At 63.5% G+C, this 922,746-nt stretch carries 778 protein-coding genes, 1 tRNA gene, 1 other RNA gene and 5 pseudogenes (2 of these 785 cut by a window edge); 390 read left to right on the top strand and 395 right to left on the bottom strand.

Translation table 11 applies throughout. The features are described from left to right. The 3 genes in view from OVA24_RS19160 to OVA24_RS19150 are tightly spaced (at most 23 nt apart) and all read right to left on the bottom strand, a layout consistent with a single transcriptional unit that may run on beyond the window. Window positions 1-1,613, bottom strand: the 5' portion of a protein-coding gene (locus OVA24_RS19160; protein ID WP_267671741.1) for an ArnT family glycosyltransferase. 190 nt of this gene lie to the left of the window's left edge; only the first 1,613 of its 1,803 coding nucleotides appear in the window; it begins with the start codon at window positions 1,611-1,613; its stop codon lies beyond the left edge, outside the window. 23 nt (window positions 1,614-1,636) lie between these two features. Further along, the gene (locus OVA24_RS19155) at window positions 1,637-3,004 is read right to left on the bottom strand and encodes a sigma-54-dependent transcriptional regulator (RefSeq protein WP_267671740.1); all 1,368 of its coding nucleotides are present in this window, start codon (window positions 3,002-3,004) and stop codon (window positions 1,637-1,639) included. 3 nt (window positions 3,005-3,007) lie between these two features. Beyond that, the gene (locus OVA24_RS19150; RefSeq protein ID WP_267671739.1) at window positions 3,008-4,165 is read right to left on the bottom strand and encodes a sensor histidine kinase; all 1,158 of its coding nucleotides are present in this window, start codon (window positions 4,163-4,165) and stop codon (window positions 3,008-3,010) included. Window positions 4,166-4,200: 35 nt separating this feature from the next. On the opposite strand from OVA24_RS19150, the gene cutA reads away from it, so the two are divergent. After that, complete coding sequence (cutA, locus tag OVA24_RS19145) at window positions 4,201-4,518, top strand: divalent-cation tolerance protein CutA (RefSeq protein ID WP_267671738.1); 318 nt, start codon at window positions 4,201-4,203, stop codon at window positions 4,516-4,518. Window positions 4,519-4,529: 11 nt separating this feature from the next. Here cutA and OVA24_RS19140 read toward each other — a convergent pair whose 3' ends face one another. The 5 genes from OVA24_RS19140 to OVA24_RS19120 form a co-directional block, all read right to left on the bottom strand. Then, window positions 4,530-7,175, bottom strand: a complete 2,646-nt coding sequence (locus OVA24_RS19140) for a hypothetical protein (protein ID WP_267671737.1) — start codon at window positions 7,173-7,175, stop codon at window positions 4,530-4,532. A 98-nt stretch (window positions 7,176-7,273) separates the two neighbouring features. After that, window positions 7,274-8,869: an FAD-dependent oxidoreductase gene (locus tag OVA24_RS19135; RefSeq protein WP_267671736.1), complete on the bottom strand. Its 1,596-nt coding sequence runs from the start codon at window positions 8,867-8,869 to the stop codon at window positions 7,274-7,276. 29 nt (window positions 8,870-8,898) lie between these two features. After that, on the bottom strand, window positions 8,899-9,249 hold the full coding sequence (locus OVA24_RS19130; protein WP_267671735.1) for a rhodanese-like domain-containing protein: 351 nt from the start codon (window positions 9,247-9,249) through the stop codon (window positions 8,899-8,901). Between the two features lie 63 nt (window positions 9,250-9,312). After that, on the bottom strand, window positions 9,313-9,882 hold the full coding sequence (locus tag OVA24_RS19125) for a hypothetical protein (RefSeq protein ID WP_267671734.1): 570 nt from the start codon (window positions 9,880-9,882) through the stop codon (window positions 9,313-9,315). A 192-nt stretch (window positions 9,883-10,074) separates the two neighbouring features. After that, window positions 10,075-10,692, bottom strand: coding sequence for a L,D-transpeptidase family protein (locus OVA24_RS19120; protein ID WP_267671733.1), 618 nt, complete (start codon window positions 10,690-10,692; stop codon window positions 10,075-10,077). Window positions 10,693-10,819: 127 nt separating this feature from the next. On the opposite strand from OVA24_RS19120, the gene OVA24_RS19115 reads away from it, so the two are divergent. The 3 genes from OVA24_RS19115 to OVA24_RS19105 are packed head-to-tail and all read left to right on the top strand — an operon-like array spanning window position 10,820 to window position 13,247. Further along, window positions 10,820-11,110 carry an FmdB family zinc ribbon protein gene (locus OVA24_RS19115; RefSeq protein WP_267671732.1) on the top strand — a complete coding sequence of 97 codons (291 nt, stop codon included), beginning with the start codon at window positions 10,820-10,822 and terminating at the stop codon, window positions 11,108-11,110. 44 nt (window positions 11,111-11,154) lie between these two features. Further along, on the top strand, window positions 11,155-11,841 hold the full coding sequence (locus tag OVA24_RS19110) for a hypothetical protein (RefSeq protein WP_267671731.1): 687 nt from the start codon (window positions 11,155-11,157) through the stop codon (window positions 11,839-11,841). Beyond that, the gene (locus tag OVA24_RS19105) at window positions 11,841-13,247 is read left to right on the top strand and encodes a hypothetical protein (protein WP_267671730.1); all 1,407 of its coding nucleotides are present in this window, start codon (window positions 11,841-11,843) and stop codon (window positions 13,245-13,247) included. The genes OVA24_RS19110 and OVA24_RS19105 overlap by 1 nt, the downstream gene beginning before the upstream one ends. 37 nt (window positions 13,248-13,284) lie before the next feature. Here the strand turns inward: OVA24_RS19105 and OVA24_RS19100 are convergent, their stop codons facing one another. After that, entirely contained in the window at window positions 13,285-14,004 is a 720-nt protein-coding gene (locus OVA24_RS19100) for a hypothetical protein (RefSeq protein WP_267671729.1), read from the bottom strand. A gap of 132 nt (window positions 14,005-14,136) precedes the next feature. On the opposite strand from OVA24_RS19100, the gene hemL reads away from it, so the two are divergent. Further along, complete coding sequence (gene hemL, locus OVA24_RS19095) at window positions 14,137-15,420, top strand: glutamate-1-semialdehyde 2,1-aminomutase (RefSeq protein WP_267671728.1); 1,284 nt, start codon at window positions 14,137-14,139, stop codon at window positions 15,418-15,420. 9 nt (window positions 15,421-15,429) lie between these two features. Continuing rightward, on the top strand, window positions 15,430-15,714 hold the full coding sequence (locus OVA24_RS19090) for a hypothetical protein (RefSeq protein ID WP_267671727.1): 285 nt from the start codon (window positions 15,430-15,432) through the stop codon (window positions 15,712-15,714). Between the two features lie 224 nt (window positions 15,715-15,938). On the opposite strand, the gene OVA24_RS19085 is transcribed toward OVA24_RS19090, so the two are convergent. Both OVA24_RS19085 and OVA24_RS19080 read right to left on the bottom strand, forming a co-directional pair. Further along, window positions 15,939-16,274 (bottom strand): hypothetical protein, encoded by a 336-nt coding sequence (locus OVA24_RS19085; RefSeq protein ID WP_267671726.1) that lies wholly within the window; start codon window positions 16,272-16,274, stop codon window positions 15,939-15,941. Between the two features lie 84 nt (window positions 16,275-16,358). Next, window positions 16,359-16,577: a hypothetical protein gene (locus OVA24_RS19080; protein ID WP_267671724.1), complete on the bottom strand. Its 219-nt coding sequence runs from the start codon at window positions 16,575-16,577 to the stop codon at window positions 16,359-16,361. 307 nt (window positions 16,578-16,884) lie between these two features. Between OVA24_RS19080 and OVA24_RS19075 the strand changes: the two genes are divergently transcribed. From OVA24_RS19075 to OVA24_RS19065, 3 genes are read left to right on the top strand one after another with little or no spacing between them, the layout of a single operon-like run. Further along, on the top strand, window positions 16,885-17,376 hold the full coding sequence (locus OVA24_RS19075; protein ID WP_267671722.1) for a TspO/MBR family protein: 492 nt from the start codon (window positions 16,885-16,887) through the stop codon (window positions 17,374-17,376). A 38-nt stretch (window positions 17,377-17,414) separates the two neighbouring features. Continuing rightward, on the top strand, window positions 17,415-17,753 hold the full coding sequence (locus tag OVA24_RS19070) for a DMT family protein (protein WP_345783449.1): 339 nt from the start codon (window positions 17,415-17,417) through the stop codon (window positions 17,751-17,753). Window positions 17,754-17,763: 10 nt separating this feature from the next. Next, the gene (locus OVA24_RS19065) at window positions 17,764-18,336 is read left to right on the top strand and encodes a pseudouridine synthase (RefSeq protein WP_267671720.1); all 573 of its coding nucleotides are present in this window, start codon (window positions 17,764-17,766) and stop codon (window positions 18,334-18,336) included. Window positions 18,337-18,340: 4 nt separating this feature from the next. Here OVA24_RS19065 and OVA24_RS19060 read toward each other — a convergent pair whose 3' ends face one another. The 6 genes from OVA24_RS19060 to OVA24_RS19035 form a co-directional block, all read right to left on the bottom strand. Continuing rightward, window positions 18,341-18,769, bottom strand: coding sequence for a type II secretion system protein (locus OVA24_RS19060; RefSeq protein ID WP_267671719.1), 429 nt, complete (start codon window positions 18,767-18,769; stop codon window positions 18,341-18,343). Window positions 18,770-18,897: 128 nt separating this feature from the next. Next, on the bottom strand, window positions 18,898-20,820 hold the full coding sequence (locus OVA24_RS19055) for a hypothetical protein (RefSeq protein ID WP_267671718.1): 1,923 nt from the start codon (window positions 20,818-20,820) through the stop codon (window positions 18,898-18,900). 56 nt (window positions 20,821-20,876) lie between these two features. Beyond that, on the bottom strand, window positions 20,877-21,983 hold the full coding sequence (locus OVA24_RS19050; RefSeq protein ID WP_267671717.1) for a metal-dependent hydrolase: 1,107 nt from the start codon (window positions 21,981-21,983) through the stop codon (window positions 20,877-20,879). A gap of 69 nt (window positions 21,984-22,052) precedes the next feature. Beyond that, the gene (locus OVA24_RS19045; protein ID WP_267671716.1) at window positions 22,053-22,505 is read right to left on the bottom strand and encodes an anti-sigma factor; all 453 of its coding nucleotides are present in this window, start codon (window positions 22,503-22,505) and stop codon (window positions 22,053-22,055) included. Further along, window positions 22,502-23,074 (bottom strand): RNA polymerase sigma factor, encoded by a 573-nt coding sequence (locus tag OVA24_RS19040; protein WP_267671715.1) that lies wholly within the window; start codon window positions 23,072-23,074, stop codon window positions 22,502-22,504. Before OVA24_RS19040 ends, OVA24_RS19045 begins: the two co-directional genes overlap by 4 nt. A gap of 7 nt (window positions 23,075-23,081) precedes the next feature. Then, complete coding sequence (locus OVA24_RS19035) at window positions 23,082-23,909, bottom strand: hypothetical protein (protein ID WP_267671714.1); 828 nt, start codon at window positions 23,907-23,909, stop codon at window positions 23,082-23,084. Between the two features lie 124 nt (window positions 23,910-24,033). Between OVA24_RS19035 and ilvD (OVA24_RS19030) the strand changes: the two genes are divergently transcribed. After that, window positions 24,034-25,734 carry a dihydroxy-acid dehydratase gene (gene ilvD / locus OVA24_RS19030; RefSeq protein ID WP_267671712.1) on the top strand — a complete coding sequence of 567 codons (1,701 nt, stop codon included), beginning with the start codon at window positions 24,034-24,036 and terminating at the stop codon, window positions 25,732-25,734. 63 nt (window positions 25,735-25,797) lie between these two features. Here the strand turns inward: ilvD (OVA24_RS19030) and OVA24_RS19025 are convergent, their stop codons facing one another. Both OVA24_RS19025 and OVA24_RS19020 read right to left on the bottom strand, forming a co-directional pair. Continuing rightward, complete coding sequence (locus OVA24_RS19025) at window positions 25,798-27,303, bottom strand: DUF7133 domain-containing protein (RefSeq protein WP_267671711.1); 1,506 nt, start codon at window positions 27,301-27,303, stop codon at window positions 25,798-25,800. Next, window positions 27,297-30,809, bottom strand: a complete 3,513-nt coding sequence (locus OVA24_RS19020) for a 3-keto-alpha-glucoside-1,2-lyase-like domain-containing protein (protein ID WP_267671710.1) — start codon at window positions 30,807-30,809, stop codon at window positions 27,297-27,299. Before OVA24_RS19020 ends, OVA24_RS19025 begins: the two co-directional genes overlap by 7 nt. 271 nt (window positions 30,810-31,080) lie before the next feature. Here OVA24_RS19020 and OVA24_RS19015 point away from each other — a divergent pair, with 271 nt between their 5' ends. Both OVA24_RS19015 and OVA24_RS21360 read left to right on the top strand, forming a co-directional pair. Further along, entirely contained in the window at window positions 31,081-31,797 is a 717-nt protein-coding gene (locus OVA24_RS19015) for a hypothetical protein (protein WP_267671709.1), read from the top strand. Between the two features lie 63 nt (window positions 31,798-31,860). Further along, window positions 31,861-32,391: a DUF5362 family protein gene (locus tag OVA24_RS21360; RefSeq protein ID WP_324287872.1), complete on the top strand. Its 531-nt coding sequence runs from the start codon at window positions 31,861-31,863 to the stop codon at window positions 32,389-32,391. A 24-nt stretch (window positions 32,392-32,415) separates the two neighbouring features. Here the strand turns inward: OVA24_RS21360 and OVA24_RS19005 are convergent, their stop codons facing one another. The 17 genes from OVA24_RS19005 to hisI form a co-directional block, all read right to left on the bottom strand. Next, window positions 32,416-33,696 (bottom strand): dihydroorotase, encoded by a 1,281-nt coding sequence (locus OVA24_RS19005; RefSeq protein ID WP_267671708.1) that lies wholly within the window; start codon window positions 33,694-33,696, stop codon window positions 32,416-32,418. Between the two features lie 24 nt (window positions 33,697-33,720). Next, window positions 33,721-34,092, bottom strand: a complete 372-nt coding sequence (locus tag OVA24_RS19000) for a type II toxin-antitoxin system VapC family toxin (RefSeq protein ID WP_267671707.1) — start codon at window positions 34,090-34,092, stop codon at window positions 33,721-33,723. Beyond that, the gene (locus OVA24_RS18995; RefSeq protein ID WP_267671706.1) at window positions 34,089-34,358 is read right to left on the bottom strand and encodes a ribbon-helix-helix domain-containing protein; all 270 of its coding nucleotides are present in this window, start codon (window positions 34,356-34,358) and stop codon (window positions 34,089-34,091) included. Before OVA24_RS18995 ends, OVA24_RS19000 begins: the two co-directional genes overlap by 4 nt. A gap of 103 nt (window positions 34,359-34,461) precedes the next feature. After that, window positions 34,462-35,382: an aspartate carbamoyltransferase catalytic subunit gene (locus OVA24_RS18990; protein ID WP_267671705.1), complete on the bottom strand. Its 921-nt coding sequence runs from the start codon at window positions 35,380-35,382 to the stop codon at window positions 34,462-34,464. Next, the gene (locus OVA24_RS18985; protein WP_267671704.1) at window positions 35,372-36,076 is read right to left on the bottom strand and encodes a hypothetical protein; all 705 of its coding nucleotides are present in this window, start codon (window positions 36,074-36,076) and stop codon (window positions 35,372-35,374) included. Before OVA24_RS18985 ends, OVA24_RS18990 begins: the two co-directional genes overlap by 11 nt. Continuing rightward, window positions 36,073-36,603 (bottom strand): bifunctional pyr operon transcriptional regulator/uracil phosphoribosyltransferase PyrR, encoded by a 531-nt coding sequence (gene pyrR / locus OVA24_RS18980; RefSeq protein WP_267671703.1) that lies wholly within the window; start codon window positions 36,601-36,603, stop codon window positions 36,073-36,075. The genes OVA24_RS18985 and pyrR overlap by 4 nt, the downstream gene beginning before the upstream one ends. Window positions 36,604-36,621: 18 nt before the next feature. Continuing rightward, the gene (locus tag OVA24_RS18975) at window positions 36,622-37,149 is read right to left on the bottom strand and encodes a hypothetical protein (RefSeq protein ID WP_267671702.1); all 528 of its coding nucleotides are present in this window, start codon (window positions 37,147-37,149) and stop codon (window positions 36,622-36,624) included. A 23-nt stretch (window positions 37,150-37,172) separates the two neighbouring features. After that, the gene (purD, locus tag OVA24_RS18970) at window positions 37,173-38,420 is read right to left on the bottom strand and encodes a phosphoribosylamine--glycine ligase (RefSeq protein WP_267671701.1); all 1,248 of its coding nucleotides are present in this window, start codon (window positions 38,418-38,420) and stop codon (window positions 37,173-37,175) included. A 71-nt stretch (window positions 38,421-38,491) separates the two neighbouring features. Beyond that, entirely contained in the window at window positions 38,492-39,244 is a 753-nt protein-coding gene (locus OVA24_RS18965) for a phosphodiester glycosidase family protein (RefSeq protein ID WP_267671700.1), read from the bottom strand. Window positions 39,245-39,275: 31 nt separating this feature from the next. Then, the gene (locus tag OVA24_RS21380) at window positions 39,276-39,578 is read right to left on the bottom strand and encodes a type II toxin-antitoxin system RelE/ParE family toxin (protein WP_345783389.1); all 303 of its coding nucleotides are present in this window, start codon (window positions 39,576-39,578) and stop codon (window positions 39,276-39,278) included. A gap of 3 nt (window positions 39,579-39,581) precedes the next feature. After that, window positions 39,582-39,785, bottom strand: coding sequence for an addiction module protein (locus tag OVA24_RS18960; protein WP_267671699.1), 204 nt, complete (start codon window positions 39,783-39,785; stop codon window positions 39,582-39,584). Between the two features lie 67 nt (window positions 39,786-39,852). Continuing rightward, window positions 39,853-40,902 (bottom strand): DNA glycosylase AlkZ-like family protein, encoded by a 1,050-nt coding sequence (locus OVA24_RS18955; protein WP_267671698.1) that lies wholly within the window; start codon window positions 40,900-40,902, stop codon window positions 39,853-39,855. A gap of 71 nt (window positions 40,903-40,973) precedes the next feature. Continuing rightward, a complete protein-coding gene (locus OVA24_RS18950) occupies window positions 40,974-42,137 on the bottom strand; it encodes a prenyltransferase/squalene oxidase repeat-containing protein (RefSeq protein ID WP_267671697.1) in 1,164 nt (387 codons plus the stop codon). Further along, on the bottom strand, window positions 42,134-42,871 hold the full coding sequence (locus OVA24_RS18945) for a YdjY domain-containing protein (RefSeq protein WP_267671696.1): 738 nt from the start codon (window positions 42,869-42,871) through the stop codon (window positions 42,134-42,136). Before OVA24_RS18945 ends, OVA24_RS18950 begins: the two co-directional genes overlap by 4 nt. 9 nt (window positions 42,872-42,880) lie before the next feature. Next, the gene (locus OVA24_RS18940; protein WP_267671695.1) at window positions 42,881-43,813 is read right to left on the bottom strand and encodes a hypothetical protein; all 933 of its coding nucleotides are present in this window, start codon (window positions 43,811-43,813) and stop codon (window positions 42,881-42,883) included. 121 nt (window positions 43,814-43,934) lie between these two features. After that, a complete protein-coding gene (rplS, locus tag OVA24_RS18935) occupies window positions 43,935-44,282 on the bottom strand; it encodes a 50S ribosomal protein L19 (protein ID WP_267671693.1) in 348 nt (115 codons plus the stop codon). A 135-nt stretch (window positions 44,283-44,417) separates the two neighbouring features. Next, on the bottom strand, window positions 44,418-44,867 hold the full coding sequence (hisI, locus tag OVA24_RS18930; protein ID WP_267671692.1) for a phosphoribosyl-AMP cyclohydrolase: 450 nt from the start codon (window positions 44,865-44,867) through the stop codon (window positions 44,418-44,420). Window positions 44,868-45,008: 141 nt separating this feature from the next. On the opposite strand from hisI, the gene OVA24_RS18925 reads away from it, so the two are divergent. Continuing rightward, window positions 45,009-46,025: a DNA polymerase III subunit delta' gene (locus OVA24_RS18925; protein ID WP_267671691.1), complete on the top strand. Its 1,017-nt coding sequence runs from the start codon at window positions 45,009-45,011 to the stop codon at window positions 46,023-46,025. 7 nt (window positions 46,026-46,032) lie between these two features. Here OVA24_RS18925 and OVA24_RS18920 read toward each other — a convergent pair whose 3' ends face one another. After that, window positions 46,033-46,530: a TPM domain-containing protein gene (locus OVA24_RS18920; RefSeq protein WP_267671690.1), complete on the bottom strand. Its 498-nt coding sequence runs from the start codon at window positions 46,528-46,530 to the stop codon at window positions 46,033-46,035. A gap of 153 nt (window positions 46,531-46,683) precedes the next feature. On the opposite strand from OVA24_RS18920, the gene OVA24_RS18915 reads away from it, so the two are divergent. Continuing rightward, window positions 46,684-47,040, top strand: a complete 357-nt coding sequence (locus OVA24_RS18915) for a cupin domain-containing protein (RefSeq protein ID WP_267671688.1) — start codon at window positions 46,684-46,686, stop codon at window positions 47,038-47,040. 137 nt (window positions 47,041-47,177) lie between these two features. Here the strand turns inward: OVA24_RS18915 and OVA24_RS18910 are convergent, their stop codons facing one another. From OVA24_RS18910 to OVA24_RS18895, 4 genes are read right to left on the bottom strand one after another with little or no spacing between them, the layout of a single operon-like run. Continuing rightward, the gene (locus tag OVA24_RS18910; RefSeq protein WP_267671687.1) at window positions 47,178-47,603 is read right to left on the bottom strand and encodes a Fur family transcriptional regulator; all 426 of its coding nucleotides are present in this window, start codon (window positions 47,601-47,603) and stop codon (window positions 47,178-47,180) included. Window positions 47,604-47,646: 43 nt separating this feature from the next. Next, entirely contained in the window at window positions 47,647-48,678 is a 1,032-nt protein-coding gene (gene ruvB, locus OVA24_RS18905; protein ID WP_267671686.1) for a Holliday junction branch migration DNA helicase RuvB, read from the bottom strand. Window positions 48,679-48,734: 56 nt separating this feature from the next. Continuing rightward, a complete protein-coding gene (locus OVA24_RS18900) occupies window positions 48,735-49,814 on the bottom strand; it encodes a hypothetical protein (RefSeq protein WP_267671685.1) in 1,080 nt (359 codons plus the stop codon). Window positions 49,815-49,822: 8 nt separating this feature from the next. After that, window positions 49,823-50,722 (bottom strand): DUF2167 domain-containing protein, encoded by a 900-nt coding sequence (locus OVA24_RS18895; protein WP_267671684.1) that lies wholly within the window; start codon window positions 50,720-50,722, stop codon window positions 49,823-49,825. A gap of 110 nt (window positions 50,723-50,832) precedes the next feature. Between OVA24_RS18895 and OVA24_RS18890 the strand changes: the two genes are divergently transcribed. Next, entirely contained in the window at window positions 50,833-52,167 is a 1,335-nt protein-coding gene (locus OVA24_RS18890; RefSeq protein WP_267671683.1) for an SGNH/GDSL hydrolase family protein, read from the top strand. A 9-nt stretch (window positions 52,168-52,176) separates the two neighbouring features. Here the strand turns inward: OVA24_RS18890 and OVA24_RS18885 are convergent, their stop codons facing one another. The 4 genes from OVA24_RS18885 to OVA24_RS18870 form a co-directional block, all read right to left on the bottom strand. Continuing rightward, a complete protein-coding gene (locus OVA24_RS18885) occupies window positions 52,177-52,530 on the bottom strand; it encodes a hypothetical protein (protein WP_267671682.1) in 354 nt (117 codons plus the stop codon). Between the two features lie 72 nt (window positions 52,531-52,602). Beyond that, window positions 52,603-53,457, bottom strand: a complete 855-nt coding sequence (locus tag OVA24_RS18880; protein WP_267671681.1) for a carboxylesterase family protein — start codon at window positions 53,455-53,457, stop codon at window positions 52,603-52,605. A 219-nt stretch (window positions 53,458-53,676) separates the two neighbouring features. After that, window positions 53,677-55,905, bottom strand: a complete 2,229-nt coding sequence (locus OVA24_RS18875; protein ID WP_267671680.1) for an NADP-dependent isocitrate dehydrogenase — start codon at window positions 55,903-55,905, stop codon at window positions 53,677-53,679. Window positions 55,906-55,990: 85 nt separating this feature from the next. Beyond that, window positions 55,991-57,301 (bottom strand): leucine-rich repeat-containing protein kinase family protein, encoded by a 1,311-nt coding sequence (locus OVA24_RS18870; protein WP_267671678.1) that lies wholly within the window; start codon window positions 57,299-57,301, stop codon window positions 55,991-55,993. Between the two features lie 78 nt (window positions 57,302-57,379). Here OVA24_RS18870 and OVA24_RS18865 point away from each other — a divergent pair, with 78 nt between their 5' ends. Further along, window positions 57,380-57,643, top strand: coding sequence for a DUF167 domain-containing protein (locus tag OVA24_RS18865; protein ID WP_345783448.1), 264 nt, complete (start codon window positions 57,380-57,382; stop codon window positions 57,641-57,643). Between the two features lie 13 nt (window positions 57,644-57,656). Here the strand turns inward: OVA24_RS18865 and OVA24_RS18860 are convergent, their stop codons facing one another. Genes OVA24_RS18860 through OVA24_RS18850 form a run of 3 tightly spaced genes read right to left on the bottom strand, consistent with a single transcriptional unit; the run spans window position 57,657 to window position 60,251 of the window. Next, window positions 57,657-58,769 (bottom strand): DEAD/DEAH box helicase, encoded by a 1,113-nt coding sequence (locus OVA24_RS18860; RefSeq protein ID WP_267671675.1) that lies wholly within the window; start codon window positions 58,767-58,769, stop codon window positions 57,657-57,659. Next, window positions 58,766-59,473, bottom strand: coding sequence for an HAD family hydrolase (locus tag OVA24_RS18855; protein ID WP_267671674.1), 708 nt, complete (start codon window positions 59,471-59,473; stop codon window positions 58,766-58,768). Before OVA24_RS18855 ends, OVA24_RS18860 begins: the two co-directional genes overlap by 4 nt. Before the next feature lie 37 nt (window positions 59,474-59,510). Then, window positions 59,511-60,251, bottom strand: a complete 741-nt coding sequence (locus tag OVA24_RS18850) for a class I SAM-dependent methyltransferase (protein WP_267671673.1) — start codon at window positions 60,249-60,251, stop codon at window positions 59,511-59,513. Between the two features lie 256 nt (window positions 60,252-60,507). Here OVA24_RS18850 and OVA24_RS18845 point away from each other — a divergent pair, with 256 nt between their 5' ends. Continuing rightward, window positions 60,508-60,927 (top strand): DUF5069 domain-containing protein, encoded by a 420-nt coding sequence (locus OVA24_RS18845; RefSeq protein WP_267671672.1) that lies wholly within the window; start codon window positions 60,508-60,510, stop codon window positions 60,925-60,927. Here OVA24_RS18845 and OVA24_RS18840 read toward each other — a convergent pair. Together OVA24_RS18840 and OVA24_RS18835 are read right to left on the bottom strand one after the other, a co-directional pair. Beyond that, window positions 60,924-61,394 carry a hypothetical protein gene (locus OVA24_RS18840; RefSeq protein ID WP_267671671.1) on the bottom strand — a complete coding sequence of 157 codons (471 nt, stop codon included), beginning with the start codon at window positions 61,392-61,394 and terminating at the stop codon, window positions 60,924-60,926. The two genes, OVA24_RS18845 and OVA24_RS18840, sit on opposite strands and share 4 nt — an antisense overlap. A 157-nt stretch (window positions 61,395-61,551) precedes the next feature. Continuing rightward, the gene (locus OVA24_RS18835) at window positions 61,552-62,508 is read right to left on the bottom strand and encodes an AEC family transporter (protein ID WP_267671670.1); all 957 of its coding nucleotides are present in this window, start codon (window positions 62,506-62,508) and stop codon (window positions 61,552-61,554) included. A gap of 152 nt (window positions 62,509-62,660) precedes the next feature. On the opposite strand from OVA24_RS18835, the gene OVA24_RS18830 reads away from it, so the two are divergent. Beyond that, a complete protein-coding gene (locus tag OVA24_RS18830) occupies window positions 62,661-63,071 on the top strand; it encodes a hypothetical protein (protein ID WP_267671669.1) in 411 nt (136 codons plus the stop codon). 85 nt (window positions 63,072-63,156) lie between these two features. Here OVA24_RS18830 and OVA24_RS18825 read toward each other — a convergent pair whose 3' ends face one another. The 5 genes from OVA24_RS18825 to OVA24_RS18805 form a co-directional block, all read right to left on the bottom strand. Beyond that, window positions 63,157-63,354: a hypothetical protein gene (locus OVA24_RS18825; protein WP_267671668.1), complete on the bottom strand. Its 198-nt coding sequence runs from the start codon at window positions 63,352-63,354 to the stop codon at window positions 63,157-63,159. A gap of 16 nt (window positions 63,355-63,370) precedes the next feature. After that, window positions 63,371-63,526, bottom strand: a complete 156-nt coding sequence (locus tag OVA24_RS18820) for a DUF3309 family protein (RefSeq protein ID WP_267671667.1) — start codon at window positions 63,524-63,526, stop codon at window positions 63,371-63,373. A gap of 39 nt (window positions 63,527-63,565) precedes the next feature. Continuing rightward, window positions 63,566-63,757, bottom strand: coding sequence for a CsbD family protein (locus tag OVA24_RS18815; protein ID WP_267671666.1), 192 nt, complete (start codon window positions 63,755-63,757; stop codon window positions 63,566-63,568). A gap of 214 nt (window positions 63,758-63,971) precedes the next feature. Further along, on the bottom strand, window positions 63,972-65,378 hold the full coding sequence (locus tag OVA24_RS18810; RefSeq protein WP_267671665.1) for an MATE family efflux transporter: 1,407 nt from the start codon (window positions 65,376-65,378) through the stop codon (window positions 63,972-63,974). Window positions 65,379-65,452: 74 nt separating this feature from the next. Continuing rightward, on the bottom strand, window positions 65,453-66,166 hold the full coding sequence (locus tag OVA24_RS18805) for an MgtC/SapB family protein (protein WP_267671664.1): 714 nt from the start codon (window positions 66,164-66,166) through the stop codon (window positions 65,453-65,455). 86 nt (window positions 66,167-66,252) lie between these two features. Here OVA24_RS18805 and OVA24_RS18800 point away from each other — a divergent pair, with 86 nt between their 5' ends. After that, window positions 66,253-68,061, top strand: coding sequence for an N-acetylmuramic acid 6-phosphate etherase (locus OVA24_RS18800; RefSeq protein ID WP_267671663.1), 1,809 nt, complete (start codon window positions 66,253-66,255; stop codon window positions 68,059-68,061). Between the two features lie 95 nt (window positions 68,062-68,156). Beyond that, window positions 68,157-69,353 carry a hypothetical protein gene (locus OVA24_RS18795; RefSeq protein ID WP_267671662.1) on the top strand — a complete coding sequence of 399 codons (1,197 nt, stop codon included), beginning with the start codon at window positions 68,157-68,159 and terminating at the stop codon, window positions 69,351-69,353. Window positions 69,354-69,426: 73 nt separating this feature from the next. Here the strand turns inward: OVA24_RS18795 and OVA24_RS18790 are convergent, their stop codons facing one another. The 4 genes from OVA24_RS18790 to OVA24_RS18775 form a co-directional block, all read right to left on the bottom strand. Beyond that, window positions 69,427-70,167, bottom strand: coding sequence for a hypothetical protein (locus OVA24_RS18790; protein WP_267671661.1), 741 nt, complete (start codon window positions 70,165-70,167; stop codon window positions 69,427-69,429). A 261-nt stretch (window positions 70,168-70,428) separates the two neighbouring features. Beyond that, window positions 70,429-70,917 carry a hypothetical protein gene (locus OVA24_RS18785; RefSeq protein ID WP_267671660.1) on the bottom strand — a complete coding sequence of 163 codons (489 nt, stop codon included), beginning with the start codon at window positions 70,915-70,917 and terminating at the stop codon, window positions 70,429-70,431. Between the two features lie 111 nt (window positions 70,918-71,028). Further along, on the bottom strand, window positions 71,029-71,682 hold the full coding sequence (locus tag OVA24_RS18780) for a gluconate 2-dehydrogenase subunit 3 family protein (RefSeq protein ID WP_267671659.1): 654 nt from the start codon (window positions 71,680-71,682) through the stop codon (window positions 71,029-71,031). 38 nt (window positions 71,683-71,720) lie between these two features. After that, window positions 71,721-73,505, bottom strand: a complete 1,785-nt coding sequence (locus tag OVA24_RS18775) for a GMC family oxidoreductase (protein WP_267671658.1) — start codon at window positions 73,503-73,505, stop codon at window positions 71,721-71,723. A gap of 124 nt (window positions 73,506-73,629) precedes the next feature. Here OVA24_RS18775 and OVA24_RS18770 point away from each other — a divergent pair, with 124 nt between their 5' ends. The 10 genes from OVA24_RS18770 (at window position 73,630) to OVA24_RS18725 (ending at window position 84,814) form a co-directional block, all read left to right on the top strand. Beyond that, entirely contained in the window at window positions 73,630-74,160 is a 531-nt protein-coding gene (locus OVA24_RS18770; RefSeq protein ID WP_267671657.1) for a sigma-70 family RNA polymerase sigma factor, read from the top strand. Then, the gene (locus OVA24_RS18765) at window positions 74,157-75,485 is read left to right on the top strand and encodes a discoidin domain-containing protein (RefSeq protein WP_267671656.1); all 1,329 of its coding nucleotides are present in this window, start codon (window positions 74,157-74,159) and stop codon (window positions 75,483-75,485) included. The genes OVA24_RS18770 and OVA24_RS18765 overlap by 4 nt, the downstream gene beginning before the upstream one ends. A gap of 63 nt (window positions 75,486-75,548) precedes the next feature. Then, on the top strand, window positions 75,549-77,153 hold the full coding sequence (locus OVA24_RS18760) for an FAD-dependent oxidoreductase (RefSeq protein ID WP_267671655.1): 1,605 nt from the start codon (window positions 75,549-75,551) through the stop codon (window positions 77,151-77,153). 261 nt (window positions 77,154-77,414) lie between these two features. After that, window positions 77,415-78,425 (top strand): type II secretion system F family protein, encoded by a 1,011-nt coding sequence (locus OVA24_RS18755; protein ID WP_267671654.1) that lies wholly within the window; start codon window positions 77,415-77,417, stop codon window positions 78,423-78,425. Window positions 78,426-78,463: 38 nt separating this feature from the next. Then, window positions 78,464-79,870 (top strand): DEAD/DEAH box helicase, encoded by a 1,407-nt coding sequence (locus tag OVA24_RS18750; RefSeq protein ID WP_267671653.1) that lies wholly within the window; start codon window positions 78,464-78,466, stop codon window positions 79,868-79,870. 111 nt (window positions 79,871-79,981) lie between these two features. After that, complete coding sequence (locus tag OVA24_RS18745; protein ID WP_267671652.1) at window positions 79,982-80,278, top strand: PEP-CTERM sorting domain-containing protein; 297 nt, start codon at window positions 79,982-79,984, stop codon at window positions 80,276-80,278. A 178-nt stretch (window positions 80,279-80,456) separates the two neighbouring features. Beyond that, complete coding sequence (locus tag OVA24_RS18740) at window positions 80,457-82,667, top strand: glycoside hydrolase family 5 protein (RefSeq protein ID WP_267671651.1); 2,211 nt, start codon at window positions 80,457-80,459, stop codon at window positions 82,665-82,667. A gap of 259 nt (window positions 82,668-82,926) precedes the next feature. Beyond that, window positions 82,927-83,370: a hypothetical protein gene (locus tag OVA24_RS18735; protein ID WP_267671650.1), complete on the top strand. Its 444-nt coding sequence runs from the start codon at window positions 82,927-82,929 to the stop codon at window positions 83,368-83,370. 52 nt (window positions 83,371-83,422) lie between these two features. Next, window positions 83,423-84,496, top strand: coding sequence for an SAM-dependent methyltransferase (locus OVA24_RS18730; protein ID WP_267671649.1), 1,074 nt, complete (start codon window positions 83,423-83,425; stop codon window positions 84,494-84,496). A gap of 69 nt (window positions 84,497-84,565) precedes the next feature. After that, the gene (locus OVA24_RS18725; protein ID WP_267671648.1) at window positions 84,566-84,814 is read left to right on the top strand and encodes a hypothetical protein; all 249 of its coding nucleotides are present in this window, start codon (window positions 84,566-84,568) and stop codon (window positions 84,812-84,814) included. A gap of 328 nt (window positions 84,815-85,142) precedes the next feature. Here OVA24_RS18725 and OVA24_RS18720 read toward each other — a convergent pair whose 3' ends face one another. From OVA24_RS18720 to OVA24_RS18710, 3 genes are all read right to left on the bottom strand, one after another. After that, a complete protein-coding gene (locus OVA24_RS18720) occupies window positions 85,143-86,321 on the bottom strand; it encodes a DUF6607 family protein (protein ID WP_267671647.1) in 1,179 nt (392 codons plus the stop codon). A gap of 106 nt (window positions 86,322-86,427) precedes the next feature. Next, a complete protein-coding gene (locus OVA24_RS18715) occupies window positions 86,428-86,835 on the bottom strand; it encodes a hypothetical protein (protein WP_267671646.1) in 408 nt (135 codons plus the stop codon). A gap of 22 nt (window positions 86,836-86,857) precedes the next feature. After that, window positions 86,858-88,273, bottom strand: a complete 1,416-nt coding sequence (locus tag OVA24_RS18710; protein ID WP_267671645.1) for a glycoside hydrolase family 10-like protein — start codon at window positions 88,271-88,273, stop codon at window positions 86,858-86,860. A gap of 216 nt (window positions 88,274-88,489) precedes the next feature. Between OVA24_RS18710 and OVA24_RS18705 the strand changes: the two genes are divergently transcribed. The 30 genes from OVA24_RS18705 to gntK all read left to right on the top strand — a co-directional run bounded on the left by OVA24_RS18705 (window position 88,490) and on the right by gntK (window position 118,291). Beyond that, a complete protein-coding gene (locus tag OVA24_RS18705; RefSeq protein WP_267671644.1) occupies window positions 88,490-89,506 on the top strand; it encodes a ThuA domain-containing protein in 1,017 nt (338 codons plus the stop codon). 69 nt (window positions 89,507-89,575) lie between these two features. Beyond that, window positions 89,576-89,872 carry a hypothetical protein gene (locus OVA24_RS18700; protein WP_267671643.1) on the top strand — a complete coding sequence of 99 codons (297 nt, stop codon included), beginning with the start codon at window positions 89,576-89,578 and terminating at the stop codon, window positions 89,870-89,872. 58 nt (window positions 89,873-89,930) lie between these two features. Beyond that, entirely contained in the window at window positions 89,931-91,292 is a 1,362-nt protein-coding gene (gene xseA / locus OVA24_RS18695) for an exodeoxyribonuclease VII large subunit (protein ID WP_267671642.1), read from the top strand. Window positions 91,293-91,309: 17 nt separating this feature from the next. Further along, complete coding sequence (locus tag OVA24_RS18690; protein WP_267671640.1) at window positions 91,310-92,077, top strand: glutaminyl-peptide cyclotransferase; 768 nt, start codon at window positions 91,310-91,312, stop codon at window positions 92,075-92,077. Window positions 92,078-92,085: 8 nt separating this feature from the next. Continuing rightward, window positions 92,086-93,063 carry a 3-oxoacyl-[acyl-carrier-protein] synthase III C-terminal domain-containing protein gene (locus tag OVA24_RS18685; RefSeq protein WP_267671639.1) on the top strand — a complete coding sequence of 326 codons (978 nt, stop codon included), beginning with the start codon at window positions 92,086-92,088 and terminating at the stop codon, window positions 93,061-93,063. A gap of 1 nt (window position 93,064) precedes the next feature. Then, on the top strand, window positions 93,065-93,919 hold the full coding sequence (locus OVA24_RS18680) for an MBL fold metallo-hydrolase (RefSeq protein WP_267671638.1): 855 nt from the start codon (window positions 93,065-93,067) through the stop codon (window positions 93,917-93,919). Then, window positions 93,912-95,210 carry a F390 synthetase-related protein gene (locus OVA24_RS18675; protein ID WP_267671637.1) on the top strand — a complete coding sequence of 433 codons (1,299 nt, stop codon included), beginning with the start codon at window positions 93,912-93,914 and terminating at the stop codon, window positions 95,208-95,210. Before OVA24_RS18680 ends, OVA24_RS18675 begins: the two co-directional genes overlap by 8 nt. Further along, window positions 95,207-96,160, top strand: a complete 954-nt coding sequence (locus OVA24_RS18670; protein WP_267671636.1) for an NAD-dependent epimerase/dehydratase family protein — start codon at window positions 95,207-95,209, stop codon at window positions 96,158-96,160. The genes OVA24_RS18675 and OVA24_RS18670 overlap by 4 nt, the downstream gene beginning before the upstream one ends. A gap of 3 nt (window positions 96,161-96,163) precedes the next feature. Then, window positions 96,164-97,312: a glycosyltransferase family 2 protein gene (locus tag OVA24_RS18665; protein ID WP_267671635.1), complete on the top strand. Its 1,149-nt coding sequence runs from the start codon at window positions 96,164-96,166 to the stop codon at window positions 97,310-97,312. Continuing rightward, a complete protein-coding gene (locus OVA24_RS18660; RefSeq protein WP_267671634.1) occupies window positions 97,305-97,877 on the top strand; it encodes a hypothetical protein in 573 nt (190 codons plus the stop codon). The genes OVA24_RS18665 and OVA24_RS18660 overlap by 8 nt, the downstream gene beginning before the upstream one ends. Then, window positions 97,874-99,115, top strand: coding sequence for a nucleotide disphospho-sugar-binding domain-containing protein (locus tag OVA24_RS18655; protein ID WP_267671633.1), 1,242 nt, complete (start codon window positions 97,874-97,876; stop codon window positions 99,113-99,115). The genes OVA24_RS18660 and OVA24_RS18655 overlap by 4 nt, the downstream gene beginning before the upstream one ends. Before the next feature lie 67 nt (window positions 99,116-99,182). Then, on the top strand, window positions 99,183-99,500 hold the full coding sequence (locus tag OVA24_RS18650) for a hypothetical protein (RefSeq protein WP_267671632.1): 318 nt from the start codon (window positions 99,183-99,185) through the stop codon (window positions 99,498-99,500). A 193-nt stretch (window positions 99,501-99,693) separates the two neighbouring features. Beyond that, a complete protein-coding gene (locus tag OVA24_RS18645) occupies window positions 99,694-100,395 on the top strand; it encodes a cytochrome c3 family protein (protein ID WP_267671631.1) in 702 nt (233 codons plus the stop codon). A 55-nt stretch (window positions 100,396-100,450) separates the two neighbouring features. Further along, the gene (locus tag OVA24_RS18640; protein ID WP_267671630.1) at window positions 100,451-103,819 is read left to right on the top strand and encodes a TAT-variant-translocated molybdopterin oxidoreductase; all 3,369 of its coding nucleotides are present in this window, start codon (window positions 100,451-100,453) and stop codon (window positions 103,817-103,819) included. Window positions 103,820-103,861: 42 nt separating this feature from the next. Next, complete coding sequence (nrfD, locus tag OVA24_RS18635) at window positions 103,862-105,337, top strand: NrfD/PsrC family molybdoenzyme membrane anchor subunit (RefSeq protein ID WP_267671629.1); 1,476 nt, start codon at window positions 103,862-103,864, stop codon at window positions 105,335-105,337. 28 nt (window positions 105,338-105,365) lie between these two features. After that, window positions 105,366-105,923, top strand: coding sequence for a DUF3341 domain-containing protein (locus OVA24_RS18630; protein WP_267671628.1), 558 nt, complete (start codon window positions 105,366-105,368; stop codon window positions 105,921-105,923). Window positions 105,924-105,959: 36 nt separating this feature from the next. Beyond that, a complete protein-coding gene (locus tag OVA24_RS18625; protein ID WP_267671627.1) occupies window positions 105,960-106,613 on the top strand; it encodes a c-type cytochrome in 654 nt (217 codons plus the stop codon). Between the two features lie 18 nt (window positions 106,614-106,631). Next, window positions 106,632-107,939 (top strand): hypothetical protein, encoded by a 1,308-nt coding sequence (locus OVA24_RS18620; protein WP_267671626.1) that lies wholly within the window; start codon window positions 106,632-106,634, stop codon window positions 107,937-107,939. Window positions 107,940-107,976: 37 nt separating this feature from the next. After that, window positions 107,977-108,753, top strand: coding sequence for a c-type cytochrome (locus OVA24_RS18615; RefSeq protein WP_267671625.1), 777 nt, complete (start codon window positions 107,977-107,979; stop codon window positions 108,751-108,753). Between the two features lie 25 nt (window positions 108,754-108,778). Then, window positions 108,779-110,284 (top strand): cbb3-type cytochrome c oxidase subunit I, encoded by a 1,506-nt coding sequence (locus OVA24_RS18610; RefSeq protein WP_267671624.1) that lies wholly within the window; start codon window positions 108,779-108,781, stop codon window positions 110,282-110,284. 27 nt (window positions 110,285-110,311) lie between these two features. Further along, on the top strand, window positions 110,312-111,025 hold the full coding sequence (locus OVA24_RS18605; protein ID WP_267671623.1) for a cbb3-type cytochrome c oxidase subunit II: 714 nt from the start codon (window positions 110,312-110,314) through the stop codon (window positions 111,023-111,025). 30 nt (window positions 111,026-111,055) lie between these two features. Next, window positions 111,056-111,823 carry a c-type cytochrome gene (locus OVA24_RS18600; RefSeq protein WP_267671622.1) on the top strand — a complete coding sequence of 256 codons (768 nt, stop codon included), beginning with the start codon at window positions 111,056-111,058 and terminating at the stop codon, window positions 111,821-111,823. A gap of 76 nt (window positions 111,824-111,899) precedes the next feature. Beyond that, the gene (locus OVA24_RS18595; protein WP_267671621.1) at window positions 111,900-113,816 is read left to right on the top strand and encodes a cytochrome c oxidase subunit I; all 1,917 of its coding nucleotides are present in this window, start codon (window positions 111,900-111,902) and stop codon (window positions 113,814-113,816) included. A 62-nt stretch (window positions 113,817-113,878) separates the two neighbouring features. Then, window positions 113,879-115,519, top strand: a complete 1,641-nt coding sequence (locus OVA24_RS18590) for a cytochrome c oxidase subunit 3 (RefSeq protein ID WP_267671620.1) — start codon at window positions 113,879-113,881, stop codon at window positions 115,517-115,519. A 36-nt stretch (window positions 115,520-115,555) separates the two neighbouring features. Further along, window positions 115,556-115,894 (top strand): cytochrome C oxidase subunit IV family protein, encoded by a 339-nt coding sequence (locus OVA24_RS18585; RefSeq protein ID WP_267671618.1) that lies wholly within the window; start codon window positions 115,556-115,558, stop codon window positions 115,892-115,894. Between the two features lie 21 nt (window positions 115,895-115,915). Continuing rightward, window positions 115,916-116,116 (top strand): hypothetical protein, encoded by a 201-nt coding sequence (locus tag OVA24_RS18580; RefSeq protein ID WP_267671617.1) that lies wholly within the window; start codon window positions 115,916-115,918, stop codon window positions 116,114-116,116. Between the two features lie 13 nt (window positions 116,117-116,129). After that, on the top strand, window positions 116,130-116,354 hold the full coding sequence (locus tag OVA24_RS18575) for a hypothetical protein (protein ID WP_267671616.1): 225 nt from the start codon (window positions 116,130-116,132) through the stop codon (window positions 116,352-116,354). A gap of 27 nt (window positions 116,355-116,381) precedes the next feature. Further along, window positions 116,382-117,260 (top strand): cytochrome c oxidase subunit II, encoded by an 879-nt coding sequence (locus OVA24_RS18570; RefSeq protein WP_267671615.1) that lies wholly within the window; start codon window positions 116,382-116,384, stop codon window positions 117,258-117,260. Between the two features lie 25 nt (window positions 117,261-117,285). Beyond that, window positions 117,286-117,600 (top strand): putative quorum-sensing-regulated virulence factor, encoded by a 315-nt coding sequence (locus OVA24_RS18565; RefSeq protein ID WP_267671614.1) that lies wholly within the window; start codon window positions 117,286-117,288, stop codon window positions 117,598-117,600. A gap of 172 nt (window positions 117,601-117,772) precedes the next feature. After that, entirely contained in the window at window positions 117,773-118,291 is a 519-nt protein-coding gene (gntK, locus tag OVA24_RS18560) for a gluconokinase (RefSeq protein ID WP_267671613.1), read from the top strand. On the opposite strand, the gene gluQRS is transcribed toward gntK, so the two are convergent. Both gluQRS and lepB read right to left on the bottom strand, forming a co-directional pair. Further along, window positions 118,234-119,106, bottom strand: coding sequence for a tRNA glutamyl-Q(34) synthetase GluQRS (gene gluQRS, locus OVA24_RS18555; RefSeq protein ID WP_267671612.1), 873 nt, complete (start codon window positions 119,104-119,106; stop codon window positions 118,234-118,236). The genes gntK and gluQRS overlap by 58 nt on opposite strands. Then, the gene (gene lepB / locus OVA24_RS18550) at window positions 119,103-119,669 is read right to left on the bottom strand and encodes a signal peptidase I (protein ID WP_267671611.1); all 567 of its coding nucleotides are present in this window, start codon (window positions 119,667-119,669) and stop codon (window positions 119,103-119,105) included. Before lepB ends, gluQRS begins: the two co-directional genes overlap by 4 nt. A 137-nt stretch (window positions 119,670-119,806) precedes the next feature. On the opposite strand from lepB, the gene nuoB reads away from it, so the two are divergent. From nuoB to OVA24_RS18535, 3 genes are read left to right on the top strand one after another with little or no spacing between them, the layout of a single operon-like run. Further along, a complete protein-coding gene (gene nuoB / locus OVA24_RS18545; RefSeq protein ID WP_267671610.1) occupies window positions 119,807-120,343 on the top strand; it encodes an NADH-quinone oxidoreductase subunit NuoB in 537 nt (178 codons plus the stop codon). A 30-nt stretch (window positions 120,344-120,373) separates the two neighbouring features. Continuing rightward, the gene (locus tag OVA24_RS18540) at window positions 120,374-120,943 is read left to right on the top strand and encodes an NADH-quinone oxidoreductase subunit C (protein WP_267671609.1); all 570 of its coding nucleotides are present in this window, start codon (window positions 120,374-120,376) and stop codon (window positions 120,941-120,943) included. Between the two features lie 45 nt (window positions 120,944-120,988). Next, window positions 120,989-121,741: a rhomboid family intramembrane serine protease gene (locus OVA24_RS18535; protein ID WP_267671608.1), complete on the top strand. Its 753-nt coding sequence runs from the start codon at window positions 120,989-120,991 to the stop codon at window positions 121,739-121,741. Window positions 121,742-121,753: 12 nt separating this feature from the next. Here OVA24_RS18535 and OVA24_RS18530 read toward each other — a convergent pair whose 3' ends face one another. Then, complete coding sequence (locus OVA24_RS18530) at window positions 121,754-122,710, bottom strand: hypothetical protein (RefSeq protein ID WP_267671607.1); 957 nt, start codon at window positions 122,708-122,710, stop codon at window positions 121,754-121,756. Window positions 122,711-122,973: 263 nt separating this feature from the next. Between OVA24_RS18530 and OVA24_RS18525 the strand changes: the two genes are divergently transcribed. The 3 genes from OVA24_RS18525 to OVA24_RS18515 are packed head-to-tail and all read left to right on the top strand — an operon-like array spanning window position 122,974 to window position 125,371. Then, window positions 122,974-123,663, top strand: a complete 690-nt coding sequence (locus OVA24_RS18525) for a pilus assembly FimT family protein (protein WP_267671606.1) — start codon at window positions 122,974-122,976, stop codon at window positions 123,661-123,663. 8 nt (window positions 123,664-123,671) lie between these two features. Beyond that, window positions 123,672-124,391 carry a type IV pilus modification PilV family protein gene (locus OVA24_RS18520; protein WP_267671605.1) on the top strand — a complete coding sequence of 240 codons (720 nt, stop codon included), beginning with the start codon at window positions 123,672-123,674 and terminating at the stop codon, window positions 124,389-124,391. Between the two features lie 20 nt (window positions 124,392-124,411). Beyond that, the gene (locus tag OVA24_RS18515; protein ID WP_267671604.1) at window positions 124,412-125,371 is read left to right on the top strand and encodes a PulJ/GspJ family protein; all 960 of its coding nucleotides are present in this window, start codon (window positions 124,412-124,414) and stop codon (window positions 125,369-125,371) included. 119 nt (window positions 125,372-125,490) lie between these two features. Here OVA24_RS18515 and rnpB read toward each other — a convergent pair. Together rnpB and OVA24_RS18505 are read right to left on the bottom strand one after the other, a co-directional pair. Beyond that, window positions 125,491-125,878: RNase P RNA component class A (gene rnpB, locus OVA24_RS18510), an RNA gene on the bottom strand. 53 nt (window positions 125,879-125,931) lie between these two features. Next, complete coding sequence (locus OVA24_RS18505) at window positions 125,932-126,468, bottom strand: DUF456 domain-containing protein (protein WP_267671603.1); 537 nt, start codon at window positions 126,466-126,468, stop codon at window positions 125,932-125,934. Window positions 126,469-126,577: 109 nt separating this feature from the next. Here OVA24_RS18505 and OVA24_RS18500 point away from each other — a divergent pair, with 109 nt between their 5' ends. The 5 genes from OVA24_RS18500 to OVA24_RS18480 all read left to right on the top strand — a co-directional run bounded on the left by OVA24_RS18500 (window position 126,578) and on the right by OVA24_RS18480 (window position 130,829). After that, the gene (locus tag OVA24_RS18500) at window positions 126,578-127,531 is read left to right on the top strand and encodes a D-alanyl-D-alanine carboxypeptidase family protein (protein ID WP_267671602.1); all 954 of its coding nucleotides are present in this window, start codon (window positions 126,578-126,580) and stop codon (window positions 127,529-127,531) included. 60 nt (window positions 127,532-127,591) lie between these two features. Next, window positions 127,592-128,665 (top strand): 6-phosphofructokinase, encoded by a 1,074-nt coding sequence (locus OVA24_RS18495; RefSeq protein WP_267671601.1) that lies wholly within the window; start codon window positions 127,592-127,594, stop codon window positions 128,663-128,665. A gap of 115 nt (window positions 128,666-128,780) precedes the next feature. Further along, the gene (locus tag OVA24_RS18490; protein ID WP_267671600.1) at window positions 128,781-129,266 is read left to right on the top strand and encodes an Lrp/AsnC family transcriptional regulator; all 486 of its coding nucleotides are present in this window, start codon (window positions 128,781-128,783) and stop codon (window positions 129,264-129,266) included. A gap of 82 nt (window positions 129,267-129,348) precedes the next feature. After that, window positions 129,349-129,750: a DMP19 family protein gene (locus tag OVA24_RS18485; RefSeq protein WP_267671599.1), complete on the top strand. Its 402-nt coding sequence runs from the start codon at window positions 129,349-129,351 to the stop codon at window positions 129,748-129,750. 56 nt (window positions 129,751-129,806) lie between these two features. After that, a complete protein-coding gene (locus tag OVA24_RS18480; protein ID WP_267671598.1) occupies window positions 129,807-130,829 on the top strand; it encodes an LLM class flavin-dependent oxidoreductase in 1,023 nt (340 codons plus the stop codon). Between the two features lie 9 nt (window positions 130,830-130,838). Here OVA24_RS18480 and OVA24_RS18475 read toward each other — a convergent pair whose 3' ends face one another. Further along, the gene (locus tag OVA24_RS18475; RefSeq protein WP_267671597.1) at window positions 130,839-131,798 is read right to left on the bottom strand and encodes a bile acid:sodium symporter family protein; all 960 of its coding nucleotides are present in this window, start codon (window positions 131,796-131,798) and stop codon (window positions 130,839-130,841) included. A 75-nt stretch (window positions 131,799-131,873) separates the two neighbouring features. Between OVA24_RS18475 and OVA24_RS18470 the strand changes: the two genes are divergently transcribed. Then, the gene (locus OVA24_RS18470; RefSeq protein ID WP_267671596.1) at window positions 131,874-133,139 is read left to right on the top strand and encodes a Gfo/Idh/MocA family oxidoreductase; all 1,266 of its coding nucleotides are present in this window, start codon (window positions 131,874-131,876) and stop codon (window positions 133,137-133,139) included. 172 nt (window positions 133,140-133,311) lie between these two features. Beyond that, entirely contained in the window at window positions 133,312-136,452 is a 3,141-nt protein-coding gene (locus OVA24_RS18465; RefSeq protein ID WP_267671595.1) for a PVC-type heme-binding CxxCH protein, read from the top strand. Between the two features lie 259 nt (window positions 136,453-136,711). Here OVA24_RS18465 and OVA24_RS18460 read toward each other — a convergent pair whose 3' ends face one another. Further along, window positions 136,712-136,888: a hypothetical protein gene (locus tag OVA24_RS18460; protein WP_267671594.1), complete on the bottom strand. Its 177-nt coding sequence runs from the start codon at window positions 136,886-136,888 to the stop codon at window positions 136,712-136,714. Between the two features lie 172 nt (window positions 136,889-137,060). On the opposite strand from OVA24_RS18460, the gene OVA24_RS18455 reads away from it, so the two are divergent. From OVA24_RS18455 to OVA24_RS18435, 5 genes are read left to right on the top strand one after another with little or no spacing between them, the layout of a single operon-like run. Further along, on the top strand, window positions 137,061-137,717 hold the full coding sequence (locus tag OVA24_RS18455) for an RNA polymerase sigma factor (RefSeq protein WP_267671593.1): 657 nt from the start codon (window positions 137,061-137,063) through the stop codon (window positions 137,715-137,717). After that, window positions 137,698-138,294, top strand: a complete 597-nt coding sequence (locus OVA24_RS18450; protein WP_267671592.1) for an anti-sigma factor family protein — start codon at window positions 137,698-137,700, stop codon at window positions 138,292-138,294. The genes OVA24_RS18455 and OVA24_RS18450 overlap by 20 nt, the downstream gene beginning before the upstream one ends. Further along, the gene (locus OVA24_RS18445) at window positions 138,291-138,785 is read left to right on the top strand and encodes a nucleoside/nucleotide kinase family protein (protein WP_267671591.1); all 495 of its coding nucleotides are present in this window, start codon (window positions 138,291-138,293) and stop codon (window positions 138,783-138,785) included. The genes OVA24_RS18450 and OVA24_RS18445 overlap by 4 nt, the downstream gene beginning before the upstream one ends. Before the next feature lie 25 nt (window positions 138,786-138,810). Then, the gene (locus tag OVA24_RS18440) at window positions 138,811-139,485 is read left to right on the top strand and encodes a DUF1573 domain-containing protein (RefSeq protein WP_267671590.1); all 675 of its coding nucleotides are present in this window, start codon (window positions 138,811-138,813) and stop codon (window positions 139,483-139,485) included. Continuing rightward, window positions 139,482-139,937: a rhodanese-like domain-containing protein gene (locus OVA24_RS18435; protein WP_267671589.1), complete on the top strand. Its 456-nt coding sequence runs from the start codon at window positions 139,482-139,484 to the stop codon at window positions 139,935-139,937. The genes OVA24_RS18440 and OVA24_RS18435 overlap by 4 nt, the downstream gene beginning before the upstream one ends. Here the strand turns inward: OVA24_RS18435 and OVA24_RS18430 are convergent. Continuing rightward, window positions 139,912-141,438 carry a hypothetical protein gene (locus OVA24_RS18430; RefSeq protein WP_267671588.1) on the bottom strand — a complete coding sequence of 509 codons (1,527 nt, stop codon included), beginning with the start codon at window positions 141,436-141,438 and terminating at the stop codon, window positions 139,912-139,914. The genes OVA24_RS18435 and OVA24_RS18430 overlap by 26 nt on opposite strands. Before the next feature lie 57 nt (window positions 141,439-141,495). Next, complete coding sequence (gene lexA, locus OVA24_RS18425) at window positions 141,496-142,110, bottom strand: transcriptional repressor LexA (RefSeq protein WP_267671587.1); 615 nt, start codon at window positions 142,108-142,110, stop codon at window positions 141,496-141,498. Window positions 142,111-142,255: 145 nt separating this feature from the next. Here lexA and OVA24_RS18420 point away from each other — a divergent pair, with 145 nt between their 5' ends. Further along, window positions 142,256-143,488 (top strand): MFS transporter, encoded by a 1,233-nt coding sequence (locus tag OVA24_RS18420; protein WP_324287871.1) that lies wholly within the window; start codon window positions 142,256-142,258, stop codon window positions 143,486-143,488. 10 nt (window positions 143,489-143,498) lie between these two features. Here OVA24_RS18420 and pdxA read toward each other — a convergent pair whose 3' ends face one another. After that, a complete protein-coding gene (gene pdxA, locus OVA24_RS18415; protein ID WP_267671586.1) occupies window positions 143,499-144,356 on the bottom strand; it encodes a 4-hydroxythreonine-4-phosphate dehydrogenase PdxA in 858 nt (285 codons plus the stop codon). A gap of 104 nt (window positions 144,357-144,460) precedes the next feature. Between pdxA and OVA24_RS18410 the strand changes: the two genes are divergently transcribed. Further along, entirely contained in the window at window positions 144,461-144,967 is a 507-nt protein-coding gene (locus OVA24_RS18410) for a hypothetical protein (protein ID WP_267671585.1), read from the top strand. A gap of 30 nt (window positions 144,968-144,997) precedes the next feature. Further along, window positions 144,998-146,038 (top strand): hypothetical protein, encoded by a 1,041-nt coding sequence (locus OVA24_RS18405; RefSeq protein ID WP_267671584.1) that lies wholly within the window; start codon window positions 144,998-145,000, stop codon window positions 146,036-146,038. 97 nt (window positions 146,039-146,135) lie between these two features. Here OVA24_RS18405 and OVA24_RS18400 read toward each other — a convergent pair whose 3' ends face one another. Beyond that, window positions 146,136-147,518, bottom strand: a complete 1,383-nt coding sequence (locus OVA24_RS18400) for a tetratricopeptide repeat protein (protein ID WP_267671583.1) — start codon at window positions 147,516-147,518, stop codon at window positions 146,136-146,138. A gap of 250 nt (window positions 147,519-147,768) precedes the next feature. Between OVA24_RS18400 and infA the strand changes: the two genes are divergently transcribed. Then, complete coding sequence (gene infA / locus OVA24_RS18395) at window positions 147,769-148,065, top strand: translation initiation factor IF-1 (RefSeq protein ID WP_345783388.1); 297 nt, start codon at window positions 147,769-147,771, stop codon at window positions 148,063-148,065. A gap of 50 nt (window positions 148,066-148,115) precedes the next feature. On the opposite strand, the gene OVA24_RS18390 is transcribed toward infA, so the two are convergent. Next, entirely contained in the window at window positions 148,116-148,895 is a 780-nt protein-coding gene (locus OVA24_RS18390; protein ID WP_267671582.1) for a segregation and condensation protein A, read from the bottom strand. 107 nt (window positions 148,896-149,002) lie between these two features. On the opposite strand from OVA24_RS18390, the gene OVA24_RS18385 reads away from it, so the two are divergent. Next, window positions 149,003-150,622: a hypothetical protein gene (locus tag OVA24_RS18385; RefSeq protein ID WP_267671581.1), complete on the top strand. Its 1,620-nt coding sequence runs from the start codon at window positions 149,003-149,005 to the stop codon at window positions 150,620-150,622. On the opposite strand, the gene metF (OVA24_RS18380) is transcribed toward OVA24_RS18385, so the two are convergent. Further along, on the bottom strand, window positions 150,619-151,530 hold the full coding sequence (gene metF, locus OVA24_RS18380) for a methylenetetrahydrofolate reductase [NAD(P)H] (protein ID WP_267671580.1): 912 nt from the start codon (window positions 151,528-151,530) through the stop codon (window positions 150,619-150,621). The two genes, OVA24_RS18385 and metF (OVA24_RS18380), sit on opposite strands and share 4 nt — an antisense overlap. Window positions 151,531-151,641: 111 nt before the next feature. On the opposite strand from metF (OVA24_RS18380), the gene OVA24_RS18375 reads away from it, so the two are divergent. After that, window positions 151,642-152,508 (top strand): EF-hand domain-containing protein, encoded by an 867-nt coding sequence (locus OVA24_RS18375; RefSeq protein ID WP_267671579.1) that lies wholly within the window; start codon window positions 151,642-151,644, stop codon window positions 152,506-152,508. 216 nt (window positions 152,509-152,724) lie between these two features. Here the strand turns inward: OVA24_RS18375 and secD are convergent, their stop codons facing one another. From secD to tgt, 3 genes are all read right to left on the bottom strand, one after another. Next, complete coding sequence (secD, locus tag OVA24_RS18370) at window positions 152,725-155,214, bottom strand: protein translocase subunit SecD (RefSeq protein WP_267671578.1); 2,490 nt, start codon at window positions 155,212-155,214, stop codon at window positions 152,725-152,727. Window positions 155,215-155,281: 67 nt separating this feature from the next. Further along, on the bottom strand, window positions 155,282-155,617 hold the full coding sequence (yajC, locus tag OVA24_RS18365) for a preprotein translocase subunit YajC (RefSeq protein WP_267671577.1): 336 nt from the start codon (window positions 155,615-155,617) through the stop codon (window positions 155,282-155,284). Then, window positions 155,614-156,747, bottom strand: a complete 1,134-nt coding sequence (gene tgt, locus OVA24_RS18360) for a tRNA guanosine(34) transglycosylase Tgt (RefSeq protein ID WP_267671576.1) — start codon at window positions 156,745-156,747, stop codon at window positions 155,614-155,616. The genes yajC and tgt overlap by 4 nt, the downstream gene beginning before the upstream one ends. Window positions 156,748-156,936: 189 nt before the next feature. Between tgt and OVA24_RS18355 the strand changes: the two genes are divergently transcribed. From OVA24_RS18355 to OVA24_RS18340, 4 genes are all read left to right on the top strand, one after another. Then, on the top strand, window positions 156,937-157,395 hold the full coding sequence (locus OVA24_RS18355) for a hypothetical protein (RefSeq protein ID WP_267671575.1): 459 nt from the start codon (window positions 156,937-156,939) through the stop codon (window positions 157,393-157,395). A gap of 101 nt (window positions 157,396-157,496) precedes the next feature. After that, a complete protein-coding gene (locus OVA24_RS18350; protein WP_267671574.1) occupies window positions 157,497-157,919 on the top strand; it encodes a (deoxy)nucleoside triphosphate pyrophosphohydrolase in 423 nt (140 codons plus the stop codon). 78 nt (window positions 157,920-157,997) lie between these two features. Beyond that, on the top strand, window positions 157,998-159,926 hold the full coding sequence (locus OVA24_RS18345) for a DUF1549 domain-containing protein (protein ID WP_267671573.1): 1,929 nt from the start codon (window positions 157,998-158,000) through the stop codon (window positions 159,924-159,926). Between the two features lie 46 nt (window positions 159,927-159,972). After that, entirely contained in the window at window positions 159,973-161,283 is a 1,311-nt protein-coding gene (locus OVA24_RS18340; RefSeq protein ID WP_267671572.1) for a DUF1501 domain-containing protein, read from the top strand. A 502-nt stretch (window positions 161,284-161,785) separates the two neighbouring features. On the opposite strand, the gene OVA24_RS18335 is transcribed toward OVA24_RS18340, so the two are convergent. The 4 genes from OVA24_RS18335 to cimA are packed head-to-tail and all read right to left on the bottom strand — an operon-like array spanning window position 161,786 to window position 165,427. Beyond that, the gene (locus OVA24_RS18335; RefSeq protein WP_267671571.1) at window positions 161,786-162,469 is read right to left on the bottom strand and encodes a hypothetical protein; all 684 of its coding nucleotides are present in this window, start codon (window positions 162,467-162,469) and stop codon (window positions 161,786-161,788) included. Next, window positions 162,466-163,155, bottom strand: a complete 690-nt coding sequence (locus OVA24_RS18330; RefSeq protein WP_267671570.1) for a hypothetical protein — start codon at window positions 163,153-163,155, stop codon at window positions 162,466-162,468. The genes OVA24_RS18335 and OVA24_RS18330 overlap by 4 nt, the downstream gene beginning before the upstream one ends. Then, window positions 163,152-163,841 (bottom strand): hypothetical protein, encoded by a 690-nt coding sequence (locus OVA24_RS18325; protein WP_267671569.1) that lies wholly within the window; start codon window positions 163,839-163,841, stop codon window positions 163,152-163,154. Before OVA24_RS18325 ends, OVA24_RS18330 begins: the two co-directional genes overlap by 4 nt. 8 nt (window positions 163,842-163,849) lie before the next feature. Then, entirely contained in the window at window positions 163,850-165,427 is a 1,578-nt protein-coding gene (gene cimA, locus OVA24_RS18320) for a citramalate synthase (protein ID WP_267671568.1), read from the bottom strand. A 234-nt stretch (window positions 165,428-165,661) separates the two neighbouring features. On the opposite strand from cimA, the gene OVA24_RS18315 reads away from it, so the two are divergent. Beyond that, window positions 165,662-165,826 carry a zinc ribbon domain-containing protein gene (locus OVA24_RS18315; RefSeq protein WP_267671567.1) on the top strand — a complete coding sequence of 55 codons (165 nt, stop codon included), beginning with the start codon at window positions 165,662-165,664 and terminating at the stop codon, window positions 165,824-165,826. 200 nt (window positions 165,827-166,026) lie between these two features. On the opposite strand, the gene OVA24_RS18310 is transcribed toward OVA24_RS18315, so the two are convergent. Next, on the bottom strand, window positions 166,027-169,263 hold the full coding sequence (locus OVA24_RS18310) for a PVC-type heme-binding CxxCH protein (protein WP_267671566.1): 3,237 nt from the start codon (window positions 169,261-169,263) through the stop codon (window positions 166,027-166,029). A 171-nt stretch (window positions 169,264-169,434) separates the two neighbouring features. Between OVA24_RS18310 and OVA24_RS18305 the strand changes: the two genes are divergently transcribed. After that, on the top strand, window positions 169,435-169,827 hold the full coding sequence (locus OVA24_RS18305) for a hypothetical protein (RefSeq protein WP_267671565.1): 393 nt from the start codon (window positions 169,435-169,437) through the stop codon (window positions 169,825-169,827). A gap of 15 nt (window positions 169,828-169,842) precedes the next feature. Here the strand turns inward: OVA24_RS18305 and OVA24_RS18300 are convergent, their stop codons facing one another. Both OVA24_RS18300 and OVA24_RS18295 read right to left on the bottom strand, forming a co-directional pair. Further along, the gene (locus OVA24_RS18300) at window positions 169,843-170,037 is read right to left on the bottom strand and encodes a hypothetical protein (protein ID WP_267671564.1); all 195 of its coding nucleotides are present in this window, start codon (window positions 170,035-170,037) and stop codon (window positions 169,843-169,845) included. Window positions 170,038-170,187: 150 nt separating this feature from the next. After that, window positions 170,188-171,120 (bottom strand): ABC transporter ATP-binding protein, encoded by a 933-nt coding sequence (locus OVA24_RS18295; RefSeq protein WP_267671563.1) that lies wholly within the window; start codon window positions 171,118-171,120, stop codon window positions 170,188-170,190. Between the two features lie 143 nt (window positions 171,121-171,263). Here OVA24_RS18295 and OVA24_RS18290 point away from each other — a divergent pair, with 143 nt between their 5' ends. The 5 genes from OVA24_RS18290 to OVA24_RS18270 all read left to right on the top strand — a co-directional run bounded on the left by OVA24_RS18290 (window position 171,264) and on the right by OVA24_RS18270 (window position 183,317). Next, window positions 171,264-174,035, top strand: coding sequence for a 2-oxoglutarate dehydrogenase E1 component (locus OVA24_RS18290; protein ID WP_267671562.1), 2,772 nt, complete (start codon window positions 171,264-171,266; stop codon window positions 174,033-174,035). Between the two features lie 39 nt (window positions 174,036-174,074). Further along, window positions 174,075-175,556, top strand: a complete 1,482-nt coding sequence (gene sucB / locus OVA24_RS18285; RefSeq protein WP_267671561.1) for a dihydrolipoyllysine-residue succinyltransferase — start codon at window positions 174,075-174,077, stop codon at window positions 175,554-175,556. A 56-nt stretch (window positions 175,557-175,612) separates the two neighbouring features. Continuing rightward, a complete protein-coding gene (locus tag OVA24_RS18280; RefSeq protein WP_267671560.1) occupies window positions 175,613-176,107 on the top strand; it encodes a hypothetical protein in 495 nt (164 codons plus the stop codon). A 583-nt stretch (window positions 176,108-176,690) separates the two neighbouring features. Continuing rightward, window positions 176,691-182,378, top strand: a complete 5,688-nt coding sequence (locus OVA24_RS18275; RefSeq protein WP_267671559.1) for an nSTAND1 domain-containing NTPase — start codon at window positions 176,691-176,693, stop codon at window positions 182,376-182,378. A 9-nt stretch (window positions 182,379-182,387) separates the two neighbouring features. Next, window positions 182,388-183,317 (top strand): sugar phosphate isomerase/epimerase family protein, encoded by a 930-nt coding sequence (locus OVA24_RS18270; protein WP_267671558.1) that lies wholly within the window; start codon window positions 182,388-182,390, stop codon window positions 183,315-183,317. A 158-nt stretch (window positions 183,318-183,475) separates the two neighbouring features. Here OVA24_RS18270 and OVA24_RS18265 read toward each other — a convergent pair whose 3' ends face one another. Both OVA24_RS18265 and OVA24_RS18260 read right to left on the bottom strand, forming a co-directional pair. Further along, window positions 183,476-183,817, bottom strand: a complete 342-nt coding sequence (locus OVA24_RS18265; RefSeq protein ID WP_267671557.1) for a hypothetical protein — start codon at window positions 183,815-183,817, stop codon at window positions 183,476-183,478. A gap of 194 nt (window positions 183,818-184,011) precedes the next feature. Next, a complete protein-coding gene (locus OVA24_RS18260; RefSeq protein ID WP_267671556.1) occupies window positions 184,012-185,145 on the bottom strand; it encodes a dienelactone hydrolase family protein in 1,134 nt (377 codons plus the stop codon). A gap of 82 nt (window positions 185,146-185,227) precedes the next feature. On the opposite strand from OVA24_RS18260, the gene panC reads away from it, so the two are divergent. Together panC and OVA24_RS18250 are read left to right on the top strand one after the other, a co-directional pair. Further along, the gene (panC, locus tag OVA24_RS18255) at window positions 185,228-186,073 is read left to right on the top strand and encodes a pantoate--beta-alanine ligase (RefSeq protein ID WP_267671555.1); all 846 of its coding nucleotides are present in this window, start codon (window positions 185,228-185,230) and stop codon (window positions 186,071-186,073) included. Between the two features lie 73 nt (window positions 186,074-186,146). After that, window positions 186,147-187,067 carry a vWA domain-containing protein gene (locus OVA24_RS18250; protein ID WP_267671554.1) on the top strand — a complete coding sequence of 307 codons (921 nt, stop codon included), beginning with the start codon at window positions 186,147-186,149 and terminating at the stop codon, window positions 187,065-187,067. Window positions 187,068-187,094: 27 nt separating this feature from the next. Here OVA24_RS18250 and OVA24_RS18245 read toward each other — a convergent pair whose 3' ends face one another. Continuing rightward, complete coding sequence (locus tag OVA24_RS18245) at window positions 187,095-187,658, bottom strand: hypothetical protein (protein ID WP_267671553.1); 564 nt, start codon at window positions 187,656-187,658, stop codon at window positions 187,095-187,097. Between the two features lie 109 nt (window positions 187,659-187,767). Here OVA24_RS18245 and OVA24_RS18240 point away from each other — a divergent pair, with 109 nt between their 5' ends. The 3 genes from OVA24_RS18240 (at window position 187,768) to OVA24_RS18230 (ending at window position 190,628) form a co-directional block, all read left to right on the top strand. Further along, window positions 187,768-188,340: an acyloxyacyl hydrolase gene (locus OVA24_RS18240; protein WP_267671552.1), complete on the top strand. Its 573-nt coding sequence runs from the start codon at window positions 187,768-187,770 to the stop codon at window positions 188,338-188,340. A 177-nt stretch (window positions 188,341-188,517) separates the two neighbouring features. After that, window positions 188,518-189,255: a spermidine synthase gene (locus tag OVA24_RS18235; protein WP_267671551.1), complete on the top strand. Its 738-nt coding sequence runs from the start codon at window positions 188,518-188,520 to the stop codon at window positions 189,253-189,255. 5 nt (window positions 189,256-189,260) lie between these two features. Next, window positions 189,261-190,628: a methyltransferase domain-containing protein gene (locus OVA24_RS18230; RefSeq protein WP_267671550.1), complete on the top strand. Its 1,368-nt coding sequence runs from the start codon at window positions 189,261-189,263 to the stop codon at window positions 190,626-190,628. 259 nt (window positions 190,629-190,887) lie between these two features. On the opposite strand, the gene OVA24_RS18225 is transcribed toward OVA24_RS18230, so the two are convergent. The 3 genes from OVA24_RS18225 to OVA24_RS18215 all read right to left on the bottom strand — a co-directional run bounded on the left by OVA24_RS18225 (window position 190,888) and on the right by OVA24_RS18215 (window position 196,849). After that, window positions 190,888-191,715 (bottom strand): tetratricopeptide repeat protein, encoded by an 828-nt coding sequence (locus OVA24_RS18225; protein WP_267671549.1) that lies wholly within the window; start codon window positions 191,713-191,715, stop codon window positions 190,888-190,890. Then, entirely contained in the window at window positions 191,712-195,947 is a 4,236-nt protein-coding gene (locus tag OVA24_RS18220) for an Ig-like domain-containing protein (RefSeq protein ID WP_267671548.1), read from the bottom strand. The genes OVA24_RS18225 and OVA24_RS18220 overlap by 4 nt, the downstream gene beginning before the upstream one ends. A gap of 101 nt (window positions 195,948-196,048) precedes the next feature. Continuing rightward, window positions 196,049-196,849, bottom strand: a complete 801-nt coding sequence (locus tag OVA24_RS18215; protein ID WP_267671547.1) for a hypothetical protein — start codon at window positions 196,847-196,849, stop codon at window positions 196,049-196,051. A gap of 219 nt (window positions 196,850-197,068) precedes the next feature. On the opposite strand from OVA24_RS18215, the gene OVA24_RS18210 reads away from it, so the two are divergent. Together OVA24_RS18210 and OVA24_RS18205 are read left to right on the top strand one after the other, a co-directional pair. Next, entirely contained in the window at window positions 197,069-202,549 is a 5,481-nt protein-coding gene (locus OVA24_RS18210) for a DNRLRE domain-containing protein (protein ID WP_267671546.1), read from the top strand. Between the two features lie 97 nt (window positions 202,550-202,646). Next, the gene (locus tag OVA24_RS18205) at window positions 202,647-206,279 is read left to right on the top strand and encodes a hypothetical protein (protein ID WP_267671545.1); all 3,633 of its coding nucleotides are present in this window, start codon (window positions 202,647-202,649) and stop codon (window positions 206,277-206,279) included. A gap of 86 nt (window positions 206,280-206,365) precedes the next feature. Here the strand turns inward: OVA24_RS18205 and OVA24_RS18200 are convergent, their stop codons facing one another. The 4 genes from OVA24_RS18200 to OVA24_RS18185 form a co-directional block, all read right to left on the bottom strand. Then, a complete protein-coding gene (locus OVA24_RS18200) occupies window positions 206,366-207,247 on the bottom strand; it encodes a sugar phosphate isomerase/epimerase family protein (RefSeq protein ID WP_267671544.1) in 882 nt (293 codons plus the stop codon). Between the two features lie 111 nt (window positions 207,248-207,358). Continuing rightward, window positions 207,359-207,541 (bottom strand): DUF4177 domain-containing protein, encoded by a 183-nt coding sequence (locus OVA24_RS18195; protein ID WP_267671543.1) that lies wholly within the window; start codon window positions 207,539-207,541, stop codon window positions 207,359-207,361. Between the two features lie 466 nt (window positions 207,542-208,007). Continuing rightward, the gene (locus OVA24_RS18190; protein WP_267671542.1) at window positions 208,008-209,051 is read right to left on the bottom strand and encodes a Gfo/Idh/MocA family protein; all 1,044 of its coding nucleotides are present in this window, start codon (window positions 209,049-209,051) and stop codon (window positions 208,008-208,010) included. A 115-nt stretch (window positions 209,052-209,166) separates the two neighbouring features. After that, complete coding sequence (locus OVA24_RS18185) at window positions 209,167-209,499, bottom strand: hypothetical protein (RefSeq protein ID WP_267671541.1); 333 nt, start codon at window positions 209,497-209,499, stop codon at window positions 209,167-209,169. A 133-nt stretch (window positions 209,500-209,632) separates the two neighbouring features. On the opposite strand from OVA24_RS18185, the gene OVA24_RS18180 reads away from it, so the two are divergent. From OVA24_RS18180 to OVA24_RS18160, 5 genes are all read left to right on the top strand, one after another. Beyond that, window positions 209,633-209,878: a hypothetical protein gene (locus OVA24_RS18180; protein WP_267671540.1), complete on the top strand. Its 246-nt coding sequence runs from the start codon at window positions 209,633-209,635 to the stop codon at window positions 209,876-209,878. 56 nt (window positions 209,879-209,934) lie between these two features. Continuing rightward, entirely contained in the window at window positions 209,935-211,794 is a 1,860-nt protein-coding gene (locus OVA24_RS18175) for a c-type cytochrome domain-containing protein (protein ID WP_267671539.1), read from the top strand. Beyond that, window positions 211,791-212,537, top strand: coding sequence for a GDSL-type esterase/lipase family protein (locus OVA24_RS18170; protein ID WP_267671538.1), 747 nt, complete (start codon window positions 211,791-211,793; stop codon window positions 212,535-212,537). Before OVA24_RS18175 ends, OVA24_RS18170 begins: the two co-directional genes overlap by 4 nt. A gap of 185 nt (window positions 212,538-212,722) precedes the next feature. Further along, a complete protein-coding gene (locus OVA24_RS18165; protein WP_267671537.1) occupies window positions 212,723-213,535 on the top strand; it encodes a hypothetical protein in 813 nt (270 codons plus the stop codon). A gap of 24 nt (window positions 213,536-213,559) precedes the next feature. Further along, window positions 213,560-214,036: a hypothetical protein gene (locus OVA24_RS18160; RefSeq protein ID WP_267671536.1), complete on the top strand. Its 477-nt coding sequence runs from the start codon at window positions 213,560-213,562 to the stop codon at window positions 214,034-214,036. Between the two features lie 281 nt (window positions 214,037-214,317). On the opposite strand, the gene OVA24_RS18155 is transcribed toward OVA24_RS18160, so the two are convergent. The 6 genes from OVA24_RS18155 to OVA24_RS18130 all read right to left on the bottom strand — a co-directional run bounded on the left by OVA24_RS18155 (window position 214,318) and on the right by OVA24_RS18130 (window position 224,029). Next, on the bottom strand, window positions 214,318-216,945 hold the full coding sequence (locus tag OVA24_RS18155) for a DUF1588 domain-containing protein (RefSeq protein WP_267671535.1): 2,628 nt from the start codon (window positions 216,943-216,945) through the stop codon (window positions 214,318-214,320). A 14-nt stretch (window positions 216,946-216,959) separates the two neighbouring features. After that, window positions 216,960-218,234: a DUF1552 domain-containing protein gene (locus tag OVA24_RS18150; protein WP_267671534.1), complete on the bottom strand. Its 1,275-nt coding sequence runs from the start codon at window positions 218,232-218,234 to the stop codon at window positions 216,960-216,962. Between the two features lie 199 nt (window positions 218,235-218,433). Further along, a complete protein-coding gene (locus tag OVA24_RS18145) occupies window positions 218,434-220,917 on the bottom strand; it encodes a TonB-dependent hemoglobin/transferrin/lactoferrin family receptor (RefSeq protein ID WP_267671533.1) in 2,484 nt (827 codons plus the stop codon). Window positions 220,918-220,944: 27 nt separating this feature from the next. Next, window positions 220,945-222,033, bottom strand: coding sequence for a hypothetical protein (locus tag OVA24_RS18140; protein WP_267671532.1), 1,089 nt, complete (start codon window positions 222,031-222,033; stop codon window positions 220,945-220,947). 95 nt (window positions 222,034-222,128) lie between these two features. Then, entirely contained in the window at window positions 222,129-222,920 is a 792-nt protein-coding gene (locus tag OVA24_RS18135; RefSeq protein ID WP_267671531.1) for a hypothetical protein, read from the bottom strand. A 194-nt stretch (window positions 222,921-223,114) separates the two neighbouring features. Next, window positions 223,115-224,029: a DUF6607 family protein gene (locus OVA24_RS18130; protein WP_267671530.1), complete on the bottom strand. Its 915-nt coding sequence runs from the start codon at window positions 224,027-224,029 to the stop codon at window positions 223,115-223,117. A 306-nt stretch (window positions 224,030-224,335) separates the two neighbouring features. Between OVA24_RS18130 and OVA24_RS18125 the strand changes: the two genes are divergently transcribed. From OVA24_RS18125 to OVA24_RS18090, 8 genes are all read left to right on the top strand, one after another. Beyond that, a complete protein-coding gene (locus OVA24_RS18125; RefSeq protein WP_267671529.1) occupies window positions 224,336-227,992 on the top strand; it encodes a beta strand repeat-containing protein in 3,657 nt (1,218 codons plus the stop codon). A gap of 137 nt (window positions 227,993-228,129) precedes the next feature. Continuing rightward, on the top strand, window positions 228,130-229,206 hold the full coding sequence (locus OVA24_RS18120) for a Gfo/Idh/MocA family protein (RefSeq protein WP_267671528.1): 1,077 nt from the start codon (window positions 228,130-228,132) through the stop codon (window positions 229,204-229,206). A gap of 106 nt (window positions 229,207-229,312) precedes the next feature. Further along, window positions 229,313-230,182, top strand: a complete 870-nt coding sequence (locus OVA24_RS18115) for a helix-turn-helix domain-containing protein (RefSeq protein ID WP_267671526.1) — start codon at window positions 229,313-229,315, stop codon at window positions 230,180-230,182. 51 nt (window positions 230,183-230,233) lie between these two features. After that, complete coding sequence (nagB, locus tag OVA24_RS18110; protein WP_324287869.1) at window positions 230,234-231,040, top strand: glucosamine-6-phosphate deaminase; 807 nt, start codon at window positions 230,234-230,236, stop codon at window positions 231,038-231,040. An 87-nt stretch (window positions 231,041-231,127) separates the two neighbouring features. Then, window positions 231,128-232,414, top strand: coding sequence for a Gfo/Idh/MocA family protein (locus OVA24_RS18105; RefSeq protein WP_267671524.1), 1,287 nt, complete (start codon window positions 231,128-231,130; stop codon window positions 232,412-232,414). Window positions 232,415-232,479: 65 nt separating this feature from the next. Next, the gene (locus OVA24_RS18100; protein WP_267671523.1) at window positions 232,480-233,325 is read left to right on the top strand and encodes a PIG-L deacetylase family protein; all 846 of its coding nucleotides are present in this window, start codon (window positions 232,480-232,482) and stop codon (window positions 233,323-233,325) included. 228 nt (window positions 233,326-233,553) lie between these two features. Continuing rightward, on the top strand, window positions 233,554-233,820 hold the full coding sequence (locus OVA24_RS18095; RefSeq protein WP_267671522.1) for a hypothetical protein: 267 nt from the start codon (window positions 233,554-233,556) through the stop codon (window positions 233,818-233,820). 102 nt (window positions 233,821-233,922) lie between these two features. Continuing rightward, on the top strand, window positions 233,923-234,978 hold the full coding sequence (locus OVA24_RS18090) for a formylglycine-generating enzyme family protein (RefSeq protein ID WP_267675294.1): 1,056 nt from the start codon (window positions 233,923-233,925) through the stop codon (window positions 234,976-234,978). Window positions 234,979-235,054: 76 nt separating this feature from the next. On the opposite strand, the gene OVA24_RS18085 is transcribed toward OVA24_RS18090, so the two are convergent. The 9 genes from OVA24_RS18085 to OVA24_RS18045 all read right to left on the bottom strand — a co-directional run bounded on the left by OVA24_RS18085 (window position 235,055) and on the right by OVA24_RS18045 (window position 249,698). Beyond that, window positions 235,055-235,507 (bottom strand): host attachment protein, encoded by a 453-nt coding sequence (locus OVA24_RS18085; protein ID WP_267671521.1) that lies wholly within the window; start codon window positions 235,505-235,507, stop codon window positions 235,055-235,057. Window positions 235,508-235,687: 180 nt separating this feature from the next. Beyond that, complete coding sequence (locus OVA24_RS18080; protein WP_345783447.1) at window positions 235,688-237,214, bottom strand: sulfatase family protein; 1,527 nt, start codon at window positions 237,212-237,214, stop codon at window positions 235,688-235,690. Between the two features lie 263 nt (window positions 237,215-237,477). Beyond that, window positions 237,478-238,119, bottom strand: coding sequence for a TVP38/TMEM64 family protein (locus OVA24_RS18075; RefSeq protein ID WP_267671519.1), 642 nt, complete (start codon window positions 238,117-238,119; stop codon window positions 237,478-237,480). Beyond that, window positions 238,116-240,482 (bottom strand): endonuclease/exonuclease/phosphatase family protein, encoded by a 2,367-nt coding sequence (locus tag OVA24_RS18070; RefSeq protein WP_267671518.1) that lies wholly within the window; start codon window positions 240,480-240,482, stop codon window positions 238,116-238,118. The genes OVA24_RS18075 and OVA24_RS18070 overlap by 4 nt, the downstream gene beginning before the upstream one ends. 25 nt (window positions 240,483-240,507) lie before the next feature. Continuing rightward, a complete protein-coding gene (locus tag OVA24_RS18065; protein WP_267671517.1) occupies window positions 240,508-241,782 on the bottom strand; it encodes a glycosyltransferase in 1,275 nt (424 codons plus the stop codon). Then, complete coding sequence (locus OVA24_RS18060; protein WP_267671516.1) at window positions 241,779-244,037, bottom strand: hypothetical protein; 2,259 nt, start codon at window positions 244,035-244,037, stop codon at window positions 241,779-241,781. Before OVA24_RS18060 ends, OVA24_RS18065 begins: the two co-directional genes overlap by 4 nt. A 224-nt stretch (window positions 244,038-244,261) precedes the next feature. Next, window positions 244,262-245,704 (bottom strand): UdgX family uracil-DNA binding protein, encoded by a 1,443-nt coding sequence (locus OVA24_RS18055; protein WP_267671515.1) that lies wholly within the window; start codon window positions 245,702-245,704, stop codon window positions 244,262-244,264. Continuing rightward, window positions 245,701-246,930, bottom strand: coding sequence for a putative DNA modification/repair radical SAM protein (locus tag OVA24_RS18050; protein WP_267671514.1), 1,230 nt, complete (start codon window positions 246,928-246,930; stop codon window positions 245,701-245,703). Before OVA24_RS18050 ends, OVA24_RS18055 begins: the two co-directional genes overlap by 4 nt. Window positions 246,931-247,103: 173 nt before the next feature. Beyond that, window positions 247,104-249,698 (bottom strand): choice-of-anchor D domain-containing protein, encoded by a 2,595-nt coding sequence (locus tag OVA24_RS18045; RefSeq protein ID WP_267671513.1) that lies wholly within the window; start codon window positions 249,696-249,698, stop codon window positions 247,104-247,106. Between the two features lie 214 nt (window positions 249,699-249,912). Between OVA24_RS18045 and OVA24_RS18040 the strand changes: the two genes are divergently transcribed. From OVA24_RS18040 to OVA24_RS18025, 4 genes are all read left to right on the top strand, one after another. Next, window positions 249,913-251,457, top strand: coding sequence for a hypothetical protein (locus tag OVA24_RS18040; protein ID WP_267671512.1), 1,545 nt, complete (start codon window positions 249,913-249,915; stop codon window positions 251,455-251,457). Window positions 251,458-251,462: 5 nt separating this feature from the next. Continuing rightward, window positions 251,463-252,767 carry a hypothetical protein gene (locus OVA24_RS18035; RefSeq protein WP_267671511.1) on the top strand — a complete coding sequence of 435 codons (1,305 nt, stop codon included), beginning with the start codon at window positions 251,463-251,465 and terminating at the stop codon, window positions 252,765-252,767. 170 nt (window positions 252,768-252,937) lie between these two features. Beyond that, complete coding sequence (locus OVA24_RS18030; protein WP_267671510.1) at window positions 252,938-253,861, top strand: alpha/beta hydrolase; 924 nt, start codon at window positions 252,938-252,940, stop codon at window positions 253,859-253,861. A gap of 3 nt (window positions 253,862-253,864) precedes the next feature. Then, window positions 253,865-254,494, top strand: a complete 630-nt coding sequence (locus OVA24_RS18025; protein ID WP_267671509.1) for a LysE family translocator — start codon at window positions 253,865-253,867, stop codon at window positions 254,492-254,494. Here the strand turns inward: OVA24_RS18025 and OVA24_RS18020 are convergent, their stop codons facing one another. The 5 genes from OVA24_RS18020 to OVA24_RS18000 all read right to left on the bottom strand — a co-directional run bounded on the left by OVA24_RS18020 (window position 254,495) and on the right by OVA24_RS18000 (window position 262,206). After that, entirely contained in the window at window positions 254,495-255,127 is a 633-nt protein-coding gene (locus OVA24_RS18020; protein ID WP_267671508.1) for a Rossmann-fold NAD(P)-binding domain-containing protein, read from the bottom strand. A 290-nt stretch (window positions 255,128-255,417) separates the two neighbouring features. Then, window positions 255,418-256,863 (bottom strand): DUF1501 domain-containing protein, encoded by a 1,446-nt coding sequence (locus OVA24_RS18015; RefSeq protein ID WP_267671507.1) that lies wholly within the window; start codon window positions 256,861-256,863, stop codon window positions 255,418-255,420. Window positions 256,864-256,877: 14 nt separating this feature from the next. Continuing rightward, complete coding sequence (locus tag OVA24_RS18010; protein ID WP_267671506.1) at window positions 256,878-259,385, bottom strand: PSD1 and planctomycete cytochrome C domain-containing protein; 2,508 nt, start codon at window positions 259,383-259,385, stop codon at window positions 256,878-256,880. A gap of 218 nt (window positions 259,386-259,603) precedes the next feature. Further along, on the bottom strand, window positions 259,604-260,239 hold the full coding sequence (locus OVA24_RS18005; RefSeq protein ID WP_267671505.1) for a response regulator transcription factor: 636 nt from the start codon (window positions 260,237-260,239) through the stop codon (window positions 259,604-259,606). Continuing rightward, entirely contained in the window at window positions 260,239-262,206 is a 1,968-nt protein-coding gene (locus OVA24_RS18000) for an ATP-binding protein (RefSeq protein ID WP_267671504.1), read from the bottom strand. The genes OVA24_RS18005 and OVA24_RS18000 overlap by 1 nt, the downstream gene beginning before the upstream one ends. A 577-nt stretch (window positions 262,207-262,783) precedes the next feature. Between OVA24_RS18000 and OVA24_RS17995 the strand changes: the two genes are divergently transcribed. Together OVA24_RS17995 and OVA24_RS17990 are read left to right on the top strand one after the other, a co-directional pair. Continuing rightward, complete coding sequence (locus tag OVA24_RS17995) at window positions 262,784-263,929, top strand: sensor histidine kinase (protein WP_267671503.1); 1,146 nt, start codon at window positions 262,784-262,786, stop codon at window positions 263,927-263,929. Further along, complete coding sequence (locus tag OVA24_RS17990) at window positions 263,926-264,681, top strand: LytR/AlgR family response regulator transcription factor (RefSeq protein WP_267671502.1); 756 nt, start codon at window positions 263,926-263,928, stop codon at window positions 264,679-264,681. The genes OVA24_RS17995 and OVA24_RS17990 overlap by 4 nt, the downstream gene beginning before the upstream one ends. Window positions 264,682-264,709: 28 nt before the next feature. Here the strand turns inward: OVA24_RS17990 and OVA24_RS17985 are convergent, their stop codons facing one another. The 3 genes from OVA24_RS17985 to OVA24_RS17975 all read right to left on the bottom strand — a co-directional run bounded on the left by OVA24_RS17985 (window position 264,710) and on the right by OVA24_RS17975 (window position 266,759). Continuing rightward, entirely contained in the window at window positions 264,710-265,498 is a 789-nt protein-coding gene (locus OVA24_RS17985) for a PEP-CTERM sorting domain-containing protein (RefSeq protein WP_267671501.1), read from the bottom strand. Window positions 265,499-265,746: 248 nt separating this feature from the next. Continuing rightward, the gene (locus OVA24_RS17980) at window positions 265,747-266,367 is read right to left on the bottom strand and encodes a hypothetical protein (protein ID WP_267671500.1); all 621 of its coding nucleotides are present in this window, start codon (window positions 266,365-266,367) and stop codon (window positions 265,747-265,749) included. Between the two features lie 35 nt (window positions 266,368-266,402). Then, window positions 266,403-266,759, bottom strand: coding sequence for a ferredoxin (locus OVA24_RS17975; RefSeq protein ID WP_267671499.1), 357 nt, complete (start codon window positions 266,757-266,759; stop codon window positions 266,403-266,405). Between the two features lie 528 nt (window positions 266,760-267,287). Here OVA24_RS17975 and OVA24_RS17970 point away from each other — a divergent pair. Then, window positions 267,288-268,349: a hypothetical protein gene (locus OVA24_RS17970; protein ID WP_267671498.1), complete on the top strand. Its 1,062-nt coding sequence runs from the start codon at window positions 267,288-267,290 to the stop codon at window positions 268,347-268,349. A gap of 361 nt (window positions 268,350-268,710) precedes the next feature. Here the strand turns inward: OVA24_RS17970 and OVA24_RS17965 are convergent, their stop codons facing one another. Then, a complete protein-coding gene (locus tag OVA24_RS17965) occupies window positions 268,711-270,690 on the bottom strand; it encodes an FAD-dependent oxidoreductase (protein ID WP_267671497.1) in 1,980 nt (659 codons plus the stop codon). Window positions 270,691-270,843: 153 nt separating this feature from the next. On the opposite strand from OVA24_RS17965, the gene OVA24_RS17960 reads away from it, so the two are divergent. Next, on the top strand, window positions 270,844-271,233 hold the full coding sequence (locus tag OVA24_RS17960; RefSeq protein ID WP_267671496.1) for a hypothetical protein: 390 nt from the start codon (window positions 270,844-270,846) through the stop codon (window positions 271,231-271,233). A 16-nt stretch (window positions 271,234-271,249) separates the two neighbouring features. On the opposite strand, the gene OVA24_RS17955 is transcribed toward OVA24_RS17960, so the two are convergent. Next, complete coding sequence (locus tag OVA24_RS17955; protein WP_267671495.1) at window positions 271,250-273,301, bottom strand: beta strand repeat-containing protein; 2,052 nt, start codon at window positions 273,299-273,301, stop codon at window positions 271,250-271,252. A gap of 264 nt (window positions 273,302-273,565) precedes the next feature. Between OVA24_RS17955 and OVA24_RS17950 the strand changes: the two genes are divergently transcribed. Further along, a complete protein-coding gene (locus tag OVA24_RS17950; RefSeq protein WP_267671494.1) occupies window positions 273,566-274,870 on the top strand; it encodes an alpha-amylase family protein in 1,305 nt (434 codons plus the stop codon). 257 nt (window positions 274,871-275,127) lie between these two features. Here the strand turns inward: OVA24_RS17950 and OVA24_RS17945 are convergent, their stop codons facing one another. From OVA24_RS17945 to OVA24_RS17920, 6 genes are all read right to left on the bottom strand, one after another. Next, window positions 275,128-275,805, bottom strand: coding sequence for a hypothetical protein (locus OVA24_RS17945; RefSeq protein ID WP_267671493.1), 678 nt, complete (start codon window positions 275,803-275,805; stop codon window positions 275,128-275,130). Window positions 275,806-275,876: 71 nt separating this feature from the next. After that, a complete protein-coding gene (locus OVA24_RS17940) occupies window positions 275,877-276,410 on the bottom strand; it encodes a hypothetical protein (protein ID WP_267671492.1) in 534 nt (177 codons plus the stop codon). After that, the gene (locus OVA24_RS17935) at window positions 276,410-284,590 is read right to left on the bottom strand and encodes a hypothetical protein (protein ID WP_267671491.1); all 8,181 of its coding nucleotides are present in this window, start codon (window positions 284,588-284,590) and stop codon (window positions 276,410-276,412) included. The genes OVA24_RS17940 and OVA24_RS17935 overlap by 1 nt, the downstream gene beginning before the upstream one ends. Before the next feature lie 32 nt (window positions 284,591-284,622). Further along, window positions 284,623-285,975 (bottom strand): tail fiber protein, encoded by a 1,353-nt coding sequence (locus tag OVA24_RS17930; RefSeq protein WP_267671490.1) that lies wholly within the window; start codon window positions 285,973-285,975, stop codon window positions 284,623-284,625. 55 nt (window positions 285,976-286,030) lie between these two features. Further along, entirely contained in the window at window positions 286,031-287,701 is a 1,671-nt protein-coding gene (locus OVA24_RS17925) for a hypothetical protein (RefSeq protein WP_267671489.1), read from the bottom strand. Continuing rightward, complete coding sequence (locus OVA24_RS17920; RefSeq protein WP_267671488.1) at window positions 287,698-288,651, bottom strand: hypothetical protein; 954 nt, start codon at window positions 288,649-288,651, stop codon at window positions 287,698-287,700. Before OVA24_RS17920 ends, OVA24_RS17925 begins: the two co-directional genes overlap by 4 nt. An 873-nt stretch (window positions 288,652-289,524) precedes the next feature. On the opposite strand from OVA24_RS17920, the gene OVA24_RS17915 reads away from it, so the two are divergent. After that, window positions 289,525-290,472: a hypothetical protein gene (locus OVA24_RS17915; protein WP_267671487.1), complete on the top strand. Its 948-nt coding sequence runs from the start codon at window positions 289,525-289,527 to the stop codon at window positions 290,470-290,472. Between the two features lie 363 nt (window positions 290,473-290,835). On the opposite strand, the gene alr is transcribed toward OVA24_RS17915, so the two are convergent. From alr to OVA24_RS17890, 5 genes are all read right to left on the bottom strand, one after another. Then, window positions 290,836-291,927, bottom strand: a complete 1,092-nt coding sequence (alr, locus tag OVA24_RS17910; protein WP_267671486.1) for an alanine racemase — start codon at window positions 291,925-291,927, stop codon at window positions 290,836-290,838. A 29-nt stretch (window positions 291,928-291,956) separates the two neighbouring features. Beyond that, complete coding sequence (locus OVA24_RS17905; protein ID WP_267671485.1) at window positions 291,957-293,804, bottom strand: putative Ig domain-containing protein; 1,848 nt, start codon at window positions 293,802-293,804, stop codon at window positions 291,957-291,959. A 29-nt stretch (window positions 293,805-293,833) separates the two neighbouring features. Then, window positions 293,834-294,655, bottom strand: a complete 822-nt coding sequence (locus OVA24_RS17900; RefSeq protein WP_267671484.1) for a hypothetical protein — start codon at window positions 294,653-294,655, stop codon at window positions 293,834-293,836. Between the two features lie 72 nt (window positions 294,656-294,727). Then, window positions 294,728-295,786, bottom strand: coding sequence for a dihydrodipicolinate synthase family protein (locus tag OVA24_RS17895; RefSeq protein WP_345783446.1), 1,059 nt, complete (start codon window positions 295,784-295,786; stop codon window positions 294,728-294,730). After that, on the bottom strand, window positions 295,783-296,826 hold the full coding sequence (locus OVA24_RS17890; RefSeq protein ID WP_267671482.1) for an NAD-dependent epimerase/dehydratase family protein: 1,044 nt from the start codon (window positions 296,824-296,826) through the stop codon (window positions 295,783-295,785). Before OVA24_RS17890 ends, OVA24_RS17895 begins: the two co-directional genes overlap by 4 nt. 52 nt (window positions 296,827-296,878) lie before the next feature. Between OVA24_RS17890 and OVA24_RS17885 the strand changes: the two genes are divergently transcribed. Both OVA24_RS17885 and OVA24_RS17880 read left to right on the top strand, forming a co-directional pair. After that, window positions 296,879-297,601, top strand: coding sequence for a TetR/AcrR family transcriptional regulator (locus OVA24_RS17885; protein WP_267671481.1), 723 nt, complete (start codon window positions 296,879-296,881; stop codon window positions 297,599-297,601). A 96-nt stretch (window positions 297,602-297,697) separates the two neighbouring features. Further along, window positions 297,698-299,776, top strand: coding sequence for a cellulase family glycosylhydrolase (locus tag OVA24_RS17880; protein WP_267671480.1), 2,079 nt, complete (start codon window positions 297,698-297,700; stop codon window positions 299,774-299,776). A 280-nt stretch (window positions 299,777-300,056) separates the two neighbouring features. Here the strand turns inward: OVA24_RS17880 and OVA24_RS17875 are convergent, their stop codons facing one another. From OVA24_RS17875 to OVA24_RS17855, 5 genes are all read right to left on the bottom strand, one after another. After that, complete coding sequence (locus tag OVA24_RS17875) at window positions 300,057-304,370, bottom strand: alpha/beta fold hydrolase (RefSeq protein WP_267671479.1); 4,314 nt, start codon at window positions 304,368-304,370, stop codon at window positions 300,057-300,059. A 97-nt stretch (window positions 304,371-304,467) separates the two neighbouring features. Then, a complete protein-coding gene (locus tag OVA24_RS17870; RefSeq protein ID WP_267671478.1) occupies window positions 304,468-305,418 on the bottom strand; it encodes an alpha/beta hydrolase in 951 nt (316 codons plus the stop codon). Between the two features lie 81 nt (window positions 305,419-305,499). Next, window positions 305,500-306,438, bottom strand: a complete 939-nt coding sequence (locus OVA24_RS17865) for an alpha/beta hydrolase (protein WP_267671477.1) — start codon at window positions 306,436-306,438, stop codon at window positions 305,500-305,502. An 81-nt stretch (window positions 306,439-306,519) separates the two neighbouring features. Further along, the gene (locus OVA24_RS17860) at window positions 306,520-308,760 is read right to left on the bottom strand and encodes a TonB-dependent siderophore receptor (protein ID WP_267671476.1); all 2,241 of its coding nucleotides are present in this window, start codon (window positions 308,758-308,760) and stop codon (window positions 306,520-306,522) included. 233 nt (window positions 308,761-308,993) lie between these two features. Further along, window positions 308,994-309,206 (bottom strand): hypothetical protein, encoded by a 213-nt coding sequence (locus tag OVA24_RS17855; protein ID WP_267671475.1) that lies wholly within the window; start codon window positions 309,204-309,206, stop codon window positions 308,994-308,996. Between the two features lie 162 nt (window positions 309,207-309,368). On the opposite strand from OVA24_RS17855, the gene OVA24_RS17850 reads away from it, so the two are divergent. After that, complete coding sequence (locus OVA24_RS17850) at window positions 309,369-311,714, top strand: glycoside hydrolase family 20 protein (RefSeq protein WP_267671474.1); 2,346 nt, start codon at window positions 309,369-309,371, stop codon at window positions 311,712-311,714. A gap of 196 nt (window positions 311,715-311,910) precedes the next feature. On the opposite strand, the gene OVA24_RS17845 is transcribed toward OVA24_RS17850, so the two are convergent. From OVA24_RS17845 to OVA24_RS17835, 3 genes are all read right to left on the bottom strand, one after another. Continuing rightward, on the bottom strand, window positions 311,911-313,872 hold the full coding sequence (locus OVA24_RS17845) for an FAD-dependent oxidoreductase (protein WP_267671473.1): 1,962 nt from the start codon (window positions 313,870-313,872) through the stop codon (window positions 311,911-311,913). 119 nt (window positions 313,873-313,991) lie between these two features. Beyond that, window positions 313,992-316,517 (bottom strand): ATP-binding protein, encoded by a 2,526-nt coding sequence (locus OVA24_RS17840; protein ID WP_267671472.1) that lies wholly within the window; start codon window positions 316,515-316,517, stop codon window positions 313,992-313,994. Window positions 316,518-316,623: 106 nt separating this feature from the next. Continuing rightward, on the bottom strand, window positions 316,624-318,405 hold the full coding sequence (locus tag OVA24_RS17835; protein ID WP_267671471.1) for an SLC13 family permease: 1,782 nt from the start codon (window positions 318,403-318,405) through the stop codon (window positions 316,624-316,626). A 217-nt stretch (window positions 318,406-318,622) separates the two neighbouring features. Between OVA24_RS17835 and OVA24_RS17830 the strand changes: the two genes are divergently transcribed. Beyond that, window positions 318,623-319,474, top strand: coding sequence for a PEP-CTERM sorting domain-containing protein (locus tag OVA24_RS17830; RefSeq protein WP_267671470.1), 852 nt, complete (start codon window positions 318,623-318,625; stop codon window positions 319,472-319,474). A gap of 45 nt (window positions 319,475-319,519) precedes the next feature. On the opposite strand, the gene OVA24_RS17825 is transcribed toward OVA24_RS17830, so the two are convergent. Continuing rightward, window positions 319,520-324,415, bottom strand: a complete 4,896-nt coding sequence (locus OVA24_RS17825; RefSeq protein ID WP_267671469.1) for a hypothetical protein — start codon at window positions 324,413-324,415, stop codon at window positions 319,520-319,522. Between the two features lie 364 nt (window positions 324,416-324,779). On the opposite strand from OVA24_RS17825, the gene OVA24_RS17820 reads away from it, so the two are divergent. Further along, window positions 324,780-325,892: an efflux RND transporter periplasmic adaptor subunit gene (locus OVA24_RS17820; protein ID WP_267671468.1), complete on the top strand. Its 1,113-nt coding sequence runs from the start codon at window positions 324,780-324,782 to the stop codon at window positions 325,890-325,892. Beyond that, window positions 325,889-329,047 carry an efflux RND transporter permease subunit gene (locus tag OVA24_RS17815; protein WP_267671467.1) on the top strand — a complete coding sequence of 1,053 codons (3,159 nt, stop codon included), beginning with the start codon at window positions 325,889-325,891 and terminating at the stop codon, window positions 329,045-329,047. Before OVA24_RS17820 ends, OVA24_RS17815 begins: the two co-directional genes overlap by 4 nt. An 834-nt stretch (window positions 329,048-329,881) precedes the next feature. Here the strand turns inward: OVA24_RS17815 and OVA24_RS17810 are convergent. Then, complete coding sequence (locus OVA24_RS17810) at window positions 329,882-331,768, bottom strand: hypothetical protein (RefSeq protein WP_267671466.1); 1,887 nt, start codon at window positions 331,766-331,768, stop codon at window positions 329,882-329,884. 641 nt (window positions 331,769-332,409) lie between these two features. On the opposite strand from OVA24_RS17810, the gene OVA24_RS17805 reads away from it, so the two are divergent. Together OVA24_RS17805 and OVA24_RS17800 are read left to right on the top strand one after the other, a co-directional pair. Continuing rightward, on the top strand, window positions 332,410-332,568 hold the full coding sequence (locus tag OVA24_RS17805; protein ID WP_267671465.1) for a hypothetical protein: 159 nt from the start codon (window positions 332,410-332,412) through the stop codon (window positions 332,566-332,568). Then, window positions 332,565-333,839, top strand: coding sequence for a phospholipase D-like domain-containing protein (locus OVA24_RS17800; RefSeq protein ID WP_267671464.1), 1,275 nt, complete (start codon window positions 332,565-332,567; stop codon window positions 333,837-333,839). Before OVA24_RS17805 ends, OVA24_RS17800 begins: the two co-directional genes overlap by 4 nt. A gap of 110 nt (window positions 333,840-333,949) precedes the next feature. Here the strand turns inward: OVA24_RS17800 and mprA are convergent, their stop codons facing one another. The 5 genes from mprA to OVA24_RS17775 form a co-directional block, all read right to left on the bottom strand. After that, the gene (gene mprA / locus OVA24_RS17795) at window positions 333,950-334,618 is read right to left on the bottom strand and encodes a PEP-CTERM sorting domain-containing protein (protein WP_267671463.1); all 669 of its coding nucleotides are present in this window, start codon (window positions 334,616-334,618) and stop codon (window positions 333,950-333,952) included. A 282-nt stretch (window positions 334,619-334,900) separates the two neighbouring features. Then, complete coding sequence (locus OVA24_RS17790; RefSeq protein WP_267671462.1) at window positions 334,901-335,959, bottom strand: fatty acid desaturase; 1,059 nt, start codon at window positions 335,957-335,959, stop codon at window positions 334,901-334,903. Window positions 335,960-336,377: 418 nt separating this feature from the next. Next, complete coding sequence (locus OVA24_RS17785; RefSeq protein WP_267671461.1) at window positions 336,378-336,710, bottom strand: RNA recognition motif domain-containing protein; 333 nt, start codon at window positions 336,708-336,710, stop codon at window positions 336,378-336,380. Window positions 336,711-336,954: 244 nt separating this feature from the next. Beyond that, on the bottom strand, window positions 336,955-337,803 hold the full coding sequence (locus tag OVA24_RS17780; RefSeq protein ID WP_267671460.1) for a transglutaminase-like domain-containing protein: 849 nt from the start codon (window positions 337,801-337,803) through the stop codon (window positions 336,955-336,957). 379 nt (window positions 337,804-338,182) lie between these two features. Then, entirely contained in the window at window positions 338,183-338,725 is a 543-nt protein-coding gene (locus OVA24_RS17775; protein WP_267675293.1) for a magnesium chelatase subunit ChlI family protein, read from the bottom strand. A gap of 259 nt (window positions 338,726-338,984) precedes the next feature. Here OVA24_RS17775 and OVA24_RS17770 point away from each other — a divergent pair, with 259 nt between their 5' ends. Further along, complete coding sequence (locus tag OVA24_RS17770) at window positions 338,985-339,212, top strand: transposase domain-containing protein (RefSeq protein WP_267671459.1); 228 nt, start codon at window positions 338,985-338,987, stop codon at window positions 339,210-339,212. Between the two features lie 867 nt (window positions 339,213-340,079). On the opposite strand, the gene OVA24_RS17765 is transcribed toward OVA24_RS17770, so the two are convergent. The 4 genes from OVA24_RS17765 to OVA24_RS17750 all read right to left on the bottom strand — a co-directional run bounded on the left by OVA24_RS17765 (window position 340,080) and on the right by OVA24_RS17750 (window position 343,652). Beyond that, window positions 340,080-340,298 (bottom strand): hypothetical protein, encoded by a 219-nt coding sequence (locus tag OVA24_RS17765; protein WP_267671458.1) that lies wholly within the window; start codon window positions 340,296-340,298, stop codon window positions 340,080-340,082. Window positions 340,299-340,361: 63 nt separating this feature from the next. Further along, a complete protein-coding gene (locus OVA24_RS17760) occupies window positions 340,362-340,787 on the bottom strand; it encodes a hypothetical protein (RefSeq protein WP_267671457.1) in 426 nt (141 codons plus the stop codon). A gap of 2 nt (window positions 340,788-340,789) precedes the next feature. Beyond that, window positions 340,790-342,886 (bottom strand): catalase, encoded by a 2,097-nt coding sequence (locus OVA24_RS17755; RefSeq protein ID WP_267671456.1) that lies wholly within the window; start codon window positions 342,884-342,886, stop codon window positions 340,790-340,792. 256 nt (window positions 342,887-343,142) lie between these two features. Then, the gene (locus tag OVA24_RS17750; RefSeq protein WP_267671455.1) at window positions 343,143-343,652 is read right to left on the bottom strand and encodes a ferritin-like domain-containing protein; all 510 of its coding nucleotides are present in this window, start codon (window positions 343,650-343,652) and stop codon (window positions 343,143-343,145) included. Between the two features lie 409 nt (window positions 343,653-344,061). On the opposite strand from OVA24_RS17750, the gene OVA24_RS17745 reads away from it, so the two are divergent. From OVA24_RS17745 to OVA24_RS17720, 6 genes are all read left to right on the top strand, one after another. Then, entirely contained in the window at window positions 344,062-344,559 is a 498-nt protein-coding gene (locus OVA24_RS17745; RefSeq protein ID WP_267671454.1) for a YciE/YciF ferroxidase family protein, read from the top strand. A gap of 72 nt (window positions 344,560-344,631) precedes the next feature. Next, window positions 344,632-345,423, top strand: coding sequence for an SDR family oxidoreductase (locus OVA24_RS17740; protein ID WP_267671453.1), 792 nt, complete (start codon window positions 344,632-344,634; stop codon window positions 345,421-345,423). A gap of 12 nt (window positions 345,424-345,435) precedes the next feature. Next, window positions 345,436-345,933 carry a DUF892 family protein gene (locus tag OVA24_RS17735; RefSeq protein ID WP_267671452.1) on the top strand — a complete coding sequence of 166 codons (498 nt, stop codon included), beginning with the start codon at window positions 345,436-345,438 and terminating at the stop codon, window positions 345,931-345,933. Next, complete coding sequence (locus tag OVA24_RS17730; protein WP_267671451.1) at window positions 345,930-346,556, top strand: DUF6766 family protein; 627 nt, start codon at window positions 345,930-345,932, stop codon at window positions 346,554-346,556. The genes OVA24_RS17735 and OVA24_RS17730 overlap by 4 nt, the downstream gene beginning before the upstream one ends. Window positions 346,557-346,585: 29 nt before the next feature. Further along, a complete protein-coding gene (locus OVA24_RS17725) occupies window positions 346,586-347,122 on the top strand; it encodes a hypothetical protein (protein ID WP_267671450.1) in 537 nt (178 codons plus the stop codon). Beyond that, window positions 347,119-348,948: an alpha-amylase family glycosyl hydrolase gene (locus OVA24_RS17720; protein ID WP_267671449.1), complete on the top strand. Its 1,830-nt coding sequence runs from the start codon at window positions 347,119-347,121 to the stop codon at window positions 348,946-348,948. Before OVA24_RS17725 ends, OVA24_RS17720 begins: the two co-directional genes overlap by 4 nt. A gap of 91 nt (window positions 348,949-349,039) precedes the next feature. Here OVA24_RS17720 and OVA24_RS17715 read toward each other — a convergent pair whose 3' ends face one another. Together OVA24_RS17715 and OVA24_RS17710 are read right to left on the bottom strand one after the other, a co-directional pair. Next, window positions 349,040-350,749 (bottom strand): 4-alpha-glucanotransferase, encoded by a 1,710-nt coding sequence (locus tag OVA24_RS17715; RefSeq protein ID WP_267671448.1) that lies wholly within the window; start codon window positions 350,747-350,749, stop codon window positions 349,040-349,042. A 62-nt stretch (window positions 350,750-350,811) separates the two neighbouring features. Beyond that, a complete protein-coding gene (locus tag OVA24_RS17710; protein WP_267671447.1) occupies window positions 350,812-351,363 on the bottom strand; it encodes a cysteine hydrolase family protein in 552 nt (183 codons plus the stop codon). Between the two features lie 192 nt (window positions 351,364-351,555). Between OVA24_RS17710 and OVA24_RS17705 the strand changes: the two genes are divergently transcribed. The 4 genes from OVA24_RS17705 to OVA24_RS17690 all read left to right on the top strand — a co-directional run bounded on the left by OVA24_RS17705 (window position 351,556) and on the right by OVA24_RS17690 (window position 354,777). Continuing rightward, window positions 351,556-352,338, top strand: a complete 783-nt coding sequence (locus OVA24_RS17705) for an alpha/beta hydrolase (RefSeq protein ID WP_267671446.1) — start codon at window positions 351,556-351,558, stop codon at window positions 352,336-352,338. A 23-nt stretch (window positions 352,339-352,361) separates the two neighbouring features. Continuing rightward, window positions 352,362-353,624, top strand: a complete 1,263-nt coding sequence (locus tag OVA24_RS17700) for a zinc-dependent alcohol dehydrogenase (protein WP_267671445.1) — start codon at window positions 352,362-352,364, stop codon at window positions 353,622-353,624. Between the two features lie 31 nt (window positions 353,625-353,655). Continuing rightward, window positions 353,656-354,507, top strand: a complete 852-nt coding sequence (locus OVA24_RS17695; RefSeq protein ID WP_267671444.1) for an SDR family NAD(P)-dependent oxidoreductase — start codon at window positions 353,656-353,658, stop codon at window positions 354,505-354,507. A gap of 78 nt (window positions 354,508-354,585) precedes the next feature. After that, entirely contained in the window at window positions 354,586-354,777 is a 192-nt protein-coding gene (locus tag OVA24_RS17690; protein WP_267671443.1) for a hypothetical protein, read from the top strand. Between the two features lie 36 nt (window positions 354,778-354,813). On the opposite strand, the gene OVA24_RS17685 is transcribed toward OVA24_RS17690, so the two are convergent. Next, window positions 354,814-356,559 carry an FAD/NAD(P)-binding protein gene (locus OVA24_RS17685; RefSeq protein ID WP_267671442.1) on the bottom strand — a complete coding sequence of 582 codons (1,746 nt, stop codon included), beginning with the start codon at window positions 356,557-356,559 and terminating at the stop codon, window positions 354,814-354,816. A gap of 109 nt (window positions 356,560-356,668) precedes the next feature. Here OVA24_RS17685 and OVA24_RS17680 point away from each other — a divergent pair, with 109 nt between their 5' ends. The 3 genes and pseudogenes from OVA24_RS17680 to OVA24_RS17670 form a co-directional block, all read left to right on the top strand. Next, window positions 356,669-357,175, top strand: coding sequence for an MOSC domain-containing protein (locus OVA24_RS17680; RefSeq protein WP_324287903.1), 507 nt, complete (start codon window positions 356,669-356,671; stop codon window positions 357,173-357,175). Window positions 357,176-357,784: 609 nt separating this feature from the next. Beyond that, window positions 357,785-359,002, top strand: a complete 1,218-nt coding sequence (locus OVA24_RS17675) for a PQQ-dependent sugar dehydrogenase (RefSeq protein WP_267671440.1) — start codon at window positions 357,785-357,787, stop codon at window positions 359,000-359,002. Between the two features lie 216 nt (window positions 359,003-359,218). Then, window positions 359,219-359,614: pseudogene (locus OVA24_RS17670) on the top strand (manganese catalase family protein); the annotation flags it as partial. Window positions 359,615-359,936: 322 nt separating this feature from the next. On the opposite strand, the gene OVA24_RS17665 reads toward OVA24_RS17670, so the two are convergent. Then, window positions 359,937-360,245, bottom strand: a complete 309-nt coding sequence (locus OVA24_RS17665) for a hypothetical protein (protein WP_267671439.1) — start codon at window positions 360,243-360,245, stop codon at window positions 359,937-359,939. 171 nt (window positions 360,246-360,416) lie between these two features. On the opposite strand from OVA24_RS17665, the gene OVA24_RS17660 reads away from it, so the two are divergent. After that, complete coding sequence (locus OVA24_RS17660; protein WP_267671438.1) at window positions 360,417-360,947, top strand: ferritin-like domain-containing protein; 531 nt, start codon at window positions 360,417-360,419, stop codon at window positions 360,945-360,947. Window positions 360,948-361,156: 209 nt separating this feature from the next. On the opposite strand, the gene OVA24_RS17655 is transcribed toward OVA24_RS17660, so the two are convergent. Further along, window positions 361,157-364,312 carry an error-prone DNA polymerase gene (locus OVA24_RS17655; protein ID WP_267671437.1) on the bottom strand — a complete coding sequence of 1,052 codons (3,156 nt, stop codon included), beginning with the start codon at window positions 364,310-364,312 and terminating at the stop codon, window positions 361,157-361,159. A 1,176-nt stretch (window positions 364,313-365,488) separates the two neighbouring features. Between OVA24_RS17655 and OVA24_RS17650 the strand changes: the two genes are divergently transcribed. The 5 genes from OVA24_RS17650 to OVA24_RS17630 all read left to right on the top strand — a co-directional run bounded on the left by OVA24_RS17650 (window position 365,489) and on the right by OVA24_RS17630 (window position 370,481). After that, window positions 365,489-366,064, top strand: a complete 576-nt coding sequence (locus OVA24_RS17650; protein WP_267671436.1) for a hypothetical protein — start codon at window positions 365,489-365,491, stop codon at window positions 366,062-366,064. 502 nt (window positions 366,065-366,566) lie between these two features. Then, window positions 366,567-367,034: an Hsp20/alpha crystallin family protein gene (locus tag OVA24_RS17645; RefSeq protein WP_267671435.1), complete on the top strand. Its 468-nt coding sequence runs from the start codon at window positions 366,567-366,569 to the stop codon at window positions 367,032-367,034. Window positions 367,035-367,118: 84 nt separating this feature from the next. Beyond that, window positions 367,119-368,618, top strand: a complete 1,500-nt coding sequence (locus OVA24_RS17640; RefSeq protein WP_267671434.1) for a DegQ family serine endoprotease — start codon at window positions 367,119-367,121, stop codon at window positions 368,616-368,618. A 75-nt stretch (window positions 368,619-368,693) separates the two neighbouring features. Then, entirely contained in the window at window positions 368,694-369,020 is a 327-nt protein-coding gene (locus tag OVA24_RS17635; RefSeq protein WP_267671433.1) for a hypothetical protein, read from the top strand. A gap of 477 nt (window positions 369,021-369,497) precedes the next feature. Continuing rightward, complete coding sequence (locus OVA24_RS17630; protein WP_267671432.1) at window positions 369,498-370,481, top strand: hypothetical protein; 984 nt, start codon at window positions 369,498-369,500, stop codon at window positions 370,479-370,481. Window positions 370,482-370,492: 11 nt separating this feature from the next. Here the strand turns inward: OVA24_RS17630 and OVA24_RS17625 are convergent, their stop codons facing one another. Then, entirely contained in the window at window positions 370,493-371,014 is a 522-nt protein-coding gene (locus tag OVA24_RS17625) for a hypothetical protein (protein WP_267671431.1), read from the bottom strand. A 44-nt stretch (window positions 371,015-371,058) separates the two neighbouring features. Between OVA24_RS17625 and OVA24_RS17620 the strand changes: the two genes are divergently transcribed. Further along, complete coding sequence (locus tag OVA24_RS17620; protein WP_267671430.1) at window positions 371,059-372,483, top strand: delta-60 repeat-containing protein; 1,425 nt, start codon at window positions 371,059-371,061, stop codon at window positions 372,481-372,483. A gap of 334 nt (window positions 372,484-372,817) precedes the next feature. Here the strand turns inward: OVA24_RS17620 and OVA24_RS17615 are convergent, their stop codons facing one another. From OVA24_RS17615 to OVA24_RS17590, 6 genes are all read right to left on the bottom strand, one after another. Beyond that, entirely contained in the window at window positions 372,818-374,047 is a 1,230-nt protein-coding gene (locus tag OVA24_RS17615) for a hypothetical protein (RefSeq protein WP_267671429.1), read from the bottom strand. A gap of 1,225 nt (window positions 374,048-375,272) precedes the next feature. Further along, window positions 375,273-375,401 carry a hypothetical protein gene (locus OVA24_RS17610; protein ID WP_267671428.1) on the bottom strand — a complete coding sequence of 43 codons (129 nt, stop codon included), beginning with the start codon at window positions 375,399-375,401 and terminating at the stop codon, window positions 375,273-375,275. Window positions 375,402-375,484: 83 nt separating this feature from the next. Further along, entirely contained in the window at window positions 375,485-378,112 is a 2,628-nt protein-coding gene (locus OVA24_RS17605; RefSeq protein WP_267671427.1) for a TnsA endonuclease N-terminal domain-containing protein, read from the bottom strand. After that, window positions 378,099-379,955, bottom strand: a complete 1,857-nt coding sequence (locus OVA24_RS17600; RefSeq protein ID WP_267671426.1) for a site-specific DNA-methyltransferase — start codon at window positions 379,953-379,955, stop codon at window positions 378,099-378,101. Before OVA24_RS17600 ends, OVA24_RS17605 begins: the two co-directional genes overlap by 14 nt. Next, window positions 379,952-382,852, bottom strand: coding sequence for a UvrD-helicase domain-containing protein (locus OVA24_RS17595; RefSeq protein ID WP_267671425.1), 2,901 nt, complete (start codon window positions 382,850-382,852; stop codon window positions 379,952-379,954). Before OVA24_RS17595 ends, OVA24_RS17600 begins: the two co-directional genes overlap by 4 nt. Window positions 382,853-383,987: 1,135 nt before the next feature. Next, complete coding sequence (locus OVA24_RS17590) at window positions 383,988-384,548, bottom strand: prolyl oligopeptidase family serine peptidase (RefSeq protein ID WP_267671424.1); 561 nt, start codon at window positions 384,546-384,548, stop codon at window positions 383,988-383,990. A 53-nt stretch (window positions 384,549-384,601) separates the two neighbouring features. On the opposite strand from OVA24_RS17590, the gene OVA24_RS17585 reads away from it, so the two are divergent. The 5 genes from OVA24_RS17585 to OVA24_RS17565 all read left to right on the top strand — a co-directional run bounded on the left by OVA24_RS17585 (window position 384,602) and on the right by OVA24_RS17565 (window position 388,098). Next, window positions 384,602-384,913, top strand: coding sequence for a sensor histidine kinase (locus OVA24_RS17585; protein ID WP_267671423.1), 312 nt, complete (start codon window positions 384,602-384,604; stop codon window positions 384,911-384,913). 101 nt (window positions 384,914-385,014) lie between these two features. Beyond that, entirely contained in the window at window positions 385,015-385,860 is an 846-nt protein-coding gene (locus tag OVA24_RS17580) for a transglutaminase-like domain-containing protein (RefSeq protein WP_324287868.1), read from the top strand. A gap of 394 nt (window positions 385,861-386,254) precedes the next feature. Beyond that, on the top strand, window positions 386,255-386,605 hold the full coding sequence (locus OVA24_RS17575) for an RNA recognition motif domain-containing protein (RefSeq protein WP_267671421.1): 351 nt from the start codon (window positions 386,255-386,257) through the stop codon (window positions 386,603-386,605). 142 nt (window positions 386,606-386,747) lie between these two features. Next, entirely contained in the window at window positions 386,748-387,194 is a 447-nt protein-coding gene (locus OVA24_RS17570; RefSeq protein WP_267671420.1) for a sirohydrochlorin chelatase family protein, read from the top strand. 391 nt (window positions 387,195-387,585) lie between these two features. After that, window positions 387,586-388,098 (top strand): YciE/YciF ferroxidase family protein, encoded by a 513-nt coding sequence (locus OVA24_RS17565; RefSeq protein ID WP_267671419.1) that lies wholly within the window; start codon window positions 387,586-387,588, stop codon window positions 388,096-388,098. 380 nt (window positions 388,099-388,478) lie between these two features. Here OVA24_RS17565 and OVA24_RS17560 read toward each other — a convergent pair whose 3' ends face one another. Continuing rightward, window positions 388,479-388,847, bottom strand: coding sequence for a hypothetical protein (locus OVA24_RS17560; RefSeq protein WP_267671418.1), 369 nt, complete (start codon window positions 388,845-388,847; stop codon window positions 388,479-388,481). A gap of 193 nt (window positions 388,848-389,040) precedes the next feature. Between OVA24_RS17560 and OVA24_RS17555 the strand changes: the two genes are divergently transcribed. Beyond that, a complete protein-coding gene (locus tag OVA24_RS17555) occupies window positions 389,041-391,383 on the top strand; it encodes a glycosyltransferase family 4 protein (RefSeq protein WP_267671417.1) in 2,343 nt (780 codons plus the stop codon). Further along, complete coding sequence (locus OVA24_RS17550; RefSeq protein ID WP_267671416.1) at window positions 391,380-392,852, top strand: glycoside hydrolase family 130 protein; 1,473 nt, start codon at window positions 391,380-391,382, stop codon at window positions 392,850-392,852. Before OVA24_RS17555 ends, OVA24_RS17550 begins: the two co-directional genes overlap by 4 nt. 378 nt (window positions 392,853-393,230) lie before the next feature. On the opposite strand, the gene OVA24_RS17545 is transcribed toward OVA24_RS17550, so the two are convergent. Beyond that, window positions 393,231-393,635: a hypothetical protein gene (locus OVA24_RS17545; RefSeq protein ID WP_267671415.1), complete on the bottom strand. Its 405-nt coding sequence runs from the start codon at window positions 393,633-393,635 to the stop codon at window positions 393,231-393,233. A 202-nt stretch (window positions 393,636-393,837) separates the two neighbouring features. On the opposite strand from OVA24_RS17545, the gene OVA24_RS17540 reads away from it, so the two are divergent. Further along, window positions 393,838-394,110, top strand: coding sequence for a hypothetical protein (locus tag OVA24_RS17540; protein WP_267671414.1), 273 nt, complete (start codon window positions 393,838-393,840; stop codon window positions 394,108-394,110). Window positions 394,111-395,261: 1,151 nt separating this feature from the next. Beyond that, window positions 395,262-395,726 carry a tetratricopeptide repeat protein gene (locus tag OVA24_RS17535; protein WP_267671413.1) on the top strand — a complete coding sequence of 155 codons (465 nt, stop codon included), beginning with the start codon at window positions 395,262-395,264 and terminating at the stop codon, window positions 395,724-395,726. On the opposite strand, the gene OVA24_RS17530 is transcribed toward OVA24_RS17535, so the two are convergent. From OVA24_RS17530 to OVA24_RS17510, 5 genes and pseudogenes are all read right to left on the bottom strand, one after another. Next, window positions 395,721-395,796 (bottom strand) — tRNA-Ile (locus tag OVA24_RS17530). The genes OVA24_RS17535 and OVA24_RS17530 overlap by 6 nt on opposite strands. Window positions 395,797-396,646: 850 nt before the next feature. Continuing rightward, on the bottom strand, window positions 396,647-397,114 hold the full coding sequence (locus OVA24_RS17525; protein ID WP_267671412.1) for a JAB domain-containing protein: 468 nt from the start codon (window positions 397,112-397,114) through the stop codon (window positions 396,647-396,649). 56 nt (window positions 397,115-397,170) lie between these two features. Further along, window positions 397,171-397,353: pseudogene (locus tag OVA24_RS17520) on the bottom strand (helix-turn-helix domain-containing protein); the annotation flags it as partial. Next, window positions 397,327-397,797, bottom strand: a pseudogene (locus OVA24_RS17515) (DUF2637 domain-containing protein); the annotation flags it as partial. The pseudogenes OVA24_RS17515 and OVA24_RS17520, both read right to left, overlap by 27 nt. A 66-nt stretch (window positions 397,798-397,863) precedes the next feature. Further along, a complete protein-coding gene (locus OVA24_RS17510) occupies window positions 397,864-398,121 on the bottom strand; it encodes a helix-turn-helix domain-containing protein (protein WP_267671411.1) in 258 nt (85 codons plus the stop codon). 152 nt (window positions 398,122-398,273) lie between these two features. On the opposite strand from OVA24_RS17510, the gene OVA24_RS17505 reads away from it, so the two are divergent. The 4 genes from OVA24_RS17505 (at window position 398,274) to OVA24_RS17490 (ending at window position 401,151) form a co-directional block, all read left to right on the top strand. Further along, a complete protein-coding gene (locus OVA24_RS17505; RefSeq protein WP_267671410.1) occupies window positions 398,274-399,326 on the top strand; it encodes a hypothetical protein in 1,053 nt (350 codons plus the stop codon). Between the two features lie 322 nt (window positions 399,327-399,648). Next, window positions 399,649-400,146, top strand: coding sequence for a hypothetical protein (locus tag OVA24_RS17500; RefSeq protein ID WP_267671409.1), 498 nt, complete (start codon window positions 399,649-399,651; stop codon window positions 400,144-400,146). Beyond that, a complete protein-coding gene (locus OVA24_RS17495; protein WP_267671408.1) occupies window positions 400,143-400,643 on the top strand; it encodes a hypothetical protein in 501 nt (166 codons plus the stop codon). Before OVA24_RS17500 ends, OVA24_RS17495 begins: the two co-directional genes overlap by 4 nt. A 28-nt stretch (window positions 400,644-400,671) precedes the next feature. Further along, a complete protein-coding gene (locus tag OVA24_RS17490; protein WP_267671407.1) occupies window positions 400,672-401,151 on the top strand; it encodes a hypothetical protein in 480 nt (159 codons plus the stop codon). A 74-nt stretch (window positions 401,152-401,225) separates the two neighbouring features. On the opposite strand, the gene OVA24_RS17485 is transcribed toward OVA24_RS17490, so the two are convergent. The 4 genes from OVA24_RS17485 to OVA24_RS17470 all read right to left on the bottom strand — a co-directional run bounded on the left by OVA24_RS17485 (window position 401,226) and on the right by OVA24_RS17470 (window position 406,881). After that, on the bottom strand, window positions 401,226-401,717 hold the full coding sequence (locus tag OVA24_RS17485; RefSeq protein ID WP_267671406.1) for a hypothetical protein: 492 nt from the start codon (window positions 401,715-401,717) through the stop codon (window positions 401,226-401,228). A 61-nt stretch (window positions 401,718-401,778) separates the two neighbouring features. Next, a complete protein-coding gene (locus OVA24_RS17480; protein WP_267671405.1) occupies window positions 401,779-402,441 on the bottom strand; it encodes a recombinase family protein in 663 nt (220 codons plus the stop codon). A 662-nt stretch (window positions 402,442-403,103) separates the two neighbouring features. Further along, window positions 403,104-404,930, bottom strand: a complete 1,827-nt coding sequence (locus OVA24_RS17475; protein WP_267671404.1) for a recombinase family protein — start codon at window positions 404,928-404,930, stop codon at window positions 403,104-403,106. 943 nt (window positions 404,931-405,873) lie between these two features. Beyond that, window positions 405,874-406,881: a hypothetical protein gene (locus tag OVA24_RS17470; RefSeq protein WP_267671403.1), complete on the bottom strand. Its 1,008-nt coding sequence runs from the start codon at window positions 406,879-406,881 to the stop codon at window positions 405,874-405,876. 360 nt (window positions 406,882-407,241) lie between these two features. On the opposite strand from OVA24_RS17470, the gene OVA24_RS17465 reads away from it, so the two are divergent. The 3 genes from OVA24_RS17465 (at window position 407,242) to OVA24_RS17455 (ending at window position 410,829) form a co-directional block, all read left to right on the top strand. Further along, the gene (locus OVA24_RS17465; protein ID WP_267671402.1) at window positions 407,242-409,821 is read left to right on the top strand and encodes a DNA polymerase type-B family protein; all 2,580 of its coding nucleotides are present in this window, start codon (window positions 407,242-407,244) and stop codon (window positions 409,819-409,821) included. 124 nt (window positions 409,822-409,945) lie between these two features. After that, window positions 409,946-410,431, top strand: a complete 486-nt coding sequence (locus tag OVA24_RS17460; protein ID WP_267671401.1) for a hypothetical protein — start codon at window positions 409,946-409,948, stop codon at window positions 410,429-410,431. A gap of 176 nt (window positions 410,432-410,607) precedes the next feature. Next, window positions 410,608-410,829, top strand: coding sequence for a hypothetical protein (locus OVA24_RS17455; RefSeq protein WP_267671400.1), 222 nt, complete (start codon window positions 410,608-410,610; stop codon window positions 410,827-410,829). Window positions 410,830-411,112: 283 nt separating this feature from the next. On the opposite strand, the gene OVA24_RS17450 is transcribed toward OVA24_RS17455, so the two are convergent. Next, window positions 411,113-411,946 carry a thermonuclease family protein gene (locus OVA24_RS17450; RefSeq protein WP_267671399.1) on the bottom strand — a complete coding sequence of 278 codons (834 nt, stop codon included), beginning with the start codon at window positions 411,944-411,946 and terminating at the stop codon, window positions 411,113-411,115. Between the two features lie 1,311 nt (window positions 411,947-413,257). Here OVA24_RS17450 and OVA24_RS17445 point away from each other — a divergent pair. Genes OVA24_RS17445 through OVA24_RS17425 form a run of 5 tightly spaced genes read left to right on the top strand, consistent with a single transcriptional unit; the run spans window position 413,258 to window position 416,737 of the window. After that, window positions 413,258-414,130 (top strand): AAA family ATPase, encoded by an 873-nt coding sequence (locus OVA24_RS17445; protein WP_267671398.1) that lies wholly within the window; start codon window positions 413,258-413,260, stop codon window positions 414,128-414,130. Continuing rightward, window positions 414,127-414,609: a CBASS system Cap8 protein gene (locus OVA24_RS17440; protein ID WP_267671397.1), complete on the top strand. Its 483-nt coding sequence runs from the start codon at window positions 414,127-414,129 to the stop codon at window positions 414,607-414,609. Before OVA24_RS17445 ends, OVA24_RS17440 begins: the two co-directional genes overlap by 4 nt. Continuing rightward, entirely contained in the window at window positions 414,606-415,106 is a 501-nt protein-coding gene (locus tag OVA24_RS17435) for a hypothetical protein (RefSeq protein ID WP_267671396.1), read from the top strand. The genes OVA24_RS17440 and OVA24_RS17435 overlap by 4 nt, the downstream gene beginning before the upstream one ends. Continuing rightward, window positions 415,106-415,984 (top strand): CBASS oligonucleotide cyclase, encoded by an 879-nt coding sequence (locus tag OVA24_RS17430; protein ID WP_267671395.1) that lies wholly within the window; start codon window positions 415,106-415,108, stop codon window positions 415,982-415,984. The genes OVA24_RS17435 and OVA24_RS17430 overlap by 1 nt, the downstream gene beginning before the upstream one ends. A 3-nt stretch (window positions 415,985-415,987) precedes the next feature. Next, window positions 415,988-416,737: a DUF6602 domain-containing protein gene (locus OVA24_RS17425; protein ID WP_267671394.1), complete on the top strand. Its 750-nt coding sequence runs from the start codon at window positions 415,988-415,990 to the stop codon at window positions 416,735-416,737. Between the two features lie 166 nt (window positions 416,738-416,903). Here OVA24_RS17425 and OVA24_RS17420 read toward each other — a convergent pair whose 3' ends face one another. The 5 genes from OVA24_RS17420 to OVA24_RS17400 all read right to left on the bottom strand — a co-directional run bounded on the left by OVA24_RS17420 (window position 416,904) and on the right by OVA24_RS17400 (window position 422,200). Beyond that, complete coding sequence (locus tag OVA24_RS17420; protein WP_267671393.1) at window positions 416,904-417,419, bottom strand: hypothetical protein; 516 nt, start codon at window positions 417,417-417,419, stop codon at window positions 416,904-416,906. 138 nt (window positions 417,420-417,557) lie between these two features. Next, on the bottom strand, window positions 417,558-418,307 hold the full coding sequence (locus OVA24_RS17415) for an ImmA/IrrE family metallo-endopeptidase (RefSeq protein WP_267671392.1): 750 nt from the start codon (window positions 418,305-418,307) through the stop codon (window positions 417,558-417,560). Between the two features lie 37 nt (window positions 418,308-418,344). Beyond that, window positions 418,345-419,496 carry a YifB family Mg chelatase-like AAA ATPase gene (locus tag OVA24_RS17410; protein ID WP_267671391.1) on the bottom strand — a complete coding sequence of 384 codons (1,152 nt, stop codon included), beginning with the start codon at window positions 419,494-419,496 and terminating at the stop codon, window positions 418,345-418,347. A 182-nt stretch (window positions 419,497-419,678) separates the two neighbouring features. After that, entirely contained in the window at window positions 419,679-420,932 is a 1,254-nt protein-coding gene (locus OVA24_RS17405) for a hypothetical protein (RefSeq protein ID WP_267671390.1), read from the bottom strand. Beyond that, complete coding sequence (locus tag OVA24_RS17400) at window positions 420,929-422,200, bottom strand: hypothetical protein (protein WP_267671389.1); 1,272 nt, start codon at window positions 422,198-422,200, stop codon at window positions 420,929-420,931. Before OVA24_RS17400 ends, OVA24_RS17405 begins: the two co-directional genes overlap by 4 nt. A 201-nt stretch (window positions 422,201-422,401) precedes the next feature. Here OVA24_RS17400 and OVA24_RS17395 point away from each other — a divergent pair, with 201 nt between their 5' ends. Then, complete coding sequence (locus tag OVA24_RS17395) at window positions 422,402-423,322, top strand: PhzF family protein (RefSeq protein WP_267671388.1); 921 nt, start codon at window positions 422,402-422,404, stop codon at window positions 423,320-423,322. A gap of 26 nt (window positions 423,323-423,348) precedes the next feature. Here the strand turns inward: OVA24_RS17395 and OVA24_RS17390 are convergent, their stop codons facing one another. After that, on the bottom strand, window positions 423,349-423,921 hold the full coding sequence (locus tag OVA24_RS17390) for a lipocalin family protein (protein ID WP_267671387.1): 573 nt from the start codon (window positions 423,919-423,921) through the stop codon (window positions 423,349-423,351). Window positions 423,922-423,943: 22 nt separating this feature from the next. On the opposite strand from OVA24_RS17390, the gene OVA24_RS17385 reads away from it, so the two are divergent. Both OVA24_RS17385 and OVA24_RS17380 read left to right on the top strand, forming a co-directional pair. Beyond that, window positions 423,944-425,452, top strand: a complete 1,509-nt coding sequence (locus OVA24_RS17385) for a right-handed parallel beta-helix repeat-containing protein (RefSeq protein ID WP_267671386.1) — start codon at window positions 423,944-423,946, stop codon at window positions 425,450-425,452. A gap of 5 nt (window positions 425,453-425,457) precedes the next feature. Continuing rightward, the gene (locus tag OVA24_RS17380; protein WP_267671385.1) at window positions 425,458-425,718 is read left to right on the top strand and encodes a hypothetical protein; all 261 of its coding nucleotides are present in this window, start codon (window positions 425,458-425,460) and stop codon (window positions 425,716-425,718) included. Here the strand turns inward: OVA24_RS17380 and OVA24_RS17375 are convergent. From OVA24_RS17375 to OVA24_RS17360, 4 genes are all read right to left on the bottom strand, one after another. Further along, window positions 425,688-428,918: a beta strand repeat-containing protein gene (locus OVA24_RS17375; RefSeq protein ID WP_267671384.1), complete on the bottom strand. Its 3,231-nt coding sequence runs from the start codon at window positions 428,916-428,918 to the stop codon at window positions 425,688-425,690. The two genes, OVA24_RS17380 and OVA24_RS17375, sit on opposite strands and share 31 nt — an antisense overlap. 170 nt (window positions 428,919-429,088) lie before the next feature. Further along, window positions 429,089-430,048 (bottom strand): hypothetical protein, encoded by a 960-nt coding sequence (locus OVA24_RS17370; protein ID WP_267671383.1) that lies wholly within the window; start codon window positions 430,046-430,048, stop codon window positions 429,089-429,091. Between the two features lie 231 nt (window positions 430,049-430,279). Beyond that, window positions 430,280-431,107 carry a PEP-CTERM sorting domain-containing protein gene (locus OVA24_RS17365; RefSeq protein ID WP_267671382.1) on the bottom strand — a complete coding sequence of 276 codons (828 nt, stop codon included), beginning with the start codon at window positions 431,105-431,107 and terminating at the stop codon, window positions 430,280-430,282. A gap of 516 nt (window positions 431,108-431,623) precedes the next feature. Further along, window positions 431,624-432,595 carry an alpha/beta hydrolase gene (locus OVA24_RS17360; RefSeq protein ID WP_267671381.1) on the bottom strand — a complete coding sequence of 324 codons (972 nt, stop codon included), beginning with the start codon at window positions 432,593-432,595 and terminating at the stop codon, window positions 431,624-431,626. Between the two features lie 103 nt (window positions 432,596-432,698). Between OVA24_RS17360 and OVA24_RS17355 the strand changes: the two genes are divergently transcribed. After that, window positions 432,699-434,915, top strand: coding sequence for a glycoside hydrolase family 32 protein (locus OVA24_RS17355; protein WP_267671379.1), 2,217 nt, complete (start codon window positions 432,699-432,701; stop codon window positions 434,913-434,915). Between the two features lie 165 nt (window positions 434,916-435,080). Beyond that, window positions 435,081-435,266: a hypothetical protein gene (locus OVA24_RS17350; RefSeq protein WP_267671378.1), complete on the top strand. Its 186-nt coding sequence runs from the start codon at window positions 435,081-435,083 to the stop codon at window positions 435,264-435,266. Here OVA24_RS17350 and OVA24_RS17345 read toward each other — a convergent pair whose 3' ends face one another. Further along, window positions 435,267-438,395, bottom strand: coding sequence for a multidrug efflux RND transporter permease subunit (locus OVA24_RS17345; RefSeq protein WP_267671377.1), 3,129 nt, complete (start codon window positions 438,393-438,395; stop codon window positions 435,267-435,269). Continuing rightward, window positions 438,392-439,528, bottom strand: a complete 1,137-nt coding sequence (locus tag OVA24_RS17340) for an efflux RND transporter periplasmic adaptor subunit (protein WP_267671376.1) — start codon at window positions 439,526-439,528, stop codon at window positions 438,392-438,394. The genes OVA24_RS17345 and OVA24_RS17340 overlap by 4 nt, the downstream gene beginning before the upstream one ends. Window positions 439,529-439,745: 217 nt before the next feature. Here OVA24_RS17340 and OVA24_RS17335 point away from each other — a divergent pair, with 217 nt between their 5' ends. The 3 genes from OVA24_RS17335 (at window position 439,746) to OVA24_RS17325 (ending at window position 442,906) form a co-directional block, all read left to right on the top strand. Further along, entirely contained in the window at window positions 439,746-440,459 is a 714-nt protein-coding gene (locus OVA24_RS17335) for a response regulator (RefSeq protein WP_345783387.1), read from the top strand. An 11-nt stretch (window positions 440,460-440,470) separates the two neighbouring features. Beyond that, window positions 440,471-441,814: an ATP-binding protein gene (locus tag OVA24_RS17330; protein WP_267671374.1), complete on the top strand. Its 1,344-nt coding sequence runs from the start codon at window positions 440,471-440,473 to the stop codon at window positions 441,812-441,814. Between the two features lie 660 nt (window positions 441,815-442,474). Beyond that, entirely contained in the window at window positions 442,475-442,906 is a 432-nt protein-coding gene (locus OVA24_RS17325; protein ID WP_267671373.1) for a hypothetical protein, read from the top strand. A gap of 342 nt (window positions 442,907-443,248) precedes the next feature. On the opposite strand, the gene OVA24_RS17320 is transcribed toward OVA24_RS17325, so the two are convergent. Together OVA24_RS17320 and dctA are read right to left on the bottom strand one after the other, a co-directional pair. Continuing rightward, a complete protein-coding gene (locus tag OVA24_RS17320; protein WP_267671372.1) occupies window positions 443,249-444,013 on the bottom strand; it encodes a GDSL-type esterase/lipase family protein in 765 nt (254 codons plus the stop codon). A 22-nt stretch (window positions 444,014-444,035) separates the two neighbouring features. Further along, on the bottom strand, window positions 444,036-445,328 hold the full coding sequence (gene dctA, locus OVA24_RS17315; RefSeq protein ID WP_267671371.1) for a C4-dicarboxylate transporter DctA: 1,293 nt from the start codon (window positions 445,326-445,328) through the stop codon (window positions 444,036-444,038). 440 nt (window positions 445,329-445,768) lie between these two features. Here dctA and OVA24_RS17310 point away from each other — a divergent pair, with 440 nt between their 5' ends. The 5 genes from OVA24_RS17310 (at window position 445,769) to OVA24_RS17290 (ending at window position 451,819) form a co-directional block, all read left to right on the top strand. Next, a complete protein-coding gene (locus OVA24_RS17310) occupies window positions 445,769-447,397 on the top strand; it encodes a GspE/PulE family protein (RefSeq protein WP_267671370.1) in 1,629 nt (542 codons plus the stop codon). Window positions 447,398-447,418: 21 nt separating this feature from the next. Next, entirely contained in the window at window positions 447,419-449,080 is a 1,662-nt protein-coding gene (locus OVA24_RS17305; RefSeq protein WP_267671369.1) for a GspE/PulE family protein, read from the top strand. Window positions 449,081-449,182: 102 nt separating this feature from the next. Beyond that, window positions 449,183-450,472 carry a type II secretion system F family protein gene (locus tag OVA24_RS17300; protein WP_267671368.1) on the top strand — a complete coding sequence of 430 codons (1,290 nt, stop codon included), beginning with the start codon at window positions 449,183-449,185 and terminating at the stop codon, window positions 450,470-450,472. Window positions 450,473-450,506: 34 nt separating this feature from the next. Further along, entirely contained in the window at window positions 450,507-451,070 is a 564-nt protein-coding gene (locus OVA24_RS17295; RefSeq protein WP_267671367.1) for a type II secretion system protein GspG, read from the top strand. 77 nt (window positions 451,071-451,147) lie between these two features. Next, on the top strand, window positions 451,148-451,819 hold the full coding sequence (locus OVA24_RS17290) for a hypothetical protein (RefSeq protein WP_267671366.1): 672 nt from the start codon (window positions 451,148-451,150) through the stop codon (window positions 451,817-451,819). Between the two features lie 667 nt (window positions 451,820-452,486). On the opposite strand, the gene OVA24_RS17285 is transcribed toward OVA24_RS17290, so the two are convergent. The 5 genes from OVA24_RS17285 to OVA24_RS17265 all read right to left on the bottom strand — a co-directional run bounded on the left by OVA24_RS17285 (window position 452,487) and on the right by OVA24_RS17265 (window position 455,905). Beyond that, window positions 452,487-452,858: a hypothetical protein gene (locus OVA24_RS17285; protein WP_267671365.1), complete on the bottom strand. Its 372-nt coding sequence runs from the start codon at window positions 452,856-452,858 to the stop codon at window positions 452,487-452,489. Between the two features lie 36 nt (window positions 452,859-452,894). Continuing rightward, complete coding sequence (locus tag OVA24_RS17280) at window positions 452,895-454,625, bottom strand: sulfite reductase subunit alpha (RefSeq protein ID WP_267671364.1); 1,731 nt, start codon at window positions 454,623-454,625, stop codon at window positions 452,895-452,897. Between the two features lie 145 nt (window positions 454,626-454,770). Beyond that, window positions 454,771-455,088 (bottom strand): Dabb family protein, encoded by a 318-nt coding sequence (locus OVA24_RS17275; RefSeq protein WP_267671363.1) that lies wholly within the window; start codon window positions 455,086-455,088, stop codon window positions 454,771-454,773. Window positions 455,089-455,110: 22 nt separating this feature from the next. After that, window positions 455,111-455,482, bottom strand: a complete 372-nt coding sequence (locus OVA24_RS17270) for an NADH-quinone oxidoreductase subunit A (RefSeq protein WP_267671362.1) — start codon at window positions 455,480-455,482, stop codon at window positions 455,111-455,113. A 108-nt stretch (window positions 455,483-455,590) separates the two neighbouring features. Then, window positions 455,591-455,905: a hypothetical protein gene (locus OVA24_RS17265; protein WP_267671361.1), complete on the bottom strand. Its 315-nt coding sequence runs from the start codon at window positions 455,903-455,905 to the stop codon at window positions 455,591-455,593. 218 nt (window positions 455,906-456,123) lie between these two features. On the opposite strand from OVA24_RS17265, the gene OVA24_RS17260 reads away from it, so the two are divergent. The 4 genes from OVA24_RS17260 (at window position 456,124) to OVA24_RS17245 (ending at window position 458,905) form a co-directional block, all read left to right on the top strand. Next, window positions 456,124-456,393 carry a type B 50S ribosomal protein L31 gene (locus OVA24_RS17260; RefSeq protein ID WP_267671360.1) on the top strand — a complete coding sequence of 90 codons (270 nt, stop codon included), beginning with the start codon at window positions 456,124-456,126 and terminating at the stop codon, window positions 456,391-456,393. A gap of 241 nt (window positions 456,394-456,634) precedes the next feature. Then, window positions 456,635-457,033, top strand: coding sequence for a hypothetical protein (locus OVA24_RS17255; RefSeq protein ID WP_267671359.1), 399 nt, complete (start codon window positions 456,635-456,637; stop codon window positions 457,031-457,033). 73 nt (window positions 457,034-457,106) lie between these two features. Next, the gene (gene hisF / locus OVA24_RS17250; RefSeq protein WP_267671358.1) at window positions 457,107-457,874 is read left to right on the top strand and encodes an imidazole glycerol phosphate synthase subunit HisF; all 768 of its coding nucleotides are present in this window, start codon (window positions 457,107-457,109) and stop codon (window positions 457,872-457,874) included. Between the two features lie 566 nt (window positions 457,875-458,440). Then, window positions 458,441-458,905, top strand: coding sequence for a hypothetical protein (locus tag OVA24_RS17245; protein WP_267671357.1), 465 nt, complete (start codon window positions 458,441-458,443; stop codon window positions 458,903-458,905). A gap of 346 nt (window positions 458,906-459,251) precedes the next feature. Here the strand turns inward: OVA24_RS17245 and OVA24_RS17240 are convergent, their stop codons facing one another. The 4 genes and pseudogenes from OVA24_RS17240 to OVA24_RS17225 all read right to left on the bottom strand — a co-directional run bounded on the left by OVA24_RS17240 (window position 459,252) and on the right by OVA24_RS17225 (window position 465,020). Further along, window positions 459,252-460,391 carry a 3'-5' exonuclease gene (locus tag OVA24_RS17240; protein ID WP_267675292.1) on the bottom strand — a complete coding sequence of 380 codons (1,140 nt, stop codon included), beginning with the start codon at window positions 460,389-460,391 and terminating at the stop codon, window positions 459,252-459,254. A 591-nt stretch (window positions 460,392-460,982) separates the two neighbouring features. Next, window positions 460,983-462,269: pseudogene (locus OVA24_RS17235) on the bottom strand (UvrD-helicase domain-containing protein); the annotation flags it as partial. A gap of 103 nt (window positions 462,270-462,372) precedes the next feature. Then, a complete protein-coding gene (locus tag OVA24_RS17230) occupies window positions 462,373-463,719 on the bottom strand; it encodes a cytochrome-c peroxidase (RefSeq protein ID WP_267671356.1) in 1,347 nt (448 codons plus the stop codon). 335 nt (window positions 463,720-464,054) lie between these two features. Next, entirely contained in the window at window positions 464,055-465,020 is a 966-nt protein-coding gene (locus OVA24_RS17225; protein WP_267671355.1) for a MerR family transcriptional regulator, read from the bottom strand. A 157-nt stretch (window positions 465,021-465,177) separates the two neighbouring features. Here OVA24_RS17225 and OVA24_RS17220 point away from each other — a divergent pair, with 157 nt between their 5' ends. Beyond that, window positions 465,178-465,654, top strand: coding sequence for a fasciclin domain-containing protein (locus OVA24_RS17220; RefSeq protein ID WP_267671354.1), 477 nt, complete (start codon window positions 465,178-465,180; stop codon window positions 465,652-465,654). Between the two features lie 160 nt (window positions 465,655-465,814). Here the strand turns inward: OVA24_RS17220 and OVA24_RS17215 are convergent, their stop codons facing one another. The 3 genes from OVA24_RS17215 to OVA24_RS17205 form a co-directional block, all read right to left on the bottom strand. Then, window positions 465,815-467,266 (bottom strand): sensor histidine kinase, encoded by a 1,452-nt coding sequence (locus OVA24_RS17215; protein ID WP_267671353.1) that lies wholly within the window; start codon window positions 467,264-467,266, stop codon window positions 465,815-465,817. Further along, window positions 467,263-467,913 (bottom strand): response regulator transcription factor, encoded by a 651-nt coding sequence (locus tag OVA24_RS17210; protein ID WP_267671352.1) that lies wholly within the window; start codon window positions 467,911-467,913, stop codon window positions 467,263-467,265. Before OVA24_RS17210 ends, OVA24_RS17215 begins: the two co-directional genes overlap by 4 nt. A gap of 211 nt (window positions 467,914-468,124) precedes the next feature. Beyond that, on the bottom strand, window positions 468,125-468,346 hold the full coding sequence (locus OVA24_RS17205) for a hypothetical protein (protein WP_267671351.1): 222 nt from the start codon (window positions 468,344-468,346) through the stop codon (window positions 468,125-468,127). Between OVA24_RS17205 and OVA24_RS17200 the strand changes: the two genes are divergently transcribed. The 3 genes from OVA24_RS17200 (at window position 468,345) to OVA24_RS17190 (ending at window position 470,179) form a co-directional block, all read left to right on the top strand. After that, on the top strand, window positions 468,345-468,728 hold the full coding sequence (locus OVA24_RS17200) for a hypothetical protein (RefSeq protein WP_267671350.1): 384 nt from the start codon (window positions 468,345-468,347) through the stop codon (window positions 468,726-468,728). The two genes, OVA24_RS17205 and OVA24_RS17200, sit on opposite strands and share 2 nt — an antisense overlap. A gap of 303 nt (window positions 468,729-469,031) precedes the next feature. After that, window positions 469,032-469,328, top strand: a complete 297-nt coding sequence (locus tag OVA24_RS17195; protein WP_267670354.1) for a transposase — start codon at window positions 469,032-469,034, stop codon at window positions 469,326-469,328. Continuing rightward, complete coding sequence (locus tag OVA24_RS17190) at window positions 469,325-470,179, top strand: IS3 family transposase (protein ID WP_324287898.1); 855 nt, start codon at window positions 469,325-469,327, stop codon at window positions 470,177-470,179. Before OVA24_RS17195 ends, OVA24_RS17190 begins: the two co-directional genes overlap by 4 nt. A gap of 32 nt (window positions 470,180-470,211) precedes the next feature. Here the strand turns inward: OVA24_RS17190 and OVA24_RS17185 are convergent, their stop codons facing one another. Then, window positions 470,212-472,953, bottom strand: coding sequence for a PD-(D/E)XK nuclease family protein (locus OVA24_RS17185; RefSeq protein WP_267671349.1), 2,742 nt, complete (start codon window positions 472,951-472,953; stop codon window positions 470,212-470,214). A gap of 342 nt (window positions 472,954-473,295) precedes the next feature. Here OVA24_RS17185 and OVA24_RS17180 point away from each other — a divergent pair, with 342 nt between their 5' ends. Continuing rightward, on the top strand, window positions 473,296-473,715 hold the full coding sequence (locus tag OVA24_RS17180) for a hypothetical protein (RefSeq protein WP_267671348.1): 420 nt from the start codon (window positions 473,296-473,298) through the stop codon (window positions 473,713-473,715). A 375-nt stretch (window positions 473,716-474,090) separates the two neighbouring features. On the opposite strand, the gene rpsU is transcribed toward OVA24_RS17180, so the two are convergent. After that, window positions 474,091-474,318, bottom strand: a complete 228-nt coding sequence (gene rpsU / locus OVA24_RS17175) for a 30S ribosomal protein S21 (RefSeq protein WP_267671347.1) — start codon at window positions 474,316-474,318, stop codon at window positions 474,091-474,093. A 126-nt stretch (window positions 474,319-474,444) separates the two neighbouring features. Continuing rightward, on the bottom strand, window positions 474,445-475,335 hold the full coding sequence (locus OVA24_RS17170) for a LysR family transcriptional regulator (RefSeq protein WP_267671346.1): 891 nt from the start codon (window positions 475,333-475,335) through the stop codon (window positions 474,445-474,447). Between the two features lie 388 nt (window positions 475,336-475,723). Here OVA24_RS17170 and OVA24_RS17165 point away from each other — a divergent pair, with 388 nt between their 5' ends. The 5 genes from OVA24_RS17165 to OVA24_RS17145 all read left to right on the top strand — a co-directional run bounded on the left by OVA24_RS17165 (window position 475,724) and on the right by OVA24_RS17145 (window position 480,158). Continuing rightward, the gene (locus OVA24_RS17165) at window positions 475,724-476,191 is read left to right on the top strand and encodes a hypothetical protein (RefSeq protein WP_267671344.1); all 468 of its coding nucleotides are present in this window, start codon (window positions 475,724-475,726) and stop codon (window positions 476,189-476,191) included. A 5-nt stretch (window positions 476,192-476,196) separates the two neighbouring features. After that, window positions 476,197-476,595, top strand: coding sequence for a hypothetical protein (locus OVA24_RS17160; RefSeq protein ID WP_267671343.1), 399 nt, complete (start codon window positions 476,197-476,199; stop codon window positions 476,593-476,595). Window positions 476,596-476,980: 385 nt separating this feature from the next. Then, a complete protein-coding gene (locus OVA24_RS17155; RefSeq protein ID WP_267671342.1) occupies window positions 476,981-478,204 on the top strand; it encodes a lysophospholipid acyltransferase family protein in 1,224 nt (407 codons plus the stop codon). Continuing rightward, window positions 478,201-478,830 (top strand): phosphatase PAP2-related protein, encoded by a 630-nt coding sequence (locus tag OVA24_RS17150; RefSeq protein WP_267671341.1) that lies wholly within the window; start codon window positions 478,201-478,203, stop codon window positions 478,828-478,830. Before OVA24_RS17155 ends, OVA24_RS17150 begins: the two co-directional genes overlap by 4 nt. Window positions 478,831-478,985: 155 nt before the next feature. After that, a complete protein-coding gene (locus OVA24_RS17145) occupies window positions 478,986-480,158 on the top strand; it encodes an acyl-CoA desaturase (protein ID WP_267671339.1) in 1,173 nt (390 codons plus the stop codon). 1,192 nt (window positions 480,159-481,350) lie between these two features. Here OVA24_RS17145 and OVA24_RS17140 read toward each other — a convergent pair. Together OVA24_RS17140 and OVA24_RS17135 are read right to left on the bottom strand one after the other, a co-directional pair. Further along, complete coding sequence (locus OVA24_RS17140) at window positions 481,351-482,658, bottom strand: hypothetical protein (RefSeq protein WP_267671336.1); 1,308 nt, start codon at window positions 482,656-482,658, stop codon at window positions 481,351-481,353. Beyond that, window positions 482,655-483,860: a hypothetical protein gene (locus OVA24_RS17135; RefSeq protein ID WP_267671334.1), complete on the bottom strand. Its 1,206-nt coding sequence runs from the start codon at window positions 483,858-483,860 to the stop codon at window positions 482,655-482,657. Before OVA24_RS17135 ends, OVA24_RS17140 begins: the two co-directional genes overlap by 4 nt. Before the next feature lie 237 nt (window positions 483,861-484,097). Here OVA24_RS17135 and OVA24_RS17130 point away from each other — a divergent pair, with 237 nt between their 5' ends. Next, window positions 484,098-485,243, top strand: coding sequence for a glycosyltransferase (locus OVA24_RS17130; RefSeq protein ID WP_267671331.1), 1,146 nt, complete (start codon window positions 484,098-484,100; stop codon window positions 485,241-485,243). 25 nt (window positions 485,244-485,268) lie between these two features. On the opposite strand, the gene OVA24_RS17125 is transcribed toward OVA24_RS17130, so the two are convergent. Beyond that, window positions 485,269-485,745, bottom strand: coding sequence for a hypothetical protein (locus tag OVA24_RS17125; protein ID WP_267671329.1), 477 nt, complete (start codon window positions 485,743-485,745; stop codon window positions 485,269-485,271). Between the two features lie 122 nt (window positions 485,746-485,867). Between OVA24_RS17125 and OVA24_RS17120 the strand changes: the two genes are divergently transcribed. The 3 genes from OVA24_RS17120 to OVA24_RS17110 all read left to right on the top strand — a co-directional run bounded on the left by OVA24_RS17120 (window position 485,868) and on the right by OVA24_RS17110 (window position 488,803). Further along, window positions 485,868-486,983: a prepilin peptidase gene (locus OVA24_RS17120; RefSeq protein ID WP_267671327.1), complete on the top strand. Its 1,116-nt coding sequence runs from the start codon at window positions 485,868-485,870 to the stop codon at window positions 486,981-486,983. A gap of 437 nt (window positions 486,984-487,420) precedes the next feature. Further along, entirely contained in the window at window positions 487,421-487,894 is a 474-nt protein-coding gene (locus OVA24_RS17115; protein WP_267671326.1) for a nucleoside deaminase, read from the top strand. Between the two features lie 78 nt (window positions 487,895-487,972). Continuing rightward, window positions 487,973-488,803, top strand: coding sequence for a hypothetical protein (locus OVA24_RS17110; protein WP_267671325.1), 831 nt, complete (start codon window positions 487,973-487,975; stop codon window positions 488,801-488,803). Between the two features lie 12 nt (window positions 488,804-488,815). On the opposite strand, the gene OVA24_RS17105 is transcribed toward OVA24_RS17110, so the two are convergent. Then, on the bottom strand, window positions 488,816-489,133 hold the full coding sequence (locus OVA24_RS17105) for a cupin domain-containing protein (RefSeq protein ID WP_267671324.1): 318 nt from the start codon (window positions 489,131-489,133) through the stop codon (window positions 488,816-488,818). Window positions 489,134-489,502: 369 nt separating this feature from the next. Between OVA24_RS17105 and OVA24_RS17100 the strand changes: the two genes are divergently transcribed. Together OVA24_RS17100 and OVA24_RS17095 are read left to right on the top strand one after the other, a co-directional pair. Continuing rightward, entirely contained in the window at window positions 489,503-490,003 is a 501-nt protein-coding gene (locus tag OVA24_RS17100) for a GNAT family N-acetyltransferase (RefSeq protein WP_267671322.1), read from the top strand. A 326-nt stretch (window positions 490,004-490,329) separates the two neighbouring features. Next, the gene (locus tag OVA24_RS17095; RefSeq protein WP_267671320.1) at window positions 490,330-490,581 is read left to right on the top strand and encodes a hypothetical protein; all 252 of its coding nucleotides are present in this window, start codon (window positions 490,330-490,332) and stop codon (window positions 490,579-490,581) included. A 271-nt stretch (window positions 490,582-490,852) separates the two neighbouring features. Here OVA24_RS17095 and yidC read toward each other — a convergent pair whose 3' ends face one another. Genes yidC through rpmH form a run of 4 tightly spaced genes read right to left on the bottom strand, consistent with a single transcriptional unit; the run spans window position 490,853 to window position 493,677 of the window. Continuing rightward, window positions 490,853-492,751, bottom strand: coding sequence for a membrane protein insertase YidC (yidC, locus tag OVA24_RS17090; RefSeq protein ID WP_267671318.1), 1,899 nt, complete (start codon window positions 492,749-492,751; stop codon window positions 490,853-490,855). Between the two features lie 18 nt (window positions 492,752-492,769). Then, window positions 492,770-493,078 (bottom strand): membrane protein insertion efficiency factor YidD, encoded by a 309-nt coding sequence (gene yidD, locus OVA24_RS17085; RefSeq protein WP_267671316.1) that lies wholly within the window; start codon window positions 493,076-493,078, stop codon window positions 492,770-492,772. Further along, window positions 493,075-493,449, bottom strand: a complete 375-nt coding sequence (gene rnpA, locus OVA24_RS17080; protein ID WP_267671315.1) for a ribonuclease P protein component — start codon at window positions 493,447-493,449, stop codon at window positions 493,075-493,077. The genes yidD and rnpA overlap by 4 nt, the downstream gene beginning before the upstream one ends. Window positions 493,450-493,494: 45 nt before the next feature. Beyond that, complete coding sequence (gene rpmH, locus OVA24_RS17075) at window positions 493,495-493,677, bottom strand: 50S ribosomal protein L34 (RefSeq protein ID WP_324287867.1); 183 nt, start codon at window positions 493,675-493,677, stop codon at window positions 493,495-493,497. A 565-nt stretch (window positions 493,678-494,242) separates the two neighbouring features. Here rpmH and OVA24_RS17070 point away from each other — a divergent pair. Both OVA24_RS17070 and OVA24_RS17065 read left to right on the top strand, forming a co-directional pair. Then, on the top strand, window positions 494,243-497,068 hold the full coding sequence (locus OVA24_RS17070; protein ID WP_267671313.1) for a PSD1 and planctomycete cytochrome C domain-containing protein: 2,826 nt from the start codon (window positions 494,243-494,245) through the stop codon (window positions 497,066-497,068). An 11-nt stretch (window positions 497,069-497,079) separates the two neighbouring features. Continuing rightward, the gene (locus OVA24_RS17065; protein WP_267671311.1) at window positions 497,080-498,372 is read left to right on the top strand and encodes an acetylxylan esterase; all 1,293 of its coding nucleotides are present in this window, start codon (window positions 497,080-497,082) and stop codon (window positions 498,370-498,372) included. A 518-nt stretch (window positions 498,373-498,890) separates the two neighbouring features. Here the strand turns inward: OVA24_RS17065 and OVA24_RS17060 are convergent. Together OVA24_RS17060 and OVA24_RS17055 are read right to left on the bottom strand one after the other, a co-directional pair. Beyond that, window positions 498,891-499,223, bottom strand: a complete 333-nt coding sequence (locus OVA24_RS17060) for a hypothetical protein (protein WP_267671309.1) — start codon at window positions 499,221-499,223, stop codon at window positions 498,891-498,893. A gap of 206 nt (window positions 499,224-499,429) precedes the next feature. Beyond that, window positions 499,430-499,681: a hypothetical protein gene (locus OVA24_RS17055; protein WP_267671308.1), complete on the bottom strand. Its 252-nt coding sequence runs from the start codon at window positions 499,679-499,681 to the stop codon at window positions 499,430-499,432. Window positions 499,682-499,939: 258 nt separating this feature from the next. Here OVA24_RS17055 and OVA24_RS17050 point away from each other — a divergent pair, with 258 nt between their 5' ends. Then, window positions 499,940-501,034 carry a hypothetical protein gene (locus OVA24_RS17050; RefSeq protein ID WP_267671307.1) on the top strand — a complete coding sequence of 365 codons (1,095 nt, stop codon included), beginning with the start codon at window positions 499,940-499,942 and terminating at the stop codon, window positions 501,032-501,034. A 61-nt stretch (window positions 501,035-501,095) separates the two neighbouring features. On the opposite strand, the gene OVA24_RS17045 is transcribed toward OVA24_RS17050, so the two are convergent. The 9 genes from OVA24_RS17045 to OVA24_RS17005 form a co-directional block, all read right to left on the bottom strand. Continuing rightward, a complete protein-coding gene (locus tag OVA24_RS17045; protein WP_267671305.1) occupies window positions 501,096-501,434 on the bottom strand; it encodes a hypothetical protein in 339 nt (112 codons plus the stop codon). Window positions 501,435-501,449: 15 nt separating this feature from the next. Continuing rightward, a complete protein-coding gene (locus OVA24_RS17040; protein WP_267671304.1) occupies window positions 501,450-502,148 on the bottom strand; it encodes a DUF8812 domain-containing protein in 699 nt (232 codons plus the stop codon). Window positions 502,149-502,251: 103 nt separating this feature from the next. Next, entirely contained in the window at window positions 502,252-502,599 is a 348-nt protein-coding gene (locus OVA24_RS17035; protein WP_267671303.1) for a hypothetical protein, read from the bottom strand. A gap of 31 nt (window positions 502,600-502,630) precedes the next feature. Then, complete coding sequence (locus OVA24_RS17030; RefSeq protein WP_267671301.1) at window positions 502,631-503,263, bottom strand: hypothetical protein; 633 nt, start codon at window positions 503,261-503,263, stop codon at window positions 502,631-502,633. Then, complete coding sequence (locus OVA24_RS17025) at window positions 503,260-504,354, bottom strand: hypothetical protein (protein ID WP_267671299.1); 1,095 nt, start codon at window positions 504,352-504,354, stop codon at window positions 503,260-503,262. Before OVA24_RS17025 ends, OVA24_RS17030 begins: the two co-directional genes overlap by 4 nt. Window positions 504,355-504,409: 55 nt before the next feature. Continuing rightward, window positions 504,410-504,697 carry a hypothetical protein gene (locus tag OVA24_RS17020; protein ID WP_267671297.1) on the bottom strand — a complete coding sequence of 96 codons (288 nt, stop codon included), beginning with the start codon at window positions 504,695-504,697 and terminating at the stop codon, window positions 504,410-504,412. 144 nt (window positions 504,698-504,841) lie between these two features. Beyond that, on the bottom strand, window positions 504,842-506,221 hold the full coding sequence (locus OVA24_RS17015) for a hypothetical protein (protein WP_267671296.1): 1,380 nt from the start codon (window positions 506,219-506,221) through the stop codon (window positions 504,842-504,844). A 95-nt stretch (window positions 506,222-506,316) separates the two neighbouring features. Beyond that, window positions 506,317-508,200 carry a hypothetical protein gene (locus OVA24_RS17010; RefSeq protein ID WP_267671295.1) on the bottom strand — a complete coding sequence of 628 codons (1,884 nt, stop codon included), beginning with the start codon at window positions 508,198-508,200 and terminating at the stop codon, window positions 506,317-506,319. 134 nt (window positions 508,201-508,334) lie between these two features. After that, window positions 508,335-510,086: a hypothetical protein gene (locus OVA24_RS17005; RefSeq protein ID WP_267671294.1), complete on the bottom strand. Its 1,752-nt coding sequence runs from the start codon at window positions 510,084-510,086 to the stop codon at window positions 508,335-508,337. A gap of 132 nt (window positions 510,087-510,218) precedes the next feature. Here OVA24_RS17005 and OVA24_RS17000 point away from each other — a divergent pair, with 132 nt between their 5' ends. Further along, window positions 510,219-510,446 (top strand): hypothetical protein, encoded by a 228-nt coding sequence (locus tag OVA24_RS17000; RefSeq protein WP_267671293.1) that lies wholly within the window; start codon window positions 510,219-510,221, stop codon window positions 510,444-510,446. Between the two features lie 10 nt (window positions 510,447-510,456). Here OVA24_RS17000 and OVA24_RS16995 read toward each other — a convergent pair whose 3' ends face one another. Together OVA24_RS16995 and OVA24_RS16990 are read right to left on the bottom strand one after the other, a co-directional pair. After that, window positions 510,457-511,554: a hypothetical protein gene (locus OVA24_RS16995; protein WP_267671291.1), complete on the bottom strand. Its 1,098-nt coding sequence runs from the start codon at window positions 511,552-511,554 to the stop codon at window positions 510,457-510,459. Next, a complete protein-coding gene (locus OVA24_RS16990; protein WP_267671288.1) occupies window positions 511,526-512,134 on the bottom strand; it encodes a hypothetical protein in 609 nt (202 codons plus the stop codon). The genes OVA24_RS16995 and OVA24_RS16990 overlap by 29 nt, the downstream gene beginning before the upstream one ends. Before the next feature lie 231 nt (window positions 512,135-512,365). Here OVA24_RS16990 and OVA24_RS16985 point away from each other — a divergent pair, with 231 nt between their 5' ends. From OVA24_RS16985 to OVA24_RS16975, 3 genes are all read left to right on the top strand, one after another. Next, window positions 512,366-512,641, top strand: coding sequence for a hypothetical protein (locus OVA24_RS16985; protein WP_267671285.1), 276 nt, complete (start codon window positions 512,366-512,368; stop codon window positions 512,639-512,641). Then, the gene (locus OVA24_RS16980) at window positions 512,638-512,811 is read left to right on the top strand and encodes a hypothetical protein (RefSeq protein ID WP_267671283.1); all 174 of its coding nucleotides are present in this window, start codon (window positions 512,638-512,640) and stop codon (window positions 512,809-512,811) included. The genes OVA24_RS16985 and OVA24_RS16980 overlap by 4 nt, the downstream gene beginning before the upstream one ends. A gap of 109 nt (window positions 512,812-512,920) precedes the next feature. Beyond that, a complete protein-coding gene (locus tag OVA24_RS16975) occupies window positions 512,921-513,382 on the top strand; it encodes a tetratricopeptide repeat protein (protein ID WP_267671281.1) in 462 nt (153 codons plus the stop codon). A 189-nt stretch (window positions 513,383-513,571) separates the two neighbouring features. Here OVA24_RS16975 and OVA24_RS16970 read toward each other — a convergent pair whose 3' ends face one another. Both OVA24_RS16970 and OVA24_RS16965 read right to left on the bottom strand, forming a co-directional pair. Next, entirely contained in the window at window positions 513,572-513,946 is a 375-nt protein-coding gene (locus OVA24_RS16970; RefSeq protein WP_267671279.1) for a hypothetical protein, read from the bottom strand. A 95-nt stretch (window positions 513,947-514,041) separates the two neighbouring features. Beyond that, a complete protein-coding gene (locus OVA24_RS16965; protein WP_267671278.1) occupies window positions 514,042-516,126 on the bottom strand; it encodes a hypothetical protein in 2,085 nt (694 codons plus the stop codon). Between the two features lie 265 nt (window positions 516,127-516,391). Here OVA24_RS16965 and OVA24_RS16960 point away from each other — a divergent pair, with 265 nt between their 5' ends. Next, the gene (locus OVA24_RS16960; RefSeq protein WP_267671277.1) at window positions 516,392-516,730 is read left to right on the top strand and encodes a hypothetical protein; all 339 of its coding nucleotides are present in this window, start codon (window positions 516,392-516,394) and stop codon (window positions 516,728-516,730) included. A gap of 93 nt (window positions 516,731-516,823) precedes the next feature. Here the strand turns inward: OVA24_RS16960 and OVA24_RS16955 are convergent, their stop codons facing one another. The 6 genes from OVA24_RS16955 to OVA24_RS16930 form a co-directional block, all read right to left on the bottom strand. After that, window positions 516,824-517,087, bottom strand: coding sequence for a hypothetical protein (locus OVA24_RS16955; RefSeq protein WP_267671275.1), 264 nt, complete (start codon window positions 517,085-517,087; stop codon window positions 516,824-516,826). 22 nt (window positions 517,088-517,109) lie between these two features. After that, on the bottom strand, window positions 517,110-520,229 hold the full coding sequence (locus OVA24_RS16950) for a hypothetical protein (protein WP_267671273.1): 3,120 nt from the start codon (window positions 520,227-520,229) through the stop codon (window positions 517,110-517,112). A 943-nt stretch (window positions 520,230-521,172) separates the two neighbouring features. Next, entirely contained in the window at window positions 521,173-521,982 is an 810-nt protein-coding gene (locus tag OVA24_RS16945; protein WP_267671271.1) for a hypothetical protein, read from the bottom strand. Window positions 521,983-522,118: 136 nt separating this feature from the next. After that, window positions 522,119-522,421 carry a Bbp19 family protein gene (locus tag OVA24_RS16940; RefSeq protein ID WP_267671270.1) on the bottom strand — a complete coding sequence of 101 codons (303 nt, stop codon included), beginning with the start codon at window positions 522,419-522,421 and terminating at the stop codon, window positions 522,119-522,121. A gap of 575 nt (window positions 522,422-522,996) precedes the next feature. Further along, window positions 522,997-524,673, bottom strand: coding sequence for a portal protein (locus OVA24_RS16935; protein ID WP_267671267.1), 1,677 nt, complete (start codon window positions 524,671-524,673; stop codon window positions 522,997-522,999). 171 nt (window positions 524,674-524,844) lie between these two features. Continuing rightward, window positions 524,845-524,994: a hypothetical protein gene (locus OVA24_RS16930; RefSeq protein WP_267671264.1), complete on the bottom strand. Its 150-nt coding sequence runs from the start codon at window positions 524,992-524,994 to the stop codon at window positions 524,845-524,847. 1,090 nt (window positions 524,995-526,084) lie between these two features. Between OVA24_RS16930 and OVA24_RS16925 the strand changes: the two genes are divergently transcribed. Genes OVA24_RS16925 through OVA24_RS16910 form a run of 4 tightly spaced genes read left to right on the top strand, consistent with a single transcriptional unit; the run spans window position 526,085 to window position 528,197 of the window. After that, entirely contained in the window at window positions 526,085-526,579 is a 495-nt protein-coding gene (locus OVA24_RS16925; RefSeq protein WP_267671262.1) for a hypothetical protein, read from the top strand. 36 nt (window positions 526,580-526,615) lie between these two features. Further along, the gene (locus tag OVA24_RS16920) at window positions 526,616-527,098 is read left to right on the top strand and encodes a hypothetical protein (RefSeq protein WP_267671259.1); all 483 of its coding nucleotides are present in this window, start codon (window positions 526,616-526,618) and stop codon (window positions 527,096-527,098) included. 42 nt (window positions 527,099-527,140) lie between these two features. Beyond that, window positions 527,141-527,632, top strand: a complete 492-nt coding sequence (locus tag OVA24_RS16915) for a hypothetical protein (protein ID WP_267671256.1) — start codon at window positions 527,141-527,143, stop codon at window positions 527,630-527,632. A 52-nt stretch (window positions 527,633-527,684) separates the two neighbouring features. Further along, entirely contained in the window at window positions 527,685-528,197 is a 513-nt protein-coding gene (locus OVA24_RS16910; protein WP_267671253.1) for a hypothetical protein, read from the top strand. 10 nt (window positions 528,198-528,207) lie between these two features. Here the strand turns inward: OVA24_RS16910 and OVA24_RS16905 are convergent, their stop codons facing one another. Both OVA24_RS16905 and OVA24_RS16900 read right to left on the bottom strand, forming a co-directional pair. Beyond that, window positions 528,208-528,681, bottom strand: coding sequence for a hypothetical protein (locus OVA24_RS16905; protein ID WP_267671250.1), 474 nt, complete (start codon window positions 528,679-528,681; stop codon window positions 528,208-528,210). A 232-nt stretch (window positions 528,682-528,913) separates the two neighbouring features. Next, complete coding sequence (locus OVA24_RS16900; protein ID WP_267671248.1) at window positions 528,914-529,783, bottom strand: alpha/beta hydrolase; 870 nt, start codon at window positions 529,781-529,783, stop codon at window positions 528,914-528,916. A gap of 638 nt (window positions 529,784-530,421) precedes the next feature. Here OVA24_RS16900 and OVA24_RS16895 point away from each other — a divergent pair. Continuing rightward, window positions 530,422-531,174, top strand: a complete 753-nt coding sequence (locus OVA24_RS16895; RefSeq protein ID WP_267671244.1) for a hypothetical protein — start codon at window positions 530,422-530,424, stop codon at window positions 531,172-531,174. A 563-nt stretch (window positions 531,175-531,737) separates the two neighbouring features. After that, window positions 531,738-532,226, top strand: coding sequence for a hypothetical protein (locus tag OVA24_RS16890; RefSeq protein WP_267671243.1), 489 nt, complete (start codon window positions 531,738-531,740; stop codon window positions 532,224-532,226). A 295-nt stretch (window positions 532,227-532,521) separates the two neighbouring features. On the opposite strand, the gene OVA24_RS16885 is transcribed toward OVA24_RS16890, so the two are convergent. Next, on the bottom strand, window positions 532,522-533,883 hold the full coding sequence (locus tag OVA24_RS16885) for a Gfo/Idh/MocA family protein (RefSeq protein WP_267671240.1): 1,362 nt from the start codon (window positions 533,881-533,883) through the stop codon (window positions 532,522-532,524). 417 nt (window positions 533,884-534,300) lie between these two features. Here OVA24_RS16885 and OVA24_RS16880 point away from each other — a divergent pair, with 417 nt between their 5' ends. Then, window positions 534,301-536,544: a DUF1549 domain-containing protein gene (locus OVA24_RS16880; RefSeq protein WP_267671237.1), complete on the top strand. Its 2,244-nt coding sequence runs from the start codon at window positions 534,301-534,303 to the stop codon at window positions 536,542-536,544. A 150-nt stretch (window positions 536,545-536,694) separates the two neighbouring features. Next, on the top strand, window positions 536,695-538,014 hold the full coding sequence (locus OVA24_RS16875; protein ID WP_267671234.1) for a DUF1501 domain-containing protein: 1,320 nt from the start codon (window positions 536,695-536,697) through the stop codon (window positions 538,012-538,014). A 946-nt stretch (window positions 538,015-538,960) separates the two neighbouring features. On the opposite strand, the gene OVA24_RS16870 is transcribed toward OVA24_RS16875, so the two are convergent. Further along, on the bottom strand, window positions 538,961-540,949 hold the full coding sequence (locus tag OVA24_RS16870; protein WP_267671232.1) for an FAD-dependent oxidoreductase: 1,989 nt from the start codon (window positions 540,947-540,949) through the stop codon (window positions 538,961-538,963). A gap of 222 nt (window positions 540,950-541,171) precedes the next feature. Here OVA24_RS16870 and OVA24_RS16865 point away from each other — a divergent pair, with 222 nt between their 5' ends. The 12 genes from OVA24_RS16865 to OVA24_RS16810 all read left to right on the top strand — a co-directional run bounded on the left by OVA24_RS16865 (window position 541,172) and on the right by OVA24_RS16810 (window position 547,269). Continuing rightward, window positions 541,172-541,606, top strand: coding sequence for a hypothetical protein (locus OVA24_RS16865; RefSeq protein ID WP_267671229.1), 435 nt, complete (start codon window positions 541,172-541,174; stop codon window positions 541,604-541,606). Window positions 541,607-541,728: 122 nt separating this feature from the next. Beyond that, the gene (locus OVA24_RS16860) at window positions 541,729-541,998 is read left to right on the top strand and encodes a zinc ribbon domain-containing protein (RefSeq protein ID WP_267671227.1); all 270 of its coding nucleotides are present in this window, start codon (window positions 541,729-541,731) and stop codon (window positions 541,996-541,998) included. 479 nt (window positions 541,999-542,477) lie between these two features. Then, window positions 542,478-542,819 (top strand): hypothetical protein, encoded by a 342-nt coding sequence (locus OVA24_RS16855; RefSeq protein ID WP_267671225.1) that lies wholly within the window; start codon window positions 542,478-542,480, stop codon window positions 542,817-542,819. 59 nt (window positions 542,820-542,878) lie between these two features. Next, window positions 542,879-543,271, top strand: a complete 393-nt coding sequence (locus tag OVA24_RS16850) for a hypothetical protein (protein WP_267671222.1) — start codon at window positions 542,879-542,881, stop codon at window positions 543,269-543,271. Between the two features lie 325 nt (window positions 543,272-543,596). Continuing rightward, window positions 543,597-543,893, top strand: a complete 297-nt coding sequence (locus OVA24_RS16845; RefSeq protein WP_267671218.1) for a hypothetical protein — start codon at window positions 543,597-543,599, stop codon at window positions 543,891-543,893. Window positions 543,894-544,005: 112 nt separating this feature from the next. Beyond that, complete coding sequence (locus OVA24_RS16840) at window positions 544,006-544,299, top strand: hypothetical protein (protein WP_267671216.1); 294 nt, start codon at window positions 544,006-544,008, stop codon at window positions 544,297-544,299. A 163-nt stretch (window positions 544,300-544,462) separates the two neighbouring features. Next, complete coding sequence (locus OVA24_RS16835) at window positions 544,463-544,768, top strand: hypothetical protein (protein WP_267671214.1); 306 nt, start codon at window positions 544,463-544,465, stop codon at window positions 544,766-544,768. An 81-nt stretch (window positions 544,769-544,849) separates the two neighbouring features. Further along, on the top strand, window positions 544,850-545,191 hold the full coding sequence (locus OVA24_RS16830; RefSeq protein WP_267671212.1) for a DUF7660 family protein: 342 nt from the start codon (window positions 544,850-544,852) through the stop codon (window positions 545,189-545,191). Window positions 545,192-545,244: 53 nt separating this feature from the next. After that, window positions 545,245-545,589, top strand: coding sequence for an immunity protein TriTu family protein (locus OVA24_RS16825; protein WP_267671209.1), 345 nt, complete (start codon window positions 545,245-545,247; stop codon window positions 545,587-545,589). A gap of 124 nt (window positions 545,590-545,713) precedes the next feature. Continuing rightward, window positions 545,714-546,235 carry a hypothetical protein gene (locus OVA24_RS16820; RefSeq protein WP_267671207.1) on the top strand — a complete coding sequence of 174 codons (522 nt, stop codon included), beginning with the start codon at window positions 545,714-545,716 and terminating at the stop codon, window positions 546,233-546,235. A 105-nt stretch (window positions 546,236-546,340) separates the two neighbouring features. After that, on the top strand, window positions 546,341-546,643 hold the full coding sequence (locus OVA24_RS16815) for a hypothetical protein (RefSeq protein WP_267671205.1): 303 nt from the start codon (window positions 546,341-546,343) through the stop codon (window positions 546,641-546,643). 101 nt (window positions 546,644-546,744) lie between these two features. Continuing rightward, window positions 546,745-547,269, top strand: a complete 525-nt coding sequence (locus tag OVA24_RS16810) for a DUF6985 domain-containing protein (protein WP_267671203.1) — start codon at window positions 546,745-546,747, stop codon at window positions 547,267-547,269. Window positions 547,270-547,547: 278 nt separating this feature from the next. Here OVA24_RS16810 and OVA24_RS16805 read toward each other — a convergent pair whose 3' ends face one another. From OVA24_RS16805 to OVA24_RS16665, 29 genes are all read right to left on the bottom strand, one after another. Then, window positions 547,548-548,390: a hypothetical protein gene (locus OVA24_RS16805; RefSeq protein WP_267671200.1), complete on the bottom strand. Its 843-nt coding sequence runs from the start codon at window positions 548,388-548,390 to the stop codon at window positions 547,548-547,550. Window positions 548,391-548,711: 321 nt separating this feature from the next. Continuing rightward, the gene (locus OVA24_RS16800) at window positions 548,712-549,371 is read right to left on the bottom strand and encodes a hypothetical protein (RefSeq protein WP_267671198.1); all 660 of its coding nucleotides are present in this window, start codon (window positions 549,369-549,371) and stop codon (window positions 548,712-548,714) included. 720 nt (window positions 549,372-550,091) lie between these two features. Next, entirely contained in the window at window positions 550,092-551,915 is a 1,824-nt protein-coding gene (locus tag OVA24_RS16795; protein WP_267671197.1) for a hypothetical protein, read from the bottom strand. Beyond that, the gene (locus OVA24_RS16790; protein WP_267671196.1) at window positions 551,912-553,651 is read right to left on the bottom strand and encodes a coiled-coil domain-containing protein; all 1,740 of its coding nucleotides are present in this window, start codon (window positions 553,649-553,651) and stop codon (window positions 551,912-551,914) included. The genes OVA24_RS16795 and OVA24_RS16790 overlap by 4 nt, the downstream gene beginning before the upstream one ends. A gap of 12 nt (window positions 553,652-553,663) precedes the next feature. Further along, a complete protein-coding gene (locus OVA24_RS16785; protein WP_267671194.1) occupies window positions 553,664-554,500 on the bottom strand; it encodes a hypothetical protein in 837 nt (278 codons plus the stop codon). After that, window positions 554,500-556,632: a sialate O-acetylesterase gene (locus OVA24_RS16780; protein WP_267671191.1), complete on the bottom strand. Its 2,133-nt coding sequence runs from the start codon at window positions 556,630-556,632 to the stop codon at window positions 554,500-554,502. Before OVA24_RS16780 ends, OVA24_RS16785 begins: the two co-directional genes overlap by 1 nt. A 36-nt stretch (window positions 556,633-556,668) precedes the next feature. Then, entirely contained in the window at window positions 556,669-557,232 is a 564-nt protein-coding gene (locus tag OVA24_RS16775; RefSeq protein ID WP_267671189.1) for a hypothetical protein, read from the bottom strand. Window positions 557,233-557,263: 31 nt separating this feature from the next. Further along, on the bottom strand, window positions 557,264-557,476 hold the full coding sequence (locus OVA24_RS16770) for a hypothetical protein (protein WP_267671186.1): 213 nt from the start codon (window positions 557,474-557,476) through the stop codon (window positions 557,264-557,266). A 3-nt stretch (window positions 557,477-557,479) separates the two neighbouring features. Continuing rightward, window positions 557,480-557,944 carry a hypothetical protein gene (locus tag OVA24_RS16765; protein WP_267671183.1) on the bottom strand — a complete coding sequence of 155 codons (465 nt, stop codon included), beginning with the start codon at window positions 557,942-557,944 and terminating at the stop codon, window positions 557,480-557,482. Then, entirely contained in the window at window positions 557,941-558,618 is a 678-nt protein-coding gene (locus OVA24_RS16760) for a hypothetical protein (protein ID WP_267671180.1), read from the bottom strand. The genes OVA24_RS16765 and OVA24_RS16760 overlap by 4 nt, the downstream gene beginning before the upstream one ends. Then, on the bottom strand, window positions 558,615-560,042 hold the full coding sequence (locus tag OVA24_RS16755; protein ID WP_267671174.1) for a hypothetical protein: 1,428 nt from the start codon (window positions 560,040-560,042) through the stop codon (window positions 558,615-558,617). Before OVA24_RS16755 ends, OVA24_RS16760 begins: the two co-directional genes overlap by 4 nt. After that, window positions 560,039-560,356 carry a hypothetical protein gene (locus OVA24_RS16750; protein WP_267671173.1) on the bottom strand — a complete coding sequence of 106 codons (318 nt, stop codon included), beginning with the start codon at window positions 560,354-560,356 and terminating at the stop codon, window positions 560,039-560,041. The genes OVA24_RS16755 and OVA24_RS16750 overlap by 4 nt, the downstream gene beginning before the upstream one ends. A gap of 4 nt (window positions 560,357-560,360) precedes the next feature. Then, entirely contained in the window at window positions 560,361-560,663 is a 303-nt protein-coding gene (locus OVA24_RS16745) for a hypothetical protein (protein ID WP_267671171.1), read from the bottom strand. A gap of 4 nt (window positions 560,664-560,667) precedes the next feature. Further along, entirely contained in the window at window positions 560,668-561,129 is a 462-nt protein-coding gene (locus OVA24_RS16740) for a hypothetical protein (protein ID WP_267671170.1), read from the bottom strand. 33 nt (window positions 561,130-561,162) lie between these two features. Continuing rightward, window positions 561,163-561,453, bottom strand: coding sequence for a hypothetical protein (locus OVA24_RS16735; protein WP_267671169.1), 291 nt, complete (start codon window positions 561,451-561,453; stop codon window positions 561,163-561,165). A gap of 103 nt (window positions 561,454-561,556) precedes the next feature. Further along, on the bottom strand, window positions 561,557-562,564 hold the full coding sequence (locus tag OVA24_RS16730) for a hypothetical protein (protein WP_267671167.1): 1,008 nt from the start codon (window positions 562,562-562,564) through the stop codon (window positions 561,557-561,559). A 47-nt stretch (window positions 562,565-562,611) separates the two neighbouring features. After that, window positions 562,612-563,094, bottom strand: coding sequence for a capsid cement protein (locus OVA24_RS16725; RefSeq protein WP_267671166.1), 483 nt, complete (start codon window positions 563,092-563,094; stop codon window positions 562,612-562,614). A gap of 45 nt (window positions 563,095-563,139) precedes the next feature. Continuing rightward, window positions 563,140-564,321, bottom strand: a complete 1,182-nt coding sequence (locus OVA24_RS16720; protein WP_267671165.1) for a phage protease — start codon at window positions 564,319-564,321, stop codon at window positions 563,140-563,142. A 5-nt stretch (window positions 564,322-564,326) separates the two neighbouring features. Next, on the bottom strand, window positions 564,327-565,925 hold the full coding sequence (locus OVA24_RS16715; protein ID WP_267671164.1) for a phage portal protein family protein: 1,599 nt from the start codon (window positions 565,923-565,925) through the stop codon (window positions 564,327-564,329). Between the two features lie 130 nt (window positions 565,926-566,055). Next, window positions 566,056-567,501 (bottom strand): phage terminase large subunit family protein, encoded by a 1,446-nt coding sequence (locus OVA24_RS16710; protein ID WP_267671162.1) that lies wholly within the window; start codon window positions 567,499-567,501, stop codon window positions 566,056-566,058. Beyond that, window positions 567,498-568,067, bottom strand: coding sequence for a hypothetical protein (locus tag OVA24_RS16705; protein WP_267671161.1), 570 nt, complete (start codon window positions 568,065-568,067; stop codon window positions 567,498-567,500). Before OVA24_RS16705 ends, OVA24_RS16710 begins: the two co-directional genes overlap by 4 nt. Before the next feature lie 14 nt (window positions 568,068-568,081). Further along, window positions 568,082-568,345 (bottom strand): hypothetical protein, encoded by a 264-nt coding sequence (locus OVA24_RS16700; RefSeq protein ID WP_267671160.1) that lies wholly within the window; start codon window positions 568,343-568,345, stop codon window positions 568,082-568,084. Between the two features lie 2 nt (window positions 568,346-568,347). After that, complete coding sequence (locus OVA24_RS16695) at window positions 568,348-568,809, bottom strand: hypothetical protein (protein ID WP_267671159.1); 462 nt, start codon at window positions 568,807-568,809, stop codon at window positions 568,348-568,350. Next, window positions 568,806-569,012, bottom strand: coding sequence for a hypothetical protein (locus OVA24_RS16690; RefSeq protein WP_267671158.1), 207 nt, complete (start codon window positions 569,010-569,012; stop codon window positions 568,806-568,808). Before OVA24_RS16690 ends, OVA24_RS16695 begins: the two co-directional genes overlap by 4 nt. Then, window positions 569,009-569,644 (bottom strand): M15 family metallopeptidase, encoded by a 636-nt coding sequence (locus OVA24_RS16685; protein WP_267671156.1) that lies wholly within the window; start codon window positions 569,642-569,644, stop codon window positions 569,009-569,011. Before OVA24_RS16685 ends, OVA24_RS16690 begins: the two co-directional genes overlap by 4 nt. A gap of 165 nt (window positions 569,645-569,809) precedes the next feature. After that, window positions 569,810-570,325: a hypothetical protein gene (locus OVA24_RS16680; protein ID WP_267671154.1), complete on the bottom strand. Its 516-nt coding sequence runs from the start codon at window positions 570,323-570,325 to the stop codon at window positions 569,810-569,812. A gap of 99 nt (window positions 570,326-570,424) precedes the next feature. Beyond that, on the bottom strand, window positions 570,425-570,715 hold the full coding sequence (locus OVA24_RS16675) for a hypothetical protein (RefSeq protein ID WP_267671151.1): 291 nt from the start codon (window positions 570,713-570,715) through the stop codon (window positions 570,425-570,427). 34 nt (window positions 570,716-570,749) lie between these two features. Further along, window positions 570,750-571,256 carry a hypothetical protein gene (locus tag OVA24_RS16670; protein ID WP_267671150.1) on the bottom strand — a complete coding sequence of 169 codons (507 nt, stop codon included), beginning with the start codon at window positions 571,254-571,256 and terminating at the stop codon, window positions 570,750-570,752. Beyond that, the gene (locus tag OVA24_RS16665) at window positions 571,253-571,945 is read right to left on the bottom strand and encodes a S24 family peptidase (RefSeq protein ID WP_267671149.1); all 693 of its coding nucleotides are present in this window, start codon (window positions 571,943-571,945) and stop codon (window positions 571,253-571,255) included. Before OVA24_RS16665 ends, OVA24_RS16670 begins: the two co-directional genes overlap by 4 nt. A 283-nt stretch (window positions 571,946-572,228) precedes the next feature. Between OVA24_RS16665 and OVA24_RS16660 the strand changes: the two genes are divergently transcribed. The 5 genes from OVA24_RS16660 to OVA24_RS16640 are packed head-to-tail and all read left to right on the top strand — an operon-like array spanning window position 572,229 to window position 573,394. Continuing rightward, complete coding sequence (locus tag OVA24_RS16660) at window positions 572,229-572,435, top strand: hypothetical protein (RefSeq protein WP_267671147.1); 207 nt, start codon at window positions 572,229-572,231, stop codon at window positions 572,433-572,435. Window positions 572,436-572,467: 32 nt separating this feature from the next. After that, window positions 572,468-572,719 carry a hypothetical protein gene (locus tag OVA24_RS16655; RefSeq protein ID WP_267671145.1) on the top strand — a complete coding sequence of 84 codons (252 nt, stop codon included), beginning with the start codon at window positions 572,468-572,470 and terminating at the stop codon, window positions 572,717-572,719. Between the two features lie 27 nt (window positions 572,720-572,746). Next, window positions 572,747-573,013 (top strand): hypothetical protein, encoded by a 267-nt coding sequence (locus OVA24_RS16650; protein ID WP_267671144.1) that lies wholly within the window; start codon window positions 572,747-572,749, stop codon window positions 573,011-573,013. Next, window positions 573,010-573,201 carry a hypothetical protein gene (locus OVA24_RS16645; protein WP_267671142.1) on the top strand — a complete coding sequence of 64 codons (192 nt, stop codon included), beginning with the start codon at window positions 573,010-573,012 and terminating at the stop codon, window positions 573,199-573,201. The genes OVA24_RS16650 and OVA24_RS16645 overlap by 4 nt, the downstream gene beginning before the upstream one ends. 19 nt (window positions 573,202-573,220) lie before the next feature. Then, on the top strand, window positions 573,221-573,394 hold the full coding sequence (locus tag OVA24_RS16640) for a hypothetical protein (protein ID WP_267671140.1): 174 nt from the start codon (window positions 573,221-573,223) through the stop codon (window positions 573,392-573,394). Between the two features lie 77 nt (window positions 573,395-573,471). Here OVA24_RS16640 and OVA24_RS16635 read toward each other — a convergent pair whose 3' ends face one another. Then, on the bottom strand, window positions 573,472-573,858 hold the full coding sequence (locus OVA24_RS16635) for a hypothetical protein (RefSeq protein ID WP_267671138.1): 387 nt from the start codon (window positions 573,856-573,858) through the stop codon (window positions 573,472-573,474). A gap of 206 nt (window positions 573,859-574,064) precedes the next feature. On the opposite strand from OVA24_RS16635, the gene OVA24_RS16630 reads away from it, so the two are divergent. The 18 genes from OVA24_RS16630 (at window position 574,065) to OVA24_RS16545 (ending at window position 587,881) form a co-directional block, all read left to right on the top strand. Further along, window positions 574,065-574,877: a hypothetical protein gene (locus OVA24_RS16630; RefSeq protein WP_267671137.1), complete on the top strand. Its 813-nt coding sequence runs from the start codon at window positions 574,065-574,067 to the stop codon at window positions 574,875-574,877. 5 nt (window positions 574,878-574,882) lie between these two features. Continuing rightward, on the top strand, window positions 574,883-575,203 hold the full coding sequence (locus tag OVA24_RS16625) for a hypothetical protein (protein ID WP_267671135.1): 321 nt from the start codon (window positions 574,883-574,885) through the stop codon (window positions 575,201-575,203). A gap of 32 nt (window positions 575,204-575,235) precedes the next feature. Beyond that, on the top strand, window positions 575,236-577,341 hold the full coding sequence (locus OVA24_RS16620) for a hypothetical protein (protein ID WP_267671134.1): 2,106 nt from the start codon (window positions 575,236-575,238) through the stop codon (window positions 577,339-577,341). Between the two features lie 32 nt (window positions 577,342-577,373). Continuing rightward, window positions 577,374-578,321: an AAA family ATPase gene (locus OVA24_RS16615; RefSeq protein WP_267671133.1), complete on the top strand. Its 948-nt coding sequence runs from the start codon at window positions 577,374-577,376 to the stop codon at window positions 578,319-578,321. Between the two features lie 37 nt (window positions 578,322-578,358). Next, window positions 578,359-578,559, top strand: coding sequence for a hypothetical protein (locus OVA24_RS16610; protein WP_267671132.1), 201 nt, complete (start codon window positions 578,359-578,361; stop codon window positions 578,557-578,559). Between the two features lie 2 nt (window positions 578,560-578,561). Beyond that, window positions 578,562-578,765, top strand: coding sequence for a hypothetical protein (locus tag OVA24_RS16605; RefSeq protein ID WP_267671130.1), 204 nt, complete (start codon window positions 578,562-578,564; stop codon window positions 578,763-578,765). Beyond that, window positions 578,762-579,061 carry a hypothetical protein gene (locus OVA24_RS16600; RefSeq protein WP_267671128.1) on the top strand — a complete coding sequence of 100 codons (300 nt, stop codon included), beginning with the start codon at window positions 578,762-578,764 and terminating at the stop codon, window positions 579,059-579,061. The genes OVA24_RS16605 and OVA24_RS16600 overlap by 4 nt, the downstream gene beginning before the upstream one ends. A 140-nt stretch (window positions 579,062-579,201) precedes the next feature. Further along, complete coding sequence (locus OVA24_RS16595; protein WP_267671127.1) at window positions 579,202-579,747, top strand: host-nuclease inhibitor Gam family protein; 546 nt, start codon at window positions 579,202-579,204, stop codon at window positions 579,745-579,747. 4 nt (window positions 579,748-579,751) lie between these two features. After that, the gene (locus OVA24_RS16590) at window positions 579,752-580,126 is read left to right on the top strand and encodes an ASCH domain-containing protein (protein ID WP_267671126.1); all 375 of its coding nucleotides are present in this window, start codon (window positions 579,752-579,754) and stop codon (window positions 580,124-580,126) included. A gap of 43 nt (window positions 580,127-580,169) precedes the next feature. After that, entirely contained in the window at window positions 580,170-580,856 is a 687-nt protein-coding gene (locus tag OVA24_RS16585) for a hypothetical protein (RefSeq protein ID WP_267671125.1), read from the top strand. A gap of 82 nt (window positions 580,857-580,938) precedes the next feature. Further along, the gene (locus OVA24_RS16580) at window positions 580,939-581,169 is read left to right on the top strand and encodes a hypothetical protein (protein WP_267671124.1); all 231 of its coding nucleotides are present in this window, start codon (window positions 580,939-580,941) and stop codon (window positions 581,167-581,169) included. A gap of 5 nt (window positions 581,170-581,174) precedes the next feature. Beyond that, window positions 581,175-581,474, top strand: coding sequence for a hypothetical protein (locus tag OVA24_RS16575; protein ID WP_267671122.1), 300 nt, complete (start codon window positions 581,175-581,177; stop codon window positions 581,472-581,474). Window positions 581,475-581,502: 28 nt separating this feature from the next. Continuing rightward, window positions 581,503-582,000 carry a hypothetical protein gene (locus OVA24_RS16570; RefSeq protein WP_267671121.1) on the top strand — a complete coding sequence of 166 codons (498 nt, stop codon included), beginning with the start codon at window positions 581,503-581,505 and terminating at the stop codon, window positions 581,998-582,000. Then, the gene (locus OVA24_RS16565) at window positions 581,997-582,506 is read left to right on the top strand and encodes a class I SAM-dependent methyltransferase (protein WP_267671120.1); all 510 of its coding nucleotides are present in this window, start codon (window positions 581,997-581,999) and stop codon (window positions 582,504-582,506) included. Before OVA24_RS16570 ends, OVA24_RS16565 begins: the two co-directional genes overlap by 4 nt. Continuing rightward, a complete protein-coding gene (locus OVA24_RS16560) occupies window positions 582,503-582,784 on the top strand; it encodes a hypothetical protein (protein WP_267671118.1) in 282 nt (93 codons plus the stop codon). The genes OVA24_RS16565 and OVA24_RS16560 overlap by 4 nt, the downstream gene beginning before the upstream one ends. A 331-nt stretch (window positions 582,785-583,115) precedes the next feature. After that, window positions 583,116-583,964 (top strand): hypothetical protein, encoded by an 849-nt coding sequence (locus OVA24_RS16555; protein ID WP_267671117.1) that lies wholly within the window; start codon window positions 583,116-583,118, stop codon window positions 583,962-583,964. 859 nt (window positions 583,965-584,823) lie between these two features. Beyond that, window positions 584,824-585,696 (top strand): PEP-CTERM sorting domain-containing protein, encoded by an 873-nt coding sequence (locus tag OVA24_RS16550; protein ID WP_267671116.1) that lies wholly within the window; start codon window positions 584,824-584,826, stop codon window positions 585,694-585,696. Window positions 585,697-586,075: 379 nt separating this feature from the next. Beyond that, window positions 586,076-587,881: a TolB-like translocation protein gene (locus OVA24_RS16545; RefSeq protein ID WP_267671114.1), complete on the top strand. Its 1,806-nt coding sequence runs from the start codon at window positions 586,076-586,078 to the stop codon at window positions 587,879-587,881. Window positions 587,882-588,064: 183 nt separating this feature from the next. Here OVA24_RS16545 and OVA24_RS16540 read toward each other — a convergent pair whose 3' ends face one another. Continuing rightward, window positions 588,065-588,883: a PEP-CTERM sorting domain-containing protein gene (locus tag OVA24_RS16540; RefSeq protein WP_267671112.1), complete on the bottom strand. Its 819-nt coding sequence runs from the start codon at window positions 588,881-588,883 to the stop codon at window positions 588,065-588,067. A 513-nt stretch (window positions 588,884-589,396) separates the two neighbouring features. On the opposite strand from OVA24_RS16540, the gene OVA24_RS16535 reads away from it, so the two are divergent. From OVA24_RS16535 to OVA24_RS16515, 5 genes are all read left to right on the top strand, one after another. Then, on the top strand, window positions 589,397-590,347 hold the full coding sequence (locus tag OVA24_RS16535; protein ID WP_267671110.1) for a phage capsid protein: 951 nt from the start codon (window positions 589,397-589,399) through the stop codon (window positions 590,345-590,347). Window positions 590,348-590,417: 70 nt separating this feature from the next. Further along, the gene (locus OVA24_RS16530) at window positions 590,418-590,906 is read left to right on the top strand and encodes a hypothetical protein (protein ID WP_267671108.1); all 489 of its coding nucleotides are present in this window, start codon (window positions 590,418-590,420) and stop codon (window positions 590,904-590,906) included. Window positions 590,907-591,059: 153 nt separating this feature from the next. Continuing rightward, a complete protein-coding gene (locus OVA24_RS16525; RefSeq protein WP_267671107.1) occupies window positions 591,060-591,701 on the top strand; it encodes a phage connector family protein in 642 nt (213 codons plus the stop codon). Window positions 591,702-591,814: 113 nt separating this feature from the next. Then, window positions 591,815-594,358, top strand: coding sequence for a phage tail protein (locus OVA24_RS16520; RefSeq protein ID WP_267671105.1), 2,544 nt, complete (start codon window positions 591,815-591,817; stop codon window positions 594,356-594,358). 104 nt (window positions 594,359-594,462) lie between these two features. Then, window positions 594,463-594,912: a GNAT family N-acetyltransferase gene (locus tag OVA24_RS16515; RefSeq protein WP_267671104.1), complete on the top strand. Its 450-nt coding sequence runs from the start codon at window positions 594,463-594,465 to the stop codon at window positions 594,910-594,912. A gap of 76 nt (window positions 594,913-594,988) precedes the next feature. Here OVA24_RS16515 and OVA24_RS16510 read toward each other — a convergent pair whose 3' ends face one another. After that, window positions 594,989-595,813 carry a hypothetical protein gene (locus tag OVA24_RS16510; RefSeq protein ID WP_267671103.1) on the bottom strand — a complete coding sequence of 275 codons (825 nt, stop codon included), beginning with the start codon at window positions 595,811-595,813 and terminating at the stop codon, window positions 594,989-594,991. 210 nt (window positions 595,814-596,023) lie between these two features. On the opposite strand from OVA24_RS16510, the gene OVA24_RS16505 reads away from it, so the two are divergent. Next, window positions 596,024-596,821, top strand: coding sequence for a PEP-CTERM sorting domain-containing protein (locus tag OVA24_RS16505; RefSeq protein WP_267671102.1), 798 nt, complete (start codon window positions 596,024-596,026; stop codon window positions 596,819-596,821). Window positions 596,822-597,311: 490 nt separating this feature from the next. Here the strand turns inward: OVA24_RS16505 and OVA24_RS16500 are convergent, their stop codons facing one another. Then, window positions 597,312-598,115, bottom strand: coding sequence for a lamin tail domain-containing protein (locus OVA24_RS16500; RefSeq protein WP_267671101.1), 804 nt, complete (start codon window positions 598,113-598,115; stop codon window positions 597,312-597,314). 350 nt (window positions 598,116-598,465) lie between these two features. Here OVA24_RS16500 and OVA24_RS16495 point away from each other — a divergent pair, with 350 nt between their 5' ends. The 4 genes from OVA24_RS16495 (at window position 598,466) to OVA24_RS16480 (ending at window position 608,611) form a co-directional block, all read left to right on the top strand. Next, window positions 598,466-598,984 (top strand): virion core protein, T7 gp14 family, encoded by a 519-nt coding sequence (locus OVA24_RS16495; protein ID WP_267671099.1) that lies wholly within the window; start codon window positions 598,466-598,468, stop codon window positions 598,982-598,984. A gap of 66 nt (window positions 598,985-599,050) precedes the next feature. Next, window positions 599,051-601,036, top strand: coding sequence for a lysozyme (locus OVA24_RS16490; protein ID WP_267671097.1), 1,986 nt, complete (start codon window positions 599,051-599,053; stop codon window positions 601,034-601,036). Then, the gene (locus tag OVA24_RS16485; protein ID WP_267671096.1) at window positions 601,036-605,973 is read left to right on the top strand and encodes a MuF-C-terminal domain-containing protein; all 4,938 of its coding nucleotides are present in this window, start codon (window positions 601,036-601,038) and stop codon (window positions 605,971-605,973) included. The genes OVA24_RS16490 and OVA24_RS16485 overlap by 1 nt, the downstream gene beginning before the upstream one ends. Window positions 605,974-606,046: 73 nt before the next feature. Continuing rightward, window positions 606,047-608,611 (top strand): MuF-C-terminal domain-containing protein, encoded by a 2,565-nt coding sequence (locus tag OVA24_RS16480; RefSeq protein ID WP_267671095.1) that lies wholly within the window; start codon window positions 606,047-606,049, stop codon window positions 608,609-608,611. A gap of 65 nt (window positions 608,612-608,676) precedes the next feature. Here the strand turns inward: OVA24_RS16480 and OVA24_RS16475 are convergent, their stop codons facing one another. Then, window positions 608,677-609,591, bottom strand: a complete 915-nt coding sequence (locus OVA24_RS16475) for a hypothetical protein (RefSeq protein WP_267671093.1) — start codon at window positions 609,589-609,591, stop codon at window positions 608,677-608,679. 273 nt (window positions 609,592-609,864) lie between these two features. On the opposite strand from OVA24_RS16475, the gene OVA24_RS16470 reads away from it, so the two are divergent. Beyond that, entirely contained in the window at window positions 609,865-611,754 is a 1,890-nt protein-coding gene (locus OVA24_RS16470; protein WP_267671091.1) for a hypothetical protein, read from the top strand. Between the two features lie 75 nt (window positions 611,755-611,829). Here OVA24_RS16470 and OVA24_RS16465 read toward each other — a convergent pair whose 3' ends face one another. Both OVA24_RS16465 and OVA24_RS16460 read right to left on the bottom strand, forming a co-directional pair. Further along, window positions 611,830-612,930 (bottom strand): hypothetical protein, encoded by a 1,101-nt coding sequence (locus tag OVA24_RS16465; RefSeq protein ID WP_267671090.1) that lies wholly within the window; start codon window positions 612,928-612,930, stop codon window positions 611,830-611,832. 288 nt (window positions 612,931-613,218) lie between these two features. Then, window positions 613,219-616,899 (bottom strand): lamin tail domain-containing protein, encoded by a 3,681-nt coding sequence (locus OVA24_RS16460; protein WP_267671088.1) that lies wholly within the window; start codon window positions 616,897-616,899, stop codon window positions 613,219-613,221. A 294-nt stretch (window positions 616,900-617,193) separates the two neighbouring features. Here OVA24_RS16460 and OVA24_RS16455 point away from each other — a divergent pair, with 294 nt between their 5' ends. The 6 genes from OVA24_RS16455 (at window position 617,194) to OVA24_RS16430 (ending at window position 624,657) form a co-directional block, all read left to right on the top strand. Further along, window positions 617,194-617,985, top strand: coding sequence for a hypothetical protein (locus tag OVA24_RS16455; protein ID WP_267671087.1), 792 nt, complete (start codon window positions 617,194-617,196; stop codon window positions 617,983-617,985). A gap of 151 nt (window positions 617,986-618,136) precedes the next feature. Continuing rightward, complete coding sequence (locus OVA24_RS16450; RefSeq protein ID WP_267671085.1) at window positions 618,137-618,952, top strand: PEP-CTERM sorting domain-containing protein; 816 nt, start codon at window positions 618,137-618,139, stop codon at window positions 618,950-618,952. Between the two features lie 42 nt (window positions 618,953-618,994). Continuing rightward, window positions 618,995-621,310 (top strand): glycoside hydrolase domain-containing protein, encoded by a 2,316-nt coding sequence (locus OVA24_RS16445; protein WP_267671084.1) that lies wholly within the window; start codon window positions 618,995-618,997, stop codon window positions 621,308-621,310. A gap of 37 nt (window positions 621,311-621,347) precedes the next feature. After that, entirely contained in the window at window positions 621,348-622,202 is an 855-nt protein-coding gene (locus tag OVA24_RS16440) for a PIG-L deacetylase family protein (protein WP_267671083.1), read from the top strand. A 506-nt stretch (window positions 622,203-622,708) separates the two neighbouring features. Then, the gene (locus OVA24_RS16435) at window positions 622,709-623,635 is read left to right on the top strand and encodes an AraC family transcriptional regulator (protein WP_267671082.1); all 927 of its coding nucleotides are present in this window, start codon (window positions 622,709-622,711) and stop codon (window positions 623,633-623,635) included. Beyond that, the gene (locus OVA24_RS16430) at window positions 623,632-624,657 is read left to right on the top strand and encodes a Gfo/Idh/MocA family protein (protein WP_267671081.1); all 1,026 of its coding nucleotides are present in this window, start codon (window positions 623,632-623,634) and stop codon (window positions 624,655-624,657) included. The genes OVA24_RS16435 and OVA24_RS16430 overlap by 4 nt, the downstream gene beginning before the upstream one ends. A gap of 220 nt (window positions 624,658-624,877) precedes the next feature. Here the strand turns inward: OVA24_RS16430 and OVA24_RS16425 are convergent, their stop codons facing one another. The 5 genes from OVA24_RS16425 to OVA24_RS16405 form a co-directional block, all read right to left on the bottom strand. Then, a complete protein-coding gene (locus OVA24_RS16425; RefSeq protein ID WP_267671080.1) occupies window positions 624,878-625,654 on the bottom strand; it encodes a hypothetical protein in 777 nt (258 codons plus the stop codon). 575 nt (window positions 625,655-626,229) lie between these two features. Continuing rightward, complete coding sequence (locus tag OVA24_RS16420; protein ID WP_267671078.1) at window positions 626,230-626,802, bottom strand: hypothetical protein; 573 nt, start codon at window positions 626,800-626,802, stop codon at window positions 626,230-626,232. 612 nt (window positions 626,803-627,414) lie between these two features. Continuing rightward, complete coding sequence (locus OVA24_RS16415) at window positions 627,415-629,007, bottom strand: hypothetical protein (RefSeq protein ID WP_267671077.1); 1,593 nt, start codon at window positions 629,005-629,007, stop codon at window positions 627,415-627,417. 336 nt (window positions 629,008-629,343) lie between these two features. After that, window positions 629,344-629,838, bottom strand: a complete 495-nt coding sequence (locus OVA24_RS16410) for a terminase small subunit (protein WP_267671076.1) — start codon at window positions 629,836-629,838, stop codon at window positions 629,344-629,346. A 25-nt stretch (window positions 629,839-629,863) separates the two neighbouring features. Next, the gene (locus tag OVA24_RS16405) at window positions 629,864-630,202 is read right to left on the bottom strand and encodes a hypothetical protein (RefSeq protein WP_267671075.1); all 339 of its coding nucleotides are present in this window, start codon (window positions 630,200-630,202) and stop codon (window positions 629,864-629,866) included. 616 nt (window positions 630,203-630,818) lie between these two features. Here OVA24_RS16405 and OVA24_RS16400 point away from each other — a divergent pair. Beyond that, window positions 630,819-631,139 (top strand): hypothetical protein, encoded by a 321-nt coding sequence (locus OVA24_RS16400; protein ID WP_267671074.1) that lies wholly within the window; start codon window positions 630,819-630,821, stop codon window positions 631,137-631,139. A gap of 311 nt (window positions 631,140-631,450) precedes the next feature. On the opposite strand, the gene OVA24_RS16395 is transcribed toward OVA24_RS16400, so the two are convergent. Then, window positions 631,451-632,326: a PEP-CTERM sorting domain-containing protein gene (locus OVA24_RS16395; RefSeq protein ID WP_267671071.1), complete on the bottom strand. Its 876-nt coding sequence runs from the start codon at window positions 632,324-632,326 to the stop codon at window positions 631,451-631,453. 508 nt (window positions 632,327-632,834) lie between these two features. Between OVA24_RS16395 and OVA24_RS16390 the strand changes: the two genes are divergently transcribed. Continuing rightward, complete coding sequence (locus OVA24_RS16390) at window positions 632,835-634,163, top strand: hypothetical protein (RefSeq protein ID WP_267671070.1); 1,329 nt, start codon at window positions 632,835-632,837, stop codon at window positions 634,161-634,163. Next, entirely contained in the window at window positions 634,160-635,347 is a 1,188-nt protein-coding gene (locus OVA24_RS16385) for a hypothetical protein (RefSeq protein WP_267671069.1), read from the top strand. Before OVA24_RS16390 ends, OVA24_RS16385 begins: the two co-directional genes overlap by 4 nt. A gap of 206 nt (window positions 635,348-635,553) precedes the next feature. On the opposite strand, the gene OVA24_RS16380 is transcribed toward OVA24_RS16385, so the two are convergent. From OVA24_RS16380 to OVA24_RS16360, 5 genes are all read right to left on the bottom strand, one after another. Further along, window positions 635,554-636,279, bottom strand: a complete 726-nt coding sequence (locus OVA24_RS16380; RefSeq protein ID WP_267671068.1) for a P-loop NTPase family protein — start codon at window positions 636,277-636,279, stop codon at window positions 635,554-635,556. Between the two features lie 36 nt (window positions 636,280-636,315). Next, the gene (locus tag OVA24_RS16375) at window positions 636,316-637,302 is read right to left on the bottom strand and encodes a hypothetical protein (RefSeq protein ID WP_267671067.1); all 987 of its coding nucleotides are present in this window, start codon (window positions 637,300-637,302) and stop codon (window positions 636,316-636,318) included. 321 nt (window positions 637,303-637,623) lie between these two features. Further along, window positions 637,624-638,208 (bottom strand): 3'-5' exonuclease, encoded by a 585-nt coding sequence (locus tag OVA24_RS16370; RefSeq protein WP_267671065.1) that lies wholly within the window; start codon window positions 638,206-638,208, stop codon window positions 637,624-637,626. A 345-nt stretch (window positions 638,209-638,553) separates the two neighbouring features. Beyond that, complete coding sequence (locus tag OVA24_RS16365; RefSeq protein ID WP_267671063.1) at window positions 638,554-639,012, bottom strand: hypothetical protein; 459 nt, start codon at window positions 639,010-639,012, stop codon at window positions 638,554-638,556. A 399-nt stretch (window positions 639,013-639,411) separates the two neighbouring features. Continuing rightward, window positions 639,412-639,684, bottom strand: a complete 273-nt coding sequence (locus OVA24_RS16360; RefSeq protein ID WP_267671062.1) for a hypothetical protein — start codon at window positions 639,682-639,684, stop codon at window positions 639,412-639,414. A gap of 190 nt (window positions 639,685-639,874) precedes the next feature. Here OVA24_RS16360 and OVA24_RS16355 point away from each other — a divergent pair, with 190 nt between their 5' ends. Beyond that, window positions 639,875-640,225 carry a ribbon-helix-helix protein, CopG family gene (locus OVA24_RS16355; RefSeq protein ID WP_267671060.1) on the top strand — a complete coding sequence of 117 codons (351 nt, stop codon included), beginning with the start codon at window positions 639,875-639,877 and terminating at the stop codon, window positions 640,223-640,225. 258 nt (window positions 640,226-640,483) lie between these two features. On the opposite strand, the gene OVA24_RS16350 is transcribed toward OVA24_RS16355, so the two are convergent. Further along, entirely contained in the window at window positions 640,484-640,927 is a 444-nt protein-coding gene (locus OVA24_RS16350) for a hypothetical protein (RefSeq protein ID WP_267671059.1), read from the bottom strand. A gap of 216 nt (window positions 640,928-641,143) precedes the next feature. On the opposite strand from OVA24_RS16350, the gene OVA24_RS16345 reads away from it, so the two are divergent. From OVA24_RS16345 to OVA24_RS16335, 3 genes are read left to right on the top strand one after another with little or no spacing between them, the layout of a single operon-like run. Next, entirely contained in the window at window positions 641,144-642,634 is a 1,491-nt protein-coding gene (locus tag OVA24_RS16345; protein WP_267671057.1) for a protein adenylyltransferase SelO, read from the top strand. A gap of 43 nt (window positions 642,635-642,677) precedes the next feature. Further along, entirely contained in the window at window positions 642,678-642,923 is a 246-nt protein-coding gene (locus OVA24_RS16340) for a hypothetical protein (protein WP_267671055.1), read from the top strand. 27 nt (window positions 642,924-642,950) lie between these two features. Continuing rightward, window positions 642,951-643,211, top strand: a complete 261-nt coding sequence (locus OVA24_RS16335) for a DUF3601 domain-containing protein (protein WP_267671053.1) — start codon at window positions 642,951-642,953, stop codon at window positions 643,209-643,211. A gap of 505 nt (window positions 643,212-643,716) precedes the next feature. On the opposite strand, the gene OVA24_RS16330 is transcribed toward OVA24_RS16335, so the two are convergent. From OVA24_RS16330 to OVA24_RS16305, 6 genes are all read right to left on the bottom strand, one after another. Further along, the gene (locus OVA24_RS16330; protein ID WP_267671052.1) at window positions 643,717-644,994 is read right to left on the bottom strand and encodes a hypothetical protein; all 1,278 of its coding nucleotides are present in this window, start codon (window positions 644,992-644,994) and stop codon (window positions 643,717-643,719) included. After that, entirely contained in the window at window positions 644,991-646,499 is a 1,509-nt protein-coding gene (locus OVA24_RS16325; protein WP_267671050.1) for a hypothetical protein, read from the bottom strand. The genes OVA24_RS16330 and OVA24_RS16325 overlap by 4 nt, the downstream gene beginning before the upstream one ends. Window positions 646,500-646,666: 167 nt before the next feature. Further along, entirely contained in the window at window positions 646,667-648,382 is a 1,716-nt protein-coding gene (locus OVA24_RS16320; RefSeq protein WP_267671049.1) for an FAD-dependent oxidoreductase, read from the bottom strand. Between the two features lie 60 nt (window positions 648,383-648,442). After that, window positions 648,443-652,372, bottom strand: a complete 3,930-nt coding sequence (locus tag OVA24_RS16315; RefSeq protein ID WP_267671048.1) for a DUF7133 domain-containing protein — start codon at window positions 652,370-652,372, stop codon at window positions 648,443-648,445. A gap of 30 nt (window positions 652,373-652,402) precedes the next feature. After that, the gene (locus tag OVA24_RS16310) at window positions 652,403-653,206 is read right to left on the bottom strand and encodes a hypothetical protein (protein ID WP_267671046.1); all 804 of its coding nucleotides are present in this window, start codon (window positions 653,204-653,206) and stop codon (window positions 652,403-652,405) included. 135 nt (window positions 653,207-653,341) lie between these two features. Next, entirely contained in the window at window positions 653,342-654,754 is a 1,413-nt protein-coding gene (locus OVA24_RS16305) for a Gfo/Idh/MocA family protein (RefSeq protein WP_267671045.1), read from the bottom strand. Window positions 654,755-654,903: 149 nt separating this feature from the next. On the opposite strand from OVA24_RS16305, the gene OVA24_RS16300 reads away from it, so the two are divergent. Continuing rightward, window positions 654,904-655,428 carry a hypothetical protein gene (locus OVA24_RS16300; RefSeq protein ID WP_267671044.1) on the top strand — a complete coding sequence of 175 codons (525 nt, stop codon included), beginning with the start codon at window positions 654,904-654,906 and terminating at the stop codon, window positions 655,426-655,428. Further along, window positions 655,425-658,109 carry a toll/interleukin-1 receptor domain-containing protein gene (locus OVA24_RS16295; RefSeq protein ID WP_267671043.1) on the top strand — a complete coding sequence of 895 codons (2,685 nt, stop codon included), beginning with the start codon at window positions 655,425-655,427 and terminating at the stop codon, window positions 658,107-658,109. The genes OVA24_RS16300 and OVA24_RS16295 overlap by 4 nt, the downstream gene beginning before the upstream one ends. A 12-nt stretch (window positions 658,110-658,121) precedes the next feature. Here the strand turns inward: OVA24_RS16295 and OVA24_RS16290 are convergent, their stop codons facing one another. From OVA24_RS16290 to OVA24_RS16255, 8 genes are all read right to left on the bottom strand, one after another. Beyond that, window positions 658,122-658,607 carry a hypothetical protein gene (locus OVA24_RS16290; RefSeq protein WP_267671042.1) on the bottom strand — a complete coding sequence of 162 codons (486 nt, stop codon included), beginning with the start codon at window positions 658,605-658,607 and terminating at the stop codon, window positions 658,122-658,124. Between the two features lie 53 nt (window positions 658,608-658,660). Beyond that, window positions 658,661-661,657 (bottom strand): ELWxxDGT repeat protein, encoded by a 2,997-nt coding sequence (locus OVA24_RS16285; protein ID WP_267671041.1) that lies wholly within the window; start codon window positions 661,655-661,657, stop codon window positions 658,661-658,663. Window positions 661,658-661,835: 178 nt separating this feature from the next. Further along, the gene (locus OVA24_RS16280) at window positions 661,836-662,264 is read right to left on the bottom strand and encodes a hypothetical protein (RefSeq protein WP_267671039.1); all 429 of its coding nucleotides are present in this window, start codon (window positions 662,262-662,264) and stop codon (window positions 661,836-661,838) included. Between the two features lie 95 nt (window positions 662,265-662,359). Further along, on the bottom strand, window positions 662,360-662,764 hold the full coding sequence (locus OVA24_RS16275; RefSeq protein WP_267671037.1) for a hypothetical protein: 405 nt from the start codon (window positions 662,762-662,764) through the stop codon (window positions 662,360-662,362). A gap of 62 nt (window positions 662,765-662,826) precedes the next feature. After that, window positions 662,827-663,558, bottom strand: a complete 732-nt coding sequence (locus OVA24_RS16270; protein WP_267671036.1) for a hypothetical protein — start codon at window positions 663,556-663,558, stop codon at window positions 662,827-662,829. Window positions 663,559-663,620: 62 nt separating this feature from the next. Then, entirely contained in the window at window positions 663,621-664,226 is a 606-nt protein-coding gene (locus OVA24_RS16265) for a hypothetical protein (RefSeq protein ID WP_267671035.1), read from the bottom strand. Between the two features lie 60 nt (window positions 664,227-664,286). Then, entirely contained in the window at window positions 664,287-664,745 is a 459-nt protein-coding gene (locus tag OVA24_RS16260) for a GNAT family N-acetyltransferase (protein WP_267671034.1), read from the bottom strand. Between the two features lie 68 nt (window positions 664,746-664,813). Then, window positions 664,814-665,347, bottom strand: a complete 534-nt coding sequence (locus OVA24_RS16255) for a hypothetical protein (protein ID WP_267671032.1) — start codon at window positions 665,345-665,347, stop codon at window positions 664,814-664,816. 175 nt (window positions 665,348-665,522) lie between these two features. Between OVA24_RS16255 and OVA24_RS16250 the strand changes: the two genes are divergently transcribed. Continuing rightward, window positions 665,523-665,876 (top strand): hypothetical protein, encoded by a 354-nt coding sequence (locus tag OVA24_RS16250; RefSeq protein ID WP_267671031.1) that lies wholly within the window; start codon window positions 665,523-665,525, stop codon window positions 665,874-665,876. Between the two features lie 435 nt (window positions 665,877-666,311). On the opposite strand, the gene OVA24_RS16245 is transcribed toward OVA24_RS16250, so the two are convergent. The 3 genes from OVA24_RS16245 to OVA24_RS16235 form a co-directional block, all read right to left on the bottom strand. After that, complete coding sequence (locus tag OVA24_RS16245; RefSeq protein ID WP_267671028.1) at window positions 666,312-666,617, bottom strand: hypothetical protein; 306 nt, start codon at window positions 666,615-666,617, stop codon at window positions 666,312-666,314. Between the two features lie 509 nt (window positions 666,618-667,126). Continuing rightward, window positions 667,127-669,073, bottom strand: a complete 1,947-nt coding sequence (gene rho / locus OVA24_RS16240; RefSeq protein ID WP_267671026.1) for a transcription termination factor Rho — start codon at window positions 669,071-669,073, stop codon at window positions 667,127-667,129. A gap of 33 nt (window positions 669,074-669,106) precedes the next feature. Then, complete coding sequence (locus OVA24_RS16235) at window positions 669,107-669,859, bottom strand: YebC/PmpR family DNA-binding transcriptional regulator (protein WP_267671023.1); 753 nt, start codon at window positions 669,857-669,859, stop codon at window positions 669,107-669,109. Between the two features lie 759 nt (window positions 669,860-670,618). Here OVA24_RS16235 and OVA24_RS16230 point away from each other — a divergent pair. The 6 genes from OVA24_RS16230 to recF all read left to right on the top strand — a co-directional run bounded on the left by OVA24_RS16230 (window position 670,619) and on the right by recF (window position 678,599). Beyond that, window positions 670,619-670,882, top strand: coding sequence for a hypothetical protein (locus OVA24_RS16230; RefSeq protein ID WP_267671021.1), 264 nt, complete (start codon window positions 670,619-670,621; stop codon window positions 670,880-670,882). 31 nt (window positions 670,883-670,913) lie between these two features. Continuing rightward, complete coding sequence (locus OVA24_RS16225; protein WP_267671020.1) at window positions 670,914-672,719, top strand: alpha-amylase family glycosyl hydrolase; 1,806 nt, start codon at window positions 670,914-670,916, stop codon at window positions 672,717-672,719. Window positions 672,720-673,308: 589 nt separating this feature from the next. After that, window positions 673,309-674,079: an ABC transporter permease gene (locus tag OVA24_RS16220; RefSeq protein ID WP_267671019.1), complete on the top strand. Its 771-nt coding sequence runs from the start codon at window positions 673,309-673,311 to the stop codon at window positions 674,077-674,079. A 12-nt stretch (window positions 674,080-674,091) separates the two neighbouring features. Then, window positions 674,092-675,645: a DUF7088 domain-containing protein gene (locus OVA24_RS16215; protein WP_267671018.1), complete on the top strand. Its 1,554-nt coding sequence runs from the start codon at window positions 674,092-674,094 to the stop codon at window positions 675,643-675,645. A gap of 9 nt (window positions 675,646-675,654) precedes the next feature. Beyond that, a complete protein-coding gene (locus tag OVA24_RS16210; protein WP_267671016.1) occupies window positions 675,655-677,547 on the top strand; it encodes a DUF4340 domain-containing protein in 1,893 nt (630 codons plus the stop codon). Then, window positions 677,544-678,599: a DNA replication/repair protein RecF gene (gene recF, locus OVA24_RS16205; RefSeq protein ID WP_267671014.1), complete on the top strand. Its 1,056-nt coding sequence runs from the start codon at window positions 677,544-677,546 to the stop codon at window positions 678,597-678,599. Before OVA24_RS16210 ends, recF begins: the two co-directional genes overlap by 4 nt. A gap of 248 nt (window positions 678,600-678,847) precedes the next feature. Here the strand turns inward: recF and OVA24_RS16200 are convergent, their stop codons facing one another. The 3 genes from OVA24_RS16200 to dtd form a co-directional block, all read right to left on the bottom strand. Then, the gene (locus OVA24_RS16200) at window positions 678,848-679,402 is read right to left on the bottom strand and encodes a hypothetical protein (protein ID WP_267671013.1); all 555 of its coding nucleotides are present in this window, start codon (window positions 679,400-679,402) and stop codon (window positions 678,848-678,850) included. A 315-nt stretch (window positions 679,403-679,717) separates the two neighbouring features. Then, on the bottom strand, window positions 679,718-680,185 hold the full coding sequence (locus OVA24_RS16195; RefSeq protein ID WP_267671012.1) for a hypothetical protein: 468 nt from the start codon (window positions 680,183-680,185) through the stop codon (window positions 679,718-679,720). 63 nt (window positions 680,186-680,248) lie between these two features. Further along, the gene (gene dtd / locus OVA24_RS16190) at window positions 680,249-680,701 is read right to left on the bottom strand and encodes a D-aminoacyl-tRNA deacylase (RefSeq protein WP_267671011.1); all 453 of its coding nucleotides are present in this window, start codon (window positions 680,699-680,701) and stop codon (window positions 680,249-680,251) included. A 428-nt stretch (window positions 680,702-681,129) separates the two neighbouring features. Here dtd and dnaB point away from each other — a divergent pair, with 428 nt between their 5' ends. Next, window positions 681,130-682,572, top strand: a complete 1,443-nt coding sequence (gene dnaB / locus OVA24_RS16185) for a replicative DNA helicase (RefSeq protein WP_267671010.1) — start codon at window positions 681,130-681,132, stop codon at window positions 682,570-682,572. Between the two features lie 172 nt (window positions 682,573-682,744). Beyond that, window positions 682,745-683,623 carry an SMP-30/gluconolactonase/LRE family protein gene (locus tag OVA24_RS16180; RefSeq protein ID WP_267671009.1) on the top strand — a complete coding sequence of 293 codons (879 nt, stop codon included), beginning with the start codon at window positions 682,745-682,747 and terminating at the stop codon, window positions 683,621-683,623. A 363-nt stretch (window positions 683,624-683,986) separates the two neighbouring features. On the opposite strand, the gene OVA24_RS16175 is transcribed toward OVA24_RS16180, so the two are convergent. Beyond that, window positions 683,987-687,595 carry a beta strand repeat-containing protein gene (locus OVA24_RS16175; protein ID WP_267671008.1) on the bottom strand — a complete coding sequence of 1,203 codons (3,609 nt, stop codon included), beginning with the start codon at window positions 687,593-687,595 and terminating at the stop codon, window positions 683,987-683,989. Window positions 687,596-688,046: 451 nt separating this feature from the next. Between OVA24_RS16175 and OVA24_RS16170 the strand changes: the two genes are divergently transcribed. After that, a complete protein-coding gene (locus OVA24_RS16170; RefSeq protein WP_267671006.1) occupies window positions 688,047-688,376 on the top strand; it encodes a hypothetical protein in 330 nt (109 codons plus the stop codon). 255 nt (window positions 688,377-688,631) lie between these two features. Here OVA24_RS16170 and OVA24_RS16165 read toward each other — a convergent pair whose 3' ends face one another. Beyond that, on the bottom strand, window positions 688,632-691,997 hold the full coding sequence (locus tag OVA24_RS16165; RefSeq protein ID WP_267671004.1) for a beta strand repeat-containing protein: 3,366 nt from the start codon (window positions 691,995-691,997) through the stop codon (window positions 688,632-688,634). Between the two features lie 462 nt (window positions 691,998-692,459). Between OVA24_RS16165 and OVA24_RS16160 the strand changes: the two genes are divergently transcribed. Both OVA24_RS16160 and OVA24_RS16155 read left to right on the top strand, forming a co-directional pair. Continuing rightward, window positions 692,460-692,957, top strand: a complete 498-nt coding sequence (locus tag OVA24_RS16160) for a YciE/YciF ferroxidase family protein (protein WP_267671002.1) — start codon at window positions 692,460-692,462, stop codon at window positions 692,955-692,957. A gap of 62 nt (window positions 692,958-693,019) precedes the next feature. Next, the gene (locus OVA24_RS16155) at window positions 693,020-693,211 is read left to right on the top strand and encodes a hypothetical protein (RefSeq protein ID WP_267671000.1); all 192 of its coding nucleotides are present in this window, start codon (window positions 693,020-693,022) and stop codon (window positions 693,209-693,211) included. Between the two features lie 36 nt (window positions 693,212-693,247). Here OVA24_RS16155 and OVA24_RS16150 read toward each other — a convergent pair whose 3' ends face one another. Then, the gene (locus OVA24_RS16150; RefSeq protein WP_267670998.1) at window positions 693,248-694,993 is read right to left on the bottom strand and encodes an FAD/NAD(P)-binding protein; all 1,746 of its coding nucleotides are present in this window, start codon (window positions 694,991-694,993) and stop codon (window positions 693,248-693,250) included. A 109-nt stretch (window positions 694,994-695,102) separates the two neighbouring features. Here OVA24_RS16150 and OVA24_RS16145 point away from each other — a divergent pair, with 109 nt between their 5' ends. The 8 genes from OVA24_RS16145 to OVA24_RS16110 all read left to right on the top strand — a co-directional run bounded on the left by OVA24_RS16145 (window position 695,103) and on the right by OVA24_RS16110 (window position 704,894). Beyond that, window positions 695,103-695,609, top strand: coding sequence for an MOSC domain-containing protein (locus OVA24_RS16145; RefSeq protein WP_324287901.1), 507 nt, complete (start codon window positions 695,103-695,105; stop codon window positions 695,607-695,609). Between the two features lie 233 nt (window positions 695,610-695,842). Then, complete coding sequence (locus OVA24_RS16140) at window positions 695,843-696,091, top strand: hypothetical protein (RefSeq protein ID WP_267670995.1); 249 nt, start codon at window positions 695,843-695,845, stop codon at window positions 696,089-696,091. 182 nt (window positions 696,092-696,273) lie between these two features. After that, window positions 696,274-697,911, top strand: a complete 1,638-nt coding sequence (locus OVA24_RS16135) for an ABC1 kinase family protein (RefSeq protein WP_267670994.1) — start codon at window positions 696,274-696,276, stop codon at window positions 697,909-697,911. A 211-nt stretch (window positions 697,912-698,122) separates the two neighbouring features. Then, a complete protein-coding gene (locus OVA24_RS16130) occupies window positions 698,123-699,898 on the top strand; it encodes an assimilatory sulfite reductase (NADPH) flavoprotein subunit (RefSeq protein ID WP_267670993.1) in 1,776 nt (591 codons plus the stop codon). Between the two features lie 20 nt (window positions 699,899-699,918). Then, window positions 699,919-701,667, top strand: a complete 1,749-nt coding sequence (locus OVA24_RS16125; protein ID WP_324287900.1) for an NADPH-dependent assimilatory sulfite reductase hemoprotein subunit — start codon at window positions 699,919-699,921, stop codon at window positions 701,665-701,667. Between the two features lie 149 nt (window positions 701,668-701,816). Next, on the top strand, window positions 701,817-702,560 hold the full coding sequence (locus OVA24_RS16120; RefSeq protein WP_267670989.1) for a phosphoadenylyl-sulfate reductase: 744 nt from the start codon (window positions 701,817-701,819) through the stop codon (window positions 702,558-702,560). A gap of 36 nt (window positions 702,561-702,596) precedes the next feature. Further along, window positions 702,597-703,559: a cysteine synthase A gene (gene cysK, locus OVA24_RS16115; RefSeq protein ID WP_267670988.1), complete on the top strand. Its 963-nt coding sequence runs from the start codon at window positions 702,597-702,599 to the stop codon at window positions 703,557-703,559. 129 nt (window positions 703,560-703,688) lie between these two features. After that, window positions 703,689-704,894, top strand: coding sequence for a hypothetical protein (locus OVA24_RS16110; protein ID WP_267670987.1), 1,206 nt, complete (start codon window positions 703,689-703,691; stop codon window positions 704,892-704,894). A 22-nt stretch (window positions 704,895-704,916) separates the two neighbouring features. On the opposite strand, the gene OVA24_RS16105 is transcribed toward OVA24_RS16110, so the two are convergent. After that, on the bottom strand, window positions 704,917-705,393 hold the full coding sequence (locus OVA24_RS16105) for a hypothetical protein (RefSeq protein WP_267670986.1): 477 nt from the start codon (window positions 705,391-705,393) through the stop codon (window positions 704,917-704,919). Between the two features lie 494 nt (window positions 705,394-705,887). On the opposite strand from OVA24_RS16105, the gene OVA24_RS16100 reads away from it, so the two are divergent. The 9 genes from OVA24_RS16100 (at window position 705,888) to OVA24_RS16060 (ending at window position 714,888) form a co-directional block, all read left to right on the top strand. Continuing rightward, complete coding sequence (locus tag OVA24_RS16100; RefSeq protein WP_267670985.1) at window positions 705,888-706,874, top strand: malate dehydrogenase; 987 nt, start codon at window positions 705,888-705,890, stop codon at window positions 706,872-706,874. Between the two features lie 246 nt (window positions 706,875-707,120). Next, complete coding sequence (locus OVA24_RS16095; RefSeq protein WP_267670984.1) at window positions 707,121-708,113, top strand: AAA family ATPase; 993 nt, start codon at window positions 707,121-707,123, stop codon at window positions 708,111-708,113. Between the two features lie 38 nt (window positions 708,114-708,151). After that, complete coding sequence (locus OVA24_RS16090) at window positions 708,152-708,412, top strand: hypothetical protein (protein ID WP_267670983.1); 261 nt, start codon at window positions 708,152-708,154, stop codon at window positions 708,410-708,412. 10 nt (window positions 708,413-708,422) lie between these two features. After that, entirely contained in the window at window positions 708,423-709,304 is an 882-nt protein-coding gene (locus tag OVA24_RS16085) for a DUF58 domain-containing protein (RefSeq protein WP_267670982.1), read from the top strand. Further along, window positions 709,301-709,954: a DUF4381 domain-containing protein gene (locus OVA24_RS16080; RefSeq protein WP_267670981.1), complete on the top strand. Its 654-nt coding sequence runs from the start codon at window positions 709,301-709,303 to the stop codon at window positions 709,952-709,954. The genes OVA24_RS16085 and OVA24_RS16080 overlap by 4 nt, the downstream gene beginning before the upstream one ends. Beyond that, a complete protein-coding gene (locus tag OVA24_RS16075) occupies window positions 709,951-710,907 on the top strand; it encodes a VWA domain-containing protein (protein WP_267670979.1) in 957 nt (318 codons plus the stop codon). The genes OVA24_RS16080 and OVA24_RS16075 overlap by 4 nt, the downstream gene beginning before the upstream one ends. Next, a complete protein-coding gene (locus OVA24_RS16070; protein WP_267670977.1) occupies window positions 710,904-713,726 on the top strand; it encodes a vWA domain-containing protein in 2,823 nt (940 codons plus the stop codon). Before OVA24_RS16075 ends, OVA24_RS16070 begins: the two co-directional genes overlap by 4 nt. Before the next feature lie 275 nt (window positions 713,727-714,001). After that, window positions 714,002-714,550 (top strand): RDD family protein, encoded by a 549-nt coding sequence (locus tag OVA24_RS16065; protein WP_267670976.1) that lies wholly within the window; start codon window positions 714,002-714,004, stop codon window positions 714,548-714,550. A 53-nt stretch (window positions 714,551-714,603) separates the two neighbouring features. Further along, on the top strand, window positions 714,604-714,888 hold the full coding sequence (locus OVA24_RS16060; RefSeq protein WP_267670975.1) for a hypothetical protein: 285 nt from the start codon (window positions 714,604-714,606) through the stop codon (window positions 714,886-714,888). Between the two features lie 148 nt (window positions 714,889-715,036). On the opposite strand, the gene OVA24_RS16055 is transcribed toward OVA24_RS16060, so the two are convergent. The 6 genes from OVA24_RS16055 to OVA24_RS16030 all read right to left on the bottom strand — a co-directional run bounded on the left by OVA24_RS16055 (window position 715,037) and on the right by OVA24_RS16030 (window position 721,840). Then, window positions 715,037-715,735, bottom strand: coding sequence for a 3-keto-disaccharide hydrolase (locus OVA24_RS16055; protein ID WP_267670974.1), 699 nt, complete (start codon window positions 715,733-715,735; stop codon window positions 715,037-715,039). Window positions 715,736-715,794: 59 nt separating this feature from the next. Further along, window positions 715,795-717,345 (bottom strand): putative Na+/H+ antiporter, encoded by a 1,551-nt coding sequence (locus tag OVA24_RS16050; RefSeq protein ID WP_267670973.1) that lies wholly within the window; start codon window positions 717,343-717,345, stop codon window positions 715,795-715,797. Window positions 717,346-717,405: 60 nt separating this feature from the next. After that, a complete protein-coding gene (gene miaA / locus OVA24_RS16045; RefSeq protein ID WP_267670972.1) occupies window positions 717,406-718,314 on the bottom strand; it encodes a tRNA (adenosine(37)-N6)-dimethylallyltransferase MiaA in 909 nt (302 codons plus the stop codon). A gap of 31 nt (window positions 718,315-718,345) precedes the next feature. Beyond that, the gene (locus tag OVA24_RS16040; RefSeq protein WP_267670971.1) at window positions 718,346-718,948 is read right to left on the bottom strand and encodes a transposase; all 603 of its coding nucleotides are present in this window, start codon (window positions 718,946-718,948) and stop codon (window positions 718,346-718,348) included. Window positions 718,949-719,137: 189 nt separating this feature from the next. Continuing rightward, window positions 719,138-720,529, bottom strand: coding sequence for a signal recognition particle protein (ffh, locus tag OVA24_RS16035; protein ID WP_267670970.1), 1,392 nt, complete (start codon window positions 720,527-720,529; stop codon window positions 719,138-719,140). A 42-nt stretch (window positions 720,530-720,571) separates the two neighbouring features. Continuing rightward, window positions 720,572-721,840, bottom strand: a complete 1,269-nt coding sequence (locus OVA24_RS16030; protein WP_267670969.1) for a polysaccharide deacetylase family protein — start codon at window positions 721,838-721,840, stop codon at window positions 720,572-720,574. 100 nt (window positions 721,841-721,940) lie between these two features. Here OVA24_RS16030 and OVA24_RS16025 point away from each other — a divergent pair, with 100 nt between their 5' ends. Together OVA24_RS16025 and OVA24_RS16020 are read left to right on the top strand one after the other, a co-directional pair. After that, entirely contained in the window at window positions 721,941-722,612 is a 672-nt protein-coding gene (locus OVA24_RS16025) for an ABC transporter ATP-binding protein (RefSeq protein ID WP_267670968.1), read from the top strand. A gap of 109 nt (window positions 722,613-722,721) precedes the next feature. Beyond that, entirely contained in the window at window positions 722,722-723,420 is a 699-nt protein-coding gene (locus tag OVA24_RS16020) for a TetR/AcrR family transcriptional regulator (protein WP_267670967.1), read from the top strand. 229 nt (window positions 723,421-723,649) lie between these two features. Here OVA24_RS16020 and ychF read toward each other — a convergent pair whose 3' ends face one another. Then, window positions 723,650-724,765 carry a redox-regulated ATPase YchF gene (ychF, locus tag OVA24_RS16015; RefSeq protein WP_267670966.1) on the bottom strand — a complete coding sequence of 372 codons (1,116 nt, stop codon included), beginning with the start codon at window positions 724,763-724,765 and terminating at the stop codon, window positions 723,650-723,652. 197 nt (window positions 724,766-724,962) lie between these two features. Between ychF and OVA24_RS16010 the strand changes: the two genes are divergently transcribed. Genes OVA24_RS16010 through OVA24_RS15990 form a run of 5 tightly spaced genes read left to right on the top strand, consistent with a single transcriptional unit; the run spans window position 724,963 to window position 731,333 of the window. Then, a complete protein-coding gene (locus tag OVA24_RS16010) occupies window positions 724,963-726,306 on the top strand; it encodes an alkaline phosphatase D family protein (RefSeq protein WP_267670965.1) in 1,344 nt (447 codons plus the stop codon). Window positions 726,307-726,313: 7 nt separating this feature from the next. Then, a complete protein-coding gene (gene phnA / locus OVA24_RS16005) occupies window positions 726,314-727,555 on the top strand; it encodes a phosphonoacetate hydrolase (protein ID WP_267670962.1) in 1,242 nt (413 codons plus the stop codon). A gap of 3 nt (window positions 727,556-727,558) precedes the next feature. Then, window positions 727,559-728,833 carry an MFS transporter gene (locus OVA24_RS16000; RefSeq protein WP_267670961.1) on the top strand — a complete coding sequence of 425 codons (1,275 nt, stop codon included), beginning with the start codon at window positions 727,559-727,561 and terminating at the stop codon, window positions 728,831-728,833. Between the two features lie 14 nt (window positions 728,834-728,847). Then, a complete protein-coding gene (locus OVA24_RS15995) occupies window positions 728,848-729,900 on the top strand; it encodes a zinc-binding dehydrogenase (protein ID WP_267670960.1) in 1,053 nt (350 codons plus the stop codon). A gap of 14 nt (window positions 729,901-729,914) precedes the next feature. Then, entirely contained in the window at window positions 729,915-731,333 is a 1,419-nt protein-coding gene (locus OVA24_RS15990) for an aldehyde dehydrogenase family protein (protein WP_267670959.1), read from the top strand. Window positions 731,334-731,336: 3 nt separating this feature from the next. On the opposite strand, the gene OVA24_RS15985 is transcribed toward OVA24_RS15990, so the two are convergent. Then, entirely contained in the window at window positions 731,337-732,194 is an 858-nt protein-coding gene (locus OVA24_RS15985; protein WP_267670958.1) for a PEP-CTERM sorting domain-containing protein, read from the bottom strand. A 150-nt stretch (window positions 732,195-732,344) separates the two neighbouring features. Further along, window positions 732,345-733,511: a pyridoxal phosphate-dependent aminotransferase gene (locus OVA24_RS15980; RefSeq protein ID WP_267670956.1), complete on the bottom strand. Its 1,167-nt coding sequence runs from the start codon at window positions 733,509-733,511 to the stop codon at window positions 732,345-732,347. 299 nt (window positions 733,512-733,810) lie between these two features. On the opposite strand from OVA24_RS15980, the gene OVA24_RS15975 reads away from it, so the two are divergent. The 14 genes from OVA24_RS15975 (at window position 733,811) to pqiB (ending at window position 753,549) form a co-directional block, all read left to right on the top strand. After that, the gene (locus OVA24_RS15975; protein ID WP_267670955.1) at window positions 733,811-734,329 is read left to right on the top strand and encodes an SMI1/KNR4 family protein; all 519 of its coding nucleotides are present in this window, start codon (window positions 733,811-733,813) and stop codon (window positions 734,327-734,329) included. A gap of 184 nt (window positions 734,330-734,513) precedes the next feature. Continuing rightward, window positions 734,514-736,979: a tetratricopeptide repeat protein gene (locus OVA24_RS15970; RefSeq protein WP_267670954.1), complete on the top strand. Its 2,466-nt coding sequence runs from the start codon at window positions 734,514-734,516 to the stop codon at window positions 736,977-736,979. Between the two features lie 6 nt (window positions 736,980-736,985). Beyond that, window positions 736,986-737,750: a DUF4159 domain-containing protein gene (locus OVA24_RS15965; RefSeq protein WP_267670953.1), complete on the top strand. Its 765-nt coding sequence runs from the start codon at window positions 736,986-736,988 to the stop codon at window positions 737,748-737,750. Window positions 737,751-737,758: 8 nt separating this feature from the next. Then, the gene (locus tag OVA24_RS15960) at window positions 737,759-738,763 is read left to right on the top strand and encodes an AAA family ATPase (protein WP_267670951.1); all 1,005 of its coding nucleotides are present in this window, start codon (window positions 737,759-737,761) and stop codon (window positions 738,761-738,763) included. A gap of 3 nt (window positions 738,764-738,766) precedes the next feature. Next, a complete protein-coding gene (locus OVA24_RS15955) occupies window positions 738,767-739,696 on the top strand; it encodes a DUF58 domain-containing protein (protein ID WP_267670949.1) in 930 nt (309 codons plus the stop codon). Window positions 739,697-739,902: 206 nt separating this feature from the next. Continuing rightward, window positions 739,903-741,888, top strand: coding sequence for an N-terminal double-transmembrane domain-containing protein (locus OVA24_RS15950; RefSeq protein ID WP_267670948.1), 1,986 nt, complete (start codon window positions 739,903-739,905; stop codon window positions 741,886-741,888). Continuing rightward, complete coding sequence (locus OVA24_RS15945) at window positions 741,885-745,631, top strand: hypothetical protein (RefSeq protein WP_267670946.1); 3,747 nt, start codon at window positions 741,885-741,887, stop codon at window positions 745,629-745,631. Before OVA24_RS15950 ends, OVA24_RS15945 begins: the two co-directional genes overlap by 4 nt. Further along, window positions 745,628-747,928, top strand: a complete 2,301-nt coding sequence (locus OVA24_RS15940; protein WP_267670945.1) for a hypothetical protein — start codon at window positions 745,628-745,630, stop codon at window positions 747,926-747,928. The genes OVA24_RS15945 and OVA24_RS15940 overlap by 4 nt, the downstream gene beginning before the upstream one ends. A gap of 197 nt (window positions 747,929-748,125) precedes the next feature. Next, a complete protein-coding gene (locus tag OVA24_RS15935; RefSeq protein WP_267670943.1) occupies window positions 748,126-748,992 on the top strand; it encodes a hypothetical protein in 867 nt (288 codons plus the stop codon). Between the two features lie 300 nt (window positions 748,993-749,292). Continuing rightward, the gene (gene queD / locus OVA24_RS15930; protein ID WP_267670942.1) at window positions 749,293-749,658 is read left to right on the top strand and encodes a 6-carboxytetrahydropterin synthase QueD; all 366 of its coding nucleotides are present in this window, start codon (window positions 749,293-749,295) and stop codon (window positions 749,656-749,658) included. Window positions 749,659-749,722: 64 nt separating this feature from the next. Then, entirely contained in the window at window positions 749,723-750,577 is an 855-nt protein-coding gene (locus tag OVA24_RS15925; protein ID WP_267670941.1) for a fumarylacetoacetate hydrolase family protein, read from the top strand. A 7-nt stretch (window positions 750,578-750,584) separates the two neighbouring features. Next, window positions 750,585-751,241: a paraquat-inducible protein A gene (locus tag OVA24_RS15920; protein WP_267670940.1), complete on the top strand. Its 657-nt coding sequence runs from the start codon at window positions 750,585-750,587 to the stop codon at window positions 751,239-751,241. Next, entirely contained in the window at window positions 751,238-751,879 is a 642-nt protein-coding gene (locus tag OVA24_RS15915; protein WP_267670939.1) for a paraquat-inducible protein A, read from the top strand. Before OVA24_RS15920 ends, OVA24_RS15915 begins: the two co-directional genes overlap by 4 nt. Beyond that, the gene (gene pqiB / locus OVA24_RS15910; protein ID WP_267670938.1) at window positions 751,876-753,549 is read left to right on the top strand and encodes an intermembrane transport protein PqiB; all 1,674 of its coding nucleotides are present in this window, start codon (window positions 751,876-751,878) and stop codon (window positions 753,547-753,549) included. Before OVA24_RS15915 ends, pqiB begins: the two co-directional genes overlap by 4 nt. A gap of 141 nt (window positions 753,550-753,690) precedes the next feature. Here the strand turns inward: pqiB and hemW are convergent, their stop codons facing one another. From hemW to OVA24_RS15895, 3 genes are all read right to left on the bottom strand, one after another. Continuing rightward, window positions 753,691-754,785: a radical SAM family heme chaperone HemW gene (gene hemW / locus OVA24_RS15905; protein ID WP_267675291.1), complete on the bottom strand. Its 1,095-nt coding sequence runs from the start codon at window positions 754,783-754,785 to the stop codon at window positions 753,691-753,693. 80 nt (window positions 754,786-754,865) lie between these two features. Then, complete coding sequence (gene panB / locus OVA24_RS15900) at window positions 754,866-755,633, bottom strand: 3-methyl-2-oxobutanoate hydroxymethyltransferase (RefSeq protein WP_267670936.1); 768 nt, start codon at window positions 755,631-755,633, stop codon at window positions 754,866-754,868. Between the two features lie 207 nt (window positions 755,634-755,840). Further along, complete coding sequence (locus tag OVA24_RS15895; RefSeq protein ID WP_267670935.1) at window positions 755,841-756,776, bottom strand: type I phosphomannose isomerase catalytic subunit; 936 nt, start codon at window positions 756,774-756,776, stop codon at window positions 755,841-755,843. Between the two features lie 123 nt (window positions 756,777-756,899). Here OVA24_RS15895 and OVA24_RS15890 point away from each other — a divergent pair, with 123 nt between their 5' ends. Together OVA24_RS15890 and OVA24_RS15885 are read left to right on the top strand one after the other, a co-directional pair. Continuing rightward, complete coding sequence (locus tag OVA24_RS15890; protein ID WP_267670934.1) at window positions 756,900-760,340, top strand: translocation/assembly module TamB domain-containing protein; 3,441 nt, start codon at window positions 756,900-756,902, stop codon at window positions 760,338-760,340. Continuing rightward, window positions 760,340-762,337 carry a BamA/OMP85 family outer membrane protein gene (locus tag OVA24_RS15885; protein ID WP_267670932.1) on the top strand — a complete coding sequence of 666 codons (1,998 nt, stop codon included), beginning with the start codon at window positions 760,340-760,342 and terminating at the stop codon, window positions 762,335-762,337. Before OVA24_RS15890 ends, OVA24_RS15885 begins: the two co-directional genes overlap by 1 nt. 57 nt (window positions 762,338-762,394) lie before the next feature. Here the strand turns inward: OVA24_RS15885 and OVA24_RS15880 are convergent, their stop codons facing one another. Beyond that, on the bottom strand, window positions 762,395-762,721 hold the full coding sequence (locus OVA24_RS15880; protein WP_267670931.1) for a hypothetical protein: 327 nt from the start codon (window positions 762,719-762,721) through the stop codon (window positions 762,395-762,397). Between the two features lie 2 nt (window positions 762,722-762,723). After that, the gene (locus tag OVA24_RS15875; RefSeq protein WP_267670930.1) at window positions 762,724-763,638 is read right to left on the bottom strand and encodes a LysR family transcriptional regulator; all 915 of its coding nucleotides are present in this window, start codon (window positions 763,636-763,638) and stop codon (window positions 762,724-762,726) included. A gap of 92 nt (window positions 763,639-763,730) precedes the next feature. Here OVA24_RS15875 and metE point away from each other — a divergent pair, with 92 nt between their 5' ends. Then, complete coding sequence (gene metE / locus OVA24_RS15870; RefSeq protein ID WP_267670928.1) at window positions 763,731-766,073, top strand: 5-methyltetrahydropteroyltriglutamate--homocysteine S-methyltransferase; 2,343 nt, start codon at window positions 763,731-763,733, stop codon at window positions 766,071-766,073. Between the two features lie 22 nt (window positions 766,074-766,095). Next, window positions 766,096-766,989 (top strand): methylenetetrahydrofolate reductase [NAD(P)H], encoded by an 894-nt coding sequence (gene metF / locus OVA24_RS15865; RefSeq protein ID WP_267670926.1) that lies wholly within the window; start codon window positions 766,096-766,098, stop codon window positions 766,987-766,989. Between the two features lie 6 nt (window positions 766,990-766,995). Here the strand turns inward: metF (OVA24_RS15865) and OVA24_RS15860 are convergent, their stop codons facing one another. From OVA24_RS15860 to OVA24_RS15840, 5 genes are all read right to left on the bottom strand, one after another. Beyond that, complete coding sequence (locus tag OVA24_RS15860; RefSeq protein ID WP_267670925.1) at window positions 766,996-767,847, bottom strand: outer membrane protein OmpK; 852 nt, start codon at window positions 767,845-767,847, stop codon at window positions 766,996-766,998. 77 nt (window positions 767,848-767,924) lie between these two features. Further along, window positions 767,925-768,746 carry a hypothetical protein gene (locus OVA24_RS15855; protein ID WP_267670924.1) on the bottom strand — a complete coding sequence of 274 codons (822 nt, stop codon included), beginning with the start codon at window positions 768,744-768,746 and terminating at the stop codon, window positions 767,925-767,927. Further along, window positions 768,743-769,675 (bottom strand): hypothetical protein, encoded by a 933-nt coding sequence (locus tag OVA24_RS15850; RefSeq protein WP_267670923.1) that lies wholly within the window; start codon window positions 769,673-769,675, stop codon window positions 768,743-768,745. Before OVA24_RS15850 ends, OVA24_RS15855 begins: the two co-directional genes overlap by 4 nt. A gap of 486 nt (window positions 769,676-770,161) precedes the next feature. Beyond that, entirely contained in the window at window positions 770,162-770,800 is a 639-nt protein-coding gene (pdeM, locus tag OVA24_RS15845; protein WP_267670921.1) for a ligase-associated DNA damage response endonuclease PdeM, read from the bottom strand. A gap of 98 nt (window positions 770,801-770,898) precedes the next feature. Then, window positions 770,899-773,385: a ligase-associated DNA damage response DEXH box helicase gene (locus OVA24_RS15840; protein ID WP_267670919.1), complete on the bottom strand. Its 2,487-nt coding sequence runs from the start codon at window positions 773,383-773,385 to the stop codon at window positions 770,899-770,901. Between the two features lie 80 nt (window positions 773,386-773,465). Here OVA24_RS15840 and OVA24_RS15835 point away from each other — a divergent pair, with 80 nt between their 5' ends. From OVA24_RS15835 to OVA24_RS15825, 3 genes are all read left to right on the top strand, one after another. Continuing rightward, entirely contained in the window at window positions 773,466-773,816 is a 351-nt protein-coding gene (locus tag OVA24_RS15835) for a hypothetical protein (protein WP_267670918.1), read from the top strand. 98 nt (window positions 773,817-773,914) lie between these two features. Beyond that, window positions 773,915-775,030, top strand: coding sequence for an aldo/keto reductase (locus OVA24_RS15830; RefSeq protein ID WP_267670916.1), 1,116 nt, complete (start codon window positions 773,915-773,917; stop codon window positions 775,028-775,030). A 174-nt stretch (window positions 775,031-775,204) separates the two neighbouring features. Then, window positions 775,205-775,792, top strand: coding sequence for a hypothetical protein (locus OVA24_RS15825; protein ID WP_267670915.1), 588 nt, complete (start codon window positions 775,205-775,207; stop codon window positions 775,790-775,792). 80 nt (window positions 775,793-775,872) lie between these two features. Here OVA24_RS15825 and OVA24_RS15820 read toward each other — a convergent pair whose 3' ends face one another. From OVA24_RS15820 to scpB, 4 genes are read right to left on the bottom strand one after another with little or no spacing between them, the layout of a single operon-like run. Beyond that, entirely contained in the window at window positions 775,873-776,169 is a 297-nt protein-coding gene (locus OVA24_RS15820; RefSeq protein ID WP_267670914.1) for a hypothetical protein, read from the bottom strand. Continuing rightward, the gene (locus tag OVA24_RS15815; RefSeq protein ID WP_267670913.1) at window positions 776,159-776,371 is read right to left on the bottom strand and encodes an addiction module protein; all 213 of its coding nucleotides are present in this window, start codon (window positions 776,369-776,371) and stop codon (window positions 776,159-776,161) included. Before OVA24_RS15815 ends, OVA24_RS15820 begins: the two co-directional genes overlap by 11 nt. Before the next feature lie 57 nt (window positions 776,372-776,428). Continuing rightward, a complete protein-coding gene (pheA, locus tag OVA24_RS15810) occupies window positions 776,429-777,499 on the bottom strand; it encodes a prephenate dehydratase (protein WP_267670912.1) in 1,071 nt (356 codons plus the stop codon). 23 nt (window positions 777,500-777,522) lie between these two features. Beyond that, window positions 777,523-778,251, bottom strand: coding sequence for an SMC-Scp complex subunit ScpB (scpB, locus tag OVA24_RS15805; protein WP_267670911.1), 729 nt, complete (start codon window positions 778,249-778,251; stop codon window positions 777,523-777,525). A 204-nt stretch (window positions 778,252-778,455) separates the two neighbouring features. Here scpB and OVA24_RS15800 point away from each other — a divergent pair, with 204 nt between their 5' ends. From OVA24_RS15800 to OVA24_RS15735, 14 genes are all read left to right on the top strand, one after another. Beyond that, window positions 778,456-779,586 carry a TraR/DksA family transcriptional regulator gene (locus tag OVA24_RS15800; protein WP_267670910.1) on the top strand — a complete coding sequence of 377 codons (1,131 nt, stop codon included), beginning with the start codon at window positions 778,456-778,458 and terminating at the stop codon, window positions 779,584-779,586. Window positions 779,587-779,615: 29 nt separating this feature from the next. Then, the gene (gene rpmG, locus OVA24_RS15795; protein ID WP_267670909.1) at window positions 779,616-779,789 is read left to right on the top strand and encodes a 50S ribosomal protein L33; all 174 of its coding nucleotides are present in this window, start codon (window positions 779,616-779,618) and stop codon (window positions 779,787-779,789) included. 4 nt (window positions 779,790-779,793) lie between these two features. After that, window positions 779,794-780,036 carry a 30S ribosomal protein S18 gene (rpsR, locus tag OVA24_RS15790; protein WP_324287866.1) on the top strand — a complete coding sequence of 81 codons (243 nt, stop codon included), beginning with the start codon at window positions 779,794-779,796 and terminating at the stop codon, window positions 780,034-780,036. 72 nt (window positions 780,037-780,108) lie between these two features. Next, window positions 780,109-780,894 (top strand): GTP cyclohydrolase FolE2, encoded by a 786-nt coding sequence (folE2, locus tag OVA24_RS15785; RefSeq protein ID WP_267670907.1) that lies wholly within the window; start codon window positions 780,109-780,111, stop codon window positions 780,892-780,894. 176 nt (window positions 780,895-781,070) lie between these two features. Further along, window positions 781,071-781,436: a coiled-coil domain-containing protein gene (locus OVA24_RS15780; RefSeq protein WP_267670905.1), complete on the top strand. Its 366-nt coding sequence runs from the start codon at window positions 781,071-781,073 to the stop codon at window positions 781,434-781,436. Window positions 781,437-781,950: 514 nt separating this feature from the next. Further along, window positions 781,951-783,000: a type I glyceraldehyde-3-phosphate dehydrogenase gene (gene gap / locus OVA24_RS15775; RefSeq protein WP_267670904.1), complete on the top strand. Its 1,050-nt coding sequence runs from the start codon at window positions 781,951-781,953 to the stop codon at window positions 782,998-783,000. Between the two features lie 230 nt (window positions 783,001-783,230). Next, a complete protein-coding gene (locus OVA24_RS15770; RefSeq protein WP_267670903.1) occupies window positions 783,231-785,264 on the top strand; it encodes an HAD-IIB family hydrolase in 2,034 nt (677 codons plus the stop codon). 10 nt (window positions 785,265-785,274) lie between these two features. Continuing rightward, window positions 785,275-787,443 carry an HAD family hydrolase gene (locus OVA24_RS15765; protein WP_267670901.1) on the top strand — a complete coding sequence of 723 codons (2,169 nt, stop codon included), beginning with the start codon at window positions 785,275-785,277 and terminating at the stop codon, window positions 787,441-787,443. Between the two features lie 106 nt (window positions 787,444-787,549). Next, window positions 787,550-789,406, top strand: a complete 1,857-nt coding sequence (locus OVA24_RS15760; protein WP_267670900.1) for a DNA topoisomerase IV subunit B — start codon at window positions 787,550-787,552, stop codon at window positions 789,404-789,406. Window positions 789,407-790,140: 734 nt separating this feature from the next. Then, on the top strand, window positions 790,141-790,758 hold the full coding sequence (locus OVA24_RS15755) for a TetR/AcrR family transcriptional regulator (RefSeq protein ID WP_267670899.1): 618 nt from the start codon (window positions 790,141-790,143) through the stop codon (window positions 790,756-790,758). A gap of 69 nt (window positions 790,759-790,827) precedes the next feature. Continuing rightward, entirely contained in the window at window positions 790,828-791,943 is a 1,116-nt protein-coding gene (locus OVA24_RS15750; protein WP_267670898.1) for an efflux RND transporter periplasmic adaptor subunit, read from the top strand. Between the two features lie 31 nt (window positions 791,944-791,974). Then, window positions 791,975-795,061, top strand: a complete 3,087-nt coding sequence (locus tag OVA24_RS15745) for an efflux RND transporter permease subunit (protein ID WP_267670897.1) — start codon at window positions 791,975-791,977, stop codon at window positions 795,059-795,061. An 80-nt stretch (window positions 795,062-795,141) separates the two neighbouring features. Beyond that, window positions 795,142-796,602 carry a CSLREA domain-containing protein gene (locus tag OVA24_RS15740; RefSeq protein ID WP_267670896.1) on the top strand — a complete coding sequence of 487 codons (1,461 nt, stop codon included), beginning with the start codon at window positions 795,142-795,144 and terminating at the stop codon, window positions 796,600-796,602. Window positions 796,603-796,879: 277 nt separating this feature from the next. Then, window positions 796,880-797,611, top strand: coding sequence for a LytR/AlgR family response regulator transcription factor (locus tag OVA24_RS15735; RefSeq protein WP_267670895.1), 732 nt, complete (start codon window positions 796,880-796,882; stop codon window positions 797,609-797,611). A gap of 19 nt (window positions 797,612-797,630) precedes the next feature. Here the strand turns inward: OVA24_RS15735 and OVA24_RS15730 are convergent, their stop codons facing one another. The 3 genes from OVA24_RS15730 to OVA24_RS15720 form a co-directional block, all read right to left on the bottom strand. Continuing rightward, window positions 797,631-799,388, bottom strand: coding sequence for an ABC transporter substrate-binding protein (locus OVA24_RS15730; RefSeq protein WP_267670894.1), 1,758 nt, complete (start codon window positions 799,386-799,388; stop codon window positions 797,631-797,633). Between the two features lie 102 nt (window positions 799,389-799,490). Beyond that, window positions 799,491-800,708, bottom strand: a complete 1,218-nt coding sequence (locus OVA24_RS15725; RefSeq protein ID WP_267670893.1) for an FAD-dependent oxidoreductase — start codon at window positions 800,706-800,708, stop codon at window positions 799,491-799,493. After that, window positions 800,705-800,944: an acyl carrier protein gene (locus tag OVA24_RS15720; RefSeq protein ID WP_267670892.1), complete on the bottom strand. Its 240-nt coding sequence runs from the start codon at window positions 800,942-800,944 to the stop codon at window positions 800,705-800,707. The genes OVA24_RS15725 and OVA24_RS15720 overlap by 4 nt, the downstream gene beginning before the upstream one ends. 121 nt (window positions 800,945-801,065) lie before the next feature. Between OVA24_RS15720 and OVA24_RS15715 the strand changes: the two genes are divergently transcribed. Beyond that, a complete protein-coding gene (locus OVA24_RS15715) occupies window positions 801,066-802,295 on the top strand; it encodes an MFS transporter (RefSeq protein WP_267670891.1) in 1,230 nt (409 codons plus the stop codon). Between the two features lie 15 nt (window positions 802,296-802,310). Here the strand turns inward: OVA24_RS15715 and OVA24_RS15710 are convergent, their stop codons facing one another. Beyond that, window positions 802,311-803,714, bottom strand: a complete 1,404-nt coding sequence (locus OVA24_RS15710; RefSeq protein WP_267670890.1) for an MBL fold metallo-hydrolase RNA specificity domain-containing protein — start codon at window positions 803,712-803,714, stop codon at window positions 802,311-802,313. A gap of 266 nt (window positions 803,715-803,980) precedes the next feature. Beyond that, window positions 803,981-805,063 (bottom strand): GNAT family N-acetyltransferase, encoded by a 1,083-nt coding sequence (locus tag OVA24_RS15705; protein WP_267670888.1) that lies wholly within the window; start codon window positions 805,061-805,063, stop codon window positions 803,981-803,983. 346 nt (window positions 805,064-805,409) lie between these two features. Here OVA24_RS15705 and galK point away from each other — a divergent pair, with 346 nt between their 5' ends. Together galK and OVA24_RS15695 are read left to right on the top strand one after the other, a co-directional pair. Then, window positions 805,410-806,588, top strand: a complete 1,179-nt coding sequence (galK, locus tag OVA24_RS15700; protein WP_267670886.1) for a galactokinase — start codon at window positions 805,410-805,412, stop codon at window positions 806,586-806,588. A 121-nt stretch (window positions 806,589-806,709) separates the two neighbouring features. Continuing rightward, window positions 806,710-807,573 (top strand): hypothetical protein, encoded by an 864-nt coding sequence (locus tag OVA24_RS15695; RefSeq protein WP_267670885.1) that lies wholly within the window; start codon window positions 806,710-806,712, stop codon window positions 807,571-807,573. Here the strand turns inward: OVA24_RS15695 and OVA24_RS15690 are convergent. Continuing rightward, window positions 807,548-808,306 carry an alpha/beta fold hydrolase gene (locus OVA24_RS15690; RefSeq protein WP_267670884.1) on the bottom strand — a complete coding sequence of 253 codons (759 nt, stop codon included), beginning with the start codon at window positions 808,304-808,306 and terminating at the stop codon, window positions 807,548-807,550. The two genes, OVA24_RS15695 and OVA24_RS15690, sit on opposite strands and share 26 nt — an antisense overlap. A gap of 172 nt (window positions 808,307-808,478) precedes the next feature. Between OVA24_RS15690 and rplI the strand changes: the two genes are divergently transcribed. Further along, window positions 808,479-808,952 carry a 50S ribosomal protein L9 gene (gene rplI, locus OVA24_RS15685; RefSeq protein WP_267670883.1) on the top strand — a complete coding sequence of 158 codons (474 nt, stop codon included), beginning with the start codon at window positions 808,479-808,481 and terminating at the stop codon, window positions 808,950-808,952. A 165-nt stretch (window positions 808,953-809,117) separates the two neighbouring features. Here rplI and OVA24_RS15680 read toward each other — a convergent pair whose 3' ends face one another. The 11 genes from OVA24_RS15680 to OVA24_RS15630 all read right to left on the bottom strand — a co-directional run bounded on the left by OVA24_RS15680 (window position 809,118) and on the right by OVA24_RS15630 (window position 822,312). Next, window positions 809,118-809,771, bottom strand: a complete 654-nt coding sequence (locus OVA24_RS15680) for a response regulator (RefSeq protein ID WP_267670881.1) — start codon at window positions 809,769-809,771, stop codon at window positions 809,118-809,120. Beyond that, on the bottom strand, window positions 809,768-811,780 hold the full coding sequence (locus OVA24_RS15675; protein WP_267670879.1) for a histidine kinase: 2,013 nt from the start codon (window positions 811,778-811,780) through the stop codon (window positions 809,768-809,770). The genes OVA24_RS15680 and OVA24_RS15675 overlap by 4 nt, the downstream gene beginning before the upstream one ends. A 132-nt stretch (window positions 811,781-811,912) precedes the next feature. Continuing rightward, entirely contained in the window at window positions 811,913-812,953 is a 1,041-nt protein-coding gene (locus tag OVA24_RS15670; protein ID WP_267670878.1) for a chorismate-binding protein, read from the bottom strand. A 23-nt stretch (window positions 812,954-812,976) separates the two neighbouring features. Beyond that, window positions 812,977-813,357, bottom strand: coding sequence for a YraN family protein (locus OVA24_RS15665; protein WP_267670876.1), 381 nt, complete (start codon window positions 813,355-813,357; stop codon window positions 812,977-812,979). Beyond that, window positions 813,344-813,967, bottom strand: a complete 624-nt coding sequence (locus OVA24_RS15660; protein ID WP_267670874.1) for a ribonuclease HII — start codon at window positions 813,965-813,967, stop codon at window positions 813,344-813,346. Before OVA24_RS15660 ends, OVA24_RS15665 begins: the two co-directional genes overlap by 14 nt. 45 nt (window positions 813,968-814,012) lie before the next feature. Next, window positions 814,013-815,788 carry a tetratricopeptide repeat protein gene (locus tag OVA24_RS15655; protein ID WP_267670873.1) on the bottom strand — a complete coding sequence of 592 codons (1,776 nt, stop codon included), beginning with the start codon at window positions 815,786-815,788 and terminating at the stop codon, window positions 814,013-814,015. Window positions 815,789-815,912: 124 nt separating this feature from the next. After that, window positions 815,913-817,175, bottom strand: a complete 1,263-nt coding sequence (locus OVA24_RS15650) for an ABC transporter permease (RefSeq protein ID WP_267670872.1) — start codon at window positions 817,173-817,175, stop codon at window positions 815,913-815,915. An 83-nt stretch (window positions 817,176-817,258) separates the two neighbouring features. Further along, entirely contained in the window at window positions 817,259-817,987 is a 729-nt protein-coding gene (locus OVA24_RS15645; RefSeq protein ID WP_267670871.1) for an ABC transporter ATP-binding protein, read from the bottom strand. A gap of 30 nt (window positions 817,988-818,017) precedes the next feature. After that, window positions 818,018-819,616, bottom strand: coding sequence for an efflux RND transporter periplasmic adaptor subunit (locus OVA24_RS15640; RefSeq protein WP_267670870.1), 1,599 nt, complete (start codon window positions 819,614-819,616; stop codon window positions 818,018-818,020). After that, complete coding sequence (locus OVA24_RS15635) at window positions 819,616-821,391, bottom strand: TolC family protein (protein ID WP_267670869.1); 1,776 nt, start codon at window positions 821,389-821,391, stop codon at window positions 819,616-819,618. The genes OVA24_RS15640 and OVA24_RS15635 overlap by 1 nt, the downstream gene beginning before the upstream one ends. A gap of 42 nt (window positions 821,392-821,433) precedes the next feature. Continuing rightward, window positions 821,434-822,312, bottom strand: a complete 879-nt coding sequence (locus tag OVA24_RS15630; protein WP_267670868.1) for a LysR substrate-binding domain-containing protein — start codon at window positions 822,310-822,312, stop codon at window positions 821,434-821,436. Between the two features lie 42 nt (window positions 822,313-822,354). Here OVA24_RS15630 and ilvD (OVA24_RS15625) point away from each other — a divergent pair, with 42 nt between their 5' ends. Beyond that, window positions 822,355-824,064 carry a dihydroxy-acid dehydratase gene (gene ilvD / locus OVA24_RS15625; RefSeq protein ID WP_324287865.1) on the top strand — a complete coding sequence of 570 codons (1,710 nt, stop codon included), beginning with the start codon at window positions 822,355-822,357 and terminating at the stop codon, window positions 824,062-824,064. 72 nt (window positions 824,065-824,136) lie between these two features. Here ilvD (OVA24_RS15625) and OVA24_RS15620 read toward each other — a convergent pair whose 3' ends face one another. The 7 genes from OVA24_RS15620 to OVA24_RS15585 form a co-directional block, all read right to left on the bottom strand. After that, window positions 824,137-825,678: a S1C family serine protease gene (locus OVA24_RS15620; protein ID WP_267670867.1), complete on the bottom strand. Its 1,542-nt coding sequence runs from the start codon at window positions 825,676-825,678 to the stop codon at window positions 824,137-824,139. A 20-nt stretch (window positions 825,679-825,698) separates the two neighbouring features. Further along, the gene (gene dapB, locus OVA24_RS15615; RefSeq protein ID WP_267670866.1) at window positions 825,699-826,448 is read right to left on the bottom strand and encodes a 4-hydroxy-tetrahydrodipicolinate reductase; all 750 of its coding nucleotides are present in this window, start codon (window positions 826,446-826,448) and stop codon (window positions 825,699-825,701) included. Between the two features lie 68 nt (window positions 826,449-826,516). Next, window positions 826,517-829,108 (bottom strand): tetratricopeptide repeat protein, encoded by a 2,592-nt coding sequence (locus tag OVA24_RS15610; RefSeq protein WP_267670865.1) that lies wholly within the window; start codon window positions 829,106-829,108, stop codon window positions 826,517-826,519. A 107-nt stretch (window positions 829,109-829,215) separates the two neighbouring features. After that, window positions 829,216-830,625, bottom strand: a complete 1,410-nt coding sequence (locus OVA24_RS21355; protein ID WP_324287864.1) for a sigma-54-dependent transcriptional regulator — start codon at window positions 830,623-830,625, stop codon at window positions 829,216-829,218. 1,121 nt (window positions 830,626-831,746) lie between these two features. Continuing rightward, window positions 831,747-833,090 carry a hypothetical protein gene (locus OVA24_RS15595; RefSeq protein ID WP_267670864.1) on the bottom strand — a complete coding sequence of 448 codons (1,344 nt, stop codon included), beginning with the start codon at window positions 833,088-833,090 and terminating at the stop codon, window positions 831,747-831,749. A gap of 279 nt (window positions 833,091-833,369) precedes the next feature. Continuing rightward, window positions 833,370-836,399 (bottom strand): PVC-type heme-binding CxxCH protein, encoded by a 3,030-nt coding sequence (locus OVA24_RS15590; protein WP_267670863.1) that lies wholly within the window; start codon window positions 836,397-836,399, stop codon window positions 833,370-833,372. Window positions 836,400-836,442: 43 nt separating this feature from the next. Further along, entirely contained in the window at window positions 836,443-836,604 is a 162-nt protein-coding gene (locus OVA24_RS15585; protein ID WP_267670862.1) for a hypothetical protein, read from the bottom strand. A gap of 115 nt (window positions 836,605-836,719) precedes the next feature. On the opposite strand from OVA24_RS15585, the gene OVA24_RS15580 reads away from it, so the two are divergent. Together OVA24_RS15580 and OVA24_RS15575 are read left to right on the top strand one after the other, a co-directional pair. Next, entirely contained in the window at window positions 836,720-840,328 is a 3,609-nt protein-coding gene (locus OVA24_RS15580; protein WP_267670861.1) for a hypothetical protein, read from the top strand. 11 nt (window positions 840,329-840,339) lie between these two features. Further along, window positions 840,340-841,062, top strand: coding sequence for a hypothetical protein (locus tag OVA24_RS15575; RefSeq protein ID WP_267670860.1), 723 nt, complete (start codon window positions 840,340-840,342; stop codon window positions 841,060-841,062). Between the two features lie 105 nt (window positions 841,063-841,167). Here the strand turns inward: OVA24_RS15575 and OVA24_RS15570 are convergent, their stop codons facing one another. From OVA24_RS15570 to thrS, 9 genes are all read right to left on the bottom strand, one after another. Further along, window positions 841,168-841,830, bottom strand: coding sequence for an HAD family hydrolase (locus OVA24_RS15570; RefSeq protein ID WP_267670859.1), 663 nt, complete (start codon window positions 841,828-841,830; stop codon window positions 841,168-841,170). A gap of 17 nt (window positions 841,831-841,847) precedes the next feature. Then, a complete protein-coding gene (gene infC / locus OVA24_RS15565; RefSeq protein ID WP_267670858.1) occupies window positions 841,848-842,507 on the bottom strand; it encodes a translation initiation factor IF-3 in 660 nt (219 codons plus the stop codon). A 635-nt stretch (window positions 842,508-843,142) separates the two neighbouring features. Next, a complete protein-coding gene (locus tag OVA24_RS15560) occupies window positions 843,143-843,523 on the bottom strand; it encodes a hypothetical protein (RefSeq protein WP_267670856.1) in 381 nt (126 codons plus the stop codon). Window positions 843,524-843,651: 128 nt separating this feature from the next. Beyond that, window positions 843,652-844,128, bottom strand: a complete 477-nt coding sequence (locus tag OVA24_RS15555) for a VOC family protein (RefSeq protein ID WP_267670855.1) — start codon at window positions 844,126-844,128, stop codon at window positions 843,652-843,654. Between the two features lie 34 nt (window positions 844,129-844,162). Further along, entirely contained in the window at window positions 844,163-844,648 is a 486-nt protein-coding gene (locus OVA24_RS15550; RefSeq protein WP_267670854.1) for a hypothetical protein, read from the bottom strand. Between the two features lies 1 nt (window position 844,649). Then, window positions 844,650-845,180, bottom strand: a complete 531-nt coding sequence (locus OVA24_RS15545) for a hypothetical protein (protein ID WP_267670853.1) — start codon at window positions 845,178-845,180, stop codon at window positions 844,650-844,652. 491 nt (window positions 845,181-845,671) lie between these two features. Continuing rightward, window positions 845,672-846,184: a hypothetical protein gene (locus OVA24_RS15540; protein WP_267670852.1), complete on the bottom strand. Its 513-nt coding sequence runs from the start codon at window positions 846,182-846,184 to the stop codon at window positions 845,672-845,674. A gap of 54 nt (window positions 846,185-846,238) precedes the next feature. Then, window positions 846,239-846,484, bottom strand: a complete 246-nt coding sequence (locus OVA24_RS15535; protein WP_267670851.1) for a hypothetical protein — start codon at window positions 846,482-846,484, stop codon at window positions 846,239-846,241. A gap of 265 nt (window positions 846,485-846,749) precedes the next feature. Beyond that, window positions 846,750-848,624: a threonine--tRNA ligase gene (thrS, locus tag OVA24_RS15530; RefSeq protein ID WP_267670850.1), complete on the bottom strand. Its 1,875-nt coding sequence runs from the start codon at window positions 848,622-848,624 to the stop codon at window positions 846,750-846,752. 126 nt (window positions 848,625-848,750) lie between these two features. On the opposite strand from thrS, the gene OVA24_RS15525 reads away from it, so the two are divergent. Then, window positions 848,751-849,485: a hypothetical protein gene (locus OVA24_RS15525; RefSeq protein ID WP_267670849.1), complete on the top strand. Its 735-nt coding sequence runs from the start codon at window positions 848,751-848,753 to the stop codon at window positions 849,483-849,485. 73 nt (window positions 849,486-849,558) lie between these two features. Here OVA24_RS15525 and dapF read toward each other — a convergent pair whose 3' ends face one another. From dapF to OVA24_RS15475, 10 genes are all read right to left on the bottom strand, one after another. Continuing rightward, entirely contained in the window at window positions 849,559-850,371 is an 813-nt protein-coding gene (gene dapF, locus OVA24_RS15520; protein ID WP_267670848.1) for a diaminopimelate epimerase, read from the bottom strand. Window positions 850,372-850,393: 22 nt separating this feature from the next. Beyond that, window positions 850,394-850,786, bottom strand: coding sequence for a type II toxin-antitoxin system VapC family toxin (locus OVA24_RS15515; RefSeq protein ID WP_267670847.1), 393 nt, complete (start codon window positions 850,784-850,786; stop codon window positions 850,394-850,396). After that, window positions 850,783-851,031, bottom strand: coding sequence for a FitA-like ribbon-helix-helix domain-containing protein (locus tag OVA24_RS15510; protein ID WP_267670846.1), 249 nt, complete (start codon window positions 851,029-851,031; stop codon window positions 850,783-850,785). The genes OVA24_RS15515 and OVA24_RS15510 overlap by 4 nt, the downstream gene beginning before the upstream one ends. Window positions 851,032-851,076: 45 nt before the next feature. Further along, the gene (gene trpA, locus OVA24_RS15505) at window positions 851,077-851,874 is read right to left on the bottom strand and encodes a tryptophan synthase subunit alpha (RefSeq protein ID WP_267670845.1); all 798 of its coding nucleotides are present in this window, start codon (window positions 851,872-851,874) and stop codon (window positions 851,077-851,079) included. A gap of 66 nt (window positions 851,875-851,940) precedes the next feature. Then, window positions 851,941-852,501, bottom strand: coding sequence for a type II secretion system protein GspG (locus OVA24_RS15500; protein WP_267670843.1), 561 nt, complete (start codon window positions 852,499-852,501; stop codon window positions 851,941-851,943). After that, window positions 852,501-853,934: a DUF1501 domain-containing protein gene (locus OVA24_RS15495; RefSeq protein ID WP_267670841.1), complete on the bottom strand. Its 1,434-nt coding sequence runs from the start codon at window positions 853,932-853,934 to the stop codon at window positions 852,501-852,503. The genes OVA24_RS15500 and OVA24_RS15495 overlap by 1 nt, the downstream gene beginning before the upstream one ends. Next, window positions 853,931-857,413, bottom strand: a complete 3,483-nt coding sequence (locus tag OVA24_RS15490) for a DUF1800 family protein (RefSeq protein ID WP_267670839.1) — start codon at window positions 857,411-857,413, stop codon at window positions 853,931-853,933. Before OVA24_RS15490 ends, OVA24_RS15495 begins: the two co-directional genes overlap by 4 nt. Window positions 857,414-857,516: 103 nt before the next feature. Further along, the gene (locus OVA24_RS15485; protein WP_267670837.1) at window positions 857,517-859,658 is read right to left on the bottom strand and encodes an AMP-binding protein; all 2,142 of its coding nucleotides are present in this window, start codon (window positions 859,656-859,658) and stop codon (window positions 857,517-857,519) included. 112 nt (window positions 859,659-859,770) lie between these two features. Further along, a complete protein-coding gene (locus OVA24_RS15480) occupies window positions 859,771-863,244 on the bottom strand; it encodes a hypothetical protein (protein ID WP_267670836.1) in 3,474 nt (1,157 codons plus the stop codon). 40 nt (window positions 863,245-863,284) lie between these two features. Then, a complete protein-coding gene (locus OVA24_RS15475; RefSeq protein WP_267670835.1) occupies window positions 863,285-864,007 on the bottom strand; it encodes a Crp/Fnr family transcriptional regulator in 723 nt (240 codons plus the stop codon). An 89-nt stretch (window positions 864,008-864,096) separates the two neighbouring features. On the opposite strand from OVA24_RS15475, the gene hmpA reads away from it, so the two are divergent. Beyond that, window positions 864,097-865,311: an NO-inducible flavohemoprotein gene (gene hmpA / locus OVA24_RS15470; RefSeq protein WP_267670834.1), complete on the top strand. Its 1,215-nt coding sequence runs from the start codon at window positions 864,097-864,099 to the stop codon at window positions 865,309-865,311. Window positions 865,312-865,321: 10 nt separating this feature from the next. Here the strand turns inward: hmpA and lipB are convergent, their stop codons facing one another. Both lipB and ruvC read right to left on the bottom strand, forming a co-directional pair. After that, a complete protein-coding gene (lipB, locus tag OVA24_RS15465) occupies window positions 865,322-865,942 on the bottom strand; it encodes a lipoyl(octanoyl) transferase LipB (RefSeq protein ID WP_267670833.1) in 621 nt (206 codons plus the stop codon). Window position 865,943: 1 nt separating this feature from the next. Further along, on the bottom strand, window positions 865,944-866,447 hold the full coding sequence (gene ruvC / locus OVA24_RS15460) for a crossover junction endodeoxyribonuclease RuvC (RefSeq protein ID WP_267670832.1): 504 nt from the start codon (window positions 866,445-866,447) through the stop codon (window positions 865,944-865,946). A gap of 138 nt (window positions 866,448-866,585) precedes the next feature. Here ruvC and OVA24_RS15455 point away from each other — a divergent pair, with 138 nt between their 5' ends. After that, entirely contained in the window at window positions 866,586-866,924 is a 339-nt protein-coding gene (locus tag OVA24_RS15455; protein ID WP_267670831.1) for a hypothetical protein, read from the top strand. 116 nt (window positions 866,925-867,040) lie between these two features. On the opposite strand, the gene OVA24_RS15450 is transcribed toward OVA24_RS15455, so the two are convergent. The 3 genes from OVA24_RS15450 to OVA24_RS15440 all read right to left on the bottom strand — a co-directional run bounded on the left by OVA24_RS15450 (window position 867,041) and on the right by OVA24_RS15440 (window position 870,011). Next, a complete protein-coding gene (locus tag OVA24_RS15450; protein ID WP_267670830.1) occupies window positions 867,041-868,234 on the bottom strand; it encodes a DEAD/DEAH box helicase in 1,194 nt (397 codons plus the stop codon). A 47-nt stretch (window positions 868,235-868,281) separates the two neighbouring features. Beyond that, on the bottom strand, window positions 868,282-869,232 hold the full coding sequence (locus OVA24_RS15445) for a hypothetical protein (RefSeq protein ID WP_267670829.1): 951 nt from the start codon (window positions 869,230-869,232) through the stop codon (window positions 868,282-868,284). Between the two features lie 158 nt (window positions 869,233-869,390). Then, the gene (locus OVA24_RS15440) at window positions 869,391-870,011 is read right to left on the bottom strand and encodes a calponin homology domain-containing protein (protein WP_267670827.1); all 621 of its coding nucleotides are present in this window, start codon (window positions 870,009-870,011) and stop codon (window positions 869,391-869,393) included. A gap of 231 nt (window positions 870,012-870,242) precedes the next feature. On the opposite strand from OVA24_RS15440, the gene OVA24_RS15435 reads away from it, so the two are divergent. From OVA24_RS15435 to OVA24_RS15425, 3 genes are read left to right on the top strand one after another with little or no spacing between them, the layout of a single operon-like run. After that, complete coding sequence (locus OVA24_RS15435; protein ID WP_267670826.1) at window positions 870,243-870,908, top strand: RNA polymerase sigma factor; 666 nt, start codon at window positions 870,243-870,245, stop codon at window positions 870,906-870,908. Then, on the top strand, window positions 870,898-873,690 hold the full coding sequence (locus OVA24_RS15430; RefSeq protein ID WP_267670825.1) for an SUMF1/EgtB/PvdO family nonheme iron enzyme: 2,793 nt from the start codon (window positions 870,898-870,900) through the stop codon (window positions 873,688-873,690). The genes OVA24_RS15435 and OVA24_RS15430 overlap by 11 nt, the downstream gene beginning before the upstream one ends. A gap of 5 nt (window positions 873,691-873,695) precedes the next feature. After that, window positions 873,696-874,103, top strand: coding sequence for an OsmC family protein (locus OVA24_RS15425; protein ID WP_267670824.1), 408 nt, complete (start codon window positions 873,696-873,698; stop codon window positions 874,101-874,103). Window positions 874,104-874,127: 24 nt separating this feature from the next. Here the strand turns inward: OVA24_RS15425 and fdhD are convergent, their stop codons facing one another. Beyond that, window positions 874,128-874,886, bottom strand: coding sequence for a formate dehydrogenase accessory sulfurtransferase FdhD (gene fdhD, locus OVA24_RS15420; protein ID WP_267670823.1), 759 nt, complete (start codon window positions 874,884-874,886; stop codon window positions 874,128-874,130). 170 nt (window positions 874,887-875,056) lie between these two features. On the opposite strand from fdhD, the gene lysA reads away from it, so the two are divergent. The 6 genes from lysA (at window position 875,057) to OVA24_RS15390 (ending at window position 887,084) form a co-directional block, all read left to right on the top strand. Next, entirely contained in the window at window positions 875,057-876,355 is a 1,299-nt protein-coding gene (lysA, locus tag OVA24_RS15415; RefSeq protein WP_267670822.1) for a diaminopimelate decarboxylase, read from the top strand. Between the two features lie 463 nt (window positions 876,356-876,818). Beyond that, window positions 876,819-884,375: an nSTAND1 domain-containing NTPase gene (locus OVA24_RS15410; protein WP_267670821.1), complete on the top strand. Its 7,557-nt coding sequence runs from the start codon at window positions 876,819-876,821 to the stop codon at window positions 884,373-884,375. Window positions 884,376-884,424: 49 nt separating this feature from the next. Beyond that, entirely contained in the window at window positions 884,425-885,609 is a 1,185-nt protein-coding gene (locus tag OVA24_RS15405; protein ID WP_267670820.1) for an alginate lyase family protein, read from the top strand. 22 nt (window positions 885,610-885,631) lie between these two features. Next, window positions 885,632-885,787 (top strand): hypothetical protein, encoded by a 156-nt coding sequence (locus tag OVA24_RS15400; protein WP_267670819.1) that lies wholly within the window; start codon window positions 885,632-885,634, stop codon window positions 885,785-885,787. A 282-nt stretch (window positions 885,788-886,069) separates the two neighbouring features. After that, a complete protein-coding gene (locus OVA24_RS15395) occupies window positions 886,070-886,474 on the top strand; it encodes a DoxX family membrane protein (RefSeq protein ID WP_267670818.1) in 405 nt (134 codons plus the stop codon). 4 nt (window positions 886,475-886,478) lie between these two features. After that, on the top strand, window positions 886,479-887,084 hold the full coding sequence (locus OVA24_RS15390) for a flavin reductase family protein (RefSeq protein WP_267670817.1): 606 nt from the start codon (window positions 886,479-886,481) through the stop codon (window positions 887,082-887,084). 58 nt (window positions 887,085-887,142) lie between these two features. On the opposite strand, the gene OVA24_RS15385 is transcribed toward OVA24_RS15390, so the two are convergent. The 5 genes from OVA24_RS15385 to pssA form a co-directional block, all read right to left on the bottom strand. Then, window positions 887,143-890,847, bottom strand: coding sequence for a phosphoribosylformylglycinamidine synthase (locus OVA24_RS15385; protein ID WP_267670816.1), 3,705 nt, complete (start codon window positions 890,845-890,847; stop codon window positions 887,143-887,145). An 89-nt stretch (window positions 890,848-890,936) separates the two neighbouring features. Further along, window positions 890,937-892,133: a KamA family radical SAM protein gene (locus OVA24_RS15380; protein WP_267670815.1), complete on the bottom strand. Its 1,197-nt coding sequence runs from the start codon at window positions 892,131-892,133 to the stop codon at window positions 890,937-890,939. A 146-nt stretch (window positions 892,134-892,279) separates the two neighbouring features. Further along, window positions 892,280-892,876 (bottom strand): tetratricopeptide repeat protein, encoded by a 597-nt coding sequence (locus tag OVA24_RS15375; protein WP_267670813.1) that lies wholly within the window; start codon window positions 892,874-892,876, stop codon window positions 892,280-892,282. 12 nt (window positions 892,877-892,888) lie between these two features. Beyond that, window positions 892,889-893,803, bottom strand: a complete 915-nt coding sequence (locus tag OVA24_RS15370) for a M28 family peptidase (RefSeq protein WP_267670811.1) — start codon at window positions 893,801-893,803, stop codon at window positions 892,889-892,891. After that, window positions 893,800-894,747: a CDP-diacylglycerol--serine O-phosphatidyltransferase gene (gene pssA, locus OVA24_RS15365; protein ID WP_267670810.1), complete on the bottom strand. Its 948-nt coding sequence runs from the start codon at window positions 894,745-894,747 to the stop codon at window positions 893,800-893,802. Before pssA ends, OVA24_RS15370 begins: the two co-directional genes overlap by 4 nt. Window positions 894,748-894,949: 202 nt before the next feature. Between pssA and OVA24_RS15360 the strand changes: the two genes are divergently transcribed. Next, complete coding sequence (locus tag OVA24_RS15360; RefSeq protein WP_267670809.1) at window positions 894,950-895,495, top strand: rhodanese-like domain-containing protein; 546 nt, start codon at window positions 894,950-894,952, stop codon at window positions 895,493-895,495. Window positions 895,496-895,614: 119 nt separating this feature from the next. On the opposite strand, the gene gnd is transcribed toward OVA24_RS15360, so the two are convergent. Beyond that, window positions 895,615-897,033 (bottom strand): decarboxylating NADP(+)-dependent phosphogluconate dehydrogenase, encoded by a 1,419-nt coding sequence (gene gnd, locus OVA24_RS15355; RefSeq protein ID WP_267670807.1) that lies wholly within the window; start codon window positions 897,031-897,033, stop codon window positions 895,615-895,617. Between the two features lie 182 nt (window positions 897,034-897,215). On the opposite strand from gnd, the gene pgsA reads away from it, so the two are divergent. After that, window positions 897,216-897,812 (top strand): CDP-diacylglycerol--glycerol-3-phosphate 3-phosphatidyltransferase, encoded by a 597-nt coding sequence (gene pgsA / locus OVA24_RS15350; RefSeq protein ID WP_267670806.1) that lies wholly within the window; start codon window positions 897,216-897,218, stop codon window positions 897,810-897,812. Window positions 897,813-898,112: 300 nt separating this feature from the next. On the opposite strand, the gene OVA24_RS15345 is transcribed toward pgsA, so the two are convergent. After that, window positions 898,113-899,036, bottom strand: a complete 924-nt coding sequence (locus tag OVA24_RS15345; RefSeq protein ID WP_267670805.1) for a hypothetical protein — start codon at window positions 899,034-899,036, stop codon at window positions 898,113-898,115. A gap of 302 nt (window positions 899,037-899,338) precedes the next feature. On the opposite strand from OVA24_RS15345, the gene OVA24_RS15340 reads away from it, so the two are divergent. Beyond that, window positions 899,339-899,809, top strand: a complete 471-nt coding sequence (locus tag OVA24_RS15340; protein WP_267670803.1) for a hypothetical protein — start codon at window positions 899,339-899,341, stop codon at window positions 899,807-899,809. Here OVA24_RS15340 and OVA24_RS15335 read toward each other — a convergent pair. Beyond that, entirely contained in the window at window positions 899,806-900,252 is a 447-nt protein-coding gene (locus OVA24_RS15335) for an NUDIX domain-containing protein (RefSeq protein WP_267670802.1), read from the bottom strand. The two genes, OVA24_RS15340 and OVA24_RS15335, sit on opposite strands and share 4 nt — an antisense overlap. 7 nt (window positions 900,253-900,259) lie before the next feature. Then, a complete protein-coding gene (locus OVA24_RS15330) occupies window positions 900,260-900,949 on the bottom strand; it encodes an HAD family hydrolase (protein WP_267670801.1) in 690 nt (229 codons plus the stop codon). Between the two features lie 255 nt (window positions 900,950-901,204). Between OVA24_RS15330 and OVA24_RS15325 the strand changes: the two genes are divergently transcribed. The 5 genes from OVA24_RS15325 (at window position 901,205) to OVA24_RS15305 (ending at window position 908,446) form a co-directional block, all read left to right on the top strand. Next, window positions 901,205-904,660, top strand: a complete 3,456-nt coding sequence (locus OVA24_RS15325; protein WP_267670799.1) for a response regulator — start codon at window positions 901,205-901,207, stop codon at window positions 904,658-904,660. Continuing rightward, window positions 904,657-905,493 (top strand): CheR family methyltransferase, encoded by an 837-nt coding sequence (locus tag OVA24_RS15320; protein ID WP_267670798.1) that lies wholly within the window; start codon window positions 904,657-904,659, stop codon window positions 905,491-905,493. The genes OVA24_RS15325 and OVA24_RS15320 overlap by 4 nt, the downstream gene beginning before the upstream one ends. Next, entirely contained in the window at window positions 905,490-906,095 is a 606-nt protein-coding gene (locus OVA24_RS15315) for a chemotaxis protein CheB (protein WP_267670797.1), read from the top strand. Before OVA24_RS15320 ends, OVA24_RS15315 begins: the two co-directional genes overlap by 4 nt. Window position 906,096: 1 nt before the next feature. After that, window positions 906,097-907,659 (top strand): response regulator, encoded by a 1,563-nt coding sequence (locus OVA24_RS15310; RefSeq protein WP_267670796.1) that lies wholly within the window; start codon window positions 906,097-906,099, stop codon window positions 907,657-907,659. A 256-nt stretch (window positions 907,660-907,915) separates the two neighbouring features. Beyond that, the gene (locus OVA24_RS15305) at window positions 907,916-908,446 is read left to right on the top strand and encodes a c-type heme family protein (protein WP_267670795.1); all 531 of its coding nucleotides are present in this window, start codon (window positions 907,916-907,918) and stop codon (window positions 908,444-908,446) included. A 30-nt stretch (window positions 908,447-908,476) separates the two neighbouring features. Here the strand turns inward: OVA24_RS15305 and OVA24_RS15300 are convergent, their stop codons facing one another. Continuing rightward, entirely contained in the window at window positions 908,477-908,722 is a 246-nt protein-coding gene (locus OVA24_RS15300) for a hypothetical protein (protein WP_267670794.1), read from the bottom strand. A 286-nt stretch (window positions 908,723-909,008) separates the two neighbouring features. Between OVA24_RS15300 and OVA24_RS15295 the strand changes: the two genes are divergently transcribed. Continuing rightward, complete coding sequence (locus OVA24_RS15295; protein ID WP_267670793.1) at window positions 909,009-910,382, top strand: UTP--glucose-1-phosphate uridylyltransferase; 1,374 nt, start codon at window positions 909,009-909,011, stop codon at window positions 910,380-910,382. Between the two features lie 24 nt (window positions 910,383-910,406). On the opposite strand, the gene OVA24_RS15290 is transcribed toward OVA24_RS15295, so the two are convergent. Then, window positions 910,407-912,926: a phosphatidylglycerol lysyltransferase domain-containing protein gene (locus OVA24_RS15290; protein ID WP_267670792.1), complete on the bottom strand. Its 2,520-nt coding sequence runs from the start codon at window positions 912,924-912,926 to the stop codon at window positions 910,407-910,409. Between the two features lie 208 nt (window positions 912,927-913,134). Here OVA24_RS15290 and OVA24_RS15285 point away from each other — a divergent pair, with 208 nt between their 5' ends. The 4 genes from OVA24_RS15285 to OVA24_RS15270 all read left to right on the top strand — a co-directional run bounded on the left by OVA24_RS15285 (window position 913,135) and on the right by OVA24_RS15270 (window position 918,017). Continuing rightward, window positions 913,135-913,704 (top strand): HAD family hydrolase, encoded by a 570-nt coding sequence (locus OVA24_RS15285; protein ID WP_267670791.1) that lies wholly within the window; start codon window positions 913,135-913,137, stop codon window positions 913,702-913,704. Window positions 913,705-913,876: 172 nt separating this feature from the next. Beyond that, window positions 913,877-915,331, top strand: a complete 1,455-nt coding sequence (guaB, locus tag OVA24_RS15280; protein ID WP_267670789.1) for an IMP dehydrogenase — start codon at window positions 913,877-913,879, stop codon at window positions 915,329-915,331. 11 nt (window positions 915,332-915,342) lie between these two features. Continuing rightward, entirely contained in the window at window positions 915,343-916,866 is a 1,524-nt protein-coding gene (gene guaA / locus OVA24_RS15275) for a glutamine-hydrolyzing GMP synthase (RefSeq protein ID WP_267670788.1), read from the top strand. Next, window positions 916,863-918,017, top strand: coding sequence for a polysaccharide deacetylase family protein (locus tag OVA24_RS15270; protein ID WP_267670787.1), 1,155 nt, complete (start codon window positions 916,863-916,865; stop codon window positions 918,015-918,017). Before guaA ends, OVA24_RS15270 begins: the two co-directional genes overlap by 4 nt. 216 nt (window positions 918,018-918,233) lie before the next feature. On the opposite strand, the pseudogene OVA24_RS15265 reads toward OVA24_RS15270, so the two are convergent. Beyond that, a pseudogene (locus OVA24_RS15265) lies at window positions 918,234-918,362 on the bottom strand (bifunctional 3,4-dihydroxy-2-butanone-4-phosphate synthase/GTP cyclohydrolase II); the annotation flags it as partial. Between the two features lie 23 nt (window positions 918,363-918,385). Here OVA24_RS15265 and OVA24_RS15260 point away from each other — a divergent pair. Next, the gene (locus OVA24_RS15260) at window positions 918,386-919,093 is read left to right on the top strand and encodes a type II secretion system protein (RefSeq protein WP_267670783.1); all 708 of its coding nucleotides are present in this window, start codon (window positions 918,386-918,388) and stop codon (window positions 919,091-919,093) included. A 9-nt stretch (window positions 919,094-919,102) separates the two neighbouring features. Here OVA24_RS15260 and OVA24_RS15255 read toward each other — a convergent pair whose 3' ends face one another. Next, the gene (locus OVA24_RS15255) at window positions 919,103-920,308 is read right to left on the bottom strand and encodes a bifunctional 3,4-dihydroxy-2-butanone-4-phosphate synthase/GTP cyclohydrolase II (RefSeq protein ID WP_267670782.1); all 1,206 of its coding nucleotides are present in this window, start codon (window positions 920,306-920,308) and stop codon (window positions 919,103-919,105) included. Window positions 920,309-920,335: 27 nt separating this feature from the next. After that, a complete protein-coding gene (locus OVA24_RS15250; RefSeq protein ID WP_267670781.1) occupies window positions 920,336-920,896 on the bottom strand; it encodes a YqgE/AlgH family protein in 561 nt (186 codons plus the stop codon). Window positions 920,897-921,169: 273 nt separating this feature from the next. Between OVA24_RS15250 and OVA24_RS15245 the strand changes: the two genes are divergently transcribed. Beyond that, window positions 921,170-922,588, top strand: a complete 1,419-nt coding sequence (locus OVA24_RS15245) for an MATE family efflux transporter (protein WP_267670780.1) — start codon at window positions 921,170-921,172, stop codon at window positions 922,586-922,588. 3 nt (window positions 922,589-922,591) lie between these two features. On the opposite strand, the gene OVA24_RS15240 is transcribed toward OVA24_RS15245, so the two are convergent. Further along, window positions 922,592-922,746 carry the final stretch of a LamG domain-containing protein gene (locus OVA24_RS15240; protein ID WP_267670779.1) on the bottom strand. The gene runs 3,076 nt beyond the window's last position, so only the last 155 of its 3,231 coding nucleotides appear in the window; its start codon lies beyond the right edge, outside the window; the stop codon is at window positions 922,592-922,594.

Below are 922,746 nucleotides of genomic sequence, written 5' to 3'. Positions count from 1 at the left end.
TACTGCTGGTAGATCTCCGCAATGGAGCCGTGCTGGTTGGAGACCGGGGAAATCAGGATGCCGGTCAACGGTGTCTGGGAATCCGCCGCGATGGTCTCGAACTTCTCGAAACCCCTCCGCGTCGTGGGCAGCCACAGGCTGACCCGGTCCGCATACCACGCCACCGCCCATGGCTGGTCCGCCACGACGATCTCGTTTTCCTTCACCACCTTCTTCAGGCCGATGTTGAGCGCCGGCGCGTAGTAGGGCGGCCAATGGGGCAGGCCGCCGCTGTCGCGCATGTTCATACCATTGATGACCTGCCGCGGCAGGATGATCATCATGGGCATCGCGCACACGAGGACGATCACGTAAAGATGCGTGTTCCTCATGAATGGCGTGGTGTTCACCACGGTGAGGCGTGACCAGAGGATCGACACGAAGGCGATCCCGTAGGCCGCCATGATGGGGGCGAACAGCAGGTGGAGCTGGTTCGGGTCCAGCCCTTTGCTGGAGACTCCATAAAACGACAGGCCGACCGCGGTGGTCACCCACATCAGCAGGAGCACCCAGCGGAAGTTGGCGATCGGCGCGCGCTTGAAGGGATGCAGCAGGGAAAGGAAGAACAACGGGGCCACCACGATGCCCGCAAGCAGCGGGATGATGTCCATGGTCTGGAGAAGCGTGGTGCGGACGATCTTCATGACCAGGCCGTCCGTCACCGCCGCCGCTTCCGTCAGGTCGTGCCCGCGCATCACCGCTTCCTCCGTGCCCATGCCCACGCCGTTGTAGAGGCTGAGGAACGCGGCACCGAACGGCGAATCCGTGACCCGGTAGGCGCGCAGCATCGGGCCGACCGCGGCGAGGATAATGAGCACGATGACCGCCGCGCCGATGACACCCCGGGGGCGGAACGCCAGCGCGGCATAGATGACGTAGCCCAGCGCGATCCACACCGTCATCCAGTGCGTGAGGGCGAGCAGGGTGAAGAAAACCCCTGCGATGAGGGCCGGGACAAAGGGGAGGCGTCCTTCCGCCTGGGCCTCAACCGCCCGGTAGACGAAGTAGAGGCCGGAGGTGAACAGCAGCAGCATCAGCATCTGCGGCAGTCCGCTGAGCGAAAAGTCCCAGAACGTCTGGCAGAACAGCATGATGATGGCCGTGACGGCGGCGATCTTCGGGTCGAATATCCTCGTCACCAGCAGGTAGGTGACCGCGATGGACATCAGGAAAAACAGCGTCGAGATGGCCGCGATGACCCGGTCCAGGGGAAACACCATCTCCTTTTCCTTCATCGGCCAGGCGTCGGCTTCGTTCGCGCCGATCAGACGCAGCACCACGGAGTTGACCAGGGGGTTGAGCGGCGCGTGGTAGGTGTCCTTGAAGTCTTTGAGGGCCACGGTCTCGGAAAAACCCTTGGAGGCCATGTCATAGGCGGCGGGGCTGATCATCTTCGTGGAGAATCCGTTGCCCCGTGCGATTTCACGGGCGATCTGTGCCTGCTCCATCCCCTTGGGGGCGTTCAGTCCTTTGAACAGCGCGAACAGGTTGGCGAAGGTGAGGATGATCAGGACCAGGATGAAAACCGTGCGGCGGATCAGAGTGCCTTTTTCCAGGACAGGGCGTTGGCTCATAGGTGGAGTTGGAATGGGGGTCGTCAGAAATTGAATTCCTTCAATTTGCGTTGAAGTGTGCGGCGGCTGATTCCCAGCAGTTCGGCGGCGCGGGTCCGGTTGTCACCCGCCGCGGCGAGGGCACCGCGGATCGCGTTGCTTTCAAGCGCATGCAAGTTGAAATCGGCAGGCGCGACAAGCGGGTTTTTGAGGAGCAACGGCGCGTCGATCTTCGGAATTGGCGCGGAATGAAGGAATTGGGGCAGATGACGGACATCGATGACGGGATCGTTGCTCATCACCACCCCGTGCTCGATGGCCGTGCGCAGCTCCCGGACGTTGCCCGGCCATGGGTAGGACAGCAGCAACTGCATGGCCCCGTCCGTCAGGGGCTTCTTAGGGCGGTCGTTCTCCTTGGCGAACTCGCCCAGGAAGCTGTTGGCCAGCAGGACGATGTCTTCGCGCCGGGTTCTCAGCGGAGGCATCTCCAGCTTGACCACATTCAGGCGGAAATAGAGGTCCTCCCGGAACGTTCCCTGCTCCACCAGTGACAGCAGGTTCTTGTTGGTCGCGGTGATGACCCGGACATCCACCTTGATCGGGGTGTTGGATCCCACCCGCTCGATCGTCCGTTCGGACAGCATCCGCAGCAGCTTCACCTGGGTGGGCGCGTCGATTTCCCCGATCTCATCCAGGAACAGCGTGCCGCCGTCTGCCTGTTCGAACCTGCCGATGCGCTTCTGCGCCGCGCCGGTGAACGCGCCTTTCTCATGGCCGAACAGCTCGCTCTCCAGCAACTGCGGGGAAAGGGCGGCGCAGTTCACCGTGACCATCTTTCCAACAGGCCGCCCGGAGAGATGGTGCAGGGTGTTCGCCACCACCTCCTTGCCGGTGCCGGACTCACCCTCGATGAGGATGGTGGCGCGGGTGGGCGCCACCTGGCGGATCAGGTCGAACACCCGGTTCATCGCCGGGGATTTGCCGATCAGTTTGTCGATCTTGTGCGCCTGCTTGACCTGGGTGACGAGCTGGCGGTTCTCCGTCTCCAGCGTCCGCCCGCGCAGCGCACGCTTCAGCAGCATCTCCACCTCGTCGAGGTTGAGCGGCTTCGTAACGAAGTGCCAGGCCCCGCGCCGCATGGCCTCCACCGCGGTGTCCACGGAGCCGTAGGCGGTCATGATCAGGGAAACGGGCGGCTCCGGCAGCTTCTGCGCCATCTCCAGCAGGTCCATCCCGGAGTCCCCGCCCAGCCGCAGGTCGGTCAGCAGGAGCTGGATCGGCTCGGACTTCAGGATCGTCAGCGCCTCCTCCACCCCGGAAGCGGTATAGACGTCGAACTCCTCCTCCAGCGCGCTGCGGAGGCCTTCGCGCGTGGCGCGTTCGTCATCGACGATGAGGAGGGTGGGGAGCATGGGTCAGAGGTCGATGGTGGGTGAAGCGAGCAACCGCGGGCTGCGGTCGCCGCGCGGCAGGTGGATGTGGATGCGGGTGCCGGAGTTCTCCTTGCTGTCGATCTCGATCTCCCCGCCGTGTTCGCGGATGATCCGGCGCACGATGAGCAGGCCCAGCCCGGAGCCGGAGGACTTCGTGGTGCGGTAGGGCTCGAACAAGGCCCCCATGTGCTCCGGGGAAATGCCGGTGCCGTTATCCTCGATGGTGATGACGAACTCGTATTCGGTGAACCGGGTGCGGATGCTGATGCGGCCGTTCTGCCCTGGCAGCGCCTGGTAGGCATTCCGGATCAGGTTGTAGAAAACCTGCTGGAACTGGCCGCCATCGACATTGGCGGGGGGCAGGAACTCCGCCAGGTCCAGCTCCACGGCGATGTTGCGGGACGCCAGCTCCGGTTCCAGCAGCTTCAGCGTTTCCTTCAGCAGGAAATGCAGGTCGCACCGCTCGCGGGTCGGCTTCGTCGGCCGGACGGCGTGGAGGAACTGCTTGAGGATGGTGTCCAGCCGCTGGATCTCCTGGCGGGCGGTCTTCAGATTTTCCTCCAGCGGACCACGGTCCCCGGCGGCCAGCTTGCGCAGCTTCCGCCCCATCAACTGGAGGTGGATGTCCAGCGAGTTGAGTGGATTCCCGATTTCATGGGCCACCCCGGCCGCCAGCAGGGTCAGCGCGTTGAGCCGTTCCGTCTCCAGCGTTTCCTCCGCCTCCGCCCGGGTGGTTGTCAGGTCGCGCACCAGCATCACGTGGCCCAGCGGCGCGCCGGAGTCCTCGATCGGAGCGAGGTAGAAATTCAGATAGCGGTGGTCCGGGTAGAACACCTCCAGATCCCGGGACACGGCATGCCCGGGCCGGGCGAGGCTTTCCCAGTCCAGCCCGCGGATCTGGCTGGCGATCAGTTCCCCGGTTGCCCGCTTCGGGTCCAGTCCGAAAAATTGGCAGGCGGCCGTGTTCATGAAGTCCACCCGGCTTTCCGGGTCCAGGATGATGACCCCCTCCCGCAGTGCCTCGAACACCTTCGTCAGCGTGCCCTTTTCCCGGATCAGGCGGGTCACCAGTTGGTGCACCTCCCCCGGGTCCACGCTGTCCAGCCGGGAAACGAGTTTGTCGAGGAAGCCGGGTTTCACCTTTCTGGAAGTTCGGTTATCGGTTAAGCAGGGGAATGGATCTCTTGCTGGTCATCTCGACATTTCCTGATGAGGAAAAGGCGCGACAGATTGGCACGCTGCTGGTGGAAAAGCAACTGGCTGCGTGCGTGAATCTTCTGCCCGGCCTCACTTCCATCTACCGCTGGCAGGGCAAGATCGAAACGGCCGGCGAAGTCATGGCCATCTTCAAGACCACCGCGGCGGGCTTCCCAGCCTTCCGCGACGAATTGCTCGCCCTCCACCCCTATGACGTGCCGGAGGTCGTGGCCCTCCGCACGGCGGATGTCTCGGCGGCTTATGGCCGGTGGATCATGGAGCAGGTGGGGGTGTGAGAGAGTCACCTTCATTCAGGTGATTCCGAACGCCTTCGTGATTTCCTCAGAAACCACCACCCACAGATCGACGACGCGAGGAGAACACCGCTCGTCCATCGCAGAGGGGTGGTGTTCCCCTGGATCTGTCCGGAGATCCTGTCAGTCCAATACCCGACAGCCGGGATGGGTGGCTCCAACCCGGGCGAGGGTTTCAGCTCAATCTCGGTTACGATGCCTTCAGGGACCGGTAGTTTCCCGATGCGGAGGAGATTTTTCGCCTCAGATCGCAAGGGAAAGAAGACAACGGGATATCCTCTGGCTGCTGATTGATAGGAGGCCGGATGATCCAGGGCGGACTGGAGCAGCGCCAGATCTTCGTCGGCCCCCAGTTCCACCAGAAATCTCAGTCCTGTTGCCAACCGGTGGGCTGGGATGGGCTGGTGCTCGTTGGGGCGGATGATGGGGCCATCCGTTTTCCAGCGGGTCCTTCCTTTTCCCGAGATTTCCGTCCGGAGGAATGTGCGCAGATCCTCCACGCAGTTTGGGGGGAATCTGTGATGAGGCAGGCGATCCCGATGTAATCCGAGGATCGCGATCGTACCAAGGGGATCGCGGTGGAAAAGATGCGGCATCATTTTCTCTTCGGACTCAGTCCAGTCAGTTCTTTTCCCGTAACTTGCCGCGCGGAAGCAGGCGAGAATGTCGAGATCGTCGCGCATCACGTTTTCGACAAGCCAGCGGATGCTTTCCTGCTTCTGTCCCCTCAATGAAAGGCCTCCTAGGCCGTGCGGGGCCAGTTGCGGTTGTTCGAGGAAAGCACGGAAGGTGTCCAGTGGTATGCCCAGGTCGAATGCCTGTGTGTACGCTGCCATCCGGGCGGCGATCTCGCGCTCCGCCATGTCGTGGGAATCCAGAGCGAGCTTGGTTTGGACGCCCAGTCTCCGGATGCTCTCCGGTGAGAAGGTGGCCCGGAGTGTGGGCGGGAGGTGGGATTGGTAGTTCATCACCTCGAAAAGATACCTCCACGTCGCCACCCGGCACCTTTCAGGGGTGCCGAAAGCTTTCCTGCCCTCATGCCCGAGGGCGCCCAGGCATCGTTCGAGGAGCGTTTGGAGGTTGCCGTCCGGCTCGGAAGGTCGTGCCAGCACTTCTTCCATCCTACGGTAGGTTGATATTTCCTCCGGGGTGCTTTCGGGAGCGCGCTGGCGATCCGCCAGCCATCGTTGGAATCCGAGACGATCCGCAGGGGCGAAGCCGCATAAGGATCGCTTCAGTTCCAGTATCGCCATGAATTCCTCCGGGTTGGAGGCGGCTTGGCCCTTGCTCCAATTGTTTTCCACGGTGCCTCCATGTCTCCATGGGCCGTGGATAGTCGCAAGGGTGCGTGCCTCCATCTTTTCGACCTGTTTGAGGTTGTAGCGGCCATCCTGTGGTTCGGAGAGAAATTTTCCGAGGCGGTAGCGGATCCTGCCGCCGATGTCTCCTGCCACGGGAGACCTTCCCAATATTGCGGTGGCGTGGCCGGCGGGAAGATCCCGGGGACGGATTCCTGTCCCGCAGATTCCTTTGATTTCTTCCCGGGATTGCCATCTCCCGCGCAGCCACACCTCGCTCGTGATCAGATCGTAACCTCCTACGATCCCTTTCACGGGTTCACCAGTGCGGTTCACCAGATAGATGATGACATCCCTGCCCCTATTGTCTTCATCATCGACCACCAACGACAGCGGGCTGGTCGCGCGTTCCAGCACCCGCCGCGGAATTTGATCGAATCTCAACGCCCTGCCGAGGGATATCCCTGTGGAAACGGGATCGTTCACGACGGCGTCCCCACCTTTCAGGAACCATCTCGCGTTGTCGTGGGATGGGTCGCGGGGGAATGCTTCCAAGGTTCCATCGGGCATGAAGCGATAGCCGCTCGTGTCTCCCATGAATGCCAGCGTGCGGCTTCCGGACCGCAGTTCCTTCATCCATTCCGCCCAAAGATAAAACACGTGTTCCATTCTTCTGGGACAAGGTGGATCCATGAGGGGAAATCTCCTGACTTTCTCCGCGGCACTCTCTTCCAGACGGAGAAAGAGGAAGCCGCCGTTGTTGCCGTCATCTTCAACGGGGGTTGCATATATCTGCGGGCCGTCCAGGAGCGAGCACAGCTCCCGGACGGCGGACGGATCCAGCAACAGGCCCAACACGTCGATCGCCACGGTGAATGACTTCCATCGTGCCGTGTCCATCTCCCATGCGCCTTTCGGTCCGATGGGCTTGCCGGTCTTCAGATCCCAGCGCGGCTCGACAGCGTGTTCCCTCGCCTCCCGGATGGCACGTGAGAAGTGTTCCACCGCCTTCCCTTGGGTCATGAGGAGTTCGTGTCGCGCAAGAAAGCCCGTATTGAAAAGCGATCCATCGGGATCCGGAAACGAGATGTCCGGCAGTCCGGTCAGGAACTCTCCGACTGCCTGGATGCGCGTGGAGAGGGTGTCATGGTCCTTGGCCGCTTCCAGCTTCGCGGTCCACACGCTGACCTTGGTTTCTCCGTCGTATGCGGGTTGTGCCCCCACCGGCTCCAAAAGTAATGTCATCGCGATCCCCAGCCGAACCACGGCCTCCATGGAAATCTTCAGATTCTTGCAGTGGGTGCGCAGACAGACCAGCAAGACAAAGGGCTGGTGGGACATGCTGCGTGGGGCTGCCTGGAAAATGCCGGAACCGTCCGGTGCCTGCAAGCAAATGATGGATGCGGGTGGCCAACCATTGCCTGTCAGGGAGAACGTTCTCAACGCGCCGCTCCCGGCACCAGCCTCACGCCGCCCTTCAGGAGTTCGAGCATGCGGCCGCGGAAGATGATGGCGTCGGAGCTCTCCACGGCGGTGAGGTTGCGTTTCCACAGGCCGTTCTCGGTTTCCGCCTGGTCGATGATGCTGCCGGGGCCGTAGTGGCGGTCTTCCTCTCCGGGGGCTGTGGCGGTGATGAGACCGGACCGGACCATGAGGTAGGCGCGGCAGACGTCGCCTTTTTCAATGAACGTCTCGCCGGCCTCGAAGTGGACGGAGGGCATGGGGTCCGGGGTTGCGGCGACGGGCAGGGCGAGATCCCTCGGGAAAAGGAGCTCGAAGGTCCAGTCGAAGATGACGCGCAGCTTCCGCGCGGTGCCGGGGAGCTTTGCCAGGTAGATGGTGCGCCACATCCACCACGCGATGAAGCCGCTGAAGCGGTAGCCCATGACTTCCGCGACCGCCTCCCGCGTGCCGACGGTGGCGAGCTGTCCCATGTAGCGGTAGGTGAAGGGGGCTGCCTTTTCCCCTTTGAGGACGGCGGCGATGTTGCGGCCGATGCGGGTGCCTTGGCGGAGGGCGAACTGGGCGGTGGGCGGGGAGGTCTTCATCTCCCCCTCGTCGTCCCACGGTACGGCGGCGCAGTCGCCCGCCGCCCACAGGGTGGGATGCCCGGCGACCTGCATGGTGGGTAGGGTGGGGATCCGGCCCTTCTCCGGTTCGATGCCGAGCTGCCGGCAGAGATCCATGACGGCGGGGTTCGGCGCGTTACCGATGCTGGAGATGATGGTGTGCGTTCCGATGGAGTTCGTCTGGTTGTAGGTGATCCTGCCTGAGGTCGCCTCATTGACGCGGGAGTTGAGAATGATCTCCATGCCCCGCCTTTCGAGCACGCGCTGGGCGTGGTCGCCCAGTTCCGGGCCGATCTCCTCGAGCAGATGCGCGCGGCTGTGGATGAGGACCACCCGTGCGGGCGTGTTGTTGAGGTTGGCGTAGAATTCCTTCGCTCCTTTCACCAGGTCGAGGATCTGGCCGGCGGTTTCCACACCGGTGTAGCCGCCACCGACGATGGTGAAAGTGAGGAGGCGTTTCCGCACCTCCTCATCACTGGCAAGGTTCGCTTCCTCCAGCCGATTGATGATGGCGGAACGAATGCGGAGGGCGTCGGTCACGGACTTCATCGGCATCCCGTGCTCGGTCATGCCTGGCACCCGGCTCAGGTCGGTGATGCTGCCCAGGGTGACGACCAGATGCTCGAAATGGATGGTCTGGTTGCGGGTGAAGCGGCCGCCATCGACGATGACTTTCTTCCCCTGCCAGTCGATGTGCTGCACCTTTGCCTGGAGGACGTCCACGTTGCGGCAGAACTGCCGGAGCGGGTGGACCACATCCTGCGGGGCCAGCGCGGAACCAGCGACTTCCGCCAGCATCGGGTGGAACACCATCGCGTTCCGTTCCGCGACCAGCGCCACCTCATCGACCGCCTTCGGACCGAGGAGTTTTCCCAGTGCCTTCGCGCAGTAAGCTCCGGCGAAGCCGCCGCCGAGAATCAGGACCTTGTAACGGAGTGGCGGGTTGGCTTCCACGGCATCTGGCATCCCGCAGCCTAACAGGGAAATGCGTTTGCTCAATAGCGGGGAACTTCCGGATCCACCGCCAGACTCCACAGCTCGATCCCGCCGTGCATGGAAAAGGCGTTGGAGAATCCCCGGGAGCGCAGGAAAAGCGCGGCCCGCAGGGACCTCATGCCGTGGTGGCAATAGACCACCACGCCGCGCGCCGGATCATCCGTCAGTGCGCCCACCCGCTCGGGAAACTCACCGAGCGGCACCCACTCATTGCCCGGGATCTGGCAGATCGCCAGTTCCTCCGCCTCGCGGCAGTCAATCAGGCGTGGCCGTTCGCCTTCCGGCAGGTTGATCCAGGCGGCGACGGATTCCGGGGAAACCTCTGCGGTGGCTGCGGGGTCGGGAAGCATGGCGGAGATGAAATGCCGGGAAGATGGACGCAGGCAATGAGCGTATTGCCCTTGGCCCGATGGCTATTTCATCGCGCCTTCGATGATTTTGATAATCTTGGAATTATGATCGGAAAGCTGGCGTTCGTAAATCGCTCCGTAAAAGACGCCGGAGTATTTGCCGTTTTCATCGATTCGTTCCACCAAGGTTGCGATGCTGTCTTCCCCTCCTGAGGGGAGGATGATTTTTCGGTTGGCCTTATAATATCCCAGGATGGCATCGACATCGAACTCTTTCCGGAATTGATCGCTGTCCTTAGGAGGAAGGAATTTTTGGGACATCACGACCCGAACCTTGTCATCCTGCCATTTCTTCTCCCAATGGAATATCTGCTTTGGTGCCAACCCTTTGAAGGCAACTACGATCACGTGTGAATCCCATCCGCCCAGTGCGCAGATTCTGAGGAAGCTGTCGAAGTCACCGAACTGGCTGAATATGCTCAGTGGAGGGATGGCCATCCCGCGCAGTCGATTCACATACTCCTGGTCTGAAATCGAATAAATGCCGGATGGATCATTGATTTCAGCCGGGTTCGAACGCGCGCCTTCAGACAGGAATACACCTAGACATGCAGCTATCATCAATCGCATCATTGGTTGAAGGGTATGGAAGCGTTCTTGGGGAAGGGAAGTCAGCGCGCCACCTGCGGTGGCTCCACATAGTGGGCCACTATCATGGTCTGGATCCTCATTTCAACCCAAGTCTTCCAGGAATGAAGTCACCGCTCCACAGTCCTCCCGCCTTTCAGCCAGCGACGGTGATAGGCCGGTACCACTAAAATGGCATCACTCCACGATCACCGGGGTGCCCACCTGGACGTTCTCGAAGAACTTGGTGGACATGTGGTGGGGCATCCGCACGCAGCCGTGGGAGGCGGCGTAGCCGGGGAGGTAGCCGGTGTGCATGCCGACGCCGCCGTTGAAGCGCATGAAATTCGGCATCGGCGCGCGGACGAAGGTCGCTCCGGCGGGGATCTTCTTCAGGCGGATGTCCACATCGTCATCGACGGTGTTACCGGCGGCGTCCTTGAACACGCCATAGAGGGAGGAGCGGTGGTCCTTGCTTTTTTCGGTGATCTTGTAAGCGCCGGGAGGGGTGCCGTGGTCTTCGTCACCGCTGGAAATCTTGGAGACACCGACCAACTGGCCGCCCTTGTAGAAGAACGCCTTCTGCTGCGCGCGGTTGATCTTGATCATTGGGGATCCCATGACCCCGTCACCGTCCCAGTAGGAGATGTCGTCCGGGATCGCCGGGGGCTTGTGGTGCGGGCCGCCGGAGGTCTGGCGGTGGATGGATCCGCCGATGCCGGCCATGTAGTCCGAGCCGGGAGGTGCCCCGCCACCACAGGAGGTGAAGGCGAGGGCAGCGAGACAGGAAGTGGAGAGTAAGGAGAGAAACTTCATGGCGGATCGGTTTTCCGCGCGGACCATGGTCCGGACGGGGTGCTAGGTCAAGTGAACAGTCTTCCCGGGGCACTCAGGCCGGGGTTGCGCCATGGGAGGGAAATGGTAAGGATCTTATTTCAAATTTATGCCGAATTACGATTACCAATGCGGGAAGTGCGGGCACACGTTCGAGGTGTTCCAGAGCATGAAGGACGCCAAGCTGGAGGATTGCCCGCAGGAGGGATGTGACGGGAAGGTGAAGCGCCTGCTCGGCACCGGCGCGGGCCTCATCTTCAAGGGAGGCGGCTTCTACCAGACCGACTACCGCTCCGCATCGTACCAGGCCGGCGCGAAGGCGGACAGCGGCGCGGCCCCCGCCGCGAAATCCGAAGCCGCCCCGGCTCCGGCGCCTGCCGCTCCGAAATCCGGCGACTGACCCTCCGGCTCCCCGTTTTCCGTTTCCTCCAGAAAAACCCACCCATGGCCGAAGAATCGAACACCAAGCCCCGCGGCTGCTTCTCGCGTCTCTTCTCATCCTTCCTGTTCCTGGTCGCCCTCGGCCTCGCGGCGGCGCTGTACTTTGCGACGCAGCCGCAGGACCTGTCGGACGTGAAGGGCTATGGCGGGATCTCCGGCACCCCGCCTCGGGATCTCGGACAGGCGCTCCACAATGCGGTGGAGCGCGGCTACGACCTCCGCCTTTCCGAGGAGGATATGAACCGCTGGCTGGCGGCCACGCTGGCCATGGAACAGGGCGGCGTGCTGGGGGGCAGCGTGAAACTGGAAGGGGTCGCCATCCGCCTGGAGCAGGACGTTGCGGAAGTGGTGATGGTGCGGTCCGCGTTCGACCGTCCGTTCACGGTTTCCATGTTCCTGAGGATCGAGCAGACGGAGTCTCCCGATGGTGTTTCGACCGCCCTCCACCGCGACGGAGGTGCCTTCATGGACAGTTTCCCGAACCTGAAGAAAGGCGGGCGCTTTGGAAAGCTGGTCGTGCCGCAGGGGCTGCTGCTGCTGGTGATGCCGGCGTTTTCCGAGTTGAAAGACCAGTTCAAGGATGAGATCTCCAACGGACTGGAGAAGATGGCGCGGGTGAAGATCGAGGAAGGGAACCTCGTCCTGGATCCGCGTGGCAGCACCTCCCCTGAAACGATCAATCCCTTCTGATGAAGTTCGCGCCGGTCATCGTGTCCATCGCCCTCCTGCCACTGGTCGTGGCGCAGGAGCCGCCGCGTGCGAACCTGGTGGTGGAGGACAACGGAGCCTCGCCGGGTGAGGCGGTCAGCCGGTCCGGGCTGTTCCGGGTGACCGGAGGTGACGGTGGCGCGCGCGGGACCATGGCGTTGCTGGCGGACCAGACCCGTGAGGAACTCCGGGCCCTCACCGAGGAGAAGGGGGAGGAACAGGTGGTGATGCCCATCCGCATCCTGCTTTCCGGAAATCCGGGGGAACCCGCGCCGCCCCGCCCGGTGGTGATGGAGCTGTTTTTCAATGACCAGGCCTTCGACCTGCGGGTCCGCGCCCACATGGGCCGTGGTGTCGGGCGGGAGCAGTTCGCCTCCGTGCTGACATCCGCGCTGATCTATGAGCGCACCCTGCGCACCCGGAAGCCGAACGAGTCCGAAAAGGAATTCAACGTGCCGCCGTGGTTGGTGGAAGGCCTGCGGGAGGCCACCGCATGGAGATTGAAGCAGGCGGACCGCCGCCACTATGAATCACTCTTCCGGCGGGGGGGCATCTACAAGATGGACCAGTTGTTCTCCGTCACCGGACCCGCGGAGGAGCAGATGGACACCGCGATGAAGCTCGCGTTCCGCGTTTCCTCCGGTGCGCTGGTGATGGCGCTGCTGGAACAGCCGATGGGCAAGGAGGGATTCCGCGCCTTCCTCACGGAGGTGGCGGGCTACCAGGGGGAAATGCCGGTGCTCCTCAGGAAGCACTTCCCGGAACTGAACCTTTCCGAAAACAGCCTCGAAAAGTGGTGGGCGCTGCAGATGGCGAACAAGGGCGCGGCCCCGTTGTCCGACAGTCTCTCCATCGCGGAGACGGAGGCGGGGCTGGAGGAGGCGCTGCGCTTCCATTTCCGCAGCCCGGAGGGAGTCGTGACGGAGAAGCCCATCTCGGCGTGGCAGGAACTGTCCGACCTCCAGCCGAAGGAACGGATCGACGCGATCAAGCCGGCCCAGGATGCCATCTGGCGGCTCAGCTACCGCAGCTTTCCCTCCTACCGTCCGCTGTTGGTGGAGTATCAGGAGGTGCTCACCTCCATGGAGCGCTGGGAGACGGAAAAGGTGCCGGAACGGCTGGCGTCCCTCGAACAATCCCGGGAGCTGATGCGTGCGAAGGGGGAGCGGGCGGTGGATTTCCTCGACTGGTTCGAAATCACGCGGGCGCGCAATCCCAGCGGCGTGTTTGATGACTACCTGCGGCTGAAGGAGCGCCTGCAGGAGCGGAAGCACGTCCGGACGGATCCCATGTCGGAGTACCTCGACCGCATGGATGAGCTTTTCAGCCGCGGCCAGGAAGAGAGGCCCGTGAGATCCGCCCAACAGCCGTTGATGCTGCCGGAGTGAGGCATGGGGTGGGCCACCCTGCCGCGTGAACCGCTTCTCACCATCTGAAAATGAGGGGCGGCACGATGATGCGCACGTTCCCTCCCTGACGGTTCTCGCTTTCCGTCACCGCGGTGACCAGACCGTTCTCGAACTCGACGGCCGTCTTGCTCTTTTCCTCCTGCGTGACGTGGGAGAGCTGGCGGAAGATCCCTCCGGTCACCGGGTCGATGCGGGTGACGTAGTGCTTCACCTCCTCGTAGTCGATGAACTCCCAGCTCCCCGCCTCGCCGGTGCTGGTCCGGCGCATGGAGGTCTTCGTCGGCTTGCCCAGGGACAGGGTGACTTCATCCGTGGTCATGCCCACCGCCACCGCCTTCGCGGCGATGAGGTTCTGCACCTCGATCTGGCGCACGTAGAGTTTCTTGAGATTTTCCACGAAGTCCGGGTCCTTCGCTGAGAAGGCCCACGGCCCGACCCAGCCGGAGATTCCCCCGCTGCGGCCCTGTCCGCGCACCCGGTAGACCTTGTCCGTGATGGCCTCCAGTTTCACCCGCTGGTTCGCCCGCAGGTAGCCCAGCCGGTGGCTGCCCGTCTTGTCGGAAAAGACGGGCGCTTCCTTGATGACGTCCAGCTCGATGGGCTGTTTCAGCGTTTCCTCCAGATAGACCACGTCCGGGTCGGAGTTCAGGAGGGAGGAGCGGTCCGCGCGTTTGATCTGGGCCCCTGCGGAGAGCGCGAGGCCGACGGAAACAAGCGCGATGAGCCACCGGTTCATTGGGTCAATCTACCGGCATCCGGGGAAAACGGAAGCCTGTTTCTTCTGTGACGTCCGGTGTGGTGGATTCATTCAAAGGGAATTTCACGGATTGCGGCCCCGGCATTTCCGGAAGAACATCCCCCCGCCACCATGTCCTCCTCGATCTCCTCCAAACTCTTCGCCACCGCCAAAACCCTGATCCCCGGAGGGGTGAACTCCCCCGTCCGCGCGTTCCGGAATGTCGGCGGGGAGCCATTCTTCGTCCGCCGGGCGAAGGGCAGCCGCATTGAGGACGTGGACGGGAAAACCTACATCGACTACATCGGCTCCTGGGGGCCGAACATTCTCGGTCACGCGCCCACCGTCATCACGAACACGATCCATGAGGTGGCGAAGGACGGCGTCTCCTTCGGCATCCCGAACCCGTATGAAGTTGAAATGGCGCGCACCATCGTCGAGTGGGTGCCATCCGTGGAAAAGGTCCGCATGTGCAGCTCCGGCACGGAGGCCACCATGTCCGCCATCCGCCTGGCCCGCGGCTACACGAAGCGGGACTACATCGTGAAGTTCGACGGCTGCTACCATGGCCACAGCGACTCCCTGCTGGTCGCCGCCGGTTCCGGCGCGCTCACCCACGGGGAGCCGGACTCCGCCGGTGTCCCCGCCGCTTTCGCGGAAAAGACCATCGTCCTGCCCTACAATGACGTTGAGGCGCTGGAGAACCTCTTCGCCGCGCAGGGCGAGCTCATCGCCGCCATCATCGTGGAGTCCTATCCCGCGAACGCCGGCCTCGTCCTGCCGAAGCCCGGTTACCTCGACCTCCTTTCCTCGATCACGAAAAAATACGGCGCGCTGCTGATCTTCGACGAAGTCATGACCGGCTTCCGCCTGGGCAAGGCGGGGGTGCAGGGACTGGAGAACCTCACCCCGGACCTGAGCTGCTTCGGCAAGGTCATCGGCGGCGGTCTGCCGGTCGGTGCGTTCGGCGGCCGGGCGGATGTGATGGACATGCTCGCCCCCATCGGCCCGGTTTATCAGGCGGGCACCCTTTCCGGGAACCCACTGGCGATGGCGGCGGGTCTCGCCCAGTTGAAGGAACTTTCCAAGCCCTCCGGCTTCGCCAGGCTCGACCAGCTCGGCGCGCATTTCGAGCAAGGCCTGCGCGGCGTGATGGATGAAAAAGGCATCCCGTACCGGATCAACCGCGTCGGTTCCATGTTCTGCCTGTTCTTCACCGACCGGGAGATCGTGAACGTGAACGACGTGATGAAGCAGGACCTCGAGCTGTTCCGGAAGTTCTTCTGGGGTTGCCTGGAGGAGGGCATCTACATCGCCCCGTCACCCTATGAGACCGGTTTCCTCTCGCTGGCCCACACCGAGGCGGATCTGGATGACACCCTCTCGGTGTTTGCCAAGGTGCTCTCCAATATCTAGATTCCGGTCGTGCCGCCTCCCCAGAAAGTCTTCAAGAACATCAACCACCGCGATACCATGTATCGCTGGATCATGCAGAACCGTACCGGCACCAACGAGCTGGTCATCGAGCTGGTGGCTGGTGTGAACGGCCAGCTCTTCATCGCGGAACTGCCGAAGGTGGTGAGCCATAACATGGTCACGCTGGGCATCGACTTCGGCCGCGCCAATGGCTGGAAGCCGGAGGAAGCGGGCGAGCCGTTCCGCTGCAGGTGGCTCCGCGGCACCTTCCACGTGAAGGCTCCGGACGCCTGAATCAGCAAATGTGGCTGGGCCATCTTGGCCCAGGCCGTTGCCGGAGCATCTTGCTCCGGTTCTTTCGTATGGGAAACCCATTCGGATAGTCTTCACGCCTTCGACGAATTCGCTCCGGAGAATCCTCTTGGAAGTGCCTGCTCATAGGTTGGGGGACAACAGATGGATGATCGGGGCGGGACGCCCCGGCAACGGCCTGGGGCAAGATGCCCCAGCCACAGGACTCAGCGGTTGCGGATCCGCTCAAGCTCCGTCGCCTGGGCGAGGTTCATCATTTCCAGTTCGCTGATCCGGTTTTGCAGATTGGAGAGTCTCATGGCGTGGAGAACGAAACCAATCGCAAACAGAAGTCCACCCAAGGCCGACAGGCCACCGAACATCAATACATTGAAGATGACGGTGTCACCTCCAAGAGAACGGAAAAGGAAAGCGCCGGCCACCTGCAGAAAAGGATTCAATGTGGCGAGGGCCGTGCCGGTGACCATGCACCACCAGTCGCCGCGGCGTCCGTGCTTCGAGAGCTTCACAACCCCGATCCATTGGGCGATGAGGATGGGCATGGTAAAAAGAAACGCAAAGCCGGAGAAATACGAGATCATGTCCCATGCTCGTGTCCGCTCCGGGGCAAAGTCAACTTCCCGGCGTCAATCGTAGCGTCCGTAGCGACGCTGGTGGGTGCGGTCCTCGTAGTTCTGCCGGGCCCGGTCGTAGTGGGTGTCCCGGATGACGTCACCGGCGGATGGTCCCCGCAGCGGGGCATTTCCTGAGCCGCGGCGATGACCGTCCCCTCCGTCGAAATGGCCCGGATCCCCGGCGCAGGATGAGAGGACGATGGCGGAGAGGGACATGAGGAGGTATTTCATGGGCGGTGGGACGGTCGGAGTATCGCAGCTATTCAGGATGGTTCAATCTTCCGTGACAGTTCCGCCGTTCCGGCTGGGAGCGAAGCACTGGGACCGCGGGATTCATCCCGCCCCGATTTGCTGGCAGCGCAGAACCGGTCGTTGCCTGGAAACGGATTCTCCGGGGCGGGATGAATCCCGCGGTCCCAGTCTCCATGCGGATGCCGGAGAAAGGGAGGAGGCATGTCCCAACCATCGCGGCGAAGCCACGACGCCACCCTGTGAGGCCGAAGTTGAAATTCCCGCCACCTCATACGAATTTTGTTCCATGACCGATGAAGAAGCACCTCCCGGAAAAGTCTCCGCATGGCTCTGGCCGATCGTCGGGGTCATCGTGTGTCTTGGAGCCGGGCTCGCCGTCGGGCTGACCATGGAGGGGGGAGGGGGTGCGTGGTACCAGGATCTGACGAAACCGCCGGGCAATCCTCCTCCGTGGGTGTTCGGTCCGGTATGGAGTATCCTTTATGTCCTGATGGGCATCGCCGCGGGGCGGCTGGTCCACCGCCGGGCCATGGGGACGGTCACCTTATTTGTCATCCAGTTCATCCTGAATCTCGCGTGGACTCCGGTCTTTTTCGGCGCACACGCCATCGGCTGGGCGCTGGCCGTCATCTTCTGCATCTGGGGATTCCTGGCGCTCACCATCCGCAGCGCGGAAAAGGTGGATCACCTTTCCGCGGTCCTGCTCCTGCCCTACCTGCTGTGGATCATGTATGCCACCTACCTGAACGCCGCCATCGGCTGGCTCAACCGGGCGTGAAGCTTGCGGCTGGCGCGGGCCACGGCTACACCTCCGGCATGATCGGCCTGAAAACCATCGTCCTTCTCACGATCTCCAACATTTTCATGACCTTCGCGTGGTACGCCCACCTGCGCGACCTGAAGGACAAGCCGTGGTGGATCGCCGCGTTCCTGTCGTGGGGCGTCGCGCTTTTCGAGTACCTGTTCCAGGTGCCGGCGAACCGCATCGGCCACCAGGCGTTCAGCGTTGCGCAGCTCAAGATCATGCAGGAGGTGATCACACTCACCGTGTTCGTCCCCTTCGCGATCTTCTTCATGAAGGAGAAGATCACATGGAACTATCTGGGCGCGGCGGTCTGCATGGCCGGTGCGGTGTTTTTCATCTTCAGGAAATAAAGCGGGTGTCATGCTGATCGCGTTCAACAAGCCGTATGGCGTGCTCTGCCAGTTCACGCCGGACCAACCGGGCCAGCGCACGCTGGCGGACTTCGGATTTCCGAAAGGGGTTTATCCCATAGGACGGCTGGACCTCGATTCCGAGGGACTGCTGCTACTGGGGGATGAGCCGGGGTTCAACCACCGGTTCCTCGATCCCGCGGCGGCCCACCCGCGGACGTATCAGGTGCAGGTGGAAGGTATACCGGGTGACGATGCCGTGAAGCGGCTGGCGGCCGGGGGGCTGGTCATCCAGGGGCACCGCACCCGGCCATGCCGTGCGCGGATACCTGATCCCGCGCCGGAGTTTCCCCCGAGGGATCCTCCGGTCAGGTTCCGGAAAGCGATCCCCACTTCCTGGATGGAGCTAACCCTCACGGAAGGGAAGAACCGCCAGGTGAGGCGCATGACGGCGGCCGTCGGGTTCCCCACCTTGAGGCTGTTGCGGGTGGCGATCGGAAAGCTGCCGTTGGGTGATCTTTCACCGGGGGCATGGCGTGTGCTGGATGGCGCGGAGATCGCTCTGATCCAAGCCCGCCGCTGAGTGCTCACCATTCGCCGTTCGGCGGGAGCGAGTGGCCGCGCGACTCGCTGTATGAGCATTCCAGATAGAGATGGCCCACCTGGGGGATGGCATCCTCGCCGGAGGCGCCTCCGAAGAAATATTCGCCGCCGCCTTTGCAGACTGGCATCACTTCGATGAATCCGCCGGGGGAGAAGATCTTGTCTTTCAGTCCGGTCACGGAGTCGCCGGGATTGTATCCATAGAGATTGGAGAAGCTCCTCAATGCCTTCTGGGTGACCTGGATGTTCATCACACACATCCCGCGGTCCGCGCCGCGCTTCCACGCCTGGGCGGCCACGAACAGGATGGAGATGAGTCCCATGAGGACGAAGATCACCACCGTCAGTTCAAGCAATGTCATCCCCTGTGCGCGGGAGCGCCGCGGGGCGGATGATATGGATCGGACGATCATGGTTGATGATGGGGGATGAATGATGCCGGCAGGCTGTCGGCATTGGATTTACGCCTCCATGAATATCAAAAAATATGAAGCATGCCATTACGCGAATGAGTAGATCATTCCGTATTTTTGCGTGGATCTCATCCGCCGGTTTTGTCGCGGAATCTGTCGAGCAGGCTCTTGAGTTCCTCGGCGGAACCCGGGGTGGTACAGGCCCTGATGCGTTCCAGGACCGTTTCATTCAGCTTGTTCCGACCGCTGGTGGAATCACCGAAAAGGTCCGACCCGATGAGGATCCGCGGGCCCTGGTGGGTGGTCACCACGAGGTAGAGGGGGAAGGTGGTGGTCATACCGGTCTGGGACTTCACTCCCACGACCGTCCAGGTGGAGCCTCGCTCGCTGTGGATGATGGAGGCTTTTCCTTCGTCACGCAGTGCGGCGGTGAACTCGAACCCGAGGTTGCGCAGCGTCCTTTCGGTTTCACCCTGCCGGTTGACGATGACGATGCTGCGGAGAGCGGCGGGAAAGTCCGCGGAGTGGGTTGCGGAAAGCCATTCCTCCACCAGCTTCCTCGCGTCATCCTCCGCCGGGGCGTTTCCTTCGGCAATTGGGTCGATGCGGGTGCATCCCTCCGCGAGCTTCGCCTGCCATCCGCCGCGCCAGGCCCTTTCACGGTCGGTCACCCAGTCCCTTACGGCGGATTGCTCCTTGCTGGGAGAGTTGGTCAGCTTCAATCCGGGAAACAGCAACCAGCCAGCGGCGGTCTTCTCCAGGTAAAATGACCTGAGGTCGAAGGTGCCCGGCTCCCTCGGGGAGAAAAACTGGAACGTGACGACACCGGCGCGGCCATTCTCATGGTAGCCGAGGAGCTGGGCAAGCCGGGGTGCCTGCGGGTTGTGGACCAGCCACCAGAGCCTCGCTCCCAGCGCGCAGCCACGGCTGGCGGTGCCAGGATCGCCCTCCAGATCCATCAACGAGATGAGCGGGTCCAGGGAATCCTTCCGAAGCGCATCGTCGAGCGACGCCGCCGCTTCCGCGATGGATGGCTGAGGCCGGGCGGAGATCTGCTTGCGGATCTCTCCGGGGAATTCGTCGAGCAGCGACTTGACGAAATCATCCTCGGACTCGTCCAGTTCCTCCCCTGGGGGCAGCAGGAATGCGGGTGGCAGGTCCACTTTCCACAGACCCTCTTCATCCCGGCTCAGCTCGATGTGCAGGATCTCCACCCGTGTGGACGTCTGCTTCATCCCGCTCCCGGCAGGATCGAGGCAGCCGAAGGAGAACAGGGAGCCATGGGTTTCCCCGCCGTCCTCCACCCGCACCCTCACCACCTCCGGAGCGATGAGCAGCCGCCACGGCCACCCGACTTTTCTTCCCGCCACCACCGCCGCGTCCGCGGAGCGCAGGCGTTCCGCCCAGTCGTCCGGGGGCGTGTCCTGCAGGCCGCCCAGAAATCCCAGCATGACAGGCAGGTCCCGCTTCCGGCAGGCGGCGAGGAACTGGTTGGTGACTTTCTCGGGGGATTCATCGCGGAGGATTTCCGGATCCATGGATGCCAGGATATCCTTCCGCATTCGCTCCCGGGACTGTTCACGGAGGGCGGTCAGTTGTTCGGCCTGCCCCCGCATCATCCAGGTCTCCAGTTGCCCGAGGCGCTGCCTGGCGGCGGCGACCAATCCCGTGCCGGTGTTCTCGAATGACGATGGCACCGGTGCCGGGAGCCAGGCGTCCTTCATCCTCACCAGGCCGATGGAAACCACCCGGATTTTCGAAGGGTCGAAGCCGCCGGTGTTTCTCACGATCACGGCGGCCAGGTTGTCATCCACCTTCACCTCCGCGGCTTCGAGGCTGCCTTTGCCAAGGTCATCCGCCAGACGGGAAAGGCGGCGTGAAATCTGTTCGCGCTTCTCCGTGGAGGTATGGGGGGAGAGCGCGGTGTCCGTCCCCAGATCCACCGTGCGCTGGCGCACCTTCTCCAGATACTCCAACACCGCCGCCGCAGGGTCTCCCGCCGCAGCGAAGGAAACGCCGGACAGCCCGAGCATCAGGAGCAGGATCTTCACTGGCGGAACCAATAACCCATTCACAGCCGGACGGAAACCAGATTTCCGCGGTTGATTCATTCCACTGCCCGCAGGGTTTCGGGCAAACTGCCGTGGACGCCCGCCAGCCTCGGCTGTGCCTCCCAAGCCGCCCGGTCCCCGGCGACCCGCTTCGCCAGCCGTTTCATCGTCTCCCCCGGATTCCTCGATTCCGGCATCACCTGGCGGAGTTTGTCGCCCTCCGCTTTCGGATGGAAGATCCATGAAAATGAAACGCGTGAATCCACGGCGTCTTTGCGCGCGTTCCACGTGCGGGTTTCCCCGAACCTCAGGTCGCCCATCCAGATGCCCTGCTTGTGCGGCCGGCAGATCCACCAGCCGTCGGAAAACCACGCCACCGTGTCCGCCTCCCGCATCGCGGAGTACGGGAAAAAGGCGTCGGTCCCCTTCGGATACACGGTCCAGCGGACGGGGGTGTCATGGAACTCGAAGATGCTCCGGTAGCCGACCCACAACTCATCCCCGCGGTCCACCACCGACCGCCAGAACAGGATGTTGAACGCGGTGGGGGCCTCCATCCGCCGGGAAAAGGTCACGCCGCGTTTCTGGAGATCCGCGTCAAATCCCGCCGATGCCGCCCACTTCGCCAGCAGGCTCAGCACCACGTAGCCGCTGCTCAGGCCAATTCCCCACCAGCAGAGCCTCCTCCTCTTCGGGAGCTGCTTCTTTGTCCGCAGGAATGCCAGCCAGACCAGCGTGACCACCAGGGGAATGGTGTAGAGAGGATCGATGATGAACAGGTTGTTGAAGGCGACCCTTTTCTCCGTGAACGGCCACAGGACCGAGGTGCCGTAGACCGTGAAACAGTCGAGCAGCACATGGGTGCTCCAGACGGCGAAAACAAAAAGCCCTGCCTGACCACGGCTGATCTTCTGTTTCTTCCACAGCTTGGCCAGCCAGTGGCCGAGCGCGATCGAGGCGACGATCATGACCGGCAGGGAGTGGCTGGGCCCGCGGTGCCAGATCAGGTTGTTCGTGGTGTCCAGGAAGAAGGAAACGAGGACGTCCAGATCCGGCAGCGTCCCGAACAAAAGGCCCCACAGCATCCCCCGGTTGCCCAGTTTTTTCCCGAGCATCGCTTCCCCCACCGCCGCTCCCAGCGCCGCCTGCGTGACCGAATCCATGCACAAACGGGACCGGGTCAGGGGAGGGCCAGTCAATCGTATTGTTCGCGCGGGGGCGATTTCCTGTCACTACGGCCGGGCCAGGCTGCTGAACACGGACAGGGGCTCCGCCAGATGGCCGAGGGCCTGGTCGAAGTCCTCCTTCAACGCGGCGATCTCCGTCGCATCTTCCGTCGTTGGATTCTGGACGACGGGCGCGGGCCGGGGAGTCTCAGGCACCGGTCGCGTGAGCCACCAGCCCGCGGCCAGCAGGATGCCCGCGGCGGCGGCCAAGGGAGCGATGGGGAGGCGCGGGCGCGCGGGACGGCCCGCCGGAAGTACCAGCACCCTCTGCCGGAGATCATCACCGGCGGACGGAAGGGGAGCGGAAAGCGCATCCAGGTCTCCATCGCAGATCCGGGCGAACGCGGCGCATTCCGGGCAGGAGGCGATGTGCCCGCTGAGCGCTTCCGGGAACGGGAGGCCGTCGTCGGTGAGCGCGCTGATCGTTTCCTGATGGCTGTCGCAGGGGCTTGGTTTCATGGCGTGGGGCAGGGTGTGGGTTGGTTCCAGAGCAGGGCGAGCTGCTGGCGGGCGCGGAAAAGGAGGACGCGGACGTTCTCGGGAGACTGGTCCATCATCGTGGCGATCTCGGAGATGGAATGACCGCCCTGGACCTTCAGCCACAGGGCGGTGGCCTGGTTTTCGGAAAGGAGCGCATGGACCTTGTTCCAGGCAGTGACGGCCTCGTCCTGTTCCTCGGAGACGCGGGCGGGGGAGCGATCCTCCATTCCCCCGTGATGGTCGGGATCGAACGGCTCCATCGGCCGCGTCCTGCGCCAGAGATCGATCGAACGGCGGCGGGCGATGGTGTAGAGCCAGCCCGTGAAGGATTGGCCGGGGGTGTAGCATTTGATTTTCTGGCAGACCTCCAGAAATACCTCCTGGCAGAGATCGTCGGCGTCCCCGGGATTCCCGCAGCGGGAAATCAGGAACCTCCGCACGGGATCGAGATGGCGGGCCACGATGGCTTCGTAGGCGCGGACGTCACCCTGCCTCCACCGGGTGGCGAGGGCGGCGTCGCTTTCAGGGTCTGTTTCCGCGGATTCCATGGAAGCGTTACTTCCCGCGGGTGGCTTTCAGGAGCTGGTGGATGCCCATCAGGCCTCTCTCGATCGTCGCTTCGGTGATGTTGAAGCGGAGGCGGATTTTCTCATCGGTCTGGGTGATGGTGATGTCCTTCGCCAGGTCCTCCAGCGAGACTTCCTCACCGGAAATCAGGGTGGCGGCGGCGGACAACTTTCGGGCCTTCTCGGCGGCCTTCGCCGCCATCTCCGGAGTGACGGATGCGGTGAACACCTCTGCGGAAATCTCACCCCCGTCCGCGTTGAGCGAGAAATCGATGCGATCAAGCAGGCGCAGGAGATCCGACTTCGGCAGCTCGTCCTTGATCGAAGAGATCGGGACCCCGCCGGACACCCACGATGCGGGCGTTTCCCTGATCTCCGGGATGCCGGAGTTCCGGTTCTCCGCCGGGTGGACGGCGCGGATCACATCGTCCGCAGAGGCCCAGAGGGCGTAGGTTTCGTTGCCCTTGGTCAGGAAAAGCGTGCCGTCCTCGATGCGGAAACCGCTGTATTTCGCGGCGTCCGCCACGAGCTGCCTGGCACCGGGCGCGCCGCGGAGTTCCGCGACCCAGTCCGCGCCGGGCGTGGCGGGATTCCGGAAGCCGGTGGCATGGAACGTCGCACCGTCCTCCAGCGGCACCGTGCGGGTCACTGGGGCCAGCAGGAGCCGCGTCATCTCCGCGAGGCGGGGACTCCCCCCGCCATCCGCCCGGAGGTGGATCTCCCACGTTTTTTCCGGCGGGGCCGGAACTTCCTGGGCGGAGAGGGACAGGGGTTGGAGAAGGACGGCGGCGAGCGGGAGAAGGGATGTGAGTTTCATGGTGTCACTGACTCATCGGAGGGCTTGCGGGAAATGTTACAGCGGACGGCGGGTGAATGGACAGGCCGGAGGGCCAAGGCTTCCCTTGACTGCCGGGGATTTCCCGAAAGATGCTGGCCGCCTGATGAACGACAACAAACGCCCGTTTTCCAGTCCCATGCTGGATGGTCCCGACCGTGCGCCCAGCCGTGCCATGCTTTACGCCGTAGGCTTCAAGAAAGAAGACTTCGCCAAAGTGCAGATCGGCATCGCCTCCACCTGGAGCCAGGTCACCCCCTGCAACGTCCACATCGACAAGCTGGCGATCGAGTCGTCCAACGGCGTGAACGCGGCCGGCGGCAAGGCCACCATTTTCAACACCATTACCATCTCCGATGGCATCTCCATGGGCACGGAGGGGATGAAATACTCCCTCGTTTCCCGTGAGGTCATCGCGGACTCCATCGAAACCGTCGTTGGCTGCGAAGGCATGGACGGCTACGTCGCCATCGGCGGCTGTGACAAGAACATGCCCGGTTGCGTGATGGCCATGGGCCGCATGAACCGCCCCGCCGTCTTCGTCTATGGCGGCACGATCATGCCCGGCTGCGCGAAAGTGAAGGGCGAGGAGAAGGACCTGGACGTCGTTTCCGTGTTCGAAGCCGTCGGCAAGCACGCCAACGGGGAGTTCACCGATGAGGATCTGGCCACGGTCGAGTCCTGCGCCATCCCCGGCCCGGGTTCCTGCGGTGGCATGTACACCGCGAACACCATGGCCAGCGCGATCGAGGCGCTCGGCATGTCGCTGCCGAACAGCTCCGCCCAGGCCGCCATTTCCGACGACAAGATGCGCGACTGCTTCGACGCCGGCGCCGCCGTCCTCAATCTGGTGAACCTCGGCATCAAGCCCCGCGACATCATGACGAAGGAAGCGTTCGAGAACGCCATCACCGTCCTCATCGCGCTCGGTGGTTCGACCAACGCCTGCCTCCACATCCCCGCCATGGCCCATGCCGCGGGCGTGGACATCACGCTCGATGACTTCGAGCGCATCGGCAAGCGCGTGCCCCTCCTGGCCGACCTCAAGCCATCCGGCAAATACGCCATGGCGGACCTCGTCCGCATCGGCGGCACCGTCCCGCTGATGAAGATGCTGCTGGATGCCGGCCTGCTCCACGGCGACTGCATGACCGTGACCGGCCGCACCATGCGGGAGAACCTGGAGAAAGCGAACGCCGTCTATCCGGAAGGCCAGCAGATCATCCGCCCGCTGGACAACCCCATCAAGAAGGACAGCCACCTCCGCATCCTCTACGGCAATCTCGCCGAAGGCGGCGCGGTGGCGAAGATCACCGGCAAGGAAGGAGAACTCTTCAAGGGCAGCGCCAAGGTCTTCAACTCCGAGCCTGAGGCCATGAAGGCCATCCTTGCGAAGGAGATCGTGAAGGGCGACATCATCGTCATCCGCTATGAAGGACCGAAGGGCGGCCCCGGCATGCGGGAGATGCTCGGACCGACCTCCGCCATCATGGGCCTCGGCCTCGGCAAGGATGTCGCGCTCATCACCGACGGCCGTTTCTCCGGCGGCAGCCACGGGTTCGTCGTCGGCCACATCACCCCGGAAGCATTCGAAGGTGGCGTCATCGGCCTGCTCAAGGACGGCGATGTCATCACCATCAACGCCGTGGACAACCGCCTCGACGTGGACATTTCCGCCGAGGAGATCGCGGAGCGCAAGGCAGCCTGGGTCCGCCCGGAGCCACGCTACACCCGCGGCGTCCTCGCCAAGTATGCGAAGCTCGTCAGCACCGCCAGCGAAGGCGCGGTGACGGACAAGTATCTGTAAGCACCAATCTGAAAACAGGGGCTCCCCGTCCTCCTTCCTTGGAAGGTGATGGGGGGCCTCATTTCATTTCGGGAGCTGGTTGAGCGTGTAGTAGGCCCGGGGATGGACAAGCGCTTCTCCCTTTGCGGAGCGCAGCCCCGGCAGGTGCAGCTCATGGAGATGCCCCTCAATCATTCCATTCACCTTGAGATGGATGCTCAGGCCGTCCGCGGTGACGTCCGCCCTTTCGACCACGGGTTTCGTGGTATCCACCTCCGGGCTGCCGTAGCTGCTCTGGTAGATGTAGGTGTAGGCGCTCATGGTGTAGGATGCGGGTGCCGCCGCGCTGGCCGGATCCACCGGTTCCGTGAAGGTGAGCGTGAAGCCATCTGGACGGGCGCGCATCTCATGGATCTCGAACGGGGTTTTACCCGTCCACACCAGCCGTTGGAGTGCGAACGGCTTTCCGCCGCGGGATCCCCAGCCGCGGCCGGTCTGGAAGACGAACAGCGAGCCATCCGCCCCCTGGTCCAGCGAGAGGCTGCCGGAGGCGAGGCCTTCGCGGAAGGGAAAGCACGCGCCCTGGTAGTTTTGCCCATCGGGCGTCTTCTCCAGGAACACCCGCATGACCAGTGACTGCGTTTGGTCGCCCACGAACAGTTGCCCGGAAAACGGCCCGAATTTTCCGCCGCTGCCGTCGGCGATGATGCCCGCCGCGGACTGGCCCATCTTGTCATAGGGGAACAGTACGGCGGGGGGCAGCAGTTCGGGGATACGTTTAGCCTCCCCGTGCATCCGGCTTCCACTTTCCGGCTCCGCCGGTTTCGTCAGGCCGGCGGCTTTCACCGCCTCGCGCGTGGCCGGATCATCGAACCACCGGAGTCCGGCGGGATGTCCGGCGAATGAGCCGGGCTTCAGCCACTGGAGCTTGCACGCGCCGTTCCACGGTCCCTGGTTCTCCGTGTAGAAGACATCCCCGTTGCCGTTGAAACCGATGCCACCGGGAGAGCGGATGCCCGTGTTCATGGGGATGGTTTTCCCATCCGGAGAGATGCGCAGCGCCCAGCCACGGTATCGGTTGTCACTGGTGAAGGAACCGGTGAGGCAGAGGGCCACCCAGAGGTTGCCGCCGGGGTCGAAGCGCGAACCGAAGGCATACTCGTGGTAGTTGCCGTCGATGCCCCAGGCATCCCCCACGGTCTCCACGATGTCCGCCCTGCCGTCGCCATCGGTATCCTTCATCCGGGTGACCTCGCCGCGCTGGGTGGCGAAAAGAGCGCCGTCCTTCTCCGCCAGGCCCAGCACTTCGTGCAGCCCGCGTTCAAAGAGCTTCCATTCCGGTTGTGCCGGGTCTCCCAGGATCTTGTCCGCGATCCAGATTTCGCCGATGCGGGTGGCGACGGCCAACCGGTCCGGTCCCATGAGGCAGAGCGCCCCCGCCTCGAACTGGACGCCGGGAGGCGTCGGCAGGTCGATGAGCCGGTAGGCCTCGCTTTCACGCAGCGCGGTCGGGCTGGGGCCCGGGGCAGGCTCCTGGGCGGAGCCCGCAGCCATCGCCAACGTGGTGGTAAGAAGGATGGATTTCACCATGTGTATTTCACGGTAAAAGTGGAGACTCCGTCGAGCGGGACGATCAGTTCGGCCTTTCCGCCGGAGCCGCGTGCAACAGGCCGCACATCGCCGGAAAGGGTGAGGCGCAGCTTTCCGTCCACCCGCCACGTGCCGCCGCCTTCGTCCTCGATGCGGCCGGTGGCCACGCGGAACCATGACTTTGCCAAGGGTGCGCCAGCAGGCAGCCGGATGGTGCGGAGAAAGCCGGAAGCGGTCTGCTCCGCCACCGGGGCGAAGTGATCCTCCACCGTTACATCGTTCCAGGAATAGCGCAGGGTGGGGCGGCGCTTTCCGTCGTAGGCATATCCATGGAACGCGGCGTCACCTTCCTTTGCGGTGGCAGGCCAGGCGGTGGTGGGCGTGTCCAGAACCGCGTAGGCGGGACCGGATGGCAGCTTCAGCACGGCGGTGCCCATGGGCGCTTCAAAGCCACCACCACGACCGGTACGGTGGCGGCCGGCGTCGATGAACGAGCCGTGCCACAGCAACGCCAGCCGCAGTTGCTCCGCATCGAATGCGAGGTTCACTTTTTCCGGGTAGCCGATGCCCATGGCGCGCGGCCCAGCATCCTCGATGAAGTTCCGATAGATGACCGGTTCCCCCTCCGCCACCACCTCCATCTTCGCCTGGATGACGCCCGGCGGTGGATCCGCCGCAGCACCGCCGGAGAGATAGTCCCAGATGGCATCGAGCTGGCGGTCCGTGTCTCCGCCGAGGATGTCGCGGTTCGCCGCGATGCCATGGGGCCAGAAGCTGGGCATGCGCGTGCCGGGGCGCAGCGACTGCGGATCGACAAGGTAGCGCCGGAACCAGTCCGGCCGCAGCCGCCCGGTCATCCCCGCCAGATCCAGCGCCGGAATCCCGAGCGAAGGATGTTTTCCAAACGAGTGGCACATCACGCAGCCCAGGCCACCGGTGCCCACCAGATCCCGTCCTGCCTTCACGGATTCCTCCGCCGGTTTCGCGGTGGGTTCCTCCGTCCGTGGAGTGCCGCCATCCACCACCGCCAGCAATTCGGAAAGCTCCGCGACGGACGTGCCGAACTGCGGCATCCGCGTGGCCATGTAGGGCCGCGAACCACCGCCCTGCAGCAGCACCTTTTTCATCCAGCCCTCTTCGAGTTTCGCACCCACCTTCGTCAGGTGCGGGGGCATGCGGCCCTCATCGCCGAGATCCGTCTCACCGATGTTCTGAACGTAATCCGCGCGCAGTCCATGCGGGCCGCCCGCACCATCGCGGGAATGGCAGGCCAGACAGTTGAGCTGGCCGAGCACCCGGGCGGCTTCCTTCTCCGGGGGCAGCGGTGACTTGAGCAGGGCGGGGTCCGCCAGGGTCCGGGAAATGGCGGCCTGCTGGTCCGCGGAAAGATGATACAGCGGAGCACCGGCGGCGGGTGTGGCGGAGAGGCAGCCGCCCGCGGCCTCCGGCTTTGCTTCCAGCAGATCGGTGAGTTTGAACGCGGACGCGCCGATCCCGGTGACGCCGGGGCTGTGGTGACAGCGCGCGCAGCCGAGCTGGCCGAAGAGTTCCTTTCCGCGCCCCGCCTTCGCTGCATCCACGGTGAATGGTTCTTCTCCTGTGGGCCGCATTGCGGGCGCGAGGTGGGAGACGTTCTGCGCCTTGATGGGCCGCTTGCGGATGCCCGGCCCGTCGAACAGCGCGGTGAGGGCGGCCTTCGTTTTCTCTCCCTGGAAGTAGGTGAGGACGAACGCGTGCGCGCCCGCCTTCAGATGCGCCACGCCGCTTTTCTCGGTGAGCTTGTGGCGTCCGTCATTCTCCACCACCTGGGTGCCGTCGATCCACAGGCGGGAGCCGTCCGTGGAGCGGGTGTAGAAGGTGTAGGCCCCGTCCACCGGCACCTCGAACGAGCCGCTGAAGCGCACCGCGAACGGGTGCCCCTCCTGTGCCCACTGCGCGATCTCGATGCCGCCGATGCTGCCGCTGGCGACGGGCGCCGCTTTCTCCAATGACGGCCCGCAGTCCTTGAACAGTCCGTCGAAAAGCTCGTAACGCAGCCCCGGTGTGCGGATGCCTTCTTCCTTCTTCATCACCCGCGTGGCGGACTCCACCTGCCCGCGCAGCAGATACATGGAAATGTCCGTGGCCTCCACGGCGGTGAGCTTCATCCCCGGCATGCGGCGCTCCGGTCGGAACTTCCCCGGCTTCAGCAGGAACTCGGAAAGTTGCGCCACGCTGTACTTTTTCTCCAGCGGTCCCAGCGGCACGGAGTCCGTCGCCAGCGTTCGCACTTCCTCCAGCGGGATGCCGGATCCCTGCGGTGCATCCACCGGAGCGTGGCACGCCACACATCCGGTCTGGTGGTAGAGCGAACGTCCACGGGCGATCCGTGTTTCATCTCCCGGCGTGGCGGCGGTGTCCTCCCGGCTCACGCTCATGAGGAAATGGGTCAATGCCTCAGCGGCGTCCTGTTTCCCGGCAGGGTCCATGCCGTGGAGCATGTCCGGCATGGTGGTCCCCGGCTTCTCGCGTTGCGGGTCCAGCAGATAGTCCGTGATGAAGCGGGGCGAAAGCCTCAGTCCCTCCGGTCCCAGCAGGGGAGCCTTTTTTCCGGGCAGACGGTTCTCCAAGGCGGCTCCCGCCGGGTGACATGAGGCGCAGTTCAGCGCGGCCATGAGGTGTTCCCCGCGGTCCGTGCCGGTGGATGGCGGGACGAACGGATGCCCGTGTGGCACCACGCTGGAGCAGGCGGGTTCCGGTGCGTTCTTCCTGAATGGTGCGGCGGCCTCCACGGCCGGAGATGCGGTGGCGTCGTCGAATTTCCGCATCCACACGTTGCGGAAGCGCACGGGGTTGAGGTGATCCTGCAGAGCGAAGGTGAAGACCTGCCGCACATTGTCCGGGATGGCCACCGCATCCTGGATCAGGATCCCATTGTGGATGACGGTCACCCGCGCGGGTTGCAGGATCTTTCCGGCGGCATCCAGCCGCGCGGTCTGGAGGGTGATGTCAAAGGTCTGCCACTCGCCCGGCTTCCGGCAGGCATTCACCAGTGGCGGATATTTCCCATACACGGCCCCCGCCTGGCCGTCCGGGTAGGTGGTGTTTCCAAAGGAATCCAGGATCTGGATCTCGCACAGCCCCTGGATGAGCACGCCGCTGTTCCCGCGCTTCTGGCCCGTGCCGTCGATCTTCACCGGCGTGGCCCACTCCACGTGGAGGTGGCAGTCGCCGAAGCGTTCCTTGCAGATGATGGTGCCGCCGTTCGGCACGGCCTCCATCACCCCGCCGGAGATCTTCCACTGCGGTGGCACCACTTTCCCCTTGTCCGGCCCCCGGCTCAGCTTCGCCGTCCAGTGGGAGAGGTCCGCGCCGTCGAACAGCTTGATGGCCTCCGGCGGTGCCGCCACCGGTGCCACCTCCGGCCCGGGGGCGACGATGGGGGGCTGCGGCCGGTCAGGATCATTCCTGCGCCAGGTTTCCGCCCCACCTGCTGTGGAAAGCAGCGCGGCCACCAATATGGCCATGCCGACACGCGGCGGGAAGGGTGGGACCGGTTGCGGAAATGCCATACGGGTGCGTCTGAGAGGTGGGTTCTTCAGTATCATTAGCCGTACGGCTGCAAATATGACGTGCTGGGCGGTTCATGTTCCGGAGCCACAAGGGGAGACCGCAAGGAACACGGGTGTTCGTGACGGAATGAAACGGAAGGGATATCGGATTCCCTTGGACGTGTTGAAGTGCCATACCGGTCCGCCCCGATGTCGCTTTGGCGAGGAGGCCTCGCTACCTTTCCAGATGAATGATTTCTCCCCGCCGCTGCCAGAGCTTCCGTGCATCCGCTATGTGGACAGCTTCGAGGAGTTGGTCTCCGCCAGGTTTTCCGGTCCGGTGAACGCACTGTGCTGGCCGCGGAAGCTGGAAGGGGACTTCGCGGAGATCGTGGAAAAGCTGAGGGTCGGGCGGGGGATCACGACCATTGATGAGGAGACGCTGGCAGCGCTGGAGCTGAGTCCGGCGGGAGAGGTTGCGAGAAAGAGCCTGCTGGAGGACCAAGCCATGATGGAAGCCTGCGGACTGCTTCCCGTGCTGGACTGCATCAACGGCTACGTGAACCTCCATGAGGACGACGGCCCGGTGTCCACCCACGTGCAGTCCTACCACGTGGACAGCGCGACGGATGAGGCGGACACGTATCTTTGCACCTACTTCGGTGCATCCTCCGAAGCCTTGCCGAATGACCAGGTCATTCCGAAGGCGGAGATCCCCGCGCTGCGGGCGGAACTGCTGGCGCTCCACGGTGGTGAGGATGACGAAGGGTTCGCGGAATTCCTGAACGAAAATTTCTACGACCTCCACTACGCGCCACTGCCCGGTGCCGAGCCATGGAGCTTCGGGGTCGGTAATCTATGGCGCATCGCCTGCGAGTATCCGGGCAGTCCCGTGCCGCCCTGTGTCCACCGTGCGCCGGACACCATCCCCGGCGCCCCGCCAAGGCTGCTGCTGATCGGTTAGAGGGGCATCTGACGGGGCTGGAATCTCCTTGTGGAGCCAAGCCCTTCCACCCAGTGTGGTGCCATGGAATACAATCCCTACCAACCCTCCTCCGCCTCCGTGTCCGGGGCCACAGATACCCCGCAAGGAGCATTGGGTTCCCAGTCGATCATCAGCCAATTGGTCCGCACCCGGCCATGGGTGAGGCTCCTGTCGGTGATGTCCTTTCTGGGAGCCGGCCTGATGTTGGTCATTGGGGTCGTCATGTTGGTGGCAGGGGGGGCCGGAATGGCATCCGGAATCGGAAGTTCTTCCTCATCCGGTGCGGCTGCATTGGGGGGTGGGATGATGATTGGAATGTCGATGTTCTACATTCTGATCGCCCTTCTCTATATCTATCCCGGACTGAAGCTGTGGAAGTATGCCAACCGGATTACGGGCTTCGCCTCGACCGGGGCCGAGGTTGACCTTGAGATGGCCCTCAATGAACAAAGGGCGTTCTGGAAATTCGCGGGAATCTCCATCATCGTCATGATCGCCCTGTACATCGTGGGCATTGTCGCGGTCGCCGTGACAGCCGGGGTGAGCGCGGCGAAAATGGGCGGCTCCTTCTGATGCCGGCTTCCCAGGTTCCTTCCCTCAGCGCTCCAGCAGGATCTCGTCGCCCAGCACCACCAGGTCCACGCTGCCCTTGAGCGTCTTGTCGAGGAACGGGGTGTTCTGTGACTTCGACTTCATGAAGTCCTTCGTGAAGGTGGTTTCCTTCTCCGTGTCAAACAGCAGGAGATCCGCGCGGCAGCCTTCGGTGATGGTAGGGACGTCCAGTCCCATCATCCGGCGCGGCTCGGCGGAGTAGCGTTTCACGACCAGATCCCAGCCGAATTTCCCGGTGGCGATGAAGTGGTGGTAAAGGGAGACGAGAGCGGTATCCAGGCCGGTGATGCCGTTCGGAGCACTGACGAAGTCCTGGGACTTTTCGAATGGGGTGTGTGGCGCGTGGTCCGTGGCGATGAGGTCGAACACGCCGTCGATGAGGCCCTGCAGCAGCGCCTCGTTGTCCGCCTTCGTCCGCAGCGGCGGGTTCATCTTGTAGTGCGTGTCGTAGTCGCCGATGTCCTCGTCGGTGAAAAGGAGGTGGTGCGGGGCGACCTCCGCGGTGACCTTCACATCGCCGCGGGATTTCCACCAGGCGATGGTTTCCATGCCGACCTTGCTGGAGACGTGCTGGATGTGGATGTGTGCCCCCGCCGCGTGGGCCAGGCGGATGTCACGGTCGATGATGATTTCCTCCGCGCAGGCGGGGGAACCCTTGATGCCCAGCTTGTAGCTCATGACGCCCTCGTTGAGCGCGCGCGGGCCTGCCAGCTCGGGTACCTCGCAGTGGCTGGCGAAAAACAGGCCGAACTCCGTGGCATACTGCATCGCCCGCAGCAGCACCGCCGCATCTCCGGTGGTGTCGCCGTCGTCGGTGAGCATCTTCACGCCCAGCGCGCGCATGCCGTCGATGCCCGCCAGTTCCTTGCCATGGCGGCCCTTCGTCACGCAGCCGGAGGTATAAATGGGGATGCGCGCGGTCCGCTTCCCGATCTCAAGCACCTGTCCGACCACGCTGGCGGAATCGATCGCCGGGTTCGTGTTCGGCATCATCACCACGCCGGTGATGCCGCCGTTGATGGCGGACTCCGCGCCGCTGGCGATGGTTTCCTTAGCCTCGAAGCCCGGCTCGCGGAAATGCACGTGCGCATCGAACATCGCGGGCATCAGGATGCGGTTTGCCGCGTCGATGACCTTGGCACCCGCAGGTGCGGCCAACCCCTTGCCGATGGACTTGATGATGCCGTCCTCGATGAGGACATCGGAAACAGGGAGATCCCCGGAGTTCTCCGAGGCGATGCGGGCGTTCTGGATGAGGATGGACATGGGAAGATGGGTGGAAGGTGGGGTTCAGATCCGGTAGGGGACTTGGACGTCGGGTGAATCGACGGGGAAATCCCGCGTGTTCCGCGTGATGAGACGACAACCGAAAAGGCGTGCCGATGCCAAAATGAGGGCATCCGGAAGTTTGAGCTTCGGGACGTGGTGGCGGCGGAGAGTGAGCGTGACCTCGGAGACTTCGGCGGTGACCTCGATGATTTCGAATTGGGCGAGAAACGTGCGGGCGATGTCTTCGCCGGGGGTGTCCTTCACTCCTGCGAGGACTTCCAACCAGGTGATCCGGCTGATGCAGCGGCGGCTGTAAGGAGCAGTGGCCACCTGGGCCTCCGGGACGCCGTTGACGAAGTCGATGAGGATGTTGGTATCGAAGAAGCCGGTCATTCCCATTCTTTGCGAAGTTCATCCTGCCAGGCCTGGCCGTCACCGTAGCAGCCTTTGAGCGCCCCAAAACCGGCGAGGGGTTTGATGGGGGCCGGGGCTTCTCCTTTGCGTGCCACGTATTCCGAAACGGCTTCGCGGAGGACCGCCGCCCTGGAAAGGGAGGCCTTTCCGGCGAGGTCGTCGAGGCGCTTCAAATCCTCGTCGGGAAGGTCGATGATGGTGCGCTTTTTCTTCGACACCCCATGATACAGGCCCTGCTTTTTCATGAAAAGACAGTGCCACGATTCCGAGGGATGTCAACATGCGGCATCATTTGATGTCAAAAATAGACATCATTTTGAGGCGCGGGGGAATCTGGTAATCCCTGATTCATTCACGCTCCGGCTTCAGGTAGTAGAGCACCGCCATCCGCACCGCGATGCCGTTCTCCACCTGGTCGTTGATGAGGCTGCGTTCGTAGTCCATGACGCCATCACAGAGTTCGACGCCGCGATTCACCGGGCCGGGGTGCATGATGTAGAGGCCACGGTCACGGATGTCCGCCAGCCGCTTTTCGGTCACGCCATAGAGCTTGTGGTACTCGCGGATGCTGGGGAAATACTGGACGTCCTGGCGCTCCATCTGGACGCGCAGGAGATAGACGAAATCCGGCCCCCACTTCATCGCTTCCTCATAGTTGGTGAAGCGGCGGATGTTCTCCGGCCCCTGCTTCGGCACCAGCGATCCGGGTCCGAGGTAGGCGACATCCACGCCGAGCTTCTTCAGGATGGTCGAGGTGGAGCGGGCGACGCGGGAGTGGAGGATATCACCGACGATGAGGACCTTTTTGCCGGTCGGATCAGAAAACTTTTCCTTGATGGTGAAGGCATCCAGCAGGCCCTGGGTGGGGTGGGCGTGTGCACCGTCCCCGGCGTTGATGACGGAGGCCTTCGTCAGCTTTGCGATGGTGCCGGGCAGGCCGGATGCCTTGTGGCGGACGATGATGAAGTCGGTCCGCATCGCCTGGAGCGTCTCCACCGTTTCGCGGACGGACTCGCCCTTGGTGATGGAGGACTGGGCGACGTCGAAGTTGGTGACGTCTGCGGAGAGGCGTTTGGCCGCCACCTCGAAGGAGGAGTGGGTGCGGGTGCTCGGCTCGTAGAAGAGCATCAGCACGGACTTGCCCTTCAATGCGGGGACCTTCTTCACGGAGCGGGTGAAGATTTCCTTGAACGGAGCCGCCTGGTCCAGGAGGAGGTCGATTTCCGAGCGGTCCAGCGAGGCGATGTCGAGCAGGTCTTTACGGGGCATTCCGGAGGTGGGGAAAGTAGTAGAGGGCACCGAAGATCAGGGTGAAAATGGCGATGGCGGAGATGAATCCGGCATGGTGCAGCGAGCGCTTTTTCTTCAGTAAGATGAACACGGAGATCGCCAATCCGGCGAGGCAGAGGGTGCCCGGGATGTAGCGGGAGATGTCCGTAAAGAAGTGGTCGATGAACGGCAGCACCGCGGCGACGAACACGCAGAGGTAGCCGAGTCCAGCCATGAACGGGTGGACAGCCTGCGGGATGAGGTGGCTGACCGGTGGCTGGACGGAGAACGCCTGGGTGCGGCGGAGCTGGTTGATCTCGAAATCCGTCCGCCGCTGGCTGGGAAGAACGGTCGCCGAGTCCGATGGGACGGGCTGCGCCCTGGCAGCGGGCGCGGGTCCGCGCTCCGACTTGCGGAGCGATCTGACCTGCTTCGGCTCGGCCGGTGTGCGGGGTTCCGCTGCCGGCATCTCCGGTGCTGGGTGGGATGCCGTCGGGAGGATGGGTTGGGGCGCGACGGCGGGAGGGGCTTGCGGTGGAGGAAGGTCCGCCGGGGCGGGTGGAGCGGGGGCGGCTGCCTCCGGAGCGGCGGGTGGAGGTGGGATCAACGGCGCGGGACCATCACAGAGGCCCATGCTTTCGCGGAGCTTCGCGATTTCCTCGGGGGTCTTCTTGCGCTTCGGGAGATTGCTCATGGCGATTCTTTCCGGACGATCCGAACTTGATCGTTTCCATCCGTTCCTTCCAGAGAAACCAGCACGTGGTCGAGACGATTTGTTTCCAGGGTGATCCCGACGTAATCCGGAGCGATGGGCAGCTCGCGGTGGCCGCGGTCGATCAGCACGGCCAGTTCGATCTTCGCCGGGCGTCCGTAGTCGAGCAGGGCGTCCAGGGCGGCGCGGATGGTGCGACCGGTGAAAAGCACGTCGTCCACCAGGATGATGTGGGCGTCATCCACGGGAAAGCCGATGTCGCTTTCCTGCAGCAGCGGGTTTTCCCGCAGGTGCTCGTAGTCGTCCCGGTAGAGGGAGATGTCGAGGATGCCGAAGTCCAGCTCCCGGTCGTCCTGGGAAAGGAGATTCAGCACCCGCTCCGCGACCTCGTCACCGCGGCTGCGGATCCCGACGAGGGCGATCTTTCTGTCGCCGGTTTTTTCACGGATCGCGGCGGCCAGCGTTTCCACGCCGGTGTTGATCTCTTCCTGGGTGAGGGTGCGTTCCATGGTGGGGGTGGGTGGCTGTCAGAGCTTTACCTTATGCTCGGAAACTTGGAATCCCATTTCGCGGATGTGGCGGGACAGATTTTTGAATGAACTGATGGAACTGAGGAACTTCCTCCGTTCCCCGTCCACGACGAGATTGAATTCGAAACGGTGATCGCCGTCGGAGAAATGCTCGGACGAGAAGGAAACCCGCTCCGAGGCGGGAGTGATTTTGGCCGGAGGATCGGAAACAAGCAAGGTGTCCGTGGACACATGATAGGAGAGAAGTGGTCCTTTCTTCACCGCGGCGGCGGCGTGGGCAACCATCACCACGGGGACCACGATGCCTGTGAGGATGATGATGCCGATGAGGCCCTCTTTCATTTTCACATCGGGTGGGAGATGGACGGCTGCCAGCACTGCGGCGATGCAACAGATGAGGAAGAGGAAGATCGCTCCCGTGACGATGGGCCTCGCATGATAGCGCAGGTATAGTTCCGCCCCGTCTGGTGAACGGTCCGGCTTCCATGAGCCGAGGTTCGAGTAGGATGTGTGCAGCGGTTTCATGGACCGGCGGAAATGGGTTCCGCTCAGAAATGGAGGATGCCGATGTCCGTGCGGCGTTGCAGGCCATCGAAGGAAATCCGGTCCGCGGCGGCGTGGGCGGCGGTCACCGCGCCTTCACGGTCGGCGGCACCGGCCACCACGGCCAGCACGCGGCCGCCGTTGGTCTGCCACTGGCCGCCCGTGAGCTTCGTGCCGGAGTGATAGACGCGGGCTTCCGTCACATCCTCGATGCCGGTGATGACATCCCCGTTGCGGGAGGACTCCGGATAGCCGGCGGAGGCCAGGATCACGCAGACGCTCCAGCCATCGTCAAAGGAGATCAGTTCCGGCTGCAGGTGGCCCTGTGCCCCGGCGAGGCAGAATGCGGCGAGGTCTCCCTTCACCAGTGGCATCACCGCCTGGCACTCCGGATCCCCGAAACGGCAGTTATACTCGATGACCTGTGGGCCGGTCGGGGTGAGCATGAGGCCGAAGTAGAGGAAGCCCCGGTAGGGCAGGTGGTCGTTCCGCAGTCCGTCCACCGTCGGCTGGACGATGTCCGTTTTGATGAGGTCCAGGAGATCCGGGGAGATGAGCTGGCGGCTGGCCACGGCGCCCATGCCACCGGTGTTCGGCCCCTGATCATCCTCCAGCGCGCGCTTGTAGTCGCGGGCGGGGGTGAAGATCAGGTAGCGGTCATCCACGATGGCGGCGAAGATGGAGACCTCCGGGCCGGTCAGGCATTGTTCCACCAGCACGCGGCCCTCGCCGAAGCGCTTTTCGGTGAAAACCTCGTTCAGGAACTCCATGGCGGAGGCCTCGTCCGGGCAGACGGCCACGCCCTTTCCGGCGGCCAGGCCGTCGAATTTCAGGACCGTCGGATATTCGCCATTGATGGCGCTGACGGCACCTTCCAGAGAGGAAACCGCGGTCGCGCGGGCGGTCGGGATGTTGTGGCGGAAGAGGAACTCCTTGGCGAACTCCTTGCTCGCCTCAAGCTGGGCGGACTGCTTCGGCGGTCCCCAGCAAGGGATCCCGGCGCGTTCGCAGAGGTTCGCCAGCCCCTCTTCCTTCACCAGATAGCTTTCCTCGCCCGCGACGCACAGGTCGATGCCATTGTCCTTCATCCACCCGATCAGCGAGTGCAGGTCCGTCGCGGTGGTCGGGGCGGCGATGCGGAAAATGGCCTCGCTCCCCGGGAAGGAGAACAGCTCCGGCTTCGAGGGCGACTCCGCCAGGGCGCGAACGAGGGCGTGCTCACGGCCACCTTTTCCAACGACTAAAATTTTCATCCGCAGAGGTTTTCGCGGAATCCCCCGGCGGACTCAACGCCGAAGAACGGAATTTTCCCAAAGAGGCCCGTTCACTCCGCCACCACGAAAATGGATGCGAAGCGATTGCTCACGACGGGTTTTTCCGGATTGACCGCCATCTGGGAAATGTCGCCGTCCAGGAACAGGGCGTCCTTGCAGCCGAGATGGAGGAACAGCCCGGCGAAGTCCCAGAAATTCACGTCCTGACCCCAGACGGTGATCGCGCAGACGAATTTGCCATCCGCATCGATGCCGATGCCATTGCGGTGCAGGCGGTTTTCGGAACCCTCCTTGAAAGCGGGATGGCGCTTGCCGCCGATCAGCAGCAAGGGGCCGGACTGGACGGCGAAGTTTGGTGCCCGGAGATCACGGGTGCGGCGGGAGAGATCGTAGCGGGCGGTCCAGCCTTCGATCGTCGAGATCTGTGGACCTCCATGGCCGCCGGTCCAGTAGGCCACCACGCCGTTCGGCTTGAGGAAGAAGTTGCCCTTGCCGTCCTTCGTATTCAGCGGCAGGACGACCTTCCAGTCCTGGGCGAGAAGCCCGCTGGGGATGCATCCGGGTTCGAAGATGCCGCCGTTCATCAGGAACCGGACCGTTTTGCCCTTCTTGGAAAAATCCTCCTGCACCTTGTCGAACGTGCCGAAGATCTCACCCGCGCTGTCTTTCCACGCGATCTTCAGATTTTTCGGTTCGATGCGGACAACACGGAAGTCCGCATTGGCATAACGGACTTTTTCCTCGCGGATCTCCGCAGCATGCGAGAGTGCCGGAAGCAGGAACAGGCAGAGCAGGGATTTCATCGCGGAGGCTTCAGGAGTTGAGGATGGCAGTTCAGTCACGCCGCTGCCTGCGCAGGCCGTAGCTGGGATGCCGCCTGTCGTGCCTCAGAACTGCGATCCAAATGCCGGAAGAATCGATTTCATAGAGGAAATGGTAGGGGAAGTTTTCCAGCGCCGCACGGCGGTAGCCGGAGTCCGAAAAGTGATTTGCTTCCGGGTACTCTTGGATCCTTGCGACACATTCCTCGATAGCCCGGAAAAAGCGGTCCCCGAGGATGGCTCCTCCCTCCGATTCATAATAGTCCAAGGCTCTGCGGAGATCCCTTGGTATCAACCGGTGGAATGCCACATCCATCGCTCAGCGTCCGATTTCCTTTTTCACCTGATCCCAGGTAAGTCGCGCGGACGGATCCGACCGCATCTCCGCCAAGCGACGGTCCGCTTCATCGGAGCCATCGTCAGGATCGGACAGGACGGCAGGAAGGGAGCCGATCAAATCCGCGAGCAGATGGAAGCGTTGATCTTCCGGGAGACCGAGTGCGCCGGATTTGAGTTCATCCACCGTCATGAGATGATGTTACACCTCCATGGGAGTCGGGGCGAGAGCAATTTCGGCTGCCTTGGAACCGCTACCTCAACCCCAGAAACCGCGCTAGGGATTTCACCGCCGGGGCGACGGCATGGCCCCGGCGCACCCTGCGGGATATGACGTTCAGGTTCCCGGCCTTTACGTCCGCCTTCGGATCGACGTGGCCGACGATTTCGTGGCCGGAGAGAACGGGCAGCGCATAGTAGCCGCGGACACGTTTTGCAGGGGGCGTATAGACCTCCCAGGTGTAGTCGAAGTCCCACAGGGCGAGGGTGGTCCGGCGGTCGTAGATCAGCGGATCCAGCGGGGCGAGCAGCAGCGGGGGAAAGGGAGCGCCGTTTTCCGGAGCTTCCCGGCTGGCCTCCAACAGCGGCAGATCCTCGCGCAGGATGTGGAGCAGGGGCGCATCCGCATCGCTGATCCTGACCGTTAAGACCTCATCCCGCGTGTGGGAAAGTTCGTTCCGTTTCAGCGGAGTGAGGCGGCGCTGGCGGAGCTTGGTCAACGCCAGCCAGCGGGCGGTTTCCTCCGGGCTTGGCAGGCTGGCGGCGAGCGTGGCCGGAGGCAGCACCCGTTCCGGGAGGTCGTAGAACCGGCGGGTGCCTTCGCGGCGGGCGATGAGCACGCGGCCGTGGAAATAAAGTTTCTGGAGCGTGGACTTCGCCAGGGTGGCGGATCCCCAGCCGCTCGGCCGGGAAGGCCCCGCGTCCTCGATCTGGCTGGAGGTCAGCGGACCTCGGCTTGCGATTTCCGCAAGGATGCGTTTGGCGAGCTTCCGTTCATCGGCGGAAAGGCGGCCGGACCAGGCGCCGTCGTGGAGCGTGCGCTCGCGCATTGCCTCCAGCAGGTGGGGCCAGGCGTCATGCGGCATGGCCACCAGGACGGAACTGCCGGGCAGGTGATGCTCGAAGGCGGTGCGTTCATGCGCGGAAAGCGTGGCACCATCGCCATGCAGGTGCCGCATCAGCCCGCCGGGCCGGTAGTTCTCCACCCGGTTCCTCAGGATGAGGTCCTGCATCCGCCCGCAGACGTTGATGGGATCGATCTGGACGTAGCCATAGCGGTCCAGCACCGCTCCGACATCCGGCACGGGGGCGTTCAGGCCGGTGGCCGCCCGGGCAAACCGGCGGGCGGCCGCGCGGGTGATGTGGATGGATGCCGTCAGGGGATGGAATCGTAGATGTGTTCCAGCGCCAGCACGGTGTAGGCGGTGACCAGCACCGGGTTGGACTCCATCCACTTGCCGTTGTCGTTGACCCATGATCCATCGCCTTTTTGCAGTGAAAGGAGCTTGTTCGCCAGATCGCTGCGCCAGTCGGCTTCCTTGCCATTCGCCAGCTTGAGGTTGTCGATCTCCGCCGCGCCGAGCGCCTTCGACATGGCCTGGTAGTAGTAGTAGAGGCCCTGCGCGCCCATGCCCGGGTTTTCCTCCACGGTGTAGTTCTTGCCCAGCCACTCTTTCACCGCCAGCACCCGCTCGTCATCCGGACCGAGCTTGGCATAGATCAGGGAAAGCAGTCCGGCATAGGAGATGGATCCGTAGGAACGGAGCGCCTTTTTGCCCTCGCCGAGATCGACCTCGCCCGCCTTCGACGAGGCCGGGTTGTAGATGAAGCCGCCCTTGTTCTGCGCGTCATCGGACGCCCATTTCTGGTCGTTGGTGGAGGTGAGGTTCTGGCAGCGGGAGAGGAAGGTGGTCGCCGCCTTCCAGTCCAGGTCCGGCTGATCGCCGAACTGGCCGTCATCGATCATCTTCTTCGAAAGGGCGAGCGCCTCGATGGTCAGATAGGTGTTGGAAAGGTCGTTGTGCGGGCGGTCGGTGCCGGCACCGTAGCCGATGCCGCCGTCGCCCGGGTCATCCGTCTTGCCCGGCTCACCCTTGTCCCACTGGTTGCCGATGAGGTGCTTGCGCGCCTTCACGATGGCCGGGCCGTATTCCGTGCGGTTGGCTGCGGCCAGAGCGGTGAGGGAGGTGGCGGTGTTGTAGGTGGAGAGGCCGCGGTTGTAGATGCCGCCGTCCTCCTTCTGCTGGGCCAGCAACCAGTCGAAACCCTTCCTCACATGATCCGGGTAGGGTGCGGAGCGGTCCACGTTGGGGTCGCGGACGGCGGCGTTGAGCGCCAGTGCGGTGAAGGCGGGGAGCTGGCCGTCGTCCCATTGGCCTTCCGGTTTCTGCTGCTGTTTCAGGTATTCGTTGCCGCGGGCAATGGCCTGGCTGAGTTCCTGGCGGAGGGATTCGTAGCGGTCGAGCTTTCCGTTCGGCGAGCGATCCGCAGCGGACGCGAATCCTGCCAGTGCGATGATGAAGGCGGTGGCGAGTTTCATGGTTTTCCGGGAAATGGGGTGATGATGACGGTGACGGGAGAATCGAGCGGCGGCACCCGCTTGGGATAGACAAACCACACGGTGTCATCCGTGTTGTCCTTGCCGGGGTAGTTGATGAGGGCGCTGCGTGAAAGGTAGATGGCGGCGATGTCCCCGGTGGCCTCCGCCTGGAACCTGCCGCCGGAAATTTCCGAGCCGCCATAGACCCACGGCCCGGCGGGCATGGTCCTGCCGGTGACGGCATGCTGCACCCATTCGTTGATGGGAACTTTGCGCGGCCTGTCGCCGTCCTGCCACTCCACCTCGATGTGGATGCGGGCGGCTTTCCTCACCCCGTCATCCACGGCGGGGAACTTCACCGCCGGGTCATCCGGGGCGGTGGGCTCCACATACAGTTCCGGTGATGGCTGGTAGCGCAGCAGGGTGAAGGCGACATTGAGGTCGGTCGCGGAAATGCCGGTCTTCAGGAGCGACTCGTGGACCTTCCCGTTGTTGTGGACGATGATGAATTCCAGCAGATCCTGCGTCATGTTGACCGCGGCGGGGAAGCGGATCTCACGGGTCCTGCTGTCGAAGGTGATGTCGCGGATGCGGTAGCGGGTCCCGTCCAGTTTCTCCACTTTCGCTTCCTTCGGCGGCTCCTTTCCGGTGGCCCCTTCCTGCGCCGGTGCGGGGAATTGGCCGGAGGCGGTGGCCGCGGCGACCAGGAAAAGGATCAGGTGGCGGCGAAGCATGGAGGTGGCCTACTCGTCGGGAGTGGCGGTGTTGAGGGATTGGCCGAACTCGCGCCATGACAGGCGGGTGATGTTCGATTTCAGCGCCTGCTGGTGGGTTTCCTCACCTGCGGGTTCCACCGGCGGGGTCAGGCGGGCGGTACGCTTCAGATGGCTGGCGATGAGCTGGAATGCCGTCTGATAGACTTCCTTCGTCAGGTCGTCCGTCGGCTCGACGGTGAAGGACAGGACGTCGGTGGAGGCGGAGTCCTTGGTGGGTCCGGAAAGCCAGAGTGCGGCGGGGATGGGGCCTTTCGGCGCATTCCGCTTGCCCACCGCCAGGTCCGCGGTCACCCGCAGGGTGCCGCCGGAGGCGAGGGTGAGTTCCCGGGCCGCTTCCTCCAGCACGGGCTTCAGGCCCGGCGCGAGCGAAGGGCCGGTTCCTGCGTGGAGGACGATGTGGGTCGCTGCGGCAGGGTCATTGTTCCAGTCGGGAAGCGTCGGGCGCAGTCTGCGGATGGCGGCGATGGCGGTGGCGGCCTGGGCCGTATCCGGCTTCGTCATGTCCAGCGAGCGTTCCCACGCCAGCAGGGCACGCTGGAATTCCCCTTCCTGTTCGAGGACTCCGGCCAGCTCAGCCAGCTTGGCGTGGCCGTCCAGCGCACGGTCACTGTAGGCTTCCAAGGTGGGCGGCGAGTCCAGATCACCCAGCTCGATCGCAGGTGGCTGCGGGGCGACGTCGGGGGCGGCCGCCTCCGGCAGCCCCGGTCTGAGCGTCGGCGGTTTCACCGGCTCGTTCATGCGTTCCGGCTGGGCGTTGGAAGCCTCCGCCTTTTCCTTGATCTCCGCGATCCGGGCGGCGGTCGGGGGAGTCATGAAGTCCATCCCTTTCGTGTTGGCCCACCACATTCCGCCGATGACGGAAAGGCAGAGCAGCAGCACCACTGGAACGGGAACACGCACGGCGGAAAGGGTAGGCAGGATGGGCGGCTTGACGAATGATTTTTTCCACCGTTCTCCCCATACGCAAAAAAGCCCCGCTGGAATCCAGCAGGGCCTTTTGGAAAGATTGCGGTCGCAGGGATCAGTTGGCGGCCTTCACGAGGAGAGCGCGCTTGCCCACGCGGCTGCGGAGGTAGTGCAGCTTGGCGCGGCGGACCTTGCCCTTGCTGGTCACTTCGATCTTGGAGATCCGCGGGGTGTGGACCGGGAAAACACGCTCCACGCCTTCGCCGTAGGAAATCTTGCGGACGGTGAACGCGGCGTTGATGCCCGTTCCGGCCTTGGCGATCACGAGACCGGCGAAGACCTGGACGCGCTCCTTGCCGCCTTCGATAACGCGGGTGTGGACCTTCACGGAGTCACCGACGTTGAACTCGGCGACGTCCTGCTTCATTTGCTCCTGCTCGATCTTCTTGATGATTGCGTTCATGGGCTCCTCTTTCTCGCGAAAATGTTGGTGGCTGACCGGCGTTTCTGGCGTTGGCCGGGTCGCGCGGGGCGGGAGAGCTAGCGGATGGAATTTACCATTGCAACCGCGAAATGCTCCCGGCCCCCAGATTTTTCCTCACTTCTTGCCGTAGATGGCTTCCGGGTCGAAGGCGCGGTCCGTGCTGTTGAAGGTCAGCTCCGCCCCGTTCTTCGTGACCACATTGCGGTAGAAGCAGGAGCCCCGGCCGGTGTGGCAGGCCCCCGCGCCGATCTGCTCCACATACACCACCAGCGCGTCCTGGTCGCAGTCCGTGCGGATCTCCACCACCTTCTGGATGTGGCCGGAGGTCTTGCCTTTGTGCCACAACTCCTTGCGGGAGCGCGAGTAATACACCGCCTCGCCGATCTCAAGGGTCAGCTTCAGGGATTCCTCGTTCATGTAGGCCAGCATCAGCGGCTCCTTGGTGATCGCGTCGATCGCCATGGCCGGGATCAGGCCATCCTTGTCGAATTTCGGGGAAAACCCCGTGCCTTCCTCGATCTCCGCTTTGCCGCCGCGTGGGGCGAAGGATTGGTTCGGACTCATGCGCGGGACCGTGGTAGGGGGCCGCCCCCGTGTCCAGCGAACATTATGGAGGAACATCGAACGCCGGACATCCAACATCGAACGCCGAAGTGGGGATTTCGGAATTGCCTGGAGGGCCATGCCTGAGACGATGGCGGCGCGATGGCATATACGGCGGACCGGGCATACGAACTGATTTCAGAGGCGCACCAGCGCGGGCGTCTGGCCCATGCCTTCCTCATCAGCGGCGCGCCCGGCAGCGGGAAGGAAAACCTGGCCGCCCGGATGATCCAACTGGTGAACGACGGTGGCGGCTCCGGCGGCGGTGGGTTCGATCTTTTCGGAGAGCCGGTGAAAGTGGAGACCCCTCCGCTGGATGAACTGGAGGGGGGCCATGTGCGCGTCATCCGCCCGCGGATGAAATCCCGCCGCGTCGGCGTGGAGGAGATCCGGGACCTGGAGCAGACGCTGCACCTCGCCGTCGGCAAGGGGGCCTGCAAGGTGGGTGTCATCGTCGAAGCGGACCGCATGAACGACCAGGCCGCCAACGCCTTCCTCAAGACCCTGGAAGAACCTCCGAAAAGCACCCTGCTGCTGCTGCTCACGGCGAATCCCCAGCGGCTCCTGCCGACCATCCTTTCCCGCTGCGTGCGCCTGCCGCTGCTGGGCGGGCGACCCCTTCTTGAAAATGGTGGTGCCGAGCTGGTCGCCTCGCTCAACCGGGCCGCGGGCCGGGGCTTCGGCACGCCGGTCGCCGCGCTCCACCTGAAGGCCGCCTTTTCCTCTTTCCTCGCCCACTACCGCAGTGAGGCGGATGACGCCGCGAAGGCCGCGGAAAAGGAAGAATCCGCCGCCTACCGGGATGCCACCGACGGTGCCTGGCTCAAGGAGCGGGAAGCCTTCCACAAGGCCGCCGCGGAGGCGGAGTATCTGGATGCCCGCTCCCGCCTGTTCGACGTGCTGATGGCGTGGATGGCGGACCTCCTCCGGATGAAGGTGAAGTCCACCGGGCTGGATTTCCCGGACACCGCCACCAGCCTCGCGGCCATCGTGGAGAAGGAAACGGAAACCGGGCTGCTCAAGCGCATGGAGGCGTTGGATTCACTGCGCCGCACGCTCGACACGAACGCCTTCGAGCCGCTCGCCATCGAGGTCGGTTTCCTCAAAGCGTTCGGCTGAGAGCCGGTCAGAACTCGCCGTTGATCGCGCCGGTTTCCTCCGGTGCGCCCACGCTTTCCAGAAGCTTCTCCAAGCCGGCGAGAACACGCTCGATCCCTTCCATCCACAACCCTGCTTCCCAAACCGGGCCGGCCAGGTCGAGGAGGTGCCCGAGGGCTTCCGGTTTCAGCAGGGGTTCCAGACCGTAGCCGGGGATCAGCGCGGACTCCTGTCGGGCGGGGTCGATCAGCAGGAGGATCGCGTGGTTGTTCGCGCCACGTCGTCCTTCACCGGCAAAGGCACCGGCGTTGAACAGCCAGAAGGCATAGAGGCTGAAAGGGTGGTCTTCCGGCATGGCACGCATGACCACCTGCAGCACCAGTTGCGGGAACCTCCGCTGGATCGCGGTCACCCGCTTGCGCAGCTTTCCGGTTTCACCGGACGTCAGTTTTCCGGTCGTGTCGGACACGCCGGGTGACAGACGCGGCATCGCTCCAAGCAGCGTGCTGGTCCGGGGGAAGTTCAACCGGCAGGACGGGCACTCGGTTGTCTGCGGATGCACCGGGGATTGGCAGTAGGGACACCGCATGTGCGGTAATGCTACGCATTTCCTAAACGAATGATGAAGCGAAAAAGCAGCTTGAAAGTTTCATGCAATTAATTACGTTATCCGGAAACCATGAGCACCACCGCCTCCGCCAACTACCTGTTCGCCCAACTGGATGAGATCGAGCCGAAGCGCTGCCCCTGCGGCTTCAGCCAGCGCGCCTTCGCCGTGCCGGAGAACCAGACCGCGACCATCCACCTGGTGGACATCCAGGAGGATGCCCAGACCCACTATCACAAGAAACTCACCGAGATCTATCTGATCTTCGAGGGCGAGGGCCACATGGAACTCGACGGCGAGCTCATCCCGGTGAAGCCGATGAGCACCATCCTCATCAAGCCCGGCTGCCGCCACCGCGCCATCGGAAAGCTCAAGATCGTCAACATCCCCGTCCCGGCCTTCGACCCGGAAGACGAGTGGTTCGATTGAGTAGGGAGGAGGGGCACTTCAAGTGTAGCGGAAGTCGTGAGACTTCCGGCTGGGGGGAAGGCCCTCGGGAACGGGAGCTGTTTTGTTCGGTGACGTCCACCCCCGCCGAAGCTCTCACGAGCTTCGCTACTCCCCCTTTACGCACACTTCGGACAGACGCCGAAGAACTCCAGTTCGTGGTAGAGGTTGCGGTAGCCGGTCTTTTCCCGGATCTCATCCTCGAGCGCATGAACGGGGCAGGGGGCCTTGATGGACTCGATGGTGCCGCAGCCGGTGCAGATGAGGTAGTCGCTGTGCTTGCCGGGGACCAGCAGGGTGAAATAGGCGGCCCGTTCATGCAGGCCCAGGCGGCGGATGATGCCATGTTCCGCGAGGCGCTGGAGCAGGCGGAAGACGGTGGCCTTGTCACACTGGTCGGCCAGGTGCTCCGAGGTGGCCAGCTCCGCCAAGGTCATCGGACGCCCGTTTTCGAGCAGGGTGCGGATGAGTTCCTCGAGCGCCTTGGTCCTGCGCAGGCCTGCGGCCCGGCAGCGCTCGATGGTGTCCTGGATCAAAGCTTTCATGGCGGGAATGTAGCGATGGATGGCGGGTTGGGAAATGCGGAAATCAGAACAGGCTGGCCTGCGGGTCGTCCGGCCGGGAGGGCGGCTGCGGCGCGCCGATCTTGGCGTACGCGGCACCCATGGCCGTGCGCCCGCGCGGGGTGCGCTGGATGAAGCCCTGCATGATGAGGAACGGCTCGTGGACTTCCTCGATGGTGGCCGCGTCCTCGCCCACGGCGACCGCCAGCGAATTCAGGCCGACGGGTCCGCCGCCGAACTTGTAGATCAGGGCTTCCAGCAGCCGCTTGTCCATTTCATCGAGGCCCTCGGAGTCGATCTCGATCATGGCCAGCGCGTCGTCCGCGACCGTGCCGTTGATGGTCCCGCCGCCGCGTACCTGCGCGTAGTCCCGCACCCAGCGGAGCAGTGCGTTGGCCACCCGCGGGGTGCCCCGCGAGCGTGAGGCGATCTCCAGCGCGCCAGCGCGCTCGATGGGCACGTCGAGCAGCCCCGCGGACCGCTCGATGATGTCGGCCAGCTCGTTATGGGTGTAGTAGTCCAGCCGGTTGATGAGGCCGAAGCGGGAGCGCAGCGGCGCGGTGAGCATGCCGGAGCGGGTGGTGGCGCCGACGAGGGTGAAGCGCGGCAGGTTGATCTGGATGGAGCGGGCGGAAGGGCCGGAGTCGATGATGATGTCCAGCCGGTAGTCCTCCATCGCCGGGTAGAGGTATTCCTCGATGGCCGGGTGCAGGCGGTGGATCTCATCGATGAAAAGGATGTCGCCTTTCTGGATGTTGGTGAGGATCCCGGCGAGGTCGCCCGCCTTTTCGATCTGCGGGCCGGAGGTGGTGTGGAGCTGGGTCCCGGCGGCGCGGGCGATGAGGTTGGCCAGCGTGGTCTTGCCCAGGCCGGGTGGGCCGGAGAGCAGCACGTGGTCCAGCACGTCACCGCGTTTCTTCGCCGCTTCCAGCATGAGGAGGATGCGGTCTTTCACCTTTTCCTGGCCGATGAACTCGGAGAACGCAGGGGGCCGCAGGGAAACGTCGAACGAAGTCGCCGGGGCGGTGGTGGTCTGCTGGTAGAAGTTCTCTGACATCGGGCGGCGGCCACCATTGGAGCCCATGGCGGGCCGGGAGAGAAGCGCGGAGTTGTTCAGGGAAAGGCTTTCAGGGGGACTCCCTTGCAATCGGTGCAGGAGTCCACGCCATCCGCGAAGACCGAGTGGCACCGCGGGCAGAACCGTGTGGCCGCCTCATCGCCGGAGTCGGAGGGGATGGTCCCGTACAGGGACAGGTCCCGGTTGTGGGGCAGCAGGGCTTTTTCCAGGAGAGGCCGGAGCAGGGCGGCGCGATCATCATCATGGGGCACATCCGGGCGCGGATGGAGCAGTTCGCGGGAAAACCTGCCCAGCCACGGGTTCTCCGTGTCTCCGGTGGACAGCAGCAGGGCGGCGGGGTGGGTGGTGGCCATGGCATGGACGGCGGCCACTTCCAGCGCACGCATGGCATGGAACGGCACCACGCAGCAAAGGAAGACATCCCCGCGCAGGGCGGCTTTCGCGGCCGGATAGACGCGGCGGGAGAGCCACCAGAGGCGGCAGCCGATGACCAGCATCAGCACCCACAGGAACAGGACCACCCCCAGCATGGGCAGCACGCCCGCATACAGGAATGTCACCGGCATTCCGATGAAAAATCCGGTCGTGAGCAGGAGGCAGAGCGGGGCGAGCGGGGAGGAAACCAGCCGCCAGCGCCGCCATTCCTTTGCCGCCCGGTGGGGTGACATCGCCTTTTTCCATGCGTCCGCGATGCCGTCGGCGGGGGGCAGCCCGCGCTTTTTCGCGCGGCGGAAAAGATCCACCATCCGGGGTGAGGAAACCCGTGCGGAAACCCCGCCCACCGTCAGCCTGCCGGCCTCCACCTTGATGTCCTCCCATGTGGGGGATCCGCACTCCACCAGGTCCGAAGCGGCGGTTTCCAGCAGCACCTTTCCCTCCGGGGTCACCAGCAGGGGAGGTGCCTGGCATGGGGCCAGGCCGGTATCCGGCACCGCCGGCAGCATCGCCACCAGCCCGAGTTCGCGGGTGGACATCCACTGCCCCGGACGGTGGACGCCCCAGCGCCCGGAAAAAGGCCGCTTCCTCAGGACGGCGGCACGCAGGGGCAGCCACAGCCCGGACTCCCAGAGGTAGATGGCCAGGGCGATGAGGAAAAATTCCGCGGCGGCAGACATGCCGGGCGTCAGACGGATTCTTTCTTCTTCTTGAAGCCGAACAGCTTCGCGATGCCGGCGAAGATCGCCGCCACACCGATGAGGATCGGCTTGAGGAACTGGCCGAGCTTCGACAGCAGGCCGGTCTTCGCCGCCGCGAGCAGTGTCCCGCCGACGATGAGGCCGGTCAGGCCGTATTCGGCGATCTTGTCACCTTTCTGGAAGGAGGCGTAGGATTCCTCCTTCTTGTAGGCGAATCCGCCGAGGAGTTTCTGGTATTCCGGCACCACGGTGGCGAGCTGGCTCTCATCACACACCAGCACCACATCCATCACGCCACGGCGTCCGAGGATCTTCGTGCGGTAGTTCACCACCTGTCCCTCGGTGCTGCTCAGGCGGATGGCCCACTCCAGGTTATTGGTTTCCGGGTTGTAGAATGGAGGCGTCTGCCAGCCCAGGATGGTGAGCGGTGACATCCCGCGGCGTGAGAGCTCCGCGTTCGCCTGTTCCTGCCCCTTGCGCATGTCCTCCAGGATCTTGTCCGCGTCCAGCTTGTCCTTCTCATCATCCTTCACGTAGCCCACATCGGAGAACGTGAAGACGGCGAACCAGGAAAAGTCCTCCGGGGTGAGATAACCCAACTCCTTCCCATTCGTGAGGTTGCCATAGAACTCCATCAGCTTCGATGAGCCGGGCTGGCCGGTGAAGCGGTAGCCTTCCGGCACCTTGATGGTCGCCTGGTGGCCGACCCCAGCCTCGCCGCTGGTCGTCCAGTTGAGGGATTCCACCAGTTGGACGAAGGGATTCGCTCCCTGCGGAGCGGCTTGTTCCTGGGCAGGAGCTTCCGGAGCCGCAGGCTGGGCGGTTCCCGGGATGGAAAGAGCCAGCGAGAAGATGCCGAACAAGGGCACGAGTTTGGAAAGGGACATGGTGTGATTTGGGATTACCCGCATCATCGGCTTATTCGTGCCCGTTTTGCAAGTCCCCATCCACGGCGAAGAAGCCATGGACAGCGGCGGCGGGTGGTTTAGAATGCGGCATGCTTCGAGAACTCGGCATGGTCGTGGGTTTCCTGTCCGTGATGGTGTTCCAGGAGGCGGTGGCCCAGCCGCTGAAGATCCTGACCATCGGTGACAGCCTCACGGAGGAGTATCGGTTCGAAGGGGTGTTCAGCGGTCCGAAGGTCGAGGGGGTGCCGGTCCCCGTCGCAAATACGAGGAACTGGGTGGAGATCGTCGCTGACCGTCGCGCCGACCGGATTTCCTTCGGATCATTCGACGCGAATTTCAACGCCTATTCCGACTTCCGGAACGGCGGCTATGCCCATAACTTCGGCGTGCCGAGTTTCACCACCACGGACTGGCTGGGCGTGATCAACTGGGAGAGCCTGCCCAACGACGGGCTGGCGTACAAATACGCCGCCTACCGCACCTACAGCAGGCTGGTGGAGCATCTGGAGGAAGAGGGTATCGGCGTGGTGGTGATCTTCCTCGGTGGGAATGATCTGAAGTCGGACTACTCCGGAACCTTCCATGATGATCCTCCTCCAGCGCTGCTCCAGAACGTGGTCACCAACCTGGGGCAGATCATCAGCTTCGTCCGCCAGCAGAACGCCACCGTGCCCATCGTGGTCTGCACGCTGCCGGACATCGGCGCCACGCCGGTGATCACGTCGAACAACAATTACGAAGACCTGGTGTTGCGGGCGCGCGCCAGGCAGCGCATCGCGGACACGAATGCGGCGGTGATGTCGCTGGCCGCCAGCAGGGGGGCGCACGTCGCACGGATCGATCTCATCACGACGAAGATCTTTGATGAACCGCAGTTCCATCTGAATGGCACCGTGTTCCAGTACCCACCGGACGACCTGAATCCTCCGGACCACATCTTCTGCCACGATGGGTTCCACCCATCCACGGTGGGGCAGGCGCTCATCGGCAACCTGGTCCTTGATGCGATCAACCGCGCCACCGGGGCGGCGGTGCCGCTGATGGGGAACCGTGAGATCCTCGGGGACGTGCTGGGCCTTGATCCGGACCAACCCTACCTCACCTGGGCCGGATCCGCAGGTGGCGCCACCGCCAATCCGGACGGCGATGGGTTCCCCAACCTGGTGGAGTACCTGCTGGGAGGCAGTCCGTCGATGGCGGACGATCCTTTCACCTTTGCCGTGGATGGCGGGTTGTCCTTCCGTCCGCTGGAGGTTCCATCCCGTTATGCGGACCTGGCGGTGCAGGAGTCCGGAACGCTCGGCAACGATTGGGCGGTGGTGCCGCAGTCACGCATCACCGTGCTGCCGGATGGCACGTGGCAGGTCGCCCCGACCGGCGGCTCGAAGAATTTCTACCGTCTGACCGCGACGCCGAAGCCGTGAGGCGGAGGCTTACGGGTAGAAATACTTCTCCAGCCGGCCGAGGAAGTACTTCTCGGTGGAGGTCAGGCCGTCCGCGGCCAGCACGCGGGTCAACCAGGTCAGGGCCTTCCCTTCGTCGCCATGGCGTTTGATGGTGTCCGCCCGTTCGGCGAAGAAGACCTGGGTTTTCTCCAGGCTGGTGAATGCCTCCCGCGATGAGGCGAAGGCGCGGAAGACAAAGCTTTCCCGCGGGGATTCGGATTCCCAGCCCAGCGCGTCGAGCGCCTCCGTCAGGACCTCATCCTCGGCCAGCGAAAGGTGGTCATCCATGTAGAGGGAGAGGAACAGCAGCTCGATGATGGCCTCGCGGGAGTTTTGGTTCATGGCAGCGGAATCTAACGGGCCGTGCGGAAAGCTCAATGTCATTCAGCCGCGGTGGAATCGGGTCTCCTGATTCTACCTGCGCTGTGAGAAAAGCCATGCGGCCACCTTCGGGTCGATCCATGCGTGGACGGAAATCTGGTGGCCGCCATCCTTGAACTCGGAATATCGGACCGGGCCGCCCGCCGCCGAGATCTGCGAGAACGCACGGCGGGATTCCTCCACCGGCACGATGCTGTCGTCCTCCCCGTGGAAGATCCACAGCGGCACTTCCTTCAGCTTCTCCGCTTGGCCTTCCGGCATGCCGCCGCAGATGGGGATGCCCGCCGCGAAGCGCTCCGGCTGGCGGACCAGCCAGTCGAAGGTGCCGTAGCCACCCATCGAGGCACCGACCAGATAGACCCGCTTCGGATCAATTTCTCCGGTCTTCAGCCGGTCATCGAGCAGGGCCATGAGGTCCGTGAGGGCGGGTGCCGGTTTTGGCGAAAGCGGATGGACGGGAGAGGTCCATGAAGCGGTGAGCGTCCACATCTCCCCCGGTGGGCATTGGGGGGCCATGACGAAACAGGCGTGGTCTTTCTGCCGTTCCGGTGTCGCCCATACCCCTGCACCCAGCGCGCCGGTGCCAGCCAGCAACTGGCTGCGGTTGTCGCTGCCCTTGCCGGAGCTGCCATGCAGGACGATGACCAGCGGTAGCGGCTTATCCGCCTTCTCCGGGGCGAACCAGCGGTAGCGGACGGTCCGTCCCTGATGCTCCAGCGTGCGAGCCTCGAAACGCTCCGGGTTTTCACGCAGCAGCCGCTCCCGCATCTTCTCCACCTCCGCGTCCTGGGCCTCATACTGCGCGGGCGGGATGATCTCCCGCTGTGGTTCCTTGGCCGAACAGCCCAGGGTGGTGAGGAGGAGAGGGAAGAGGAGGTGGGATTTCATCGGAACGGGAGTCTTCGTGGATAGCAACTCGAGCTTGCCGTGGTTCCAAGCAAAGGAACCGCGAATCTTACGAATCCAACGAATCTTTTCTTCATTCGCAGGATTCGTGAGATTCGTGGTCAATCTCCGGCGGTTGTAGCCCTGTTGATGGCTCAAAAAAAACCGACCTGCAGGAGCGGCCCCTGCAGGTCGGAAAGGTTCAGGCTGTTTTCAGCTCGATCAGATCGCGGCCAGGATGGCGTTGAATGTCTCGCTCGGGCGGAGGGCGGCGGAGGCCTTGGCATCGTCCGGCTGGAAGTAGCCGCCGATGTCGACCGACTTGCCCTGCACGGCCAGCAGTTCGGAAACGATGGTTTCCTCGTTGGCGGTGAGCTTTTCGGCGACCGGGGTGAAGATCTCCTTCAGCTCCGCGTCCTTGTCCTGTCCGGCGAGCGCCTGCGCCCAGTAGAGGGCGAGGTAGAAGTGGGAACCACGGTTGTCGATGGTGCCCAGCTTGCGGCCGGGGGAGCGGTCGTTTTCGAGGAACTTGCCGGTGGCGGCGTCCAGCGTGTCCGCCAGCACCTTTGCGCGGGCGAGGCCGAAGGTATCGGCGATGTGCTCGAAGGATGGTGCCAGGGCGAAGAACTCACCGAGGGAGTCCCAGCGCAGGTAGTTTTCCTGGACGAACTGCTCGACGTGTTTCGGTGCGGATCCACCGGCTCCGGTTTCGAAAAGACCGCCACCGTTCATGAGGGGAACGATGGAGAGCATCTTCGCGGAGGTGCCGACTTCCAGGATGGGGAAGAGGTCGGTGTTGTAGTCACGCAGTACGTTGCCGGTCACGGAGATGGTGTCCTTGCCCTGCACGATGCGCTCGAGCGAGTAGGTGCAGGCGTCCGCCGGGGCGAGAATCTTGATCTCCAGGCCGGAGGTGTCGTGGTCGCCGAGGTACTTCTCGACCTTGGCGATGAGCTGGGCGTCGTGGGCGCGGTTCTTGTCCAGCCAGAAGACGGCAGGGTCCCCGGTGGCGCGAGCGCGGTTCACGGCCAGCTTCACCCAGTCCTGGATCGGCGCATCCTTCGTCTGGCAGGCGCGCCAGATGTCACCTGCCTCCACTTCATGGGAGAGCAGCACGTCGCCGTTGCTGTCGGTGACCTTGATGGTGCCCTCGCCGGGGGCTTCGAAGGTCTTGTTGTGGGAGCCGTATTCCTCGGCGGCCTGCGCCATGAGGCCCACGTTCGGCACGGAGCCCATGGTCTTCGGGTCGAGAGCGCCGTTCTTTTTGCAGAAGTCGATCACCGCCTGATAGACGCCGGCGTAGGAGCTGTCCGGGATGACGGCGAGGGTGTCGCCGGTCTTGCCCTGGGCGTCCCACACCTTGCCACCGGCGCGGATCATCGCGGGCATGGAGGCGTCCACGATGACGTCGGAGGGCACGTGCAGGTTGGTGATGCCCTTGTCGCTGTTGACCATGGAGAGGGCCGGGCCGTTCGCATAGGCGGCCTGGATGTCCGCCTCGATCTCCGCCTTCTTGTCGGCGGGGAGCTTCGCGATCTTCGCGACGAGGTCGCCGAAGCCGTTGCGGAAATCGACGCCCAGTTCCTTGAGGGTGTCCGCGTGCTTGGCGATGAGGTCTTTGAAGAACACCTCCACCGCGTGGCCGAAGATGATCGGGTCGGAAACCTTCATCATCGTCGCCTTCATGTGCAGGGAGAACAGCACGCCGTCCTCTTTGGCCTTGGCGATCTGGGTGCCGAGGAACTCGACCAGAGCGGCCTTGCTCATGAACGTGCCGTCGAGGATCTCACCGGCCTTCAGCGGGGTGGAGTCCTTCAGCACCTTGGTGGTGCCGTCCGCGCCGACGAACTCGATCTTCACATCGGTCGCATCCGCCACAGTGACGGATTTTTCGTTGGAGAAGAAGTCGCCCTTGCCGTTCATGCTGCCGACGGAGGTCTTGGAATCGCCGGACCATTTGCCCATCGAGTGCGGGTGGGCCTTCGCGTAGTCCTTCACGGCCTTCGGCGCGCGGCGGTCGGAGTTGCCCTCGCGCAGGACCGGGTTCACGGCGGAGCCCATGACCTTCGCGTAGCGGGCCTTGATTTCCTTCTCGGTATCGGTGGCCGGACTTTCGGGATAGTCGGGCAGCTTGTAGCCCTTCGCCTGCAGCTCGGCGACGGCGGCCTTGAGCTGTGGCACGGAGGCGGAAATGTTCGGCAGCTTGATGATGTTGGCCTCCGGGGTGAGGGTCAGCGCCCCCAGCTCGGAAAGGGCGTCGCCGATCTTCTGGTCCTCCGTGAGGTATTCCGGGAAGTTCGCGATGATCCGGCCCGCCAGGGAGATGTCGCGCGTCTCAACGGCGATGCCGGAGTGCTTGGTGAATGCCTGGACGATCGGCAGGAAGGAGTAGGTGGCGAGGGCGGGCGCTTCGTCGGTCTTGGTGTAGATGATGGTGGGAGACGCGGACATGATGTTGGCTTTGGAAATTCCGGGAGACGTTTAGGCGTTGTGGGACACCGGGGCAAATCCAAAGAACCGCCCGGTTTCCCTCCATTCAGAGAAATCCGAAAAACGAGACGATCTGCCGGAAATCCGGCCGATGGACCGCATCCGGGCACAGGCAGTGGTCCTTGAGCGCCAGCAGTTCCTCGATCTGGGCTTCGCGGGACCTTTCCGGGATGATTCGGGAAACCAGCTCTCCCAGCAAGTGGCCGTAGGCGCGGACCTCGATTTTTTCCAATGCCGCCGCATGTTCCGCGGGCGCGCTCCACCCCGCGCCGAAGTCGCCTAACAGCCCTTCGCCCTGCGGGTTCCACAGGATGTTGTGGGCGTAGAGGTCGCCGTGGACGATGCGTCTGCCGTGGAGGTGGGCGGCGGCTTCCGCGATGCCCAGCGCGAGCTTCACCGCCACCGGATAGGGGAACTGGCGGTCCTCCGGATAGATGTCCTGGGTGCAGGTCTTCAGGTTCGGTGGCCCTGCCAGCGGTTGGAAATCCGGGCCGGCCAGGGGCATGACGAGTCCGTCCAGCCCCTCCGGGTGGCCGGTGATCCGTGCCCGCCCGCCCAGCAGCCCGGGGTGCTCTCCGGCGGCGAGGGTCGCGGAAATTTCGCTCTCCGGCAGGCCATCGCTCGTCATCCGGCCCTTGAAGAGCTTCACGGCGACCTTTTCCGCAGTGATGGAACCCGCTTGGCCGAAGTCCGCGTGGTGGATGGTCCCGGAGGCACCTTCGCCGAGTTTCCCGTGCAGGTGCAAGCGGTCCCAGCCGATCTCCGGAACCTCGGAGTCCTGCGCCACGGTGGCGCAGGGATTTCCACCGAGCGCCAGCCAGGCGAGGCGCGGCATTTCCAGCAGCACTTCCGGAAACGCCTCGAAGCGGTTCGCGGAAAGCCGCAGCAGTTCCAGGCCTTTCAACTCCGCGAGTTCATCCGGCAGGGAGGAGAGGCGGTTGCCCGCGAGCATGAGCTTCTGCAGCCGCTTGCAGGTCCCGATCTCCGGCGGCAGTGCCTCCAGCCGGTTGTCCGTCAGGACGATCCAGCGCAGGTTCGGCCCCAGCGCGGCGGCGGGGATCTCTGAGATTTCGTTCGAGCGGAAGCTGATCATTTCGAGCGCTGGGCACTGGCCGAGAATCTCAGGCAGGCGGGTGAAGCGGTTGCCGGAGCAGAAAAGGACGCGGAGTTTCTCCAGCCGCGGGAGATCCTGCGGGAGTTTGGAAAGCGCGTTGTCGGAGAGGTCGAGGATCTCGAGGCTGTCCGCGAGGTCGAAGATTTCCTCAGGAAAGGTCTCCAGGCCTGCGTTCAGGTCCAGCCGGTGGATGCCGTGGAGTTTTCCGGAACGGAGGAGGGTGAGGGTATCGTCGGGCGGCATCGCGCGCATCCTCCGGGACGGAGACCGCATTGGGAACCCCGGATTTGGAAATTGGCGGTGGATCCGCCCCGTGTTGCGATGCCGGTGGTGAAATTGACCGTCAGGGCCGTGCCGAACGCGAAGACCAGCGCCATCCTCGGCTGGGAGGAGGACCCGTTGGCCGGGCGCGTGCTGAAGGTCCGCATCGCCGCCCCGCCGGTGGATGGAAAGGCGAACGCCGCCCTCACCGCCTTCCTCGCGGAGACACTGGGGCTTTCACGGTCAAAGGTGACCTTGGAGAAAGGCGGAACCTCACGGCTCAAGCAGTTCACCATCCCGGACGGGACGGCGTTGCCGGAGTGAACGCCGCTAAGTGCTACCGCGCCTCGCTGAAGCGGATCTCCAGTTCGTCCTCCAGCTTCTTCAGCTTTCCGCGCTCCTTCGGGTGGATGAAGGCGATGGACAGTCCTTTCCTGCCCGCGCGGGCGGTCCGGCCGCTGCGGTGGGTGTAGTACTCCGTCTGGCCGGGGAGTTGGTGGTGGATGACGAAGGTCAGCCCCTCCACGTCGATGCCGCGTGCCGCCACGTCCGTGGCCACCAGGAGCTGGGTGCGTTCCTTCTTGAAGGAGCGCATGACCTTGTCCCGCTCCGACTGCATGAGGTCGCCGTGGATGGTGTCCACGCCGAAGCCTTCCGCCGTGAGTTTCTTGGAAAGGTGGATGGTGTCCTCCTTCGTCCGGCAGAAGATGACGCCGCGTTCGCCGCGCTGGCGGTGGAGGAAGTCGATCACCGCAGGCAGCTTCTCGTCGTTGGTGCAGACGACGTATTTGTGGATGATGTCGCGGTTCACCACGTGGGCCTTGTCGATCTTCAGCATCGGCGCGCTCTCCGCCATGCAGACCTTCGCCAGCGCCTGGATGGAGTCCGGGATGGTCGCGGAGAACAGCCAGGTGCTCTTCCGGCTGCGGGTGTGGGTGAAGATCTGCTGCAGCTCCTTCTTGAAGCCCATGCTCAGCATCTCGTCCGCCTCATCCAGCACCAGATGTTTCACGTGACCCAGGTCGAGTGCCTTCTTCTTCAGCAGGTCGATCAACCGGCCCGGCGTCACCACCACGATGTGCGTCGGACGCTGGAGCGCGGAGATCTGGCGCTCGATGGGATCACCGCCGCAGAGCACCTCCGTGAAGACGCGGTCCGTGTATTTCGTGAATCGGAAAAGCTGCTTGCCGATCTGCTTCGCCAGCTCCCGGGTCGGTGCCACCACCACGCCCTGGATGTGGGGGACGCCCGGCTTGATCGTTGCCAGCAGGGGCAGGCCGAAGGCCGCCGTCTTTCCGGTGCCCGTCTGCGCCTGGACGATGAGGTCCCCGCCGTCCTGCAGCAGATGCGGGATGACCTTGGCCTGTACTTCCGTCGGCTTGCGGATGTCGAGTTCTTCGAGGCCCTTGATGAATCCGGCGCTGATGCCGAGGTCTTGGAATGTTTTCACAGTGTCAGTTGGCGGATGATTTCCGGCAGGTCGCTCATTTGGCCGAGTTTGAAGAACCGGTCAAGGAACTCCACAGGTTCCTCCGCATGCTCGCCGATCCAGGTGATGTGGTAAGGAAGGTGCGCGCCCGCCCCGCCGATGGCCAGCACGGGCAGGATGTCCGACTTCAGCGAGTTCCCCACCATCAGGAAATTTTCCGGCGGGATGCCGTGGCGGTCGAGGATCTTGCCATAGGACGAGCTTTCCTTTTCCGAGACGACCTCGATGTGGCGGAAATACCCCGCCAGGCCGGACCGCTCCAGCTTCCGCTCCTGGTCGCGCAGGTCTCCCTTCGTGATGACGATCATGCGATGATCGGCGGCCAGTGTATCCAGGGTCTCCGCCACTCCGTCGAGCAGGTCGATGGGGTGCTCCAGCATGTCCCGCGCGGCGTCCAGGAGCTGGCGCAGCTCGCTGGAGCTGATGGCCCCGTTGGACAGGGTGATGGCGGTCTCGATGGCGGACAGGGTGAAGCCTTTGACGCCGTAGCCGTAGAGGGGGATGTTCCGCATCTCAGTGGCGACCAGCACCTCACCCGCCGGGAGCGGGTCATGGTAGCGGGCCAGCAGCTCGCGGAAGCGGTCGTAGGCGCGCTCGAAGATCGGCTGGTTGTGCCACAGCGTGTCGTCCGCGTCGAAGCCGATGATGAAATCCCGGGCGGGCATACGTCGCACCATAGACCCGGCACCGCCCCGGGTCGATTCAAAGACGCTCCCCGGCCTTCACCGCGGTGTATTCGCTGAAGACGTTGAAAATGGCGCGGCGTTTCACTTCCACGAAGCCGGCGGCCTCGAACGCCTGCATGATGTCTTTCGGGCGCACGCAGGTATCCATGGTCTCCCAGAAATAGACCATCATCTCCTCCGCTTTCTTGCTGCGGGTGAGCAGGCGGGAGAACCCCGGATAGATCTTTCCGAAGTAGAGGCGGAACAGGAAGGAGCCGAATTTCCCCTCAGGCCGCGTCGCTTCCAGGATCAGCACCTTGCCGCCCGGCTTCAGCACGCGGTTGAACTCGGTGAAGGTCTTCTTCAGGTCGGCGAAGTGGCGCATAGCGTAGCCCACGGTCAGGAAATCGAACTGGTCGTCCGGCAGCGGCATGTCCTCGCCGCCGCTCTGGACGAAGGTGGCGTGCAGCTTGGCCTTCGCCTCGCGGATCATGCCGTCGCTTGGCTCCACGCAAGTGATGTCCTTTTCGTAGCCCATCAGCTCGGCGGCGGCGACCGCCATCAGGCCGGTGCCGGAGGCCACGTCCAGCAGCTTCATGCCGGGGCGCAGGCCATGGCGGCGCTGGGCGTCCTTGCGGTAGAGGTTGCCGGTTCCGAAGAATCCCCACTCACAGATGGCGTCGTAGTGTTGCGCGCCCTCGTCGAAAAGCTGCTTCACATAGACCGGGCGTTCCTCAGGGCGGGTGTACCGGTTTTCCAGGACGGGATGCGGATTCATTCGGGGCGCGACCTTGCGGGATGGCCCGGAAAGGTCAATACCGGCGGCGGATTAGTTTGAAGCGGGCGTCTCGAGGTAGCGAACATCGTGAGAGATTCGGCGCGGCGTTGATCCCCTGGCAAACCGGCTCCAGTCCCCCAGCGGACTTCCCCCCAACCGAAGGTCTCACGACCTTCGCTACCAGGCTTGCGCGCCATTCCACCAAGCAGGAAATCCTCTTGCCCCCGCCGGACCTCCTTGGGAATCTCCACACGCCATGAGCTTTCCAATCCGCAGCGCAAGGGACCAAGTATCGGGGATCTATGTTTTCGGTCGGATCCTCGACAAGATCCGCCTCCACGCGGAAGGCAAATTGCCTCCCGCCTACCACCTCGGCGTCATCCCCGGCAACCGCACCTTCGACGACCGGGTGTGCAAGTTTCTGGGCGTGGACTACGCCGCCCTGCGTGACCGCGTGCTGGAAGGCGGAACTGATGAGGAGGTGATGGAGTGGTGCTTTGAGAACGGCACCCGGCCGACCGACGAGCAGATCGAGATCTGGAACGGCTTCATGTCCAAGCGCGGCTGGCGTGACAGCTCCGGCTTTGAAAAGGACAAGGCGGACGCCGGTTTCGGCGACCGCCCGGAGATCATGACTTATTTCGACCTCTTCGACGCGGAGGAAGGCCGGGCTTAATAATCCGCCGGATCCGCGCGGTTCAGCACGATCTGGTAGCCGTGGCGTTCCAACACGACGGAGTCACCCGCGTTGCGTGCCCGCCATTGGGCGACGGACACCGCCTGGCGGGAGCCTTCGCTAAACTGGTTGCCGAGGAACAGCTCATTGGTGCCGGGAAAGACCTGCCACACCATGATCCGGACTTTCACGTTCGGGTTCTGGCGGAGTGAGACGGCCACCTTGCCGCTGGCTTTTTCCGAGGTGATGCCGGAGTTGAAGTCCATGAACCACTCGCGGTTGGTGCCGGCGGGGAAGAATGGATCGTTGCTGGCGGCGACTTTGTACATGCCGCTGAGGGAGAGGGAGGAACGGCTGCCGTCGGGGACATCGGCACGGGTTTGGTGGACGAACGCAACCAAGAGCAGGGTGGCCAGATAGACGAAAAACTTCAGGCCATGGGATTTAGGTGCGGTAGAAGTATTCATAACACCTTTCCTCTAGCCAGACGCGTGCCGGGTTCGTCCCGCTAGATGGTCTTCATGGAAAATCAATGACTTATGATCCGGGGTGCACGGATTTGCCGCAATGCGGAATGCGTCTGGAGGGGCAGTCGGGCGGCGATGAATGCGTTTTGCCCGATGATCAGAGCCAGAGCTTCAGGATGTAGACCAGGAGGGTGGTAGTGAACATGCTGGCCAGCGTGCTGTAGTAGACGGCGGACGTTGAGAACGAGAGATCCCCGCCGAATTCGTGGGCCAGCAGGGCGGTGTTGACCGCGGTGGGTGCGGCGGCGGAAAGGATGAGGGAGGCGGCCACTTCCTTCGGGAAACCAAACAGCAGCGCCAGCGGTGCGGCGAGCGCGGGGGCGATGGCCAGCCGCAGGGCGATGGCGGACCACAGCGGCGCACGGAACGGGGCCGGGCGGGTTTGGGACATCTGCACTCCCAGCGTCACCAGCGCGAAGCCGATGAGGCCCGCCTGGATCAGGTCGAGCGGTTCCCACAGCCAAGTGATGCTTTTCACCGGGACCTCCAGGCTCTTGCACAGGACTCCCAGCAGCAGGGCGTAAAGGGTCGGCTGGCGCAGGACCTTCATCAACGCCTTGCGGTGGGAAACCTCCGCCTCGCCATGGGACTGCGCGAGGAAAAGACCCACGGTGTAGGTGGAGACGTTCATGGTCGCCAGCACGTAGATCTGGACCGCCGCCGCCTGGTGGCCGAAGGCCAGCGTCACCAGCGGCAGGCCGTAGTTGCCGGAGTTGTAGAACATCGTCGCCAGCGAGAGTGACTGGCGTTGCTTTTCAGGCATTTTGAACACGGCCCCGGCGAGCCTGCTGCCCACGAACATCAGGAAGACGATGCACAGTGTGAACGCCACGATCTTCAGCGCGTCCCCACCCGCCAGTTCCGTGGAAATGACCTTCGTGAAGATGAAGGCCGGCACCATCAGGTAGATGTTCAGCTTCACCATGCTTTCCAGGTGCAGCTTGAACTTCCGGTCCAGCAGCCAGCCCGCCCCCACGGTCAGGAAGATTGGCGCGCAGACGTTGAGGAAGATCTGGAAGAACACTTCGCCGCCGATCAAGGAGACGCCGGGCATTCCTGTCAATCATCCCCCCTTGACGCGGCCCACACGCGAGACGAGACGTTGGGGTGTTTTCCATTCTCTGTTAGATTGGATGATACAATGTATTGACAAAATACGCATTTGTTAGATTGCTCGTCTGTCCCAACCAAAGACCCCAAAACACCATGAAAACCAAACTCTGGATCTCCGCCCTCGCCCTTCCTTTCGTTCTCGTCGCCTGCGAGAAGAAAACGGAAACCGAACAGGCCGTGGACAAGGCGAAGGATGATCTCAAGGAAGCCGTGGAGAAAGCCGTCGACAGCGGCAACCTCACGGAGGAGCAGAAGCAGCAGCTCGAAGCCGCCCAGAAGGAAGCCCAGAAGCAGCTCGAAAACCTGACCCCGGAGCAGAAGCAGGCCGTCGCCGATGCCCAGAAGCAGTATGAGAACCTGACGCCGGAGCAGAAGAAGGCGATCGAAGACGCCCAGAAGCAGGCCGCCGAGGCGATCAAGAACGCGGGCAACAACGTCGAAGAAGCGCAGAAGGCCATCAAGGAAGCCCAGGAGAAAGCCGCGAAGGCCCTGGAAGGACAATAAGCCGGGAATCGGTTCACTCCGGACCGAAAAAAGCCCCGCACGGTGATCCGTGCGGGGCTTTCCTGTTATGGTTTTCCGGGTGGAATCAGTTGCCCAGAGCTTTGTCCACTTTTTCGCCGGCCTTCTCGACCGGGCCTTTGGGATCAACGGCGTCTTTGATATCCTCTCCGGCTTTGTCGATGCTCTCGCCGATTTTCTCCGCCGGTCCTTTTTCGCGGCAGGAGGTCATCATTGGAGCGATCGCACAGAAGGCGAGGGCGGACATCAGGATGGTGGTTTTCATAGGTTGGTGTGGGAGATCAGATTTTGCCCATGAGGACGAGAATGATCACGATGATCAGCACGAGGCCGAGGCCGCCCGTGGGGCCGTAGCCCCACTCACGGCTGTGACCCCATGTCGGAAGTGCTCCGATGAGCAGCAGGATGAGCAGTATCAACAGGATGGTTCCTAACATGGCGGCGGGTGGCTGAGGGTTTCAGTTGATGAGCGGAAATCAACGATCCGCGTCGCGCAGGGCCTGTTCGACCGCTTCGCGGGTTTCACCGGTGCGTTTCTGGATGCGGCCGACCAGCTCGTCGCCGAGTCCTTCGGTGTATTGGAGATCATCGTCGGTGAGCGACGCCCAGCGCTGCTTCAGTTTTCCTTTGGCAATGTTCCAGTCTCCTTTAAGTGTAAATTTGTTCATGGTTCTGTGGGTTGGGGTTATAGGGATTTATTATCAGGGATCGTGCCATCTGCTGGATTCCACTCATGCCATCGCCCGCAACTCCTGATGTACGTAGGGATACCCTACATCATCGGTATTTCCCCCGTGCAGGAAGGACACTCCCGGAATGAGTGCAACATGCATCATTCTGCAGGGAACTGGTGCAAAAGAGCGTGCCGCAGCTGATCTGGAATCAAACCACCTGGGTCTTCCAGCGCCCCTTGCGGAACAAGACCAGGCTCCAGATGGCGAGAACCGAGAACGAGATGGGGACGGCGACGAAGACGCCGACGGGACCGAATCCGAGCGGCTTCGCCAGGATCCATGCGAGTGGTACCTGGCCCGCCCAGAAGCAGAAGAAGTTCAGCCGGGTGGGCGTCCACGTGTCACCCGCTCCGTTGAATGCGCCCTCCATGCACATACCCGCCGCATAGAGCGGGAATGCCAGGCTGATGATCCACAGCGCCTGCGTGCCCTGCCGCGCGACCTCCGGATCCTGGGTGAAGATGCCGATGAGAGGCTTTGAGAAGACCACGAAGACCAGGCCCACCACGCCGAGGAACAGCATGTTGAAGCGGGTGGCGATCTTCACCGCCCTTTCCGCCCGGTCCGGTTGCTCCGCACCGAGGTTCTGGCCGACCAGCGTGGAACCCGCGTTGGCCAGACCCCACGCGGGCATCAACGCGAAGATGACGATGCGGATGGCGATGGTGTAGCCCGCCAACGTGGTGCTGCCGAACATCGCCAGGATCTTGAACAGCCCTACCCAGCTCGTCGTGCTGATGAGCAACTGGGCGACGCCGTTTTTCGCCAGCCGGACGATGGCGAGCAGGATGGCGGTGTCCGGCAGCAGATGGGAAAGACGGACCTTCAGCCTGCTGTGGTGGCCGGCCAGATGCCAGAGCTGGTAGAGCACACCCGTGCCCCGGCCGATGTTGGTGGCCACCGCCGCGCCGGTGAGGCCCATTTCCGGAAACGGCCCCCAGCCGAAGATGAAACACGGCCCCAGCACGATGTTCAGCGCGTTGGCCAGCCACAGCGTGCGCATGGCGATGACCGCGTCACCCGCGCCGCGGAAGGCGGCGTTGATCAGGAAGATCAGGAACACGGTGATGTTCCCGCCCAGCATGATCCGGGCGAAATCCGTGCCCATCCGGATGACGGAATCGGACGCCCCCATCAGCCCGAGGATCTCCCCTGCGAAAATGGCCAGCACGACGCCGAGCGCGGCCGATACCGTCGCACCCAGCAACAGGATCTGCCCGGCGGTCCGGGCCGCCTGTTCCGGATCCTGCTCACCGATCCGGCGCGAAACCATGGACGTCGCGGCGAAGGAGATACCGATGGCCACCGCATAGATGAGGGACATGACAGACTCCGTCAGGCCGACCACCGCGATGGCGTCACTGCCGAGGTGGGAGACCCAGAAAACATCCACCACCGCGAAGAGGGACTCCATGATCATCTCCAGCACCATCGGGACCGCGAGGAGCAGAACGGCGCGGTTCAGCGGAGCGGTGGTGAAGTCGTGGTGCTTTCCCTTGAGCGACTCAAGGATCACACGCCCCAGGGACATGTTTTCGGTGGAAGACGGTTCCATGCGGCGGACGCGGGATTTCGCCGATCCGCTGACGCGGCGCAAGATCAATCGTGTAGCAAGACTGCCGTTGCCCCTCAACCATGCCAATGGACGGTCTTCACATCCGGCAGCATGCGCAGGGCGGTGATGACGCGCGCAGGCAGGGTGAGCCGTTCGCCTTTCTTGTGCTTCACGTGGAAGGTGACGCGGCGGTCGTTGGCGGCCAGGTCCTCCTTCCAGTCGATGCCTTTGATCTTCAGGTTCATCGACTCCAGGAGCCTGGTTGTGTTGGTGATGTCGGAGTCGTTGCTGCCGAAGGAGACGCTGAGATCGGAGTACCAGTCGTTCTCCATCCGGTTTTCAAAACGCGGTACCAACCCGAGGATGATCAACGCCAGCACGGTGGAGACGATGCCGACCCCCAGAGATCCTGCACCGAGTGCCAAACCGATGATGGCGGCGAACCAGAGCGTCGCGGCGGTGGTGACGCCCTGCACGATGTGGTCCCGCTGGTGAACGATGACACCGGCGCCGAGGAAGCCCATGCCCGCCAGGATGCCCGCCGCCAGCCGTGCCGGGTCCGGGTGCCAGCTCGACGGGCCCTGCTGGGCGAAACTGTCCTGATAGAAGGCATCGGACACGATCATCGCCGCGGCGGAGGAAAGGGTGACCAGCAGGGTGGTGCGGAGACCGGCCGCACGCCCATGGGACTCCCGCTCGATGCCGATGACAAGACCCGCAACCAGGGCCAGACCCAGCCGCATGAGGATTTCCGCATCCAGGTCTCCGGCGAAGGTGTTCCAATCCATGATGGAGAACCTTTCACCAATCCGTGGAAAAAGAAAATGGGGAATCGTATCCCGGGTTTGAAAGGTATGGTATGGAGAAAGGCGGAATGACTGTCGCGGGGCATACTTATCTGGGGATCGAGACCGGGGCTACCCACACCACCGTGATGGTGGAGGACGGAGCCGGGCGGCAGGTGGATCGTTTCGAGCTGGGGCCGGCCAACGTGCTGCTTTCGACCGATGGGGAGCTGGAGCGGTTCTTTCTCGAGATCAAGGCACGGACGGGCGAAGTCTCCGCCATCGGTGCCGGCATGGCGGGCCTGCGGAACGAGCAGGACCGGCGGCGGGTGGATGCCATCGCGCGGGTGGTCTGGCCGGAAACCCCTTTCCAAGCGACGAACGACCTGGAGACGGCGCTGACCGCCGCCGGGGAATGGCCTGCGGGGGTGGACGCTCGTGTCCTGTTGCTGAGCGGCACGGGCTCCTGCGCGTATGGGCGTGATGCGGGGGAAAAGGTCGTGAAATTCGGCGGCAGGGGGCACATCCTCGGGGACCGTGGCAGCGCCTGCGACATCTCCTTGGGCGCGCTGCGGAACGTCGTCTATCAGTTCGATGTGGATGGGCGCTTTCCCGCGCTGGGGCACGCGGTGCTGGCCGCCCTGCAGCTCAACGAGCCGGACGATCTCATCCCGTGGATCCAGGAGGCGGAGAAGCATGAGATCGCCGCGCTGGCAGTGACGGTTTTCCGCAAGGCGGAGGAAGGCGATGCGCTGGCAAAGCAGGTGCTGCATGATGCCGCGGACAAGCTGGCGGACATGGCGGTGCATTGCGCGGAGCGTCTGTCACGGAAAGGAAAGCCGGTGCAGTTCGTCCTGGCGGGCAGTGTGTTGCTCAAGCAACCCGCCTTCGCCGCCGGAGTAGGACGACGGTTGGGTGAGCAATGGGAAGGCAGCCAGGTGGTGAAGCTGGTGGGCGAAGGTGTGCAGGGCGCGCTGGCGTTGGCCCGTGCGCTGCCCGTTCGGGAAAAGATTTCAACTCCGCCACTTGCACGGGAATCCGGTCCGTTGATCGCGCTTTCCCAGATGGCCTCCGCCCCGACGGAGTGGCGGAACCCGCGCACCATGGAGCTGGACTCCATGCCGCTGGCGGACGCGATCGGCCTGCTGATCGAGGAGAACGCGGCGGCGGTGGATGCGCTCAAGCCGCACGCGGCGGATCTGGAATGGATGATTTCCCACACGGTGGAGGCGTTCCGCGCGGGGCGTCGTCTGTTCTATGTCGGGGCCGGGACCAGCGGACGGCTGGGCGTGCTGGATGCCAGTGAATGCCCGCCCACTTTCCGAGTGCCGCCGGAGCTGGTGCAGGGCATCATGGCAGGGGGACGCCGCGCCCTATGGAGCGCGGTGGAAGGCGCGGAGGACCAGGAGGCGGAAGGCGCGGAGGCCGTGCGATTCCGCGGCGTGGGTCAGGGGGATGTCATTCTGGGCATCGCCGCCAGCGGGCGCACGCCATATGTATGGGGTGCGCTGGAGGAGGCGCGGCGTCTCGGCGCGGTGACGGCGCTGCTGGCATTCCATCCGGGGCTGCAGGTGCCGGACGCCCACCGGCCTGACCGTCTCATTTTGGTGAACACAGGGCCGGAACCGCTGACCGGCTCCACCCGCATGAAGGCGGGCACCGCCACGAAGGTTTTCCTCAACACCCTCACCACCCTGGCGATGGTCCGCACCGGAAAGGTCCGCGGCAACCTGATGATCGACCTCAACCCCAGCAACACGAAGCTCCGCGACCGCGCCGTGAGGCTGGTGACGGAACTCGTTTCCTGCGACGGGGAAACGGCGCGGCGTGCTTTGGAGGAAAGCGGCTGGGTCGTCCGGGACGCGGTGGAGCGGTTGGATAGTGGCAGATCTGATTGAGAGATTCGCTGGAGCGGAGTGCGACAGACATTTGGGGGCGGATTCTTGCCACGATGGCGAACGCTGGTAGGATGACCCGAATGAATTCACGATCCGTGGCCATCGTTCTGGCGGGCTGTGCTTTCAGCTATCTCGCAGGATGGGGCACACATTCACTGATGGTTGATGAAAGCAATGCTCCGAATAGCATCGCAAATGCCGGCAGCCCATCGAGAGACCGGCGGAGGGAAGACATCGATGAAACCGAAAAGTTGGTGGCCAGGTGGATGGACCGGCTGGATGGAGCCGGGCCGACTCAAGTTGCAGGCGAGATTCCGCCTGGAGAATTGCGGGTGGTGATCAACGGGGTGATGACCGGGGTATGGGGGGATCTGTCAGCCGCCGACCGGGCGAAATTGGAGGCTCTGATTGGTGAGTGGGCGCTTGATGATCCGGAGGCGGCCCTTTCATGGGCCAGAGGGCTCCGCCATCCCCAGCAAAGGGAAGTGGGGTTGACCTACATCGCCGCGGCCCTTGCTGATGGTGATCCCCACAGGGCCTTTGGTATCTACGCCGAACAGGAGAAGGTGACCCATACGCTCGCCGAAGGAAAGATCCTGGCCCTCATCACCAAACTTTGTGGCGAAGCGGTGGCCAACGGACCTCAGGCGTTGCTGGATCTGCAACGGCGGATTCCCCGTAACGAAACGAATGGAATCACGGGCGTGAATGTGGTTTATCCGGACGGTTTCGACTATGCCGCGATGTTGGACGGTCTGGCGGAGAGTGCGAAAAATGGACAGGGTGAGTGGCCCTATGAACTGAGCAGTCCATTGAGCCAATGGGCGGTGAAGGATCCCGATGCCGCGTTTTCATACATATCCTCAATGGTGGGTGATGGCCGTCGGTTCCAGTTCCATGACCTCACGGAGCGGTTGGTGGATCGATGGGGGGCCACCGCGACGAATGAATGGGTAGGGCGGAAAATCTCATCCCTGGCCCCGGCGGGAAGAAGGGCATTTCTGGAAATGTCCGGAATCATCAACAGTCCGGGAAGTCTGGTGAGCGTCATCAACGGAGTGACCGATACGGCCACGGCAAATGAACTTCGTTATGAAGCAATCCAAGCCACCGCTTCCACCACACCACGGAACTTCGAAGTATTGGCGGACCTGCCGACGGAGGAAAAAATAGCGATCATTTCCCGCCTGCGGGGACTGAAGCAGACGGATTACCTGAAGAGCATGATGACGAAGTGGGAGATACCCCCGGAAAAGATCGATCTTCTCCTCGATGCGGTCAGGATGCCATGATGGCATCCGGTTCCTGTGTCATGATGGATGGCGTCTGAAGCTATGCTGGATGTCAGATGCCCTTGGGTGATTCCTATTGTCCCGAGGGCGGCACGACCCTTGGGCGCGGCGCCCTTTCGGGATCGCCTGGGGGGATGCTGTTGGGAGAGGGGTCCTCCAGCCATTTGATCTGGATCTGCACCCAGTTCCTCGTCTCGTCCTGGGGGTTTCCTCCCAGGGTGAGGGTGACCCTGCCGCCGGGGACTTCCCCGGTGAGCTTCAGCGGACCGCCGTCCTTCCAGAATTCATTCTTGATCCAGATTTCCGCGCGTTCGGATGGAATCTTGAAATAGGCCAGCAGTGCGGGCACTTCGCCGCCGGGCAGGGAACCATTGATGTAGGCACCCTTGACCGGGGTCTCCGGCCCCACGGGGTGTGCCTCCGGATAATACTCGCCGCGGGGCGTGAGATCCACAGCCCGGAAGCTGATGCTGAACTGGGTGACGGAGACGGGAGGCGCTGCCTTGTCCTTCGAGGCAAACGTGAGGGCAAGCGGGCCGGCGCTTTCCAAGGACTTCGACCAACGCAGGTCCTGCTGTGGTTGGGGCAGGAGGAACTTCAGATCCGCGGCGGTGAAGGTGGAGAACTTCGGCGCTTCGTCCAGCACCAGCCGGATCGGCAGGGCCGTGCCCGGTTGCAGCACCTTTAACTGTTGGACGGCCGCTCCGGGGACCGGATTTGGTCGGGGCGGGGTGTCTGGTGCCGTGGACGTCTGCGCGAGGAGGACCGGCTGGAGCAGGCTGGCGGTGAGGAGCATGCGTGCGACGGTTTTCATGGCAACGTGATCAGACGCGGCAGGTGGTTCCGCTATTCAGGGGATTTTCAAGGGTAGCGGCGTGGATTCGTCAATTCTGGTAGCGGAAGTCGTGAGACTTTCGGCGGGGTGAATGGCATCCGCCTTTCCAGCTTCATCCGGGAATGGACGGCATCCATCCGCTGTGTCGTCGTGCGACTGATGGCGTCCTCCCCGCCGAATCTCTCACGGGATTCGCCGCGTGCACCGGGATGCCATCCGCGAATACCTGCATCTGATTGGTTATGATTTGGCTGGCGATATGGCCATCTCAGTCACGTGTTTGAATTCATTCGTGTTCTGACATGCTGAAATGATCAGGCTGGCTTTGCCGAGGCGTCCGTTGTTACGCCATGCGTCAATCAACCAAGTACGAATCAAATTCCATCCACTTGCATCCAGATAATCACGGAACTTTTTTCGATTGATGCTGACAATGGGGTAAACCGTGATCCGCCAATTCGGTTCGAGACGACTCTGTGCCGAATCGCAGTTGGACGTTGAATAGCTCGCCTGAACCCTCTGATATTCGATCCGCAAAATCGGAAAATCATCCTGATTCATGAGGAATTTTTGGCTCTTCTCTCCGTAAAATCCGATCTCAAGTTCATTGTATTGAGGCACTCCGGATAATTTGCTGGAAAGCAGTTCCGCTCCGGATGGATAGGACGTTCCTTTGGCAAGGGGGCCTTTGTAACGTGTCCTGATTAGAGGATCTGGAGTTGAGTCCATTGATTCGTGGGATGAGGGGTGGTGATTTGGAGGGTCGCGTTTTGGTGGGCATCAGGGAATGGATGGCGTCCTCCCAGCCGAATCTCTCACGAGATTCGCTACTCGCTGGACTCACCACCCGTCGGTCACGTCCTCCAGCCCCAGCAGCTTGATGACCTCGTCCGGCACGCCGGGGTAGGGTCCGGCGATGGGGACGTTGCCGACGTAGCCGAGGCTTTTCCACGTGCTACTGTGAGTGTAGTAACCGCCGAGGGTCAGCATTCGCAGGCGGCGGAAGAAACGCACGCCCGGAGCCAGTGCGGGAGCGGCTTTCGCCGGATCGCAGATGGTGTCGAGGATGCCGGTCTGCTGGGCCTCCGTGAGATCGTCGAAGCGCTTTCCGTGCAGCGCGTTGCTGTGGCTGTGGAGCCAGGCGAGGCCGCCGCGCAGGTTCTCGAAGTCATCGAGCGTGTCCTTGTAAGGAGCGCCGACCCATTCGTTGAGGAAGTCCGGCACGCCGATGGCGGATGGCATGGGCAGGTCCGCTCCATCACCGGGCAGGATGATGTCGCAGAGGATGGCGAGGGTGGCCAGCTCCGCCTCCGTCAGCGGCTTTTCCCAGGGGATGACCTTCTGGGAGTAGTCCGGGTCGGTGAGGGCGTCCTTCACGTTGCGGGTGAGCGGCAGCGGGGCCTGGGCCTTCGCTTCCTTCGGCATCATCGCGCCTGCGGCGGTTGCAGCGGCGAAGAGGCGGAAGACATCGCGGCGGGAAATCTGGGAAGACATGGTGGGAAAGTGTGGAGTGATCGGTGATCAGGAAGAGGTCAGATGTTTCCGCGCTTCATTTCCTGGGTGAGGTATTCGGAGGATCTCCACGCCAGCGCCATGACGGACAGGGTGAGGTTCTTGTCCGGGTTGGACGGGAGGATGGAGCCGTCCATGCAGAAGAGGTTCTTCACATCCCAGGTCTGGCCGAAGGAGTTGACGACGGAGCTTTTCGCGTCCGCGCCCATCATGCAGGTGCCCGCCTCATGGATGATCTCGCCCGGTTTTTTCAAGGCGATCTTGCCCGGCTGCGGGTTCGCCTTTCCGCCCATGGCGTCGATGATCTCGGCGAAGGTGTTCTGCATGTGGGTGGCCTGGTTGATCTCGTGGTCGGACCATTTCCAGTGGAATCGCGGGATGGGGATGCCCCACTGGTCCACGCGGTTCGGGTCCAGTTCCATGTAGCAATCCTTGTTCGGGATCATCTCTCCGCGACCGGCGAAGCCGATGTGGGAGCCGTAGTAGCGGCGGGCCTCGTCGTGCAGTTTCTTTCCATACACGCCGGGTGCCTTCGCATCCAGGGTGCCGAAGGAACCCATGTCCGGCATGCTCCGGCCACCGCCGATCTCGATGTGGTAGCCGCGGGCGAAGCCGAGCTTCTCATGCTCCCCGTAGAGCCACCACGGGCTATAGACGTGGTTCCCGCCCGCGCCGTCCTCGCTGTAGGGAGGGATGCTTTCCATGGCCGGGATCTGCGCGCCCAGATTGGTGCCCACGGTGTCCGTCAGGTTCCTGCCAACCTGCCCGCTGGAGTTGGCGATGCCGTTGGGGAAAAGTTCGGACTTCGAGTTCAGCAAAATGCGCGCCGTCTCGCAGGTGCTGGCGGAAATGATGACGACCTTCGCCTTGGCCACCGCGTCCTTGCGCGTCGGCTTGTCGATGTAGTGGACGCCGGTTGCCTTGCCGGAGGAATCGACCAGCACCTCGCGGACCATCGCATCCGTGATGATGTCCAGGTTGCCCGTGGCGAGGGCGGGTGGGATGAGGACGGTGGTGCTCTGGAAGTTCGCACGGATGGAGCAGCCGCGGACGCAGGGCGTGGCCCAGAAGCACGGCGCGCGCATCGACATGTCCGCGCCGACGATTTTCTGCGCCAGCGGGTTGTTCGGGAACATGCGCTTCGCACGGGCCGGGCCGTCGAGCGCCTCGCTCAGTACGGCGCGGTGGATGGGGACCACGGGCACGCCCGCCTTGCGCCCGCCCTTTTTCGCCAGCAGGTCGCCGTGGCGGGGCTTCGGCGGCGGTTGGAGGATGCCCGCCGGGGAGTCCGGAATGTTTTCCATCCCCGTGTTGGTACCGTAGATGCCGACGATGAGTTCCGTCTTGTCGTAGTAGGGCGCGAGATCCTCGTAGGAGATCGGCCAATCGTAGCCCAGGCCATCGCGGGACTTCGGTTTGAAATCGTAGGGTCCGAAGCGGAGGGAAATGCGGCCCCAGTGGTTCGTCCGGCCGCCCAGCATGCGGGGCCGCCACCACCAGAACTCCGCCTCCGTGCCCGGCTTGTCGGAGTAGGGTTCTCCCGGCACCTGCCAGCCGCCGCCCACCGTCGCGTCGTAGTGGCCGAACGGCCGGTCCGGCGTTCCCTTTCCGCGCAGCGGGGCCTGTTCCGGCGTGTTGAACATCGGGGTTTCCGTCACGGGATCGTAGTTCCGGCCTGCCTCCAGCATCAGGACCTTGAAGCCTTCCAGGGCCAGTTGCAGGGCCATCATGCCTCCGCCCGCGCCGGAGCCGACAATGAGGACATCGTAATCGCGGGACGTTTTGCGGTCGGTGAGAATAGCCATGGGTTACGGGATTGCCTTTCAGGCTAGCGGGCGGTGGCGGGATGGAAATGAGGAAATTCGTGTCCCCACTCCCCGAAAGATTTCCGGTAAGATTCCCGGCGGATGCGGTAAGAAAGGAGAATCCATGGCGGAAACCCCACAGACTCCGGAGGAAACGGTCATCTCGCTCATCACGCGGCACCAGCTCGCGCTGTACTCCTACATCCTGTCGCTGCTGCCGGACCGTTCCCTGGCGGACGACGTCCTGCAGGAGACGAACCTGGTCATCTGGAGGAAGGCGGGGGAATACGACGCGGGCAGGCCGTTCATGGCCTGGGCCTGCCGCATCGCGCATTTCCAGGTTCTCGCCGCGCGCAGGGATGCCGCCCGCGACCGCTGCGTTTTCCAGCCGGAACTGGTCGAGCTGCTCGCCACCGAGGACGAGCCGGATCTCGAATCGACCGATGCCATGAACCATGCGCTGCGCGACTGTCTGGAGGAACTGCCGGAGGAGAAGCGCGATCTTATCCTGAACCGCTACCACTCCGGAAGTTCTGTCGCCGGGATGGCGCAGGAGAAGAACCTCACTCCGGGAGCATTGTCCGTGCAGCTCCACCGGATCCGCCAGATGCTGGAAAGTTGTGTGAACGGAAAACTCAACCGCGGCACGCCATGAACATTCCGGACTATGATGCCCCACGTCTCGACCGGCTGATCGCGGATCTGCTGGACGGAACGCTGCCGGACGCGGAGCGGGGTGAGCTGGGGGAGATCCTTGCCGCCTCGCGCCAGGCGCGGGACCACTACCGCTCCAGCGTGCGCATCCATGCCGCGCTCATCCGCCACGCGCCGCCGCTTCCGGTCCGGGAAAGCAAGCCCGTGAGCCGTCCGCTGTGGCCCGTTGCCCTTGCCGCCGCGGCTTGTGTTGCCATCGCCGGATGGATTGCGTTTCCACGGACCGGGGTACCGGTTGCCGTGTTGTCCGGGACGAACGACGCGCAGTGGGGCGGGACAGAACCCGCGGGCGAACTGATGGGCGTGCCTCTGGAACTACGGCGCGGGTTCGCGGAGATCTCTTTCCGCAGTGGGGTCCGTGTCACCGTGGAGGGCCCCTGCCGCTTCAGGGTGAAGGATCTTTCCTCGCTGGAGTTCGGCCATGGCCGCGCGTCGGTGAAGGCTCCGGACAAAAAGCCCGCCGGGTTCGCGTTCCATCTCGATACCCCCGGCGGCAGGCTGACGGATCTGGGGACGGAGTTCGGCGTATCCGTCGGCACCGGTTCGCTGGGAGCGGTGGTGATGACGGAGGTTTTCCATGGCGAGATCGAGGTTCCCTCTGACCATGGTGCGCGCCGCCGGATGCTGGCCGGGGATGCCGCCGCCATCCTGAAGGAAACCGACGGCACGCGGCTGGTCACCACCGTCGGCGACTATCCGGTTGATCTCGGCGACGTCGCCCGGCGTCTGCCCGCCCCGGTGGTCAGGAGGGACTTTTCCGGAAACCTCGCACTCGGAAAGCCGGTCACCACGCCTGCTTATTTGTCGAAGGCCGGTGGCAGTGTCTTTCCTCCCGACAACCTGACCGATGGCCGGCTGAATGACACCGGTTCACCGGGTGATTGGTCTTTCTGGCTCGCGCCGGATGGCGAAACCGGGGAGGCCACCATCGACCTCCTCCAGCCGGAAACCATCGGCAGGGTGGTGTTGCAGAACACGCGCAACCGCAGGAACGGGGACCGTGGCATGAAGGAGTTCGTCATCCGCGTCTCGGAGGACGGTCAGGTTTTCCACGAAGTTCACCGGGGTGAAATGCGGCGCGTGGAGGATGAACCGTCACCTGGTGTGGACTTTCCGTTCGAGACCATTTCGTTCGCTCCGGTGCGTGCGCGCTACGTCATGATCCAGGGCATCAGCCACTATCGCAGCAAGGACCGCCAGCCCTCCCACCGTCACTACGGCTTGCATAGTGGCGGGTTGAACGAGGTCATGATTTTCGTCCCTTGATGGATTTTCGGTAAGATCGGCGGGCCGGGCGGTAATACTCCGGAACCACGAAACCGAAGATCCATGAAATCCATCCGCCATTCCCTTCTGCTCGCCGTGTCATTGGCGGGCGCGCTCCACGCCCAGCAGGCTCAAAAGCCTGCCGATCTCCGCTACTACTATCCTCCGGCCAGGATGGATTCCAAGGAAGTCATCGAGGTGGATGTCTGTGTCTATGGAGGCACGTCCGGCGGGGTCACTGCGGCCGTGCAGGCCGCGCGGATGGGGAAGAAGGCCGTGCTTGTGGAGCTGGGCCGTCATGTGGGCGGCATGACCGCCGGTGGCCTCAGCCATACGGACGGCGGCGGCCCCGCGATCACCGGCGGGCTGGCGAATGAGTTCTACAAGCGGATGGGCAAGCGCCGGAACTTCCGCCCGTCCGAGGCGGAGAACGCCTACCTGGCCCTGCTCAAGGAAGCCGGAGTGAAGGTGCTTTTCGAGCATCCGCTGAAGTCGGCGGAAAAGGATGGGAGCCGCATCACGGAGATCGTCATCGAGAGCGGAACCCGCATCCGGGCGAAGCAGTTCATCGACGCGACCTATGAGGGCGATCTGATGGCGGCGGCGGGGGTTTCCTACACCGTTGGCCGCGAGAGCAACTCGCAGTATGGCGAAACCATCAACGGCGTGATCTACGGGCCGAAGGACAACTTCGACAAACCGGTCGATCCCTACGTGAAACCCGGGGATCCTTCCAGCGGCCTTCTGCCGGGCATCACGGACGGGCCTCCCGGAAAGGTGGGGGAAGGGGACAAGCTCATGCAGGCTTACAATTTCCGCATGTGGCTGGAGCCTGCGGAAAATGCCATCCCGTGGCCGAAGCCCGCGGGCTATGACCCGGGCCGCTATGCCCTGCTCGTTCGTTATATCGCGGCGGGCTGCGACCACACCCGCCTGCACCAGGGGGACAACAACAACCACCATATGTTCAACGGTGCCTATTCCACGGACAACATCGGCATGAACCATCGGTGGCCGGAGGCGGGCCACGCGGAGCGGGAAAAGATCTTCCAGGACCATGTAATCTACCAGCAGGGGCTGATGTATTTCCTGGCGAACGACGAGCAGGTGCCCGCCGCCATCCGGGAGAAGGTGAAGGTGTGGGGGCTGCCGAAGGATGAGTTCACCGGCACCGGCGGCTGGCCGCACCAGCTCTATGTGCGGGAGGCGCGGCGGATGGTTTCCGACTATGTGATGACCCAGCACCACGGGCGCGGCGAGGTGGTCGCGGAGGACGGCATCGCCATCGCTTCCTACCAGATGGACTCGCACAACACCGCCCGCGTGGTGGTGGATGGCAAGGTCCAGAACGAAGGGCAGACCTACGAGGATGTCGCCCGCCCGCTGCCGCTTTCCTACCGCGCCATCACGCCGAAGGAGTCGGAGTGCACGAACCTGTCGGTCATCTTCTGTGTCTCCGCCTCCCACATCGGGCTGAGCACGCTGCGGATGGAGCCGGTGCTGATGATCACCGGCCAGTCCGCCGGAACCGCCGCCGCATTGGCAATCGACGAAGGATGCTCCCTCCAGAAGCTGCCCTATCCGAAACTGCGCGACCGCCTGCTCGCGGACGGCCAGATCCTGATCCCCCCGCCACCGAAGCCGAAGGAGGAGAAGAAGGCGAAATAAGCAGCGGGCTTCTGCTTTTCATAACCGCGAATGGACGCAAATGGACGCGAATGTTGTGATGGGATCGAGCTATCATCGCAGGTTGATTGGAGCGCGGACTTCGGTCCGCCCCGGAGAATCCGCTCTTTGCGAAGCCAAGCGGACTGAAGTCCGCGCTCCGTTAAGGCATGGGTTCATTCCCGTTCATTCGCGGTTGGAAAAATGAGGTCGCGATGACCCTGCTTGTTTCATGGGCGGTGGTGGCGTACGTTTCCGCAACCCATGAGCAGCAACCCCGCGCAGAAGCACCTCCTCCACCTTGAGCTGGCGAAGCTGCTGGAGGCCGGGTTCGGCATCCGCCAGGCCATCGCCACCATTCTCAGGACGAATCCACCGGGCGGCCAGGCGGCGTTGCTGACCGGGGTGGAGGCTTCCATCGCAGCGGGGAAATCCATCTCGGACGCGTTCTCCGCCAGCACCGGGGTGACGGACCTGGAGCGCAGCATCATCGGTGCAGGGGAGCGTGGCGGGCGCATGGCTCAGTCTTTCCGCCATCTGGCGGACTATTTTGAGATGCTGGCGCGGACGCGCAGGCAGGCGGCAAAGGCCATGATCCAGCCGCTGGTGCTCATCCACATGGGCGTGTTCCTCGCGGTGGTTCCCTTCGGACTGATCGCCGGAAAGGGCTGGGGGGAGATCCTGGTGTCCGGTGCCGTCGCACTGGGCTTGCTGTATGGCGGGCTGTTCGTCGCGTGGGTGCTGGTGCGTATGGCTTTGGCTGCGGCCCCCGGAAATGCGGCGGTGGATTCCCTCATCAACCGCATCCCCACCGTCGGCGCGGCCCGGCGGGCGATGGCGATGGCGCGCTTCGCCCGCGTCTATCACACCGGGCTGCTGGCCGGACTTTCCATGAGCGAGACGGTTTCCATCTCGCTGGACGCCACGCAGAGCGGCGTCCTGCGGGAGGCGGGCAGGGAGCTCCTCATCACGGCGGAGACGGGCGGACCGCTCGGCCCCGTGTTCGCCCGGCATGACGCCTTTCCGTCCGCGTTCGCCCGTTCGTATGAGACGGCGGAGGAGGCCGGCGGGCTGGACCATGATCTCGCCCGCTGGGCGAAATACTACCAGGAGGATGCCGTCCACCGCGTGGAGGTGGCCGCAGCCACCATCCCCAGGGTGCTCTACACCCTCATCCTGATCTTCGTCGCGTGGAAGATCATCAGCTTCTTCCTCAGCTACTACAACATGCTCGACCACATCGAGGACTACGGGTCGGACCCGTCCGCGGAGTGAAAGCTGGTGCTCCTCCCCCAGCCGCCTATGCTCCGGCCATGGCGTTCGGCGAATTTGGTCTCGATGCGGAAATCCTCCGCGGCATCCGGAAGGCGGGCTATACCCGGCCCACCCCCATCCAGGCCGCCGCCATCCCGCATGTGATGCGGGGGGATGACCTCACCGCCATCGCCCAGACAGGCACGGGAAAGACCGCCGCCTTCCTGCTGCCCATGCTCAACCGCTACCGGCTGCTGCATGTGGACGGGCAGCTCCGCGGGACGAAGGCGCTGATCCTCGCCCCGACCCGGGAGCTGGCCCTGCAGATCCACGCGAACATCCGCACCTTCAGCGAGCACCTGCCCATCCGCGCCGCAGCCATCTACGGCGGGGTGGAGGAGGAGGTCCAGCTCAGGGCGCTGCGGAGAGGGGTCCACATCGTCATCGCAACGCCCGGACGCCTGATGCACCTGGCGAAGGAGCTGCACCTGCATTTTTCCGAACTCGAGACCCTGGTGCTGGATGAGGCGGACCGCATGCTCGACATGGGGTTCCTCAAGGATATCGAGACCATCGTCTCCAACCTGCCGCCACGAAGGCAGACGCTCATGTTTTCCGCCACCTTCCCCAGGGAGATCGAGGGGCTTTCCCGGAGGTTCCAGCACCACCCGAAGATGGTCCGCATCGGCGACCAGTCGAACCCGGCTGATACCGTCAGGCAGTCCATCTATGAGGTGCCGAATCACCTGAAGGGACCGATGCTGCTGGAACTGCTGGAGCAGCCCGGCTTCACCAGGGTGCTGGTCTTCACCCGGATGAAGGACGGCGCGAACCGCGTTTTCGACCTGCTGCAGAAGGGGAGCGTCCAGGTGGCGAAGCTCCACTCCAGCCGCTCCCAGGAGCAGCGCATCAAGGCGCTCCAGGACTTCAAGGACGGAAAGGTCCGCGTGCTGGTGGCGACGGACATCGTCGGACGGGGCATCGACATCGAGGGCGTGACCCATGTGGTGAACCATGATTTCCCGGTGAACCCGGAGGACTACATCCACCGCATCGGCCGGACGGGGCGGGCGGAGATGACGGGGGAGGCCATCAGCTTCGTGCCGCCGGGGGATCTCAACCTCCTCCATATCCTGGAGATGGCCATCGGCATGAAGCTTCCGCGGAAGCGGTTGAAAAACTTCAACTACAACGCCCGCTCCCAGCCGCCCGCCGCCGGTGAAAAGCCCGCGAAGCGCGACTGGCGGAAGCGCACCCGCGACATGGAGGCGAAGAAGGCCGCCGCCGCGAAGCCCGGCCAGAGTGGTCCCGGCAAGTTCCGCAAGGAGGCCAAGCCCGGCCCACCGAAGGCCAAGCCTGATTTCTCGAAGACAACCTCACCCCGCAAGCCCCATGTGGATCCAGCGGCTCCGGAAAGAAAGCCGGGCGACGAACCCTTCGCGAAGTTCCGTAGGAAAAAGTCCTGAGCCCCCGGTGGATCATCAATCCGGGCGGTCTGTCCGGCTTCCCTGATCAATTTGGGAATTGCTTCGGTCCTGGAGATGGGTTAGTCACGTCGGCAGTAACTTCCCCCGGTTATGAAATACCCACTCGCCCTGCTGCTTGCCGCGGCATGTGTCACCCCGCTTGCGTTGCAGGCGCGGGATGACGTTCCGACCAATACCCGCCTGGACTCCCCGGCTGGTGGCTATCATGCGATCACCGCGCAGCCTGCGTTCGTGGAATTCCATGACGGTGGGAAGGTCCCCGCCGGTCCGGGCGGTGATGTCGGGGTGAATGTGAGGGAGGTGTCCGTGGCGGTGGTGCCGGAACCCGGCCTGGCGGGGTTGCTGGGAATCCTCGGGGCCATCCTCCTGCTGCGCCGTCGCGGTTGAGGAGGGGGATCAAGGGAGGGGAGCGGCCGGAACGCCCGGTTTTTCAGATCATGGATGGCCTTTCTGAGGAAAGCCGGGTAGGTTGCACTACCCAATCGGGTTGTTGCCAAGCGATATGGAGATCGGCACGTTTGGCCGGAAGGTGCCCGATCCGCACCCTCAGAACCGCTTCCAAGTTATGAAGAACCCATTTGGATTCCTGCCCGTTTTCGCCGCGACCGTCCTGCTCGGGACGCTCACCTGCGGCGCCAACCTCGTGACGAACGGGGATTTTGAAAAATCAGGTGAGGGGGATTGGCCGGCGGATTGGGCGAAGCCGAATGCGGGCGGCTCCTGGGGGAAGGAAGACGCGAACCGTTTCCTCCGTCTCGCCAGCCCCGCACCGGGGACCAACGTGATGATCTACCAGGAATACAAGATCCCGGAAGGGACCCGTGCCCTGGAGCTGAAATGGAAGCAGCGGGTGAGCGGTCTGAAGGTAGGCAAGCAGAAGTGGTTCGACGCGCGGATCATGATGGAATTTTCCAATGCGGAGCGCCTCAAGGTGGCAGGCACACCTCCCGCGCCCGCCACCAACCGTGATACCGACGGCTGGGTGGAGAAAAGCGTCTCCTTTCTCGTCCCGGAAGGTGCGGTGTATCTGAAGTTCATGCCGGCCCTGTTCCAGGCGGAGGCTGGTACGTTCGACCTGGACAACATCTCCATCGAAAAGACCGACCCCAAGCCGCTCGAGGAAGAGAAGAAAGCGAAGGACGAGGAAAAAGCCCGCAAGGCCGCCGAGACCGCCGCGAAGCGCCAGGCGAAGGCCGCGGAGGTGCTGGCCGCCACGGGCAACCTCATCACCAACGGAGACTTCCAGACGGAGTCGAAGGGCAAGTCGGGCGGCCCGGAGGGCTGGGGTGTGCTGAAGGGCGACAAGACGTGGGGCCAGGAAGGGGCGAACCGCTACGCCACGCTGAAATCCCCCGCTCCGGACAAGATGGTGTCCCTCTACCGCACCGTGGATGTGCCTGCGGGCGTGAAGGCGCTGGAGCTTTCCTGGAAACAGCGCATCACCGGCCTGAAGAAGGGCAAGATGCCGTGGTTCGACGCGCGGATCATGATGGACTGGCATGACGCCGGTGGAAAGAAACTGGGCGTCGCGTCGCCGGCGTTCACCCAGAAGGACACCGAGGGGTGGGTGGAGCGCAACAAGAGCTTTCTGGTGCCGGAGGGGGCAGTCACCCTCGTCATGATGCCGTCACTATTCCAGGTCACGACCGGAACCTTTGACATCGATGACATGGTCCTCAAGCCGACCGATCCCGAGATCCTTTACGCCCAGCAGCGTGCGAATGAGGAGGCGGAACGTATGCGCCACGTCGATTTCGAAGAACCGAAGAAGGACAAATGGCCGCTGCCGCTCAAGGTGGTGGGCAACCGCCTGCATGACCCGTCCGGAAAGGAAGTGTGGCTCCAGGGTGTGAACCCCGGTGGTCTGGAAACCCTGCCCCATGACAAGCAGGTGCTGAAAAGCACCGTGGTCGCACTCGACGAGTGGAAGGCCAACTGCCTCCGCCTGCCCATGAACGAGATGTTCTGGTTCGGCCGCAGCCCGATGCAGAAGGACGGCGGAAAGGAATACCGCGAGCGCATCGACCAGATCATCACACTGACCGCGAACCGTGGTGGCTACCTGGTGCTGGACCTGCACCGCTTCCGCGCGCCGAAGCAGGAGCACGCGGACTTCTGGAAGGATGCCGCGGAGCGCTACAAAAACCATCCGGCGGTGATCTTCGACCTGTTCAACGAGCCCTACGGCATCGACTGGAAAACGTGGCGGGATGGTGGCTTCGTCGCCAACCAGGGCAAGATCACGGATGAATCCGCCTTCCTTTCCGAGGAGGAGAAGAAGAAGAACCAGGGCTTCGAGTCCGTGGGCATGCAGGCGCTGTTGGACGCCGTCCGCAGCACCGGCGCGAAGAACCTCGTCGTCGTGGGCGGCCTCACATGGTCCAGCGACCTGCGCGGCATCACCGAGGGCTACGCCCTGGATGACCGCGGTGGCAACGGCATCATCTACGGCTGGCACATCTACAACTGGCACAAGGACTGGGAGAAACTGATGCTCGCTGCGGCGATGAAGCACCCGATCCTCATCGGTGAGACCGGCGCTGACACCAAGAAGCTCAACTTCATCCCCAAGGAAGCCCAGGAGGCTCCGGAAACCTGGGTGCCCGACATGCTCGGCTTCATCCAGAAGCACAAGCTGAACTGGACCGGCTGGTGCTTCCACCCCGGCGCCTCCCCGGTCATGATTTCCGACTGGAAATACACCCCGACCCCATGGGGTGCGATGGCCAAGGAGGCCCTCGCCGGCAAGCAATTCGAACTGAAGCGCACACGCTGAGTAACGGAGGGAGGAACGAGGCTGCCACGTTCCTCCCATTTCCCACCGAGGCAGTGGCGTGATCCGCACCGGAATTTAATCAGATTCCGGTGCGTTTTGCATTTGCCCTCTAGGTGGCAGGGATGGGGTCTCCAAATGCCCTTATATTTAAGGAAAATTAACCGTTTATTGAATAATTCTCATTATTTCGGATTTTTGTAAAATTTGACGCCATGATTGAACGAGTGCGCGGGCGAGGGTGTCTGAACCGCCGAGACCTATGAAATCACTCCTGACTTCCTGCGTTTCCCCCCACGCTTCCTGCCACTATCGCATCGAGTCCGAAAGGAACATGCACATCGAGGAATATACGGGAAAGGTGGGCCTGGACGACCTCAGGGGTCTGGCCTCCGTCATGGCGGAGGACCCGGAGTGCCAGGAGTCGAACAACCGCCTGGTGGACCTGAGCGGTGCGGATCTGGAGCTGAGCAGTGATGAAGTGCTGCGCTACGCCCTCATCATGCGGTCCGGAAAATCCCGCCCGGTGGGCTGGCATGCTTTCGCCGTGAAGGATGCCGCCGCATTCTCGCTGGTGCGGATGCTTTCCCATTGGGCGCGTGTGAGCGACCGCTGCCGCATCTTCTCCTCGCGGGATGAAGCGGAGCGCTGGCTGGAGGTGAACTCCCGCACTGCGGTTGCTTCCGTGCCCGCCGCCGTGGCTTGAGCGCGGTAAAAGGATCGACTTGGCTGCGGTCCTTCCTATCAGTGGGGGTCTGATGCATTCCCAAGAAGTCGCGCCACCGGCACCCCTGCTCCTCCGTATTCCGGAGGTCTTCGCGGATCTCGTTCCGGAGATCCTTGAAGGCTTGGATGTCCGCTCCATCAAGCGCCTGGGGTCGGAGTATTTCCTCGTGAATGCGGGGCGGGCGGACATCCGGGGTTCCGACTACGGGAAGTTCGTCAGATGGTATCTGCCGGTCGAGCACAGTTGGCCATGCAATCCTGAGAAAATGACCGGCTTCGTGGAGAAGGCCGCGCAGGGACTTTTGAAAAAATTCGGGGACCGGAAACCGCAGGCGGTTCTGATGGGCCAGCTCGACCCGAGCGCATCCGGCCGCTACTACAAGACGCTGGCATCGAACCTGCGCGGGCGGACGCTCCAGGTTTTTCCATCGATGGAGGTGGGTTCCGCGGAGGAACAGCATTCGGGCCGTGGGAGCCTCTTCTGTCTCGTCGGAAAAGAAGGGCTGTTCTGCGGTGTGATCCCGCCGAAGGCGGCGAACGGCTTCCATCCCGGTGGAACGAAGTACATCTCCCAGAATGCGGAGGACACCATCAGCCGTGCCGGTGCGAAGATCGCGGAGGCGCTGCACTACCTGCGCCTCCATCTGCCGGAACTCCCGGCGGGTGGGCGGTGGCTGGAGCTGGGTGCCAGCCCCGGGGGGATGACCTCGGAACTGTTGAAACGCGGCTTCCATGTGACCGCGGTGGACCGCGCGGTTCTGGATGCCCGTCTGGCGGATGCCAGGAACCTGCGGTTCCTCCGCGGGGACGTCGCCACTTTCGTTCCGGAGAAAGGCGCTTCCTATGATGCCATCTTGTCCGACATGAATGGCAAGCCGCGCGATGCCTTCCACCAGGTCGCCCGTCTGTCCGTTTTCCTGAAGCCCGGGGGACTCATCGTTTTCACCCTGAAAACGACCGCCGTGGAATCCGCCGCCGCGATCAACGAACTCCACCGCGCGGTCCTGAAAGATGCGGCGGAAGCAGGGCTGACCCCGGTGGCCTGCACCCATCTCACTTATAACAGGCAGGAATTCACCCTGTTCTTCCGCAGGGCGAATGCGTGATTTTTTTACAGCACGTTGAATAATCCGTGCGAACTTCCGTCATAGATGATGTAACCCTACTGAAAGGCCATGAAATCAATCATTCTCAAAACCGTCGCGGTTCTCACCGCCGTCATCGCCACCACTTCGTGCATGACGACCTATGACGCCTACGGACGCCCTGTGCAGTCCGTCGACCCAGCCGCCGCCACCGCCGGTGTCGTGGCTGCAGGGGTGCTTGGATACGCCGTCGCCAACAAGAGGAGCGACCGCCATCACCATCACCACTACGACCGCGGCTACTACCGTCCGCGCTACCGCGGCCACTATCACCACTGATCTTTCCTGATCGAAGGAAAACCCGGAGGAGTCCATCCTCCGGGTTTTTCCGTAAGGAGGGAGGACACTCCTGTCCTCCGGCTGCAACCGGAACCCATAGCAAAGGGATTCTAGGCGGAAATCAGCCCTTCTCAGCATCGGGCGATTGTCGTAGGGGGCAGAAGCGGGTTATCAATGAGGAGAGGCCCCCGCTTCTCGTTTCATGGAAATGGAAGAAAGACTGCGGGGAGAAGGGGGGGGAGGACCTTCCGCCGATTCTTTGCGACCTTCGCAGCGAATCTTTTGATGATTCGCCAATGCCGCCGGTGGACAAGAGTGTCCACCCTCCTTACTCAAGGAATTTCGAGATCGTTTCCTTGGCGTGCCTGAGGTTCGCGGCGGGGTCGTTTTTGCCGGACTTCTCCAGCTCTCCCGCGTATTCGAAGTGTTCGGCGTAGAGCTTGCCTCCGTCGTCGTCCTCGTCGCGGAGGGTGAAGGTGGCGCGGTCGGCCATGGTCTTCGTCCAGGTTTCCCGCACGTCCTTCCAGTAGTTGGCGGTCTTCTCCCAGTATTTGTCGAAGGCGGAGGCCAGTTCCGGTTTGGTGATCTCCTCGTAGCGGTTCACACCCAGTTCCGCGCCCAGGTAGGTGCGTTTGCCGTCCGGGTCCACCTGCAGCTTGCGGTTGTTCTGGAGGTGCACCCAGCCGTTCGGGGTGATGGTGATTTCGTGGAAGCCCTCCAGCACGTTGTAGTCCTTCCGCACGGAGTGTTCGCGGCGGGGCAGGGGACGCGGGCAGTTGTCGCTCTGCCAACTGTGGAGCACGCCGTCGTGCGTCCAGCCGCCCATCACCTCATAGCGGGGGGAGTCATCCACCTGGTAGACCGCCTGTGACCAGCGGCCTTCCGGGCGGGTGGCGGCGGCTTTTTTCCACGTCTTGTTGCCGGTGAACTCATGCAGTTCCTTGTCCTGCCAGGTCCAGTCCTGCCGCCAGTGCTTCATCACGTGCGGTCCCTGTTCCTTGCCGTCCTTGTCTTTGAAATACATCACCAGCGCGTGCTGGAGGCTGATGAACCCGCCCTTGTCCTCCAGCACCATCACGTGCTCCGTGGCCCAGGAGAAATACGGACGCATGGGCTTGAACTCCTCTTTGAAACCGAGCGATTCGATGAAGTCGAAGCCGACACGATAGCTGCCCGCCATGGCGAGGATGGCGCGGCGGTCCTGCTCGAATTTGGCGAGGCCCGGCTCGTTGAGTTTTTTCCACGCATCCTTCGCTCCGGGGGCGAGGGTGACGTCCGCGCCCTTGGACGTGCCGCCGCGCGGGATCATTTCCTTCCACTCCATGAACGGCCACGCGAAGACATGGCCGGTGGATTTCTCCTCTTTGGGCACCTTGGTCGCGGCTTCGTCGGTGGCGGCCTCTTCCGCCTTCTCCTTGGCGGTGGTTTCCTTTTCAGGGGCTTTTTCCGCATGGGCGGCGCCTTGGAGCACCAGCAGGGTGGAGAGGAGGATCGGGAGAGGTTTCATGGGCAGGGTTCCAGATTAGCGCACGGGCACCGTATCTCAACGGGATTCAGTGACGGGATCTTGCCGGAAAATGGCGGTGGGTTGCCCTGGCGGGGACGGTGGCGCCTCATTGCGGGGCAAGCACCAGCGGCTCCACCAGGATGCCGATCAGGAAGATGCCCATGATGACGAAAGACAGAAGGCACCCCGCGATGAAGAGTGCGGTCCGCAGCCATGGCTGCGGATTGCCTTTGAAAAGGAGCGCGCGCAGATAGAGCTCCGCCAGCGGACCGCCGAAAAAACCGGCGTTCGCAGCCAGACCGCACATGAGTCCGGCGGCGGTCAGAGTCGGCCATGGTGCGAATTCCCTTGCGACGCCGACGGCCAGCACGCCGATGCCGGGCAGGAGCATGACGCCGTTGTAAAGAAGCCGCCGCTTCTCCCAGCCTTTCACCAGTTCGCCAAGGGCGGAAACCGACGCCGGCTCGACGGCGGCGGCGGAAGCCGGGGTGGCGTAGGGGTTGGCGGGATTCATGGAGAGGGCGGCGTGAATCAAGTCACAGTCCCAGCACCTTCGGCGCGCTGGCATTTCCGTATCGGTCCAGCGCGGTGACGGCGACGACATCCGCCCGCTGGGTGGTGATGCCCTGGTGGCCGGCCGGGAAGATGCCCACCACGCGCCACTGACCACCACTGCGGGTCTGCACCAGCACCCTCGCCGTGCCATCCCCCGGCACCCAGCGGATGAACGTCCCTTTTCCACTCACGGAGGAGGCCACGCCCGGAGCCGGGGGCAGCTTGTTGTTGACCCATGGCATCGGCGGCACGGCGGCAGACTGGGTGTAGGTCCCGGAGAGCCGGGTGGCGATGCCGCCCTGGTTTTTCACCAGCGACTTCGCGCTCCAGTGGATGTGGCCGTTCCAGTTCCTGCCGATGCGGCGGCTGGTGTCGATCTGGTTGGTGATCTCCGACGCGGGGCGGCCGGGATCTTCCGAGGAGTTGATGCGCGAGGTGGCGATGCCCGGCCAGACCGGGCGGCTGCCCTGCTGCCGCCACCATGAAAGCAGGTGGGAGAAGCTCTGCTTGCGCGGCTGTTCACGCCAGTAGAGCTGTGGGGCCAGGTAGTCCACCCAGCCGTTCTTCAGCCACTTCCGGGAATCACCCGCGAGCTGCTCATAGGAGTCGATGCCCGCCTCGATGCCTTCCGGCACGCCGGGCCGCCAGATGCCGAACGGGCTGATGCCCACCCGCACCCACGGCTTCTGCCGCTTCACCGCCGAGTAAAGGTTGTTAACAAACCCATCCACGTAGCTGCGGCGCTCCGCCGGGGACTTCCCGTCGGGGAACCTCAATCCTCCCGATGGATAGGGATAGAAATAGTCGTCCAGGTGGACGCCGTCGATGTCGTAGCGCCGCACCACGTCCATGATCACGTTGAGCGCGCGGGCCCGTGTTTCCGGAAGCGCCGGATCACACCACACCATCGATCCGAACTTTTTGGTGATGTGCGGCGCGGAGCGGGTCACGTGGTTGCCGGAAACCGCCTGCGAGGTGCTGCTCAGCGCGCGGAAAGGGTTGAACCACGCATGCACCTCGATGCCCCTCGCATGGGCCTCGCGGATGGTGAAAGCCAGCGGATCGTAGCCGGGGTTCGCCCCCATCTTTCCGGTGAGGAAGGAGGACCACGGCTCGATGCTGGAGTGGTAGAGGGCGTCGCATTGGGGCCGCACCTGGAAGATGACGGCGTTGATCTTCATGCCGGCCAGGCGGTCGAGCATGCTCCGCATCTCCGCCTGCTGGGCGCCGGCGGACATGCCCTTGGTGCTGGGCCAGTCGATGTTGTGGACGGTGGCGATCCATGCCGCGCGGAATTCGCGGGGAAAGGGCGGTGGCTTCACATCCACCGGTGCGTAGTTCTGGGCGGGGGAAAGGGAGGCGAATGTGAGGAAAAGGAAAGCTGCCAGACGGAACATGGGCCGAGTATGGCCCCATTCGTCCCGCGGGGCAAGCTGCGGTGGCTCCACCCGCACGGTTCGGTCCGCTTCATCATCGCGGGAAAAATGTTGGATTCATCCGCAATGTGGACGGGTTCCCACATGGCGTTCCGGTGAACCCACGGTTATTGCCGCGCGCGGGGCCGGACGACCGAAAGATTGCTTGCGGCGGGGTGGTAGGGATACCCCAAGATCATGAAGATGAACCTCCTCTCCACGACCGCTTTCCTCTCGCTGGCCACGCTTTCCATCCTTCATGCCGAGTCCGGCCCCGGCTGGATCACCTATGAGCCGAAGGGCGATGTCAAAAAGGGCAAGGAAGTCGTGCTGCTCGCCGGTGATGAGGAATACCGCTCGGAGGAATCCCTGCCCATGCTGGCGAAGATCCTGAGCGAGCGCCATGGCATCAAGGCGACGGTCCTGTTCTCCTACAGCGGCGACGGCGTGATCGACCCGAATGCGGGTGGCTCGCTCGGCAAGCCGGAGGCCCTGGACTCCGCGGACGCCGTCGTGCTCGGCCTGCGCTTCCGCCACTGGCCGGATGATGCGATGAAGAAATTCGAGGGGGCGGTGAACCGTGGCGTGGGCATCGTCGCGCTGCGCACCAGCACGCATGCCTTCAATTTCCCGAAGGAGAGTCCGTGGACGTCGTGGTCATGGAACAACCAGGGTGGTTTCGGAAAGAAAGTGCTCGGTGAAACCTGGGTGACCCACTGGGGTTCCCACGGCAAGCAGGCCACCCGTGGTGTGGTCGAGCCGGGGGCGGAGAAAAACCCGCTGCTCAACGGCGTGTCCGATGTCTTCGGTGACACCGATGTTTATGAAGCCTATCCGCCGCAGGACGCCACCATCCTCCTCCGCGGTCTGGTGCTGGAGAGCATGGAAAAGGACGCGAAGGCGCTGGAGGGCGAGAAGGCCCGCGCCACGGACAAGCAGAAACAGCCCATCAATGATCCGGCCATGCCGGTCGCCTGGAGCCGCGAGGTGAAGAACGGGGCGGGCACCACCAACAAGGTCGTGACCACCACCATGGGTTCCGCCAGCGACCTGGTGAACGAGGGGCTCCGCCGCCTGGTCGTGAACTCCGTCCTCTGGGGCCTCGGTGAGACCGTGCCGGAGAAGGCGGATGTCGCCATCGTCGGCGGATTCACCCCGACCAAATATTCCTTCGACGGATTCAAGAAAGGCGTGAAAGCCGCGGATCTGAAATGATCTGCCGGGTCACGGTCCGGAGTTGCGGGCGGTGGTTGCTTTCCTAACAGGAGGTGCTATGGCGGGGGGGTGAAGTTCCTCCCCGGTTTGCTGGCCCTGCTTTTCCTCACCGGATGCTCCCTGAGGCATCCCATCACTGTCTCTGATGAAACGGATGAGATCCACGTCAACCGCCGGTCGAAGCTGTCGGTGGCCACGGTGCAGCAGATCGCCGATGCCCGTGGCGGCAAGGAAGACGGGGAAGTCTGGCATGTGGACCGCCTGAAGGGCGACGTCAGGATCCGCAAGTCCCGCGACGGCTCCAACCCGGACGATGACGTGGAACTGTGGTTCCGCGACGAGGACGGATCGTGGATGCAGCGGTAGGGACGCGCGGGGATTTTCCCCGCTGGATATTTCCTTTCGCGGAGGCATCCTTCCGGCCGTGGATCTGTTCTCCAAACCCCGTCCTGAACCGAAGGCGCTTTCCGTCACGCAGTTGCTGCGGCGGATGAAGAACGTGCTGGAGAGCGGCGTCGGCGAGGTGTGGGTGGAGGGGGAGATCTCGAACCTCAAGAAACAGGCGAGCGGGCACTGGTATTTCTCCCTGAAGGATGACGGGGCGCAGATCCAGTGCGCCATGTTCGGGGCCAGGCGGAAGCCGGGCGCGGAGGTGATGGAGGACGGGGTGAAGATCCGCGCCTTTGCGGAAGCCACCGTCTATGAGGCGCGTGGCACGCTCCAGATCATCGTCCAGAAAGTCGAAAAGTCCGGGGCGGGTGACCTCCAGGCGCGGTTCGAGGCGCTGAAGCGCAAGCTGGCGGAGGAAGGTCTGTTCGACGCCGCACGGAAAAAACCGATCCCGAAATTCCCCCGTGTGGTGGGGATCGTCACCTCGGACACGGGCGCGGCGATCCGTGACATCCTGAACGTGCTGGAACGGCGCGCGCCGTGGGTGCAGCCGGTTCTGTTCCCGGTGCGGGTGCAGGGGCGCGGAGCGGAGCGCGAGATCGCGGAGGCGATCCGGAAAATGGGCGAGCCGGAGAAATACGGCTACCCGCGCTGCGACGTGCTCATCGTCGGGCGGGGTGGTGGTTCGCTGGAGGACCTGTGGAATTTCAACGAGGAGGTGGTTGCCCGTGCCATTGCGGCGTGCCCGCTGCCGGTCATCTCCGCGGTGGGGCATGAGATTGACTTCACCATCGCGGACTTCGTGGCGGACCTGCGTGCGCCCACGCCCAGCGCGGCGGCGGAGCTGGCTGTGCCGGATGGCGCGGAGCTGGCAATGAAGCTGGCGCAGGCGCGGCGGCGACTTTCGAGGATCACGGCGGAGCGCCTGCTTTCCGCGGAGCGGTTCCTGGCGGGGCTGAAACGCGGCGCGCTGCGGCGCGATGGAGAGAGCCTGCTGCGTGAGCCGGTCATGCGGCTGGACGGGCTGCGGACGCGGTTGCGGTCGGCGGCGCTGCAGGGCCTGAGAACCGCGGCCATGCGCTACACGGAGGCGAAGAACACCCACCGCACGATCCATCCGGCGAAGGTGCTGGAACGGCGGCAGGAAAAGCTGGAGATGCTGCGCGCGAGGCTGGAGCGGCTGGGCGGGGACGGTGTCGCGCACCATTCGCGGCGGCTGGATGTCCTGCGCGGCCTGCTGCGGGCGCTGGGGCCTGAGTCCGCATTCCAGCGTGGCTTTTCCATCACGCTCGATGAAAAAGGCAAGGTGGTCCGCTCCGCGAAAGAGCTGGCGCCGGGTGATGTGCTGAGAACGAAGTTCGCGGATGGTGAGGTGGCCAGCCGCGTGGAGAAATGAATTTCCGAATGTCCGAGATGAGATCGCTTTTGAAATGGGGCGCGGCGGCGCTGGTGTTGGCGCTATCCGGCTGCGCAAAGAAGGACGTTGTTGCGGAAACCCTGTCCTATGAGGTCGTGTCCGTGGTGCCGCATGATGTGGATGCGTACACGCAGGGGCTCCAGCTCACCGGCGGCAGGCTGCTGGAGAGCACCGGCCATTATTCCAAATCCTCCGTCCGCGAAGTGGACCGGAAGACCGGCGCGGTGCTGAAACGCCGCAGCCTCCCTGCGGAGGTATTCGGTGAGGGGCTGACGATGATGAACGGGGAACTGTGGGTCCTCACTTGGAAGGAGAAGACGGCCTTCGTCCTGGATCCCGCGAGCTTCCGCACGCTGCGCACGCATACCTTCGACGGCGAGGGCTGGGGTCTCACCACGGATGGAAAGCATCTCATCATGAGCGATGGCAGCGCCACGCTGAAGTTCCGCGACCCGAAGGACATGGCGGTGAAGAAGACCGTCACGGTGACGGAACAGGGACGTCCGGTGAAGCTCCTCAACGAGCTGGAATACATCAAGGGATCCGTCTTCGCGAACGTCTACATGACCAACCGCATCGCGCGGATCGATCCGGATAGCGGACAGGTCACCGGGTGGCTGGACCTTTCCGCGCTGCGTTCCCAGCTTCCCACGCCCAACCGGGCGGAAGTGCTGAATGGTATCGCGTATGATGAGGAAACCGGCCACCTGCTGGTGACGGGCAAGTTCTGGCCGCGCATGTTCGAGATCAAGCTGAAGCCATGATCCGGCCGGTGAAAATCCTGTCCACTGCGGCGGCGGTGCCGCCGGGCCGCCTGACGGATGGGGATCTCGACCTCGCGCTGGGGCTGCGTGATGGCGCCAGCTTCAAGGCGACCGGCATCCGTTCGCGCCACATCTCCACCACGGAGACCGCGGCGTCGCTTGCGGCGGATGCCTGCCGTGCCGCGCTGGAGGCCGCGGGTCTCCGCTGGGATGATGTGGACGCGCTGGTGGCGGCCTCCGCGACCATGGACCAGGCGCTGCCCTACAATGCGGCGATGATCCACGCGGAGCTGGGTTTGGGCGGAAAGCGCACGACCACCTTCGACGTCGGCGCGAGCTGCATGTCGTTCATCGCCGCGCTGGATGTCTGTTCCGCACTCATCACCGTAGGGCGCTTCGGCCGGGTGATGGTCGTTTCGTCCGACGTCTCCACCTTCACCGCGGACCGGACGAACCTGAAGGTCGGCGGCCTGTTCGGGGATGGCGCGGCGGCCTGCCTTCTGGGGCCCGCGCAGGCGGGGGAGAGTTCGGCGATCCTGGCGACACGGAGCGTCACCCTGTCCGATGGGGTGGATTTCTGCCGCATCCCCAGTGGCGGCTCGCGCTTCCACCGCCGCACGCCGGACTCGGGGGCGGGCGCGTTTTTCGAGATGACTCCGAAGGCGCTCTATTCCCTGGTGGCGAGGGAGCTGCCGGGATTCGTGGACCGGCTGCTCGCGGAGGCGGGTGTCACCATGGAGGGGATCGACCTGGTGGTGCCGCACCAGGCCAGCCCACTGGCGCTGAAACACATCATCCGCACCCTGGGCATTGATGCGGGGAAGATGGTGGACATTTCCGCGGACCACGGGAACCAGGTGGGTGCTTCATTGCCAACGGCCCTGCACCATGGACTGGCGGGTGGACGCATCCAGCGCGGTGCGAAGATCCTGCTGCTGGGGTCCGGAGCGGGCGTGACCATCGGCGGAACCGTGATGATCTACTAGGATGACCGTGGAACCGATTTCCTTCGACTTGCTGAGGGTGGGCCACTGCACCCATCCGGAGTGCGTGGCGATGCGCGGCGGGCGCTTCAAGTCCATCGAGTTCCCCGCGCTGGTCGGGCTGCTGCGGCACCCCGCGCTAGGCTACGTGCTCTATGACACCGGCTACTCCCGCCATTTCTGGGAGGCCACACGCACCTTCCCGGAATGCCTCTACCGGATGATCACTCCGCCCGCGCTGCCGCCGGAGGAGGAACTGATCCACCAACTGGAGCAGCGGAACATCCGCCCGGATCAGATCGGCTCGATCATCATCTCCCACTTCCATGCGGACCACGTGGCGGGACTGCGGGACTTTCCGCAGGCGCGCTTCATCGCCACACGTGACGAGTTCCGGGAGATGCGGGGCAAAGGCCGCGTCGCCCGGCTGCGCGGCGCGTTCCTGACGAAGCTGCTGCCGGATGATTTCGAAAGCCGCGTCTCATGGGCGGAGGACCAGCCGGTGGTGGATCCGGGGTTGGCCGGTTTCGGCGAAGCCCACGATCTCGCGGGGGATGCCAGCCTGCTGGGCATTCCGCTGCCCGGTCATGCGCGGTCCCAGCTCGGCCTGCTGTTCCGCTCCGGGGAGACCAGGAAGTTCCTCATCGGAGATGCCTGCTGGCAGGTGGAGGCGCTGGAGCGCCGGAAGCTGCCATCACGCGTGACGAAGCTGCTGTTCGCGGACAACCGGCGCTACGCGGAGACCTTCTTCCGGCTGGCGGATCTCCACCGGTCGGACCCCTCGGTGACCATCATTCCGTCCCACTGTGCCACCACCTGGAAGCGGCATGGCAACTCCCGGCAGGTGGTGCATGCCTGAGACCCTTTCCATCCTCCGGCACTTCGTGGCCGCGCGCTGGTTGCGGCGTTTTTCCACCCGGGTTGCCCTGCTTTCATGGCAGCGCGAGCGGCTGGATGGCTTCCTGGTGCGGCTGGTGGAGGAGGTGCCCTTCTATCAGGGGCGGCCCCCCGCGCTGGAATCCCTGCCGGTGATCGGCAAGGCGGAGATGCGGCTGAACTTCTCCGCACTCAACCGGCACGGCATCCATCTGGAAGAGGCGGAGGCGGTCGCGCTCGAGGCGGAAACACGGCGGGAATTTTCGCCGGTGCTGCCGGGCGGGATGACGGTGGGACTTTCATCCGGAACGTCCGGGAAGCGGGGCGTGTTCCTCGTCAGTCCGGAGGAGCGGCAGAGGTGGGCGGGCATGGTCCTGGCGAAGATGCTCTCGCGGGAATCCCTCGTCAGGATCCTCAGCTTCTGGAGGTCGCCGCTCCGCATCGCATTCTTCCTGCGCGCCGACAGCAACCTCTACCGCACGGTGGCCAGCCGCCGCATTGATTTCCGGTTTTACGACCTGCTGCGCCCCTTGGGTGATCTCGCCCACGATTTGGAAATCCAGCGGCCCCACATCCTGATCGCCCCTGCGTCCGTTCTCGCGGAACTCGCCGGGATCGATCCCCTCGGCATCCAACCACGGCAGGTGATCTCCGTCGCGGAGGTGCTGGACGGGCGTGATGCGGAGGCCATCCGCGCACGCTTCCGGGTGGAGCCCGCGCAGATCTATCAGGCGACGGAGGGCTTCCTGGCCTGCACCTGCCGGGAAGGACGGCTGCATCTGAATGAGGAGGTGCTGCATGTGGAGCCGGAGTGGCTGGATGCGGGGCGGACGATGTTCCACCCGGTCATCACGGACTTTTCACGGCTGTCGCAGGCCTTCGTCCGCCACCGTCTGGACGATGTGCTGGTGCCGGACGGACGGGAATGTCCGTGCGGTAATCCCTCGATGGTGCTGGCCCGCGTGGAGGGCCGTGCGGATGAAGTCCTGCGCTTCCCGGAGCCGGTGTTTCCGGATGTGTTGCGGCAGGCACTCTACGCCATGCCGGATGCGCCGGACTTCTACCGCATCGAGCAGCACGGATGGGAGCTGAGGATCTTCCTCAAGGATCCATCCCCAGCCATGGCGGGCGAGGTGGGGAATGTCATGATACGGCTTTTCCAAAGGTTGGGCCTCGCCACTCCGCGGCTGGCCTTTCCGGAGTGGACGGACCAACCTCGCGGGGAAAAACGCCGTCGCATCCGCTGCGTCACCCCAATGCATACTTCCACATGAATATCCTCATCACAGGCGCGTCCGGCTTTGTAGGCGGTTCCTTCATGCGCTGGGCTTCACGGAACCCGTCCGTGTGCGTGCACGGCATCGGCCGCCGCAGGCTGCAAATGGCGAACTACACATCCTGGGACCTCACGAAGCCGCTGGAGATCGAGCAGACGCCGGACGTGGTGATCCATGCCGCGGCGAGGTCAGCTCCGTGGGGATCCCTTGAGGAGTTCCGCCGCCAGAACGTCACCGCCACGGAAAACGTGGTGGATTTCTGCGTGCGGAAGCGCGTGAAGCACCTCATCTACATTTCCTCCAGTTCGGTCTTCTACCGGGAGGCGGATCAGGAAGGCATGACGGAGGAGACGCCCATCGGTCCTGATTTCGTGAACCACTACGCCCGCACGAAATACGAGGGGGAACTGGCGGCACGGAAATTTCCCGGCCGGGTGGTGGTCCTCCGTCCGCGTGCGGTGTTCGGGGAAGGGGACACGGTCCTGTTCCCGCGCATCCTGGCAGCGGCCAGGGCCGGGAGGATGTACCGGTTCCTCCGTGAGGGTCCGCCGGTAAAAGGGGATCTCATCCACATCGGTTCACTGTGCGACTACATGCTGCGCGCCGCTCTGGACCCGGCGGTGGAGGGGGATTTCAACCTCACCAACGATGCCCCGGTCGAAATCGAGCCGTTTTTATGCGGGGTGTTCCAACGCCTCGGTATCCCGCTGCCGGACAAAACAATGTCGTCTGAGAAGGCGCTGAAGCTGGCGACCGCGATCGAATGGGTCTATAAAATCATCATGCCGTACAAGGAACCGCCCATCACCCGCTTCGGCATCGGTGTGCTGGCGTATTCGAAAACCTTTGATGCCTCGAAAACCCTGCGCGTTCTCGGGCCGCCCGCCGTCACTCTGGAGGATGGAGTGGAGGCGTTCGTCCGCTGGCAAAAACAACAGATGCGCTGATCCATGTTGGTGACCCTTTCCATCATCATGTGCTGCGGCCTCTACCTTCTCCTGCTGGGGATGAAGGGGGTGCTCGCCGTGCTGCAGGCGCGGAAAGACGCGCACGCGGAGGAACCTTTCGTGAAACTGCGGACCCTCACCGTCCTGCAGCCCATCCTCAGCGGGGATGAGAAGCTGGAGCGGATGCTGGAGAGCAACCTGCTGTCGCTGCCGGGGCAATGCTTCATCTGGCTGTGCGACTCGGAAGATGCGGAGGCCATCCGCGTGGCGGAAAAGCTGCGGGCCGCCCACCCGGGTCACCAGATCGCCATCGTCATCTGCCCGGACTGCCCGGACGGGGTGAACCCGAAGGTTTTCAAACTCATCCAGGCTTCGCCGATGGTGGAGACGCCGTATTTCGCGGTGCTGGATGATGACACCCACCTTCCCACCGCCACGGCGGCGGATCTGGTCATGCACGCTCAGGGTGCGATGGTCTCGACCGCGCTTCCCTCCTACCGGGAAAGCGGAGGGTTCTCCGGCACCCTGCTCGCGCAGTTCGTGAACAACAACTCGGCGATGACCTACCTGTCGCTGCTGCCTTTCTGCCCGCCCATCTCCCTCAACGGCATGTGCTACGTGATGAAGACGGGGGACATCGGTATCTTCATGGGCATCACCCGTCATCTGACGGATGACCTTGCGCTCGCCGGGGCGGTGAAGGCCGCCGGAGGGGTGATCCACCAGTCTTCCCTGCCGGTGTTCCTCACCACCCACGTGGATGGATTCCCCCACTACCTGCGGATGATGCACCGCTGGTACCTGTTCGCGCTGCTGCTGGTCCGGGGGCAATCTCCGGCCCGGCAGGTGGTGATCTTCGCGATGTATGGCTGGCACCAGCTCCTGCTGTGGGTGCCGCTGGTGTTCCTGGTGATCCGGCCTTCGTTGAGGCTGGCGGTGTTCACGGTGATTGTTTTCATCGTCCGCTCCTTCATCCTGCAACTGATGCAGGCGGGGGTGTTCGGAATGCCCATCCACCGGCCGTTCGCATCCCTCATTTCGGAACTGCTGCAACCGCTGCACATGATTCATGCGCTGGTGAACCGCAGGATCCGCTGGCGCAGCCGGAGGTACCGCGTCTTCGCCAGCGACCGCTTCCACAAAGATGAATGAGGAAAGGGTCACCGTCGCGTTCCTGACCGGCCAGAGTGATCCCCGGACCAGCGCCCTCAGTCCGGTGCAACAGAGATTCCTCGACCAATCGCCGGTGACTCCGGAACAGAGGTTGGATCTGAATTTCCCCTACCGGAACGCGGGACGGTGGAGTGAAACCAACCTGCTCCGCGCGAGTTTCAACAACGCGCGGCAATACCTCGCCTGCCGGCGTCCGTCGTTTGCGGAAACCCACCGTCCGTCGGTGGTGGGAGCCTTCGGTTCCACCGGAAAGGTGGTGATACTGGCTGGCAGTTGCGGGCTGGAGCTGCTGGTGAACCTGCGGTTGCCGGAGGGGGTCGTGCGGCGCCTGCACGTGTTTGCCTACGGGCCGGTTTCGCGCTCCCTTCCGCGCTGCGCTTCGCTGGTCACCGTGCGGGGGAACCGGGATCTGATTTCCAGGTGGTGGCACCCCCGGGTGGACCATGTCATTTCCTGCGGCCACATGGACTATCTGGAGAGGGAGGAGACCATGGCCCTCTTTTGCGCCTTCCATCAACGGGTGACCGGGGGAGGGGGGCGGTGAGAAAGCTCCGGATCTGCCTGTTGGCGCCTCCCTACGCCGGCCACCTGAATCCGCTGCTGGGGCTCGGCAGGGAACTCCTGCCGCTGGCGGAGGTGACGGTGCTCAGCACCCCCGGGGCGATGCGGTCCGTGGAGGCGGCGGGGCTGCACGGCCACGCCATCATCCGGGAGCATGAGCGGCTCATCCTTGAAATCGCCTCGCCCGGGCAATCGGTGAAAGGGAATCCCTTCCTCCTGTTCAGGCAGTTGAAGGCGAATGTCTCCCTGCAGACGGAGGTGCTGGAGGAAGTGGCGGCCGCCCTGGAGGAACTCCGGCCGGACCTGGTGATCGCGGACTTCACCCTGCCCGTCGCCGGGGTTGCGGCCGAGCGGCATGGCATCCCGTGGTGGAGCCACCTGCCCTCACCGTGCGTGTTCGAGGCTCCGGACGGCCCGCCCGCGTACTTCGGCGGACTCTTTCCGGCGGAGGCTCCTGCGGAACAGGCGCTCCATTTCCTGCTGCGGAAGACCACCCGGCTGTTCAAGCGGCTCATGTTCTGGATCTTCCGCCGCACGTTCAGGAACGTGGGCCTCCCGTCCGTCTATCGGGAGGACGGCTCGGAGCGTGCCTACTCCCCGGAGCGCATCCTGGTTTCCGCCGCCAGCGAGATCGAGTTTCCGCGGACCTATCCCCCGCATTTCCGGTTCATCGGCCCGCTGTTGTACACGCCCCCGGTCGAGCCGGCACCGCCTGTTTTTGCGGAGGGGCGGACGCACGTACTGGTGACTCTGGGCAGCCATCTCGGCCATCGGAAGGATGAGATCGCCACGGCCATCCGTGATCTTGCCGACCGGAATCCGGAATGGATCTTCCATTTCACGGACGGAGATCCGCAGGCGGGACGGCACGAGGGAGCGGGGAATTTCCAGCGCCACCCGTTCATTTCGTATGACCTCCATCTTCCGTGCTATGATCTGGTGATCCACCATGGTGGCAGCGGCATCCTCCACCACTGCCTGAAACACGGCATCCCCGCGGTGGTGATGCCGATGGATTTCGACCAGTTCGACAACGCGGCCCGTCTGGTGTGGGCGGGGACGGCGGTCCGGGCTGATTCTCCGGAGGAACTGGCGTCCGCTTTCCGTGAGGTGGTGGAAAATCCGGCGATCCGGGAGCAGTGCCGCCGTTTCGCGCACATCCTGGCGAACTACGAACCCGGGGCGCGGATCCGGCGGATGGTGGGGGAGAGGTTCTCCTGAAGGAGGAGGATTTCGCGCCTTCTCTTTCAACTTCTCATCGGAGCGGCCGTCGGCTCATAGTCCGCGCATGCCCGAGACGGAAATTTCCACGGTTGTCATCCTCATCGCCGCGTGTGCGGGGATCCTGTTCCTCATCCTCATCGGGGTGATGGTGATGGGGTCCCGTCTTGCCCGGATTGAGCGGCTGCTTGCGGTCCAGAGCGAAAATTCCCGGGAACAGGCGACGCAGAGGAGAACCGGTGAAGTCATCGAGACCCGTTCCGGAACCGCATTCGACAAATTCCTCGACGAGGAACCCTCCCGGAAGCTCCTTTCCAAGAAGGAGCAATCAGCCGCTTACCGCAAATGGCGGCAGGAACAAGGTATGAATTGGTCGAATTCATGATTCTAGCAGCCGGATAGAAAAGCCGTTCAATACGGAGTGATTGCGCCGAAATTTTTCGGTTTTTTCGCATTGCCAGCCGACCTCCCATTGGCATTCTCCCCGTGCCCGACCCGAGCCAATCGGGAAGAACTCGAAAACAGCTTGTGAAAAATTTCACAAGCTCCTAAAACAGTCGCACCGAACCGCCCTCCTCATGGCAAATTTTTTCCCACGCTGGTCGAACCTGCTTCCGCTGAAGATTGCCTTTTGTGCTGGCACGGCTCTGGCGGGTGTTGCCCTTGCTTTCGCCTATTACGCGACCCCAAAGGCGACGACCGTCGGATACCAGCCGGCCCAGCCGATCCCGTTCTCGCACAAGATCCACGTTGACCAGCTCGGTCTCGACTGCCGCTACTGCCACTCGTTCGTGGATGTTTCCGGCACTTCCAACGTCCCGACCGGGAATACCTGCTGGAACTGCCACCAGCACGTGCAGAAGGACAGTCCGAAGCTTGCTCCGCTTCACAAGTCCATGAACGTGAGCTATGAAGGCTACGACGGCAAACCCATCGAGTGGGTGCGCGTCCACAAGGCCCCTGACTACGTTTATTTCAACCACTCCGCCCACGTGAACCGGGGCATCTCCTGCCAGAGCTGCCACGGCGACGTGGACAAGATGGAAGTGGTCTTCCAGGCGGAAAGCCACTCGATGGCATGGTGCATCGACTGCCACAAGGCTCCGGAGAAGCACCTCCGCCCGCTTGAGGAGGTCTTCAATTTCTCCTACGGCGACAAGGACGTCGCGAAGTACGCGAAGGCGAACTCCGGCATCAAGACGACCGAAGACCTCGGCCTGAAGCTCAAGCAGCAGTTCGACATCAAGCCGAAGACCAGTTGCGCGACCTGCCACCACTGATCGCTCCCCGCCCTTTCCAATCATCCCCGATTTTTCCCGAAATTCTTAGCCTCACATGAGTAAGCGCATTTGGAACCACCCGGAAGCGGACGCTGGCAATGCCACCGTCGCTTGGCGCAGCCCGGGACAGCTTCAGGACTCACCGGAGTTCCGCACCTGGCTGGAGCGGGAGTTCCCGCAGGGAGCCGCGGAAATGGCGGATGGTGAGGACGCGGAGACGTCCCGTCGTTCCTTCCTGAAACTGATGGGGGCATCCACCGCGCTGGCTGGCTTCGGCATGGCCGCCTGCCGCCGTCCGGAATCCTACATCGTCCCCTACACCAAGGCCCCCGAGTGGGTGATCCCCGGCAAGGCGACCTATTACGCATCCTCCATGCCGCGTGCCGGTGGCGCGACGCCGCTGGTGGTGACCACCTTCGAGGGCCGTCCGACCAAGCTGGGCGCGAACACCCTGCACCCGGACAACGAGGGCACCGACGCCTTCGTCCAGGCTTCCGTCCTCGACCTCTACTCCGTCTCCCGTTCCCGCACCATCCTCAAGGAAGGCAAGAAGGCCTCCCGCAAGGAGCTGGACGAAATGGTGGCCGCACTGGCCAAGAACGCCGGTGGCAAGATCGGCTTCGTTTTCGGCGCCGATGACTGCCCGACCCGCAGCCGCCTGACCCGTGAGCTGGCCGCGAAGTTCTCCGCCGCGAAGTTCTACCAATACGAGCCCCTCTCCGGGGACTCCGTGCTGGGTGACGGTGTCACGACCGCCGTTGATTTCTCCAAGGCCGACCGCATTCTTTCCTTCGACTGCGATTTCACCGCGCTCGATTCCCAAGGTCCGATCCGTCCGTTCTACGACCGCCGCAAGCCGGAAGGCCGTTTCTACGACCAGAAGGCGGACGCCGCCGGCATGAACCGCCTCTACATGGTGGAGGCCGCGTTCTCCCTGACCGGCGGTATCGCGGATCACCGCCTGCGTGTCCCAGCCAGCCAGATCGTCACCATCGCCGCCCAGATCGCCCGTGGCCTCGGCGTGGATGCCGCATCCCTCACCGCCGCCGGTGAAGTGACCGACGCCAAGCACCTGCAGTGGATCGCCGCCTTGGTCGAGGACCTGAAGGCCAACGCCGGCAAGTCCGTCGTCCTCGCCGGATCCCGCCTGCCCGCCGCCATCCGCCAGCTCGCGTTCGAGATCAACAGCAAGCTCGGCAACATCGGTGAAGGCAAGCCGCTCGCCACCTACCGCACGGAAGTGACCGGCCTCGGCACCCTGGCGGACGTCAAGGCGGACATTGATTCCGGTGCGGTCGATACCCTGATCCTCCTCACCCCCGCCAACCCGCTCCACGACGCGCTCGCGGACCTCGGTTTCGCGGATTCCTTCAAGAAACTGAAGGCCAGCATCCATCTCGGCACCCGCACGGACGCCACGGCGCATGCCTCCACCTGGCACATTCCGGCCGCCCATTATCTGGAAACGTGGTCGGACGCCCGCAGCGTCCGCGGCACCTACACCATCGTCCAGCCGATGATCCTGCCGCTCTACGCGGACTGTGTTTCGGAGCTGGAACTCCTGCTCGCGCTGCTTTCGGAGGAAGGCAAGCTGATCAACGGCGAAGGTGAGGAAGGCGCGGCATCCCCTGCCTACACCGCCGTCCGCGCCACCTTCGCCGCAATCGGCGGGGAAGGGGACACCGTCTGGAAGCAGTTGCTCCGCGATGGCTTCCTGAAGGATTCCGGCTATCCCGCCACGGAAGTCAGCCTTCCGCAGAACGTCTGGTCCGGTCTCGGCTCCATCCGTCGCGAAGTGCCTTCCACCACCTCGCTGGATGTGATCTTCGCCACGGACGCCTCCGTCTATGACGGCCGCTGGATCGACAACGGCTGGCTCCAGGAAGCCCCCGATCCAGTGTCCAAGCTGACCTGGGACAACGCGGCGCTCATCGCCCCGCAGACCGCCAAGGATCTGGGCATCTACAAGGATCTCGTGCCGCTCAGCACCCGCTTCGCCGACCGTGCCCCGGAAGGGGACAACGAAGGCGAACACCGCACCGCGCCGATGATCAAGCTGACCGTCAACGGCGTCACCATCGAGATCGCCGTCCTCATTTCCTTCGGCCAGGCGGAGAACACCATCGTCATCCCGCTCGGCTACGGCCAAGGCTTCAATGAAGAGGATGAACTGGAGCGTGACACGAAGAAAGCCTCCCACGTCGGCCTCGTCGGTGTGAACCGCGGTTTCGATGCCTACGTCCTCCGCAAATCCGGCAGCGAATATTACGCCACCGGGGCCACGGCCGAGAAGATCGCCAAACGCTACCACGTGGCCCTCACCCAGGAGCACAACTCCATGTATGGCCGCGCGCTGGCCCGTGAGATCTCCACCATCGAAACCGATGAGCTGAAGGGTGACTTCGCCAAGCAGCTCGCCGGCGTCAAGAAGCAGGGCAACGACTCCCACGCCCCTGAGAACATCTCCCTCTACAAGCAGGAAGGCTCCTCCACCTGGGACCCCGGCAAGGACGGCAAGGCCAAGCCGCTCCTCAGCGACCCGCTGCACCAGTGGGCCATGGCCATCGACCTTTCCGCCTGCACCGGCTGCAACGCCTGCCTCATCGCCTGCCAGGCGGAGAACAACATCCCGATCGTCGGCAAGGAACAGGTCGCCCGCGGCCGTGAGATGCACTGGGTCCGGATGGACCGCTACTACGCCGTCCACAAGGACAACGACTTCGACCCGGGCAACCCGGAGATGATCACCCAGGGTGTCTCCTGCGTGCAGTGCGAAAGCGCCCCGTGCGAAACGGTCTGCCCGGTGAACGCCACCGTCCACACCGAGGACGGCCTCAACGCGATGGCCTACAACCGCTGCATCGGCACCCGCTACTGCGCGAACAACTGCCCGTACAAGGCCCGCCGCTTCAACTTCTTCGACTACAACAAGCGCAACCCGCTCATCGCCCACAACCTCAACAAGGGACCGTTCGGCGAGAAGCAGGTCGGCCAGGGGCCGCACCTCCAGCGCAACCCGAACGTCACCGTCCGCATGCGCGGTGTGATGGAGAAGTGCACCTACTGCGTGCAGCGCCTCAAGGACGCCGTCATCCGCCAGAAGCGCGCCCAGAAGCACGAAGTGCTCGCGGACGGCCGGAAGTCTCCGGAAGTCCAGGTCACCACCAACACCCTCCGCGTGCCGGTGGAAGCCCTCAAGGTGGCCTGCCAGGACGTCTGCGGTGCGGAAGCCATCAGCTTCGGCAACCTCCTCGACGGTGACAAGTCCACCATGGTCCGCGCGAAGAACAGCGAGCGGAACTACGACCTGCTCAACTACATCGGCACCCGCCCGCGCACCAGCTACCTGGCCCGGGTGAAGAACCCGAACCCGCAGATGCCGGACGCCAAGTTCGTCGGCAAGGCGACCATCGACATGGTCTGATCCGTTCACGCAATTCCCTCACCACCAGCCTTTCCACCACACATGGCATCCTCCACCCACACAGCTCCGGAGACGCACACGGGAGTGAAACTCCCGGTTCTTGAGCGTGAAAAGCTGATCCTCAACGGCCGGTCCTACCACTGGATCACCGAGCGGATCTGCGGCGTCGTCGAAAACAAGCAGCCGCTCCTCTGGTGGCTCCTGTTCATCCCGTCCGCGCTCATCGCCCTCATCGGCGTCGGCGGCGGCCTGACCTACCTCGTTTCCACGGGTGTCGGTGTCTGGGGGATGACCAACCGGGTCTTCTGGGGCTGGGACATCACCAACTTCGTGTTCTGGATCGGTATCGGCCACGCCGGAACGCTGATTTCGGCGGTGCTGTTCCTCACACGACAGAATTGGCGGACGTCCATCAACCGCGCGGCGGAGGCCATGACCATCTTCGCCGTGTGTTGCGCGGGTATCTTCCCGGCCTTCCACATCGGCCGTGTCTGGTTCGCCTGGTTCCTCGCCCCGGTGCCGAACGCGAACGGCATCTGGCAGAACTTCAAATCGCCCCTCCTCTGGGACGTGTTCGCGGTGTCCACCTACTTCACCGCCTCCCTCATCTTCTGGTACCTCGGCATGGTGCCGGACCTCGCCACCATCCGCGACCGGTGCAAGCCGGGCCTGCGCAAGCTCCTCTACGGGATCTTCTCCCTCGGCTGGCGCGGTGGCAACCGCCAGTGGAGCCACTATGAGATGGCCTACCTGCTGCTCGCCGCCCTCTCCACCCCGCTCGTGCTTTCCGTGCACTCGGTCGTGTCCTTCGACTTCGCCACCTCCGTCGTTCCGGGCTGGCACACCACCATCTTCCCGCCGTATTTCGTCGCAGGCGCCATCTTCGGTGGCTTCGCGATGGTGCTCACGATCATGATCCCGGCCCGTTTCATCTACGGCCTCCAGGACGTGATCACGATGAAGCACATCGACAACATGGCGAAGATCATCCTCCTGACCGGCACCATCGTCGGCTACGCCTACCTCATGGAGCTGTTCGTCGCCTTCTACTCCGGCGCGATCTACGAAATGGACGCCTTCAAGTTCCGGATCGCCGGTCCATACTGGTGGGCCTACTACGCGATGATGGGCTGCAACGTCATCTCCCCGCAGCTTTTCTGGTTCAAATGGTGCCGGGAAAACCTCTGGGTCATCATGATCGTCTCGATGTGCGTCAACGTCGGCATGTGGTTCGAGCGCTTCGTCATCATCGTGACCACCCTGGCGCGGATGTGGCTGCCGGGTGACTGGAAGACCTACTCCCCGTCCGGTGTGGAGATGATGACCTTCGTCGGCACCATCGGCATGTTCCTCGCCCTGTTCCTCCTCTTCCTGCGCTTCCTGCCCTGCATCAACATCGCCGAGGTGAAGTGGACCCTTCCGGAGTCCGACCCGCACTTCGACGACAACAACGAGCACGACGACCACGGCACGGTCTCCGAAGCCGCCTACCAGAAGGAGCTGGTCTCCTCCAAGTAATCCATTTCCAACCGACCTCCTCCACCACGTGAGCACCACCCGCAAACGCGTCTACGGCTACCTCGCCGAGTTCAAGAGCGCTTCCGCCCTCTACAAAGCCGCCGAGCAGATCCGCGACGCCGGCTTCCGGAAATGGGACTGCTATTCCCCGTATCCGATCCACGGCCTCGATGGGGCGATGGGAGTGAAGCGCTCCATCCTGCCCTGGTTCGTCTTCTGCGGCGGCATCACCGGCACGGCGACCGCCTTCGCGCTGGCCTACTCCACCCAGGTCGTCATCTACCCGACGGTGGTGCAGGCGAAGCCGACGAACATCTTCACGGTGCCGGCGTTCTTCCCGATCATGTTCGAGCTGACGATCCTGTTCTCCGTGCTGACCGTGCTCTTCGGCGTGCTCGCGCTGATGCAGCTCCCGCGCCTGAACCACCCGCTGTTCGCCAGCCGCCAGTTCCACCGTGCGACCGACGATGGCTTCTTCATCGCCATCGAAGCCCGCGATCCGAAGTTCAGCCCCAACGGCACCCGCGACCTCCTCTCCGAGATCGGCGGGGCGAACATCGAACTCGTCGAAGAAGAGGACAAATAACCCACGGCTGTCCGCACCCCTCAAACGATTTTCTCCATGCGCTACTTCTTCATCATCTACGCGATCATCGCGCTGCTCGTTGTCGGGATCTTCGGATTCCGCGGCCAGCATTCGTCCAAGCCACCGATCCGGATCTTCCCGGACATGGATGAGCAGGACAAGCTGCGGGCCCAGAAACCGGAGCCGTTCTTCGCGGACGGCCACGGTGGACGCCTGCCGGTCCATGACACCCAGCCGCGTGGCTTCAACGAGGAAGGCGTCCGCGTCATCGGTGGTATCCCGGAATACGAATTCGGCGGCCAGACCGGCTACTACTACACCGGCACGCTCGACGACTACTTCGGCACCGGCATGCCGGCCGAGCTGGAACTCACCGCGGACAATGCGGCGGCCCTCATCCGCCGCGGCCAGGAGCGTTACAACATCTATTGCTCCGCCTGCCACGGCACCTCCGGAGACGGCCAGGGCATCACCGCCAAGTATGGCGTGCCCGGCATCGCCAACCTGCACGGGGATCCGTTCAAGGCACCGGCCTACCCGGACGGGCGCATGTTCGACGTCATCACCAAAGGCAAGGGCATGATGGGTTCCTACGGCGCCAACATCCCCGTCCGCGACCGCTGGGCGATCATCGCCTACGTCCGCACGCTGCAAGCCGCCAAAGCAACTCCGGCTCCCGCCGCCCAATAATTTTCCTCACCGCCCAAGATGTCCCATCACGTCACATCCGCAGACATCGCCATCAACGGCGATCACCTGGATAAATCGAAGATCGCGAAGGTGAAAACCATCGCCGGTGCCGTTGCATTGATCGGCACGCTGGTCAGCATTTACCTGCTGTTCCTCGCGCCCGAAAAGATCCGCGGCAGCTACTCCTATTCCTGGGTCTTCGCCTTCTACCTGTTCCTCACGCTGTCCATCGGCGGCGTGTTCTGGACCCTGCTCCACAACGTCTCCAACTCCGGCTGGGGGACCTCCGTCCGCCGCACGTTCGAGAACCTCGGCTCCACCTACGGCTGGATGATGCTCTTCGCCATCCCGCTGCTCTTCCCGCAGGTCCAGCAGTACCTGTATGAGTGGATGAACACCCACCGCGGCGCGCACGGCAACGTGAAGGAGCACCTCCACCACGTGGACCACCTGCTCTACAACAAGCATTGGTACATGAACATCCCGTTCTGGTATGGCCGGGTTGCCTTCTACTTCATCGGCCTCACGCTGGTCATCTTCGGCCTGCGCAAGCTGTCCACCGACCAGGACACCGACCCGAACCCGGGCACCAAGCGCCTGTTCCGCGCCCGCTTCCACTCCACCTACACCCTGATCCTGTTCGCGCTGACGATCACCTTCACCGGTTTCGACTTCATGATGGGCCTGGACTACAAGTGGTTCTCCACCATGTGGGGTGTGTATCTCTTCGCCGGTTCCGCACTGAACTCGATGGCCGTCATCATCCTGGTGGTCACCTTCCTGAAGAGCCGCGGCCACCTTAAGCACGTCACCACCGGCGAGCACTTCCACATCATGGGCAAGCTGCTGTTCGCCTTCACGGTGTTCTGGGCCTACATCTCCTTCTCCCAGTTCTTCCTCATCTGGTACGCGAACATCACGGAGGAAACCTCCTACTTCCTCATCCGGAACACCGGCAACTGGAACACCGGCATGATCGTCCTGGTCTTCGGCCACTTCGTGGTGCCCTTCGTGGTCCTCCTCCAGTCCTGGCTGAAGCGCAGCCCGAAACTGCTCTCCATCGTCGCCGCCTACACCCTTGTGATGCACGTGCTCGACCACTACCTGATCTCCATCCCGGAGCGCGGTGTGTCCCTGGGCAACATCAAGCCGGACGTCTTCGGTGCCATCCAGACCTCCATCCCCGGTGCGTTCTGGGGTGACATCCTCGCCTTCGTCACCATCGGCGCCGGATTCCTCTTCTTCCTCCTCCGCGCCCTCGGCCAGCACTCGGTCTACCCGAACCGCGACCCGCGCATCCTCGAATCCGCCAACATGTCGAGCTGATCGAACCCCACGGAATACCTAGCTTTTCTCCTCTCACATGGACTCTTCCCGCGATAATCTCTTCACCCGCTTCACCACCTTCTGGTGGGCGCTCTTCGTGTTCGTCGGATTCGGCGTGCTGCTGGCGGTCATCTGGCTGTTCAACAACTCCGAGCCGAAGAACCTCGAGGATGTCGTCGCGGAGGCCCGCTACAAGAACAAGGAGGATGTGCTGAAGGCCCAGGCCGCCGCACTCCCCCAGGAAACCATCGACAAGGCGATCTCCACCGTCGCCACCCAGCTCGCTGCCTCCAAGCCGGCGGCCGTCTCCACCGACGCCCAGATCGTCCCGGGTTCCGCCCGTGCGAAGGCGAAGGAAGCGGGCGGTTCGGTTGACCCGACCGCGATCAACAAGGCGGCAGCCGAGTCCACCGATCCCGTCGATCCCGCCGTGGTCGAAAAGGGCAAGGCCAGCTACCTCCTCTGCGGCGCGTGCCACGGCCAGAACGGCGAAGGCGTGCCGATGGCCGGTCCTCCGCTGGCTGGCTCCGAGTGGGTCACCGGCCCGGTCTCCAACCTGGTGATCATCGGCTTCCGCGGCCTCACCGGCCCCATCACCGTGGCCGGCAAGGAGCACACGGAGTTCGTCGCGGGCATGGCCCCGATGGCCGCCGCCATGACCGACGAGGACTTCGCCGCCGTCCTCACCTACATCCGGAACAGCTTTGGAAACAAAGCCTCGCAAGTGAAACCGGAATGGGTCAAAGCCTTCCGTGGCGAGATCGGCAAGCCGCAACTCCCCACCTCCGAGCTGATCAAGCCCGAAGCCAAGTAACGGACCTACAATTTTCCCTCAGACGATGTCTTCCACAGCCCAATCCATCCAGGACGCGAAACTCCGCGCCGATATCGACCGCTCGCTGCGCCATCCCGTCATGTTCTTCATGACCAGCGGCGCGGCATGGCTTGCCGTTTCGATCATCCTCGGCCTCATTTCCTCCGCGAAGGTGCACAGCCCGGAGTTCCTCTCAAGCTGCGGTTGGCTCACTTACGGGCGCGTCTTCCCGGCCCACATCGCCGCCCTCGTCTATGGATGGGGCTTCCAGGCCGCCTTCGGCGTCATGATCTGGCTGATGGCCCGCCTTTCCCGCCAGGAGTGCAAGTCCGCCGGCGTCATCCTCGCCGCCGGCCACGTCTGGAACTTCGCCGTCAGCCTCGGCCTCATCGGCATCCTCGGTGGTGCCGGGACCGGTGTGCCATGGATGGAATTCCCGACCTTCGTCTGGCCGGTGCTGCTGGTGACCTACTTCGTCATCGTCGTCTGGTCCTTCATCCAGTTCCGCGTCAGGCCGTCCGGCTACGTCTATATCTCCCAGTGGTACATCATGGCCGCCATGATCTGGTTCCCATGGGTGTTCATCACCGCGAACCTGCTGGTCTTCACCTTCAAGGGCGGTCATCCGGTCATGGCCGCGGGCATCGCCGCCTGGTTCAAGTCCGGCCTGATCTTCCTCTTCTTCACCCCGGTCGCCCTGGCGGCCAGCTACTACCTCGCGCCGAAGGTCACCGGCCGCCCGGTCTTCAGCTACTCCCTGGCCAAGCTCGGCTTCTGGTCGCTGGCCATCATCGCCCCGTGGGCTGGCATGCAGAAGCTGACCGGCGCGCCGATCCCGTTCTTCCTGCCCTACCTCGGAGCCGCCGCCACCGCGCTGCTGTTCATCCCCGCGCTGGCCGCCGGTGTGAACATCCTCCGCACCACCCTGGCCAGCCCTGAAGCGATCGAGCAAAGCCCGTCCCTGCGCTTCTCGGTCGCCGGCATCATCGGCCTGCTGGTCTTCGGCTTCGCCGGTCTGTTCCTCAACCTTCCCGGCTCCAGCCTGAAGCTGACCCAGTTCTCCCTTTCCGGCTACGGCTTCGAGATCCTGGCCCTCTACGCCTTCTTCAGCTTCACCATGTTTGGCGCCATCTACTTCATCGTGCCGCGGATCACCCGCCGCGAGTGGTTGTCCCGCCGCCTGATCAACATGCACTTCTTCTTCTCCGTCTATGGCATCATCGCCGTCTCGGTGGTGGCCCTCTTCGGCGGCCTCATGCAGGGCATTGGCCAGGAGCAGTGGATGCAGCCGTGGATCAACGCCTCCACCCGCACCTATCCTTACGCGATCTTCATCACCATCGCCTGGGCGTTCATCCTCTTTTCCAATGTTTTCTTCTTCCTCCACCTCACGTTGATGTGGCTCCGTCTGGGCCGCCGCAGTTCTCACCCGACCTTGCTCGTCTCCCATCACGGTGGCGGCAGCCCGCACGGTGCGGAAGGTGACGTCGACAACGCCGGTCCCGGCTCCGCGGACGCCCACGCCCACTAAGCACAACCGGAAATTTTCACCGCACTCATGAGCCTCCGCCACTTCATCATCGGCCTCTCGGTCAGCTTCGGACTTGCCTGGCTGTCGGTCGTCGTCATTCCGTTCGTCAAGATGCGGAACCTCGCTCCCATCGCGCTCAATGCGGAGGAGCCGGATTCCGGCCCGTATTTCCCGAAACGCACCGGCCGCGTGGCCAACGGTGCGGAAGTCTATGCCGCCAACGGTTGCTACAACTGCCACACCCAGGTGGTCCGTCCGACCTATGCCGGCAACGACCTGTTCCGCGCCGACTGGGGTGGCCTGAAGTCCGATCCGGAGCGTGGCGACACCCGCCGGGAGACGAACGCCTACGATTTCCTCGGTGAGAGCTTCGCCCACATCGGCGTGAGCCGCGTGGGTCCGGACCTTTCGAACATCGGCCGCCGCGTTGAGGCCATCTACTCCCCGGAGAACCCGGCCCGCTGGCTCTACGCCCACCTTTTCAACCCGCGCTATGAAGCGGACCGTGAGAAGTCCACCTGCCCGTCCTTCCGCTACATGTTCGAGGAAAAGCAGGTTGGCGCCGCCCTCTCCGAGGATGCCGTGACCTTCTCCGACGGCCGTTCCCCGGGCTCCGACACCACCGAGTTCCTCCCCACCTCCGACGCGAAGGCCCTCGTTTCCTACCTCCTCGCCCTGAAAAAGGACCAGCCGGTGCCCGCTTCCATCGACTTCTCCCCGAAGAAGGCAGAAGAGAAATAATTTTCCCCACAACGCATTCCTTTTCCCACCATGTCCGTGCCGAATTCCAAGCCTGACCTCGATGAGTCGATCAACGTCGCCGAGGCACATGGCCGTATCATCCGCGAAGCCGCGGCCTCCGCGCGTGAGAAGCGCATCGCCGACAACGGCCATGAGCCGGTCGGCCTCTGGTTGCTCACGACCGGCCTCGTGGTGGGCGTGATCGCAGGTGGCATCCTCGGCCACGGCGGGGATTGGTTCGGTTACCAGACGCTTTTCAAGCCCGGCTACGTCCGCGATGCCGCCCCTGGCGGTGAGGACAGTGGTCCGAAGCCGAAGGACGCCATCGCCGCCTACAGCACCCGCGGCGCGAAGCTCTACTCCGCGAAGTGCGCGGGTTGCCACGGCCCGGACGCGAAGGGCGACGGCGCGAACTACCCGGCCCTCGCCGGATCCAAGCGCGTGCTCGGCAACACCGACGCGCTCGCCATGGTCATCCTCAACGGTCTCCAGGGACCGACCAGCTCCGGCAAGACCTACGGCGCGGGCATCATGCCTCCGCAGGGTGCGGGCATGGGCGCGGAAGACCTCGCCGGCCTGATGACCTACATCCGCAACGGCTTCGGCAACACCGCGGGTGACGTCGTCACCGTGGACATGGCGAAGGCCGCGCTCGACCTCTCCGGCAAGCGCGCCAAGGCCGGCCAGGCCGTCACCGACGCCGAAGTCATGGCGGAGCACGACAAGATGCTCCCCGGTGACGCCCTTGATCCGGCGACCATGCTGAACCCGGTCACCCTCCAACCGGCCACCGAATAATTTCAGAACAACCGGCGGATCCATTCCGCCTCCTTTCCCCAACTCCACCTTCGACCCCACCGCCGCAGCCGGACCTATGAGCGCCCACGCAGACTCCCACCACGGGCATGACGCCCATCATGACGATCACCATCATCACGATCCGGGATTCCTCCAGAAATACGTCTTCTCCACCGATCACAAGATGATCGGCATCCAGTACGGGATCACGGCCATGTGCTTCCTGGCCTTCGGATTCTATCTGATGATGGTCATGCGCTGGAGCATCGCCTTCCCGCATGAGCCGCTTCCGGAGTGGATGAGCTGGGTTTTCACCGATGGTTGGAAAGCCCGCTGGCTGTCCGATGGCAAGGTGACCGGTGAGACCTACAACATGTTCGGTGCCATGCACGGCACCATCATGGTGTTCCTCGGCATCGTGCCGCTCGGTTTCGGTGCCTTCGGCAACTACGTCACCCCGCTGCAGATCGGTGCGCCCGACATGGCGTTTCCGAAGCTGAACATGCTCAGCTACTGGCTCTACCTCGTCGGTGGTCTGGTGATGTGCCTTTCCTTCTTCATGGAGTCCGGTGCGGCCAAGTCCGGCTGGACGAACTACTCTCCGCTCGCGGGCTTCGCCGACGGACAGGTGGTGAACCAGTGGCTCGCGGGCCAGACCCAGTGGTTGGTCGGCCTCGTGCTGCTCATCACCTCGTCGCTCCTCGGTTCGGTGAACTTCATCACCACCATCATCAACCTGCGCGCCCGTGGCATGACCTGGATGCGCCTGCCGTTCCTGGTGTGGGCCATGCTTGTCACCGGTTTCCTGCTCCTGCTCGCGTTCCCTCCGCTTGAGGCCGCCGGCATCATGCAGTTGATGGACCGTGTCGCCCATTCCTCCTTCTTCATGCCCTCCGGCCTGTTCACGAAGTCGGAAGGTCTCGCGGATCTCTCCGGCGGTGGTTCCCCGCTGCTGTTCCAGCACCTTTTCTGGTTCCTCGGCCACCCGGAGGTGTACGTGCTCCTCCTGCCCGCCATCGCCTGCGTCGCGGAAATCATTCCGGTGAACACCCGCAAGCCGCTGTGGGGCTACAAGTCGATGGTCTATTCCGTCCTCGTCCTCGGCTTCCTCTCCTTCATCGTGTGGGCCCACCACATGTATATGACCGGCATGGGACCGATGGTCTCCACTTGGTTCCAGACCACCACCGTGCTCATCTCGGTGCCGTCGGTGATCCTCCTCACCGCCATGATCATCTCCCTGTGGGGCGGTTCCATCCGCTTCACCCCGCCGATGATGTGGGCCTGCGCCTTCCTGCCGATGTTCGGTATCGGCGGTCTGACCGGTCTGCCGCTGGCATTCAACCTCGCCGACCTCCACCTGCACGACACCTACTACGTGATCGGCCACTTCCACTACGTGGTGGCGCCCGGCATTCTCTTCGGCCTCTTCGCCGGTGTGTATCACTGGTATCCGAAGATCACCGGCCGCTTCATGAGCCGCAAGCTGGGCCACCTCCACTTCTGGCCGAGCCTGGTCTGCATGAACATCATCTTCTTCCCGATGCTCGTCCAGGGCATGGCAGGCTTCCACCGCCGCTGGTACAACGGTGGTGACGCCTACCTCGACAAGACCGCCCTCTCCCAGGGGGTGGACAGCGCCAACGTCTTCGCCAACACCGTCGCCCATCACATCGACCTGAACATCCTCATGTCATGGGGTGCCTGGGCACTGGCCGTCGCGCAGATCCCGTTCTTCATCAACCTCTTCGGTGCCTGGAAGTTCGGCCGCAAGATCCAGAGCGACAACCCGTGGGACGCCACCACCCTCGAGTGGGCGACCCCGACGCCTCCCGGCCACGGGAACTTCACCTTCGACATCGCCACCTACCGCGGTCCTTACGAATACAGCCGTCCGGACTGCAAGGAGGACTTCCTTCCGCAGTGGATCGAACCGAAACACGGCGCCGGAGACGCGGCGGGAACCCCGGCAAAGGCACCTTCCCACCACTGACCCAGAGCTCTCCGCCCGCGGCCCGTTGAGGGCCGCCATCGGAAACCAGACATCTCTCCAAAATGGAAATTCCCTACATCGTAACACCCCGCAAGGACACCGGGCTCTTCAACTCGAAGATCGCCATCTGGCTGTTCCTGGCCTCCGAGGTCATGCTTTTCGGTGGTTTCTTCTCCGCCTACGTCTTCCTCCGCATCGGGGCTGACTATCCATGGCCGGAGCGGACCCTTCCGGTGCTTCCCGGTCTGATCAACACCTTCGTCCTCATCGGTTCCTCCGTGACCGTCGTGTTCGCCTGGGCCGCGCTGAAGATGCGCGAGTGGCGGAAATTCCAGATCTACATGTGGATCACCATCCTCTGCGCCGGACTCTTCATGGTGCTCAAAGGCATCGAGTACAGCGTGAAGTTCGGCCACCAGGCCGTCCGCCTGAACGACTACTCCATCGTCGAAGGCCACCTCGGATACGAGAAGGAGAACGGCGAGTATGTCAAAGACTACAGGGGCAAGAAGATCGAGGAGAACCAGATCGTCATCGAAGGCACCAAGTTCAGCTTCAGCACCGTCCGCTACCACGGCGCATGGGTGAAGAGCATCGCCGACCAGGCGAAACACCATGGCGCGACCGTCACCCTCGCGGAAGACGTCAAGGCGGTCACCAAGGAAGGCCAGCCGGAGGAAGTCATCGCCAAGGCGGGTGAGCCCCTCACCACCGACCTCCTCTCCAAGATCCGCGACGCGCACCTGAAGGCCCGCAAGCACAACGGCGCGCTCCGCACCGCCGCCCTCCGCAAGGAGTGGAAGGACGCCAAGGCCGCCAATCCGGATGAGACCAGCGTCGCCCTGGCCCCCAACGTCAACGTGGATGCCGCCGCTCTCGCACCGAAGCTCCTGACCGAGATCCCGACCGCGGCCTTCAACGTCAGCAAGCCGGTCCATTTCCTCTTCGCCCCGCGTGACATCCGGGAGGCAGACGGCCAGTCCCGCCTGCGGGATGACACCGTCGTCGAAGGCAAGCTCCTTGCCAGTCCCATGGTGTTCCACTACGTGGACGCGATCGACTTCCAGCACCTCGCCATGAAGGCGAAGGAGAAGGGGATCGACCCGGAGATTGCCATCGACAACTCCTGGCTGATGAAGAACGACGCCTTCGTCCGGGAAATCTGGGAATGGCACCGTGGCGAAACCGCCAAGCTTGAGGAGCGCCTGCTGAAAGACTACGGCCTTGAGAAGGACGGCAAGACCCCGAAGCGCCACCCCACCTGGAAAGAGCGCTATCGCGTCGGATGGGACAAGATCGCCGAATACTCCGAGCAGAAGAACAACATCAAGATCGGCGGATTCGACAAGGGTAAGGAGCACTTCTTTGGTCCGAACTACACCGCCCGGAACCCCAACGGCGAAGATCTCACGAAACCACACACCTTCCCGCACCTTTCCGTGCCCCGCGGTGAGATCCGCTTCGCCTCGAAATTCACCCCGTCCTGGAACACCTACTACGCCATTTACTTCACCATCACCGGTCTCCACGGCCTCCACGTGGTGGGTGGCGCGATCGTTCTCGGCTACTACCTGTTCTGCGGCCGCAAGATGTATCTCTCCAATCCCGAGTGGCTTGCCAACCGGGTGGAGGTCGGCGGCCTCTTCTGGCACTTCGTGGACCTTGTCTGGATCTTCGTGTTCCCGGTCCTGTATTTGATGTAATCCCACCCAGCAGCGAACTTTTCATCTCCCATTTCCATGGCAAATTCCCCGGAAGAAATTCAAAAGGCAAAGAAGACCTACATCTGGATCTTCCTCGCGCTGCTCGTCTGCACCGTGGTGACCGTGCTGGTCGCCACCCAGGAGTGGCTCGACTTCGGCCGCCACGGCTTCGACCATGTGGACGCCATCGTCGGCCTGGCGATCGCCACCCTGAAGGCCAGCCTTGTCGGTGCGATCTTCATGCACCTCAACCACGAGAAGAAATCGATCTACTGGATCTTCTTCGGTGCCTTCGTGTTCGCGCTGGCATTGTTCGGTCTGACCGCATTCGCGGAGTTCGACCCGATCTTCGACCCGCACTTCTTCGGCAAATAATCCTCCAACCCGGCACTTCCCATGTCACTCAAAGGCTTCCACATCGTCTTCGTCACCGTGAGCACCCTGCTCTTCGTGTTCCTCGCGCTCTGGGCCTTCGTCTACATGCAGGAGGCCACCACGCTGACCCGTGTGCTCGGCGGCATCGGCATCGCCGGAGCCACCGTGATGCCGGTCTATGGCGTCCTGTTCTACCGTAAGGCCACCCGCCTCCACCTCTGACCCCATCACAGCCATGATGTTCCAATCTCCGCTCGCGTGCGCCACCTGCCAGGCCAACATGGCCGCCGGTGGTGGTGATGCCGCAGGGTATTCGATCTTCTTCCTGTTGATCGTGATTCTCGCCGTCCTCGGCGGCGTGATCTTCTTCATGGCGCGCATGATGCGGCGGGAACAGGCCAGCCTTGATCCGGCGCTGCAGGACGACTACGTCCGCCCCTCGTCCACGACCCATTCCTGATTTCTCCCATTCCGATTCGTCTTTTCCATGAGCCCTTCCAAGTTCCTCGGCATTCCAGAAAACTTCTCCCTCCACGGCGCGGACGTGGACCACATCATCGATGTCGTCCACTGGTTCATGATCGCGCTTGGTGTGGGCTGGACGATTTTCTTCCTGTTCTGCCTCTTCCGCTTCCGCCAGTCGCGCAACCCGAAGGCATCCTATGAAGGCGTCCGCAGCCACCTTTCCAGCCACCTTGAGATCGGCGTGATCATCATCGAGGCCGTGCTCCTCCTGGGCTTCGCCTTCCCGCTGTGGGCGGACCGCACCGACAAGTGGGACCACGTGCAGCGCCAGAACCCGAACCGCGTCCGCGTCGTCGGCTGGCAGTTCGGCTGGACCTACCACTATCCCGGCGCTGACGGCAAGTTCGGCCGCATCGACTCCGCCCTCATCAGCGGCACCAACCAGCTCGGCATCGACTACAGCGACCCGAACGCCCTGGACGACTTCACCGCGCCGCTGCTGAAGCTTCCTCTCAACCGTCCGTCCGTCCTCAACATCGGCAGCCTGGACGTCATCCACAACTACTCCATCATCCCGATGCGCATCCAGCAGGACGCCATCCCCGGGAAGGAGATCCCGATGTGGTTCACCCCCATCGCTCCGCTGGAAACCTTCGTCGTCTGCGGACAGCTCTGTGGTGAAGGTCACGGCAACATGACTGGCACCATGGAAGTGGTTCCCGCCGCCGACTTCGACAAGTGGGCGGAGGAGCAGACCAAGGCCGCGCTCGAGGCGAACCAGAAAGCCCAAGCCGCCAAGGCTCCCGCATCCCCTGCGGAACAGGCCGCTCCAGCCCCGGCCCCGCAGCCCGCTCCGGTCGAACCGCAACCGGCGGCTCCAGCTCCAGCCCCCGCGCAGTAAGCGGCTTTCCTCCCGGTCCTCCGCGATGGATCCCATCGACCTTGACCGCGAGGAGTTCCGGAACCTTCTGGCGGAGATCGGCCGCACCCGGATGCCCTTCGGGAAATTCGGGATCAGGGAATACCCGCCCGCCGGGGTTCCCATCATGGACCTGCCGCCGGAATATCTCGCGTGGTTCAAGGAACGTGGATTTCCCAAAGGCCGCCTGGGCGAGCTGATGGCCCAGGTGAACGTCATCAAGGAAGTCGGCATGGATGCCGTCTTCGATCCCATCCGCCAGGCGATGGGCGGCCGGTTCCCGCTGCGGCAGAAGCCACGCAGGTCGTTTGATTTCGAGTGAGGCGTGCGAGGGGTAGCGAATCTCGTGAGAGATTCGGCGGGGCGTCGATCTCCTGGCAAATCCGCTCCAGTCCCCCGCGGACTTCCCCCCAGCCGAAGGTCTCACGACCTTCGCTACCCCTCATGATTTGCCTACTTGCCTAACCGCGGACAAACGCGGACTTTCCTCCCCGATGGAATCGACGAACAGGGTCTTCGTGGTGATGGGGGTTTCCGGCAGCGGAAAATCCGTGGTGGCTTCCGAGGTGGCGCGGAAAACGGGCGGCGCGGTGCTCGACGGCGATTTCCTCCACCCGCGGGCGAACATCCTCAAGATGTCCTCCGGCCAGTCCCTCAACGACGACGACCGCGCGCCATGGCTCACCGCCCTGAATGACGCCGCCTTCGCCATGAAGCGCACGAACGCCTATTCGTTCATCGTCTGCTCCGCGCTGAAGGCACGCTACCGCGACCGCCTGCGGGAGGGGAATCCGGAGCTCACGTTCATCTACCTGAAGGGGAGCCATGACCTCATCCTCGGCCGCATGCAGGCGCGCGCGGGGCATTTCTTCAAGCCGCAGATGCTGGTCACCCAGTTCGAGGCACTGGAGGAACCCACGGAGAATGAGACGGACGTGATCGTCGTCCCGATCGATCAGACGCTGCCGGAGGTGGTGGACGCCGTGATCGCCCGGATCACCGCCGGATCCTGAATCCGCGGAAGGATTTCCTCCGGGGACACCCCGGCATCCCTCATCGCGGCGATGGCCAGCGCGTCATGGCGCTTCGCCAGCCGCTTGCCGCTTTCGTCCAGCACCAGCGGGTGGTGGAGATAGACCGGCTCCGGCAGTCCCAGCAGCTCCTGCAGCAGGCGGTGGACATGGGTGGAGTGGAGGAGATCCTCTCCGCGCGTCACATGGGTGATTTCTTGAAAGGCATCATCCACCACCACCGCGAGATGGTAGGCCGTGCCGATGTCCTTCCGCGCCAGCACCACATCCCCCAGCAAGTCCTCATCCACCACGGCCACGCCGTGCATCAGGTCATTGAAGGTGAGCCGCCGCCCCGCGCGGCACGCCGCCTTTCCGGCATCCAGCCGCCAGGCGTGGGAAAGGCCGGAGGAGAGCTTTTCATCGCGGATCTCCGCAGGCAGCTCCCGGCAGGTGCCCGGGTAGATGGGACCCTCCGGTCCTTGCGGGGCACCCATCTCATGGATCTCCCGCCGGGTGCAGAAGCATGGATAGACCACCTCCATGTCCTTCAGCCGCTCCAGCGCCGCATCATAGGCCGGGATACGTGCGGTCTGGCGCAGGGGAGCGCCCTGCCAGTCCAGCCCCAGCCACCGCAGGTCCTCCTCGATGCCGCCGTAGTATTCCTCCCGTACGCGGGTCAGGTCGATGTCCTCATGGCGCAGCAAGAAGACGCCGCCGTGCGCGTCCGCCAGCGCCTTCGCCACCCACGCGGCCATCGCGTGGCCGAGGTGCAGCTTTCCCGTCGGGCTGGGAGCGAAGCGGGTGCGGACGGTCATCGGTTTTTGGGATCGTTCTCGGGATGATAAACCACCCGTTGGTGGATCGCCCCAATGCGGATGGGACCCAGCGACCTGCTGTCCAGCACATTGCGCGGATTATCCCCCAGGATAAAAACGTGGTTGTCCGGTACCACCAGCGGAAACGTCACCCGTAGGGGATACGGATCCTTCACTGGAGGCGGCGGGCCTTTCGCGGGACCGCCTCCGGCATCATGTTTCACCCCGTTGATCCAGATCACGCCGTCCCGCACGCTCACCTTGTCGCCCGGCTTTGCGACGATCCTGCCCATCAGCCACTGGCTGGAATCATCCGGGATGTGGTCGAGGTGGGTGTATTTGACGATCCAACCCCTCTCGACGGAGTTGATGCCGCCGCTGAAATTGGTGGTGAGGATCAGGTCACCGTGCTGGATGGTGGGGTGCATTTCCCGGCTGCCATTCAGATGGCCTCCCCACCAGCCGGTTTCTCGGGTGATGTAGAGCACCATGCACAGCACTACCAGGAAGATCACCACGGCGGTGACAAGCGTCCTGCGGGGACGGGTGGGGGAGGGGTGCATACCCACATCCTGCGGAACGGGAGCCGCTACCCACAAGGGAAACCGGAACGACCGCCCATCGCAGCTTGTGAAAAATTTCACAATCCACTTGAGGCAACCGCCTGCCGTGGGCAGAGTGACCGCGATCCCGTCCCGCTATGGTTACCGACTCCTCCTCGATCGCTCATGCCGCCTATGATTCGAAGATCGAGGGCAACGTCATCTTCACCCAGTTGGATGCGGCGATGAACTGGATGCGGAAGAACTCGCTGTGGCCGATGCCGATGGGCCTGGCCTGCTGCGCCATCGAGCTGATGGCGACCGCCTCCAGCCGCTTTGACATCTCCCGCTTCGGCATGGAGGTCATGCGTTTTTCCCCGCGCCAGAGTGACGTGATGATCGTCGCCGGCACGGTGACCTACAAGATGGCGCTCGCCGTGAAGCGCGTCTGGGACCAGATGCCGGAGCCGAAGTGGTGCATCGCCATGGGTGCCTGCGCTTCCAGCGGCGGGATGTACCGCAGCTACGCGGTGCTCCAGGGCATCGACCAGCTCATCCCGGTGGACGTGTATATTTCGGGCTGCCCGCCGCGGCCGGAGGCCCTCATCGAAGGCATGATGCGCCTGCAACGGAAGATCGAGGGCGAAAGCGCCGTCGAGGACCAGAAGCGCTCGATGATCGAGGAGATGGCCTGATTTCCCCCGAACGAGAAACTTTCCAACGAAATGGCCAAAGGAGAAGACACCGCGAAGCTCAACGAAGTTTTCGGAGCGAAAGTCGCTGGAATCACCGAGTTCCGGGGCGAAACCACCCTCCATGTCGCATTGGCGGATCTCCACTCCGTCCTCGGGAAATGCCGGGATGACCTCGGTTATGAGCTGGTGCTGGACATTTCCAGCATCGACCACTTCGGTGACGATCCCCGTTTCGAGGTCGTCTATGAACTCGCCACCCTGGACGACGCCCGGCACCTGCGGGTAAAGGCGAAGGTCAGCGAGGACGAGGAAGTCCCCAGCGCCGTGGACATCTGGGCGGGTGCCGACTGGCATGAGCGCGAGGTGTGGGATATGATGGGCATCCGCTTTTCCGGGCACCCGAACATGAAGCGCATCCTCATGTGGGAGGGCTACCCGTTCTTCCCGCTGCGGAAGGATTTTCCGCTCGCTGGACGTCCGACGGACATGCCGGATGTGGCGTTCACCGGCGTGGCTCCGCTGGAGGGCGGGCCGTTCGTCACCAGCGCGGGCGCCGCGGATGTCATCCGCCGTGAGCCGCGTGCCCGCGTCATCGACTGATGCGGTTGTCCACGGAGCGATTCCTGTTTCCAACCCCACACCGAAATGCGATGCTGCGGTGTGTACTTTTCGGAACTGAGGCACCGGCTGAGATCGATCTTGTCGGCGCGTGCCTCATGGGGGGTGGTCTTTTTCCTGGTCGCCGTGCAGGTGCTGGTCTCCATCGCCGGTGGGCATGAGGGGCTGCCGTGGATCTTCCAGAAATTCGGGCTCAGCCGGAGCGGAGTCTCGGACGGAGAGGTGTGGCAGTTGTTGAGCTACGGGTTGTTCCATGGCGGCCTGCTGCACGTGGGGATCAACTGCCTGTGCATCGTGATGATCGGAGCGCGGGTGGAACACGTGCTGGGGAAGGGGAGGGTCGTGAAAACCCTGGCCGCCGGGGTCATCGGCGGCGGATTGGCGCACCTGATGATGGATGACGGCGGGCCGCTGGTGGGGATTTCCGGCGGCTGCGTGGCCCTTCTCATCCTGCTGACCACCCTGTCACCGGACTCGAAGATGTGGCCCATCCCGGTTTCCGCCCGGACGCTGGGCATCGGCGTCATGGTGGCGGAGCTCATTCTCGCCCTCGTGGATCTGAATCCTGACATTCCCGGATTCACGAAAGTGGTGCAGGTGTTCACTGACGCCGGGCTTGCCGGGCAGGGATACAGCATCGGCCACGCCTGTCACTTCGGTGGAGGCATGGCCGGGTTTTTCATGGGGCTTTGGCTGCTGCGGCCACCGGTGACCATCGCCACCCTCCGCCGTGAGCGGGAACGGAGGGAGGCGAGGAAGATCAAATCCGGGGGAGTATAGCCTGGCTCCCCGTCAGTCGCGGCGGAATCCACCGCTGCGTCCGCCGTCACCGCCGGATGGCGCCTGTTGGCGGCTTTCCCGCTGGAAACTGGGAGCTTGGCGCTGCGGAGGAGCGGGGCGGTCAGGTGCCAGCCTCACCGGGTTGTTGAATCCGGATGGGGTCGGGCGGCTGCTTTCACGGGATCTTTCGGAACGGAACTGGGGCCGCTCCGGTGCCTGCGGGCGGAACTGCGGGCGCTCCGGTGCCTGTTGGCGGATCTGGGGCCGGAACTGGGAACGGTCCGGGGCATCCGGGCGACGGAAACCGCCATCCCGGTCCGGACGTCCGAAGCCCGAGGAGTCCCGCTGTGGCGGGCGGACAAAGGGTGAGCTGTCCCGGCCCGGGCCGCGTCCACGGTCGTTGTCCGCTCCGGGGAACTGGCGCTGGACGGGGACGTTGCCACGTCCGAAGTCCCTGCGGTCATTGTCCGACCGGCTGCGGTCAAACCCGCCGGAGCGGCCGCGGCCATAGTCGGAACCGGGCTGGAACCTCGATCCCGAATCACGCTGCCTGACCTCGTTCGCCCACGAGAAGTTGCTGCGGCGGTAGAGGGACTCCCGGTTCTGGTAGCCGGAGAGCGTGTGGGTTCTCACCCGGCTCGGTGGCGGACAGTAACGGCTGCCCGGGCGCCAGCCGTGGGGGTGCGGCACCCCATAAACGATCGGTGGCCGGAATCCGACCGGGTAGTAGCCGTAGAGGAAGGGATCGTAATACGCCCGGCGGTGATAGTCGTAGTAGCTGTGGCAGTAGGGGTCATACCCCCAGCGCGGGTCGCCGGTGCTGATGAAGACGGAAGTGGAGTAGGATCCGCTGGAATAGCCACCGCCGTAGCCATCGGAGTAATAGGGATCGTAGGCGCAGGAACTGACGAGCACTGCGGCGGTGAGTCCGGCTGCGGCGGCAGCCAAGCGGCGAAGGGTTTGCTTCATGAGAATAAGACTCGCCGTTCCCGGCGGGTATTCGACGATTTTTTCAAAGAATTTTGATTGCCGTGCTCAGGCGCATTGACAGCCTTGGTTCGACTCGGGTTTCCTATGCGGACATGGAAGTGGATTTCATGGCTGCCGTACTCCGGCTGTCGTGCGTCCGTTCTCCGGAGTGCCATGGGTCGTGTATTATTATGTATTTACATTTGCCCTTGTAATTCCGCTTTCATCCGACCATATTCCGAGCAAAACCCTGCTAAAACCCCATGCAATTTGGATTCCCGAAAACCTCCCCGTCGTGCCGATCACGGGGATTCTCGCTCATCGAGCTCCTGGCGGTGATCGCCATCATTTCCATCCTGATGACCGTAGCTGCCATCGGCGTGGGTGGGGTTCTGGGGGGGAAAGGTACGGGGACCGGAGTGGCGACGGCGGAAGCCGTTTTTGATGAGGCCCGGGCCGCGGCGGTCAGCAAGCGGACCCGCTCGCGTGTTCTGATTGACGTTTCCGACCCGAAGAACCGCGACAACTACCTCCGCCGCATGTTCGTGGTTTATGAGGAGCTGGATGACAGCGGGCTGCCGGAGACGGATAACTGGGTGGTGGCCGGCCGGGCGCTGTTCCTGCCGGACCAGACATACTTCAGCCGCGCTTTCAGCACGAAGGATCATTCCGGTGCGGGTGGTACTCTGGAGCAGATGACCTTGAGCAATGTGAACCGCACGTTCCAAGGGGAGTACCTCTACTATGAATTCAACGGTGAAGGCATCTGCGCCACTCCCGGCGCCAGCTTCGTCATCGGCACCGGTGCCCGCAATCCGGGGGATCCCAAGCCGGTGGTCACCGCCTCCACCAAGCGCGACTTCGGAGGATTCGTGGTCTGGCGCAACGGGCGCACTTCCGTATTCCGCAGCCCGGAGCAGATGAATCTGCCCAGCGACGTCAAAAATTTCTGAATCTGTTCATGAAAACCCAACCTATGGCCAAAAAATCCGGCTTTACCCTGCTGGAAACCGTGATCGCGATCGGCGTGCTCGCCGTGCTGCTCACCGGCTTCATGTATGTCTTCGGTCCCGCCGCCACCGGTATCCGCAAGGCGATCAACGTGCAGGAGGCGGATCGTCTGGCATCCACGCTCGAGCGCGAGATGACCACCGTCCGCGACCGGGAATCCTCCAAATACGACAACGGATTTGAAAAGGGATACGACTGGATCGAGTCATCCTACAAGCCGGGGGAGGCGATCTTCGTCTACCAGTACCGTGGTGATCCGGCGGACCAACGGCCGGATGGCACCCTGAAAGCCATGGCGAAGGCTCAAGGCAGCCCGGGCAAGGACTATGTGGTCCAGCCGATGGCACGCCGTCTGAATGACCCCCTTTTCGCGGAAGACATCAAAGCGATCGAAGGTGGTCTGTTCATGGTGAAATGCCTCCAGCTCACCTACACCGGCTCAAGGGATGAACTGGAAGCGAAGGCGTCCTCGAAAGGCCGCATCACTTCTCCGGATGGATCCGGCGGAGGCAGCGTGGACAACTATCCCGACGCGGTGATCGCGTTTGCGGCGGAGTTTTACAGCATGCCCGCGAAGTCGATGGATTACCTGAAGAGCACGCCCTTCTCCAAGATCTTCGAGTCCGACTCCAATCCCATTTTCCGCCGGAACCTCGCCGTCCGCCGCTGAATCCCACTCTCCCCTGCGACATGAAAACCCTTCCAACAAACGCCCGCCGCAAGAAAGGCTTCACCCTCATCGAGCTGATGGTGGCGATGACGATCACCACCATGATCGTGACCGTCCTCGTCTCGATCACCGCCATCGCCCTCGACACCTGGACGCGCAGCCGCTCGGAGATCCGTGCGAACCGCCAGGCGAAGTCCATGCTGGACACCATGGCGCGCGACCTCGAGGCGCTGGTGAACCGCCGCGGTGCGAACACCGAGTGGCTTTCCGCGGTCACCGAGCCGGTTGAGGCAAAGGGAGCCATGCCGGCCATCGACAGCCCCAGCTCCTCCAGCCTCATTTTCTACACCTCGCCGACCGACCGCTACAATGGAGAGGTTTCCGAGGAGGAGAAAACCGTCGGTGATGTTTCCTGCGTCGGCTACCAGTTGAAATACCAGGACCCGATCCAGGCGAAAGGATCGAAGGAGATCCCGACGTTCGTGCTCTACCGGAACCTGGTGAATCCCGACGATACCTATGACAAGCTGCTTTCCAAGTCGAACCGGACCGCGACCAGCCTCCGCTCGATGTTCGATGAGGCGTTCGGCTCTGAAACCGATGACCCGAACAACTTCGTCTGCGAGAACATCTTCCAGTTCACCATCACGCTCAACGTGAAGGTGGAGCGTTCGTTCGCACGGGGTGCCTCAACCGTGGAGGTACCGATCACCCTTGGTGGCGCGAACGCGACCGCCACCGAGTTCCGCCTGGAGGCGGGGAACATCATCACCGACTTCAGCGCCCGTTCGACCGAAGTTTCGGACGAGGAACTCAAAGGCGGATCCCTCACCTCCGTGGAGGTGTCCATGTCGGTCCTGACGGACTTCGGGGTGGAGCAGATGCGGGTGCGTTCCTTCAAGACACCCACGGAGCAGGCGGAGTTCCTCACGAAGAACTCCTACCATTACTCCAAGCTGGTTCCAGTCGCCACTCCCTGAGCGGAGTGGTGGGGAAGGGGGAGCCCACGAACATCTCCTCCACAGATTGCCGCGCTCACGGGATTCCATGAGCGCGTCTTCTTTTGTGGAGGCCTCCGTCATCTTTCCCGGAAAAAAAGGGGGGCCGCTCCCCTGTAAGCCGGATTCTGTCCACCCTTGCGGGCTGGACGGCCATTTCTCTCACCCCGTTCTCACGGGGCGCTCCGCTCGCGCGGAGTGCGACTAATACCCGGGGATCGAACGGACGGGCAGCCCTTCCCCTGTTTTGTCTTGCACCACGCGGGGTTTGCCGTGCCACCTCGGTTGCCCTCGGCGCGGTGGGCTCTTACTCCACCGTTTCACCCTTACCTGTGTCCTTGCGGACCATCGGCGGTATGCTTTCTGTTGCACTTTCCGTCCGGGTCCCTCGCGGTTCCCGTCCCCCGTTTTCACGAGGCGCGTTGCCCTATGGTGTCCGGACTTTCCTCAACCATCCTTGCGGAGGATTGCGGCCGTCCGGGGAGCGGCGAGGGGGAAACTGCGGGTTCCCGGCCCGGAATCCAAGCAAAAGCTGCGGGATTTCACCCGATCCAGAACACATCCACCACGAACCAGAGGACCATCAACACGCCGCCGACGATTTTCACCGCCATCCCGGCGAGGGTTCCCACTACCGAGCCGACGCCGGAACTGGCCGCGAAAGTAGGCTTCTTCTTCGCGAACAGCATCTCCGCCGCGAATGCGCCGATCAGCGGGCCGAGCAGAAGCCCGAACGGGAGGAAAAAGATCCCCACGATGCTGCCGGCAAAGGCTCCCACAGCGCCCCACCGGGTGCCGCCGAACCAGCGGGTGCCCGCCGCACCGCTGGCGATCTCGAAGGCTTGGGAGGCAGCCAGCAGCAGCACCAGCACGAGGAAAGACCACCACTCCAGTCCCGATCCCTCCCGGCCGAGCATCACGCGGTGGGCCACCGCCCCGATGAGGATGATGAGATGGCCCGGCAGGACCGGCAGCACGCAGCCCACCAGTCCGGCCACCATGAGGCAAATGGTCACCACCCAGGCGACGCCGGCGCCCACTCCATTCCAGTAGTCCCAGCCGGAAATCGCATCCCACATGCGTCTGGATATAGCCTGCTTGATGTGGGTCCGCAACTTCACACGGCGTTTCCGGTTGAGTTGCGGACCGGGAGCCCGTACCCTCCGGCTCCACGAACCATTGATCCCTATGATCGTCCGTTTCCTTTCCCTGCTCGCTGTTTTCGTGCCCTTTTCCCTGTCCGCCCAGGCGCCGGAAAGCGTGATGGTGGTGGAAGCCTACTCCGGAAAAATCCTCGTCGCCTCGAACGCCGGCCAGAAACGGCCGGTCGCCAGCCTCAACAAGATCGCCACCGCAGTGGTTGCCATTGATTGGGCGACCGCTTCCGGCAGGGACATCGCCACGGTCATGATCACGGCACCGCAGACGGTTGCCCTCGTCGGCGGGCCGAATCCCATGAACCTGCAGCCGGGAGACCGGCTGTCGCTCCGGGACGCGCTTTATTCCGCGCTCCTCGGTTCGGACAATCTGGCCGCACTGACCATCGCGGACCACGTTGGGCGGGACCTCCTCGTCCGCCGTGGCCGGGATGGCGATCCGGTGGCGGCGTTCGTCGCGGAGATGGGGCGGCTCGGCCAGGCGGTGGGCATGACCCAGACGAACTTCGTGAATCCCCACGGGTTGGACATCCGGAACACCAAGGGCTACTCCACCGCGGCGGACATGGCGAAGCTTTCCGTCTATGCCATGCGGCGGAATGCGTTCACCTTCATCGTCCGCCAGCCGAACCGGAATGTGACGGTTTCCGGGCCTGGTGGAGACCGGAAGTACCTGGTCCGGAACACCAACCAACTCGTCGGTGAGCCGGGGATCCTGGGCATCAAGACAGGCACCACCAACGCGGCCGGCCAGTGCGTCGCCGTTTGCATGGACCGCGAGCCGCTCGTCCGGATGAAGGCGGACGGCAACAAGGGGGCCACCCCGCGCCGCCTGATCGTCGTCGTTCTCAACAATCCGCAGCGTTTCGACCGCGCCCGCTCGCTCATCCGGCAGGGTTGGTCGATCTATGATCCCTGGCTGGCTGCAGGCGCACCGGTGAATGACCCGAAGCGTGAAATCCTTGCGATTCCTCCGGCCCAGTGATGAGAATCCGCGCGTTCCGGAACGGCTGCTGCTGCTCGGGCAGTGAACAATAATTTACTCATGCGAATCGGTATTCTCAACAGCGGCGGCGACTGCCCCGGACTCAATGCGGTGATCCACGGTGTGGTGGGGGCTGCGGACCAGCTCGGCTGGGAAGTGATCGGTTTCCGTGACGGCTTCGAGGGATTGCTCCCACCGGGTGACTACAAGGTCCTCAAGCCGAAGGACACCATCGGCATCCTGAAGATGGGCGGAACCATTCTGGGAACCACCAACAAGGGGCACTTCGCCGCGAAGGTGGGGAAAGGGGATGTGGCGGAAGTTTCCGAAATGATCATCGCGAAGGCGAAGCGCACCATGGACCAGCTCGGCATCGAGGCGCTGGTCATCGTCGGTGGGGACGGCTCGCTCACCACCGGCCTGCAGCTTTACCGCGCCGGATGGCCCATCGTCGGGGTGCCGAAGACCATCGACAACGACCTCAGCGCCACCGCCATGACCTTCGGCTTTGACAGTGCCGTGACCACCGTGGTGGACGGGCTGGACCGCCTGCACACCACCGCGGAGAGCCACAAGCGGGTGATGGTGCTGGAGGTGATGGGCCGGCACGCCGGATGGATCGCCCTCTGGGGTGGCATCGCCGGTGGTGCGAACGTGATCCTCCTGCCGGAGGTTCCCTTCAGCCTGGAAAAAGTTTCGGATTTCATCAAACAACGGGATGCCCAGGGCCACCACAGCACCCTGGTGGTGGTGGCGGAGGGCGCGAAACTCCCGGACGGCGACCTGGTGACCCTGAGCGGGAACGCCGGCGGCGAGATCCGCCTCGGCGGCATCGGCGAGTGTGTCGCGAAGCGCCTGGAAGCACTGACCGGGAAAGACACCCGGGCCTGCACGCTCGGCCATCTCCAGCGCGGCGGTGCGCCCACCGCGCTCGACCGGATCCTCGGCGTGCGCTTCGGTGTCATGGCGGTGAAGCTCGCGCAGGAAGGCGCGTTCGGCCGCATGGTCAGCTATCAGGCGTACCACGTGGATTCCGTACCAATCGAGGAGGCGGTGAACAAGCTGCGCCTGGTGGAACCCGATGGTGAACTGGTGCAGGCGGCGAAGGCCGTCGGCATCTGCCTGGGAGACTGATGGGAGGTTGAAAGTTGATGGTTGAGTGTTGAGGGTGAAGAGTCAGAATCGGGGCGAGTCCTGATCGTCCGTCACTCTCAACACTCAACCTTCCACCCTCAACTTCTCCAAACCAATGTCTTCCGATCCGCTCCTCCAGGTTCTCCGCCACAAGGCCCGCTTCTCCGACCAGGAACTGGCGGACCTGCTTTCCCTGACGCCTGAGGCAGTCGCGTCGCAGATCGCCGGCTGGGAGAAGGACGGCACCATCCTCGGCTATCATGCCGTGGTCGATACGGAGCAGTCCGGCGATACCTCCGTCTCCGCGTTCATCGAGGTGAAGGTGACCCCGGAGCGTGGCGGCGGCTTCGACCGTCTGGCCCTGCGGATCTCCCGCTTCGACCAGGTGGTTTCCTGCTACCTGGCCAGCGGCGGTTATGACCTGATGGTCGTGGTGGACGGCGCGGACCTGCGCGAGGTCGCCCTCTTCGTGTCGGAGAAGCTCAGCACGCTGGACGGTGTGATCTCCACCGCCACCCATTTCCGCCTGAAGACCTACAAGGAAAACGGCTTCCTGTTCGAAAAGAACACCTCCGCCGAGCGGCTGGCTGTCAGTCCGTGAGGATGACCGGGCGCCCGGGGGCAGGGGAAAGGCCATCATTTCACTTGGCAAGTGTCGCGCGGCCGGTCTAACCCGGCGCGCGATGTTTTCCCATGAACCCATAGAGTGGCCGGATGAGGTGGAGGTGCTTGTCGATCGTCTCGAGACGGAGGCGGCGGAGCGGAAGCTGACCCGCGAGGAGCGGGCGCTGATGGATGTGTATGAGACCGTGGCCTTGGTGGATGGGGAGGACGGCCTCCACGCCTTTTGGCAGAGCGGGATGAACCACCAGCGGGTGATCAATTCATTCGAGCTGGTCGGTGCGACCACCTTGGTCGATCCGCTGAACGCGAGCCGCTGGTGTGAGACCCGCCCGGAGGACCGCTACGACTACAGCGAGACGGAGGAGGAGTATCTCTGCACCATCGAGGAGGAGTTTTTCGAGGGGATGGACGAGCTGGTGGACATCGTCCTCACCTACATGGAGGAAGAGCTGGGCGAGTGAGGTATTCTTGAGGGGGAGGGGCTGGATTTTCTGCGGATTCGTGTGAGGTTCCGCGCATGAAAAAGCTCGGGTTCCTTTCCTTCGGCCACTGGACGCCTTCACCGCACTCGGGCACCCGCTCGGCATCGGACGCGTTGTTGCAGTCCATCGACCTGGCGGTGGCGGCGGAGGAACTGGGGATGGATGGCGCTTATTTCCGGGTGCACCATTTCGCGCGGCAGTTGGCGTCGCCTTTCCCGTTGCTCTCGGCCATCGGCGCGCGGACGGAGCGGATCGAGATCGGCACGGGGGTGATCGACATGCGGTATGAGAATCCGCCCTACATGGTGGAGGATGCGGGAGCGGCGGACCTTATTTCGGGCGGGCGTCTCCAGCTCGGGATCAGCCGGGGTTCTCCGGAACAGGTCATCGATGGCTGGCGGCACTTCGGGATGGAGCCGGGTGAGAAGGAGACGGACCAGGACATGGCGAGGAAATCGACGGAGGCCTTCCTGAGACTCCTGTCCGGCAATGGCTTCGCGAAACCGCATCCGCGCCCGATGTTCCCGAACCCGCCGGGGTTGCTGCGGCTGGAGCCACACTCCGAAGGACTAAGGGAGCGCATCTGGTGGGGCTCCGCATCGAACGCGACGGCGGTGTGGGCTGCGGAGATGGGCATGAACCTGCAGAGCTCCACCTTGAAGTGGGATGAAACGGGGGAGCCGTTCCATGTGCAGCAGGCCAGGCAGATCCGTGCCTACCGGGAGGCATGGAAGGAAGCCGGGCATGCCCGTGAGCCGCGTGTCTCCGTCAGCCGGTCGATCTTCGCCCTGATGGATGACCGGGACCGCCACTACTTCGGCGCGGAGGGCAGCCGGGCGAAGGACGAGACCGGCGTGATCGATGAAACCACCGCCATCTTCGGACGTTCCTATGCCGCGGAGCCGGACCGGCTGGTGGATCTGCTGAAAGCCGATGAGGCCATCGCGGAGGCGGACACCCTGCTGCTGACGGTGCCGAACCAGTTGGGAGTGGACTACAACGTCCATGTGCTCCAGTCGTTGCTGGAACACGTGGCCCCGGGCATGGGCTGGCGTTGATGCGGGCGGTCAGTCGGCGCGCGGCTTCCTCCCGAAGATGGCGATCATGGCGGCGCCGGTGGCGAACATGAACAGTCCGTAGACGACGGATGGAATGGCGAGCCGCGGGCTTTCCAGGATGCCGAGCGCGATGGCGAGGGCAAGGGTGGCGTTCTGGATGCCGACTTCGATGGAAATGGTGACACGCTGAGCGCGGGGCAGGCCGAACCACACGGCGAGCCCGAAGCCGACGGCCATGCCGCCGAGGTTGAGTGCGGCGACGGCGGGCCCGGCGATGGCGATCTGCGCGCCGAGATCCTTCTCCTTCAGGACGGCGGCGATGATGATGACGGCGAGGAAGAAGATGGAGAACAGATTCACCGGGCGCGCCATGCGGCGGCTGAACCCGGGGAACCTGGCATGGACGGCCATGCCGATGATGATGGGCAGCAGCGTGACGGCGATGAGCTGGACGAAGGTCTTCAGGAACGGGAGCTGGATGACCGAGTGGCTGCCCATGAAATGGGTCATGGAAAGCTTCATCACCAGCGGGATGGTGAAGACGGTGACCACGCTGGAGATCGCGGTGAGGGTCACCGAAAGCGGGGTGTCACCACGGGAAAGATGGCTGATGACATTCGATGTGGGGCCGCCGGGACACGCGGCGATGAGCATCAACCCCACCGCGAGATCGGCGGGCAGCCGGAACACGGTCGCGATGGTGAAGGCGAGGACCGGCAGGGCGAGGAGCTGGGCGGTGATGCCGATGAGCTTTGCTTTCGGATACCGGATGACGCGCTTGAAATCCGCGGCGGTGAGACCGAGGCCCATGCCGAACATGATGAAGATGAGGCCGACGGGGAGGAGGACGGTTTTGAGGAAATCAGCGGGCATTGATGGGAGGATTCCCGGGAGGGAAAGGGTGGCCAATGAAAATCGGCGGACGATGTGGAAGTCGGAGAGCATGATGCTTTTCGATGGGATTGTCATGCTTTTGGGGATGTGTGGGGGCTGCGTGAAACATCCGGAGGGAAGTGCGCCGTTTCCGCATCAAAGACCCGCCCCATGAATCCCGACCGCCGCCAGTTTCTCAAAGGCCTCGCCGCCCTCGCCACCATCCAGATCGTTCCGGGCAGGGTGCTGGGGCTGAACGGGCAGACAGCGCCGTCCAACGAGATCACCCGCGCGATCCTCGGCTGTGGGGGCATCTCCGCATCCCACCTGAAGATGCCTGGAAAGCTGCTCGCCCTGTGCGATGTGGACCGCCTGCGGCTGGAGGGGAGGATGAAGGAGTCTGGTGCGGATGCGAACGGGATCAAGGGCTACCATGATTTCCGCGAGGTCATCGCCCGTGAGGACATCGACGTCATCCATGTGGCCACCCCGCCGCATTGGCATGGTCTGATGTCCGTCGCCGCGGCGAGGGCAGGGAAGGACGTGTGGTGCGAGAAGCCGATGACGCGCACCATCGGGGAAGGTCTGTCGGTGGTGAAGGCGGTGGAAAGCCATGGGCGGATCTTCCGGCTCAACACCTGGTTCCGCTTCAAGGACAGCTTCTATGGCATGGGCGTGCCGGTGAAGCAGCTCAGGAAGGCAGCCATGCACGGACTGCTCGGCTGGCCGCTGAAGGTCACCGTTTCCGGCGTCACGGGCTTCAACTGGAAATTCCAGTGGTCCGGAAAGACCGGGCTGGAGGAACAGCCGGTGCCGGAGCATTTCGACTATGACTTCTGGCTCGGCCCGGCGCCGAAGAAACCCTACAACGCGCACCGGACCCACGGCACGTTCCGCGGCTACTGGGACTATGACGGCGGCGGTCTCGGTGACATGGGCCAGCACTACCTTGATCCGGTCCAGTACATCTTGGGCAAGGACGACACCGGTCCGATCTCCGTCGAGATCGACGCGGATCCGCAGGATGCGGACGCCATCGGCAAGTGGCGGCGTATCGAGTTCACCTACGCCGACGGCTGCAAGATCGTGCTGGATGGAGAGAACAAGGACCAGTCGGCCGCCTACATCGAGGGACCGAAAGGAAAGATCTTCAGAGGCTTCAAATCCGACATCCCGGATCTGGAGGCGAAGCTGGCGGCCCTCCCGGATCCGGAGCCACAGGTCACGGACTTCCATGAGGCCATCCGGACGAGGAAAAAGTTCGCGCTCAATGAGAGCAATGGCTTTTGGTCCTGCACGGTGGTGAACATGGGGGTCATCGCCCATCGCCTGAACAAGAGCCTCAGGTTTGATCCGGTGAAGATGACCTTCGATGATGCCGCGGCGAACCAGCTCATCCACCAGCCGATGAGGGGGCCGTGGAAGATGGAGGCCTGAGCCGCTGGCGAAGCAAGAGGTGGATCCGTCGGTGTTGAAGCGGATGAGCGGTGGATATCCCTGTGGAATTATCAGCCTGGCTTTTGTTTATTTGGGTTTTTCTGGAAAAATCTTTGTTTTTTCCTGCGTATTGGTTTCCTAGCCCGCGCAACCCATCGGCTTCAACCGTTTCATGAAACTTCCTCTGCTTCCGTTATTCTGTTCCCTGGCCGCATCCTTGGCGACGGCAGGAGCCCAAACCGCACCGAAGGACGGTGAACGCATCGTCTTCATCGGCAATGGCCTGGGTGAGCGGATGAACGATCATCCCTACCTGGAGGCGGAACTGCAGCTCCGGTTCCCCGGAAAGAACCTGGTCATCCGCAACATGTGCTTCCCCGGGGATACACCGGGTTTCCGCCCGCATCCGTCGCGCAAGTCGCAGTGGGCCTTCCCCGGTGCGGAAAAGTTCCGCCCGCAGAACAAGGTGCACGCCGGCACCGGCCACTACATGACGCCGGACGAGTGGCTGACGCATCTGAAGGCGGACACGATCCTCGGCTTCTTCGGCTACAACGAATCTTTCGACGGCCCGGCCGGGCTGGAGAATTTCAAGGCGGAGCTGGACGCGTTCATCACCCATACGCTGGCGCAGAAATACAACGGCGGCGCCGCGCCGCGTCTGGTTCTCGTTTCGCCGGTCACCTATGAGGACCTCTCCGGTTCCCGCGACCTGCCGGACGGGAAAAAGGAGAACGAGAACCTCGCCCTCTATGCGGCGGCGATGACCGAGGTGGCCGCGAAGCACAAGGTGCAGTGCATCGATCTCCTTTCCGCCAGCGCGAAGCTCTACGCCGCTTCGGAAAAGCCGCTCACCCGGAATGGCTTCCTTCCGAATGACGAGGGCTACAAGCAGCTCGCGAAGCCCCTGGCCGACGCCATTGCCGGCGAATCCCCCCGCACCTCGAAGGCGAAGGAGAGCGCCGTGGTGGAGGCGCTGAAGGACAAGAACTGGTATTGGTTCAACGACTACCGGATGCTCAATGGCGTCCATGTGGACGGCCGCCGCTACAACCCCTTCGGCCCGGACAACTATCCGGCGGAATCCGCGAAGATGCGCGAGCTGACCGACATCCGCGACAAGGCGGTGTGGAACGTGGCGAACGGAGCGAAGTTCGATGTTGCGGCGTTGGACAAGGCCACCACCGTCCTTCCTGAAGTCAAAACCAACTACAAGTCGAAGGTCGAAGGCGCACCGGTTGAATACAAATACGGCGAGGACGCGGTGAAGTCCCTGACCGTCCCCGAGGGCTACAAGGTCGAGCTTTTCGCATCGGAAAAGGAGTTCCCCAACCTGGCGAACCCGATGCAGCTCAACTTCGACAACAAGGGCCGTCTGTGGGTGGCGACGATGCCGACCTATCCGCACTGGCGTCCCGGTGACCCACGCCCGGATGACAAGATCCTCATTTATGAGGACACCAACGGCGACGGTAAGGCGGACAAGGAAACCGTCTTCGCCGACAAGCTGCACCTGCCCATCGGCTTCGAGTTCGCGCCGGAGGGCGTCTATGTCTCACAGGAACCGCATCTGGTCCTTCTCCGTGACACGGACGGGGATGACAAAGCGGACTCCCGGGAGGTCATCCTCACCGGCTTCGACTCCCATGACACCCACCATGCCATCAGCGCGTTCCATGCCGACGGCTCCGGAGCGTTCATGATGTGCGAGGGCGTGTTCCTCCATTCCAATGTGGAGACGCCCTACGGGCCGGTTCGCGGGGTGGACGGCGGCTTCTACCGCTACAGCCCGCAGCGCGGAAAGCTGGAGCGCACGGCACAGCTCAGCATCCCGAATCCATGGGGCATCGCCTTCGACGACTGGGGCCAGGATTTCTTCCTCCACACCTCCGGACCGTCGATGAACTGGCTGATGCCGAGTTCGCTGAAGACGCCCTACGGCGCGAAGACCCCGCTGACGAAGGATCTCATCCCCGACGGCCAGAAGGTCCGCCCGACGTCCGGTCTGGAGTTCGTGTCCTCACGCCACTTCCCGGATGAGGTGCAGGGGGATTTCCTCCTCTGCAACAACATCGGCTTCCTCGGCATCAAGCAGCACTCCATCGCCGATGACGGCACGGGCTATAAGACGGCGTTCCGCCAGGAACTGCTGAAATCCTCCGACGGCAACTTCCGCCCCGCCGCGCTGCAGTTCGCCCCGGACGGCTCGTTGTTTGTCATCGACTGGCACAACGTCCTCATCGGCCACATGCAGCACAATGCGCGTGATCCGCTGCGCGACCACGTGCACGGCCGCATCTACCGCATCACCTATCCCTCCCGCCCGCTGGTGGAGCCCGCGAAGATCGCCGGAGCGCCCATTGCCACCCTGCTGGAGAATCTGAAACTCCCGGAGTACCGCAGCCGCTACCGCACCCGTGATGAGCTGCGCGGCCGTCCCGCCGCCGAGGTGCTCACCGCGCTCGCGAAATGGACCGCCGGTCTGGATGCCGCGGATCCCCGCCGTGAACACCACCTGCTGGAGGCCCTGTGGGTCACCTGGGGCCTCAACAAGCCGGATCAGGCCCTGCTGGAGAAGCTCCTGAAGTCGGACGACTACCACGTCCGCGCCGCCGCCGTCCGTGTGCTGCGCTACAACACGCACGTCATCGCCAACCACGGGGAGCTGCTTGCCGCCGCCGCGGCGGACGCCCATGGCCGGGTCCGTGCCGAAGCGGTCGTCGCCGCCTCCTGGCTCGACAACGCCGTCGGCAAAAAGGTCGTCAACATCGCGGCGGGCATGCCGCAGGACGACTGGATCGCCCCGGCCATCAAGACCGCCACCAGCCGGTTGGAAGGTATCACCGAGAAGGTGGTGGATGAGCATCCCGCGCCACCCGTTCCGGACCACCTGACGGGCGATGACAAGAAGCTCTTCCTCACCGGGCACGAGATCTACTTCCGCGAGGGCCACTGCGTCACCTGCCACCAACCGGACGGCAAGGGGCTGGATCCCGCGTTCCCTCCGCTCTACCGCAGCGAGTGGATCTCCGGCAACCCGGACCGCCTCATCAAGCTCACCCTGCACGGCCTCATGGGTCCGTTCGAACTCCACGGAAAGAAATATGACGGCCAGGTGCCCATGACCCCCTTCGGCGGACTGTTGAAGGATGAGGAAATCGCCGCCGTCCTCACCTACGCCCGCAACCGCTTCGACAACAAGGCCGACGCCATCCGCCCCGCGCAGGTGACGAAGGTGCGTGAGGCTACGAGCGCGCGGAAGAGCTTCTACATGGTGGAGGAACTGCTCAAGGAGCACCCGATGGAGAAGTGAACGGGAACAACGGAGCGCCGGCTTCAGCCGGCTTGGCTTCGCAAAGGATCCCACCGAATCTCCCTCGGGGTTCGTTGCGCCCGCCTTCGCCGTGCGAGGAAAGCGCCACCACCCGGCATCTTCCTGGTAGCGGGATGGCTGCGCCATCACGGCGGGGTGGAGCCACCATGTTCCCGGGATGCCGCATGTTCCTTGGGGGGCATCTGCCGGAGCGCGGAGCCGGAGGATGGCGGACATCCGCCCAGCCGTCGTGACGGAGTCACGCCGCTACTCCGGTTTCCGCCTCCGCCGTGCGAGGAAAGCGCCGCCACCCGGCGTCTTCCTGGTAGCGGGATGGCTTCGCCATCACGGCGGGGTGGAGCCACCATGTTCCCGGGGTGCCGCATGTTCCTTGGGGGGCATCTGCCGGAGCGCGGAGCCGGAGGATGGCGGACATCCGCCCCGCCGTCGTGGCGCAGCCACGACGCTACCTGCTGGAATCCTCAGGAGGTTCGCTACCAACCCCGGAGATTCTTGAATTGCGCATGACCCATTGTCGGCACAAGGTATGGGCCGTGACCGGCTGAACCTGAAGAGAAGGTGAAGGGGTGAAGATTTTTCCGTGAATCATGAATAATCCGGCAGGGGATCCGTCAAAGAATGCGAAGGAGCTGTCCGGCCCCGTCGATTCCGACCTGAACGACCCGGACGAGGACTTCCGGCTGGTCGCCAGAGCCCAGGGCGGCGACCTCAAGTCGTATGACGCCCTGATCACCCGCCACCGGGGGAAAATCTTCGCCATGATCCGCAACATGATCCACCAGGAAGCCGATGCGTGGGACCTCTCCCAGGAGGTCTTCATCAAGGCATGGCAGGCGCTGCCCCGCTTCGAGGCGAAGGCGCGCTTCTCCACCTGGCTCTACCGGATCGCCCACAACGTGGTCTATGACTTCACGCGGAAGCGGAAGATCGAGAGCGCCGGCGAGCTGAACGATGAGATTTTCAACCGCGACCGGATCGACCCGGCGGCGGTGGCGACACCCGGCGTGACCGAGGCTCCGGATGAGTCAATGGCCCATGGCGAGCTGCGCGCGAAGATCGAGGCCGCCCTCGGCAAAATATCCGCGGAACACCGGGAAGTCGTTATTTTGAAAGACGTCCAGGGACTTTCGTATAAAGAGATTGCGGACGCGATGGACTGCACTCTCGGGACGGTGATGAGCCGCCTTTTCTACGCCCGTCAAAAACTCCAAGCCCTCCTCAAAGATGAATACAACTCCCGATGAAGTGCTTTTGGCCCTGTGGCTGGACGACGAACTCCAAGGCGAGGAACTCGCCAAGGTGGAGTCGTGGGCGCTGACCCAGCCCGATCAGATCGCGGCGCGGGAGGAAATCCGCGCCTGGAGGAAGACCATGGCCACGGCGCTGCCCGCCGTGGAGGAGCCTCCGTATCCGGACTTTTTCAACAGCCGGATCACGAAGGAGATCCGCGCCATGCAGGCCACGCCGGAGCCATCCGCTCCGGCGGCCCGGCCATCCTTCTGGCGCTGGCTGTTCCCGGCCACGGCGTTCGCCGGCATGGCGCTGGCCTTCTGGGTGGGGACGAAGACCCACTCCACCGGTGGGTCCAACCTGGCGAAGGGCGGCGATGAAAGCTCCTCCCCGGTGTGGTACACTCCGGAACAGGGGGTGGACGCGCAGTGGGTGAAGGGAACGGGCGCCTCCACGGTCATCCTGCTGAACGGGGTGAGCGCCATTCCTGATTCGATGGATTTCACGGAAACCGCGATGATCCAGCAGCCGAAGGAGTCCGACTCCACCGCCGGTGCCGGAACTCCCGGGGCAACGAAAATTTCCCGATGAACCGCCGCCAAGGTCTCCGTCTCCTGCTGGGGCTGCTGCCGCTTTCCGCGGGCATGGCGGTCGCGCAGGATGATCCCGGCAAGGCGGCGATCGGGAAGGTGAACGTGAAGGTCTACTACGGGACCAATGGTGATCCTTCGGTGGCCGGCCCGCGGTTCAACGCCGTGGAGGGCGAGGTGGAGAAGCAACTGCGGGGTGCGCCGAACCTCGATTTCAGGCATTTCCTGTTGCTGGGCGGTGACCAGCAGCCGCTTTTCCGCAGCTATGAGAACTGGGCGCAGCCTCTCCGGCCGTCCGACGAGATCCTGGTGAGGTTCGAGGCGCGCAGCCGTCCGACGGCGGATTCCGCGCGGCTGGATCTGGAGATCTGGATTTCCCGGAAGAAGATCCTGAAGACGGACGCCCTGCTGGGTGGGGACACCCCGCTGTTCATCCTGGGACCGGAATGGCGCGGGGGACGGTTGATCATCGCAGTATCACTTGCGTCCTGAGAAAAGCCGCGCACATAGTATGCCCATGAGAAATACGATGGTGGTCTGGCTGGGCGTTGCGGGGATGGCTTTCGCCGGAAAGCTCACGTTCCCGGAGCCGGTCAAGGAGTTGAAGCCCGGGCCTGGGGAAACCAAGGTGAAGGTGGATTTCCCGTTCACGAACAACACGGACAAGACCGTGGTGGTGAAGGAAACCCTCGGTGACTGCTCCTGCACCTCGATTGAGATTTCAGGCGGAAAGACGGCTTATGAGCCGGGTGAATCCGGAGTGATCCGGTTGAACTTCGACATCGGCGCCGCGGTCGGCAAGGTCGAGAAGGGCGCCTCCATCTGGGTGGACTCCGACTCGAAGGAAGCACCGTCCCAGCGGCTCACGATGAAGGTGGACATCCCGATCCTCGTAGAGATGGAGCCGAAGACGTTGAAGTGGCAGGTCGGCCAGGAGATGGAATCGAAGACGATCAAGTTCCAGATGCACGGCGACAAGCCGATCCACATCAAATCCGTCACGCCTTCCACGGAGACTTTCAACCAGGAGCTGAAGACCATCGAGGATGGACGGAGCTACGAGCTGGTGGTGACGCCGAAAAACATCAACAGCAAGGCGCTGTCCGTCTTCCGGGTGGAGACGGACTGTGAGGTTCCCAACCACCGGACGCAGCAGGTCTTCGCCGTGGTGAGCGCTCCGGTCGCGAGATGAACGCCGCCGTCCAGATGATGGTCGTGGTGGGGGTGGCCGCCGCCGCCGCCGGAGGCACCTACCTGGTGAAAGGCCCGCCGGGCAAGGCGTTGGTGTGCGATCCCGCGACACTGAAGCCGGGGGAAATCTGTCTGGAGCAGGTGCAGGAGCCGGTTGTCTGGATCGACGCCCGGCCGAGGAAGGACTGGCAGGCCAATGGTCTGCCCGGCTCCATCCTGTGGAATCTGGATGGCGCGGAAGACGCCACCGCCTTCGAAGCGGAGGCGATGCAGAAACTTTTCGAGAACCCGAGGGCGGTCGTCTATTGCTCGAACGAGGACTGCGGCGTGAGCCAGCAGGTGGCGGAGAAGATCCGCAAGCTGGATCCGGACTTCGATGTGAAGGCGCTGCGCGGCGGTTGGCAGGCGCTGAAGGACGCCGGACGGATCAAGGATTCCAGCGGAACTCCTTGATGTCGGTCACTTCCAGATAGGGATTCGCGGGATCCTCTTCCTTGTTCCAGCGGAGGGTCACCCTGGCGGTGCGCGCCTGGCCGTAGCGGAAGCCGGAACCTTCGGTGATCAGCATCTGGCCGAGTTTCGAGCCTTTGGTGAAGTAGGCGCTGGTGATTTCCTTTTCGTTGTCGCGCGGCAGCAGCTTCAGGCGGAGCTTGTTCTCGTGGTCGGGCACGTTGCGGTCGGCGGTGGTCTGGGCGACGGCGGAGATGACTGACTGGAACGAGCGGATCTTGTCCGACGGCTGGCTTGCAAAGGCGGCCAGACGCCCTCCGAAGCTGTCGAGGAATGGATCGACGATGACTTTGGGTGATCCGCCTGCGGGAGTGTGGACCAGCAGCAGCTCCGGATGTGTCTTTCCGGCCGCATCCTTGAAATCCACCGCGTAGTAGAAATCCATCGAGTCGTCCGGATTTGTCTCCTGGACTTCCGGAGCCACGGTGGGATCGGGCGGGAAGGGCTTGGCCAGGATGGAATCCTGGAGATCAGCCGGCGGGGTCTGGGTGTCGATGAGGGGCAGGCGGGCGTCCAGATTCGAGGCGGCGAGGAACTTCTCCACCACCTCCATCGCGGCGGTTCCGGGGTGGGGTGGCTCAGGTGCGGGTGGTGTCCCAGGGGTGGGTGGGGTGGCCGGTGTGGCGGGACCTGGAGGGGTAGGGGCAGGTGCGGTGTTGCGGGCCGTTTCAGGGGCGCTGGAGGGCTCCGGATCAGGCTTGGTGGCACGGGGCTGGGATGGGGTCACCGGGGGGGCTGTCGCTTCCGGATCTTCCCGGGAGAGAAGGATCAATCCCGCGGATACCCCGACCATGAGCAGCAGGGCGGCTCCGCTGATGAGGAGCCGTGAAGTGATCCTCGACCGGGTTGGCAACGGGCGGTAGTCCCGGCCTTCAACTTGTGGCTGCCCGGCGCCCTGGCGTTCGCTGATGGGGCGTGCGACGATTTCCTGGTGCTCGGTGGAGCGCAGCCGGTTGCCCCGCGGTTCCACCTTGACGACCGAGGGGCCGGCGGAAGTGCTTCGCGGTGGCGGCAGCGTTCCCTGCTGGGGATGGGAGGAAGGCGGCGCATCCTGGGGTGGAGCGTAGGGAGGGGCGTGGTGATGTGGCGTCTGCTGTGCGGGGGGAGCGTACTGTTGGGGGGCTGGCTGTGCCGGTGGAACGTACTGCTGGGGCGCGGGCTGTGCGGGCGGCGCGTAGGGCTGTGCAGGCGGCGCGTAGGGCTGTGCGGGCGGCGCGTAGGGCTGTGCAGGCGGCGTGTAGTACGGTGGTGCCTGCTGGGCAGGCGGACCGTAGTGCTGTGGTGCCTGCTGGACGGCCTGTGTGGGTGCCGCGGACACCGGCGGCTGGGGAGCCTCGATGAAGCTGGAACAAATGGGGCATGGCCCGCGGACTCCGGCCATGCTGAGGGGCACGGTGAGCCGCGACTTGCAGGCGGGACAGAAGAACGTGAGGGAGGGAACCACGGTTTGCTTTGGTAGTCCTAACAAACCATTGAATGCGAGTCAACAACTGTGAAGCTCTCAGGCTGCGTGCCGGAGCAGCGCGACCATCACCCCCTGGATGATCAGTTCACGGGCGGGGATGAGGTCCGGGTAGTCCGGATTCTCCGCGTGCAGGAAGGGGCGGCCTTTGTCGATGACGTAGCGTTTCAACGTGGTCTCACCGTCGATGAGGGCCGCGACGATGTCGCCTTTCCGCGGTTCGCGGAACTCGAGGATGACGGTGTCACCGTGGCAGATGTGGGCGTCGATCATGGAGTCCCCGCGGACCTTGAGGGCGAAGGTCCGGGCGTGCCGCGGGATGCCGATGGAGGTGACGTCGATGGAAACGCAGCCTTCACGCTCCGGTTCCGCATCCTGGGACATGCCGGCGGCGATGCTGCCGTAGATGGGAATGTCGATGATCTCCGCGCGGTCCAGTTCCTCCGGAAAGATGACGGCACGGGCCTTTCCGGGCAGGCGCTGGATCACGCCCTTGCGCTCCAGCGCGCGGAGATGGCTCATGGCCGCGGTCTGGCTGGCAAACTGGAAGTAATGCTGGATCTCCCTGGTGGACGGCATCACGCCGGTCCGCCGTTGGGCATTGCGGAGATATTCCAGGATCTCTTGCTGGCGGGAGGTGAGTTGGTTCGTCATGGGAGTGTTTGAACAGTGTTCCAAAGAACAATGTAAAAACCACCGCTCTCCGCAAGCGCAAAAGAGCGGAATATTTCATGGGCTTCCCCGCCGGTTCCATGGAATCGGCTGGATATGCCTCCCTCCGGTGGATTGAGTTCGGGCCGTGGGGAAGGAGCAACTCGAACAGCGGATACCGGGCGGAGGGTCCTTCGCCGTGCTGTGGTTCGCTTTCTTTTTCCATGGGATGACGTCGGGGTTCTGGATCCCGTCGCTCACGAACATCTTCCGCGAACTGGGAATCTCCCAGTGGGTGGCGCTGGCGTTCATGGTGCCGCCGTTGTGCGCGCTGGTTTCCCCATTGATCGGCGGGGCGCTGGCGGACCAGAGGATGGCGGCGAACCGCCTGTTCGCGTGGAGCGGGATGGTCGGTGCGGTGTTCCTTTTCTCCGCGTTCCGGAGCCTGGACCTGGGCTGGAGTCCGTGGTGGTTCATCTTCCTGCTGGGGGCCTATTCGCTGTGTTCCGGGCCGATGTGGAGCCTGCTGGCGGTGATTTCCCTGAGCCACCTGAAACATGGGGAAAGGGATTACCCGTTGGTGCGGATGGCGGCGACCATCGGCTGGATGGCAGGGGGCGGGATCGGCAGCTACATCCTGCATGCGGACATGAGCGTGGAGGCCGGTTATGCGGCCACCGTGGCACGGATCGCCACCGCCATCGTCGGCTGCCTGCTGCCATTCACGCCACCGTTGGGGAAAGGCGTTTCGTGGAAGAGCCTGCTGGGGTTCGACGCGTTCGGCCTCCTGAAGCAGCGCGACCATCTGGTGTTCTTCGTGGTCACGACATTGTTCTCCATCCCGCTGGCGGCATTCTACATGTATGGCGCGGAGATGTTCCGCTGGCTGGGGGACCCGCGGCCCACCGCCACGATGACGATGGGGCAGGTGACGGAGTTGGTGGCCATGTTGTTCGTCGGCGTGCTGATGACCCGCTTCCGGATCAAGACCATCCTGCTGTGGGCGATGGGGCTTTCGGTGCTGAGGTACGGGATGAGCGCGTGGTCCGGCCACACGGGCGCATGGGCATGGCACCTGGCGGGGGTGGGTCTCCACGGGGTCTGCTATACCCTCTACTTCATCACCGCTCAGGTGTTCCTGGACCGCAGGGTGGATCCGGGCATGCGGGGGCAGGCGCAGGGGCTGCTCGCCTTTGTTTCCGGAGGCCTCGGGCCTTGTGTGGGTGCCTGGGTCTGCGGTGGCCTGCGGCGGATGCTGGTGGATGGTTCCGGGGACGGCTGGATGGATTTCTGGGGTATCCTGACGGCGATGATCGCGGTGTGCTTCGCCGGCTTCGCGGTCTTCTACCGCGGGGTGGCCCAGAAGCCGTCCGCAGGTTGAAGGCCGGGGCTCACCGTGCCAGTTCGCACGCCAGGCGGATGGCGGCGATCATCGAGGACGGATCCGCGATGTTTTTTCCGGCGATGCCATAGGCGGTGCCATGGTCCGGGCTGGTCCGCGGCTTCGGCAGGCCGAGCGTCACATTCACGGCGGTGTCGAAATCGAGGAGCTTCAGCGGGATGAGCCCCTGGTCATGGTACATGGCGATGACCGCATCCTGGGAGCCCAGCGTCGCTTCGCGGAAGATGGCGTCCGGGACGGCGGGGCCGGTGTATTCCGCGTCACCATCCGCGCGGAGGATGCCGAGCGCGGGGGAAATGATGGTCCGTTCCTCGTCGCCGAAGGCACCGTTCTCTCCGGCGTGGGGATTGAGTCCGGCCAGGGCGATGCGTGGGCGGGTGATGCCGCGGCGGCTGAGAAAGGCGGCGGTCAGCCGTGAGATGCGGATGATTTTCTCCGGGGTGAGGAGGGTGGGGATGGACTTCAGCGGCTCATGGATGGTGGCCAGGCCCACGGTCAGGCGCTCTCCGGTGAGCAGCATGCCGAAGTCCTCCACGCCGAAGGCATCCGCGAAGAACTCCGTCTGGCCGGGAAAGGTGAAGCCCACGGACTGGAGCGCCTCCTTTGAAACAGGGGCGGTCACCACCGCGTCCCCGGTGCCGTCCTTCAGCCGGGCGGCGGCTTCCTGCAGGCCGGCCAGGGCGGCTTCCGCGGAGCGGCGGTCCGGCTTTCCCGGGGTGCCCGCCGTGGTGTCACCGAGGATCTCGAAGTCGAACCCCGCCGGGAGTTTTCCGGAGGAGAGCGCCTTGCCGATCACTTCCGGGCCGATGCCGGCCGGATCTCCGGCGGTGATGAGGATGCGTGGCATGCCGGGACCTTCGGGCGTGGCGCGGCGGATGCCAAGAGATGAAATCGTAATCGCCACCGGTACGGGCTTGCGGGGGCGGAGGGGGGAGGGCTAGCCTGCGCCCCATGCTGAATCAGTTGATACGCGCTTTCGTGGTGGCGGCGGGATGTTTCGTCCTGACGCAGTGCGCCGGATCCGGCCGGATGGGCACGGGCAACATGGGTGGCCCGACGATGGAGGAGCGCAACGCCAAGGTCGCGAACGAAGCGACGGGGGATTTCTACTATGGCCGCCGTTACTACGTCGAGAAGACGCGTTTCTGGGGCTATCTGAAGAAGCCCCGCCAGCCGTGGAGCAAGGCGAAGCTCGTGATCTTCCGCGAGGACCGCATGAAAAGCCCGGACCGCCTGCCGGAGGCGGGGCCGCCGGGGCAGCGCTACGCCTTCGACAACAACTATGAGTACCGCATCCGCGGCCACTACACGGGCAATGAAGCCTATGACCCGAACAGCAACCAGTTCCTGCAGGAGTTCATGCTGACCGGGTATGAGGTGGTGGACCGGAACCCCGGCTGGTTGTTCCGTCCGGATGACCGGTATGAGAAGACCCGGATCACGGTGTATCCCCGCTGATCTGGTTTCCCGCCCCTCCAGCACGTTCCGATGAAAGACAAAGGCATATCCAGGGACGTCGGCTCCGGTGCCAGGCGTACGAGGGGGGAGGATCCTGGCTTGGGCGGTTTCCACAGGGCCTCCGGCCACCTTCCGGAAACGACCACCCATTCCGCGCCGTCCTCAAAGGGGGAGCGCCGCAGGCGGCGTGTCCCGGACGATGGCAGATACCCGGACGGGAAGGATGACAAGCGGACGAAGTCCGCGATGATGATCTGGACGATGCTTCTGGGCGCGGGTGGGATCGTGGTGATCACCATGGCGCTCTTCCTCTGGCTGAAGTCGGAGGGAGACGGCAGGAAAGATGCGGCTGCTGCTGGTGGAAAGGCCGCGGATTTGGTCCGCATCGACAAGCCCGTGGAAACGAAGAAATTGGGGGACGCGGATGCCGTGGCTCTCGCGACGGAGGCGCTGGCGGCCAGGACGGATGCGGAGATCCTGCAGGTGATCGACCCGGGGCCGGTGCCTGCGGCGGAGGTGGGGGAGTTCCTGAAGGTGCTGGAGGATCGGGAGGGTTCCATCACCGGTTATGATGTGATGGCGCGTCTGGACAGCCCGCGGGAGGATATGGCGGGAGTGGTGGTTTCCTCCGAAAAGGACGGGAAGAAGGGGAACCGCATCGCCTTGTTCACTCCGGATGGCACCGGGCGGTGGAAGATGGATTTCCCGGCATTCTCCAGGATGGCGGTTCCCTCATGGGGGGACCTGCTCTCCGGAAAGGCGGAGAGCGCCGTGGTCAGGGTGTACGTGGAGCGGGACCAGTATTTCAACGGTCCGTTCAGCGAAGCGGATGGCTGGACCTGCTATGGCGTGGCCTCCCCGGATGTGGACCGCCTGCTTTTCGGCTACTGCAAGAAGGGCGGCGACCAGGACCGCGCGATCCTCTCCCTGCTCGACATCCGGAAGATGGCCCGGGTGACCGTGGTGCTGGGGAGGGCGGAAGGAGCGGACGGCCGGCAGTTCGTGATCAAACGGGTGCTCGCCCACGACTGGTTGGTCGGGGATGAGCCGGCTGACGGAGCAGGCGGATGATCCGCCGCCGGTGGCCGCGGGTGTGGGCCGCGTGAAAAGGAAAAGGCATCCGCCACTCGCGTGGGGATGCCTTCCATGAATGGAACGGGGCGTGGGGTCAGTAGGACGACTCCACGCGGTGGGCGACGTCGCGGTAGCCGTAGTCCACTTCGTAGATCTGCTTGAAGGAATCGAGCGCGTTCTCCTTGTCGCCCATCTCGTCGTGGATCATGCCCTTTTCGTAGAGGACTTCCTTCTTGATGTTGTCCATGGCCACCATGTCGGCGAGGGCGTCGGCGAGTTGCTTGGCCGCCATGTCGAACATGCCCTTCGCCTTGAAGGTGCGTCCGAGCAGGAGGAGCACCTTCGACTGGATGTGCGGGTTCCGCTTCGCCTGCTGGAGCTGCGGGATGGCGCCGCTGTAGTCCCCTGCGTTGAAGAGGGCCTGGCCGAGTTCGAAGCGCAGGGTCGGGTCGGTCGGGTTCTGTTCGACACGACGTTTCGCTTCATCGACCTGCTCGCTGATGCGCTCCGCCTTGCGGGCTTCCAGGGATGCCTGGAGTTCCGGGTTGGAAGGATCCGCGGCGGCGGCTTCCTCGAGGGCCTTGAGGTCGGCCTCGGCGGCCTTGTCCTTCATGGTGGTGGCCTTCGTCGCTAGGGCGACGTCACCGTTGCTGAGGGTGTGGGCCCAGCCGTAGAAGGTGTGGGCGTTGTGCCAGTCCTCGAGCTGCTCATAGACGAAGGCGAGGTCCTTGACGGTGGCGAGGTTGTTGGAGTCCTCGTTGTAACGCTCGACGATGCGGTCGCGGCGTTCCTCGAGCTGCTCCTTGGTCAGACCGGTCCGGGATGCCTTTTCGAGCTCCTCGGTCTGGCCGGCGTTCTTCATGAGGGAGCGCATGTCCGCGTTCTCATCCCACTTCTGCTTCTGCATGGAAGCCTTCGCGGACGCATCCTTCGCGCCCTTGATGGCGGCGGAGTCGGTCGGGTGGTGCTTCACGATGTCGGTGTAGACTTCGGATGCCTGGAGCGGCTGGTCGCGGGAAAGGTAGTGGTCCGCGAGCTTGTGGAGCAGCTTGGCGTTCTCCGGGTGGCCCTTGCGGATGGTCTCGAGGGCGAATGCCGCCGTCTCATACATTTCCAGCTTCAGGCAGGTTTCGAAGAGGAGGTCGTTGGAGGCCTCGTTGTAGGGGTCTTCCTCGAGTTCCTTTTCGATGACGGGCAGTGCGGCGAGAGGGTCCTTCTTCGCCTGGCCGGCGGCTTTCGAGCCACCGCCGGTCTGCAGGCCGAACAGGCCCGCGGCCTTCTTTTTGACGCCGCCGGTGTGCTGGACCTCGATCTTGCGCAGGAGTTTCCGCCCTTCGATGAAACCGGGGGCGTCCTTGAGAATGGCTTGGAGAAGGCTGATCCCATAGGTCAGATTGGAGGTCTGGACGGCGGTAAGGGCTTTGAGCCACAAGGGTTTGAGAGTGGCTGAAAGGTCCTTTTCGGTGATCTCAGGCATGGTAGGAAACGGCTTCGGTTTTTTTTGAGTGGGCCACAACAGCGTGGCGGAACGACTGGAAAATGGCCCCAACCGGCAGGCTTGGCAAGCGTCCCGTTCATTCGTTGCAAGGAGCCGCCGGAGGGTGACGTATCCGCCCCTGAGGCACCGTCCACTTTGGGATTGTGCCGTGTCCCGGCATCCGGTAGGATCCCGCGCGTCGGCACGGGCAATCCGGTTTTCCCGTCCGTGCCATCCCCAATCCATCCATATGCCCCAGCGTCCACAGTCACGTCGTCCATCCCGCGGTCGCGGCCGTAGTTACGGTCCTCCGAAAAGATCCACCAAGGATGAGGAGGAAAAGGCAGTGGAGGTCGAGGGTGAGATTTCGTCGGTTCTCGCCGGCACCATGTTCCGGGTGAAGCTGGAGAGCGGTCATGAAGTCCTGGCCCACATCTCCGGGAAGATGCGCAAGCGTTTCATCCGCCTCGTCGTCGGTGACAAGGTGAAGATGGAGATGTCCCCCTATGACCTGTCGAAGGCGCGCATCGTCTTCCGCCTGAGCTGAGGGCTTGAACAAGACGCCGCTTCCCCGCAGGAAGCGGCTTTTTTGTGCCGTCATTCCGCGTCGGCGCCGGTCTCCGCGGCTTCCAGCGCGTTGGTGGCCTGCACGGTCCTGCGCTCGACGACGATCTCGCCCAGCAGCTCGCTCTGCCGGACCATGAACTGGTTCAGTTTCATGAGTTCCAGCACGGCGAGGAACATGACGATGACCTCCGCCTTGGTGGTGGCGGACGCGAAGAGGGTGTCGAAACGCTGCGCCTGTCCGGGCTGGAAGCGGTCCAGCAGGAACTCGATCTTGTCCGCGACGGTATAGCGGTCGTCGATGATGTCGCCGAAGTCATGGGACTCCTCGAAGCGCTTGAGGACGTTCTGGAAGGCGCGGATGAGGTCGAAGATGGACACCTCCGCGAGCGGGGCGGTGTCTTCCACCGGTTGTTCCGGCGCGTCCGGTTGGTGGGCGAAGCGGCCTTCCTGCTCGATCTCCCGCAGGCTGAGGAATCCGGCGGCGTCCTTGAATTTCTTGTACTCGATGAGCTGGCGGATGAGTTCCCAGCGTGGATCATCCTCTTCCGCGTCCTCTTCCGGCGGCTGGTCCACCCTGGGCAGGAGGGTCCGGCTTTTCAGATACATCAGGTTGGCGGCCATGACGATGAACTCGGACGCCAGGTCGATGTTGAGCAGCTTGAAGGTGTTGATGTAGTCCAGGTACTGGCGGGTGATCCGCTCGATGGAGATCGAGTGGATGTCGACTTCGTCCTTTTTGATCAGGTAGAGCAGGAGGTCCAGGGGACCTTCGAAGATTTCCAGCCGGACTTTGTAGTCGTTCGCTTCCACGGAGGGAGGGTTACGGGATGACCCCCCATGTGGGCGAGGGAAAATTGGCTCGCAAGATGACGGGGACCGGTTGAGTCTCACCCTCGTGTCCCTGAGGGGGTTTTTCTATGGAGTCCGACAGAGTACAGAATTTCAATGACCGGCTGAACCAGTGGATCGCGGGCCAGGGATTCTGGTTCCAGTTGAAATACTCCATGTCCGGGAAGAAAGGGCTGACGGGGGCGGGGGGGTATCACGTCCTGCGGCTGACGTTCCGCTCGCTGGTGTTCCTGGTGGTACTGGGGATTGTGGCTTGGGTGTATCTCATCCGCCTGCCGAACACGGAGGGTTTCGCGGAGAAAATGGAGTCTTCGATGAAGGAGACCCTGCGGGGGAAGGAAGTGATCCTGGACAGCTTTTCCAGGGATCAAGGGCGGATGAGCATCGTGCGGATGGCGGTGATCGGAAAGGAGAGCGCCTTTTTCACGGACTTCGCCGCGAAGAACATCACCTGCCGCATGGGTCTGCTGGATAGTGTGGCGGCACCGTGGCGGATGGATGGGATGTCGATGTCCGAGCTGGCGATCAACGTCCGCGCGGGCGCCGGGGACGCCGCCACGGCGGAGATGCTGGGAGCGACGCTTTTCACTTCATTTCCGGGATTCGCGCTGGACTCGATCGACTGTGAGGACACGACGGTGACCTGGGGGTTCACGGCGTTGTCAAAAGGCAGGATCGAAGGCAGCCACATGAAGGTGCGTCGCCGGGATGACGGCTGGTGGATCCAGTTCAAGGGCGGGACATTTTCCCAGAACTGGCTGAAGGGGCTGGAGATCGATGAACTGGCGGTGATCTGCACGCCGGATGGCGTGACGGTGGACAAGGGGCTTCTGCGGAAAGGATCCGGCACCGTGGACATCACCGGACTGACCATCCGCGGGGCGGAGCGGCCGGATGTGAATGGAATCGCCAAGCTCAGGAACATGCCGCTGGACGGGATGCTGCCGGAGTCCGCCGAATATCTGGTGGAGGGGGTGGTTTCGGGCGCGTTGAGGCTTTCCGGATCCACCAACTCGCAGGAAGGGATCGCCACGACCGGGCGGATTGAGCTGGGGGAAGGGGACTGGGTGGTGCTGCGCGAGCGGATCCCGCTCCTGCGGGCGCTGCGCATGGTGGATTCCTTCAACAACTACCGCCGGGTGCGCTTCCAGTCGGGCTCATTCGGCCTTAAGAGCGGGGGTGGACGTCTCGATCTCGAGGAGATCGACCTGGTTTCCGGGGATCTGATGACATTGAAGGGCGGATTGGTCGTGCGGCCGCCGACCAAGGAGGAGAAGGAAAAATCGATGGAGCATCCGACACCCGGATCCCCGCTGTCGGTGGAGGACGGCGGCAACAAGGCGGGTGGGGAAGATGGGTTCTCGCTCCGCCGCGCCGCGGCGCTGAGCCGCAAGAAACCAGCGGCCGGTGGCGGAGAGGAAAACCAGTGGCGGCGCTATGAGGCGACGGTGGAGGAACGCGCGTTCCAGTCGGAGATGGCGGCGAAGCTCGCGGAAAGCCTGCGCTACGAGGGGGAACTGGAGATCACCGTGCGTCCGGATGCCTTTGATCAAGCACCCTTGCTGAAGGCGGCCCATCCGGTGGATGAAGGAAGCGGCAGGATCCCCCTGCACGTGCCGGTTTCCGGAACGCTCGATCTGGTGACCTTCGCCCAGGCGGAGGAGATCTACGCGAAAGGGAAGCGTTAGCCCGCGTTCGCGGCGGCGAGCCCCAGGTTGGCGTAGATCTCGCGGGTGGCGTGGCTCTTGTTGAGCGTGTAGAAGTGGATGCCGTCCACACCGTGGTCCAGCAGGTGGGCGCACTGTTGCGCCGCGTAGTGAATGCCCACGCGTTCCACCGACTGGGGGTGTCCGCCGGCGCGGTCCAGCGCGCGCAGCAATTTCGCGGGGTAGCGGGCTCCGGCGGCCAGCTCCGCCATCCGCTTCATGCCCTGCAGGGAGCTGATGGGCATGATGCCGGCGAGGATGGGCACCTCGATGCCGGTGAAGCGGCAGCGGTCGCGGAAGTCCAGGAAGTCGTGGTTGTCGAAGAAGAGCTGGGTGCAGATGTAGTCCGCGCCCGCGTCCACCTTCGCCTTCAGATGGTCCAGTTCATCGACCCGGTTCGGGGTGGAGGGGTGGCCTTCCGGGAAGCCCGCGACGCCGATGCCGAAGCCGCGTGGATCCGGGTGGATGCCCTTTTCGTTGAAGCGCTTGATGAAGGCGACCAGGTCGGACGCGTGGCGGAAGTCCCCCTCCGACCAATCATAGTCCGGGCGGTCGCGCGGAGGATCCCCGCGCAGGGCGAGGATGTTGGATACGCCGGCGGCGGCGTAGCGGGTGAGGATGGCATCCACCTCCGCTTCGGTGTGGCCGACGCAGGTCAGGTGGGGGATGGGCGGGATGGAGGTGGTCTGCTTGATGCGGACCACCAGGTCATGCGTCATCTCCCGGGTGGTGCCGCCCGCTCCGTAGGTCACCGAGACGAAGGAGGGATTGAGCGGTTCCAGATCCCGGATGGTCTGGTAGAGTTCCTCCCAGGCCGCATTGGTCCGCGGAGGGAAGAACTCGAAGGACAGGGATGGCTTGGAATCGGCGAGGATGTCCCGGATGTGCATGATCGTCGGAGATGGGCGGAAAATTCACGGGGCGCGAAACTTTACGTCCCGCGCGGAGTTTTTCATGTATTCCGTTGTTTGCACAGTGACAACAGAAGCCTGCTGAAATTTATGAAACCGATATCCATTCCGATGATTCTGGCTGGCCTGGTGATCCCCGCCGCGATGGTGGGCGCGCAGCCGGAAGGGGGCGGTGAGCGCCGGCCTCCGGGCCGTCCCGGAATGGAGGGTGGCAAGGAAGGCGGCGGTGGCCGTGAGCGCCGCCCCGGCAGGGGGTGGAAAGAGGCGGACACGGACAACAACGGGATGGTGACCCGCGCGGAATTCGACAATCTCCCCCGCATCCAGAAGCTGCCGGAGGAAAAGCGGAGCAAGATTTTCTCCCGGTTCGACAAGGATCAGGACGGTATCCTCAGTGCGGATGAACTGAAGGTGATGATGCAGCGGCCGCCGTCCGGAGGGGCGCATGCCGCGATGATGAGATTCCGCGAACTGGACACCGACAAGAGCGGCGGCGTGAGCCTCGCGGAACTGAAGGCGGGTGAACTTTTCAAGAAGCTGCCGGTGGAGAAGCAGGAGGCCCTGTTCGCCAGGCTGGATACCGACGGTGATGGTGAGATCACGATCAAGGACCGGCCTCCCGGTCCGCGGGATGGTCCCGGTCGTCCGGACCGGGATGGCAGGCCCCGCCGGGACGGTGACGGAAGGCCGGACCGCGATGGCGAGGGAAAACCGAAACGCGAAGGTGGCCCGGATCGCGAAGGTGGTCCCGACCGTCCGCCGCGGGATCCGCGCAGGATCACCAAAGATCTCGATGAGAACGGGGACGGCTCGGTCAGTTTCGAGGAATTCAGGAAAGCGCCTCCGGTCCGGGATCTGGGAGAGGACCTCCAGGAAGACCGCTTCGAGGCGCTGGACAAGAACGGCGACAAGAAGCTGGATGAGACGGACTTTCCCACTCCCGCGAAGGAGGAGTGAAGGGTGTTGAAGCTTTCCTTGAGTCGATCGTCCGTAGCGTGATGGCTGGGCCATCACGGCGGGTGGACGGGGGTTCCATGCGGACCTTTGGGGATGGAACGGGTGTACCCAGCCGGAATGGCGCAGCCATTCCGCTACCTTTTCCTGTCCAAAAAGAAACCGCACCCTCCCGGAGAGGGAAGGTGCGGTGGATGAATCGGGATGCCGGTGGCCGGATCAGTTGGCTGGTTCCGGAAGGGCTTCGGCTTTCTTCTCCTTCACCACATAGCTGCGGAGGTTGCCGCCCTTGCGGTTGCCCCACCACAGCACGATGGGCGTGGCGATGTAGACCGAGGAGATGGTGCCGATGATGAGACCGACCAGGATGGTGAGGGCGAAGCCTTCCAGGGACGGACCGCCTCGGAAGTAGATGATGACCAGGGTGATGATCGTCGTTCCCGCGGTGAGGATCGTCCGCGCCAGGGTGGCGTTGATCGCCTCGTTCATGATGGACTCGATGGAGCCGGTCTCGTAGCGCAGGCGCTCGCGGATCCGGTCGTAGATGACGATGGTGTCGTTGAGGGAGTAACCGGCGACGGTGAGGATGGCGCCGACGTGGAGGAGCGACAACTCCGAGCCGAACAGGACGATGAGGCCGATGGTGAGGACGACGTCGTGGACGGTGGAGAGGAAGCCGCCGATGGCGAAGGCGAACTCGAAGCGGAAGGCGATGTAGAGGAAGATGCCGACCAGGCCGAGCCCGAGCGCGATGAGGGACTCCGTGATGTAGGTGCTGCCGGCGGAGGCGGAGACTTCCTGGGCGCTTTCGGCGATCTTGAACTCACCGGGCGTGCCGTCCTGGTTCGCTGGCAGGCGCTCACCCAGCACGGGGATGGACTCACGCAGCTTCGCGGAGATCTTTCCGGCGTCCTCCGTGGCGCAGCGCACGCTGAGCAGCACGCCGGTGGCGGCGCTGCTTTCCTCGGTGGCGTTCGCCTCCTTGGAGAGGGTGAGGCCGTCGAGGGCCTTGTTCACCTCGTCGATGGGGATGAACTGGTCCTGCGCGAGCTGGAACTGGATGACAGAGCCGCCGGTGAAGTCGATGCCGAGCGCGTCGTTCCGCTTGATGTAGAAGTTGGCCGCACAGACCACGATGAGCGCCACGGAGATGACGAAGGCGATTTTCCGCTTGCCGAGGAAGTCGATCTTCGTCGGCGGGATGAGGCTCATGAAGGAGAGCTTCTTCAGCACGCCCAGGTCGATGGACCAGCGGAACAGCACGCGGGTCACCAGGATGGCGGAGAACAGCGAGGCGAGGAGACCGATGGTGAGCGTGACGGCGAAGCCCTTGATGGTGCCGCTGGCCAGCCAGAAGAGGATGAGGGCGGTGATGAGGGAGGTGAAGTTCGAGTCGAAGATGGCGGTGAACGCCTTTTCGTAGGAGCTGCTGATGGCGGACTTCAGCGTCTTGCCGGCGGCCATTTCCTCGCGCAGGCGCTCATAGATGAGGACGTTCGCGTCAACCGCCATGCCGATGGTGAGGATCATCCCCGCGATGCCGGGAAGGGAGAACGGGAAGCCGAACATGGCCATGATCCCGAAGAGGATGACCCCGTTGACCAGCAGGCCGACGACGGCGACCAGACCGGCCGCACGGTAGTAGAGCAGCACGAAGAGGAAGGTGATGGCGAGGCCGACGACACCGGCCCAGATGGCCTGGGTGATGATGGCGGATCCGTAGGCGGCGGAGACCTTGTTCTGGGTCTCGACCACCAGCGGATTTTCCAGCGGGTTCATCAGCGCGTCGGAGAGCGCCTTCGGCTCGCCGGGATCATGAAGGCCGCTGATGACGAAATCCTTGCTCAGGACGGCATTGACGACCGGCGCGTTGAGCACCTCGCCGTCGAGCACCACGGCGATGCGATCCACTTTGAGGCGCATGTTCCTGGTGAGGTTGAACATCTTGTCCGCACCCTCCGAGCTGAGGGTGACGGCGACGGCGTCGTTCTGCTGCGGGGACGGGTAGGCGTTGACGATGTCCGATCCGCCGAGGGCGGTGCGGCGGTTGAGCAGGATGGGCTGCTCATACTCTTTTCCTTCCTCCGTCTTGCCCTTGAGCATGTAGGCGCGGTAGCCGGGGACGATCTCCAGCCCCTCATGGGCGCGCTGGGCGAGGGTCTTGCCCTCGATGACCTCGTCGTTCCGCGGGCTGACCTCGCGGAGTTCCAGCTTGGCGACTTTCTCGATCGCTTCGCGGATCTCCGCCGACTCCTGCTCGGAAACACCGGGCATCTGGACCTGGATCTGGTCTTCGCCCAAGCGGTTGATCTGGGCTTCATTGGTGCCCGCGGAGTCCAGACGGTTGCGCAGCACCACGATGGCCTGGTCGATCTGGGAGGCGGTGGGCGCCTCCATCTGGCCGTTCGCTCCCTCCCGCGGTTGCACGCGCAGGGTGAAGGCGGAGCCGCCGAGGATGTCGATGCCGCCTTTCAGACGCTCCCGCGGGGGGGTGGCGGCGAGGACGCATAGTCCGCAGATGCCGAGGATGAGGATGGTGCCGATGTTCCGCTTCCGGTTCTCGATGTCGGTGGCGAAGTACCAGAAGAACAGGATGAGCAGGGAAAGGGCGATGAAAAACAGGGTCAGCGGGTCCTCAAAGCCTGAACGGAGGTAGTCCAGCGCACTCATGGCGGCGGATGGATCTTTGGCGGCGGTTGCGGCGAGCATGGCGGGCTGGTCGGGTTTGCGCCCCGGGGGCGCGGGAGAGAGGAAACGTGGGGGAGGTGCGGCTCTATCAGGCTTCGCTGTCCTTTTTGCGGACGGAGGCGATGGCCGGCTTGTCGAACTCGATGAAGGTGCCTTCGGAGACCTTCACCATGACGGTGTTGTCCTTGATGCTGTGGACGATGCCGTGGATGCCTGCGGTGGTGGTCACCTTGTCACCGGTGGCCAGTGCGGCGATGCGGGCGGCCTGTTCCTTCCGCTGGCGCTGCTGCGGGCGGATGAGGAGGAAGTAGAACATGACGATCAGCAGGACCGGCATGACCGCCGGGTGACCGAAGATGCCCGCGGGGGCGTCACCGGCCTGGGCGAGCGGAAGGGAGGAGAAAATCGTCGGGATGGAGATCATGGGATGGTGGATCGGGTATAGCGTTGGATGAATGCGTGTTTGAAATCGGTGAAATTCCCTTCGCTGATGGCGTCCCGTGCCCGGGCGACGAGGGACAGGTAGAAATGCAGATTGTGGAAGGAAAGCAACCGCAAACCGAGGATTTCCCCCGCCCGGAAGAGGTGCCGGAGATAGGCCCGGGAGAAGCCCGCGACATGGGGGTGGGCGCTTTCGCAGATGGGGGAGGGATCCTTCGCGTGGATGAGGTTTTTGATGTTGATGGGGCCGTCCAGGGTGAAGGCCATGCCGTGGCGGGCGATGCGGGTGGGCATGACGCAGTCGAACATGTCCACGCCGCGGGAGATCATTTCCAGGATCTGCGGCGGGGTGCCCAGGCCCATGGCGTAGCGGGGCTTGTCCTGCGGGAGGAAGGGGACGGCATTGTCGATGGCGCGGAACATCTCATGCTCCGGCTCCCCGACGGAGACGCCGCCGACGGCGTAGCCGTCGAAATCCAGCTCCACCAACTCCCGGGCGGACTGCTCGCGCAGGTCCGCGTAGACGGACCCCTGGACGATGCCGAAGTGGTGCTGGCGGCCCTCGCCGGACTTCGGCCCGTTTTTGACGATCCAGTCCTTGCAGCGGCGCGCCCAGCGGGTGGTCAGCGCGAGGGAGTTGGCCGCGTATTTTTCATCGCAGGGGTAGGGCGGGCACTCGTCGAACAACATGGCGATGTCCGAGCCGAGACAGGCCTGGATGTCCATGCTCAGCTCCGGGGTGAGCATCATCTTCGAGCCGTCCAGATGGTTGTTGAAGCGGACGCCCTCCTCGGTGATCTTGCGGAGCTTTGCCAGCGACCAGACCTGGAAGCCGCCGGAGTCCGTGAGGATGGGCTTCCGCCAGGTGCTGAAACCGTGCAGGCCGCCGAGATCCCGCACCAGCTCATGGCCGGGCCGCAGCCAGAGGTGGTAGGTGTTCCCGAGGATGATCTGGGATCCCAGCTCCTCCAGCTCCCACGGGTGCAGGGTCTTCACCGTTCCCTGGGTGCCCACCGGCATGAAGATGGGGGTCTGGACGGTGCCGTGGGGCAGCACCAGCTCCCCCCGGCGGGCGGAACTCTGTGGGTCTGTGCTGAGAACGGTGAACGACACGGGCGGCGTGGATAGACGGGAATGCCCCCGCGGCCAAGCCCATAAAGAGGGTGGAATCCCTTCTTTCCAGCGGGCCGGGGCCGGTTCAAATCACCACTTGAAAATTTTCGGGAATATTTTTCACTGCCGGTGTTCAAACCGTAGCATCACGCGCAGCAACCCAAAAACCAACACACACCGACCAACCATATGAAACTCATTCTCACGACCCTGTTCGCCGCCGCCATCTGTTCCCCGCTCGCTTTCTCCAAGGACTGCGACAAGTGCAAGGACGGCGACAAGAAGGAAGAAAAAGGCACCGTGGCCGGCACCGACGGCGAGAAGTGCAAGGACGGCGAAAAGTGCAAGGACAAGGAGAAAGGCACCCTGATCGCCGGCAAGGACGGTGAAAAGTGCAAGGACGGCGATTGCAAGGATGGTGACAAGAAGGAAAAAGGCACCCTGATCGCCAAGGACTGCGACAAGTGCAAGGACGGCGACAAGAAGAAGGAAGAAAAAGGCACCCTGGCCGGCAACGACGGTGAGAAGTGCAAGGACGGCGAAAAGTGCAAGGACAAGGAGAAGGAAAAAGGCACCCTGATCGCCAAGGATTGCGACAAGTGCAAGGACGGTGACAAGAAGAAGGAAGACAAGGGCACCCTCGCCTGATTTCCGCGGATCTCCGGATCCGATATTTTTTAAAAAGCCACCGGGGTTCCGGTGGCTTTTTTCTTTGGACGGGGGTGGGCCCGCCGGGTCATGAAGGGTCCATGGACGGGACGGGAGAAAGCAGGCGGGAGATCCAGGTGGTCTGCGGTGTGATCGTGGACGGGGAGGGGCGTTGCCTGATGTGCCGCCGTCCGGATGGAAAGCATCTCGGGGGGCTGTGGGAGTTCCCGGGAGGGAAGGTGGATGAGGGCGAAATGCCCGATGTGGCGCTGGTCCGGGAACTGGAGGAGGAACTGGGCATCCGTGTGGGGGTGGGGGAACGGCTGGGGGATGTCCGCTGGGACTATGGCTCGGTGGTGGTCCGTTTGATGCCTTTTTTCTGTAAAACTCTGTCAGGAAATCCACTGCCGCTGGAGCACTCCGAGGTGCGCTGGGGAACCCTCGCGGAGGCCCGGGAACTGGAGTGGGCGCCCGCGGATGTCCCCATTCTGGAGGAGTTGGCGTTGAGGGAGTTTGCGACCTGAAAAAGATAAAAACATCCCGGGAATGGGGAGTTGACGGTTCCGGAAAATTTTGCGAGCGTAGTTGAACTTCCCAAACCCATGAAATGTCCCCGCTTTACTGTTGCCGCGATCATCTCGGTCGTTACGGCATTCATTCCAGTGGCTTCCGCCGCTCCGGCAAGGCCTCAGGATGACCCGGCTTTCCTGAAGAAGGCCGCTCTCCAGGTTGACCAACACATCGCGGCTTTCTACCGCCGCCAGAATCTTCCGGTGCCCGGCGTGACGGATGACGCCACGTTCCTGCGCCGCGCGTTCCTGGTCTCCATCGGCCGGATCCCCAGCGCTGAGGAGGCGATTGATTTCATGGAGATGGAAGACGCCACCAAGCGCGACGAACTGGTGGCCTACCTGCTTTCCTCCCCCGGCTACACCAGCCACATGACGAACTGGGCGTATGACCTCCTGCGCATCGTGGACCGCCGCGATGGTGTGGACGCGACCATCGCCCCGTACCGTTTCTGGGTCCGCAACGCGGTGGAGAAGAACATGCCGTGGAATGAGATGACCTCCCGCCTGCTGGCCTCCGAAGGCAACGGCTGGGATCCATCGACGGCAGCCGTCGGCTACTACACCCGTGACCGGGGTATGCCGCTCGACAACCTTTCGAACTCGATGCGCGTCTTCCTCGGCGCCCACATGGAGTGCGCCCAGTGCCACGACGATCCGTTCGGCAAGACCGAGCGCCACGATTTCTACCAGCTCGCCGCGTTCACCAACGGCCAGGGCGAGATCAACAAGGACGCCATGGGCCCGCTTTACCGCGAGCTGCAGGATGGTGAGAAGTACCAGACCGAGGAATACTACATCGCCGAGATCCTGTGGGACCAGGTCTATGGCAACTCCCTCTCCGGTGGTGGCAGGGGTGCCATCGCACTGCCCGCCGACTACCAGTACCGTGACGGCAAGCCGGGCGAGATGGTGGGTGCGAAGACCCCCTTCGGCAAGCCGGTGCGGATGTCCGAAAAGGGCGACAAGCACAACGGCCGCCAGGAATTCGCCGACTGGGTGGTCAACAAGACCGGCCCGCAGTTCCCGTCCCTCATCGCCAACCGCATGTGGAAGCGCGTGATGGGCAGCGGTGTCTATGAGCCGGTTGACGAGTACATCGAACCAGCCAAGACCCAGCACCCGGAGCTGATGAACTACCTGGGCAGCCTGATGGTGCAGCTCAACTACGACCTCAAGGCCTTCCAGCACGTGCTGCTGCTCACCCGGACCTTCCAGTTCGGCACCAACCCGAAGAACTCGATCGTCGAAACCGGGGATGACTTCCACGGCCGCAAGATCTCCCGCCTGTCCTCCGAGCAGATCTGGGACTCCCTCATCACCCTCGCCGGTGGCATCCCGGACGACCAGGCCCCACGGACGCTGGACAACCGCATCCACCTGCGCGGCAGGCCGGTTCTGGTCGGCAAGAAGACCATGATCGACCTTTCCAACGAGGTGCTCGCCATCAATTCCGACAAGGACATGCGCGCCTACTTCAACAACCTGGTGAAGGAGATCCGCAGCGACAAGAACTCCGAATCCCCCTCCAAGAAGGGTGACTCCATGATGTCGATGGGCAGCGAGGTCGTCAGCTACAACAAGGACGCCCGCGTGCGTGCCTCCGAGCTGCCATCTCCGGCGCCACGCGACCACTTCCTCTACCTCTTCGGCCAGTCCGACCGGATGGTGGTGGAAGGTGCCAGCAAGGAGCCGAACGTCGGCCAGGTGCTCTCCCTCATGAACGGCTTCGTCCAGCGCCAGTTGGTCAACAACTCCAGCGCCCACCTCTACAAGAGCCTGGAAGGCACGAAGTCCGACGCGGAGAAGATCCGCCGCCTCTACCTCGCCATCCTCAGCCGTCCGCCGTCCGAAGAGGAAATGGGCTGGATGCAGGAGGAAGTGAAGGCACAGGGTGAGGAAGGCTACCGCAACATCGTCTCCTCCCTCGTGATGTCCTCCGAGTTCCTGTTCCTCCAATAAAAATTCAGAAAAAAGCCCGAGCAACCCTGATCCCAGACCAAAAACCATGAATCCGTTCAACAAAGCAGACGAGCTGACCCGCCGCCACTTCATGGCGAACGCCGCCCGTGCCTACCTCGGCGTCCATCTTCTTCCGATGATGGGCAGCACGATCGCCACCGCCGCACCTGCCGGTGCGGGTGCCTCCGCTGCGAAAGCAAAGCATGTCATCTACCTCTACATGAGTGGTGGCATGAGCCACGTTGACACGTACGACGTGAAGGAGAAGAAGGACATCATGGGCAAGACCGAGGCCATCAAGACGAAGGCCGACGGTGTCCAGATCGGCAACTGGCTTCCGAAGACCGCGGAGGTCATGGACAAGGTCTGCGTCATCAACTCGATGAAGTCCACCCAGGGCGCGCACGAGCAGGGCACTTACGTGATGCACACGAGCTACAACATGCTCGGCACCATCCGCCACCCGTCCCTCGGTTCCTGGGTGACCCGCCTCGGCGGCCGCCTCCACCCGGAGCTTCCTCCGTTCGTGGCGATCAACGCCTCTCCGGAATACACCGGCGGTGGTTTCTTCGGCGCGAAGTATGCCGCCGCACCGATCGGCAGCCCGGACGCCGGCCTCCAGGACTCCCACCGCGCCAGCGGTGTGTCCGAAGAGGACTTCGCCCGCCGCCTGACGCTCGCGGACCGGATGAACAAGAAATTCCACGAGAAGTATCCGAACCAGGACGTGAAGGCCTATGAGGAACTCTACCGCGAGGCGATCAACCTGATGAACTCGAAGGACCTCAAAGCCTTCGACCTCAGCGAGGAATCCTCCGAAACCCGCGCCCTCTACGGCACCGGCCGCTTCGCCCAGGGTTGCCTTCTCGCACGCCGCCTGATCCAGCACGACGTCCGCTTCGTCGAAATCCAGCTCGGCGGCTGGGATACCCACTATGACAACTTCGCGGGTGTCGAAGGACGCTGCAAGGAGTTCGACCAAGCCTACGCGGCGCTCATCAAGGACCTGGAAGCCACCGGCAAGCTCAAGGACACGCTCGTCGTCGTCGCCACCGAGTTCGGCCGGACTCCCGAGATCAAGACGGAGCACCAGGGCGGACGCGACCACCACCCGGGCGCATTCACCTGCACGCTCGCGGGTGCCGGCGTCAAAGGCGGCATGAAGTACGGTTCCACCGACAAGGAAGGCAAGAAAGTCGCCGAACTGCCGGTTTCCCCGCAGGACTTCAACGCCACCATCGCCTACGCCCTCGGCCTGCCTCACGACCTCGTGCTCATGTCCCCGAGCAAGCGTCCGTTCCGCATCGCCGGTCCGGATGCCGCCAAGGCGACGCCGATCACCTCGATCTTCGCCTGATCCGGCACCGATTGATTCATGGCCCCCGTTCCGGTCCTCCGGAACGGGGGTTTTCTTTTGGGCGGGGAGTTGCGAATTTCGTGGGATGTGGCGAGCCATGGGATGTAGCGAAGGTCGTGAGACCTTCGGCTGGGCGACCTCTCCGTCGCCCCCGAAACTCCGCCGCTCTGATGCCCCCAAAGATCTTCCACCACGTCCCTCCGCAAACCATATCTGGGGATTTCACCCATCTGCTCCGCCGAAGTTCTCACGAGCTTCGCTACATAAAAAGCAAACCGGCAGAGTAGCGGGGGGACTTCTCTGCCGGTTGTCGCGTTCGGGGGGATCGCTTGTTTTGGGGGATGTTGTCGGCGTTTCCGGTGGGGGGCGTCCGTCGCGCTGACAGGAATACAATGGCACCAAATCGGACACATCGGCATTACGCGAATGCGTAGATCAGGTGTCAGTTCATGGAGCGAACGGGCGGATTCATGGCCATGGAATCCTTTTGCCGGTGATCCGTTCAGGCCGGCGGGAACTCAGGGGGCAATGGCCCGCGGTGCTTCTGGATTTCATCCAGCTTCGCAAGGGCGGCGGGATGTGCATCACCGATCCTCACCCAACCGGGCGCGCCGCCCGCTTCCCGGATCTCCAGTCCGCGGGTGGTGATTTCTTTCCGGTGTTTTGAAACCCCATGGGAACACAGGATGCACACGATGAAACCGGCCCATGACCATCCTTCCATTTCAATAAAGGCCAGTGAACCGATACCGGCGAGCAGGAGAAGCGCTTCCGCGACAAGCAGGATGGTCTTCCCTGCGGAGGCCCGCTTGGCTTCCGAAAGGCTGAAGAACGTGAAGTTCACCTGCGGGTGCTTCTTCCTGAATATCAGGTTGGTGAGGTAGGCGGTGCCTGACGCGGAGATGACCATCCAATGTTTCGGCAGATCTGCGGCGACAATTCCGGCGATGACTGCGATCATGAGAATCGTCTGCAGGTCCGGGAACTTTCCCTTGGTCAGGTTGACCCGATGAGTCACCGGGTGCAGATGGCCTCCTTCCTCCCCGGTGAGCAGATCGACCTCCGGCAGCACCGCTCCATTCTGCACGAAAATACCGCGCGCGGCGACATACCAAGGGAAGTCCCGTGGCTCCGCGGTTGGCTCCTCCACCGCAGGCGGGGTGTAGGGATTGGATTCGCCGTTCATGGGGTCTGAGGATGAGTGACTCTCCCGTCCTCCAGATGACGGAGGGCATCGGGGTGGATGCCTGCCAATTTCAACCAGCCGTCGGATCCGAGGGTCATGATGAGGGTCGGGCGTTCCTTGTATTGCCAGAGTGAGATCGCAATCATTCCGATGACGCTGAGAACGATCATGCAGGTGAGGGCCGTGGATTGGAAAGCCGTGGTGTCCTTGAACAGGAGATAAATGGATGAGATCAGGAGGACGAGGCTGAGGGGGTAGAGCGTTCCGCGGATGTTCTTGTTTCTCTTCCTGCGGGCTTCCTCAACGGGATGGGCGTAGGTGGTGAATGTCATCCGATGGCTGAGGGCGAGGAAGATCACCAGATAGACGGACAGCCACACCATCGCGATGACGGTCATGGAGATACCCACCGGAATGGCATCCCATTTTTTCAGATGCCTGGGGAGGATCAGGAACAACAGCGGACCGAGGCCCACGGAACCCATGGACCAGTGGGCTTTCACGAATTTCCGCTCCACTGGCTTCAGGGCTGGGTTCGTGCCGCCGGTTTCGAGATCGATGGCAGGCAGCACCGCCCCATCCTGCACGTGGATGCAGCCGGCTTCGACATGCCAGGCGGAATCTCTCCGCTCCGCTGCCGGTTCGTCAACCGCAGGTGGCGCGTAGGGATCGGTCCGGGCAGTCATGGGGCCTCCCGGTGTTCTTCCCTCCAGGCCTCCAACCGCCGGATGGCGCTGGAGTGGACACCTCCCAGCCTCAACCAGCCGTTGGACTCGAGGGTCATGTGGATCTTGGGCCGGGTCTGATATTGCCAGTACACGCACGCGATCACGCCGATCACGCCGATGATCAGGAGGATATTGGTATCCGGAAGCGCCGCTTGATCGGAATAAAGCAAGACCAGTGGTGAGATCATGAAGGCAATGCTGACGGAATAGATGACCCCGCGGATGTTCCTGTTCCTCTTCCGGCGTGCTTCCGCAGCGGGCTGGACGTAGGTGGTGAAGCGAACCCGGCGGCTGAGGGTGAGGTGGATCAGCAAATAAAGCCCCAGCCACACTCCGAAAAAGACGATCAGCGAGATCCAGAACCTATGCCCGTCCCAGCTTCGCAGCGGTTTGGGGATGAACTGGAACATCATAGCCAACAAACCCATGAACCCCATGGACCAGTGGGCTTTCACGAACTTCCGCCTCACTTCCACCAGGGATGGATCCTCGCTGCCGGACTCGAGGTCGATCTTCGGCAGCACCGCGCTATGGGCGACCAACAGACCGATGCCGTCGATCTGCCAGAGGTGGGATGGTCCGGTGGCCGGGGAGTTGATGGCCGATGGAGCGGCGTACGGATTGGTTGTCTCCGGCGCCGCCATGTTGGGGATCAGTTGGCGGCCTTGCGGCGTTGCAGGAAGAGGTCGATGCCGTCCACCAGGGCGAGCCAGCTCGCCTCGATGATGTTGTCGGAAACACCGACGGTGCCCCAGTTGCGGTGGCCGTCGGTGGAGACGATGAGCACGCGGGTCTTCGCGGCGGTGGCGTCATGGCCGTCCAGGATGCGGACCTTATAGTCCACCAGGGAGACTTCCGCGATTTCCGGGTAGAAGGGGAGGAGTGCCTTGCGCAGGGCAAGGTCCAGCGCGTTCACCACACCGTGGCCTTCCGCGACGGTGAGTTCCGGCGTGCCGTTGACGGCCAGCTTCACGGTCGCCTCGCAGACCGGCGGGTGGCCGTCGCGGTACTGGCGGAAGCTGGTGTGGTATTCCGTGAGGTCGAAGGGTTTCGTGTATTGGCCCAGCTCACGGCGGATGAGGATCTCCAGGGAGCCGCCGGCGGCCTCGAAGGAGTAGCCCTCATTCTCCAGTTCCTTGACGTTTTTCAGGATGGCGGATGCCTCCTTCGATCCCTTCTCCAGCGGGATGCCGAGGCGCTCCGCCTTCAGCAGAATGTTCGACTGGCCGCTGAGTTCGGACACCAGGATGTTGCGGGCGTTGCCGACGCTTTCCGGGACGATGTGCTCGTAGCTGCGTGCCAGCTTCTGAACGGCATTCACGTGCATGCCGCCCTTGTGCGCGAAGGCGGTGCGGCCGACGAACGGGGCGCGCGCGAAGTGCGGGTTGTTCGAGACGTCATCGACGAAGTAGGAAAGATCCTGCAGCTTGTCGAGCTGGGGGACGACCTCGATGCCCATCTTCAGTTGGAGGATGGGAATGACGGAGGTGAGGTTGCAGTTGCCGGTGCGTTCCCCGTAGCCGTTGATGGTGCCCTGGACCTGGGTGCCGCCCGCTTTCACGGCGGCGACGGCGTTGGCGACGGCCAGCTCGCAGTCGTTGTGGGTGTGGATGCCGAAAGGGGTGTTGGGGATGCGGGCCTTCACGGCGGCGCAGATTTCCTCCACCTCGGAGGGCAGGGTGCCACCGTTGGTGTCGCAGAGGACCAGGCAGGAGGCACCGCCCTGCGCGGCGGCCTCGATGGCGGCGAGCGCGTGCTCAGGGGAGTCCTTGTAGCCGTCGAAGAAATGCTCCGCATCATAGACCACCTCGCGGCCGTGCTTCACCAGGTAGGCGACGGTGTCGTGGATCATGGCGCGGTTTTCCTCCACGGTGGTTCGCAGCACCTCGGTGACCTGCATCTCCCAGCTCTTGCCGAAGATGGTGACGACGGGCGTCTCCGCCGCCAGCAGCAGGGCGACCTGCGGGTCTTCCTCCACTGGGGTGTTCGCGCGGCGGGTGGAGCCGAACGCGGCGAGCTTCGCGTGCTTCAGTTCCAGCTTCTTCGCCTCCTGGAAAAACTCGACGTCCTTCGGGTTGGAGCCCGGCCAGCCGCCTTCGATGTAGTCCACGCCGAATGCGTCCAGACGCTCGGCGATCCGGAGCTTGTCGAGTCCGGAAAGTTGGAAGCCTTCCCCCTGCGTGCCGTCACGGAGGGTGGTGTCATAGAGGAATACGGATTTGGCGCTCATCGGCTGGGGGCGGAGACCGTAGGGGCTGCGCGGGGAATGGGCAAGGGGGAAGCGCGGGGCGGAAAATGGGGCAATTTTTCGGGATGAGCGCGCCTACTGGGACCGCGGGATTCATCCCGCCCCGGAGAATCCCGCCAACATGCGAAGCCAAGCGGAATGAATTCCGCGGTCCCAGGCCGGATTTCCGTGCTTGTCCGCCGTCCCGGTTTCAGGTCCGGTGCTTGTGATATGGAAATGGCCGAAGTGACCTGCCCCACGTGTTTCGAGGTCTTCGAGGTCGCCGTCCCCTACCCGGACGAGATGCCGACGGAGGTGGACTATGACTGCGAAATCTGCTGCCGCCCGATGACCATCGTCTTCACGGAAGATGAGGTGTACGCCCGAGGGCTTGGAGAGTGAACATCGAACGTCCAACATCGAACGTCGAAGTGAAGAAGCGATGAGCCGAAGCGCTCCATTGGGCGTTGGAGAACTGCGGGCCTTTTTTAATCTGTGCTTAAAAAACACCCACTGATTCCCAAGGATACTCTCCCCCAGCGCAGTCACCGCACCTCTCTCTTCACTTCAATGTTCGATGTTGGACGTTCGATGTTGGACGTTCACTTCAGTGTGGAAAGGTATTCCACCACATCGCGGATCTCACGCGGGGTGAGGATGGCGCCCATGGGGGGCATGGTGCTGACCGGTGGGGTGCGGCTGGCAATTTCCGTAAGGGCGACTTTTTTCGCGGTGCCGTCCGGCAGGGTGAGGGAGAGGGAGTCAGGCGTTTCCTCCTTCAGGGCGCCGGCGAGGGCGGTGCCGTCCTTGAGGATGGCGGTCATCATGCCGAAGCCGGGGGCGAGCTTCGCGCCGGGATCGTGGAGGGACTCCAGCAGGTAGTCGCGGCCTTTCGTGCCGATATGGGTGAGTTCCGGGCCGACGTTGCTGCCCTCCGGGCCGATGCGGTGGCAGGCCAGGCACTGGGCGGCGAGGTGGCCGGTGAAGACTTTCTGCCCGGCGGCGGCGTCTCCACCTTCCAGCGAGGCGAGATGGGGGGCGGTCTTGTCGAGCTTCGCCCGCAGGGTGCGGCCCGCCTTCATCTTGAGCGCGTCCGCGACGTCCAGCAGCTCCAGCAGGATGGGACCGTCCGGCTTTTCAATGGATGCGGCGAGCAGGTCGGTGAGGTATTTCTTCGCCTTCGCGTCGTTCTTCACCAGCAGGAGCAGGCTCACGGCGTTCTGGCGCTCCGCGTTGTCCTTGGAGGTGGAGACGGCGGAGATGATGTATTCCACGACTTCATGAGGCCACTGCACGGCGAGCAGCTCGGCGGCGGCGGAGCGGAGGGCGGGTTCGTCGCTCTTGAGAAGACCGGAGGCGATCCCGCGGAAGGCTTTTTCATCGGCGTTGCGGAGCAGCTTGAGGGCGCGAACGCGGGCGGCGGGCTTTGCGGCGGTGTCGGTCGCTTCGGCTGCGAGTTCCTTCGGGTCCGCTGCGATGCCGAAGGCGGCGGCGACATCCGCGGCGGCCACGGCGATGGCGTCGGACGCGTCATGCTTCAGCGCGGCGATGGCGCGGGTGACGGCTTCCTTGGTGGCGGGTGTGTTGTCGCCGGGCTTGAACGGATCGTAGCGGCCATCGACCAGGTCGAGCTCCGGAGTCTTGTCCCAGGTGGCGAGCGCTTCCAGCGCGGCGACGCGGGTCGCCTCCGGTGCGTCCGCAGAGGCTGCCACTGCCAGCAGGCGCCCCGCGGATGCGGCGTCCGCCAGACGGCGGTTGGCGGCGATGGAACGGCGGGCGGCGGGTGCCTCCGCCTTCGGGTTTTCCTGGATGAGGGCGGCCAGCGCGGGCATCGCGGCGGAAATACCAGGAGCATCGTAGATGGAGCGGGCGGCCTCGCTGGTGACGGCGGCTTCCTTGTCCTTCAACAATGCGGCGGCGTGGGGTGAGGAGGTGCGGCGGAAGGCGACGGCGGCGGCCACCCGGACGGCGGCGGAAGCATGGGTGAGCGTCTTTGCCGCGACCTTGTCCGGCTCCATGCCGGAAAGCGCCATCACGCCGGCCTGGCGGAGATACACGTCACGTCCATCGTTTTCCGCGAGCATGGCGACCACGGCATCCAGCGCGGAGTCCATCTTCAGCTTGCCGATGGCATTGGCGGAAAAGGCGCGGACACGGGAGGAGGAATCCGTGAGCAGTTTTGTCAGAAGCGGCTGGGCTTCCCCGGCGGACTCACCCGCCCACTTCGCGGCCTGGGCGCGGAGTTCCGCATCCTTTCCTTCCGCGAGGGTTTTGAAAACGGCGGTGTCGAAGGTCTTTGTCTGCGCCAGCCCCCACAGCGCGTGGATGACGGCGATGCGCGGGGACTCCGCGCTGGTGGAGGCGGCTTTCAGTTCCGGGATCGCCTTGCGCTTCGCCAGTTCCCACTGGGCGTCCAGGCGCACGCGCTGGTCGGCATGGGAAAGGCGTTTCACCAGATCCGGCGTGGCGACGTCGGTTGGTCCCGCCTTGAGGAAGGCGGCGACTTCCTTGCGTACGGCGCTGTCCTTCACGGAGGTGTCATCCAGCTTCCAGACCGCGCCCTTTTCCTTGAGCGGATAACCGCCCGCCCAGTCCGCGCCATAGAGCGCGCCATCCGGGCCGAAGTTGATGCCGATGATCATGGGTCCCTTCACCACCGTGTGGGCGTCCGTCATGCGGAACGAGGCTCCGTTTTCCTCCACCTTGAACGCCTGGATCTCGCCCTTCGGGAATTCGCTGGTGAAGAAGGAGCCCTTGTAGCGGTCGCTGAGGGCGGTGCCGGGATTGTAGGCGAATCCGGCGGGGCCGTCGCCGTAGCTGGCGAGCGTGGGGGTGATGTAGGCGGGCTGGAACGGCCCGGTGGGGATGGAGATGGACTCCGCGAGCCATGGCTGGTACTCGCCGGATTTACGGTATTGGTAGTAGCAGCGCCAGCCGGTGTCGGAGCCTTCCGTGATGTAGACGAACCGCTCGCGCTCGCCCTTCATGTCCGCGTCATTGTCCACGCCGAACATGTTGCCGTAGTCGTCGAAGGCGAACTCCTGGCAGTTGCGCAGGCCCCGCGCGTAGATCTCGAACTCCGTGCCGTCCGGGTTGCAGCGCAGCACCGCGCCCTCATGCGGCGCGGACCAGAGTTTCCCTTCCTTTGACATCACGCTGGTGCCCTTGTCGCCGATGGACCAGTAGAGCTTCCCGTCGGGTCCCCACGTGAGGCCGTGCATGTCATGCCCGGCATAGGCGATATGCAGGCCGAAGCCGTGGGCGATGGATTCCCGCTTGTCCGCCTTTCCGTCGCCATCCGTGTCGCGGAGTTTCCACACATCCGGGGCGATGGTGCTGTATACATCCCCGCGCCAGGCGAACACGCCCGCCGCGATGCCGGTGACCTCCGTGTTGAAATCCTCCGCGAAAGTTTCGGATGAATCCATCACGCCATCGCCGTCCTTGTCGGTGAACTTGATGATCTTCTCACTTATGGCGGTGAGGTCCTTCACGTCCACCACGCCGTCCTTGTTGTGGTCCTTCAGCGACGGGTGGTCCTGGAAATTCTTTCCGTCGAGCTGCTTGCGGAAAAACGCCTGCTTCTGCTCCACGGAGGTGTGGGAAAGGTCATCCGTGATCCACTGGGTGAACTCGCGGATGTCCAGGTCCGCGGCCTTCCGGCGGGCGGTCTCCGTGACATAGACGGTGCCATCCACATCCACGGTGACGGACACCGGGTTTTTCAGCAACGGCTCCTTCGCGACGAGCGTGCGCGTCAGGCCATTGGCGGCGGGAAAGGTCTCCGGTGCGGCGAGGGCGATGCCGGGCAGGAACAGGATCAGGTGGCGCGGGGACATGGGCTTGATGGGGAACATTGAACATCGAACGTCCAACGTCGAACTTTGAAGGAGGGTATTCGGCCCCTGCGGCATGGTTCTTTCGTGGGATAACCGGATGGGGAGGGGGCAGGTAAGAACGCTGTTGCGGGATGTCGCGGAATTTCCGGAAATACGGGAATGCTGGAACTGATGAAGCGATCCCTGCCGTTGGTATTGCTGTTGGTGTTGCTTCCCGGTTGCTGGGTGAGGCTGCCAGTGGTGCCGGGAGATGGGGTCGAGGGCCGCGGCGGGGAGGTCCGGACGCTGGAGGAGGATATCAAGCTGGTCCGGAATCTCGGAAGACATTACGCCCGGAAGCTCCCCGATAAGTCGGACAAGGAGGGTGAAATCGTCAAGAAGGGCTCCCGCATCCGGGTAGGAAGGGCGGTGAAACGGATCGAGGAGCCGGGTATTGAATACTTCTACGTCTGCGTTGTGGAAGATACCGGCAGGAAGTTTGATCTGCCGTTTTCCTACAGGGAGACCATTGGCTTGCCTGTTTGGTCGAAGTGGATGAACCACGGTGGGGCCGGGCAGGACTGATCTTCAACTACCTGCTCAGGTATGATGGACACGGATGAAAAGCTCCGCCATGAATGCGCCGACACCCAGGGTCACCGCCAGCAGGACCTTCCAGCCCCGCATGCGGAAAATCCATAGCTGGAAAGTCACGAACATCAGGTAGAAGACCAGATGGTTGGAAACCGCGATTGCCAGAAACTTGTAGTTGGGTGAGGAGGCCTGCGAATGCACGGCGTTACGGTTAACCTCTGGTAGTTCGCCAATGCCGCCGGAGGACAGGAGTGTCCTCCCTCCTTACTCCAATGCCGTTGTTCTGCGCTCCTTTGCCGCCTTCGCGCCTTTGCGGTAGATCTTCTTGTTTCACGGATGAAGGCGTGGACCTCAATCCTTCCGCGTCAGTTCGACAAAGACATCCTCCAGAGTCGCTTCATGGCGGAAGAGGGAGCGGCAGGGCCAGCCGTGCTGGGCGACGAGGTTGTGGATGCGCTCGCGGGCGTCCGTACCGGAATCGACCCAGACGGTGAAGCGGGTCCAGCCGTCGTCGAGCGTCTCAGGACTGACCTTTTTCACCCGGTCGAGGCGGGAGATCGCTCCTCCCGCGACATCGGCGTCCGCCTGGAGTTCCAGTTGGACCCGGCCTGCGGCGCGCATCTGGCCGATGAGGTTCGCCGGGGTGTCCGCGGCCTTGATCCGCCCGCTGTCGATGATGATGACGCGGTTGCAGGTCATTTCGACCTCGGAGAGGATGTGGGTGGACACCAGGACGGTGTGGTTGTCGGCCAGGCGCTTGATGAGTTCGCGGATCTGGCGGATCTGGTTGGGGTCCAGGCCGTTGGTCGGCTCATCCAGGATGAGGAGTTCCGGCTGGTGGACCAAGGCGTCCGCGAGGCCCACGCGCTGGCGGTAGCCTTTGGAGAGGGTCTTGATCATCTTGCGGCGGACGCTCTCCAGGCCGCAGGTGTCCAGGACGTCGCCCACGCGGCGGCGGGCGTCGCCGCCTTTCAGGCCCTTGAGCTGGGCGCGGAAGCGCAGGTACTCCCGTACCCGCATGTCTTCATAGAGGGGGACGTTCTCCGGCATGTAGCCGATCTTCCGGCGGGCATCCAGCGACTGGCGGAAAATGTCGAACCCGGCGATGGTGGCGGAGCCGGAGGTGGGCGGGAGGTAGCCGGTCAGCATCCGGAGGGTGGTTGTTTTGCCCGCTCCGTTGGGCCCCAGGAAGCCGACGATTTCTCCCTTGGCGACTGAAAATGAGATGCCTTTGACGGCTTCGTGGCGGGCAAAGCGTTTGCTGAGCTGATGGACTTCGATCATGGGTGATTTTTGCCCTTAGGACGTGATGAAAATAACGGTTGTGCGGTTGACGAGGCGAGGCCGACCCCTTAACTAAGCGTTGCGCGTGGCGGGCCAAGCCGGAAATTTCCGCAGGCTTTCCGCCGATACCTGACCCATCGCTCATGAACTCATCGGTTTCGCCCCGCTTGAATGCGGATTTGTTGGATGAAAAGTACGCCCAATGGTGTGAGGATCCCCGCTCGGTAGAGCCCACCTGGTCCGCATTCTTCGAAGGTTTCGAACTGGGCGCCGCACAGGCGAAACGGCGTGAGGAGGCGGGTGCGTCCGCACCGGCCGCCGCACCCGGCAAGGCGAGCGATTCCGACCTGGCATTCTACGGCAAGGTCGTGAGCCTGGTGTACAACTACCGCACGCTGGGCCACACCCAGGCCCGCATCAATCCTCTCGACCCGCCGGAGGTCAACCCGCGTCTGAAACTGGACCAGTTCGGCTTCACGGAAGCGGACCTGGACCGGGAGGCGTCCACCCAGTGGTTCCGCCACGGGGATAAGATGAAGCTGCGCAACATGGTGTCCGCCCTGGATGCGACCTACTGCGGCCTCATCGGCTTCGAGTTCATGCACATCCACAACACGACCGTCCGCCACTGGCTGCGCGAACGGATCGAGCTGCATGCGACGACCGTTTCCGAATCCCAGGAGCGCAAGGTCAACTCCCTGCGCTGGGTGCTGGAGGCGGAGGCGTTTGAAAATTTCATCGGCAAGAAGTTCATCGGTGAGAAGCGCTTCTCGCTGGAAGGCGGCGAAGGCTCCATGGTGGTCCTCAACGCGATCCTGGAACACTGCCCGTCCCAGGGCGTGCTGGAGATCGAGATGGGCATGGCCCACCGCGGACGCCTCAACGTGCTGGCGAACTTCGTCCGCAAGTCGCTGACCACCATTCTCTATGAATTCACGCCGAATTACGTGCCGGACCTCGTGGCCGGTGACGGGGACGTGAAATACCACCTCGGCTACGAGAGCGTGCGCGAGCTGGCGGACGGAAATGTCCGCGTGAGCCTGGCCGCGAACCCGTCCCACCTGGAGGCGGTCAACGCCATCGTCGAGGGCAAGGCACGCGCCCGCCAGCGGGTGCTGGGTGATGACGGATCCGCCACCGACCGCAAGCAGGTGCTGCCGATCCTCATCCACGGGGACGCCGCCTTCGCCGGACAGGGTTCCGTCGCGGAGGTGCTGAACCTTTCCCAGCTCCCGGGCTACCGCACCGGCGGCACCATCCACCTCATCGTCAACAACCAGATCGGCTTCACCACCTCCCCGGCGGACGCCCGCTCGTCCTCCTACGCGACGGACGTGGCGAAGATGATCGACGCGCCGATCCTCCATGTGAACGGCGAGGAGCCGATGGAACTGTACTGGGCGGCCCGCTTCGCGCTGGAGTTCCGCCAGAAGTTCGGCCGCGACATCGTCATCGACATGTATTGCTACCGCCGCCAGGGCCACAACGAGGCGGACCAGGCGGCTTTCACCCAGCCGATCATCGCCAAGAAGATCGCCGAGCGCGAAACCTTCGGCGTCATTTACAAGAAGAAGCTCGTCGCGGAGGGTGTCCTCTCCCAGGCGGATGCGGACGCGCTGGAGCAGGCCATCTGGGCCCGCCTGGAGGCGGGCTACCAGAAGATGGTGCAACTGACCGAGGCGGGAGACCGCACCGTCTACAGCGGCTCCACCGCCATCGAGCAGGGACCGTATTCCCATGCCTCCGTCGCCACCGGCATCGACAAGGAGAAATTCCACCACATCGGCAAGGTGCTGACCAACGTACCGGAGGGCTTCACCCTTCACCCCACGCTGGCGAAACGCTTCGTCCCGCGCCGTGAGGAAGCGCTCCAGGGCGGCGGCCCCATCGACTGGGCCTTCGCGGAATCCCTCGCCTGGGGTTCCCTGCTGCTGGAAGGAAATCCGGTGCGCCTGTCCGGCCAGGACTGCCGCCGCGGCACCTTCTCCCAGCGCCACGCCGTGTTCTACGACTTCGAGGACCGGAACCGCTACATCCCGCTGGAGAACCTGAGCGAGAACCAGTCGAAGTTCTGCGTCTACAACTCCTTCCTTTCGGAGTTCGCCGTGCTCGGCTTCGACTACGGTTACTCCCTCGGCTACCCCAGCATGCTCACCATGTGGGAGGCCCAGTTCGGTGACTTCTCCAACGGCGCGCAGGTCATCATCGACCAGTTCATCGTCTCCGCGGAGTCGAAGTGGCAGACGCCCAGCGACCTGGTCATGCTGCTGCCGCACGGCTACGAAGGCATGGGTCCGGAACACTCCAGCGCCCGTCTGGAGCGTTTCCTCCAGCTCTGCGCGGCGGACAACATCATCGTCGGCAACTTCACCACCCCGGCGCAGTATTTCCACGCGCTGCGCCGCCAGAAGCGCCGGGAGTTCCGCAAGCCGCTCATCCTGATGACGCCGAAGAGCCTGCTCACGCGGCCGGAGGCGGTCTCCTCCGAGGCGGATTTCCTCGAGGGCACCTGCTTCCAGGAAGTGCTGCCGGACCTGAAGATCTTCAACAACCCGGCGGACGTGAACCGCGTGGTGTTCTGCACCGGGAAGGTCTTCTACGACCTGATGGCCTACCGCACGGAGCACAACATCGAGAACGCCGCCATCATCCGCATCGAGCAGCTCTACCCGTTCCACAAGGAAATGGTGGGGGCGATCATCGGCCAGTATCCGAACGCCACCGAGTTCATCTGGTGCCAGGAGGAGCCGCAGAACATGGGCGCGTGGTCGTTCATCTTCCCGCACCTGGAGGAGGTCGTCGGCAAGAAGGTCCGCTACGCAGGCCGCGTCACCGCCGCCAGCCCCGCCGCCGGATCGAAGACGATGCACTACCGCGAACAGAAGGCGCTGCTCGGCCGTGCCTTCGAGATCTGATCCCCGTCCGAATCCATCCGTTTCCCACACGTTTCACTCATGTCCCTCGACGTCAAAGTCCCCGCCGCCGGTGAGTCCATCACCTCCGCCAATGTCGCCCGCTGGCACAAGAAGAACGGCGACGCCGTACAGAAAGGCGATGTCCTCGTCACGCTGGAAACCGACAAGGTTTCCAACGAGCTGGAGGCGGATGCCGCGGGAACGCTGGCCATCCTGGTGAACGAGGGTGAGGAAGTCGCCATCGGCACCGTGATCGCCCGCATCGAGGAAGGTGCCGCCGCACCCGCCGCCCAGTCCGCACCGGCCGCCGCTCCTGCGGAAGCCGCCGCGAAGCCGGCCGCCGCTCCGTCTTCCGATGACACGAAACCGGGCATCGGCTCGTCCGCCGGTCTGGTGGTGGAAGTGAAAGTCCCCGCCGCCGGTGAGTCCATCACCTCCGCCAACGTCGCCGCCTGGCGCAAGAAGGATGGCGACATCGTCAACAAGGGCGAGATCCTCGTCACTCTGGAGACGGACAAGGTTTCCAACGAACTGGAGGCGGAAGTCTCCGGCCGCCTGAAGGTGCTGGTCGCCGAAGGTGAGGAAGTTTCCATCGGCACCGTGATCGCCACCATCGATCCGAACGCCGCGGAAGACGCCGCCGCCGCGAAGCCGGTGGCGACACCTGCCCCGGCCAAGGAAGCGCCAGCAGCCGCCGCAGCTCCTGCAGCGGCACCCGCCGCCGCGCCTGCCGCCGCCCAGGACGCCCCGCGCCTGAAGCCGGACCTGACCGTCCTTTCCGCCCCTGCCCAACGTGAGTCCGCCGCGGCGGAAACCAGCGATGGCCGCACCACCCGGAAGAAGATGTCCATGCTGCGCCGCAAGATCGCGACGCATCTGGTCAACGCCCAGCAGACCGCCGCCATCCTCACCACCTTCAACGAGGTGGACATGACCGCCGTCATGGACCTGCGGAAAGCGGTCCAGGATGACTTCGTGAAGAAGCACGGCGTGAAGCTCGGCTTCATGTCGTTCTTCATCAAAGCCGTCACCCAGGCGCTCAAGGACGTGCCCGCGCTCAACGGCCGCATCGAGGGCAACGACATCATCGAGAACCATTTCTACGACATCGGCGTCGCCATCGGCACCGACAAGGGCCTGGTCGTTCCCGTCCTGCGTGACGCGGACAAGAAGGGCTTCGCCCAGATCGAGAAGGACATCATCGGCTACGCCAACAAGGCGAAGGAAGGGAAGATCACCATCGAGGACCTGACCGGCGGTGTCTTCACCATCTCGAACGGCGGCACCTACGGTTCCCTGCTCAGCACGCCGATCCTCAACCCTCCGCAGAGCGGCATCCTCGGCATGCACACCATCCAGCAGCGTCCCGTCGCACTCAATGGCCAGGTCGTCATCCGCCCGATGATGTATCTCGCCATGAGCTACGACCACCGCCTGGTGGACGGCAAGGAGGCGGTGACCTTCCTCATCCGCATCAAGGACTGCCTTGAGAATCCGACGCGTCTCCTGCTGGAGATGTGAGGACCTGAAAAATCCACGGAAGGGCGGGAGTGATCCCGCCCTTTTCCTTTTCCCCAATGGACCTGCTCGTCAAAGGAGTGATCGCCCTGCTCCGCAAATGCGTCGCGGCGGAGGCGGAGGAGACGTTCCGGGGCAGGGAAGGCGGCATCGCGAAGGCGCTCCTCATCCTGCCGCTGATCCTGCTCGTCATCTTCGCGGGAGTGACCTGCTATGTCCTTTCTAAGCCCATGGATCCCGCGCGGGCGAATGACCCTGCGGAGGTGATCTCCGGCATCATCCTTGCCACCGTCATCCCCGGCCTCCTGCTCTGGATGTTGGTCCATTTCTTCACCTTCCGGGTATCCGTCGCGGAGAATGTCATGACCGTCTCCAGCCTCGTCACCCGGCGGAAGCAGGTCCGGCTGGATGAGCCGTTCGAATTCTTCCACGACGGGGAGAACGACAAATTCCGGATCACCCAGGACGGCACGGTTGTCCGGCTCGGCTGGATTGTGAATGGCTACGAGGAGTTCCTCAACCTGGTGTGGATGAAGTCCCGCCGCTGGTCGTAGCCCTCTGGTTTTCGTCGTTCCTTGGGACCTGCGGGCGTTTTTTGACCACGGATGGAAGGATTGAACGGATTGCGCGGATTCCGATTCTCCGCGGGGATTTCTTTTTCCCGGATTCATCCTCTCTCTCATCCGTGTATTCCGCGTCATCCTTCAAGCTGCGGCAGAAAAACGCCTCCTAAATCCTTGATCGCCTCTTTCATCACGCGATCGCGTAATGGGATGTTGTCCGGATTTGTGCCACCTTGCGGCCGTTCGAACGAAGTCCCCCCCCGCTTCCGGAGAGCACCCCCCCAAACAGCACGAACCCACCTGTGGCCGGTCCTCCCCCCCGATACCGCCCGCTGGTGGGTTTGCTCTTTCCGGGGGCTACGTGGATCCTCCAATCCCGGCAGGGTAGGTGCCGCCCGGTGCGCCGATGCCATCCATCCGTGGTTCCACTTCTCTCACTGATGCAGGGACGCTGACACTCCCAGCCTCCCGAATTGACACTCCCCTTCACGGAAGGGCATCCTGAGCCACGGATTTACGGGAAAATTTTTCCCCAAGCCGCAGGCCCCCTCCATCGTTTCCCTCCCACCATCACATGAGTTCACCCACTCAAGTCCGCATCTTCTTCAGTTCCCCGGGAGACGTGAAAATGGAGCGGGAGACGGCGAAGCGGATCGTGGACCGGCTTCAGGGCGAGGTGGGCGACCGCATGGCGATCGAGCCCTATTTCTGGGAGCATGAGGTGATGGTGGCGACGAAGGACTACCAGGAGAACATCCCGGAGATGGACGGCTTTGACATCGTCGTCTGCATGCTGTGGTCCCGGCTGGGGACGCCGCTCCACCCGAACCGCCACCCGCGGCCCGGCGGCGGCTTCTTCGAAAGCGGCACGGAGTATGAGTTCTTCACCGCCATGCAGGCGCACAACGTGCGCGGCACGCCGGACATCTTCGTCTTCCGCAACGCGACGGAACCCCGCCGCCCGAGCCGCCCGAAGGAGGCCCGCGAGCAGGTGGACCGGGAGATCGACCGGCTGGACCACTTCTTCGAGAAGTACTTCCAGGAGGAAAAATATTTCACCAGCGCCATCAACGTCTACAGCACCCTCGGCGAGTTCGAGGAAAAGCTGAGCCTGGCCCTGCGCTCGTTCCTGGAGGGACGGTTCCCGCTCATCAATGCGAGGAAGTCGCCGAAGGCCAGCTACCAGGGGCAGCCCTACCTCGGCCTTTCCGCCTTCGATTTCAAGGACGCACCCGTTTTCTTCGGCCGCACCGCGCAGGTCGGGGAGGTGGTGGAGGCGTTCCAGATGCAGGAGCTGGAAGCACAGGCAAACGGCGGGCAGGGAAAGCACTTCGTCCTCATCCTGGGGTCCAGCGGCAGCGGAAAATCCTCGCTCGCCCGCGCGGGCGTGCTGCCCATGCTGGTGCAGCCGGGCGTGGTGGAGGGCGCACAGGTCTGGCGCCGTGCGATCTTCAAGCCGGGTGATGGCGCGGGCGATCCCTTCGCCGCATTCGCCGCCGCGCTGCTGGCACCGGAGGCACTGCCGGAACTGGCTTCCGCCGGCACCACCTCCGCGGAGATCGCCACCATGCTGCGGTCCCCGGGGAACGGCGCGGAGATCCTTCTGCGCCAGGCATTCGCCCAAGCCGCCGCGCTGGCCCGCACGGAGGAGGAACACCGGCTCCAGGAAAACATCCGCCGCTTCGAGCAGGAGGCGCGCGAGGAGGACGCGAAGGCGTTGCGGGAGAAGCTGGCCAAACTCACCCCGCCCGCCGTGCGGCTGGCCGTGCTGGCGGACCAACTCGAGGAACTTTTCACCAGCGGCATGGCGGAGGACACGGTCGCGGCCTTCATCGGGAAGCTGGCCGCGTTGGCCACCAGCGGACGGGTGTTCGTGCTCGGCACGCTGCGCAGCGACTTCTATCCGGAATGCCTGAAGCATCCGAAGCTGGTCGAGCTGATGCGCGACCGCGGCACCTATCCGCTGCCCGCGCCCAGCGCCGGGGACATCGGCCAGATGATCCGCCAGCCCGCCGCCGCCGCGGGCCTGGTCTTCGAGGAAAACCGTTCCACTGGCGAAAACCTCGACGAACTGCTGCGGGACGCCGCCATCAAGGATCCTGCCGCACTGCCGCTGCTCAGCTACACGCTGGAACAACTCTACGAGCGCCGCACGCCGGAGGGTCTGCTGAGCCTCGCCGCCTACCATGACCTCGGCGGGCTGGAGGGGGCCATCGGCCGCCGGGCGGAATCCGTTTTCACCGCCCTGCCCGCGGGGGCGAAGGCCGCGTTCGACCAGGTGTGGCGGCAGCTTGTCACGTTGTCAGACGGCAGCCAGCCCGTCCGCCGCCGCGCGGGGTTCGACGCGCTCACCGCTTCCCCCGGCGCGCCGCAACTGGTGGACGCCCTGGTGGCCGCGCGCCTGCTCACCGTGGACCAGCCGCCGGAGGGGGAAAGGACGGTTTCCGTCGCTCATGAAGCGTTGCTCCGCCACTGGCCGCGCGTCGTCGACTGGGTGCGGGACAACCTCGATTTCCTCCGCGCCCGTTCGCGGATGGCCGCCCGCCTTTCCGAGTGGCTGGAACACCAATCGTCCGACCACTACCTCATCCCTCCCGGCCCGCCTTTGGCGGAGGCGGAGGGTATCCTGGCGAAGCATGCCTCTTCACTCGACACCCGGGAGATCGACTATGTCACCCGTTCATCCGCAAAGGCCCGCCACCGGGAGCAGGCCCGCCTGCGCCGTGCCCGCCTCATTGCTACGGGAGCCCTCGTACTCAGCGCGCTGGCCGTGGCCGGTGGTGCCTACGCCTTCGTCCAGAAAAAGGCGGCCGAGCGTGAACGCATCGCTGCGGTGAAGCAGAAGGAAATCGCGCAGGACCAGCGGCGGATCGCAGAAGGAGCCACCACCACGGCCCGGGAAAGCCAGGCCCGAACGGCCTATCTGCTGGGGAACGAGAACCTCGGCAACGGCAAGACGCGCGAGGGACTCGCCAGCCTGACCCACGCGCTGGCCATCGACCCGCAGCACCAGGGCGTCATCGACCGGCTCTATTCCTACCACCTCTACGGCCTGCCGAAGGCCATGCCCATCCTCTCCGCCTTCGGCCCGGCGGGTGTCCGGCAACGGATCTCCGGTGCCATCACCGGACCGGTGCAGCGCATCCTCTATCTGACGGAGCAAGGGAAGCCGGAGGTCTTCGACCTCGGCACGAGGAAGGTCGTCCCGGGCAAGTGGAGCGGGGAACCGGACTCCACGGCCTCCGTCATCATGGAGGACGGCACGCTGGTGCTCAACATCCGCAAGGATCTGGGCGCCCATTTCTGGGACGTGCGGGAGGACGGCTCCGCCGACGCGTTCCCACCCACCGTCCTTCCACCGAATTTCACCACCCTCAACTGCAGCCGTGACGGCCGCCACTTCCTCTACAGCACGCCGGACGGAAAGGCCCACGTGTTCAACGTCAGGGATGGTAAGCCCGCGGGCGGGTGGCAGCAGAAAGGCAAGACCCTCTCCTTTCATGAAACCATGGACGGTTCCGTGCTTTCGGCGTCCGGAGAGGATCTCATCCGTTACGACTACAGCGAGGGAAAGATCACCGGCACCCGGGCGGATCCGGACCACCTCATCATCACCGTGCAGGCCTCCCGCGAAGGGGATGTCGCCGCCGTCGTCCGTGAGAAAAAGCAGGAGGAAGGCGTCACCACCCGCTCCGGTGACATCATCTTCGTTGACACCACCACCTTGGAGACCGTCCCGAACTCCCGCGACTTCCACTGGTCCAACTATCCTCCGGACTTCCGGCTGAGCCCGTTCGGGGACTCGCTGGTCATCGCGACCAACCAGCATGCCGTCCGCCTCATCCACCAGACGGAGCCGGAAAAGGACCTTTCCTTCGACCTGCCGGTCAATCCGGTGTTCGTGAGGCTGTCCCCGGATGAACGCCTCATCATCTGCAACACGCCGGACGGCACGGTCCGCATCTTCGACACGAAAACGAAGAAGCTGGCCTTCGAGCCCATCAGCCATGACGGCACCATCGAGGACATCGACATTTCCTGGGACGGGCGGTATCTGCTCACCTCCACCGGAACGCGCGCGCTGGTATGGGACCTGTCCGTCGGTCCCGCCCTGTCCCTGCCCGTTGTGGTGGATGAGGAGATCCGTGCTTCCGCCATCTCCCCGGACGGCCACCTCGTCACCGGGCATGCCGGAGGCATCCGCCGGTGGGACCTGAAGGAACTCAAGGAAACCGGCAAAGCCACCCACACGGAACCGGAAGGCCTGGACTGCCTGATGGATGCCACCGGCACGCTCGCCGTCCAGTTCTTCGACAAGACGAAGCTGCGGTTCATCCGCACCGGAGAGACGGACATGGCATCGTTCCCCGTGTGGAACTCACCGGTTCCCGTGTCCTACTGGGGTTTTTCCCAGGATGGCACCCGCTTCTACGCCAGCGATGGGAAGACCATCCGTATCATCGACCCGAAGACCTGCCAACCCATCGGCGGACCTCTGGAACTGCCGGGTTCCTTTTACAACGCGTTCTTCATCCCGGGGTCGAACGATTTCGTGATGATCCACGGTGCGGACAGGAATGATTTCCTCTACAACACCATCAGGCTCCGCGCCGCGGACAACCTCTCCGACAGGAAATTCCGGATGCCGGACGCCAACGTCCAGCTCCTGGTGCTGGACAAAAAAGGCCGCTGGATGCTGGCCGGGTGTTCCTCCATCGGCGCGGTGGGAGCAGCCACGGAGTTCTACGCCCTGCTGTGGGATCTGGAGCATCCGGAGCAGGAACCCCGGAAGTTCGGTCACCCCGCCGCCATCTCCAGCATGGACATCAGTGATGATGGCGGCCTTTTCGCCATCGGTGGATTCGACCAAACGGTGAAAGTCTGGAGCACGGGAGACAAGCAGCCGCCCAACCGGGAACTGGCGGATCCGGGCGGATACATCAGCGCCGTGGAGTTCAGTCCGGACTCCACCCGTCTCGCCACCATCTCCGTCCGCGACGACCGTTCCTCCATCCGTGTGTGGGACTGGAGGGAAGGCTGCGTCGTCAACCAGCCGCTCGACTACCCCGTCGTCGCCGACCAGGTGCGGTTCATCGAAAATGGGAAGAAGATCCTCGTCGTCCGGCCCACCCCGCAGGGCGGCATGGAGCGCCAGCTCGTGGTCATCGAAGTACGCCCGCCCGCGGACCTGAAGATGGATTTCAAGATCCTCACCCAGGCGGTCATCGCCCAGGAGGTGGACAAGGACGGCCTGATCACCAGGACAGATCCCCACGGCCAATGGAACCTCGCCCGTGCATCCTCACCGGACTCCTGGTTCTTCCAGCCCCCGGCAAAGCGGACCATCTCCCCCGCCATCTCCGCGGACAGCGGCCGCTGGATGCTGGAGGACACCGCCGTCAGCATCGACGAGCTTTCCTTCGCCATGCCCGCCGTGGGGCTTTCCCGTGCGTCGATCGCCTACTGGTACCAGCTCAACGTGACCCGCAGGGAGAACGAACTGAAGAACCTGGCCCCGGACAGCCCGGAGCATGAGGAAAAGAAACGCGCCATCGATGGACTCCGCGACCAGATCCATACCCTTGTCGAATTCGGCAAACGGAACGCCCCCGGGGATGCGCCCGTCTGCTACTACCTCAGCATGTGGGCGCGCGCCGCGGATGAAAAGGCGGACGCGCTCGACTACATCCGGCGGGCGCTGGCACTGGAGCCGGACAACCTGAACTACCTGAACCACGCCGCCCTCGTCCTGCTGGACTCAGGTGATCTGGCGGAGGAACGGAAGACGCTGGAGCACATCCTCACGCTGAAGCCGGGTGATCCGCTCAACCAGATCCGCCTGGGCTACAACCTGTGGCGCACCGGAGAGCGGCCGAAGGCGAAGGAACTGTTCGCCGCCTCCATCGGCTGGCCGGACATCTCCATCCATGACAAGGCGGCCATCCTCTCCCACCTGGAGCGGAAGGAGGAATCCCTCGCCGCCTACCAGAAGATCGCGGACGACCTGAAGGAAGCCTCCCCGGACAAGCAGTACAACACGGACGCCTGCGTGTACCTCATCCTCGGAAACTTCCAGGCGGATAAGAAGGACGAGGCCATCGAATGGTTCCGTGCGCTGCTGAAACACGCACCCGCCGCGAATGAAGCGGACGTCATCGAAGGCAGCAACCTCATGGTGGAAACAAAGGAGGTGCTGAAAAAGGTGCTCGCCCTCACCCTTGCCCGTCATCCGGAGTTGGCACCAAGGGCTGAAGACGAGTAAGCTCCGCCCATGCTTTCCTTCTCCTCCTGCTGGAACAACAGCCGCCACTCCGACGGTGAGACCATGATCGGGGAGATCGTCGACCTCGGCTTCCGCAACATCGAGCTTTCGCACGGCATGACCGTCGCAAAGCTGCCCGGCATCCGGAAAGCCCATGCACAGGGCATGTTCACCTGCTCCGGCGTCCACAACTATTTCCCTTCCCCCGTGGAGGTCATGATCGACGCCCCGGACGCCTACGAATACACCTCCCATCGTCCGTTCGAGCGTCAGCGGGCCATGGACATGACCTTCCGCACGCTGGACATCGCCGCGGAGTTCAAGGCGCGTTACCTGGTCCTCCACATGGGGTCCGTCCCCATGCCGTCGAAGAAATGGACCAAGCCGCTCACCGCCATGGTCGCCGCCGGGGAGCAGAACACCCCGGCCTACGTGAAGGACAAGATCGCCTTCGTGAAGAAGCGCGAGAAGATCGCGCCGCTCTACTTCACCCGTGCGATCGAGGCGCTGGAGCAGATCGCGGAGAAGGCGAAGGAATACGGCGTGAAGCTGGCCGTGGAGTCCCGCTCACGCTTCGAGGACATGCCGAACGAGCGCGAGATGGTGAAGCTGCAGGAACATTTCAAGGACAACGAATGGGTCGGCTACTGGCATGACTTCGGCCATGTGCAGCTCAAGCACAACCTCGGCCTGCTGGACCACCACGAATGGCTGGAGAAGATGCGGCCCTACATCATCGGCGGCCACGTCCATGACGTGGAGTGGCCCGCCCGCGACCACCGCACGCCGTTCGCCGGCGCCACCATCGACTACCAGCCGCTGCTGGAATTCTTCCCCGCCGGCTGCCCGCTCATCTGGGAACTCAGCCCCACCCGCAAGGCGGAGGAGATCCGCCGCATGCTGGAGGTGTGGAAGGAGAGATTCCCGGAAAGGTGTTAGATTGAACCAACGGCGGGGCCGGCCCTGCCGGGTGGATGCCTGACAAAAAAAGCCGCCCGGTCAGGGGCGGCTTCTGAAAGTTCCGTAGCGTTCACCTCACTCGCTTCGCTGACGGCCCTCTATGGTTTTTGCGGAGGGCCGTCAGCGGAGCGGTTATGTCAGATGCGGAATTGCCATTGGGCGTTCGTCTCGGCCTCGCGCCATGCGGGGCGGCGGGCGATCGGATCCTGGAGTGTGCGGACGGCTTTGCGTCCACCGGTCGAAACGTGGCTTTCGGTTTCGAGTTCGATGACATCCAGGCCCATGTAGTAGGTGTCGTTGAGGGTCACGACGGATTCTTCTCCGAAGACCTGTGCGAGGTGTCCGGTGAGAAGCGCGGCTTCCTTCTTTCCAAGGAAAAGGAAGGCGGGCGTCTCATCGTGGTCGCACTTGGAACGGATCAGGGCGGAAATTGCCTCGGTATCCCAGGTATCGCCGAGGGCGAGCTCGGACGGGACCATGGATGGGTCGGGCAATCGGGGGCTAATACTTCGTATGTTCATTTGTCTTGTCGTTCGGGTGTTGGAGCATCAGATGCTCACGCTTTCTTAAGCATTCATCATGCCAGCACGGGGCTGGCGGGTGACGCGGCGGAAAGTGCCACACGCTCTGGGTCTTGCAACCCGGTGGCAGTGACAAGACTGTTACGGCAAGCCTAACGAAATCCTTTCAGGTCGGCGAAATCCATGAAGTTCTGCCAGTCCACGAGCTTCAGGTCGTGGTTCCCGGCGCGCACGTGATAGCCCACCTGGCCGGTGTGCAGCGGCGTGCCGATGGCGGGGAACTCCGCGGTGCCGGTGGTCTTCATGCCGTAGAGCGCATAGACGGGCGCGGCCTCCACGCAGGAGCGGAACTCCGACTTCGGATCCGCCCAGGTGTCTTCGATGGCGCTGGCAACATAGGCATGGCGCGGGGCGATGAGCGCGACGAGCTGGTGCTGGTCCACGGGCAGTTCATCCTCCTTGCCGCCGAATTTCTTGTAGTTCGTGTTGAACCAGTGGGGGAACAGCTCGTTGATCTTCTTCACGGACTCACCCACCTTGCCGCGGGAGATGGCGGCGCCGGTGCAGCCGGAATCGTTTGAAATGACGAGCGCGAACCGCGGGTCCTCCGCACCGGCCCAGAGGGCGGTCTTTCCACCGCGCGAGTGGCCGACCACGGCGACCTTCTTCGCGTCGATGCGAGGCTCACTCCCGATGTAGTCGAGCACGCGCGACGCACCCCACGCCCATGCGGCCACGCAGGCCCAGGCATCGTCAGCGGGTTTCTCCGGGTCATACTGGAAACGCACGCCGCCCTGGTAACCGTCCTTCTTGTCCACATCCACATCCCCATAGTGGAAGCCGACGGCGGCGTAGCCGCGTGCGACGATCTCGCGCACGGGGAAGAACCCGTTGGGATTGTCAGGGTCCAGCAGGTCCGGCTTGCGGTTGTTGATGAGGAGGAAGGCGGCGGTGGGTTTTTCCGCCTTGTTCGGCAGCACCACCACGGGGCGGATCTTCCGCTCGCCCTTCGGCGTGTTGAAGGAAATCTCGATGAACTTCACGGTGGCGGCTCCATCGAGCGCGTCCGGCACTTCCTTTGTCACCACGGCTTTGAAGCCCTCCGGCTTTCCGACGGGGGTGACGCCGTAGATGTTCTCGCGGAACTTCCGCAGCGTCTCCGCGCGCAGGGACTTCTCCCATTGTTCCTTGGTGGTGATCTTCGTGCCGTCGGCCTGCATGAGCGGGTCCGGCAGCCCGGCGAAACACCCTGCGGAAAGGAGCAATGAAATGATGAGCGGACGCATGATCCGGCCACGTTAGGGCTTGGCCATCAGAGGTCCACCAGAAAGAAGTGGACCGGGAGTGGGGCGATCCTAGATTCGCCGCATGGAAGTCATCGCGACGAAGGCGGAGGTCAGGCGGACGCTGCGTGCGGCGGGAAAGCCGGTGGTGCTGGTGCCCACCATGGGCGCGCTGCATGAGGGCCACCTCTCGCTCATCCGGCGGGCGCGGGAGATCGCGGGGCCGCAGGGCACGGTGGCGGTTTCCATTTTCGTGAACCCCATCCAGTTCGACCGTGCGTCCGACCTGGAGGCATACCCGCGCCCCATGGAGAGTGACCTGGCGGCCTGCCGTGCGGAGGGCGTGGACGTCGTCTTCGCCCCGGGGGCGGGGGAGATGTATGAGGCGGACCGCTCCGTGACGGTGACGGAAAGCGTGCTTTCAAAGGACCTCTGCGGCGCGGCGCGGCCCGGCCATTTCGACGGCGTGTGCACGGTCGTGCTGAAGCTTTTCCTCATCACCGGATGTGAGGCGGCGGTCTTCGGGGAAAAGGATTTCCAGCAGCTCGCGGTGATCCACCGGATGGTCCGGGACCTGGATGTGCCGGTGGAGATCATCGCCCATGAGACGGTGCGGGAGCAGGACGGGCTGGCGATGTCATCCCGCAACGTGCGGCTCACCCCGGAGCAACGGGCGGCGGCGCCGCGCATCCGCTTCGCCCTGGCGGCGGCGCGGAACTCTCACAGCCGGGATGCGCGGGAAATCATCGCCATTGCCCGGCGGGAAATCATGGCATCCCATCCGACCCACATCGACTACCTGGAACTGGTGGATGAGGAGAGCCTGCATCCGGTGGAGACGGTGGAGCGTCCGGCCACACTGGCGGCGGCTGTGTTTTTCGGGGATGTGAGGTTGATCGACCACATCCGGGTGGAGCCGCATGGAGCGTGACTCATCTGATGGAAGGCCGGATGGCGTTTCCTCATCCATTGACATCATCGGCGCGTTCGGATGATGTCATGGAATGATCAAGACCCGTGAACGCCTGGTGTGGGTGGTGGTGGTGCTGGCGGTGGTGGTGTGGGGGAGCCTCCGTGGTGGAGGGGATGGAGGGACGGACGGGAAGATTTCCGAAGGCGGGCGAAAACCGAATGTCGCGCCATCCGCCGGACGGGACCGTGGGGAGGATGGTGGCCTGCGTGGCGAGCGCCCGCCGCGCGATGAGGAGGGACTGCGCAAGTATGCGAACCACGCCCTTTCCGCGCCCTCCCGGACGGAGCGGTTCAAGCGCGTGATGATCATGGTGGACGAGGTGACGCCGGACAACTGGCAGACCATCTGGACGGAGTACATCCGCCAGTCGCTCGCGGAAGGCCGCTTCCATGAGGCGGAGTGGGGGCTTTTCATGAACCGGGTGGGCGAGGTGGCCGGACCGGATGCGATGGAGTATTTCACCCACAACGGACAGAACGAATACACCTTCAACCGCCGCGAGATCCTCGCCGGGTGGGCGGCGCAGGATCCGCAGGGAGCGTGGCGGTGGCTCCAGTCCCAGCCGGACGACAAGCGTCCGCCGGAGTTCTGGCAGTCCGTGCTGAACGGCGCGGCGGCGAAGGACCCGAAGATCGCGCTCGGCTGGCTGGCGGAGGCTCCGGCGGAGATCGCGGTGCGGGTGGCCCCCGCCATCGTGGGCAGCCAGATCCAGGCGGACGGCATGGCGGGTACCATCGCCTCGCTGGAGGAAATGGTGGCGGCCACCCCGCAGGGACAGCAGCCGGCGCCCTTTCTGGCCGCGTTCTACAAGGAACTCGCCAGCCGGGTGAGCCGCATGAAGTGGCTGGGTGCCGCGTATCCGGATGTTCCGGCGGCGGCTCTGGACCTGGGCAAGCTGGAGGCCGTCTTTGGCAGCGGCGCTCCGCAGCCGCCCGGCTCCGTGCAGCGGTGAAGGAGGTTCCCCCGGGGGGAAGGACGGTCAGCCTTTCCGGGCGATCTCCGCCATCAGCGCGTCGATCTTCTTCTGATCTTTCTCCAGGTCCACCTGCAGCGTGGAGACGCGCACTTTGATGAATTTCCCGTCCTTGATGCGGATGTAGGTGTCGGAGACGCGCAGTCCGGGATTCTTCGACTCATCCTCCACCACATGCTCGTAGGTATGGCGGCACCAGAGGAACGGCACGCCGGCATGGGTCTTCCGCCCGTTCTCCAGTTCCTTCACGTCCTTGTATCTGCCCAGCTCCTGCATCTTATCCAGGACGTGTGCCGCCGCCGCAATCTCCGCTTCGGCCTCCGGTGAGGCGATGCCGTCCTTCAGGTTCTTCATCCGCTTGTCATAGACGAAGACATCCGCCTTCAGCAGGCGGTCACCCTCATAGCGGTAGCTGCGGCCCAGTCCGCGTGTCTTCTCATCCCCCTCGAAGTCCTTCATGTCGATGAACTCCATTTCGCCCACTTTCTTCGGCAGGAACGCGGGCTCATCGGCGGCGATGCACAGCAGGGGGAAGCTGGCGAGGGCCAGCAGGAGGGCGCGAGTTTTCATGGGACGGGAATCAAAGACGGGATGCAGGGGAGTTTCCAGTGGAAATCCGGGAACCCCGCCGCCTTCCATCCTTGCGTCGGCCGCATGGTGTGGCGAGGATGCGGCATCCATGAAAGCTCTCCTCTTCCTCTCCGCCCCGCTGTTGCTGGCCACCACCGCCGCCGCCCATCCGGCGGACGAATGGGAGTTCGTGGTGGAGAGCGGCTACCTGTGGAACGTGGGGGACAACACCTCCATCGACTACGAGATCATCCCCACGCAGCTCACCTTCCGCAGCCCCACCATGTGGACCTGGTTCTCCGGAGATGACGGCTCCCGTCTGGTGGTGCGGAACCGCTTCGCGGCCATCTTTGAAACCGTCACCGTGGGGCCGGAGGACTACTACATCGGCCTCTCCGCCGCGCCTTCCATCGAATATTGGTTCCCGTCGGAGACGACCTCCATCTTCTTTTCCATCGGCGGAGGCGTCGGCCTGACCAACAGCACGGATGTCTTCGACGGGCAGGGCCAGGATTTCACCTTCAACTGGTTCAGCCAGCTCGGCGTGCGCCAGCAGATCACCAAGGACCTGTCGCTGCTGGGCGGCGCGTATTTCGTCCACCACTCCAACGGCGGCCAGACCAGCCCGAACCCGGGTATCGACGCGCTGGGCTTCACCATCGGCCTTGGGATGAAGTTCTGAGATGAAACGAAACGCGGAGACGCGGAGGTCGCAGAGAGGGGCGCGGAGAATTCATTGCGGTGTCTTGCCCGGCACAATCGAGATTCAACGCCCTCCGCGTTTCGTTTTACCCTGCATCCGTGTCCGGCGGCTGTGAATTTCCTTCCCATGGGGGAGGGTAGCGGCATCATCCGGAAAATGCGGCGCGCGGCCACGGTCAGGACATCCCACCAGGAACTCGAGATCTGGAAATCCGACGTGGCCACGGAGTTCCGCGTGGCCGGGGCCATCCATGCGTCCCACCACCGCCACCGGTTCATGACGGGGCTGGCGTGGGACATCATCGCGGCGTCCGCGTTGTTGCGGCCTGGCGGTCCGCCGAAGTCGCTGCTGATGCTGGGGCTGGCGGGCGGCACCTCCCTGCGTGCGCTGCGCCACCTGCTGCCGGATTGCGGGTTCACCGCGGTGGACATCGACGGTGAGATCGTCGAACTGGCGCGGGAGCACATGGATCTGGACGCCACGGGTGTCCGCGTCCACGTGGCGGATGCCTACCCGTGGCTGGCGGCCAACCGCCGGAAGTTCGACGTGGTTTTCGATGACATCTATCTGGCGGGAAAGACGGACGTCTTCCGCCCGCGGAGCTGGGATCCGGCGTTGATGGCGCACCTGAAACGGGCCGTCGCTCCCGGTGGTCTGCTGGCGGTGAACCTGGTCACGGGCAAGGGCCACCGGGCCATGCAGTCGCTCACCCGCCGGGCGTTGAAGGAAGGCTTTCCCGCCGTGCGCTCCCTGGTCACGCCGGGGAGCATGAACGAGGTGCTGGTGGCCGGGGATGCGGTGGCGCCCGCGTCCGTGCTGGAGGCTGCCACGGGCCGGTTCCCCAACTGGCGGGACCGCATGTGCTGGGACAGGATCAAACTACGATACATCTAGTGGATATGGGAAACGAAGCGGTCGGGGAACTTTACCAGTCACGCGGCTATCCGCCGATGAGCCATCCATCGACGGATCCGGCGGCGACGTCAGTCGCGGCGTGGTTCGCGGGGCTGCGGCCGCCGCACCCCGGCACCGCCCGTATTCTGGAGATCGGCTGCGCTTCCGGGCACAACCTGCTGCCGCTGGCGGCACGCTGGCCGGGTGCCATCTGCACCGGGGCGGACATCTCCGGGGAGGCCATCGCCCAGGCCCGCAGGCGGGCGGAGGAGGCGGGCATCCGGAACGTGACCTTCATCGCGGCGGATCTGCGGGAGCTGGATCTCTCCGGGCAGGAGTTCGACTTCATCATCGCGCACGGTGTTTTTTCCTGGGTGGCGGATGACGCGAAGAAAGCGCTGCTGGAACTGTGCGCACGGCATCTCAGCCCGTCCGGCACGGCGACCATCAGTTTCAACCTGTGGGCCGGGTGGGAGAAGCGCCTGCCGGTGGTGGCCGCCGCGCGCCGCGTCATGGAGGAGCATGGCGTGGATGTGGTGAAGGCGCTGGCCATCCTCCGCGAAGTGATGGCGGAGCACCCGGACATCATCGGCATTATTGACGACATGCTGGTGAAGGGCGGGGATATCCTGACCTTCGACGACTTCGCGCCCATGAACGACCCGTGGCCGCTGGATGACTTCGCCGCCGCCGCCGTGTCCTGTGGTCTGCGCTGGCTTGGCGATTCCAATCCAGCCGAAAACATCCCGTCGTCACTGGATGACGCCGCGCGGGAAGCGCTGGCCCCGCTGGTGGGCGACCCGCTGCGAATGCAGATGACGGCGGACGCCATGGCGGATCGTACGTTCCGCTCCGGCCTGCTCTGCCGGGCGGACGCGCCGCTTTCGCAAAGGATGACCACCGGCATGGCCATGGAGCTGGCCGTGCGCCCGCCGGAGGTGAGGCCGTCCGGCATCGCGCCGTCGCTCTCGGATTTCCTGGATGCGCTGGATTCTTTCCGCCCGGACAGCGTCCCGGTGGCGGAGGTGCTGGAGAAGATGGGCGTGAAGGATATTCCCGCTACCGCGAAGACGGTGTTCCAAGCCATCACCCGCGGCCACCTGCGGGCGCGGACGGAGCCGGTGAGGATCGCACGGGGAGCGGAGCGCCCCCGGCTCGATCCGTTCCGCCTGCTCTGTGCGCGGGAGCACATCCCGCTGGTGGACGCGTGGCACGCGCCCTGTCTCTTCACGGAAAAGATCTGGCCGCTGCTCGCGGAAATCGACGGCACGAAGACGGAGTCGGAGCTTTCGGAGGTCGCGCGGAAGCTCTGCCCGGACCTCGCGTTCCCGGTGTGGCTGCGACATCTGAAGGAGCGCGGGATGTTCCAGTAAGGAGGGAGGACATGGTGGCAGAGCCGCCATGTCAGCTTCGCTCCCATTCTTGTCCTCCGGCGGCATTGGCGAATCAGGAAAGATCTACCGCAAAGACGCGAAGGCCGCAAAGAAGCGCAAAGTGGAAATTGAGATCTTCAATCTCCAAAGGATTCATAGAGGGCCGTCGTCAGCCTCTTTTCTTCCTGACAACCGGACACTTACAACTTCACCTCCTTGATTCGCCAATGCCGCCGGAGGACAGGAGTGTCCTCCCTCCTTACCTGGCTTTCCGCAGATTCTCCTCTTTCCGGAGGAGAATCTTCCCCCGGATCGCCGCAAGCGGATCGTCCCCCTTCACTGCACTGGCATCCAGCATGGCGATGGCGGAGTCACAGGCCGCCGCTGCCTCAGCGTGACGGCCTGCGGCTTCGTGGATGTCCGCGCGGAGCAATGACGAGGATGCGGACGGGCCGTATTTCCTCACCAGCGCGGCCACGCGGGCGAGCGCCTGCTCGTGCCGGGAAAGGGAGATTTCCAAAGGGATGGCGGCCTGCTGGAGCGCGACGATGGGACCGAACACGCCGACCGCTTGATCGAGTACGGACAGCGCCAGCAGCGGGTCTCCCTCGTCGTTCCGTTCCCGGACCCAGGCGGCGGCGGTCAGGAAGTCGCCGGGATCCACGGCGTCCTTGAACGAAACATGGCGGAGCTTCGCGTCGATGGCACCATTCGCGTCCCCGCTTTCCTTCCGCAGGCGGGCGAGCCATTTCCAGGCCGGTGGGAATTCGGGAAAACGGCGTGTCGCTTCCTGTGCCTTCGCGAGCGCCTGTGGCAGTCGGCCTTCCGCATGGGCCAGCCGCACGGACACCAGAACGATCTCCGGATTGTCAGGGGATAGGGCGAGCGCGCGCACCACGGACGGGCGGGCGGTTTCCGGGTGGTTCCTCCTCAGCAGCAGCTCCGCGCGGCGGAGGTGGAGCATGGCGTCGTCCGGTGTCTCCGCCAGGTGGCGGTCCAGTTCCGCCAGGCTGTGGGCGGGGTCCGGATGGGCGGTGGCGGGTAGGACGGCCGCGGATGCGAACAGCAGGAAAAGGAGCGTCTTCATGGGCGGACTGCCAGGCGCAGGAAGATGGTGCCGGCGGGCGGTCCATCGGTGATGGTGAGCGTGGCCTCCACGGTCTCCGGATCCTCGTCCGGGCCGGAGACCGTGCGGGTGGTGATGCTGGCGGTGCGCGTGCCGTCCGTCTGTCCGGAGGCGTGCCACGTTTTCAGGTCGGACGACCATTGGACCTCCGCGCTCACATCCTCCGCGCCCTTCGCACGGGGGAAGGTGGCGGTGAACGTGCCGCCGGTGGAGGAGATGGCGCGGACACCGTAATTACTGCCTGTGTAGTAATCGATGAGATCCGGCGAGCCGTTGCCGTCCTGGTCTCCAGCGTGGCCCGTCCGTCCCCGGGCGTGGAGCCACGCGCCCAGCGGGCGGTCATGGATGGCCGCCTGGGCGGAGGACGGGGTGCCGGTGAGGTAGGCGGCGTTCGGGGACAGGGTGAGGATGAGGGTTTCCGGACCCTCCGCCACGTCGTCCGGCAGGATGGTGGTGGTGATGGCGGCATCCGCCTGTCCGGACGGGATGCGGACCACTCCCGGCAGCGCGGTGAAGTCCACCACGGGGGAGGCGGTGCCGGAAAGGGTGTAGCGTACGTCCAGATCTCCGGTGAGGGAGCCGGTTCGTGCCACCTGGAAGGCGAGCGAGCGGTCCGCGCCGAACTCACCCGCGTCACCGTCCGTGGTGGTGAGCGTCACGGTGGGGGCGGCGGTCACCTCGATCTCCACGGGCAGGGCGGCGGTCTCCAGTCCGCTGTTGTCCGTGGCCCTGGCGATGAGGGTGTGGATGCCCTGCGGCGCGTCACTCCAAATGAAGGTGAACGGCGGAACCGTCGCTTCGCCGACCTGGGTGGTGCCGGAGAAGTAGCGGACGCGCGCCACGGTGCCATCGCTGTCGGCGGCATTCACCTGCAGCGTGACCGGCGCGCCCTGCGCGAAGGAAGCGCCGTTGGCCGGGGCGGTGAAGGAGACGGTGGGCGGGAACTGCGTGCCGCCGGTGGTGAAGGTGCGCACGGGTGTGCGGGTCACGCCTTTCCCGTCGCTCACTTCCGCATACCACTCGTAGCGCGTCGCGGGGGCGCGGCCGGTCCAGGTGAAGGAAGTGGCGCCTGGGGCGGCGGTGCGGCTGCCCAGCTCAACAAAGGGCCTGCCGCGTCCGGAGAGATCCACGTCGAGGCTGAAGCGGCTGTCCCCGTCCGTCTCATAGCGGTTGAGCGTGGGGGAGTAGGTCTGGATGTCCACGCGGTTCTGCGCGGGGCGGAAGGTGAGGATGCGCAGCCAGCCGTCGCCACCCCTTTCGCGGCTCTGGTAGTCCGCCAACAGGGAGTGGACGGTGCGGCCCTGGTAGGTGTCCGAGCGGCGGCCCTCCCCGGCGATGTGGCCGCCGTGCATGAGGATGAGGTTCGGGTTGCCCTTCAGCGCTTCATAGATCTCCTGGCCCTGCGGGCTGAAGGAGGCCGGATTTCCGGTGCCCACCGTCCAGTGCGTGGTGATGATGCCGCAGTGGTTCGGGTGGGATCTCAGGAGTGCGTCCGCCCATGCCAGATCATCCTCATCCTGGGTGGTGTCGAACTCGAAGGTGATGACGATGAAATCCAGCCCGCCCGCGCTGAAGGTGATGTAGTTGTTGTCCGCGCTGTCCGGGACGGATGTCCCGCCGTAGTAGGGCCGGTTCCGGAAATGGTTCAGCCCGGTGGTGGGGTGGACGCCGAAAAAGCGGTTGTAGCCGGTGGTGGTGCCGTCCGCATTCCCGATGGGCGTCTGGTCATGGTTGCCCACCGCCATGGAGTAGGGGATGCCGTGGGGCAGCATGGTGGTCAGCGGGTTCTCCAGCCGGTACATGGCGGTGGAGGCGTTGTTCCATTGCTCCGTGGAGGTGGACGGATTGTCGCCGTTCTGCGTGATGTCCCCCAGGTGGAGCACGGCGGCGATTTTCAGCGCGTTGCGCTGCGCGACGATCCAGTCCGTCTGCGCGGAAAAGATCGCGGCCAGGTTCCCGCCTTCGTTTTCCGAATACCACTGCGTGTCCGGCAGGGCGACGACGGAGAAGTCGGAGAGCGGGCCGCCGTCCGTTTTCCTGCCGAACCAGCGCACGGTCAGGGAGCTGTTGTCAGCGTCCGAGGTGGTGACTGCCAGCGCGGGATCATGGATCACGCCGGCCTGCTGGTCGGTGGGTGCGGTGGGGGTGATGTCCGGCGGGACGTTGAGGTTGAAAGGCGCGCCCTGCGTCCGGAAGACGCCGTTGGTGAGGGTGCCGGCCACACCGGAGCCGCTGCCATCCGTGAGGGTGGTGCCGGAGGTTTCCGCCATGGAGTGGCGGGTCACCAGTCCGGTGGTGGACGGCGGCGCGCCGTTCATGCCGCTGCGGATCTCCGCCTCCGTCCGCGCGCGGTTCCAGACGCGCACCTCATCCATCATGCCGAGGAAATAGCCCGCGGGTGTGCCGGACGCGTTCATCGCGCTGCCGTAGGCGGTGTTGCGGTCGGCGTCCGGGGACGGCGCCTGGTTGCCGGTGTCGCCCTCCGCCTCCAGGTTGCCATTCAGGTAGAGCTTCCACGCGCTGCCGTCGAAGGAGGCCGCCGCATGGTACCACACGCCATGGGTGAGCGTGGTGGAGCCGATGAGCGGGTGGTTCTCCCCCACGGCGGCGTCCTTGAAATCCGCGGCCAGCTTTCCGCTGTCCTCGTCGATGCCGAGGAAAAAGTCGCTGCCCGTGCCGTCGGAGCGGCCCTTCGCGATCAGCGGTATCGCCTGCAGCCCGCCGCTGTTCACGGACACGCCGCCCGGCTCCCGGCGGAACCAGCACTCGATGGTGAATTTCGTGAGCTGGTGCGCGGTGGGTTTGCCCAGGTTCACATGATCGTTGTAGCCGTCGAAGAACAGGCCGCCCGTGCCCGGCGCCGGGGTGACGGAAAGGTTCGCGGTGGAGGACCGTGTGACCAGGCCCTGGTTGTCCGTGGCCCGTGCGTTGATCGAGTGGAAGCCGAGCGGTGGGTTGCCCCACACGAACTGGTAGGGGGCGGTGCGGTCCTCCGAGATGAGCTTCTCACCGTCGAAGAAGCGGACCATGGAAACGCCGCTGTCATCCGTGGCGGTGGCGGACAGCGTGACGGCGGTGCCCTGCTGGACGGTGGTGTTGTTGGCCGGCGCGGTGAGGGTGACGGACGGAGGTGTGCCCGCATTCGCGGTGGTTGAGAAAAAGGCGAAGCTGAACGCATCATCCGTGCCCGCGCTCATGTTCTGCAGCGGGAGCTCCGGCAGGTCCCTGCTTTCGACGATCCAGCGTCCGTTGTCGCCGTCCCACTCCACGGAGACGATGTTGTCCGCGTTGTTCCCCACGCCGCCTTCCGGGCTGACGATGAGCACGCCGGTGGTGGCGCTGTGGCCGGGGATGGTGATGTACCATTGGCCGGTGCCGCCCTTTGTCACGGTGAAGGTGCCGCCGGAGACGTCCGTGGTGGCGTTGCCGTTCACGCGGGCCATGGCCACCAGTCCATTGGTCCCGACGGCGGACGTCGGCAGGTAGCCGAAGGCGACGGGGTCGTTTTCATACTCGTCGCCGTTCACCCCGTTGTCATGGCAGTAGATGGTGAAGGTGCCGTCGCTGTTGGCCTTGGACAGCGCGAAGTTGTCCTCGTTCTTCGCGCCGGAGACCAGGAGGATGCCATTCTGGGACGCATCCGCCACCAGCGCGGAAAGCCGGAGCTGGTAGATGCCCTCGGTCGAGGTGGAGTCGATGAAATGCGTGCCGCGCACCAGGCCGGGGGAAGAGGTCAGCGTGGTGATGGGGCCGCCGTTTTCCGCGTTCTCCGCCACGCCGCCGAGCCACGTGTCATAGGGGAGGAAGACGAAGGATGCGTTGATGTTCGCCTCATCCCCCTCCGGCGAGCGGAAGGTGGGGATGTAGTAGCGCGTGCCGGATGTCTGCACCGCCGTGGTGGCGTGGTGTTGGCCCGCCGCCGGGCCGCCCACCGCGCTGTCATCCCGGATGGTCTGCGCCACGCTGGAGAGCAGGACGCCCGCGGCGGGATCATCCGTGTTTTTCAGATTCAGGTTGTAGTCCGCGCGGTTCCCTCCGGTGACCAGGTTGGACGATGATCCGCCCGGGGCCTGCGTCAGCGTGACGGATGACGATTCGTTCCCGCCGTTGTTCTGCCGCACCTGGATGGTGCCGAACTCGGTGGCCGCGTGCAGCGGCAGGGTGATGAAGGCGGAAAAAAGGAGGGGCCGCATCTGGCAGGGAGGGATCTGGGGGTCTTCATGAAGCGGCCCTTGCTCCGTTCATCCGGAAATGAACGGGGCAGGGGCCGTGAGGTGATTCGGGAGATGCCGTATCAGGGCGTCGCGGGTGCCATGTTGGCGGCGGCGACCTGGGCGGGCTTGGCGGGTTCCGGCGCGTTGCTCGGTTCCTCGAGCTGGAGCACCTTCACGGGATTGCGCGGGCGGTTGCCGTCGGCGGAGTAGATGACCAGGCGGCGGTAGCTGCCGCGGCACGGCTCCAGGGCGGCGGAGTGGCACAGGCGGTGGGTGCCGTCGGCAAGCAAGTACGATACCTGTAGTGGTGTCATCCGGTCGGATGGCAGCTTGCGGGTGTAGCTCATGCCTGGGTTCAGGCGGATCTTCTCCTTCTCGATCTCCAGGCCCACCGGGTAGGCGGAGACGTTGGAGAAATGGAGGTTGCCCTCGGCGCGCGCGGCGGCTCCGTCCGGCAGGATGATGGTGTTCGCGGCGGTCCATTTCGCGCCTTTCCGCCAGACGATGGCGAGGCTGGCGTCACCGGTGGAGAGCGGGATGTCCAGCCACTTGCCGCTGTGGTCGGAGTTCAGCGCGACGCGGCGGGTTTCCGGCGCGGGCATGACCAGCGGTGCGGATGGCTGGCCGAGGCGCAGGCGGAGCTGCATGTCCTGCTTCTGCTTTTCCTCACCCTGCTTCAGCGGGAATGGGATCAGCAGCGTGCGTGGTGGCACCATGTCCGCCGGAGGCGCGATCTCATAGCGCACGCCTTCACGGACTTCCTGTTTGAACGGGGGCTGGTCGCCCACGGCGAGTACCCGCAGGCGGTGCTGCGGAGCGTCCTGCGAAAAGGCGAAGCCACACATGCAGGACCAGAATGCGATGAAGGAATTTCTCAACATACGGAGGCAGCATACCCGCCCCTGGCCGCAACCGGGAAACCCCGCGTTGTGACAGCATCGCAACATTTCCGGGAAGCCATTGTGCCTGCGATGGCGGAGGCGGAAGCAACGGTTTCGTTGCAGTAATTCCATTTCGCCAGAGCGCGGATGGGCGTCATTTACGCCGCCGACGGGCAGAACCCGATTGCTCCCGCATTTCTCCTCAGAGCCTTCTTCATCATGAGATCATTTCCAAAAAACACATATCTTGCGCTGGCCGCCGCGATGGCGTTTCCGGCCATGGGCGCCGCCTCCGCGGCGCCGGTCCCGGTGCCGGTGACGGTTGCTTTCCAGAACGGCGTAAACGACTACTACGGTACCGTTGACCGCCGCATCGGCTACCAGCCGAACGATGGCTTCGCAACGTCGTGGTTCGCCGTCGATGGTGGCGACAAGGCCACGGACGATGCGAACAGCTCCAGCGTCCTGATGCGCTTCGAGGACATCGAGAACCAGATCCCCGCCGGTGCGAAGATCATCAAGGCGGAGATCATCCTCACCCAGGGAACGGGCGGGAATGACCACAGCGGTGACGCGTTCTCCATCTACCGCCTGATGCATGAGTTCACCAGCGACTCCGACATCGGGGAGGGCAAGGACTTCGGGGCGGACGGTCTCGTCGGTGATGTGGACATGATCGTCGGCAGTTTCAGCCCGCCGAACACCGCCTCCACCGCCTCCAAAGTCTCCGGGGACGTCACCCGCGCGGTGCAGTCATGGGTGGACGGCAGCCCGAACCACGGAATTGGCATCCGCTGCGACCGCGGCACCAACGCCTGGGTCTTCGGCACCGCCGGCGGCGCCCAGGGGAACCGCCCCAGGCTGGAGGTGACCTACATCCTCGGTGAGGACGTCCAGGCGCACTCCTTCCAAAAGGGATTGAACGGCTATGAGGACAGCTTCGACATCTACGTGAACCAGAGCGACGGGGAGGATGTTCCAACCTACTTCACCAAACCTGGCAAAGACTACCCTGCGATCTTCATCGACAGCATCGACCCTCCCAACCCGGATCCCGACAACCCCGGGATGATCAAGTTCGGGAATGTGGAGAACCTCATGGCAGGCCGCAGGATCGAGTCCGCGAAGCTGCGCATCGTGACCGGTTTCCTGAGCAGCGCTTCCGACAGTCCCGGCCCGTTCACCTTCCACCGCATGCTGGTTCCGTTCAGCGAGGCGTCCATCTATTCGGATTTCGCCGGTGACGCGGGGGCCATGCTCACCGCCGGCCAGATCGGGCCGTCGATGGGTTCCATCTCGACGATCGCCGACTGCGAGGTCGTGGACATCGATATTTCCGAAGCGGTGAAGGCATGGGCGGCGGGAGAGCCGAACCATGGCATCTACATCGGCGCGGGGACCAACAACGGCTGGCAGATCTTCACCACCGGTGTGAACCAGGTCTCCATCAACGGCGGTACGATGGACGGTGTTTCATTCCGTCCGGAGCTGCACGTTGTTTCGACCCTGCCGCTGCCGGTGAACCTGACGTTCCCGGAAACAAACACCCGCCACGTCATCGGAACCCCCATCACCTTCCAGGCCACCGCCGCGCCGAAAGCGCCGGCCACCGTCGCGAAGGTGGAGTTCCTCATCGACGGTGAAGTCATCGGCACGGATACCCAAGCTCCCTTCACCTTCAGCTATCCGGCGGACAAGCTGGGCAACTACGTGCTGACGGCACGCCTGACGGACAGCGCGGACGACGTCACCGACAGTGAGACGGTGGCATTCTCCGTCGTCCCTCCCGCCGGGATGGGCGGACTTTACTTCGATGGTCTCTCGGACCACGTGGCGCTGGGCGATCCCGCGGAGCTGAAGCTGGGCACCTTCACGGTGGAAACCTGGTTCAAGCGTGAGACGAAGGGCGTCACCACCACCACCGGAACCGGCGGTGTGACCGCCATCCCGCTCGTCGCGAAAGGCCGCAACCAGGCGGAGAACTCGACCCTCGACACCAACTGGTTCCTTGGCATCCGCGAATCCGACGGCACCCTGATGGGTGACTTCGAGTCCATCGCGGTTCCCTCCGCCGATCCTGCGATCGCCGCCGGAAAGAATGTTCCGATCACGGGCGTGACCCCTGTTGCCTACGGCGAGTGGAACCACGCGGCGATGACCTTCGACGGCACGTTCTTCCGCCTCTATCTGAACGGAAACCTGGAGCGCGAGATCGACGCGAAAGGTGCGGTGCCCCGCGCCGACAGCATCCAGCACGCGTCCATCGCCACCGCGATGAACTCGACCGGCCTGGGCGAAGGCGCCTTCGGCGGTTTCATGGATGAGGTCCGCATCTGGAACGTCGCCCGCACCCCGGAGCAGATCCGCCTCAAGCTGAACTCCGAAGTCACCTCCGAAACCGGCCTCGCCGCCCGCTGGGGGATGACGGAAGGATCCGGCACCACCATCACCAGCAGCGTCACCCCGGCGGTGACCGGTACCTTCGGCAGCACTCCGATCTGGAGTTCTGGAGCGCTGTTCAACGACAACGCGCTGCCGACGGTGAGCTTCACCGCGCCAGCCAACGGCGGAATTTATCCGGTCGGTCAGGTGGTCAACATCGAGGTCGCCGCAGCGGATCCCGATGGATCCGTAGCGAAGGTGGAATACTATGACAACGGCGCGCTGTCCCACACCGCGACCACGGCTCCGTTCTCCTATCCCTACAGCGTCCTTTCCGGCAACCGCCGCTTCACCGCGGTGATCACGGACACCCTGGGGGGAAGCACCACGACGGATGTCGGCCTGCTGCTCACCGGCACCGTGGCCCCTCCCACCGTGCAGGGTCTCACCGTCGGCATCATCGACGGTGGTGACCAGGAACTCGCGCTCGAGATCCCGCCGGTCGTCCCCGCCCCATGGGCGGTTGTCGCCGCGACGGCCGGGCCGCTGAGCTTCACCAACCCGGGCACCCTGTCCGGTGAGATCGACGTCCAGATCAACGGCTCCAACGTGCCGCTGGCCTCCGGTGTCCTCCTCACCACCAACGTGGTCCTGGACGGAAATACCTCCGCGCTGGACAACCACGCCGCCCCGTATGTGGAGAACGGCAACTACCGGGTGGTCAACTGGGACAACAACGGGCCTGGTGAGCTCCAGCCCGTCACCACCCGGGAGTCCTCCTCCTTCTCCATGGGCTTCTTCCCTTACAGCAAGGGCTGGATCGGCACCACCATCAATGCGGACGGAACCGTCCTGGAAGGCGCGGGCGCGCTCCCGGCCGGTGTGACCGTCACCAACACCGCCGCAGGCAGCTACCGCATCGCCGGTCTTCCGGTCACCGGCAACGTCATCGTCGTGTCCGCAGGAAAGGAATCGGACGACGTGGCGACGGTGAGGCGCAGCGGAACGGACTACTGGGAAGTCCTCACCCGTGACAACAACCAGAGCGCGGAGAACAGTGCCTTCACCTTCCTCTTCATTCCGGACGGAACCGGTGGCGTCCTCAGCGGACAGATCCAGAACGCGGCGGAAGTCGCGGGCCTGAACCGTGAGGCGGCCATGGTCGGCGTCCACACCCGCCAGAGCGTGCAGGGCTATGAGATCACCTTCGGTGACGGCAGCCTGATCAATCCGTCGAACACCGCTCTCTTCATCTCCGGTGACGGTGGTGTGGGCAACGGTGCGGACAACATCTACTCCTACTTCGCCAACGGGAATTCCTTCACGGTCTTCTCCCACGACCTGCCGGGTCTCAACGGCGTCTTCCAGGCCGGCGGCTTCCGCTTCCTGGCGGTGCCACTGGACCCCCGCGTTCCGGGCAATGATGAAGTGGCGGTCAGCGTGACCAAGGCCTTCGGCACGGAAGGTGCCGCCGATGACAACACGCTCGTCTTCACCGTCGGCCGTTCCGGCTCCACGGATGCCGCACTCCCGGTGAACTACACCCTCGGCGGCACCGCCACGGCGGGCAGCGACTACACGGCTCCGTCCGGCGTCGTCACTATTCCCGCCGGGCAGGCATCCGCACGCGTCACCCTCAACATCCTGGATGACCTCGTCCTGGAAACGGATGAAACGGTGGAAATGACCCTCACCGCGGGCGGCGGCTACTCGCTCAGCCCCTACATCAGCACCTTTGGCACCATCCGCAACGCGGCTTCCAATGTGGAAAGCACGACCGTCACCTTCCAGGACGGTCTGAACGGCTATGCCGGCACCTTCCAGCGTCGGATTTCCAGGGATCCGAAGAACACCACAGCTACGGATGCCGCGCTCAACGGCGGCATGAACCCGGGTTCCAGCACTCCACAGCAGAGCTACGGCATGGACGGCGGTATCCCGGACATCAATGACATGCTCCGCTTCGACAACATCATTGGCAGCGGCCCGGGCCAGATCCCGGCGGGCGCGCGGGTGCTGAAGGCGGAGATCTCCATGCTGACCATCGTCGCGGGCAACGCGCAGTCCGGCGGACCGTTCGCGGTCGGACGCCTCACGGAGCCGGTGACGTATGACACGACCTACTCGATGGTCCACGGCGGTGCCGGGGATACTGTCAGCGGCATCCGCGGCATCGTTGACCGTGACAAGCTGTCGGCCGGATTCGGTCAGGCGATCCAGGGAGAATGGTCTACGGCGGATGTGACCGCGGTCGTCCGCGAGTGGGTGGAGAATGGCCTTCCGAATCACGGCTTCGGCCTGTTCGCCAGCGGCACGGAGGATGCATGGAGCTACTGCACCATCGGCAACAACACCCCGGTCAACCGTCCGAAACTGATCATCACCTACACCACGGTGCCCACGGAGCGCTACGACCTCGTGGCCGACCGCAGCGCCGTGTTCAACTCCCGCCCGGACTCCGCCACCACCGACGGTGCCACCATCACCAACCAAGGCTACATCCGGACCGCGCCGAATGACACCCAGGAAGCGATGATCCGCTTCCCGCTGGTGTTCGACAACGACATCACCGGAGCCATCCCGCTCGACCGTGAGATCGTGAAGGCGGAGCTGATGATCCGCACCGGCGGCAACAATGACTCATGGACCTCCGGTGCCGCGGCCATCCACCAGGTCATCACGCCATGGACGACCACCACCAACTTCGGCCTGAATGGCGCGAGGATCGGCACCGACGTGGCGGCCAGCTCCACCGCGGTGCGCGGCATGGGACGCAACACCTACGCCTGGACGGATGTGACCTCCATCGTCCGCAACTGGCGGGCGGGTGCGGCCAACGAAGGCTTCAGCCTGAAGCTGAACAACGCCCAGAACTGGGGCTTCCACTTCCCCGGTGACCTGACGCCGGAGTTCGTGCCGGTCCTCCGCATCACCACCAACAGGGGCGCCGACGTCCCCGTGGAAACGCCATTCGAAGAATGGGCGCGTCTCGAAGGCAGCGCCGGCATCGCGATGGATGATGACAGCGACGGTGACGGCATCCTTGCCCTGGCCGAGTATGCGATGGGCTTCAACCCGAAGGCGCACAACCTGCTCCCCGGTGTGACCCGCAGCGGAGACAACGTCTCCATTTCCTTCCCGAAGGGAGCGCTCGCCGCCGCGGATGCGAAGGTCAGCTACCAGATCCTCAGCAGCATCAACCTCGTGGACTGGGAGGAGGAAACCGCGGCCGTCCAGACCGCCTCCGCCATCTCCCTGGCCAGAACCGACGGTGAAACGAAAAAATTCTACCGCCTGAAGGTCGTCCTCGCACCTTGATGTTCCACTCATGGCGTCCGGCCTGCCTTCGGGCGGGCCGGGCGTCCTCTTTGGTTTTCCCAAGACTGTTTCCGTTCCCGTTTTTCTGATTTCCGACATGCCAGCCTACAAAGGAAGAACCACCGGAGCACCGCTGACCGCGGCTCCACGAAAGTCCCGCCGTGCCCCCCGCAGGGGCAGGCCGGGATTCTCCCTCGTCGCCACCATGACGTGCATGGTGCTGCTGATGGTGATCGCGATGGGGATGATGAGCCTGTCCGCCATCACTGTCCGGAAGGCGGGCAGGGACCACGCCCGCCTGGAGGCGGAGGCGAACGCGCGCATGGCGCTGATGATGGCCATCGGTGAAATCCAGGAACACCTGGGGCCGGACCAACGGGTGTCCGGTGACGCGCGGATCACCGCGCAGGGGAAAGGCCGTCCCGTCAACCCCAACTGGGTGAGCGTCTGGCGCACGAACCAGAAGAACGGCGAGCCCTGGATCCGCCGCTACGGGGACAGGGGCGGGCTGATGGACCTGCGGGGCGAAAATCGCAATCCCCGCGGCGACCGGCTGGCCCTTCTGGTCAGCGGCAATGAAGCCTCCATCCGCCATGAGGATGATGAGACCCTCGATGATGAGAACTCCGCCATCCTCGCCGGGGAGAAATCCATCGGCACGGATGCCGAGGAAACCGAGATCGTCCGCGCGCCGCTGGTGTCGCTCAAGGGCACCGACGGGCAGGGGGGAAGGTATGCCTGGTGGGTGGGGGATCTCGGGACGAAGGCCAACGTGGCGACACGGGACGCCTCCGAGGATTCCTCCCCGGAACTGGCGATGATGCTGGCCCAGGATGCTTCCTGGCAGGCCTTCGGCAAGGATGACATCCCTTCGGAAGCCCGTGGCGGCCTGGTGAGCGACCGCCAGATCGCCCTGTTCGACAACAACCTGAAGGACCGGAATTTCCACGAACATACCGTTTGGTCCGCCGGTCTGCCCGTCAACGTGCGGGATGGTGGCTGGAAGCGTGATCTCACCGCCTATCTCGCCAGCAACGGGAATGTCCCGGACTACCGCGGAAAGGCGGGGCTGCCAGGACTGGATGACCGTGACAGCATCGTCGGCTCCGCGAACAGCCGCGTGGACAATGATTCGTGGGATCCGGGCCAGAGTTCCCGGATCACCCCCGTCGCGCCGAAGTTCGGCCTGCTCCGGCGCTGGGCCGCCCGTGCGGACACCACCCCGGCCGGGAACTACATCTCCGGCACGGAGACCGGGGACACGCTCAGCACCGCCTCCGCCCAAGGGGAGCTGAACGTGGGCAACAGCAACAAGGTCGCCGACTTCAAGACCCAGACCCAGAGCAAGCTGATGCCCATCCTCGCGGAGGGATCGCTCTACTATAACCTCAGTTTCTACCAGATCGTCCCCTCGGATCTGAGGAACCCCTACGGCCTGCGGGTCCACTACTACCCGCGGGTGGTGCTGTGGAACCCCTACAACTTCGAGCTGAGGGTGCCGGATTCCGCGATCCTCCTGTTCATCAATGGCAGCAAGTCCGTCGAGCTGTCGCTCACCGGCGGCATCAGGCGCACCTACCGGATGAACTGGGGCGGCGGCGGAGCCAGCCGGGGAGCCATGTATTTCAAAATGAGCGGCACCACCCTCGGGCCGGGGGAGTCGGGCGTCTGGTCTCCTGCCGCGAACCGGGTCTACAGCGAGTCGAACTTCGGCCAGAACCTGCTGTCCCCGTCCGTTTCGCCCAGCCCCACGCGGAGCTTTTACCAGGACCGCCGCGCGCTGGACGGGGAGCCGCTGTTCGAGCTGAAGAACAACACGGACGCATCCCTCAAGCTGGAGCACAACCGTACCTCCGCGCCACCCATCGACTGGCGGGAGGTGGTGCCGCCCACCAGCTCCACGAGCCTCCAGGCTGACATGTACACCCAGGCGGATGACTATTTCATGTCCTGGAAGCCGCTGTCCGCCTCCTCCTTCAACACGACGACCTTCAGGGACTTCCCGATGGGGCGCTTCATCTCCTGCGCCTACCAATACGGGGACGAGGATGAGATGCCGGTGGAGTGGACCTCGCTCGATCCGGTGCCATTCCCCGCCATGTCCGGAGCCACCGGCACGGTGAACGTCATCCCGGACCGCCGCACGCGGGATGGCTTCCGCTTCCGCTGGTCCCAGGAGACGGAGTCGAACATGATCGGCTCCGGCAGCCTCACCGGCTCCGCCCACCTGGAGGACTCTCCCATCGGCAACTGGAACGTCCGCGCGTCCTACTCCTTCCGCAGTCCGTTCGACAACGTGACGGATGTCGCCCCGAACTTCTTCGGAATCTACACCCGCGACCTCTTCGACACCGAGGTGGACTGGAACAACATGAACCCGCGCGCCCAGGACGGAAAGTTCCTGGGGGATCCGTTCGACCAGCCCGTCCGTGCCCCGCAGAAGCGCATCCTCTTCGACGTGCCGCGGAAAGGCACGGAGATCGCCTCGCTGGGTGCCTTCCAGCACGCGGCCCTTTCGGAAATGGTGTGGCACCCCACCTATGCGGTGGGGAACTCCCTGGTGGACCCGCGGGTGCCGCAGGACCGCACGGAGCCGGACCGTTCCCAGCCGATCCACCGGGACAAGGGCGGCTGGAACCAGGACTCCATCGGCTACTCCACGGCGGACGGCCGCTCGAACACCAACGGTGAGAACGCCACCACCAACGAGGACAACTGGGCGTTCCACGCACGGCGGTTGCTCCAGAACGCCGCCTTTGAGAACACCCTGATCTATGACCTCGCCTTCGAGGTGAACCACACGCTGTGGGACAGCTATTTCCTTTCCAGCGGCACCCCCAGGCAGAAAAAGGCATTTCTCGACAACCCGGTTGAAAACCCGCTGCCCAACGGACGCATCCTCCCCAACCGGATGGCCGGGGAGATCACCGAGGAGGATCTGACCGACTACCACCGTGCGGCGTCCCGCCTGGTGGTGGATGGTGCGTTCAACGTGAACTCCACCAGCGTGGAGGCATGGGAGTCCCTGCTGCTGTCCAACCTGGGCGTGAAATACAACGACAAGGTCGCCTTCCCGCGCTTCCCTGATCCCAAGGAAGGGACATGGAACGGCGGGGATGCCTCCAGCAACAACGCCTGGGCCGGACAGCGTGTCTTCAGCAAGGAGGAGATCCGCAGGCTGGCGGAACAGATCGTCAGGCAGGTGGAGCAGCGTGGCCCGTTCCTCAGCATGGGGGACTTCGTCAACCGCCGCCTCACCATGGATGAGTATGGCAAGAAGGGCGCGCTCCAGGCCGCCATCGACGACTCCGGCCTCAACCAGGCCTTCGAGCAGCAATGGCCGCTCAACAACCAGAACTCCCTGCCGGACTTCGAACACCCGGACCACATCCGCGATGCGACGAGCATGGAGCAGACTTCCAAGCCGGACACCACCGCCTGGGGCGCCCTCGGTTTCCTCACCCAGGGGGACCTGCTCCAGTTCCTCGGCCCGGCGCTGACGGTCCGCTCGGACACCTTCAAGGTCCGTGCCTACGGCGAAAGCCTCGACAAGTTCGGCAAGGTCACCGCCCGCGCCTGGTGTGAGGCCATCGTCCAGAGGACACCCGGCTATGTCGATCCGAAGGACGACATCATGTTGCTGCCGCAGGATCTGAATGAAACGAACCAGAAGTTCGGCCGCCGTTTCCGGATGATCTCGTTCCGCTGGCTGAAGCACGGCGAGATCTGAAGGCCGCGTCCGTATGTCCGCTCCGGACAAAAAAGGGGGAGCGGGGGATGTCACCCCGTCCCCCGTCATGTGAAAAGCGGATCCGCTCAGATTGCTTCCACCAGCTTCTGCATCTTGCGGCCGTATTCGACGTAGGAGTCGTAGCACTGCTGCCAGTCCACCAGCGTCGGGTCCGGGGCGTGGAAGACGGTGGCGACGTGCGGCTCGATGGCGATGTAGCCCTGGTAGCCGTTGGCGAGCGCGTCGGCGATGATCTCGCGCACCTTCGCCTTGCCCTCGCCGGGCATGGTGTACTCCGGCTCGATGTCATCGGAAACCGGGTTCATGCTGTCCTTCACGTGGATGTGGACCACATTGCCACGCACGGCTTTCCAGAACTCCAGCGGGTCCTGCCATGGATACGGCTCCGCCTTCGAGCGGTCCTTCTGGAACATCGGGTTGCCGGTGTCGAAGATCAGCTTCATGTCCGGGATCTCGTCCAGCAACCGGAGGGTGTGGCTTGCGGAGAAGCCGCCCCAGTTCATGCAGTTCTCATGGGCGGCGACGAGGCCTTCGCCCTCGAACCGCTTGACGATCTCCCGCAGTCGGCGGATGCGCTCCCGCTCCTGCTGGTCCTGGCCCCATGGCTCCTGGCCGTAGGACATGATGCGGACGATGCCGGTGCCCAGCCGCTTCATGCGCGGGATGCAGCGGTCGATCTCACCGATGGTGACGTTGAAGTCGCTGGAGATCTTCTTGCCCCAGCTCCCCAGCAGGGAGCCGAACTCCGGGATGTGGATGCCCGCTTCATCCAGGCGGTCCGCCACGCGGTTGAACTCGTCTTCCGGCAGGTCGTGGATGTTCGCGTTGCCCACCATGCGGGCGGAAATGTTGCTCCAGCCGATGTCCTTGGTGGCCTGGATCTGCTTGTCGAGGTCGCGGGAGGCTTCGTCCGCGAAGCCGGTGAATCGGTTGGTGGGGAAAGTCATGGTTTCTGGGTTCGTTGGGTTCTGGAAACCGCGGGTTTGGCGCGGAGACGGCCCATTGATCGGCTGATCCGGGAAAAACTTCAAACGCAATGTTGTTCACGGGAGGATCACTCACTCCTTCGGCCGCTTCATCAGGATGATGAACTCCTTCAGGTGGTGGTCGGCATCCGTTTTGAGAACGCCGGTCACTTCCCAGCACTGGTCTCCCAGGCGGTTGAGATAGTCCTGCAGGTCGGAGGGGGTGGAGATCCCGCCACCGCCGAATTTCACGGTGCGATATTCCCAGCGGATCATGTCAGGAATACGTTGCCACGGGCCCTTTTCTTGCTGATCCGCGGGACGTTGCTCCAGCCCGTATCCCGTTGAAAACCAAATCGGCAGATGACGCCGTGGGGGGAATCACCTGCCGATCACTTTTTTGGGGGGAAATCTGTCACCACTCCGGTCGGGGGGAGGCCTTCGTGGCTGACGGGTGGGACCATGTCACGAAACCGGCCATCGGGGTATTACGCGATCACGGAACATCTCCGGTTTGCATCCCCCGGTGAGCCGTGCCATTGTCTTCCCATAAGAACCGCAGCCGGTGTGCTGGCAGCGGGGCTGTTATCCGGGGGGAAGACAGTCCTGCGAGGCCACCGGCTGCGGCTTTTTATTGCCCGGAGCCTGCCTTGTTGCCCTGTCCGGCGCGCCCGTTCCCCAAAATAGAAGGCCGGGACTTTCGTCGCCGGCCTCCAGGTTCAGGAATGATGGGGAAGGAAGATCAGAGATAGACCTTCTTGCCGTCGTTCTGGGCGCTCTCATAGATGGCGCGGATGACGGCGACGGGCTTGCGCGCCTCGCTGGCGGAGACGGTCGGCTCGCGGCCTTCGCGGATGGCGTTGACCACTTCCTCGAAGTTGCGCTGGTGCTGGTAGTAGCTGATGGCGGACGGATCGTTCGCGCCCACGCCGATGCCCAGGCCCTTCATGTACTTCGAGCGCACCTCGGCGTCCTCCGGCCTTTCGTCGCGGAAGTCCCAGATTTCGAAGGATTCATCGGCCAGGAACACGGAGCCGTCCGTGCCGGAAAGCTGGACGCGGGCCGGGTGCCCGTCCTTCGACCAGGTGCACGTGGACGCCTCGATCACGCCGCGCGCGCCGTTCTCGAACTCGACGATGGCGACGATGATGTCCTCCACCTCGATGTCGGTGTGGGCCAGCAGGGCGGCGTTCGCCTGCACGGACTTGATGGGGCCGGCCAGATAGATCAGGGAGTCCACGGTGTGGATGGACTGGTTCATCAGCGCGCCGCCACCGTCCAGCGCCCAGGTGCCGCGCCATGCGGCGGAGTCATAGTAGGACTGCTCCCGCCACCATTTCACGTAGGCGGAGGCGCTGGTCAACTTGCCGAAGCGGCCTTCGTCGGCGGCTTTCTTGAAAGCGTCCATGCCGGGGTGGAAACGGCGGTTGAGGACGGCGGCCAGCGTGCGGTTGTTCGCCGCGGCGGCTGCCATCAGCTCGTCCACGCGTTCCACGGTCACCTCCAGCGGCTTCTCGCAGATGACGTGCTTGCCCGCGTTGAGCGAAGCCAGCGCCGGGTCCAGGTGCGCGCCGGACGGCGTGCCGATGGTCACGATCTCCAGTTCCGGGTCGGAAAGGAACTCATCGATGTTCGAGTAGGCCTTCGCGCCATATTCCGTGGCGAGCTTCTGCGCGCCCTCCGCGCGGAGGTCGAAGACGGAGTGGAGCGTGCCGCCGGTCATGGCGGTGATGGCCTTGGCATGGAAGTGGCCGATCATGCCGGCGCCGATGATTCCGAATTTCATGGAAGAGGATGGGAGTGGGGTTTGGGCTGCAGGGAAGGTATTACGTGACGGATGGAGAATCGGACGGACCGGCGGGTTTTTGCAAGAGTCCATTCGGGTGGGTCCCCGGCGCGCGTCAGAACGGCTTGGTGTAGCCCAGCCATGCGGCGTATCCGGCGGCGGCCAGGCTGAAGGCGAAGCCCATCCACGCGGGCAGGATGTTCCGCTTCACCAGGGCCGGTGCCGCGCCGATGAACAGCCAGATGCCCAGCTTCACCAACCACCAATACTGCCCCTCCGGCGGCTTCTTCAGGATCGCGAAGCCGATCAGCAGGATGAGGACCAGGGAGATGCCATGGAGCGCGCTCGCGCCCTTTTTCCCCGTTCCGCCGAGGAAGATCGCGCCGAGGGAACCGAAGAGGGCCAGCGCGCTGGCGACGTGGAGGGTGTGGAGGATGAATGGATTCATGGGTTGTGGGGAAACGGGATGCCGTGGAGCTTCTCCAGCCGCTCCGGCACGCGCAAGACTCTTCCTGCCGGGATGGAAACCGCGGCTGAAGTTGTAATGTGGCGCGGGGGAAACCGTGCTATCATACCCGGTCATGAAAAGGTTCGTCCTCTGGATCGTCGTGCTTGTTTCCGGCTTCTACGCCTTCCTGGCCGGGCCGTTCATCCCGGATCCGCTGCCGTTCCTGGATGAGGCGGTCGCGCTGGCCATCTTCCTGAAGGCCACCTCCGCGCTGGGTTATGACGTCCGCCGTTTCCTGCCCTTCCTGGGAAAAGCGAAAGCCGCGGGCGGGAAAAAGGCGGACCGGCCGCAGTCGAAGGACATGACAGTCGATGTTTGATTTTGCTCCCCGTCCATGGAAGATCCACGGCCTCCCGACCGTAAGATCGCATCCCCATGGACGAACCCATCCAAGAATCCGCCGCCGAACCCGCCCCCGCCCAGAAGAAACGCCCGTGGGCATTGACCCTGCTCGGGCTGGCCTCCATCGGCGGTCTTGTCGCGATGCCATTTCTCGCCGGTCCTCCGGATGGGGACAAGATGCCGGACATCGTGCGCTTCATCGGCCACTTCCACCCGGTGATGTTGCACCTGCCCATCGGCGTGTTCTCGCTCATCGCCCTGCAGGAAGCGGGCGCCATCTTCCTGAGAAAGCGCGGCGAACGCCGTGAGACGCCGCTTTTCCCGATGTTCTTCGGCGCGGTGACCTGCATCATCGCGGTCATCGCCGGATTCCTGCTCTATCATGGCGGCGGCTATGAGGGGAATGAGCTGGCGGAGCGCCACCTGTGGGGCGGCCTGGCCTTCGCCGTGGCCTCCGTGCTGGTCCTCATCGTGAAGGCATGGACCATCGCCTCCGTGGCGAACCAGGCGTTCTACCGCCTGCTGTTTTTCGCGAACATGGGCATCATGAGCTTCGCCAGCCATGACGGTGCCTCCATCACCCACGGCTCTGACTACCTCACCTCCTTCGCCCCGGACCCCATCCGCAAGCTGCTTGGCCTGCCGGAGCGCAAGAAGAAGGGCACCGGAGAGGGTGGTACGCCGGAGAAGGCCGTCTCTCCGCAGCAGAAGGTCGTCTATGACGACATCATCGCGCCGATCTTCGAGAACCGCTGCAACCAGTGCCACAAAGAGGAGAAGGCGAAGGGCAAGCTGCGGATGGACAACTACGAGATGCTCATCAAGGGCGGCAAGGAAGGTCCGTCCATCGAGCCTGGCTCCGCGGAAAAGAGCAACATCATCGTCCGCATGTCCCTGCCGCTCGACGAGGACGAGCACATGCCGCCGGATGGCAAGCCGGAGCCGGAACCGCATGAGGTCGTCCTCATCAAGTGGTGGCTCGACAGCGGCGCGGACCCGAAAAAGACCCTTGGCGAGATGGGTGAGATCCCAGCTCCGGTGAAAGAAGCGCTGGCCAAGCTGCCATCCAACCACGCCGCCGTCATGGAGGAAGTCGCCGCCAAGAAGGCCGCCGGTCCGACGGATGACCTGAAAGGCACCGTCATCCAGCTCCAGAAAGAGTATCCCGGCGCGGTCACCTTCGAGTCCCAGCAGTCCTCGAACATCACCTTCTCCGCCGTGTCCCTCCGGGGGAGCCTGGACGACGCTGGTTTCGCCAAGCTGGAGCCCATTTTCCCGAACCTCGTGGAAGTCGAGCTCTCCGCCACCAAGGTGACGGACGCCTCCGTGGCGAAGCTCTCCGCCGCTCCGAACCTGAAGAAGATCCGCCTTGCGGAAACCGACATCACGGACGCCGCATTCGATACGCTTGTGAAGCTCCAGGCCTTGGAGTCCCTCAACCTCTGGGGCACCAAGGTGACCAACGAGGGCGTAATGAAGCTGGCCGCGCTGCCGAATCTGAAGAGCCTCTACCTTTGGCAGACCGGCGTCTCTCCGGAAACCATCACCGCGCTGAAGGCGAAACTGCCGAACTGTGACATCTACACGGGCATCGGAGAGTCAACACCTGTCCCGGCACCAGCGCCCGCCCCGGCACCAGCGCCCGCCCCGGCACCAGCGCCCGCCCCGGCACCAGCGCCCGCCCCGGCACCAGCGCCCGCCCCGGCACCAGCGCCCGCCCCGGCACCAGCGCCCGCCCCGGCACCAGCGCCCGCCCCGGCACCAGCGCCCGCCCCGGCACCAGCGCCCGCCCCGGCACCAGCGCCCGCCCCGGCACCAGCGCCCGCCCCGGCTCCAGCGCCCGCCCCGGCTCCAGCACCTGCCCCGGCTCCAGCGCCCGCCCCGGCTCAATGAAAACCCTCCGCCACCTGCTGCCGGGAGTGCTCGGCCTCTCTCTTGCCGCTCTGAGTTTCGCTCAGGAACCCGCCGTTGCGCCGGACATGACCGCCGGTCCGGCTCCGGTAGGAAAACCGTGGGAACCCGGGTGGGGCTTCTGGCCGAAGGTGCCGCAGGCATGGCAGCAGACCCACCAAGGCATGCTCAAAAAGCGCGACAAGGGCGGCATCGACATCCTCTTCCTCGGTGACTCCATCACCGCGGGCTGGAGCGGCGCGGGCAAGGAAACCTGGGCCGCCGAGTTCGAACCGCTGAAAGCCGCCAACTTCGGCATCGGCGGAGACACCACCCGCCAGACCCTGTGGCGCATCGGCCAGGGGGAGCTGGACGGCCTCAAGCCGAAGACCGTCGTCCTGATGATCGGCGTGAACAACATCTTCCAGAACAACGGCACCGACGTGGAGATCGCCAAGGGCGTGGAAGAAGTCATCAAGCAGATCCAGGCGAAGACCCCGGACTCCACCATCATCCTCCAGTCCGTGCTGCCGCTGAAGGCGGAGGTCTTCGACAAGCGTGTGCAGGCCGTGAACCCGCTGATCCAGAAGCTGGCCGTGGGCAAGGTCCGGTGGCTCGACCTCACGCCGACCTTCCGCGGCGCGGATGGGAAAAGCATCCCCGACCTCTACACCGAGGACGGCACCCACCTCGGCCCGAAAGGCTACGAAGCCTGGGCCAAAGTGTTGGCTCCGGTGCTGAAGTAAGGAGCCGTAAGGAGGGAGGACACTCCTGTCCTCCGGCTGCAACCGGAACTCATAGCAAAAGCATTTCCGGATAGATCAACCTGTCATCTCATCCGCCAATGCCGCCGGAGGACAGGAGTGGGAGCGAATCGGACATAGCGGCGTAGCCGCAATGTCCTCCCTCCTTATTCGGATCCCATCCTTCCATGCTGGACGATGCGGACCATCCGCTCCAGCATGCCGGACACACGGATATGCCGGACCTCCATCACATGACCATCGCAGGCATTCCCGGTGGAGCCGTGCCGGTTGCCGTTGGTGTGGTGGTGATGGTCCTGCAGGCACTGGCCTTTTTCCGTGATCTGGATGAGCGGTGGACGTGGTGCTGCCTTGCCCTTTCTCCGGTGCCGCTGCTTCTCGGCATCACGGAGTTCGGCGCGGGATACCGCCAGACCGTTTCCTTCGAACCGGGTGTCGCCGGGGGGCAGCCTTTCCGGACAATCCTGATGGGACTGGAGGAGCTTCTGTTTCCGTTGGCCATTTCCGCACTTACCACGGTGCTGCTGGTGGCCGGGATGGTGATCCTGTATCTGCCGATCCGGCATCGCCGACCCGGAACGGTGGGCATCATCTGGACGGCGTCCGTGGCGATGGTTTTCCTCTGCTTTTCCGGAGAAGGGCTGCTCAACATCCGTGCCCACTCCAAGGCGGTCGCTTTCCATCCTGCCAGTCCGGGCGTCTATGAAACCGAGGGTCCGGTCACGGTGCTGCATTGGTTGCTGACCGGGCATATCGCGGGATGGTTCATTCCCTTTTGGCTGATCGTGGCCGCCGTGATATCCTGCCGCCTGCACCCCCGTTTCCGGCTGAGGCTGGCCTATGTGGTCTTCGGACTGACCATGCTGATTCTCATCACTTCTTGTCTGGTCATTTTCAAAGCCATCGTGGTCATCAATGCCACCCATCCCGCCATCTCCGGAAAAAGCTGGGTGGATGTCCTCAAGGTCCATTCGTGGTAACAACATCCGTCCGCACCCACCGATATGCCAGAGCCGACCCTGCTGGACCTCTACAAGGAAATGGGAACCTCCGGCCATGTCCTCCTGCTGCTTTTCCTGACGATCCTCGCGTTCGCCGGGGTGATCCATTTCCGGGCGCTGGATCATCGCTGGCGCCGGGCATTCCTTCTGTTGTGCGGCGTCCAGGGAGCTACAGGCCTGCTTTGTGGCATCTGGTCGATCTTCGTCGTGGTCAGCAGCAGTAGAAAGTGGAGTAACCTTCCCAATTTGGAAAGTCTGTTAGCCAGTCTGGGCGAAAGCATGGTTGTCATCCAGTTCGGCGCGTGGCTGACCGTTATTCTGCTGCTGGTCTCGGCGGTGCTTTTTGTGACCAGTAAGGAGGGAGGACGCTCCTGTCCTCCGACTGCAACCGGAACCGATAGCAAAAGCATTTCCGGATGGGTCTACCTTGTTCTTCATCCGCCAATGCCGCCGGAGGACAGGAGTGTCCTCCCTCCTTAATCGACTGCAACCGGAACTGATAGCAAAGGCATTTCCGAATAGATCCACCTTGTTCTTCATTCGCCAATGCCGCCGGAGGACAGGAGTGTCCTCCCTCCTTACTGCCCGCAAACCCTCATCTCCATCCCACCTGGCACGCCTCTTGCTATTCTGAAGATGTCGCGAGACACAGGCGGTTCGACTGATTGATCTTAGGGTTATGGGTTTTCCCCGGGGATGATCATTCGGACCGCCTTCTCGCTATGATAGGCCCTCGGCGGAGTGAAATCCACGCTCCTCCCTCACCTCGTCCGGAACGTCCTGCTCTCCATCAGCGCCAGGAACAGGTCGCGGAAGCCGCCTTTGTCCTGCTCCACCTTTGCGACGATGCCTTTCAACTCCTGCTTCTCCGCGTAGCTGGGGATCCTGCCGGTGGCGTAGATCATGAGCTTTTCCGAAAGGCACTCGGCGAAGAGGTTGATGTTGCCGGAGATCCACTGTTTCAGGTCGGTGTAGCCGGCGATGGGGGTGCCATCCGGCAGGACGCCCGACGGGTCGATCTTCACGTTGATGCCGGGCCAGTCCTCGCGCCATCCGCCGACGGGGTCGAAATTCTCCAGCACGAAGCCGATGGGGTCGATCTGGTTGTGGCAGCCCCGGCAGTCGGCGGATTTCGTATGGGCGCCCAGCAGGTCGCGCGGGGTCTTCGCGCCCTGGGTGTCCGGGGTCAGCGCGGGGACATTGCTGGGGACCGGAGGAAGGGGGACGCCCAGGATCTTTTCCAGCACCCATACGCCGCGCAGCACCGGCTGGGTGTCCACGCCGTTGGCGGTGGCCATCATGACGGCGGACTGTCCCAGCAGGCCGCCGCGTACCCCGCCGCGCGGGACGGGCAGGTGCTCGATCTTGCGCTGTTCCGTGATGTAGGCGCTGGCAGGGTTCACCCGCTTCTCGCCCTTCACCGTGTAGTCGTAGTTCTCCATCGCGAACCGCTTGGAGGTGGTGATGAAATCCGGATCGATGAAGTCGCGCAGCGGGCGGTTCTCATTGAGGATGGTGAAGAAAAAGTGCTCCACCTCCGCCTTGGCCAGCTCCACCTCATCGGTGGAGAAGCCGAATTTTTCGTCCGGCATGATCTCCGGCAGCAGGCGGGTATCCAGCCACTGCTCGGTGAAGTCCCGGATCATCGGGGAACCCGGGGAGCGGGGCATCAGGTTGGTGACGGCCTCACGGTAGACGGCCGGGTCGGACAGCTTTCCGGCGCGCGCCTGGATGACGATGTTTGCCGTCGGCGCGTTGCGGGTGAGGAAGTAGGCCACGCGGCTGGCCAGGTCGTGCTGGTCCATCTCGCCGGGGTTGATCTCGCGGTAGATGAAGCGCGGGGAGACGAGCGCGGCGCGCAGCATGAGGTGCATGCCCTCGTCGAAGGTGTGGCCCTGCGCCCAGTGGTTTTTCGCGATTTCCAGGTATTCGTTGCGGACGTCGTCGCCCACGGGACGGCGGAACAGGCGCGGCAGGAAAAGACGCAGCCCGCGGTCGGCGAAGGCGACGTCGCTTTCCCCGTTCCGGCGGTTGCTGAAGCTCCACTCCCGCCACTCCCGGCGGCGGATGTCCTGCGGGCCGTCCACGGTCTTGAACGGCCCCTCGATCTCCACGCCGTGGATCTGCAGCGACGGGCCGTTGTCATGGTAGTGGTAGGCCAGCGTGTCCGCCAGCGCGCGGGAGGTGCCGGACTCCTCCGCCATCTTCAGCGCGGCTTGCGTGTAGCGGTTGTCCGGGGTGGCGTCGGCCAGGTTCAGGTCCGGGTTGTTGTAGGCGCGGAGAAAGATGTCCCAGCCGTTGCGGCCGCGCAGCGGGGTGATGGAGACGCGCTTCCGCGGGTTCCCCGGGAAAAGCATCTCCTGCCATGCGGCGAGAAAGCGTTGTTCCTTGAACCGTTCCTCCAGCAGCGCGGTGAAGCCTTCCGGCTCATGGTCCAGCTCCGCGTTCAGCCAGCGGAAGGCGGGTGTCTGGCCTTCGTGAAGCTCCGCCTCGAAGGTGACGGTCTCCGGTGTTTCGCTGGTGACGGAGATTTCCTGCAGCAGGCGGAAATTCGTGATCCGCAGGCGGTCGCTGGCGGACAGGTCGCGGGCACGCACCTCCAGGATCATCGGGTCCTTGCCCTTCGGTTTGAAGGCGGAGGTGGACACGGTGATGCGGTAGATGCCGGAGTCCTTGATCTCGATCTTGCTCGGCCAGGTGCAGCTCCGCATCATGTCGGGGCTGCGGGAGGCCAGGCGCAGCGCGTCACCGTGCAGGGACGCCGCGGAAAAGCTCAGCACCAGGTCCTGGATGCCCGCCTTGCGCTTCGTCACCGGCGGCTTCGGCTTCGGCGGCGGGAAAAGTTCATCCGCGATCTGGCGGGCGACTTCATGATAGGACTCCAGCAGGGGAGGGGAAAGGACCAGCGCCTCCGCCACCGTGTCAAAGCCGTGGTCGCGCGTGTCGCGCGGGAACCCGGCGGGCAGGTCGAAGTCGTGCATCTGGAAGGTGGTCCGGATGGAGTTCCGGTATTCCAGGCGGTTCAGGCGGCGCGGCAGCGTGCCGCCGAACGGGGTGTGCTGTTTCAGCTCGCCATCCAGGAAGGAAAGCAGGGTCTTCTTCTCCTCCGCCGTCGGCTGTTCCTTGTCCAGCGGAGGCATCTGCTGGTGCGCCAGGACGTTGAACACCTTTTCCCAGTCCTTGCCCGCCTTTGCCTTGCTCCAGTCGATGTCCAGCCCGTCGAGGTTGATGCCGCCCTTGGCCTCCTCCTCGTTGTGGCATTTCACGCAGCGGCTCTCCAGCACGGCCACCACGTCATCCGGGATGGACGTGGTCTTCCCCGCCTCCGCCGCATGGACGGATGACACCGCGAAACCCGCCGCCCCCACCAGGAGGAGGCGGCCACCCATTCCAGCCCGGTGCATCATGAAAAGAGCTGGTTCATGTTCCTCGATGCGTTGGAGAAGTTGCCGGACTCCACGCCGAGGCGTTGTTTGATGGTGATGTAGAGGTCGCCCAGCAGCGGGGCGTCCTTCGCCTTGCTGTCGATGGCGATGTGCTGGCCGTGGCCGAAGCCGCCGCCCGCCACCAGGGTGGGCAGGTTCGCGTTGCTGTGGCGGCTGGCGTCGCCCATGCCGGTGCCCAGCAGGATGACGGTGTCATCCAGCAGCGACTTGCCTTCCGGGTTCTTCTTTTCCGAAAGCTGGGTCAGGAATCCGGAGAAGCACGCCATGTGCGCGCGCTCGATGGCGATGAGGTCGCGGATCATTTCCGGATCATTGCCATGGTGGGAAAGCGCGTGGTAACCGGCCTTCAGCACGGCGCCGTCGATGGCGAAGACCTGGCCGAGGCCATCCAGGAAGAGGGACATCACGTGCGTGGAACCGGTGTCCAGCGCCAGCGTCATGAGGTCATACATGATGGTGCCCGCCTCCATCTGGAGGTTCGGCGTGATGGGGTCGTAGCTCGGCAGCTTGTAGCCGGGGTCCGGCGCGGGCTGGTCCAGCGCGGCGAGCTGGCGGCCCATCTTGTTCTCCACGCTGCGGAAGGAGTCGAAGAACTCCTCCAGCTTGTCCTTGTCCCGCTGCGGCAGGTTCGCCTGCAGGCGCTTCGCGTCGTCCAGCACGCTGTCGATGGAGCTCTGGCCGCTCTTGAGCAGGTATTCGGTGCGCTCGCGGCTCGCCTTCGAGGCGAAAAGCTGGCGGTAGAGCACGCTGGGTCGCACGGTGGCGGGCAGGCCGATGCCCTGCTTCGTGTAGCTCATGGACTTCGCGCCCTCGCCCATGCCGGTGGCCAGCTCCACGGAGGCGAAGCGGGTCTTGCCGCCGACCGCATCCGCGATCTGCTGGTCCAGCGAGTAGGATCCGGGGGCGTTCCCGCACAGGAAGTTCGACCACGCCTTGTGGCCGTTGGGCGCGCGGTGGTCCAAGCCGGAAAAAATGGTGATTTGGTCCCGGTGCTTTTCCAGCGGGGTGAGGCTGGCGGGCATCGTATAGTCACGTCCGGCGGTCTTCGGGAAGAACGCGGGCTGGTGCCAGCCGAGGTACGAACCGATGGCGATGAAATTCTTCGCACGCTTCGCGGTGGCGGCGGTGGTGGCCGCGGCGGCGCGTGTTCCGCCAAACGCTTCGAGGGCGGGCAGGGCGATCAGCGCGGTGGCGCTGCGGAGGAACCGGCGTCTGGAAAAGGTGGGCTGCATGGTGGCGGGCAACAGGGATACGTGACCGATGACGCCGAGTTTTCCGGAAATCCGTCAACTGTGGACACTCTTCCGCAAAGGTCTGCCAAAAAGGGCAGGCCCGCAACCGGGACCGCGGGATTTATCCCGCCCCGGAGAATCCAGCCGGCATGCGAAGCCAAGCGGGATGAATCCCGCGGTCCCAGCGTGGCTCCGGCCTTCAGAACTGCCAGGTGGCGGAGAGAAAGAAATTCCGGCCCGGTGCCGTGGTCCGGTCATCGACCGCCGAAGTGTGGCCACCACCGACCCCCGCGAGGCCCAGATGCCCCCCGCCACGGCGGACGGTGGACCAGTTCCAGTACTGCTCGTCGAAGATGTTGTTGACCCCCGCGTTGAGGGTCAGGCCGCGGACCGGCTTCCACCATGCCAGCAGGTCGAGCGTGAACCAGGAGTCCGGGCGGAACATCTTGCCATTCATGGTCGTGTCATCCGTGCGTGTGACGGCTCCGGTGTAGGTGCCGATCATGCGCGCGCCGTATTTTCCGTCCGGATCCGCGTAGCCGATGAAGCCGATGGCCTTCCACGGCTCCACGGTGTTCACCGGCTCATCCTTCGTCAGGTTCCGGCCGATGGTGTAGCCCGCGCTGAGACCCAGCGAGACCCCCGTCAGCGCGGGTTTCCAGGATCCCGCGTCCCATTCGCCGCTGGCCTCGACGCCGTAGATCTCAGCCTCACCCTGGTTCAGCGTGGTGGTGATGACTTCGCCACCCGGCCGGACTTCCAGCACCTGGTTGTTCTCGATGAAATCCTGGTAGCGGGTGTAGAACAGCTCCAGCCCCACACGCCCGCGGTCATCCTCCGCCTTGTAGCCCAGCTTGAAGGCGTGGCTCGTTTCCTCCTTCAGGCCGGGGTTGGGGATGGTGGTCTGGGTACTGGCTCCCGTGGCGGGGTGGTCGAAAACCATGGTCAGTTCCTCCGCGGTCGGATTCCTGGTGCCCAGCGCGTAGCCCGCATAGACGCGCGAGTTCTCCGTCGGCAGGAAGCCCACGTCGAACCGCGGCGAGAGGGTGAAATTGTCATACCCGTCGCTCGCCTGCGGTGCGGTCGCGGCACCGCCCAGGGCGTCCTGCAAACGGTCGAGGAACTGTTGCGTCAGGTTCGTGTCGATCTGGTGGTAGTCCAGACGCAGTCCGGGGGAGAACTCCCACAGGGTTCCCAGCTTCACATCATCCTGGAATACCAGTCCCACACGGGTGGTCTCCGAAGGGGCGAAGGAAATGCGGTCGGTGTCCGTCGTGGTGACGATGGAGGTGATGATCGGGTTCAGTGGATCGGTCAGATCCCGGACCACCTGGCCCTGTGTCTCCGTCCGGTCGAACCTGTTCGATGACTTTTCCATCGAGGCATCGATGCCGAAGAGGAAATGATGCTCCTGGTCGTCGAATTCCACCGTCTTGTGGGCGAACGACGTGATGCCATAAAGCTCGGTTTCGAACTCGATCTCCTGGGTGCGGTTGCGCCCTTGCACCATCAGGTCCGGATTATTGGCGAGGAGCCAGGTGCGCCATGGGGCGGGGATGGCAGGCAGGTAGGGGGCCAAAGGGCCGCCCAGATCCACGGCGCGGACCGTCGGGTTCGTGCTGACGTTCCGGCTGCCGCTGGTGGCGCTCTGCCAGTAGGCCTGCGTCTCCACCTTGTCCACCCAACCCCCGATGGGTTGGTAGAGCCATTTCAGGCTCAGGCGGCTGCGTTCCACATCCTGCCAGTTGTCGATGCCCTCGCGGAAGATGGTGAAGATGCCCCCGGCGGGATCGATGGCGCTCCGCATGTCGGCGTGGAGATTCCGTTCGTAGTGTTCGAAGGTGAACTGGAACACATGGTCCCCGGCATCGTAGCCGACCTTCGCCAGCCACGCGGAGCTGTCGATGGACATCGGATCCGGGGGGATGCTGCCGTTGTTGGCCGTCTCGTTGGACTCGCGGCCCGCGTAGAGAAGGAGGTAGTCCAGTCCACCCGCGCGGCCACCCCCGCCGAGCTGCCAGGCCAGGCCCTCGTTGCGCGAGAAAAACTGGGTGCGGGCCAGTCCACCCCAGGTCTTGTCCGCGTAGAGATCCCGGGGATCGAGCGTCTTCATCGAGATCACCCCCCCCATGGAGTCGGAGCCATACTGCGCGCCGGCCCCGCCCTTGAGGATCTCCACCAGTTGGAACATCGACGGATCGAAATAGTCCCTCCCCATGCCACCGGCTCCGCTCTCCTGTCCGGCGTCGAACGAGGTCGAGATGTATTCCGGCGGCTGGCGGATGCCATCCACCTCGATACCCACCCGGTTGCCCTCGATCCCCCGGATGTTGAAGGACGCGGAACCGGACGAGGCATAACCCACGGAGCCGTCTCCCGTCGTGGAGTCGAAGGGTACGACCACCGTCGGGTCATATTTCACCATCGAACCCAGATCTTGGACGCCGTTCTCCGCCATGGTGCGGGAGTCGATGCGTGTGGTCGTTCCCCGGATGTTCAGGAAAGGGTCACGCGCGGCGGACACCACGATCTCCCCGAGCGTTTCCTCGGTGGCGGAGACGGGCTTGTCGTCCGCCGCCGTGGCTTCACCGGAGATCTCCTCCTCCACGGGGACATCCGCCTCGTCCACCTGCGCGTGGAGCGGAGCGGCGGCGATGAAGGGGAGGAGAAAGATGGATTTCATTGGCAGATGGCCAGGGGTTCGCGGATCTCAGTAGGAGATGCGCAGATGCATGAAGCGGCGGGCATTCCCGCTGACCGTCACCTCATCCTGGATGGTGAGGAGATCCCCGCCGGTGACGGCCTGGGAGGAGATGCCGTCCGGCCCGTCTCCGCTCCAGATCCACGGTGAGGATCCCGTCTTGCTGGCGATGACCTTCCAGTCCGCCAGATTCCCGCTTGAGCGGACCTGATAAGTCAGTTCCGCGGGAAGTGTGGTGGGGAGCCTGAAGGAAATGGATGGCCGTGGGCCCGCGGTGGAGAGGGCGGGGAGACGGGACGCTCCGTGATCCGCGTCCGCGGAGTCCGGGCGGGTGCCCAGCGCATACTCCACCAGGTTGGCGATGCCATCGCCGTCCGGGTCCGCGTCGTCCGCTGCATCCCCGCTGTTGTCCGCGGTCTGGAAATACCGGTCACGCCAGGTCTGGAGCGGCGTGGAGGCCGGGGCCGCCAGATCCCGGAACTGCGAGGCGACGTCCACGCGCGCGCCGGAGACGGAGGTGTGGTTGGCGTAGGGCGTGGTGATGGCCACGGACGTGATGTCCACTCCGATCTGGGACAGATCCCATTGCCACATGACCCCGCGGTAGGTGAACGGATCGGTTCCGGCTTCCCCGCCGGGCACGGTGTTTTCCTCGATGCGGCTCCCTCCGAGGATGACCGGCAGCGGCGCGAGATTCTGGGTTCCTCCGTTGTAGCTCAGGCGGGGGATGTTGGTTCCGGGATAGGGGTTGGCGGGATCCCAGAGGAGATCGAGCTGGAAGACGGCCTGCTTGATCGCGAAGCTGCTGGCCGTCTTGGTGGTGGTCGTCTCGTAGGCTCCGCCCCAACTGTAGAGCCCGGAGGTCGCGCCGTAACCGGGTGAATGGACGCGGAAGACCACGGAGGCGTCGGTGAAGTCATCCGGGGAGCATTCGTATTGCACCGGATTCGTCCCGGGAACCGCGACGGTGTTGGTCCCGGAAAGAAGGGACCACACCGCATTTTCGGTCGTGCCTTGGAGGGTAGGCGTGACCAGCAGCGACTGGCCCGCGGCGGGCAGCGTCAGCATCGCCGCCGCGAAGATGGACAGGAGTTTCAAGGTTCTCGGGATCGTTGCGTGTGGCGGGACGGGGAGGATGGCGGCCCGCCGTGTGGCGGACCGGCCATCACCGGAAGGTCCGGCGGGTTATCCACTCATTTCTTGCGGCGCAGCAGCAGCAATCCGCCCAGACCGCCGAGCAGGGCGAAGGATGGCTCCGGGATGAGGCTGCCGCCGGGGTTCTGGTCGAATTGTTCCAGCTTCATTCCATAGAGGCTGGAGTGCTGGACTCCGTTGAAGGTGATGTTGAAGCCGGTGATCGGCTCGGTGATCCCGCTCAGATCCCACTGGAATCCGTAGGTGTTGGTGTAGAGTGGCTCCGGACCGGTGCCGGGATCGAAGGTTCCGTTGTCGAATCTGCTGATCACCCCGCTGTAGGTGGCGGCCACGCTGGTTCCGCCCTGCGCTCCCGCGGTGAAGCTCAGCACCGGCTCGACGTTGTTGTAAAAGTCGTACCCCATCGCTTCTCCGAACTGGATCTGGAAAACGATGGTGGTCAGGCCGCTGACCGGTGTGCTGTCGTTCACACTGAGCTGCGCTCCGTTGGTGTTGGGTGTGAGGAGCGTCCCGCCGAAATAGATCGAGCCGCTGGCGGGATACGCCGCGCCGCTCACCTTCGTGAGGGAGGCGGAGTTGTCTCCCGCCCCTTGGGAGGAGATGGGCGATGGCCAGGCGCCGAAGCCGGGGAAGCCGCCATAGCCGGGCAGCGCGCTGGCATTGAGGTCATTCCAGGTCGAAGTTCCGGCGGCACCCGGAGAGGTCAGGAATGGATCACCCGTGACACCGGCGCCGACCAAGGTCGTGATCGCTTGTGAAGTGGCGGTGGCCAGGATCGTTGCAACGAATGCTCCGAGGACCGGGCGGGTAACTGGGGAAGTCAGGGTCATGGTATTCTTTCTGATTCGGTGGGATGTCCGCGCGTCAGGCCGGGAATCGGCCGGCCGTCGGCGCGTTGTGGGAGGGATGGTGGACGGTAAACTTCCTCCCTGCTCCCGGTGGGTTGCTCTAAAGTAGCGGTCAGTTGACCTTCCGGCGGCGTGAAGTCACCCCGGTGGATGACCCGGGGGATGGACAATCCTGATTACCGGGGAAGGGAGATATAGGGCGTCAGGCTCTCGGAGATCTTCGCCGCGTCCGGGGAGGACTTTTCCAGTTCCTTGAACTTGGCGGCCAGCGGCACACCACCCTGCTCGCTGCTGTAGGAAAACTGCGGGCCTTCCTTCTGGACGGCATCCAGCCAGAAGGCGCGGACGTTGTTCCAGAACGGGCTGCTCTTTTCCCACCAGGCGATGGCTTCCTGTGACAGCGGGCTGTCGGTTTTCACATACTGGTTGAGGCCGGTCTCGTAGGAGAGGACGACCTGTTTGCCCCCGCGGTCCACCACCTTGCGGTTGTCCTGGGTGTGGACCCAGCCGTTGGCGGTGATGGTGTGGCGGTTGGTGCCGAGGAGGTAGTCGTAGTCCTTCCGCTTGGTGTATTCCCGGCGGGGCAGCGGGCGGCGCGTCGGCCCGCTGGTCCAGGAGGACTCGCCGAAGCGGTGGGTCCATTTTCCGAGCGATTCGTACCGCGGCGTGTCGTCGATGCTGGTGACGAGCTGGGACCATTTGCCCGCGGCTTCCTCCTTGGAGACCACCTTGCGGGTCCACTTCGGAGCGTCCTCGCTGCCGGAGTAGTCCAGGATGTGGGTGTCCTCCCAGGTCCAGACCTGCGTCCAGTGCTTGATGACCTGCTTGCGGGGTCCCGCCTCCACGACGAGCAGGTGCTGGAGGGCGATGCGGTTGGGCGTGTCTTCCGCTACCACGACGGTTTCAAAGGCATCTTCGTGGTAGGGGATGCTGAGTGGCTTGTAGTCCGGGGCGATGGCGACGGTCTCGATGAATTCAAAGGAAACATCGAACTGGCCCGCCATGGCGAGGATGGCGCGGCGGTCTTCTTCAGGCGGTGCGCCGGCGGCGAGCAGCGTGCCCGCGAGCAACAGGAGTGAGGTCAATTTCATGCTGCCCGGAGGTTGCCGGGGGGCGGCGGTGGCTGCTAGCGGGTGGTTGCTTCAATTTAGCGGGGGAATGTCATTGTCCGGGTAGGGGGAATCCTGATGCACGGAGGTGGAAAATGGCGCCGTCGTTCGCCGGGTGATGGTGTCAGGCTAAGGTGGGTCCAAGCCGCCTGCCCGGGGGGATTTACCTCCTTCTTTGGGATGGTCGGAACCGGTTGATTTCCGGTCATCGGCCGAGTGGAAAATTTCCGCCGGGGGGTCCACGAAATCCACTTGATTCCGGCATGAAATCTGGGCGCATTATGCTCCGTGAAACCCAAATTCCCCTCGGTTGCCTTTCTCTCTTTCCTGGCATTCGCATTCGGAGGTGCGCCCCTGGTGATGGCGCAGTGGAACGGCACCGGTGTCACCACCGGGACGGGCTCAACGGACATCGCCTCCAGTGCCAACTGGACCAGCGGAACCATCAACGGGAACTTCACCACCATCAACACCGTGGGCGACCACAACCTGGTCCTGTCCGGGGACATCACGGTCGGCGCGCTGAACTTTGACACCGCGGTGAACACCAACACCGTGGCGCTGGGAACCACCACCCCTGGCTCCGGATACACCTCCACCCCGACGGTGACGGTCGCCACCACCGGCGCGGGTGCGGGCGCGACCGCCACCGCGACCCTGAGTGGCACCACGTTGTCGACCATCGCCATCAATGCCCACGGCTCTGGCTACTATGGCGCCACCTTGCCGACCTTCGAGGTGGGCGGTCCGGGAACCGGCGGGGGGCGGGTCATCAGCGGTGCCCTGCCGCAGGGGACGACCGCCATCACCATCAACAGTGACACGGTGGGCGTGGAACGGATCATCACTCTGGCGGGTGCCATCACCCCGCAGGACCGGTCCGACTCCAGCCTGACCTTCGGTGAGGATGTCACCCTCCAGCTTTCCGGGAACAGCACCATCGCCGCGGGCGGTGGCAACTTCAACGCCGCCACCACCATCTTTATCAACGGCGACGTGCTTTCCACCGCGGCGGGGACGCAGAGCCTGACGAAAAACCATGCCGGGGCCGTCACGTTCGGCTCGTCCGGCAGGGTCAATCTGGACGGCGGCTATTCGAACACCACCGGCACTTCCACTTTCAACGGCTTGGTGGAGGGTATCGGCGGGATCAGCGTGAGCGGCAGCGGTACCGTGACCCTGAACAACGCGGCGAACACCTTCACCGGTGCGGTTTCGACCACCGGCGGTACCATCAACACCGTTTCCATCGCGAGATCGGGGGAGGCGTCCGGCATCGGCGCGGGCGACACCATCACCCTCAACGGCACCGGCGTCCTGAACGTGACGGGCACCGGCAGCCAGACCACGAACCGGGCCATTTCCGGCAGCACCACCGTGACGCTGCGGAACAACGGCACCGGCACCGCGGCGCTGGATTTCACCGGCGGCACCTTCACCTCCACCAATACCGGACCGGCCACCCTGCGGCTGGGCGGCACCAACAACAGTTCCGTCAACATCTTCTCCTATGATGTGGGCAACGCTCCGGGCGGTGTTCAACGGCACCTCGCCATCGGTGCGGACACCGGGGACGTCGCGGTGTGGAGGGTGAGCGGGAACAACACCTTCACCGGCACCATGACCTTGTCCCGTGGCACCATGGAGTTCACCTCCGCGGCCAGCGTGGGGGCGGGTACCAGCGCCATCGTCCTTTCCAGCGCGGGCAGCACGAATTTCCGCTATGTCGGCACGGGTGACACGGACATCAGCCGGTCCTTCACCTACGCGACGAGCTCGTCCGCGAACACCACGACCATCACCGCGAACGGCATCGGCACGCTGACCCTCAGCGGGGACACCATGACGGCGTCCAACAACAACATCGGGAAAGCCCTCACTCTGACCGGATTCAACACCGGGGAGAACACCATCAGCGCGGACATCCTGCGCGGGAACGATGGCAGCGGTTCCACCACCACCGTGAACAAGACCGGCGCATCTACCTGGGTGCTCAGCGGGGCGAACACCGTGGGAGCGGCCGCCTCCGGTACCGCAGGCGCACTCAACATCAACAACGGCCGCCTGATCCTGGACCACGCCACCAACGACACCGTGTGGGGGGTGGCCAGCAACGTCACCATGACAGGCGGCACGCTGGAGATCCGCGGGCGTGCCGGTGCAGGCAACGCCAGCGGCACCACCCTCGGGAACCTGGTCTCGGCCACGAACTCCGGTCTGGCCACCGTGGTGGTGAACAGGAATGGGGGCGACTCCACCACGCTGACCATGGGTACCTTCACCCGCAACAGCGGCAGCGCCATTCTCTTCGACCTGTCGTCCGGCGGTCGTCTGGTCACTTCCGCCACCACCGCCACCAACGGCCTTTTCAGCTCCGGACAGCACTTGTTCGTCCGCACCGACAACACCGCCAGCGGCGTGGACTACGCCAGCAAGAACGGCACGACGAACGAAGTCATCGCGCTGGGCGCCACCACCGCGCTTCCGGCCACGGGCGGCAGCGGCAGCACGAACTACGCCCACACCGGCAGCCACACCCTCACGGGCAACACCTCCGTCAACGTCGCGCGGATCGACACCGGCGGCGGCGGCTCGTTTGAGATGGGCGCGTCGAACTTCGTTACGTCCAACGGCGCGCTGTTCGTCGGCAGCGGGGACTACGCGGTCAATGGCTCCGGCGTGTTCGGCTCCAGCGGCGGCACCACCATCATCAACCACTTCGGCACCGGCACGCTGACGCTGGGTGCGAAAATGGGTACCGGCACCCTGTTCCTGGTGAACGGTGGAGGCGGCCTCATTGATGTGACCGCCGCCGCCAACAGCACCGGTGCCTACCAGTTCATCGGCGGCACCGTCCGTGTCGGCGCCACCAGCTTGAACCACACCAACGACAGCACCGCTGGCGCTGTCGGCAACGATGTCATCCGGCTTTCCAGCGGTGCCGTCCTCGAACTGCAGGCGGACCTCACCCGTGACCTGGGCACCACCCGCGGCGACGTGGAAATGGTCGGCAGCGCCGGCTTCAGCGCCTTTGGCGGGAACCGCACCGTCTCCCTCACCACGGCCAACCCGGGGAATGCCATCAACTGGGGCAGCGGCAGCTTTGTCGCGGACGACCTGATCCTCGGCTCCGCCCATTCCAACTCCACCGTCACCCTCACCAACGACATCGCTTTCTCCACGCTTTCGCGCGTGGTGGATGTCAGGGCGGGCACGGTCGCCGGTGACATCGACGGCCGCCTCAGCGGTGTGCTCAGCAGCACCGGCGGCGGGCTGGTGAAGAAAGGCGCGGGCAACCTGCAGGTGACCGGAGCGAACACCTACACCGGTGACACCTGGGTGCTGGAGGGCGGCCTGTCCGTCAGCAACACCAGCGGTTCAGGCACGGGCACCGGCGGCGTCCGGCTTTCCTCCAGCACCACCCTTTCCGGCACCGGCTTCATCTCCGGCACGGTGAGCGGCAGTGGAACCATCGCTCCCGGAGCCAGCCCCGGCGTCCTCACCGTCGGTGCGGTGAATGCCAGCGAGGGCCTGTCCTTCCTCTTTGAAATGACCGCACTGGACCCCACCTACGGGGCTCCCACCGCCAGCGGCAACGATGTCCTGCACATCACATCCGCCACGCCGTTCGTGACCGCTCTCAGCGCCTCCAACATCATCACCGTGGACTTCACCTCCATGACGCTGAATGCCGGGGACGTCATCCTCGGCGCGTTCTATGCCGCGAACGACTTCACCGCAGCCATCCAGAATGCGACCTACAACTATCTGGGGGCCGATGGCTTCACGGTGAATGTCAGCGTCGTCCAGCAGGCCGCCGACTTCGGCGCGGGACTGGAGAACGGCTACGTCACCCGCTTTGACATCGTCCCGGAGCCTGCTTCCGCGCTCCTTGCCGCGCTCGGCGCCACGGGTCTCCTCATCCGCCGCAGGCGAAGCGCGTGACCGGCGGAATGTTCTGAATCGCGGCATCTTTTGCTGCTTTTCCATACCGTCCTCCACTATGCGGTTGCCAAGCGCCGGGGATTGTCGGAACGGATGGTGGATCAAAGGGAACTTCTCCCTCCATTTTTCTGAATCCCATGAATTCTCCTGTTCGTATCCTCTGTGTCGGCGCCGGTCATATGGGGCGCTCCCATGCGCTCGCCTATCACCGGATCGATGGTTTCGAGATCTGTGGCATCGTCACCCGCTCGGAGAAATCCGCGCAGGGTCTCAACGCGGAGCTGGGCGCATCCTACCCCACTTTCACGGATTTCGACGAGGCGCTGCGGACCCTGTCGCCGGACGCGGTTTCCATCTCCACCTACCCGGACACCCACGCGGCGTTCGCCGAAAAGGCGTTCGACGCCGGCTGCCATGTGTTCATCGAGAAGCCGCTCGCGGAAACGGTGGCGGACGCTGAGCGCATCGTCGCCAAGGCGCGTGAAAAGAACCGCAAGCTGGTGATCGGCTACATCCTGCGCCACCACCCGAGCTGGATCAAATTCATCGAGCTGGCGCAGACGCTGGGCAAGCCGCTGGTCATGCGCATGAACCTCAACCAGCAGTCCTACGGGGCGAACTGGAACACGCACAAGGCGCTCCTTTCCTCCATCTCTCCGGTGGTGGACTGCGGCGTCCACTACGTGGATGTCATGTGCCAGATGACGGGCGCGAAGCCGATCCGTGTGTCCGGCCTGGGCGCGCGCCTCACCGACGAGCTGCCGGAAGGAAAGATCAACTACGGCCACCTGCAGGTCACCTTCGACGACGGGTCCGTGGGCTGGTACGAGGCGGGCTGGGGCCCGATGATGAGCGAGGTGGCGTTCTTCGTGAAGGACGTCGTCGGGCCGAAGGGCTGCGTCTCCATCGTCGCGGACAAAGCCAGCTCCGAAGGCCAGAGCGCGAACGTGGACGCGCATTCCCAGACGCAGTCCCTCCGCCTGCACCACGGCGCGCTGGGGGAGGACGGAAACTTCACCCGCAAGGACGAGACCATCCACCTGGATGATGAGCCGGACCATGATGGCCTCTGCCACCGGGAGCAGGAGTATTTCCTCAAGGCCATCCATGAGGACCTGGACCTGGGTTCCCATATGGACGATGCCATCGCCTCCATGCGCATCGTCCTGGCGGCGGATGAGAGTTTCCGGACGGGGAAGACGGTGGATCTGTGAAAAGAGTAAGATTATCCGGAAAAACATCATAAGAAACCGGTGTCCCGTGCCGTAACCGGATCTCCGCGTGGGGGTGGAGCGACCCCGCCCCTGCCGGGATACGACCATGGGAAAACCGATCCAGGAACAACTCGCGCCGCACTCCGCGCCGGATGTCGTGGCATGCGCCCGCATCGAGGGGGACAACTTCGGCTGCCAGTGGCATTTCCACCCGGAGCTGGAGCTGACGCTGGTGCAGTCCGGAGGGACCCACCGCTGGATCGGTGACAAGATCACACCGCTGAAGAACGGCGACCTGACCTTCCTCGGTTCCAACCTGCCGCACGACTACCGCAACGAGGTCATCCCCGGAAAGCCGTTCCGGAAGGTGAAGGCGCTCAACGTCCAGTTCCACCCCCAGTTCCTCGGCAGGAACTGGCTCGCCCGCGCGGAGATGATCCCGATCAAGCGGCTGTTCGAGCAGGCGGAGAGTGGCATCCAGGTGACGGGGGCCACGCGGGACCGGGTGGCGGCGGCGATGGGGAAGATGATCCAGGCGCACGGGCTGAAGCGGCTCATCCTGCTGATGCAGATCCTGGATGACCTGGCGTCCTCGGATGATCTGGTGCGCATCTCCTCGCCCGGGTTCACGCCGGAGATCCACATTTCCGAAAGCGAGCGCATGGGGCTGGTGTCCGCCTACATCCAGGAGAACATCGCGAAGCCCATCTACCTCGCGGACGTGGCGAAGCACATCGGCGTGAGCGAGGTGACGTTCAGCCACTACTTCCGCTCCCGCACGGGGAAGACGTTCCCATCCTACCTCAACGAGCTGCGGATCGCGCGGGTGTGCCGCATGCTCGCGGAGACGGATGACACGGTCAGCCAGATCGCCTGGGCATGCGGGTTCGACTCGATGGCGAACTTCCTGAAACACTTCAAGCGCATCCATGGCTGCACGCCGCGGGAGTACCGCCAGCGGGTGTTCCGTCCATGACGGAAAAAGCAAGTATTACCACCGAAATAGCGAAGATTCCGCCGCCGGGTTGTGCTATGTTCCGGGGCTGTGAGATGTCAGATTTTCCCATCCCCGGAGAGTGCCTGCCGAGCCATCGCGCTTGAGATGAAGGCACTGGTCGAACGCCGTGCAGCGGAAGGCCGGATGGCCGTGCTGGGACTGGCGACGGGGAGGACGCCGCTGCCGCTCTACCGGGAGCTGGTGCGCCTGCACCGGGAGGAGGGCCTGTCATTTTCGAACGTGGTCGCGTTCAACCTGGATGAATACTTCGGCCTGCTGCCGTCCCACCCGCGGAGCTACCGGACCTTCATGCGGGAGCATCTTTTCGATCACATCGACATCCGGCCGGAGAACGCCCACATCCCGTCCGGAAACCTGGATCCGGGTGACATCGGCCCGCATTGCCGCGCGTATGAGGCGTTGATCGAGGCGTGCGGTGGCATCGACCTGCAGATCCTCGGCATCGGCCGGACCGGCCACATCGGCTTCAACGAGCCGGGGGCGGGCAGGGGATCGCGGACGTCGCTGGTACGGCTGGACCACATGACGCGGACGGACGCGGCCGGGGACTTCGGCGGGGCGGACAGGGTGCCGTCACACGCCATCACCATGGGTTGCGGCACCATCCTGGAGGCGCGCCGGATCATCCTGATGGCGTGGGGCGCGGCGAAGGCCGGCATCGTGTCGGAGGCGTTCGACAACCCCGTGGCCGATGAGGTTCCCGCCTCCTATCTCCAGGAACATCCGGATGCTTCCGTGTATCTGGACAAGGCCGCCGCGGCGGATCTCCGCGGGCACCTTTGTGTTGAAGAAAAGCAGCATGTTTTAAAGGATTAGGATGAACGGTGCCGGATGCCGCATCCGTTCTATCCTCCACCAGCCGCAGTCTCCCTGAACCTATCTCCGAACAACCCAACTACCCTGATGAATCCATCCGACCCATCCCGGCGCCAGTTCCTGACCGCCGCCGGCGCCACCGCCGCAGTGACCGCGTTCCCCGCCGTCCTCCGTGCCCAGAACGCGTCCAACAACGCCATCCTCAAGATCGGCCTCATCGGCTGCGGCGGCCGGGGGACCGGTGCCGCCAGCCAGGCGCTGTCCGCGGACCCGAACGTGAAGCTCTGGGCCATCGGCGACGCCTTCGCTTCCCAGATCACCGCTTCCCTGAACAACCTCTCGAAGTTCGGTGGCAAGGTGGAAGTCCCTGAGGCCCGGCAGTTCTCCGGTCTGGACGCCTACCAGAAAGTCATCGACAGCGGTGTGGACGTGGTGATCCTGACCGCTCCTCCCGGGTTCCGCCCACTGCACCTGCGTGCCGCGGTGGACGCCGGGAAGCATGCCTTCTGTGAAAAGCCGATGGCGGTGGACGTCGCGGGCGTGAAGTCCGTCGTGGAGTCCGCGAAGCTGGCGAAGCAGAAGGGCACCACCATCCAGCACGGCTTCTGCTGGCGCTTCTCCCCGAACACGCGTGAAGGCTACGGCAAGGTGACCTCCGGGGAGCTGGGCCGCGTCATCTCCGTCTATGGAACCTATCTGGCCTCCGTGCCGAAACCATCCACCGCGATCGACCAACGGAACCCGGAATGGGGTGACGTGGAGTGGCAGATCCGCAACTGGATGGGCCATGGCTGGCTGTCCGGCGGACCGCTGGTGGAGCAAGGCATCCACACCGTGGACAAGATCGCCTGGGCGATGGGTGACGTCGCCCCCATCGCGGCGCGTGGCTCCGGCGGCCGTGCCCAGCGGGATGACGACGGCAGCGTGTGGGACCACTATGACGTCGCGTTCGAGTATCCGGGCGGCGTGATCTGCCACATCGGCCAGCGCCAGTTCAAGGGTGCATTCAGCGAGGTGGTGGACCGCGTTTATTGCGAAAAAGGCACGCTGGAAGCCCCGAGCCGCGTTCTGACGAAGGACCCCGCCGGCAAGGTCACGTGGGCCTTCCGCGACCAGCCGGAGAACATGTACCAGGTGGAGCACAACGAGTGGTTCGCCGCCATCCGCGCGGGCAAGGAGCTCAACGCGGGCGAATACATGGCCAACAGCACCATGCTCGGCCTGCTGGCCCGTGAGGCCGCGCAGACCGGCCAGCGCATCACCTGGGAGGAGATGTGGCAGGCGAACCAGGACCTCGCTCCGGACAAGGTGAACTTCGGCGACAAACTCCCCGTGCCGCCGGTCCCCGTGCCGGGCGTCTACAAGCTCGTCTGAGGAAACTTCATCCCGGAGCCGCCGTGCCCGGCGGCTCCGGGAGCTTCATGAGCCTTCCTTTTTCCATGATGAACCGACCATCCGCCATCGCCATCGCGGCGCATCCCGATGACATCGAATTCAAGATGTGCGGCACGCTGCTGCTGCTGAAGCGCGCGGGCTGGGACATCCATTGCTTCAACCTGGCGACGGGCAGTGGCGGCAGCACGGTGCATGGCGCGGAGGAGACCTCCCGCATCCGCGCGCAGGAGGCGCGCAACGCGGCGGAACTCATCGGCGCGACCTGGCACCCGCCCATCGCGGATGACCTCGAGATTTTCTACAACGCGGAGTTGCTGCGGAAAGTCGCGGCGGTGATCCGCGAGGTGAAGCCCGCCATCGTCCTGACCCATCCGCTGGAGGACTACATGGAGGACCACATGATCACAGCGCGGCTGGCGGTGACGGCGACCTTCGCCCATTCCATCCCGAATTTCCGCTCCGATCCGGAGCGCCCCGCCTACACGGGGGATGCCACGGTCTATCACTGCATGCCCCACGGCGGCAGGGATCCGCTCCGCAGGCCCGTCACCGCCGGATCCTGGGTCAACACGACTGCGGTCCATGAGACCATCCGTGAAGCGCTGTCCGCCCATGAAAGCCAGCGCGGCTGGCTGGACGCCACGCAGGGCATGAGCAACTACATCAAGTCCCTGGACGACCATGCCCGGAAGATGGGTGTGGAGTCCGGGAAATTCGCCATGGCGGAGGGCTGGTCGCGGCATCTCCATCTGGGCTTTTCGCAGGAGGATGTGGATCCGCTCGCGGAAGTCCTCGGAACGGACTACCTCCTGAATCCTGAGTTCGAGAGGCTCATTTCCGCCGACGTTCCCGCCATCCGCGAAGTCCCGCACCTCCAGCGGGCGCAGTAGTGGGAAGGACTACTGGGACCGCGGAATTCATTCCGCTTGGCTTCGCATGATGGCTGGATTCTCCGGGGCGGAATGAATTGCCTCCGGCCATCCGGTTTGGCTGCGCAAGAAAGGAAGGCTCGCCACGCTCGCTCTGGATTCCGCGGTCCCAGTCTTCAACCTCCTCCGCCACCAAAATCGCCGCGCTGACTTGCATTTGGCACAGTTATCGCTTAGAGTGACAGGGTTATGCATCAGCATCCAATTTTCGTAGGAGGTTCCCGCAACGGAACCGCAGTGGAGGACCAGACGGACCGCCGTTCGTTCACCTTTGTCGATGGCTACCTGGTGGAGCCGGGGGACTGCCCCCTCAAGTTCCCGATCAACGCCACCATCGAGCTGTATCTGCTCGATCAGGTTGAAAGGGACGACGGTGAGTCGGTTGAGGCATACTTCCTTGCGGATCTGGACGAAAGGCAGCGCCGCGAGCGCATCTCCCTGCTGATGGCCGCCTGAGACGGTCAAAACGCCCCGCCGTGAAGATTTCCGGCGGGAACGGGCAACCATCCGATAAGATTGGAGTTCCATCCGGGCGGGCATACAGTCCCGCCGTCCGTGATGATGGTTTCCAAGAAAATACGTGCCGCAGGTGCCTGCGCGGTTTTGCTGCTCTCCGCGTGCCAGGGTGAGAAAAAGGAAGAGGCGGGGAATTTCCCCGTGAACGACGGCATGGCCGCGCTGCCGGGCGGCACTTACCAGATGGGATCGTCCGGATCGTTTGATACGCCGTATGGGTTGAAGGAATTCCCCGAAGAGGCTCCCGTCCGCACGATCACGGTAAAGCCGTTTTCCATCGATGTGACGGAGGTGACCAACGACCAGTTCGCCGCATTCGTGAAAGCGACCGGCTACGTCACCTTCGCGGAGCGCCCGGCGAAGCTGGAAGACTTCCCGCCGGAGGCCCGGGCCAGCCTGCCGCAGGGTGGCTTCAACCAGGGCAGCCTCGTCTTCAACAAGCCGGCTGAATCCGTCGGTGATCCGAACACCGCCGACGCGGGATCGTGGTGGCGGTGGGACCCGGAGGCGAACTGGCGGCACCCGTCGGGAAAGGCATCGTCCATCGAGGGCCGTGGCAACCATCCCGTGGTGTGCGTGAACCACGAGGACGCCGCGGCCTATGCGAAGTGGGCGGGCAAGCGGCTGCCGACGGAGGCGGAGTGGGAGTTCGCCGCGCGCGGCGGGCTTTCCGGAAAGACTTACACCTGGGGGGATGAGATGAAGCCCGGTGACAAGTGGATGGCCAATACCTTCCAAGGGGAGTTCCCCGCCGGGGATTCCGCCGCGGATGGATTCACCTCCACGGCCCCCGTGGGGACCTTTCCCGCGAACGGCTACGGCCTCCGCGACATGGCGGGCAACGTGTGGGAACTCTGCTCAGATTACTACGACCCCGCCTATCCGACGTATTGCACGAAGGACAATCCCGCCGGGCCGGAAACCTGGCTCAACCGCATGACCGGCGTGAAAAAGGCGGGTCCGCCGCATCACGTGACGAAAGGCGGCTCCTACCTCTGCCACGTTTCCTACTGCATGCGCTACCGCCCGGCCGCGCGGCATTCGCTGGAGGAGGACTCGCCCGCGAACCACACGGGCTTCCGGTGTGTGAGGGATTGATGGAGCGCGGACTTCAGTCCGCCCCGGAGCAATGGTCTTTGCGAAGCCAAGCGGACTGAAGTCCGCGCTCCGTTCGTCACACCACGTGCGTTTCCCGTGCGGCCTTGTTGAAGCTCTGGTAGACCTGCTCCTTCGGTGAGTTGGTCAGGTCGGACTTCAGGTTGATCGACACTTTGTCCCGGTACTGCGGTTTCAGGTGGTCGAGGATCGCGCCGTTGATCTCGCTGGGCGAGGCGAAGCCCCACCAGGGGATGTCCTCTTCGTCGAGGATTTTGCCGATCTTTTCCGCCACCTTGCGGAAGCTGCGGACCTCCAACTCCGCCACCAGCGGCAGGCTCTCATAGGATCCGGTGCCGGGTGTGCCGCTCATGGGAAACGCGCCCGCCTGGTCCGTGACGATGTCAGAGATGCTGGCGTTCCCTTCTTTGAAGGAAGCGTTGTCGATCGGCTGCAGCGAGTCGTTCCCGGTCTTGCGGTAGGCGACGAGATGGCCGCGGTTCGCGGCGATGATGATGGAAGGTGTGTTCATGGATTTCTGTGGATTGGGATGATCCACATTCTTTCGCAGGGTCCATGCCATCCCCGGAAACCACGGGGTTAGGGGGATCAGGGGCGGTGTCCTCCCGCCCGTCTTGCATTTCGCGTCCGCCGGGGGTTGCACGGTGCAAATCCCCGGCCTGACCGCCCGCAGGGGGGCTGCCATCCTCACCTATTTCCTCCGCCCACCGGAAAAGCCGGGCGGGTCCTGGGCGGGGACTTTCAGCTCGGTGCGGAGGCGGGCCACCTCGCGGTGGAGTTCGTCGCGGACGGCGGCCTGGGCGGGGTCGTCATAGACGCTGCGCAGTTCGTGCGGGTCCGTCTGGAGGTCGTAGAGTTCCCAGTAGTCCACATCCGGCGCGTAGAAGTGGACCAACTTGTGGCGGGCGGTCACCACGCCGTAGTGCGGGCGCACGCGATGAGGCATGGGATACTCGTAGTAGTGGTAGTAAAAGCTTTTCCGCCAGTCGTCCGGCGTGTTTCCGGAAAGGACGGGGACCAGGCTGCGGCCCTGGACGCCCTCGTGCGGGGCGACGCCCGCCGCTTCATAGAACGTCTGGGCGAAATCCAGGGTGGAGACGAGATCGTCGTTCACGGAGCCGGGCTTGGTGACGCCGGGCCATTTGACGAGCAGCGGCGTGCGGAGGGATTCCTCGAAGATCCAGCGCTTGTCGAACCATCCGTGCTCGCCGAGGAAGAAGCCTTGGTCGGATGAAAAGACGATAATGGTCTTGTCCGCGATGCCTTCCTTGTCCAGGTAGTCCAGCAGCCTGCCCACGCTTTCGTCCACGGACTTCACGGTGCCCAGGTAGTCGTGCAGGTAGCGGTTGTAGCGCCAGCGGACGAGGTCATTCCCCTGCAGGTTGGCTTCGTGGAAGGATTTGTTACGGGGTTCGTAGTAGGCGTCCCACTCCGTCCGCTGCTGCGGTGTCAGGCGGGGCTGGGCGTTGAGCTTCGCGTCGCGCGGGGTGAAGGTCTTCTCCAGCGTCATGTCCTGTTCGCGGACGGCCTGGCCCCGGCCGGCGTAGTCGTCGAAGAGGGTCGGCGGCTCGGGATACTTGCGGTCGTTGTCGTGGTTCAGGTGGCGCAGCGCGGGCGCCCATTCCCGGTGCGGTGCCTTGTGCTGGGCCATCAGCAGGAAGGGCCGCGACTTGTCCCGCTTTTCCAGCCAGCCGATGCTGTGGTCGGTGATGATGTCCGTGACGTAGCCGTCCTCGGTGACTTTCTCCCCGTTGCGGATGAAGTCCGGTTGGTAGTAAGCACCCTGTCCCGGCAGGATATCCCAGTGGTCGAAGCCGGTGGGATCGCTCATCAGGTGCCATTTTCCGACGATGGCGGTTTGGTAGCCGTTCGCCCGCAGCGTCTTCGGAAAGGTCGGTTGCGATCCGTCGAAGCGGCTGTTCGAGTTGTTCGGGAAGCCGTTGAGGTGGGAGTATTTCCCCGTCAGGACGGTGGCGCGGCTGGGGCCGCAGATGGAGTTCGGCACCAGAGCGCGGTTGAAGCGCATGCCCTCGCGCGCGATCCGGTCGAGGTTCGGCGTGTCCAGCAGCTTGCGGGATTCCCCGTAGGAACTGATCGCCTGGTAGGCGAGATCGTCGGTGAAGATGAAAAGGATGTTCGGGCGTTCCGTGGCGGCGCGGAGGCCGGGCACGAACAGGACCACGGAGGCGAGCAGAGCGGGCAGCTTTGGGAAATTCATCATGTGGGATTTGCGGGATGTTTGCAGGGAACCAGGGATGAATGCAAACCCCGGAACGTGGCGGAAGTTGCAGGTGATTGGACCACCGGGAGATCAAAGTCGATTTGGATGGAGCCGCTTTTTGAAACCACGGATTACACGGATTGAACGGATTCGGATTCTTCGTTCTTTTTCTGAATCCGTGTAATCCGTGTAATCCGTGGTCATCTGTCCCGTTCTCCATGACCACGGGTTTGATCGCGTGGGACAAAGTTCCATCCCCATCACTGGGTTGAGGCACCATCAGCGGCAGCCTGCTTCCGCTTCCTCAGCCATTTTCCGATCAGGACGCCCGCGGAGATCACGACGATGCCGACGTAGATCCACGTGACGTCCATGTGGACGGCGGCGGCCGCCGCACCGACGGGGATGATGCAGAACAGGATGTACACGGTGCCGCCCACCCAGCAGTAGATGCGGAACGGGACGCCGGTGAGGGCGAGCAGGTAGAGCTTGAACGCGTAGGGCGGTCCGTGGACGGAGGCGAACAGAATGGTATACCAGACGCGGTTCCCCTCATCGATCTCCGGCACCTTGTGGCCGCGCTTTTCCGCGAACCGGCGCAGGCGTTCGTCCAGGTAGCTATGGGAGATCCAGTAGCCGGCGAAGTGGTGGAAGTAGATGCAGGCGGTGGTGACGGCCATGCCCCAGCCGACGCCGAAGCGGATGCCCGCGAGGATGAGCAGGATGCTCAGCGGAAAGCCGATCAGCGGCAGCAGGAGGAAGGCGAGGATGAACCACGCGGCGGGCAGGCTTTTGCCGTAGGCGATGATGGATTCCTTAGTGAGAGATTCCCGGTTCGCATAAAGGAGCCAGCCGAGGAGCGCGGCGACCGCCACCCAGGCGATGATTTTCCACGCCTTCATCCCTGCGCCTCCATTTCCAGTTCCACGCACAGCGGCAGGTGGTCGGACGCGACGACCGCGCTGTGGCCGCCGGGGATGGTGATGCCGCGCACCTTGAAATGGCGGCTGATGAAAACGTGGTCCAGGCGGGTGAGCGGGCGCATGCTGGGAAAGGTGGGACGGGGACGGTGCTGCGGCAGGGAGAGCTGGGCGTCGCGGTAGCGCTCGCTGATGCGCTTCCACGCGACGGAGCGGCGGGTGGAGTTGAAATCACCGCAGAGGATGACCGGTTCATCTTCCGGGATGGAGCCGAGCCACTCCTTTCCCAGCAGGGCGGCGGCCTGGCGGTTGCGCTCATCCCGGCCGAGACCGAAGTGGGTGTTGATGAAGTGGACGTCCCGCCCGGTTTCCTCACGGCCCAGCTTCACCCAGATGGCCCCGCGCGCCTCCCGCAGGCGGGATGGCTCCGCCTTTGTCAGCAGGCCCGTCTTCACCGGCTCGAAGGGGAGGGGGGAAAACACGGCGATGCCATACTTCTCCTTTTCCTCCTCCAGCATGGAGTGGAAGACGTGGCGGAACTCCAGGTGCGCGGCGATGAGTTCCGCCTGGTCATGCTCCGCGCTGCGCAGGCGGTGCGCGTCCACCTCCTGCACGGCGATGATGTCCGGGTGGAAGCGGTTGATCACACGCGCCACCCGCTCCGGGCTGAGCTTTCCGTCGATGCCGATGCAACTGTGGATGTTGTAGGTCATGACGCGCAGGATGGTCTTTCCGCCGCGCACGGGGCGGACGGGCTTCGCCACCGGGCGCTTTCCGTCGAGGTATTCCCCGCCGAGCTGGTAGAGGTTTTCTCCACGGATGGGACCATGCTGCGGGTTCACCGCCGGTTCGTGCTCGAAATGTTCCGGCAGCAGCAGGAAGCCATGCGTTTCCTGGGAACCGGGGCCTCCGTGCGCGCCGTTCTCCGCCGGAAAGCTGATGGGCGATCCCGTGCGCCAGCCGCTGATAATGAGGTCACCTGCATCCGGGTGCGAACCCAGCGCGACCAGATCGTTGCCCGCATCCGCCAGGAACGGGTGATCTCCGCCCAGCAGGCGGTCCGCCTGTTCCGGCAGTTCCAGGACACCGGCTGGTGTGATGGCGGTGGCTTTTTCGGAATCATCGCTGTCCGGGATGAGAACGCAGGGAATATTTGCCTTCTCCACCAGCGCGGTGGCATAGCGCCGCAGTTCATCCGCAGGGAGAACCGCCGGCAGATAGACATGGCCGACTGGACCCATGGCGGCGACGATGATTTCCTTTCCATGGACCGGCTGCGGCCCGCTGGTGGCTCGGAGTTTTTTCCGCCGGTTGGTGGCGCCGACGACCTTCTGAGCGCCGCCCGCATCGACGACCGCGAACTCCGCCAGCGGCCCCCCGGCGAAGACCTCGCGCAGCGCTTCCTCCAGCGTCCTGCCATTCTCCGTCTCATACGGCGTGGTCCGTTCCTGGCCGTGGTCGGAGTAGATGATGAGCTCGAAATCCCGGTAGTCGGAACGGATGGCGGCGCGCTGGATGTCCCGGATGGCGTCATCGATGCCCTTCAGCGTCCAGTGGGCGAAGGCGGAGTCCGGCCCGCGGCGATGGGCCTGTTCATCGTAGCCCAGGAAGTTCGCGTGGATCACCCGCACGCCGCGCTCGATGTCCAGCAGCACCCGGAAGCGGATGAACTCCCGCAGCATGATGCAGATGCCCACCCGTGCCGGGATGAACAACAGCTCACGCAGGAGGTTCTGCCGCTCGAACAGCCCGCGTACGCAGTCGATGAACGCCAGGAAAAACTCGATCACCGCGAGCGAAAGGACGCGCAGGATCTTCACAATGTAGACCATGGAAAGCAGCAGCCATTTCAGCGGACGCGCCTTCCGCCACATCACGGCGGGTGAGAGATCCTGCGAGCAATACCACGATCCGGCGGACCCCGCCTGATAGATGTTCGAGTAGGTGTGGCCGCCCTCCAGCAGGGGCGGTCCGCCTTTTTGCCGGAGCCTGCCTTCGATCACTTCGGAAGACTTCGCGTCATACATGCGGAAGACCTCGCCGGACTCACGGTGGAGGAACTGGAAGGCCGGGACGGCGGCGCGCACGCCATAGAACAGCTCCCCCTGCACTGCGGGCGTGGTGGAGGGAACACCGGAGTAGAAGCTGTGGAGATGGAACTGCCGCCGCCGCAGCGCACGGGCGAGGTGCGGCAGGTTTTTGTCAGCCAGCGCCTTCTCGAACTGCGGTCGGGATAGCCCGTCGATCTGGATCATGATCAGTCCCGGGCTGGGGTTGTGCCCCTTTGGCACGGAGACGCCCAGCAGACGCGCCGCCCAGTGCGTCCGGCTCAGCTTGCGGCGCATCCACCGCATCCTCGCTCCGATCCTGCTAATCAATCTTCGCCTCCGTTGCTGGGGTTGCAGTGACGACCGCCGCCACCGCGGCGAGCTTCGCGACGGTGAGGTCCCACTCGACGCCGATGCCGTTGAGCACGCGGTCCCACAGGGTGAAATCCTCCGCCCGTTCGTGCGCCGCAGCGGCGACCAGTTCTTCGTAAAGCGAGATGATGCGGTCCGTGGTCACGTCGCGGTCATATTCGGCGGCGGTGGTGGAGGCCCCCTCCGCGCAGCGGCTGCGGAAATCATGGTCCGAAAGGATGCGGTGCAGCGCCTCCGCGTATTGCTCGACCGGCGCATCACCGGCCAGCATGGTGCCATTTTCCCCGTCCTTCATGATCTCCCGCACGCCCGGGCCGTCCAGTGCGACGACCGGCACGCCCGCCGCCATCGCCTCCGCCAGCACCATGCCCTGTGTCTCCGACTGCGAGGCAAAGACGAACACATCCATCGACGCGTAGGCGTTTGCCAGATCCGCGCCGTGCAGGGAGCCTGGCGCGACGATGCGGTCGCTGCCGATGAGGTCGATCATGGCCTGCTTTTCCGGGCCATCGCCGACGAGGACGAACCATGCCTCCGGATGCCGGGCGAGCGCGGCTTTCACCGCCTCCGTCAGGTAGCGCAGGTTCTTTTCCTCCGCCAGCCGTCCGACATGGCCGATGATGGCCGCGTCCTCCGGGATGCGGTGCAGCTCACGGAACGCCCCGCCATCCGCGGCGGCGAATGCGGCGGTGTCGATGCCGGTGGGGATGGCTTCGATGGGGGTGGTCACCCCGCGTTCCACCAGCAGATGGGCGACGCTGTCGCTCGGCGCGATGATCTTGCTGCACAGGTTGCAGTACTCGGTGGCGAGCTGGATGGCCACCCGCTTCAGCGCGTCTGAGTCCAGCGGGACATAGTGCGTGTAGCGCTCGTAGAGCGTGTGGTGGGTGAAGACGATGGGCATCCGGACCTTCCACGCCTCCCGCAATCCGGAGTCCCCCAGCAGGAACGGGTGGTGGCTGTGGATGATGTCCGGCTGGAACTCCTCCAGGAAATCACTGATGAGGTTCAGCGATGGCAGCCGCACGCTGAAGTCGCTGCCGTTGAAATTCTGGATCGCCGGGACGCGCAGCACGTCCGGGCATTCTTCCGCCATGTCGGACTCCGGGGCGATGACACAGACCTCGTGCCCGCGCTTGCGGCACTCGTCCTCCAGTGTCTTCACCGATCTGGCGACCCCGCCGACGTGCGGCAGGTAGGTGTTCGTGAACATCGCGATTCTCATGATGGGAAAGGTGTGAGGGGGTGCGGGGCATTGGCCGCCGCGTCCGGGATGGGCAGGTATCCCGGGATGGAGATCACAATCTGCGGAGGCGTGTCATTCCAGATGGCATCCACGCGGACCGCCTCATCCTTGATGCTCACGCTGACCTCACCCCACAGTGTGTGCGTCGGGCCGAAGCTGGCGGTGCCATCCTCATGCACCCACTCCGGGAGGATGCCGGAGCCGATGACGAGGGAGCGGGTGGACTCCTCCTCATAGACGAAGGCGTTGCGGATGACCATGATCCACTCACCCGCGGCCCAGCCGTGCTGGCCGTCGCCCATGCAGCCGCCCAGCGTGTTCGGGTGGATGGCCTCCGGCCACTGGCCGGTGGGCGAGGCGAGTTCCGCCACCGCACGCACCAACTTTCCATAGTTCGGGTCCCCGCCACGGAGGCAGGTCTGCGCGAGGTCCAGGGTGAGGTAGGCGTTGATCCCGGAGTGGATCATTTCCTGGAAGAATCCATCGTGGAAAGAACAGCGGTCCATGAGGTAGCGGGCGGTCGCCATCAGACGTTCCTCGCCGGGTGGGTAGAGTTGCAGCGGGTAGTCCGCGACCATGGAGCCGACGGCACCGGCGTCCATCCGGCGGGACGGCGCGGCGGGGATGGCCCCGCGCGAACGCTTCGCGGGGATGCGCGCCAGGCTTTTCTCCAGGCTGTCGGTGTATTCGGCCGCCAGCTTGTCCGCCTCCTCCGCGTGATCCTGCTCGCCGTATTTTTTCCAATAGTCCGCGATGGCCCGCAGTCCGCCGATGGCCCAGAAGTCATCCCAGTAGTAGAAATCGTTCGGCCCCAGATGCTCCGCGCTGAAGCCAGCCGGGAGCAGTCCGGCGGTGCCGTGCGGCGCATCCGCGGGGAGGCGTTTCTTCGAAAGCCAGCGGGTGCCTTTGATCAAGGCGTGTTCCATCGTGTCATCCAGCCGCTTGCCGGTGACGGCGGCGAACCTCGCGGCGATCCACAGCACCTGGCCGTTGGAGTCCCACTCGCCCTCCTGCGAGGAAAAGTAGCCGCCCAGCGTCTGGCGCGCGGGGAAGCGCGAGAGGATCCTTTCCGCGCGGGCGGTGAGGCCCATGGCAAGCATGGGGTTCAGCATCAGGCAGGCATCACGGAACCAGAAGCGGCGGTAGGTGTTCGGCCCGGGGACCAGCTCGTCCGCGGAGAGCAGGAGCAGGGTGCGCACCGCCGCGTCGTAGAGGAACTGGATCTTCGGATCCGCGACGGAAAGGCGGGCCGTGGGCTGGATGGCCTCGCTCCACGGGGTGGCGGCGGCTTCGGGGAGCTTCAGTCCGCGCAGTTCCATTTCCTCCGTCAGTGGGATGGAAACGGTGAGCTGCCTTTCCGCTCCGGCGGAGATGGGAAAGAGGGCGGCGGCGGTGGCCATGCCGGCGTCGCAGGTGATGGAGGACGTTTCTTCCAACGTTGCCAGGTCATTGTGGACGTCGCCCTCCTCATAGTGAGCCATGCGCAGGCCGGAGGGCGTTTCGCTGAAGCGGACGGTGGTCTTCTTGTTGATCTCCAGACCGTCGCCGGGACCGTTGACTTGGATGCTGTCGATGAACTGGATGCCCTCCGGGTTGTAGGGACGGATGGCGGCGATGAGCCAGCCGGCCTTGTCAGAGGTGGCGTTGACCTGGACTTCGACCGTAGGGGTGGTGCCATCCAGCACCATGGCTGCCTCACTGCGGATGCGGAAGCCGCTTTTCTCCGCCACGGTCTCCACCCGCAGGCCGGGCTCCAGGTGGAGCGTCTGGGTGACCTGGGATTCCTCCAGCTTTGACGGCAGGAGGCGTGCGCCATCCTTCGTCACGATCCAGAAGTCCACCGACCATCCATCATGCAGGGGCGTGACCAGCCCGCGCGGATCGACGATGGGATAGATGGGGATCTCCGGCAGGCCGACGGCGGTCCAGTTGCGGTGGGTGAGGTTGATGTGGCTGAAAGAGAACGCGCGCGGGACGAAGGAGGGATCGCCCGGCTTGAACTGGCGCTCCACCCAGAACGGCCACACCCAGTCCAGGTTGTGCTGGATCGCCTTCACGTTCACCAAGCCGCGCGCGTGGAAGACGATGCCTGCCCGGAGCAGCTCGATGGGTTCCTGAACCTCGGAAGGACGGGCGAAAGCCCGCAATCTCGCGAGCCAGGAAATCGGGTCCATCACCCCGTACCGTCGGGCGGCGAAGCGGATGATGAATCTCCATGGAAGAAAGCGCAGCATGTCTGCCCGTTCCTTTCGCAAGCGTCATGCCATAGCCAGAAGCTGGGTGCTGCAAGGGTTCCGTCCGGGCTGGGAGGGTGAGGTCCGCTATCTCCGCACGGTCGGGGTGCAGTTCGCAATTCCAAGCATGGAGCGCGGACTTCAGTCCGCTTGGCCTCGCAAAGACAGATTCTCTGGGGCGGACTGAAGTCCGCGCTCCGTTCAGATACGCGCGTGGCAGCCCCTCACACCCGTGCCAGCCGCAGATCCTCCACGAACCGCCGGTATTCACTCTCCCGCTTGCGGGCGTCGGGGAGGCGCAGAAGATACGACGGATGGACGGTCAGCACCACGCGCGGAGCGATGTTTGAGGGAAACAAGCCGCGGAACTTCATGACCGGCAGGCCTTTCCCGGTGACGGCGCGTGCGGCGGTGGAGCCGAGCAGCAGGAGCACCTCCGGCTTGATGTGGTGCAGCTCCCCCAGCAGCCATGGCCGGCAGGCGTCGATCTCAGTGGCGTCCGGTTTCTGGTGGAGGCGGATCTTTCCGTGAGGGGTCCATTTGAAATGCTTCACCGCATTCGTGACATACGCGGCCTGCCGGTCGAGGCCGGCCTCCGCCATGGCGCGGTCGAGCAGCTTTCCCGCTGGCCCGACAAAGGCCATCCCGGCGATGTCCTCCTTGTCCCCCGGTTGTTCGCCGACGATCATGATGCGCGCGTCCTCCGGTCCGTTGCCGAAGACGGTGCAGGTCGCATCCGCCCACAGCGGGCAGGCTCGGCAGTGGGAGGCCAGGCGGCGCAGCTCGGAAAGGGAGTCCGTCACCACCGGCACGTTCTCCACGGGGGGCACCGCGTCCAGGTCCCGCAGCTTCGCCAGATAGGGCAGTGCGGGCGCCTGCTTTTCCCGGCTGGGTTCCTTCTCCAGCATGTGATCGACCCGGGGGCGGCTGGCGGCGATGAGGCCGGGGATCTGCGCGGCTTCCGGCAGGTTCTTCCAGTAGCGCTTTGGCATCTCCGTCTGCATCATCTTTGTCTTCAGCCGCGCGGGGTTGAAGATGCTCCGGTAGTAGGTGCTCCACGCGGACTCCAGCGCGTCCGCATCCTCGATGGGATTCACCGGGATGCCGGAGGAGTGGGTGATCGTCCCTCCTATCCAGTGGACGGAGGCCTTCGGCGTGAAGATGCTCCAGTCCATGTTGGCGAAGCGTGCCCTGAAAAACGGCGCGGCCGCCTGAACCACGTGGTGCTCCGGCTCGAACCACGCGGCGTAGCGTTCGCGCCCCGTAGCATCATCCGTGGAGATCAGCTTGAAGCGGACGAAGGCGTGCATCTTGTGGATCTCCCGCCGCACGTTCTTTGCCATGGTCGCCGCGCGGACGACGTCCGGGTCACTGGGGATCTCCATGAGGTGCCGTTCCCCGCCGCGGGTGATCCTCCACAACAGGCGGTAGAGCAGCGCCCACCGTTCGTCATCCGCGTGGCAGGCAACCTCGGACGCCAGCTTCAGGAAAGCGGGTGGCACCTTCGCCGCGGGTGCGGGCGCGGCGGGCGGCAGGCCGTCCGGTCCACCGCCGAAGAGGGAATCCGCGTTCCACATCACATGCTCGGGAGGCACGCCTTTTTCCAGCAGGGATCTGGATGTTTCCCGCCATCCGCTGAAGCCGGCCACGGTGACGGAGGTCATCATCTGGAAAACAGATCGAGTTGCACGGGCTTCGGCGCGAAGCGGGAGCGCAGGGAGTCCGAGTCCAGCTCCAGCAGCGATGGCCGGTGATCCGCCAGCACCACGAACGGGCGCACTTTTTCCAGCGAAACCCGCAGCCGTGCGAGGTCCGCCAGCCGGATCCTGGCGAAGCGGCGGATCGACAGGATGCGGTCCACGTTCCTCACGCCCAGGCCGGGCACCCGCAGCAGCGATTCCCGGCTGGCGGTGTGGACGTCCAGCGGGAACTCATGGCGGTTGCGCAGCGCCCAGGAAAGCTTCGGGTCGATGTCCAGGTCGAGGTTCGGCCTCGCGGCATCGACGATCTCCCCGGTGCCGAAGCCATAGTGGCGCATGAGCCAGTCCGCCTGATAGAGCCGGTGTTCCCGCACCAGCGGCGGGGACTTCAGCGGCAGGATGCCGGAGGAGTCCGGGATGGGGCTGAAGGCGGAGTAATAGACGCGCTTCAGCCGGTAGGAACGGTAAAGCTCGTCCGAGCGGGAGAGGAAGTCGGAGTCCGTGGAGGCATCCGCGCCGACGATGACCTGGGTGCTCTGTCCGGTGGCGTGGCGCAGCTTCTTGTCCCCGTCCTTTTTCCGCTCCACCGCCTCCTCCAGCTTGTGGCGGATGCGTCCCATCGCCTGCTTCGTGCGGGCGAGGTTCTTTTCCGGTGCCAGTTGGTCCAGCGCCTCCTGCCGTGGCAGCTCCAGGTTGATGCTGATGCGGTCCGAGTAGCGCGCCGCTTCCTCGATGAGTCCGGGCGATGCCTCCGGGATGGTCTTCAGGTGGATGTAGCCGCGGAAGTCATGCACCTCCCGCAGCGTGCGGGCCACGGCCACCACCTGCTCCATGGTGTGGTCCGCGTCGCGGATGATGCCGGAGCTGAGGAACAGGCCCTCGATGTAGTTGCGCTTGTAGAAGTCGAGCGTGAGTTTCACCGCCTCCTCCACCGTGAACGCCGCCCGCCGGACGTTGCTCGACCTACGGTTGATGCAGTAGTGGCAGTCGTAGACGCAGCGGTTGGTCAGCAGGATCTTCAACAGGGAAATGCACCGCCCGTCCGGCGCGTAGCTGTGGCAGATGCCCGCGCCGCCGGTGGAACCGACCCCCTTTCCATCCAGCGAGTTCTTCTTCACCGCGCCGGAACTCGCGCAGGAGGCGTCGTATTTGGCGGCGTCCGCGAGGATGGCGAGTTTGGCTTCCAGTTTCATGTTCTTGTGAACACTAATTGGATCCGGGAAAAACGCCACCCCGATTTCCTGTCATGAGGATGGGAAAACAGGCGGCTGGACGCATGGGTCCGGCCGGGATCGTCACCCGCGGATGTCCCGCCTGCATCCGCCGCAGGCTGATCCTCCCCGGGGTGGCGGTTGTCAGGGTTTCCTCACTCCGTCACATCCACCACCCGGTAGAAGCGCGGTTGTGAGGTGGAGGGCGGAGTGCCTGTGGCGGAGCCATCGTCCGTCCAGGCAAGGGCCGTGGCACGGGAAAAGATGCTGGTACCAGCCCGCTGCCAGACTGTTAGGTTGTTGCTGTGCCACACTTCATAGACGCGGCCTGGCACGGCTCGCAATCCGATGGTGCTGCGGCCCTCTCCCGGACTCGCGGAGATGCTTTTCAACGCTTGCTGGAACGCCGGGTCCGCGGGTCCCGGCGGCTGCACCGGAGCCACCGCCACCGTGGGCGTGAAAGCGACCGGTGCGCCGGTGAATTCATACCTCACGACGATGTCCGCGCTGCCACCCGCGCCGATCACCGCGCTGTGGTCCACCAGCCAATAACCGCCCGCCGCCTTCGGCGTCCTGCCGCCGGAAGGGCTGCTGGAGCCGACGTAGGTGCCGCCCACCACGGTCACGCCATCCGGCACTCCATCGATGCGGAGCTGCAGGCCGCCCATTCCTGACGTGCCGGTATTGTTCACCGTGACGGTCTGCTCGGCGACGCCCGTGGAGGGATTCACCACTGGAGCGGCGGGTGGGAGGGGCTGCGTCACCGGATCTTCCGCCACGCCCGACAACATCACCCGGAAAGGGTTTTCATCCCCGTCATTGCTCCGGAGGAAAAGGACCGCCTCCTTCGCCCCGGAGGAGGATGGGGAGAATCTCACGGTGAAGGTCGTCGATCCTCCCGGGGTCACATTCGTCGCCGGGGCCTGCGCCACTGAGAAATCGTCCGCATGTGTGCCGTGGATGTCCGCCTCCAGATCCATCAGGTGCAGGGTGCCGGTGTTCCGCACCGTGAACACCAGATCCGCCCCGCCACCGAGAGCCACCGTGCCGAAGGCACGGCTCCATCCCGCGGAAAGGATGATATCGGATGGCTGTGAAACCGTGATCTCCGGTGCCGCCGGCAGCGAGGAAAGGGTGACCGCATTGCTCGTCACGCTGCCCGCGCCGTTCGTCACCCTCACGCGGTAGGTTCCGTAGTCATCCGCGGTGATGTCGTGGAGCGCCAGGCTGTTGCCCGTTTGGCCGTCCAGGCTCCAGCCATCCTGCTGCCACTGGTAGGTCGCGTTTCCGTCCGCAGCGGCCACCGTGAAGATCACGCTTCCGGCGTTCACCGTCTTCATGGTCACCGGCTCCGATATCACCGGCGGGGCGGTGGGCGTGTGGCTGTACGTCCTCATCGCGAAAGCGGTGTGGCTGCCCAGAATGACATACCCGAGCTTTCCGGCGAAAGGCCCCGTGCCGGAACTGGTGGTGGAGGCCAACCTCACATGCTCCACGGTCACCTGATAGGTTGTCCCCGGCTCCAGCCTGCCGGTGAAGTCGAACGAGGTCACGTCTCCCTGCATCGCATGCTCGTAGAGATATTCGTCTTCCTCACCCTCCTCCGCCACGGTGATGACCGTCACATCGGTGGCGGGGTTGTAGTTGTCAAACCGGGTCCACTCCAGCAGGTCTCCGCGGGAAAGTTGATAGATGCCGCCGCTCCAGGTGCCTCCGTTTCCGGTGACCGCCGGGGCATTCGCATACGCGGAACCGGAACCCGGGGGGAAGACCAGCGTCGCGGAGCCTCCCGGGCGCTGCACCACATGGTTCGTTCCATCCGGGAAACCCGCTGAACCTTCCAGAGCCGTCCGGGTGGGGAACTGCTGCTCGAAGTCATCGCCATCGAACGGCCGTGGCGGCTGGCTGCCGATGGTGAGGGTGCCGCCGCTGCCACTGATGCCATGCAAGTAGGCGGCCGCCCCGTATCCGTCAGCCAGCGGAGCCCCGGGGCTGTCCTGCGTGTGGAAGATGAACCGGTTCACCTCATAGTCGTTGTCGATCGACAGGCCCGGATTTGCCTGGATGCGCTGGAAGAGAAATTGATCCTGGACGAAATGTTGGTCCGGGCCTTCCAGCATCGCCATCCCGTTTCCGGAGATGCGCATCCGCACGTACGGCTGCTGGTCGCTCAGGCCGGTATACCCGTTCGTATCCACCACCGGGCTGCCGGTGAAGCTCTCCGTCGCCGTGTTCCAGGCGTAGGTCCCGCGCTCGATGCCATCGTGGCCGTCTGGCGCGTCGTTCATTTCCTGACAGTGGTAGTAGGTACCATCCGCCAGCAGGGTGAGCATGCATTTCTCCGCCGGGATGAACCATGAACCCACCTCCGGCCGGGTGGCGTGTGTCACCCGGGAAAAGGTGAAGGATCCCTCACCTACTACCGTGTAGGTCAGCGTGTCCCCGGTGATTGAGACACTGGCGGCGCCCGCCGGATGGGAGAGGCCCGCTTCCCCGTTGGTATCCAGCAGCACCTCCGCATGGAGCGCCCCCTCGTCCACGATGAAAAATCCGCGTTCCATCCCCGGTCGCGCTCCCTGGCCATCGACGAGATAAAAGGAGCCGTCGAAAAGGAATGTCACCACCAGCTCCGCGCCGTCCAGCTTCCATCCCCCCACGATCTCCGGCGGCACCACGAGGGGGTCCTGGGCGGCGGCCACCATCAGACTGGCGGCTGAGAAAAGGGAGAAGGGGAGCAGTGGGCGTATCATGTGGGGGATGGGGAACTGGGGGTATGGTGAAAGGCAGGCCGGTCCCGGGAGCCCGGGGGGATTTCCCATATAGGAGTGAAGACGGTTCTGTCCACTCCCCTAAATGGGGGGTTCCCCGCGTTATCCCGGAAAAGCAGGGCTGGCCCGGCCGGGGACTCCCTCTCCCGGATTTCCATTGCGGAGGGACGGAGGTTTTCGTAGCACCTCAGATCCAATGAAGAAGCGGATTTCCACCATGCTTTTCGTGGCGGGCCATCTCGCGGAGTTCGGTGTGGGGTGGTTGGCGTGGAAAGCGGGAGGCGGAAAGATCGCCGGCGGTCTGGAGATCGCGCGGCAGACACGGGATGCCAGGGAACACGAACGCCCACGGCGGACGAGGGGGGCAGCACATGACCCGGCGGAACGGCTGCTGGACCGTTTGATCGCGGAGGCACCGTTGGGGAACCAGTTCAAAGGATGGGGGCGCTGGGCGGAGGACAGCCGGGAACGCTACCGGAATCTGCTGGCCCAGGCGGAGGAGACTGCGGTGGCGGATGATCCCGCGGCGGCGGCGCTGGCCGCGATGGAAGGCCTGGCGACAAAGCCGGGGGACGCGACGCTGCGGAGCGAGGCGACGGTGCGGTTGATCCACTGGCTGAGGGTGGATCCTGCGGCAGCCATCAAGGCGTCCTTCAAGCAGGGTGGCGGTCCCATGAGGCTCGAGCTGCAGGATGCGGCGCTGGCCGTCGCCATGGAGAAGGGACCGGATGAAGTGGGCGGATGGCTCAAGAACGACGGCACGGGTTTCGGCACGATACTGGCTTCATCGCTGTCCCGGCAGATGGCAGCCTCCGGGGATCTGGCCGGGATCCGGCGGATGAAGGAACACCTCGACCCACAGGCATGGTCGGCGTTCAGGAGGATGGCTGCGGACGCCTGGCCGCTGGGCCGGGCGGATGAACTCATCGCGTTCTGCCGGGAAGAGGGGAGCATGGTCTTGATGGGAAATCTGGCCTCCGCCAACGGCGCGGATGGCGCGCTGTGGATCGGCAACCTGCTTGCATCCGGAAAGCTGGATGAGGCGGAACAGGAAGCCATCCGCAAGGGGCCCATGTATGCGGAGCTGATGAGGAAGAATCCCACCGTCGATATGGAGACGCGGCTGGAGGTTCTGACCGCCTACCGTCCGGGAATGAACCGGGAGGAGGTCGGCGCGGAGATCATGGGGCGTGACGTGTTCGACGCGCTGCGGAAAGAGAAGGACTACCGCTATGCCTTCCGCAACGGGGTGATGTCCGCGGACGAGGTGCTGGCGGAGGTTTCCAGGCAGCTTCCCCATATGGCGGCGGAGTCGCCTGACGCGCTCCGCGAAAATGTATTCCGGGGGCTGGTGAAGGACGACGGTGCGCGTGCTCTCCGCTTGCTCGATCATCTGCCCGGCCAGGAAAAATGGGACAAGGCGATGGCGGCGGCGTTCTCTTTCGATGAGGCGGATCCGCAGAGCCTCCACGACTATCTCCGCGCCGTCCCGGTGGATGCTTCTCCTGACCTGTGGCGGAAGCGGATGGATGTGTGGATGATGGCGGGCGCGGAAATCCATCTCCGTCTGGGCGCGGACTATCTGGCATGGGTGAAGCAATTGCCCGAGGGACTGGACAAGGACATGGCTTCATACGCGCTGGTCAGCTTGCTGGGTTCGGAGTCGGCGGGAATCGCTGCGGACCTTTCCTCCAACATCCGTGACCCGAAGATCCGTGGAATGCTCCCAACTCCTCCATGAATGCCATGCTGAAAAGAACCGGCACCTGCCTGCTGTCCGCCGCCGCGGGCATCTGCGCCTCCGCCTTTCTTGGGGGCGTCGCGAAACCCACCACGGATATCGCCACCGTCGCGAAGGATGAACGGGGCGGGCTGGCTGCCGAATCTATCCGTGAGAGGAGGGAAGGTGCGGCCACCACCACGCCGGGCCGGGCGGCGGGCGCGACCAAGGCCGCCGACTATCGCAAGGCATGGGATGCCATCGCCCACAGGAACCTCACGCCAGCCGAGCGGGTCGAGCTGCAGAAGCGACTGCTGGAGCAGTGGTCGCTGGTGGATCTGGAGGGGGCGATGGAAGCAGCGTTGGAAAATTCCTGGGAAGGGGAACTCGACAAACTGCTGACGGCATTTGGCGGAGCCTTCACGAAGAACCCCATCGAGGCCTGGCGGATCATCCAGTCCGGAACTCTGGGTCCGGGATCAGCGTGGTTCCGCTGGCAGTGGCTGGACTCGGTGTCGAAAGAGAATCCTCTGCTGGTGCTTTCCTATTTCCATGAACTTCCCACCGGACTCCGGAGAACCGGCTTGAGTCAGGTGATGAGGAAACATCCCGGAAATCCGGAGGTGATCTCCGCAGCCCGCCGGATGTTGGAGGGCATGCCCGCGGACTCGGTGACCAAGGGACTGGCCGCCGATTATTTCGACCTCGTTCCGCCGACGGAGACTCCCGCCGAACTCGGCGCGCGGTGGGCGGCGGCGACGACGGAGCGGGAGAAGCTCATCGCGCTGCAGGCATTGATCGGCTCGCTGCGGAAGAGTGACATGGCCACCATCCGGGCGGAGTGGATGAAGCTGCCGCCGGACGCGAGAAAGGACCTGACCAGCACGTTGCTCACCTCCCCGACCATGCTCCCGCCGACTGACCTGCTGGACCTGGTGATCGAGAACGGAAACTGGGAGATGTTCAAGGATCCGCGGATCTCCGGCATGGAAGGGGCGCTGGCGAAGCATGCGAGAACCGCCGAACCCATCGCCCTGGCGGAGTGGGGTCTGAGGCTGCCGGACCGTCCGGAGACGCTGGATGTTTTCCGCCGGGCCGTCAGCGGCTACATCGACAAGAACTACATGGAGGCCCGCGACTGGATCTTCTCCATTCCGGAAGGGGACTGGCGGCGTGAGCGGGCCTTGGCGGAGTATTCCCAGAACGCTCTGTGGGCGAAGAAAGATCCGGAAGGCTCCCAGTGGGCGATCGACAGGATCAAGGACCCGAAGATCAAGGGGACCGTCATCAACTGGCGCAAGGAATGGACGGAGCGGACGGGGCGGAAGTGATGAATGGCAGGGCTGGTCCGGCGCGAAGCGCACTGGGACCGCAGGATTCATCCCGCCCCGGAGAATCCAGCCACCATGCGAAGCCAAGCGGGATAAATCCCGCGGTCCCAGTCCGGAACATCGCCGCTTCATCATTGCCATCCGTCCGCGGCTTTGAGTTGCTGTCAGCGATGAAAAGCCTCCTGTGCGCCGCCGGTCTGATTTGGTCCTTCCTTTCCGCTGCCAGCGGCCAGGAACGAATCCGTGATGTGATCTACACGAAGCACGACGGCGTGGCGCTGACGATGGACATCTACAAGCCGGAGAAACCGAACGGCGCGGGCATCATCAAGATCATCAGCGGAGGGTGGAAATCGAACCACCTCCAGATCAACGACGGCGGCTGGCCCGCTGCGGGTTACACCACCTTCGTCGTGGTGCATGGGACGCAGCCGCGTTTCCATGTGGATAAGATCGTCGCGGACCTGAACCGCGCGGTGAGATTCGTCCGTGCGAACGCGGAAAAATATGGGGTGGATCCGCAGAAGCTGGGCGTGACCGGCAGCAGCGCGGGCGGACACCTCAGCCTGATGCTGGGGACGCGCGGCGGGCCGGGCGATCCGCAGGCGCATGACCCGGTGGAGCGGCAGAGCAGCGCGGTGAATGCGGTGGCATGCTTCCACCCGCCGACGGATTTCCTGAACTACCGGCAGATGGATGACAATGCGGCCGGCTCCGGCAGGCTGGCGGCGTATGCCGGGGCGTTCGGCCCGCGTGCGGAGACGCCGGAGGGCCGGGAAGTGCTGGGTCGGGAGCTTTCCCCCGCGCTGTGGGTGCGGAAAGACCAGCCGCCGGTCTTCATCGCCCATGGGGATGCGGATGACCTGGTGCCGCTGTTCCAGGGGAAGCGCTTTTTCGACCGCTCCACCGAAGCCGGAGCGAAGTGCGAGCTGTGGGTCCGCAACGGCGTGGGCCATGGCGGCTGGCAGGAGATGAAGGAGGACAACGTCCGCATGCGCGAGTGGTTCGACCTGCACCTGCTGGGCAAGCAACCGGCGGTGCCGTTCACCTTCGGGATCACCAACCATCCCGGCACGCCGTTGAAAAAACCCTGAGCGATGTGGGAGATCCCGGGCGTCCGTGAGTTTCCTGTGTTCCTCGTCTCAGCGACCATGCTCGCGCTGACGCCGGGGCAGGACACGCTGTATGTGATGGGTCGCGCGCTGGCCCAGGGGCGGAAGGCGGGCGTCATCTCCGTGGCGGGCATCCTTTCCGGCGCGCTGGTCCACCTGCTGGCCGGGGCGGGCGGACTGTCCGCGCTGCTGGCCGCGTCCCCGTCCGCCTTCACCGTGGTGAAGTGGGCGGGCGGTGCCTACCTCATCTACCTGGGTATCCGCATGCTGATGGGGAGCGGGAAAGCGGAGGTGGTGGAAAGTGCGCGCACCTCCAGCACCGCTGCGCTGTGGCGGCAGGGATTCATCACCAACGTGCTGAACCCGAAGGTCGCGCTGTTCTGCCTGGCGTTCATCCCGCAGTTCATCGTTCCGGGTTCGCCGCACACAGTGCCGGTGTTCCTCTTCCTGGGCATCTGCTTTTTCATCATCGGCGGCCTGTGGCTGCTGGTGATCGTTGCCTTCGCCGCCGCCATTGGAGGAAAGCTGCAAGGAGGATGGAATGCCGCGCTCAACCGGTTGGCGGGCGTGCTGTTCATCGGGCTGGGGTTGAGGCTGCTGTTCCAGCACCTGTGATCAACCGGCCAGCTTGTCCGCGGAGATGATCGTCACACCTGGCAGGGGGCTGACCGCGGCGTCCAGCAGGGAACGGGCGATCCGCTCGGCAGGGTTGATCCGCCATTTGCGCGGCAGCACCGGGTCGAGCGCATTCAGGATGAAAGCCGCGAACCTTTCCCCGGCGCGGAATTCTTCCCGCTTTCCTCCGATCAGCCCCGGACGGACAAGCGTGAGGGATTCGAATCCCTCTTGCCGGAGATGGGCTTCCAACTCGCCCTTCACCCGGTTGTAGAAGATGCCCGACGTGGCATCCGCGCCCATCGCGGAGTTGAGGGCGTAGGCTGACGTGCCGTGTTTCCGTGCGAGCCGTGCCACGGCCAGGGGGTAGTCATGGTCCACTCGGCGGAAGGCATCTTTCGATCCCGCCACGCGCAGGGTGGTGCCCAGCGTGCAGATGACCGCGTCCGCCCGCCACCAGTCCGCGTCATCCGGCAGGTGGTCGTAGTCCACCAGTGGCGCGTGCAGCTTCGGGTGGGCGGGTAGGGGCTTGCGCACCGGTGCGATGATTTCATCGACCCGCGGATCCGCCAGCGCGAGATCCATTACATAATGTCCGACAAGTCCGGTCGATCCGACGAGCAGCAATTTCATTTCCCGCATCCATACACGCGGGATGGATGGAGTGCAAAGACGAGGACAGTAAGGAGGGAGGACACTCCTGTCCTCCGACGGCATTGGCGAATGAGAAAAGATCTACCGCAAAGACGCGAAGGTAGCGAAGGATCGCAGAGGAGGACGAGAAGGATCTCTTCTGGATTCGTTCGATTCGCCAGATTCGCGGTCAGCCTTCTTTCTTTCCTGAAAACTGAACACTGAAAACTTCTCCTTCTTTGTTCGCCATTGCAGCCGGAGGACAGGAGTGTCCTCCCTCCTTACTCCCCCTACGCCAATATCCCCTTCACCACCTCTCCATGCACATCCGTCAGGCGGAACTGGCGGCCCTGGTAGCGGTAGGTGAGCTTCGTGTGGTCGATGCCCATCAGGTGGAGGATGGTCGCCTGGTGATCGTGGACGTGGACGGGATCTTTCGTGATGTTCCAGGCGAAGTCGTCCGTCTCGCCGTGGACGTGTCCGCCTTTCACGCCGCCGCCGGCCATCCAGAGGGAGAAGCCCTTGCCGAAGTGGTCGCGGCCCTTCGGATTCTTCGGGTCGCCCTGGCCGAAGGGGGTGCGTCCGAACTCACCGCCCCAGATGACGAGCGTGTCCTCCAGCAGGCCGCGCTGCTTCAGGTCCTTCACCAGCGCGGCGGATGCCTGGTCGGTGTCCTTGCACTGGATGGCGAGCTGGGTGTGCAGGTTGTTGTGTTGGTCCCAGCCCGCGTGCATGAGCTGGACGAAGCGCACGCCGCGCTCGATCAGGCGGCGGGCCATCAGGCAGTTGTTGGCGAAGCTGCCCTTCTCCAGGACGTCCGGTCCGTACATGTCGAGCACGTGCTTCGGCTCCGTGGAGAGGTCCTGCAGGCCAGGGACGCTGGTCTGCATCTTGTAGGCCATCTCGTATTGGGAAATGCGCGTGTCGATCTCCGGGTCGCCGTATTCCGCGAGGTGGGCCTGGTTGATGTCGCGGAGGTCATCCAGCATCGCGCGGCGGGCCGCCTGGCTCATCCCATTGGGATTGGTCAGGTAGGGGACGGGATCGCCGCTGCTGCGGAACCGGACGCCCTGGTGGCGGCTGGGGAGGAAGCCACTGCCCCAGTAGTAGTCGAAGAAAAGCTGGCCGCAGCTCTTCTGCCGGTCGGACGAGGTCATCACCACGAAGGCGGGCAGGTCGGACGATTCCGAGCCGAGGCCGTAGGTCGTCCATGCGCCCAGACTGGGGCGGCCGGGGATCTGGGAGCCGGTGAGGAAAAATGTGACGCCGGGCGCGTGGTTCACCGCCTCCGTGTGCATGGAGCGGATGACGCAGATGTCATCCGCGATGGACGCGGTGTGGGGCAGCAGGTCGCTGATCTCCGTGCCGCACGTGCCGCGCCGCTGGAACGGCTGCAACGCGGGGATGATGGGCCACGCCTTGTTGCCGGACGTCATGGTGGAGAGGCGCGTGTTCCCGCGCACGCTCTCCGGCAGGTCCTGCATGGCCATCTTCTGGAGGAGCGGCTTCGGGTCGAAGAGATCGACATGCGACGGCCCGCCACCCTGCCACAGGTAGATGACGCGCTTTGCCTTCGCCTTCTGGTTCGGGAATCCTGAGACACCGGCCCCGGTGGAGGAGGCGATGGCATTCCCGCCGAACAGCGAGGAAAGCGCGGCCAGCCCCAGGCCGTTCGCGGACTTGCCGAAGAACTGCCTGCGGGTGACCACGCGCTGGTTTTCGAGGAATGGGTCCATGGGGTCGTGGTGGGTTATTCCCGGGTGAGCGCGGGATCGAGGTTGAGGATGCCCAGTGCGGCGGCGGACCAGGTGGCGAGTTCCACCGCGTCGATGTCGGCGGGTGGCGGGGTCGCACCGTTGGCGAGGAATGCCTTCGCGGAGGCGGGGTCGGCGGTGAAGTGGGCGCGCTGGTTTTCCACCATCCTGCGCAGCAGCCCGGTCTGGGCGGCGGTGGGCGTCCGGGCGGTGACCAGCCGCATGGCGTGGGTGAGACGGGTGTCCGCATCCGGTGAATGGCGGATGGCTCGTATGGCCAGACCGCGCGCGGCCTCCACCCAGGTGGGATCATTCAGCGTGGTCAGCGCGTGGAGCGGCGTGTTCGTGAGGTTGGACTTCACGGAGCAGATCTGGCGGGACGCTGAGTCGAACATGTTGGCCGGAGCCACGGTGCGCCGCCAGAACGTGTAGAGGCTGCGGCGGTGGAGGTCCGCGCCGGATGACTGCGGGTAGCTGAAGTCGCGCTCCTTCGTGATGGCCAGCGTGTCCCAGATGCCCTCCGGCTGGTAGGGATAGACCGGCTTTCCCGCGAGCCGTCCGTCCAGCAACCCGCCGGCGGAGAGCGCGAGGTCGCGCAGCAACATGGACGGCAGGCGGAAGCGGGAGGCGCGCGCCATCAGCCGGTTGTCCGGATCCTTTTCCAGATGCACGGGCGTCACCCGGCTGGACTGGCGGTAGGCGCCGCTGGTGACGATGAGGCGGTGCATGTGCTTCACCTTCCAGCCGCTCTCGCGGAACTCCACGGCCAGCCAGTCCAGCAGTTCCTGGTGCTCCGGCACCTCGCTCTGCACGCCCAGGTCCTCCGAGGTCTTCACCACCCCGGTGCCGAAAAAGAGCTGCCACATCCGGTTCACCTGCACGCGGGCGGTCAGCGGGTGCTCCGGCAGGAACAGCCACCGCGCGATGCCCAGCCGGTTGCGCGGCAGGTCATCCGGCATGGGGGGGAGAAAGGCGGGCGTGCCGATGCTGACCTTCTCCTTCGGGGTGAGGTAGTCGCCGCGGTCCAGGATGTGGGTCTCGCGTGGCTTGGTGTCCGCCATCACCATCACCTTCAGCAGTTCCTCCCGGGAGAATTTTTCCTCCGCGCCCTTCGCGGAAATGATGGCCTTCAGATCATCGTTGCCCGGCATCTTCGGCAGGCGCGCGTTCTCGAACTCGCGGCCCAGGCGGCCCTTCGCGTAGTTGTTCGGCTTGTCCGGCGGGGCGTCCTTCACCGCCTTGATGAGGGTGGTCCAGGTGTTCTCCGCCGGGGCGTTCTCCGCCATCAGGCGATCCTCCCACTCCTGCTGCAGGGCGTCGCGGCGCTTTTCCCAATCCGGGGTCGCCACCATCAGCGTGCGGGTCTTTTCCTTCAGCTCCGCGAGCTGCGCTTCATACTCCGGCGTTTTCAGCTCCAGCAGCGGCGCGGCGGAGCGGATGCGTGATGGACCGCTGCCCGCGCCCCCTGTCTCCGGCACGTTGTTGAAGGCGGCCATCAGGCTGTAGTAGTCCCGTTGGGTGATGGGGTCGTATTTGTGGTCGTGGCACTGCGCGCACGCCACGGTCAGCCCCAGCCACGTCGTGCTGGTGACGTCCACCCGGTCGAACAGGATGACGTTGCGCTGTTCCTCCGCGATGGCGCCGCCCTCGCCGTTGATGAGGTGGTTCCGGTTGAAGGCGGTGGCGATCTTCTGGTCCTGTGTCGCGTCCGGCAGCAGGTCGCCCGCCAGTTGCTCGATGGAGAATTGGTCGAACGGCATGTCCGCGTTCAGCGCGCGCACCACCCAGTCCCGCCAGATCCACTGGTGCGTGTCGCCGTCCTGCTGGAAGCCGTTGCTGTCCGCGTAGCGCGCGGCGTCCAGCCACGGCAGCGCCATCCTTTCGCCGTAGTGGGGGGAGGCGAGAAGCCGGTCCACCACCTTTTCATAGGCGTCCGGGGACGTGTCCGCGACGAAGGCGTCGATCTCCTCCACCGATGGCGGCAGGCCGGTGAGGTCCAGGGTCACCCGGCGGAGCAAGGTGGGCCTGTCCGCCTCAGGCGACGCGGCCAGCCCGTGGGCCGCCAGCTTTCCCGCGACGAAGCGGTCGATGGGATTCCGGATGGGAAGGGCCGTCTTTCCCGGCTCCGGCGGAGCGGGGCGCTCCGGCGCGGTGAAGGACCAGTGCGACTCATAGTTCGCGCCCTGCCGGATCCACCGTTCGATCATCTCCTTCTGGTCCTGGCTCAGGGTCCGGTTGGAGTCCGGCGGCGGCATCACCTCGTCCGGATCGGTGGAAAGGATGTGGTCGAGCAGCAGGCTCTTCTCCGGCTTGCCGGGGACGATGATGCCGTCCGCGCGCTGGCCTTCCAGCGTGTTGAGCTGGAGGTCCGCCTTGCGCTTGTTTCCGTCCTGCCCGTGGCAGTAAAAGCAGTTCTCGGAAAGGATCGGCCGGATGTCCCGGTTGTAGGACAGCGCGGGGGCGGCACCCGCCATGCCCGCACAGAGCAGGATGACGGATGCCATGACGCACGTTGGGTTTTGCGCTTGCATCACACCTCTCATATACGGAGAGCGGAGGAGGATGTCATTTACGGAAGTTCGTAAGTCCGTGGCGGGTGGATCCCGGATGTAGCGGAGCTCATGAGAGCTTCGGCGGGGTGTGGTTCCCTCTGACCAATCAGCTCCGGTTCCGGATGGACTTCCCCACAACCGGAAGTCTCACGACTTCCGCTACCCTCCACTCACCGCTTCACGATGCCGTCCTTCATCGCCACGGAAATGGCGGAGGCCAGGCAGTTCACGTGGAGTTTCTTGTAGATGCAGCGCATCACATAGTCCGCGGTGTGCGGGTTGAGGGAAAGCTGGTCGGCGATCTGTTTCCGCGCGTAGCCATCGACCATGAGTTCCAGCACGGCTTTTTCCCGATCGTTGAGGTCATGGTCGGCGGCGGGCGGGGCGAAGCGGGTGAACATCTCCAGCACGCGGCGGGCGATGCGGGCGTTCATCGGGGAGCCACCGGCGAACGCCTCGCGGATGGCGGAGATGATGCGGGCCGTGGCCTCCGACTTCAGCAGGTAACCGGACGCGCCGGCGCAGATGGCGCGGAAGATTTTGTCATCATCCTCGAACACGGTGAGGATGAGGGCCGTCGCCTCCGGGGCGAGGCGCTTGAAGTGGGACAGCCCCTCGATGCCGTCCATGCCGGGCAGGCCGATGTCCAGCAGCACGACGTCCGGTGCCTCCCCGGGCAGCAGGGCGATGGCATCCTCACACCTGGGAAAGCTCCGCACGGGCACGAAATCCTCCTGCTGCCCCAGCATGCGCTCCAGTCCGCTGCGGAAAGCCTTGTTGTCTTCGATGATCCAGATGGAGGGCATCAGTGCGAGGATGATGGGGTTCCGGGAGATTGCAAGGGTGCCACGAGGATGAGGCGGGTGCCGTCCCCGGGGGCGGAGGTGAGGGTCAGCCGGCCGTGCAGGTTCCGCGCGCGTTCCTTCATGCCGTTGATGCCCATGCCGCCGGACGTCCGCTGGATGGTGAAGCCGCGGCCGTTGTCATGGATTTCCAACCGCAGGGAGTCCGCGCCGCACTCCAGGGAAAGGGTGACGCGGGTCGCGCCGGAGTGGCGGGAGATGTTGGCGAGCGCCTCCTTGAAGATGAGGAACACCTGCCGCCGGGATTCCCCCTGCCACGCATCCGGCAGGTGGTCGGGCAGCGCCGTCCACTCCACCTCCATGCCGGAAAGCAGGCGTCCCGCGGCACGCCGCAGCAGGGAGGTGAAGTCCGGGCCGGACTCCGCGCGCGCGCCCACCAGCCACAGCACCTCCCGCATGGAGTCGCTCGTTTCGCGGGCGATGCGGTTGATCTCCTGCCAATCCTCCTTCTGCCGCTCCCCGTCCTGGCCGGGCGCTGTTTCACTGATGATGGCGATGCCCGCGATGTTGCTGCCGATCTCATCGTGCAGGTCCTGGGCGATGCGGTTGCGGAGCAGGTGCAGCGACCTCACCCGCCTGCGCCGCTCCGTGACGGCCCAGGCGAGGCCGACTCCGGGCAGGATGAGGGCCAGCACGCCCCCCGCCACCCACGCCCTGCGCTGGGCGGATTCCAGCAGCCGGGCATGCGCTTCGGACAGGGAGCGGATCTCCACCTGCAACTGGTTCCGCCTTTCCCAGCGTTCCAGCCAGTCCGGCAGGGGAAGCAGGCGGCCGTAGCTGGTGTAGCCGTCCGTGATCAGGGAGGCTGGTCGCGCCTCCGGGCGGGTGAAGGTGTCCGGGCTGGAACTGACGGCGGCACCCCGCGCGACATTTTCCTCACCGGAGAAAACCTCGATCTCGGAAAGCCCGCACCGCCCGGTGGTGGACTCCAGCATGCGGATGCGCAGGTGGCGTCCGCGCACGGCCTCCGGCAGCGGGATGACCACCGGGTTGTTGCCGGGGTTCGGGTAACCCTCGGCGGAGGTGTCCATCAGGACGGTGGGTGAGGGGAAGTCCGGCGCATCGTCCAGTTCGACCACGAAGTGGGTGGGGAAGGAGAAGCCCGGTACATCCGCTCCCAGCCGCGCGTGGACCGGGTGCAGGCGGACTTCATCGATCTTCCGTTCCTCCGCCAGATCCACGGTGATGGTCCCCGGCACACCGGTGAAAAGGCCGTCATAGGGCAGGAAGTCCCGCAGGATCGGCGGGCCGAGCGGGGACCGCCCATCATTGAGGTTCTGCACGTGCAGGCGCGGCGGGATGTTGACCGTGTTCGACGCGGTGACCGTCCTCCGCAGGGCGATGTTGCGGACGCCCCGGATGACCATGATCTCACTCAGGGCGAAGGAATGGGTGGCGGTTTCCTCCGCCAGCTTCGTCACCGTCAGGCGGATGTACCGCCCGCGCAGGCCGCCCGCGCGGAAGACCGCCGGGGTCAGGCCGTGGGAGGGATAGTCCGCGTCCGTGAACAGGGCCACCGGCGTGAACCGGCCGAAGGCGGGGTCATCCGAGACGTCGATGCGGAACCTGCGGGGAAAGGCATACGGCTTCGACTCGCCCTGCTGCCAGTCCACCAGGGCGGGGACCAGCACGATCCAGTCGATGTCCTGCGGCGAGCCGAGATCCACCTGCACCCACGGCGGCACCGGTGGTGGTTCCGGCAGTTGCCGGTGCTGGTAGCCCAGCTCCTCCGTGGTCTGGCTCATGACCGCCACCCCCAGCCGGGTGAGTTCCTCCTGGTCTTCCTGGATCCGCTTTTCCGTACGGCCCAGCTCCCGGCTGAAAAGCCGCAGCCAGCCCGCGTCCTGCCCGGACGAGAGCGACGGCAGGAAGAGGAAGCAGAAAAGATATGGAAACGCGCGGCGGGGCATGGGCGGCGGGGCGTCCGGGTATTACTCCGGGTGCCGACCCTTGCTTACGCGCATCCTGGCGGTATGGCGATGCCGCGGAGCGTCAGCCCGTTCTTTTCACGGGATGAACGGTGGGGGTGGTTGCAGCAGCCTCCCGGAAGAATCCGGGGCCATAGGCGCCGACGGACTTCATGTGAGCCATCCTTGTCCATCGGTCCGGGGTATCCGGCGGAGATACACCCGGTGACATGCAACCGACCCGCACCGTTGCTTTTTCCCGGTCGCTCGGTGTCCTCGTCCGGGGGCGGGGAGAGGCCCCGGACGTGGTGCGCTGTCGCGGTGTTGGGAAAGACGTTGCCGTGAACAGGATCCAGCATTCCCGCGCCATGTGTGTTGGGCATGGTTATCCACCGGGGGGGCGGAGATGTTGGATATACGGTTCACGGAACAATCAAATCTTGTAAAATATCACCTGATGCACGCTGCGATTGATGAATCCGGCAGGATATTCCATGAATCGGGCGGAAGACGTTGGCTTGGGGCTTTCCGCGGCAGGCGGGGAGTGTAACTTCCGTGGAGCGGCCGCATCCGGAACGATGTGAGTTTTCTGGTGGCCGCCGGTTTCCAGGTCATGGTGCGGAGTGTGATGAAATCATTGGAACGCGGAGGGTATCCGGAGGAGACGGCGCGGAGGCGGCTGTTCTGGTTCCTCCAGACCAGCGGGTGGCTCGGCGTCGGGTTGATGGCGCTTTATCCCCTCGTCCAGATCTTCGACATCAGGACTATGGCGGTGGTGCTGGTGCTGAGGGTCAGCTCCGGTATCCTCGTGACGTTGGGCCTGAGGTGGCTGTACCGCAGGATGGGCTGGCGCGACTGGTCCTGGTGGGGGTTGGGAGCCGTGGTGATGATGCTGTGCGTGGCGATGGGAACCGTGGACTCGCTGGGCACACAGACGCTCTCAAGATTTCTCACCGGCAGTTCCGTACCGCAGGAGATCCACTCGTTCCTGCTGCTCACCGGCATCCTCCTGCGGACCTGCGTGCTGATGATCTGGAGCCTGCTCTACTTCGGCATCAAGCTGTGGATGGAGACGGCGGAGGTGAAGCTGCGCGCGGCGCAGAGCGAGGCCTCCGCGCGCACCAGCGAGCTGAAGCAGCTCCGCTCCCAGGTGAACCCGCATTTCCTGTTCAACGCGCTCAACTCCATCCTCGCGGAAAAGGATGACCCGGACGCCGTGGAGCGCATCACCCAGGAACTGGCGGGCTACCTGCGCTTCTCCCTGCGGCCGGCGGGGGACTGCCAGTTGCTGGGGGAGGAGATCGAGGCGCTGGAGCACTACCTGCGGGTGGAGAAGGCCCGCTTCGAAGAAAAGCTGGTTTATGAAATCCGGGTCTCGCCGGAGGCGGGCGCGCACCGCGTCCCGGTGGCGACCGTGCAACCGCTGCTGGAGAACGCCATGAAATATGGCCGCAAGACCAGCCCCACGCCGCTGCGCCTGCTCATCTCCGCGGATATCCTGCCCGCCTATGGGGTGCTGAAGGTGGCGGTGGCGAACACCGGGCGGTGGGTGGATGAGGACTCGGAACATTCCCACGGCATCGGCCTTTCCAATCTGCGGCGCAGGCTGGAGCTGCTGTTCGGCAGGGAGGCGCGCCTGACCCACACGGCGACGGATGACGGATGGGTGAAAGTGGAGGCCGTGATCCCGCTGGAGTCCATGGATGAAGGGAGGGCCGTCTCATGACACCGCCCCGCAGGGCCGTGATCGTGGATGACGAGCGCCTCGCCCGGAAGCGCCTGCGTGATCTCCTGAAAGTCCACCCCGGCATCACCGTGGTGGGGGAGGCGGACAGCGTGGAGACGGCCGTGCCGGTCATCGCGGAGCATCGTCCGGATGTCGTGTTCCTGGACGTGGAGATGCCGCCGGGCAACGGGTTCGACCTGCTGCCCCTGCTGCCGGATCCCCCCCACACTCCGGAGGTGGTGTTCGTGACGGCGTATGAGAATTTCGCGCTGCGCGCCTTCGAGGTGAGCGCCATCGACTACCTGCTCAAGCCCATCCACACGGAACGCCTGGCGCTGACCGTGCAGAGGCTCCTTTCCTCTCCGAGAAGGGAGGACACGGGGGATGATCCCGGGGAGGAAGCCTGGACCATGGAGTCCAGGGTCACGCTGAGCGACCGCCGGATCAAGTCGATGGTGGAGATCTCCGGCATCGTGGCCATCCAGGCGCTGGGGGCCTACTCACGGGTGAGCGTGGCGGGGCAGCCGCCGATGATCATCCTGCGCAGCATTTCCGAGTGGGAGCGCCGCCTGCCGTCCGCGGAGTTCCTGCGGGTGGACCGCTCGCTCATCATCCAGACAGGGCTGCTGCGGAAGATGAAGATGGTGTCGCGGGATGAGACGGAGATTTCCCTGGAAGGGATGCAGGGCATCCTGGCCATCGGCCGGGTGGCCACCTTGCGCCTGAAGAAGCACGTCAGGGACATGGGGTGAACGTGCGCCGCCAGCCGCTTCTTCCCCATCATGCCCGGCGGCGGCGGATGCCAGCCAGACCGAATGCCCCGAGCAGGGCCAAGGCTGCCGATGGCTCCGGGATGGCCTCCACCGTCACCGCCTGGATGGCCACGTGGGAGTTTTTGCCGGTGGTGCCGGAGCCGTTCGGCGTGTCCGTCGTCAGGATATAGCTGAGGTGGAGCAGATCCGTGGCGCTGTCCGGCTGGAACTCGATGGTGAAGAGGACGGGTGCCTTCGCATTGATGAAAGTCTGGGTGACGAGCGGCAGGGATGTCGCGCCATTGAGGGAAGCGGTGAGCGTGCCCTGGCCGTTGAAGCCCACCGCCCAGATGCTCACCCGGTAGAGTTGCGATGGATCACCGGTGACGGTGAACCCCATCCCTGTTCCCTCAAGATCGAGCGTCGAGCTGAACGCCGTGCCGATTTTCAACGGAGGGGACAGGGACCCCGGATCCGCTCCGTTGGAATAGGTGAAGAAAGTCGCGCCGAGCGTGCCGCTTCCCTGGAGATTTCCGGTGCCGCCTTCGGGTGAGATCCCGGTGAGCCCGCTGATGTAGCCGGCCGTCCCTGGAGCCACGGGTGTGCCGAGGGTGTTGGACGGAGCCCGCGTGGTCGCCGCGTCGGCGCCGGATTGGAAGTCCCAGATCGCCCAGTTCGTCGTGCCGGAGGCCGTCAGATCCACGGCGGTCCCGGAGGTCGTGTGTCCGGGTGCGGTGTCCACGGAACCGGAGAGGACAACTCCATGGGCGGCAGCCGGAAGGAGTGCGAGCGACAGGGGGAGGAGGATGGGTTTCATACCCCGCCAGCCTACCCATGCCCCGGCCTGCGGGGCAATGGGGACACCCCACATTCGGTTATCCAGGATGCACATGCGGTGGAGGCGATCACAAGGGTAGCGGAGCTCGTGGGAGCTTCGGCCAGGGTGGATCCCCCATCTCACTTTGCCTTGATCCGCAGATCCTCCAGCGGGATGATACCCGCGTCGCGCCGGGCGCGGAGGCCACTCCCTCCGTTTGTTTCCCGGTTGTGCGGGCGGGGATGCGGCTATGGGCGGTGGATGCCGGAGAGGTTTTTCAGTTCCGCGTTGGAAGGCAGGGCGCGGGAAAGGCAGGAAATGATGGCGGTCTTCCCTTCATGGGAGATGCCGGCTCCTCCGCGCTCCCCGGCTTTTCCGTCAACCACCGTCCAAGCCCGCATGTCCTTGCATGAAAAGCACCACAGCGTGTCCAGGTGCCTGCCCTCCCTGGAGAACCGGATGAGGACCAGCGGCTCGAACAAACATGCCGAGGGGTTCCGGTAGGTGCTGACGGAGCCGACGATGTGGAGGAGCGGTTGCCGCAGGTCGGCCGGCGGTTCCACCCCTTCTTTCCGGAAGGCGTGGGAGCCATGGAGCAGGTGGAGGTTGGGGTCCTGCTTTCCACGGAACCGTTCATGGAGGGTGATGGTATCCGGGGCTTCGAGGATCCATGGCGCCGTGTCGCCCATGAACACATCATCAATGGTGGTTCCGGGCTCCAGCAACCATTGTTCCGGAGTGTCCCGATGCAGGTAGCCGGGGGATGGTTCCCCTTTCTCCCGGCCCCTGCAAATGAACCACGTGATGGCCGATGCCAGGATGGCGGAGATCAGCGGCGGAACCATGGAACGGACGCGGAGCGGGATCATTTGGAGAGGGGAAGGGAGCTGCGGTGGGGGGCGGGTTACCAGAACCGCCACCACGGTCTTCTGTTTCCCCCGCAATGACGGCACACCGGCTTTTTGGCGAGGCCCGTCCGCCATGCGGGAAGGGGCTGGAGGTCCGTGTCCGGCCACTCAAACTCGTCGCCGTCCGCGAAGATGGCTTCGCAGGGGCAGCCTTCCATCGCCTCGTTGGCTTGGGCGAACTCCTCCGCCGTCTGTGGTTGCTTCATCACGAAGGAGTGCCCATTCGAGTCCTTCCGCCGGAAGACGGTGGGGGCGGTTTCCCGGCACAGGTCGCAGTCCAGGCACTGATCGTCCACGTAGTACTTCCCGGGAACGTTGTCGGGGAGCCGGTGATCGAAGTTTGCGGCGGGCATGAAAGGGGGATTCCAGCAACGTCGGGCGGTATCCGCAAGAAGCGAAGCAAGGAAAGGGCCGGTCAGGTTTGGGCCGATTCGCCCTGCCATGGGGTAAAAAGCAAACCGGCAGAGTAGCGGGGGGACTTCTCTGCCGGTTGTCGCGTCCGGGGGGATCGCTTGTTTTCGGGGGGATGTTGTCGGCGTTTCCGGTCGGGGGGCGTCCGTCGCGCTGACGAGAAGACCATGTCACAAAACCGGACGCATCGGCATTACGCGGTCGCGTAGGTGAGGTGTCAGTTCATGGACCGGACGGGCGGATTCGTGGGGAAAGGCTACGATGCGGGGCGCTGGGGGCGCCGGTCTCCAGACCGGCGTCTTCATCTTCACCCGGTCGTGGGTGGGCCACCGTCAGGCGGGCGGCCAATTTTGCGTTCCACCCCTTTACGCAATGCACGGCGCAATTTGTGGTGCGGGCGGTATGTGTGGAAAACCTTATGCTTGAAGGGATTTCCGGAACGGTATGCGTGATGCGACGGATACATCGTCATGAAAGCTCCAAACAGCAGAACCTTCCTTTCCGCCATCTTTGCCAGCTCGCTGGTGATCTCCGGTCTCATGGCACAGACCACGCCGCAGCGTCCGGCACCCACGCCGCCGACCAACCCTCCACCGGCCCCGGCGACTCCGGCCCCCACCCGCCCGGCTCCGCAAACGCCGAAGCCGACCCCGGCCACCCCGGCTCCAACGCGTCCGGCTCCGCAGACCCCGAGGCCGACGCCCGCACCTCCGGCACCCACGACTCCCCAGCCTCCGCCACCTGCTCCTGCCCCCGCACCGGCTCCGGGAACACCCGGCCAGCCGAACGGCCCCGCCCTTCCAGGACAGCCGACGACACCGGCACCCGGCCAGCCCGTGACTCCGCCCGCCCCCACCACGCCCGGCGCGCCGGATCGTGGAAATGGCAACGCGAATGGCGCGATGAATGGCAACGCGTCCGGCGGAAGCAACCAAGGCACCGGAAATGCCGGGACGCGAAATGTGCCGGCCGGCCCGGCCAATGATGGGGATCCCACCACCAACCCCACTCGCGGCAGCGGGCTGAACTCCACCGTTCCCGGAACGGCTGGCACTCCCAGCCGTGGTAATGCGAGGGGAAATGCCGACTACCGCGGCGGCAAGACCAACTCCGACACCAAGGGCACGCAAGGGACCGGCAGCCGCAACAGCGCGGGACCGAATGCCGGTGCCCAGGGAGCGGCGAACCGCAGGGCCTCCGGTGTCCAGCAAGGTTCCAGCTCCAACTCCAACACCCAGGGAACCGCCGGGGGCGCGAATTCCGGGAATCCGAACATGAGTGGTTCCAACGGCCAGAATGGCAACAATACGGGGAACCAAGGAGGTAACACCACGGGTGGCCAGAATGGCAGCAACGCCAATGGACAGAACGGCAACAACTCCGGTGGCGGCTCCGGTGGTGGCTCCGGTGGTGGCTCCGGTGGTGGCTCCGGTGGTGGCTCCGGTGGTGGCTCCGGTGGTGGCTCCGGTGGTGGCTCCGGTGGTGGCGGTGGCGGTGGCGGTGGCGGTGGCGGTGGCGGTGGCGGAAACTAGCCGACCGCTGGGAGCGCTGGTCTTCAGACCGGCGTCTTCATCCGGTGGCGAAGTAATTGCCCCACCAAACCGGTCCGCCTTTCAGCTACGGCGGATCGGGCCGATCCGCCCTGGGGGGATAAAAGCAAACCGGCAGAGTAGCGGGGGGACTTCTCTGCCGGTTGTCGCGTCCGGGGGGATCGCTTGTTTTCGGGGGGATGTTGTCGGCGTTTCCGGTCGGGGGGCGTCCGTCGCGCTGACGAGAAGACCATGTCACAAAACCGGACGTACCGGGATTACGCGGTCGCGTAGGTGAGGTGTTAGTTCGTGGAGTGAACGGGCGGATTCGTGGGCATTTCCCTCCCGCCACGGATCGCGCGTCTCATTTCGCTGGGGACCATCGCACCGCGTCCGCGATCACATGGCCGTTGGTGCCCTTGTTGGAGATGGTGAGGCTGGAGGTTTTTCCCGCCTTGAACGGACCGGAGTGGATCTTCACCCAGCCGCCTTTGTTGCGCTGGTCCACCTTCACGGAGACCTCGCCGTTGGCGCCGGTGATGGTCACCGGCACGTTGGTCGCGCGGTTGCCGGTCTTCCGCCAGGTCAGATAGACGTCGTAGTTGCCGTCCTTCGGAAGATCCGGGGTGTAGGTGATGGACTTGCTTCCCTTGTCCTTGTCCGCGTCGTGCAGGTAGTTGCCGGAGGTCGCTTCGTTCCACGTTCCGGTTTTCACGGCGGCGGTGTCATCCACCTCGATGCCGTCCGGCGCGGCGGCGGTCTCCTCCGCACTGAGCGGCGGTGCGTCCCACTTGAGGATCTGGCCGTCCTCCAGCAGGCGCCCGGCCAGCTTCGCGTAGTCCACCTTCTGGACGGAGGTGTTGCCGTCGATGGCGAGGGACGCCGCCGTCGCGGCGGACTGTCCCAGGATCATGAAGACCGGCTCCATGCGGATGGAGCCGTAGGCGATGTGGGAGGAGGAAAGGCAGACGCTGACCAGCAGGTTCGCGCACTCGCTTTCCTTCGGGACGATGCTGCGGTAGCTGATGGGGTAGGGACGGGGGACGCGGACCTGGACGTCCCCCTCGTTGCGCACCGCGCCGTCGATGACGACGCGCTGGCAGTTGTGGGAGTCCATGGTGTAGGCGGCCAGTCCGATGGAGTCCGGTACGACGTTCGCGCTGCGGCAATCATGCTCCGTCATCACATGCTCGGAGATCATGCGGCGGCCCTCGCGGACGTAGAGTTCGTGCGGGAAGCCGCCGGTCTCCGGAAACTCACCGGGCATCAGGCCGAACGCCTTCATCCGGTTGCGGACGCCTTCCGGGACCTCCGGATCGTTGGTGGCGAAGTAGGCCAGCCCCTTCTGGTAGTTCACGTGGTCCTGGAAGATCTTTTCCCGCGTCTGATAGTCCGCCTCCGGCCATGCGTAGTTCGCGCCGATGTGGTCGGTGGAAAAGCCGCCGACGTTGTTGCAGTCCCCGTTGCGGAGCCTGAACGGGGCGGGTGGCGTTTTGGTGGTCTTCAGGTAGCGCTCATACAGGGCGAAGCGGCCGCGGTCATAGCCGTCCGGCTTGGGGAAAGGCAGGCGGTCCGGTCCGTCCCAGAGCTGGAAGCGGAAGTTGTAGGCCTGGATCTTCTTGTCGCCCTCCCCGGCCTTTCCGGGATCGGCCGCGGAAATGCCGGGCAGCAGGCCGCTGGCGGGATCCCCCGGCTTCAGATACGGGTCCACCTTCACGTTGAAGTTGTGCGCGTTCCTGAACTGGATGCCGTTGATGGTTTCCCCGTAGGTCGCGTTCGATTCCCGGCCCACATGATAGGAGACACCGGCCTTCGCGAACAGATCCCCCTCATAGGTGGAGTCCACGAACATCTTCGCCTTCACGCTGTTGCCGTTTTCGAAGGAAATGGACGTGATCCGGTTCCCTTTCTTCACCACGTCCTTCAAACGGTGTTCATAGTAGATCTCCACACCGGCCTTCTCCAGGAAATGCAGGAAGGCGGACTCCGCCTGGGATGGCCGGAACCCCGCCGTCATGCCGATCTTCCCATACACCTCGTTGGCGAATCCGCCGACCGCCTTGCGGTTGCCGATGTCCGTGGCGGTGAGGCCGCCGGACGTCATCCCGCCGACGTGGCGGCGCATGACCACCAGCACCGCCTTCTTTCCCATGCGCGCGGCCTGGACCGCTGCGGAGACACCGCCCGGCGTTCCACCATAGACGCAGACGTCCGCCCCGATGACCTGCGCGGGGTTCGCGGCGGGCACGGGGTAGTAGTACTTCAGACCGGGGTTTGGTGTCCGGGGTGCGGCGGACAACGGGGCCGCCAGCATGGCGGTGCAGAGGATGAGAGGAAATTTCATGGATCGCAGGAAGTGGGCTTTTCGGGCATCGGCTCCATGGATGTATTAGCCGGAACCCGTGGGATCTGACGGGAGAATTTCCGGAAACCTCCTCGGGGGGGAAAGATACGCAAGCTTGCCGTACAGGCCGCGAGGGCGTCTCCTTCCCGTTCCATGAAACATCCGGTCAAGTGGCTCATTGCGCTGAACATCCTCACCCTCGTCATCACGCTGGTGATGTTCGCCGTGGGGTTCGCGGCAAATACCATGACATACAAGATGGAGAGAGATCTCCTCAATGCTTCTGTCACCGAGGTGAGTGCGAAAATGGAAAAGAGGATCGGGAAATCCTACACCGCGGACTTGCACGAGTCCGTAATCGCATTCATGGAATCGGGGGAGAAGGTGATGGTTTCGTCCGTCGGGACCATGAGATCCTTCACAACCGCAATGTTCCAAAGCGGCGCATGGATCTTCCTCATCAGCCTGACGAATCTCCTCCTGCTCTGGAAAACGAAGCGCGTCTATGATACGGCGGCGGCCCTCCGCCCGCCCGAGCCATGAATGACCGGCGGTCCGCTCACTTCCTGCGGCGGCGCAGGACGAGGGCGGCGCCACCGGCCAGCAGCAGTGCGGACGTGCCCGCCTCCGGAACGGCGGTGAGCGTAAGCACGCCGTCCGCTTCGTTGAAGCTCCACATCCTGCCCTGGTCATCCAGCGTCCATGTTCCGTCGGTGCGGGTGAAATCCCCGGCGGTGCTGGTGATGCGCAGGCCGTTCCAGTCGATGGAGCCGGTCGCATCCACGAGGGTCCATTCATTTCCAGCGGCGATGCCGGCGGCGGCGAGGTTCAGGTGGAGGATGCCGTTGAGGTTGACGGTGCCCTCGCCGGAGATCTGGTTGCTGTCACCGTTCGCGCCGACGTTGAAGAGATACGTGCCCAGCAGGCTGAAGGTGGCCCCGGAGGCGACGGTGGTGGAGCCGCCGCCATTCAGCGCGCCGCCGTCCGCGACGACGAAGGTTCCGGCATTCACGGCGGTGCTGCCGGTGTAGGTGTTCAGTCCGGTGAAGGTCACCGTGTTCGCGCCCAGCTTCTGGAAGTCTAGGTTGCCCGTCACCACGCCGGAGAAACTGCGGGCGGTGGTGCTTCCACCGGAGTTCAGGGTGAAGGTGCTGCGGGTGGCGGCGGTGTTGGTGATCTCATGGTTCGCGCTCGCCGTGCTGACGGCGACGGAAAGGTGGGAGACGGTTTCATTGAAACCGTTCAGGTCGAGCCGCTGGCGGAGCGAGCCGGACACACCGTGGCCGAACACCAGCCCGGCGGTATCCTGGATGCGTTCCGAAGCACCGAGTTTCACGACGCCTTGGAAAAGCCTCAGCTCCGCTCCGGTGTAGGCCCCCTGCAGGGTCACCACCGTATTGTCGAAGTCCGCGCCCACGGTGGTGTCGCTGCCTTCGTTGCGGATGCCCAGCGAGACCGCCGAGCCGTCGATGTCTCCGGAAAGGATCAGGTTGCCGCCCGTGCGTGCGCCGACCCGGGTATCACCGGAGCCATCACCGGTGGCGAGGGTGATGGCGCCCGCCCAGGTGACGGTGGTGTTGCCGGCGGCCTGCAGCGCGCCGTAGTTGCCTTCCCCGCCGGTGCCGATGATGCTGATGGATTCACCGGTCACGGTCACGCCGTTCGCCAGGACGACGCGCGCCTGGTTGGAGACGCGGGTGGTGTTGCCGGTGCCGGTGGCCCCGAGCGCGGTATTGTTGCTGACGACCAAGCCGCCCGCGGACACCTGGGTCAGGCCGGTGTAGCTGTTCGCGCCGCTGAGGGTGAAGTTGCCGGCGCTGGTCTTGTTGATCCCGCCCACGCCGGAGAGCGCCTCACCGAGGGTCACGCTGTGGGCGATGTTGAAGGTGGTCGTGTTCTGCAGCTCCCAGGTGACGTTGGTCCGGTCCGCCCAGTTCGCATTGAAGCGGGACGCCACCGTGCCGCCGTTGAGCAGCACGCGGTGGGTTCCGGAGGAGCTGGTCGAGTTGAAGTTGCCGACGGAGAGCGTGCCGCCGTTGAGTTGGATCGTCCCGTTGGCGGTGCCGGTGCCTGCGGCCTGGCTCTGAAAATTGATGGCGCTGACCTCGAACGCTCCGGAGTCGATGCGGAGGAGGGAGGTGCCGGTGTTGTACACCAGCTCGAAGTTGCCATCCACATTCCGGTAGCTGCCGCCGGTGATGTAGAGGTTTCCGCTGCCGCCGTTGACGGACATGCCATCGGTCGCGGCGGTGCCGATGAAGGTGCCGCCGCTGATCTCCATGTGGCCCTCCACGGAGTTGCCGATGAGGAGCGTGCGGTTGGAATTTCCGACGGTGAAGGTGGTGTCGCCCTGCGCGGCGGAGTAGATCAGACGGTTCGCGTAGGTGACCACGTTGCCGCTGGTGCCGATCTGGATGCGGGTGGAACCGCTGGCACCTCCGGTCGCCGGAGGTGTGCCTCCCACCCAGCTCGTTGCGGTCGTCCAGTCATTGCCGGGACCCTTCCAGGTGAACTCCGCGCCTTGCGCGAACATGGCGGTGGCCATGAAGGTGAGCGTCGGCGGCAGATGGCTCCACGGCCGGGATGGGGAGAAATGACGGAGTCCTTTCATGGGGAAAACGGATGGGGATTTTGAAGGGAGCGGACGGGTGGAGACGCGGCTCCACGCCATCGTGGCGGATCAAAGGGGGGACGGGGCTGGGGTTGGATTTTTGCGTGTCCCTGCGGGAGGATGGTGGCGGTGGCCGGATAAGTCCAGCGATTCCGGCCCACGGTCTGGCGGCGGAGGAGGGATCGGGGCCTGTATTCGGTGAATGTCGGCTGCTTTTCGGTCATTCCGGAAGCCGCAGGGCGGAGGCGGCGTATGGGGGCGGCGATGCCTCGTTTCACCCGCCTGTTGCTGCCTTTCCTCCCGTTGGTCACCTTGGTTCTTCCGTCGTCCGCGACCGTTCATGCGGAGGGTGCATCCGGAAAATGGAGCATCGGAAAGCCCATCACCACCTACTGGGGCGGGCCGGGCTATCCGGGCGGCGTGCCGCTGGATGATGCCACCGCCGGGAGGCTGGCGCAGGGTGGATGGAACCTGGTCTGGTGCCATGAGCGGGAGCTGGATGTCGCCCACCGCCACGGACTGCGGGCGCATCTCCACCACCCGGTGCTCATGCGGCTGGACGTGCTGGACAACCCGCAGGCAAAGGCGGAGCTGGACGCCCTCATCACCCGGGTGAAGGACCACCCCGCGCTGTATTCCTACCACCTGACCGATGAGCCGGACGCGGGCAAATTCCCCAGGCTCGGCAGGATCGTGGCGTATCTGAGGGAGCAGGATCCCGGCACGCTGGCCTACATCAACCTGCTGCCCACCTACGCCAGCAACGCGCAACTGGGGACGGAGGGGGACAAGGTCACCGCCTACCAGAAGCACCTCGACCAGTATGTGGACACGGTGAAGCCGGATCTCATCAGCTATGACCACTACCAGTTCACGCGCAGCGGGGATGCGGGCGACTATTTCCTCAACCTCGGGTTGATCCGGAGAAAGGCGCTGGCGGCGGGCGTCCCTTTCCTGAACATCGTCCAGTCCAGCTCCTGGGTGCCGGGGGAGGCGGCGTCCCCGCACTCACCACGGGTCCCCGGGCCGGATGAGCTGAGGTTCCTGGTGAACACCTCGCTGGCCTATGGCGCGCAGGGGATCTCCTACTACATCTACTCCCACCGCACGCACGAGGGCGGGATGGTGGACCAGCAGGGAAACACCACCGCGCTCCATGATGAGGCGTCCGTGGCGAACCCCGCGTTCATTTCCATCGCCGGGGAACTGCGGACGCTTTCCTCGCTGGGTGCGTATCATTGCGGCATGAAGCCCAACGGCACCGAGATGCTGGCGGCGGACGCGCCCTTCCGGCTGGATCCACCGCTGGCGGAAAAGGAAATGAAACCCGGGGAGCGGGCATGCGGCGTGGTGCTGGGCTTCTTCGGTGCGAAGGGGGCGCCCATCACGGAGGCGTCCCACGTCATGGTGGTGAACCTGGACTACCGGGAGGACATCTCCGTCACGCTCGCGGGGCCGGGTGCAATGGAGGTCTTCGATGGAACCTCGGGCAAATGGTCCGCTGCGGGTGGGAAAAGCCTGCCGTTGGATCTGAAGAAAGGCGGAGGAAAACTCCTGCGGGTGAGATGACACGGCGGCCTCCCCGCGCTGCCATGGGGGGATAAAAGCAAACCGGCAGAGTAGCGGGGGTACTTCTCTGCCGGTTGTCGCGTTCGGGGGGATCGCTTGGTTTCGGGGGGATGTTGTCGGCGTTTCCGGTCGGGGGGCGTCCGTCGCGCTGACGAGAAAACCATGTCACAAAACCGGACGCATCGGCATTACGCGGTCGCGTAGTCCGGGTGTCGGTTCATGGATCGAACGGGCGGATTCGTGGGCATTTCCCTCCCTCAAGGGGTGACCTGTCTCATTTCGCCGGGGACCAGCGCACGGCGGCGGTATGCGCCGAGGGTGAGCAATCCTCCGGCGATCAGCGCTGCGGACGGTTCCGGAACTGCGGCGGTGACGCCGAAGTTGTCGAGTTGTCCGCCGCTGCCACCGGAGAACTGGAACTGGATGGTCTGGCCATCCTCAAGCTGCAGCGCGGAGATGTCCCGAGAGAAATCCTGGTACGCCGTCGTCAGCGAAACAGCGGGGAGATCGGTGAAGCCACCGGTCGTTCCGAAGCGGTAGCTGATCACCAGCGTCGTCGCGCTGGGAAGCGACGCTCCGTCGAACAGCAGCTTGTCGAGCGCGACGGTGGAACCGGAGTTGTTGGCGAGTTCCATGATGGGATACCAGCCGGTGAAGGTGGAGACGTAGCCGTTGCCAACGCCGGGAGTGCTGACGTCCACGGTGATACCGCCATAGGTCTGGTCGGTGGAGCCGCCGGTCGCGGTCTTGTTGATGCCGGTGGTGGGATTGTAGAAACCGGAGAATCCCGGAGCCAGGTAGTTGCTGCCGGAGCCTCCATTCTGGACGGTCGTGTCGCCGGTGAAGCTGTGGAAGCCGATGAGCAGGGCGCCGGAGGCGGAGCCGCATGGAATGAGGGCGGAAATGGCGAGCAGTGGGAGCAACCGTTGGTTCATGGGTGGGTGATTCGTTTTGGGGTAGGGATGGAAAAAGTCTGTCGAAGGTCAGGGGGATGGATGGCGGAGCATCATTGGCCGTAGGCCTTTGAGAAGCCCCGGCCGTGGTCGGAGACGTAGAGGAGATTTCCGTCGGCGTGGTAGCGCAGGGTCATCCCCTGCACCGGATGCTGGAGGACCTCCCCTCCGGTGATCCGGAACCACGCAGGGGCGGAAATGTCCGCGGGAAGCTGGGGCTTCGGGCTGCCCGTCGGGATGAGTCCGAACCTCAAAGGATCCCGCAGATCCTGGAGCAGCGCGGCGCTGGGGTGGACCTTGATGAACCACGCCCAGCGGCTGACTCCATCGTCACCGGCGGACTCGACCCGCACCGCATCGACGATCCGGTCGTCGGCGGACGGGTGCCGCCAGAAGGCCTTGCTGAAGACGTCCTCCGCAGGCCAGTCCGCGCGTACGCTCTCACCGGGGCGCGGGACCAGGCTGCGGGTGGCCGGGTCTTTCTTCCCATCCCCTTGGCCGTCTTTCCGCGGATACAAGGCCAGCCCGGCACCGAGCACCGCCACGGCGGCGGTAATGCCCGCCAGGATCCTCAGGCCGGTCTTCATCAGTTGCCGGAGTGGGAGTAGGTGCGGAGGAACAACTGGAGGTCGGAGACGCTGCGGACGAATCGGTCGAGCGCGTCGTCCTCCTTGTTGAGCATGGTGTAGGCCGGGATGACGATCTTCCACTGGCTGTTCCACGCGCTGCGGCCAACCAACCTGCTGTTGGTGAACTCACCGGGGATGGAGCTGTAGAAGAAGGCCGGGTCGTTGACGGGGCGGAACGCCTGGTGCTTCCGTGTGATCCACAGCTTTTCATTGAGCGTGCCCTGCGGGGTGAAGAACTGGGTGGAGGCGAAGTCGTTCCGCCCGAGGTCGAACGGCAGCGGGATCGCCTGGTCCTTCACCGCCCATGAGCGTGCCTCCGCGGTGTCCCCCAGCGGCGGGGAGAGCATGGTGTCCACCCCGGCGGGGATGAGGTAGACATACGGCGTGGCGGCCAGCGCGTTGGGGTCGGAACTGGCCGGTCCTCCGGCGCCCGGAGTGCCGATGGCGAACGGGTCCATGCCGATGTAGCCCTTCATCACCACCCCGGCGGAGTAGATCTTCGTGGCGAAGTTCGACGCGGTGAAGGAGTGGTCGCCGGACGCCAGCGGGAAGCCGAAGAAGTTCTTGCCGTGGGCGATGGTGGTGCTGAACGGGATGACGATCCCCGGGACGGCGGATCCGTCCGGCTTGCGGATGTTGAGGCAGTATTCCGAGACGTCCGGGTCGTTGAGGACGTTGCTCATGATGTGCTGCTCCAGCACCTGGCGCCAGGTCTTGTCATCCTCCGTGGTGGCGGCGTCCGTGCGGATGCGGAAAAGTTCCTGCCGCAGGGAGAACAGCGTGCCGTTCTGGTCCGGGTTGTTGATGCCCAGGCGGGACTTCACGGCGGACCAGTCGCTCTGCAGGCGCGCCTGGAGGAAGGCCAGCCCGCCGTCGCCGGTGGTGCCTGTCGTGGCGATGGGCACGCCGAGCTTGAAGTCACCCAGCGAGCGGGTGCCGACCACGCCGTTGATGACGGACTTTCCTGCGTCCGTGCCGAGCAGGCCGGTCTCGTAGTCGTAGCTCTGGACGGTGAGGTAGGTGTACTGCGCGGCCAGGTCGAAGAGCGCCTGGTATTGCGACAGCTCCTCGTTGCGCAGGGCGCGGTAGGTCATGTCGCGGGTGCGGTAGCCCTGGATGACGGCGGCGGCACGCTGGCGGAAGATCTCGCGCTCGCCGAGGATCTGGTTCGACTTCGCGACGACGCGGGAGACTTCCTCCGTGGCCTTCTGCAGCTCGCCGATGCGGCGGGCCAGCTCGAAGCGCTGGGTGAGCACCCTGTTCAGCAGGCGCTCGAACTCCACGACGTGGCGCTTGTCCTCGTTGCTCCAGTCATACTGGGTGTAGAAGTCGTCGGCCTCCGCGGAGAGGTTTTCCGCGGCGGCCTCCAGGTAGCCGACGGTGTTTTCGAAGGCGAGGGCGGACAGTCCCTGCGCGTAGGCGGAGGTGGCCCCGGTGTAGATCGACAGGCTCCGTGCGACCGAGGTGGCGTCGAAGGAAAGCCCCGCCGTGGTGGGGAATGCCTCCGCCGTCGCGTCGGAGATGGCGGTGATGAACTCGGAGCTGAGCTCCAGCAGCGCCGCGGAGTTCGTCAGGCTGGAGGAAGCGGTCAGGTAGGCGGCCGCCTGGTCCAGCTTCTCCGCCGCACCTTCGTTGGCGTCGTCGTAGGCCGTGCGGAACTCGGTGAAGAGCTGGTAGTCGCGGTTGAACTGGCGCATCAGCGCGTCCAGCGTGTCCGCGGCCTCACGGGCGTTGACCTGTGCCTGATAGACGTCGAGCAACGCGCGCTGGACCGCCCCTGGCTGGCTGCGGGAGCCGTAGCCGGACGGAGCGAACTGCGTGATGCGGTCCGGCGCGAGCGTGTAGCTGCGCTCCGTGAACTGGAGCGGGTCGTTGATCTTGTCATAGACATTGTCGAGCGACCACTCCTTGAACGGGTTCATCTCCTTCGGCTCGCGGACGGTGATGGTGACCGTGCTGCCGGTGTCCACCAGGGTGGATGGCTGGTTGATGAAATGGTAGTGGTAGAGGTCCGGTCCGGCATAGCCCTGTTCATAGAGCTTGCCCGGGCCGACGTCCCCCGGATACGGCGTGCCGAACAGCTCGATGAGCTGGTATTCGTAGGCCCGCTCCTGGTTGTCCACCGCCGTGTTGTATTCGTCGAGCGACTTGCCCTGGTTGCGCAGCAGGCGGTTCATCACGCTGGCCTGGTCGAACGCGGCCTTCGCGTTGAGGCTGGCCTGCAGCGCGCGCTGGTAGACCTGCTCGTAGTGGGACTGTCCGGATTTCAGCGCGGCGGGGGAGATGTCGAAGGCGATGGCGCCCTTCGCCAGTCCCAGCGGGTTGAGGTGGGCGCACTGGGCGTCCAGCGTGGCCTGGATGGCACCGGCGCTGGAGACGATCTCGGAGATCTCCGGCACGGTGGTGCGGTCGATGATCTGGATGCCGGTGTGCTGCGGGTTGGTGTCCTTGTCCGGGAGCATCGCGTTGGCGTTGACCCAGTGGAAGTACGCTCCCTGGCCCGCCCTGGAGGCCCACTCATCGGTGCCCCAGTGGCGGTTGGCACCGGTGTTCGGGTTGTTCTTGCCGTCGCGCTGGTGCGCCCAGCCGTCGGCGGGGTCGTCATGGTAGCTGGCCCGCGCGGTCAGGTCGAGGATGCGCGCGCCGGTGCGGGCGACGTTCGCGGCGGCGGCGGCGAATTTCCGCTCGTCCTGGTAGTCCACCTGCACCGTCTGTCCCAGCACGTTCACCGACTCGCTGCGCGGGGTCCAGGTGAAGTTGGGGGAGGTCAGGAGCTTGTAGTAGCCGGTCAGTGCGGTGAGGTAGTGGCCGTAGGAGTCGCCGTGGCCCTGCGGGAACATGTGCTGCGCGTCCTCCGCGTCCAGCGTGCCGTCCGCGGTGGGGGAGCCGGACTTTTCGCGGATGTCATAGTTCACCGCGTAGATGGACTCCCCGGAGGCGATGCCGTTGATGTAGTTCCAGAAAAGCCGGTTGTAGGTGGGGGCGGAGCCCACGCCCGGGCTGAGGAAATCATCACGTCCCCTCAGCATGGCGAGTTCCTCCTCGATCAGCGAAGGAACCTGCCCTTCGAAGGAGAACCGCGAGCTGTTCATCTGGGAGGAACCCGCGTCGCCGTCGATGGCGATGGTCGGGTTGTCCGCGTCGTCGGACGCCTCGTTGCCCAGCGTGATGTAGAGGTCGTTGAGGTAACCGGCGGCGAGCAGCAGGGTGTCGTTGGTGGCCGGGTCGTCGTATCCGGCGTCGATGGAAAGGTTCTTCGCCCGGTTGAGGAGGGTCTCATAGATCTCGATGAGGCCGTAGTCGTTGATGTTCTCCATGTTCAGCGCGACGTCGCCTTCCCAGCGGGTGCCTGCCTGGGTGAGGATGGAGACATCCGTGGAGACCGGGTTGTTGAACAGGTCATCCGTCCGTTGGTTGAACGGGTTGATGCCGTCCAGCGCGCGCTTGATCCAGCTCTCGACCAGCTTCGGCGTCATCCAGCGGCTCCAGTTGGTGCCGGCGACGTTGGTGACGCCGGTCTTCGGGCGGTAGCGCACGGTGAAGTAGTTGTCGCTGAAGACCAGCAGCGGGTTGCCCAGCGGGGAGTCCGCGGAGCCACCGACGACCACCGTGTTGAGGAGCGTGCCGTTGGGCTTGGTCCATGGGGAGCCGGACGCCGTGACGTGGTCCGTCTCGACGGAGGCATCGAGGCGGAAGTTGACGGAGGAGGTGGCGTTCGCGTTCGCGGAGGTGAACAGCGCCACCTCGATGCGGTTCGTTCCGACGGAGAAAAACGAAGGATCGACATTGTATTGGAGCGTCAGCCCGCTGGAGGAAAGGCCGGTGCTGGGATCCACGGAGGACACTCCCGCGGGAGGGGCGGTGCCGGCGGGCAGGCGCGAGGCCAGCGCCGGGGTGCCGTTCACGTAGAGGATGAAACCATCGTGCGTTCCCAGCTCCGCGCTGAAGACCAGCTTGCCCGGGACGGTGCCGGAAAGGGTGACACCGGAGACGGACTTCGCCACCGTGGCCGGGTAGCCGGATGCCGCGTTGTAGGAGGAATCCCGGATCGCGAACGTGCGGGGGAATTCATACTGCGTGGCGGGATAGGTGGCTGGCAGCGGGGCGGAGGGATTCGCCGCCAGATACCAGGAGCGGGAGCTGGTGTCGCCCAGCACCGTGGACATGGAGTAGGTGTAGACCGGCGGCTGGACCCCGTCCTGCGGGGGAGCGTAGCGCCACTCGAACTCGTAGTTCGAGGGACTCGCGGCGAAGTCACCGCTGTGCTGGAGGGAGCTTTGTTCATCCAGCGGGTTCGATGCGGCCAGCGCCTTCAGGTCGCCCGTATAGAGCTGCGGGACGACACGGATGATGGAGACCGTGACGGGCTCGCCCTCCGGGGTGAAGGCCCGGCCGTTTCCGAACAGCAGGGAAACATAGCCGGAGCCTGCGCCGGTGGCGGTGAGGGCGTAGCTGTCCACCGCGGTTTCCGGGCTGGTGATGGCCGCCAGCGAGGTGCCGCCGACGGTGACCGTCTTCGAGGCATCCACGATGTAGGTGCCCGCCTTGGCCGGATCCTCCTTGAACGTCTCCACCTTCGTCGAAAGGTTGTCCACGGCGTTGTACCACGCCTGTGCGTCGCTGTCCGTGGCACTGACGAGCTTCTTGAGGGAGCTGACGTCTTCCGCGCTCAGCGTGTTCAGCAGCAGGTAGTCCTCGCCGGAGATTTCATCGACGAACTGTCCGTTCAGGACCAGCCCGCCGATGGTGCCGAGCGTGGGGTCGAAATAGAACCGCTGCTGGAGGTGGGGCGGCAGGAGCTGGAAGTAGGTCTTGCCCGAATTGGCGGTGGTGGCGATGGATGAAGGGATCTTCGTCAGGCCGACACCGGCGGCATCCAGCAGGACGGACTTCGCGCGGGTGGGGTCATGCAGCGTCACGCTGGTGGCGGTGGTTCCCGTCTGGGCGATCGAGCGCTGGTAGAGGACGTTCGCACTGGTCTGGCCGCGCACGGCCGGGAGGCCATGGTTGGGCAGGGTGAGCGTTTCACCCACACTCATGGTGGGGGCGTCATCCGGCCACTGCGGGCGGTAGTTCACGGTCAGGGAGGTGCCGGTCACGGCATCCCCGTCATAGCCGCCGCCCTGGTTCTTCGGGCGGAGATAGGGAAGCACGGTGCCCACGGCAGGCTGGGTGTTTTTTCCCGGGATGAAGAAACCGTCCCGCATGGTGTAGTACCACTGCATGCCCAGCGCGGGCGTCGGCTGGGAAAGACGGATCCAGTCGATCTCGAAGGTCCTGCCGGTGGCGGAGACAGGATCAACACGCAGGTCGGTGATCGTTTTGCCGGCCCAGCTAGCGGAGGTGGATAGCGGGAAGTTGAGAACCTGCCAGTCGCCATTTCCGGTGTAGTTCACACCGAAAACCTGGTTGTTGGAGCCGAAACCGACATGTTCGACGGTCGCCCAGAAGAGCTGGACACCGCCGTTGGTGGAGGCTTTGAAGCGGATCTGGATGTTCGGCACGCTGTTGCCAGGGAAGTGGGGGCCTCCGCTGCTCCAGAAGTAGGCGTCGCCATCGAGGGTGGCGGTTCCGCGGTAGCTGCCACCGCTCACGCTGGCGGAGCCGATGTCGTGGCTGCCGGTCCAGTAGCCCATCGAGCCGTTGTTGAACTCGGTGTTGAAGGCGGTGCCGCTGGCGGCGAGCCCGGAGGAACCGTAGTCCGTGTGCGGGCCGCGGTAGACCCAGTCGTAGCCCTTGCGGTCCTTGAAGGTGAACTTCGAGTAGTCCGCGGGAGAACCGTCGGCCGCCGCGTCCGGCGGATAGACGTCCGCGTCCGGGGTGACTTCGGTGTTGCGGGAGAGACCGGTGGAGGCATCCACCGGGAGCGGCAGGCGCGGCAGCGGCATCGGGGAGTTGATGATGGTGCCCGCGGTGATCGCGTAGTCGAAGGTATGCTCCGCGTCTTCCCGCACCACGTTCCACGCGGCGATGGACGGCCGGTTGTCGGTGGGGTCGGTGTATTCGATCAGGACCCGCGGCTGGGAGGTGAAGCCTGCGGTGGTGGTGACGTTCAGGTCGTCACGCATCGCGTAGGCGCGGCCGCCCAGCATCAGGGCGTGTTCCTCGTTCGGGTTGAAGCCCGGCTTGGTCGAGTCATTCTGGACGTAGATGAACCCGGAGTTCTGGGCCACGGAAAGGTCACCGGTGCCGGAGTTGGACGCGAGCACGATGGTCGGGTCGTCCGTCTTGTAGGCGACGTTGTATCTGCCGACCTTCGAGGGAGTGTAGAAGTCGGAGAACTGGGACGATGGCGCGGAGACTTTCTTGAACCACCAGACGGTGATCTGGTTCCCGGCGTCCGGCAGCGCGTTCACCGGGATGATCGCCCCGGTCTGCGCGGCGGAGATCCCGGCTGCGAACGGATCCTTGTAGGCGGATGGGGAATACGCCGCGCCTCCGGCGATGTAGCCGGCGGTGGTGTAGTCCGCGGATGGTGGATCGATCCGCTGGCCGACGTAGGCGGTGCCGGTGAGGGCCGCGCCGCCGTCGCCTTCCTGGAAGCCGGTGCGGGTTTCCGCCTGGGTCATCAGGCGGACATACCAGACCGCGCCGTTGTCGCCGGTGAACTTGAGCAGGGCGCGGTTGAGCTGGTCTCCGCCGAGTCCGACGAGGAGGCGCTGGCTGACCGCATCGATGGCGGCCTCATCCTGTTCCTCGTCATCCTGGAAGATCAGGGCGGGGATTTTCCCACCCTCGAACTTCAGGCCGGTGCCGTTGTCCAGCGAGCTGCCGCTGCCACCCACGGTATAGTGGGCGAAGGAGGAAACATCCGTTGGCCAGACCTGGATGTACTTGTGCAGGTACTTCGGCCAGTCCAGCAGGATGCCGGCGGAAGTCGCGGTGAGCGGAGGGATGGCGGCGTCCATGGACTCCAGCCAGTAGAAGACCACCCGGTCCTCGATGGTGTTCTCCCGCTCCGCGTAGTAGGCGAGTGAGCCGTCCGGACGGGTGGTGCTGCCGTAGCTGGAGGAATCGTTGCTGGAAACCGGCAGGGCGGTCAGCTTCTTGTCATCGAGCGCGGGGCGGATTTCCTCGCCGAGCTGGACCGTGAGCGTGGTCGCATTGGCCGCTTGCGAAACCTCGACGATGTCCGCGCCGAGAAACTCATGGGTACCATCCGGACCCACCGGCCCCAGATACTCCACGAAGATGCGTCCGGAGACGTTGTAGGCATGCAGCTCACCCACGCCGTTGTTTTTCTCGAACCACACGGTGCGGAGTTCGGCTGCGGGCGACGCGTTGGGGTCCGCAGGCGGGGAATCCCCCGGGACGGTATATTCGGTGGATACCGTGGGCGGGAAGACATTGCTGTACACCGGATTGACGGTGACCACCTTCCCGCCGGGAACGGTCACGCGCGGGCCGTTGAAACCTTTCTCCGTCCAGTAGAGCGTGCGGACGGGATTCGAGGTGGCGGAGGAAACGGCGAAGGTTTCCTTGATCAGCACGTAGTTGTTCGACGCATCCGGCAGGCGGGAGCGCCACCAGATCTGCACCTGGCCGGGCTGGTTGGCGAAGACCGCCTTCGCGTGCGGGCTGTAGTAGAAGGACTCCAGCACGCCCGTGTCGAGCGTGGGGACGATCACGCCACCCGTGTTCGGGATGGCGGCTCCGGAGGCATCCTTCAACGCCGCGCCGGAGGGATTGGTGATGATCTCACCCGGGCGCACCGGCTCCGCGCGCCAGAAGTCGGCCGCTGGCGTCACCATCGCGCCGCTCGATGAAACATAGGTGAGCGGAGCGATCATCTTGTCGCCCAGGAAATAGCGCGGCACGCCGGACGCGAAGGTCGTCCCGATGCTGGCGCGCTGGAGCACGATGGAAGATGTGGAGGGGTAGCGCGCCGTGAGCGTCGTTGAGTTCGACCGGGGTCCCGCGGAGCCGGAGGTCTCGACGACGTTGGAGAACTGCGGGGTGATGGCGGGGTTGCCCGTGGGAGTCCCCGCGTGGCCCACCGGAATGCCTCCGGAGCGCACGCTGAGTTCATTGTAGACGCCTCCCTTGATCTCATACTGGGCGTGAAGCGCGCCCGCACAGAGCAGCGGGAGCACGCCCAGGAGCGGCAGGTTGCGCAGGAAGCCGGAGTAACGGTTCATGACGGTTTGGGAAGGGGCCGATGACCGGGGCTTCAGAATTTGATGATGTAGTTGACGTTGGCGTTGATCGGCCGGGTTTCGTTTCCGCCCCGGGCGGCGGACGTACGGGTGATTTCATAGCCGCGGTTGTCACCGTCGGTGTCTCCGGAACCCCGGTTGCTTGGCAAGGTGACGGTGCCGTTGTATTCGGAGTGGTAGATGTCCTGGTAGTCGTGGGAGTGGAACAGGAATTCGTGACCCTGGACGGATCCCACGGCGTCACCGGCCGCGCCGCCGGGGTTCATCGCGGTCCGGGAACCGCGGTCGGGGTCACGAGCAGCGTTTCCGTCGCGGCCGCGCAGGAAGCGGCCGCGGAAGTCCGGCACGTTGAAGGTGGAACTGTTGTTGCCATAACCGAAGCGGTTGCCCACGACGCTGTAGAGGTCCGCGTAGCCGGAGCGGCTCACGGCGGCACCGTTGCACATCAGCCAGCCTGCGGGGGCGGTGTCACCCGCGTAGGCAATGATGGTGCCGGGTGGGCAGAGCGACTGTTTCACCGCATCGACCAGCTTGTTGAGATCAACGGAACCGGCGGCGATTTTGCCGTTGGAGATCGCGCCATCGGCGATGTCCTCGTTGAGAATGGAGGAGTCCGCGATCTTCACGGAGTTGACGGACTCATTGGCGATCTTGGCGTTGGTGACCTGGTTGTTGCCGATGTCCGCGGTGGCGATGGTGTTGTCCGCGATCTTGTCGGTGGTGACGGCGTTCGCGGCGATGCGGTCGTTGGTGATGGCACCGGTGGCGATCCTGTCCGTGGTGATGGCACCGGTGGCGATCTTTGCCGTGGTGATGTTAGAGTCCGCGATCTTCACCGTGGTCACCTGGTTGCTGCCGATCTTGTTGGTGGTGACGGAGGTGTCCGCCAGCATGTTGGTGGAGAGGGAGCCATCGACGACGGAATCCGCGACCGCGGCGCGGAAGGAGTAGGCGGCGGAGACGAGCTGCTGGCGCGGCGCGATTTCCGGATCCGCGGCGGCGGTCCCGTCATCGACGGTGACACCCAGGTAGATGTTGCCGTTCATGATCGAGGGAAGCGTGATGTAGGGTGTCACCGCGGGTGCGCTGGGTCCCCTGAAGGTGCTGACGCCCGTTCCGTTTCCGAGCAGCACGCTGAACTCGCCCGCGGAGATGGTCACCGTCTGCGCCTCCGCATAGACCGGGGTGCCACCGGTGCTGGTGGAGTAGAACTTGAAGGTCATCGTCCGGTTGACCGGTGCGGAGGAACCGATGAGGACCCCGGCGGCATCACTCACGCGGCCCTGGTAGCTCATGAGGATGGGCGTGTTGCCGAAGGAAAGGGCGGCGGTGGCGGCGAGGAAAAGGGAGGCAAAGGGAATTTTCATGAGGGTGGATGGGATGGGGAAGCAGGGATGCAGGCGGGAACGGGGCGGTGGGAGATCAGTTGAGGTCGATGTCGGCGATTTCGGAGACGCGGCGGAAGGTGAAGGTGCCGCCCACCGTGAGCGGGTTCTTGTTCACCCCGGAGATGGTTTCGGAATAGGTGCCGCCGTATATCGTGGTGCCCCAGCCGGTGATGGAGGAACCGTCCGGCGGGGAGGCGGTGAAGGTGAAGGTGATGTCGCGGGTGATGTCGTAGCTCTCCACTCCGGCATTGAGGCGTGCCATGCGCGCGTCCTTGTTGTCGTGGTCCGGGTGGTAGGAGTGGACGAAGGGGTTGGTGGCATCGTCATAGGGGATGGTGACGGTGTGCCGCAGGGTGGAGCCGGCGGCGAAGGAACCGGTGCCGGGGATGGCGCGGTCCAGCGGCATCTGGCTGGACACCAGCCGCAGCGCCTCCGCCTTGCGGTCGGCCTGCAGGGATGACTCGCGGATGCAGATGCCCGGCGCGTTCCCCGCCGATGCCAGCGGTCCGACGAATGCCTGCGACAGGAGGCGTGCGGTGCCGGAGGCGTCCACATGGACATTCATCCGCAGCGGGAACGGACGGGCCGTGGTGTTGCCGGGGCTGCCCGCCACGGTGCTGTTCACGGTGGAGACGTCCACCTGGCCGACCCACAGGCCGGCGGGGGACGCGGTCTGCGCGCTGACGGGCAGCAGCACGTCGCTCAGCCCCGCGGAGTCCTTCACCCGCAGGAACGAGGCGAAGTGGGAGTCCGGCGTGCCGTTGAGCTGGCTGCGGTCGATGCCGAAGTCCACATTGACCCGTCCGGAGGCGGGGACGGAGACGGTGAATGAACCGGATACCGGAGTGTCCGAGTAGCTCCCGGTCGTGCTGTCAAAGATCCTCCGGGTCAGCGGCACGCCGCCGGAGATGCCGGGCTGGCCGGACGGCGCGGACTCGGACGCCTCCGTGGAAAAGGTCAGGGTGAGCGCGTTGGTGGAGCGGTTCATCACCCCCAGGGTGATGACGTTCCCGGTGCGGCCGAAGGCGACACCATCCGTCCCCGGCAGCTCGTATTCCACCGGCGCGGTGAAATTTCCGACCGTCGCCGCCTCGAACCAGTAGGCGGTGTTGCGGTTCAGGCGCTCGGAGGATGCGGAGATCTGGAGCGGGTTGGCGCTGCCCAGGTCCCCGCCGATGTATTTGTAGATCTTCGACGGCGCGGTGGTCGCGGCGGGGAAGCTGGCGAAGTAGGAGGAAAGGACAGGCGGGGAGGAGGCATTGGCGGGGAAGCCCAGGAAGTTCGCCCCGGTGACCAGCCAGGTGGCGCTGGGCGGCAGGGGCCGCTGCGGGATGGAGACGGTGGTGGTGGTGGCCGCGTCACCGCTGCACCGCACCAGATAGGCGGACTGGCCGACCATGGCGGTCAGCTTCTGCTCCCCGCTGTCATTGCGGTTCCAGATGGTCCACTCACTGCTGGTGGCATACGGCTGGGACGGGGAGGTGGTGAACTCCACCGCGTCCGGGTTCGGGTTCCAGCGCCACACTTCCAGCACCGCGGGATACCCGGCGAACAACTGGGACGGCGTGGCGTGGGTGGCGTCGCCATGGAGGTAGATGGCGTTCCACCCGCCCTTGAGCGTGTAGGTTTCCGTCTTCCACTGGGCGTGCAGGGAGGCGGTGGAAAGGAGGCAGCCGGCGGCGGCGAGGACGGTGGGGCTTTTCATCGGACGCGGACGCGGTAGTAGGTGGATTTGGCGGAATCCGCCGGGGTGTAGATGTGGGTCAGATCGGAGCCGGTGGCACGCAGGCTGGTCTGGGCGGCGGGTGGGCTGTCGGGGCTGAAGGCGTCCGTCGGATACTCCGGGGCGTTTGATGTCTCCGGGTCGTCCGTCCCGCTGTCCATGTCGTGGTCCGGATTGCTCAGGTAGAGGGGGACGGCGGTCCAGGCCACAAGGTCCGTGGAGGACTCCAGCGTGTAGGTTTTTCCGTAAATGGAGTGGAACGACAGCCGCAGGCTGCGCGGGAACCGCGCGGTGATGCGCATGGTGAGGAAATCCGTCGGGTCCGCGGCATAGGTTCCGGCCAGGTATTCCTGCCAGTTGGAGAGACCGTCGCCGTCCAGGTCACCGTTGCGGTCGAGCTTGGAGAGGTCCCAGCCATCCTCGCCGGGCAGGTGCCCGCCGGCGTAGAGCTGGCTTTCCTCCCACGCGTCCGGGATGCCGTCGCCGTCCGCATCCACGCCCAGCGTCAGATCCAGCCGGATCCTTTCCCCCGGCTTCCCGACCGTGCGGGTGGTGGACATCTCCATGGGGTGATAGACGACGTCGTGCAGCACCACGCCGAGGGTGAAGACGTTCCCGGTGTTGTTGGCCAGGGAGGTGTAGCTCTGCGTGCCGTTGCGCAGCATGTCCATCCGCAGGCGGATCTGGTAGTTCTGGTCCGGCTGGTCCGTCTCCGTGATGGTCTCGCTGAGGAACTCCGTGCCGTTCTTGTAGAATACCACCCGCGCGCCATCCACCCGCAGCGTCTGCCCGTTCTCATCCCTCACCATCCCGTAGAGGGTGTGGAAGGGCGCCGGCGGAAACGCGGATGCGGCCGTGACGGTGGCGGCCAGAACAACAAGGGTCCGGCTGCGGATGCCGGAAACAAAGGAAAGGTTGGATATCAACGGCACAACCGATGTCGATATGCCCGGACAATCAGGAAAGGCACGCCGCCTTTGACGAAAGCGGCAGAACTTTTCATGAATGCGGCACCGTGCCGGAGTAATGCGGAGTTTCTGTTAGAGGGGGGAGCGTGAGAGGGCGGAGCGTAGGGGGCTGGAGATCGTGGCCGGAACTTACGGCGGCACTCCGGTTAGAGTTACGACGGGGGAGGGGCGGGAATTGAGGGATGGGTTGCATCTGATCGGACCTGAAACGGACAGTGGTCTGTTAATCTTGTTCTTAGTGGGCAGAGCAACCGCTGATTTGTAATCAGTAGGTCACTCGTTCGTATCGGGTAGAATTCTCTATTCATAATTGAAGGGTTATGAATGTAGGCGCTGGCCGCCGGAAAAATTGCGATCACTATTTACCCACCAAAACTCACAGAGGGGCGTCACACGGTGATTCGAGAACGCCCAGCATGTTTGAATCTGATTGTAGGCCTCACCACCTCTCCAATTCGAACGAATGTTCGTGATTAATTCGAATAATTGTGAGATCTCTCTAACAGAAAGATTGCATTTTCCGATCCCAAAAAGTAGCCACGTTTGCGCTTGAACTGAGCTTCAAATTTAAGATGTTGTTCATTCCTTTCCCTAGTACCCATGGCGCACGAAGTAAGTTTAGACATCGCAACGAAGTTTCTTCTACACAAGGACGTTACAATTGAAGTCAAGAAAGACGGAAAAAAACTTGGCTCCGTTTTAGTGAGCAAAGGAAATATCGAATGGCTTCCGTCTGGTAATTCTGTGAACAAGAAAAGACTCTCGTGGTCCAAATTCGCGGAACTGATGGAGACTGAGGGGAAAGACGTTAAAATAAGATAACTCTAAGACTTCTGAATGTCTGCGCAGCAAAAGCCGCCCGCCACAGTTCAAGCTGAGCCTGACTGCTTCGTGATTATGCCAATTGCTGACTGCGATGGGTATCCAAAGGGACATTTCCAGCACGTTTTCGACGGTATCATCAAGCCAGCCTGCAAGAAAGCAGGATTTAATGGATTTCGCGCGGATCAGGTGAAGCAGAGCAACCTCATCCACCTCGACATCCTCCAGAGACTTCTGGAAGCGCCAATGGCCGTGTGTGATCTTAGCTCCCGTAATCCCAATGTTCTATTTGAGCTGGCACTTCGGCAGGCATTTGATAAGCCTGTTTGCCTTATTCAGGAGGTTGGGACAGCTCCCATATTCGACATCTCGCCACTACGCTACATTGAATACAGACGCGAGCGAATCTATCATGAAGTTCTAGAAGATCAGACGAAGATCGCGGAATCGATTGAGGCTACTCATGCCGAACACGCGGCAGGGAAAGGAATAAATTCGATCGTCAAACTACTTGCCCTGAGCAAACCTGCTTCCCTGCCTGAAATCAGCGCGCCCGAAGCCTCTACCGAGTTCCAACAGTTGATTCTGCTAGAACTCAGTCAATTGAGGGACGAATTCCGCGTCATCAGGCGCGAAACCTCGAATCGGCGATCCGCACGCAATGAAATGACAGCGGAACGGGCAACTTTCCGCGATATGATGAGGCAGGCTGAGACGATGGTTGTGACTTCAATGAGCCACGACGATTTCAAAAGGGCTTTGATGTTCATCGACAATTGCCGTCATACCTGGGCGAACCTCTGCAAGTCCTTCTCGCCTGAAGACCGTGACTTTCTCATAGAATACGACTCTCAGATCGATTTCCTACGAGCACGCGCCACGGAGCATCTTGAGCGACTAAATTCGCAACGAGCGAGGGATGAGCGTTCAGGGAACTCAACTGATTCGAGAAGATCTGGGTAAGGATTCTGTTCATTTAGGGTGATCGGGCAAATCGGTGTTCCACGAACGATTTGGATGGAGAAATCGGGATTGTCTGCGTTACTTGTTGAGGTATATCCTACACTCCCGTCTGTCCTGTCAGCGCGCTCTTCACTGACACGGTGACGGATTCGCTATGGTCGAGGACCTGAAGATAACCGGGGCGCATCGTTTCCAAGGATTTGCGCGATATCGTTGAACTCATTGTCGGCGCGAAATTCCCATGACGGGAGGCAAGCGCTCCACGGGTGCCCGTGCTCCACGGCTTCGCTGTCTGCGTTCCCGCGTCCCTGCCGTGGGTGTTGCGCCGTGGTAAATTCGGTGGGGGACTCCCTGCCGGGCGCTTCAGCGGTATACCCGCTCCACCCACGGGGCGATGCCGGTCAGGATCTCCCAGGGGATTGTTCCCGCGTTCCCGGCGACTTCGGCGACGGGGACATGCTCCCCGAACAACTCGACCTCGTCTCCCTCCGTGATCAAGGGCCCGGTCGTGACATCCACGGTCAGGTGGTCGATCGCGATCCGTCCTGAGATGGGGAAGCGCTTCCCCTTGATCCAGACTTCGCCTCCGTTCCCGCCGGCCCGGGCGGGATACCCGTCCCCATAGCCCGCCCCCACCAACGCCAGCCTCCTGCGGGGGGCGTCGGTTCTTCCAGGGCGCCCGCCATCCGGCGGTGGTTCATGGACCAGGATCACCCGGGACTTCAGACTCATCGCCGCCGAAAGCTTTTCCTGGAACGCGGGCAACGGTGAAACGCCATACATCATCAGGCCCATCCGCAGCAGGTTGCATGGAGATCCATCATATCCGAGAAGTCCGGCGCTGTTCATGACATGCCGCCACCGGAACCGTTCGGGGCCGCCCAGCATGCCGATGGCTTCGCGGAAGCGCCCGAGTTGCCGTTCGGTGAACGCAGGGTCCGTATCCGCACATGCCAGATGGGAGCAGATCCCCCCGAACTCCAGGTTCCCCAGCTTTTCCAGGACGGGGAAGACGGAGGGGATTTCCTCCGGAAGAAACCCACCCCTTCCCATGCCCGTGTCCACCGCGAGGTGTACGTCCAGCATCCGTCCCTGGTGCCTGGCGGTGGTGTCATACGCGATGGCTTCGTCCACCGAGGAGATGCACGGGATCCAGCCGTTGGCGACGACTTCCTCACGCTCCCCGCTCCAGGTCGCCCCCAGCAGGAAGACGCGGGTTTGCACTCCGGCGGCACGGAGCCGTCGGGCCTCACCGACATTCGCCACGCCGAAGAAGCTGACGCCGGAGTGGCGGAGCATTTCCGCGACCGCCTCCAGTCCGTGTCCGTAGGCGTCCGCCTTCACGACGGCCATGATGTCCGCCCGGCCCGCCATGGAGCGTCCCACCTCCAGATTCCGGCGGACCGCACATCCGTCGATCTCCGCCCACACGCGCGGGGGTGATGGTGCGCTCATGGATCCTGCTTTCCCGGAACGCTTCCCGTTCAGCGCTTCACCGGCAGCGTTCCCGCGTCCCTGCCGTGGGTGCCGCGCCATGGTGAATCCGCGGGGAGCCTCCCCTCCGCATCGAGGGTGATCCGCGCGCGGGCTCCGTTGACGTCGATCCCGCAGGCCCTGAGGCCACCCCAGTCCATTTCGGTTTTCGTGTAGCCGGCTTTGATGCGGGCGCCTTCGTCCACCAGGTTGCGGTCGCACCAGACGAAGCGGAAGCGGTTGGCGAAGGCGGGGCCCGACGGCACACGGCTGGTGTAGGTGCCGGTCTCGCCGTGAGGTTTCTCCGGCAGGGCGAGGACATTGTTCCAGGCGAAAACGAGGCGTTCGGTGATGGGATGGTTCCTCACCAGCGTCTGGACTTCCGGATCCGCGGGGCCGTCGAGGGGACGTCCGGCGGGATCGATCTGGTCCGGGCCGAAGGTTCCGCCGCCCATCATCTGCAGCGCGCCGCGGACGGAGTTGTGGTGGAACCAGATGTTGCGGAGCCAACCGGGTTGCTTGCCGATGGTGACGTTCCCATCGAAGAAGTTGTGGTGGATGTCGATCGCATCGGCGGTGCCCTGGGCGGAGATGTTGAAGTCGCCCTTGAAGACGTTGTTGCGGTAGGTGTTCTCCCAGCCGTTGTCCTTGTCACTGATGGTCACGCCGTGGTCCATCGGGTTGAAACGGTTGTCCTCGATGAGGCTGCCCTGGGTGGTGTACCAGATGATGCCGCCGCCGTGGCCGGACTGGAAGCGGGTGTCATACCGGCGGTCGGAGAACGTGCATTCCTGGATGACGGTATTGAGGTAGGGTTCCGCCTGCGGACGCCTGCCGAAGGGATTGGCGGCTTCCGGGGATGCCTTTTCCATGCCGGGCGTGCGTTCATATTTGCGGGCCGCGGCGTAGCCGAAAATGAAGCCCGGATTCTCCCCGCCGTCGGCGTAGAGGTGGTGGAGGTTGCAGCGCCGCCAGGTGAGCCCGCGGAGCCTGCCGTTCCACATGACGAACATGTAGTAGTTGGCGTTGCGGATCTCCAGTCCGTCGAAGGTCAGGTGGTCGGTGCCGTCGGCGATGTAGATGCGGTGGCCCATGGAAATGGTGGTGGCCCTGGAGTATTTCTTCCGCGGCTCCAGGTCCTTCCTCGCGGGGTCGGCATCGGCCTGGGCGACCAGCTCACCGAGGGCGTGCTTCCATTTTTCCTCCGTCCAGCCGAGGTCGATGACAGGCTTCTCCCCCGGCCATGCGATCCACCGGCGGGGGGAGGTGTCGGAGATTTTCAGGACATTCAGGTCGTTCTTGCCCGGGGTGGCGGGCTTTTCGACAAGGTGGGTGCCGCCCCGGAGATAGAGGGTGGTGTGCGCGGGGTCCGCGACCGGCTGGGCGGCGCGGATGAGGGTCTTCCATGGCTTGGCGAAGGTGCCGGGGTTTGTGTCATCCCCGGTCGGACTGACGAAGTGGAAGCCTTCTTCACCGACTTTCACGGTGAAATCCTGCTCCGCGGTCCTGCCCGCCTGGTCCGCCAGTGCGATGGTGATCCGCGCCTCACCCGTGCTCTTGGGCGCCTGCCAGCGGATGGTCCCGGTCCGTCCGTCGATGGTCATCCCGGCTGGGGCTGCCTTCAGGGAAAACCGGTAGGGCCATGTCCCGCCGGTGACCGCGGGCCGCATGTCGAAGAGGGCGCCCGGATACGCGCGGGCGGGCGGCTGGGAGATGAACGCCGGCTTTGAGAATGCCGGACATTCCTCCGGGGTGGGATGGCGCTTTCCGTCCTGGCCGGAGGCGGTCGCGCCGAGAACGGACAGGACGACCATGGAGCGGGACAACCGGGCGAAGGTGCGGATGATGGGGAGGTGCATGGAGTGGATGGTGTGGGAGCGGATGATGGTCAGCGTCTGCGCCGCAGCAGCACGGCGGGTGCGGCGGCCATGAGGAGGATGGAGGACGGCTGCGGGATGGTCTCCACCATCACATTGTCCAGGGTGAACGAACCGTCCGCGCCGATGGGCGTGCCTCCGGCGAAGAATGCCAGGGAGTCGAAGGTGGTGGTGGACGGGCTGGTGTCCGTCCAGCTTTGGGAGGCACCGCCGAGGGTGGCGGTGATGGTGAGGGAGGAACCGTTGTTGAGGAGCCTGAACTCCCCCTGGTAGGTGGGGCCGTTGGTGAACGCGCCGGACGTGTAGGCGGCGGAGTTGCGGCTGGAGTTGACCGAGGTTCCGAAGAGGACCGGGTCACTGTCCGTGCGCTCGCGGATGTTGGTGGACTGCCCCGTCACATCGCCGTTGGGTGACCAGAAGCTGTATCCGTCCCAGTCGGTGAAGGCCGGGGACGCTCCGTTGGTGCCGCTGGAATCCCCGGTGGGGAAGTTTCCGCCGGAGTTGAACAACCCCATGCGGAAGGAGCCGGAGGAAGCGCTGCCGTTGAAGTTGAGCGTGACGGAGAACGAAAGGATGATCGATTCCCCGGCTGCGAGGGTGTGCCCGTTGAAGGCGGAGACGATGGCGAAGGTGGAGCTGGACGACTGGGAGACCAGCGCGCCGTCAACGACCGTGCTGCTGAGGGTCCCGCCCCCGGCCAGGATCCACCCGCCGCTGGACGGAAGGGCGGCGTTCGTGCGGTCGCCGTCGGAGAACGTGTCGTTGAAGAGCACGGTGGCGTTCGCGGAGGTGATCAGAAACAAAACAGGGAGGGCATTCGGGATCCATTTCATGGTTTTGATCATGGGCTTGTGGTTGGTCGGGGGACGTCGGGTTTGTCAGGCGGGAAAGGGGGGAGGCGGGTGTCAGCCGGAACGCCAGGATGCGAGATGCTCCGCGATGAACCCGTCATCCGTGAGGTGGGGGTAGGCCGCGCACACCCGGTCGAGTTCCTCCGCTTGTCCGGGTGACAGGACTTCGGACGGGTCCAAACAGAGGTTGGTGGGGACCAGCCCCTGCCTCCGCAGGACCTCCAGGATGCCGGGGATGCAGCCTGAGAAACCATGGGCGGGATCGAACAAGGCGGCGTTCATGTCGGTCACCTGGGCGGCGGTGGTCAGCAGCGAGGGATCGAGCGCGGATAGTCCGCGCTCCTTCATGATCCGTTGGAACAGGGCGACGGCGGCATGCGTCCAGACGCCCCAGTGGCCCAGCAGGCCGCCGGAAAACCACAGCCGCCGCGCTCCGTCCCCCGTACCGAAGGAGAACGGTGTCAGCAGATCGACGACGATGTTGTCGTCGTTGCCCGTGTAGAGCGCCACGTCCGTCCTGCCGGATCCGGCGAGCGCGCGGACCACGTCGAGGGTCTGGAAGCGGTTGAACGGCGCGACCTTGATGGCCACCAGATTGTCGATCCTGACGAACTGTTCCCAGAATGACACGGAGAACTCCCGCCCTCCGACGGCGGTCTGCAACTGGAAGCCGATGATGGGGATGATCTCCGCGACGCGGCGGCAATGGTCCAGGATCTCCGCTTCGCTTCCGGTCTTCCAGGCGGCCATGCTCACCAACGCAGCATGATAGCCGAGCGAGCGGCAGAGCCTGGCCTCCTCCAGCGCCTGGTTGGTATGGCCGCAGACCCCGGCGATTTTAACAAAGTTCCGGGGTGCCCGGAGCAGCGCTTCATCGATGGCCTCCGACGCCAGTTCCAGCACCGGACGCAGCAGGTTGTGTTCCGGGGAACGGATCGCGAACTGGGTGGAGTGGACCGCCGCGGCGATGCCGCTGCAGCCCGCCGCGACATAATAGCGGATGATGGCACGCTGGTGGTCCGGGGAAAGGCGGCGGCTGGAGTCCAGCGCCAGCGGGAGCGCGGGGATGACGCCGCCTTCCAGGAGATGTTGCCGCAGGTCCGTCATGGTCAGAATTTCCCGTCGCGGGTTTCGAACTTCGTCGGTTGTTCACGGGTCTCGCGGCCCTCCGCCAGCCATGCGGCGACCCTCCGGATCATCTCGTCCAGCGGGGTCTCCGGCGGGCCGAAGAGACGGTGGGCGCAGGAGGCGTCGCTCAGCCACGCATCCGCTTCCTCCCTGCCGGTGATGACGGGTTTCTTTCCGAACTGCCGCCCGAACCGCTCCGCGATCTCCCTGACGGAAATGACGGGCGTGCCCGCGACGTTGAGGATCCTCGCCGGGCTGGAGGCCACCGACCGCGCCCGCAGGATGTGCGCGACGGCATCTCGCTGCCAGATCACGTTGACGTATCCCATGGTGACATCCACCGGGCTTCCCGCGCGGACCTTCCGCGCGATGTCCAGCAGCACCCCGTAGCGGTACTCCACGGAGTAGTTCAGCCGGATGATGGCCGTCGGCGTGCCGTGGCGGGCGGCAACCGCGGCGAAGGCTTGCTCCCTGCCGTGGCAGGACTCCGCATAGGCGCCCTGTGGCTGGATGGCGTCACCCTCACGGCTGCCGCCCGTCTCCGGCCGGACGAACGGGTAGACGCAACCGGTCGAAAGCGCCACGATGGTCGCTTCCCGGTAACGCTCCGCAACCCGTGCCGGCATGTCGTGGTTGAAGGTCTTCAGCTCGTCCGCATCCCCGCCATGGCCGAATTTTTTCCCGGCGAGGAAGAACACGGAGCCGAAGCCGGGTAGCTCCCCCAGCGCGGCGGGGTCGATGAGATCCGCGGAAATGGTCCTCACCCCGCGGCTTTCGAAGTCGCCCCGCGTCCGTTGGTCGGGGAAGCGGGAGACGGCCACCACGGGCACGTCCCGGCGTCCCGCGAGGTCGAGCGCCCGCCGCATCATGAGCGCGACGTGCAGCCCCATCTTCCCCCCGGCGCCAAGGATCCCCACGGGCTCCCGGATGCCGGAGACCTCGCTGACAAGCTCCGGCGTGGGTGCGGAGAGAGACTCTTCGACCGATGCGGCGGAAGGGAGGAACGATGGACCGGAGATCGCCATTTCCATAAAGTAACCATCTGGTTACATATTGGGGATTGGGATGGCAAGTGAAATGATTCGCCACCGGGTGCGGGTGGTGGGACACTGGTGCATGCCGTCCGCGGAGCGCAAAGGACCAGAAGAACGGAAGGAAGGGGGAGGGAGGAAGCGGATCCCCGGAGGGGTCCAGGCCCGGCTGGTGGCGGAGGCGTCGCGCCTGTTCGCGGCACGCGGGTTCGACGGGGTGGCGGTGGATGAGATCGTGGCGGCGGCCGGGGTGAACAAGCGGATGGTCTACCACTACTTCGGCAACAAGGAGGGGATCTACCGGGCGGCGGTGAACCATGTGTTCGCGGATCTTCAGGTGCTGGAGAAAAGGATGATCGATTCCCACTCGGAGAAGGACGGCCCGGTGAAGGGGCTAAGGAAGGTGGTCTCCCTGTATTTCTCGTTCCACGGCACGTACCCGGAGTTCGTCCGCATCCTGCAGTGGGAGAACCTCAACGAGGGGCGCCACCTGGCGGTGGAGGAGAGCGGGATGAATAAAAACCCTATCCTGGAGCATCTGGAAAAACTGCTGAAGGAAGGGGCGGCGGCGGGTGTGTTCCGCAAGGGGCTGGACGCACGGCTGGTGCTGACGAGCCTCATCGGCCTGACGGGCATCTATTTCTCGAACCGCCACACGCTGTCCCGTTCGCTGGGTCTGGATTTCGGCAGGGAGGACGTGCTGGCCCGCGCGGCGGCACATGCGGAAAAGGTCCTGCTGGCGGGCCTGCGGGCGGATCCCCCCGCTTGAGCCGGCCCTGCCGCCGGTGAAAAAAACCGCCCTCCCGGCGCGTAGGGAAGGGGCCTGCGGGAAGCCTCCGCGGGTGCTTTCATTTCTCATAGTCATATGCTCAGGAAGACGAGGTTGTTGGGTTGGTTGGTGGGGGCGCTTTTGCTCCCGGCGGGTGGATTCGCGGCTGCGGATGTGACGCGGGCGTCCGGGGTGAACATCCACTTCACGGACGCGAGGCCGGGTGAACTGGAGATGCTGAAGGCCGCCGGGTTCCACCACATCCGCATGGACTTCGCGTGGGGTTCCACGGAGAAGGAGAAGGGCGTCTATGATTTTTCCGCCTTCGACCGGCTGACCGCCGCGCTGGAGAAGCACGGCCTGAAGGCGTACTACATCCTGGATTACTCGAACCGGCTCTATGAGAAGGAACAGTCCGTCCGCACTCCGGAGGGGCGGGAGGCGTTCACGAAATGGGCGCTCGCCGCGGTTTCCCATTTCAAGGGCAGGGGTGTCTGCTGGGAGATCTGGAACGAACCGAACGGCGGGTTCTGGAAGCCGACCGCGAACGTGCATGAGTACACCGCGATGGCGCTCCACACGTCGAAGGCGATCAAGGCCGCGCACCCCGCGGAGTACCTCAGCGGACCGGCGACGGCGGGCATGGACTTCGCCTTCCTGGAGGAATGCTTCAAGGCGGGCCTGCTGGAGTGGTGGGACGGTGTGACCGTCCACCCCTACCGTCACACGGGGCCGGAGTCCGTGGAGATCGACTACCATGAAGCCCGCAGGCTCATCGGCAAGTATGCGCCGAAAGGGAAGAAGATCGACCTGATCTCCGGCGAGTGGGGCTACTCCTCCGTCTGGACCGGCCATGACGCGGACACGCAGGGGATGATGCTGCCGCGCCAGTGGCTCATCAACGCGGCCAACGGCATCCCCATTTCCATCTGGTATGACTGGCATGACGACGGCCCGGACGCGACGGAAGCGGAGCACAACTTCGGCACGGTGCGGCACACCTACCATAAGGATCGTAGTCCGGTCTATGACCCGAAGCCTTCCTACCATGCCGCGCGGACCTTCAACAAGGTGCTGGCCGGTCACCGCTTCGTGAAGCGCCTGACGCTGGGCGACTCCGACCTCTACGCGCTGCTGTTCGAGAAGGACGGCGAAACGGTCGTCGCCGCCTGGTCTTCCCGTCCCATCACCCGGAAGGTCGGCCTGCCCGCCGATGACGGGGCGTTCAAGGTGGTGGACCACCTCGGGGAGCAGGGCGCGGATGCCGTCGCGTCCGCCGGGCGGCTGGAGTTCCAGATCACGGAGAAGCCGGTCTATTATGTTTTCCCGGGAACGAACGCGAAGCTGTCCGCCACGCCGGAGGCGCTGCGGGTGAAGCTGTCCGTCGTCCCCAGCTCCGGAAAGGAGATCATCCTGAAGGTGGAGAATCTTTCCGGTCGTGAGCTGGACTCGGTTGTCAGCCTGAAGGGGCTGAAAGGAGTGGAGGTGAAGGAAACCACGCGCGCGGTGAAGGTCCCCGCCGGACAGGCCGCCGTGGATGTCAGCTTCCCGCTGACCACCGCGCCGCAGGAGATCTATGAAATGGGCGCGACCCTCAGCGTCGGGGATGCCGTGGTCTCGGATGTCGGGCCGCTCGCTTTCCATCCCGTGGATGAGTCACCGCTGGACGGCGCGAAGGCCGGTGGCGAAGGAGATGCCAAGGTGGAGGGTGTCTTCACATTGAAGGAGGAAGCCGCGCCCGAACCCTCCCCGGGTGGTGCGGGCAAGGTCATGCGGCTGGACTACCGCTTTGGCGACGGTTGGAAATACGCCACCGTCTATCCGGGTGGCAAAGGCCCGCTGTTGAAAAGCCGCGACGGCTCCGACCGTGGCCGTGCCCAGTTCGGAATGTGGATCTACGGGAATGGTAGTGGACTGCACCCGCGCCTGCGCATCCAGGACGCGCTCGACCGAGTCTGGCAGCCATCCGGCAAGCCCGTCACGTGGAAGGGCTGGAACTACGTCCAGTTCCCGCTCGACGAAGGCACCGCCCACTGGGGCGGCAAGGATGACAAATCTTTCCGCGGCCCGAAGTTCCCCCTCCGCTACCAGACCGTCTTCCTCCTCGACAACGGCCCCCGGCTCAAGGCGGAGGGAACCGTGTGGTTCACCATGCCGGTGCTGATCCTGGAGTGAAGGGCGGATGTGGCTGCTGCGTCCCGCAGCATGCCGTGGCATCGGCGTCCCGCCGATGATCCATGTGGGCGCCGACACGTCTCGGTAGCGTAATGGCTGCGCCATTACGGTTGGGTGAATCCTCCTTCCTACCTGCGGGTCCGCATGGAGGCGATGTCATCCATGGAATGGCGTCCCTGCAAAGAATCAAAGGATGGCGTCCATCCCCTGTTGGAATCCGGAGATCGCATCCCATGCACCCAGCCGTAATGGCGCAGCCATTACGCTACCAAAGACACCCTCACCTCCTGACCGGACTGGCGATCAACCGATAAAACTTCCTCGGTCCTTCCCCTCCAAGCTGGATGGCTGCGGAGGAGGTCGCACCATCTCTGGCAGGCTTGAGATCGGAGCGGGTCCAGGTGCCATTGAGGTCGGTGGATTCCTGGAGGATGTAGCCGTCGGCGACGGGCCAGCGGAGTTTGAGCGAGCCGGGCTGGTCCTTTGAGATAGCCAGCGGCGGCTGGATGGCGGTCTCGATGACTCCGGAGAGGTTGCCGGCGGGGTCTTCCGCGAAGACGCGGACGCTGGCGGCCGTGCCGGCGGGGAAGGAGAGGGAACCGCTGAAGGTCTGCAACGCGCCGCCGTCGATGCTGTAGCGCAGGACGATGCCGCCTCCGTCATCGCTGCCGGAAAGCTGGAGCGTGATGTTTTCCCCGGAGCGGGAGAGCTGGAGGGTGACGTCCGGCGGGGTGAGGTCGATGCCCGGGCCGCTGTCGGTGTGGAGCGGGGCGACGCGTTCGCCGGGGGCGAAGGTGTGGTCGCCGTTCTGGTCCACATCCAGCGCCGGTGCGAGCGATGCGGGCACCGCCAGCCGCCACCCGCCGCCCTGTGGGTTGAAGCGGTAGCGCCAGAAGGCGATGGGGGTTCCGGCGGCATCGGTCTCGATGATCTCGATATCCACCGGGCCGTCGGTGGTGTCATCGGAAAGAATGAGATCCTTTCCGCTGTCGGTGTCGATGCTTACCCATGGCTCCTCACCGCCGTAGGTGACCTGCACGCCGGGGATCTTTCCGGCGGCGATGTCGCTCACGCGGGTGTTGATGATGCCGTTGCCATCGCGGATGCCGACGTAGCCCGCGCCCAGCACGTTGATCATGCGGCGGCCGAGCGGAGTGGATCCCGCGAGGCCGATCACGATCTCTCCCTGGTCGGGATCGTTGCTGGTGAAACGGAGCGAGGCGCTCTGGGATACCGTCCTGCCCGCCGGTGGCGTGTAGGTGACGGTGATCGTGGAGGTCGCCCCGGGGGCGAGCGTGGCGGGCAGCGTGCTGATCGAGAAGCTGGCCGCGTCATCCCCCTGCAGGGTGACTGCCACATCTTCCAGCGGGACATTCCCTTCGTTGGAGACCTGCAGTGTGGCCTGTGCGGATCCGCCGGGTGCCACGCGGCCGAAGCCAATGGTGGAGTAGTCATGGTTCAGGGGGGTGCCATCGGCCTCCGTGACCAGCATCGAGGGCACCGTGCGGACGTAGGTGGCCTCATCCAGCCAGACGCCTTGCTCCTCGGATGGCTCTGCATGGTTGATGTGGACGAGCGCGAGGTTGTGCGAGCCTTCCGGGATATCGAACTCGATCTGCTGCCAGTCCTGGTCTCCGAAGACGGCCACGCCTTCCATGTCTTCGTTGTTGAGCCGCACCTGGAAGATGTCTCCGCCGAAGCTGGAGCGGACCTTCACCCAGACGGAGAAGGTGCCGGGGCCCTCGACGGAGGTGGACAGGACGCTTTCCTGGCCGTTGCCGATGCCGGGTGCGCTGCCGGCGGCATCCACCCCGTCATGGGTGACGGTGGTCTGCCCGGCCCATGGGAACTCGAAACCGGGGTCCCACGAAAGGCCGGAGTTGTCCAGCGCCTCGGCCAGCGTGGGCGGGGGATCGTTGCGTGGGGCGTTTTTCTTCGCGGGCGCGGAAGGCGCGGGTGCCGGCGCGGCCTCCAGCGTGCCGGTTTGCAGGAATTCCGCGATCATGGTCAGCACCTGGCCGTTGGACATGAGGGCGGTGTGCTCCGCGGAGGTGCCGGGCGGCTGCGCGCCGGACTCCACCCCGGGCATCGGCTCGGAAATCTCGCGCATCAGTGCACCGGGGGGCAGGTATTGCGGCAGGCGGCGGGAGCTGAGAATGGGCACGGTGCCGTCGCCTTCTCCATAGACCTTGTTGAAGCGCAGCGTGGGGTGCGGGGTGATGAGGGCGTCCAGCCCGGTCATGATGGACCGCGTCTCCACCTCCACGCCGACGGTCGTCCGGTCCACCGCCTGCTTGCCCACGATGTGGAGGAATTTCACGGAACTGTCATCCGCCGACCAATCGTCCTGGCGGCCGTTCATGAAGGAGTGGAACTGGATGTTGCTGATGGATGGCGTGGCGAAGGGCGCCTCATGGTCCACCATGGAGCGGAACTGGCTGGTGTCATAGCCCTCGTCCGACAGGCCGTTGTTGTTGAAATCGACATTCCTTTCCTGGAACAGGGGGAAGCCCCAGTGCTGGTGGTAGAGTGAGGAGGGCAGCAGCTCATGGACGGCGGTCATGGTGGCGATGGCGTCCTTCATCACCTTGTTGTTGATGAAGTCCACCGGAGCGACGCCGAAGAAATTTCCCGTCAGCATGCGGTGGGACACCTCCGGCGCGCCGAGGATGGGGCTGCCGACGGTGACCACCTTGTCGATGTCCTCCGTGCCGTACTCCAGCAGGTAGCGCCGCATCACCAGCCCGCCCATGCTGTGGACGACGAGGCTGACCTTCTCTCCGCCGTGGAGCTGGCGGATGTTCTGGATGTATTGCCGCAGCGTCGCCATGTGGCTGGCGTTGGGCTTCCGCCAGTCATAGGGGAACACGAAAAACGTCGGCTTGCGCTCGAACGTGGTGCTCGCCATGTAGCCGGAGGTCAGGCGGCTGCGCTGGCCCTCCAACGGGAACTCCCGGTGGCCGATCCTCTTTTCCATGTAGCGGATGAACGGTCCGTAGAACTGCTCCACCTGCAGTCCGGCGCCGCCGACGTCATATTCGCGGACCACATCGACTGCCTCGGTGTCGGTCGGGCCGGTGTGCAGGTTCAGCGCGGCGACGTTGGTGGGCACCACCGTCGGCCAGATTTCATTTCCTCCGCTCCGCAGCACGCTGCCGGCCACGCCGTGGATGAAGATGACCGGCTTCGGAGCTTCCGAGTCAAAGAAAACGACCTCATCGGCAACGCCATGGCCGAGCAAGGTGTCCTTTCCATCGACCGCGATCGAAGTGCCGATGCCGGAGGTACGGAAACGCTCCGGCTTGACGTAGGCCTTCTGCGTCCATGCTCCGCCCGCCCCTTCGAAGGCATAGACCGCACCGCTGCCGACGTGGTCGTTGAGGGTTTCATCGCCATTGATGCCGTAGTCGGATCCCGCCTCATCCGGTGCTCCCACCCAGATGGTCCGGCCGCTGATGGCCACGCTGGCGCCGAACCTGTCCAGTGGATCCGCATTGCTGGCCTGGAGGCGTTTCATCATCGCCCAGCTCGGGCCGCCACCCCGATAGACGTAGGCCGCCCCGGACTGGAAAACACCTGTCGATGCCCTGGGGGCGCCGATCACCAGCGTGCCTCCGGACAGCGCCACGGAAGTGCCGAAGAGTTCACGGTCGGTGACATGGGCGTCCGGGGACATCAGCTTGGCGGCCTGCTTCCACTTCCCTCTCTGGTTGGTGAAAACGTAGGCCCCCCCCGCTTCATAGGACTTTGCGCTCAACTGGATCCCTTCCTTGACCTTCACCCCGCGGTCCATGCCGTAGGCCCCGACCACGATGGTCCCGCCCTCGATGGCCAGCGCCGCGCCGAAATTGCTATGCTCACGCTGGAAGCCGGCAACGTCATGCATGTTGTTCACCGTATCTGCCGCTTTCAGGTAGCCGGCCTCTGTCCAGCTTGTCCCATTGCGGGTGAAGACATAGGCCGCTCCGGTGTCCAGGATGCGGTCGTTCATCTCCCCGGGTTCATCCACCACCTTGCCGTTCAGGTCGTTGGTTCCGCCGTGATCCCCCGGTGCGCCCACCACGATGGTGTTGCCTTCGATCGCCACCTTCGAACCGAAGCGGGGGGCGAGCCATGGGTGCGATGGAGCGAGGATCGCCTGGAGATTCCAGACGGTACCTGTCCTCACATAGACATAGGCCGCACCTGAAATGTCGTGGAGTTCCTCTTCGAAAACCTTCGCATGGGGGGAACCGATCACCATGGTGTTGCCGTCGATGGCCACGGAACTGCCGAAGAAATCCTGGAATTTCCACACGCCCGGTTTCTTGATCCTCACCTGCTGTTCCCAGCCGCCCGGCTTCCTGACATAAACATACGCGGCTCCCGCACCGAACCCGCCTTCGTTGTCGCCCGGAGCGCCGATCACCGCGTAGTCCCCGGAGATGGCCACGGCATTGCCGAAATGATCCTGCACTTGGTCGCGCGGACTTTCCATCAACTGGGTCTGCCGGGTGAACTCATCCTCCGCCAGTCCGCATGTCAGACCGCAGCCAACCAGCAGCAGGAATTTCATCACGCCAATGACTCCGGACCTCTTGAGCAGGGAAACCATGCGTCCATTGAACCAGACGATGGAGTGTCCGCACAGATCGTATATCTCCGATTAAACGGAGGTGGCGGTTCCTACCCGCACAGCTCTATCCCCGCCGTCACTTCCCGGACGGCGGGAAGATATGTGGAAGCGCGTGGTTGAGGGAGAGGGGGATGACGGACTTGTGGCTTTCCCCGGGGAAGACGCGGAAGTCGGTCTCCAGTCCTTCCGGGGCCAGCGCCTCCAGCCGCCATGCCATTTCGCGCACGTTGTCCACCATCCTGCGGCGGGTGACCTTGAGCCGGTGTTCCTCACGCTCATCCGCGTCCGGCCATGAGATCTCCACGCGGGAGAGGGACTGCTCCATGTCGCCGACGGTGAGCACCAGCTTCGCGGAGAGATCCTTTCCTGACAGGCTTTTGGTGAAGGCGTTCTCCTCGGTGAGGATGTAGCCGTTGTTCCACCAGACCGACGGGCTGGCGGCGACATAGGTCTGGAAGGACGCGGGGCTGGTGAAAAGGACATGCAGGGCGAACAAGCCGCCGTAGCCGTTGCCCATGAGCGTCTGGCGGGAGGTGTCGATGGAGTGTTCCTTTTCGATGAGCGGCTTGAGTTCCTCCTGGATGAACTTGAAGAAGCCATCCGCGCCGCCGCCGGGACGGGCGGGGTAGGGCCTGCCGTCGCGGTAGGTTTCCGGAGGGCCTGCCGGTGACTGCGGCGTGTAGTCCAGGTCCCGCCGGGACGCATCCGGGTAGCCGATGCCAACGACGATGCCGGGCGTGATGCCGTTGTGCTTCGCCGCCTTTCCGGTACCCGCCTGGAGGCGGAGCAGGCTGGTGACCAGCGGGAAGAGATCATCGCCATCCAGCAGGTAGGTCACCGGGTGGCCGCCTGCGGGGGCCTTGCCTTCCGGCACGGACACCATGATGCGGTATTCCGCTCCGGAGGCGGACTTGATGATGCGGTCAGACGTGCCGGGGAGCTGATAGGGCGTCACTTTCTCATCCGCCGCATGGAGCGGACCGGCGATGGCGATGGAGCAGGCGGCGGCGAGGATGCGGAAGTTCATGGTGGAAAATGGGGTGGGTGGATTTGCCGGTCGGGCGGTAAGGTGGGACAGGTGCCGGTATTTTCAAGGCCGGGAGCCGCATCAACGGGCCGGGGCGGCGAAGGCGAAGCGGAGCGCCTGGTTGACGGCGCCAGTGCGGGCGGAGCCGTGATTCTCGTTCTCCAGCAGGAGGAACTCCACGTCCATGCCGGAGGTGCGGAGGTCTTTGGCGAGATCCCGCGAGTTGTCCACCTGACGGCGGTCGGTGACCTGTCCCGCGCGACCGCCCGCCTGGTGGGCGGGGGAGGGTGTCTGCTCGAGCGATCCGACGGTGAGCCGCAGCCGTGCGGCGGGTGTGGTGGCGTCCTTCGCTTTCAGGAAAGCATCCTTCTCCGTCAGGATGTGGCGTTGGTTCCACCAGATGGACGGGCTGGCCGCGAAGTAACCCTGGAAGGCGTGCGGCCGGGTGAACAGCGTGTGCAGGGTGAAGAGGCCGCCGTAGGAGTGGCCGAAAAGCGTCTGCCGCTTCGGGTCGATGTGGAAGTCCGCGGCGAGCCGGGGCTTGAGTTCCTTTTCGATGAAATCCAGGAAGCGGTCGGCTCCACCCTGCGGGTGGCCGGAGCCATCCCCCGTGGCGGACAGGTCCGCGGCTGGCGGCGTGTAGTCCTCCGTGCGGAAGGCGGGCGAAATCTTATCCTCCGATGGATAGCCGATGCCGACGATGATGCCGGGCGTGATGCCATGAGCGGCGGCCCGTTCCACCATACCGTCCTGCAACAGCGCGGCCAGCGGGTAGGTCACGTTTCCGTCCAGCAGGTAGAGGACGGGGAAGCCCTCCGCCGGAGCGGGGGTGGAGGGAACGTGGATGAAGATGCGGTGGGTGCGTCCGGTGTTTTCCGAACGGATGTCCAGTTGACGCGCGGGGATGCGGATCGGGACATCCGTCCAGCCTTCCTTCGGTTGTCCGGCAGCATCATCCGCGTGTGTCTGGCACATCGCGATGGAGAAAAGAATGAGGGAATGAATGAGCTTCCGCATCATGAGGTTGGTTGGAGGAAGAAAAGGGACGCCCGTATGGACGTCCCTCCGATGGCCGGAAAACACTACCCGGCGCACAACGGTTCACCAGCGATAGTTCAGCCCGAGGTTGACGAACCGGCCGGAGCCGTAGAACGCGGACGTGTTTCCGGTGGCGGTGGCAACGTAGCGTTTGTCGGCGAGGTTCGTCGCGCTCAGACGCACGGACATGCCCTCCAGGGCTGACGATGCCCTGCCCAGATCGTAGTTGATGGCGGCATCGAACAGCATGTAATGCGGGATTTCGATGCTGTTGGCGGCATCTCCATAGCTGCTTCCCACGTAGCGGACCCCGCCGCCCACGCTCAGCCCTTCCAGGAAGGTCTGCTGGAACGTGTAGGTCAGCCACAGGGACGCAAGGTGTTCCGGCACACCGGGCAAATCATTTCCTGCCTGCGCGGCGAGCAGCGCGCTGCTCCTGGTGATTTCAGTATCGAGATAGGTGTAGGTGGCGATCAGGTCCAGACCTTCGGCCATTTCCATGCGTCCTTCGAACTCGAATCCGCGGGTCTCGGATTCACCGACCTGCGCGTAGCGCGGAGGTCCCGCCTGCACCTGCACCTCACCATTTTCCTCGGTCAACTGGAAGAGTGAGGCTGTGAAGAGAGCCTTCTCCCATGGCTGGTATTTCAAGCCGATCTCGTATTGCTCGGATTCCACCGGTTCACGGAGAGGATCGCCGGCGAGATCGAGGTTGCTGTACGGCGCGGCCTCGAATGAGGTGGTGTAGCTGACGTACGGGGCGAGACCGTTGTCGAACAGATAGAGGAGTCCGCCCCGCCATGTTGTCGCGGACGGAGTGACTTTGAATTTTGTGGGTGCGCCCTCGATCCCATTCCCTTCGTGGTCCGAACCCGTCAGGTTCGCCTGGTCATAGTCAACCCGGTGCCAGTCATGGCGGATTCCGAGCGTGGCGTGCAACGGACCGAAAACCGCCTGCTCCTGCAGGTAGATCCCGAGCTGGCTTTCGGTGGCGTCCACATCCGGCCCGGCCCAGGCGGTGCTGGCCTTCAGGGTTTGATCAATGCCAGGAGTATACACCGGATCGTAGATATTGATCGGAGGGCCGACGGCGGCTGCCGAACTGTTGACCAACCGGAGGTGGCTCCAGTCCGAATAGACGTAATCCACTCCACCAACCAAGGTATGCTGGACAGGTCCGGTTTCGAATTTCGCCTCCAACAAGGTATCGACCGCGAGTCCATCGGAAATTCCATCCCCTACGATCGCCCGGCGGCCGAACGTGGTGGGGGTGCTGCCGGTCCCACCCACCATGGCATGATAGAGGTTGTCCACGTGGGTGTAGCGGAGATTCTGGCGGAACGTCAGATGGTCGTTGAACTGGTGCTGGAACTGGTAGCCGATGGCGAATTGCTCGCGGTCATAGACATTCCAATCCGGCTCGCCAAGAAAGGTCGAATTGTCGAGGTAGCCGAATGGACCGCGGGTCAGCGTCCCGACCGTCGGTAGGAACTGGAAAGTGGCCCCTCCTTCATCTTTCTGATACTGCGTCAGGATGGTCAGCGATGTGCGGTCGGTGATGTCCCACGTGAGGCTGGGCGCGATGAAGAAGCGGCTCAATTCGGTATGATCCACTTCGGAGTTTCCGTCGCGGTAAAGGCCTGCGATACGGTATCTGAGGCCCTCCATCCCGAGCCCGCCGCTGGTGTCGAAGGTTCCCTGGATCGTATCGTGGCTGCCATACTGGAGGCCGGCGGAACCGAATGGATCGTCGGTCGGGCGCTTGCTCACCGCATTGATCAGACCGCCCGGTGTGACGAGGCCGTAGGAAACTCCGGATGGACCTTTCACGACCTCCACCCGTTCCAACCCGAAGGTGTCGAATTGCCCCTTCGTCCACTGTCCGCCACTCGGGCCACGCAGTCCGTCCAGATAGAAGTTGCTGGTATCACTGCCCGCGCTGTAGCCCCGGATTCGCAGGCCATCCCAGCGGCTGTCCATCCCCTGATCCGCCGCCAGCACACCTGCGGTGTAGGAAACGGCTTCTGTCAGGCGCTGCACGCCGCGGGCGTCCAATTCCGCCCGGGTGATCGCGGAAATGGACTGCGGGGTGGAAATGATGGGGGTCTGGGTCCTTGTGCCGGTCGTGGTATGAGTGGCAACTTTCTGTGCGGTGATCTCCAGCTCCGGGAGGCTCCCGGAGTCCTGGGCTTCGTCGTCAGTGGGGGGCTTCTGAGGGGCGGCGGTCGCGGAGAGCGGCAGGACCGCCGAACTGATCGCGGCGAGGAGGGTGAATCTTCCGATGGAGGATGCTCGGTGTTTCATGGATGTGGATTTCGTGAGGATGGACCTTCGGTGGGGGGAAGAAGGCCCTTGGCTCTGAAGTTGCTCCAGATGTTGAGATGAGTCTCAATATCAACAATGAGCTGTCAACCGCGAATCCTCAAATGGAACTTCGGAAAAGCCTCCCCCCAAAACTTCGCGTTCGTCCACCTGGCAGGTGGAAATCCATCAGACAGGGAACGGGCGATCTCCACCCAACGGATCATCCGCTGCCATCACACGGCCACGTGGAAGCGCTCCTCCGTCAGGTCGATGAACTCGAACAAAAGCTCGGTGAGTTTATCCTCCACTTTGGCGCGCAGGCCCATCCGGTCGGTTCCATCCCCGGTGGCATCACCCGTCCCGCGCAGCAGTCCTTCAAGCTCCGACCGTGCCGTGCGGATGTTGCTCCAGAGGATCTCCAGGGCGTCTCTCTTTTCCGTTTTCATTGCCTGCAATATCGCCCGGATCCCGGTATCCGCAACCCGGTCGGGGGAGAAGCTTGTGCCCCTTTCCCTGCTCGCGCACTGTTGTCCGTTTTTTTCTCAAAGTCGTCCGCTTTGGGTCATCCTGCTTGCCGTGGCGTGGATCGGGCGGCTCGGTGGGGGGATATGACGAAGGAACGGACGGCCATGCGCGGGTGGCGGAGATGGGGCATCACGGCGGTGGTGGCCATGGCGGCATTGCTGGCGGCGGGGCGGGGTGGTGCGGATGAGGTGAAGCCCGGCGGGCTACAGTTGGCGGTGGATGGGAAGCCTGCCGTGGTGATCGGCTATGGGGCGGCGGATGGGCCGGTCAGCCGCCATGCGGCGAAGGAGCTGTCGGATCACCTGGCAGGTGTGGTGGGTGCGGAGTTCCGGCTGGTGGATGCGGCGGAGGTGGGCAAGGACCAGCCCGCGATCCTGGTGGGCGCGGCGGCGGATGGACTGCTGTCGGAGCTGGGTGTGGACCGTGGCAGCCTGGGCGAGGATGGCGTGGTGATCCGCACGCATGGCAACCGCCTGCTGGTGTCAGGAGGAGGGCCGCGCGGCGTCCTGTATGCGGCCTATGTTTTTCTGGAGGAGCACATCGGCTTCGAGTGGTTCACGTCGGACGCCGGTTTCGTTCCGAAGAAAAAGGATCTGTCCGTGCCTGCGCTGGATGTCCGCTACCGTCCGCCGCTGATGTACCGGGATCCGTTTTTCCGTGACTACGTGGACCATCCGGAGTTCGCGGTGAAGCGGAAGCGCAACGGACGGGTCATCGGCTACAAACCCATCCCGCAGGAACTGGGCGGGGATGTGGAGATTATCGGCTTCGTCCACACGTTCCACCGGCTGATCCCGCCGGACAGGTATTTCGCCAACCATCCGGAATGGTTCAGCGAGATCGACGGCAAGCGAACGGCGGAGAACTCCCAGCTCTGCCTCAGCAATCCGGAGCTGCGGAAGGAAGCCGCCGCGCGGACGGTGGCGATGGTCCGGGAGCATCCGGAATCCCGCATCATCTCCGTGAGCCAGAACGACAACATCCGGAAATGCGGATGCACCGCCTGCGGGGAGATCGAGGCGAAGCTGGGCGGGCCGTCCGGGCTGATGCTCGACTTCGTCAACGGCATCGCCGCGGAGGTGGCGAAGGTGAGGCCGGAGATGTTCGTGGAGACGCTGGCCTACCAGTACACGCGGGCCGCGCCGAAGGGCATCGTCCCGGCGGACAATGTGATGATCCGCCTGTGCCCGATCGAGGCGGACAGCAGCCATGAGCTGGACTCGCCGCGGAACGAGGCGTTCATGACGGACATGAGGGCGTGGGCGGCGATCTCGAAGCAACTGTTCATCTGGGACTACGCGGTCGATTTCCTCGATGCGGTGCGCCTGCATCCGAATGTCCATCCGTTGTCGGAGAACATCCCGCTTTTCGTCAAGATGGGCGCGGCGGGTGTGTTCGAGCAGGGCTATGAAAGCACGCACCAGTTCACGGATTTCATCGCGCTGAAAGGCTGGCTCTCCTCCCAGTTGCTGTGGGACCCGGAGCGGGATGCGGAGGCGCTGATCCAGCGGTTCCTCTCCGGCTACTACGGACCTGCCGCGCCGCATCTGGATGAATACCTGCGGTTGCTCGACCGGACGGTGCGCGCCAAGGGGACGGTGCCGGGGTATGGTGATCCGGATCTCTCCGGGTTCGATGGCGCGGTGCTGGCGGAGGCCGGGGCGTGTTTCGCGAAGGCGCTGGACGCCGTCAGGACGGAGCCGGAGTTCCACCGGCGGGTGAGGATCGAGGAGCTGGCCTACCGGTATCTGAAGATCCTCCGCTACCTGGATGGGATCCTGGCCGCGGGTGGGGAGGAAATTTTCCCCTCCGCGGAGGATGCGGCGGCGGAGTGTGATGCCTTCCTGCGGGACGCGGTGGAGCTTGGCATCGACCCGGCGTGGCGGATGACACCGACGCTGAGCCTGCGGCAGTTGATGGGCCTGCGGAGGAATGAGTGCCTGCCACCGACCGGCACCGCTCCGGAGGAGTGCAAGGGGCTGGAGCGGAAGGATTGGGTGGATGTCCAGGAGGTGCTGATGAACCTCCACGACCCGGAGGGTGAATTCACCTCGCTGGTCGATGATGCAGCCGCGTCGAACGGACGCGCGGTGAGGCTGAAGCTGGGCACCGCAAAGTGGCTGGTGCAGGCGAGGCCTCCACTGCGCAAGCGGACGAGAACGCTCGACGCCCATCTCGTGGTGCGCGTCGATGGGCCGGCAGCGGAGGGAGTGGCCTTCCGCTGCGGGATCTACGACAGCCGGAACAACCGGATGGTCGTGGAGAAGTCCGTGTCCTTCGCCGACCTCGCGGGAGGCGGCTACCGCACGATCCATCTCGGCGAGCATATCCTGGGACCGGAGCATTCATTCTGGCTGGCACCCACGGGCAAGGCGGACCCGGCCACCGCCATCCACGTGGACCGGATCTTCATGATCGGCAGGCCATAAGCGCAGCGGAACGGCTGAGGCGTTTCGGCCGGGTGAACTTCGTTCCTCCCCGGGGTCCGCAGGGGAGGGGATGTCGTCCCTGACTTCCATGGGTGAAGCTCCCTCCCGTGCGGATCATCAGGGAGGGAGGTGGATGCCCCCAACCGTAACGGCGCAGCCGTTCCGCTACCTGGAGTGATGCACTCCCAGCCCTACATCACTTCAACCTCGGCGCCCCGGGGACGCCTTCCGTCATGAGCTGCTTCAACTGCGGCAGATGATCGGTATAGACGTCCTTCGGCAGGCACTGGTGCTCCTTCATGATGGCATTTGCCATGCCGACGACTTCGCCCATCATGCCGGTGGTCCGCATGACGCGCACGGTGCCCAGCGCCACGTGGGTGACGCTGATGTTGCGCCCGGCCATCATCAGGTTCGGGACATTCCGCGAATAGAAGCAGCGGTAGGGGATGGGGTAGGGCTTGATGTTGAGGTGGTGGGCTTTCGACTGGAAGGCATCGCACGCGCACAGCGGCTTTTCCGGGTAGTGCAGATCGATGGTCCATGTGGTGGTCACGGAGGCATCCGGGTAGGGGATGGCTCCGACGATGTCCTGCTGCCTGAGGACGAACTCACCCATCAGTCTGCGCGACTCCCGCTTGCCGCCGATGTAGGCGACCCAGTTGAGCTTCCTGTTGGCGAATTTTTTCTGCCGCGCGGGGTCGGCGCTGTTTTTCAGCACGCTCCAGTTGCCGAAGACGACCCGCAGCGCGTAGTCGCGGATCTCCTCCATCTGCGTCGCGTTGTTCAGGTTGGCCCCGGTTTCCCAGTCCCAGTCGCCGCGGAAGGTTTCCACGCAGGTTTTCTCGGTGAAGCCGAGGCCCCAGGTGACTTTCGGGAAAGCGGAGGCACTTTCCTCCACGCGGGTGTTCCACTGGACGGAGGTGCCCATCACCAGATCATCCTCCACGGATGGGGCCAGCTCCTCGTCGGTGTGCGCCTTCGACTCGCGGCCGATGCGGTAGTCCGCCTTAGCGAGGTGGCCGAGGTTTCCGTCACCGGTGCAGTCGGCGAAGATCCTGCCGGCGACCTTCACCTTCTGTCCGCTGCGGGTGTGCTGCGCCAGCACGGAGGTGATTTTGCCGTCCTTCATCTCCACCGCGTTGGCGCGGGATTCCAGGAACAGGGTGATGTTCTTTTCCGCGAGGACGTACCGGAGCTTCTTGTCATCCTGGTAGTTCGAGGCTTCCCCGGCGTTGTGCTCCTTCTTCTCGGGGTGCTGCTTGATGACCGCGAGGATCTCCTTGCTGTATTCCAGCTCCGGCTGCCGGTTGGCCTCCCAGAGGTTCCAGTGGCCGACGGGTCCCAGTTGCTCGACCAGGTTCCCCAGCTCCGGGTAGGGTTTCTTGCGGATCAGTCCGGAAAGGCCGACGCGCACTTCCGAGCTGTTGTTGCCGCCCAGGATGGGGCGGTCATGGATCAGGGCCACCTTGCAGCCGTAGCGGGCCGCGCTGACGGCGGAGCAGATGCCCGCCATGCCGCCGCCGACCACCACCAGATCATAGCCTTCCTTTTCCTCCACCACCTGCTGCTGTGGCAGCAGACGCACGCGCAGCGCCTGGATCTCCGCGAGTGATGCGCCGGGCACGATGCCGGTGTCATCGCTGAGGAAGATGGCGTCGCAACGTCCGTTGAAGCCGGTCAGGTCACGCAGCGCGAGGTGGTGCTCCCCGGCGGCCAGCTCGATGGTCCCGCCGTCCTGCCAGTGCCACTCCGCGCCTTTCTCGCCGAAGAGGATCTCGAGCGGACGGTCGTTCACGACGAGGTTGAAAATACCCGGTGATCCGGTGGCCTTCATCGGCCCTTCGAACTCATCCGTCTTCCATTTCCCCACCCAGTCGCGGGTGCGCACCCACACGCGGTGTTTCCCGCCCTTGTTGATGCGGAAGGTGGTCCTGGCATCCGCGACCGGTTCCCCCAGACCGTGGGCCATGAGGTAGGGCGAACCCATCTGGTCCATCGACTGCTGGTCCACCACCCAGCCGCCCAGGTTGGGGAAGCTCTCCGCATCGATCAGCAGCTCATCGGCGCGTGCGGCCGAGAGGGACGCCGCGAGCGCGGCGAGGGTGAGGGATTTCCAGAAAGTGGCAACGGCATCGAAAGGTGAATGGGCTTTCATCGGTTTCCATGAAAACCCACACCACGTTGCACTCCTTTCACCGTTCCCCCAGATGACGGGGAAGCGGATGACTTCGGTCGGAAAACGTCATGCCGTCACACCGGGGGATTCACCGCGACCTAGGATGAAAGCTCCTTCAGGACGCGCCAGATGTCCGCAGGGGCGACGGGTTTCACCAGATGCCTGACAAAGCCGGAGGCGGCGGTGCGCTCGCGGTCCTCGCTGCGGCCCCAGCCGCTCACCGCCACCAGCAGGGTGTCCGGCCGTATCTCGCGGATGGCGCGCGCGGCTTCAAAGCCATCCATCCGCGGCATCCCGAGGTCGAGGAAAACGATCTCCGGTCCGGACTTGCGGACTTTATCCACGGCCTCCGCCCCATCGTAGGCGACATCGACGGCGAGCTGCGGGGAGTCCAGCAGCAGCTTGAGCATGTCGGCCGCGGCGCGTTCGTCATCCACCACCAGGATGTCCCGCTGCCGTGCCTCGGACTGGTTGTCCCAGGAGTCCGCGGTGACCGTCCGCGGCATGGGCGCGGAATTTCCCCGGGGCAACGAAACGCTCACCCGGGTGCCGAGGCCCTTTCCGTCGCTGTGGAGGGACACATCACCGCCGTGCAGTTGCGTCAGGTTCCGGACGAGCGTGAGACCGATGCCGAGGCCGTCCTGCCGGTCGGTGTCCTCCTGTTCGAACATCGAAAAGACCCGCTGCTGTGAGGATGGCTCGATGCCGATGCCGTTGTCGGAAACGACCATCCGGACCGTGTCGTCCTGACCTTCCACGGAGACATGGATCTCCCCCCCGTGCTGGGTGTATTTGATGGCGTTCCCCAGGAGGTTGGAGATGACCTGGGACACCCGGTGCGGGTCGCAGTCGATCTTCAGTGCCGAATTCGGACGGGAATAGATGATCTTCTGGTTCTTCTGCTCCGAGGCGGGTTCCGCGATGTCGATGGCATCCCGGATGATGGCGCAGATGTCATTCTGCGACCGACGGAGGACGATCTTGCCGGTGGAGATGCGGGAAAGCTCGAGCAGGTCGTCGATCAGATGGACCATCTGCCGGGTCTGGTCACGGATCATGCCGGACACCTTTTCGATCTTGCCGGGATCTCCTGATGACAGGCGGATGACCTCCAGTCCGGTGAGGATGGGGGAGATGGGGTTGCGCAGTTCATGCGCCAGCGTGGCCAGGAACTGGTCCTTCTTGCGGTCGGACTCCCGCAGGTCGTTGACCAGCCGCATCCGCACATAGGACGCGGTGACGTAGCGGGTGATGGTCTCGATGAACTGGGCCTCCTCCACGGAGAAGGACGACTTCGTGCGGCTGCCGAATGACAGGGTGCCGAGGATCTCTTCGCCCGCGATGAGCGGGTTGCAGATATACGCCTTCAGCCCCAGGCATTTCACCGCCTGGGTCTTCGGGTCGTCGCTGCGTTCGATCTTGCCGGCGATGATGGCGCGCCTGGTGAGCGCGACCGTGCCGCAGATCGCCTGGCCGAACTCCAGGGTTCTGAGGCTCTCCGCCTCCTCCTGGCCGATCCCGCGGAACGATGACAGCCGCAGCCTGTCGCCGTCATTCATGTAGTTGATGTAGACGTCCAGCCCCAGCGGGCCGCTGATGGCGTCGAAGATCTGCTGCAGCATGGACTCCGGGTCGTCCGAGGTCAGCAGGATCTGCGCGGCGTCCCACAGGATGCCCATCTTCTGGTTCTGGACCTCCAGTTTCTGCTTCGCCCGGAACCGCTCGACGACGGGTGAAAGGCAGGCCAGCACGTCCGCGATGATCCCCAGTTCCCGAGGGGTCCACACCCGCGGCGTGGCGGAGTTCACGGAGAGCAGGAGCACACGGTCACTGCCCACGGTTTCGGTTTGCGCCGCATAGGAACGGACGCCCATTTTCAGATACGCCTCCGCCTGGTTCCGCGTCTGCGCGTGGGTGGAGACATCCTCCACCGTATAGTCGCCCTTGGAATAAGCGTCCCACCACTCCATATCACCGAACTGGAAGAGTTCGTATTCCCCGCGGATGGAGGTGACGCCGTCCGCCACCCAGTCGCTCTCGATGACCACGCGGTTGTCATTCCGGTTCCCCTCGCCGAAGAGGCAGCGGGATCCATCCAGGAATTTCCCCAGCATCTCCACCGCCTCGTTCGCCGCATGGTCGCGGTCGGAGCACAGCGCCAGCTTCCGGCTCAGTTCGGAAAGGAATGCGGACTTCTCCTCCTCCTGCTTCCGCTCCGTGACATCGCGCGTGGTGCCGGCGACGGCGATGATCTTCCCGTCCGCGGACCTCACGGGGTTGAAGATGTAGTCGTAGATGCGCCTGCCCGCCTGCCCGTTGAACGGGACGTCCCCCCGGATGGGCTTTCCGGTCCTCACCACCTGCTCGATCTCCCGGTCATGCATCTCCGCATGCCATGGCTCATACCCCAGCTCCAGGCAGTTCTTTCCCTCCGCTTCCTCCCAGGTCTTCCCCCACATCGCCAGCAGCGCGGCGTTCGCGTAGATGAAGCGGTGGTCGAGATCGAAGATATAGGCCAGGTCCGGCGTGCTTCCGAGGATGGCTTCGAAAAGCTGCTCCTTGCTCACGCCGCGGAAGTTCCCGGAGGCGTCGGCGGGCGGATCTGGAACGGGAGGGGTGTTCATCGTTGGTCGGATTTTGCCAGTGGGTGACAAAGGTTGTTTCCCATACTGGTCGCCGGGATCCGGTCTGGAATCAAGATCCCAACAACAGCGGTTGGATGCCAGGCTTTCAAAGGGGCCAGAATGTGAGGATGAGGGGGACACCGGTGACGATGACCAGAATGGACAGCGGTACGCCCAGGCGGGCGTAGTCCCCGAAGCGGTAGCCGCCAGGACCCATCACCAGGGTGTTGCACTGGTGGCCGATGGGTGTGAGGAAATCACACCCCGCGCCCACGGCGACCGCCATGAGGAATGGCTCCGGGCGCATGCCCAGATCACCGGCGAAGGTCGCCGCGATGGGTCCCATGACCAGCACGGTGGCCGCGTTGTTCAGGAAAGGGGTCGCCGCCATCGCCGCGACGAGCAACATCCCGACCGCCGCCCATCCGGGGAGCCCGGAGGCGGCGCCCGACAGCCAGTCGGAGATGAGCTTGGTGCCGCCGCTGTCCTGCAAGGCCTGGCTGACCGGGATCAGCGCCCCCAGCATGACGAGGATGGGCCACTCGATGTGGTCGTATGCGGCCTTCACCGGAAGTGCCTTCGTCAGGATCACGGCGACAGCCGCGCCAAGGAAGGCGATGGCGGCCGGGATGAAGCCGAGGGCGGTGGCCGTCATGGCGATGCCCAGGATGGCCAGCGGAATGAGGCCGCGCCGCGCGCTGCCGAGGGCGATCTCACGTTGGGCCAGCGGCAGGCATCCCAGTGCCTTCAGCCGCTCCGGCAGGGTGTCGAGTTCTCCCTGGAGGACGATCACGTCACCGGCCTTCAGCCGGGTGTCCCGCAATCCCTCCGTCATCCGCCTCCCTGCCCGGGAAATCGCCAGCAGGTTCACGCCGTGGATTTCATGGAGGGCCAGCTTTCCGATGGATGATCTCACCAGGATCGATCTTTCCGCAACCACCGCCTCGATCACGCCGACTGAGTCCGGGGAGTTCTCCGTGACCACCGCCCGGTCCTGTCCTTCGAGAAGCAGCTCCCCGGTTGCGACCGCACGCTCGAGGGACTCCGGGTCTCCCTTCAGCAACAGGGTGTCGCCCGCTTCGATCACGGTCTGGACGCCCACCAGCTTCTCCCGCGCATCGTCGCTGCCTCTCAGAAGGGCGTTCACCCGGACCTCGCCGTCGTGGGCAAGCTGGAAGGCGGCGAGCGTCTTGCCGATCCATTTCGAATCCGGCGGCACGTCCGCGCTCGTCGTGTAGTCCCGGATGTCCAGCGCCTCTCCGAGCGATGGCGCGGCGCGCCTGTCGGCTGGAAGCAGCCGGTAGCCGAAGTGCAGGAATGCGAGCCCCACCAGCGTCAGTCCGAGGCCGACGGGGGCGTAGTCGAACATCCGGAACGGTTCGCCGGTGCTCTGTTCCCGCACCCTGGAGACGATGATGTTGGGGGAAGTGCCGATCAGCGTGATGAGTCCGCCCAGCAGCGATCCGAAAGACATGGGCATGAGAAAGGCGGATGGGGACACATCGGACTTCCGCGCCATCTTCATCGCGGCCGGCATCAGCATGGCGAGCGCCCCGATGTTTTTCACGAGGGCGGAGAAGATGGCCACGGACCCGACAAGGACGGTGAGCTGCCATTTGACCTTCCTGAGATGTGATGAGAGCAGTTGCAGGATCGACTCGACGATACCGGATCTCGCGACGGCCGCACTGATGACCAGGGCGCTGCCCACGATGATCACGATGTCGTCGCTGAATCCGGCGAAGGCTTTCTTCGGGTCCACGGTGCCACACGCCACGGAGACCAACAGTGCCAGCAGCGCGACGAGGTCGTAACGGATGCGCCCCCACAGGAAGAGCAGCATGGTCACACCGAGGATCGAGAAAGAGAGGATCTGGGGTTGGGTCATTGCCGGCGGGAGATTCCTTCGCAGGTGCCGTGCCTGCACCCAGTCGCCGGAAAGACTGGTGTTCCACGACACCCGGGGAATGCCGCTGGCTCAAATTGCATTCCCCATTGCGATTTGTAACAGATTGATGATGGGCGCTGACCGCGGGATCAGGGATCGATGGATGGGTGGAATTAACCGTTGAAAAACCGATATTCCGGTCGTACAGCGCAATGAAATGAAATTCACGCGCAACTTCCTCCCGCTCGCCCTCAGCAGCCTCTTCATGGCAGGTCAAGCCTCCGCCGTGTCGCTGCTGTTCGACTTCGGCACGGGTGGCGGGGCGCTGAGCGCGGACCAGCGGACCAACAGCCCCGGCCATGCCACCGGAGCCGTTCCGTCGACCGAGGTGAGCTGGAACACCGTGGGCAGTGCTGACATCGCCGCCGGTCCCACTTCCGGCCTTACCTATGGCGACGGCACCGCTGCCACCAACATCGCGCTGAACCTCGCGGTGGAGACCGCCATCGGCTCGAACATCCTCGACTACGCGGCCACCAACAACATCAACTCCGGATCCCTCACGGGCAGTGCGGTCAATCTGGGGGCGGTCTACGGTTCCGCCACGTCCAGCACTCCGGCAAAGGACGGAATCTTCCGTGGGGGCACCACCAGCAACTCCGACAACGCCGCCGTCGGCTTCCGCCTGGATGGCCTGGCGGCGGGTACCTACACGCTCTACTTCACCGGCCGGAACACCAACTCCGACTCCGTCCGGCCGGTGGGCTTCTACACGGCGGTCGGCGCGTCTTCGGACACGTTCAACTTCCTGGACCTCAGCCTCACCACCCTGGCCAATTCCTCCATATCAAACAACGGAGGAAATCCAACCTTCGTCGCCGGCAACAACTACAACAGCACCACCTTCACCATCGCGGAGGGCCAGTCCCTTTTCTTCGCCGCGGAAGGAACCACCTCCACCGAACGCCGCGGGTTCATCAACTCCGTCGAGATCGCCCTGGTCCCGGAGCCGTCGGCCATCGTCCTGTCGCTGGGCGGGGTGATGCTCGCGCTGCGCAGGAGGCGCTGAGGGGGGGACCATCGCCGTTGGCCCTGCGGACACAGCCTGCCCGCTTCATGGCGTTTCAGGCACCACCATCCTGACGCGGAAGAACCTCGCCGGATGCTCCGGGGTCACGGGGTAGGAGAATATTTCCGAGAACATCCAGGAGCGGGTTTTCGGAGAAGTGGTGTCGCTCACTTTCCTCCATGTTTTCAGATCACTGCTTTCCTCCAGCACGGATTCCACATGAGGCAGGGTATATTCCGCCGAGACGTAAAAGTGAAGCTGTCCGGGCGGGGTTCCCGTGCCGAGTATGTCATCCGGGGAAAGCCATGTCCACAGCCCCCAAGTCCCTGAGTAGCGATCCTGCGGATCCATTCCGTAGGCATACTCCATGAAGTTCGTCAGGCCGTCCCCGTCCGCATCATCATTGGGTCCGGAGTTCTCCCCGGTCAGGCCGTGGTTGTCCTTCCAGTTCCGGAAATGATCCGCCGGAGAGGTGGTCTGGAGATCCGTGATGCCAACGTCGTAGTCGAAGTCCTGCCAGACGGGGACCGCGGTTGTCTCTTGGGTGACGGGATCATACAGCTTCGCCACCAGACGCCATGATATCTCATGGTGGCCGGCTGGCAACAGGATCTCGGACAGGCTGCTGAAGTAGATCGGGAATTCCCTGAGCAATTCCCCGTCCATCTTCACCTCCAGCACATATTCCATGATGTTGCCCGCCCAGTCAGGCACGGTGGGGATTTGCCCGGAGATCAGGGGACGCCTCTGGCTCAACCACGGCCGGAAGGAAAGGATGCGCGGGCCTTCCACATCGAGCTTCAGCGCACCATCGCTGGTGTTGGTCCCCAGCGACTCGGTCGGGCCGTCCGGGATGTTCCGGTATCCGACGGACCATCCCGCACCAGCTTCCACCGGCAGTGCCGGAATGCCCGCGAGGGTCACGATCTCGCCGGGAGTTTTTGCGGGGACTGCTTCAATTTCGAGTGCATCCACCAAAGCCACCGAGGGATCGAAGCTGAAGTTGCCGAGGGAGAGATGGTGCCAGGAGATGACATGGCGTCCGGGCGGCACGTCCAGTTCCACCGCGGCCCACTCCGCCCCGGCGGGGGCGAGCGGCGCTTCCCGTCCATCGATCCCGGCGATCAGCTTTGTCATGGCATCGCATCTCCAGCGGAAGCGCACCTTGGCCGGGCCGTCGACCACGGTGGACATGCCGGAGCGGTCATCCGCAGGGGCCGGGGAAACGGCGGCATCTTCCGGGAAATCCTGCCTGTCGTCCCCGAGGAAAGAGAATCCGCGCCAGCCCGCGGGTTCCACCGTCCGTGGCAGGTCCAATGCCTCTTCCAACGGGGTCTCGCCAAGCGGCTGCGAGCGGAAGCGATCCACCAGCACCACATCGTTTCCGTCGATGGCGTCGTTCCAGAAAATGGCGGACCGGGGGGCGATGAACCTGGACCGGCGGAGAGGTGGCTTGCCCGGGCCTCCGTTGATGTCACTGGACGCCTGCATCCAGTCTGTGCCCGGATTGAGGAGATACAGCACGCTCTCCCTTCCGGGGGACCATTTGTCCTCCTGGTCATGGGAGTCGGCGGCGGACACATGGGTTCCCGCATCCATACCCGTGGAGAACCACAGCGCGTCCTGTTGGTCCAGTCCCTCCATCAGCGGTGAGACGCCGGGCGTGAAGGTCATCCCGCTGATGATCCAAATGGGCAGCTCCACCGTATCCGGATCATCCCCCGTGATCTCCGTCTCCAGCGAGAACCTGACCCGATGCGTGCCGGCCGGAATGTCCATGGAGGAGGACATCCAGATATCCGGATAATCGTAGACGAGCACGCCCACGTCCAGGCCGTCCACCTTCCTGCTCCAGGTGGTCAGTGTGCCTTCGCCCAACGTGCGGTTCTCCCGCCAGGACAGCCTGCCAGGTCCGGTGACCTCCCGTTCGATCCAGCGGTCCTCGCCGGATTTCGTCAGCAGGATGATGCCATCCGCTCCATTTTCCCCCAATGAGGGAAACACGGCGAGCGCCTCCGGCACGCTGGAGGACCAACCCTCGCCGGGGCTGATGGCCCCCTGTGGCACCCAGCGCACGTTGTCCACCGCCAGGGCCTTGGGGGTGGAGCCGCCCCCCCAGTAGGCGGAAAACTCGATCCGAATCGTGTGCGTTCCGTCGCCCATCACCAGCATGGGCTCCACCTTGCGCCAGGGTTGCTGGATCACCTTTCCATCGACCAGCACCCGTATGCCGATCCCGCTGTTCCAGGGATCCATCCCACCGGTCGCCGTCGAAGCAAGGACGGAGAAATCCAGCAGACCGGCTCCCTCGAAGGTTGTCTCCAGCCAAGTGCTCTTTCCGTCCGGGAGGCGCACGTTCGCCGCGGTGCCACCCACGGCTCCCGGCGTGTCCCGTCCGGTCACGGGGTGCTCCACGGAGGTGCTCCACGTGAGATCCCCCGCATCCAGCGATGCCGCCAGGGGCTTCTCCGGCCATGGCTTCCATGAAAAATCACCCAGCTCCAGCCATCCACCATAGTCCCAGTAGGTGGAGATCTCCCACTCCAGCGTCACCGGCCCATCCTGGTTGATGAAGGTGGTGACTTTCCGCCGGAGCTGGACGGAGTCGGGCGCCGTCGCGATGGTCTGTCCGTTCACCCGGAAGGTGCCGGTCGGCGTGCCCGCCACGAGCTTTTCCCACTCGAACGAAAACTCCCCCGGCGCAGTCAGGGTGATCTGCATCTTCCGCGGCGTCGTGCTGAGGGCGGCAGGGGACACCAGCACCGGCTTTGACGCTCCGGTCCTCAAGGTGCCCACCCACGGCTGGTCCGCCGGGCTGAACGTCGGGGAAACTCCTTCGATCCCGAGGACGTCCATCGCCGGCATCACCGGGTCCGCCTGGAACTCCAGTGCGCTGAGCGCCATGCGCGAGGTGTCTTCCAGCACGCCTCTGGCTTCCATGGTGAGGTGGTGGTTTCCAGGTGGCAGCCACAGGGAGTGGTTCTTCCATCCATGCCCGTCACTGCCGGACCGGACCACGGATGCCCTGGAACTGGAGGAAAAGGAAAGCTGGGCGCCGATGCCAGCGTTCGATGACGCCGTGGAGACGGGGAAATGGCTCCTGAACCGGACGGTTCCCGGGCCGGTGAAGGGGATCCGCAACCGTGGCTTTTCCCCGTAGTAATCCCACTTCGATGCAGGGACCAGTGCCTCCGCGGGGTCACCGCCCAGGCCGGTGACGCCGCTCCAGATTCCGTTGCGCCCGGAGATGACGGCCGCGCCGACGCTTTCCCCGATCACCCCGCCCTCCGGCAGTGGCACCACGCGGATGGCCGATACCCTCGCACTCACATCCCCGAAGTAAGGGGCGCTCCGTTTTGCCAGATAGCGGATGGTATGCGTCCCGGCCGGGACTTCGATGAGCGCGGTCGCCGCCTTGTTCGTCAGGTGCGACAGGCCGGAATCCCAGCAGGCTTTCCCATCCACCAGCACCTGCAGCGGGGCCGTGGAGTTCGAGTAACCACGGTAGTTGAAGGAAACCTCCGCCGGCCCCGTCACCTGGTGCTCGATCCAGCCTTCATCCGCCGCTCCGGTGAGGGAGAGGTAGGCCTCATAGTTCCCGGAATCGGACCGAGGCTCGATGGTCCACGGTGCGTCACCACCCACGGTGAAGCCGCCCTCCGGCAGTCCCAGCGCGTCCGCCAGCGATGTGACGTGCGGGACGATCTCGATGTAGTCCACCCGTGCCTCCGACATCGCACCCAGGGTGTAGGTGCCCGGTGACAGCAGGTAGCAGCGTGTGGTCCACTCGCCGTCCGGCAGCGTCTCGGAGGAAAGCACATCCGACTGGAGCGCCAGCGCCCAGGGATTCGAAAGGGCGCCTCCGCCGAAAAACCTCCCTCCACCCGTCTCCCGGATCTTTACCAGGGACCTCTCCGCCAACACGAAATCCACCCCTCTGCGATAGCCCACCACCACTCCGGAGCCGCCGCGCGTGCCCTCCATCTCCGCGCCAAAGGGGCGGCTGGTGTTGTTGGGAGTTTCCGTAAATGTCAGATGCGGGGCATCCAGCGCCGTCGCGAAATCCACCTCCGCCACCCGCCTCACATCACGGACGGCCACATCCGCCGGCACCCGCCGTGCATCCACCGGGCCGGAGGCCTCCCACTCGATGCTGTGGGGACCAGCCCCCCTCACGGGGATGAACCCGGTGGACCAACTGTCCTTGTAGGGGAGAGCCGCCCACGTACCTCCGTCCGTGCGCACGCGGGCCTCCTTTCCCCTGGCCAGATAGCGGAAGCGCACCACCCCGGCACCCTCCGTGTCACCCCTGAGGATTTTCGGCACGCTGGCACCGGCATTTGGCACCGCGTGCATCAGGCCGGACCACGTGGCGTTGCCACTCCCGTCAGGCCAACCGGACAGTCCCTGCCAGCCCGCGCCACCCAGCACCACACTGCCGTCCGCCTCCCCCGCAGCCAGGGGCAGCACCAGACCCGGTTGCCAGCGCCCCCTGCCGAATGTGGTCTCCGCATAGGAGCTGGCATCGCCCACGGTCATCATCCACGTCACCTCGTGCGTGCCCGGCGGAACATACACCCTGTCCGTGTGGTCACGGTTCGGGGCGATGCCGCCGTCCACGACGCCATCGATCATCACCGTGGTCGGGAAATTCAATGACGCCGCCCGGTCCAGCTCCAGGATGCCGGGGCCCTGCACGTGGCCGCTGAGGTAGTAGGAGTAGCCTTCCCCGGACGTGCGTCTCACGATCATCCGGTAGCCGGCTGGCCTCAGGTTGTAGTTGTCATAGGTCCTGCTCCATGCGTTTCCGGTTGGATTGACCACGGACCATGTCACCCCCGGGACGTTGCCCATCGCATCCTGCAGTTCCGCGTTGGAAATGGCACCCTGTGCAGCCTGGCATCCGGCCAGACCGGCCAGCAATCCCATGATAAGTTTCACGCCGCATTCCATATCTGACTTCACCCCACAACCGGAGGCGGAGAATCAACCGGAATGCTGGAAACTTCACAAGCCCGCCTTGCGACTTTCTGGACGCGAGATGTGGAAACGAGATGGCGTTTCCCATGCATGCCGTCCGTGCTGTTTCATACAGCCGCGCGGAAAAATTGCATACGGACACACTTCGTTGGAATATTCCTCCGCTTTTCCACTCGCATGCTTGCAACCCGGAGGATCTCGATCTTCCGGGGCTCTTTTCATTTTCAAGCAATCGGCACCATTCATGAATCGACTGAAACTCCGGAGTTTGTGGATCCCAGAGGGATCCACCTCCAATACGGCGTCCCCACGGTCCAGCCGGGCCTTGGCAACACTGGGCATCTGCTCAATCGCCCTGACTCTCGCCTCCTGCGGAAAGAAAGAAAAAGCAAAGGGACCGCCCCCTCCGGTCGAGGTCGAAGTCGCCCAACCGCTCAACAAGGAAGTCTTCGAGTTTGAGATCCTGCCGGGCCGGATCGAGGCGATCGACCAGGTGGAGATCAAGGCCCGCGTCAACGGCCTGCTGGAGAAGATCGAGTTCGCCGAAGGAACCCGGATCAACGCCGGCGACCCGTTGTTCCAGATCAACCCCCGGGAATACGAAGCCCGCCTCCAGGCCGCGAAGGCCGGCCTGGAACGGATGCAGGCGTCCATGGAGAAGGCGGACTCCGATTTCAAGCGCGCCACCATCCTCCGCCAGAGCAGCGCCATCTCCCAGGAGGAACTCGAAACCCGGCAGACGCAGCTCCTCGATACCCAGGGCAGCCATCGCGCCGCCCAGGCAGCGCTCGACAACGCGCAGCTCGATCTGGAGTACACCAGGATCACCTCTCCCATCGACGGAAAGGTCAGCAGCCTCGTCGTCACCCGCGGCAACCTCATCTCCATCGGCGACACCCTCACCTCCATCGTCCGCCAGGCTCCGGTCTATGTGACGTTCGAGGTGCCGGAGCGCTCCGTCCTCCGCTGGGACCGCATCATCCGTGAGAGTGGCGGCAAGAATTTCTCCGAAAGCATCATCGCCGAAGTCGGCCTGCTCAACGAGGAAGGCTATCCCCACAAGGCCCGCGTCGATTTCGTGGACAACGCCATCAAGACCGACACCGGCACGCTCCGTGTCCGCGCGATCCTGGAGAACAAGGACCTCGTCGCCCGCGTGGGCCTTTACGCCCGCGTCCGTCTCAGCCTGGAGAATCCCGTGAGGACGCTGCTGGTCCCCGAACGCGCCGTCGGCACGGACCAGGGCCAGCGCTTCGTCTTCGCGCTGAACGGCGGCAACACCGTCAGCTACCGGAACGTCAGGACCGGCCAGACCCATGACGGCCTCATCTCCATTTTCGAAGGTCTCTCACCGGATGATCGTGTCGTTACGGAAGGCCTCCTGACCCTCAGGGAGGGCACCAGGGTGAACCCGACGACCCCCACTCCGGCGCCATGAACAGCATCCCGCGCTTCTTCATCGACCGCCCGATCTTCGCGGCCGTCATCTCCATCCTGACCATCGTCATCGGTGCCATCGCCTGGAAGTTCCTTCCCGTCGCCCAGTATCCGAACATCACGCCGCCGACGGTCACGGTCTCCGCCAGCTATCCCGGCGCGAACGCGGAGACCATCGCCAACACCGTCGCCGCCCCGCTGGAGCAGCAGATCAACGGCGTGGACAACATGCTCTACATCTCGTCGTCCTCCACCTCGGACGGGCAGATGACCATCACCGTCACCTTCAAGCCGGGGACCGATCCGGACAGCGCGCAGGTGCTCGTGCAGAACCGCGTCCAGGCCGCGGTCCCGCGCCTGCCGGAAACCGTCCGCGACAACGGCGTGGTCGTCCGCAAGCGCTCCCCCGACTTCACGATGGCCGTCAGCATCATCTCCCCGGATGAAAGCCGCGACGACCTCTATCTGTCGAACTACGCGTACCTCCAGATCAGCGACTATCTCGCCCGGATCCCCGGTGTCGGTGACATCGTGTTCTTCGGCGCCCGCGAATACTCGATGCGGATCTGGCTCGATCCGGAGCGCATCGCCGCGCTCGGCATGACCCCCGGGGATGTCGTCGCCGCGCTCCGCGAGCAGAACGTCCAGATCCCCGCCGGGGCCGTCGGCGCGCAGCCCTCACCCTCCGGCCTGGATTTCCAGATGACCGTCACCACCCAGGGACGTCTGGAGACCGTCGAGGAGTTCGAGAAAGTCGTCATCAAAACCGGCGACAACGGCGAGGTCGTCACGGTCAAGGATGTCGCCCGCGTCGAGCTCGGGGCGAAGGACTACACGGTCGTCTCCCGGCTCGATGGAAAGCCCGCCATCAACATCGGCGTCTTCCAGGCCCCGGGGTCGAACGCCCTCGAGGTCTCGAAAGCCGTCCGCGCGGAAATGGACCGCCTTTCCGGGCGCTTCCCGCCGGGCGTCAAACACGCCGTCATCTATGACACCACCATGTTCGTCCAGGAGGCGATCAATTCGGTGATCCACACCATCGTCGAGGCCTTCATCCTGGTGCTCCTCGTCGTGATGATCTTCCTCCAGAGCTGGCGCTCGACGCTCATCCCCATCCTCGCGGTTCCCGTCTCCCTCATCGGTGCGCTGGCCATCCTCCTCGCCTTCGGGTTCTCGCTGAACCTCCTCACCCTCCTCGGCCTGGTGCTGGCGATCGGCATCGTGGTCGATGACGCCATCGTGGTGGTGGAGGCCGTGGAGCACCATCTGGAATCCGGAATGGGCCGCCGCGAGGCGACCATCAAGGCGATGGAGGAGGTGTCCGGCCCCATCGTCGCCATGTCCGTGGTGCTCATCGCCGTGTTCGTGCCCACGGCGTTCATCGCCGGCCTCACCGGTTCCTTCTACCGCCAGTTCGCCCTGACCATCGCGTTCTCCACCCTCCTTTCGATGGTGAATTCGCTCACCCTCAGTCCGGCCCTCTGCGCGCTGTTCCTCCAGGCACCGACCGAGAAAAAGGACTTCTTGGGCCGCACGATCAACTTCCTCTTCGGCTGGTTCTTCCGCCTGTTCAACAGATCCTTCGATGCGACGCGGTCCGGCTACCTGGCCGTCGTCCGCGGGGCCATCCGGTGGAAGTACGTCTCCCTCGCCGTCTATGCGGCGCTCATCGCGCTGACCTTCTTCATGTTCAAGAAGGTCCCGACCGGATTCATCCCGCAGACCGACCAGGGCGTGATGTTCGTCAACGTGGAGCTGCCGGAAGGAGCCTCCATCGAGCGCACCACCGCCGTGATGGACAAGGTGGAGGCCATCCTCAAAAAGACGCCGGGCATTTCCAACACCATCAACCGCATCGGCAGCTCCAGCGTGACCCAGGCCACCGCGCCGAACACCGGCACGGTGATCTGCATCTTCGAGCCTTTCGAAAAGCGCGACAATGATCCCGCCCGCTCGCTCGATGGCATCGTCGCCCACGTTTCCGCGGAGTTCACGAAGATCAAGGAAGCCCGCGTGCTGGCCTTCCCCGCGCCGGCCGTCCGCGGTCTCAGCACCACGGGTGGTGTGAAAATGATGATCCAGGACCGCGAAGGCGGCAGCCCGGTGGCACTCCAGGATGCCATCAGCGACCTCATCGCCAAGGGCGGCGGTGAGGAGGAGTGGAAGCGCGTCTTCAGCCTCTACCGTGCGAAGACCCCGCAGCTCTACGTGGACATCAACCGCACCCAGGCGAAGAGCATGGACGTGCCCATCCGCTCGATCTCGGAAACGCTGCAGATCTATCTCGGCTCGATCTACGTCAACGACCTCAACCTCTACGGCAAGCCCTTCCAGGTCACCGCCCAGGCGGAAGGATCACACCGCGCGCGCCCGGAAGACATCCTCGCGCTCCGCACCCGCAGTGAGAACGGCGACATGGTTCCGCTCGGATCACTGATGGAGGTCAGCCAGATCGCGGCGCCGTCCCGCGTCCTGCGCTACAACCTCTTCCCCGCCGCGGACATCAGTGCGGACCCCGCGCCCGGATTCAGTTCCGGCCAGACCATCGCCGCCCTGGAAAAGCTCGCCGGTGAGAATCTTCCCCGCTCCTACGGCTTCGAGTGGACGGAGACCGCCTTCCAGGAAATCGCCGCCGGCAACAGCGCCGCCTATGTTTTCCCCATCTGCCTCTTCTTCGTCTTCATGATCCTCGCCGCGCTTTACGAAAGCTGGGGTCTGCCGCTGGCGATCATCCTCATCGTCCCGCTCTGCGTCCTCTGTGCCCTCGCCGGCATCTCGCTCGCCGGGGGTGACAACAACATCTTCACCCAGATCGGCTTCGTCGTGCTCATCGGACTCGCGGCGAAGAACTCCATCCTCGTCGTGGAGTTCGCGAAGCTCGTCGAGGACCGCGACGGCGTCTCCCCGATGGAAGCCGCCATCGAGGCCAGCAAGCTCCGCCTCCGCCCGATCCTGATGACCGCCTTCGCCTTCATCCTCGGCGTCGTCCCGCTCGCCATCGCCACCGGCGCCGGCGCGGAACTCCGCCGCGCGCTCGGCGTCGCCGTCTTCTCCGGCATGCTCGGCGTCACCTTCGCCGGTCTGTTGCTGACCCCGGTGTTCTACGTCGTCATCCGGAACGTCACGCTGTGGATGCAGAGGAAGAGGACGGCTTGAGGCCGGTCAGGAGCCCCGGACCTGGGTGGACGGTGTGTCCCCCAACCGTAACGGCCAGTCGCTACGCCAGCCTTTGGAGCGGCTATGCTGAAAAGCGGACTCACCGATACCGGCTGGCCGGATCAACTGAAAAACTTCCTATCCAGCGCCGGCTATTGGATCGCCTTTAGCAGATCCTAGAGCCGGATGTTTTCCGCACCGCCGAGGTCTCGGCCAAGGCGCAGGCCACCTTCAGAATCCGGTCACGTGAGTTGCACTGCTGCGAACGGAAAGCTTCACCTCAGACATCAGTACGGACTCTCAATGGGTCAGCATGGATACCCGAAAGCTGATGGCATGAAGCCATCATACCGCCCCAATTCTCATGCGAGGACGTCGATGAGTGGCTGGCGGTTGATAGACAACGGTCCGGAGTTCACCGGCAAGGCTCTGGATCGCCGGGTCTCTTAACATCGTGTGAAGCTGGCCTTCATCCAGCTCGGCAAAGCGGTACAAAACGCGTCTGCGGAAAGTTTCAGCGTCACTTGCCGCGACGCATGCCTTACCGAGCATTGATTCGTCAGCCTCGGCGGTGCCCACCAGCTTCTCAAGCCTGGAAGACCGACTACAACGAGGAAGAGCCCCACAGTTTCCTCGGCGGGAGGGCACCGTCGAGTTTGCCAGAGAACTACCCCAACAAGCAACCTGCCAAGCATCGCATGCTCCCATTCATGGTGCTCAAGTCTTCGGGGGCGATTGGCCCGCTGGGCGACGAATCGTCGGATGAGAGTGTACGTGTTTGACGTGCCGTATGCCGGTGGATGCGTCAGATTGATCTAAATGTAGCCTCCGAGGTTATCTCTTCGTATAAATCTGGTTTACCGGCAGAGGGCCCGGACTGCCGTAACCGAAGGTTTTGAAACTCGTGAGTGGATAGGTCAGATGCTCCCGGGCCAGTCCATCGAAAGCGGGATGCCAGAATCCGGACATCTGCAGCTTGTATCCACAGGATGACCGCGCCAGCCACCATGAGATATAATAGGTTTTGCTACCCACCTTGTAAACTCCTGGATATTTCGTCCCCAACTGATAAGCTCCACTCCCACTAGGAAGCAGCTCGAAATTGTAGTTCGCCGTAATTCGATCGGGATCTGTGTCGTAGTTGCCGTAGTTGATCACGTTCCATTGCCCCACACAGGCAAGATGGAGGACATTGCCGAGATCCGCTTTAAGTGTGGCATCGAATTCGGATGGGGCTTCGAGAACCTCGCCGCTGAGGAAACTGGTTGAGATGTCCGAGATCCTCACCTGACATTTCTGCTCCGGAGTGGTCCTTGATCCCACCTTCCACCGTGCCGTCGCCGTGCCATCCTGTTCCGTAATCCATGTCGGATGCGTGGGCCCGATGGTTTCAAAGGATCCCCCCCCGGCCTTTGATTCCCACTGAGTGAGAACGAAATGAATAGGTTTTAGATTCTGGTCTACCACCTTGATCTTGAGATTTTTGGGGAGAAAGCTGTTCTCGCACTCGACGCCTTGTTTGTCGCCCTCGAGTTTGAGGATTTTCAAAGGCAGCTTCGTGGGAGTTTCCGGAGCAGTGCCTCCGACAGGATTTGCAGTCACCAGATCAATGGTGGCGCGGCCGTTTGGAACCTGCATCGCGTCCACATAAGGAGCGTTGCCGCTGTTGATGAGGGAATAGGTGGCAGCCGCCCCCTTGCTCATCTCCCTAGGCATCTCGTGTATAAGCCCCTGCGGAGGACTTTCGCGGGATGTGACCCACTCGCTTTTTGCCTCTTCCCAATCCTCAGAGAATCTCTCCCATTTTTCGGAAGCGGCCAAAAGGGCATCTTCCTTCTGCTTCTCGAGCCGGGTCTTCTTTTTCTGGATGGCGTCTGTGGCATCCTTTTTCGCGTTTTTCAACCAATCTATGAAGGGAATGAAAATGCCGGTCTGGAATTTCTCACAAGCCTCTTCCGCAAATTTGTCCAAGTCGAAATTTTCATCATCGTTGGTGGATCTGGTGTTCAACTTTCTCGCAGGATGCCGGGCGAGCAAAATGGAAGTCGGTACCCGGGACAAAGGAAGGATCGACGAGAATGTTCCATTGGTGGATCGCTCCATGAACTCGGTGGTGGTGAAGTCACCGTCCAAGCTGATTCGAAGCGCGTAGTTGGAAAGCTCAGCTCCACCCTGTGTATCGGGTCCGATCTCACAAATAATGATCGATGTAGATTCAGGATTTTCGATAATCGCGAAAGAGACACTTCCCTCAAAAATGGTGGTCGTTCCGAAGTTGCCGTTTTTGGATCTTACAAGGGAGATCCGGCTCTCACCGGTAGTGTAGGAATAGTCCACCGTATTTGGCGCATTCGCAGCAGATGAATAATATTCTTGATAACCATACTCGGCAATTGGGTCCGCCGGTGCGGTCATGAAAAATAGACGCTTCGGGGCTCCGCTGGCAGCACTTAGGTCCGTGGGAACCGTGACATTGCCTTTCCCGACGAAAGGCGTGTGGAAAGGCTTCCAAAGCTTCATGTCTTCACTCATGAGGAACCGACTCTGCTGGCTTGCTGGAGCATCCGCTTCGATGCGGTGTGTTTTCCCGTCCGCAGCCGGAATGATCCTCAACGCGGGCTGCGCCCGAGCAAGCGGAATGATCATGGAGATGATGACAGCCAGAAGATGACTGATTTTAATGATGTGTCCTGAATATAGGATTTGATATGGTGATGGCATGAGATGAGGGGAGATAAGGTGCCCGGAATTCTCCCGAATAGTTCACCCGGAATATCCTTGATGAGAAATCTTATCTCAAGCGCATCTCTTTGTAAATAGACCATTTATCATCAATTCGCTAATAATTTGACCGATATTTCCTGGAACGATTTGCGGCATGTGGTTCGATGGAGCATCGGCCGTTCTCTTCACCTTCCTGAGCGTGAAGCCTACTCGATTGGGAAGCTAAAGCTCGCGATGGATTGTGGTCCGGCTAGAGGATGGTTTCGAAGTCACTGATAATAAAATGAAAAACTTACCAGTGGCGTTTTTTCCGATGTCTATATATTGATCCTCGCAAAATGAAGTGACAAGGAAGTGGCGCGGGCATCCTGCCCGCAGGCCCTTGCCATGCGAAGGATACAGGCACCGGGCAGGATGCCCGGGCGCCGCATCCTTCCATGCGGCAACCAGGAAGCTGCTGAAGTCACTTTATTATGCGAGGATCAATAGTATGAATACATAAAGACGGGTTCTCTTTCAGGGGACGTTAAAAGTAGATTACTCCTGCGGATCCGGACAGCGGGTGCTCCAGGCGGGGAGCTGAGAGCCTTGCAGGACGGTTCGGACTCCCGCCGGATACCCTTACCCTCCCTCGCATCGTGGCCGATGACGCCATCGTGGTGCTGGAAGCCGTGGAGCACCATTTTGTATCCCGGATGGGCCGCCGCGAAGCGACCATCAGGGCGATGGAGGAAGTTTTCCCGATGGCCTTGATTTGTGGCCGTGATGGCTTCTCTTTCCAGATCCCCACGATATGAAGCTCCGCTCCTCCGATCTGCTGCTCGTCGCCTCGACTGCCGTCATCACCGCGGCTCTGACCATTTTCGGGCGGAATTTCATTTCAGGGGAGAAGAAGATCAAAAGGAAAATCAAACACTTCTATGGAGTGGATGACCCCCAGTTCGAGAGGGCGATGAGCCAACTGCTCGGGCCGCCGATCCTGCACGGAAACCACGTCGAGCCGCTTCACAATGGTGACGAGATCTTTCCCGCCATGCTGGCCGCCATCGAGGGGGCGAAGCGGACGATCACCTTTGAAACGTTCATCTACTGGGATGGGGAAATCGCGAACCGGTTCGCCTCCGCGCTGGCAAGGAAAGCGGCGGAGGGTGTCCAAGTGCATGTCCTGATCGACGGGGTCGGATGCAACTGCATCAACGCGGAATCCCTGCGGAGAATGAGGGACGCCGGGGTTGAGCTGGAGATCTATCACATCGCGAACATCGCGCGGGCAAATCATCGCACGCACAGGAAGTTGTTGGTAATCGACGGGACCGTTGGATTCACCGGTGGTGTCGGCATTGCCGACGAGTGGACCGGCGACGCGAGGAATGCGGACGAATGGCGCGATTCACACTACCGGGTTGAAGGTCCTGTCGTTGCCCAGATGCAGGCGGCCTTTCTGGACAACTGGATGAAAACCCGTGCCGTCGTGCTTCATGGCGATGATTATTTTCCGGAACTCAAGAAGGTGGGAAACCACCGATGCCAGATGTTCAAAAGCTCGCCGATGGAGGGGAGCGAGAGTGCCAGGCTCATGTTCCTCCTGTCCATCAACTCGGCGCAACGGAGCATCAAGATCGGGAACGCGTATTTCGTTCCGGATGATCTGACCACGGAGACCCTCATCGATGCCGCGCGTCGCGGAGTGGACGTGGAGATTCTCGTGCCGGGAGATGAAATCGATTCGCTCTTCGTGAAACATGCCACCCGCAACCGTCTGGGCAGGCTTTTGGAAAGTGGAGTCAGGGTGTACCGTTTCCAGCCCTCCATGTATCACTGCAAGTGCATGATCATTGACGGGCTCTGGACGTCCGTCGGCTCCGCCAATTTTGACAACCGTTCCTTCCGTCTCAATGATGAGGCGAACCTGAGCATCATCGACGGGAGCTTCGCCGCGTCCGCCGGCAAGGCGTTCGACGATGACGTATCGCGCTCGACCGAATACACGTTGAGTGACTGGGAGAACCGGACGGTATTCCAGAAGGCCGCGGACCTGAGTGCATCCCTGCTCAGATCACAGTTGTGATTTCCCGCGAGAGTGCGGATGTCTCCCGTGCTCCGGCGGTGGAGTGAGCAAGAGATCCCGGCAGTGGAGTCCAGGGAGTTTGGAAACACCGCCCGAAGGGTGACGGTCATTCACCCTCGCCTCCGCCGCAGCGCGAAGCCCATCCCTCCCGCCACCGCAAGCAGCGCGACCGATGGCTCCGGAACCGCCAACACATCCCCGTTCACCATCACGTTGTCGATTCGTGCACTGTTTCCGGAGCTGTTGGTTGCGTCCCGGACATGGATCTGGAAGGCGATGCCCTGGGTGAGATTGGAGAACTGCGCTCCGCTCAGATCGAAATTCGCGGTCAAAGCGCTTGTATCGAGCGCTGCGTCCGTCATGCCGACAACCACGAAACCTGAGGCGTCCGACAAATCATCATAGCGCAGCTCGAATCTGGCCGCCTGGCTGCCGTTGACATTGAACAAGAAAGTGAGGCTCGTCAGATCCAGCGTATATCCGCTGCCCGGGGTGAGCATGAACTGGTAGTAATCCGAGCCAAATGATGATGCGGTTTGATCCATGGTCACCGCGGCAGCCGGATTGCCGGTTCCCCCCGGTGGGTCGGTCAACGTATAGGCCACGTTGAAACCGGTCGTTGTCATCGTCGTTGGCGTCACGTTCGCCGGACCGCCGGCGGTGGGATCGAGGTTGTTGTCGAACGTGTATTCGGCCAGCACCGCCCCATGGGCCATGGCTCCCAGCAGGGGAATGACGGATACGCTGATGCGTGCAAGGTGGGGGAGCCGCGCTTTCATTCCCCTTCAATAGCGTCCGGCCACCACCGGGTCAAGGGAGGGGACGCCGCGAGCTCATGTCGATGGATACAGACCGGACGGATCAACTGAACAATTTCCGGTCCAGCGCCCGGTATTGAATCGCCTCCAGCACGTCCTGCGGGCGGATGTTTTCCGAACCGCCGAGGTCGGCGAGGCCGCATGTGCAGAGAGATCCGGGATGACATCAGCAGATCGACCATCTCCAGATCGATGGGAAGCTCATCCGCTGTCTCCAGCCCGACCATGGCGGCACCCGGACGATTATTTCTGGACCGGCCAAGCGGCGGCCCGACCGACGGCGGAAAATCCCACCAACCGACGATTCTTTTCGTCCCAGAGCTTCAGACGAGTGGTCTTCCAGCTCTCCCTCAGGGTCACAGGTGGCACCGACGAGAAAAAGGCATCCGACTCATGGCACGCCTGGAGATTGTAGTTCGGGATCTGCGGGCACAAATGATGGATGTGATGGAATCCGATGTTTCCGCTGATCCACTGGAGTATCCCGGGAAGCTTGTAGTAGGAGCTGCCCTGCATCGCGGCGGCCGCGAACTCCCATCCTTTTTTGCGTTCCCAGATGACATCCTCGAACTGATGCTGGACGTAAAACAACCATACCCCCACACCGCCTGCAATCATGGCAACGCTTGTGAGAATGATGAAAAATTCCCTCGGTCCGAAGAACCAGGCAGCCACCGCGTATATGAAGGAAATCGCCAGATTCATCAGCCATACGGAACACCGCTCACGTGCCTTGGCATTTCTGCCGGAGAACCTTTGGTAAATGAACAGTAAGAATACGGGCGCGACCGCGAACATAACGAAAGGGTTCCGGGAAATCCGGTAAAGGAAGCGTGTTCGTTTGCCGGAACCAACGTATTCTGCCAAGGTCATCGTCCAGATGTCACCCACACCGCGGCGGTCTAAATCCCCGGATGAAGCATGGTGCAGGGTATGTTCCCAACGCCAATGATAGTAGGGCGTGAACGTCAGGACTCCGCTGAGGAATCCCAGAACGTGGTTGGCTCTCCGCGATTCCAAGAATGATCCGTGACAGCAATCGTGGAAAATGATGAAAGTCCGGACGAGCAAAGATCCTGCCAGAAGAATAAATGGAACGACCAACCACCATGAAATCCGAAGAGCAAAATACATCATCACCCAGCTCACCAGGTAAGCACCAATTGTATTGATGATCTGGATGACAGCCTTCTGGTTGGAAGGTCGCCTGTACTTTGAAACAAGTTTTTTCCAATCCACCGGTGGTGCCGGACAGGAGTGTCGCGGATTAGATTCAGTGAGCATAAGTAGTTTGGGAACCATCTTGACCTGATCCCTGGAGGAAGTTTGGGATGGAGTGTTGTTCCGGGCAGATCGCAGTTAATCTTTGTGATGCCAGGAGGCATCAGTCACAGTGCCGACCGATGGAGCGGGGGCGCTGCGCCGCGTGACAAACCCTGCGGAGATCAACCGTCTCACAGGCACACCGGTATCCGGGTGGTGAGTTAGTTTCGGGTCATCCATCCGTTGTTGGATTTCGAAACGGACTGGAATCTCGCCACAGACCTCAGAAACGGTTTCGTAGATGTAGGTTGGCATAAGGTCGCTACCTGAGGAGCTGTCCAGCTCATCCGAACTGTTCGGAAGCAACTGGCATTGACCATCAACAATCGTCCTCTCCTGAGGACCGGTGGGAAAAACAGCCACCTCCCCCGGAGGGAGGCAGGCCAACCAAGCCATATCAATAGCCCGTGTTCCTCTTGTCGCGGCCACCGCCGTAGCCGCCGCCACCACCACTTTGGCGGCTAACATAGCCGCCGCCGGACGAAGTTGGCCTAGGCTCCGAAGGATTCACCTTCAGTGGCCGACCATGAAAGTTATGCCCATTGAGCGCCTGGACGGCATCACTGACACGGGATTGGTCCGCAAGAGTTACAAAACCGAAGCCCTTCGACCCCCCGGTTTCACGATCGGTGATAATTTTGGCCGTTTGGATCTCGCCGAATTCAGAAAATAGTTCACGAATGTCAGCCTCGGTAGCGGTGTAGGGCAGATTGCCCACGTAGATGTCCATTTTTTTGTATTCTGATAACGCGTGTATTCAAAAACCTTGGCGGGAATACTGCGTTATAGCACCGGACAAGCAGATCGAGCAGAAAGCTTGCGACCAGTGAAAATGTAAGCCTCTCTGGAAACGAAGCAAACTTTTATTTCTACAGTGCTGGACTTCCCTACCTGCCCCGAACAGGCAGGCCACCGTCGCTTCATGACTGAACCCCGCCCGATTCTCAGGCATACGGTGTGACCATCTAACGATCTCAAAGCAAAGAGACAGCCTTCCTGGCATCACGATCAAATTCATCCGGAGTTTCGACAAAGTCGTTGTCCCTGGCGTTGCAGATGACTTCAATGCCCACCAGCAACGGATTGCCGAACATGGTGCAAATGGAAGTGTCCGCGCCGTCCCTTCCGGTGGCAATCCGGACTATCCCCCTGAGTGGTGCGAGACGGGTTGGATCAAAAGCATACCACGTGCCACTGATGAGCACTTCAAAGATCGCGTGAAAATCGCTCGGCTGGAGAAGATGCGAATAACAGGAAACATAGCGGGCGGGCAGACTCATCGCCCTGCACAACGCAATGCCAAGATGGGCGAAGTCCCGGCAGACACCGGTCCGCTGTTCGAACGTATCGATCGCGGAAGATTGTTCGGTCGTTGTTCCGGGCTGATAATCGACATGATGGTAAATCCAGTCGCTCACTTTTTGGGCGATCGCATACTGTGAGGGAAGATGGCCGAAGAGATCCCATGCGTGGCTGCGGAATCGGTCGGATTGGCAATATCGGCTCGGGAACAGAAAGGGCATCGCATCCGGCGGGATGCTTTTCAATGTGCTGTCATGGATAGAGGAAGGGTCGGTCGATTGGTATTTCGTTTCCACGTCCGCCTGATATCGGACATGCAATGGACCTACCTGCGGGCATATTCTGGTGAAGCGGTTCATCCCGCAGGAGGAGTCGAAGTGGTCGGCCTCCGTCGGCGGATCGACATAAAAAAATTCATTTAAAATCCGTTGCCTGCGGGTACTGCCGGCCTTGATGGCAAACAGGAGAGTGGCGGGTTTCCTGAGATCGTAGTTTAAATCCGCACTCACCCTGAAAATCATCCTCCATCGTATCATGGACCGCCGCTAACGCCACAGGATACCGAAATTTCGTTGTTCGGTTTCCTGAGGCGAGTAGGCGACGAACGGGTGTGGCTTGCGAAGGGATTGGGGCATGGCCTCATTATGGAGACCAAACAGGATGGCATCGGTCTCAGAAAGCTCCGCAGAGCGGCGGGTGGATGGATTGAGAGGAGACGACGGAAATCATCGGATACCAGGCTATCTCATTGATCGTTGAGCGAAATATTCATGAGTGATGTTTGTTCTGATGGTCTGCGTGGTGCGAGCCCACAAGGACACGGGTTGAGCGCGGCGGCGAGGAGGAAGCGTGCGGGAAAGAGGAAGCGCCCCGCGGATCGGGGGGGGGATGCCGTCGCAATCAACTGAACAACTTCCGGTCCAGCGCCCGGTATTGGATCGCCTCCAGCACGTCCTGTGCGCGGATGTTTTCCGCACCGCCGAGGTCGGCCAGGGTGCGGGCGACCTTGAGGATGCGGTCATGCGCGCGGGCGGAGAAGCTCATCTGCTCCATGGCGTGCTCCAGGTAGCCGTTGCTTTCGGCGTCCAGCTTGCAGTGCTGGCGGACGAGGCGCGGGGTCATGGCGGCGTTGCTGGTGATGCCGGATTTGCCGAACCTCCCGAGCTGGATGTCCCGCGCGGCGACGACGCGCTCACGGATGACGGAGGATTTCTCGCCGCCGGGTGCCTGTGAGGAGAGTTCCTTGAAATCGACGAGCGGGACTTCGACATGGAGGTCGATGCGGTCGAGCAACGGGCCGGAGATGCGCTGGCGGTAGTTCTCGATCTGGCGCGGCGAGCAGCGGCACTCGCGCTTGATGTCACCGTAGTAGCCGCACGGGCAGGGGTTCGCCTTTGGGAGATCACGAAAGAAATTGAAAGTTAATTGCTGGTTTTCAGGGATTTAACGCGCTTTGCTGCTACCTTTGTTTCGAGTTGCACGCGAAGTATCGATACAAAATTGTTGCGGAGCGCCTCCCTGCCCGTGCTGGGCGCATCAGAATCTGCATGAGATCGGGAATCTCATGGCCCGTGAAACCCGGGAGCCGTCCCACCACGTAACAGCGGTGCTGAGGAGAATGCGCTGGAGACGCTAACCTTCCTCACCCATGAGGAGGTCGAAAACGACACCAACCTCACGGAGAACGCGACCTCCGACGGCGGTGGGTAAGAAATACTGGCTTTACGTGAGAGGCGAGGGCACCGGCCGAACCATCGCGATCATCTATACGCTGATCGAAAGCGCGAAGCGGCACGGTCACAAACCATACTCTCACGTTCGGGATGTGCTGGAACGGCTGTCTGCAATGAAGAGTTCGGAGATCGATCTTCTCCTGCCTTGGAACTGGAAGCCCGCCGTAGAACCGGCCATCCTGCCGCAAATGGCCTGAACACGTCCACGGGTGCTGCGCGGAGCGCTTGCAGATAAACTGGAGGGAGAGGCAGCCCTCGGTCCGGGCAGCACGAAGGCCTCCATGACAGTATTCGCAGTTCCGGGCATCTTCATCGTTCCACGCTCTTTCGAACAGTTCGCGGGCGATCCGCTTCATTTCGCCGGGTGCTGGAACGCCTCCTTCGTGGTGAGGGTGAGTGTTGATGTTCCATCCCGCCGCGATCCCCTTGGCGAAGTCAAATTGTGCCATCGTCGTCTCGATTGCCCTTGAACGGAGTTCTTGGGGAATCGGGATTCATGCCGCAGACGTGTACCATGAATTTTCCGCTTTCAACGATGGCGTTCTGCTGCGGAAAACTCAGAATGTGCTATGCTTGTGCTTAGCATGAAGTCCCTTACGCCGAAGCATCTCGTTCTCGCGGGAATCGCCCTTGCCGTGCCAGCACTCGCGGACCTTCTCGCGCGTAAAGCGGTCGGCCGGGGTTATCTTGCCTACACAGGAGAGGATCCTCCGCGCAACCCCGCGACAAGGAGTGTCTCGTGGTCCCAGGCGATTGTATGGACCGCGCTCGCTGGTGCGATCGGAGGCGTGGCTCGGATGGCGTCGCGCAAGGCGCTGACGGGAAAGGGCCTCCCGGCAGAGAAATGAGGCTCACTCGCTCCAATCACATTACTTCTGCGACAAACCGTGGGTGAGCGGGTCGGCCCTTCGGTTCTTTTCAATAGGCATGTGTCCGTCACGGATGAACCTGCTTTAGGTTGCAGGTTCCAGCCGGGCCGCTTGACATGCTGCCAGCCCGAACGTGCGGCCTTCCGAGCATTCCTTGATGCCGCTCAAAAGTTTCCGTGTCTCCGTTGCTGGCAATCAAGGAAGATAGCCCAGATGGTGGCGTGTAATTTCCTCGACCCGCTCCTTGTCCCTCGGGTTGGCGACCTTCAGCGCATTACCAATGGCGACTTCCAACTGTTCAGGGGTCGCATCCGGATATTCCCGCAGCAGCTTCTTCCTCAACCGCGCAACTTCCTTTTCCAGTGCCGGAATCTGGCTGTCCGAGTAAGGGGGCCTCTTAGGATGTTCTGCCATAGTGTGTTATACTAAACCAGCAATGCGTGGGAGGCAATCCATCTCCGGTCCCCAGGCCAAGCCTCAGTGCCCGTGAACCATCAAACTTTCCACAATCGATCTATCTGGTGGGGCTGACTTCCTGTCCCCAGCGTGCGGGGATACAAGCAACATCGTGCCATCAAGGGAACAGGCGATCATTTCCTGGTCGCAGTAGGCCCCCAGTGCTTTGACCAAGGAGAACAAATAGGAGGAGGAAGCCTGCCAAGCCTTCTCTCCGCAAAAGCATTCAATCACCAGGATGTCTTCGCGTTGTGAACCGAAGTGACCTGTAGCTGGGTACGTCGTCGCTCCTCCGAAGCGTTCGCTCAACATGCCTGCGATGCCGGACGCCAGCTGTTGGAGCCGGGGAATTTCAGCTCCGTCTTCTTTCCGGCTGGGAAGATAGATGACGAACCTCCGGTTGAGTGCCGGAGGACCGTCGAACCATTGGTGGGTGGCAGGGTTCAAGGTTACCCGATGCTTCTCAGTGAAGGTTCACGTTCCCAAAGTCGTCCATTCCTTGCGGCTTTGACATATGCGGCGAGGGATTTCTTGTCCGACACCGGGACGACTCCCGCATCCGGCACCACCGACGCTTCAAGGAGAAGGGGCTGCGCCGCGGGGACGTGACCGATCACCTTGAGATGGGCGAAAGCATCCCGGACCCAGTTGACGGCGGCGGCCTCGCCCAGCAGAGGTTTCATTCCTTCCGCGGAAGCGAGGATGAAAACCGAGTCAAAAAGAACGGAGGGTCCGCCGGAAAGAGCGAAGTCCGCCTCAAGGAGTGCTCCGTCATCCCCGGAGGCTCCCCCGATTTTCGGCGCGATGATTGCGACGGTTGCTTTTTCTTTGATCAGGGCTGCCTGGAGTTTTGGTAGAAGCCCGGCGTCGAAACCATCGGTGACAAGAATACCGACCTTCCTTCCTTTGAGGATGCCGGGATTCTTGGCGATGATGCTCAAAGCGGGAGATGGAGGCAGATCACGCGGTTCAACGGCAGGAGTGATCGCTTCCGCCTCGCCTGCCATGCCCAGCGCGTCCGCCACCGTATCATGCAGAGACTGCTCGATGTGCAGAAGATGGCCGAGCATTTTCCGGCGGATGCCTTTGAACTCGACCTTCGCCAGCTCGAACGCCAGAGCACTGGCGATGTGGTTCTGCTCGGGCGGAGTCATCGAGCGGAAAAACTGGCGTGCCTGGGAGTAGTGGTCCGCAAACGTTTCCGAGCGCTTGCGGAGCCTTTCGCCGGTCGTTTCAACAGGCGGGGTCCGGAAGCCATGCATCGGGCATTCGCGGGGAGCGGATGGTGCCAGGCTGTTTGGTTCATAGGCCACACGGCCTTTGGGCACGCTCATCTGATGAAGCCCGTCACGCTGGAAATTCCTCATCGGGCACCTCGGCGCGTTCACGGGGATTTGATGAAAGTTCGGCCCTCCCAGCCGGATGAGCTGGGTGTCCAGATAAGAGAATAGGCGTCCTTGGAGGAGGGGGTCATCGGAAAAGCCGATTCCCGGGACGATGTGGCTTGGGCAAAAGGCGACCTGTTCCGTCTCGGCAAAGTGGTTGTCCGGGTTCCGGTTCAGGATCATCTTTCCAAGCATCCGGAGTGGAATGACTTCTTCCGGAATCAACTTCGTGGGATCGAGGACATCGAAGTCCAACGTGGCGGCGGTGGCTTCGTCGAAAACCTGAACGCCCAGTTCCCATTCGGGGAAATCCCCCTTGTCGATGGCTTCCCAGAGATCGCGGCGGTGAAAATCGGGGTCCGCTCCACTAATCTTCATGGCTTCGTCCCATACGACCGCGGCGGTTCCCAGCAGAGGCCTCCAGTGGAACTTCACGAATTTCGATTCGCCCGTCGCATGGATGAAGCGGAAAGTGTGGACGCCGAAGCCTTCCATCATCCGGTAGGACCGCGGGATGGCGCGGTCCGACATGGCCCACATGATCATGTGCATGCTTTCCGGAGTGAGGGAGATGAAGTCCCAGAAAGTCGCGTGGGCCGATGCCGCCTGGGGAAACCCGCGGTCCGGTTCCATCTTCACGGCGTGAACCACATCCGGAAACTTCATCGCGTCCTGGATGAAAAAGACAGGGATGTTGTTGCCGACCAGATCGAAGTTTCCCTCGTCCGTGTAGAACTTGACTGCAAACCCCCTGACATCCCGGGGCAGGTCAATCGAACCCGCGCCTCCCGCGACGGTGGAAAACCGGACGAACACTTCGGTCTTTTTCCGTGGATCCTGCAGAAAGCCCGCCATGGTGATGTCGGCGGCGCTTTCGTAAGGTTGGAAGAATCCATGCGCTCCCGAGCCACGGGCGTGAACCACCCGTTCGGGAATCCGTTCATGGTCGAAATGGGTGATTTTCTCACGTAGAATGAAGTCTTCCAGAAGAACCGGCCCCCTCACACCTGCGGTGATGGAGTTCTGGTTGTCGGAAATGGGCAGCCCCTGGTTGGTGGTGAGGGCGAGGGATGATTCCGAAGCTGTTTGGTGGGTTTCGGCAGGGGTATTCACGGACTTGGCGACTTTGCCGGCCGGTGCTTTTTGTTTTTTCGAAGCCATGGGGATCGGAAGCTTTGCAGCATGTGTGCCTGCCGGCAATGCGCGAAAGGGGATGCTCCCACCAACGTGATGACGGGGATCAGGAATGGGATGGTCGCGCAGTTCGCCTCCCGCGGTTGGCGCAATGCAATCAAGATCAGCCGGCAAAGTGGCATGCCCGAAGGCCAAGAATCAGGATGGCGGTGCCGATCGCCGATATGAGCAACGAACCGAGGCAGCCAAGCCGGTTTGAGAAAAGTACCATCATGACGGTCGGTTACATGATCGGGTTCGATGCGGAAGGAGCACCCGCCACTGCCCTCGCGCCCAAGGCCATCAGAAGTTTCTCGGCTGATTTCTCTTCCTCTTCGGTGGTCTGGAGAAGCGCCACCACTTCAAGGTTGCCACAGGCTTCCGCGAGTTCCTTCGCCGCGCAATAGGACGCGATTTCATAATGCTCCACCTTGCGGGCGGCTCCGGTCAGCGCCAGGTCTTTCAATGGCGTGCCTACCTCCATGCGGAGGATCTCCCGTCCTTCGGCAATCAGACCTTCCATTCCCTTACAGGTCACGCCATGGGGCGAAGCGCCGAGCAGCTCCGCAGCCTGCTCAAGGCGGATCACGTGGGACTTGGTTTCCTTCAAATGGTTGGCAAAGGCGTCAGCCAGGGCCGGATCCGTGGGGGCCGCCGCCAGTTTGGGGAGAGCGTCCACCAACTGGGTTTCCGCGCTGTGGAGATCTTTGATGCAGTGAACGAGCAAATCCTCGAGAGTGATGATTTCAGGCATGTTGGCCACTCCGCAGATGCCAAGCCAGATTTCGGAACTGGCATCCCGCTCCATGGCATGGCCCCTGCAAAGAACCCTCCACTCTTATGATCGAGACCACTCCGTACTGGTTTGAGAAACGCGCCGCGTCGAGGTACGAAGCCCTTGCCGGAGACCTGTAAGTCGATGTGTTGGTCGTTCCGGACCATGATATGGTCGCTGGTGAGGCGGATGTCATGATGATTGCGAATTGCGATCCGCTGGTTGCACGAGAAAGGGCCGCCTCGTTCCGCATTCCGCATTTTAGCTCTGTTCGGGCCACAAAAAACGGCAAGATGCCGGTGATTGATGGATTCTCGGTCTTGGCATCTGGATTGCGAAGGCTTCCTCCGGATTCGATCCATCAACCAATCGACCAACCACCAACGCCATGTCCAAATTGAATACCCTCGGAGAGCTTCTCATCCACAACGTGAAGGACCTCTACAGCGCGGAAACCCAGCTCGTGAAGGCGCTGCCGAAAATGGCGAAAGCCGCGAACGATCCGGATCTCAAAAAGGGATTCGAAGGCCACCTGGAGGAAACCAAAGTCCACGTCACCCGCCTCGAGCAGGTCGCCGAATTGTTGGGTGCCAGCCCGCGCGGCCTGAGCTGCAAAGCGATGAAGGGACTGGTGGAGGAAGGGGAAGAAGCCATCAAGGAAGAGGCTGACGAACACATCAAGGACCTCGCACTCATCGCGGCCGCCCAGAAGGTGGAACACTATGAGATCTCCGGCTACGGAACGGCCCGCGCCCTTGCGGAAGCCATCGGAAACAAGGAAGTGGCGAAGTTGCTCAAGACAACGGAAGATGAGGAAGGCGCGACGGACAAGAAACTGACCACCGCGTCTGAAAAGATCATAGCCTCCGCACCTGTCGAAGATTGATGGATTCAGGGGAGCGGGGCGGGGATCCGATTCCGGCCCCGCCCGCGGTGTTCACCACAGAACGATCTTTTCATGGAACAATCACTCAAGGGCTCCCGCATCCTCGTGACCGGCGCTGGCTCCGGCATCGGACGGGCCGCGGCGGAACTGCTAGCCAGGGAAGGGGCGGATGTCGCCTTGCTCGGGCGAACGGAGGATGAACTCGCGGACGTGTTCTATTCGATCCGCGGAGGTGGGAGGGATCACCTGCTCATCACCGCGGATATTTCCGTGGAGGAGGACATGCGCCGCGCCGCCGGAATGATCGGTGAACGATGGGGACGCCTGAGTGGCGTGGTTGCCAATGCCGGCATCAACGGAGTGTGGGCTCCGCTCGAGGAGATCGGACTGGAGGAGTGGAACAAAACGCTCGCCATCAATTTGGGCGGGACGTTCCTCACGGTCCGTGAGACTTTGCCCCTCCTGAGAAAAGCCGGCGGCGGCTCCGTGGTGGTGGTGGCATCCATCAACGGAACGCGCATCTTCAGCAACTCCGGAGCTACGGCTTATGCGTGCTCGAAAGCAGCGCAGGTCGCCTTTTCCCGGATGCTGGCACTGGAGTGCGCCAAAGATCGGATCCGGTTCAACACGGTCTGCCCCGGCGCGATTGAAACGAACATTGACGACTCCACGAAGCGGCGGGATCTGGAGGGCCTGCATCTGCCGGTTGAGTTTCCGGATGGAGATGTGCCGCTTACGGGCGGAACTCCCGGTAATGCGGATCAGGTTGCCCAGGCGATCCGGTTTCTCCTGTCCGGAGCATCGAACCATATCTCAGGAACGGAAATCTATGTCGATGGAGCCCAATCGCTCCTCCAAGGCTGATGTATTCTTGCCATGACTGCTTCTGTCCATTCACCGGCAGACCTGTTCTTCGATCAGATGAAGGACCTGCGAAGCATGACATCCCAGCTGGGCGGCCATTTGCCGGATCTGGTGGTGGTCACCGCGGATGACGGGCTGCGGACACTGCTCACGGCCTGTTCGCAGGATGTGGTGCTCCATTATGAGGAGATCATGGATCTCTTCCGGCGCCATGGCAGGGAGCCGGGGAACGACAGGTGCAAGGCGATCGCCGGACTCATCGAAGGTGGGAATGCGCATATTGCTTCGGTGGAGGACCCTGGCACCAGGGACCTCATGATCATCGCCCATGTTCTGAGGATCGTGGCTTATTGGAATGCCGCTTGCGAGATCACCTCGCGTCTTGCCGGGCAGCTGGATCTCGTTGGGGATGCCGGGGTTATCCTTGATCTGCAGCTGGCCGCCCAACGCGTCGCGGAGGATCTGCTCGCACTGCAGCCCCATATTTTCCAATCCGCATCCGGCCCATGAAAAGGTTCTTCTTCAGGTACAACGGTCTGTCACTCGTGCTTGCGACGCTGTTTCTGGTGTTCTGGGCAGGGCAGGCGGTGAGTGGCTGGAAAGTCCATAACGAGGATGCGGCGCTCCACCAGCAACCACCCGCTGACTTGCCCGCCTACCTGCGGTCGGGACATTTCTGGCAGGCCACCGGGGAGAACTGGGAAAGTGAGTTTCTCCAGATGGGGGCTTACGTGGTGCTCACTTGTTTCCTTTTCCAGAAAGGCTGGGCGGAATCAAAGGATCCGGAGCGTTCAAACGAGGGCCGCCTGTCTGCCGCCGGACGGCAACAGTACAGCTGGATCTATAGAAATTCGTTGTCCCTGGCATTCCTGGCGTTGTTCCTTCTTTCATTTATCGTCCACGTCCTTGGGGGCTTGGCCGAGGAGAACGCGATGCGTGGCGAACATCGCCTGCCCGAACAATCACTGGCCGCCTTTCTTTCCAGTCCGGATTTCTGGTTCCAGTCTTTCCAGAACTGGCAGAGCGAGTTTCTGGCAGTATTCGCCATTGTGGTGCTCAGTATCTTTCTCCGGCAGGAAGGGTCCCCGGAAAGCAAGGAAGTGACGGCTCCGGAATCTGAAACGGGCGGCTGATCTCGCGCATGCTTTCATCGAAAATTGCCATGGACAAAGAACTGACACGTTACGTGAATGACCACCTTGCAGGCTCCTCAGGTGCTCTGCTGCTGGTCGAGGAAATCGCGGAGAATCATGACGATCCGGATGCCCGGCGTTTCTTCATCGAGCTGAAAGGAAAGATCGAGGAAGACCGATCAACGCTGGAAGGATTGCTGAAAAGGATCGAGGAAGAACCCAGCGCGCTGATGAAGGCGGCGGGCGGCATCGCCGCGCGGGTGGGAGGCTTGAAATTGATGTGGGAGAAAGTGGAGCCGGGCAAGCTGGGGATGTTCGAGGCGCTGGAGATGCTCGCGCTCGGAATCCAGGGCAAGCGGCTGCTGTGGATCATCATGCGCGAGATCCAGCCATGGTTCCCGGAATGGAAGGATTTCAACTTCCAGGATCTGGAGTTGGAGGCGATCCGCCAGCGGGATGAGGTCGAGGAGTGGCGCGTGAAGGCGGGGAAGGCCAGCATGGTCTCCGGGGAACGGGTGGTGGAAGGGGACGGGGTGAAGGCTGGAGCAACGCGAACACAACCATGAGTCCATCGGAAAAGCTGGAGCTGGAAACCTTGGCGGGATCCGACGTGGAGTTCCGGTCGGACACGATGTATTTCCTGGTGCTGGATCGGTTCGAATCCGGCATGCCTGAAAAGCCGCGTGAGGAGGGGGATGAGATGTATGACGCCTCCCACCAGGACTGGCGGAAGTATTGGGGAGGCGATCTCCAGGGGCTGATCAACCGAATTCCTTACCTGCGGTCATTCGGGATTTCCGCGGTTTGGACGACCCCGTTGTTCGAACAGATCCGCTCGATGACCCGGGGCGATGAGCAGCACGCACCGATCCATGGGTATTGGACGAGCGACTTCAAGCGGATCAATCCGCGGTGGGTGAACGATCCTTCCGAAAAGCGTCTCTTTACCCGTGACGACACCACCTTTGACCGCCTTCTGGCGGAACTGCACCGGCAGGGCATGAAATATGTGCTGGACATCGTCTGCAACCACAGCTCGCCGGACACGGAGGACGGCAAGGGGAAATTGTACGATGATGGGGAGTTGGTGGCGGATTTCGACAACGACAAGGATCATTGGTACCATCACTACGGCCCGACGCTGGACTGGACCGATGAATGGCAGGTGCAGAACGGGGAACTTGCAGGACTCGCCACGTTCAACGAAAACAACATCCTTTACCGCAACTACATCAAGGATGCCATCCGCCAGTGGGTCGGAAAAGGGGTGGACGCGCTCCGGATTGATACGGTGAAGCACATGCCGGTCTGGTTCTGGCAGGAATTCACGGCGGACATGGCGACCGCCAACCGCAACCTGTTCCGATTCGGCGAATGGATCTACAGCCATCCCGAGAACGATGCCTCGGTGGATTTCGCGAACCGCTCCGGCATGAGCATCCTCGATTTCGGCCTCTGCATGGCAATCCGGGAGTGTCTCAGCGGTCAGGATCCTTCGGGTTTCCATGCGCTCCAGAGGATCTTCGATCTTGACGGGAAATACCATGGAGCGACCGAACTGGTGACGTTCTTCGAAAATCACGACATGCCCCGCCTCCAATCACTTGGAGTGGCTGATGAAGGAATGAACCTCGCCCTGGTGCTGCTTCTGACGACACGGGGCATTCCCTGTCTGTATTACGGGTGCGAGCAATACCTCCACAATGACACGGACGGTGGTGATGATCCCTACAATCGCCCTATGATGGAAATGTGGGGCGAAACGGAAGCAACGCGGCTCATCGGGATCCTTGCGGAGGAGAGATCGCGCAACCGGGCCGTCCAGTGGGGTGGACAATGGCCGAAGTGGGTGGATGAGGAAACGTATGTCTTCGTCAGAAGGTACCGCGATTCGCGATGTCTGGTCATCCTCAACAAGGGTCCGCAACGCACGCTGACGATCGAAAATGTAGAATTTCCCGATGGCCATCACGAGTGCATCCTGACGGACAATCCCGTCGAGGTAAAAGACGATAGGATCGTGATCGATCTCCGTCCATGGCAGTGCGTGGTGCTTGTCCGCCGGGGGGAGGATGTCAGGGCCGCGACGGTGGCGGTGATCCAGTTGAACAACGCGCCCACAGAGCCGGGCGACCAGCTTGCGATCATCGGAGACTGTCCGGAACTTGGAGGGTGGGATTTGGAAAAGGCCTATTATATGGAGTGTGTGAACGCCAACACATGGTTCGCCGAACTTCCATTGAATGAATCAGTGCGCAAGGCCATCGCCTACAAATTCGTGATCTTCCGCGCACAGGGCGACCGTCCGCCGGAGCGCGAGATACGCACCGCCCGACGTCGTCTTGTGAGCCCCACGGGCTGGGTGAAATGGCGTGACCGGTGGGAAGCCTGAAGTTGAGGGGGAGGTGTGGAGATGACGGCCCGCAGTGATGATGGCGGCTCTCCGGCTCCCCATCCGGAGGCCAGCGTGGGAAAGATCTCAATCACCGGGCACCTCGCCCATGTTGGTCGATGAGAGTCTTGGCCACGGCGATCCGCTTTCCGTAGAGTGGATCGTTCGCCAGCTCATCCAGGCTCCAAGGCAGGCGGTGGGACCATGAACCCTCGCCATAGCTGCCGGGCAGGTTGAACCGCAGCGGGATTCCCAGCAGGTCGGAGCACATCAGCACCGCCAGCCGCGAAGAGGTTTGGAACAATCCCGAATGGAATTTGGCGAGCAATTCATCATTGATGTCGGCGGGAGCACTTCCGTCCCAGCCGACGAAGGAAAGCAATCTCCGGAGTTCGAGGGCATCCGGATTGGCAGGATCGGCCCCCGCGTGTTTGGCGAGCTGCGGATAAAGTTGGGCGAGTGGCGCGTTATCGTGGTTGGCGTAGCTGACCAGGGACAATTCCCGGAATTGGCCGGGGGCAATGATGTGTTCGCCGGCGGGATCGACCAGCAGTTGCGGAAAGGCGAGGTTGGCGAGCTTCCGTTCTTCCAGCGTGCGGGCCATGTATGCGGGCATCTCCCCCATGATCTCCGCGACGAGATCCATGTCGCCCGAGGCATCCGCCATCCGTGAAATCAGTTCATTGCCTTGGAGGTCGTTCATCCCGGCGGTGATTTCATCGTCGTCCGGGCCGGGGACGAACCGGGGCAGGAGCCCACCCGTCCTCTCGGCAGCCTGGATCTCGTCCAGCGCCGAGAATTCCACGTGGCGCGCCCCGCCGGCCCAAGGGAACATGTAAGCTCTGAAATAACCCCTCAGGTGATCTATCCGGCATCCATGGAAGAACCGTCTCATCCAGCGGAAGCGGTCGTCGAACCATTGGAAGCCCGATGACCGGTGGTTTTCCCAGCGGTAAGGAGGAAAGCCCCAATTCTGCCCCCAGCGTTCCGCGTCCTTGCTGGTGTCGAAATGGGCGAGCGGACGCGTGCCCATGCTCCAATCCGTATCGAAAAGCGCGGGTTCCGCCCAAACATCGCAACTGTCAGGAGCCATGCCAAAGGGCAGGTCTCCCACAAGACGGACTCCCCGGGCGTCGCAGTGGTTTTTCACTGATCTCCATTGGCGGTCTGCCACCCATTGTATGAATGCGAACTCATCCCGGCGTGTTGACAGGCTTTCGTGATCCGGCTGCATCTGCAACCAGTGGAGCGCCGCCGCATAGGTCCGGTGTTCCGGCCGCCAGTCCTTCCACCGGGTATCCCCGTGATACTTCCCGACCAGAACGCGGTACAGCGTGTAGGGTGAGAGCCAGGTTGCTTCCTCTTCCTTGAAGGTTGCGAACGCACGGTGCAGATCACCATCACCCTCCCTGATGAATTGCCGGTAGGCGGCAACAAGAATTTCGTTCTTCAGCGGCTGGATGACATGATAACTCACATCTCCCGACCGTAGCTCTTCCCGCCACACCGGAGGGCAGAGGTGATCGACCATTCCACGATCAAGACCAGGCACCGCTTCCGGAACAAGGGATAGGAGTGATGGTGAGAGCGCGTGGGAACTCACCGGGCTGTAGGGACTGGGATCCCCGATGGTTTCAAAGATCGGCAGAAGCTGGAGGACCGTGAAGCCATGGTCCGCGCAGAAATCGACCGCGTTCTTCACCGCAAGCGTATCGCCGATACCGAAATCATCCGAATGTCTGAGGGCATAAGCCGGGACGAGGAGGCCGGCACGCCGGCGGTCGAATATCGAAGTGTTCATTGGGAGTCGTGTTCGGGCAATCCGGTCGTCCGTCTTTCGCAGGGACCATGCCAGGGAATGGGTCAACGGATCGACGCCGAAGAACACACGCGGGCCTTTAGCAGGCCGTGCATGTGCTCCAAGGAACGCTTCCGTTTCGCTTCGGACTCCGCGGCAACGCAATCGGAAGGGACTATCAGCGAGAAATCCCGCATGTATGCGTCATTCGCCGTGTAGAGGACGCAGATGTCAGCCGCATATCCCGTGAGGATCAAAGTGTCCACCCCGAGGTAGGAGAGCAAGACATCCAACGAGGTGGAGTAAAATCCGGAGTGTTTGGGCTTCAGCACGAAATAGTCATCCGGTCCGGGAAGCAGCAGTTTCGCCACCTCCCGGCCTTTCGAATCTTCCGCCAGGCATCGCTGGATCTGCGCGTTGAAATCGCACTGCCAGTGCCCGAAATTATCATTCACATAAATGACGGGCACGCCTTTGGATGCCACCTTCTTCCGCAGTGCGGCGATACGGTGTGCAGCGGGTAGGGCTTGCCGCAGAAGGGCGGAAGCCTCGGGAAATTCCATGTCGTTGATCACATCAATAAGCAACAGAGCGGTGTTCTTCCAGATTATCGGCATGATATTGCGGATCTGGAAGACGCTCGCACAGGATCGTGCGGTCACAAGGGATCAGCTACGCTGGCCTTGAAATGCAAAATGCGGCTCTAACTAACGGATTCGCAACACGCCGCCCAACGAAACCGCGGTTGTCCGATGATGGGTCAAGCATTTCAGGCGTTGGCATGCTGGACGCAACAGGGTTCGGCACTCATGAAACCAAAGATCATTTTCATCCACGGCATGTTCCTGACCGCGAAATCCTGGGAACATTGGGTCGAACACTTTTCCGCATTGGGTTATCCGTGTGAGGCGGCTCCATGGCCCCTCCACGCCGCCGAACCGGCGGACCTGCGCGCGGATCCGCCGGAGGGGTTGGGTGAACTCAAGCTTTCGGACCTCCATGGATACTACCGGGACGTGCTCAGGGGAGAGGATCAGCCGCCCGTCGTCATCGGTCACTCGCTCGGAGGATTGCTTGCCCAGAAGCTGTTGGCCGACGGATTGGTTTCCGCGGCCATCGGGATCTGTTCGGTCGCTCCCAACCGGATGCTGGCCTTTGACTGGGGCTTCCTCCGCAACAGCGCGTCGATCACCAATCCGTTCGCGGGGGATGATCCGTATGAGATGACCCCGGAGGGCTTCCATCAGAACTTCGCGAACACGCTTTCCGAAGCCCAGAGCAACGCCGCATTCGGAGCATACGCGGTCCATGAGAGCCGCCAGGTGCTCCGGGACATCATGGGCGACGAAGGTCAGATCAATCTCAAGGCACCGCATGCCCCGCTTCTCCTGATCGGCGCGGAAAAGGACGAGATCATCCCTGCCTCACTGGTTCGGCGGAACGCCCACGCCTACGAGGACGAGCGCTCACACCATGAGTATGCCGAATTCACCGGCCGGGATCATTTCATCTGTGGCGCGCCCGGCTGGGAAGAAGTCGCGGCGAAAATCGAAAACTGGCTGGCGGGCCATCTTTCCGCCGTCCGCTCCTAACCAAACCTTCACTACCACTCAAAATGAAAGCTCTCTGCTGGCATGGCAAAGGCGACGTCCGCGTCGACAACGTACCCGATCCCACCATCCTCGATCCCAAGGACATCATCATCCAGGTGACCGCATCGGGAATCTGCGGTTCGGACCTCCACCTTTACGACGGCCTCATGCCGACCATGGAGGCCGGGGACATCATCGGCCACGAGCCGATGGGAATCGTGGTAGAGGTCGGATCGGAGGTGAAGAAGTTCCGGAAAGGGGACCGTGTGGTCGTTCCGTTCGTCATCGCCTGCGGTTGCTGCTTCTTCTGCCAGAAGCAACTGTACTCCGCGTGTGACACCACGAATCCGGGTGCCGATCTGGCGAAGGTGGCGAAGGTGGCGATGGGGCATGCCCCTGCCGGTCTTTTCGGTTACTCAGGACTGCTGGGCCGCTATCCTGGCGGCCAGGCCGAGTATCTCCGGGTGCCCCACGCGGATGTGGGGCCGATCAAGATCGAGTCCGGTCTTTCGGACGAGCAGGTGGTTTTCCTCTCCGACATCTTTCCCACCGGATACATGGCAGCGGAGAATGCGGGCATCGAACCCGGGGATACGGTCGCCATATGGGGATGCGGCCCGGTCGGACAATTCGCCATCCAGTGTGCCTGGATGTTTGGCGCCGGCCGGGTGATCGCGATCGACCGCGTTCCGGAGCGCCTTGAAATGGCCCGCACCCATGGACGCGCGGAGATCCTGAACTTCGAGGAGGATGAGATCCACGACCGTCTCATCGAGATGACCGGTGGCAGGGGGCCGGACCGCTGCATCGATGCGGTCGGTGCGGAGGCCCACGGCACGGGCTCACTGGATGCGGTGATCGACCGGGCGAAGCAGGCCATCAATCTGTCCATGGACCGGCCCCATGTTCTGCGTCAGGCGATCATGGCCTGCCGGAAGGCCGGCACCCTGTCGGTTCCTGGAGTGTATATCGGTCTGCTCGACAAGATTCCTTTCGGAGCTTTGGTCAACAAGGGGCTCACCGTGAAGACGGGCCAGACCCACGTGCAGCGCTATCTGCAGCCTTTGCTGGAGAAGATCGAGCGCGGCGAAATCGATCCATCGTTCGTCATCACCCACAGGATCGCCCTTGAGGATGCGCCGGATGCCTACGAGAAATTCCGCACGAAGTCGGATGGCTGCATCAAGGTCGTCATCAAGCCCGGACTGCCTCCGGAAAGGAATCTCTTGGCAGAGCAGGCCGTTCACGAAGAGCCGCAACTCGTTGCCGCCCCGGCTGGGGCCTGAATCCCAAACAACCCTACGTAGAATCCCAACGATGGATCCCCGGAATCAAGTCACCCTTATCACCGGTTGCAGCAGTGGCATCGGTATGTATTTGGCGCATCAGTTCGCGAAGCACGGCCATCCCCTGATCCTGGTCGCGCCCGTGGAACAGGAACTGCAGCAACTCCGGACCGAGCTGACCGCCATCTATGGAATCCCGGTCGAGATCATCGCCAAGGATCTCGAGAATTCTGGTGCCGCCCGGGAAATCTATGATGATCTCCATCAGCGGGGCACCCACGTGGACATCCTGGTGAACAATGCGGGCCACGGTTACCACGGGGCGTGGTGGCAGCAGTCGATTGACAAGGATCTGTCGATGGTGCGGCTCAACATTGATGCGGTCCTGCGGCTGTCGAAGCTGTTCGTGCCGAAAATGGTGGCCCGCGGTCGTGGCATTCTTTTCAATACGGCCTCGGTTGCCGGTTTTGAACCCGGTCCGACCATGGCGGTTTATCATGCGACGAAGGCATTCGTTCTGTCGTGGAGCGAGGCACTCTCCGTGGAACTGGAGAACACCGGTGTGCAGGTGACGGCGCTTTGCCCTGGAGCTACGGACACGGATTTCTTCCCAAAGGCCGGCATGGAAGAAGCAAGGATCTTCCAGGAAGGAAACCTCATGGCTCCGCAGGATGTCGCGGAAGCCGGTTACAAAGGAATGGTGAATGGGGATCTCATCATCATTCCCGGCGTCATCAACAAGGCCATGGTCCAGGGCCGCCGCATTCTGACTGAAAAAGCACAGGCCAACCTGAATGCGAAGATGTATGAGGAACTCCCGGCGGCTGATCACAAACGCAACCGCGGGGACATCGAGAACAAGGACGTTCAGCGAAAGCGGTGATGGCGGATGGCCGGCGTAAGCTGGGATTGAACGGCATTTCCGTTTGCGACCGGTCAGGTATGGGCGGACTTGATGATTATGAACCAAGACGATACAAAACATGGGGCTGAGGTCAGACCGCCTGCAGAGCCGGCAAAAGTGGAGGTGAAAGAGGTCAATGAGGACCTGTCCTATGACAAAGGCGCCAAGCTGGATTCCGCGGCCCTGCACCAGTCTGAGGTCAATGCACCCGGGCATTCCGAGGTGATCGAGCCAAAGGCTGACGATTGAGCGTCGGAGGACGGGTGGGGCCGCGGATTGGCGGCCTCACCCATGCCTCATCCAGCTCTCGATGAGGATGCGGGCCGTTTCATTGCACGCCTGGAGGCCATAGGAATACGGCCGTAGTCCGGTGGTCAGCGGAAAGGAGATGTCATGCAACCTGGGATCCGGCACGCCGTCCGCGCGGACGAGACGGTAGAAAGGATCGATGTCCAGGCCTCCGACACGGTAGGCCGGTCGCCCGTCTTCTCCGGTGCTTAGCTTGTCCCGCTTCTTTTCCGCCACCCGTGCCGCTTCCGCCGGATCGGCGAACGATGCGCGGGCCTCGCGGACATCTCCCGCCCGCACGAGCGATGGAAACGGATAATCGGAAAGCTCCAATGGCTTCTGGCCTCCGCAATCGATGAACATGCGGTAGTCGATGATGGTGTCCCTCTTCCCTCCTGACACGACGATCCGCGTGCTGTCCGCGTGCGGCTGCTCCTCCGCCAGCTCCACGCGGCCCTCCATCAACTCCAGTTTTCCGGCATCGTGGAGTGCCAGCAGGACCTCGCCGGACTCCAGCGGCATCGCGGCGACGACGTTCATCAGGAACGGCATGACCTCACTGGAGAGCCTGATGTGATCCTCCGCAGGCAGGAGCTCCGCGTGGAAGTTCAGGGTGTACATCAGGTCGTCCATGTATTCCTTCCAGTGGACGGGGCGGTCGTTCTCCACGGAGATTCTGGCCTCCTCCATCTCCTGGCGCATGCCCTCGAACGCATCCGCGTAGTCGTGTTCATCCGTCATCTTCTCCACGAAATCACGCAGCCGGAAATCCGGAGCCGAAAGCAGGTCCACCATCTCCGGCATGCCGTCCTTTTGGAAGGCGCGCAGCAATGCGGGCCGGCATACCCTGTCGAAGTATTGCTCCAGGCGCAGGTAGCCCTGCGCGTCCACCAGCGCGAGCAGCTCGTCCAGGCTCACGTGCCGGTAGATTTCCCGCATCGGCTCTTCCTGCGCGAACTGCAGGTGAGGAAGCAGCCCTTCCGCGGAGTGCATGACGATCCTGAAATCCTCCGTCCCCGGAGCGGCGGCGTAGGTCAGACCCCCATCGTCATTCCGTGAGAAGCTGCCGTTGAGATGGGCGAGCGTGTTCACCACATCGAAGGCACTGAGCGAGGCCCCAAGTGTGCCGATGGCGAAGTTGAGCACCCCGCCGTCTTCCGGCACCAGCTTGTGGATGGGCCATGGGGAGCTGTAGTAGCCTGCGGCTGGCTTGTCCTTGTTCGGCCAGTGGTGTCCGGTGGCGACCACCACGCGGTCCAACCGGTGTTCGGCACCTTCCCCGGTCACAAGGGTCACGCCACCGCCCGCATCCGCGCGGATGTCGGAGATCCTGCAGCCTGGGAACTCATGGACCTCCACACCCGCCTCCCGCAGCCTATCCACCAGCACGCGGTACTGTGCCTGGAAGTAACGCCCCAGGGCCAGCCGTGGATAAACCGCCTCCTCATCGACCGGGGGTTCCACGCCCAGTTCCTCGAGCGTGGAGGGTGGTTGGCACCGCAACCAATCCGCGAAAGACTGCGGAAGCTCGGGAAGTTCCTCCGAGGAAATGTTGGAGCGGCTGTGGATGTTGGTCGTCTCCGGACTGTAGGGCATGCCGGTGCCCATGATGTGGCTTTTCTCGAAGATCGAGATCCGCCGCGGAGGGCTCTCCATCTGATGGAGCCTATCCAGCAGGTTCTTGAGAAAAAAGAGGGCTGAAGGGCCGCTGCCGATGACGCCTGTCGATGATGTTCCGCTCATGGGGTGGATGCGCCTCCACATTCCGACGGATCGCGGGACGATCAAGTGGGCCCATCGATTTTGATCGGTTTTTTTCCGGGCCGATGATGTGCAGGCATTACATTGGGTGATGACGACCGCGGAGGAAGGACACGCCGGAGTGTGGGACCAGGTGAAGCTGGGGAAAATCTATATCTCCGGCGGGCATGACTACTGGGGCAGGCAGGGCGCGGGCCGCCTGCAGAACGGCATCCGTGATGTGGAGGAGGTGGAGTGCGTGGCGGGGAAGGGGCTGGTGGGGGACCGCTACTTCGGCTACCGGCAGGACTTCAAGGGACAGGTCACGTTTTTCGAGGAAGAGGTGGTGGAGGAAATACGCGCTCACTTCAAGCTGCCGAAGCTGCCCGCGTCAGTGTTCCGGCGGAACCTCATCGTTTCCGGCGTGCGGTTGGGGGAATGGTTGGGAAAGCGGTTCGTGTTCCAGGGCATCGAGTTCGAGGGCAGCCAGGAATGCAGGCCCTGCCACTGGATGGACCGCGTGGTGGAGGATGGGACGGAACGCTTCATGAAAGAGGGCTTCCGCGGAGGACTGCGCGCGAAGGTGATTTCAGGCGGGCTGCTGAGGGTCCGGGTATAGGCTAGCCAGGCAGTTCAGTTTTGGTTGAGAAAGGCTCCACTCGGCCACTGCACATGGCATTCTTATTGCAAAAGGGCAGGGCGTCCGCGCCAAGAGGCGTTGGACAACCATCTTACCTAATGAATATTCATCCCAAATCAATGCTTCCGCTTCTGGCGGTCATAGTCGCTTCCGTTGTATCCTGCGATCAGAAAGCTGCTTCTCCTCCTCCCACTCGCGCGGATGGAAATCCCGCCCCAGATATTCGGCGTGATAGCCGTGACGGCCCCGCCACCGCTCCCACCGGGGAGGGCTCAGGCACCAGATCCGACTATAAGCCGACCACAGGGCAAGGCGGGCGGCAGGAGACGGGGAGGTGATTGTTAGAAGAATTTCGGTGGGCGCGCCGTTCTCAGAAGGATTTTGTTCCAGGATGCATAACGCGATCCACGCATTGTTCTTTGCTCCCTTCAACTTGGAATCAGGTCCCGCTCAGGATCCCATTATCTTCAGACGATTTCTGGGCTAAGCTGGGCTGAAATCCCTGGGAACGAGAACATCAAGGAAAGATCCGGATTGAGAGCATTCGGTCATGAGCTAGCCAAAATTTCATAATACTACCAACACCAAATGAAAGTCACTGAGATCAATAAACTAGGGCAACCTTTGGCCGTGATGCTCCCCATGATAATGCTGGGAACTCTGTCGTGGGCCCAGGGTGAGCAGCCGAAGCCAACCATCGCAAAGATTGAGGGGAACATTTTTCGCCCCGCGAAGCTGCAACCCACTGATGCGATGATGGAAAATCTCAAAATCGCCGAGGGATTTGAAATCACTGCGGTTGCGGAGGGTTTGCAAGCACCTCGGATGCTTGCACTCGCACCCGGCGGTGGCATCTATGTCACCAGGCGCGCTCCTTTCAACGACGTGCATCTCATCCGCGACGCGGACGGCGATGGGGTGCTGGAAGTTAAGGACAGGCTGGTGACCTTGCCTGATGTGCACGGCATCGCGGTCAGGGACGGGAAGGTCTACCTTGCCGCCATCCGTGATCTTTACGTGGCCGACATTGCCGGTGATGGCACCTTCTCCGAGATGCGGAAGCTGTGTGATGACCTGCCAGACGCAGGCCAGCATCCGAACCGGACCATTGAGTTCAGCCCCGAGGGCGAGCTGTTTCTTTCTGTTGGCAGCACGTCCAACGACGCGCCTGAGCCGAACAAGGAAAGCGCGACCATGCTGAAGGTGAGTTTGGACGGAAAGAAACGGGAGATTTACGCGACCGGTTTGCGCAACACCATCGGTTTCGCCTGGCATCCCATAAACAAGCGTTTCTACGGTATGGACCATGGAATCGATTGGTTGGGCGATGACTCCCAGCGGGAGGAACTAAACGAACTGAAACCCGGGCTGAATTACGGCTGGCCTTTCGTGTTTGAGGATGGAAAGCATAATCCGTCGCGCGACCCCGCGGAAACGACTGGCAAGACCAGGGCAGAGTATGCAGCGGAGTGCGAAGCACCGGTCGGCACCTACACAGCCCACAGCGCTCCGATGGCGCTACTGTTTCCCACCGCAAAGTTCTTTGCCGACGAAGTGGCGGGTGACGGATTGGTGACCCTTCACGGCTCATGGAACCGGGGCACGGCGAGCGGATACGAAGTCGTCCGCGTTAGGCTGGGCAAGGACGGAGCGAGCGCCACATTCCACCCATTCATATCCGGATTCTTTCTGGAAAACGAGAAAGGTCAGTTCGGCCGGCCGTGTGACCTGATCGAAGACAGAGATGGATCGGTTCTCATGAGCGACGATAGCGGCGGTCGCGTCTATCGAATCAAAAGGAAATGAATTGCCTGGCTTCTGGTGCCGCCAGATTTCTGCTAGGAATCGACGGTAGAGTTCATAATCCTCGGCCTCCATCTAACAGATTCAAACTGCTGCCGTTGTGCCTAGTGTTACTGATCAAGCCATTCCCTGATTGGAGATCCGTTGAACCTGGAATCGAGGATCAGAAGCGCGGGTAGCGGAGGCCAAGGGTCACCGAAGAACTAGAACGATTAGCAGAGTGGCAACCCGTGGAGTGGCAGCTACGTCCACTGTAACGGCAATCTCGTTCTGGACCTGCTGGACAATCTCGGCCTGGAGTCGACCGGTAGGCTCCCAAAATGCCGGATCTATCAGATGTCCGAAAACAAGACCTTCCGTGCCACGGTGGCGTTCCTGATAGCGCGCGATGAAGCCCATGAAATGGCCTTCGCCAAAGCCTTGGAGACGCTCGGGGTTCACTGGAACAAGCTGCTCCCTATTCCGAAGTTCGACTCCTCCAAATATCCGGAAGTAAAGAAGCTGATTGATGCTGGGATCAACCGGGAGCAATACCATTTCCGCCTGGATGTGTCGCTGATGGATACGATTTTCAGCGGTCCTGCCCCGGCCAACGATGGCACGGAGCTGGTGACTTTGGCCGACCCAAGACGGACAAGCGGCCGGTTCTTTTTGATGATCCTCAGGGGAAGTGGCTTTGGGTGGCAGGAATTTGGGAAGATGATCCGGAGAACGGCCTGCGCTTTTCTGCACTGACCACCGAACCAAACGCGCAGATCGCGCCTTTACATGATCGTCTCCTACGCTTGCTGAGTCCGGACGAGATCGATCCATACCTGGACGGTGAGATGGTGAGCTTTGAGCCAACAAGCGTGGTGCTTCGCTTCAATCCCGCTGCCAACTTCCTTACCGGGGAGACCCAGCCGCGCCCCGAGCAAGGCGAGCTTTTCTGACACGCTCAGGATTGAGGCTCCCATTCGATGAAGACCCGCCAGCCATCCTTCTCCAGATCAGGATCGAAGTCCTCGTACGAGCCATCGAGGTCCATCGGCTCAGGGATGCCAACAGGAGTGATGCTCTGGTATTCAGAGTCGCGGTCAAGCAGGCGAATCGCTTCGACGCCGAGGTCGAAACCGTGAGTCAGCAGTTCCGCTTCGGGACGCTCCGGCGACAGATCGTCAGGTCGGATGACGAGAATCGAGGGGATCGCTGATGGCTCGGTCTTTCCCTTCAGAACGACGATGGCTTCGTATCGAATCGCAGGCATTTGAGGATCTAGCACAGATTGCACTCAATGGAAGTCAGTGGTGTCACGGACTGGGCGGGGGCACCGCCCGGTGGCTACACATTCCCCTGAACACCAATCGTGCAAATGACCGATTACGAGAGTGATCTGCATTTCACGGAGTGAGGCCCTTTGAACCGTTGCCCCATCCTCATGAGACCAACCCCCGGCAAATGGAGCAAAATTCCCATTCCGGAAAGGTGGAATAGCATCTGCGAAAGATGGCAGACTATGGAAACCAAAAACGTCATCGAGAACTTAAACGATCTTCTTACCAAAGCCTACGACGCTGAGGAAGGTTTCAAGAAGGCAGCGGAGCGTGCCGAGGGCCTTCCTGCACTCCAATCCTTTTTCCGCAACCAGAGCGACATGCGGTTGCAGTTTGGACATGAACTCAAGCAGGCGATCAGCCAATACGGGGGCACCCCCGACAAGGGCAGCAGCACTACCGCCAAACTTCATCAGGTATGGATTTCGGTTAAGGACGCTCTTACGCCAAATGACGATGGCGAGGCGATATTGGAGGAGTGCATCCGCGGAGAGGAAGCCGCCCTCGCTGATTACGAAGAGAAGCTTCAGCATGCCGATCTCCCATCAGACATCCAATCGCTTCTTTCCAACCAACGCACAGCGATTGCTTCTTCTCTCGCTACCGTGAGAGCGAAAGAAAAGACTGCGGACTGACCAAGAGCCGCGAACTGCTTGGTGCATCGCCAATTCATTTCATGCCATCTCAGAGCCTGGGGCCCGATCCCTACCTCGTAGGGCCGGGCGTCGTGGCTTCTGGTGTTTTCTAATTTCCTGAAGGAGCGGAAGGTTTGGTCTTCCCGTTCAGGATGACGATGGAGTCGTATCAGATCTAGGCATCCGGACATCTGGGAAGGACTTTGCGCTCAATGGAAGTCGTGGGATTTTGCGGCCTGCGTGCGGTCGCAACCCGGCAGCGGCTCCACCTTCGTCACGAACACAGTGGCCTGGTTGCCCTCGCCAACCTGCAGCCGCCCGGTCGCCAACAGGAATGGCTCCGTGGTGATCACCCTCCGGAACTGCATGAACGTCTCCGCTGGCACGAACAGGTTCGCGATCCCCGTTTCATCCTCCAGCGAGATGAAGCAGTGACCCTTCGCGGTGCCAGGGCGCTGGCGGCAGATGGCCATGCCGCCGATCCGGATCGGAAAGCCCCGCGGCAGGATCTGGAGATCCTTCGCCCGCAGAACGCCTTTCGCTCCGGGGTTCTCCCGCCACAGCTTCATGGTGTGCGGCCCCGCCGAGGCCCCGATGGTCGCGTAGTCCGCAGTCAGCCGCTCGGGCATCGACATTCCTGGCAGCAGCACCTCCTTCTCCGTTCCCCGGTTTGCGAACAGATCGTCGTGCAGCGGCAGCTCGACCTGCCACAGCGCATCCCGCCGGTGCTCCACCTCGGGCAGCCCGTTGAGCGCCCCGGACTCGGCCAGCTTCCGGCGTTCCTTGGCATTCGGCTTCGCTCTGCGCATGAATTCCTCCAGCGAACCGAAGGACGCCGCAGCCCGCGCTGTGAAAATCCGCTCCCTCAGTCCAACGCTCAGCCCCTTGATCAGGTGGAGGCCCAGCCGGATCGTCCGGTCATCGACCACGGTCGTTTCGTCGGTGCCTTCGGTCACGGAGACGGCCAGCACCCGGATGCCCCGCCGCTTCGCGTCCTGGATCAACGTGTTCACCGAGTAGAATCCCATCGGCTGGTTGTTGATGATGCCCACGTAGAACTCCGCCGGGTGGTGGACCTTGAGCCAGCAGGAGGCATACGCGATCAGCGCGAAGGAAATGGAATGCGACTCCGGGAATCCGTAGAGCGCGAAGCTCCCGATGGAGGCCACGATCTTTTCCTGCACTTCCGGCTCGATGCCCCGTTCTGTCATCCGTGCCCGGAGTTTCTCCGAAATGGCCGACATCCGTGCGTCACTCCGCTTGAAGGCCATCGCCCGCCGCAGTTCGTCGGCCTCGGCCCCGGTGAAGCCCGCCACATCCATAGCCATCCGCAGCACCTGCTCTTGGAAAAGCGGCACGCCCAGGGTCCGCTCCAGCGTCGGCTTGCAGGCAGGGTGGATGTAGTCGACCGGCTCCCGGCCGCAGCGGCGGTTCAGGTAGGGATGCACCAGATCGCCCACGATGGGGCCGGGGCGTATGATCGCCACTTCGATCGCGACATCATAGAAGCACCGTGGCCGCATGATCGGCAGCGTTGCCATCTGCGCACGGCTTTCCACCTGAAACGTCCCCACCGTGTCCGCCCTGCACATCAGGTCGAACACGGCCGGATCATCCTTGGGGATCTTCGCCAGATCGACCGGATGGCCCCGTCGTGCCCGGATCTGGATCGCATGTTCCATAGCCGCCAGCATCCCCAGGCCGAGCAGGTCGATCTTCACAATGCCCAGGTCCTCACAGTCGTCCTTGTCCCACTGGACCACCGTCCTGCCGGGCATGGTCGCGGGCTGGATGGGGACCACCTGATCCAGCCCGCGGTCGCAGATGATCATCCCTCCCGAGTGCTGTCCGAGATGCCGTGGCATCGCCAGCACCGAGTGGTAGAGGTGCTTCAGCGCGCCGAACCGTGGGTGCGACGGCGGGACCAGTGCGGACACTCTCTCGTCGAAGTCGTCCTGCCGCTGCTGTTCCTTGTGCTCGATGTATTCCTCTTCCGGCAGTTCCTTGCGGGAACCGGCGTCCCGGAAGGCTCCGGGTGCATTGGAGAAGCGGTCGGCCACCGATTCGGGGAACCCCAGCACCTTGCTCATCTCGCGAAAGGCGCTCCTGCTCTGGTAGGTGATCACGTTCGCCGTCATCGCAGCCCCCCGCGCGCCATACTTCCGGAACACATACTGGATCACCCGCTCCCGCTGGTCGCCGGAGGGAAAGTCGATGTCGATGTCCGGCCAGCTCCGCCGGTTCTCCGACAGGAAGCGCTCGAACAGCAGCCCGCCTCCGATTGGGTCCACCGCGGTGATCCCCAGCGAGTAGCACACCACGGAATTCGCCGCGGATCCCCGGCCTTGGCAGAGGATGCCGTTCCCGCGCGCGAACTCCACGATGTCGTGGACGATCAGGAAATACCCGGGAAATTCCAGCCGGTTGATCAGAGTCAGCTCATGCTCGAGCTGGGTCCGCACCTTCGGGTAAAGTTTGCCGTATCGCTTGGTCGCACCGGCATAAGCCAGCCTCCGGAGCAGCGTGCATTGCTCTGGGATGGACAGCGGCTGTCCGCGGCTGTCGGAGAAGTCGGGGAAGCGGTAGCCCAGATCCTCGAGCGTGAAGTCCAGCCGTTCATAGAGCCGCTTCTGGTTGACCAGCCCATCCCGGCAGGAGTCGGCGAAGATGTTCTTCGCCTCACGGCCGCAACGCAGCATCCGCTGCCCATTCGGTGCCAGCAACCGGCCCGCCTGGTCCAGCGCGGTGTGGTTTCGCAGGCAGGTGAAGGCATCCAGCAGCATCCGGTCTTTCGGGGTGGCCATCAACGGGGCATTGCTCACCAGCAGCGGCAGCCGGAGATGCGCGGCGAGATCCTTCAGGTGCCGCAGCACCCTTCCGTCCTCGCGTTGTTCGTGCTTCCAGGCCTCGACATAGACGTTCCGGTCGCCGAACCGGCGCATCATCGAGCGCACCGTCGATTCCGCGGCCTGCCGGTCGTCCCGCGCGAGTGCGCGGCCCACCGCCCCGTCGCGGTCGCCGGTCAGCGCGATGAGGTGATCCGTTCCATCCCACCCATAGGCCTCCGGCTCCGCGAGCAACAGGTTCTTGCTGGTGATGTCCCGGCACATCCGCCTGTAGCCTTCCCGGCTCGCGTACAGCACCGGCACCGCATTCCCTTCGTGGGGGATCGTCGCGCCCACCGAGGCGCGGATGCCCACTTCCTTCGCCATGTAGTGCGCCCGCGCGGATCCGTAGAACCCGCCCCGGTCCGTGATGGCGATTGCACGGTAGCCCAGCTCCGCCGCCCGGGCGACCATCGCCTCCGGCAACGACGCTCCCTCGAGGAAGGAAAACGCGGAACGGGCGTGGAACTCGGCGAACATTCCCTCCACCGATCCGGGGGAAATGGGGGTTGTTCAAGTGAGCAGTGGTAGTGTTTCGGTACTCCGTGGTAATCCCTACCGGAAAATGGCGAGGCCAGGATCCAGCGGAGAACACACGCTCGGTCCTGGCCTCTATCCTGGCAGGATGCTCATCAGCCCTCAGGTTGCGGTGATCTAACACCGGTTCTGATAGACGCAACCGATTGTTGGGAAACTGCGGGAAAATCCGGTATTCTTGGCTCTGCTACCAACTCCGGACGTAGATCTTAGGACCGCGGGCATTTCTGCAGCATGGCCAACGATACTCCCCCCCGTCACGCTTGAGCAGATCCTCCGGAAATACGAAGAGGAGAGGCGCGTTCAAAAGCCGGACTTATCTGACGAGGTTGTCCCATAGAGGGACGAGGCGAGCGGACTTCAGAAGAGAATAATCAGGATGGCCGCCAAGAGGAGTTGGACGCCCACGCAGAGCCAGAAAAGGGGTTCGCGTAAAACTCTCATGCCGCCTGCCGGAGGCTATTGGGACAGCCAGGCACGAATCCAGTCGTTTATCATGATGGCCGGTTTTGAGGTCGCAAAATTGCGGGGCGGATGCGTGAAATGAAATTTTTCGGTTAGAAAATTACGAATACCGAAGCTTTGATTTTCGATGACCAGTCATGTCAATTACGACACCCATGTCCTCTTACCCGTGGTTCCGCGATCCGGCCTTCTGGCTGTTCGTCATGGTGGCGACGGGTCTCGCCGCATTCTTCTCTTGGCTGCTCTGAGCGGTGACCGTTTGATTTCCTGTCAGATAATGGTAAAAATGGGATGCTATGAATCCGCTCTTTGCCAGCAACGAGGGAACCATTCGCCAATGGAGGCAGCCGAAAGGCTTGGAACTTCTACTCCGGAGCCTGAAGAAGCGCTTTCCGGAACGCTCGCCCAGGGAGATCCACGGAATCGTCGAGGATGTGCTTGAGGAAATGCATCCGTCCCGCGCGCGGACAATGCTGGAGCGAACCTCGATCCACCTTCTCAAACTGTGGAATCAACGGCAAAGCCGACCTCTGAAGCACGAGATCACCACTAACGTCGCCTCTCGAAGCTGAGCGCAAACTCGGCAGCATCTTCGGAGTGGCGAGGTCCAGCCCCAAGGGAAGCGCTTGCTTGTCTCGCTGTGGATTTAGCTGGATGGAAATCTTGGATCATTCAGTTTTGGGAATGCTCAGACTGCTCATTCCTCTCGTTCTGGTCGCCTCGTCAGTGCTTTCGCTATCCCATGAGATTGTCACGTTGAACCGCGGCACGCCCACGGTAGCGCTCAATCCCACGGACTTGGTGAAGATCATCGGAGGGAGCCAGGTCCGATCCTCCGCTGTCGGAATTTCCGGTGTCCCCCGTGGCTACATGACGATGGCTGGAAGCTCGGCGGAGTTGAACCTCTCCATCCACGGGATCGTTAACAGCTTGGTGGTCCCGTTCGATACCATGTCAGGTTTGACATCCATACGGTTGGGCAAATCTGCGGGTGACGGCGGTGCTTCATCAGATCTGCCAAATGCCGACGTTTTCCTCGTGCTCCAGATCACCAGGGCCGGACAGCACCTGTTCTCGGATTCGCTCGTCACACCAGGATCGGCGGACGCGAAGTATGATGTCGTGCTCGAAACCTCCACCGATATGGTGAACTGGTCGCCCGGAGCTCCCGGAGAGTACCTTGGCTCCACGGGTCAGCGATTTTTCCGCGTTCGGGCGACGGTGAAATAAAGTTCGCTGACCATCCAGCCGGTCCAGCCGGCGGCGCACGTCCTGAATCTGTCCGTATGCCGGATGACCTCCGCGTGGTTCGCTTTGGTATCCGCGGCCACCATTGCCAGAGTTTTTGAGGGCTTCCTTCTGGATCACCTGGCCGCGCATCAGATGGAAATTGTCGAAGGAGACCCCGCGTGCGTCTGAATTCCGTAGGCCTCTGTCCCCCATCCGACAAATGGCACGTATCGGCGTGAGGCCTGACTGGAGTGGGTCATTCTGTCTCGGGATGGAAAATCTGGCAGGAAAATTTGTCCCAGAACCATTTACCATTCTCTCGCAAGAGATTGATTTTACGTCCCTTTTATCCGGCACGCGATTTGCTGGGGCAAAATTCAGGTGCGTGCCAGCTACCCCATAGGTGGAAGGCAACCGAAACACCTTCCAGACGGTCCGCTAATCACGGCGGATGGAGGATCGGCTGGAAATACCAACCCGTCCGCCGTCTGAAAGGAAACCTATGAAAAATGCACTGAGTAGTTGGAACCCACTGCGGGAATTGGAAGACTTCCAGAACCGGATTCTCGGAGCCTTCAATCCCGCTTCAACCGTCCGTCACGGCAACAACGGACGGCAACAATCACTTGCGATGACCGAATGGGTGCCGCTTGTCGATATCACTGAAACCGATGAAGGCTACTTCATCACCGCGGAGCTGCCGCAGGTGAACAAGGAAGACGTCAAGGTGACGGTGGAGAACGGCATGCTCACGATCACAGGTGAGCGCAAATTCGAGAAGGATGAGGGCGACAGGAAGAAGTACCACCGCGTCGAACGCGCCTATGGCTGTTTCGCCCGCAGCTTCTCCCTGCCTGACGACAGCGACACCTCGAGCGTCGATGCGCAGTTCAAGGACGGCATGCTCGACATCCGCATCGCGAAGAGCGAGGCGGCCCGTCCGAAACAAATCGAGGTCAAAGTGAACTGACGCACCCTGCGCGAGCGGCGGGTTCCAGCGATCGCAACCGGAGCTCGCCGCTTGCTTTCCCTTCATCCCAACCCATGAGATTTCATGAAGACGAGTTCATTTCCCAAGCTTTCACGCCGCATCCTGCTTCTCGCACTGCTGGCGAGTCCTCTGGCGCTGACGTCGCTGATTGGCAAAGACCAGCCGGAGCTGAAGATCGATGACAGCCCGCTGGTCCAGGATGGGCGGCAAGCCAACAGTTTCGCTCCGGTGGTCAAACGTGTGACCCCGAGCGTCGTCAACATCTACACGGCGAAAACCATCCGCGACAATCCGGGCGTCTCGCCGCTGATGGATGATGAGATGCTCCGCCAATTCTTCTTCGGCGGCCGCCAGCCAGCCGTCCCGCAGGAGAGGCGGGAACAGAGCCTGGGCTCCGGGGTCATCGTCAGTGAGGATGGTTATGTCCTGACCAACAATCACGTGATCGAAAACGCCGAGGAGATCAAAGTCGCCCTTCCGGACAATGTCTCCATCTACGACGCCAAAGTTGTCGGCACCGATCCACAGACGGACATCGCCGTGCTAAAAGTCGATGCCGGATCGTTGCCCGCAATCACCGTGGCAGACAGCGACATGATCGAGGTTGGCGATGTGGTCCTTGCCATCGGCAATCCATTCGGCCTGGGCCAAACAGTGACCAGCGGCATTGTCAGCGCCAAGGGGCGGGGCGGCATGGGCATCATCGACTACGAGGATTTCATCCAGACCGATGCCTCGATCAATCCCGGCAACTCGGGCGGAGCGCTCGTGGATGCGGGAGGACGCCTGGTTGGTATCAACACGGCGATCCTCAGCCGAAGCGGAGGCAACCAGGGGGTGGGTTTCGCCGTCCCCATCAACCAAGCGCGCTTCGTGATGGAACGGCTGATCGCCGATGGCAAAGTCACGAGGGCTCACCTTGGAGTCATGATCCAGCCGGTGACTCCCGAACTGGCGGAGGAATTCAAGCTCCCTGGAAACACCGGCGCGTTGGTAGGGGATGTCACGGCGTCCTCGCCAGCGGAACGCGCCGGCATCAAGGCGGGGGACGTGATCATCAGTTTCGATGGGAAGAAAGTGCAGGACAGCCGCCATCTCCGTCTCCTTGTCGCCCAAACCTCTCCTGGCACATCCGTTACGCTGAAGATCCTCCGTGAGGGGGAGGAGCAGGATGTTTCCGTCGAACCAGAGCAACAACCACAAGGCGGCATGGCCAAGACTGAAGGAAGCGGCGGTATGAAACGCGGTTCGGACAACGATCCGCTGGCCGGAGTCAGCGTCGAGGACATAGATGCCCGGGCGCGACGCGAGCATGACATTCCTTCCCAGATCCGTTCCGGTGCCCTCATCGTGTCGGTCACCCCGGGCTCCCCGGCATCGCGGGCTGCCCTCAGACCGGGCGATGTGATCCTGGAAATCAACCGGCAACCGGTCAGCGGCGCGGATGACGCCATCGCCAGAAGCAGGAGTCTCAATGAAGAACGCGTGCTTCTCCGCATCTGGAGTCAGGGAGGCATACGGTATCTGATCATTGATGGAAACCCGGTCGAGCCTGCCCGGTAGGCGGCGGCTCATCGAAACCAACAAAGGGATGGCTGGCGGGATCTACCGCCCGCCATCCTCCAAACCACAAATCGAATGGAATCCGAACCAAGCAAAGTCCGCTCACTGGCGATCGAGAGCACCATGGCCCAATTTGATTTCGCCAAAGTGAGCGCCGCCGCTGCCGCGGTCGGCTGGAATGTCAGCACCCGCCCCAGTCATCCCGGAGCGGTCCCCACCATCGACGAAATGAAGCAAATCTCCCGGGAGCTTCTGGAAAAGGCCTGGGATGACGAAGAGGCACCGAGCTGTGAATACTGCCACGGAGGAATGCGGGCCAGCAGGACGGATGGCTGCCTCACACTTCAGTTTGTTCTGGAAGAGGCGTATTTTGTGGCTGCGATTGATGCAGTGGACAAATAGTACACCGGGAGGGCGTGCTGGTATGCATTGAGTTAATGAGGCGCTGGGCTTGAGCTTTACGGGCTACCTCGCTCGCTTGGGCCTTTCCAAGCACAACAAATGCCTTGGGAATCCCAAACCGAACTCCTAAAAGCCAGGGACATTCGGATGTAGGCATCAGAGGGGTTCCGGGTTGGGGTGACATCGCCTAAATGGCGAGGCCAGGACCCGGCGGGGGGGCGCTCGGTCCTAAGGCTAGGAGGCTTGAGCGGTTTCTTCTTAGTTCCGCCTTGAGCAGATGGGGCCGGAAATGAAGAGGGTGAGAAAATTAAACTTGTGGCGATTTCCGGCGAGTATCTCATATCCGGAAACTCCGTGGTTTGAGCTATGAAGACGTCGATATCAATCGTGGCGGCAATTCTAACCTGTATCTCTTGTGTAGGAAACGCGGGGGAGTTGTCCGCCACCTTCCGTGGAGTCCGGCTGCCCGTTGATATCGTGCGGAAGCTTCTACCCAACGGTCTATCCGCCGCGTCCTTGCCGGAAGGTGTGGTGGAGGAGTTGGACAAGGTGGTGCGCCAGCAGCGGGCGACGGAATTTTTCCGATGGCAGACACCACTCAAGATGGAATCTCCCGTCACGTTTGATGATCTGAAACTTCTTCCGGACCCGAAGGCTTACCCCGGCTACGCCCCAAATGCCCGGGGTTACGAGGTTGGGATGGGAGCGGCAGGCACCCTGCGGCTTCTGGGAACTGACGCGAACGGCTGGCACTCCATTGAGGCCTCCATCGAATGGACCGGGGAGGGCACTCTGGAAGGAGAGGAAGCGGCAACTTCCCGGAACAAGCTCGTCCCCCGTCGGAAGAAACTATCATCGACCGTAAAAGTCCGGCATTCCGTTCAAAATCTGTTGGGGACGTTGTCGGCTGCTCCGACTGAGGACCAGGAGCATCTTTCTCTCATCCTCCTCCAGATCATCGATTCGGCGAATCCTGCCGTTCAGCCAGCGCCGGAGCTGCCACCGAGAACCCTTGTTGCCGTGGAGGTCTTCAAGCTGGCTGGCAAGACAAACAACAATCCGGTAGCCGCGGACCTTGAACGCCTGCGGGGCGTGCCGCGGATGAAAGTCGGGGATCTGCGGATTCTTGGAACGAAGGGTGTGAGAAGCAGCGTGGAATCATCTTCCGAAGTGTCTTTCTGGTCGACAACATCCTCCCTCGAATTCAGGCCCTGTGGCCTGCAACTGGCGGTCACGGTGGATGACCAGGTCTCGCTCGATCTCACCCGGACTGGATTGGCGGGGGAATTCACCAGTGCGGATCTTGGCAGCAAGAGGATACCTGAATTCCACCTGCACCAGATCAAGTCCACCTTCGCAGCCGAAGCCGGGTCGCAGGTGGTCCGCCTTGAAGAACTGCCGGAAGGCAAGGAGGCCGATGCGCTCTATTTCGCCCTCATTTCAACCATGGTCGCCAAATAGGCAGGGATGACTCATTTGACGGCTTCAGCTTTGAAAAACAGAACCTCCAGCTTGTTGGGATCCACGCTGGGATAGGCCCCCGGACAAGATGGTTCGCCAACCTTCGCGCCAAGGGTTCCCCGTTGGGCGCGATCGGCCGTTTTCACAAGAATGTGGCCCACGACCCGCTCACCGTCTTTTCCCAGAATCGGGTCGATCCTGATCGAGACCCCGTTTTTCTCGGCCATCCCTGTCTGGCCGCTTGTCGTTTCCACGTCGGGAAGAACCACCATTGACGAGCCTCCCCGAGGGGCGGCGCTCTGATCGATAAGGGATTTGTAGAGCTCCGCCGGATCGCTGGCGGTGAACAGCGGCCCATCTTTCGAAACGGGAGCTTTTGCCGGTATCAGCTGCTTCTCAACCAGCGCCCTGTCCACCGTGAAAATGACGCCCTTGAACCGCATGGCGGTGCCGATTTGTGCGGCTGCCATCAATGGGGCCATTGATCCGAGTAAGGCGATCAATCGGGCTGGGAGGAGGCTGACGGGTTTCATCTGTCTATGAATAGTCATCAGTTCCCTCGGTCATCAAGCCTTTCGTGATCCGCGCGCGGGTCTCCCCATGGATTGACTACGGAGGGAATTTTACAGATTATGAGGCTTATCAAGTGATATTCAAAATCCTGTTGGTCGTCATCCTTCCGGCGCTGAACGTGATCCCCGCAGCCGCCGCCCCTGGAGATGTGGATCCGGACTTCCGAATGCCGCGCTTTTCCAAATCGGGGCCGGCTTATCTTGGGCTGGGGAGTCTCGCCATCGCACCGCAGGATAAGATTTATCTGGGAGGATCTTTCTTGGGTGTTGATGGGGTCGATTTACCCCGTCTGGCGCGGTTGAATGGTGACGGCAGCCTTGACCGGACTTTTATACCGTATGAAGGCTTCAGGACCTGGGCGGAAAGATTCACGGTGATCCGGGGTGGAAGGCTGCATGTTGCCTTCGGGGGCGGTATTCCGCTGGGAAGGAAGAAGGAGGAGGTTCTTCCGGTGGGGACATTGATCCGTCTGCGCTGGGATGGTACTCGCGAGCCGATTCCCGGTGGAGATTTCCGGGCCCCGCCGGCCTACGCCAGTCTCCTCGATCCGGGGGAGAACCTCTATGAGAAGGTTACCGCCGAAAACCTCTTTCCGACCGCCAATGTCGCTTCGCTGTCAAAAGTCCAGGTGCAGCAGGACGGACGGATCCTCGTCCGATCTTCGGCCTACGGGCCGCAGCCAGAGCCAACCTGGAATGCAATCCTGCGTTTTCACCCCGACGGGTCTGAGGATGAAGGCTTCAAGCCTGTGACAGGACAGGGAAGCAGAGGCGGATTCATCCTGTGCCCAGACGGTGCCATTCTGTACATGCACTACAAAGCAGGAGATAAAAGTGGGGTTCTACGTCGTGTCGGGCCCGATGGAAGAGGGGATACCCGGCTGGCGGGCCCAATCCGAGCGACCTCCAGTATCGCCCTCCAGGAGGATGGAAAGATCCTGCTTTGTGCCGTGGTTAACGGAGATGGGCATGTCACTCAGACCGATATTGCACTGTGTAGGCTCAACCCGGACGGGTCCGAGGATGTGACCTTCCCCAAGCGCAGCCTGAGGCGTTCCTTGTGCGGCGTCGCCCTCCAGGCTGATGGGAAGATCCTTTTATACGGGAGCAAAGCGATCGGCACCGGAAGAAGTGAACCGGTCATCTACCGCCTCCTGAATGACCCGCCCCAGGACGAGTTGGATATTTTGAAAGGGCGCATCAGTTGGCTGCGGGGAGGTGCAGCCCCGGCCGTCACCCAAGCCATCTTTGAACTCAGCACCGACGGGGGCGCGAACTGGCGGTGTCTGCCCCAACCGATGCGAAAGCAAGAAGGCTGGGTATTGGATGGTGTCGAACTGGGTGAGGAAGGAATCGTTCGTGCCCAGGGGCAGACTACCGCAGGGAATTCGTATGGATTGGTGTCCCAAGAGAAGCGATTCTCTTTTTGAGCGGTCGTTGCGTGCATTCTCCCAAACACGCGGCCAAGAGTCCTCGGGGGGCACAAGCTCACCACGGATGTTCCACTGGCTGAAATCTGCCGAGTGAGCTAATAACAATCCGTAAAACAGAGGGCGTATGGATTCAAGGGAGACGACGAAAATAACCTGCTGGGACGCTAAGTCACTGATTGTTAATCGGGATAGTCCGAAGCTATCTTTCTTTCAATAGTCTGTGTAGTGTGAACCCATAAGGGCAGGGGTTTGCTTTTAGGAGATCAGGAAAAGAAAGGCAGGATCGCTGCATTATTTATGAACTGAAGTAAGGAGTGCGCTGACGATTACCTTAGGGATTGTGATCCCATGTCGGTGGTTCTAGCTTCAAGTTCTCGATCACTCTTTTGAACGAGTCCTTCTCCCAAGGTGGCGATCCCTCAAGAGGATCGATTTGCGAGATCTTGCGCTCTATCCATTCTATCCAAATTTTCAGATTCTCTTCCGGTTCCTCCGAATCAATCTTACTCGCAAAGCGAGCCTTCATAGCATTCATATACTCCCGGGCGAGGCAAGCGGATCGGAAAGTGGTGGCATCCCCAAGGAACTCTTCAATAGCCTCCCGATCGAGTCTCTTTCGGTATTCTACGAATCGACGGAGCTCTTCTGCTCGCCGATAGCGTTCTTCTTCTCTAGCTCGCGCTTCCTTGGCTAGACGCATCGCATCGGCAATTTGAGGAACAGTAGCTATTATCAGAGGTATCTGATCCTCGATTTTCTGGGAGCTTCCATCCTTCCAGCTAGTGCGACCATTGTATGAGTAGCAATCGCCCACGCGGCATTCCAAAATTCCGGATGGAATATCCTCAAACGTTTTCCAAGGCCACTTTTCACTAGGCGGCTTGTAGCTTCGCCTGTTCTTCTCTTTTAGAACGAGAGTAACCCTTTCCCCACCTGCCTCGATCCAGCAAATTCCGGATTTGTGGTCATCGTAAGTTTGCTGATGCCTGAACCTATCGGGAAGGTGAGATCCTTTCTCGCTGTCGAGGTCACAGCGGAATTTGAATCCCATCGATTCGATTGCCTTCACCAGAATATCCAGAAAAAGAGATGCTCGGTCTAAGGTGCCTTCTGAAACCGTGGCGTTGAGCCGTCTGCGGTTCTTTCGTTTGTCCCAGGAAACTTTTCCGGAAAGCTCCCGGAGATGGGTCCGGGTGGCTTTCACCAATGAATGGAGATTTTCCAAATCGGTAGAAAGCTCGACAGTAGGCAGGGCTTCCAGCTTTTCTTTCGTTTCTGCATCCTTCTCGATACGTTGTTTCTGAACCTCACTATTCGCAGAATTGATTGTCCAAATAGTTTTTGTCTCCTTTATCGCCTGCGGCAACTTTGGGACCGCAATTTTTCTGCCTGCTTGGATCTTCGCCCAATAACCCGGCTGGGGAGTTGGGATGTCCATTGATTTGCAGATGCGCTTTAACGCACTACTTGAGATCCCAAGGTCATTGGCGATCTTGGTAGAAGCCCGCTTCCAAACTTCCTTGTAGAGCCAATCTCGCTCGATTGTCGTTTCCTTCGCCATAATAAAGAAGGTGATCCAATGGTGCTAGTGTGGCCGCCAGATTATTTTGAACTTTACCGGAAAGAAATCCGCTCGTCCATCAGGAGGGACCAGATTGAATCCGTGTTGCCGATACCAATCCGGAAGAAACGGACATTCCTTGAAACCTGCCTCCGTCACGTTTCCAAAGACTTCGCGAACGTGCGCCTTTCTACACCAGTCGAGAAATCTCGTTAGAAGTTCGGTGCCTATGCCGAGTTTTTGAGGATAAATTACCCCCCAATGGGGCCTCACTTTCCGGATCAGTCGGTCAATCCAATCGATCCGGATTTCGACCTTTGGGTAGACAACAATGTCAGAGAGTAGAACCGAATTGTCTGCATTAGTCACCGAAATAAGGTACCCAACTGCCCGACCGTTCCAGAGCGCTCGAAAGCATCCCTCCTCTTCGATGAATGAAACTTCCTCGAAGACAATCGGCCCGCAAACAGGGGGCGCAGAAATTGCGGGAATTGCAGCTGACGACGAACTCATGGCAAATGCATTTATGAGGCTTCTTCGACTGTGGCGAGTTTATCCAAGTAGTATGCGGAAAGAGTTTCACGTGAGACGATGGAGTGCAGGTCGCCGAACTTGTCCTTCAATTCGTGCCGTTCACATGTAAAGAGCGGTTTGAGATCGGCGAGGTTCCCTCTCGCAATGTGGAAAGCCTGAATCGTCTTGCTGTCGGTGATCAGAAAGAAATCGCACTGGGTCCAAAGACAGTAGCTTTTAGCTTGGTTATGGGCATTCAGAATCTCCTCCCGCTTTTTAAGACGGTTCTCCTTCTTGGCCTCGGCTAGCCGAATCGATCCAGCAGCGTACGGAGTTTCATCCGACGGGCACCTCCGGAGGAGGCCAGCACCGAGGCTTGAATCTTCTTTGCTGCAAGGGTTACTTCGGATGAGATCTCTATTGAACGAAATGGTGCGTGTTTGGAAAGCGCAGCGAGGCTAAGGATTGCCTCGCTCCGGATTCATGAGTTATTGGCAGGCTGGCGATTCGCTTGCAACTGTCGGGCTTTCGGCAGGTAGTGGAGGCTCTGGTAGTAGTCGGTAGCTTCTGCGTGCTCGTTGAACTCAAGAAGGTTTCCGAGCTTGAATTTGAGAACATCCCTCACCTTTGCAGGCGTGTGGACGTCGATGGCACTCCCCCTCTAGAAGATCTGCACCTGGTATGCCGTAGGTTCAAGCACGCAGGACGGCCTCTAACGGACCTTCAGCCTCTCCTCGTTCCAAAGCGTCGGTTCGGCGAGGGCGGTCTGGAGCAGCTGGAGCATCTGGCCTTCGTGGCGGGCGAGGGCTTCCGCATCCCACGCGCCGGTGTGATCCATCATGAACTGCTGCTTGAGGCTGTCCGCGGTGGTATGCCGAAAGTTTCTTGGTTCTGTGGTGCCTTCCTCTCATATTGCCTGGTGCTCTATCCAGCCAGAAGACCTTCCTTAGCTTTGGTGCCGGGGATCATTTGATAGGTAAAGCCGCTGCTTGCAGCCAGTTGCCGTGCGTAGGAATCCTTGGCCTGCACGATTAAGTCGTCGACTTTGTTGTCCCCTTTGACCTCGACGATCACGTAAGAGCCATCCGCCCGTTGAACGAGGAAGTCCGGGTAATAGCTGCGAACGGTGTTGGAGACCGGATCGATGTAGGTGATCACAAAGTCGCTCTGGCCGTGGGTGAGCATGCCGGTGAACCAGATCTTGCGGATTGCCCCATCTTGAAGGCATTTCCAGAAGAATTCCCGCTCAGGCGTCGAGTCGAAGCAGTAGTGGTCGAGGTGGAAGGACTTCGCCTTGTGTTGGGAGAATGGAGCTTTTTCGAAGTTTGCGATCAGGTCGGGTTTGGCCGAAACCACGTAGCAATCGGAATCGCCGGTGGGTTCCTTGACCAACTCGACTTCGTAGTCCTCCTCGGAAGTGTATTCCTTCAGGTCGTAAAACTCCCGGAAGAGCCGGGGGACGACGTGGTCATAAAGCACCTCGTTGAATTCGTTGACCGCCTCGAGCACTGCCGCGGTTCCATCTTTAGTCGAGGCTAGGACATTCCTGATCAGTGTCGGCGGCTTGTTAAGGTAGCGTGCGATTTCTGCGACGAGGGTAAGCTCCGAATAAGGGTGCTGTTCCCTGACGTAGGACAGGTCCGCCTTGGCACGAACCTTCGAGGTGTCCATGCCATCGTACTCCTTGTGGATGATCCGGTACCGGTCCGTGTCGACCTTGTCCAATTCAAGGTCGGCACCTTCGGCGACAAACTTCTCAATCAACTGATGGAGCTTGGAAACGCGTTTCAGCGTGATCTTCACTGGCGGGGGAACGGGGCGAACCTCGACCTTCACCTTGTCGGAGCCGGTCTTGTTCACTTCGTCGACCGTGAGGCGGAAGTTCGCCTCCAACTCGTTGTTCAGGATCTTGAGATTCTCGTCCGACAGGTAGACCCGGCCTGTTTGCTGGGCATTGGTGATGGCCCGAAGGCATCGCATGGTGGCCTGGAGCACAAAGACCTTGGACTTTGGTTCCCGATAAAGAGCTACTCCGAAGAGAGACCGGCAGTTCCACCCCTCCTTGCCTTTGCCAACGAGAAGGATGAACTGCTTCTCCGACCCAACGGTATCGAGGGCGTAGAACTCGCGAAGATCGTCGTTGGTTGTGACGGTGCTGTCTCCGACGTTGATGAGAATGGAATCCGTGGGAATGCCGAGGTCGATCAGGACAGATTCCAAGGCGGGTTTCACTTTCTCGGTGAGCTCTTCGATCGACCCGGCGAAGATCGCCATCTTCGGGAGCATTCCCTCGTAGGTCTTACCGCTGTGAATCTTCCAGAAATCACTGACAGCGATCTTGAGGAATTCCTTGTCGCGTGTGTTCGAGTAGCCGTCGATGTGGACGCGCTTGAGGAACTGGTTCGCGATTGCTTCCTTCAGTCCGTAGGCATAGACGATCTCGGGAAGGAGACGGGCTCCGACGTAGGGCGTTCCGGTGTAGTTATAGCAGGCCACGACCTGCGTCCCTGCTTCCTTGAGATGGGCGGCAAGTTCGTCCACGGTGGTGCGGAGGGATGTCTTGCTTGCCGTCCCCACGCCCATGTCTTTTGCGAGCTTGTCGCCGAAGGCGTGGTGGGCCTCGTCGATGTAGATGCCGAGCTGTTCCAGGCGGGTGAGCTTGGCGAAGCGTTGGTTGGAGAGGAGGTCGGCCTCGTCCTCAATGGAGGCGTCGAGGTCGTAGAGATCGTCGAAGCCATCGGTGATCTTCGACTTCTTCTCGTAGGTGTCCCCACCTGCGGCGAAAAGCTGATCAGCGGCGGACTTCGCCTTGTGCTGCTTCTTGAGGATGATCTTCTGGGTGTTCGAAATGATGATGTTGTATTTCGAACGGTCGATGACGTTGAGCGAGAGGCCGGTGTCGTCGAGAAAGTGGAACTGGAGGTGGGTGTCGAGCCAGTTCACGTATTCCGGCGGGACGACCTTAGACTTGTCGAAGGTCTGTATCTCCTTGAGCGAGTGAAGGACGGTCTTGTCCGGTGCGAAGACGAGGGCGTTGTGGCAGAAGCGGGCGTCCTTGGGAAACTTGTTCGCGAGGAGAAATTCGTAGAAGATGCAGGTCGCCATCAGGATCGTTTTCCCAAGACCCATGGTGAGGGCATAGATGTAGTTCGGGTAGGCTTGGCTCGCCTTTTTCAGCAGCCTGAAGACCTCATCATAACTCTGGACCGCCTGTTCCTCGAAGAGGCCGAACTGGCCTTTGGCGCCGATAGAGAAGCGCCCCCGTCCGTCAAAGCCGTTCTTTTCATCCGACCAATCCTTGAAGATCTTCCACAAGGGCTGGTTCTCGGTGAACTCCTTGAGGAAGACATACATCTCCAAGGCCTCGAACTGGGGGCGACGGAGAAACGCTCCCGAGCCGTGAGGCCCCGGGTCGTTGTAGTCGAGGAACTTGAGCGAGAGCTTCTTGTAGCGCCGTTTGATCGTCCCTTTGTTGCCCTCGTAGAAGTGATGCAGGTATTGATGAAAGGGGAAATCCTGCGCGGCGACCTGGGGCTTCTTAGCTATCGCCATTGGACACCTCCATTTCGAGCGACTCGGAAAGCAAGTCGGTGATCTTCACGCGGATCGTTCCGGAATCTCTGGGGACGACATATTCACCCTTCACCATTTCATTCTTCTCGGGGACGTCCACCTCCGTTGGTTCAAAGACGCCGCCATCGTAGTTCCAATCAATCATCACTGACTCGGTGAGTTCACGCCAATCGCAGATCTTCTCCTTCTGAAGCGAGAGTTTCTGAAGGAGATTCATCGGGTAAAATGCGGCGATCTTGAGCTTGCCTTTCTCTACAACAATCTCCGCTTCCGAGTCGCGCTTGAACTCGAGGTTCGCCCTGTCGCGGAGAATATCCACCACCTCAACGTCGAGTTCAAAGCCGTGGCATTCGCGTTTGAGGTGGGCGGCAAGGTCAGGCTCGTGGCCCATGCAGATGAGAAGAAGCGATTCGACTGGCTTGTTTGGCGTGGACTCCTTCTTCTTCTGGAAACTCTTGTAATCGAATCCCGTAATGAGCGAGTTGAGATCAGCCTTGGTGGCGATCCGGTTAACAGGCATGATCCTCACCATGCGACCGTCCTTTTCGCCGTCGTAGAGTGTGCTATTTGGTATCGGCTGTACCTCAAGTGCTTCCACAAGAATTTCTTTCGCCTCGATTGGATTTCGGAATAAATCATATTGATTCACATTAAGCACTGAGAAGCCAGGTGATCTATCCCCCTGAAGCTTCAAATCCGAGATTGTTTTCAGAATACGCTTAGTTGAAATCATAATCGAACCAAGATTGATATCAGCTCCTATAAATCGCCGACCGGCTTTTGCCGCCACTGCCTGTGTGGTTCCTGAACCCATGAAACAATCGAACACAAGATCTCCCTCATTTGATGCCGCCTGAATAATCCGATCTAAAAGTTCCTCCGGTTTTTGCGTTGGATATCCGGTTCTGGATGAGGCCATTGAGTTTGCCATGTGAATATCTGTCCACAACGACTCAAGCACCTTGCCCTTGGCATCTTTGAGATAGAATTTATAGCGCCAGCCCGACTCGGCTTTCTTGGGTGCTATTAGTGCTCCCTCTGCCTTCAATCGTTCGAAGGTCTCTGTAGAATATGTTTTTAAAGAGACGCTCTGCCAAGTGCCATTAGGATCATTGTCGGGATTTGTGAACCTTTGCAGATACTCTTCACTGTATGGAAGGCGAGGCTTATTGAAGACATATGTTTTCTTGCAATACCAAAATATAGTATTGTGATTTACTGGAAATTTATTTGCTATTGTTTTGCTGCTCCCGGTAAAGCTGGTGCTTTTCCAAATAATTTCATTAACAAATTGATTGGGGCCAAAAACCTCATCAAGAAGCATTCTAAGGTGATGAGATTTTCTATGATCGCAATGCACGAACACGCTTCCGTCTTCTGCTAGGAGCTCTCGCATCAAAATCAGGCGTTCATACATAAACTGCAAATACTCATCATTGATCCAGATGTCAGTATATTGCTTTTCTTCAAATCCTGAATGACTACTACTGGCTGTCTTGCCCCGCAGCTTGACCGCTAATTTGTAATCTGCATTCGAATCGTATGGCGGATCGATGTAGATCAATCGAACCTTCCCTCGGAACTCCTTTAGCAGATGTGACATCACTTGGAGGTTGTCGCCCCAGTAAAGCCGATTCATCCATCCATCAACCGGCTCGCCGTGATTCTCCTTGAGCTGTGCCGGGTAAAACTGAGTCGATGTGAACGGACGCTTCCCCTTCCAATGCAGCATGGGATAGCCCTTGATCGGCTCGAACTTGTAGGTCTCGACCGATTCCAGCTTTGATTCGTCGTTGATTTCCAATTGGGATTGGTCGCTCATGATTGATAAGGGTAAATCGGGTTGCAGTGAAGGTACATGTCGCAGTTCCCGCAGAGCTTTTCAGTTTTGACCGTGTTGCTCATGTCGTAGTCGCGGGCCTCGATATGGGACACGATCCGGTCGAAAGTTGCGATAGTCTTAGCGATATCTGCTCCGGCGCGGTCATATGAAATGGTCGGTATCCCGTTCTTTTCGGAGGTGTAGTAGAGGTGCATTCGGCTCACGATGAGACCTTCCCGCTCCTCAATCAGGTGGGCGTAGACTTCGAGTTGCCGACGGTAACGTTCAAGAACCGCTCGGTCCCCCGGGAAGTTTAGATCCGGCTTCTTGCCGGATTTGAAATCCACGATCTCGACGGTCCCGTCTGCGCCCTGTACTAGGTCGATGGTGCCGTGAAGGATGTAGTCCTCCTTCACGAGAGAGACATCCACTTCCGCCGCCTTGATGACTGACCAGTCGTGCTCCTGGCTGCTCTTGTAGCGGAGAACCTGTTCGAGGAGCGCGTTCAACTGTCCTGGCGCGAGGTAGGTTCGCTCAGAGCGGGAGAGCGATCGGTAGTTCGCTTCGAACCATTCTTCCACTTGTTCGTTCGTCACCCGGTGCTCTTCCCCCCGGAGGATGGCCTTGTGCATGTCCTCGATCGTCTGGTGAATGAGCGTGCCCGCCATTGGGCCAGATTGACGGACAGAGGCGAATTCAAGTTCTTTGAAGAACTTGTACTGAAGCGGGCAGTTTTCGTAGAGCAGTACGTGCGAGGTGAAGGAATACTGATGCTTGATGTTAGGCTCCTTGAGCTTCTCAAAATCGAGCAGCGACAGATCGACTGCGGAGCTTCGCCAATGAGGCAATCCGTCATAGACTGGCCGGAATTCCTTCCTGGGGATCTTGAGGCCGCCCTTCTTGTTCCGCTCCTCCAGGCCGATTAGACCGAGAAGGTTCTGAGGCCGGGAAAAAGCCGTGTAGTAGAGGCGCCAGAAGTCGAAGAACTTGGTGCGGTCGAGCGGTTCGAAAGGCGGCTTGTGGTAATACCGGGATTGCAGCGCCTCGTCGATGTCGTCGAACTGCTTCCGGGGCGATGCCTCCAGCGACCCCACCAGCACAATCGGAAACTCCAGTCCCTTCGACTGGTGGATGGTCATGAACGATACGCAGCCAGCTGGAGCAAGCTCTTCAAAGTCCTCATACTCCTCGATCCCGCCATCAATGAGGAAGCGGAGGAAGCGGTTGAAAAACGCCTGAAGGTCTTTCTGGAGCGAGTCGGGCGTGAAAACGATGATGTTGTGAAGATACTCGAACTTGGTGACGAGGCGGGAGAACAGCGCGAGGTTGTAGGTGGCACGCAGGTCGTATGACCTGCCGTTGAGGTCCGCTTCCAAAAAGCTCCGGAACATCGGGAACTGAAACAGCTCGTACATGAGCTGGGAGAACCGATAGTCGGTGGGTGCCGAAAGGCGGAGGTGGGCCTGGGCGTGAAGGTTGGCCCACTTCAAGAGCCCCTCATGCTTCTTCCGGTCAGCGCGGATCGCGTTGGCGAAGGTGGTTTTGCAGTCGAGGTAATAGCCCCATACCGGCAGCTCGATCTTTTCGTCCCACTTCAATAGATCGAAGAGGTTCGGGAAGATGAAGACGATAGCCCCAAGGATAAGCTTCACCTCCTCCCGATCAAAGAAGAGTGCGGACCGCGGGGAAAAGACCGGCACACCATTGGCTTCCAGGAAGTGGGCGAGCGCCGTTGCCTTGGGACTCTTGACCGAACGGAACAGAAACGCAATCTGGTTGAGGTCGTCCAGCTTCCCCGACTCCTGAAGGCGACGAATGAAGGATAGTACTTCGTTGTGGTAATCGTCTTGGGTCCCACCGGTAGTGACGCGAATCACCGTGGAGGTTTCAGGGAATTCCCCTTGGCGCGGCTTGATTTCCTTATCGAAGCGGAACTGGGAGCCATCATCCCCACGCCAGTTCAGATGCCGCATCCACTCGTTGTAGAAACCGATGATTCCCGGATGCGACCTGTAGTTGGTGGTGAGTCGGACACTCTTGCATGTTCCCGGTGGGAAATTGCTTGGGAACTCCAGGATGTTTCTGATCGTGGCTCCCCGAAAGCGGTAGAGACCTTGGTCGTCATCCCCGACAACGCAGAGGTTTGAATGTCCGGATGCCAGCTTTAGAAGGATCTTCTCCTGAACGGTGTTAGTGTCTTGATACTCGTCGATCATCAGGTATCGCAAACGCCCCTGGAGGGCGGCAAGAACCTGGGGATTTTGGGCGAGAAGGTGGAAGGCCTCGACCTGGATGGACGAGAAATCGAGAAGGTTTTCCTCGGCGGTCAGGCGCTGATAGGCATCGTAGAGATGGCCGATTGCGGCGATCGCCCCGTCCCCGTCCCGTTTTAGCGCGTCCGGATCAAGAAGCTCCTCGGACACCTTGTTGACGTAGGAAATGACGGTTTCGGCCTGGCTCCAGCCATTCGTGTTGGAAAGGTTGAGCAGATGGTGCGAGTGCGGAGACTCCCGGAACTGATTGATGCGGCGGTAGACGAAATACCGTTGGTCAAACTGGTCGAGAATGCGGTAGTTGCGCTTCAAGCGGGTAAACTCCCGGTGATCGTCGAGGATTCGGAGAAAGAGCGAGTGGAGGGTCCCCACCCACATCTCGTTCAGATTCACCCGGAGTTCCAGTTCCAGCAACCGGTTGGAAATGCGCGTCACCAGCTCGGAAGCGGCCTTTTCGGTGAATGTGGCGACCAGGATGGACGAGGGCGATTCCCCTCGCTGAATCAGACGAACCGTCCTTTCTACCAGAGTCCGGGTTTTTCCGGAACCTGGGCCAGCAATCACCAACAACGGGCCTTCCGTCGTTTCAATCGCTTCAAGTTTCTCGTCATCCAGTTGGGGCACTGGCGGCAGTGTAAAAGGGGAAATCCCCTTTTTGCAATGCTCATACACACCCCGAATCTTGGAAACGATGCCGTTTTTCCGGACGGAATGGTTAGACTTCGATCCTTTTCGGGCGAGATAGACTAAAATTCGGACGGCAAAACACCAGCCTTCTCCCGGACGGTCCGAAAATGTTTGTGCGGGTAGACGTCTGCGAACGAAAACTGATCGTCGTGATGCCGAAACCCTTCATTGATCGGTATGGTACGGCGCATGCCGACGAGGGTGAGTGCAGCGATGAAAAGGGTTGCCGAAGTGGGCTCGGGAATATTTGTCGTCACCCATCCGACGTCGCGGAGGGCCTGCAGGTCTTTGGACCAGGTCTCGTCGGATCGGATCTCTGACCCTGTCTTCTTACGACGGATCAAAGGTGACAGACATTGTGCACTTCCGGCTCACCAGCCTCGCATGACAGGATCTCGGGTGGCCGATCAGGAACCTCCGCAACTCCATTTCGAGGCGCTCTGCACGTCCAATGGCGCGACCTGCGAGTGCGGGACTATCTCCGCGGTGATCTTCCGGTCCATATGAACAGAAGAGCTGCGGGGGGGGGGCAGGCTTCGACTTGGGCATGCCGGTCGTGGATCAGCCTACAAGCGTTACTCGTCGATAGACCAAGGTGGTGAGGCTTAGACCGCCGCTCTCGGGCCCATCGGCTGATCTCGACAGGTCCTGAGGCGGGCAGGCAGCGGGAGAGTGTGACCCATGAGTGTAACTGGGCCAAGCCCCATTGGAGGACGAGGAATGTCAGCTGTGGAGGACTTCGGCGCGGAAAGATCCGCAAATCAGGGGTGTATGGATTGAGGAGAGATGACGAAAATAATCTTCTGGCGCGCTAAGTCGCTGATCGTCAGCTAAGATGGTCAGGGGTGATGATTCTTTTGATGGTCTGCGTACTGTGAACCCATAAGGGCAGGGATTTGCTTTCAGGAGATCACGAGTAGAGATGAAGTTTTGTTAGGCACGGCAGGAAGGCCTCGTTCATTGCGAACGAAAAGCTTGATCTCTGATAATGTTGTCGATTATCAACGGATTAGCGTTATTAGAATAGGACGGAAGACGTCCTAGTCCAACCGCTTTGCCCCGATGATTCAATCTAATTCATTGATGGTAAGAGAGTCAAATTGAGTCCGCTTGAGGCATCATCAGTCGTCTTGGGGCCTCCAGCCTGACCGGGAGCACCGAGTGCCTTGATCAGAAACCCAGCGCGCCGGAACTTTCCATAGGATGTCTCCGCCGCACCGTGCCCGGCATTCATGATCGGGACATAGTCGAAGTTCTTTCCGGCTTTCTCCAGCGCGTTGACCACCTGAGCCGTCGAAGCCGGGTAAACATTCTGGTCGATCTCACCAACTATCAGCATTAGGCGGCCATCCAACTTCGCGGCGTGGGTAACGTTCGAATTCCTCTCATAGCTCTCGTCCACCGGCCAGCCCATCCAAGCCTCGTTCCACCAGATCTTGTCCATTCGGTTATCATGGCACCCGCAATCCGCCACTCCGGCTTTGTAGAAATCCCCATGCTGCAGCAGACCTGCTAGGGCGCTTTGGCCGCCCGCACTTCCCCCGTAGTTGCCTACCCGTGCGAGGTCCATCCAGCGACGACTGGCGGCGGCGGCTTTGATCCATGGGATGCGATCAGGGAATCCGGAGTCCATCAGGTTTTTCCAACAGACGTCATGGAAGGCCTTCCCCCGCCAGTTCGAACCTATTGGCGAACGCGATCACCCATGGGTCAAGGGATCAGCCGATCACCGTCACCGGGGAGGTTCAAGAATCGGAGTTCGAGCTTGCCGTGGAGAACAGCGGGAACCGGATTCCGGATGATCTGGTGCCGATCCTCTTCCAGCCTTTCGCGCGCGAGAAGGCGAGCGCCAGCATGAACGGGCTTGGGCTCGGGCTTTATATCGCCTCCGAGATCGCAAGGACGCACGATGGATCGTTGACCGTGGATTCCTCGGCCGAGAAAACCTCCTTCAGATTGAGGATGCCGCTGTTGGCCGGGGAAAAACCGGGAATGTGAAACTGGCGTGCAGAGTGGAGCCACCATTGCCTGATTTCGACCCATAGACTATTTCGGCGAAGTTAGCTGGCAACCGGGGGCCCATCCGTGTATCTTGAAAAATGATTTTCCGGGTGAGTGTGAATCTGAATTATGATCTGGAGAACACGGCCACCCTGATCCTCGCCATCAAATGCGCCAAAGCCCCGGGCCAGCGGATCCTCGCCGAATCTTTCTACACTGAACCGTCACTGGAACTGCAGGACATGGAGCCGGCGGAGGGATCAAGCCGCCTGGTAAGGCTTTCCGCCGCGGGACCCAGCCTCCACATCCGGTATCAGGCGGACGTCATGACGGGATGGGTGTCCGTTCCACCATCGGAAATCCAGGACGGGGCATGGGGCAACCTCCCATCCGACTGCCTTCCATTTTTGTCTCCCAGCCGGTATTGCCAGTCCGATCGGTTCCGTGCGCATGCGATGGACCTTTTCGGCCACTGTGAATCCCAATATGCCATCGCATCGGCGATCTGCGGATGGATCTTCAATCATGTGGTTTACGAGCCGGGCAGCAGCAACGAGCGATCCTCGGCGGTGGACACTTTCGAGCAGAGGGTAGGAGTGTGCCGCGACTTCGCCCATCTCGGCATTGCTTTCTGCCGGGCGATGAGCGTGCCCGCGCGGTATGTTTCCTGCTATTCGCATCTCCTTCAGCCCAATGACTTCCACGCCCTGTTCGAGGTTTTCATCAATGGAAGATGGTATGCGTTCGATGCCACCCGCCGCGCTCCGGTCAATGGCACTGTCAGGATCGCTGTCGGCAGGGATGCGGCGGATGCCTCAACGTGCACCATGGTCGGAAATCCGAAGCTGACCAACATCGAGGTCATTTGTAACGCGAGGGATGGAGGTTTTATGTCCACCCTCCCCGGCTCACACGGCGTGGCTTGGACGATGGAAGGACGCTGACAGCAATGTTATCCAGGCGCACCTCCTGATTTGTCAGTCATCGGCGGTAAGCTAACGGCCCTTTGCGGGTATTTCACTCGTCCAATTCGCTGAAACCCACCTACCGCCGGTTTTCCTCATCCCACAATTTCAGTCTGATCGTTTTCAGGATTCCGCGCCACGTGACGGGCTGGATCGAGGAGAATTACTCGTGCGATTCATGGCAGCGTTGCAGATGGTAATTCGGAATCCGCTGGCTCCCTGCTTGGACCATACAGGTGTCGTTTCACCAAGTCCGGCTCGACAAATGGATTGCCATGAGCCCCATCCGTGGTACCAGTCAACTGATCGCAAGCCTGATGCCCGGTCCGCTTGACCGGTTCTGTAACGCAAAGCACCCGCCAGGTTCCTGAAAGTGCGTTACGGAAAAGAAAATATGGACATCTATGTAGGCAACTTGCCTTACACCGCCAACGAAGCCGATATTCGGGAAATATTCGCCGAATTCGGAGACATCCAGAGCGTTAAAGTCGTTCTCGACCGTGAAACCGGGCAATCAAAAGGCTTCGGCTTTGTAACTTTGGCGGATCAATCCCGTGTCAACGAAGCGGTGGGGGCACTTAACGGAAGAAACCTGAACGGGAGAGCGCTGAGGGTGAACGCGTCCGAACCCCGCCCTGCAACCGGCGGCTTCGGAAGCGGGAGCTACAGCGGCGGGGGGAGTAAGGACGGCGGCGGACGCAACAAGCGCAACACGGGCTGGTAAATAGCGGCCCTTATCGAAAGTGGCAGGTCCGCTCCGGAAGGGGCGGGCGGATCCTTTTCCCATGCGCGGAGTTGGAGCCAGACTATTCCTCTGGACAAGGGAACGAAGCATTCTCCCGGGTGATGGTAGCCAAATCGAATTTATGGATGAAGATTCTCCGGACCCCCACTCAGAGCGATTAAAGGAGGCTATGGACGAACCTTGCTGCATTCTAACTGACAACGGGTCCTATCAGTCGGAATCAACGATGAGCCTGCGTAATGTCGCCGAGCGTCTTGCCGAAAGGATTGGGCAAACAGTCCATCCAGTGTCCTTGCTGCACTCGACGAAAATCAACCCGGAAGAACTCGGCGGTGTATCAGCCGACATTTTCGAAAGCTTCATCCAGAAAAAGCGAACAGAGGGCTTGAACCGCTTTCTGATGATACCCCTTTTCTTCGGGCCTAGCGCGGCCATCAAAGAATACCTCCCGCAACGCGTGGCGGCGCTTAGGGAAGAAGGCTGGGGCGAACTGGAAGTAAAGGTGGCCCCCCGAATCGATTCCCACACGCCTGCGGTAGGGAAGGCGAAGCCCGCGACCGAATGTTGAATGAAAATTTTCGTTCGCCGCCCGCAGCGGAATGATGTGAAGCTTGTTCACGTCCCAGCTTTCCTCGTTCTGTCGCGGAACCTGCTTGAACGTGACGACGTACAACTGATCGGTGTACCCGAAAGTTGAAGCAACAGGGAGAAACCTGCGGAAGGTTGGGTCATTGACTCCGGCCGGGGGTACTGGGAAACGACCAAGAATCGTCGTCTTTCTCGTCTGCCGGGCCAGAGGGATTAAGGGCATCTTGCCTGATAAATTGCAGAAAAGAGATTTTGGTTCATCTTGCGCTCTATCATCTGAGCCATCGGATCCTTTATGGAGAGGGAGGTTGGAGGAATTATCGCGATTGGGTGTTCCAAATGCACAAGTGTGACACCGGCGAACTTTCGCCATGAACCATACAAAAGAAATGTCCAAACTTACTACCCTCCAGGATCTGCTGATTCATAGCGTAAAAGATCTCTACAGCGCCGAGACCCAACTTGTGAAAGCGTTGCCGAAAATGTCCAAAGCGGCATCCGATCCTGTTCTAAAAAAAGGATTTTTGACGCATTTGGAAGAAACCGAATTCCATGTCATTCGCCTTGAGCAAGTTGCAGCTCTATTGGATGCGAGTCCGCGGGGGCTCAGTTGCAAAGCAATGAAGGGGCTTATCGAGGAAGGAGGAGAGACGATTAAGGAAGAGGCCGAACCCGGCATCAAAGACCTTGCCCTCATAGCGGCAGCCCAGAAAATCGAACACTATGAAATCTCCGGTTACGGTTCCGCCCGCGCTCTTGCCAAAGCCATCGGAAACGATGAGATCGCCAGCTTGCTCCAAACCACGGAGGATGAGGAGGGGGCTACCGATAAGAAACTAACCACGGTCGCCGAGAAAATTGTTGCTGGCATTCCGCAATCATAACCATCCCCGATTCTCTTTTCGGGAAAGATCAACACCGATCGGAATCGACGATTCAGCCTGCCTTTCCAAGCTGGTATTCAGCCATCAGCCGATGACAATTTGGATATTCCTTCCGAAAGGTGCCGTAAGAGACGCTGATGCCCATCGTGTTCTACGTGAGCAAAGATAAGGAACTCCCGGAAACGTCGTTCGATCGCCTGAAGCGATCGGGCTCTGATTTTCGGATCGAGTTCCTTGCGTCTGCTCAGTTGTCTAAGATCATCAATAAGGGATAGCGCTTTTCTCCGGTGACCGGCTGATACGTTTCCTTTGTTGAGATCATACTCCTGAGCATAAGCCTCTAGTATCTCATCCGAGTCGTTGTTCATCTGTTTTGGCGTTCATCTGGACTCGGGATCCCTGGCGGACCACCAATTTTGCACCGCCACGGAAATCTCCCAGACAGCGCTGGAAGCTCCTTCCGCACGACCTCGGATCAGCGCCATCTCGATGGTTGATGTCACGTCCTCCCATTCAACCGATCGCTGATTTCGGAGAGCGTCAATGAGATCAATAGATCCTTCCCCGGAGGGGTCGGTAAAAATCGCATCACCCCGCGTGCATTCCTTGATGGTGGCCACTTCCCCCTCAACGAGAGCTTCATTCAATTCGATCAGATCACGAACCTTGGAAAAAGCGGATTCCAGTTCAAGAAGGAGTGAAGTCGAGTGATCTTTCATGGCGCGGATTTTTTCCAGCAATCGGATCATCTCAGGATCAAACCGCGTAATCTTCGGTTCACATCCCCTTTGGATCACACCCACCTTGGAAGGACGGCAGGCAATGTCGAGCTTAGTTAGAGTTTATTTATTCAAACCCTAAAAAGAGTATGAATCTGGTTTATCATTTTGAAATGAAGAAAAAACTTGGATAGGGTTTGACTTAATTTGAAACGCCACGACGGTGTGGTGTTTCGTTTGTGGTCATTCCGGCCGCTTGACGGCGCGGATCACGGCGCTGCTGCCATCATTGGCGCGAGATTTTCATCTCGCCATGCAACCTCATCAGTCGACGCGTCACATTGCATTCATTGGGAATTATCTGCCCCGACATTGTGGGATAGCCACGTTTACCACGGATATCTGCGAGGCGATCGCCGCCGAATTTCCTGCTGCCAGTTGCATCGCCGGGGCGATCAACGATAGGACGGAAGGATACGATTACCCTCCGCGCGTCCGTTTTGAGATCGATCAGAATGATCCAGAGTCTTATCTGAGGGCCGCGGACTTCCTTCATATCAACAATGTTGAGGTGATCTCCGTGCAGCATGAATTCGGAATCTATGGGGGGGCGGCGGGAGACCTGCTGCTGGATTTTCTGAAACACGTGAAGAAGCCGGTAATCGCGACGCTTCATACGGTTCTCCAGTGCCCCAATGCGGATCAATCGCGCGTGATGGGGGAGCTGGACCGGCTTTGTGCAAGATTCATCGTCATGGCTGAACGAGGACGACAACTGCTCATGGACGTCTACGGAGTGGATCCGGCCAAGATCGATCTGATCCCACATGGTGTGATCGACATGCCCTTCGTGGATTCGAACTTCTACAAGGATATTTTCGATGCGGAAGGGAAGACGGTGCTTTTGACCTTTGGGCTTCTTTCGGAAAACAAGGGAATTGAGACGGCGATCCGGGCTTTGCCGGCGATCCTGCGAGAAAATCCCGATCTCGTTTATATGATTGTGGGAGCGACCCATCCACATCTTATCGCACGGGAAGGGGAAATTTACCGGGACAGCCTGGTCGAACTCGCCGAAAGAATCGGTGTTTCGGAGCAGGTGGTTTTTCATAATCACTTCGTGACGCTGGAGGAGCTCAAAGAGTTTATTGGGGGCTGTGATGTGTATCTCACTCCTTACCGCAACGTCGAGCAGATCACTTCTGGAACCCTCGCCTATGCTTTCGGTGCGGGAAAAGCGATCGTTTCGACTCCTTATTGGCATGCGCTCGAACTGCTGGACGACGATCGTGGGATTACCGTTCCTTTTGAGGACGTGGAGGCGCTTTCGAAGGCGGTGAATGATCTGCTTGCCCATCCGACCCGCATGACCGCCATGAGGAAACGTGCGTGGAAGGAAGGCCGGAAAATGGTGTGGCCGGAAGTCGCGCGGCGTTACATGAAGAGTTTTGATCTCGCCCGCGCCACCCTCAGTCTTCCGATTCCGGCAACGGATGTTTTGGCGAAGGTTCCCGAAATCCTGCCAATCCCGCCTATGAATCTGGATCATTTGTATCGGATGACTGATCACACGGGGATCTTTCAGCACGCTATCTATCACATCCCTAACTACCATGAAGCGTATTGCACGGACGACAACGCGAGGGCCTTTATTCTCACTATTTTCCATCAGGAGGAACACGGTTCTGATGCCGGTGTCGACAGGCTGGCCTGTTCGTATCTCGCATTCCTCTGGTATGCGTTCGATGCGAACAGGAGACGTTTCCGCAACTTCATGAGCCACGACAGAAAATGGCTCGAAAGCATGGGTTCGGAAGACAGTCATGCGAGGGCGCTATGGGCCGCTGGAACGGCGCTCGGCAGGTCAGGGAACGAAGGTTTCCGAAGTCTATCTGCTCTTCTGTTCCAACGCGGGCTCGGTGTGGTCAGGCATTTCAGTTCGCCCCGCGCATGGGCTTTCACTTTGGTGGCGATCCATGAGTATCTCCGGGCGTTCTCAGGAGACCGGGCGGTCGCCGAAATGCGGGATCTGCTTGTATCCCGGTTGATGGATCTGTTCCGCGCTAATTCCTCGGATGCATGGCCGTGGTTCGAGCGGATCGCTACCTATGACAACGCGAAGCTGCCGCACGCGTTGATCCTTTCCGGGAATCCGGAAGCGGTGGAAACCGGATTGCTCTCGCTGTCGTGGCTGCTTGAACAACAAACCAGCAGCAGTGGGAATTTTTCTCCGATCGGTTGCCACGGTTTCTGGCCGGAGGGAATGGACAAGGCACGCTTCGACCAGCAGCCGGTCGAGGCTCATGCTACCATCTCGGCCTGCATGGCGGCCTTCCGGTTAACCGGGGACCGTGCTTGGGCCGACGACGCGCGGCGCTGCTTCGATTGGTTTCTCGGTCGCAATGATCTAGGCCTCGCTCTCTATGATCATGCAACCGGAGGCTGCAGGGACGCATTGCTCCATGATCACATCAACGAAAACCAAGGGGCTGAATCGACCCTCGCTTTCCATTTGTCCCGAGCTGAACTCAGCCTGCATGTCTCAACTACCCCACTCTGTTCATGACAACCCCTTCCATTGTGCCAACCGGGATCCATCTCCATCCGGATAATTCCCGTGTATTGGTGCGGACCTTTATCCCGTCGGACACCACCGCAGTCCTCCGTATCATTGAGCGTGCCCTCCTTACGGAGGAGCAGGAGGTGACCCTCCTTCTAACGGATCTTCACAAGCAATTCGGGGGAAGACACCAACGCATCGAAGCTGCATGGCGAAGATCCTACTCCGCGGTGAGATCTCATATTCGTCACGAAGAATCCCTTTCGGAACAGCGTCGCCTGTATATCGGAGCGCTTTTCAGTGGCGAATACGCCTTGGAATCCGCGGCTTTGTTCAATCCATCCATCGTTCCTCATCCTGATCAATCGGGGTTGGCTGAGGACGAACTAAGGTTTGTCATGAGCCTCCGCGCTACGGGTGAAGGTCATATTTCCTCCATCACCTTTCGCACGGGTGTGATTGGGGGCGATCATTCGATCCGGCTCGACGGACGTTCCTCCCACGTGTCCGCCCCCGAATTGCATCCAGATCCGGTGTTCTCGCGCGGTGTATTCTTCAGGAAACTGGCTGAAATGGAGTTCGACAACCATTGGACGCAGACGCTGAAGCAATCGTTGCCCGACCGTTTCACCCGTGGTGAACTCAACGCCGCGATGCTCACCGCCAAAGGTGCCACCCGCACGACGATGCGCGAATCCCGTCGAATGGATGAGTGTATCCGCTGGCTTGCGGAGGCCAATTACGAGGTTCGGTTCGACCATTCCATTCCCCTTTCCGAGCGGGTGATCTTCCCCGTTTCCCCCAACGAGAGCAACGGTATCGAGGATGCGAGGTTCGTGATGTTCCAAGAAGATGACGGAGCCATCAACTACTATGCCACCTACACGGCCTATAACGGACGCGCGGTGCTTCCACAGCTTCTTGAGACGTCGGATTTTGATGCTTTCCGCGCGGTCACATTGAACGGTTCTTCCGTCAGGAACAAAGGCATGGCACTTTTCCCCCGCCGTGTGGGAGGTAGATTCCTCATGGTGTCAAGACAGGATGATGAGAATCTCTACCTGATGGAGTCAGTGGATCTGCATGTATGGGAGGAAGCGCGTCTGCTGCGGAAACCCATGGAATCCTGGGAAGCGGTGAAGATCGGCAACTGTGGTTCGCCCATCGAGACAGCCGCTGGCTGGCTCCTGCTTACGCATGGAGTGGGACCGATGCGACGGTACTGCATCGGGGCGATTCTTCTGGACCTCGAAGATCCTTCAACGGTGCTCGGCCACCTAAGGATTCCGCTGCTGGAGCCGGATGAGCCGCTCAGAAATGGCTATGTCCCGAACGTAGTCTACACCTGCGGATCGATCATCCATCACGGGAAACTGATCCTTCCTTACGGTTTGAGTGATACCTCGGTGACGATGGCTGTCGTGGACCTTGCTGAACTTCTGGAGAATCTGGATCCCTTTCGTGAAAAGGAGTGAGGCCAGAAATTGGGCGAAGCGCTCACGATGCTAGCGGAGTCGCGGAGTATAATGCCTTCATCGGTTGTTGCGGTTATATGCTTCCGCTCCCGCTAGTTGCTGGGTTTATAAAAGTTACTTAAATTCGGTCGCCCAATGATTTGGTCAGAGGTTCATCGAGCGAACGGTTTCACTGTTTGATTGGCATCCTCTTCGGGCACAGTCACCGCACGAGGCTCGCCCTGCCACTCGTGTTCGACGTCAAAGATCTCTCCATCCCCATGCTGCCCTCCGTGCCGACAGCTTACAACTCTAATCCGGCGACTTCTGGATGCGGCTGTCGAGGCTTGTTGGCCAACATTGTGTAAACCATAACATGGGAGGTGCTCCGAAATCTGACTATTCGCAGAGATATGTCCTGCAGAGGATCTCCGATAGCTCCCAGCTATTGAACTGAGCTTGCGTTGAACGATTCACGCTTACTTCCCATTTCTCATCACTGCTCAGAATTCTTCCTTGGACAAAGGCATCTGCAGTCTTGCGGGTAGGGAATCCAAGGTCTCGGGAAGATCCATTCGTTGCCCAATAGATTCCAATCAGCCCATCGTCGTCGGAATCTACCGGACTAATGAGGTAATGTTTCCAACGGAGCAAATTAACCACATCACGCAGCCCTTCGACCGCGCTTTCACAGGTTACTGCGTAAGTCTCATCGTGGATAAATACAGACGTGACTTTGTCCTGCTCGTCCCTCTTCACCGCCACCTTGCGCCGGTCTACCTCAATTTCATTGGGGATTTGCATGGTGAGTCTCTACCACATCTTTGAGAGCCCAGCCACAATAAAGCAACGAGTCAACGCGGTTCTCCTTCTGTCCCTCAGGGCATGAGCAACCCCAAAGCCCTTCCCTTCTCTTCGCAAAACCGTGCTTTAGAGGTCCTCACAGGCAGTCTTCTCGCGCTTGCAATTTCAAGTGTCTGACCTATTTTGCAGAGTGGAGCCTTTCATGAATGAAGAACGTGTCCTTACCTGGGAAGTCTGGGCGAATTCCGGCCATGGATCGCTAGATGACTGCGGAGAGGAGCTTTGGGTGTTTTATTCGGAAGAAGAGGCTAAAGAAGCACTTCCAAGCCTTCGCCAGCGGAACGAAAAATTACACACGTGGCGGATCGAGCCTCACCGGCGCGAAAGGGAATTCATCGGCTCATTTCATCAGGTACTTTTGCCCGAGCCAGTTGGTGGAACAATTTCCGAAGAAATGTCTATAAGCGCTTCGTAGCCTCCCGTCGAAGGTTCAGGCTACTTTGTTCAGGATGCCCGGTTCCCCGGTTCCTTTCCAATTCTGGGGCAAGAAGATCAATCTCCGCATCTTCAACGCGGTCAGCCGGTCGAGAGCATTCCACAGGTAAAGGAGGCTAATCAAAAATGATTTCGGCCTTTTTGGGGCGGTTCTGCCTGAAGAGGGATTCGAAGATTTCCTCCAAGGAAGTGCGGCTAAGGGATGTCCGGCCGTGTGTTCGTCGGCAGTTCCTCGAAGAAGGGAAAGGCAGATCTCTCGGAAATGGGGAACCGCTGCCAGCGGATGACCTCCTCATCCAATCCGCGCAGCTGTCAGCAACGAGGATACTTGTCTTGAGGGACATCCTGTAGTCAGGGAGGTAGGAGACCGATGATAAGAACGAAATCTAGAGACCAGCCTTGCCGATCTGTCCGTCCCGCACCACTTTCGTCCGCTTCCAATTGGTGATGACCACGGACCCTTTCTTTTTGACGCGAGGCAGGCTCCAGATTTCCGAAGGAGACCTGCCCGCCGTCTACGTGGTAGAAATCGAACCTCTTCCGCAGGCCGATAATCGCCAGTTCTCCGCATCACACGATTTCCATTAGGGCGCTGGCTCCAGTGAGGAGTTTGACGGGAAGCTCCCGAAATGTTGGAATCTTCGAAACAATGAGTTTGGAAAAAGCCATCAAACACGGAAAGGAACACCGGAAATCCTATCGGGGAAGCAGGCTGGTTGATTCCAGTTGCCGAAACCACGGAAGCTGTTCCTGGTGTGCCGAAGGACGCCAGCATTCCTCCCGTCGCCGGAAACCGGCACCCGATGCCGAGAGCGAGAATTCCTGAGGAACCGCCTAGCTTGGCAGCCTGCCCATCCGTCTATTTGTCGGAATCTCGCTCAGCGTCTTCTCCATTCCGTTCTCACAATCTCCGGGGAATGACGAATGCGAGAAATACCCCGACCCTACATGCCGTCGAACTTCCAAGGGAAGAATCCTACCGTAGCGCCGGAACTGTGCAGCGGCGAGATTGACTGCCTGTTCATAGGCTTGGACTCGATCAATTGATGGCGTCATTCCTCATCCCATCACAGCCGTCAATATCTGGGGATCGCGATGGGATTCCGATCCCGTAGCGGTAGAATCCCACCAATGATGGGTGATGCGGAGAAGCGGTTGGAGGCTGGGTTGGGCTATTTGCAGCTCGGCATGTTCGAGGAGGCCAACGAGGAAATCGAACAATTGCTACCGGAGGAGAAGACTTCCCCCGGCGTGCTCCGGCTTCGAGCGGCGATCTATTCGGAGACGAAATCCTGGCTTCTGCTCCGGGAGGTCGCTGGATTCCTGGTGGATTCGCTGCCGGGTGATCCCCAGCATTGGATTTGGCTGGCACATGCGACCCGAAGAACCACCGACATTCCAGCGGCTGAGACAATCCTTCTTCGAGCACTGGAACTTCATCGGGGTGAGGCGATGATTCATTTCAACCTTGCCTGCTCTGCGGCCCAGACGGGGAAGATCGAGGAGGCGAAAGAGAGGCTCCGGGACGCCATTCGGTTGGTTCCGGAAACTCGGCTGTTGGCTCTCGATTACCCAGACTTGGAACCGCTTTGGTAGGGGCGGAGGGATTTGAACCCTCGACCCGGCCCTTATAAAGAACCCGCTCTTACCGCTGAGCTACACCCCCAAATGCAGTGGCATCGGGGTGGCATATTCGGAATTGGCCGATTGGCGCAGCGGTCACACAGGGATCAAAGCAAATGCTGAGTTTCGGGTCAAGCAGGCCCACTGGCGTTGCATTCTGGGCCTAGCTGGATGTTTCACAGTGAAGTGGCTAGGACCTTTCTCATCCTTGCGACTTGAAGCAGTTGATCTATTTTACGGAGTGGAACCTCTCATGGATGAAGGACGTGTTCTCACTTGGGAAGTCTGGGCCAATTCTGGCTATGGATCGCTGGACGATTGCGGAGAGGAACTGTGGGTATTCTATTCTCACCAGGAGGCATTGGAGGCGCTTCCGGGCCTCCGCGAGAGGAACGGGAAGTTGCATACCTGGCGGATTGAGCCCCACAGACGTGAAAGGGAATTTATCGGACCGTTTCATCAGGTGCTTCTGCCTGAGCCACCCAGCGGAACGATTTCCAGGGTGTAGAAATGGTTTCTTCCAGGGTAAGGCCTGGGAATTCGGTGCCAAAGCCCATTTGGATGTATGTAACCGAGGAATCGGGGCGAGAACGCAGGTTTCGGTGCAGGAGCGCCCCTGAGCAGAGATCAGGAGGCTCCTCCTGCACACATGGTGGCACGGTCGACACCGCCCCGCGTTTCGGGGGAGGGGAGAAGACCCGCCCGAGCGCATTTCCTTTGGCTCTTCGGAAGGAAGAAAGTGCACGGTCGCACGGTCGACATGGTCTGGTAGTTCCAGAAAGGGAAGAACAGGATGTCGTCGTTTCCGGGGCACTTCTTTTTTCTTCCGCCGAAGTAACAGGACCGTGTCGACCGTGCGACCGTGTTCTTTCTGGACGCTCGGGCTCTTGCCTCTACAGAAACCCGGTGTCCCGGAACGAGAAGTAGGGCGATCTTCCCTGCAAGGGTCTGCCGATGATGACATGATCGACCAGATCGATCTGGAAGATACTGGATGCTTCCCGGATTCTTTTGGTTACCGTTTCGTCGGCCCTACTGGGGCTCGGATCTCCGGAAGGATGGTTGTGGCAAAGGATGAAAGACGGAGCCGCCCTGACGATGATCGGGCGGAGAACCTCCCGTGGATGGCATGACGCTTCCGAAAAGCCTCCTGTCGAAACCAAGTGCCAGCCCATCAGGCGTCCACGGCTGTTCACGGCGAGGACGACCACATGTTCCTTTTCTGGTTCGTAGCCACGGTCCTTCTCCACGACCTCCTTGTAGAAGCGGTAGACTTCTTCGGGTTCGCGGAAATCGTGAAACGTGAGGAAAGGAGCCTCGTCCACGGAGACCGTCCGGAAATCCTGCACAATGAACCTCATGGGGCAAACCGGTTGGATAATGCTGCCAAGTCAGAAGTTTCGGATTCCGGTCGAGGCCGGAGGTAGCGGCTGACTGTTGCGGGAGAGACTCCCAGTTCCTTGGCGATCCTGCTTTTGGTCCATCCCTGATCCCGCAGGGATGCGGCGCGTTCCTTGTTTTCCAAGGTGGACGATGCTGTGGCAGCAATGGATGGAGACTTCACCGCTGGGCGTAGCTTCTTCTGAGCCTTCTCTCCCATAGGCTTCAGGGAGTCTTGAATCTGACGCATCAGAGACTCGAAGGCCATGAAGAGCAGCAGGGGAGGCATTCCGGCCATCACCGAGGACAGGATGCCACGGGTGGCGTGTGCGACGTTGAAGGCCACCGAGAGCAGCGTCACGACCACAACCAGGGTCATGTACCAGCGCCGGTCGCTGCCGGTCAGGGAGGCCCGGAGAGCGGCCAAGGAGAATACCACGACTCCTCCGTCCAGCAGCACCGGGAAAAGCCACGCTTGCTCCGGGTTGGGAATGGCTCCCGTCGTGATGGCCAAGTCCCGGAGTGCCTCGAAACTGAGGGCGAAGGCGGCGATGGCCAGAAGTCCGACGAGAATTGCGGTTGTTCGGCCAATCCAGCGGACAGCATGGGTTTCTCGGTTTTCGGGGCAAGGCGGAGAAAATGGGAGCGGTTCGGTGTCAATCATCGAACTTTCGATTACAACACAGGTGGCGCTCAGGCGCAATTATGGGGTCGAAGCCTGTCAATTGGCCTACTTGCGACCCTTTTTGAGAAAACCTTCCGCTGCGGATATAAGCTCGGAAAGCTCCCAATCCAGACCGGCTGCCACTTTAGCGAGGCCTTCCAGTGTCGGGCGGCGCATCTCCCGCTCGTAGTAGGAAATAGCCTGCTGGGATACACCGGACTTCTGAGAAAGCGCATAGATGGACATGTCGAGGGCAAGCCGCCGCTCTTTGATTGCTCGGCAGATTGCCGCAATCAAGGCATCGGGCCAGTCCTTTCGTCTCACGCCCAGTACCCCTATAGGGGTGCCCAACTTGACAAATACTTCACGGTTGTGATGTATTTTTCCCGATGCCCCTCATTCCCTCCTCCCCGACCGCAGGTCGCCCGCATTTTTCGCGAATCTCCGTTCTTCTCGCGACTGCTGGCCTCCTCGTGATGTCCTCTTGCGAAAAAGAGCGGACTTCCCCCGGCTCCGGCACGCCCCCAGGCAATAGGGATTCCGAAGAGATTCTGGAACTGGCGAATGGTCATCCATCGGACCTGACGATCCGCCGCGCCGCTTGGACGATGAACACCACATACATCGATATGCCCTTTAAACGCGGCCAGGTTTTGGAGGCATTGGGGGGCGGAGGGGTTCCGGTCGGAACCCTCCTGTATCCCATCAAGTTCGAGGACTTTCCCTATCCGATCTACCTCAGTCGCGATGAATTCGGAGATTGGCGCTTCAACATCGGGGAGAAGCCTACTCTGCATGCTGTTCGGACACCGCCCCCTCCGGAAACCGAAGACGCCAAGAGAGAGCGCGAGAAGCAGGAAAAAGCGGAGGCCAAGGATCACGAAGAGCGCATGGCGAACTCCGCGCGCTGGCAGAAAGAAGAGGCCGAGAAGGCCCGCCAAAAGGCAATGGAGAAGCGACAGGCCGAGGCCAAGATCGAAGAAGCGAAAGAGCGGAAGGCTGAGGAGCGGGTCCGGCAGGACGAGAAACGTCGGGAGAAGGAGCGGGCGGCACTGGCCGAGTCCAACCGCAGGGGCGCGGAGGAGCGCCTCAGGCAGCGAGAGGAACAGGAGCGTGCCATTGCTGCGGAGGCAGAGGAAACTCGTCGGAAGCTCGGGCAAGGAATCGAGCCGATAGAGAATGCGAGAACGGAAGAGGTGGTCCCGGATACGCCCATGAAGCCTTCGGAGAAGAAGAATCTGTCGGAAACAGTGCCTTCGCCTGATAAAGCCGTCCGCCTTGCAGAAGCAAAAGCAGAACTGGCGGCACTGGAATCAAACATCGCCACCGAGAGGCAGCGGTTCCAGCAGGCGACCGACACCATCAATCGGCTCACCAATTTCAAGAAGGTTCCCGTGAAGGAGGGATCAGCGGCCTATCACCAGTGCATGGATGCGTCGCGTGTCATCCAGAACGTCGAGAAGAAGGCTCCGGGGATGAACGCAGAGAAAGCCCGCTTGGTAACATTGGTCCAAGAGCTCGAAAACTGATGTCCAACGCGCCCCGATGTCCTACTTGCAAGAGGCCGGTTTCGTTGAATACCGACCGATGTCCTATGTGTGGCGAGGATCTGGAATCCTATCGGGAGAATCTCGCTTATCTTTTCCTTCTGCTCGGTGCATTTCTCTCTGTTCTCGCGCTCTTCCTCAGCCCGGCGATGTTTATCAATTGGCTCTTTGGGCGTTTCGACAATTTCATCACGGACACCTTCTTTGACTGGCCGTCTTATCTGATCTCCCTAGTTTGTTGGGGAGTAGGGGTCGGAGGTCTCTTTTATTTAAGCAGGAACAAACCCCACGCTTGATCTGATCTATGAAAACACACCTTACCATTTTGACCATGTTAGCTTCGGGCCTCACATGGGCCGGGGATCTCAACGCCTTGCGGGAATCTTACGAACGGGAGAAGACCCGTTTGGTGAAGCCTCTCGATGAGAAGCTGAAGAAGGATTTGGAAACCCTGAAGGTATCGCTGGTCAAAGAGTCGAAGCTCGAAGAAGCCGCCAAAGTTGATGCGGTTCTCAAGGAGCGGTTTCCGCAGCCGGGGATCGCATCCCCCAAGGAGCCCTACAAGTTTGGGCCTTCGGTCTGGGAGATTAAAGGTAGGCGAATCCAGTTCCGTGAGGATGGTCTGGTTTCCAACGCAGATTGGGATAAACGGGGAACTTGGCGTCCGCTTGATGACCGAAAGGTTGAAATCACCATGCCCAACGGAAAGAAGGCATGGTTCGAACTTTCAGAGTCCGGCGAGACCGCCAAGTGGAAGCAGCATAACTCTCTGGATAAAGTCGCATATCCCGTCCGCCGATGAATCAAAATCCAGTAATGATCAAAAGCGTCGTTGTCGGCCTTTCCTTGGTGCTTTCTGTAGCCGGACGTTCCCAGACCCTTGATTCGGTAATCGCAGACCACCAGCGGGCCAAGGAAGCCATCCTCCGGCCACTGGAAGACAAGTATGATGCTGAGCTGACGAAGTTGCTTCAGAAGCTCACCGCAGCAGGGAAGCTTGAGGAATCGCTCGAAGTGGAGCGACTTCTCAAATTCCGCACTCATGGGCGAGTCTCGGTGATTATCGGAAGATGGGCATGGGGGACGGATCGCGTCGTCACCATTCAGAGCGATGGTCGCTTCACCGTCAGCAAGGGGGACGGAGGAAAATGGAACTGGACCAACGCCGACCAAGGAGAGTTCACGATGATCTGGGACAGCGGGGGCTACGTGGACAAGCTGACCATCTCACCCGATGGAAACAACATCACGGGATCAAATAACAAAGGACACAAAGTCAATGTATTGCGCTCCAGATGACCATCTGCTCCGCCAATGCCCCCACTCCATGAAAACCACCGTAGCGCTGCTTTCGCTCTTCTTCGCCGTATCCGCCGTCTCCCAAACCTTGGATTCCGTTCTGGCGGAGCATGAGCGTCAGAAAGAAATCGTCATCCGCCCGCTGGAAGCCAAATACGATGCCGAGCTGTCCAGGCTACTCCAAAAACTAACAACCGCAGGCAAGTTGGAAGAATCGCTCGAAGTGGATAGGTTGATTAAGAATCGAAGCGGTGTCTCTTCCTCCCTTTCCGGAATTGTAACATGGGTCTGGCCAGACAACAAGAAATTGGTTCTCTCGTCTGACGGAAAAGCCACCTTCACCGCGTGGACGGGTCAAGGGACATGGAAGGAACTGGATGCCCAGACGGTCGAGGTGACCAATCCTGACGGGAAATCTGGAATCCTCAAGATGCTTCCGGAGGGCAGGGGAATCTATGCTTCCGGTGCGAACAACAAGGGCAGCTTCCCGGTCACCAAACAGAAATAATGAACGCATTTATCGCACTCCATGGCAGGAGATTTGACTCCAGCCATGGAAAGCGGATCTATGCAGCCGATTTCTTACGGCTCAGCCTTGATGATCTTGTAGGTACGGGGAGATGTGTTCAGTTCTTCGACAACAGAAACACGAATCCCCCTCTCCTCGGCACGGTTCACGAAGAACTTGAAATGGCTAACCTTCGTTTTTAGGACCACTTCGCCATTTGTCTCCAGTGAAACAAAGGCCTCCCTCATTGGTTCCAGGAGTGGGTTAGCGCGAACCAACTTTGCCATCGTGTGCCAAATCAGTCGCTGCTTGTCACAATTACCAAACAGCTTCCTAGGATCTTCGGGGAACAGCGTGATGTGCGCGTAGTGCCGGGAGCAATCGCATTCACGCGCGATTTTGGCGCTCAACCCACCGTGAGTGCCCTGCTGGGGCAGATACAGCATGCACCTGCGAGCTTCATACAAATCAGCTTTCTCTTCAGGAGAGCGTTTCTCCGCACAGGATTGGATGGATGGGCGTTCGGATTCGAGGCGGGAATCGGAGAGTGCTTCAATGAGGTTCATATTCGCCATCATAGCATCACAGATGTCAAGCCAGCTGCGAATTAGCCGGGGGAATTCGGGCTCAGGATGAATTCACGCCCTGTCTCAGCCGGGAAATGAGCTTGCTCGTGTTAGGAAGATGCCATTTCCCGCCACCGGGAGAAGGAATCTCCAAGAGATTCAGATGGTTCCGGATACCACGGACCGTAGTGATCCCCTGTAACCTCAGAGAATCGATGGTGTTACGGTAATCCTGTGCCCTGTCAATTGCCTCAGAGCGATACTTGACGGCAAGGGCCTTCGCGGTTGTACCGATCTCCACCCCTCTCGCTTTCGCAGCAGCGAGGGCTGCCTTCGTGCGCTCCGAAATCCGTCGTGCTTCCTCTTCCGCGAAGGCTGCTTGGATGTGGAGAATAAACCTGTCCTTGGATGGCGCATCCACGGCACGGAAGTCCACTCCGGCCTCCAGCAAGCCAGAGATGAAATGAACGTTCCGCGCCAAACGGTCCAGTTTCGCGATCACCAGCGTCGCCTTCGTCTTCCGGCAGAGCCTGAGGGCTTCGTCGAGCTGGGGGCGGCATACCTTCTTCCCTGACTCCACCTCCACGAACTCGGCGAGAAGGGCACCCCGCCCACGGAGGAAACCCTCCACTGCGGCCTGCTGCGCCTCCAGCCCCAGCCCGCTCTCCCCTTGTCTCACCGTCGAGACCCTGTAATAGGCCACCCATTTCCCTTCGTCGTTCATGGAAACATTACAACATGGGACACAATTTCTGTTACCGGGCGAACGGACATTCGTATGATAACAGCGGCAGCGCGTTCTGTTCAGTCGACCCACGCGAAGTGGCACCGGAGGTTATAATGAGCCCCGCTTCCCCCGGAACGCAGCCGCCGTGGCTTCATAGGCAGATATTGGAAGAGCATCAGACCCTCGGGGGTGGGAGGGGAAGCAGAGATCAAGATGACGGAGTTTCACAATTCCAGGACCGAGGGAGCGGTGCACCAATCGGCCTTGGCAAACTCCTGTATCATTCCCACGCAAGCGGCCACCTGTCCGGCGATGCCTCCAACACCTAAGCCTGGGGAACGCTCGATAAATGGGAGGTAGTGCTTGGGTTTCCCTTCGATGTTCGCTACCGGCAGACGCATGCACTTCCACCCAAGAGTCTCCGAAACGATCTCCGGACCGTCGCCGGACAGATCATGTCCAAGGTTAACAAGTGTTCGGTAGATCTCGGTACCGTCGACGTAGGGGGATCGGAGGCATCTGCGGAGATCGTCGTAGGCACTGCGGATCAGATCGGCAATTTCGGAGCGGCGGTCGGCTGTCGGGGTAGTTGAGGCGCTTGTTCGCATCCCCTGTAAGAATGCCAAACCCCATTTGTCCGTGCCTTTACCCCAAGGTCCCTAGCGTGGCTCCTTCTTCCTGAGGTAGCGCTTCTTCGAGATCTCTCCGAGGCAGGCCTTGCAGGACGACCGGTTCGCTTTGTAGAAGGATTCCAGTGGCAGAATCGAATCGCACCGTTTGCAGAGTCGCTCGTTCTCGCCGATTTCACGGTTGTCAGGAGGATTGCCGATCCGGAATGGCACCGCCAGCGTGACCGGGATCTCGGAAACCGCCGACCAAAGGTCGTCGCCTTTCGGAATCAAACCGGGAGCAAAGCGGAATCCCGAGATCACCAGACCCTGTTCCTTGCTGTGTTGAACGTACAGCTCTGCAAAGATTGTGGCGAGGAAGGCCTTCCGGTCAGGAGTGGTTTCCAGCGCAAGCCAGGCGTCCTTTCGGTCCATCAAGCGGGAGCTGACGGAATCCAGGTCGGTGTCCTTCTGGTTCTCCTTTTCCCGGAGTGCCCGGAGGATCGACTCGCGTTCCTCTGTCAGACGCGCTCGCGCCTGTTTGGCCTCCGGAATACTGAGGACTTCCGCCACGAGGGAATCGATGATCCGTTTGTCCTTTCGATCGATCTCACTCAGCCGGGAGCGAAGGTTGTCGTCGGAATCCGGCAGCCGGATCAGATCCCGGCGCTTCGACATGGCGTGTTCTAGGGTCTTCTGGATGAAGTCCTCGTCTCCCAGAAGAGCGCACGTGAATGCAGAAACGAGTTCTTCCGCCCTGTCCTTCACTGCCCAGCCAAACCCGCATGGCTGCACGCTGCCCTTATTGTGGTATGAATGGCTGAAGCACACGTAATGTCCACGAGCCTTGGTTTGTCCGTCTTTGCTGGTTCTGGAGGTGGTCGTCCCGTAGAGGCGGAGTCCGCAGCAGCCACACCTTCCGACTCCAGCGAGAAGATTGCCCCCTTTCTCCCGGGCGGACTGGATTCGGGCGTGAAAGTCTTTCAGTCCAGCGAGGATCTGCTGAACGCGGTCAAATTGCTCATCGGAGACTGCCTGCTTCTCCGGCGGGATGATGCGGACGCGGATAACTTCTTCAGGCCGCCGGGCTACTTTCGGCCGATCCCCCTGCCGGGCCCCTGCCTTCATGACCTTGACAGCCAAGTCCCTCTTCTGGGTGTATTCCCGGATCCCGATATAGGCTTTGTTACGGAGGATGTTTCTTAGCGTAGCCGGCTCGATGGCGACTCGGCGGGCAATTTCCGAGACGTTACGTAGGCCTGAGTCGCCGTCGATTAGCCGGAATGCCTCCTGCACCTTGGAGACCTCGCCGTTGTAGTGATAGGTGCTGGTCTTTCGATCATAGGATAGTCCAAGGGGAAGCGTGATGTCGGCGCTTGGATTTCTCCCGGCAGCACGAGCACTTTCTTTGCTCCTAGCAATTTTTTGCAGCAACTGTTTCCTCTCGAATCCACCGATGAGAGCTTGAAGCCCTCCTGCGAGGAATCCGGACGGATCGTCCACGTCGTGCACGGTTCCTCCCGCGTCGATGACCACTCCATTTCGGCGGAACTGATCGAGGAGAGCGAGGTTGCTCAAATCGTCGGGGCGGATCAACCGGCTCATTTCCGCCACTACGATCACATCGATCTCCCGACGTCCGGCCATCATGAGCATTTCCTGGATTTCCGGTGCGAAGGCCGTCGCCGTTCCGCTGACATCCACAAGCTCGACGGAGTGGACGATTCGATATCCTTTGTCGCGGACGATTCGAGCAGTCTCGACCCGTTGTCGATCCATTCCAGCCTTATCCTCCGAGGCCTGATCGGCAGTACTCACTCTGACAAGCGTCACTGCTCGAAGCGAGGATTCGTCGGGGGACTGGAGAGCAATGGCCAAACTGCCATTATACATGAGGACCTCCAGTCACACAAGTTTCTGATGGGATTAGCGTCGACGAACCAAGTGCCGCGAAGGCAGGATGTTTTCGGGAGGGGAATAGGAAGCTCATCGGATTAATAGAAATCCGAAATCGATTTGTCCTTGGGTTTGGAGGATCGGCGTCAAACCAGACTCGATGCGACGGGAAGTTTTAGGAGAGGCCGAGGAGGATGGCTTTCGCTTGCGCTGCCCCTTGCGGGGGCGGGCGCGCTGTGCGACGCCATCGGATGCCTCCAGAGGGCACTCGGAAGGCTTCACGCACAGGGAGGAATATCAGAGGAGCCACCGAGGAATCCGAATTGAGGAGAATACCAAGAACGGCTACAACTAACGAGAGTCCACCCATGGCATCTCCGAAGGATCGACGAGCCTGGTTCCGTAAGTATGGTTATTTGGTATACCAAATGAGAACCTTTACGGAATCCTTACGCTTCAAGGAATCGCGGCTCTTGAAGCCTACGATCAAAGGATCGCTTTCGTTCCAGAAGATGGAGTTTTCGCTGAACCGCTGAACCCAAATCTAATCCGAACCGGGCGCTCCCATCAGCCTTTCGACTCACTTGGGTCATCCTGCTGGCCTCCAGCCCGGCCCTACGCTTGCTGAAATCGAAGGGGGGGGCGGACACCAAGTGCGCCTCTTCCGTTCCCACCATTGGTTCGCATACCGGCGTTCTTTCTGTGCATCTCACTTCTCTTGGGTCCCGTAGCCATTGGGGGTCCCCGACGGCGTCGCAAAGCGCGCCCGCCCCCGCAAGGGGCAGCGCAAGCGAAAGCCGCCTTCGTTGGCATCCACAGATGCCCCCGGGGATTGGGAACCTACCCGGGAAGTAAAGGACCCCTAGAGGAGGAGAGAACAAGCCAGGCCTCATCAGCGGCGAAAAAAAAAATGGGCTCTCAAGTTTCACCGAATGTTTGGACTGGTTATTCCAAGTTCCTCCCACACTTTGACCAAGGCGTCCAAAAGGTAGATTTCCCGACACGGAACTGTGCTTCTGATCTCCTTGCCGGGGCCCCTTTTTAGAGCTGCAGCGAGAAATTCGTATTGGCGGCTCAAACCCGATGTTAGATTCCTGCGGAGTTCATCACCACCCTTGCCTAGAAAGCCACGGACATCCAGGTTGCCTGGGCCTGAGTAGAAGCTGTCGGACATTGACAAGATGATGTCCAGGGCATGGTTTCTGTATTCGGACATCTTCTCCATCTCTTGGGAATTAATGATCGTCAGGGCCTGAGTTCTGATCCCTTCGAGGTCTTTGTGTTTGAGATCCAACGTTATGAATGGAATTGGTATGAACGTGGATAGAGTTCCAAGATCATGATTAGGCGCCTTGGTCCTGTCCCGGAGGACTTTCTTGATGGTCTTCCCAAAGCGTTGAACGATATATTGTAAGTCCGCGGATTTCCAAAAAGCGGCCTCCTGTTCAAAAGATCCAGTATCCAGCACTGCCTCATCGCGGACGATGAGTTGGTCGAGACTTGCGGAAATCTGGGCATCAACACTCCTCACAACTCCACGCGAGCGGAGTATCCGTAACGCATCGATCATCCGAACAACGATCGTCCTGTATACCAGCGAGAACCCTTTTAGTGGATGGCCGTTGGTTGGACTCAGTTGATATCGATTCAAAACGTAGCACAAACGCTCAGGGGGGTCGTTTGCGCCGAACCTGTTCTCTGAGAAAGCGAGTTTCGCAAATTCGGAGAGTTGCCTTCGTGCCAGCGATATGAGGGTTTTCGGGTCCAATCCTTTGTAGGGATCCGCTAGTTCTATTCCGTAACCTCTATCGATGTTTTCTGCGAGATTGCCCGAGATCTCGCCCTCATCAATCGTTTGCCTGGTAATCAGAATCTCTGAAACTTCAATGTTATTTTGATCAGAATCGACGAGTCGTAACTCCTCGTTCATCATCCTCTGTTTGTCCGTGACGCGTTCGGTGAAGAACTCTGTGAGTTGGGAATAGATCAATCCATTGAAGCACGCACGCCGGAGACTCCAATCTGCTAGAGCATATTGGGAAAGTCTGTGAAGTGGAACTTTATCGTTCTGAACTTCGAAAGGCTGGGGGGCCAGAATTGCGCAAATTCGGGTCCGTGTGTCGTCATCGATTTCTGACGTGGCGGAATTGGTCATACTGGCATCAAGGAACAAAGACTGAGAAGTGAGGCGCGATAATCAGAAAAGTATTCAAACGTCAAGGGCACGCAAATTAAAAGAATATTTTTAGGCTGCCGTGGAGGGGTTCGGACGAACCGACCAGGGTGTTGGCACATGACAACTGCCAAACAAAACCGCCGCCCTCAGAAACAACTGCTGTCTCCCGACGAGATCCTCACGATTAGCTTGGACACCGAATACACGGCATTCCCGGCCCTCGAAGATTTCAAAGCAGGTCCCGGAGACGATCTGATTAAGTTCCTCGAACGCGCCTTCAGAAAGAACGATGTCGTGTCATATCAGGCCCACGTGGTGGCCGCCGGCGGACGCTACGACTGGATCGCCATGATGAAGAAAGGAAAACGTCTCACCCTTAAAACGGTGATCGAGAGCGTTGTTCAGAAAGGAATGGCTGAAGGGGTCCTCCAAAAGGTTCCGAAACGCATCCAGTTGGTTGCCCATTGGTCGATGCCGGAGCTTACCTCGCTGGCTGACTACGATAAGATCAAAGGACATTTCGATGGTGTCGGTCGCACCCAAGCCAGCCTCAAAGGCGGATATAAAGTCAATTTCTACGACAAATCCCGTAACAAGAAGACCGCCGTGGTGGAGCTTTTCGACACCACCCTGCTGGCTCCTGATAATGCACGGAAGCTCGCTAGCCTCGGCGAACTGCTTGGTATCCCCAAAGTCGAACTTCCTGAGGGGGCAATCGAAGACATGCGGTCCTTCTCCGAACAAGATCCGAAGAAGTTCGAGGAGTATGCTTTGGTTGATGCGCGGATTGCTGCCGAGTGGTTCCTGTTCTGCTGCACGTTCAGTCAGGAGCTTTTCGGCGAGAGTAAACCTCCATCCACACTGGGAGGCATCGCTTCCAAACTGACTCTCCAGCAATGGTTGCAAGAGGGGGTGGACCGGATGGACGTGCTGGGCAAGGAGTTGGAAGAGCATTCCGATGGCTTCACATATGAGCGGGTCAACGATGTCCGCTGGTATTATGACCACCTCGCTTCCGCCGCTTTCTACGGTGGACGTAACGAGACTTTTTACTTCGGTGCATCGCCGCGAGGGGAGTGGAACGATTTCGACCTCAGCGGAGCTTACGTCACTGCCATGAGCATGGTGGACACGCCCTTGTGGTCCGAAGCGCGGGAGGTTCGGAGTTTCGACGATCTTTCCCATGATGCCTACAGTGCTGCCAGCGTGGAGTTCTCCTTCCCTGAAGAGACCCGTTTCCCGTGCCTTCCGGTGAGGGCTGAGAATGCGCTGATCTTTCCCCTCCAAGGAAAGACTATCGCCAGTGGGACTGAGATCGCCTTGGCACGGAATTTGGGAGCCAGGATCAAGATCCTCAATGGTGTTGGTTATCACATTCCCAGGAAGTCTGGTAGTCGGCCTTTCGGACTGATCTCGAAATACATCACGGACAAACGCGCGCAACTTTCGGCTTTAGGTCTGAAGGGCTCTCCTCAGGAAATGCTGTATAAGACCATTGGGAACTCCATTTACGGGAAACTCTCGCAAGGAATCACTGACAAACGGCGCTTTGATCCGCGTTCCGGCCTGACGAAATCACTTGGAAAGTCGCCCATCTCGATGCCCTTCATCGCGACAGAGGTTACAGCGTTGATCAGGGCGGTTATCGCCGAGATCCTCAACAACCTGCCGCAGGCCTATATGGTGTTGTCGGTCACAACAGACGGTTTCATCACAAACGCGCCAAAGGAGGTGGTCGAAGCTGCGGCAGTGAAGGGAGTTCTTGGAAAGAAATTTCTTGAGGCGCGTCGGCAACTGGATCCGGCGGCTGCTTCGTTCTTGGAACTTAAGCATCAAGTGAACCAGGTGCTCGCGTGGAGGACCAGGGGACAGGCAACCATCGAGCCGGGGGACGGCATTGCAATTCCAGGGGTGCTGCTTGCAAAAGCGGGAATCTCGATTCCGAGTGCTCACTTTGGAGATCCCAACGAGTACATCATCCAAAAATTCATCAATCGCCACTCTGAAGATACCAAGGATTGGGTGGAACGGTTTCGGTCTTTGAGAGAAATCTTCGAGAGTGGTGGTCGGGTTGATCTCAACAAAAAGGTCATGTTGATCACCACGCGGATGGAGTTTGACTGGAAGCGACTCCGCTCCGGAGTGGCGGGTGAATTCGGAATGCGGTCGATCCGGAATGTCGATCACGTCTATTTCAACACCCGTCCCCTCCCTTCGCTTGAATCCTACAAATTCATCCGCGGAAAGTGGTTGGACTTCATCAAACGAAAAAATAGCAGGGATGCGGTCCTAATGACGATGGAGGATGTCGTGGCTTTCGAAAGCTATCTGGGGGTCAATCCATTGAGTGGTCTTAGCGTTGCAAGGAGCGGACTCCCGCAAGCAAGAACTCTCATCAAAATGTTCCTGAGGGCACACGTTCGTAACCTGCTTGGACTCACCAATAACCTCGGAAACCAAGCGCTCGCTAAAGCAATGCGGGAAGCTGGTGTTGATGTGAGCATCGCTGACGTGGAGAACGCAAAGCGTACCAAAAGCATTGTAACCTTCGAGTGCCTCTACCGGACGCCTGAGCTTGATGGGCTGTTGGCTAAACTGCAGGCACGATTCCCGGGATTCGATCCCGCCGCGCTGATCTGCTCTCAGGATAGTCCACTTGGGTATGACGTGAATTTGCACTCACGGCTCAGTGCGTGAGGTGAGCCCTAACTCGAGATACCCACCCGTTTAGGGTGCGTGCTCTTAGGGAGATAATTTCGGTCCAAAAGTTGGACCAGAAACGCCAGAGGTTCAGGCGAGTTGAACCACTAGATTAAATAATATGAAAATCAGTGAAGACTACAAGATGATCCGCTCCTTCCTGAAGGAGCAAAAAGTCAAGAACCACTACGTGCCGGACGTGGGTATCGTGACTGTCCCGAAGTACTCCAGCGACGAGACGTACACCTTCGAGGTCTACGATGATCCGGCCCTGCTGGTTTGCACTGCCCTCTTGCACCGTCGTGCAACGTCCGCAGAAATCCCGAAGATGACTGACTTCGCGAATCGCCTCAACGGTCACCTCGCGGCTGTTCGGGCTCACGTCGACGCGAAAAATGGAGAGTTCAAACTCAATCACAGCACCTACTTCTTGAAGGATGATCTCTCGCACGCCGACATCCGTCAGTGCTGGGATCACCTCCAATGGGTTATCAACGTGTACGGCCAATCATTCGATTTCGTCTACTCCGACGAGTGGACAGCGGAAGAGGAGGTCGCGAACATGGCGGAACTGCTTGCAGAAGGTTACGGCCAGTCGGCAGACTGATACAATTGGGCAATAATAATAGGAGCGCTTCCGAAAGGAAGTGCTCCTTTTTTGTTGGATTGCCTAATCCGAAAACTGTCAATTCTTACATCAACCCAACGTTACGGAGACTCCATTTTTCGGAGGAGATCTGCCTGCCACTCAGCCTCCGGCCATTCTTTGGCGTTTCTTAGACAATGCACCTGATCGAGGTGATCGATGATCTCTTCGGCGGGATGACCGAGCATGCGCAGAGCGGCTCCAATTACCGTCCCGGTTCGGCCGCGGCCGGCTGCACAATGCACCAGCACCCCTTCGCCTCGGTGAAGGCGTTCCACGACCCATTTGGCGACTTCTTTGATCCTCCTCGCTTCCTGGGCCGGTTCAAATGGGCGCGATCTCTCCGCCAGATCGTCTAGCTCCACTGCTATCGAGAGCTGAAGCGGGGAGGGATCATACTTTGGATTATGGCTGCAAAGGCAGACGACATGGCGGAATCCCTCATCGTAGAGGTTCTGCCAATTTGTAAAATTCATGGGTAGCTGCGAACCGGCAAGGGGTGCCACCCCGCCCCAAATGCGGTATAGCCTGATGGCCTTCGCCCAATTCTCGTGAGCATTGGCTTCGGGTGGAGAAACAATTGGTGGGGTAAGCACGGTGTGATTGAAGCAGGTGCGTCAAGGCCCTTCCCCGCCGGATCGCCTACCCTCCGCACTGCCCGCAAGCCCTGCCTTCATTCTTCCCGCCGTAGTGCCCCGACTTCGTCCTACCAAACCAGCGGCAGCCAGAATTGTGCCGAACTCCATTGGAATTGATCCAGTAGTCACGCGCTCCCGGGTTGGACTTCGCCTGAGAGGGCGGCTGCGGGAAAGAGCGACCTGAACTTTGCGCCGGTCTGGATGGTGCAGGAGGTGCAGCGGGAATCTCTGGAACGAGCCGGGTGACGCGGTCGGAGCCGAGGTCTCGGAATTCCCATGGTGGCATCGGTTCGTTCGGGGCTTTCCACAGTCCCTTCCGGTTTCGCTGGGCATCCCTCTGTAGCTGCGCGAGCTTTGTTTCCGAATTGTATTTGGTGAATTGCCACGCCCATCCGTCCGCCACCATCCGGCGGTTGACGTCGATGCCGTCCACTTCGATCCATCCGAGAGTTCGTCCGTATCGGTCCTTCCCGGTGGGGAAGACATCCACGATCTTGCTTGCGACGAGAGCGGAGAGTGCCAGCCGGGACGCTTCGCCGAACTCTTGGCTCTTTTCGGGGGCGTCGATTCCTTCCAGCCGGACCTTAACCCAATCCTTGTTCGGGGCCAGAACTGTGATGGTGTCACCATCCGCTACCTTGATCACCTTGCCAGTGAGGCTGGCGGTCCTGGCCGGCTTGGAAGATGCCGATTGGAGAAGCTCGACGGGATTCCCCGGGCCTGCCCTCGTCATGCCGGGAGGAAGTCCGTCTTCCTGGACCTGTACGGCGGGAGCGGTGCCCTGTGTTTCTTCGGAAGAATCGTCCGGCGGAGGCGACTGGCTGAGAGATCCGAGCACGATCGCCAGAAGCCCCAGAATCACGCAGACCGCAAAGCCGGGACGAATTCCCTTTTTCCGGCGGGAGCGTGGAAGTGGCGGAGGACGGCGAGCCATGCGAGAGATTCGGGGAACGCAAGATCTAGCAGATGCCAAATAATGTCGATCTTGGTTTTCCTTGAAGGAGGGTGGCGTCCCATGTGGATATTAGGGTGTGAAGTCGCTTCCCCTTATCTGTTCGCTGGCCTTTATCTTCCTTGGTTCATGTGCTCAGCAGGAAGGGAACAATTCTGGCCGACGATTGCAGGCGGATCAGCAAACCCGGAGAACGACGGTAGGTTCCAAAGGAAAAGAATCCCACAATGGTGATCATGTCCGCCTCCGAGGAGGTCAATTTGGCATGGGATCGTCGATGGACGAGGTGAAAGCGATCATGGGGGCTCCCGACGATCAGAGGGACGTATCCTACCGGGGAACAGTCGTTTGGAGCTACAAATTTTCATCCGTCACTTTTCGGAGCGGTAAGGTCATCGACTGGGTGGATGGATCTCGCAACCTGAAAGCCAAAAGGCGACCGGGGCAAGATGCCGAACCCGAGATGAGGGGCCATATGGCAGAGATGAGGCAGTTCGCGAAAGAACATGGAATCGAAGAGAGCGATTATGCGCCCCACGGCCTCACAATGGCACCTCGAAGCAGCACCTCAGGAAGCGGGCCTACCAACCCCAGTGTCGTACGGGTGGAAAGCTATATAACAAAAGGGGGAACGCGGGTCGGAGCGCACTATCGCACCCGGGGCGACACCTTAAGGGCGAACAATTTCAGCAGTCGCGGAAACGTGAATCCCTATTCAGGACGAAGAGGCTACCGCCGGTAATACGGAACTTACCATAACGGACATAATGCTGAATCCACGTGCCGGGGAGATGGAGGATCAAATGGCAACACCGTCGGCCTTGGCAGCCAACGAAAGCTCTTTACGAAATTCAGGATCTTGAGATTTTCGGTTTACCTCGGCTGAGTAACGTAGCGATCCGCAAAGTTCGGAAGTCCCAATTAGAGCGATCCTTGAAGGTCCCTAGATATAAAATGCCAATATTTAAACAAATGTTGCGCCGGGTATCGATTAACGTGCTGAAGGGACAAAGTAATCAGGGTTTGATCAAATGAGTCGAGGTGGCGCGCCAAAAGTGCTCCTTGCGCGTCATTTTGGCACACTTATATACAATGCGGGAGCTTGGGATGCCTGTTTGTCATTTTTGTATTTCCCTCATAAGCAGTATCTAATGGCATTCTAACTGAGAGAGGAACGTATCTTGCTAAACGCACGGAGTGAGTTCCCCCGCAATATCATCGTCCCATATCCTCCCTGCCGCGCCTTTTGAACGCCTCTACGATCATCTTCATTTCGATACGGATTTGAAGAAGCGTCTGGTGTCCCAAATCGTTCTGACCTTCCTACTCCGATCGAAATTTCGTCCCGGAGACCTGCCTGTTCACGGCATAATTCTTCTTCATGGCCCGCCCGGTACGGGAAAGACTTCGGTTGCGAAGGCCGTGGCGTCCAAAGCGGCCAGTATCATCACAGGGAAAAAGCCAATGCGGCTTCTTGAAATTGACCCGCATGCCTTGACCGGTTCCGCGCTCGGAAAAAGTCAGAAGGAAGTGATGAAGCTCTTCCGGGAAACAATTGTCGAAGAAGCAGCAAAAGGGCCGCTGATAGTGCTTCTCGACGAGGTGGAAACCATGGCTGCCAGTCGCCAGAAGGTCAGTATGGAGGCCAACCCACTCGATGTGCATAGGGCAACCGACGCTGTTCTTACAGGTCTCGACGCAATCGCGTCCACACATCCTGAGATCATATTCATCTGTACCAGTAACTTTCAACAGGCGCTTGATGAAGCGTTTGTCTCTCGTACGGACTTCATGACGTTCGTGGATGTTCCAGGGGACGCCGCTCGTCATCAAATTATCGACGATACACTGAAAACTTTGGGCTCCGTATGGAACGAGATCAATACCCTGCGGACTCAACCGAATCTGAAAAAGCTGGTCAAAGTGAGCAAAGGGATGGACGGCCGCGCTATTTGTAAACGGATCCTGCTAGCCCTCTCATTGGATACCTCGCTCGCGTCGAACCCTGGTTCACTGACCATCGGTCACCTGGAAACCGTATTTTCCGAAAATCCCCCCCAAAAATCATGAGTTCAGTAATTGCTCGCAGAATCCGTTCTGCTCCCCACCGGCCAGCAGGAGAAACATGGCAGGTAATTTCGGACCTACTGTGCCACAGAGACAAGGCTCTGCTTGAGGAACTTGGTGGAGTCGCCGGAATTGTTGCCTCAACAATCGTTGATAAGGTGCCAAAAGAGGCACCGATCATCGTCATCGGCAAGGGACCACGAATTCGTTTCTATTGCCTCTATGGCGATGAGGCCGTCACTGGTGACGACGCAAACGAAGATGCGCTTCCAGTAAAACCACTGGAGGGATCTTGGGAAATCCATGTCCCATTCCCAGCCGATGAATTGGATTGGGCGCAAGGCGCACTAAAGAAGAAGTCGACGAAGATCAAGGCCTACGACTCGAAAGCCGGCATCGAAAAATCGGGAAGTGAAGTAGCGGTCGAAGCAGCCTCCATCCCATCAACCTCAATCGATCTCGACGCCCTCAACCGCCTATGAGCACCACCGTTAAAGTTAACACCTACTCGCATAGTGTCACGCACGTGACTGACAATATTCTGTCAGGTCTCAAGAGGATCATTCTGCTGAGCGGCCTGTCACTCGATAAACTCACTTCCGATTGGAAGGTGCTGGAGGCCGGTATCGGCAAGTGGCTTGAGACCAGGCACCTTAATACCGTGACTCTGGAGATTTACACGGGGACTTCTTCATTGGTCGGACGTTGGGATTTTGACATCAGCTACACTTACACCACCGGGGACGATGGTGATCTGTGGGCGGATGTCGATGCCATCAAATTTGCCATTAAGAAGGCAGGAGCCATCCCATCCACCTGCAAATACCGCGTCATCGCCAACACGAAGGACGGTCGACCTGATGTCAGTGGTTGGTCTTCCGCTCTATACCTCTCAACCGACGGTTTCACCAAACGCCCAATTGGAACCACTATCGGCGCAACACATCTTGGGGCAGGAACCAGCTACTGGTCAAAATAATGACAATCGACGAAGCATTTCAGAAATTTAAGTCCCGTCTTGAACTTACCGACGGCGAGCAGAATGACGCCAGCAAGCGACAGAAGCGAGTTCGCGAGGTGATGTCGGAGAATTTTCACGTTGAGGACGACTTTCTCGCGGGTTCATACGCGAGGCATACGAAAACCAAGCCTCTCAAGGATGTGGATATTTTTGTGGTTCTCGGGAGCAAGGAACGTCACAGGCTCGATGAGCTCTCAAGGGATCTACTTGAGGCAGTGAGGGTTGCGCTGGTTCCAGAGTATGGAGAGGATAAAGTTTCCATCGGTCGCAGATGCGTTCAGGTCAGGTTTGGTGGTGATGAAGACGACGACAAGGTTATGAGCATCGATGTGGTTCCGGCCTTCACCGAAGGAGATAACTACAAGATTGCAGACCCTCAGAGCGAGGGCGATTGGGCCGTCACCAACCCTAAAATTCACTCGGCCAAAGCCACCGCCTGCAATAAGGATTTCGATCTCAAGTGGAAGCCTGTTGTCAAAATGGCCAAGAAGTGGAACGAGCACAAAGGCAAGCCGATCAAACCAAGTTTCCTCATCGAGGTGATGGCAATCGATCTCCTGAAAGGGCCATTTTCGGGCGGTTATCCCTATGAGCTGAAGGCGCTGTTTGCAGCGCTGGAAGCTAGGATCTCGGAAACCTGGAATGATCCTGCAGGATTGGGGCCACCTGTGTCGGATAGAATGGACGCCGCCGCTTGTAAGAACGCTCGAAAGGTGCTTGCTGAAACTGGGCAGTCGGTAGATCGGGCCATTTATCTCGCGAAGACAGGGAACGTGGGCGGAGCACTCCGGATTTGGCGTGACGAAGTTTTTGGAAGCCGATTCTCAATTTCCTGAAAAATGGCCAAGAAAAAGACTCAAAATCCACCTTCGCTCAGCGAGTTGTTCGAAGGCTATCAGAAGGGCCTGATCGCGAACCTCGGAATATCCCGTAAGCTGATCACCCATCCGGTTGCGAAAGGCGACGCCACGGAGCTCCGGTGGATAAAGATGCTAAGAACCTACTTGCCAACACGGTATCAGGTTGAACGCGCCTTCGTCATCGACTCGGACGGAACCCTCAGTCAGCAGCAGGATCTAGTAATCTTCGATAGACATTTTTCGCTTTTTATCTTCGAGCATGAAGGTATTGCCTACATCCCTGCGGAAAGCGTGTATGCCGTTTTCGAGGTGAAGCCAGAAATCACTCCGAAATACCTCGGTTACGCCGGTGACAAGGCCGAAAGTGTACGTAGGCTAAAGCGCACCTCTGGGCGAATTGTCCAAGCTGGTGGAGATATCCACACTCCCAAGCCTCCGCCTCCGATTCTGGCCGGTATACTCGCCTTGGATTGCAAATGGAAAGAACCCATGGGGGCGAAATTTAAAGGATATCTCCAGGGGCTGAGCGGAGACAGGGCCTTAAACTTGGGCTGTGTAGCCAGGCACGGAGCTTTCGAGATCACCAACGGCACACCCGCCTCCTTCAACTGGGATATCAGTCGCCCCGACACCGCGGTCATGTCGTTTGTGCTCACCCTCACCAGATTGCTCCAGCGAATGGGAACTGTGCCGGCAATTCAGATCGACGAATACGCGAAACATCTCTAAGAAGCTCTCCTGGAGCCATGTCAGCCACCCTGAATCTCGCCGCCTCACCGGAGCGAGTTTGTAAACTGGTGGCGATGAACGTGAATCCCAACTTCTCGGATTAGCACCATCTGACCGCTCAACCAAAACACGGTCCAAAAATCCGTCGCATCTTACTCTGCTTACTTCAATCGAGGACGTGCATTTCTGCAATGCGCTTCTTGATCATTGCTCCTGTCTTGTTGAAGGTTTCCATGGTTTGACGCCAGATCTCATGGGATTTATTCGATTTTGCTCTGATCGCAGAAGGGAGCGCATGGAAACTCCTTCCAATTTCGTCGGAAATAAATGGGCCCGCGCTTAGCAACAGCTGATCGAATGCGTTTGTAGCTTCAAGCAGATTACGGAGGTGCTCGACATTGTCGAATTCAGGGTGCCCGGATTCCCCATAGAGGGTGACCAAATGATGCCCTTCTATCCAAAGTTTCTGATAAAAGCCGAATTCCAAATCGAATTGCGCTTTGTGAACAGCATTTGCTCGAACATGTCTGGATTTCACGCCTTCAGGGATCTCGGTCATGCGCCTCAGATCGTCGATCGTCGCCAGATTTTCTGCGCGTTTCTTGAAGTATGAAGCCCAGACAATTGCGCCGAGAGTGATCACCCCTTGCGAGCAGAGAATAACAATTTCACCGAAAGTCATAGGAGAAGTGTTCCCAAGAAGTAGGCCCTGTTCGTAATCCTAACCGGCCACCAGTGCAACCATCCAGACTGCGCTAGGTGACTTTGGGCTGTGGGGTGCCTTGAGGACTGGCTCGCGGCGTTCGGCATCAGCAGGTCGTCAATCTAGAGATCGGACAAAATCTTGCAGGGTGCTCGTTACTTCGTCTCCAAGAGTTCCCTTTGCTCTTTTGGTCCGCTTGTCGTTGACGAGCCCCAGAGCGTTCATCCTGGCAAAGACGATCGGGAACTGGATCATGGTTTCCATTGCGATCGTCGCAAAAATGAAACCAGAGTCTGCCTGGGTGCATCCTTGATTGTCGATGTAGACTCGTCCGACATGCAGACCCAACTGTTTTTGAATTCGAGCCATCCGATACATCAAGCCCGTGCGCGGAAGCAATACGGAGGCCATAAACTCATTTGCCTGCCACTCGGCCCAATGCAGATCCGAGATACCAGCCCTTCTGCCATACCGAGCTAGCTCCTCGTCAGTCGCAATTTTCGGGGAGGACGAGATGAAAGTGGATTTGCTCAGAAATTTTCGGTGCAGGACGTAATGGCCGATCTCATGGCTCAGCGTTGCTTTGAAGCGCGCTCCTTTCGGATCTAAGCCACTGTGAATGAAGATTTTGTTGTGCGGAGAAACGGTGAACTCTCCGTATCGTTGGCGGCCAAATGGCGCGGGAAGTTCCTGATCATAAACAAACTCCACTAGCCGCCTTCTCTGGAGCTCCGTTGCTATTTCCTCCACCGGATATTCGAGGAGTGGAATTTCTCGCCTTGGGAACAAGTGATTCCACATTACTTCAATCCGCTTTTGAATCTGATTCCTATCCAGCCGGTCGGGAGAAACTGCTTCTGCGAGCATGGCAGAATTATGCTGCCGCTGTTCAAATGGTCAATACCTAGGTGTGCAGAACTCCGTTTCCGGGCTGGATATTAATTTTCGGCCATCTTCGGCCCTCGTCTTTTCGCGATCTCCTGAGAGCGAATCCGCACGGGCAGGGGTTGAGCGCGGCGACGAGGAGGAAGCGGGCGGGGAAGAGGAAGGACCCGGCGGCGCGGGAGATGGAGACGGTGCCGTCCTCCAGCGGCTGGCGGAGGACTTCCAGCGTCTGGCGGCGGAACTCGGGGAGCTCGTCGAGGAAAAGGATGCCGTGGTGGGCGAGGGAGACCTCGCCGGGGCCGGGATTGGTGCCACCGCCGAGCAGGCCCGCATCGGAAATGGTGTGGTGCGGGGAGCGGAACGGACGGGTGGTGAGGAAGGCGCGCTTCGGGTCCAGCAGTCCGGTGATGGAGTGGATCTTCGTCGTTTCGATCGCCTCGTCCTCCGTCATGTCCGGCATGATGGTGGGGACGCGTTTGGCGAGCATCGACTTGCCGGTGCCGGGCGGGCCGACCATCAGGAGATTGTGGTTGCCGGCGGCGGCCACTTCCAGGGCGCGCTTCACGTGGTGCTGGCCTTTCACCTCGTCGAAGTCGATGTCGTAGCTGCGGTGGGAGTCGAAGAACGCACGGCGGTCCAACTTGAACGGCGGGATGATGTGGTCCCCCTGGAGGAAGTCCCATGCCTGCCGCAGGTTGCGGATGGGGATGACGTCGATGCCATCGACGATGGCGGCTTCCGCGGCGTTCGCGTCCGGGACCAGCAGGCGTTTCCGTCCGCGGCGTTTCGCCTCCAGGGCGATGGAAAGCACGCCCTTCACCGGGCGCACGGTGCCGTCCAGCCCCAGCTCCCCGACGACGCAGCAGTCCTCCGCGTTGAACGGTTGCAGGACATTCGCGGCGGCCATGGCCAGGGCGATGGGCAGGTCAAAGGACGGACCCTCCTTCTTCACATCCGCGGGGGCCAGGTTCACGGTGTTCACCCCGTCCGCGTAGGAAAGGGCGGAGGCGGAGATGGCGGAGGTGACCCGCTGGGAGGACTCCTTCACGGAAGTGTCCGGCAGGCCGACGATGATGATCAGCGGCTTGTCAGCGCCGCGGGCGTTGACCTCCACCTCCACTTCCTGCGCATCGACTCCGCGCAGGGCGGCTGAGAAAAGACGGGTGATCATGTGAACAATGGAACCCTGCGGAACGGAACGATGGATGGCAAGGCGGAAGACGCTCTCCGCGGAAGGAGACGTTCCTAACAGGATTCATTGAACCGCAGATGAACGCGGATGTACGCAGATGAAGAGGATGGGGGATTTGATATTGGAGGCGGGGCTATTCCATGGCTTCCGGCGGCGTTGCCCTATTGGGCCGCCGTTTCTCCGTTGATGGTTTCCATCTCCGCGGAGGTGAGGTGGAAGCGCCGGCCCATATCGGCGAAGCTGCGTTCCCTCTGGGCGGCTCCGGTGGTGCTTCCGCCGCGTGTCATCTGCCGGACCTCCTGCAGTGTGCGGATGAGATCTTCCCTCGGCAGCGCGGCCAGGAAGGCACCGGTGGACGCGTGGCTGGGGCGGGAGAGCAGGGCGGACTTCGCGTTCCGGACGCGCGTCTCCGGGGTGAGCTTTCCGGAGATCACGCGGATGCCATCGGTGGAGAGGTTGCTGTTGACGATGATGCCGGCGAGGATCCGCTCGTGCCGCATGGCGTCCCGGTCCGAGATGGCGGAAAGCCGGTCCATCATCCACGCGACACCGGCATCCTCGCCATCCCTGACGAGCACGGCTTTCATCAACCCGTCGCCGATCTCCCGTTCCGGATTGCCCCTCATGGCGGCCATGCGCTGCTCCATGGCGGTCCATGCGGCATCCCGGTCACGGAGCGCCCAGCGGGTCAGGACGTTCGTCATTTCCACCTTCGCGCCCAATGCCTCGTTGAGCTTCGCGAAGTCGAAGTCCTCCGGGAAGATAGTGTCGCGGAGGGCATGGTAGCCACCGGCATCCGGAAAGGCGGCGTGGGCGCGGATAACGGCGTCCGCCCCGCGGCTGACCGCGCCCTTCATGGCGATGGTCTTGAACTCATCGTAGGTTCCGGCCTTTCCGTTCTCCGCATGGTACTTCGCCATCCATGGCAGTGCGGCTTCCACGTCCTCCTCCAGCGCGCGGCGCAGCAGGCTCTTCTGCATCATGGCGCGCGCCTTCGGCTCCTCCAGCGTCTCCGCCCACGCCAGAGCGGATGATTTCTCGCGGGCCCACAGCTCCTCCATGGCAGCCGTGTGGAGATCCTGGTGGGGCTGGCGGGCCTTTCCTCCCTCCGTCATCGCGGCCAGGATGTCGTACTGCTCCAGGACGATGGATTTCAAGGTGTCCGTCTTCACCCTCGCCAGTGCCCGGGCCAGATCCGCCGGTCCGGTTTCCCCGGCCTTCACGCGGGCGTGGAGCGTGGCGAGCGTGCGCCGCATCTCCGGCGCGGTGGGCCGATCCGGCCTGCTGGCGTGCGTTTCTTCCGAGGTGCCTGCGGTGGAAGCGTGTGCCGCTCCGGACGATGGGATGGCGCGCCCGGCCAGGATGCCGCCGCAGAGCAGGGCGAGAAAGAGGAGGTTGCGGGAAAGGGGTTTCATGGTTCCTGTGGATTCATTCTGCCGATGATGGCGTCAGCGCGTGCGGGATCCGCGCCCCACTGCTCCAGCTTCCCGCGCAGCATGGCGGCGGAGCTGGGGTCCGGCCGGCTGCGGTAGCCGGTGTGCTCCTGCACCAGTGTCTCCAGCCTGCGGATGCGCGCCTCTCCGTCCGGCAGGCCGTCCAGTGCCTTCAGGCCGCGCTCCATGAGGGTGGGGCCGCCGGAGAAAATGGCGCTCACCGCCACGTCGCGGAAGGACTCCCGCACCACCGGCTCACGGAGGGCTTCCAGCCAGAGCTGCGCGTGGCCCTCCCGGTGGTGGAGCGAATGACTGGTGGAGTCCAGGAATGTTTGCCACTCCTCCTGCGGCAGCGCCTCCAGCTTTCCCGCCATCCAGTTCACCTGCCCGGTGAGTTCCGCGTGGCTCCGCCGTATGTCCAGCAGGTTGCCCAGCCTGCCGGGGCCGTCTTTCTCCAGCACCCAGCGGAAGGCGGCGTCCCGCTCGTCCCGCACCCAGGCGTGGATCATGGAGTCCCTCAGCTTGTGGGAGGCCAGCGGTGCGAAGTCCGGTGAATCCAGCGCCGCCGCGAAGTCGAAGCCTTTTCCCACATCGTCCGGAAACTCCATGAAGGGGGCGGAGCCATCCTCCATCAACTGCCTCAACCGGGAGACGAACGCCGCCGCCCCCTGCCTCGCGGAGCCGGTCACCGCGGCCCGCACGACGTTGGTCGGCACCTTTCCATCAAAGAGGTCCGGGTGGGCCTTCGCCATTGCCAGGGCCTCGTCATACCTACCCGGGAGCAGCGCGGAGAGGACATGCCCGGCGAATTTCCGCCGCACCAGCAATGGCTGCTCCAGCGCCCACCGCATCGCCTTTTCCGGATCCCGTTTCGAGAATGAACGGAGCAGGTCACCCGCCATGCTGTCCTGCTCCAGCAGCAGGTCCGGCTCCCGTGCCGCCTGCTCCAGCGCTGCCACCACTTCCGCGTCCGTCCAGCCGGAAATGGTCTCGTCCAGTGTGGTCCTGCGGCTCTTTTTGGCGGGGGCGTCCGCCAGCCTCCGGGCCTCCGCCAGCAGTTGGTCCGGGGTCATCGGCGCGCCTGCCGCGCGGGCCTCCCGCATGCGCGGGGAAACGGGGATCTCGCGTGCGGCGGCACCGCCTGCATCTTTCCCGCCGCCAGCGTTGCCCGCCGGGGCGGTGGCCCAGCCGGCGAGCAGGCCGCCCGCAGGCAGGAGGAGATAGGGAAGGGCGTTCCGGAGCGGTCGCATCTTCCGCCCACAGTGTCATGTGCGCCTATCCCCTGTGAAAGATGCTGTTGTGACAGATCCGTCCTCCGCTGTCCGGTGAAGCTCCATGTACCACAGCCTGGAGCGCAGGGAACTGGTCATGCTGGAAAAAGCGCGACGTGCTTTTGACCGGTGGTGCCTGCCACGGTAGGATGGCGGCCAAACCCAACCGGCAACGGACGGATGAATCTGGAATTTCTGCAAGTGGATGCTTTTTCGCGGCGGGCCTTGTTCGGCAACCCGGCGGCGGTCGTGTTCGGCGCGGACGATGCGTTGCCACAGGTGACCATGCAGAGGATCGCCCGCGAGATGAACCTTTCGGAGACCGTTTTCCTGTTTCCTCCAACATCGCCGGCGGCGGACTACCGCGTGCGGATCTTCACGCCACGGAGCGAGCTGCCCTTTGCGGGGCATCCCACGCTCGCGGCGGCGCGGGCCGTGCAGCACCGCTTTCCGGAGTTGAGGTCGGCATTGTTGCTGAGGCAGGAGTGCGGCATCGGCATCGTGCCGGTGGAGGTGTCCGGCAGCGGAGAAAATGTGACCTACACCATGACCCAGGCCACCCCGGCCCACCGGCCGGTGGATCCCGGGCAGCAGGCCATTGCGGAGATGCTGGGCTGCGCTGCCGGGCAGCTCCCGCCATCGCCGCCGGAGGTCGTGTCAACCGGGGTCAACTGGCTGATCGTGGAGCTGGATGACTTCAGCACGGTCGCTTCGCTCAGGCCGGACTTCGGCCTCATCAGCGCGTCGTGCGCGTCGCTCGGTGCGGTGGGCATGACAGTGTTCGCGCGCGCGGGATCTTTCCCAGGGTTGCGGCTGAAGGTGCGGACCTTCGCCCCGGGGGAGGGGGTGATGGAAGACCCGGTGTGCGGATCCGGCAACGGATCGGTCGCCGCCTATCTCGCCAGGCACTGTTATCCGGAGGTGGACCACGCATCCTACCTCGCGCAACAAGGCCGGGAGATCGACAGGACAGGCGAGGTGGAGGTCTCCTGGACCCGCCGGGATGGTGAGGTGGCCGTGAAGGTGGGAGGTGCGACGGCGATCTCCGCATCCGGTGAAATCTTCTTCGACGCCGATCCTGTCCAGGAATCCTCCACCTGAAACATCCACGGCGCATCCGGCCACCATCAACGGGTGATGCGCGTGTGCTGGTCCACCACCAGTTTTCCGAGGTCGAATCCCTGTTCCGTGGCGATGGCCTTCATGCGGTCGAACCGTGCCTGCGGGATGGTGGGGGAGCGGGACAGGAACCAGAGGAACTGGCGGTCCGGTGTGCCGACGATGGCATGGCGGTAGTCCGGGGTGACGTCGATGATCCAGTAGTTCCCATCCTCCGGCACCGGAGCCAGGCGGGCGAAGAAGTTGCCGGGAAAGCGTACGCGCAGGCGGTTGTTGGACGCGTCCACCGGTTCCGCCACACCACTGACCGTGCGCTGGCTGCCGTCCGCGCGGAAGCAGGTGTTCAGCACGCCGATGGTGCCGTCCTTGTTCTGGGAGTAGTCCGCGGTGGCGGAGACGCAGCCTTTCTGGAACCATTGCGGGAAGTGGGCGACCTCATGCCATTTCCCCAGGTAGCGGTCGGTGGAGACCTTCGGCGCGGTCTTCAACGGCGGATGGGTCGCAGCGGAACGGTTGGTGCCGCAGGAGGTGAGGAGAGCGGCGGCGGACAGGGCGGTCAGCAGGATGAGGGAGCGGGACATGCATCATCTATCGCATGGATTCATGAATGTGATAGATGAAATCCTCCCCCGTGGCGTGGAGACGGGAGCCTTGCCCTCCACCCGGAGAATGTCCGACACTGTCGATGTGATGAAACGGAACTTCCTCAGTATGACGGGCAGCCTCCACTTCCTGATGATCCTCCTGATTTCAGCATGCGCCGGCATGACGGGCGGCGGCCTGCGTGCCGCGACCTATGAAGTGGGGCCGGGCATGGCGCTGGGCGAGCCGGGGGAGGTTCCGTGGGAGGCGCTGCAGGCGGGGGATGTCGTCCGCATCCACGCGCGGAAGGAACCTTACCGGGCGAAGTGGGTGCTGTGTGTCCGTGGTGAGGCGGACCGGCCCATCCGCGTGCAGGGCGTGCCGGACCAGCAGGGGGCGCTGCCGGTGATCGAGGGCAACGGCGCGGTGACCCGTGCGGAGCTGGATTTCTGGGGGGAGGAGCGTGCGGTCATCAAGGTCGGCGGTGCGAACAAACCCGCGGACATCGTGCCCGCGCACGTCATCATCGAGAACCTGCACATCCGCGGGGCGCGCCCGCCCCATACCTTCACCGGCCGTGGGGGAGTCCGGCCGTATCCGCGCATGGCGGCCGCCATCTATGTGGAGAATGGCGGGTACATCACCATCCGTGGCTGCGTAATGGAGGACTGCGGCAACGGCTTGATGACCTCACATCGGTCGAGGGAGATCCTTGTGGAGGGCTGCCACATCCATGGGAACGGCATCGAGAACAGCATCTCGGAGCACAACTCTTACACCGCGTCCCATGGCATCATCTTCCAGTACAACCGGTTCGGTCCGCTGCGGGCCGGGTGCCGCGGCAACAACCTGAAGGACCGCTCCGCCGGTCTGATCGTGCGCTGCAACTGGCTGGAAGGGGGGAGCAGGCAGCTCGACCTGGTGGACGGATCCGACCATGAAAGCATCCGCCAGGATCCCCGCTACCGTGTGACGGAAGTCCACGGCAACGTCCTCATCGAGCCGGAAGGTGACGGCAACAACCAGATCGTCCACTACGGTGGGGATAGTGGCAACGAGGAGTGGTATCGGGGTGGTACGCTCCGCTTCCACCACAACACCATCATCTCGCGGCGGGAGGGGCTCACCACGCTGTTCCGGCTGTCCTCCGCGGGGGAGTCGGTGGAATGTTTCCGCAATGTGGGTCATGTGGGCGGACGCCGCGCGCGGCTGCAGCTTCTGGGCGCTCCGGGGAAGCTGTCGGTGGCCCACTGCTGGCTGCCGGAGCGCTGCCATCTCAGTCCGGGCGTGGACGCGGTGGGGGACCGCGGGCTGGTGGGGGTGCGCTTCGGCGGGGATCCCGGGTTCATCAACCCTCGTGGACAGGATTTCCGGCCCCGTGCGGATTCACCGCTCACCGCGTTCGGCCCCGGTGATGGCGCGGGGAAAGATGGCGCTCCGGGGAATGAATACCTGCCCCACCAACAGGGGCGGGAACGGCCGGAGGCGGCCTGGGTGGTGCCCGGCGCGTTCGCCCCGGCAGGCCGCTGAATCCGTTGGACCTGACGGCCCTGAACCTGGACTACACCGCGAGCAATGATACCAGCGGCCGCAATTTCTTCGTCCGCTACGGCCACTCCGCGACGTCGAACAACTTCGGCGGGCCGAACCTGATGGGCGCGCAGCATGGCGGCGGGCTCAGCACCGGGGTATCCGGTGCGGGCGCCGCCGGCATCCTGGCCGCCGCGGGTGCGGTGGTGGCGCTGGGCAGGCGCAGGCGGGGTTGTCAGGCCACGCGGCGGCGGCGCAGGGCGTAGCCCGCCAGTCCGGTGAGGATCAGCATGGCGGAGCCGGGCTCCGGGACGTAGGAGAGGACGCCGGTGCCCTGGTCGAAGCTCCAGAGGCTGCCGCCGGTGTCCAGTGTCCAGATCCCGCCGTTGTCCTGGAAGTCACCGGAGGTGCTGGTGATGCGGACGCCGGTCCATGAGGTGGAGCCGGAGGTATCCACCACGTCCCACGAATTTCCTTCGGCGAGCGCGGCGGTGGTGAGGTCGAAGTGGACGATGCCGTTGAGGTTGGTGGTGCCCGCGCCGCTGATGGTGTTGTTGACGCCGTTGTCCCCGATCTTGAAGACGAAGGTGCCGGTGGAGGTGAGGTTGAAGGTGGCGCTGGTGGCGACGACCACGGAGCCGCCACCGGTGACCTGGCCGGAGACGTTGAAGGAACCGGCATCGACGGAGGTGGTGCCGGTGTAGGTGTTGGCGCCGGAGAAGGTCACCGTGTTCGACCCCATTTTCCGGACGGCCAGGTTCCCGGTGACGATGCCGGAGAAGCTCCGGTTGGTGCCGGAGTCCAGCGTCAGCGTGCTGAGGGTGGCGGAGCTGTTGGTCACTTCATGGGTGCTGCCCGCCGCGGACCCGCTGACGGCCAGTCCGGCGATGGTATCGTTGAAGCCGTTCAGGTCGAATCTCTGGCGGATGTTGGTGGAGGACGTGCCCATGGTGATGAGCGTGGTGTCCGAGATGCGGTCGGACGCGCCGAGCTTCAGCACGCCCTGGTAGAAGAAGATGTCACTGCCGGTGTAGGTCCCGCCGAAGGTGACGGCGGTGTTGTCAAAGTCCGCGCCTGAGGTGGATGCGTCGCCGTTGGTGCGGATGATGACACTGCGGGCGGAGGCGTCGATGTTGCCGTTGATGATAAGGTGGCCGCCGATCTGCGCGCCGATGCGTGCCTCCGGGCCGGTGGTGGTGACGGAGCCGTTCCAGGTGCCGGTGCTGTTGGCTGACGCCTGCAGCGCGCCGTTCGCCCCGCCCTGGCCGGTGATGGTGATGGCCTCACCGGTGACCACCACGCCGTCGGCGAGGGTGACGCGCGCGCCGTCGGATACCGTGGTACCGCCCGCCGTGGTGCCGAGCGCGGTGTTGTGGCCGACGACGAGGACGCCCGCGGACACGGTGGTGAGCCCGCTGTGGCTGTTGGCCCCGCTGAGGGTGAGGGTGCCGCTGCCGCCCTTCGTGAAGCTGAGGGAACCCGCTCCATCCGCCAGGGTGCCGCCGTAGTTTCCGGAGGCGGCCGTGACATTGAGGGTGGAGCTGGTGGCGGCCGCGCCGTTGGTGACGGCCCCGCCGGTGCCGGTCAGGTTCGTGATGGTCTGGCTGGTGCCGTTCAGGTCGAACTGGCCGCCGTTCATGGTGAGGGTTCCGGAGTTGATGACCCCCACTCCCGCGAGCCGCAGGATGCCGTCGTTCACCGTGGTGCTGCCGGTGTAGGTGTTCGCTCCGGACAGCGTCCAGGTGCCGGTGCCGGACTTGATGAGGCTGGTGGCGCTGGTGCTGTTGGAAATGATGCCTGCGAATTCGCCCTCGCCGCTGCCCTGGAGGGTGAGGGACTTGCTGCCGTTGCCGGTGGTGGTGAGGTTGCTGCTGAACTTCAGCAAGCCGGTGCCGTTCTGGGTGATGATGCCGCCGCCGGTGGTTCCGGAGAGGTTGATCACCCGGTCGGTCGTTTCCCCGGTGCCGGTGTAGAGCAGTTGTCCGGTGCTGCCGCTGCTGCCCAGGTAGATGGTGCCGTTGTCCACCGTGATGGGGGCGCCCAGGCTGCTGCTGGCGGTGCCGCCCGCCACGCTGTTGATGGAGGAAACGCTGAGGGTGCCGTTGGCGATAGTGGTCCTGCCGCTGTAGGTGTTCGCGCCGGACAGCGTCCACGTGCCGGAGCTGGCCTTGGTGACGCCGGTCGTGTTGGCGGCGGAGTTGTCGGAAATGACGCCGGAGATCTCCCCGTCACCCGCGCCCTGGAGGTTGAGGGTTTTGATGCCCGCGCCGGTGGCGGTGACGTTGCCGGTGAACTTCAGCAGGCCGCTGCCGCTGTTGTTGATGGTGCCGCCGCCGGTGGTCCCGGCGAGGTTGAGGCCGCGGTCGGTCGTTTCCCCGGCGCCGGTGTAGAGCAGTTGTCCGGTGTTCGTGCTGCCGCCCAGGTAGATGATGCCGTTGGCCGCGGTGGTGGGCGCGCCCAGGTTGCTGGTGGCGGTGCCGCCGGCCACGCTGTTGATGGAGGAAACGCTCGCGATGCCGTTGGCGATGGTGGTACGGCCCGTATAGTTGTTCGCCCCGGTGAGGATGAGGGTGCCGGTGTTGCCGCTGCCGCCGTTGATGGTCAGTGCGCGCGCGGTCGAGGTGGGCTGGAGGATGTTCCCGGAGATGGTCGCGGTGACGGTGTTGTTGAGCGTGCCGATGCTGGTGCTGCCAGCGAGCGTGATGTTGCCGGAAACACTGCCTCCATTGACGTCGAAGCGGAGGGCGCCCCTGCTTGATGAACCCGTGCCGTTGAGGGAGAAATTCGTGGTGAACGCATCCGCGGTGGCGAGGACCATGCCCGCGTTCGACCCCACGGTGACAGTGGTCAGGTTGTTCAGCGCGGCCCCGCTGTAGGCCTCGACGAAGAGTCCGGCCCCCTCCGCGGAGGTGAGTGTGAGATTTCCCGTCCAGGTGTTCGCGCCACGCAGTTGCAGCATGGCGAGGCCGGTGATGTCCTGCACCACGAGGCGTCTGAGGGTGATGTTGTTCCCGGTGATGACGGTGTCGAGCTGGTGGCGGCGGTTCAGATCGGTGGCCGGGCCGCCGGCGGCTTCGATGAAACCTCCGCTGCCCAGCGACAGGGAACCACCCGTCAGGATGTAACCGAAGCCGGAGGTGCTGGTGTTGAAGGAAACTCCGGCGGCGTTGACGTTGCCGTCGATGGTGACCGTCCGTGAGTCCTCCGCGGGACCCACGCCCGTGCTGGTGCCGAAGTGGGCGATGTTCGCCGGGTCCGCCGCATTGTCCCACGGCACGTTGGCCCCGCCGATCCACCAGGTGTTGCCGCCGTTGGTCCAGGTGCCGCTGGCCTGCTGGGGGTCGGCGGTGAGCGGATCCGCATCCCAATACCAGGTGGCTGCCAGTGCCGGAGTGGTGCCGGTGGTGGCGCATGCGGCCACCATCAGGGCACGACGGAGCCATGCGGGGAGACGGGAGGGTTTCATCTGTCCGGGATACCATCGGGAAATCCTCCCGAAGACAAATCAAAAAAAAGGGTGGGATCCGCCTGAATAAGCGCAGCGGACCATCACCGGGGCGCAGCCCCCCGACCGCGCCCCGGGCCGTCCCCACACCGGAAGAGTGGTGAGGGGCGGAAATGTTCCTCCGTCCGGACTCAGGGATTCACCGGGGTGACGGGTGGCGGATCAAAGGTCGGAGGATGGAAGGGCAGATGCGGGGCGATCCAGAGGATGCCGGGGTTGAGGAGATCTCCCTCGTCCTTTTTGGCGGGCGGCGGGGCAAGTTCCTTGGCGGCCTTCGCTCCGGAGGATTTCGAGGAATGCCCGCTTTCCCCGCTGCCGGGGTCCAGCCTGGCCAGCACGGCCTGCACTTCCGCGAGGGCCTCCGGCACGGTGGCGATGGCGCACTGGGCGGTGATGCGCATGGACTCCGGGGCGGCGGTCGCGGCCACCTCGACGATGCTGGCGGTGAGCGCGGCGTCCGCACCGGTGGCGGTGAGCGCGGCTTTCACCACCTCACAGGCGCAGTCGCCGTGGGCGGTGATCTCTTCCCGGACGATGGTGAGGACGTTCGCCGGGTCGAGTTTCACGCGCTGGCGGACGGAGAGCTCCACCGGAGCGCAGCCGGTGGTTCCACGGGTGCCTGCCGGTGCGCCGTAGGTGGCGGCCAGGAGGGCCAGCCCCATGGGCAGGTTGCTGGCGGATGCCTCCGTGCCGGAGATACCGGCGGAGACCGCGGCTTTCCTGAACGGCGACGGCTCCCGGAGTGTGGAGAAATCCACGACGTCCTCGACGCGGACCGGAGCCGCCTCGCTGATGCCGAGGGTGGCCAGGTTCTGGGACGCGTAGATCCCGTCCTCCCGCCTGAAATGCGGGGCGGCCTTCATGGCCGGGACCTCGTAGGTGCCGGGGACGGAGATCTCCGCGAAGCGGCGGGCGTCCCGGCCCCTGAGGTCATCGGAGGCCAGGGGGCGGACATCGGCGGGGCGGAGGTCTCTGGACAGCTCCTGGCCCGTGAGGGCGGCCGGGGCGGCGGTGATGCCGGCGGCCAGGCAGGTGACCCAGAGCCGGAAAGGGCGGGCGCTGGGAATGCCGGATGGGTGGGTGGTTTTCATGGCAGGGATGGCGTTGGGTTCCACATCCAGTGATGGGCGGGCGATCCGGGAGATGGCTTTTCCATGGAGCGCCTGACAAGTGGATGCATGACTTTCTGAGTTATGCTTTTGGATGAAGGCGAAGGGTGCCTGTCCCATCCGCGGGATATGCGGATGGGGTGATGTCTGGTCCGCCCGCCGGATGGTTCCCGGATGGAGGGGCGGGCGGAACCGGGTTGTCCGGAGCAGGGCCTAGCTGCGGCGCTTCCTGCGGATGAGCAGGGCGACCCCGGCCATGCCGCCGAGGGCGAGCGAGCTGGGTTCCGGGACGGGGACCACCTCGAAGCCGGAGAAGGTCAGCACGTTCTGGTTGCCTTCCGCGCCGCCGAGCAGCCCGAGGCTGACCGCGGAGGATGCGTCGAAGCTGAAGGTCAGCGAGCTGAGCGCGGCGCTGGAGGTGAACTGGAAGGCGTAGTCCCCGGTCGAGGACGCCGTTCCCAGGGTCAGCAGACCCAGCACGTCCAGGAGCTGGGAACCGCCTGCCGTCGCCCCGTCCACTTCCGGATTGGTGATCCCGAAGGTCAGGGAATCCAGCAGATCGACGGGAAGGTTGGTTCCGGAGGTGACATTGAAACGTGCCTCATAGACCTGGCCCGGGGCGATGGAGAGACCCGTCACCGTGGCCTGGGATGACCAGGTGGACAGGACGTTGGCCCCCACCACGGCGTCGATGGCGGGCTGCAGCAGCGCCAGCACTCCGTTGGCCACCAGTTCCCTGCCGAACACCAGGGTGTCTCCCGTCGTTTCGGTATACGCGGCCAGCTCGACACCGCCGACGACTGCGACGCCCGCCTCGGCGAAGCCTCCCGCGCCGTGGTTCCAGGTCACGTTCCCGCTGGTTTGTCCGGCCGGGGCGGGACGGTACAGGTTATTGTTCACCTGCACGGCGACGATGCCGCCGACGCCGGGGCGCCGCGCCTCATAGTCGGGGTTGAAGAACGCCGTGGAGTTGATGATGGACTGGCTGAACGCCAGCGTGGGGACTGCGAAAAGGGCGCAGCCTGCTGCTATCGTTTTCATGTATGTGTATGGGTGTGGGTCGCACATGCCGGCCGGGATCTCCGGCGACCCGTTGGGGTGGTGGTCGCCAGATATGCCGAAATATGCTTCCCGGGTGTTTGTTCACATGCTTCCGGATAAAACCGGAGAGACGTGAGATTGCATGAATCCCATAACTGTTAGAGCGAATCAAACCACGGTTGGTTGAATCCGTTTATGACCCTATAAGGGTGGAGGCCGACGGTTCCGCCGGATGTACGGCGGGTGTGCATGGCATCAGTTTCCCGCAGCCAGCATGGTTGCCGGGCAGCGGCACCTCCGTGCATCGGGGGCGGACGGACCCGGACCCGGCGTCCCAGGGAGGGATGGCGGCGGAATTTCCGGCCAATCCCCCACGTACACGGTGGAATCCTCCTTGGAGGGTCATCAGCACAAGTCCACCGATGACCCGCAAAAGTCGGTGGATTGTGGCCGGAACGGGAAAGTACCGGGAAAAAATCCGCCGGCCGCGGTGGTCGGAACCGCCTCCCGGGGAGGTCAGCGGGTGCCGGGATAGCCCTGCCAGAGCCATTCCAGGGCGGCGGGCAGGGTCTGGCGGGTCACCTTGCGGTCCACATGGCCCGCATTTGCGGCGAAGACGTAGCGGCAGGCATAGCCCTTCGCCTTCAGGGCGGCGGCCATGCGCTGGTTGGCCAGCACCCAGTTGTGGTGGGTCTTTTCCTCCTTGTCCCAGCCGTTGTCCTTTTCGCTGACTTCCAGCCAGACCCGGAGGGGTTTCCGTTCGGCGGCGGGGATGAGCTTTTCATGATACTCCCACGCGCCGTTGGGGGACTCCGGGTTCTCCGGGAACTGCTGGTCCACGTAGGTGCCGGAGTAGGTGAGGACGCGGCGGTAGAGTTCCGGGTGGAACCACGCCATGGTGAAGGCGGCGGCCCCGCCGGAACTGCCGCCCATGGTCGCGCGGCCTTCCGGGTTGGTGGTGAAGCGGATTTTGTGGTCCTTGCTGATCTTCGGCAGGACCTCCTGCTCGATGAAGCGGGTGTAGGTGCCGCTGACGGTGTCGTACTCCAGCCCGCGCTGGCTGCCCTTTGAATCGCCGCCGCCGGAGCTGATGAAGACGGCGACCATGGCGGGCAGCCGCTTTTCCGCGATCATGTTGTCGAGGACGCGCGTCATCAGGTCCTTGTAGCCCATGCCATCCTGGACGATGATGAAGGGCATCTCCTTGGTGGGGCGGTGGCCCGCCGGGACATAGACGGCGACTTTCCGCTGGTAGGGCACCACGCCGGGCTGCTTCTTCGCGATGCCGGGGTAGATGGCGCTGTCCTTCGATTCCATCACGAACTGGTGGACCTCCCCGGTGGGGACGCCGGGCCGGACCTTGGTCTCCGGGGCGTCCGTGTAGTCCGGGCCGATGGTGAAGTCCGTCTCCTCCGCGAGGGCCGGTGCCGCGGCGGCAAGCACCGAAAGGAAAAGAAACCGGCGGACAAAAGGGATGGGGCTTTTCACGGCAGCGACAACAATGGGGGCCAGCGCAGCCGTCAAGCCCGCCGGGCGGGGCCTGGCCCATTGCCAAAACGAACTTCCTGAATTCAACTCTTCTGAATTGCCCATGAAATCTCCCTCACTCCCGTTTTCCTTCCTTCTGCTCGCCTCCACCGTGCTCCATGCGGCGGATGACATTTCTTTGGCGGACTTCGAGGGGGACAGCTACGCGCCGTGGGTGGTGGAGGGAAAGGCGTTCGGGGGCGCACCCGCGCGTGGCACGCTGCCCGGCCAGATGAAGGTGGAGGGCTATGTGGGTGGGGGGCTGGCGAATTCCTTTGCCGGTGGGGACAGGGCGAAGGGGCGGCTGGTATCGCCGGAGTTCCAGGTCAGCCGGAAATACGTCCGCTTCCTCATCGGCGGTGGCGGGTGGAAGGAGCAGACGGTCATGCACCTGCGGGTGGACGGAAAGACGGTCCGCAGCGCCACGGGGCGGAACATCCGCAGCGGAGGGAGCGAGAAACTCTCCGCCGCGTGGTGGGACGTGGAGGAGTTCGCGGGACGGCGGGCCGTCATCGAGATCATTGACGACCGGGAGGGAACCTGGGGACACATCAACGTGGACCAGATCGTCCTCACGGATGACAAGGGGGATGCCTCCCCGGCGATCCATGGCGTGGAAATGCCGGGCGGCATCACCCGCAGGGTGAAGGTGGACGGGGACTTCCTGCAGCTCCCGGTGATGCGGAATCCGGACCGGGAGCGGCCGGATTTCCAGCGGCTGGAGCTTTCCGCCGGAGGCCGGGTGGTGCGCTACCTGCACGTGGTGATGCCGGCGGCGGGGCGGCAGCCGGACTTCTGGTATTCGCTCGATGTGCGCGCGTTCAAGGGGCGGGAGGTGGAGCTGCGCTACGCCTCCGCCGACAGCGGCGTGCTGGACCGGCTGGCGTTCGGCGACCGGGAAATCATCGACCCGGCGGCCTACGATGGGCCGCACCGTCCGCGGTTCCACTTCAGCCCTCGCATCGGCTGGATGAACGACATCAACGGCATCTATTATCAGGACGGCCTCTATCATTTGTTCTACCAATACAACCCGGTGGCCACGGCGTATGGCGCGGGCTTTGACATGCACTGGGGGCACTCCGTGAGCAGGGACCTGCTGCGCTGGGAGGAATGGCCGGTGGTGCTTTTCCCGGAGGCGACAGGGAAGGCCTACTCCGGCACCACCGTCATGCAGCACCAGCCCATCCCCGGCGTGAACGATGGGGTGAAACTGCCCGCTCCGGCGATGTTCTTCACTGCGACGGACCCGAACTCCCAGCACCTGGCGACTACCCGTGACGGCGGCCGGACGTGGCAGCGGCATCCGGGAAATCCGGTCGTCCCGCCGCTCGGCGACGGTGACCGCGACCCGAAGGTGGTCTGGCATGAAGCAAGCCAGCACTATGTGATGGTGCTCTACGTGGGCGAGGGAGGGGACACCTACCGTTTCCTGCGGTCGAAGGACCTGACGAAATGGGAGACCACCAGCGTGATCCCCGGGTGGTATGAGTGCCCGGAGTTTTTCCCGGTGAAGTCACCCACCACCGGCGAGGAGCTGATGCTGCTCTACGGTTGCTACCGTGGCACGCCACCGGGAGCGGAAAAGCCGGTGCGTTACGAATCCTGCTACCAGCTCGGGCGGTTCGACGGAAAGACCTTCACCCCGGTCACGGAGATCCGCCCCGCGCACCTGGGTCCGGCTTTTTATGGGGCGCTGGTCTTCATGAACGAGCCGCAGGGCCGCACGGTCATGATGGGCTGGGCGCGTGGCACCCGCTTCCCGGATGAGCCGTTCAACCAGTGCGCGACCGTCCCGCTGGAGATGAAGCTCAGGGCCATCGATGGCCGGGACACGCTCTGCTATGAGCCGGTGGCGGAGATCGCCGCGCTGCGCGGGACCCCGCTGCTCGCGGAAAAGAACCTCACCACCGCGCAGGCGAACGAAAAGCTGGCGGGCGTGCCGAAGGACGCCTCCCTGGATGTGGTGGTGCGCTTCCGCCAGTCTCCCGCGGCCTCCGTGGGGGTGAAGGTCCGCGGGGTCCACTTCCAGTATGATGCCGCGGCGAAGGAGATCTCCCTCAACGGGAAAAGCACCGCCGTGCATCCCAGCGGCACGCTGGACGCGAGGATCCTCATCGACCGCGGGATCATCGAGGCATTCTGGAACGGCGGGGAGGCGGCCCATGCCACCGGCTCCCTCCACACGGATGACGGACCGGCGTTGGCGTTCGGCGGGGAGGCGGAGATCGAGGAGATCACCGTCCATCCGATGAAGGACATCCGGAAGGGGAAGGAGTGATGGGGCGGGCATCAACCTGGCCGCAACCGGTGATGGTTGATTGTCAGATCCGCCTGAATATTTGAAATTGCGGACCGACGGCAGAACTGGCATGATCCATGCGCTGGATGGTGCCGACGGACGGATCGGCGCCCTCTCCGGCAGCACCCGTCCATCACCCGAGCCATGAAATCCCTCCTGCTGATCCCGCTGGCCGCGCTGGCCATGTTCTCGTCGTCCTGCCGGACGAACTGCCCGCTGGACCCGCTGACGATGCGGCCGGACTGCAGCCTCTGCAGGATCCCGGCGGACCCAAGCAACTGCTGCGGCCATCATCACCGGGAGACGGTCTACATCGAGCACGCGAAGTGATCAGGCGGGTTCCGCCTCCGGAGCGGGGAGCGCCTTGCGTTGCTCCCGCCCGGCTTTCTTCCGCTGCACCAGGCGGTCGAAGAACAGATAGACGACGGGGGTGGTGAAGAGGGTGAGCGCCTGGCTGAGGATGAGGCCGCCGACGATGGCGTAGCCCAGCGGTTGGCGCAGCTCCGAGCCGTCACCGTGGCCGAGGGCCAGCGGGATGCCGCCGATCATCGCGGCGATGGTGGTCATCATGATGGGGCGGAAGCGTTTGATGCAGGCTTCGAAGATGGCCTCGTCCGGGGGCATGCCGCGGTCCCGTTCCGCCTCGATGGCGAAGTCGATCATCATGATGGCGTTCTTTTTGACGATGCCGATGAGCAGGAGGATGCCGATGATGGCGATGACGCCGACGTCGTGGCCGAAGGCCCACAGGGTGAGGAGGGCGCCCAGACCCGCGGATGGCAGGGTGGAGAGGATGGTCAGCGGGTGGATGAAGCTCTCATAGAGCATGCCGAGGATGATGTAGATGGCGATGATGGCCGCCAGGATGAGGTAGGGCTGGGTGCGCAGGGAGGACTGGAATGCCTGCGCCGCCCCCTGGAAGGTGCCGGTGAGGCTGGGGGGGACCCCCATTTCCGCGGTGGCCCGCTCCACGGCGGTGACGGCATCCCCCAGGGCCTTGCCGGGAGCGAGGTTGAAGGAAATGGTGACCGCCGGGTACTGGCCGAGGTGGTTCACGGTGAGCGGCTTCGCGGAGTCCGTGTTGAACTTGATCAGGGATGAGAGGGGGACCTGGCCGTTGGTGACCGGGGACTTGACGAAGATCCTGTCGAAGGTGGAGGGGTCTTCCTGCAGCTCCGGCGGCACCTCGATGATGACCTTGTACTGGCTGACCTGGGTGTAGAACTGGGTGATCTGCCGTTCTCCGAAGGCATTGTAGAGCGTGTTGTTGATGTCGCGTGTCTCGATGCCGAAGCGGGATGCCGCCTCGCGGTCGATCTCGATGTCGAGCGCGGGGGCGGCCGCTTCCTGGTCGGAGGCGACGTCGCGGAGTTCCGGGACTTTTTTCAACTTCTCGAGGATGCGGGGCGCCCACGCGTTGAGTTCGTCCATGTTGGCGCTGCGCAGGGTGTATTGGTACTGGGTTTTCGAGAGCAGGCCGCCGACGTTCAGGTCCTGCCGGGCCTGATAGAACACGGTGACACCGGGGATGCGGGAGGTCTTCGCCCGCAGGCGGTCGATCACCTCCATGATGTTCTCACGCTCCCCGCGTGGCTTCAGGGTGACGAAGTAGCGGCTGCTGTTGTTCGCGCCGCCGCGGCCGCCGCCGATGCGGTTCTGGAATCCGGAGATCCCCGGGTCGGCCATGAGGATGCCGCCCACGTCCTGGGCGATGCCATACATCGCGTCGTAGGAGATGTCGGGCGGCGCCTCGACCGTCACCAGCATGAGGCCGATGTCCTGCTGCGGGAAGAATCCCTTGGGCATCTTGACGAACACCCAGCCGGTCACCGCGATGGTCAGGAGCAGCGAGAGGAGGGTCAGGCGGCCGTGGCGGAGGACGAAGCGCAGCATCCTCTCATAGGTCCGCTCCATGGCCTGGAAGAACCGTTCGAGCAGCCGCTCGAACTTGCCCCGCAGTGTCTTCGCGTCCGGCACCTGGTGGTGGCGGAGGAACTTCGCGCACATCATGGGGACGAAGGTCAGGGACACGAAGCCGGAGACCAGCACCGCGACGGTCACCGTGATGGCGAACTCCCGGAACAGACGCCCGACGATGCCCCCCATGAGCAGCACGGGGATGAAGACGGCGATGAGGGAGAGGGTGATGGAGATGATGGTGAAGCCGATCTCGCCCGCGCCTTTCAACGCCGCGTCCATGGGCTTCATGCCGTCCTCGATGTGGCGGTAGATGTTCTCCAGCATCACGATGGCGTCATCGATCACGAAGCCGACGGAGATGGTGAGGGCCATCAGCGAGAGGTTGTTCAGGCTGAAATCCAGGACATACATCACCGCGAAGGTCGTGATGATGGAAATGGGGACGACGGCGCTGGAAATGAGGGTGGCGCGGACGTCACGCAGGAAAAGGAACACGACCAGGGTGACGAGCGCCATGGTCAGGACCAGGTGGAGTTCCACCTCCTCCACCGACGAGCGGATGGAGCCGCTGCGGTCCGAGCTGATCTCGACCTTCATCGCGGGCGGGATGGCGGCCTGGAGGGAGGGGAGGATGTCCTGGATGCGCTGGATGGTTTCCAGCACGTTGGCGTCCGCCTGCTTGCGGACGATGAGGCCGACGCCGCGGCGGTTGTCCACCAGCGCCGCGGAGCGGGAATCTTCCGGTCCATCGACCGCGCGGCCCACATCCCGGACGCGGACCGGCGCGCCGTTGCGGTAGGCGAGGATCAGATCGTTGTAGGGTTCCGCCTTGAGGAGCTGGTCGTTCGCGTAGATGGAGTAGCTCTGGCGCGGGCCGTTGAGGCTCCCTTTGGGCGAGTTGACCGTGGAGGAGGCGATGACCCCGCGCACATCCTCCAGAGTGAGGCCGAGGGAGGCGAGCTTGCCGGGGTCCACCTGGACGCGGACGGCGGGCTTGCGTTCACCCATCACGTCCACCTGTGCCACGCCCTGGATCTGCGAAAGCTGCTGGGCGATGACGTTGTTCCCGTAGTCGCTGACCTCGGTGAGGGGGAGGACGTCGGAGGTGAGGTTGAGGATGAGGATGGGGGAGTCCGCCGGGTTCACCTTGCGGTAGCTGGGCGGGCTTGGCAGGTCCGTGGGAAGCTGGCCGCTGGCCGCGCTGATGGCGGACTGCACCTCCTGCGCGGCGGCGTCGATGTCCACGTCCAGGTCGAACTGGATGGTGACGGACACGCTGCCGAGGCCGCTGTTGGAGGTCATCTGGGTGATACCCGGGATCTTGGAGAACTGGTTTTCCAGCGGCGTGGCCACGGAGGAGGCCATCGTTTCCGGACTGGCCCCCGGCATGCTGGCGGAAACCTGGATGGTGGGGAACTCCACCTGCGGCAGGGGCGCCACGGAGAGGTTGGGGAACGCCACCAGGCCGACGAGGACCAGCGCCACGGTGAGCAGCGCGGTGGCGATGGGCCGGCGGATGAACGGGGTGGAGATGCTCATGGCGCTTTGGCTTCCTTGGGTGCCACTTTCATCCCCGGACTCAGCTTCGACTGGCCGGTGGTGACGATGGTGTCCCCCGCGATGAGGCCTTCCTCGATCACGGTGTCCTGTCCGTGGGAGATGCCGGCCTTCACCACGCGCGGCTCGACGGTGCCATCCTCCTTGACCACGTAGCAGAACCGTCCGTCGATGCCGGGCTGGATGGCCTCCGTGGGGACGAGGAGCACGTCCCGGCGGGTTTCGACCAGGATGCGCGCGGTCACGAACTGTCCGGGCCACAGCGCGAGATCCGCATTGGGAAAGCCCGCCTTGAGCTTGAGCGTGCCGGTGGTGGTGTCGATCTGGTTGTCGATGAGCTCGAGGGAGCCTTCTCCCAGCGTCTTCCCGTCATCGCCGACGGCCTCGACCCTGGGTTTCGGGGTGCCGCCTCGGGTGGCGGCGGAGAGGGCGGAGAGGTTTTTCTGGGGCAGGGTGAAGATGACGTTGATGGGCTGGACGGCGGTGATGACCACGAGGCCGGTCGTCTGGTTGGCGGTGACGAGGTTGCCCGCGTCCACCAGGCGGATGCCCGTGGTCCCGGTGATGGGGGCGCGGACCTTGGTGAATTCGAGGTCGAGCTTCGCGGCGTCGATGGCGGCGTCGTCCGCCTTCACCAGCGCCTCGAGCTGGGAGACGGCGGCGGCGGCCTGGTCCGCCTGCTGCTTGCTGACGGCGTCGTTCGCCAGGAGTCCGGCGAAGCGGGTTTCCTCCAGCCGTGCGTTGGCCAGCGTGGCCTCGTCCTGGACTTTCTTCGCCTCCGCCTGGGCGAGCGCGGCGGCATACGGCCGGGGGTCGATCTCGGCGATGACGTCGCCCTCCTTGACGAGGGCGCCTTCGGTGAAGTGGATCTTCTCCAGCGCGCCGCCGACGCGGGGCCTGACGGTGACGGTGTTGGAGGCCTGGACGTTGCCGATGCCGGTGAACCAGATGGGGACATCCCCGCGGCGGACCTTGCCCACGACCACGGCGGCGGCACGGGGCGCGGCCGGCTTTCCGGCGGCGGCCGTCCCTTTGGCCGGTGAGGATTTTTTCCACACGGCGGCGGCGGCGATGCCCGCCAAAAGAAGGAGAAGGATGATCCAGCGCTTTTTCATGGGAAGTGGTGCGGGTGCCCGCGTTCGCGGGCGGACCGGGAAAGGCGGCGCGGAGCGGGCAACGCAAGGACATCTAGCACGCGGAGGAAGGGAATGCTTGCCCGGGTGTGAAGTTTATTGTCGCAAAGTGTGTGGCCCGGCAGGGTGGTTGGCACACTTTGCGACAATATTCCGCGGGCCTGTGCGGGTGGTGGCTGCTAAGGTGCACGGACGCCGTATGGAAATGATCCCGCACATCGCCGTGGTGGATGACCACCAGGAGATCCGCGAGCTGGTGGCGCGCTATCTGGGGCAGCACGGCTACCGGGTGACCGTCGCGCCGAACGCGGCGGAGTTCCGCAGGCTGCTGGCGGAGGAGTCCTTCGACCTGGCGGTGCTGGACATCATGATGCCCGGTGAGGACGGGCTGTCGCTGTGCCGTGACCTGCGCGCGAACTCCAGGCTGCCGGTGATTTTCCTGACGGCGATGGCGGAGGACGCCGACCGCATCGTGGGGCTGGAGATCGGCGGGGATGACTATCTGGTGAAGCCGTTCAACCCGCGGGAACTGCTGGCGCGCATCCGCGCGGTGCTGCGGCGGTCGCAGGCGGAGCCGGGCGTGCTGGAGGGTGGGGGGAAGGTGCGCTTCGACGGCAAGGTGCTGGACCTTTCCCGGCAGGAGGTGACGGGGGAGGACGGGGTGGCGGTGCCGCTCAGCTCCGCGGAGTTCCGGCTGCTGAGCGTGTTTCTGGAACACCCGGGGAAGGTGCTGGGCCGTGACGAGCTGCTGGACCTGACCAGCGGCCGGGAGGCGGAGGTATGGGACCGCAGCATCGACAACCAGGTGAGCCGCCTGCGGAAGAAGATCGAGGATGATCCGAAGGCCCCCGGGCTGATCAAGACGCACTGGGGGGACGGCTACTGCTTCACGGGCAAGGTGGTGCGGCTATGAGACGGTTCTGGATGCGGAGCCTGACGGGCCAGTGGATCGCGCTGACGCTGGTGGCGCTGGCGGCCTCGCAGATCCTTTTCTACCATATCTATCGTGCGGAGCAGGCGCGGACGTTGCTGGAGCTGCGGCGGGATGAGTTCCTGGCGCGGGCGGCGGCGGTGGCGCGGCTGGTGGACACGGTGGAACCCGCGCTCCACCCGGAGATCCTGCGGGCGACGAACACGGGCGTGGTCAGGTTCTGGATGACGGGCAGCGGCCCGGGGGAGATGCTGGCGTGGCAGGCGGAGGCGGGAGCGCGGCTGCTGGAGTCCACCCGCCCGCCGGAGGCGTCCCTGCTGCCACCGCAGCCGCGCGCGCGGTGGGAGGTGCCCGCGGGGGAGAACCGCTTCGCCTCGCCGGAAGCGAGAATGACGGTGCTGAAGGCGTGGAACGGATTCGGACTGGTGGTGCCGGTGAAGGAAGGGGTGTGGCTCAACGCGGTGTATGCGAAGCCCGGCGCGGTGTCCGGCCCGCCGTGGTACCACTACCTTTCCCTGGCCATCACGGCGGTGATGCTGACGCTCGTCTCCGTGCTGCTGGTGCGCCGTCTGGCCCGGCCGCTGCGGCGGCTGGCGGACTCCGCGGAACGCGTGGGGCGCGGTGAGGAGGTGCCGCCGCTGCCGGAGGAGGGCGCGGATGACGTGCGGCACCTGACCGTCGCCTTCAACCGCATGCAGTCGCGCCTGCGCCGCTTCGTGGAGGACCGGACGCGCATGGTCGCGGCCATCAGCCATGACCTGCGCACGCCCATCACCTCCATGCGCCTGCGCGCGGAGTTCATCGATGACGAGGAGACGCGCACGAAGATGATCTCCACGCTGGACGAGATGAAGGCGATGGCGGAGTCCACCCTGGCCTTTGCCCGGGAGGAGGCGGTGACGGAGGAAACCCGCCCGACGGACATCAACGCGCTGCTGGGCAGCCTGTGCGCGGACCTTTCCGAGATCGGCTGGAAGGTGGAGTTCCGCGAGGGAGGGCGCACCGTCTGGCGCTGCCGCCCGGAGGCCCTGCGGCGCGCGTTCCGGAACGTGATCGAGAACGCGGTCCGCTACGGTGGATCGGCACGGGTGGGATTCGGCGTGTCGCCGGAAGGCCTGGAGATCACGGTGGAGGATGACGGCGCGGGCATCCCCGCGGACCAGCGGGAGCGCGTGTTCGATCCGTTCGTGCGGCTGGAGGATTCACGGAACCGCGGGACGGGTGGCGCGGGCCTGGGCCTCTCCATCGCGCGGTCCATCATCCGGAGCCATGGTGGGGAGATCACCCTGGTGGACGGCCCGCCGTTCCGGGTGGGGGTGACTTTGCCGAGGGATTGATGGGGGGCGAAGCCATGGGTAGCGGAAGTCGTGAGACTTCCGGTGGGGTGCATGGCATCTGACAAACCGGCTCCGGTCACCGAGCGAATGGCGTCGGTTTTTTGAGGGTGAGGAGTAGTAACTCCAAGGGTAGCGAAGCTCGTGAGAGCTTCGGCGGGGTGGATTCACCATGCACAAGCCGACTCCGGCCCCCGGGCGATGGGAGTCGAATTTTCGTGGACGTCCCCCCAGCCGGAAGTCTCACGACTTCCGCTACCCCTGCGAGGCGAACCCAAGGGTAGCGAAGCTCGTGAGAGCTTCGGCGGGGTGCATGGCATCTAACGAACCGACTCCGGTCCCCGGGAGAAAGGCGTCACTTCTTGGTGGACGTCCCCCCAGCCGGAAGTCTCACGACTTCCGCTACCCCATCGCTTCCGCCACTCCGGGGCACCATCTTCCTCCCACGGAAAAAATTTCCTTCCTCCGTCACTTCATCCTCGCAGCGATGAATGCGGCGAAAATAGTTGCTCCATGTCATTGTCCGACGAACCCCCGGGTGAGCTTCGCCGCCTTTCACGCGGATGGTATCAGAGCACCGCATGGGTCCATTGGACGATGTCCATCAGGGATCGTGGACGGGGGTGGCTCACCCCGTCCCACCACGCTGCCCTGCGGGAACTGATGATCCACGTCTGCACGCGTTATCATCTGATCTGCCCGGCATACTGCCTGATGCCGGACCACGGCCATTTTCTCCTTGTCGGCCTCGCTGATAGCTCGGATCAGAGGAATGGGATGAAGCTGTTCCGCAAGCACTGGAACCATCTGCTCTCGGCGACGGGTCATGAACTCCAGAGGCAGGCCTACGAGCACGTGCTGGATGAAAACGAAAGGAATCCCGACGCTTTCGAGGATACGATGCTCTACATCCTGAACAATCCCGTGAGCGCTGGCCTGGTCGGAGATTGGAGGGAATGGGAACATCTCGGAGCCATTGCCGCAGGATATCCTGAGTTCGATCCGCGCGGAGGATCATTGTCAGGTTTTCGCGAGCGATTCTGGAAAGTGCATCACAAGGAGCGGCGGAAATGGCAGGGGGATAGCCCTCCGTAGGAACGCCGGCATGATGCGGGGCGTAGCGGAGCTCGTGAGAGCTTCGGCGGAGTGCGTGGCATTTGACAAACCGGCTCCGGTCCCCGAGAGAAAGGCGTCGCTTCTTCGTGGACGTCTTCCCAGCCGGAAGTCTCACGACTTCCTCTACCCTTGTGGTTCCGCTTCAGGCGTAGCGAATCCAAGGCGTAGCGAAGCTCGTGAGAGCTTCGGCGGGGTGCGTGGCATCTGACAAACCGGCTCCGGTCCCCGAGAGAAAGGCGCCGCTTCTTGGTGGACGTCGCCCCAGCCGGAAGTCTCACGACTTCCGCTACCCTTGCGGGTCCGCTAGCCCACCTCCTTCGTTTACGGCAGATGCGGTTTCAGCGCCTCCGCCCAGATGGCGTAGCCCTTGGCGGACGGGTGGAGGAAATCACCCATGATCTCCTTCGACATGGAGCCGTCGGGATTGAGGAATTTCTTCGTGATGTCCAGGTAGGTGACGCCGGGTTGGCTGGCGTAGGTCTTCGCCAGGATGGCGTTGATCTCCGCGATCGTCGCGCGGATGGGGTGTTCCGCCTTCTCGCCGCGGGGGAAGACGCCCATGAGGACGATCTTCGTGTCCGGGCACTTCTTCTTCACGGCGGCGATGATGGCGTCGATGCCCTCCGCGACCTGCGCGGGCGTATTCGTCGGAGCGTTCTTCGAGGTGGAGAGGTTGTTGGTGCCGATGTGCAGCACGACGAGCTTCGGCTTCAGGCCGTCCAGCTCACCTTCCTGGATGCGGTACAGGACGTTCTGCGTGCGGTCCCAGCCGAAGCCGAGGTTGAGCACCTTCCTTCCGCCGAACAGGTCCTTCCAGGCCTCCTCACCGCGGTTGCCCTTCGGCTGGAACGGCTCCCCGCCCCAGAAGTGGGTGATGGAGTCACCGATGAGGACGATCTCCGGGTTGATGCGGTCCTTGATGGCGAGAATCTCCGCGTGCCGCTTGTCCCAGTCGTAGAAGTCCTTCTCCAGCTTGCCCACCGGGACGATGGCGCTGTTCTCCGCGGTGACGGCGGGCTGGGCGTGGAAGACCGCGGTGAGGGAAATGAGCGCCGCGAGCGACAGCAGGACGATGATGGGTTTCATGGGGCGGGTTGCGTTGATGGGGTCAGATCTTGATCTCGTGCGGGCCTTTGGTTTCCAGCACGGCTTTCGCCTGCTCACGGTTGAGCGCCTTCTCCCAGTTGGCGATGAAAAGGGTGGCGACGCCGTTGCCGATGAGGTTGGTGATGGCGCGGGCCTCCGACATGAAGCGGTCGATGCCGACGAGCAGCGGCAGGCCGGAAACAAGGTGGGTGTTCACCGTGTTCAGCGTGGCGGAAAGGGTGACGAAGCCGCCGCCGGTGACCGCCGCCGCGCCCTTTGAGGTCAGCAGCAGCACCAGCAGCATGCTGATCTGCTGCGGCAGGGTGAGCGGGGTGTTGGTCGCCTGGGCGACGAAGACGGCGGCCATGGTCAGGTAGATGGAGGTGCCGTCCAGGTTGAAGGAATAGCCGGTGGGCAGCACCAGGCCGACGACCGCCTTGTCACAGCCCAGGCGCTCCATTTTCTCCAGCATCGGCGGCAGCGCGGACTCGGACGAAGACGTGCCCAGCACCAGCAGCAGCTCCTCCCGGATGTAGCGGAGGAATTTCCACAGGCTGAAGCCGATGGATTTCATGATGAGCCCCAGGACGATGAAGACGAAGGCGATGCAGGTGACATAGACGCACCCCAGCAGGTAGAGCAGCTTCACCAGCGAGCCGACGCCGTGCTCCCCGATGGTGTAGGCCATGGCCCCGAACGCGGCGATGGGCGCCAGGTGCATGATCATGCCGATGATCTTCATGAACGCCGTGCCCGCGAGGTGGAGCAGATCGACCACCGGCTTGCCCTTTTCCCCCATCATGGAAAGGGCGATGCCGGAGAAGATGGCGATGAGCAGGACCTGCAGGATCTCCCCGGAGACAAAGGCGCTGACGAAGGTCTTCGGGATGATGTTCATCAGGAAGGCGGTGGTCGTGACCGGGGCGGCGGCGGCGGCCATGGGCTTCGCGTCGGCGATGTCGGTGCTGGAGAAGCCCTCGCCGGGCTTCAGCACGTTCACCACCACCAGGCCGATGATGAGGGCGACGGTGGTGACCACCTCGAAGTAGATGATGGCCTTCAGCCCCACGCGGCCGACCTTTTTCAGGTCGCCCAGCGCGCCGATGCCGGTGACTACGGTGCAGAAGATGATGGGGGCGATCATCATCTTCACCAGGTTGATGAAGGCGTCGCCCAGCGGCTTCAGCTTCGACCCCCAGCCGGGTTCCAGGATGCCGAGCAGGATCCCGAGGGTGATGCCGATGAGGACCTGGACATAGAGGCTGCGCAGCGCGCGGTTGAAACGGGAGGCGGTTGCGGGAGCGGGTGAGGACATTCGGGGTGGGAGGAGTGCATCCGGTTTTCCGCCCCGTGTCGAGTGGCCGGAATGTAATACGGCGGTCCCGGGGTAGCGGAAGTCGTGAGACTTCCGGCTGGGGGGATGTCCATGGAGGACCGGCGCGGATTTGTCCGGGGATCCACGCCCCGCCGAAGCTCTCACGAGCTTCGCTACCCCCGCGGGATCCGGTCCCCGTCATTCGTTTGTGCCTACTCTGGATTCGTTTGAAACGAAATCGTCATCGAATGGGTGGGTGACCCACGAATCATTTCCAAGAATCTTTCAACGTGTCCGGTTGACAACCCAAGCGATGGTTGACCAATCTGGAACACGCGGAAGAGGTATTTCCTTTGGAACCGCGTTAAAAAACCACCGCAAAGAGCCCAGTGTTTTCAAACGAAAATTATCTAGCCGAACTGCTCACCGAAGCCGGACTGGTGAGCGCCGATCAAGTGGCAAGCGCCCAGAACGCCCTCAGTGGGAACCAGAGCCTGATCGAGTATCTTCTTGCTCATACGAGCGTTACAGAGGACCAACTGGCGGAGACGCTGGCCGCCAACGCCGGCATCCCTTTCCTGAGGTTGGGCGACGTGGATTTCGATCCCTCCATCTCCTCCGCGATCCCGGGCGACGTGGCGAAGCGCTACAAGGTCGTCCCCGTCGTGGATGACGGCATGTACCTGAGCGTGGCGATCCAGGACCCGCTCGACTTCGAGATTCTGGACACCCTGCCGCACGTCCTGGGCCGGGAGCTGACCCTCTACTGCGCCGGGCCGAGCGACATCCGCAACCACCTGAAGCAGTTCTATGGCAGCGGCGACATGGCGGATGACAACCGCGGCGGCCTGACGGTCACCACCGGTGACTCCGAAGCCGGTGCCGACGGCGCGGACGCTCCGGTCATCAAGCTGGTCAACCAGCTCCTCACCGAGGCGTTCCGCCTGCGCGCATCCGACATCCACATCGAGCCGCTGGAGACCTCCGTCCGCATCCGCTACCGGATGGACGGAAAGCTGCACGAGGTGGACAACCATCCGAAGAAGCTCCTGCCCGCCGTCATCGCCCGTCTGAAGGTGATGAGCGGCTCCATGTCCATCGCGGAAAAGCGTCTGCCGCAGGACGGCCGGATCCAGCTCAAGATGGCCGGCGACAAGGAGATCGACCTGCGGGTTTCCGTGGTCCCTTCGAACCACGGTGAATCGATCGTCATGCGGATCCTGGACAAGACCGCGCTCATGCTCGGCCTGCCGGAGCTTGGCTTCTTCTCGGACGACCAGGCGCTTTTCAACAACCTGCTGGCCCTGCCGGACGGCATCCTGCTGGTGACCGGCCCGACCGGTTCCGGAAAGACGACCACGCTCTACGCCTGCCTCAACGTCATCAACCGCCCGGACAAGAAGATCATCACCGTGGAAGACCCGGTCGAGTATGAGCTGCCCGGCATCAACCAGGTCATGGTGAAGACGGACATCGGCATGACCTTCGCCGCCGCCCTGCGCGCGATGCTCCGCCAGGCGCCGAACATCATCATGATCGGGGAAATCCGGGACGCGGAGACGGCGAACATCGCCATCAACGCGTCGCTCACCGGTCACTTGGTGTTCTCCACCCTCCACACGAACGACGCGCCGTCCGCGGTCGCCCGTCTTTCGGACATCGGCGTGAAGCCGTTCCTCATCGCCTCCGCGGTGCGTGCGGTGCTGGCCCAGCGTCTGGTGCGGAAGCTCTGCCCCATCTGCAAAGGCCCGGCGGAGCTGACGGAAAAGGAAATGCGCGCGCTGTCCCTGGACCCCACCCGTGTCACGGAAGCGACCATTTTCGGCCCTGTGGGCTGTGAGAAGTGCCGCGGTGGCGGCTACAAGGGACGGATGGGCATCTTCGAGACCTTCCTCATCGATGACGAGGTGCGCCAGATGATCAACGGAAACCTCACCACCACCCAGCTCCGCCGGCGCGCCCGCGAGCTCGGCATGCGGACGCTCCGCGAGGACGGCATCCGCAAGGTGCTGTCCGGCCTGACTTCCGCCAGTGAAGTCGTCCACGCCACCATGTCCGACGCCGACTAAAACCCAACGCCTTTCCTGAAAATGGACAACAAACAGATTCTCGATCTTTTCCAATCCCGCGGCCTCATCGACCGCTCCCTCTCCCAGGACATCCTCGCCGAAGTGGACCACAGCGGCAAGGAGGTCTCCGAGATCCTCGCCGACTATCAGGTCATCCAGAACCGGGATGACGTCTGGCCCGTCATCGCCTCCGAGCTGGGCGCGGACCTGGTGGATCTCCGTGACTGGACGCCGCCGGCCCCGCTGCTGGCGCTGGTGCCCGCCGGAACCGCCCGCCTCCACGGCGCGCTGCCCGTCAACTTCGACGAAACCGGCCTCTACGTGGCGCTGGTGGACCCCATGAACCCGCAGACCATCGAGGACCTCCGGTTCGCGCTGGGCCGGGAGATCAACCTCGTCATCGCGCCGGACTACATCGTCGAGCAGAAGATCAACGAGTGCTACGGCGGCGAGGGCAAGGCCATGGAGGACATCCTCGGCCAGTTGGAGAACAGCAGCGTCAACCCCAACGATGACTCCGAGGCGAACTCCGCCCCCATCATCCGCTACGTGGATCTGGTGCTTTACCAGGCCATCAAGGAAAAGGCGTCCGACATCCACTTCGAGCCGTTCGAAAAGGACTTCAAGATCCGCTACCGGGTGGACGGCGCGCTGTATGAAATGGCGCCGCCGCCCATCCACCTCGCAGGCCCCATCCTTTCCCGGGTGAAGGTCATGGCGAACATGAACATCGCCGAAAAGCGGATCCCGCAGGACGGCCGGATCGTGAAGCAGGTGGGTGAGAAGCAGGTGGACATGCGGGTTTCCACGCTGCCCACCCACCACGGTGAGTCCGTCGTGCTGCGGGTGCTGGACCGTTCCTCCGTCAACCTCTCCCTGGAGAACATCGGCCTGCCGGACAACATCTACAACTACATCACCGAGACCATCGAGAAGCCCAACGGCATCTTCATCGTCACCGGCCCGACGGGTGCGGGAAAGACGACCACGCTCTACGCCGCGCTGCGCCGCATCAACACCATCGACGCGAAGCTGCTGACCGCGGAGGACCCGGTCGAGTATGACATCGACGGCATCATCCAGATCCCCATCCATGAGGGCATCGGCCTGGACTTCCCGCGTGTGCTGCGCGCCTTCCTCCGTCAGGATCCGGACCGGATCATGATCGGGGAGATGCGGGACAAGGACACCGCCCAGATCGCCATCCAGGCGGCGCTGACGGGACACCTTGTGCTTTCCACCCTCCACACCAACGACGCGCCCGGCGCGGTGACCCGTCTGGTGGACATGGGCTGCGAGCCGTTCCTGGTGTCCGCCTCGCTGGAGGGCATCCTCGCCCAGCGTCTGGTCCGGACCATCTGCAAGAACTGCCGCTCCCCGTACGAGCCGAACGAGGCGGTGCTGAGCCAGCTCGGCGTCTCCCCGCATGAGCTGGGGGACAAGCAGTTCTACACCGGCGCCGGCTGCGACGTCTGCGGCCAGTCCGGCTACAAGGGCCGCCGCGGCCTCTATGAGCTGCTCAACGTCAACGACCCCATCCGGGAGCTGATCACGGCGCGCGCCCCCACGGTGGTGCTCAAGCAGAAAGCCATCGAGCTGGGGATGAACACCCTCCGCGAGGACGGCCTGCGCAACATCTACCTGGGCACCACCACCATCGAAGAGGTCCTGAAATACACCTGATCTCTGTTACGAAACCGACTCCTTTTCCCTCGCCATCCGAACGGCTGTTCCTCTAGCTTGGCGGAAACTTTCCCCAAATCCTTTCAATAAAAGACCCCAACCATGCCTAACTTCCAATACAAAGCTCTCGACGCGAAAGGCGATGAGACCATCGGCAGCATCTCCGCCGCGAATGAGGCGGAAGCCGTCCAGCAGATCCGAGCATTGAACCTCCATCCCACCCAGATCGCGGAGGAAGGGAAAGGAAAGATCACCAAGAGCAAGACCCCCGCCGCCAAGGGCAAGGGTGGTGGCAAGGCAAAGGCCGTCAAAGGCACGACGGGCGGACGCATCAAGCCGAAGAACCTGATGATCTTCACCCGCCAGCTCGCCACGCTGATCGACTCCGGCCTGCCGTTGCTGCGCAGCCTCACCGTGCTGGCGAAGCAGGAGCCCAACCCGGTGCTGAAAGGCACGGTCAACTCTCTGGCGGAGTCCGTCCAGGGCGGTTCCACCTTCTCCGAGTCCCTCGCCCAGCACCCGAAGATCTTCAACAAGCTCTACGTGAACATGGTCAAGGCCGGTGAGCTTGGCGGTGTGCTCGAAATCGTCCTCAACCGTCTGGCGGAGTACCAGGAGAAGGCGCAGAAGCTGAAGAACAAGATCGTGTCCGCGATGGTCTATCCGGTCATCGTCATGTTCATCGCCGTGGCGATCCTGATCTTCCTGATGATCTTCATCGTTCCGAAGTTCAAGGAGATGTTCGCGGACATGCCCGGACAGCAGCTCCCGCTGATCTCCCGCGTCGTCTTCGGGGCGTCGGAGTTCATGCTGGCGCGTCCGTTCGTGGTGCCGAACGCCGTCTTCATCTTCATCTTCATCGGCTTCCTGATCTTCATGTTCAAGATGTGGAGCAACACGAAGGGCGGCCGCATCTCCGTGGACAAGGCGAAGCTGACCATGCCCATCATCGGTGACATCCAGCGCAAGAGCGCGGTGTCCCGTTTCGCCCGGACCCTGGGCACCCTGGTGACCTCCGGTGTGCCGATCCTCCAGGCGCTCAACATCACCCGCGACACCGCCGGCAACGTCATCATCTCCAAGGCGATCGACAAGGTGCATGAGGCGGTCAAGGAAGGTGAATCCATCGTCACCCCGCTGCAGGCCTCCGGCGTGTTCCCGGACATGGTCATCTCCATGGTGGACGTCGGTGAGGAAACCGGCCAGCTCCCGGAGATGCTGCTGAAGGTGGCGGACGTGTATGATGACGAGGTTGACAACGCCGTCACCGCGCTTACCTCCATCCTGGAGCCGATCATGATCGTGTTCCTGGCGTTGGTCGTCGGCTCGGTGGTGTTCGCGCTGTTCCTGCCGCTGATCCAGGTGATCTCCAACATGGGCCAGTCCACGTGATCCGGAGCCGGAAGAACCTCCAACGAAGACACGCATGAAAACCCAACCCATCTCCCGCAGCCGCGGCTTCAGCCTCATCGAGATGCTGGCGGTCATCACCATCCTGGTGATCCTGGCCGCCCTCGTCATCGGCGGCACCGGCTTCGTCAAGAACAAGCAGGCGGTCGAAACGGCCAAGGTGCAGATCCAGCTCCTTTCCCAGGCGCTGGAACAGTACAAGCTCGACAACGGCTCCTACCCCACCGGCGGCACCGCCGGCAAGCGGGACAGCAAGATCCTCTACCGCGCGCTCTACTGGGACTCCGACGACAACGGCGCCGGAGCCGACACCGACCGCGAGCAGAAAGTCTATCTCTCCGAGCTGGACCCGGACAACAACAAGCAGGGCTGGACGGACGGCACCCGCGCGGAGGTCATCCTGCTCGACCCATGGGGCAACGAATACCGCTTCCGCTCCGGCAAGATGAACGACGGCAAGGCGAACCCGGAGGCCATCAACCCGGACTTCGACATCTGGTCCGCCGGTCCTGACGGCAAGACGAACAACACCGGCGAGGGTGACGTCACCAAGGACGACATCCGCAACTGGGGGAGCTGAACAGGAAATTCCCCGGAATCGCGTTTCCACTGGACGCCCGCCATTCCGGCGGGCTTCTTTTTTCCCATCAACCACCCATGAGCGAAGACAAAGACACCGCCCCGGCATCCGCACCAGAATCCACGGAAGCCGCGGCACCACGCGTGCGCAGGATTTCCACCCCCCGCGTGAAGAAAACCGCGGACAAGGCAGCCGCGAAAAAAGAAGCGGAACCCATCGTGGTCGAGGCCCCGGCCGCACCGGCGAAAGCGGAGGCCGCACCTGCACCCGCACCCGCCCCTGCCGCCGTGGAAGACGGTGGAGGGTCCGACAGCCGCCAGGACTGGCCGGAAGCGGAGACCGTCTCCGAAGCCGGTGGCAAGACCGGCAACGACAAGCGCAAGCGCCGCCGCCGCAAGGGCAAGGGCGGAGGCGGGCAGAATTCCCAGCAGGGCGCACCGCCGGCCGAAGAGGTCGTGGCGCTTTCCGAAGTTCCAGCCGGCAACGGTGGCGGTGAGGCCGCCCCGGTCCAGGCGTCCGCCCCCGCGCAGGCACCCCGTCCGCCGCAGCAACAGCCACCCCAGCAGCAGCAGCACCGCCAGCCGGTGAACCCGGAAGTGCTGGCAAAGCGCGCCTGGAAGATCTTCCTCGCGGAAGTGAGCGAAGAAGGCGTTTCCCTCATCAATGACCAGGACGCCCGGGAGCTTTCCAAGCGCTGCTTCCGCCTCGCGGAAATCTTCCTCGACGAGCAGGCACGGCGGCTGAGGTAAGCCGTCAGGGTAGCGAAGGTCGTGAGACCTTCGGCTGGGAGGGCGTCCCTTGACCAACCAACGCCCTATTCCCCGGCGACCGGAGCCGCTCCGTCCATGGTGGATGCACCCCGCCGAATCTCTCACGAGATTCGCTACGCTGTGGATTCGTTACTCCGGGGTAGCGAAGGCCGTCAGGGTAGCGAAGGTCGTGAGACCTTCGGCTGGGAAGACGTCCTCCTATAGCCGACGTCTTATCTTTCGGGGACCGGAGCCGGTTTGTCCGTGGCGGGTCCACTCCGCCGAATCTCTCACGAGATTCGCTACGCTGTGGATTCGTTACTCCGGGGTAGCGGAGGTCGTCAGCGTAGCGAAGGTCGTAAGACCTTCGGCTGGGAGAACGTCCTCTTATTGGCCGACGTCTTATCTCTCGGGGACCGGAGCGGTTTCATCCGTGGCGGGTCCACTCCGCCGAATCTCTCACGAGATTCGCTACTCTTCGTGTTCGCCACCTCATGCAGCGAAAGTCACAGCGTAGCGAAGGTCGTGAGACCTTCGGCTGGGAGGGCGTCCTCTTATTGGCCGACGTCTTATCTCTCGGGGACCGGAGCGGTTTGTCCGTGGCGGGTCCACTCCGCCGAATCTCTCACGGGATTCGCTACACTTGGGGATTCGCTACCCAGCCGCCTTACTGGCCGCTGGCTTTGCGTTCGATGGTCTCGCCGGCGCGCTGGAGGAACCCTCCGGTTTTTTCGGCGGCCTTGCGCAGGCCTTCCTCGGTCTTGTCCCGGGCGGTTTCGAGGCCTTCTTCAGTCTTCTCGATGGCATTGTCGAGCCGCTGGCCGGGGGTGGGGGAGGGGGCGTCCGGGCTGCCGGGTTCTTCCTCGGCGACCTTGAAATCCTCCGGCTGCGTCACGGGGACGGCGGACGGTGGGGCCGGCTCGACGATCTCCGAGGCGGGCGGCGGGCTGCCTGCGGAGCCGGGTTCTTCCTTCCGGTCACAGGAGACGGCGGACAACGCGGCGAGCACGACGGCGGCGGAGCAAACGGAAGCTTTCATGCTTCCGTTAAACTCCCGCGCCGCGGCGAAGGCGAGTCAATAAACGTCGCGCAGGTAGCGCTTGTCCTTTTTCATGCCGGACACGTAGGCGGCGGCATCCTCCGCGCTGAGGCCACCGTGTTTGGCGACGACATCGTGCAGGGCCTGGTCAACGTCCTTGGCCATGCGGGAGGCGTCGCCGCAGACGTAGAAGGCGGCGCCTTCCTGCAGCCATGCCCAGAGTTCCGCGCCTTGTCCGACGATGAGGTTCTGGACGTAGATCTTCTCCTTCTGGTCACGGGACCAGGCGAGGTCCAGGCGGGAAAGGGTGCCGTCCTTGAGGTAGCCGGTGAGTTCCTCTTCGTAGAGGTAGTCGGTCTTGCGGTACGGGTTGCCGAAGAACAGCCAGTTGCGGCCGGTGGAGCCGGTGGCCTTGCGCTCCTCCAGGAACGCGCGGAACGGCGCGATGCCGGTGCCGGGGCCGACCATGATGACCGGGACCTCACCTTTTTCCGGGAGGCGGAACGCCTTGTTCGCGTGGACGAACACGCGCGGCTTCACGCCGCCCTCCAGGCGGTCCGCCAGATAGGTGGAGCAGATGCCGCCGCGCTTCCGGCCGTGGCTGTTGTAGCGGACGATGCCCACGCAGAGGTGGACCTCGCCGGGGTGGGCGCGCGGGCTGGAGGCGATCGAGTAAAGGCGTGGCTGGAGCTTTTTCAGCACGGTGACGAAGTCCTCCGCGTCCGTGAAGTCCGCCGGGTGGTCGATGACGAGGTCGATGAGGTCGCGGCCCCAGCAGAAGTCGTCGAAGGCTTTCTTGTCATCCGCCTCCACCAGGGAGCGCAGGAACGGGGAACCGCTGCGCTGCTGCCATTTCTGGATGACGGACTTGTTGATGGTGCCGATGTCGTAGTGGTGGATGAGGGCCTCGCGGAGGGGGGCCTCGCCACCGTCAGGGAGCGGCACGGCGCCGGCCTTGAACGGCAGGGCGGCGATGAGCTCGTCCACGGTTTCCGGGACGTTGGAAGGATAGACGCCGAGGGCGTCGCCGACTTCGTATTCCAGCTCGGAGCCTGCCAGGGAGAAGGCGATGTGGTTGGTCTGCTTCTCGCCCGGGCCGTTGAGGTTGAAGTTCGCGACGACGGTGGACGGGAAGGGGTTCTTCTTCGAGTAGCCGCTCTCCGCGGGCTCCGCGGAGGAAATACCGCCGGCAGGGGCGCTGGATGCGGCCGGGGCGATGACCGCCAGCGCGCCCGCGGACCACTCCGCGTAGGGGGCGTCCACGTCCACGTCACAGTCCACGCGCTTGAAGATGCGGGTGCCGCCGAGCGCCTCGAAACGGGTATCGAACTCGATGCCGCACTTGCAGAAGTCCGGGTAGGAGGAGTCGCCGAGGGCCAGCACGGAGAAGGAGACGCCGTCCATGCGCGGGGCGGCGTCGCCCATCAGCGCCTTGTGGAAATCCAGCGCGCTGTCCGGCGGTTCCCCGTCCCCGTAGGTGGAGGTGATGACGAGGAGGTTCTTTTCCTTCGGCAGGCGGGAGATGTCGTAGGCGGACAGGTCGTGGACCTCCGGCTCGTAGTTGCCCTTTTTGAGGGTCTTGAAGAGTTTCTTCGCGAGGCCTTCCGCGGTGCCGGTCTGGGAGCCGAAAAGAACGGTCACGGGGACGGCGGGGCCTTGGGCGGCGGGAGGTGCGCCGGACAGAAGCTGGGCCAGGAACCCGCCAAGCCAGGCGCGTTGTTCCGGTGTGAAAGGGGCGTCGTCAGGGATCGTAATCGGTGCAGCCATCGCGGTTGTAGGAAGCCCGGTCCGGGCCGGGGTGCGGAAGTTGCCTAGAGCGGCGCGAGGATTCAAGCCCGGATCGTGCCAAATCCATCACTTTTACGGATTCCCGGGCACATTTCCGCACGGGTGGATTCCCTCCGGGGAATCTTCAGGAGTATTTGAGGTTCTTGGAGGGATCCAGCTCGAAATCCATTGCGAAATGGGAGCTGGTGTTTGGTTTGAGGAACTTTTCCACCAGCTTCAGGTGGTGGGCGTTGTCCTGGGTGATGCGCAGCTTTTCGAGGGAGTCCACCTCGATGGCGATGAAGAACGGCCAGGGGGAGGACGGGTCGATGTTGCGGCCGGAGCGGACGTTGAGCACCTCCGGGATCTTCAGCAGGAGGCTGCGGCTGTTGCGGACCAGGGACTCCATCGTTTCCGCGTCCGCGTCCGGCTTGAGCTGGAAAAAGACCACGTGGTGGATCATCGGTCGTTCCTCCCGCGCACCCTCAGGATTTCCAGTTCAGCGCGCCTTTTTTCAGCGCATAGACGTAGGCGAAGACCAGGATGCCCGCAAATCCGGCCATGCTGACCAGCGCGGTGGGGCTCTGGCTCACCAGGTCCCGGAACTGGACGGCCCATGGATACATGAAGACCACCTCGATGTCGAAGATGACGAAGAGCATGGCGACCAGGTAGAACTTCACGGAAAAGCGCGGCGCGCCGTCGCCGATGGGGAGCATGCCGCACTCATAGGCGCTGTCCTTCGTCTTGTTCGTCTTCGCGGAGCGCCCGAACACCACGCTCAGGGTCAGGGTCGCGGCGGCGAAGCCGATGGCGATGAGGATCTGGAAAAGGACGGGAAGGTAGTCGGTGGGCATGCGCGGCGGGACTGGTGGATGGTGTACCCGCGAATGCCGGGTGTGGGTAGAAAAAAAACCCGCGCCGTGTGGAGCGGCGCGGGTTTGTCCAAAAGTTGGGGAGCGGCTTCAGCCTTCCTGGGCTTCCTGGGCGGCGGCATAGGCGCTGGAGGCCTCATGGACGCGGGAAGTTCCCTTGTATTCCTTGCCGATCTTTTCGACCAGACCGCGGGTCACCAGATTCTGAAGCTTTTCGTAGGCACGCAGGCGCAGCATCTCTTCGCCACCGCTGACCGCATTCCGAACCTTGAGGTTTTCGAAAACCCGTTCGAAAAGGTCGTTGAACCCGAATACTTTCTTCTCGGAAAGTACCGCCACCAGCTCATCGGTGACGTGATCGGGGAGGCGGCGTGAGAACCTTGTACGTTTCGTGGTGGTTGCCATAACGCCAACAGAGTAACACATCGGACCCGGAAAGCGACTCAAAAAATAAGCGTCCGTTTGATGGGTGAACGGATTTTCAGGAAAACGCACGATATCAACGCCTTTGGCATCTGCAATGCTATATTTTCCGCGTGATGCCTTGACAGAACCTCCAGTTTTCCTAATTTCCGCGCCCTCCCCGCCGCGTCGGCAACGTGACGGGACGATCCACCATCCCCATGAAAAAGGACCTCCATCCGAAATACAACCCGGTCGTCTTCGTTGACATGACCACCGGCACGCGCTTCGTGTCCCGCTCCACCAAGTCTTCCGACAAGAAGGAAGTCATTGATGGCGTCGAGCACAGCATCATCTCCATCGGCATCACCTCCGATTCCCACCCGTTCTTCACGGGCCAGAAGCAGTTCGTCGACACCGAGGGCCGGATCGACAAGTTCCAGAAGCGTTTCGGTGCGGTCCGCCGCGTCGGAAAGCCGAAGCTGGACTGATCCACGCTGCAAGCTTTCTTCCCAAAACGCCCGTCCGCTCCGCGCGGCCGGGCGTTTTGCTTTTTGTGGGGATGGAATGGGCGAATGTGGCTGGGCCATCCTGGCCCAGGCCGTTGCCGGAGCATCCTGCTCCGGTCTTCTTTGCCCATGGAGGGCAGGGATGGTCCGGACCTGCCGCATTTTCCCTCGGGAATGCCTTGGCCGCGTCCGGCATTTCCGGCAAGGATGCCCCTCGACTCAAATGACCCCGGAATCGGGAAGACGCCACATCGCCCACCTGGGCAGGATCCTGCGGAAGCGGAAGGCATTCACCTTCGGCCGGGGGGATACGGACCGGGCGTTCATCCGGCGCAGGATGGGACTGGTGGCCATGACGCTGGCCTACCTGGCATGGTGGATCTACCGCGGCTTAACGGGCTACTGGTTCCTCCCGGACGTGGGACTCATCGCCGGTTACCTGATCCCCGTCGCTGTCATCGGCTGGGCGCTGTGGCTCACCCGCTATCTGGTGAGGGCCCAGCTGGGTCTGAAGGTGCTGGCGCGCCACGGGGTGGAGAATGTCTACCAGCTCCCGGACAGTGTGACGGGAGTGGACGGGGAAGGGACCGCCGCGCAGGCCGCGGCCACGCCTCCCGCCTGAGAAAGCCGCGGCACCCGCGGGGTGGGCGGGCGTTTTGCTTGGCGGACGGCGTTTCCCGCGCTTTGTTCCTCCGGTGCTCGCGAAACGAATCATTCCCTGCCTCGATGTGACGGACGGCCGTGTGGTCAAAGGCGTCAACTTTGTCGATCTCATCGACGCCGGGGATCCGGTGGAGGCGGCCATCGCCTACAACGCGCAGCAGGCGGATGAGCTGGTGTTCCTGGACATCACCGCGTCATCGGACAACCGGAACACCATGGTGGACGTGGTGCGGCGCACGGCGGAGCAGTGTTTCATCCCGCTGACGGTGGGTGGCGGCATCCGCAGCGTGGAGAACATGCGGGAGATGCTGCTGGCCGGTGCGGACAAGGTGGGGGTGAACACCTCCGCCGTGACCAACCCCGGCCTGGTGGATGAGGGGGCGAAGATATTCGGCAGCCAGTGCATCGTCGTCGCCATCGACGCGAAGCGCGAGGGACCCGGAAAATGGGGCGTCTACACCCACGGCGGTCGCAAGCCGGTGGGGCTGGACGCCGTGGAGTGGGCGAAGGAAGTCTGGCGGCGCGGCGCGGGCGAGATCCTGCTCACCAGCATGGACTCCGACGGCACCCAGGCCGGCTATGACATCGAGCTGACGGCGGCGGTTTCCTCCGCGGTCGGCATCCCTGTCATCGCCAGCGGCGGCGCGGGGAACCTGGACCACATGGTGGACGTGCTGGAAGCGGGCAAGGCGGACGCCGTTCTGGCTGCGAGCATCTTCCACTTCGGCAAGCACACCGTCGCGGAAGCGAAGAAGCACTTCGCGGAGCGGGGTGTGCCGGTGCGGCCGTGGGTGGGGTGAGGGGAGCTGGGAGGGGCGCACGCCGATGCGCCCTCTTCATCGGCTGGGCGTCATCCGGCCTCACCACATGGGCGCAACGGCGTGCGCCCCTCCTGTCCGGACTGGGACCGCGGAATTCATTCCGCTTGGCTTCGCATGATGGCTGGATTCTCCGGGGCGGGATGAATCCCGCGGTCCCAGTAGGCCATCCATGCGTAGCGAACCTCGTGAGAGGTTCGGCGGGGTGGATGTCTGAAAAGGGAATGGCCCCGGCTTTTTTGGGGCTTCCCCCCAACCGAAGGTCTCACGACCTTCGCTACCCCTGCGGGTCGGCTTCACCGGCGTGGCGGATCTTTGGGGTAGCGAACCTCGTGAGAGGTTCGGCGGGGTGGACGTCTGCCAGGGAATGGCTCCGGCTTTTTTTGGGGGCTTCCCCCCAACCGAAGGTCTCACGACCTTCGCTACCCTTGTCAGCCACCACAGCCGGGATCATGGATCTGCTGAAATATCTGTTCGGAAGGAAGGGGTGATTGGAGACAGGCTTTCCGGCTGGACGGCCGGGTGGGGGATGACATGATCCACCTCCCATGAAATCCCTCCTGACCTTTTTCGTTGCCGTTGGTTTCTCCCTTCCGTTCGCCGCGGCCTATGAGGTCTCCGGCGCGAAGCCGATCGAGAAGCTGGATGAGGAAGTGGCGAAGGTGAAGGCGTCCAAAAAGCTGATCTGCATCGTCTATACAGGCAGCGACGAAAGCTGCCCGAACTGCGCGGAGGCTGCCGAAGCGGGTGTGAAGGCGGTGCGCGGCGTTGCGGAGTGCGTGGTGATCAAGGAGGTGCAGTTGAAGGATGCGGCCATCACCGGAAAGCTCACCCCGGCGGTGAACAAGGTGCTTTCCTCCCAGTCGCGGATGGCGTGGGTTTCGTTCTCCGTTTTCGATCCGGACATGAACACGCTGATCGCCACCATCGGCAGGATGGAACTCCAGAAGGACAAGAAGGCGGTCAAGGAGTTCACCGAAAAGATCAAGGCCGCGAAGGCCGAGCTGAAGTGATCCACGCGGTCCCAGTAGGCCTCCATGCGTAGCGAACCTCGTGAGAGGTTCGGCGGGGTGGATGTCTGTTAGAAAGAAGAGCTCCGGTTTTGATGGGGCTTCCCGTAAGCCTGCGCTCCTCCATTCGGACTGGGACCGCGGAATTCATTCCGCTTGGCTTCGCATGATGGCTGGATTCCCCGGGGCGGGATGAATCCCGCGGTCCCAGTGGGCCATCCATGCGTAGCGAACCTCGTGAGAGGTTCGGCGGGGTGGACGTCTGCCAGGGAAGAGGCTCCGGTTTTTTTGGAGAGCTTCCCCCCCAGCCGGAAGTCTCACGACTTCCGCTACCCTTGCGATGCGCCACCTACGCCGCGATGACCTCGCCCAGCGAAGCGGACACCAGCAGGCACTCCACGGTGGTGCCGGGGTAGGCATGTTCGATCATGAGGCGGTAGGTTTCCATCTGGCCGGCGTAGCGTTCACGCAGTTCATCCGCGCTGGTGACGGTGTCGGTCTTGAAGTCGATGACCTCGACCTTGACGGGCAGTCCGGCGGCGTCGGTGTGGACGTGCAGGCGGTCAACGGTGCCGCTGAGCCACTTTCCGTCGATGACGGCCTCGACGGGTTGCTCGCGGTAGAGGCGGATGTGGCGGCCGTCGCGGCGGAAGAGGTCGCGGAAGGCGGGGAGCTTCAGCAGGCTGGTGACACGCGCGGCGGCGTCGCTTTGCGGGGCGGGCGGGGCTTCCTCGTCGATCCAGCCGATGTGCTCGAAGGCGGCGTGGAAATCATTGCCGAAGCGCAGGGCACCGGCGGATGGCAGGGTGGTGGACGGCGGCTTGGTGCCGCTGGGGGTAGTGCGTTCGCGGCGCGGGACGGCGTCTCCCAGCGGCGGGCTGGCGGTGGCGGCGGCGCGTTCCCCCAGCAGGGGCACGGTCTCCACCCAGTCGGCGGTGCCCCAGTTGATCGTTTCTCCGATCTCCCCGCTGGCCCCGGCGGAGGTGGCCAGCCAGTTGGCGAGCGACGCCTTGTCCTCTGCGGCGTTTTTCGATGGCGGCTCCAGCAGGACGTAGAGGCCGCGCTTCGCCCGGGTGAGGGCGACGTAGAGCATGCACATGGCCTCGTAGCGTTGGTCGGCGGCCCAGCGTTCCTCCGCGGCGCGGATGGGCGGGAGCAGCTTGCGCGCCCATGAGGCGGGCGGTTGGCAGAGCCAGCCGGTGTCCTCCGCGATGCTGAAGTTCTGTGTCTTCGGCACGGGGTCTTTCGGGATGTCCGGCAGGATGACGACGTCGAAGCCGAGGCCCTTCGACTTGTGGATGGTCATGACCTGCACGGCGGCCACGCCCGGGCTCTGGGAAACCTTGAGCCGGTCGATCCAGTCCGCGGCATCCCGCGGGGTGGTGCCTCCGCCCGCGTCGAAGGCGGCCAGCGCGGCGATGACATCCCCGGCACGGCGGCGGCCGAAGGACGACCACGACTCCCAGCACGGCTCGATGATTTCCTCCATCATCGCGGCGAAGCCTTTCTTCGCGGCGAGAGCGAGCAGCCCTTCCCAGATGGCGTTCTCATGCTCGCGGAACCGCTCTTTCAGCACGGCGGCCAGCGGTGACATGACGATGATCTCCCACGAGAAAGGATCGGCCGGATTGGCCAGCCAGTTGAGCAGGGCGCCCATGGTCACGCCCACCGGGTTGTCCTTCGCGGGTTCGCGCTGGCCTTCCTCGATGACGTCGAAGCCGGCGGCGCGCAGTTCGTCGGCCACCTCGCGCACCTTCTCGTTGCTGCGGACCAGCACGCCGCAGGTCATGGCGCGGGTGCCCACGCCCAGCTCCTCCAGCAGCTCCGCGGTGCGGAGTTTCCGCGCGTCCCAGTCGCCAATCGTCTCGACACGGGACTCGCCGCGTTTCTCCGGGACGGCCAGGCGGGCGGCGGGGTAGTGGTCCTCCCACTGCCAGCGGGTGGCGGCTTCGCCGAAAAGCATCCGCATCGTGTCCGCGTCACCGCAGACCTGGTTCACCAGTGCCAGCACCTCCGGGCAGGAACGGTGGGACTCCGCCATGGTCTCGATGGTCAGGCCGTCACCGAAGCGGTCGATCACCTCGTCGAACAGGCCGACCTCACCGCCGCGCCAGCCGTAGATGGCCTGCTTCCGGTCACCGACGATGAAGAGGCTGTCCTGGTCGTCCGTGGCGGCCTCATCCACCAGCGGGAAAAGCCCGGCCCAGTCCGCGCCGCTGGTGTCCTGGAACTCATCCAGCAGCCAGTGTTCATAGCGGGCGTCCAGCCGGTAGTCCACGGCCTCCCGGCGCAGGCGGCCCTGCTCGCTGGAGGCCCACTGGCCCATGAGGATCTTCACGTCGTCGAAGTTGAGCAGCCCCCGGCGGCGCAGGCGTTCCTCGCACAGGCGGTCGAAGGCGGACACCACATCCCGGATGGCGCGGGTGCGGACCATGGCCGCCGCCATCTCGCACTGCGCGGCCAGCAGGATCATCTCCCGCAGGTCCTCCCCGGCGATGCCGCCGATGACGAACAGCTTGTTCGACTTCACCTCCAGCACGGAGGCCCCCTCCGCCATCGCCTCGCAGACGTTCTTGAAAAGGGTGTTCGCCTTGTTGAGCCCGCCGCCGGATATGGTGTGGCGCTCCAGGGAGTCGATCATGGCCTCCATGGCCTTCCGCTGGCTGCCGTGGGTGTAGTCGATGGAGTCCAGCCCGCGGCGGATCTTCGCGGCCAGGGTGGCCTTTTCCTTTTCCCATTGTTCATGGGAGGCGGCGGCGAGGATGGCGGGCGCCCACTCCCGGCGGGCGGCGGTGCGGTATTTCCCCTGCCACTCCTCCACCAGCTCCAGCAGGTTCCGCGCGACGCCGGCCTCCTCCCGGCCGATGGTGGCGCGGCGGAAAACATGGAGCAGCTCGTCCTTCGCGCCTTCCTCCAGCGGGCCGGCCAGGATCTCCTCCAGCATGCCGTCCCGCAGCGCCTCCGCGCGGGTGCCCTCCAGCAGCTCGAACTTGCCGCCCGTCAGGCCCAGCTCGTACTGGAACCCTCGTACTACTTTCGAGAAAAAGCTGTCCATGGTCCCCAGCGTGAACCGTGGCAGCGCGCGGACGGTCCGCCGCAGCGCGTCGCCGAAGTCGGCCGTGGGCAGGTCGATGTCATCGCGCAGGGCGTCCGCCACCGTTCCGTCGGAAGCGGCGGCGGCCAGCTTCATGAGGACGGAGTCCGCGAACTCCCCGGCGGCCTTCCGCGTGAAGGTGAGGGCGACGATCTTCTCCGGCTCATGCCCGCGTGCCACCAAACCGATGACGCGGTTCCCCAGTTGGTAGGTCTTTCCGGAACCGGCGGATGCCAGGATGAGCAGGTTTTTCTCGAGGATCTTCATCCGCCGCCACTGTGGGGGCTTGGCCCGCCGATGTCACGCTCCGGAGGGGCGGAGCGCTCTGTGGAGTGGGGGCCGTGGCGGCGGATGAATTTCTGCCATCCCCGACCGTTCAATCACCATAGTTGAACGGGTCGGAAAATCGGCTGTCGGTGGAAAGCGCGGTGTCGGTGAGGGTGTTGAGGAAGGCGACGAGCGCGGCCTTTTCCTGCGCGGTCAGATTCAGGCGGCGGGGCGGTCCGGCCGGCCCCCCGGCACGCAGCGGCGGGGAGAGGTTCGGGTGGGCGACGACGCCGGAATTGTAGAACTCCACCACCTCCTCCAGCGTGGCGAAGCGGCCGTCGTGCATGTAGGGCGCGGTGAGGGCGATGTTCCGCAGGGAGCCGACCTTGAAGAGCCCCTCGTCCTGCGGGCGGCCGGTGATGGCCCCCACGCCCTTGTCCGTGTAGGGATTCTCCAGGCCGTTGTTGTTGATGGCGGGGCCGGGCACGAAGTTGTCCGAGCCGTGGCAGGCGTTGCAGTTGCCCGCGCCGTTGAAGAGCTGGCGGCCCTGGTTTTCCTGGGCGGTGAAGTTGGTGAAGCCGTTCGCCGCGCCCGTGTCGAACTTCGTCCGGGTGGAGATGATGGAGCGGACGAACTGGGCGAGCGCGCGGGAGATCTTTCCGGAGGTGACCTCCGGGCTGCCGAAGGCGTCGTTGAACAGGGTGGCGTAGAACGGCTCCGCGGACAGGCGGGTGACCAGCGCGGGCAGGGTCATGCCCATTTCCACGGAGTTCTGGATGGGCTCCAGCACCTGGATCTCCAGCGTGGCGGAGCGTTCGTCCCAGAAAAACGCGCCGCGTTCATACCAGCGGGAGTTTGCCAGGCCCATGGAGTTGCGGTCGGTGTGGCCGCCGTTGAAGCCGGTGCTGAACCGCGCGGGGTCGGAGAAGCCGTGGGCCTGCTGGTGGCAGGAGGCGCAGGAGATCGTCTGGTTGAAGGAAAGCCGCTTGTCGTAGAACAGCACCCTGCCGAGCGTCGCGCCGGAGTCCGTCACGCCATTGTCCGCCGGGGTGTTGTCCTGGCCGACGATGGGCTGCACCAGGAACCGCGCGGGGAGCGTCTGGGCGGCATAGTTCCCGCGCGGGGTGGGGAGCAGCAGCGCGAGGGAGACGTCGTCCTTCGGTACCACGCGGGTGGGGTCATAGCTGGCGCGGTAGAACAGCGTGCCACCGGCCTGCAGCGGCAGGTTGCGGTTGAAGCTGCCGTTGTAGATCTTCCACGTGCCGACCTCGGACCATGTCTTCAGGTCCGGTGAACTCTGGATGAGGTAGGAGTGGTTCTCCGGATCGGAAAGCGCGAGCCGGACCGTGGATCCGGCATCGGGCCGGGTGAGGTGGAGGGATGCACCGGACGGCAGTTGTGCGGACGCCGCCGGGACCATGGCGGCCACGATGAGGAGGAGGCGGACGGGTTTCATCACCCCGCCAGAGTCCGACAGCGAACATTAAGGAAGTGTTAATGGGGGGAAAGATTTTGAGAACATCGAACATCGAACGTCCAACATCGAAGGATGAAAGGAAGAAGTGCAGGGAGAGGGTAAGGATGGATCACTGGGACCGCGGAATTCATTCCGCTTTGCTTCGCATGGCTGGATTCTCCGGGGCGGAATGAATTCCGCGGTCCCAGTCCGGAAAATTCGCTGCTCCACCGGCAGCGTCACCGCCAGCGACCCACCATGAGCATCGGTGATGGCCTGGCAGATGGCGGGACCGAGGCGGGCGCCGCCGGTTTTCCGGGATGCCGGGGCCACGGTCATTCTTCAAGATCGATGCCTTCGGATCTGATCAATGTCTCCAGGGCATCCTCGATCAGCCCGCGCGCCTGGCAGGAAACCCGGTGGAGATAAACGTGCATCTCCTTGTCATCCGGATTGCGGCTTTCACAGGACCGGCTGTATTCGGCGAATGCCTGGAGCGACGCCGCGAGTTCCGCCAGGTGCTTCGGGCATTCGCATTCGATCGAAGTCGAGAGCCGCGAGAATCGCGCCAGTTGTCGGGCGGTGAACCGGGGTTCCCTTATCCCGGGGTTTTCCTGACCGGCCTGGGGCGCGGCCGGGATGATCTCCCGGTTGGCCATGACCAATTTGTGGAAGTCAACCGGACCTTTGATCGGGATGATTCCGGAACCCGGGACCGAAACATTGGCGATGGTGCGCGATGCGGCGAAGCGATAGAACACCACGCATTTCGTTCCGGGGATGGGAGCCATGAGGGCCTTCAACCTTTCGATCGTATAGGGGAAGAGCGTCGGAAAGGAGAGGATCAGCAGATCGTAGTCCGGACCCGGTGGTTTGGCTTCCAGCTCTCCCAGGGATCCCCAGTGGAAATCCAGATCGTAGCCTTCGAGCTTCAGTTGTTGGCTTTGGCGCGCCAGGATCTCACCCACCTCAGCCCCCGCGACCGCTGTCCGGATCCGCTTCCTGCGGGAGGGGACCGGCTGGCCCCCGCTGGGGCGTCCATCGAGCAGTTCGATCCTCCGGACCAGTTCGTCCTCGCCCAGCGCTGCGATGACCGACAGGGCCTCCCCCGAATCCGCAAGCTTCTTGACCCTTTCGAGCCGCAGGAGATCCGAGGAGGAATAGAGCCGCCGGTTGCTTGATGCCCGGTGGGGCTTGACCAGACCGTAGCGGCGCTCCCACGCCCGGAGATTCGCGCTCGATACCCCGGTAAGCCGCGAAACGGCACGGATGTCAAACAGGTCTGTCTCGGTGGCGCTCATTTACTGTATGGTACATAAGTTGAACGAAAAGTGGTGTAAATTCTAAAGTTCGGCCCAAATTTCATTTTTTATCAAATTTCTTTGGACTTCCCGGGATTATGTTCAACTTGTGTTGTGAACATAAACTGTGTTCAAACAACCAAAACCGACAACTACCATGAAAACCATCACTCGCTCCGTTATCGCCCTTGCTTCCCTGACCTCCTTCGGCTTTGCCGCGGAAAAAACGGTCGTGGAAGTCGCTTCCTCCGATCCGCAGTTTTCAACGCTTGTGGCTGCCGTGAAGGCCGCAGGACTTGCCGAGACCCTCTCCGGCAAGGGACCGTTCACGGTCTTCGCCCCCACCAATGACGCATTCGCGAAGCTGCCCGCCGGGACCGTGGACAGCCTCCTGAAGCCTGAAAACAAGGAGAAGCTGACCGCCATCCTCACCTACCACGTCGTCCCCGGCAAAGTGATGGCGGCGGACGTCAAGGCCGGTGAGGTCAAGACCGTCAACGGCGATACCGCCACCATCTCCGCCTCAGGTGGCAAGGTCATGATCGACAAGGCAACGGTGACCAAGACGGACATCGCCGCCTCCAACGGCGTGATCCACGTCATCGACTCCGTGATCATGCCGGAAACCAAGTGAGCATCCACGCTGACCGCCCTTCCAAGTCCGGGCGGCGGACCCCTCGACGGGACGGCCCTTCTCCGGGCCGTCCCTTTTCTGCATCCCTCCGGGCGGTGCTGAGGTGCCGTCCGAGGCGGGCCCTGCCCGACACCAGGCTGTATCCATATCCCCGGCCTTGCTATTCCACCGGCAGCGTCACCGTGAACACCGTTCCCTCGCCGATGGTGCTGGCGACGGTGAGCGACCCGCCATGCGCATCCGTGATGGCCTTGCAGATGGCGAGACCGAGGCCGGTGCCGCCGGTTTTCCGGTTGCGGGATTCGTCGGCGCGGTAGAAGCGCTCGAAAAGATGGGGGAGATGCTTTTCCGGAATGCCGGGGCCGCGGTCGGTGACGGTGAGGATGGCGGCATCCGCGGTGGCGGCGGTGGCGACGGTGACAGGCGTGCCGCCGTGCTCGATGGCGTTGTTCAGCAGGTTGACGATGACGCGCAGCACGGCTTCGGAATCGGTCGGGCAGGGGGCGGGGGAAAGCTGGCGAATGAGGGTGACGCCGCGCTCCGCCGCATTTCCCGCGACGAGCGAGACGGCTTCCTCCGCCAGTTCCGCGAGATCGCACGGCGTGCGCGCGGTGGTGACGGCGCCGTTGTCCAGGCGGGCGAGTTCGAGCAGCGCCTGGGTGAGGGCCTGCATGCGTTTCGCGCCGCGGAGGCTGGCCTCGAACATCTCGCGGTACTCCGCCGGTTCGCGTTCGCCGCGCAGGGCCATCTGCGCCTGGGAGATGACCACGCTCAGCGGGGTGCGGAGTTCGTGCGCGGCGTCCGAGGTGAAGCGTGCCTGCCTGGCGAAGGAGGACTCCAGTTTTCCGAAAGTATCATCCAGCAGTGCGGCCAGCTCGCCCAGCTCGCTGCCGTCCTGCGGCAGGCCGATGCGCTGGTCCAGGCGGCCGGCGGAGATGTCCGTGGCGGTGGTGCGGATGGCGGCCAGCGGACGCAGCGCGCGGGAGGTCATCCACCAGCCCCCGGCCAGGCCGAGCAGGAGGATGCCGGACTCGATCCCCACGAGCATGAGGGCGTAGTGCCTGAGCGATGCCTGTTCCGCATCCAGCGGGCAGCCGACGAGCAGGCACTCGCCCTGCGGCATGAACATGAACCGCTCCCGGCGGTTGGCCACGGTGCGGGTGCCGGACGCCTCTGCGGTGGCGTCGCCACGGGAGGGAGGCTGGACGGTGGTGGGGGAGTTGTCGGAGCGGTCCAGCACGCGGCCTTCCGGATTGAAGGTGGTGAAGTAGTAGGCGTCCTTGAACAAGGCCCTGCCCGCATCGCTGAAGCGGAGTTCCGGCGGGCGGCCACCCCTGCGGTGGGGCGGAGGTCCGCGGCGGGGCGGGCGGTCCAGGTCACCGTCGCCGTCCACATCTCGCCGTGGTGGCGGACCACCGGGGCGGCCTCCCTCGCGGGGTGGCACGGAGTCGAACAGGACGGTCAGCCTGCGGCCTAGATCGCCGTCGATGCGCTGCATGCCCTTCTGCCGTTCGTAGTGCCACGCGGCGAAGCCCAGCCCGGCCAGCACCGCGGCGAGAAACGCGCCGTGCCAGAGCTGGATGCGCCACCGCAGTGAACGGGTGGGTTTCATTCGATGCAGTAGCCGTGGCCGCGGCGCGTGGTGATGAGTTCGTGGCCGAGTTTTTTCCGCAGGTTGGAAACGTGGACGTCGATGAGGTTGGAAAGCGTGTCGTCCGTCTCGTCGAAGACATGCTCGTAGAGTTCCGTGCGGGAGATGACGCGCCCGCGGTGCCTGCCCAGGAACTCCAGCACGGCATACTCCCGCGCCGTCAGGACGATCTCCGCGCCGCTCCGCGTGACCTTCCGCGCGACGGGGTCGATGCCGACCGCGCCGATGACGATGAATGGCGACGCGCGTCCGGCGGCGCGGCGGATGAGGGCGCGCAGGCGGGCAAGCAGTTCGTCCAGGTCGAAGGGCTTGCCGAGGTAGTCGTCCGCACCGCGGTCCAGCCCGGCGACGCGGTCCGGCGTCTCCGACCGCGCGGTGAGCATGAGCACCGGCGTTTCCTTTTTCTCCCGCAGGCGGCGCAGCACCTCCAGCCCGTCGATGAGAGGCAGCATGATGTCCAGGATGACGGCGTCGTAGTTCGTCTCCACCGCCTTGTAGAGCCCCTCCTCCCCGTCCTCCGCCAGATCGACGGAATAGCCTTCCTCCCGCAGCACCTTCGCAAGGCCGTGGAGGAGGTCGGGTTCGTCTTCGACGATCAGCACGCGCATGACGGTGGGAGCCTGCCGGGTTTCACATTAAGGGAAGATGAAGCAAGGAGGGAGTAAGGAGGGAGGACACTCCTGTCCTCCGGCGGCATTGGCGAAAAATAATGAGGTCACCGCCAAGACGCCAAGTTCGCCAAGGAAGAGAAGATAGTGGATATGGGGTTATTGGACATTGGGGGAAGGGAAGAAGAGTGTGCAATCGTTCATCAAAAATTCACCGCAAAGGCACAAAGGACGCAAGGTGAGGATATTGGATATGGCTCATAAGATGTTCGGAAAAGAAAGCGGGGCACAGATCCGCCGGCTTCCTGATGTCCCATTCACCGGGTCTCATTTTGTGAGGATCAAGAACGATGTTCCAGATATCAAAGCGCACGCCATTTTCCACGCGAAGATCCATTCTGCGGGTGATCGCATGGGTGGCGATTCTTTTCATGCTTGCCGCAGGATCGATCGTCCACACGCACCACTGGGCGAGGCTTAGTCTCTCGGATCCCGATGATCGTTATACCGCTGGAAAATCGATGGGCTTGGTGCCTGTATCCGGAGAGATCCATGCGGAGGGCGTCGGATTTGTTGACCAGACCCTGTTTTACAAGGCGGTGGTGACGCCCGATGAGGTTGCCTGGCTGGCGGAGGTGCCGGAAGTCGCTCCGTTTGATGCTCCCGGCCCTGCGCCTCGGTGGTGGAGCGTCTCACTGTGGTGGCATGGCTGGACCCCGGGCATGAAGTATTTCCGCACGAACGGGAAATGGCCGTGCCTGTTCGCCTACAGCAGGCGGAAGGGGGTGGTCTATGGTGTGGTTGAGATCGAGTGATGGTGTGTGAGGACGGAGGACATTGCGGCTGCGCCCCTATGTCCGCTGCGCTCCCATTCCTGTCCTCCGGCGGCATTGGCGAACGAAGGAGGAGAAGTTTTCAGTTTTTAGTTTTCAGGGAATAGAAGAAGACTGATGGCGAAGAATCTCGAAGAGCCCCATTCCTTTCTTCGCGAACTTTGCCCCTTGGCGGTGAATTTATTCTTCGTTTGCCATTGCAGTTGGAGGACAGGAGTGAGGTGAGTTAAATGGTTGGACCATTTGTCCCCGGAGAATAGAGGACAGTCGGAACCAACCATCCCCATGAGTGCCCAGTATAGTGATGAGTTCATGATCCGTGCCGTTGCCTTGATCGACGCCTGTGGATCGGTCACCGAGGTGTCCCGCCAGCTCGGCGTGGCGCGCAGCGCCCTCTACCGCTGGCGCGACAAGGCACGGAAGCCCGCCCCGCGTCCCACCTCCCCGCAAAAGGAAGCCGCCTTGGTTTCCGAGTTGCAGGCGGTCCGCCGCGAACTGGCCCGCCTCACCCAGGAGAACGACATTTTAAAAAAAGCCTCCGCGATCCTGGGCTCCTCTGTTCCACCCGATCCAGAACGCTGATCAAGGAGCTGCGGGAAAGCAGCGGGGCCAGCCTGCGCAGGATCTGCTCGGTGCTGGGTTTGCCGCGCAGCACCTATCACCACAAGCCTCGTCCTCCCGCGCAACCCTGGCCGGATCAGGAACTCGCCGCCCTCATCAGCACCATCTTCCACGCCAACCGCCGCTGCTACGGCTACCGCCGGATCGCCTGCGAATTGGCCAATCGTGGCGTCTCCTGCGGCTGGCAGCGGGCGCGCAGGATGATGCGCCGGCAAGGTCTCCACGCCATCCAGCGCCGGCGCTTCACCCCGAAGACCAGCGATGGCAAGGCCTCCCATCCCTGTGCCAACCTGCTTGCCAAACTGCCGCCACCCCAGGCTCCCGACCAGGTCTGGGCCGGGGACATCACCTTAATCCCGAGCCGTGAGGGTTGGCTCTACCTCGCCGTGGTCATCGACCTGTGGTCACGCCGGATCATCGGCTGGAGCCTGTCACGCTCCATCGACCGCGCGTTGGTCACCGATGCCCTGCGGCAGGCGCTCCAGAGCCGCAGGAAGATCGTTTCCACCATTTTCCACAGCGACCGGGGCAGCCAGTATTCGAGCACCGCGTTCAGGGCGATGCTTGCCGGATCAGGCCTGCGACAGAGCATGTCGCGGCTGGCCAATCCCTACGACAACGCCAGGACCGAATCCTTCATGGGTACCCTCAAAGCGGAAATGGCGGAGGAGGAAACCTTCAGGAATCTGGATGAGGCGCGGCAGAAGATCTTCAGCTACATCGATGCCTTCTACAATCCGAGGCGGCTCCATTCGTCGATCGGATACCTCAGTCCCAACCAATTCGAAGCCCGATTCCAGAGACAGAAATGAAGGACACCAGTGGTCCAATTTAGGGTTGCACCTCAGGAGTGTCCTCCCTCCTTACTGACCATCTCGCGGAGGTCCTTTCCGGCGGCGAGGATCTGGTAGTCATCATACGGGACCTTTTCCGCGGGGGGCCAGAAGACGGACTGGGTGATCTGCCCGGCGATCCACTCGGCGCAGGCTCCGGCGGCGGAGAGGTCGTCCATGGTGAAGTCGGACCATTCGTGCAGCTCGACGTCGGCTTCGGTGGAGCCGATGGTGAAGTAGCCGGGGATGGGCATGACGCCGTCGCTCTCCAGCAGGGCGGCGGCGTAGAGGGGGAGCTGGAGGTTGCTCCAGAGAAAGCGGGCGGATTTCCCTTTCTCCTCGCCGTCGTAGAAGGCGGGGCCGTCGGGGTCCAGGTGGGACGGCGGGGCGGATGAGGCGGTCATCTTCGTCCGGTGTTCCTTTTCCACGGTGGTGACCTTTCCGGTCTTGTAGTCCAGCACGCGCAGGCGTCCGTCGGCGTGGCGGTCGATGCGATCGATCTTCGCGCTGACGGGCATGCCGCCGATGGTGAGGATGACGGGGCGCTCCACGTCCATGACCTGCCAGCCTGCGGCGCGCTCGCATGCCTGCTTCCGCGCCAGCCAGGCTAGGCGGTTGCGGAGGGACTCCGTCTGGATGCGGATGGCCAGCGGGCTGCGGCGGCCGAACTGCTCCAGGATGATGCGGTCGAGCTGCGCGGAGAAGTAGGCCTCCAGCGCCTCCGTCTTGCTGTATTCCCGCGCCTCCGGATCGCGGCCCCAGGTTTCCAGGATGTCGTGGGCGATGTTGCCGAAGTCGCGCGCGCCCCACTCCGCCCGCTCCGGGTCCGGCTGCTGCATGCGGACGACGTGCTTCAGGTAGTAGCGGAACGGACACTTCAGGTAGTCGCGCAGGGAGGTGACGTGGAGCCGGGTCGGTGGGTCCAGCTTGCGCGGCTGCCACTTCCAGTCGGCGTGCCACTGCATGCCCGCCTCCGGTGGCTCGATGCCGCGGAAGAGGGTGCGGACGCGGGCGGGCAGCAGGTCCTGCTCCGCCGCGAGGAGGAAGCGGGACGGCAGCAATGCCTCGCCACCGGCGCCGGACTTCCCGCAGAAAAGATCGACCCGGCCGTCCTTCCGGCGCGCCTCGATCATGGCCTGGAAAAGGTAGGCGTCGCGCGCGCCACGCTCCGCGTCCGTGGTGAGGCCCAGTTTTTTCCGGATCGGCTCGCTGAGCCATGGCTCGCCACCGCCGCGGGCGGGGACGTGGCCTTCGTTGAGGCCGCAGAGGACCAGGTGCGGCCCCGGTTCGTGGAAAAGTTCCAGCCAGCCCTGGACGTCGATGACGCGGCCCGGCGGCGGCACCGGGGTGGGTGCGGGCAGGCCGGCGACCATGAGGTCGATCCAGTAGGTGGACGCGCGGTCGAGCCGGGAGATGAGGGGGGCGGCCTCATCCAACCAGGAGATCATGGACAGCGCCTGCTCCGCCGCCGTTTCCCCGGTCAGGGAGAGGGAGGTCAGCAGCCGCCGGAGGTGGGTGGGGAAATCCCCGCCGAGCAGGGAGTGGCGGAGGGTTTCCAGCTTGGCCGCCGCTTCCAGCAGCTCGTTGGCGGCTTCCTGCTGGTGTTCCTTGCGGAAGGTGGCCTCCGGGATGCGGCGCTTCAGGTCGGCGACGGTGGTGGACATCCACTCGTTGCGCAGGACGGCCAGGTTCTTCGCCTTCTGCGCGCGCTTTCCGCCGACGAGGATCGACGTTTCCGGCAGGGAAAGGAGGTCGGCCAGCACGGCCAGCTTCGGCTCGGCCAGCCACTCCCGCCAGACGCGGAACCAGCGGGCGAGGCCGGTGGGCACCCCGGCGGCCGCCGGGTGGAAGGCGATCCAGCCCGCGCGGGTGAAGGCGCGCAGCAGCTCCCCGCCGGTGTCCTGGTCCGCCGAGCCGAGCGCGATGTCCGATGACGGACGGCCACCACGGGCGACGGCGTCCAGTGCCTCCACCGCCTGCTGGCGGGGATCCGCGGTGAGGGTGACGGAGCCTTCATCCCCCTCCGGCCACGGCAGGGTGGCGGCATTCCATGGTTCCGCCAGCGGGCGGCCGATGGGTGAGAAATCCTCCGCACGGGTCTCCGGTGCGCCGATGAGGGCGATGACCTCCCCCGGCCATGCGGCGAGCGTGCGCTCCAGGCACGGCGCCATTTCCGGCACCCCGGCCAGGACGATGCGGGCCACATCCGGCAGCCTCAGGCCCTCCGCCAGCACGCGGCTGCGGCTCCTGCAGTTCCAGTTGGCAAGGCGGGCTTCGGTGAGTTTTTCCAGCCTGGCCAGCGCCTGCCAGCGCTCGCCCTCCGGGCTTTCCGCCAGCGCCCAGGCGGCGGTGTGGAGCATGAGGCTGCTTTCCTGCAGGGCGCGGCGCAGCGTGACCATCTCCGAGGCGAGGGAGGATGCCCAGCCGGTGCCGTCTCCCGGTGGCTCCGGAAAAAGGGCGGTGTAGGGCCGCCAGTCGTCGATGGACTCCAGCACCTCCGCCCACGCGACCTCCTCCAGCCAGTCCGGCGCGATGTCCTGCCCGTCCGGCTGCATGAGCGCACCGGGCGTGGATACCCGCGGCGCGAGGATGGAGCCGCCCGCTTCCGCCAACATCTCCCGCAGCCGCCGTCCGCTCTGCGCGGTGGGCACGACGACGAGCATCCCCACCAGATCGTGCTTCCGCTCCAGCAGCCAGGAGACAAGCGGGCGGAGGAAGGGTTCATCCCAGCCGAGGAAAACGCGGTTCAGCATCGCGGGGAGGTTAGCGGAGCGGGTGGGGGATTTTCCATCTTATCCGTAGGGGATGGGGAAATTCGGTGGGCTGCGGGGGTGGCGGATCACGAGGGGGTAGCGAATCTCGTGAGAGATTCGGCGGGGTGGAATCACCACGGACGAAAAGACTCCAGTCTCCGGAGGATCGGCATCGGCTTTTTTGGGGGACTTCCGCCCAGCCGAAGGTCTCACGACCTTCGCTACGACGCGTGATCCACGAAGAGGGCGCAATGCGCCCCTTCATCCCGAAGGTATGATGACTCCCTCAATGGCGATAAGGCTGGATCGGAATGCCGGCAGCCAGCTTAATCAGGGCACGGAATGAAGAAGAGAAGGCTGTGGTGGCGGTTGCTGGTGCCCGGGGTCGTCCTCGGGGCCTATCCTGCGTTCGTGCTCATCTACACATGGAGCTTCGTGTTCGCTTCCGATTTCCAAGGCGGCAGGCACGGACCGCTGGATGCCTACCGTCATGCCCTTGCCAGTTCCGTGGTGGCCCACACTTTGGGAAAGCCTGCGGTGGAGTTGGTCACGGCGTTGTTCGAGTCGAAGGGCAGGGATTCCAACGTCATGGACAGCCACAACAACCGGGTGGGCGCTGGCATCGGAGCGGGAAGCCGGTCGTTTTCAGAGCTGGAGCCCGCTGTCCGGAAGGCGGTTCTGGAGGGAGGGGAAGGGGTATCTGATCCAACACGCATCACCTGGCTGCCGGAGGAAAAATGGAGGAGCGGTCGGTTCTGGTGATCCGGAGGATGGGCGGGGTGGGGCGAAGGAGTGGCGGATCCGAGGAGTAGCGAATCTCGTGAGAGATTCGGCGGGGTGGATTCACCATGGGTAAAAGGTTCCGGTCTCCGGAGGATCGGCGTCGGTTTTTTGAGGTGAGTCGTCCCAGCCGAAGGTCTCACGACCTTCGCTACCCCTTGCGCATCCGTCCCGCGGGTAGCGGAAGTCGTGAGACTTCCGGTTGGGAGGAAGTCCACGGGAAACCGAAGCCGCTTTGGTCAGCAGGCATGCACCCAGCCGAAGGTCTCACGACCTTCGCTACACTCCGGACAAAACAAAAACGGCCACCTTTGTGGGGTGACCGTTCTCAGAACCTGACTTGCGGGACAGGAAAAATTATTCAGCGGACTCGGCAGGAGCGGCGGCAGGGGCGTTGGAATAGCGCCAGCGGACTTTGTTGCGCTTGGAAGCGGAGCGGAGTTTGCGCTGCTTGCGCTCGGTCGGAGTCTCGAATGCGCGGCGGCGGCGCATTTCTTCAAGGATGCCTTCGGTATCCAGCTTGGTCTTGAGGCGTTTCAGAGCACGATCGACCGGCTCGCCTTTTTTCACAACTACTCCACGCATGCGTCGTCTTGGTTGGTTATTGGTTTGTCCCGCAGGTTTGTCAGGGGCGCGGTTTTTAGCCGTGGGGCTCCCGGGTGTCAAGGTGGATCGCTGGATTTTGGGTGCCGGGAGGCCGGATTTCCGGGATCAGGGGGTGATTTTGCCGCTCCGGAGGCCGTCGATGACCTTTTCCGCCTCGCGGACGAAGACGGCGGCCATGTCGGTGGACGGCCCGGCGGTGATGGCGCTGAAGGTGACCTCCGGAAAGCCCTCCAGCGGCAGGGCCTTCAGGCCGGGCGGGAGCGGGGAGCCGGGGATGGCGAAAACGAGGCCCGCGCCGTAGCCCCCGGCGACGAACCGTTCGATGAGGTCCATGCCGGCGAGTTCCAGCATGGGGAACCACTCGATCTTCCGCCGCTGGAGCTCCTCCTGGAAGGCGAGGACGATGGGCTCCGCCTGCGGCAGGGTGATGAGCGGCACGTCGATGCGGTCGAGCGCGAGGATCTCCGCGGCGGTGGTCTGCGGGGCGCTGTCCGGCAGCAGGAGGACGGAGGGGATGCGGAGCAGCGGGTGGTAGTGCAGGTCCGGCTCGTCCGGGCCGTGGCTGGTGGCCAGGCCGAGGTCGATCTTTCCGGCGCGGAGCTGCGCCTTGATGTCGTCGATGCGGCCGGAGTGGAGGCTGAAATGGAAGTCCGGCAGGCGTTTCCGCACGGCGGTGAGCAGGGTGGGTAGGTAGTCCCGCTGGACGATCTCCGGGCAGGCGATGCGCAGGCCGTGGTCCGCGCCGCCGCGGATGCGGTCCGCCACGGCGGTGAGCTTCGAGAAAAACGGATCGATGAAGGCGAACAGCGTCTCCCCCTCCGGGGTGAGCTGGAAGGGCCGGCGGTGGAAGAGGGTTTTCCCCAGGGAGTTCTCCAGTTGCAGGATCTGCGCGCTGATGGCGGGCTGCTGGATGCCATAGGGCATTTGCCGTGCCGCCGCACTGACCCCGCCCGCACGGGCGACGTGGTGGAAGAGCTCCAGGTGGTGGATGTTCATGGGTGGGGATGTTGAACATCGGACATCGAACGTCCAACATTGAACGTCGAAGTGGAGAAAGGGTGGAGGGGCGCACGCCGATGCGCCCGTGTGGTGAGGCCGGACGGCGTGCCGCCAAACGAAGAGGGCGCAACGGCGTGCGCCCCTCCGGAAGATGTGCCGTGCAGGTGATGCGGATGCGCAGGGGTAGCGGAGGTCGTGAGATCTTCGGCTGGGGGGAAGTCCGTTGGGGACCGGAGCTTGTTTGCTGGGAGATCGACGCCCCGCCGAATCTCTCACGAGATTCGCTACACTTGGGATTCGCCGCCCGCCATCGACTCCGTCGATGGTCGCATTGAAACTATCGATTAACGCGATGGACGGCGGATCCGCTACAACGCGGGGAGTCATGAATGCCCCGACGCCATGCCGCACGCACGCCATCCCGCTGTGGATGCAGATCACCTGCGCCGCGTGCCTGGCGGTGATGTTCCCCGGGCAGTGGGGCAGCCTGTTGGGGGAAAAGCTGCCGGCCATCCTGCGCGGGCTTTCCTTTCTCCATGGCGGGCTGCCTTTCCTGGTGTTCTGGGCGATGAGGAAGCTGGGCTACGACCGCCGGGCGCTGGCGGGGTGGTTTGTCATCTGCGCCGGTCTGTGCGTGTGCTCCGCCTTCCTGCTGCCTCCGGCGGGCGCGCTGCTGGCGGACCCGCGCACGCCGCGGAACATCAACCAGGTCTTCGGCCTGGAGGACATGAAGCCCCGCCAGTGGGTGGACCCGGGGACCTACGTCTTCCTGTGGATGGCCGCGCTGGTGGTGGTGGTCGCCGTGCCCGCGCATTCCTTTCTGAACAACAACCGCAAAACCGCCACGGCCTGATGAAAATGAAACTGCTCCTCCTCGCCCTCGTTCCCGCCGTGCTGCCGCTCACCGGCTGCAGCATCATCAACATGGCCGCCGGTCCCGGTAACTATGAACGGCACTACGCGGCGGACACCGCGAAGTGGAGCATCGACGGCTCGATCCAGGATGAACTCCGCAAGGAGCCACCGGGCGGGTACAGGACGAAGCCGTATTCCCGCAGCCTGTGGGACCGCTATTGGAATAGCGTTTTATCCGGCTATCTCACCGAGGTGCCTCATCCCCAGTACCGGGGACCGTCGGGGGATCAGTTTGCCGCCTACATCATCCGGGAGCGGCAGAAGGCGGGGCTGCCCGCGATCCGCCTGACGCCGGAGAACCGGAAGAGGTTGAAGGCGGCGGGGATCCCGACGGGGGCGTGATGGGGGGCATCGAACATTGAACATTGAACATCGAAGGGATGAAAGGATGAGAGCGGCCGGGTGAGGGAAGTGGCAGGGAGGGAACTCTGAACGGAGCGCGGACTTCAGTCCGCTTGGCTTCGGATGTGCCTGGATTCTCCGGGGCGGACTGAAGTCCGCGCTCCCAGTCCGGAAGATGCGCCTTGGGGGAAGAGCGGATTCGCAAGGGGTAGCGGAGGTCGTGAGACCTTCGGCTGGGGGGAAGTCCGTTGGGGACTGGAGCTGGATTGTCGGGGGGATCTACGCCCCGCCGAACCTCTCACGAGGTTCGCTACGCCCGGGACTATCGACCGGGTCAATGGCCGCATTGAATCTATCGATTGGCGTTAGGATCGGGGAACAGGGTATGAAGGAGGCTGTGCAATCCCTCATCGTCACCCAGCCCTATGAGTTCATCCCGCCGCGCTACAGCGGGTTCTGGCACCGCGTCATCCGGTGGCTGCTGCCGCGGACGCTGCGGGGGACGTATGGGATCTCCGCGGTGGAGTGCGTGGGGGCGGAGAAGCTGCGGGCGTCCCTGGCCGCCGGGCATGGGGTGATGGTGGTGGCGAACCACTGCCGGCCGTGCGACCCGATGGTGATCGACACGCTGGCGGCGGAGGTGCGGCGCCCGTTCCATGTGATCGCGAGCTGGCATGTGTTCATGATGAGCCGGGTGCAGCGGTTCCTGCTGCCGCGGGTGGGGGGCTTCAGCGTGTACCGTGAGGGGATGGACCGGGAATCGCTGAAGTGCGCGGTGAACCTGGTGGCGGAGGGACGGCACCCGCTGGTGATTTTCCCGGAGGGGATCATCACGCGGAGCAATGACCGGCTGGTGCCCTTCATGGAGGGGACGTCGTTCATGGCGCGGGCGGCGGCGAAGCAGCGGAAGGAGCGCGGCAAGGTGGTGATCCACCCGGTGTTCATCCGCTACTTTTTCGAGGGGGACCTGGAGGCGTCCGTGCTGCCGGTGGTGGAGGAGATCGAGCGGCGGCTTTCCTGGCAACCGCAGGTGGGACTGCCGTTGATGGAGCGGATCGCGAAGGTGGGACGCGCCCTGCTGGGGCTGAAGGAAATGGAATATCTGGGGAAGGTACAGGAGGGCACGGTGAAGGAACGTCTGGAGCGGCTGGAGGATCTGCTGCTGTCGCCACTGGAGAACCGCTGGACGGGCGGGCGGCATGACGGGGACGCCATGGCGCGGGTGAAGCGGCTGCGCGCGGCCATCCTGCCGGAGATGCTGACGGGAAAGCTGACCACGCTGGAAAGGGAGGAACGCTGGCGGCACTTCGCGGAGCTGTATCTGGTGCAGCAGCTCCACTGCTACCCGGACGACTACTTCGATGATCCGTCGCCGGAGCGGATCCTGGAGACGGTGGAGCGGTTCGAGGAAGATCTGACGGACCGGGCGAGGCCGCATTTCCCCATCCGCGCGATCATCATGGTGGGGGATGCGGTGGAGGTGTCCGCGGAAAAGGACCGCTCGGCGGAGGGAGACGCGCTGACGGCGCTGGTGCGGGAGCGCATGGAGGGGATGCTGGAGGCGTCGAAGGCGTATCGCCGGAAAGCGGGTGGAAAGGACCGCGGATGAGCGAGGTGCTGGTGCGGACGGCGGTGGTGGTGGCGGCGCTGGGCCTGTGGTTCTGGAGCCAGCGCCTCATCGCGGCGAAGGCGGACGGCGGAAAGCGCATCGTGGACGGGGTCCACCGGCTGACGGCGTGGATGCACCGCTACTTTTACCGGAACCGGCGGTCGGCGGACCGGGTGCTGGTGGTCAGCTCCCTGTTCATCGACGTGATGGGCCTTTCGCTGATCGCGATGTCCTTGTTCGGGGAGAGCTTCCGGGCGTTCATCGGGCTGCTGATCGTGTTCGGCCTGCGGCAGGCGTCGCAGTTCTGCTGCACGCTGCCGCCGCCGCGGGGGATGATCTGGCGGCACCCGGGATTTCCCAGCGCGCTGGTGACCTACGGGGTGAGCAATGACCTTTTCTTCTCCGGACACACGGCGCTGGCGGTGCTGGCGGCCATCGAGATCTGCCAGGTGGCCCCGCCATGGGTGGGGGTGGCGGCGGTGCTGGTGGCGGCGGGTGAGGCTGCTACCGTGTTGATACTCAGGGCGCACTACACCATGGACGTGGTGGCGGGAGGGCTGGCGGCGTGGTTCGCGGCGGACCTGGCGGGGCGGTTGGCGCCGGTGGTTGACGGCTGGTTGCGCTGAGCTGGCGGACGGTTGCGGAGGGGCGCAAATCGCGGAAAGGCGGGCTTGCATCCCCCTCTGTGCGGGCCTATGTTGCGACGCCCGCAGCGAGCCGCCGGAGTTCATTTCCCGCGGCTCGTTTCCATACCGGTCCCTGCGGACGTGCTACCAAACCTATGCATCGCATTCCATTCGACCGAGTCAACTGGACCACCAGCAGTTTCCTCATCGGCACCGCGCTCATCGCGCTCATCGGCGTTCCCATCTACGTCTTCCACCATGGCATCGACCTGTTCCAGATCGCCATGTTCTTCGTCTACCTCTGCTTCACGATGATGAGCATCACCGTGGGCTACCACCGTCTTTTCTCCCACATCTCCTTCAAGGCGAAGTGGCCGGTGAAGCTGTTCACCCTGGTCTTCGGCGCGTGCGCGTTCGAGAACTCCTGCCTGGACTGGTCCTCCGACCACCGCCGCCACCACAAGCACGTGGACCACGATGATGATCCGTATGACATCTCGAAGGGCTTCTTCTGGGCGCACATCGGCTGGCTGCTGTTCAAGCTGAACCCGGAGCCGCCGATGGACAACGTGGCGGACCTGAAAAAGGACAAGCTGGTCATGTGGCAGCACAAGTATGTGCACTGGATCGGCCTGGTCGTCGGCCTGATCATCCCTCCGATCCTCGGCTACGCCTGGAACTCCTGGATGGGCCTCGATCCATGGACGGGTGCGCTGGGTGGCTTCCTCATCGCCGGCGTCGCCCGGGTGGTGGTGGCGCAGCACTGCACGTTCTTCATCAACTCCCTCTGCCACACCGTGGGCCGCCAGCCGTACTCCACGAAGCACAGCGCCCGTGACAGCGCCATCATGGCGTTCCTCACCTTCGGCGAGGGCTACCACAACTACCACCACGAGTTCCAGCACGACTACCGCAACGGCGTGAAGCCATGGCAGTGGGACCCGAGCAAGTGGACGATCTGGACGCTGTCCAAACTCGGCCTGGCCGACAACCTCCGCCGCGTGCCGGACGCGAAGATCCTGCTGTCCGAGATGCATGAGGCCCGCCGCCGCGCGAACCTCCGCATCCAGGAACTGCGCGCCACCCCGCTGCCGGACGGCCACGGTGTCGCCCAGATGGCAACGGACGCCGCTCACCGCGCCGCGGAAGCCGCCCACCGTGCCGCCGACGCGCTGCATGAGGTGGTGGAGAAGATTTCCAAGAACTACCACGAGCTGGAGGAAGCCGCCGCGAAGCGCGTGGAACTCTCCCGCGAAGTGATGCGTGACTGGCAGGCGGAAACCCGCGCGCTCATCCGCCAACTGCGGCAGACCCCGGCGCTGGCCTGATCTTTCTTTCCATCTTTTCCAAGAGCGGCGGTCGATATGACCGCCGCTTTTTTTTGGGGGGGGACATCGAACATTGAAGTGAAGAGAGGGTGGAGGGGGAGGTGATGGGAATGGGGCTGGATGGTGGGGTGACGGTTTTTTAAGCGCGGATTAAGAGGATTGATGGGGGATTCCGCAGATTGGGAGAAAGATTGGGAATGGATCACTGGGACCGCGGGATTCATCCCGCTTGGCTTCGCTGGCTGGATTCTCCGGGGCGGACTGAAGTCCGCGGTCCCAGGCTGGCGAAGAGGTGACCATCGGGTGGAGGGGCGCGCGCCGATTCGCCCATGCCGGGAGGCCAGGTGACGTCCTGCCCACGAAGAGGGCGCAACGGCGTGCGCCCCTCCGGAAAGATTAGCGAAGGGCTCCCGACTTTCAGGTTGGGGGGTGAACGGAGCGCGGACTTCAGTCCGCTTGGCTTCGTTGGCTGGATTCTCCGGGGCGGACTGAAGTCCGCGGTCCCAGGCTGGCGAAGATGCGCCGTGGGTGTGGGGCGGATGCGCAGGGGTAGCGAAGGTCGTGAGACCTTCGGCTGGAGGGAAGTCCGTTGGGGGGCGGAGCGGGTTTGCCGGGGGATCGACGCCCCGCCGAATCTCTCACGAGATTCGCTACCCTTGGAGCGCGGCCGCAGGGGTAGCGGAGGTCGTGAGACCTTCGGCTGGGGGGAAGTCCTCAGGGGGCCGGAGTTTGTTTGCGGGAAGAGAAGAAACCACGGATGAACGCGGATGGACACAGATGGGGGAGAGGCTAAGACAGCTTGCTGCATCATGGTGGGATCACTGGGACCGCGGGATTTATCCCGCTTGGCTTCGCTGGCTGGATTCTCCGGGGCGGACTGAAGTCCGCGGTCCCAGGCCGGAAGGCGTGCCGTGGAGGCGGGGCGGATACGCAGGGGTAGCGGAGGTCGTGAGACCTTCGGCTGGGGGGGAGTCCGTTGGGGACCGGAGCTTGTTTGCCGGGGGATCGACGCCCCGCCGAATCTCTCACGAGATTTGCTACCCTTGGAGCGCGGCCGCAGGGGTAGCGGAGGTCGTGAGACCTTCGGCTGGGGGGAAGTCCGTTGGGGGGCGGGTTTGTTTGGGGGATCGACGCCCCGCCGAATCTCTCACGAGATTCGCTACTCTTGGGATTTGCTACCCTTGGTGATACGTCACTTCACCGCGTCACGGTCCTTTTCCGGCAGGGTGGCCAGCCAGGCGGCGGAGGCGTCCTTTGACACTTCGTCCCAGTAGCGCTTGATGATCCTCATCTGGCGGACGCGGGCGGCGTCGTCCTGGATGGCCGCGGCGATCTTCGTGGCACCGGAAAAGTCATCCAGCCGGGCGTAGTGGGTGACGGCCTCTTCCTCAAAGGCGGATCTGACGGGACCATGGTCCAGGGACTGGATCATGTTGGCGGGGCCTTCCCGGTCCTTGAAATACCATTCCTTCATCGCGGTCACCAGGCCGGGGCGGGCGGCGGGTTCCTTGAGCGCGGCCCACCAGCGGAAGGCATCGGCGGGGTTTTTCTGCGCCCATGAGCCGATCAGGCGGTCCATCATCCGGTCCTTCGCGTCCTCGGAGAGGGTGGAGCTTTCGAGGAAATTGCCCGCCTCTTCCGGGGACTTTGTGGCCATGGCGGAGACGATGTCGCCGTAGCATTGCTCGCGGACTTTCTCGTTACCACGGGCGTCGATCATGGCGAGCAGTTTGGCGCGGCCTTCCGGGTCGTTGGCGACGCTGCGGCTCCAGTTGCGGAGCGCCAGGTCCTTGTCGGCCTCAGGCAGCTTGGCGATCATGGCTTCGGCTTCCGCCGGGTTTTCCTTCACCCGTTTGATCATCAGGGCGTGCAGGAGCCTTGCCTTGGCGGGATCGTTTCCGGGATTCCCCTCCATGAGCCATTTCTCCGCGGCGGCGGGATCACGCGTCATCCAGTCCGCGAAGACATCGGCCTTGGGAAAGCCTTTCGCCGTGCGCTCCGCAGTGGCGGCGGCGGCGGGATCTTTCAGTCCCCACTGGCGGAGGATTTCCCGCGAAAGGGCGGACTGCCAGGGCTCGAAGAAGGCCGGTGATTCGCCCCGCACATCCGATTCCCAGTGGAATATGGCCAGTTCCTCCGCGCTCATGGTGGCGAGCAGGGCGGCGGTCCGCGTGCGGAGGATGGAGTCCATCCATGGGTTGTGATGGCCGGAAAATTCGCGCCGCATTTTTTCCTTCAGCGCGGCCAGTTGTTCCGGCGTGCGGGACTGTGGGGTGATGGAGGCGGCGGATGGCCGTGGCGGCATCGACGGGTCCGTGGTGCCGCCCGCTCCGTTGGTGCGAGCTGTGGCATCGCGTGCTGCGGAGGAATCGCCACGGGAGGGCGCGGCGTGCGATGGGCCAGCGTGTGGCACTTTCAAAGCGAGGCCGTAGCCGACCAGCGCGGCGATCCCGCAGATGGCGCCCAGGGTGATGCCGGATCTGACGGCGCGGGCGTTCAAGGCGTGCCTCCTTTCCGCAGCATGGTGCTGATATCGGCGGGGGCGGTGTCCAGCCAGCGGGCGGCGGCCTCCGGATCCGCGGCGTGCCAGGTCTGCCAGTGACGGGTGAGCGCGTCCCTGGCAGCCCGAGCCTCCGGCGGAGAATCGAGGATACTGTTGGGGCGGTTGATTTCCGCGGAGAGGAACCCGGCGACGAGGTCGTTGCGGCCCGCTTCGATCCATTTCGGGGACTCGGTGGCGAACCACGCGCGCGCCTCTTCCGGGGCATTCATCAGCCAGAAGCCGTAACCTTTTTCCCACTGCGGGCCGTTGGGCACGTGGCCGTTGGCGGTGGCCCAGCGGAAGACTTTCGAGTTGTGCGTTCCTTCCAGGTTATCGTCCACCAGTTGCTTCTCCAGCCAGGGGATCTTCTCCTTGCTGGCGGCGTTCATCGCTGCCTCGAAGTCATTGTAGCCCCAGGCGCGGAAAAGGAGGGCATAGACCCAGGAGCGTTCCTTCAGGTCGGTGCGCTTGCGCAGCTCCTCCAGCATGATCTCGCGGCGGGCCCTGTCGCCGATGTGGCCGATGGCATACCAGCCGAGGAGGTCTCCGCGCTTGTCCGGGTAGCGGTCGGCGTTTTCGAAGATGTTCTCCGGTGTCCACAGTTGGACGATCATGTCGCGGGCGAGGTAGCCGCTTTGCTCGTCATCCTTCACAGCGCGGTAGGCGGCGTCCGGGTCCGTCCGCATCCAGGCGGTGAGCACGCCGCTGATGGCGGGGATCTTTTGATCGCGGCGCTGGGTGTAGGTCATGGCGTCCGCCAGCGCGGCGTGGGGGTCGATCTCCGCCCAGTGGAAATAGAGGGCGGCGGTGATCTCGCTCCATTCCTGCAACTGCATCCATTTCCCTTGGTCCAGTTGCTCGGCTTCGGCATGGTCGCGCAACAGGCGGGCGGCCTCCGGCATGCGGGCGGCGGGGATGCGGGAGATGATGGAGAGCAGGTCCACCTTCTGGGCTTTCCCGTGGAGGATGCGGGAGAGTTCCTGCACCGGGTCCTCGATCCTCCGCGGCCGGGGATCGTCCGATCCGCGCGGGGCGGCTTTCCATTTCAGGGTGCGCTGCGCGGAGGCGGCGGAATCCGCAGGTGACCCGGCGATGTAGCCCGCGACGCCGCAGGCCACGACCAGCAGCGCATGGAGGGTGAAGCGGGATGTGCGGATCATGGGGATAGGCGGATCACCATGGTCTGCACGGGATGGGGGGATGGGGCAAGGGGGAAGTGAGCATCGAACGTTGAAGGGGGGAGTAAGGAGGGAGGACATAGCGGCAAAGCCGCAATGTCCTCCCTCCTTACTGGCGCCGCTGCCGTTTTGGCTGGCTTCATTGTTTGCGGCTTTGGGGTGAATCTTTTGTTATTCGCCATTGCAGCCGGTGGACAAGAGTGTCCACCCTCCTTACTGATGAACCGCATCGCATTCTTTGCCCATGAACGCGGGGATGCGCGGGTGGTGAAACGGATCTCCGCGCTGCGGGACCAGGGGTGGGGTGTGGTGGGCTTCACGTTCCACCGGGACCGGGGGAAGCCGGATGCGCCGCCGGCGTGGGAGGACGTGGATCTGGGGACGACATACAACCGCCGCTACGTGCAGCGGCTTTTCACGCTGGGAAAAAGCCTGCTGACGCTGTGGCGGGAGCGGGACCGGCTGGGGGAGTGCGGGTTGATTTATGCGATCAATACGGACAATGCGGCGCTGGCGCTGTGCGGGCGGTTCCTGTCCGGGAGCCGTGCGCCGCTGGTGCTGGAGCTGGCGGACATCCAGCCGGCGATGACGGGGAGCGGCGTGGTTTCCAAGATGATGCGCGCGGTGGAGCGGTGGGTGCTGCGGCGCAGCGCGCTGCTGGTGACGACCTCGCCGGGGTTCGTGCGGCACTACTTCGGGCCGGTGCAGGGGTTCACCGGAGAAATTTTCCTGCTGGAGAACAAGGTGTATCCGTCCGCGGGTGTGCCGGTGGTGGCGGGGAAGGAGCGCCCGGCCCGTGGTGGTGCGCCGTGGGTGGTGGGCTATTCCGGAGCGTTCCGCTGCCGCAGGAGCATGGAGCTGGTGCGCGCGCTGGCGGAGCGGCTGCGGGGAAAGGTACACTTCGTCCTGCGTGGGTATGCTTCCGGGACCATCGCGGAGGATTTCACGGAGCTGCTGGGGGAGGTGCCGGGGATGGTGTTCGGCGGGCCGTATGCGTATCCGGATGATCTGCCGGGGATGTATGGGGCGGTGGATTTCAACTGGTGCTTCGACGAGTCCGACCCGGGTGGGAACTCGGCGTGGCTGCTGCCGAACCGGATCTATGAGGGCGGCCTGTTCCGGACGCCGGCGCTGGCGGCGGCGGGGACGGAGACGGGCCGCTGGGTGGCGGAGAACGGCTGCGGCTGGGAGATCCCGGAACCGCTGGAGGAAAGCCTGGCGGACTTTTTCACGACGATGACGGAGGAGAAATGGCGGGCCGCTGCGGCACGCTGCGCGGAGGTGCCGGACGACCTGCTGCGCGGGGAGGGGGACTACGATGATCTTTCTTCGGCGTTGGTTCGCTTGTCCACTGGTCACCCCTAGCCGGCGGCCGCCGCAGCGGATGGAGTCACACGGCTCCAGCGCTCGGGGATCCGGTGAAATGACGGACCGCTTTCCGGCTGCGGTAGAGGTAGAAATAGGCGGCAGGCAGCACCACCAATGCGAAAACCGAGATGAACGCGGCAGTGACGGCCAGTGGCGGCGCACCCGGTTCTTCGGTATCGAAGAGCGGAGCGATGATGGCGAGCAACAGCAGCCCCATGACGAGATGTCTCACCCACGGAAAGCCGCGATGGAGCAGCCAGGCGAAGAGGATCATCGCCGCTCCCATGCCCATGACTGTGGGTGCGACGCCAGCGGCCCACACTTCGGTGACGGGTACCTCACGCCCGTCTTTCTCCCAGCCGGGAAAGAGTGGGGCAATCACGCCTGTCGCCCCGAAGAAATAGAACAAGGGGACGATGAGCATCAGCAACCCCGGCATCTCCAGCCAGCGGCGGAAGGCGGTGCGGAGGCGATGGGCGGAGATCCCGGGGTGATTCATCGGATGATACATGGGGGGATAGGCAAAGCGCCGGCGGATATCCAGAGGTTTCTTGGGGCAGCGTTGCCAGCGGATCCTTCCGTGCTTTACTCAAGGAGGCTTGGGTATTGAATCGCTCCACCGTGTTTCCTCCGTTCGACCACTGGCTTTGGTATGTCCCTGCGATCTTCATCGGCGCGTGTGTCGGGTCTTTCCTGAACGTGGTCATCTACCGGGTGCCGCTGGGGCTTTCCGTGAACGAGCCGAAGCGCTCGTTCTGCCCGAAGTGCCGCAAGCCGATCCCGATGCACCGGAACATCCCGCTGCTGAGCTGGCTGCTGCTGCGCGGGAAGTGCGCGGACTGCGGCGCGCCGATCGCGTTCCGCTACTTTGCGGTGGAGCTGCTGACGGCGGTGGCGTTCGCGGCGGTGTGGTGGGTCTTCCCGCCGGTGGTGGTGCTGCCGCTGTGGGTGATGATGGCGCTGGTGATCTCCATCACGTTCATCGATGCGGAGCACCTCATCATCCCGACGGGGCTGACGTGGGCGGGGTCCGTGGCGGGTCTGGCGGGGTGCGTGCTGTGGCCGCAACTGCCGGTGATGGCGGGCTACGGCGGGGACTGGAAGACGGCGCTGGTGCAGGGCGGCATCGGCTGGGCGGTGGGTTTTTTCGGCCTGTGGGTGGTGGTGGAGCTGGGGAAGAAGGCGTTCGGCAAGAAGGCGATGAAGTTCGACCAGCCGGTGGAGTGGATGATCAAGGAGCCGGTGGGCGACCAGGATCCGATGCTGTTCGTCATCGACGGTGAGGAGATCCCGTGGTGGGACATTTTTTCCCGGAAGTCCGACCGCCTGATCGTGGAGGCGGGGGACATCCGCGTGAACGGCGGGTCGGTGGGCAAGGGCACGATGGTGATCCGTGAGATGGAGATCGAGCTGCCGGACGGGACGGTGAGGAAGCTGGAGGACGTGAAGTCCGTGGATGGGACGGCGCTGTCCGTGGTGATCCCGCGCGAGGCGATGGGGATGGGTGATGTGCACCTGCTGGGGATGATCGGCGCGTTCTTCGGATGGACGGGGGTGTTGTTCTCGCTGTTCGCGGCGTCGATCTTCGCGATCTTCGCGGCGATCATCGGCAGGATCGGTTTCGGGAGGCAACTGCCGTTCGGGCCGTTCCTGGTGATGGGCGCGGTGGCGTGGATGTTCGGCGGGTGGAAGCTGTGGCAGTGGTACATCAGCCTGCTGGGGCCGATGGGGTATTGAAGGGGGGTAGCGAATATGAGGCGTAGCGAATCTCGTGAGAGCTTCGGCGGGGTGGATCCACCATGAACAAAGCGGCTCTGGTCCCCGAGAGAAGGCGTCGGTTTTCTGTGGGCGTCCTCCCAGCCGGAAGTCTCACGACTTCCGCTACCCCTGCGAGGTGCATCCAAGGGTAGCGAAGCTCGTGAGAGCTTCGGCGGGGTGGATGGCACTTGGGAGGAGAGGAAATGAACCACGGATGGACGCGGATGAACACGGATAAGAATCTCCGGATGGATCCCTTCCATCTGAGTTCATCTGTGGTTTCTTCTCCCAAAGCGGCTCCGGTCCTGGACGGACTTCCCCACAGCCGGAAGTCTCACGACTTCCGCTACCCCTGCGGTTCGCTACCTCCCCTTGCTCCTTGACGCGGGCGGCGCGGGGTTCCGTGATGGGGGCCTATGAGTGATGTTTCACGATTCATGCTGCGGGCGATCGAGCTGGCGCGTGCGGGGATGACCCGCGGGGCGGGCGGGCCGTTCGGCGCGGTGGTGGTGAGGGACGGGGAGATCGTGGGGGAGGGGTGGAACCGCGTGCTGGAGACGAACGACCCGACGGCGCACGGGGAGGTGACGGCCATCCGCGACGCGTGCGCGAGGTTGGGGACGTTCTCCCTGGAGGGCTGTGAGATCCACACGACGGGGCAGCCGTGCCCGATGTGCCTGGGGGCGATCCACTGGGCGCGGGTGGGGCGGATCTACTATGGATTCCGTATCGAGGACGCGGCGGAGATCGGCTTCGATGACAGCGAGTTTTTCAGGCAGTTCGTGCTGCCGCCGGAGGAACGGTTGATCCCGTCGGGTGAGTCGTGCCGGGAGGAGGCGCTGGCGCTGGCGGCGGACTACCTGCGGATGCCGGGGCGGAGGATTTATTAGGACAAGAAGGTGCAATGCCCCAAAAGGGGGATGAACTTGGGGTTGCCTCATCATTCCGCGGGTCTTTAGGGTGCCCGCATGAAAACTCCCCGCATCCCTTTCCTGTGCCTGTCGCTGGCGGCGGCGTGGCTGCCTGTATCCGCCGCGACGATCGTCAGTGACTCGTTCACCGATGGTGACCGGACGGATGGCACGGACGCGCTGGACATCCCGTGGTTCACCAACAGTTCGAGCCAGACGCTGGCGGTGGAGGGGAACCAGCTCCGCATCACGCCGACCGCGGCGTCACAGGGTGTCGTCGGCAGCATCCCGTCCGGCATCACGCTGGCCATCGGGGACTATGTGGAGCTTTCCTTTTCCTTCCGCCATGGGACGAGCTCGCCCAACAGCTCGACGAACGGCTTCCGCTTCGGCCTCTACAATGCCCTGGGAGAGACGATGACCGCGGATGCGGCGAACCGGGATGATCCGAACGCGGGCATCAATTCGGTGGGCTACTACGGCAATGTCTCCACCGGCAGCCCGACGACGGTGACGAATGCGTTCTACCGCGAGTTCGGTGGCACGAACGGGATCCTGACGGGGGACGACCGGTCCAGCGCGGTGGGCAGCAACGCGGTGAACATGGGGCTGAATGACACGGACCTGCACACGGCCGTCATGCGCATCACCGCGACGGCGGCAGGGGTGACGCTGACCGGCAGCATCGACGGGACGACCTTTGCGACGGGGAACGCGAGCGCGCCGAACGCGGGCTACCTGACGTTCAACCAGATCGCCTTTGCCAGCAACGTGACGAACACGTCGCTGTTCATCGACGATGTCACGGTCACCTACGTGCCGGAGCCTGCCGCGGCCCTGCTGGGTGGTCTGGGAATGATGGTCCTCATCGGCCGCCGCCGCCGCTGAGCGAAGGGCCGGTCATGGCTGGTAGTGGAGGGCGAGCCACGTGGCGTCCGCGCTGGTGGCGGTGACGCGGTGCCTGGCGTGCGCGGGGATGGTGAGGTGGTCGCCTGCCCGGAGGTGGACGGTGCCGTCGCCGAACTCGATGGAGGCGGTGCCGGTGAGCAGGGCGACCCACTCCGGCTGGTCCTGGTCATACCAATGGCCGGGCGGGCTGGCATGGCCGAAGGAGGCGATGTGCTCCGCGCGGAAACTGCCACCGGTGAGGAAGGGGGTGATGATTTCCCCACCCGTGGATCCGGCGGACGGGTGGAGGGAGTGGATGGGTGGTGGCATTTTTGGGGACTTTGAACATCGAACATCGAACGTCCAACATTGAACGTTGAAATGAAGAGAGGTTGGGGGTGGATCGTGGGTGGACGGACGGAGCGCGGCCTTCAGTCCGCTTGGCTTCGCTGGCTGGATTCTCCGGGGCGGGATGAATCCCGCGGTCCCAGGCCGGAAGGTGTGCCGTGGGGGCGGTGCGGATCTGTGAGGGTAGCGAAGGTCGTGAGACCTTCGGCTGGGGGGAAGTCCGTTCGGGGGCTGGAGCTGGTTTGCAGGGGGAGCGACGCCCCGCCGAATCTCTCACGAGATTCGCTACACTTTGGGATCCGCTACTCCTTATGCTTTCCTCCGGGCGGGGGCGTGCGGCATGGTGGGGGGATGACGGGATTTCAGATCGTGACGGCGGGGGAGGAACATCATGCGGGGCTGCATGCGGTGACGGATGCGGTGGCGGGTGAGCGGAAGTATCTGGCGGGGGTGAAGGTGCCGCCGCTGGAGTCGTCGGTGGCCTACTACCGCAGCCTGGCGAAGGCGGGTTTCCCGCATCTGGTGGCGGTGGATGACGGGCGCGTGTTGGGTTGGTGTGATGTGACACCCGCATTCGGTGACGCGCGCGCGCATGTGGGCACGCTCGGCATGGGGCTGCTGCCGGCCTACCGGGGGAAAGTCCACGGGCGCAGGATGCTGGAGGAGGCGATCCGGAGATCATGGGACCGGGGCCTGACCCGGCTGGAACTGACGGTGCGCGTGGACAACGCGAATGCCATCGCGCTTTACGAAAGACTGGGCTTCGTGATGGAGGGAACGAAGCGCGCGGCCATCCGGATCGACGGGGTCTATCATGATGTGTTGATGATGGCGCTGGTGAGGGAGGAATGATTCCGTCCGTGAAACGAAACACGGAGGCGGGAGGCCCCCTGCGGGGGAGTGCCGAGTGATCAATGATCAGTGCCGGGACGATGAAACGGATGGTTTTCCGAAGATGAAACGAAACGCGGAGGCGGGGAGGTTGCGGAGAGGGCGAAGCTCCATGGAGGGTGGAGGATCCGGGGGGTAGCGAAGCTCGTGAGAGCTTCGGCGGGGTGGACGTCTGTCAGGGAAACGGCTCCGGCCCCCATGGACCTCCCCCCAACCGGAAGTCTCACGACTTCCGCTACGTTTGGTGTGGATGCCGCGGGCGGGGGTTGTTAGGTGTTCCTCCCTTTATGAGAACTCCCACGCTGATCGTCCGCCTCATCGGTCTCTACATGGTGCTGAAGTCGGTGCACGGCTTCGTGGTGGTGGCGGAAATGAGGAAGATCCGCCTGGAGATGGAGGCGATGATGGGATCGGCGGTGTCTCAGCCGTCGCCGAACGTGCTGCTGCTAGTGCTGATGCTGCTGGTGGGCATCCTGGTGACGTGGCACTCGGCCGCGTTGGTGAGGGTGCTGACCTTTGATGCGAAGGACGGGGAGTGAGGGAGTTGGCTTGGCGGGGGCAGCGAACCTCGTGATAGGTTCGGCAGGGTGGATGGCACCTGAAGGATAGGCGTTGGGCTTTCCGGGGGACTTCCCCCACAGCCGAAGGTCCCACGACCTTCGCTGCCACAGGGGAGCCGGTGGGGCTTGATCCCGGGATGGATGTCCGTGGGGATTATCGGCCCGAGAGCCAAGGCGCGCCCGGCGGTCGCGGTGCTGACGGGGAGGAACTGCGGCGGGACGCCACAGCTACGGTGAAAGGCAGCTACGCTCAGCCGCCGGTGCGGGGGCCGCGTGGCTTTTTCTTCTCCGGGGTGACGTCGCGCATGCCGGTGCCACCGCTGCCGCCGTGGCCGCCTTTTTCACGGGCTTTCTGGAGTTCCATCTGGCGCTCGGCCATGCGCTGGACCCAGCTCTTCTTGCCACCGTCGGCGCGGGCCTTGAGCTCGGGCTCGGGGATCTTGTTCATGAGCCAGGTCTGGCCAATGGAGAAGATGTTCTGGGTGGTCCAGTAGAGGGCGAGGGCGGAGGCGAAGTTGTAGCAGAAGAAGAAGAAGATCAGCGGCATGAACATGATGATGCGCTGCTGCATCTTGTCCCCGGTCTTCGGGGTCATGGCGATCTGGGCGAAGCTGGTGATGCCCATGACGATGGGCAGGATGTTGATGGGGACGCCCATGACGTGGGTGAGGGTGTCCGGCTGGGAAAGATCCTGGACCCAGAGGAAGCCCTGGCCGCGGAACTCCACGGCATACTGGAGCATGCGGAAGAAGCCGAAGAAGATGGGGATCTGCAGGAGCATGGGCAGGCAGCCGCCGAGCGGGTTGATGCCATACTTCTTGTAGAGGCCCATCATCTCGGTGTTGAGCTTGTTGGGATCGTCCGGGTATTTTTCCTTCAGCTTGGCCATCTCCGGCTGCAGCTTGCTCATCCGCTTCATGGTGCGGGTGGACTTCGCGTGGAGGGGCCAGATGGCACCGCGGACGATGATGGTGAGGAAGATGATGGCGAGGCCCCATGACCAGTGCTTGGCGACGTTGTCGAGGCCGGTGTGGAGCAGGTTGAGGATCCAGTTGAGGACGCGCGATACGGGGGAGAAGAAGCCGTACTGCATGACGTCACCCCAGCCGCTCTCGCGGTTGTCCATCTTCCGCAGCATGGTGTTGTCCTTCGGGCCGATGAAGAGGCGGTAGCCGAAGGTCTTCATCCCATCCGCCTTGTTCAGGTTGGTCTCCGGGAGGCGGAGGCCGGCGCGGATGGAGTGGAGGGTCTTTTCGCCGTCGATGAGCTGGTAGTTGGAGGAACGGCCCCAGACCTCGCCCGCGACGGGGTTCTTCGCGCGGAGGACGGTGGTGAAGAACTGGTTGGCGACGCCGCCGAACTCGATGACTTCGTCGTTCGGGCTGGTGATGAGGTTCTTCGGCTTGGAGAAGGTGATGCCGCCGCCGAGGAAGCCGGTGACTTCCTCGAAGTGCATGCTGCCGTTCTCCCGCCAGAAGAAGCCGGTCTGGTGCATGTCCTCCTTCTGGTAGAGCGGGGCGGCTTCACCGAGGAAGATGCTCCACTGGCCGAGGTTGAGGGCGCCTGCGCCTTCGTTCTGGACGCTGAGATCGAAGTCGAGGAGGTAGGGCGCGCCCGGCTCCGTGGGGTCGATGAGGGAGTAGGTCTTTTTGACGATGAGACCGGAGGGGAGGGTGGCGATGTAGCTGACCTTTTTGCCGGGGACGGGTGCCTCGTCCTTGGGGAAGGCGAAGACGGTTTTCTCAAAGGACTCGCCCTTGGAGTCGGCGAAGGCGCCGATGGCGGCGGCGGCCTTGTCGTTGACGATGACGTGGCGGGTCTTGCTGCCGACCTGGAACTGGTCCTTGAAGAGCGCCTGCTTGATGCCACCGCCGATGTTGGTGAAGGTGAAGGCGATCTTGTCGTTCTCCAGGACAAAGGTTTCCTCCTCGGTGGGTGGGAGGGCGGCCTCGTCACTGAGGGCGGCGGCGGGTGCGGCGGCAGGGTCCGTGGCGGCGGCGGCGTCGGCGGCCTTGGCGGCTTTCTGGGTCTGCTCGATGAATTGCTTCTTCTGGGCTTCCTCCGCGCGTTTCTGGCTGGAGAAGTGGAGGTTGACGGCCAACAGGATGGCACAGAGGGCGACGATCACCCAGGTTTTGCGGTCGTACATGGTGTGGGGAAAATCTCGTTAGTGGTGGTGGTGGCCTCCGCAGCCGCAGTGCTGTTTCCGCGGTTGGTCGGTTGGAGTGCCGGCCGGCGGGACGGGGTCATAACCGTAGCCCCCCCAGGGATGACAGCGGAAAATCCTGCAAATTCCCAACCAGCTCCCTTTGAGGGGGCCGTGGGTCTCCACCGCGCCGAGGAAGTAGTGGGAGCAGGTGGGGGTGTAGCGGCAGCCCGCGGCGGGTCCGGCGGCGGCTTTCAGCAGGGGATTGAGGAACCGCTGGTAGAAGCGGATGCCTGCCCGGATGAAGGCGGTGGCGGCGCGGGAGATCACGGCTGGGCGGAGGCGTCGGGTTTCGGGAAGAGGCCGAGGCGGCGTGCCTGGCGGACCCAATCTTCCTCAATTTCCTGGAATGTCGCCTGCGAAGCGCCGGGACGGGCGATGGTGACGAGGAAACGCCGGATTTCCGCGAATTGGGGGGCGTGCTTCTGCACCAGGGCGCGGAAGCGGCGGCGCATGAGGACGCGGTCGTGCGCGCGCTTCGCGGACCGCTTTGAGGTGATGAAGCCGGTGCGGATGGTGTCCAGCGCCGGATCCTGCAATGTGCTTAAAATGACGAACCGGCCAGCTTTCGCGTGACCGGTGGTCTTGACCCGCGCGAAGTCCGCGCGGTTCGTCATGCTGCACTTTCTCGGGAGACGCATGGCGGGCTGCTATTGGCAAGCACCTCGGCGCGACCCAAGCCCAGCTCAGTTGTGCTGGGTGGTGTGGCGGGCGTACTTGAGCTCGACACCCTTGGGGATGAGGCGCTTGCGGCCTTTCTGGCGGCGGCGGCGGAGAATGTCGCGACCGGCCTTGGTGGCCATGCGGGCGCGGAAACCGAATTGGGCTTTGCGGGTGCGCTTGGATGGCTGGTAAGTGCGTTTGCTCATGGCGGGACCTGGTATGAAATAAGTTTGGAACCGCTTTTCCAGCGGCGCGGGGGCCGGACTTTAGGAATGCGGAGGGAGTTGTCAACCCGGCAGTGGGAGAAAAGTGGATTTTTTGGGAACATCGAACATCGAACGTCCAACGTCGAACATTGAAGTTGGGAAAGGGTGGGTGGGGTGTTGGAGATAGGGGTGCCGGGGGTGGGTGGCTGTTTTTCAAGCGCAGATTAAGAGGATTGAAGAGGGATTCCGCGGATTTTTTGGGGGGTGAACATTGAACGTCCAACGCCGAACTTTGAAGAGGGGAAGGTAATTGGGGGATCTGGAGGTTGGGGGAAGGATTACCACTGATTCCACTGATTTACTGATTTGAAGAGGAGATCCGTTCGTGAGGCCGGGGCATCAGGTTCATTTTCTTCAATAATCAGTAAATCAGTGGAATCAGTGGTCATCTTATTCAATCCGTGAAATCCGTGTAATCCGTGGTTTGAAAAACACCCGTCGCGGGGCTGCGCAAAAATAATGAAGCGGAGTGTAAAGGAATGAGGGCGAGCCGCGTATGTTGGGGATGCACTGGAAGATCCCGCTTCTGACTTTGATCCCGGCTGTGGCAGGTGCCTTCGGCACGGATGCGCCGGCAGGCTATGGCCCGAAGACGCCGTTCGACGCGGCGCGCCATGTGCTGGAAAGCAAGTGCCTGGAGTGCCATACGAAAAAGGAGGCGAAGGGCGGGCTGGTGCTGGAGGTGCGGCAGGATTTCCTGACGGGCGGGGATTCCGGCGAATCGATCGTGCCGGGGAACCCGGGCGGGTCCGAGCTGGTGAAGCGGGTGCGGCTGGCGGCGGATGATGACGAGATCATGCCGCCGAAGAAGCACGGCCCGCCGCTTTCCCCGGCGGAGGTGACGGCGCTGGAGAAATGGATCGAGTCCGGAGCGGCGTGGGGTGACGCGTCCGTGGTGATGTCCCCGCGGTCGAAGACGGCGCTGCCGGGCTGGGATGCGCCGGCGGACCCGGAGATCGCGTCGATCGAGGCGTTCCCGAAGGCGGTGACGCTGGAGACGGCGGCGGATTTCCACCGGGTGGTGATCGTGGCGAGGTTCAAGGACGCGTCCACGCATGACATCACGAAGCAGTCGAAGATCACGCTGGCGGACGCCTCCCTGGCGAGCCTGGCGGGGACGACGCTGCGCCCGCAGAAGGACGGGACGACGAAGCTTTCCATCGAATACCGCGGCCTGAAGACGGAAGTGCCGGTGACGGTGAAGGACTCCGCGAAGCCGCGGCCGATCTCCTTCCAACTGGATGTGATGCCGGTGCTGACGGCGGCGGGCTGCAACACGGGCTCCTGCCACGGGTCCGCGCGCGGGCAGGATGGATTCCACCTGACGCTCTACGGCTTCGACCCGAAGGGGGACCATTTCCGGCTGACGCATGAGATGGCGGGCCGCCGGATCAACCTGGCGCTGCCGGAGGACTCCCTGCTGCTGACGAAGGCGGACGGGACGGTGCCGCACACGGGTGGCAAGCTGTTCGAGAAAGGCTCCCCGTTCCATGAGACGCTGGTGCAGTGGATCCGCGACGGGGCGGAGTATGACAAGGGGGAGATCCCGCAGCCGCTCTCCATCGAGGTGGAGCCGAAGCAGATGGTGCTGACGGGGCCTGACATCCAGGTGCCGCTGACGGTGCGCGCGACGTACTCCGACGGCACGGACCGGGATGTGAGTACGCTTTCGACCTACTCCACGTCCAACGACAACTCGGTGGCGATCCACAAGTCGGACGGGGTGGCGGTGTCGAAGAACCGCGGGGAGGCGTTCCTGCTGGCGCGGTTCGCGCTGTTCACGGAGGGCGCGCAGGCGATCGTGATCCCGAAGGATGTGAAGTACGCGCGGCCGGAGTTCCCGGCGGCGAACTACATCGACCCGCTGGTGGCGGAGAAGCTGCACAAGCTGCGCATCATCCCGTCCACGGTGGCGGAGGATGAGGTGTTCCTGCGGCGGGTGTTCCTGGACGTGGTGGGCGTGCCGCCGACGACGGAGGAACGGACGGCCTTCCTGGAGGACAAGCGTCCGAACAAGCGGGAGGTGCTGATCGACGACCTGATTTCCCGCAAGGAATTCACGGAGATGTGGGTGATGAAGTGGGCGGAGCTGATGCAGATCCGCACGTTCAACAACGGCGGGCAGTCGGTCTCCTACAAGGCGGCGCTGGGTTACTACAACTGGCTGCGCGAACGCATCGCCTCGAACATGCCGCTCAATGAGATGGTGGTGGAGCTGCTGTCGGCGAAGGGCGGGACGTTCTCCAGCCCGGCGACGAATTTCTTCCAGGTGGAGCAGGACGTGATGAAGCTGACGGAGAACGTGGCGCAGGTGTTCATGGGCACGCGCATCCAGTGCGCGCAGTGCCACAACCACCCGTTCGACCGGTGGACGATGGATGACTACTATGGCTTCGCGTCGTTCTTCGCGCAGGTGAAGCGGAAGCCGGCGGAGGACCCGCGTGAGCGCGTGGTGTATGACGAGGGCGGTGAGATCCCGCACCTGGTGACGAAGAAGCCGGTGCCGCCGAAGTTCCTGGGCGGGCCGAAGCCGGAGCTGCAGCCCGGGCAGTCCCGCCGGGAGTCCGTGGCGCAGTGGCTGGGGTCGAAGGACAATCCATGGTTCGCGCGCAACGTGGTGAACATCGTGTGGGCGCACTTCAACGGCGTGGGCATCGTGGAGCCTGTGGATGACGTCCGCGTGTCCAACCCGCCGTCGAACCCGGAGCTGCTGGATGAGCTGGCGGAGCGCTTCGTTTCCTACAACTTCGACCTGCGGAAGCTGGTGCGCGACATCTGCAACTCCCGCACGTACCAACTGTCCACCCGGACGAATGAGACGAACGTTGATGACAACCGGAACTTCTCCCACTCCATGGTGCGCCGGGTGCGGGCGGAGGTGCTGCTGGACTCCATCTCCGCGGTGACGAAGACGCCGAACAAGTTCAAGGGCCTGCCGCTGGGCGCGAAGGCGGTGCAGATCGCGGATGGCAACACGACGAACTATTTCCTCACGACCTTCGGCCGTGCGACGCGTGCGACGGTGTGTTCCTGCGAGGTGAAGATGGAGCCGAACCTTTCCCAGGCGCTCCACCTGCTGAACGGTGACAACACGCATGACCGCATCAAGCGCGGCAAGGTGGTGGCCGACCTGCTGGCGGCGAAGAAGGAGCCGAAGGAGATCATCGAGCAGATGTACCTGAAGGCGCTGAGCCGGAAGCCGACGGACATGGAGAGCGGGAAACTGCTGGCGGCCGTCGCGGAGGCGCAGAAGCCTGAGGAGGTGAGGGACACGCTGGAAGACGTGTTCTGGGCCTTGCTGAACTCGAAGGAGTTCATCTTCAACCATTGACCGACCCTTTCATGAAAAACCCGTTCCGAATCCTGGTCCCCGTGATGTGCGCGGGGATGATCTCCACCCTTTGTGCGAAAGAAGCCGGACCAGCGTGGACGGTCCGCGCGGACCATGAGAACGCGCTCTACCAGACCGGGGAGACGGCGACCTTCACGATCACGCTGGGCGCGGACTCCAAGGTGGCGCCGGACGCGGAGCTGCACTGGACGATGACGAAGGACGGGGTGGACCCGACGACGAAGGGGAAGGTGAAGCTGCAGGGCGGGAAGGCGACCATCACGGGAAAGCTGGATGAGCCGGGATTCCTGCTGTGCAAGGTGAGCGCGGAGCCGGACGGCAAGGGCGCCGCCGGATCCTGGGGCGTGGGTTACTCCCCGGACCGGATCGGCCGCAGCATGCCGTTCCCGCAGGAGTTCGACGCGTTCTGGAAGGACCAGCTGGAGAAGCTGGCGGCGGTGCCGCAGAACCCGGTGCTGAAGCCGGTGGAGAACAAGGAGAAGGAAGTGGAGAGCTTTGACACGCGGGTGGACTGCGTGGGGGCGAAGGTGTCCGGATATTTCGCCAGGCCGAAGGGCGCGAAGCCGAAGTCCCTGCCCATCATCCTGACGCTGCACGGCGCGGGCATCCGCAGCGCGAACCTGCCGGGGACGGCGGGCCTGGCGGCGCAGGGGATGCTGGCGATGGACATCAACGCGCACGGCATCGACAACGGCAAGGACGGCGCGTTCTATGACGCGCTGGGCAGGGCGGAGCTGAACAACTACCGGGCGATCGGCCGGGAGTCGCGGGAGAAGGGCTACTTTGTCGGGATGTTCCTGCGGTCGAAGCGGGCGCTGGATTTCCTCTGCAGCCAGCCGGAGTGGGACGGCAAGACGGTCGTCGTTTCCGGTGGCAGCCAGGGTGGGTTCCAGGCGTTCGCCGCGGCGGCGCTGGATGACCGGGTGACGGTGATGGTGGCGCACGTGCCCGCGGGCTGCGACCACAGCGGCATGCTGGCGAACCGCGTGGCGGGCTGGCCGAAGATGGTGCCGGTGACGGACGGCCGCCCGGACCCGGCGGTGCTGGAGGCGTCCCGCTATGTGGACAACGTGAACTTCGCGGCCCGCTGCAAGGCGAAGGTGGCCATCGTTTCCGCAGGCTTTGTCGATGGGGTCTGCCCGCCGACGAGCGTGTACGCGGCCTACAACGAGCTGCCGGTGAAGGACAAGGTGATGCTGGACATGCCGGGCGCGGGCCACTCCGTGCCGGACGGTGTGTCGAAGAAGGCACGGGAGATCTGGAAAGAGCGGATCGGGAAGTGATCCTGACAAGCGGCAGGGCCCGCGGGCACCGGGCGCGTGGGCGCTGGTCTTCAGACCGGCGTCTTTGCGTGTCGCGGGAGGATGTTGATTTTGAAACGAAACGCGGAGGCGGGGAGGTCGCGGAGAGAAGCGCGGAGCGGGCGAAGATGGGCGTGGCCTGTGGGGTAGCGAAGCTCGTGAGAGCTTCGGCGGGGTGGATGTCTGCCAGCGAATGGCGTTGGTTTTTTTTGAATGACTCCGTCCGGGAAAGAGAGGGGATGAACCACGGATGGACGCAGATGAACACGGATGGAAGAGGGTAGTTTCAGTGACTCTCATCCGCGTCCATCCGGGTGGATGTGCCTGCCGGATGGGTGGCGGTTTTTTGAAGGCTCCTCCCATCCGGGGAGCATCTTCCGTAGCGTGATGGCTGCGCCATCACGGCGGGGCGGATGTCATCTGACAGACCGGCTGTGGTCTTCGATGGGCGTCTTCCCAGCCGGAAGTCTCACGACTTCCGCTACCCCTTGCTGCTTCCGCTACCCTTGCGGCTGCTGCTGATCTCCGGGGGAGGTCCGATGGACTTTCCATCCATCCTTTTCAAAATCGGGGGCGGCGGCGGTGAGGTCGTGGCCGCCCAGGGGGATGAGGTCGCTGATGTTGTCGGTGCCGATCACGATGGGGCTGATCTCCGGAGCGAGGGCTTTGAGGGCGGCGACCGAGATCTCGAACACGGCCCTTTGGCGGTCGATGAAGTCGGCGGGCAGTGCGTCCGGTGGGGGGATGATCAGGAGGCCGACGGTGCGCTCGATGGGAAGCGCTTCGTCGCGCCGGAGATGGAACGTGCCAGTGAAGCCGTGTGTTTCCGTCATGGTGGGGACAACGCTATCATGGGTGGCAAGCGGAGCGGGAGGGGACGGGATGATCCAACAGCGCTGCCATCGGCGGGTCCCACGGTGTGATCGATGGCCATCTTTTCCGATGCGGAGCGGTGGGGAGGAGGGTGGGTTCGCCCAGCCGGAATGGCGCAGCCATTCCGCTACCCTTGTGCGGCCCGTCATCTCCGCACGCAGCTCGGTCAGGAGCCGGTGGTGGTGGTGCGGGTCACGCTTTCCACATAGGCGCGGCAGCGGGAACGCAGGAGGCGGATGAAGAGGAAACCGGGCAGGCCGGGAAGCAGCAGGCTGCCGAGCAGGGACAGGGTCTGCCAGTGGGGCTCATCCCGGTAACAACGGTAGGAGAGCCAGAGGGCGAGGCCGAACTGCACGAGCATCGCAATGAAGAAAATTTCCGATCCATTCACCAAACTGGATAGGGGGAGTTTGCTCATGCGGATGATGGTGGATTCACGACGCCTCCGTGGGGCGGCGAGGTGGGTGGATTTTGATAGAGACCCGGCAGGGCCGCCAAGCGCGAAATGAACTTTCCTCATTGTGAATATCTTTGTGAATGGATTGTTAATTCGCTGCTATGAAAAGGGTTGTGGATTGGGGGTGGAGTGGGGTCGGTACCTTGGTACCGGTGCGGAGCGGTTTGGAATCAGGATTGGCGTCGGGATGGAGGCGGTGTTATCCATCCCGATATGCGTATGAATGGCAGAAGGTTGATGGCCCTGGGGGCGGTGTCGCTGCTGGCCGTGATGGCGGCGCTGGTGGTCCTGAAGGCGAAGAAGGAGGCCTACCTGGCAACGGATGCCGGAGTGGAGGATGTGCCCCGGGAGGACGAGGAGCTGCTGAGGATGGAGCGTGAAGGCAGGGAGGCGGGTGTGCCGTTGGAGCCGGAGCGCGCGCGTGAAAAGATGCGGGAGGCGATGGCGGCGCCGGAGGAGAATGTGCGTGCGAGGATGGCGGGCGGCATCATCCGCGATCTGTGCCTGGCCGGGTATGTGGAGGATGCGTGGAAGATGGTGGATCCGGCGGAGGGACAGGTCCGTGACGTGGAACTGATGGCTTATTTCCGCTACGCGAAGCTGGACCCGGCGGAGCTGCTGGAGAAGGCGGGGGAACTGCGTGAGAAGGCTGAGGTGCGGCGGGCGCTGGATGGATACCTTTCCGGCGGGACGCTGGAGGATGTGGCCGGGGTGATGGCGCTGCCGGGATTTGCGGACAGGCTGAAGGAACTGGAGGCAGGGTATCCGCCGGACATGAAGCCGGTCATCACGGAGCTGGTGCGCGACCGGCTGCATGCGTCACGGTCGGATGTGGAGCGGGACGCGGTGGCGCGGTTCACGCGCCGGATGTTTGACCTGAAGGCGGTGGGGATCGACCTGTGGATGGAGGTGACGAAGCTCAATGACCTGCGCGATGCGTTCGAGCGCTGGGAGGAAATGCGCGCGCTGACGGAGGGGACGTTCCAGGAGGGTCATCCGCAGCGGTCCGGCATGCTGCAGAAGCTGGTGACGGAGGATGGACCGAAGGCGATGTCCGTGCTGGTGCCGCGGGATGACCGTCAGGGCCGGGCGGATCTGGTGGATGCGGTGCGGCTCTGGTATGAAAGGGACTGGCCGAACACGGGGAGATGGCTGGAGGAACATGCGGAGGAGATGAACCCGGAGCAGCGGGATGCGGTGTACGCCGGACTGGCGGAATACGAAGCCTCCGCCGGGGATGCGGCGAAGGCGCGGAAGTGGGCGGAGAAGGTGGCGGACGCGGGTGTGCGCGGGGGATTGCTACTGGATAAGTAGTAATACCGGCGGTCCCGGCCGGGGTGGTGCGGGTGTTCCGCCGCTCCGCGGGGAGTGGGGGTCATCGTGTTTCCAGACGGTCGAGGCGGTGGCGGATGTTCTGGATTTCCTGGTCGCGCGCGCGGTCGCCGGCGGTGCTGCTGGCGGAGTGGTGGTCGAACTCGCGGCGCAGGTCGCGGGATTCCCTGGCGACCTCCGCCAGGGTCTTGAGCGCCTCGGTCTGCACGGCCTGGGTGCGTTTCATTTCATGGACGTCGTTCTGGATGCGTTCCTGCGCGCCGGGAAGGGTCTTGAGCGGGGCGATGAACAGCACGGCGGTGGTGATGGCTCCGAGGAGGGAGATGGTGAGGAGCAGGGTGTTGAGGTTGACGCCGCGGTCGGTGAGGGATTTGACGGTCATTGGGGGGATGGATGATTATTGATGGGTGGTTGGAGGGTCCATCAGGAGTCCCTGTTCGATGAGCGCTGCCTCAGCCTCCCGGCGGCGGATGAGGCCGGTGAGGTTGGTGCTGGTCCAGAGTCGTTTCGACGAGCGGAACTGGGGTGGCAGGGCGGAGGGACGGGCGGGGATGGCGGAGCGGATGGCGCGCTTTTCCCGGTCCCTGCCGGAGGTGGGGTGGATGCCGGGCCCGCGGTTGAAGACCCAGGAGAGCAGGGCGGACTGGATGTGCGGGTGGAGGGTGTGGACACCGGGGTAGGCGGTGCGGGTGTCGGCGGCGAAGCGGGGGATGGTGCGCTGCCGGTAGACGCGCAGCGCGCTTTCCCACGGGATGAGGATGTGCCGCACGGCGGGCAGCCGCAGCCGGGCGGAGGCGCCGGTGATGCCGGCGCAGGCCTGGAGCTGGCGGAGGGTGGCGGGAGGAAGCGCGGACCAGTCGCGGGCGATGTCCCCGCGCGTGTTGTGGCCGAGGTCATAGCCGACGCCGATGGTGACACCGCTGGCCCCACCGGGCCACGTGGGGCGGATGAGGTGGCGGTTGTAGTAGGGGGCGCCGCCGCCGACCTCGTGGTCGAGGATGAGCTGCAGGCCTTCCGCGGAGAGGGTGAGGTGCTTTTCCCCCGCTGCCTGCGGGTGGAGGGGAAGCAGCGCCGCGAGGATGAGGAGGAATTTCATGGGGAGAAGGGATGCCGAACATCGAACGTCCAACATTGAACGTAGAAGTGAAGAGTAGCGAGCGGAGTTGAATGGTGGTGGGCGCTCTTCTCTGGATCTTGGATCACGCTCCGCTGAAGCAGATGGCCGCGGCGATGAGCTCGAGCGTGGCGACGGCGGTGAAGACGAAGAAGCGGGAGCGCACGTCGAGCGCGGCCCATCCTTCGCTGAAGCCTTCGTTGCTGTAGCGGTTGAGGGTGGGCCAGCCGATGGCAATGCCGATGAGCCATGCGCAGAGATTCGCGCCGACGAAGTTCGAGAAGCCGCGCAGCGCGCCGATGAGGTTCGCCAGACCGGGGACGTCACGCCCGCTGACGGAGAGGCGGCTGACGACATCCGCAAGGAAGGCGAAGAGGAGGGCGACGGCGAGGAAGGCGAGGATGTCTTTCCAGTTGGTGAGCAGTGTTTTCATGGAGGTATGTGGACGGGGGTGTGTGGGGCGTTCAGGCCAGGAGACGTGGCGGGAGGAGGAGCTTGGCGGCGACCCATGCGAGGGCGATGGCGACGCAGATGCCGAGGGCGATGCGGTGGAGGCGGATCTCCCCGGCGAGCTTGTCGGCCCGCGTGCGCTGGGCTTCGGCTGCCTTGTTGCTGGCGGTGATCTGTGTGGCGTAGTCCGCCACCGTGGAGGTGAGATGGGTGTGGGCGGCGCGGAGTTGGTCTGCCTCCGCATCTTTCGCGGCGGCATGTTGCTGGAGGGTGGCGGCCGTTTTCCGCGCATCGGTGAGGTTGGCTGCCAGGCGGGCGGTTTCGGTTTCGAGGAAGAGGTTCCTGGCCTCCATGGTCTGGAGGTCCTGCCAGAGCCGGGTGAGCTCGGCTTCCGTGGCGGTCTTCCGGTCCTTGAGTCGTTCGGCTTCCTCCCGCGCCCTGGTGGCCGCCAGGCGGGCTTCCTTCGCGCCGGAATCGATGGCCGTTGCCATCCTATCCGCCTCGGCGATGTGGTCGCGCAGCTTGCCCACCTCCGGCGCGACGGCGGTCGCCCTCGGCGGTGCGGGAGGCACGACGGATGTCGGCGCGGGTTTGGGGGCACAGGATGCGAGGACGGCGCAGCAGAAAATGGCGATGGCTTGGTTCATGGGGGGAGGAGGGTGTGGGTGTGGAGATCCACCATCGTCACCGGCACATCGCTTGGTTGGATGATGACAGATGTGATGCCGACGTCGCCGGGCAGGTCGGCGTCACCTGGAACAAAGATATCCATGTTGCCAATCGTCAGATCCCAGACTGATGGGAACGATTGTTGCATGCCTTGGACACTGCCCACAAACCACTCGTCGGTGGCGGTGGTGATGAGGGTGGTGGAACCATTTTTCCTCGCGGTTCCCGCGGTTCCCACTCCGCCACCTACCAATGCTGTGACATAGGCGTCGCCTGGTGAGCGGGGGGAGAACAACCAGAACGGGCCGTATGCCGCAGGGCCGGCGGCGATAAAGGGGTCCCAAATTCCGGGCCGCAAAGATTTGCGCTTGCCGCCTACACTTGCGGAGAAACTTCCACTCCATATTCCCGGGATGTGGAGCAGATCGTCGATGCCATCGAAATCCAGCCAAGGAATACCTCCGGTGAACCGGAGTGCCGGCTGTCTGGAAGTAATGCTCTGCACCGCCACCAGCCCGCTGCCGGAAAGCTCATCCCTCCAGGCGGCGATGGCGTCACCATCATGGGTCGCGGGGATCGTGCAGGCGGTGTCCTTGTAGAGGCCGAGCGGTTTGATGCGCGGAAATTCGAGGCGGGTCACGCTCGGGGCCGGTGAGGTTCCGGAGCCGTTGCCCCATCCGGAAACAGGGGGAAGGGGATTGTCTCCCTCCGAGAAATAGTCCTCCGTGCCGTCGGAGATCGTGATGCGCCATGCACCGGTCGCTCCATAGTCGGGCGCCCAGTAGAGGAAACTGCCGTTCGGCGCGTCATAGTGGGGTCTGCCATTCGTGACGCCGGTCGCGGAGTACCTCTGGTTCACACCGGCGGATCCAGCGCCGGTTGCCTGGAAATACCTGATCGTTCCATCCACCTCCCCCCGGTGCGACTGCAACCGCAGCGTGGTGGGGATGTCCGCCAGCGGATCTTCCCCATCATCGCGCGTGATGGCGCCGCTGCGTGCAAGCACGCGGGTGGTCCGTGTGATACCCCCGCGCCGGAGGAGGGGGTGGGGGGAAAGGATGCCTGTCATGGGAGGTCGGGAGGAAAGAGGTCGGGAGGAGGAAAATGGGGAGCCGCCGGCCTTGTCAGAGCACCGGCACCAGATTCACGCGGATGGGGGTGGTCGTGGACGTCACGTTGATGCGCAGCGTGCCGGACGGTGCGACCACGCGGGCCTCGGACGGATTCGCTCCCAGCATCGCGCCCGCCTGGACGGCGGAGAAGCTGCCGCTGGGACCGTCGTCAAAGGACAGGAACGCGCTGGCGGTGCCGCTGGTGCGCAGAGTCAGGAGATACTCCCGGCCCGGGATCAGGCGCGGGATGTCATAACTTCCGGTGGTGGTGATGGTGTTGTTGGAGGGCAGGTTGGCCATGGTGTGTGGGTTGGGGGTTGGGGTTTGAAAGTTGGATGTTGATTCGGGGTCGGCTGGATCGATGGGGTATGGTATATCTCCGGCACCCGCATGCCGGCGTTCCGCGGGGGCTTTTCTTTCCCCGCCGCTCTCCGACAACCCCGGCTATCCGACCGACGCCATCCGTGGCGGTTCCACCTTTCCGCTGCGCGCGGAGGTATCCTCATGCGTGGTGAAGGCGTGGTCCGTGCGGCAGTAGAGCTTCAGCCCCACGCTCTGCAGCGCCATGAGGAGGATGGACTCGTAGCAGAGGCCGAAGCCATTGCCGTGCGGGCCCACCTGGTTGGACGCGGTGATCTCCAGCGCGTTGGTCAGGAAAGATGTCTCCGCCAGCAGCGGCATGTTGTAGGCGACAGCCTGGCTTCCCCAGAAAGGCGGGAGCACCTCGTGCCAGCCAGCCGGTCCGGGCGCGTGGTGCGCCACATCCCCGCCCAGCAGCACCGCGCCGCAGTCGCCGGGCAGGGATGCCGTCCCCAGCCACGTTTCATAGGCGGCGGGCAGCACCTTCGCGTCGTCCTCCAGCACCAGCAGCGGGCTGTTCCCTCCGTGGAGGCGCAGCGCGCGCAGGTGGGAGAGGGAGCAACCGCGCACCGCCACATTCGCAGGCGCGCTTTCCCACAGTGGCGCCACCGCCTCCAGCATGCGGCAGTTCCCCACCGTTCGGAACAACTCCAGCACGCACGCCTTCCGGTCCTCCCGGCTGGACTGGTGGATGATGACCGCATGCGGAGCCGGCCCCGCATGCGTCTCCTCCGCGCGGTGCAGCGTCACGTTGCCATACCCGCGCAGCGACAGCTCGTACACTTCCGGGATCTTGTGGTCCGTGCCCGTGTAGAGATGCGTCTCGCGACCCAGCAACGCGCCGATGATGCCCACATGCAGCCGGTCCGTGTGGATGGTGCGGTATCCGGCGATCTGACGGATGAAATCGTGCGCCGCCTCCGTGCAGTTGTCCGGGGTCCATGTCCGGTGCGCCGCCAGGGAGACGTCATCATTGTCCGCCGGGCGGTGGTTCGTCGCGCTTTCCACATCCCCGCGGAAGCAGTTCAGCGTCCCCTCCGCCGGGAGATCCCGCCACGGCGTGCAGTCCGTGCGGAGCGCCAGGTCATGCTCCAGCGCGCAGGAGATGCCGCGGGATTCCGCCAGCGCCAGCGACACCGCGCCGCGGCAGAGAACATGCGCCCGGGGAAAGGTGGACAGGATCTCCGCGGACCTCACGTCCAGGGACGTCGGCGCCACCACCAGCCGCTTGTCCCGCGGCAGGCTGTCCAGCAGTTCGTGGAGATTCCGGTGGTGGCCCAGGCCGCCGCCTTTGAAGATGATCGTGTCCTCCTCCAGCCGCAGGGAGCGGATCCACGGCAGCGTCGCCAGCGTGATCACCGCGTCGCCCGCGTTGCCATGCGCGCCGATGAACGTGATCTCCGGGCCGGTGGCGGGCGGCGCTTCCGCGCCGGAAAGACGGGTGTCGGTGACCTGCTGGACCATGGGGGATAGGATGACCGATAACGGTCGCGGAGGTGGATTGAACAGATGGCCAATTTTTTTCCCGCAGCCACGGGAATTTCCGGCTTCTACTAGGGTTATGGTAGGTCCGCCGCCAGGCTGGCCGTGCGGATCACCCCGCCGGCATTCACGTGGATGCGCAGCGTGCCCCCGTCGCGGTGGATGGTGAGCATTCCGTCCGCCAGCGTGCCGCAGCGGTCCGCCGTCGTGTCCTGCGGCTCCGCGCCACGTTCCTTCGTGGTGGTTCCCGGTGGCAGCGCGGTCTCCGCATGGCCCAGGGACAGGCCATGGTGCGGATGGAGGAAAACGCGCGCGCCGGGAGCCACCGGCAGCCCCGGCGGAGTGTCCTCACCCAGACCCCGGGAGATGATCTCCACGCTTTTCGGCAGCGTCAGCCGCGACCGGTAGCCGAATCCCCCCGCACACCAGGCACCCGCCTCCACCACCCCGTGGGAAAGTGCGGTGGAACACACCGCCCGTGCCTCCGCCGCGTTGCCCAGCGCCACGCATCCCTCCGCCCCGGCCACCGCATCCGTCCCCAGCGCCACCGTCTGCGGCGCCGTGGTCGCCTCCGCGCGGGTTCCCGCCGCCACCGTCTCCCACGTGCGTGCCTCCGCTCCACGGCCCACCGCCAGTGCGGTGGCGTATGGTAGGGTACCCACCGGGGGGGGCCGGTGGGACTCATACGGCACCTTTGCCGTAGCTCCAGCTCCCAGGGCCAGCGTGCTGTAGCCGTGGGCCACCGCCCCGTGGCCGAAGGCACAGTTCTGCCTGCCATGCACCACCACCTGGGAACCCAGGATCACGTTGTCCCGTCCATGGCTCAGCGATCCGGCCCCCAACACCGCGGAGGCCGCGTGTCCGGTCCAGTCCGTTTCGAACTGGTCCCCGGCATCATCCGCGTTCGCCCTGCCGTTGATGGTGTGGCTTCCTATGGAGATGTTGTTGTAGCCATAGACCAGCGCGTAACTGCCCACCACACCCAGATACAGGTTCACGTCAGGCTCCTGCCGCGCCCCGGATCCCGCGCCGATCACCAGCGAATCCGTGGAAAACTCCACATTATCCCCGCCCTGGGCATACGCCCCGTGGCCGATGACCGTGGAGTGCGGGCTACGCACGTGCGCCGCCACCTCTTCCTCCATCTCCTGGCCCTCGCCCACACGTCCGTGCTGGATGGTGAGGCTGCCCGGCGCCGTCACCGTGGATGCCCCCTTGTAGCCGAAGGTCGTCCCATTCCTTCCGTTCACCACCGCCATCGCGATGTCATACCGGTAAGACGCCACCAAACCCTCCAACGCAGCCATTGTGTTCAGGATCTCGACATCCGCCTGTGACCAGCGATCAATGAGATACTCACCCTCCGCCAATCCGGCGATCTCCTCCAGCAACGGCTCCACCGGCGTATAGCCCACCCCTCCCGCCGGGGCATCCTCCGGCGCGGACTCCCCCGGGTCGGGCACCGGGTGGAAGGAGAGCACCGTGCCGCGGCGGTCCGTACCAGTGGCGGCCGGCTGGTGGGGTGGCAGGGTCGTCCCGCCGGGTTCCAGCGGGACGCCTGCGGGAAAGGTCAGCGCCAGCGTGGAGACACCCGCATCCGGACTCAGGTCCTGCACGGCCATCGCCACCCGGTCCAGCGCCCGCTCCACGTCCTCCGGTGCCAGCGGGGTCCCCTCCGCCGGGTGCAGCCGCTGCGTGCGCGGCGTCCGGCGGCGGATGCGGATCTGCATGTCCGCGCCCACCGGCTCCGCCGTGAACAACCGCCAGCCTCCATCCGCCATTTCTACGGTATATCCCGTACCCGGCTCCAGCGGCGTTTCCTGTCCGCCCTCCGTGCCGTCCTGCGGCCGCAGTGTTACCCGAAGCCACCCAGGCTCATCGAAGCGGAACGGAACCGGGTAGCCCACCGTCGTGGAGCCGTTCCCGGGGTGGAGGATCATGTTTGAGGTTTCCTGGATCATGGAGAAAGCAAGGAGGTGGATGGAGAGGCGGAAATGGCGGGCCTGGTTTCCTTCTGTTCAGCCCGCAAACACTCCTGTCCCACGTTTCATCAGTCATGGATCATGGATCATGGATCATGGATCATGCCGCCCGTTCAATCGAACGGCAGGGACACCGTCCGGATCACCGGGCCGCCCGGCTCTTCCACCGCCACGTCGATGTAAAGGTGCGTCTTCGCAGAGTTCACGCGGAACGCCAGCATCCGTTGCGGGATGTGGAACAGCTCGGGATCCGGCTCCGGTTCCTCCCCCCACGGATTCGCGCTCGCGGCGGGTGTCCGGTCCGTCAGCAGGTAGGACAGGTGCACCGCACCCGTGCGTCCGGATAGGAAAAGCCTGGGGCTTTCCCCGCCCGCCCGCACGTCCACGCTGTCCGGCACCTCCAGCGTCACCCCATGGCCCAGCGCCGTGGACCGTGCCGCCTCCGCCGCCACCATGTTCTGGTAGCCGAAGGCGCAGCCATCCGGTGCGGCCACGCTCGTGTACCAGCCCACCGCCGTGGACCTCGCCCCATGCGCCCCCGCGTCCACCCCCACCGCCGTCCCGCCCGCGCCCTCCGCCGTGCAGCGGATGCCCACCGCGCACGACTCCGCCGCCTTCGCCCTGCTGAACGCACCCAGTGACAACGCGCGGTCCGCGGGGTGCGACTCACTGCCCGCCCCATGCCCCACGGACGTCTGCCCGTCTCCCGCCGCCACCGCGCCCGTGCCCACCGCCAGGGAGGACCCACCCGTCGCCCGTGCCTCCATCCCCACCGCCGTGCCACCCGCGCCGCCCGCCTCCGTCATGAAACCCACCGCCACACACTGGTAGCCCGTCACCCCCGTCTGGACCGGCGTCCGCGCCCACGGACCCACCGCCACGGATCCATCCAGCTCCGCATACGCCGACCGCCCCACCGCCACCGCCTCACTCCCGCGCGCCACCGCGTCATGCCCCAGGCTCACCGCACTGCCACCCCACGTCTGTGACAGCGAGCCGATGCTCACCCCATGCGCCGCTTCCGCATGCGTCCCGTAGCCGATCGCGATGCTCCGCCACCCCTTCGCCCGGTGCATCGGCGTGTCCGTCCCCGGCTGGATCGTCATCGACTCCGCGCCCGGCGTGTGGTCCGGATCGTCCATCAGGTCCGTGTTCCCGATCTCGCCGAACTTCAGCCCGTCATTTCCATGCCGGTAGAAAAAATCGTCCGCCTCCGCCTCCGCCGCGTTCTGGAACCCGGCCGCCGCCTGCAGATGCAGCGCCTCCACCTGGCTCCGCAGATCCTGGAGCTGGGCGTTCGCCGCATTCACCGCGATCCCCGTCGTCGTCACCAGCTCCATCTCACCCGTCACCCTGTGGAACCCCAGCAACTTCCCCGCCCGTCCGGACGCCGTCGGCAACTGCGTCCGGAAGCCCGCCGGCTCCCCCGGCGGAAAGGTCAGCACGCTGCGCACCATCGTCCCGTTCTCCGCCTGCTGGTCCTGCAGCGCCATCGTCAGCCGGTCCAGCGCCCGCTCCAGCGCGCGTGCCGGCAGCGGCGCGTTCGGCGCCAGCTCCAGCGGCTGCTCCAGCGGCGTCACCCGGGAGATGCGCAGCCTCCGGCCCTCCGGCAGCGCTGGCAGCGTCACCACCCGTGGCGGCAGCGCCTCCCCGCCTTCCTCCGGATACCGCACGATGAATGAACCCTCCTGCTGCGCCACCTCAGTCCCGTCCGGGTCATGGTCCAGCGTCAGCACCACACCGCCGTCCGCCGCCAGAAACTCCACCTTCAGCCACCGTGGTTCATCGAAGCGGAACGGCACCGCCACACCTTCCCCAGGCACCTCATCATACACCTGCACCGGCTTCATCTCCTCCTCGATCATGCCTCCAGCATGAACCCTGCCCGCACCCCGCACACATTGAACAGTTGGCCAATTTTTTCCAGCCTCCCACCATGGACCAGGGATCTCCCATCTTCGATCTTGAATCCTGGCACTCCCGCGCGACTTTCCATCATGGGAACCAACCACATCCGGAAAGCGCCCCGTGCGCTTGACGAAGCCGCGGCCCGTGCCGAGCAGATGCCCTACGGTGCCGAGCGTGAAGCCGCCGGCCGTGAGCGTGGCGGGAAATGCACCCGCGTCCTGGACCACCTCATCCGCGCCGGCGTCCGCGAAGCCATCGCCATCCTCGAGGTGGAAGGGGAGTGGATGCGGAAATCCCGCGGCCGCCAGGAGCCGTAGCCGCCGCGCTTCAGGAGGAGATGAAGGCCGCCTCCTGGAAGTCCGCCTTCATCAGCGCCCCCAGGCGCGCCACATCCTCCAGCACCGCGTCCATCAGCCGCGTGCCCTTCATCCCCGTCTCCGCGGTCATCTCCGTCCGCAGGCCGGAACGCCACAACCATGGCGCCATCTCCTCCAGGAAATCCCGCTGCCGGATGGACGCCAGCGGGCCGGACACGTCATCCTCCCCGCCGGATTCCTCCAGCAGCATGATCATACGGCGGATGTAGTAGTAGACCCACGGCCACGCCACCCAGCGGGGCGGGGGACTCCCCTCCGGGAACCCCAGGAAGGCCATCCAGTCATGCGTCCGCAGGCGGAAATGCTTCTCCCTCCCGTGCCTTTCGGACAGGATCATGCCTGACTGCTCCATCTCATTGAGCGTCAGTTGGATTGACTTGGAGAAATAGCACGTGTCCCGCGCGATCTCCGCCGGGTGGCCGTGCCCGCGTGCCAGCAGCCACGCCAGGATCTCCGCCCGCGCGTTCACCCCCACAAAGGAGCGCAGCGTCAGCAACAGGTTTGCCGGGCGGTCCGGCGGCGGCGGCATCGAGGCTCCGCGCGGCTTCCACGGTGGACGCAGCAGCCCGTGCTTCGCGAAGCGCGGATCCACCTTCATCCCGGACAGCGGTATGGCCGCCGCATTTCCGGAGTGGAAAAGCGCCTCCTCCGGCCGGTCTTCCGCACCCACCGTTCCCTCCAGACCCTTCCACTTCCGCATCACCGCCTTTTCCGCCAGCACCTCCGCCAACGCCGCCAGCACCCTGTCATCCTCCATCGTTTCACCGGCGGTTCCCGGCATGGAGATGGCGGTCCGCAGGCCTTTCAACCGCTGCACGTTCATCCGCGCGCCCTCCTTGTGCAGCCAGTCCAGCGCCATGTCCAGCAGCCGGGCATCATGTCTGCCCAGGGAGGTCGTCACCAGCAGCAGCCCCTCCGGGTCCAGCATCGCGTCACCCGCATACAGGTGGTGGTGCGCCGGTACGCCCAGCGACGCCCACTGCCGCCACAGCAGATCCAGCGCCTGCGCCAGCAGCTCCTCACCCGATTTCTGCAATGATGTCTTCATGGCCCAAAATTCCCAGCACATGCGGCAACCGCTCCCGGTGTTCCAGCATCTCCATGTTCGCCAGCACCCACCGCACCGCCTCCAGCGTTTCCGCCCTGTCCGGCGCCAGCGCCAGCAGGTCCTCCACATCCCGCTCCTGCTCACGGTTCAGCACCGCGTAAGTCTTCAGGAAGATCTGCCCGCGCCGCGAAACATAGTCCACCGTCAGATCCATCCCATACGCCCGCCGTTCCACATCCAGCCAGAACCACTCCGGCAGGTCGCCCAGCCCAGGGAACACCCAGGATGCGTCTGCATTCAGCCAGTTCTCCTTCAATACCATCTCACCCGCCACATCCCGCGCCGCTTTCGACAGTTCGGCGGGCATCGGGCAGGGCAGGGGGGAGATCCTATATTCCCCCTCCACGTGGTTCACGTTCGCCAGCAGGTCCACGTCGATCGTTGACCGGGAAATCAACCCCCGTGCCACCAGCGCCGACCCGCCGCACACCACCAGATGGAACGGTCCCTGCCTCCGCTGTGTCAGCAGTCGCCCCACCAGTTTCAGTGCCGTCGTCACCCGTTCTGCGTCCAGATCCATCGTTGAAGTATCGCTATACTATCCAGTATGGATGTTTTAGCAATACTTTATTGCGGGCGATTCCTTCAAGACGTTGCGTTGACGCAAGGTTTCCCAATTTGCTCCTGTAGGTATTCGGATCCATAATAGATTCATAATCAATCCGTTTCGTGAGAATTTTTTGCTGGATTTCCTAATCGACAAAAAAACCGACCGATTCCCGATGATCCTCTGACCCACCGTTGGAATCTGATGTTCTTGAAAGTGAAGGAAGCGGTCTCTCTTTCGGAAGATCCCTCCCGCATGGAGAAACACCTCGCTGCCATGAAACGGGAGGACCTGGAGAGAAGGGTGGGGGCCATGCTCGACCTCATGGGCATCACGGAAGCGCCAGTCCCCCTCGCCGTGCGCCTGACCGCCAGGAAGAAGGCGTGCCAGGCATCCCCGGACACCCGGGTGGTATCCCTGCTCCAAGGAGTCCCCTACACCCATGTGTGCGCCGGTTGGCGCGTGGCCGTTCCATCATGAAACCGGATGAGCGCAAGGAATGGATCGACCGCAGCCTGGAGGAGATCCTGCAGGCGGTGGGATCGGACGTTGAACTGAAAAGCGCGCTCGTCTTCAAAGGCGCCCGCATCCCGCATCCCGCATCCCGCATCCCGCATCCCGCATCCCGCATCCTGAATCCTGAATCCTGAATCCTGAATCCTGAATCCTGAATCCTGAATCCTGAATCCTGAATCCTGATGCCCGAATGAAACTCCTTGAGCCGCCGCCATCCCCGGCTTTCTTGTGTTCCTGAAAGGCATGGAAGACGGAGAAAGAAACCTGCAGGCCGCCCTCGGCTACCTGCACCTGGGCATGGCGGAGGACGCGGCGGAAGAGCTGGACCTGCTCCCGCCCCACCGTGCCGGGGACCTGGTGGTCCTCCGCGTCCGCGCCCACATCCACTCGGAGCTGCACGCGTGGGACGCCCTGCGGGAAACCGCCGCCCGTCTCACCACCCATGCCCCGCAGGACAGCCAGCACTGGATCTGGCTCGCCTACGCCACCCGCCGCTGCCGCACCGTGCGGGAGGCGGAGGGCATCCTCCAGGACGCCCTCCGGTTCCATGAAAAGGAACCCCTCATCCACTTCAACCTCGCCTGCTACGCCGCCGTCACCGGCCGCACCGACCTCGCCCGCACCCGCCTCGCGGAGGCCATCCGCCTGGAACCCTCCATCACCGCCATGGCCGTGGAGGACCCGGACCTCGCCACCCTGTGGTAGCAGGGAGTAAGGAGGGCGGACATTGCGGCTGCGCCGCCATGTCCGCTTCGCTTCCATTCCTGTCCGCCGGCGGCATTGGCGGACAACGAAAGATTCACCGCAAAGGATGCGAAGGACGCGGGGGATGAAGCGAATAAAGCGGAGGGGTGGGCACACCGATGCACCCTCATTCCCATCACCGGCCCGCCCTCACCATGATTCCGGAGAGTTGCGCTCCCGGCCGTCCGTTTCATCCCCATCATCGTCCTCCCAATCATCATCATCATCCCCGGGTGCTGCGGTGGTGTCCATTTCGGTGCCATCACTTTCCATCCTTCCGGGGGTGGCCGGTGCCCACCCCAGCCTCCGGCGCTTCACGTATCCGGATGCTTTGTAAAACGCACATGCCGCCAGCAGGCAGAACAATGCCCGGATCAGGATCATCATTGCAGAAATCCCCGCATCCGTCACCGGGAGTCCGAAGGCCCCGAAGATCGGGAAGAAAAACACGACGCACAGGGTCGTGAAAAACACCATCAGCACAAACAGGACGGCTTGGGCGAAAAGCAAGGACGCATTCCTCATGGTGAGTTCATCTGTTTATGACAAAATGCTCATTCCGCAAGATATACCTTGTCCCTCGTGAGCCGGTCCATACAGGGCTGGGCGGATCCAACGGGCTACCTCTCCGATCCGTCATCCCGCTCCACAGGCTGGCCGGAACCCACGGTGTGCTCGAGCAGCCGCTTCCCATCCTCATTGGAGAACACCATCTTCAGCCGGATGCCATGAGTCCGGTAGAACGGCGTCCCGAAGATCTGGTAATTCTGTTCCAACCGTGTCCGTGTTTGGGATTGTTTGTCTTCGTCCGCGAACGACGGTTCCAGCCCGGGCGATACCACGAGATGGACCTCAAGGATTTTTCCCGGAAGGATCTTCACGGATGAGGTGCGGATCAATGCCCCGTTCGTCGGGGTGAATTCCGCCTCATACTGGTGGAGCAATTCCATGAGGCGCTTCTCCCTTTCCTCCGGGGTGCGCTTCATGATCTCGGAGGGCCTCATTTCATGGGTGCAGAACGTGCGTCCATCATCGGTTTTCATGGTCACACGCACCACCACATGGTTCTCCGGCTCGAAAAAGGCTGCGGCAAATCTGACATTTTTCCAGAATGCCGGTTGTTCCATCCCAGCCCGGAGAATCATCCTTGCCTCCGCGGCCAGACCATTGTCCGGCAGCGGGCCGGCCGTGTAGGTGCCCGTGTATTCCAGGACACCGGCACCAACGGCTTTCCCTTCACTCACGCGGAAGATCCCCGCCACTGTCAGCGGCACACCCACGAACAGCACCTCGGCGTGACGGCGGAGGATTTCATCGATTTTCGCATGCTCCGGCCCCGCCCCGGATCCCGTGAGCGTCACCTCGAAAAGCGGCAGCCCCTCCCTGTCCTTGTAAATGTGGATCATGGTCACGCCGGACACCCTGAAGTCATCATACTTCCATCGCGCCTTGAGTAAATACTCCCGCTCCTCCCGGAACGCCTCGATTTTTCTGTCTCCCCGGGATTGATGCATCAACTGGTATTCGTTGACGAATTTTTTTCCCGGTAGTGCTCTTGCAGCCGTCCAGCGCACGCCGAATCCCATGTTCAGTGGCAGCATCCCTTGCTGGAAGCGGGCGGCATCCTCCAGCCTTGCCTGGTCGAACACCCTGTCCAAATAAGGCATTCCGCGTTCCCCGGAGGAGGCGGCGGCTTTTACCCCCAGTTGTTCCGGTGTGATGTCGAAGTGAATCTCCTCAGGCTCACGCAAGGGCGTGCGGATCCTGATGCGGTTGGTGATCCCGGCGCTGATATAGAAATCACGGAATGGATCTTCCGCCGCCGCCGCCAGGTGCCGCCTCCTTGCATCCAGCCCTTCCACCAAGGTATAGGCCTCACTGTCGCCGGATTGATAGACCCATTGCAGGATCCTGCCGGGGAGCGCCTGTAGGGCCGGTATCCGCAAGCCCTTCCCTCCGTTGTTCGTGGAGAGGGTGGACATCCGGACGATCGCGTCCAGAGCGCGTGAAACCATTTCCTCCCTTTCGGCGGCATCCACCCGGTCACCTGTATGGGGCTTCCACCGCTCGGTTGAAAGCCTCAGCACCGGCGGCTTGATGGAGGCGTCCGCGCTGCGGAGCATGCAGCGGGCAGCCACCTTGTGTTTCGCGGAGACGCGGATGAAAGCCATCCTTGCGCCATCCATCCGGTAGTGGTCCTCCAGCGCGTAGCTCGTCATGCCCATCGCCACCGCCCAGTCATCCTCATTGGAAATCCCGAAGGGCACCGAACAGTGGAAGGATACCACCGGACTGCCATCCACGTTTTCCCAATCCACCGCATCCAGGGTGATGCCGTAGGCGACCGGGCGGGGGAGGGACGATCTTTCCCGGGCCATGGCGGCGTCCATCTCCCGCTTCATGGCTTCCATTCTTTCAGCAGCCGTCGGAGGGGGCGTGGATCTTCCGTATGCCAGCCATAGGGACGCCGCCACCGCTGAAAGCGCCACCAGCGCGATTGCCGCGATCATAGGCCATCGTCGCCCGCCTCCATTGCGGGTGGCGCTCATCGCCATCCGATGGACATCCCCCGCCGCCGCTTCCATGTCATGCGCGCGGCCCGGCGTTTTTGCCGGCAGTTCATCCTCCCATGCGGCGAAAAGCTCCCCCAGTTCCCTCGGAGCCTCCATCCCTTCCATCCAGTAATGATATCCTTCCGAAACCATCCATCCTCCCACAAGGATCTCAGTTCGCCTTCTTCCATCTCAATGGGCGGACCTGAAGGAGGATAAAGATGAATCATCATGGATTTGACGGGAGGAGGTGGTGCTGGTTTCGATCTATCTGGCTGTCCATGCCGCTCCGGGCATTCCTTGAGGAGGATCGATACATGTTCATTTGAGTATTTTTGTGAATTGTGTCAAGTTGCACCGCGCTGGAGGATTTGGAATACCAGCCTTGGGTTGATGCTTGTCCGCTGGCATTCGTCTGATGGATCCCGATGGAGGGAACGTGCCGAAACCCGCACGGTTCAGCGTCCCACCGATCAGGTTCGCGCCTTCCCGCCATACGCTGCTGGCCGAGTTCAGCAGGTTGCGCCGGAACTGTTCCCGTGCGGCGCCGCTGGCGATGGCCTCCAGGCCGCCTGCGTTCCCCATGCCGCCGAAGGCCATGGTGACGCCGCCCTCGATGAGCGCGGAGGTCCACGCGAGGCGCGTGGCTTCCTCCGTGGTCTTCCCCGCCGCGATGGCGTCATCATACGTGGAGAAGCCCTGGCGGATGGCGAAGATGACGGTGGCAGGCGCGATCTCGGCGGAGAGGAAATACTAACTATCTAGTGGAAATGCTAATCGAATCGAAAGACAAACGCCTCCCGGAATGGGAGGCGGCATGTAAAGGCAGGCCTTGTGAAAGCACGGAAAATCAACCTTCCTCCGCGGAGGATGGGGCGGCGTTGGCGTCCGTTCCGCCGTCCTGCTCCGGCTCTTTCTTGCTCGGCCAGAGTTTTTCAGAGAGAGCGGCTCTGCGTTCCCAGTAGCCTGGTTCCTGCTCCTGTTCGGTAAGCCATGCGTCAAGGTCCGGATCTTCGAAGGCCCCGCCAGCTTCAATGGCCAGCCTACGTCGGACTGCCAGTTCCTTCTCGAAGAGTTCATCCTCTGTTCCGCTGGTTGAATTCTTATGGATCATCTTGGTTGGAATATGCTGTATTTCATTCGGATTGCAATTCAGGAGGTGCGACTGGTTTCGATTTCCTCGACTGGCTCCTTCGGAAGCGGCGTGTCATTTGGTCTCGCAGATCCTCCAGAATAAGGCTCCCCGGTGTTGCATCAAAATGCACGTCTATTGAGTCGCCATGCTTTCTCCACAGCAGTTGCCCTTCCTTCGTGGAATTGAGCTTGATGAGGGAAGGTGCTCCGTTGCCGGTGTCCGCCAGTTCCCTCATCCGGGCCGTGTCTTGTTTCGGAATGCCCCGTTTCCCGATGATGCGGGCGAGATCGGCGGGATTTCTCGCCTCGAAGCCGAGTTTCGGCCACATGGCATAGCCGTTCATGTTCCGCGCGTCGTTCCTGGCCGCGTTGGCGGTGATGGCCATTCCCGGCATCTGCCGTGAATAGGCGAGCACGGTGACGAGGAAGTCGCTCCCCATGGAGTTGGAGCCAACCGTGTTCGCTTTCTTCCCTCTCGGGAACAGCCCGACGATGTGGATGCTTTTTCCTCTGACGATGCCTTCCAGCTTGGTGGATCTGCCGCCTTGTGTGGTGTTGATCGTGAAATTTCCAGAACCTATATCATAACTGGCGGAGTCATGGGGAATGCTCGCCATGATTTCAAGGAAGGGATAGTCCTTCACCGCTTCATCGTAGGTCAGTCCGGCGGATTCAGTGGGGCCGTTTCCGCCGCGGTTGGCATTGATGTGGGCGTGGACGATCTGGTCCTGCCTCCAGCCGTCACGTTGTTGTGCGTCGCGGAAGACCATGGAGCCACCTTCCGCATCCAGCCAGGCGCTGGCTGGTTTCGTCTTCCAGTCAGGACGGGGGGTGGCGTGGCCGTGGCGGCGGGCGTATTCCGCGCGGGCCTCCGCTTCCGTCGCGGCGGGGATGAATTCCTTCCGCACCTCGAACCCATCGACGGCCCGGTGGTCGCGGTCGAACTCCTCACGGAAAGGCGCGGCTTCTTCGGACGAAATGTCCAGGGGCACTCCTTTCCCGGCGGTCCGGGGGCGGAGGATGGTGATGTTCCTGTGGACCTTCTCGCTGTCCGGCACGCGGGCATCAGGATCGGCACCCGTGCGGGTGAAGGTGTCGAAAACGCCCGCGGATAGCATGGGGGCGGAGGTTCCTCCATTTTCGGCGGCGGTAACTGCGCCGGGAAGCGCTACGTCTTCCGTAGTAGGATTGGCGGTGTCAGCAGTGGATCCCGCCGCATCCGCCACAGCGGTGGCATTCTCCACGGTGGTGCCATCCATCCCGGGAGTATCGTTTGATCCGATGGTGCCTTGCATTCCTCCCGCCTCATCCATCCCCATCACCTCCTTCATCACCCTCCTGCCGTGGGCGGCGGAGAAGCCGCCGGAGCTCAGGCCGGTGACCACCGCCGTCTCCCGCAGGTGCTTGATCACATCCGCGGAGTTCATTCCGGGATGGACCTCCATCTGCACGAACGCGAGATCCAGCGCGCCGATGAACTGCTCCTCGGTCATTTCCCCGAGGAGGTTCACGCCGAAGGCCTTCGCGCCTTCCCGCCACGCGCTGCTGGCCGAACTCAAAAGGTTGCGCCGGAACTGTTCCCGCGCGGCGCCGCTGGCGATGGCCTCCAGGCCGCCGGCATTCCCTATGCCGCCGAAGGCCATGGTGACGCCGCCCTCGATGAGCGCGGAGGTCCACGCGAGGCGAGTGGCTTCCTCCGTGGTCTTCCCCGCCGCGATGGCGTCATCATACGTGGAGAAGCCCTGGCGGATGGCGAAGATGCCGGTGGCGGGCGCGATCTTTGCCATGCCCTTGAGCGCATTTGCCAACGGGCCGTAGCGGTCGAGGACGGCGACGGGGACCATGGGCGCGGTGGCGGCGATGAGCGCGTAGGATTCCGCCGCGTTGTAGATGCCCTGGCCGATGAGCGCGGTATTCACGCCGAGGAATGAGGTCTGCTCTTTGTAAAACAGATGCGACAGCGTGGTGGTCTGGTCCACTGCCTTTCCGTGGTCGCCTATTGCCTTCAGCGCGTCTTTCACGAAGTCCGGGCGCGGGTCCAGGCCGAGCCACCCGGCGACGGCCCCCTGCACCTGGTCGATGAACCGGACGGTCCCTCCCGCGGCGGCGATGGCACCGTCCGCACCCTGCGCCCATGCGTTGTCGTTGAGTGCCTCGGTGATCTTGTGGAAATCATCCACGGACCTGACGCCCAGCTCCGCGGCCAGTTCCGGCATCCTTTCCATGACGGTGGTGACGAGGCCCTGCTGGAACTCCCGGTAGCGTTCCGGCAGCCCGTGGAGCTGCAGTTGCTTTTCCAGCGGGGTGAGGGAGGATGCTTCCACCGCCTTCCGCATGGCGTCCACACCCTGGATGACGACGCCTTGCTTGAAGTGGATCTGCCCGAAGGCGTCCCGCGAAACGTCATCCTCCTGCATGTCCACTCGGTGGCGGATGACGTCATCTAGATCCTCCGGGGGGATGCCATACTGCATGGCGGCGGCGTCCCGGTGGGTGCGGTACATCTGCCACGCCCCCTCATCCCGCCAGTAGGAGTCGCGCTCGAAGATCCTGCCGAGGTAGGCCCATCTCTCCATCTCCTCCATGGTGGAGATGCCCCTGCCCAGTGCGTCCGGGCCGTAGATGCGGCGGGCCTTCATCATGCGGGTGACCAGTGCCGCCGCAGGGTCCGCGTCCGCCATGGTGGCGGAGGACGGCAGGAAGGCGGGCGGCTGAGCGTCCCGGGGCATGACCGTCCCCGGCAGGGCGGAGAGGCGGGCCGCGGTGGTGAGGCGGTCCCTCAGCCCGCCGCCGTGGAAGTAAATGGCATCATACGCCCCGGGGCCATGTGCGATGGGAGCGCCAGTGTCTTTCCGGATCTCCCGCAGGAAGGCGTCATCACTTTCCGCGCCGCGGCCGTTGAACATGAGGTGGGAGACCTGGAAGCGCAGGACATCCCGCAGCACCGGGTGGGAGGGTATTTCGCCACCGTTCAGGAACACGCGCAGGTAGGAGTCCACGACGGTGGTGCGGCGGGCCTGGCCGACCTCCACTCCAGCGGGCAGCCGGATGTGCGCCCAGTCGGCATCCCGGCCCTCCATGAGGCGGTGGATGTGGATGATCTCCTGGATGGCGTGGTCCACCCACGCATCCTGCTCTTTGCCTGCGCACGGACCTTTTCGCCCTCCGCCACCGGGACCACTCCGCGTGCCATGGCGGCGTCCACCTCCCGGTCGATCGCGCCGTCATCGTCACCCTCCACGGCCAGCGCCACCCGCTGCTGGAAGGCGGCCCTGCCCTGCGCGACGATGTGGCGGCTGGCTTGCTCCGCACCATGGATCCTCATGCCGTGGACCATGCGCTGCTGTTCCCCGTGCAGGCGGTCGCGCACCTCCGGCGGCACGCCAGGCGCCTCCAGCAGGGCGGAGGTTTCCTTTGAGAAGGCATCCACGCGCTGGAGAAATCCCGCGCCGCCGGGGTCATCCGCCATCTGTTTCCCCAACGCCGCCCGGCCCTCCGCCCATGCGGTGCGGATCCTCATTTCCGTGTCCGCGTTCTTCACATCCTGCAGCCGGTTGGCGATGTCCGCGAACGGCTTCGACACGGAGGCGATGTCCTTTGCCAGTCCCTCCAGCGCGACGCCGGGTGCACCCGCCACACGGGGGTCCATCATAGCTTGGTTCAGGCGGGTGGGCTGGAAATTGGGGACGTCTTCGATGCGGATGGGCATGGGGGGAAGAGTTGATGGTTGATAGTTGATGGACTTGCTGACCGATGACCGATGACCGATGACCGATGACCGATGACCGATGACCGATGACCGATGACCGATGACCGATGACCGATGACCGATGACCGATGACCGATGACCGATGACCGATGACCGATGACCGATGACCGATGACCGATGACCGATGACCGATGACCGATGACCGATGACCGATGACCGATGACCGATGACCGATGACCGATGACCGATGACCGATGACCGATGACCGATGACCGATGACCGATGACCGATGACCGATGACCGATGACCGGATGCGGAAGACGCCGGTCTGGAGACCAGCGCTCCCAGCGTACGGCTCACCTCCCTGCCAGGTTCAGCAGGCGCATGACTTCCTGGTAGGCGGCCTGCTTTTCCTCCGTGTTGCCCTCGGTGTACTGGCGGCCCCAGGTGGGGTCGCTGCCGGACATGATGGACTCCGCGCGCTGGCGGGGGGACTTCAGCTCGCTGAGGCCGTGCGGGGTGCGGGTGGGGTCCTCCCCGGTGCGGCGGGAGAACTCCAGGGCCATGAGGGCGAGCGCGGGGTTGTCGAACATCTCGCCCAGGTAGGGATCGTCCAGGTCGATGCCGGCGGACCCGGCGAGGGTGGAGATGACGTGGCGGGCGGTGGATTTGTTCGGCTCGAAGTCCGCGCCCCACCGGGAGATGAGGAGATCCTCCGCCTCCCGTGCGCGGGCAGCCATCTGTTCCTCATGCCCGCCGATGATCTCTCCCTGGATCTTCTGATACTCCCCGACGACGGCGGCAAGGCCGGGGCCGGAGACGTGGTGCTGGTGGGCGATGCGCGCGATGCGGTCGTAGATGCCTTTCTCCGTGTCGCTGATGTGCTCCGGGACGTTGATGCCGTAGGCCTTTGGCGTGGCCTCCCCGGGGACCTTCGCGAGGGAGTGGAAGCGGGCGATGTCCTCCGGCGCGGATTGCTCCCCCGGATAGACGGGGCCGCTGGCGCGGAGGTGGAGGTAGGACTTCGCCAGTCCGGCGACGTTCTTGAAGGTGCCGAGCTGCGCGGCGTGCGGCGCGAACTCCTCCCCGAGCTGGGTATGCCAGCCCGCGGAAAGCGAGCCGTCAGGGGAGATGGCGGAGGGTGGGGGTGGTGTGGTGTCGGTCATGGAGAAGTTTTCAGTGTTCAGGACGGGATGATGCCCCCTGCGGGGGAGTGCCGGGTGAGCAGTGATCAGTGAGCAGTGGGAGAGAAGAGAGGGAGCAGAGCGCGGAGAGCGGAGCGTTTCATCGTGCCGGCACTGATCACTGATCACGGATCACTCGGCACTTCTCCCCCCCTTCCTCCGGCTCGGCGAGGTAGCCGTGGATTTCCGCGAGGACGGATTTTCTTCCGTCGCGGATGGCGGCGGCGATGGGGTCGTAGGGCTTTCCGCCGGCGGCGGGGAGGAAACTAGGCTTCCCGTAGTTGACGGAGGCCTCCAGCAGGGCGAGCACACGCTTTCCATGGTCCGTCCCGAAGGTGCCCCGGAAGTCGGCCAGGATGGCGGCCCTTCGGGAAATGAGGGCGGCGTCACGATTCTCCAGTCCTTGGTCATGGTGTTTCATAAAAAGAGGGAACATCGAACATCGAACGCCCAACATCGAACGTTGAAGTGAGGAAGAAATGGGGGGGCACCCGCAGGGGTAGCGAAGGTCGTGAGACCTTCGGTTGGGTGGACTCACCCACGTCCCGCGATGCCGCATGGGGAAGGAAGGCATCGGATGCGTGGTGGACGGGGAGGGTTTCAGGCATCTTCCCCGCCGAATCTCTCACGGGATTCGCTACGCCTGGGCGGGACTCCCAGATGCCGGAGGGGATTTTTTGTTAGATGAGAATCGTCCCGCCACTGATAGCGGCAGAGGACTGCCGCACTCCATGACGCTGCCGCGTGGATGGGGGGGTGCCCGGGCATTGCGCCAGCTTATGGAGTGCGGCGGCCCTCCGCCGCTTTGGAGGTGGAGGGCGTAGCAGGAGAATCATGCGGGCTACGGGGCTGCGGATGGCATCTTCGGCTGGGGGAAATTCATACCCGCCACTGATAGCGGCAGAGGACTGCCGCACTCCATGACGCTGCCGCGACAGTGGAGATTCCGCCTTTCTTCACTTCAACGTTCGATGTTGGACGTTCGATGTTCGACGTTCACCCAACGAGTCCCGCAAGCTCCTGGATGCCCTGGGCGCCGCCGAGGTTTTTGACGGCTCCGGTGGCCTGGGCGGCGGCCTGCATTTCGGCGGCCTGGGCCCAGCCTTCGCGGATCTCCGCGATCTCCTCCGCGCTGCGGATGAACTGTTCCGGCAGCCCCTTGTAACGGAAGAACGCGGGGCCGATGGCGTCCGTGTTGAGGAAGTCGAGCGCGCCGGGGTCCGTCTGGATGATGGGGGCCAGCACGCCCAGGCACTCGGAAAAATTGGCGATCTGCGTCTGCTCCAGCGCCAGCGCCATGATGGAGGTGTACTCCACGGACGGCTCCGCGATGAAGGTGCCCAGCGAGTCCTCCCCCAGCACGGCGGGCGGCGGCGGCGGCAGCTCCCCCTGGCGCAGCAGGATGGCGAAGGCACGCTTCAGCACCGGCCCCTGGAACTCCCGCGTGAGGTTGGCGAAGATGGGGTGGAAGAGCTCCCGGCTTTCCGTGACGATGGCGCGGACCTCCGTGGCGGTGGCCGTCCGGTCGAGTTGGGAAATGGCGCTGAACAACGGCACGTAGAACGCCTCCTCGATCGCGCGCCGCTTGTCCGCCGCGCCGTCCTTGGCGATGTCATACCTGCCGTTGGTCAGCCATTCGCGCGGCTCATGTCCATTACTAGGGTCATAGCAGGTCAGCCCCAGCGCGCGGAAGTCGATGTCGCCCTTGATGTTCGCCGGATAGAGGACGCGCGGAAACGCGGAGATCTCCAGCAGCGTGTCCTTCATCTGCTCGATGAAGTTCGCCTGGGTGGCCTCCGGCAGCGCGAGGTAGGAGGGCGCCCAGCCATACGGGCTGTCGCCCCACAGCTCCCAGCGGGAGACGGCGACGGGGAACTCGTCAAAGCCTTCCTCCCGCAGCAGGTGCCGCTCCGCACAGAGGATGTAGGTGCTTTCGTATGCCTTGTTCCGCGCGTTGCTGCGGCGCGGGTCGCGCTTCAGCCGCGGGCGGATGGTGTGGCGGATCTCCAGCGGGGCCAGCGCGGCGGCGGGGTCCTCCAGTTTTTTCAGGACGCAGGCGGGCGTGTCCTTTTCCCCGAACATCTGGAGGATCTGCTTCGGTGTGAGGTGGAGCAGCCGGGTGATGGTGTCCACCTCGTCCCGCTCATCGTGCGCGACGGAGTAGGTGCCGATGGGGTAGGAGCGGAAGTGCAGGCCGCGGTTGTGTTTCCCGGGCAGGACCTCCAGCGCGGCGGTACCGAACGCACCGCGGTCCAGGTAGTGTTCGTGGGCGCGGTTGTAGAAGTTGGATGCGGATAGCTTCCGCGCGAGGACTTCCCCGCACTTCTGGTACCAGGCGACGGCGGAGGGTTCCTCCGCCAGCTCATCCGGCGGACGCAGCGCGAACCAACGCGCGCCCATGGGGGTGATGCGCGCGGCCTGGCCGTTGGCAAGGGTGCGGTTCGCCCGCATCGCCGTGCCGTCAAAGGACTCCGCCATCCGCGTGCGGTCCGGCAGGCCGCCGGTGTGCGCCGCGCTGCGGCTGGAGGTCAGGCCGCGCCGCGGGTGGACCACGGCGGCCAGTTCATCCCACAGGGCGTCCCACGGCGCGCGCCGGGCGTCCAGCGCGGCTCCGTGGCTCAGGATCTCATCCACCCGCGCCTTCGTCCCGGCGGTGTCCGTGGCTTGTGTCATCTTTGGTTGGTAAAATTGGAGTTTGGAAAAATGGGAACATCGAACATCGAACGCCCAACATTGAACGTCGAAGTGAAGAGGGGGCGGGCGGAGCGGGTGACGGTCGGGAGTCCGTCGGCGGCGGACATCTTGGATCCTGAATCTTGGATCCTGCATCCCGCATCCTGATGCTCACCCCAGCGTGTTCTTCGTCCCCTCCTTGCTGCCGAGCGAGCCGAGGCCGCCGGGGCGGAGGATGGTTTTGGAGAAGTCGTAGCGCTTCCGCTCCCGCTTCTTCGCGGCGGCGGTCTCCTGCGCGACATCAGCGCCGGTGGAGGACATCGGCGGTGGTGGTGGCGGCGGATCTTTCGGTTTTTTCGCGGAACCCATGTGGCGGATGATGCCCCGTGGAAAGACAGAGGGTGAACTGAACACCTGGCCAATTTTTTTCCAGGAACGACGGGGGTTGGCGGACGTGGGAGGTAGCGGAATGGCTGCGCCATTCCGGCTGGGGGAGGCATCGGGAACCGGAGCGGGATTGTCAGATGACATGCACCCCTCCGGGGGTAGCGGAAGTCGTGAGACTTCCGGTTGGGGGGGAAGTCCATCGGGAACCGGAGCTGATTTCCCAGCAGCCATGCACCCCGCCGAAGCTCTCACGAGCTTCGCTACCCGGGCGGTCCACCCGCAGAGGTAGCGGAATGGCTGCGCCATTCCGGCTGGGGGAGGCATCGGGAACCGGAGCGGGATTGTCGGATGGAATGCACGCCTCCGGGGGTAGCGGAAGTCGTGAGACTTCCGGTTGGGGGGAAGTCCATCGGGAACCGGAGCTGATTTCCCAGCAGCCATGCACCCCGCCGAAGCTCTCATGAGCTTCGCTACACCCGGGATCCACCCGCAGAGGTAGCGGAATGGCTGCGCCATTCCGGCTGGGGAAATCCACCGTCATCCCCACGATGCCGAACGGGAAAGGATGACATCGGCGGCGTGGCGGGACCGGCTGGTAGCAGACATCCACCCCGCCGTGATGGCGCAGCCATCACGCTACGGAAAAGCATCGGCTCCAGGGGTAGCGAAGGTCGTGAGACCTTCGGTTGGGGGGAAGTCCATCGGGAATCGGAGCTGATTTCCCAGCAGCCATGCACCCCGCCGATGCTCTCACGAGCTTCGCTACCCGGGCGATCCACCCGCAGAGGTAGCGGAATGGCTGCGCCATTCCGGCTGGGGAAATCCACCGTCATCCCCACGATGCCGAACGGGAAAGGATGACATCGGCGGCGTGGCGGGACCGGCTGGTAGCAGACATCCACCCTGCCGTGATGGCGCAGCCATCACGCTACGGAAAAGCAGCGGCGCGCCCGGCGGTCGCGGCCCACCGCGCCTTTCAGATCTTCCTTCCCCCGCGCGTTCCGCCCATCCATCATTTCCTGAAATGATGCTCCGCCTCCACCTATCCCGCGCCCTGCTGGCGGCTGGCATCAGCCTGATGTTCTGCTCCGCCCTGCCGCTTGTCCTCCACATCGGCGGCGGACTCCTGGGCGGTCGCGGATTTCCTGTCCACATGGAGCTGCGGTGGATCCTGGAACAACAGGTCCAGGTCATGATCATCTTCGCGGCGCTGCCGCTGCTGCTGACCTTCCCGCTGGCCGCGCTATGGTTCGCGGGGCACACAAGGCGCACGCTGTCCGTGCCGTGGATGGCAGCCGTCTGCGGCGGCTGTCTCGGCATCCTCCTGTCCCCGGCATGGTATATGATCGGGACTGTCCTGGATCAGGGTGGCTGCGCTTTGTCGGTCGATGATTACCTCGACGGGTTGCACTTCCTCGGCCCTGTCTCCGCCATCACCGGCGCGCTTTATTTCTTCCTCCATTCCTTCTTCATCCGGCAGGCTCTCGGGAAGAAGGCATGGCTGGAGACGCGGATGTGATCTCCGTCCGGCAATAATCCAATCTTCAATCAAAAGATGTTCCGTCTCCACCTCAGAGGTGCGCTGCTTGCTGCTGTTATCACGTTGGTGATATCCGATGGGCTCCATTTCCTTATGTTTTTCATCTATTGGAGCATGCGGATAGGTGATATTCTTGATTGGAGATACATCGAACCTTATCTGATGGAGCAGCCAGGTGTCATCCGTATCATTTTGGAGATTTTGGTGAAACTATCCATTCCGCTCGCCATCCTTTGGCGCGCACCCCGTTCCCGAAGGCTGCTTTCCAATCCATGGATGGCGGCGGCCTGCGGTGTATGCCTCTGCTTCCTCCTGCTTCCGCTATTGCTCGGGTTTCCGGATGAAGGGATTCTCCGCAACATGATCAAATGGTACTCGGAAACGTTCGTCTTCCTCGGTCCCATCACGTTCATCCCGGGCGGGCTTTATTTCTTCCTCCATTCCTTCTTCATCCGGCAGGCTCTCGGGAAAAAAGCATGGCTGGAAACGCGGGCGTGACCTTCCCAATATCCACTCTCCGATCATCAATATTCAATCCAGATGCTCCGCCTCCACCTACCCCGTGCCCTGCTGGCGGCTGGCATCGCGCTGGCGATGTGTGGGACGCTGCCGCTTCTCTGGATCACCGTCCACCTTCTCCTGATGGCACCCGCACTCCCCTTCGGTCCTAACCTGCGGCTGGCGTTGAGGGCGCAACCGTTGATCTTCCTGTCCTTCGCGCTGCTGCTCGTAATGCTGTCCATCCCCATGGCCGTCCTCTGGCGCAGAGAGAACCCACGCCGCACGCTGTCCATCCCATGGATGGCAGCCGTCTGTGGTGCCTGCCTGGGCATCCTCCTGTCTCCGCCATGGTATGTGATTATCATCGCCCTGCATGGTGAACTTTTCAGGCTGTCACTGTCGAACTACCTGGAGATCATCCACGTGCTCGTCCCGTTCTCCGCCATCACCGGCGCGCTTTATTTCTTCCTCCATTCCTTCTTCATCCGGCAGGCTCTCGGGAAGAAGGCATGGCTGGAATCGCGGATGTGATCTCCACATCCCCCAATATCAAATCCCTCAATCACCCATCTCCAATCCACCCATGTCCCATCTCCACTTCACCCGCGCGCTGTGGGCCGCCGGCATCACGTTGTCCATGGCGCCGGCTGTCATCCTCATCATCGAGATTGTGGAGCGGTTGGTGAGGGGGCGCACCGTGGTCAGCGCCAGCATGCTGGAACGCTTTGTCGATGAAGTGCCGCGCATGACCGGTATCTTCGGTGTGCTGCTGCTCATGGCGGCTGTTCCCATGGTGGTGCTGTGGCGGCTGTCCGCGACGCGGGGGTGGTTCGGGCGGTCATGGGTGGCGGGGGTTGCCGGTGCGGTCTGCGGCGTGCTGCTGGTCTGGCCGTGGATGGTGTCCTTCGCCATCTTCTTTCCCTACCGGCCCGCCATGACCTGGGATGACTTCCGGGAAGCCGCGCCCATCCTCGCGCCGCTGGCCGCACTGGCCGCCGGGCTGTGCGCGTTCCTCCACGCGTTCTTCGTGAACCGCGCCATCGGGAAAATGAAGTGGCTGGAGGAGCAGGGGAGGGACGTGCCGGGGCAGGGGTGATAGATCCGTCTCACACGATCTCCCTGTCCTCAAGCTGCTTCCAGCGCATGCCGCCCAGCACGGCCGCCAGCATGAGGTAGCACGGGGCCAGGCTGAGGAGCCATGCGATCCCGAGTATCTCCGGGCGGCGGGGGTGGAGCAACCAGGCGACCCCGTGGTTCAGGATGAAAATGCCCACCCCCACCGCATCCACCAGGAAACCCGCAGCCATGCCCGCCATGGCGAAGACCAGCAGACGGTTCACCCTCACCCGGCTGCCGATGAAGCGCATCATCCACCATCCGGCGGTCGCGCAGAAGACCAGCATCACCGGCAGGGAGACAACGGTCAGTCCACCGGAGACAACGGTGATCCCCAAGGAGCCGTGCCCCCCAGAAAAAACGATGACCGACAACCCGCCATAGAGGGAGCCGAGGATGGCCGCCACGCAGGCGATGTCCCACGTGTCCCGGATGTTGAGGTATTTCCCGCGCAAGATCGCCATCCTGCATGGAAGGAGCAGGGCGTTCAACCAACTTCAGGAGGGGCGCACGCCGTTGCGCCCGTGCGTTGAGGCCGGGCGACGTCCTATCCATGAAGAGGGCGCATCGGCGTGCACCAAGGGTAGCGAAGGTCGTGAGACCTTCGGCTGGGGGGAAGTCTATGGGGGACCGGAGCGGGTTTGTTGGATGACATGCACCCCGCCGAAGCTCTCACGAGCTTCGCTACGCATGTTCCTACTTCATCCACTTCTCCAGGAAAGCCAGCACCACCGGCCGCAGGTCCTGTTGCTTTGGCTGGAGGTCGAAGGAATGCGGGCCGCCCTCCACCTCGACGTATTCATGCCTCGCGCCCAGTTCCTTCATCTTCGCCACCAGCGCGCGCGAGTGGCTGATGTCGCACAGCTCGTCCTTCGTGCCGTGGGCGAGCAGGATGGGCGGGGAGTCCTTCCTCACCATGGCGACCGGGGAGCCCTTGCGGATGTTCTCCGCCGTTTCCTCCGCGGTCTTTCCGGCGAAGCGCGGCGCGCGTTTCGCGTCGATCTCCGTCGGCCCGTAGAAGTCGATGATGCAGACCACGTCGTTCCGCTGGTCCGTGTACAGCCCGCCCTTGTTCAGCTCCGCGTCATCCGCCGTCAGGCCCACGCACAGCGCGAGATGCGCCCCGGCCGAGCCACCGGACACGGCGACGCGCGCGGGGTCGATGCCGAACCGCGCGGCTTCCTGCCGGATGAAACGCAGCGCCGTCTTGCAGTCATGGATGTTGCGCGGCCACGGCGCGTCCTCCGGTCCGGCTTCCTTGTCCGCCACGTGGTAGTCGATGGAGAACGCCGCGTAGCCATGCTCCGCCAGCGTGCGGCAGACGTTCAGCTCGCGCTTCGCGGACTTGCTGCCGCCCACCCATCCGCCACCGTGGATCCAGATCACCACCGGGTCCGGCCCGGGAAAGCGGTCCTCCGCCGGCAGGTAGCCGTCCATCTTCTCCGTCCGCCCCTCGCCGAGAAAGGAGATGTCCTTCTCGATGCGGACCTCCCCGGCCATCGCCGCGGGAAAGATGGGCAGCATGAGCAAGGCGGCGGCGAAAGGGAACAGGCGGGCTTTCATCATGCCTGCCATCCAACGCCCGCGGCGGTGGAAAGGCAAGGCCGGGGGAGGGAACATCGAACATCGAACGTCCAACATCGAACAGTGAAGTGGAGAGAGGATGGAGGGGCGCACGCCGTTGCGCCCATGTGGTGAGGCCAGGGGACGTTCAATCCCGCGAAGAGGGCGCATCGGCGTGCGCCCCTCCAAGGGTAGCGAAGGTCGTGAGACCTTCGGCTGTGGGGAAGTCCATCGGCAGCCGGAGCCGGTTTGTTGGATGGCATGTACCCCGCCGAAGCCCGGAGGTCCGCTGCGCCAGAAGGTGCCACGCCATCCTTTCCGCGAACCGGACGTCACCCGGAAGGAAAGGAAGACAAGCCTCCGGATTGTCATCATGAGGCAATCCGGAGGCTTGCCTTCCTGACGCCTGCAACGCCTTACCTTTCCCCCGGCAAAGGCCGTGAGACCCTCGGCTGGGGAGACCCACCACGTATCCCACAATGCCACATGGCGAAGCATGGCATCCGGAGGGTGGCGGCGCAGGTTGGTGGCAGACATGCACCCGCCGGATCTCTCACGAGATCCGCCACGCCCGGAATCCGCCGCCTCTTTTCTGTTTGCCGCCACGCCCATCTGTCCGGCTATCATGGGAGACCACGCCGATGTCAGATGCCCGTCTCCGCCGCTACTTCCTGGGGGCGGCGTGCCTGTGGGCGGTTCTGAACATCGCGGGCGGTGTCTGGTGGCTGGCCGTGTCGTGGGATGAATACCGGCACCTCGACGACAGATGGCAATCGATCCTGGACGATCTCCCGGATGTCTTCCCGAAATCGGTTGGGATCGCCCTGGCGGTGGCGGGGTTCATTCTTTTCCTCGGGCTCACACGGCGGAAGCGGCTGCCGGTGTATGCCTCCCTCACGGCGGGTGGGGTGACGTGGTTTTTCGCCGCCTTCTCCATCGCCTGCCTGGAGAGGTTTTACGTGGCGATGTACATCAAGCACCACTCATCGGGAGGAAGCGGCTTTCCCCGGATGTCGCTTGTCAGAACGATCTTGCTCGAAACTATGGAAATCACCGGAAACCTCCTCGGCGGCTGGAAGATGCCGCTGGCGTTCGCGCTGCTGACCGGTCTGGGAATCTACGGGGTTTACCGTATTCCATGGTTCCAGCGGTGGTTCATCCGGCCCGCGTCGGCTGCTCCCGTCGGGTTGGCCGTCGGGGTGGTGGTCGTCCTGTCGTGGCACTGGTTCCACCTCCCGGGTTGGTATGACTTCTCATGCGGTGGCTACGACTACCCTGAATGGCTCGAGGTCGTCCTCGGCGCGGTCGCCGGCACCCTCCACGCCTTCCTCTTCTCCGGGCTGACACGCTACCTGTACGCCCGCATGGACTATTGGGAGGACCGCGCTCCGTGAAGAAGGTGCGGCGGAGTCTTTCCCGCGGATGCGGAAGACGCCGGTCTGAAGATTTGAGGGCAGAAAGGGGGGGCATTTGGCCCTCCATGTCGCTCCGCTCCATTGCGCTCCCAGCGTCCCTCCGGCGGGCTTGTCCCCGGCGTCCTCCTCCATAGAGAAGGCTTCACGACTTTCGCTACGTGGTGGCTCCAACTTCCGGGCTGCGGATATTTCGGACATCATGATTCCTCATGGGTTCCCACCCAGTTTGTGATCGGCTTCGGCTCGCTCCACGCGTTTCTCTTTTCCGTGGTATCGCGCCGCTTGGTGGCCCGGAGGGAGTATTGGGAGAGACGGGTGAACATCGAACATCGAACGTCCAGCATCGAACATTGAAGTGAAGAGCGCGTCCCTCCATTTGGCGTCGCTCGCAAGGGGTAGCGGAAGTCGTGAGACTTCCGGCTGTGGGGAAGTCCATGGTGGGCCGCAGCCGGGTATGTTTGATGACATGCTCCCCGCCGGATCTCTCACGACTTTCGCTACGTGGTTGATCCATCCCGCCGGATCTGCCAGCGTGGGCCATCATGCGGGTGCTATTCCTTCTGCCGATCCTCTGCCTGCTGGTGCTTTCCGGCTGCCGGAGGGAAGATGGCGCGCTTTACAAGGACCAGCTCCTGGAGGCCATCCGCACGGCGGATGCCATCCATGTCACGGAGCATTCGAGCCGTTTTGATCGCAACGACGGGGTGGACGCCCCCTTCCGCATCTACCGGGAGCTGACCCTGCCGCGGGATGCCGTGGAGGACTTCCACCGGGAGATCATCAAGGTGCCCTCGAAGACGAAGGACTATCTGACCGCTTGTATATTTGAGGATCATCACACCATTCGGTTCAAGAAAGGTGGCCAAACCACCAGCACCATGAGGATTTGCTTCAAGTGCCATCAGATCGAATGGGATGGAAGCCCCTGCCGTCCTCCTCTGGACTTGCTCAGGCACCTGGATTCCTTCCTTTCCCGGCACGGCTTCCAACCGGAAAGGGACTGGAGGGCGTTGGCACTCGCTCCGCCGTAGCCGGCCGGTCGGGAGCCTGTATGCCCCGCTGCCGGGAGCAGCAGGTGGAGCGAAGAAGTGATCATGGGGAGGGGCGCATCGGTGTGCCAGGGGTAGCGGAAGTCGTGAGACTTCCGGCTGTGGGGAAGCCGATGGGGAACCGGAGCGGTTTGTTCGATGACATCCACCCCGCCGGATCTCTCACGAGATCCGCTACGCTCCGGATCATCCTCTCCGCGCCTCTCTCCGCGACCTTCCTTTCTCCGCGTTTCGTTTCATCAAAAGCTCTCCGGCGGGGCTTATCCCCCGTACGGATCTACAGCGCCCACCCCTCCCTCGGCTGGCGGGAGAGGAACTTCGCCGCGCCTGCCACATCCGCGCGGAGGGCCTTTGCGTCCCACTGGATGCGGCTGCCGGTGCGGTAGGCGACATTGCCCAGGTGGTTGGCGATGGTGAGCGGCCCGGCATACGTGGCGAATGGACTGTCGGTCGGCGTGCCATTTTTGATGGCGTCCAGCCACTGGCGGTGGTGTCCCGGGGATGGCGGGATGCTGGCGGGCGGCGGGGTGAAGTCCTTGAAGACGTTTTCCGGCAGCAGCTTGTGCTTGCCGTAGTCGGAAATGAGCATGCCCTTGTCGCCGATGAAAAGCACGCCGCTGTCGAACTTTGCGAGCTGCGGGTCATCCTTCCACACCGCGGGTTTCATCGCCGCGCCCTGGTGCCAGTGGAGGGTGCAGGCGGGCATTTCCCCGCGCGGGCCGTATTCATAGCGGGCGGTCATGGCGGCGGGCGCCAGGTCCGGATGCGCCGGGCCGTTCGGCGAAGTGGCCTCCACGGACAGCGGGGCCTCCAGCTTCAGCGCCCACCATGGCAGGTCGTTCCAGTGGCTGCCAAGGTCCGACATGGTGCCGCTGCCGAAGTCCCACCAGCGGTACCACTTCGGTCCCGGGAGATAGACTGGATCGAACGGACGGAAAGGCGCGGGCCCCAGCCACAGGTCCCAGTCGATGTGGTCCGGTGCCTTCGCCCCGCCCGCCGGGCGCTCCGTCACGTGGAGGATGTCACCGTAGCGCTTCGCGTCCTCCGCGCTCTGCAGGCCCCAGCTCCGGGAAACATGGACATGGCACTCCCGCACGTGGCCGATGGCGCCGGACTGCACCAGCTCCACCACGCGGCGGTAGTTCTCTCCGGCGTGGATCTGCGTGCCCATCTGCGTGGCCACGCCCGCCTGCCGCGCCGCCTCCATGACCAGCGCGGCCTCCGCCACATTGTGCGTCAGCGGCTTTTCACAATACACCGGCAGCTTCCGCCGCAGCGCGGGCAGGGTGGCATAGGCATGCGTGTGCTCCGGCGTGGAGACGACGACGGCGTCGATGTCCTTGCGCTCTTCGTAAAGCTTGCGGAAGTCCTTGTAGCGGCCCGCGCCGGGAAACTTCGCCGCGGCGGCGTCCAGCGCGAGCGAGTCCACATCGCACAGCGCCACCACGTTCACCATGTCCGCGCTGGCGGTCACCCCGGCCAGGTTCCCGCCGCCCCGGCCACCCACGCCGATGAACGCGACGTTGATCTTCGCGTTGGGCGACGCGCCTTTCACGATCGCGGGAAAGCCGAGCGCCGCGCCTGCGGCGGTGGCCTGGAGGATGAAGCGGCGGCGGCTGGTGGTGACGGGCTGGGTCATGGTGGTGGCGTGTGGGTTTCCCGGACGGAATCGTCGGGCACACTCAGATACACGGCGCGCGTGCCGGTTCTTCGGTGCTTTTCCTTCATATGCTGATCCTTATTGGTCAGCGGGGGGGACAATGATCAAAACGAAACGCGGAGGCGCGGAGGTCGCGGAGAGGAGCGCAGAGTTTTCATTTCAATCTTCCCAAATGAATCATCCATGCCCGGAGAGAGAGGGGAATCTGGAATCGCCCGCTCCGCGTATCTCCCCGCGACCTCCGCGCCTCCGCGTTTCGTTTCATCCCCAATCCAAGACGCCGGTCTGGAGACCAGCGCTCCCAGCGGCCTCCGCGTTTCGTTTCATCCCCCCTCTCAAAAAAATCCCAAAAAATGCGAAACATTCGGGAAATTCCACAGTTACTACATCCTAGCCATGCAACCCTTCGGCAAAACCCTGCTGTTTTTCGCGTTTGCGCTCGGAATCGGATCCCTGTCGGCGAAGCCGCTCACGGCGAAGCAGGCGCAGGACGCCGCCGCCCGCATCGACTCGCTGCTCGGGCAGGACCTGAAGACGGCGAAGCAGCAACCGCTGGCCCGCATCGATGACGGCAGTTTCCTGCGCCGCGCCTACCTCGGCATCATCGGGCGCATCCCGACGGAGGAAGAGGCGCGCGCGTTCCTGGAGAACCGCTCGCCCGCCCGGCGGCAGGAGCTGGTGGACGCGCTCGTCGCATCGCCCGGCTTTGACAGCCACCTCTTCAACTGGACGGCGGACCTGCTGCGCGTGCAGACCGGCCAGCAGGAATTCGGCCTCGGCTGGCACGTCTGGCTGCGGGAGTCCCTCGCGGCGGACAAGCCGTGGGACGTCATGGTGAGGGAAATGCTCTCCGCCTCCGGCCACGCCGCGCGGAACCCGGCCGTCGGCTACTACCTGCGGGACCGGGCCATGCAGTTGGATAATTTCAGCAACTCCATGCAGGTCTTCCTCGGCCGCCAGATCGGCTGCGCGCAGTGCCATGACCATCCGTTCGACGACTGGACGCAGCATGAATACTACCAGATGGCCGCGTTCGGCGGGGGCTTCACCTACCGCAGCGCGGAGGTGACGGACACCACCCGGCGCGTGACCGATGCGCTCGGCCCGCCCATGCCGCCGCCGCTCCCCGCACCACAGAAGATCAAGCCGGAGGAGAAAAAGCCCGCGTCGAAGGTGAACGTGGAGAAGGACCCCGTGAAGGCACGCGCCGCCCAGCGGGCGAAGCAGGAAGCCGAGGTGAAGGCGAAGGCCGCCGAACGCGCCGCCCGCAACGAGCAGGTCCGCAAGCGCAACGAAGCCGTCAGCAAGCGCAACCAGGAGATGAAGCGCTACTCCAACATGCTCAAGCCGCTCTACCAGGACTTCAACCGCAACGCCATGTATGACGATCCGGCGAAGCTGCTGAAGCTCCCGGACGACTACGCCTACCGTGACGCGAAGCCGAAGGACGTCGTCCCGGCGGAGACCCTCTTCGGCGAGGAGCTGAAGGACGTGCCGCCGGCGGAAAGGCGCGCCGCCTTCGCGAAGTGGGTCACCTCGCGCGGGAATCCGTATTTCACCAAGGTCATCGCCAACCGGCTGTGGGCGCGCGCCTTCGGCCACGGCCTGCAGGACCCGGTGGACGACTGGAACGACGACAGCAAGCCGTCCCACCCGCAGGTCATGGCCTTCCTGGAGGAGGCGATGAAGGCGGTGGACTACGACCTGCGCCAGTTCTCCCGCATCCTCTACCGCACGGATCTTTTCCAGCGGGAGAATGATCCCGTGGAGCCGGAGCGCGGCGTGCCCCACCTGGTGCGCGGCCCCGCCCTCCAGCGCATGACCGCGGAGCAGCTCTATGACTCCATGCTCGTCCTCAACCGCGGCGCGGTGGATGACACCCCCCTGGCCGCCAACGTGAAGAAGTGGAACACCTTCACCGTGGCGGTGGAAAAGCTCCTCACCGGCGCGCCCCGCGAACTGGTCGCCCTGGGCGAGGCCACCGGCAAGGCGGAGCAAGCCTACCTGGACGCCCGCAGCGAGGCCCGCCAACTGCGCGCCAAGCTGAATGAGACGCGCGACGCGGACGAACGGAAGAAACTCACCGAGCTCATGAAGGCCGCCCAGAAGGCCACGGAGGAGAACAACCGCATGCGCAGCCCCATCAACGCCGCATCCACCCTCACCGGCGGGGACGCCATGGCCTCCGCGGGCATGTCCTCCATGGGCGGCATGTCCATGACCATGGAGGAAGACGGCGCGATGAACAACCGGGGCCGCGAAGGCGCCGCCCGCAACGCCGCCCGCGCGTCCGAGCTGTCCGCCCCCTTCAGCCCCGGCACCATCGTCCGGGAGTTCGGCGGGTCGGACCGCGGCACCCCGTCCTCCAGCCACGCCACGCCCACCGTGCCACAGGCCCTCGCCCTGCTCAACGACCCCGCCACCGACGTCATCGGCGGAAAGAAGACCATCCTCAACCAGCGCCTGGCAAAGGTCTCCTCCCCGGAGGAACGCCTGGAGATCGTCTTCCTCCGCATCTACTCCCGCCTGCCGGACGCGGGGGAAAAGGAACGCTACGCCCCGCTGGCCGCAGACCCGAACTCGCTCCGCGACCTCACCCGCGCGATGATGACCTCCAACCGCTTCCTGTTTGTTCCCTGAACCACCTGTCCTCCAGGACGAATCGAAATGAAATTCAACCGCAGATGAACGCAGATACACGCAGATGGAAGAATCCTATCCTTCTTTATCTTATCTGCGTACATCTGCGTTCATCTGTGGTTGATTGAATTATTTGTAGATAGCCAACCCATGAACCCGCACCAACTGAATGAACTCTCCCGCCGGGACTTCCTCGCCCGGACGGCCCGTGCCTGCTTCGGCCTGTCCATCGCCGGTTCCGCGGCGCAGCTATTCAGCCCGCAGGCGTTGGCCGCGGACCCCGCCATCCTCCAGGCCGGAGGCGGAAAGGCGAAGCACGTCATCTACCTTTATATGTCCGGTGGCATGACCCACATCGACACCTTCGACCCGAAGCCGGACGCGCCCGCGGAGTATCGCGGACCGACCAAGGCGATCGGCACGAACGTGGATGGCATCCAGCTCGGCCACTGCCTGCCCATGCTGGCGAAGCACATGGACAAGGTCGCGCTCATCCGTTCCCTCAGCACCACCCAGGGCGCGCACGAGCAGGGGAAATACCTCATGCACACCAGCTACACGCCGCGCGGGACCATCGTCCACCCGTCGTCCGGCGCGTGGGCCGCCCGCCTGGCCGGAGAGCAGAATGGCAGCATCCCTTCCTTCGTCCTCATCGGCGGTGGCAACCAGCACCCCGGCGGCGGCTTCTTTGAACCGCAATACTCGCCCCTCCCCATCGGGGATCCGCAGAAAGGCCTGCGCAACGTGAGGCAGCGCGCGGATACCAACGACGCCTCCTTCCAGCGCCAGCTCGACCTGCGCGTGCAGCTCGACCACGACTTCGACACCCGCTTCCACAAGGGCCAGCGGTCCGTCCGCGCCTACAACGAGGTCTATGACTCCGCCGTGAAGATGATGCACAGCAAGGACCTGGAGGCCTTCGACCTTTCCAAGGAACCGGCGGACTCCCGCGCCGCGTATGGCACGGAGCGTTTCGGCCAGGGCGTCCTGCTCGCCCGCCGTCTGGTGGAGCGCGGCGTGCGCTTCGTCGAGGTGGAGTACGGCGGCTTCGACTGGCACTCCGACAACTTCGAGCTGATGGAGGAAAAGATCCCCGTGCTGGACCAGGCGCTCTCCACCCTCATCTCCGACCTCCAGGCGCGCGGTCTGCTGGACTCCACCCTCATCGTCGTCGCCACCGAGTTCGGCCGCACGCCGAAGATCGTGGAGAACAACATGGGCCGGAACCATTTCCCGAAAGCCTTCTCCTGCCTCATGGCCGGCGGCGGCATCAAGGGCGGCCAGGCGTATGGCAAGACCGACGAGACCGCCTCCAACGTCATCGAGGGCAAGGTCGGCGCGTCCGACTTCAACGCATCCATCGCCTTCGCGCTCGGCATCCCGTTCGACCTCCCGCTCATGTCCCCGTCGAAGCGTCCGTTCCGCATGGGCGGCATCGACGGCAAGCCCATCGGGGCGTTGTTCGGTTGATGGGGTCTGGTCCGGCCCGCCGTTGCGGCGACAGGAGGGCAAGCCTCCGGATTGCCTCCAAATGACAATCCGGAGGATTGTCTTCCTTTCCCTGCGGTATCGTCCGGGTGATGGAGAAAGATCCACCGTCTCCTCCACCCGGGAGGATGATCCCGTCAGGGTAGCGGATCTCGTGAGAGATCCGGTGGGGTGGACGTCATCAGACAAAAAAGGCTCCGGTCCCCAAAGGACTTCCCCCCAGCCGAAGGTCTCACGACCTTCGCTACCCCTGCGCGTCCTTCGCTATCCTGCGTGGCGGATCCGGGGCGTAGCGGGATGGCTGCGCCATCACGGCGGGGTGCATGTCTTCCCGGGCGTAGCGGATCTCGTGAGAGATCCGGCGGGGTGGATGTCATCAGACAAAAAAGGCTCCGGTCGCCCATGGACTTCCCCACAGCCGAAGGTCTCACGACCTTCGCTACGCGGAATGGCCTTCGCTATCCTGCGTGGCGGATCCGGGGCGTAGCGGGATGGCTGCGCCATCACGGCAGGGTGGATGTCTGCCACCAGCCGGTCCCGTCACGTCTCTGATGCCATGCTTCCCCGTATGGCATCGTGGGGTGCGTGGCGGATCTCCCCAGCCGGAATGGCGCAGCCATTCCGCTACCCCTGCGTGGCGGATCCGGGGCGTAGCGGCGAAGCTCGTGAGAGAAGGAGGCCGGATTGCCTGCAAACGACAATCCGGAGGATTGTCTTCCTTTCCCTGCGGGCGGATCATAGGCGTAGCGAACCTCGTGAGAGGTTCGGCGGGGTGGATGTCATCCAACAAACCCGCTCCGGTCGCCAAGGGACTTTCCCCCAGCCGAAGGTCTCACGACCTTCGCTACCCCGCAGCGCCCTCCACCCGCTTTCTTCACTTCAACGTTCGATGTTGGGCGTTCGATGTTCGATGTTCTCCACCGCCACCTCACTCCAGCCGGATGCAGAGCTGCATGACCAGGGACCCCTTGCAGGTCTTCCCGGCGCGGGCGTTCTCACGCCAGTACTTCTTCGCGTCCGGCAGGGTGTCATCCGCGGCCAGGGCGTCGAGCGCGGCGTCCACGTCCTTCACCGGCTTTTTGAGCGACGCCTTGCCGATGAGCAGCTCCGCGACCTTCGCTCCGTCCACCATCGTTTCCGACTTCAGGGTGTCCAGCCAGGCGGTGTCGCCTTTCAGCGCGCCTTCCTTTTTCAACGAGGCGACGGCGGACTTGAAGCGGTCGGCGGTGGAGGATGCGGCGGATTTCTTCTCCGCGGCGGCCTCGTCCGCGGAGGCGGGCTTCACGCCTGCCAGCAGCTCCGTGGTGCCGACGTGCTTGCGGATGCCATCGACCGGCACCGCTTGTACGGGTTTTCCAGTATCAATCGACTGCGCGGCGGCGTAGGCGGATGCCTGGCCCAGCATCATGAACACCGGTTCCATGCGGATGGAGCCGTAGGCGGCGTGCGTGGCGGAAAGGCAGACGGGCACCAGCAGGTTCGCGCATTCCTTCTCCACCGGGACGATGGAGCGGTAGCTGACCGGGTACGGCCTCACCCGTACCAACATGCCGCCCTCCCCGCGGAGCTGCCCGGCTTCATCGACGAAACGGGAGGTCGAGTGGGAGTCCATGCCGTAGGAGGCCAGGATGATGCCGTCGTCCACCAGGCGGGTGCGGCGGCAGTCATGCTCCGTGACGATGTAGGCGCTCTTCATCCGCCGGGCCTCGCGCACGTAGAGCTGGAACGGCCAGTGGCCGGCCTCCGCGAACTCGTCCTTCGGCAGGCCCCAGCGCAGCGTTTCCGTGCGGATGTGTTCCGGCACGCGCGGATCATTCCCCAGGAACCAGAAGTAGCCGCGCACGTAGTCCACGTGTTCCTGCCACAGCTCCGCGCGGCGTTCATAGCTGGCTTCCGCCCACTCCGCGCTCTTGCCCACGTAGTCCGTGGAGAACAGGCCGTGGTTGTTGGAGTCCGTCTTCCGGTTCGGCATGGGGGTCAGCTTGTAGAACAGCTTTCCGGGCTTCTCCTTCGCGTTCACGTTGATCCAGCGCAGGTGCGGCTCGAAGACGAGCGGGTCGTAGTTCTCCGGCTTCGTGATGGGCAGTTGGTTCTCCTTCACGTCCGTCAGGCACATGCGGAAGGTGTAGGCCTGCACGCGCTTGTCCGCGGAGCCGTCCGGTTCCGGTGGTTTCGGCTCGATGCCGGGGAGGAGTCCGCTGGCCGGGTCCCCCGGCACCTTGTAGGGATCCATCTCCTTTCCGGCGTACACCCGCAGCGCGCGCGTGCCGTTGAGCGTCTCGTTGTGCTCGCTGTTCGCCTCCCGGCCGACGAAGTAGGACACGCCCGCGCCGGCCATCAGGTCGCCCTCATAGCTGGCGTCGATGAACATCTTCCCGCCGAAGATTTTCCCGCTCTCCATGGTCACGGTGGAAATGCGGTTGCCCTCCTTTTTCACACCGCCCGCCGCGCGCACCATGCGTTCCCCGGTGAAGACCTTCACGCCCGCTTCGGACAGCATCTCCGTGAGGATCTGGTCCGCCACCTTCGGCTCGAAGAACCAGTGGACCTCCAGGTTGTCGGAGATGGCGTCGTGGTGCTTCGGCTTGTATTCCTCCCGCGTCTCGTACTTCCAGGACTCCGGCTTGTTGTAGTGCTTCCACACGCGGTGGTAGAACTCCTTCGCCAGGCCGACCACGGTCGTCTTCGACCCGATGTCCGTCGCGCCCAGGCCACCGGCCGTCATGCCGCCGATGAACTTCTGCGGCTCCACCAGCGCCACGCTTTTCCCGAGCCTGCCCGCCTCCACCGCGGCGGCCACGCCACCGCCCGTCGCGCCATAGACGACGATGTCATACTGGCCGTTCTCCGCCGCCGGACCCAGCGCGGTGAGTGACAGGGAAACGAGCAACGGCAGCGCGAGCGGGGATTTTTTCATCTGGGGAAAGTGCATGATGGGATTCCAACCGGATACGCGCGGCGCGGCCATCACTTTCCGGAAAAAAGTCCGCACATGAGGAGCCATGGAAGGGCGCACGCCGTTGCGCCCCTCCGGCCTCCGCCAACTGCACGGCCTGCGCTGCGGTGGGAGCGGATCCCCTTGCGATGCCGGATGTCTCCATGGATCATCCCACGCGTGGCGCGGCCACTTCCTTTCCGTATGAGACCGATGCCGAAGCTGTGGCCGTGGATTTATGCCATGCTGATCCCCGTCTGCTGCCATGCGGGATACCGGATAGTGCGTGACGCGGGTGGGATGCCATCCGGCGTGCATTGGGTGGAGGTGGCCGTGGCCTTCGTGGCCGTCACCATCGCCCCGCTGCTGTTGGTCGCCTATGGCTTCCTTCATTCCAGGAAGGAAAGGATGCGGCGTCCGTCGTGGGACAGGCATCCGTTCGGCTGGTGGACGGACACGCTCCAGCCGCTGCGTGTCTCCGTGGTTTCCGGTCTGGCCTATGCCGCTGGTGCCGCGTCCGCCCTGCCCGCCGCGGATGAAAAGGGACGGATGACCTTTTTCCTGCTGGCCGCCATCGCCACCGGCATGGCCATCGGCGAGCGTCTGGTGTATGTGGTCTATCGTGGAAGGATCGGGTGAAGGGGTATGCGCCCCTCCGACCGGCAACCGTGAAGCCATCCGGCGGATGACGCGGGCTGCTTTTCCCTTTCCGTCTGCCGGGCGGGGCGGTAGGGTGACCGGCAAATCGTGCGGCAGATCCCATGGGCAAATCCATCAGAAGCATCGGCGCGGGCCTGAAGGCCGCTGGACGTTCCTTGGTCACACCGGCCACCCGGTTCCGTGTGGGCGGGGTGCCGCTGGTCTGCCCGCTGTGCGCCCATGACGAGTTCGACCGGCGGTCGATGCTGATGAACACGACCGGGATGTCCTTCTTCGGCATGGACTGGCTGAACAAGTCCGCCTGCGCGCTGGTCTGCCGGAAGTGCAGCCGCATCGAGCTGTTCGCGGACACTCCGGACGAGCGGTCTTGATTCGTTTCCTTTCCAACGTGGACCCTCCGGAGGGACGCACGCCGATGCGCCCGTGCGGTGCGGCCTGACGACGCCCAACTCAAGGCGTAGCGGGATGGCTGCGCCATCACGGCGGGGCGGATGTCTGCCACCCATCGGTCCTGCCACGTCTCTGATGCCATCTTTCCCCGTATGGCATCGTGGGATGCGTGGTGATGGTGCCCACAAACTTCGCCGGGGAGGGTAGGGCGTGGCAGGCGTCAGGAAGGCAAGCCTCCGGATTGCCTCATGATGACAATCCGGAGGCTTGCCCTCCTTTCCCTGCGGGTGATGTCCGGTTCTCGGAAAGGATGGCGTGGCGGAGTCTGGTGCGGCTGGCCTTCACGCGGCGTCGGATGATCGAACGCATCCGAGCGAGGGTGATGCCGGAGGGCGCGCCGTGCTGATGGTGGATCTGTTTTTCCTTGAGGAGATTCCCCTGACCATCGTCTCATGAGGGCATGAAGACGTTCCGCAATGTCCTCAGGGCAATCGGGGTGCTCGCTGCTGTTTTGGTTGGCGGGATACCCCTCATGATCGGGGTGGTTTGCGGGCTGCTCCTGCGGCCTGTCTGGATGACCCATGCCACCGGCCTCCTCATTGCATCCGGGATCACGGTCCTGTCCTGGAGCAACCCGGAGTGGTTCCGCTTTGGTGCCCTCAATCTCAACTTGCACGGATCAATCACCATCGGAGGTGAACCCCTGCTTCTTCTGAATCTCGGTTACAATCTCGGGCTCGTGCTTCTCGGTGTCCTTGCAGGCTTGGCGGCAAGGAATGCCTACGATCACGCCAGGACTTAGTGCGGTGCGACAAGCGGGTCATCATGCCTTCCCGGAGACGAAGCGATCATCACCCGCATATGAAAGGTCGAAGTATCAGGCTCCTGATTTCCGTCGCGGTGGTGGGCATCGTTCTCGGATGCGTCACGGCACATGAGATTTCCAACCGCATCCGCTGTGCGGGAAATACGATCTTCGCCGAGGGCTACAACGAAGGTCTGTTCCGGGACGTCGCCGTCGGCTGGCGGGAGGATGATGTTCTCGCCCGGCTGGGTGCGCCCACCAGCGCCTCCGTCGCGCGTGACGGCGTCATCCTGGAACTGGAAGGCCGGGACTACCGCCGCCATGAAGGCGACGGATGGAGCATCCTCCGCTACTCCGCGCCGGAGACCGGCGACAACAGAATGGTGAGGGACATAAGCCTGTCAGGCGGAAAAGTGGACTACATCCAGTCCGGCATCTTCTGCGACTGAAGGCGGGCTTCATGGACCTCCGTCAGAGTCACGGCCGCCGGAGCGCCAAAAGCCACCGCCTCCTCTGGCAGCCGCCCCGGTCGCGGCAGCGTCATGGAGTGCGGCAGTCTTCTGCCGCTTTGGGAAGAAGATGCCATCACGGGAATACGGCTGGAAAAGTCCGGTGGTCCATCGTGATGGAGAACGTCCTTCGCTCCGGGAGAGTCCCACCCGCCACCGATAGCGGCGGAGGGCCGCCGCACTCCATGACGCTGCCGCGCGGGCGGGGCATGCACCGGCAGGATTTTCCTTCCATCCACGCCGCAGGTCCGGCGATGCTCAGGCCATGAATGAAGCGGTCCCGGCAGCCCGTCCCATCCAGTTCTATCTGGTGGTGGCCGCCACGGCGGCCGTCATGGCCGTCATCTTCAGCCCGACGCCGGATGCGGTCTCCGTGGGCCTCCTGGGACTGGCCACCATCCTGACCAGCGTGGTGGTGGGCGCGGTGGCGCGGCGTTTCAGCGCACGATCCCCGCGCATGGGAAGGAGCCGCATCATCCTTCCCGTCATCATCGGGATCGCCGGAAGCTTCCTCGGGCTGGTGCTCATCAGCCTCGCGTTCCGCGCGGCGGGCCTGAACTGAGTCCCGCGGGGGCATGTCATCCTGAGGACAGTGCCAATCCCACCGTCCCGCCGGTCATCCACGGCCGTCGTATTCGCTTGAGGGATGCGCACCGGATGGATAGGAAAATCCGATGAAACGCCAGGGCTACCTTTGGAACTACTTCGGTTTCACGAGACTCCACCTCTGGGGTGTCCATATCGTCAGCGCGGGACTCGCGGCGGCGGGGACCTTTTTCATGTGCATCTCCGTCCTCAAGATGTGGGAAGGCGCCCCGACTCCGGAGACGCTGGTGCTCCTGGCGTGCTCGGGAGCCGCCTTCCTGGGCTGCATCGCGACGGTCGCAGCGTCGATCCTCGCGCTGCTTTTTTTCTGGGGTGCCCATCACATGGGCTTGCTCGAAGCGAAGCCGGATGACGGGAGATAGCCCGCGGGTGTCCCGACGTTCCTGATGGTGGGATCTGTTTGGACCTCATTTCTCTCGCGTGGGGGAACATTGGCGACAGTCTTCAAAGTCGCGTTTGCTGTGGATTTTCTGACGATCTCACCTGTATCATGCGGTCGGCAATCTGATGAAATTTGTCCGATATATGATCTTGCTGCTTGTCGCGGCATATTGCCTCCAGTTGATGGTGGTGGGCTATTGGAGGCTTTTCCCCGTGAATCAAGCGCACGAGAATGGAAAAACCTACACGATCATAAGAGGGCGAACAGATAGCATCGATTTTATTCCGCTGCTTGCAATGGTGGCCCTTCAGGGCGACGCCACTCTCGTGGTGCGGGACGATTCCAGTGGTCTTGCCACACGGGAGACATTTGACTTCGTTGACGAAATCTATTCTCTCCATCATGAGTTGTTTGGCATCGAGTTGGAGGATTGGCAAAAGGCCAGATAGTTTTGATCGCAGGCGGAGCGATTTTCCTGATGTTGTGACCTATTTTAGATCGCTGGATTTCGTCTAACCAAAGTGCCTGTCTTGACTGCCCACCACGCAAAGAGAGATTTTCCGCACGACTTTGAAATCATGAGCGATCTTCAGGAGCAAGCAAACCGAGTAACGGACGAACGCAGTTTCATCCAGTTTCTGTCGTCTCTGGCAGAAGATCGTGAGGTGGAAATTGCGCAGGAGTCCGAATGTCCTTCCTCTCCTTACGGCGCAGGGGCTAATGGCTGGGAAAATGGAACAATCGAGGCGTTCCTTGGAGCGGCAGCGGCATGGGCCGAAAGCTCAACTAACGGACTGACGCTATACGATCCTCCCGCTAATCCGTGGACTCGTTGTGCTCACATTCTCCTGATGGGAAAGCTCTATGAATAAAGTTTGCCCCATCAACCCCAACTTACGCGGGTTGCCCCACACCGATTCCTTTCATGTCTTATCCCGAGTCGTTCACCGAGCTTGTTTCCCGACGGGGATTTGAGCGCTACCAAGACGCTTTGATTGCGCGTTGGAAAGCCCATCGGATCGATTACAGACTCACCTACGGCCTATTGGCATCCAAGCCCGCGATGCACATGGACTTCGACACGGCTCAAGCGGTTGGGCGAGTATCCCTCTGGGAATCTGGCGAATGTGATTTGGAAGTTCTCGATGCTGAAAGTGGAAACCATCTCCTTCTGGAGCATCATGAGTTCAGCACCCCTGAAGAGTTTTTTGAAACATACGCTAGGGTTCCTTTGCTGTTGCGGAAGATCCGAGGCGACGAGTTACCGTGAATCCGATTGCAGGAGCATAAACCTGACAGCCCCACCTTCCTGCTGTTGGGACCTATTTTGAAGACCCAGCTGAATCGCTGAAACTGCCGCGAAACAGATTTCGAACTCGTCCAATCCGCATCAAATGAGAGATTCCGATCAAACCCGTTCCCACCGTCTTCCGTCTGCCACTTGGGTGCTCCCCATCGACAATGCAGCCATTGGTTTCTTGGAGGCGGCTGCGAGCTGTCTGCGAGGCGAGCTGACTGTTTGTTTCGAGCACGCTTTCGCAGACCAAAAAGCTTTGGATCTTTACGATGCGAATCGAACTCATCGGAGGTTTGAGATTGATAGGGACACCCTAGAACCTGAAACCGAACTGCATTTTTGCAGGCTGACCTTGGAGTTTGCCTTGCAACTTACCCTCCTAGCCTTGGAGCGGGATGCCTCTGAGCTCTTCTGGCATATAAAAGCGTTTGATGAAGAGCGTCTGATCTTTTGGATTCATGACGCATATGGAGAATCAACGGTGTATTTGAGCGGTCGTGTTGCCGAAAGTGAAGTTAGGCACCTCTCATCGGAATGCGGAAGTTCTGCTTCCCAGATAGAAACTTCCATCGATTGGGAACTGATTCGAAGAGTGCCAGATCGTGATCTGGATAGCTGACTTAGCGAGGGTTGTCCCGCCTTCCTGATGGTGGGACCTATTTTAGATCGTTTCTTTAGATGGTTTGGACTTCTGGTTCTGCCCAAAAGTCCCCATGATCTACCCGTGCCGAATGAAAATTCATTCCTCTTCACGGTGACCGACCGCTTTTCTCTAGACGGTCGGGGCGTCATCATTGTCCCTGGAATTCCTTGGCAAGGTGCGCCTGTGGTAAAAAAGGGAGATCCGTTGCTTCTTCGCACACCTCTGGGAGAAGTCATCCACACAATGGTCCGTGATTTGGAGCGGATTCGCTACCTCCCAGAAGGGAAAAGGAATGAGGCGACTCCGATCCTATTGCCCAAAGAAATTCACAAGTTCGACATCCCGATCGGGACCGAGGTGTTTCTTGGAGCGACTGATCACTGAAAACGGAGAATCATCAGGCGCACCGACCTTCCTGATAGTGGTACCTATTTTGTTGCCTCTTGAAAGCGGGGCGGACTCCTGAATAATCCACAAAGAACCAGATGAATCTATTTCCCGATCACCTCGACATGCCGCCATTCCCTTCGCTCGTGTGGGATGACTGCGACTGGTGGGACGGGATAGTTGATCTTTCATTCGGGGCCAATGCGGTTCTTACAGTCACGCCCTACGATCCATCAGTTTCAAGAATCCCCTCCGCATACCAATCTGAAGCGCTGGCATTTCATCTGGATGAAGGAGAAAGGGTGTTCTCGGTCGTCTTGGGGGCCTTGCAAGCTTACTATGAAGGGATGCGGCCACGATATCGGAGCTTTTTGGGAGACGGCTTTGAGTCGCTCATGCCCGCGCTGAACAACAAGGAGGAATTGATTCCTTTGATCGACCTTCGGGAGGCTCACATTCACCCTTGGCACAAAGGCGGCGTTGGATACGTCGGCCTCCAGTTCGGATGCAGTTGGGATCAGGAACACGGCTTGGGACTACTGATGCATTTGGATCGCGTGGTGGAAATCGGCGGGGCGGATGTATCTTTCGCTTGGTCACCCGACGAAGCCGACGCTCCGTAATAAATCACGTGGTTGCCGAAGGACGGGAGAGCGCACCTTCCTGATGTTGAGGCCGCCGGGCGCGGCAGCGTCGTGGAGTGCGGCAGTCCCTGCCGCTGTCAGCCGGGGGGGACTCCCCGCGATGCGGACACTCCATGCGCGACGAGGTTGGATGGGGCGTTCGCATCTTCCCGCCGGTGCGCTCCTTTCCCCAAAGCGGCGGAGGGCCGCCGCACTCCATAAGCTGGCGCAATCCCCGGGCACCCCGATGACGCGGCCATGCGCTGCGATATTCCCGTTCAGTCCCGGGTGCGGCGTGAGAGGAGGGGGATGAGGGCGAAGGCGGAGAGGAGGGCGGCGGTGGGCTCCGGGATGACGCCGGTGACGTCCTGGAAGGTGGTGCCGACGCGGAACTCGTCGATGCGGATGAATGAGGCGGGATCCAGGTCGGGGGCGTTGGAGACGGGGAGGCGGATCTGGCTGAGGGTGACGCTGGAGCCACCGGAGGCGGAGATGTCCCAGTCGGTGTCCGCGGCGGGGACGGTGATGGTTTCGTCCGGGGAATAGACGCTGAGGAAGACCTGGTCGCTGCCGGAGGAGCCGGTGTTCGTCCGGAGGGAGGCGACGAGGAGGTAGGTGGTGCCGGGGGCGGCGGTGAAGGTGCTTTCCGTGCGCTGGCTGGTGGCGCCGGGATCGACGGAAATGAAGAAATTCCCGCCGGTGGTGATGCCGTAGGCCCAGCGGATGTTGGTGTTGTCCGTGAACTGGATGGCGGCGGCCTGGCCGACTTCGCCGATGGACATGAGGATGCTGGAGTAGAACTGCAAGCCGCCGGTGGCGAGGTTCATCCGGGAGTCCGTATGGATGGTGCGGGAGATGTTGGAGTTGTTGAGGCCGGAGGCAACCTGGACGCTGCCGCCGGAGGCGGTGAGGGGGGAGGAGGCGGGGTAGCTGAGGGAGGCGGCGGCGATGTCATGGTCCGTGCCGGCGTTCCATGCGGCGTTGAAGCCGGTGCCGCCGTTCTGGCCGCCGAGGTTCTGTCCTGCGGTGTAGCTGAAGCTTTCCTGGATGGTGAGGGTGGCGGATGCCAGCGGCGCGAGCAGGACGGAAAGGAGGGCGGCGGGGAAAATCTTCGCTTTCATGGGGGTTTCCACGGGGGATTCCGCACATGATGCAGGAAATCCGCGGCAGGACAAGGAGGGATTTGGGGGCCGCGCTCAGGATCACCTCATTTCGGACTTGTCAGGATGTTTGTCGGCTTGTTTCAGAAAATCCGAACCGCGAATGAACACCAATGGACGCGAACTCACCCTGAATCAGGGTTGGGTGGTCATGCTCTCCATTCGGGAAATCGCCGCTCCACTTCGAAATTCGGCATCGGTCCACTTTCCATTCGTGTTCATTCGCATCCATTCGCGGTTGGATTCCGGGAATGAGGTTGCCCTGTGGGGCCGCGCACCGGGTCAGCGCCGGCGGCGGGAGAGGAGGGGGATGAGGCCCGCGGCGGAAAGGAGGGCGGCGGAGGGTTCCGGGACGAAGTCCACTTTCATGACGTTGATGATGTAGGACTGGTCGGCGTTGAAGGAGGCGCGGCTGAGGGTGACGGTGAGGTTGCCGCTGGTGTCCGGGGTGGCGCTGATGGGGGTGGACCAGGTGTTGACGTTGTCGTTGGCCTCCAGTTCGGCGTAGTTGCCGGGGTCACCGACGGTGTAGCGGGTGCCGCGGGTGCCGGTGCGGTCCACGGTGGCGAAGAAGCTGAAGGTGTAGGTGATGGCGGGGTCCAGCCCGGTGAGGGTGAAGACGGTGGGGTTGTTCGGCGTGCCGTTGAGGGCGCCGTAGTAGCCGTCACGGTAGTTGGCGGTGGGGGTGAGGGTGGTGGGGCCGTCGTTGACGTCGCTGACCAGGGCGTTGGTGGTGAGGTTGAGGCCGTAGCCGGTGGACTGGCCGGTGGTGGTCTGGAGGTCGGCGACTTTCACCCCGGTGGAGAAGCTGTTGACGGTGTTCCAGGTGATGCTGTCGGCGACGGTGGCGTTCGGACCGAAGTCCACGTAGAGGGAGGCGGCGCGCGCGGCAGGGAGAAGGGAAAGGAGAAGCGTGGTGAAAAGGAAGGCGCGGGTTTTCATGGAGCGGACCATTTAGCGCGAACGATCCGTGGCGGAACAGTGGGTGGTGATACCACTTTCGGGGGATGGGGGTCGAACGTCGAACATCGAACGTCCAACATCGAAGGGTGAAGGGAAGAGGATGGGGTATCCGGGGGGTGGGAGGCGGGTGGGCTGGAAGCCCTCCGAAGGGGTTGGCAAGGGCTCCGAAGGGGTTGGCAAGGGCTCCGAAGGGGTTGGCAAGGGCTTCGGAGGGGTTGGCAAGGGCTTCGGGGATCCGCGGAGGGGTGGCATCCTGGGGGTAGCGGGATGGCTGCGCCATTCCGGCTGGGGAGAGGTTTTTGCGTCCCATGATGTGGATTCTTCTCCCACTGCGTCGGCGACGTGCGGCATTTCGGGGTGAGGTGAGCTGCACACTACCGTCGTGGCGCAGCCACGCCGCGACGCTTTTGGAAAGGGCGCGCGTTTTTTTTTGAATCGGGGGTATGCGTGGGGGTAAGCCGCCATCGCACTTTAGAAATTTCCCCGGACAGATTAGAAAAATGGCCGTTTTCACCCCCTGAGCCGACTGCAAAATAACCCCGCTTTTCGTGGTTATTTTCTGGTGTTTCGCCTCCATTTTCTTACTCTCGTGCAACGGATTTCCGTTCCGTTCCGCAGGCTTTTCCAGCCCGCCGAGGCCCCACCTTTCCAGCCCCCGCACCCTCCCTGCACGGCCCGTGCAGCACCCTTGCAAGGCGCTCACGCCACCACGTCCAGATTGTCCTCCGGGGCCACCCGCAGCGCGTCCAGCAGGCTGCTGATGTTCTGCCTCGGGGCGAACCCGGCCTGCGCTGTCAGCATCCCCGTCCGCAGGTCGATCGACACGCTCACCACCGGGGCCTCCGCCGTTTCCCACAGTGGATCCACGTTTGCCCCGGTGATCTGCACCCGGTCGCCCGGCGCGGGCTTCCACGGCGCATCCGCCCGGAATACCAGCGACCCCGTCATCGGTGTCCAGTCCTGGGCCTCGAAATAGTTCTGCGCGAACCCCGGCGGTGGCTCCACGAATGCCGCCTGCTCGCCCAGCTCCTCCAGATCCGTGCCGATCTGGCCCTTCACGGCCGCCGCCACCTGCGCCGGGGTCTTGTTGATCGCCCACAGCGGCAGGTCCGGCTTGTAGAAATAGTAACGCCGCAGTTGGCTCGGCTCCTGCCCGCCTCCGGGTTGGGAGAAACTGCTGCGGACCCCGTCATAACCGGCAAACTCCCGGACCTTGCTGGAGTTGTTGGCCTTCAGGGAGGCCAGACCGGCATTGAATGCCACTCCGTTGCTGGTCCCCTTGTATTCACCCCGCAGCCAGACCTGCGTCTTCGTCGCCCCGGCCAGCGCGAGATGGGCATCGGTGAAAGTGTTCGGCTTGATGGTGTAAAGCCCGAGCGACCCTGGCTGGTTGCCATTGGCCAACTGGAGCTCTGCTGGCACCGTTGCGATCGTCTGGTCCCGGGGTGGGTTGGCTCCCTCGCCCGGATAGCGCCAGTAGTAGGTGTAAAATGAAAACGAGCTGTTCCCCACCCGCTGCATCGTGAACGCCCCCGCAGCCAGCGCCGCCTTGATCGCCGGGTCGATCTCCATCAGCGCCTCCCACTGCGGAAACACATTGAGCAGCGCCGTCGCCGCGATCTGGTCAATCGCCGCGCCCTCCTCGCTCAGTGCCTTGGCGGCTTCGTTGTAGGCTTGGATCGCCGCTTGAAGGCTCTCCCGGTTGAAGGCATCCGTCCGCTCGTAGCCGGACAGCATCAGGGAAATCTGGCGGCTCGCCTCCGCCGCCGTGTTGCCACCCGTCTGCGTCACCAGGGACGCCTCCGTGTAGCTCGTCCGGGACGCGTAGTGGATCGTCACCCCCAGTGCCCTGCGCCACTCCTGGGGCACCAGCCGGGCGTCCTCCAGCCCGTGGCCTTCCGTGTCCACATCGATCACATGCGGAGCCGTCCGTCGCGTGAAGGTCAGCTTCGGCAGCGGGGCCGTGCTGTAGTCCATCCGCGTCCCCGCGTCCGGCACCATCTGGAGCATGAAGGAGATCGCTTCGGCGAATGACCGGCTCTTCAGCGTCGCCTTCGGTGCTGCGTAAAAGGTCGGCAGCGTCCCCACCTGCACCGGCAGCCCCGCCGCCTGTGCCAGGCCCACCAGGCTGGACACCGTCGTGCCGATGCTCTGCGAAGGATACACCCGATAGGGCCGGTCATTGGTCGCCCCGCCCAGCGGCGCGTTGGCCAGCTGCTTCCACACGCTTTCCGCCTGGAACGAATACACGCCCGCCTTGAGCTGGAACCCCCGCATCACCTTCCCGTGGAACAGCACCCGGGGCGTCGGCGTCGCGCTGTCACGCAGCGTGATCATCTGGCCGTCATCGATCAGGTGGGTGACCATGAACACCGGGATGGAAAACGTCAGCCGGTCGATGTCCAGGCTCGTCAGGGACAGCGTCCCTTCCGTGATCCCCAGCTCCGCCAGCGTGCGCGGCGTCGCATCCAGCGACCGTCCCGCCTCGCCGATCAGGTAATACGGTGGCGTGTATTCGATCATCGGAAATCCGGGGTCATGGCGTTCATCCTCTGCATCACCTGGTTGAACTGGTTGATCAGCTCCCGGATCTTCTGATCCGTCGCCGTGAATGCCGCCGCCGCCTTCGTCAGACCCTCAACCACCGTGTCATTGCTCTTGTCCACGGAGCGGGAGAGGACTTCCAGAGAGGCACGCACCGGGGCGAGTTCCTCACCGGTGATCGCCCCGTCCTCGATCATCTTGCTGATCACGGAGACCATCTGCTTCTGCACGCCTTTCACCTGCCCCCCGGCATCCTCGATCTCCTTGATGTTCTTTTTAACCGGCTCGATCGCTTCCTTCGCCAGCTCCGCCAAGGCCCGGCTCTGCTCGGTGGTGGCCTCCTTGAATCCCTCGGTGGCTTTGGCCTTCACCTCCCTGATGGCCTGGGACGCCTCCACCTGCGACTTCTCGATCTCAATCCCGGCATTCTCCCTGGCCGTGGCCAGATCTTTGGCCGCTTCCTTCACGCCACGGTCCATCTCCTCCATGGCGGTAGTTGCCTCCCGGATTTCCTGATCAGTGCCACCACTGTGTTGGAGGTTCTTGAGCTTGTTGACGGCGGCGGTCAGCCTTCCATCCGCAGCATCTTTTGCAGCTTCCGCCCGGGTGACCGCGTCGCTCACTTCATCCACCCGTGCCACCTGTTGGCGGACGATCTCATTGATCGCCACCACCGCCGGATCCTCACCGCTTGCCAGTGCCGCCTTGTCGGCGACCTGCGCCTTCGCTTCCAGAAGTTCCCGCCGTGCCCGCAGCGTGCTGAGCTGCCGGTCCATGGCCGCCGTCTGCTCATTGATGCTGGCGAGCTGGTTGCGCAGCGCCCGGTTCGTCGCATCATCGGCCACGGATTTCGCATAGGCATCATGGGCGGCCTTCGTCTTCTTGTAGAGGTCCTCCATCTCCCGGCCCCATTCCAGGGACTTCTCCAGCTCATCCAGACCGGCCAGGGAAACCATCGCACCCTTCAGCTTGTCCAGCGGGCTGGTGATCCACTCCATCACCTCGATCATGGAGTCGGTCCACGCACCCATCTGGGCCTCGGACTGCGTCATCTCCTTCCGCAGTTCCCGGTAGCGGTAGAGCACCTCCATCACGGCGTCGGACCCCAGCTTCGCGGCTCCCGCCATCGCGGCCACACCTGCGGCGGCCGCTGTCGCGCTCGCCGTGGATCCGGCTGGCAGCAGCTCAGGGCCGGTGCCCTGGCTTTTCCCGGCAGCCGCCGCTTCCTTGTCCCGTGCAGCCACCCGCCGCTTCGCCTCCTCCACATCCTCCAGTCGTTGGATGTGCTGTTCCTCCAGGCGGATTTTTTCCTTCAGCGCATCCTGCTGCTTGACGATGGCCGCCGTCTCCTCATCGAGCTGCTGCCGCGCCGCGTTCCGTCGCGTCTCCAGTTCGTTCTGGACCGCGATCACCTGCTTCGACTGCATCCACTGCTCCCGCTCCGCTTCGGTGAGCTGGGCCATCGTTGCCACGTAGTCCTCCAGCTCCTGAGTGGACATCGACTTTGCGATCTCCGCGTGGCTCTGGGCCACCGCCTTCGCCGCCGCCGCCGCCTGCTTGCCCGCCGCAGCGGTCGCCGCCGCCATCGACGATGAAGCCGCGCCCAGATCCTTGGCAGCATCCTTCGCATCGACCATCGACTCCTCGACGGCATCCGCTCCGGACGTGTCGCCCTCCGTCTGAAGGCGGAACTTGATGTCATTCTCGTTGGCCATGTCCTTGATCTGTTAGCCCGCCCACACGGGCGAAACAGCGGGCGTGCCGGTGGCCCCGCCGTACGGCGTCCACGTTTCCACCTCCCACGGATAGTCCGCGGCCTCCCCATCAAATCCTTTTCCACCGCTGCCCTGGATCTTCCAGATCCCGCCGGTCCGCTGCACCGTCACATCCGCGTCGGTGAATACCAGATACCCGGAGGAAAGCCCCGTCTTCGGAACATTCCCATTGGCCGCAGATGGATCAGTGATGCCGGAAAGCGTGACCCCCCACAGCAGCGGCAGCGGATCCGGTCCGGCGGGCGGATCACCCACCACCACGGACGGCGGGTGCCCGGGCATCGCGTCGCCGCCATCCGGCACCAGGGATGGCACATCGCCTGGCGTGGATTCCTCCGGCTCCGGTGTCGCCGTGCTGACCACCTCCCGCTTGCCACACGCACCACGGTATTCCGTGATCGTGACTTCCTTCCCGTTCTTCCGCTCTCTCAGCCGGGCCACCACACACGCCAGCACCCGGGCGTGGTGGTATTCATAGACGTTGCCGCCCTGGATGGAGTAGCGGAACTTCCCCTGCACCCCCAGCGGCATCGCCGCCGGATGGTCCTGGCAATACGCCTCCGCCTCATGGTGCGTGTCGTGCAGCACCCGCCGCGTCCACGCCGGGGAAAAGCTCGCATTGCCCAGGGAGATCCCCGCCGCATACTCAGCGCCGATGGCACCAGCGGAGAAGTCCCCCTGCTGCATCGGCCACCGTACGTGGTCACGCATGCCGTCGTCGTAGTCCAGCAGCGTGATGGGATCACCCGTCACCGGCACGAACTCGATTTTGACCAGGCTGCGGATCATCAGAAAAACACGCCACGTTGTGCCATCCTCTGGCGGCTGCGGGTGAGCGCGTCGATGCACTCGCGGACGGACAGGCAGCGGTTCCACAGGACCAGCTCGGCGAACTCCAGGTCCGCGTCGTTGCAGTTGCTGTAGTTCGCGTAACAGTTCCCGATTCCCACGTTGCGCTCGACCGGCTCCTTCGTGCCGGTGGTGTAGTCGTGGAACTCCCGGTTGCCCACGCCGGAGAGCAGCAGGCCGAACTTCCCGGCACCCTCACGGAATACCAGACAGATCCAGGCTCCCGTTTCCCCGCCAGTCATCGCGGAGGCGTAGGGGAGGTTGAAGGCATTGAGGGTGTTCGAAAATTTGACGTGGCCTGCGAAATCGCAGGTCAGCCCCGATCCCGTGAACGGATCCGCCGTCCCCGCGATGATCTGGTAGGTGCCGCCCACCACTTCGGTGGGCACGCGCAGTACCACCAGGATGGTCTGCTCGATCCCGTCCGGCATCGTGCTGACCAGCCCTTGCAGATGGGACCCTGGATCATCCTTGTGAAGGATGATGGAGGAGTCCTCATAGGTCGCGGCGAGGACACCCGCCCGTGTCAGCACCTCGGAATTGACCAGCCCGGTCAGTGAGCTGCTGTCGCCACCGAACTGCCAGTGGTCGAACGCATCTTCCTCCAGCGGAACTTCTCCTGGGAGGATCACATCAGCAGCATCATGCCGCAGGTGCTTCACGGCCCGTTTCGCATGTGGGGCCGCCCGGGGCAGCAGATGGGAAATCCCGTCGATCCAGAACGCATCCGCCGTGGAATCACGGAGATTACCCGAGGCCCCGTTGATGATGCCCGTGCCGTTGTTGTCCAGCGCATAGCGCACCTCCGTATCACCCTCCAGGTCCCTGGCCACCACGATCCTCACCCGGTCGTCCATGACCTCGATGGATGAGATCGGCACCATCCCATCTTCGTCCTCCACCTGGAACCCATGGCTCGGAGTCGGCGGTAGCGCGGAGCTGTCCAGCAGGAGCGGCGGCACCGGCACATTCCAGTGCCAGATGATCTCACGCCCACGGCTGCTGGCACCCAGCGGCATCAGCGTCCGGGCCTCGCCATGTTCCGCCAGCTCACGGAGCGCACGCCCGGCGGCCCGCCCCGCCATCTGCGCACCCAGCGCGGAATAGTGGATGTTGTTGGCATGGGGCAGCATGTAGGCCGGGGCCACCAGGTGGTGGTAGGGACTGCGCACGGCGGCCTCCAGTTGGGCCAGCGCCGGACCACCACCCAGGTTGATGTGTGCGGACGGCTGGACCATCGGCAGGTGGAGGAAATCTTCGCCATCGCCCGGCACCTGGTTGCGGAGGTCCGCCTGCAGATCCTCGCGGAGATCCAGCAGCTTTTCCAGGTAGGTGGCCTGCGCCATGGCACCGTCACTCTCACCCTGGACCCACACCACGGCCGCCACGGCATGGCTCACACCTGCTCCGCCGCTCAGTGTCCTCGCGTGGCTCGCCCTGGAAAGGAGGTCGGTGTAGGGAGCGGTGCCCTTGACCAGCTGGTTGATCCCGTAGCCACCGTAGCCGACGGCACTGAGGATCAACCGCGCCGCGCCATCCACCGTGCCATCCTCCGTCCATTGCAGCGCCACACCGGAGCATGGCGTCTCTCCCTGCGTGTCATCCGTGGATTCCAGCAGGGAAACCGCCGTCACTCCTCCACCGCTCCCTCCGCGCACCCCGGTGGAGAAACGCAGCGCATCATAGACCGCCGTGGTGGTGAGCACCGGCACCGCATCGGATCCGGACGCATTGCTCTGGCCATAGAGGATGACATGGCAACGCTGGGCCACCGGCAGTGGGTGCCGCACCGCGAAGTATCCATCGCCCCCGCCATTGATCGCCGCACGCCAGGTGCGGGCGGGGATGTTCCCAGCATCCGTGTCCGCCTTGGTGGACGGCAGGAATCCCGCCGGTGGTTGGACAGGCACCTCCGGAGTTACTTCCGGCGGAGAAGCCACCACTCCGCCTGGCAGGGATGGCCCTACGGATGGCGGAGCGGCGGGTGATGGGGCACTGCCGCCCGCCACCAGGGATGGCACGGTGCCGGGGGTGGGCGCATCGGTATCTGGAACGGGCGACGGTGTGGGCATGACGGTGGTGGTTGGGTGTGGCGGGCGGCGGGCGGATCAGGCGGCGGCGATGTTCTTCGGCTCGACGGATGCGATCGGCGACGGGATCACCTCAAAGCGGAAGGCAGGCTTCGTCCGGTCCTTCGTCCAGGAGGGAGCGGCGTCCAGGCTGAAACGGCCATAGACCACGGCCATCACCTTCTTGACGTTGTTCTGGTCCCGCTGCTCGAAGTTGAGCCAGCCCTCCACGGCGCGGAGCTTGTCGGCGAACGGGGTGACCGGTGTGCCGTCGACCGGCGCGGTCTTCATTCCCCAGGCGAGCTGCCAGAACATCTCGGAGGAACACTTCAGGGTCATCTTGATGATGTCCTTCACGATGTTGTTCTCCTCTTCCTTGTAGTAGCCGCCGTTTACGGAATCCGGGCAGTAGTCCGGCTCACCCGGTTCGTTCACCGCTTCAAAGGAGGAGTCCAGGACACAGCCCAGGGTCTTCCAGTTGTCGAGGTCCTCCTCGTCTTCCGGGTAGAATCCGGAATCCACGGTGTTCTCGCCGATGACGGTTCCCTTCGGGACGAAAGCCGCGAAGCAACCGATGATGATCTTCTCCAGTTGGTATGACATGATGGTGGTGGTCGGTGTGTGGTTAGTGGAATCAGACGGTGCCCAGGACCTTCACGTTGCCCTGCGCCTCATGGTAGGTGGCGACCTCCGGGCTGACCTTCAGCTTGCGGCCTGCGGCGGCGGTGCCTCCGGCGATCTTGATGCCACCCTTCAGCACCTTCACCCACAGGAGGAGCGGTGCGGCGTCGGGTGGCGGAGTGGTGGTGGCGGGATCCGCAACTTCGGCGGTGGATTTCTTCTTCATGATTCAGGGTGTGGTTGGTTTCGGGATGTGGTGTCGGATCGTGAAAATGGTTTCGCGGGCATGCCACGCGGGGCGTCCATCGGACTGGGCGATGCCGTCGTTGAAGGAGCGGAGCTTCAGCTCGTAGTTGCAGTGCTGGCCGTCGTTCCATCCATGAAGGGCGTGCAGCATCGTGTGCCACTTCACCTCCTCCGGGGCCGCGCCCTTCTCCAGGGTGATGGGGCAGAACGAAGTGATCGGGATGGTCAGGTCCGCGACGATGTCGGTGTCATCCACGAAGGTTCCCTCCGTGATGCCGATCACCCACGCCGTGCGGTCCGGGACCTTCCGCGATGCCACCGCCCGGGCGATGTCATTCCAGATGTCCGTCTGCCGCTTGATGATGATGGCGTCCGCCGTGCAGACACCCTCCTCCACCATCCGGGCGGCGATCTTCTCGCGCAGCAGCATCAGCGGTGCGGTGCTCATGCCAGCCCTCCTTTCCGTGCTTCAATCCTCAGGAATAGTTCAGCCGCCTTCATCAGTGACGCTTCCACCTTTTCCCTGGGAGGGAGAGCAGTCGGATCCCGCTCGATGGTCACGGAGTCCGCCAGGTAGTACACCGGACGGATCGGCGTCCGCGCCGCGATCCTCACCGGCTTGGAGACCATCTCGCCCGGGCGGTTGCCACGCACCCGCACCCGTCCGTCCGTCTGCCCGGTCAGGCTCTGTGTGGCCTGATTGCTCCGCTCGAACAGCAGCGGCACCCTCGGGGAAATCGTGAACAGCTTATGGGGATAGTCCCTGGCACGCACGCCATGAGCCTCCGGCACGATCGGGATGGTCAGCGCCTTTGCTTTCTTCGGCGTCACCGTGCCACCGTAAAGGTGAAGCCGGAACGCTTGGTTGGCCACGGTCAGCACCGCGCCGTCCTCCGTCACTTCTGCCACGCTGGTATCGGCTGCCACGCCGTTCCAAAAATTCGTCTTGGTTCCGCCCAGCTTGTTCGGCGTGGTGTTCTTCGCACGGAAGTGATCCTTCAGATCACGCTCCCATCGGGTCGCCAGTGCCCGGTTCAGACCGGTGCGGTTCTTCACCGCCTCCTTCACCTGCACCAGGATCACCCGGCTGTTGTCCTGGACGATGACCTGGACGGAAATCACAGCGTCACCTCCTCTCCGTTGATGTGGACGCTCACCGGCTCGCCGGTCGCATCGGAGAAATCCTTCGCCCGGGCGGAGGCATACACCTTCGCGGTACCACGTGGCGCACTGAACCCACCGACCACCCGCCCGCCGATCTTCAGCGTGACGGTGGCGAACGGTTCGTCGCCCAGGTTCTGGCCGTAGCCCAGCAGCACGCCGTTCTGTGGATCCAGCCCGGCGCTCAGCGCGTGGATCTCATCCGGACGCAGCTTCAGCAGGTCCCGCCGCCACGCATACACGTGGCCGTCCAAATACCGGACCATCACATTGTCCGGCAACCAGTCGCGGATCAGGTTTGCGAAGGCCGCCGCAAAACTTCCCCACTCATCGTGGTATAGTGCTTTTCGGCCAACCGCGACGGCACTGGTGCTGGCGAGGATCTCTTCGTCGTATTCGCCAGTATCGAAACCGGATGGCCAGGCGGCAGCATCGTCTTCGGATCGAGACCGAAGGATCTGATCTCGTCCGGCGTCGGCGATGGCCCGCGCCCGGGTCGTGAGTTGCTGTGAGATCGATTGCTCATCGGCGTCATGGGTAGGATGGAATGAAATCTTGTCCTGGTCAAATTGGATCGTGTCGCCGAACTCGCTGCGCAGCCGGTCCTCGGACACCTGGGGCAGGTTCTTGCGGGAGGCTTGCACCCCGCTTGCAAGGTCGAAGTCAGGCATGGTCTGCGGTGCTTCCAAGCCGGGGATTCCGTTGCCATCCGCGTCACGGAGGTTCTCCGCCTCGTCGAGCCATACCGCTCTCAGCCCCATCCCGCTGCCCCACTTGAACGGCGGCCACGGCACGCCGAAGTCGGAGATCCATTTCCAGATCGGGTCGCTCTTCAGCGCGATCATCCGACCGTCGTAGAACTTCCCGCCATGGTCTGGCCAGATCTCCGCCACCCACGCACGCGGAACCTCGCGGTCCGCCTCGCGGATCAGCTCCCAGCATGGAACCAAGTCAATGATATCGGGATGGAAACTGGCCTTCCAGTTCGCATACCCCCGGGCGAAGCCGAGCTGCATGTCCCAGATCAGGCCCAGGCGGCCGGCGCTCGACAGGTCGCGGACCGTGCCCTGGTCGGCGGGCTTCGGTTGGTAGCCCAGCGCGTGCAGTTCGTCCTGCATCTCCGCGATGAACCGGCCACGGTCCATGGTGATCTCCTCGCCGTTCGCCAGCTTCTCCTTCTCCAGCCTCACCCGCCGCAGGATCTTCCCCTGCATGATCGCCAGCAGCCGCTCGCACTCCACATGCGCCGAGAAGAAGGAAACCTCACGGATCTCCCACGGCACACGCGACCACTCGGCGGACGACAGCGTCGCGCCCAGCGGCGTCCTGCTGCCCAGCCGTGCCACCGCATCTTCCAGCGGCCGCTCTGTGGTGAAGTCGATCATTCGTCGGTGGATGGAAACTTTTTCCGGCGGGCCTTCGCCGCCGCGTTGCGGAACTCATGCGGCAGGTTCAGCACCGTGATCAGGGTGCTCGCCGCGAAGATGAAGATGTGCTCCCCATGGATCCGGGGATGGCGGCCCGGATGCTCGATGGAGATCTTGTCCAGGTAGCGGCGGAGCCTGCCGTTCGTGTCGGTGGGCCGCAGTCCCTCCGCCCGGGCCTTCGCCGCCGTGCGGCGTAGCGCCTTCGCGTTGAGGCCCACGCGTTCCTTGCCGCGTGCTTCGCCGTGTTCGGACAGATGGACTTCCTTGGACATGGTTTCAGACGGTGTCGCCCAGCTCCCGGCGCAGGCGCATGGAGGCATCCTCCAGGTGGCGGATGGCCAGGGTGAGGTCGGCGGATTTGAAAGGATCGCGGTTCAGGTCGCTGACCAGCCCCTCGATCATGGTGATGGTGACCAGGCGGCGGGGAACGGCGGCCTCCACGGCCGCCAGCTCGATGCGCACGCCGGGAACGCGCTCCGTGGCGCTGGCTTCCTCGGCGGGGTCATCCGTCTCGACGGACAGCAGCTCGTTGAGACGCTGCCGGAGACGATGGCACTGGTGGTAAAGTCCGCGGATCATCGTGTCAGAGTCCGTTCATGCGTTGGCGTCCCGTGCGCAGGCCCGGTCCGGAAACCACCTGCACGCCGTGCTGCGCGGTTTCCTCCGGCACCGGGTTCGGCACCGCATCGTCCGGCGGCTCCGGCCGGATCTTGCAGAGGGCGACCTGGGCGAAGTATTTGACGGCGTTTTCGTATTCCAGTTTCCGGGCGTCGCCGGGCTGGTAGGACGGCACCGTGATCAGCAGACGCCAGCGTGCGATCGCCAGCGCGTTGGCCCGCATGCTCTGCGGGATCAGCGTGGTGTCCGCACTGAGGCTGTTCTGCGTGCAGGTGGCGATCTGCCCCCGGATCTCCGCCACCAGGTCACCCAGCAACTGCGGCACACGGTCGCCCGGATCTTCCGGGGCATCGGTGCGCCCGAATCCGTCACGCTCACTCTCGGTGAGCGAGCTGAGGAGGTCGGCTTCAGTCAGTGGGATCCACATGGCGGCGGAGATGGGTGCGGGGCGTCGGGGTGATTACTTGCGGGCGGCGGCGTCCGCTTCCTGCTGGCGGGTGGAACACTCCACCGCTTGCTCGTAGGACAGTCCGGCGGCGACCCTCCAGGCGATGTCGTCAGAGGCGGCGGGCGTATCTGCCTCCGGAGCGACGGCACCAGGCGGCAGGACGGTGGACTCCGTGCCACCAGCGGGATCGGTGAGCGGGATGCCCTTCTCCGCAGCGAGGGCTTCCAGCTTGGCATTGGAGATGTTGGCCGGGAAAGAAACCCCGGCATCGGCGAGAGCCTTGAGAACGAATTTGCGGTCCATGATGGAAAGGTGAGTTGCGGGTTTGGAAGAAAGGCAGCGGGTGGGGAAAACCCATTAAACCCACCCGCTGCCGGGTATTCGTCCGCCTTCACGGCGGAGGAAATCAGGCGTCGGAAACGGTGCGCTTGATGATGCCGGAGGTGATCGGGGAGAAGATCTTCGACTCGTGGAAGACCGTGATCTCCGTCGAAACCGTTCCAGGCTTGATGATCACCGCCCACTTTCCGTTGAACGGGGTCTCGGACCACGCACGCTTGATGTTGGACGGGTCCATCAACTGCGTGCCAGGCTCCGCGATGTAGGAATAAACCGACAGTCCGGTGCGGTCCACCTTGGCCGCGCCTTTCTTCGTCTGCCTGATGCCGTCTTCGATGATGACCTTCCGAGCACCCACATGGGACGCCAGTTGTTCCATCGTGTAGGTGGCATGGTTGGCCATCGCGTGGTTGGCGCGGGCCGCCGCTTCATACGCATCCTGCCGGAGCTGCTGGGCGGCGTTGCCCATCACCACAGTGGCCAGACCGCTCTGGCCGGTGGCCGTGCGGGTGGCCTGGACCATGGCGCGGATGTCACCGTCCGGATTGGTCGCGCTGGACCACACCTTGGCGGCGGAAACGGCGGCGGCATCCAGGACGGAAAGCACGCGGACGATCTCCGCCCGCACCAGGCGCTGCTTCAGGGACTCAGCCAGGCGGTTCTCCCAGCCGGGAACGATCTTGCCGTTCTGCTTCAGGAGGGTCTTGTGATCGACCACCATGGTCAGGCCCTTCTGTTGGGTGGCGTCGGTCACCGTGGTGCCACGGAACTGCACTTTCTTGAAGCTGCCGCCGATGGCCCGGATGTCACTGTCATCCGCTTCCGTCAGGAAGAACTCATCGTCCGCTTTGGCGAACTGGAAGAAGTCGTTCGTCTGGATGGGCGGGGCCAGCAGGTCGAGCAGCTTCTCCTCATCGGAGGCAGGCAGTCCGGCCAGGTAGCTCTGGACGTCGGAAGCGAGGGATCCGCCATAGTTCATGCTGGCGGCATTGGAGACGGTGATCTCTCCCAGGGTAGGGGTGAGCGCACCGGAGGTGGCCCCGGTCAGGGTCAGATAGATGGGCAGGAATTTCATGTCGTTGGATTGGATCGGTGGTTCTGTTCGTCGGGTTCGGTGGCGGATCAGACGGTTTGCTTCACCGGGAAGCAGGGTTCGAACTCGAACTCGTCGCCATCCGCACCGGCGGCGGCGAGGGCGCGTCCGACCAGCCAGGAGTTGTTCACGGCGGTATCCGTGAGCTTCCCGGCTGCCGTGGTGAAGACACGCGCACCGGCGGCGATGGCCTTGCTGGCGATGCCGACTTTCGTCGCACCGTCACCGAGCCGCTCGATGCCCACCCGGCCATTGAGGACCTGGGTGTCGTAGGCGAGGCCGATGGGTTCCGTGGTCGCCGTGCAGATGATGACCTGGGTGGCGGGGTTGGTGCCGAACGCCAGCATCAGATGGGGCGTGTTGACGGCGGCCTCCGCGATGCGGCTCAGGCCGCCCTCATGGTCACCGGCGGTGTTGATGGCGTCAGCACCGGCTGGAGCCAGGCTGCGGGAAAGCGCCGCGAGTGGCGCGAGGATCAGGGCCGCGAGCGCGGCGAGGATGTGTGATTTCATCGTTGGTTGGATGGTGGTTGTGCTCGGTTAGGTGACGGGTTCGGATCAGCCGCGTTGGAACAGCTCCGGCTTCTCGGTGCGGCAGAGCTGGTGGGCCTTGTCGTAGTCGGCGCGGTCCTGGAGGTTCAGGCCGTGGGCCTTCGCGGTGGCGGCGACGGCGCTGTTGATCGCGTCCACGCTCCCGGCCATTTCCGGAACGGTGCGGTCGAGCGCGGGCAGATGGCTGCGCGTGCTGATGGTTGGCATCAGCAGGCCCAGCTTCACGGACTCCGTGGCGAAGGACGTGTTCAGGGCATCCACCCAGCGCGGCTTGTCCGCTTCGGTGATGCGTCCGTCCTTGATCGCGGCAGTGATGACCGTGTCCACGGCGGCTCCACGGATCGCGGTGATCTCGGTTTCCAGGTGGCTGGTCCGGCTGTTGGCGGCGGTCACCGCATTGTCGGAGGTGGCCTTGTCTGCCTCGGCGGTGTTCTTCGCGCTGAGGAGTTTCACGATGGCGGCGCTGATCTCAGCGTCGGTGGGTGTGGCGTCGGGTGAAAACCCGAGAGCCTGCATGGCTTCTGGTGTCAGTTTCATGGTGTCGGTTGGTTTCTCGGGATCGCCCTCATCGGGCACGGGAGAGGGATCGGCCGGCGGCACTTCGCCGGTCTGGAGGGAGTTCATGGCGATGGTGTTGTCCGCCATGTTCGGGCTGTTCGTGAGCGCGTCGCTCCACAGCAGGATCGGGCGGAAGTGCAGGTCGCGGCCCGGGATCGGGACCATCCGCCAGCGGGGCGAGTGGCCGGAGTAGGACGGGGCGGATCCACTGAGGAGCTTCACCCCGTCCGAATTGAAGACGGTCCGCACGTAGATGCCGTCCTCACCGGCTTCGATCTCCTTGATGCGTCCCACGGCCACCGCCCGGTGACCCGGGTTCTCCCTCAGCCAGTCGGCATCGTCGGCGTGGCCTTCATAGACCGGAATGCCCTGGAAGAAGTTGGCCAGCTTGCCGGTGAGGCTTTTGAAATTGGAGGCCATCAGCTGGGCCGCCTCGCGGTCCACCACCTGCATGACCTTCCTGCCATCCATCCGGACCGGATGTTCACCATAGGGTGCCAGACGATAGCGGATCTCCTTCTCGCCATCCGCGAGGGTGAGTTCCTGCCACACGCCCGACACGGAATTGAGGGCATCCACGGCGACGGAGTTGATTGCGGTGAGGAAATGAGTGAATCGGAGGCGTTTCATGGAGATCAGTTCGGTTTGGCTTTGGCGTCACGGATGGCATCCCTCGCGCCCTGGACGGCGGCGGTGCCCATCCCGGCGCGGAGCTGCTCGGCGAGGTCGACCACGGCGGCGGAGTCGATGAGTTCGGGAAAGGATTCGGCGGCGTCCTCCACCAGCTGCAGGAAGTCGGCATCGCTGATGCCGGTGTCCTGCACGCGGCTTGCAAGGTCCGTGAGAAGCGGGCGGATCGGGGCCAGCACGTTCGGTCTCACCCCCAGCGCGGCGGCGAGGGAAGACTCCAGCAGCGTCCGGGTGTCCGTCGCTGTGTTGAGTGCCGTGGTGGTGGCAGGCGCGGGCGGTGTGCCAGGCGCAACCGGCAGGGAGGTTTCACCCACGGCCAGCTCATCAGCGTCCGCTTCCTGGACGCCCAGGGTGGAGATCAACCAAGGCTTCGACAGGCGGATGCCCAGATCCTTCGCGGCCTTCGCCCGGGCGATATCCTCGCTGACGTTCTGGCGGGTCTTCGTCCGCAGCTTGATGGTGACCAGGCACGGGGTGTCCAGGCCGTAGTAGTATTCCACCACCCTCTGGGTGAGCTGGCGGTCGATGGTTTCGCCCACCCATGCCGCGTTGTCCGCGTCCAGTTCGTCGGCGTCCTCCTGCTGTGGGTTGGATCCCACCGCGTTCGACCGGGAAATGGTGGAGAGGTCACCACCGCGCCACAACATGACGATGGCCCGGTCCATCCGGTCGATCAGCTTTTCATACGGCATGTCGCCGCCGCCCTTCAGGTCCAGCACATGGATCTTGTCGCCGCTGTTGACCACCGCGCCGTATTCGCTGCCGATGCTGGCGATGGCCTGCGCCATCTCCATCCATCCGGCGTCACCCTTCTTCGCGGACGTCTCGCCCAGGAACGCGGGCATGCCGTGGCGGTCGCAATAGGTCAGCCAGTCCTGGAGGGGAATCTGCTTGAACATCCTGGCGATGACGGACGCCAGCATCACGCCGCGCCCCTTCGCCGTGAACCAGGCGCTGCGTCCACCCATCGTCTCCAGATCCACGCCGGTCAGAGAATAAACGGACTCCAGGAAGCGCATCTTGCCCGTGGTCGTCTCGAACATCCATGTCGGGATCTTGATCAGCCGGGCGGACAGTCCGTTCCGGGACGGCTTCCACACGATGTGGTGGGCACCGTAGCGTTTCCCGTAGGCATCCATCACCTGCTGGACGAAGAGGCGCATGCCGCCGGTTTCCTCCGGCTCCATGGCATCCTCCGCCACCAGGTTCTGGAAGAACTCCTCGCAGCGGCCCTTCTGGTCTTCCGCCAGCTTCTTCTGGTTGGCCCGGACCTCCGGCTTGATCTCGACGTCGTAGCCGTAGCGGGACACGGCGGCCTTCGCCTTCGGGGCCACGGTGGAAATCGTGTCATCGTGCAGCTCCAGCCACTCCATCAGCCACGCCGCCCGGGCGATCTCGCCCCGGGAGAATGCCTCCAGATAGCTCACCACCCGGTCCGGTGTCAGGTTCCGCAGCGGGTTGAATCGCTGCTGCTTTTCCAGGCGGATCCGTTCCGTGGAAACCGGCTGCCCATTCGGGCCGACAATGCGCGGAGCGCCCATCATCGGGAACCTCCTTCCAGATCGACCCCGGAATGGCCCCTTGCAAGGCCCTGCAAGGGTCTAAAACGCGCCGCAAGCCGTTTTGGCTCCCATGACAGCGAAATGGGGTTCCGTGTTAGAAATCGGGCGATCTTCACAGGCCACCTCCCATCCTACGGTTTTCCGGCCTCATCGACTCGATGGTCTGGAACGCGAACGGGCCTGAGTTGTCCTTGCCCGCATGGATGCCGAGGGCCAGCGCCCAGAAGCGGTCCGCGTGTCCGTCCTCGTCGCTGTCAGCCACGAACCGGATGTTGCCGGACTTGGTGGTCTCCTTGCGGATCTTCCGCAGGTCGGAGATGAAAGGGTCATCTCCGAACGGGATCCGGATGCCGAGATCCTCGAACGCGCTGCGCACCGGATAGGCCAGGTCTTCCTTCACCGGGCCGGAGAAGTTGACGCCCTCGATCTTGTAGGTGCCGAACCGCTCCGCCGCCCGCTCCGCGAACTGCATGCCCAGGCCGGTCTTGTCGATGCAGGTCCTGCGGCAGATCTCCAGCCATGGGTAGATCACGCTCTCCTGGGTGGAGAACATCATCTTGTGCAGGTCGATCCGCTTCCGGACGAAATACACGCCGCCCACCTTCTCCAGGATGATCAGGGAGGTCAGGTCATGGGTCCGGCCAATATCCAGACCGGCATAGAGCGGGTTCGTGCAGCGCCGGGCATCTTCCAGCGTGTATTCCCACGCCTCGCCTTCCTTGTAGCAGCAGGCGTCGATCAGGGCGTATTCCAGGAAGGCGGCCGCATCGTCGGCAGGAACGCACATATACTCCTGCTGGAAGGTTTCCTCATCCCGCGCCCGCTTCCGCTGGTAGGAGAAGTAGTCCGCCTCATCCATCTCAAGCCGCGGATCTCCCTCCACCAGCTTCGTCTGGAGCTTCCACAGGAAACCTTGGTCCAGCGCGTCCTGGAGCGTCACCCGGTGGTAGCTGAAAGCCTTCGGATTGCCCTTCTCCTTGATCTCGCGGATCAGGGTGTTGAAGTAGTTCCCGCTGCCCCGGTGGGTGGAGATGATGGCCAGGGCACCGCCCCAGTCGATCGTAGGACCGGCGATGGCATACACGCTGCCGGGATCTTTCCGCAGGGAGAACTCATCCAGCTTCACGTAGCCGCCCCGGCCCGCGAAGGCATCCGGGTTGCTGGACAGCGAGTGCAGTGGCGCACTGGCAAAGTCGATGACATGCACGGAGTGGCTGTTGCCCTTGTCATCCGTGAGCACCTTCTCGCCGCAGTCCGTGGCCGCCACATGCAGGATGCGGGCGAAGCCCATGCAATCGCGGACATACTGCCGGGCCGTCAGCTCATCCCGGCTGCTCACCCAGGTCTGGAGGCGGTTCGTCGCCAGGGAATGGCGGCGCACATCCTCGTAGGAGCTGCCGTAGGAAATGCCGATCCGGCGGCCCTTCTCCATCAGCTTCATGATGGATTTGTCGCGGATCCACTTCTCCTGGTATTCCAGCATGAAGACATCCCGCTCCGGGATGTTCTTCGCCCGGCCCTTGAAATCCTTCGCGTGTGATGGACGGCTCTTGCTCACAGCAGCTTCAGTTGCTTTTCGATGACCTCCAGCGTCTCCGGTGACAGCCCGCCGCCGGACTTGATCTCCCGCGCCTTCGCCTCCAGTTCGTCCAGGCGCTTCGCCTTCGCCTCCAGCAGGGCGATCCTCCGCGCATCGTGCTCCAGCGACTTCCGCGCCAGCCCGACCTTCGCCAGGGCCACGTAGCCCTTCACGTCCCCGGCCTCCAGCATCTCCGCCGTGAAGATGGTCTGCGCCACCCGCTCCAGGTCCTCCGGCGTGATGGACGGATCCGCAGCGAGCTGGAGCTTCGCCTGGAGCGCACGCTCCGCCGCCTTCGCCATGCGCTGCTGCTGCCGATAGTAGGAAAGCCACTCGTAGAACGTGGACACCGAGACGGTGAAACCATGCTCCTCCTGGATGTGGACCAGCATTTCCTCCACGTTGCGACCGTCCGTGCCATCCGTGGGGTGCATCAGCAGCCACAGCGTCTCCTGGTCCTCCTCCGGGAGTCCCTTCAGCTTGGCATCGCTGCGGACCTTGGGAGCGGAGTCCCAGCCCGGCTTGCCTGTTCGTTCGTTGGCCATTCACGGAAATCGGTTCAGAGGGTTGCGAGAAGCACGCGGCCACGCTCGGTGATCGCGTATTGTTGGATGGAGTCGTCCAGGTCGGAGGGCACCAGCACGATGAAGCCGCCCTTCACCAGCCACGCGATGTGGTTGGCCCACTCCTCATCCGTCACCGGCGGCCTCAGCAGCGTGGAGACGAAGTTCCGGAGGATGGAAACCTCCACGGCATACCCCTGCGCGTTCTTGAGCGTCTCAAGGATCGTGCGGCGGATGATGGTGATGCGTGCGGGATCCATGATCAGCGGGAGGAGCGGGGCTTGGGATTGACGAAGGGGTCCAGGCGGCGGTGCCACTCGGAGGCGGTCTCCTTGATCTCCTTGATGATCCGGAGTTCGCGCTCATGCCCGGACTCCAGGAGCTGCTTGAATTGATCCGCCTGGTTCTTCCGGAGATCATCGACTTCGTCCTCAAGCCGACCGATGCGGTCCGCCAGCGGCTTCAGGTCGGTCACCGTCACGACGGCTGGGGTTTTCTGGAAATGGATCGGCTGGCCCGACAGGGTGACGGTGGCCTCGGTCGCCTCTTTCCGTCCCTCTTCCTTCCACCGCTTCTTCAGCACGGGAGCGCCGATGATGGCGGCGATCAGACCGCCCAGCGCGGTCGCAGCTACAGGGATCACGTCGAGGATCCACTTCCCGGAGATCTGTGGATCCGGAGCATGTTGGGCGGCGGTAGCCGCGAGGATCAGGAGAGCCATCATCGTGCCAGTCCCTTTCCACCCGCGAACCGCGCCCCTGCTTCCAGGATGCAAAGCCCGTGCACATACCTTGCGGCATCCGTTTCCGGCTCGTTCCGCACCGCCGCCCAATAAGCCTTGCCTAGCTTCTTGCGGGACAGCCGGGCGACCGCCTTCTCAGGCCGCCGCTTCGTGACAAGGCGCTGGATGATCTCCTCGCCGCTCACAGCACGGACCCTTTCTGTTGATAGAGGCTCCGCTTCTCAGCCAGCGACTTGCCCGTCCGCACCTCGTAGTGGGGCAGGTCCTTGATGGATGTCCAGGAGCCGCCCCATTCCAGGCCGCAGGCCGCCGCATGCTCGCTGCATGCCTTGTGGACCTTCGCGGCCTTCGCCGGATCGGAGTTGTCCAGGTAGAGCTTACCGGCGAAAACGCCCGCATCCACCGCGATGCCGAAGTTGTGGTTGCTGGAGCCGCCCTTCGCGTTGGTCACCTTCGCACCAGGCTTCGTCCGGCCCTGCGCATACAGCGCGTCCTGTTCCGCCCAGGTGCGGTTCCCGCCAATGAGGATGTAGTCGCATCCCATCGAAGCCGCCGTCGCTTGGGCAAGGGCGAGGAACCGGCGGAACATCGGAACCGCCAGCTCGTCCAGCGTTTCCAGCACTCCTTCGGACCGCGCATCGAACCTCGTTTCCTCCGCCACGGATGCCGGGTGATCCTTCTCCGCCTCGAAGTCCATCCGGGCGTTCTGGATCGCGGCCAGCGCGTTCGTGATGGTCACCCGACCGGGCACGCCATCCACCTTGACGCCCAGCTCGCGCTGGAGGTCTTTCGTGAGATCAACAAGGGATTTGCTCATGGTGGTTTCCTTCCGCCTCTCCCCATCAGCCAGCGGGAGAGGCGTTGCGGCGCTGGCGGCCATGCGGTCTGCGTTTCGGTGTGTGTGGATAGGGATTGACGCGGGGGAGGGCGTCCGCAGCCGCTGGTCATTGCGCGGCCTCGACCCTCCTCACCCGCAAAGCGGTTACTTCTCAGGCTTCACCTCGCGGGCCAGCGGGCCGGAAACCTCAGCCCATCCCGTCAGCTTGCCGGTCTCCGGGGCATAGACCGGCACCTTCGCCGTGTAGGACGGCGGCTTGCCTGGCTCGAACGTGAGCCCGGCCTTCGCGCCGGATTCAGGATGGCGGTAAAAAACCCCGCCGGTCATCGGATAGTCAGCGCACGACGGCAGCAGCCCCCCGACTGCCGCCGCCATGCTGATGAGCAGGACGGACGCCCCCCCGGACATTCCGCCTGATGCCGCATTCCCCAGGCGTTCGCCCAGGGACGGGAAAACTTTGCCAAGCGCCGCGATCACCAGCCGCACCGCCACGATGGCCAGCAGCGCGAAGAAGGCCGCCAGCGGATCCACAAGATCCTTCCCGGCGTCATTGATCTGGGTGACCGTCGCCGGATCCACCGGCGTCAGAGTGGCGAGGTAGGTGCCGATCCCGGCAAGGCCGGTCAGCAGATGGCGGAGGTGCGTCGTGAGTTGGTTCATGGCGGTGCGTGTCCTGGCGACGCACGCACTCAACCACACCCCACGCACAACACGGCTTCACCGCCCGCCAGCGACCGGGACCACCCGACACCGTTCTCCCTATTCGCCGCGGCCTTCCCGCTTCCGCCGCTCCTTATAGTCCACCACGGACCCGAGGTCGATCCTCCATTTTCCATTCCCGCGCTGCGTGGCGGGTTTCCAGCCCACGATCTCACCCGCGCCAACCAGCGTGGCGATCGTCTCGATATCGGAAAAGCCCAACATCTTCAACGCCGCCTGGGCACTGATCTCCTTGCCATCGACAAGGCGCTTCGGACGGACCGTGAATGATCCATCCGCATGCTGTGATTGCTCGGCCAGAAACAGGAACGTCTGCTGTGAAGCGCTCATGCCTGGCATCATAGCACAGGCACGGCAGCTTTTTTTATTCGTCAGCAGGAAGGGGTAGTTTCTCGAACTCCTCCCAAGACATGGTCAGAAGTTTGTCATACTCACGAACGCGCTGATCCAGGACTTCCCGGAGTGCATCGGATTCGCCTGCGGATCCGCTGGGCAGATAGCCTCTGCGCACATCCTTGATGGCAGCCTCCGCTTTCACCTTCGCCAAGCCTGCCTTTGCAATCGCCAGGTCGAAGTCACGGAACCGTTGAGCCTCGGCTGGTGTGGAGAGTTCACGATACTTCACCTTGGCTTCCTCCAGGATCTCCCTCATGAGTCGCGAATCCGCCGGGTCGATACGGTTGAAGTCCTGAAGCAGCGCAAGGTAGGCAGCTCCGGCCTTGCCCTTCTCCGACCTCGCCGGTTCAGCGGTGGCGGATTCTTCTGCGGCGGGACGGCTTTCCGCCTTCGCCCGCCGGTCCGTTGTCTCGGCTGGCTGGTCGCAAGACATCAGGCAGCATCCACTGGCGAGGAACAGGAGTATCATCTTCATCGGTTTGAGAGGTGGGTCACTCTTCCATACACAGGGTAGATCCAGTGAAACTCGGACCGGGCGTGATCCGTCACGGGGTATCGTTCATTGAGGGGTATCATCCGTATCCTGTCCCCGGCTGCTTCAAAGCGGCGGAAGATAATCCCATCGTTGGTGAACTTTGCGATCACGAATCCTCCGCTGTAGGCCTGCTCACTTGGCTGGGCGATGATGATGTCTCCCGGCTCGAACGAAACGCCCGGAATGGTCGCCCTCATGGAGTCACCCTCCAGCGTCACGGCGAAAGCGTGGGGATCCCGGCACTCCGAGGTGATCGAGTTCTGCCAGTGGGTAGGGAGTTCCTCGTAGCTGGTCGCGTCACCTGCATGCGCCCAGCTGACTATCGGCACCTTGCGCATCCCGTGAACCCTGTAGGGCAGCGGATCCTCTTTCACGCCGGAGGTGCCTTTCAATGGATTGCCCTTCTCGTCCTGGATCTTCGCTGCGCTTTCCTCAGTGAGCAGTCCCGCATCCGCAGCTTTCCAAAGAAGATCCACGTGATTTCGGACAATATCGCTGGGCGGCTTCGTTGGATCACCCTTCTCCAGGACTGATACGTAGTTGGAGCTTACTCCTACCAGCTTGGACATCTCCACCTGGGTGAGTCCTAGTTTCCTGCGGAGCAATAGTAGCTTTTCTGAAAATTCCATCTGTAAGATATTTTTGTCTTTGACTATCTCTGAGTGATAGCTATTGCTGTGTGCAAGTGATGCCTGCACCTGCTAACACTCAGCTTAAGTCTCCACAAGCCAATTTCACCCTCAGGGCTAAAAAGCGCCTGCTGGACTTGGATCTCAGTGTGACTGCCCTGGCGAAGGAACTCGGCGTCAATCGCAACACGGTTTCCTTGGCCATCAACCGTGGCCTCTACGGACCAACCCTTGTCCGCATCGCCGCCCGGCTCGGCATCTCCCTCTGACCCTCCCACCTCCCATGACCCCTCATCTCAAACTCATCATCCTTGGACTGCGGCACCTCCATGAGGAGCCGAACGCCATCGGAAGGGCCGACATGCTCGACGCCGCTGCCGCCGCCATCGCGGGGGAAGCCGATGACCTCGCGGAGCAGGCAGCGGCCACCGCCGCCCTCATCCGTTCCGCCGAGAACGCCCAAGGCCGCTTCCTGAACCTCCTCCCTTAAGACTGATCCACCACCTCACTCCAGCCTACTCCGTGACCCCGCAGACACTCCAATCCATCGACCTTGCCCTTGCCGAGCTGCGCCGCCGCCAGGCACTCGGCGAGGCCCGGCCACCCGGGGAAGTCACCCCGCTCGATGTCGCCCGGATCTCGGAGGAAATCGCCCGCCCGTTCTCGGAGCGCACCTACCGCCGCTACCTCCGCATCGCCGAGACCAAGTTCATCCGCCGCTTCTGCGAAGCCATGCCGGAGGCACTGGACCTCTTCCGCCGCATCAAACCCTGAACCCCACCAACCCCAGCCCTCCCGACCATGAACACCCCCGTACTGACCGCCCCTGAACTCGCCGACCTCATGTCCCGGATCTCCCACCGTGCCTACAACCCGCACCTGAGAGCCACCGGCGACACTGACGCCATCATCCTCGGCCAGCTCGCTGTCCTGGACATCATCGCAGACCGCACCTGCGGCATCGACCTCCCCGAGCGCGAGGCCGAGCAGATCCGCTCCGCCCAGGAACAGGCAGGCCGCGCCATCGGCCACCTCCGGCTGGCAACCCTCATCCACTCCGCAGCATGAGTGCACCCGCCGCCTTCACCGTCACCGGATTCCGTGAACTCGGCGTCCGCCGCCTCCTCCAGTGCGCGAGCATCAACCGCCAGCTTGCCCGTGAGGCAAAGCAGGCCGGGAACCTCCGAAAGCGCACCTACCACCTCGACGTCGCCCGCCGCTGCCGCCGTGACGCCCGCGAACTCGCCGCCGCCTGAACCACCCACCGCCACCACCATGCTCCCGCTCATTGAACCCATGATCCTGCTCGGCGGTGCCGCCATCCTGTTCGGCCTCGGCTACCTCGCCGGGGTGGGGAACCGCCGCCGCTCCCAGGCCGCGCTCCTCCACCGCCTCCGCCGCGACGGCACCATCTCCATGCCCATCAAACCCGAGCCGCCACGCCTGTGAAAGACTGGCTCTTCCACACCCTCTTCATCCTCGCCACCTGGCTCGCCATCTACCTCCTCACCAAGCCCCTCCTCTGATCATGTCCCCATCTCATACATCGCCCGCATCTGGACACCTCCGATCTGCCACCAATGAGTCAGGAACCACTGCACCGTTGCCTGCTCACTCATCGAAGGATCTCCAAAGACCCGGTCAGATCCCGGAGCGCCAAGCCCCAGGCTCAACCACGTCAGCGCTGTATTCAGCCGGACATAGCGCCACATCTGTGCCTCATCGGAAATCGTGGCGAGATTCGTTCCCCATTTCCACGCTCTCACGCTCGCTGAGATTTCTTCATCGTATTCTTGGCAGCGCTGCCTCGTTTCTCGAATCACAGCCTCCAATCCCATCTCTTTCGCCGGAACAGCACGCAGATGCTGATGCGCGATTTGTCGGCTATTGGCCTCAAGTTGATAGAGGCGCACCAACTCATTCTGGATCCGGGACCATCGATACATCCCAGGACTACGCCACACCCGGCCCGATCCATCAAGCGGATCTGTTGCCCCCTGCAAAGCCCGTGCAGCCCGCCTGCATGTTCATGGCCGCCCTTGATCAACCCCGCCACAACAACCGGAGGTTTTAGCCGTCAGGCAAATCACGGATCACCGCTCACTCGGCACTAAATACCATGCTCCTCAAAGATTCCATCGCCGCCAAGAAGGCCGAAAAGGCCGCCAAAGCCGCTGCCCCCGTCGAAGTCACCACCGACGCCCCCAAGGATCCCGCTTGGGATGCCGTCCGTGAAACCACCCGCCAGATGGCCGGTCATGGCCGCATGTTCCTCCGCTGCCAGGTCCGCCTCGGCATGCTGCTGGACGGCCTCAAAAAAGCCCACGGAGTCAGCCAGGGGAAGCGCTCCGCGACTTCTGCAGAATCTGCAGAAGTGGAGTCCTGGCCGGACAAGGTGAAGCGGGAAACCGGTTACTCCTACCGCTCCACGGAGGTCTTCATCGCCATGTTCCATGGCACCGTCGCCAAGCTCAAGGCGGGCAAGAAGCTCAACCTCCCGGCCCCGGCCAAGAAGAACGCCCTTGTCCTCTTCCAGACCGAGTCCGCCCTCACCCTCACCACGGAGCAATGGGAAACCGTTGACCACGTCATCGGCACCCTGACGGAAGGGGAGACGCAGAAGGGCCTCATGCAGCACCTCGGCCTGATTCCCGGCCCCGCCGTCATGCCGAAGGGCACGAAAGGGGAGAAGGCCCCTGAACCGACCGCCGGGCAGATGGCCTTCCTCTTCTTCGATCCGGTTGCCTCCTCGCTCATCACCGCCCGGACCAATCCCGAATACAAGAAGCTGCTCTGCTCCCTCCCGCTGGAATCCACGGAAGAACAGAAGCTCTCCCTCGCCACCCTCGAAGCCGAGATGAAGGCCACCCTCGCCGACATCGAGGAAATCAAAGCCGCCAACCTCAAGGCCACCCGTGGCCGCTCGCTCTGAAAGTCATGATCCCTGGAATCCAACAGCAACCGCCGACCGGGTTTCATCCGGATGATGTGAACGTCGTTTCCTACTACAACGAGGAGGAGCGGATGTTCACCCACCCAATGTTCGCATGGGTCGCGAGGTTCCCCAAGCAGCGCTCGGCATTCTTCGTCTTTCGGCCCGGCTTCAAGCCCAGCCACCCGGGCGAACGCCACACCGGATTCCGGATCGATCGGTCCAATCAGCGGACCACCACCCGCCCGAACCACCAAGCGTTCCACTACGCCCTCACCACGGCACTTGGCAAATGCCGGGGCGAAGCCTCGAAAGCCACCCACTGATCACCGCTCACTTCCCACTCGGCACTCCATCCATGCACCTCTCCCAGGCACCATCCTCCATGCTCGATCTCATCGTCCGCGAAGACGGCCTCGCGGAGTTGAACGAACTCACGCCCGGCCAACGCGGAAAGCTCTTCGCCCGCCTCACCACCGTGACCCTGCTGGAGACTGCCAAGGCGTCGCGCCATGGATCGATGGGCCAGATCGTCGCCGCCCAGGCAAAGCAGAACAACGTCTCCAAGCAGGCCATCCACAACTGGCTCAAGCTTTACCGCACGAAGGGATTCCGCGGCCTCATCGACGGCCGCAAGGCACAGGGAGAGGCCCGCGCCTTCCTTCCGGCCGTCACCCGCCAGTGGATCCAGGATGAGATCCTCCGCGTCCAGCGCCGGGATGCCGTCGCGGAGGTCCACCGCATGGTCATCGCGCAGTGGCAGAAGTGGCGGCGCACCGGAGACGCCCAGTGGGCCATCCCGGGCTTCGCGTTCCCTCCCGCTGACTGCGGGAAGGGCTATCCCTCCGGCTTCTCCCTGGAGAACTTCCGCCGCTGCAAGCCCACCGACTACCAGAAGACACTCGCCGCCCAGGGCACCATCGCCGCCTATCGCGACCTTCCCTCCATCCTCTCCACCCGCGTTGGCATGCACTACCTGGAAACCGTCATGTTCGATGACGAGCAGACGGACGTCCACATCCGCGCCCTCGGCTATGACCGGCCCATGCGTCCGCTGTCCTTCAACAGCATCGACCGCCTCATCAGCTACAACTTCCCTCCGCACATCCGCCTCCGCTGGTTCGACACCGACGAGAAGACCCACAAGCACCTCACCCAAAAGGAATTCGTCTGGTACGTCATCTGGTTCCTCTGCACCATCGGCTACCGCTCGGACGCCATCGGCACCCGCCTCATCCAGGAGCACGGCACCGCCAAGGTCTGGTCCAACCTCCGCCTCTCCACGCCGGACGGCCATCACTCCTTTGAGGACGCCCTCACCGCCTTCACCGGCGGCTGCGTCACCATGGATTCATCCGGCCTCTTCAACAAGGCCGCCTTCGCCGAGCTGCTCTACGGGCCGAAGTCATCCGGCAACCCGCGCTTCAAGGCGGGCATCGAGTCATCCTTCCACACCCTCCGCACCTACTCGAACTACCTCATCGGTGCCAGCGGGCGGAATGCCGAACTGGCCCCGGAGGAGAACTACGGCATCGACAGGATCGAGCGCACCTGGCTCGCCGCCGCGAAGGGCATGTCGCCCGCCATCGCCCAGGGCCTGCTCTCCAACTTCATGACGCCCGCCGAATACGGCCAGCTCGCCCACCTCATCTATGACGCGATGAACAATCGCACCGACCATGAGTTCGAGGGCTGGGCCGAATGCGAGTTTGTGGAACCGATGTGGCGCTGGGAGGAGGACGCCGCCGATATGTGGCGCTCCCGCAGCACCTTCGCCCTCCTCACGGAGAACCAGCGTCAGACCGCCATCGCCCAGCAGGCCGCCAACCCGCGCCTTACCTCGCTGGAGGCGTGGTCACCCGCCCGGGCAAAGCTCGCCTGCGAGATGGATCCCGCCATCAAGCGCCTCAAGTTCACCGATGCCTTTCACCTGCTGCCTACCACCTGGGCAAAGGAAGTCACCGTCCGCAAGCGGCATGAGATCATCATCACCGACGAGCTGATGCCCGGCGAGGAAATCCACTTTTTCCCGGAGCTGACCACCCTCCGTGGCCGGAAGGAATACCTCCAGCCCGGTGACACCGTCATGGCCTACTTCAGCCCGCTCATGCCGGACACCCTGCTGGTCTGCGACCAGAGCTTCACCCCGCTCGGCACCCTCACCCGCAACGTCCGCATCGGCCGCGACAACAACCAGCTCGCGGAAATGTTCGAAATGCGCGGACGCCTCAAGGCCACGCTGGATGCTCCCGTCCGCCGCGCCATGCAGCCCGTCGCCGACCGCCGCGATGCCGTGAAGGCGGTCAACGAAGATCTCATCGCCCGCTCCCGCGATGTCACGCCGCCCGCAGAAAAGCCCGCCCGCAAGACACGCGGCAAAGGCCACGGCGAAATGGCCGACGAAGCCATCGCCAACATCGCCGCCCCTGACGAGTCCATCCACACCGACGACCTCGACGTCTGATTTCACACAACCTCCCGAACACCCCACACATCATGCCCGGAAAATACCCCACCAACCCTGAGATCGTCGCCAATCTGCTCACCCTCCGCACGCAGCAGGGCCTCACCAATGCCCAGCTCTCCAAGTGGCTCGGCATCGAAGGCGCGACCGCCACCTTCCTCAGCAAATACCTCAACGACAGCCTCGACCGGGAGGTGCCGAACTTCGAACTGCTCGCCGCTGACATCCTCAAGGGCATCAACGCCCGTCTGGCCTACACCTCGGAGATCTTCCAGACCAGCGTCACCCGCCGAATGGCGAACTGCTTCAACCTCATCCGCTCCACCGGTGACATCGCCCTCATCACCGCCCCGGCAGGCAACGGAAAATCCAGCGGCATCGCCTACTACCAGACCATCTCGCCCTCCACCGTCGCCATCACCCTCAACGCCACCACCACCAGCGGTGCCCAGGTGGAGAGCGCCCTGTTCAACGCCGTCGAGAACCGCACCTGGAGCGGCCGAACGAAGCGCTTCGACTTCCTGGTTGAACACTTCAAGAAAGCCAGCCGCCTCCTCATCGTGGACAATGCCCAGCGCCTCGACAGCACCGGCCGCCAGTGGCTCTTCGATTTCTGCGACGAGGCCAACATGCCCACCGCCCTCATCGGCAATCCCGAGGTCCTGGACAAGATCCGCCGCAACGACCAGCAGTTCTCCCGCATCGGCATCCGCGCCCAATACGAGCTGGAGGAAAAGGAACTGCCGGAGGTTGCCCGCCACGTGGCCGCCCAATTCAGCGACATCGAGACCGCCGCCGAGATCGAGGACCTCTGCACCTTCATTGCCTCAAAGCCCGGACGACTCCGCGCCGTCCGGAAGTCCGTCATCCTCATGCAGGAGCTGCGCAAGGCCAGTCCGGATCTCGCCGACAATCCGCGCAAAGCCCTCCGCGCCGCCCATTCTCGCCTCGTCCGCGACTACGCCCTCCCCGGCGATTGAACCCTTCCACCGATCACCGCTCACCCGGCACTCCATCATGTCCGCCATCCTCACCAGCCCCATCCCGCTTGTCGTCTGCCACTGCTGCAAGGCCCCGGCGGAACTCTTCCAGCACCGCGACGGCGGCTACGTCGTCGAGTGTTCGGATTCCTTCGACTGCCTCCAGTGGCCCATGACCGACGTCCATCCTACCCCGGAGGAAGCCGCCACCGCTTGGAACGAAGGCCACACCCACTGACCATGTCACCAGAGAACCACATCCTCCGCGACCTGGCGGCCGGCCGATCCACCGCCGCCGCCACCGCCGCCGCCATCGCCGACCGCCTCGGCCTCGAAAAGGACGAAGTCCGCGCCCACCTCTCCCGCCTCATCACCGAGGGCAAGGCCACCATCAGCGGCCACCTCGCAGGAACCATCCCCATCTACGAACTCCCAAAACCATGAGCCACCTCACGCCAACAGAAGAAGAAAAGCTCGCCGCCGCAATCAAACGCCTCAAGGCATCATCCGCCGCCATCGTCAGAATACAGCGCGAGATGGGCAGCGCGATCAGCGACATCATTTATGATGCCACCGTTTGCCAGCAGCTCGCCCCCGAAGCCCAAGGGCATCTGGTCCGCGATGCTGCCAAGCGTCTTCGCCACAAGTTCAACGCCCTCGATATCGGTAGCCTTGTAATCAAGACCGACCGCCAGGCCGAAGACGCCTGGGATGAGCGCCCCGGCTCCATCCACGGGTAAGCCATGAACCACCTCGCTCTCTCCGCCGCCACTGAAGGCGATGTCTGCCTCATCCTCATACTGGTGATCCTGATAGGTCTTTGGATCGCCTCTTTCGCCCGCTGAAAACTGAACACTGAACCCTAGCAACTTTTCCCACCATGCCCGCCAAGAAAAAGAAAGCCGCCCTGCCCGCCATCGAAACCCTCGACCAGTTCCACGCCACCGTGGATCAGATCGCCCAGCTTGAGGTTTCCCTCCGTGGAGCCGCCGCCATCCGCGACTCCGCCATCCAGAAAGTCCAGGAACAATACGACGGCCCCATTGAGGACAAGAAGGCCCGCATGAAATCCCTGGTTGATCTCGCGGGCACCTACGCCACCGCCCACAAGGAAACCGTCTTCGGATCGAAGCTCCGCTCCGCTTCCACCGCCCTCGCAACATTCGGTCTCCGGGAGGGGAACGAATCCCTCAAGACCCTCAAGAGCAAGACCACCTGGGAGACCATTCTCCAGGGCTTGAAGGCCATCGGGAAATACATCCGCACCGTGGAAGAGGTCGATAAGCAGGCCCTCCTCGACGCCAAGCTCACCGATGCCGAATACGCCGAGCTGGGCCTCCGCGTCGACAAGGCCGAACGCTTCTACGTCGTCGCCAAGTCCGCGGACGCCAACCGCATCTCCACCGAGCTGGAACCCACCGCCTGATCCCATGAAAGCGCTCTCCATCCGCCAGCCGTGGGCGTGGCTCATCGTCAACGGTCACAAGGACATCGAGAACCGCCAGCGGCGCACGCACCTGCGTGGTCGCATCCTGGTCCACGCTGCCGGTGGCATGACCCGCGATGAATACTCCGCCGCGTTCGTCATGGCCGAGGAGCAGGGCATCAACCTGCCACCGTTCGAGCATCTCGAACGCGGCGGCATCGTCGGTGAAGTGGAGATCGTGGACTGCGTCGATATCGACCCCTCGCCGTGGTTTTTCGGCGAGTGGGGCTACGTCCTCAAGAACGCCAAGCCGCTGCCCTTCGTCCCGCTCAAGGGCATGCTCGGATTCTTCAACGTCCATCTCCCCGCCGCCGCCTGACCTCTTCCCACTGCTCACCGATCACCCGGCACTTCTTCCCGCTATGGACAAACACACCTCCGGCGACTTCTGGAACAAGAACGTCGTCACCGTCGTCAACGGCACCCTCAACGCCATCGCCCTCGCCACCCCTTGGGATGCCGCGCCCACACCTGGCATCGGCTCCCTGTGGGAACCCACCACCGCGGAAATGGCCGCCATTGCCGCTGGCCAGCCCGTCCTCCTCTGGTTCCCCGCTCTGACTGAGCACCCCAGCGTTTTCATCCAGGCTCTGGAGGATCCAGTCGATGACGCCACCCTCGCCATCCCGCCCGAGTCCGGCCTCGCCCGCGTCCAGCTCGTCGGCGGCACCTTCGACGGCTCATGGGTCCCCGCCTCCACCAACGGCCTTGCCATGGTCTATCGCGGGACAGGGGACCTCGCCGACCAGGCATCCTACGACGCCTACGGCCACATCCCCGGCGACCCCTCCCACGAAGTCCGCCACCTCGCCTTGTACCTCGCCGCCGAGATCCCCGGCGCGGACTACACCGAAAAGGTCGACAACCTCGAAACCGAGCGCAACGAGGTCAACGCCTGGCGGCTCGCCAACCTCGCCGCCCTCGCCGACGGCATCCTGCCGCCCCAGGTCACCGACCTCACCACCCCCATCGAGCGCGTCCAGGCCAACCTCATCCTCATCCGTTTCCCCGAAGTCCCACAGCCCTCCACCTTCGTCCCCGGACCGTAACCACCCACCCGTGGCTGGGGAGTAAGGAGGGAGGACACTCCTGTCCTCCGGCTGCAACCGGAATCCATAGCCCCCGCACATCATGAATCGCAAAAACCGCATCACCCTCCACGGCGGCCCCTACAATCGCCGCACCATCCGCGACATCGGCACCGTCGTGATCCGCATGGCAATCGCCGACGAATGGATCGGCAAGCGCCCCGTCGTCGGTGCCCGCTGCGGGATCGCCATCTACGAACCCACCCCGTGCCGCACCCGCGCCCACTGGCTCACCAACGTCTGGCAGGGCCGCATCGTCGCCATCATCGACTGACCACCATGAGCATCGAATCCAACAAGGAAACCCTTCTCCAGTGCTGCTGCTGCCGCCATATCTTCGGCAAGTCCGAGATGGAGTGGATGAGACAACGCGACGGCGGCCGCGCTGGAGTTTGTCCATGGTGCCTTCGCGGTCGCACCCACTGGCTCATCAACCCTGACGGAACAAAGGTGGGGATGCGCGGCACTCACCAGCCAATAGCGAACTTCAACGAGGCCGAATTCTCCCCGCGCATTCGTGAGGCCACCAAAGCCCGCATCCGCAAAGCCGTCGCCCGCCTGTCTTCCACTGATCACTGATCACCGATCACTCGGCACTTCATTCCCCATGACCACCGCAAAGGAAACCACCGTCGCCAAGCTCAAGCGGCAGATCGCGGACACCGAGGCCAAGCTTGAGGCCCTCCGTGAAAAGCTCGCCAAGACCACCACGCCCAAGGCCGAAAAGCCCGCCGCCACCTTCGAGCTGGAGCCACTCTGGAAAGCCGCGCTCCCCATCTCCCGCACCCGCAGCTCAAAGCATCAGTGCCGGAAGGAATGGAACAAGATCCCCAAGGCCCAGCGTCCCGACATCGAGGTCATCGTCAACGCCCTCAAAGCCTGGAACCGCAGCCCCGAGTGGAAGAAAGACGGCAACGCCTACGCACCCGGCCTGCACCGCTTCATCAGCCGCCGCCAGTGGGAGGATCTCCCCGAAACCACCGAGGCACCATCCCGCCACCGCGCCGCCCCACAGCCCGTCCAGGAACCCTCCGGCCCCGGCATCACCGACCGTGACGAAGTCGCCCGCCTCCTCTCCATCGAACCCAAGCGCATGAACTCATGAGCGATCCTGTTCCAGTTCTCGATGCCTGCTGTGGCTCACGCATGTTCTGGTTCGACCGGCATGACTCCCGCGCCGTCTTCGTGGACAAACGCAGCGAGTCCCACACGCTTCCGGACAAATCCAGCAAGGGTGGAAGCAGGGAACTCATCGTGAACCCTGACCTGGTCGCCGATTTCACTGCACTCCCTTTCTCGGACGCGAGTTTCTCGCTCGTCGTGTTCGATCCTCCTCATCTGATCCGGAACGGCAAGAAGGGCTGGCTCGCCAAGAAATACGGTAAGCTGGAGGGTGACTGGAAAGAGGAACTTCGCCAGGGATTTGCCGAGTGCTTCCGCGTCCTGAAACCGGCTGGAACCCTCATCTTCAAATGGAACGAACATGAGGTTCCGGTGTCACAGATCCTCGCGCTCACTCCTCAGCTTCCACTGTTTGGAAACCGGTGCGGAAAGACCTCGAAGAGCCACTGGATCGTGTTCCTCAAGCCGGACGACCAACCCCAGCCATGAGCTCCACCCGCATCATCACCCTCACCGCCTCCCGGATCTACGTCGGCCAGCACACCGTTGAGGTTCCCGCCTGGCTGCTCAATGACCGCTTCCGCGCCTTCGTCGCGCACGGTGGAGCCACCAGCCGCCTCTTCGCCGAGCGCATGACCTTCGGTCGCCTCCACGGCACCGGCCTCGCCGCGCCCCTCGTCTCCGACGCCCGCGACACCACCGTCCCTGTCGATTTCCCCCTCACCGACATCACCGACGCCCTCCGCGCCGACGGCCTCAACTTCTGAAGCAAGCCATGACCAGCATCACGACAATGGCCGGTTCTGCACCCCAATGTTGTATCGATGCTCCTCGGAGAGCGGGATCGGCCTGTCCTTTTTCAACCGCCCATCCGGCCAGTAAAGCCGGACCGTCGCCTCTCTTCCCTCGGCGCACTTCTGCGCGTGCAACGCCGCCTCCCGGATGGTCCCAAACTCCATCCGCTCCACTGGTCCAAGCCTGCCGGTCAGCTCATACCGCCCGCCCTCAATCGGCCTGATCTCATAAACCTCCATGCCCCAGGCTACCCCATCCCCTGGGAACGCAACCCCAATCGCTAACTACCATCTTCCCCTCGCCATGCCAGCCGCCAAAAAGACCGCCTCCCGTTCCGCCCGCAAAGCCCCGGCAGCCGCCCCGCAGAAAAAGCGCGGCAACCTCACTGGCAAGGAGATCAAGCCACTCGTTATCCAGGCCCGCAAAGCCTACGACGTCCAGACCGGCATGGACCTCACCGATGGCCTCTCATTCGATGACTGGCGGCGGGAGCAGGTCCTGGCCTGCGTCGGCAAGAAGGGCCTCACCGCCTGCCACCACGACGATTTCCGCCCGCTCCTCGCCCATTTCCAGACCCTCGCCGGTGACGACACCGCCGCCCTGGCCAATCTCCTCAAGTCCGGCCACCAGACCGACAACGCGGATCCCGGCGACACCCAGGAAGCCCGCCGCCAGCTCGCCTACCTCATCGCGACCGCCCTGGCTGAACATATGTATCTCGCCATGACCTCCGCAGAGCAGCTCCGCGCCGAGGCCATCGAGTTCCACAACCTCCGGGAGGAGCAGGAAGGGATCCCCGCCGACCAGCGGATCCCGTGGGAGGCCAGCCCCGGTCCCGCCGCCCTCCGGATCCGCCTGGAGCGCAAGGCTGCGATCGAGGTGCGTGGCAAAGGACCGCTCACCCCCGGCTACCTCATCGCCATCGTCCGCCAGAAAACCCGCCGCCCGAATCTCCAGCTCGGCCAGATGTGGCAGGACGGCCTCGCCGAACGCTGCACCGTTGAGCAGCTTCGCCAGATCCTCTTCACCCTCACCAACCGCATCAACGCCGTCGAGGGCGTCCAGGAAACCGAAGCAGGCCGGAACAAAGCCCAGCGCTCCGGCAAATACCGCGCCGCCAAAAAGGCCGCCCAGGAAACCCCTCGCTGGTGATCCCATGCACCGGCCCTGCATGACCTTTGCACGCCCCATGCAGCCCGTTTGCCAGGCCACCAGATCTCCCCATCATTTTTCTAAACTGTCCGTGGAATCCCGCCCATCCGCCCCCATATTTCCAAAACTGCGAAAAGGGCGAATTTTGGTTGGTGCGGTGCCCTGAGATCCCCTGATTCCGGGCTATTCCGGCCTCTTCGGGGCTTTTTTGGGTTTTTCTAATGTCTGATGACTGGAACCCTGGGGAAATGGCGGGGACGGGGGTGATGGATGCTTCTCCCGTGGCAATACCCCCCCTCCCCCCATGGGGCGGCGGACCGCCTGGCATGAGGTTGTGGAAGAGGGTGACCCTCCGCACCTTGTTTAGGGTGGCGTGCGGACATAGCCCCTGCCACTCGGTTGCCCCCCGTGCTGTTGTCGAGGTGGGGGAGATGGAACTCGGCCGGATTCCCCGCCGTGTCATGGAAGGCGGGCCAGCTCGACGGAAATGGATTCCGCGATGCCGTCCATGATGCCACAGCGGGGCGGGCGGGACAGCGGGAGTTGTTCAGGGGAAGAAGTGAGCCCCCTACGGGGGAGTGCCAAGTGATCAGTGATCAGTGATCAGTGGTTTAAGATCCAAGATCCAAGATCCAAGATCCAAGATCCAAGATCCATGATCCATGATCCATGATCCATGATCCATGATCCATGATCCATGATCCATGATCCATGATCCATGATCCATGATCCATGATCCATGATGCGGCCTCATTTTCGTGAAGTCGGTGGGGGGACTTTGGAGCTTGAAGAGGGGGGGCGGGGGTGGCAGGATGGCTTTCCCCCGTCCTTTCCCCCGCAGCGTTTTCCGACTTTGCCCATGAAGCTCCCCATCCTGTTTTCCTCCGTCCTGCTGTGCGTCGCCGCCGGATTCCAGTCCGCACGGGCGGCGATCCTGTTCACGGAGAACTTCACGGACGGTGCGCTGGAAGGCGGCGCGGATAACAGCGGCATCGCCTGGTTCAACCGCAGCGCGAACACGGGGACGACAGTGGTGAATGATGCGGGCGGCATCGGCGCGGGCAACGCGCTGCAGATGGCCATCACCTCCACCGGCGCGCAGGCCAACCGCGGGATCGTGGGAAAGCTGTCGCAGGTGGTCACGCTGGCGGCTCCGGGGGACACGTTGTCGCTGAGCTTTTCATTCCGCCTCATCAGCAAGGGCGGTGCGGCAGCTCCGAATGATTCGGGCTCGACAGCGGGATTCACCTTCGGCTTCTACAACTCCAACGGCACGCCCGTCCCGGATGGCAGCGTGAACAGCGGCGCGTCCGACAACGACTTCGGCTTCCGCGGTGAGTTCGGCTCCGGAACGAGCGCCCGGGTGGCGGTCTTCAAGGAGGCGAATACGAGCGCCGGTGGCACGGGGACCGGAACGGACGGTCTTTCCGTGACGCTGGACACGTCGAACCCGGTGGCGGTGGGGGATTTCCTGCCGCACACGGCGAGCATCACTCTCACCTACAACTCCGCGACGGACATGGGGATCGTGCTGACCTATGATGGCGCGACGGTGGGCAGCGGCACCAGCAGCGTGCCCTACTTCGACTTTGATGAGTTGGTGTTCTCGCAGGGGCCGTCCAACGGCTTCATCCTGGACAATGTGGTGGTCACCTCCAACGTGCCGGAACCGGGCTCCGCGCTGCTGGCCGCCCTCTGCGGCGCCGGCATGCTGGTCCGCCGCAGGCGGTGAGGCGCGGCTGGGAATGGTTCATGGGAAGAAGTGGCGGAGGCCACGTTCGGGGGAGGAGGAGGCGTTGGTGCTGGAAGTATTCCAATGCCATTGAGGATTGGGGTAATTATCATAACAAAGCGGCATTTTTTGAACCGCAGATTAAAGGATTAAGAATGGATTCCGCAGATTCTGATTCTCCGGAGAGTTTGCTTTGACTCTGAGATGGTTCCTGCTTCTTCCTGAATCTGCGGAATCCATTCTTAATCCTTTAATCTGCGCTGGAAAACACGACCTCCTGCCATCGGATCCCAATCCTTAACGGCACGGGGAGGTATTCCGGCTAAGATATAGGGGGGATGGTGCGTTCAAAACCTCATAACACGCCATGAACATCCCCATGATGAAGAAATGCCTGCCAACTGTCGGTCCGCTTTTCCTGGTGTCGCTGCTGACGGCAGTGTCCCATGCGGAAGTGCGCCTGCTGACAGGTGGCTCCGACAATGTGCCGCACAAGATCAACTCGGACGCGCTGGAGATTTCCGCTGACGGGGATCGGGTGATTTTTTCGAGCGGGGTGGCGTCGAGCGGACCTTCCCCGGGATTGACGGAGGGCGGGCTGTATCTGCGCACGCTGTCCGCGGACACGCTGGAGTTCGTGAGCGGGCCGGACTCCAGCGGGGTGATGCTGGCGAGCATGAGCGAGGACGGCCGCTACCTGGCCTGGAGCAGGGACGTTCCTGGCACGGGAGCGGGGAACGGTCAGCACATTTTCTGGCGGGACCGCGTGACGGGGACCACGCGGAGGATCAGCGCGGGGGCGACCGAGAACTGCCACAATCCGGTGATGAGTGCGGATGGCAGGTATGTGGCGTTCATCACCCATGACCGGAACCTGCCGGTGGATGGGGCAAAGCTGCCCGCGGTGGGGCGGATGGCGGTCTATCTGTATGACAGCCAGGCGACGGGCAGCGGGCTGTCGGTGATCTCGCTGAGGGCGGACGGCAGCGCGCTGACGACCGGGGTGGGGGCGAACTCCGCATCGCAATATGAGTATGACTTCAGCAAGGACGGCCGTTACGTGGTGTTCAGCACGGACTCCGCGGGGGTCCACCCGGACACGCCGGCGGGGAGCTTTTTCACGGTGTACCGGCGGTCGCTGGTGGATGGGAGTGTGGTGTTGCTGAGCCGGAATGCGTCCTCCGGGGTGGTGGCGAGCGGGTCATTCGTCACGCCGCGGATCAGCGCGGATGGCGGGAGGGTGGCGTTCGCGGGATCGTTCGTGGCGTTCCTGGGGCCGACGAAGCTGCTGGACGCGGTGCCTGCGCACCTGGGGGCGGAGGTGTATGTGAAGGATGTGGCGGGACCGGTGTGGCGGGCGACGACGCCGGAGACGGGCGGCGCGGGTGGTGCGGCGCAGGATGGCCTGCTGGGCGGGCGGATCGCCATCGACGGGGACGGGGATGTGGTTTCCTACGCCTGCTCCGCGAAGAATCTGGTGCTGGAGAACACGGAGGCACCGGCCACGGAGAACAGCTCGTTCGATGTTTTCCGCGCGGACCTGCCGGCGGGCGGCGGGGCGGCGGTGGTGAGCCTCATTTCAAAGTCGCCCACGCTGGCGGGTAATGTGGACTACACCAGCGGACCGCTGCTGCCTGGCAGCGGGGCGTATGTGGCGTTCAACACGGCCCAGGTGAACCAGATGCTGGGGGCGGGCAGCGCGACCTTCGGGAACAACCATGGCTTCGGCGTGGGGACGCTGCCGGAGGTGGTGCCGCCTGCGGGGGAAACGTACGCGCAGTGGTCGGCGGGACTGCCCGTGGGGGACCGCGACTATGCGGATGAACCGGCGGGCGACGGGATCGACAACCTGTTGAAGTATTTCGTGGGGATGGCCCCGCTGGTGACGGACCACACGCTGCTGCCGGTGAAGGGGATGCTGCGCGGGACGGACCTGGGCATGCCGGGGGACACCGCGGAGTATCTGACGCTGGACGTGCGGGTGCGGAGGGAACTGCCCGCAGGCTTCACCTGGAAGGTGGCGTGCGCGCCCGACCTGGCGGCGCTGCCCGGAAGTACGACGCTGGCCGTACAGGTGGGGAGCCCTGTGCCCGACGGCGACCATGATGTGTATCGTTTCCGCCATTCCACGCCGGTGTCCGGCGCGGCGCGCGGGTTCATGCGGCTGGTGGTGGAAGGTCCGTGACGGGTTGCCTTCACAAAGCGGCAGGGCGGCGACCGCCGGGCGCGCCGTGGATTCTGGCGGAAAGGTGGGTGGTGTCTGATTGCCGGGAAAGCCACCGGGGCCTGCCAACTTACGGTTACGGCGGCCCGGGCCGGGCAGCCCTACCATTTTTTCCGAGGAGGCCCGGGGAGGGTCTGCCGCGAATCAGCGCCGGCGGCGCAGGCCGAAGGCGAGGACGCCCAGGGCGGAGAGTGCGGCGGCGGTGGGTTCCGGCACGGCGACGATCTGGGCGGAGTTGAGGAAGCCGCGCAGCTCACCGGAGCCTCCGTCCGGGACGGTGCCGCCGGTGACGCCCACGTTGAGGGCCTGCCCTTCGGTGAGGTCCACGCGGACGACGGTGTAGTTCTGGCCGGCCACCCATGCGGAGGTCGCGTAGCCGGAGGTGTTGGCGTAGGTGATGACGCCGCTGCTGTAGGCGGCGCCGGTGACGTCGAAGTTCGCGCCGGCAACGCCCGCGCCGGCATAGACGCGCTGGACGTAGTTCTCGTTGTTGTTGGTGTTACGGGACGCGACGTAGATGTCGTAAGTGCCCGCGGCGAGGCCGGTGATCTGGAAGCCGACGAAGCGTGCGTTGCCCGCGCCGGAACCGTTGAAGATGCCGTCCCGTCCGACGGAGGTGCCGGAGTAGATGCCGGAGGTGAGGGCGGTGCCGGTGAGTCCGAGACCGCTGGGGTTGGCGGTGAGGGCGACGGTGGTGCCGGTGGTGCTGTTGGCACCGAGGTTGGCGCGCACGCCGTTGAGGGTGGTGCCGCTGGAGTCGATGAGGTCCGCGGTGGAGTCCGCGGTGATGCCGTTCCACTCGGAGCCGGTGAAGGAGGGGTTGGCGGTGTGGTACGGGCTGTTCAGCTCCGTGGCGCCGTCGGTGACCGCGGTGGGTCCGAAGTCGAGCATGATCGCAGCGCTGGAAAGACCGGCGGTGGCGCCGAGGGCGAAGGGGATCAGGAGGAAGCGGGGGATTTTCATGCGGACGATCCGCAGTCTGGGATTTTTCCCGCGGCGGAGGCAAACAGGAATTTCCAGCAAGGGAGGAGGGGAGGTCGCGGATCTCATGGGAGATGCATTCAGCGGGGTGGAGCTGCGGTGGGTGGAAATGCTCCGGCGCCCGTGGGATGAGGCGTCGGGTTTCCAGGTGACGTTTTCCCAGCCGGAGGTCTCACGACCTTCGCTGCCGGACACGACCTTCGCGACACCTGGAGGTCCGGATTTCCCGTCGTTGCGGGGAAAAAATTGGCCAGGTGTTCAATAGGCGGGGCGGGGGGGACGGGGGCATGCTGTGCGGTGTCCTGAGATGCGAGCGGATAATTTCCCGGTGCCCGGCCTGCGTGGCCGTGACGGGAAACCCGGAGGCGGAACGGACCGCGCCGGGGGCGCGTGTGCCCCAAGGTGATGACCCTCTGACGGCCCGTGTGGCGGTGGGGACAATCGGAACCGGAATGACCAACCGATCCTGACCAAACCACAGAGAGACACATCATCATGATTCCCGATCATTTCACGATCCAGTTCGGCCGGAACTTCACGGCCGCGGTGCAACAGACGCAGTCCCGCTTCCGCAAGGCAGCCGTCGTCGAGACGGGCTGCACGGGCGAGGCGAAGACGCACAACCTGGTGCTGCCCATCCACGACAGCGAAACCACCGGCGAGCGCCTGGCGCAGACGCTGCTGCAGGAGCTGGACACCCAGAAGCGCTGGGTGCGTCCGCAGACCTTCGACCTGGCGACGGGCGAGCCGTTCTGGGACGAGATCATGCTCGCCCCGGCCATCCTGCCCGGCGGCAAGCACCTGGAGGCCCACCTGGGCGCCTACAACCGCCGGGTGGACCGCGTGTTCATCGACGGCCTGTTCGGCACGAACTACATCGGCAAGAACGGCACGACCGCATCGGAGATCCCGGCGGAGAACGTCGTGGGGGTGGCCTTCACCCCGGAGGGTGGCAGCACGGATCCCACCGGCCTGACGGTGGACAAGATCATCCACGCGAAGCGCATCCTGACGAAGAACGAGTCCTACGGTGACGATGCCCGCGCACGCGGCGTCCAACTGTGGGGCGCGATGACTCCGGAGATGGAGGAACGCCTGCTGTTCCTGGCGAACGGGACGACTTCCTCCGCCGCGGCCAACCGCCTGTTCTCCCGCGACTACATGCCGCCGACCCTGGACAAGGACGGGAACATTTCCTTCTTCCTGGGGGTGAACTGGATCCGCTCCACCCAACTGCCGCTGAAGCCGGGCGATGACGAAGTGCAGTACTCCGGCATCTGGACTTCGGACGCGGTGCACCTGGATTTCTGGAAGGAGATCCAGACCTCCGTGGACCGCCGCGCGGACCTGAAGAACGCGGCGCAGTTCTTCAGCCAGTACGGTCTGGGCGCATGCCGCTCCGAGGACAAGAAGGTCGTCATCATCGAGTGCGACGCGGAGGTGTGATCCAGGATTCAAGAATCAAGAATCAAGATCCATAAACACAAAACCATAACCATCCACTTATCGAAAAGATATGGCTATTTACAAATCAGACATCATCACGGCGAAGGACTCACTGGACGTATCCGGCAAGAGCCTGAGCGGGGAAAAGACGGGCGCGCAGGTGCTCTACGCGACGGCGGAGTATGTGTTCCGGGAGAACATCGAAATCACGGATGACATCATCGAGCTGGCGGACATCCCCGCCGGGGCGACGGTGGTGCCGGAGCTTTCGTATGTGAGGAAGTCCTTCGGCTACCGGGATCTGAAGCTGTCCCTGGGAGACAAGGACAGCGCGGCCCGCTTCGGCGCGGTGGGCACCAGCGACACAGGCATCCCCCTGGGACCGAGCTTGTTCGGTTACGGCATCCCTTGCCAGGCGAACTTCGGCCACGGGATGGCAACCGACCTCCCGCGTTACGTGGAGGAGACCCGCGTGCGGGCGACGCTCCAGGGCATCACCGAATACATCCTGCCGGGTGAGAAGCTGAGGTTCGGCATCGCCTACCGGGTGCAGGGCTGACGTGACATGGCGGCGGGTGTCTTTCCGTGAACGGGGGATGCCCGCCGCTTTTTCTTTTCCGGCGCGCGGCACGGCGTGCCTGCGGACACGGAGGCGCGACGATCACCGCCCCAATCTCCAATCTCCAATCCCCATTCCCTTTCCCTTTCCCCCATGCCCCTGAACTCGAAAACGGATGTGTGCAACCTGGCTCTGGCGGAGCTGGGCGCGCGCAGGATTTCCTCCTATGACTCTGACACGACGGTGGAGGCGAACGCGTGCCGCCTGCACCTGGACCACGTGGTGGACACGCTGCTGGAGCGGCACCAGTGGAACTTCGCCACGACGCGGGCGACGCTGGCAAAGCTGGCGCTGCCGGGTGACTCCGAATGGACGGAGACGTGGCAGCTTCCCACGGACTGCGTGCGATTGATCCGCATCACCACCGGGGACACGCAGAACCCGCTGCGGGACTACGCCATCGAGGGCCGCCACCTGCTGACACGCGGCGCGGGGTCCGGGCTGCGGGTGGTGTATGTGGGGAACGCGCGGCCGGTGGGGCAGTGGATCCCGCTGTTCACGGACGCGGTGGTGTACAAGCTGGCGGCCCGCATCTGCGGAGACGTCACGCAGAACCCGGCGCTGGCGGACGCCTGCCTGCAGAAGCTGGAGGCCCTGGCGCTGCCCGCCGCGCAGACGGCGGACGCACGGGAAACGTTGTCGGGGGAGAACTTCGGCCCGCGCCACCTGGCCAGCATGTCCGCGCTGGTGGGGGCACGCTTCCGGGCGGATGGGAGGCCGCCTCATGTTCCATGAGGAGGAGTTTGCTGGTTTTCAGTGTTCAGTTTCCAGGGCTGAAGCGGAGACCGGCGATCCACACGCGCTCTTTCCTGAAAACTGAACACTGAAAACCGACAAACTTTCCTTCCATGATCCAACACCAAACGAACATCGCGCTGAACGGCGGGGAGATCACGCCCTACCTGGCGCACACGGTGAACCTGGCGAATCATGCCTCCTCCGTGGGGCGGATGGAGAACTTCATCCCCATGCCGTTCGGCTCCGTGAGGAAGCGTCCGGGGACGGTGCACCTGCAGAAGCTGGACGGGGAGGCGCGGCTGGAGGCGTTCACGTTTTCCGACGGTGTCTCGTATGTGATGGCGTTCCTGCCGTCCGTGCCTGCGGCGGGGGGACGTCCGCGGCAATACGGGAAGATCATCATCCACCGTGCGGACGCTCCTGCGGGTGCGCCGCCGGAAGAGGTGATCACGGAGGCGACTCTGGCGCAGGCGGTATTCAGGGATCCGTTCCGGCTGCAGTTCTCGCAGGTCAACGACGTGATCGAGATCGTCGATCCGTTCCATCATCCGCGGCGTCTGATGAGCACGGTGTCGCCGGGCGGCGACCTGGTGTGGACGTTGGAAAAGACGCCGTACAAGCAGCCGCCGTTGCTGGATGAAAATGCGGATGAGGACCACACGCTGTCCCTGGCGCCGGCGGCGGGGGTGACGCCGCCCGTGCTGGTGAAGGGCGCGGAGGGCGTGCGGGTGGCCAGCAGCGTGCCGTTCTTCGAGGAGGGGCACGTGGGTGCGGTGTTCCGCATTTCGCGGAAGCGTCCGTCGGAGGACTATGAACGGACGCTGCAGGCGGTGAACGCGGGGAACACGATGGCCACGCCGCTGGAGGCGGACGGCATCGTCTATTTCAGCACGTCCGGCACGTCCGGCAGCGCGTGGACGGGGACGTTCATGGTGAAGCGGTGGAGTGACAAGCTGGCGGCGTGGGAGGAGATCCGGCGCTACACGGCGGCGGGTGACCGCCACGTGCCGGTGACGGAGATCGAGCTGGAGGGGCCGTGCCAGTTGATGCTGGAGTACTCCGGGGCGACGAACACGGCGACGCGCGCGGTGCTGGCGGTGGGTTCCCCGTTCACGCACGGGCTGGTGGAGATCACCGGGGTGTCCGGGCCGTCCATGGCCACGGCGGTGGCGCTCACGCGCGTGCACACGGCGGCCACACCGCACTGGAGCGAGGGCGCGTTCTCGGAGCTGCGCGGCTACCCGCGCGCGGTGGCCATGCACGACCGGCGGCGGGTGTATGGCGGCACGCACCACCGGCCGATGAGCCTGTGGTTTTCAAAGACGGACGCGCTGGATGACTTCCAGGCCGGGACGGAGGCGGACGCGGGCATGTACCGCACGCTGGCGGCCACGCGGCAGAGCCCCATCCTGTGGCTGGCGTCCCAGAGGATGCTCTACGTGGGGACGAACACGGGGGAGTGGGTCATCGGCGGGCGGTCGTCGGACGAGCCGTTGACGCCGGTGAATTTCCTGGCGCGGGAGTACACGCGCATCGGCTCGAACACGGTGCCGGCGCTGCAGGTGCATGACTCGCTGTATTTCGTGGAGCGCCAGGGCATCCGGCTGCGGGAGTTCACCTACTCGCTGGAGCGTGACAGCTTCGGCGCGCTGGACCTGACGCGGCTGGCGGAGCACGTGACGGTGGACGGCATCTCCCAGATGGCGTTCCAGCAGGCGCGGGAGCCGGTGCTGTGGCTGGTGACGGGGCGGGAGGGGAATCTACTGTCTTTCTCGTACAACAGGGGGGAGGAACTGGCCGCCTGGGCGCGGCACACCACGGCGCACGGCAGGTTCCGCTCCGTGGCGGTGGTGAGGAACAACCGGGATGATGATGACGTCTTCGTGGTGGTGGAGCGGCGCACCGTGCCGCTGCCGGATCCGCCGACCGGGATCGCGGACATGGCCGCCCACCCCGGCCCGGACGGCACGTTCCTCTACTACACGCTGGAGCGGCTGTCGCCGTCCCAGCAGGCGGTGATGGAGCGCGCGGACGTGCTCCACATGCACCACACGGACGGCGGCACGGAGAACATCATCGGCGCGCTGCAGGTGCCGGGGCAGTGGATGGAGGAGGATGCGCCGCGCAACCCACCCATCCCGGCGGGCTCCCAGGATCCGCTGCGGGTGGCGGTGCCCGCATGGCTCACCGGGCGGACGCTGCACCTGCTGGTGAACGGCGTCTTCCGCCAGGGGGTGGCCTACCGGCTGCCGTCCAGCACCTCGGTGGTGGTGGACATCCCGTCGCCGCCCGCGGCGGACATCACCCATCTGTCCTACGGCCTGCCCGTCCGCTCCGTGCTGACCACCCTGCCGCTGGATGTGGCCGCGGACAACGGCACCACCCACGCGAGGATGAAGCGCGCGCACGAGCTGAAGCTGAACGTCATGAACTCCTTCGGCGGGTCCTACACCTATGACGGAAAGACGGAGGTCATCCACCACACCACCGCGGCGGACGCCATGGACGCCGCGCCCACCCCGCGCACCGGCTGGATCTCCCACACCCTGCCGCCCGCCCACCTGGAGGACCTCACCTTTTCACTGGTCCATGACGAGCCCTACGCCTTCCTCCTGCGGGCGTCCGTGCTGTCGTGGTCGTTGCATGAGAGGTGAGTTTGCTGGTTTTCAGTTTTCAGTTTTCAGGGAAGACCCGCTGCGGATTCCGGAAGCCCGAAGCTGCTCTTCCCTGAACACTGAAAACTGAAAACCCAACACCGATGATCTCCCTGCGCATGATCGACCTCGCGGACGACGGCCGCATTTCCGCCGCCGACTACCGCGTCATGGAAAAGTGGTGGCGGGTGCGGGCGCGGGAGGCACCGCCGCGGAACATCCTGCCGCGGCTCGGTGTCATCGCTTCCTACGGGCCGGGGGTTCCGGTGGCGGCGGCGTTCGCGTATCTGGATGCCGCGGGGTCCGGCACCGCGTGGCTGGGCTGGATGGTCACCGACCCGTCCGCACCGAAGGCCACCGCGGGCCGCGCCATGATGCGGGCGCTGGAGTTCCTGGAAAAGGAATGCCGCCGCCTGGACTACTGGCTCGGCTGGGCCACGGTGAATGACCCATCCTTCATCCGCTTCCTGGAACGGCGCGGCTACACCCGTACGGATGAGGGTCTGTGCCATCTTTTCAAGGAGCTGCCGGATGATCGAAGAAGTGCCGAGTGATCGGTGATCAGTGATCAGTGATCACTTGGCACTCCCTCGCAGGGGGCAATCACTTGGCACTCCCTCGCAGAGGGCCTCACCTCCTCCTGCGGAAAGCGGCGGCTGCGGTGGCGATGAGGCCGAGCGCGGCGGCGGAAGGTTCCGGGATGGGGGTGATCATGAAGTTGTCGATGGCACTGACGGAGCCGCCGCCGCCGGTGCCGATGCGGATGCCCACCTGGCCCGCGCCGGTGATGGCGTTCACGCTACTATGGGTGTAGTTGATGTCGGAGCCGATCTGCTGGCCGGTCAGGACGTTCCACATGGAGCCGGTGAACCTGACGCCGCCGGAGACATCCTGGATCCCCAGGCGGAAGGTGTAGTCCGTGCTGGACGCCACGTTGGAGGTGGCGGTGAAGTCCGTGCTGGCCAGCAGCGCCGTGCCGATGCCGCCTCCGCCGGAGTCCGGCCCCCAGATGCGCATGTCCGCCTGGCCGCCGTTGGCGGAGCCGTCCTGCAGGCGGAACACCACGTAGTAGCCCGCGGAGCCGGAAGCGTTCCCTTTCACCCAGAAGCCCAGGCTGTTGGCGGCGGAGCCGGTGCTGCTGGAGCGGTAGTCCGCCTGGACGGTGAAGTCCTGGAAGGTGTTCAGCGTGGAGCTGGCCGAGGTGCCGCCCGTGCCCCCGCCGCCGCCGGTGGACGTCGTGTTGTAGATGAAGCGGTGCGCGCTGTTCGTCTCGTCGGACTTCTGGATCCGCCCGTTGCCGCTGTTGCTGTTCCATACCACGCTGTGCGTCTCCTGCGTCCAGAAGTTGTTGTCGAAATCCGCCGCCGTGTCGAACGTGACGGTCACCGCGTGGCTGGCGGCGGCGCTGGCGAGGAAGGGCAGGGCTGCGGTGAGGAACGTGCGCTTGGAGATCATGGTGCGGTGCGGGGCCGTTGCGGCGCGGAAGGGGGTAACCCGGCTTTCCTTGATGGGCAAAGGAAATCCGCCGCCGGCGGGTGGTCCGCGCATCCGCATGTGGATCCGGGGCATGCGGATGATGGCGGGCCGGGAGGGGGCGTTTGGCCAACTTTCCGCAGGGACACCTTCCCTTGACACCCGGGGGAGGGGACGGGAGGTTGCGCCCTGATGAGCACCACCTTCCCACCCCGCACCTTGTTGCTGCTGGCCGCCCTGGCCGGCGGCGCCGCCCTTCCCGCGCAGGCCTCCACCATCCTGTACTCCGGCTTCGGAGACTCCACGGTGGGCGCCACCGCACCGGCGGGCTGGACCCGCGTGGCGAACTCCGGGTCCGCCAGCTCCACCATCACCGCGGACCATCATTTCTCCCAGAACGCACCGTCCAACGGGCAGAACACGCTGTCCCTTTTCAACACCGGCAGCGGCATCAGCCGCGCGGCGGGCGACGGCTTCCGCCTGACGTCCACCTTCAGCGCCACCTCCGGCTCCGCGCAGTATGAAAACACCGCGTTCTTCTTCATGGCCCCGTCGGATGGGGCGAACGCGCCGCGCGTGAACTTCAACATGGGCTACTCCAACACCGGCCTGCTGGAGTTTTCGAACGTGACGACCAACGTCAACGACACCTTCGGCGGCACCGCCTACAACGCGCTGGAACCGCAGAACCCCATCTACACCTTCACCCTCACCGGCATCTTCCAGGCCAACGGCAACCTCAACCTCACCGCGACGCTCGCCAACAGCGTCAACTCCACCGTCCTCACCTCCACCGGCACGCTCAACGCGGCATCCGCCACGGGCACCTACTTCGGCATCCGCACCGCCGCCGGTGGTGAGGGCAGCGGCCACGCCGCCTCCTCCGTCCACCGCAGCTACCTGCTGGAAGCCATCCCGGAGCCATCCTCCGCCATGCTCCTGCTGGGCGGCGCCATGGCCACCCTCGCGCGCAGACGCCGCAGGGGGTGATGGGGGGCGCAATGCGCTCCCTCCCGTCATGGATGACGCTTCATTCCATGGGGGCCGCAGGGCTTCAGGAAGGCAATCCTCCGGATTGCCTCCAAATGACAATCCGGAGGCTTGTCTTCCTTTCCGTCCGGGTGATGGAGGAAGATCCACCGTCCCCTCCGCCTGGGAGGAGGATCCCGTGAGGGTAGCGGATCTCGTGAGAGATCCGGCGGGGTGGATGTCATCTGATGGAATGGCTCCGGTCGCCAAGGGACTTCCCCCCAGCCGAAGGTCTCACGACCTTCGCTACCCATGGAGGGGCGCACGCCATTGCGGCGTCAGGAAGGCAATCCTCCGGATTGCCTCCAAATGACAATCCGGAGGATTGTCTTCCTTTCCCTGCGGGTGACGGGGGAAGATCCGGTCTTTCATGGGTTGGTATCCGGTTCGGCGGGGTGCATGGCTGCCACCTCTCCCAACCGTACCGGCGCAACCGTTCCGCCACAGGCATTCACCCCCGCCTGCGGAGCAGCAGCACGAGCAGGCCCATGGATGACAGGCCGATGACGGCGGGCTCCGGCACCACCGTGTAGCCGCCTGCCAGCGGGCTGCCCCAGTCCGTGCCTTTCTGGAAGGCGTGCGGGTCCGCCGTGCGGTTGTTCTCCTCATACCCCAGCGTACCGGTGCCGTCCGTGCCGTTGCGGTTGATGAGCGCCGCGCCGTCCTGCGGGGGCACCCCGTAGTTGCTGGTCGTGAAATCATCGACCGCCAGCCACGTCGCACGCCGCGCGGAGACGGGGTCCGCGGTGGACAGGTTGTAGCCCAGGCTCCACACCAGCGCGTTGGTGGAGTCCCTCAGGTAGAGTCCGTCACCCGGCGCGCCGTTGTTGAGCTGGAAGCGCCCCTCCGCCGCCGGGTCCGTCCCCGGGACGGTGGACAGCACGCGCGCGTCCGCCACCCCGTCCAGCCACCTGGCGGTGAAGGCCGCGCCGTTCTGCGCGATGATGAGGTAGCCGCCGGACGGGATGCTGGTCCCGCCGGGAAACGTGTACGCCGCGCTGGAGTTGTCCTTCAGCGTCCAGCCGGACACGTCCACGGCCTCCGTGCCGTAGTTGTACACCTCCACCCATTCGTTGAGCAGGTCCGTCCCGCTGGGATCCACCAGGAACTCCGTGATGGCCACGGTGGACGCCGCGGACGCACCCGCCACCGCCAGCGCCAGCGCGGCGAGGCATGCCGGGAAAGCGTGCGGCACGGGAAGGGCGGCGGCCCGTTTCCGGAGGACGTCCGTGCACCGGGGAGTGGTGGATTTCATGGTCGATCGTGGGGTCGGGGAGTTTCCTGCTTCGTGCGGCCGCGCGGAGCGCATGCGCCGGCCCCGCGGAATGGATGCGGGAATGCCCGCCCGCTCCATGCCGCCGTTGTGACTCTATTGGCACAGGTCCGCCGCCACGCCCGCATGGCGGCCCCGGACCCTTGTGGGAGCAGGGAAAAAATTGGCCAACTGTTCAATCCACCCCCCGTCCCGCATGGGGGGATGATGCGGTCTTCCAATGGATGAAAAAGGGGCCGCGCCCGCCACCGTGGCGGCCGGCCCACCCCCCGCGCGCCCATCCATGGACCGGGGAGGGGACCACCACCACCACACCACCACCACACACCACCATGGGCACCGCCGTTCTCGCACTGGCCTCGCTGGCCACCACCGCCGTCTCCACCGGCATCTCCTTCTACGGACAGAAGCAACAGGCGAAGAGCCAGAAATACGCCGCCGAATACAACGCCAAGGTCGCGGAAAACGAGGCCCGCAACGTCCAGCTCGAAGCTGCGGAAAGCCAGAAGCGCATGCGCCGCAACGCCCGCCACCAGCAGGCGGACCTCCGCAACCAACTGGCCGCCGGCGGCACGCTGACCACTACTGGAACCGCCGTAGACCTGCTCGCGGACCACGCCGCGGACATGGACCTCACCATCCGCGACGCCGCACGCGCCTCCAGCATCGAGGCGGATTCATTTTACTCCCAGGCGGACATGACCCGCTGGGAAGGAAAGCAGCTCCAGCGCGCCTCGAGGATCTCCTCCTACAGCTCCCTCTTCTCCGGCGTCTCCAGCATCGCGGGCAGCTACCATGGATTCCGTTATAAAGGCACCCTCGGCCCGAAGCGCTCCACCGCGGGCGTCTGAGGCATCCGTCAGCAGTCAGCAGTCATGGATTCTTCACCCCAATAACCAATAACCCTTCCTCCCCCCATGCCCATCCGCATCGAAGACGTCCCCAACTTCCGCCCCACCCGTCTGAACCAGGCCACGATGGATCCGCGTGTTGCGGGTGCGTCCGGCGCCGCACTGCAGGGACTGGCAAAGGACATCGCCTCCGTGTCGCAGCCGTTCGCCGACATCGCGAACCGCATCCAGGACCATGTGAATGACAAGATGGAAGGCAGTGTGACGGGGAGGTGGCGGGCGGAGGTAGCGGCGCTGGAGGAGGAACTGCGGAATGACCCGAACCCGGCGAACCGGCAGAAAAAGACAGCCGCGCTTGTGGAAAGGATGAGTAAATCACTGGACTCAGCGGATCTCGCGCCGGTGGTGAAGGACCGCCTGAGCGGGAGTTTCCAGCGATATGCCACGGATCTGACGATCCATGCGGCGGCGGAAACGGCACGGATGGTGCAGCGGCAGTCGGCGGATGTATTCCAGACGGACTGGACGGAGGCCGTCCGCACCGGCAAGCGGGAGGATGCCGCCAGGGCGATCGAAAGGCGGAAGCACTACGGGCTTCTGACGGCGGATGCGGAGAAGAGGCTGTGGTCGGAGTTCGACCGCACACAGTCCTTCAACCAGGTGGCCGGGCTGATCCGGAACGATCCGCTGGCGGCGCGGGACAAGCTGAAGCAGCAGGAGTTCGCGGAGAGTTTTCCGGGCCTCGGTGAAGAAGACCGGCGGAAGATGCTGGAACTGGCGGAGGACGGGGTGCTGAGGAAACAGCGCGACACCATCAACAAGATCGGCAGCGAGATCCAGAGGAAGGAAATCACCACTGCAGCGGAACTGGATGACCGGCTGGAGGACAGCCCGGAGGTGGAGCCGGTATTACGGGATGAGCTGCACTTCCACCTCATGCAGAGCACCCCGCTGGACGTGGACACCCGCCGCTCCGTGGCGGAGGGGCTGGGATACCTGCAGGACGCGCTGGCGCGCGGGGAGATCTCCATGGAGGACTACGGCCGTGCCCATGAATCCTACGGGCAGGTGATCTATTCCTTCGGCGCACGGGGGGGCTCCGCACCGCTGCGGGAGCTGCTGGATGAGGCGGACCCGGTGCGGTGGAACGGCAGGAAATCCGGCGGAAAGGCGGATGCGGCGGGGCCGGGGCATGAGCGCGCGCTGGACCGGATCGCGAATGATTTCCAGAACAAGGGTGCCTTCGGAAAGATCACTGCGGACGAGGAAAGGGACCTCCCGCCGGAGGCGCTGGCGGACAAGCTCCTGAAGATCGAGCGGACGCGGGGTTTCTTCACCACGGAGATGCAGGGGTGGATGGCGGACCATCCGGACGCGGACCATGACGCCTTCAACAAGCAGGCGAAGGAGGCCTACCTGAAGGCCGTGGCGGCGGGGATCCTGCCGCAGTCATTGCTCCCCTCCGGGAAGGGCACATCCTCCAACGCGACCGTTCCACCCGGGACGGAGGACGGGACCGGCGCAGGACTGCTGGAGATGGTGAAACGCTTCGAGGGCGGCGGGGAGAGCGGCGGCTTCCACGCGAAGGCCTACTGGGACCACAAGCAATGGTCCATCGGCTACGGGACGAAATCGCGGCAGGGCGAAGTGATCGGGGAGGCGGAGGCCGCGCGCCGCCTGTCCGCGGAGCTGTCCACCCACCGCGGGCGGGTGGTGAAGTATGCGGCGGCCGCTGGGCTGGAGCTGGAGCCCCACCAGGTGGATGCGCTCACTTCCTTCGACTACAACACGGGCCGCATCGCCCAACTGCTGGCCGGTGGCAGGAGGAGCAAGGAGGAGGTGGCGGGGGCTATGCTGCTCTACCAGTACGCCGGGGGCAGGCCGTTGAAAGGGCTGCTGCGCCGGCGCATGGCGGAGAGTGAGGTGTTCCGCCGTGGCTATGGGGATGTTCCGGCCATGGCGGATGCCGCCGCGCTCCCAGCCGTCTCCCCGCCGGTGAACGCCACGGCTTCCGCACCGGAGAAAACCCCTTCCAACACCCCCACCGTCTGATGAACGTCCAGGAGCTTCCCCTTTCCCTCCCCTCCACCACCGGCACTCCATTCCCGGCTCCACGCGGCCCACGCCTCAGGAATGAGGGGGCGCTGTATGCGCCGGAGGATCTCACGGCACCGCCGCAGCCCCCGCCTCTCCTGTCCCCGGAGGAGGAAGCCAGGGCGCGCGGGGAACGGACGTATAACCAGGTCACGGACTGGAATGACATGCTCTCCGGGGAAGACGGATTCCGGAAGGTGGCGGAGCGGCGGGGATTCCTCCGCGACTACCTGGATGCCGCTGGAGGTGCCGCCGGCGGGGAGGAGCTGCGGGGCAGGCTCACGCGGAATGTTTTCATCCAGGATCTGACGGGGGCCTCCCCGGAGCAACTGGTGGGAGGCGTGCCACAGCTCCAGCTCGCCGGGGTGATGGGGCTGCCGGACGGGGATGACGCCACCTTCGACGCGAAGATGAAGGAACTGGTGGGGCGGGAGATGAACTACCGCCGGAACTGGGAAAAGGTCTATCAGATCGGCAACCGGGCGGCCCTGCGCGGGACCCCGTGGGCGGATGCGAAGAAGGAGGCGGAAGCGCTGGCGGGCACGGACTGGAAGCTGTTCCAACCGCTCTTCGACAAAGGCTTCACGGATGTGTATTCCCAATTCTCCCAGGAGGATCTGGAACTCATCGACCACGGGTGGAGGACCGTCTCCATGCTCGACTGGCGGGAATATCAGGAAGAGCCGGATCCGGAGACGTTCAACAAGGCATTCGAACGCTATGGGAGGATGACCCAGGCGGAGCGGATGAAAATTCTGGGCAGTATCCAGCTCCGTGCGGCATCCGAAGGGGAGGATCTGGCAAAACTGCCGGAACGCTTCGGTCAGGCGATGTTGTACCGCGGCACCGCCCTCATCACCCGGTTGAACAGCGCGCAGGGCAGGGAGGCCGCGGACGGACTGCTGGAGCTGGCCCATTCATCGGGAAAGGTGCTGCTGAACACACCGGTGATCACGGAGAAATATCTGCGCGACAACGGAGGTTCCATCACCACGGAAGATGCTTCCGACGTAGGCAGGCTGGAGCTCTCCGCTGACGTGCATGAGTTCTCGACCGCGGAGCAGTTGCGCTCCGGCGTGCGCGTCACGGGCACGAAATACCGGAATCTGGGAGAGGACGAGAAGGAGGCCATCACCCGCTACGCATACTGGCTCCGGGGCATCTCGGCATTCATGCTGGGCATCCAGCACCACAACATCCAGGCGGCCCGCTTCCGCGACAATGAGTTCACGGGCAACCGCGGGATATTCCTGGACCTGCTGGTGGCCGCAGGTGAGTCCATCCCCGCCATGGGAGCCACCGCCATCCCTTACGGAGTGGGCCTGCCGCTGACGCTCACCTCCTACGCGGAGGATGAGCTGTACCGCCTGCAGGCTGAAAACCCGGCGGCGGACCCGGAGGTGCTGGAACGCGCCGCCTATGCCAACGGCGCGCTGAAGGTGGGGCTGGACCGGCTGGAGTTGGGCATCCTCCGCGCGCGCATGCCACGGTTCAGCGCCTTTGCCATGAACCGCGGGAAACTCATCGGCGTGCCGATGGTGGCGGGCGGGCGGCTGTTGGCGAACGGGACGTTCCAGACGGTGCAGGAGGTGGCGCAGGACGCCATGGACCCGCTGGTGCAGGCGGCCACCGCCGCCATCGCGGAGGACGTGCAGATGCCGGACCTGGGCAAGTGGATGGAACGGGAAAAGGAAGCGGTGGGAGAGATCGCCGGGGTTTCCTTCCTCCTCAGCTTCGCGGGGGCGGCGGGCACCACGGCGGTGGACTACATCCAGGCACCCGCGTTGCGCGCGTCCCTCATGGATGCCAGCGGGCTGCGGCTGGCGGGCATACCGGAGGTGGAGGCCGCGCGCATCTCCGCCATGGCGGAAAGCCATCCCGCCGCCGCCGCGCAACTGCTGCACGCCACCATGCGGGACACCCCCGCCGCCGCCCGCAGGGAGATCTCCCGGGCGGAGGCGGAGCGGCTGGAACTCGGCTGGCTGAACGCGGGCATGCGGGAGGCCGGACTGCCGGAGATCCTGCGGGACGGGGAGGGCGGCGTCTTCGTCCGCTACCATGATGACGCCACCGCGGACCGCGCCTTCCCCACCCTGGAGGACGCCGCGCGGGAGGTGGACAGCCACCTGCAGGGCCGGGACGTGGACCTCACCCGGCTCAACCGCCAGCTTTTCGACCTGCTTTCCCGCTCCTATGGATCGCTGGGGGACCTGGAGCTGGACGGCACCGTGAAACCGGGCCGCATCTCCCTGGCGGACATCGTCTCCCGGGACCCCGCCATGCTGGAGACCGCACGCCAGCGCGCCCGCATCCACTTCCGCCAGGCGGAGGCGGACATGGGGCTGGCGCATGCCACGGACGGGACCATCGACTCCCACCTCGCCTCGTTGTTCGTGCTCGGTTCCTCGCGCAATGAATTCGCCGGTGGCGTCACCCGCATCGTCGCGGAGATCGCGGGGAACGCCAGCCCGCTCACCGTGCTGGAGGAAAGCATCGAGGGCGTGGGCAAATACCTCATGGACCGCCGCGGCGTGTCACGCGGCAAGATGCTGCGGTGGATCCGCGAGACGGAGGCGGGCACCCGCACGCACATCCTCGCCCGGGACTTCGACACGCTGGATGAGGCGCGGCAATACCAGGAACTCATCGAGGGTTGGAGCCGCATCGGCGTGGCGCACGCCACCGGGCGCATGCGGGACAGCCAGCTCGCCGGGCCGCTGCGGAGCTTCTTCCGCGCGCTGAGGGAAGTGCTGGGCCAGGTGCTGCGCCTGGCCGCCGCCATGCGCCACCACGCCGCCTCCGGAAAGATGGACGCGGAGATGCGCCACTGGCTGGACGTGGCGGCGGGGTTCACGCCGGAGGTGGACCCTGCCGGTCATCCCGGCGGAAAGAATGGCGGACCTGTTGGAATGGACGCGGCACCGGTGCTCGATCCTGCCTCCTCTGCAGTCCCGTCGTTCGCCCTGTCCCCGGAGTCCGCGACCGCGAAGAAATTCCGCAGCGATGTCGATGCCATTCTCGGGGGAAGTTATGATAACGGTCGTCCCGTCACCATGGGGGCCACACCGGCGGTCTTGCGCGCCGTGGGAGCGAATCCCCTGTTGCTGGTGATGCCAGCGTCCGTGGTGACGAAAGCAACCGGAGGCAAGCATGACCTGTCGCCCGAGCAGCTCAAGGAGGTGGTCACGCAGATCCATGATCCGCTTTTCGTTTTCGAGTCAGAAACCGTCCCGGATGCTCTGACCGTGATCCTCGACCTCAAGCACAAGGGGGAGAATCTGCTGGTCGCGGTTCATCTGGACAAGAAGATGGATCGCTTCCCGGTCAACTCCATCGCATCCGTCTATGCGAAGTCCAATCCCGCCGCCATCGCCCAATGGATGAAGGATGGAACGCTGCGTTACATCCATTCACAAAGAGGCCGCGAATGGTTCCAGTCCAGAGGGCTCCAATTGCCCAAAGAGGGTTCCACACGCGGCAACCCGAATCTTATCACGGAAGCGGACATCGTCAAGGGAGGAGGTGGAGGGCAAACCTCCTTTTCGCTCGGCCCTGCGCCCTCGCTCATCCGCCCGCTTGACCCTTCCACCCATACCGATCAGAATGAACACCATGAAAGACTACGAGAACCCCTTCAAATCCTCGAAGCCCTCGGAGCAGAAACGCAAGGTCACGGCCAAGGAGGCCTACGAACAAATGCAGGCAAGCGCCGGAAACATGGGCGAGAAGTCGCCTCTGGTCCAAGGCTGGCCATATGGGCGCAAGAAAACGGAAGGAACCTAATCCCGGAGCCGTTCGGCTCCGCCGTGGACCTGATCCCAACTGGCGGAGGAGAACACAAGGTTCTCTATGACGAGGAAAGCCAGCGTGTCATCAAGCTGACCAAGCCCGGCTTGTTCGGGGTGCAGGCGGAGGATGCCATCGCCTACCTGGAGCGCTGGGCGCTGCACAACCGGGCCTTCGGTGACGACGTCGCTTTCGAAGGACTGGTCACCCTACCCGGAGAACACGCGCCCCGCGCTGTAATCTCCCAACGCTATGCGGAGGGCCGCGATGCCACCATGGAGGAGCAGGCGGATTTCCTCAACGGCAAGGGCTTTCACGAACAACCGGACGGACGCTGGATCCACCCCATCCGTGGCATCACGGTGTGGGACACCGTCACGCCAGGCAATGTCATCGCCACGGCGGACGGCATGCGCGTCATCGACCTGCAGGTGGCACCCACCCCGTCGAAGGAACTCGCGGAGGTCCGCCAGTTCACCGGCATCGGCAGGGAGACTTCGTTTTCGATTGGAAATGATCCAAACCAACCCCATGATCAACAACATGACCAAGAAGGCAGAATGGTTTCCGGAAACGGAGCGGAACAGGATATTCCTGGAGGAAGCGAAGCGGAGAGCCGCCGAAGAATCCGCGAAACTCTCGCCCGAAGAGAAAGAGGCGAGGGCGAGGGAGATCTTGGAGACGGCGCTGAAAGCGTTGTCATCGCCATCGACGACGACGAAGTCCTGAAGGACATCAGACGATCAGGTGTCATTTGCTTCAATTCCGACGGCGACTTCACCAATGACCGGAGCTTTGATGCAGCGGAGGAGAAGGCCCTCATCATCAACGCGCTGGGCGGGATGAAAACCCGTGTGATTTCCTTGGAAGGACGGATGCTTTTCATCCAGGAGCGCGGCACACCGATCACAGAGACGGAGTATCTATCCGTTGAACTTCCATTCGGCATCGAACCCACCCGCCACGGAACTTACAAGATCCGGATTGATGGGGATGAGTATCTCATCGCGGATCTGAAGCCCGAGAATTTCGTGAAGGACCCGCAAGGCAACATCCGCCTGATCGACCTCATCACCGGCAAGGTTGCGAAGGGATCAACTCCGAAGTAGCGCAGCACGTTTCTGCTAGGGAAACGGCGGATCATTTCCCGCCCGCATCCACTTCCGCCAGGCGGAGGCGGACATGGGGCTGGCGCATGCCACGGACGGGACCATCGACTCCCACCTCGCCTCGTTGTTCGTGCTCGGTTCCTCGCGCAATGAATTCGCCGGTGGCGTCACCCGCATCGTCGCGGAGATCGCGGGGAACGCCAGCCCGCTCACCGTGCTGGAGGAAAGCATCGAGGGCGTGGGCAAATACCTCATGGAGCGCCGCGGCGTGTCACGGGGCAAGATGCTGCGGTGGATCCGCGAGACGGAGGCGGGCACCCGCACGCAGATCCTCGCCGGGGACTTCGACACGCTGGATGACGCGCGGCAATACCAGGAACTCATCGAGGGTTGGAGCCGTATCGGCGTGGCGCACGCCACCGGGCGCATGCGGGACAGCCAGCTCGCCGGGCCGCTGCGGAGCTTCTTCCGCGCGCTGAGGGAAGTGCTGGGCCAGGTGCTGCGCCTGGCCGCCGCCATGCGCCACCACGCCGCCTCCGGAAAGATGGACGCGGAGATGCGCCACTGGCTGGACGTGGCGGCGGGGTTCACGCCGGAGGTGGACCCTGCCGGTCATCCCGGCGGAAAGAATGGCGGACCTGTTGGAATGGACGCGGCACCGGTGCTCGATCCTGCCTCCTCGGCTGTCCCGTCGTTCGCCCTGTCCCCGGAGTCCGCGACCGCGAAGAAATTCCGCAGCGATGTCGATGCCATCCTCGGGGGAAGCTATGATCTCACCCGCCCCGTGGGTATGGGACCCACTCCGGAGGTACTGAGGGCTGTGGGAGCGAATCCGCTGCTTCTCAGCATGCCTCCCTCGGTAGTGGCCAAGTCAATCGGCGGCAAACATGATCTTTCCCCTGATCTGTTCAAGCAGGTCATCACATCCCTCCACGATCCCGTCTTCGTTTTTGAATCCGAAACGGTGCCGGACGCGCTGACCGTAATCCTCGATCTCAAGCATCAAGGGGATAACGTGCTTGTTGCGGTTCATCTCGACCAGCCGAGACAACAACACAAGGTGAACAACGTCGCCTCGGTGTATGCCAAAACCAATCCCCAGGCGTTGGCCCAGTGGATGAAAAACGGAATGCTCCGCTACACCCACACACAAAAAGGCCGTGATTTGTTCCGATCTAGAGGGCTCCAATTGCCCAAAGAAGGAACGCCTCACGGCAACCCGAATCTTATCACGGAAGCGGACATCGTCAAGGGAGGAGGTGGAGGGCAAACCTCCTTTTCGCTCGGCCCTGCGCCCTCGCTCATCCGCCCGCTTGACCCTTCCACCCATACCGATCAGAATGAACACCATGAAAGACTACGAGAACCCCTTCAAATCCTCGAAGCCCTCGGAGCAGAAACCCATGACGCTCGAAGAGGTCCGCAAGGCTTACGCCCAAATGCAGGCAAGCGCCGGAAACATGGGCAGGAATTCTCCGGTGACTCCGGAATCCTGGCGTGGGCACAGCGTCATGGACGGATACTCGACCCTGCTCTCATCGATCAAGTCAGAGGAGATGACGCACCAGGAGGAGGAGAGCACAAGGTCATCATTGACCACGTCTCCAGCCGTGTCATCAAGCTGACCAAGCCCGGCTTGTTCGGGGCGCAGGCGGAGGATGCCATCGCCTACCTGGAGCGCTGGGCGCTGCACAACCGGGCCTTCGGTGACGACGTCGCTTTCGAAGGACTGGTCACCCTACCCGGAGAACACGCGCCCCGCGCTGTAATCTCCCAACGCTATGCGGAGGGCCGCGATGCCACCATGGAGGAGCAGGCGGATTTCCTCAACGACAAGGGCTTTCACGAACAACCGGACGGACGCTGGATCCACCCCATCCGTGGCATCACGGTGTGGGACACCGTCACGCCGGGCAATGTCATCGCCACGGCGGACGGCATGCGCGTCATCGACCTGCAGGTGGCACCCACCCCGTCGAAGGAACTCGCGGAGGTCCGCCAGCTCACCGGCATCGGCAGGGAGACTTCGTTTTCGATTGGAAATGATCCAAACCAACCCCATGATCAACAACATGACCAAGAAGGCAGAATGGTTCCCGGAACCGGAGAGTCACCGGAAGGCCAACGAAGAAGCGAGGAGGAAAGCCGCAGAAGAATCCGCGAAGCTCTCTCCAGAGCAGAAGCAGACTATGGCGAAGAACGCATTGGAGACGGTTCGGAAAGCCATGTCTTCCGATTCGGACCCAGCCAGGTTCTGAAGGAATTCAAGAGCGATGGCATCGTGAGGTATCTTCCTGACGGAAGCCGGACCACCGATTCCAGTTTGGAAGCTGCGCGTGAGAAAGCGTCCGTCATCGAAGCGCTTGGCGGGATGCCGACGACTGCCTTAACGGCAGGGGGCAAAGTCTTCATTGTCCAAGATCGAGGCACCCCAATTTCGGAAACGGACTACCTCTCCATCGAACTCCCTTTCGGCATCGAGCCATCCCGGCACGGCATCTATAAGATCGAGATCGACGGGGAAGATTATCTCATCTCCGACCTGCGACCTGAGAACTTCGTGAAGGACCCGCAAGGCAACATCCGCCTGATCGACCTGATCACCGGCAAGGTGGCGAAGGGATCGACGCCGAAGTAGCGCGGCACGCGGTGGCGGGTGACGTCTCCTGCCGCGGGGGGGGATGAGCGGCGGGCGGCGCCTGCCTACCGATCCTGGTGGCGGCGAAGGAAGTCGCGGAGTTTCTCTCCATCGAGCTGACCGCTGTCGATGGCTTGCTGGATGGCTTCAGCACGCGCGGTGGCAAGATCATCCGCGCCAGATGCTGGTGGCTTCGCAGCGGCAGGATCGTCATATGGCACGGTGTCCAACCGGAGGATTTTCCGGGTGAGAAGGCGGGATAGATACAGCGAACCGAAGCCATGCAGCATGACGCCGATGAAACCGAACTGGGCGGAGACGGGCTTTCCGGTGCTGACAAAGACCACCATGTGGATGGAGCAGGCGATAACGAGGGCGAGGAAGCCGGTGAGAAGGCAGCCGGCGGGATGGGAGCGCCCAGGCTGCTCGCCACGCTCCGCTGCGGCAGGCATGGGTCCCGGGTGGGTATTCCGCCCGGGATGGGTGGCGGACTCCAGGCTGAGGACATGCGCCTTGTTCGACCCGTGGACAATGGCGGCGGCCGCCTCCAGAAACCGGTGGAGCCAGTCTCCCATGAGGTCCATGTAAGACTGGGACAAACAGTCGGTACCCGTGAGGCGGTCCATTGCCTCCATATCCGCCGGGCTTGGCTGGAGGAAGCTCGTGGCGGTGGTGTCCTGGGGCATGAGGACAGGGCTGCGGCTGCGCTGGCTGAGGAGCAGCGCGAACTGGACGGCGCCGAGCCAGGCGGAAAAGAGGCGTTCATCGAACTTCCAGGTGGCTCCACTATTTGCATAGTAGCGCTCACGGTCCTCCAGAAAGGCACTGACCGCGCCGGGAGCACCCGCCTCCGCGCATGCGGCCGGGATCTGTGAACGGGCAACCACCTCTCCCGTCAGGGTGCGCGCCCATGCGTGCATGGAGGGGGTGTCCTCCGAAAACGACACGATCCAGAAGGAGATGAGGGCGGTGGCCTCCATGTGGAGGGAGCGGCGGACAAAGGGATCCCCACGTCCAGCAGGCGCGTGATGCCATGGGTGAGCCGCACGATCTCCTCCGCATCCCTGCCGCGACGGATGTCATAACATTCCTCCTCGTGCGTGTCCATGGGTTCTCCGGCCGGGATCATGTGGTTCCTGAAATGCGGAGGAGAGGTTGTTCCAGTCCAGGACGCGGGGGCAAGTGATAAGGACGGAGGCCATGACGATTGCTTGCCAGTTCCGGTGGGATGGGATTCCAATGCCAGCCGCCCGATGATTCTCCATATCTCCCTCAAAGACGACCAATGGATCCAGATGACCGACGTGGAGTTGCGGGGGATGTGGGAGAGCGGCCTGTTGCGCGATGAGGATGAGTGTTATTACTGGATCGAGGGTATGGATGGCACCCGCCCGCTGAAGGAGTATTTCCTGCACATGCCGATGGCAGCCCCTGCTTTGCCACAACCGGTGACCTCACCACTGCCGGTGGCGGTGGCGGACGCGGCTACCGGGCCATCAGGGAATCGGCGGCGAGGAAAGCTGACGGTGCTGGTGGTTGGCGTGGCGGTGCTCGCAGGCCTGGCGGTACTGGGGAGTGCCATCATCACCGGTATGGCAGGATGGGCAGAGCCACAGGCCCTCAAGGAGCCACCCGCCAAAGCCGCGGAGCTGAAGGAACCGGAGGAGCCGTTTGAGCTGGCTGAGGTGACGGCGCCGGTGGAAAAAGCCCCGCTCCCAGCCCCGCCCGTGAAGCACGGGGCCGCGCCTCCGCCCGCACCGGCGTCTGTTCACCAGATCCTCCAGAGGTTTGTGGCGGTGGAATCCATCCTCCCCAGGGACTACGGTGATTTCCGCATCGACAGGGTGGCAGCCCCTGACGCCACCACTCTGGAGTATCATTTCACCATGTCCACGACGCCGGAGGCACCGCGGGAGGCAAGGTTGATTTTCAGGGTCGCGATGGAGGAGCGGGACTTCCTCACCGGTTTCGGGATGCCGGAACTGGTGTTCGAGCCGAAGCATGGCATCGTCGTCCGGTGCATCGTCAGGGACAAGGACGGCGGTGTCATCGTGACGCACGAGGTGAAGCCATCCGAGACGGCGACGCGGACGCCGGAGGAAAGGAACGAGGTGGTCGACGCGTTGATGGAGCAATACGCCAGGGAGTTCCTCGTGACGGATGAGGAGAGTGAGGATATCCGCGTCACCGCGCAGCGCTACCTGCCGGGAAAAGTGATGGAGACGGAGGTGGAGGTATCCTCCCCTGCGGCGCAGTTTATGCTCAAAGGTCGGGGCATGGCTTTGCTGCGCAAGGATGACGAGGCCCGTTACTTTGGGGAAGACGGAGCGGTGTTCCGCAAGAACGAAGTGATCTTCCGCACCCGGGTCGTGACCAGGGAGGGGAAGGAGGTGGGTAGGTACACGGTGGGCGCCGGCTCACCGGGCGGACCGCTGCAGGCGGCGGAGAATACCGCCCGGGAGAGTGAGGCGGAAAAGATCCTGCGCGCACATGCGGCAAAGACCGACATCAATGGACTCCCGCCCAAGCCTCTGTCATTCAAGGTCTCGGAGATCTCCGCGCCAGGAGGTGGTCTCCTGGAATACAAGATGACCCAGCCGGTGCTTGCCGGAGCTGATCTGGCGGAGGCGCGGTTGCGCATGATACTGGCGGTTGAACATCCCGCATTCTTTCAAAGGGATGGACTGCCAGCCGTTTTCTTCAGACCGGGAAGTGACCTGCGCCTGCGGGTGAGGGTGCTGGACGCCACGACGGGGAAGCCTGTGCTGATTCATACGATCACCCCCTCCGAGATCCTGCGGTGGACTTGGCCACAGGGGGAGCGCCGGGTGGGGGAGTTGATGACACGGTATGCCAAGGAGTTCGAACCATTCGACCAACCCGGCGGTCCGCGCAGCACGTCCGTGGCATGGCTGCCGGACAGAATACTGGAGAAGACCATACGGCTCCGGCGGGCCAATCACAACTACGGCCAGCATGCGGCATGGGAAGCCTCCACCAAGGAGGAATACGAACGGGCCTACCGGCAGCCTGACCACGACTGCTACCGCATGCACCGCATCAGCATCCGCTACCATGTCTATGACCAGGATGTGCGGCCACTCGGCACTTTCCTCGTGGGGCCGGCAGCGGGGAAAAAATGACGGGGCAATCAGATGTGGGATGGCGGGCCCGGCCTTTCCCCGCCGGTGTTGGTTCCGGTTCCCATCCCCCCCCTTTCACTCCGGGATCTCCACGACCTGATAAAACTGCCGCGGGTTCGCCGTGCGGTCGATGGGGTGGGGGAAGGAGAGCGCCGCGCCCGTGCCCGGCTTTCCCGCCGGCAGGATGGCCCAGCGCACCAGATCGCGGGAGGTCGCCACGCGGTAGTGGTGGCCGGTGCGGCTGTTGCACGTCAGCGTGCCGGTGGGTGCGGAAAAACCGAATGCCGTCACCGTGGCCAGCCGTTCGCGCAGCGGCGCGTCCACTGCCAGCGGGTAGCCCATCGCCCGCAGGAAATTCAGGTCCGTCGTCTCGATGTTCGTCCATGACGGATGGTCGTTCGCGTAGGCGATCCCGCTGATGTGGGAAAAGTCGATGTAGGATCCGTTCGTGCCGCCCGGCCCGCTGACCGGCGGCATCTTCACCACCCGGCCATGGCGGTCCCGTGCTTCGAAATAAAGCCCCGTCTGGTTCCGCACGTTCTGCCAGTTCGCCGCCAGCGGAAAGCTGTTCACCCGGTAGCTGATGCCCAGGCTGTCCGGCGCGCCCAGCACCGCGTTCCCGTTCTGGTCGCGGTAGAGCGTGTCCACCAGCCGCGCCGTCACCCACTTTCCGCGCGGGTCCGACGTCGCATCCAGAAAGAGGGAGCTGGACGCGCCGAACGCGTGGTGCATCTCATGCCGGCCCAGCCCGCGGATGTTGTTGATCAGCGCGCCGGAACTGCCGGAGTACAGCGCGTTCACATCCAGGTTCCAGCTCAGCGTCACGTCGGACGCCGCGGATGGCCGCTGCATGCCCTTCACGATGATGAGCCACAGCCCCGGTGCGGACACCTGCCCGCCCGTCTCCGCATGGCGGTGGTACTGGGACCAGGTCGATCCCGCGGACGCATAGGCCACCGTCTCGTTGTCATTGATGGACACGCGCACCACCGCGTCGGAGTCGAACACGGCGCCCAGGTCCGTCAGGAACGCCTGCATCTCCGCACGCGCCGCCGCGGACCATGTTTCCGTGAACCACTTGCTGCCCGGCTCGAACTCCGCGTTGAACCGCACGGCGGCTGGTGCATGGGATGGTATGGCTGCGGAAAGCAGGGCTGCGGTCAGGATAGGGCGCATGATGGTTCGGATCGTGGATGGTGGATTGGAAGCGGAGGTATGGACGGAGCGCGGACTTCAGTCCGCTTGGTTTCGCAAGGTCCGGATTCCACAGAGCCTTGGGCTATCATCCGGTTGCGGAGCCTTCTCCGGACACGGATCAAAGGATTAACGGATTGTGATGCTGCCGACCTTTTGAAGAACCAATCCGTGCAATCCGTGCAATCCGTGGTTGATGAATACCGGATCATCCTGATGAGCGTTCCCGATCCCCAAAGGCAATGGACCGCCGTCCGCGCTGCTGTCAGATCACGGCGCATACCTCACCCTCAGTCTCAGGAAGCGGCGGCCCGCCTTGTCATCGGACTCCGGGTCGCGGAACAACACGCGCGCCATCCCCGCCACCGTCTGCGTGGAGGCGGGCGCGGTGGCCACCACCGTCCAGTCCTCCAGATCGTCGCTGGCCAGCAGCTCGTAGGTCAGGCCCGTCGTGTCCGGCGGGCGGGTGAACTCCAGCCCCGGCCTGCTCGTCGTGCCGTCCATGGACCACCGCAGGTCCAGCCCCGGCGTGTCGCCCGTCTTCGGCAGCGTGGCCAGCGCGTATTCCATGAAGTTCGGCCTGCCGTCCCCGTCCGCATCCCGGTCCCACGCGGACACCGCCGGATCCTCCAGCTCCGCCTCCGTGAAGGCCGCCGCAGCCCACGCCGCATAGCCACCCGCCGCAGGGGAAATGGGGATGCCCGCCAGCGCGAGGTTGTCGAACCGGTTGTTCCCGCCCGTGCCGCCCGCCCCGGCGGAGAACACCACCTTCAGCGCGAACAACGCGTTGTCCTCCGCACCGTCCACCGCCTTCAGGTTGAACTCCTCCACCACCGGCGTCCCGTCCACCACCGTCACCTCACGCAGCGGCAGAAAGGTCGTGCCGTCCACCGTGTAGGTCCACGTCTGCGTCCCCGCGCCGGAGCCGGACCGCCGTGTCTCCACCGTCGCCGTCACATCCTTGTAGCCCGTCGTCGGCAGCCGGAACACCACCGTGGAGCCGATGGGGTTGTTCACCCGCAGGTGGCGGCCCGCCGCATCCGGCGTGCCGTCGCCGTCCGGGTCCTTCGCATTCGCGCCTTTGAAATCCTGCCCCGTGTCCGTCAGGAAAGCCGTCGTCCCACCCGGCGTCGTGGAGATGGAGCCACCCGTGCCGTGGTTCGGCACCAGCGCGTCCGCCAGCACCTGCGGGTTGAAGTTCCAGTAGTGCACCAGCGTCGCCGCGGGTGCCCCCGCCACCAGTTGCTCCGGCGCGGACCAGTGGGACCACCGGCCCGTCGTGTCACGGTGCCGCACCCGCACCCGGTATGTTTTCCCCACCGTCACCGCGGACACCGGCACGTCCAGCGCCATGCCCGTCGTCGCCGCCGTCCATGTCGGGGTGATCTCGTATTTCCTGCCCTCCTCCGCCGTGTAGCCCGCCACCCCCGGTGCGGAGATGCGGGACACCCTCCACTGCGTCTCCGCGTGCGCGTTCACCCCCGCATACGCGGATGAGGTGAAACGCATCGCATCCACCGGGTGCCCCGGCTCCCCCGTGTAGGAGATCACCGGGCGGGACGGGATCGCCGCGTCCAGCGACTCCTTCAGCAGATACTGGTAGCCGTAGCCAAGCTGCCTGCCGTTGTTCGCCGCCCAGTTCCCTCCCGGCCACGTGTCCGTCGCATAGTCGATGTAGTACTTCGCCATGTCCTCGAAGCCCGCCGTCCCCGTGAAGGAAGGATCCCGCAGCCACCGTGTCCACGTCCCCCCGTCATGGATGGAGTCCAGCGGCGTGCGGAAAAAGTTCCCCCGGTGGTTTTCGGACCCGCTCGTCCCGCCCAGGCCCGTCGCCGTCACCACCGTCCCTTTCGTCCGTGGGTGCAGGTTCCACAGCGCCGCGTCCGCGTTCGCCCAGTTGTCCGTCGTCCCCGGTGGTGACAGGATCTGCCGGTACTCATCCACCAACTGGCCGATCTGCCCGCCCGCCGGGTCCGCGTCGGACGCCAGCAGGTCCAGCACCTCCCGCGCACGGTTCCGGAACTCCAGCGCCAGCTCCGGATGATAGACGATCGAACGGTGCTGGTCGATCGTCCCGGACTTGTGCGTCTTCGCGATGAACATCATGTCCATGTCCCACGGGATGGGCAGCCACCGGTTGTCCGACGACCGGTGGTAGAACAGGTGGTTCTCACCCGGCCGCAGGTCGATGTTGCCGAACAGGCGGTTCAGCGCGTGGAACGTGTAGTAGCTGTCCATGTCCATGTTCTCCCGCCACCACGCCGCCGTCGGGATGGTCTTGCTGGACGTGTCGCGGAACGCCTTCCAGTCGCTGGAGTCCAGCGGGAATCCCGGCAGCACCGTCTCCGGGTCGCCCTCGTTTTCCTCGATCTTGTAGATGTTCCCGTCAGGCAGCCCGCGTTCATCCAGGAAGCCGCCGCCCACCTTCTCCACCGCCAGATACAGCCCCCAGAAATCCCCCGCGTACTGTCCGTCGATGTTCCCGCCCGTGGACACCGGGTCGCCCACCATCGTCCCCGCGGCCGGTGTTTCCTGCGCGTTCCTCACCACGCGGAAGTGGTAGTAGTGCGTGTGCGGCGCCAGTCCCCCCGCCAGCGTGTGCGCCTTCAGCGACATCGCCTCCTCCATCCCCGCGCTCCCGCGGTTCACCGGCACCCACGGGCTCGCGTTCGCGTTCGCGGAAAAGCTCCCCCACGTCTCCGCATACGGCACGCCGAAATGGTTCTTCGCCGCCAGGTCCCGCCCCGGGTTGAAGTAGAAGCGCCACTTGTTCTTCCCGGACTGGTAGGTGGAGAACTGCCCCCTGTTCCGGTACTCGATGTTTTCATAGACGATCCCGTCCACCACCAGCGTCCCGCGCATCCTCACCTCCCGGAAGGAGGTGTTGTACTGGGAGTTTAGTACATCCGTGCCCGTCGTGATCAGCGTATAGACCGGGACGGACGTCAGCGTCGCCGGGGAGAACGTCTGCAGCGGTGTCGGGTTCGCCGGGATCACCGTGGACGGCCGCAGCGCGCCCTTCCACTCCGGCACACCGTCATACACATACCAGGCGAAGTTCGGCTGCCCGTCATCCGCGAAGGGTGCCCGCGTCCGGTTGCCAGGACTGTCCTCGAAGACGATGCGGTAGCGCACCAGCCTGCGGTTCGCCTGCACCGTCCCCGGCACCACCGCGCGGTGCACCCCGCCGCCCTCGTGCGTCATCGGCGCCTGCACCCAGCCCGTCGCATACGCCGCGTCGGAGATGCGGATGTAGGAACCCGGCTCCACCACCTGGTACTCCAGCGTCACCGGCCCCACGCCATCCGGGTCCTGCACCGTCGCCGTCACCACCACCTCCTGTCCGGACACCGGCTGCCGCGGCTGGTGGGACACCTGGGAGATCACCGGTGGCGTCTGCGCCAGCGGCGTGTAAATGCTGTTGCGCGCCCCGGGCGTCGGCGCTGCCGGCACATACGCGCCCATCCCCGCCGGTGCGCCGGACGCCCGCCACGCGCTGCCCGCCGCGTTGTCCAGCTCCGGGTGGATCAGCTCCGCGGACGCACCCTCACCGTCGATCATGCTCGGCCATGGAAAGCCGAACTTGTAGTCCACGCCGTCCCGCAGCGCGCCGCCCGCGTCCCGCAGCTCGATCATTTCCCCCGTCGAGTTCAGCTTCCCGCTCCACGGTCCCACCGCGCCCACGGACCAGCGTGCCGTGACCGCCGCCGGATCCATCGCCACCACCAGATACCCTCCGGCCGGGATGCTCGTCCCCGCCGGGATCGTGAAGGTCACCGCGTTCGCCACCCGCCAGCCGGACACATCCACCGCCGCCGCGCCCGTGTTGTGCAGCTCGATGAATTCCTCCAGGTCATGGCCGTCCTCCGGCTTCGGATGGAATTCATTGATGACCACTTCCGCGTGCAGCACAGGGGCCGCCAGCAGCAGCCCCAGCAGCGCGCCGGTCATCTTTCCCGCGGGGGATATGGATCGCGTAATCCATCCGGAAATGAGGGGTCCTCTGGCCATGGTTCCGGCATTACCGGGACATGGACCACGCCTTTTAAAGCAAATACGGGAAAGGATCGAAAACAGCGGAAATCATACTATTCTGACATCATGGGCGGTCGGGTCTGTCGGCGCGTGTCAGAAAAAGATCAAAAACACAAACCAGAGGAGCATCGAATCGAATTGGAAGGAATCACATCGCGGGGAAGCATGAGGTGATAGTTCCAGCCAAACGCGAATCAACACCACCTCCCCATGAACACACACATTCTCGTTCCACTGATCGCCTCCCTCTCCGCCATCTCCGCCAGCGGATCCATCCTCATGCTCGACTTCGGGCCGACCACCGCGGCCGGGGCGGACCTCACCAACAGCCCCTACCACACCGTGGCTGGCGGCGGATTCACCGACGGCTCATGGAACAAGATCGAGAAGGCGGACGTCAGCTCCCTCACCTGGTCCGGCGGAGGCACCGCCACCGGAGTCTCCGTCAACCTCGGCGTCGCCCCCGGCTCCGGCACGCCCACCGTCGTCAACTACGCAACCGCGCCCAACTCATCCAGCGCACTGGGCACCCTGTGGCCATCAGGTGGTGGCATCTACGCCGCCACCTCCGTCGGCCGGGACGGCATCTTCGGTGTGGCCAACCAGAGCCTCGGCATCCAGATCACCGGCCTCGCCGCCGGGATCTATGAAATTTTCGTCGTCGGACGGAACACCAACACCGGCAGCACGATCGCCAACTCCTACGTCGGCGCCGGTGTCGCCGGGGAGAACTTCGACTTCTCCGGCCTCACGCCCATCAGCATCAACTACACCGCCGCGACTTCCACCGCCGCCTGGATCGAGGGCGTGAACTACTCGAAACACACCATCACCCTCGCCGCCGGCCAGGCTCTCAACATCGCCACCCAGGGCACGGACGCGGACAGCCAGTTCCGCGGCTTCATGAACTCCATCCAGATCGTCCAGCAGGTGCCGGAGCCATCCGCCGCCCTGCTGTCCGGCGCGCTCCTCCTGCCGCTGCTCCGCCGCAGGCGCGCCTGAACCCAGGACCGTCCCGGATGATGCCACGCCCCTCTCCACGGAGGGGGAAATCTCCAGGTCCGCATGAACCACCATGCGGACACACGGGAGAACCACGCCCAAAAATCCGCCCGCATCCTGAAACCTGCATCCTGAATCCCTCCATCCACCCATGAAATCCCACGCTTTCCTCCGGCTCCTCCTTTCCTGCTCCATCCTCATGGCGGCGCACGCCGGAGCCGCCACCCTCGCCGTCAACTGGGGCGGTGACTACGGCACCGGGAATGCCTTCGAGCCGAACGGCTTCACCGGCGGGGAGCCGGGCCAGCTCAGTCCCTCCACCAACTACTCCGGCACCAGCTCCGTCTTCTACGGTGACGCCCGCTCCTTCATCGGCGGCATCTACCAGGGAACCAGTACCACCTTCGGCATGGTCGTGAACAACGGCGGCCTCGACCGCATCGAGCTGAAAGGCTCCGACGCCTTCACCCCGGACCCGCCCAACAACACCGGCTTCCTCCTCCTCTGGAAGCAGCAGGACTTCCTCAACGGCATGAACACCGGCGAGGTCGGCTTTGACGCTACCTCGTCCGTCCGCCTCAACATCACCACCTACGCCAACCAGGCCGCGGACAGCGGGCGCCTCGTCCTGCGCTCCGGCGGACAATATTACATCTCCTCCCGCATCTACACCGCCAGCGGGGACCAGACCACCGCCAACCTCCCGGCCCTCAGCTTCTTCGCCTACAACCCCGCCAATGACATCAACGTCAACGGTGACGGCACCCCCGCCTCCATCGCCTCCGGCGGCGTCATCCCCGGCGTCACCGAGGTCGGCTTCTACTTCGAGTCCATCGGCAGCAGCAACGCCGTCCGCATCCAGGACTTCGAGGTCAGCCTCGTCACCGTGCCGGAGCCATCCTCCATGGCTGCCTCCGCCTCACTCCTCGCCGCCGTGTGCCTCATCCGCCGCCGCCGCAACGCCTGATTCCATTTTCCAGAAAACCAACATCCAATACCGCCAGAGTTCATGATTCCGAAGAAAGTCCTGCCCGCCCTGCTGCTCACCGTCGCATGGCCCCACCACGTCCACGCGCTGGAGGAGATCAGCGGCCCCGAAAAGCTCACCAACGGCACCTTCGACGAAGCGGGGCAGGGGGATGAGGTCCCCTTCTCCGGCTGGGCCGGACGCGCCAGCCAGGGTGGCGAATACACCTTCACCCTCGCTGAAGGAAAGACCGGCAAGGCCGCGAAAATCTCCGGCACAAAGACCGGCCGCGCCCACCTCTGCTACAACGGAGGCTTCCCCGCAAAGGCCGGCGAGGTCCTCCGCATCCGCTTCTGGGCGAAGACCGACAACCTCAAAGGCGGCATCTTCGCCAACCTCGAGGGCGAGCCCAACAACAACGGCTGGCACAAGATCAACATCGGCTCCTCCACCGACTGGCAGCAGTACGAAACCCGCGTCACCGTGCCAAAGGGTGCCAACGGCCAGGAGGAGCCGAAGATCGGCCTCTGGTTCTACCACTTCGGCACCGGCGACTTCTACCTGGATGAGGTCAGCGCCACCATCGTCACGCCGGATGATGGGAAGCGCGCCCAGCGGGAGCTGCAGGAGATCCGCGCCTGGGGGGACGCCTACGGCACCGACGGCGGGGTGAAGGCCGCCATCGACCAGCTCGTCACCGGGGCTGCCGGAGCCTCCACCCTCGCCGCCGTGCGGGAGGTCAGGGGAAAGGCCTTCGACATCATCGGCCGCCACCAGGGCGCGGACGGCGGCTTCGCCGTCGGCATCACCACCGGCCTCGCCCACGTCTTCCTGGATGAGGACTACCACGGCGGCTTCGCGAAGTCCCTCAACATCGCCCTCGCCCGCAACGAGAGCGAGGGCGCGCAGCTCGCCGTCATCCCCACCGGCGCGGAACTGAAAGGCGCGTCCGTCACCCTCGACGGCGACCTCGTTTCCTCCGCCGGGAAGATCCCCGCGTCAAAGGTGAAGATCGACCTCGTCGGGTTTGTGGACACCACCGAGGGCAAGCGCCCCTACCAGTCCACCAAGCTCGGCTGGTGGCCGGACCCGCTGCTGCCCAACGGCGCGTTCGACGTCAGGGCAGGGGAGGTCCAGCCGCTGCTCGTCACCGTCACCACGGACGCCACCACCGCACCCGGCCTCTACTCCGGCGGCCTCACCATCACCGGCGGCGGGAAGAAAGTCGCCCTGCCCATGAAGGTGCGCGTCCATCCGTTCACCCTGCCGGTGAAAAGCACCCTCACCACCCTCGTCCTCGGCAGCGGGGAGGAGAACGTCACCAAGTTCTACGGCCAGGACCCCGGCGGAAAGATCGCCGACCGCATGGTGCTGGAGGCGTCGAAGCTCCGCATGCCACCCGGCGGACTCCTCAACGGCTGGGGCTGGAAGACCCCCGGCGTGCCGAAAAAGTCCGGCGGCGGCTATGATTTCGCCAAGCTCGACCGCTGGATCGACATCATGAAGCCCTACGTCACCCGCTTCCCCATCGTGACGGTCCCGCGCTTCCGCAAGTTCGGCGGCGGCGAGTATGATGACACCTTCAAGCGCGAGCTGGAGGACTTCCTCAAAGCCTACGCCCGCCACCTGAAGGAAAAGGGCATCTACGGCTCCGCCGTCTTCTACAACCTCGACGAGGCCTCCGACCACGAAAGCCTCCGCGAGTGGGACGTCTGCAAGGAGATGTACGACCTCTCCAAGAAGACCCTGCCCGACATGCCCGTCATGCAGTGCCTCAACGAGTTCAAAGGCGTCCAGGCCCTCTCCGGCCACGCCGACATCTGGGACCTCTACTACGGCCAGTATGAACAGGCAGGCGGACCGGAGCAGCTCAAGACCGGCCATGAGATCACCCTCTCCGTCTGCGTCTGGCCCAGCGAGCGGCCCAACATCTTCGTCGAGTATCCACTGGTGGACGCGCGCATCCTGCCGTGGATCTGCTACCGGGAAGGTGCGAAGGGATTCGAATACTGGGACCTCTACCAGACCTGGCCCGCCAACGCCGGGAACCTGGACTGGTGGAAATCCGGCGGAACCCGCACCACCTGGAAGTTGGTGAAAAACCACGGCGACGGACTCCTCCTCTACCCCGGACCGGACGGCACACCGCTCAGCAGCCTGCGCATGGAAGCCCTCCGCGACGGACTGGAAGACCACGACTACCTCGCCCTCCTCGAAAAGCGCGGCGGCCCGAAGGCCGAGGCCCTGCTCAAGGAAGCGAAGGAAGTCCTCGTCACCGGCGTCACCACCTATGACACGGACCCCGCGAAGCTCCTCAACCTCCGCGAGCGCATCTCCGCCGTCCTCTCCACCCGCTGAGATTTCCTTTCCACCCGCCTCACCCAGCCAGACCGCCATGAGCCGTCAGACAGCCATCGCCATCGCCGCCCATCCGGACGACATCGAGTTCAAGATGTGCGGCACCCTCCTCCTGCTCCGCCGCGCCGGATGGGACATCCACTGCTTCAACCTCGCCACCGGAAATGGAGGCAGCACCCTCCACGACTCCGCCCGTACCACGGAGATCCGCGCGGAGGAGGCCAGGGACGCCGCCCGCCTCATCGGCGCCACCTGGCACCCGCCCATCACGGATGACATGGAGATCATCTACGGCGCCGCCTTGCTGCGGAAAGTCGCCGCCGTCATCCGTGAGGTGCGCCCCTCCATCGTCCTCACCCATCCGTTGCAGGACTACATGGAGGACCACATGGAGACCGCCCGCCTCGCCGTCTCCGCCGCCTTCGCCCACACCATCACCAACTACGTTACCGACCCGCCACGCCCATCCTACCCGGACGACATCACCGTCTACCATTGCATGCCCCATGGCGCGTGCGATCCCATCCGCCGTCCCGTCATCCCCAGCGCCTGGGTGGACACCACCAGCGTCCACCGCCAGTCCATGAAGGCGCTCGCCTGCCACCGCAGCCAGCGCGAGTGGCTGGACGCCACCCAGGGCATGGGCGACTACCTCCAGTCCATGGAACACCACGCCCGCCACATGGGCCGCCTCTCCGGCACCTTCCAGTTCGCGGAGGGCTGGTGGCGCCACCAGCACGACGGCTTCTCCCGCCACGACACCGATCCCCTCGCCGAAGCCCTCGGCGCGGACCATCTCCCCAACCCCTACTTCATCGCCGCGGACTTCCCGGGCCGCAGTGCATCAGACCGTAGCTGCGGCGTCCCGCCGCAATGGAGCGCAGCGACATAGCGGGCCAACCATCCATTTCCGCCTGCAAACCGTGGTTGCGGCGTCCCGCCGCGACTCTTCTCCATAGCACCCGCACGGAGCGCGGACTTCAGTCCGCCCCACAGCACCCGGAACCCAAAACCCCAGCCACCTCCATGCGGACTGAAGTCCGCGCTCCATCCCACCCTCCCCAAGCGACGGCGGGACGCCATCGCCACGGCCTGCGGCGGGACGCCGCAGCCACTGTTCCAAACCTCATCCCATAATCCGCGGCATCCTCAATGATCCTCTTAATTTGAATCATTCATTGGATCCAACAGTTCGTCCATGTCCGCTGCGCTTCCATTGCGCTTGAAAAACGCCCACCACCCGCGCCACCCATCCCATCACCAATCCCACCCACCCATCTTCCCTTCAACATTCAATGTTGGACGTTCGATGTTCAATGTTCATCTCCTCTTCACTTCCTCCTTCAATGTTGGACGTTCGATGTTCAATGTTCGACGTTCACTCTTCCCTTAACCGCCATGATCCCACGCACCGCGAAACCCGTACACGAACAGCTCGAATGCTCCGACGGAACCGAATGGGTCTCCTGCAAGCGCATCCGCGGGGATGACTTCGGCTGCATCTGGCACTTCCACCCGGAGCTGGAGATCACCCTCGTCCTCTCCGGCGGCAGTTGCCGCCGCGTCGGTGACAAGATCGAGAACCTCCACGAAGGCGACCTCACCTTCCTCGGCTCCAACCTCCCGCACGACTACCGCAACGACCGCATCCCCGGCACAAAGTTCCGCCCCGTCGATGCCCTCAACATCCAGTTCCACCCCGACTTCATGGGCAAGCGCTGGTCCTCCCAGGGAGACACCGCGCCCCTCCAGCGCCTCCTCCACCAGGCCGCCGACGGCTTCCGCATCCTCGGCCCCACCCGCGACCGCATCGAGAAAGCCATGCTCGGCATGGTCGGCGTCTCCTCCCTCCGCCGCATGATCCTCCTGCTCGAAATCCTGGAGGATCTCTCCACCTCGCCCGATCTCGAAACCATCTCCTCCTACGGCTTCACCCCGGAGGTCGTCCACTCCGACGGCGAGACCATGTCCACCATCTGCAACTTCATCCAGGACCGCATCGGCAGCCCCATCTACCTCTCGGACATCGCCCGCCACCTGCGCATGAGCGAGATCACCTTCAGCCGTTACTTCCGCTCCCGCACCGGAAAAACCTTCCCCACCTACCTCAACGAGATCCGCATCTCCCGCGTCTGCCGCCTCCTTGCGGAGACCGACAAGCCCGTCGGCGAGATCGCCTGGGACTGCGGCTTCGACTCCATCGCCAACTTCCAGCGCCAGTTCAAGCGCATCCAGGGCTGCACGCCGAAGGCCTACCGCTCCCGCATCGCCGGACTCCATTCACCCGCCGCCGGACCCGTCGGCACCGTCCTCCTCAATCCATGATCAAATACAACGTCGGACTCGTCGGATACGGCTGGGTCGCCTCCGCCCACATCCCCGCCATCAACGCCAGCACCCAGGCCCGTGTCACCGGCCTCTTCTCATCGCGCCCGCACGATGAAAAGGAACTGGAAGCCCGCCACGGCCACCCCATCCGCACCTACGCCACCTACGCGGACATGCTCGCGGATCCGGACATCCACGTCATCTCCATCTGCAGCTTCGCCGGCCTCCACGCGGAGCAGGCCATCGCCGCCGCCCATGCCGGAAAGCATGTCATCCTTGAAAAACCCATCGCCCTCACTTGGGACGACTGCCTGCGCATCGCCGCCGCGTTTGAGGAAAACGGCACCAAAGCCTGCGTCTGCTTCAACGGCCGCTTCTCCGGACAGTTCACCACCATCAAGGCCGTCATCGACCAGGGCCTGCTCGGCGACCTCCACTACGCGGAGGTGGACTACTACCACGGCATCGGCCCGTGGTACGGCCAGTTCGAGTGGAATGCCAAGGCAGATGGCGGCGGCAGCGCCCTCCTCACCGCCGGCTGCCATGCCGTCGATGCCATGCTCCTCTGCATGGGCGGCGACGTCGCCTCCGTCACCAGCATGTCCACCCGCTCCCGCAGCCCCATCTTCGCCCCCTACGAATATGACACCAGCAGCGTCACCCTCGTGAAGTTCCACGACGGCCGTGTCGCCAAATGCGCCGCCATCGTCGATTGCCTCCAGCCCTACTACTTCCACACCCACCTCTGCGGCAGCGAGGGCAGCCTGCTCGACAACCAGTTCCACTCCATGAAGCTCCACACCGACAAGTCCCGGTGGAGCAACCTCGCCATGACCATGATCGGCTCCGGCGACGTCCACGACCACCCCTTCCAGCGCCAGTTCCAGGCCTTCTTCGACGCCCTCGACCGCGGCCAGCACATGCCCCTCACCGATTTCCAAACCGCCCTCCACACCCACCGCATCGTCTTCGCCGCCGACGAATCCGCCCGGACGGGTATGCCGGTTGCCATCGAATGATGGCGTCGTGGCCGCAAGGTAGCGTCGTGGCCGCGCCCCGTAGCGTCGTGGCTGCAAGGTAGCGTCGTGGCTGCGCCCACGACGGCTGGGAAGATCCACCATCACCCCGGCGTTCCGCTTCCTCCGGAGCATTGTCATATAGGATGCGTCGTGCCCGCGGCTCCGCTTCCTCCCGCCCTTTGTCGATGGGCAGCAGGCGGGATGATCCGCCTCCCTCCGCTCACGCCCTTTTCCGGCGCAACAGCGGCAGCAGCACCCCTCCGGCAAACACCGCGACGGACGGCTCCGGCACCTGCCGGACGATCTGGATGGCATTCATGAATCCGCGGTTCTCCACTCCGGTTCCCTGCGTCGCGATGTTGAGCGCCTGCCCCTCGCCGACCGTGACCGTGTGCTTCGTGTAGTTCGTCCCTTCGATCCATGCGGCGGTAGAGGTCAGGTTCGTGTAGTTGATCGTGACCGGTGTCAGGCCGGAGAAATCGAAATTCTGTCCCGCCGTGCCGACCCCGGCGTAGGAATGCACGACGGAGCTGGAGATGTTCGTGTTGCGCCCGATGATGAAGATCTCATAGATCCCCGCGGACAGCCCCGTGACCTGGAGGCCCAGGCTCTGGGCATACAGGCCGAAGATGCCGTCACGCCCCACCGACGGGGAGGTGTAGATATTGTTCGACCCCATGGCATTTCCCAGCGCATTGGAGTTCGACGGCTGTGTCGCGTAGTTCACCACCGTGGAGTCCTGGGGCGCGGCGCCGAGGTTCAGCGTGATGCCTGCCGCCGCATCGCCGTTCGAGAAGATGGCGGACGGAAGGTCGGCCGTGGTGATCTGGTTCCATGAAGAGTCCGTGAACCCTGCTCCGGCCACCGTGTGGTAGGGGCTGTTCGTGAGGCTGGTTCCTGTGACGGCGGTCGGCCCGAAGTCCAGCATGAGGGTGGAGCCGCTGGCCGGGACCATGGACAGCATGGCGGCCAATGGAGCGAGGAAATGTGGTTTCATGGGAGGTAGGTGGACCGCGATATGAAGCGGAACCATCACCCCGGATATTCATCCGCCATGCCTTTCCATCCAACTCCATTCGATGCTCCTCTGTCCCGTGCTTTTGATCTTTTCAAGGCATTGCCCGCCGCGTCGTCTCCTTGTTATGGATCGTCCAGAACCTCGCCCACCAGCCCTTCCTTTCCCGCCCACCCAGCCGTCATGGCGCAGCCACGCCGCTACCCGCAAGGCAGCGTCGTGGCCGCAAGGTAGCGTCGTGGCCGCAAGGTAGCGTCGTGGCTGCGCCCACGACGGCTGGGAAGATCCACTACCGCCCCGCGGCTCCAACTCCGTCTGATATCCCATCGAAAGATGGACCACACTCGCAACGTCAGGTGACGCATACCCCGCCGTCATGGCGCAGCCATGCCGCTACACAGCCTAGCGTCGTGGCTGCAGGGTAGCGTCGTGGCTGCGCCACGACGGCGGGGGAGATCCACCGCCGCCCCGCGACTCCATATCTCTTCACCCTCCATCAAAAGGCACGCGGAACGGTAAGATGACGTCCACCCCGCCGTCATGGCACAGCCATGCCGCTACCCACCCATCTCCTTGTTCCGCGTCGTCTCCTTGTTATGGATCGTCCAGAACCTCGCCCACCAGCCCTTCCTTTCCCGCGGATCCACATCCGGATACCCCGCCGCAACCGAACCAAGGAACGGCCACTCTTCCCACGCTTCCACCAAACCCGCCCGCTCCGGATTCCTGAAAATATAAAGCAGCACATCCTCGAAAGCCTGCGGATTTCTCTCGCTCTCCACCAACACATGATCGAACGCCTGCCGCTGGAGTTTCATATCCCGTTCCCGCAGCAAACGGTTCCACCCGCGCCGGAAAAACTCCACCGCCGCCACCTGGTCCGAGTCCGCCGACGTGCCCATCAAAAGGAAATGCCCGTGATCCGGCATCAGGCAATAACCCGCACAGACCAGCGAGTATCGGTGGCACGTATGGACCAGCAGCTCCCGCACGCGGAAATGCATCGTTTCATCCAGCCATCCACGCTTCCGTCCATCGATGGTCATCGTCCAGTGAACCCACGCGTGCCCCCGATACCACGCCGCAGGCAGCCGCTTCAGTTCGTCCGGAGGTTCATCGCGCAGAGGCATGGCGGTGGTGAAGATCCACCATCCAGCTCACATCCCACAATCGCATTCTTCGGCGATCTCCCGGTAGCGTCGTTGCCCGTGGAGTAGCGTCGTGGCTGCGCCACGACGGCGGGGGAGATCCACCGCCACCCCGCCGCTCCATTGCTCCAGCACCCCATCTGAGAAAGAGCAAGCGCGAACGTCCTACGACGCCCACCCAACCGTCATGGCGCAGCCATGCCGCTACGCAGAATAGCGTCGTGCCCGTGGAGTAGCGTCGTGGCTGCGCCACGACGGCGGGGGAGATCCACCGCCGTCCCACCACTCCGCCCGCTCCCGCACCCCATCTGAGAAAGAGCAAGCGCGAACGTCCTACGACGCCCACCCAGCCGTCATGGCGCAGCCATGCCGCTACACAGCCTAGCGTCGTTGCCCGTGGAGTAGCGTCGTGGCTGCGCCACGACGGCGGGGGAGATCCACCGCCGCCCCGCGACTCCGCCCGCTCCCGCACCCCATCTGAGACAGAACAACGGGCAACGTCCCACCACGGAAAGGCACGCCCCGCCGCTTCAGGCAGAAAGTCCGCACGATAACCCACCTGACAAAAAGTGCGCATCGGCATCACCCCCCCCCTCACCTCACCGCCCGCGGCCTTCTCTCCATCTCTCCCCCAACCGCCCCGACCAACCCCCGTCTCCACGCTTCCGCGAACGTCCGGAACGCATCCGCGCTGTGGGAGAACACATCGTGCTTCGGCATTTCGCGCAGCTTGTGCGCGCCGCCGGGGGAGGTATCGCGCTGGTATCCCTCCAGACAGGCGACACCGCTGGGGTAGTCCTCCTGCGTGTCCGCCGCCGCGTCGTGCGGGGAACCATCCGCGTTGCGCGGCGTGTCGCAGTGCGTCCGGTGGAACCAGCAATGCGGCAGCAGATCCCGCACGTAGCCGATGCCCAGCCACACATCCGGCGTGCGCGGGATGACGACGATGTTGTCCAACCCTGCCGCGCGCAGCTCGCTCACGTACGTTTTCCCCGTCCCGCGGTCGCGTGTCTCCGCATCGTGCGGCAGGTGGTGCGCGGAGATGGGCCGGCGCCACTTCGCCTCCCACTTCCGGATCTGGTCCGGCAGCGCGGACCCGGGCAGGCCCTCCGCCTCGAACCAATCCAGCACCAGGAACCACCGCCCCACCGGCTGGATCAGCCACAGCGCGGAGTAGTCCGACAGCCCGATGTCCCAGAACGTGAACAGCGGGTGCTGCGCCTCCATGCCGAAGTCACAGATCCGCCCCGCCACGCGCAGGTCCGCCATCTGCCTGCCATAGATCGCGCCCTCATGGATCGCCTGGAACGCTTCGCCCGCTGTCGATGGAAATTCCTTTTTCATACCGTGTCCTTGTTCCAGGTGCTTGTGATCGTACCACAGCATCTGCCCCGCCGTGCAGGTGATGCCGTGCTCCGCGTGGAGCTGTTGGAAATACGCCTCCGTCTCCGGCCGCAGCGCGTGCCGCCCCGCCGGCAGCGTGTAGCGCGGGTCCTGCCACCACGGGAAAAAGTGGAAGCGGCTCTGGATGCTCGTCAGGTTCCCGTCGTCATGGCGCATCGCGTTGTTCAGCAGGCGGAAATGCTCGCCCATCTTTCCGCCCTCGTGCGTGCTCTCGATGTTCCGCACATTCCCCGGCGTCAGCGCGTTGAACGCCCCGTTGATGATCTCCCGCGCCTTGATCGGCGCCCAGATCGCCGTCTTCCCCAGTTCGGAAATATGCACGCGCTGCGGCGTCGTCCCGCGCAGCGAGGTCGAGCACCGCGCCACCGATCCATTCCCGAACGCCAGCTTCCGTGCCGATGGTGAAAGCAGCGGCACCGCCTTTTTCACCAGCCTGCCCAGCCGCCACGTCTCCGGGTGGATGTCCCCGTTGTCCAGGTGCTCCCACGCCGTCCGCAGCATGTGCAGCTTCGCCTCCGCATCCTCGATCGTGTAGTCGATGATCCCCGCCGTCAGCCCGCCGGGCGTGAAGATCAGGTCATCCGCATTCAGCACCTCGATGAACGTGGAGAACCCCAGCTTCCGCGCCTTCAGCACATGGTTGCAGTACCACATCCGGTTGTAGAAAGCCCGCTGTGCCACATTCGGCCGGAAAGGGATCAGCACCCCGTCCGCATCCCGGATCGTGTAGAGATGGTTCAGCCGCCACGCACGTGACGCCAGCGGGGTTGAGGAAAGATTCATGGATTATGAGAGGTGGACATCGAACATCGAACGTCCAACATCGAACGTTGAAGTGAAGAAAAGGCGGGTGGGATCGCCTCAGTCGCGACAGCGTCATGGAGTGCGGCAGCCCTCTGCCGCTTTGGGGGAAGAGATGAACATGGGAGGAAGCAACAAACCTCAGGATAACGCGGAGGCGTGTGATGCAGCGGAGACCATTTCTGATAGGGTGGATCATCCCGCTGCTGATAGCGGCAGAGGACTGCCGCACTCCATGACGCTGTCGCGACGGTGGCGATTTCCCCCAACCTCCTCTTCCTTCAAATTTCAATGTTGGACGTTCAATGTTCGATGTTCCTACAGCACGTCTTCCGGCAGTGGCCCGTGCTTTGGCAGCGTTTCCAGTGCGCGCGCCATCTGTTTCAGCAGGCTCGTCTCCGGGTCCTGGCCGGACAGCTTCAGGTCCATCTCGATCGCCTTCAGTGGATCCAGCTTTTCCAGCCGTGTGGAGGAGGACGTCCTGGCGATGTTCTTGATCAGGTCCGCGTCGCGCCCGCCCTCCGGGTCCAGCGCCGTCAACGGCGTGCGGACGATGCGGGCGAGGAAACGCCGGATCTCCAGCAGCGTCAGCGTGCTTTCATCCGCCGCGCGCGCCTGCACCGCGTCGATGTAGGCCGCCACCTCCGGACGCTTGCGCAGCTTGGACGCGTGGGGCCGCGCCGTGGCGCTGGTCCCCTTGTAGCCCGCCGCCAGATACGCCGTCACCAGGCAGTCACCCGCCAGCACCCGGTCCGCGAACAGGCGGTGGCGTGGCATTTTCGGCGGCTGCGGGGCATCATCGGTGGCGGACATGGTGGAGTGGGGGAAAGGGTGGGGGTCAGGGGGCGCTCCAGCGGTCGAAGTCGGTCACGCGTTTCAGGATCCTGCGGGACTTCTCCCGGCCCTCCTCCGTGATCGCCACCTCCAGCTTCTTCCCCGGCAGTTCCGTGTATTCGAAGTACGGTGTCCGTCGTACGTTGTTGCGCACCGCCCAGTAGGACTGCCCCACCTGGGTGGACAGCGGCACCAGCCGCATCCTCCCGCCCGTGCGCAGCAGCGCCGTCATCACCGCGAACGCGCCCAGCGACACGTTCTCCACCGTCAGCGCCGCCGCCAGCGCCACCGGGTCCGGGTGGGCGGTCGGGCATGGGGCGGCGGCGCGGCGTCGGGCGGGCATGACAGGGCTGGAGCGGGCGGGTGGGGGAGGGGGTGCGCTGGAAGGTGCGCGCCCCAACTACGGGAAACGCCGTAGTGCCGGAAAAGGAAGTGCCCCCATCCTACCCCGCCCCACACGCGCGCGCGAGCCGCGGATGTTCAGCATTTGTTCAGTAAGGAGGAGGGACACTCCTGTCCCTCGGCTGCAACCGGAACCCAGAGCACAGGCAAATCAACCCACCGCCATGTCCGCTGGGCTCCCATTCTTGTCCCCGGCTGCATTGGCGAATTACGAATGATCCACCGCAAAGCCGCGGAGGTGGCAAAGGGCGCAAAAGGAGGGAGAGGGTTCAAAGAAGTGGAACAACGTAGATCTGGAGTTTCGGAGTGGGAGATTGTGTTCCGCCGGGTCCTGTCAACTCACCATCATCTCCGCTGCGCCGCCATTCCTGTCCTTCGGCGGCAACCGGAACCCGGAGCAAGGGCAAACCAGAACACGAAAGATCCACCGCAAAGTCACAAAGATCGCCAAGAGACGCAAAGAACGGGAAAATCCGAAACCATGGAAAAGCGCTCCCACTCCCACCCATCCCCCCAATATCCCTTGCACCCGCCCTCTCCCGGCCCCATGTAAGGCCATGCCCTACACCTTCGAGGAGGACGATGAAGTCATGCAGGCCTACCTGGCGGAATATGACCTCGCGGACCCCGCCGTGTCCACCGGCCAGCGGACGAAGATCCTCAACCTCACCGCCTCCATCCGCCAGGCGAAGCGCCTCGACTTCGACGGCCGGGCAAAGGCCCTCTCCGCCATCGGCAACCTCGAGCGCCGCCTCGCGGAGATCCGCGTCTTCTTCCCCTCGGAGCACGAAGGCTACAACCGCCTCATCGCCTCCCACGTCACCGCCCTCGCCGGGCTCCTCCAGCGCGCGCAGGAAAAATTTCCCGCGGACGCCTGAGCCGTCCGCCCGTCACCGCCGGTTCATTTTCCTTCCGCCCGGCCCGTGGTTCGCGGGAGGAATCTCCCCCAGGGGAAATCCCACGGTCCTGTTTCCGGGAAATCACGCGAACATCAACGCCAGGGTGATGATGACACCGAGAAAAGTCAGGAAGATGACATCCTTTAAAATGGCCAAAGCAGTTCACCATCCCGGGCATTCCTAGCAGATACCAAGAAAATCGGTATCTTGACGGAGATGGCACCGCATTATCACGGAAAGCGCCCGCGCGGGGCTTGAAAGCGGCTTTTCCGGCCCGCCCGGCCGCCCGCTCACTTCCGTCTGCGGTAGCCCGCCGCGCACAGCACGCCACCCAGCGCCATCAGCGCCACGGATCCCGGCTCCGGCACATTGGACGTCACCACCACGTTATCCAGCAGGAAGCCATTGCCGCCGCCCTGGGAAAAGACCACCTCGTCGAACGTCGTGATCGGCGCGTTGTTCGTGGCCGTCCCCACCACGTTCCCGTTGTAGCTCACGGAGATCCCCATGTCCGTCGGGGAGTTGTAGGTCAGCGTGATCGACCCCGTGCGCGGCAGGAAGTCCCCGATGGACACCGCCACCGGATCCACCACCGTCATCTGCACCCCGTCCGTGCCGGTTCCCACGCCACCGGCGGCGGTCGTAAAGTTCGCTTCCCTCGCGATCCCCACCCAGGAGTCCGTGCCAGAGCCGAACTCCGCCCGGTAGCCGAGATCATTGTCGGATGCCGAGCTGCCGTTGGCGGAAACCGGCGTGCCGTTCGAGTTGTAGAAGCCGAACGTGAAACCCTCCGTATCGCTGAACGGAGAGGTGGAGCTGGCCGTCGTGGTGAAACGGAAGCTGAAGCTCAGCGTCACCGTGTCCCCCGGATTGGAAAGTGTGATTCCGTTCGTGAGGACCCCGATGATCCCGCGGTTCACGATCGTTCCTGCCCCCGCGCGTTCCATCACCAGCGCGTTCCCTGTGCCGAAGCCCGGGCTCGGATCATTGGCAATGCCCAGCGTCGCGTTACCGCTCCGGGCGTACCACGCGATGCCGCTGTTGTCCGTGCCTCCCGTCAGGTTTCCATCCGTGAAATTATCCGTCAACAGGATCGCCGCATCAGCGGACGAAAGGCACACCGCCGCGAGCGGCGCGAAGGAAATGAATCGGGACAGGCTTTTCATGGTTCAGATGGTTTGGAGGAAGTTTCCGGACGTGGGGAGGAAAGCCGGAATGTCCGTTTCACGCCACTCCCCGGATGGTTAGGATGGCCTGCGCAGCGGAGGTCGTGAGGGTGAGGAGGCCGTGAGACCTTCGGCAGCGGGGAAGTCCGCCAACAACCAGAGCCGCCCTCCCATCACCCACACACCCCGCCGCCGCTCCCCCCGGGCCTCCCTTTCCACCAGTCCTCCCCTTTGTAAAGGCAGCGGACCGTCGCGCCAGCGTCATGGAGTGCGGCAGTCCTCTGTCGCTTTGGCGGAGGATTCCGCCGAAGGCCAGCCACTGGAAAGATCGGGCGGTCCCTCGTTACGGAGAAAGCCCTTCGTTCCGGGAAAGTCCCACCCGCCATCTTCACTTCAACGTTCGATGTTGGGCGTTCGATGTTCGATGTTCCCCCCAGCCACGGTAGCTCGCCACCCGCCGCACACGGATCTTGGCACCGCGCCGTTCATCCCCTATCTCCATGGTGGAATGCCAACCGCGCGGAAAGTCCTGCCATTCCTCCTCTACCCTCTTCTCGGCGTGGTCGCCGGGTGGGCGTCCGTCGATGGAGCACGGCGCGGGAAAACATCCGCCGCGCAGCGTGCGGAGATCCACGCGCTGGAGACCCGGCGGTTCCCACCCGCCGGTGGCGGCAGACGCCCCGCTGATCCCACATCCGCCGGCCATCCCGTCGATGGTGACGGCTTCATCCGCCTGCTGAAGGAGGACCAGATGGGCGCGGATGGCGATGGGGCTCCCGATAATCTCTTCCACGACTGGACGGACCAGGAACTCCTCGCCGGACTGGATGAGGCCGTGGAGGATCTCCGCCGTCCGTCGTCGGACGCGAAGGGTATGCTCAACATCCTGTTTCAATCCTACGCCCGCCGTGACATCGCCGCCGCCCTCGCGTGGCTCGACCGCCAGCGGCAGGTCACCATCACCGGCATCATCTCGTCTTCCTTCCTTCCTCCGGTGCGCGGCAGGGAGCTGTTGGAATTCCTTACGGAGCGGCCCGAGTTGTACCGCTACGAACGGTCGCCTTTCCTCTCGTTGGAACTTACGGTGCTCCGCGGAGAGATGCAGCAGGGGGTGGATGCCCTTCTTCCCCTCGTCAGGAAGCTTCTCGCTGTCGACCCGGATTCGATGGCGGTGAAAAGCCTGCGGTTCCCTCCTGGATTCGGCTATGCCGTGCTCTTGGACGGACTTTCGCTGGAGAGGAATGTCCATTCCGGGGGTGAGATAAAAGGATCCATCATCTCACAATGGATGAACCATGACCGGGATGCCGCCTTCCGTTGGATGATGGAGAAACAGGAGTATGGGCCAAGCCTCATCCAGTTGAAGCCGGATACCGTGGAAGAGGTGACCTGGTTGGTCGGAAAGCTGGATACGCTATCCTCCGGCCAGCTCCGGACATTCATCCAGGTGAATGCCGTATTTCTCGTGACCGGCGGCTGGATGGATGTGGATGCCTCCCTCTCCGCCGCGCGGACACCTGCCGTGCGGACCGCGCTGCGGGACGCCTTTGCCCAGGGAGTCTTCACCGGCCGGCGTGAACATCTGGAGAAGGGATTGGAAGCCCTGGAATCCGTGCCGGACGCCGGGGAACGCCTGCGGCTGCTGGAGAACATGGCACCATCCGGGGAGATGCGCGCCAACGGACCCGAGTTCCTGGATGATCCTTTCTCGCCGGTCACGGCCCAGGGAAGGCTGGATGCCGAGCGCCTGCTTCGTGAACGCCTGTCGGAGTGGGGAGCGCAGGGAGACCGCGCGGAGGCCATCGTTTCCCGCATCAAACGTCTCACCGTCCTATGAGTCCGCGTCTCCATCTCCTTTCGGCCATTCCGCTCATCGCTGCCGGTGTCCTCGCGGGCAGGGCCATCCCGTCATCCGCGGATGATGCGCCTGGAAATACTGGATCCATGGTAGATCGGCGCTCTCGAAATGGAGCCACGGAGGAAAGGGGATACCTCGCCCGCCTCCGCGCCACCGTTGACCGTGGGGACTCCGGAAAGCTCCTGCGCCCCGGCATGGAACGGCTGGACATCGGGAACCTGGATGCCCTCGCACGGGAACAGATGGAAAAGAACCGCGCGACCGGACGATGGTCGGACCACCGGACCGTCGCGGACGCTGCGTTGGCTGAGCTCTACCGCAGGGAAGGGGCCGCCGCACTGGAGCGTGTCTCCCGCTGGCCGGAACCGGAGGAACGCGAGAATGCCGTCTCGGCCATCATGCTGCTCCACATCTACGCGGACTGGGAATCCGCCATGAGTCTCCTGGAGAAGTTCCCGCAGCCGGTGGACGAGTCATGGTTGTCCGCGGCCATGAAGGAAGCCGCCGGGCGGAATGCGGATGACTTCCTGCACGTCGCCGCCCTCATGCCGGAGCGGGACAGGATGGATCCATTCTCCAGCCCTCGGGCGGTGGAGTTCGCCGCCGATTTCGACTTCGCGAAAGTCCATGCGGAAGGAAGGCTGGAAGAAGGTGAGATCTATTTCAAGGAGTGGTCCTACCGCCAGCCGGACGCCGCGTGGGATGCTGTGAAGGACACCTTGTCCACGGAGGTGGGATCCGGGTGGCAGCCTCTTGAGCGCATATTGCCGGACCTCGTGGAGGGCGTCGTGGGGAGGGAGGGGGAGCTGGCAGGCATGGACTGGCTCGGCGGAAAGGTGGCGGATCTGCCGCCTGAGGCACGCGCCGCACTCTTCGACGTTGGAATTCTCGGATTCTGCGTCTCCGGTGAGGCCCTCACGCGCTTCTGCTCCCATCTGCCGCCAGCGGATGTCCGTGACTACATCCAGGGGCAAATCCATGTCAGCAAGGAAGTGTTTTATCCCGTCATGGATCAGCTCCCCCGGCAGGAGTTGATCCCCCTCCTGAAATGGATGGTGGAGGGCTCCGTTTGGGATGGAGAGGGCACCGCCGCGCGCCTCCAGCAACGCTTCTCCCTCACCGCGGATGAAGTCCAGCGCATCAAGCGTGCCACTCAGGAGTAGCGTAGGTCCTGAAAGCGAAGGTCTCACGACCTTTGGCGGTGGGGAAGTCCACGGAGATCCAGAGCCAGTCCCTCATCACCCGCCGCCGCTCCCCCCGGGCCTCCCTCTCCACCAGTCCTCCCCTTTATAAAGGCCGCGACCTTACCGATCCCACCCGCCATCTTCACTTCAACGTTCGATGTTGGGCGTTCGATGTTCGATGTTCCTCACTCCCTTTCCCGCAAATCCACCATCGTGCAGCGGTCCAGCAACCTGCCGATGATGGGCGACGCGTTCAGCGGGGAGATCACCGGCAGGAATGCCTCCGGGTGGTCATTCGCCGTCCACGCCGTCGGCAGGTGGTGGTTCAGCCGATGGTCCAGGATCTGGAAAAGCTGGCTCTCGAACGCGCCCGTCCACTCGTTCTTCCCCAGGTCATCCAGGAACAGCCACGGCGCCGTCAGGCACTCGCGCAGGTGCTCCCGCGCCAGCGCGGAAATCTCCCGCTCCCGGGACATGCGGTCGTGCGCCGCGTCCTTCAGCCGCACCGCGGACGTCCAGCACACCCGCGTCCCGCCGCTGATCACCCGGCGCGCCAGCAGCGCCAGCGCCCGCGTCTTGCACCGCGCCGCCGGGCCGATGATCCCCAGCGTCCGTTGCCCCGCCGATGGATGCCACCGGCCCACCACCCGCCACAGCGCGCGGTTGAACTCCGGGTGTTCCTCCTCCGTCGCCCGCAGGTCCGGCGGCAGCGTCGCGCACAGCATCTGGTAGGCCTGCTGCATGCGTTCCTCCTCCTTCTCTTCCCGGCGTTGTTTCTCCGCCCGCGCCTGGCAGGCCGGGCATTCCTTCCCCAGGTGCGCCCCCAGATCCCGCCCGAAGCAAAGGATCGGCTCATAAGGAAAAAGCGCGCCACACGTATGGCATGTCGTCGTTGTCGTCGTCGTAGTCATGGTAGTGAATCTTGAATCTTGGATCTTGGATCCTCCTCAAATCCGGATCGTCCTCCCCGTCCTGCCCCCCAGGGACAGCTTCTCCGGCGGCGCGCCGTTGCGGACCGTGTGGTGCCCCTTTGCCGGAGTCAGCCGCAGCCACGTCCGGGGATCATCCTCCCAGCGGCGGTTCTCGAAAAATTTCCCCGCCGACGGCACATACGCGTTCAGGTGCCCGCCCGGCAGTTGCCGGATCACCTCCGCGATCGCCCTCGTCCCGTCCGCGATCACCTGTGGATCCACCCCGTTCCGGATGTGCCGGGAAATTTGCTCCACCGCCTCCCGCACCGACTGCCGGCGCGGATACATGGCCGCGATCGACACCGCATCCGGCTTCCGCGCCGCATCATCCGCGGAAACTACGGCATCCATGGTGGAAGCTGCGCGGTCATCTCGCTGCTTTGGTACGGCGCGGGCCTCCGTCCCCTCCTTCCTCTCCACATCCTCTTCCTCTCCCGTACCATTCCCTTTCCATAGGGGTTCATTTTTTCCGGGAAGGGCTTCGGTGGACTGCGGGAGGGCTGCGCCACGGTCAGGAAGGGCTTCCGTGCTTTGCGGGGCAGGGTGGAATGAAGCCTCTGCCGGCGCACCACCCTGGCCATCCGCCAGCTCCGGATACTCCGTGAAAAACGCCTCCTGTTGCGCCGCTGGCAGCCTGCGTGCCTGCTTCACCACCGCGCGGAGCACATTGTTCTTCAGTGAGAGGGAGTCCCCCCGGCAGAACTGGTGGCGGATGAACGCGCGGACGAAATAAACATTCCCCGGCAGCACCAGGATCGACCCGCACGTCGCCGCGCACGCCTCCTCCAGTACCGTGACCGGCAGTCCCGTATCGAACGTGAAGCGGCGCGGCGTGATCGCCGTGAACCCACAGCCGTCCCGCCCTGCGTTCGTCATCAGCCACACCAGCGCCAGCTTTTGGTCCGGTGGCATGTTCTCGATGTGGCTGTCCGCCCAGAATGAGGATTTGATGAATGCGTGCATGAAGAGTAGCCCCCTGCGGGGGAGTGCCGAGTGATCAGTGATCAGTGATCAGTGGAAGAAAGCAGTGTGAGAAAGCAGTGTGAGAGAGAGCGGTGTGAGAGAGAGCGGTGTGAGAGAGAGCGGTGTGAGAGAGAGCGGTGTGAGAGAGAGCGGTGTGAGAGAGAGCGGTGTGAGAGAGAGCGGAGAATGGAGCGTTTCATCGTCGTGGCACTGATCTGATTCCGCCCTCCGGCGGGTGCCTGCGGGTGCCGCTTCGCTGGCATCCATGTCGCTCCGCTCCATTCTGATCACTGCTCACCCGGCACTCCCCCGAAGGGGGCATCACTCCCCCTTCGGGGGCTTCATCTCCCCCAGCGCCAGGTAAAGATCCTTCACCGCGGCGATGGAGTCCTCCAGCGCGTGGTGCGGCCGTGGCGCCGTCTTTCCGTAGGGGAACGCCATCCGCCACACCGTCCTAGCGCAGGCCGTCTGCCAGTAGGCCCACGGGGCTTCGCGGCCCAGCGCGTGGCACGCCGCGTCCAGCAGCGGAAAGTCGTAGGTGCTGCCCCAGGACCACCACGTATGCGGGCGGCCCGTGTCGTCCACCCAGCGGCAGAACTCCGCCAGCGCCTCCTCCAGCGTCACCGGCTCCGCCGGAGGCGCGGGCGGCCACGTCCCGCGCTCCGTGTGCCAGTGTAGCGTCCGCAGCTCCGTGTGCAGCTTCGCGTGCGGGAGCATGTGGCGGTGGAACGCCTCCCCCAGCAGAGCCCCAGTGCGCGGGCAGAACGCCACCGCACCCAGTTGCACGATCGCGCTGCCGGGCCGCACCCCCAGCGCCTCGATGTCCAGCAGGATGTGGTGGGGGGATTTTCTAACAGACGATGGTTTCAAGGAAGGAGCAGGCGGAGGAGTGGTGGTGGGGGTCATGGTGGAGGGGGCGAAAGTTTTCAGTTTTCAGTTTTCAGTGTTCAGGGAAGACAGGGCGGATGACACCCCGGGGGGAGGGGAGTGCATGGCAGCGTGTTTTCATGGACCGCATCCAGCCTCGGAACGGCGGCAGTCCACCTCCGTTCTCTTCCTGAAAACTGAACACTGAAAACCAGCAAACCCTCCCCCTCCTGATACCCGTGCGATTCCGGCTGGGGGACATTCAGACAGGCGGCGGAACCGGGGAGGTGGCGGAAGGGTGTTATGGCGTCCGCCACCACCTGCCTCCTGGATTTCCGCCCAACCGGAATGGCACGGGCATCAGGGAAGGGAAATTGGGGAGATTCACGGACCATCCCCGCCGGGTGCGCCGGACCTGCCGCGCGCCTTCCGGGCTGGCTTTTCCGTGCGGCGTTGGAGCGCCTGGTAGGCATCCCACATCGCGCGGGCGAAACTCTTGTCCCCGCGCACCAGCTCCCGTCCGCGCAGGCAGCCGTGGCGGATCGTCCCCACATCCTGCCTCTGGAACGCACGGGCCGTCTCCAGCCGCGTCATCCCCTGGTCCGCCAGCAATAGCCACGCCGCGAAGCGCGCCTTCACCAGGTGTTCCTCCCGGCAGTGGCCCAGCACATCATCCTGCGGGATGCGGAAAACGCGCTCCACCACCTGCAGCACCGCCACCACCAGCGGCGGCAGCTTTCCCAGCGGCGGCGGGGACGTCTTTGTTGATGGACCAGCGGCGGCGCCGCGGCGTTGCAGCTCCTGCAGCAGATCCGTTGTCGGAATGAGGGATAACGTCGTCATGGGAGAAAAGTAAGGAGGTGAAAAAAGAGGGCGAGCGGACTGCAACCGGTCACAGCTCATCGGAGAGGCGCTGGGAGCGCTGGTCTCCAGACCGGCGTCTTCAACATTTGGCCAAGCGATCCTGAATCCTGAACGGCATCCCCCCCGCCAGCATACCCGCGGCAGGGGAGGGGTTTGGGGTTTGGTTGGAAAGTCCCTCCGGATCCGCCGGCCATCCGCCTTTCTTTCCTCCCGATGAACGAGGGAGGTGCGGATGACCGGGGAGAGGCCCGGGGGGAGGGGGAGTTTGGAGAAAGTCGGCAACCCATGTCCGGCGGAGCGGAACAGGGAGGGAAAAGATCAAAGGAGAGAGGGGCGGGCGTGAGCCGGAGCACCTGTCACGCCGCGGCCCCCGGTGGATCACAACCGCGGCAGCGCCTCGTGCGGCGGCAGATCCCGGCGGTCCCACTTGTCCCACCGTGCGGCGATGCGCAGGCACCGCACGCACTCGCAGAACTCCAGCACCGCGGCAAAGGCGCAGAGCGCCACCCCGCACCCCGCCATGATCGCCCACGCCGGGCGCTCGGAGATCGCGTTCACAAAGCAGGCGGTCGTTGCCAGCACCCCGGCCAGCGCGGCGGCGGCTCCGGTGAAGGCATGGTGGCGGGACAGTTTCAGGTATCTGCGGCTCATGGCGGTCGGTCGGGTGAGAGGTTGTTCGTTCGTTGTGAGTTCAAATGAACAGTATTTTTTCTTGCCCTGCCAGCCCTCATTTGAGACACCTCTTCCTACCGTTCGGACTACTGCAACAAATACCCCGCGAAGCCTTATTCCACCCACACCGCCAGCCCATCCACACCTCCATTCCCGCCCCATTTCCGCCATGAAACAGAACTGCAAAACCTCCGTCGCCCTCTGTGAGGATGAAGTCGCCATCCTCGACGCCACCGCCCGCCGCCTGGGCATCTCCCGTTCGGAAGTCATGCGCCACCTCATCCTCTACAGCGGCATGGTCGGCGGGGACTTCCCGCTCACCTCCCGCATCCTCGCCCTCCCGCACAAGGACCGGGAGCGCGTCATCGGCGAGATCCGCACCCGCGCCGAGGCCGGCAACCCCGCCAAGCCCCAATCCTTCCGCCAGTGGGTCAAGGACACCGTCGGCAAAGCCGACGAAGCCGCCGTCGAAAAAACCGGCGAAGCCCTCCTCAAGGAACTCCTCGAAATGGCGAAATGAAGCCCCTGCGGGGAGTGATGGCCCCGGCGGAGAGTGCCGGGTGATCCGTGATCAGAATGGAGCGGAGCGACATGGACGCCAGCGAAGCGCTGCCCGGAGGGATCCGCCGGAGGGCGGAGTCAAATCAGTGCCGGGACGATGAAACGGAAGAGGCTGATCTTTCTCATCTTCCACTGCTCAATTCTCCGTTGCGGATGAGGCAATCCGGAGGACTGCCTTCCTTTCCCTCTCTCCCTGTTTGATCGCCGTCCGCAGCGGTCACTTGCCCGTTGCCTTTTTCTCTCCCGCTTCTTTCTCCCTTCTGGCCCTGAAAACATTCACATAGTGCGTGTGCAGCATCCCGGCGTTGAAACCCTGGATCTCCGCCCTCAACTGCGGGGTCATCCGCTGGCCCTCGAGCAGGATCGTCCGGAATCCGGCGGGGGGCACGAAAGGCTTCCCATCGGCCGTTTCCTCCAGGATGGGAATCCATTCCCGCTTTCCCATGTGGGCGCGGGTCAATCCGATTTCCTGACCCCTCAAATATTCCGTCCGGTGTTCGATGGCGAAGCAGGAAGTCCCGGAAACAATATATCCAGGATTCTCCGGCATCAGTCCGGACAGGTCATTTCCAGGCCCGACCTGATGGACGAGAGGGGGCTGCTCGGTGCCGTCCGCTACGTGAAGCAGCAGCACCGCCGCGACAATCACGGGGCGGAGCATCAAAGAGCGTGAACCGGCAGGGATCATACGGATTTTCAGCGGATCCTATCTGATGATCCGGCGGCGGAAAGGGAAATTCTGATCCATCATCCCTCCGGGCGCCGCTTCGCTGGCGTCCATGTCGCTCAGCTCCATTCTGATCACTGATCACTCGGCACTCCTCCGCAGGAGGCCTTTCTTCCTCGACGTCTCCCCATCCTGCGCGACCTTTGCCGCATGAGTTCCCCAGAGTCCGCGCCCGCAGATCCATCCACCCCATCCGGCCCCGGTGGCTGGCGGCTGGAGCACACCTACGCCGCGCTCCCTGAGGATCTCCACCAGTCCATCCTGCCCACCCCTGTGGAGGCCCCGGAGCTGGTCATCCTCAACCGCCCGCTGGCCATCGCGCTCGGCCTCGATCCCGATGCCCTCGCGGAAAACGCCACCGACTTCCTTTCCGGGAACGTCCCGCCGCCCGGCGCCGCCCCGCTCGCCCAGGCCTACGCCGGCCACCAGTACGGGAACTTCACCAACCTCGGCGATGGCCGCGCCATCCTTCTTGGCGAGCAGATCGCGCCGGACGGCAACCGCCATGACATCCAGCTCAAAGGCCCCGGCCGCACCCGCTACTCCCGTGGCGGGGACGGCCGCGCCGCGCTCGGCCCCATGCTGAGGGAGTACCTCATCAGCGAGGCCATGCAGGCGCTTGGCATCCCCACCACCCGCAGCCTCGCCGTCGTTGCTACGGGGGAGGCCGTACACCGCCAGGACGGCCCGCTGCCCGGTGCCGTCCTCACCCGCACCGCCGCCAGCCACATCCGCGTCGGCACCTTCCAGTACGTCGCCGCCACGGAAGACAGGACCGCCCTGCTGGCCCTCACCCGCTACACCCTCGCCCGCCATTTCCCGGAGAAAGTGGGCGCCGCGAACCCCGCGCTCGCCCTGCTCGATGGAGTCGTCGAGCGCCAGGCGGACCTCATCGCCCGCTGGATGATGGTCGGCTTCGTCCACGGCGTCATGAACACCGACAACATGGTCCTCTCCGGAGAGACCATCGACTACGGCCCGTGCGCCTTCATGGACACGTATGACCCCGCCACCGTCTTCAGCTCCATCGACCGCCGCGGCCGCTACGCCTACGCCAACCAGCCCTCCATCGCCGGGTGGAACCTCGCCCGCTTCGCCGAAGCCATCCTTCCCCTCATCCATGAGGAACAGACGGACGCCATCAATCTGGCCACCGGCTCCATCCACGGCTTCCAGCCCCGCTATCAGGACCAGTGGCTCGCCGGCATGCGCGGAAAGCTCGGCCTCTTCGGCGCGGAGGAAGACGACCTCTCCCTCATCCACGCCCTCCTCCAGTGGATGGCGGATGCGGGGCAGGACTTCACCAACACCTTCGCCGCCCTCTCCACAGCGGACACCCACCTCTCCACCGACGATGCCTTCACCACCTGGCACACCGCCTGGCAGGCACGCCTCACCCGCCAGCCGCAGACGTTGGACGAATCCATCGCCCTCCGCGCCGCCAGCAACCCCGCCGTCATCCCGCGCAACCACCTCGTCGAACACGCCCTCGCCGCCGCCACCACCGATGGCGATCTCCAGCCCTTCCACGCCCTCCTGGAAGTCATCTCAAACCCCTTCGCCCACGGGCAGGTCCCCGAACTCTACCGCACCCCGCCCCCCGCCGATGGCGAAAGATACGTCACCTACTGCGGCACCTGAGAACGGTGAACACTTCTGTCCCGAGTAAGGAGGGTGGACACTCTTGTCCACCGGCGGCATTGGCGAAATACAAAAGACCTACCGCAAAGCCGCAAAGCCGCAAAGCCGCAAAGCCGCAAAGCCGCAAAGCCGCAAAGCCGCAAAGCCGCAAAGCCGCAAAGCCGCAAAGCCGCAAAGCCGCAAAGCCGCAAAGCCGCAAAGCCGCAAAGCCGCAAAGCCGCAAAGGGCGCGAAGATACGCAAAGGGCACCAAGATAAGCTTTCTTTCTTCCCTGAAAACTGAGAACTGAAAACTGAAAACTTCCCGCTCTTATACCATGTCCCGTTTCAACGCCTTCACCATTCCGCCCGGCACCTACCGGGTCATCCGCGACTTCGTGGACTTCGACGGCACCAACCATCCCCCCGGCGAGACGTGGCGCTACCTTTCGCACAGCTTCCTGCCCTACGATGCCGGGCTGACCCTCTTCATCCAGCGCGACGGAGCCGACCGTGGCATCCGCCTCCAGGACTACCCCGAGGAGCAAGGCCCCATCATCGACAACTTCCACGAATACATCGAGCGGGTGGGGGAGTGATTCCTGGGTAGCGGAAGTCGTTCAGGGGAACATCGAACATTGAACGTCCAACATTGAACGTTGAAATCAAGAGTGGCAGGGAGGACGTGCAATGTGGATGTGCACCCGCAAGGGTAGCGAAGGTCGTGAGACCTTCGGCTGTGGGGAAGTCCATAGAAAACCAACGCCCGTCATCTAACAGACATCCACCCCGCCGAAGCTCTCACGAGCTTCGCTACACCTCGCACGCACGGAGGGGCGCACTCCGATGCGCCCTCCTCATCGGCCAAACGTCGTCCAACTCCACCAAACGGGCGCATCGGCGTGCGCCCCTCCAATTTTCATCCGCATACGGGAGTAGCGAAGGTCGTGAGACCTTCGGCTGTGGGGAAGCCCACGGAAAACCGACGACCGTCATCCAACAGACATCCACCCCGCCGAAGCTCTCACGAGCTTCGCTACACCTCGCACGGATCGCCAGACCACGGAACCCGCGTGCGCCCCTCCCATTTTCCCCACGCAGCCTCTACTCCTCCTCCAGCCGTTTCCTCACCTCCGGATCCGCGATCTGTCCCCGCGCCCACGCCTTGTCCTCCTCCTCGACTTCGGAGCTTCCCGCATACACCGCCAGCGCCCGGTCCCGGTGCCAGCCCGCGGCAAGCGTGCCGATCCACTCCCGCAGCTCCCCGGTGCGGTAGTCCGAATAGCCCGTGATCGTCTGCTCGAAAGCGGCGTCCATCTCCGGCACCGCGGGGAGGGAGGCGGCCCATGCCAGGCCCTCCGCAACGTCATCCTTTTCCCAGTTCCTCGCCCATGACCGCAGGTTCATCGTGAGCGATTTGTTTTGCAGCAAGTCGTTCCGCCCGGATTCCCGGATCATCCCGATGATCTTCGGGAGGCTATCGTTGCTGCCGGCGGACCCAACCACCACCTCAACCGCCCTGCCGCGCGCTTCCTCCGGCAATGCCCGCCATCGCTCCATCAGGGTGCCTTCCGGGCTGTCTGTCATCGTTCTGAAATACGCTTCCTCCGCCACCATCCGCTCCGCCGCGGTGGTTGCGTCCGTCACGCGCTGCAGGAGCGTCTCCGGCGGCTCCAGCTCGATTTGGGTGCTGGCGAACCTGCGCACCAGCTCCCGGGACTGCACCGCATCCGGCAGGCTGGAGAGCAGCCGCATCACCTCCGCATGCGGGAGGGCGTTCTTACCCGTGGAACGCAGGGCGATGTTCTCCACCACCGCCATCCGCAGCCGCTGCGGCATCCGTGGCAACATGGCTGCCAGCACCGGCATGTTCCCCGCCACGGCCCCGGAGAAGGTGTTGTAGAATCCCTCCCTGTTGAACCGGAACTCCTGCTCCTGCAGGATGGCCCACGCCGTCTCAGGATCCCGCGAAAACTCACCGGACAGGGCATCTGCGGCGCTGAAATTCGAAACGGGGTATCTGGCAAAGAAGGATGATCCCGGGTCACTGAACGCGGCCGCTCGCATCGCTCCCCTCAGGTCCGTGTGCGCCCATGCCTCTATCACCACACGCTGCAGTGCCTGCCGTTCTTCCTCCGTGACCGGCCGGTGGGCGATCGCATCCCACGCCGCCTGGTAGTCCTTCGGGGAAAGCCCGCCGCCGCCAGTGCGTCCCGCACCGTGGGAGTCATCGCCGTTGGCAGGGGAGATACGCCGGGGTGGGGTCTGCCGCCCCGCGGGGGCGTCCCCATCCGCCGGGCCCCCGTGCCGCCACGCTGCCGCGCACCACGCCAGACAGATGCCCGCGGCCAATGCCGTCCCATGGGTCAGGAGACGTTTCATTCGCCGCCTCCCTCCGCTTTCATCAGCTCCAGCACCTGCGGATCACGGATGCTCGCTGCCAGCCGGTTCAGGCGCACCGCGCCGGAACCGGACTCGATCCCATGCCGGTGTGCCAGCAACTGGAACGCCGCCAGATCCCGCTCCCTGCCTGCGGGCAGTTCCTCCAGCCATGAAACCACCTCGTCAGGGGAATACGCCCCATGATATTCCATCGACACCGCCCACCACTGGCTGCGTTGCTCCAGCAGTCCCTCCGCAGCGGAGTCCGGGATGCTCCGCATGAAGGAAAGGAGCGCCACCGGATCATTGATGGGGGTTTTCCCTTTTTCCAGCGCCACCTTCCAGCGTTGCTCCTCCGGCAGATGCTCCAGCAGTCGCATCGCCTCCTGCGGAGCAACCGGCATCAGCCGCGCAAAGAGGACCATCTGCAGTTCCTCCGCGTGCTTCTCCGCAAGCTCCGGTGTTCCTTTCCTCACATGCTCCAGGATCTCATCCGCTGTCACGCCACCGTGAAGGAGAGCATAATGCCAATCCCTGCCTTCCTCAAGCAGGCGGACGACGTCCCCATCCGCCAATTCCGTGATCCGTTCCACCTCACTCCGTTCATCCGGCTGGTCGCCCATCCACAGCCGCCGTTCCAGCGGCACGCCCGGCGTGTTTCTCAGCGCCATCAGATAGTCCGTTTCATGTTCCAGCTTTTCCAGCATCCGCAGGGGCAATCCTCCGGATGCCACCTTCCGGTCCAGCCAGCGCACTCCGTCCGGACCCAGGATGATCAGCACGTCCAGCGCCTCCGTCGCCCCCGCATCCACCGCCAGGCGGGAAAAATCCTCCATCGCCGCCTGCCCCGCAGGCCCGGAAAAAGGGACACCCTTGGTCTCCCGCTGCAGATCCACCAACAGGACACTTATCATGATGGACGGATCGCCCTTGACTGGAAAGTGGGGGAGCACATCCCGCCACCCACGCTCCAGGGTGAGGGCCGCGATGGCAACCCGGACCATCAGTTGCCCCAGGATGCCGTTCCCCTTCACGTTGGCCGGGTCTGACAGGAACGCGATGGCCGCCGCCGGATCTTTCCGCAGCCAGTGCAGGCAGCGCACGCCGATCATGTCGCGGATCTCCACCGTCATGTCCGCCTCCGCGGTCCTGATGACCTTCCGCACTTCCTCCGCTGGGTCCGCCGCCGGTGGAGTCTTGTCCGCCAGTTCGATCAGCGCCCTGAGAGCGATGGTGTCATCATACGGTGGTTCGGGTGGTTCCAGCTCCTTCTTCTTCTCCAGCAGCTTCGCCAATACCGCCTCCCCCCGCCGCAGGCGTTCCGCCTCCGTCTCACCGGCATGGCCCGCCGCGCCGCGATCCCGCGCCACCTTCATGGCTGGGCGTCCGTTCTCCGTCGCGCGGTGTTTTCCCCCATCTACGGGAACCATCGTAAAGACGGCATACCCCAGCGCCGCAGCCAGCACGTGCGTGGCCGCATGGTAGGGGAGGGAAGCGCGCGCCATGATGGAAAGACCAGCCATATCCGCTCCGGTCCATCGCTGTCGAGACGATACAGCGAGCGGAAGCTTCGCACGGAGGGGCGCACGCCGATGCGCCCTCTTCACCAGCCAAACGTCGTCCAACCCCACCAAACGGGCGCATCGGCGTGCGCCCCTCCAATTCCCCCCCATCAAGACGGCACCACGGACTCCGGCCAGCGCAGCTCCACGCCACGCGCGGTCAGCCTTTCCTGATACTCCGCCAGGTGCTTCTTGTCATTCCGTACCTGCCTTGGTGGCACCTTCGCGGCCACCGCGTGCGCCACCAGCGCGCCCGCCGCCTCGCCGATGTTCCACTCCACCGGGTGCAGGCGGTAGCAGCCGTTCGTCAGGTGCGTCGTGCCGATGTTCTTGTTCGCGGCGATGAGGTTCTCCACCCGCCGCGGGATCAGCGCGCCCAGCGGGATCTGGAACGGCAGCGCGGCGAAGTCCACGTAGTTCCGTCCGCTCGTGCTCGGGTGCAGGTCGATCCGGTAGCTTCCGATGCCCACCGTGTCCGGGAAATCCGCCGCCTTCACCTCCTTCTCCGTCATCCCCGTCGCCGCCATCCTCGCCGCCGTGCCCACGTGGTTCTCCGTCACCGTCAGCTCCGCCAGGATGCGCCGCGCCTCCCGCACGTACACCGCCTTTGCCAGGCCGTGCGTCGTCCCGGTCATGTCCCCGCGCAGCCGCAGCCCCGGCCAACCCGTGCCGCCGTCCGGGCGCGGCGCCTCCGTCTGCATCCAGTAGAAAAGGGCCAAGCTCAGCTCACGGCTGCCCGCCAGGTGGCGCGCGTTTTCCTCCGCACTGCCGCCGATGATCGGTCCCGGCAGGTAGTCATTCTGCGGCCAGTTCACCAGCGTCACCGGGCCGGGGTAGCTGCCCGGCCTGAAGTTCCCCGGGTTCACCAACCGCCGGTAGTTGAAAAGATTCAGCACGCCCTTTTTCCCCGGTCCCGTCGGGTCGAATCCCAGCTCCCGCAGTTTGAGCGTCGCGGGCTGGCTCATCGTCCAGTCCAGCAGCTTGCCGGACCACGGCGGCGTCAGCGCCGGCACATAGTCCCGCCAGAAATCATAGTTCGCCGGCTTGTCGATGACATGGTCTTCCCCCGCGACGTGTTCCATCGCGAAGCACCACGTCACCGCCTGCTGGTCGTTCGGGTCCGCCTTCTCCGGCGCCTGCGGCTCCCCCGTGTCCGCGCGTGACTCCGCGCCGATGACGTGTTCCGTCCCCGTCAGCGGCAGCAGGTCGCCCAGCTCCGACGCATCGATGAAATACGGCGCGGAAAGCACCACCTCCCGGTTCCGCAGCAGGTCCTTCACCGTCACCGCCTTCACCTTGTCCCCGTCCATCGCCGCGGACACCGGCTCATGCTCCAGCAGCACCCGCAGGTGGCGGCCGCCCAGGTACGGGGCCAGCATCTGCTCCAGCACCGCCAGCGCCACGCGCGGCTCATGGCAGATCCGGGAGACCCCGCCGCCGCCCGGGTTCAGCGCCGGGTTCGCCTTCGCCGCATCTGTCAGCGGATAGTGGTCCCGGTAGTACTGCCGCACCCCGTTGCGGAAGTCCCGGTAGCTCCGCGTGCAGCCGAACTCCTCGATCCACCGATGCTCGTCCGGCGGCACGCACTGCGATGTCAACTGCCCGCCGATCCAGTCCGTCGGCTCCGTCATAATCACGCGCAGCCCCGCCTCGCACGCCGCCAGCGCCGCCGCACAGCCACCCATGCCGCCACCGATGATGACCACGTCCGCATGCCACTCGGACGCGGTCTCCTTCTGTTGTGCCGCCAGCCACGGTGCCCAGGTAAAAAGCGGCAGGGCTGCGGCGGCGGTGGACTTCAGGAAATGTCGGCGTTTCAGGTGCATGGGTATCGTGGGGTGTGGGTTCGTTTGAGGGTTTGGTGAAAGTCGTCGTGGGATGGCGGGTCAGTCCGTTTTCTTTCCCGCGGCGGCACCGGGGACATAGGGCTGCGGGGCGGGCTTCGGGGTAGGGCTTGGGTCCTCCGTTTCCAACGTGTCCAGCCACGCCACCAGATCCCTGACCTCCGTCGGCTTCAGGATGTGTTCCATCGGCGGCATGGTGGAGACAGGGGAGGGCACCTCCGCCAGATCCGCCTTCGCCACGCGCCAGACCTTTCCGTCCGCCGCGATGTCCAGATGGTCAGGCCCGTCGCCTTCCAGAAATCCTCCCAACGTGCTTCCATTCCTCAGCGTCACGGAAATCGCTCCGTACCCGGGGGCGATCCGTGCGCTGGGCCGGACGATGGACTCCAGCAGGTAGCGGCGGTCGTGTTGCTTTCCGGCATCCGCCAAGTTCGGTCCAGCCGTGGCGGTGTCGCCGCCCTGCTTTTCATAGGAGGTGCGGTGGCAGCGCACGCACTGGCCCGCCGGGTGGCTGGAGAAAAGCACCTGTCCGTTCACCGCATCCCCGCCTTCCAGGGAGATGTTCCACTTCGCCAGCGGGTCCGTGCTTGAGGCGATGGTGGCGTGGTAGGCCGCCAACGCCTCTCGCACCGGGACCGCCGTGCGTTTTCCCGCCGCCTCCAGCAGCTCGATCCCGGCCGGGGATTCTCCCCGGGATGCCGCCAGCGCCTTCAGGTGCCTCACGAAAAGCCCGTCCACCCGCCCGCCGGGCAGCCCCGCCAGCATGAACCACGCGCGCTGCATCCGGTGGGCGTCCGTTCCCTCCACCGTCTTCTCCAGCAGCGCTACCGCCGCCTCCGGCGACAGGCGCGTCAGATGGCCCACCGCTGCGGTGGACACCTCCTCGGCCGCGTCCCCCGCCAGTGCGGAGAGAAAGTCCACCATGTCCCCCGGCGTGCGTCCCGCCAGCAGGTCCAGCGCCTTTGCCCGTGCCTGGGCGGGCAGCGCCGCGTCCTTCGTGATGCGGCGCAGGTCCGCCTCATCCAGCGCCGCCGGATCCAGCTTGTAGCTCTCCATGTAGCCCAGCGCCGCGGCCAGCATCAGTCCGTCCTGCCGCAGCATCCCGGGCAGCGCTGCATCCAGCGTGGAGATGATCTCCTCCCGCTGGGGCACCGGGCGCGCACGGTAGTGGCCGGTGAGCTGGTCATTCGTCCGCGGCTCCATCCAGACGGACACCAGGCGCATGGCCTCCGCGCGGACCTCCGCGGGCATCGCTGCATTTCCCGCCACCGCCAGCACGCGCTTCAGGTTGGCGGCGTCCCCCAGGCGGAACGCGTTGTGGAGCAGCCTGCGCATCATGAAAGGCGCGCGCGGGGATGCCGCCGGGCCGTCCAGCAGCGCGGCCACCACCGGGCGGTGTTCCATCATGTCCGTGTCACAGATCGCGCGGACCGCTTCCTCCGCCACGGCAGGGGACGCATCGTCCACCATCTTCGCGATCCCCGCGTTTCCGGTCCTCCGCATCGCCACCACCGCCGCCAGCCGCACCTCCGGTGAGGCATCCGCCGCCGCCACGGACAGGTCCGCGCCTTTCCGCGCCAGCCCCTCCAGTGCGGTGATCCCCGCGTGCCGCAGCCACGCGTCCTTCCCCGCGTTCTCCTTCAGCAGCCCCACCACCATCCCCATGTCCGCCGTGGCATCCACGCCGCCCGTGCGTCCCAGCGTGGTCGCCGCCTCCGCCCGCACCCGCACGGAAGGGTCCGCCAGCAACGTGCGGAAAGGGATGCCGCCGCCCGGTGCGCCCGCATTTGCCAGTGACCGCAGCGCCTGCACCCGTGTCTCATCATCCGTATGGGACAGGAAGGGCAGCAGCCGCGCCACCGCCTCCGCGCGTACGTCCGCCGCCGCGCCGGAAATGCCGCGCCGCGCGATGATCCCCAGCCCCCACAGTCCATGGATGCGCCGCCCCGCATCACCGGACGCCGCGCTTTCCGCCAGGAGCCGCAGCCCTTCCGGCCGGCGTGCCAGCGCCATCTGCGCGCGCAGCCGCACCCGCATGTCCGCATGCCCCAGCCAGCCCGCCACCTCCGCGGACGGCATCTTCGAAAATCCCTCCCTCACCAGACGGGCCGCCTCCTCCGCCTCACCCGCGCGCCACGCGCCGCCCGCCGCGGACAGCGCCAGCACGCGGCCCTTTTCATGGGACGTCCAGCCGTTCATGAAGTCGGAAATCAACAGCCGCCCGTCGTAGGAATACTCCACATCCGTCGCCCCCACGCCCCAGATCAGGCGGCGGCTTTGCGTCATCTCCATCCCCGCGCCCGACGGCTTCATCCGGAAGGAAAACACCCCGGAGTTCGTCCCGCCGCCCCGGTAGTCGCACACGTGGAAATGGTCCGCCTCCGTCTCCAGGAATCCCGTCCCCGGGTGGTAGGTCAGCCCGGACGGACCGGACGTCAGGTAGGCCGCCGCCGGCAGCACGAACGCAGGCTGCCCCGCGTGGGCCATCTTCCACAGGCCCTCCGCCGTCCACTGGATGGGCGGCCGCTTCTCCATCCCCAGCTCCCGGTGGAAGCTCATCAGCATCTGGTGCTCCATCCGCCAGCCGGAGTCACCGCCCTCCATCAGGTACACCACCCGTGACGCGTCCCCCAGGCCGCAGTTGTTGTCCACCGTGAACGGATTCCCCAGCCGGTCGAAGGCGATCTCCTTCGGGTTGCGCAGCCCCGTGTGGAACACCTCGAAGCCGGATCCGTCCGGCTCGAACCGGAACGCCACCCCTTCACCCGGGTGGTGGAACTTCCGCCCCTCCCGCGTCGTCACGCTCATCCCCCGGTCCCCGCACGTCCCGTAGATCCGCCCGTCCGGCCCCAGCGCGAAGCCGTTCAGGTCATGCCCGGAAATCGAAACCCGCACGCCGAAACCGTCGAAAAGCGCCTCCTTCGACTCCGCCACCCCGTCCCCATCCCCGTCACGCAGCGCCCAGATCTTCGGGATGCAGGCGAAATACGTCGTCCCATCCAGCGAGAACACGCCGGACCCCGTCCCGTCCAGCGCGTCATCGTAGCCGCCGGAAAAAGTACTGGATGTCTCGTAGTGACCGTTCCCGTCCTTGTCGGAAAGTTTCCTCACCAGCTCGGACTTCGCCGTCAGCTTCGCCAGCGGCATCTTCCCCGCCCACTTCCCATACATCCTCCGGCGGTCCGCCGTGCTCTGGCTCCGCGTGTCATCCACCACCCAGTAGGGATGGTCCAGGTCATCCTCCACGCCGAAGCGGAAGCGGTGCGTCTCCGCCAGGTGGATGTCATTCCGCTCATCCACCGACAGCGCCGCCGGGGAGACCGTCCCCTGGTCCTTCCAGTCCGCGATGACCGCCACCTCCACGCCGCGCGGCAGCACCACCCCCGGCATCGACGGGTGCGCCACCAGGCTGTCTCCGCCATCCTGATTTCCGCCCGGCGGGAAGGACGGCTCCGCCTCATCCGTCGCCATGAAATGATCCGCCGCGATGATGCCCCAGGATCCCTTCGCCGCATCCACCAGGCGGATGGTCACTTTTTTTCCCGCCAGCTCTCGCACATCCCACACCACCGGCCGCATCTCCAGGCTCGTCCGGCCCGTCGCCTCACGAACCACCTTACCCTCATGGAGGAGCTGCACCGCCGCCGTCCCCGGATGGGCTCCACCGCCGATCAGGAACGCGATGTAGGGCTTCTCCACCGTCATCTCCGGTGAGGTCAGCGTGCCCACCGCATCATCCCCGCCATGGGCGGAACAGACGAAGTAGCCGCCCGCATACCCGCGGAACGGCGCCGTCATCTCCGGCGTCTTCCCGGAGATCGGCCCCTTGCCGAACGCCGTGCCGTCCACCTTCCAGCCGTTGAAGCCGTCGTTGTCGAAGTTCTCCAGCACCTGCGTTCCTCCATGCTCCGCCGCTGGCAGGGAAGGGGGGAACAGGAAAGGAGTCAGCAACAGGGGCAGGCGTTTCATCATCGGAGATCAGGATGCGGTTGTCCCCAACAACTACGGTGCGGCGGAGACCTCCGTGTGATGCTTTTCACTGGTTCGTGCGTGCTTTTCCAACCGTCTCCTGCGGAGCAAGCCGCACCCCAGCACCGCCACCGCCGCCACGGGCAGCACGCCGGGCTCCGGAACCGGCGTGACCGAAATGCCCGCGAAGCCGATGTTCGCCGTCGTCCTCCGGTTCGTGTCCATCACGTACTCGAACCGCAGCGCGTCATTCGTCCCCGTCGGCACATAGTCGAACACGAACTGATGGGCGCTCTTCGTGGTCGTGATGCCGGCGGAGATCGACTGCGTGTGGATCACCGTCCCCGGATCTTCGCCCGACGGATCATAGGCATACACGTTCAACGTCGCATCCGCCGTGAACAGATAGGTCCACAGCCTGATCTGGCTCGGCCCCGGCTGCGCCGCCAGCGACATCCGGATTCCGTTTCCCTCCGCCGCCGCCCCCGTCAGGTTGTTGCGGATGCCGCTCACGTTCACGCCGGATGAAGACAGCGGCGAAGTCCCGTTCGTGAAAGCCAGCGCGAAAGTATCGATGTTCGTGCCGCTCCCCAGCAACGAAGTCGCCCCCGGCCCGAGGGTGGATACGGTGAACAGTCCGGAGCCGGAGCTGCTCGTGTTCGTCGGCGCCCCGGCGACCGGCGGGTTCGTCGTGAAATAAGCCCAGTCGGATCCGGTGGCGGACGGCAGGGCCGCCGTCCCGGTGAACAGGGCATGGCTGCCGGTGAGGGTCGCCGCATGGAGGGACATGGGCAGGCCCGCCCATGGAATGATGAAACACAGAAGGGAAGTTTTCATGATTTTTTCGATGGGAAGCAACAGAGCGCCTAATCCATTTCCCCTCCGCCGCGCAATGGAACACCACTCCCTGATTTGTTTAGTTGCCATATATAACGGAATAACACCCATCCCATCCCTGGGCGGCCATGCCCGCTATCCACCCACCACGCCCGTGTTCCCGCCGCGCGCCATCGAGATGTCCACCGGCGCGTTCGTCCGCCATGCCCCGCCCGTGAAGTCCGGGAAATCCACCGCGCCGGAGCGGTTCGCCACCGACCACCCGCTCAGCGGCAGCACCGCGCTCCACGCCGCCGCGTCATACACGTCCATGTCCATCGGCAGGCCGTTGCGCAGGCAGTCGATCAGCCGCCAGTCCATCAGGAAATCCATCCCGCCGTGGCCGCCCACCTTCTTCGCCAGCGCGCCCATCCGTTTCACGATCTCCGGTTCATACTGCTTCTCCAGTAGCTTCACCTCCTCCTCTCCCAGCCATTCGTGTCCCTTCGCGATCCTGCCCGGCAGGGGGAACTGCTGTGCGCACCCCTCCGTCCCGGACACCAGATGGATGCGGGAATACGGGCGCGGGCTGGTCACGTCATGCTGCAGCATCACCGTCCTGCCCTTCTTCGTCCGGATCATCGTCGTGTTCATGTTCCCGCGGAACGCCTTTCCCCGGAACTGCCGGAACTCCGCGTCACCCTCCGCCAGCGCCGCCACCCGCTTTCCGATCATGAAGTCATCCGACGACATCGACACCAGATGGTCGTACTGGTCCCCTCGGTTGATGTCCAGGATCTGGCTCACCGGACCCAGCCCGTGCGTCGGGTACAGGTTCCCGTTCCGTTCGTTCTCCCGCAGCCGCCACAGGTCATGCCGGCGGGACTTGTTGAAGAGCGACTCGAACACATCGTGGATGTAGGCGCCCTCCACGTGCACCACCTCGCCGAAGTACTTCTGCCGCGCCATGTTCAGTGTCAGCAGCTCGAAAAAGCCGTAGCAACAGTTCTCCAGCATCACACAGTGCCGCCGCGTCCGCTCCGACGTCTCCACCAGCTCCCAGCACTCCTCCAGCGTCAGCGCCGCCGGGATCTCCACCGCCACATGCTTTCCCGCCTCCATCGCCGCCACCGCCATCGGCGCGTGCAACGCCCACGGCGTGCAGATGTACACCAGGTCCACATCCTCCCGCGCCACCGCTTCCTTCCAGCCGTCCTCGGTGCCCGCGTACACCACCGGCCTGTGCGATGTCTTTGCCAGCGCCTTCTCCGCCAGCCCCGTCTTCTTCTCCTGGATGTCCGCCACCGCCGCGATCCGCACGTTGGAAATCTTTGCCATCCGCCTCACCGCGCCGATCCCCCGCGCGCCCACTCCCACGAAGGCGATCCCCACCGTATCCAGCTTCCCGGCCGCGTGGCCGCACATGTTGTACACCGGCTTGCGCACCCTGCGGGCCATCTCCGCCATCCGTGCCGCCTCCTTCTCCATCTCCGCCGCGCGCGCGGCACCGGTGCCCGCCGCCGCCAGTCCGCCCAGCCCCGCCAGTTTCAGGAAGTCCCTTTTGTTCATCGTCGTCATAGGCCTGCGTTTGTCATCCATCCATACGCCGTCCGCCGGCCCGTCACTTCTCCGCTTTCAGATGAAATAGCCCTGCTTTTCCGACCGCGCCTTCCTCATTGCCCCGCCACCACGCTCCCGTCCATGATGTGGCATCCTCCATGGTCCGGTCCTTCCTCCGCATCCTCTTCTCCGCCTTCATCGCGTGGTCGTTCTGTGCCGCGGCGGTCATCATCCCGCTCGTCGTGCTGGACTGGGAACTGTTCCCCATGCCACCGGCGGAGTTCGCCGAATACCTCCTCGATCTGATGAAGGAAACCTGCGGCGTCCTCGCCGTGCTGGTCGCCATCCTCGCCGTGCTCATCGTCCCGCTGCTGCGCTTTCCGCGTGGAAACCCGCTGCTGCACCGGCCGTGGTGGGCGTCGCTCGCGGGAGTGTCCGTGTTCCCCGTCGCCTCCGTCATCTGGGTCTTCGGGCTGGACGCGCTGGGCATCCTGGAGATCGAGGAAGGCCATGGCTCTGACTGGGTCATCCTCGGCCTCGCCAGTGCCCTCGGCGGCGCCGTCTTCGCCTTCATCCACGCCTACCTCACCGTACTCGCGGAAAAAAGCACCTCCCGCTGGCGCCCCGCCATGCCGGGCCAGCCTGACGGAGGCCGGGTGGGTGGATCCGCCGACGGTGGATGATGCATTTGACCAAGCTTCTCCTTTACCGGGATGCCCTGGTCACCCAAGACTATGCCAAGCCCGTCATGGGTGCGGTGGCCGGCTCCGGGTTCCTGTCCTTCCATCGCATTCCCGCATCCGCGATGAGCCAATGGTTGTCACCCCAACACGTGCCGGAAGATATGTCAGAGAAATCTCCCGCGGACGGCGAAAGCTACTGGTGCTTTGTCAGCTACCGGCACGCCGACAACAAGGAACAGGACCGGAACTGGGCAAGCTGGATCCACCAGGAGATCGAACGGTATGAGATTCCCGTTGATCTTGTCGGGAAGGAGACCGCGCGGGGGGATGTGATCCCGGAGCGCATCTATCCGGTGTTCCGTGACGAAGATTCCCTGCCTGCGGATGCGGACCTTTCCCGGGCCATCACCGGGGCGCTTGACCGCTCGAAGACCCTGCTCGCCCTCTGTTCCCCGAGGGCGGTCCGGAGTGTCTATGTCGCGCAGGAGATCCGGCATTTCAAGATGTCGGGAAAAGCGGACCGGATCATCGGCGCGATTCTTGCCGGGGAACCCGGAGATGCGGAGAGGGAGTGTTTTCCCCGGGAACTCCACCAGGCCTACGGACCGGACGGCGGCCTGGTGCCGGACATGGTCGCAGAGCCCATCGCGGCGGACCTCCGGTTGCCGTCCGGGGAGGAGGGTTTCATCTCAGCCGCGGCTTACCGGCTTTCGTTGGACGACCTGCCCCCGCGGGAGGCGGCCAGGCTCGCCAACCAGTATGGGGAGCAGCTCCAACTGATGAAGCTGAAGATCATCGCCGGCATTCTCGGGGTTCCGCTGGAACTCCTGCGGAACCGGGACAAGGCCTATCAGCTCATGCTTTCGCGGAAGCGCTTCCGCAGGCTGGTGTACGTGCTTGGTGTGGTCGCATTCCTCGGAGTGCTCGCGGCGGTGAGCGGCGTGGTCGCCTGGCGTGCCCTGAAGGCGGAGGAAAAGCAGCGCGCCGAGGTGGCGCAAAAGGGCGCCCAGCTCGCCGCGAAGTTCGCCGAGGCGGATTTCCATCAGGCTCTGGCGACCAGGGACCCGCTGAAGCGCCGCCAACTGCTCGAACGATCATTTTCCACCAGGCCGACGGCGAAGGTCCGGTCCCATCTGGAGTTCGGAAACCTCTTCCAGCGGCTTCCGGCGCTGGAAAATTCCTTCCCGGTGGAAATTGGCGGGGAGTCCGTTTTCATCCACGCCGGCGACCACCTCTATGTGAATGCTTCCGGCAGCGTGACCCAGTATGACATGGCCGCCGGATCTCCGGCTCCGATGATCTTCGGGGGCGTCCAGGTGGAAGCCGCATCTCCGGACGGCACGCATGTGATCGCACGTGGCGGCGGGACGGCCGGGCGGACCCTCCTGAAAGCCTTTGCCGTTCCGTTCCGGGAGCAACCCGGCTGGACGGGAGCGCATCCGGGATTTCTCGGCTTCCAGGGAACCGGCCATCAGGTGGCGGGGGTGTCCGGAAACCGGATCGTCTCCATCGATCCTACCACCGGGACCCCTGACGGGATCCTGCTGGACGGGGCCGCCTTCAGCGGTTTCCCGGACACGGCCGCGGCTCCGCCGGAAAGCATGGTCTGGAGCGGTGACCTCCAGACGGTTGCCGTCACACCTGACCTGATGGGACATTCGACATGGGTGTTCAACCGCCGGGAAAACTCCGTTGTCGTGGTCGATTCCGGGCCGTGGAGGCGCCCCCTGGCACTCTCTGATGATGGGACACGCATGGCGGTGAAAGTCGGAGGAGATGGCGGAGGGGGGATCGAGATCCATGATCTGGAGAACAAGGTGGTGCTCGCCGCGGAGAGTTCCGTGGTCGATCCCGTCTTCAGGGATGACGACATGTGGGTCGCCACCCCCTTGGAGATACGCCGGTGCTCCCTGTCCTCCGGCGGCGTCAGGAAGGCCAGGCCGGTGACGGCACGCGTCACCTCCATCGCCCTGGTCGGAGGGCGGACACTGGCCGTCGGCATGGAGGATGGCTTTGTCGAACTGCTGGATCCCGGGGACCTGTCGCGGTCCGCCGGACCCATAGCCACCCACGGCGCGGTGAAGTGGCTGGGTGCCTCCGGTGACGGCGGCATCCTCCGGATTCTGAAGGCTGACGGGATCATGGACTGCTGGACCCTGGACCCCGCGCCCCCCTCATTTCCTTCCGCCGGGTTTCCGGAGCAGGTCATCTCGCTCCGGGAATCCGGCGGCGGCATCGAAGCCCTGACCGCGGACAACCACAGGCACCTCCTCACCTTCGCGGGAGGAAGTGCGGCCCCCGCGCAAATCACCCGGCAGCCCCTGCCGGAAGATGAGGTCGCCAGGCCCGGCCCGAAGGACATCACCGTCGCGGGGACATCGGTCAAAGTGAACCTCTCCGGGGTGGACGTGATCCGGGATGGAGTCCGGCGCTACTATCCCTTCAAGGATGTGGCGATCCAGGCGACCGCCCTCGACGGCAGCGGGAAGTTCCTGGCCCTGGGATTCAATGACGGCCGGCTCTCCCTGATCGATGTGGAGGAGGCCACGGTGATGGAGCCGGATTGGAAATCGCCGGATGACATCAGCAGCCTGACGTTCTTCCCCGCGGCCCGGTCGCTGGTGGTGGGTACCTTCGGCAAATGCTATTTCCTCCCGGCCCACTGGATCGCGTCCGACTGAACCATCCGGACCTCAATTGGCGAGGTCGTCGACTTTGTCCGGATCCGCGTGTTTGCCTTTCAGGAGGTGGAAATCGACACCGTCGATTTTCGCGTCCCCCAGCTTGGGAGGTTTGTCTCCTGACCCCGGGAACATCGCCGTCCCTTCACCGTCGAACATGTTGCCCTCCGTCTTCGCCTTCTGGCCCTTGTTGTCGAAGGGGGTGAAGCAGATGCGGTGCTCGTCCAGTTTCACGATCACGCGGCCTTTCTCGTCATGGTAGACCTTGAACTTGCCGCTCTCCTTTCCGGCTCCGCCGCCCCGGCCCTCGAACACCTTGTAGTGCAGGGTGTACTCGCCGGAGTCACCTTTCTGATTCTCGAAAATCACACACTGGTTGGCGGTATGGGAGGTGAAAAACATGGTCCATCCCCCGATCATGAAATCTTCCGCCCTGGCGGAAACGCTCAGGACGAGTGGAAATACCAACCACAACAAACGGCGGATCTTCGTTCCCATGGTCCCGTGATATCCGGAGCGGGGAAGTTTGTCAATGATATCACATCCCGCCGTCACTCCGTCACCACGCGCAGGAACGCGCGCTCCCTGGCGGACAACGTCTCCACCAGCCGGAAAGTACGATATTCATAGTCCTCATGCGGGTGCGGCGGGGGTGGGACCGTGGCGTCCTCCTGTACCTCCAGCAGCGCGGCCGGGTCCACCGGACCGCCCAGATCCTCCGTCGCCAGGATGCGGTAGCCCACCCCGTCCGCAACCCCCGTCGCGGGCCTGCCCGGCGTGAACACCGTGCCGCGCCGCACCGGCACCGTGAGCGACAGGTGCGTGCCCACGCCATTGACGGAGGAAACCGCCAGCAGCGCGGGGGAAATGACGGGCCGGGCCGCCCCGTCCGACGGATCCCCGCCGAAGGCGAACTCCTGCAGGTTCGTGAAGCCATCCTCATCCGCATCATCCCCGCGTCCCGTCCGGCCATCCATCCATGGCCGGTGGACATCCAGCCATGCGGCGTAGGGAGCCGGCGCCCCGCCCGTATCCAGCACATAGAGCTGCGGTCCCTCCGCCTCCGTCGTCGCCGCGAAGAACACCTTTCCGCCCGCCGGGGTGAAACGGGCGGGGGAGGAGCCACCGGAGTCCCCGGTCAGGTCCACCAGCATGCGCGTGCCCTCCACCGTGCCATCGCTCACCCACGGCTCCTCGCCGTGCACGCCATCGTTTCCACAAAAGTAGAGCTTCCCCGCGTGGGCCTTGATGTCTCCGGAAGCGCCCACTCCAGCCAACCGGTAGGTGCCTTCCACGGTGCCGTCGCTGCGCCACAGTCCTGCATCCACGGCGGGGGAGGTCACGCTGAAGTGGGCCACTCCGCCGAGGACCCCGGTGGACCCATAGTTGTTGAAGGCGCGGAGCCGCACCAGCGGGCCGTCCGCGGGGATGCGCCACAGGCCCGAGTAGGCGGCTTGACCCATCCCCCCGGATCCGATCCCCAGCGCCAGCACTTCCCGCCCGGCCGGGATCAGATGGACACCTGCGGGGAACCGGTGGAGCAGCTCCTTGCCTGCGGCGGTCCCGTCCGTCCTCCATAGGTCATCACCCACCATGTAGTAGGTCAGCCCTCCATGCTTCAGGATGGACGTTGGAGGCAGTTCGTCCTGGGTGAGCCTCCCCGTCCCCTCCGGCGTGCCATCCGTCCACCAGATGCCGTCCAACGACAGCGTCGGAGATCCGCTGGCACGCACGACCAGATTTCCCTGCCACCCGATGGACAGCGTCACCGCCGGGTAGGACAGGCCCCCGCCCGCGTCCATCTCCACACGCGTCCCCGCTTCCGTCCCATCCGTCCGCCACACCTTCCGGCCAGCGTGGGAATGCACCGCCGTGAACCACACCTCACCCTTGAAAACCGTGAGCGACTGGGGCTGGGAGGATTCCTTTCCGGGGAGGAAGTCCTTCACCATCCCCGTTCCCTCCGCCGTGCCGTCGCTACGCCACAGCTCGTTGCCGTGCACGCCGTCATCCGCCGTGAAATAGCGGACGCCGTCCAGCATCACCGCCCCGCCAAGCCCGATGCTTTTGAAGCCCTCCACCCCCGGCGGCCCGGCTTCCACCAGGACCGTGCCCGCCGCCGTGCCGTCGCTCTTCCAGAGACGTCTCCCCATCGCGGTGTCATGTGCGGAGAAAAGGACCTGCCCGGCCGGCATTGACGTGATGCCGTTGATGGGTTTCCCCGCCAGCATCCGGCCCACCGGAGCTGCCATCGTGCCTCCCGGCGTGCCATCACTCCGCCACACGGTGGAGTTCCCCGCGAGGATCAGGGCGGACGCGGTGGCACCCATGCGGATCTGTGGATTCGCGGAAGACGGCCCGAGGTCAGCCACCGTCACCGTCCCCGCCACCGTGCCGTCCGTGGTCCATAGCTCCCGCTTCCCTTCCGCGGTGGCATGCAGGAAATACAGCCTGTCCCCGAATGCGGTGGGTGAGCTGGCGTTGGTCCGCATCAACGGCAGGGTGCCTGCCTCCGTTCCATCGCTCACCCACAGATCCCGGTCAACGGACTGCCCCTCCGGCGCGGCATTGAAGTAGATCTTTCCTCCCGCGGCGGTGATGGGGAGGGGGGGATGTGAAGGCGTCCCCGGCATCGTCTTCACCAGCGTGGTGCCGTCCTCCGTGCCATCACTCCGCCAGAGCTGGAGCCCCGTGGTGCCGGATGTCAGGAAATGGACATCCCCCTCCAGAAACACGGGCCGGCTTCCATCGGACACCGCGGTTCCGGTTTCCTTCAGCGCCGTGACCCCGCCCGCATCCAGCCGGTGCAGCATCGGCGTCCCATCACGGGAGGTGGTGAAAAGGACCGTGTCATCCGTCATGGCCCACACCATCTTCCGGGTATCCAGATAGGCGGGCGTGGGCGTGAAGGCCGCCACGGTCCCTGCGGGGGTGCCGTCGCTTTTCCAGAGGCGGTGGCCGCCGCACCAGATGGTGCCCCCCGCCACCTGCACGTCCTCCATCAGGTAGTCCGCCGCAAGAAGCACCGTGCCTTCCTGCGTGCCATCCGTCTTCCAAAGTTGCGCACGGTCTTCCTCGAAAGAGTAGTCAGGACCGGAGATGAACAGCGCTCCTCCGCCTGGCGCCCGGGAGAGAAATCGCACGCGTCCCATATAGCTCCATGACGGCCATCGTGGGAACGTCGTCACCGTCCCTGCTGCCGTTCCATCCGTCCTCCAGATCCTCGAGGTCTGGTGGCTGCCGAAGTAGAGCTGGTTCCCGTCAGCCACACCGCGTGCGTTTGGCAGACTGGAGTCGGTCCCTACGATCGTTTCCCAGACCAGCCGCGTGCCCTCCGCCGTACCGTCCGTTTTCCACACCTCCTCGCCGTGGGTCACGGTCCGGCGGCTGTAGTAGAGCATGTCCCCCATCATCACCCCACCATCGTAGGAATTCCAGGACCCCGCTGCATGGGACAGGGAGGTCAGGCGTTCGGGGATCTCCTGCGCGGTGGCCATCGAGAGTCCGCAGGCGGTCAGGAGCGAGGTGAGTGGAAAGCAAGCATTCATGCACAATAGGATTTCAATGTATACACATTGAGTATCCATTGTTTGGAGTTGGCACGGAAATTCGGCCACTTTCATGAAAAAAGCGCAATCTTGCGTAACGGGTGAACGCGTTTGCGGAACGGGTGAATGCAACCGCGGCACGGCTTTACCGCCGTTCAATCGGGCAAGGGCGGGGGGATCACTCCGCCCCGTCTTCTTCCGGCTGGCTCAGCACTTCCTCCGGTGTCATCACCGCGGCGCGTGTGCCATCCGCGCTGGTCTTCACCAGCGTGATCTCCAGCCGTTCCATCAGCAGCGTCTCCGCCAGCAGGCGGCGCGCGCGGTCCTCATCCTCCAGCCGCACGCCGACGGTCGCCCCGGCACTGCCGACGGAATACCAGCGGATGCCATGGCTGCGGAAAAGACAGCGGATCACCAGCTCCTCACGGTCCCAGGCTTCCGGTGTGTTCGGGTAGCTGGCGATGAGCGTGTAGCGCGTCGCCTCATCCTCTTCCGCCGCCGCCGGTTCCTGCCCATGCACCGCTCCGGAAAACACCACGCCGCCCGCGCAGGCGATGACACACGCCACGGCGGTGGGGATGCTGCGGAACAGGCCCCTGGATTTCATGAGTCCGGGGAGAGTAACGGATTCGCCACAGGGTGCAATGACGGAATGAGTGGGGTGCGGCAGGGTGACCTCATCCTTGTCCGGCATCTGGTGTGTCAGATGAGCTCCTGGAAGCCCAAGGCCCGCAGAATCCCGAAGTAGATCAATGTCGGGAAGTAGAATGAAAGTGTCGCGAGCAGGGATAACTGCAGATCTCCGCGGAAAAACAGCAGGACGATGGGGATGGTGACCACGGCCAGAACCCCCAGAAGGACCAATGGCTCCCAAAACCATCTGAAGTCAAATTTGTGCTCAACCAGATACACCGTGGTGGCGGCAACAGGAGCGAAAATGGCAATGCACAAAAACAATGCCCAAAGGGTCGAGAGCAGGATGGATCCTGAAATCCAGGGAACTCTGCCGGCACCAATCTCTCTTCCAACGCCTTCCAAAGCAAAGATGGGTCCCACGATCAGCACCGTGATCACCAGCGAGAGGAAATGCTTCAGGAGTGATTTCATATTCTTTGCCGGAAGTATGAGGTGGGGCACGGAGCGCGGCGGAGTTCCCCCAAGCCGCCTTGTTATGCCTTGTGGTTTTCGGTGAGCATGCGTCCGAGCGGTCTGGGACCTGATCTTTCCCGGACCGCGCGGATCAGCATCTCCCATTTATTGTTGCGCATGTCGCTGAATGAAAGCCCGAAAAGCCAGGGCGCGGTTCTGTAGCTGTCGCAGAAGGAAGCCAGATAGGCGCGCTCGGATGACTCTTCATGGGTCACCCAATCGGCCAACTCCTGCTCCATCGATGAGGAAATGGAATCCTCAAGGGATTGGGCGACCGCCGCCAAAGCCAGAGCGAAGAACGGGCGATCCTCTTCACGGCCCAGTGTATCGAGCCGCCAAACAAGAAATCCAGCGGTTGCCTCCAGGGCTCCGGGGCCAAGCAAAAACACCGAATCAACCAACTGGATCAGAGTCTCCTTGTCTGGCTCGAAATTGGGCACCGCGAGTAGAACCGCGCATGAAAATGCCCGCATCTTGTGTCCGCGCAAACCCGTCGAACCGGGCTTCCACTCCGGGTCCTCCGGCTCGGACCACCGGATCAGCCGAAGGACCTCATCAGGAAACCAGTAATGAAGCTCCCTCAGTTCATCGCCGTTCCGGATGGGCTTGAGCGCCGCAAGGTGTTGCTCAGCATCCCGAGCATAATCCGCTTCCGCAATCTCCCTCAGCATTCCCTCGTCGATCAGGCTTCTGAGGTGATCGACCGCAGACCGCTGATCGGGAGGGAAACGCTCACGGATCCATTGGGGCATCTGCGCTGGCGATTCTTCGGGCATAACGTCTGAGGTGGGGCACGGAGCGCTGCGGAGTTGCCTCAGCCGTCTTGTCCTCGCAAAGTGGTCCTGTGATCACGGCACCAGATATGGGCTTCCACATAGCAGCCTGCCCAGCCATTCCGCGACTGATGCAGCTCAATCATCGAATCGATTCCGAGTTCTGAATATTCGTCGGCCAGTTCGGCGTAGGTAAAAAGCCTGCCCCAGAACTTCAGATGTTCCAAGCCTGGCCGAGGCTGGTGGAAAAGTGGAGGGGCGTCAGAACCATAGTGGGAAATGAGATGGGCGTGATCCGGATACATGAAGGTGAGTTCGTGATCCTGGAAATCTCCCGCTTCGAGGCGGATCTTTCTGCCATTCCGGAACATCGTCAGGGTCTTGTCGAAACTGCCTAGAAGCGCGTAGAAAGGCCGTGCGGGAGGTGGGAACCCGAACTTCTCGGTGTAGGCGCGGATCAGCAGGTCATCAGCCGCCCGCCGCCACCGGAGAAAATCCGGACCCATGGCAAAGCGGTTGAAGGCTGTGTTCGCATCCTTCTCGGCGGATATAAGGACGTCGATCTGTTCATCATCAAGATCACAGATATTGAGGAAAGGACCGTAGTCCGCCTCATGGTAGTGGGTGATGAAGTCGGGCGGTTTCATTCTTCGCGCATACGTCCAAGGTGAGGCACGGGGTGCAGCGGAGTTGCCACAGCCGCCGTGTCAGCGTTCGTTGATGGTTCGGAGCGTCTTCGTTAGGAAAATCTTGTCGTGACCGTGGGAATCCCAGTTCCGCAATCGCCCTGATTCTTCATACCCGAGCGAAAAATAGAAGTCAGGAGCCTGAAATGACATCGTGTCGACGTATGAATACTGACAGCCCTGTTGGGCAGCCATGGACTCGGCCTCTCCGACCAGCTTGCCGCCGATGCCTTGCCGTCTGTGATCCGGGGATACCGCCATCACATCGACTTTCAGCCATCTGTGTAGAAATGCCCCCCGGAGACCACCAATCACCGATCCGTTGTCATCCCGCGCAACAATGAAAAAATCCTGTGATGCGCCTTCTTCAAGCGATCTCATGAATTGGGGATTGGAGTCGTGGTTGAAGTTCCGGAGCCAGGACAAGACTTGCTCCTGCTCGTCCGACGTCGGCTTCTGATCAAGCGGTAGAAGGGGCATATTTTTGGTGATCGTCCAAGATGAGGCACGGAGCCGCGGGGTTACCTCCACCGCCTTGTCCGGCTGGATTATTTTTGTTCCTTGGGATCGGCGGCAATCTTGCGCCCGATCAGCAGGCCTCCACCGTCACTTCCATCATAGAGATCGATCTGATGGTAGTACCCGGGAGAGTCCGGGAGCTTCATCGTGAGTCCGCGGTAGGTCGTGCCACCTCCGTGTCCTATAGGCATCGTTGCACTGCCCGATCTGATATAGGTGGTGACATCATTGCGACCCTGCACTGCGACGATCTCACCCTCCTTGCCCTCGGCTTCCTTCAAAACCTCCGCATAGGAAAGACGCTGCGCTTCTTCCGCTCGTTTGCACGATGATATCAAACACACCGCTGCGATTGAACAAATCAGTTGGGATGTGGTCTTCATCTTGTTTTGTTGTCGAACAGTGTAAATGAATGAACCGATAAGCTCCGATATAGGACTGATGGAGAGCCTACGGAAAGGCCCGAAGGCGCTCAACGCCAAAAAACTGCAAGGAGCGAAGTGATTGGAAAGTGCCGGGTGATCAGTCAGAGAGAGGAAGACGTGGCTGACGGATTGCTTCATCGTCCCGGCACTCATTTGACTCCGCTCTCCGGCGGAGCCCTCCGGGCGCCGCTTCGCTGGCATCCATGTCGTTCCGCTCGATTCTGATCACGGATCACCTGGCAGTATTTCCGGCAGGAAATTTGGCCATCTGTTCAATCCACCGTGCCTCTCGTGATAAGGCATCATGGACGGCATGTCTCCTTATCTGCGGGCCCATGCGGCCTATCATCGTGACGGCGGGCCGTGGATCCCGTGGGTGGATGCGCTGGACTTCCACCTCCAGCATGGCGTCGTCATCTCCACTCCGGAGTGCTTCATCATGGCGCGGCGCGTGGTCGTCGCCTGGCCGGACCACCACCACCTGAGCCTGCGGGCGGTGATGGAGGAGGACGCCGCGGACGCCTGGCACGTCTGGTCCGCCGCGGGGGCGCTCGGTGCGCTGCTGGACATCGCCCGCAGGCATCCGTCGCGGGAGATCACCTTCCAGCGGCGGGATGAAAGGCTGCACCGCGTGGCGGCGGCGGAGCTTTTCAGGAAGGCCCGCTGAGAAACAGGGATGCGGTGGAGGAGTTGCGGAGGTCGCAAGGGTAGCGAAGGTCGTGAGACCTTCGGCTGTGGGGAAGTCAATGGGACACCGGAGCCGGTTTGTTGGATGGCGTCCACCCCGCCGAAGCTCTCACGAGCTTCGCTACGCCATGGATCCGCCATGCCGATGCTTCGCAAGGGTAGCGGAGGTCGTGAGACCTCCGGCTGTGGGGAAGTCCACGGGACACCGGAGCCGGTCTGTTGGATGGCGTCCACCCCGCCGAAGCTCTCACGAGCTTCGCTACGCCATGGATCCGCCATGCCGACGCTTCGGAAGGGTAGCGGAGGTCGTGAGACCTCCGGCTGTGGGGAAGTCCATGGGAAGCTGGAGCCGGTCTGTTGGATGGCGTCCACCCCGCCGAAGCTCTCACGAGCTTCGCTACCTGGATGACCTCCGCTACCTCCCCACCAGCGCGCGGAGGAACCCGCGGATGATACGATAGATCACGTAGAAGATCCCCACCACCACGCCGACGGAGGCCAGCAGCGCCAGCAGGATGATGCCCAGGAACACCCACAGCGGCCACCAGCGCATGTCCAGCGTGCGCACGCGGCCCTGCCAGTTCCGCCAGTCGTTCCAGTCGCCGCCTCCGCGCGGGCCTCCGCCCGCCGCGTCATCCCCATGCGGTGGGGACACCGGTACCGGTGCGATGCCGTCGATCTCGACGACTTCGACTTCGATGGTTTCGGTTTCCTTTTCCATGGTGACGGCCTGACTGATAAGGGAGGCATCCTACCTCCGCAAGTGCATGCAGGGTGGAATCCGGAGCCTCGTTTCCAGAGGGGGTCGCGGGATGCGATGCAACCGGGTAAGGAGGGAGGACATTGCGGCTGCGCCGTCATGTTCGCTGCGCTCCCATTCCTGTCCTCCGACGGCATTGGCGGATGAAGTGAAAGACGGATCTATGCCGGAACGCCTTTGCTATCGGTTCCGGTTGCAGCCGAGTAAGGAGGGAGGACACTCCTGTCCTCAGGCGGCATTGGCGAACAAAGAAGGAAAATTTTTCAGTCTCCAGTTCTCAGGAAGAGAAGAACGCTGACTGCGAATCTTGCTTCTCCCTTCGCGGCCTTTGCGTCTTAGCGGTGAATCTTTTCTGATTCGCCAATGCCGCCGGAGGACAGGAGTGTCCTCCCTCCTTACTGCGAGCCACCGGAGCGGGAAGGTACGCTCCTTCCTCCCCTTTCCTGAAAACTGAAAACTTTCCTCCCTCCTTACCCCTTGATCTCAAGCAGCATCTGCGGGTTGTTCGGGAATTTCTTCAGGAAGTAGAGCAGGCGTTCCATCGCCTCCACCGGGCGGTGGCCGGAGAGGCCGCGGCGGATGAGGTGGATCTTGTGCAGCATGTGCTCCGGCAGCAGCAGCTCCTCCCGGCGGGTGCCGGACTTGAAGATGTCCACCGCAGGGTAGATGTAGTTTTCCGCGATCTTCCGGTCCAGGACCAGCTCCATGTTGCCGGTGCCCTTGAACTCCATGAAGATGGCCTCGTCGGCACGGGAGTTCGTCTGGATCAGCGCGGTGGCCAGGATGGTGAGGGAGCCTCCGCCACGGGTGTTCCGCGCCGCGGCGAAAAGCCTGCGCGGAACCTCCAGCGCGCCGATGGTGATGCCGCCGGAGCCGGTGCCCCGTCCACGGTTGTTCATGTTGCCGTTGTAGGCGCGGGCCAGACGGGTGATGGAGTCCATCAGCAGGAACACATCCTTGCCCGCCTCCACCAACCGCTTCGCCCGCTCGATGGCGAGTTCCGCGATGCGGCAGTGGCTGCGTGCGTTCTCGTCGTTGGAGCTGGCGTAGATCTCCGCACCGGGCAGGGCGCGGCGGAACTCCGTCACCTCCTCCGGGCGTTCGTCCACCAGCAGCACCATCAGGTGCATGGTCTCCTCGTACTTCGTGCGGATGGCTTCCGCCATGTGCAGCAAAAGAGTCGTCTTTCCGGAACGGGGAGGGGAAACGATGAGGCCGCGCTGGCCGCGTCCCACCGGCGCCATGATGTCCACCACGCGCGTGGTGAAACGCTCCGGCGTTGTCTCGAAGCTGATCCGCTTGCTCGGGTTCACCGCCTTCAGCTCGTCGAAGTGCGGGAGCTTCGACGCCTCCGCGACGGATATGCCGTTGATGGCGGTGATGTCCACGAGCTGCGGGCCGCGCGGGCCCATCTGGAACGTGCCGTGGATCCACTGGCCCAGCCGCAGGTGGTTCTTGCGGATGATCTCCGGCGTGACAAAGACATCATCACGCGCCTGTTCGAAATTCTTCTTCGGCACGCGCAGGAAGCCGAATCCCTTCGGCGCGAGTTCCAGCATGCCGTCCACCTCGATCTTCTCGCCGGTCAACTGCGCGTGGCCGCGGTTCTCATAGTCGCGGTCGTCGTTCTGCTGGCGGTCGCTGCGGTCGTTGCCGCGCTGGTTGCCGTGGCGGTCGTTGCCGCGTTGGTTGTTGTGGCGGTCGTTGCCACGCTGGCGCTGCGGGTGCTGTTGCTGTTGGTTTCCACCACCACCGCCGCCGCCATCCTGGCCGCGCTCGTTGCGGAGCTGCTCGCGGCGCTTCTTCCGCTTGTCACGGCGGCGCTTGCTGCGGCTGTCGCCCTGGCCTCCTTGTCCGCCTTGTTGCTCACCGCCGTCCTGCGGCTGTCCACCGCCGTGCTGGCGTGGCTGGTGCTGCTGCGGGGCAGGGGAGGGGGAGGCATCGGAAACCGGCGCCGCATCCTGGGATGGAGCATCCGCACGGGGAGTCGTCGGTCCGCCACCCGGCACACGACCGAAGCGCTTCGGTTCCTCCGCGGCGGCAGGAGCGGGCGCAGGTGCAGGTGCGGAGAAGGCGGCCTCCGCAGGAGCTTCCGCGGCGGTTTTCTTCGCCGCTTTTTTGGCGGCCTTCTTCGCCGCTTTCTTCGCGGGGGCGGGTGCCGCATCGGCGGCAGCCTCCGGAGCAGGGGCGGGTGCCGCCGCTGCCTTGCGGGCGGGCTTCGCCACGGCCGGTGCCGCGGGCACGTCGATCAACAGCGGCGTCTCGGCGGCTGCGGGAGCTTTCTTCGCGGCGGCCTTCTTCGCGGCGGTCTTTTTCACCGCGGCCTTCTTGGCTGCCGTTTTCTTCGCCGCTTTCTTCGCCACCGTCTTCTCGGGGGCGGACTCGGCGAAGGCTTCCTCGTTCGTGTTGTTGCTCATCAGGAAATGGGTCGGGGAAAAATGGAGAGGGGATCAGGCGGACAGTTGCTCGAGCGCCTCGTCCGTCACTTCAAAGTTGGTGAACACGTTCAGCGTGTCCGCATAGTCATCCAGCACGTCGTGCAGTTTCAGGATCTGGCGGGCGGTATCCACGTCGGACACCACGGAAAGGTTCTGCGGCAGGGACACCATCTTCTCGGACACCAGGCTCAGGCCGGCGGAGCGCAGCGCGTTCGCCACCGTGCCCAGCTCGTTCGCCGCGGTGTGGATGATGTGTTCCTCCCCGTCGCTGTGGACGTCGTCCGCGCCCGCCTCGATGGCCGCTTCCATGATGCGGTCGTCATCGATGGCGGACGCCGCCAGGCGGATCTCACCCCTGCGGTCGAACTGATAGGAAACACTGCCCGGAGTCGCCACCGAGCCGCCGTTTTTTGAAAAAATCGTCCGCATGTCCGCCGCGGCGCGGTTCAGGTTGTCCGTGGCCATCTCCACCAGAAAGGCGATGCCCGCCGGGCCGTAGCCCTCATAGGTCACCTCCTGGATGGCGTCGCCGCCCAGCTCGCCGGTGCCTTTCTTGATGGCGCGCTCGATGTTCTCGCGGGGCATGGACACCGCCTTCGCGTTGTCCACCGCCGTGCGCAGCCGCGCGTTCATCCCCGGGTCCCCGCCACCGGCACGCGCCGCCAGTGCGATCTCATGGGCGCACTTGCTGAACACCTTGCCCTTGATCGCATCGACGCGGGCTTTGATGTGTTTGACCTTTGACCACTTGTTGTGACCGGCCATGCGGAAGGGTGGATGGGAAATTCAGGAGAAATGGAAAAAGGGCGGTCCGGCGGTGGACCATGGGACGGTCCGGCGGCCGAGTGGACGGAGCGGGAAGTGCTTGTGCGCGGATCGCCATGATCGCGGGCAGATGAGCTTGACCCTGGGGGAGTCCGGGAAACGAGATCCAGAACAGCCCTCCGTCGTTCCAACAACGGGAATCTGTGGCAGGTGCCGTGCATTGGCAATCCTAAATTTCACCGGCGGACTCCGCTGCGGAGCCGGGGATTTTTTAGAAAAATGCGCCCCATCATCGCGCGGCGGATCCCGTGGAGATCCGTTGGGGCGGATGTCATCCGGCAAGCCCGCTCCGGTTTCCCATGGACTTCCCCACAACCGGAAGTCTCACGACTTCCGCTACCCCTGCGGGTGAAACCAAGGCGCGGCGGATCTGCGGGGGTAGCGAAGGTCGTGAGACCTTCGGCTGGGTGGATTCACCACGATGCAGGACGCTCCAGACACAGGGAGACAGCGTGTCGGGTTCTCCGTGGACTTCCCCGCCGCCGGAAGTCTCACGACTTCCGCTACCCTTCCATTACGCTCAGAAAAAGCCTCCGCCGCCTGCCCGGCCCACCTCTCTCACCCACCCGCCACATCCCTCTTCCATTCAAACTTCGATGTTGGACGTTCGATGTTCGATGTTCGATGTTCAATGTCCCCCCGGTTTCTCTTTTCATCGACGGCACCCCCACACCCGTTAGACTCCCCGCATCACCACCCGTGGATTGGGAATCTGACAAACGCGTCGCACGGTCGATGCTGCGGAACCGTGGCACGCGCCGGAAGATCATGGCGCGCATGCTCCTGCTCGCGCTCGGCCTCATGGCGTGGGGGCTGTGGCTGGTGGATGGATGGCTGCGCGTGCGCCCGTGGATGTTCCTCATCTGGTGGGGTGCGTGCGCGTTCCTCACCTGCATGGTCATGGTCCTCGCGCTGTATGACATGCTCGCCGTCATCCGCGAAGAAAGGGAAAAGCACCATTGAAGATCCCGCGCGATGGGGGAGAATGAAGGCGATGTCCGAGACGAACACGCCCGCCGCCCCCCGCCCGGTGATCTATCAGCTTTTCGTCCGCCTCTTCGGCAACACGAACACCACGCGGAAAAGGAACGGCACGCTGGAGGAGAACGGCTGCGGGAAATTCGCCGACATCAATGAGGTCGCGCTCACCTCGCTGCGTGACCTCGGCTTCACCCACATCTGGCTCACCGGCGTGATCGAGCAGGCCAGCGGCACGGACTATCCGTGCCGTCCCGCCGATGACCGCGACATTCTGAAAGGGGAGGCCGGGAGTCCCTACGCCATCCGCGATTACTTCGACATCTGCCCGGACTACGCCACTGTCCCGGAAAACCGCGTGGAGGAGTTCCGCGCGCTGGTGGACCGCTGCCACGGCCTGGGGCTGCGCGTCATCATCGACTTCATCCCGAACCATGTTTCCCGCTGCTACGTGTCCGACGTCCGCCCGGAGCACACCTTCGGCCAGGGGGATGACCGGGACGTTTTCTTCCACCGGGACAACCATTACTTCTACCTGCGCCCCGGCGATCCCGGGGACGGCCCGCCGCTGAAGCTGCCCGGCTCCGGCGACGGCTTCTTCGGCCCGGAGGCGGAGTATGGGAAGGTCACCGGCAACAACGTCATCTCATGGACCCCGTCCGTGCATGATTGGTATGAAACGGTGAAGATCAACTACGGCCATGACTTCACCACCGGCCGGGACACCTCCCACCTCCCCGGCCCGGACGCCGCCGTGGAGGACGTGCCGAAGACCTGGCGCACCATGGATGAGATCCTCGCCTGGTGGCAGGGCATGGGCGTGGACGGCTTCCGCGCGGACATGGCCCACATGGTGCCCATGGAGTTCTGGCGCTGGGCGGTGAAACGCGCGCGCAACCGCCAGCCCGGCGTCTTCTTTTCCGCGGAGGCGTATAACAACGACCCCGCGAAACTCACCGACGGACACGTGCTGGACGCCCTGCTGGAGGCCGGCTTCGACGGCGTCTATGACAAGCAGACCTACGACGTCGCGGAAGGCATCTATGATGCCGGAAAATGGGCGAACGACTTCGACGGCGGGGAGTTCGCCACGGAGCGCTTCCACCGTTCCCTGCGCTTCGTCGAGAACCATGACGAGGTCCGTGTCGCCTGTCCGGAAGTATGGGGTGGCCATGGCATGCACGCCGGACGGCCCGCATCCGCCGTCCTGCTGGGCATGGGGCGCGGCCCCATCATGATCTACAGCGGCCAGGAGATCGGCGAGGCGGGCGGGGATGAGGCCGGCTTCAGCACCGACCACAAGCGCACCACCATCTTCGACTACTGGTGCATGAAGGAGTTCGTGAAATGGGTGAACGGCGGCCGCTATGACGGCGGCGGCCTCAGCCAGGAGCAGAAGGAACTCCGCGCCTGGTATGGCCGCCTGCTCGCCGTGCTGGCGCAGCCCGCCTTCACCCGCGGCGAATTTTTCGGCCTCAACTGGTTCAACCGTGAGAACCCCGCCTTCGGCCGCCAGCCCGGGGAGCCCGTCTCCGGCCATTGGCTCTACGCCTTCCTCCGCCATGACCCGGAGAGCGGCGCGTCCTTCATGGTCGTCGCCAACTTCCACCCGCAGCAGGACATGGAGGACATCCACATCCTCATCCCGGAAGGCGCGTGGGAATTCATGGGTCGGGATCACGACCGCGAATGGGCCTTCCACGACCGCCTCGAAGGAAGCTGGCAGGGCGTCATCCAGCGCGACGACCTCGACACCGACGGTATCAACATCGGCACCCTGCAAGCGATGAATGCCGCGGTGCTGGAGATCAGCAGGTGGTAGGAATGCGGAAGTCGCAGGGGTAGCGGAAGTCGTGAGACTTCCGGCTGTGGGGAAGTCCCCAGGAAAGCCCGATGCCGTACTCCCGCAGACCTTCCGGCGTACAGCTTCGGTGCGGCGGGCCGCCACGCCCCATCATTTTTCAGATGGGCATCGTCCGGATTCCTGATTGCATGGGCGGGATGAACCGCATTCTTGAGGCGTTGGATTCCGCCGCGGAGCCATCGTCTCCGTGAAATGGACCCACGCCCGGGGCGATTCCCCCGTGCTTTCATTACTTCAACGTTCGATGTTGGGCGTTCGATGTTCGATGTTCCCGAACAAGGCGGCAGAGGACTGCCGCACTCCATGACGCTGCCGCGACCGGGGCGATTCCCCCGTGCCTTCTTTACTTCAACGTTCGATGTTGGGCGTTCGATGTCCGACGTTCCCGAACAAGGCGGCAGAGGACTGCCGCACTCCATGACGCTGCCGCGACCGGGGCGGTTCCCCCTCCAGAAAAGGCGGAAACACCCGTGGGCGGCGCTTTTCCTGCGGTTCTTTTCTTTTTGCCTCCGGGCGGTGGATCACCTACCTAGAGCGCCCACGCCGCATGAGACTTTTCCGCATCCTCACCTTCAAGGAATTGAAGGGCTATTTCCTCAGCCCCTTCGGCTGGGTCATCCTGGCGTTCGTCGTCGTCATGCAGGGGATGTCCCTTTCCACGGCGATGAAGGGGTTCCGGGACACCCCGGTGAAGGACAGCCTGGTGTACGTGACCTTCCACACGCCGCTGTTCTGGTTCTATTTCCTGTTCATTTTCCCGCTCATCACCATGCGGCTTTTCGCGGAGGAGGAACGCAGCGGGACGCTGGAAAGCCTGCTGACCGCGCCGGTGCGGAGCTGGCAGGTGGTGGCGTCGAAGTACACGGCGGCGATGGTCTTCTACACGCTGCTGTGGGTGCCCGCCGTGGTTCAGTTCAAGATGTTCGACTGGGTGACGGTGTTCGAGTGGGCGAAAGGCATGCCCCCGGCATGGACGGCGGGCGGGTTGCTCGGCTCGCTGGCCATCATCTGGCTCATGGGCGCGGCGTTCACCGCCGTCGGCTGCCTTTGCTCCGCGCTGACGTCCAGCCAGATCACCGCCGGCATCTTCACCATCGGCATCCTGGTCATCTTCCACTTCCTCGGCTACGTCACCACCATCTGGGGGAACTCCTTCGCCGGGGCCGCGTTCTTCGACTACATCTCCTCCCGCCAGCACCTCCACTACTTCGCCAGCGGCCTGTTCGACAGCCGCCCGGCGGTGCTCTACCTCACCCTCGCCATTTTCGTCCTGTTCCTGACCTACCAGGTCGTGGACTTCCGCCGCTGGCGGCGCTGACCCCACACATCCATGTCCGAAGCTTCCGCAGAATCGCCCGGGAAAAAATCCGGCGGCACGCCCCGCAAGCCCAACCGCTGGGGTGTGGGCACGCTTTCCATCATCCAGCTCGTCCTGCTGCTGTGTGTCCTGGGCGGGCTGAACTACCTCAGCTCCTTCCACTATCTGCGGAAGGACCTCAGCCGGGATGGGAACTACACGCTTTCCAGCTCCACCCGCCGCTACCTGGAGTCGGACGCCATCCAGAAGCGGGAGAAGCCCGTGAAGTGGATCATGGCGTTCCGCCGCTCCTCCCCGTTCTACGAGCGCGTGCGCGCCCTGGCGGAGGACTACGCCCGCCTGTCCGGCGGAAAGGTCGAGCTGGAGATCCTGGACCCGCTCCGCAGTCCGGACCGCACCCAGCAGGTCACCGCCGCGTATGACATCTCGCTGGTCCGCGACCTCCTCCTCATCGACGCCCGCCCGGACGAGTCATCCGTCACCGTCCAGGAACAGGGCGGCACCCGCGCGCTCAACCCGAACGTGAAGATCGTCGTCGCGGATGAGATGGTCGTCCACACCACCTACCAAGGCCAGCGGCGGCCCACCGGCTTCAAGGGCGAGGACCTGCTCACCGCCCGGCTGGTGGAGGCCATCGAAGGCCGCCCGCGGAAGATGCTTTTCCTTTCCGACAAGAGCCGCATCGACGCGGAAGGGGAGGAGTCCTCATGGAAGTCCCTGGAGGAAAACCTGCGCCTCCAGAACATCCAGCTCACCGCCATGGAGCTGGCCGGCATGAAGGACATCCCGGAGGATGCGGAGGGCATCGCCCTCGTCGCGCCGCGCTATGACTTCACGGATGAGGAGATCGCCGTGCTGGAGCGCTACTGGCAGCGCCCCCGCGCCGCCCTGCTGGTGCTGCTGAAGGCGAACGAGACGCCCGCGAAGCTGCGCGCCTTCCTCCGCACCAACGGCGTCACCCCGCAGCGTGACCGCGTCATCGCCAGGGAAGGGGACCGCATCGTCACCCACGCGCGCGGCACCTACACCTACGGCGTGGATTTCCTTTCCGATCTGGCCCTGCAGTCCGCCCTCTTCAACGGCGCGACCTCCTCCCTGGAGGTGCGTGAGGGAGCGGAGGACCTCATGACGCGGAAGATCACCCCCTTCGGCCTCATCCGCGGCGCGGAGGGATTCTGGGGGGAGACAAAGTTCGGCGAGGGCGACCCCGTGTTCGACCCGGCGGAGGACTCGAAGCCGCCGCTCTACCTGGCCGCCAGCGTCACCCGTGGGGATGAGGCCAGCGACGCCGCTGCGAACGAGACCTCCCGCATGATCGTCGTCGCCAACACCGACTTCCTCGACCCCACCCGCCAGCGCACGGAGAACGTGGATTTCCTCGCCTCCTCGGTGAACTGGCTCGTCGGGCGGAAGTCGCTCACCGGCACCGGCCCGCGCTCCATCGGCACCTACATGCTGCCGCTGCTGGACAGCCAGGTACAGTTCATCAACCGGGCGAACCTGTTCTTCATGCCCGCCGCGCTCCTCATCATCGGCGCGTTCGTCTGGTCCTCCCGCCGCGCCTGATTTCCCGCCATGCGTTCCTTTTCCTTCACCGTCTTCCTCGCCCTGTCCGCCGTGGTCATCTGCGGTGTCATCGGCTGGCAGTTGAAGGAGGGCAACCTCGACGCCATCCTGGGCGTGCCGCCGGTCCAGCCCGGGGAGCACCTCTACTCCGGCTTCCGTCCGGACGATGTCACGAAGATCTCCGTCGAGTCCGGCGGCATCCACCTGGAGTACGCGAAGCAGGACGGCATCTGGAAATCCACCACTCCGCCCCATGACCGCATGGACCCGAAGGCCGCCGCCGGCCTCATCGGCTACACCCTCGGCCTGAAGGTCACCGACCACGCCCCCGTGGATGAGATCGACCGCATGGAGGCCGGCCTCCGCGAGGGCAACGTGCAGGTGGAGCTGGAGGACGCCTCCGGCGGCTCGCTCGCCCGCTTCCGCCTCGGCAACCGCACCCCGCTCCTCACCGAGAACACCGTCACCGGAAAGCCGGACGCGAACTTCTACATCCAGCCCCGGGAGCGCGGGAAAAAGGACCACATCTACGCCTGCCCCGGTGACATCACCGACCTGTTCAAGGACGGCATGCGCCACCTGCGGGACCACCATCCATTCTACGTCAATCCGCTCTCGCTCCAGAAGATCCGCCTGCGCACGGACCAGGGAGAACTTACGCTCGGACGGGAACTGCCCACCGCTGACACCCCCAACCAACCGTGGAGGATCGTCAAGCCGCTGGAACTCCGCACCGACCGCGACAGGATCGTCGCGCTGCTGGAAGGCATCGTCCAGCTGACGGCCACCAAGGTGGTGGACCGCAGCTCCGTCACCCTGCCGTCCGTGGACCCCACCTCGAAGCCGTTCCAGATCGCCGTCACCCCGTACGGCCAGGAAAAGGAAACGCTGCTGGAGATCTACCCGCCGGAGACCGCGGACGCGACCGAGGCGCTGGCCACCGTGAGCGACCGCCCGGACACCGTCTTCCACCTGCCGCGCAAGGCCGGTCCCGGCTCCCTCGCCAACCTCCCCGTCACCGTCAATGAACTGCGCGACCGCGCGCTGACCCACCTCAACATCGCCGGTGTCCGCGCCATCTCCATCACCCCGCTGACCGGCAGCAGGATCCTGCTCAGCATCGACCCGCCGCGGCCGTGGCAGGTCGAGATCAACGGAGAGAAGCAGGACGCCAACGAGCAGCGCCTGTTCGCCCTGCTGAAGATGCTCGGCACGAAGGCCACCGGCATCGAGAGCGACGCCGCGCCCGACCTTTCCCAGTGGGGCCTGGACAAGCCCTTCCTCGTCATCGAGGTCATCGACGGCAACAACCAGACCCTGCGGCTGAACTTCGGCATGGACCAGCAGGGCGGAGTCTTCGTCAACCGCCAGGGCACCCCCACCGTCATGCGGGTGGAACGCTCCATCCTTTCCTCCATCTCCATCCAGCCGCACGAGTGGCGGCACGCCCTGCTCTGGTCCATCGCCGGGGTGGACCTGGAGAGCGTCCAGCGCACCGTGCGCACGGAGCCGCCGCTGGACCTCACCTACAACGACGCCATGGAAACGTGGCGCGGCAGCATCGCCGGCACGGACGTCACCCCGCGCATCGAGCCGGCGAAGGCGAAGGCCATGCTCAACGCCATCCTCGCCGTGTATGTCTCCCGCTGGCTGCCGCTGGCGGACCCCGCCGCGGAGGCCGCCCTGGCCAATCCCGTCTTCACCCTCACCACCTCGGAGATCCAGGTCGATGAACTCGGTGACGACACCGGGGAACGGAAGCGCCGCACCCTGACGCTGGCGCCCATGACGGACTCCGCCGACTACTACGGCAGGCTCAGCGGGGAGCCGCACCCCTTCGTCATCGACCGGGACACCGCCTTCAAGCTCGGCATCGACCCGTTGGAGAAAGCGCAGCCGTGATCTCCTCGCTCCGTCTCCAGGACTTCCGTTGCTTCCGGTCGCTGGACCTCACCGCCCCGGAAGCCGGGGTCGTCCTCACCGGGGACAACGCCCAGGGAAAGACCTCCATCCTGGAGTCCATCTGCATGCTCGTGCGGCTGCACTCCCCGCGCACCCACCGCATCGCCGCCATGGCTCGCATCGGCACGCCCGGCTTCGGCATCGCAGGAGACCCATGGGGCCAGGAAAGGAAGGTCCGCCACTCCCGCGACGGCCTGCTGCTGGAGACCGACGGCGAGTCCCAGCCCAGCCAGACCGGCTACCTCGCCGACGGCGGCCTGGTCGTCTGGATGGGCAATGAGGACCTCGACCTCATCCGCGGTCCGGGGGAGGGACGGCGGCGTTTCCTCGACTTCCTCGGCGCACAGGTGGACGCCTCCTACCGGCGGTCCTGGGCACGCTACCGCCGCGCCCTGCGGGCGAAGAACGCCCTGCTCAAGGACGGCCGTCCGCGCGACGCGGAGATCGCCTCCTATGAGGAAATCCTCGTCGAACACGGCGAGAATCTCATGGCCATCCGCGCCCGGCTTGTTGAGGAACTTTCCCCGCTCGCCGCCGCCGCCCAGCACGCCGTCAGCGGAAAGGACGAGCCGCTCACCCTCCGCTACCTGCCCGCCAGCGGTCCCTCCCTGCGCGACTCCATCCTGCAGGCCCGCGAGCGCGAAACCCGCCTGCGCCAGTCCGTCGTCGGCCCCCACCGGGATGACCTGGAACTGCGGCTCCACGGCGTGCCCGCGTCCGAGTTCGCCAGCGAAGGCCAGCAGCGCACCATCGCCCTCGCGCTCAAGCTCGCCCAGGGTGCCCTGCTCGAACAACGCGGCGGAAAGCTCCCCATCTACCTCATGGACGACATCTTCGGCGAGCTGGACCCCGGCCGCCGCAACGCCCTCATGCGCCACCTCCCCGCCGGTGCCCAGAAGTGGATCACCACCACCCATCTCGGCTGGCTCGAGGAAACACCCGCCCTCGCGGAGCTGTCCCGAATCACCGTCTCCGGCGGGGCGATTTCGTGAGGAAAGAGGGGAGGTGCCCCAGTCGCGCCAGCGTCATGGAGTGCGGCAGTCCTCTGCCGCTTTGGGAAGGAAACTCCGCCATGGGCAGACGGCTGGAACGTCCGATGGTCTTCCGTTACAGAGAATGTCTTTCGTTACGGAGAAGCTCCTTCATTGGGGAAAGCCCCACCCGCCACTGATAGCGGCAGAGGACTGCCGCACTCCATGACGCTGCCGCGACCGTGGAGATCCCACCCGCGTTCATCGCTTCACCACTCCGGATCCGTCTCGAAATCATCCGCCACTTTCACCTGGTCGGTTTTGAAGCGGTAGATGGATTTGACCATCGCCGCGGAGGCCTCCTTCTCGAACCACGCGGCGGAGCACCATGGGTATTGGTTCGCGACGGGGACAAGCCCGTGCCTCACCGGGTTCTGATGGACGTAGTTCAGCCGGGCGAAGTACCCGGCCTGATAGGTCAGCTTCGTCTCGCGGAAGTTGAACCACACTTGCCGCTCCGGCGTTCCGTCCAGCCGGTTCACCCATCCCGCCGTCTTCGTATGCAGCACGCTGAGCATGTCGGAAAGACTCGCCGCGTCCGCCGGGGCGTTGCCGATGAAGTGGTAGTGGTTCGAAAAAACCGCCCATGCCTCCAGGTTCCAGCCGAAATCGCGGGCGACGGTGAGCAACCCCCGATGCAGGATTTCAAGACGCTCCGCACCCCGGAAGTGATGGACCTTCAGGTAGGTGCCTGCGGTGACGAAATACGCACCGCCCTCCACCAGCCGGTGTGGCGGGGCATGAGGCCACGGCGTCTCCTGCATGGGATATTGTTAGAAAGGGGAATCGGTAGTGGGCGAGGATATATGGAGGCGGGGTGCTGTTTTCGTTCCGGGATGGATTTCACGGGGGATACGTCCCGGTCGCGGCAGCGTCATGGAGTGCGGCAGCCCTCTGCCGCTTTGGGAAATCGATGCCGCCACGGGCAACCGGCGGAAAAATCCGGGGGACTTTCGTGTTGGAGAAGACCCTTCGGTGGGGGATCGTTTCTCCCGCCACTGATAGCGGCAGAGGACTGCCGCACTCCATGACGCTGCCGCGCGGAGGGTAGCCCCATATACCGCTACCCTTGGAAGCCGCTACTCCCTCCCATCGCTGGTCAGCTTCCGGAAGATCTCTCCTTCCTTCCACTCCGGATTCGGGAAAGGCGGCATGCCCTTCGGCGTGATGACGACCCCGGCGGAGGTCAGGAAGACGTCCTGGTTCGCGGTCCGGGCGATCTCCCGCAGGATGGTGTCCAGCGTGACGTTCTTCCCATCATAGGAAACGGTGAGGGGAGGGTGGTTGCCCGGATCCCCGGCGACCGGGGCGGGCGGCACCAGGATCAGCAGCAGCGGCGCTTCTTCCGGCGGGCGGTTCTCCGCCGTCATTTCATCCACCCGTTTTTTCAACGCGGTCAGCGCCTCCGGCAGCGTCATTTCCGCCACGGAAAACGACTCGAAGCGGACGTCCCGCAGCCTCGCCTCGATCACCTCCACCGGGATGGCCATGGCACCGTGCGGAAAGAACGGCAGCAGCAGGCAGGACAGGATCAGCAGGCGTTTCATCCGGAACGGTACCCCATTTCCGGGCTGCCCGCCACCGCCGCTTGTCCTCCGGGGCGGCCCCGCTCACTCCCGGTTCCGGGAGTCGATGAAAATGGTCACCGGTCCGTCGTTGACCAGCGCCACCTTCATGTCCGCGCCGAAGATGCCGCGCCCCACCGGCGTCCCGGTCTCCGTCTCCAGCGTCGCGCAGAACCGTTCATAAAGCGGCTCCGAAACCGCCGGCGCCGCCGACCGCAGGAACGACGGACGGTTCCCTTTCTTCGTCGAGGCGTGCAGCGTGAACTGGCTGACCACGATGATGCCGCCGCCCGCCTCCGTCACGGAGCGGTTCATTTTCCCCTCCTCATCCGCGAAGATCCGCATCCGCGCGACCTTCCCCGACAGCCACTCCACATCTTCCGCGACGTCTCCGTCCTCCACTCCCAGCAAAATCAGCAACCCACTTTTGATCGCCGCGGTCGTCTGGTTGTTCACACTCACCGACGCTTCAAGCGTGCGTTGCAGGATGGCTCGCATGCCTTCTTTTCAAGCGTTCGATCCCATTTGGCAATGCCTGTCTGCCAGGGAGAAACAGAGTCCGTCCACAGGCTGTTCACAGCCTGTTCACAAACCGGTTATTCACAGGCATCCACAGGTTGCTCACAACGGATTTCGCCTGCCGTTGTCAACAGCCGTCCACAGCGCATCCACACGTTGTTCACAAAATGGCGGCCTGCCGTTCAGAAATTCCGAACCGCGAATGAACACCAATGGACGCGAATCCACCGTGAATCAGGGTTGGGTGATGATGCTTCGATCTGGAAAAACCCCTCTCCACCCACCTTCCATTCGTGTTCATTTGCGTCCATTCGCGGTTGGATTCCCGGAATGAGGTGACCTGCGCCCGAAGGGTGTCATTGACCGTCGGGGGGAGGTTTGGCACTCTCTGCGCCCCGCTTCCGTTCATGGCCACCGACACCAAACCACCGTCCACCTCCTCGCCGAACTCCTACCTCCAGCAGGGAGCGGCCGCGGTGGATGACGTGACGCGCGCGCTGCCGCACGCCGTGGGTCCGGAAAAGAGCCTGCTGTCCTCCATGCTGCAGGACCCGCAGGAATACATCGGCGTGGCGATCGAGGAAAAGCTGACGAAGGACCATTTCTACCTGCCGTCCCACTCCACGTTGTTCGCGTTCCTCGTGGAGCTGTTCGAGGCCGGCCAGGAAGTCGAGCTGGTGTCGCTCGTCCAGCGCCTGATCGACCGCGGCCTGCTGGACCGCGTGGGCGGCCCGGCCACCCTGACGGACCTCTACACCTACGCCCCCAGTCCGGGGCATTTCCGCAGCCACCTGCAGCACGTGAAGGACAAGTTCGTCCTCCGTTCCATCATCCAGAACGCGAACGCCGCCATCGCCCAGGCGTATGACGCGCCGGACGAGGTGGCGGGCCTGCTGGACTCCGTGGAGCAGAACGTGCTGGCCATCCGCGAAGGCTCCGAATCCAACCGCGCGCCCTCCATCAAGCAGTCCGTCAACGAGGTGCTGGAGCAGTTCCAGGCGCTGCTGGCGGGGGAAAAGGGCGCGCAGGGCATCGGCACCGGCTTCAGCGAGCTGGACCGCATGAGCAGCGGCCTGAAGCCCGGGGAAATGTTCGTCGTCGCCGCCCGTCCGTCGATGGGAAAGACCTCCTTCATGATGAACATCGTCGAGCACATCTGCATGGACCTGCAGAAGCCGTCGATGGTGTTCTCCTGCGAAATGAGCTCCTTCCAGATCGTGCAGCGTCTCATTTTCGCCCGCGCGAAGTTCGCCCTCAGCCAGCTTTCCCGCGGCTACACCCCGGCGAAGGGCGACCTCCAGCGCATCCAGCGCGCCGCGCTCGAGATCGCCGGGTCGAAGCTGTTCATCGACGACACCGCAGGCATCTCCATCAACGAGCTGCGGGCGAAGGCGCGGCGGAAGAAGCGGGAGGAGAACATCCAGTTCATCGCCATCGACTACCTCCAGTTGATGAAGTCCCGCACGAAGCAGGCGGAAGGCTCCCGTGAGCGGGAGATCGCGGAAATTTCCTCCGGCATCAAGGCGCTGGCGAAGGAACTCAGCCTTCCCATCCTCATCCTCGCCCAGCTCAACCGGGGTCCGGAAAGCCGCAGCGGCAAGAGCCTGGGTGTCCCCCGGATGTCCGACCTCCGGGAGTCCGGCTCCATCGAGCAGGACGCCGACATGGTCGGCCTGCTCTACCGGACCGCCTACTACGCCGAGGACGCCGAGGACAAGGAAGCCAAGGCCGGCGAAGCCGAGCTGGTCCTGGCCAAAAACCGTAACGGCGAAACCGGCCACATCCCGCTCACCTTCATCGCGGAACTGATGCGCTTCGAGACAGGCGCCCCCGCGAAGGATCCGGAGTGAGTAAGGAGGGAGGACACTCCTGTCCTCCGACTGCAACCGGAACACACAGCAAAGGTCTCCTAGGCTGGATCCATTCCCACGCCCGTCGCCAATGCCGCCGGAGGACAGGAGTGTCCTCCCTCCTTAGCTCTCTTGACTTGCCTCCCGTGATCCATTCGACTTTCGGGAATCCATGAAACCCATCGCCTTCCTCTTTGCCGCCGCGTTTGTTCCGGGCATCGCTTCCGCCGAGCTGAAAACCATCGACGTCGGGCCGAACCCGGAGAGCGTGACGAAGGGCTTCGGCGGCAAGTACCACGTCACCCTCATGGGGCCGACGCGGAACCCGGGGGATGGGGACGGCTCCATCGTCGTCATCGAGGACGGCGCGGCGAAGCCGTTCGTCAGCGGGCTGCACGACCCGAAGGGCATCGTGTTCCTGGACGACTCCCTCATCACGGCGGACTTCACCCAGGTGTGGAGGATCGATTCAAAGGGGGAGAAGAAACTGCTGGCCGGGCCGGAGGCATTTCCGAACCCCATCCTATTCCTCAATGACGTGGCCATCGCGGCGGATGGAAAGAGCGTGCTGGTGACGGACATGGGCGCGCGCGACAAGATCGCCGGGCCGGATGGCTTCTGGCCGCTGGACAGCGCGGAGGCGAAGGCCGTGCCCGCGGTGGGCCGCATCTACCGGATCACGCTCGACGGAAAGGTGACCGAAGTGGTCCCGGCGGACGAGCGCATGAAATGCCCGAACGGCGTGGATGTGACTCCGGACGGGAAGATCCGCATCGCGGAGTTCTTCACCGGCAACATCTACGAATGGGAGGGGAAGGGGGGCTTCAAGGTTCTGGCGGAAGGCCACCGCAGCGCGGACGCCATCGTCCATGATTCCAAGGGCAACTTCTACGTCACGGAGGTCCGGACCGGCAACGTGTGGAAATACCCCGGCAAGGTGAAGATGGGCGAGGGCCTGACCGCCGCCGCGGACGCCTTCGTCGATGAAAAGGCGGGTGTCCTCGTCGTCCCGGAAACCAAGGCGGGCAGGCTGGTTTTCCTGCCCCTGTGAGCGGTCCCAGCGGGCCTGCTCCGCTCCCCGGGAAAGGCGGAAATCATTCCAATGCTGATAAGGATTGGGTTCCCAAATTTGGTTGTCACCCGGATGGCGTCATCCGGACGTTCGACGACCAATCGGTTGCGAAGCTTTCTCTGAGCACGGATTGCAGGATCAAACGGATTACGCGGATTGTGTTTCTTTAAAAACCCTCAGCACTACAATCCGTGTAATCCGTTTAATCCGGTAATCCGTGGTTAAAAAATGCCGTTAAGGATCGGTGTAAGTCTCCGATCCTTAACGGCATGGAATCCATTCCACCCACCGGTCATCGGGGAAGTCCGTTGCCATCCGCTTCCGGGTCTGCGGACCAGCAGCTCAGGCCTTCCTCCGGCGGCGGAGCAGCACACCGGCCGCACCGAGGAGTGCCAGGCCCGTTACGGATGGTTCAGGGATGAGGGGGATGATCTCCCCGTCAGCCAGGATGCCCGCGCTGAAGCTGCCCGTGTAGCCCTGCCCATCGACGGTCGGGTTGATGAAGCTGATCATGGAGAGCTGGGAGGTGGTCAGGCCGCTGGCATTGTCGCCGAAGTAGATCTGGTCATCCCCGCCGCCCAGGCTGAAGCCTCCCCAGTCGAGGATGGCCAGCGTGCTGGTCCAGCTCTGCGCGGAGGAGTCCGCGATGTTGAGGATGTTGCTGCCGCCGAGCTGGATCTGGCTGGGTCCGGAGATGGCCATGGGGCCGAACCGCTCGTTGGTGCCGTTGGTGATCATCATGGCGTTCTGCAGGGTCACCACGGCGTTGTCGTTCACCTGGGTGTTGGCGGCGGTCTGCGCGCCGAACTCGAGCGTGGCGTTCCGCACCTGGATGCTGGTGGAGGCGTTGATGCCGCCGGAGCCGATGATGAGGCGTCCGGCATCCACGCGGGTCGCGCCCTGGTAGGTGTTGGTGCCGGTGAGGGAGAGGGTGCCCGCGCCGGTCTTGATGAGGCCGGCGGAGAGGTCCCCGCTGAGCGCGCCGCTGAGGGTGGCGTCGACGGCGGCGGAACCGTTGGCAACCTCCACCACACGGGTCTTCCCGTTCAGGTTGATTCCGTTCTGGATCTCTATGTTGGAGTCGGAGAGGACGGAGGACAGCTTGAAGGTGTAGTCACCATCCGTTGCGTCACCGAAGGTAAGGAAGTTCGCTTGTCCCCACGTGATGCCGGCACTGGCTCCGCCGAAGTTCACCACCCGGTTCCCGCCATGGGCGCTGAGTCCGGCATCCCCCGTGAACTGGATGTTCCCCGCCGCGGTGCCGAGGGCTTTCGTCAGGTCCCCCGCGCCGGTGCCGTTGAGGTCCGCGCCGATCTCGAACACACCGCCGGAGTTGATCCGCAGGGTGGCGGTGGTGTTCTGGGCGGTGGACGCGCGGAACAGGCCGCCGTCCAGGATGAAGGTGCCCGCCAGACCCGTGCCGCTGTAAAGCGTGGTGCCGGTGCCGCCGACGATCATGAAGTTGCCGGTGCCGAAGGAGGCGGAGATGTCGAGCACCTTTCCATCCGCGATGTAGTTGTGGAACCAGAGCGCGGAGCCGCCGAAGGCGGTGGACGTGCCGGTGATGGAGATGTCATTGGAGCCGCTGAAAAGCATCCCCTTTCCGCTGCCCGCGGCGGTGATGGCGTTCGCCCCCATGTCGAGCGTCACCGCCCCGGCGGTGGAGTCCACCGTCAGCGTGTTGAAGACCAGCGGCGTGGTCGCCTGCTGGGTGTAGGTGCCGGCCGCGTTCAGGACATAGTTGGCCGTTGAGGTAGCCATGTTCACGCTGCCTGCGGAAAGGACCGTCTGGTTGGCGGCGGCGACTTTCTGGAGGGTGCCGGAGGTGGGTCCGGAAAGAGCGGCGAAGCCATAGCTGCCGTCCGTGTCGCGCAGGATGATGTTCGCCCTGCCGCCGTTGACGTTCATCAGGACTCCGTTGACCATTGCCAGGGGGGCGGCGACGGCGGGAGGGCCGACGATGGCGGGAGCGAGGGTTCCGACGGTGATCGAGTTCCCCGCATTTCCCGAAAGGTCGATGAGGTCGTGCCGCTGCGAGTTCCCACCGGTGCCGGTGAGGGTGGTGATGGTGAGCTGGACACCGGAGCCGCCGTTGCCGTTGAGGATCACCCGGCCGAGGCCGTTGTTGCCATCCCCGATCATGAGGCTGGAAATGGTGTCCGTGGTGACACCGGTGGACTTGCCCTTGAACTCGATCGCGCCCTGGTTGATCAGAATGGTCGCTGCCGAAGCGAGGGGATCGGAAGTGCCGTAGTCGAGCGTCAGGACGCCGCCGTTCGGGCGGATGGCTCCGGTGAAGGTGTTCGCGCCGGAGAGGGTCCAGTTGCCGGACCCGTATTTGGTGAGGTTGGTGACGTTGGGGCTGCCGCCGCTGTTGGTGATGACGCCGGCGATGGTGTTGGCGTCCTTGTTGTAGCCGGTCAGGGTGAGGGTGCGGGCGTTCGCGGTTCCGGTGCCGGTCGTGTTCGTGCCGGTGTTGGAGAAGATGAGCGCGCCCGTGCCGGAGGAGTCGATGGTGCTGGAGGCGAGGACCTGGAACAACCGGTTGGTGGTGTCCCCGGTGCCGGTGTAGCGCAGGCGGCCACCCGCCAGATTGAGGTTCGTCGCTGCGTTGGAGGAGGTGCCCAGCGCACCGGCCTGCCCGCCGTTGCGGATGTTGTCCACGCTCAGGATGCCGCCGGAGACATTGACGCCGCCGATGTGGCTGTTGTTCCCGGTGAGGAACAGCGTGTTGGTCCCGGACTTCTGGAACCGCAGGGCACCGGTCATGGTGCTGCCGTAGGTGTAGTCCCCGTTCGTCGTGTTGATGCCGAAGACGCCGCCCGCGGAATACGTGGCGGCCGTCCGCAGGGAGTCGATCTGCGCGGTCGTCAGGTTGCTCCCGCCGGAGAGGGCCATGAGGATGGCGCCGTTGGCGACGGTGAGGGTGTTGCCGTTGTAGGCGGAGATGTTGGCGATGGCGAGCGCGCCTTCGGAGATGGTGGTGGTGCCGGTGTAGGTGTTCGCCCCTCCCAGGGTGAGGGTGTTGCCGCCCAGCTTGTTCAGGTTGTGGGTGCCGGTGATGTTGCTGTTGTAGGTGAAGTCACCGTTGGCGGTGTCCAGACCCAGGGTGGAGCCGGAGTTGAAGGTGACGCCGCTGCGGTAGTCATCCACCTGCGTGGTGGTGAATCCGGCGGCGCCCGCCACCCGCAGGGAGAGGGTGGCTCCGGACGCGACGGTGGTGGCGGCGGGATTGAGCGTCGTCGCATTGAGGAGCCGCAGGGTGCCCGCGTTCACCTGGGTGGTGCCGACGGTGTTGGCCGCATTGGCCAGCGTCCAGATGCCGGTATCCGCCTTGATGAGGTTGACGGTCCCGCTGGCGTTGGAGATCGCGCCGTTGATGATGGCGTTCTGGTTGATCCCGCCAAGCGTGAGGGTGACCGGATCACCGCCGGACACGCCGTTGCTGACGGTGTTGTTGATGATGATGGCCGCCTGGCCCGTGCCCGCCGCGCTGCTGGTCCATTTCTGGTTGCCGGTGAGGGAAAGGTTCACCTCCTGCCCGGCGGTGGCGGAGCCGATGGTCAGGCCGCCGCCGCTGCTGTGGTTGATGCCACCTGCCCCGACGGCCAGCGTGGAGCTTCCGGATCCGCCGAGGAGGGTGGCCAGGGAGGCCAGGTTCGTGGTGACGATGCCGTCAACCGCGCGGTTCCCGTTGAGGTTGATGTTGAACGGACCGGTGAGGCCGGATGCGGTGAGGTTGGCGGTGTCCAGTGCGCCGGGCACGACCGTGGGGTTCGCGTTCGCGGTGGAGCTGTCCGACCAGTTGGAGGCATTCCCCCAGTCATTGTCCGCGGCGGTGCCGTCCCACCAGTAGGGCACGGCGGAGGCCGGGATGGAGCTGAGGGTGAAGACGGCGGCAGTACATGCCGTCACACCGCGGACCAACGCGGAAAAGCGGAGGGGTTTCATATACGAGGGTTTTGGGGGACCGCCGTGGGATTTTACGGGAGTCAGCGGGAACTCAAGCGGGTGTTCCGCGGGATTTCAATACGAAATTTAATGAGAGCCGCGCCTCGCTGCTCCTTACTGGCCTGTATCGGGAATCTGTAGTTTCGAGATCCGCTTGTTCGCCGAGGACAAGTGGGTGTCCGGTCCGAAAGTCAGCCACGCCGCCTAAAGGAAGGCGGACGGGTGCTCCGTGGCAGGGATGGCTCTCCGAGCCGTCCGGCTGGGGCAGGCGGGAATGTCGCTCCGATGGGTACATGGAAGAACGCGGGAACGGAGGCTCTGTTGCAAAAGGCGAACGCGGAATGGATGGCACATCCGCCGCCGGATCTCCCGGAGAGAGATCCGTGTCATCGCTGCACCAAAGCATGTTGGAAGATTAGGCGTGGCATGCGCTTGGGGTCGTGCTACTGCCGTGAAAAACATGGACGCTTCATATTACGAAAATTGGCTCTCTCTGGACAAAGGGGAGAGGATGGAGGATTTCCTGAATTGGAATACCTATGAGGGTGAGGGGTTTCCTATTGCCATCATGGCACTTGCCCGCTTGGTGGGTTGTTCACCGTTGCCGGTTACCACAGCGAATGTCGGCATCTATCACGGGGGGACTTATCTGTTGAAAGTAACCTTGAAGGCGACCTGGGATGGATCGCATCCGGATGCTTTGGTGGAGGAATTCGAAGGCCTGCCGGTGATTTGGACGAATCACGGGAACGAATGGATCGGCGGATTTAGGATGGGGTGATAGATTTTCGCGTCAGCAAGATGCGTTTCATCCTCCATACGGACCTGGATGATCTTCCCCGGGTTCCCTTCACAGGCGAATCATCAAAGATTCACCGCGAAGTTGTGAAGGCCCCACAGGGAAGAAAGGATCTCTCCGGGATTCGCTGGAGTCGCGGTCAGCCTTCTTTCTTCCCTGAAAACTGAAAACTGAAAACTGAAAACTTCTCCTCCTTCGTCCGCCAATGCCGCCGGAGGACAGGAGTGTCCTCCCTCCTTACTGCCGCCTCCTGCGGAGGAACAGGCAGGCCGCGCCGGAGAGGAGCGTCAGCGTGGTGGATGGCTCCGGGATCAGCGCGTCCGGGACCAGCTCGTTGCCGATGAATTTCGCGCTGTAGGTGCCTGCGGCGAAGCCCTGCGGATTGACGAAGGTGACGGCGGAAAGCTGGCTGCCGGTGAGGCCCGCGGCGTCGAAGAGGATCTCATCATCCCCGGCGGTGAGGCCGGACCATCCGGAGATGGCGAGGAGACCGCCGGTCCAGTCCGTGGAGGAGGAGTCGGCGAAGCTGAGGGAGTTGTTGCCACCGGCCAGCATCAACTGGGCGTTGCCGGTCACCGCCAGGACGTCCGCGGCATCGCTGAAGCCGGTGACCTGGAGGATGGCTCCGCTGCCCAGGGTGACGGTGGCATCATCCTTGATGACGTTGTCCGCGGCGATGTGGAAGGTGCCGTCCGTGACCGTGATGGATGTGGACTGGGTGAGGGAGGTGGAGACGTTCAGCACGCCGCCGGTGACGGTGGTGGTGCCTTCATAGGCCTTCGCGGCTCCGGACAGGGTCCAGACACCGGTGCCGGATTTGACGAGGTGGGTTTTCCCTGCGCCGCCGGTATCGGCGAAGGTGCCGCTGAGTTCCCCGGTGCCGGAGGTGGAGCCCTGGAGGGTGAGGGTCTTGTCGCTGGTGGTGGTGTTGCTGGTGACGCCTCCGGAGATGATGAGGCTGCCGGTGCCGGCCTGCTCGATCACGCCACCGCCGGCGGCGGCGCCATCGTTGGAACGGAGATAGATCCCGCGGGTGGTGGTTTCACCGGTTCCCGTGTAGCGGAGGGTGCCGGTGGTGAGGGCTTCGCCGAAATGAATGGCGCTGTTGCCGGTGGTGGGGCTGCCGAGGTTGTTGGCGATGGAATTGACGGCCAGAACCCCGGCGTCCACGCGGGTGGTGCCGCCGTAGGTGTTGGTGCCGGTGAGTTCCCAAGTGCTGTTGCCGTTCTTGATGAGGACCTGGCTGTTGCCCGCGCCGCTGATGTTTCCGGATATCCTGCCGGTCCCGCCGTTGCCGGTGAGCACCAAGCCCACCGTGGTGGAGGAGGTGGCGCCACTGTCGATGAGGATGTTCCCCTGGAGGTCGAGGGTGCCGTCCGTCATGCTGATGCGGGTGTTCTGGCCGTTGCCGACGTCCAGGGTGATGCCGCCGGTCCAGACGTTGTTGCCGCTGAAGTTCAGGAGGCCTGCGGACACCCCGGAGTTCGAGGTGCCGGTGATCCTGAGGCTCTCCCCGGTGACGGTGACGTTGTTTTCCAGCCGGACCTGTCCTCCCGCGGCGACCTCCGTGCCCTGGGTGGCGCCACCCAGCGCGTTGTTCGACAGCACGCGGAGGATGCCGGTGTTGACCTTCGTCAGGCCGGTGTGGGTGTTGTTCCCCGTCAGTGCGAGCGAACCGGCGCCGGTCTTCACCAGTGTTTCACCCGCCACGTTGAGGTCGATCTGGGTGTTGCCGGCGGTGATGTTGAAGGTGCGCTCCCCCGTGCCCATGGCCAGCTCCGCCAGGGAGGAGGTGGGCGCGCCCAGCTTGATGAGGTTCTCCCCGCTGCCGGTGAAGTCGCCGTTGAGCGAGATGCGGGATCCTTTCTGGGTGGAGGACGCGCTGTTGACCTGGATGGTCTGGCCGGTCATCGACAGGCCGCCCGCACCGATCTCCAGGGTGGAGACGGCGGTGTTGTGCCCGCCGCCCATGAGGATGTTGCCGGCGGTGTTGTTGGTGCCGGTGAGGGCGATGGACGTGGCGGTGATCTTGCCGCCGCTGTTGACGGTCAGCCTTGAGGTGTCCGCCGCGGTGACCACCCCCAGCGTCGCCGTGCTGGTGGCGCTGCCACCGCCGGTGTTGCCGGTGGAAAAGGTGGCTCCGCCGCTGAGCGCCATGCCCGCGACCGTCTCGCTCTTCGCCGAAAAGTTGATGTTGCCGCCGGTGGCGGTGATGACGGAGGTGTCCGCGATCTGGTTGTTCTGGCCGAGCGTGAGCCCGCCGGTGGACATGAGGATGTCTCCCGCGACGGCGGTGGCTCCGCCGGTCTTGTTGAGGTGGAGCGTGCCGCCCGCGATCCTGGTCTGGCCGGTGTAGGTGTTGCTTGCCGTCCCGCCGAAGGTGAGGGTGCCCGCCGCCGCCTTCACGAAGCCATGCGCCCCGGCCATGCCCACGTCATAGCTGAAGTCCCCGTTCGCCGTGCTGACGCCGAACATGGAGGTGTTGTCCTCATAGGTGAGCGCGGCGCGCAGCGCCTCCAGCTCCGTGATGGAGAATCCGGCCCCGCCGGCGAAGGCGAAGACACCCGCCCCGGACTTCACGGTGATGGCGCTGTTGGCGCTGACCGCCCCGGTGTCCGTGAAGGCGACGTAGCCGCTGGTGACGACGGTGTTTCCCGTGTAGGTGTTGTCCCCGCTGAGGGTGAGCGTCTGGCTGCCCGTCTTCATCAACCCGTGGTTGCCGGTCATGTTGCTCCCGTAGTTCACCGCGGCCGTCGGCTCCAGGCCCAGGAACGCGGCGGATGAGGCGAAGTTGATGCGCGCCCGCAGGGTGTCCGCCTCCGTGTTGGTCATGGCGGTGCCGCCCAGCCGCAGCGTGTAGGTCGCGCCGTCGGCGACATTGATGGCCGAAGCGGCGGACGCCGCGGCGAAGCTGGTCACCCGCAGGATGCCGCCGTTCACCTGGGTGGTGCCGCTGTAAGTGTTGGTCCCCCGCAGTTCCCAGATGCCGTCGCCTTCCTTGGTGAGGGAAACAGTGCCGCCGCCATCCGAGATGCCCCCCGCGACGTATGAGCCGAGGTTGATGCCGGAAAGCGTGAGCGTCTGGCTGCCCGTGGAGCCGGAGACATCATTGTGGACGATGATGGGTGCGGCGCCGGAACCGCTGCTGCCGCTGCTCCAGGTCTGGGAGGCCGCCAGCACGACGTTCACCTTGTCCGGGTCCGCCGCGGTGCCGAGGGTGATGCCCCCCGTCAGGTGGTTGATGCCGCCGGAGCCGAGCGTCAGCGTCACCGGTGCGCCGCTCCCGCCGCGCAGCGTGACCGTCCCCGTCAGGTTGTCCGTGACGATGCCCTGCACCGCCTGGTCTCCCGTCAGGTTGATGGTGCGGCCGCCCGTCTGGCCGGTGACGGAGAAATGCGCCACATCCCCCGCGCCGGGAACCGCCGCCGGGTCCGGGGTGCCCGCGCCCGGGTCCGTGGACCAGTTCGCCACATCATTCCAGGAGCCTGCGGTCGCTCCGTCCCAGTAGAGTGGTGCCGCCATCAGGCCTGCGGAAAAGGAAACGGACAGCGTGGCCAGCGCCAGTGCGCGGACAGGGAGAAGGGAAAGGCGGCGGGGTTTCATGGGATTCTGTGAAAATGGGGGAGGGGACGCATACCAAATAGGGATGCCCCCTCCGGTTCAACGCCAAAGTTGGAGGCGGCGCAGTCCGCTGCGTCCCTCCTATTTCACCCGCTCACCCGCCTTGCCAGCTTCAGCACCACAGGGTTCACAAAAATACCAAGGCCAGTATCGCGCCATCGACGCATTTCTGAACATCACGGCGGATCACATCCACCGTTGTCTTTTTCAACAACCCGACTGGTAGAGCCACGACGGTTGAATTGCCGTTTGATTGCGAAAAGCGATCCGTGGGTTGCAAGGAGATGCGACGCGTTGGCTGAAGATCAGCGCTTTCCGCATTTCAGGGCCAAATTTGCGCGGAAATCCGCTGATCCGGACCTCGGTCATGTCTGGCATCGGGATTGCGATGGCTAGTTCCGGATTCCCGTCCATCAACCAATCAACCAATCAACCACCACTACCATGTCCAAATTGAACACCCTCGGAGAGCTTCTCATCCACAACGTGAAGGATCTCTACAGCGCGGAAACCCAGCTTGTGAAGGCGCTTCCGAAAATGGCGAAAGCCGCGAACGATGCGGATCTCAAAAAGGGATTCGAAGACCACCTGGAGGAAACCAAGGTCCACGTCACCCGCCTCGAGCAGGTCGCCGAATTGTTGGGTGCCAGCCCGCGCGGCCTGAGCTGCAAAGCGATGAAGGGACTGGTGGAGGAAGGGGAGGAAGCCATCAAGGAAGAGGCGGAGGAGCACATCAAGGACCTCGCACTCATCGCCGCCGCCCAGAAGGTGGAACACTACGAGATCTCCGGCTACGGAACCGCCCGCGCGCTCGCGGAAGCCATCGGAAACAAGGAGGTCGCGGAATTGCTCAAGACGACGGAGGACGAGGAAGGCGCGACCGACAAGAAGCTCACTGCCGCCGCGAAAACCATCACGGCCTCCGCACCCGCCGAGGCCTGATGGAAACCAGCGGAAGGGGAGGGCGTTTGCGGCTGATCAGGTATGGGCGGACTTTGAAGATCATGAACCAAGACGATACAAAAAATGGGGCTGAGGTCAGACCGCCTGCAGAGCCCGCAAAAGTGGAGGTGAAAGAGGCCAATGAGGACCTCTCCTACGACAAAGGCGCCAAGCTGGATTCCGCGGCCCTTCACCAGTCTGAGGTCAATGCACCTGGGCATTCCGAGGTGATCGGGCCAAAGGCTGACGATTGAGCGTCGGAGGACGGGTGGGGCCGCGGATTGGCGGCCTCACCCATGCCTCATCCAACCCTCGATGAGGATGCGGGCCGTTTCATTGCACGCTTGGAGACCATAGGAATACGGCCGTAGTCCGGTGGTCAGCGGAAAGGAGATGTCATGCAACCGGGAGTCCGGCATGCCGTCCGCGCGGACGAGACGATAGAAAGGATCGATGTCCAGTCCGCCCACGCGGTAGGCCGGTCGCCCGTCTTCTCCGGTGCACAGCTTGTCCCGCTTCTTTTCCGGCACCCGTGCCGCTTCCGCCGGATCGGCGAACAATGCGCGGGCCTCGCGGACATCTCCCGCCCGCACGAGCGATGGAAACGGATAATCGGAAAGCTCCAGTGGCTTCTGGCCTCCGCAATCAATGAACATGCGGTAGTCGATGACCGCGTCCCTTCTCCCTCCTGACACGACGATCCGCGTGCTGTCCGCGTGCGGTTGCTCCTCCGCCAGCTCCACTCGGCCCTCCATCAACTCCAGTTTTCCGGCATCGTGGAGTGCCAGCAGGACCTCGCCGGACTCCAGCGGCATCGCGGCGACGACGTTCATCAGGAACGGCATGACCTCGCCCGACAGCCTGATGTGATCCTCCGCGGGTAGTAGCTCCGCATGGAAGTTCAGGGTGTACATCAGATCGTCCATGTATTCCTTCCAGTGGACGGGGCGGTCGTTCTCCACGGAAATTCTGGCCTCCTCCATCTCCTGGCGCATGCCCTCGAACGCATCCGCGTAGTCGTGTTCATCCGTCATCTTCTCCACGAAATCACGCAGCCGGAAATTCGGAGCGGAAAGCAGGTCCACCATTTCCGGCATGCCGTCCTTTTGGAAGGCGCGCAGCAATGCCGGACGGCATACCTTGTCGAAGTATCGCTCCAGCCGCAGGTAACCCTGCGCGTCCACCAGGGCCAGCAACTCGTCCAGGCTCACGTGCCGGTAGATTTCCCGCATCGGCTCTTCCTGCGCGAACTGCAGGTGCGGAAGCAGTCCTTCCGCGGAGTGCATGACGATCCTGAAATCCTCCGTCCCCGGAGCGGCGGCGTAGGTCAGAACCCCGTCGTCATTCCGTGAGAAGCTGCCGTTGAGATGGGCGAGCGTGTTCACCACATCGAAGGCGCTGAGGGACGCTCCCAGCGTGCCGATGGCGAAATTCAGCACCCCGTCCTTTTCCGGCACCAGCTTGTGGATCGGCCATGGGGAGCTGTAGTAGCCTGCGGCTGGCTTGTCCTTGTTCGGCCAGTGGTGTCCGGTGGCGACCACCACGCGGTCCAACCGGTGTTCGGCACCTTCTCCGGTCACAAGGGTGACACCACCGCCCGCATCCGCACGGATGTCGGAGATCCTGCAGCCGGGGAACTCATGGACTTCCACCCCCGCCTCCCGCAGCCGGTCAACCAGCACGCGGTGCTGTGCCTGGAAGTAACGTCCCAGGGCCAGCCGTGGATAAACCGCCTCCTCATCGACCGGAGGTTCCACGCCCAGTTCCTCCAGCGTGGCGGCAGGTTGGTCCCGCAACCAATCCGCGAAAGACTGCGGAAGCCGGGGAAGTTCCTCCGACGAGATGTTGGAGCGGCTGTGGATGTTGGTCGTCTCCGGGCTGTAGGGCATGCCGGTGCCCATGATGTGGCTTTTCTCGAAGATCGAGATCCGCCGCGGAGGGCTCTCCATCTGATGGAGTCTATCCAGCAGGTTCTTGAGAAAGTAGAGGGCTGAAGGGCCGCTGCCGATGACGCCTGTCGATGATGTTCCGCTCATGGGGTGGATGCGCCGCCACATTCCGACGGATCGCGGGACGATCAAGTGGGCCCATCGATTTTGATCGGTTTTTTTCCGGGCCGATGATGTGCAGGCATTACATTGGGTGATGACGACCGCGGAGGAAGGACACGCCGGAGTGTGGGATCAGGTGAAGCTGGGGAAGATCTATATCTCCGGCGGGCATGACTACTGGGGCAGGCAGGGCGCGGGCCGCCTGCAGAACGGCATCCGTGATGTGGAGGAGGTGGAGTGCGTGGCGGGGAAGGGGCTGGTGGGGGACCGCTACTTCGGCTACCGGCAGGACTTCAAGGGACAGGTCACGTTTTTCGAAGAAGAGGTGGTGGAGGAAATACGCGCTCACTTCAAGTTGCCGAAGCTTCCTGCCTCTGTTTTCCGGCGGAACCTCATCGTTTCCGGCGTGCGGTTGGGGGAATGGTTGGGAAAGCGGTTTGTGTTCCAGGGCGTCGAGTTCGAGGGCAGCCAGGAATGCAGGCCCTGCCACTGGATGGACCGCGTGGTGGAGGATGGGACGGAACGCTTCATGAAAGAGGGCTTCCGCGGAGGACTGCGCGCGAAGGTGATTTCAGGCGGGCTGTTGAGGGTCCGGTCATGAGATGAAAAAAAACCGCGGTGCGGGATATATCACGGATGGTTGTTAGATTTTATCTATGGGTTGTTTCGGAAATGTTGCGGACCTGCATCTGATATCCCGGATTTGACCCGGTTGGGGGTGGAAAAGGCTGGCGGAGATGCGTCCCCGCGGTAGCATCGCGCCACTTGTTGCACAGCATCGCATCCGCGGCGCTCCCAGGGCGGCATGATCCGATCAACGGACTCATTGTGCCCATGGACCAGAACCCTGACGATTTCCGCTCCCTTCCGGAACGGCCTTTTCACGAGAAGCGGAAAAGCGACCTCTCCTTTCTGATCAAGGAACTCAAACGGCTCTATCCCGGAAAGTCGTCGCTGGAGATCCATCTGGCGTTGGAGCAGGCATTGGAGGAGCAGGCCCCATCCATCAGCAGAACCACGCTCCGCCGCCGGGTCAGAAGGATCCTCGATGGCGGAGCCACAGAGGATGGAAAGCAGGGTTGATGGCGTTCCAAGTGCTGCGGTGAACCGCGCGGTTTCCATTTCCGGTGCATTGCCGGATCATCTTGCATTCCGCAACTGATCGTGAAGTTTGCGATCCGCGCGATCCGCCGGAAAGGGCAGATGGGCGCATTCAGGGCCTAACAGCTCCGGCATGATAACTGCGATGCATGCATCTTGCTGCCATGAAACTGTCACCCTCCCACCTCCGCCGCTACAAGGATGTCGCCCGCCTGTTCCTGAAATACGGGAACTCCGACCTGGTGAACGCGGGCGGTTTCGGCGGCGGTGACGCGGACCTCCCGGAGGCGCGGGAGGACGCGAAGGATCTCGCTGTGGATCTGGAAAAGCTCGGCCCGACCTTTGTGAAAATCGGCCAGCTCCTTTCCACCAGGAGCGACCTGCTCCCACCCGTCTATCTCGATGCGCTGAGCCGCCTGCAGGACAAGGTGGAACCGGTCCCGGTGGAGGAGGTCGAAGCGGTGATCAGCGAACAGCTGGGGGTGCGGATCTCGAAGGCGTTCTCCAGTTTCGACAGGACGCCCGTGGGTTCCGCGTCGCTGGGACAGGTCCACCGCGCCGTGCTGCGGGAGGGCAGGGAGGTGGCGGTGAAGGTGCAGCGCCCCGGCATCCGGAAGGAGATCCTGGCGGATCTGGACAGCCTGCAGGAGGTGGCGGACTTCCTTGATGAACATACCGACTTCGGCAGGAAGTATCACACGGGGCGTATTCTGGGGGAATTCCGTGACACCCTCCTGAGGGAACTGGACTATCAGAAAGAAGCGCGGAACCTGATGGAGCTGAAGCGCAACCTCGCCGAGTTCGGCGATCTGGTGGTCCCGGAAGTCGTGGAGGCCTACTCTTCCCCGATGGTCCTGACAATGGACTACCTTCCAGGAACGAAGGTCACGGATCTCGCCGGGCCGGTGCTGCTGGACATCGATGGCGGGAAGCTGGCGGATGAGGTCTTCCGCGCCTACCTGAAGCAGATCCTGGTGGATGGCTTCTTCCACGCGGACCCCCATCCGGGGAACCTGCTGCTGACGCCCGACCGCAGGATCGCCATCCTGGATCTCGGGATGGTGGGACGCGTCAACGCGCGCGTCCGTGACCAGTTGGTGCATCTGCTCGCCGGCATCAGCCAGGGGGACGGGACGCAGGTCGCGGAAGCGGCTCTGCGTCTGGGCGAAAGCGAGGATGCCCACATCGACCGCCGCCAGTTCGTCAATTCGATCGAAACCATCCTCGGGGAGTCGAAGGACTCGAAGCTCGTGGACCTGCAGATCGGCGGCATCGTGCTGCTCATCATGCAGGCCTGTGCCTCCGCGGGCATCCGTATCCCCGCGGAGATCAGCCTGCTGGGCAAGACGCTGATGAACCTGGACAGGCTCGGTATCGCCCTGTCGCCGCAGTTCGATCCCCGGGCGGCCATCCGCAGGAACCTGGAAGCGCTTTCCACCTCACGGCTGAAGGACAGTTTCTCGATCGCCGGCATCCTCGGTTCGCTCACGGAGACGAAGGATTTCCTCACCCAGCTCCCGCGCCGTGTGAATGAGATCACCGAGCTGGTGGCGACCAACCGGCTGCGCGTGAAGGTGGACTCCATCGACGAGCACAAGCTGATGCTGGGCTTCCAGAAGATCGCCAACCGGATCACCATGGGCCTCCTGCTGTCGGCTTTCATCGTCGGCTCATCGATGCTTGCCCGGGTCGAAACCACGTTCCGGATTTTCGGTTACCCGGGCCTGGCGATGGTGTTTTTCTTCATCGCCGCGCTCGGTGCCCTATGGCTCATGCTTCAGATTCTGGTAAAGGATGAATGATTCCTGAAGGGGCCGCCGGGACGTCCGGACGGGCCGCCGGGAGAAAACGATCCGCTCCTTGGAAAGATGTTCCTGTGTTTTCCACCCCACCGTTCGCCCGTTTTCCTGTCCGGCTGTACAGTGCATTGCCCGATATAAATGTTGCGTTCGTTGGGAATTGGCTGCATTTTCTCGCCGAAACCTCACAAAAAGAGGTAAGGAACTAAGGATTATGCTGCCTGAGCACGCACCGTTTACCCCAGACCAACGCAAGGCGTTGGACTCCATCATTGTCAGTCTCGATCCCACGCAGAAGAGCTGGCTGAGCGGTTATCTTGCCGCCGCCGGTGCTTCCGTGTCCTCCGTGGCTGCCACACCCGCACCCGCGCCGTCGGCAAAGCTGACCGTCGTCTATGGCACGGAGTCCGGCAACTCCGAGGCACTGGCCGACCGCACGGTGAAGGAAGCGAAGAAGCGCGGCTTCCAGGCGGTGATGAAGAACATGTCCGACATCAAGCCCGCGGACCTTTCCAAGATCGAGAACCTGCTGGTCATCGTCTCCACCTGGGGCGACGGCGAGCCGCCGGAAACGGCCTCCGCCTTCCACAAGGAATTCATGGCCGGTGACCTGAAACTCGGCTCCGTGCGCTACTCCGTGTGCGCGCTGGGGGACACTTCCTATGAGAAGTTCTGCCAGACGGGCAAGGACTTCGACACCCGCCTGGAGGCGCTCGGCGCGTCCCGCGTGAACCCGCGCACCGACTGCGACGTGGACTATGAGGAAGGCTACGCCGCGTGGCTGGACGCCGCGCTCAAGGCGCTGGCCCCGACGTTCACCCCGCACCCGGTCGCCTTCAGCGCGCCGGCCCCGGTGGCCGCCGTGGAGTATGGGAAGAAGAATCCCTTCCCGTCGGAGATCATCGACAACGTGCTGCTCAACGGCGAGGGCACCTCGAAGGAAACCATCCACGTGGAGTTCTCCCTATCCGGCTCCGGCCTGACCTATGAGCCGGGCGATGCGCTGGCCGTCGTGCCTTTCAACGCGCCGGACGTCGTCGCGGATGTCCTGCAGGCCGCGAAGCTCAAGGGCACCGAGGAGATCGAGGTGAAAAACGTCGGCAGGAAGCTGCTGGCGGACGCCCTGCGCGAGGACTTCGACATCACCGCGCTGTCCCGTGCCGTGCTGACGAAGCTGGCCGAGGCCGCCGAGTCCGCATCCCTCAAGGAACTGCTCGCGGAGGACGCGAAGGAGAAGCTGAAGGAATACACCTGGGGCCGCGAGATCGTCGATGCGATCGAGGACTTCGCGCCGAAGGGCCTTTCCGCCGGGGCTCTTGCGGGCATCTTCCGCAAGCTGCCGCCGCGCCTTTACTCCATCGCCTCCAGCCCGCTGGCCCACCCGGACGAGGTGCACCTCACCGTCGCCGCCGTCCGCTATGAGACGAACGGCCGGAAGCGCAAGGGCGTGGCGTCCACCTACCTCGCGGACACCGCGAAGCCGGGCAGCAACGTCTCCATCTTCGTCCAGCCGAACAAGAACTTCCGCCTGCCCGCCGACGGCCACACCCCGGTCATAATGGTCGGCCCCGGCACCGGTGTCGCTCCGTTCCGCTCGTTCATCGAGCACCGCGGCGCGCTCGGCAGCACCGGAAAGAACTGGCTCTTCTTCGGCGACCAGCACTACCTCTACGACTTCCTCTACCAACTGGAGTGGCAGGACCACCTCAAGAGCGGCGCGCTGACCAAGCTGGACGTCGCGTTCTCCCGTGACCAGCCGGAGAAAGTGTATGTGCAGGACCGCATCATCGCGAATGCGAAGGAAGTCTACGCGTGGCTGGAGGAAGGCGCGCACTTCTACGTCTGCGGCGACGCCAGCCGCATGGCGCACGACGTCCACGAGGCGCTGATCTCCGTGGTCGAGTTCGAGGGCGGCGTCTCCCGCGAGGCAGCCGAGGCCTATGTCGAGAACCTCAAGAAAACGAAACGCTATCAGCGTGACGTGTATTGAGGTGGCCTGAAAACTGAACACTGAAAACTAGAAAACTTTCTTCCATGTCCGAAAAGAAACTCTCAGCCAATGAAGGCATCAAGACCCGCAGCAACTACCTGCGCGGCACCATCGCGGAAGGTCTGCAGGATCTTTCGACCGGCTCGCTTTCGGAGGATGACCAGCAGCTGCTGAAATTCCACGGCACCTACCAGCAGGATGACCGCGACACCCGCGCCACCCGCCGCAAGCACAAGCTGGACAAGGCCTACTCCTTCATGATCCGCATCCGGGTTCCCGGCGGCGTGGCCACTTCCGAACAATGGCTGGCGACGGACCACCTCGCCACCACCTTCGCGAATGGCACCATCAAGCTGACCACCCGCCAGGCGTTCCAGTTCCACGGCATCATCAAGAGCAACCTGAAGCGCACCATCGCCGACATCAACAAGGCGGCCATGGACACCATCGCCGCGTGCGGCGACGTGAACCGAAACGTGATGTGCAACCCGAACCCGTACCTCTCCACCGCCCACGCGGACGTGCTGCAGGCGGCGAAGGACATCTCCGCGCACCTCACCCCGCACACCCGCGCCTATCATGAGATCTGGCTGGACGGGGAGAAGGTGAAGACGTCCGAGGAGGAAGTCCAGGAGCCGATCTACGGCAAGACCTACCTGCCGCGGAAGTTCAAGATCACCATCGCCGTGCCACCGAGCAATGACGTGGACATCTTCGCCAACTGCCTTTCCTTCATCGCCATCGTCGAGGGCGGGAAGGTCGTCGGCTACAACGTCGCCGTCGGCGGCGGCATGGGCTCCACCCACGGGAATGAGGCCACCTACCCGCGCCTCGCGGATGTCATCGGCTACTGCACCGCGGAGCAGGTCGTGGATGTTTCCGAGAAGGTCGTGCTCGTGCAGCGTGACTTCGGCGACCGCACGGACCGGAAGCACTCCCGCTTCAAATACACCGTGGACGACTACGGCCCGGAGTGGATCCTGGCGAAGCTCAACGAGTACCTCGGCTACGACCTGGAACCCGCGCGTCCGTATGAGTTCGTGGACAACGGCGACCGCTTCGGCTGGCAGGAGGACCCCAACGGGAACTTCCACTACACCATGTTCGTCGAAGGTGGCCGCGTGCTGGACACCCCGTCCTACCCGATGCGCACGGGCCTCCGCGAGATCGCGAAGATCCATGACGGCGACTTCCGCCTGACCGCGAACCAGAACCTCATGATCGCCAACATCTCCCCGGCGAAGCGCGTCCAGATCGAGGCGCTGATGGAGCAGTACGGCATCAAGGACAGCCATGAGAAAAGCGCGCTGCGCCTCAGCTCCATCGCCTGCGTCGCCCTGCCGACCTGCGGCCTGGCCCTCGCGGAAGCGGAACGCTACCTGCCCCACGTCATCACCGACCTGGAGGAAACCGTGGAGGAAGCCGGCCTGCGCCACGACTCCATCACCATCCGCATGACCGGCTGCCCCAACGGCTGCGGCCGCCCGTTCATCGCGGAGATCGGCTTCGTCGGCCGTGGTCCGGACCGCTACAACCTCTACCTCGGTGGCGGCCACGCCGGCCAGCGCCTCAACAAGCTCTACCGCCAGGACATCCACGCGGATGAGATCAAACCGATCCTTTCCCCGATCCTCAGCCACTACGCGAAGGAGCGGAACGAAGGCGAGCGCTTCGGCGACTTCGTCATCCGCACCGGCTACGTCGCGGCCACGGTCCAGGGCAAGGACTTCCACGCCAACATCCGGACGGAGGCAGCCGCATCCGCCTGAGGAGATGATTCAAAACCGCTGATTACACTGATTTCACTGATTTCACAGATTGAAGACGAAGAATCCCGATCAGTGAAATCAGTTGATCCGTAAATCAGTGGTTGAAGTGGCCCGATTCACGGGAATCTAACAAAAAACAATTCATCGTCATGGAAGCGCTCAAATTTGAAATTCCGGCGATCGTGGACATCGATCCGGAAGCCCTGTCCGCGGAGCTCGCGCCACTGCGTGCGGGGGAGCGGCTCGCGCTGCTGTATGACCGCCTGGGCGACCGGCTCGTCGCCTCCACCAGCTTCGGCATCCAGGCCGCGGTGATGCTCAAGCTCATCAACGACCACGCGCCGAAGATCCCCGTCGTCTTCATCGACACCGGCTTCCTCTTCCCGGAAACCTACCAGTATGCGGAGGAACTGATGTCGAAGCTCAACATCGACCTGCGCGTCTATCACCCGCAGTACTCCGCCGCCCGCATCCAGGCGCTGTGGGGGAACCTGTGGGAGAACGGGAAGGACGGCGCGGACAAATACGGCCTCATCACCAAGGTGGAGCCCATGAACCGCGCGCTGCGCGAGACCGGCGCCGATGTCTGGATCAGCGGGCTGCGCCGCTCCCAGTCCAGCACCCGCGCGGAGCGTCCGTTCGTGGAGCAGCAGAAGCGCACCATCAAGACCTACCCCATCCTCGACTGGGCGGACGCCCAGGTGGACCTCTACTACCACCAGAACGGCCTGCCGCGCCACCCGCTGGCGGAGAAGGGCTACGTCACCATGGGCGACTGGCACAGTACCCGTCCGGTGGATGAAACCGGCGACGCCGAGGCCACCCGCTACGGCGGCCAGAAATACGAGTGCGGTCTTCACCTTGACTCCGGCACTTCGGATTTCCAGATTTGATCCCGTAGGAATTTTCCACCCTAACAAAACGATATTATGGCATTGGCAGAAAACATGGTTGCCACCGTTGGCAACACCCCGCTCATCCGCCTCAATCATCTCACACAGGGACTCGACGCGGAGATCTATGTGAAGGCTGAGTTCTTCAATCCTCTCTTCAGTGTGAAAGATCGTATCGGCAAGGCCATGATCGAGGCTGCCGAGAAGGACGGATCCCTGAAGCCGGGCGGCCTCATCATCGAGCCCACCTCCGGCAACACCGGCATCGCGCTGGCCTTCGTCGCCCGTGCGAAGGGCTACCGCATCATCCTCACCATGCCGGAGAGCATGTCGCTGGAGCGCCGCGTGCTCCTGCGCCTGCTGGGCGCGGAGATCGTCCTCACCCCGCGTGCGCGCGGCATGGGCGGCGCCATCGCCAAGGCGAAGCAACTCATCGAGGAGAATCCCGGCTCCTTCGGCCCTGGCCAGTTCGACAACCCGGCCAACCCGCAGGTCCACCGTGAAACCACCGCCGAGGAGATCTGGAAAGACCTCGACGGCAACATCGACGCCTTCGTCGCCGGTGTCGGCACCGGCGGCACCATCACCGGCGTGGGTGAGGTCATCAAGTCCCGCAAGCCGGACTTCAAGGTCTTCGCCGTCGAGCCGACCGCCAGCCCCGTCATCTCCGGCGGCGCGCCCGGCCCGCACATGATCCAGGGCATCGGCGCCGGCTTCATCCCCGGCAACCTGAACACCTCCATCATCGACGAGGTCATCCAGGTCACCAATGACGACGCCTTCGCCACCGCGCAGGCGCTCGCCCAGCTCGAAGGTCTCCCGGCAGGCATCTCCACCGGTGCCAACGTCTGGTCCGCCATCCAGCTCGCCAAGCGTCCGGAGTACAAAGGCAAGAAGATCGTCACCGTCGGCTGCTCCTCCACGGAGCGCTACCTCTCCACCCCGCTGGCCGAAAAGGTCCGCGAGGAAGTGTCGAACCTGCCCGTCGCCGAGATCTGATTTCCCCGCATCTCTCCAAAGCCGCGTCTCCCCACGGAGGCGCGGCTTTTTTCATGGGTCGTCATTTTTGTTTCGTGGCGGTTGAGCCGGAGGCTTGCAGGAGGGGAGGGGAGCGGCCAATCTCCCGACGTGTCAGAATCGACCGAGAAAGCCCGCAGGTGGAATGGTTACGTGTGCCCGGATTGCCGGTTCGTGTTCCGCGTGCCGCGGGACCATGATGGCCGCGGGGTGATCTGCCCGAGCTGCCGCCGCATGCTGCGGGTGCCCGCCGCCGGTGAGGCGACCCCGCCGTTGGTCGAAAGGAAAATCGAGAAAGTCGCCCCCGTCAGCCTGCCGGAGTCCTTCCAGCGCGCGCGGGAGAAAAAGGCCGCGGAGGGCGGCGCGGCCGCCGCCCCTGCCGGTGAACTCAGACGCCGCCGGAGGGAGCCTTCGGACAATGAACAGCCGGACTGGGAAAAGGCCCCGACGGAGCGGTTGGTGCGCGTCGGCAAGCACCGGAAGTCCAACAAGGTCCTGTGGTGGGCCGGCGGCCTGCTCGGAACCGCCGCCGTGGTGGCACTGGCCGTGGCCATGCTGCGGAAGGAACCGGAACCGGCATTGATGCCCATCGCCGTCGCGCCGGTGCGGGAGGCCGCCCCGGTGGCGGCTCCGGCATCCGTTCCGGAAGCGATCAACCTGCCGCAGGAGATGAACCGCAGCGAGGCGGAACTCACCGCGGAGCTGGAGCCCCTGACACGCGGCTTCCTGCAGGCGGACACGGTTGAAAAGCTGCTCCCCTTCGTCAGGGACGCGGACAAGGTGGAGGGGAAGATCCGTGCCTGGTATCCGGACGGGAAGGTGCCCGCGCCCGGCATGAGCGCCTTCAACACGAAGAACACGCTCGCCTACCGCGGCAGGCTCATTTCCGTCAGTGTCCGCACGGAGGATTTCGAGGAAAAGCAGATCGCCTTCCTCCGCGGGGATGACGGCCTGAAGGTGGACTGGGAGAGCTTCGTCGCGTGGTCGGAGATGCCATGGCCGCGTTTCATCTCGGAGAAGCCGGAGCAGCCTGTCTTGTTCAGGGTCGCCCTGAAGACGCTGGAGTACTACAACTTCGGCTTCGCGGATGACCGGAAGTGGCAGTCCTATGAGCTCCGTTCCCCGGACCGTGAGCATGTCCTCTATGGCTATGTGCGCCGGGATTCATCGTTGGACGGCAGGGTCCGTCCGTTGGACGGGAAATCCACCCGTCTGGTGACGGTGAAGCTGAAATACCTCCCCGGTGACGTGAAGAGGAACCAGGTGGTCATCGAGGAACTCGTCTCCGACGGCTGGGTGGAAGGCGCCGGGGACTGAACGTCCCGCGCCGCCGCCGCGTTCACCTTCCCGCCTGGCTGTCCGGCAGGCCATCCGCCTCCCCCGGGGACTGTGGCAGGGCGCGGGGTTTCAGCAGGTCGAAACGGGAGGCGCAGTACATGCAGCGGAACGTCTGCGTGAAGACCAGGCTGAACGCAGCGGAAGTCGCATGGTCCAGCGGGAAGATCCGCGTCGCCTTCGGGTGCACGTGCGCCCGTGATGAGGCCAGCGGCGTGCCCTTGCACAGCGGACACAGGACGCTCCGCCGGTGGAGGAATGAGATCAGGCTGGTGAAGACATAAACGCCCACACAGACGATCATGATCCGGATGGTCCGGTGCGTCGGCTCCAGGAGGACGATGGGGAGGCAGGTCAGCACCGCGACCGCGGCCAGCCAGTTGAGGACGATCAGGATTTCCGCCCAGGCATACGGCTTCCGGTACTGCACGGAGCGCAGACGTACGGGTGCGGCTGGTCGGGTTGGGGATGTCTGGTCCAAGGAAATCCGCTTGGTTTTGCGCGTGCCAGCATCCCGCAGCCACCATGGCTTGGCAAGCCCGCCCGACGGGCGGAACCTCTGGAAACAGCGCGTTTTTCTGGCAGCCAGCCGGGTGGCGGATCCTCCGTCCGGATCGCTGTTAGATCCGCCGCCTCCCTTGCGGCGCATTTTCGTCCGGCGGTGGATGCCAAGGCCACTTCATTTCGGACCTGTCTGGACCTTGTCGGCTTGTTTCAGAAGATCCGAACCGCGAATGAACACCAACGGACGCGAATTCACCGTGAATCAGTGCGGGTGGTGAATACTCTCCATACGGAAATTCCCCACTCCACCTCGAAATACGGCATCAGCCCACCTTTCATTCGTGTCCATTCGCGTCCATTCGCGGTTGAACTCTCGAAATGAGGTTGCCCTGCGGTGGATGCAGGTTGACCTGCCGGAGCACCGATCCTAAACAGATAGCACTACCACTCTCATCACATTCAGAAATTCCCATGAAGGACCCCATCACAGTCTCCATCACAGGTGCGGCCGGCCAGATCGGCTACGCGCTGCTGTTCCGCATCGCATCCGGTTATGTCTTCGGCGCCGACCAACCGGTGAACCTCCGCCTCATCGAGGTGGAGGCCGCCTTGCCCGCCCTCAACGGAGTGGTGATGGAGCTGGATGACTGCGCGTTCCCGCTGCTGCGGGAGGTGGTGCCGACGGCGGACCTGGACGAAGGCTTCAAGGGCGCGAACTGGGCGCTGCTCGTCGGCTCCGTGCCGCGGAAGGCGGGGATGGAGCGCGGCGACTTGCTGGGCATCAACGGCAGGATCTTCACCGGCCAGGGCCAGGCCATCGCCCGCAGCGCCGCGAAGGACATCCGTGTGCTGGTCGTCGGGAACCCCTGCAACACCAACGCCCTCATCGCCATGAACAACGCCGCCGGCGTGCCGAACGACCGGTTCTTCGCCATGACCCGCCTCGACGAGAACCGGGCGAAAAGCCAGCTCGCCGCGAAGGCCGGCGTCCATTCGTCGGACGTCACCAACCTCTGCATCTGGGGCAACCACTCCGCCACCCAGTATCCGGACTTCACCAACGCGAAGATCGGCGGAAAGCCCGCCACCGAAGTCATCACCGACCAGGCGTGGCTGGAGGGTGAGTTCATCAAGACCGTCCAGCAGCGCGGCGCCGCCATCATCGCCGCCCGTGGTGCATCCTCCGCCGCTTCCGCCGCGAACGCCGCCATCGACACCGTGAAAAGCCTCATCACCGCCACTCCGGACGGTGACTGGACCTCCGTTGCCGTCTGTTCGGATGGATCCTATGGCATCGAAAAGGGCCTCATCGCCTCCATGCCCATCCGCTCGAAAGGCGACGGCACCTGGGAGGTCGTGCAGGGCGTGCCCGTCAGCGAGTTCAGCCAGGGCAAGATTGATGCCACCATCAACGAGCTGAAGGAAGAACGGGACGCAGTGAAGGATCTCATCCCATAAGGACAAGACGCGCTGCAACCGAGTAAGGAGGGAGGACACTCCTGTCCTCCGGCTGCAATGGCGATACACGAAGGATCTACCGAAAAGTCGCGAAAGCCGCGATTTCTTCGCTCCTTTGCGTCTTCGCGGTGAATCTTCTGATAGTTCACCAATGCCGCCGGAGGACAAGAGTGTCCTCCCTCCTTACCTCCCCGATTCTTTTCCGAAATATCCCGGAAATACCCACCGTTATAGGCTCTTCATTTTATGAATCAGGACGAATTGGAACGACTCCAGCAGGAAATCACCGACGCCAGCGGCTGGATCCCCGCGATCATGGCGGAAATGTCGAAGGTCGTTGTCGGCCAGCAGTATGTCATCGAGCGGCTGCTCATCGGCCTGCTGTCGGATGGCCACGTGCTGCTGGAAGGCGTGCCCGGCCTGGCGAAGACCACCACCATCAAGGCGCTCGCGCAGAGCATCCAGGGAGTGTTCAAGCGCATCCAGTTCACACCGGACCTGCTGCCGTCGGACATTGTCGGCACTCTGTTCTACAACTCCCAGACGCAGGAATACTCCACCAAGAAGGGGCCCATCTTCGGCAACCTCATCCTGGCGGACGAAATCAACCGCGCCCCGGCGAAGGTCCAGTCCGCGCTGCTGGAGGCCATGCAGGAACACCAGGTCACCCTGGGGGAGACCACCTTCCCGCTGCCGGATCCTTTCCTCGTCCTCGCCACCCAGAACCCGCTCGACCAGGACGGCACCTACCCGCTGCCGGAGGCGCAGGTGGACCGCTTCATGCTGAAGGTCGTCGTCGACTACGGCACCCATGAGGAGGAGCTGGGCATTCTGGAAAAGATGGGCACCTCCGGCGCGAAGCCGACCGTCAGCCCCGTCACCGACCTGGACACCATCGTCCGCATGCGCTCGCTGAGCGACCGGGTTTATGTCGATCCGCAGATCAAGGACTACATCGTCCGGCTGGTGCTCGCCACCCGTGACCCGAAGTCCATCGACCCGAAGCTCGACGGACTCATCCGCTACGGCGCCTCCCCGCGTGCCACCATCAACCTCATCCTCGCGGCGAAGGCGCACGCCTTCCTGCAAGGCCGCGCGCATGTCACGCCGTTCGACGTCCGCAGCATCGCCCCGGACGTCCTGCGCCACCGCCTGATCCGCACCTATGAGGCGGAGGCGGAGGAAGTCACCAGCGAGCAACTGGTGAGCTGGGTCCTGGACAAGGTAGCGGTTCCCTGATCATGGCTGGAAACCGCAACACCCGGCTATTGGCTCAGATGGCTCTCATCCTGGGTTTGCTCGCGCTCGGCACACACTTGCTTGAACGGAAAGGGAGCAGCCCGGAACAGGTGAGGAAGATCGTGGAAGAAGAGATGGCGAAAAGGGAGAAGATCTACGTGGACACGCAGACTCCGAAGGTCGCGAGAGCCATGGCGAAGCTCACCGGACAGGAGACTGGAGATTTCCAGCCTCAGACCGTGGAAGAGCTTTTCAGCCCTTTGATCGAAGCTCTCGGGGAACAGACAGAATCGAAATGAGGAACGCGCGATGATCCCCCGATCCTACCTCCGGAAGATCCGCCAGATCGAGGTGCGGACGAACCGTCTCGCCCAGGAGTTGCTGGCGGGCGCGTACCACTCCGTCTTCAAGGGGCGGGGGATGGACTTCGAGGACGTGCGGGAATACCAGCTCGGGGATGACGTGCGGACCATCGACTGGAACGTGTCCTCCCGCACCGGCGTCACCCACATCAAGAAATACCGGGAGGAGCGGGAGCTTTCCATGGCCATCGTCGTGGATGTCAGCGCGTCCGGCATCATCGGCACCGGGGAGCAGTCGAAGCGGGACCTGGCGGCGGAGATCGCCTCCGTGCTGGCCTTCAGCGCCACCCGCAACAGCGACCGCGTGGGGCTGGTCCTCTTCACGGACAAAGTGGAGAAATTCATCCCCGCCAGGAAGGGGCGCTCGCACGTGTTCCGGCTCATCCGGGAGATCCTCTTTTTCGAGCCGGAGAACACCGGCACCTCCTGTGAGAAGGCACTGCATTTCATCAACCACGTCTTCCCGCGCCGGGCCATCGTCTTCCTCATCTCCGACTTCATCGACGAGGGTTACGAGAAGGCGCTGAAGGTCACCAACCGGAAGCACGACGTCATCGCCATCCGCATCTCCGATCCCAGCGAATCCACCCTGCCGAAGGCCGGGTGGGTGACCATGGAGGATGCGGAGACCGGGCAGATGGTGGAGATCAACACCAGCGACCCGAAGGTGGTGGCACGGTATGAGCAGGCCGCCGCGGAGAAGCTGGAGCGGCAGCGCAAGATGCTGCAGCGCGCCGGTCTGGACTCCATCGAGGCGGAGACGGACAAGCCCTACCTCATCGAGCTGAAGAAGTTTTTCGAGCGCCGCATCATGAAGAAGAATCCATGAAGGAAACGCCCCCTGACATCACGGATGATTTCACGCTGGTCGCCCCGCCGGAACCGTTGGCGTGGCTGTGGCCCGCGGTCATCGCGCTGGCGGTGCTGCTCGTCATCGGCCTGATCGTGTGGCGGCTTTACCGGAAGCGGCGGCTGCCGTTCCAGGAACCCGCCGTGCCGCCGGAGGTGGCCGCCCGCGAGGGCCTGGAAGCCAGCCGCAAACTGCTGGACGAGGGGCGCTACAAGGAATTCGTGGTCGAGGTCTCCCGGGTGCTGCGCGTGTATATCGAGGATCGCTTCGCCCTCCGCGCGCCGCACCTTTCCACCGAGGAGTTCCTCTTTGAGGCGGAACGCAGCGACCGCCTGTCCGTGGACTGGCAGAATGCGCTGGGGGATTTCCTTTTCCAGTGTGACAAGGTGAAGTTCGCGTTGGCGAATACGGAGCAGCCAAGGATGGAGGCGCTCTATGCGACGGCGGAGAGGTTTATCAGTAAGGAGGGAGGACACTCTTGTCCTCCGTCTGCAACGGGAACCCAGAGCAAAGGTACCTCCGGACAAAGTCACGTTTCCCCGTCCATCGCCAATGTCGCCGGAGGACAAGAGTGTCCTCCCTCCTTATTCCCGCAGGCGACGCCTGAGAAGAAAGAGGACACCCCATGACCCTCCCTCAGTTCAGCTTCGGCCAGCCATGGTGGCTCCTGCTCCTCATCCCGCTGTTCTGGTGGTTCTGGCGGAAGGGGCGGCCGGGCCAGACCGCGGCCATCCTCCACTCCACCACCAGCGTGCTGGCGGGTCTGGGGAATCCGCGGAAAGTCACTCCGGGCCGCATCCTGTGGGCCGTCCGTCTGGCCGCTCTGACATTGCTGGTCCTCGCCATGGCCCGCCCGCGCGTGCCGGAGGGCGAGCACAAGAACCCGAACAAGGGCATCGACATCATGCTGTCGTGCGACATCTCCGGCTCCATGGATGAAAAGGACTTCACCATCGGCACGGAGAAGATCTCCCGCCGGGAGGCGCTCACCCGCGCCATCTCGGAGTTCGTGGACAACCGCACCAGCGACCGCATCGGCATGGTCGGCTTCGGCCAATACACCTACCTGCTCAGCCCGTTGACCACGGACGGCAACTGGATCAAGGACGTGCTCAAGATGGTGGTCCTGCGCATGGACGGCACCGCCATCGGTGACGGCATCATCGCCGGGGTGGACAAGCTGGAGGAAAATCCGGCGCGGTCGAAGGTCATGATCCTCGTCACCGACGGCCAGAACAACAAGGGCAACAACCCGCTGGTCGCCGCCGACTATGCGAAGACCAAGGGCGTGCGCATCTACGCGCTGGAGATCATGAACATCCGCAGCATCCGCGGCGCGGGTGTCGAGAAAAGCCCGCTGGCCCAGGTGGCGCAGAAGACCGGCGGCCAGTATTTCCAGGCGTCGGACACCGGCTCGCTCATGCAGATCTACCGCCAGATCGACCGCATGGAGAAACGCGAGATCGAGGTGAACCGCCACATGCTCTACCACGAGCTTTTCCTCTGGTTCGCCGGACTGGCCGCCGTGCTGCTGCTGTTCGAGTGGATCGCCAACCACACCTTCTGGCTCCGGGTTCCATGATCTTCGCGCACAAATACCTGCTGTTCCTGCTGCCGCTGGTCATCATCGGCGCGGTGTTGCTTTACCGTGTGTCAAAGGCCCGCGCGCGGAAAAAGCTCTCCGCCTTCAGCCCGGCCACGCGCCTGCCCGCCATGCTGAGATCGGTGGACTTCCGCGCGAAGAAGCGGAAATTCATCCTGGTGACGGTGGCGCTCTCACTGCTGCTGGTGGCGCTGGCCCGGCCCATGTGGGGGCCGCGTGACAGCAGCAAGGAACAGGAAGGCGCGGAGTTTTTCATCATCCTGGACGTCTCGAAGAGCATGCTGGTGCGGGACGTGAAGCCGTCGCGGCTGGACTCCGTGAGGGCGTCGCTGGCGGAGTGGTTCAAGACCCGCTCCGGCGACCGCATCGGCCTCATCCTGATGGCAGGGGATGCCTTCATCCAGGCACCGCTCACCAATGACTACACCGCCCTGCGGGAGGTGCTGGAGCAGTCCCGGCCGAAGTCCATCTCACTGGGCGGCACGAACATTTCCGAGGCCATCAAAGTAGCGGGCAAGGCGCTGGACGCCAGCGGGGTGAAGAACAAGGCCGTCGTCATCGTCAGCGACGGGGAGAACACGGAGGGGCACGCCGTCACCGATATCCAGTCGGCGCATGTGAACGAGCGCATCAAGTTCTTCACCGTCGGCGTCGGCACGCCGGAGGGCGGGCAGGTGCCGAACAAGGAACTGCCGCCGGATTTCCAGGGACCGGTCACCGAGATCGTGAAGGACGAATACGGCCTGCCCGTGACCAGCAAGCTGGACGAGCGGAACCTGCGCGCCATCGCCGCCGCGGGCGGAGGCCGCTACTTCGACTACCAGCCGGAGGGGAAGACCTGGGATCTGCTCTACAACCAGTCGCTCTCCACACTGGCGAAGAAGTCCGCCGTTTTCAAACTGGAGGACTTCGTGGATCTGTTCCAGATTCCCCTGTTGCTGGCCATCCTCCTGCTGGCCGCAGAAGCCGGTATCTCCACCCGCCTCAAGAACCCGCCCCGCCCGAAATCCGCCGTCACGCTCCCGGAACCAAGCCCGGCACCCGCCGCCAAAGCCATGGAAACGACCAAATACGCGCCGCTGGCCATCGCCCTGCTGTTCGCCCTCACCGGTTCGTCATGGGGGGCGGAGGTGGACCCGCTCATCGCCAGGACGGAAGGCATGCTGAAGGACGGAAAGGCGGTGGAGGCCGCCTCCATGCTGCGTGAGGCCGTGCAGAAACGCCCGCAGGATCACTATCTCATCTACAACTACGGCATCGCCGCGTACGCCGCGAAGCAATACCAGGAGGCGGCGGACGCTTTCTCCGAAGTCTGCCTTTCCAAGGACCGGAAGCTGCGGGGGCAGGCGCTCACCCAGCTCGGCAACACGCACTACCGCATCGGCCAGACGGTCAGCAAATCATGGAACCGCAACGGTGCCGTCGTCGCCTGGGAACGGGCGGTGGAATACTACCAGAGCGCGAACGAGGAGAAACCGACGAAGAACACGGAGAAGAATCTCGGCGTGGCGAAGGAGCAACTGGAGAAGCTGCTGCTCGACATCGGTGACAAGTCGGTGATCGAGGCGGAAAAGGCGCAGGCCCAGCAGGAACAGATCCCGGAGCCGGAGAAGGCGGAGAAGAACAAGCCCGCCAACCTCAACGTCCAGGTCAGCCACCTGACGAAAGCCCACGAAGCCTACGAGAAGGTCACCACCCTGAACCCGGAGAACAAGGACGCGGAGAAGAAGCTGGAGCAGGTGACGGAGAACCTCGCCGAAAAGCTGACCGAGCAGGCGCGCATGCTGCGCGAGCGGTCCGCGAAGGTGCCGGAGGGCAAGAACCAGAAGTCGGAGCAGGACAAGCTCAACGTCCAGGCGTCCCAGTCCTACGAGAAGGCACGCGCGCTGCAGCCGGACGACATGCCCCTCGCCCAAGAGCATGATGCTTTCAAGAAAGAGGTCGCGGACAAGATGACGGACACCGCGCAGGAGATCGCGGACCAGGCGATGCAGCCGAAGCCGGAGGCTCCGAAGATGGGCGACCTGAAGAAGAAACAGGAAGGCCTGCAGAAAGCGCTGGAGCAGACGAACAAGGCGCTGGCCTTCGACGACCAGAACCAGCGGGCGCAGAACCTCCAGGCGGAGGTGATGAAGAACCTGGAGGAGACCCACATGGCCCTGGCCGAGATGGCGATGGATGTGGGGGATCTGGCGGAGGAACGGAAGCAGGCCGAGGGTGCGGCGGAGAATTTCAACGGCGCGATGCAGAATTTCCAGAAGGCATTGGCCATCAACCCGGACAACGCGGAGGCGGAGAAAGGCGCCGCCGAGGCCCAGGAAAAGCTCGCCCGGAACATGGCGGAGATCGGCAAAAAGGAGATGGCCAAGGTCGGCCAGGAGCCGAAACCGGCGAAGAAGGGCCAGACACCTCCGCCGGTCGATCCGGTCAGCCGCCTGCGTGAGGACATTGGCCACTTGGAAAAGGCGGCGCAGAATTTCGCCCAGGCGGACGCCCTCGCTCCCGGGGAGAACGAGGCGCAGGAACTCCATGACCAGGCGACGGAGCAGCTCACGGAGTTGCGGAGCCAGCTCGACAAGGCCCAGGCACAGGCGGGCAACCAGCCGAAGGCGCCGGGCGAGGAAGCGGGGGAGCAACAAGCCGCCGAACAGCCCGGTGAACCGCAGGACAGCCAGCAACCCGGCACCCCCATCCAGGCGGTGAAGGCCATGGCCAGCTTCAGCGACGTCCGCGGCAGCAGCGACCTGGAAGGCCAGTACAAGGACCTCCGCGACAAGCGGAAGATCCGCGACTGGTGAGGGTAGCGAATCCCGTGAGAGATTCGGCTGGGTGGACCTGCCACCAACGGACCGGCTGGGATTCCTGAAGGACTTCCCCCCAGCCGGAAGTCTCACGACTTCCGCTACTCGTGCCAGACCGCCACTATTTGATGGATGGGGAGACGTTCCTCTCGACGTTTCCTCCTTTGCTGCTATTAGGTTTGTTCTCCGCCATGGATCAGGAATCCGAACCTCAAAAGCCAAATCTCCGCCCGCCAGATCTGAAAGCTCCGGACCTTGCTCCGCCGCCCAGCATGCCGGCTCCTTCCTTCACCCCGCCGCCGTCCGCGCCGCCATCCAGCCCGGCGTCCTACGGTCCTCCGCCGACCATGGAGATCCCGGAAGAGGCGAAAAAGAAGGTCAAGGAAGTCGTTCCTGACGAGGATGAGGTCAAGGCGGGCGACATCGCCCCGTTCAACACCCGCGTCATCGCCGCCGTCATCGACTGGGGGGTGGTGCTTTGCCTCACCGTCGTCCTGTCCATGATCAGCAGCATCCTCGGGATGCTTTGCAATCTGGCGGCCCTCGGCTACATGCTCACGAAGGACTCCCTGCCATTCCTCGGTGGCCAGAGCATCGGCAAGAAAGTCATGAAAATCCGCGCCGTCACCGCGGATGGCGCACCCCTGACCGGGAATTGGGAAAAGGGCATCCTCCGGAACGCCTTCCTCCTCATCGCCCCGGTCGAGCTGGTCGTCCTTCTTCTCCGTGAGGAGAAGCCGGAGAAAGGCCGCCGCCTGGGTGACGACTTCGCGAAGACCAAGGTCATCGTCGAAGCGGAGCCCGCCGTTCCGGAAGCATGATTTGATTTTCCAGGCCGGGGAGGACATGGTCCTCTCCGGCTTTTTTTGTTCCAATGACCATCCCGCGACCGATCCTCCTGCTCCTTTGCATCGTTCCGGCATTCGCCCTGGGCGGCTGCATGGCCAGCATCGCGACCTGGAACAAGGCCCGCGGGCAATACACCTGGCCGGACAAGCCGAAGGACCAGATGCCGCCGCGGGAGCCACAGCCGGTCTATTACGCCCTGCTGCCGGTGACCGTTCCGTTCGACGTCGTCACCTCACCCTTCCAGCTTCCGCTGTTCATCATGTGGGTGACCATGCCGGACGTGGAGGACGGCATTATCCGGATGGAGTAAGGAGGGAGGACACTCCTGTCCTCCAACGGCATTGGCGAATCATCGAAAATTCACCGCTAAGAAGAGAAAGCCACGGATCTCCTGACGATACCTTTGCTATGGGTTCCTGTTGCAGCCGGAGGACAGGAGTGTCCTCCCTCCTTACTCTTCACTTCAGCTCCCGGATCTTGATGTCCTTGAAGTCGATGGGCGATCCCTCGGACTCCAGGCAGAGGAAGCCCTGCGGGGGCTCGCATTTCTCGCCGCCGGAGACCTGGACGCCGTTCACCCACAGGCGGATGGTGCCGTCCACGGCGCGGATCAGGTAGTGGTTCCACTCGCCGGTCTCCTTGGTCGTCTGTGCGGTGGGGAAGCTGCGGCTGCCATTCGGCGAGGTGGGCGGGAAGGGGACCATCTTCGAGCGGCCGACGGGGAAGACATCCCCGTGGGCGGTGAACCAGTCGCCTTTCTTGCCGGAGGATTTCTCATAGGCGGCGGTGAAACCGGGATCCAGCACCTGGACCTCGATGCCCGCGTCCGGCAGTCCGGGCTTCGTCAGCTTGTCCAGCGCGTCCTGCGGCGCCCAGACGAAGACGCCGGAGTTCCCCGCTGCCTTCAGGTGGCACCAGGACACCGCCATTTCGAAGTTCTTGTACTGCTTCACCGTGCGCATCACGCCCACGGGCTGGCCGGTGCAGTGGAGGCTGCCGTCATCCTTCCACTGCCACGTGTCCGGGGCGGTGTTCACCGGGACGAAGTCCGCCTTGCCCAGCGCCACCCAGCCATCCGCTTTCGGATCAGGGGCGGTTTCGGCGGCGATGCCAAGGGAGGAAATGGCGAGGACGATGCAGGCAATGGGTTTTGTCATGGTCCCTAGGATACGTGGAAGGCTTGTCTCTTAAGTCATCGATTCGTTCCGCAAATCCATCACGATGGCAGCAGCGCCAGGCAGACATAGACGACGATGGTCGGTATGACCGCTGCCAGGAAAAGCTTCAGCGGGGAGACGCCCCCCTCGAAGAACCTGCCGAGGATGCTCTGGCCCGCCGGGTTCGGCGCATTGGCGATGACGGTCAATCCGCCGCCCGCCACCGCACCGGCGACGACGGCGTATTTCGCGCCCTCGCTGATGCCGTCCACCTGTGCGGCCAGGTAGGTGATGGCCGCGTTGTCATTGAACGCGGTGAGGATGGTGGCACCCAGCATGAGCAGCGGGTCCGGCAGGGAGGTGATGACCGGGGAGATCCACCAGCCTTGGCAGCCTCCGTGGATGACCAGTCCGGCGAGGAAGAATCCGACCAGCAGCGGACCTTTCATCTGGATGTCATTCTGGTGGTGGCGGGTGGCGATGGTGAACGCCAGGAAGAACAGGAAGCCGCCGATGAACAGCACCGGGTAGTGCGCGCTGTACACGGTCCATGCCAGGAACGCGAGGTGGATGCCCACGATCCATGCCGGCACCGGGTCCTCACGCTCCGCCCACGCCGCGCTGTTGAGCCGGCCGTCCTCCCTGCCGTCCGCCTTGTCCGCGATGCGGAAGAACTCCTTCTTGAACCACAGGAAATACGCCGTCGTGGAGATCAGGATGCCGAGCGCGGACTTCCAGCCGAAGTGCAGGAGCATGAAGGGCGTGTCCCACTGCCACTTGCCCGCCACCATGAGCACGGGCGGCGCGGCGAAGTGGGTGAGCGTGCCACCCACGGAGATGTTCACGAACAGCAGGCCCAGCGTGGCATACGCCAGCTTCGCCGGAGGGTTGTGGCGGTAGAACTTCTTCGCCAGCAGCAGCGCGCCGATGGTCATGGCGGCGGGCTCCGTGATGAAGGAACCGAGCAACGGCGCGATGATCATCACGCTCAGCCACCAGGCGCCGGGAGATCCCTTGCCCAGCGAGGCCGCCCCGGACATGACCTTTTCCGAAAAGCGCAGCACCGGCCTGCTGGCCGCGATGGCCATGACCACCACCACGAACAGCGGCTCCGTGAACACGCGGTCCTTGCTCATGTAGAGCTTGAAGTCCGTCCAACTGTGGAACCAGGTGGCCGCACCGGCCAGCGCCAGCACCCAGATGCCGAAGATGGCCTCCACCTCGCCGAAGAAATGCAGGATGGTCGCCCGGAAACACACCGGGTGTGAGGCATCCGGGTCGTCTGGCGGCTGGTAGCCTTCCCGCTCCAGCTTCTCCTCATGCAGGTGCTCGTAGTGGTGGGCCAGCCGGGTGATGGGGCCGGCCAGGAACGTGTGCGCGATGGCCAGCAGGAAGATCACCGTCGCCGCCACGTTGAACGGATCCATCGACGCGCGCGTCATGATGGTGTCCACCAGGCTCTCGCCCGGGGTGGGATACATCTCCAGCGGACGGGGGAAGACGGCATACTGGTCGATCCCCCCGCTCAGGTTCGGATAGGCTGGCGCCGGATCAGCGGCGGAGAGGGAGCAGGAAAATAACAGCGAGATGAGTAGGATAAAGCGTGTCATGGCGGTGGTCGGTCCGGATCGTCCCGGGCGTTGCCAGACTGGCCCGTTTTCCAGGGGGGATCAAAGAAAACCGGTCTGCGGCCGGACGATTTCCAGCCACTTCTCCCGCTTGAACCACGTCTCCTGCCGCTTCGCGTACTGGCGTGTGGAAATGGCCAGCAGCTCCCCGCAGGTGGCCCGGTCGATCTCCCCGGCAAGCAGGGCGCGGATTTCCTTCACGCCGATGGCCTTGCCGCAAGTCGGTGAATCGTCCGGCAGCGCGGCGACCTCATCAATGGCGCCGCCATCCAGCATCAGGCGGCTGCGCAGGGCGATGCGGGCCTGCAGATCCGGGCGCGTCCGCTGGATGAAGCAGCCGCGGAGCTGTGCCTCCCGGTCCGCGGTGGCGGACTGCCAGTTGTCGCGCAGGGTGGACGTCTTTTCCCCGGTCAACAGGCAGATCTCCAGCGCGCGGGAAACATAGCGGCGGTTCTTCAGCGCGGTGCGGCTGGCCTCCAGCGGGTCCAGTTCCTGGAGCTGCGCCACCAGGTCGTCCAGCGGCCGTGCATCCAGCTCCGCGCGGAGCGCCGCGTCACCCGTCGGGAGAGGGGATGCGCCATGGGTGAGGAACTTCAGGTAGAGTCCGGACCCACCGGTGATGACGGGCGTTTTCCCCCGTGACTGGATCTCCCGGATGACCGGCAGGGCGAGATCCACATAGGCCTGCGCGTCGTTCCGCTGGGTGGGGGAAAGCACACCGTAGAGGTGGTGGGGGACCTGTGCCTGTTCCTCCGCGGACGGCGCGGCGCTGAGGATCTCCAGCCCCCGGTAGAGCTGGAAGGCATCCCCGTTGACGATCTCCCCGTTGTTACGGAGGGCGTAGTCGATGGCGTAGGCGGTTTTACCGGAAGCGGTTGGTCCGCAGACGAAGTAAGGAGGGAGGACACTCTTGTCCTCCGGCGGCATTGGCGAATCAAGGAAGACCTTCATGATGTGTGTAGGACAGGAGTGTCCTACCTCCTTACTGGACGCGGAGCGCTCGCTCACTCTGCCAAAGGGTAAAGGTTCCTTCCCGCAGCTTCAAAGGATTCCTCCTGATATACCGCACCGCATTCAAAAAGTGATCCACGTCGCGGATCATCGTGTCCCGGTAGCCGCTCTGCCAGATGGAGCCGATCCCGATCTTCCGCGAGGAAATGCCTTTCCAACTCTTCATCAACTGATCGATGGGGGCCACCGGGGTGAAGAGCAGGTGAACGTGGTTCGGCATGATGACCCATGAGTGGTGGTGCGCGGACTTCCCCTCATCGTGCATCAGCGTTTCCTCCAGATGGAGACGATTCGCCGGATGGTTGAAAAGGCAGGCTCCCGCCCCCTCATCCAGCCAGTTCTCGAAATCCTTCGTGAAGCGCTGGTGGTATTCCTTTTCCTTCGCGGGAGTCCAGGGCTTCGGGTGAAGGGAAAGCCAGGTGGCCCGCTCCTCCTTCCATTTCCGCGCCTTGGTCTGCGGGATCGAGTCCGCCAGGCGGAACGTCACGAACTGCATCGCCTCCTCCTGCTGCCAATGCGGGAGCTTCACCCCGTGCTTCCGGATGTCTTTGTCTGGATGCAGATATTCGGACATGGAGTAAGGAGGGAGGACACTCCTGTCCTCCGGCTGCAATGGGAAGCTATCTATGGTGATCCAAAAAGAGCTCCATATTTAGTGCCGCGCTGCGCCGTAGTGTTAGATTTTCGTTGTTCGCCAATGCCGCCGGAGGACAGGAATGGGAGCGAAGCGGACATAGCGGCGAAGCCGCAATGTCCTCCCTCCTTAAAACGGAAACTTCCCGCCCGGGAACTTGCCGCCGCCCATGTTCTTCATCATGTCTCCCAGGCCGCCGGAGCCGCCCATCTGGCGCATGAGGCCCTTCATCTTCGACGGGGACTTCATCATCTTGCGCATCTCGCCGAACTGCTTGATGAGCTGGTTCACCTCGGCGAGGGAGGTGCCGGAACCGGCGGCGATCCGCTGGCGGCGGGAGCCTTTGATGATCTCCGGCTTGCGGCGTTCCTCCGGGGTCATGGAAAGCACGATGGCCTCCGTGCGGTTCATCTTTTTGTTGTTGAAGGCGTCCGCGGGGAGCTGCTTCTTGATCTTGTTGAAGCCGGGCATGAGGCCCAGCAGGCCCTCCAGAGGACCCAGGTTGCGGATCATCTTCATCTGGTCGAGGAAGTCGGTGAAGTCGAACTTCCCTTCCTGCATCCGCTGCATGGAGCGCATGGCGTCGGCCTCGTTCACCTTGTCCGCGACCTGCTCCACCATGCCGACGATGTCGCCCTTGCCCAGGATGCGGTCCGCCATCCGGGTCGGGTGGAACTCGAAAAGCTGGTCCAGCTTCTCGCCCTCACCGGCGAACTTGATTGGCTTGCCGGTGACGGCGCGCATGGAGAGCGCGGCGCCACCACGGGAGTCGCCGTCCAGCTTGGTGAGGATGATGCCGGTGATGCCGACGGCTTCGTCGAAATGGGTGGCCACGGAGACGGCCTGCTGGCCGGTGGCCGCGTCCGCGACGAGGAGCGTTTCCTTCGGGTTGAGGAAGGCGTGCAGGCGCTTCAGTTCCTCCACCAGCCGCTGATCGATCTCCTGGCGGCCCGCGGTGTCGAAGATGAGGACCGTTCCGTTCTGCTTCTCCGCCCAGGCCAGGGCGTCCTTCGCCACCTTCACCACGTCCGTCTCGGTCGCTTCCGGGGTGTAGATGGGCACGTCGATCTGCTTTGCCAGCGTGGCGAGCTGGTCGATGGCGGCGGGACGGTAGAGGTCGCACGCGATGAGCAGCGGGCGGCGGCCTTCCTTTTTCAGACGCAGCGCCAGCTTCGCGGAGGTGGTCGTCTTGCCCGCGCCGTTGAGGCCGCAGATGAGGATGCGCGCGGGCGGGTTGAGGTCCAGCGGGGCCTGGTCGCCGCCCAGCAGTTCGGTCAGCTCGTCGTTGAAGAACTTGATGATCTGCTCACCGGGTTTGATCGACTTCAGGACGTCCTCGCCGATGGATTTCTCCTTCACCTTTGCGATGAAATCCTTCGCCACGCCGAACTCGACGTCCGCCTCCAGCAGAGCGATGCGGACCTCGCGCAGGGCGTCCGTGATGTTTTTCTCCGAGATGCGGCCGACGCCACGGAGGTTGCGGAAGGTCTTGTCGAGATTGTCGGCGAGGGACTGGAACATGGTCGGTTGTGATGAAAGGTTGGAAAACCGGAGTCGCGGGGCTTATTCCCCGTCGGGTTGGTAGGCGGAGTTGCGGTCGATCCGGAAGGACCAGCGGAGCGGAGGACTGTGCGGCTTGCCCGCCTTATCCTTCCATGTGATGGAAACTTCGCAAGATGGCTGGCGCAGGCGGCGGTTGATCTTCCAGGCCAGCTTCTTCGCCGCGGGGTCGAAGGATGCGGGGACCTCACCGAAGCCACCCACCTTCATGACCAGTGACGCCGGATCGAAATCCTCCAGTGTGGAAAGGTCTGCGGAGATCTCCGGCAGCCGCGTGTTGATGACGGAGCCGGCCTCCGGGGTCACCGGATAGGGGGTGGTCTGGACCGGAGCCAGGCCCGGTCCCACGGCGGGATCGCCGCCCGGTCCGCCCGCCACGGTGCCCGCCGCACCCGCCTCGCGGAAGGTCGTGGCGAACTCGAAGATCTTGTCGTAGTTCCCGAGGATGATGTAGCGCGGCAGCGTCTTCGCATCCATGCCGCGCTTCACTTTCCCGGGCAGCACGGTGAACAGGTGGGTGTAGCCGAACTCATCCGCCAGCGGCAGCATCTCCTCCGTGTAGAACCCGCCCGGGTAGGCGTAGGTGTCCGCCTTGTGCTTCGGGAATTTCGATTCCAGGAACCGCTTCGACTCGCCCAGTTCCTTCCGCAGGAACGCGTCATAGGCGTCCGGGCCTTTCTTCCGCATCGCCTTCACGGTCCCGGGATACGGATGGCTGACCGAGTGGCTGCCGAGGTCCGCGCCGGCGGCGAGCATTTCCTCGATCATCGCGGTGGTGAGCGCCTTTCCGCCGCCATCCACGTAGGATTTGTAGAGGTAGAGGGTGAACGGATACTTGTATTCCTTCAGGATGGGGAAGGCGTCCGTATAGACCGACTTCCAGCCGTCATCCAGGGTGATGACCACACACTTCGGCGGGATCTGCTTCTCACCGCGCTTCCAGGCGATGAAGTCGGCCATGGAGATGACCGGCAGGCCCATCTGGCGCAGCGCCTCCATCTGCTGGCGGAACTTCGAGGTGCGGATGCGCATGGCCGTTTCCGGCAGGGTTTCCGAAAAGTCATGGTAGCCCAGGACGGAGACGCGCACCCCGTCATCCGGGATCGCCGGTTCGGCCGGTTCCGCCGGTTCGGCAGGAGCGGCCGGGTTCTCCGGAGTGGTGGTGGATTCCGCGGCGGGGACGGGTGTGGCGGGTGGTGGCGTGGGCGTGTTCTCCTGCGCCCACGCGAAGGTGGTGGCCAGCAGGGTGAACAGTAGGGCGGATTTCGTCATCGGCGGGCAGAAGCTACGGCAGGCCGCGCGGTTTGGGAAGTAGCAACACGGGCATCGGCGGCACTTGCGCCCCGGTCATTCCGCTGCCCATGATCCCGCCATGAGCGATGCGATCATCGAGACGAAGAACCTCCACCGCAGCTACCGGATCGGCAGGAAATCCATCGAGGTGCTGCACGGCATCGACCTTTCCATCCGCCAGGGGGAGAAAGTCTTCCTCTGCGGCCCCAGCGGCGCCGGAAAAACCACCCTGCTCTACACCCTAGCCGGACTGGAACGGCCGGAGCAGGGGACCGTGAAGATCGACGGCACGGACCTCTACGCCCTGGGCCGGAAGGAGCAGGCCAGGTTCCGCAACGCCCGCATCGGCTACGTCTTCCAGAACTACCACCTGCTGCCGGAGCTGACCGCCCTGGAGAACGTCGCCGTGCCCGGCGCCATCGCCGGGGAGGACCGCACGGAGGCCGCCATGAATGCACTCCGCCGCGTGGGCCTCGGGGAGCGGGCGGATCACCTGCCGGCGGAGCTGTCCGGCGGGGAGCAGCAGCGGGTCGCCATCGCGCGCGCCATCGTCAATGAGCCCAAAGTCCTCTTCGCCGATGAGCCGACCGGCAACCTCGACTCCCGCAACAGCGCGGAGATCATGGGCATCCTGCTGGAGCTGGCGGAGGAGCATGGCGTCACGCTGGTGGTGGTCACGCACGACCAGTCACTGGCAAAAGTCGGGGACCGCACCCTCATCATCCGGGACGGAAGCATCCACAACGAGTGAATTTGTTGACTCTGGATTGATCTGATCATCAATCCGTTATTGTGCTTAAAAGCTTCGTTTCAAATGCTTTTGTTTGACAAGTCGGCGTCCTGACCTTGGTTTGGGTGGTATGAATCAAACAATCGTTCCCAACGGTGGTCCCAAGCTGAAATTGGTGGAAGCTGCGGAGAAGCTCTTCGCGGAGAGAGGATTTGAAGCCGTTTCCGTGAGGGACATCACCAAGGAAGCCGGAGCCAACGTCGCAGCGGTGAACTACCACTTCGGCAGCCGGGACGGATTGGTCATCGCCGTCATCAGCCGCTACATCATGCCCGTGAACCAGGAGCGCCTGGTGCGTCTGGAGCGTGCGGAGCGGAACGGGGGCGATGTCAGGGAAATCATCGCGGCGTTTGTGAAGCCCATCGTGGAGCAGGTCGGAAAGTCCGAACTGTCCGAGAAACTCTACTGCCAGTTGCTGGGCCGCATTTTCTCCGAGCAGTCCGTCTCCCTGCCCGGTGAGCTGGAATACCAGACCCGCAACGTGGTCGAGCGGTTCACCAAGGCCCTGCACAAGGCCCTGAAGGAATTCTCCCCGGATGAGGTCCTGTGGCGTCTCCACTTCATTGTCGGCGGACTGATCCACCTCCTGACCCACAGCGGCTTCCTCTACCGGGTGGCGGGTTCCCTGGCCGGCGCGCCGTCCGTGGAGTCCAACATCGAGCGCTTCCTCGACTTCGCCGTGGCCGGCCTCCGGGACGGCCTGCCTTCCGCTGAGGGCGAAGAAGCCGCGCCGAAGAAGAAAGTGCCCCAGGCCCAGTTCGACTTCTGAGTTGGCAGAACACTCCGCAGTAAGGAGGGAGGACACTCCTGTCCTCCGGCTGCAACCGGAACGCAGAGCAAAGGCGATCCGGGATGAGATTTACCGCAAAGGCGCAAAGGAAAGAACGGATCTCTTTGAGATTCGTGGTCAGGCTTTTTTTGCCTGAAAACTTCTCCTCCTTATCCCGCCAATGCCGCCGGAGGACAGGAGTGTCCTCCCTCCTTACTCGGCGCGTGCCTTACACGTTGAAGCGGAACTCGATCACGTCGCCGTCCTTGACGACGTATTCCTTGCCCTCGATGCGGACCTTGCCATTCGTCTTGGCGACTGACTTGCTTCCTGCGGCGACGAGGTCGTCATAGTGCACGACTTCCGCGGCGATGAAGCCACGCTCGAAGTCGGAGTGGATGACGCCGGCGGCGGCCGGGGCCTTGTCACCGGCGATGATGGTCCACGCGCGGGTTTCCTGGACGCCGGTGGTCAGGTAGGTGCGCAGGCCCAGCAGGTGATAGACACCGCGGATGAGGTTGGAGACACCGGAGTCCGTCACGCCCATTTCAGCGAGGAACTCGGCGGCTTCCTCGACGGGCATCTCGCTCAGTTCCTCCTCGATGCGGGCGGAAATGACCACGGCTTCCGAGCCGCTGTGCTCCGCGGCGAATTGGCGGACCTTGGCGACGAGGGGGATCGAGTCCGGGTCGGCGGTGGCACCGGCCAGTTCGTCCTCCATCACGTTGCAGGCGTAGATGGTTTTCTTCGAGGAAAGGAGGAAGAAGTCCTTGATGATCTCCTTGTCGTCATCGCTGAACTCCAGGGTGAGGGCGGGTTTGCCCTCGTTGAGGTGCGGCAGCAGGAGGTCGATGAGTTCGACTTCCTTCTTGGACTCCTTGTCGCCGCCCTTGGCCTTCTTCTCGCGGGAGTGCCGGCGCTTCTCGAGCGAGGCGATGTCCGCGAGGATCAGCTCGGCGTTGATGATCTCGATGTCGCGCACCGGGTCGACGGAGCCCAGTTCGTGGATGATGTCGTCGTTCTCGAAGCAGCGGACGACCTGGACGATGGCGTCCGTCTCACGGATGTTCGCGAGGAACTGGTTGCCCAGGCCCGCGCCTTCCGACGCGCCCTTCACCAGACCGGCGATGTCCACGAACTCGATGGCGGTCGGCACCAGCTTCTGGGAGCCGGAGATTTTCGACAGCACGGCGAGGCGGCTGTCCGGCACGCTGACGATGCCCACGTTGGGGTCGATGGTGCAGAAGGGATAGTTCGCCGCCTCCGCCTTGCGGGTGCGGGTCACGGCATTGAAAAGGGTCGATTTCCCGACGTTTGGCAGTCCTACGATTCCGGCCTTGAGCATGGCGGCGGGAGGTTGGGCGGGCGCGGCGGGCGCGACGAGAAAAAACTTCCACCACCGCCGGACGGGCGGGCGCGTCCTTGTCGGTGGGTGGGGGGGCTTCGTTCAGCGGAATCATCGGGAGTTTTCTGAAATGTGTCAGGAAAGTTTCTCAAAAGAAACTTTCCATTCCGCCCGGTCATGCTTTGGTCTGGCGAATCATGAACCCACCACCGGTCAATCCATTGTCGTCCGCCACGGTCAGCCGCCGGCAGTTCGTGGCCGCCGCCGTCACGTGTGCCACCGCCGCCACCGTCATGGGTGCTGAAGGTCCGGCGGAGGCCGTCAATCCAGAGTTGGGGCCGATCCTTGGCCATACGGAGGCGGATCGCTGCGTCATCTGGATGCGCGTCCGCCAGCCCGGAAACTATGTCCTTGAACTGCTTCCGGAGTCCGGTGGCGATGCCACCCGGGTGGAGCAGACAGCCATGGAGGAGCTGGATCTCTGCCTCCACTGGAAGGTGGAGGGGCTCAAAGCGGACACCCGCTACCGTTACCGGATATTGTCGAATGGGAAACCTGTGAAGGAGGGCGGGGGACAGGCTTTCACCACCCCGCAGGCCCCGGAGAAGCCGGGCAAGGTCCGCTTCGCCATCAGTTCCTGCGCCCGCGAGGACGCCGGGAGCCGGGACGTCTGGACCCGCATCGCGGCGGAAAAGGTGGATGCCGTCATGCTCCTCGGTGACACGCCCTACATCGACAGCACGAAACTGGACGTGCAGATGAAACGCCACAGTGAGTTCGCCGCGGTGGAGGAATACCAGTCGCTGCTGCAGGGTACCCCGTGCTGGTGGACCTGGGATGACCATGACTTCGCCGCGAATGACTCCGACGGCCGGGTGACCGGAAAGGAGAACAGCCGCACCGCCTACTGCCGCCACCGCCCGCAGTGGAGCCACGGCCATGATGACCAGGGCATCTACACCTCCTTCCGCCGCGGACCGGTGGAGGTCTTCGTGCTCGACGCGCGATGGTTCTCCCGCACGGAGCCATCGCCGGTGGACCCGGCCCAGCCGTCGTTGCTCGGCGCGAAGCAATGGGAGTGGGTGAAGCAGGGTCTGAAAAACTCCACCGCCCCCTTCAAGTTCCTGGCCTGCGGCATGATCTGGGATGACAAGGAGAACCGGGAGAGCGACGACTGGGGCACCTACATGCACGAGCGGCGGGCGCTGGAGCAGTGGATCGCGGAGCACCGCATCTCCGGCGTGGTGCTGATGGGCGGCGACATCCACGCCAGCCGCGTGCTGAGCTACAAGGGGACGGAAAAGACCGCCGGCTACCGCATGGTGCAGTTCATCGCCTCGCCCATCCACCACAAGGTGATTCCGTCGCTGAATGTCTATCACCCGGACCTGGTCCGCAGCGCGGTGGAGCCGCACGTTTTCCTGGTGGTGGAGGTGGACTCCACCGTCACCCCCGCCTCCCTCCATGCGGAGCTGGTGAACCGCCACGGAGCGCGCGTCTTCACCTATGACCTCACCCTCGATGACCTCACCCCAGCCTGAACCTCCCATGCCATCCACCACCTCCTTCACCGTCAACGGACGCACCTACCGTCCACCCGCCGTCCCCATCGTGGTCATCTGCCTGGACGGCTGCGCGAACGAATACCTGGACGCCGCCCTGCTCCGCGGCCGGATGCCGAACCTCTCCCGCATGATCCTCTCCGGTTGGCGGGGGCTGGCCCGTGCGGCGATGCCCACGTTCACCAACGTGAACAACACCAGCATCGTCACCGGCAGGCCGCCGTCCGTCCACGGCATAGGCGGGAATTTCTTCTACGATACCCATAGTGGCGAGGAGGTGATGATGAACTCCTCCCGCTTCGTCCGGGTGGAGACCATCTTCCCGTCCGCCGCGAAGGCGGGGCGGAAGGTCGCGGTGGTCACGGCGAAGGAAAAGCTGCGCGACATCTTCGCCGCCGGTCTCATCACGGAGGGCGGCATCGCCTTCTCCTCGGAAAAGGCGGCGGACGCGGTGAAGGAGACGCACGGCATCGGCGGCGTGACGGAGATCGTCGGGCCGAAGCCGGAGATCTACAGCGGTGACGCCAGCGTGTATGTCCTGAAAGCGGGCGTGGCCCTGCTGGAGCGCGGGATGGCGGACTTCCTCTACCTTTCCACGACGGACTTCATGCAGCACAAGTATGCCCCGGAGGCGGAGGAGATCCTGGACTTCCACGCCCAGATCGACGCGGAGCTGGGCCGCCTGCTTGAGCTGGGTGCGGTCGTCGGCTTCACCGCGGACCACGGCATGAACGCGAAGCAGAAGGCGGACGGCTCGCCGAACGTGATCTATCTGGAGAGCGAGCTGGTGGAGCAGTTCGGAGAAGGCTTCCGCGTGATCCTGCCGATCACCGATCCCTACGTGGTCCACCATGGCGCGCTGGGTTCCTTCGCGCAGGTCCACGTGCCGGAGCATGTCTCCATCACGGAGGTGCAGGCATGGATCCAGGCGAAGCAGGGCGTGACGGAGTGCCACGACCGTGAAACCGCCGCCCGCCTGATGGAACTGCCGTCCGACCGGATGGGGGACCTGGTGGTCGCCTCCGGGAGGGACGTGGTGCTGGGCCGTACGCCGGAGCACCATGACCTCGGCGCGCTGGAAGGCGGACTGCGCAGCCACGGCGGACGCTATGAGGAAATGGTGCCGCTCATTTTCAGCAGGCCGCTTTCCCTGGAGCACGCCGCGCTGGCCGCGGGCGATCCGAGGAACTTCGACATCTTCGACTTCACCATCAACGGCACCCGCTGAGCCATGTCCGCGCCCGTCCCCCAGGAGCATCCGTCGTTCCGGTCCGCGCAGAGGCGCGTGCTGGGCGCGGTGATGTTCTGCTACCTGTTCTACTACACCGGCAGGCAGACCTTCGGTTTCGCCATCCCGGGCATCCAGGCGGAGCTGGGGCTGGACAAGCACACGCTGGGCTGGGTCAGTGCGGCCATGCTCTGGGCCTACGCGCTGGGGCAGGCGGTCAACGGCAACCTGGGTGACCGCTTCGGCGGGCGGCGGATGATGACACTGGGCGCGGTGCTGTCCGTCGCCCTCAACTGGATGACCAGCCTGGGCACCGGCTTCCGCTCGCTGGTGGTCGCGTGGAGCGCGAACGGGCTGGCGCAGAGCATGGGCTGGGCGCCGGGGAGTCGGCTGGTGGCCAACTGGTTCGGCAAGCACGAGCGGGGGAAAGCCTTCGGCTTCTACCTGCTGGCGGCGGGGCTTTCCTCGGTGCTGTCCTACGTCACCTCGCTGGTGATCCTGGATGTGTTGCACCTCGGCTGGCGGTGGATCTTCCGGCTGCCGGTGCTGCTCATGCTGCTGGGCGGCATCGTGGTCTGGCTGGTCGCCAGGGACCGTCCGTCGAAGGCGGGCTTCGTGGATTTCCATGACGAGCCGAACGACGACAAGGTGCAGCCGGAGGAGGAAACGTCGTGGAGCCGCTACAAGGCCGCGCTGACAAACGGGCGGCTGCTGCTGGCCGGGCTGGCCATCGGCTTCCAGAACTCCGTGCGCTACGGCCTGCTCATCTGGGTGCCGGTGCATTTCCTGGGCGATAACTTCAAGAGCAACCCGGCGGGAAAATGGATCAGCATCGCGCTGCCGGTGGGCATGGCGCTGGGTGCGGTGACCACCGGCTGGATCTCCGACCGGTTCTGCAACTCCCGCCGCTCCGGCATCATCATGGCCTTCATGTCGCTGGCGGCGGTGTCGGCCATGGGCATGTATCTGCTGCCGCAGGGCCACTGGCTGGGGCTGCCCGTCCTCTTTCTCTGTGGGTTCTTCGCCTACGGTCCGCAGGCGGCCTTCTGGGCGCTGGCCCCGGACCTGCTGGGACGCGCCCGTTCCGGCACCGCCGTCGGGGTGATGAACTGCTTCGCCTACGCCATGGCCGGACTCGCGGAGCCGTTCATCGGCTGGATGGTGGAGAAGAATCCGTGGGGCGCCACGCCCGGCGTGGAGAACACCGCGCTCATCTTCCCGCTGGTGGCCGCCGCCGCCGTGCTCAGCGCCCTGCTCGCCTCCGGCATCCGCCGTTGAACCATGACTTTCCCATGATGACTTCCACCGAGAGAAAAACCGCCGCCGTGCAACTGTTCCGCGGGCCGTCCCGGCCATTCGCGATGGCGGAGGTGCCGTTGCCGGAAACATTGGCCGCAGGGGAGGTGCTGGTGCGCATCACCCTCGCCACCATCTGCGGGTCGGACCTGCACACGGTGGATGGCCGCCGCCACGGGCCGGTCCCGTGCGTGCTGGGCCATGAGGCCGTCGGCGTGGTGGAGGCCAGCGCGCGCGGCGACATCCGTCCCGGCCAGCGCGTCACCTGGAGCCTGGCGGACAGTTGCGGCTGCTGCGCGCCCTGCACAAGCTGGAGCCTGCCGCAGAAGTGCGGCTCCCTTTTCAAATACGGCCACGCACCGATGGACGATGGCAGCGGCCTGAACGGCTGCTATGCCAGCCACATCCTGCTGCGTCCCGGCACCACCATCCTGACCGTGCCGGATTCCTTGGCGGACGAACTGGTGGCCCCGGCGAACTGTGCGCTCGCCACCATCGCCGGCGCGCTGGAGGAGCTGCCATCGCCCTGCGATGCCGCCTTGGTCCAGGGCAGCGGCCTGCTCGGCCTGTATGCCTGCGCGTGGCTGCGCGCGAAGGGGGTGTCCACGGTGTATTGCGCGGACATGGAGCCACGGCGGCTCGCGCTGGTGGAGGAGTTCGGCGGCATCCCGGTGCTGGCGGGGGAGGTGGAGAGCACCGTGCCGAAGGACATCGACCTGGTGGTGGAGGTGGCCGGTTCATCCGCCGCCGTGCCTCAGGGCATCTCCGTGCTGCGCCCCGGTGGCATGTATGTCTGGGCGGGCATGGTCCATCCGGAGACCCGGCTGGACCTCACCGGAGAGGCCGTGGTGAGGAAGTGCCTCACCGTGCGCGGCGTCCACAACTACCAACCCCGCCACCTGGCGCAGGCGCTGGCTTTCCTGGAGGGGACAAAGGACACGCTGCCCTATGGCAAGCTCGTCAGCCCGCCGCTGCCTCTTTCCGCGCTCGATGAAGCTTTTGAAATGACCCGCCGCCGGGAGTGGCTGCGCGTGTCCGTGAAACCCTGATCCATTTTTACATCATGTATCTCAGCCTCCCATCCTACCTCGCGGGAAATGCGCTCCACAGCACCGACGTGCAGGAGGTGACGAACCCTTGGAACGGCGAGCCCGTCGGCGGCGTCTCCCGCATCACCCGCGCGCAGCTTGACGAGACCATCGCCATCCACACCGCCCGCCACACCCCGCTGACCCGTTACGAACGCTCGGAGATCCTCAACCGTGCCCGCGCCGCACTGGATGCACGGCGGGAGGAGTTCTCCCGCCTCATCACCCGGGAGGCCGGGCTGTGCCTGCGGGAGACGCGCTATGAGGTGGGCCGCGCCTGCGATGTGCTGGCCTTCTCCGCGATGGAGGCGCTGCGCGATGACGGGCAGACCTTCTCCTGTGACATCGCCCCCGGCGGAAAGGCGCGGAAGATCTTCACCCTGCGGGAGCCGGTGGATCTCGTCGCTGCAATCACTCCCTTCAACCATCCGCTCAACCAGGTGGCGCACAAGGTCGCCCCGGCCATCGCCGCGGGTGCGCCGCTGATCCTGAAGCCATCGGAGAAAACCCCGCTCACCGCCACCTTGTTCGCCGGGCTGCTGTATGAGGCGGGCCTGCCCGGCTGGATGCTCAGCGTGGTCCATGGGTCGCTCGATGAGGTGACGCGCCCGCTGATCCGTGACGGACGCGTGGAGCTGGTCAGCTTCACCGGCAGCGCGGCCATCGGCAAGGAGATCGCCGCCACCGCGGGCTACAAGAAACTCTGCCTGGAGCTGGGCGGGCATTCGCCCATGATCGTCCTGGAGGACGCCGACCTCGGCCTGGCGGCGAAGCTGGCCTGCGAGGGCAGCTTCCGCAACAGCGGCCAGCGTTGCACCGCGGTCAGGAGGATACTGGTGCAGGAAAGCGTGCGGGAGGACTTCACCCGCCGGTTCGTGGAACTTGCGGAAACCTACGTCTGCGGGGATCCTGAGGACGAGGCGACGGTCGTGGGAACGGTCATCGATGAAGCGGCTGCCATTTCCATCCGCAAGGCGGTGGACGACGCCGTCTCCCATGGTGCGGAAGTCCTGCTCGGCGGGGACCGGAACGGGGCGCGCATGGAACCCACCATCCTCGGCGGGATGTCCCGCGACTCATGGCTGGCCGGGAACGAATGTTTCGGCCCCGTTGCCCCCATCTTCTCCGTGCGGGATCTGGAGGATGCCTTGGCCCTGGCGAATGCCTCGCCCTATGGCCTTTCCAGCTCCATCGTCACCTCCTCCCTGGACTCCGCCATCCGTGCGGTGAAGGAACTGGAAGTGGGCACCGTGAATGTGAATGAGATCCCCGGCTACCGGCTGGAGCTTTCCCCCTTCGGCGGAGTGAAGGACAGCGGCCTTGGCATCAAGGAAGGCGTCATCGAGGCCATGAAATTCATGAGCCGCGTGAAGACGTTCTCGCTGCCGTGGTAGCGTTCACCGCCGCCTTCTGAAGGCGAGGGCACCCGCCAGCGCGAGTGTGAGCGAGATCGTGCCCGGCTCGGGGACCACCACGCTTTCAAGGGTGGTTCCCACCCGGAACTCGTCGAAGATGAAATTGTCGCCCGCATCCAGGTTGACCGTCCGGATGCCGAACCAGTCGATGCCGGTGGTGGTCGCGAGATCGAGCGAACCATCCACGAATGCATCCGCCGTTCCCAGGGTGGTGGAGGTCGGGTTGACCCACAGTTCGATCTTGTCGTAGGTGCCGGCGGCCCCTGTGGTCCCGTCGGTGGAGATGCGTGCCACCAGGAACGTGGTGTTTCCGTTGGAGAGGGCGGTGCCGCTGGAGCTGGTGCCGGAATCACCCGCGCCCGCGCGGATGCGCGCGCCCCAGTAGTTGTTGTTGTTGTTGCTGTTCAGGTCGCCGACCGCTCCGGAGTTGCTGAAGTTGTTGTTGGTGCCGACGTAGAGCTGGATGAAGTCGTTCCCATCGGCCCCGTTGGGCTGCACCAGCAGGCTGAACCAGACCTCGCTGCTGGTGATGGTGGCGAACTGCCGGGTGGCGACGCTGCCGCTGTTCGAATCGTTCAGGATCGAGACCGCCTGGCTGTTCCCGCCAACCGTGATCGAACCCGCGTTGTAGCTCAGTCCGTTCGCCGCGACGTTCACCGTGGCTCCGCTGGCGGTCGCCCAGGCGTTGGACCAGCCGGTTCCGCCGTTGTTGCCGGCCAGGGCGCCGTCCGCATACCCGGCGAAACCATCATAGGCGACCAATGCGGCGTCGGCCGTCGGTACGCCGAGGGAAACGGTCCACAGACCGAGGGAAGCGGGCAGGAAAAAGCGTCGGAGCATGATCAAAAGGGGGGCGGGAGGGAACCTGCACGGTAACGCATGGAGAGGTTGCGTCAATCCAACAGATCCGGCCCTCCCCAGCAGCATCCCCACCAAGAAAAAAGCCGCCACCGGACGGACCGGCGGCGGCTTTCGGGGAAGGATGCGGGATCAATGCTCGCGGCAGAACTGCTCGAAGCGGGTGAGGCCCTCGTTGAGGACGTCCAGCGTCGTGCAGTAGCTGATGCGGATGCCCTCGTCATAACCGAAGGCGATGCCCGGGATGGCGGCCACCTTGTAACGGGAGAGCAGCTTGTCGCACAGGTTCATCGACTTCAGGCCGGTGTTGCCGGTGTAGACGAAGAAGTAGAACGCACCCTGCGGCTCCACCACGCGGATGTTCGGGATGGCCTTCAGGCGGCTGAGGACGAACTGGCGGCGCACGTCGTATTCGCCGCGCAGGTCCTCGATGAAGCTCTGGTCGCCTTTCAGCGCCGCCACCGCACCGTATTGGGCGAAGGTGCAGGCGTTGGAGACGGTGTGGTTCTGGATCTTGTCGATCGCGTCCGCCAGGTGCTTCGGAGCGGCGGTGTAGCCCAGGCGCCAGCCGGTCATCGAGTAGGCCTTGGAGAAGCCGTTCACGGTGATCGTCAGGTTGTAGAGCTCGTCGCTGAGGGAGGCGATGGAGACGTGCTTCGCCTCGCCGTAGACCAGCTTTTCGTAGATTTCGTCGGAAAGGATGATGATGTCCTCGCCCAGGGCGATTTCACCGATCTCGCGGAGCTCCTCTTCGGTGTAGACGGCGCCGGTCGGGTTCGACGGAGAGTTGAGGATGACCATCTTGGTGGCCGGGGTCATCGCTTCCTCGAACTGCTCCGGGGTCATCTTCCAGCCGGTGGATTCCTTGGTCTCCACCAGCACCGGGACACCACCGGCCAGCTTCACCATTTCCGGGTAGGAAACCCAGTAAGGGGTTGGGATGATGACTTCGTCACCTTCCTCGATCACGGCGAGGATGGCGTTGTAGCAGGCCATCTTCGCGCCGGAAGTCACGCAGATCTGGTTGGCGGCGTAGTTCAGGTTGTTGTCCTTGAGAAGCTTCTCGGAGAGGGCTTCACGCAGCTCCGGGATGCCACCGGCGGGGGTGTACTTGGTCTTGCCGCCTTGCAGCGCCTCGATGGCGGCTGCCTTGATGAATTCCGGGGTGTCAACGTCCGGCTCGCCACCGGCGAGGGCGTAGACTTCTTCGCCCTTGGCGATCAACGCCTTGGTCTGGGCCGTGACGGCGAGGGTGAGGGATGGCGAAACTTTCGCAATGCGGGATGAGAGGCTTTCCATGGAACGCGCGGTTGGGGTTGCACCCGGCCCCATCTGCCGGGCAACAAGGGATGTGCGCAGCGTCCGGAACGGGCGGGGCGCTTTTGTGGAGTGTGGCCCCGGCGGACGCAAGAGAAATGGGAGGGGCGGCCCCGGCTCACCCTATTTTGGGGGTGGGGAGGGAAAAGGCCCACTGGGACCGCGGAATTCATTCCGCCCCGGAGAATCCAGCAAGCGAAGCCAAGCGGAATGAATTCCGCGGTCCCAGTATCCACCATCCCTGCATTGCCCGGCGGGGCCTTTCCTGCCATGGCTGACACATGGCTGAGCCGCTTTCACTGCCACACCCGACGGCGACGGATATCCTGATCGGGAAGCTGTCATCGCTCGGGGCGGGTTTCAACCCACCGGCTGACTCCCGCCGGATCGATGAAATCGAGGCAAAGCTGGGAGTTTCATTCCCGGCGGGTGTGCGGGAGTTCTACCTCCGCTGTGATGGCATCACCGGGGATATCGAGTGGTTCTGGGACTTTTTCCCTCTCGCCACCCTGGTGGAACGGACGGTGGAGAGGCGGTCCCATCCCTTTTTCATTTTGGAAGACGGGAGCCGCATCCCCTACGCCGATCTCGTCTGTTTCTGCGATGTGATGATCGATGCCCCGACCTACGTCTTCCATGGCAACCCGTTGGATCCAAGGTTCGGGCAATTCTATGCCGACAGCACCGTCTCTGAGGGATGGCCGGTGGCGGGGTCCTTCGATGAGTTTGTCCGCGTGTTCGTCGCGGAGCATGACGAGATCCTGATGGGATTCGGGAAGACCGCATCGGAGGGGAAATAGCACGGAGCGCGGACTTCAGTCCGCCCTGGAGAATCCGGCCAGCGAAGCCAAGCGGACTGAAGTCCGCGGTCCCAGGCCCCCACTTTTTTTCCGCAACCGGCGACGATTCCTTTCCCTCCGGTCCGGGGAGTGGTATGTGCGGTAGGTGCGTGGGTCGGAACATGACGTGTGGCTCTGGCGGCGGATGATTTCCGTCACGGTCCTTTCGCTTTCATTGGCCCATGGGCAGGGAAACCCCGTGGTGGAGGAGGTGGAGGGGCTGATCCTGAGGGGGGAGTATGCGGCGGCGGTGGAGAAGACTTCGGAAAACTTCGGCGACCGGCAGAACCGGCTGCGGCTGGGGACGCTGGAGATGCGGGCGCTGCTGGAAATGGGCAGGAACGAGGACGCGCTGATGCGGGCGCGGGGACTCTACCGCCGGGCGTCGGGGGACCCGCAGCTTTGCTGGGAGATCGTGCGGGCGCTCAACGCGATGGGGGAGCGTGACGGAGCGCGGGAGGTGGTGCAGCGTACGCTGGAGGAAAACCCACCGGCGGATGCCGCCAGCCGGATCGCCTACGGACGGCTCATGTTGCTGGACGGGCGCGACCCGAAGGAGGTCCTGCAGAAGTGGTTCCAACCGGCGAAACAGGCGGACCCGCAGCACCGGCTGCCGTATCTGGCGATCGGGCGGCTGGCCCTGGTGAACCACGACCGGGAACTGGCGGCGGAGAATTTCCGCGAGGGGCTGAAACGCCATCCCGGGGATGCGGAGCTGCTGCTGGGGTTAGCGGAGGCGGGTGCGGAGCTGCCACGGGACCAGCGGGACCTGGAGAATGGCATCGCCGGGTATGACGACCTGGCGCTGAAGGCGAACCCCGCGCTGGTGGCCGCGCTTCTTTTCCAGGGGAAGAACCTCAGTGACGGCAAGAAATTCGCGGAGGCGGAGAAGGTGCTGGAGAAAGTATTCGCCGTGAACCCGCAGCACGCGGAGGCATGGGCGGCCATGGCGGGGATCGCCTTCGTGCGGGACCGCGCGGAGGAGGCGGCGCAGAGGATGCTGCGGGCACAGGCGGAGTGGGGGGAGAACCCGCGGGTGCCGGAGATCATCGGCGCGTGCCTGGCCCGCCACTACCGGTTTGAGGAAGGCATCAAATTTCTGGAAGAGGCACGGGGGAAGGACCCGGAGTCCACCACCATCGCCTTCGAACTGGGGTCCAACCTGCTGCGCTTCGGCCGCATCGACGAGGGCTGGGTGCTCATCGAGGAGGTCCATCGTTCGGATCCCTATCATGTGGCCGCGTTCAACCTTATCACGCTGCGGGACCGCCTGAAGGGCTTCCCCATCCTGGAGCGGGAGGGGGTGCAGGTGCGGCTGTCACCGGAGGATGCCGCCGTCTTCGGCCAGCGGGCGCTGGATCTGGCGGTGCGGGCGAAGACGGAGCTGTGCGAAAAGTTCGGCGTCACCCTTTCCCAGCCGGTGATGGTGGAAATGCTGCCGAAGCAGGAGGACTTCGCCATCCGCACCTTCGGCCTGCCGGGCGGGGAGGCGTTCCTGGGCGTGTGCTTCGGCCCGCTCATCACCATGACCAGCCCGCGCGGGCGGCTGGGGCGGAACAACTGGGAGGCCATCCTGTGGCATGAGATGGCGCACACCATCACCCTGGAGGCCACCCGCCACCGCATCCCGCGCTGGCTCACGGAGGGCATCAGCGTGCATGAGGAGCGGCTGGAAAACCCCGGCTGGGGGATGTGGATGAACACGGAATACCGCGACCACATCCTCTCCGGAGATCCCCCGAAGATCGCGGACCTCGACGCCGCCTTCGGCGGAAAGGACATCATGCACGCCTACTTCCTGAGTTCCCTGGTGGTGGAGCATCTCTACCGGGAATACGGGATGGAGAAAATGCGCGCCGTGCTGGCCGCCATCGCCACCGGCAGGACGGTGGCGGATGCCTTTGCCGCGCACATGGACCCGCTGGACAAGATCGAGGCATCGTTCCTGCCCCGTCTCATCGGTCAGGCGAAGGCCTACGGCGGCAAGATGGACTGGTCGCCGCTGACGGATGACGAGTTCCGCGCCTACCGGCAGGACCCGCAAGGATGGATTTCCACGAACCCCCACCGCTACGCGGCCTGGATGCTGCTGGCCACGAAGCTCTCCGGCGACGGGAAGTGGGAGGAAGCGCGGAAGCAACTGGAGCAGATCATCTCCGTGGAGCCGGAGAACCATGAGAGGACCAACCCCTATGCCATGCTGGCCACCGCCTGCCGGAACCTGGGGGATGTGGAGGGGGAGACCGCCGCCCTGCGGAAGCTGCTGGAACTGGACGCGAACGCCGCGGAGGCCGCCTCCCGGCTGGTGGAGCTGGCAGGCCCCGTCGGTCCGGAGGAACGACTGGAACGCGCGCACGCCCTGCTGGCGATCAATCCTTTCAGCGAGGGCGCCTACCGACTGATGGCCGCCACCACTCCCGGCGGGGAATCCAGAAAGGCGCTCGGCTCGCTCATCGCGCTGGAGCCGCTGGACGTCGGCAGGCTGCACTATGATCTGGCGGCGGATCTGCTGGAAAGCGACCCGGAGGCGGCGCGCCGCCATGTTTTGAAAGCGTTGGAGGACAACCCCCGTTTCCGTAGTGCGCTGGAACTTCTCGTCTCGATTCCCTGAACGGCCATGACCTCCCGCATCCTCCTCCTTTCCCTGGTCCTGCCATTCATGGCATCCGCCCAGCCCGGCATGACTCCGGAGGACCGCCGCGGGGTGGAGAAATGGACCAACGATCCGCGCTTCCCGGAGGACACCTTCCGCTTCGTCCGCCTGCGCCCGGAGTACCACCCCATGTGGGCGACGGACTACCCGGACAGCGACCTGAACTTTTCCTTCCGGCTCCAGCAGATGACCTCCATCAAGGTGAACCCGGACCCGCTCATCGTGGACACCCTGGACCCCACGCTGAAGGAGCACCCGTTCCTGTATCTGATCGAGGCCGGGCACATGCAGTTCACCCCGCGCGAGGCGAAGGCGCTGCGCGACCACCTGCTGAACGGCGGCTTCCTGATGTTCGATGACTTCTGGGGGGAGGAGGAGATGGAGAACGTGGAGGAGCAGGTGAAGATGATGTTCCCGGACCGCCCCATCAGGGAGCTGGAGCTGGACCACCCGGTGTTCAACATCGTCTTTCCCATCAAGGAAAAGCCGCAGGTCCCGTCCATCGGTTATGCGATGTCCGGGGAGATGTATGAGAAAGGCGGCAGGGACGTGCGCTACCGCGGCGTGTTCGATGACAAGGGCCGGATGATGGTCATCATCTGCGGCAACACGGACCTCGGAGACGGCTGGGAGCGGGAGGGCGAGAACCATTTTTACTTCAAGGAGTTCAGCGAGAAGAAGGCCTACCCCATGGGCATCAACATCGTCGTCTACTCCATGACCCACTGAAACGAATCATGAGCGAGCCACACCACCCGGATACCGAAGAGAACATCGTCCGCCGCATCGCGGAGGGGAGGGCGAGGATCAAGCGCGAGCTGGCGAAGGTCATCCGCGGCCAGGACGATGTCATCGAGCAACTGCTCATCGCCCTGTTGTCCGGCGGCCACGCGCTCATCACCGGCGCGCCGGGTCTGGCGAAGACGCTGCTGATCCAGTCCACCGCGCGGTTGTTCCACCTTTCCTTCCACCGCATCCAGTTCACGCCGGATCTCATGCCGGCGGACATCACCGGCACGGAGATCCTCGCGGAGTCCCCGGACGGCGGGCGGCGGCTGGAGTTCGTGAAAGGCCCGCTGTTCGCCAACCTCATCCTGGCGGATGAAATCAACCGCACTCCGCCGAAGACGCAGGCCGCATTGTTGGAGGCCATGCAGGAACACCAGGTGACCGCCGCCGGCGTGCGCTACTCGCTGGGGGAGCCGTTTTTCGTGCTGGCGACCAAGAACCCGGTGGAGATGGAGGGCACCTACCCGCTGCCGGAGGCGCAGCTCGACCGCTTCATGTTCGACATCCGCATCGACTATCTCAGCGAGGATGACGAGGTGGCGGTCGTCACGCAGACCACGTCCACCCGGCCGGAGCCGATCGAGGCGCTGTTCACCGGGGAGGATCTGCTGGCCTTCCAGGAGGTGGTGCGGCGCACGCCCATCGCGGAGGAGACGGCGCGCTACGCGGTGCGGCTGGTGGGCGCGTCCCGCCCGAACCGCCAGGGCACGCCGGACTTCGTGAACGAGTGGGTGAACTGGGGCGCGGGCCTCCGAGCCGCCCAGTGCCTGGTGCTGGGGGCGAAGGCGCGCACGCTGCTGGCCGGGCGCTCCCATGTCACGCCGGAGGACATCCGTGCGCTGGCCCACGCCGTCCTGCGCCACCGGGTGCTGGTGAACTTCCGCGCGGAGGCGGAGGGCATCACCCCGGACGTCATCGTGGACCGCCTGCTGAAACACGTGCCCTCACCCTGATCCATGGCCGCCACCCCCAGACCTTCCGTTTTCGCGGATCCCGCCGCGCTGATGCGCGTGCGCGACCTCGAACTGCGGGCGAGGGCGGTGGTGGAGGGATTCTGGAAAGGCCTGCACCGCAGCGCGCGGCACGGCTACTCCACGGAGTTCGCGGAGTACCGTTCCTACGTCCCCGGGGATGACATCCGCTATCTGGACTGGAAGGTGCTGGCCCGCCGCGACCGCTACTTCATCCGGAAATACCGGGAGGAGACGAACCTGCGCTCCCACGTGCTGCTGGACCTGAGCCGGTCCATGAACTATGGCTCCAGTAGCTACACGAAGCTGGACTACGCCCGCACCCTGGCTGCCACGCTGGCCGTCTTCCTCCACCAGCAGGGGGATGAAACCGGGCTGGTCACCTTTGACGAGGGCGTGCGGGACTACCTCCCGCCGCGCCACCGCTCCGGCCACCTGCACGCCATCCTGGCCGCGCTGGGCCGGGAGGCGCTGGGAAAGGTGGCCGCGCTGAAGGCGCCCATCGCCACCATCCTCGGCCGTGGCCGCGCGCGGGGTGTCATCCTGCTGGTATCGGATTTCCTCACGCCGCTGGAGGACCTGCGCGCGCCGCTCTCCGCGCTGGCCGCCTGCGGGCATGACATCACGCTTTTCCAGACGCTGGACCCCACGGAGATCCACTTCACCTTCGGCGAGTCCGCGGACTTCGAGGACATGGAATCCGGCCGTTCCCAGATGACGGACCCCGCGTCCATCCGCGACGGCTACCTGAAAAAGTTCAACGCCCACCAGGCAGGGCTGAAGCAGCTCTGCGCCACCCTCGGCATCATCCACCACCTGCTGCCCATCGACCAGCCGCTGGAAACCGCCCTCCACGCCTACCTCTCCGACCGCCAGGGCCTCGGCCCGCAGGTTCAAAGGACGAGGGGGAACTAGGAATATCGTACAATTTGAAACCGCGAATGAACGCAAATGGACACGAATGGAAGAGAGGTGGATGAAACCACTGATTCCACTGATTTACTGATTATTGGAGGAGATGATCTGAAGTCACCGACTCCGAAGCACCCGTCTTCCTAGTCAGTAAATCAGTGCAATCAGTGGTGATGAAACCGAACCCCATGGAATAGATCACATCAGGAATGGCCTTTCTCGCACCATGGTTCCTTGTTGGTCTGGCGGCGCTCGCGTTGCCGGTCCTGCTGCACCTGCGGAAGAACAGACCGAAGAAGAAGGTCGTCTTTTCCTCCCTCATGTTCCTGGAGGCCACGCCGCCGGTCACGCGGCGCAGCTCGAAACTCCAGGACATCCTGCTGCTCCTGCTGCGGTGCCTCGGGCTGGCGTTGCTGGTCATCGCCTTTTCCCGGCCGTTCTTCCGGCAGAATGAAAAGGCGGCCATGGCCGGTGGTGATGGGGTGATGAATTTCCTGCTCATCGACGCCAGCGCCAGCATGCGCGGCCAGCCGTTGGAGGGCGCGCTGGCGCAGGCGGGAAAGTTGATCGACGGACTGCCCGGTGACGACTGGATCGCGGTGGCGGCGTATGCGGAGAAGCTGCAGCCGCTGCTCGCCCCCGCCGCGTCGAAGGACGTCGTGCGCGGTGACCGGAAGTCCCACGCCCGCGCGATGGTCGGGGACATCAAGCCCGGCTGGAATGCCGCGAAGCCGGAGGCGGTGTGGACCGCCGCGGCGGCCATGGCAGGGGAGGTGGCGGACGGCGTGCCGGTCCGCATCCATGTCTTCAGCGACTTCAAGAAAGGCGGCGCGCACGAAGGCCTGCGCGGCGGCGATTGGCCGGAGGGCGTGTCGTTCGTCCTCCACCGGGTGGACCAGCCGGAAGGATGGACGAATGCCGGGGTGCAGGCATTGGCGGGCGGTGACCACCCCCGCGCCCGCATCTCGAATGCGGAAGGCTCCGCGAAGTCCGACTTCATCCTCGATTGGGGCCACGGTTCCGCCCCGCAGCCGATCTCCGTTCCGCCCGGTGAGTCCGCCGTGATGGACGCCCCGGAAGGCGTGAAAGGCGGAGGCACCGTGAAGCTTTCCGGTGACGGCCCCTCCTTCGACAACGACAGCGCATGGGCGCCGCTCATCCGGCCTACGGCACGCATCCGCTACATCGGCGCGGACGCCGCCACGGATGCCACCGGCAGCCTGTTCTTCCTCAGCCGGGCGATGCAGCCGACCGCCGCGTATGAGGTGGAAATCGCGGAGTCCGCCGCGCCGGACCTCACCGTGGCGTCCGTTCCGCTCGACGACGCGCAGGTTGCCTCCATCCGCGCCGTGCTGGAGGCAGGCGGGAATGTCCTGCTCACCCTGGCGGATGCGGCCGGTTCCAGCTCGCTGGGCCGCCTGATCGACGGAAGTGTCTCCGGGGCGGATGAGGCGGCGGTGGGGAACTTCGCGCTGCTGGGTGAGATCGACTTCGGCTCCAGTGTCTTCGCGCCGTTCGCGGATCCCCGCTACTCGGACTTCAGCGGCATCCGCTTCTGGAAGCACCGCATGCTGCCGGAGGCATGGATCGCGAAGGGGGCTGTGCTCGCCCGCTTCGACTCCGGGGAGCCCGCGTGGCTGCGCTATGAGGTCGGAAAGGGAGCACTGCACGTCCTCACCACCACTTGGCGTCCGGCGGACAGCCAGCTCGCCCTTTCCACGAAGTTCCCGCCGCTGCTGCACGCGCTGCTTTCCCAGTCACCCGCGCTCGCCGTGCGGGCGGCCAGATACACCGTCGGCCAGCCGGTGCCGTTGCCGGAGGGCGTCGCGGAGGTGGCGCTTCCCGATGGTACGAAGGTTCCCGTAGAAGCGGGCAAAGCGTTCATCCCCACCGCCCCCGGCCTCCACGTGGCGGGGAAGGAAACCTTCGCCGTCCAGATCGATCCCGCCGAAACGGAACTCACGCCCATGTCCGATGCGGATCTCAAGTCGCTGGGCCTTCCGTTCGATGCCGCAGCGGCTTCCGCCGGCACTTCCACCGCGGGAACCGATGTTTCCGATGCCGAGCGGGAAAGCCGCCAGCGCGTCGGCTGGTGGCTGCTCATCGCCGCCGCCGCGGCATTTCTCATCGAGACTCTCCTCGCCGCACGCCGGTCATCCGGAAGAACACCCACCCCTGACCCGATCCCCACATGATCGAAAAACTCCAGGACATCCTCGACGAGATCACGGACCGCCGCCGCCGGCAGCGGCTGCACCTCGGGCTGTCCGTGGTCTGGTGCGCTTCACTGGTCATCGCGATGCTGCTTTGGAAAGCCGGGCTGCCGCCGCGTGGCTGGCTGGGCATCCTTTCCGTCGCCGCCCTTTGCGCCAGCGCCGGTGTCTGGCTGTGGAGCCGCCGGATCACGGTGGACCCGCGCCGGGTTGCGAAGGACATCGAGGCGCAGAACCCCGCGCTCCGCACCGCCCTGCTGGCCGCGCTCGACCAGAAGATCGACGGCGAACCGACCTACCTCCAGCAGCGCGTCATCCTGGAGGCGCTCGTCTCCGCGAACCGGGACGGCTGGCTGGACCGTCTGCCGGAAGGACGCCTGCGGGTGTTCCAGGTCATGCAGACCGTGGGGCTGGTCATGCTGCTGCTGGCGCTGTTGTTCCTTTTCCGGTCCCATCTCCCAAAGGCGGCCACCACCACCGCACCGCAGGAAGTGGCGGCCACGGTCGTGGAGGAAATGGAATTTTCCGTCGAACCGGGGGATATCCGGATCGAGCGCGGCGCGCCGCTCACCGTGCAGGCCCATTTCATGAAGGGTCTGCCGGAAAGCGTGACGCTGGAGATCACGCCGGAGTCCGGCGGGGTGGTGAAGCTGCCGATGAACCGCCCGTTCACGGACCCGGTGTTCCATGCCCGCATCCCCGCCGTGGACGCGCCATCGAGCTACAAGGTGACCGCGGGCGGAAAGGAGAGCGCGGTTTTCAAGGTCACGCTCTATGACGTGCCCGCGCTGGAGAAGGTGGACGCCGTGGTCCACGCGCCGCCGCACCTCAATCTGCCGCCGGAGGAACTGGGGGATGTGCGGAAGATCAACGGCGTGGAGGGTGGAAGGCTGCAGCTTTCCCTGCACGCGAACCTTCCCGGCCTGGCGGTCACGCTCACCGCGAAGGACAAGCCCGCGGTCACGCTCGCCGCTACGGCGGAAAATCCGGCGGTCTATGCCGTGGACATCCCGCTGCGGGAAAGCGTCCGCTATGAGATGGTCCTCACCGACGCCGACGGCCGCCGGAACGGGCGGAAGGACATGCTCGACATCCGGGTCACGCGCAACAAGGCGCCGGTGGTGAAGGTCGTCCTGCCACGGAAGAACGACAAAGCCACCGCCATCCAGGAGGTGCGGCTGGAGGCACGCATCCAGGATGACTCGGAGATCGCCGCGCACGGCCTGCGCTACACGCTGGACGGAAAGGAATGGCATGAGGTCCCCGGAGCGAAGGTGCCGGGCGAAAAGGAGCCGCTCGTTTCCCATGTGGTCGATCTGGAGGCCATCGGCGCGAAGCCGAAGGACATCCTCATGTGGAACGCGTGGGCGGAGGACATCGGCCCGGACGGAAAGGTCCGCCATGTCAGCGGGGACATCCATCTGGTGCGGGTGCGGGATTTCGATGAGGAGTTCTACCAGCAGGCCGCGCCTCCGGGCGCCCCTCCCGGGCAAAGCCCCGCGGCGGACCTGGTGAAGATCCAGACCCAGATCCTCAATGGCACCTGGGCGGTGCTGCGTGACCACACGGAGATCACCGTCAGCGCGCCGGAGCGGTCGGAGCTGGAGACCCTGGTGAAGTCGCAGGAGGCGGCGGTGGAAATGTCGCGCGAGTTGGAAAAGGAACTGAAGGAACCGGAACTGCGCGAGTCCGTGGCCAATGCCCGGCTCGCCATGCTGGATGCCATCACCGAGCTGAAGGAAGCCTATGACAAGACCAGCGCGGAACCGCTGGGCGACGCCATCATGCACGAGCAGACAGCCCTGCGGCACCTGCACCAGCTCGCCAGCTCGAAGACCATCCTCATGACCGGCGCACAGGGCGCGGGGGAGTCCGGGTCCGACGACAAGCCGAAGGAGGATCTCGATCTGAAGAAGATGGAGAATCCCTATCAGGCCGAGAAATCCGCGAAGCCGGAATCCGGCGCGGAGGCCCGCGAGGCGATGGAGGTGCTCCAGCGGCTGGCGGATCTGGCGAAGCGCCAGCGCGATCTCAACGAGGAGATCAAGGAACTGCAGATGGCATTGAAAGAGGCGGACACCCCGGAGGAAAAGGCGGAACTGGAGCGGCGGTTGAAGCAGCTCCGCGACCAGCAGCGGGAACTGGCGGAGGACATGAACCGCCTCCAGGACAAGACGGAGGAGTCCGCGGACAAGACCGCGGCGGAGCAGAACAAGAAGGCGCTGGATGAGGCGCGCGAAAAGGCATCCCAGGCGGAGGCGGATCTCAGCGAGGGCAAGCTGGGCGATGCGCTCGCCGCCGGACGCCGCACCCAGGACTCGCTGGAAAAGGCGGAGCAGGACATGCGCGAGTCCGGCGCGGCGAAGCTGGGCGAGCAACTGCGTGAACTGCGGCAGGAAGCCCGCGCGCTCGACAAGGCGCAGAAGGAACTTTCCGCGAAGTCCCCACAGGAAGGCGGGGAAGGGGAGGAGGCGAAACCCTCCGAGGGTCCGCCCCGCCTCGGAGGCCTGCAGGCGGACGCGGCTGATCCCGTCCAGCGCCAGCGCGACGGACTGGACAAGCTGATGGAAGGCATGCGCGATGCGGCGGAAAATGCGGAGGCATCCCAGCCGCTGGTGGCGAACGATCTGGCGGAGGCCCTGCGCCACGCGGACCAAGCGGGCGTGGAAAAGGCGCTGGAGGAAATGCAGCAGTCCGGTGGGGTGGATGGCAGTTCCGCCCAAAGTGCCGCGAAGGCTGCGGAGGAGGGAATTTCCCAACTGACCACGGAGGTGGAGAAGACGGCCGAGCGCATCCTCGGCAATGAAGCGAAGGCCCTGCGCTACGCCCGCGAGGAACTCGAGAAGCTTTCCAATGAAATGGCGCAGGGCAAACAACCCGGCGAGGGGCAGGATGGGAAAGAGGGTGACGGAAAGGCTCCCGGCGAAAGTCAGGAAGGAAAGGAACAAGCCGGAAAGGGTGAAGGCGAAGGCAAGGAACCCGGCGGGGGCGAAGGCAAGGAGATGGCCGGAAATGAAGGCAAGGGCGGGGAGGGCAAGGAAGGTCAGCAACCCGGCGAAGGCGAGGGCCAGCAGGGAGAGGGAGATCAGAAAGGTCAGGCTGGAAAGGGCGGAAAAGACGGCGAAGGCCAGGAGGGAGAGCAAGGCCAAGCCGGAAAAGGCGAAGGTGAGGGTCAGGAAGGACAGCAGGGAGAGGGACAAGGACAGGGCCAGCAACCCGGCGGCATGGCCGGGAAAGATGGAGAAGGTGAGGGTAAAGGCGGCCAACCCGGTGAAGGGGACGCCACCGCACAGGCGGATGCGCCGGATGGCAAAGGTGGCGGCGACGGCGGCGGCAACAACCGCCGTGAGGACCGTGGCGGAGCGACGCGAGATGGCTTCGGCACCAGCGGCGGCGTCATCACTTCCGAAAGCTTCCGCGAATGGAGCGACCGCCTGCATGACATCGGCGCGGTCATTGAGGATCCGCAGGCCCGCTCCGCCGTGGCGCGCGCGGTGAAGACCAGCCGCGACCTGCGCCGCGACTTCAAGCGCCACAGCAAGGAACCCGGTGAGGCGGAGGTCCGGGCCGGGGTGGTGGAGCCGCTCACGGAGGCGGTCCGTGCGCTGGACGCGCGGCTGCGCGAGCTGAACAAGGAGAACCCGCTGGCACCCATCGGGCGGGACCCGGTGCCGGACCGGTATTCGGAGGTGGTGAGGCGTTATTTCGAGGAACTCGGCAAATGAAGATCGTCTGGGCGGAAAACGGGTGGCTCGTCCCGGGATTGGTGGTGCTGGCGGTGGTCGCGGTCGTGCTGGCCGCGGGCTATGCGCGCCGCCGTGACGTGCCGCCGGGCGTCCGCTGGGCCGCCGCGTTCCTGAAGCTGCTCGGCTTCGCCTTCATCCTCGTCTTCATCCTGCGGCCGGAGGTCATCCGGTCTTCCGCCCGCCCAGGTGCCAACCACTGGGTCATCCTTTCCGACAACAGCGCCAGCATGACCATCAAGGACCGTGCGGACGGAAAGTCCCACGCGGAACGGTTGGGGGAGGCCATGGGGCCTGCCGACGGCGGCTGGAGGAAGGAACTGGCGGAACATTTCACCGTCGATCATTTCACCTTCGACTCCCGCCTGCGGAAGCAGCCCACGGATTCCGCGATGGATTTCAAGGGCACGGCCTCCGCGCTGTCCGGAGCGCTCGACGCGCTGCGCGGCAGATACGAGGGCCGCCCGCTCGCCGGGGTGCTGGTCCTCACGGATGGCAGCCCCACGGACACGCTTCCCACGGAGGGGATCTTGCCCGGCTCGCCGCCCGTCTTCCCGCTGGTCCTCCATCGCGGGGATTCCGTGGTGGACCTTTCCATCCCGTCCGCCACCGCCCAGGTCACCCTCTTCGAGGACGCTCCCGTCATGGTGGACGCCACGGTTTCCGCGCGCGGCGTGAAGGGGAAAACCATCATCGCCACCCTGCGGGAGTCCGGGACGGACATCGTGCTGGGCGAGCAGCGGCGCGTCATTTCCGGCGATGACGAGACATGGATGGTCCGCTTCCAGGCAAAGCCGAAGGACTCCGGCGTTTCCTTCACGGAGGTGGATGTCCGCATGGAGGATCCGGACGGCCCCGCGGAGGCCACGCTGGAGAACAACAAACGCGGCGTCGCCGCCAACCGCGATGCGGGACCCTACCGCGTACTCTACACCGGCGGCCGGCCGAACTATGAGCACAAGTTCCTCCAGCGCGCGCTGGAAGGCGACTCCGAGGTGCGCATGACCAGCCTGCTCCGCATCGCCAAGCGCGAGCCGAAGTTCGACTTCCGCGGCCGCCAGGGTGAGAACACGAACCCGCTCTACCGCGGCTTCGAGTCGCACGATGACGTGGAGCGTTTCGACGAGGCCGTCTTCATCCGCCTGAACACCACCAGTCCGGAGGAACTCAGCGCCGGCTTCCCGCGCACGCCGGAGGAGATCTTCCCGTTCGAGACCATCATCATCGATGACGCGGAGGCGGCGATGTTCGACCACGAACAGCAGCGGTTGCTGCAACGCTTCGTTTCCGAAAGGGGCGGCGGCCTCATCGTGCTGGGCGGCATGGAGTCGCTGGATGCGGGTGGATTCAAAGGCACGCCCATCGGCGAGATGCTGCCCGTTTATCTCGATCCGGAGACGCCGGGCGGGGAACCGCTGGCCGGGAAATACGAACTCACCCGTGAGGGGAAGCTGGAGCCATGGGCGCGGCTGAAGGACAACGAGGGCGATGAGGACGCCCGCATCGCCGCGATGCCGGACTTCCGGAACGTCCACAAGCTGCCCGCCATCCGCCCCGGCTCGACGGAGGTGGCGCGGCTCGCCCTGCCGGACGGCGGCCACGCGCCCGCGCTGGTCACCCGTCGTTTCGGCCGTGGCCGCACCGCCGTGCTGGCCATCACGGACTACTGGCGCTGGGGCATGACGCGGCCGGAGGCGCATGCGGAGATGGAGAAGTCGTGGCGGCAGACGCTGCGTTGGCTGCTGGCGGACGTGCCGCGCCGCCTCACCGTGAAGCCGGAGGGTGACGCCATCGCGGTGGAGCTGTTCGGCGCGGATTTCCGCCCGGACGAATCCGCCTCCGTCTCGCTGAAGGTGAAACGCCCGGACGGCACGTGGACGAACATTGCCGCCCGCCCGCATCCGGAGAAGCCCGGCATCATGCAGGCCGCCTTTCACTCCAACGATCCGGGGAGCTACCTGGTCGAGGCCGCCACCCGCGCCACGGAAAAGCAACCCGCCCTCACCGCGCGCGCCGGCTGGGTGGTCAACTCCCTGCAGGACGAATACCGGTCCCTGCGCCCGGACATGGAGGCCATGAACCGCCTCGCCTCCGCCACCGGTGGCCGCGTCCTGTCCGTGGCGGATCTCTCCGGATTCGTGGACAGCATCAAAAACCTGCCCGTGCCGGTCACCGAAACCCGTCGCGAACCCCTCTGGCATTCGCCCGCCTGGCTCGCCCTCGCGCTGGCCTGCTTTGTCGGGGAATGGGGGCTGAGAAGATGGAAACGACTTCCGTGATGAAAAGGAATCAACCGCAGATGAACGCAATCGGAGCGCAGCGGAGATGGGCGAACAGTCTGTCCAGCGTTGAGCCAAATAAACGCAGATCAGAGAATAGGGTTAAAAATACCTTCTTCCATCTGTGTTCATCTGCGTTCATCTGCGGTTTATATCTTCTCCCTTCTGCTGGAGCTGCGGAAGAGGAAAAGCGTGACATGCTCATCGTCGTCAGCGAGCCGGGGGAGCAGCGCTATGAAGCGGACTTCCGCAAGCAGGGGGAGGTGTGGAAGCAGACGGCGGAGAAAGGGAACTTCGCCGCCACTGTCATCGGCATGGAACAGGAAGGGGAGGGCGGGGACCGCGCCGCTCTGGAGAAGGCCGTCGCCGCGCTGCCGAAGGACGGCGGGGACCTCTGGTTGGTGTGGATCGGCCACGGCAGCTTTGATGGCCGCACGGCGAACTTCAACCTGCGCGGCCGCGACATTTCCTCCGGGGAGCTGAAGGAACTGCTCGCCCCGTTCACCCGTCGCCTGGTCATCCTCAACCTGTTTTCCGCCAGCTCTCCGTTCCTGAAGGATCTGTCCGCGGAGAACCGCGTCATCATCGGTGCGACCCGCAGCGACGGGGAGCGGAACTACACCCGCTTCGGCGGGGCCATGGCGGAGGCCCTCACCGCCGCGGATGCGGACTTGGACCGTGACGGCGCGGTGTCCCTCATCGAGGCCACCCTGACCGCCTCTTCCAAGGTGCGCGCCTTCTACGAGGACGCCCAGCGGGTGATGCAGGAGCACGCCGTCATCGACGACAACGGCGACGGCACCGGTACCCAGGCGGAGACCTTCAAGGGCCTGCGCGCGGGCACGAAACCCGCCGGCGGAAAGCCCGCCGATGGCATGGTCGCCCGGGAGATCCATTTCCTCAAACCCACCGTCGATCCCCTGGACCCCGCCGCCCGCGAAAAGCGTGCCGCCCTGGAAGCGGAGATCGAAACCCTCCGCGAAAAGAAAAAGGGCATGCCGGAGGACGACTACTACCGCCAGCTAGAGATCCTGATGCGGAAAATGGCGGGATTATATCAGTAAGGAGGGAGGACACTCCTGTCCTCCGGCTGCAATGGCGAATCATCAAAAATTCACCGCAAAGACGCAAAGGCCGCGAAGGATGAGAAAAGAAGAAAGCAGGATCTTCAAATTTCTTTCGATTCGTTCGATTCGTGAACCTCCATCTTTTTCTCCTCCTGAAAACTGAACACTGAAAACTTCTCCTTCTTATTTCGCCAATGCCGCCGAGGGACAGGAGTGTCCCTCCTCCTTACTCCCATGCCGGCGCGGAGAAGGTTCCCACGCTTGCCCGAACCCGTCTCCGGTGATTTGCTTGCGGAAATGAGAGCGCGTTTGACGAAGGATTTCCGTTTTGAGGCGGCCCACACCCTGCCCAGCCTGCCGGAGGGGCACAAGTGCCGGCAGATGCACGGCCACAGCTTCAAGGTGGAGATCTCCGTCGAGGGGGAGGTGGACGAGACCATCGGCTGGATCTACGACCACAAGGTCATTTCGCAGGCCATGAACCCGCTGCTCGAACAGCTCGACCACGGCTACCTCAACGACATCCCCGGTCTGGAAAGCCCCACCATCGAGCGCATGGCCGCGTGGTTCTGGCGGCACCTCGCCCCCCAGCTCCCCGGGCTGGCGGAGATCGTCATTTTTGAGACCCCCACCGCCCGCTGTTCGTTCAAGGGGGAGTTCTGAGACGGGGGCGGAACGCTTGAAAACCGGACTTCCCCGCCCGCGAAACGGTGGTAGATTTCCGGGCATGAAATTGATCCGATTCGGGGACGCGGGAAGGGAGGAGCCGGGGGTGTTGCTTGCGGATGGCCGGAAGATCGATGCCAGCGGTGAGTTCAATGACTACGACGAGGGATTCTTCGCCTCAGGCGGACTGGAGTCCCTCGCGGAGTGGGTGGAGGGCGGTTGTCCGGGTGGGGTTGAAATCGACCCGCAGGCCCGGCTCGGTCCGCCGGTGAACCGCCCCTCGAAGATCGTCTGCGTCGGCAGGAACTACATCGAGCACGTGAAGGAACTCGACGGGGACATCCCTGCGGAGCCGACGCTTTTCATGAAGGCGACCACAGCGTGGAGCGGTCCTTCGGATGACGTCATCATCCCCCGTGGCTCGACCAAGCTGGACTACGAGGTGGAACTGGCGGTCGTGATCGGCCAGTTGGCCAGCTATGTGGAGGAGGTGGACGCGCTTTCCCACGTCGCGGGGTACTCGACGTTCTGTGATTTCTCCGAACGTGCCTTCCAGAAGGAAATGGGCGGTCAGTGGGTGAAAGGGAAAAGCTGCGACAGCTTCGCGCCCATGGGGCCGTGGCTGATGACGGCGGATGAGGTCCCGGACCCGCAGAAGCTCCGCCTGTGGACCACGGTGAACGGGGAACTGAGGCAGAACGGCTACACCGGCGACATGATTTTCTCCGTCCGGCAGATCGTCAGTTACATCAGCCGTTTCATGACCTTGCTGCCCGGGGATGTGATCATCACCGGCACGCCCAGCGGCGTGGCCATGGGGATGACCCCGCCGAAGTACCTCCAGTGCGGGGACTTCGTGGAATGCGGCGTGGAAGGCCTCGGCCAGACCGGGCACCGCGTGGTGGCCCTGCCATGATCCTGCCGTGAAGAGGAAACTCGTCATCGCCATGCGGCCGTGGCCGAAGCCGAAGGGCGGGCCGCACCGGGTCGTGTGCCATTTCTGCGACACCCTGCACGAGTCCGTGCCGGTGCCGGAGGGAACGGCGGCGCGCTGCGTCAGGTGTGACGCGCTGCTCTACCAGAACCGCTGCGCCTCCCTGGTGCGGGCGACTTCGTTTTCCCTCACCGCGCTGCTCCTCATGATCATCGTCCACACCTTCCCGTTCATGAGCATGGACGCGGGGGGCATGCGGACCACCCTCACCCCCATGGGCGCCGCGCTGGCCCTGGTCAACGACGGCAGCCCCATCGTCGGTTGTGCGGTCGCCCTTTTCACCATGCTCACCCCGCTGGTCATGTCCGGGGGGCTGATCTATGTCTGCGGACCGCTGCTGTGGGGGAAGGCCGCTCCGGGAGCGATGCGGGTCGCCCGCTGGCTCACGCTCACGGAGCCGTGGAACATGATCGAGGTGTTCCTGCTCGGCGTCCTCGTCAGCCTGATGAAGCTAGGGAAAATGGCGGACCTCCACTTCGGGGTCGGCTTCTGGGCCTTCGCCGTCCTGATGTTGGCGATGGCGGCCGCCGTGGCGGGGATCGACCGCGAGGAACTTTGGGACCGTCTGGAGGTGGCGAAGGAATGAGCCATCCACCGCGTGGTGGCCCGTTGGGGCTGGCAGGCTGCCATGCCTGCGGCAAGGTTTCGCCGGAAAGCCTGGGCAGATGCCCCCGCTGTGGCACCCACCTGCACATCCGGAAGCCGAACAGCATCCAGCGTACCGTCGCCCTGCTGATCGCCGCGACGGTGCTCTACGTCCCGGCCATGGCTCTGCCGATCATGACGGTGCTGGAGTTCGGCGGCACCGCGAACAAGACCATCATCGCGGGCATGATGGAGTTCTGGGAGAGTGGGGCCTATCCCATCGCCATCGTCATCTTCACCGCCTCCATCCTCATCCCGATGCTGAAGATCGTGGCACTGGTCTGGCTGTGTGCCGCGGCCACGGGCAAGGTTGATCCCTCGCCGAAGATCCTGGGGAAGGTCTACTGGCTGACGGAACTCCTCGGCCGCTGGTCGATGGTGGATATCTTCGTCGTCGCGATTCTGGTGGCCATGGTCCAGCTCGGCGCCTATATGCGGGTCCTGCCGGGGCCGGGGGCATTGGCCTTCGGTGGGGTCGTCATCCTGACGATGTTCGCCGCCATGAATTTCGATCCACGTTTGCTTTGGGATCAGCTTGAGCGTATGGAAACCCCGCCCGAGAAAGAAGAATCACCGTGAGCGAAACCGACACCCCTCCCGCAGCAACCCCGCAGTTCAAAGCCGCGCAACGGTGGAACGTCGTGTGGGTGGTGCCCATCCTCGCCCTGCTCATCGGCGGCTGGCTGGCCTACCGCAGCATCACCTCGAAAGGGCCGGAAATCCGTATTTCCTTCGAGACCGCGGACGGCATCGTCTCCGGAAAGACCGAGGTCCGGTGCCGCTCGGTCCGGGTGGGATATGTCACGGATGTGGAGCTTGCCACGAATCTGAAGAATGTCTCCATCACCGTGCGCATGGATCCGGAGGGATCCCATCTGCTCCAGCGGGGGACGAACTTCTGGGTCGTGCGGCCGCGGGTCTCCGCCACGGACATTTCGGGATTGGGCACCTTGTTGACCGGTGCCTACATCGAGCTGGATCCGGGGCCGAAGACAGGAGATGACAAGGTCAGGGATTTCGTTGGCAAGGAACGGCCCCCGGCCACCAGCCTGAGCGTCCCCGGCCGGCGGCTGAAGCTGAGGGCGGACGAGGCCGGATCGCTGGTCCAGGGATCCCCCGTCTACTTCCGTGGATTCGAGGTCGGCCGCATCGAAAGCCGTGAACTCGCGAAGGATGGCAAGAGCCTGGAATACGACGCCTTCATCCGCCAGGACTGGGGATGGCTCATCACGGAGAACACCCGCTTCTGGAACACCAGCGGCATCGACGTCACGGCGGATGCGGACGGGGTCAGGCTGCGCACGCCTTCCTTCCAGGCCATGGTTTCCGGCGGGGTGGAGTTCGGCGTGCCGGAGGGCATCGAGGACGGCCAGCAGGTCGAGGATGGAACGACCTTCATCGTCTATAAGAACCATGACGCGGCGGTGAACTCCACCTTCGCGCCGACGGTGCAGTTCCTGCTGTTGTTCGACCAATCCGTGCGCGGACTGGCCAAGGGCGCGCCCGTGGAGTTCCGCGGCATCCAGATCGGCAGGGTGGTGGGGGTTTCGCTCGACTACAATCCGGTGAGGGAAGACCGGCGCATTCCCGTGCTCATCGAGATCGATCCCGCCCTGCTCCGCGCGGAGACCCGGGAGAGGCTGAAAGATCCCCAATACCAGTTCATGGCAAATGCCGTCAGCCGGGGGATGCGCGCCACCCTCAAGACCGGAAGCCTCCTCACCGGCGCGAAATTCGTCGATCTGGACTACCATGTGGATCCTCCCCATGCGGAGATTTTCATGACGGGTGAGTACAGGACGCTGCCGACGGTTTCCTCCGGCTTCGACCAACTGGAGGCCAAGGTCAACGTCATCCTCGACAAGATCGCCGCCCTGCCGCTGGACGAGACGATGACGAAGATCAACGCGCTGGCGGAAGAGTCCACCAAAACCGCGGCGGACGCCCGGGCGACCCTCAAGGAGATCGAGACCACCGCGGCTTCCCTGCGCAAGACGCTGGACGATCCCGCGTTCAGGGACCTGCCCACGGATCTGAAAAGCACCCTCGCTTCATTGGAGAAATCGGTCTCCAGCGTCGGTCCGGATGGTGCCATCCAGGGAGATCTCCTGCGCACGCTGGATGAGCTGCGCCACGCGCTGCGTTCGATTTCATCCACCTCCACGACCATCGGTGAAAAGCCCAGTTCGCTGCTATGGGGCAAGGATTCCTCCGGAAACCCGAAACCGAAAGCACCGCGCGGGAGGTGATCCCTGGAACAAGCGCCGCTTGTCGGACTGGGACCGCGGAATTTATTCCGCCCCGGAGAATCCAGCCAGCGAAGCCAAGCGGAATGAATTCCGCGGTCCCAGTGGTCCAATCCTTGATCCGCTACTCCCGAGTCCACACCATCACACCAGCTCCGCGGCGATGGGATCGACCAGCGCCCGGCCGCGGTGGACCAGCACCAGGCGTCCGTCCGCCATCACCGCCAGCCCCTCATCCGCGAGGAACCCCGCGTGCCGCCTTCCGTCCTCATCCAGCAGATCCAGCGGGATGCCTTCCTTTGTCCGCAGCCCGAGCGCGATCCGCTCCAGCCGTGTGGCCTCCGCGTCCAGCGCCTCCGACTCATGGATGGCATGGCCCAGTGACTCCACCTGGCGGATGTAGCCGTTGGTGTCCGGTAGGTTCCGGTGCCGTTGGCCGGCAACGGTGGAGACGGAGGATGGCCCCAGCCCCAGATAGTCCTCGCCCATCCAGTAGCCGCGGTTGTGGGAGGAGTGATGGCCGGGCTTCGCGTAGTTGGAGGTTTCGTAGTGGTCGAACCCGGCATCCGTGAGCAGCGCGTCCGCGAGGTGGAAATACTCCGCGTCCTGGTCTTCGTCCTCCTTCATCTCCCCGCGCCGCAGCGAGTCGAAGAAAGCGGTGTCCTCCTCATACGTCAGGTTGTAGGCGGAGATGTGGTCCGGTTTCAGGGAGATGGCGTGCCGCAGTGTCTGCTCCCAGTCGTCCTTCGACTGTCCCGGGATGGAAAACATCAGGTCGATGTTCACCGACGGCATGCCAGCCGCCCGCAGGATGCCCACCGCCTCGCTGGCCTGCTCCACGGAATGCTCCCGCCCCAGGATCTCCAGCACGTGCGGCGTGAACGACTGGATGCCCAGCGACACGCGGGTCACCCCCAGCTCGCGGAAAAGCCGGGCTTTCTTCAGGTCGAAGGTCGCCGGGTTCGCCTCCAGCGTCACCTCGTCCAGCGTGGGGAAATCAAGATGCTCATGGAGAGCGGAGAACATCCTCCGCAGGTGGGAGGGGGACAGCATGCTGGGCGTACCTCCGCCCAGGTAGATGGTGCGCGGTTTTTCCTCCAGCCCTCCCAGCCGGTGGCGTGCCTCCGCCGCCAGCGCGTCCACGAACGCACCGATGGGCGTGTCCCCAGGCGTGTGCTTGTAGAACGAGCAGTAGGGGCAGACCCGGTGGCAGAACGGGATATGGAGGTAGAGGAGCAGGGCGGGACTACGGATTATGGATGATCAACAGGAGGGCGCTGGGAGCGCTGGTCTCCAGACCGGCGTCTTCTTCTTCCCCATCAACCCTCCGAAACCCGCGCGACATACTTCCCGGCCGCCTGGCGGATGAGCGGGGCGACGTCCGTTTCCGGGCGGGCGAAGGGTGGAACGAACCACGGGAACGAGCCGATGAGATCCGTGACCACGGCCACCTCTCCGTCGCAGTTGCCGTCGCCGCAGCCGATGCCGATGGTGGGCACGGGGATGGAGTCGGTCAGCAGCTTCGCCGTTTTCGGCACCACGGACTCCAGCACGATGGCGGAAACCCCGGCTCCGACGATGGCCTGTGCGCCGCGCAGCAACTCGTCCGCCTGTTCGGGCGTCTTGCCCTTCTTGCGGTAGCCGCCTTCCTCCACCACGCGCTGGGGCAGCATGCCCAGGTGGCCGATGACAGGGATGCCGGCGTCCACGATCGCGCGGATGATCCCGGCCTGGTGGACCCCGCCTTCCAGTTTCACCGCATCCGCACCCGCCGCGGCGAGGAGCTTCGCGTTGGCCACAGCCTGGTCAGGGGCATCATAGGAGTGGATGGGCAGGTCCGCCAGCAGCAGGGCCTTCGGCTTCGCGCGGGCCACGGCGGCGGTGTGGTGGAGCATGTGCTCCATCGTCACATGGGTGGTGTCGGGAAAGCCCAGCACCACCATGCCCAGGGAGTCCCCCACCAGCAGGAGATCCACGCCCGCTTCATCCAGCAGACGTGCGGTGGGATAGTCGTAGGCCGTGAGGGCCGAAATGGGGCGGCCGTTTTTCCGGAGGCGGAGGTTGGCGGATTTGCTGGTGTCTGTCACAGGATGCGTGGCGGAAGTTTATGGCCGCGCCGACGAAGAGCCACGCGAATTTTTCGGGAAATGCCTTCCTTGTCGGGTAGCGGAAGTCGTGAGACTTCCGGTGGTGGGGAAGTCCATGGGAAGCCGGAGCTTGTTTCCTGGGTGACATGCACCCCGCCGGATCTCTCACGAGATCCGCTACGCTTCACGGGATTCTCCACGCTCCCTTCAGGAAATGGTGACCTGGAGGACGGTGGCATCGTCCCCGGCCACCAGTGGTGAGGCCCCTTTCGGCAGAAGCAAGAAGCTGCCTTTTCCAAAAATCAGCCCGGAAGCGGAGGACACACTGCCATGGACGACGGAGAGGATGGAGAACCGCTTTCCGTCAGGATTGCCGATGGCATCGCCCGCGCCGAGCGTCACCCGGTCCGTGCGGAAAAATTCACATGCCGCCAGTGCCGGGCCCTCCGGGGCATCCATCATCGGTTCGAAATCGCCGAAGTCGATGCTGGCCAAGGACTGCTCCACATGGAGTTCGCGCGGCTTGCCGTCCAGACCCACGCGGTTCCAGTCGAACACCCGGTAGGTGGTGTCCGAATTCTGCTGGATCTCATGGATCAGGAAACCGGCGCCGATGGCGTGCAGGCGGCCGGACGGGATGAAAATGGAGTCACCGGGGGAGGGGGAGACGGAGTGGACCAGATCCGCCACGGTGCCGTCCGCCACGGCCCGTTCGAAGTCCGGGCGGGTCACGCCGTCTTTCAATCCCACGTATAGCTTCGCGCCCGGGCAGCGGTCCGCGATGTACCACATCTCGGTCTTCGGCTCGCCACCGAGCTGCTCCGCCAGATGGAGCGGTGGGTGGACCTGGATGGAAAGGTCGTCCCTGGAGTCCAGGATTTTGATCAGAATGGGGAAGCGTCCGGAGTCCGGGAGATCCACGCCGAAGATTTCCTCCCGGTGGGCGGTCCACAGGTCGTGGAGGGTCAGGCCGTCGAACGGCCCGCCGTCCACGATGGATTGCTCATCCGGTCGATCCACGATTTCCCAGGATTCACCATAGGGACTCTCCGCATCGGGCAGGGTGCGGCCATAGACACGCTCCAGTTCCCGGCCGCCCCAGACGCGCTGCATGTAGAGAGGGTGAAAGCGGATGGGTTCCATGCGGATGGAGGAGCGGAGTTTCGTGGGTGCCGGAAAATTGCGGGATCCGGCGGTTGACCGGAGGCGTTGTTGGGGCGAATGTCTGGGCCAGTTTTGGCGGATAAGCAAGAGAACGATGAGGCCGTGGCGCGTCCCAAGCGGAGGCGGTGGCCGCGCATCCTGCTGGGCTTGGTCGTGTTCCTGGTGGTGGGGGTGTTCTGGCTCAATGGACCGGGCATCCGTTGGCTGGGTCCGAAGGTGGCCCGTCATTTCATGGAGAAGGCCGGGATGACCGGTGGATTCCGCCTGGAGGGCAGCATCACCGGCGGCCTTTCCATCGCGGATGTGGACATTTCCGGAACGGAGGGTGTGGTCAAAAAGATCACGCTCGCCCGTGCCACGCCGGACTATGAGTTCATGCGGCTGATCAAGGGGGAGGTGCGCGGGCTGACGGTCCGGGACCTCCATGCGGAGATCCGGACGGGGATCGAAAAAGTGAAGGAAGAGGAGGACAAGCCGCTCGACCTGCCGGGACTGGTGCGGACCATCCGTGAGGCGAGGGCGAAGGTCATCCCCCTGAACATCGACGTCCAGCGCATCAGTCTGGCCACGGAGCGGGACGGTAAGACGGAATTCACGCTGGAGCCGACGGACATCATCCACACGCCCGGCAGTGACACCATCACCCTCAGGATCGGGAAAATGACCGCTCCGCAGGATCTCACGCTACCACCCCAAGAGTCCGCCCTGGTATGGGCGCCGGAGCAGCTTTCGCTGGAGAAACTGGACCCGTATCCGGGCATCGGCATCAGGGACCTGGCGGTGGATCTGCCGGAGGAGGGGGACCCCGCCGCGCGGGCCCGCCTGCTGGTGGATGAGGCGGTGTTTGATCTGGAGACCGGCCCGGGATTTTCCGCCGCCACGCTCGCCCTGACCTCCGGTGCCCTGCAGGTGGAAAAGACCGCCGCGTCCTTTGGGGTGGAGATCCCGGCGAAGGCGCGGCTCACTTCCTTTGCCCTGAATGTGGAGGGTATCCTGCCGGATCCACTGGCGGCGACCGGCCACGCGCAGGTCGGCTTCGAGGATGTGGCGTATGAAGACTGGAGCGCCACGGAGGTCGCCATAGGCGCGACGCTGGAGGCTGAAAAAGCCGGTTTGGCCGTGACCGTCCAGGCGCTGGGCACCCCGGTGGAGGTGAAAGCGGACGCCCCGCTTTCCCGGATGAACGGGAAATTCCTCCTCGGCGAAACCACCGGCACGCTGGGCGTCGCCAACGTCCCCGCCCTGCTCGGGGAACTTTCCGAACGCTACCCGCAGATCAAGGTGGACCAGCCGGTCCCGGCTTCCTCGCTGGAGGGGAACTTCAAGGTCGCGTTCGATGCCCTGAACAAGCCGATGGCGGCGGAGGCCACCCTGCTCCTGAAACCCGCGGATGAGACGGAAGCCAGCCCCGTCAGGATCACCGGGAACTGGGCGCCGGATGCGCCGGTGTCCGGCACGGTGGATCTCGACGGACTGAAGGCGGCGGGACGGTATGAAATCACCTCGAAAAAATACGATGCCACGCTCGATCTGGAGAACTTCACCAACGCCCGCATCGACCGTTGGCTGGCCATCGGCGGCGTGAAGCTGGGCGGCCGGGCCGTGGGGAGTGCCACATGGGTCGGTGGCGGGGATCTGGTGGCGGGCACCCACCGCGGGGAGGTCATCATCGGTGGTGCGGAGTGGCTCCAGCCGGAGCAGCCTCCGGTGAATGCCAAAGGTTCCGTTTCCTACGAATGGCCCGGAAAGGTGGACCTGTCCGCGCTGGAGGTGAAGACCCAGGAGCAGACCATCGTGCTGAACGCGGGGCTGGGCGACGGCCTGCTGGAGCTGAAGTCGTTCAAATGGACGGACGGTGTCACGGACATGGCGGAAGGTTCGGCCAAGCTCCCGGTGCCGGAGGATTTCTCGAAATGGAAGGACACCCTTGCGAATGACAAGCGCCCCATCGATGTGTCCATCGAGTCGAAGGTGCTGGCCCTCGCGGCGCTCAAGCCGTGGCTGCCACAGGCGGCGCAGCTCGATGAAAAATCGACCGGCCAGGTGAAGGTGAAGATCGCCGGCAGCTACGGCTCCCCGCAGGTGGACCTCGCCCTGGATCTCCTCAACCTGCGCACGCCGGAAAACCCGAAGGTCCCGCCCGCGGATGTGAAGCTCACCATCAAGGGCAACGAAGGGCGGATGGTGCTGGATGGAACGGTGACCACGCCGGACTACAACCCCGTCGTGATCAAGGCGGCCATGCCTTTCAAACCCGCCGAGTGGGCGGAGAACCCGGAATCGATCAAGGACGAACCGGTGGAGGCGAGGCTGGATCTGCCGCGGCTGGATCTTTCCCGTTTCGCCTCGCTGGTGCCCGCGCTGAAGCAGCTCACCGGAGTGCTCACCGGGAATGTCGTGGTGGCCGGACAGGTGGGCAAGCCGGAGATCAAAGGCAGCCTGAACCTCGCCAACGGCAGCGTGATCCTGGCGGAAGGCGACTTTCCTCCCATCACCGGGGTCGCTGCGGATGTGGACATGACGCTGCAACAGGTGTCCGTGAAGACATTGCGGGCGACCGTCGCCGGGGGATCGGTCCAGGCAGGCGGCACGCTTGCCCTGCAGGAGGGCAAGCCGGGCGACATCGACTTCCGGCTGAATGCCAGCCACCTGCCGCTGGTGCGGAATGACATGATGATCGTGCGCGCCAGCGCGGATCTCCGGCTCCAGGGACCGTTCGAAAAAGCCGCGCTCTCCGGCAACGTCGGTATCGTGGACAGCCTGTTCTACCGGGACATCGAACTGCTGCCCATCGGCACCACCTCGCGCGGTGGCATCGATGCCGCTTCGCTGCCGAAGATCGATGCCGCAAAGGCGAGTCCCGCTGCCGGGGTGCCCGCGCCGTTCGGTGGCTGGACCCTGAATGTCACGGTGAGGACGAATGATCCTTTCCTGATCCGCGGCAACCTTGGCACCGGGGAGGCGACGGCGGACATCAGGATCGGTGGCACGGTGGCGGCTCCCGCGCCGGATGGAATGGTGAGGATCAGTGACGGGGTGGCGGTGCTGCCTTTCAGCACGCTGAAGGTGCCACGAGGCATCGTGCGCTTCACGCCGGAAACCGGCCTTGATCCCATCCTGGAGATCCGCGGGTTCGCGGAACCGCGGCCCTACCGCGTGGACGTCTATGTGCATGGCCGGGCGTCCGACCCGCAGCTCGTCCTGACGTCCAATCCGCCGCTGCCGGAGCATGAGATCATGACCCTTCTGGCGACAGGCACCACCTCCGCCGGTCTGGAGAACACGCAGGCCGCCTCCTCCCGCGCGTTGCAGCTCCTGTTCGAGGAAATGCGCCGCGGCCGCCTGCCCTTCGCGCGCCAGCTCCGGCCGGTGATGAAGATCCTGGACCGCGTGGACTTCAACCTCGCGGAGTCGGACCCCTATGACGGTGATTCGTTCAGCACGGCGACCATCGCCCTGACGGACCGCTGGTTCATTTCAGCGGGCATGGGGGAGAGCGGTGACACCCGCTTCCTGGGAATCTGGAGACTTTCTTTCCGCTGATGAAGCCGCTTTCCGCCATATGCCTCTGTCTGGTCTGCCTCTCCGCCATCGCCGCGGCGAAGACGAAGGTGACCATCCGCGGCGCGGAGTCGAAGAGCGAAAGCGAGCTGCTGTTCCTCATCGGCGGCAGGCTGACGCATGTGGAGAATGACCCTGCATCCGCGTCCCGTGCGGATGACGCCGCATTCCTGCTCACCCAGGTGATGCGGAAGGACGGCTACGCCGACGTGCGGGTGACGCCCAGCGTGGTCGGCCCGGAGGAGATCCTCCTGACCATCGACGAAGGCGGCCGCCGTTCTCTGGGCAAAGTGGAGGTCCGCGGCGTCACCGGGGTGGAGGCGGGGCGTCTGGAGCGGGTCTATTCCAGCCCCGCGTCAAAGGACCGGCCCATCGGTTCCGGTTCCGCGCCGTTCCGGGAAGGGGATGTGGAGATCGGCCTGGCGATGATGAAGCAGGACCTCAACGCGCTCGGCTACTGGAGTGCGGAAGCGAAGGTCACCAGCCGGGAAACGGATGACAAAGGCAATGTGAACCTCGTCATCGACGTGGAGCAGGGGCCGTTGTTCAAGATCGGCACGCCGAAGATCACCAGCACGAATGGCGACGGCAGCGGCACCATCCGCGAGAAGTCAGGGCCCTACGTCGGCAAGGACGCCACCACCACCAACATCAGCGCCATGCGCAAGGAGGTGACGGAGGCCTTCACCGGCAGTGGTTACGCCATGGCGAAGCTGACCATGGGCCGCAGCCTCGTCGGTGCGAATTTCGTCCCGGAGTTCAACCTGGACCTGGGCAAGCGGGTGCGCCTGCGGGAGATCGAGGTCACCGGCCTGGAGAAGACCAACCCGAACCGGATCAAGCGCCGCCTGGAGAAGCTGGAAGGGGAGTGGTATGACGAGGCGGCGATGAACAAGCGCGTGAGCGAGCTGCTCGGCACCGGCGCTTTCACCTCCATCACCCAGGACACGGACGAGGTCGGGGAGGATGAAATCGACTTCACCCTGAACATGCGCGAAGGCCGGGCGAAGGAGGTCACGCTGGGCGCGGGCTTCGGTTCGTATGAAGGGGCGATCTTCCGCGCCGGTTACGCCGACCGGAACCTCTGGGGACAGATGCTCAGCTTCAGCAGCGGCTTTGAGTTCAGCTCGCGCGGTGTCCTCGGTGAAACGAAGATCGTGAACCCTTGGTTGTTCGGCTCCGACTACTCCATGGCGACGAGGATCTATGCCCTCATCTACGGGCATGAGGGGTATTCCTCCTTTGAGACCGGCCTGGACACGAAGTTCAGCCGCAAGTTCGGCGACCACTACCTCACGGAATTGCTGTTCGGCTACTCCATCATCAACATCACCGCGGAAGGTCTGGACAAGTCGGAGCTGGGGGAGACGGTCTACACGCACCCCCGCATCGCGCTGACACAGACCATCGACTTCCGGGACAACCCCGTGCTGCCGAAGAACGGCTGGCACATCAAGATGCCGCTGCAGGTCGGCGCGGTGATCGGGGACATGAGCACCACCTATGTGAAGGGCGGGATCTCAGGGGGCTGGTATCATCCTCTCGGAAAAATCTATCAGCTCGGCCTGGGAGGGAGCATGAACTTCATCATCCCGTCGGGGGACAGCACGGAACTCCCCATCGACCTCCGCCTGTTCAACGGCGGCGCGCGCAGCGTGCGGAGCTTCCCCGAACGCGAACTCGGACCTCTGTCGGCGGATGGCGACTACCCGCTCGGCGGTGAGGCGTCATGGGTGGTGAATGCGGAGGTTTCCCGGCCCGTGGCGGGTCCGCTGAGTGCGGTCGCCTTCATGGATGCCGGTGCCCTCGGCCGGGAGTTCTCGGAGCTGGCCTCCGCGGAGATCGAAGTCGCGCTCGGCCTGGGCGTGCGGCTCGACCTGCCCATCGGTCCGGTGAGGCTCGAGTACGGCTACAACATGACACGGGACAAGGACGAACCCATCGGTGCGTTCCACTTCGCCATCGGCGTGGCGTTCTGAGCGGCCTCCACAGGCAGCCGGGAAAACCTGAGTAGGATGGATCCGGGATGGTCCGGGCTAGAGGTCCCACTCGATGAACACCTGCCAGCCATTTTTCCGCAGCGCGGGGACGAGGGCTTCCGGCTCAAGGAACATGGTCAACCCGGGTTCTCCGAGAGGGGTGATGATCATCCGCTCCATCTCCGGATCCATGGCGCGGATCGCCTGGATGCAGAGCCCGTATCCATAGGCCGCCAGTTGCACGTCCGCGGGGCCGAACGCCTTCGTCGAGGACGGGATGACATGGATGGTCGCGGTGTATTCCGCTTCCGTCTTCACGTTGCGCGCGAGCGCCACCCGGTAGACGAACGCGAATTTCCCCATGGCGGGTGACGGCTGTTCCATGGTCACTTCACCGGTTCGATGCCCTTCAACGTCGAGAAGCTGATGCGCCTCATCGTGTCGAGGAACTCCGTCATATACACGGAGGATGCCCTTTCGGTTGTGGTCGCGGCATACAGGTTGGCCTGTAGTCCGTTCTTCCGGATGGGGCGGGAAATCACGTAGTTCTTTTCCAGATACGGCTGGACCGCCCAGCCGGGCATGGCGGCGATCGCGCGGTGGCTGGCGACCAACTGGAGGATCGCCACGGTCAGCTCCGTCTTGCGGCGTTCGGGCTCGATGCCGGCGGGTCCGAGAACCTCACGGATCACGTCGATGCGGTCATCCGGAATCGGATAGGTGACCAGCGTTTCCTTCGCGAAATCCCTCGCGGTGAGGTAATCCTTCTTGGTGAAGGGGTGGTTCCGCGCGAGCAGTGCCAGCACCTCGTAGCGGAACAGCGGGTGATACGTGACACCCGGCCGGGGTTTCGCCGTGGAGACGATGACGAGATCCGCGACGTCATCCGCGAGCAGCCCGATGGGATCCGGCTGGAAGCCGGAAACGAGGTCCATCTCCACCTCCGGCCAGCCTTCGCGGAAGGCATCCATGCTCGGCATCAGCCAGTCGAAGCACGAGTGGCACTCCACCGCGATGCGGAGCTGGCCCGCCTTGCCATCGGCGATCCGTGCGACATCGCGCTCACATTGCATGACCAGTTTCTCCACATCGTAGGCGGTTCCCAGCAGCCGTTCTCCCGCCGGGCTCAGACGGAGCGGGTTGCTCTTGCGCTGGAACAACTCCACCGCCAGGTGATCCTCCAGGGCCTTCACCTGGTGTGACAGGGCGGGCTGGGAAAGGTTCAGGCGCTTTCCGGCCTTGGAGAGATTGCCGGTTTCGGCAATGGCGACAAAGGCGCGGAGCAGGCGGAGTTCGATCATGGGGTGAACCTGATCATTCGGGATTCGAATGACGATCATAAAAACAATGAACTAGGTGTATGAGGAGGGCGGCTGCTACGCTGGCGGACAGCATGAGCAAGATCCGAACGCACATCCTTGGCTACCCCCGCATCGGGGAACAACGTGAACTGAAGAAAGCAACCGAGCTGTTCTGGAAAGGTGAGATCCCGCGCCCGGCGCTGGAGTCCGTCGGCAGGGAACTGCGGAAGCACGCGTGGAGGAAACAACAGGAAGCCGGCATCGACCTGGTGCCGTGCAACGACTTCTCCTTCTACGACCAGATGCTGGATGCGGCCTGCCTCTTCGGCAACGTGCCGCCGCGTTTCTCCTGGGATGGGAAAAGCGCCGGTCTCGACCTCCGTTTCCAGATCGCCCGTGGTGCCCGTGAAACCAGGGAGCAGGATTCCTGCTGCGGCGGCACCTGCGGCACCGGTGGCTTCGCCGGTGAGATGACCAAATGGTTCGACACGAACTACCACTACATCGTTCCGGAATTCAAAGCGGACACCGAGTTCAAGCTTTCCGATACGAAGATCTTCAACGAATTCCACGAGGCGAAAGCCATGGGGCTCAACGCCAAGCCGGTGCTTGTTGGTCCGGTGACCTACCTCACCCTCGGCAAGGTGCAGGATTCCGGGAACCCGGACTTTGATCGCTTCGAACTGCTCGACCGCCTGCTGCCGGTCTATGAGGACATCCTTTCCCGTCTCGCGGCGGAGGGGGCGGAGTGGATCCAGCTCGATGAGCCGGTGTTCTCGCTGGACCTCGACGACACGCAACGGGAAGCCTTCGCCGCCAGCTACTCCCGCCTCGCCAGGGCGGCGGGTTCCGCGAAGCTGCTGGTCGCCACCTATTTCGGGGAGCTGCGGGACAACCTTCCGCTGTTCCTCGGCCTGCCGGTCGCCGCGCTCCACTATGACGCCGTGCGTGGCGAGGCGGAGGTGGACGCCCTGCTCGCCGCTTTCCCGGCCGACAAGATCCTTTCGCTCGGCGTGGTCGATGGCCGCAACATCTGGAAGAACAACTTTGACGCCTCCCTCGGCATCCTTGAAAAGGCCAAGGCGAAGGTCGGTGCGGAGCGCCTCTGGGTTTCCGCGTCCTCCTCCCTGCTCCACACGCCGGTCACGCTGGCGAGCGAGAAGAAACTCGATGACGAAATCAAGGACTGGCTCGCCTTCGCCGACCAGAAGCTGGTGGAGATCAGCGCCCTCGCCGGCCTTGCTTCCGGAGATGGCGACCAGGCCGCGCTGGAAGCGAACCGCGCCAGCCAGAAGCGCCGCCGCGAGAGCACCCGCATCCACAACCCTGCGGTGAAAGCCCGTGTCGCCGCGGTGACCGCCGCAGACAGCAGGCGCATCTCCGCGTTCCCGGAGCGCCAGAAGCAGCAGCGTGAAAAGCTCCGCCTGCCCCTGTTCCCGACGACCTCCATCGGTTCGTTCCCGCAGACCGCGGAGGTCCGCGCCGCCCGCGCCAAGTGGAAGAAGGGCGTGCTTTCCGACACCGACTACAACGCGTTCCTCAAGGAGGAGACCCGCAGGTGCATCGAGTGGCAGGACGAGATCGGCATCGACATGCCGGTCCACGGCGAGTTCGAGCGCAATGACATGGTGGAATACTTCGGCGAGCAGCTCGACGGCTACGTGTTCAGCCAGTTCGGCTGGGTGCAGTCCTACGGCTCCCGCTGCGTGAAACCGCCGATCCTGTTCGGGGACATCACCCGTCCGAACCCGATGACGGTGGAATGGAGCACCTTCGCCCAGTCGGTGACGAAGAATCCGATGAAGGGCATGCTCACCGGTCCGGTCACCATCCTCAACTGGTCCTTCGTCCGCGACGACCAACCGCGCTCCGTCTCCTGCAAGCAGCTCGCCCTGGCGATCCGCGACGAAGTGGTGGACCTGGAGAAGGCCGGCATCCGCGTGATCCAAATCGACGAAGCGGCGCTCCGCGAGGGCCTGCCGCTGCGCAAGTCGGACTGGCAGGAATACCTCGACTGGTCGGTTGAATCGTTCCGCATCACCGCCAGCGGCGTGCGGGATGAAACGCAGATCCACACCCACATGTGCTACTCCGAGTTCAACGACATCATCGGCGCCATCGCTGACATGGATGCGGACGTGATCACCATCGAAACGTCCCGCTCGAACATGGAGCTGCTCGACGCGTTCGTGGACTTCAAGTATCCGAACGAGATCGGACCGGGCGTTTATGACATCCACTCGCCGCGCGTTCCGACGGTCCGGCAGATCGAGGATCTGCTCGCCAAGGCGGGCAACGTCATTCCGGAAGGCAACCTGTGGGTCAATCCGGATTGCGGTCTGAAGACCCGCGGTTGGGCCGAGGTGAAGCCCGCGCTCATCAACATGGTCGGGGCCGCGCACAAGCTCCGCGCGGCCGCCACCGCCTCCGTCTGATCCAACGTCCGGGACACAAGCCATGCACATCCGTGATATCCTCGCCGGGGATGAACCGAAGTTTTCCTTTGAGTTCTTTCCTCCGAAATCGGCCGAAGCCGCGGACAACCTGTTCCGCAGCATCTCCGAGCTGCAGCCTTGTGATCCCGCATTTGTCAGCGTCACTTATGGAGCCGGCGGCACGACCCGTGAAGCCACCCACGGTCTGGTCGTCCGGCTCCAGAAGGACACCGCGCTCAACACCATCCCGCACCTGACCTGCGTCGGGCATTCCGAAAACGACATCGCCGGGATCCTCGAACGCTACGCCCGGGCGGGTGTCTCCAACATCCTCGCCCTGCGTGGTGATCCGCCGAAAGGTTCCACCGGCACGCCCGCCGGGGATTTCCCCTATGCCGCCGATCTGGTGGCCTTCATCCGGAAGTTCTCCGAAAAGCACGGCCACGACTTCGGCATCGGCGTCGCCGGGTTTCCGGAAGGCCATCCCGCCACGCCGAACCGGATGCTGGAGATGGACCATCTGAAGGCGAAGATGGATGCGGGCGCGGACTACATCTGCACCCAGCTTTTCTTCGACAACCATGACTTCTACGATTTCCGCGACCGGTGCGAACTGGCGAGGATCAAGGCACCGATCCTCGCGGGGATCATGCCCATCACCAGCGCCTCCGGCCTGAACAGGATGGCGGAACTGGCGGCGGGTGCCCGCTTCCCGGCGAAGCTCCTCAGGTCGCTCTCCCGCGCCAAAGGCGATGAGGCGACCGTCCGCCGCATCGGCATCCACTACGCCACCGCCCAATGCTCCGACCTGCTGGATCACGGTGTGAAGGGCATCCACTTCTACACGCTGAACCAATCCACCGCCACCATCGGTATCTTCAGATCGCTGGGCCTCCGCCAGCCCGCCCTCACCTGATCCAGGCTAGAAATACGCCTGCAGCAGCAACTGCGGAACGATGTCATCCTGATCCTTGATGCCGTATTCGTTCCACCAGACATCGACTTCCGTCCCGAAGTAGAGCGTCTTCTTCCTGCCGAAAAGCTTGTCCCCGATGTCCACCACGAGCTGCGGCGAGGTGTGGAACTGGGCCTCCAGAGCACCTTCGCTGCCCGCCACATCGGCGAAGCCTTTGAAGACGAAATCGAAGTCCGCGATGGTGAACGGAACCTCCCATGCCGCGGTGATCTGCCAGGTGCTGCCGCTCACATCGAGGTCATCCCTCCAGTAGGCGTTGATCGTCGCGACGTTGAAGCCGGGCAGGTCGAGGTCCACCGCGACACCGTGCAACTGCCGGAGCTGGGTGGTGTCGATGTTGGTGCCGAACTCGTTGTTGATGTTGTCGAGTGACTTCGACCGTCCGAACTCGTAGGTGCCGGAGTAGAGGTAGAAGTCCTTGATGATGCCGAATTTCACCGGCCTGCCGGTGATCTTGCCCAGGCTCAGGCGCGGGCTGGCCTCACCGTAGATGTCGAAGCCGGAGTCCGGCGGGCCTCCGCGGTTCTCGGTCGTGAGGTTGATGAAATCCACGAACAGGAAGAAGTCGCCGAAGCGGTTCGCGTTGAAATGCTCCAGCGTGATGATGTCGCGGTCGGACGCGGGGGCGAACGGCGTGTCCCAGTTGAAGCCATACAGATAGGACAGGCTGGTGGAAGTGAACTGGAAGAACGAGCCGGACGGTGCGGAGGCGGTGTCCGCCGCCATGGGTTCCCCGGCACGGAGCGCGGAGGGTGCCAGAAGCAGGAAGGAGGCGAAGGCGGCGTCGCGGAGTTTCATCGGGAGGACATGGCGCATGCCACGGTGACGGAACTCTCTGCCGCATTGCCCCCGGGAGGCAATCCCGAACCATCCGTTCAGCGTTCGCCCGGACGGAGGAGCCTTCCGCCCACCCGCATCTGGTACTCCGCCTGGGCGAGTTCCTGTGTTTCCGGTGAGGAGAGCTGCATACCCTTCCCATAAAACGCACCGGCGAGCGCGGAGTTGATCATCAGGTCATAGGTCTGCTGGTTGAAGTGTTCCACCGGTGCGCCGGACTCCGCCACCAGCCTGTTCAGCCGCTCATAGAGTTTCAGGTGGATGTCATCGACCGCCGCCCTTGCCTGCGGTGTGGATCCCATCAATGCGGAGGGATCGATGTCCTGATTCACGAGGCCCTTTGCGAAGATGCGCACTGCGGATGCTTCGTCAGGTTCCAGCAAGGTGCGGAGTTCATCTTCCCGCCATTCGTAGGTCCTGGAAATCAGGGTGGTCAGTGCCAGGACATCCTGGAACAGCTTCGCCCGCTCCTGCCTCGCGGCGGGTTCAGCGGCATTGATCCAGGCGGTGATCTCCTTGATGGTCGGCTGCAGTTTTCCGGTCTCGGCGGAGTAGCGGCCATGCAGTTCCAGCAGACGCCTGATCCTGGGGTCCGTTTCCGAATCGCGGGCGAGCGCTTCCTGGTGGAGTTTCTTGTACTCCGCTGCGGTCAGCGGATGGTCGGGGTCGATGGCTTTTCCTGGAACCGGCCTGCCGGATGGGAAATCGGAATGCACTCCACGCGTGTGTCTCTGCGGCTTGGAGGATGAACCGGATCTATCCTCTCCGCCGGGAATGCCCACCCAAACCAGCCCCCCGCAAACCAGCAGGGCGGCGGTGACACCGATGCCGAGCCATGATCGCAGTGATGGGCCTTTCATGGATCGGCGGCGGCGTTTTTCCTCATCTGTTCCTGCGTCCGCTTCTCCAGTTCCTTGCTGTGGATGGCGATGTCCTTCGCCGCCTGGGCCGCAAGGTTCTGCGTGGCGGGTGATGCCAGTGCCTTCGCCCGGGCACCGAGCTTGCGGTGGAGATCCTCACTCACCAGCAGGGCTCCGGTGCTGCGGTTGAAGAGATCGGCAGGCAGCCCGGGTCTGGCGGAGATCCCGTCGATCTTATTGAATAGCTGTTCTCTCAGGGAGGAAAGCGCCGCCGCGTCCGCTCCTCCGCCCATCACCGCCGCCGGAGGGAGGCCGTGGTCCACCAGGGAAATTGCCAGACCCTTTCTGACTTCGGGTGTGGGATCTCCGAGAGCGGCGCGCATCCGTTCATCCTCCATCTGCCTCACGGTGGCGAGCATGCCGGTGACCGGTCTCATCTCATTGAGGACCGAACCCTGTCCCGACGCAACGGACTGCCATAACCGGATGCGGGCGCGGATTTCGGTGAGTTTCTCCACATCCCTGCCGGCTTCCGCACGCAGATCCACCACAGCGCGCAGTTCCGGGTTGGTCGCGGCGTCGCGTTCGAGGGCAGCTTCATAGGCGGCATAGGCTTGTTTCCGGAACGCGGCGTCTTCCGCGATGCCCTGTTCTCTTTGCTCCGGGGTGAGCGGCTTCAGCTCCGGGCGCTTCGGTGCCCCGCGCTCGCGGGATTTCCATTTGCCCGGATCATCCGTCCCATCCCGGGACAAGCCGGTTCCGCCCTGCGATGCCGCGGGCTTTCCCTCCCGGGTGGATGCCGCGGCACCCGTGCAATGCCGGCCCAGCAACCAGATGGGGATGGTGAGGACGGCCAGGATCAGGCCTCCGAACCATCCTGCATTGCGGGCACTGCCGACCATGGCGGGAACGTCGGTCTTTTTCTCCATCCGGAACATTCTGGAAAATGCCGGGTGGGTAGGGCAATATTATTGATGATGCGTGGTGACACATCAAGGCATCCGCCCACACGCGGCAGCGTCATGGAGTGCGGCAGTCTCCTGCCGCTATCAGTTGCAGGTGGGACCTTACCCCAACTGAAAACGCCATCCGCAAGTTGTGACGTGGTGATATCTGCCACATCGTCAGGCAGGTGATCTCTTCCCCCAAAGCGGCGGAGGGCCGCCGCACTCCATAAGCTGGCGCAATCTGCGGGCATCCCCCAATCACGCGGCAGCGTCATGGAGTGCGGCAGTCTCCTGCCGCTATCAGTTGCAGGTGGGACCTTACCCCAACTGAAAACGCCATCCGCAAGTTGTGACGTGGTGATATCTGCCACATCGTCAGGCAGGTGATCTCTTCCCCCAAAGCGGCGGAGGGCCGCCGCACTCCATGACGCTGCCGCGCTTATGGTATTCCCCACGCGCGGCCCGCCCTCACCTCAATGTATCGGGCAGCTCGATCACCTGTCCCCGCAGCGGGATGAAGATGCGGTCCCCAAGCTCCGGATGAACGATCGATCCTCCGGTGAAGCTGCCGAAGCTTGGCAGGACCAGCGTCCGCCCGCGGAACAGGAAACAGGGGAGACGCAGGGAGGTGCGCCTGCCATCCGGGATGCGGGCGACCGGGTGCCAGTGTCCGGCGATGTTCAGGTGGTCTGGTGATGCGTCCTCCGGATCATGGATGATGCGGAAGTTTCCTTCATCGAGGTGGCTGGTGTACGTGAGACCGGCGGGGAGGTGTTTCAGCTTGGCATCATGGTTGCCACGGACAAGTGCCAGCGGGATGCCGAGCGTGCGCAGAAAGTCATCCAGCCGTTCGGCGAGATCGGCGGTAACCCCGGCAGGAGCATGGAAAAGATCTCCGGCGATGATGAGCCGCCGCGCATGGGTTTCATGGACCAGGTTGCGGATGCGCATGAGATCCTGCTCGGTGTCTCCCTCCGGCACGGGGAGGCCGCGCGCGCGGAAGGTGGCGGACTTTCCCAGGTGGATGTCCGCGATGACCAGTGATGAGGTTCTCGGCAGAAAGGCGACGCCTTCCGGCAGGAGCTGGATTTCAGGGGTGAGATACATGGGGAGGGGACGTTGAACATCGAACATCGAACGTCCAACATCGAACATCGAAGTGAAGAAAGCCTCATACGGCGCACAGGGGTTGATACAAAATCTTCCTACTTCGATGTTCGATGTTGGACGTTCAATGTTCGATGTTCCTTTTCGGCCGCTTTGTTCAGCTCAACCAGCATCGCCTCCAGCCGGGTCACCGCGTCCGGCCCGGTGTGGATGGACTGGAGACGGTCCGCCCACAGGGGGAAGGCCATCGGGGTGAGGTGTTCGGTTTCCTGGAAGTGCACCGGGCGGGTCTGGAGCTGCTGGATGACGTGATGGAGGCGGGTGAACTCGAGCTGCTTTTCGAGGATCTCGCGACGGCTTTGTTCGAGCAACAGGTTCTCCGGATCGTAGCGGTCGAGCACCTCGTAGAGGAGGGTGGAGCTGGACTGGATCTCCCGCTGGGAGCGCTGCGGCCTGCCGGGTGGCGTCTGGAGGATGAGGCCGGAGACGCGCGCGATCTCCCTGAACTGTCTCCGCGCCAGCTCCGCGGTGTTCATGCAGGAGATGAGGTCCTCCAGCAGGTTGTCCGCGGTGAGGTAGCCGTGGATTGATTTCTCATCGAGAAACAACCCCCGCCGTGCGTTGAGGGAAAAGCCGTAGTCATTCTGCGTGGACTGGATGGACTCCCCGCTGTCCCGGGAGATGCGGTAAGCCATGAGCGCTCCCAGCCCCTCATGGACCAGCCGCCCGGCGAAGGGGAACAGGAAAAGATGCTCCCCCTCCCGGGAGCGCGTGTGCTCCACCAGCAGCGTCTCATCATCCGGCAGGCGGGACCACCGTTGCTGGAGATCGAGGATCGGCTGCACCGCCGCCATTTCCGGAACGGGTTCGCCGCCGCCCTTCAGCCGTAGGGCGATGGCGTGGGACAGCTCCGTGGACAGCGGCATCTTCGCCCCGCCCCAGATGGCGATCTGGCCTTTCGCTTTCCCTGTCGCCGGCTTCACCGTGGCGGTCCGCTGGACCAGCCGCACCAGCTCCAGCCGCCTGCCAGCAAAGATGAGCTGCGAGCCGGGCCTGATCTTCGAGATGAAGGACTCCTCGACGGTGCCAAGCGTGGTGCCGTTGGCGAACTTGATCGTCACACCCGTCTCGCTGGAGATGGTGCCGATGGAAAGGCGGTGCTGCTGGATCAATCGCTTGTCCGTGACGGTGTAGCGGCCCTCCTCATCCAGCACGGCTTTCTGATAGCGGGGATAGACCGCGAGCGCCTTGCCGCCGTTCGAGATGAAGCCGAGGCACCATTCCCATTCCCCTTCGGTGAGGTTGCGGTAGGCGTGGGACGACTGGATTTCCTCCCGCATCCGGTCCGGATGGAACGGCTCGCCGATGGCACAGGTGACCAGGTGCTGGACGAGCAGGTCGAGCGGCTTTTCCAGCGGGCGGCGGGACTCCAGATTGCGGGCCAGCGCGGCGTCGCGCGCGGCGGCGAACTCCACCAACTCCAGCGCGTTCGCCGGCACGCCGATGATCTCGGAGGTCTTTCCCGGCTGGTGGCCGGAACGTCCCGCGCGCTGCAGCAGGCGGGCGATCCCTTTCGGCGAACCGACCTGGATCACCTGATCGACCGGGGAAAAATCCACGCCCAGGTCCAGCGATGAGGTGCAGACCACGCACTTCAGCGAGCCGTCCCGCAGGCCGTTCTCCGCGAAATCGCGTTCCTCGCGATCGAGCGAACCATGGTGCATGGCGATCTTTCCCTGCCAGTCCGGGCGCAGCGCCAGCAGTTCCTGGAACCAGATCTCCGTCTGCGAGCGCGTGTTGGTGAAAAGCAGGGTGGTGGTCGCTTTTTCGACCGTCTTCACCACCTGCGAGCCGAGCCGTGTTCCGATGTGCCCGGACCACGGGAAGCGGTCGATTTCCTTCGGGATCAGGGTGCGGATGAGGATCTTCTTCGTCAGGTCCGCGGAGACGGTGACGGCATCCGATGTTCCGGGGGGAATGAGCACATCCCGCGCCTCCTCCAGATTGCCGAGCGTCGCGGACAACCCCCACGTGCGGAGCTCGGGGAACCATGCCCGCAGGCGGGCCAGGCAGAGTTCCGCCTGAACGCCGCGCTTCGTCCCCAGCAACTCGTGCCATTCATCGACGATCACGCATTTCAAGTGGGAGAGTTTTTCCCGCATGTCCGCGTGGGTCAGCATGAGGGAGAGGGACTCCGGGGTGGTGACCAGGGTGTAAGGGAGCTTGTTGCGCAGCCGCGCGCGGACGGCGGAGGAAGTGTCCCCGGTGCGGGCCTCCACCCGCAGATGGGGCGCGAGGATTTCCAGCGGCTCGCGCAGCGCGCGCAGGGTGTCCGCGGCCAGCGCGCGCAGCGGGGTGAGCCACAGCACCTGGCAGGTGTCCTCCGGCTTTCCCGCACGCAGGCTTTCCTCCAGCGGGCCGAGAAAGACCGCCAGCGTCTTGCCGAGGCCGGTGGGCGCATGGAGCAGACCGGACTTTCCCTCCAGGTAGGCGGCCCAAGTTTCCTTCTGGAAAGGAAAGGGCTTCCAGCCTTTCTCTTTGAAAAACGGCTGGAGCGGACCGGCGGGCATCCCCCTGAGTTTCATGCCGCATGGACGGATTTCAAGGTGGGATGGCGGTGTATTTTTTTCGTGCAGGAGGCACCTCCGGGCCACAGGGTTTCCGCATGACGAAAGGCAAGTGGCTGGTGGGATTCGGGGTATTCCTGTTTGTGTGCGGGGCGGCGGCGTATCTCGCCAATCCGACCCAAGCGCCGACGCCGCTGCTGGCGGGAGCCGTTGGTGGCGGACTGATCGCGATGCTGGGCGTCATGGCTTCCAGGGGAAGGCCGGTCTGGGCCATCACCGCCGCCACGATGCTGGTCATCGTTTTCATGATGCTGGCGCTGGCGATGACCATGCAGCACGGCCTGCTCTATTACCGCGGGGAGTCCACGGACCTCATCTCACCCGTGCTGGACGCGCTGGTGGCGGTCGCCGCCGGGATCACCCTGCGGATGGTGAAAAAGAATGCGTAGTTTCCGATGACTGGCGCGGAGCCTTCCCGGCGTATCCGTGGCAGAGATTGACCCGTCCGGAAACCCGGACTACCAACCCCGAAAGATTCAAAAAGACAATGGACCTCACGACCACAGCATACGGCACCTGGAGCGGCGGACGCTTCATGCACTACGGTGAGACGCTTTCCGAGGAACGCTACGTCCAGGCGATGCGCACCGCCTATGAAGCGGGCATCCGCACCTTCGTCACTTCAGACGTCTATGGCAACGGCCGCGCGGACTCCCTGCTGGGTGAGGCGCTCTCCGGCTACCCGCGCGACAGCTACTGCCTCGTCGGCATGATCGGCCATGATTTCTATGAGGGCCAGCGCAACGGCTCCGCCGGCTATCCACGGTTCACCAATCCGGAACTCCGCGGCGAGGACGGCTATGCGGACTACCTGAAGATGGCGACGGAGAAATCCCTCGAACGCTGCCGCGTGGAGAAGTTCGACCTCCTCATGCTGCACAACCCGGACGAGATCGGCTACACCAGCGAAGTCCTCTGGGATGCCCTGCGCGCGCTGAAAACCTCCGGCCTCACCGACCGCCTGGGCGTCGCCCCGGGACCGGCGAATGGTTTCACGCTCGACCTCATCCGTTGCTTCGAGACCTTCGGCGCGGACATCGACTGGGTCATGCTCATCCTCAATCCGCTCGAGCCATGGCCGACCTCGCTGGCGCTGCCCGCCTGTGAGAAATACGGCGTGAAGGTGCTGACCCGCGTCGCGGACTACGGCGGTGTCTTCCACGGCGACCTCAAGCCCGGCCACGAGTTCAAGCCCGGCGACCACCGCGCCTACCGCCCGAAAGGCTGGGTCGAGCACGGCCTGGAAAAGGCCCAGCGCATGTCCCCGGTGGCGGACAAGTACAAGCTCACCCCCATCCAGTTCGCCACCGTCTGGAACCTCAGCCTGCCGATGGTCGAGAGCGTCGTCCCCACCTTCTTCCAAGAACCGGTGGAAGGCGCGAAGGACATCGACGACCAGATCCGCGAATTCGGAGCCACCCCGGACGTCCGCTTCACTCCGGAAGAGGTGGAGCAGATCCGCCAGATCGGTGACAACACCGGCTGCATGATGCTCAAGGGTGCCAGCAAGCGCCACGAAAAGAGCGAACGCGCCGACGAATGGCCGATGCGCGGTGACCTCGTCGAGGTCGCCCAGCGCTACGCCCTCGGCACGGAGTGGTGAGTAAGGAGGGAGGACATTGCGGCAGAGCCGCTATGTCCGCTTCGCTCCCATTCCTGTCCTCCGGCTGCAATGGCAAACCACTAAACACCTAGTCCAAGGGTGGAGGGGTAAGAACCTCCCGCCCTACGCTGTTGAAGGAGCATCCCGCTCCGGGGCTGATCCAGCATAGCTGCAATGAAACCCAACGGCATCACATGGGAAGCTGGGGGATCGACGGACGAGACGTCTCTTCGATCCCTCCCGGATGAACTGCGGAAGATCATTGAGCCGACCGGGGGATTCATCCTCCACCATGGTGCGATCCATTTCCGCGGATGCACCGCTGCGCCTGATTGGAACTCCCTGCGGTTGGCCTCTTGGGGTGGGCAGTCGTTGTCGCATTTGTACCCTGCGGTGGACGTCGATGACATCCCATTCGCCCAGGATCAATTCGGTGACCAATACCTTCTCAGGGGAAATGAAGTCATGCTTCTCGATGCGGAAACCGGTGTTGTCCGCAAATTCGCCAGGTGCCTGACGGAGTTCATGGATGGAATCGAAGCGGACATCGAGGGATATCTCAACGTCGGGCTGGAACATCACTTGCAGCCGGGGCAGGGATTTCTCGCCTATCCGCCATTCTGCGTGAAGGAGTCTGAGGGAGGCGCCTCATCGTTCAAGGCGGTCCCGATGGATGAACTCATCCGGTTTCATGCCGACCTCGCCCGCCAGATCGCGGATCTGCCTGATGGAGGGACATTGGAGTTTGAGATGACCGATTGAAATGGGTCGGGGCGGGACGCTCCGGCAACGGCTTGGGGCAGGATGCCCAAGCCACGCTTCATTCCGGCCAGACGGGCTGCTCAGCTCCGGAAGCGCTTGGTTCCGAAGCGGGGATCCCGATGGTCATGTCTCACCACCCATACCCTGATCATGTCCATCTGGATATCATACAGGAAATGATAAGGAAACCGCGTGAGATTGCAGCGGCGCAACCCGCAGGCATCGAAGTGGAAGAACCTGGGATTCAGGAGCGCCTTGCGGACGCCTGCCTGGAACTCCGCCAGAAAGTCTTCAGCCAGCAACTCTGAGATTTCGTCATACTTTCCGATGATCTCGTTCAGGTCATGCTGGACCCTTCGGTGGAACCTAGCTTGCACGGTGTCTCAGGCCGGTGATGAGTTCATCAAAGGTGATCCATACGGTGGGATCTCCCTCCGCTTCACGCATCCTGCGGGCAACCTCTTCGTCATTCACATCATGGACGGGGCTTTCCAGGCCGTGGAGCAGCCGGGAGGCAAGGGAAGCCCGTTCTTCTTCCGAAAGCTTGGACGCTTCGATGGCGATCTCTTCGAGCTTCATGATTGGGCCTAGCTTAACCGCCAACCATCCCGCCGTCAGCAGGATTTTCGGCGGAGTTCACTCCGTCGTGTCCGGATACGACCCCAGCAGCTTCACCAGCGAGCAATGCTTGCCCAGTTCCTCCAGCGCCTCCGCGACCTTGGCGTCCTGGTGGTGTCCGGAAAGATCGACGTAGAAGATGTATTCCCAGTCCTTCTGCTTGGATGGGCGGGACTCGATCTTCGACATGTTGATCTCGAAGTGTTCGAACGCCTGAAGAGCCTTCACCAGCGAGCCGGGCTGGTGGCGCACGGCGAAGAGGATGGAGGTGCGGTCGTTGCCGGTGGGCGGGCAGGGCTTTTCTCCGATGACCAGGAAGCGCGTCGTGTTCGTGGCGCGGTCCTGGATGGCGCTCTCCAGCAGGGTGAGGCCGTACATTTCCGCGGCCAGCGGGCCACCGAGCGCGGCCGCGCCCTGGGCGGCATTGTCCCGGGCGAGCTGCGCCGCCTTGGTGGTGGAGGAAACCTCGACCAGATCCGCGTCCGGGAAATTCTTCAGGATCCATGAGCGGCACTGGCCGAACACCTGCGGGTGGGAGTAGAGGGTCTTGATTTCCTCCCGCGGGATGGAGGCCATCAACCCGTTCTCGATGCGCAGGAGGATCTGCGCGCAGATGAAGAGAGGGGAGTCCACGAACAGATCGAGCGTGGTGGACACCGCGCCCTCGGTGGAGTTCTCGATCGGGACCACGCCGTAGTTCGCCAGACGGCGGGCCACTTGGTCGAACACGTCGGAGAAATTCGGCTGCGGCGCGTAGCCGACGGAGTGGCCGAATTTCTTGATCGCCGCCTGGTGGGTCCAGGTGCCTTCCGGGCCGAGGTAGGCGATTTTCAGGTCATCCTCCAGCGCCAGGGCGGCGGACATGATCTCCCGGTAGATGGCGCGGATGGACTTCTCCGGCAGCCGGCCCTTGTTCATCTCCACCAGCTTGCGGAGCAGGGATTCCTCGCGCTCCGGGGCGTAGATCTGCAGGCCGTCGCGTTTTTTCACCACGCCCACCTCGTGGACCAGGTCGGCGCGTTCGGAGAGGAGGTCGAGGAGCTGGCGATCGACTTTGTCGATCTGGATTCGGATGTCGTCGAGATTCACGGGTGTGGGAAAATGGGAAAAAGTCAGGATTCGTCGGCGGCGCTGCCTGCGGCGGCGGATGGTGCGGCACCGGTGGCGCTCAGGGCAAGCTGCTGTTCGGCATCCGCGTCGGGTTTCGGCGTGGCATCGCCCGGTTCCGGCAGTTTCACCTTCCGCAGTTCGGAGGCGTTCGGCAGGTCGTCGATGGTGCGGATGCCGAAGTGTTCGAAGAAAAGGTCCGTCGTCTCGTAGAGCAGGGGGCGGCCCGGCAGTTCCGCCCGCCCGCCGATGCGGATCAGGTCGCGGTCCAGCAGCTTCTGGATCATCCCGTCGCAGGCCACGCCGCGGACCGCCTCGATGGCCGCCTTGGTGATCGGCTGGCGGTAGGCGATGATGGCCAGCGTCTCCATGGCCGGGCCGCTGAGGCGTTCGGGCTTCCGGCCGGGGAAGAGCTGGCGGACGAAGTCGCCGTATTCCACCTTGGTGTAGAGTTTCCAGCCTTTCGGGCGCTCCAGCACGGTGAAGGCGCGACCGCCTTCCTCATACGCCGCATTGATGGTGCCGATGGCCGCCGCGATCTGCTCGGAAGAGGTCGCGGACAGGCCGGTGAGCCACTCCGGCAGGTCCGCCGGGGCCTTGCCTTCCTCCACTTCCCGGGCCCTCACATCCTCCGCTTCGGCCACGCGGGCGCGCACCAGACGGGCGATCTCGTCGGATGTGAGCGGGTTCTGGGAGGCGAGGAGGAGTGCTTCGACGATCGCGCTGAGCTGCATGGCAAGGCGGACAGGTTAGGGAACTGCCGGGGCATATCAAGCCCCGGGCGGAGGCGGTTTTCCCGGATTATTTTGGCATACCGTGGATTTTCGCCTTGCTGACACCTTGGATAGGGACTAATCCACCGCGCTCGCTTCTCCATACGTTTCCCAAAAAACGCCGGAGCGGAGGATTTCTGTTTCAAACCATACGACCCCACTGTCATGGCCGCGAAAAAAACTTCATCGAAAGCAGCAGGAAAAGCGGCCCCCAAGAAGGCCCCGGCGAAGGCCGTGAAGAAAGCTCCTGCTCCCGCGAAGAAAAAAGCACCGGCTGCAGTCAAGAAAGCGGTCCCGGCAAAGAAGCCGGCCGCCAAAAAGGTCGCCGTGGTGAAGAAGAAAGCCGCCCCGGCCAAACCTGCACCGAAGAAAGTGGCTCCCGCTAAGAAAACGACTCCCGCCAAGAAAGCCGCCAAGAAAGCGGCTCCCGCCCCGAAGAAAGCCGCTCCTGCCAAGGCACCTGCCGCGAAAACCATCTCCAAGGCAAAGCCTGCCGCTCCCGCGCCGAAGAAGGCCGAGCCGAAGGCAAAGGCCGCCGCTCCGGCCGCCAAGCCGGTGAAAAAGGAAGTCGCCAAAAAGGAAACCCCGGCTCCTAAGGCCGCCGAGGCTCCAAAGAAGCCCGCCGTGGTGGAGGCTCCTCCCGTGAAGGTGGAGGAGAAGAAAGTCGTGGTGGCAGCTCCGAAAAAGCCGGCTCCCGTCCAGAAGAGCAAATCCTCCGTCGTTGATTTCCCCGCTCCGCCAGCCCCGGTGAAGCCTCCTTTCGTGCCGCCGAAGGCCGCTCCGCAGAAGCCTGCCGAGCCCGTCGCCACCGGCACCAACGGATCCCACTCCCCGGCATTCGTCCAGAAACAGAGGCAGCGCCTCCTTGATCTCCGTGACGAGCTGGTGGACGCCATGTCCGGCATGACCCGCGATACCATCCGCAACGCACCGGAAGGCAGCGAAGCCTCCGGCAGCGGCATGCACCAGGGTGATGCCGGCAGCGATGCCTACGACCGTGATTTCGCCCTCTCCGTCCTCGCGAAGGAGCAGGATGCCCTCTACGAAATCGAGCAGGCCCTCCGCCGCATCCAGGCCGGAACCTACGGCATCTGCGAGATCTCCAACCGCAAGATCCCACAGACCCGCCTCGAGGTCATCCCGTTCGCCCGCCTCACCGTCGAGGAGCAGGCGCAGTGGGAGAAAGAATACGGCAACCGCCGCTTCCGCCCGTCCAATGAAGTCGGCTTCAGCGGAGGAAATACTTCGGATGATGAAGATTCCGATGGAATTTCCCTTGACGAAGACGAAGATTAACGCATTGTCCGCGTCCCCGAATTTTTCCCATGCCACGCGATATCATCATCCTTGAATGCACCGAAGCGAAAGCGGAAGGTGTCCCGACGTCCCGTTACGTCACCACGCGCAACAAGAAGAGTCTGCGCACTCCGGGCCGTCTGGAGAAAGTGAAGTTCAATCACTTCCTGAAGCGCCGCACCCTTCACCGCGAACTCCGCTAATCTCATGTCCGAGCCTAAGACCGTCCAACGCCGTATCAATTTCCGCAAGGCGAACCGCATGATGCCGCGTCGCCGGCATGACATCCCTGCGGCCCAAGTCGTTGCCACCAATCCGGATCTCCTCACCAAGTTCACGACCGAAACCGGCAAGATCCTGCCGCGCCGCGTGACCGGTGTTTCCGCGAAGCTTCACCGCAAGATCACCCGCGCGATCAAACAGTCCCGCGCGATCAACCTTCTTCCCTAAGCCGGAAGATCCCAAATCTCAAGGAGGAGCCTGTCCGAGCAACCGGGCGGGCTCTTTCCGTTTTCCGCGACCATGTCGGAACTGACTGACACCCAGAATGAAATCGATGACCGGTTGATCCCCATCGACCGTGTTGGAATCAAGGGCCTGCGCTTCCCGGTGGAGGTCCGGGAAAAGGATGGCGGCACCCAGCGGACCGTGGCCACCGCCGCGTTGACCGTGGACCTGCCCGCGCATCTGAAAGGCACCCACATGAGCCGCTTCGTCGAGGCGCTCCATGAACACGGCAGCATCCTGGATGTCGCCACCGTGGAAAAGCTGCCGCGCAACCTGCTGGACCGCCTGTTCGCCAAACGAGCGCACGTCGAGTTCCAGTTCCCGTTCTTCATCTCGAAGGCGGCCCCGGTCACCGGCAAGCCCGGCCTGGTGGACTACGAGGTGAAATTCACCGTCGGGGTGGACGTGGACAACGGCTGCGATTTCATCCTCACCGTCATCGTCCCGGTCGCCACGCTCTGCCCGTGCTCGAAGGCCATCAGCGAGCGCGGCGCGCACAACCAGCGCGGCACCATCACCTATTCCGTCCGGTCCTCCGCGCCGCTGGCCATCGAGGAACTCATCCGCATCGCCGAGGAATCCGCGAGCTGCGAACTCTACAGCATGCTGAAGAGGCCGGACGAAAAGGCCGTCACCGAACGTGCCTATGACAATCCCGTTTTCGTCGAGGATGTCGTGCGCAACGTCGCCAAATTTTCCAACGCCCGCCCGGAGATCACCTGGTACCGCATCGAGGTGGAGAACTTCGAGTCGATCCACAATCACAGCGCCTACGCCGTGATCGAGAAGCAGGTCCGCTGAGGGGAGACGTTACGGCCAACAATGGAGCGCGGACTTCAGTCCGCCCCGGAGAATCTGTCTTTGCGAAGCCAAGCGGACTGAAGTCCGCGCTCCGTTCATTTTCCCCAACCGGAAGTCTCACGACATCCGCTGCAGGCTTTACTCCGGGCGCACATCTGCGGCATTCTATCCGTTAGATGCAGGCCACCGTTCTGAAATCCACCGCATGTCTGCTGGCGGCATTGCTTTCGCTCTTCGCCGTCGCTCCGCTGTCGGCGCAGACGGCCTCCGGATCGGGTGATGCGGCGCTGCGTGCGAAGATCGCCGAGTTGGAAGGCGCGCTGCGGAAGCTCCAGGCGGAGAACGCCTTGCTCCGCAAGCAACTGGCGGAGCCGGAGACAGCGAAGCCTGCGGAGGCACCCGCGAAAATCCTCCCCGACGGCGCGCGCTGGATCAGCACCACCGGCAAGAGGCACAATTCATCATGCCGCTACTTCGGCCAGGGAAAGGGACGGGCCGGAAAGCAGGGGGAGGGAGTGCCTTGCAAGGTGTGCGGCGGCTGATCGTTCGTAGCGGGATGGCTGCGCCATCACGGCGGGGTGGGCACCATCCGAACAACCGGCTGCGGTCCACCATGGACTTCCCCTCCACCGGAAGTCTCACGACTTCCGCCACCCCTGAAGGCGGATTCCAGGAGTAGCGAGCCTCGTGAGAGGCTCGGCGGTGTGGATGGCTCCTGACGGATAGGTGGATCAGCACCACCGGCAAGATCCACAAAGGATTGGAACGGCTTTCACGGATTCGGATCCTCCGCTTCATTCTCAATCCGTGAAATCCGTATAATCCGTTGTTCCCTCTGCCATCACGAAAAGTCACACCATTTCTGAGACTTGGCGTGAGCCATATCTCCCCGATTGCTTCCGTTTATGTGGGTTTCCGTGGGTTTGTTTTTGGTTTGGTTCGGGCGGCGGATTTACCTGTCCACAGCATTGACGGCCCGTGGTCCAAGTGCAAAATTCCGCCGCCGGGCGGAAGTATCCACTCGTATCCGGCACTTCCACCGCCTCCCTAACAGTCATGCCAACTACCATTGCCATCAACGGATTCGGCCGCATCGGACGCCTCGTCTTCCGTGCCCTCGTCGAACAAGGTCACCTCGGAACCACCTTCAACGTCGTCGCCGTCGGTGACATCGTTCCGGCCGACAACCTCGCTTACCTGCTCAAGTACGACTCCACGCAGGGCAAGTTCGCAGGTACCGTTTCCTCGAAGAAGTCCAAGCCTGAGCTGGAAGAGGACGACGTCCTCGTCGTGGACGGCCATGAGATCAAGGTCGTGAGCGCCCGCACCCCGGATGGTCTTCCTTGGAAAGAGCTCGGCGTCGAAGTCGTCATCGAGTCCACCGGCCTCTTCACCGAAGCTGACAAGGCCAAGGGCCACATCACCGCTGGTGCGAAGAAGGTCATCATCTCCGCTCCTGCGAAGGGCGAGGACGGCACCTTCGTCGTCGGCGTCAACGACGACCAATACGATCCGTCGAAGCACCACATCATCTCCAACGCGAGCTGCACCACCAACTGCCTTGCCCCCCTCGTGCACGTCCTCCTCAAGGAAGGTTTCGGCATCAAGGAAGGTCTGATGACCACCGTCCACTCCTACACCGCGACCCAGAAGACGGTTGACGGTCCTTCCAAGAAGGACTGGAAGGGTGGCCGCAGCGCTGCGATCAACATCATCCCGTCCACCACGGGTGCCGCGAAGGCTGTCGCCCTCGTCTGCCCGGAAGTGGCTGGCAAGCTCACCGGTATGGCCTTCCGCGTGCCGACCCCGACCGTCTCCGCCGTGGACCTCACCGTGAAGACCGAGAAGGAAACCTCCCTCGCGGAGATCAAGGCAGCCCTCAAGAAGGCTTCCGAGACCTACCTCAAGGGCATCCTCGCCTACACCGAAGACGAAGTGGTCTCCACCGACTTCATCCACGACAAGAGCTCGTCGATCTTCGACGCCGGCTCCTCCATCGAGCTGAACTCCACGTTCTTCAAGCTCGTGAGCTGGTATGACAACGAGTGGGGCTACTCCAACCGCGTCATCGACCTCCTCACGGACGTCGTCAAGAAGGGCATCTGATCCTTCGCGCGAACCGCGATTCACGGAACGGCAACCCGCACAGGGTTGCCGTTCTTTTTTTGTGCATAAATCCGGATTTCCGGGGCGGGCCGGGGCGCTGTGAATCCCCGGGGTTCAAGGGATCACGGCGGAACGACTCCTGTTAGAATCTGTTAGATGGAGCGAAACCGTTTGAATCATCCCCGTTTTGTGCGAAGTTCGGCGCGATGGACATCAAACAAGACGTCCGGATGTTTTGTTCGGACCTGGACGGAACGCTGTTGGGGAAACCCGATTCGACGGCGGATTTCGTGGTGACGTGGAGGGACATGGGGGCGGAGAGACCGCTCCTTGTCTATAGCACCGGGCGTCTGCTGAAGGACGCGCGGCGAATTGTGAGGGAGAATGGGTTGCCCCATCCGGACTACTACATCGCCGGGGTGGGCACCACCATCCAGCGTGTCGCCGAGGATGAGGTGCTGAGGGAGTTTTCCTCGATCCTTGACGAGAAATGGGACCTGCGGCGGGTGAGGGAGATCGTCTCCGCGCTGGAGGGCATCGAACCCCAGCCGGACGAGCAGCAGCATGAGTGGAAGAGCAGTTGGTACTGGCGGGAGAAAAGCCGCTCCGACATTGATTCCCTCAGGAAGCAACTGGCGGATGCCGGCGCGCAGGTCGTCTATTCCTCCTCACGGGATCTCGACATCCTGCCGATGCACGCGAACAAGGGCAACGCGCTGGCGTGGCTCTGTGAAAAGCTGGAGATCCCGCTGGAGCAGGTGGTCGTTGCCGGGGACACCGGGAATGACGCCTCCATGTTCCTGCTTTCCGGAGTCAGGGGCATCGCCGTGGAGAATGCGGAGCCGGAACTGCTGGACGCGCTGATCGAGGCGGACGCCTACCGTGCCCGCGGGGTGTGCGCCGCGGGTGTGCTGGAGGGACTGGTCCACTATGGCGTGGTGGAGGAGATCAGAAGCTGCGGGTCCTCCATCCAGGACCACGCGCACGACCCGGAGATCGTCCGCTTGTTCGAGACTCCGGTGCGCACTGCGGGCAGCGAGGAGTCCTTCATCCAGACCGCCTACCAGAAGGCGCTGGAGGCATTGGAGAAATGCGTCACCCCGCTCGGCTTCAGCGCGTGTTCCATCGGCGACAACGCCGTGACCGGCACGGATGAGAACTACAACAGCGTGTGGGGGCGGGACGGGGCCATGGCCATCACCGGCAGCCTCGCCGCGCATGACGACCGTTTCCGCGACTGCCAGCGCGCCACCCTGCGCACGCTGCTGGGTCATCTGGCGGAGAACGGCCAGATCCCGGCGAACGTGCACATCGCCAGCGGAAAGCCGGACTACTCCGGCGTCGGTGGCATCGCCGCCATCGACAGCGGCCTGTGGGTCGTCATCGCGTTGCACGCCTTCGTGGAAAAGACACGGGAGGTGAAGTTGCTGCGCGAATACCGCGGCGCCATCGCCCGGGTCATGCAGTGGCTGGAGGCCCATGACAGCAACCAGGACGGACTGCTGGAGGTGCCGGAGGCGGGCGACTGGATGGATCTCTTCAACCGCAGCTACAACGTGCTCTATGACGAGGTCCTGTGGTGCAGGGCGAATGTATGTTACGCGCGGATGATGGAGCTGCTGGGGGAGAAAGCCATCGCCAGCCGCTACTTCCTGCGCGCGGAGCGGGTGAAGCAGGCCATCCTAAAGCGGTTCTGGCCCAGCACCCACGCGCTCTCCGCAGGGGACAGCGTGGTCAACTTCGACCAGGTCCAGCACGCCATCGGTGACTCGCGCTACCTCCTCGCGCAGGTGACGCCGTTCTCGTTCGACTGGCGCTGTGACGTCCCGGCGAATGTGATGGCATTCCTTTTCAACGTGCTCGACATCGAGAAGGCGAAGGTCGCGTTCCGTTTCATGTGGGGCGTCGGGGTGAACCAGCCGTTCCCGGTGAGGAACCTCTACCCGGTGGTGAACGCGGGTGACCCGGACTGGAAGAGCTACTACACCGTCAATCTCCTCAACCTGCCGAACCACTACCACAACGGCGGTATCTGGGGATGGGTCGGCGGACAGTGGGTGAAGTTCATCAACCGGCTGGGACTGCGTGACATCGCCCGCAAGGAACTGCTCAAGCTGGCGGAACTGAACCACCAGGGGATCTACCAGGAGTGGGAGTTCAACGAATGGTACCACGGCCAGACCGGCAGACCCATGGGCAAGGCCTTCCAGGCATGGTCCGCGTCGGAGTTCATCTCCGCGTATCATGATGTGATGGAGGATTGATGATATGGGATTGGACCTGATTCACATATCCATCCACGGGCTGATCCGTGGGGACCACATGGAGCTGGGCCGCGACCCGGACACCGGCGGACAGTGCCTCTACGTGCTGGAGCTGGTGAAGGCGCTCGCGCTCGACCCGGCGGTGGACCGCGTTTCCCTGCTGACGCGCAGGGTGGCGGATCCCAAGCTTTCACCCGACTACGCCAGGGACCATGAACCGCTCGGCCCGAAGGCGGAGATCGTCAGGATCGACGCCGGACCGAAGCGCTATCTGCGGAAGGAGGTGCTGTGGCGGCATCTGGATGCCTTCATCGACAGCACCCTGAGCTATCTGCGGAAGCAGCGGCGGGTCCCGGACCTGATCCACGCGCACTATGCGGATGCCGGCTATGTCGGCAGGCACCTCGCGGCCGTTCTCGGGTGTCCGTTCATCTTCACCGGGCATTCGCTCGGCCGGGTGAAACTCCAGCGCCTGCAGCATGGCGGGGCGGATCTCGCGGAGATGGAGGAACGCTACAACCTCGCCGCACGAATCGAGGCGGAGGAACTGAGCCTGGATGCCGCCAACCTGGTCTGCACCAGCACCCGGCAGGAAGTGGAGGAGCAATACTCCATCTACCACCAGTATGCGGAGTCCCGCATGCGGGTCATCCCACCCGGCGTGGACCTCTCCAGATTCGAGGGGGAGTGCGCCCCGGAGCTGATGGCCTCGGTCGAAAGAAAGCTCGGCGCGTTCCTGACGGATCCCTCCCGCGTTCCCATTCTGACCATCGCCCGCGCGGATGAACGGAAGAACCTCCCCGCCCTGGTGCGGGCGTTTTCCAAGAACCGGTGGCTGCGGGAAAATGCCAACCTCATCGTGATCGGCGGGAACCGGGATTCGTTCGCGAAGCTCCCCAACGGGCCGAAACGCGTTTGGAACGAATTGCTGCGGGCCATCGACGACGCGGACCTTTATGGCCGGATCGCCTATCCCAAGCGGCATGAACCGGCGGAAATCCCGGCCTTCTACCAGTGGGTGGAGGAAAGGGGAGGGGTGTTCGTCAATCCGGCGTTCACGGAGCCGTTCGGCCTCACGTTGCTGGAGGCCGCGGCAGGCGGGCTTCCACTGGTGGCGACCAACGACGGCGGCCCCAGGGACATCCTGGCGAACTGCGCGAATGGTGTGCTCATCGACCCGATGGATGAACTGGAAATGGGCACCGCCATCGAGGAGATCGCGGCGGATCCGGAGCGCCGGAGCCAGCTTTCCGCAAATGGCTCCACGAACGTCCGGCGGCACTATTCATGGAGCCGGCATGTGGAGCGGTACTTGTCGGAGATCCGGGAGATCCTCCCGCCCTCCAGGCCGGCCAGAACCAGCGGCTCCCAGGGGGCGCTCATTGCCAGTGACCGTTGGGTGGTGATGGATCTCCCGGCGGGCATCGGGGAGGAACCGGCGGACCTCGTCCGGCGGTGGCGGAGCCTGTTCGACGGCAGCCGCCTGGGGCTGGGCATCGCGACGGGCATGCACCTGGAGGAAGCCCGGGACTTCATCCGGAGGCATGATCTGCCGGAGCCGGGGTTCCTGATTTCCAGCCTGGGGGCGGAGATCCACTATGGGACGCGGGGTGTGAGGGATGACCGGTGGCGGCATCAGGTTTCCGCCCGCTGGAACCGGGACCAGGTCATGGAGGCGCTGGCGGACACGCCGGGGCTCACCCTGCAGGCGGAGAACAGCCAGCACGACTTCAAGGTTTCCTACCTCATGGATGCTTCCCGGGCACCGGGACGGATGGCGATCCAGCGCATGCTCCGGGAAAATGGCATTGCGGCGAAGGTCATGGTCACCGCACGTTCGTTCGTGGATGTGGTGCCGCTGCGGGGGGGGAAGGATGTGGCGCTCCGCTACATCGAGCACCGCTGGGGGATCGAGCCGGGGCATATCTTCTACTTCGCGGGCTATGGAAATGACATGGGGGCCGTGCGGGGCAGGAACCTTTCGGTGATTCCCTCCGACGGGGACCGCATCCTCCGCCAGATCGTCCCGCGACCCAGGATCTACCACGCCCGTGAAAAGGGGCTGGCGGGATTTTTCGAGGGCTTGGAACACTACGGATTCCTCGGGCAGGCGGACCCTCCGAAGCCCTACGAGGAACCGGGGGAAGAGGCGGTCAGCCAGATCGAGCTGCACCCGTGAATCCCGCGGCGGGGCGGGGGCGGAGTGCCGGGAACAACCGGGGAAAAACCCGGGATTTCCCACACTTGCACCCCACCCGGCCGCCGTCTAAAACCCTCCCGACCCTATGGCAGACTACACCGAAGCCGACATCAAATCCCTGGACTGGCGCGAACACATCCGGATGCGCCCGGGCATGTACATCGGCAAGCTGGGTGACGGTTCCTCCCCGGATGACGGCCTCTACATCCTGCTCAAGGAGGCGGTGGACAACTCCATCGACGAACACATCATGGGCCACGGCAAGGAGGTCCGCATCGACATCGATGAGCAGGGCCGCGTGGAGGTCCGGGACTTCGGCCGCGGCATCCCCTTGGGCAAGCTTTACGACTGCGCCGCGCAGATCAACACCGGCGCGAAATACGACAGCGAGGCCTTCAAGAAATCCGTCGGCCTCAACGGCGTCGGCATCAAGGCGGTCAACGCCCTTTCCTCCTTCTTCGAGATCCAGGCATGGCGCGAGGGCACGACCAAGGCGCTTGAGTTCTCCAAGGGCCAGCTCACCGTCGATATGCCGAACCCGCGCCGCGATGAAGGCGCGAACGGCACCCGCCTCGCCTTCGAGGTGGACCGCACCATTTTCCCGGCCAAGGCGAAGTACAAGGAAGCCTTCGTCGAAAAGATGTGCCGCTACTATTCCTACCTGAACCCGGCCCTCACGGTCGTGTTCAACGGGAAGAAATTCCGCTCGAAGGACGGCCTGCTCGACCTCCTGCGGGAGGAGATGGAGAACGAGGCGCTCTACCCGCCGATCCACCTGGTCGGAAAGGACATCGAGATCGCCTTCACCCACAGCCCGGAGAGCGGGGAGGAGTACTACACCTTCGTCAACGGCCAGAACACCTCCCAGGGCGGCACCCACCTCGCCGCCTTCCGTGAGGCGCTGGTGCAGGTCGTCCGCGGCTTCTACAAGAAGCAGTATGACCCCGCGGACATCCGCGCCGGCATCGAGGCTGCCATCTGCGTGCGCATCATCGAGCCGGTGTTCGAGTCGCAGACGAAGACCAAGCTCGGCTCCACCACCGTCGCTCCTGAGGGTGAGTCCCTGCGGACCTTCATCGGGAACTTCCTCAAGACCAACCTCGACAACTACCTGCACAAGCACCCGCAGGTGGCGGAGGCCATCCAGAAGCGGATCATTTCCGCGGAGCGGGAGCGCAAGGACCTGAAAGGCGTGCAGAAGCTCGCCCGCGAGCGGTCCCGCCAGGCGAAGGTCCACAACAAGAAGCTGCGCGACTGCCGCGTCCACTTCGACACGAAGCACAAGCGCCGCGAGGAATCCACCCTCTTCATCACCGAGGGTGACTCCGCCTCCGGTTCCATCACCAAGAGCCGGGATGTGGAGACGCAGGCCGTGTTCTCCCTGCGCGGCAAGCCGCTCAACACCTTCAGCCTGCCGCGGAAGATCGTTTATGAAAACGAGGAGTTCGCCCTGCTGCAGGCCGCCCTCAACATTGAGGATGGCATCGAGGAACTGCGTTACAGCAAGGTCGTCATCGCCACCGATGCCGACGTCGATGGCATGCACATCCGCCTGCTGCTGCTCACCTTCTTCCTCCAGTTCTTCCCGGAGCTGATCCGTGACGGCCACCTCCACATCCTCCAGACGCCGCTGTTCCGCGTCCGCAACAAGAAGGAGACCATCTACTGTTATGACGAGCCGGAGCGCGTGAAGGCCATCGCCAAGCTGGGCAAGAACGCGGAGATCACCCGCTTCAAGGGTCTCGGTGAAATCTCCCCGGACGAGTTCAAGTTCATGATCGGCCCGGACATGCGGCTCGACCCCGTCGAGTATGAGGAAGGCAAGGGCGTGAAGGAACTGCTCGCCTTCTACATGGGCAAGAACACCCCGGACCGGCAGGAGTTCATCATCGACAACCTGCGCGAGGACGTGGACCGCCAGATCGAGGCCGCGGTGGCGTAGAGTTCTTCCGTAGCGTAATGGCTGCGCCATTACGGCTGGGTGGATGGGTGCGAAGCTTGGATTCCGATCCGGGATGGATGGCGTCTTTGCCCATGTGGAGCCGTGGGAAGAGGGTGGCTGGGACCGCATTCCTTGCGGTCAGGTGGATGATGGGTGATCTATGGATTAACTGCGTCCTCTGCTGCATCCGGAGAGCGCTTCTTTCTCCGGTTGTGGATTAGAATCAAGCCCAGCACTACGGGGGCTGAACACACCAACGCGATCCACACGCAATCAATGAATGGCAGCGCTTGTTGGGGGCGCAATGGGCCTAGGAAAAGGCTGATGGTAAGCCCCAGATTGAGGATAGAGAACGGGAGGACGAAGCTAATCAGGCGGGGTAATCCCCTGACATTCCTCATCCACGGAGTGGCAGCCACCAAGGTGAACAGCGAGACGAGCGGGATGGCCAACAAAAGGTAGAGTGAGGCAATTAGCATCCAAAGCGGCGATAAGGCGTAGGCGATGATCATCGGATCGGTTCCCCAAAGTGCCTTATTTGGGAAGCGACTTCAAGGCACGCACGTTGTAGGTGCCGAGTGCCTAGAGAGGAAATTCGCATTTTTCCACCCCTGTCACAAACCAGCCATCCCGTTCGTCATGAGGGTGAAATGGCGACGTTTGAAATAAAATTCGATCCCGACCAACCAGACGGTTTGACAACCGACCGGCTGGACGGTATGCCGTTTCCAACAATGGCACCGCACAACCCAGCCCAACGAGACCTGCTGCTGGATGCAGCCGAAACCGTCGCCGCCCGTGAAGGGGTGGCCCGTCTGACCTTCGACGCCGTGGCGGCGGAGGCCGGGGTGAGCAAGGGTGGTCTGCTGCACTACTTTTCCAGCAAGGAGCAGCTCATCGAGGCCATGGTCCAGCGGAGCGCGGACGGCTGGCGGAACTGCTTCATGACCGGCTATGCGGAAGCTCCCGAAGGACCGGGCCGCATGCTCCGCGGCATCCTCAACCATTGCTGCATGGACGCGCGCAACTGGACGGACGGCCTGCGCCGCAGCTACTCCGCCATCTTCGCCGCGCTGGCCCAGAACTCGGAACTCGTCCAGCCGATGCGTGACGTCTATGACGAACTCTACGGCCTCATCCGCAACGACGGCCTGCCGGACCATGTCGCGGAGATCGTCATGGCCGCCATCGACGGCCTCTGGTTCTACTGGGTGATGCGCCTGCGGCCTGTGGACCAGGAGGCTCTCGACCGCCTGCGCTGCACCTTGGAGCGCATCGTCGCCCTCGCCGTGGAGAAGCCGGAGACGTTCGACGTCCAGATAACGACGCCTCCGCCATCCGCCGATGCCTGAATGAACGTCCTCCTGATTTCCCAAGCGTCCCTTTCCCGTCTTCCCCGAACCTCTGCCACGACCACTCCCATGAAAGCCAGTTCCTGGATCATCTCCCTCGTCCTCATCGGTGCGCTCGGTGCCGCCGCCGTCGGTCTCACCGCATGGAAGCGGGCCGATATCAAAAAATCCATGGAGGCCGCCGCCGCGATGCCGGAGCCGGCGGAAAGCATCGTCACCGTCCCGGCCGGGGAGGTGGACCACCGCAGCTCCACCGTGGCGGTGGGCACGGTGCTGGCCCTGCGCTCCGTCACCCTGCGCAATGAAATGGCGGGCACGGTGGTGAAGGCGGACCTCACCCCGGGCAAGATCGTGGAAGCGGGCACCGTGCTGGTGGCGCTGGACGTTTCCGTGGAGGAGGCGGAGCTGCGCGCGCAGGAAGCCCAGATCGCCCTGGCGGAAACCACGCTCAAGCGCATGCAGCGGCTCTCCGGGGAGGACGCCGCGCCGGTGGTGGACCTGGAGCGCGCGCAGGCGGAGCGCGACATCGCCCTGGCCCAGGCGGCCCGGACAAAGGCGGTCATGGTGCGCAAGACCATCACCGCGCCGTTCCGCGCCCGCATCGGCATTTCCGACGTCCACCCGGGCCAGTATCTGGAGGAGGGGAGCCAGCTCACCACCCTGCAGGGAGTGGATGACGCGGTGCATGTGGATTTCACCGTGACCCAGGTGGTGGTGGCGGGGCTCAAGGAGGGGGACCATGTGGAGATCCTTGCCGGCGGGGACCGTCCGCCGGTGCTCGCGGAGATCGTCGCGCTGGACGCGCGGGTGGATCCCCGCAACCGCAGCTCCGTCGTCCGCGCGCGCATCGCGGATGCGAAGCAGGCGCCCACGCCGGGGTCTTCCGTCCGGGTGCGCGTCCCTGTCGGGGAAGCCCGGAAGGTGGTCACCGTTCCGGTGAGCGCCCTGCGCCGCGGGCCGGAGGGAGACCATGTTTTCGTCGTCGCGAATGATCCCAAGGGCAATCCCCGCTCACAGCAGCGCCTCGTGAAAAGCGGACCGATGAACGGGGACTTCATCGTGATCGAGTCCGGCCTGAAGCCGGGCGAAATCGTCGCCACCGCCGGTTCGTTCAAACTCCGGGAAGGTGCGCTGGTCGCCGTGGCCGCCGCCCCGAAGGCCGCCGCCGCAGGCCAGGCCAACTGAGCCGCCGGACAACCCCAACTCCAGATCCGCAGTGAAATCGTTCACCGATATCTTCATCAAGTTTCCGGTGCTGGCCATCGTGGTCAACCTGGTCATCGTCCTCGTCGGCTGGCGGGCCATCTACTCGCTGCCCGTCCAGCAGTTCCCGAAGCTGGAAAGTTCCTCCGTCATCATCACCACCGTCTATTACGGCGCGAGCGCGGAGACGGTGCGGGGCTTCCTCACCACACCCATCGAGAAAGTGGTGTCCCAGATCGGCGGCGTCGATCACGTGGAGTCCACCAGCCGGGCGGGCACCAGCATCGTGACGGTGCGGCTGAAGCTGAACCATGACACGACCGCCGCGCTGGCGGAGGTCACGGCACGTCTCCAGCAGGTGCGCGCGGAACTGCCCGCGGAGGCGGAGCCGCCGTTGGTGGAGATCCAGCGGGCCGACCGTCCGTATGCCACGTTCTATCTGAGCTTCACCTCCACGGAGCGGGATGTGCCGGCGATGACGGACTGGCTGACCCGCACCATGCAACCGCAGTTCTCCACGCTGCCGGGGGTGCAGCGCGTGACGCTGGAAGGCGCCCGCCCCATCGCGATGCGGGTGTGGATCGATCCGGACCGCCTCGCCGCGCTGAACCTCTCTCCGGGGGACGTCCAGAACGCCCTGGTGCGGAACAATTTCCTCGCCGCCGTCGGCCGCACGAAAGGGAACCTCGTGGAGATCAACCTGCTGGCGAACACCGACCTGCGGACCGAGCAGGAGTTCTCCAACATCATCGTCTCCGAGCGGGAGGGCAGCATCGTCCGCCTCAGTGATGTGGCGGATGTGAAGCTGGGCGCGGAGGAGCCGGACTACGTGGCGAAGGAAAACAAGCAGGAGTCCGTCTATCTGGGCGTGTGGCCGCTGGTCGGCTCCAACGAGATCGAGATCCAGCAGGCGCTCACCGCGAAGATGGAGGAGATCCAGGCCACGCTGCCGAAGGACATGAGGATGAAGCTGGTTTATGACGGCACCATGTTCATGCGCAGCGCGCTGAAGGAGATCAGCAAGACGCTGCTGGAGACGGTGCTCATCGTCGGCCTGGCGGTGTTCCTTTTCCTCGGTTCCATCCGCACCGCGCTGGTGCCGCTCATCGCCATGCCCATCTCGCTCATCGGCGCGGCGGCCATCATGCTCGCTCTCGGTTTCTCGCTGAACCTGCTGACCATCCTCGCCATCGTGCTGGCGGTCGGCCTGGTGGTGGATGACGCCATCGTCGTGGTGGAGAACATCGAACGGCACGTGCGGGAAGGGAAGTCGCGCATGCAGGCGGCGTTGCTCGGCGCACGGGAGCTGCAGGGTCCCATTGTCGCGATGACCATCACGCTGGCGGCGGTGTACGCGCCCATCGGCTTCCAGGGTGGCCTGACCGGCTCGCTGTTCCTGGAGTTCGCCATCACGCTGGCGGCGGCGGTGGTGGTGTCCGGCTTCGTCGCGCTGACGTTGTCCCCGGTGATGAGCTCGAAGTTCATCCACGCCGGCGGCCATGAAGGCAGGCTGACGAAGTTCGTGAACCGCATCTTCGACAAGGTGAAGGCGGCCTATGGCGTGGCGCTGGACGGCGCGCTGCGCATCCGGTGGGTCATCGTCGGCGTGTCCTTCGTGGTCATGCTCGCCGCAGTTCCGTTCTATCTGTTCTCCCAGCGGGAGATGGCGCCGGTGGAGGACCAGAGCCACATCAGCGTCTTCATGGACACCTCCCCGGACTCCACGGTGGAGGCGTCAAACCGGGACTCCATGGCGGTCGTCGATGCTGTCACCTCCATGCCGGAGGCGGAATACATGTGGTCGCTGACCACCAACTGGGGCGGCTTCGGCGGCATGTCCGCGAAGGACTGGAAGGACCGCGGGCGCACGACCGAGGAAATGTACGGCGAGCTTTTCGGCCGCGTTTCCCAGGTTCCTGGCATCCGCGTCTTCCCGCGGCTGGACCCTCCGCTGCCGACTCCCGGCCAATATGATGTCGAGCTGGTGCTGCTCACCGACGGCCCGGTGGAGGACCTGCTGCCGGTCGCGCAGCAGGTCATCGGCGCCGGATTCGCCAGCGGGCAGTTCCTTTACGTGGACACCGACCTCAAGATCGACCGTCCTGAAGCCCGCGTGAACATCGACCGCGAGCAGCTCGCGGACCTGGGGCTGGACCTCGCCGCGGTCGGCCAGGAACTCGGCACGCTCCTCGGTGGCGCGTATGTGAACCGTTTCAACTACTTCGACCGCAGCTACAAGGTGATCCCGCAGCTCGGGGATGAGAACCGCTCCGCCGTCGGGCCGTTGCTGGACATGAAGATCAAGACCCCGGCGGGGGACCTGCTGCCCGTTTCCTCCTTCGCCACCGTGGAGGCGCGGACCTCGCCGCGCACCCTGAACCGCTTCCAGCAACAGAATGCGGTGAAGATCTTCGGCGGCGTGGCTCCCGGCGTGACGAAGGAAGCCGGCCTCCGCGTGCTGGAGGACGCCGCGAAAAAAGCCATGGGCAAGGACCTGGTCATGGACCACGCGGGCGAGTCCCGCCAGATCCGCAAGGAAGGCTCCGCGCTGGTGGTCACGCTCGGCTTCGCCATCATCCTCATCTACCTCGTGCTGGCGGCCCAGTTCCACAGCTTCCGGGATCCGCTCATCGTGCTGCTCGGGTCGGTGCCGCTCGCCATCTCCGGCGCGCTCGTCTTCACCTTCCTCGGCTTCACCACCATCAACATCTACTCCCAGGTCGGCCTCATCACGCTGGTGGGACTGATCGCGAAGAACGGCATCCTGATCGTCGAGTTCGCGAACGAACTGCAGACCCGTGGACTGGAGAAAGTGGAGGCGTTGAAGGAAGCGGCCCTCACCCGGCTGCGGCCGGTGCTCATGACCACGGCGGCCACCGTCTTCGGCCACTTCCCGCTGGTGCTGGTCACCGGTCCGGGGGCGGAAGCGCGGAACAGCATCGGAATCGTGCTGGTCACCGGCATGCTGGTCGGCACCGTCTTCACCCTGTTCGTGGTGCCAGCGTTCTACGTCATCATCGCGGCGAAGCACCGCCGCCATGAGGATGAGGAGGCGGAGACGGAGGAAATCCCGGCCGCCGCACCGCTCGCCACGGCGTGACCGCGTGGGGCGTCCGTCCGCCTTTCCCGATTATTGCTGACGAGATCTGCCCCGGGCGGTTTTATCTCGGGGCGAGATTGATGAAGTTCCGGAGCCTCCTACCGTTGTTGTTGATTCTTCCGGCGGAGGCCGGGGCGCAGGTGCAGACCGGCCCGCGCTTCGTGGTCTCCACCCTGGCGGACCGGAACAACGGCACCGCCCTCACCGGGGATTGCACGTTGCGGGAGGCCATCGGCGCGGCCGCCACATCCGGCCAGCCTGCCATCATCGTCTTCGCGGAGAATCTGGGCGGCACCCTCACCCTCAGTCCCGCGCTCGGCCAGTTGAGCCTCAGCTCCCCGGTATCCATCCTCGGTCCGGGAGCGCGTGCGCTCACGGTGTCTGGTGGCGGCGCGCTGCGTGTGTTCGGCGTGTCGGGCGGGCCGCATCTCATCTCCGGCATCACCATTTCCGGAGGGAAAGTAACGGCCATGAACCAGAGTGGGGGAGGGATCTCGTCCAGTGGTGATCTTGTCATCCAGGATTGCTCGATCTCCGGCAACCAGGTGCAGTCCCCCGCCTACTTCGTCTCCAGCGGTGGTGGCATCTTCGTCAATGGCGGCACGCTCACGCTGGTCCGCAGCAGCGTGAGCGGAAACACCGCCACGGGTATGAATGTTTCCGGAAACCGATACGGATATGACGCCATGGGCGCGGGCGTCCATGTCGCCTCTGGAATTTTCACCGCCAGGTCCTCCACCTTCCAGGGAAACACCGCCACCGGTGGCAGCGGAACCAGCCGCACCGGCTGGGCCTGCGGGGGCATCTACAACAACGGCACCACCGTCCTCCGCAACTGCACCGTCAGCGGGAACACCGCCACCGCGACGGACGCCCCCGGCATCGGCGGGATCTTCAGTGCCGGAGGAAATTGCACGCTCTCCAGCACCGTGGTCGCGGCCAACACGGTCACGGGCTATGCCCGGCACCGTGACGTGCGGGGTGCCTTCACCTCGGACGGCTACAACTTCATCGGCGCCACCAACGGCTTCCCCGCGGGCGAGCATGAGGTGCGCGCCTTTGCCCAGGCCACCGACCTGACCGGGACGGAGCAATCCCCGCGCGATCCCAAGCTCGGCGCGTTCCAGAGCAACGGTGGCTCCACCAACACCATGCTCCCGCTGGCGGACAGCCCGCTGGTGGACCAGGGGAAGACCACCGCGGAAGCCCTGGATGACCAACGGGGCCGCAGCCGTTTCGTGGACGACGCCGCGATCCCCAATGCCGCGGGCGGCGACGGCGCGGACATCGGTGCCGTCGAATACGGCGCCCCGATCGATCTGCCGACGATCGAATTCACCGCCGGGGGTGCCGTCATCCGCCTGAAAGGGGAACGGGGGATGAACCACACGTTCGAATACAGCGACGATCTCGACGACCCGTGGACTCCCTTCGGCGGCGTGATCTTTTCAGATGGCGGAGGAAACCTTACGGTCCTGGATCCGTTCAATCCCGGCCCCCGGCCGCCACGCCGGTTCTACCGGGCCGTTCCCGCGCCATAGGCAGGGCGGCCGCGCGTTCTCCCTCAGCCCGTCCTCACCGACGTGGCGGGCGGGGGGCTCCGCCACGTCAGCTCGGGCTATCCTAAAGCAGGAAAATTTCGGGGTGGTGCCGGATCATGGACATCACGTCCGACAGGCGGAGGAAACCACGGATTCCGCCGGTTGGTTAATCCCCACTCCATGAATCCGGCACCGGATTCCATAAACGGGCAAAAGCAAAAAACACGTCGTCTATCCGCTTGAAATGGCGTGAAGCCTTCCTAGCGTGACGCCTGTAATGGGTCTGCGCATAAGGGTGATGGTCGTCGATGACGTTGCGGTGCAACGGATGGTCATGCGTCGCCTCATCGGCCAGCACTCCTTTCTGGAGTGGATCGGCGAAGCCGACGGGGCGGAAAAGGCCCTCGTGATGATCGATGAACTGAATCCGGACGTGCTGCTGCTCGACGTGCAGATGCCCGGCCTCACCGGACTGGAGTTGTTCGCGAGCCTGAAAAATCCGCCGAAGGTCGTCTTCGCCAGCGCATGGCCCACCTACGCGGTGGACGCCTTTACCCTGGACGCGGTGGATTACCTCCTCAAGCCGGTGTCCCCGGAACGGTTCGCCTCCACCGCCAAGCGGCTGGAGCGTCTTTTCACCGAAGACGAGAACCCCGCCGTCCGCCATGAACCGATGGACCGCATCTGCGTGCGCAGCACGGAGCGCACGATTTTCCTGCCCCTGCCCACTGTCGCCTCGCTGAAGGCGGACGGGGATTTCACCTGGGTCCGGGATGTCCAGCAGCCGGCGATCCTCGCCTGCAGGCGGATCGGCGAGTTCGAGGAAATCCTCCCGTCTCCTCCATTCATCCGCCTGGACCGCTCCCTCATCATCAACCTTGAGCGTGTCGCAAAGGTCGAACGCCTGTCGCGGAACGGCGCCCAGGTCTGGTTGCGCGGGCTGGAGGAACCGGTGGAGATCGGCAGGACCGCCCTCGCCCGGCTTCAGGAGGTGATGAAGGTGCCCTGAGCGGGGTTCCGCCACCGGGCTACTTCTTGTTCATGTCCGGGATGCTCAGCGTGAAGGTGGCGCCCTCACCCGGCTTACTTTCCACACGGACTTCGCCACCCAGCAGGCGTGCCAGTTGGGAGGAAATGGACAGTCCCAGTCCCGTCCCGCCGTGTTCACGGGACACGGACGGATCCGCCTGCGCATACGGTTCGAAGATTTTCTCCGTCTGGTCCGGGCTGATGCCGGGACCGGTATCCTGCACCTTGAACTCGACGGTGGAGTAGGGGGTTTCCTGCGTGGCGACGACCTTCACGCCACCCTTCGAGGTGAACTTCACCGCATTGGAGATGAGGTTGGAGAGGATCTGCCGCAGGCGCGTCGGATCCGTCGTGATCGTGTCCGGCATCGCCGGGTCGATCTCCATTTCCAGGGAGATCGCCTTCGCGTTCGCCGCGGCATGGAACAGCTCCACGATGCGGTCGAGGAACTCGTCGATTATGACCGGCATCTTCTCCACATCCATTTTCGCGGCTTCCAGCTTGGAATGGTCGAGGGTGTTGTCCACCAGACGGAGCAGGTGGTTCGATGACATCTCCGCGATCTCCACCACCTGGTCCTTTTCCTCCTGGGTTTCCGAGGTCTTGTAGAGCCACAGGGAGCTGAGGATGCCGGACAGCGGGGTGCGCACCTCATGGGCCAGCACGGAGAGGAACCGGGACTTCGCCGCGTTCTCCGCCAGAGCGCGGGCCTCCGCGTCCTTCCGCGCGGCCACTTCCTCACGCAGCAGGCGGTTCATCCTAGCCGTCATGAGCGTCCACAGGCCGAAGGCCGCCGCCACCACGGCGATGGCGCCCAGCGACCAATAGACCCAGCGGAGGTCCGGCTTCGGATCACGCTCATAGATGAACGACTTCAGGTCCACCTTGTCCTTCAGGAAGCCGAGATCCGCATAGGCTTTCACGATGCTTTCCCAGCGGCCCGGATTGACGTAGCCCAGCTCGATCAGCTCCGGATGGATCAGCTTCACGGATTCCGCGGCCTCGAACAACAGATGGTCCCGGGAGTGGTCCTGGGGGTATTTCTTCAGGATGAGATCCACCATTTCCTCCTGGTGGGCCATGGCGTATTTCCAGCCGCGGAGGCTGGCGTCCAGGAATCGCTTCACCCGCTCCGGGTTCTCCCGGATCTGCTTCTCCGTGGTGAACAGGTTGTCGCCGTAGAAGTCGATCCCACCCGCCCTGGGGTTGAACACCTGGTAGGGGATTCCCTTTTCCTTCAGGAAAAAGGGCTGGTCCGTGGAGTAGCACGCCATGCCCTGCACCTTGTCCTCCAGCAGGTCCTCCAGGCGGAAGGTATGGGGACGGACGTCCACCTTCGAGACGTCGATGCCCTCATGCTTGAAGTAGGCCAGCAACTCCGCGGCATCCAGCTCCATCATGATCTTCCGGCGGGACAGCTCGTGGATGTCCTGGATCCCGGAGGCCTGGGTCGATATGAGCACAAAGGGGGAGTGCTGGTAGATCACCCCCAGCACCACCACCGGCTCCCCCTGGGCGCGCAGCAGGACGAGGTTCGACGTTCCCACTCCGAAGTCCGCGTTCCCCTTCGTCACCTCGCGGGCCGTGTCCTGTTCCGGCAACGCCTCGCGGATCTCCACGTCCAGACCCGCTTCCCGGTAGTAGCCTTTCTCCACCGCCGCATAGTAGCCCGCGAACTGGAACTGGTGGGTCCACTTGAGCTGCAGCGTCACCTTCTCCAGTGCGGAGGCCGGCAGGGCGGCGATCAACGTGAGCAAGGCGGGGAGTAGAACGCGGAGCCGGGATGGGCGGAGGGAAAAGGTCATCTGGACGGGTAATCTCGGACTGATGCTAACAGTCCTCCCCTCCGCGTTGGGAGTTTAAAATGATCCCGTCCGCGCCCATTCCGCCGCTGCCTCCCCCGCAGCTCCGCCGGTCGCGAAACAGGTGCCCATCACACGGATGGAGGCCTGCGCTTCATGGTCCGCGGAAAGGCAGCGCCCGGCCACGAAAAGTCCGGGGATGCCACGCGCTTTCAGGCAGCGCAGGGGGATGCCCGCCGGGCGGTTGTCCCTGGGGTAGCGCAGCTTCGGCCCCTTCACCGTTTCACGCAGTTCCATCGGCCAGGTTGCCAGCGCGATCTCATCGTTGAACCGCCGTCCTTCCAGCAGGTCCTCCGCGGCCAGCACATATTCCCCGATCCAGCGGCGGCTTTCCCGCACCCCGGCGCGGACCGGCCACTGGCTGATGTAGGCCTCCCTCCACCCGTCGCTGCTGCCGGAGAGAAAGCGCAGCACGTCCGCCGCGATCTTCCGCCCCCCGGACTCCAGTGAGGAAAGACACCGTGGGTCCAGAGGATCGTATCCGGAGACGGACTCCCCACCCGTGAGATCCAGCGAGCCGAAGATCTCACCCGGCCTGCCGGATGCGCGGAAACTGAGGCCCATCGCGGACTTCGGCAGCATTCCTTTCCGCACCCCCTCGACGATCCACCCCGCAGCCTGGAGCCGTGCGGCATCGTCGAAGCCCGGCATGCCCTGGATGCCGAAGACATAGGCGGGCCTCTGCAGTCCTGGGCTCTCCGTCATTTCCGCGCCACCGCCGAGAAAGCCAGCCACCACCGCATCTCCGGACGCATCCACCAGCGCGGTCGCGGAAATGTCGCGCACTCCGCCGCGCCCGCCCACCGTGACGTGCCACTGGCCGCCGTCCCGCCGGGCCGCGAGAACCTCCGTGTGGAAAAGGGTTTCCAGCGATGCTTCCGCCGCCGTGATCTCATCCGCGATCCTCACGAACTCCACCGGGTGCTGCGGCAGCACGTCCACCCGTCCCATTCGCAGGGGACCCAGACCGGTCGCGGCCATCATCCTCTCCGCCATCTCCGTGGCGAATCCGGGATTGGCCAACACCGCTCCGGATTCCTCCCGCAGCAGGTACAGCCCGCAGAATGTATGGACCAGGGAGGCGGTGCCCATGCCGCCCAGATAGCCGTACCGCTCCAGCAGCAGCGTGCGCGCGCCGGTCCGGGCCGCGGTCACGGCGGCCGCCAGTCCGGCGCTGCCACCTCCCACCACCAGGACATCATGGAGGCTGCTCATGGGGAGGTCTTCGAGGAAATGAGGGCGGCCAGCGAGCGGGGGGTCGAAAGGTTTGCCCGGGTCATGTCTCCGGGGCCCAGGATGACCCCGAACTTCTCCTCTGCGGCGACCACCATCTGCATCACCGCCATGGAGTCCAGTCCCGCGGAGAACAGATCTCCGTCGGCGGGGAACCCATCGCCCAGCTCCACCATGCCTTCCTCGTTCAACCAGTCGATCACCTCCTCCGGACTCATGCGCGGAAACCGTGGAAGCTCCCCATGGGCAAGTCAATCATGGACGGATGTATGTTCGATGATGGTCGAACTTTTCGGTTGAGAGTCGCAGGGCCGCTGTTACGGTCCCGCCCGAAACCGCATGCACCTTCCCACCTCCGACAGCGGCTCCACCTCGCCGGAAAAGGCCACGCTGAAATCCTGGCTCGCCGTCCTTTCCGTCTCTCTCGGCGCGTTCGTTCTCGTCACTTCGGAGTTCCTTCCCATCGGCCTGCTGACGAACATCTCCGGCGCGCTGGGCGTCTCCGACGGGGTGGCGGGGCTGATGGTTTCAGTCCCCGGCATCGTCGCCGCATTCGCCGCGCCCGCGCTGACGCTCCTCGCCAGCCGGGTGGACAGGAGGGTGCTGCTCCTTTCCCTGATGGCGCTGCTCGCCGTCTCCAGTTTCATTTCCGCCATCGCTCCGGATTTCAAGGTCATGCTGGCGGCGCGGGTGTTGTTCGGCATCAGCCTGGGAGGATTCTGGAGCAACGCCATCGCCCTCGGCGGCCGCCTGGTGCCGAAGGCGTCCATGGTCCGTGCCACCACCATCATCATGGCCGGCATCTCCATCGCCACCGTGGCGGGTGTGCCGGTGAGCAAGGTGGTCGCGGACTTCCTGGGATGGCGCACCGCATTTTCCGTGATCGGCGGGGTGGTCCTGCTGGCCGGTGCCGTCCAGTGGTGGGCGCTGCCAAAGCTCCCGGCGCCGAAGGCCCCGGGCTTCCTCCAGTTCACCCACCTGCTGCGCCACCCGGACGCGCGGCTGGGACTGGCGACGGTGGCGCTGGTCATCGCGGGCCACTTCGGGGCCTACACCTACGTGACCCCGTTCCTGAAGCAGAACCCGCAGATGGGACCGGGCCACATCAGCTCCCTGCTGCTCGCCTTCGGCGTGGCGGGCATCGCCGGGAACTTCATTGGTGGAGCGGCGGCGGGCAGGAACCTGCGGGGGACCATCGGCGTGGTCATCATCCTGCTGGCGGCCTCCATCATGCTGCTGCCATCCACCGGCATGAATGTGGCCTCGACTTCCGCGCTCATCCTCTGCTGGGGCCTGGCCTTCGGTGCGGTGCCCATCGTTCTCCAGCTATGGGTCTTCAAGGCCGCCCCGGAAGCCATGGAAGGAGGGGCCGCGCTGCTGACCTCCACCTTCCAGGTGTTCATCGCACTCGGTTCCGTGCTGGGCGGCCAGGTTGTGGACCACCACAGCGTGTCCTCCGTCATGTGGTGCGGGGGCGGGGTTTCCGCGCTCGCCATCCTCATCGTCCTCATCTCGCGCCACCAGCCCGCAGGAAAGGAAGCCGACGCTCCGGAAGCCTGTGGGGGGTGAGGGGAGAGGGCTGCTTCAGAACTCGACGGTTTCCCCGAGCGCGGCGATCTCCACGCTTCCGCCGTGGTGCTTTCCGGCCAGCGCCTCCCGCAGCGCATGCGCGGGTTCATGGTCACCGTGCACCAGCCACACCCGCTTCTTCGGGCCGGTGGTGCGGTCGAAGTATTCCAGCAGCTCCGAATGGTCCGCGTGGCCGGAGAAGGAATCCACCGCCTCGATCTTCGCACGCACCTTGAACCTCCCGCCGAGGATGGGCACCTCCGGCTCACCATCCCGGATGCGCCTGCCCAGCGTGTTCTCCGCGCAGTAGCCGACAAAAAGGACCGTGGTCCTGCCGTCCGCGATGTTGTGCTTCAGGTGGTGCAGGATCCGTCCCGCCTCGCACATGCCGGAAGCGGCAATGATGATCGCAGGTCCCTTCAGGTCGTTCAACGCCATCGATGCGTTCACGGAGCGGATGAGCGTCAGATTCTCGAAACCGAACGGATTCTCCCGCTGGAAGAGCTGCTCGTACACCGCCTCGTTGAACGAGTCCGGGTGCAGGCGGTAGATCTCCGTGGCACTCACCGCCAGCGGGCTGTCCACGAACACGGGCAGGCCGGGGATTTCCCCCTTCTGGAAAAGATCATGGAGCACATAGAGGATCGCCTGCGTCCTCTCCACGGCGAAGGCCGGGATGAGGATCTTCCCGCCGCGCTTCACCGCCTGCCGGATCACCTCACCGAACTGGTCGCCCACTCCGGGAGGGGCTTCGTGCTCGCGCCCGCCGTAGGTGCTCTCCATCAGCAGGAAGTCCACGTCCTGCACCGCCACGGGGTCCCGCAGCACCTCGCTGCCGCCACGGCCCACGTCTCCGGAGAAAAGGAAACGCTTTTTCTTCCCGTCCGCCTGGTCCGTGATCTCCAGCAGCACCTGCGCGCTGCCCAGGATGTGGCCCGCATCCACGAAGGTCATCGAAACCCCGTCCGCGATGAGCATCGGGCGGTCATAGCCGATGGTCACGAACTGGCGCAGGCACCGTTCCGCATCCTGCTCGCTGTAGAGGGCGGGCACCGCGTCCAGCCCGTCGCGCAGGCGGTGCTTGTTCAGCCATTCGATGTCGCTCTTCTGGATGCGCGCGGAGTCCGCGAGCATGATCTGGCAGAGGTCGCGCGTCGCGTTGGTCGCGTAGATGTTGCCGCTGAAACCCTTCGCGCACAGGTTCGGCAGGTTGCCGCTGTGGTCGATGTGGGCGTGGGACAGCACCACGCAGTCGATGTCCGCGGGATTGAAATGGGGGAAGCAGCAGTTGATGTCATACGCGTCCTTCCGCCGGCCCTGATAGAGCCCGCAATCCAGCAGGATGCGCTTCCCGTTGACCTCCAGCAGATGCTGCGAACCGGTGGTGGTGCCCGCGGCACCGCAGAATTTGAGTTTCATGCTTCAATACGAACATCGCGCCCCTTGCAGGGCACTTCAAGTCCGGAAGGCATTCCTAACGGTCTTCTGTTCGGATGCCATTCCCGGGATGAAGGATGATGACAACTGATTCCACTGATTTGCTGATTCAGGCAGAAGAATCCGCCTCCGATCTAGCTCTGATCCCGACTCACATCGGTTCTTCTGGAATCAGTGAATCAGTGAAATCAGTGGTATCGAATGTTTCCGATATCTCGCTGATTCCGAATTACGGGGAAGGCATTCCCTCAGTCCAGTTCCAGCGAAAACACCAGCGAGTCCCGGCCGCTGGCCTCGAACTGTTCACGCCGCTTCTCCGGCAGATCCTCCACCGTGGCGGCGCTGTAGCCCAGCCGGGTTGAGAAGAAATCCGCCGCCCTGTTCGTCAGCGCGAAGACGCGCGGGATCTTCCTTTCCCGGGCCATGTCCTCCGCATGCCGCACCAGCTCCACGCCGTAGCCCCGGCCCTCGTGCGCTTGCTTCACATACAGGCAGGCCACCTCCGCGGTGTCTTCCTCCCGGTACTCATGCAGCGCCACACAGCCGACGACGTTGTCGTCGATGGTCATGACGCGGAAGTCGTTGATCTTCGACTGGAGGTCCTCGTACGTGCGGGCGACCAGTTTCGTCCTGCGCACGCTGCGGCCGATCATGCCCAGCAGTTCCGGAATGTCCTCCTCCCGCAGCGGGCGGATGATCCGGTAGCTGTCCGCGTGGATCATGGTGCCCACGCCTTCGTTGGAGAAAAGTTCGTCCACCAGCACACCCTGGCGGCGTCCGTTGAGCACATGCACCCGGGGGATGCCGCGGTTGCACGCTTCCGCCGCGGCGTGGAGCAGTTCCACTCCCGGGCCGTCCGTCTGTTCCGTGAGGGCCAGCGCATCCGCCGCGCGGATGGCATGGGCCGGAGCGCCATTGATGAGCAGCGCTTCCTCCAGAAGGGCGATGACCTTCGTCACGCCGATGCCCTTGGCGAAGTCCACCACCGCCGGCGCCAGCGGGCTGGTCGAGGAGGCGTCGATCACCACCGACTGGCCACGCGCCAGGATATCCAGCGTGTCCTTGACCGCACCCGGATCGGTGATGGGCTTCAGGACCCGCGCGGACATGATCTCGCACTCCAGTGTCCAGTCGTAGAGGTCCTTCAGGTCCCCGCCCAGCACGGCGAGCACCAGCTTCACCCCCAGATCCTCCAGCACGGCCAGATCCAGCAGCGTTTCCGCGATGGCAGGTTCCGGCAGCAGTCCGGCCTCGATGAGTACGAGGAAGGTCTTCCCGCGGAACTGGGGAATGTACTGGAGAACCTCGCGGACGTTGCTCTGTTGGGCCACTGCGCTTTACCTAGCAGATGCCCGGCCACCCGCAAGGGCGGATCGTGGGGGGATGGGGCGGGGGGACAGGGCAGCCTCATTTCGGGAATTCAACCGCGAATGAACGCGAATAGACACGAATGGAAGGTGGGCTGATGCCGTATTCGGGGTGGAGCGGGGATTCTCCGGTTGGAAGGCATCACCACCCGATCCTGATTCACGGTAAATTCGCGTCCATTGGTGTTCATTCGCGGTTCGGATTTCCTGGAACAAGCCGACAAACGTCCCGACAGTTCCAAAATGAGATGGGCTTGGGGCGGGGGAACTCTGCGGTTGTCCCGGGCGTGTCCATGGTGTTCGCTGGCGCATGCTGCAGCTCAACCCAGACCTTTCCGACCTCGTCTCCGATGCCACGAAGGGGCTGCTGGACCGCTTCAACGCCCAGGCCACGGTGACCGCCGCCGCACCCGGCCGGGTCAACCTGATCGGCGAACACATCGACTACTGCGATGGCTTCGTGCTGCCTTTCGCCATCGACCGCCATGTGGTCATCGTCGGAACGGCGAACGGAACACGGGAGATCCGTCTGGCCACCGCGCTGAACCGGCAGACTGTCATCATCCCTGCGGAGGAACCCGTGGAGCGAGGGGAACCCACGTGGTCGGACTATCTCCGCGGCGTCATCCGCGGCTTCCAGGACCGCGGCCATGTCATCCCCGGGTTCGATGCCTTCATCCTTTCCTCCGTGCCGGGCGGCGCGGGGCTTTCCTCCTCCGCCGCACTGGAATGCGCCATGGCCACCTTCCTCGAGGGGCTTCTCGACACCGTCCTGGACACGAAGGAAAAGGCGCTGCTCTGCCAGAAGGCGGAGCATGACTTCGCCGGGGTCCCGTGTGGCGTCATGGACCAGTTCGCCTCCGCCTTCGGCAGACCGAACCGGCTCGTCCTCATCGACTGCCGGTCGGAGGAACCGGAGCTGGTGCCCTTTGAAAATCCCGACCTCACCGTCATCATTTCCAACACCATGGCCCACCACGCGCTGACGGACGGCGGCTACGCCACCCGCCGGAAGCAAACGGAGGAGGCGCTGGCCATCCTGGGCAAGGCGTCATGGCGGGATGTCACGGAAGCGGACGTGCTCGCCAACTGGGAAGCCATGGGGGATCCGGTGAACCGCCGCGCCCGCCACGTGGTCAGCGAGATCGCCCGCACCGTTGCCGCAGCCGCCGCGCTTTCCCGGAATGACTTCGAAACGCTGGGGCCGCTCATGGCCGCCAGCCATGACTCCCTGCGGAATGACTTCGAGGTTTCCTGTGAGGAACTGGACGTGATGGTGGACATCGCCCGCTCCATCGGCCGCAACGGCGGCGTCATCGGCAGCCGGATGACCGGTGGCGGCTTCGGCGGTTCCACCGTCACCCTCTGCGAGTCCGGCAGGGCTGCGGAGATCGCCGAGATCCTGGCCTCCCGCTATGCCGAGGCCACGGGTATCCAGCCACAGATCTTCGCCTCCCGCCCCGCCATGGGCGCCCATCTGGTGGGCTGACGGGGAGTTGGGGGATGGAGGCCGGCGCATGGGTGGACGGCTGGACTTTTGCTTGCCACGCGGCGGGATTGGGGGAGACTGCGCGAAGTTCGGCCCCCTTGCCAAAAAGCACCGCGTCCGCATGCCCCGGTTTTTCGTCCCCACGGTTCTCCTCGTCGTGTCACCCTTGTCGGTGACAGGAGACCTGCGTGCCCAGAGCCCTGGGATGCCGAAAGTGACGGTTCCTACCGGGGCACGGGCACCTGCCCCTCCCACCGGGCAGATCCGTCCGCCGGAACCGGTCACCCGCACGGTCTATCCGTGGAAAACGCACGTCACCTCCACCATCTTCTGGATCGGTGAGCAACCCACGCAGAACAACCCCACGCCGAACTGCAAGTCGTCCTGGGATGTCGCCTGGGCCATCAACTTCGGCGGCTATGATGATCCGAACCCGGAGAACCGCATCGCCAACCACACCACCGGGGAGTTCCGCCCGAAGGCGTTCATCCCGAAGCTCAATCCCTTCTACATCGCGTTGCCCTACAACGACGTGGTCAACTACAACACCCACAAGCCGGAGGCTTCCCGGATCATTCCCTGGTTCTCCCGCATGAGGCCCCTGCCCGGAAAGACGGTCTGCAAGGGGAGGTGGATCCAGATTTTCCACAAGGGCCGCAGTTGCTACGCCCAGTGGGAGGACTGCGGACCGTGGGTCACGGACGACTGGGAATACGTGTTCGGCAACAAACCACCGAAGACCAAGCAGAACGGCGCGGCGGGCATCGATCTCTCTCCTTCCGTCAGGGACTTCTTCGGCCTCCGGTCCGGGGAAAAGGTCCACTGGCGCTTCGTCGAAGCCGGGCAGGTGCCCTACGGGCCGTGGAAAAAATACGGCAGCCAGGTCGCCGCGAATGATCCCGACATCGAGGCGCAGCGGAGATACCTGGAGTACCTCCGCAAGCTGCGGGATGAGGAATTCATGAAACGGCCGATTCCCCGCTGAGCGTGCCGGGGCATCTGCCCTCCCTCAGGAAATCGATGGTCTGCCGCACGGCCTCCGGGTGGATCTGGATGAACGTGTGGTCCGCATCCACCACCGAGAAGCCCTTCAAGCCGTCCACCCGTCCACGGTTTGACGAAACAATGCCGTCGTTGTCCTCATCCAGCAGCCGCCGGAAAAAGGGGATGGAGGACCGGTTGCCCATGATGACCAGCGCTTCCTGATCCTGGCGGAGGCCGGCGAGCCGCGCCTGCAGGGCGTCGCTGGCCAGCGCCCTCGCCGCGGAGGAAAGGAACGGGCGGAACATCACCCTGCGTGACGCCCAGTCGATGATCTCACTGCCGGAACTGGGGGGAGCCATCATCACCAGCCGTCCCGCGGCCCAGTGGTGTTCCCGCTCCAGCAACATCCGGGTGACGATGCCACCCAGGGAATGGGTCACGAAGTGGACCCGTCCGCCCTCCGCGAAGCCCGCCACCTGGGCGTCCACGTGGTCCAGGATCCAGTCCAGTGGCTTCACCAGCGAGGGATAGGGGAGATTCAACGTGGAGAAACCGGCCTGCTGCAGCTTCCGTGCGAGGGGGTTCATCGCCCTCCAACTGCGTCCCAGTCCGTGGAGCAGAACCACCTTTTCCGCGCCGGTCTCCGGACCCCGATGGGCCTGGCGGTCCCACGGCAACGGAGGAATCAGCATCTCCACCCGTTCCTGGAACGGGGCTGGGGTTCGGTGGCGCATGGAGGATTCTGGCACGGATCGGCGGATCCGCCAGCATCTTCCCAGGAAGGTGGATGGTCCGGAGAACCAAATAAATCACCGGATCAACCGAATGCGGCCCATTCTTCTTGACTCGGTGGGCCGGTTCCTCCACAACGCCGCCCCCAAACGAACCTCAGACCTGATTTTTCCCATGGCCAACGCACAAGTCATTCTCAAAGAAAAAATCGAAGGCCTTGGCGCAGAAGCCGATGTCGTCAAAGTCCGCGCTGGCTATGCCCGCAACTTCCTGATCCCGCAAGGCAAGGCCTATGAGGCCAGCAAGTCCAACCTCCGCCACCTCGAGGCCCTCAAGTCCGAGCGCGCACGCCGCGAAGCCGAAGAGCTTTCCGCCGCCCAGGAAGTCGCCACCAAGATCTCCAAGCTGAAGCCGAAGTTCACCCTCTCCACCGGCCAAGGTGGCAAGGCGTTCGGCTCCGTCACCAACATCGACATCCACAAGGAACTCGAAGCCGCAGGCATCGTCATCGACCGCCACGCCATCGAGCTCGAGAAGCCGGTCAAGAAGTCCGGCAAGACCGAAGTCGAAATCCGCCTGCACCCGCAGGTCACCGCCACCCTCGTCATCAACGTCGAGGCTGGTGAGGAAGAGGAAGCCGAAGGCTGATCCCTCCGGAAGATTGAATTTCAGAAAGCCCCGGTTGCGCATGCAGCCGGGGCTTTTTCTTTGGTAATATCCGGGCCTCACCAGGACCGGAGCGCGGACTTCAGTCCGCTTGGCTTCGCAAGCGCATCAAGCTCCGGAAGGGGCTGAATTCCCGTTCCAAATGGCTCAGACAATCCCCTGGCGCAGCGCCTTGGAGACGGCTTCCGTCTGTGAGCGGACGTGCAGCTTGCGGTACACCGCACGCAGGTGCATGTCCACGGTGTGCTGGGAGATCGAAAGTTCGTCGGCGATCTCCTTTTTGATGAGTCCCCGGACCAAGTAACGCAGCACATCCTCCTCACGGGCGGTGAGCTGCTCGATCTGCTGCACCGGGCCATGGTTCGCGAAACCCTGGAGGATCATTTTGGCCAGTGAACCGCTGAGCGCCGCGGCTCCGTTGATCACCTCGCGGATGCCGGAGATGATCTCATCCGGGTCCGCCGTCTTGAGAAGATAACCCGCCGCCCCGTTGCAGATGGCGCGGTAGACCCGCTCACGGTCGTCGAAGGAGGAAAGGATCACCACCTTCACATCCGGCAGGGCGGTGCGCAGTTCCCCCAGCACCTCCAGTCCGTCCCTGCGGGGAAGGCCTAGGTCGAGGAGCATGATGTCCGGACGCTCGTTGCTGAAGCGCAGCTTGTCGAACAGATCGTCCGGGTGGTTGAAGTGGTAGGGGCACTCCATGTCGTCCTCGGCATTGAGCATGCGCCGCACCTGCTTGGCGAATGCCTCATGATCTTCGAGGATCCAGATCTTGGCGGTGGTTTCAGGCTTGCTCATGATGTTGCGGAGGTGGCGATGAGGAGGGAACGCTTGACGGTGAGGCGGATGCTGGTGCCCTTGGTCGGGATGGACAGGATGTCGAGCTGGCCGGCCAGCGCGCGCGCGCGTTCCTCCAGCTTGTGGACGGGAGAGGTGCGGGAGGCTGAGTTGGTGTCGAAGCCCACCCCGTTGTCACACACCTCCATCAGCAGGTTGTCATCCTGGTCCCAGAGACGGAGGGAAACGCGGGTTGCCTTCGAGTGCTTGAAGATATTGTGGATCGTTTCCTTGTAAAACAGGAAGAGGTGGCGCTTCGCGTCCAAGGACAGCCGGGTCGCCGTTTTGCAGGAATCACAGTCCAGGTTGTACTCCACATTGCGGAGCAGGCGGTTGGCTGTGTCCCGCATCCGCTGCACCAGGTCTCCGATGGAGTCGGCCCGTTGTTCCAGCAGCCAGACGATGTCGCGCATGGCGAGCGAGCTTTCGCGGGCGATGACTTCCAGTTCGCCGAGGTCCTCCGCGACTTCCTCCGGTCCGTGCAGGCGCACGAGATCCTTGCGTGCCGACCGGGCGATGAGCGAGATGCTGCCTAGGTTGCTGCCGATGTCGTCGTGCAGGTCGGAAGCGATGCGCTTCCGGAGTTTCTCAAGGTGGTTGCGGTTGATCAGGCGGCGGCGCTCCACGATGAACACCGGAATCAGGAACGTCAGTCCGAGCATGATGGCGGAGCCCCAGGTCGCGTTCAGCTCGCTCTCCGCGGCGCTCGCATGATAGATGGGGGTGAGGCCCTGGAGCTCGTGTTCGAGATGGAGGCGTTCGTGGAGTTGGTTCAGCCAGGTGGAGACCGTCAGGGTCTGGCGGTCCGCACAATAGCCGTCCGTCAGAGTGGTGATCTCCGTTTCCTGTCCGGCATGGGTGCGGGTGACGGGCCTGTTGGCCACCAGGTTCTTTCCTTCGGACCGCACCTGGATCTCCGAGAGGCCCTGGATCGAAATCTCCCCCATGCGCCACGGGGTCACGGCGGTGATCCTGACACCCTTGCCCTGCATCCGGTGCAGCGGGATGACGAGCGGGGTGGGTTGGGAGGAACCGGGGATCGGGTTGCTCCACTGGATGACCTTGGGAGGTCCATCCTCCTGTTCGATCTCAAAAGTGATGGAGTCCGGAAGGATCAGGGTATCGACCATCTGTGAAACCAGATGGGGGAAGAGAACGATCCGGTCCAGAGGGGCGGATTCCTCCAGTTCCAGATTCCACGACACCGTCGGATCTTCCTGGGTGACCGGCACCGCGTCGCCGTTCCTGGAGGTGGTGGTGCCGCTCTGCCAGATTCCCAGAGGGGTCCGCCCATCCGTGAGATATTCCGGAGCCCATATGCCCGGGATGTCGAGGACTCCCTGGCCGGTGACCTTTGCTCCGAACGAAACCGGATCACCGTCCGAAATGGCGATGAACTCCGACAGCGCGAAAATATCGCCGCCGCCCTGCATGTGACCCTGATGGACGGTCAGGCGGATGTAACGTGCGGAAGCACCACGCGCGGCGAACCGGATCATCCGGCTGTTCTGCCCCTTGTAGGCATCCGTGCCCGACGTGAAGAGAATCATCCGCTGGCCGAAGTCGGCACGGTTGGAGAGCTCGATCGTGAACCGGCGGGGGAACAGGCTCGGTCCGCGTATGGAATCCCGCTGGGAGGGTACCAGGTAGAGGGTGTCGAGGGAATATTCCTTTCCCAGATCCATCACCACCGAAGGGTCGGGATCGTCCGCCTTCAGCCGTCCGGCACGGAAGCCCAAGGCGGTCCGGAACTTCTCATCGCCGTAAGTCGCCAGCGTGCTGAGCCGTCTCTCCAGCCAGGTCACCCGCTCCTCCAGTTTGACCAGATCCTTGTTGAAAGCGCGGGCCAGATGTGTGATCGGGTGGAACGTCTGGGCCACCTCTGCGGCTCCACCCTGCTGCGCGGATAGCAGCATGACGGCAAGCGAAAGCAGACCGGTGAGGGGGTGAAGTCGGATCAGGGGAATCATCCAGCGTTGAAACTTCCGGCCATATTTGGGGGTAAATTCGCTCAGTTATCAATATTTTTTAATAAATGGCCAAAGTTGATATCCCGAGAAATGCGTATAGCTCTCCTGTCGTGGAAGTTTCCTCGAGAAATTTTAGATCTTGGAAAGCAGCCGTTTGACGGAGTCCCGTTTCAAACGGAGTTCCCGCCACTCGTTGACCAACCGGCTTGCCTCGATGATCCCGCATCCAGCCGGAAGGAGGACTTCGTGGGCATTCCACCAGATGCCACGGATGGCCACAACGGCGTCGAAGCGCTCTCCGTCCCAAACGCCGAACGGGGCTCCGAACTGCTCCGGACAGCCGAGCCGGCTCCTCCATTGCTGCAGCAGGCCGAGCGTTTCCTTCGTCCGGGGAAGCGGGCCCAGCGCCGGGGTCGGGTGCAGCAGGTCCACCAGCTTGGAGGGCGTTTCCTCTCTATCGAGGTCGATCCCGATCAGGGTCAGGAAGTGGACGATGGTACCGACGTCGAGGATCCTGCGTTGCTGGCGGACGGGATGGCCGAGGTTCTGCAGCTTGGAGACCAGCGTCTGCGCCACGTATTCGTGCTCGCGGATCTCCTTTTCATCCACCGCGAAGACCTCCCTGTCTTCCTGTTTGGCGGTTCCTGCCAGTGCCATGGTTTCCAGCCGGGATCCCGAAAGGGACAGCAGAAGCTCGGGGGTGGCACCGGCGAAGCCACTCCCACCGTCCACCCATCCGTACGACCGGAGCGGCATGACCTGGCGGGTCATCGCCGCCATGATGGCGGGGCCCGGGTTTTCCGCCGTCCCCCGTTCCACGACCACAGGCACCGTTTTTTCGAACAGTCCCCCACGGATGGCCTCCATCACCTCTTGGAACACGGTGGAGAACGGTCCCGCGTCCGGCGCATTCCATTCGCAATGGAACGGAGTGACCGGGAACCGTGTCCGGAACTCCTCCAGCGGAAGGCATTCCGTGGCCGAGGGAAGCTTCCATGCCCCACCGGCCGGTGTGGCGAAATCACGGATGTAGAACGCGGGCTGGCCACGGGAAATCTCCCGCACTTCCTGAAAGGGGCCGTGGCCGACGATCACGCTTTGATCGTCACGGGCGAGCCACGCCATTGAGTTTGAGATGTCCTCCATCGGCAGGCGGTGACGCTGCTGGAGCATCCGCGCCCCGGCAAGCCCGCGTTTCAGAATGCGTCCCGGATCCGGTTGACCCTGGGGCGTCCGCCGTCCTCCAGATAGACTTCCATGACGTCGAACCTCCACGGCAGATCCCGTCTGCCCAGGCGGGACAGCCAGGCATTCGCGCCGCGCTCGATCAGCTTCCGCTTGGTGGCGTCCACGGCGTCATAAGGGCGGATGGGGGTGCCCTCACGGCGCGTTTTCACCTCGATGAACAACAGGAGGTTCCCGTCCCTGGCGACGATGTCCACCTCCCCGCCGCCGCGTGCGCTGAAGTTTTTCGCCAGGATCCTGCAGCCGGCCGCGCGCAGCCACGCAGCCGCCACCTTCTCCCCGAAGGCACCCATCCACGCGTTGCTCCGGCGGGTGCCGTCAGCGGAGGTCAAACGGCAGCGGCAGTTGAGCGACGGGCTGAAACGAGAAACGATGATGGCGGCAAGGGCCGTGAATACGGAGCGCTTCAAGGTGGTCCTTCGTGCCATATCCCTGGTGCCGGGCAAAGCCGTATTGGGGGAATTCTTCGTGCAGGGATCCCATCAGCTCGTCCCGCGTCACCTTCGCGATCACGCTGGCCGCGGCGATGGAAAGGCAGAGGCTGTCGCCCTTGACGATGCCCTCATGGGCGAACGGAAAGTCCCGCACCGGCAGCCCGTCGATGAGGCAGTGGTCCGGTGCGGCGGTCAGGCCCTCCACCGCCCTCCGCATCGCCAGATGGGTGGCCCGCAGGATGTTGAGCGAGTCGATCTCAGACACCTCGGCCATGCCGACGCTCCACGTCACGCGTGAATCCCCGGTCAGTTCCCTGTAGAATTCCCGGCGCTTCTGGGCGTTCAGTTTCTTGGAATCGTCCAGACCCTTGCAGCGGAACCGGGCCGGCAGCACGACCGCCGCCGCGGTGACCGGACCTGCCAGAGGGCCGCGTCCCGCTTCATCGATGCCGGCGATGACCAATCTCCCGGCCTTCCGGTGTCTGTTCTCAAACGATAGGTCGGGCACGCGCCCGTCTTACCATCCAGCGGAGGTCCGCTGCAACGCCATGTGTCAGCGTCCCTGGTTTTCGAGCTGTTTCAGGTATTGCCCGGCGGCGGGTTCTCCCAGGGCGGATGCCTCGCGGAGCCATTTCACGGCCAGGTCCATGTTCTTTCCGGTTCCTTTGCCGAAGGCATAGCAGACGCCCAGGCCGGTCATGGCGCGGGGGTCCTTCGCCTCGACGGCCTTCTGGAAAAGGCGGAACGCATCCGCTTCGGTCTTCCCGGGCACTTCTCCGTTGAAATATTGGTAGCCCAGCTCGGCCATCGCCCTCGGCTGCCCGAGATCGGCGGCCTTCTGCCAGAGGGAGATCGCCTTCGCGTTGTCGCGTTCCCCGGCGGTTCCCGCAGAGTAGTGGATGCCCAGGTTGGTCATCGCCTCCGGCACGCCCAGATCCGCGGCCTTCGTCCACCATGACATGGCGAGCTGGATGTCCTTCGCCTGGGGGTCGGAGTTGTAGTATTCGCCCAGCCGGCTCATCGCCAGCGGCTCGCCCGCCTCCGCGGCCTTCGTCCACCACCCGGCTGCGGCTTTCTTGTCCTCGGTGACGACGATCCCGAAGTCATAGCAGTTCCCCAACCCCAGCATCGAGCGCGGGATTCCCAGCTTCGCTCCGGCCTCGAACCAACGGTAGGCGAACGCCTGGTTTTTCGTGGTGCCGTCGCCCTGCCAGTAGGCGGCGCCGACGATCTCGATGGCCCGTGGATGTCCGGCTTCCGCAGCCTTGAGCATTTCCTTGAATGCGCGCTCCTTTGCTGAAGCGGGGGCGGCATCGTCTTCGATGATCTTCGCGGCGGAAGCGACCGCGGCTTCGGCCTCACGGGCCGCCTTCTCCTTCGCGGCCTTTTCCTCTTCGGCCTCCTTCATCGCCTGCATGCGGTCGCGCTCCGCGGCGGCCTTGTCCAGGGCGGCCTTCTCCACGGCCAGCCGTTCCTTTTCGGCAAGCTCCTTCGCCTGCCGCTCTTTCGCCGCCATCGCGGCTGCCGCCTTCTCCCTGGCTGCCGCTTCCGCGCTGGCGAGGCGGTCCTTTTCCGCCTGCTCGGCGGCGGCTTTCTCACGGGCCAGGCGTTCTTTCTCCGCCTGTTCGCTGGCGGCGGCGTCATTCTTTCCGGAGTCAGGCGCGGTGCCTTGGGCGGCGGAACCTCCCGTTGGCCGGGGAGGGGAGGAGAGCTTGGTGTAGGCGAAATAGCCGCCTCCACCGGCCAGAAGGAGCGCCACCGCGGCCGCGGCGGCGATCTTCGGCAGTGGTGAAGATCCTCCGGTGGAGGGTGGTCCGGACCGGGCGGCTGGTGCGGGGCGGCCTGGTGGGGTGGCCTTCTCCGCGGTGGGAGCTTCCGCAGGCAGAGAGCCGAGGAAGCCGGTGGCGATCCGGTCGCAGGCGGCCGCGGCGGTGGCGCCATCCCCCGTCAGTGCGGCCAGCGCGGCCATGGCCTCCGCATCCTGTCTGTCCTCCGGCTTCAGGAGGGAAAGGAGGATGGCGTGCAGATCGGTGAGGTCCTTCGCGGGGGAGCCTTTTTTGCCTGGCTTGGGGAGCTGGATGTCGAGGTCCGTCCACGGCCCGTTGAAGCGGATGGTGCCGCTGGAAAGGTTGCCATGGAAGCCTCCCTTCGCATGGATCTCCGCAAGGTCCTCCGTGAGCCGCAGGGCGATCCAGCGGACGATGGTCCAGCCCAGTGCGCCTTCGAACGCGGCCAGCGAGTCCGGCTGCGGTCCATTTGATTCGTTGCCACGCCCTTTCGCTCCCCGTGGTGGCACGGAGGGGGCGGGGGCGGGTGGCTCATCACTCATCGGTTTTTTCGGGCCAGCACGGCTGTTTTCCCAACTGTAGTCCAGAGGTCAAGGACTGTCAGCCCCGCCTTGGGGATTGTCGCGGAAGTATCCACCCGCCCCGGGGGGCTGAGGATCATCGCGGTCACTGCCTCAGTGCGTCGATGGGGTCGAGGCTGGCGGCCCGGCGCGCAGGATAGATCCCGAAAATCACCCCGGTGAGCACGGAGATGCAGACGGAAAGGATCACCGAAAGCGGCGTGATGACCGTCGGCAGATTCGTGACGGACGAGATGATGCTGGGAATCGCCACGCCGATGACGATGCCGACGATGCCTCCGGTGAGGGAGATCACCACGGTCTCCACCAGGAACTGGGAGATGATGTCCTTCCGCTTCGCCCCCAGCGCGCGCCGGATGCCGATCTCCCGCGTCCGCTCCGTCACCGTGGCCAGCATGATGTTCATGATGCCGATGCCGCCGACCAGGAGGCTGATCGCCGCGATCGAACCGAGGATGATGTTGAACAGCTTCTGGGATTCCCGGGCCTGCGCGAGCAGCTCGAGGGGGATCTTGATCATGTAGTCCTTCTGGCGGTGGGAGGATTCCATCAGGGATTCGATGCCGGCGCCGACTTCGCCCACGCGTTCCGTACTCCGGGCACGGACGATGAGCGTGTCATACTCCGTGCGGCTGTAGCCGAAGGAAGAGATCCGTTTGCGGGCCGTTGTGATGGGGAGGTAGAGGACGTCTTCTTTCCCCGCGTTCGCCCCGGAGGCCTTGTCTTCCTCCTCTTCGTCTTCGGCGCCCGGACTGTAGGTGCCGAGGATCGTGTAGTAGTCGCCCTGGATCCGGACGGTCTTTCCGGTCACTTCCCCGAATGGGAAAAGCTTCCTCCTCAGGGCGGGGGAGAGCACGCAGACCGGCACTGCCCGGGCGGTTTCCACCGAGGTGAAGAACCTGCCGTCCACCCGCTGCAGGTTCCTGACGGATGGCAGATCATCCGTGGATGCCAGGAGGATCGCCCGCCGTTGGGAGCTGGGGCTGGTCACTTCCTCGCTCTTCTGCGCTTCCGGGTGGACGAAATCGACATGGGGGACGGTCCGCAGGATGCGGTTGCGGTCGGATTCGTTGAGGCCGTACTTCTGCCGCCACTTCGGAATGGACAGCAAGGCCTTCTGGGTCGCCGGATCAGCCGGGGGTTCCAGGCTTTCCAGGATGATGTTGCTGCTGCCCAGCTTGGCGATCGAGCGGCTGGCCTTCTGCGAGGCCCCTTCTCCCACGGCCAGCATCGCGATGACCGACCCGACGCCGAAAACGATGCCCAGCATCGTCAGGATCGAGCGGACCTTGTGGAGGAAGAGGTTCTTTACCCCGAGGGAGAAGACGCGATGGAAACGGAGGAGCAAGTGTCAGATGGGGATTTGTCGGAAAGCAGGGATTCCTACGTGCGGCGCATGGCTGGATCTGTCGCGGGAAAGGGATGGGGATTTCACTTTGCGGTGGCCTGCGCCGCTTCCCGCATCTCCTGGGTGACGATCTCCTGCCGGTGGATTTTCCCGTCCCGCATGTGGATGATGCGGTCCGCACGCAGCGCCACGTGTTCGTCGTGGGTGACCATGACGATGGTGCGGCCTTCGTCGTTGAGCTGGTCGATCAGGGCCAGCACATCTTCTTCGGTGGAGGAATCCAGGTTGCCGGTCGGCTCGTCGGCGAGGATCAGCAGCGGGTCGTTGACCAGCGCGCGGGCGATGGCCACCCGCTGCTGCTGGCCGCCGGAGAGTTGCTTCGGGCGGTGGTTCAGGCGGCCGTCCAGCCCCACCAGTTTCGCGAGTTCCTTGCAGCGTGCCAGTGCCTCCGGGGTGTCCCGGTTCTGATAGAAAAGGGGAACCTCGATGTTCTCGAGAACCGTGAGCTGCGGAATCAGGTTGTAGGACTGGAAGATGAATCCCAGGCGCTGGCCGCGCACGTGGGACAGTGCGTCGTCATCCAGCAGTGCGACGTCATCCCCGCCCAGGAAGTAGGATCCGGCGCTGGGGCGGTCCAGACAGCCCAGCAGGTTCAGCATGGTGGACTTTCCGGAGCCGGAGGAACCCATGATGGCGACATGCTCGCCCGGCATCACATCCAGATCCACTCCGGCGAGGGCATACACATCGGCCTCCTCACCGAGGTGATAGACCTTCTGGAGTCCACGGATGGAAATGACGGGATCCGGCATGGGAAAGGAATCACGGTGACCGCAGGGGGATCAACCGGGCTTCACCGCGGTGCCCGCTTCCGCCAGGGTGTTCTTCTGGACGGGACCCGGGGGAAGGTTCTTCTGGTTCTTCGGGGAGGCGGGGGCTTCTTCCTCCGGCTTTGCTTCATCCTCCTTCTTCTCAGGAAGCTCGGTGGTGCGCGGGGGGGCCAGTGACACCAGGTCACCCGTCTCGAGACCCTTGGTGATCTGCACGAAGTCGTTGTCGAAGAGGCCGATTTCGACCGGAACCGGATTCAGTTTGCCATTCTTCTGGAGGAAGCAGATCTGGCGGTCACCCACACCCACGACGGCTTGCAGGGGCACCTTGATGACATCCTGCAGCTCGGCGATGAGGACATCCACCCGGGCGGTGATCCCCGGCTTGATGTCGGGGAGCTGGTCCTTCACCAGCACCTCGGCCTTGTACACGCGGTAGTTCGGGTTGCCGTCCCGCGAAGGTTCCGGCATGGAGGCCACGGACGTGACCTCACCCAGGAAGCGCTGGTCCGGAAGGGCGTCCAGATTGATGAAGGCGCGCATGCCGGCCTTCACCAGGCTCACCTGGTTTTCGTAAACGTTGATCATCACCTTCATCCGGGAGACGTCCGGAAGGGAGATGAGCGGCTGGCGCTCGCGGACGAGGATGCCTTCGCCGATGGCTTCACTGCGGAAATCCTCGCTCTTCTCATACACCACCAGACCGGACTTCGGCGCACGGATCATGGTGTATTCCTTGGAGGAGCGGAGTTCCTCCAGCTTCACCTTGCGCAGGTCGAGCGTTTCCTTGGAGGAGGTGAGCTGCAGTTCCGCCTTCTCCACCTGGAGCTGGTTCTGCTTGCGGGTCCGCTCCAGCTTGATGTTCGCGTTCTCCAGCGCCAGGTCCAGTTGCTGGATCGAGCGAGGGTAGTCGAACTCCAGCAGCAGGCGCCGGTCCTCCACCGCGGTGGCCAGTTCGATCTCCCGGCGCTTGGCGGCCAGGGTGTCGGTCACCAGTTCGGTGGGGTTCACATAGCCCTTGGCCTCCAGCTTCTTCGTGCCGGCCAGGCGGTCCTGCGCCCGGCGGAGTTCCTCCGTGGCCAGGGAAATGGTCGTCTCCGCCTTCTTGCTGAGCTGGGGCCAGTCGCCATCGACGTATTTCGCGCGGTCCTGGGTGGCCAGCTTCACCGCCAGCTCCGCGTCACGGAGTTTCAGGGAATTGTCGCTTTTCAGGACCTCCACCCGTTCTTCCTGTTCGGAATAGGCGAAAACCGCCTGTTGGTAGGCGATCTCCGCCAGTGAGAGCTGGTCCTCGATTCCGTTGGAATCCAGTTCGATCAGCAGGTCGCCCTTTTTGACGACGGTGCCTTCCTTGATCAGGGAAATGATTTCGGTGCGGCCGGGCACCAGGTTCCGGACAGTCACCCGGTCCACCGCTTCCAGCGCCCCACCGGTGGGCAGGGAGATGGTGAAAGGACCGCGGGCCACTTTGTAGAAGGAAGCCGCGGCGGTCTCATGCGTTTGCTTCCCCGGAACCACCGACCAGATGCCCGTCCCGACCGCCAGCACCGCGACCGGAATGAAAAACTTCGGCCGTTTGAGGGTGTGGAGGATGGTGGTAGGGAATTTCATCAGGAACGGGGTCGCGTTTCCAGAAAGAGTTCCTCGGGCGTGATGAGCCTCTCGGATCCGGCGGTGTCTACGGGGGTGAATTGGGGTTCCTTACTTTTAATTTGGGGAAATGGAGGATTTTTCACCCAAAATTGCGGTAGGGCGGGATCGAAGATCCCCATGTTGTAGAGGAGGTTGAGACGGGTGAGGTGGTAGTCCACCAGGGCGGAGGTCACGGCGTTCTGGGCGGTGAGCTGGTCGTTCTGCGCATCCAGCAGGTCCCGGGTGGAGGCCCGGCCCGCGTCCAGCAGCATGTTCGCGCCATCCACCCGCTGGTTCGCCAGCTTCAACGCGTTCTGCTGGATGCCGTAGGTCTGGCGGGAAAGGTCCAGGCCCCTCAGGCCGCTCCGCAGATCCCCGTGGATGGAGTCGAGGGACTGGGAAAGCTGGCGGAGCTGCCGCTCGAAATCGATCTTGGTCCGGCGGAATTCATTCCGCGCGGCGAGGTTGTCGATGGGCAGGTCGATGTCCAGGCCGATGCGGCTGTAGTAGGCGTCCGCGTCGAAGTTCGAGTAGCTGCGGGAGCCGTTGTTGGTGTCCACGTCGATGCCGGCGAAAAGATCGACGCCGGGTTTGAAGGCGTCCGCAGCCACCGTGATCTTCCGCTTCGCATCCTCGAAGCGGTCGATCTCGTTGAACAGGTCGAGCCGGTGGTTGACCGCGACATGGAAGGCGGGGTCCGAATCGAACGGGATGTGGGGGAGTCCTGCCTCCGCGAGGGATCTGAGGGCGGTGTCGTCCAGCAGCAGCTCCCCGCCCAGCGGCAGGCCGAGCGTGAGCTTGAAGTTGTCGACCAGATTCCGGTAGGAATTGGTCGCGCTGATGTAGCGGGCGCGGGCGCGCAGTTCGCTCTGTTTCGCCTGGTCGAGCTGGAACCGGGGAAGGCGGTCCTCCGCGAGCGCGCGGGCACGGTCCGCGAAGATGACCAGGTTCTGGTAGCTGGAGTATTCGTTCCGCACGCGGTCCTTTTCCTGGAGGATCCGGAAGTAGGCGCTGGTGATGTCGATGACGTTGCGCTGCTGGAACCGGGAGTAGGTGCGCACGGCGTAGGCGACGTTCCGCTCGCGCTGGGTGAGGTTCTCCGTGGCGATGGCGCCCCTGCCGCGCAGCAACGGCTGGGTCAACCGGGCGGAAAGGAAGCGGGTGGAGCCGTTGTTGCCGCTCCCGCCGAGGTAGAATTTGAAGATGTCCTGGGCCAGATCCACCGCCAGCGCGCCGCCGGTGATGAACACCTGGTCGAAGCTGGCGCCGGTGCCGATGGCGAGGTCCCGGGAGGTTTCGTCGTAGTTTCCGTTCGCATTCCTCAGACGGGCGGACTCCAGGGTGGCCCTGCTGCCCAGAGAGGTGAGCCGCGGCGTGTAGTCGTGCCGGGCACGGGTCAGATCGAGCGCGGCCAGATACAGGTTCTCCCGCTGGTTCTGGTATTCCCGGCGGCTGCGGACGGACAGGTCGATGGCTTCCGTCAGGGTGATCCTCATGGGCTCGCCCTTCTGGCGCTCGCGGACGATGATCTCCGGCTGGATGTAGTCCGGGTTCAGTTCCGAGTAGGGCGTGTCGATCACGACCGGCGCGGCCGGGGTGTCCAGCACCAGGTTCTGGTTGTGCTCGATGATGCCGCGTACCTCCGCGTCGGCGCTGCGGACGTAGTTGTCCGTCGAGCAGGAGGACAGGATCCAGGCGGGGGCGACCACCGCGGGGATGAACATCAGGGATTTGCCTGGAAGATGGAATGGCATGGGAAAAGCGTTCAGGGAAACGTGGCGGGAAGGCCTTCTCTTTCAGTGGAGCAGGCGGATGAAGTCGGTGATCGCCCCGTCCCTGCGGCGTTCCCGGCAGGCGAAAACGTGGCGGATCTTCACGCCGGGGCGGAGCGGAACGGCCTTGGCGGACGGCTTCACCAGCGCGGCGGGCGTGTCCGGCAGCAGGGCGATCCCGGACCCGGCGGAGACCATCAGGGCGACGGCCTGCGCCCGCGGTGACTCCAGGATGATGCGCGGCCTGAAGCCTGCGGCGGCGCACAGGTCGCGCACCTTGTCCGCAAAGGCGGGGGCGGAACTGCGGGAGATGGCGACGAAAGATTCCTCCGCGAGCGCGGGAAGGGCCACCGTCTTGTTCCCCGCCAGCGGATGACCGGAGGGCAGCAGGCAGACCAGCGGTTCCGACCGCCAGGGGATGAAGCGGATGCCCGCGGGCGGGTCGTCCGGCTCGATCCCCACGAAGCCGCCGTCCAGCCGCCCGTCGGTGATGGCGTCCAACTGGTCCTGCGGCGGCAGGTCGTGCAGGGTGATGTGGACCTGCGGATGCTCCGCGCGGAACGAACGGAACACTCCCGCGAGGTCATCGCTCATCACCGCGCTCACGAACCCCAGCCGGAGCCTGGAGATCTCCCCGGAGGCGCAGCGCCGCGCGGCCTCCCCGGCGCGCAGCAGGCGGCGGGGGATGTTACGGGTCTCCTCGTAAAAAACGTTCGCCGCTTCCGTGAGCGAGACTCCCCGCGGCTCGCGGATGAACAGCACCGCGCCGATCTTTTCCTCCAGCGCCTTCACGTGGCGGGAGAGCGGTGGCTGCGCCAGATGCAGCCGGCGGGCCGCCCGTGTGAACGACCGTTCCTCCGCCACCGCGATGAAGCATTCCAGTTCCCTCAGGGAGTAATCCATACCGATATGGTATATCAACGCGACGAAGGTGGTATTTTTATCATGTCTGGAAAAAAGGATGATGGGCGCATGGCCATCAGCGACACCATCAAACAGGGTGCCATCCGCGCACCGCACCGCAGCCTCCTCCGTGCGACGGGCATGATCCGGTCCGAGGAGGACTGGGGGAAGCCCTTCATCGCCATCGCGAACTCGTTCGTGCAGATCATCCCGGGGCACGCCCACCTGGACGTGGTGGGGCGGAAAGTCCGCGAAGCCGTGCGGGAGGCGGGCGGCGTGCCGTTCGAGTTCAACTGCATCGGCGTGGATGACGGCATCGCCATGGGCCATGGCGGCATGCGCTACTCCCTCGCATCGCGCGAGATCATCGCGGACAGCATCGAGACGATGCTGCGCGCCCACTGCTTTGACGGCGTGGTGTGCATCCCGAACTGTGACAAGATCGTGCCCGGTATGATGATGGGGGCGGCCCGCGTGGACATCCCTGCCATCTTCGTTTCCGGCGGTCCCATGAAATCCGGGCGCAACCCCTCCACGGGCGAGTCGCTCGACCTCGCCTCCGTGTTCGAGGCGGTGGGCAGGTTGTCCTCCGGGAGCATCAATGACCGCCAACTGGAGGAGATCGAGAAAAACGCCTGCCCCACCTGCGGCTCCTGCTCCGGCATGTTCACCGCGAACTCGATGAACTGCCTGTGCGAGGCGCTCGGCCTCGCGCTGCCGGGCAACGGCTCGATCCTCGCCACGGATCCCGCCCGCGACGAACTTTTCCGCAAGGCGGGCAAGGCGATCATCCGTCTGGTGCGGGACCAGGTGAAGCCGTCCTCCATCCTCACCCGGGAGGCCTTTGAAAACGCCCTCGCGCTGGACATGGCGATGGGCGGATCATCGAACACCATCCTCCACACCATCGCCGTGGCGAAGGAAGCGGGCGTGGACCTGACGATGGCGGATTTCAACGCGATCTCCGCCCGCGTGCCGCATCTCTGCAAGGTGGCTCCTTCCGGAAAGCACTACATGGAGGACATCGACCGCGCGGGCGGCATTTCCGCGATCCTGAAGACCCTCACCGGAAAGCCGGGCATCCTCCATGAGGACGCCATGACGGTGAGCGGCCTCACGCTGGGGGAAAGGATCAGCGTGGCGGAGGTGAAGGACGCGGAGGTGATCCGTCCGCTGGACAACGCCTACTCGGAGAAAGGCGGGCTGGCCGTGTTGTTCGGGAATCTGGCGCCGGAAGGCTGCGTGGTGAAGGCGGCGGGGGTGAGCCCCGCCATGCACCGCTTCACCGGCACGGCGGTGGTTTTCGATTCGGAGGAGGACGCCCAGCGCGGCATCCTGCTGGGGACCGTGAAGGCGGGGGATGTGGTGGTCATCCGCTATGAAGGTCCACGTGGAGGACCGGGCATGCGGGAAATGCTGGCCCCCACCGCGGCCATCGCCGGGCGCGGCCTGGGCGACAGCGTGGCGCTCATCACGGACGGCCGCTTTTCCGGGGCGACCCGCGGCGGCGCCATCGGCCACGTTTCCCCGGAAGCGGCGGCGGGCGGGCCCATCGCTCTGGTGGAGCAGGGGGACCGCATCGAAATCGACATCCCCGCACGCTCCATCACCCTGCTGGTGGATGAGGCGACCCTGGAAGACCGCCGGAAACACTGGACCCCGCCGCCTCCGAAGGCCCGGTCAGGGTATCTGGCCCGCTACGCCGCCATGGTCGGCAGCGCCAGCACGGGAGCGGTACTGCAGGTGCCGTAGCAACTGGAACCGTAGCTGCGGCGTCCCGCCGCAGCCACAGCCTGTGGCGGGACGCCACGGCCACGGTTCCGGTCACTCCGCCCGCGAAAGCCTCGAGATGCCGCGCTTGAGCAACTGGCTGTCCACCGCCGTGGAGATGGAGTCGTCCAGATAGACGGTGAAGTCCTCCTCCATGAACTCGATGGAGTGGAGCTCGCCGGGCTTCGAGTCGAAGGCTTCGATGAGGCCCTTCATGTCGCGGATCTCCTTGCCGTTCACCTTCTTGACGATGAGGTTGCGCAGGCGCTCGTAGCCGATGGTGGCGGGGGTGGGGATGGAGCCGCTGAGGAAGATGACACGGTCCGCCTTTTCCTCGAATTTCTCCGGGTTCTCGTAGGCGTCCAGCAGGTTGAGCGGGGCGCGGGATGTCCACTCCTCGCCGAAAGCTTCGAGCAGCGGGCGGGAAAGTTCCTGGAACACGAAGCCACCCTTCACGAGGAAGTTCGGCGCCTTGCCGAAGGCGTAGCCGGGCACCAGCTTCGACTCCTCCTCCTCGCGGGCGAGGGTGGCCTTGATCTCCATCGGCTCGCCCTTGCGGAGGATGGAGAGGGTCATGGTGTCGCCGATGGACTTCTCACCACGCACCAGGTGTCCCCATGACAGGTTGCCGTAGGTCGGGTGGTCATAGTAGCCGCGGCGGTCGATCTTCCTGCCGTCCACGGCGAGGATCACGTCACCTTTCTGGATCCCGGCGGTCTGGGCGGCTCCCTTCTTGCGGACGCTGCTGACGTAGATGCCGCCTTCGGTGTCCGGGATCTTCAGCCAGGCGCGGAGCGAGGCGTCCTCCGTGCGGGTGATGGAGACCCCCAGGCTGGGGAAGCCCTTGTAGTCGCCGGCCTGCGCCTGTTTGAGGAAACGCCCGACGATGTCGGATGAGGCCACGTCGGAGATCTGGTCCTCCGCATCATAGCTGATGAGGATGCCCACCAGCTTCCCGTTCTGGAGCACCGGCAGGGAGTAGCTGCTGGCGGCACTTTGCATGGAGGCCTTCACCATGTAGGTGAGGAAGGCCTGGTTCGGCAGGAAGTGGGAGGTGACGTCGATGCTCTGGAGCAGGCCCGCGGTGAGCAGCGGTGATCCGTTGTCCTCCACCTGGAAGATCTCCAGTGCCTGCCCGATGGTGGGTGGTTCCGCGAGGGCGAGAGGGGTGGTGCCTTCGAAAAGCGCCTTCCCTTCCTCTTCCGAAGCCGCTCCCAGCAGCGCGAGGTTCACCTCATAGTCCACGGCGATGACCTTCGCCTGGGCGAAGCGGGTGCCATCCGTGGACTCCAGTTCCAGGTAGGTCGCATCCGCCACCATCTCCGCGGTGGTCAGCACCTGGCCTTCCGCCACGATGGCGGCGAGCGCCCGGCGCTGGGACGGATCATTCTTCTCCCATGGCTGGCTGGGATTCCACGACTGCTGCGTGGAGTTCACCCGGACCACGGAGGATTTGAAATCAACAGGCGCAGGCCGGGTATCCCCCGCTGAAACGGAGATCTCCGGGGTTTCTTCCTTTTTCTCGATCTGCGCGGGCTGCGGCGGCTTGCACGCGGCCAGGAACACGAAGGGAAGGGAAAGGTACAGCGGGCGCATGGGTGGGAAGGGGAAGGGTGTTATTGGAGTCCGAGCACGTCCTGCATGTCATACAGGCCGGCGGGCTGGCCCTGGAGCCAGATGGCCGCCCTCACCGCTCCGGCGGCGAAGGTCAGGCGGGAGGAGGCCTTGTGGGTGAGTTCCACCCGCTCCCCGTCCGCCGCGAAGAGGACGGTGTGGTCCCCGACGACGTCCCCGCCGCGCAGGGTGTGCATGCCGATCTCGCGCGGCTTGCGCGGGCCGATGTTGCCGAACCTGCCGTGGGCGATGTCGTCGTTGTAGGACGTTCCCGTCTCCTCGTTGAGGATCTCCAGCAGCCGCCGCGCGGTCCCGGAGGGGGAGTCGATCTTGTGCTTGTGGTGCATCTCCGTCACCTCGATGTCGAAGCGGTCCTGGGTCAGGATCTGGGCCGCCTTCCGGGTGAGCCAGAAAAGCGTGTTCACACCCACGGAGTAGTTCGGCGCATAGACGATGGGCAGGGTCTTCGCCGCCTCCCGGATGATGTCGCGCTCCTCCTCCGAATGGCCTGTGGTGCCGATGACCAGACTGGTGCCGTGTTTCAGCGCCGCGGCGACGACCTCCTTCGTGAAGGAATGGACGGTGAAATCGATCACGCAGTTGGCCTTGGCCATCGCCTCATCCAGGTTCTCGCCCGCGTCATGGGTGGCGGTGACTGAGATGTCCGGGTTGTGGGAATGGGCATCGGAGGCGGCTTGCAGGATCGCCTGGCCCATGCGGCCTGATTTTCCGGTGACGAGAAGGTTGAGCATGCGGGCGGAATAATGAACGCGGGATGCCGGACGTCCAACCGGAACATCGGAATTCTTTCCTGCCCCTGTTAGTCCTCCCAGATCTGGTTCTTGAGCTGGATGTCCCTGGCGCGGTCCGCCGCTTCCTTGGAGCGGGGGCCTTTGAGCGCTGCTATTTCACGCGCGATGCTCAGGGCCTGCCGGGCTTTCTTTTCCCCGGCGCGTTCCAGGATCTCCAGGGCGCGGAAGCCGCTGCTCTCCAGGAAATGCCACTCTGCGGGAGGGTTTTCCGCGTTTTTCAGCACGGAGTAGTAGGCCGCGAGGGCCTCGCTTTCACGCTTCTGCGTGGGGTCGTCCGTGCGCGGCAGTTGTTCCAGCGTCTTGCCGCGGAGGTACTGGATGCGGTGGACGTCCGCAGGCTTGGTCTCCGGGTGCTTCAGCAGGTCATCGTAGATGGCGAGGGACTCCGCCAGGACGGCCGGGTTCTTGTTCCCCTGTGCATAGGCGGCATCCCCGAAGAGGAACCCGGCGGGCAGGCGCAGGGAATCCTCCGCAGGCAGGGATTGGTACCACTTGCGGAGAAAGGCGGTGGCTTCATCCAGGCGGTTCAGCTCGATCATGAGCTGCGCCTTTTTCATCATGACCAGCGCGTTGAGCGGTCCCTTCACGCCCCCCGCCCGGTCGAACAGGGTGAGGGCTTCCTCCCGTGACTGCGGGGTCCCCACCCGAGCCGCGGAACTGGCGGCCAGCAGCAGTGCGGCCTGCGTGCGCACCGGGTCGGTGTCGTCCTTCGCCAGTTGCTGGAGGATGAGCTGGGCGTCATTGTAGCTGCCGGTGTCGTAGAGGGTTCGTCCCAGGGTGAGGGCGGCTTCCGCCGCAGCCGGGTGGCCGGGGAATGCGGCGATGAATGCCTTGGCCGCGTTGATGGTTCCGGCGGTGTCTCCGGACAGCTCCGTGAGTTTCAGCCGGGCCAGGGCATACCGCTCCTGCGGGATGGATGCGAGCGCGGCGGGATCCTCCGCGATGGTATCAAGCTGGGCCTTCGCATACGTTTCATCCCTGCGGACGATGAGTGCGGCCTCCGCGGCGGCGAGCCGGGCCTCCGCCACCCGCGGATGTTGGGGATGTTTCCGGATGAAGGTCTCGATGGCGGCCTGCGCTTCCTCCGGGGGCTTCACCGCGAGGGCCTGCTCCAGTTCCAGGTCCGCCTCCAGGGCCGGATTCTCCGCCGGCTTTCCGTCCGGCGCGGTGAAGGCGGTGGTCATGATGCCGCTCTCACGGAAGCGGGACAGGGAGGCATTGAGCCGCGCCCGGTCCGCGTCCTGCTTCTCCGCCATCTCGGAGGCGGCTTCTTCGAACAGGCGGCCCGCGGCCTTGAAGTCCCCCTGCTGGTAGACTTCCTCCGCCTGGATGAAGGCTGCCTCCGCGCCCTCCGGAGGGGTGGGGGAACCCGAGCGGAGATAGCCGAGGATGGCGAAGGCGCGCTCGCCTTTCCCTTCCTCAAGAAGCCACTTCGCCGACTGCAGCCACGCTTTCGCCGCCAGTGGATGGAGCGGATGGTTCAGGCCGATCCACCGCATCAGCCGGACGGCCTGAGCCTTCTGGACGGGTCCGGAAACGCGGTGCAGGCCCTCCGCCAGGGCAAACGTCGCCTCGATCCGCAAGGGGGGAGCCTCCGCCGCCGTGGGCCACGGACCGGCGGAACCAACAGGATCCGGAGTGATGAGTCCTTCGATGAGGCCGGAGCGGGCGGTGGTCGGGACGGCCCCGGCGGGGGTCGCCCACTCCTCCAGACGGACCAGCACCGGATGGGTGACCGGTGGTTCGGACGGCAGCCAGGCGATCAGGCGGGAAAACGCTTCCGGCAGCAGTGGGCTGGCGGGGTTCGCCTGGATGAAAGCGAGCAGGGCGTCGGAAGCTTCCGTCTTCTTGTCCCGTGCGGCGAGGGAGTCCGCGTAGCCCAGAACCGCGGCGTGATGATGGACCAGGCTCTGGCCGGAGCGCTGGTTCATGAGGGTGAAAAAGCGTTCGGCCGCCTCGGCGGGCTTGTTCTCCGCCAGCAGCAGGCGTGCTTCCAGATAGCTGGCCTCCTGGGCCTTTCTGGCCGGGAGGCCGTCCAGCGGAGGCATGGTCCGCCGGGCCTCCTCCACGCGCCGGAGGTCCAGCAGGATCCCTGTCTGGCGGATCTTCGCTTCGAACGAAACCGCCGGATCCGCGCTGGCCGCCAGCTCCCGCAGTCCGGCAAGCGCCTCCTCCGGCTGGTTCAGTGAAAGCATCAGCGCGGCACGGGTGAGCGTGGCTTCCACCGTGAAAGCATGGCCCGGGATCGTCGCCTTCGCGAGTTCCTCCTCGGCTTCATTCAGCCGGCCCAGTCCCGCCAGTGCCTGCCCTTTCCAGAAATGGACGCTGGGATCGCCGGCGACGAAGGATTGGCTGAGGAGGTCCATCGCCTTGGCGGGCTCGCCGTTGCGGATCCACGCTTCCGCCAGGCGGTAGGCCACCCGGATTTTCGCTTCCGGCTCCAGATCCGAGGTCGCCAGGAGCCGCTCGAAATGCAGCGCGGCCACGTCCCACAGGCCGTCCGCCAGCGCACTTTCCCCGTAGCGGAACTCATCCCCCTCCTGTCCGGCGGCGTCGGACAGGGGTGAGATGGTCAGCAGGAGAAACAGCGGCAGCTTCATGCGGCGGGACCAAGGTAAGGCCTGCCCGCGTTGAACGCCAGCACGGAACATCCCACGGGATCCCGGGGGCGGGGGATTTGCCTTTGCCTCTTGCGGGAGGGGAAATCTCACTCTCTTCCGGCCAGGAGTTTCTTCAGCTCCGCAGGTTCGATTCCCAGCGAGATCGACGCCTGCTTCAGATCCCCGTTGGAGCGCTCGATCGAGCGGCCCGCGAGTTCACGGGAGATCCACTCGATGACATTGTCCCCGCCCGGAGCGGCGTTGATGAGGTGGTCCAGCATCTCCCCCAGCTTGGCGAAGGTGCGCCCGGGGGCGGAAGCAAGCGGGATGTCCGCCGGAAGGAGGATGTTCGATGAAGCCAGCGCGCAGGCCCGGGCCATCGTGTTCTCCAGTTCCCGGACATTCCCCGGCCAGACATGGTTCTGGAGCGTGGAAACCGCCTCCGGGGAGATCCGGATGCGTGCCATGCCGTTCTTTTTCGTGATCCGCTGGAGGAAGAACTCCGCCAGCAGGGGGATGTCTTCCGGACGTTCCCGCAGCGGCGGGATCCGCAGCTCGACCACGTTGAGCCGGTAGTAGAGGTCTTCGCGGAACCTTCCGGCGGCCACTTCCGCCGCCAAGTTCTTGTGTGTCGCCGCCACGATCCTCACATCCGTGGTGATCGTTTCATTCGCACCCACCCGCGAAAACGAGCCGTCCTGCAGCACCCGCAGCAGCTTCACCTGGATGGAAAGAGGCATGTCGCCGATCTCATCGAGAAACAGCGTGCCGCCGTCCGCCTGCTCGAACCGGCCGGCGCGGCGGGCGATCGCTCCCGTAAACGACCCCTTTTCATGGCCGAACAGCTCGCTCTCCAGCAGGTTCTCCGGGATGGCGCCGCAGTTGATGGTGATCATCTCCTTCTGGCGGCGCGGGCTGTACTCATGCACGGACTTGGCGACCAGTTCCTTGCCGGTGCCGCTTTCCCCGGCGATGAGGACCGGTGCGTCCGAGCGGGCGACCCGTCCGACGAGCTTGAAAACATCCTGCAGGGCGCGGGAAACGCCGATGATCTTCACCCGGCCGTCCACCGTCGGACCTTCCGTCTCATGGTGCGTCACGGAGCGGCGGTCTTCATGGATCTGGAGCGCGGACTCCACCACCTGCCGCAGTTCGAAGGGCAGGGACTCCTTTCTCAGTACATCGTGCGCGCCATGCTGGGTCGCCTCGATGATCTGGCTGGTGGTGGGGAATCCCGCGGTCAGGATGACCAGCGTCTGCGGGCTGTGCTGGATGATGCGGCCGAGGAGGTCCAGGCCGTCGAACGGTTGCAGGGAAAGGGCCGCAACCACCACGCTGATCTCGGTTTTCTCCACCACTTTCAACGCGTTCGCCGCATTGTCACAGCGGAGGATCCGCAGGTTCTGGGCGGTCAAGTGTTTGGTGGCCCAATCAAGGAAGTCGTGATCGGGATCGACAAGGAGCAGGGTTTCTTCGGTGGGGCCTTCGGGCATCGCGGGGACGCCGGAATTTGGCATGAGGACCGGGGATGGCACGAAAAAAAAAGCTTCGAGGGTTCACGCGATGCCGTGGATCTACCGAAATGCCGATCTATTCCGCATTTTTCCTGTCTTAGGGGAGACCGTGGGACTTCCGGCTACGGAGGACCCGCACGGGTAACGGATCTCGTGAGAGATCCGGCTGTGGGGAAGGCCAAGGGGAAGCCGGAGCCGGTTTCTCAGCAGACATGCACCCCGCCGGAACTCTCACGAAGCTTCGCTACGTCCGGGATCCGCCCGCAGGGGTAGCGGAATGGCTGCGCCATTCCGGCTGGGGAAATCCACCATCATCCCTACGGTCCCGGTTTGGGGAGGATGGGGTCGGTGGCGTAGTGGGACCGGCTGGCGGCAGAGATCCGCCCCACCGTAATGGCGCAGCCATCACGCTACGGAGAATCCGCCTCCGGGGAGCGAAGCCGTAGGCCTTCCGGCTGGGGGAAATCCATCGGGGACCGCCGTCGGATTGTTCGCAGACATCCACCCCGCCGAAGCTCTCACGAGCTTCGCTACGTCCGGGATCAGCCCGCAGGGGTAGCGGGAATGGCTGCGCCATTCCGGCTGGGGGAATCCACCATCTTCCCTACGGTCCCGGTTTGGGGAGGATGGGGTCGGACGTGTGGTGGCATCGGCTGGCGGCAGAGATCCACCCCGCCGTGATGGCGCAGCCATCACGCTACAGACATGCACCCCGCCGAAGCTCTCACGAGCTTCGCTACGTCCGGGATCCGCCCGCAGGGGTAGCGGAATGGCTGCGCCATTCCGGCTGGGGAAATCCACCATCTTCCCTACGGTCCCGGTTTGGGGGGATGGGGTCGGAGGCGTGGCGGGGATCGGCTGGCGGCAGAGATCCACCCCACCGTGATGGCGCAGCCATCACGCTACAGACATGCACCCCGCCGAAGCTCTCACGAACTTCGCTACGCCCGGGATCCGCCCGCAGGGGTAGCGGAATGGCTGCGCCATTCCGGCTGGGGAAATCCACCATCATCCCTACGGTCCCGGTTTGGGGAGGATGGCGTCGGAAGCGTGGCGGGGACCGGCTGGCGGCAGCCATGCACCCCGCCGAAGCTCTCATGAGCTTCGCTACGCCCCGGCTGCCCTCACTCGAAGAACTTCTTCAGCGTCTTCTGCTCGCCGGGATCCAGGCTGTCTTTCCAGACCCGGTCACCACCGGCTCCCGTGGCGTCGGTGTTGCCCCCTTGGGTGATCCTCGAGCCGCTCTTGTCCACGTCATGCTCGCCGTCCTGCAACTGGAGGAGGTCACCGGGCAGGGCATTCGACAGGTCCCTGGACTCCACGGCGGTGAGATCACCGGTTTCCAGACCGTCCTTCTCATTTCCGAGAACGCCCGGATCATGGCCGGGGCCGCGGTTCACGCCACCTTTGCCGCGTCCGTTGCCGGGCTTGTCACCGGGTCCCTTGCCCTCGCCATCACCATTCTCGTCGGCGAGCAACTCGTCCGACCAGTCATCCCCCTGGCCGTCGCCCTGGCCCTTTTTCATGCCGTTGGCATTCTTTTTCAGGTTCTCCCGGAGCTGCTGCATCTGCTCCTTGCTGAGCTGGCCGAGCTTGTTCGGGTCCATTTGCTTCAGTTGTTCCAGCAACTCGGGGTTCGGCTTCATGGCGCCGTTCTGGAGGCCCTGCATGGCCTGCTGGAATTCGTTGAGCTGGCGTTCCTTCTCCGCCTGGTTGGCGCCACCGTTCTTTTCCAGGGACTCCAGGGCTTTCTCCGCCCGTTCCAGTTCCTGCTCCACCCGGTCCATTTCGGAACGGTGTTCCTTCTTCAGGGAGTCCGTCGCCTCCAGGGAAGAGTGGCTGAACCATTGCTCCTCCTTCTGGGCTTTCAGCTCCTCCAGTTTCTTCCGGGTTTCCTCCAGGTATTTCTCATCCACCAGTTCCTCCTTCGACAGGTGCTCCAGGGAGGAGTCGAGCTGCTTCCACGCCTGTGGTTGTTCCGGAGGGGTGGTGGGGGTCTTCGCGGAGGAAACGGGAATGAAAAGCCCGGCGGCGAGCAGCGCCAGCGCGGCCAGTGGCGGAACGACCAGCCGCGGCCAGTGCCAGCGCACGCCCGGGTCCACCTCCGGCACCGGGGCGGGCCACGGGGCGACTCCCGCCGTTGCCGCTGAAAGCGCGTTCTTCATCTCCATGGTCGCCTCGATGCGCACCAGCGACCGCTCCGGCTTTTCGAACCGCCGTGCCGCGACCACCCAGCAGATCAGGCCGATCAGCAGGACCGCACCGCCGATCACCCCGGCCAGCATCGCCGGGGGAAGCTCGATCTCACGGTTGCGGATGACCAGCAGGCCGGCGGCACCGGCCAGTCCGCCGACGATCAGAGGGGTGGCCAGGGTTTCCAGCCACCACGCCAGATTGATGCGGCGGGCGGTCCGTTTCGCCTGTCCCTGCCACCATTGGCGGTTGCTGTCCTTGGAAGGTGTGTCCATGCGGTTGGTGGCACCATAGCGGCGGCCCGTGAAAATACGATGGGATTTCCGTGAAAATATCCGGGCGGGGCAGGGACTTCCTGGAAGTCCGGCGTGCTGGCAGGGATGCCATTCCATGGCGTCCGGTGGGGGAAGGCTGGCAGAACCTTCCGATAGTGGTAATCGAAAAGCGAACGCCATGGAAACGCAGGACCGGCTCCATGTCAGATCGGAGTCATGGGATGATCGTGGATACTCCCCGCCTGACGCCATGGAATGGCGTCCCTGGCCTCCAGTCATTCACTCCACCTGCATCGGGTGCATCAGATAGGCGATGAGGTCCCGCACCTGGTCCGGCTGGAAGGCGGTGAGCAGCCCTTCCGGCATCAGGGAGGTGGTGGTGCTTTCCTGTTTGGTGATGTTGGAAATCTCGACGGTGGTGTCCCCGGCGGGGGATTTGACGGTGAGGGTGCGGTCGGTCTTCGCACCGAGGGTGCCGCTGATGACCCTTCCGTCATTGAGCGTCACGGTGGTGATGCGGTGGTCCGCGCTCACCACCGCGCTGGGATCGACGATGTTTTCCAGAAGGTAGTCCAGGTTCGTACGCCCGGAGCCGGTCAGGTCCGGGCCGATCTTCCCGCCTTCCCCATAGAGCGTGTGGCACGCTCCGCAGATGCCGGCGTAGAGCTGGCGGCCGTTTTTCAGGTCCGCCGCGGCGAGTGTCTGCGGGGTGAGTTTCTTCTTCAGCGCGGCGATCTCCTTGGTCTTGTCCGCCGCGGAACTGCCAAGGCTGCCCCACACCTCATTGAGCCGTTTGGTGAGCGCATTGTTCTTCAGCGCAACGATCCGTCGTGCGGAAAAGGCGGGGAGCGCGGTCTTCGGGATCCGCCCGGCGGAAATCTCGTCCAGCAGGACGGTCGCCCAGTCCGGCCTGCCCGTCATGGCATCGATCAGGTGTCCTTGCGAGACGGGCTCGAATTTCCCGAAGTTCGCGGCCAGCAACCTAGCGACTTCCGGATCCCCGGACAGCGCCAGCCCACGGATGGCGTTGCCGTTGAGCTTCGGGGTTCCCAGCACGGATTCGCAAAGCTCGCGCAGCCCCGGGATCTTCGCATCGATCAGGATGTCGAGCGCGGCCTGCCGTTCTCCCATCGGTGCATCCTCATTGCGGACCGTCGCCTGCAGGGATTCCGCGACCTGGCGGTCACCGTAGAGCAGGCTGATGCGTTGGATGGCGGGCTGGGATGCGGGGTCAGTGACGGTGGCGGCGAACTCGCTCCAGTTTGGCGGTCCCTCCGCCTTGCTGATGCCATTGAGCGCATCCGAAATGCCTGCGACGAGGGCTGGGCGCATTTTTTCCGGGATGGGGGCCGCCAGCAGGTTCTGGAGTTGTGCGGGCCTGAACGGATCCGGTGCGGGATTCGCAAGGAAGCGTCCGGTCCATCTGGCGAGCTTGGGAGAGGAAGTCACTGCGGCGATCTTATCGAGCACACCGGGATCGAATCCTCCGGCGAGGGGCAGGATGCCATACCAGATCATGAACGGCATCTGCGGGTCATCCGCGTAGGTGGCATCCGCCGCTAGCAGTACCGCCAGTTCCGACCGCTGTTCCTTTCCGAGGCGTTGCAGGGCAGAGGCCAGCGTCAGCTTCACCAGCCCGGAGGAGTCCGTGCGGGCGAGTTCCTTGAATTTTCCGAAGGTGCCAGAGAGTAGTGCTTGAGGGGTGTCCGGAAGCCGTGGCACGCCCATGTAGTCGATTGGAACAGCGTCCGTGAGGAAGCGGATGCCCCACACCCTGAGGTGCTCATCCTTTTCGCCGAGCAGTCCCAGCATGGTGTCCTCTTTCAACGCACCGATGGCATGGGAGGTCCACAACGCGCGCAGGCGGGTGATGGTGCTGTTTTCCGGACCCGTGGCCAATTTCAGGATCCGGTCCCTGACCTCCGGGGCAGGGGGCTGGGTCATCAACCGGACTCGGAGCTGCCGCTCATACCAGACGTTCGGATTCCGAATCAGGCGCTCCGCTCCGTCAGGTGTGATTTTCCCAAGGTCGGAAAGATCCGGTGCCGCCGGCTGGCCGTGGCGGATCTTGTAGATGCGGCCGCTGGTGCGGTGGACGCCGGTGTGGTCATGGCATTCCCCGGTGTCGCTCCAGTCGAGGACGAAGGCGGAGCCGTCCGGACCCTGGGTGATCTCGATGCCACGGAACCATGGATCTTCCCAGAAAAACACATCCGGATCATGCTTCCCGACATAGCCGGAGCCGGTGCGTTCCAGCCGCTCCACATTCGCCCGGCGGCCGTGCATGTTGAGGGTGAAGAGCCGGTCGCGGTATTTCTCCGGCCAGCCCTCACCTTGGTAGATCATGGCCCCGATGTGGGCGTGCCCACCGCCGAAGTCATTCGCCGCGCCGTCGCGGGAGTCCTGCCACTTTCCGTTCGTGTCGAAGTGGTAGTGGTCCGCGATCATGTCCATCCGCTCATAATAGTCCGGATGCGGGCTGACCGAGGTGCCGCTTTCCTTGAAGTCCGCCCCGGGGATGATGTGCCAGAGGTGGCCGATGACGGTGTTGATGAAAAATCCCTCGCCGTGCCGGTCCCAGTCGTGGCCCCAGGAGTTGACCGCGCCGGTGGTCAGCACCTCCACGGTTTTCCGCACGGGGTGGTATCTCCAGATGCCGCCCTTCATGGATGGGCGCTCTTTCTCCGGCGTGCCGGGGATTCCGGGCTTGGCCGGGCAGGAGTGGCCGCAGCGGCCGTAGAGCCAGCCGTCCGGTCCCCAGCGCAGGCCGTTGGCGAGGTTGTGGTAGTTGTCCTTCGCCACGTCGAAGCCATCCAGCACCACTTGCGGCGGGCCGTCCGGCACGGCATCCCCATCCGCGTCCGGGATGAAAAGGAGCTGCGGCGGGCACATCAGCCACACGCCGCCCATGCCGGTTTCCACGCTGGTGAGCAGTTTCACCTTGTCCGTGAAGATTTTCCGCGAATCCGCCCGCCCGTCGTTGTCCCGGTCCTCGAAGACGATGAGCCGGTCGTCCAGCTCCAGGTCAAAGCGCTTCTGCCGCTCCGCGTAGGTATAGTTTTCCGCCACCCAGAGACGTCCCCGGTGATCCCACGCCGCCGCGATGGGGTTCTGGATCTCCGGCTCCGCGGCGAACAAGGTGGCGTTGAAGCCTTCCGGCAGCTTGAGCTGGCGCAGTGCCTCATCAGCGGGGATCGGGCTCGGGTCACCCGGCTCGCTGTTGTAAATGGAGGGGGCTGCCGGGCAGGGAAGGGCTGTCAGCAGCGGAAGGAGAACGAGCGCGGTGGCGGGGCGGAGGAAGCGGCACATGGATATGGGAAGGGAGCGCAAGGCTGAACAGGTGATTTTTCCGTTAAAAATCAGCGAGGATTTTCATTTGGAAATTGCCGTGGCGGGCGAAGCAACTAAATTTCGAAACCTGTCCACCGGTGATCGGTTGGATACAACCCGCCGGACGCGGATCTTCCATCACCTGGTCCAACATCATCATGCGCAGCCCATCGTGTGTCATCATGTGGACGAGGAAGGGGGATCTCCCTCCCTGGAATTTCTTGGCTGACCCGCACTTTTATATTGTAAATACCATGTAGGTTGTGCTACTGGTCTTCCACCGAACCCGAAAAACCCCTATGAAACCCACTTCCAATCTCCAGAGACGCGATGGTTTCGCGCTTGTGGTGACGATCTCGATGATGGTCCTTTTGGTCGTCGTCGTGGTCGCCACGCTGTCGCTGAGCACCGTCACCCTGCGCAGTGTTGACCGGGACTCCGCCCAGGCGATCGCCCGCGCGAATGCCCGGATGGCCCTGATGCTGGCGATCGGCCACCTCCAGAAGGAAGCCGGACCCGACCAACGGGTCACCGGTACTGCCGAAATCATCGGTTCCGAAGCCAATCCCTATTGGACCGGAGTTTGGAGAGCAGGGATCGAGAACAAGAACTCCCAACCGACCTGGTTGGTCAGCGGTTCGAATCCGGATCCGGAGAACACGCTGGATGACGCGAACTCGGCGGTTCTGGCGAGGCCTCCGTCCAGCGAGCCAGGCCGCAAGGAACTGCGCGCTGAATACGTGACCGTCCAAGGCAAGCAACTGGATGGCCGGTATGCCTACTGGGTGGGGGATGAGGGCACCAAGGTCAGGATCGACCTCGGAAACCCGGAGAAGGTGACGGGCTATGAGCGGGTGGGGCGTTCCCAATCCCCGCGCGAGCCCGGTTTCGCGGCTTTCGACCGCAAGCACCGCAACATGTGGGCGGGCTTCGATTCGGACTACAATGACTCCGTGGACCGCCGGACGCTGGTCTCCATGGGAACCGTTGCCCTGGCCGCGAAGGACTCCGGGGACCTCGATCGCGATGAGATCCCGAAATACTACTTCAATGACCTCACCACCGGGGGATTCGGCCTGCCGGTGAACGTACGGGACGGCGGGATGAAGAAGGACCTCTCCCTCCTTCTGGACAGGTCCCAGCAGAACCAGAATTTCGTTTCGGATTTCTTCGGAGGCAAACCGACGCTGGTTCCCAACGGTACCCTCGGCCACGTCTCGGGAACGGTGGTGTATAATTTCGGGACGAATCCGGACCGCACCAAGTTCACCCTCAGCCCGACCATCACCAACAGCTACTCGAACGGCTTCGTCGGTCCGAACTGGGGCATCCTCTACAACTATGCGCGTCTGTGGGAAACCGTGCAGGGCAGCACCTCCCCGATGATCGGCCTCAACCCGCGGGTTGACTCCAACCTCCGCCAGCCGAACTGGCTGCCATACCGTGAGTTCTACAAGGGCCAGGGTTTCCAGGAAGACATCCAGCACACGAACAGCGGTCTGAGCCCCGTGATGGCCATGTCCCAGCTCGGATTCTCCCTCAAGACCGACATCATCGGCTCGATGCCTCCGCCCGCCCGGACGCCGGTCTATGGTGTGACCATGATGTACAAGCCGCTGGTCGGCCTCTGGAATCCATATAACGTCCACATCCAGGCTTCGATCTACCAGTTGGAATGGGCGAGCGGTCCGTTCGTCAGGCTGAAATCCGATGTCGTCACGCCCTACATCGACCCGGATGGGGTCAATGTCTCCCCGCAGGAGATCACCATCTGCCTGCGTGAGTACTGGCACGTCCAGAGTGACGGCATGTTCCCGATCGATGGAAATGGTGGTGGTTCCTACTTCCGCGTCCGCACTCCTTCGGCGACTTTCCAGCCCGGTGAGTTCCGGCTGTTCTCCGTCGCGGGGAATCCACCGATCCAGACATCCAGCACGTTGAGCGACCAATGGGATGCGGATGGTGGCTACTCCATCCCTCTCCGGATCGACAACCCGGGCTCGAATCCCGTCCGTATCCATGACAGCAAGCGCCTGCAATATCCTTCGGGCACCCGCCTTACCGTGGAGTACATGACCCTCCAGGATACCCATCCCGCGGTGGTCGTGATGACGGCGGCGCGCTTCCCGAACATCGACCTGAAGGCGGCCAGCACCTGGTATACCCTGAAGGCTGGTCCGAAGATCGAAACCCACCTCAACCGTTACACGGATATCTGGAACGGTGGCAAGAATGGCACGGCCCAGATCGCCATCCCGGAGCCGGTGACCAAGCTCGCGGATGACATGCCCAGCTTCTCGGTGGATCAGTTGACCTTTCCCCAGCACATCGCGACCTGGAGGTTCTACACCCGCAACTCGACCGAAGCGGAAGGCTCCCAAGGCCTGCGCGGCTGGATCGACGCGAATCCACGCGTGATGACGAACAACTTCCGGTTCGACGGTTCCAGGAACGAGCAGGGCAACATGCAGGGATGGAACTTCTCCTCCAACCTTCTCGGTGGACGCAGCTCTTCCTCGATGGGGGATGGCCAGGGCGGCAGCCGCGGCCTCGTCGCCCAGTTTGACCAGAGGGGTGGCCAGATGCCGGATTCCGAAGGCGGACGGGATGGAAAAAGGTGGCGCGGTCTGACCGGCCCTGCTTCCACCTCCACGGAAGGCGGCCTGCCAAACGTCGTGGTCTATGACGTGCCCCAGGCACCCCTGACCTCCATCGGCCAGTTCCAGCATGCGAACCTTTCCCGCTATGGCTTTGAGCCGGGATTCGTGGTCGGCAACTCCTACGCCAACACCCGCATTCCCCTCAACAACATCGTCAAGACCAACTTCGGGAACATGGGCTTCAATGTCGTTGATATCTCCTATGAGGCGAACAACAAGCTGTGGGACACCGTCTTCTTCTCGACCCTCGCCCCTGACTACAAGGGTGGTGGAAGTTCCTTCGACCGTGCCTTCGACAGGAACGCCCTCCTCCTCCGCACCAAGTCGCTGCCGAACCCGCGGATGGTCTACACCGAGCTTCCGGGTGACGAATCCATCGACAAGATCATTTCCGATGCCGGTGACAACGCACCGCAGACCATTTCCACCCGGATCATGATCGAAGGCGCGTTCAACGTGAACTCCACCTCGAAACTGGCCTGGAAGGCGATCCTTTCCACCATGGACGGTTCCGAGATCCCCGTGATTGACCTGGGGGCGCCGGCGGATCCGAAGTATGTGGATCCGAAGGGCATCCGGTTCAGCCGCTTCAACCACGTGGTGGACCCGAGCGGATACACCGGGGGAGCGCGCAAGACCGCCTTCTGGCAGGGCTGGAGGGAGATCACTGATGACGAACTCGACCTGCTTGCCGAGGAGATCGTCAAGGAAGTCAAGAGCCGCGGCCCGTTCCGCAGCATGGCGGAGTTCGTCAACCGCAACCCGTATTCCTCCGACAGGGACCACCAGGTCAAGGGTGCGCTTCAGGCCGCCATCGACAGCTCGGTCAACAAATCCATCGACGGCTCGGTCGGTCTGACCGCCGCCAACCCGCAGGGATCGAACTTCGCGAGCAACGTGGTCACCGGTGAAAACCAGACCGCGGGACACGCCGCCTACCTCATGCAGGGGGATATCCTCCAGTGCCTCGCCCCTGTCATGCAGGTGCGCTCCGACTACTTCCGGATCCGTACTTGCGGTGAAGCCCTGGACAAGACGGGCAAGGTGGTCGCCCGGGTATGGTGTGAGGCGTTCATCCAGCGGATGCCGGACTACGTGGACCCTGCGGACGCCCCTGAGGCTCCCTTCGACGATCCAACTCCGTCCAATCCATTTGCCAAGGATGACCTCCGCAGCGATATCAACGTTGAATTCGGCCGCAGGATGAAAATGATCTCGTTCCGCTGGCTGAACCCGAACGAAATCTAATAAAAACCTCCATGATCCGTAAATTCTTGATCCTGCTGGGTCTTCTGACCTGCACCGCAGTCGCCCAGGAGAAGTTCCAGACCACCCTCATCACCTATGCGCTGGGTGGACCGCCCGGCGGATTCAAGGCGTTCTTCAGGAATGGAGAGGAGATCCAGCCGTTCGGAGCCAACGGCTCCGGACTGGGCGCTCCCATCCGCTACACGGGTTCGCGGAAATTTGAGATCAGGGCTTCGGAGGAGGCCTTTGCCCCGCCTCCCGCCGGGCAACAGGCGCCTCCGCCACTGGCTGTCGTTGAGCTGCCCCAGGGGGTGGACAACATCCTGCTCATCGCCGCTGACGCCGGTCAGGGGAAGATCCGGTTGCTGGCCTATGATGTGTCCGCCAAAGCCCTCAAGGGAGGGGACTACAAGATCTTCAACTTCTGCAGGACCCCCATCGAGATGAACCTGGGCAAGAAAAAGCTCACGCTCAGGCCTGCACAGAACGAGATCATGTCCGACAGCAGTTACCAGGACCCCACAAACAGGGGGATGGAACTGATCATCTACCGCTACGACGGAACGGTGCGCAACCCCACCCCCGTGAAGCAGACACTGTGGGAGCATTTCAGCACGAAGCGCTGGGTGATGTTCCTGTTCGACCCCAAGCACAAGGGTGAGGGCATCGGCATCATATGCATGAATGTCGAGCCGCCGCGCGCCGCTCCGGCTGCGGCTGGCACCGCTCCCTGAGAAGGGACGACCGGTTCATTGAAGGATCAAAGGAAGCCCGCCACCTCCCGTGGCGGGCTTTTCCGTGTGCCTGTCTGACGACGGCGGCCCCGCGTGATGGCTCTCTCAAGCCAGATGCTGGAGCGCCTCCTTCATCGAAGGGACGGTCACATCCGCTCCTGCGGCGGAAAGCTCCGTGACAGAGTAGCGGCCGGTGGCGACCGCGAGGCAGCGGGCGCCGATGGCGTGCGCGCAGGCGATGTCCTTCGGCGTGTCGCCGATCACCCAGGTCTCCGCTGGGAGAAAGGCGCGCGACGCATGCCGGGATGCCCGCTCAAGCGCGATGGGACCAAGCTGGTTGCGGTCCGCGTGGTCGCACCCGTAGGCCCCGAACGGAAAGTAGTGGTCCAGTCCGAAGTGGCGCATCTTCGAGGCGGCGCCACCGGAGATATTCCCCGTCAGCAGCCCGAGGGTGCAGTCCGGCCGGGAGGAAAGCTCCGTCAGGATCTCCGGCACCCCATCCAGCACCCTGCCGGGTAGTTCCGCGCCCGCCAGATTGCGGTCCAGGCACTCCAGATAGGTGCTGAAATAACACTCGATCCGCTCGGCGGTCGACTCCACGCCGAAGTGGGCATGGATCAGCGCGACAACGCCCAGATCCGTGCTTCCCGCCAGATCCAGCGGCGGACCTTCGTGGCCGAAAAGCCGCAGGCTCGCTTCCTGGAGCGCCTTCATGCCGGCACCGCTTGTATCCACAAGGGTGCCGTCAATGTCGAAAAGGTAGAGCATCAGGCCCGCTTCCGGACTCAGTTCTTCGCTTCCTCGGCTGCTTCCGCGGAGGGAGCGTCATCCGGGGATTCGTCCGGGATGTCGTCGAAGTCATCCTCGGCGTGGCCGCCTTCTTCATCCTCAAAGTCGTCTTCCTCCATCAGCTCGCCGTGGAAGAGGTGGAACTTCCTCTTCCGCTGGTGTTGCGGGAGAGGGGAGAGGATCATGGCGACGGCGCGGCCGTTCAGCTTCGGCGGTTGGTCCACCTGGGCCATCGTCTTCAGGTCCTCGATGATCCGGTTGAGCACGACGAAACCAAGGTCCTTGTGGGCGTTCTCACGGCCACGGAACTGGAGGACGAAGCGGCACTTGTGGTTCGTGTCCAGGAATCCCTCCGCACGGCCCAGCTTGATGTTGTAGTCGTGCTGGCCGGTGCCGACGCGGAATTTCACTTCCTTCATCCGGGTGGAGGCCTTCGACTTCTGCTTCTTCAGCTTCGCCTGCTCATACTTGTACTTCCCGTAGTCGATGATCTTGCAGACCGGCGGGTCCGCCTGACCGGCGATCTCGACCAGGTCGAGACCCAGCGACTGGGCTTTGTAGAGGGCGTCGCGTGAACTCATCACGCCGAGCTGGTCGCCGTTGGCGAGCACGACGCGGACGCGTGGGGCGCGGATTCGGTCGTTGACCCGCGTCATGTCGCGGTAACGACCCCTGTTTTGGTCTCTGTTTGGCTTAGCGATGGCTTTGTCCTCCGGTGGGTAGATGCGACGTTCCGGAGCGCGCCTTGGCGTGGCCGATGCACGGGGCCGGGACGAAGAGTGGCAGGGAACGGTCCTGATGTCCGGTCATAGATGACGCGCGACGGAAACACGCCGGTTGCTGGAACCGGTGTTCAGGTTGATGATGGGGCGTTCCTGGAAAATCATGGGGCGGCGTGAGGCCGTTTGACGCGTCTTTCCGTCATCCGGAGATCCGGCAGCGCATCTTGATCGATGTAAATACGGGAGAATCACCCGCCCCGCAAGCCGGAAATTTCTGGGGACAATGGCATTTCGGTAGCGGAATGGCTGCGCCATTCCGGCCGGGTGGACTTGCCTCTCTCCTTCCGGGTCCGGTTTCTTCTTTCGACCCGTCTTTGCCATCCGCTCTGTAATCTGGCGCTGCAGGAAGAAGGCTGGTCCACACAACCGTCGTGGCGCAGCCACGCCGCTACATTCCCGAGAGTGGTGATGCCTCTCACCCCCGGGTGCCATTTCTTTCAAAAAGCCCATCCCGGCCTTACCCGTCCTCTGCTGCGCGCTCCACCCCGGCGATGTCGATTTCCACCATTTCACACATGGCTTCCATCGCCCGGCGGGCGCGGTAACTGGGGCGATGCGCTTGATTCCTGCAGGTTGCGATAATGCTCTTCCAGAAATTTGTTATAGCTCCGGAGAGAGCGAACGGACTTCGTGATGGAAAGTGTGAGGATCGCGGTTGATGAACCAGCCAGTCCCACCCATGCGATCGTCCTTCCGAGAAACTGGTCGAGAATGCAGACTCCGAGGCATCCGATAGCGATGAAAATCAGCAAGTCCGGGACAAAGGCTATTCCAGCATTCGGCTTTCTCCCGTGAAGAATATGAACACGGTTTGCTTCGTGGATCGCTGCGGGAATTGTCGTGAAGAGGACGACGGCCGCGAGGAAAGCGGTTGTCAGGTAAAGGAACATCGGGGGCAATAGTTACATGGATGGTATATTCGCCAGGGCGCATGCCTGGTCCCGTTGGAGGGTGGAACTCATAGGTCTTGGCTGGATCTCGGGAGGGACTGGGAACCATCGGTGGAGGGAACCATTCCTCACTTCCCATCCGCCGCCCGCTCCACCCCGGCGATGTCGATCTTCACCATCTCGCACATCGCCTCCATCGCCCGCCGCGCGCGGTCGCGGTCGGAGTCGCCGATGAGTTCCATCAGTCGGGTGGGCGTCACCTGCCAGAAGACGCCCCAGCGGTCCTTCAGCCAGCCGCAGGCGATTTCCTTTCCGCCATCCGCGGTCAGGGCGGTCCACAGGCGGTCGGTTTCCTCCTGCGTCTCGCAGGCGATCAGGAAGGAAACCGCCTCCGTGAACTGGAAGCCCGGGGTGTTGAGCGCGAGGTATTTCGTGCCCGCCAGCGTGAACTCCACCATCAGGACGGTTCCGGGCGCTCCGCCCTCCGTCTCCATCGGAGAATGCGTGATCCGGTCGATCCTCGAATCCGGCAGCAGGGAAACATAATACCGGGCGGCTTCCTCGGCGCAGCCGTCGAAGGACAGAAATGGCGTTACCTTTTGCATGGGTTGTTTCTGTTGGGTTTCAGTCGTTCACCGCTCAGAAAGCGGATCGGAGCAATGTGGAAGCGTGTGAAGGGTCTTCCATGAAAAACATGATCCAGTCGGGAATCCGCCCGGTCAAGAGGGCGATGGGTTCCCGTAGATAGGAATGGCCGGGAAGGTCCCGGGCGAGCAGGTTTGCCACCACGTATTTCGTGTGGGCGAACCCGGTGATCCTGGCCGCACCCGGCAGGGTGTGGTGGGAGGCTCCAACGTAAAGTTGGCCTCGATCACCGAAGGGTTGGTCCAAGCCATTGGAAAGGCAAAGGGTGACCACCGTCTTGTTTGGTCGATGCACTTCGATGGCCATGCTCCCTCCATCTCCAAAGGACGTCCATGCGCAGGTCGCGGAGTCATCCAGATACCTCAATGAAGGATGAGCCTGGCGCTGATCAATTTCCGGGTAGGGTCTGAAGCACCAGATCATGCCGCCGAGCACCACCAGTGCGAATGCTGTGAGGGAGATGATCTTTCTACGCCTCATGTCATTCCAATCCTCCAATCAACTCGTGCCTGAAAATCGACTCCCCGAAAAGCTCGGAACCCAGAATGAGGTGCTTCCTGATGTTGTCCCGCTCGCTGTCGCTCCAAGATGGGATGTAGTGCTGTCCCGGAGGCGTCATGGCTGGAAAATTGTTACCATGAAAAAGTTTGTCATACTCGGCGTCCAGCGAGGAATCGCTATCGAGATAAGCAGAACCTCTGTCGCCGACACTCCGCGCCACATCAACGTAAAGATTCCATGCCGTAAGGAAACTTCCGCAGTCGATCTCCAGTTTTCCGGATGATCGGCAGGAAGCCTCAACGGAATCAAGATCTTGCAGGATGGGTGACTCGATTTTCAGTTGGCCATGAACCAATCTCGGGAATGCCGATTCGAGGGATTCGGTGGATGCGAAAGTAGGGACCTTGTAGTGCTCGTCGGCAAATACCCCATCACGGTCATCGCTGAACCAGATGAGATGGCGCTCCGCTCCGCGAAACCGGAAAAGGCAATCATAGTACTCACGGGACATGATGGTTGGGGCTTGTGGCAAGGGTGAATCAGGCTGTCGGTTCGGGGCGGTTTCCCGCCTTCGCTGCGGCGTTGGATGGGCAGATCCTGGCTTTGGCCCCCCGGTTGGAACAGAAAGACCAGACCCATGATGGGAAATAACATCCCGATGATCATGCCGTAGGTGAAAGTCGTTCCGAGATCCCGTGATCGTTTTCCGAGCGCCATTCCCCACACGGGATATAGACAATAGATGAATAGTGAAATGGCCGGCGTTTGGGAGATCCGCGCGACGAACGAAATAGCGACCGCCAGTAAGAACAATGCCAAGGTGGCGATGAACAATTCGCATCTGGAAAAGCTGCCTGATGGCGAAATGAACCTGAGAAGTCCGTCGGATGACTTTCGGAAACCTCCAGAGGGGCTTGGAGCGGGCGGGAGATCCGGCGGATTGGTTCGGGGAGGATCGTATGGGGAATCGGTCATGTGCGGGTGATTGTCGTGCGGGAAGAATCAGTTTTCCGGCTTTTTCAAGGTGTCTGTCCCCGCTGGTTGGATTTTGTGCTTCGAGAGGTGATAGGTGTAATAGAAGCCTCCGTCATCAAGTGGGAAATCGTAGTCGTGATAGACGTAGCATCGGTCCAGGATCTCCTTTCGGATCGTGAAATCGATGAAGCCCCGTCGCTTGGGAGGGGATTCCCAAAGGTAGGTTGATTCGCCCAACCGGGCAACGGATTGAACATATTTCGGGGGCGCTTCGCCCCACACAATGGATCGGAATTCCAGTTTTTTGGTTTCAATGCTCTCGTTAGCGACAACCAGCCAGTAGGATAGTCCGTCATCCACGTATGGGATTCTCACATCGATGAAATCCGGATCCTTTTCATTCACTCTGAGAGTGGGCCGGTACTTCGCGTGTTCTCCCCTATAGCTATCTTCATGGAGCACCATGAACTGTGAGAAAATCGCGTGAGCCGGGAGTGCTGTGAGGCTGATGGCGGCGGCTATGGCGAGCAGGGCTTTCATGGTTGTCGGTGTTCTGGGGGAAGGATGAGCCGTGAAGGGAAGATTCATGTTCCGTCAATATTCCATGAGCCTGAGAATATAGAGCTTCTCCGCGTGGTCGCGCACATCGAGGAAGTATTGTTCCCCACATCCCCGGCATTCGGCCGGATGGTATCTGTCGAAGCCACGCTTGTTTTCGATGGCACTGGCCAATACCGCGTATCCGCAATCCATGCAGTTGAACGCGACATGCGGACCGCATGCGTCGGCGTCCGCCTGATCGCCGTTGTCGTCCAGCAGGAGGAAATTGGTGAAATCCATCTCCCATGCTCGGGGATAGGTCGGTGGGAATCAAGCAACGAGAAGGGGATGAAGGCACAGCTTCCTGATAAGCAGGTAGGGACTTGATGGCCGCTGTCGATGGGTAGCGAACCTCGTGAGAGATTCGGCTGGGAAGACGTCCATCAAGAAACAAGCTCCGGGCGTGGACAGACTTCCCCCCAGCCGGAAGTCTCACGACTTCCGCTACCCCAACGCTTGGCCGCGTGGGACCGAGCGCGTTCAGAAGGATACGAGGGCGTTCTTTTTACAGCGACCGCGCACGGATCTCCTCCACGATGGACGCGATGACCTCGTCCACCGGCTTGGTGCCGAGGTCGTCCTTGTCGCGGTGGCGGACGGAGACGGTGCCTTCCTCCACCTCACGCGCACCGAGGACGAGCATGTAGGGCACGCGCTCCAGACGGGTGTTGCGGATCTTCGCGCCGATCTTGTCGGAACTGCGGTCGATGGTCACGCGCACGCCGGCGTCCGCCAGCTTTGCGGTGAGTTCTTCCGCGGCTTCCAGCGTCTTGTCGGAAATCGGGAGGACGCGGACCTGCTCCGGGGCGAGCCATGCCGGGAACTTGCCCTCGAAGTGCTCGATGAGCAGGCCGGTGAAGCGCTCCAGCGAGCCGAACGGCGCGCGGTGGATCATCACCGGGGTGTGCGGCTGGTTGTCCGGGCCGATGTAGGAAAGCTTGAAGCGCACGGGCAGGTTGTAGTCCACCTGCACGGTGCCGAGCTGCCAGTCGCGGCCGATGACGTCCTTCACCACGAAGTCGATCTTCGGTCCGTAGAAGGCGGCCTCGCCGAGTTCCTCGGTGTAGTCCACGCCCAGGGTCTGCACGGCATCGCGCAGGGCGGCCTCCGCCTTGTCCCAGTTCTCCGGGGAGCCGACGTATTTGTCGGACGACGGATCACGGAGGGAGAGGCGCACGCGGTATTCGTGCATGCCCAGGGTATTGAGGACTTTCTTCACCAGGTCCAGGCAGCCTTTCACTTCCTCCGCCACCTGGTCCGGCGTGCAGAAAAGGTGGGCGTCATCCTGGGTGAAGCCGCGGACGCGGGTCATGCCGCCCAGCTCGCCGGACTGCTCCCAGCGATAGACCGTGCCGAACTCCGCCAGACGCACCGGCAGGTCGCGGTAGGAGTGGTGGTCGCTGGCGAAGATCTTGATGTGGTGCGGGCAGTTCATCGGCTTCAGCAGGTAACCTTCGTAGGTTCCCTCGTTGAGGCCGTTGATGAGCGTGGCGCAGGTGGCGTCCTCATCGGCCAGCTTTTCCAGCACGTCCCGCTCCGGGATGGCCGGATACTGGCTTTCCTGGTAGTAGGGGAAGTGGCCGGAGGTGCGGTAGAGGTCCAGCTTGCCGATGTGCGGGGTGAAGACCTGGGAGTAGCCCTGCTTGTCCAGCTCCTGGGTGATGAACTCCTGCAGGGAACGGCGGACGAGCGCGCCCTTCGGCTTCCAGAGGATGAGGCCCTGGCCGACGGCTTCGTCGATGTGGAATAGCCCCAGCTCCTTGCCCAGGCGGCGGTGGTCGCGCTTCTTCGCTTCCTCCAGACGGTTGAGGTGTTCCTCGAGCAGTTCCTTGCTTTCGAAGGCGGTGCCGTAGAGCCGCTGGAGCTGGCCCTTCGACTCATCGCCCATGTAGAAGGACGAGGAGACGGACATCAGCTTCGTGTTCTTGCACTTCGCCGTGTAGCCCACGTGCGGGCCGGCGCAGAGGTCGATGAATTCCCCGTTCTGGAAGCAGGAGATTTCCTCGCCTTCCGGGATCTTGTCGATGAGGTCCAGCTTGAAGCGGGACGGATTCCCCGGGCGCTCCGACAGGCCGCCGAGGCGTCCGCTTTCGGCCATCGCCTTCGCTTCCTCGCGTGAAATGACCTTGCGCTCGAACTTCTGGTTCTCCTTCGCGATCTTTTTCATCTCCGCCTCGATCTTCTCGAAGTCATCCGGCGTGACACGGTGCTTCATCTCGAAGTCGTAGTAGAATCCGCTCTCGATCGGCGGACCGTAGGCAAACTGGGCGTCCGGCCAGATGCGGAGGATGGCGGTGGCCATGACGTGCGCTGCGGAATGGCGGAGCCGTTCCAGGTCGGTCATCTGGTTGCGTTCGTCGAGAGTCTTGCGTTCGGACATGGCGGGCGGAAATTGGATGCTCGGGGGCCGGGGTTCAATACTGAACCTCAGGGGACGGTGGATAAAGTGCGGGTTTCAGCGGGGCAAATCCCTTGCGGCCCGCCGGATGGGGGGTAGGGTGGAGGCATGAAACCAGGTACCTCGTTTCTTTTTTGTGCATTCGCCACCGTATTGGGATTGCTGGCCCCGGCCGCGGATGGAGCTTCGCTGGTGACCTATGGGTTCGGAACATCAGGGACCGATGTGGTCCTTGATCCCACCATGACGGTCGGCGGAGTGTCCGCCTCCGCATTGGCGGCCGCAAGCGGTGCGATCACCCTGCAGCGGAGCGGGGTAACCCTTGGTACATCCAGTCCCAGCGCACTGGGAGTATCCGGCAGCGGGCTGAACTCGACCGAGGCATTTGCCATCGGGGCCGGACGTTATTTTTCCTTCACCCTCACTCCCGGGTCCGGGCAGATGCTTACCTTGGAAAAGCTCACGATGAACGCGAACATCGGAGGCCAGAACACCGCGCCGAACTTCTCGCTGCGGTTGGACACGGGGAGTGGATTCAACACCGTGGCGACCGGCCTGGTGACCGCGGAAAGCGGATCGTCAGGCAGCCCTTTCAATGCGTTTGATCTGGCGTTTTCGGAAACCACCCCCGGTGCCCTGTCAAATCTGACGGGAACGGTCACCTTCCAGATGGTCTTCTACAACGCGGTGGCCGATCCGCTTCCTTCCGGATGGTCGAGCTGGGTGAGGATCGATGACCTTTCGATCCATGGAGTGGTTTCCCCGATCCCGGAGCCGGGGTCAGCGATGCTGGGGCTGCTGGGAGCGGGCTGTATGCTGGCCCGCCGCGCGAGGAGACGCTGAAAACCGGAGACGGTGACGTTTCTCCGCACCGGATGCCCGGTGCGGACGGAGTGGTGGATTCCAGGCTGCGGGCTCAGATCTCGATCTCGCCTTCGAAGACGAAATCCGCCGGACCGGTGAGGGTCACGTTGGTGAAGGTCCGGTCGCCGGTTTTCTCGAAGCCGATCTCCAAGGTGTCGCCGCCTTCCACATCCACCTTGATGGGGGACGGGTCGCCGGAGAGCAGGTGGTGGATCAGCGCGCAGGCGACCATGCCGGTGCCGCAGGCCAGGGTCTCATCGTCCACGCCGCGCTCATAGGTGCGGATGGCGATGTGCCCCGGCTCCAGCGCCTTGGCGAAGTTCGCGTTGGTACCGGCAGGAGAAAAGTCGGCATGGCGGCGGATGTCGCGGCCGTGGTTGAAGACGTCGAGGTTGTCGAGGTCGTCCACGAACGCAACCGCATGGGGAACGCCCGTATTCACGAAATGAACGTCCGCATCCAGGCCGGAGACGCGGGTGGGGGTGTTGAGGCGCAGGTCCTTCGGTTCGGACATGGCGATGCGGACATCGTCACCGATCATTTCCGCGGCGAGCGTTCCGGCGATGGTTTCGAAGGTCACCTTGTCCGGCACTTCTTCGGTGAGGTGGGCGGTGAAGCGGCCGAAGCAACGGGCACCGTTTCCGCACATCTCCGCTTCGCCACCATCGGCGTTGTAATAGCGGAACTTGTAGTCCGCACCCTTTTCAGCCGGTTCCACGGCCAGCAGACCGTCCGCACCGATGCCACGGTGGCGGTCGCAGAGGGCCTCGATGGTTTCGGTGTCCAGGTTCGTTTGCAGGTCGCGGTTGTCGATGACGATGAAGTCATTGCCGGCGCCGTTCATTTTGTAGAAGTGGAGGAGCATGCGGAAGTGGTGGAATTAAAGATCAGGGTTGGGCGCGAAGCAACTGCGGGATGTGGTCGAAATGCGCGTCTGAGGTGCAGAGCCAGAACTGATGCTGGAGGGCGATGGCGGCGATCCACAGATCATTGGCCGGGATCGGAGTGCCCTGGAGCCGGAGTTGGAGATGAAGTTGGGAATAGTAAAGGGTGGTCTGCAGGTTCGGGGCCACCACGCGAGCAGTGGGTTTCGAGAGGAAACGCTGGAGATCGAGTTCGTTCCTCTCCCTCTTGCCGCCACTCATAAAGCCGGCGCGAAGTTCACCGATCACGATGACGGACAGATAGACCTCGGAGGCGGATTCCGTGGCGGAAAGCCATTTCCCGGAACGCCGTAGATCGGAATAGGCGTTGGTGTCCAGAAGGATGCTGCGGTTCATTGCCAATCCTCCGGATCGATGCGGTCGAAATCCTTCATCGCTTCATCGAAGGCGGGATCTTCGATCCATGTGCCGACGAACTCCCGGAAGTCCGTATTGACGGATGCGTTTTTTTTGACGGAGTCCTCCGACAGCTTCTCGATGACCAGCGCGTTGAGGGATTTTCCGGTGGAGGCGGCTTCCTTGCGAAGTGCCGCATCGACCTCTTCCGGAATGCCTCGGATGGTGTATTGCATGCCTTTCATGCCTGCATGGTAGGCGGAAAATGCAGGCAGGTCAAATCCCGTGGTTCAGGCACCCTTCGTAGCCGCAATGAGCGGGGCGGTGAACCCGCAGACCGCGCGGGCGGCGTCCATGGGGTTCAGTTCCACCTGCTTCACGATCGCGGAGCCGACGATGACGCCGTCCGCGGTGGCGGCGACCATCGCGGCCTGGTCCGGGGTCGTGATGCCGAAGCCGACGCAGACGGGGGTGTCGGTGAACTGTTTGATGTTCTCCACCTGGGCGGAAATGTTTGCGGACGGGGCGACGTGCGCACCGGTCACACCGGTGCGGGAGAGCGCGTAGATGAAGCCTTCGGAGGATTCCGCCAGCATCTTGATCCGCTCCTGCGGGGTGGTCGGTGCGATCAGGCGGATCGCCTTCAGGCCGTGCATGTTCGCAAATTCGTCGCTCAGCTTCGCCTCGTCCGGTGGCAGGTCCAGCAGGAGGATGCCGTCGGCACCGGCTTCCGCCGCGTCCTTGTGGAATTTCTCGAAGCCGTAGGTGAAAATCGGGTTCAGGTAGGTGAAAAGAACGATGGGCGTCTGGTGCGTCTCACGGAATTTCCGGATCAGTTCCAGCGAGCGGGCGGTGGTCATGCCGGACTTCAGCGCGCGGTCGGCCGCCATCTGGTTGACGATGCCATCCGCCAGCGGGTCGGAGAACGGCAGGCCGAACTCGATGATGTCCGCACCTTCGTCCGCAAGTCCACGGATGATCTCCAGGCTGCCATCGAAATCCGGATCACCCGCGGCGATGTAGGCGATGAAGGCTTTCTGGTTCTTTTCCCGGAGGGCGGCGAAGGTGGTGTCGATGCGGTTCGGCATGCGCCGCGGAGCGTGACCGGTCCGGGCGGGAACGTCCAACACGGATCTCGGGAAATCGTCCGCTCCTCACTTCCCCGGGGCCACCAGATCGTCCGGCGTGTGGATTTCGCCATCCGGTCCCTTGCTGCGGATCTCCAGCCGGTCACGGGAGACGGCGTGGAACACGTAGGGATGCCCCCAGCGATCGGTCAGGTTCCCCTCGGGATCGAGCCGGGGGTGTTGCAGCGGGAACACCGGGAGCTTGCCGGGATTCGCGCCGCGCAGGGCATTCATGAAGTGGGCGTTGGTTTCCCCGGCGGGGAATGCGCCGAACTCCCGGCGGTAAATTTGGAAAAGCTCCAGCACCATCGCGATCTCCTTCTCCGGCGGTACTTTGGCGGAGCCGATACCGGCGGTCATGGGATTCGGAGGCACCTGGGCGAGTTCATCCGGCTGTGGTGGATGAAGGGCAATCCGCTGGGGAGAATGCGCCACCGGGGGAGGAGTGGCCGCCTTCGGGGAAGCAGGGGCATCCGCCGCGGGTGGGGCCGGAGCGGGCGGAACGTCCGTTTTCCGGAGAAGCAAGAACGCCACAGCCAGGATGACTGCCGTCAGGATCCCGGCAATGAGCAGGCGCGGACGGCTCATCACGCGAGGTTCATGAAGCCCATGTCCGGATTCGCGAAGCGGCCGATGTTCGGCAGCACCTGCGGTAGGTCCCCGACCGGCACGCCGAACCAGAGCGCCAGCGTGGCGGCCATCTCATCCGTGGAGACTTTCGGGATCCAGCTTCCGCGGCTGCCGGTATCGTCCGGGCCGTCGATCTCCAGCAGCGGGATGTGGCCGTAGAGGCGGCCGCCGTTCACCGCGCCGCCCACGATCATTTGGTGGCTGCCCCACGCATGGTCGGAGCCTTTGCCATTGCTGTTGTAGGTGCGGTTGAAATCGGACGCCGTGTACAGAGTGACGTTGTCGCTGATGCCCAGGGTCTTCGTCGCGTTGTAGAAGTCCGCGATGCCGTCGCTCAGTTCCTTCAGCAGCGCGTGGTGGTCCGGGAGCTGCGCGTCGTGGGTGTCGAAGCCACCAATGGCGGCGAAGAAGATCTGCCGCTTCATGCCCAGCGCCTGGCGGGCATGAATCATCCTGAGGATCATGCGGAGCTGGGCGGCCAGGTAGGTGACGGCACCCTCTTCCTCCGTCTGGCTCAGCGGAAAGGCGGCGTCCTCCGCCGGGAGGGGATTGGCCGCCAGCGCCGTCTTGAGCAGCGTGTCATTGGAAATCGCCCGTCTCACGATCTTCGAGTGTTCCTGCTCGAAGATGTGCCCGTAGCTGCGGGCGATCATCTGGTCGAAGGACTGGTACATCTCCTTCCGCGGCGACCAGTCGTCCCGGTAGTTGGCCAGACCGATGCTGCCGCCGGGGGTGACGTGGTATTGGGAGAATTTTTCGCCGACCTGGAAGTAGTTCGAGCCGGCGATGGAGACGTTCATCGAGATCTGGGAGTCCCCGTTGCCGGCGTGCAGCAGATCCTGCAGCCTGCCACCCCAGCCGACCGTGCGCGGGGAGTCCGGCACGGACGTCTGCCACTGCATCTGCTGGTCGTTGTGGGAAAAGAGATAGGGCGGGATGGCCGCGCCGCCGGAGAGATACTCCGCCTTGGTGATCGGACCGACGAGTGTGCCGACGTTGCAGACCATCGCCATCTTCTGCTCACTGAAGACGGAGTGGAGGGCACCCATCGCCGGGTGCAGGCCGAACTGGCGGCCATCGTCGTTCGGGATGCTGAGGGGCAGCAGGTCGTCCCGGTTGAGCGCCAGCACGCCGCGGTCCCGCTGGTAGGCGGCGTAGGCGGTGGTATCGCGTGGGACCAGCAGGTTGTTCGCGTCATTGCCGCCGTAGAGGAACAGGCAGATGAGGCTCTTGTGGTCATCCAGGGTGGGTGGGATGCCCTGTGCCTGCAGGGAGGCATTGAAAAGGCGCAGCGTGCCGAGCGTGGACATCACCCCCGTGAGGCCGAGCCCCGCGCAAGCAGCCTGGCCGATGAACTGGCGGCGTCCGGGATGGGGTGGGGTGTCTTTCATTTCTGGACGAAGAACTCAGGTGAATTCGCGATGAGGTAGATGGCCATCCGCGCGCGCTCTCCCTGCCGGGAGGCGGAGTGGTCGATCCAGCCGGGCAGGGCGGCGTAAGCGGCGAGGATCTCCGCACGCAGGGCGGGGCTCATCTTGCCGAAAAGCATGCGGTCGTTCAGGTGGTCGAGCAGGAGGCCCTGCGCTTCCACCGGCGTCTTACCCGGCGTGTTGAGGATGGCGACCAGTTCGGAGAAGTTGAAGTGGAGGACGATGTTGGAGTCCTCATCCTCCGGCTCGGAAACCCACAGCCCCCATTCCATCGCACCGAGGAAGAAGTTCGCCTGGCGGATGGCGGTGGTTTCGGAAAAGATCTGGAACTCCGGCGAAATCAGGCCCGCCTCCCCGATGGGGCCGGAGCTGGAATAGCCGGGCGAGTAGAAGTTGAAGACGGACGGCGCGTTGAGCGGGGACTGCTCCGGGAAGTGGTAATCCAGGTTCAGGAACAGGCGGTTGTCGCCCTGCGCGGCGCGCGGACGGTCGATGGGGACCAGCCGCAGCAGACGGGTGGCGCGCATCAGTGGTTCGGACGGCTTGCCGTAGCTGAAGGAGTTCCGTGCTTCCGGAGCGCGGGCTTCATGGTCGAGCAGCACCGCCTTGATCGTCGCGCCCAGATCGCCGCGCACGCCGCTGCCGTTGTCGTTGAAGACGCTGGCCACGCGGTGGATGTAGCCGGGGCTGGGATTGCTGGTGACGAACTTCTGGATCAGGTGCCGCGCCATGAACGGCCCGACGTTCGGGTGATTGAAGATCGTATCGAGCGCCATGGTCATGCGCTGTTCGCCGTCGAGTGAGCCTGGGATGGTGACGCCACCGAGGATGCGGCGGTCCTGCCGGTCGTGGAACTCCGGATAGAAGCTCATCGGTCGCAGGGGATCGCTGCCCCACTGGAACCAATCGAGCCGCCCGGCAAGTGCGCCATCCCAGTCCCAGTGCGGCGGGTCCTCCGGGTCATAGTGGGCGCCCCAGCCGGTGAAGACGTGCGCGAGGCCCACGGTGTCCTCCTGGGTGTAGGTGGGGATGGGCAGGCCGCGTGAATCCAGCTTCAGCGAGCCGTCCGTGTGGCGCATGCTGAGGCCCACGGAGAAAAGCTGCATCACCTCCCGGGCGTAGTTTTCATCCGGCTGGTGGCCGGTGACGGGATCCGGCTTCTTGTTGCGGGCCATGCTGAGGTAGGTGCCCATCATCGGGCTTTTCGTCACCTCATCCAGCAGCTCGCGGTAGTTGCCGAGGGCGTGTTTCACCAGGATGTCATAGTACATCGCGGTGCCTTCGTATTCGATGTCCAGCGCGCTGTTCTGGGAGATGACGAAGATCTCGCTGAGGGCGAATGCCACCCGCTGGCGGAGCTGGTCCGGTGCATCCACCGCGGTCTGCCACCATGCCTCCAGCCGCGGACCCTGCCAGCCACCGCCGGTGCTGCCGCGCGCCAGCCATTCATCACGGCGCTGGCGCATGAGCGGCAGGTGCCAGGTCGGCGGGAGTGCGATCTGCGCATCGATCCACTGCGGGAACGACTGCGTCTCCAGCGTGGTGAGAGCCGCCGCATTCGGGCCGAAAGTTGCCTGGGTGAGGAAGCGGGCGGCCTCCGCGACATCCGCCGCCATCTCCGGCGCGGCGGGCGGCGTGGCCGGTTGCGGCATCAGATCCCAGCCGGGTGCGGGCAGCAGGCGGCCCACCAGTTCCACCGTGCCGGGTGTGCCACTGAGGACCCGGACCCACAGGCGGTTGGCATCCAGCGCGCCGATGATCTGCTGGCGGGTGAATTCCCCTGCGGGCGGAAAGTCCCACGGCAGGCCCGGCACCTGGGCGAGCGGGAAGGTGAACACCGCCGGGCCGGAAACCCCGTCATCGGAAATGAAAATCTCCGCACCGCTCTGCACATTGCCAAGCCCGCCGAAGCCCAGGCTGGTCTGCCCGGTGAGGGCATTGCCGCTGCGGGTCACCGCCGCCACGCCGGTCCCTGCGGATGGAGTGGAACCAGTCCCTCTCAGTTGGGCGATGAAAAGCACATCCGGACTGTCGTCGATCTGCACGGTCGCGCTGGCCGGGACGCCGAGCGTGAATCCCGTTCCCGGCTGCAGGGTGATGGTCACGTTCTCCTGGGGCTCCACCTCGCCGTCGGCAACTGGGGTGACAGGGATCTTCACCGAACGCGCTCCCGCAGGAATGGTCACGCTGCCGGAGAGGCTGAGGTAGTCCGTGGCGGCCTGCGCTGTGCCGGAGACGGTGTAGTGGACTGTCAGCGGCTCGATCCCACCCGCGCGGAAGATGATGAACTCCGCCGGGCTGGCGGTGCTTTCATAGCCGCGCGCGACGGACACGCCGAGGTTGACGCTGCTGGGGCTGGCGAGCGTCTTCTTCGCCGCGTCCAGGTCTGCGACCCGTGGAGTGGTGGTGGCATTGGATGGATCGAGGCCCAGCACGCGTTCCTCGTAGTCGGTCAGACCGTCGCCGTCGCTGTCCGCATCGGAAACCTCCATCCGCGAGAACAACCTGTCGGCTCCCATCTCCGCGAGGGATTGGCCGGTCGATGACAACACGCTGCCGGCGATGATCTCCTTTCCGCCCGCCGCCATCGACGGCCGCTGCCATGCGACCGAAAGATTGTCACCACCATCCCCCTCCACCTGATAGACTTCGAAGTAGTAAGGTGTGTTCGCCGTCAGCGTGATGGCGGCCGATGTCTGCGACGGGAATTTGTCCCACTGCTGGTGGGACGTCCACTCGGACACGGACGCGATCTGCCTCTTGTTGGCCACACTCTTGTCAGTGGAAAGCCACAGCTCGGACTGGTCGTCGCTGGCGATGAAAAACTGGTACGTTCCGGTCTCCGGTGGGATGATCCAGCCATGGATCCACTGGCCGAAAAACGCCTTGTCCGGGGAAGTCTGCGGGATATCGAGCGCGGTCAGCCTGCCGCGGGTGGATGGCGGGGTCTGGTTCGCCACCCGGTCCTTGATCTGGGACAGCCCCCAGCCGGGGAGTTGCTCCCATACCAGATGCTCCACGCCCCCGGAGGTGAATGCCGTCGCCCGGTCGATCGTGAGTTCCATCTCCTCTCCTGTGCCGACCACCACCGGGCCGAAGGGAGCCCACGCGCTGAGGTCGGTGGAGAAGAGCGGCTGGTATCTGACCCCGGCCACACTGTTCCAGACCTGCTTGAGGGTGTCCGGCTGGACCTCGAACCGTTCGACTTTCGGATGGCTGTTGCCATCGAGCGGATCCGTTCCCGCGATGGATTCCAGCAGGTTGCTGAAACCATCGTGGTCCGGATCTTCGGAAGGGATGAGGGATTTGCCGAAGGCCGCCTGCCAGACGTCGCTCATCCCGTCGCCATCCGCATCGATCTTTCCCCAACCCGTCGAGACGAAAGCCAGGCACAGGATCGGCAGGGCGGCCTTGGGATGCGGGTAGGTTCCTCCGAACATGAAAGCGGTCTTCCAGCGACGCGGGATTAAACCCCGGCATCCCTGCCGTGGTCAAACCCTGTTAGCTTGCGTTTTTGTCAGGGAACCCTTTGCGGGCGGAGCCTCAGCGGTTGTTGGCGAGTTCCTCGCAGCCCTTGATGTCGAGCTTGCCGGAGGCCAGCACCGGGATCTCCTTCACCGGGATGATCGCCTTCGGGCACCACAGGGAGGAGAGGCCCTGATCCAACAGCTTGTAGCGGAGGTCGATGCACTCCTGCTCCAGCGCCGGTCCGGAGATGGTGGAGAGCAGCAGGATCGCCTCGCCCTTCTGCTCGTCCGGCACGCCGACGATGGCGATCTTCCGCTCCGCTTCGGAGTCGAGGCCCAGCACCTTGGCGATGGCGCCTTCCACCGTTTCGTGGGGGACCATCTCCCCGGCGATCTTCGAGAAGCGGGAAAGGCGGCCCTCGATGTAGAGGAATCCGTCCTCGTCCACGCGGCCGACGTCGCCGGTGCGGAACCAGCCGTCCACCAGCACCTCGGCGGACTTCTTCGGCTGGTCGAGGTAGCCGGGGAAAATATTCACGCCGCGGAACCAGATGATGCCCTGTTTGTTGAGCGGTATGTCATCGCCGGTGGCGGCGTCGGTTAGCTTCACGGCCAGGCCGGGCAGCATCTGGCCGACGGATCCGTTGCGGGTGGATGGCAGTGCGGGAACGCCGGAAGCACCCTGGAGGTCCGGCAGGTTGACGTTGGTGGCGGGGGACGTTTCGGTGAGGCCGTAGCCCTCCTGCGGGCGGATGCCGAACTTCGACTCGAACGCATCGGCCAGGGACTGCGGCAGCTTCTCAGCCCCGGTGACCACCATCTTGAGGGAGGCAAGCTGGGCCGGTTCGATGCGCTTCATGTAGCCCCGCAGGAACGTCGGCGTCGCCAGCAGCAGGTCCACCCCGTGCAGGCCGATGAGTTCCGCCAGCCGCTTCGTCTCCAGCGGGCTGGGGTAGGTCACCAGGTTGATCCCCTCAATGCACGGGAACCACAGCGTCACCGTGCAGCCGAACGAATGGAAGAGGGGCAGGGAACCGAGGATGGACGACTTCGGCGGCAGGTTCAGGCGGGTGGCGAACTGGCAGACGTTGCCCAGCACGTTGCGCTGGGTCAGCACCACGCCCTTCGGCTCTCCGGAGGAACCGGAGGTGAAAAGGAGGAGCGCCTCGTCATTGTCGCGGCGCTTGTTGAGGCCCAGCATGCCACCCAGCACGGATGCGGGCAGCACCTTGGAAAGCAGCACCCATTTCACGATCTGCTTCTTGAGGGTGGGCAGCGTCCGCTCGATGAAGATCAGGTCGCGGTTCGGCGGCCAGGGGAAACTGGAGACCTTCCGGACAAAGGGATCCGCGGTGATGAAACGGTCCACACCTGCCTGGCGGATGGACGACTTGATCGCCTCATGCCCCGCGGTGAAATTGAGGTTCACCGGTGTCTTTCCGGCGAAGATGACGGCGAGGTTGGCGATGAGGCCCGCCTTTCCGGGCGGCAGGACGATCGCCACCCGCGGCTTGTCCGTTTCTTCCTGGATATGCTTCGAGAAGGCGATGGCTGCGCCGAGGATCTTGTCGAAGCCCAGCTCGGAATCGTCGGAACCATCCAGCACCTTGTGCTTCGTGGCGTGCTTCTTCAGTCCCTGGAGCAGGACCATCGCCAGCGACTTCTTGAAAAGCGACCGGGAGGAATAGGCGGCCTCGAACGCGGTCAGGAGGCTCTGCTGGTAGGCCGCCACACTCGCTTTTTCCGCGGGGATCGGCTCGCCGATGGAGATCACCGCCTGCGGCAGGGAGGAGCTGCTCTCGATGGAAAGGTGGGAGTCCCGGGGCGTGTCGATGGCGATGGGAACGATGGGCAGTCCAAAGGCGGCCAGGGCCTTCAGGTGCGCGGACGGGATGTGGCATGCGCTGCCCACCCGCACCTTCGCCTTGCCCGGGACGTGGATCAGCACGCCGCCGTTGTCGAGGAAGCACTTGAGCTGGTTGCCTGCCGCCGCCGGGGCGGTGTCCGCGGCGGAATACATGGCACCGGACCCGGATTTCTCGAGATGGGAGCGGATCGCCGGTTCCAAGGTGGCGTGCTCCTCGATCAGCCAGGTGATCTTCCGGCCGGAAAAGAGTTTTTCGATCGGTGCAAGATGCTGGGAATCAAGGCGACCCGAAATAACGAGGGCGCCTGATTGCGGGAGGCGCGATTGGTTGAGGATCTGGATGGAGGACATCGTGAAAGTGACTGAGGTGGAACAATGAATCTGTTCCACGGCAATTCACGCGGATTTTACCCTCGGTGACACGGTTTTTTTGACGGAAATCTTCGCCGGAAATACGGCGTTCTCAAGGAGCCGCGGTGAGTCCGGCCCTCAGCCGGAAGAAACACCTGTCCCATCCGGTGGGGATCTCCGCGTGCATCCGGACGAATCCCGCGGGAACTCCATTCTGGTCGTCGGACGGTTGGAGGAGATCCGGCCGGGGAGTCCATGCCTCCAGGGTGTCGGAGACTTCCAGCGAGCAACCCAGCCGGTCGCCGGCGGTGTCGCTGCGGATGAGGGTCTCGAACCGTCCCTGTCTGGCGGAGAGGGGGAGGGGTTGATTGCTTCCGGGATCCGTCCCCAAGAGATACTCGAGGATGGCCGGGTGGCCGTCGTGGTCGGAATCGTCCATGGCGACGGCGGGGCGTCCCGCGCCGGTGGTGAGGCCCGCGTCCCGCGCCCAGTCCAGGAAGCGGTCGCGGACGGCGGCGGGACCGTAGGTGAACTGGGCGCTGGCGGTGGTGGCGGCGTTCGCTTTCACCCGCACCCAGTGGGCCTGGAACGCATCCGGAAAGGCGTGGGTGAACCTTTCGCCCGGCTGGACGGTGAAGGTGCCGTAGGTGGACCAGGTGTTGTCCGCCAGGAAATCCACCTCGACGGTGAAGGTGATGGGCCCAGCCGACTGGTGGGAGATTTCCAGCGATTTACTGCGGTAGCCGTACATCAGGTAGGGATCGGATGGCGTGTTGGCGGTGACGGGGGTGTCCAGCCATGGGCCGCCGGTGCCGCGCGGCTCGCCCATGCGCCAGATGTCGTCGATCTCGCCCAGCCAGAGCGCGGAACCATCGGTGGATTTCACCAATGAATCCGACACCGGGGCGGAGTCGAGCACTCCGGTGAGGACCAGCAAGCCACGCCAGGAGGCGAAGTCGGTGATGCGCTTGCCATGGGTGGAGATGGGCTGGAGCTTCCGCCTCCCGCCGGAGTTGTCACGCGGGACCTCGTAGAAGGTGCCGTGGCAGTTCAGCAGCACCCGTTCCGTGACCGCTTCGCGGAAACCGCGCGCCCATCCGGAAAGGAACTCCGCGTCGTAGAGCGGGTCGGTTTTCGGCAGGCGCAGCTTGGCCGGGTTCGTGTCACTGAGGACGACCCATGCGGACGCCGCGTCCGATCCGAATTCCTTCGTGGTCGCGGCAGCGGTCCGCATGGTGGATTCCGCGGAGGAGGACGCGACCGGCACGAGCTGCATCCCGCCGCCGATCTGGTGGTAGCCGGTGGTGGCGGCACCGGATGCGGGCTGGTGCCTGGAGGCGAATTCCAGCTTCAGATCGGTGCCGGACATCACCCGGATGAGCCCGTCGCTGGAGGCACCCGTTTCGCGGATGTCCGCCAGCGCGGCGAACCGGTCCGTCCCCGCGGAGGCGGGCGTGACGTGCGGATGCGGATTGGAGAGGAAGACGGTGGCGGTGATGCCGGTGGCGGCCGTGCTGGAGGTGAGCTTCAGCCAGGAGCCGGGCATGTCCTCCAGCGGTTCATGCAGGTAGCTCCCGGCAGGGACCGTGATGCTTTTCCATGCCTGCCAGCCACCTGCGCCGTCTGTGGTGGTGAGGTCCAGCATGAGCGGCGAGGGGCCGGTGTTGCGGACATGGAGCGTCCCGTCGCGGAATCCCGCCACCAGGAACGGATCGCTGGACTGTCCGGTGGCGACCGCCGCCGCGCGCCACAGGGTGCCATGGCCTTGCGGCGCGCCCCACTGGCGCAGGTCGGAGAGCTGGCCGAACCAGAAGTTCGACTGGGCGCGGGGCACCAGCGCGTTGCTGAACTTCGAGGTGTCGTTCTTCGCCATCACCAGGCGGCCTTCCCAGGTGCAGTAGTCCACCGGCATCTTGTAGTGGGAACAGATCGGCGTGAGGCCGGAGAAGTTGGCGGCGGAGAACGTTTTCGGGAAATCATAGAACATGCCGTGCATGTGCATGAGCAGGCGGCCGGGCAGCACCTCGCGGATGCGCGGCCATTCGGTGTGCCAGCCGTGGGCGCCGTCGTGGGTGCGGGACCCTTTGGGCAGCCGCCAGGTGTGCCACACCCCGCCTTCAAAGGTCCGGAGGATCACGGAGTTCGGGTCGAAGCCGGTCGTCCACACCGGGTCGGTGCTACTGGGATTCCCGTAGATGCCGCCGGGGCCGGTCACCTCGCAGGTCTGGACGCGGTGATGTTCCGTCCATGCGGTCATCCACTCCGGGTTCGCATTCCCCGCGCCGCGGACGGAACCGTCCCATGAGGCGAGGACGCCGGATTCCTGCGCCGGGTCGCTCGAATAGTCGTGGCGGCCGTTGTTCGCGGCGATGAACCTTCCCCCGCCCGTGTAGGCCCCCTTGCCGTGGTAGCCGAAAAGGAAGTCATCCCCGCCGCTCTGCTTGTCGGGGTAGCGCGTGATCACGCTGAGGTCCCCGGTGTCCACATCATAGACGCCGTCTTCCATGGTGAACATATAGACGCGGTTGGGATCGGACAGGTGCGCCGCGGTGGCGGTGATGCGGCCCGGCGCGCGGGTGTAGGGGATGGTCCGCACGTTCTTCGCGGCGTCGATGAAATGCGGGCCGATGATGAGCTGGTTCGACGTGGTGTGGATGAAACGGTTCGCCGGGGTGCCGCCGATGGACTCCGGACGGATGCCCAGGGACAGGGCGGGGGAGATCTGGTATAGCTTGTCGTCGCTGCCGTCCGGCCGGTGGGGGGCGTAGGTGACGGCCCACAGGTCGCCCTGCCATGGCACCACCGCGCCGATGCCGCATTCGTTCTCGCTGTTGGTGACCGCCAGGTGGGGATAGACTCCGGAAATGTTGACGATCTTCGGAGGTTCCGGCGGAGGGGGCAGCGTGAGCTGGTGGTCCGCGGCGGGCGGGGCCTCCGCCGTCGTGGTGATCGAGACGTTGTCCACCCAGTAGGAGTGGGCCGCCTTGTCCGGACGGTCGAAGCGGATGACGGAGATCCCGGATGAAGTTGCCGCGGCGGCGTTGCTGAAGGCGGTGAGGTTCACCGCCGCGTGCCTGGGGGCCGTCGAGCCATGATCGGACCAGACCAAGTCATAGTTCGCGGATGGCGTCCCGAACCCACGCCCGATGATGCGGAAGCGCATGATCGCCGCGGTCGGAAAGGTGAACGTGGTGCCGCCGGTGATCGAGGTGACGTTGTGGAAGGTGCCACCCGCGTTCAGTTGCACCGCGTTTCCCAGTGCTCCCTGCAGCTCGATGGCATTCCCGGCTCCGGTGTCCAGCAACACCCGGAACGACCGCGCGGTGGTGGTGCCCGCGACGGCCAGGTGGACGTCAAAGGTGAAGTCACCCCGCGCGGTGAACGCCTGCGAAAGCGTGGCCGTCGTGTTGTAGGGCAGCCGCGCCGCATTCGCGCTGCCGTCCAGTCCCGGCTGCTCGGCGATCACCCCGGTGGCGGTCCATCCAGACGTGAGGGGCGTCGATTCGAAACCCGGATTCACAAGCTGTGCCTGCAGTCCGGGGAGGCCGAGGATGATCGCCAGGAATGGGGGCGGCGGGATCTTCAAACGAAGGTGGGTTTCTCCCAGCCTGCGAAATCCCCGGTGGCTATGGAAGGGAAACTTTCGGCGTGAGCTGGCTCTCGAACAGCTCCCTCAGCGCGCGTGGGGACGGGATGCCGATCTGCCTGCCGGTCACGGACAGGTGGCCGGATTTCTTCAGCTTCGCCAGGATGCGGGAGAGGGTTTCCTGCCGTGTGCCCAGCTCCGCCGCCAGCACCAGCTTCGAGACGTGGAGCTGGACGCTGGCGGGCTTGTCGCCGGCCGGGCAGCGCTGGAGCAGCCAGTGGAGCAACCGGGTTTCCGCATCGCGCAGCTTGTAGCTTTCGATGGTGGACACCAGTTCATGGAGGTGGCGGCTGAGCGAGCCGAGCATGCGCATCGCGAGGTCCGAGCGCTCCCGCAGGTGGGCGAGGAATTCCTCCCCGGAGATGAGGATGACCTCCGTCGGCTCCAGCGCGCGGGTGTGCGCGGGGTAGCCCGGCAGCCCGGCCACCGCAGGCTCCGCGAACGACTCCCCCGCGTGGATGAGGTGGATCAGTTGTTCCCGTCCGGACTCATCCGCGCGGAACGCCTCGATGATCCCTTTCGTGACGACGAAGAAGCCGACGACCTTTTCCCCCTCGCGGAAAAGGATGTCGTTCTTCTTCAGCTTCCGCACGGAGCAGTACCCGGCGATCCGCAGCAACACATCTTCCGGCAGTCCGTTGAAGATGGTGGCCTGGTGCAGGGCGGAGGCGAGCGCGGCGCGGCGGATGCCGGAGGGTTTCATGGGGTGATTCTGTGGGTTTCTTGACATGGATCAAGAAGACGCTTGTCCCATGGTTGCTGGCGCTTCCCCCGGATTGTCCGATGGCACCGATGAACGCGAGCAACGAACCCGGCCTGAGCGAAGAGACCATCCGCATCGTGAAAAGCACCGCACCGGTGCTGCAGGAACACGGCGAAACACTGACCCGCCATTTCTACCAGCGGATGTTCCGTGAGAACCCGGAGGTCGCCCCGTTGTTCAACGCGAGGAACCAGCACGGCGGCACCCAGCAGCGCGCGCTGGCGGGGGCGATCTGTGCGTTCGCGGCGAATGTGGACCGTCTGGAGGTGCTGGGCGCGGCGGTCGAGGGCATCGCCCAGAAGCACGCCGGCCTGGGCATCAAGCCGGAACACTATCCCATCGTCGGCTCGAACCTGCTGGCATCCATCCAGGAGGTGCTGGGCATCCCGGAGGACCATGAGGTGATCCGCGCCTGGGCGGAAGCTTATGGATTTCTCGCCCACATCCTCATCGGCCGCGAGCGGTCGATCTATGACGAACAGGAAAACGCGCCGAATGGTTGGAGCGGCTTCCGCAAGTTTGTGATCCATCACAAGAGAGAGGAAAGTGGCGTCATCACGTCGTTCTACCTGCGTCCGGCCGATGGTGGGGGAGTCCCGCCCTACAAACCGGGGCAGTATCTGACCGTCCGTGTGCCGGACGGGAGCGGTGCCACCACCATGAGGAACTACAGCCTCTCCGGTGCGCCCCGGCAGCAGGAGTTCCGCATCAGCGTGAAGGCGGAGGAAAATGGTTACGTCTCCAACTATCTGCATGGCTCCCCGGAGGGGACGGAGCTGGAGATCGGCCCGCCGTGCGGGGAGTTCTTCCTCGATCCGGAGGTGACGAGCACGAAGCCGCTGGTCCTGCTGTCCGCGGGCGTGGGCATCACCCCGGTCTTGGCCATGCTGGAGTCGGTCGTGAAGTCACAGCCGGGACGGCAGGTGGTCTTCATCCACGGTGCGTTGAACGCCCGCACCCATGCCTTCGGGCACGCCGTCCGGAGGCTGGCGCAGGCCCATCCCAATGTCTCCACCCACTTCCGCTACAGCGACCCGCAATCCGGTGACGATGGCCATGACAGCGAAGGTTTCATCAATGCGGAGCTGATCGAAAGCCTCATCCCCGAAAAAGACTGCGAGTTCTATTTCTGCGGGCCGAAGCCGTTCATGGTCGGCATCTACCAGCAACTCCTGGAATGGGGCGTGCCCGGCTCGCAGGTCCACTTCGAGTTTTTCGGGCCGAAGGAAGCGCTGGTGGCTTGAGGGCGGGAACTCATTCCAACAGCCGGCGCATCTCCTCCCCGATCACGACGGCCGCCTCTGCGACGGTGATGGGGCGGCCCGCCTCCATCTCCAGGCTGGTCATGCTCACTCCATCCAGCCCGCACGGGGTGATGGCGAAGAATGGCGGCAGGCTTTCGTTGGTGATGTTGATGGCGAAGCCGTGCATGGAGATCCATTTCCGCACGCCGACGCCGATGGACGCCAGCTTCCGGTTTTCCACCCACACACCGGTGAGTCCCTCCCGCCGTCCGGCCCGCACGCCGAAGCGGGCGCAGGCCAGGATGAGCGCTTCCTCGATCTTCCGCAGGTGCTCGTGCAGGTCCTTTCCCCGGGTGGTCAGGTCCAGGATGGGATAGCCCGTGATCTGGCCGGGTCCATGGTAGGTCGCCTGCCCACCACGGTTCGTATCGTGGACCGGGTGGGGGAGCATCGAGGGATCCCGCAGCGACGACTGGTCCCTCAGCCGGCCGATGGTGTAGACCGGTTGGTGCTCCAGGAGAAAGAGCGTGTCCGGTGCTTCCTCCGCCAGCACGGCGGCCACGGTTTCCTCCTGGAGACGGAGACCGTCCTCATAGGGGATGAAACCGGGGAGATGTCGGATGTCCATCATGTCAGATCTGCCTGCGGTCGAGGAGTTTCGCCTTGAGCGGATCGGAAGCCTGGAGGTGCGCCATGCCGATGGCAAGGGCATCCGCCGCGTCCGACGGGGGATTCTCCGCCAGACCGAGCAGCGCGCGCACCATGAAGGCGACCTGCTGCTTGTCCGCGGTCCCTTTGCCCACGACGGCCATCTTCACCTTCTTCGGCGAGTATTCGTAGATCTTCAGCCCGTGGTCCGCGGCGGCGATCATGGCGCAGGCGCGGGCCGCCCCCATGGCGATGGCGGTCTTGTGGGACTGCACGTAGATGATGCCCTCCACCGCCACCTCCTCCGGCTGGAACTTCTGGATGACATTCACCAGATGCGTCCGCACCGCCGCGAGCGCCGCACTCTGCGGGATGCTCTTTGGAATGGAGATCACGTCGAAGGAAAGCACCACCGGCTTGCGCGGATCGCCCTCTAGCACGGCGTAGCCTGTGTTACGGACGGCAGGGTCGATGGAAAGGACGCGCACGGGAATTGTGATAAATCATTTCAGGGCTGCCACCGATGTTGGAACTTCGATTGTTCAATTAGGCTGAGATCCTCGTATTCTAAAGCTCCACTGCCGAGCATCACATTCAAAATCCTGATCCCGGAAGTAAAACAGGAAATGAGCCAATCCCTCCATCGTCAATGGAGGTCGGCCACTCCAATCACTAGGGCAGTTACCGAGCCGAAGATCGCCACGAACCTCAAAAAACTCGCCCCAAGAATGTTTAATATCCCGGAAGCGGCTTTGGCCCCGATGCCATCCTTCGTCATTCAACGTCCCGAACCGGTAGCGCACGCAATCGGTAAAAGCAATCTCGCCAATGTCATCTTCGTCGTAATCGGAGAACTGGAATGCGTTCATCCGGAAAGTCAGGAGCAAGTCATCACCTCGCCGTTCGGCACGGGGATCTGGGCTATTAGGTTCGGCATTCCATCCTCGATTGAGTTGATGAAATGAAGTAACCATGGCTCCTGGGTCTGGCTATAAGAGGATTCTCTTATAAAAACGCAAAAATGGTGGCTTTGAGACATCCATCAGGGGAAGAACCCGCATCAGATGGCGGCGGGGCGGAATCAACGCCGCTTCTTCCCGCCGACCTTCTTCCGGCGGACCGGCTTGATCGGGTCGGTGTCGAGCAGGGCGGTGTAGACGTACTCGAAATTGTCCAGCTTCCGGCGCGGGATGGTCTGGTCGATGAAGACCTCCACGGACTTCGCATAGTCCAGCTCGTCCGCGGTGAGGATGGTGAATGCGTCGCCTTCGGCGGCGGCACGGCCGGTCCGGCCGATGCGGTGGACATAGTCCTCCGCGTTTTCCGGAACACGGTAGTTGATGACGTGGGAGACGCTGGAGATGTCGATGCCGCGCGCGGCGACGTCCGTGGCGACCAGGATCTCGTATTTGCCTTCCTTGAATCCGGCCAGGGCCTTCATGCGGTCCGCCTGGTTGATGTCGGAGTGCATGGCGGCCACCTTCGGCTCGCCGCCGGCCTTGATCATGGCGGTGACTTCGTCCGCTTCCTTGCGGGTGCGGGTGAAGATCATCACGGAGTGGTATTCGGTCTCCTTCAGCAGGGCGAGCAGCAGCTCGTCACGCTGGTCCATGGCCACCGGGTAGAAGGCGTGGGTCACGCTCTTCGGCACCGACGTGCGGGCGATCTCGATGGAAACCGGGTCGGTGAGGCACCATTGGGCGAAGGTCTGGATCGCCGGAGGCATGGTGGCGGAGAAGAACAGCGTCTGGCGGCCTTCCCACGGGCAGAGGTTCACGATCTTGCGCACTTGCGGCAGGAAACCCATGTCCAGCATGCGGTCCACCTCGTCCAGGATGAGGATCTTCAGCTCACCGAAGCGCATCGTCGCGCGGTAGAAATGGTCCACCAGACGGCCGGGGGTGGCGACGACGATGTCAGCGCCGGCGGCCAGGGCCTCCGACTGGGCGCCGAGGCCCACGCCGCCGTAGAGCAGCGCCACCTTCATGCCGGTGTGCTTGCCGTACTTTTCAAACTGTTCCGCCACCTGGTGGGCCAGCTCGCGGGTAGGCTCGAGAACCAGGATCTGCGGCTTGCCGATCTTCTCCAGCTTGGAAAGGGAGGGCAGGGCGAAGGCGGCGGTCTTTCCCGTGCCGGTCTGGGATGCGCCGATGACGTCTTTCCCGGAAAGGATGATGGGAATGGCCTGGGCTTGGATGGGCGTTGGCGTGGTGTAACCGGATTCGCCGATGGCTTGGAGTACGGTTTCGGAGAGTCCTAATGTGTCAAATCCCATGTGTGGGGAGGTCTTTAGGGGGCGGAACCCCCGGGGTCAAGGGGGGATTAGGCTGCCGTTGCAGGCGCCTGGATGAGCAGGCAGTCCTCCAGGAAGGGCTGGAGAAGCTTCAGGAGAGGGGAGCCGGGGATGCGGTAGCGTTCCTCGAACCGCTCCTCGATGCTGCCGAGCGTGTAACCCAGATCATTGATCGCCATTTCATTCGGCATGCCGTGGAAGACCGCCACCAGCGAGATGAACGCGCCTTCGCGGACGATGACGTTGCGGTCGTCCGGCAGCTTGAAGTAGCGGCGGAGCGTGCCGTCCGTTTCCCGGAGTTGGAGCGCCAGCCGGTGGACCGTGCCTTCCACCCGCTTCGCGGAAGCGTGGCGGCCCGGGTTGGTGCTGGCATAGGAGACCAGCGAAAGATTGTGGGAATCCAGCAGGAAAACCTCGTCCACCTGGAACCGGTTCGTCTTCTCGAACAGGATGTCCTCGTAGGTACGGCTGGTGAACAGCGCGCGCATCCGCCATTTGAAGCGGTCCCACATGCCGGGATTGGTGAACGGCCTGCCAGTGGTGGGGGAATACTCCGCCAGGGCACGGCGGATGGTCGCCCGCAGCATCGGTTCCAGATGCAGGTCGATGGGGGATGCCTGGACGGTGATGCCCTTGAAGATCGGTGCGAAGGCCTCCCGCAGGTCATCGTCGGTGAAGTCCGGCTCGTCCGGAATGTCCCGTGAGATCGGAGCTGGTGATGGGATGGGCTCGGGGACTGCCGCCGGTCCGGCTGCGGGGGACGGCGTGACCGTTGGGGCGGCGAAGGTGGGCGTCGTCGGTTCGTGGAACTCCTGGGGAGGAACGAAGGTGGCGGAGACCTCCGGAGCCGGGGCCACCGGCTGGAACGGGGGGAGGGGCTGGAATGCGGGGGCGGCGGGTGCCGCTGCTTCCGGAGCCGGCAGGGGACGGAGGGGGGAGGACTGCGGGACCGCCGCCGTGGCTTGGGGGGGCTGGGGCATTTCCGGCCAGGCAGGCAGGACCAGCTTCCCCACCGGGATCGCTGGCTGCGCGGCGGGAACAGGAGAGCCACCCCATGGCGATGCGACTGGCCGTGTGGAATGGCCGGTGGCAGAGCTGGGATGGGCGGTTGGGAGTGGTTGCAGCGGATGCGCGGACATCATGGGGGGGATGCGTCGGCGAGAGGGAGGGGTGGGAGTTGGGAAATGGAATCCGCCAGGGCGCGCGCCGCTTCGGCGATTTTCTGGAACCTCTGCTCAAGCCGCGCGCTGTCCGGTAGCCGGCTTTCGACATCCGCCAAACGTCCTTCGATCGCGCTTTTCAAGGTATCGATCTCCGTCCGGATATGGTTGGAAATCTGTTGGTCCCGTGAGTTCAGGTGGTCCTGGAAAGAGTTTTTCCACGCTCCCAGCCATGATCCCAGCCGCTGCTCCAGTTGCTGGACGGCGGGCAGGGCGTCCGCAGTGGCGGGCCGGGCGGCGGCCACCTGCTGGATCTGCTGGGCCAGCCGCTGGATCTCCTCCCGCTGGAGGTAGTTCCGGCGTTCAAGCTCGTCACGGGTGTTGTCGGACAGCCTCGTCACGCTGTGCTGGAGCGCTTCCACACGTGCCTCCGCCAGCAGAACCCGTTCATCCAGCTTGGGATACGAGGCCTCCGGCACGTCGGACGCTTCCAAACGTGCCACGCGCTGCTCAAGCCTTTCCAGATGACGGCCTACGATGATCTCACGGATCCTCTCGACCGCCTGGGAAGCGTTCAATGGTGTTGTTTCGGGTGACATGTCATCTCTCCGTGGGGGGAGTATCCGGGGGGTGAATCCGGAACACGGGCTGAGTGATAGGACCGTTAGATAGTGCAAAAAGCGTGGGGTTGTAAATAAGTTCGGTGATCCTTCGTTTTTCCTGACTATTTTGCTTTCAGTAGCATAAAATTCATGCCTCTTTATCAGTGACTTGCGAAATTCCGCAATGAATGAAAGACAGCGCAGGGTTGTTCGGGTAAAGGAGGGCCGATGTCCGAGGACGATGTAGAGAAGGAAAACAAGGACGATGTGATCATGGCGGAGGCCTATGCGAAAACGCGCAAGAGCCTCATCGCCCGTCTGGACAACTGGGAAGACCAACGGACTTGGGACGAATTTTACCAAACCTACTGGCGGCTGATCTACTCTGTCGCCGTGAAGGCCGGGCTGCGGGCGGACGAAGCCTTCGACTGCGTGCAGGAAACCATCCTTTCCATCGCCAAGCAGAGCAAACGGAAGCTCTATGATCCGGAGCAGGGATCCTTCAAGACCTGGCTGATGAACATGACCCGCTGGCGGATCAACGACCAGTTCCGGAAGCGGAAGAAAGACACCGCGATGGCTGGTGGGGAGTGGGACAACGACCGGAAGACCGCCGTGATCGACCGGGTGGAGGACCCGAACGGGGACCTCCTTTCGCGCCTGTGGGATGTGGAGTGGAAAAAGAACGTCGCCGACGCCGCTCTTTCCAGGGTGAAGGCGCAGGTTTCACCGAAGCAGTACCAGATTTTCCACTATTACGTCATCAAGCAGTGGGACGCGAAAAAAGTGCAGGACCACTTGAACGTCAGTATGGCGCAGGTATATCTGGCGAAGCATCGCGTCGGCTCCGTGCTGAAGCGCGAACTCGCGAAACTGGAGGAAGATGCCGAGTAAATCCCGACCTGATCCTGTCATCCCCGACCATGAGATCCTCCGCAAGATCGGGGGGGGCGCTTACGGCGAGGTGTGGCTGGGCCGGGGGGTGACCGGTGCGCTGCGGGCGGTCAAGGTGGTATGGCGGGAGGACTTCGAGGACGCCCGCGGTTTCGAGCGCGAGTTCGAGGGGATCCTGAAGTTCGAGCCGATGTCGCGGGACCACCCCGGACTGGTCCACATCCTGCACGTCGGCCGCAGTCCGGACGGCGTTTCGTTCTACTATTACGTGATGGAGCTGGGGGACGACGTCCGCTCCGGCCAGAACATCAACCCCATCGAGTATGAACCGCGGACGCTGCGTGCGGACGCGAAGCAGGCATTGCACCCGCAGCTCGACACGGACACCTGCATCGATGTGGGCCTGCGGCTTGCGGAAGCGCTGCACCACCTGCATGAGCGCGGGCTCGCGCACCGCGACGTGAAGCCGTCGAACGTCATCTTCCTCAATGGGAAGGCGAAGCTGGCGGACATCGGCCTGGTGGCGGCGCGCGACCAGCGGACCTTCGTCGGCACGGAGGGCTTCGTCCCGCCGGAAGGCCCCGGTTCCGCGCAGGCGGACGTCTACAGCCTGGGCAAGGTGCTCTATGAGATCGCCACGGGAAAGGACCGCCTGGAGTTCCCGGAACTTCCGGACACGCTGCCTGCGGGCTCCCAGCGGAAGCGCTGGCTGGAGCTGAACCGGATCATCTGTGACATCTGCGAGCCACGGCTTTCCAAGCGGATGATCACCTCCGCGGCGGAGCTTGCGGAGGCCCTGCGGCGGCTCCAGCGCGGCAAGCGGGCGAAACGGAAGCGCAGTTTTTCCATGGTATGGGTCGTCTCCCTGCTGCTGCTCGGCCTGGCTGGCTGGGCGGGCTATGAGGTGACGAAACGGGGCAGGATCCAGAGCCTGGTCAACATCGTGAAGCCTCCGCCGGTGAATCGTCCGGTGGAGAAGTTCCGGCAGGTGAAGCTCATCACCATCCCGGGAAATGCGACGGTCTATGACGGGAAGGGAACCTACGTTGACCTCACGCCCACGCGTGAGATCAACGCCAAGCTGGGGCAGACCCTGGAGTTCCGCATCGAGCTGGCGAAGTACCAGCCGAAGGACATCAAGGTGACGGTGGTGGACGGGGAGGGCGTCATGGCGGTCATTGAAAACCTCCAGCCGGACCAGCCCCCGGAAGGCGGCGTGGTGTGGATGGACCACCTGCGCAACCGCTACAAGCCGCTCGACAGCCGGAAAGCCCACATCAGCGAGGGCTACATGAAAAAGAGGGACTGGCTCATGTTCAATGCGGCCAGCGCGCGCAAGACGGAGGATTTCCTGACGGTTTCCCAGAACGGCATCGAGACGGAGATCACGCTGGCGAATGACGAGGCGGCCCGCGCTTTCTGCAGTTGGCTGGAGGGTGAGGCGCTGCGCAACGGCCTGCTCACCCGGGATTTCGAGATGGTCCCGGACCGCGACCTTTCGTTCAAGGATCCGAAGATGACGGACGCGCAGCGGAAGGATGACCTGCGTCCGTTCTACGTCGTCGTCCGCAGGATCGACTTCGGCATGGTCCGCCTGAAGACGGACCCGCCGGAGGTGGAGATCTTCATCGACGGCATGCGCCGGGGGATGACGGACAAGGACGGCACCGTCCTGCTGGAGCGGGTGAAACCCGGCCCGCATACGAAGTTCACGCTGCTGAAGGAAGGCTTCAAGCCGCTGGAGTTCGAGATGGAGGTGACCGCCAGCCAGACCGCGGAGATCACCCGCAAGCTGGAGGAGAACAAAGGCATCATCTTCGGCAAGGACTGGAAGAACACCCTGGGCATGGAGTTCGTGCCGCTGGGACCGGATATGATGGTGGCGAAATGGGAGAGCCGCGTGGCGGACTACCGTGCGTTCGTCACCGGCTACAATGCGAACCTCGCCCGCGAGCAGGAAGCCGCCGGACCGGAGGCTGCCGACGACATCACCGGTGCGCTCATGCCGCTCACCATGCCGCTGGCGACGGATTTCTCCCAGGCGGATGACCACCCCGTCGTGTATGTCTCCAGGGACGACGCGGAGAAGTTCTGCGTCTGGCTGACGCGGAAGGAGCGCGAGGAAGGCCTGATCCGGGAAAGCCATGTTTACCGTCTGCCGACGGACCTGGAATGGAGCCGGATGGCCGGCATCGAGGATCAGGCCGGCAAATCCCCGCTCGCCCGGGACAGTGACAAGGCTCCCAGCTTTCCATGGGGCACCGTGTGGCCGCCTCCCAAAGGGGCGGGGAACTTCGCGGACACCAGCGCCGCGCTCGCTCCGGGGAAATCCTCCGACCTGTCGATCCCGGGTTACTCCGACGACAATCCGTACACCTCCACCGTGGGGATCTTCCCGCCGAACCGCTACGGCATCTACGACCTCAGCGGGAACGCGCAGGAGTGGGTCTATACGGACTGGAAGGACGCCGATGACATCCCCGTCATGAGCGCGGACGGCCGCCCGATCCGTGTCGCAAATGGGGATATCCAGATGGGTGTCCTCCGTGGTGGCGGTTGGGACACCTACCGCGAGGAAGCGTTGTACACCGGTTTCCGCAACTGGATCCCACCGTCGAAGGGGGATGCCTCCACCGGCTTCCGTGTCGTCCTCGTCAGGGTCGGCAATGGCAAGGAGATCAATCCGCTGGATCCGGCCCCGCCCGTTCCGCCCGTGATCCCCGGTTCCACGGTCCCACCGGTGCCTGCTCCGGTCCCGGCCCCTCCCATCCCTGGAAACTGATCATCATGGTTGAAATCAAGCTCGACTACGAAGGGGACCTACACTGCAGCGCGGTCCATGGCCCATCCGGCACCACGCTCGCCACGGATGCGCCCGTGGATAACAACGGCCGTGGGGAATCCTTCTCGCCAACAGACCTTGTTGCCACGGCGCTGGGTGCTTGCATGGCCACCGTCATGGGCATCATGGCACGCCGCAAGGAGATCTCCCTGGAGGGTCTGAAGGTTGCCGTCCGCAAGCACATGTCGGAGGATCTGCCGCGCCGCATCGCGAAGCTGGAGGTGGATCTGGACATGCCCCTGCCTGCGGACCATCCGGAGCGGAAAGTCTTCGAAGCCGCCGCCCGTGGCTGCCCCGTCCACCACAGCCTCCACCCGGACATCGAGGTGGTCATGCAGTGGACATGGAAGTGAGGGTGCGCTCCGGCCGCACCTGGTTCACGCATAGCGGTTGAACCCGGGTGGCCTGAGAAAACCGATCAATCCCTGACCGGATTCTTTCGCGAACTCGACCGCCAGGGAACTGGGGGCGGAGACGGCGGCCACCAGCGGGATCCGCGCGGCGAGCGCCTTCTGCATGATCTCGAACGAAGCCCTGCCGGAAACGAGCAGGAAGGTCTCCGCCAGATCCATGCCATCCATGGTCGCGCGCCCGATGACCTTGTCCACGGCGTTGTGCCTGCCGATGTCCTCGCGCGAGGCCAGCAGTTCTCCGGTGATGGAAAAGATGCCCGCCGCGTGGAGGCCGCCGGTGGTGTCGAAGATGGATTGGGATGCCCTCAGCCTTTCCGGCGCGGAAAGGATCACTTCATCCGCGATCTCCGGCACGGTGGGGATGGGCGGGGAATGGGTCAGGATGGCCTCCAGCGTCGCCTTTCCGCACAGTCCGCAGGAGGAGCCGGTGAACAGGTGCCGGGTGAGCCGTGCCAGATCCACCTCCACCCCGTCCTCCAGGAACACCAGCACGCGGTTCTCATCCCGCCTGGCTTCGATTCTCCTGACTTGGGACATCGCATGGACAATGCCCTCGGTGATCAGAAATCCGGCGGCGAGTTCTTCGTCGTGGCCCGGTGTCCGCATCAGGACGGAGACGGCGTGCCCGTCCAGCCGCAACTCCAGCGGTTCCTCCACCGCCAGCGCATCGGTCGCCTGGCGGGAACCATCCGGCCCTTGGCGCAGGAGAGGGATATGGCTCACGGATTCCGTCATCACCGGAGCGTGCAATGGCGGCAGTATGTGGGCAAGGGCTTACAAACAGGATGTTCCGGAGTTTCGAACGGATGTCTGTCAAGGGTGGCGGGATCCATGGAGGTCGTCTTCCGGTGGTCATTCTTGGCTTTACGCAAGGGGCGGGTGCGGCTACCTCCATGCCCGCCATGCACGGCTTTTCCTACAAAAACGGTTCCCTTTCCTGCGAAGACGTCCAACTTTCCGCCCTTGCGGAGGAATACGGCACCCCGCTCTACGTCTATTCCGCGGGCACCATCGTCGATCACTTCCAGCGCCTGGACAAGGCCATGGAAGGCGTGGACCACGAGGTGGCATACGCCGTGAAGGCGAACTCGAACCTTTCCGTGCTGCGCCTGCTCGCCACCCACGGGGCGGGCTTCGACATCGTCTCCGGCGGTGAGCTTTTCCGTGTGATCAAGGCGGGCGGTGACCCGGCCCACTGCACCTTCGCCGGTGTCGGCAAGACCCGCGAGGAGATCGTCTACGCGCTGGAGCAGGGCATCTACTCCTTCAACGTCGAGAGTGAGGAAGAGCTGCGCTACCTCAACCAGGTGGCTGGCGAGCTGAACCTCATCGCCCCCGCGGCGGTCCGCGTGAACCCGAACGTGGACGCGAAGACCCACAAATACATTTCCACCGGCAAGTCGGAGAACAAGTTCGGCGTCGATTTCGAGGCCATCTCCGGCCTCTACGCCCGCGCCGCCGCGGAACTGCCGAACATCAAGCTGCGCGGCCTGCAGATGCACATCGGCTCCCAGCTCACCTCCATCGCGCCTTTCATCGAGGCCGTGGAAAAGGTCATCCCGCTCGTTCTGGAACTGAAGGCCAAGTACGGCATCGAGTTCTGGTCCATCGGCGGTGGCATCGGCATCATCTACAAGGACTCGCTGGAATCCGGCTCCGTTGACTGGTGGGCCGCCCAGCCGGAGGAGGAGCGTCCGCTCACCATCGAGCGCTACGGCAAGGAGCTCGTCCCGCGCCTGAAGGACCTGGGCCTCAAGATCCTGCTCGAGCCGGGCCGCTACATCGTCGGCAACGCCGGCGTGCTCATCACGAAGTGCCTCTACGAGAAGAAAGGTTCCGCGAAGACCTTCAAGATCGTCGATGCCGGCATGAACGACCTCATCCGCCCCGCGCTGTATGAAGGCCACCACGAGATCGTCCCACTCAACGAGCCCGCCTCCGCGGAGCGCGTGAAGGTCGATGTCGTCGGCCCCATTTGCGAGAGCGGCGACTTCTTCTGCCAGGACCGGGAGCTGCCGGACTTCAACCCCGGCGACCACATCGCCCTGATGTCCGCCGGTGCCTACGGCTTCGCCATGGCGTCGAACTACAATTCCCGCCCGCTGCCTGCGGAGATCCTCGTCGAAGGCGGCACCGCCACCGTCATCCGCAAGCGCCAGACGCTGGAGGATGTCATCGCCGGGGAGCTTTGAGCTTCCGTCCGGGGGGCACCGCAAATAGAGTAGGCTCTGATGGAATCGCTGTCGGACCATTTATTCTGGGATGTCGATCGCAACACGGTCGATCCATCCAAGCATGGAGTGTGGCTCGCGCAGCGCGTTCTCGAATACGGGCGATGGAGCGACTGGAAGACGCTGGTTGCCCACTACGGGAAGCCCGCACTCGCCGAGTTGGTGAAAAACATCCGCAGCCTCCAACCGAAAGCCTTCGCGTTCTGTTGTGCTTGGTTTGAACTTCCGCCTTCCTCGTTCAGATGCTTCGGTCAAAGATATTGGAATCACCAATCCAGCGAGTCCGGCGAATAGGAAAGGATTCGTTGGATTCGCGGTTCCTTTCCTTTGATTTCCACTTTCATGGCATCAGCGAAATCATTGTGCAATACGCGCCAGCATAGTATGAAAGCGCGTCCCCCGGTATGAGGGGCGCGCCCGCCCCATGCAGACGATCCGCATCTTTGTCAGCAGCCCGGGGGATGTGGGTGAGGAACGCCAGGCGGCGGGACGGGTGATCGAGCGGCTGCAGGGGAAGTATTGGTCGTTCGTCCGGCTGGACGACGTGTTCTGGGAGGAGAAGGTGGTGCGCTCCACCGCCCACTACCAGGACGAGCTGGTGAACCCGGGGAACTGCGACATCCTCATCGGCATCCTATGGTCGCGCATCGGCAGCCCGTTGCCGGCGAAGTTCCAGCGGCCCGGTGGCGGTGAGCCGCTGACCGGCACGAGCTGGGAACTGGAAGAGGCGTTTTCCGCCTTCGATGCGTCTGATCCCGCGGACCCGAAGCCGGACATCATCATCTACCGTGGCACCCGCCCGCGACCGGTGCCGGAGAACCCGGAGCAGGCGGCCGTGGCGCTGGACCAGGGCCGGAAATTGGACGCTTATCTGACGGAGAACTATTTCTTTCCCGACGGCACCATCAAGCGGCCGGTCTCCCTTTACGGCACCGTGGAGGATTTCGAGGCGAAGCTGGCGGCGAATCTGGAGGAGCTGATCCTGCGGAAGATCCCGTCGCTCAAGCCGGGCTTCGAGCCGCCGCCGATCTCCGGCTCTCCGTTCAAGGGCCTGCAACCGTTCGCTTTCGAGGACAGCGACCGTTACTTCGGGCGGAACCGGGAGATCCTGGAACTGCAGGACATCCTCCGGACCCGTGCGGAGCGCGGCCTGCCCTTTGTGCTCATCTACGGGGCGAGCGGCTATGGTAAAAGCTCGCTGATGCGGGCCGGACTGGCTCCCGTGCTCACCCGTCCGGGTGGCGCGCTGGATGACATGCAGGGCTGGCGCAGCGTGTCCATGCAGCCCGCGCTGGGTGAGGGATCACTGCTGCTGCGGCTGGCGGAGATCCTTTTCAAACCGCCCACCACGGAGGAGGCGGAGACGATCCGTCGGAATCCGGAGCTGCCGCTCGCACGGCTGGCGGAGGCAGCGGAGGTCTGGCCCGCGCCGGAGGACATGGTCGCGGACCTCAGTGGGGAGGACACGAGGGAAGCTGCCGCCGGAAAGCTGGCGGCCCTGCTGGAAAGGCTGGACCGCCACCTGCTGGTGCAGATCGACCAGCTTGAGGAAGCGTTCACCACGCCGGGGATCACCGCGGAGGAACGGGACGCGTTCTTCCGCACGCTGGCGGAGTGGACGGCCACGGGCCGGGTATGGGTGGTGGCCACCATGCGCAGCGAGTATTTCCCGCGCATCGCGGAGGAACCCGCGCTGCGTGCCCTGGTGGGGAAGGACGGCGGCTACATCCTGTCCCCGCCGGACCGCCAGTCGCTGCGCGAGATCATCCGCTTTCCCGCGCTGGCCGCACGGCTGGACTACCAGCGGCGGCTGGGCGAGGTCACCGTCTCCGGCGAACGGGCGAAGTCCGAATACCTGGACGAGCAGATCCTCGCGGACGCGGAGGCCAGCGCGGACGCGCTGCCGCTGCTGGAGTTCACCCTCCAGCGTCTCTACGATGAACGTAGTGGATCACTGCTGGTCTGGGATTCCTACGCCTCCTTCGGTGGCCTGAAAGGCGCGATCGCCCACCGTGCGAATGATGTCTATGCCTCGCTGGACGCCGCCGCGCGGGAGACGCGCCACCTCATGTTCGCGTCGCTGGTGCGGGTGGACATCGCCCGCGGCACCGTCGTCCGCCAGCGGGCTCCGCTCGATGCGCTGCGCGGGGAACCCGCGGGAGCCGCCTTCATCGACGCTTTCCTTTCCGCCCATCTCCTCGTCACGGATGAGGAACAGGGACGCGCGGTTGTCACGCTGGTCCACGAATCCCTCATCAGCCATTGGGATGAACTCTCCGGCTGGGTGGACGCGCACCGTGGGGATCTCCTTGCACGGCAGCGCCTCCGCGAACAGGCCCAGCTCTGGACGGAGAACGGAAAGCAGAAGAGCTATCTCCTCAGCGAGGCCCGCCTCGCCGAAGCCCAGCGCGTGGGGGAACGGAGCATCTTCCCGCTGGAGGATGAAGAGCGTGATTTCCTCCGTCTCTCCAGCCGCCGGGCGAAGGGCAAGCTGCGGTTTTTCCAAGGGGCCGCCGTCGTGTTCGCGTTGCTGGCCGTCGGGGCCGGTTTCGCGGGTTGGTATGCGCGGAAGCAGGAGCAAACGGCGATCCTCAGCCGGAACAAGGCGGAGGATGTCATGGGCCTCATGGTGTTCGGCCTGCGCGACAAGCTGGCTCCCATCGGCCGCCTCGACATCGTCGCGGACGTGCAGCAGATGGTGACCGACTACTATGCCGAGCTGGGGGTGGATGACTCGAATCCCAAGCAGCTCGAAAATTTCATGGCCGCGCTCCACAGCCGTGGTGACCTGTTGCTGGCCCGCGGTGACACGGAGGCATCCGAGGCGTTGCTCCGGCAGGCGCTTGAGCTGAACCACAAGCTGATCGAGCTGGAGCCGGAAAGCCTCAGTGCGAAGTTGTTCCTCAGTGTCTCGCTGGCGAAGCTCGGCGGCGTGCTGGAGCGGAGCGGCCGGCTGCCCCTCGCCATCGCTTCCTATGAGGAGGCGCTCGCGCTGGACCGGCGTCTGACGAAGGAGAATCCCACCCACTTCGAAGCGCATTCACGCCTGGCCATCTCACTGAATTCGCTCGCGAATGCCCGGGAGTCGCAGGGTGGCATCGTCGAGGCAACCTCACTCTATGAGGAGGCACTGTTCCTCCGGGAGAAGCTCTTCAACTACGAAAGCATACCCAGCCGGAAGTCGGACTATGCGATGGCTCTCGGCAACCTCGGGGATGCTTACGTCGTCCAAGGGATGATGGAAGAGGCGGACCATCATCTGGCGGATGCTCTGAAATATCGGCGGGAGCTTCTGAAGGATGATCCATTGAACGCGAGCCTGCAGCGGGATGTCTGGTTTTCGCTGGGCAAGCTGGCGTTCCTGCGGAAGTCCCGCGGAAACCTGCAGGAGTCGCTCGGCCTCTATCAGGAAGCCCATGGGATCATCAGGGTGCTGGTGGCGCAGGATCCCTCCAACTCGAACTGGAAGAAAGACCTGCTCGAATCCCTGACCCGTCTGGGCCTGGTCTATGATCTGCAGGGGAAGCTGCGGGAAGGGAAGGCGGTCTATGAGGAATCGCTCGCGCTGTCGCGGGAGCTCGTCGCGTTGAACCCGGAGGACAGCACCTGGACGACGAACCTCGTGGATTCGCTGCGGTTGGTCAGCGGCTCAGAGCAGGCGATGGGGCGTTCTGAAGAAGCGCTGCGCTCGGCCAGGGAGGCACTGGAGATCGCCCGGAAGCAGGTGGAGGGGAAATCCGGCAACGAAGCGATCCGCAGCAACTACCGCGAATGCCTCAACCTGTGCTCCCGGATCCTCATCGGAATGGGCAACCAGCCGGAAGGGGAGCGGTTGCTGCGCGAGGCGCTGGAAACCAGCCGCTCGATGGTGGAGGCGAACCCGCTGAACAACCCGCGGCACAATGAACTCGCCTGGTCACTGGTCTATCTTTCCACCGCCATCGTTCCCACCGGGAAGCTGGAGGAGGCTGAGGCCCTCGGCAGGGAGGCGGTGAACATCTTCGGGAAACTGGTGGAAGCCTATCCGGACCACGCCGTATGGCAGAGGGATCATGCCGGAGGCATGTCGAATCTGGCGGATATCCAGAGCACCGCGGGAAAGCTGGCGGAGGCGCGGGAACAGTATGACAAGGCGCTCGCGCTGGCCAGGAAGCTGATGCAGGCGGATCCGGGGAACCTGGACATCGAGCGGCTCGTGAAAGTCGCGTTGGAACGGTGTGGTTCCATCCGGATGCTCTCCGGGGAGGTGGAGGCCGCCTCCGGATATTTCACGGAAGAACTCATGCTCGCCAGGGAACAGTCGGAAAAGGACACCAGCTCCAAGAGCGCGCTCCGTGACCTCACCGCCGCCCTCGTGAAAGCGAGTGGCGCGCTTTCCGCCATGGGCAGGCTGGAAGAGGCGAAGCCGCTGCTGGAGGAACTTGTCGGTCATTGCCGGGTATTGGTGGCGGCGGATCCGGGAAACCTGCTGTGGCAGTCTGATCTGGGAAATGCGCTGAGCATGAATGCCGCTTTCCAGAAAAAGACCGGCAGGCTCGATGAGGCGATCACCTTTTATGAGGAATCCTTGGCCATCGTCCGTGGCAATCTGGCCGCCGCCCCGGAGCAACTGGACTACCAGCGGTTGGTCTGCATCGCTCTCGATGAACTGGCGTCCGCCCTGAGGTTGAAATCCGAGAACGCGGAGGCCCTCCGGCTCTACATGGAGTCACTGGCGGGCCGCAGGAAACTGGTGGCCGCCAGCCCCACGCAGGCAAACTGGCGCAGCGGGTTGGTGGACACGCTCAACGAAGTTGGCGCGATGCAAAGCCGTGCGGGCGAGGCCGGCGCCGCCCGGGCGACCTTGGATGAGGCTGTCCTGGTCGCACGGAAGCTAGTCGTGGATGTGCCGCTGGATGTGAACTGCGGGATGAACCTCATGAGTTCCCTCACCCAGCGGGGGGATGTGGAATATTACCACGGGACTTCGGAGGATGCGCTGGAGATTTACGAGGAATGTCTGGCGGAGGGCAGGCGGCTGGCCTCCGCATCCCAGGGTGATCCACGGGTGGACAGGAAGCTGGTCATCGCGCTGTCCTCTGTCGGCAGGGCCTGCACGGAGACGAAGGACTTTCCGCATGGTAGGGCCACCTTGGATGAGGCGATCGGTATCCAGCGGAAGCACGTCAAACGGAGTCCCCTGGAATCCACCTTGCTGCGGGATCTCGCCGTGTTGGTGAGCGATCTGGGGAACCTCCTGCTGGCGGAAGGCAAAATCGAAGAAGCACGCACCGTCTATCTGGAGTCGTTGGGGATCTCAAAATCCCTGGCGGAGGGAGCGCCATCGAACCTCACCTGGCAGCGGGATCTGATGCTCGCCTATGCGGATATCGGCAAGACCCTCAACAATCGCAAAAATTTCAAGGAATCGGTCGAGGCCCATGATGCGGCGGTGGCGGTGGCGAGGCGGGTGCTGCGGGACAGGCCCGATGATCTGAGATGGCGTGGGGATCTGGCGGGCCAACTGGACCAGCTTGCCAGGTCGCTCTACGGGGTTCCGGATTACAAACGCTGCGCGGACACGCTGGAGGAATACCTGGCCCTGCGGCGCGAGGCTTTCGCAGCGAAGCCGGATGATGCTGAGAAGCAGCGGGACGTGGCGATGGCGCTGGATCGGGTCGCTGATGTCCGCTTCCGTCTCGGTGATGCGGAGCAGTCCGGCAGGATCTATCTGGAGGCGCTGGATGCGGTGCGGGCGATACTCGCCCTCGATCCGTCGAAGCGGCAGTCGCGGGTCGATCTGGTGAATGTCCTGGATCACAACGCGTCGATGAAGGAAGAGCTGGGCCAGAAGGAGGCCGCGCTCGTGCTGCGTGAAGAACAGATCGCCTTTCTTGAAAAGCTGCTGGAGACCGAGCCGGAGGACAAGGAGTGGCCGGGTATCGCCCTGACACAGCTCATCCACAAGGGGGATCTGCTGTGGCTTTCGGGCAGGCACGAGGATGCCCGCCTCACCTACATGAGGCGGCTGGAACTGTCGCGGAAGCTGGCGGCCCGCGCGCCGGAAGATCCCGCACCCTCGCGTGAACTGGCGGACAGCCTGAAGATGGTCGTCTCCTTGCTCAGCATCCTGGAACGCCATGAGGAGATGGTCGTCGTGGCGGAGGAAGGAGTGGCCGTGCGCCGGAACATCCTGTCGATGGAGGGGACAGGTGACGCGGACCAGCGGAACCTGATCGATGCGCTCAACCAGCTCGGCAACATCCGCATGCAGACGTCCCGGGAGACGGAGATGGAGGCGGCGTTCAATGAGGCCATGGCCATCGGCCGGAGGTTGATGGAAGCCGATCCGGAAAGTGTTTCGGCCAGGGATGGCTATGCGCAGTCCGTCAGCGAGATTGCGGCGATCTGGGAGTCGAAGGGCCAACCGGGCAAGGCTGAGAAGCTGTTCCGCGAGGTGCTTGCGATCTACCGCGATATGGCGGGCAGGGAAGCGGGCGACGCTTCCTTGAAAGACAAGCTTGCGAAGGCACTGGCGGATCTCGCCCGGTTTCTCGTTGAGAACGGGAAGAAGGAGGAGGTGGAGAAGCTGCTGGACGAGTCGCTCGCCCTCAGCAGGGGCATCGTGCAGGCCGCGCCGAAGGAGGACTTCCTGAAGATCCAGCTCTGGCGCACGCTTTCGCAGTTGTCCCGGTTCCACCGGTCCGCATCGGATTTCGGCCGTGCGGTCGAGTTCGACCGCGAGGGTCTGGAAGCGGCGCGGGCCTTGCGGGTGTCGGGGATTTTCAACGATGACTTCGCGGAGGGGTTGGTGGATTCGCTCAACCAGCTTGGGGATGATCTGGACAAAACAGGGCGGAGCGCGGAGGCCGGCACGCATTACCTGGAGGCGATGGAGATCGTCCGCGGGATGATCGCGGCGAAGCCCGACGACGACACATGGTCGTCGAAGTTCCGTGTCTCGCTGGACCGCGTGGGGCTCCATCACCAGACGCAGGGGGATCTGGCTGGCGCGGATGCGGTGTTCCGTGAATCGGCGGATCTCCAGCGGAAGGAGCTGGCCGAGCAGCCGGACAATCCCGGCGTAACGAGGAATGCCGCCATCGCGATCCACCGGATGGCGAACCTTTCCAACATGCGGGGCCGCTACACGGAGGCCGCGGAGCTTTCCAAGGAAGTGGTCCAGCTCGCCAGGAAAGCGGCAACGGCGGATGCGGCCAATCCGAAGTTCCTGCAGACCTTGGCGGACTACCAGACCTACGCCGGAACCACATTGCTGGCCAAGGGGGATGTGAAGGATGCCCGCAAACTTTTCACGGATGCGATGGCATCGGGGAAAAAGCTGCTGGCGAAAGATCCCACGAACCAGAGGGGCGTCGGCGGTCTGGCGGATTGCCATCGCCATGCGGGCCATCTGGCGATGGCATCGCGGCGGTTCACGGAGGCCGCCGCCCGTTATTCGGAATCGGTCGCGATCGCACGCAAGCGGCTGCTTGCGGATCCGGCGAATCTCCCTGCCTCCGCGTCACTTTCCCTGTCATTGGTGGGCGAAGGATGGTTGCTGCTTGAGCGGGGGAAATATCCTGAGGCGGTGAAGTGTCTGACAGAGGCGCTGCAGATCCAGCGGCACCTGACCGCAGCCGAGCCTTCGGACAAAAATTGGAAACGGGATCTGTCGGTCATTTTGAACCATCTGGCGGACCCGCGCCTGAAGGATCCCCAGGCTGGCGCCTATCTGGATGAATCGCTGGCGATCAGCAGGGACTTGGCCGCGACGTCCGCTGACAACGCGTTGTGGCAGGCGGATCTCTGCGTGGCGCTTTACCTGCGGGGTGAGCCGGACGGATTGACCGAAGCCTTGCAGCTTGTGAAACGTCTGGAGTCGGAAGGCCGTCTGCGGGCGGACCAGAAAAACTGGCCCGCGCTTTTCCAAAGAGCGGTGACAGCCCGGGAAGACGGCGGACCACCCGACCGTTCCTCTGCGGTCCGCAACGCCCTTTGATGGGCCGGGTGATAAGAGGAGCGCGCTCCGGACGTTTCCTCTTCATCCGATGTTCAAGGCCACCTTTGCCGCTCTTATTTCCCTGATGGCGGCAGTTTCCGGCGCCCCCACCACGTTCAGCATCCCGCCCACACTGCTGGAAGCGAGGCTCAGTGCGTGGAAAGCGGGCGATCCGTCGGTGAAGCCGGCGGTCAACCAACTGATCCGGTCCGCGGACAAGGCGCTGGGGATGCTCCCGTCCTCCGTGATGGACAAGAAGCTCCTGCCTCCCGGCGGAGACAGGCATGACTACTACAGCTTCGGCATCTACTGGTGGCCGGATCCGGAGAAGCCGGATGGACTGCCCTACATCCGCAAGGACGGGGTGGTGAACCCCGCATCACGCGAAGGGATCGACTCCGTCCCGTTCGGGCGCACGAACCATGCGGTGTTGACCTTGGGACTGGCCTATTTTTTCAGCGGAAAGGAAGCCTATGCGGCGAAGGCGGCGGAACTGGCCCGCGTCTGGTATCTGGATGCGGGGACCAGGATGAACCCGAACTTCAACCACGCGCAGGCGGTCCCGGGGAGGAATGACGGGCGGGGGATCGGACTCATCGAGGCGTCCACCCTGCCGGACCTGATGGATGGCATCGCGCTCATACGGCCATCGGAAGCGTGGACGGAGCAGGATGATGCGGGAATGACGGAGTGGCTGGGCGCGTTTTATCGATGGCTGCGCACCAGCAGGAACGGGCTGGACCAGGAGAAGGCATCGAACAACCACGGCGTCTATTATGACGTGCTGGCTTCGCATTTGGCGCTGTATCTCGGAAAGAAGGAGGAGGCGGAGAAGCGCCTCCGGGACGCGCTGGTCAGGAGGGTGGACGCCCAGATCCGGCCGGACGGAAAGCAGCCCCACGAACTGAAGCGGACCATTTCCTTCAGCTACACCATTTTCAACACGGACGCGTTTCTCCAGCTCGCCACGCTGGGGGAATCCGTGGGCGTGGACTACTGGAACCACCGTGGACCGCAGGGACAGGGGCTGGAGCCCGCCATGGACCTGCTGGCCCCGTATGCGGACCGGGAAAAGCCATGGGAGCTGGGACAGCAGATCAAACCCGTCGGACGGTCCTCCATCCTGCCGTTCCTCCAGCAGGCGTTGCGCTACGAAGAAAACCCCGGCTACAGGTCGCTGCTGGAAAAGCACGGCAGCGAGAAGAAAGATGAACGCTGGCGCCTGACGCGGTGAAGCGTAGGTTTCCGGCGTCCCCATGAACCTCACCAGAATCTACACACTCGTCGGGCTGGTCCTCGTCCTGCTCGCCTTCGTGCCGCTGTTGAGGGGCAGGTTCTGGGAATCGATCTATCTGCTGGGCTTCGTGGTGGTCGCAGGGATCTGCGTGATTTTCTGGAATTTGAAGAGGTAAGGAGGGAGGACATTGCGGCTCTGCCGCCATGTCCGCTTCGCTCCCATTCCTGTCCTCCGACGGCATTGGCGAGATAAGAAGGAGAAGTTTTCAGTGTTCAGTTTTCAGGAAAGAGAAGAAGGCTGACCGCGAATCCCGGAGGAATCCTTCTCCCTTCGCGCCCTTTGCGCCTTCGCGGTGAGTTTTCTGATGGTTCGCCCTTGCCGCCGGAGGACAGGAGTGTCCTCCCTCCTTACTAAAGAACCGGTGGCGCGGGGCGGCGGATCGGCTAGACTCCCGGGCATGAATCCGGATCTCTCCATGGCCCATCTGCTGGCCCGGCTCGCGCTGGGGCTGAACATCGCGATGCACGGGCTGACCCGCATCCCGCGCTTCGATGATTTCAAGGGCTACCTGACGAAGGAATTCGCGGGTTCCCCGTTGCCGGAGGGTCTCATCGTCCCGTCCGCCGTCGGCATCGTCGCGGCGGAGTCCGTCATCGGCGTGCTGTTGCTGCTCGGGTTGTTCCAGCGGCAGGCGCTCATTGCCGGCGGCGCGCTGATGCTGGCCCTGCTGTTCGGCGTCTGCCTGATCTGGAACTGGAACGCGGCTGGCTCGCAGATGGTCTATGTGCTGTATTTCGTCGGGCTGCTGGCGACGCTGAAGTATGACAAATGGTCGCTCGACGCCCGTTTCAGAAAGGCATGACCCCATGATCGAACTCGATATCCTCGGAGAACACCTGGACCGCGCCTATCCCATCCTCGCCGGGCTGGTCACGCCGCGTCCCATCGCCTGGGTGACCACGCTGAATGACGATGGCTCGGTGAATGTCGCGCCGTTTTCTTTCTTCAATGTCTTCGGGGATGATCCGCCGCTGGTCATCTTCGCCCCCGGTGACCGGGAGGACGGCACGCCGAAGGACACCGCTCTCAACTGCGCCCGTTCCGGTGAGTTCGTGGTGAACCTGGTGACGGAAGATCTGAAGAAAGTGATGAACCGCACCTCCGCCACCCATCCCTATGGCGTCAGTGAGGTGGAGGTGGAGAACCTTGCGACCGCGCCTTCATCGGTCATCGCTCCGCCGCGGCTGGCGGATGCCTCCGCCGCGCTGGAGTGCAAGGTCCATGACATCCAGATCATCGGCACCAACAGGCTGGTGCTGGGCATCGTCCACCGTGTCTGGGTGAAGGAGGAGTTTTTCGATACGGAGACGCTGCGGGTGAGGGGGGATCGCTTCCATCCCGTCGGCCGCATGTCCGTGCCGAACTGGTACTGCCATACGAACGACCTCTTCGAGATGGTGAGGCCGGGGTGAGGATCGCGGAGACTGCTGCGGGACGCAGCAGCCACTGTAAGGACCGCCCTACCGTTTCTTACGCGTAGTAAGCGACGCCGCCGGAGAAGATCGGCTGGTGCTTGTTGCCGGGGATGTTCCGGGCGACATGCTTTCCGGCGCGCTCCGTGTGGCCCATCTTGCCGAAGACCCGGCCGCAGGGGCTGGTGATGCCCTCGATGGCGGCGATGGAGCCGTTCGGCGTGATGAACGGATCCAGTGACGGCACGCCGTTGGCGTCGCAGTACTGGGTCGCGACCTGGCCGTTGGCGACGAGTTCGGCGATGGTTTCCGGGGTGGCGTGGAACTTGCCCTCGCCGTGGGAGAGGGGGATGCGGTGGATGTCTCCCGGCTGGGTCTGCGCGAGCCACGGGCTGCGGCTGCTGATGACCTTCGTATAGGCGTAGCAGGAGATGTGGCGGGCGATGTCGTTGTGGGCCAGCGTCGGCGCGTTCGGCTCGGAGTCACGGATCTCGCCGTAGGGAACGAGGCCGGTCTTGATGAGCGCCTGGAAGCCGTTGCAGACACCCAGGATGAGGCCGTCACGGTTTTTCAGGAGGTCCATCACCGCATCCGCGACGCGCGGGCTGCGCAGCACGGTGGCGATGAATTTTCCGGAGCCGTCCGGCTCGTCACCGGCGCTGAATCCACCGGGGATAAAGAGGATCTGCGACGCACGGATCTGCGCTGCCAGCGCGTCCAGGGACTCCTCCACGTGCTTCGCGGTGAGGTTGCGGAACACCAGGATCTCGGAGGCCGCACCGGCTTCGTTGAACGCCTTGGCGGAGTCATACTCCGAGTTCGTGCCGGGGAAGGCGGGGATGAGCACCTTCGGCCGGGCGATGGGGGAGGTGCGGTTGCGGATCTGGAAAATGGGATCCAGCGGGATCTCCGGCAGTTCCGCTCCGGATTCCTCCGCAGGCTTGGACGGATAGACGGGCTCCAGTTTGCCGGTCCACGCTGCCTGCAGGTCCGCCAGCGGCTGGGATTCGCCGTTGAGGATGAATGAAGATTCCTTGGTGGTCTGGCCGAGCTTCTGCGCGCCCAGCGCTTCCGGCAGATCGTATTGATGCTCGATGAGGAACGAGAAATGACGTCCCCCGAATGCGTTCTCGAAACTGCCGCTGAAACCGATGCCGTTGCCGAAGCAGCAGATGGCGATGGCCGGGGAAAGACCCGCGCTGCCGAGCGCCTTCATCGAAAGGATCTTTCCTTCCTTGTTGGCCTGGTGGAGCGCCTCGGCGGTTGCCTTGAGCGCGTCGAAGTCCGGCATGCCGTATTCATGGAGTGGCACCTCCACCAGCGACACCGTGGAACCGGCTTTCTTGAACTCCGGGGAAAGGGCGAGCTTCGCATCACCCGGGGCCAGCGCGAAGGAAACGAGCGTCGGCGGGACATCCAGTTCATTGAAGGAACCGGACATGGAGTCCTTTCCGCCGATGGCGGCGAGCCGCAGCTTGTGCTGCGCTTGGAACGCACCCAGCAGCGCGGCGAAGGGGAGACCCCAGCGGCTCGGGTTCGTGCCCAGCTTCGGGAAATATTCCTGGAGGGTGAGGCGCACGTCGGACAGGCGCGCACCGGCGGCCACCGCCTTGCAAACGGATTCCGTCACCGCATACACCGCACCGTGGAACGGCGAGGCGGAGGAAATGTAGGGGTCATACGCCCAGCTCATGAAGGTGGCCACATCCGTCTGGCCTTCCAGCAGCGGGAGCTTCGCGACCATCGCGTCCGGTGGGGTGAGTTGGTGCTCGCCGCCGAACGGCCAGAGCACGGTGCCCGCACCCACGGAACCGTCGAAGCGTTCGCCGAGACCCTTCTGGGAGGCGACGTTGAGGGAGGAGAGCGCCTCCGTGAGGGAGGACGGGACTGGACGGTCCGGCAACGAACTGATGCAGGATGCCTCAGCCACGTGGATCTCAGCGGTCTGCTGGACGCCGTTGGTGTCGAGGAACGCGCGGGACAGATCGACGAGGGTCTTGCCGCGCCAGATCATGACCAGCCGGCCATCGCCGGTGACGTCGGCCACATGCACGCACTCGAGGTTTTCCTTGTCCGCTTCCGCGATGAAGTAGGCGATCTCGGACGGATCGACGCAGACGGCCATCCGTTCCTGGGATTCGGAAATGGCCAGCTCGGTGCCGTCCAGTCCGTCATACTTCTTCGGCACCGCATCCAGGTTGATCACCAGCGATGGGGCGATCTCACCGATGGCGACGGAAACACCGCCCGCGCCGAAGTCATTGCAGATTTTGATTTTCCGGGTCAGCTCCGGGTTGCGGAAAAGGCGTTGGATCTTCCGTTCGGTGGGGGCGTCGCCCTTCTGCACCTCCGCGGAGTTTTCCAGAGCGGTGTCCGTGTGTTCCTTCGAGGACCCGGTGGCACCACCGACACCATCACGGCCGGTGCGTCCGCCGATGAGGAGGATGACATCGCCTGGAGCAGGCGTGCCGCGGAACACGTTCGCACGCGGGGCGGCGGCGACGACGGCGCCGATCTCCAGCCGCTTCGCGACGTAGCCCGGGTGATACACTTCCGCGACCTGTCCGGTGGCGAGGCCGATCTGGTTGCCGTAGGAGGAATAACCGGCGGCGGCGGTCTGGCAGATCTTCTTCTGCGGCAGCTTGCCCGGCAGGGTGTCCGCGAACGGGGTGAGGGGATCCGCGGCACCGGTCACGCGCATCGCCTGATAGACGTAGGAACGTCCGGAAAGCGGGTCACGGATGCAGCCGCCAAGGCAGGTGGCGGCACCGCCGAACGGCTCGATCTCCGTCGGGTGGTTGTGCGTCTCGTTCTTGAACATGACGAGCCACTCTTCCTCCGGCTTTCCGTCGATGCTGACGGGCACCACGATGGAGGCGGCGTTGACTTCCTCGGAAACTTCCAGGTTGTCCAGTTCGCCGGAGGCCTTCAACTCGCGCATTCCGATGAGCGCGATGTCCATGAGAGTGACCGGCTTTTCCGTGCGGCCCAGCTTCTCCCGGGTGGCCAGGTAGTTCTGCCATGCCTCCTGCACGGGGGCCGTGCCTTCCTCGTCGAAGGTCACCTTGTCGATCTTCGTCAGGAAGGTGGTGTGGCGGCAGTGGTCGGACCAGTAGGTGTCCAGCATGCGGATCTCCGTGATGCTGGGGTCGCGCTTCTCCTCATCCCGGAAATAGGTCTGGCAGAACGCGAGGTCCGCGTCCGACATGGCCAGGCCGAGCTGGCGGCGCAGTGCGAAAAGATCCGTGCCGGTGAGCCGGATGAAGCCGCTGATGACCTCCACGTCCGCCGGGGCGGAGATGGCGCGGCGCTGGTAGGGTGCGTCCACGTCGATCTCATGGGAGTCCACCTCATTGATGACGAACGCCTTGATCCGGGCGATGTCGCCTTCGGAAAGGTCACCCGCCAGCACATAGACGCGGGAGGAGAAAACGTCCGGGCGCTCCTTGCCGGTGAGGATCTGCACGCACTGGGCGGCGGAGTCCGCGCGCTGGTCGAACTGGCCGGGGAGATACTCCACGCCGAAGGCGGTTTCGTTTTCCGAAAGGGAGAAGAATTCCGAGGAGAAATCCATCTGTGGCTCCGTCAGGATCGCTTTCGATGCGGCCTGGAACTCGGCATCCGTCAGACCGTCAATGTCATAGCGCTGGATGATGCGCACTTCGGCCAGATCCGGCAGATCGAGGGATTCGCGGAGGTCATGGAGCAGATGGCGGGCTTCGACATCAAATCCGGGCTTCTTTTCGACGAAAATGCGGTTCATGGGCAGCGGTAGGGCGGCAAACGCCTTTGAAGGCGCTGGATGCTAGGCAACCCTGCCGCGAGGGCAAGCGGAATGGGACGGTGGAACGCTCACTCGTGATGGTTCAGCGCCTTCTCATGGAGTTGTTCCAGCGCCGACTCCCCGATGGGGGTCGGGTCCGGATACTCGAAGATCCCGCCTTCGTAGTTGCGAAGGGTGACCTTGCCCGGTGCCGTTTCCACGACGTAGTTCGGGTTGATCGGGATTTTGCCGCCGCCGCCGGGACCGTCGATGACATACTGCGGGATGGCGTAGCCGGTGGTGTGGCCGCGCAGCCCGTCGATAATTGCCACGCCTTCCGCCACGGAGGTCCGCAGGTGGGAGGAACCGGTGATGAGGTCGCACTGGTAGAGGTAGTAGGGCCGCACGCGGCACATCAGCAGCTTGTGGACCAGCGCCTTCTGCACCTCCACGGAGTCATTCACCCCGCGCAGCAGCACGCTCTGGTTCCCCATGGGGATGCCCGCGTCCGCCAGACGGCCCAGACCCTCGCGCACTTCCGTGGTCAGCTCGCGCGGGTGGTTCGTGTGGATGGAGATGAAAAGCGGATGATGCTTCCGCAGCATGGCGCACAGCTCCGGCGTGATCCGCTGGGGCAGGAAGATGGGGATGCGCGAGCCGATGCGGACGAACTGGATGTGCGGGATGGAGCGCAGGCGGGTCAGCAGCCGGTCCAGGATGCTGTCAGTGAGCAGCAGGGGATCCCCGCCGGAAAGAAGCACGTCGCGCACCTCCGTGTGGGCCTCCAGATACTTGAAAGCGGCCTCCCAGTTCATCTCCAGATGCTGCTCGCCCACGCCGGACACCACGCGGGAGCGGGTGCAGTAGCGGCAGTAGGACGCGCAGCGGTCCGTCACCAGGAACAGCACGCGGTCCGGGTAGCGGTGGACCAGCCCGGGCACCGGCATGTGGGAGTCCTCACCGCACGGGTCGGACAGCTCCTCCGGTGCGGTCCAGCCTTCCTCGATGCGCGGGATGATCTGCCTGCGGATGGGGCAGTCCGGATCGTCCTTGTCGATCAGGTTGAAAAAGTGCGGCGTGATGGACATCGCCAGCTTGTTCCCGGCCAGCAGCACGCCCGCCCGCTCGATGTCGGTCAGGTTGATGCGGGACTCCAGGTCGGACAGGGTGTTGATCCGGTTGCGGAGCTGCCACTTGTAGTCGTCCCATTTTTCCGTGTCCTCACCGGTCCAGTAGCCGGGCGCGTGGGAGATGAAGGCGGGATCAAAGTCGGTGGGTCGCATCATGGATTGCTGCGGGATTGGCTAATGTTCGATGATGATCGAAATAAAGCAACGGGCTTTTTCGGAGCCGGCACGGGTCATTTTATAACAACCCCGTGCGGATGCTTCACTTTTTTTCGGCAGCCAGCCTGCGGGGGATGATTCGTGGTTCAAGCGCTGGATTCCTGTTGCAACGCGATGAGGAGATCCAGATCCTCCAGACGCTCCCGCGCTACCTTATAAGCGGGGTCTATTTCCAGAGCTTTCAGGTAGCATCCCCTGGCCTCATGGATACGGCGCTGCGCCAGATGGCATCCGCCGAGATTGAAGTAGGCTTCATCAATGCAGCCCTCTGAGCACCCGATCGCCTGTTTCAGAAAAGCCTCGGCACGCGGAAAATCCCCGCGTCTCATCGCCGCGGCACCCGCATAGATGAGATAGCTGGCATCATCGGGATCCAGGGTGTGGGCCTCCAGGTACTTTTCCTCCGCGCCTTCGTTATCGCCGATTTTTCGCAGCAGATGGCCTCGTTCGGCATGGACGAGGTGGCGTACCTTTTCAGGAATCACCTTCTCCAGTTTGGTTAGTACCATGCTGCATCGGTCATACAGGGAGAGATCGACCAGACAGCGGGCATAGGTCAGCAGTGTTGGGGAGTGCTCAGGGTTATTGGCGAGGATCTGTTCGCAAAGATACCGCACCAGAGCCAGATGGCCGGACTTGTCCGCTTCATCGAGTTTTCCAATCAAGGTGGGGTCCGGAACCATTTCGGGGCGCGATCAGTGGCTTGTCACCCCGGCACAGCGCCGGATCAGTTCCACCAGCCTCCCGGTGGAGCCGGAGACGGTCGGGGCGAACGGCTCGCGGTCATCCGGCTCATCCGGAGTGAGGATCGCGCGGGTGGCCACGCGGACCGCGGGCACGTCCATCTCGAAGAGGATGCTCGCCAGGTCACTGTCCCCGCCGAGGCAGGCGACTTCCGCGCCGACGATCTTGCCGAGACCTTCCACCTTGGAAAGAGGGAGGGCGTCCACGTCCCGCGAGGTCAGCCAGAGGGATTCGGCGTCCCCCATGGCCTCGACGGCCAGAACCGCCGAGGGAGCATGCTCCCACATCAGGTCCCGCAGGACGGTGGTGCTTTCCAGCACCGGGGACTCCGGGTCATTCAGGTGCGGTACGAAGGCGAAATGGATGGAACGCGCGGGCTTGTCCGATGCCATGGCCTGGGCGGCGGCGAAGGTGGCGGCCAGGCCGGTTGCATTCGCCTCCGCGCCCCGGCTGCCGGGACGGCTGTCGTAGGAGGTGACCACCCATACCGGGCCTTCTTCCGACTTTCCACGGATGGTCACCTGCAGGACGGGCCATGCCGCCGGGCCGCGGTGCCTTTTGACGGCGAAGCCGGTGTTCGACGGCCCCAGCAGGCCCTCGACCATCGAGGCCATCCGCGAAAGGTTGGCCGCCGCCGCTTCCGATGACGGATTCCGTTCACCGATGGCGGTCACGATCTTCTTGAGATCATCCGCCAGCAGCGGGGTGGAGACGGACTGGGCGAAACGCGCCTGCTCTTTCTCCGCTTCCTTCTTCTCATGCCGGAAAAGCAGCCAGAGTCCCACGGAGGCGGAAACGATCAGCCACACGGGGATGACGACCAGCAGGATCGGCGTCCAGCGGCGGCGGGGCTTCTCGGCGGTCATCGCGTCTTTTCGGGGATTTCCGAAGGGATGGCTTCGCTGGTGTTGACCGTCGCCGGAGTTTCATCGCTCTCCGTTTCAGGCTCCACCTCCACTTCGATCTCCGTCCGCAGACGCGGGGAGATGAGCGGGCGCACCAGTCCGTAGAGCAGATAGACGCTGAACAGCACCACCGGCATGACGTAGCGGAACTTCACCGTGATCACCACCACCACAGCCGCGATGACGATGGCCCACAGGGTGCTGCGGGTGCGGAGGTCCACCTTCTTGAAGCTGGGGTAGCGCACATCGCTGATCATCAGGGCGGACAGGCCCAGCATGGCGGCGGCCAGCGCGTACTTCCAGAAGCCCAGGTCGCGGTCCGTCCGGTAGATGTCGATGATGAGGAAGGTGAGGGAGGCGATGAAGCCGGCGGCCATCGGGATGGGGATGCCGCGGAAGTCGGTGGAGGCGTTCGGTTTCTTCGGCATCGCCGCCAGGCAGTTGAAGCGCGCCAGCCGCATGGCCCCGCACAGCAGATAGACGAAGGCGAGGATCCAGCCGATGTTCGACGGTAGGGCGAACAGCACCGCCTTGCTCACCAGCATGGCCGGGGCCATGCCGAAGGAAACGATGTCCGCCAGCGAGTCGAACTCCCGGCCGAACGGGGAATCTTGTCCACCCAGACGGGCGAGGCGGCCGTCCAGCAGGTCAAAAAGGCAGGAGCCGAAAATGAGCAGGATGGCGTACTCGTAGTATTTCTTGGAGATCTGGAAGTACTCGGACCCCGGCATGTAGTAGTCCTTCAGATCCCCGGCGGCTTTCTTGATTTCCACCACGCGGTTCACCTCGATCATCCCGAAAAAGATCATCAGCACGGCGAAAAACCCGCACGCCAGATTGCCCGCCGTCATCAGGTTGGGCAGGAAATAGATCTTCGGTTCGTCCGGGTCCCGGTACTTCGGCATGAAGGGACGTTAGAACATCGAACATCGAACGTCCAACATCGAACGCCGAAGGAAAGATGAATGCGGAGAGAATTTCAGGTTTTGGAAGGTTCGTCCGGATCACGGCACCCGAAAAGCCGTGCATCCGCCGTCACTTCCCCATGCATCTTGATCTCAATGTTCGATGTTGGACGTTCGATGTTCGATGTTCTAGCTTCAGCGCATGAGCGTGGCGGAGCTGTCTCCTGGGACGAAAATGGGCGAAATCATGGAAGCGCTGCCGGGTGCCCGGCGGGCGCTGTTCGCCCGCTACCACCTCGGCGGTTGCTCGAGCTGCGCGTTTTCAGACACGGAGACGCTGGCGGAACTGGCCGCCCGCTCGGAGATCGACCCGGACGAGGTGCTGGCCCACCTGCTTTCCAGCCATGAGCATGATGCGGCCATGCTCATTTCCCCTCCGGACCTGAAAGCCCGTCTGGATGCCGGGGAAAAGATCGTCCTGGTGGACGTCCGTACGCGGGAGGAGCATGAGGCCGTGGCCATCGCCGGGTCCGCGTTCTTCACCCAGGAAAGCCAGCAGCAGTTTTTCTCCCTGCCACCGGATACGGTCATCGTCATCTATGACCACCTCGGCCGGAGCGTGCTGGATCAGGTGGCGTGGTTCCGCGGCCACGCCATGAAGGAAACCTACGGCCTGCAGGGCGGCATCGACGCCTGGAGCAGGGAGGTGGATGCCTCCGTGCAACGCTACCGGCTGGAGATGGAGTGACAAAAAACGGCCGCCTCCGTGGGAGGCGACCGTCTTTTGAAGGAGTAAGATGCCGGTCTGGAGACCAGCGCTCCCAGCGGGGAAGATGCCGGTCCGGAGACCGGCGCTCCCGGCGGGCATCAGCCGATGACTTCCGGCCACTCGGTGTGGAAGAACTCACCGCGTGGCTTGTCCGTGCGCTCATAGGTGTGTGCGCCGAAGAAGTCGCGCTGGGCCTGCAGCAGGTTCGCTGGCAGGACCGCGCTGCGGTAGCTGTCGTAGTAGCCGAGGGACGCGCTGAACGCTGGGACCGGAATGCCGGCCAGTGTGGCCTGGGCGATGACTTCGCGCCAGTTCTGCTGGAATTCATTGAGCAGCTTCGTGAAGAACGGAGCGAGCATCAGGTTGCTCAGGTCCGGGTTGGAGCGGTAGGCGTCCGTGATGTCGTTGAGGAAGCGGGCGCGGATGATGCAGCCACCGCGCCAGATGGCGGCGATCTTGCCGAGGTCAAGGTTCCAGCCCTTTTCCTTGCCCATGGCGGCGATGAGGTCGAGGCCCTGTGCGTAGGAGATGATCTTGGAGGCGAACAGCGCGTCATGCACCTTCTTCACCAGCGCGGCCTTCTCGGCGGAGATTTCGGCCTTCGGTCCTTCGAGGACGGCGCTGGCGGAAACGCGGGCGTCCTTCATGGAGGAGAGGATCCGTGCTTCCACGGCGGCGTTGATGGTGGAGATGACGATGGCGTTTTCCACCGCGTTCATGATGGTCCACTTGCCGGTGCCCTTCTGGCCGGCCGTGTCCAGGATCAGCTCGACGAGCGGCTTGCCGGTTTCCGGGTCCTTCTGGCCGAAGATCTTCGAGGTGATCTGGATCAGGTAGGACTCCAGGTCGCCCGCGTTCCAGTCGGTGAAGACCTGCTCCAGTTCCTCGGAGGTGAAGCCGGCGGCCTTGAAGATGTTGTAGGCTTCGCAGATGAGCTGCATGTCACCGTACTCGATGCCGTTGTGGATCATCTTCACATAGTGACCGGCACCGCCCGGGCCGATGTGGGTGACGCATGGCTCGCCTTCGGCGACAGCGGCGATGGATTCGAAGATCGGCTTCATCACTTCCCAGGTGGAAAGCGGGCCGCCCGGCATGATGGACGGGCCTTTGCGGGCGCCTTCCTCACCACCGGAAACGCCGGCGCCGATGAAGCGGAAGCCGAGATCACCCAGCCACTTGTCGCGGCGCTCGGTGTCGGTGTAGAGGGAGTTGCCACCGTCGATGACGATGTCACCTTGGTCGAGGAGAGGGATGAGGGATTCGATGACGGCATCGACCGGGCCACCGGCCTTGACCATGATCATGATCTTGCGCGGGGAGGCCAGGGAGTTGACGAAGCCTTCCAGCGTGTGCTCGCCGACGAGTTTCTTGTCGGGATGTTTGTTGACGAATTCGTCGGTGACGGAGGTGGTCCTGTTATAGACAGAAACCTGGAATCCGCGGGATTCCACGTTGAGAACGAGATTCTGACCCATGACGGCCAGACCAATGAGTCCGAAGTCGCTGTTGCTCATATAATGTACCAGATTGCGGTGGCGGGGGACGGTTTAGGGAACGAATCCGTTGCGTGCAACCTCTTGTTGGCGGCAGATCGTTCATTTCATACATTCCCGGCATGAATCCCATGCTTGGAACCGCGAAATCCTGTTGAAGCCCTTTGTTGCCAACCGGGTTGCTCCTCGCCCACACTGAGTCCGTGAATCTTCCCAACACCATCACTTTCTCCCGCCTGGTGATGACCGCAGCCTTCGTGGCAGCGGTGTCTTTCCGAAACGCGGAGGGTTACGGGATCGGCCTGGTGCTGTTCGTCATCGCCGCGATCAGTGATTTCATCGACGGCTGGCTGGCACGGAAAATGGGTCTCGTCACCCCCTTGGGCAAGCTGATGGACCCGCTGGCGGACAAGATCCTGGTGAGCGCCGCTTTCGTTTTCCTGACGGAACACAAGCTCTGCCCGGTGTGGGTCACCGCCCTCATCATCGGCCGGGAGTTCCTGGTCACCGGCCTGCGCCAGATCGCGGTGGAGGCCGGACAGGTCATCGCCGCGGACAACCTCGGGAAATGGAAGACCGGGTTCCAGCTCACGTTCTGCATCACCGGTCTGGTCTGGCTGACGCTGGACCATATGGATGACCTGAATCCGTTCCTTGCGTTCTTCCACTGGCTCACCAAGCCATGGGCGCAGGGCGGATGGGTGATGCCGCTGTCCCTGTGGATCGCCACCGCGCTCACCCTCATCTCCGGGTGGAACTACGTCTGGAGCAGCAGGGATCTCCTGCGGGCGAAGAGGTGAGACGCACGCTGCCCCGCACACGGGGGAAAAGCGATGGACGCGCCAGCGTCATGGAGTGCGGCGGCCTTCCGCCGCTTTGGTGGGGAACATCGAACGCCCAACATCGAACGTTGAAGTGAAGAAGGTGGGATCCACCACGGTCGCGCCTAGGGAAACCACCGTACGTGTGCCGGGCCCTACCCCCTGAAACATGGAAACCCTGCCAGCGGGGGGACTGGCAGGGCTTTCATGGATGTCGGGGGGAACCGCCCTATCGGCTAGGTTGCCTCAGGGGCGGGGGGTGTTCAAACTCCGCTGGCTTCACCGGAAGCGGCAGTCCACATCGGTGACGGGCGGAGGATTGAACGGGGGGGGAGGGATGAAATAGCGCGGGCGATCAAGCGGGTCGCCGATCACGCGGGGTGGCGGAGGAGGGATGATCTCCTTGCCGCTCTTCGCGCTTTTGGCGCTCTTCGAACTCTTGGAGGAGTAACCGCTTTCACCGCTGCCTGGATCCAGGCGGGCGAGCACGGCCTGAACGGCGGCCAGCGAATCTGGAACGGCGGCGATGGCGCACTGGGAAATGAGGCGGAGGGACTCCGGCGTCACGGTCGCGGCGGCTTCCACCACCTGGGCGGTCATTTCCGCGTCCGCACCAGCGGCGGTCAGTGCGGCTTTCACCACCTCACAGGCGCAGGCAGGGTTCACCGCCAGTTCGCCTTCGACGATCTCGAGGATCCTCGCAGGTTCCAGCTTCACGCGCTGCTGGATGGAAAGGCCCAGACCGGGGCAGTCCTGCTCGGACTTCTGGCCGGGCTCGCGGTAGGTGGCGGAGAGGAGGGCGAGTCCCATCGGGAGGCTTTTCGCGGCGGCCTCGCTGGAGGAGGTGCCCGCAGCCATCGCGACTTTGCGGAACGGGGAGGCTTCACGGAGGGTGGAGAGATCCACCACCTCCGCGACGTTGCTGCCGCCGGAATGGTTGGAGGCCAGCGTGGCGGCGTCCTGGGTCATGAAGACTTCTCCGGCGTCCTTCAGGTGGGCGGCGGCCTTTGTCGCAGGAACTTCATAGGTACCTGGCAGGGAGACTCCGTTGAAGCGCTGTGCGTCCCGGCCTTCCAGGTCGGAGACGCCAAGCGGGTGGACATCAGTTGGTCGTGAGGCTTCGCTGAAATTTTGGGCCGACAATGGTACTATCGATCCGACTAACAGCAGTGCCACCACGCGGTGAAGCGGGGTAGGTTCCATGGGGGGATGGGGGGTGAAAGCATTGGTGTTTTATGGGATGGAGGTGATCCTTGCAAGCGGAAATTCGTGATTATGCGCAATCTTAAACCAACCCTGATGTTTCAGTTAGATTGATAAGATACCCCGCAGGTCCCATCGGGACTGGATTGCTGTTAGGCCAGGCCTCCTCAGGTGTTTGAATCATGCGGAGTCATTTTTCAGGATATGCGGATATTCTCATGGTGGGATGCCGGTGATTTCCCCCGCAAAGGTCGAAGAGACAGGTTGTGGAAGCCGGAGAAATGGCCGAAGCTGCGGCCCGGATGATCCCAACCCCGAGCGAAATATTCGCCCAGTATGAGCGCGGCGAAATCGAGCGTGATGAGATGCATGCTCTGATGGCGCTGAACGCGCGGGAGCTGATCGCGGAGATGGAGGAGGACCGGTTGAACCCCGCCGCCGCGTTGATGGAATATCTGCTGTCACGGCGGGCGGCGTCCCGTCTGGTGCGGAAGCATGGCGGGCGGCTGCTGAGGGAAATCCTCCACGCGCTCTCGCTCGAACGGGACTTTCCACCCTCGCGGCTGCTGTGGAATGCGTCGCACCCGGATGTGCCGCTGCACTGTTTCCTGCGGATGCGCAGGGAGCCCGTGTTCCGGGTGGACTCCATCGCGGCGAAGGACGGCGACGTGGTGGTGGAGGTGGGGTATGGCTCCGCCGCGAAGGGAAAAACCGCGAAGAGGACCTTCACCCTGAAGCGCGGGCCTGACTGGAAGCTCCGGGTGGCCGGCTAGGGCACCGCCTGGAAAAGCAGCTCCATGTCATAGGGCAGCGCCAATCCCGGGAAATCCTCCCGTGTGAACCAGGCAAGGCAGCGTGTTTCTTCCACGTCCGTCGGCGGGGAGCCGTCGTCGGAGACCTGGCACCGGAACAGGACGATGAGGTATTCCACCTCATCCCCGTTCTGGTAGGTGTGCCGGAACTCCGGCCCACCCAGCACCCGGAGCACGGAGCAATCCGTGCAGGAAAGGCCGGTCTCCTCCCTGACTTCCCGGGCGACGGCTTCCTCCGGCGTTTCCCCGGGTTCGATCGCTCCCGCTGGCAGGCTCCAGGAGCCGTCATGCTTTTCCTGGAGCAGCAGCCGCCCGGCACTGTCATGAATGACCGCCGCCACCGCCGGGATGAGCAGGAGATCCGTGCCGATGGCCTCACGCAGCCGCTGGTAGTAAGGTGACATGGGGCGTTCAGACAGAGTGTTCGTTTTCCAGCTCACGGATGATCCGGGGCAACTGGTCGAAATGATCGAAACGGGCGTCACATGGAGCGTCCGCATGATCATCGTTCCGTTTCCACACCGCCAACATCCCGGCGTTCCGCGGGGCCTGCATGTCATTCACGGGATGGTCGCCGACATAGGCTGTTTCTGCGGGAGTCACGCCGAGCAATGAAGTGGCGCGGTGGAAGATGGCTGGATCCGGTTTGCGGAGACCCTCTTTTTCCGAAATGAGGATGGCCGAAAAGAATGGTTCGATCCCCAGGGTGCGGATCGAGCGCTGTTGGAAGAACGTCCGTCCGTTGGTGATGATTCCGAGGGTGTGGGTCTCCGCCAGTCCGGCCAGGGTCTCCCGCACATTCGGGAAGGAGACATAATGATCCGCCACGCGGTCGGTGAAGTCCTGGTAGAGCTGCTCCCAGGTGAGCGAGCGGATACCCAGTTCGTCGATGAGGCGCTGGTAAACCTCATCCTTCCAAAGCATGCCACGGTCATCCAGACGGATGAAGGATTCAACAAAGCGGTCGGGCGGAACCCCAGCCAACTGCGGGCGGAAACGATCGTATTGAGCGGCGGAAAATGCCAGGAATGAGCGGTCGCGGTCCAGAAGGGTGCGATCAAGATCGAAGAGGATGCAGCGGATCTCCATGCCTGAGGGCATGCCTATCGATCTGCGCCTGATCTGGCGATGCTGAAAGGACAGCTCCCTGCAGCTGCTCTGGAATGGGTGGAATTTGCCTCATATTGTCGTTAAAAAGAGCTAAAACGTGCAATATGCCGTCATTGGGACGCGGAATTCGGGGAAGTGCGGAATTGTTACGATGAGCCGCGGAATTCTAACCTCGGGGGCTGTTGTTCCGTGCCCCCTGAGTCCGGGGGGAGTGACGGAGCAACACGCATTTCCATCCACGCCACCATGCCGTTGTCCCAATCCGCCCCACTCCCAGCACCTAAGACGCGCACCGGCAACCTGCCGCTCTATCTGGGATTCGCCGGTGCGGTGATTTTCTTTCTCCTCAGCGGCTTCAATGCTTTCCGGAACACCACCGCCCTGCGTGAGGGCATGCGGCAGGTGGAGAACACCCACACGGTGATCGTTTCGCTGGAAAATGTTCTGTCCTACATGAAGGACGGGGAAACCGGCCAGCGGGGTTATCTCATCACGGGGAACGAGGACTATCTCCGGCCTTACTTCAATGCCCGTACGGGAGTGGAGGCGGAATTGGTGAAGCTGAGGAAAATCACTTCGGGAAATGCAATCCACCAGGAACTCCTGCCAAAGGTGGAGGTGCTGATCTCCGCGAAGTTCGCTGAGATGGAGGAAACCATCCAGATCCGCAGGGAGCGGGGCTTCGAGCCCGCCCTGGCAGTGGTTGTCACGGACCGGGGACGTCGCGTCATGGATGGCCTGCGCGACAACCTGGCGCTGATGAAACAGGAGGAGCGGAGAGTCCGGGACCTGCGGATCTCGGAAATGGAGCAGACGCACAAGGCGACCATCGCCAGCGGAGTGATCACGGCGGTGCTGGGACTGGTTCTTTCCTATTCCGTCATGTGGCTGCTCCGCCGCAACCAAGAACAGAGGAAGCGCCAGGAGTGGTCCCAGGCGGGACGGATCGAGCTGGCGGCATCCATGGCCGGGGAGCTCAGGTTGGAGCTTCTGGCGGAGGGCGTCCTCGGATTTCTCTCGCGGTACGTGGACGCCCACGCGGGCGTGATGTTCGTCAGCCGCAAGGGTGGTTTCGAACGGGTGGCGCTGGTGGGGACCTCCAACGGTGCCGTGCCTTCGAAATTCGCGGTGGGCGAGGGCTTGCTCGGCCGTGCGGTCACGGAGAAAGCGTTGCAGCGCGTCGATGATGTTCCGGAAGGTTACCTCACCGTGGCTTCCGGGCTGGGTGAGGGTGTGCCGCGGCACCTGCTGGTGATTCCGGCGCAGGTGGATGACACCGTCAATGCGGTGATCGAGCTGGGCTTCATCCATCCCCTGAATGAGGAGAAGCAGCAATTCCTCTCACAGATCGGCGAACTGGTGGGGATGGCCGTCAGGTCCTCCCTCTACCGGGAGAACCTGCAGGAACTGCTGGAGGAGACGCAGCGGCAGAGCGAGGAGGTGCAGACCCAGAGCGAGGAACTGCGGGTGTCCAACGAGGAACTGGACGAGCAGACGCGCGCGCTGAAGGAAACCCAGGCCCGGCTGGAGCTGCAGCAGACGGAGATGGAGCAGATCAACACCCAGCTCGAGGAGCAGACCCAGATCCTGGAGCGGCAGAAGGCCGACCTTCTGGACTCGAAGGTGGCGCTGGAGATCCAGGCCGCGGAGGTGGAGCAGGCCAGCCGCTACAAGTCGGACTTCCTGGCGAACATGTCGCACGAGCTGCGCACGCCGCTGAACTCCTCCCTGATCCTGGCGAAGCTGCTTTCGGAAAACCGGGGCGGAAACCTGACGGCGGAGCAGGTGAAATACGCGCACACCATCGAGTCCGCCGGCAATGATCTGCTGAACCTGATCAACGATGTGCTGGACCTGTCGAAGATCGAGGCCGGACACATGGACATCTCCCCGGTGCGGGTGACGCTGGCGGATGTCGCGGGCAACATGCGGGACATCTTCGAGCCGATCGCCCGCGAGAAAGGCGTGAAACTCACCGTGGAGGTGGATGCGGGCCTGCCTGCGACGATGGAGACCGACCCGCAGCGGCTGGAGCAGGTCCTCAAGAACCTGCTCTCGAACGCGCTGAAGTTCACCGAAAAGGGGGAGGTCGCGCTGCGCGTGGGGCGTGGTCCGAGAAACCAGCTCAGCTTCAAGGTGAGCGACACGGGCATCGGCATCGCCCCGGAAAAGCGCCGGGCGATTTTCGACCCATTCTTCCAAGGGGATGCGGGGACCAGCCGGAAGTACGGCGGAACCGGACTGGGTCTGTCCATTTCCCGGAACCTGGCCCGCCTGCTGGGGGGTGAACTGCGGTTGGTGAGCGAGATCGGGAAAGGCAGCACCTTCACCCTGCTGGCACCGGAAGTGTGGGAAGCGGCCACTCCGCGTCCCGCTCCGGCGGCTGTTCCCGCGGAGCAGGCGCCGGACCTGGCGCGGCTGCTGGAAGAAACATCTCGCCATGCTCCGGAACCTCCGGCCGCGCCCATCACGGAAGGCAGCGTGCCGGATGACCGGGCGTCCATCAGCGGCCGGGGCCGCGTGATCCTTGTCGTGGAGGATGACAAGCCCTTCGCGGAGATCGTCTATGATCTGGCGCGGGAGATGAGTTTCGAGTGCCTGGTGGCCACCAGCGCGGAGGAAGCCCTGCGGCTGGCGAAGCGGTTCGTGCCGAGCGCCATCGTCCTGGACGTCGGCCTGCCGGACAACAGCGGCCTCATCGTGCTGGAGCAGTTGAAGAGTGATCCAAACACACGCCACATTCCGGTCCACGTGGTTTCCGCGAGCGACTACACCCACACCGCGCTCTCCCTGGGGGCGGTCGGCTACATGATGAAGCCGGTGAAGCGGGAGCAACTGGTGGAGACTTTCAGGAAGCTGGAGGTGAAGATCAGCCAGAAGGTGCGCCGCGTGCTGCTGGTGGAGGATGATCCGGTGCAGATGGACGCCATGAGGGACCTGCTGGGTTCCCGGGATGTCGAGGCGGTCTGCGCCAGCACGGCGGCGGAGTGCCTGGAGCAGCTCGGCGGTTCCACCTTCGACTGCATGGTGCTGGACCTCAGCCTGCCGGATGCGTCCGGCTTCGCGCTGCTGGAGAAGCTGAGCAAGGAACACACCTACTCCTTCCCTCCGGTCATCGTCTACACCGGTCGGGTGCTGAGCTCCGAGGAGGAACAGCGTCTGCGCAAGTATTCGAAATCCATCATCATCAAGGGCGCGAAATCACCGGAACGCCTGCTGGATGAGGTGACCCTGTTCCTGCACCAGGTGGTGTCCGAACTTCCGGCGGAGAAACGCAGGCTCATCGAGAAATCGACCAGCCGGGATGAGGCGCTGGAAGGCCGCCGGATTCTCATCGCGGAGGATGACGTGCGGAACGTCTTCGCTCTGACAAGCCTGCTGGAAGGCCGCGGGGTGAAGGTCAAGATCGCCCGGAATGGCCGTGAGGCCCTGGTGGCGCTGGAGGAGTCACTCCTGGATCCCGCGAAGAAGGTCGATCTCGTCCTGATGGACGTGATGATGCCGGAGATGGACGGCATCACCGCGATGAAGGAAATCCGCCGCAGGCAGGAATGGAAGAAACTGCCGATCATCTCCCTCACCGCGAAGGCGATGCGCAGCGACCAGGAGCAATGCCTGGCCGCCGGGGCGAATGACTACCTGGCCAAGCCGCTGGATGTGGAGAAGCTGCTCTCCCTGGTGCGTGTGTGGATGCCGCGATGAAATCTAAGGAATCGGAAATCGAGGAGATCGAGCTGGGATTGCTGCTGGAGGCGATCCACAGGCGGTATCACTATGATTTCCGGGGCTACTCCGAGGCGTCCCTGCGGCGGAGGCTGGGGCAGGCGTGCCTGCATTTCGGCCTGTCGAGTTTCTCCCAGCTCCAGCACCTCATCCTGCATGAGGAGGGGATGATGGGGAAGATGCTCCAGTTCCTGACCGTGCAGGTGAGCGAGATGTTCCGGGATCCCCATTATTTCCGGGCGCTGCGGGAAAAGGTGCTGCCGCACCTGAGGACCTACCCCTCGCTGAAGGTGTGGGTGGCGGGTTGCAGTTCCGGAGAAGAACTTTACTCACTGGTCATCACCTTCCGCGAGGAGGGTCTGGAAGACCGCACGATCTTCTACGCCACGGACATCAACACGGATGCGCTGGAGAAAGCGCAGGCGGGCGTCTATGATCTGGACCGGCTGGCCCTTTTCACGGCGAACCACCGGGCATCCGGCGGGCGCAGCTCCCTTTCCGACTACTACTCCACCGGCTACGGGCGGGCGATCTTCGACAAGAGCCTGCGGAAACGCACCGTGTTCTCCGACCACAGCCTGGTCTCTGACGCGGTGTTCGCGGAGACCCAGTTGGTGTCCTGCCGGAACGTGCTGATCTACTTCAACCGCGAGCTGCAGGACCGGGCGGTGGGCCTGTTCAAGGACTCGCTTTCGAGGAAGGGGTTCCTGGGGATCGGCTCGAAGGAGAGCCTGCGCTTCTCCTCGCACGCGGCGGCTTTCTCCGAGTTCGACCGGCATGAACGGATCTATCAGAAGGAGGGTGGGGCATGAACACGGAGGTGCGGATCAACGATCCGTTTCCGGCGGTGGTCATCGGTGCCTCCGTGGGGGCCATCGAGGCGCTCAGCCGCATCCTGCCGGCGCTGCCCGCCGGATATCCATATGCGGTGATGGTGGTGGTGCATCTGCCCCGGCATTCGGACAGCCTGATTTCCGCGATCTTTTCCGAGCGCTGTCCGATGCAGGTCAAGGAAGCGGAGGACAAGGAGCCGCTGGTTCCCGGGACCATCTATTTCGCCCCGCCGGACTATCACCTGCTGGTGAACCCGGACTTCACACTGGCGTTGTCTTCGGATGAGGCGGTCCACTATTCACGCCCTTCTGTGGATGTGTTGTTCGAGTCCGCCGCGGCGGTCTTCGGCGACGGCCTCACCGGCGTGATCCTCACCGGGTCCAACGAAGACGGGGCCGCCGGCCTTGCCGCGGTGTCCGCCGCCGGCGGCTGCGCCCTGGTGCAGAATCCATCGACCGCGGAAGGGCGGAACATGCCCGCCTCCGCCATCTCCGCCTGCCCTGCAGCCTATGTGCTGGATCTGGAAGGCATCGCCACCTTCCTCAACGCCATGAAACCAACCGGCGGAACCCTTTCCTGATATGAGTCCCAAGCCTGACATCAACTTCCTCCTTGTGGATGACCTTGAGTCGAACCTCATCGCCCTGGAGGCCATCCTGAAACGGGACGGCCTCACCTTGCTGAAGGCCCGTTCCGGGCGGGAGGCGCTGGAACTGCTGCTGGTGCATGAGATCGCGCTCGCCTTCGTGGACGTGCAGATGCCGGAGATGACCGGGTTCGAGCTTGCGGAGATGATGCGCGGCACGGAGCGGACCAAGGCGGTGCCCATCATTTTCCTCACGGCGGGCATCGTGGACCAGCAGCGCCGCATCCAGGGATATGAGACGGGTGCGGTGGATTTCCTGCTGAAGCCCATCGACCCGGCGATCCTGCTGAACAAGGCGGGCACCTTCTATGACTTGGCCCGGCAGCGGCAGGACCTGAAGGAAAGCCAGAACCGGCTCCAGGACCTCAATGAACAGTTGGCCGCGACCAACGCACGGCTGGAGAAGGAGGACCGCACCAAGGATGAGTTCCTGGCGATGCTGGCGCATGAACTCCGCAACCCCATCGCCCCCATCCTCACCGGGGTGGACATCCTGCTGAGGAGCCCCGGCGATACGGCGTTGGTGGAGAAGATGGCGGGGATGATGAAGCGGCAGACCAGCCAGATGGCCCGCCTGATCGATGACCTGCTGGACGTTTCCCGCATCACGATGGGGAAGATCGAACTGCAGGTTGATGGGATCTCCGTGGCGGAGGTGGTGGACGCGGCGGTGGAGTCCGTGCAGCCGCTCATCACCCGCATGGACCACCGGTTCTCGATGGTGAACGCCCCGGCGGACTGGCGGATTGAAGCGGACAGCCACCGCCTGGCACAGGTGATCGCCAACCTGTTGTCGAACGCGGCGAAATACACCCCGCGGGGTGGGGAGATCTGCCTGCGGGTGGCGGACGAGGACGGAAAACTGACGATCTCCGTGAAGGACAATGGCAAGGGCATCAAGCCGGAGCACCAGGAGGGCATTTTCGACCTGTTCGACCAAGGGGCGGCGGGGGCGAAGGACGGGCTGGGCATCGGCCTGACCCTGGTGAAATCGCTGGTGGACATGCACGGCGGGGATATCTCCCTGAAAAGCGGCGGGGAGGGGAAAGGTTCCGAGTTCACCGTCATCTTTCCGGGGTTGGTCAAGGGGACCCCGGTTGACGGACGGGAGGTGGAGGGGGAGCGGGACGCCGCATCCCCGCAGAAGCTGAAGGTGCTCATTGCGGATGACGGAAAGGCGACCGCCGACATCCTGAACATGTTCTTCATCATGGAGGGGATGGAAACCTCGGTGGCCTACGACGGCGCGCAGGCCATCAAGGCGGCGGAGTCTTTCGCCCCGGACCTGGTGTGCCTGGACCTGGGCATGCCGGTGGTGGACGGCTATGAAGCGGCGCGGAAGATCCGCAGCATCCAGCCGGGCGCATGGATTGTCGCCCTGAGCGGGTGGGGGAGCGAGGAGGACCGCAAAAGGACCTCCGAGGCCGGCTTCGACGAGCATCTCACCAAGCCGGTGAACCCAGGAGACCTCCGTGCGCTGATGAAACGCCGCTTCTGACCGCCGCCTCCGGAACCGCCGGTTGTGAATAACCCTGACGTGATCACGTGATGGCGGGATGGCCGGTTTTGGGTAAGGTGCACTTGTCGCGCATGACTCCCCCCCAATCAGGTGCGGCGAACCAATTCCCCCCAACAAGAAGATCGGTAGGTGATTCCCCCCAGAGAGGCTTCATCTACCGATTTTTCGTGTTCGGGAACCGCTCCACCGGGCGGGATGGAAGGAGGTGCGGATTCCAGGCGTATCGTATTACGATATGAATCATCTGATCCTCCGGCGGAAAGTCTGTTATGGCATGCTGGCGTTGCTCCCGTGGCTCTGGCTGCCGGGACAGGCTCGCGCCGCTGACGGGGAGCGGCTGGAGGAGGAGGCGAAGCTGCGCTCCCAACTGCTGCATGAAGTCCTCCACGGCGCGCTCCAGGTGATGCACCGGGATTTCTTCAAGGAGGAGGAGAAATCAAAAATCCCGTCGGAATCCCTGGAAGATGTCTTCGAAGAAATGGAGAAGACCTGGGGGGTGAGGATCGAGTGGCTGGCGGTGGATACCAAGGCGATGAACGTGGACCACCGTGCGGATGACGCCTTTGAGAAAAAGGCGGTGGAGGTGATCTCCTCCGGCGCGGAGGCGCATGACATGAAGGAAGGGGGCCTCTACCGCTATGCGGGGGTGATCCCCCTGGGGAACCGCTGCCTGAAATGCCACGTGCCGGACCGCACCAGCCTGGAGGAGAGGAAGGCAGCCGTTGTCATCTCCATGCCGCTCCAGCCGGTGAAACGGGAACCCTGAACCATGCCAAGGGATGTGTCTGACGTTGGCTTACCGGGTCCGGAGTTTTTTCGCGAGCTTGTTCCAGGCCTTGATCGCCTCGTTCGGCGTGAAGTAGATTCCTTCGCACAGATTGGTCTTCCAGGCGACGCAGGCCGGGTTCGCGCACCGCACGGACGGACCATTGCGGGAACCCAGACGGTTCGTACCTTCGGTCAGTTCCGGAATGGTGTCACAGAATGGACACAGGGATATTGCCTCCCCCGGAGGCTTCGGTGGATCCACATGGCTGCTCATCGGGCGGAGATTAGCACAAAAGCGGACAGAAATGGGTTACGCGATTACGTAATTGACAGCATAAAGGTCTGATAGTGAGCGCTTCTAACAACGAGGATCAATCAATCGTTTGATTTATGATTGGTTGAATTTGAGGCACATTTGACGGGAGAACATTTGTCTGGAGCGGAAGTTTCGATCGGGCGGAGTGGCGTTACAAAATTCCGCGTTGGGCCAAAAAAACTCCGCAAATTTCAGCGTGACCAGGGTATGTCTTAATGCTCCAGTGCTGCTGAACATCACATTCATGGGAAATTTCGACGCATTCCAATCAAAGATGGCGGCAGCAGGTATGGGAGAAGCCGCGATCGGAGCCTTCCGGCGGAATTATGAAGCGCTGCTGCGCGACGAAACGGGGATGATCCCGGAAAGCTCCATCCGTCCTGCGGACGGTATTCCGTCCTCCGAGGAACTGCGGGCGACGGAGGCGGGCAAGGCGCTGCTCTCCCAGGCGGTGGTGGTCAAACTCAACGGAGGTCTGGGGACCGGGATGGGGCTGCAGGGGCCGAAGAGCCTGCTGCCGATCCGCGACGGGGTGAACTTCGTCGACCTGATGGTGCGGCAGATCCTCGACCTGCGGAAATCCAGCGGCGCGAACGTGCGCCTGCTGCTGATGAACAGCTTCAGCACCAGCGGGGACACGCTGTCCCATCTGGAGCGGTATGCAGCGGACGGGCTGGCGGACGCGGCCGAGGTGGAGCTGATGCAGAACCAGATCCCGAAGATCGACGCGGCCACGCTGGCACCGGTGGAGTGGCCGGCGGACATGGACCTGGAGTGGTGCCCTCCCGGCCATGGTGATCTTTTCCCGGCGCTGGTCGGCAGCGGCTGGCTGGACCGGCTGCTGTCGGAGGGCGTGAAGTATGCCTTCGTCTCGAACTCGGACAACCTCGGTGCGATCCTGGACCCGGCGTTGCTGGAGTATTTCGCGAATTCCGGCGCCCCGTTCATGATGGAGGTCACGCGGCGTACCGGGGCGGACCGCAAGGGCGGCCACCTGGCCGTGAGGAAAAGCGACGGAAGGCTGCTGCTGCGTGAGGTGGCGCAGTGCCCGGACGAGGACATCGACGCGTTCCAGAACATCGACGAGCACCGGTTCTTCAACACCAACTCGCTCTGGCTGCGGCTGGACCTGCTGAAGGAACAACTGGAGGCGGACGCCGGCGTGTTGCCGCTGCCGATGATCAAGAACCGCAAGACGGTGGACCCGCGTGACAAGAAATCCACTCCGGTCATCCAGCTTGAGGTGGCGATGGGGGCGGCGATCGAGTGTTTCGAAGGCTCGCTGGCGGTCGAGGTTCCGCGCAGCCGCTTCGCCCCGGTGAAGACCACCAGCGACCTGCTGGCGCTGCGTTCGGACGCCTATGAGATCCTCCCCAACGGCCAGGTCCGCCTGGCTGCGGAACGGAATGGCATCCCGCCGGTGATCACCCTTTCCGACGACTACAAGCTGGTGGACCAACTGGAGCCGTTGGGCGTGCCGGGATTGCTTGGTTGCCGCTCTCTCGGGGTGGACGGGCCGGTGCATTTCGAGCCGGGCGTCGTCATCGAGGGGGACGTCGCGTTCAGCCACAGTGGCCCTGACCGGATGCAGGTGGCCGCGGGGACCTACCGGAGTTGATGAAATGGGGGCGTGCCGCCCGCGTCAGGATTTGATGAGACCGCGGAAACCTCCAGGGAGGTGGACTGCGGCCACCGCCAGGCCGATGCGGGCGAGCAGGGTGCCCGGCGGGTAGGCCAGGTAGCGGCCCTGCCAGGCGGGGTGGTACTTCCGTTTGAAATCGAAAAGGGACTTGTAGCGGTAGAACCGGTCGAAGCGGTCGAAGATCAACTTCACCCGCCGTTCCTCCCGGGAAAGCTGCTGCGGGTCCGTCTCCGTGTTCGCCAGCGGGGCGTTGCCGAGACTGATCTCGGTGACGCCCTCTTCCTTGAAATGGTCCATGCTTTCCAGGATGAGGAAATCCATGATGCCACCCGGGGAGCCGCGTCCACGCATGAGGTCCAGGGTGCGGCCGGTGCCGCGGGCGTAGGGGATCCAGGTGGCGAAGCACTCCACTTTTCCGTCCGGCAGCAGCACGACGGCGCACCCACGTTCGCGGATGTCCGCGAGCGAGAACGCGCCGAGGTCGAAAGTCATCTCGCCGCCGCTCTTCGAGCGCAGCCACGCGTCGGACAGGAGGTGGAGCTGCGCTTCCAGTCCATGGTCCACGCCTGCCGATGGATCGTACCAACGGAAGGAAAGTCCCTCCTTCTTCGCCTTGTTGCGGGCGGTACGGAGGTTCTGGAACTTCCCTCCCGCGAGGCTGAACTCCGCCAGCGGGATGCGGGCGTCCTCGCCCACCTTGAAGGTGATGAGGCCGGCCTGTTCATACAGGCTGCGGTGCGCGCTGCCCGTGCCGTAGAACAGCGGCGTCCAGTCCTGGCTGCGGCAGTAGGAGGCGAACTGGTCCACCAGATCCCTCCGGATCTCCGGCGCGCACACCGGGTCCGCCAGCGCCACCGCCATCTCCCGCCAGTTGGCGAAGGCGACGTAGCCTTCACCGGATGGGTGGAAGAAATAGTGCTTGTCCGGCAGCAGGGTGAAGGGATCGCTGGGGTCATTGCCGTGGCGGGCCAGGATGTCCGCCGCTTTCTCCCGCTCGTCCGGGGACGAAACGTGCCTGCGCTTCGCCAGCACCGGGCGCAGCATGAGCAGCAGGACCACGGTGCCGCAGGCGATGCCGGTGAAGCGCATGCGTCCCAGGAAATGCTCCATGGCGGAGTTGTCCCCGCCGGAACCCTGTGGATTCCCCGGCAGGCCCACGGTGGCATTCAGCGCGGCGGTGGCGGATGAAAGCCAGTCGAGCGGCTCCGGCAGCTTTCCGGACTCCCCCAGGTCATGGATCCGCGCCGTGCCGAAGATGACCAGCACCACGAACACCACCGGGGCGGCGATGAGGCCAAGCCGGACGGACGGCGCGTCTGACATGGCGACGAATTCCTTCCGCCACCGGATGAGAGGAAGGAGCAGTACCAGAGCCGCCACGGAGTGGTGCCAGTCAAAGGCGCGCACGAGATGCAGCGCGGCGGAGACGGAGAGCAACCCGACCGCCAGCCACCAGGCCACCTTCTTTCTCCGGCTCAGGCCGCGGGCGAGGAACAGCAGGGAGAGTCCGGAAAGGAGCATCAGCAGGCGGCTGTCCTCGCTCACTCCCAGCGGCAGCCATTGCTGCATCCAGTCGATCACGTCCGCGGACTTCGGCATCAGCGCCTCCAGCAGGTTGATGAGGCCGATGAGGAGGACGGCGGTCACCAGCAGGCGGATGGCGTGCCGTTTGGAAAACAGGAAAATGAGCGCCAGCCCCATGGCCGCCGCCGCCGCGGGCCATAACGGGGACAGGCCCCAGGGCAGGGCGGTGCGTGGGCTTTCCGGGGCGAGCGAGTCATTCCCCTGCAACCAGCCCATGCCCCTCAGCAGGGAGGGTCTGAACTTCGGGTCCGGACCGTCGAAGCCGTGGTTGTAGCGGGGCATCTCATAGAGTGCGGTGTGCGCGGCGGTCTGCGGCAGGCTCTGGATCCAGGCCGTGCTGGAGATGAAGTCGGCCCCGCCCTGGAACTGGGCGATGCGCAGGCCGGGCATGCGGTCGGAGAAATCGGTCAGGCCGAAGGTGCCCGCGCCCGTGGGGGCGACGCCCAGCTTGTCCTTCAGTTCCAGTCCATATCTGCCCCTGGCTCCGCAGGAAAGCAGGAGCAACCCTTTCAGTTCGGGTGGTCTTTCGTTCCCCGCGGCGGCGACGGCCTGCACCGCCCCCATCGACCAACCACCATAGAAGAGGGGAGTGCCTGCGGGGGCGTTGGCGGACTTTGCCAGTCGCTGGAAGTCCTCCGCCAGCAGATCCCCGTCGTAGGGGCTCTCCGCATAGTTGCCGCAGTTCAGCCCGGCCACCCACCAGCCGGCATCCGCCAGCCAGTTGGCCACTTCATCCTCCCAGTTCGTCCAGCCTCCGTCACCGGAGGCGAAGACGATGACCGCCGTTGGACGCTCCGTCTGGCGGTAGAGATGGACATGGCCGGCGCCCCGGGAAAGTTCGAGGGACTGGACATGATCTTCCGTCGCTCCGGCACAAAAACCGGCGAGCAACCACAACACGACGAAGAGGACCCGGACCGGACGAGTTTTACTCATAACTGGATAGGAATGATACGCTGCGATGAAGCTGATTTTCCTGACGGCGCAAAATTCGTTGGATTCGAACAACTGTTGGCATGATTTGGGGCATCGATAGCGCTTTTTCAAGCGTCGAGCTTGTCTTTAGGGGCATGTCCCCCTAAGCCGTGCGCCGCACATGACAAGCGTAGGTCCGATTTCATTTCCAACCGACGGCTTTGATGCCGTGATTTTCGATTGTGACGGCACACTGGTGGACTCGATGCCCGCGCATTTCGAGGCATGGTGCGAGGCGCTTTCCATCTATGGCGCCGGTGGTGTCTTCAAGGAGGATGTCTTCATCGCCATGGGCGGCAGACCTACGAGGGACATCGTAGTGGACCTGAACAGCGAGTATGACCTGAAGCTGAATCCGGAGGCCGTCGCCCTTGCGAAGCGCGAGGCTTTCCTGAAGCGCATGGGCTCCGTGTGCCTCATCCGTGAGGTGGCGGACTTCGCCCGCTCCCTGCAAGGCAAGGTGCCGATGGCGATCGCCACCGGCGGCTCCCGCCATGTGATCGAAAAGACCCTCAAGGCCGTGGGCATTTCCGACTGGTTCGACGAAGTCGTGACCGCGGAAGATGTGGCGGAAGGAAAGCCCGCTCCGGATGTGTTCCTGCGTGCCGCGAAGCTGATGGGTGTCGATCCCGCGCGCTGCCTGGCACTTGAGGATGCGCCTGCCGGCATTCTCGCCGCGCAGCGTGCCGGCATGCAGGTGGTGGCCATCCCGTCGCCGCTGGCTTCGCTGGACGCGTGATTCCCGTAGCGAAGGTCGTGAGACCTTCGGCGGGGTGCACGTCCATTGGGAAAACAGGCTCCGGTTGCCCAAGGATTTCCTCCCTGCCGAATCTCTCACGAGATTCGCTGCAATCCGAAAAATTTTCGGGATTCGGCCTTGCGCGTTGGGGGTAGCTTCTATTGACTCCCCCATGGCGGAGATTTCCCTAGGCCTTTCCTTTGACGATGTGCTTCTCGTGCCGGCTTACAGTGCCGTGCTGCCCGGAGAAGCGGACCTTTCCACCCACGTCACGTCGGGTATCCAGTTGAACATTCCCGTGGTTTCCGCGGCGATGGACACGGTGTCCGAGCATGATCTGGCAATCGCGCTGGCGCGTGAAGGCGGCATCGGTGTGATCCACCGCGCGTGCCCCATCGATGACCAGGCGGCGATGGTATCGCGGGTGAAGCGTTCCGAGAACGCGGTGATCCTGAAGCCCCACATCGTCCGCAAGGAGGACAGCGTCGCCCATGTGCGGGCGATCATGATCCAGAACGGTTTCTCCGGCTTCCCCGTCGTCGACGGTGACGGCCGGCTGGAGGGCATGGTGACCGGGCGGGACGTCCGTTACCTGGACCGCCAGGACGTGACCGTGGCGGATGTGATGACGCCGCGCGAACGGCTGATCACCGCGCCGCCGAGCACCAGTCTGGAGGAGGCGCGGCGCATCCTTTACCAGAACCGCATCGAAAAGCTGCCGCTGGTGGACGCGGACGGCCGCCTGGCCGGACTGATCACCGGTTCCGACATCGAGAAGCGCATCACTTTCACCAATGCTGCGAAGGACGGCAACGGCCAGCTCCGCTGCGGCGCGGCGGTCGGCGTGGGTCCGGATTGCGTGGACCGCGCGAAGGCGCTCATCGAAGCCGGTGCGGACGCCCTTTTCATCGACGCCGCGACCGGCCACACCCGGCACGTGATGGGGGTCATCGAGAAGCTGCGCGGACTTTCGGACCGTCCGGTGGTCGCCGGCAACGTGGTGACGGAGCATGGTGCGCGGGACCTGGTCTCCGCCGGTGCCAGCGCCGTGAAGGTCGGCGTCGGTCCGGGGTCCATCTGCACCACGCGGGTCATCGCCGGTGTCGGCATGCCCCAGTTCACCGCCATTCGGAATGTGGCCGACTACTGCCGCGAGCATGGCGTGAAAGTCATCGCGGACGGCGGCATCCGTTACTCCGGGGATGTGGTGAAGGCCATCGCCGCCGGTGCGGACCTGGTCATGCTCGGCTCGCTGCTCGCGGGCACGGAGGAAAGCCCCGGCCAGACGGTCCACTCCGGTGGCCGCCGCTTCAAGACCTACCGCGGAATGGGTTCGCTCGGCGCGATGCAGAAGGGTGCGGGCGACCGATACAGCCAGAACAGCTCCGGCAAATTGGTGGCGGAGGGCGTGGAGGGCCGCGTGCCCTACAAGGGCGCCCTCTCCGATGTCATCTTCCAGCTCATGGGCGGCTTGAAGTCCGGCATGGGCTATGTCGGTGCTTCGTCCCTCTCGGAACTGCGGGAGAAGGCCAACTTCGTCCGCATCACCGCGGGCGGCCTCCGCGAAAGCCACGTCCATGACATCGTCATGACCGAGGAGCCGACCAACTATCAACCCATCAGCTGATCTTTTCCCAAATGCACGACCAACACCACGTCGCCGTCCTTGATTTCGGCTCCCAGTACACCCAGCTCATCGTCCGCCGCGTGCGGGAGCTTGGCTATTTCGCGAAGCTCTATGCGATCGAGGATTTCCCGGACATCGGCCGACCCGGTGCCATCATCCTTTCCGGCGGACCGAAGAGTACCAGCGAGGCGGATGCGCCGGATCTGGACTTCGCGAAGCTGATGGAGTTCGGCGTGCCGGTGCTGGGCGTGTGCTACGGCATGCAGCTCCTGAACATCAAGTTCGGCGGCTCCGTCGAGGCGAGTTCCCGCCGCGAATACGGTCCTGCGGAACTGTTGGTGGAGGCGTCCAGCGGCCTGTATGAGGGGGTTTCCGCGTCCTCCCAGGTGTGGATGAGCCACTCGGACACGGTGAAGATCATCCCGGACGGGGCGCGCGTCATCGCCCGCAACCAGCACGGGACGCCGGTCTCCCTCCAGTGGAGCGACTGCTGCTTCGGCATCCAGTTCCACCCGGAGGTGACCCACAGCCACCAGGGGCTGAAGATCCTGAACAACTTCCTCTCCCACGCGAAGGACCTGCTGCCGTTCAAGATCGACGACTTCAAGCGCGAGATGATCGAGAGCATCCGCGAGACGGTGGGCACGAAGCAGATCGTCTGCGGGGTGTCCGGCGGAGTGGACAGTACGGTACTCGCCGTACTGCTGAACGAGGCGGGTGCGAATGTCCGCGCCATCTTCGTGGACCACGGCCTGATGCGGAAGGACGAGGGCGACGAGGTCCGCGCGAATTTCGCCCGCATGGGCGTGCCGATCGAGACGGTGGACTGCGCGGAACAGTTCCTGACCGCGCTTGATGGCGTGGATGACCCGGAGCAGAAGCGGAAAATCATCGGCAACCTGTTCATCGACGTCTTCTGGGACTCGGTGGGGGATGCGGAGATGCTGGCGCAGGGCACGCTCTATCCGGACGTGATCGAAAGCGCGTCGAACGCGAAGTCGAAGGCTTCCAAGATCAAGACCCACCACAACCGCGTGGACCGCATCCTGGAACTGCAGGCGCAGGGCAAGGTGCTGGAGCCGCTGGCGGAACTGTTCAAGGACGAGGTGCGCGAACTGGGTCTGGCGCTGGGCATCCCGGCGGACATCCTGAACCGCCATCCGTTCCCCGGGCCCGGCCTCGCCGTGCGCTGCCCGGGCGTGGTGAACGAGGAACGCCTGCGCATCATCCGCGACTGCGACGCCATCTTCATCGGCAAGCTCAAGGAACACGGTTGGTATGACCGCGTGTGGCAGGCCTACGCCGGTCTGGTGCCGGTGAAGACCGTGGGCGTGAAAGGCGACGAACGCAGCTACGAGTGGGCCATTTCACTCCGTGCGGTGGTGTCGGAGGACGCCATGACGGCGGACTGGGTGGAACTGCCCTACCAGCTCCTGCGCGAGACCAGCCACCGCATCCTCAATGAGGTGAAGGGCATCAACCGCGTGCTCTATGATGTTTCGACCAAGCCCCCGGCGAGCATCGAATGGGAATGACCGGCAGCGGTGATGCCGTTGGCAACCGGGCCGTCTCCGCGCTGTTCCGTGTCTTCGGAGGCCCGGGACGGCGCTGGGTGGCGGACGGCTTCGAGCGTACGACATTCCGCGCCATGCATGCCGGGGAGCGCCTGCTGCTCGGCTGGCTGGTTTCCCTGACGGTTTTCGCCGCCGTATCGGAGTGGTTGGTCCGCTGGACCGGGCCGTGGATCGGCTGGCTGCTGGTGCTGCCGGTGGGGCTCGTCGCGCTGAACCTGCTGGCATTCTTCGTGCCGGGAAAGAAAGTCGCGGTCCAGTGGTGGAGCTGGCTGCTGCTGCTGACCGCATGGGCTTGGTGGCGGAAGGACGCGGGGAACCACACCGCGTGGTTCGCCTGGCTGTGGCTGGGGATTTTCGCCCTCAATGCCGTGGCGCACCTGATCCTGCTGCTGGGCATGACCCTGCGGATCTCCGGCTGGCCGGGCATGGTCTGGCGGCTTTCCCTGTTCTTCGGGCTGCATGTGATCGCCTTTGTGGACCATTGGTTCTGGGGCTGGACCTGGGCGCTGCTTGGCGGCATGTCGATCTCCGTGATCTACTGTCTGGCGGTGCTGCGCCCGCGCTGCCAATGGCTGGGACCGGTGACGGATTTCCGTGAAGGCCGGCCGCCGCTCATCACCATCGACGACGGCCCTTGCCCGGATGAAACGCCGGTCCTGCTCGACCTGCTGGACCGCCATGGGCGGAGGGCCGTGTTCTTCCTCATCGGAGACAAAGTGCGGGCGCATCCGGAATTGGCGCGTGAGATCGTCCGGCGGGGGCATGAGGTGGGGAACCACACGATGACCCATCCGCAGGCGACGTTCTGGTGTGCCGGACCATGGCGCACGCGGCGGGAGATCCTGGAGTGCCAGAAGGTCATCGCGGAAACCACCGGCGTGACACCCAGGTTGTTCCGCGCCCCCGTGGGGCACCGGAATCTTTTCACCCATCCGGTCACTGCGGAACTCGGCATGGAGGTCATGGCCTGGAGCCGCAGAGGGTTTGACGCCGTGGATAAGGACGTGTCAAAAGTACTGGAGAAGATCCTGCCCGTCGGGAGAGGGGACATCGTACTGATGCACGAAGGGACGGGCATCGCCGCGGAGGTGTTGGGCGGAGTGGTGGAGTAAGGAGGGAGGACACTCCTGTCCTCCGGCTGCATTGGCAAATCAGAAAAGATCTACCGCAAAGACCACAAAGAAGCGCAGAGAAGAAAGGAGATTCTTCAAGTTCGTGGAGATCCGTTGTCCGCATGTGTTTTTTCACTAAGGAGCGAATCTGTTAGAGATTGCTATTGCTATGGATTCCCATTGCAGCCGGAGGACAGGAGTGTCCTCCCTCCTTACTCAGAGCGTATGCCTCGTCCTGGTTCGCTTCGTCTCCAGGTATTTGTGGTTGTGGGGGTTCGAAGGCAGGCTGATGGGCATCTGCCGGACGATCTCCAGTCCGACGACCTTTTTCGGATTGTTGGTCATGGGGCCTTCGACCTATCCTCCGGATGATGGAAATCCAGCCACCACCCGATGTTCCCGCACCTCCGCCATCGGACGACGCATTGCGCTCGAGGCGACTGTTCCGAAGAATCATCGCCTATGGGATCATATCGTTGGTCGTATTGATCATCGTGGGTTTGGTGCCGTCGTGGTGGGGGAAATCCCGGAGACCTCACGAGCTGTACCGGACATTGGGCAATGCGAAGCAACTGGGCCTGGCCCTGATGGAGTTCGAGAAGGACTACGGCAAATATCCCGGTGCGGACACCATCGCCGAAGTCAGACAGAGGACCGGAACGAGTCTCAGCCTGGGCACTTCCTCCTCGAATCATTATCTCCGTCAGTTGTTGGCGGCGGATATACTGGATGAAGGGGCGTTTTACTCCAGGGGGACGTCCACAAAGAGACCGGATCGCCGCATTGATGTCTCCGGTGCCTTGGAAAAGGGAGAATGTGGTTTCGCCTACGTCCCGGGATTGGACTTCAGCAGCCCACCGGGCACTCCGGTGCTGATCGCAGGGCTAATCCATGGAACGGACAGGGTGAATCCTGCGGTGCCTGACGGGGTAGCCGTCCTTGTCTGTGTGGATGGGACCGTGAAAGAGGGCATCACCGACAAACACGGACACCTTATCATCGGCGGCAAGCGCCTGCTCGACCCCGCGAATCCCATCTGGAAAGGACTCCCGCCCAGTCTGGCCTGGCCGGAGTGAGGAGGAACCTCACAACGTATGCCCCATCCTGGTCCGCTTCGTCTCCAGGTATTTGTGGTTGTGGGGGTTCGAAGGCAGGCTGATGGGCATCTGCTCGACGATCTCCAGCCCATACCCTTCAAGACCCACGACCTTTTTCGGGTTGTTGGTCATGAGGCGGATCTTGCGCACACCCAGGTCATGGAGGATCTGCGCGCCCATGCCGTAGTCCCGGAGATCGGAACCGAAGCCGAGCTTTTCGTTGGCCTCGATGGTGTCGAGTCCCTCTTCCTGCAGCTTGTAAGCGTGGATCTTCGCGGGCAGGCCGATGCCACGGCCTTCCTGGCGGAGGTAAAGGAGGACGCCGCCTTCGTTGGAGAGACGCTCCAGCGCCGATGCGAGCTGGCCACCGCAGTCGCAGCGCTTTGACTGGAAGACATCCCCGGTCAGGCATTCGGAATGCACGCGGACGAGGATCGGCTTTTCCGGATCGATCTCACCCCGGCTGAGGGCGAGGTGGTGGCTTCCATCGGTGAAGACGCGGTAGAGGTGGCAGTCGAAGTCGCCGAAGTCCGTGGGCAGCGAGATGGTCTGCTCCCGGAAGACAAGCTTTTCGGAGCGCCTGCGGTACTCGATGAGCTGGGAAATGGTGCAGGCCTTCAGGCCGTGTTTCGCCTGATAGTCGCCGAGGTTGCCGACGCGGGCCATGGTGCCGTCGTCATGGATGATCTCACAGATCACGCCGGCTGGAGGAAGACCGGCGAGGGTGGCCAGATCGACGGCGGCCTCCGTGTGGCCTGCCCGGCGCAGCACACCACCGGGAACCGACTGGATGGGGAAGATGTGGCCGGGACGGACGAAGGACTCCGAGGTGGAATCCGGGTCCGCCAGCAGGCGCACGGTGATGGCGCGGTCGGCGGCGGAGATACCGGTGGTGATGTCCTTGGCGGCGTCGATGCTGACGGTGAAGGCGGTTTTCTGTCCCTCGTTGTTGCGGCGGGTCATCTGCGGCAGGTCCAGCGCCTCGGCCCGCTCAGGGCTGACGGGGGCACAGATCAGTCCACGGGCGTGCACGGCCATGAAGTTGACCATCTCCGGCGTGCAGAGAGAGGCGGCACCCACCAGGTCCGCCTCGTTTTCACGGGATGGATCGTCGGCGACGATGACGAGGCGGCCTGCGGCGATCTCGGCGATGATTTCGTCGATGGGGCTGAAGAGAAGTGGCGAGTCGGACATGAAACGGAGCGTGGATTTCAGGGAAAGTCAGTTGAGGAACGGATCCTCCGGGGCCTCCGCGAGGAGGCGGTGGAACGGGGAAAGCGGCCGCAGCAGGTCTTTCCACAGCGACTTGTCATGGTCATGGCCCAGCAGGTCGGGCAGCGGGCGGGTGGCGATCCACGCGTTGCGCCGCAGCTCCCCCTCGAGCTGGCCGGACGACCAGCCGGAGTAGCCGATGAAGGCGCGCACCAGCGTGCCGGGCTGCTGGGAATGCTTGATCGCCTCCTCGGCGGAGATGCGCAGCGCCCAGCGCAGGCCCTGCTGGTGGTTCCACCAAAGGGCGGAAAACGTGAGCTGGTCCCGCTCGACGGGGCCGCCGTCATAGACCTGGAGGTTGCGCAGCGCGCTGAAATCCGGGTCCTTCAGCAACTCACCCACGACATGGCCGGTGGGGTGGTTGAGGATGAGGCCGAGCGCCCCGTCGTCGGGCGAATGCTCCGCCAGCAGGATGACGGAACGGTTGAAAATCCCGTCACGCAGCGAAGGATCGGCCAGCAGCAACTGGCCGTTGAGATAGATCGGGGAATCGGGTGGATGGCTCGCCACGCCGCAAGCCTAAGGGGGGGACGGTTGGGATGCAAGGGGGACCATAAGGCTACCCTGACGCCGTTGGGGAAAGTTGGCGGGGATTACCACTGATTTCACTGATTTAAAACGAGGGATACTGTGCTGTACAGCGGTGATCCTCATCCACCTGTTTTTGAATCAGTGAAATCAGTGGTTTGATGATCCTTTCTCCGGGGAAAAACGGCTGCCTGGGAGAACAGTGGATTGAAGGTTGCCGGATTCCGGCGGGTGGTGGACGCTCGCCCACGAAGCATGTCGAAACCGATCCCCAACCCCAGCGGAAATCCGGATGCCGCGGCGGGTCTGGGAGGCCGTCTGGCGGGGCTTTCGCTGCCGCGCCAGATCATGGTGCTGGCGATGTGGCCGTTGCTGGAGCAGGTGCTGGCGTTCTTCGTCGGGCTGACGGATCTCCTGATCGCGGGGCGCATGGTGGAGGGTCCGGACCGGGTGGCGGTGCTGGATGCGATGGCGCTGGCGGGCTATGTGAGCTGGTTTTTCAATATCCTCCAGGGGGCCATCGCCACGGGAGTGATGGCGCTGGTGGCGCGGGCCACCGGGGCCAGGGACAAGGGGCTGGCGAACCGGGCGCTGGGGCAGGGAATCTGGCTGGGCTTCATCGCCGGGTGTGTGTCGTTGCTCATCCTGCAACTGTGGATCCCGACGCTGATCCGGTGGATCGGCCTGAGTCCGGAGGCATCCGTGTATGCGGAGCGGTTCCTGCGGGTGCTGGCGTGGTCCGGTCCGTTCAGCGGCACGATGTTCGCGCTGAACGCGGCGCTGCGCGGGGCGGGGGACACGCGGACGCCGTTCCTTGGCATGGTGGTGGTGAACGTGGTGAACATGGGGATGAGCTGGCTGTTCGTCTTCGGCCCGGCTCCGGTGGGCGGCCATGGCATCGAGGGCATCGCCTGGGGGACGACGGTCGGCTGGGCGGCGGGGTTGCTGACGGCCTGCTGCCTGCTGGGCCGGTGGCGGTCGGAGGTGCTGCATTGGTCGCTGGGCATCCTGAAGCCCCATTGGGAGACCATCCGGCGTATCCTGAGGATCGGCGCGCCGCAGTCGCTGGAGATCGCGGGCATGTGGTCCATCCACGCGTTCGGCATCCATGTCATCGCGTCGCTGCCGGTAACGGGGGCGCTGGGGGCGCACATCCTGGCCATCCGGGTGGAGGCGATGAGTTTCCTGCCGGGCTTCGCGGTCGCCACGGCGGGAGCGACGCTGGTGGGGCAGTATCTGGGGGCCGGGAGAAAGGACATGGCGGTGAAGGCCGCGCGGCTGTGCTGGGGTTCCGGCGTGCTGATGATGGGGGTGATGGGCCTGCTCTTCATCCTGTTCCGCCACACGCTCATCGGCTGGATGGCCCCGGGGAGTGGTCTGCACGTGGAGCTGGCCGCGCCGCTGCTCATCGTCTGCGGCCTGGTGCAGCCGTCCTACGCGACCTGCATCATCCTGAAAAACACCATGCGCGGGGCGGGTGCCACGGGTATCGTCATGCGCTGGGCGTTCACCAGCATGATCTTCTTCCGCATCGGCGTGCTGGGGGCGATGGCGAAGTTCGGCTCACCGACGCTGACGCATGTGTGGATCGTGCTGGCGACGGACCTGACGGTGCAGGCGGTGATTTTCTCCTGGCTGCACTTCAGGGGGAAATGGCTGGACGCGAAAGTGTGAGCGTCATGGCCGCACCTTCGTGTGACGCGTGGTTTCCAAGCCGGAGGCCAGTTCCGTGATTCGGATTTCCCACGATCCGGGGTCCTCATTGGTGGCGATGGACAGCGGCAGGACGAGCGTGCCGTCCTTCGCGGCGTGGTAGCCGCTTCCCTCGGCTT

It is taken from the genome of Luteolibacter sp. SL250, assembly GCF_026625605.1.
GTDB lineage: Bacteria > Verrucomicrobiota > Verrucomicrobiia > Verrucomicrobiales > Akkermansiaceae > Luteolibacter.
The sequence above is the reverse complement of the archived record's forward strand: the minus strand, read 5'-3'. Positions and strand labels throughout refer to the sequence as shown.

Excerpts from the sequence above, each read along its gene's own strand:
- OVA24_RS17650 (WP_267671436.1), top strand. The coding sequence starts at position 365,489 with ATGGAAATCTTGGATCATTCAGTTTTGGGAATGCTCAGACTGCTCATT.
- OVA24_RS16750 (WP_267671173.1), bottom strand. The coding sequence starts at position 560,356 with ATGTCCAAGGAAGTCCATCTGTCCGAACACGGCGAAGCACGCGGCAAG.
- OVA24_RS19120 (WP_267671733.1), bottom strand. The coding sequence starts at position 10,692 with ATGAAGTTTCTCTCCTTACTCTCCACTTCCTGTCTCGCTGCCCTCGCC.
- OVA24_RS21355 (WP_324287864.1), bottom strand. The coding sequence starts at position 830,625 with ATGCCAAATTCCGGCGTCCCCGCGATGCCCGAAGGCCCCACCGAAGAA.
- OVA24_RS15495 (WP_267670841.1), bottom strand. The coding sequence starts at position 853,934 with ATGAAAGACACCCCACCCCATCCCGGACGCCGCCAGTTCATCGGCCAG.
- OVA24_RS17930 (WP_267671490.1), bottom strand. The coding sequence starts at position 285,975 with ATGAAAATTCCCTTTGCCTCCCTTTTCCTCGCCGCCACCGCCGCCCTT.
- OVA24_RS18440 (WP_267671590.1), top strand. The coding sequence starts at position 138,811 with ATGAGAAATACGATGGTGGTCTGGCTGGGCGTTGCGGGGATGGCTTTC.
- OVA24_RS17275 (WP_267671363.1), bottom strand. The coding sequence starts at position 455,088 with ATGATCCACCACGTGGTCTTTTTCCAGCTCAAGCCGGACGCGGACGCG.
- OVA24_RS15490 (WP_267670839.1), bottom strand. The coding sequence starts at position 857,413 with ATGTTCGGAGGAACCTACCCGCATCCCAAGGCCGCCCTGCCGATCCTG.
- OVA24_RS18505 (WP_267671603.1), bottom strand. The coding sequence starts at position 126,468 with ATGTGGGATGCGATTTCCGGCTGGGACTACTGGAATGGAGTGGGCGCC.
- OVA24_RS18990 (WP_267671705.1), bottom strand. The coding sequence starts at position 35,382 with ATGCCCCGTAAAGACCTGCTCGACATCGCCTCGCTGGACCGCTCGGAA.
- OVA24_RS16320 (WP_267671049.1), bottom strand. The coding sequence starts at position 648,382 with ATGCACCTGAAACGCCGACATTTCCTGAAGTCCACCGCCGCCGCAGCC.
- OVA24_RS18030 (WP_267671510.1), top strand. The coding sequence starts at position 252,938 with ATGAAAAGCCTCCTGTGCGCCGCCGGTCTGATTTGGTCCTTCCTTTCC.
- OVA24_RS17690 (WP_267671443.1), top strand. The coding sequence starts at position 354,586 with ATGAACCAAGACGATACAAAACATGGGGCTGAGGTCAGACCGCCTGCA.
- OVA24_RS15410 (WP_267670821.1), top strand. The coding sequence starts at position 876,819 with ATGCAGACGATCCGCATCTTTGTCAGCAGCCCGGGGGATGTGGGTGAG.
- OVA24_RS16315 (WP_267671048.1), bottom strand. The coding sequence starts at position 652,372 with ATGATGAAACGCCTGCCCCTGTTGCTGACTCCTTTCCTGTTCCCCCCT.
- OVA24_RS18310 (WP_267671566.1), bottom strand. The coding sequence starts at position 169,263 with ATGTCCCCGCGCCACCTGATCCTGTTCCTGCCCGGCATCGCCCTCGCC.
- OVA24_RS18965 (WP_267671700.1), bottom strand. The coding sequence starts at position 39,244 with ATGAAATCCCTGCTCTGCCTGTTCCTGCTTCCGGCACTCTCGCATGCT.
- OVA24_RS18815 (WP_267671666.1), bottom strand. The coding sequence starts at position 63,757 with ATGAACAAATTTACACTTAAAGGAGACTGGAACATTGCCAAAGGAAAA.
- OVA24_RS17610 (WP_267671428.1), bottom strand. The coding sequence starts at position 375,401 with ATGATGGATCACACCGGCGCGTGGGATGCGGAAGCCCTCGCCCGCCAC.
- OVA24_RS17600 (WP_267671426.1), bottom strand. The coding sequence starts at position 379,955 with ATGAGCGACCAATCCCAATTGGAAATCAACGACGAATCAAAGCTGGAA.
- phnA (WP_267670962.1), top strand. The coding sequence starts at position 726,314 with ATGCCATCCACCACCTCCTTCACCGTCAACGGACGCACCTACCGTCCA.
- OVA24_RS19065 (WP_267671720.1), top strand. The coding sequence starts at position 17,764 with ATGCTGATCGCGTTCAACAAGCCGTATGGCGTGCTCTGCCAGTTCACG.
- OVA24_RS17420 (WP_267671393.1), bottom strand. The coding sequence starts at position 417,419 with ATGACTTTCGGTGAAATTGTTATTCTCTGCTCGCAAGGGGTGATCACT.
- OVA24_RS17455 (WP_267671400.1), top strand. The coding sequence starts at position 410,608 with ATGCACCTGATCGAGGTGATCGATGATCTCTTCGGCGGGATGACCGAG.
- OVA24_RS18725 (WP_267671648.1), top strand. The coding sequence starts at position 84,566 with ATGAAATCAATCATTCTCAAAACCGTCGCGGTTCTCACCGCCGTCATC.
- OVA24_RS15430 (WP_267670825.1), top strand. The coding sequence starts at position 870,898 with ATGCCGAGTAAATCCCGACCTGATCCTGTCATCCCCGACCATGAGATC.
- OVA24_RS17125 (WP_267671329.1), bottom strand. The coding sequence starts at position 485,745 with ATGAATCACCCCGGGATCTCCGCCCATCGCCTCCGCACCGCCTTCCGC.
- OVA24_RS16975 (WP_267671281.1), top strand. The coding sequence starts at position 512,921 with ATGGAAGACGGAGAAAGAAACCTGCAGGCCGCCCTCGGCTACCTGCAC.
- queD (WP_267670942.1), top strand. The coding sequence starts at position 749,293 with ATGAGAGCGCGTTTGACGAAGGATTTCCGTTTTGAGGCGGCCCACACC.
- hisI (WP_267671692.1), bottom strand. The coding sequence starts at position 44,867 with ATGAGTCCGAACCAATCCTTCGCCCCACGCGGCGGCAAAGCGGAGATC.
- miaA (WP_267670972.1), bottom strand. The coding sequence starts at position 718,314 with ATGAAGGTCTTCCTTGATTCGCCAATGCCGCCGGAGGACAAGAGTGTC.
- OVA24_RS15815 (WP_267670913.1), bottom strand. The coding sequence starts at position 776,371 with ATGAAGCTCGAAGAGATCGCCATCGAAGCGTCCAAGCTTTCGGAAGAA.
- OVA24_RS17105 (WP_267671324.1), bottom strand. The coding sequence starts at position 489,133 with ATGCCACCACCCATCCACTCCCTCCACCCGTCCGCCGGATCCACGGGT.
- OVA24_RS17290 (WP_267671366.1), top strand. The coding sequence starts at position 451,148 with ATGAGCGAAGACAAAGACACCGCCCCGGCATCCGCACCAGAATCCACG.
- OVA24_RS17170 (WP_267671346.1), bottom strand. The coding sequence starts at position 475,335 with ATGAACATCCACCACCTGGAGCTCTTCCACCACGTCGCCCGTGCGGGC.
- OVA24_RS17410 (WP_267671391.1), bottom strand. The coding sequence starts at position 419,496 with ATGATCACCCGTCTTTTCTCAGCCGCCCTGCGCGGAGTCGATGCGCAG.
- OVA24_RS19020 (WP_267671710.1), bottom strand. The coding sequence starts at position 30,809 with ATGGCCATATTGGTGGCCGCGCTGCTTTCCACAGCAGGTGGGGCGGAA.
- OVA24_RS17705 (WP_267671446.1), top strand. The coding sequence starts at position 351,556 with ATGAAACCAAAGATCATTTTCATCCACGGCATGTTCCTGACCGCGAAA.
- OVA24_RS18645 (WP_267671631.1), top strand. The coding sequence starts at position 99,694 with ATGGCAAATTTTTTCCCACGCTGGTCGAACCTGCTTCCGCTGAAGATT.
- OVA24_RS18735 (WP_267671650.1), top strand. The coding sequence starts at position 82,927 with ATGAAATCACTCCTGACTTCCTGCGTTTCCCCCCACGCTTCCTGCCAC.
- OVA24_RS18470 (WP_267671596.1), top strand. The coding sequence starts at position 131,874 with ATGAATCCCGACCGCCGCCAGTTTCTCAAAGGCCTCGCCGCCCTCGCC.
- OVA24_RS15315 (WP_267670797.1), top strand. The coding sequence starts at position 905,490 with ATGAACACGGAGGTGCGGATCAACGATCCGTTTCCGGCGGTGGTCATC.
- OVA24_RS18340 (WP_267671572.1), top strand. The coding sequence starts at position 159,973 with ATGAATCCGTTCAACAAAGCAGACGAGCTGACCCGCCGCCACTTCATG.
- OVA24_RS15885 (WP_267670932.1), top strand. The coding sequence starts at position 760,340 with ATGAAGCCGCTTTCCGCCATATGCCTCTGTCTGGTCTGCCTCTCCGCC.
- OVA24_RS15850 (WP_267670923.1), bottom strand. The coding sequence starts at position 769,675 with ATGGAGAAAAAGACCGACGTTCCCGCCATGGTCGGCAGTGCCCGCAAT.
- OVA24_RS16360 (WP_267671062.1), bottom strand. The coding sequence starts at position 639,684 with ATGAGCCGCAGATACCTGAAACTGTCCCGCCACCATGCCTTCACCGGA.
- OVA24_RS18190 (WP_267671542.1), bottom strand. The coding sequence starts at position 209,051 with ATGAAATTCGGAATCATCGGCGCCGGCATGATCGGCCACTTCCATGCC.
- OVA24_RS16395 (WP_267671071.1), bottom strand. The coding sequence starts at position 632,326 with ATGAAAAGCCTGTCCCGATTCATTTCCTTCGCGCCGCTCGCGGCGGTG.
- OVA24_RS17785 (WP_267671461.1), bottom strand. The coding sequence starts at position 336,710 with ATGGACATCTACGTGGGCAATCTGCCCTACACCGCTACCGAGGCTGAC.
- OVA24_RS18230 (WP_267671550.1), top strand. The coding sequence starts at position 189,261 with ATGGGAAACGAAGCGGTCGGGGAACTTTACCAGTCACGCGGCTATCCG.
- OVA24_RS17735 (WP_267671452.1), top strand. The coding sequence starts at position 345,436 with ATGACTGCTTCTGTCCATTCACCGGCAGACCTGTTCTTCGATCAGATG.
- OVA24_RS16755 (WP_267671174.1), bottom strand. The coding sequence starts at position 560,042 with ATGATCGACTTCACCACAGAGCGGCCGCTGGAAGATGCGGTGGCACGG.
- OVA24_RS15310 (WP_267670796.1), top strand. The coding sequence starts at position 906,097 with ATGAGTCCCAAGCCTGACATCAACTTCCTCCTTGTGGATGACCTTGAG.
- OVA24_RS16630 (WP_267671137.1), top strand. The coding sequence starts at position 574,065 with ATGCTCCTCAAAGATTCCATCGCCGCCAAGAAGGCCGAAAAGGCCGCC.
- OVA24_RS18335 (WP_267671571.1), bottom strand. The coding sequence starts at position 162,469 with ATGAACGGCGAATCCAATCCCTACACCCCGCCTGCGGTGGAGGAGCCA.
- OVA24_RS16685 (WP_267671156.1), bottom strand. The coding sequence starts at position 569,644 with ATGAGCAAATCCCTTGTTGATCTCACGAAAGACCTCCAGCGCGAGCTG.
- dnaB (WP_267671010.1), top strand. The coding sequence starts at position 681,130 with ATGGCCACCGACACCAAACCACCGTCCACCTCCTCGCCGAACTCCTAC.
- OVA24_RS16215 (WP_267671018.1), top strand. The coding sequence starts at position 674,092 with ATGTCCGAAGCTTCCGCAGAATCGCCCGGGAAAAAATCCGGCGGCACG.
- OVA24_RS17590 (WP_267671424.1), bottom strand. The coding sequence starts at position 384,548 with ATGGACTCCGGATTCCCTGATCGCATCCCATGGATCAAAGCCGCCGCC.
- OVA24_RS16820 (WP_267671207.1), top strand. The coding sequence starts at position 545,714 with ATGAGAGATTCCGATCAAACCCGTTCCCACCGTCTTCCGTCTGCCACT.
- OVA24_RS16700 (WP_267671160.1), bottom strand. The coding sequence starts at position 568,345 with ATGGATCCCGCACGCATCACCATCATCCGCCGCACGATCCTTGAGACG.
- rpsR (WP_324287866.1), top strand. The coding sequence starts at position 779,794 with ATGTCCGAGCCTAAGACCGTCCAACGCCGTATCAATTTCCGCAAGGCG.
- OVA24_RS18810 (WP_267671665.1), bottom strand. The coding sequence starts at position 65,378 with ATGGAACCGTCTTCCACCGAAAACATGTCCCTGGGGCGTGTGATCCTT.
- OVA24_RS17270 (WP_267671362.1), bottom strand. The coding sequence starts at position 455,482 with ATGCCCACCGACTACCTTCCCGTCCTTTTCCAGATCCTCATCGCCATC.
- cutA (WP_267671738.1), top strand. The coding sequence starts at position 4,201 with ATGGATCTCTTGCTGGTCATCTCGACATTTCCTGATGAGGAAAAGGCG.
- OVA24_RS17005 (WP_267671294.1), bottom strand. The coding sequence starts at position 510,086 with ATGATCGAGGAGGAGATGAAGCCGGTGCAGGTGTATGATGAGGTGCCT.
- OVA24_RS15560 (WP_267670856.1), bottom strand. The coding sequence starts at position 843,523 with ATGTTCCTTTACCTGACAACCGCTTTCCTCGCGGCCGTCGTCCTCTTC.
- OVA24_RS16845 (WP_267671218.1), top strand. The coding sequence starts at position 543,597 with ATGAATGAAGCGGTCCCGGCAGCCCGTCCCATCCAGTTCTATCTGGTG.
- OVA24_RS16200 (WP_267671013.1), bottom strand. The coding sequence starts at position 679,402 with ATGCAGGAGACGCCGTGGCCTCATGCCCCGCCACACCGGCTGGTGGAG.
- OVA24_RS16385 (WP_267671069.1), top strand. The coding sequence starts at position 634,160 with ATGAGTCCGCGTCTCCATCTCCTTTCGGCCATTCCGCTCATCGCTGCC.
- OVA24_RS17480 (WP_267671405.1), bottom strand. The coding sequence starts at position 402,441 with ATGAACGACGAAGGGAAATGGGTGGCCTATTACAGGGTCTCGACGGTG.
- OVA24_RS18305 (WP_267671565.1), top strand. The coding sequence starts at position 169,435 with ATGAAGCGATCCCTGCCGTTGGTATTGCTGTTGGTGTTGCTTCCCGGT.
- OVA24_RS16225 (WP_267671020.1), top strand. The coding sequence starts at position 670,914 with ATGTCCGAGACGAACACGCCCGCCGCCCCCCGCCCGGTGATCTATCAG.
- OVA24_RS18000 (WP_267671504.1), bottom strand. The coding sequence starts at position 262,206 with ATGCCCCGCCGCGCGTTTCCATATCTTTTCTGCTTCCTCTTCCTGCCG.
- OVA24_RS17130 (WP_267671331.1), top strand. The coding sequence starts at position 484,098 with ATGAACCGCATCGCATTCTTTGCCCATGAACGCGGGGATGCGCGGGTG.
- OVA24_RS16370 (WP_267671065.1), bottom strand. The coding sequence starts at position 638,208 with ATGACCCCCACCACCACTCCTCCGCCTGCTCCTTCCTTGAAACCATCG.
- OVA24_RS15325 (WP_267670799.1), top strand. The coding sequence starts at position 901,205 with ATGCCGTTGTCCCAATCCGCCCCACTCCCAGCACCTAAGACGCGCACC.
- OVA24_RS16920 (WP_267671259.1), top strand. The coding sequence starts at position 526,616 with ATGTTCCGTCTCCACCTCAGAGGTGCGCTGCTTGCTGCTGTTATCACG.
- OVA24_RS15335 (WP_267670802.1), bottom strand. The coding sequence starts at position 900,252 with ATGTCACCTTACTACCAGCGGCTGCGTGAGGCCATCGGCACGGATCTC.
- OVA24_RS18095 (WP_267671522.1), top strand. The coding sequence starts at position 233,554 with ATGCATCAGCATCCAATTTTCGTAGGAGGTTCCCGCAACGGAACCGCA.
- OVA24_RS16935 (WP_267671267.1), bottom strand. The coding sequence starts at position 524,673 with ATGACACAAGCCACGGACACCGCCGGGACGAAGGCGCGGGTGGATGAG.
- OVA24_RS15475 (WP_267670835.1), bottom strand. The coding sequence starts at position 864,007 with ATGAAACCCTCCGGCATCCGCCGCGCCGCGCTCGCCTCCGCCCTGCAC.
- OVA24_RS15640 (WP_267670870.1), bottom strand. The coding sequence starts at position 819,616 with ATGAAATTCCCTACCACCATCCTCCACACCCTCAAACGGCCGAAGTTT.
- folE2 (WP_267670907.1), top strand. The coding sequence starts at position 780,109 with ATGTCGGAACTGACTGACACCCAGAATGAAATCGATGACCGGTTGATC.
- guaB (WP_267670789.1), top strand. The coding sequence starts at position 913,877 with ATGGCGGAGATTTCCCTAGGCCTTTCCTTTGACGATGTGCTTCTCGTG.
- OVA24_RS15690 (WP_267670884.1), bottom strand. The coding sequence starts at position 808,306 with ATGCGCCACCGAACCCCAGCCCCGTTCCAGGAACGGGTGGAGATGCTG.
- OVA24_RS15680 (WP_267670881.1), bottom strand. The coding sequence starts at position 809,771 with ATGAGCAAGCCTGAAACCACCGCCAAGATCTGGATCCTCGAAGATCAT.
- OVA24_RS17960 (WP_267671496.1), top strand. The coding sequence starts at position 270,844 with ATGAAACATCCGGTCAAGTGGCTCATTGCGCTGAACATCCTCACCCTC.
- OVA24_RS18715 (WP_267671646.1), bottom strand. The coding sequence starts at position 86,835 with ATGAATCCCGCCAACCCCTACGCCACCCCGGCTTCCGCCGCCGCCGTC.
- OVA24_RS15405 (WP_267670820.1), top strand. The coding sequence starts at position 884,425 with ATGTTCAAGGCCACCTTTGCCGCTCTTATTTCCCTGATGGCGGCAGTT.
- OVA24_RS18880 (WP_267671681.1), bottom strand. The coding sequence starts at position 53,457 with ATGAAATCCCACCTCCTCTTCCCTCTCCTCCTCACCACCCTGGGCTGT.
- OVA24_RS17970 (WP_267671498.1), top strand. The coding sequence starts at position 267,288 with ATGAAAGCTCCAAACAGCAGAACCTTCCTTTCCGCCATCTTTGCCAGC.
- infC (WP_267670858.1), bottom strand. The coding sequence starts at position 842,507 with ATGACGCGGGTCAACGACCGAATCCGCGCCCCACGCGTCCGCGTCGTG.
- OVA24_RS17370 (WP_267671383.1), bottom strand. The coding sequence starts at position 430,048 with ATGAAAACCACCCACCCATCCGGCATTCCCAGCGCCCGCCCTTTCCGG.
- OVA24_RS16785 (WP_267671194.1), bottom strand. The coding sequence starts at position 554,500 with ATGATCCGCAGCCTGGTCAAAATCGAGTTCGTGCCGGTGACGGGTGAT.
- OVA24_RS16925 (WP_267671262.1), top strand. The coding sequence starts at position 526,085 with ATGATGCTCCGCCTCCACCTATCCCGCGCCCTGCTGGCGGCTGGCATC.
- yajC (WP_267671577.1), bottom strand. The coding sequence starts at position 155,617 with ATGATCTCCATCCCGACGATTTTCTCCTCCCTTCCGCTCGCCCAGGCC.
- OVA24_RS18975 (WP_267671702.1), bottom strand. The coding sequence starts at position 37,149 with ATGAAACCGCTGCACACATCCTACTCGAACCTCGGCTCATGGAAGCCG.
- rplS (WP_267671693.1), bottom strand. The coding sequence starts at position 44,282 with ATGAACGCAATCATCAAGAAGATCGAGCAGGAGCAAATGAAGCAGGAC.
- OVA24_RS16290 (WP_267671042.1), bottom strand. The coding sequence starts at position 658,607 with ATGGGAACGAAGATCCGCCGTTTGTTGTGGTTGGTATTTCCACTCGTC.
- OVA24_RS16840 (WP_267671216.1), top strand. The coding sequence starts at position 544,006 with ATGAAACGCCAGGGCTACCTTTGGAACTACTTCGGTTTCACGAGACTC.
- OVA24_RS18705 (WP_267671644.1), top strand. The coding sequence starts at position 88,490 with ATGAAGATGAACCTCCTCTCCACGACCGCTTTCCTCTCGCTGGCCACG.
- OVA24_RS17615 (WP_267671429.1), bottom strand. The coding sequence starts at position 374,047 with ATGGCGAAGGAAACGACAATCGAGCGAGATTGGCTCTACAAGGAAGTT.
- OVA24_RS19110 (WP_267671731.1), top strand. The coding sequence starts at position 11,155 with ATGGCCGAAGAATCGAACACCAAGCCCCGCGGCTGCTTCTCGCGTCTC.
- OVA24_RS17435 (WP_267671396.1), top strand. The coding sequence starts at position 414,606 with ATGAGCACCACCGTTAAAGTTAACACCTACTCGCATAGTGTCACGCAC.
- OVA24_RS17715 (WP_267671448.1), bottom strand. The coding sequence starts at position 350,749 with ATGAACACTTCGATATTCGACCGCCGGCGTGCCGGCCTCCTCGTCCCG.
- OVA24_RS16120 (WP_267670989.1), top strand. The coding sequence starts at position 701,817 with ATGGAAGCGCTCAAATTTGAAATTCCGGCGATCGTGGACATCGATCCG.
- OVA24_RS16280 (WP_267671039.1), bottom strand. The coding sequence starts at position 662,264 with ATGAAATCCAGGGGCCTGTTCCGCAGCATCCCCACCGCCGTGGCGTGT.
- OVA24_RS18720 (WP_267671647.1), bottom strand. The coding sequence starts at position 86,321 with ATGAAACCTCTCCCGATCCTCCTCTCCACCCTGCTGGTGCTCCAAGGC.
- OVA24_RS19050 (WP_267671717.1), bottom strand. The coding sequence starts at position 21,983 with ATGGATTCGGTCACGCAGGCGGCGCTGGGAGCGGCGGTGGGGGAAGCG.
- OVA24_RS18825 (WP_267671668.1), bottom strand. The coding sequence starts at position 63,354 with ATGAAAACCACCATCCTGATGTCCGCCCTCGCCTTCTGTGCGATCGCT.
- OVA24_RS17215 (WP_267671353.1), bottom strand. The coding sequence starts at position 467,266 with ATGAAACCCACCCGTTCACTGCGGTGGCGCATCCAGCTCTGGCACGGC.
- OVA24_RS18355 (WP_267671575.1), top strand. The coding sequence starts at position 156,937 with ATGAAACTCATTCTCACGACCCTGTTCGCCGCCGCCATCTGTTCCCCG.
- OVA24_RS15800 (WP_267670910.1), top strand. The coding sequence starts at position 778,456 with ATGGCCGCGAAAAAAACTTCATCGAAAGCAGCAGGAAAAGCGGCCCCC.
- OVA24_RS17900 (WP_267671484.1), bottom strand. The coding sequence starts at position 294,655 with ATGAAATGGATCCCGAATGCCCTCCCTGTTTTGTTTCTGATCACCTCC.
- OVA24_RS17560 (WP_267671418.1), bottom strand. The coding sequence starts at position 388,847 with ATGATCCGATTGCTGGAAAAAATCCGCGCCATGAAAGATCACTCGACT.
- OVA24_RS17150 (WP_267671341.1), top strand. The coding sequence starts at position 478,201 with ATGAGCGAGGTGCTGGTGCGGACGGCGGTGGTGGTGGCGGCGCTGGGC.
- OVA24_RS15345 (WP_267670805.1), bottom strand. The coding sequence starts at position 899,036 with ATGGAACCTACCCCGCTTCACCGCGTGGTGGCACTGCTGTTAGTCGGA.
- OVA24_RS17035 (WP_267671303.1), bottom strand. The coding sequence starts at position 502,599 with ATGAAAACACTGCTCACCAACTGGAAAGACATCCTCGCCTTCCTCGCC.
- OVA24_RS17730 (WP_267671451.1), top strand. The coding sequence starts at position 345,930 with ATGAAAAGGTTCTTCTTCAGGTACAACGGTCTGTCACTCGTGCTTGCG.
- OVA24_RS15980 (WP_267670956.1), bottom strand. The coding sequence starts at position 733,511 with ATGGAAAGCCTCTCATCCCGCATTGCGAAAGTTTCGCCATCCCTCACC.
- OVA24_RS16735 (WP_267671169.1), bottom strand. The coding sequence starts at position 561,453 with ATGGACCGCAAATTCGTTCTCAAGGCTCTCGCCGATGCCGGGGTTTCT.
- thrS (WP_267670850.1), bottom strand. The coding sequence starts at position 848,624 with ATGTCCGAACGCAAGACTCTCGACGAACGCAACCAGATGACCGACCTG.
- OVA24_RS16770 (WP_267671186.1), bottom strand. The coding sequence starts at position 557,476 with ATGAAGAAGAAATCCACCGCCGAAGTTGCGGATCCCGCCACCACCACT.
- OVA24_RS17540 (WP_267671414.1), top strand. The coding sequence starts at position 393,838 with ATGAATGAAGAACGTGTCCTTACCTGGGAAGTCTGGGCGAATTCCGGC.
- OVA24_RS15975 (WP_267670955.1), top strand. The coding sequence starts at position 733,811 with ATGGCTGAGCCGCTTTCACTGCCACACCCGACGGCGACGGATATCCTG.
- OVA24_RS15515 (WP_267670847.1), bottom strand. The coding sequence starts at position 850,786 with ATGAACCGCAGCATCCTTCTGGACACCAACGCCTATTCCGATCTACGG.
- gnd (WP_267670807.1), bottom strand. The coding sequence starts at position 897,033 with ATGAGCAACAGCGACTTCGGACTCATTGGTCTGGCCGTCATGGGTCAG.
- OVA24_RS16645 (WP_267671142.1), top strand. The coding sequence starts at position 573,010 with ATGAGTGCACCCGCCGCCTTCACCGTCACCGGATTCCGTGAACTCGGC.
- OVA24_RS15740 (WP_267670896.1), top strand. The coding sequence starts at position 795,142 with ATGAAGTTCCGGAGCCTCCTACCGTTGTTGTTGATTCTTCCGGCGGAG.
- OVA24_RS17330 (WP_267671374.1), top strand. The coding sequence starts at position 440,471 with ATGCGGAGCCTGACGGGCCAGTGGATCGCGCTGACGCTGGTGGCGCTG.
- rpmH (WP_324287867.1), bottom strand. The coding sequence starts at position 493,677 with ATGAGCAAACGCACTTACCAGCCATCCAAGCGCACCCGCAAAGCCCAA.
- OVA24_RS16675 (WP_267671151.1), bottom strand. The coding sequence starts at position 570,715 with ATGAGCGCTTCACAGCAGACGTTCCTGTTTCTGGCCGAGCAATCACAG.
- OVA24_RS17870 (WP_267671478.1), bottom strand. The coding sequence starts at position 305,418 with ATGAACTTCCGCATCCTCGCCGCCGCCTGCTCCATCGCCATCGCCGGT.
- OVA24_RS15440 (WP_267670827.1), bottom strand. The coding sequence starts at position 870,011 with ATGTCACCCGAAACAACACCATTGAACGCTTCCCAGGCGGTCGAGAGG.
- OVA24_RS17430 (WP_267671395.1), top strand. The coding sequence starts at position 415,106 with ATGACAATCGACGAAGCATTTCAGAAATTTAAGTCCCGTCTTGAACTT.
- OVA24_RS15735 (WP_267670895.1), top strand. The coding sequence starts at position 796,880 with ATGGGTCTGCGCATAAGGGTGATGGTCGTCGATGACGTTGCGGTGCAA.
- OVA24_RS15380 (WP_267670815.1), bottom strand. The coding sequence starts at position 892,133 with ATGATGCGACCCACCGACTTTGATCCCGCCTTCATCTCCCACGCGCCC.
- OVA24_RS16570 (WP_267671121.1), top strand. The coding sequence starts at position 581,503 with ATGACCACCGCAAAGGAAACCACCGTCGCCAAGCTCAAGCGGCAGATC.
- OVA24_RS18325 (WP_267671569.1), bottom strand. The coding sequence starts at position 163,841 with ATGGCGGCGCCGGAGACAACCAATCCGTACGCCGCTCCATCGGCCATC.
- OVA24_RS15945 (WP_267670946.1), top strand. The coding sequence starts at position 741,885 with ATGATCGAAAAACTCCAGGACATCCTCGACGAGATCACGGACCGCCGC.
- OVA24_RS16010 (WP_267670965.1), top strand. The coding sequence starts at position 724,963 with ATGAACCCACCACCGGTCAATCCATTGTCGTCCGCCACGGTCAGCCGC.
- OVA24_RS18120 (WP_267671528.1), top strand. The coding sequence starts at position 228,130 with ATGAATTCTCCTGTTCGTATCCTCTGTGTCGGCGCCGGTCATATGGGG.
- OVA24_RS17350 (WP_267671378.1), top strand. The coding sequence starts at position 435,081 with ATGAAATCCCTCCTGCTGATCCCGCTGGCCGCGCTGGCCATGTTCTCG.
- OVA24_RS16145 (WP_324287901.1), top strand. The coding sequence starts at position 695,103 with ATGACGACCGCGGAGGAAGGACACGCCGGAGTGTGGGATCAGGTGAAG.
- OVA24_RS17660 (WP_267671438.1), top strand. The coding sequence starts at position 360,417 with ATGAGACCAACCCCCGGCAAATGGAGCAAAATTCCCATTCCGGAAAGG.
- OVA24_RS15575 (WP_267670860.1), top strand. The coding sequence starts at position 840,340 with ATGATCCGTAAATTCTTGATCCTGCTGGGTCTTCTGACCTGCACCGCA.
- secD (WP_267671578.1), bottom strand. The coding sequence starts at position 155,214 with ATGCTCGCCGCAACCGCCGCCAAAGATCCATCCGCCGCCATGAGTGCG.
- OVA24_RS16435 (WP_267671082.1), top strand. The coding sequence starts at position 622,709 with ATGATCCCACGCACCGCGAAACCCGTACACGAACAGCTCGAATGCTCC.
- OVA24_RS17065 (WP_267671311.1), top strand. The coding sequence starts at position 497,080 with ATGAAAAACCCGTTCCGAATCCTGGTCCCCGTGATGTGCGCGGGGATG.
- OVA24_RS16165 (WP_267671004.1), bottom strand. The coding sequence starts at position 691,997 with ATGAAACCCCGCCGCCTTTCCCTTCTCCCTGTCCGCGCACTGGCGCTG.
- OVA24_RS15255 (WP_267670782.1), bottom strand. The coding sequence starts at position 920,308 with ATGTCCGACTCGCCACTTCTCTTCAGCCCCATCGACGAAATCATCGCC.
- OVA24_RS18055 (WP_267671515.1), bottom strand. The coding sequence starts at position 245,704 with ATGATGACCTCCGTCACCGTGGCCGGCTTCAGCGGATGGCGGGAAACA.
- OVA24_RS19105 (WP_267671730.1), top strand. The coding sequence starts at position 11,841 with ATGAAGTTCGCGCCGGTCATCGTGTCCATCGCCCTCCTGCCACTGGTC.
- OVA24_RS17725 (WP_267671450.1), top strand. The coding sequence starts at position 346,586 with ATGGACAAAGAACTGACACGTTACGTGAATGACCACCTTGCAGGCTCC.
- OVA24_RS16985 (WP_267671285.1), top strand. The coding sequence starts at position 512,366 with ATGTTCTTGAAAGTGAAGGAAGCGGTCTCTCTTTCGGAAGATCCCTCC.
- OVA24_RS17145 (WP_267671339.1), top strand. The coding sequence starts at position 478,986 with ATGCATCGCATTCCATTCGACCGAGTCAACTGGACCACCAGCAGTTTC.
- OVA24_RS18575 (WP_267671616.1), top strand. The coding sequence starts at position 116,130 with ATGATGTTCCAATCTCCGCTCGCGTGCGCCACCTGCCAGGCCAACATG.
- OVA24_RS15385 (WP_267670816.1), bottom strand. The coding sequence starts at position 890,847 with ATGAACCGCATTTTCGTCGAAAAGAAGCCCGGATTTGATGTCGAAGCC.
- OVA24_RS16560 (WP_267671118.1), top strand. The coding sequence starts at position 582,503 with ATGAGCTCCACCCGCATCATCACCCTCACCGCCTCCCGGATCTACGTC.
- OVA24_RS16245 (WP_267671028.1), bottom strand. The coding sequence starts at position 666,617 with ATGGAAAAGGAAACCGAAACCATCGAAGTCGAAGTCGTCGAGATCGAC.
- OVA24_RS16870 (WP_267671232.1), bottom strand. The coding sequence starts at position 540,949 with ATGAAAAAATCCCCGCTCGCGCTGCCGTTGCTCGTTTCCCTGTCACTC.
- OVA24_RS18485 (WP_267671599.1), top strand. The coding sequence starts at position 129,349 with ATGTTTTCCCATGAACCCATAGAGTGGCCGGATGAGGTGGAGGTGCTT.
- OVA24_RS16355 (WP_267671060.1), top strand. The coding sequence starts at position 639,875 with ATGAAACAGAACTGCAAAACCTCCGTCGCCCTCTGTGAGGATGAAGTC.
- OVA24_RS17740 (WP_267671453.1), top strand. The coding sequence starts at position 344,632 with ATGGAACAATCACTCAAGGGCTCCCGCATCCTCGTGACCGGCGCTGGC.
- OVA24_RS15595 (WP_267670864.1), bottom strand. The coding sequence starts at position 833,090 with ATGGACACACCTTCCAAGGACAGCAACCGCCAATGGTGGCAGGGACAG.
- OVA24_RS16000 (WP_267670961.1), top strand. The coding sequence starts at position 727,559 with ATGTCCGCGCCCGTCCCCCAGGAGCATCCGTCGTTCCGGTCCGCGCAG.
- OVA24_RS17255 (WP_267671359.1), top strand. The coding sequence starts at position 456,635 with ATGACCCCGGAATCGGGAAGACGCCACATCGCCCACCTGGGCAGGATC.
- OVA24_RS16430 (WP_267671081.1), top strand. The coding sequence starts at position 623,632 with ATGATCAAATACAACGTCGGACTCGTCGGATACGGCTGGGTCGCCTCC.
- OVA24_RS18180 (WP_267671540.1), top strand. The coding sequence starts at position 209,633 with ATGAAAAGGTTCGTCCTCTGGATCGTCGTGCTTGTTTCCGGCTTCTAC.
- OVA24_RS15780 (WP_267670905.1), top strand. The coding sequence starts at position 781,071 with ATGCAGGCCACCGTTCTGAAATCCACCGCATGTCTGCTGGCGGCATTG.
- OVA24_RS16765 (WP_267671183.1), bottom strand. The coding sequence starts at position 557,944 with ATGAGCACCGCACCGCTGATGCTGCTGCGCGAGAAGATCGCCGCCCGG.
- OVA24_RS19155 (WP_267671740.1), bottom strand. The coding sequence starts at position 3,004 with ATGCTCCCCACCCTCCTCATCGTCGATGACGAACGCGCCACGCGCGAA.
- OVA24_RS15245 (WP_267670780.1), top strand. The coding sequence starts at position 921,170 with ATGTCGAAACCGATCCCCAACCCCAGCGGAAATCCGGATGCCGCGGCG.
- OVA24_RS18085 (WP_267671521.1), bottom strand. The coding sequence starts at position 235,507 with ATGAACACACCTTCCATCATCATCGCCGCGAACCGCGGCCATCTCGTC.
- OVA24_RS17765 (WP_267671458.1), bottom strand. The coding sequence starts at position 340,298 with ATGGCAGAACATCCTAAGAGGCCCCCTTACTCGGACAGCCAGATTCCG.
- OVA24_RS17580 (WP_324287868.1), top strand. The coding sequence starts at position 385,015 with ATGATTTTCCGGGTGAGTGTGAATCTGAATTATGATCTGGAGAACACG.
- OVA24_RS16350 (WP_267671059.1), bottom strand. The coding sequence starts at position 640,927 with ATGCTCCGCCCCGTGATTGTCGCGGCGGTGCTGCTGCTTCACGTAGCG.
- OVA24_RS16130 (WP_267670993.1), top strand. The coding sequence starts at position 698,123 with ATGCTGCCTGAGCACGCACCGTTTACCCCAGACCAACGCAAGGCGTTG.
- OVA24_RS17915 (WP_267671487.1), top strand. The coding sequence starts at position 289,525 with ATGTCTGCGCAGCAAAAGCCGCCCGCCACAGTTCAAGCTGAGCCTGAC.
- OVA24_RS16470 (WP_267671091.1), top strand. The coding sequence starts at position 609,865 with ATGATTCTCCATATCTCCCTCAAAGACGACCAATGGATCCAGATGACC.
- OVA24_RS17780 (WP_267671460.1), bottom strand. The coding sequence starts at position 337,803 with ATGATTTTCAGGGTGAGTGCGGATTTAAACTACGATCTCAGGAAACCC.
- OVA24_RS18585 (WP_267671618.1), top strand. The coding sequence starts at position 115,556 with ATGGCAAATTCCCCGGAAGAAATTCAAAAGGCAAAGAAGACCTACATC.
- OVA24_RS16745 (WP_267671171.1), bottom strand. The coding sequence starts at position 560,663 with ATGATCCGCGGACTTTACCACCAGTGCCATCGTCTCCGGCAGCGTCTC.
- OVA24_RS17295 (WP_267671367.1), top strand. The coding sequence starts at position 450,507 with ATGAAAACCCAACCCATCTCCCGCAGCCGCGGCTTCAGCCTCATCGAG.
- ruvB (WP_267671686.1), bottom strand. The coding sequence starts at position 48,678 with ATGTCAGAGAACTTCTACCAGCAGACCACCACCGCCCCGGCGACTTCG.
- OVA24_RS16075 (WP_267670979.1), top strand. The coding sequence starts at position 709,951 with ATGACCCTCCCTCAGTTCAGCTTCGGCCAGCCATGGTGGCTCCTGCTC.
- OVA24_RS17225 (WP_267671355.1), bottom strand. The coding sequence starts at position 465,020 with ATGAGCGCCACCGAGACAGACCTGTTTGACATCCGTGCCGTTTCGCGG.
- OVA24_RS17135 (WP_267671334.1), bottom strand. The coding sequence starts at position 483,860 with ATGATCCGCACATCCCGCTTCACCCTCCATGCGCTGCTGGTCGTGGCC.
- OVA24_RS17040 (WP_267671304.1), bottom strand. The coding sequence starts at position 502,148 with ATGAAATTCCTCCTCATCCTCGCGGCGCTGCTTCCCCTCCACCCGCAG.
- OVA24_RS18010 (WP_267671506.1), bottom strand. The coding sequence starts at position 259,385 with ATGGCATCCGTCATCCTGCTCTGTGCGGGCATGGCGGGTGCCGCCCCC.
- OVA24_RS17925 (WP_267671489.1), bottom strand. The coding sequence starts at position 287,701 with ATGAAAAGCCCCACCGTCCTCGCCGCCGCCGGCTGCCTCCTTTCCACC.
- OVA24_RS17865 (WP_267671477.1), bottom strand. The coding sequence starts at position 306,438 with ATGATGCGGAAGCTCATTCATTCCCTCATTCTTTTCTCCATCGCGATG.
- OVA24_RS18315 (WP_267671567.1), top strand. The coding sequence starts at position 165,662 with ATGGCCGAAGTGACCTGCCCCACGTGTTTCGAGGTCTTCGAGGTCGCC.
- rplI (WP_267670883.1), top strand. The coding sequence starts at position 808,479 with ATGGCCAACGCACAAGTCATTCTCAAAGAAAAAATCGAAGGCCTTGGC.
- OVA24_RS16940 (WP_267671270.1), bottom strand. The coding sequence starts at position 522,421 with ATGAAACACCATGACCAAGGACTGGAGAATCGTGACGCCGCCCTCATT.
- OVA24_RS17470 (WP_267671403.1), bottom strand. The coding sequence starts at position 406,881 with ATGATGAACGAGGAGTTACGACTCGTCGATTCTGATCAAAATAACATT.
- OVA24_RS17055 (WP_267671308.1), bottom strand. The coding sequence starts at position 499,681 with ATGAGCAAACTCCCCCTATCCAGTTTGGTGAATGGATCGGAAATTTTC.
- OVA24_RS16390 (WP_267671070.1), top strand. The coding sequence starts at position 632,835 with ATGCCAACCGCGCGGAAAGTCCTGCCATTCCTCCTCTACCCTCTTCTC.
- OVA24_RS18925 (WP_267671691.1), top strand. The coding sequence starts at position 45,009 with ATGGCATATACGGCGGACCGGGCATACGAACTGATTTCAGAGGCGCAC.
- OVA24_RS17665 (WP_267671439.1), bottom strand. The coding sequence starts at position 360,245 with ATGCCTGCGATTCGATACGAAGCCATCGTCGTTCTGAAGGGAAAGACC.
- OVA24_RS17245 (WP_267671357.1), top strand. The coding sequence starts at position 458,441 with ATGAAATCCCTCCTGACCTTTTTCGTTGCCGTTGGTTTCTCCCTTCCG.
- OVA24_RS17010 (WP_267671295.1), bottom strand. The coding sequence starts at position 508,200 with ATGATCCAGGAAACCTCAAACATGATCCTCCACCCCGGGAACGGCTCC.
- ilvD (WP_267671712.1), top strand. The coding sequence starts at position 24,034 with ATGAACGACAACAAACGCCCGTTTTCCAGTCCCATGCTGGATGGTCCC.
- OVA24_RS18290 (WP_267671562.1), top strand. The coding sequence starts at position 171,264 with ATGAACTCATCGGTTTCGCCCCGCTTGAATGCGGATTTGTTGGATGAA.
- OVA24_RS18615 (WP_267671625.1), top strand. The coding sequence starts at position 107,977 with ATGGACTCTTCCCGCGATAATCTCTTCACCCGCTTCACCACCTTCTGG.
- OVA24_RS16415 (WP_267671077.1), bottom strand. The coding sequence starts at position 629,007 with ATGAATCTTTCCTCAACCCCGCTGGCGTCACGTGCGTGGCGGCTGAAC.
- OVA24_RS15835 (WP_267670918.1), top strand. The coding sequence starts at position 773,466 with ATGACGAAAGGCAAGTGGCTGGTGGGATTCGGGGTATTCCTGTTTGTG.
- OVA24_RS19135 (WP_267671736.1), bottom strand. The coding sequence starts at position 8,869 with ATGCCAGATGCCGTGGAAGCCAACCCGCCACTCCGTTACAAGGTCCTG.
- OVA24_RS15360 (WP_267670809.1), top strand. The coding sequence starts at position 894,950 with ATGAGCGTGGCGGAGCTGTCTCCTGGGACGAAAATGGGCGAAATCATG.
- OVA24_RS18475 (WP_267671597.1), bottom strand. The coding sequence starts at position 131,798 with ATGACAATCCCATCGAAAAGCATCATGCTCTCCGACTTCCACATCGTC.
- OVA24_RS18780 (WP_267671659.1), bottom strand. The coding sequence starts at position 71,682 with ATGTCTTCCCAGATTTCCCGCCGCGATGTCTTCCGCCTCTTCGCCGCT.
- OVA24_RS19035 (WP_267671714.1), bottom strand. The coding sequence starts at position 23,909 with ATGAAACTCACATCCCTTCTCCCGCTCGCCGCCGTCCTTCTCCAACCC.
- OVA24_RS17945 (WP_267671493.1), bottom strand. The coding sequence starts at position 275,805 with ATGAACCAACGGTTGCTCCCACTGCTCGCCATTTCCGCCCTCATTCCA.
- OVA24_RS16500 (WP_267671101.1), bottom strand. The coding sequence starts at position 598,115 with ATGAAATCCACCACTCCCCGGTGCACGGACGTCCTCCGGAAACGGGCC.
- OVA24_RS16220 (WP_267671019.1), top strand. The coding sequence starts at position 673,309 with ATGAGACTTTTCCGCATCCTCACCTTCAAGGAATTGAAGGGCTATTTC.
- OVA24_RS18675 (WP_267671637.1), top strand. The coding sequence starts at position 93,912 with ATGCCTGAGACCCTTTCCATCCTCCGGCACTTCGTGGCCGCGCGCTGG.
- OVA24_RS17165 (WP_267671344.1), top strand. The coding sequence starts at position 475,724 with ATGAATGCCCCGACGCCATGCCGCACGCACGCCATCCCGCTGTGGATG.
- OVA24_RS19080 (WP_267671724.1), bottom strand. The coding sequence starts at position 16,577 with ATGAAATACCTCCTCATGTCCCTCTCCGCCATCGTCCTCTCATCCTGC.
- gluQRS (WP_267671612.1), bottom strand. The coding sequence starts at position 119,106 with ATGACCGTCCGCACCCGCTTCGCTCCCAGCCCGACGGGAAAGCTGCAC.
- OVA24_RS16600 (WP_267671128.1), top strand. The coding sequence starts at position 578,762 with ATGAGCCACCTCACGCCAACAGAAGAAGAAAAGCTCGCCGCCGCAATC.
- OVA24_RS17570 (WP_267671420.1), top strand. The coding sequence starts at position 386,748 with ATGGATGAAGATTCTCCGGACCCCCACTCAGAGCGATTAAAGGAGGCT.
- OVA24_RS16995 (WP_267671291.1), bottom strand. The coding sequence starts at position 511,554 with ATGAAGACATCATTGCAGAAATCGGGTGAGGAGCTGCTGGCGCAGGCG.
- OVA24_RS16235 (WP_267671023.1), bottom strand. The coding sequence starts at position 669,859 with ATGGCCGGTCACAACAAGTGGTCAAAGGTCAAACACATCAAAGCCCGC.
- OVA24_RS17300 (WP_267671368.1), top strand. The coding sequence starts at position 449,183 with ATGCCTAACTTCCAATACAAAGCTCTCGACGCGAAAGGCGATGAGACC.
- OVA24_RS19130 (WP_267671735.1), bottom strand. The coding sequence starts at position 9,249 with ATGCTTCCCGACCCCGCAGCCACCGCAGAGGTTTCCCCGGAATCCGTC.
- OVA24_RS17565 (WP_267671419.1), top strand. The coding sequence starts at position 387,586 with ATGAACCATACAAAAGAAATGTCCAAACTTACTACCCTCCAGGATCTG.
- OVA24_RS16445 (WP_267671084.1), top strand. The coding sequence starts at position 618,995 with ATGATTCCGAAGAAAGTCCTGCCCGCCCTGCTGCTCACCGTCGCATGG.
- dapF (WP_267670848.1), bottom strand. The coding sequence starts at position 850,371 with ATGCTCCTCCACTTCTACAAAATGAACGGCGCCGGCAATGACTTCATC.
- OVA24_RS16590 (WP_267671126.1), top strand. The coding sequence starts at position 579,752 with ATGAAAGCGCTCTCCATCCGCCAGCCGTGGGCGTGGCTCATCGTCAAC.
- OVA24_RS16195 (WP_267671012.1), bottom strand. The coding sequence starts at position 680,185 with ATGAAACGCCTGCTGATCCTGTCCTGCCTGCTGCTGCCGTTCTTTCCG.
- OVA24_RS18565 (WP_267671614.1), top strand. The coding sequence starts at position 117,286 with ATGGATCCCATCGACCTTGACCGCGAGGAGTTCCGGAACCTTCTGGCG.
- OVA24_RS15860 (WP_267670925.1), bottom strand. The coding sequence starts at position 767,847 with ATGAAACTCCGCGACGCCGCCTTCGCCTCCTTCCTGCTTCTGGCACCC.
- OVA24_RS17545 (WP_267671415.1), bottom strand. The coding sequence starts at position 393,635 with ATGCAAATCCCCAATGAAATTGAGGTAGACCGGCGCAAGGTGGCGGTG.
- OVA24_RS15935 (WP_267670943.1), top strand. The coding sequence starts at position 748,126 with ATGCTCATCGTCGTCAGCGAGCCGGGGGAGCAGCGCTATGAAGCGGAC.
- OVA24_RS16475 (WP_267671093.1), bottom strand. The coding sequence starts at position 609,591 with ATGGAGGCCACCGCCCTCATCTCCTTCTGGATCGTGTCGTTTTCGGAG.
- OVA24_RS16055 (WP_267670974.1), bottom strand. The coding sequence starts at position 715,735 with ATGACAAAACCCATTGCCTGCATCGTCCTCGCCATTTCCTCCCTTGGC.
- OVA24_RS18210 (WP_267671546.1), top strand. The coding sequence starts at position 197,069 with ATGAGATCATTTCCAAAAAACACATATCTTGCGCTGGCCGCCGCGATG.
- nuoB (WP_267671610.1), top strand. The coding sequence starts at position 119,807 with ATGGTTACCGACTCCTCCTCGATCGCTCATGCCGCCTATGATTCGAAG.
- OVA24_RS18610 (WP_267671624.1), top strand. The coding sequence starts at position 108,779 with ATGTCTTCCACAGCCCAATCCATCCAGGACGCGAAACTCCGCGCCGAT.
- OVA24_RS16270 (WP_267671036.1), bottom strand. The coding sequence starts at position 663,558 with ATGCCCCAATGGATCCGTGAGCGTTTCCCTCCCGATCAGCGGTCTGCG.
- OVA24_RS18135 (WP_267671531.1), bottom strand. The coding sequence starts at position 222,920 with ATGACCCTGACTTCCCCAGTTACCCGCCCGGTCCTCGGAGCATTCGTT.
- OVA24_RS18445 (WP_267671591.1), top strand. The coding sequence starts at position 138,291 with ATGAACCGCCGCCAAGGTCTCCGTCTCCTGCTGGGGCTGCTGCCGCTT.
- OVA24_RS15270 (WP_267670787.1), top strand. The coding sequence starts at position 916,863 with ATGACCGGCAGCGGTGATGCCGTTGGCAACCGGGCCGTCTCCGCGCTG.
- OVA24_RS15750 (WP_267670898.1), top strand. The coding sequence starts at position 790,828 with ATGAAAGCCAGTTCCTGGATCATCTCCCTCGTCCTCATCGGTGCGCTC.
- OVA24_RS17490 (WP_267671407.1), top strand. The coding sequence starts at position 400,672 with ATGAAAACCACCGTAGCGCTGCTTTCGCTCTTCTTCGCCGTATCCGCC.
- OVA24_RS16330 (WP_267671052.1), bottom strand. The coding sequence starts at position 644,994 with ATGAAACGTCTCCTGACCCATGGGACGGCATTGGCCGCGGGCATCTGT.
- OVA24_RS18280 (WP_267671560.1), top strand. The coding sequence starts at position 175,613 with ATGGACCTGCTCGTCAAAGGAGTGATCGCCCTGCTCCGCAAATGCGTC.
- OVA24_RS15990 (WP_267670959.1), top strand. The coding sequence starts at position 729,915 with ATGTATCTCAGCCTCCCATCCTACCTCGCGGGAAATGCGCTCCACAGC.
- OVA24_RS16605 (WP_267671130.1), top strand. The coding sequence starts at position 578,562 with ATGTCACCAGAGAACCACATCCTCCGCGACCTGGCGGCCGGCCGATCC.
- OVA24_RS16670 (WP_267671150.1), bottom strand. The coding sequence starts at position 571,256 with ATGAAGATGATACTCCTGTTCCTCGCCAGTGGATGCTGCCTGATGTCT.
- OVA24_RS16965 (WP_267671278.1), bottom strand. The coding sequence starts at position 516,126 with ATGGTTTCGGAAGGATATCATTACTGGATGGAAGGGATGGAGGCTCCG.
- OVA24_RS17675 (WP_267671440.1), top strand. The coding sequence starts at position 357,785 with ATGAAAGTCACTGAGATCAATAAACTAGGGCAACCTTTGGCCGTGATG.
- OVA24_RS15450 (WP_267670830.1), bottom strand. The coding sequence starts at position 868,234 with ATGGGATTTGACACATTAGGACTCTCCGAAACCGTACTCCAAGCCATC.
- OVA24_RS16880 (WP_267671237.1), top strand. The coding sequence starts at position 534,301 with ATGCAACCCTTCGGCAAAACCCTGCTGTTTTTCGCGTTTGCGCTCGGA.
- OVA24_RS15895 (WP_267670935.1), bottom strand. The coding sequence starts at position 756,776 with ATGGAACCCATCCGCTTTCACCCTCTCTACATGCAGCGCGTCTGGGGC.
- OVA24_RS16890 (WP_267671243.1), top strand. The coding sequence starts at position 531,738 with ATGCGGGTGCTATTCCTTCTGCCGATCCTCTGCCTGCTGGTGCTTTCC.
- OVA24_RS16285 (WP_267671041.1), bottom strand. The coding sequence starts at position 661,657 with ATGAATGCTTGCTTTCCACTCACCTCGCTCCTGACCGCCTGCGGACTC.
- OVA24_RS16580 (WP_267671124.1), top strand. The coding sequence starts at position 580,939 with ATGAATCGCAAAAACCGCATCACCCTCCACGGCGGCCCCTACAATCGC.
- OVA24_RS15375 (WP_267670813.1), bottom strand. The coding sequence starts at position 892,876 with ATGGTTCCGGACCCCACCTTGATTGGAAAACTCGATGAAGCGGACAAG.
- OVA24_RS18075 (WP_267671519.1), bottom strand. The coding sequence starts at position 238,119 with ATGAAGGCGTGGAAAATCATCGCCTGGGTGGCGGTCGCCGCGCTCCTC.
- OVA24_RS17840 (WP_267671472.1), bottom strand. The coding sequence starts at position 316,517 with ATGAACACCCCTCCCGTTCCAGATCCGCCCGCCGACGCCTCCGGGAAC.
- OVA24_RS17700 (WP_267671445.1), top strand. The coding sequence starts at position 352,362 with ATGAAAGCTCTCTGCTGGCATGGCAAAGGCGACGTCCGCGTCGACAAC.
- OVA24_RS18665 (WP_267671635.1), top strand. The coding sequence starts at position 96,164 with ATGTTGGTGACCCTTTCCATCATCATGTGCTGCGGCCTCTACCTTCTC.
- OVA24_RS18175 (WP_267671539.1), top strand. The coding sequence starts at position 209,935 with ATGGACGAACCCATCCAAGAATCCGCCGCCGAACCCGCCCCCGCCCAG.
- metF (WP_267670926.1), top strand. The coding sequence starts at position 766,096 with ATGCACATCCGTGATATCCTCGCCGGGGATGAACCGAAGTTTTCCTTT.
- OVA24_RS18450 (WP_267671592.1), top strand. The coding sequence starts at position 137,698 with ATGAATACAACTCCCGATGAAGTGCTTTTGGCCCTGTGGCTGGACGAC.
- OVA24_RS18495 (WP_267671601.1), top strand. The coding sequence starts at position 127,592 with ATGCGAATCGGTATTCTCAACAGCGGCGGCGACTGCCCCGGACTCAAT.
- OVA24_RS17210 (WP_267671352.1), bottom strand. The coding sequence starts at position 467,913 with ATGCGCGTGCTGATCGTCGAAGACGAACCCGACCTCCTCCACGGCCTT.
- OVA24_RS16945 (WP_267671271.1), bottom strand. The coding sequence starts at position 521,982 with ATGACCGACACCACACCACCCCCACCCTCCGCCATCTCCCCTGACGGC.
- OVA24_RS16375 (WP_267671067.1), bottom strand. The coding sequence starts at position 637,302 with ATGCACGCATTCATCAAATCCTCATTCTGGGCGGACAGCCACATCGAG.
- OVA24_RS15445 (WP_267670829.1), bottom strand. The coding sequence starts at position 869,232 with ATGCCCCAGCCCCCCCAAGCCACGGCGGCGGTCCCGCAGTCCTCCCCC.
- OVA24_RS17655 (WP_267671437.1), bottom strand. The coding sequence starts at position 364,312 with ATGTTCGCCGAGTTCCACGCCCGTTCCGCGTTTTCCTTCCTCGAGGGA.
- OVA24_RS18025 (WP_267671509.1), top strand. The coding sequence starts at position 253,865 with ATGTGGGAGATCCCGGGCGTCCGTGAGTTTCCTGTGTTCCTCGTCTCA.
- OVA24_RS16910 (WP_267671253.1), top strand. The coding sequence starts at position 527,685 with ATGTCCCATCTCCACTTCACCCGCGCGCTGTGGGCCGCCGGCATCACG.
- galK (WP_267670886.1), top strand. The coding sequence starts at position 805,410 with ATGCTGCAGCTCAACCCAGACCTTTCCGACCTCGTCTCCGATGCCACG.
- OVA24_RS18765 (WP_267671656.1), top strand. The coding sequence starts at position 74,157 with ATGAACATTCCGGACTATGATGCCCCACGTCTCGACCGGCTGATCGCG.
- OVA24_RS15925 (WP_267670941.1), top strand. The coding sequence starts at position 749,723 with ATGAAATTGATCCGATTCGGGGACGCGGGAAGGGAGGAGCCGGGGGTG.
- OVA24_RS17460 (WP_267671401.1), top strand. The coding sequence starts at position 409,946 with ATGAAAATCAGTGAAGACTACAAGATGATCCGCTCCTTCCTGAAGGAG.
- OVA24_RS16140 (WP_267670995.1), top strand. The coding sequence starts at position 695,843 with ATGGACCAGAACCCTGACGATTTCCGCTCCCTTCCGGAACGGCCTTTT.
- OVA24_RS16275 (WP_267671037.1), bottom strand. The coding sequence starts at position 662,764 with ATGAAATCACTCCTGAAGCATTTCCTCTCGCTGGTGATCACGGTGCTG.
- OVA24_RS16505 (WP_267671102.1), top strand. The coding sequence starts at position 596,024 with ATGAGCACCACCTTCCCACCCCGCACCTTGTTGCTGCTGGCCGCCCTG.
- OVA24_RS18995 (WP_267671706.1), bottom strand. The coding sequence starts at position 34,358 with ATGAAAAAGCAGGGCCTGTATCATGGGGTGTCGAAGAAAAAGCGCACC.
- OVA24_RS17325 (WP_267671373.1), top strand. The coding sequence starts at position 442,475 with ATGATCCACGTCTGCACGCGTTATCATCTGATCTGCCCGGCATACTGC.
- OVA24_RS19085 (WP_267671726.1), bottom strand. The coding sequence starts at position 16,274 with ATGCCCATCCTCATCGCCCAATGGATCGGGGTTGTGAAGCTCTCGAAG.
- OVA24_RS16020 (WP_267670967.1), top strand. The coding sequence starts at position 722,722 with ATGAATCAAACAATCGTTCCCAACGGTGGTCCCAAGCTGAAATTGGTG.
- OVA24_RS19045 (WP_267671716.1), bottom strand. The coding sequence starts at position 22,505 with ATGAAACCAAGCCCCTGCGACAGCCATCAGGAAACGATCAGCGCGCTC.
- OVA24_RS17365 (WP_267671382.1), bottom strand. The coding sequence starts at position 431,107 with ATGAAAACGATAGCAGCAGGCTGCGCCCTTTTCGCAGTCCCCACGCTG.
- OVA24_RS17830 (WP_267671470.1), top strand. The coding sequence starts at position 318,623 with ATGAAATTCACGCGCAACTTCCTCCCGCTCGCCCTCAGCAGCCTCTTC.
- OVA24_RS17505 (WP_267671410.1), top strand. The coding sequence starts at position 398,274 with ATGTCCTCTTGCGAAAAAGAGCGGACTTCCCCCGGCTCCGGCACGCCC.
- OVA24_RS17905 (WP_267671485.1), bottom strand. The coding sequence starts at position 293,804 with ATGCACCTCCCCATCATCCGCACCTTCGCCCGGTTGTCCCGCTCCATG.
- OVA24_RS16175 (WP_267671008.1), bottom strand. The coding sequence starts at position 687,595 with ATGAAACCCCTCCGCTTTTCCGCGTTGGTCCGCGGTGTGACGGCATGT.
- OVA24_RS16960 (WP_267671277.1), top strand. The coding sequence starts at position 516,392 with ATGGATCCCGATGGAGGGAACGTGCCGAAACCCGCACGGTTCAGCGTC.
- mprA (WP_267671463.1), bottom strand. The coding sequence starts at position 334,618 with ATGAAAGCGCGGCTCCCCCACCTTGCACGCATCAGCGTATCCGTCATT.
- OVA24_RS15300 (WP_267670794.1), bottom strand. The coding sequence starts at position 908,722 with ATGAGCAGCCATGTGGATCCACCGAAGCCTCCGGGGGAGGCAATATCC.
- OVA24_RS15545 (WP_267670853.1), bottom strand. The coding sequence starts at position 845,180 with ATGTCCCGTGAGTACTATGATTGCCTTTTCCGGTTTCGCGGAGCGGAG.
- OVA24_RS16725 (WP_267671166.1), bottom strand. The coding sequence starts at position 563,094 with ATGAAATCACACATCCTCGCCGCGCTCGCGGCCCTGATCCTCGCGCCA.
- OVA24_RS18465 (WP_267671595.1), top strand. The coding sequence starts at position 133,312 with ATGAAACTTCCTCTGCTTCCGTTATTCTGTTCCCTGGCCGCATCCTTG.
- OVA24_RS18205 (WP_267671545.1), top strand. The coding sequence starts at position 202,647 with ATGCCAGCCTACAAAGGAAGAACCACCGGAGCACCGCTGACCGCGGCT.
- OVA24_RS19060 (WP_267671719.1), bottom strand. The coding sequence starts at position 18,769 with ATGATCGTCCGATCCATATCATCCGCCCCGCGGCGCTCCCGCGCACAG.
- pyrR (WP_267671703.1), bottom strand. The coding sequence starts at position 36,603 with ATGGAACGCACCCTCACCCAGGAAGAGATCAACACCGGCGTGGAAACG.
- cysK (WP_267670988.1), top strand. The coding sequence starts at position 702,597 with ATGGCATTGGCAGAAAACATGGTTGCCACCGTTGGCAACACCCCGCTC.
- OVA24_RS18755 (WP_267671654.1), top strand. The coding sequence starts at position 77,415 with ATGAGCAGCAACCCCGCGCAGAAGCACCTCCTCCACCTTGAGCTGGCG.
- OVA24_RS15955 (WP_267670949.1), top strand. The coding sequence starts at position 738,767 with ATGGCCGCCACCCCCAGACCTTCCGTTTTCGCGGATCCCGCCGCGCTG.
- OVA24_RS18595 (WP_267671621.1), top strand. The coding sequence starts at position 111,900 with ATGAGCGCCCACGCAGACTCCCACCACGGGCATGACGCCCATCATGAC.
- OVA24_RS16980 (WP_267671283.1), top strand. The coding sequence starts at position 512,638 with ATGAAACCGGATGAGCGCAAGGAATGGATCGACCGCAGCCTGGAGGAG.
- OVA24_RS21380 (WP_345783389.1), bottom strand. The coding sequence starts at position 39,578 with ATGGATGTGGCATTCCACCGGTTGATACCAAGGGATCTCCGCAGAGCC.
- OVA24_RS15260 (WP_267670783.1), top strand. The coding sequence starts at position 918,386 with ATGATGGAAATCCAGCCACCACCCGATGTTCCCGCACCTCCGCCATCG.
- OVA24_RS18150 (WP_267671534.1), bottom strand. The coding sequence starts at position 218,234 with ATGCAGCCCACCTTTTCCAGACGCCGGTTCCTCCGCAGCGCCACCGCG.
- gap (WP_267670904.1), top strand. The coding sequence starts at position 781,951 with ATGCCAACTACCATTGCCATCAACGGATTCGGCCGCATCGGACGCCTC.
- yidC (WP_267671318.1), bottom strand. The coding sequence starts at position 492,751 with ATGTACGACCGCAAAACCTGGGTGATCGTCGCCCTCTGTGCCATCCTG.
- OVA24_RS16720 (WP_267671165.1), bottom strand. The coding sequence starts at position 564,321 with ATGAAACGCCTCCGATTCACTCATTTCCTCACCGCAATCAACTCCGTC.
- hemL (WP_267671728.1), top strand. The coding sequence starts at position 14,137 with ATGTCCTCCTCGATCTCCTCCAAACTCTTCGCCACCGCCAAAACCCTG.
- OVA24_RS17800 (WP_267671464.1), top strand. The coding sequence starts at position 332,565 with ATGAAGCTCCGCTCCTCCGATCTGCTGCTCGTCGCCTCGACTGCCGTC.
- OVA24_RS17720 (WP_267671449.1), top strand. The coding sequence starts at position 347,119 with ATGAGTCCATCGGAAAAGCTGGAGCTGGAAACCTTGGCGGGATCCGAC.
- OVA24_RS17810 (WP_267671466.1), bottom strand. The coding sequence starts at position 331,768 with ATGCCATCACCATATCAAATCCTATATTCAGGACACATCATTAAAATC.
- OVA24_RS15635 (WP_267670869.1), bottom strand. The coding sequence starts at position 821,391 with ATGCCATTCCATCTTCCAGGCAAATCCCTGATGTTCATCCCCGCGGTG.
- OVA24_RS16550 (WP_267671116.1), top strand. The coding sequence starts at position 584,824 with ATGAAGCTCCCCATCCTGTTTTCCTCCGTCCTGCTGTGCGTCGCCGCC.
- OVA24_RS17695 (WP_267671444.1), top strand. The coding sequence starts at position 353,656 with ATGGATCCCCGGAATCAAGTCACCCTTATCACCGGTTGCAGCAGTGGC.
- OVA24_RS16530 (WP_267671108.1), top strand. The coding sequence starts at position 590,418 with ATGGCTATTTACAAATCAGACATCATCACGGCGAAGGACTCACTGGAC.
- OVA24_RS15550 (WP_267670854.1), bottom strand. The coding sequence starts at position 844,648 with ATGAGGCGTAGAAAGATCATCTCCCTCACAGCATTCGCACTGGTGGTG.
- OVA24_RS15630 (WP_267670868.1), bottom strand. The coding sequence starts at position 822,312 with ATGGATTACTCCCTGAGGGAACTGGAATGCTTCATCGCGGTGGCGGAG.
- OVA24_RS15400 (WP_267670819.1), top strand. The coding sequence starts at position 885,632 with ATGAACCTCACCAGAATCTACACACTCGTCGGGCTGGTCCTCGTCCTG.
- OVA24_RS18080 (WP_345783447.1), bottom strand. The coding sequence starts at position 237,214 with ATGAATTTCCCAAAGCTGCCCGCTCTGCTCGCCTCCGTGGTCCTGTTC.
- pssA (WP_267670810.1), bottom strand. The coding sequence starts at position 894,747 with ATGCCGAAGTACCGGGACCCGGACGAACCGAAGATCTATTTCCTGCCC.
- OVA24_RS16915 (WP_267671256.1), top strand. The coding sequence starts at position 527,141 with ATGCTCCGCCTCCACCTACCCCGTGCCCTGCTGGCGGCTGGCATCGCG.
- OVA24_RS19100 (WP_267671729.1), bottom strand. The coding sequence starts at position 14,004 with ATGAACCGGTGGCTCATCGCGCTTGTTTCCGTCGGCCTCGCGCTCTCC.
- OVA24_RS17230 (WP_267671356.1), bottom strand. The coding sequence starts at position 463,719 with ATGAAACCCGTCCGCCTCCTCCTCATCGTGGCCGCCATGGTCCCGGCG.
- OVA24_RS17535 (WP_267671413.1), top strand. The coding sequence starts at position 395,262 with ATGATGGGTGATGCGGAGAAGCGGTTGGAGGCTGGGTTGGGCTATTTG.
- OVA24_RS16780 (WP_267671191.1), bottom strand. The coding sequence starts at position 556,632 with ATGCCCACACCGTCGCCCGTTCCAGATACCGATGCGCCCACCCCCGGC.
- OVA24_RS16465 (WP_267671090.1), bottom strand. The coding sequence starts at position 612,930 with ATGCGCCCTATCCTGACCGCAGCCCTGCTTTCCGCAGCCATACCATCC.
- OVA24_RS18265 (WP_267671557.1), bottom strand. The coding sequence starts at position 183,817 with ATGGTCCCGTCCGAGCTCGCCCTCGGCGATACCTGGGATACCGAGGCA.
- OVA24_RS18775 (WP_267671658.1), bottom strand. The coding sequence starts at position 73,505 with ATGGCTATTCTCACCGACCGCAAAACGTCCCGCGATTACGATGTCCTC.
- OVA24_RS16460 (WP_267671088.1), bottom strand. The coding sequence starts at position 616,899 with ATGACCGGCGCGCTGCTGGGGCTGCTGCTGGCGGCCCCTGTGCTGCAC.
- OVA24_RS16650 (WP_267671144.1), top strand. The coding sequence starts at position 572,747 with ATGAACACCCCCGTACTGACCGCCCCTGAACTCGCCGACCTCATGTCC.
- OVA24_RS18740 (WP_267671651.1), top strand. The coding sequence starts at position 80,457 with ATGAAGAACCCATTTGGATTCCTGCCCGTTTTCGCCGCGACCGTCCTG.
- OVA24_RS15390 (WP_267670817.1), top strand. The coding sequence starts at position 886,479 with ATGATCGAACTCGATATCCTCGGAGAACACCTGGACCGCGCCTATCCC.
- OVA24_RS18405 (WP_267671584.1), top strand. The coding sequence starts at position 144,998 with ATGAAAGACAAAGGCATATCCAGGGACGTCGGCTCCGGTGCCAGGCGT.
- OVA24_RS15840 (WP_267670919.1), bottom strand. The coding sequence starts at position 773,385 with ATGAAACTCAGGGGGATGCCCGCCGGTCCGCTCCAGCCGTTTTTCAAA.
- OVA24_RS16300 (WP_267671044.1), top strand. The coding sequence starts at position 654,904 with ATGGTCCGGTCCTTCCTCCGCATCCTCTTCTCCGCCTTCATCGCGTGG.
- rho (WP_267671026.1), bottom strand. The coding sequence starts at position 669,073 with ATGAGCAACAACACGAACGAGGAAGCCTTCGCCGAGTCCGCCCCCGAG.
- OVA24_RS17020 (WP_267671297.1), bottom strand. The coding sequence starts at position 504,697 with ATGGCCAACCTGCCCTCCAACAACACCATCACCACCACCGGAAGTTAT.
- OVA24_RS16180 (WP_267671009.1), top strand. The coding sequence starts at position 682,745 with ATGAAACCCATCGCCTTCCTCTTTGCCGCCGCGTTTGTTCCGGGCATC.
- OVA24_RS16210 (WP_267671016.1), top strand. The coding sequence starts at position 675,655 with ATGCGTTCCTTTTCCTTCACCGTCTTCCTCGCCCTGTCCGCCGTGGTC.
- dtd (WP_267671011.1), bottom strand. The coding sequence starts at position 680,701 with ATGCGAGCCATCCTGCAACGCACGCTTGAAGCGTCGGTGAGTGTGAAC.
- ilvD (WP_324287865.1), top strand. The coding sequence starts at position 822,355 with ATGTCTGGAAAAAAGGATGATGGGCGCATGGCCATCAGCGACACCATC.
- OVA24_RS16305 (WP_267671045.1), bottom strand. The coding sequence starts at position 654,754 with ATGAACAAAAGGGACTTCCTGAAACTGGCGGGGCTGGGCGGACTGGCG.
- OVA24_RS18625 (WP_267671627.1), top strand. The coding sequence starts at position 105,960 with ATGCGCTACTTCTTCATCATCTACGCGATCATCGCGCTGCTCGTTGTC.
- OVA24_RS18235 (WP_267671551.1), top strand. The coding sequence starts at position 188,518 with ATGCGGCGCGCGGCCACGGTCAGGACATCCCACCAGGAACTCGAGATC.
- OVA24_RS16620 (WP_267671134.1), top strand. The coding sequence starts at position 575,236 with ATGCACCTCTCCCAGGCACCATCCTCCATGCTCGATCTCATCGTCCGC.
- OVA24_RS18020 (WP_267671508.1), bottom strand. The coding sequence starts at position 255,127 with ATGAAATTGCTGCTCGTCGGATCGACCGGACTTGTCGGACATTATGTA.
- OVA24_RS17790 (WP_267671462.1), bottom strand. The coding sequence starts at position 335,959 with ATGGTTCCCAAACTACTTATGCTCACTGAATCTAATCCGCGACACTCC.
- OVA24_RS18200 (WP_267671544.1), bottom strand. The coding sequence starts at position 207,247 with ATGACTTTCCCCACCAACCGATTCACCGGCTTCGCGGACGAAGCCTCC.
- OVA24_RS16100 (WP_267670985.1), top strand. The coding sequence starts at position 705,888 with ATGAAGGACCCCATCACAGTCTCCATCACAGGTGCGGCCGGCCAGATC.
- OVA24_RS18480 (WP_267671598.1), top strand. The coding sequence starts at position 129,807 with ATGAAAAAGCTCGGGTTCCTTTCCTTCGGCCACTGGACGCCTTCACCG.
- OVA24_RS15695 (WP_267670885.1), top strand. The coding sequence starts at position 806,710 with ATGCCCCGGTTTTTCGTCCCCACGGTTCTCCTCGTCGTGTCACCCTTG.
- ffh (WP_267670970.1), bottom strand. The coding sequence starts at position 720,529 with ATGTTCCAGTCCCTCGCCGACAATCTCGACAAGACCTTCCGCAACCTC.
- OVA24_RS17685 (WP_267671442.1), bottom strand. The coding sequence starts at position 356,559 with ATGAGCGGAACATCATCGACAGGCGTCATCGGCAGCGGCCCTTCAGCC.
- OVA24_RS16030 (WP_267670969.1), bottom strand. The coding sequence starts at position 721,840 with ATGACGAAATCCGCCCTACTGTTCACCCTGCTGGCCACCACCTTCGCG.
- OVA24_RS17355 (WP_267671379.1), top strand. The coding sequence starts at position 432,699 with ATGAAATCTCCCTCACTCCCGTTTTCCTTCCTTCTGCTCGCCTCCACC.
- pdeM (WP_267670921.1), bottom strand. The coding sequence starts at position 770,800 with ATGTATCTCACCCCTGAAATCCAGCTCCTGCCGGAAGGCGTCGCCTTT.
- OVA24_RS15540 (WP_267670852.1), bottom strand. The coding sequence starts at position 846,184 with ATGAAAGCCCTGCTCGCCATAGCCGCCGCCATCAGCCTCACAGCACTC.
- OVA24_RS16410 (WP_267671076.1), bottom strand. The coding sequence starts at position 629,838 with ATGTCCGCCACCGATGATGCCCCGCAGCCGCCGAAAATGCCACGCCAC.
- OVA24_RS19025 (WP_267671711.1), bottom strand. The coding sequence starts at position 27,303 with ATGGTGAAATCCATCCTTCTTACCACCACGTTGGCGATGGCTGCGGGC.
- OVA24_RS17335 (WP_345783387.1), top strand. The coding sequence starts at position 439,746 with ATGGAAATGATCCCGCACATCGCCGTGGTGGATGACCACCAGGAGATC.
- OVA24_RS16875 (WP_267671234.1), top strand. The coding sequence starts at position 536,695 with ATGAACCCGCACCAACTGAATGAACTCTCCCGCCGGGACTTCCTCGCC.
- OVA24_RS15830 (WP_267670916.1), top strand. The coding sequence starts at position 773,915 with ATGGACCTCACGACCACAGCATACGGCACCTGGAGCGGCGGACGCTTC.
- OVA24_RS18620 (WP_267671626.1), top strand. The coding sequence starts at position 106,632 with ATGTCCCATCACGTCACATCCGCAGACATCGCCATCAACGGCGATCAC.
- OVA24_RS17220 (WP_267671354.1), top strand. The coding sequence starts at position 465,178 with ATGAAAACCATCACTCGCTCCGTTATCGCCCTTGCTTCCCTGACCTCC.
- OVA24_RS15585 (WP_267670862.1), bottom strand. The coding sequence starts at position 836,604 with ATGATGACACACGATGGGCTGCGCATGATGATGTTGGACCAGGTGATG.
- OVA24_RS18800 (WP_267671663.1), top strand. The coding sequence starts at position 66,253 with ATGACTGTCGCGGGGCATACTTATCTGGGGATCGAGACCGGGGCTACC.
- OVA24_RS16060 (WP_267670975.1), top strand. The coding sequence starts at position 714,604 with ATGACCATCCCGCGACCGATCCTCCTGCTCCTTTGCATCGTTCCGGCA.
- OVA24_RS18730 (WP_267671649.1), top strand. The coding sequence starts at position 83,423 with ATGCATTCCCAAGAAGTCGCGCCACCGGCACCCCTGCTCCTCCGTATT.
- gntK (WP_267671613.1), top strand. The coding sequence starts at position 117,773 with ATGGAATCGACGAACAGGGTCTTCGTGGTGATGGGGGTTTCCGGCAGC.
- OVA24_RS16345 (WP_267671057.1), top strand. The coding sequence starts at position 641,144 with ATGAGTTCCCCAGAGTCCGCGCCCGCAGATCCATCCACCCCATCCGGC.
- OVA24_RS18600 (WP_267671622.1), top strand. The coding sequence starts at position 111,056 with ATGTCCGTGCCGAATTCCAAGCCTGACCTCGATGAGTCGATCAACGTC.
- OVA24_RS17525 (WP_267671412.1), bottom strand. The coding sequence starts at position 397,114 with ATGAGGTTCATTGTGCAGGATTTCCGGACGGTCTCCGTGGACGAGGCT.
- OVA24_RS18750 (WP_267671653.1), top strand. The coding sequence starts at position 78,464 with ATGGCGTTCGGCGAATTTGGTCTCGATGCGGAAATCCTCCGCGGCATC.
- OVA24_RS16325 (WP_267671050.1), bottom strand. The coding sequence starts at position 646,499 with ATGGCGCGCGCTTCCCTCCCCTACCATGCGGCCACGCACGTGCTGGCT.
- OVA24_RS18710 (WP_267671645.1), bottom strand. The coding sequence starts at position 88,273 with ATGTTCCGTCTGGCAGCTTTCCTTTTCCTCACATTCGCCTCCCTTTCC.
- OVA24_RS16420 (WP_267671078.1), bottom strand. The coding sequence starts at position 626,802 with ATGCCTCTGCGCGATGAACCTCCGGACGAACTGAAGCGGCTGCCTGCG.
- OVA24_RS16800 (WP_267671198.1), bottom strand. The coding sequence starts at position 549,371 with ATGAAAACCCGCGCCTTCCTTTTCACCACGCTTCTCCTTTCCCTTCTC.
- OVA24_RS16405 (WP_267671075.1), bottom strand. The coding sequence starts at position 630,202 with ATGCCCGCCCGACGCCGCGCCGCCGCCCCATGCCCGACCGCCCACCCG.
- OVA24_RS18240 (WP_267671552.1), top strand. The coding sequence starts at position 187,768 with ATGAAAGCTCTCCTCTTCCTCTCCGCCCCGCTGTTGCTGGCCACCACC.
- OVA24_RS15435 (WP_267670826.1), top strand. The coding sequence starts at position 870,243 with ATGTCCGAGGACGATGTAGAGAAGGAAAACAAGGACGATGTGATCATG.
- alr (WP_267671486.1), bottom strand. The coding sequence starts at position 291,927 with ATGAGCGCACCATCACCCCCGCGCGTGTGGGCGGAGATCGACGGATGT.
- OVA24_RS16565 (WP_267671120.1), top strand. The coding sequence starts at position 581,997 with ATGAGCGATCCTGTTCCAGTTCTCGATGCCTGCTGTGGCTCACGCATG.
- OVA24_RS18185 (WP_267671541.1), bottom strand. The coding sequence starts at position 209,499 with ATGAATCCATTCATCCTCCACACCCTCCACGTCGCCAGCGCGCTGGCC.
- OVA24_RS16715 (WP_267671164.1), bottom strand. The coding sequence starts at position 565,925 with ATGATGGGCGCTCCGCGCATTGTCGGCCCGAATGGGCAGCCGGTTTCC.
- OVA24_RS18115 (WP_267671526.1), top strand. The coding sequence starts at position 229,313 with ATGGGAAAACCGATCCAGGAACAACTCGCGCCGCACTCCGCGCCGGAT.
- OVA24_RS16065 (WP_267670976.1), top strand. The coding sequence starts at position 714,002 with ATGCCGGCTCCTTCCTTCACCCCGCCGCCGTCCGCGCCGCCATCCAGC.
- OVA24_RS18790 (WP_267671661.1), bottom strand. The coding sequence starts at position 70,167 with ATGAAAACCGTCGCACGCATGCTCCTCACCGCCAGCCTGCTCCAGCCG.
- OVA24_RS16365 (WP_267671063.1), bottom strand. The coding sequence starts at position 639,012 with ATGACGACGTTATCCCTCATTCCGACAACGGATCTGCTGCAGGAGCTG.
- OVA24_RS16810 (WP_267671203.1), top strand. The coding sequence starts at position 546,745 with ATGAATCTATTTCCCGATCACCTCGACATGCCGCCATTCCCTTCGCTC.
- OVA24_RS16425 (WP_267671080.1), bottom strand. The coding sequence starts at position 625,654 with ATGAAACCACATTTCCTCGCTCCATTGGCCGCCATGCTGTCCATGGTC.
- OVA24_RS16025 (WP_267670968.1), top strand. The coding sequence starts at position 721,941 with ATGAGCGATGCGATCATCGAGACGAAGAACCTCCACCGCAGCTACCGG.
- OVA24_RS16615 (WP_267671133.1), top strand. The coding sequence starts at position 577,374 with ATGCCCGGAAAATACCCCACCAACCCTGAGATCGTCGCCAATCTGCTC.
- OVA24_RS18985 (WP_267671704.1), bottom strand. The coding sequence starts at position 36,076 with ATGAGCAATCTCCCGAAGCGCAAGAAGACCCCCGAGGAAATCGCGAAG.
- OVA24_RS18530 (WP_267671607.1), bottom strand. The coding sequence starts at position 122,710 with ATGAAGCAAACCCTTCGCCGCTTGGCTGCCGCCGCAGCCGGACTCACC.
- OVA24_RS18455 (WP_267671593.1), top strand. The coding sequence starts at position 137,061 with ATGAATAATCCGGCAGGGGATCCGTCAAAGAATGCGAAGGAGCTGTCC.
- infA (WP_345783388.1), top strand. The coding sequence starts at position 147,769 with ATGCCCCAGCGTCCACAGTCACGTCGTCCATCCCGCGGTCGCGGCCGT.
- OVA24_RS16335 (WP_267671053.1), top strand. The coding sequence starts at position 642,951 with ATGTCCCGTTTCAACGCCTTCACCATTCCGCCCGGCACCTACCGGGTC.
- OVA24_RS16665 (WP_267671149.1), bottom strand. The coding sequence starts at position 571,945 with ATGGAATTTTCAGAAAAGCTACTATTGCTCCGCAGGAAACTAGGACTC.
- OVA24_RS18105 (WP_267671524.1), top strand. The coding sequence starts at position 231,128 with ATGAATCCATCCGACCCATCCCGGCGCCAGTTCCTGACCGCCGCCGGC.
- OVA24_RS19070 (WP_345783449.1), top strand. The coding sequence starts at position 17,415 with ATGATCGGCCTGAAAACCATCGTCCTTCTCACGATCTCCAACATTTTC.
- OVA24_RS17855 (WP_267671475.1), bottom strand. The coding sequence starts at position 309,206 with ATGAAAACGGAAAAGAGAGACGCCCTGGAGATCCTCTGGAGCAACATC.
- OVA24_RS18540 (WP_267671609.1), top strand. The coding sequence starts at position 120,374 with ATGGCCAAAGGAGAAGACACCGCGAAGCTCAACGAAGTTTTCGGAGCG.
- OVA24_RS15290 (WP_267670792.1), bottom strand. The coding sequence starts at position 912,926 with ATGAGTAAAACTCGTCCGGTCCGGGTCCTCTTCGTCGTGTTGTGGTTG.
- OVA24_RS16070 (WP_267670977.1), top strand. The coding sequence starts at position 710,904 with ATGATCTTCGCGCACAAATACCTGCTGTTCCTGCTGCCGCTGGTCATC.
- OVA24_RS15590 (WP_267670863.1), bottom strand. The coding sequence starts at position 836,399 with ATGTGCCGCTTCCTCCGCCCCGCCACCGCGCTCGTTCTCCTTCCGCTG.
- OVA24_RS15960 (WP_267670951.1), top strand. The coding sequence starts at position 737,759 with ATGAGCGAGCCACACCACCCGGATACCGAAGAGAACATCGTCCGCCGC.
- OVA24_RS17205 (WP_267671351.1), bottom strand. The coding sequence starts at position 468,346 with ATGAAAAGAATCGCCACCCATGCGATCACCCGCAGAATGGATCTTCGC.
- OVA24_RS17850 (WP_267671474.1), top strand. The coding sequence starts at position 309,369 with ATGACGAAGGAACGGACGGCCATGCGCGGGTGGCGGAGATGGGGCATC.
- metE (WP_267670928.1), top strand. The coding sequence starts at position 763,731 with ATGAGCAAGATCCGAACGCACATCCTTGGCTACCCCCGCATCGGGGAA.
- OVA24_RS18295 (WP_267671563.1), bottom strand. The coding sequence starts at position 171,120 with ATGATCGAAGTCCATCAGCTCAGCAAACGCTTTGCCCGCCACGAAGCC.
- OVA24_RS16900 (WP_267671248.1), bottom strand. The coding sequence starts at position 529,783 with ATGATGAAAGCCCGCCTGTTCCCTTTCGCCGCCGCCTTGCTCATGCTG.
- OVA24_RS17375 (WP_267671384.1), bottom strand. The coding sequence starts at position 428,918 with ATGAAACCCTCCCGTCTCCCCGCATGGCTCCGTCGTGCCCTGATGGTG.
- OVA24_RS18760 (WP_267671655.1), top strand. The coding sequence starts at position 75,549 with ATGAAATCCATCCGCCATTCCCTTCTGCTCGCCGTGTCATTGGCGGGC.
- OVA24_RS17305 (WP_267671369.1), top strand. The coding sequence starts at position 447,419 with ATGGACAACAAACAGATTCTCGATCTTTTCCAATCCCGCGGCCTCATC.
- OVA24_RS18865 (WP_345783448.1), top strand. The coding sequence starts at position 57,380 with ATGCCGGTGGTGAAATTGACCGTCAGGGCCGTGCCGAACGCGAAGACC.
- OVA24_RS17640 (WP_267671434.1), top strand. The coding sequence starts at position 367,119 with ATGAAGACGAGTTCATTTCCCAAGCTTTCACGCCGCATCCTGCTTCTC.
- OVA24_RS18155 (WP_267671535.1), bottom strand. The coding sequence starts at position 216,945 with ATGGGTGGCCGCCTCCTCCTGGTGGGGGCGGCGGGTTTCGCGGTGTCA.
- OVA24_RS18225 (WP_267671549.1), bottom strand. The coding sequence starts at position 191,715 with ATGAAGACGCTCCTTTTCCTGCTGTTCGCATCCGCGGCCGTCCTACCC.
- OVA24_RS19005 (WP_267671708.1), bottom strand. The coding sequence starts at position 33,696 with ATGTCCATCCTCATCCAGAACGCCCGCATCGCCTCGGAGAACTCCGGG.
- OVA24_RS18330 (WP_267671570.1), bottom strand. The coding sequence starts at position 163,155 with ATGACTGCCCGGACCGATCCCTACGCGCCACCTGCGGTTGACGAACCG.
- OVA24_RS17405 (WP_267671390.1), bottom strand. The coding sequence starts at position 420,932 with ATGAAACCCCTTTCCCGCAACCTCCTCTTTCTCGCCCTGCTCTGCGGC.
- OVA24_RS17440 (WP_267671397.1), top strand. The coding sequence starts at position 414,127 with ATGAGTTCAGTAATTGCTCGCAGAATCCGTTCTGCTCCCCACCGGCCA.
- OVA24_RS17060 (WP_267671309.1), bottom strand. The coding sequence starts at position 499,223 with ATGACGGAAACACACGGCTTCACTGGCACGTTCCATCTCCGGCGCGAC.
- OVA24_RS18835 (WP_267671670.1), bottom strand. The coding sequence starts at position 62,508 with ATGCCCGGCGTCTCCTTGATCGGCGGCGAAGTGTTCTTCCAGATCTTC.
- OVA24_RS18345 (WP_267671573.1), top strand. The coding sequence starts at position 157,998 with ATGAAATGTCCCCGCTTTACTGTTGCCGCGATCATCTCGGTCGTTACG.
- OVA24_RS18045 (WP_267671513.1), bottom strand. The coding sequence starts at position 249,698 with ATGATACGCCCACTGCTCCCCTTCTCCCTTTTCTCAGCCGCCAGTCTG.
- OVA24_RS16555 (WP_267671117.1), top strand. The coding sequence starts at position 583,116 with ATGCCAGCCGCCAAAAAGACCGCCTCCCGTTCCGCCCGCAAAGCCCCG.
- OVA24_RS17160 (WP_267671343.1), top strand. The coding sequence starts at position 476,197 with ATGAAACTGCTCCTCCTCGCCCTCGTTCCCGCCGTGCTGCCGCTCACC.
- OVA24_RS18895 (WP_267671684.1), bottom strand. The coding sequence starts at position 50,722 with ATGTCCCTTTCCAAACTCGTGCCCTTGTTCGGCATCTTCTCGCTGGCT.
- lepB (WP_267671611.1), bottom strand. The coding sequence starts at position 119,669 with ATGCACCCCTCCCCCACCCGTCCCCGCAGGACGCTTGTCACCGCCGTG.
- OVA24_RS18375 (WP_267671579.1), top strand. The coding sequence starts at position 151,642 with ATGAAACCGATATCCATTCCGATGATTCTGGCTGGCCTGGTGATCCCC.
- OVA24_RS15670 (WP_267670878.1), bottom strand. The coding sequence starts at position 812,953 with ATGCTCCAGCAGCGTCACCGCCTGCCGATGGAGGACATCTCAAACTCA.
- OVA24_RS17115 (WP_267671326.1), top strand. The coding sequence starts at position 487,421 with ATGAGTGATGTTTCACGATTCATGCTGCGGGCGATCGAGCTGGCGCGT.
- OVA24_RS18070 (WP_267671518.1), bottom strand. The coding sequence starts at position 240,482 with ATGCGCCGCAAGCTGAGCCGGACGCACTGGGCGGCGCGTCTGCTGGGC.
- OVA24_RS18535 (WP_267671608.1), top strand. The coding sequence starts at position 120,989 with ATGCGATGCTGCGGTGTGTACTTTTCGGAACTGAGGCACCGGCTGAGA.
- OVA24_RS18170 (WP_267671538.1), top strand. The coding sequence starts at position 211,791 with ATGAAAACCCTCCGCCACCTGCTGCCGGGAGTGCTCGGCCTCTCTCTT.
- OVA24_RS15320 (WP_267670798.1), top strand. The coding sequence starts at position 904,657 with ATGAAATCTAAGGAATCGGAAATCGAGGAGATCGAGCTGGGATTGCTG.
- metF (WP_267671580.1), bottom strand. The coding sequence starts at position 151,530 with ATGCACATCCGGGACATCCTCGCCGATTCCAAGCCATCCCTGTCCTTC.
- OVA24_RS17710 (WP_267671447.1), bottom strand. The coding sequence starts at position 351,363 with ATGCCGATAATCTGGAAGAACACCGCTCTGTTGCTTATTGATGTGATC.
- OVA24_RS15570 (WP_267670859.1), bottom strand. The coding sequence starts at position 841,830 with ATGCTCTACCTTTTCGACATTGACGGCACCCTTGTGGATACAAGCGGT.
- OVA24_RS18220 (WP_267671548.1), bottom strand. The coding sequence starts at position 195,947 with ATGCGGCCCCTCCTTTTTTCCGCCTTCATCACCCTGCCGCTGCACGCG.
- OVA24_RS17265 (WP_267671361.1), bottom strand. The coding sequence starts at position 455,905 with ATGGCAACCACCACGAAACGTACAAGGTTCTCACGCCGCCTCCCCGAT.
- OVA24_RS18785 (WP_267671660.1), bottom strand. The coding sequence starts at position 70,917 with ATGGACTCAACTCCAGATCCTCTAATCAGGACACGTTACAAAGGCCCC.
- OVA24_RS18525 (WP_267671606.1), top strand. The coding sequence starts at position 122,974 with ATGCAATTTGGATTCCCGAAAACCTCCCCGTCGTGCCGATCACGGGGA.
- OVA24_RS15485 (WP_267670837.1), bottom strand. The coding sequence starts at position 859,658 with ATGTCCTCCATCCAGATCCTCAACCAATCGCGCCTCCCGCAATCAGGC.
- OVA24_RS17095 (WP_267671320.1), top strand. The coding sequence starts at position 490,330 with ATGAGAACTCCCACGCTGATCGTCCGCCTCATCGGTCTCTACATGGTG.
- OVA24_RS15645 (WP_267670871.1), bottom strand. The coding sequence starts at position 817,987 with ATGCCGGATCCCGTCATTTCCATCCGTGGACTCCAGAAGGTCTATCAC.
- OVA24_RS15620 (WP_267670867.1), bottom strand. The coding sequence starts at position 825,678 with ATGCGCCCGCTGTACCTTTCCCTTCCCTTCGTGTTCCTGGCCGCGTGC.
- OVA24_RS18910 (WP_267671687.1), bottom strand. The coding sequence starts at position 47,603 with ATGAAAGCTTTGATCCAGGACACCATCGAGCGCTGCCGGGCCGCAGGC.
- lysA (WP_267670822.1), top strand. The coding sequence starts at position 875,057 with ATGCCCGCCATGCACGGCTTTTCCTACAAAAACGGTTCCCTTTCCTGC.
- OVA24_RS17415 (WP_267671392.1), bottom strand. The coding sequence starts at position 418,307 with ATGCTCGCAGAAGCAGTTTCTCCCGACCGGCTGGATAGGAATCAGATT.
- OVA24_RS18640 (WP_267671630.1), top strand. The coding sequence starts at position 100,451 with ATGAGTAAGCGCATTTGGAACCACCCGGAAGCGGACGCTGGCAATGCC.
- OVA24_RS17625 (WP_267671431.1), bottom strand. The coding sequence starts at position 371,014 with ATGAAACCCGTCAGCCTCCTCCCAGCCCGATTGATCGCCTTACTCGGA.
- OVA24_RS17985 (WP_267671501.1), bottom strand. The coding sequence starts at position 265,498 with ATGAAACCCATCCTCCTCCCCCTGTCGCTCGCACTCCTTCCGGCTGCC.
- OVA24_RS16625 (WP_267671135.1), top strand. The coding sequence starts at position 574,883 with ATGATCCCTGGAATCCAACAGCAACCGCCGACCGGGTTTCATCCGGAT.
- OVA24_RS16850 (WP_267671222.1), top strand. The coding sequence starts at position 542,879 with ATGAAAGGTCGAAGTATCAGGCTCCTGATTTCCGTCGCGGTGGTGGGC.
- OVA24_RS15970 (WP_267670954.1), top strand. The coding sequence starts at position 734,514 with ATGATTTCCGTCACGGTCCTTTCGCTTTCATTGGCCCATGGGCAGGGA.
- OVA24_RS17495 (WP_267671408.1), top strand. The coding sequence starts at position 400,143 with ATGAATCAAAATCCAGTAATGATCAAAAGCGTCGTTGTCGGCCTTTCC.
- OVA24_RS16835 (WP_267671214.1), top strand. The coding sequence starts at position 544,463 with ATGATCTTGCTGCTTGTCGCGGCATATTGCCTCCAGTTGATGGTGGTG.
- OVA24_RS17890 (WP_267671482.1), bottom strand. The coding sequence starts at position 296,826 with ATGGCGATCTCCGGTCCATCGTTCCTCCCTTCCGCCGCATCGGTCGAA.
- OVA24_RS16250 (WP_267671031.1), top strand. The coding sequence starts at position 665,523 with ATGTCTCCTTATCTGCGGGCCCATGCGGCCTATCATCGTGACGGCGGG.
- rpsU (WP_267671347.1), bottom strand. The coding sequence starts at position 474,318 with ATGCGTGGAGTAGTTGTGAAAAAAGGCGAGCCGGTCGATCGTGCTCTG.
- OVA24_RS16885 (WP_267671240.1), bottom strand. The coding sequence starts at position 533,883 with ATGACCCAGCCCGTCACCACCAGCCGCCGCCGCTTCATCCTCCAGGCC.
- OVA24_RS18870 (WP_267671678.1), bottom strand. The coding sequence starts at position 57,301 with ATGCCGCCCGACGATACCCTCACCCTCCTCCGTTCCGGAAAACTCCAC.
- OVA24_RS17180 (WP_267671348.1), top strand. The coding sequence starts at position 473,296 with ATGAAGAAGAGAAGGCTGTGGTGGCGGTTGCTGGTGCCCGGGGTCGTC.
- OVA24_RS18050 (WP_267671514.1), bottom strand. The coding sequence starts at position 246,930 with ATGAAACTGGAAGCCAAACTCGCCATCCTCGCGGACGCCGCCAAATAC.
- OVA24_RS18805 (WP_267671664.1), bottom strand. The coding sequence starts at position 66,166 with ATGGATTGGAACACCTTCGCCGGAGACCTGGATGCGGAAATCCTCATG.
- OVA24_RS16510 (WP_267671103.1), bottom strand. The coding sequence starts at position 595,813 with ATGATCTCCAAGCGCACGTTCCTCACCGCAGCCCTGCCCTTCCTCGCC.
- OVA24_RS19125 (WP_267671734.1), bottom strand. The coding sequence starts at position 9,882 with ATGATGCGATTGATGATAGCTGCATGTCTAGGTGTATTCCTGTCTGAA.
- OVA24_RS18145 (WP_267671533.1), bottom strand. The coding sequence starts at position 220,917 with ATGAAATCCATCTTTCTCCTCCCCTTCATCGCCGCCGCTCCGCTCCAC.
- OVA24_RS16825 (WP_267671209.1), top strand. The coding sequence starts at position 545,245 with ATGTCTTATCCCGAGTCGTTCACCGAGCTTGTTTCCCGACGGGGATTT.
- OVA24_RS19115 (WP_267671732.1), top strand. The coding sequence starts at position 10,820 with ATGCCGAATTACGATTACCAATGCGGGAAGTGCGGGCACACGTTCGAG.
- OVA24_RS18900 (WP_267671685.1), bottom strand. The coding sequence starts at position 49,814 with ATGTCTGCCGCCGCGGAATTTTTCCTCATCGCCCTGGCCATCTACCTC.
- OVA24_RS16150 (WP_267670998.1), bottom strand. The coding sequence starts at position 694,993 with ATGAGCGGAACATCATCGACAGGCGTCATCGGCAGCGGCCCTTCAGCC.
- OVA24_RS16990 (WP_267671288.1), bottom strand. The coding sequence starts at position 512,134 with ATGGATCTGGACGCAGAACGGGTGACGACGGCACTGAAACTGGTGGGG.
- OVA24_RS16040 (WP_267670971.1), bottom strand. The coding sequence starts at position 718,948 with ATGTCCGAATATCTGCATCCAGACAAAGACATCCGGAAGCACGGGGTG.
- OVA24_RS18060 (WP_267671516.1), bottom strand. The coding sequence starts at position 244,037 with ATGCTGCGCTTTCTTCCATGGAGATTCATCATCCGCTTCGCCGCCCGA.
- OVA24_RS19000 (WP_267671707.1), bottom strand. The coding sequence starts at position 34,092 with ATGACCGGCTTCTTCGATACCAACATCCTCATCGACTTCGTCAACGGC.
- trpA (WP_267670845.1), bottom strand. The coding sequence starts at position 851,874 with ATGCCGAACCGCATCGACACCACCTTCGCCGCCCTCCGGGAAAAGAAC.
- lipB (WP_267670833.1), bottom strand. The coding sequence starts at position 865,942 with ATGATGGACATCCGACATCTCCCCGGTTTCATCCCCTATGAGGACGGT.
- OVA24_RS15510 (WP_267670846.1), bottom strand. The coding sequence starts at position 851,031 with ATGAAAGGCATGCAATACACCATCCGAGGCATTCCGGAAGAGGTCGAT.
- OVA24_RS16160 (WP_267671002.1), top strand. The coding sequence starts at position 692,460 with ATGTCCAAATTGAACACCCTCGGAGAGCTTCTCATCCACAACGTGAAG.
- OVA24_RS18350 (WP_267671574.1), top strand. The coding sequence starts at position 157,497 with ATGGACGGGACGGGAGAAAGCAGGCGGGAGATCCAGGTGGTCTGCGGT.
- OVA24_RS19075 (WP_267671722.1), top strand. The coding sequence starts at position 16,885 with ATGACCGATGAAGAAGCACCTCCCGGAAAAGTCTCCGCATGGCTCTGG.
- OVA24_RS17845 (WP_267671473.1), bottom strand. The coding sequence starts at position 313,872 with ATGAAAGCCCATTCACCTTTCGATGCCGTTGCCACTTTCTGGAAATCC.
- OVA24_RS16680 (WP_267671154.1), bottom strand. The coding sequence starts at position 570,325 with ATGAACCAACTCACGACGCACCTCCGCCATCTGCTGACCGGCCTTGCC.
- OVA24_RS18855 (WP_267671674.1), bottom strand. The coding sequence starts at position 59,473 with ATGCCCGCCCGGGATTTCATCATCGGCTTCGACGCGGACGACACGCTG.
- scpB (WP_267670911.1), bottom strand. The coding sequence starts at position 778,251 with ATGCAGCTCAGCGCGATCGTCGAAGCACTCCTCCTCGCCTCCCAGAAC.
- OVA24_RS18605 (WP_267671623.1), top strand. The coding sequence starts at position 110,312 with ATGAGCCTCCGCCACTTCATCATCGGCCTCTCGGTCAGCTTCGGACTT.
- OVA24_RS17070 (WP_267671313.1), top strand. The coding sequence starts at position 494,243 with ATGCACTGGAAGATCCCGCTTCTGACTTTGATCCCGGCTGTGGCAGGT.
- OVA24_RS17935 (WP_267671491.1), bottom strand. The coding sequence starts at position 284,590 with ATGAACCGTTACTCCGGCTTCCTGCGCAACCTGCCGCTCCTGGGCGTG.
- OVA24_RS16400 (WP_267671074.1), top strand. The coding sequence starts at position 630,819 with ATGCCCTACACCTTCGAGGAGGACGATGAAGTCATGCAGGCCTACCTG.
- OVA24_RS16905 (WP_267671250.1), bottom strand. The coding sequence starts at position 528,681 with ATGGCGATCTTGCGCGGGAAATACCTCAACATCCGGGACACGTGGGAC.
- OVA24_RS18570 (WP_267671615.1), top strand. The coding sequence starts at position 116,382 with ATGAGCCCTTCCAAGTTCCTCGGCATTCCAGAAAACTTCTCCCTCCAC.
- purD (WP_267671701.1), bottom strand. The coding sequence starts at position 38,420 with ATGAAAATTTTAGTCGTTGGAAAAGGTGGCCGTGAGCACGCCCTCGTT.
- OVA24_RS17815 (WP_267671467.1), top strand. The coding sequence starts at position 325,889 with ATGAACAGCATCCCGCGCTTCTTCATCGACCGCCCGATCTTCGCGGCC.
- cimA (WP_267671568.1), bottom strand. The coding sequence starts at position 165,427 with ATGAGCGCCAAATCCGTATTCCTCTATGACACCACCCTCCGTGACGGC.
- OVA24_RS16595 (WP_267671127.1), top strand. The coding sequence starts at position 579,202 with ATGCCCGCCAAGAAAAAGAAAGCCGCCCTGCCCGCCATCGAAACCCTC.
- OVA24_RS16260 (WP_267671034.1), bottom strand. The coding sequence starts at position 664,745 with ATGCCCCTTCTACCGCTTGATCAGAAGCCGACGTCGGACGAGCAGGAG.
- OVA24_RS18260 (WP_267671556.1), bottom strand. The coding sequence starts at position 185,145 with ATGCGTCCGCTCATCATTTCATTGCTCCTTTCCGCAGGGTGTTTCGCC.
- OVA24_RS19040 (WP_267671715.1), bottom strand. The coding sequence starts at position 23,074 with ATGGAATCCGCGGAAACAGACCCTGAAAGCGACGCCGCCCTCGCCACC.
- lexA (WP_267671587.1), bottom strand. The coding sequence starts at position 142,110 with ATGACGAACCAACTCACCTCCCGCCAGCAAGAGATCCTGGAATATCTC.
- OVA24_RS15715 (WP_267670891.1), top strand. The coding sequence starts at position 801,066 with ATGCACCTTCCCACCTCCGACAGCGGCTCCACCTCGCCGGAAAAGGCC.
- OVA24_RS17280 (WP_267671364.1), bottom strand. The coding sequence starts at position 454,625 with ATGGCTGCACCGATTACGATCCCTGACGACGCCCCTTTCACACCGGAA.
- nrfD (WP_267671629.1), top strand. The coding sequence starts at position 103,862 with ATGGCATCCTCCACCCACACAGCTCCGGAGACGCACACGGGAGTGAAA.
- dctA (WP_267671371.1), bottom strand. The coding sequence starts at position 445,328 with ATGTCCTCACCCGCTCCCGCAACCGCCTCCCGTTTCAACCGCGCGCTG.
- OVA24_RS17485 (WP_267671406.1), bottom strand. The coding sequence starts at position 401,717 with ATGAACCTCATTGAAGCACTCTCCGATTCCCGCCTCGAATCCGAACGC.
- OVA24_RS16095 (WP_267670984.1), top strand. The coding sequence starts at position 707,121 with ATGAATCAGGACGAATTGGAACGACTCCAGCAGGAAATCACCGACGCC.
- OVA24_RS15950 (WP_267670948.1), top strand. The coding sequence starts at position 739,903 with ATGGCCTTTCTCGCACCATGGTTCCTTGTTGGTCTGGCGGCGCTCGCG.
- OVA24_RS15655 (WP_267670873.1), bottom strand. The coding sequence starts at position 815,788 with ATGAGTGATGAGCCACCCGCCCCCGCCCCCTCCGTGCCACCACGGGGA.
- OVA24_RS15555 (WP_267670855.1), bottom strand. The coding sequence starts at position 844,128 with ATGCAAAAGGTAACGCCATTTCTGTCCTTCGACGGCTGCGCCGAGGAA.
- OVA24_RS16450 (WP_267671085.1), top strand. The coding sequence starts at position 618,137 with ATGAAATCCCACGCTTTCCTCCGGCTCCTCCTTTCCTGCTCCATCCTC.
- OVA24_RS17965 (WP_267671497.1), bottom strand. The coding sequence starts at position 270,690 with ATGAAATTTCCTCTCATCCTCTGCACCGCCATGCTGGCGGCCCCGTTG.
- OVA24_RS17745 (WP_267671454.1), top strand. The coding sequence starts at position 344,062 with ATGTCCAAATTGAATACCCTCGGAGAGCTTCTCATCCACAACGTGAAG.
- OVA24_RS17950 (WP_267671494.1), top strand. The coding sequence starts at position 273,566 with ATGCCTCGTTTCACCCGCCTGTTGCTGCCTTTCCTCCCGTTGGTCACC.
- OVA24_RS17755 (WP_267671456.1), bottom strand. The coding sequence starts at position 342,886 with ATGGCTTCGAAAAAACAAAAAGCACCGGCCGGCAAAGTCGCCAAGTCC.
- pdxA (WP_267671586.1), bottom strand. The coding sequence starts at position 144,356 with ATGCCACGCATCCTCATCACCGCCGGAGATCCGGCCGGCATCGGCCCG.
- OVA24_RS17155 (WP_267671342.1), top strand. The coding sequence starts at position 476,981 with ATGAAGGAGGCTGTGCAATCCCTCATCGTCACCCAGCCCTATGAGTTC.
- OVA24_RS16265 (WP_267671035.1), bottom strand. The coding sequence starts at position 664,226 with ATGAAACCGCCCGACTTCATCACCCACTACCATGAGGCGGACTACGGT.
- OVA24_RS18215 (WP_267671547.1), bottom strand. The coding sequence starts at position 196,849 with ATGTTGAGAAATTCCTTCATCGCATTCTGGTCCTGCATGTGTGGCTTC.
- OVA24_RS18670 (WP_267671636.1), top strand. The coding sequence starts at position 95,207 with ATGAATATCCTCATCACAGGCGCGTCCGGCTTTGTAGGCGGTTCCTTC.
- OVA24_RS17385 (WP_267671386.1), top strand. The coding sequence starts at position 423,944 with ATGAATGTGATAGATGAAATCCTCCCCCGTGGCGTGGAGACGGGAGCC.
- hmpA (WP_267670834.1), top strand. The coding sequence starts at position 864,097 with ATGAACGCGAGCAACGAACCCGGCCTGAGCGAAGAGACCATCCGCATC.
- OVA24_RS18650 (WP_267671632.1), top strand. The coding sequence starts at position 99,183 with ATGCCCGAGACGGAAATTTCCACGGTTGTCATCCTCATCGCCGCGTGT.
- OVA24_RS21360 (WP_324287872.1), top strand. The coding sequence starts at position 31,861 with ATGGAATACAATCCCTACCAACCCTCCTCCGCCTCCGTGTCCGGGGCC.
- OVA24_RS15340 (WP_267670803.1), top strand. The coding sequence starts at position 899,339 with ATGATCCCAACCCCGAGCGAAATATTCGCCCAGTATGAGCGCGGCGAA.
- OVA24_RS18500 (WP_267671602.1), top strand. The coding sequence starts at position 126,578 with ATGATCGTCCGTTTCCTTTCCCTGCTCGCTGTTTTCGTGCCCTTTTCC.
- OVA24_RS15580 (WP_267670861.1), top strand. The coding sequence starts at position 836,720 with ATGAAACCCACTTCCAATCTCCAGAGACGCGATGGTTTCGCGCTTGTG.
- OVA24_RS18950 (WP_267671697.1), bottom strand. The coding sequence starts at position 42,137 with ATGAAACTCGCCACCGCCTTCATCATCGCACTGGCAGGATTCGCGTCC.
- OVA24_RS16955 (WP_267671275.1), bottom strand. The coding sequence starts at position 517,087 with ATGATCCATAAGAATTCAACCAGCGGAACAGAGGATGAACTCTTCGAG.
- OVA24_RS16050 (WP_267670973.1), bottom strand. The coding sequence starts at position 717,345 with ATGACACGCTTTATCCTACTCATCTCGCTGTTATTTTCCTGCTCCCTC.
- OVA24_RS15710 (WP_267670890.1), bottom strand. The coding sequence starts at position 803,714 with ATGAAACTCAAATTCTGCGGTGCCGCGGGCACCACCACCGGTTCGCAG.
- OVA24_RS17320 (WP_267671372.1), bottom strand. The coding sequence starts at position 444,013 with ATGAAACCCATCATCGTCCTGCTGTCGCTCGCGGCGCTCATTTCCCTC.
- OVA24_RS16790 (WP_267671196.1), bottom strand. The coding sequence starts at position 553,651 with ATGGCCAACGAGAATGACATCAAGTTCCGCCTTCAGACGGAGGGCGAC.
- OVA24_RS17340 (WP_267671376.1), bottom strand. The coding sequence starts at position 439,528 with ATGAAAAAGCGCTGGATCATCCTTCTCCTTCTTTTGGCGGGCATCGCC.
- OVA24_RS16535 (WP_267671110.1), top strand. The coding sequence starts at position 589,397 with ATGATTCCCGATCATTTCACGATCCAGTTCGGCCGGAACTTCACGGCC.
- OVA24_RS18195 (WP_267671543.1), bottom strand. The coding sequence starts at position 207,541 with ATGATCCGCTGGGAATATCGCACCGTGAAATTCGGCGGTGGCGGGATC.
- OVA24_RS15675 (WP_267670879.1), bottom strand. The coding sequence starts at position 811,780 with ATGATTCCCCTGATCCGACTTCACCCCCTCACCGGTCTGCTTTCGCTT.
- OVA24_RS17975 (WP_267671499.1), bottom strand. The coding sequence starts at position 266,759 with ATGCCCGCCGCAAACTTCGATCACCGGCTCCCCGACAACGTTCCCGGG.
- OVA24_RS16545 (WP_267671114.1), top strand. The coding sequence starts at position 586,076 with ATGATGAAGAAATGCCTGCCAACTGTCGGTCCGCTTTTCCTGGTGTCG.
- OVA24_RS18680 (WP_267671638.1), top strand. The coding sequence starts at position 93,065 with ATGACCGTGGAACCGATTTCCTTCGACTTGCTGAGGGTGGGCCACTGC.
- OVA24_RS18165 (WP_267671537.1), top strand. The coding sequence starts at position 212,723 with ATGCTGGACGATGCGGACCATCCGCTCCAGCATGCCGGACACACGGAT.
- OVA24_RS17395 (WP_267671388.1), top strand. The coding sequence starts at position 422,402 with ATGAATCTGGAATTTCTGCAAGTGGATGCTTTTTCGCGGCGGGCCTTG.
- OVA24_RS18245 (WP_267671553.1), bottom strand. The coding sequence starts at position 187,658 with ATGAAAACTCGCGCCCTCCTGCTGGCCCTCGCCAGCTTCCCCCTGCTG.
- OVA24_RS18885 (WP_267671682.1), bottom strand. The coding sequence starts at position 52,530 with ATGAACCAAAACTCCCGCGAGGCCATCATCGAGCTGCTGTTCCTCTCC.
- OVA24_RS15305 (WP_267670795.1), top strand. The coding sequence starts at position 907,916 with ATGAATCATCTGATCCTCCGGCGGAAAGTCTGTTATGGCATGCTGGCG.
- OVA24_RS17635 (WP_267671433.1), top strand. The coding sequence starts at position 368,694 with ATGGAATCCGAACCAAGCAAAGTCCGCTCACTGGCGATCGAGAGCACC.
- OVA24_RS17955 (WP_267671495.1), bottom strand. The coding sequence starts at position 273,301 with ATGAAAGGACTCCGTCATTTCTCCCCATCCCGGCCGTGGAGCCATCTG.
- OVA24_RS18275 (WP_267671559.1), top strand. The coding sequence starts at position 176,691 with ATGAGTTCACCCACTCAAGTCCGCATCTTCTTCAGTTCCCCGGGAGAC.
- OVA24_RS18840 (WP_267671671.1), bottom strand. The coding sequence starts at position 61,394 with ATGAATACTTCTACCGCACCTAAATCCCATGGCCTGAAGTTTTTCGTC.
- OVA24_RS17400 (WP_267671389.1), bottom strand. The coding sequence starts at position 422,200 with ATGCGACCGCTCCGGAACGCCCTTCCCTATCTCCTCCTGCCTGCGGGC.
- OVA24_RS18385 (WP_267671581.1), top strand. The coding sequence starts at position 149,003 with ATGGAGTCCGACAGAGTACAGAATTTCAATGACCGGCTGAACCAGTGG.
- OVA24_RS16540 (WP_267671112.1), bottom strand. The coding sequence starts at position 588,883 with ATGAAAATCCCCCGCTTCCTCCTGATCCCCTTCGCCCTCGGCGCCACC.
- OVA24_RS15330 (WP_267670801.1), bottom strand. The coding sequence starts at position 900,949 with ATGCCCTCAGGCATGGAGATCCGCTGCATCCTCTTCGATCTTGATCGC.
- OVA24_RS16930 (WP_267671264.1), bottom strand. The coding sequence starts at position 524,994 with ATGTCCTCCACCGGCGCTGATGTCGCGCAGGAGACCGCCGCCGCGAAG.
- OVA24_RS15825 (WP_267670915.1), top strand. The coding sequence starts at position 775,205 with ATGAAACCCAACGGCATCACATGGGAAGCTGGGGGATCGACGGACGAG.
- OVA24_RS16080 (WP_267670981.1), top strand. The coding sequence starts at position 709,301 with ATGAAGGAAACGCCCCCTGACATCACGGATGATTTCACGCTGGTCGCC.
- OVA24_RS17500 (WP_267671409.1), top strand. The coding sequence starts at position 399,649 with ATGAAAACACACCTTACCATTTTGACCATGTTAGCTTCGGGCCTCACA.
- OVA24_RS18745 (WP_267671652.1), top strand. The coding sequence starts at position 79,982 with ATGAAATACCCACTCGCCCTGCTGCTTGCCGCGGCATGTGTCACCCCG.
- OVA24_RS15725 (WP_267670893.1), bottom strand. The coding sequence starts at position 800,708 with ATGAGCAGCCTCCATGATGTCCTGGTGGTGGGAGGTGGCAGCGCCGGA.
- OVA24_RS16515 (WP_267671104.1), top strand. The coding sequence starts at position 594,463 with ATGATCTCCCTGCGCATGATCGACCTCGCGGACGACGGCCGCATTTCC.
- OVA24_RS16135 (WP_267670994.1), top strand. The coding sequence starts at position 696,274 with ATGAAACTGTCACCCTCCCACCTCCGCCGCTACAAGGATGTCGCCCGC.
- OVA24_RS15535 (WP_267670851.1), bottom strand. The coding sequence starts at position 846,484 with ATGGATTTCACCAATTTCCTCCTGCTGGACGACAACGGCGATCAGGCG.
- OVA24_RS16380 (WP_267671068.1), bottom strand. The coding sequence starts at position 636,279 with ATGACTACGACGACGACAACGACGACATGCCATACGTGTGGCGCGCTT.
- OVA24_RS15425 (WP_267670824.1), top strand. The coding sequence starts at position 873,696 with ATGGTTGAAATCAAGCTCGACTACGAAGGGGACCTACACTGCAGCGCG.
- OVA24_RS18005 (WP_267671505.1), bottom strand. The coding sequence starts at position 260,239 with ATGCCCTCCATCTGGATCATCGAAGACAACAAGGCTTTCCGCAGCGGA.
- OVA24_RS16970 (WP_267671279.1), bottom strand. The coding sequence starts at position 513,946 with ATGAGGAATGCGTCCTTGCTTTTCGCCCAAGCCGTCCTGTTTGTGCTG.
- OVA24_RS17015 (WP_267671296.1), bottom strand. The coding sequence starts at position 506,221 with ATGGTCCAGCAGGTCACCGACACCCGTCTTTCCGGCGCGGAAGCGCCG.
- OVA24_RS18435 (WP_267671589.1), top strand. The coding sequence starts at position 139,482 with ATGAACGCCGCCGTCCAGATGATGGTCGTGGTGGGGGTGGCCGCCGCC.
- OVA24_RS17000 (WP_267671293.1), top strand. The coding sequence starts at position 510,219 with ATGGGAACCAACCACATCCGGAAAGCGCCCCGTGCGCTTGACGAAGCC.
- OVA24_RS17200 (WP_267671350.1), top strand. The coding sequence starts at position 468,345 with ATGCTTGCCGCAGGATCGATCGTCCACACGCACCACTGGGCGAGGCTT.
- OVA24_RS15915 (WP_267670939.1), top strand. The coding sequence starts at position 751,238 with ATGAGCCATCCACCGCGTGGTGGCCCGTTGGGGCTGGCAGGCTGCCAT.
- OVA24_RS15610 (WP_267670865.1), bottom strand. The coding sequence starts at position 829,108 with ATGAAGCTGCCGCTGTTTCTCCTGCTGACCATCTCACCCCTGTCCGAC.
- OVA24_RS18945 (WP_267671696.1), bottom strand. The coding sequence starts at position 42,871 with ATGCTTCGCCGCCACCTGATCCTTTTCCTGGTCGCCGCGGCCACCGCC.
- OVA24_RS16480 (WP_267671095.1), top strand. The coding sequence starts at position 606,047 with ATGGGGCTGGCGCATGCCACGGACGGGACCATCGACTCCCACCTCGCC.
- OVA24_RS17990 (WP_267671502.1), top strand. The coding sequence starts at position 263,926 with ATGACACCGCCCCGCAGGGCCGTGATCGTGGATGACGAGCGCCTCGCC.
- guaA (WP_267670788.1), top strand. The coding sequence starts at position 915,343 with ATGCACGACCAACACCACGTCGCCGTCCTTGATTTCGGCTCCCAGTAC.
- OVA24_RS17465 (WP_267671402.1), top strand. The coding sequence starts at position 407,242 with ATGACAACTGCCAAACAAAACCGCCGCCCTCAGAAACAACTGCTGTCT.
- OVA24_RS18890 (WP_267671683.1), top strand. The coding sequence starts at position 50,833 with ATGCTTCGAGAACTCGGCATGGTCGTGGGTTTCCTGTCCGTGATGGTG.
- OVA24_RS16485 (WP_267671096.1), top strand. The coding sequence starts at position 601,036 with ATGAACGTCCAGGAGCTTCCCCTTTCCCTCCCCTCCACCACCGGCACT.
- rnpA (WP_267671315.1), bottom strand. The coding sequence starts at position 493,449 with ATGCGTCTCCCGAGAAAGTGCAGCATGACGAACCGCGCGGACTTCGCG.
- OVA24_RS16155 (WP_267671000.1), top strand. The coding sequence starts at position 693,020 with ATGAACCAAGACGATACAAAAAATGGGGCTGAGGTCAGACCGCCTGCA.
- OVA24_RS16295 (WP_267671043.1), top strand. The coding sequence starts at position 655,425 with ATGATGCATTTGACCAAGCTTCTCCTTTACCGGGATGCCCTGGTCACC.
- OVA24_RS18410 (WP_267671585.1), top strand. The coding sequence starts at position 144,461 with ATGCTGAATCAGTTGATACGCGCTTTCGTGGTGGCGGCGGGATGTTTC.
- OVA24_RS17550 (WP_267671416.1), top strand. The coding sequence starts at position 391,380 with ATGACAACCCCTTCCATTGTGCCAACCGGGATCCATCTCCATCCGGAT.
- OVA24_RS18065 (WP_267671517.1), bottom strand. The coding sequence starts at position 241,782 with ATGAGAATCGCGATGTTCACGAACACCTACCTGCCGCACGTCGGCGGG.
- OVA24_RS16575 (WP_267671122.1), top strand. The coding sequence starts at position 581,175 with ATGAGCATCGAATCCAACAAGGAAACCCTTCTCCAGTGCTGCTGCTGC.
- OVA24_RS16255 (WP_267671032.1), bottom strand. The coding sequence starts at position 665,347 with ATGAAGCAATCCGTCAGCCACGTCTTCCTCTCTCTGACTGATCACCCG.
- OVA24_RS18770 (WP_267671657.1), top strand. The coding sequence starts at position 73,630 with ATGGCGGAAACCCCACAGACTCCGGAGGAAACGGTCATCTCGCTCATC.
- OVA24_RS18875 (WP_267671680.1), bottom strand. The coding sequence starts at position 55,905 with ATGTCCGCGTCTCCCACCATCATCTACACCAAGACCGACGAAGCGCCC.
- OVA24_RS18270 (WP_267671558.1), top strand. The coding sequence starts at position 182,388 with ATGCTTTCCTTCTCCTCCTGCTGGAACAACAGCCGCCACTCCGACGGT.
- OVA24_RS16895 (WP_267671244.1), top strand. The coding sequence starts at position 530,422 with ATGTCAGATGCCCGTCTCCGCCGCTACTTCCTGGGGGCGGCGTGCCTG.
- OVA24_RS18040 (WP_267671512.1), top strand. The coding sequence starts at position 249,913 with ATGAAGAAGCGGATTTCCACCATGCTTTTCGTGGCGGGCCATCTCGCG.
- OVA24_RS15525 (WP_267670849.1), top strand. The coding sequence starts at position 848,751 with ATGAAACCAGGTACCTCGTTTCTTTTTTGTGCATTCGCCACCGTATTG.
- OVA24_RS16860 (WP_267671227.1), top strand. The coding sequence starts at position 541,729 with ATGGGCAAATCCATCAGAAGCATCGGCGCGGGCCTGAAGGCCGCTGGA.
- OVA24_RS17025 (WP_267671299.1), bottom strand. The coding sequence starts at position 504,354 with ATGACAGGCATCCTTTCCCCCCACCCCCTCCTCCGGCGCGGGGGTATC.
- OVA24_RS18460 (WP_267671594.1), bottom strand. The coding sequence starts at position 136,888 with ATGTCCGCCATCCTCCGGCTCCGCGCTCCGGCAGATGCCCCCCAAGGA.
- OVA24_RS19015 (WP_267671709.1), top strand. The coding sequence starts at position 31,081 with ATGAATGATTTCTCCCCGCCGCTGCCAGAGCTTCCGTGCATCCGCTAT.
- OVA24_RS17240 (WP_267675292.1), bottom strand. The coding sequence starts at position 460,391 with ATGGAGGAAATCATCGAGCCGTGCTGGGAGTCGTGGTCGTCCTTCGGC.
- OVA24_RS18690 (WP_267671640.1), top strand. The coding sequence starts at position 91,310 with ATGAGATCGCTTTTGAAATGGGGCGCGGCGGCGCTGGTGTTGGCGCTA.
- OVA24_RS18660 (WP_267671634.1), top strand. The coding sequence starts at position 97,305 with ATGAATGAGGAAAGGGTCACCGTCGCGTTCCTGACCGGCCAGAGTGAT.
- OVA24_RS16705 (WP_267671161.1), bottom strand. The coding sequence starts at position 568,067 with ATGGCCAACGAACGAACAGGCAAGCCGGGCTGGGACTCCGCTCCCAAG.
- OVA24_RS17285 (WP_267671365.1), bottom strand. The coding sequence starts at position 452,858 with ATGAAAGCTTCCGTTTGCTCCGCCGCCGTCGTGCTCGCCGCGTTGTCC.
- OVA24_RS15940 (WP_267670945.1), top strand. The coding sequence starts at position 745,628 with ATGAAGATCGTCTGGGCGGAAAACGGGTGGCTCGTCCCGGGATTGGTG.
- OVA24_RS18490 (WP_267671600.1), top strand. The coding sequence starts at position 128,781 with ATGTCTTCCGATCCGCTCCTCCAGGTTCTCCGCCACAAGGCCCGCTTC.
- OVA24_RS16490 (WP_267671097.1), top strand. The coding sequence starts at position 599,051 with ATGCCCATCCGCATCGAAGACGTCCCCAACTTCCGCCCCACCCGTCTG.
- OVA24_RS18580 (WP_267671617.1), top strand. The coding sequence starts at position 115,916 with ATGTCACTCAAAGGCTTCCACATCGTCTTCGTCACCGTGAGCACCCTG.
- OVA24_RS15395 (WP_267670818.1), top strand. The coding sequence starts at position 886,070 with ATGAATCCGGATCTCTCCATGGCCCATCTGCTGGCCCGGCTCGCGCTG.
- OVA24_RS16640 (WP_267671140.1), top strand. The coding sequence starts at position 573,221 with ATGCTCCCGCTCATTGAACCCATGATCCTGCTCGGCGGTGCCGCCATC.
- OVA24_RS17885 (WP_267671481.1), top strand. The coding sequence starts at position 296,879 with ATGATTCGCCACCGGGTGCGGGTGGTGGGACACTGGTGCATGCCGTCC.
- OVA24_RS17100 (WP_267671322.1), top strand. The coding sequence starts at position 489,503 with ATGACGGGATTTCAGATCGTGACGGCGGGGGAGGAACATCATGCGGGG.
- OVA24_RS17940 (WP_267671492.1), bottom strand. The coding sequence starts at position 276,410 with ATGAAGACCGGCCTGAGGATCCTGGCGGGCATTACCGCCGCCGTGGCG.
- OVA24_RS15855 (WP_267670924.1), bottom strand. The coding sequence starts at position 768,746 with ATGAAAGGCCCATCACTGCGATCATGGCTCGGCATCGGTGTCACCGCC.
- OVA24_RS15295 (WP_267670793.1), top strand. The coding sequence starts at position 909,009 with ATGGGAAATTTCGACGCATTCCAATCAAAGATGGCGGCAGCAGGTATG.
- OVA24_RS17390 (WP_267671387.1), bottom strand. The coding sequence starts at position 423,921 with ATGTCCCGCTCCCTCATCCTGCTGACCGCCCTGTCCGCCGCCGCTCTC.
- OVA24_RS18130 (WP_267671530.1), bottom strand. The coding sequence starts at position 224,029 with ATGAAATTGACCTCACTCCTGTTGCTCGCGGGCACGCTGCTCGCCGCC.
- sucB (WP_267671561.1), top strand. The coding sequence starts at position 174,075 with ATGTCCCTCGACGTCAAAGTCCCCGCCGCCGGTGAGTCCATCACCTCC.
- OVA24_RS15880 (WP_267670931.1), bottom strand. The coding sequence starts at position 762,721 with ATGGAACAGCCGTCACCCGCCATGGGGAAATTCGCGTTCGTCTACCGG.
- OVA24_RS15720 (WP_267670892.1), bottom strand. The coding sequence starts at position 800,944 with ATGAGTCCGGAGGAGGTGATCGACTGGTTGAACGAGGAAGGCATGGTG.
- OVA24_RS17110 (WP_267671325.1), top strand. The coding sequence starts at position 487,973 with ATGAAAACTCCCCGCATCCCTTTCCTGTGCCTGTCGCTGGCGGCGGCG.
- panC (WP_267671555.1), top strand. The coding sequence starts at position 185,228 with ATGGAAGTCATCGCGACGAAGGCGGAGGTCAGGCGGACGCTGCGTGCG.
- OVA24_RS17980 (WP_267671500.1), bottom strand. The coding sequence starts at position 266,367 with ATGATCCCGCTCCGCGTCCGTTCCATGGTTCCGCCGCTGATCTCCGCC.
- OVA24_RS16085 (WP_267670982.1), top strand. The coding sequence starts at position 708,423 with ATGATCCCCCGATCCTACCTCCGGAAGATCCGCCAGATCGAGGTGCGG.
- OVA24_RS16695 (WP_267671159.1), bottom strand. The coding sequence starts at position 568,809 with ATGATGGCTCTCCTGATCCTCGCGGCTACCGCCGCCCAACATGCTCCG.
- OVA24_RS17045 (WP_267671305.1), bottom strand. The coding sequence starts at position 501,434 with ATGACCGTCAAATCCCTCACCGACCGCGGCGTCAACCTCAACACCCTG.
- OVA24_RS17880 (WP_267671480.1), top strand. The coding sequence starts at position 297,698 with ATGCTCAGGAAGACGAGGTTGTTGGGTTGGTTGGTGGGGGCGCTTTTG.
- OVA24_RS19140 (WP_267671737.1), bottom strand. The coding sequence starts at position 7,175 with ATGTCCCACCAGCCCTTTGTCTTGCTGGTCTGTCTGCGCACCCACTGC.
- OVA24_RS15965 (WP_267670953.1), top strand. The coding sequence starts at position 736,986 with ATGACCTCCCGCATCCTCCTCCTTTCCCTGGTCCTGCCATTCATGGCA.
- OVA24_RS18160 (WP_267671536.1), top strand. The coding sequence starts at position 213,560 with ATGCCAGAGCCGACCCTGCTGGACCTCTACAAGGAAATGGGAACCTCC.
- OVA24_RS16310 (WP_267671046.1), bottom strand. The coding sequence starts at position 653,206 with ATGAAAACTTCCCTTCTGTGTTTCATCATTCCATGGGCGGGCCTGCCC.
- OVA24_RS16740 (WP_267671170.1), bottom strand. The coding sequence starts at position 561,129 with ATGTGGATCCCACTGACTGAAGCCGACCTCCTCAGCTCGCTCACCGAG.
- OVA24_RS18845 (WP_267671672.1), top strand. The coding sequence starts at position 60,508 with ATGAGCTTTCCAATCCGCAGCGCAAGGGACCAAGTATCGGGGATCTAT.
- OVA24_RS16520 (WP_267671105.1), top strand. The coding sequence starts at position 591,815 with ATGATCCAACACCAAACGAACATCGCGCTGAACGGCGGGGAGATCACG.
- OVA24_RS16660 (WP_267671147.1), top strand. The coding sequence starts at position 572,229 with ATGACCCCTCATCTCAAACTCATCATCCTTGGACTGCGGCACCTCCAT.
- OVA24_RS18830 (WP_267671669.1), top strand. The coding sequence starts at position 62,661 with ATGAAAACCAAACTCTGGATCTCCGCCCTCGCCCTTCCTTTCGTTCTC.
- OVA24_RS17050 (WP_267671307.1), top strand. The coding sequence starts at position 499,940 with ATGAATGGCAGAAGGTTGATGGCCCTGGGGGCGGTGTCGCTGCTGGCC.
- OVA24_RS17750 (WP_267671455.1), bottom strand. The coding sequence starts at position 343,652 with ATGCCTGAAATCATCACTCTCGAGGATTTGCTCGTTCACTGCATCAAA.
- OVA24_RS16865 (WP_267671229.1), top strand. The coding sequence starts at position 541,172 with ATGAGACCGATGCCGAAGCTGTGGCCGTGGATTTATGCCATGCTGATC.
- OVA24_RS17425 (WP_267671394.1), top strand. The coding sequence starts at position 415,988 with ATGGCCAAGAAAAAGACTCAAAATCCACCTTCGCTCAGCGAGTTGTTC.
- OVA24_RS15995 (WP_267670960.1), top strand. The coding sequence starts at position 728,848 with ATGATGACTTCCACCGAGAGAAAAACCGCCGCCGTGCAACTGTTCCGC.
- OVA24_RS18100 (WP_267671523.1), top strand. The coding sequence starts at position 232,480 with ATGATGAACCGACCATCCGCCATCGCCATCGCGGCGCATCCCGATGAC.
- OVA24_RS16585 (WP_267671125.1), top strand. The coding sequence starts at position 580,170 with ATGGACAAACACACCTCCGGCGACTTCTGGAACAAGAACGTCGTCACC.
- OVA24_RS16440 (WP_267671083.1), top strand. The coding sequence starts at position 621,348 with ATGAGCCGTCAGACAGCCATCGCCATCGCCGCCCATCCGGACGACATC.
- OVA24_RS16610 (WP_267671132.1), top strand. The coding sequence starts at position 578,359 with ATGTCCGCCATCCTCACCAGCCCCATCCCGCTTGTCGTCTGCCACTGC.
- OVA24_RS18820 (WP_267671667.1), bottom strand. The coding sequence starts at position 63,526 with ATGTTAGGAACCATCCTGTTGATACTGCTCATCCTGCTGCTCATCGGA.
- OVA24_RS16775 (WP_267671189.1), bottom strand. The coding sequence starts at position 557,232 with ATGTCATACCAACTGGAGAAGATCATCATCGGTTGCTTCGCGGCTTTC.
- dapB (WP_267670866.1), bottom strand. The coding sequence starts at position 826,448 with ATGCTCAACCTTCTCGTCACCGGAAAATCAGGCCGCATGGGCCAGGCG.
- OVA24_RS15455 (WP_267670831.1), top strand. The coding sequence starts at position 866,586 with ATGAGCCAATCCCTCCATCGTCAATGGAGGTCGGCCACTCCAATCACT.
- OVA24_RS15770 (WP_267670903.1), top strand. The coding sequence starts at position 783,231 with ATGTTTTGTTCGGACCTGGACGGAACGCTGTTGGGGAAACCCGATTCG.
- OVA24_RS17860 (WP_267671476.1), bottom strand. The coding sequence starts at position 308,760 with ATGAAACACCGAGCATCCTCCATCGGAAGATTCACCCTCCTCGCCGCG.
- ychF (WP_267670966.1), bottom strand. The coding sequence starts at position 724,765 with ATGCTCAAGGCCGGAATCGTAGGACTGCCAAACGTCGGGAAATCGACC.
- OVA24_RS17345 (WP_267671377.1), bottom strand. The coding sequence starts at position 438,395 with ATGAGCATCTCCACCCCGTTCATCCGCCGGCCCATCGCCACCGCGCTG.
- OVA24_RS17680 (WP_324287903.1), top strand. The coding sequence starts at position 356,669 with ATGACGACCGCGGAGGAAGGACACGCCGGAGTGTGGGACCAGGTGAAG.
- OVA24_RS17875 (WP_267671479.1), bottom strand. The coding sequence starts at position 304,370 with ATGGTTTCCCTGCTCAAGAGGTCCGGAGTCATTGGCGTGATGAAATTC.
- OVA24_RS16805 (WP_267671200.1), bottom strand. The coding sequence starts at position 548,390 with ATGAAAGCGAAGATTTTCCCCGCCGCCCTCCTTTCCGTCCTGCTCGCG.
- OVA24_RS16090 (WP_267670983.1), top strand. The coding sequence starts at position 708,152 with ATGGCTCTCATCCTGGGTTTGCTCGCGCTCGGCACACACTTGCTTGAA.
- OVA24_RS15500 (WP_267670843.1), bottom strand. The coding sequence starts at position 852,501 with ATGAGCCGTCCGCGCCTGCTCATTGCCGGGATCCTGACGGCAGTCATC.
- OVA24_RS17605 (WP_267671427.1), bottom strand. The coding sequence starts at position 378,112 with ATGGCGATAGCTAAGAAGCCCCAGGTCGCCGCGCAGGATTTCCCCTTT.
- OVA24_RS18515 (WP_267671604.1), top strand. The coding sequence starts at position 124,412 with ATGAAAACCCTTCCAACAAACGCCCGCCGCAAGAAAGGCTTCACCCTC.
- OVA24_RS15370 (WP_267670811.1), bottom strand. The coding sequence starts at position 893,803 with ATGACCGCCGAGAAGCCCCGCCGCCGCTGGACGCCGATCCTGCTGGTC.
- OVA24_RS15985 (WP_267670958.1), bottom strand. The coding sequence starts at position 732,194 with ATGCTCCGACGCTTTTTCCTGCCCGCTTCCCTCGGTCTGTGGACCGTT.
- OVA24_RS18090 (WP_267675294.1), top strand. The coding sequence starts at position 233,923 with ATGATGGTTTCCAAGAAAATACGTGCCGCAGGTGCCTGCGCGGTTTTG.
- rpmG (WP_267670909.1), top strand. The coding sequence starts at position 779,616 with ATGCCACGCGATATCATCATCCTTGAATGCACCGAAGCGAAAGCGGAA.
- OVA24_RS18590 (WP_267671620.1), top strand. The coding sequence starts at position 113,879 with ATGGAAATTCCCTACATCGTAACACCCCGCAAGGACACCGGGCTCTTC.
- OVA24_RS16495 (WP_267671099.1), top strand. The coding sequence starts at position 598,466 with ATGGGCACCGCCGTTCTCGCACTGGCCTCGCTGGCCACCACCGCCGTC.
- OVA24_RS17835 (WP_267671471.1), bottom strand. The coding sequence starts at position 318,405 with ATGACCCAACCCCAGATCCTCTCTTTCTCGATCCTCGGTGTGACCATG.
- OVA24_RS18915 (WP_267671688.1), top strand. The coding sequence starts at position 46,684 with ATGAGCACCACCGCCTCCGCCAACTACCTGTTCGCCCAACTGGATGAG.
- OVA24_RS17195 (WP_267670354.1), top strand. The coding sequence starts at position 469,032 with ATGAGTGCCCAGTATAGTGATGAGTTCATGATCCGTGCCGTTGCCTTG.
- OVA24_RS18035 (WP_267671511.1), top strand. The coding sequence starts at position 251,463 with ATGCTGAAAAGAACCGGCACCTGCCTGCTGTCCGCCGCCGCGGGCATC.
- OVA24_RS16455 (WP_267671087.1), top strand. The coding sequence starts at position 617,194 with ATGAACACACACATTCTCGTTCCACTGATCGCCTCCCTCTCCGCCATC.
- OVA24_RS17030 (WP_267671301.1), bottom strand. The coding sequence starts at position 503,263 with ATGAACCAAGCCATCGCCATTTTCTGCTGCGCCGTCCTCGCATCCTGT.
- OVA24_RS15760 (WP_267670900.1), top strand. The coding sequence starts at position 787,550 with ATGGCAGACTACACCGAAGCCGACATCAAATCCCTGGACTGGCGCGAA.
- OVA24_RS16795 (WP_267671197.1), bottom strand. The coding sequence starts at position 551,915 with ATGATCGAATACACGCCACCGTATTACCTGATCGGCGAGGCGGGACGG.
- OVA24_RS17260 (WP_267671360.1), top strand. The coding sequence starts at position 456,124 with ATGAAAAAGGACCTCCATCCGAAATACAACCCGGTCGTCTTCGTTGAC.
- OVA24_RS17185 (WP_267671349.1), bottom strand. The coding sequence starts at position 472,953 with ATGCTGAACCGCGTTTTCCTCGGCTGGGATGAACCCTTCCTCCGCCCG.
- OVA24_RS16855 (WP_267671225.1), top strand. The coding sequence starts at position 542,478 with ATGAAGACGTTCCGCAATGTCCTCAGGGCAATCGGGGTGCTCGCTGCT.
- OVA24_RS16730 (WP_267671167.1), bottom strand. The coding sequence starts at position 562,564 with ATGAAATTCCTGCCCATCTATCTGACCCTGACCGGGGCCACCTCCGGT.
- OVA24_RS16525 (WP_267671107.1), top strand. The coding sequence starts at position 591,060 with ATGCCCCTGAACTCGAAAACGGATGTGTGCAACCTGGCTCTGGCGGAG.
- OVA24_RS18400 (WP_267671583.1), bottom strand. The coding sequence starts at position 147,518 with ATGCCTGAGATCACCGAAAAGGACCTTTCAGCCACTCTCAAACCCTTG.
- OVA24_RS18850 (WP_267671673.1), bottom strand. The coding sequence starts at position 60,251 with ATGAATCCGCATCCCGTCCTGGAAAACCGGTACACCCGCCCTGAGGAA.
- OVA24_RS15755 (WP_267670899.1), top strand. The coding sequence starts at position 790,141 with ATGGCACCGCACAACCCAGCCCAACGAGACCTGCTGCTGGATGCAGCC.
- OVA24_RS18520 (WP_267671605.1), top strand. The coding sequence starts at position 123,672 with ATGAAAACCCAACCTATGGCCAAAAAATCCGGCTTTACCCTGCTGGAA.
- OVA24_RS17645 (WP_267671435.1), top strand. The coding sequence starts at position 366,567 with ATGAAAAATGCACTGAGTAGTTGGAACCCACTGCGGGAATTGGAAGAC.
- OVA24_RS18250 (WP_267671554.1), top strand. The coding sequence starts at position 186,147 with ATGATCAAGACCCGTGAACGCCTGGTGTGGGTGGTGGTGGTGCTGGCG.
- OVA24_RS15875 (WP_267670930.1), bottom strand. The coding sequence starts at position 763,638 with ATGATCGAACTCCGCCTGCTCCGCGCCTTTGTCGCCATTGCCGAAACC.
- OVA24_RS18015 (WP_267671507.1), bottom strand. The coding sequence starts at position 256,863 with ATGGACCCATTCCTCGAAAACCAGCGCGTGGTCACCCGCAGGCAGTTC.